At 70.2% G+C, this 919,165-nt stretch carries 764 protein-coding genes, 13 tRNA genes, 3 rRNA genes, 78 pseudogenes and 1 riboswitch (1 of these 859 only partly in view); of the genes and pseudogenes, 469 read left to right on the forward strand and 389 right to left on the reverse strand.

Going from position 1 to position 919,165, the window contains the following annotated elements; all coding sequences use genetic code 11:
- Positions 1-138: 138 nt before the first annotated feature.
- The 8 genes and pseudogenes from LNW71_RS14405 to LNW71_RS14435 form a co-directional block, all read right to left on the reverse strand.
- Positions 139-513 carry a DUF6086 family protein gene (locus tag LNW71_RS14405; RefSeq protein WP_250968595.1) on the reverse strand — a complete coding sequence of 125 codons (375 nt, stop codon included), beginning with the start codon at positions 511-513 and terminating at the stop codon, positions 139-141.
- 307 nt (positions 514-820) lie between these two features.
- The gene (locus LNW71_RS14410) at positions 821-2,683 is read right to left on the reverse strand and encodes a PrsW family glutamic-type intramembrane protease (protein ID WP_250968596.1); all 1,863 of its coding nucleotides are present in this window, start codon (positions 2,681-2,683) and stop codon (positions 821-823) included.
- 21 nt (positions 2,684-2,704) lie between these two features.
- Positions 2,705-2,991: pseudogene (locus LNW71_RS36940) on the reverse strand (hypothetical protein); the annotation flags it as partial.
- A 565-nt stretch (positions 2,992-3,556) separates the two neighbouring features.
- A complete protein-coding gene (locus LNW71_RS14415) occupies positions 3,557-4,465 on the reverse strand; it encodes a hypothetical protein (protein WP_250968597.1) in 909 nt (302 codons plus the stop codon).
- A 134-nt stretch (positions 4,466-4,599) separates the two neighbouring features.
- The gene (locus LNW71_RS14420; RefSeq protein WP_250968598.1) at positions 4,600-5,898 is read right to left on the reverse strand and encodes a hypothetical protein; all 1,299 of its coding nucleotides are present in this window, start codon (positions 5,896-5,898) and stop codon (positions 4,600-4,602) included.
- A gap of 29 nt (positions 5,899-5,927) precedes the next feature.
- A complete protein-coding gene (locus tag LNW71_RS14425) occupies positions 5,928-6,284 on the reverse strand; it encodes a hypothetical protein (RefSeq protein ID WP_250968599.1) in 357 nt (118 codons plus the stop codon).
- Positions 6,285-7,252: 968 nt separating this feature from the next.
- On the reverse strand, positions 7,253-7,534 hold the full coding sequence (locus LNW71_RS14430; RefSeq protein WP_250968600.1) for a type II toxin-antitoxin system RelE/ParE family toxin: 282 nt from the start codon (positions 7,532-7,534) through the stop codon (positions 7,253-7,255).
- 4 nt (positions 7,535-7,538) lie between these two features.
- The gene (locus LNW71_RS14435; protein ID WP_250971999.1) at positions 7,539-7,808 is read right to left on the reverse strand and encodes a type II toxin-antitoxin system Phd/YefM family antitoxin; all 270 of its coding nucleotides are present in this window, start codon (positions 7,806-7,808) and stop codon (positions 7,539-7,541) included.
- 330 nt (positions 7,809-8,138) lie between these two features.
- Here LNW71_RS14435 and LNW71_RS14440 point away from each other — a divergent pair, with 330 nt between their 5' ends.
- Positions 8,139-10,565, forward strand: a complete 2,427-nt coding sequence (locus LNW71_RS14440) for a helicase-associated domain-containing protein (protein ID WP_250968601.1) — start codon at positions 8,139-8,141, stop codon at positions 10,563-10,565.
- A gap of 91 nt (positions 10,566-10,656) precedes the next feature.
- Here LNW71_RS14440 and LNW71_RS14445 read toward each other — a convergent pair whose 3' ends face one another.
- Together LNW71_RS14445 and uppS are read right to left on the reverse strand one after the other, a co-directional pair.
- Positions 10,657-12,066 carry an oxygenase MpaB family protein gene (locus tag LNW71_RS14445; RefSeq protein ID WP_250972000.1) on the reverse strand — a complete coding sequence of 470 codons (1,410 nt, stop codon included), beginning with the start codon at positions 12,064-12,066 and terminating at the stop codon, positions 10,657-10,659.
- Positions 12,067-12,338: 272 nt separating this feature from the next.
- The gene (gene uppS / locus LNW71_RS14450) at positions 12,339-13,115 is read right to left on the reverse strand and encodes a polyprenyl diphosphate synthase (protein ID WP_285802669.1); all 777 of its coding nucleotides are present in this window, start codon (positions 13,113-13,115) and stop codon (positions 12,339-12,341) included.
- 378 nt (positions 13,116-13,493) lie between these two features.
- On the opposite strand from uppS, the gene LNW71_RS14455 reads away from it, so the two are divergent.
- Positions 13,494-13,691 carry a hypothetical protein gene (locus tag LNW71_RS14455; protein WP_250968602.1) on the forward strand — a complete coding sequence of 66 codons (198 nt, stop codon included), beginning with the start codon at positions 13,494-13,496 and terminating at the stop codon, positions 13,689-13,691.
- Positions 13,692-14,230: 539 nt separating this feature from the next.
- Here the strand turns inward: LNW71_RS14455 and LNW71_RS14460 are convergent.
- On the reverse strand, positions 14,231-14,887 hold the full coding sequence (locus LNW71_RS14460) for a hypothetical protein (RefSeq protein ID WP_250968603.1): 657 nt from the start codon (positions 14,885-14,887) through the stop codon (positions 14,231-14,233).
- A 373-nt stretch (positions 14,888-15,260) separates the two neighbouring features.
- On the opposite strand from LNW71_RS14460, the gene LNW71_RS14465 reads away from it, so the two are divergent.
- From LNW71_RS14465 to LNW71_RS14500, 8 genes are all read left to right on the forward strand, one after another.
- Positions 15,261-17,417 (forward strand): TerD family protein, encoded by a 2,157-nt coding sequence (locus tag LNW71_RS14465; protein ID WP_250972002.1) that lies wholly within the window; start codon positions 15,261-15,263, stop codon positions 17,415-17,417.
- A gap of 193 nt (positions 17,418-17,610) precedes the next feature.
- Positions 17,611-18,024: a YciI family protein gene (locus tag LNW71_RS14470; protein WP_250968604.1), complete on the forward strand. Its 414-nt coding sequence runs from the start codon at positions 17,611-17,613 to the stop codon at positions 18,022-18,024.
- Positions 18,021-19,271, forward strand: coding sequence for an RNA polymerase sigma factor (locus LNW71_RS14475; protein WP_250968605.1), 1,251 nt, complete (start codon positions 18,021-18,023; stop codon positions 19,269-19,271). The genes LNW71_RS14470 and LNW71_RS14475 overlap by 4 nt, the downstream gene beginning before the upstream one ends.
- Before the next feature lie 149 nt (positions 19,272-19,420).
- A complete protein-coding gene (gene sigJ / locus LNW71_RS14480) occupies positions 19,421-20,383 on the forward strand; it encodes an RNA polymerase sigma factor SigJ (protein WP_250968606.1) in 963 nt (320 codons plus the stop codon).
- Positions 20,384-20,513: 130 nt separating this feature from the next.
- On the forward strand, positions 20,514-20,873 hold the full coding sequence (locus LNW71_RS14485) for a DoxX family protein (protein WP_250968607.1): 360 nt from the start codon (positions 20,514-20,516) through the stop codon (positions 20,871-20,873).
- 137 nt (positions 20,874-21,010) lie between these two features.
- Positions 21,011-21,625, forward strand: coding sequence for an HhH-GPD-type base excision DNA repair protein (locus LNW71_RS14490; protein ID WP_250968608.1), 615 nt, complete (start codon positions 21,011-21,013; stop codon positions 21,623-21,625).
- A 332-nt stretch (positions 21,626-21,957) separates the two neighbouring features.
- The gene (locus LNW71_RS14495; protein ID WP_073727519.1) at positions 21,958-22,254 is read left to right on the forward strand and encodes a type II toxin-antitoxin system VapB family antitoxin; all 297 of its coding nucleotides are present in this window, start codon (positions 21,958-21,960) and stop codon (positions 22,252-22,254) included.
- Positions 22,255-22,392: 138 nt separating this feature from the next.
- Entirely contained in the window at positions 22,393-22,989 is a 597-nt protein-coding gene (locus LNW71_RS14500; protein WP_250972003.1) for a LytR C-terminal domain-containing protein, read from the forward strand.
- 54 nt (positions 22,990-23,043) lie between these two features.
- On the opposite strand, the gene upp is transcribed toward LNW71_RS14500, so the two are convergent.
- Positions 23,044-23,679, reverse strand: a complete 636-nt coding sequence (gene upp, locus LNW71_RS14505; RefSeq protein ID WP_250968609.1) for a uracil phosphoribosyltransferase — start codon at positions 23,677-23,679, stop codon at positions 23,044-23,046.
- Between the two features lie 103 nt (positions 23,680-23,782).
- Between upp and LNW71_RS14510 the strand changes: the two genes are divergently transcribed.
- The 10 genes and pseudogenes from LNW71_RS14510 (at position 23,783) to LNW71_RS36495 (ending at position 29,597) form a co-directional block, all read left to right on the forward strand.
- Complete coding sequence (locus LNW71_RS14510) at positions 23,783-23,980, forward strand: hypothetical protein (RefSeq protein ID WP_250968610.1); 198 nt, start codon at positions 23,783-23,785, stop codon at positions 23,978-23,980.
- Positions 23,981-24,167: 187 nt separating this feature from the next.
- Positions 24,168-24,728: a hypothetical protein gene (locus LNW71_RS14515; protein WP_250972004.1), complete on the forward strand. Its 561-nt coding sequence runs from the start codon at positions 24,168-24,170 to the stop codon at positions 24,726-24,728.
- Positions 24,729-24,737: 9 nt separating this feature from the next.
- A complete protein-coding gene (gene tadA / locus LNW71_RS14520; protein WP_374119413.1) occupies positions 24,738-25,250 on the forward strand; it encodes a tRNA adenosine(34) deaminase TadA in 513 nt (170 codons plus the stop codon).
- Positions 25,251-25,328: 78 nt separating this feature from the next.
- Positions 25,329-25,413: transfer RNA gene (locus LNW71_RS14525), tRNA-Ser, on the forward strand.
- Between the two features lie 601 nt (positions 25,414-26,014).
- Positions 26,015-26,179, forward strand: a complete 165-nt coding sequence (locus tag LNW71_RS14530; protein ID WP_164494166.1) for a hypothetical protein — start codon at positions 26,015-26,017, stop codon at positions 26,177-26,179.
- A 10-nt stretch (positions 26,180-26,189) separates the two neighbouring features.
- A complete protein-coding gene (locus LNW71_RS14535; RefSeq protein WP_250968611.1) occupies positions 26,190-26,483 on the forward strand; it encodes a Dabb family protein in 294 nt (97 codons plus the stop codon).
- Between the two features lie 179 nt (positions 26,484-26,662).
- Positions 26,663-27,579: pseudogene (locus LNW71_RS14540) on the forward strand (RNA polymerase sigma factor SigF).
- 234 nt (positions 27,580-27,813) lie between these two features.
- Positions 27,814-28,680, forward strand: coding sequence for an RNA polymerase sigma factor SigF (locus LNW71_RS14545; protein WP_250968612.1), 867 nt, complete (start codon positions 27,814-27,816; stop codon positions 28,678-28,680).
- A gap of 57 nt (positions 28,681-28,737) precedes the next feature.
- Positions 28,738-29,304, forward strand: coding sequence for a hypothetical protein (locus LNW71_RS14550; RefSeq protein WP_308294488.1), 567 nt, complete (start codon positions 28,738-28,740; stop codon positions 29,302-29,304).
- A gap of 14 nt (positions 29,305-29,318) precedes the next feature.
- The gene (locus LNW71_RS36495; protein WP_308294489.1) at positions 29,319-29,597 is read left to right on the forward strand and encodes a hypothetical protein; all 279 of its coding nucleotides are present in this window, start codon (positions 29,319-29,321) and stop codon (positions 29,595-29,597) included.
- A 29-nt stretch (positions 29,598-29,626) separates the two neighbouring features.
- On the opposite strand, the gene LNW71_RS14555 is transcribed toward LNW71_RS36495, so the two are convergent.
- On the reverse strand, positions 29,627-29,839 hold the full coding sequence (locus LNW71_RS14555; RefSeq protein ID WP_250968613.1) for a hypothetical protein: 213 nt from the start codon (positions 29,837-29,839) through the stop codon (positions 29,627-29,629).
- Positions 29,840-30,355: 516 nt separating this feature from the next.
- Here LNW71_RS14555 and LNW71_RS14560 point away from each other — a divergent pair.
- From LNW71_RS14560 to LNW71_RS14580, 5 genes are all read left to right on the forward strand, one after another.
- A complete protein-coding gene (locus LNW71_RS14560; protein ID WP_250968614.1) occupies positions 30,356-30,877 on the forward strand; it encodes a MarR family winged helix-turn-helix transcriptional regulator in 522 nt (173 codons plus the stop codon).
- A gap of 23 nt (positions 30,878-30,900) precedes the next feature.
- Positions 30,901-33,375, forward strand: coding sequence for an MFS transporter (locus LNW71_RS14565; protein WP_250968615.1), 2,475 nt, complete (start codon positions 30,901-30,903; stop codon positions 33,373-33,375).
- 203 nt (positions 33,376-33,578) lie between these two features.
- Complete coding sequence (locus LNW71_RS14570; protein ID WP_250968616.1) at positions 33,579-34,397, forward strand: YceI family protein; 819 nt, start codon at positions 33,579-33,581, stop codon at positions 34,395-34,397.
- A 26-nt stretch (positions 34,398-34,423) separates the two neighbouring features.
- Positions 34,424-34,894, forward strand: coding sequence for a PPOX class F420-dependent oxidoreductase (locus LNW71_RS14575; RefSeq protein WP_250968617.1), 471 nt, complete (start codon positions 34,424-34,426; stop codon positions 34,892-34,894).
- A 4-nt stretch (positions 34,895-34,898) separates the two neighbouring features.
- The gene (locus LNW71_RS14580; RefSeq protein ID WP_250968618.1) at positions 34,899-35,831 is read left to right on the forward strand and encodes an NAD(P)-dependent oxidoreductase; all 933 of its coding nucleotides are present in this window, start codon (positions 34,899-34,901) and stop codon (positions 35,829-35,831) included.
- Between the two features lie 39 nt (positions 35,832-35,870).
- Here LNW71_RS14580 and LNW71_RS14585 read toward each other — a convergent pair whose 3' ends face one another.
- Positions 35,871-36,632 carry a TetR/AcrR family transcriptional regulator gene (locus LNW71_RS14585; protein WP_250968619.1) on the reverse strand — a complete coding sequence of 254 codons (762 nt, stop codon included), beginning with the start codon at positions 36,630-36,632 and terminating at the stop codon, positions 35,871-35,873.
- A 93-nt stretch (positions 36,633-36,725) separates the two neighbouring features.
- Positions 36,726-38,249: an MFS transporter gene (locus tag LNW71_RS14590; protein ID WP_250968620.1), complete on the reverse strand. Its 1,524-nt coding sequence runs from the start codon at positions 38,247-38,249 to the stop codon at positions 36,726-36,728.
- 142 nt (positions 38,250-38,391) lie between these two features.
- Between LNW71_RS14590 and LNW71_RS14595 the strand changes: the two genes are divergently transcribed.
- Positions 38,392-39,255: an endonuclease/exonuclease/phosphatase family protein gene (locus tag LNW71_RS14595; RefSeq protein WP_250968621.1), complete on the forward strand. Its 864-nt coding sequence runs from the start codon at positions 38,392-38,394 to the stop codon at positions 39,253-39,255.
- 3 nt (positions 39,256-39,258) lie between these two features.
- Here LNW71_RS14595 and LNW71_RS14600 read toward each other — a convergent pair.
- From LNW71_RS14600 to LNW71_RS14625, 6 genes and pseudogenes are all read right to left on the reverse strand, one after another.
- Positions 39,259-41,425: pseudogene (locus LNW71_RS14600) on the reverse strand (ArnT family glycosyltransferase).
- The gene (locus LNW71_RS14605) at positions 41,422-42,765 is read right to left on the reverse strand and encodes a bifunctional glycosyltransferase family 2/GtrA family protein (RefSeq protein WP_250968622.1); all 1,344 of its coding nucleotides are present in this window, start codon (positions 42,763-42,765) and stop codon (positions 41,422-41,424) included. The pseudogene LNW71_RS14600 and the gene LNW71_RS14605 overlap by 4 nt, the downstream one beginning before the upstream one ends.
- A 26-nt stretch (positions 42,766-42,791) precedes the next feature.
- On the reverse strand, positions 42,792-44,351 hold the full coding sequence (locus tag LNW71_RS14610; protein WP_250972006.1) for a HAMP domain-containing sensor histidine kinase: 1,560 nt from the start codon (positions 44,349-44,351) through the stop codon (positions 42,792-42,794).
- 64 nt (positions 44,352-44,415) lie between these two features.
- Positions 44,416-45,156 (reverse strand): response regulator transcription factor, encoded by a 741-nt coding sequence (locus LNW71_RS14615; protein ID WP_250968623.1) that lies wholly within the window; start codon positions 45,154-45,156, stop codon positions 44,416-44,418.
- A gap of 89 nt (positions 45,157-45,245) precedes the next feature.
- Positions 45,246-46,130: an amidohydrolase family protein gene (locus LNW71_RS14620; RefSeq protein ID WP_250968624.1), complete on the reverse strand. Its 885-nt coding sequence runs from the start codon at positions 46,128-46,130 to the stop codon at positions 45,246-45,248.
- A gap of 47 nt (positions 46,131-46,177) precedes the next feature.
- Positions 46,178-47,074, reverse strand: coding sequence for a DUF2797 domain-containing protein (locus tag LNW71_RS14625; protein ID WP_250972007.1), 897 nt, complete (start codon positions 47,072-47,074; stop codon positions 46,178-46,180).
- 177 nt (positions 47,075-47,251) lie between these two features.
- On the opposite strand from LNW71_RS14625, the gene LNW71_RS14630 reads away from it, so the two are divergent.
- The 3 genes from LNW71_RS14630 (at position 47,252) to LNW71_RS14640 (ending at position 50,003) form a co-directional block, all read left to right on the forward strand.
- Positions 47,252-48,196, forward strand: coding sequence for an RNA polymerase sigma-70 factor (locus LNW71_RS14630; RefSeq protein WP_250968625.1), 945 nt, complete (start codon positions 47,252-47,254; stop codon positions 48,194-48,196).
- Positions 48,197-48,301: 105 nt separating this feature from the next.
- Positions 48,302-49,504, forward strand: a complete 1,203-nt coding sequence (locus tag LNW71_RS14635; RefSeq protein WP_250968626.1) for an FAD-dependent oxidoreductase — start codon at positions 48,302-48,304, stop codon at positions 49,502-49,504.
- A 70-nt stretch (positions 49,505-49,574) separates the two neighbouring features.
- Positions 49,575-50,003, forward strand: a complete 429-nt coding sequence (locus LNW71_RS14640) for an SMI1/KNR4 family protein (protein ID WP_250968627.1) — start codon at positions 49,575-49,577, stop codon at positions 50,001-50,003.
- 128 nt (positions 50,004-50,131) lie between these two features.
- On the opposite strand, the gene LNW71_RS14645 is transcribed toward LNW71_RS14640, so the two are convergent.
- Positions 50,132-50,204: transfer RNA gene (locus LNW71_RS14645), tRNA-Arg, on the reverse strand.
- Positions 50,205-50,420: 216 nt separating this feature from the next.
- A tRNA-Ser gene (locus tag LNW71_RS14650) sits at positions 50,421-50,511 on the reverse strand.
- A 224-nt stretch (positions 50,512-50,735) separates the two neighbouring features.
- On the opposite strand from LNW71_RS14650, the gene LNW71_RS14655 reads away from it, so the two are divergent.
- Both LNW71_RS14655 and LNW71_RS14660 read left to right on the forward strand, forming a co-directional pair.
- A complete protein-coding gene (locus LNW71_RS14655; RefSeq protein WP_250968628.1) occupies positions 50,736-51,203 on the forward strand; it encodes an SSI family serine proteinase inhibitor in 468 nt (155 codons plus the stop codon).
- A 212-nt stretch (positions 51,204-51,415) separates the two neighbouring features.
- On the forward strand, positions 51,416-55,840 hold the full coding sequence (locus LNW71_RS14660) for a PAS domain-containing protein (RefSeq protein WP_250968629.1): 4,425 nt from the start codon (positions 51,416-51,418) through the stop codon (positions 55,838-55,840).
- A 114-nt stretch (positions 55,841-55,954) separates the two neighbouring features.
- Here LNW71_RS14660 and LNW71_RS14665 read toward each other — a convergent pair whose 3' ends face one another.
- The 8 genes from LNW71_RS14665 to LNW71_RS14700 form a co-directional block, all read right to left on the reverse strand.
- Positions 55,955-57,604, reverse strand: coding sequence for a long-chain fatty acid--CoA ligase (locus LNW71_RS14665; RefSeq protein WP_250968630.1), 1,650 nt, complete (start codon positions 57,602-57,604; stop codon positions 55,955-55,957).
- Positions 57,605-57,844: 240 nt separating this feature from the next.
- Positions 57,845-58,582: a SigE family RNA polymerase sigma factor gene (locus tag LNW71_RS14670; protein ID WP_250968631.1), complete on the reverse strand. Its 738-nt coding sequence runs from the start codon at positions 58,580-58,582 to the stop codon at positions 57,845-57,847.
- 170 nt (positions 58,583-58,752) lie between these two features.
- Entirely contained in the window at positions 58,753-59,919 is a 1,167-nt protein-coding gene (locus LNW71_RS14675) for a lipid-transfer protein (protein ID WP_250968632.1), read from the reverse strand.
- Entirely contained in the window at positions 59,916-60,311 is a 396-nt protein-coding gene (locus LNW71_RS14680) for a MaoC family dehydratase (protein ID WP_250968633.1), read from the reverse strand. The genes LNW71_RS14675 and LNW71_RS14680 overlap by 4 nt, the downstream gene beginning before the upstream one ends.
- The gene (locus LNW71_RS14685) at positions 60,308-61,354 is read right to left on the reverse strand and encodes an acyl-CoA dehydrogenase family protein (protein ID WP_250968634.1); all 1,047 of its coding nucleotides are present in this window, start codon (positions 61,352-61,354) and stop codon (positions 60,308-60,310) included. Before LNW71_RS14685 ends, LNW71_RS14680 begins: the two co-directional genes overlap by 4 nt.
- A gap of 1 nt (position 61,355) precedes the next feature.
- Positions 61,356-62,312, reverse strand: a complete 957-nt coding sequence (locus tag LNW71_RS14690) for a bifunctional MaoC family dehydratase N-terminal/OB-fold nucleic acid binding domain-containing protein (RefSeq protein ID WP_250968635.1) — start codon at positions 62,310-62,312, stop codon at positions 61,356-61,358.
- Positions 62,309-63,484, reverse strand: coding sequence for an acyl-CoA dehydrogenase family protein (locus LNW71_RS14695; protein WP_250968636.1), 1,176 nt, complete (start codon positions 63,482-63,484; stop codon positions 62,309-62,311). The genes LNW71_RS14690 and LNW71_RS14695 overlap by 4 nt, the downstream gene beginning before the upstream one ends.
- 254 nt (positions 63,485-63,738) lie before the next feature.
- Positions 63,739-64,050: a hypothetical protein gene (locus tag LNW71_RS14700; protein ID WP_250968637.1), complete on the reverse strand. Its 312-nt coding sequence runs from the start codon at positions 64,048-64,050 to the stop codon at positions 63,739-63,741.
- A gap of 311 nt (positions 64,051-64,361) precedes the next feature.
- On the opposite strand from LNW71_RS14700, the gene LNW71_RS14705 reads away from it, so the two are divergent.
- Positions 64,362-65,240: a bifunctional DNA primase/polymerase gene (locus LNW71_RS14705; RefSeq protein ID WP_250968638.1), complete on the forward strand. Its 879-nt coding sequence runs from the start codon at positions 64,362-64,364 to the stop codon at positions 65,238-65,240.
- Between the two features lie 144 nt (positions 65,241-65,384).
- Positions 65,385-65,843: a hypothetical protein gene (locus tag LNW71_RS14710; RefSeq protein WP_250968639.1), complete on the forward strand. Its 459-nt coding sequence runs from the start codon at positions 65,385-65,387 to the stop codon at positions 65,841-65,843.
- 139 nt (positions 65,844-65,982) lie between these two features.
- Here LNW71_RS14710 and LNW71_RS14715 read toward each other — a convergent pair.
- Positions 65,983-66,069 (reverse strand) — tRNA-Ser (locus LNW71_RS14715).
- Positions 66,070-66,118: 49 nt separating this feature from the next.
- On the reverse strand, positions 66,119-67,606 hold the full coding sequence (locus tag LNW71_RS14720) for a S1C family serine protease (RefSeq protein WP_250968640.1): 1,488 nt from the start codon (positions 67,604-67,606) through the stop codon (positions 66,119-66,121).
- A 225-nt stretch (positions 67,607-67,831) separates the two neighbouring features.
- Here LNW71_RS14720 and LNW71_RS14725 point away from each other — a divergent pair, with 225 nt between their 5' ends.
- From LNW71_RS14725 to LNW71_RS14735, 3 genes are all read left to right on the forward strand, one after another.
- Positions 67,832-68,641 carry a glycerophosphodiester phosphodiesterase gene (locus LNW71_RS14725; protein WP_250972008.1) on the forward strand — a complete coding sequence of 270 codons (810 nt, stop codon included), beginning with the start codon at positions 67,832-67,834 and terminating at the stop codon, positions 68,639-68,641.
- A 140-nt stretch (positions 68,642-68,781) separates the two neighbouring features.
- Positions 68,782-69,354: an ATP-binding protein gene (locus tag LNW71_RS14730; RefSeq protein ID WP_374119414.1), complete on the forward strand. Its 573-nt coding sequence runs from the start codon at positions 68,782-68,784 to the stop codon at positions 69,352-69,354.
- Positions 69,355-69,583: 229 nt separating this feature from the next.
- Positions 69,584-70,549 carry a DUF5926 family protein gene (locus LNW71_RS14735; protein ID WP_250968642.1) on the forward strand — a complete coding sequence of 322 codons (966 nt, stop codon included), beginning with the start codon at positions 69,584-69,586 and terminating at the stop codon, positions 70,547-70,549.
- A gap of 790 nt (positions 70,550-71,339) precedes the next feature.
- On the opposite strand, the pseudogene LNW71_RS14740 reads toward LNW71_RS14735, so the two are convergent.
- Positions 71,340-72,049, reverse strand: a pseudogene (locus LNW71_RS14740) (bifunctional DNA primase/polymerase).
- A gap of 465 nt (positions 72,050-72,514) precedes the next feature.
- On the opposite strand from LNW71_RS14740, the gene LNW71_RS14745 reads away from it, so the two are divergent.
- Positions 72,515-74,002 carry a PP2C family protein-serine/threonine phosphatase gene (locus LNW71_RS14745; protein ID WP_250972009.1) on the forward strand — a complete coding sequence of 496 codons (1,488 nt, stop codon included), beginning with the start codon at positions 72,515-72,517 and terminating at the stop codon, positions 74,000-74,002.
- A 124-nt stretch (positions 74,003-74,126) separates the two neighbouring features.
- Positions 74,127-75,590 carry an aminopeptidase P family protein gene (locus tag LNW71_RS14750; RefSeq protein ID WP_250968643.1) on the forward strand — a complete coding sequence of 488 codons (1,464 nt, stop codon included), beginning with the start codon at positions 74,127-74,129 and terminating at the stop codon, positions 75,588-75,590.
- A gap of 51 nt (positions 75,591-75,641) precedes the next feature.
- Here LNW71_RS14750 and LNW71_RS14755 read toward each other — a convergent pair whose 3' ends face one another.
- A complete protein-coding gene (locus LNW71_RS14755; protein WP_250968644.1) occupies positions 75,642-76,229 on the reverse strand; it encodes an ATP-binding protein in 588 nt (195 codons plus the stop codon).
- A gap of 260 nt (positions 76,230-76,489) precedes the next feature.
- Here LNW71_RS14755 and LNW71_RS14760 point away from each other — a divergent pair.
- The 9 genes and pseudogenes from LNW71_RS14760 to LNW71_RS14800 all read left to right on the forward strand — a co-directional run bounded on the left by LNW71_RS14760 (position 76,490) and on the right by LNW71_RS14800 (position 86,545).
- A pseudogene (locus LNW71_RS14760) lies at positions 76,490-77,303 on the forward strand (hypothetical protein).
- 163 nt (positions 77,304-77,466) lie between these two features.
- Positions 77,467-78,207: a YcnI family protein gene (locus tag LNW71_RS14765; protein WP_250968645.1), complete on the forward strand. Its 741-nt coding sequence runs from the start codon at positions 77,467-77,469 to the stop codon at positions 78,205-78,207.
- 48 nt (positions 78,208-78,255) lie between these two features.
- Positions 78,256-78,909, forward strand: coding sequence for an SCO family protein (locus tag LNW71_RS14770; RefSeq protein WP_250968646.1), 654 nt, complete (start codon positions 78,256-78,258; stop codon positions 78,907-78,909).
- Complete coding sequence (locus tag LNW71_RS14775) at positions 78,906-79,355, forward strand: copper chaperone PCu(A)C (protein ID WP_250968647.1); 450 nt, start codon at positions 78,906-78,908, stop codon at positions 79,353-79,355. Before LNW71_RS14770 ends, LNW71_RS14775 begins: the two co-directional genes overlap by 4 nt.
- A 14-nt stretch (positions 79,356-79,369) precedes the next feature.
- Complete coding sequence (locus LNW71_RS14780; RefSeq protein ID WP_250968648.1) at positions 79,370-81,469, forward strand: copper resistance protein CopC; 2,100 nt, start codon at positions 79,370-79,372, stop codon at positions 81,467-81,469.
- Between the two features lie 95 nt (positions 81,470-81,564).
- The gene (efeB, locus tag LNW71_RS14785) at positions 81,565-82,797 is read left to right on the forward strand and encodes an iron uptake transporter deferrochelatase/peroxidase subunit (RefSeq protein ID WP_250972010.1); all 1,233 of its coding nucleotides are present in this window, start codon (positions 81,565-81,567) and stop codon (positions 82,795-82,797) included.
- 27 nt (positions 82,798-82,824) lie between these two features.
- Positions 82,825-83,760, forward strand: coding sequence for a prephenate dehydratase (pheA, locus tag LNW71_RS14790; protein ID WP_250968649.1), 936 nt, complete (start codon positions 82,825-82,827; stop codon positions 83,758-83,760).
- A gap of 701 nt (positions 83,761-84,461) precedes the next feature.
- Entirely contained in the window at positions 84,462-85,751 is a 1,290-nt protein-coding gene (serS, locus tag LNW71_RS14795) for a serine--tRNA ligase (RefSeq protein ID WP_250968650.1), read from the forward strand.
- Positions 85,748-86,545, forward strand: a complete 798-nt coding sequence (locus LNW71_RS14800; protein WP_250968651.1) for an HAD family hydrolase — start codon at positions 85,748-85,750, stop codon at positions 86,543-86,545. Before serS (LNW71_RS14795) ends, LNW71_RS14800 begins: the two co-directional genes overlap by 4 nt.
- Positions 86,546-86,584: 39 nt before the next feature.
- On the opposite strand, the gene LNW71_RS14805 is transcribed toward LNW71_RS14800, so the two are convergent.
- The 6 genes from LNW71_RS14805 to LNW71_RS14830 form a co-directional block, all read right to left on the reverse strand.
- Positions 86,585-86,672 (reverse strand) — tRNA-Ser (locus LNW71_RS14805).
- Between the two features lie 289 nt (positions 86,673-86,961).
- Positions 86,962-87,657 carry a hypothetical protein gene (locus LNW71_RS14810; protein ID WP_250968652.1) on the reverse strand — a complete coding sequence of 232 codons (696 nt, stop codon included), beginning with the start codon at positions 87,655-87,657 and terminating at the stop codon, positions 86,962-86,964.
- A 290-nt stretch (positions 87,658-87,947) separates the two neighbouring features.
- Positions 87,948-88,667 (reverse strand): ABC transporter permease, encoded by a 720-nt coding sequence (locus LNW71_RS14815; RefSeq protein WP_250968653.1) that lies wholly within the window; start codon positions 88,665-88,667, stop codon positions 87,948-87,950.
- A gap of 30 nt (positions 88,668-88,697) precedes the next feature.
- Positions 88,698-89,609 carry an ABC transporter ATP-binding protein gene (locus LNW71_RS14820; RefSeq protein WP_250968654.1) on the reverse strand — a complete coding sequence of 304 codons (912 nt, stop codon included), beginning with the start codon at positions 89,607-89,609 and terminating at the stop codon, positions 88,698-88,700.
- The gene (locus LNW71_RS14825; RefSeq protein ID WP_250968655.1) at positions 89,606-90,514 is read right to left on the reverse strand and encodes an ABC transporter permease subunit; all 909 of its coding nucleotides are present in this window, start codon (positions 90,512-90,514) and stop codon (positions 89,606-89,608) included. The genes LNW71_RS14820 and LNW71_RS14825 overlap by 4 nt, the downstream gene beginning before the upstream one ends.
- On the reverse strand, positions 90,504-91,538 hold the full coding sequence (locus LNW71_RS14830) for an ABC transporter ATP-binding protein (RefSeq protein WP_250968656.1): 1,035 nt from the start codon (positions 91,536-91,538) through the stop codon (positions 90,504-90,506). Before LNW71_RS14830 ends, LNW71_RS14825 begins: the two co-directional genes overlap by 11 nt.
- A gap of 256 nt (positions 91,539-91,794) precedes the next feature.
- On the opposite strand from LNW71_RS14830, the gene LNW71_RS14835 reads away from it, so the two are divergent.
- The 4 genes from LNW71_RS14835 to LNW71_RS14850 all read left to right on the forward strand — a co-directional run bounded on the left by LNW71_RS14835 (position 91,795) and on the right by LNW71_RS14850 (position 96,083).
- Entirely contained in the window at positions 91,795-92,646 is an 852-nt protein-coding gene (locus tag LNW71_RS14835) for a M24 family metallopeptidase (protein WP_250968657.1), read from the forward strand.
- Positions 92,643-94,424, forward strand: coding sequence for an SDR family oxidoreductase (locus LNW71_RS14840; RefSeq protein WP_250968658.1), 1,782 nt, complete (start codon positions 92,643-92,645; stop codon positions 94,422-94,424). Before LNW71_RS14835 ends, LNW71_RS14840 begins: the two co-directional genes overlap by 4 nt.
- Positions 94,421-95,392 carry a MerR family transcriptional regulator gene (locus tag LNW71_RS14845; RefSeq protein WP_250968659.1) on the forward strand — a complete coding sequence of 324 codons (972 nt, stop codon included), beginning with the start codon at positions 94,421-94,423 and terminating at the stop codon, positions 95,390-95,392. The genes LNW71_RS14840 and LNW71_RS14845 overlap by 4 nt, the downstream gene beginning before the upstream one ends.
- 148 nt (positions 95,393-95,540) lie before the next feature.
- Positions 95,541-96,083: an RNA 2'-phosphotransferase gene (locus LNW71_RS14850; RefSeq protein ID WP_250968660.1), complete on the forward strand. Its 543-nt coding sequence runs from the start codon at positions 95,541-95,543 to the stop codon at positions 96,081-96,083.
- Between the two features lie 72 nt (positions 96,084-96,155).
- Here LNW71_RS14850 and LNW71_RS14855 read toward each other — a convergent pair whose 3' ends face one another.
- Both LNW71_RS14855 and LNW71_RS14860 read right to left on the reverse strand, forming a co-directional pair.
- Positions 96,156-97,115: an LLM class flavin-dependent oxidoreductase gene (locus LNW71_RS14855; RefSeq protein WP_250968661.1), complete on the reverse strand. Its 960-nt coding sequence runs from the start codon at positions 97,113-97,115 to the stop codon at positions 96,156-96,158.
- 114 nt (positions 97,116-97,229) lie between these two features.
- Positions 97,230-98,033, reverse strand: a complete 804-nt coding sequence (locus LNW71_RS14860) for an oxaloacetate decarboxylase (RefSeq protein WP_285802677.1) — start codon at positions 98,031-98,033, stop codon at positions 97,230-97,232.
- A 304-nt stretch (positions 98,034-98,337) separates the two neighbouring features.
- Here LNW71_RS14860 and LNW71_RS14865 point away from each other — a divergent pair.
- Positions 98,338-99,227, forward strand: a pseudogene (locus LNW71_RS14865) (HAD hydrolase family protein).
- Positions 99,228-99,345: 118 nt separating this feature from the next.
- Here the strand turns inward: LNW71_RS14865 and LNW71_RS14870 are convergent.
- The 5 genes and pseudogenes from LNW71_RS14870 to hisC form a co-directional block, all read right to left on the reverse strand.
- Positions 99,346-101,120, reverse strand: a pseudogene (locus LNW71_RS14870) (GAF domain-containing sensor histidine kinase).
- A gap of 74 nt (positions 101,121-101,194) precedes the next feature.
- Positions 101,195-104,725: a thiol reductant ABC exporter subunit CydD gene (cydD, locus tag LNW71_RS14875; protein ID WP_250968663.1), complete on the reverse strand. Its 3,531-nt coding sequence runs from the start codon at positions 104,723-104,725 to the stop codon at positions 101,195-101,197.
- A gap of 46 nt (positions 104,726-104,771) precedes the next feature.
- Entirely contained in the window at positions 104,772-105,773 is a 1,002-nt protein-coding gene (gene cydB, locus LNW71_RS14880) for a cytochrome d ubiquinol oxidase subunit II (RefSeq protein WP_250968664.1), read from the reverse strand.
- An 18-nt stretch (positions 105,774-105,791) separates the two neighbouring features.
- Complete coding sequence (locus LNW71_RS14885; RefSeq protein WP_250968665.1) at positions 105,792-107,300, reverse strand: cytochrome ubiquinol oxidase subunit I; 1,509 nt, start codon at positions 107,298-107,300, stop codon at positions 105,792-105,794.
- Positions 107,301-107,643: 343 nt separating this feature from the next.
- The gene (gene hisC, locus LNW71_RS14890; RefSeq protein WP_250968666.1) at positions 107,644-108,723 is read right to left on the reverse strand and encodes a histidinol-phosphate transaminase; all 1,080 of its coding nucleotides are present in this window, start codon (positions 108,721-108,723) and stop codon (positions 107,644-107,646) included.
- Positions 108,724-109,094: 371 nt separating this feature from the next.
- On the opposite strand from hisC, the gene LNW71_RS14895 reads away from it, so the two are divergent.
- The 3 genes from LNW71_RS14895 to LNW71_RS14905 all read left to right on the forward strand — a co-directional run bounded on the left by LNW71_RS14895 (position 109,095) and on the right by LNW71_RS14905 (position 112,445).
- On the forward strand, positions 109,095-110,207 hold the full coding sequence (locus LNW71_RS14895; RefSeq protein ID WP_078617615.1) for a LacI family DNA-binding transcriptional regulator: 1,113 nt from the start codon (positions 109,095-109,097) through the stop codon (positions 110,205-110,207).
- Positions 110,208-110,380: 173 nt separating this feature from the next.
- On the forward strand, positions 110,381-111,439 hold the full coding sequence (locus LNW71_RS14900) for a metallophosphoesterase (RefSeq protein ID WP_285802681.1): 1,059 nt from the start codon (positions 110,381-110,383) through the stop codon (positions 111,437-111,439).
- Positions 111,440-111,620: 181 nt separating this feature from the next.
- Positions 111,621-112,445 carry a hypothetical protein gene (locus LNW71_RS14905; protein WP_250968667.1) on the forward strand — a complete coding sequence of 275 codons (825 nt, stop codon included), beginning with the start codon at positions 111,621-111,623 and terminating at the stop codon, positions 112,443-112,445.
- A gap of 282 nt (positions 112,446-112,727) precedes the next feature.
- Here the strand turns inward: LNW71_RS14905 and thiC are convergent, their stop codons facing one another.
- Positions 112,728-114,503, reverse strand: coding sequence for a phosphomethylpyrimidine synthase ThiC (thiC, locus tag LNW71_RS14910; RefSeq protein ID WP_250968668.1), 1,776 nt, complete (start codon positions 114,501-114,503; stop codon positions 112,728-112,730).
- A riboswitch (TPP riboswitch) is annotated at positions 114,496-114,629 on the reverse strand. It overlaps the preceding gene by 8 nt.
- Positions 114,630-114,699: 70 nt before the next feature.
- Between thiC and LNW71_RS14915 the strand changes: the two genes are divergently transcribed.
- A complete protein-coding gene (locus tag LNW71_RS14915) occupies positions 114,700-116,040 on the forward strand; it encodes a YibE/F family protein (RefSeq protein ID WP_250968669.1) in 1,341 nt (446 codons plus the stop codon).
- A gap of 80 nt (positions 116,041-116,120) precedes the next feature.
- Here the strand turns inward: LNW71_RS14915 and LNW71_RS14920 are convergent, their stop codons facing one another.
- From LNW71_RS14920 to LNW71_RS14935, 4 genes are all read right to left on the reverse strand, one after another.
- On the reverse strand, positions 116,121-116,558 hold the full coding sequence (locus LNW71_RS14920; protein ID WP_250968670.1) for an SsgA family sporulation/cell division regulator: 438 nt from the start codon (positions 116,556-116,558) through the stop codon (positions 116,121-116,123).
- A gap of 101 nt (positions 116,559-116,659) precedes the next feature.
- Complete coding sequence (locus LNW71_RS14925; RefSeq protein WP_285802126.1) at positions 116,660-117,430, reverse strand: IclR family transcriptional regulator; 771 nt, start codon at positions 117,428-117,430, stop codon at positions 116,660-116,662.
- Between the two features lie 237 nt (positions 117,431-117,667).
- Complete coding sequence (locus LNW71_RS14930; protein WP_250968671.1) at positions 117,668-117,880, reverse strand: DUF5326 family protein; 213 nt, start codon at positions 117,878-117,880, stop codon at positions 117,668-117,670.
- 244 nt (positions 117,881-118,124) lie between these two features.
- Positions 118,125-118,442: a cupin domain-containing protein gene (locus tag LNW71_RS14935; protein ID WP_250968672.1), complete on the reverse strand. Its 318-nt coding sequence runs from the start codon at positions 118,440-118,442 to the stop codon at positions 118,125-118,127.
- A gap of 68 nt (positions 118,443-118,510) precedes the next feature.
- On the opposite strand from LNW71_RS14935, the gene LNW71_RS14940 reads away from it, so the two are divergent.
- The 6 genes and pseudogenes from LNW71_RS14940 to LNW71_RS14965 all read left to right on the forward strand — a co-directional run bounded on the left by LNW71_RS14940 (position 118,511) and on the right by LNW71_RS14965 (position 123,343).
- The gene (locus tag LNW71_RS14940; RefSeq protein ID WP_250968673.1) at positions 118,511-118,888 is read left to right on the forward strand and encodes a phage holin family protein; all 378 of its coding nucleotides are present in this window, start codon (positions 118,511-118,513) and stop codon (positions 118,886-118,888) included.
- A 67-nt stretch (positions 118,889-118,955) separates the two neighbouring features.
- Positions 118,956-120,086, forward strand: coding sequence for a cystathionine gamma-lyase (locus tag LNW71_RS14945; RefSeq protein WP_250968674.1), 1,131 nt, complete (start codon positions 118,956-118,958; stop codon positions 120,084-120,086).
- Between the two features lie 220 nt (positions 120,087-120,306).
- Positions 120,307-121,202: pseudogene (locus LNW71_RS14950) on the forward strand (LysR family transcriptional regulator).
- A 63-nt stretch (positions 121,203-121,265) separates the two neighbouring features.
- The gene (locus tag LNW71_RS14955; protein WP_250968675.1) at positions 121,266-121,745 is read left to right on the forward strand and encodes an NUDIX hydrolase; all 480 of its coding nucleotides are present in this window, start codon (positions 121,266-121,268) and stop codon (positions 121,743-121,745) included.
- Positions 121,746-121,907: 162 nt separating this feature from the next.
- Positions 121,908-122,435 (forward strand): DUF2269 domain-containing protein, encoded by a 528-nt coding sequence (locus LNW71_RS14960; protein WP_250968676.1) that lies wholly within the window; start codon positions 121,908-121,910, stop codon positions 122,433-122,435.
- A gap of 5 nt (positions 122,436-122,440) precedes the next feature.
- Entirely contained in the window at positions 122,441-123,343 is a 903-nt protein-coding gene (locus tag LNW71_RS14965; protein WP_250968677.1) for a GNAT family N-acetyltransferase, read from the forward strand.
- A gap of 110 nt (positions 123,344-123,453) precedes the next feature.
- Here the strand turns inward: LNW71_RS14965 and LNW71_RS14970 are convergent, their stop codons facing one another.
- Complete coding sequence (locus LNW71_RS14970; protein WP_250968678.1) at positions 123,454-123,879, reverse strand: heme-binding protein; 426 nt, start codon at positions 123,877-123,879, stop codon at positions 123,454-123,456.
- A 53-nt stretch (positions 123,880-123,932) separates the two neighbouring features.
- Positions 123,933-125,147, reverse strand: coding sequence for an MFS transporter (locus LNW71_RS14975; RefSeq protein WP_250968679.1), 1,215 nt, complete (start codon positions 125,145-125,147; stop codon positions 123,933-123,935).
- Positions 125,148-125,287: 140 nt separating this feature from the next.
- Between LNW71_RS14975 and LNW71_RS14980 the strand changes: the two genes are divergently transcribed.
- Genes LNW71_RS14980 through LNW71_RS14990 form a run of 3 tightly spaced genes read left to right on the forward strand, consistent with a single transcriptional unit; the run spans position 125,288 to position 127,438 of the window.
- Positions 125,288-125,746, forward strand: a complete 459-nt coding sequence (locus LNW71_RS14980) for a MarR family transcriptional regulator (RefSeq protein WP_250968680.1) — start codon at positions 125,288-125,290, stop codon at positions 125,744-125,746.
- A 47-nt stretch (positions 125,747-125,793) separates the two neighbouring features.
- Positions 125,794-126,246, forward strand: a complete 453-nt coding sequence (locus LNW71_RS14985) for a GNAT family N-acetyltransferase (RefSeq protein ID WP_250968681.1) — start codon at positions 125,794-125,796, stop codon at positions 126,244-126,246.
- Between the two features lie 28 nt (positions 126,247-126,274).
- The gene (locus tag LNW71_RS14990; protein ID WP_250968682.1) at positions 126,275-127,438 is read left to right on the forward strand and encodes a winged helix DNA-binding domain-containing protein; all 1,164 of its coding nucleotides are present in this window, start codon (positions 126,275-126,277) and stop codon (positions 127,436-127,438) included.
- A gap of 35 nt (positions 127,439-127,473) precedes the next feature.
- Here LNW71_RS14990 and LNW71_RS14995 read toward each other — a convergent pair whose 3' ends face one another.
- A complete protein-coding gene (locus tag LNW71_RS14995) occupies positions 127,474-128,856 on the reverse strand; it encodes a serine hydrolase domain-containing protein (protein WP_250968683.1) in 1,383 nt (460 codons plus the stop codon).
- Between the two features lie 190 nt (positions 128,857-129,046).
- Between LNW71_RS14995 and LNW71_RS15000 the strand changes: the two are divergent.
- Positions 129,047-129,343: pseudogene (locus tag LNW71_RS15000) on the forward strand (dienelactone hydrolase family protein); the annotation flags it as partial.
- A gap of 29 nt (positions 129,344-129,372) precedes the next feature.
- On the opposite strand, the gene dnaB reads toward LNW71_RS15000, so the two are convergent.
- Positions 129,373-130,833: a replicative DNA helicase gene (dnaB, locus tag LNW71_RS15005; RefSeq protein WP_250972013.1), complete on the reverse strand. Its 1,461-nt coding sequence runs from the start codon at positions 130,831-130,833 to the stop codon at positions 129,373-129,375.
- A 476-nt stretch (positions 130,834-131,309) separates the two neighbouring features.
- Between dnaB and LNW71_RS15010 the strand changes: the two genes are divergently transcribed.
- Entirely contained in the window at positions 131,310-132,647 is a 1,338-nt protein-coding gene (locus LNW71_RS15010) for an MATE family efflux transporter (RefSeq protein WP_250968684.1), read from the forward strand.
- 129 nt (positions 132,648-132,776) lie between these two features.
- Here LNW71_RS15010 and rplI read toward each other — a convergent pair whose 3' ends face one another.
- The 4 genes from rplI to rpsF form a co-directional block, all read right to left on the reverse strand.
- On the reverse strand, positions 132,777-133,223 hold the full coding sequence (rplI, locus tag LNW71_RS15015) for a 50S ribosomal protein L9 (protein WP_250968685.1): 447 nt from the start codon (positions 133,221-133,223) through the stop codon (positions 132,777-132,779).
- 18 nt (positions 133,224-133,241) lie between these two features.
- On the reverse strand, positions 133,242-133,478 hold the full coding sequence (gene rpsR / locus LNW71_RS15020) for a 30S ribosomal protein S18 (protein ID WP_003967857.1): 237 nt from the start codon (positions 133,476-133,478) through the stop codon (positions 133,242-133,244).
- Positions 133,479-133,521: 43 nt separating this feature from the next.
- Positions 133,522-134,151, reverse strand: a complete 630-nt coding sequence (locus LNW71_RS15025) for a single-stranded DNA-binding protein (protein ID WP_250968686.1) — start codon at positions 134,149-134,151, stop codon at positions 133,522-133,524.
- A gap of 74 nt (positions 134,152-134,225) precedes the next feature.
- Positions 134,226-134,516, reverse strand: a complete 291-nt coding sequence (gene rpsF / locus LNW71_RS15030) for a 30S ribosomal protein S6 (RefSeq protein WP_250968687.1) — start codon at positions 134,514-134,516, stop codon at positions 134,226-134,228.
- Between the two features lie 279 nt (positions 134,517-134,795).
- Between rpsF and LNW71_RS15035 the strand changes: the two genes are divergently transcribed.
- The 3 genes from LNW71_RS15035 (at position 134,796) to LNW71_RS15045 (ending at position 137,562) form a co-directional block, all read left to right on the forward strand.
- Positions 134,796-135,110: a hypothetical protein gene (locus tag LNW71_RS15035; protein WP_250968688.1), complete on the forward strand. Its 315-nt coding sequence runs from the start codon at positions 134,796-134,798 to the stop codon at positions 135,108-135,110.
- Between the two features lie 194 nt (positions 135,111-135,304).
- Complete coding sequence (locus LNW71_RS15040) at positions 135,305-136,423, forward strand: peptidoglycan bridge formation glycyltransferase FemA/FemB family protein (protein WP_250968689.1); 1,119 nt, start codon at positions 135,305-135,307, stop codon at positions 136,421-136,423.
- 107 nt (positions 136,424-136,530) lie between these two features.
- Positions 136,531-137,562: an alanine racemase gene (locus LNW71_RS15045; protein WP_250968690.1), complete on the forward strand. Its 1,032-nt coding sequence runs from the start codon at positions 136,531-136,533 to the stop codon at positions 137,560-137,562.
- Positions 137,563-137,619: 57 nt separating this feature from the next.
- Here LNW71_RS15045 and LNW71_RS15050 read toward each other — a convergent pair.
- Both LNW71_RS15050 and LNW71_RS15055 read right to left on the reverse strand, forming a co-directional pair.
- Positions 137,620-139,115, reverse strand: a pseudogene (locus tag LNW71_RS15050) (glycosyltransferase family 87 protein).
- Between the two features lie 133 nt (positions 139,116-139,248).
- Entirely contained in the window at positions 139,249-141,972 is a 2,724-nt protein-coding gene (locus tag LNW71_RS15055; protein ID WP_250968691.1) for a transglycosylase domain-containing protein, read from the reverse strand.
- Between the two features lie 389 nt (positions 141,973-142,361).
- On the opposite strand from LNW71_RS15055, the gene LNW71_RS15060 reads away from it, so the two are divergent.
- From LNW71_RS15060 to LNW71_RS15075, 4 genes are all read left to right on the forward strand, one after another.
- Positions 142,362-143,069, forward strand: coding sequence for a PadR family transcriptional regulator (locus LNW71_RS15060; RefSeq protein ID WP_250968692.1), 708 nt, complete (start codon positions 142,362-142,364; stop codon positions 143,067-143,069).
- A 61-nt stretch (positions 143,070-143,130) separates the two neighbouring features.
- A complete protein-coding gene (locus tag LNW71_RS15065; protein WP_250968693.1) occupies positions 143,131-144,213 on the forward strand; it encodes an inositol-3-phosphate synthase in 1,083 nt (360 codons plus the stop codon).
- A gap of 124 nt (positions 144,214-144,337) precedes the next feature.
- The gene (locus LNW71_RS15070; RefSeq protein WP_250968694.1) at positions 144,338-145,606 is read left to right on the forward strand and encodes an MFS transporter; all 1,269 of its coding nucleotides are present in this window, start codon (positions 144,338-144,340) and stop codon (positions 145,604-145,606) included.
- A 50-nt stretch (positions 145,607-145,656) separates the two neighbouring features.
- Complete coding sequence (locus LNW71_RS15075; RefSeq protein WP_250968695.1) at positions 145,657-146,253, forward strand: hypothetical protein; 597 nt, start codon at positions 145,657-145,659, stop codon at positions 146,251-146,253.
- 134 nt (positions 146,254-146,387) lie between these two features.
- On the opposite strand, the gene LNW71_RS15080 is transcribed toward LNW71_RS15075, so the two are convergent.
- A complete protein-coding gene (locus tag LNW71_RS15080; RefSeq protein ID WP_250968696.1) occupies positions 146,388-147,830 on the reverse strand; it encodes a CCA tRNA nucleotidyltransferase in 1,443 nt (480 codons plus the stop codon).
- A 183-nt stretch (positions 147,831-148,013) separates the two neighbouring features.
- On the opposite strand from LNW71_RS15080, the gene LNW71_RS15085 reads away from it, so the two are divergent.
- The 7 genes from LNW71_RS15085 to trxA all read left to right on the forward strand — a co-directional run bounded on the left by LNW71_RS15085 (position 148,014) and on the right by trxA (position 157,563).
- Positions 148,014-150,311 carry a DUF6049 family protein gene (locus LNW71_RS15085; protein ID WP_250968697.1) on the forward strand — a complete coding sequence of 766 codons (2,298 nt, stop codon included), beginning with the start codon at positions 148,014-148,016 and terminating at the stop codon, positions 150,309-150,311.
- 49 nt (positions 150,312-150,360) lie between these two features.
- Positions 150,361-152,520: a murein biosynthesis integral membrane protein MurJ gene (gene murJ / locus LNW71_RS15090; protein WP_250968698.1), complete on the forward strand. Its 2,160-nt coding sequence runs from the start codon at positions 150,361-150,363 to the stop codon at positions 152,518-152,520.
- 128 nt (positions 152,521-152,648) lie between these two features.
- Complete coding sequence (locus LNW71_RS15095) at positions 152,649-154,367, forward strand: serine/threonine protein kinase (protein ID WP_250968699.1); 1,719 nt, start codon at positions 152,649-152,651, stop codon at positions 154,365-154,367.
- Positions 154,368-154,439: 72 nt separating this feature from the next.
- Entirely contained in the window at positions 154,440-155,144 is a 705-nt protein-coding gene (gene sigM, locus LNW71_RS15100; RefSeq protein WP_250968700.1) for an RNA polymerase sigma factor SigM, read from the forward strand.
- On the forward strand, positions 155,141-156,094 hold the full coding sequence (locus LNW71_RS15105) for a hypothetical protein (RefSeq protein WP_250968701.1): 954 nt from the start codon (positions 155,141-155,143) through the stop codon (positions 156,092-156,094). The genes sigM and LNW71_RS15105 overlap by 4 nt, the downstream gene beginning before the upstream one ends.
- A 132-nt stretch (positions 156,095-156,226) precedes the next feature.
- Entirely contained in the window at positions 156,227-157,189 is a 963-nt protein-coding gene (trxB, locus tag LNW71_RS15110) for a thioredoxin-disulfide reductase (RefSeq protein ID WP_250968702.1), read from the forward strand.
- A gap of 41 nt (positions 157,190-157,230) precedes the next feature.
- Entirely contained in the window at positions 157,231-157,563 is a 333-nt protein-coding gene (gene trxA / locus LNW71_RS15115) for a thioredoxin (protein ID WP_250968703.1), read from the forward strand.
- Between the two features lie 86 nt (positions 157,564-157,649).
- On the opposite strand, the gene LNW71_RS15120 is transcribed toward trxA, so the two are convergent.
- From LNW71_RS15120 to rpmH, 9 genes and pseudogenes are all read right to left on the reverse strand, one after another.
- The gene (locus tag LNW71_RS15120) at positions 157,650-158,267 is read right to left on the reverse strand and encodes a GNAT family N-acetyltransferase (protein ID WP_250968704.1); all 618 of its coding nucleotides are present in this window, start codon (positions 158,265-158,267) and stop codon (positions 157,650-157,652) included.
- Positions 158,268-158,467: 200 nt separating this feature from the next.
- Positions 158,468-159,559, reverse strand: coding sequence for a ParB/RepB/Spo0J family partition protein (locus tag LNW71_RS15125; protein ID WP_250968705.1), 1,092 nt, complete (start codon positions 159,557-159,559; stop codon positions 158,468-158,470).
- Positions 159,556-160,632 (reverse strand): ParA family protein, encoded by a 1,077-nt coding sequence (locus tag LNW71_RS15130; protein WP_250972014.1) that lies wholly within the window; start codon positions 160,630-160,632, stop codon positions 159,556-159,558. Before LNW71_RS15130 ends, LNW71_RS15125 begins: the two co-directional genes overlap by 4 nt.
- Before the next feature lie 291 nt (positions 160,633-160,923).
- Positions 160,924-161,640, reverse strand: a complete 717-nt coding sequence (rsmG, locus tag LNW71_RS15135; protein WP_250968706.1) for a 16S rRNA (guanine(527)-N(7))-methyltransferase RsmG — start codon at positions 161,638-161,640, stop codon at positions 160,924-160,926.
- 108 nt (positions 161,641-161,748) lie between these two features.
- On the reverse strand, positions 161,749-162,258 hold the full coding sequence (locus LNW71_RS15140; RefSeq protein WP_250968707.1) for a R3H domain-containing nucleic acid-binding protein: 510 nt from the start codon (positions 162,256-162,258) through the stop codon (positions 161,749-161,751).
- A gap of 14 nt (positions 162,259-162,272) precedes the next feature.
- Positions 162,273-163,532 carry a membrane protein insertase YidC gene (gene yidC, locus LNW71_RS15145; RefSeq protein WP_250968708.1) on the reverse strand — a complete coding sequence of 420 codons (1,260 nt, stop codon included), beginning with the start codon at positions 163,530-163,532 and terminating at the stop codon, positions 162,273-162,275.
- A 3-nt stretch (positions 163,533-163,535) separates the two neighbouring features.
- Positions 163,536-163,895 carry a membrane protein insertion efficiency factor YidD gene (gene yidD / locus LNW71_RS15150; protein ID WP_250968709.1) on the reverse strand — a complete coding sequence of 120 codons (360 nt, stop codon included), beginning with the start codon at positions 163,893-163,895 and terminating at the stop codon, positions 163,536-163,538.
- Positions 163,896-164,061: 166 nt separating this feature from the next.
- Positions 164,062-164,261 (reverse strand): annotated as a pseudogene (locus LNW71_RS36945) (ribonuclease P protein component); the annotation flags it as partial.
- Positions 164,262-164,282: 21 nt separating this feature from the next.
- The gene (gene rpmH, locus LNW71_RS15160) at positions 164,283-164,420 is read right to left on the reverse strand and encodes a 50S ribosomal protein L34 (RefSeq protein WP_010985740.1); all 138 of its coding nucleotides are present in this window, start codon (positions 164,418-164,420) and stop codon (positions 164,283-164,285) included.
- Positions 164,421-164,801: 381 nt separating this feature from the next.
- Between rpmH and dnaA (LNW71_RS36950) the strand changes: the two are divergent.
- From dnaA (LNW71_RS36950) to LNW71_RS15210, 10 genes and pseudogenes are all read left to right on the forward strand, one after another.
- A pseudogene (gene dnaA / locus LNW71_RS36950) lies at positions 164,802-165,407 on the forward strand (chromosomal replication initiator protein DnaA); the annotation flags it as partial.
- On the forward strand, positions 165,356-166,594 hold the full coding sequence (gene dnaA / locus LNW71_RS15170) for a chromosomal replication initiator protein DnaA (RefSeq protein WP_374119524.1): 1,239 nt from the start codon (positions 165,356-165,358) through the stop codon (positions 166,592-166,594). The pseudogene dnaA (LNW71_RS36950) and the gene dnaA (LNW71_RS15170), both read left to right, overlap by 52 nt.
- A 974-nt stretch (positions 166,595-167,568) precedes the next feature.
- Complete coding sequence (gene dnaN / locus LNW71_RS15175) at positions 167,569-168,699, forward strand: DNA polymerase III subunit beta (protein WP_250968712.1); 1,131 nt, start codon at positions 167,569-167,571, stop codon at positions 168,697-168,699.
- Positions 168,700-168,829: 130 nt separating this feature from the next.
- Complete coding sequence (gnd, locus tag LNW71_RS15180) at positions 168,830-169,708, forward strand: phosphogluconate dehydrogenase (NAD(+)-dependent, decarboxylating) (RefSeq protein WP_250968713.1); 879 nt, start codon at positions 168,830-168,832, stop codon at positions 169,706-169,708.
- A gap of 84 nt (positions 169,709-169,792) precedes the next feature.
- Positions 169,793-170,923 (forward strand): DNA replication/repair protein RecF, encoded by a 1,131-nt coding sequence (recF, locus tag LNW71_RS15185; RefSeq protein ID WP_250968714.1) that lies wholly within the window; start codon positions 169,793-169,795, stop codon positions 170,921-170,923.
- Positions 170,920-171,516 (forward strand): DUF721 domain-containing protein, encoded by a 597-nt coding sequence (locus LNW71_RS15190; RefSeq protein ID WP_374119415.1) that lies wholly within the window; start codon positions 170,920-170,922, stop codon positions 171,514-171,516. The genes recF and LNW71_RS15190 overlap by 4 nt, the downstream gene beginning before the upstream one ends.
- Positions 171,517-171,909: 393 nt before the next feature.
- Positions 171,910-173,997, forward strand: coding sequence for a DNA topoisomerase (ATP-hydrolyzing) subunit B (gene gyrB / locus LNW71_RS15195; protein WP_308294490.1), 2,088 nt, complete (start codon positions 171,910-171,912; stop codon positions 173,995-173,997).
- A gap of 46 nt (positions 173,998-174,043) precedes the next feature.
- Positions 174,044-176,713 (forward strand): DNA gyrase subunit A, encoded by a 2,670-nt coding sequence (gyrA, locus tag LNW71_RS15200; protein ID WP_250968715.1) that lies wholly within the window; start codon positions 174,044-174,046, stop codon positions 176,711-176,713.
- A gap of 93 nt (positions 176,714-176,806) precedes the next feature.
- Entirely contained in the window at positions 176,807-177,415 is a 609-nt protein-coding gene (locus LNW71_RS15205; protein ID WP_250968716.1) for a DUF3566 domain-containing protein, read from the forward strand.
- A gap of 70 nt (positions 177,416-177,485) precedes the next feature.
- A tRNA-Ile gene (locus LNW71_RS15210) sits at positions 177,486-177,559 on the forward strand.
- A 546-nt stretch (positions 177,560-178,105) separates the two neighbouring features.
- Here the strand turns inward: LNW71_RS15210 and LNW71_RS15215 are convergent.
- The gene (locus LNW71_RS15215; protein WP_250968717.1) at positions 178,106-178,477 is read right to left on the reverse strand and encodes a DUF6344 domain-containing protein; all 372 of its coding nucleotides are present in this window, start codon (positions 178,475-178,477) and stop codon (positions 178,106-178,108) included.
- Positions 178,478-178,781: 304 nt separating this feature from the next.
- On the opposite strand from LNW71_RS15215, the gene LNW71_RS15220 reads away from it, so the two are divergent.
- The 3 genes from LNW71_RS15220 to LNW71_RS15230 all read left to right on the forward strand — a co-directional run bounded on the left by LNW71_RS15220 (position 178,782) and on the right by LNW71_RS15230 (position 182,368).
- Positions 178,782-178,916 carry a DLW-39 family protein gene (locus tag LNW71_RS15220; protein WP_003958712.1) on the forward strand — a complete coding sequence of 45 codons (135 nt, stop codon included), beginning with the start codon at positions 178,782-178,784 and terminating at the stop codon, positions 178,914-178,916.
- 183 nt (positions 178,917-179,099) lie between these two features.
- The gene (locus tag LNW71_RS15225) at positions 179,100-181,013 is read left to right on the forward strand and encodes a VWA domain-containing protein (protein ID WP_250968718.1); all 1,914 of its coding nucleotides are present in this window, start codon (positions 179,100-179,102) and stop codon (positions 181,011-181,013) included.
- A complete protein-coding gene (locus LNW71_RS15230) occupies positions 181,013-182,368 on the forward strand; it encodes a hypothetical protein (RefSeq protein WP_250968719.1) in 1,356 nt (451 codons plus the stop codon). The genes LNW71_RS15225 and LNW71_RS15230 overlap by 1 nt, the downstream gene beginning before the upstream one ends.
- Positions 182,369-182,420: 52 nt before the next feature.
- Here LNW71_RS15230 and LNW71_RS15235 read toward each other — a convergent pair whose 3' ends face one another.
- Entirely contained in the window at positions 182,421-183,848 is a 1,428-nt protein-coding gene (locus LNW71_RS15235; protein ID WP_250968720.1) for a serine/threonine protein kinase, read from the reverse strand.
- A gap of 85 nt (positions 183,849-183,933) precedes the next feature.
- Positions 183,934-184,482 carry a DNA-binding protein gene (locus tag LNW71_RS15240; RefSeq protein WP_250968721.1) on the reverse strand — a complete coding sequence of 183 codons (549 nt, stop codon included), beginning with the start codon at positions 184,480-184,482 and terminating at the stop codon, positions 183,934-183,936.
- A gap of 169 nt (positions 184,483-184,651) precedes the next feature.
- Here LNW71_RS15240 and LNW71_RS15245 point away from each other — a divergent pair.
- A tRNA-Ala gene (locus tag LNW71_RS15245) sits at positions 184,652-184,724 on the forward strand.
- 207 nt (positions 184,725-184,931) lie between these two features.
- Here LNW71_RS15245 and LNW71_RS15250 read toward each other — a convergent pair.
- On the reverse strand, positions 184,932-185,648 hold the full coding sequence (locus LNW71_RS15250) for a DUF5324 family protein (protein WP_250968722.1): 717 nt from the start codon (positions 185,646-185,648) through the stop codon (positions 184,932-184,934).
- Between the two features lie 370 nt (positions 185,649-186,018).
- On the opposite strand from LNW71_RS15250, the gene LNW71_RS15255 reads away from it, so the two are divergent.
- Together LNW71_RS15255 and LNW71_RS15260 are read left to right on the forward strand one after the other, a co-directional pair.
- Positions 186,019-186,546 (forward strand): peptidylprolyl isomerase, encoded by a 528-nt coding sequence (locus tag LNW71_RS15255; RefSeq protein ID WP_250968723.1) that lies wholly within the window; start codon positions 186,019-186,021, stop codon positions 186,544-186,546.
- A gap of 156 nt (positions 186,547-186,702) precedes the next feature.
- The gene (locus tag LNW71_RS15260; protein ID WP_250972017.1) at positions 186,703-187,602 is read left to right on the forward strand and encodes a rhomboid family intramembrane serine protease; all 900 of its coding nucleotides are present in this window, start codon (positions 186,703-186,705) and stop codon (positions 187,600-187,602) included.
- A gap of 296 nt (positions 187,603-187,898) precedes the next feature.
- Here LNW71_RS15260 and crgA read toward each other — a convergent pair whose 3' ends face one another.
- The gene (gene crgA / locus LNW71_RS15265) at positions 187,899-188,153 is read right to left on the reverse strand and encodes a cell division protein CrgA (RefSeq protein ID WP_250968724.1); all 255 of its coding nucleotides are present in this window, start codon (positions 188,151-188,153) and stop codon (positions 187,899-187,901) included.
- Between the two features lie 141 nt (positions 188,154-188,294).
- Between crgA and LNW71_RS15270 the strand changes: the two genes are divergently transcribed.
- Genes LNW71_RS15270 through LNW71_RS15295 form a run of 6 tightly spaced genes read left to right on the forward strand, consistent with a single transcriptional unit; the run spans position 188,295 to position 192,805 of the window.
- Entirely contained in the window at positions 188,295-189,062 is a 768-nt protein-coding gene (locus LNW71_RS15270) for a DUF881 domain-containing protein (protein ID WP_250968725.1), read from the forward strand.
- Positions 189,063-189,087: 25 nt separating this feature from the next.
- The gene (locus tag LNW71_RS15275) at positions 189,088-189,786 is read left to right on the forward strand and encodes a class E sortase (protein WP_250968726.1); all 699 of its coding nucleotides are present in this window, start codon (positions 189,088-189,090) and stop codon (positions 189,784-189,786) included.
- Positions 189,787-189,842: 56 nt separating this feature from the next.
- The gene (locus LNW71_RS15280; RefSeq protein WP_250968727.1) at positions 189,843-190,025 is read left to right on the forward strand and encodes a hypothetical protein; all 183 of its coding nucleotides are present in this window, start codon (positions 189,843-189,845) and stop codon (positions 190,023-190,025) included.
- The gene (locus LNW71_RS15285; RefSeq protein WP_250968728.1) at positions 190,022-190,660 is read left to right on the forward strand and encodes an aminodeoxychorismate/anthranilate synthase component II; all 639 of its coding nucleotides are present in this window, start codon (positions 190,022-190,024) and stop codon (positions 190,658-190,660) included. Before LNW71_RS15280 ends, LNW71_RS15285 begins: the two co-directional genes overlap by 4 nt.
- Complete coding sequence (locus tag LNW71_RS15290; protein ID WP_250968729.1) at positions 190,657-192,042, forward strand: class E sortase; 1,386 nt, start codon at positions 190,657-190,659, stop codon at positions 192,040-192,042. Before LNW71_RS15285 ends, LNW71_RS15290 begins: the two co-directional genes overlap by 4 nt.
- A 34-nt stretch (positions 192,043-192,076) precedes the next feature.
- On the forward strand, positions 192,077-192,805 hold the full coding sequence (locus LNW71_RS15295) for a class E sortase (RefSeq protein ID WP_250968730.1): 729 nt from the start codon (positions 192,077-192,079) through the stop codon (positions 192,803-192,805).
- A gap of 165 nt (positions 192,806-192,970) precedes the next feature.
- Here LNW71_RS15295 and pknB read toward each other — a convergent pair whose 3' ends face one another.
- The 6 genes and pseudogenes from pknB to LNW71_RS15325 all read right to left on the reverse strand — a co-directional run bounded on the left by pknB (position 192,971) and on the right by LNW71_RS15325 (position 201,069).
- Positions 192,971-194,962, reverse strand: coding sequence for a Stk1 family PASTA domain-containing Ser/Thr kinase (gene pknB, locus LNW71_RS15300; RefSeq protein WP_250968731.1), 1,992 nt, complete (start codon positions 194,960-194,962; stop codon positions 192,971-192,973).
- Between the two features lie 167 nt (positions 194,963-195,129).
- Positions 195,130-196,587: pseudogene (locus LNW71_RS15305) on the reverse strand (peptidoglycan D,D-transpeptidase FtsI family protein).
- Positions 196,584-197,995: pseudogene (locus LNW71_RS15310) on the reverse strand (FtsW/RodA/SpoVE family cell cycle protein). The pseudogenes LNW71_RS15305 and LNW71_RS15310 overlap by 4 nt, the downstream one beginning before the upstream one ends.
- 22 nt (positions 197,996-198,017) lie before the next feature.
- Positions 198,018-199,517, reverse strand: a complete 1,500-nt coding sequence (locus LNW71_RS15315; RefSeq protein WP_250968732.1) for a Stp1/IreP family PP2C-type Ser/Thr phosphatase — start codon at positions 199,515-199,517, stop codon at positions 198,018-198,020.
- A 129-nt stretch (positions 199,518-199,646) separates the two neighbouring features.
- The gene (locus tag LNW71_RS15320) at positions 199,647-200,165 is read right to left on the reverse strand and encodes an FHA domain-containing protein (protein WP_250968733.1); all 519 of its coding nucleotides are present in this window, start codon (positions 200,163-200,165) and stop codon (positions 199,647-199,649) included.
- Positions 200,166-200,175: 10 nt separating this feature from the next.
- Positions 200,176-201,069 (reverse strand): DUF3662 and FHA domain-containing protein, encoded by an 894-nt coding sequence (locus LNW71_RS15325; protein WP_250968734.1) that lies wholly within the window; start codon positions 201,067-201,069, stop codon positions 200,176-200,178.
- A 317-nt stretch (positions 201,070-201,386) separates the two neighbouring features.
- On the opposite strand from LNW71_RS15325, the gene LNW71_RS15330 reads away from it, so the two are divergent.
- Positions 201,387-201,469 (forward strand) — tRNA-Leu (locus tag LNW71_RS15330).
- A 413-nt stretch (positions 201,470-201,882) separates the two neighbouring features.
- Here LNW71_RS15330 and LNW71_RS15335 read toward each other — a convergent pair.
- Positions 201,883-202,494 (reverse strand): NAD(P)H-dependent oxidoreductase, encoded by a 612-nt coding sequence (locus tag LNW71_RS15335; RefSeq protein WP_250968735.1) that lies wholly within the window; start codon positions 202,492-202,494, stop codon positions 201,883-201,885.
- Positions 202,495-202,620: 126 nt separating this feature from the next.
- Here LNW71_RS15335 and LNW71_RS15340 point away from each other — a divergent pair, with 126 nt between their 5' ends.
- Positions 202,621-202,968, forward strand: a complete 348-nt coding sequence (locus LNW71_RS15340) for a helix-turn-helix domain-containing protein (RefSeq protein ID WP_250968736.1) — start codon at positions 202,621-202,623, stop codon at positions 202,966-202,968.
- 52 nt (positions 202,969-203,020) lie between these two features.
- Here the strand turns inward: LNW71_RS15340 and LNW71_RS15345 are convergent, their stop codons facing one another.
- Positions 203,021-203,485, reverse strand: a complete 465-nt coding sequence (locus tag LNW71_RS15345) for a MarR family winged helix-turn-helix transcriptional regulator (RefSeq protein ID WP_250968737.1) — start codon at positions 203,483-203,485, stop codon at positions 203,021-203,023.
- A gap of 91 nt (positions 203,486-203,576) precedes the next feature.
- Here LNW71_RS15345 and LNW71_RS15350 point away from each other — a divergent pair, with 91 nt between their 5' ends.
- From LNW71_RS15350 to LNW71_RS15370, 4 genes and pseudogenes are all read left to right on the forward strand, one after another.
- Positions 203,577-204,752 carry a hypothetical protein gene (locus LNW71_RS15350; RefSeq protein WP_250968738.1) on the forward strand — a complete coding sequence of 392 codons (1,176 nt, stop codon included), beginning with the start codon at positions 203,577-203,579 and terminating at the stop codon, positions 204,750-204,752.
- Between the two features lie 230 nt (positions 204,753-204,982).
- Positions 204,983-206,440: a DUF2252 domain-containing protein gene (locus tag LNW71_RS15355; protein WP_250968739.1), complete on the forward strand. Its 1,458-nt coding sequence runs from the start codon at positions 204,983-204,985 to the stop codon at positions 206,438-206,440.
- A gap of 58 nt (positions 206,441-206,498) precedes the next feature.
- Positions 206,499-207,520: pseudogene (locus LNW71_RS36145) on the forward strand (J domain-containing protein).
- A 46-nt stretch (positions 207,521-207,566) separates the two neighbouring features.
- A complete protein-coding gene (locus tag LNW71_RS15370; RefSeq protein WP_250968742.1) occupies positions 207,567-207,911 on the forward strand; it encodes a rhodanese-like domain-containing protein in 345 nt (114 codons plus the stop codon).
- A 290-nt stretch (positions 207,912-208,201) separates the two neighbouring features.
- Here LNW71_RS15370 and LNW71_RS15375 read toward each other — a convergent pair whose 3' ends face one another.
- The 6 genes from LNW71_RS15375 to paaA all read right to left on the reverse strand — a co-directional run bounded on the left by LNW71_RS15375 (position 208,202) and on the right by paaA (position 213,123).
- Positions 208,202-209,413: an acyl-CoA dehydrogenase family protein gene (locus LNW71_RS15375; RefSeq protein WP_250968743.1), complete on the reverse strand. Its 1,212-nt coding sequence runs from the start codon at positions 209,411-209,413 to the stop codon at positions 208,202-208,204.
- A 164-nt stretch (positions 209,414-209,577) separates the two neighbouring features.
- Entirely contained in the window at positions 209,578-210,633 is a 1,056-nt protein-coding gene (locus LNW71_RS15380) for a 2Fe-2S iron-sulfur cluster-binding protein (protein ID WP_250968744.1), read from the reverse strand.
- Entirely contained in the window at positions 210,634-211,140 is a 507-nt protein-coding gene (gene paaD, locus LNW71_RS15385) for a 1,2-phenylacetyl-CoA epoxidase subunit PaaD (RefSeq protein WP_250968745.1), read from the reverse strand.
- The gene (paaC, locus tag LNW71_RS15390) at positions 211,134-211,835 is read right to left on the reverse strand and encodes a 1,2-phenylacetyl-CoA epoxidase subunit PaaC (RefSeq protein WP_250968746.1); all 702 of its coding nucleotides are present in this window, start codon (positions 211,833-211,835) and stop codon (positions 211,134-211,136) included. The genes paaD and paaC overlap by 7 nt, the downstream gene beginning before the upstream one ends.
- Positions 211,832-212,122, reverse strand: coding sequence for a 1,2-phenylacetyl-CoA epoxidase subunit PaaB (gene paaB, locus LNW71_RS15395; RefSeq protein WP_250968747.1), 291 nt, complete (start codon positions 212,120-212,122; stop codon positions 211,832-211,834). The genes paaC and paaB overlap by 4 nt, the downstream gene beginning before the upstream one ends.
- A complete protein-coding gene (gene paaA / locus LNW71_RS15400) occupies positions 212,119-213,123 on the reverse strand; it encodes a 1,2-phenylacetyl-CoA epoxidase subunit PaaA (protein WP_250968748.1) in 1,005 nt (334 codons plus the stop codon). Before paaA ends, paaB begins: the two co-directional genes overlap by 4 nt.
- A 114-nt stretch (positions 213,124-213,237) precedes the next feature.
- Here paaA and LNW71_RS36955 point away from each other — a divergent pair.
- The 3 genes and pseudogenes from LNW71_RS36955 to LNW71_RS15415 all read left to right on the forward strand — a co-directional run bounded on the left by LNW71_RS36955 (position 213,238) and on the right by LNW71_RS15415 (position 216,382).
- Positions 213,238-214,243 (forward strand): annotated as a pseudogene (locus LNW71_RS36955) (DUF5819 family protein).
- Between the two features lie 181 nt (positions 214,244-214,424).
- Complete coding sequence (locus LNW71_RS15410) at positions 214,425-215,528, forward strand: HTTM domain-containing protein (protein ID WP_374119417.1); 1,104 nt, start codon at positions 214,425-214,427, stop codon at positions 215,526-215,528.
- 119 nt (positions 215,529-215,647) lie between these two features.
- The gene (locus tag LNW71_RS15415; RefSeq protein WP_308294567.1) at positions 215,648-216,382 is read left to right on the forward strand and encodes a TrmH family RNA methyltransferase; all 735 of its coding nucleotides are present in this window, start codon (positions 215,648-215,650) and stop codon (positions 216,380-216,382) included.
- 179 nt (positions 216,383-216,561) lie between these two features.
- Here the strand turns inward: LNW71_RS15415 and paaN are convergent, their stop codons facing one another.
- Positions 216,562-218,262 carry a phenylacetic acid degradation protein PaaN gene (paaN, locus tag LNW71_RS15420; RefSeq protein WP_250968749.1) on the reverse strand — a complete coding sequence of 567 codons (1,701 nt, stop codon included), beginning with the start codon at positions 218,260-218,262 and terminating at the stop codon, positions 216,562-216,564.
- A 123-nt stretch (positions 218,263-218,385) separates the two neighbouring features.
- On the opposite strand from paaN, the gene LNW71_RS15425 reads away from it, so the two are divergent.
- The gene (locus LNW71_RS15425; protein WP_250968750.1) at positions 218,386-218,979 is read left to right on the forward strand and encodes a TetR/AcrR family transcriptional regulator; all 594 of its coding nucleotides are present in this window, start codon (positions 218,386-218,388) and stop codon (positions 218,977-218,979) included.
- A 171-nt stretch (positions 218,980-219,150) separates the two neighbouring features.
- Here the strand turns inward: LNW71_RS15425 and LNW71_RS15430 are convergent, their stop codons facing one another.
- Positions 219,151-219,657, reverse strand: a complete 507-nt coding sequence (locus LNW71_RS15430) for an Lrp/AsnC family transcriptional regulator (protein ID WP_250972020.1) — start codon at positions 219,655-219,657, stop codon at positions 219,151-219,153.
- Between the two features lie 262 nt (positions 219,658-219,919).
- Between LNW71_RS15430 and pdhA (LNW71_RS15435) the strand changes: the two genes are divergently transcribed.
- From pdhA (LNW71_RS15435) to LNW71_RS15465, 7 genes and pseudogenes are all read left to right on the forward strand, one after another.
- The gene (pdhA, locus tag LNW71_RS15435; RefSeq protein WP_250968751.1) at positions 219,920-221,083 is read left to right on the forward strand and encodes a pyruvate dehydrogenase (acetyl-transferring) E1 component subunit alpha; all 1,164 of its coding nucleotides are present in this window, start codon (positions 219,920-219,922) and stop codon (positions 221,081-221,083) included.
- Positions 221,080-222,111 carry an alpha-ketoacid dehydrogenase subunit beta gene (locus LNW71_RS15440; protein WP_250968752.1) on the forward strand — a complete coding sequence of 344 codons (1,032 nt, stop codon included), beginning with the start codon at positions 221,080-221,082 and terminating at the stop codon, positions 222,109-222,111. The genes pdhA (LNW71_RS15435) and LNW71_RS15440 overlap by 4 nt, the downstream gene beginning before the upstream one ends.
- Positions 222,111-223,555 (forward strand): annotated as a pseudogene (locus LNW71_RS15445) (dihydrolipoamide acetyltransferase family protein). The gene LNW71_RS15440 and the pseudogene LNW71_RS15445 overlap by 1 nt, the downstream one beginning before the upstream one ends.
- A 673-nt stretch (positions 223,556-224,228) precedes the next feature.
- Positions 224,229-225,077 carry an NTP transferase domain-containing protein gene (locus LNW71_RS15450; protein ID WP_250968753.1) on the forward strand — a complete coding sequence of 283 codons (849 nt, stop codon included), beginning with the start codon at positions 224,229-224,231 and terminating at the stop codon, positions 225,075-225,077.
- 375 nt (positions 225,078-225,452) lie between these two features.
- A complete protein-coding gene (locus LNW71_RS15455) occupies positions 225,453-227,135 on the forward strand; it encodes a molybdopterin-binding protein (protein WP_250972021.1) in 1,683 nt (560 codons plus the stop codon).
- A gap of 20 nt (positions 227,136-227,155) precedes the next feature.
- Positions 227,156-228,229 carry a potassium channel family protein gene (locus LNW71_RS15460; RefSeq protein WP_285802700.1) on the forward strand — a complete coding sequence of 358 codons (1,074 nt, stop codon included), beginning with the start codon at positions 227,156-227,158 and terminating at the stop codon, positions 228,227-228,229.
- A gap of 275 nt (positions 228,230-228,504) precedes the next feature.
- A complete protein-coding gene (locus LNW71_RS15465) occupies positions 228,505-229,494 on the forward strand; it encodes an NAD(P)H-quinone oxidoreductase (protein WP_250968755.1) in 990 nt (329 codons plus the stop codon).
- Between the two features lie 221 nt (positions 229,495-229,715).
- Here LNW71_RS15465 and LNW71_RS15470 read toward each other — a convergent pair whose 3' ends face one another.
- The 6 genes from LNW71_RS15470 to LNW71_RS15495 all read right to left on the reverse strand — a co-directional run bounded on the left by LNW71_RS15470 (position 229,716) and on the right by LNW71_RS15495 (position 237,492).
- Positions 229,716-230,267 carry a bacterial proteasome activator family protein gene (locus LNW71_RS15470; protein ID WP_285802131.1) on the reverse strand — a complete coding sequence of 184 codons (552 nt, stop codon included), beginning with the start codon at positions 230,265-230,267 and terminating at the stop codon, positions 229,716-229,718.
- A gap of 129 nt (positions 230,268-230,396) precedes the next feature.
- Positions 230,397-233,243: an FtsX-like permease family protein gene (locus LNW71_RS15475; protein WP_250968756.1), complete on the reverse strand. Its 2,847-nt coding sequence runs from the start codon at positions 233,241-233,243 to the stop codon at positions 230,397-230,399.
- On the reverse strand, positions 233,240-234,007 hold the full coding sequence (locus LNW71_RS15480) for an ABC transporter ATP-binding protein (protein ID WP_250968757.1): 768 nt from the start codon (positions 234,005-234,007) through the stop codon (positions 233,240-233,242). The genes LNW71_RS15475 and LNW71_RS15480 overlap by 4 nt, the downstream gene beginning before the upstream one ends.
- Before the next feature lie 279 nt (positions 234,008-234,286).
- Positions 234,287-234,895: a PadR family transcriptional regulator gene (locus LNW71_RS15485; protein WP_250968758.1), complete on the reverse strand. Its 609-nt coding sequence runs from the start codon at positions 234,893-234,895 to the stop codon at positions 234,287-234,289.
- An 84-nt stretch (positions 234,896-234,979) separates the two neighbouring features.
- Positions 234,980-235,729 carry a hypothetical protein gene (locus LNW71_RS15490; RefSeq protein ID WP_250968759.1) on the reverse strand — a complete coding sequence of 250 codons (750 nt, stop codon included), beginning with the start codon at positions 235,727-235,729 and terminating at the stop codon, positions 234,980-234,982.
- 122 nt (positions 235,730-235,851) lie between these two features.
- Entirely contained in the window at positions 235,852-237,492 is a 1,641-nt protein-coding gene (locus LNW71_RS15495; RefSeq protein ID WP_250968760.1) for a protein kinase, read from the reverse strand.
- Between the two features lie 295 nt (positions 237,493-237,787).
- Here LNW71_RS15495 and LNW71_RS15500 point away from each other — a divergent pair, with 295 nt between their 5' ends.
- On the forward strand, positions 237,788-239,434 hold the full coding sequence (locus LNW71_RS15500) for a protein kinase (RefSeq protein ID WP_250968761.1): 1,647 nt from the start codon (positions 237,788-237,790) through the stop codon (positions 239,432-239,434).
- Positions 239,435-239,437: 3 nt separating this feature from the next.
- On the opposite strand, the gene LNW71_RS15505 is transcribed toward LNW71_RS15500, so the two are convergent.
- The 3 genes from LNW71_RS15505 to LNW71_RS15515 form a co-directional block, all read right to left on the reverse strand.
- Positions 239,438-240,421: a phosphotransferase gene (locus tag LNW71_RS15505; protein ID WP_250968762.1), complete on the reverse strand. Its 984-nt coding sequence runs from the start codon at positions 240,419-240,421 to the stop codon at positions 239,438-239,440.
- 58 nt (positions 240,422-240,479) lie between these two features.
- Positions 240,480-240,914, reverse strand: a complete 435-nt coding sequence (locus tag LNW71_RS15510) for a pyridoxamine 5'-phosphate oxidase family protein (RefSeq protein WP_250968763.1) — start codon at positions 240,912-240,914, stop codon at positions 240,480-240,482.
- A 94-nt stretch (positions 240,915-241,008) separates the two neighbouring features.
- Positions 241,009-241,668, reverse strand: a complete 660-nt coding sequence (locus LNW71_RS15515) for a response regulator transcription factor (protein WP_250968764.1) — start codon at positions 241,666-241,668, stop codon at positions 241,009-241,011.
- 340 nt (positions 241,669-242,008) lie between these two features.
- Between LNW71_RS15515 and pdhA (LNW71_RS15520) the strand changes: the two genes are divergently transcribed.
- From pdhA (LNW71_RS15520) to LNW71_RS15530, 3 genes are read left to right on the forward strand one after another with little or no spacing between them, the layout of a single operon-like run.
- Complete coding sequence (gene pdhA, locus LNW71_RS15520) at positions 242,009-243,157, forward strand: pyruvate dehydrogenase (acetyl-transferring) E1 component subunit alpha (RefSeq protein WP_250968765.1); 1,149 nt, start codon at positions 242,009-242,011, stop codon at positions 243,155-243,157.
- A gap of 2 nt (positions 243,158-243,159) precedes the next feature.
- Complete coding sequence (locus LNW71_RS15525; RefSeq protein WP_250968766.1) at positions 243,160-244,140, forward strand: alpha-ketoacid dehydrogenase subunit beta; 981 nt, start codon at positions 243,160-243,162, stop codon at positions 244,138-244,140.
- A 10-nt stretch (positions 244,141-244,150) separates the two neighbouring features.
- Positions 244,151-245,572 (forward strand): dihydrolipoamide acetyltransferase family protein, encoded by a 1,422-nt coding sequence (locus LNW71_RS15530; protein WP_250968767.1) that lies wholly within the window; start codon positions 244,151-244,153, stop codon positions 245,570-245,572.
- A 125-nt stretch (positions 245,573-245,697) separates the two neighbouring features.
- Here the strand turns inward: LNW71_RS15530 and LNW71_RS15535 are convergent, their stop codons facing one another.
- Positions 245,698-246,396, reverse strand: coding sequence for an alpha/beta hydrolase (locus LNW71_RS15535; RefSeq protein ID WP_250968768.1), 699 nt, complete (start codon positions 246,394-246,396; stop codon positions 245,698-245,700).
- A 111-nt stretch (positions 246,397-246,507) separates the two neighbouring features.
- A complete protein-coding gene (locus LNW71_RS15540; protein ID WP_250968769.1) occupies positions 246,508-246,975 on the reverse strand; it encodes an SAM-dependent methyltransferase in 468 nt (155 codons plus the stop codon).
- A 204-nt stretch (positions 246,976-247,179) separates the two neighbouring features.
- Between LNW71_RS15540 and LNW71_RS15545 the strand changes: the two genes are divergently transcribed.
- Entirely contained in the window at positions 247,180-247,893 is a 714-nt protein-coding gene (locus tag LNW71_RS15545) for a DUF4232 domain-containing protein (RefSeq protein WP_250968770.1), read from the forward strand.
- 94 nt (positions 247,894-247,987) lie between these two features.
- Here LNW71_RS15545 and LNW71_RS15550 read toward each other — a convergent pair whose 3' ends face one another.
- A complete protein-coding gene (locus LNW71_RS15550) occupies positions 247,988-248,890 on the reverse strand; it encodes a D-alanyl-D-alanine carboxypeptidase family protein (protein ID WP_250968771.1) in 903 nt (300 codons plus the stop codon).
- 400 nt (positions 248,891-249,290) lie between these two features.
- Here LNW71_RS15550 and LNW71_RS15555 point away from each other — a divergent pair, with 400 nt between their 5' ends.
- Both LNW71_RS15555 and LNW71_RS15560 read left to right on the forward strand, forming a co-directional pair.
- Complete coding sequence (locus LNW71_RS15555; protein WP_250968772.1) at positions 249,291-249,965, forward strand: GntR family transcriptional regulator; 675 nt, start codon at positions 249,291-249,293, stop codon at positions 249,963-249,965.
- On the forward strand, positions 249,962-251,272 hold the full coding sequence (locus LNW71_RS15560) for an MFS transporter (protein ID WP_250968773.1): 1,311 nt from the start codon (positions 249,962-249,964) through the stop codon (positions 251,270-251,272). Before LNW71_RS15555 ends, LNW71_RS15560 begins: the two co-directional genes overlap by 4 nt.
- 77 nt (positions 251,273-251,349) lie before the next feature.
- Here the strand turns inward: LNW71_RS15560 and LNW71_RS15565 are convergent, their stop codons facing one another.
- A complete protein-coding gene (locus tag LNW71_RS15565) occupies positions 251,350-252,174 on the reverse strand; it encodes a maleylpyruvate isomerase family mycothiol-dependent enzyme (RefSeq protein ID WP_250968774.1) in 825 nt (274 codons plus the stop codon).
- 179 nt (positions 252,175-252,353) lie between these two features.
- On the opposite strand from LNW71_RS15565, the gene LNW71_RS15570 reads away from it, so the two are divergent.
- Positions 252,354-253,154 (forward strand): carbon-nitrogen family hydrolase, encoded by an 801-nt coding sequence (locus tag LNW71_RS15570; RefSeq protein WP_250968775.1) that lies wholly within the window; start codon positions 252,354-252,356, stop codon positions 253,152-253,154.
- A 94-nt stretch (positions 253,155-253,248) separates the two neighbouring features.
- Here LNW71_RS15570 and LNW71_RS15575 read toward each other — a convergent pair whose 3' ends face one another.
- The gene (locus tag LNW71_RS15575; RefSeq protein WP_250968776.1) at positions 253,249-253,740 is read right to left on the reverse strand and encodes an LURP-one-related family protein; all 492 of its coding nucleotides are present in this window, start codon (positions 253,738-253,740) and stop codon (positions 253,249-253,251) included.
- Between the two features lie 64 nt (positions 253,741-253,804).
- Here LNW71_RS15575 and LNW71_RS15580 point away from each other — a divergent pair, with 64 nt between their 5' ends.
- Complete coding sequence (locus tag LNW71_RS15580; protein ID WP_250968777.1) at positions 253,805-255,616, forward strand: NHL domain-containing thioredoxin family protein; 1,812 nt, start codon at positions 253,805-253,807, stop codon at positions 255,614-255,616.
- Between the two features lie 34 nt (positions 255,617-255,650).
- Here the strand turns inward: LNW71_RS15580 and LNW71_RS15585 are convergent, their stop codons facing one another.
- The 7 genes and pseudogenes from LNW71_RS15585 to LNW71_RS15610 all read right to left on the reverse strand — a co-directional run bounded on the left by LNW71_RS15585 (position 255,651) and on the right by LNW71_RS15610 (position 263,701).
- Entirely contained in the window at positions 255,651-256,319 is a 669-nt protein-coding gene (locus tag LNW71_RS15585) for a DUF4232 domain-containing protein (RefSeq protein WP_250968778.1), read from the reverse strand.
- Between the two features lie 158 nt (positions 256,320-256,477).
- Positions 256,478-258,382 (reverse strand): tetratricopeptide repeat protein, encoded by a 1,905-nt coding sequence (locus LNW71_RS15590; protein WP_374119525.1) that lies wholly within the window; start codon positions 258,380-258,382, stop codon positions 256,478-256,480.
- Between the two features lie 238 nt (positions 258,383-258,620).
- Positions 258,621-259,289, reverse strand: a pseudogene (locus tag LNW71_RS36960) (BTAD domain-containing putative transcriptional regulator); the annotation flags it as partial.
- Positions 259,290-259,412: 123 nt separating this feature from the next.
- On the reverse strand, positions 259,413-259,631 hold the full coding sequence (locus tag LNW71_RS15595; RefSeq protein ID WP_250968779.1) for a DUF6458 family protein: 219 nt from the start codon (positions 259,629-259,631) through the stop codon (positions 259,413-259,415).
- Positions 259,632-259,732: 101 nt separating this feature from the next.
- A complete protein-coding gene (locus LNW71_RS15600) occupies positions 259,733-261,031 on the reverse strand; it encodes a M18 family aminopeptidase (RefSeq protein WP_250968780.1) in 1,299 nt (432 codons plus the stop codon).
- A gap of 62 nt (positions 261,032-261,093) precedes the next feature.
- A complete protein-coding gene (locus LNW71_RS15605; protein ID WP_250968781.1) occupies positions 261,094-261,771 on the reverse strand; it encodes a hypothetical protein in 678 nt (225 codons plus the stop codon).
- A gap of 104 nt (positions 261,772-261,875) precedes the next feature.
- Positions 261,876-263,701, reverse strand: a pseudogene (locus tag LNW71_RS15610) (acyl-CoA dehydrogenase).
- Between the two features lie 208 nt (positions 263,702-263,909).
- Between LNW71_RS15610 and LNW71_RS15615 the strand changes: the two are divergent.
- The 3 genes from LNW71_RS15615 to LNW71_RS15625 all read left to right on the forward strand — a co-directional run bounded on the left by LNW71_RS15615 (position 263,910) and on the right by LNW71_RS15625 (position 266,651).
- The gene (locus LNW71_RS15615; RefSeq protein WP_018522179.1) at positions 263,910-264,350 is read left to right on the forward strand and encodes an SseB family protein; all 441 of its coding nucleotides are present in this window, start codon (positions 263,910-263,912) and stop codon (positions 264,348-264,350) included.
- A gap of 149 nt (positions 264,351-264,499) precedes the next feature.
- Positions 264,500-265,456, forward strand: coding sequence for a pirin family protein (locus LNW71_RS15620; protein ID WP_250968782.1), 957 nt, complete (start codon positions 264,500-264,502; stop codon positions 265,454-265,456).
- An 85-nt stretch (positions 265,457-265,541) separates the two neighbouring features.
- The gene (locus LNW71_RS15625) at positions 265,542-266,651 is read left to right on the forward strand and encodes an AI-2E family transporter (protein WP_250968783.1); all 1,110 of its coding nucleotides are present in this window, start codon (positions 265,542-265,544) and stop codon (positions 266,649-266,651) included.
- 85 nt (positions 266,652-266,736) lie between these two features.
- Here the strand turns inward: LNW71_RS15625 and LNW71_RS15630 are convergent, their stop codons facing one another.
- Entirely contained in the window at positions 266,737-268,884 is a 2,148-nt protein-coding gene (locus tag LNW71_RS15630) for a SpoIIE family protein phosphatase (RefSeq protein ID WP_250968784.1), read from the reverse strand.
- A gap of 164 nt (positions 268,885-269,048) precedes the next feature.
- Here LNW71_RS15630 and aspS point away from each other — a divergent pair, with 164 nt between their 5' ends.
- The 3 genes from aspS (at position 269,049) to LNW71_RS15645 (ending at position 272,633) form a co-directional block, all read left to right on the forward strand.
- Positions 269,049-270,833: an aspartate--tRNA ligase gene (aspS, locus tag LNW71_RS15635; RefSeq protein WP_250968785.1), complete on the forward strand. Its 1,785-nt coding sequence runs from the start codon at positions 269,049-269,051 to the stop codon at positions 270,831-270,833.
- 315 nt (positions 270,834-271,148) lie between these two features.
- A complete protein-coding gene (locus tag LNW71_RS15640; RefSeq protein WP_250968786.1) occupies positions 271,149-271,982 on the forward strand; it encodes a L,D-transpeptidase family protein in 834 nt (277 codons plus the stop codon).
- A 69-nt stretch (positions 271,983-272,051) separates the two neighbouring features.
- A complete protein-coding gene (locus tag LNW71_RS15645; protein ID WP_374119418.1) occupies positions 272,052-272,633 on the forward strand; it encodes a Uma2 family endonuclease in 582 nt (193 codons plus the stop codon).
- Between the two features lie 82 nt (positions 272,634-272,715).
- On the opposite strand, the gene metG (LNW71_RS15650) is transcribed toward LNW71_RS15645, so the two are convergent.
- On the reverse strand, positions 272,716-274,329 hold the full coding sequence (gene metG / locus LNW71_RS15650) for a methionine--tRNA ligase (RefSeq protein ID WP_250968787.1): 1,614 nt from the start codon (positions 274,327-274,329) through the stop codon (positions 272,716-272,718).
- A gap of 71 nt (positions 274,330-274,400) precedes the next feature.
- Between metG (LNW71_RS15650) and LNW71_RS15655 the strand changes: the two are divergent.
- Positions 274,401-274,644 (forward strand): annotated as a pseudogene (locus tag LNW71_RS15655) (response regulator transcription factor); the annotation flags it as partial.
- 96 nt (positions 274,645-274,740) lie between these two features.
- Here LNW71_RS15655 and LNW71_RS15665 read toward each other — a convergent pair.
- Complete coding sequence (locus LNW71_RS15665; protein WP_250968788.1) at positions 274,741-276,246, reverse strand: VWA domain-containing protein; 1,506 nt, start codon at positions 276,244-276,246, stop codon at positions 274,741-274,743.
- A gap of 325 nt (positions 276,247-276,571) precedes the next feature.
- On the opposite strand from LNW71_RS15665, the gene LNW71_RS15670 reads away from it, so the two are divergent.
- On the forward strand, positions 276,572-276,976 hold the full coding sequence (locus LNW71_RS15670) for an RNA-binding S4 domain-containing protein (RefSeq protein WP_250968789.1): 405 nt from the start codon (positions 276,572-276,574) through the stop codon (positions 276,974-276,976).
- A 109-nt stretch (positions 276,977-277,085) separates the two neighbouring features.
- On the opposite strand, the gene LNW71_RS15675 is transcribed toward LNW71_RS15670, so the two are convergent.
- From LNW71_RS15675 to LNW71_RS15695, 5 genes are all read right to left on the reverse strand, one after another.
- Positions 277,086-279,044, reverse strand: coding sequence for an FUSC family protein (locus LNW71_RS15675; protein WP_250972024.1), 1,959 nt, complete (start codon positions 279,042-279,044; stop codon positions 277,086-277,088).
- A 214-nt stretch (positions 279,045-279,258) separates the two neighbouring features.
- Positions 279,259-279,510: a DUF2630 family protein gene (locus LNW71_RS15680; RefSeq protein ID WP_250968790.1), complete on the reverse strand. Its 252-nt coding sequence runs from the start codon at positions 279,508-279,510 to the stop codon at positions 279,259-279,261.
- A gap of 28 nt (positions 279,511-279,538) precedes the next feature.
- The gene (locus tag LNW71_RS15685; protein WP_250968791.1) at positions 279,539-280,501 is read right to left on the reverse strand and encodes an NADP-dependent oxidoreductase; all 963 of its coding nucleotides are present in this window, start codon (positions 280,499-280,501) and stop codon (positions 279,539-279,541) included.
- 95 nt (positions 280,502-280,596) lie between these two features.
- A complete protein-coding gene (locus LNW71_RS15690) occupies positions 280,597-281,589 on the reverse strand; it encodes an endonuclease/exonuclease/phosphatase family protein (protein ID WP_250968792.1) in 993 nt (330 codons plus the stop codon).
- Positions 281,586-282,479: a hypothetical protein gene (locus tag LNW71_RS15695; RefSeq protein WP_250968793.1), complete on the reverse strand. Its 894-nt coding sequence runs from the start codon at positions 282,477-282,479 to the stop codon at positions 281,586-281,588. Before LNW71_RS15695 ends, LNW71_RS15690 begins: the two co-directional genes overlap by 4 nt.
- A 119-nt stretch (positions 282,480-282,598) precedes the next feature.
- Here LNW71_RS15695 and LNW71_RS15700 point away from each other — a divergent pair, with 119 nt between their 5' ends.
- Both LNW71_RS15700 and LNW71_RS15705 read left to right on the forward strand, forming a co-directional pair.
- Positions 282,599-282,997 (forward strand): hypothetical protein, encoded by a 399-nt coding sequence (locus LNW71_RS15700; RefSeq protein WP_250968794.1) that lies wholly within the window; start codon positions 282,599-282,601, stop codon positions 282,995-282,997.
- 104 nt (positions 282,998-283,101) lie between these two features.
- A complete protein-coding gene (locus tag LNW71_RS15705) occupies positions 283,102-284,211 on the forward strand; it encodes a MerR family transcriptional regulator (protein ID WP_250968795.1) in 1,110 nt (369 codons plus the stop codon).
- Positions 284,212-284,276: 65 nt separating this feature from the next.
- Here the strand turns inward: LNW71_RS15705 and LNW71_RS15710 are convergent, their stop codons facing one another.
- The 5 genes and pseudogenes from LNW71_RS15710 to LNW71_RS15730 all read right to left on the reverse strand — a co-directional run bounded on the left by LNW71_RS15710 (position 284,277) and on the right by LNW71_RS15730 (position 287,629).
- Positions 284,277-284,699, reverse strand: coding sequence for a universal stress protein (locus LNW71_RS15710; protein WP_250968796.1), 423 nt, complete (start codon positions 284,697-284,699; stop codon positions 284,277-284,279).
- A gap of 118 nt (positions 284,700-284,817) precedes the next feature.
- A complete protein-coding gene (locus LNW71_RS15715; RefSeq protein ID WP_250968797.1) occupies positions 284,818-285,471 on the reverse strand; it encodes a CE1759 family FMN reductase in 654 nt (217 codons plus the stop codon).
- Positions 285,472-285,475: 4 nt separating this feature from the next.
- Complete coding sequence (locus LNW71_RS15720; protein WP_250968798.1) at positions 285,476-286,570, reverse strand: LLM class flavin-dependent oxidoreductase; 1,095 nt, start codon at positions 286,568-286,570, stop codon at positions 285,476-285,478.
- 152 nt (positions 286,571-286,722) lie between these two features.
- Positions 286,723-287,010, reverse strand: a pseudogene (locus LNW71_RS15725) (alkyl sulfatase C-terminal domain-containing protein); the annotation flags it as partial.
- Positions 287,011-287,083: 73 nt separating this feature from the next.
- Positions 287,084-287,629, reverse strand: coding sequence for a PadR family transcriptional regulator (locus tag LNW71_RS15730; RefSeq protein ID WP_250968799.1), 546 nt, complete (start codon positions 287,627-287,629; stop codon positions 287,084-287,086).
- Between the two features lie 148 nt (positions 287,630-287,777).
- Here LNW71_RS15730 and LNW71_RS15735 point away from each other — a divergent pair, with 148 nt between their 5' ends.
- Together LNW71_RS15735 and trpS are read left to right on the forward strand one after the other, a co-directional pair.
- A complete protein-coding gene (locus LNW71_RS15735) occupies positions 287,778-288,359 on the forward strand; it encodes a hypothetical protein (RefSeq protein WP_250968800.1) in 582 nt (193 codons plus the stop codon).
- Positions 288,360-288,617: 258 nt separating this feature from the next.
- On the forward strand, positions 288,618-289,667 hold the full coding sequence (gene trpS / locus LNW71_RS15740) for a tryptophan--tRNA ligase (protein ID WP_250968801.1): 1,050 nt from the start codon (positions 288,618-288,620) through the stop codon (positions 289,665-289,667).
- 82 nt (positions 289,668-289,749) lie between these two features.
- Here trpS and LNW71_RS15745 read toward each other — a convergent pair.
- A pseudogene (locus tag LNW71_RS15745) lies at positions 289,750-291,758 on the reverse strand (NAD-binding protein).
- A 367-nt stretch (positions 291,759-292,125) separates the two neighbouring features.
- Between LNW71_RS15745 and LNW71_RS15750 the strand changes: the two are divergent.
- Together LNW71_RS15750 and LNW71_RS15755 are read left to right on the forward strand one after the other, a co-directional pair.
- Entirely contained in the window at positions 292,126-293,190 is a 1,065-nt protein-coding gene (locus LNW71_RS15750) for a helix-turn-helix domain-containing protein (RefSeq protein ID WP_250968802.1), read from the forward strand.
- A gap of 121 nt (positions 293,191-293,311) precedes the next feature.
- On the forward strand, positions 293,312-294,877 hold the full coding sequence (locus LNW71_RS15755; protein ID WP_250968803.1) for an MFS transporter: 1,566 nt from the start codon (positions 293,312-293,314) through the stop codon (positions 294,875-294,877).
- Here LNW71_RS15755 and LNW71_RS15760 read toward each other — a convergent pair.
- Positions 294,817-295,413 (reverse strand): nitroreductase family deazaflavin-dependent oxidoreductase, encoded by a 597-nt coding sequence (locus LNW71_RS15760; protein WP_250968804.1) that lies wholly within the window; start codon positions 295,411-295,413, stop codon positions 294,817-294,819. The genes LNW71_RS15755 and LNW71_RS15760 overlap by 61 nt on opposite strands.
- Positions 295,414-295,544: 131 nt before the next feature.
- Here LNW71_RS15760 and LNW71_RS15765 point away from each other — a divergent pair, with 131 nt between their 5' ends.
- Entirely contained in the window at positions 295,545-296,099 is a 555-nt protein-coding gene (locus LNW71_RS15765) for a MarR family transcriptional regulator (RefSeq protein WP_250968805.1), read from the forward strand.
- Between the two features lie 14 nt (positions 296,100-296,113).
- On the opposite strand, the gene LNW71_RS15770 is transcribed toward LNW71_RS15765, so the two are convergent.
- Together LNW71_RS15770 and LNW71_RS15775 are read right to left on the reverse strand one after the other, a co-directional pair.
- Entirely contained in the window at positions 296,114-297,379 is a 1,266-nt protein-coding gene (locus LNW71_RS15770) for a cation:proton antiporter (protein ID WP_250968806.1), read from the reverse strand.
- 2 nt (positions 297,380-297,381) lie between these two features.
- A complete protein-coding gene (locus LNW71_RS15775) occupies positions 297,382-297,852 on the reverse strand; it encodes a TrkA C-terminal domain-containing protein (RefSeq protein WP_250968807.1) in 471 nt (156 codons plus the stop codon).
- Positions 297,853-298,031: 179 nt separating this feature from the next.
- Between LNW71_RS15775 and LNW71_RS15780 the strand changes: the two genes are divergently transcribed.
- Entirely contained in the window at positions 298,032-298,427 is a 396-nt protein-coding gene (locus LNW71_RS15780; RefSeq protein WP_250968808.1) for a nitroreductase/quinone reductase family protein, read from the forward strand.
- A 93-nt stretch (positions 298,428-298,520) separates the two neighbouring features.
- Here LNW71_RS15780 and LNW71_RS15785 read toward each other — a convergent pair whose 3' ends face one another.
- The 3 genes from LNW71_RS15785 to LNW71_RS15795 form a co-directional block, all read right to left on the reverse strand.
- Positions 298,521-299,978: a flotillin family protein gene (locus LNW71_RS15785; protein ID WP_250968809.1), complete on the reverse strand. Its 1,458-nt coding sequence runs from the start codon at positions 299,976-299,978 to the stop codon at positions 298,521-298,523.
- Positions 299,979-300,054: 76 nt separating this feature from the next.
- Entirely contained in the window at positions 300,055-300,564 is a 510-nt protein-coding gene (locus LNW71_RS15790) for a hypothetical protein (RefSeq protein ID WP_250968810.1), read from the reverse strand.
- Positions 300,565-300,679: 115 nt separating this feature from the next.
- Positions 300,680-301,165 (reverse strand): peroxiredoxin, encoded by a 486-nt coding sequence (locus LNW71_RS15795; RefSeq protein ID WP_250968811.1) that lies wholly within the window; start codon positions 301,163-301,165, stop codon positions 300,680-300,682.
- Between the two features lie 96 nt (positions 301,166-301,261).
- Here LNW71_RS15795 and LNW71_RS15800 point away from each other — a divergent pair, with 96 nt between their 5' ends.
- Positions 301,262-301,984: an alpha/beta fold hydrolase gene (locus LNW71_RS15800; RefSeq protein ID WP_250968812.1), complete on the forward strand. Its 723-nt coding sequence runs from the start codon at positions 301,262-301,264 to the stop codon at positions 301,982-301,984.
- A 29-nt stretch (positions 301,985-302,013) separates the two neighbouring features.
- On the opposite strand, the gene LNW71_RS15805 is transcribed toward LNW71_RS15800, so the two are convergent.
- Positions 302,014-303,177: an MFS transporter gene (locus LNW71_RS15805; RefSeq protein ID WP_250972026.1), complete on the reverse strand. Its 1,164-nt coding sequence runs from the start codon at positions 303,175-303,177 to the stop codon at positions 302,014-302,016.
- Positions 303,178-303,382: 205 nt separating this feature from the next.
- On the opposite strand from LNW71_RS15805, the gene LNW71_RS15810 reads away from it, so the two are divergent.
- Complete coding sequence (locus LNW71_RS15810) at positions 303,383-304,135, forward strand: helix-turn-helix domain-containing protein (RefSeq protein ID WP_250968813.1); 753 nt, start codon at positions 303,383-303,385, stop codon at positions 304,133-304,135.
- An 81-nt stretch (positions 304,136-304,216) separates the two neighbouring features.
- Here LNW71_RS15810 and LNW71_RS15815 read toward each other — a convergent pair whose 3' ends face one another.
- Together LNW71_RS15815 and LNW71_RS15820 are read right to left on the reverse strand one after the other, a co-directional pair.
- Positions 304,217-305,065: a GNAT family N-acetyltransferase gene (locus tag LNW71_RS15815; protein ID WP_250968814.1), complete on the reverse strand. Its 849-nt coding sequence runs from the start codon at positions 305,063-305,065 to the stop codon at positions 304,217-304,219.
- Positions 305,066-305,121: 56 nt separating this feature from the next.
- Positions 305,122-306,518: pseudogene (locus tag LNW71_RS15820) on the reverse strand (hypothetical protein).
- Between the two features lie 191 nt (positions 306,519-306,709).
- Here LNW71_RS15820 and LNW71_RS15825 point away from each other — a divergent pair.
- A pseudogene (locus tag LNW71_RS15825) lies at positions 306,710-308,019 on the forward strand (molybdopterin-dependent oxidoreductase).
- Positions 308,020-308,344: 325 nt separating this feature from the next.
- Here LNW71_RS15825 and LNW71_RS15830 read toward each other — a convergent pair.
- The 3 genes from LNW71_RS15830 to LNW71_RS15840 are packed head-to-tail and all read right to left on the reverse strand — an operon-like array spanning position 308,345 to position 310,541.
- On the reverse strand, positions 308,345-309,154 hold the full coding sequence (locus LNW71_RS15830; protein WP_250968815.1) for a class I SAM-dependent methyltransferase: 810 nt from the start codon (positions 309,152-309,154) through the stop codon (positions 308,345-308,347).
- A complete protein-coding gene (locus LNW71_RS15835; protein WP_250968816.1) occupies positions 309,151-309,819 on the reverse strand; it encodes a DUF2064 domain-containing protein in 669 nt (222 codons plus the stop codon). The genes LNW71_RS15830 and LNW71_RS15835 overlap by 4 nt, the downstream gene beginning before the upstream one ends.
- A complete protein-coding gene (locus LNW71_RS15840) occupies positions 309,816-310,541 on the reverse strand; it encodes a glycosyltransferase family 2 protein (RefSeq protein ID WP_308294492.1) in 726 nt (241 codons plus the stop codon). The genes LNW71_RS15835 and LNW71_RS15840 overlap by 4 nt, the downstream gene beginning before the upstream one ends.
- A 124-nt stretch (positions 310,542-310,665) precedes the next feature.
- Here LNW71_RS15840 and LNW71_RS15845 point away from each other — a divergent pair, with 124 nt between their 5' ends.
- Both LNW71_RS15845 and LNW71_RS15850 read left to right on the forward strand, forming a co-directional pair.
- A complete protein-coding gene (locus LNW71_RS15845; protein ID WP_250968817.1) occupies positions 310,666-311,478 on the forward strand; it encodes a response regulator transcription factor in 813 nt (270 codons plus the stop codon).
- Complete coding sequence (locus tag LNW71_RS15850) at positions 311,475-312,581, forward strand: HAMP domain-containing sensor histidine kinase (protein ID WP_250968818.1); 1,107 nt, start codon at positions 311,475-311,477, stop codon at positions 312,579-312,581. Before LNW71_RS15845 ends, LNW71_RS15850 begins: the two co-directional genes overlap by 4 nt.
- Before the next feature lie 3 nt (positions 312,582-312,584).
- Here LNW71_RS15850 and LNW71_RS15855 read toward each other — a convergent pair.
- From LNW71_RS15855 to LNW71_RS15875, 5 genes and pseudogenes are all read right to left on the reverse strand, one after another.
- Positions 312,585-313,657, reverse strand: a pseudogene (locus tag LNW71_RS15855) (NAD-dependent epimerase/dehydratase family protein).
- A 128-nt stretch (positions 313,658-313,785) separates the two neighbouring features.
- Complete coding sequence (locus LNW71_RS15860; protein WP_250968819.1) at positions 313,786-314,385, reverse strand: hypothetical protein; 600 nt, start codon at positions 314,383-314,385, stop codon at positions 313,786-313,788.
- On the reverse strand, positions 314,382-315,641 hold the full coding sequence (locus tag LNW71_RS15865) for an MAB_1171c family putative transporter (RefSeq protein WP_250968820.1): 1,260 nt from the start codon (positions 315,639-315,641) through the stop codon (positions 314,382-314,384). The genes LNW71_RS15860 and LNW71_RS15865 overlap by 4 nt, the downstream gene beginning before the upstream one ends.
- Before the next feature lie 136 nt (positions 315,642-315,777).
- Positions 315,778-316,337: pseudogene (locus LNW71_RS15870) on the reverse strand (toxin).
- A gap of 4 nt (positions 316,338-316,341) precedes the next feature.
- A complete protein-coding gene (locus tag LNW71_RS15875; RefSeq protein ID WP_250968821.1) occupies positions 316,342-316,788 on the reverse strand; it encodes a hypothetical protein in 447 nt (148 codons plus the stop codon).
- Between the two features lie 633 nt (positions 316,789-317,421).
- Here LNW71_RS15875 and LNW71_RS15880 point away from each other — a divergent pair.
- The 4 genes from LNW71_RS15880 (at position 317,422) to LNW71_RS15895 (ending at position 320,716) form a co-directional block, all read left to right on the forward strand.
- A complete protein-coding gene (locus LNW71_RS15880; RefSeq protein ID WP_250968822.1) occupies positions 317,422-317,763 on the forward strand; it encodes a MerR family transcriptional regulator in 342 nt (113 codons plus the stop codon).
- Positions 317,764-318,132: 369 nt separating this feature from the next.
- Positions 318,133-318,336, forward strand: a complete 204-nt coding sequence (locus LNW71_RS15885; RefSeq protein WP_015609674.1) for a cold-shock protein — start codon at positions 318,133-318,135, stop codon at positions 318,334-318,336.
- 430 nt (positions 318,337-318,766) lie between these two features.
- Positions 318,767-320,353: a DEAD/DEAH box helicase gene (locus tag LNW71_RS15890; RefSeq protein ID WP_250968823.1), complete on the forward strand. Its 1,587-nt coding sequence runs from the start codon at positions 318,767-318,769 to the stop codon at positions 320,351-320,353.
- Between the two features lie 51 nt (positions 320,354-320,404).
- Positions 320,405-320,716 (forward strand): SCO5918 family protein, encoded by a 312-nt coding sequence (locus LNW71_RS15895; RefSeq protein ID WP_250968824.1) that lies wholly within the window; start codon positions 320,405-320,407, stop codon positions 320,714-320,716.
- A 69-nt stretch (positions 320,717-320,785) separates the two neighbouring features.
- Here the strand turns inward: LNW71_RS15895 and crcB are convergent, their stop codons facing one another.
- From crcB to LNW71_RS15910, 3 genes are all read right to left on the reverse strand, one after another.
- Positions 320,786-321,160: a fluoride efflux transporter CrcB gene (gene crcB / locus LNW71_RS15900; protein WP_250968825.1), complete on the reverse strand. Its 375-nt coding sequence runs from the start codon at positions 321,158-321,160 to the stop codon at positions 320,786-320,788.
- Positions 321,157-321,615, reverse strand: coding sequence for a CrcB family protein (locus LNW71_RS15905; protein WP_250968826.1), 459 nt, complete (start codon positions 321,613-321,615; stop codon positions 321,157-321,159). The genes crcB and LNW71_RS15905 overlap by 4 nt, the downstream gene beginning before the upstream one ends.
- A gap of 225 nt (positions 321,616-321,840) precedes the next feature.
- The gene (locus LNW71_RS15910) at positions 321,841-323,307 is read right to left on the reverse strand and encodes a glycosyltransferase family 39 protein (protein WP_250968827.1); all 1,467 of its coding nucleotides are present in this window, start codon (positions 323,305-323,307) and stop codon (positions 321,841-321,843) included.
- Between the two features lie 230 nt (positions 323,308-323,537).
- Here LNW71_RS15910 and LNW71_RS15915 point away from each other — a divergent pair, with 230 nt between their 5' ends.
- From LNW71_RS15915 to LNW71_RS15940, 6 genes and pseudogenes are all read left to right on the forward strand, one after another.
- Positions 323,538-323,792, forward strand: a complete 255-nt coding sequence (locus LNW71_RS15915) for a hypothetical protein (RefSeq protein WP_250968828.1) — start codon at positions 323,538-323,540, stop codon at positions 323,790-323,792.
- A 245-nt stretch (positions 323,793-324,037) separates the two neighbouring features.
- Positions 324,038-324,268, forward strand: coding sequence for a hypothetical protein (locus LNW71_RS15920; RefSeq protein ID WP_250968829.1), 231 nt, complete (start codon positions 324,038-324,040; stop codon positions 324,266-324,268).
- Between the two features lie 106 nt (positions 324,269-324,374).
- Positions 324,375-325,138: pseudogene (locus LNW71_RS15925) on the forward strand (peptidoglycan recognition protein).
- A 338-nt stretch (positions 325,139-325,476) separates the two neighbouring features.
- Entirely contained in the window at positions 325,477-327,687 is a 2,211-nt protein-coding gene (locus tag LNW71_RS15930; RefSeq protein WP_250968830.1) for an MMPL family transporter, read from the forward strand.
- Positions 327,688-327,692: 5 nt separating this feature from the next.
- A complete protein-coding gene (locus LNW71_RS15935) occupies positions 327,693-328,880 on the forward strand; it encodes a sensor histidine kinase (protein ID WP_250968831.1) in 1,188 nt (395 codons plus the stop codon).
- Position 328,881: 1 nt separating this feature from the next.
- On the forward strand, positions 328,882-329,550 hold the full coding sequence (locus LNW71_RS15940) for a response regulator transcription factor (protein ID WP_250968832.1): 669 nt from the start codon (positions 328,882-328,884) through the stop codon (positions 329,548-329,550).
- Between the two features lie 39 nt (positions 329,551-329,589).
- Here LNW71_RS15940 and LNW71_RS15945 read toward each other — a convergent pair whose 3' ends face one another.
- The 7 genes from LNW71_RS15945 to LNW71_RS15970 form a co-directional block, all read right to left on the reverse strand.
- Positions 329,590-329,928: a P-II family nitrogen regulator gene (locus LNW71_RS15945; RefSeq protein WP_250968833.1), complete on the reverse strand. Its 339-nt coding sequence runs from the start codon at positions 329,926-329,928 to the stop codon at positions 329,590-329,592.
- Positions 329,925-331,247, reverse strand: a complete 1,323-nt coding sequence (locus tag LNW71_RS15950; RefSeq protein ID WP_250968834.1) for an ammonium transporter — start codon at positions 331,245-331,247, stop codon at positions 329,925-329,927. The genes LNW71_RS15945 and LNW71_RS15950 overlap by 4 nt, the downstream gene beginning before the upstream one ends.
- A gap of 96 nt (positions 331,248-331,343) precedes the next feature.
- Entirely contained in the window at positions 331,344-331,478 is a 135-nt protein-coding gene (locus tag LNW71_RS36150; RefSeq protein ID WP_285802133.1) for a hypothetical protein, read from the reverse strand.
- Positions 331,479-331,568: 90 nt separating this feature from the next.
- Positions 331,569-332,687 carry an NADH:flavin oxidoreductase gene (locus tag LNW71_RS15955; RefSeq protein ID WP_250968835.1) on the reverse strand — a complete coding sequence of 373 codons (1,119 nt, stop codon included), beginning with the start codon at positions 332,685-332,687 and terminating at the stop codon, positions 331,569-331,571.
- Positions 332,688-332,915: 228 nt separating this feature from the next.
- On the reverse strand, positions 332,916-333,590 hold the full coding sequence (locus tag LNW71_RS15960) for a 4'-phosphopantetheinyl transferase superfamily protein (protein ID WP_250968836.1): 675 nt from the start codon (positions 333,588-333,590) through the stop codon (positions 332,916-332,918).
- Positions 333,591-333,635: 45 nt separating this feature from the next.
- Positions 333,636-334,469 carry a metallophosphoesterase gene (locus LNW71_RS15965; protein ID WP_250968837.1) on the reverse strand — a complete coding sequence of 278 codons (834 nt, stop codon included), beginning with the start codon at positions 334,467-334,469 and terminating at the stop codon, positions 333,636-333,638.
- A gap of 144 nt (positions 334,470-334,613) precedes the next feature.
- Positions 334,614-335,183, reverse strand: a complete 570-nt coding sequence (locus LNW71_RS15970) for a hypothetical protein (protein ID WP_250968838.1) — start codon at positions 335,181-335,183, stop codon at positions 334,614-334,616.
- Positions 335,184-335,383: 200 nt separating this feature from the next.
- On the opposite strand from LNW71_RS15970, the gene LNW71_RS15975 reads away from it, so the two are divergent.
- The 3 genes and pseudogenes from LNW71_RS15975 (at position 335,384) to LNW71_RS15985 (ending at position 339,190) form a co-directional block, all read left to right on the forward strand.
- Entirely contained in the window at positions 335,384-336,640 is a 1,257-nt protein-coding gene (locus LNW71_RS15975; protein WP_250968839.1) for a hypothetical protein, read from the forward strand.
- On the forward strand, positions 336,553-337,686 hold the full coding sequence (locus tag LNW71_RS15980) for a hypothetical protein (protein WP_250968840.1): 1,134 nt from the start codon (positions 336,553-336,555) through the stop codon (positions 337,684-337,686). The genes LNW71_RS15975 and LNW71_RS15980 overlap by 88 nt, the downstream gene beginning before the upstream one ends.
- Before the next feature lie 383 nt (positions 337,687-338,069).
- Positions 338,070-339,190: pseudogene (locus LNW71_RS15985) on the forward strand (acyltransferase family protein).
- A 135-nt stretch (positions 339,191-339,325) separates the two neighbouring features.
- On the opposite strand, the gene LNW71_RS15990 reads toward LNW71_RS15985, so the two are convergent.
- The 4 genes and pseudogenes from LNW71_RS15990 to LNW71_RS16005 all read right to left on the reverse strand — a co-directional run bounded on the left by LNW71_RS15990 (position 339,326) and on the right by LNW71_RS16005 (position 342,815).
- Positions 339,326-340,084 (reverse strand): DUF1838 family protein, encoded by a 759-nt coding sequence (locus LNW71_RS15990; protein WP_250968841.1) that lies wholly within the window; start codon positions 340,082-340,084, stop codon positions 339,326-339,328.
- A 285-nt stretch (positions 340,085-340,369) separates the two neighbouring features.
- A complete protein-coding gene (locus tag LNW71_RS15995) occupies positions 340,370-341,155 on the reverse strand; it encodes an ABC transporter permease (protein ID WP_250968842.1) in 786 nt (261 codons plus the stop codon).
- Positions 341,152-342,132 (reverse strand): ATP-binding cassette domain-containing protein, encoded by a 981-nt coding sequence (locus LNW71_RS16000; protein WP_250968843.1) that lies wholly within the window; start codon positions 342,130-342,132, stop codon positions 341,152-341,154. Before LNW71_RS16000 ends, LNW71_RS15995 begins: the two co-directional genes overlap by 4 nt.
- A gap of 12 nt (positions 342,133-342,144) precedes the next feature.
- Positions 342,145-342,815, reverse strand: a pseudogene (locus LNW71_RS16005) (DUF4097 family beta strand repeat-containing protein).
- Positions 342,816-343,037: 222 nt separating this feature from the next.
- On the opposite strand from LNW71_RS16005, the pseudogene LNW71_RS16010 reads away from it, so the two are divergent.
- A pseudogene (locus tag LNW71_RS16010) lies at positions 343,038-343,792 on the forward strand (helix-turn-helix domain-containing protein).
- A gap of 119 nt (positions 343,793-343,911) precedes the next feature.
- Here the strand turns inward: LNW71_RS16010 and LNW71_RS16015 are convergent.
- The gene (locus LNW71_RS16015) at positions 343,912-344,304 is read right to left on the reverse strand and encodes an ATP-binding protein (RefSeq protein WP_250968844.1); all 393 of its coding nucleotides are present in this window, start codon (positions 344,302-344,304) and stop codon (positions 343,912-343,914) included.
- Positions 344,305-345,133: 829 nt separating this feature from the next.
- On the opposite strand from LNW71_RS16015, the gene LNW71_RS16020 reads away from it, so the two are divergent.
- Both LNW71_RS16020 and LNW71_RS16025 read left to right on the forward strand, forming a co-directional pair.
- Complete coding sequence (locus LNW71_RS16020; protein ID WP_250968845.1) at positions 345,134-345,472, forward strand: MerR family transcriptional regulator; 339 nt, start codon at positions 345,134-345,136, stop codon at positions 345,470-345,472.
- A gap of 249 nt (positions 345,473-345,721) precedes the next feature.
- The gene (locus LNW71_RS16025) at positions 345,722-348,004 is read left to right on the forward strand and encodes an ATP-binding protein (RefSeq protein ID WP_250968846.1); all 2,283 of its coding nucleotides are present in this window, start codon (positions 345,722-345,724) and stop codon (positions 348,002-348,004) included.
- A gap of 149 nt (positions 348,005-348,153) precedes the next feature.
- Here the strand turns inward: LNW71_RS16025 and LNW71_RS16030 are convergent, their stop codons facing one another.
- The 3 genes from LNW71_RS16030 to LNW71_RS16040 are packed head-to-tail and all read right to left on the reverse strand — an operon-like array spanning position 348,154 to position 350,428.
- Positions 348,154-348,618, reverse strand: a complete 465-nt coding sequence (locus LNW71_RS16030; protein WP_250968847.1) for a response regulator — start codon at positions 348,616-348,618, stop codon at positions 348,154-348,156.
- Positions 348,615-349,490, reverse strand: a complete 876-nt coding sequence (locus tag LNW71_RS16035; RefSeq protein WP_250968848.1) for a PP2C family protein-serine/threonine phosphatase — start codon at positions 349,488-349,490, stop codon at positions 348,615-348,617. The genes LNW71_RS16030 and LNW71_RS16035 overlap by 4 nt, the downstream gene beginning before the upstream one ends.
- A complete protein-coding gene (locus tag LNW71_RS16040) occupies positions 349,487-350,428 on the reverse strand; it encodes a hypothetical protein (RefSeq protein ID WP_250968849.1) in 942 nt (313 codons plus the stop codon). Before LNW71_RS16040 ends, LNW71_RS16035 begins: the two co-directional genes overlap by 4 nt.
- Before the next feature lie 233 nt (positions 350,429-350,661).
- On the opposite strand from LNW71_RS16040, the pseudogene LNW71_RS36500 reads away from it, so the two are divergent.
- From LNW71_RS36500 to LNW71_RS16070, 6 genes and pseudogenes are all read left to right on the forward strand, one after another.
- A pseudogene (locus tag LNW71_RS36500) lies at positions 350,662-350,724 on the forward strand (hypothetical protein); the annotation flags it as partial.
- A 208-nt stretch (positions 350,725-350,932) separates the two neighbouring features.
- Positions 350,933-351,331, forward strand: coding sequence for a hypothetical protein (locus tag LNW71_RS16050; RefSeq protein WP_250968850.1), 399 nt, complete (start codon positions 350,933-350,935; stop codon positions 351,329-351,331).
- Between the two features lie 462 nt (positions 351,332-351,793).
- Entirely contained in the window at positions 351,794-352,393 is a 600-nt protein-coding gene (locus LNW71_RS16055) for a hypothetical protein (protein ID WP_250968851.1), read from the forward strand.
- 85 nt (positions 352,394-352,478) lie between these two features.
- A complete protein-coding gene (gene aac(6'), locus LNW71_RS16060; protein ID WP_250968852.1) occupies positions 352,479-352,952 on the forward strand; it encodes an aminoglycoside 6'-N-acetyltransferase in 474 nt (157 codons plus the stop codon).
- 213 nt (positions 352,953-353,165) lie between these two features.
- Positions 353,166-353,942: a polysaccharide deacetylase family protein gene (locus LNW71_RS16065; protein WP_250968853.1), complete on the forward strand. Its 777-nt coding sequence runs from the start codon at positions 353,166-353,168 to the stop codon at positions 353,940-353,942.
- 215 nt (positions 353,943-354,157) lie between these two features.
- A complete protein-coding gene (locus LNW71_RS16070; RefSeq protein WP_250968854.1) occupies positions 354,158-354,997 on the forward strand; it encodes a hypothetical protein in 840 nt (279 codons plus the stop codon).
- A 141-nt stretch (positions 354,998-355,138) separates the two neighbouring features.
- Here LNW71_RS16070 and dacB (LNW71_RS16075) read toward each other — a convergent pair whose 3' ends face one another.
- Entirely contained in the window at positions 355,139-356,755 is a 1,617-nt protein-coding gene (gene dacB, locus LNW71_RS16075; RefSeq protein WP_250968855.1) for a D-alanyl-D-alanine carboxypeptidase/D-alanyl-D-alanine-endopeptidase, read from the reverse strand.
- A 211-nt stretch (positions 356,756-356,966) separates the two neighbouring features.
- Positions 356,967-357,542, reverse strand: a complete 576-nt coding sequence (locus tag LNW71_RS16080) for a TetR/AcrR family transcriptional regulator (protein ID WP_250972029.1) — start codon at positions 357,540-357,542, stop codon at positions 356,967-356,969.
- 231 nt (positions 357,543-357,773) lie between these two features.
- On the opposite strand from LNW71_RS16080, the gene LNW71_RS16085 reads away from it, so the two are divergent.
- The 7 genes from LNW71_RS16085 (at position 357,774) to LNW71_RS16115 (ending at position 366,973) form a co-directional block, all read left to right on the forward strand.
- Complete coding sequence (locus LNW71_RS16085) at positions 357,774-359,189, forward strand: MFS transporter (protein ID WP_250968856.1); 1,416 nt, start codon at positions 357,774-357,776, stop codon at positions 359,187-359,189.
- A gap of 106 nt (positions 359,190-359,295) precedes the next feature.
- Positions 359,296-360,189: an SDR family oxidoreductase gene (locus tag LNW71_RS16090; protein ID WP_250968857.1), complete on the forward strand. Its 894-nt coding sequence runs from the start codon at positions 359,296-359,298 to the stop codon at positions 360,187-360,189.
- 156 nt (positions 360,190-360,345) lie between these two features.
- Positions 360,346-361,011 carry a class I SAM-dependent methyltransferase gene (locus tag LNW71_RS16095; protein WP_250968858.1) on the forward strand — a complete coding sequence of 222 codons (666 nt, stop codon included), beginning with the start codon at positions 360,346-360,348 and terminating at the stop codon, positions 361,009-361,011.
- Positions 361,012-361,779: 768 nt separating this feature from the next.
- The gene (locus LNW71_RS16100) at positions 361,780-363,183 is read left to right on the forward strand and encodes a sulfatase (RefSeq protein WP_250968859.1); all 1,404 of its coding nucleotides are present in this window, start codon (positions 361,780-361,782) and stop codon (positions 363,181-363,183) included.
- Between the two features lie 188 nt (positions 363,184-363,371).
- Entirely contained in the window at positions 363,372-364,280 is a 909-nt protein-coding gene (locus LNW71_RS16105; RefSeq protein WP_374119419.1) for a formylglycine-generating enzyme family protein, read from the forward strand.
- Between the two features lie 319 nt (positions 364,281-364,599).
- Positions 364,600-365,145, forward strand: a complete 546-nt coding sequence (locus LNW71_RS16110; RefSeq protein ID WP_250968860.1) for a hypothetical protein — start codon at positions 364,600-364,602, stop codon at positions 365,143-365,145.
- A gap of 169 nt (positions 365,146-365,314) precedes the next feature.
- Entirely contained in the window at positions 365,315-366,973 is a 1,659-nt protein-coding gene (locus tag LNW71_RS16115) for a serine/threonine-protein kinase (protein WP_250968861.1), read from the forward strand.
- A 90-nt stretch (positions 366,974-367,063) separates the two neighbouring features.
- Here LNW71_RS16115 and LNW71_RS16120 read toward each other — a convergent pair whose 3' ends face one another.
- The 11 genes and pseudogenes from LNW71_RS16120 to LNW71_RS16170 all read right to left on the reverse strand — a co-directional run.
- The gene (locus LNW71_RS16120; protein ID WP_250968862.1) at positions 367,064-367,375 is read right to left on the reverse strand and encodes an NIPSNAP family protein; all 312 of its coding nucleotides are present in this window, start codon (positions 367,373-367,375) and stop codon (positions 367,064-367,066) included.
- A gap of 311 nt (positions 367,376-367,686) precedes the next feature.
- Entirely contained in the window at positions 367,687-369,111 is a 1,425-nt protein-coding gene (locus LNW71_RS16125) for an ATP-binding protein (RefSeq protein ID WP_250968863.1), read from the reverse strand.
- Positions 369,112-370,048: 937 nt separating this feature from the next.
- Positions 370,049-370,342: a hypothetical protein gene (locus LNW71_RS16130; protein WP_250968864.1), complete on the reverse strand. Its 294-nt coding sequence runs from the start codon at positions 370,340-370,342 to the stop codon at positions 370,049-370,051.
- Between the two features lie 277 nt (positions 370,343-370,619).
- Entirely contained in the window at positions 370,620-371,339 is a 720-nt protein-coding gene (locus LNW71_RS16135; RefSeq protein WP_250968865.1) for a pentapeptide repeat-containing protein, read from the reverse strand.
- A 25-nt stretch (positions 371,340-371,364) separates the two neighbouring features.
- Positions 371,365-371,517 carry a polymorphic toxin type 28 domain-containing protein gene (locus LNW71_RS16140; RefSeq protein WP_250968866.1) on the reverse strand — a complete coding sequence of 51 codons (153 nt, stop codon included), beginning with the start codon at positions 371,515-371,517 and terminating at the stop codon, positions 371,365-371,367.
- 2 nt (positions 371,518-371,519) lie between these two features.
- Entirely contained in the window at positions 371,520-371,657 is a 138-nt protein-coding gene (locus tag LNW71_RS16145) for an Imm7 family immunity protein (RefSeq protein ID WP_308294493.1), read from the reverse strand.
- An 83-nt stretch (positions 371,658-371,740) separates the two neighbouring features.
- Entirely contained in the window at positions 371,741-372,193 is a 453-nt protein-coding gene (locus LNW71_RS16150; protein WP_250968867.1) for a hypothetical protein, read from the reverse strand.
- 37 nt (positions 372,194-372,230) lie between these two features.
- Positions 372,231-377,139, reverse strand: a pseudogene (locus LNW71_RS16155) (putative T7SS-secreted protein).
- Between the two features lie 3 nt (positions 377,140-377,142).
- Positions 377,143-377,793 carry a hypothetical protein gene (locus LNW71_RS16160; protein ID WP_250968868.1) on the reverse strand — a complete coding sequence of 217 codons (651 nt, stop codon included), beginning with the start codon at positions 377,791-377,793 and terminating at the stop codon, positions 377,143-377,145.
- Complete coding sequence (locus LNW71_RS16165; RefSeq protein WP_250968869.1) at positions 377,790-378,266, reverse strand: hypothetical protein; 477 nt, start codon at positions 378,264-378,266, stop codon at positions 377,790-377,792. The genes LNW71_RS16160 and LNW71_RS16165 overlap by 4 nt, the downstream gene beginning before the upstream one ends.
- A 1,229-nt stretch (positions 378,267-379,495) precedes the next feature.
- Positions 379,496-379,672, reverse strand: a pseudogene (locus tag LNW71_RS16170) (YdcF family protein); the annotation flags it as partial.
- A gap of 51 nt (positions 379,673-379,723) precedes the next feature.
- On the opposite strand from LNW71_RS16170, the pseudogene LNW71_RS36965 reads away from it, so the two are divergent.
- Positions 379,724-379,951 (forward strand): annotated as a pseudogene (locus LNW71_RS36965) (helix-turn-helix domain-containing protein); the annotation flags it as partial.
- Positions 379,952-380,046: 95 nt separating this feature from the next.
- Here LNW71_RS36965 and LNW71_RS16180 read toward each other — a convergent pair.
- A tRNA-Gly gene (locus LNW71_RS16180) sits at positions 380,047-380,120 on the reverse strand.
- A gap of 488 nt (positions 380,121-380,608) precedes the next feature.
- On the opposite strand from LNW71_RS16180, the pseudogene dcd reads away from it, so the two are divergent.
- A pseudogene (gene dcd / locus LNW71_RS16185) lies at positions 380,609-381,183 on the forward strand (dCTP deaminase).
- Between the two features lie 5 nt (positions 381,184-381,188).
- Positions 381,189-381,701, forward strand: a complete 513-nt coding sequence (locus LNW71_RS16190) for a phosphoribosyltransferase (protein ID WP_250968870.1) — start codon at positions 381,189-381,191, stop codon at positions 381,699-381,701.
- A 229-nt stretch (positions 381,702-381,930) separates the two neighbouring features.
- On the opposite strand, the gene LNW71_RS16195 is transcribed toward LNW71_RS16190, so the two are convergent.
- The 5 genes from LNW71_RS16195 to LNW71_RS16215 form a co-directional block, all read right to left on the reverse strand.
- On the reverse strand, positions 381,931-383,031 hold the full coding sequence (locus LNW71_RS16195) for a potassium channel family protein (protein ID WP_250968871.1): 1,101 nt from the start codon (positions 383,029-383,031) through the stop codon (positions 381,931-381,933).
- Between the two features lie 340 nt (positions 383,032-383,371).
- Entirely contained in the window at positions 383,372-384,286 is a 915-nt protein-coding gene (locus tag LNW71_RS16200; protein WP_250968872.1) for a YIP1 family protein, read from the reverse strand.
- 126 nt (positions 384,287-384,412) lie between these two features.
- On the reverse strand, positions 384,413-385,618 hold the full coding sequence (locus tag LNW71_RS16205; protein WP_250968873.1) for a VCBS repeat-containing protein: 1,206 nt from the start codon (positions 385,616-385,618) through the stop codon (positions 384,413-384,415).
- Between the two features lie 271 nt (positions 385,619-385,889).
- Positions 385,890-388,157 (reverse strand): (Fe-S)-binding protein, encoded by a 2,268-nt coding sequence (locus LNW71_RS16210; protein ID WP_250968874.1) that lies wholly within the window; start codon positions 388,155-388,157, stop codon positions 385,890-385,892.
- Positions 388,158-388,258: 101 nt separating this feature from the next.
- Complete coding sequence (locus LNW71_RS16215; RefSeq protein ID WP_250968875.1) at positions 388,259-388,921, reverse strand: sugar transferase; 663 nt, start codon at positions 388,919-388,921, stop codon at positions 388,259-388,261.
- A 385-nt stretch (positions 388,922-389,306) separates the two neighbouring features.
- Here LNW71_RS16215 and dnaK point away from each other — a divergent pair, with 385 nt between their 5' ends.
- The 4 genes from dnaK to LNW71_RS16235 all read left to right on the forward strand — a co-directional run bounded on the left by dnaK (position 389,307) and on the right by LNW71_RS16235 (position 393,536).
- Positions 389,307-391,166, forward strand: coding sequence for a molecular chaperone DnaK (gene dnaK / locus LNW71_RS16220; protein WP_250968876.1), 1,860 nt, complete (start codon positions 389,307-389,309; stop codon positions 391,164-391,166).
- The gene (gene grpE / locus LNW71_RS16225; protein ID WP_250968877.1) at positions 391,163-391,825 is read left to right on the forward strand and encodes a nucleotide exchange factor GrpE; all 663 of its coding nucleotides are present in this window, start codon (positions 391,163-391,165) and stop codon (positions 391,823-391,825) included. Before dnaK ends, grpE begins: the two co-directional genes overlap by 4 nt.
- Before the next feature lie 69 nt (positions 391,826-391,894).
- Positions 391,895-393,088: a molecular chaperone DnaJ gene (gene dnaJ, locus LNW71_RS16230; RefSeq protein WP_250968878.1), complete on the forward strand. Its 1,194-nt coding sequence runs from the start codon at positions 391,895-391,897 to the stop codon at positions 393,086-393,088.
- A 1-nt stretch (position 393,089) separates the two neighbouring features.
- A complete protein-coding gene (locus LNW71_RS16235; RefSeq protein ID WP_250968879.1) occupies positions 393,090-393,536 on the forward strand; it encodes a heat shock protein transcriptional repressor HspR in 447 nt (148 codons plus the stop codon).
- Positions 393,537-393,782: 246 nt separating this feature from the next.
- Here the strand turns inward: LNW71_RS16235 and LNW71_RS16240 are convergent, their stop codons facing one another.
- Positions 393,783-394,766: a helix-turn-helix transcriptional regulator gene (locus LNW71_RS16240; protein WP_250972032.1), complete on the reverse strand. Its 984-nt coding sequence runs from the start codon at positions 394,764-394,766 to the stop codon at positions 393,783-393,785.
- A gap of 139 nt (positions 394,767-394,905) precedes the next feature.
- On the opposite strand from LNW71_RS16240, the gene LNW71_RS16245 reads away from it, so the two are divergent.
- Together LNW71_RS16245 and LNW71_RS16250 are read left to right on the forward strand one after the other, a co-directional pair.
- Positions 394,906-395,166 (forward strand): hypothetical protein, encoded by a 261-nt coding sequence (locus LNW71_RS16245; RefSeq protein WP_250968880.1) that lies wholly within the window; start codon positions 394,906-394,908, stop codon positions 395,164-395,166.
- The gene (locus tag LNW71_RS16250; RefSeq protein ID WP_250968881.1) at positions 395,163-395,483 is read left to right on the forward strand and encodes a (2Fe-2S)-binding protein; all 321 of its coding nucleotides are present in this window, start codon (positions 395,163-395,165) and stop codon (positions 395,481-395,483) included. The genes LNW71_RS16245 and LNW71_RS16250 overlap by 4 nt, the downstream gene beginning before the upstream one ends.
- Positions 395,484-395,582: 99 nt before the next feature.
- Here the strand turns inward: LNW71_RS16250 and LNW71_RS16255 are convergent, their stop codons facing one another.
- Positions 395,583-395,987, reverse strand: a complete 405-nt coding sequence (locus tag LNW71_RS16255) for a TIGR03618 family F420-dependent PPOX class oxidoreductase (protein WP_250968882.1) — start codon at positions 395,985-395,987, stop codon at positions 395,583-395,585.
- 196 nt (positions 395,988-396,183) lie between these two features.
- Between LNW71_RS16255 and clpB the strand changes: the two genes are divergently transcribed.
- Positions 396,184-398,778: an ATP-dependent chaperone ClpB gene (clpB, locus tag LNW71_RS16260; RefSeq protein WP_250968883.1), complete on the forward strand. Its 2,595-nt coding sequence runs from the start codon at positions 396,184-396,186 to the stop codon at positions 398,776-398,778.
- A gap of 153 nt (positions 398,779-398,931) precedes the next feature.
- Positions 398,932-399,510 carry a YbjN domain-containing protein gene (locus tag LNW71_RS16265; protein WP_250968884.1) on the forward strand — a complete coding sequence of 193 codons (579 nt, stop codon included), beginning with the start codon at positions 398,932-398,934 and terminating at the stop codon, positions 399,508-399,510.
- 157 nt (positions 399,511-399,667) lie between these two features.
- Here LNW71_RS16265 and LNW71_RS16270 read toward each other — a convergent pair whose 3' ends face one another.
- Positions 399,668-400,867, reverse strand: coding sequence for a serine hydrolase domain-containing protein (locus LNW71_RS16270; protein WP_250968885.1), 1,200 nt, complete (start codon positions 400,865-400,867; stop codon positions 399,668-399,670).
- A gap of 193 nt (positions 400,868-401,060) precedes the next feature.
- Positions 401,061-402,221, reverse strand: coding sequence for a pyridoxal phosphate-dependent aminotransferase (locus tag LNW71_RS16275; protein ID WP_250968886.1), 1,161 nt, complete (start codon positions 402,219-402,221; stop codon positions 401,061-401,063).
- 287 nt (positions 402,222-402,508) lie between these two features.
- Between LNW71_RS16275 and LNW71_RS16280 the strand changes: the two genes are divergently transcribed.
- From LNW71_RS16280 to LNW71_RS16355, 16 genes and pseudogenes are all read left to right on the forward strand, one after another.
- On the forward strand, positions 402,509-402,817 hold the full coding sequence (locus LNW71_RS16280; RefSeq protein ID WP_250968887.1) for a hypothetical protein: 309 nt from the start codon (positions 402,509-402,511) through the stop codon (positions 402,815-402,817).
- A gap of 336 nt (positions 402,818-403,153) precedes the next feature.
- Positions 403,154-403,675 carry a DUF2617 family protein gene (locus LNW71_RS16285; RefSeq protein ID WP_250968888.1) on the forward strand — a complete coding sequence of 174 codons (522 nt, stop codon included), beginning with the start codon at positions 403,154-403,156 and terminating at the stop codon, positions 403,673-403,675.
- An 84-nt stretch (positions 403,676-403,759) separates the two neighbouring features.
- Complete coding sequence (locus tag LNW71_RS16290) at positions 403,760-405,358, forward strand: polyamine aminopropyltransferase (protein WP_250968889.1); 1,599 nt, start codon at positions 403,760-403,762, stop codon at positions 405,356-405,358.
- A gap of 85 nt (positions 405,359-405,443) precedes the next feature.
- Entirely contained in the window at positions 405,444-406,415 is a 972-nt protein-coding gene (locus tag LNW71_RS16295; protein ID WP_250968890.1) for an SRPBCC domain-containing protein, read from the forward strand.
- Between the two features lie 21 nt (positions 406,416-406,436).
- Positions 406,437-407,234, forward strand: a complete 798-nt coding sequence (locus LNW71_RS16300) for an aldose 1-epimerase (protein WP_250968891.1) — start codon at positions 406,437-406,439, stop codon at positions 407,232-407,234.
- A 102-nt stretch (positions 407,235-407,336) separates the two neighbouring features.
- The gene (gene pyrE / locus LNW71_RS16305) at positions 407,337-407,876 is read left to right on the forward strand and encodes an orotate phosphoribosyltransferase (protein WP_250968892.1); all 540 of its coding nucleotides are present in this window, start codon (positions 407,337-407,339) and stop codon (positions 407,874-407,876) included.
- 201 nt (positions 407,877-408,077) lie between these two features.
- The gene (gene fbaA / locus LNW71_RS16310; RefSeq protein ID WP_250968893.1) at positions 408,078-409,109 is read left to right on the forward strand and encodes a class II fructose-bisphosphate aldolase; all 1,032 of its coding nucleotides are present in this window, start codon (positions 408,078-408,080) and stop codon (positions 409,107-409,109) included.
- A gap of 92 nt (positions 409,110-409,201) precedes the next feature.
- Positions 409,202-410,370 (forward strand): annotated as a pseudogene (locus LNW71_RS16315) (MalY/PatB family protein).
- A 151-nt stretch (positions 410,371-410,521) separates the two neighbouring features.
- Positions 410,522-412,048, forward strand: coding sequence for an MFS transporter (locus tag LNW71_RS16320; RefSeq protein ID WP_250968894.1), 1,527 nt, complete (start codon positions 410,522-410,524; stop codon positions 412,046-412,048).
- A gap of 66 nt (positions 412,049-412,114) precedes the next feature.
- Positions 412,115-412,527, forward strand: a pseudogene (locus LNW71_RS16325) (DUF3151 domain-containing protein).
- 173 nt (positions 412,528-412,700) lie between these two features.
- Positions 412,701-413,549: a tryptophan 2,3-dioxygenase family protein gene (locus LNW71_RS16330; protein WP_250968895.1), complete on the forward strand. Its 849-nt coding sequence runs from the start codon at positions 412,701-412,703 to the stop codon at positions 413,547-413,549.
- Complete coding sequence (kynU, locus tag LNW71_RS16335) at positions 413,542-414,738, forward strand: kynureninase (RefSeq protein ID WP_250968896.1); 1,197 nt, start codon at positions 413,542-413,544, stop codon at positions 414,736-414,738. Before LNW71_RS16330 ends, kynU begins: the two co-directional genes overlap by 8 nt.
- 203 nt (positions 414,739-414,941) lie before the next feature.
- Positions 414,942-415,817 carry an alpha/beta hydrolase gene (locus LNW71_RS16340; protein ID WP_250968897.1) on the forward strand — a complete coding sequence of 292 codons (876 nt, stop codon included), beginning with the start codon at positions 414,942-414,944 and terminating at the stop codon, positions 415,815-415,817.
- A gap of 109 nt (positions 415,818-415,926) precedes the next feature.
- Positions 415,927-417,228 carry a histidine kinase gene (locus tag LNW71_RS16345; protein ID WP_250968898.1) on the forward strand — a complete coding sequence of 434 codons (1,302 nt, stop codon included), beginning with the start codon at positions 415,927-415,929 and terminating at the stop codon, positions 417,226-417,228.
- Positions 417,225-417,902, forward strand: a complete 678-nt coding sequence (locus LNW71_RS16350; RefSeq protein WP_308294494.1) for a response regulator transcription factor — start codon at positions 417,225-417,227, stop codon at positions 417,900-417,902. Before LNW71_RS16345 ends, LNW71_RS16350 begins: the two co-directional genes overlap by 4 nt.
- Before the next feature lie 67 nt (positions 417,903-417,969).
- Positions 417,970-419,205, forward strand: coding sequence for a cytochrome P450 (locus tag LNW71_RS16355; protein WP_250968899.1), 1,236 nt, complete (start codon positions 417,970-417,972; stop codon positions 419,203-419,205).
- Between the two features lie 98 nt (positions 419,206-419,303).
- On the opposite strand, the gene LNW71_RS16360 is transcribed toward LNW71_RS16355, so the two are convergent.
- Together LNW71_RS16360 and LNW71_RS16365 are read right to left on the reverse strand one after the other, a co-directional pair.
- The gene (locus LNW71_RS16360) at positions 419,304-420,929 is read right to left on the reverse strand and encodes an ABC transporter permease (protein ID WP_250968900.1); all 1,626 of its coding nucleotides are present in this window, start codon (positions 420,927-420,929) and stop codon (positions 419,304-419,306) included.
- Positions 420,926-421,840 (reverse strand): ABC transporter ATP-binding protein, encoded by a 915-nt coding sequence (locus LNW71_RS16365; RefSeq protein WP_250968901.1) that lies wholly within the window; start codon positions 421,838-421,840, stop codon positions 420,926-420,928. Before LNW71_RS16365 ends, LNW71_RS16360 begins: the two co-directional genes overlap by 4 nt.
- 112 nt (positions 421,841-421,952) lie before the next feature.
- Here LNW71_RS16365 and LNW71_RS16370 point away from each other — a divergent pair, with 112 nt between their 5' ends.
- Positions 421,953-422,498: a MarR family transcriptional regulator gene (locus LNW71_RS16370; RefSeq protein ID WP_250968902.1), complete on the forward strand. Its 546-nt coding sequence runs from the start codon at positions 421,953-421,955 to the stop codon at positions 422,496-422,498.
- Between the two features lie 59 nt (positions 422,499-422,557).
- On the opposite strand, the gene LNW71_RS16375 is transcribed toward LNW71_RS16370, so the two are convergent.
- The gene (locus LNW71_RS16375; protein WP_250968903.1) at positions 422,558-423,370 is read right to left on the reverse strand and encodes a diacylglycerol kinase; all 813 of its coding nucleotides are present in this window, start codon (positions 423,368-423,370) and stop codon (positions 422,558-422,560) included.
- Positions 423,371-423,600: 230 nt separating this feature from the next.
- Here LNW71_RS16375 and LNW71_RS16380 point away from each other — a divergent pair, with 230 nt between their 5' ends.
- On the forward strand, positions 423,601-424,884 hold the full coding sequence (locus tag LNW71_RS16380; RefSeq protein WP_250968904.1) for an adenylosuccinate synthase: 1,284 nt from the start codon (positions 423,601-423,603) through the stop codon (positions 424,882-424,884).
- A 61-nt stretch (positions 424,885-424,945) separates the two neighbouring features.
- Here the strand turns inward: LNW71_RS16380 and LNW71_RS16385 are convergent, their stop codons facing one another.
- The gene (locus LNW71_RS16385) at positions 424,946-426,481 is read right to left on the reverse strand and encodes a substrate-binding domain-containing protein (RefSeq protein WP_250972034.1); all 1,536 of its coding nucleotides are present in this window, start codon (positions 426,479-426,481) and stop codon (positions 424,946-424,948) included.
- A 320-nt stretch (positions 426,482-426,801) separates the two neighbouring features.
- Between LNW71_RS16385 and LNW71_RS16390 the strand changes: the two genes are divergently transcribed.
- Positions 426,802-427,662 (forward strand): glycoside hydrolase family 19 protein, encoded by an 861-nt coding sequence (locus tag LNW71_RS16390; RefSeq protein WP_374119526.1) that lies wholly within the window; start codon positions 426,802-426,804, stop codon positions 427,660-427,662.
- A gap of 328 nt (positions 427,663-427,990) precedes the next feature.
- Positions 427,991-428,884, forward strand: a complete 894-nt coding sequence (locus tag LNW71_RS16395) for a glycoside hydrolase family 19 protein (protein WP_250968905.1) — start codon at positions 427,991-427,993, stop codon at positions 428,882-428,884.
- 65 nt (positions 428,885-428,949) lie between these two features.
- Here LNW71_RS16395 and LNW71_RS16405 read toward each other — a convergent pair.
- Positions 428,950-430,427, reverse strand: a pseudogene (locus LNW71_RS16405) (helix-turn-helix domain-containing protein).
- A 329-nt stretch (positions 430,428-430,756) separates the two neighbouring features.
- On the opposite strand from LNW71_RS16405, the pseudogene dnaN (LNW71_RS16410) reads away from it, so the two are divergent.
- Positions 430,757-431,880: pseudogene (gene dnaN / locus LNW71_RS16410) on the forward strand (DNA polymerase III subunit beta).
- Positions 431,881-431,937: 57 nt separating this feature from the next.
- Here the strand turns inward: dnaN (LNW71_RS16410) and LNW71_RS16415 are convergent.
- The 5 genes from LNW71_RS16415 to LNW71_RS16435 all read right to left on the reverse strand — a co-directional run bounded on the left by LNW71_RS16415 (position 431,938) and on the right by LNW71_RS16435 (position 437,671).
- Positions 431,938-433,929, reverse strand: a complete 1,992-nt coding sequence (locus LNW71_RS16415; protein WP_250968907.1) for a WD40 repeat domain-containing protein — start codon at positions 433,927-433,929, stop codon at positions 431,938-431,940.
- A 175-nt stretch (positions 433,930-434,104) separates the two neighbouring features.
- Positions 434,105-434,302 carry a hypothetical protein gene (locus tag LNW71_RS16420; protein ID WP_250968908.1) on the reverse strand — a complete coding sequence of 66 codons (198 nt, stop codon included), beginning with the start codon at positions 434,300-434,302 and terminating at the stop codon, positions 434,105-434,107.
- Positions 434,303-434,630: 328 nt separating this feature from the next.
- On the reverse strand, positions 434,631-436,259 hold the full coding sequence (locus LNW71_RS16425) for a serine/threonine-protein kinase (protein WP_250968909.1): 1,629 nt from the start codon (positions 436,257-436,259) through the stop codon (positions 434,631-434,633).
- A 315-nt stretch (positions 436,260-436,574) separates the two neighbouring features.
- On the reverse strand, positions 436,575-437,081 hold the full coding sequence (locus tag LNW71_RS16430; protein WP_250968910.1) for a MarR family winged helix-turn-helix transcriptional regulator: 507 nt from the start codon (positions 437,079-437,081) through the stop codon (positions 436,575-436,577).
- Positions 437,078-437,671, reverse strand: coding sequence for a type 1 glutamine amidotransferase family protein (locus LNW71_RS16435; RefSeq protein WP_250968911.1), 594 nt, complete (start codon positions 437,669-437,671; stop codon positions 437,078-437,080). Before LNW71_RS16435 ends, LNW71_RS16430 begins: the two co-directional genes overlap by 4 nt.
- A gap of 197 nt (positions 437,672-437,868) precedes the next feature.
- Between LNW71_RS16435 and LNW71_RS16440 the strand changes: the two genes are divergently transcribed.
- The 3 genes and pseudogenes from LNW71_RS16440 (at position 437,869) to LNW71_RS16450 (ending at position 440,873) form a co-directional block, all read left to right on the forward strand.
- A complete protein-coding gene (locus LNW71_RS16440; protein WP_250968912.1) occupies positions 437,869-439,233 on the forward strand; it encodes an aspartate aminotransferase family protein in 1,365 nt (454 codons plus the stop codon).
- A gap of 91 nt (positions 439,234-439,324) precedes the next feature.
- Positions 439,325-440,146 (forward strand): GntR family transcriptional regulator, encoded by an 822-nt coding sequence (locus LNW71_RS16445; RefSeq protein WP_250968913.1) that lies wholly within the window; start codon positions 439,325-439,327, stop codon positions 440,144-440,146.
- A 77-nt stretch (positions 440,147-440,223) separates the two neighbouring features.
- Positions 440,224-440,873: pseudogene (locus tag LNW71_RS16450) on the forward strand (hypothetical protein).
- Positions 440,874-440,976: 103 nt separating this feature from the next.
- Here the strand turns inward: LNW71_RS16450 and LNW71_RS16455 are convergent.
- Positions 440,977-441,765 (reverse strand): SLATT domain-containing protein, encoded by a 789-nt coding sequence (locus LNW71_RS16455; protein ID WP_285802737.1) that lies wholly within the window; start codon positions 441,763-441,765, stop codon positions 440,977-440,979.
- 391 nt (positions 441,766-442,156) lie between these two features.
- Between LNW71_RS16455 and LNW71_RS16460 the strand changes: the two genes are divergently transcribed.
- The 6 genes and pseudogenes from LNW71_RS16460 to LNW71_RS16485 all read left to right on the forward strand — a co-directional run bounded on the left by LNW71_RS16460 (position 442,157) and on the right by LNW71_RS16485 (position 446,209).
- Entirely contained in the window at positions 442,157-442,492 is a 336-nt protein-coding gene (locus LNW71_RS16460) for a YbaB/EbfC family nucleoid-associated protein (protein ID WP_250972037.1), read from the forward strand.
- Between the two features lie 70 nt (positions 442,493-442,562).
- Positions 442,563-443,161, forward strand: a pseudogene (gene recR, locus LNW71_RS16465) (recombination mediator RecR).
- A gap of 101 nt (positions 443,162-443,262) precedes the next feature.
- Positions 443,263-443,922, forward strand: a complete 660-nt coding sequence (locus tag LNW71_RS16470; RefSeq protein WP_250968915.1) for a DUF5063 domain-containing protein — start codon at positions 443,263-443,265, stop codon at positions 443,920-443,922.
- Positions 443,923-444,015: 93 nt separating this feature from the next.
- Positions 444,016-444,402 carry a type II toxin-antitoxin system RelE/ParE family toxin gene (locus LNW71_RS16475; protein ID WP_250968916.1) on the forward strand — a complete coding sequence of 129 codons (387 nt, stop codon included), beginning with the start codon at positions 444,016-444,018 and terminating at the stop codon, positions 444,400-444,402.
- The gene (locus LNW71_RS16480; protein ID WP_250968917.1) at positions 444,399-444,731 is read left to right on the forward strand and encodes a helix-turn-helix transcriptional regulator; all 333 of its coding nucleotides are present in this window, start codon (positions 444,399-444,401) and stop codon (positions 444,729-444,731) included. Before LNW71_RS16475 ends, LNW71_RS16480 begins: the two co-directional genes overlap by 4 nt.
- A 578-nt stretch (positions 444,732-445,309) precedes the next feature.
- Positions 445,310-446,209 (forward strand): hypothetical protein, encoded by a 900-nt coding sequence (locus LNW71_RS16485; RefSeq protein ID WP_250968918.1) that lies wholly within the window; start codon positions 445,310-445,312, stop codon positions 446,207-446,209.
- A 4-nt stretch (positions 446,210-446,213) separates the two neighbouring features.
- Here the strand turns inward: LNW71_RS16485 and LNW71_RS16490 are convergent, their stop codons facing one another.
- Entirely contained in the window at positions 446,214-446,498 is a 285-nt protein-coding gene (locus LNW71_RS16490) for a hypothetical protein (RefSeq protein WP_250968919.1), read from the reverse strand.
- Positions 446,499-446,669: 171 nt separating this feature from the next.
- Here LNW71_RS16490 and LNW71_RS16495 point away from each other — a divergent pair, with 171 nt between their 5' ends.
- From LNW71_RS16495 to LNW71_RS16515, 5 genes are all read left to right on the forward strand, one after another.
- On the forward strand, positions 446,670-448,814 hold the full coding sequence (locus tag LNW71_RS16495; RefSeq protein WP_250968920.1) for a LamG domain-containing protein: 2,145 nt from the start codon (positions 446,670-446,672) through the stop codon (positions 448,812-448,814).
- 218 nt (positions 448,815-449,032) lie between these two features.
- Positions 449,033-450,304 carry an aspartate kinase gene (locus LNW71_RS16500; protein WP_250968921.1) on the forward strand — a complete coding sequence of 424 codons (1,272 nt, stop codon included), beginning with the start codon at positions 449,033-449,035 and terminating at the stop codon, positions 450,302-450,304.
- Positions 450,301-451,365 (forward strand): aspartate-semialdehyde dehydrogenase, encoded by a 1,065-nt coding sequence (locus tag LNW71_RS16505; RefSeq protein ID WP_250968922.1) that lies wholly within the window; start codon positions 450,301-450,303, stop codon positions 451,363-451,365. Before LNW71_RS16500 ends, LNW71_RS16505 begins: the two co-directional genes overlap by 4 nt.
- Positions 451,366-451,752: 387 nt before the next feature.
- Entirely contained in the window at positions 451,753-452,328 is a 576-nt protein-coding gene (locus LNW71_RS16510; RefSeq protein WP_250968923.1) for a SigE family RNA polymerase sigma factor, read from the forward strand.
- Between the two features lie 235 nt (positions 452,329-452,563).
- Positions 452,564-453,547, forward strand: a complete 984-nt coding sequence (locus LNW71_RS16515; protein WP_308294495.1) for a hypothetical protein — start codon at positions 452,564-452,566, stop codon at positions 453,545-453,547.
- A 133-nt stretch (positions 453,548-453,680) separates the two neighbouring features.
- Here the strand turns inward: LNW71_RS16515 and LNW71_RS16520 are convergent, their stop codons facing one another.
- Positions 453,681-454,673, reverse strand: a complete 993-nt coding sequence (locus LNW71_RS16520; RefSeq protein WP_250968924.1) for an SURF1 family protein — start codon at positions 454,671-454,673, stop codon at positions 453,681-453,683.
- Between the two features lie 72 nt (positions 454,674-454,745).
- Positions 454,746-456,590: a prolyl oligopeptidase family serine peptidase gene (locus LNW71_RS16525; RefSeq protein WP_374119420.1), complete on the reverse strand. Its 1,845-nt coding sequence runs from the start codon at positions 456,588-456,590 to the stop codon at positions 454,746-454,748.
- 71 nt (positions 456,591-456,661) lie between these two features.
- On the opposite strand from LNW71_RS16525, the pseudogene LNW71_RS16530 reads away from it, so the two are divergent.
- Together LNW71_RS16530 and LNW71_RS16535 are read left to right on the forward strand one after the other, a co-directional pair.
- Positions 456,662-457,506 (forward strand): annotated as a pseudogene (locus LNW71_RS16530) (class I SAM-dependent methyltransferase).
- Between the two features lie 29 nt (positions 457,507-457,535).
- A complete protein-coding gene (locus tag LNW71_RS16535) occupies positions 457,536-457,925 on the forward strand; it encodes a nuclear transport factor 2 family protein (RefSeq protein WP_250968926.1) in 390 nt (129 codons plus the stop codon).
- Between the two features lie 164 nt (positions 457,926-458,089).
- Here LNW71_RS16535 and LNW71_RS16540 read toward each other — a convergent pair whose 3' ends face one another.
- Both LNW71_RS16540 and LNW71_RS16545 read right to left on the reverse strand, forming a co-directional pair.
- On the reverse strand, positions 458,090-458,893 hold the full coding sequence (locus tag LNW71_RS16540; RefSeq protein ID WP_250968927.1) for an SGNH/GDSL hydrolase family protein: 804 nt from the start codon (positions 458,891-458,893) through the stop codon (positions 458,090-458,092).
- Positions 458,894-459,144: 251 nt separating this feature from the next.
- Positions 459,145-460,259 (reverse strand): annotated as a pseudogene (locus LNW71_RS16545) (cobalt-precorrin-5B (C(1))-methyltransferase).
- 11 nt (positions 460,260-460,270) lie between these two features.
- Between LNW71_RS16545 and LNW71_RS16550 the strand changes: the two are divergent.
- Positions 460,271-461,047 carry a cobalt-precorrin-6A reductase gene (locus LNW71_RS16550; RefSeq protein WP_250968928.1) on the forward strand — a complete coding sequence of 259 codons (777 nt, stop codon included), beginning with the start codon at positions 460,271-460,273 and terminating at the stop codon, positions 461,045-461,047.
- A gap of 217 nt (positions 461,048-461,264) precedes the next feature.
- On the opposite strand, the gene LNW71_RS16555 is transcribed toward LNW71_RS16550, so the two are convergent.
- Positions 461,265-462,473: an ATP-binding protein gene (locus LNW71_RS16555; RefSeq protein ID WP_250968929.1), complete on the reverse strand. Its 1,209-nt coding sequence runs from the start codon at positions 462,471-462,473 to the stop codon at positions 461,265-461,267.
- Entirely contained in the window at positions 462,470-463,135 is a 666-nt protein-coding gene (locus LNW71_RS16560; RefSeq protein ID WP_250968930.1) for a response regulator transcription factor, read from the reverse strand. Before LNW71_RS16560 ends, LNW71_RS16555 begins: the two co-directional genes overlap by 4 nt.
- Positions 463,136-463,266: 131 nt before the next feature.
- On the opposite strand from LNW71_RS16560, the gene LNW71_RS16565 reads away from it, so the two are divergent.
- From LNW71_RS16565 to LNW71_RS16585, 5 genes and pseudogenes are all read left to right on the forward strand, one after another.
- On the forward strand, positions 463,267-463,788 hold the full coding sequence (locus LNW71_RS16565) for a hypothetical protein (RefSeq protein WP_250968931.1): 522 nt from the start codon (positions 463,267-463,269) through the stop codon (positions 463,786-463,788).
- A pseudogene (locus LNW71_RS16570) lies at positions 463,785-464,845 on the forward strand (efflux RND transporter periplasmic adaptor subunit). Before LNW71_RS16565 ends, LNW71_RS16570 begins: the two are co-directional and overlap by 4 nt.
- Entirely contained in the window at positions 464,842-465,555 is a 714-nt protein-coding gene (locus LNW71_RS16575; RefSeq protein WP_250968932.1) for an ABC transporter ATP-binding protein, read from the forward strand. Before LNW71_RS16570 ends, LNW71_RS16575 begins: the two are co-directional and overlap by 4 nt.
- Positions 465,552-466,774: pseudogene (locus LNW71_RS16580) on the forward strand (ABC transporter permease). Before LNW71_RS16575 ends, LNW71_RS16580 begins: the two are co-directional and overlap by 4 nt.
- Before the next feature lie 82 nt (positions 466,775-466,856).
- The gene (locus LNW71_RS16585) at positions 466,857-467,324 is read left to right on the forward strand and encodes an anti-sigma factor antagonist (RefSeq protein ID WP_250968933.1); all 468 of its coding nucleotides are present in this window, start codon (positions 466,857-466,859) and stop codon (positions 467,322-467,324) included.
- A gap of 90 nt (positions 467,325-467,414) precedes the next feature.
- On the opposite strand, the gene LNW71_RS16590 is transcribed toward LNW71_RS16585, so the two are convergent.
- The 3 genes from LNW71_RS16590 to LNW71_RS16600 form a co-directional block, all read right to left on the reverse strand.
- Positions 467,415-468,041, reverse strand: a complete 627-nt coding sequence (locus LNW71_RS16590; protein WP_250968934.1) for a precorrin-8X methylmutase — start codon at positions 468,039-468,041, stop codon at positions 467,415-467,417.
- Positions 468,042-468,187: 146 nt separating this feature from the next.
- A complete protein-coding gene (locus LNW71_RS16595; RefSeq protein ID WP_250968935.1) occupies positions 468,188-469,168 on the reverse strand; it encodes an ABC transporter permease in 981 nt (326 codons plus the stop codon).
- Positions 469,165-470,112, reverse strand: a complete 948-nt coding sequence (locus tag LNW71_RS16600) for an ABC transporter ATP-binding protein (RefSeq protein WP_250968936.1) — start codon at positions 470,110-470,112, stop codon at positions 469,165-469,167. The genes LNW71_RS16595 and LNW71_RS16600 overlap by 4 nt, the downstream gene beginning before the upstream one ends.
- A 290-nt stretch (positions 470,113-470,402) precedes the next feature.
- Here LNW71_RS16600 and LNW71_RS16605 point away from each other — a divergent pair, with 290 nt between their 5' ends.
- From LNW71_RS16605 to LNW71_RS16620, 4 genes and pseudogenes are all read left to right on the forward strand, one after another.
- Positions 470,403-471,677: a sensor histidine kinase gene (locus LNW71_RS16605; RefSeq protein ID WP_250972038.1), complete on the forward strand. Its 1,275-nt coding sequence runs from the start codon at positions 470,403-470,405 to the stop codon at positions 471,675-471,677.
- The gene (locus LNW71_RS16610; protein WP_250968937.1) at positions 471,674-472,402 is read left to right on the forward strand and encodes a response regulator transcription factor; all 729 of its coding nucleotides are present in this window, start codon (positions 471,674-471,676) and stop codon (positions 472,400-472,402) included. The genes LNW71_RS16605 and LNW71_RS16610 overlap by 4 nt, the downstream gene beginning before the upstream one ends.
- Positions 472,403-472,549: 147 nt before the next feature.
- Positions 472,550-473,536: a GlxA family transcriptional regulator gene (locus LNW71_RS16615; RefSeq protein WP_250968938.1), complete on the forward strand. Its 987-nt coding sequence runs from the start codon at positions 472,550-472,552 to the stop codon at positions 473,534-473,536.
- A gap of 236 nt (positions 473,537-473,772) precedes the next feature.
- Positions 473,773-474,351, forward strand: a pseudogene (locus LNW71_RS16620) (isochorismatase family protein); the annotation flags it as partial.
- 44 nt (positions 474,352-474,395) lie between these two features.
- On the opposite strand, the gene LNW71_RS16625 reads toward LNW71_RS16620, so the two are convergent.
- The gene (locus tag LNW71_RS16625) at positions 474,396-474,941 is read right to left on the reverse strand and encodes a helix-turn-helix domain-containing protein (RefSeq protein ID WP_250968939.1); all 546 of its coding nucleotides are present in this window, start codon (positions 474,939-474,941) and stop codon (positions 474,396-474,398) included.
- A gap of 67 nt (positions 474,942-475,008) precedes the next feature.
- On the opposite strand from LNW71_RS16625, the gene LNW71_RS16630 reads away from it, so the two are divergent.
- On the forward strand, positions 475,009-475,947 hold the full coding sequence (locus tag LNW71_RS16630) for an alpha/beta fold hydrolase (RefSeq protein WP_250968940.1): 939 nt from the start codon (positions 475,009-475,011) through the stop codon (positions 475,945-475,947).
- 172 nt (positions 475,948-476,119) lie between these two features.
- Here the strand turns inward: LNW71_RS16630 and LNW71_RS16635 are convergent, their stop codons facing one another.
- On the reverse strand, positions 476,120-477,013 hold the full coding sequence (locus LNW71_RS16635) for an SDR family oxidoreductase (protein WP_250968941.1): 894 nt from the start codon (positions 477,011-477,013) through the stop codon (positions 476,120-476,122).
- Positions 477,014-477,102: 89 nt separating this feature from the next.
- On the opposite strand from LNW71_RS16635, the gene LNW71_RS16640 reads away from it, so the two are divergent.
- On the forward strand, positions 477,103-477,855 hold the full coding sequence (locus tag LNW71_RS16640) for a TetR/AcrR family transcriptional regulator (RefSeq protein ID WP_250968942.1): 753 nt from the start codon (positions 477,103-477,105) through the stop codon (positions 477,853-477,855).
- Between the two features lie 270 nt (positions 477,856-478,125).
- Positions 478,126-479,846, forward strand: a pseudogene (gene metG / locus LNW71_RS16645) (methionine--tRNA ligase).
- 213 nt (positions 479,847-480,059) lie between these two features.
- On the opposite strand, the gene LNW71_RS16650 reads toward metG (LNW71_RS16645), so the two are convergent.
- The 4 genes and pseudogenes from LNW71_RS16650 to LNW71_RS16665 all read right to left on the reverse strand — a co-directional run bounded on the left by LNW71_RS16650 (position 480,060) and on the right by LNW71_RS16665 (position 483,592).
- Positions 480,060-480,851: an ABC transporter permease gene (locus tag LNW71_RS16650; RefSeq protein WP_250968943.1), complete on the reverse strand. Its 792-nt coding sequence runs from the start codon at positions 480,849-480,851 to the stop codon at positions 480,060-480,062.
- On the reverse strand, positions 480,848-481,855 hold the full coding sequence (locus tag LNW71_RS16655; RefSeq protein ID WP_250968944.1) for an ATP-binding cassette domain-containing protein: 1,008 nt from the start codon (positions 481,853-481,855) through the stop codon (positions 480,848-480,850). The genes LNW71_RS16650 and LNW71_RS16655 overlap by 4 nt, the downstream gene beginning before the upstream one ends.
- 291 nt (positions 481,856-482,146) lie before the next feature.
- Complete coding sequence (locus LNW71_RS16660; RefSeq protein ID WP_250968945.1) at positions 482,147-482,992, reverse strand: DUF4097 family beta strand repeat-containing protein; 846 nt, start codon at positions 482,990-482,992, stop codon at positions 482,147-482,149.
- Positions 482,993-483,074: 82 nt separating this feature from the next.
- Positions 483,075-483,592: pseudogene (locus LNW71_RS16665) on the reverse strand (toxin-antitoxin system HicB family antitoxin).
- A 535-nt stretch (positions 483,593-484,127) separates the two neighbouring features.
- Here LNW71_RS16665 and LNW71_RS16670 point away from each other — a divergent pair.
- The 8 genes and pseudogenes from LNW71_RS16670 to LNW71_RS16705 all read left to right on the forward strand — a co-directional run bounded on the left by LNW71_RS16670 (position 484,128) and on the right by LNW71_RS16705 (position 494,457).
- Positions 484,128-484,790, forward strand: coding sequence for a HemK2/MTQ2 family protein methyltransferase (locus tag LNW71_RS16670; protein WP_250972039.1), 663 nt, complete (start codon positions 484,128-484,130; stop codon positions 484,788-484,790).
- A gap of 16 nt (positions 484,791-484,806) precedes the next feature.
- Positions 484,807-484,962, forward strand: a pseudogene (locus LNW71_RS16675) (CDGSH iron-sulfur domain-containing protein); the annotation flags it as partial.
- A gap of 251 nt (positions 484,963-485,213) precedes the next feature.
- On the forward strand, positions 485,214-486,236 hold the full coding sequence (locus LNW71_RS16680) for an iron-containing redox enzyme family protein (protein ID WP_250972040.1): 1,023 nt from the start codon (positions 485,214-485,216) through the stop codon (positions 486,234-486,236).
- A gap of 126 nt (positions 486,237-486,362) precedes the next feature.
- Complete coding sequence (locus LNW71_RS16685; protein ID WP_250968946.1) at positions 486,363-486,917, forward strand: LemA family protein; 555 nt, start codon at positions 486,363-486,365, stop codon at positions 486,915-486,917.
- Positions 486,914-488,488, forward strand: a complete 1,575-nt coding sequence (locus LNW71_RS16690) for a DUF2207 domain-containing protein (protein ID WP_250968947.1) — start codon at positions 486,914-486,916, stop codon at positions 488,486-488,488. Before LNW71_RS16685 ends, LNW71_RS16690 begins: the two co-directional genes overlap by 4 nt.
- A 771-nt stretch (positions 488,489-489,259) precedes the next feature.
- On the forward strand, positions 489,260-489,628 hold the full coding sequence (locus LNW71_RS16695) for a hypothetical protein (protein ID WP_250968948.1): 369 nt from the start codon (positions 489,260-489,262) through the stop codon (positions 489,626-489,628).
- Between the two features lie 485 nt (positions 489,629-490,113).
- Complete coding sequence (locus LNW71_RS16700) at positions 490,114-490,563, forward strand: hypothetical protein (RefSeq protein ID WP_250968949.1); 450 nt, start codon at positions 490,114-490,116, stop codon at positions 490,561-490,563.
- Between the two features lie 87 nt (positions 490,564-490,650).
- Complete coding sequence (locus tag LNW71_RS16705; RefSeq protein WP_250968950.1) at positions 490,651-494,457, forward strand: CHAT domain-containing protein; 3,807 nt, start codon at positions 490,651-490,653, stop codon at positions 494,455-494,457.
- 49 nt (positions 494,458-494,506) lie between these two features.
- Here the strand turns inward: LNW71_RS16705 and LNW71_RS36155 are convergent.
- Positions 494,507-494,737, reverse strand: a pseudogene (locus tag LNW71_RS36155) (TIGR02679 domain-containing protein); the annotation flags it as partial.
- A 564-nt stretch (positions 494,738-495,301) separates the two neighbouring features.
- On the opposite strand from LNW71_RS36155, the gene LNW71_RS16710 reads away from it, so the two are divergent.
- The 7 genes from LNW71_RS16710 to LNW71_RS16740 all read left to right on the forward strand — a co-directional run bounded on the left by LNW71_RS16710 (position 495,302) and on the right by LNW71_RS16740 (position 506,874).
- The gene (locus tag LNW71_RS16710) at positions 495,302-497,377 is read left to right on the forward strand and encodes a hypothetical protein (protein WP_250968951.1); all 2,076 of its coding nucleotides are present in this window, start codon (positions 495,302-495,304) and stop codon (positions 497,375-497,377) included.
- A gap of 76 nt (positions 497,378-497,453) precedes the next feature.
- Positions 497,454-499,091, forward strand: a complete 1,638-nt coding sequence (locus LNW71_RS16715; RefSeq protein WP_250968952.1) for a class I SAM-dependent DNA methyltransferase — start codon at positions 497,454-497,456, stop codon at positions 499,089-499,091.
- The gene (locus tag LNW71_RS16720; protein WP_250968953.1) at positions 499,084-500,358 is read left to right on the forward strand and encodes a restriction endonuclease subunit S; all 1,275 of its coding nucleotides are present in this window, start codon (positions 499,084-499,086) and stop codon (positions 500,356-500,358) included. Before LNW71_RS16715 ends, LNW71_RS16720 begins: the two co-directional genes overlap by 8 nt.
- Positions 500,355-503,588, forward strand: coding sequence for a type I restriction endonuclease subunit R (locus LNW71_RS16725; protein ID WP_250968954.1), 3,234 nt, complete (start codon positions 500,355-500,357; stop codon positions 503,586-503,588). Before LNW71_RS16720 ends, LNW71_RS16725 begins: the two co-directional genes overlap by 4 nt.
- Before the next feature lie 669 nt (positions 503,589-504,257).
- Positions 504,258-504,644 carry an AAA family ATPase gene (locus LNW71_RS16730; RefSeq protein ID WP_250968955.1) on the forward strand — a complete coding sequence of 129 codons (387 nt, stop codon included), beginning with the start codon at positions 504,258-504,260 and terminating at the stop codon, positions 504,642-504,644.
- A 41-nt stretch (positions 504,645-504,685) separates the two neighbouring features.
- A complete protein-coding gene (locus LNW71_RS16735) occupies positions 504,686-506,518 on the forward strand; it encodes a hypothetical protein (RefSeq protein ID WP_250968956.1) in 1,833 nt (610 codons plus the stop codon).
- Entirely contained in the window at positions 506,515-506,874 is a 360-nt protein-coding gene (locus tag LNW71_RS16740; protein WP_250968957.1) for a hypothetical protein, read from the forward strand. Before LNW71_RS16735 ends, LNW71_RS16740 begins: the two co-directional genes overlap by 4 nt.
- 161 nt (positions 506,875-507,035) lie before the next feature.
- Here the strand turns inward: LNW71_RS16740 and LNW71_RS16745 are convergent, their stop codons facing one another.
- On the reverse strand, positions 507,036-507,416 hold the full coding sequence (locus tag LNW71_RS16745) for a hypothetical protein (RefSeq protein ID WP_250968958.1): 381 nt from the start codon (positions 507,414-507,416) through the stop codon (positions 507,036-507,038).
- A gap of 90 nt (positions 507,417-507,506) precedes the next feature.
- Between LNW71_RS16745 and LNW71_RS16755 the strand changes: the two are divergent.
- A pseudogene (locus LNW71_RS16755) lies at positions 507,507-508,678 on the forward strand (IS3 family transposase).
- Here LNW71_RS16755 and LNW71_RS16760 read toward each other — a convergent pair.
- Positions 508,636-509,028, reverse strand: coding sequence for a hypothetical protein (locus tag LNW71_RS16760; protein ID WP_250968959.1), 393 nt, complete (start codon positions 509,026-509,028; stop codon positions 508,636-508,638). The pseudogene LNW71_RS16755 and the gene LNW71_RS16760 sit on opposite strands and share 43 nt — an antisense overlap.
- A 263-nt stretch (positions 509,029-509,291) precedes the next feature.
- Here LNW71_RS16760 and LNW71_RS16765 point away from each other — a divergent pair, with 263 nt between their 5' ends.
- The gene (locus tag LNW71_RS16765; protein WP_250968960.1) at positions 509,292-509,951 is read left to right on the forward strand and encodes an HAD family hydrolase; all 660 of its coding nucleotides are present in this window, start codon (positions 509,292-509,294) and stop codon (positions 509,949-509,951) included.
- Here LNW71_RS16765 and LNW71_RS16770 read toward each other — a convergent pair.
- Positions 509,932-511,206, reverse strand: coding sequence for a transcriptional regulator (locus LNW71_RS16770; RefSeq protein WP_250968961.1), 1,275 nt, complete (start codon positions 511,204-511,206; stop codon positions 509,932-509,934). The two genes, LNW71_RS16765 and LNW71_RS16770, sit on opposite strands and share 20 nt — an antisense overlap.
- 255 nt (positions 511,207-511,461) lie before the next feature.
- Here LNW71_RS16770 and LNW71_RS16775 point away from each other — a divergent pair, with 255 nt between their 5' ends.
- The 8 genes and pseudogenes from LNW71_RS16775 (at position 511,462) to LNW71_RS16810 (ending at position 519,813) form a co-directional block, all read left to right on the forward strand.
- Positions 511,462-512,370: an aminoglycoside phosphotransferase family protein gene (locus LNW71_RS16775; RefSeq protein ID WP_250968962.1), complete on the forward strand. Its 909-nt coding sequence runs from the start codon at positions 511,462-511,464 to the stop codon at positions 512,368-512,370.
- Between the two features lie 136 nt (positions 512,371-512,506).
- A pseudogene (locus tag LNW71_RS16780) lies at positions 512,507-513,702 on the forward strand (methionine adenosyltransferase).
- A 47-nt stretch (positions 513,703-513,749) separates the two neighbouring features.
- A complete protein-coding gene (locus LNW71_RS16785) occupies positions 513,750-514,628 on the forward strand; it encodes an aminoglycoside phosphotransferase family protein (RefSeq protein WP_250968963.1) in 879 nt (292 codons plus the stop codon).
- Positions 514,625-515,335 carry a histidine phosphatase family protein gene (locus tag LNW71_RS16790; protein ID WP_250968964.1) on the forward strand — a complete coding sequence of 237 codons (711 nt, stop codon included), beginning with the start codon at positions 514,625-514,627 and terminating at the stop codon, positions 515,333-515,335. Before LNW71_RS16785 ends, LNW71_RS16790 begins: the two co-directional genes overlap by 4 nt.
- Positions 515,328-516,620, forward strand: a complete 1,293-nt coding sequence (gene serS / locus LNW71_RS16795) for a serine--tRNA ligase (protein ID WP_250968965.1) — start codon at positions 515,328-515,330, stop codon at positions 516,618-516,620. Before LNW71_RS16790 ends, serS (LNW71_RS16795) begins: the two co-directional genes overlap by 8 nt.
- Before the next feature lies 1 nt (position 516,621).
- Positions 516,622-517,644: a glycosyltransferase gene (locus LNW71_RS16800; RefSeq protein WP_250968966.1), complete on the forward strand. Its 1,023-nt coding sequence runs from the start codon at positions 516,622-516,624 to the stop codon at positions 517,642-517,644.
- Between the two features lie 479 nt (positions 517,645-518,123).
- Positions 518,124-518,645, forward strand: a complete 522-nt coding sequence (locus LNW71_RS16805; RefSeq protein ID WP_250968967.1) for a hypothetical protein — start codon at positions 518,124-518,126, stop codon at positions 518,643-518,645.
- A gap of 346 nt (positions 518,646-518,991) precedes the next feature.
- Positions 518,992-519,813: a DUF317 domain-containing protein gene (locus LNW71_RS16810; protein ID WP_250968968.1), complete on the forward strand. Its 822-nt coding sequence runs from the start codon at positions 518,992-518,994 to the stop codon at positions 519,811-519,813.
- Positions 519,814-520,052: 239 nt separating this feature from the next.
- Here LNW71_RS16810 and LNW71_RS16815 read toward each other — a convergent pair whose 3' ends face one another.
- From LNW71_RS16815 to LNW71_RS16880, 14 genes are all read right to left on the reverse strand, one after another.
- The gene (locus LNW71_RS16815; protein ID WP_250968969.1) at positions 520,053-522,083 is read right to left on the reverse strand and encodes an RNaseH domain-containing protein; all 2,031 of its coding nucleotides are present in this window, start codon (positions 522,081-522,083) and stop codon (positions 520,053-520,055) included.
- Positions 522,068-523,030, reverse strand: a complete 963-nt coding sequence (locus LNW71_RS16820) for a pPIWI_RE module domain-containing protein (RefSeq protein WP_250968970.1) — start codon at positions 523,028-523,030, stop codon at positions 522,068-522,070. Before LNW71_RS16820 ends, LNW71_RS16815 begins: the two co-directional genes overlap by 16 nt.
- A 93-nt stretch (positions 523,031-523,123) precedes the next feature.
- Positions 523,124-523,804, reverse strand: coding sequence for a hypothetical protein (locus LNW71_RS16825; RefSeq protein WP_250968971.1), 681 nt, complete (start codon positions 523,802-523,804; stop codon positions 523,124-523,126).
- Positions 523,783-526,422 carry a hypothetical protein gene (locus tag LNW71_RS16830; protein ID WP_250968972.1) on the reverse strand — a complete coding sequence of 880 codons (2,640 nt, stop codon included), beginning with the start codon at positions 526,420-526,422 and terminating at the stop codon, positions 523,783-523,785. Before LNW71_RS16830 ends, LNW71_RS16825 begins: the two co-directional genes overlap by 22 nt.
- On the reverse strand, positions 526,419-526,706 hold the full coding sequence (locus tag LNW71_RS36505) for a hypothetical protein (RefSeq protein ID WP_250968973.1): 288 nt from the start codon (positions 526,704-526,706) through the stop codon (positions 526,419-526,421). The genes LNW71_RS16830 and LNW71_RS36505 overlap by 4 nt, the downstream gene beginning before the upstream one ends.
- A 241-nt stretch (positions 526,707-526,947) precedes the next feature.
- Positions 526,948-527,670 carry a hypothetical protein gene (locus LNW71_RS16840; RefSeq protein ID WP_250968974.1) on the reverse strand — a complete coding sequence of 241 codons (723 nt, stop codon included), beginning with the start codon at positions 527,668-527,670 and terminating at the stop codon, positions 526,948-526,950.
- A gap of 158 nt (positions 527,671-527,828) precedes the next feature.
- The gene (locus LNW71_RS16845; RefSeq protein WP_250968975.1) at positions 527,829-528,653 is read right to left on the reverse strand and encodes a hypothetical protein; all 825 of its coding nucleotides are present in this window, start codon (positions 528,651-528,653) and stop codon (positions 527,829-527,831) included.
- Positions 528,614-529,051, reverse strand: coding sequence for a MerR family transcriptional regulator (locus LNW71_RS16850; RefSeq protein ID WP_308294496.1), 438 nt, complete (start codon positions 529,049-529,051; stop codon positions 528,614-528,616). Before LNW71_RS16850 ends, LNW71_RS16845 begins: the two co-directional genes overlap by 40 nt.
- A 388-nt stretch (positions 529,052-529,439) precedes the next feature.
- Positions 529,440-529,820, reverse strand: a complete 381-nt coding sequence (locus LNW71_RS16855; RefSeq protein ID WP_250968977.1) for a hypothetical protein — start codon at positions 529,818-529,820, stop codon at positions 529,440-529,442.
- A gap of 108 nt (positions 529,821-529,928) precedes the next feature.
- The gene (locus LNW71_RS16860; RefSeq protein WP_250968978.1) at positions 529,929-531,671 is read right to left on the reverse strand and encodes a mobilization protein; all 1,743 of its coding nucleotides are present in this window, start codon (positions 531,669-531,671) and stop codon (positions 529,929-529,931) included.
- Positions 531,668-532,219: a mobilization protein gene (locus tag LNW71_RS16865; RefSeq protein WP_250968979.1), complete on the reverse strand. Its 552-nt coding sequence runs from the start codon at positions 532,217-532,219 to the stop codon at positions 531,668-531,670. The genes LNW71_RS16860 and LNW71_RS16865 overlap by 4 nt, the downstream gene beginning before the upstream one ends.
- A 281-nt stretch (positions 532,220-532,500) precedes the next feature.
- Entirely contained in the window at positions 532,501-533,793 is a 1,293-nt protein-coding gene (locus tag LNW71_RS16870; RefSeq protein ID WP_250968980.1) for a hypothetical protein, read from the reverse strand.
- A gap of 98 nt (positions 533,794-533,891) precedes the next feature.
- A complete protein-coding gene (locus LNW71_RS16875; RefSeq protein ID WP_285802745.1) occupies positions 533,892-534,554 on the reverse strand; it encodes an ATP-binding protein in 663 nt (220 codons plus the stop codon).
- Between the two features lie 32 nt (positions 534,555-534,586).
- Entirely contained in the window at positions 534,587-535,504 is a 918-nt protein-coding gene (locus tag LNW71_RS16880) for a hypothetical protein (protein WP_250968982.1), read from the reverse strand.
- Positions 535,505-536,117: 613 nt separating this feature from the next.
- Between LNW71_RS16880 and LNW71_RS16885 the strand changes: the two genes are divergently transcribed.
- The 4 genes from LNW71_RS16885 (at position 536,118) to LNW71_RS16900 (ending at position 539,502) form a co-directional block, all read left to right on the forward strand.
- Positions 536,118-536,369, forward strand: coding sequence for a helix-turn-helix transcriptional regulator (locus tag LNW71_RS16885; RefSeq protein ID WP_250968983.1), 252 nt, complete (start codon positions 536,118-536,120; stop codon positions 536,367-536,369).
- A 203-nt stretch (positions 536,370-536,572) separates the two neighbouring features.
- Positions 536,573-536,923 carry a helix-turn-helix domain-containing protein gene (locus LNW71_RS16890; RefSeq protein WP_250968984.1) on the forward strand — a complete coding sequence of 117 codons (351 nt, stop codon included), beginning with the start codon at positions 536,573-536,575 and terminating at the stop codon, positions 536,921-536,923.
- 30 nt (positions 536,924-536,953) lie between these two features.
- Positions 536,954-538,477 (forward strand): LacI family DNA-binding transcriptional regulator, encoded by a 1,524-nt coding sequence (locus LNW71_RS16895; protein WP_250968985.1) that lies wholly within the window; start codon positions 536,954-536,956, stop codon positions 538,475-538,477.
- A 179-nt stretch (positions 538,478-538,656) separates the two neighbouring features.
- The gene (locus tag LNW71_RS16900) at positions 538,657-539,502 is read left to right on the forward strand and encodes a PE-PGRS family protein (RefSeq protein WP_250968986.1); all 846 of its coding nucleotides are present in this window, start codon (positions 538,657-538,659) and stop codon (positions 539,500-539,502) included.
- Here the strand turns inward: LNW71_RS16900 and LNW71_RS16905 are convergent.
- Positions 539,432-541,096, reverse strand: a complete 1,665-nt coding sequence (locus LNW71_RS16905; RefSeq protein WP_250972042.1) for a PE-PGRS family protein — start codon at positions 541,094-541,096, stop codon at positions 539,432-539,434. The genes LNW71_RS16900 and LNW71_RS16905 overlap by 71 nt on opposite strands.
- A 1,195-nt stretch (positions 541,097-542,291) precedes the next feature.
- Positions 542,292-542,621 carry a hypothetical protein gene (locus LNW71_RS16910; protein ID WP_250968987.1) on the reverse strand — a complete coding sequence of 110 codons (330 nt, stop codon included), beginning with the start codon at positions 542,619-542,621 and terminating at the stop codon, positions 542,292-542,294.
- Positions 542,622-542,876: 255 nt separating this feature from the next.
- On the opposite strand from LNW71_RS16910, the gene LNW71_RS16915 reads away from it, so the two are divergent.
- Positions 542,877-544,970 (forward strand): NB-ARC domain-containing protein, encoded by a 2,094-nt coding sequence (locus LNW71_RS16915; RefSeq protein ID WP_250968988.1) that lies wholly within the window; start codon positions 542,877-542,879, stop codon positions 544,968-544,970.
- On the opposite strand, the gene LNW71_RS16920 is transcribed toward LNW71_RS16915, so the two are convergent.
- Positions 544,958-546,583: a translation initiation factor 2 gene (locus tag LNW71_RS16920; protein ID WP_250968989.1), complete on the reverse strand. Its 1,626-nt coding sequence runs from the start codon at positions 546,581-546,583 to the stop codon at positions 544,958-544,960. The two genes, LNW71_RS16915 and LNW71_RS16920, sit on opposite strands and share 13 nt — an antisense overlap.
- Positions 546,584-547,104: 521 nt before the next feature.
- Between LNW71_RS16920 and LNW71_RS16925 the strand changes: the two genes are divergently transcribed.
- A complete protein-coding gene (locus LNW71_RS16925; protein WP_250968990.1) occupies positions 547,105-549,072 on the forward strand; it encodes an NB-ARC domain-containing protein in 1,968 nt (655 codons plus the stop codon).
- 478 nt (positions 549,073-549,550) lie between these two features.
- Here LNW71_RS16925 and LNW71_RS16930 read toward each other — a convergent pair whose 3' ends face one another.
- The 4 genes from LNW71_RS16930 to LNW71_RS16945 form a co-directional block, all read right to left on the reverse strand.
- The gene (locus LNW71_RS16930; protein ID WP_308294497.1) at positions 549,551-550,768 is read right to left on the reverse strand and encodes a hypothetical protein; all 1,218 of its coding nucleotides are present in this window, start codon (positions 550,766-550,768) and stop codon (positions 549,551-549,553) included.
- 834 nt (positions 550,769-551,602) lie between these two features.
- A complete protein-coding gene (locus LNW71_RS16935; RefSeq protein WP_250968991.1) occupies positions 551,603-552,115 on the reverse strand; it encodes a hypothetical protein in 513 nt (170 codons plus the stop codon).
- Between the two features lie 525 nt (positions 552,116-552,640).
- Positions 552,641-552,714: transfer RNA gene (locus tag LNW71_RS16940), tRNA-Pro, on the reverse strand.
- Positions 552,715-552,813: 99 nt separating this feature from the next.
- A complete protein-coding gene (locus LNW71_RS16945) occupies positions 552,814-553,755 on the reverse strand; it encodes a metallophosphoesterase (protein WP_250968992.1) in 942 nt (313 codons plus the stop codon).
- Positions 553,756-553,834: 79 nt separating this feature from the next.
- Between LNW71_RS16945 and LNW71_RS16950 the strand changes: the two genes are divergently transcribed.
- On the forward strand, positions 553,835-554,299 hold the full coding sequence (locus LNW71_RS16950) for a GatB/YqeY domain-containing protein (protein ID WP_250968993.1): 465 nt from the start codon (positions 553,835-553,837) through the stop codon (positions 554,297-554,299).
- Positions 554,300-554,473: 174 nt separating this feature from the next.
- On the opposite strand, the gene LNW71_RS16955 is transcribed toward LNW71_RS16950, so the two are convergent.
- Complete coding sequence (locus LNW71_RS16955) at positions 554,474-556,720, reverse strand: transglycosylase domain-containing protein (protein WP_250968994.1); 2,247 nt, start codon at positions 556,718-556,720, stop codon at positions 554,474-554,476.
- 386 nt (positions 556,721-557,106) lie between these two features.
- Here LNW71_RS16955 and LNW71_RS16960 point away from each other — a divergent pair, with 386 nt between their 5' ends.
- On the forward strand, positions 557,107-557,457 hold the full coding sequence (locus LNW71_RS16960; protein ID WP_250968995.1) for a WhiB family transcriptional regulator: 351 nt from the start codon (positions 557,107-557,109) through the stop codon (positions 557,455-557,457).
- Positions 557,458-557,562: 105 nt separating this feature from the next.
- Here the strand turns inward: LNW71_RS16960 and LNW71_RS16965 are convergent, their stop codons facing one another.
- Both LNW71_RS16965 and LNW71_RS16970 read right to left on the reverse strand, forming a co-directional pair.
- On the reverse strand, positions 557,563-558,897 hold the full coding sequence (locus LNW71_RS16965; RefSeq protein ID WP_250972043.1) for an ArsA family ATPase: 1,335 nt from the start codon (positions 558,895-558,897) through the stop codon (positions 557,563-557,565).
- A 98-nt stretch (positions 558,898-558,995) separates the two neighbouring features.
- Positions 558,996-559,985 carry an ArsA-related P-loop ATPase gene (locus LNW71_RS16970; RefSeq protein ID WP_250968996.1) on the reverse strand — a complete coding sequence of 330 codons (990 nt, stop codon included), beginning with the start codon at positions 559,983-559,985 and terminating at the stop codon, positions 558,996-558,998.
- Between the two features lie 82 nt (positions 559,986-560,067).
- On the opposite strand from LNW71_RS16970, the gene LNW71_RS16975 reads away from it, so the two are divergent.
- The 4 genes from LNW71_RS16975 (at position 560,068) to LNW71_RS16990 (ending at position 562,636) form a co-directional block, all read left to right on the forward strand.
- Positions 560,068-560,226, forward strand: coding sequence for a DUF4177 domain-containing protein (locus LNW71_RS16975; RefSeq protein WP_003991873.1), 159 nt, complete (start codon positions 560,068-560,070; stop codon positions 560,224-560,226).
- Positions 560,226-560,696 carry a RidA family protein gene (locus LNW71_RS16980; protein WP_250968997.1) on the forward strand — a complete coding sequence of 157 codons (471 nt, stop codon included), beginning with the start codon at positions 560,226-560,228 and terminating at the stop codon, positions 560,694-560,696. The genes LNW71_RS16975 and LNW71_RS16980 overlap by 1 nt, the downstream gene beginning before the upstream one ends.
- A 219-nt stretch (positions 560,697-560,915) precedes the next feature.
- The gene (locus tag LNW71_RS16985) at positions 560,916-561,809 is read left to right on the forward strand and encodes an NUDIX hydrolase (protein WP_250968998.1); all 894 of its coding nucleotides are present in this window, start codon (positions 560,916-560,918) and stop codon (positions 561,807-561,809) included.
- The gene (locus tag LNW71_RS16990; protein ID WP_250968999.1) at positions 561,806-562,636 is read left to right on the forward strand and encodes an MBL fold metallo-hydrolase; all 831 of its coding nucleotides are present in this window, start codon (positions 561,806-561,808) and stop codon (positions 562,634-562,636) included. The genes LNW71_RS16985 and LNW71_RS16990 overlap by 4 nt, the downstream gene beginning before the upstream one ends.
- Positions 562,637-562,714: 78 nt before the next feature.
- Here LNW71_RS16990 and LNW71_RS16995 read toward each other — a convergent pair whose 3' ends face one another.
- A complete protein-coding gene (locus tag LNW71_RS16995) occupies positions 562,715-563,389 on the reverse strand; it encodes a Crp/Fnr family transcriptional regulator (protein ID WP_123460131.1) in 675 nt (224 codons plus the stop codon).
- 229 nt (positions 563,390-563,618) lie between these two features.
- Here LNW71_RS16995 and nth point away from each other — a divergent pair, with 229 nt between their 5' ends.
- The 3 genes from nth (at position 563,619) to LNW71_RS17010 (ending at position 566,655) form a co-directional block, all read left to right on the forward strand.
- Positions 563,619-564,551: an endonuclease III gene (gene nth, locus LNW71_RS17000; protein WP_250969000.1), complete on the forward strand. Its 933-nt coding sequence runs from the start codon at positions 563,619-563,621 to the stop codon at positions 564,549-564,551.
- A gap of 62 nt (positions 564,552-564,613) precedes the next feature.
- A complete protein-coding gene (locus tag LNW71_RS17005; protein ID WP_250969001.1) occupies positions 564,614-565,360 on the forward strand; it encodes a CoA pyrophosphatase in 747 nt (248 codons plus the stop codon).
- An 89-nt stretch (positions 565,361-565,449) separates the two neighbouring features.
- A complete protein-coding gene (locus LNW71_RS17010; RefSeq protein ID WP_250969002.1) occupies positions 565,450-566,655 on the forward strand; it encodes a MarP family serine protease in 1,206 nt (401 codons plus the stop codon).
- Positions 566,656-566,758: 103 nt separating this feature from the next.
- Here the strand turns inward: LNW71_RS17010 and LNW71_RS17015 are convergent, their stop codons facing one another.
- From LNW71_RS17015 to LNW71_RS36510, 7 genes and pseudogenes are all read right to left on the reverse strand, one after another.
- Positions 566,759-566,962 carry a hypothetical protein gene (locus LNW71_RS17015; RefSeq protein WP_250969003.1) on the reverse strand — a complete coding sequence of 68 codons (204 nt, stop codon included), beginning with the start codon at positions 566,960-566,962 and terminating at the stop codon, positions 566,759-566,761.
- 105 nt (positions 566,963-567,067) lie between these two features.
- Positions 567,068-568,125 (reverse strand): annotated as a pseudogene (locus tag LNW71_RS17020) (alpha/beta fold hydrolase).
- Positions 568,122-568,652 carry a phage holin family protein gene (locus LNW71_RS17025; protein WP_250969004.1) on the reverse strand — a complete coding sequence of 177 codons (531 nt, stop codon included), beginning with the start codon at positions 568,650-568,652 and terminating at the stop codon, positions 568,122-568,124. Before LNW71_RS17025 ends, LNW71_RS17020 begins: the two are co-directional and overlap by 4 nt.
- Positions 568,653-568,691: 39 nt before the next feature.
- Positions 568,692-570,098, reverse strand: a complete 1,407-nt coding sequence (gene nhaA / locus LNW71_RS17030) for a Na+/H+ antiporter NhaA (protein WP_250969005.1) — start codon at positions 570,096-570,098, stop codon at positions 568,692-568,694.
- A 281-nt stretch (positions 570,099-570,379) separates the two neighbouring features.
- Positions 570,380-572,377 carry an acetate--CoA ligase gene (gene acs, locus LNW71_RS17035; RefSeq protein WP_250969006.1) on the reverse strand — a complete coding sequence of 666 codons (1,998 nt, stop codon included), beginning with the start codon at positions 572,375-572,377 and terminating at the stop codon, positions 570,380-570,382.
- Between the two features lie 193 nt (positions 572,378-572,570).
- Positions 572,571-574,517 carry a carbonic anhydrase gene (locus LNW71_RS17040; RefSeq protein ID WP_250969007.1) on the reverse strand — a complete coding sequence of 649 codons (1,947 nt, stop codon included), beginning with the start codon at positions 574,515-574,517 and terminating at the stop codon, positions 572,571-572,573.
- Positions 574,514-575,377: a SulP family inorganic anion transporter gene (locus LNW71_RS36510; protein WP_250969008.1), complete on the reverse strand. Its 864-nt coding sequence runs from the start codon at positions 575,375-575,377 to the stop codon at positions 574,514-574,516. Before LNW71_RS36510 ends, LNW71_RS17040 begins: the two co-directional genes overlap by 4 nt.
- Positions 575,378-575,965: 588 nt before the next feature.
- On the opposite strand from LNW71_RS36510, the gene LNW71_RS17050 reads away from it, so the two are divergent.
- The gene (locus LNW71_RS17050) at positions 575,966-577,159 is read left to right on the forward strand and encodes a hypothetical protein (RefSeq protein WP_374119421.1); all 1,194 of its coding nucleotides are present in this window, start codon (positions 575,966-575,968) and stop codon (positions 577,157-577,159) included.
- A 386-nt stretch (positions 577,160-577,545) separates the two neighbouring features.
- Here the strand turns inward: LNW71_RS17050 and LNW71_RS17055 are convergent.
- Positions 577,546-578,540 (reverse strand): annotated as a pseudogene (locus LNW71_RS17055) (ATP-binding protein).
- 102 nt (positions 578,541-578,642) lie between these two features.
- On the opposite strand from LNW71_RS17055, the gene LNW71_RS17060 reads away from it, so the two are divergent.
- Positions 578,643-579,467 (forward strand): oxidoreductase, encoded by an 825-nt coding sequence (locus LNW71_RS17060; RefSeq protein WP_250969009.1) that lies wholly within the window; start codon positions 578,643-578,645, stop codon positions 579,465-579,467.
- A 527-nt stretch (positions 579,468-579,994) separates the two neighbouring features.
- Here the strand turns inward: LNW71_RS17060 and LNW71_RS17065 are convergent.
- Complete coding sequence (locus tag LNW71_RS17065) at positions 579,995-580,834, reverse strand: HAD-IB family hydrolase (RefSeq protein ID WP_250969010.1); 840 nt, start codon at positions 580,832-580,834, stop codon at positions 579,995-579,997.
- A gap of 564 nt (positions 580,835-581,398) precedes the next feature.
- Between LNW71_RS17065 and ssd the strand changes: the two genes are divergently transcribed.
- From ssd to LNW71_RS17100, 7 genes are all read left to right on the forward strand, one after another.
- On the forward strand, positions 581,399-582,460 hold the full coding sequence (gene ssd / locus LNW71_RS17070) for a septum site-determining protein Ssd (protein WP_250969011.1): 1,062 nt from the start codon (positions 581,399-581,401) through the stop codon (positions 582,458-582,460).
- Positions 582,457-583,602 (forward strand): TadA family conjugal transfer-associated ATPase, encoded by a 1,146-nt coding sequence (locus tag LNW71_RS17075; protein WP_250969012.1) that lies wholly within the window; start codon positions 582,457-582,459, stop codon positions 583,600-583,602. Before ssd ends, LNW71_RS17075 begins: the two co-directional genes overlap by 4 nt.
- A gap of 23 nt (positions 583,603-583,625) precedes the next feature.
- Entirely contained in the window at positions 583,626-584,483 is an 858-nt protein-coding gene (locus LNW71_RS17080; RefSeq protein ID WP_250969013.1) for a type II secretion system F family protein, read from the forward strand.
- Positions 584,480-585,451: a type II secretion system F family protein gene (locus LNW71_RS17085; protein ID WP_250969014.1), complete on the forward strand. Its 972-nt coding sequence runs from the start codon at positions 584,480-584,482 to the stop codon at positions 585,449-585,451. Before LNW71_RS17080 ends, LNW71_RS17085 begins: the two co-directional genes overlap by 4 nt.
- 58 nt (positions 585,452-585,509) lie before the next feature.
- Positions 585,510-585,710: a DUF4244 domain-containing protein gene (locus tag LNW71_RS17090; RefSeq protein WP_250969015.1), complete on the forward strand. Its 201-nt coding sequence runs from the start codon at positions 585,510-585,512 to the stop codon at positions 585,708-585,710.
- A gap of 73 nt (positions 585,711-585,783) precedes the next feature.
- On the forward strand, positions 585,784-586,113 hold the full coding sequence (locus LNW71_RS17095; RefSeq protein ID WP_308294568.1) for a TadE family type IV pilus minor pilin: 330 nt from the start codon (positions 585,784-585,786) through the stop codon (positions 586,111-586,113).
- A gap of 89 nt (positions 586,114-586,202) precedes the next feature.
- Positions 586,203-586,535 (forward strand): Rv3654c family TadE-like protein, encoded by a 333-nt coding sequence (locus LNW71_RS17100; RefSeq protein WP_250969017.1) that lies wholly within the window; start codon positions 586,203-586,205, stop codon positions 586,533-586,535.
- Here LNW71_RS17100 and LNW71_RS17105 read toward each other — a convergent pair.
- Positions 586,510-589,332, reverse strand: a complete 2,823-nt coding sequence (locus LNW71_RS17105; protein WP_374119422.1) for a DEAD/DEAH box helicase — start codon at positions 589,330-589,332, stop codon at positions 586,510-586,512. The genes LNW71_RS17100 and LNW71_RS17105 overlap by 26 nt on opposite strands.
- Positions 589,333-589,437: 105 nt before the next feature.
- Between LNW71_RS17105 and LNW71_RS17110 the strand changes: the two genes are divergently transcribed.
- From LNW71_RS17110 to LNW71_RS36970, 17 genes and pseudogenes are all read left to right on the forward strand, one after another.
- Positions 589,438-589,791 (forward strand): STAS domain-containing protein, encoded by a 354-nt coding sequence (locus LNW71_RS17110; protein WP_003967428.1) that lies wholly within the window; start codon positions 589,438-589,440, stop codon positions 589,789-589,791.
- A gap of 437 nt (positions 589,792-590,228) precedes the next feature.
- A complete protein-coding gene (locus LNW71_RS17115) occupies positions 590,229-590,699 on the forward strand; it encodes an ATP-binding protein (protein ID WP_250969019.1) in 471 nt (156 codons plus the stop codon).
- A 282-nt stretch (positions 590,700-590,981) separates the two neighbouring features.
- On the forward strand, positions 590,982-593,417 hold the full coding sequence (locus LNW71_RS17120; RefSeq protein ID WP_250969020.1) for a sodium-translocating pyrophosphatase: 2,436 nt from the start codon (positions 590,982-590,984) through the stop codon (positions 593,415-593,417).
- A gap of 279 nt (positions 593,418-593,696) precedes the next feature.
- A complete protein-coding gene (locus tag LNW71_RS17125) occupies positions 593,697-594,341 on the forward strand; it encodes a small secreted protein (RefSeq protein WP_250969021.1) in 645 nt (214 codons plus the stop codon).
- A 133-nt stretch (positions 594,342-594,474) separates the two neighbouring features.
- Positions 594,475-596,010: a class I SAM-dependent methyltransferase gene (locus LNW71_RS17130; protein WP_285802142.1), complete on the forward strand. Its 1,536-nt coding sequence runs from the start codon at positions 594,475-594,477 to the stop codon at positions 596,008-596,010.
- A complete protein-coding gene (locus LNW71_RS17135) occupies positions 596,007-597,014 on the forward strand; it encodes a helix-turn-helix domain-containing protein (RefSeq protein ID WP_250969023.1) in 1,008 nt (335 codons plus the stop codon). Before LNW71_RS17130 ends, LNW71_RS17135 begins: the two co-directional genes overlap by 4 nt.
- A gap of 146 nt (positions 597,015-597,160) precedes the next feature.
- Positions 597,161-597,712: pseudogene (locus LNW71_RS17140) on the forward strand (ABC transporter ATP-binding protein); the annotation flags it as partial.
- 622 nt (positions 597,713-598,334) lie between these two features.
- Complete coding sequence (locus LNW71_RS17145) at positions 598,335-599,126, forward strand: ABC transporter permease (protein ID WP_308294569.1); 792 nt, start codon at positions 598,335-598,337, stop codon at positions 599,124-599,126.
- A 150-nt stretch (positions 599,127-599,276) separates the two neighbouring features.
- Positions 599,277-600,071 carry an ABC transporter permease gene (locus tag LNW71_RS17150; protein WP_250969025.1) on the forward strand — a complete coding sequence of 265 codons (795 nt, stop codon included), beginning with the start codon at positions 599,277-599,279 and terminating at the stop codon, positions 600,069-600,071.
- Positions 600,072-600,371: 300 nt separating this feature from the next.
- Positions 600,372-600,569 carry a hypothetical protein gene (locus tag LNW71_RS17155; protein ID WP_250969026.1) on the forward strand — a complete coding sequence of 66 codons (198 nt, stop codon included), beginning with the start codon at positions 600,372-600,374 and terminating at the stop codon, positions 600,567-600,569.
- Between the two features lie 347 nt (positions 600,570-600,916).
- The gene (gene topA, locus LNW71_RS17160; RefSeq protein ID WP_250969027.1) at positions 600,917-603,781 is read left to right on the forward strand and encodes a type I DNA topoisomerase; all 2,865 of its coding nucleotides are present in this window, start codon (positions 600,917-600,919) and stop codon (positions 603,779-603,781) included.
- 475 nt (positions 603,782-604,256) lie between these two features.
- Complete coding sequence (gene tmk, locus LNW71_RS17165) at positions 604,257-607,550, forward strand: dTMP kinase (protein ID WP_250969028.1); 3,294 nt, start codon at positions 604,257-604,259, stop codon at positions 607,548-607,550.
- 455 nt (positions 607,551-608,005) lie between these two features.
- A complete protein-coding gene (locus LNW71_RS17170) occupies positions 608,006-609,211 on the forward strand; it encodes a DNA polymerase III subunit delta' (RefSeq protein WP_250969029.1) in 1,206 nt (401 codons plus the stop codon).
- 143 nt (positions 609,212-609,354) lie between these two features.
- Complete coding sequence (locus LNW71_RS17175; protein ID WP_250969030.1) at positions 609,355-610,899, forward strand: alpha/beta hydrolase; 1,545 nt, start codon at positions 609,355-609,357, stop codon at positions 610,897-610,899.
- A 119-nt stretch (positions 610,900-611,018) separates the two neighbouring features.
- Positions 611,019-611,092, forward strand: a tRNA-Thr gene (locus LNW71_RS17180).
- Between the two features lie 565 nt (positions 611,093-611,657).
- Positions 611,658-612,080 (forward strand): hypothetical protein, encoded by a 423-nt coding sequence (locus LNW71_RS17185; protein WP_250969031.1) that lies wholly within the window; start codon positions 611,658-611,660, stop codon positions 612,078-612,080.
- Positions 612,081-612,106: 26 nt separating this feature from the next.
- A pseudogene (locus LNW71_RS36970) lies at positions 612,107-612,293 on the forward strand (IS30 family transposase); the annotation flags it as partial.
- A gap of 64 nt (positions 612,294-612,357) precedes the next feature.
- Here the strand turns inward: LNW71_RS36970 and LNW71_RS17190 are convergent.
- Entirely contained in the window at positions 612,358-613,482 is a 1,125-nt protein-coding gene (locus LNW71_RS17190; protein ID WP_250969032.1) for a hypothetical protein, read from the reverse strand.
- A gap of 622 nt (positions 613,483-614,104) precedes the next feature.
- Here LNW71_RS17190 and LNW71_RS17195 point away from each other — a divergent pair.
- Positions 614,105-614,203, forward strand: a complete 99-nt coding sequence (locus LNW71_RS17195; RefSeq protein WP_250969033.1) for a hypothetical protein — start codon at positions 614,105-614,107, stop codon at positions 614,201-614,203.
- Between the two features lie 251 nt (positions 614,204-614,454).
- Here the strand turns inward: LNW71_RS17195 and LNW71_RS17200 are convergent, their stop codons facing one another.
- The 8 genes and pseudogenes from LNW71_RS17200 to LNW71_RS17235 all read right to left on the reverse strand — a co-directional run bounded on the left by LNW71_RS17200 (position 614,455) and on the right by LNW71_RS17235 (position 621,505).
- Positions 614,455-615,045 carry a TlpA disulfide reductase family protein gene (locus LNW71_RS17200; RefSeq protein WP_250969034.1) on the reverse strand — a complete coding sequence of 197 codons (591 nt, stop codon included), beginning with the start codon at positions 615,043-615,045 and terminating at the stop codon, positions 614,455-614,457.
- A 130-nt stretch (positions 615,046-615,175) separates the two neighbouring features.
- Positions 615,176-615,538, reverse strand: coding sequence for a hypothetical protein (locus tag LNW71_RS17205; RefSeq protein ID WP_250969035.1), 363 nt, complete (start codon positions 615,536-615,538; stop codon positions 615,176-615,178).
- A 452-nt stretch (positions 615,539-615,990) separates the two neighbouring features.
- A complete protein-coding gene (locus tag LNW71_RS17210) occupies positions 615,991-616,338 on the reverse strand; it encodes a helix-turn-helix transcriptional regulator (RefSeq protein WP_250969036.1) in 348 nt (115 codons plus the stop codon).
- A gap of 459 nt (positions 616,339-616,797) precedes the next feature.
- A complete protein-coding gene (locus LNW71_RS17215; protein ID WP_250969037.1) occupies positions 616,798-617,139 on the reverse strand; it encodes an STAS domain-containing protein in 342 nt (113 codons plus the stop codon).
- Positions 617,136-618,418 (reverse strand): annotated as a pseudogene (locus LNW71_RS17220) (PP2C family protein-serine/threonine phosphatase). Before LNW71_RS17220 ends, LNW71_RS17215 begins: the two are co-directional and overlap by 4 nt.
- Positions 618,415-619,350: an alpha/beta fold hydrolase gene (locus tag LNW71_RS17225; protein ID WP_250969038.1), complete on the reverse strand. Its 936-nt coding sequence runs from the start codon at positions 619,348-619,350 to the stop codon at positions 618,415-618,417. The pseudogene LNW71_RS17220 and the gene LNW71_RS17225 overlap by 4 nt, the downstream one beginning before the upstream one ends.
- 186 nt (positions 619,351-619,536) lie before the next feature.
- Positions 619,537-619,740 carry a cold-shock protein gene (locus LNW71_RS17230; protein ID WP_250969039.1) on the reverse strand — a complete coding sequence of 68 codons (204 nt, stop codon included), beginning with the start codon at positions 619,738-619,740 and terminating at the stop codon, positions 619,537-619,539.
- A 1,111-nt stretch (positions 619,741-620,851) separates the two neighbouring features.
- Positions 620,852-621,505 carry a type III effector protein gene (locus LNW71_RS17235; RefSeq protein WP_250969040.1) on the reverse strand — a complete coding sequence of 218 codons (654 nt, stop codon included), beginning with the start codon at positions 621,503-621,505 and terminating at the stop codon, positions 620,852-620,854.
- 127 nt (positions 621,506-621,632) lie between these two features.
- Between LNW71_RS17235 and LNW71_RS17240 the strand changes: the two genes are divergently transcribed.
- On the forward strand, positions 621,633-622,067 hold the full coding sequence (locus LNW71_RS17240) for an Hsp20/alpha crystallin family protein (RefSeq protein ID WP_250969041.1): 435 nt from the start codon (positions 621,633-621,635) through the stop codon (positions 622,065-622,067).
- 334 nt (positions 622,068-622,401) lie between these two features.
- Positions 622,402-622,836: a DUF2267 domain-containing protein gene (locus LNW71_RS17245; protein WP_250969042.1), complete on the forward strand. Its 435-nt coding sequence runs from the start codon at positions 622,402-622,404 to the stop codon at positions 622,834-622,836.
- 129 nt (positions 622,837-622,965) lie between these two features.
- Here LNW71_RS17245 and LNW71_RS17250 read toward each other — a convergent pair whose 3' ends face one another.
- The 8 genes and pseudogenes from LNW71_RS17250 to LNW71_RS17285 form a co-directional block, all read right to left on the reverse strand.
- Positions 622,966-623,382 (reverse strand): ATP-binding protein, encoded by a 417-nt coding sequence (locus LNW71_RS17250; protein ID WP_250969043.1) that lies wholly within the window; start codon positions 623,380-623,382, stop codon positions 622,966-622,968.
- Positions 623,383-623,769: 387 nt separating this feature from the next.
- Complete coding sequence (locus LNW71_RS17255; RefSeq protein ID WP_250969044.1) at positions 623,770-624,261, reverse strand: helix-turn-helix transcriptional regulator; 492 nt, start codon at positions 624,259-624,261, stop codon at positions 623,770-623,772.
- A 108-nt stretch (positions 624,262-624,369) separates the two neighbouring features.
- Positions 624,370-625,604 (reverse strand): annotated as a pseudogene (locus tag LNW71_RS17260) (cytochrome P450).
- Complete coding sequence (locus tag LNW71_RS17265) at positions 625,514-626,824, reverse strand: cytochrome P450 (RefSeq protein ID WP_250969045.1); 1,311 nt, start codon at positions 626,822-626,824, stop codon at positions 625,514-625,516. The pseudogene LNW71_RS17260 and the gene LNW71_RS17265 overlap by 91 nt, the downstream one beginning before the upstream one ends.
- Positions 626,821-627,423, reverse strand: a complete 603-nt coding sequence (locus LNW71_RS17270) for an ATP/GTP-binding protein (RefSeq protein WP_250969046.1) — start codon at positions 627,421-627,423, stop codon at positions 626,821-626,823. The genes LNW71_RS17265 and LNW71_RS17270 overlap by 4 nt, the downstream gene beginning before the upstream one ends.
- Entirely contained in the window at positions 627,377-627,757 is a 381-nt protein-coding gene (locus LNW71_RS17275) for a DUF742 domain-containing protein (RefSeq protein WP_250969047.1), read from the reverse strand. The genes LNW71_RS17270 and LNW71_RS17275 overlap by 47 nt, the downstream gene beginning before the upstream one ends.
- Positions 627,754-628,179, reverse strand: coding sequence for a roadblock/LC7 domain-containing protein (locus tag LNW71_RS17280; protein ID WP_250969048.1), 426 nt, complete (start codon positions 628,177-628,179; stop codon positions 627,754-627,756). Before LNW71_RS17280 ends, LNW71_RS17275 begins: the two co-directional genes overlap by 4 nt.
- On the reverse strand, positions 628,179-629,816 hold the full coding sequence (locus LNW71_RS17285) for a sensor histidine kinase (RefSeq protein ID WP_250969049.1): 1,638 nt from the start codon (positions 629,814-629,816) through the stop codon (positions 628,179-628,181). Before LNW71_RS17285 ends, LNW71_RS17280 begins: the two co-directional genes overlap by 1 nt.
- A gap of 1,233 nt (positions 629,817-631,049) precedes the next feature.
- Between LNW71_RS17285 and LNW71_RS17290 the strand changes: the two genes are divergently transcribed.
- Entirely contained in the window at positions 631,050-631,634 is a 585-nt protein-coding gene (locus tag LNW71_RS17290; RefSeq protein WP_250969050.1) for a DUF2165 family protein, read from the forward strand.
- Positions 631,635-631,792: 158 nt separating this feature from the next.
- Positions 631,793-632,731, forward strand: a complete 939-nt coding sequence (locus LNW71_RS17295) for a UbiA family prenyltransferase (protein ID WP_250969051.1) — start codon at positions 631,793-631,795, stop codon at positions 632,729-632,731.
- Between the two features lie 201 nt (positions 632,732-632,932).
- Here the strand turns inward: LNW71_RS17295 and LNW71_RS17300 are convergent, their stop codons facing one another.
- From LNW71_RS17300 to LNW71_RS17310, 3 genes are all read right to left on the reverse strand, one after another.
- Entirely contained in the window at positions 632,933-633,610 is a 678-nt protein-coding gene (locus tag LNW71_RS17300; protein ID WP_250969052.1) for a response regulator transcription factor, read from the reverse strand.
- The gene (locus LNW71_RS17305; RefSeq protein WP_250969053.1) at positions 633,607-634,716 is read right to left on the reverse strand and encodes an ATP-binding protein; all 1,110 of its coding nucleotides are present in this window, start codon (positions 634,714-634,716) and stop codon (positions 633,607-633,609) included. Before LNW71_RS17305 ends, LNW71_RS17300 begins: the two co-directional genes overlap by 4 nt.
- Positions 634,717-634,832: 116 nt before the next feature.
- A complete protein-coding gene (locus LNW71_RS17310) occupies positions 634,833-635,144 on the reverse strand; it encodes a hypothetical protein (protein WP_250969054.1) in 312 nt (103 codons plus the stop codon).
- A 200-nt stretch (positions 635,145-635,344) separates the two neighbouring features.
- On the opposite strand from LNW71_RS17310, the gene LNW71_RS17315 reads away from it, so the two are divergent.
- The 3 genes from LNW71_RS17315 to LNW71_RS17325 all read left to right on the forward strand — a co-directional run bounded on the left by LNW71_RS17315 (position 635,345) and on the right by LNW71_RS17325 (position 637,810).
- Complete coding sequence (locus tag LNW71_RS17315) at positions 635,345-635,956, forward strand: TetR family transcriptional regulator (RefSeq protein WP_250969055.1); 612 nt, start codon at positions 635,345-635,347, stop codon at positions 635,954-635,956.
- 178 nt (positions 635,957-636,134) lie between these two features.
- On the forward strand, positions 636,135-636,911 hold the full coding sequence (locus LNW71_RS17320) for a response regulator transcription factor (RefSeq protein WP_250969056.1): 777 nt from the start codon (positions 636,135-636,137) through the stop codon (positions 636,909-636,911).
- An 8-nt stretch (positions 636,912-636,919) separates the two neighbouring features.
- Positions 636,920-637,810, forward strand: coding sequence for an HAD-IB family hydrolase (locus LNW71_RS17325; protein WP_250969057.1), 891 nt, complete (start codon positions 636,920-636,922; stop codon positions 637,808-637,810).
- On the opposite strand, the gene LNW71_RS17330 is transcribed toward LNW71_RS17325, so the two are convergent.
- On the reverse strand, positions 637,779-638,441 hold the full coding sequence (locus LNW71_RS17330) for a 4'-phosphopantetheinyl transferase superfamily protein (protein ID WP_250969058.1): 663 nt from the start codon (positions 638,439-638,441) through the stop codon (positions 637,779-637,781). The genes LNW71_RS17325 and LNW71_RS17330 overlap by 32 nt on opposite strands.
- A 415-nt stretch (positions 638,442-638,856) precedes the next feature.
- On the opposite strand from LNW71_RS17330, the gene LNW71_RS17335 reads away from it, so the two are divergent.
- The 8 genes from LNW71_RS17335 to LNW71_RS17370 all read left to right on the forward strand — a co-directional run bounded on the left by LNW71_RS17335 (position 638,857) and on the right by LNW71_RS17370 (position 645,944).
- Entirely contained in the window at positions 638,857-640,200 is a 1,344-nt protein-coding gene (locus tag LNW71_RS17335; RefSeq protein WP_250969059.1) for a fatty acid--CoA ligase family protein, read from the forward strand.
- On the forward strand, positions 640,197-640,973 hold the full coding sequence (locus tag LNW71_RS17340) for an SDR family oxidoreductase (RefSeq protein WP_250969060.1): 777 nt from the start codon (positions 640,197-640,199) through the stop codon (positions 640,971-640,973). The genes LNW71_RS17335 and LNW71_RS17340 overlap by 4 nt, the downstream gene beginning before the upstream one ends.
- Positions 640,967-641,248 carry a phosphopantetheine-binding protein gene (locus tag LNW71_RS17345; protein ID WP_250969061.1) on the forward strand — a complete coding sequence of 94 codons (282 nt, stop codon included), beginning with the start codon at positions 640,967-640,969 and terminating at the stop codon, positions 641,246-641,248. The genes LNW71_RS17340 and LNW71_RS17345 overlap by 7 nt, the downstream gene beginning before the upstream one ends.
- A gap of 63 nt (positions 641,249-641,311) precedes the next feature.
- Positions 641,312-642,076, forward strand: a complete 765-nt coding sequence (locus tag LNW71_RS17350) for an AfsA-related hotdog domain-containing protein (RefSeq protein WP_250969062.1) — start codon at positions 641,312-641,314, stop codon at positions 642,074-642,076.
- Between the two features lie 76 nt (positions 642,077-642,152).
- Complete coding sequence (locus LNW71_RS17355) at positions 642,153-642,461, forward strand: YciI family protein (RefSeq protein WP_250969063.1); 309 nt, start codon at positions 642,153-642,155, stop codon at positions 642,459-642,461.
- Positions 642,458-644,029 (forward strand): FAD-binding protein, encoded by a 1,572-nt coding sequence (locus LNW71_RS17360; protein ID WP_250969064.1) that lies wholly within the window; start codon positions 642,458-642,460, stop codon positions 644,027-644,029. Before LNW71_RS17355 ends, LNW71_RS17360 begins: the two co-directional genes overlap by 4 nt.
- 74 nt (positions 644,030-644,103) lie before the next feature.
- Positions 644,104-645,753, forward strand: a complete 1,650-nt coding sequence (locus LNW71_RS17365) for an acyl-CoA carboxylase subunit beta (protein WP_250969065.1) — start codon at positions 644,104-644,106, stop codon at positions 645,751-645,753.
- Positions 645,750-645,944, forward strand: a complete 195-nt coding sequence (locus LNW71_RS17370) for an acyl-CoA carboxylase subunit epsilon (RefSeq protein ID WP_250969066.1) — start codon at positions 645,750-645,752, stop codon at positions 645,942-645,944. The genes LNW71_RS17365 and LNW71_RS17370 overlap by 4 nt, the downstream gene beginning before the upstream one ends.
- Positions 645,945-646,164: 220 nt before the next feature.
- On the opposite strand, the gene LNW71_RS17375 is transcribed toward LNW71_RS17370, so the two are convergent.
- On the reverse strand, positions 646,165-646,845 hold the full coding sequence (locus tag LNW71_RS17375; RefSeq protein WP_250969067.1) for a phosphotransferase: 681 nt from the start codon (positions 646,843-646,845) through the stop codon (positions 646,165-646,167).
- Between the two features lie 257 nt (positions 646,846-647,102).
- On the opposite strand from LNW71_RS17375, the gene LNW71_RS17380 reads away from it, so the two are divergent.
- On the forward strand, positions 647,103-647,309 hold the full coding sequence (locus LNW71_RS17380; protein ID WP_250969068.1) for a hypothetical protein: 207 nt from the start codon (positions 647,103-647,105) through the stop codon (positions 647,307-647,309).
- An 18-nt stretch (positions 647,310-647,327) separates the two neighbouring features.
- Here LNW71_RS17380 and LNW71_RS17385 read toward each other — a convergent pair whose 3' ends face one another.
- Complete coding sequence (locus LNW71_RS17385) at positions 647,328-649,037, reverse strand: bifunctional 3'-5' exonuclease/DNA polymerase (RefSeq protein WP_250969069.1); 1,710 nt, start codon at positions 649,035-649,037, stop codon at positions 647,328-647,330.
- Positions 649,038-649,157: 120 nt separating this feature from the next.
- Between LNW71_RS17385 and LNW71_RS17390 the strand changes: the two genes are divergently transcribed.
- From LNW71_RS17390 to LNW71_RS17400, 3 genes are all read left to right on the forward strand, one after another.
- On the forward strand, positions 649,158-650,069 hold the full coding sequence (locus tag LNW71_RS17390; RefSeq protein ID WP_250969070.1) for an NADP-dependent oxidoreductase: 912 nt from the start codon (positions 649,158-649,160) through the stop codon (positions 650,067-650,069).
- An 85-nt stretch (positions 650,070-650,154) separates the two neighbouring features.
- Positions 650,155-651,339, forward strand: a complete 1,185-nt coding sequence (locus tag LNW71_RS17395; RefSeq protein WP_250969071.1) for a DUF2786 domain-containing protein — start codon at positions 650,155-650,157, stop codon at positions 651,337-651,339.
- A gap of 85 nt (positions 651,340-651,424) precedes the next feature.
- Positions 651,425-653,572, forward strand: coding sequence for an FUSC family protein (locus tag LNW71_RS17400; protein ID WP_250969072.1), 2,148 nt, complete (start codon positions 651,425-651,427; stop codon positions 653,570-653,572).
- Between the two features lie 253 nt (positions 653,573-653,825).
- Here the strand turns inward: LNW71_RS17400 and LNW71_RS17405 are convergent, their stop codons facing one another.
- On the reverse strand, positions 653,826-654,326 hold the full coding sequence (locus LNW71_RS17405; RefSeq protein WP_250969073.1) for a hypothetical protein: 501 nt from the start codon (positions 654,324-654,326) through the stop codon (positions 653,826-653,828).
- A gap of 249 nt (positions 654,327-654,575) precedes the next feature.
- Here LNW71_RS17405 and LNW71_RS17410 point away from each other — a divergent pair, with 249 nt between their 5' ends.
- Complete coding sequence (locus LNW71_RS17410) at positions 654,576-654,818, forward strand: DUF397 domain-containing protein (RefSeq protein ID WP_250969074.1); 243 nt, start codon at positions 654,576-654,578, stop codon at positions 654,816-654,818.
- A gap of 67 nt (positions 654,819-654,885) precedes the next feature.
- Here LNW71_RS17410 and LNW71_RS17415 read toward each other — a convergent pair whose 3' ends face one another.
- Positions 654,886-655,386, reverse strand: coding sequence for an ATP-binding protein (locus LNW71_RS17415; protein WP_250969075.1), 501 nt, complete (start codon positions 655,384-655,386; stop codon positions 654,886-654,888).
- Between the two features lie 333 nt (positions 655,387-655,719).
- Here LNW71_RS17415 and LNW71_RS17420 point away from each other — a divergent pair, with 333 nt between their 5' ends.
- From LNW71_RS17420 to LNW71_RS17430, 3 genes are read left to right on the forward strand one after another with little or no spacing between them, the layout of a single operon-like run.
- A complete protein-coding gene (locus LNW71_RS17420) occupies positions 655,720-656,601 on the forward strand; it encodes a helix-turn-helix transcriptional regulator (RefSeq protein ID WP_250969076.1) in 882 nt (293 codons plus the stop codon).
- Between the two features lie 54 nt (positions 656,602-656,655).
- A complete protein-coding gene (locus LNW71_RS17425; protein WP_250969077.1) occupies positions 656,656-658,113 on the forward strand; it encodes an aldehyde dehydrogenase family protein in 1,458 nt (485 codons plus the stop codon).
- 48 nt (positions 658,114-658,161) lie between these two features.
- Positions 658,162-658,803, forward strand: a complete 642-nt coding sequence (locus LNW71_RS17430; RefSeq protein WP_250969078.1) for a PadR family transcriptional regulator — start codon at positions 658,162-658,164, stop codon at positions 658,801-658,803.
- A 132-nt stretch (positions 658,804-658,935) separates the two neighbouring features.
- Here LNW71_RS17430 and LNW71_RS17435 read toward each other — a convergent pair whose 3' ends face one another.
- On the reverse strand, positions 658,936-660,360 hold the full coding sequence (locus LNW71_RS17435) for a glutamate decarboxylase (RefSeq protein WP_250969079.1): 1,425 nt from the start codon (positions 660,358-660,360) through the stop codon (positions 658,936-658,938).
- Positions 660,361-660,521: 161 nt separating this feature from the next.
- Entirely contained in the window at positions 660,522-661,796 is a 1,275-nt protein-coding gene (locus LNW71_RS17440; protein WP_250969080.1) for an ion channel protein, read from the reverse strand.
- A gap of 138 nt (positions 661,797-661,934) precedes the next feature.
- Between LNW71_RS17440 and LNW71_RS17445 the strand changes: the two genes are divergently transcribed.
- Complete coding sequence (locus tag LNW71_RS17445; protein ID WP_250969081.1) at positions 661,935-662,693, forward strand: MerR family transcriptional regulator; 759 nt, start codon at positions 661,935-661,937, stop codon at positions 662,691-662,693.
- 97 nt (positions 662,694-662,790) lie between these two features.
- Here LNW71_RS17445 and LNW71_RS17450 read toward each other — a convergent pair whose 3' ends face one another.
- Positions 662,791-663,156, reverse strand: a complete 366-nt coding sequence (locus tag LNW71_RS17450) for a YbjQ family protein (protein ID WP_250969082.1) — start codon at positions 663,154-663,156, stop codon at positions 662,791-662,793.
- Between the two features lie 147 nt (positions 663,157-663,303).
- Between LNW71_RS17450 and LNW71_RS17455 the strand changes: the two genes are divergently transcribed.
- The gene (locus LNW71_RS17455) at positions 663,304-664,008 is read left to right on the forward strand and encodes a VTT domain-containing protein (RefSeq protein WP_250969083.1); all 705 of its coding nucleotides are present in this window, start codon (positions 663,304-663,306) and stop codon (positions 664,006-664,008) included.
- A gap of 42 nt (positions 664,009-664,050) precedes the next feature.
- Here LNW71_RS17455 and LNW71_RS17460 read toward each other — a convergent pair whose 3' ends face one another.
- Positions 664,051-665,745 (reverse strand): threonine/serine exporter family protein, encoded by a 1,695-nt coding sequence (locus tag LNW71_RS17460; RefSeq protein WP_250969084.1) that lies wholly within the window; start codon positions 665,743-665,745, stop codon positions 664,051-664,053.
- 139 nt (positions 665,746-665,884) lie between these two features.
- Positions 665,885-666,379 carry an inorganic diphosphatase gene (locus tag LNW71_RS17465; protein ID WP_024491916.1) on the reverse strand — a complete coding sequence of 165 codons (495 nt, stop codon included), beginning with the start codon at positions 666,377-666,379 and terminating at the stop codon, positions 665,885-665,887.
- A gap of 86 nt (positions 666,380-666,465) precedes the next feature.
- Between LNW71_RS17465 and dacB (LNW71_RS17470) the strand changes: the two genes are divergently transcribed.
- The 6 genes and pseudogenes from dacB (LNW71_RS17470) to folE all read left to right on the forward strand — a co-directional run bounded on the left by dacB (LNW71_RS17470) (position 666,466) and on the right by folE (position 674,059).
- On the forward strand, positions 666,466-667,971 hold the full coding sequence (gene dacB, locus LNW71_RS17470) for a D-alanyl-D-alanine carboxypeptidase/D-alanyl-D-alanine-endopeptidase (RefSeq protein ID WP_250969085.1): 1,506 nt from the start codon (positions 666,466-666,468) through the stop codon (positions 667,969-667,971).
- A gap of 49 nt (positions 667,972-668,020) precedes the next feature.
- Positions 668,021-669,153: pseudogene (locus LNW71_RS17475) on the forward strand (zinc-dependent metalloprotease).
- A 201-nt stretch (positions 669,154-669,354) separates the two neighbouring features.
- A complete protein-coding gene (tilS, locus tag LNW71_RS17480) occupies positions 669,355-670,446 on the forward strand; it encodes a tRNA lysidine(34) synthetase TilS (protein ID WP_250969086.1) in 1,092 nt (363 codons plus the stop codon).
- Between the two features lie 97 nt (positions 670,447-670,543).
- Positions 670,544-671,083: a hypoxanthine phosphoribosyltransferase gene (gene hpt, locus LNW71_RS17485; protein WP_037777945.1), complete on the forward strand. Its 540-nt coding sequence runs from the start codon at positions 670,544-670,546 to the stop codon at positions 671,081-671,083.
- Positions 671,084-671,278: 195 nt separating this feature from the next.
- Positions 671,279-673,303: an ATP-dependent zinc metalloprotease FtsH gene (ftsH, locus tag LNW71_RS17490; protein WP_250969087.1), complete on the forward strand. Its 2,025-nt coding sequence runs from the start codon at positions 671,279-671,281 to the stop codon at positions 673,301-673,303.
- A 150-nt stretch (positions 673,304-673,453) separates the two neighbouring features.
- Positions 673,454-674,059 (forward strand): GTP cyclohydrolase I FolE, encoded by a 606-nt coding sequence (folE, locus tag LNW71_RS17495; protein WP_250969088.1) that lies wholly within the window; start codon positions 673,454-673,456, stop codon positions 674,057-674,059.
- A gap of 31 nt (positions 674,060-674,090) precedes the next feature.
- Here folE and LNW71_RS17500 read toward each other — a convergent pair whose 3' ends face one another.
- From LNW71_RS17500 to LNW71_RS17525, 6 genes are all read right to left on the reverse strand, one after another.
- Positions 674,091-674,573 carry a DUF3180 domain-containing protein gene (locus tag LNW71_RS17500; protein ID WP_250969089.1) on the reverse strand — a complete coding sequence of 161 codons (483 nt, stop codon included), beginning with the start codon at positions 674,571-674,573 and terminating at the stop codon, positions 674,091-674,093.
- A 58-nt stretch (positions 674,574-674,631) separates the two neighbouring features.
- Complete coding sequence (gene folK, locus LNW71_RS17505) at positions 674,632-675,243, reverse strand: 2-amino-4-hydroxy-6-hydroxymethyldihydropteridine diphosphokinase (protein WP_250969090.1); 612 nt, start codon at positions 675,241-675,243, stop codon at positions 674,632-674,634.
- Positions 675,240-675,599, reverse strand: a complete 360-nt coding sequence (gene folB / locus LNW71_RS17510) for a dihydroneopterin aldolase (protein ID WP_024493348.1) — start codon at positions 675,597-675,599, stop codon at positions 675,240-675,242. The genes folK and folB overlap by 4 nt, the downstream gene beginning before the upstream one ends.
- Positions 675,600-675,808: 209 nt before the next feature.
- Positions 675,809-676,291: a nuclear transport factor 2 family protein gene (locus LNW71_RS17515; RefSeq protein ID WP_250969091.1), complete on the reverse strand. Its 483-nt coding sequence runs from the start codon at positions 676,289-676,291 to the stop codon at positions 675,809-675,811.
- Positions 676,288-677,085 (reverse strand): dihydropteroate synthase, encoded by a 798-nt coding sequence (gene folP / locus LNW71_RS17520; RefSeq protein ID WP_250972044.1) that lies wholly within the window; start codon positions 677,083-677,085, stop codon positions 676,288-676,290. Before folP ends, LNW71_RS17515 begins: the two co-directional genes overlap by 4 nt.
- 59 nt (positions 677,086-677,144) lie before the next feature.
- The gene (locus tag LNW71_RS17525) at positions 677,145-679,019 is read right to left on the reverse strand and encodes a phosphatidylglycerol lysyltransferase domain-containing protein (protein ID WP_250969092.1); all 1,875 of its coding nucleotides are present in this window, start codon (positions 679,017-679,019) and stop codon (positions 677,145-677,147) included.
- Between the two features lie 138 nt (positions 679,020-679,157).
- Here LNW71_RS17525 and LNW71_RS17530 point away from each other — a divergent pair, with 138 nt between their 5' ends.
- Positions 679,158-680,279, forward strand: coding sequence for an esterase family protein (locus LNW71_RS17530; RefSeq protein ID WP_250969093.1), 1,122 nt, complete (start codon positions 679,158-679,160; stop codon positions 680,277-680,279).
- 133 nt (positions 680,280-680,412) lie between these two features.
- Here LNW71_RS17530 and LNW71_RS17535 read toward each other — a convergent pair whose 3' ends face one another.
- Entirely contained in the window at positions 680,413-681,600 is a 1,188-nt protein-coding gene (locus tag LNW71_RS17535) for a betaine/proline/choline family ABC transporter ATP-binding protein (protein ID WP_250969094.1), read from the reverse strand.
- Between the two features lie 131 nt (positions 681,601-681,731).
- Here LNW71_RS17535 and LNW71_RS17540 point away from each other — a divergent pair, with 131 nt between their 5' ends.
- The 4 genes from LNW71_RS17540 to LNW71_RS17555 all read left to right on the forward strand — a co-directional run bounded on the left by LNW71_RS17540 (position 681,732) and on the right by LNW71_RS17555 (position 685,311).
- Positions 681,732-682,445, forward strand: coding sequence for an ABC transporter permease (locus LNW71_RS17540; protein WP_250969095.1), 714 nt, complete (start codon positions 681,732-681,734; stop codon positions 682,443-682,445).
- Positions 682,446-682,448: 3 nt separating this feature from the next.
- Positions 682,449-683,123: an ABC transporter permease gene (locus tag LNW71_RS17545; RefSeq protein ID WP_250969096.1), complete on the forward strand. Its 675-nt coding sequence runs from the start codon at positions 682,449-682,451 to the stop codon at positions 683,121-683,123.
- A 70-nt stretch (positions 683,124-683,193) separates the two neighbouring features.
- Positions 683,194-684,171 carry an ABC transporter substrate-binding protein gene (locus LNW71_RS17550; RefSeq protein ID WP_250969097.1) on the forward strand — a complete coding sequence of 326 codons (978 nt, stop codon included), beginning with the start codon at positions 683,194-683,196 and terminating at the stop codon, positions 684,169-684,171.
- Positions 684,172-684,285: 114 nt separating this feature from the next.
- Positions 684,286-685,311, forward strand: a complete 1,026-nt coding sequence (locus LNW71_RS17555; protein WP_250969098.1) for a hypothetical protein — start codon at positions 684,286-684,288, stop codon at positions 685,309-685,311.
- A gap of 41 nt (positions 685,312-685,352) precedes the next feature.
- Here the strand turns inward: LNW71_RS17555 and LNW71_RS17560 are convergent.
- Together LNW71_RS17560 and LNW71_RS17565 are read right to left on the reverse strand one after the other, a co-directional pair.
- Positions 685,353-686,494 (reverse strand): annotated as a pseudogene (locus LNW71_RS17560) (NADH-quinone oxidoreductase subunit D).
- 95 nt (positions 686,495-686,589) lie between these two features.
- Positions 686,590-687,591 (reverse strand): SAM-dependent methyltransferase, encoded by a 1,002-nt coding sequence (locus tag LNW71_RS17565; RefSeq protein WP_250969099.1) that lies wholly within the window; start codon positions 687,589-687,591, stop codon positions 686,590-686,592.
- 96 nt (positions 687,592-687,687) lie between these two features.
- Here LNW71_RS17565 and LNW71_RS17570 point away from each other — a divergent pair, with 96 nt between their 5' ends.
- On the forward strand, positions 687,688-688,896 hold the full coding sequence (locus tag LNW71_RS17570; protein ID WP_250969100.1) for a sensor histidine kinase: 1,209 nt from the start codon (positions 687,688-687,690) through the stop codon (positions 688,894-688,896).
- Between the two features lie 76 nt (positions 688,897-688,972).
- On the forward strand, positions 688,973-689,647 hold the full coding sequence (locus tag LNW71_RS17575; protein ID WP_250969101.1) for a response regulator transcription factor: 675 nt from the start codon (positions 688,973-688,975) through the stop codon (positions 689,645-689,647).
- A gap of 17 nt (positions 689,648-689,664) precedes the next feature.
- On the opposite strand, the gene LNW71_RS17580 is transcribed toward LNW71_RS17575, so the two are convergent.
- Together LNW71_RS17580 and LNW71_RS17585 are read right to left on the reverse strand one after the other, a co-directional pair.
- The gene (locus LNW71_RS17580) at positions 689,665-690,777 is read right to left on the reverse strand and encodes a DUF5937 family protein (protein ID WP_250972045.1); all 1,113 of its coding nucleotides are present in this window, start codon (positions 690,775-690,777) and stop codon (positions 689,665-689,667) included.
- Between the two features lie 85 nt (positions 690,778-690,862).
- Entirely contained in the window at positions 690,863-692,077 is a 1,215-nt protein-coding gene (locus tag LNW71_RS17585) for a beta-eliminating lyase-related protein (RefSeq protein WP_250969102.1), read from the reverse strand.
- 189 nt (positions 692,078-692,266) lie between these two features.
- Here LNW71_RS17585 and LNW71_RS17590 point away from each other — a divergent pair, with 189 nt between their 5' ends.
- The 10 genes from LNW71_RS17590 (at position 692,267) to LNW71_RS17635 (ending at position 700,734) form a co-directional block, all read left to right on the forward strand.
- Positions 692,267-693,238: a Rossmann-like and DUF2520 domain-containing protein gene (locus LNW71_RS17590; protein WP_250969103.1), complete on the forward strand. Its 972-nt coding sequence runs from the start codon at positions 692,267-692,269 to the stop codon at positions 693,236-693,238.
- Entirely contained in the window at positions 693,235-694,263 is a 1,029-nt protein-coding gene (gene panC, locus LNW71_RS17595; RefSeq protein WP_250969104.1) for a pantoate--beta-alanine ligase, read from the forward strand. Before LNW71_RS17590 ends, panC begins: the two co-directional genes overlap by 4 nt.
- On the forward strand, positions 694,260-696,026 hold the full coding sequence (locus LNW71_RS17600; RefSeq protein WP_250969105.1) for an L-aspartate oxidase: 1,767 nt from the start codon (positions 694,260-694,262) through the stop codon (positions 696,024-696,026). Before panC ends, LNW71_RS17600 begins: the two co-directional genes overlap by 4 nt.
- Positions 696,027-696,028: 2 nt before the next feature.
- Positions 696,029-697,075 carry a carboxylating nicotinate-nucleotide diphosphorylase gene (nadC, locus tag LNW71_RS17605; RefSeq protein ID WP_250969106.1) on the forward strand — a complete coding sequence of 349 codons (1,047 nt, stop codon included), beginning with the start codon at positions 696,029-696,031 and terminating at the stop codon, positions 697,073-697,075.
- Positions 697,075-697,872 (forward strand): type III pantothenate kinase, encoded by a 798-nt coding sequence (locus LNW71_RS17610; protein WP_250969107.1) that lies wholly within the window; start codon positions 697,075-697,077, stop codon positions 697,870-697,872. Before nadC ends, LNW71_RS17610 begins: the two co-directional genes overlap by 1 nt.
- Before the next feature lie 393 nt (positions 697,873-698,265).
- A complete protein-coding gene (locus tag LNW71_RS17615; protein WP_250972046.1) occupies positions 698,266-698,841 on the forward strand; it encodes a hypothetical protein in 576 nt (191 codons plus the stop codon).
- Positions 698,842-698,901: 60 nt separating this feature from the next.
- Complete coding sequence (locus LNW71_RS17620) at positions 698,902-699,081, forward strand: hypothetical protein (RefSeq protein WP_250969108.1); 180 nt, start codon at positions 698,902-698,904, stop codon at positions 699,079-699,081.
- 122 nt (positions 699,082-699,203) lie between these two features.
- Positions 699,204-699,686, forward strand: a complete 483-nt coding sequence (locus tag LNW71_RS17625) for a BlaI/MecI/CopY family transcriptional regulator (protein ID WP_250969109.1) — start codon at positions 699,204-699,206, stop codon at positions 699,684-699,686.
- Positions 699,687-699,695: 9 nt separating this feature from the next.
- Positions 699,696-700,253 carry an amino-acid N-acetyltransferase gene (locus tag LNW71_RS17630; RefSeq protein ID WP_250969110.1) on the forward strand — a complete coding sequence of 186 codons (558 nt, stop codon included), beginning with the start codon at positions 699,696-699,698 and terminating at the stop codon, positions 700,251-700,253.
- A 145-nt stretch (positions 700,254-700,398) separates the two neighbouring features.
- Positions 700,399-700,734, forward strand: coding sequence for an Lsr2 family protein (locus tag LNW71_RS17635; RefSeq protein WP_024494064.1), 336 nt, complete (start codon positions 700,399-700,401; stop codon positions 700,732-700,734).
- Here LNW71_RS17635 and LNW71_RS17640 read toward each other — a convergent pair.
- Entirely contained in the window at positions 700,713-701,333 is a 621-nt protein-coding gene (locus LNW71_RS17640) for an SCO3374 family protein (RefSeq protein ID WP_250969111.1), read from the reverse strand. The two genes, LNW71_RS17635 and LNW71_RS17640, sit on opposite strands and share 22 nt — an antisense overlap.
- A gap of 441 nt (positions 701,334-701,774) precedes the next feature.
- Here LNW71_RS17640 and LNW71_RS17645 point away from each other — a divergent pair, with 441 nt between their 5' ends.
- Entirely contained in the window at positions 701,775-704,303 is a 2,529-nt protein-coding gene (locus LNW71_RS17645) for an ATP-dependent Clp protease ATP-binding subunit (protein ID WP_250969112.1), read from the forward strand.
- A gap of 75 nt (positions 704,304-704,378) precedes the next feature.
- On the opposite strand, the gene LNW71_RS17650 is transcribed toward LNW71_RS17645, so the two are convergent.
- Positions 704,379-707,615: a serine protease gene (locus LNW71_RS17650; protein WP_250969113.1), complete on the reverse strand. Its 3,237-nt coding sequence runs from the start codon at positions 707,613-707,615 to the stop codon at positions 704,379-704,381.
- Positions 707,612-708,016 (reverse strand): trypco2 family protein, encoded by a 405-nt coding sequence (locus LNW71_RS17655; protein WP_250969114.1) that lies wholly within the window; start codon positions 708,014-708,016, stop codon positions 707,612-707,614. The genes LNW71_RS17650 and LNW71_RS17655 overlap by 4 nt, the downstream gene beginning before the upstream one ends.
- Positions 708,017-708,475: 459 nt before the next feature.
- Here LNW71_RS17655 and LNW71_RS17660 point away from each other — a divergent pair, with 459 nt between their 5' ends.
- The gene (locus LNW71_RS17660) at positions 708,476-709,201 is read left to right on the forward strand and encodes a M23 family metallopeptidase (RefSeq protein WP_250969115.1); all 726 of its coding nucleotides are present in this window, start codon (positions 708,476-708,478) and stop codon (positions 709,199-709,201) included.
- Positions 709,202-709,221: 20 nt separating this feature from the next.
- Here LNW71_RS17660 and LNW71_RS17665 read toward each other — a convergent pair whose 3' ends face one another.
- A complete protein-coding gene (locus tag LNW71_RS17665) occupies positions 709,222-709,806 on the reverse strand; it encodes a TetR/AcrR family transcriptional regulator (protein WP_250969116.1) in 585 nt (194 codons plus the stop codon).
- A gap of 118 nt (positions 709,807-709,924) precedes the next feature.
- On the opposite strand from LNW71_RS17665, the gene LNW71_RS17670 reads away from it, so the two are divergent.
- The gene (locus tag LNW71_RS17670; protein WP_250969117.1) at positions 709,925-711,487 is read left to right on the forward strand and encodes an MDR family MFS transporter; all 1,563 of its coding nucleotides are present in this window, start codon (positions 709,925-709,927) and stop codon (positions 711,485-711,487) included.
- Between the two features lie 86 nt (positions 711,488-711,573).
- Here the strand turns inward: LNW71_RS17670 and cseC are convergent, their stop codons facing one another.
- The 5 genes from cseC to LNW71_RS17695 all read right to left on the reverse strand — a co-directional run bounded on the left by cseC (position 711,574) and on the right by LNW71_RS17695 (position 716,180).
- A complete protein-coding gene (gene cseC, locus LNW71_RS17675; protein ID WP_250969118.1) occupies positions 711,574-712,965 on the reverse strand; it encodes a two-component system sensor histidine kinase CseC in 1,392 nt (463 codons plus the stop codon).
- Complete coding sequence (cseB, locus tag LNW71_RS17680) at positions 712,962-713,669, reverse strand: two-component system response regulator CseB (RefSeq protein ID WP_250969119.1); 708 nt, start codon at positions 713,667-713,669, stop codon at positions 712,962-712,964. Before cseB ends, cseC begins: the two co-directional genes overlap by 4 nt.
- Positions 713,670-713,679: 10 nt before the next feature.
- Positions 713,680-714,423, reverse strand: a complete 744-nt coding sequence (locus LNW71_RS17685) for a hypothetical protein (RefSeq protein ID WP_250969120.1) — start codon at positions 714,421-714,423, stop codon at positions 713,680-713,682.
- Complete coding sequence (locus tag LNW71_RS17690; protein ID WP_250969121.1) at positions 714,411-715,052, reverse strand: SigE family RNA polymerase sigma factor; 642 nt, start codon at positions 715,050-715,052, stop codon at positions 714,411-714,413. Before LNW71_RS17690 ends, LNW71_RS17685 begins: the two co-directional genes overlap by 13 nt.
- 225 nt (positions 715,053-715,277) lie before the next feature.
- Positions 715,278-716,180, reverse strand: a complete 903-nt coding sequence (locus LNW71_RS17695; RefSeq protein ID WP_250969122.1) for an A/G-specific adenine glycosylase — start codon at positions 716,178-716,180, stop codon at positions 715,278-715,280.
- Positions 716,181-716,563: 383 nt separating this feature from the next.
- On the opposite strand from LNW71_RS17695, the gene LNW71_RS17700 reads away from it, so the two are divergent.
- Positions 716,564-717,400 carry a hypothetical protein gene (locus LNW71_RS17700; RefSeq protein ID WP_250969123.1) on the forward strand — a complete coding sequence of 279 codons (837 nt, stop codon included), beginning with the start codon at positions 716,564-716,566 and terminating at the stop codon, positions 717,398-717,400.
- An 80-nt stretch (positions 717,401-717,480) separates the two neighbouring features.
- Here the strand turns inward: LNW71_RS17700 and disA are convergent, their stop codons facing one another.
- Both disA and radA read right to left on the reverse strand, forming a co-directional pair.
- On the reverse strand, positions 717,481-718,605 hold the full coding sequence (gene disA, locus LNW71_RS17705; protein WP_123460030.1) for a DNA integrity scanning diadenylate cyclase DisA: 1,125 nt from the start codon (positions 718,603-718,605) through the stop codon (positions 717,481-717,483).
- Positions 718,606-718,728: 123 nt separating this feature from the next.
- Positions 718,729-720,141, reverse strand: a complete 1,413-nt coding sequence (gene radA / locus LNW71_RS17710; RefSeq protein WP_250969124.1) for a DNA repair protein RadA — start codon at positions 720,139-720,141, stop codon at positions 718,729-718,731.
- Between the two features lie 185 nt (positions 720,142-720,326).
- Between radA and LNW71_RS17715 the strand changes: the two genes are divergently transcribed.
- Positions 720,327-722,189: a hypothetical protein gene (locus LNW71_RS17715; RefSeq protein ID WP_250969125.1), complete on the forward strand. Its 1,863-nt coding sequence runs from the start codon at positions 720,327-720,329 to the stop codon at positions 722,187-722,189.
- 57 nt (positions 722,190-722,246) lie between these two features.
- On the opposite strand, the gene LNW71_RS17720 is transcribed toward LNW71_RS17715, so the two are convergent.
- Entirely contained in the window at positions 722,247-723,086 is an 840-nt protein-coding gene (locus LNW71_RS17720) for a hypothetical protein (RefSeq protein WP_250969126.1), read from the reverse strand.
- Between the two features lie 40 nt (positions 723,087-723,126).
- Here LNW71_RS17720 and LNW71_RS17725 point away from each other — a divergent pair, with 40 nt between their 5' ends.
- The 9 genes from LNW71_RS17725 (at position 723,127) to proC (ending at position 731,973) form a co-directional block, all read left to right on the forward strand.
- Positions 723,127-724,077 carry a Ppx/GppA phosphatase family protein gene (locus LNW71_RS17725; protein WP_250969127.1) on the forward strand — a complete coding sequence of 317 codons (951 nt, stop codon included), beginning with the start codon at positions 723,127-723,129 and terminating at the stop codon, positions 724,075-724,077.
- A gap of 95 nt (positions 724,078-724,172) precedes the next feature.
- Positions 724,173-725,000: a sugar phosphate isomerase/epimerase gene (locus tag LNW71_RS17730; protein WP_250969128.1), complete on the forward strand. Its 828-nt coding sequence runs from the start codon at positions 724,173-724,175 to the stop codon at positions 724,998-725,000.
- The gene (locus LNW71_RS17735; protein WP_250969129.1) at positions 724,997-725,620 is read left to right on the forward strand and encodes a TetR family transcriptional regulator; all 624 of its coding nucleotides are present in this window, start codon (positions 724,997-724,999) and stop codon (positions 725,618-725,620) included. Before LNW71_RS17730 ends, LNW71_RS17735 begins: the two co-directional genes overlap by 4 nt.
- 170 nt (positions 725,621-725,790) lie before the next feature.
- Entirely contained in the window at positions 725,791-727,641 is a 1,851-nt protein-coding gene (ilvD, locus tag LNW71_RS17740; RefSeq protein WP_250969130.1) for a dihydroxy-acid dehydratase, read from the forward strand.
- Between the two features lie 186 nt (positions 727,642-727,827).
- Positions 727,828-728,391 carry a hypothetical protein gene (locus LNW71_RS17745; protein WP_250969131.1) on the forward strand — a complete coding sequence of 188 codons (564 nt, stop codon included), beginning with the start codon at positions 727,828-727,830 and terminating at the stop codon, positions 728,389-728,391.
- Between the two features lie 279 nt (positions 728,392-728,670).
- Positions 728,671-729,471: a class I SAM-dependent methyltransferase gene (locus LNW71_RS17750; RefSeq protein ID WP_250969132.1), complete on the forward strand. Its 801-nt coding sequence runs from the start codon at positions 728,671-728,673 to the stop codon at positions 729,469-729,471.
- 64 nt (positions 729,472-729,535) lie between these two features.
- The gene (locus LNW71_RS17755; RefSeq protein WP_250969133.1) at positions 729,536-730,303 is read left to right on the forward strand and encodes an ABC transporter ATP-binding protein; all 768 of its coding nucleotides are present in this window, start codon (positions 729,536-729,538) and stop codon (positions 730,301-730,303) included.
- Positions 730,300-731,097, forward strand: coding sequence for an ABC transporter permease (locus LNW71_RS17760; protein ID WP_250969134.1), 798 nt, complete (start codon positions 730,300-730,302; stop codon positions 731,095-731,097). Before LNW71_RS17755 ends, LNW71_RS17760 begins: the two co-directional genes overlap by 4 nt.
- A 66-nt stretch (positions 731,098-731,163) precedes the next feature.
- On the forward strand, positions 731,164-731,973 hold the full coding sequence (gene proC / locus LNW71_RS17765; RefSeq protein WP_250969135.1) for a pyrroline-5-carboxylate reductase: 810 nt from the start codon (positions 731,164-731,166) through the stop codon (positions 731,971-731,973).
- Between the two features lie 69 nt (positions 731,974-732,042).
- On the opposite strand, the pseudogene LNW71_RS17770 reads toward proC, so the two are convergent.
- Positions 732,043-732,621, reverse strand: a pseudogene (locus LNW71_RS17770) (cysteine hydrolase family protein); the annotation flags it as partial.
- 74 nt (positions 732,622-732,695) lie between these two features.
- On the opposite strand from LNW71_RS17770, the gene LNW71_RS17775 reads away from it, so the two are divergent.
- The 12 genes and pseudogenes from LNW71_RS17775 to LNW71_RS17830 all read left to right on the forward strand — a co-directional run bounded on the left by LNW71_RS17775 (position 732,696) and on the right by LNW71_RS17830 (position 746,449).
- Complete coding sequence (locus tag LNW71_RS17775; protein WP_250969136.1) at positions 732,696-733,718, forward strand: GlxA family transcriptional regulator; 1,023 nt, start codon at positions 732,696-732,698, stop codon at positions 733,716-733,718.
- Between the two features lie 651 nt (positions 733,719-734,369).
- Positions 734,370-735,895 (forward strand): 16S ribosomal RNA (locus LNW71_RS17780).
- A 299-nt stretch (positions 735,896-736,194) separates the two neighbouring features.
- Positions 736,195-739,319 (forward strand): 23S ribosomal RNA (locus tag LNW71_RS17785).
- Between the two features lie 79 nt (positions 739,320-739,398).
- Positions 739,399-739,515 (forward strand): 5S ribosomal RNA (rrf, locus tag LNW71_RS17790).
- Together the 16S, 23S and 5S rRNA genes form the textbook arrangement of a ribosomal RNA operon.
- A gap of 76 nt (positions 739,516-739,591) precedes the next feature.
- On the forward strand, positions 739,592-740,236 hold the full coding sequence (locus tag LNW71_RS17795) for an HAD family hydrolase (protein ID WP_250969137.1): 645 nt from the start codon (positions 739,592-739,594) through the stop codon (positions 740,234-740,236).
- Positions 740,237-740,278: 42 nt separating this feature from the next.
- Positions 740,279-741,483 (forward strand): annotated as a pseudogene (locus LNW71_RS17800) (MFS transporter).
- Positions 741,452-742,624, forward strand: a complete 1,173-nt coding sequence (locus LNW71_RS17805; protein WP_250969138.1) for an acetoin utilization protein AcuC — start codon at positions 741,452-741,454, stop codon at positions 742,622-742,624. The pseudogene LNW71_RS17800 and the gene LNW71_RS17805 overlap by 32 nt, the downstream one beginning before the upstream one ends.
- A gap of 92 nt (positions 742,625-742,716) precedes the next feature.
- Complete coding sequence (locus tag LNW71_RS17810; protein WP_250969139.1) at positions 742,717-743,532, forward strand: phosphatase; 816 nt, start codon at positions 742,717-742,719, stop codon at positions 743,530-743,532.
- A gap of 128 nt (positions 743,533-743,660) precedes the next feature.
- Complete coding sequence (locus LNW71_RS17815) at positions 743,661-743,912, forward strand: helix-turn-helix domain-containing protein (RefSeq protein WP_250969140.1); 252 nt, start codon at positions 743,661-743,663, stop codon at positions 743,910-743,912.
- A 70-nt stretch (positions 743,913-743,982) separates the two neighbouring features.
- Positions 743,983-744,081 (forward strand): 30S ribosomal protein bS22, encoded by a 99-nt coding sequence (locus LNW71_RS17820; protein WP_003948845.1) that lies wholly within the window; start codon positions 743,983-743,985, stop codon positions 744,079-744,081.
- 228 nt (positions 744,082-744,309) lie between these two features.
- Positions 744,310-745,383: pseudogene (locus LNW71_RS17825) on the forward strand (NAD-dependent epimerase/dehydratase family protein); the annotation flags it as partial.
- Positions 745,384-745,421: 38 nt separating this feature from the next.
- Positions 745,422-746,449, forward strand: a pseudogene (locus tag LNW71_RS17830) (lysophospholipid acyltransferase family protein).
- A gap of 151 nt (positions 746,450-746,600) precedes the next feature.
- Here the strand turns inward: LNW71_RS17830 and LNW71_RS17835 are convergent.
- The 3 genes from LNW71_RS17835 to LNW71_RS17845 form a co-directional block, all read right to left on the reverse strand.
- Positions 746,601-747,797: a DUF5667 domain-containing protein gene (locus LNW71_RS17835; protein ID WP_250969141.1), complete on the reverse strand. Its 1,197-nt coding sequence runs from the start codon at positions 747,795-747,797 to the stop codon at positions 746,601-746,603.
- A gap of 225 nt (positions 747,798-748,022) precedes the next feature.
- Positions 748,023-748,799, reverse strand: a complete 777-nt coding sequence (locus LNW71_RS17840) for an ECF subfamily RNA polymerase sigma factor, BldN family (RefSeq protein WP_030928170.1) — start codon at positions 748,797-748,799, stop codon at positions 748,023-748,025.
- 353 nt (positions 748,800-749,152) lie between these two features.
- Positions 749,153-750,088: an HAD-IB family hydrolase gene (locus LNW71_RS17845; protein WP_250969142.1), complete on the reverse strand. Its 936-nt coding sequence runs from the start codon at positions 750,086-750,088 to the stop codon at positions 749,153-749,155.
- A 148-nt stretch (positions 750,089-750,236) separates the two neighbouring features.
- Here LNW71_RS17845 and LNW71_RS17850 point away from each other — a divergent pair, with 148 nt between their 5' ends.
- The 6 genes from LNW71_RS17850 to hemB all read left to right on the forward strand — a co-directional run bounded on the left by LNW71_RS17850 (position 750,237) and on the right by hemB (position 756,853).
- On the forward strand, positions 750,237-750,512 hold the full coding sequence (locus LNW71_RS17850; RefSeq protein WP_250969143.1) for a glutaredoxin family protein: 276 nt from the start codon (positions 750,237-750,239) through the stop codon (positions 750,510-750,512).
- 271 nt (positions 750,513-750,783) lie between these two features.
- A complete protein-coding gene (locus tag LNW71_RS17855) occupies positions 750,784-751,557 on the forward strand; it encodes a redox-sensing transcriptional repressor Rex (protein WP_250969144.1) in 774 nt (257 codons plus the stop codon).
- Complete coding sequence (locus tag LNW71_RS17860) at positions 751,554-753,053, forward strand: glutamyl-tRNA reductase (RefSeq protein WP_250969145.1); 1,500 nt, start codon at positions 751,554-751,556, stop codon at positions 753,051-753,053. The genes LNW71_RS17855 and LNW71_RS17860 overlap by 4 nt, the downstream gene beginning before the upstream one ends.
- Positions 753,050-754,036, forward strand: a complete 987-nt coding sequence (gene hemC, locus LNW71_RS17865) for a hydroxymethylbilane synthase (RefSeq protein WP_250969146.1) — start codon at positions 753,050-753,052, stop codon at positions 754,034-754,036. Before LNW71_RS17860 ends, hemC begins: the two co-directional genes overlap by 4 nt.
- Positions 754,033-755,700, forward strand: a complete 1,668-nt coding sequence (locus LNW71_RS17870) for a bifunctional uroporphyrinogen-III C-methyltransferase/uroporphyrinogen-III synthase (RefSeq protein WP_250969147.1) — start codon at positions 754,033-754,035, stop codon at positions 755,698-755,700. Before hemC ends, LNW71_RS17870 begins: the two co-directional genes overlap by 4 nt.
- Positions 755,701-755,848: 148 nt before the next feature.
- Entirely contained in the window at positions 755,849-756,853 is a 1,005-nt protein-coding gene (gene hemB / locus LNW71_RS17875; RefSeq protein ID WP_250969148.1) for a porphobilinogen synthase, read from the forward strand.
- A gap of 86 nt (positions 756,854-756,939) precedes the next feature.
- Here the strand turns inward: hemB and LNW71_RS17880 are convergent, their stop codons facing one another.
- From LNW71_RS17880 to LNW71_RS36975, 8 genes and pseudogenes are all read right to left on the reverse strand, one after another.
- The gene (locus LNW71_RS17880; RefSeq protein WP_250969149.1) at positions 756,940-757,116 is read right to left on the reverse strand and encodes a hypothetical protein; all 177 of its coding nucleotides are present in this window, start codon (positions 757,114-757,116) and stop codon (positions 756,940-756,942) included.
- Positions 757,113-758,786, reverse strand: a complete 1,674-nt coding sequence (locus LNW71_RS17885) for a transglycosylase domain-containing protein (RefSeq protein WP_250969150.1) — start codon at positions 758,784-758,786, stop codon at positions 757,113-757,115. Before LNW71_RS17885 ends, LNW71_RS17880 begins: the two co-directional genes overlap by 4 nt.
- 242 nt (positions 758,787-759,028) lie before the next feature.
- Positions 759,029-759,559 (reverse strand): HEAT repeat domain-containing protein, encoded by a 531-nt coding sequence (locus tag LNW71_RS17890; RefSeq protein WP_250969151.1) that lies wholly within the window; start codon positions 759,557-759,559, stop codon positions 759,029-759,031.
- A 49-nt stretch (positions 759,560-759,608) separates the two neighbouring features.
- The gene (locus LNW71_RS17895; RefSeq protein WP_250969152.1) at positions 759,609-759,959 is read right to left on the reverse strand and encodes a hypothetical protein; all 351 of its coding nucleotides are present in this window, start codon (positions 759,957-759,959) and stop codon (positions 759,609-759,611) included.
- Positions 759,960-760,015: 56 nt separating this feature from the next.
- On the reverse strand, positions 760,016-760,804 hold the full coding sequence (locus LNW71_RS17900; RefSeq protein WP_250969153.1) for a DUF4253 domain-containing protein: 789 nt from the start codon (positions 760,802-760,804) through the stop codon (positions 760,016-760,018).
- A gap of 62 nt (positions 760,805-760,866) precedes the next feature.
- Positions 760,867-761,106 carry a DUF397 domain-containing protein gene (locus tag LNW71_RS17905; RefSeq protein ID WP_250969154.1) on the reverse strand — a complete coding sequence of 80 codons (240 nt, stop codon included), beginning with the start codon at positions 761,104-761,106 and terminating at the stop codon, positions 760,867-760,869.
- A complete protein-coding gene (locus LNW71_RS17910; protein ID WP_308294500.1) occupies positions 761,103-761,696 on the reverse strand; it encodes a DUF5753 domain-containing protein in 594 nt (197 codons plus the stop codon). The genes LNW71_RS17905 and LNW71_RS17910 overlap by 4 nt, the downstream gene beginning before the upstream one ends.
- A gap of 59 nt (positions 761,697-761,755) precedes the next feature.
- Positions 761,756-761,926: pseudogene (locus LNW71_RS36975) on the reverse strand (helix-turn-helix domain-containing protein); the annotation flags it as partial.
- A gap of 113 nt (positions 761,927-762,039) precedes the next feature.
- Here LNW71_RS36975 and LNW71_RS17915 point away from each other — a divergent pair.
- Positions 762,040-762,434, forward strand: a pseudogene (locus tag LNW71_RS17915) (ATP-binding protein).
- 14 nt (positions 762,435-762,448) lie between these two features.
- Here the strand turns inward: LNW71_RS17915 and LNW71_RS17920 are convergent.
- Both LNW71_RS17920 and LNW71_RS17925 read right to left on the reverse strand, forming a co-directional pair.
- On the reverse strand, positions 762,449-763,339 hold the full coding sequence (locus LNW71_RS17920; protein WP_308294501.1) for a HEAT repeat domain-containing protein: 891 nt from the start codon (positions 763,337-763,339) through the stop codon (positions 762,449-762,451).
- Between the two features lie 80 nt (positions 763,340-763,419).
- Complete coding sequence (locus LNW71_RS17925) at positions 763,420-764,148, reverse strand: DUF4232 domain-containing protein (protein WP_250969155.1); 729 nt, start codon at positions 764,146-764,148, stop codon at positions 763,420-763,422.
- 310 nt (positions 764,149-764,458) lie between these two features.
- On the opposite strand from LNW71_RS17925, the gene LNW71_RS17930 reads away from it, so the two are divergent.
- Positions 764,459-765,889: a helix-turn-helix transcriptional regulator gene (locus LNW71_RS17930; protein ID WP_250969156.1), complete on the forward strand. Its 1,431-nt coding sequence runs from the start codon at positions 764,459-764,461 to the stop codon at positions 765,887-765,889.
- Here the strand turns inward: LNW71_RS17930 and LNW71_RS17935 are convergent.
- Positions 765,850-767,376 (reverse strand): hypothetical protein, encoded by a 1,527-nt coding sequence (locus tag LNW71_RS17935; protein WP_250969157.1) that lies wholly within the window; start codon positions 767,374-767,376, stop codon positions 765,850-765,852. The two genes, LNW71_RS17930 and LNW71_RS17935, sit on opposite strands and share 40 nt — an antisense overlap.
- A 247-nt stretch (positions 767,377-767,623) precedes the next feature.
- Between LNW71_RS17935 and LNW71_RS17940 the strand changes: the two genes are divergently transcribed.
- The gene (locus tag LNW71_RS17940) at positions 767,624-768,868 is read left to right on the forward strand and encodes a phospholipase D-like domain-containing protein (protein ID WP_250969158.1); all 1,245 of its coding nucleotides are present in this window, start codon (positions 767,624-767,626) and stop codon (positions 768,866-768,868) included.
- A 115-nt stretch (positions 768,869-768,983) separates the two neighbouring features.
- On the opposite strand, the gene LNW71_RS17945 is transcribed toward LNW71_RS17940, so the two are convergent.
- A complete protein-coding gene (locus LNW71_RS17945) occupies positions 768,984-769,397 on the reverse strand; it encodes an ATP-binding protein (RefSeq protein WP_250969159.1) in 414 nt (137 codons plus the stop codon).
- A 226-nt stretch (positions 769,398-769,623) separates the two neighbouring features.
- On the opposite strand from LNW71_RS17945, the gene LNW71_RS17950 reads away from it, so the two are divergent.
- Positions 769,624-770,052 carry a hypothetical protein gene (locus LNW71_RS17950; protein ID WP_250969160.1) on the forward strand — a complete coding sequence of 143 codons (429 nt, stop codon included), beginning with the start codon at positions 769,624-769,626 and terminating at the stop codon, positions 770,050-770,052.
- 110 nt (positions 770,053-770,162) lie between these two features.
- Here the strand turns inward: LNW71_RS17950 and argS are convergent, their stop codons facing one another.
- Positions 770,163-771,935: an arginine--tRNA ligase gene (gene argS, locus LNW71_RS17955; protein ID WP_250972047.1), complete on the reverse strand. Its 1,773-nt coding sequence runs from the start codon at positions 771,933-771,935 to the stop codon at positions 770,163-770,165.
- A 134-nt stretch (positions 771,936-772,069) separates the two neighbouring features.
- Between argS and lysS the strand changes: the two are divergent.
- Positions 772,070-773,835 (forward strand): annotated as a pseudogene (lysS, locus tag LNW71_RS17960) (lysine--tRNA ligase).
- A gap of 141 nt (positions 773,836-773,976) precedes the next feature.
- Here the strand turns inward: lysS and LNW71_RS17965 are convergent.
- The 3 genes from LNW71_RS17965 to LNW71_RS17975 all read right to left on the reverse strand — a co-directional run bounded on the left by LNW71_RS17965 (position 773,977) and on the right by LNW71_RS17975 (position 777,680).
- Positions 773,977-775,401 carry a DUF2637 domain-containing protein gene (locus tag LNW71_RS17965; RefSeq protein WP_250969161.1) on the reverse strand — a complete coding sequence of 475 codons (1,425 nt, stop codon included), beginning with the start codon at positions 775,399-775,401 and terminating at the stop codon, positions 773,977-773,979.
- Between the two features lie 375 nt (positions 775,402-775,776).
- Complete coding sequence (locus LNW71_RS17970; protein WP_250969162.1) at positions 775,777-776,652, reverse strand: DUF3558 family protein; 876 nt, start codon at positions 776,650-776,652, stop codon at positions 775,777-775,779.
- A 188-nt stretch (positions 776,653-776,840) separates the two neighbouring features.
- On the reverse strand, positions 776,841-777,680 hold the full coding sequence (locus LNW71_RS17975) for a DUF3558 domain-containing protein (RefSeq protein WP_250969163.1): 840 nt from the start codon (positions 777,678-777,680) through the stop codon (positions 776,841-776,843).
- 170 nt (positions 777,681-777,850) lie between these two features.
- On the opposite strand from LNW71_RS17975, the gene LNW71_RS17980 reads away from it, so the two are divergent.
- Complete coding sequence (locus tag LNW71_RS17980) at positions 777,851-779,044, forward strand: RtcB family protein (protein ID WP_250969164.1); 1,194 nt, start codon at positions 777,851-777,853, stop codon at positions 779,042-779,044.
- A 199-nt stretch (positions 779,045-779,243) separates the two neighbouring features.
- Here the strand turns inward: LNW71_RS17980 and LNW71_RS17985 are convergent.
- Positions 779,244-780,001: pseudogene (locus LNW71_RS17985) on the reverse strand (SDR family NAD(P)-dependent oxidoreductase).
- A gap of 58 nt (positions 780,002-780,059) precedes the next feature.
- Positions 780,060-780,395: a YnfA family protein gene (locus tag LNW71_RS17990; RefSeq protein ID WP_250969165.1), complete on the reverse strand. Its 336-nt coding sequence runs from the start codon at positions 780,393-780,395 to the stop codon at positions 780,060-780,062.
- A 92-nt stretch (positions 780,396-780,487) separates the two neighbouring features.
- On the opposite strand from LNW71_RS17990, the gene LNW71_RS17995 reads away from it, so the two are divergent.
- Together LNW71_RS17995 and LNW71_RS18000 are read left to right on the forward strand one after the other, a co-directional pair.
- Positions 780,488-780,997, forward strand: coding sequence for a hypothetical protein (locus LNW71_RS17995; RefSeq protein WP_250969166.1), 510 nt, complete (start codon positions 780,488-780,490; stop codon positions 780,995-780,997).
- Positions 780,998-781,061: 64 nt separating this feature from the next.
- Complete coding sequence (locus tag LNW71_RS18000; protein WP_250969167.1) at positions 781,062-781,556, forward strand: MarR family transcriptional regulator; 495 nt, start codon at positions 781,062-781,064, stop codon at positions 781,554-781,556.
- A 10-nt stretch (positions 781,557-781,566) separates the two neighbouring features.
- Here LNW71_RS18000 and LNW71_RS18005 read toward each other — a convergent pair whose 3' ends face one another.
- From LNW71_RS18005 to LNW71_RS18025, 5 genes are all read right to left on the reverse strand, one after another.
- Positions 781,567-782,331: a Mut7-C ubiquitin/RNAse domain-containing protein gene (locus LNW71_RS18005; RefSeq protein ID WP_250969168.1), complete on the reverse strand. Its 765-nt coding sequence runs from the start codon at positions 782,329-782,331 to the stop codon at positions 781,567-781,569.
- Between the two features lie 63 nt (positions 782,332-782,394).
- Positions 782,395-783,234, reverse strand: coding sequence for an NAD(P)H-binding protein (locus tag LNW71_RS18010; RefSeq protein ID WP_250969169.1), 840 nt, complete (start codon positions 783,232-783,234; stop codon positions 782,395-782,397).
- Positions 783,235-783,650: 416 nt separating this feature from the next.
- Positions 783,651-784,181 (reverse strand): GNAT family N-acetyltransferase, encoded by a 531-nt coding sequence (locus LNW71_RS18015; RefSeq protein WP_250969170.1) that lies wholly within the window; start codon positions 784,179-784,181, stop codon positions 783,651-783,653.
- 29 nt (positions 784,182-784,210) lie between these two features.
- Positions 784,211-785,038: a helix-turn-helix domain-containing protein gene (locus tag LNW71_RS18020; RefSeq protein WP_250969171.1), complete on the reverse strand. Its 828-nt coding sequence runs from the start codon at positions 785,036-785,038 to the stop codon at positions 784,211-784,213.
- Positions 785,039-785,151: 113 nt separating this feature from the next.
- Complete coding sequence (locus LNW71_RS18025; protein ID WP_250969172.1) at positions 785,152-785,469, reverse strand: hypothetical protein; 318 nt, start codon at positions 785,467-785,469, stop codon at positions 785,152-785,154.
- A gap of 727 nt (positions 785,470-786,196) precedes the next feature.
- Here LNW71_RS18025 and LNW71_RS18030 point away from each other — a divergent pair.
- Together LNW71_RS18030 and LNW71_RS18035 are read left to right on the forward strand one after the other, a co-directional pair.
- Positions 786,197-787,479, forward strand: a pseudogene (locus LNW71_RS18030) (peptidase).
- 318 nt (positions 787,480-787,797) lie between these two features.
- A complete protein-coding gene (locus LNW71_RS18035) occupies positions 787,798-788,256 on the forward strand; it encodes a hypothetical protein (RefSeq protein ID WP_250969173.1) in 459 nt (152 codons plus the stop codon).
- A gap of 349 nt (positions 788,257-788,605) precedes the next feature.
- On the opposite strand, the gene LNW71_RS18040 is transcribed toward LNW71_RS18035, so the two are convergent.
- The gene (locus LNW71_RS18040; protein WP_250969174.1) at positions 788,606-788,869 is read right to left on the reverse strand and encodes a hypothetical protein; all 264 of its coding nucleotides are present in this window, start codon (positions 788,867-788,869) and stop codon (positions 788,606-788,608) included.
- A gap of 325 nt (positions 788,870-789,194) precedes the next feature.
- Here LNW71_RS18040 and LNW71_RS18045 point away from each other — a divergent pair, with 325 nt between their 5' ends.
- Both LNW71_RS18045 and LNW71_RS18050 read left to right on the forward strand, forming a co-directional pair.
- Positions 789,195-789,584 (forward strand): hypothetical protein, encoded by a 390-nt coding sequence (locus LNW71_RS18045; protein WP_250969175.1) that lies wholly within the window; start codon positions 789,195-789,197, stop codon positions 789,582-789,584.
- Positions 789,491-790,696: a hypothetical protein gene (locus LNW71_RS18050; protein WP_250969176.1), complete on the forward strand. Its 1,206-nt coding sequence runs from the start codon at positions 789,491-789,493 to the stop codon at positions 790,694-790,696. The genes LNW71_RS18045 and LNW71_RS18050 overlap by 94 nt, the downstream gene beginning before the upstream one ends.
- A 58-nt stretch (positions 790,697-790,754) precedes the next feature.
- Here the strand turns inward: LNW71_RS18050 and LNW71_RS18055 are convergent, their stop codons facing one another.
- Complete coding sequence (locus LNW71_RS18055; RefSeq protein ID WP_250969177.1) at positions 790,755-791,348, reverse strand: hypothetical protein; 594 nt, start codon at positions 791,346-791,348, stop codon at positions 790,755-790,757.
- 129 nt (positions 791,349-791,477) lie between these two features.
- On the opposite strand from LNW71_RS18055, the gene hemL reads away from it, so the two are divergent.
- The 8 genes and pseudogenes from hemL (at position 791,478) to LNW71_RS18095 (ending at position 799,917) form a co-directional block, all read left to right on the forward strand.
- Positions 791,478-792,794: a glutamate-1-semialdehyde 2,1-aminomutase gene (gene hemL, locus LNW71_RS18060; RefSeq protein ID WP_285802150.1), complete on the forward strand. Its 1,317-nt coding sequence runs from the start codon at positions 791,478-791,480 to the stop codon at positions 792,792-792,794.
- On the forward strand, positions 792,791-793,492 hold the full coding sequence (locus LNW71_RS18065; RefSeq protein WP_250969179.1) for a histidine phosphatase family protein: 702 nt from the start codon (positions 792,791-792,793) through the stop codon (positions 793,490-793,492). Before hemL ends, LNW71_RS18065 begins: the two co-directional genes overlap by 4 nt.
- 240 nt (positions 793,493-793,732) lie before the next feature.
- On the forward strand, positions 793,733-794,986 hold the full coding sequence (locus tag LNW71_RS18070; protein ID WP_250969180.1) for a hypothetical protein: 1,254 nt from the start codon (positions 793,733-793,735) through the stop codon (positions 794,984-794,986).
- Positions 794,987-795,053: 67 nt separating this feature from the next.
- Entirely contained in the window at positions 795,054-795,662 is a 609-nt protein-coding gene (locus tag LNW71_RS18075) for a TlpA disulfide reductase family protein (RefSeq protein WP_250969181.1), read from the forward strand.
- A 37-nt stretch (positions 795,663-795,699) separates the two neighbouring features.
- A pseudogene (locus LNW71_RS18080) lies at positions 795,700-796,421 on the forward strand (cytochrome c biogenesis CcdA family protein).
- A gap of 7 nt (positions 796,422-796,428) precedes the next feature.
- Positions 796,429-798,209 (forward strand): annotated as a pseudogene (locus tag LNW71_RS18085) (cytochrome c biogenesis protein ResB).
- A complete protein-coding gene (gene ccsB, locus LNW71_RS18090) occupies positions 798,206-799,285 on the forward strand; it encodes a c-type cytochrome biogenesis protein CcsB (RefSeq protein ID WP_250969182.1) in 1,080 nt (359 codons plus the stop codon). The pseudogene LNW71_RS18085 and the gene ccsB overlap by 4 nt, the downstream one beginning before the upstream one ends.
- A 107-nt stretch (positions 799,286-799,392) precedes the next feature.
- Positions 799,393-799,917, forward strand: coding sequence for an SRPBCC domain-containing protein (locus tag LNW71_RS18095; protein WP_250972048.1), 525 nt, complete (start codon positions 799,393-799,395; stop codon positions 799,915-799,917).
- Positions 799,918-799,947: 30 nt separating this feature from the next.
- Here the strand turns inward: LNW71_RS18095 and LNW71_RS18100 are convergent, their stop codons facing one another.
- The 3 genes and pseudogenes from LNW71_RS18100 to LNW71_RS18110 all read right to left on the reverse strand — a co-directional run.
- Positions 799,948-800,403: a nucleoside deaminase gene (locus LNW71_RS18100; RefSeq protein ID WP_250969183.1), complete on the reverse strand. Its 456-nt coding sequence runs from the start codon at positions 800,401-800,403 to the stop codon at positions 799,948-799,950.
- The gene (locus LNW71_RS18105; RefSeq protein ID WP_374119527.1) at positions 800,400-801,716 is read right to left on the reverse strand and encodes an aldehyde dehydrogenase family protein; all 1,317 of its coding nucleotides are present in this window, start codon (positions 801,714-801,716) and stop codon (positions 800,400-800,402) included. The genes LNW71_RS18100 and LNW71_RS18105 overlap by 4 nt, the downstream gene beginning before the upstream one ends.
- Positions 801,714-802,406 (reverse strand): annotated as a pseudogene (locus tag LNW71_RS18110) (type 1 glutamine amidotransferase domain-containing protein); the annotation flags it as partial. The pseudogene LNW71_RS18110 and the gene LNW71_RS18105, both read right to left, overlap by 3 nt.
- A 335-nt stretch (positions 802,407-802,741) precedes the next feature.
- Here LNW71_RS18110 and LNW71_RS36980 point away from each other — a divergent pair.
- A pseudogene (locus LNW71_RS36980) lies at positions 802,742-802,786 on the forward strand (hypothetical protein); the annotation flags it as partial.
- Between the two features lie 237 nt (positions 802,787-803,023).
- Here LNW71_RS36980 and LNW71_RS18120 read toward each other — a convergent pair.
- A complete protein-coding gene (locus LNW71_RS18120) occupies positions 803,024-803,416 on the reverse strand; it encodes a PLD nuclease N-terminal domain-containing protein (RefSeq protein ID WP_250969185.1) in 393 nt (130 codons plus the stop codon).
- Positions 803,417-803,505: 89 nt separating this feature from the next.
- On the opposite strand from LNW71_RS18120, the gene LNW71_RS18125 reads away from it, so the two are divergent.
- Both LNW71_RS18125 and mqnP read left to right on the forward strand, forming a co-directional pair.
- Entirely contained in the window at positions 803,506-804,963 is a 1,458-nt protein-coding gene (locus tag LNW71_RS18125; RefSeq protein ID WP_250969186.1) for a menaquinone biosynthesis decarboxylase, read from the forward strand.
- Positions 804,960-805,877 (forward strand): menaquinone biosynthesis prenyltransferase MqnP, encoded by a 918-nt coding sequence (gene mqnP, locus LNW71_RS18130; protein WP_250969187.1) that lies wholly within the window; start codon positions 804,960-804,962, stop codon positions 805,875-805,877. The genes LNW71_RS18125 and mqnP overlap by 4 nt, the downstream gene beginning before the upstream one ends.
- Before the next feature lie 47 nt (positions 805,878-805,924).
- On the opposite strand, the gene LNW71_RS18135 is transcribed toward mqnP, so the two are convergent.
- Entirely contained in the window at positions 805,925-806,542 is a 618-nt protein-coding gene (locus tag LNW71_RS18135; protein ID WP_250972050.1) for a rhomboid family intramembrane serine protease, read from the reverse strand.
- 99 nt (positions 806,543-806,641) lie between these two features.
- Between LNW71_RS18135 and LNW71_RS18140 the strand changes: the two genes are divergently transcribed.
- Positions 806,642-807,307 (forward strand): UbiX family flavin prenyltransferase, encoded by a 666-nt coding sequence (locus LNW71_RS18140; RefSeq protein WP_250969188.1) that lies wholly within the window; start codon positions 806,642-806,644, stop codon positions 807,305-807,307.
- Between the two features lie 11 nt (positions 807,308-807,318).
- Here LNW71_RS18140 and LNW71_RS36165 read toward each other — a convergent pair whose 3' ends face one another.
- Entirely contained in the window at positions 807,319-807,444 is a 126-nt protein-coding gene (locus LNW71_RS36165; RefSeq protein WP_285803290.1) for a hypothetical protein, read from the reverse strand.
- Positions 807,445-807,575: 131 nt separating this feature from the next.
- Here LNW71_RS36165 and LNW71_RS18145 point away from each other — a divergent pair, with 131 nt between their 5' ends.
- From LNW71_RS18145 to LNW71_RS18165, 5 genes and pseudogenes are all read left to right on the forward strand, one after another.
- Positions 807,576-808,031, forward strand: a complete 456-nt coding sequence (locus LNW71_RS18145) for an Lrp/AsnC family transcriptional regulator (protein WP_250969189.1) — start codon at positions 807,576-807,578, stop codon at positions 808,029-808,031.
- Positions 808,032-808,133: 102 nt separating this feature from the next.
- Entirely contained in the window at positions 808,134-809,297 is a 1,164-nt protein-coding gene (mqnE, locus tag LNW71_RS18150; protein WP_250972051.1) for an aminofutalosine synthase MqnE, read from the forward strand.
- Positions 809,298-809,420: 123 nt separating this feature from the next.
- Positions 809,421-809,944 (forward strand): annotated as a pseudogene (locus LNW71_RS18155) (N-acetyltransferase family protein).
- A gap of 117 nt (positions 809,945-810,061) precedes the next feature.
- Positions 810,062-810,334, forward strand: a complete 273-nt coding sequence (locus LNW71_RS18160; RefSeq protein WP_250969190.1) for a DUF4229 domain-containing protein — start codon at positions 810,062-810,064, stop codon at positions 810,332-810,334.
- Positions 810,335-810,765: 431 nt separating this feature from the next.
- The gene (locus tag LNW71_RS18165; RefSeq protein WP_250969191.1) at positions 810,766-812,109 is read left to right on the forward strand and encodes a dicarboxylate/amino acid:cation symporter; all 1,344 of its coding nucleotides are present in this window, start codon (positions 810,766-810,768) and stop codon (positions 812,107-812,109) included.
- A gap of 24 nt (positions 812,110-812,133) precedes the next feature.
- Here the strand turns inward: LNW71_RS18165 and LNW71_RS18170 are convergent, their stop codons facing one another.
- Complete coding sequence (locus LNW71_RS18170; RefSeq protein ID WP_250969192.1) at positions 812,134-813,258, reverse strand: glycosyltransferase; 1,125 nt, start codon at positions 813,256-813,258, stop codon at positions 812,134-812,136.
- A 295-nt stretch (positions 813,259-813,553) separates the two neighbouring features.
- Between LNW71_RS18170 and LNW71_RS18175 the strand changes: the two genes are divergently transcribed.
- On the forward strand, positions 813,554-814,189 hold the full coding sequence (locus LNW71_RS18175; RefSeq protein ID WP_250972052.1) for a TetR/AcrR family transcriptional regulator: 636 nt from the start codon (positions 813,554-813,556) through the stop codon (positions 814,187-814,189).
- Here the strand turns inward: LNW71_RS18175 and LNW71_RS18180 are convergent.
- Both LNW71_RS18180 and LNW71_RS18185 read right to left on the reverse strand, forming a co-directional pair.
- A complete protein-coding gene (locus tag LNW71_RS18180; RefSeq protein WP_250969193.1) occupies positions 814,137-815,084 on the reverse strand; it encodes a MaoC/PaaZ C-terminal domain-containing protein in 948 nt (315 codons plus the stop codon). The genes LNW71_RS18175 and LNW71_RS18180 overlap by 53 nt on opposite strands.
- A gap of 4 nt (positions 815,085-815,088) precedes the next feature.
- Positions 815,089-816,408 (reverse strand): 3-oxoacyl-ACP reductase, encoded by a 1,320-nt coding sequence (locus tag LNW71_RS18185; RefSeq protein ID WP_250969194.1) that lies wholly within the window; start codon positions 816,406-816,408, stop codon positions 815,089-815,091.
- Positions 816,409-816,484: 76 nt separating this feature from the next.
- On the opposite strand from LNW71_RS18185, the gene LNW71_RS18190 reads away from it, so the two are divergent.
- The 9 genes from LNW71_RS18190 (at position 816,485) to LNW71_RS18230 (ending at position 827,398) form a co-directional block, all read left to right on the forward strand.
- Positions 816,485-817,762, forward strand: coding sequence for an acetyl-CoA C-acetyltransferase (locus LNW71_RS18190; protein WP_250969195.1), 1,278 nt, complete (start codon positions 816,485-816,487; stop codon positions 817,760-817,762).
- Between the two features lie 100 nt (positions 817,763-817,862).
- Positions 817,863-819,776 carry an AMP-dependent synthetase/ligase gene (locus LNW71_RS18195; RefSeq protein WP_250969196.1) on the forward strand — a complete coding sequence of 638 codons (1,914 nt, stop codon included), beginning with the start codon at positions 817,863-817,865 and terminating at the stop codon, positions 819,774-819,776.
- Positions 819,777-819,954: 178 nt separating this feature from the next.
- Entirely contained in the window at positions 819,955-820,422 is a 468-nt protein-coding gene (locus tag LNW71_RS18200) for a hypothetical protein (protein ID WP_250969197.1), read from the forward strand.
- Entirely contained in the window at positions 820,419-820,970 is a 552-nt protein-coding gene (locus tag LNW71_RS18205) for a hypothetical protein (protein ID WP_250969198.1), read from the forward strand. The genes LNW71_RS18200 and LNW71_RS18205 overlap by 4 nt, the downstream gene beginning before the upstream one ends.
- A gap of 75 nt (positions 820,971-821,045) precedes the next feature.
- Complete coding sequence (locus LNW71_RS18210; protein ID WP_250969199.1) at positions 821,046-821,990, forward strand: LLM class F420-dependent oxidoreductase; 945 nt, start codon at positions 821,046-821,048, stop codon at positions 821,988-821,990.
- A 10-nt stretch (positions 821,991-822,000) separates the two neighbouring features.
- Positions 822,001-822,786: a glucose 1-dehydrogenase gene (locus tag LNW71_RS18215; protein ID WP_250969200.1), complete on the forward strand. Its 786-nt coding sequence runs from the start codon at positions 822,001-822,003 to the stop codon at positions 822,784-822,786.
- A gap of 124 nt (positions 822,787-822,910) precedes the next feature.
- Positions 822,911-824,032 (forward strand): LLM class flavin-dependent oxidoreductase, encoded by a 1,122-nt coding sequence (locus LNW71_RS18220; RefSeq protein WP_250969201.1) that lies wholly within the window; start codon positions 822,911-822,913, stop codon positions 824,030-824,032.
- Positions 824,033-824,174: 142 nt separating this feature from the next.
- The gene (locus LNW71_RS18225) at positions 824,175-825,914 is read left to right on the forward strand and encodes a D-aminoacylase (RefSeq protein WP_250969202.1); all 1,740 of its coding nucleotides are present in this window, start codon (positions 824,175-824,177) and stop codon (positions 825,912-825,914) included.
- Positions 825,911-827,398, forward strand: a complete 1,488-nt coding sequence (locus LNW71_RS18230; protein WP_250969203.1) for an aldehyde dehydrogenase family protein — start codon at positions 825,911-825,913, stop codon at positions 827,396-827,398. The genes LNW71_RS18225 and LNW71_RS18230 overlap by 4 nt, the downstream gene beginning before the upstream one ends.
- A gap of 80 nt (positions 827,399-827,478) precedes the next feature.
- On the opposite strand, the gene LNW71_RS18235 is transcribed toward LNW71_RS18230, so the two are convergent.
- From LNW71_RS18235 to LNW71_RS18245, 3 genes are all read right to left on the reverse strand, one after another.
- Positions 827,479-827,964, reverse strand: coding sequence for a hypothetical protein (locus tag LNW71_RS18235; RefSeq protein ID WP_250969204.1), 486 nt, complete (start codon positions 827,962-827,964; stop codon positions 827,479-827,481).
- Positions 827,961-828,401, reverse strand: a complete 441-nt coding sequence (locus LNW71_RS18240) for an RNA polymerase sigma factor (RefSeq protein ID WP_250972053.1) — start codon at positions 828,399-828,401, stop codon at positions 827,961-827,963. Before LNW71_RS18240 ends, LNW71_RS18235 begins: the two co-directional genes overlap by 4 nt.
- A 61-nt stretch (positions 828,402-828,462) precedes the next feature.
- Positions 828,463-828,948 (reverse strand): DUF3995 domain-containing protein, encoded by a 486-nt coding sequence (locus LNW71_RS18245; protein WP_250969205.1) that lies wholly within the window; start codon positions 828,946-828,948, stop codon positions 828,463-828,465.
- A 196-nt stretch (positions 828,949-829,144) separates the two neighbouring features.
- On the opposite strand from LNW71_RS18245, the gene LNW71_RS18250 reads away from it, so the two are divergent.
- From LNW71_RS18250 to LNW71_RS18260, 3 genes are read left to right on the forward strand one after another with little or no spacing between them, the layout of a single operon-like run.
- Entirely contained in the window at positions 829,145-830,593 is a 1,449-nt protein-coding gene (locus LNW71_RS18250; protein ID WP_250969206.1) for an MFS transporter, read from the forward strand.
- A gap of 18 nt (positions 830,594-830,611) precedes the next feature.
- Complete coding sequence (locus LNW71_RS18255) at positions 830,612-831,235, forward strand: RNA polymerase sigma factor (RefSeq protein WP_250969207.1); 624 nt, start codon at positions 830,612-830,614, stop codon at positions 831,233-831,235.
- Positions 831,228-832,256 carry a CU044_5270 family protein gene (locus tag LNW71_RS18260; protein ID WP_250969208.1) on the forward strand — a complete coding sequence of 343 codons (1,029 nt, stop codon included), beginning with the start codon at positions 831,228-831,230 and terminating at the stop codon, positions 832,254-832,256. Before LNW71_RS18255 ends, LNW71_RS18260 begins: the two co-directional genes overlap by 8 nt.
- Before the next feature lie 125 nt (positions 832,257-832,381).
- Here the strand turns inward: LNW71_RS18260 and LNW71_RS18265 are convergent, their stop codons facing one another.
- Positions 832,382-832,813, reverse strand: coding sequence for a hypothetical protein (locus tag LNW71_RS18265; protein ID WP_250969209.1), 432 nt, complete (start codon positions 832,811-832,813; stop codon positions 832,382-832,384).
- A gap of 97 nt (positions 832,814-832,910) precedes the next feature.
- On the opposite strand from LNW71_RS18265, the gene LNW71_RS18270 reads away from it, so the two are divergent.
- Positions 832,911-833,756: an LLM class F420-dependent oxidoreductase gene (locus tag LNW71_RS18270; protein ID WP_250969210.1), complete on the forward strand. Its 846-nt coding sequence runs from the start codon at positions 832,911-832,913 to the stop codon at positions 833,754-833,756.
- Positions 833,757-833,828: 72 nt separating this feature from the next.
- Here LNW71_RS18270 and LNW71_RS18275 read toward each other — a convergent pair whose 3' ends face one another.
- Positions 833,829-834,500 (reverse strand): class I SAM-dependent methyltransferase, encoded by a 672-nt coding sequence (locus LNW71_RS18275; protein ID WP_250969211.1) that lies wholly within the window; start codon positions 834,498-834,500, stop codon positions 833,829-833,831.
- Positions 834,501-834,641: 141 nt separating this feature from the next.
- Here LNW71_RS18275 and LNW71_RS18280 point away from each other — a divergent pair, with 141 nt between their 5' ends.
- On the forward strand, positions 834,642-835,937 hold the full coding sequence (locus tag LNW71_RS18280) for an aminoglycoside phosphotransferase family protein (protein WP_374119423.1): 1,296 nt from the start codon (positions 834,642-834,644) through the stop codon (positions 835,935-835,937).
- Here LNW71_RS18280 and LNW71_RS18285 read toward each other — a convergent pair.
- Both LNW71_RS18285 and LNW71_RS18290 read right to left on the reverse strand, forming a co-directional pair.
- Entirely contained in the window at positions 835,879-836,712 is an 834-nt protein-coding gene (locus LNW71_RS18285; protein WP_250969212.1) for a PIG-L family deacetylase, read from the reverse strand. The two genes, LNW71_RS18280 and LNW71_RS18285, sit on opposite strands and share 59 nt — an antisense overlap.
- A gap of 393 nt (positions 836,713-837,105) precedes the next feature.
- Positions 837,106-838,275: a pentapeptide repeat-containing protein gene (locus LNW71_RS18290; protein WP_250969213.1), complete on the reverse strand. Its 1,170-nt coding sequence runs from the start codon at positions 838,273-838,275 to the stop codon at positions 837,106-837,108.
- 128 nt (positions 838,276-838,403) lie between these two features.
- Between LNW71_RS18290 and LNW71_RS18295 the strand changes: the two are divergent.
- Positions 838,404-838,999, forward strand: a pseudogene (locus tag LNW71_RS18295) (DinB family protein).
- Between the two features lie 74 nt (positions 839,000-839,073).
- Here LNW71_RS18295 and LNW71_RS18300 read toward each other — a convergent pair.
- Together LNW71_RS18300 and LNW71_RS18305 are read right to left on the reverse strand one after the other, a co-directional pair.
- Positions 839,074-839,484 (reverse strand): RidA family protein, encoded by a 411-nt coding sequence (locus LNW71_RS18300; RefSeq protein WP_250969214.1) that lies wholly within the window; start codon positions 839,482-839,484, stop codon positions 839,074-839,076.
- Between the two features lie 68 nt (positions 839,485-839,552).
- Positions 839,553-840,515, reverse strand: a complete 963-nt coding sequence (locus tag LNW71_RS18305) for a hypothetical protein (RefSeq protein WP_308294502.1) — start codon at positions 840,513-840,515, stop codon at positions 839,553-839,555.
- A gap of 450 nt (positions 840,516-840,965) precedes the next feature.
- On the opposite strand from LNW71_RS18305, the gene LNW71_RS18310 reads away from it, so the two are divergent.
- The gene (locus LNW71_RS18310; RefSeq protein WP_250969216.1) at positions 840,966-841,499 is read left to right on the forward strand and encodes an SMI1/KNR4 family protein; all 534 of its coding nucleotides are present in this window, start codon (positions 840,966-840,968) and stop codon (positions 841,497-841,499) included.
- Positions 841,500-841,817: 318 nt separating this feature from the next.
- Here the strand turns inward: LNW71_RS18310 and LNW71_RS18315 are convergent, their stop codons facing one another.
- The 3 genes from LNW71_RS18315 to LNW71_RS18325 form a co-directional block, all read right to left on the reverse strand.
- A complete protein-coding gene (locus LNW71_RS18315; RefSeq protein ID WP_250969217.1) occupies positions 841,818-842,450 on the reverse strand; it encodes a hypothetical protein in 633 nt (210 codons plus the stop codon).
- 32 nt (positions 842,451-842,482) lie between these two features.
- Positions 842,483-843,592, reverse strand: coding sequence for a hypothetical protein (locus LNW71_RS18320; RefSeq protein ID WP_250969218.1), 1,110 nt, complete (start codon positions 843,590-843,592; stop codon positions 842,483-842,485).
- A 170-nt stretch (positions 843,593-843,762) separates the two neighbouring features.
- A complete protein-coding gene (locus LNW71_RS18325; protein ID WP_250969219.1) occupies positions 843,763-845,673 on the reverse strand; it encodes an RICIN domain-containing protein in 1,911 nt (636 codons plus the stop codon).
- A gap of 391 nt (positions 845,674-846,064) precedes the next feature.
- Between LNW71_RS18325 and LNW71_RS18330 the strand changes: the two genes are divergently transcribed.
- The gene (locus LNW71_RS18330; RefSeq protein WP_250969220.1) at positions 846,065-847,318 is read left to right on the forward strand and encodes an ROK family transcriptional regulator; all 1,254 of its coding nucleotides are present in this window, start codon (positions 846,065-846,067) and stop codon (positions 847,316-847,318) included.
- 149 nt (positions 847,319-847,467) lie between these two features.
- On the opposite strand, the gene LNW71_RS18335 is transcribed toward LNW71_RS18330, so the two are convergent.
- Positions 847,468-847,719 (reverse strand): type II toxin-antitoxin system RelE/ParE family toxin, encoded by a 252-nt coding sequence (locus LNW71_RS18335; RefSeq protein ID WP_250969221.1) that lies wholly within the window; start codon positions 847,717-847,719, stop codon positions 847,468-847,470.
- Complete coding sequence (locus LNW71_RS18340) at positions 847,716-847,970, reverse strand: type II toxin-antitoxin system Phd/YefM family antitoxin (protein WP_250969222.1); 255 nt, start codon at positions 847,968-847,970, stop codon at positions 847,716-847,718. Before LNW71_RS18340 ends, LNW71_RS18335 begins: the two co-directional genes overlap by 4 nt.
- A 116-nt stretch (positions 847,971-848,086) precedes the next feature.
- Between LNW71_RS18340 and LNW71_RS18345 the strand changes: the two genes are divergently transcribed.
- Positions 848,087-848,710, forward strand: a complete 624-nt coding sequence (locus tag LNW71_RS18345; RefSeq protein ID WP_250969223.1) for an RraA family protein — start codon at positions 848,087-848,089, stop codon at positions 848,708-848,710.
- Positions 848,711-848,800: 90 nt separating this feature from the next.
- Here LNW71_RS18345 and LNW71_RS18350 read toward each other — a convergent pair whose 3' ends face one another.
- Both LNW71_RS18350 and LNW71_RS18355 read right to left on the reverse strand, forming a co-directional pair.
- Positions 848,801-849,148, reverse strand: coding sequence for a DUF6281 family protein (locus tag LNW71_RS18350; protein ID WP_250969224.1), 348 nt, complete (start codon positions 849,146-849,148; stop codon positions 848,801-848,803).
- 311 nt (positions 849,149-849,459) lie between these two features.
- Positions 849,460-850,137: an HAD family hydrolase gene (locus tag LNW71_RS18355; protein ID WP_250972054.1), complete on the reverse strand. Its 678-nt coding sequence runs from the start codon at positions 850,135-850,137 to the stop codon at positions 849,460-849,462.
- A gap of 222 nt (positions 850,138-850,359) precedes the next feature.
- Between LNW71_RS18355 and LNW71_RS18360 the strand changes: the two genes are divergently transcribed.
- Positions 850,360-852,939: a bifunctional FO biosynthesis protein CofGH gene (locus LNW71_RS18360; protein WP_250969225.1), complete on the forward strand. Its 2,580-nt coding sequence runs from the start codon at positions 850,360-850,362 to the stop codon at positions 852,937-852,939.
- Between the two features lie 150 nt (positions 852,940-853,089).
- Here the strand turns inward: LNW71_RS18360 and LNW71_RS18365 are convergent, their stop codons facing one another.
- Together LNW71_RS18365 and eccE are read right to left on the reverse strand one after the other, a co-directional pair.
- Positions 853,090-853,770 (reverse strand): hypothetical protein, encoded by a 681-nt coding sequence (locus tag LNW71_RS18365; RefSeq protein ID WP_250972055.1) that lies wholly within the window; start codon positions 853,768-853,770, stop codon positions 853,090-853,092.
- 85 nt (positions 853,771-853,855) lie between these two features.
- Positions 853,856-855,034: a type VII secretion protein EccE gene (gene eccE / locus LNW71_RS18370; RefSeq protein ID WP_374119528.1), complete on the reverse strand. Its 1,179-nt coding sequence runs from the start codon at positions 855,032-855,034 to the stop codon at positions 853,856-853,858.
- A 317-nt stretch (positions 855,035-855,351) separates the two neighbouring features.
- Between eccE and eccB the strand changes: the two genes are divergently transcribed.
- The 15 genes from eccB (at position 855,352) to LNW71_RS18445 (ending at position 866,976) form a co-directional block, all read left to right on the forward strand.
- Positions 855,352-856,899 carry a type VII secretion protein EccB gene (gene eccB / locus LNW71_RS18375; RefSeq protein WP_250969227.1) on the forward strand — a complete coding sequence of 516 codons (1,548 nt, stop codon included), beginning with the start codon at positions 855,352-855,354 and terminating at the stop codon, positions 856,897-856,899.
- 179 nt (positions 856,900-857,078) lie between these two features.
- Complete coding sequence (gene mycP / locus LNW71_RS18380) at positions 857,079-858,209, forward strand: type VII secretion-associated serine protease mycosin (protein WP_250972056.1); 1,131 nt, start codon at positions 857,079-857,081, stop codon at positions 858,207-858,209.
- A 158-nt stretch (positions 858,210-858,367) separates the two neighbouring features.
- Positions 858,368-858,715 carry a WXG100 family type VII secretion target gene (locus LNW71_RS18385; protein WP_250969228.1) on the forward strand — a complete coding sequence of 116 codons (348 nt, stop codon included), beginning with the start codon at positions 858,368-858,370 and terminating at the stop codon, positions 858,713-858,715.
- A gap of 41 nt (positions 858,716-858,756) precedes the next feature.
- Entirely contained in the window at positions 858,757-859,038 is a 282-nt protein-coding gene (locus tag LNW71_RS18390) for a WXG100 family type VII secretion target (protein WP_250969229.1), read from the forward strand.
- Between the two features lie 111 nt (positions 859,039-859,149).
- Positions 859,150-859,614, forward strand: coding sequence for a hypothetical protein (locus LNW71_RS18395; protein WP_250969230.1), 465 nt, complete (start codon positions 859,150-859,152; stop codon positions 859,612-859,614).
- A gap of 31 nt (positions 859,615-859,645) precedes the next feature.
- Positions 859,646-860,533, forward strand: a complete 888-nt coding sequence (locus LNW71_RS18400; protein ID WP_250969231.1) for a hypothetical protein — start codon at positions 859,646-859,648, stop codon at positions 860,531-860,533.
- A gap of 771 nt (positions 860,534-861,304) precedes the next feature.
- Positions 861,305-862,276 carry a S8 family serine peptidase gene (locus LNW71_RS18405; RefSeq protein WP_250969232.1) on the forward strand — a complete coding sequence of 324 codons (972 nt, stop codon included), beginning with the start codon at positions 861,305-861,307 and terminating at the stop codon, positions 862,274-862,276.
- A gap of 8 nt (positions 862,277-862,284) precedes the next feature.
- Entirely contained in the window at positions 862,285-862,512 is a 228-nt protein-coding gene (locus LNW71_RS18410) for a hypothetical protein (RefSeq protein ID WP_250969233.1), read from the forward strand.
- A gap of 67 nt (positions 862,513-862,579) precedes the next feature.
- On the forward strand, positions 862,580-863,326 hold the full coding sequence (locus LNW71_RS18415) for a hypothetical protein (protein ID WP_250969234.1): 747 nt from the start codon (positions 862,580-862,582) through the stop codon (positions 863,324-863,326).
- Positions 863,327-863,346: 20 nt separating this feature from the next.
- Complete coding sequence (locus LNW71_RS18420; RefSeq protein WP_250969235.1) at positions 863,347-863,646, forward strand: hypothetical protein; 300 nt, start codon at positions 863,347-863,349, stop codon at positions 863,644-863,646.
- A 15-nt stretch (positions 863,647-863,661) separates the two neighbouring features.
- Positions 863,662-864,399 carry a hypothetical protein gene (locus tag LNW71_RS18425; protein WP_250969236.1) on the forward strand — a complete coding sequence of 246 codons (738 nt, stop codon included), beginning with the start codon at positions 863,662-863,664 and terminating at the stop codon, positions 864,397-864,399.
- A gap of 96 nt (positions 864,400-864,495) precedes the next feature.
- Complete coding sequence (locus tag LNW71_RS18430; protein WP_250969237.1) at positions 864,496-864,831, forward strand: hypothetical protein; 336 nt, start codon at positions 864,496-864,498, stop codon at positions 864,829-864,831.
- 217 nt (positions 864,832-865,048) lie between these two features.
- Positions 865,049-865,411 (forward strand): hypothetical protein, encoded by a 363-nt coding sequence (locus LNW71_RS18435; RefSeq protein WP_250969238.1) that lies wholly within the window; start codon positions 865,049-865,051, stop codon positions 865,409-865,411.
- 18 nt (positions 865,412-865,429) lie between these two features.
- Entirely contained in the window at positions 865,430-866,029 is a 600-nt protein-coding gene (locus tag LNW71_RS18440; RefSeq protein WP_250969239.1) for a PH domain-containing protein, read from the forward strand.
- Positions 866,030-866,214: 185 nt separating this feature from the next.
- Positions 866,215-866,976 (forward strand): SDR family oxidoreductase, encoded by a 762-nt coding sequence (locus LNW71_RS18445; protein WP_250969240.1) that lies wholly within the window; start codon positions 866,215-866,217, stop codon positions 866,974-866,976.
- A 34-nt stretch (positions 866,977-867,010) separates the two neighbouring features.
- On the opposite strand, the gene LNW71_RS18450 is transcribed toward LNW71_RS18445, so the two are convergent.
- Positions 867,011-867,619, reverse strand: coding sequence for a TetR/AcrR family transcriptional regulator (locus LNW71_RS18450; protein WP_250969241.1), 609 nt, complete (start codon positions 867,617-867,619; stop codon positions 867,011-867,013).
- A 152-nt stretch (positions 867,620-867,771) separates the two neighbouring features.
- Positions 867,772-871,734, reverse strand: a complete 3,963-nt coding sequence (gene eccCa, locus LNW71_RS18455) for a type VII secretion protein EccCa (protein WP_250969242.1) — start codon at positions 871,732-871,734, stop codon at positions 867,772-867,774.
- A gap of 170 nt (positions 871,735-871,904) precedes the next feature.
- On the opposite strand from eccCa, the gene eccD reads away from it, so the two are divergent.
- Entirely contained in the window at positions 871,905-873,371 is a 1,467-nt protein-coding gene (gene eccD / locus LNW71_RS18460; RefSeq protein WP_250969243.1) for a type VII secretion integral membrane protein EccD, read from the forward strand.
- 129 nt (positions 873,372-873,500) lie between these two features.
- Here the strand turns inward: eccD and LNW71_RS18465 are convergent, their stop codons facing one another.
- Positions 873,501-874,235, reverse strand: coding sequence for a DUF4232 domain-containing protein (locus tag LNW71_RS18465; protein WP_250969244.1), 735 nt, complete (start codon positions 874,233-874,235; stop codon positions 873,501-873,503).
- Between the two features lie 347 nt (positions 874,236-874,582).
- Between LNW71_RS18465 and LNW71_RS18470 the strand changes: the two genes are divergently transcribed.
- Positions 874,583-874,756, forward strand: a complete 174-nt coding sequence (locus tag LNW71_RS18470; protein WP_250969245.1) for a CsbD family protein — start codon at positions 874,583-874,585, stop codon at positions 874,754-874,756.
- A 225-nt stretch (positions 874,757-874,981) separates the two neighbouring features.
- Here the strand turns inward: LNW71_RS18470 and LNW71_RS18475 are convergent.
- Together LNW71_RS18475 and LNW71_RS18480 are read right to left on the reverse strand one after the other, a co-directional pair.
- Positions 874,982-875,889 (reverse strand): annotated as a pseudogene (locus LNW71_RS18475) (aminoglycoside phosphotransferase family protein).
- Positions 875,890-876,166: 277 nt separating this feature from the next.
- On the reverse strand, positions 876,167-877,252 hold the full coding sequence (locus LNW71_RS18480; protein ID WP_250969246.1) for a tyrosine-protein phosphatase: 1,086 nt from the start codon (positions 877,250-877,252) through the stop codon (positions 876,167-876,169).
- Between the two features lie 293 nt (positions 877,253-877,545).
- Between LNW71_RS18480 and LNW71_RS18485 the strand changes: the two genes are divergently transcribed.
- Positions 877,546-878,661: an ADP-ribosylglycohydrolase family protein gene (locus tag LNW71_RS18485; protein WP_250969247.1), complete on the forward strand. Its 1,116-nt coding sequence runs from the start codon at positions 877,546-877,548 to the stop codon at positions 878,659-878,661.
- 217 nt (positions 878,662-878,878) lie between these two features.
- On the opposite strand, the gene LNW71_RS18490 is transcribed toward LNW71_RS18485, so the two are convergent.
- From LNW71_RS18490 to LNW71_RS18500, 3 genes are all read right to left on the reverse strand, one after another.
- The gene (locus LNW71_RS18490; protein WP_250969248.1) at positions 878,879-880,450 is read right to left on the reverse strand and encodes a sodium:solute symporter family protein; all 1,572 of its coding nucleotides are present in this window, start codon (positions 880,448-880,450) and stop codon (positions 878,879-878,881) included.
- Between the two features lie 390 nt (positions 880,451-880,840).
- On the reverse strand, positions 880,841-881,623 hold the full coding sequence (locus LNW71_RS18495) for an SDR family oxidoreductase (RefSeq protein ID WP_250969249.1): 783 nt from the start codon (positions 881,621-881,623) through the stop codon (positions 880,841-880,843).
- Positions 881,624-881,693: 70 nt separating this feature from the next.
- Positions 881,694-883,280, reverse strand: coding sequence for a recombinase family protein (locus LNW71_RS18500; RefSeq protein WP_250969250.1), 1,587 nt, complete (start codon positions 883,278-883,280; stop codon positions 881,694-881,696).
- Positions 883,281-883,507: 227 nt separating this feature from the next.
- Here LNW71_RS18500 and LNW71_RS18505 point away from each other — a divergent pair, with 227 nt between their 5' ends.
- Positions 883,508-884,359, forward strand: a complete 852-nt coding sequence (locus LNW71_RS18505) for a hypothetical protein (RefSeq protein ID WP_250969251.1) — start codon at positions 883,508-883,510, stop codon at positions 884,357-884,359.
- A 143-nt stretch (positions 884,360-884,502) separates the two neighbouring features.
- Here LNW71_RS18505 and LNW71_RS18510 read toward each other — a convergent pair whose 3' ends face one another.
- The 3 genes from LNW71_RS18510 to LNW71_RS18520 all read right to left on the reverse strand — a co-directional run bounded on the left by LNW71_RS18510 (position 884,503) and on the right by LNW71_RS18520 (position 886,809).
- Positions 884,503-884,709 (reverse strand): DUF397 domain-containing protein, encoded by a 207-nt coding sequence (locus tag LNW71_RS18510; RefSeq protein ID WP_250969252.1) that lies wholly within the window; start codon positions 884,707-884,709, stop codon positions 884,503-884,505.
- A 253-nt stretch (positions 884,710-884,962) separates the two neighbouring features.
- On the reverse strand, positions 884,963-885,832 hold the full coding sequence (locus LNW71_RS18515) for a helix-turn-helix transcriptional regulator (RefSeq protein ID WP_250969253.1): 870 nt from the start codon (positions 885,830-885,832) through the stop codon (positions 884,963-884,965).
- Between the two features lie 254 nt (positions 885,833-886,086).
- Positions 886,087-886,809 (reverse strand): GPP34 family phosphoprotein, encoded by a 723-nt coding sequence (locus LNW71_RS18520; RefSeq protein WP_250969254.1) that lies wholly within the window; start codon positions 886,807-886,809, stop codon positions 886,087-886,089.
- A gap of 164 nt (positions 886,810-886,973) precedes the next feature.
- Between LNW71_RS18520 and LNW71_RS18525 the strand changes: the two genes are divergently transcribed.
- From LNW71_RS18525 to LNW71_RS18545, 5 genes and pseudogenes are all read left to right on the forward strand, one after another.
- Positions 886,974-889,592, forward strand: coding sequence for a serine hydrolase (locus LNW71_RS18525; RefSeq protein WP_250969255.1), 2,619 nt, complete (start codon positions 886,974-886,976; stop codon positions 889,590-889,592).
- A gap of 296 nt (positions 889,593-889,888) precedes the next feature.
- Positions 889,889-891,732, forward strand: a pseudogene (locus LNW71_RS18530) (MFS transporter).
- Positions 891,733-891,987: 255 nt separating this feature from the next.
- Entirely contained in the window at positions 891,988-892,893 is a 906-nt protein-coding gene (locus LNW71_RS18535) for an adhesin (protein WP_250969256.1), read from the forward strand.
- Positions 892,894-893,015: 122 nt separating this feature from the next.
- Positions 893,016-893,531, forward strand: coding sequence for a hypothetical protein (locus tag LNW71_RS18540; protein ID WP_250969257.1), 516 nt, complete (start codon positions 893,016-893,018; stop codon positions 893,529-893,531).
- A complete protein-coding gene (locus LNW71_RS18545) occupies positions 893,528-893,977 on the forward strand; it encodes a transcriptional regulator (protein WP_250969258.1) in 450 nt (149 codons plus the stop codon). The genes LNW71_RS18540 and LNW71_RS18545 overlap by 4 nt, the downstream gene beginning before the upstream one ends.
- A gap of 4 nt (positions 893,978-893,981) precedes the next feature.
- Here LNW71_RS18545 and LNW71_RS18550 read toward each other — a convergent pair whose 3' ends face one another.
- From LNW71_RS18550 to LNW71_RS18560, 3 genes are all read right to left on the reverse strand, one after another.
- Positions 893,982-894,731 (reverse strand): class F sortase, encoded by a 750-nt coding sequence (locus LNW71_RS18550; RefSeq protein ID WP_250969259.1) that lies wholly within the window; start codon positions 894,729-894,731, stop codon positions 893,982-893,984.
- Positions 894,732-894,960: 229 nt separating this feature from the next.
- Complete coding sequence (locus LNW71_RS18555) at positions 894,961-895,788, reverse strand: hypothetical protein (RefSeq protein ID WP_250969260.1); 828 nt, start codon at positions 895,786-895,788, stop codon at positions 894,961-894,963.
- A 313-nt stretch (positions 895,789-896,101) separates the two neighbouring features.
- Complete coding sequence (locus LNW71_RS18560) at positions 896,102-897,424, reverse strand: UDP-glucose/GDP-mannose dehydrogenase family protein (RefSeq protein ID WP_250969261.1); 1,323 nt, start codon at positions 897,422-897,424, stop codon at positions 896,102-896,104.
- 339 nt (positions 897,425-897,763) lie between these two features.
- On the opposite strand from LNW71_RS18560, the gene LNW71_RS18565 reads away from it, so the two are divergent.
- Positions 897,764-897,838 (forward strand) — tRNA-Trp (locus LNW71_RS18565).
- A 503-nt stretch (positions 897,839-898,341) separates the two neighbouring features.
- On the opposite strand, the gene LNW71_RS18570 is transcribed toward LNW71_RS18565, so the two are convergent.
- From LNW71_RS18570 to LNW71_RS18580, 3 genes are all read right to left on the reverse strand, one after another.
- Complete coding sequence (locus LNW71_RS18570) at positions 898,342-899,418, reverse strand: hypothetical protein (protein WP_250969262.1); 1,077 nt, start codon at positions 899,416-899,418, stop codon at positions 898,342-898,344.
- Positions 899,418-899,822, reverse strand: a complete 405-nt coding sequence (locus LNW71_RS18575; protein ID WP_250969263.1) for a DUF1963 domain-containing protein — start codon at positions 899,820-899,822, stop codon at positions 899,418-899,420. Before LNW71_RS18575 ends, LNW71_RS18570 begins: the two co-directional genes overlap by 1 nt.
- A 303-nt stretch (positions 899,823-900,125) precedes the next feature.
- The gene (locus LNW71_RS18580; protein ID WP_250969264.1) at positions 900,126-900,734 is read right to left on the reverse strand and encodes a hypothetical protein; all 609 of its coding nucleotides are present in this window, start codon (positions 900,732-900,734) and stop codon (positions 900,126-900,128) included.
- A gap of 269 nt (positions 900,735-901,003) precedes the next feature.
- On the opposite strand from LNW71_RS18580, the gene LNW71_RS18585 reads away from it, so the two are divergent.
- Positions 901,004-901,363, forward strand: a complete 360-nt coding sequence (locus LNW71_RS18585) for a hypothetical protein (RefSeq protein WP_250969265.1) — start codon at positions 901,004-901,006, stop codon at positions 901,361-901,363.
- A gap of 963 nt (positions 901,364-902,326) precedes the next feature.
- Positions 902,327-902,809, forward strand: coding sequence for a hypothetical protein (locus tag LNW71_RS18590; protein WP_250969266.1), 483 nt, complete (start codon positions 902,327-902,329; stop codon positions 902,807-902,809).
- Positions 902,810-903,132: 323 nt separating this feature from the next.
- On the opposite strand, the gene LNW71_RS18595 is transcribed toward LNW71_RS18590, so the two are convergent.
- The 5 genes and pseudogenes from LNW71_RS18595 to LNW71_RS18610 form a co-directional block, all read right to left on the reverse strand.
- On the reverse strand, positions 903,133-903,345 hold the full coding sequence (locus LNW71_RS18595; RefSeq protein WP_250969267.1) for a hypothetical protein: 213 nt from the start codon (positions 903,343-903,345) through the stop codon (positions 903,133-903,135).
- 829 nt (positions 903,346-904,174) lie between these two features.
- Positions 904,175-904,247, reverse strand: a tRNA-Arg gene (locus tag LNW71_RS18600).
- A gap of 695 nt (positions 904,248-904,942) precedes the next feature.
- Positions 904,943-905,122, reverse strand: a complete 180-nt coding sequence (locus LNW71_RS36985) for a hypothetical protein (protein WP_374119424.1) — start codon at positions 905,120-905,122, stop codon at positions 904,943-904,945.
- 314 nt (positions 905,123-905,436) lie between these two features.
- The gene (locus tag LNW71_RS36990; RefSeq protein ID WP_374119425.1) at positions 905,437-905,784 is read right to left on the reverse strand and encodes a hypothetical protein; all 348 of its coding nucleotides are present in this window, start codon (positions 905,782-905,784) and stop codon (positions 905,437-905,439) included.
- 249 nt (positions 905,785-906,033) lie between these two features.
- Positions 906,034-906,171: pseudogene (locus LNW71_RS18610) on the reverse strand (FCD domain-containing protein); the annotation flags it as partial.
- Between the two features lie 307 nt (positions 906,172-906,478).
- Here LNW71_RS18610 and LNW71_RS18615 point away from each other — a divergent pair.
- Entirely contained in the window at positions 906,479-908,149 is a 1,671-nt protein-coding gene (locus tag LNW71_RS18615; protein ID WP_250972057.1) for a class I adenylate-forming enzyme family protein, read from the forward strand.
- Between the two features lie 4 nt (positions 908,150-908,153).
- Here the strand turns inward: LNW71_RS18615 and LNW71_RS18620 are convergent, their stop codons facing one another.
- Positions 908,154-909,431: a M6 family metalloprotease domain-containing protein gene (locus tag LNW71_RS18620; RefSeq protein ID WP_250969268.1), complete on the reverse strand. Its 1,278-nt coding sequence runs from the start codon at positions 909,429-909,431 to the stop codon at positions 908,154-908,156.
- Positions 909,432-909,719: 288 nt separating this feature from the next.
- Between LNW71_RS18620 and LNW71_RS18625 the strand changes: the two genes are divergently transcribed.
- Complete coding sequence (locus tag LNW71_RS18625; protein ID WP_250969269.1) at positions 909,720-910,382, forward strand: TetR/AcrR family transcriptional regulator; 663 nt, start codon at positions 909,720-909,722, stop codon at positions 910,380-910,382.
- Positions 910,383-910,545: 163 nt separating this feature from the next.
- A complete protein-coding gene (locus tag LNW71_RS18630) occupies positions 910,546-912,078 on the forward strand; it encodes an MFS transporter (RefSeq protein WP_250969270.1) in 1,533 nt (510 codons plus the stop codon).
- Between the two features lie 114 nt (positions 912,079-912,192).
- On the opposite strand, the gene LNW71_RS18635 is transcribed toward LNW71_RS18630, so the two are convergent.
- Complete coding sequence (locus LNW71_RS18635; RefSeq protein WP_250969271.1) at positions 912,193-912,705, reverse strand: MarR family transcriptional regulator; 513 nt, start codon at positions 912,703-912,705, stop codon at positions 912,193-912,195.
- A gap of 135 nt (positions 912,706-912,840) precedes the next feature.
- Between LNW71_RS18635 and LNW71_RS18640 the strand changes: the two genes are divergently transcribed.
- Positions 912,841-913,623, forward strand: a complete 783-nt coding sequence (locus LNW71_RS18640; RefSeq protein ID WP_250969272.1) for a class III extradiol ring-cleavage dioxygenase — start codon at positions 912,841-912,843, stop codon at positions 913,621-913,623.
- A gap of 69 nt (positions 913,624-913,692) precedes the next feature.
- On the opposite strand, the gene LNW71_RS18645 is transcribed toward LNW71_RS18640, so the two are convergent.
- Together LNW71_RS18645 and LNW71_RS18650 are read right to left on the reverse strand one after the other, a co-directional pair.
- Positions 913,693-914,733 (reverse strand): questin oxidase family protein, encoded by a 1,041-nt coding sequence (locus LNW71_RS18645; protein ID WP_250969273.1) that lies wholly within the window; start codon positions 914,731-914,733, stop codon positions 913,693-913,695.
- An 81-nt stretch (positions 914,734-914,814) separates the two neighbouring features.
- On the reverse strand, positions 914,815-915,360 hold the full coding sequence (locus tag LNW71_RS18650) for a GNAT family N-acetyltransferase (RefSeq protein ID WP_250969274.1): 546 nt from the start codon (positions 915,358-915,360) through the stop codon (positions 914,815-914,817).
- A gap of 147 nt (positions 915,361-915,507) precedes the next feature.
- Here LNW71_RS18650 and LNW71_RS18655 point away from each other — a divergent pair, with 147 nt between their 5' ends.
- Entirely contained in the window at positions 915,508-916,506 is a 999-nt protein-coding gene (locus LNW71_RS18655) for a sigma-70 family RNA polymerase sigma factor (RefSeq protein ID WP_250969275.1), read from the forward strand.
- Between the two features lie 119 nt (positions 916,507-916,625).
- Here LNW71_RS18655 and LNW71_RS18660 read toward each other — a convergent pair whose 3' ends face one another.
- The gene (locus LNW71_RS18660) at positions 916,626-917,597 is read right to left on the reverse strand and encodes a transcriptional regulator (RefSeq protein WP_250972058.1); all 972 of its coding nucleotides are present in this window, start codon (positions 917,595-917,597) and stop codon (positions 916,626-916,628) included.
- Positions 917,598-917,659: 62 nt separating this feature from the next.
- Between LNW71_RS18660 and LNW71_RS18665 the strand changes: the two genes are divergently transcribed.
- Positions 917,660-919,165: the 5' portion of an MFS transporter gene (locus LNW71_RS18665; RefSeq protein ID WP_250969276.1), read on the forward strand. The gene runs 36 nt beyond the window's last position; 1,506 of the gene's 1,542 nt are visible here — the first part of the coding sequence; it begins with the start codon at positions 917,660-917,662; its stop codon lies off the right edge, out of view.

Consider the following 919,165-nt stretch of genomic DNA (forward strand, 5'->3'; position numbering starts at 1 on the left):
ACAAGGAGCGACTGGGCGAAACATTCGCCCAGTCTCATAGCGACGGCCTTTACGATGGCGTCGCCTACGCCTATCCGCCCTCGTGAACTGTGTTGCACGGCGGCCACCTTGGCCCTGGGCCCACTCGCCCACGGCCGTTCATCCCGGCGGCATGGACCTCTCCACGTGAACCAGAGCAGCATGCCAGAGAGCCAGGTCTTTGGGATGAATGGCGTGGCTCGCGCCGCCGGTGCGCTGCACCAAGACCAGCGCAAGGGGAATGAACCCAGACAGAAGTGACCTCAAGGCCGCATTATTGACCTCCTGATACTTGGCAACAAGCAGGGCCGTGAATCCCTCGAATGCCGGACCATCGACCCGGCATTCATCCTCGACGATCTCGCCGATGCCGGAGTCAACGTTAAGCAATCGAGAGAGGGAAGCACCCTGATCTACAAATAGTCGCGCTACCGAACTGGATGGATTCCAAACATCGTTGCCGTCAACCTGAAAATAGCAGCTCACTGCGCCCACCAAACCCTCACGTCGACTCCCGGGTTGCCTTGAAGCCATTTCTTGACTCCAGATTCTACTGCGGTCCTGAACTCCGGTGTCGCGCCGGGCTCGGTGAACCGTATTCCGATAGGGGCATTCTCGTACCCTTGCATGTGCGGTCGAGCTCGAACGTAGGAGTCCAGCTTCTTAAACACATGCTTGCCGACCCATTTGTCAACATTCATCCCCTGCGCACGGCCGGTCGCTGACTTCTCTTCCCACAGGACACCATTCTCGATGCGATCGATATCCGTGATGGTGTCGGACCAATCAGCCGAATTGTCTACTACGTAGTTGGTGTCCCCTTCCTTTGGCGGACGCACACGATTCGACTGCCCGTCAGCGGGTTTCGTAGCGGAAGAATCGGAACTACTGGCATCCGATGAATCCCGCCCCCACCCGCGTCGACCCCTTCAGCTCCGACTGCCATGAGGACGATGCCGGCCACACCCAGATTGCCTGCGGCGAGAGCCGTTGCGCCTTCGGCGAGCATGCTGCCGCCGGCGAGGGCGAGACCGGCGCCCGGCGGGAAGAGGGTGAGGAGTGAGAGCAGGGAGAGCAGGAGGAGCGCGAAGCCGAGGTAGACCAGGAAGGTGTCGAGGGCCTCGAGGAGGTGGAAGGTCTGGATCCCATGGCCGGACGGGCCGGCGTCGCCGAGGCTGCGGTAGAGCAGAAAGCCGCCGGCGGTCGCCGAGCCGACTGCGGTAGCCATGCGGAAGCGGTGGACGGCGAGGACCTCACCCACCAGTTGGGCTGAGACGGCCCGCAGAGTGTGCAACAGCATGAGGAGCTGCCACGTGATCCAGGCCAGGGCCCCGACGCCGCACCAGAGCAGAACGCGCGGGCCCGGATCGCTGGTGAAGAACTCCTGGAGGTGAGACGTGGACTTGAACGAGCCGACACCGAGGAAGAGCAAGGAAGGGAGCGCGAGGAGGCAGGGAATCAGCAGGAGCCAGCGGCGCCGGGTGGTGGTCCGGGCCGCTTTGAGGTGGGCGCGTATGTCGACCGTCCGCCACGCATCCTCGTGGTCGGAGGCATCGATACGGGCGGCGACTGTAGCGACCACTCGCCGCAAGGGCTCCGTGTCCTCAGCTGGGGTGAGGGCTGCGACGTACATGAGGGAGCGGCGCAGGCGTACAAATCGCAGCGCGACCAGAGTGCTGAAGGGCGGCCGCCAGCACGCGTATCGGAACAGCGCAGCCGCGCTGTCGCCTTCGGCACGCTCGGTGGCGAGCAGGATGCCGGGCACGGTGCACTTGGCACGATGCAGGTGACGAAGATCCACCACCATGGCAAGGGCCAGACAGACGAGGGGCATCACCCACGCCTTACCGTCCAGGTTCTCCAGCCAGCGCTCGGTCGATCCACCCGGTTTACTGGCCGTGTAGTTGTTGAGGGTGTGGTGCGTGATCGCGACGGCGACCGGCAGCAGGGACAGCAGTCGCCGCCAGCCCCGGGTGCGCCACAGCAGCCCAGCGCCCAGACCGGCCATGGCAGTCCAGACCAGGTGAGTGAACGTCATAGCCGCACCGGCCTGCCCGAGATCGAGCGACCCGGAAGGCGCGGGCAGCCATGCAGTGAACACCTTGGCGGGGCCGGGCACGAAGGGTGGAGAGAGACTGTCGGGAATAACCCAGCCGCCGTCCCGGGGGATCGAGCGGCGCGCGTCCAAGCTGAAGCGCAGCAGGGATTCCAGCAGCCCGAAGCCAGCGCCGAGCCCGGCCCCGAGGATGACGAAGTCGGTAACTCCCCACTGCCGACGCACCTTGACGTGCAGTCCTACCAGCAGCAAGGGGGTTGCCTTGATCAGTTCCTCAACCCAGGGAGCCACTGTGTAACTGGTACTCCGCACCACATCGGCCAGGGCCCGGCCGCCCTCGTCGGCGATAGTCCGCGTGTACGCCAGCTCCAGCAGCGCGGCAGCCACACCGCATCCGTACATCCCGACTGCGAATCCTGCTAGCACCGTCGTCAGGCGGACTGATCGGGTCGGCGACGACAGCAGAAACAGCTGAAACACACCCCAGGCGGCGGCCGCCGCCATCATCAACGCCACATCCCACCCCGTCACCCGAAACACCATCACATTTGCTTGAGCAACGTTGATGGTAGGTGCTTGACTCCACGCAGACAAGGGCTCCTTGCCCACTTCCACCTTGAATGCATGGCCCGCGGTGTCGCGTAGGGGCAGGTTGCGTAGGCCGGTCGCGAGGCAGCCCGGATCCGCCTTCGACCCGGGCCGGGAGGCGGTGACGGGGCGCAAGCCGGGCGATCGGACAGTCGTAGGACAGCCGAACAGCGGCGGGCTAGCCAGGGCACGAACTCGTGGGCGCCGCCCACAGAGTCGCGCCGGACGGGGGTCTGCCGCCCGCGCTTCTGGGGCAGTCGGACGAGGGTGAGGCGGGTTGCCTCGATGTGGTCGGCGACCATCAACCCAGTTGAAGCGTTCCCGATCCTCTCCGAGCTCCCTGACGAACATTTGGAAAGCGTGTTGGGGGCAACCCCTCACGAGTTCGAATCTCGTATCCTCCGCCATTGCTCTCACCGGGCAATACGTCGAAGGCCCCCGCAGCTCGCTGCGGGGGCCTTCGACGTGCAGGGTCTCAGTTGCGCGGGGCGGACAACCACGGACGGGCTTCGTCGGCGCTCTGCCGCATCGGGACCAATGTTCTCCTGTGCGCCCCACGTAGGGCTCCGCGGCGGCGCCCATGGCACCCAGCCCAAGTCAGCTCCCTGGTGAGGTCGCTGGTGAGAGCGCGGGCCGTCGACGTTGGCCGTCCCGGTCCGGTCTTGCGGGCCGCTACCGGGGCGTCCACCTCCCCCACGTCAGCCGGCAGGTCGGTGCCCGTTTGCCCGGCTCCGAAGCCGGCCCGCAGATCGCACGCGGCGCGGGGGTGAAGACGGGGCGTCCGCCGAGGGGCTGCCGCGTGGGCGTTTGTACGTACCCTTCGACCCGTACAACACACCTTGGCCTCGCTGACCGACAGCGGCACCGCGGCAGCGGTGAAGCCTCCGTACCCGTCTACGCCTGCCCGCCGTCCATGCGATTCCTGTTGAACACCGCCAGGTGCCCGTACTCGGCGCGTGTCACGGCGTCGGAACCCGGCGGCAGCGCACCCAGGCCGGCATCGACCGCGACGCTGTCCGGGAAGGGCTCGGACGGCCAGGCGCACTCGAGGATGAGCGAGTCCCAGGCCTCCCGGGAGCTGCGTCCCGCACGATCGAGGACGAAACCCCGGCAGTCGTCACGGAACTCGTCCAAGGCCCGCACCAGCGCGGCCACCACCTCCTCGCGCTCCGGCTCCTGCAGGTGGGCGATTTCGTAGACCACCGCTGTCGTGGTGTCGTCGAGCCGACGCACCCGAACGATCGTGTAGATGTCCAGAGCGAGCCACAGGTGCAGTTCGAACTCGCCGTCACCAGGGCCGGCCAGCGCCACGGCCATACCGGACACGTCATGTACGGGCAGGGGATCCGATCCGCCCTCACCGGTACGGGCGAGGAACACGTCGTCGGTGAGCAGATGGCGGGTGTTCAACCCAGCGGATTCCAGCGCTCTCAGCAATCGGCCCCACCTCTGCGATGTCAAGTCCGCCAGGTACCACGAGAAGAACCCTCCCCCGCCTTCCTCGGTGTTCGCCCCCTTACCAAAGGCGGATGGGCCGAAAATCTCGTCCACGATCTCCACGTAGCGCGCACTCGAAATTTCGGGAGGCGTGTAATTCGCGGCACGGACAGCCACCAGAAAATCTTCCGGCAGTTCCACATGATATCGGCGGATATAATACTGGAGTTCGAGGGGCCACACCCATGTGCCATCGGTGATGATCGATCCAGCCCCATCAACAAATTCCTCGTCATTCGAGATTACATCGAGGTCCGCCCCCATTGTGGTGTAAATCTCACGGCATGACGACATGTATTCCAGCATCTGCGCCTCATCGAACAACGCATGAGACCGAACGTCGTCATGAATAGACGGAGCCGACCCATCCGGGTTCTGCGAATTGAACTCTCTATAGAACCCGACTCGCCTAGTCACTGAACCTCCACTGCTCGTTCTCATTAGTTGGCCATCGGCAGGTACGTACGCCAATATCCACCATCGCCGATCGCGGGCGTCTGCCCCAGGCCCTTCTCGGCAGAGGTTCCCACCTTATTAGTCGGCGCCGTCACGGGCACTCCCAGGTCGTTGGCCACACTCTGAGCAAGCGGAAGTTCCACGGAGTTCGGCGCGGCATAACCTGAGTGGCACGAGATCAGACGCACCGGGCCACCATCATAATTGGGATTGCTGCGGATAGCGTCCGAAATATGGGTCGGATGCACCTTGAAATCCATTAGTGTCTTTCCCGAACTATTGACCCGCCCAGGCAAAAACACACCCGTGTTCGTACCGTGGATGATAACGTCATGCTTTCCGGGAACGCGAGCGACGCGTTTAGCATTGGCCAACGTCTTCGTGTCGTATCCGATGGTTGTGGTCCGGTTTCCGAAATATACAGGGTCCCCGGATATGAGCGCATGATCGCCCGGCACCTTAGGCGGAACGTGCACTTTCGAGTTCTCGCTCCGGAACAGATCCCAGGTGCGCCGTTTCCCCATGTCGTCGAGCGCCAAAGGCATGCGCCCGGCTCCCGCGAGGTTCGGGTTCGCGATTCCGATTGGGATGTCCTGCCTGAAAAGGTTGGAGAAGCCACCCACTTCGCCGGCGGCACGTGTCACACTGGCAGCGCCGCCGAACGCGCCACCGAACGCACCGCCATAGATACCCGCTTGTTCCACCGAGTCGAGGCTCAGGCCGTCCTGGAGGCCCGTGGCCATCCTGAGCGGCTGGGCGACTGCGAGGTCGACGGTGATGCCCTCGATCGCACCGAAGGCAATACCCGTCAACGTGGTCGCGGCGATGGTGGCGACGGTGGTGGACACCGTGACGCCAAGCCCGGCAGCGACTTCGATGATGGCCGCGGCCGCCGCCGCGGAAGCCGCGGCGGAGGTACCAAAGGTGAACACCGCGAGGCCCACTCCCGCGGCGATGACCGTAGCTCCGATGCCGATCTCGGTCCACAGAAGCTCAATGGCATCATCCACGGCGTCAGCGAACTCTTCGAGCGCCTTGGCCATGGCCCGGGCCGCCGTGGCCGTGTCGTCCAGCCACCCCACACCCTCACTCTTGTGATAGCGCTCCCAGAAGACCCGGAAGGCGTCGATCGCCTCACCCTGATTGTGGAGAACGACAGAACCGGCTTTGCCGTTGACCGGCCCGATGACGTCGTCCACCGCGTCCGCGAACGTCCGCCACGCCGTCGCAGCCGATCGCAGACTGCCCGAGTTCGCATCCGGCCACCACATACCAGCCTTCATGAGAAGGTCCTTGGCTATGTCCTCAACATTCACTTGGCGCCCTTGTCCCCGTCGGCGCCAGGCACCCTAACCTTGGTGAACATGCCCTCAATGAGCTTCTCGTTGTCCACGTAACCGTCGGACATGTCGGTCATGGCGGCGTGGATGCTCCTCAGTCCGAGCAGCAGGATGCCGACACCTTTCTCGATCTCCTCACGCTTCGGCGAGTACGCGTCCCCGAACTTCTGGCCCTGCTCGTCCTCCCCCCAAGGCGAACCCAGCGCGGCCAGGGACGCCTTGAGCGCCTTCGCCGCATCACCGAGCGCCTTGCTTTGCTCCTGGAACGTCGGCGCCGCATCTTGCAAGTCCTGCGTAGAGATACCGAGAACCTTGCCCGTGTCGCCCATCTTTCCTCCTCGTCATGCCGTTCAGGAAGCCATGACCGTACTTGGCCCCCGCCGGACGACACGTCATATGAGATGGGAGCCGCTGCCGATCGAGTCCGCCCACGGCGCTGGCACGGTCTTCATGAATCACGATTTTTGCGGTCGCAGCCTCGCACCGGCGCGGCACGCCGAAACCGACCGTGCGGTCCCGCCGTACGCGACCGCACCGTCCGACCTCGCTTCGTGGACCCTCTTTCCAAGTGCCGGGAGGCAGCCTGAACCAGGATTTTGCATCCCTCCGCGTCAACTCGTGTCCACACAGGAGCGAAATGCCGCAGCCACTGGAATGGCGAGCCGTCGCCGCCGCCCAGGATGCCAGACCCTGTCCTTAGTAGTACGGCGGACTACTACTGGTAGGACGTCTCGACGCTCACGGGACTGCCGCGAGCGTCGAAGAACTGGTCCCAGTTCCGGTCTCATTCACCCGTGCACGGCAGCGTTCAGGGGCCTGTTTCTCAACGACTCCGCCCCAGATCAGAACACCCCGCGACCATCCTTGAATCACCCGACGAAAACTTGGAAAGCGTGTTGGGGGCAACCCCTCACGAGTTCGAATCTCGTATCCTCCGCCATTGCTCTCACCGGGCAATACGTCGAAGGCCCCCGCAGCTCGCTGCGGGGGCCTTCGACGTTGGTGGTTGGAGTTCCCGGCGGGGCCCCGATGGATCCGGCGCAGGGAGGGCGGCCAGGTTCTGCGGTCTCTGCGCGTCGGTCCCGCTCAGCCGCCGCGCACTTGGGGTGGTCGGCGTCGAAGCATCGAGTCCGGGCGCCGCTGGACCGGGGCGAGGAGAAGCACTGCGCCAACTGGACAGCACACCCGTACCCCCGCCGTATCGGCCTGCCTGGCCGATCGGCGGTTCCCACACACGGGGGACCTCAAAGCCGCGACTCCCGGCGGCGGTCGGCGTCAACGGGCAGGACGGAGGGGTCTACGGAACTTGACGGTAGATATCGCGGCGGTTGCCGACGGCCAGGACCCACACGATCAACCGGCCGTCCTCAACGGTGTAGACGACGCGGTAATCGCCGACCCTGAGCCACCAGCGGGCACTGTGCCCCTGGAGGGCCTTGATGTCGAAGGACGTGGTGACCTCCGCATCCATCGCCTTCTGGAGTTCCGTGAGACGGTGCAGGATGCGCAGGGCGTCCGGGCGCGGAATCTTGAGCATGTCCCGCTGGGCGTGCGGCGTGAAGCGCGTGATGTACCCCACGGGATCAGCCCTGTCGATCGCGCAGCAAGGCCGCCATCTCTTCGAGCGAGACAGCCCCCACGGTGCCCTCGGACTCAGCTTCGTCGGCCAACCGGTTGAGCCACGCCTCTTCGACATTCTCCGCGATCTCGCGCAGACGCCGGTACTCCTGGATATCGAGCACGACGGCTTCCTGCTTGCCGCGCCGAGTGATGATGGTCGGGATTTCCTCCCGACTGGCGCGATCAATGACGTCAGCGAGGTGGCTGCGGACGTCGGCCATGGATTCAACCATCGGTTCACTCATGTCACGAATGTAGCGGATGTACATGAAGCATGGCGCGCGGGAGGAAGCGCCAACGGCGCCCTGGCGTCCGCGCGCCGCAGGACCGCCGCCACCGGCCTGCTGATGTCCCTGTCGGGCGAGCTTCCGCTGCCTCCATACCGGACAGTTCAGAGTATTTCGGCGGGCAGGCAAGGCACCTCCAGCTCGACGACACCCGTGCGCGGGAACCTTCCGCCGTGCGAGGCATCCAAGCCCACCGGGTGGGCCATCCTTGAGCCCGGCGCCGGACTGGCCGACGTCCGAGCGTGGCGCATTCATTGACCTGAGGTGAGGTTCTCCATGGCGTCCGGATCAACGCTGAGCACGTGGCTGCGCGGTCTCGACGGCCCTCGCCTGGCACGCCTGCTCGCGACGCGGAAGGACACCGCGTCCCCTCCGGAGCCGCGCTCGCTGGGGGAACTGGCGGACCGTCTTCAGCGCCCGGGATCGGTGGCACTCGCGCTGCCCCTGCTCACCCTGCCCGACTTGCAGGTGGCCGAAGCCGTGGCGGCGTTGGGGACGCCCGCGTCGCGCGAGGACCTGGCGAAGCTGCTGGGAGCGACGGCCGGCGAAGCCGGCCGCGCCCTGGAAGCAATCCTGGAGGCACTGGCCGGACACGCGCTGGTCTGGCCGGACCACAGCGGAAGGCTCCACATGGCCGCATCGTTGCGACAAGCGTGGGAGGCGCCGCTCGGGCTGGACGCACCACTGGCGGAGCTGCTGGCGGACATGACCTCCGACGAGCTGCGCGGCATGCTGGCGGCACTGGGCATCAAGCCGCCCGTCAGCAAGCAACAGTGCATGGCAGCGCTGCTCGCACACCACAGCGATCCGGAAGGGATTGCCTCGGTGGTCGCGAAGGCTCCTGCGGCGGCCCGGAAGCTGCTGGAACGCCGAGCGAAGTCCGGGTCGCCGCAGCCCGCGTCCATCACGTCCGGGGCTCCCGGCGCCGACTCCCAACCGGGCGGGCGGTGGGCGCTGGACCGAGGGTTTCTGATCCGGGACCGCCGAGGGTACGGCCCCGCCCGGCTGCCCGTCGAGGTCGCACTCGCGCTGCGCGGGCCCTGGCACGCGCCGTTCGAACCCGGGCCGCCCACCGTGCAGTTGGTGTTCGTCACTGCCGCGGAGGTGGACCGGGAGGCGGCAGCCGCAGCCACGGCGTTCGCAGCGCATGCCGCCTCGGTCCTGTCGGCATGCTCGGCAGCACCGCCGGTCAGACTGAAGTCCGGCGGTGTCGGCGCACGTGAACTGGCCCGCATCGGCAAGGCCGCCCAAACAGATGACGCCGAGGTACGCATCACGCTGGAGGCCGCATACGCGGCAAAGCTACTGGCCCGGGACGGCGACCGCGTCGCCCCCACCAACGCATTCGACGCCTGGGCGGCGCAGGAGCCGTCGGAACAGTTCGCCGCGCTGCTCGAGGCATGGTGGAACCTGCCCCTCACCCCCTCCCAGGCACGCGACGAGGACGACAAGGCTCTGCCCGCAGTCTCCGGGGCGCCGCCCTGCGGCGGCTGCTTGCAGACCCGATACGGGTTGCTCGCCGCTGCGGCGCACCTCCCGGCAGGGCGGGGGGCGCAAGCAACCTCGGACCTGGGGGTGCTCGTGGCATGGCACCGCCCGCTCGCCGACCCCACGCCCCAGGGCGAAACACCGTTCGCCCTCGCGATCCGCGAGGCCGAACTGCTCGGCGTCCTCGCCCGCGGCGCGCTGTCGTCCCTCGGCACCGCCGTACGAGCCGACGACACGGACGAACTGGCCGCCGTGTGCCGGCGTCTGCTGCCGGCGGCCACCGGGACGGCCCGGATCGGCGCTGACCTCACTGCCGTCGTCGCCGGAACACCGACCGCGCGACTGGACGCGCTCCTGGATTCCGCCGCGGACCGGGAAACCCGTGGCACGGCCTCGGTGTGGCGGTTCAGCGCCGACAGCACCCGCCGCGCCCTGGACTCCGGACGTACTTCGGACGAGATCACAGCCGATCTGTCCGCCATGACCGGCGGGCCCCTGCCTCAGCCCCTGGCGTATCTGATCGCCGACACCGCTCGCAGCCACGGCCGCGTACGCATCGCCCCCGCCGCCTGCGTCATCCACGGCGAGGAGCCCGCGCTCCTGGCCGAAATCGCCGTCCACAGCAAGCTCGCCGGTCTCGGCCTGCGACGGCTCGCCCCGACAGTCCTGGTCAGCCGCAGCCCACTCGACCAGACCCTCGCCGCGCTTCGAGCCCAGGGCTACGCTCCCGTGGCCGAGACGGCCGACGGAACCGTACACGTCGAGAAGACCCGGCCCCAGCGGGCCGCCGCACCCGTGCCGGCACCACGGAAGGCCCGTGCGCAGGCCGGCCTCCGAACTACGACGTCTCCCCACGTGGCGAAGGCCCCCGCCGCCGACCTGAAGGCCCTGGCCGCCAAGCTTCTGACCGCGCCGCCGGCCGCACCGGAACCCGACCCGTTCGGCCCCGGCGGAGTCCCCTTCGATACGGATACCGAGGAGATCGTCGCCGGGTACGCGAAGCGGCTGTCGTACAGCGATGTCCGACAGCTGGCCCATGCCATCGACACCGGTACGGCCGTCACGGTCGATTATGTCGCCGCTTCAGGAGGCCGCACCGTACGCACCCTCGACCGCCTCACCCTCGACCCGCCCCATCTCGAAGCCTGGTGCCACCTGCGGGACGCCGAACGCGTCTTCACCCTCTCCCGGATCCACGGAGTGATGCCCGCATAGGACCGAGTGGTCCAGCGGCAACGAAATACAGCTTGCGAGATTTACCTGAACCCATAGTTGATATCCAGGAAGTGTCCCTCCTGAGCACTGCCTACGCGTCGGAGAGCAGCGGATCGTAGGCCGTCGAACGCTGACGGCCGGACATGAAGGAGAGGAAGTCCCGCACGAATGCGCTCCGGGAGTAGCGCCCTTCGGCGTCCGCGACGGAGCGCTCGAAGCCTCTCCTGAAGAGGGCGCGGTACTCCTCGGCGTCGATGAACTGGTCGCCGTCCGCGTCGGTGACATCGAAGAGAACCTCGGCGACCCTGATCAGCGCCGGCCCGGCCAGGGACGGGGCTGCGGCCGCGTACTCCTCCGCGCTCACCCTGCCGTCGCCATCGCTGTCCAGGGCCGCCTGCAGCTCCCTCCACCACGCGGCGAACGCGTCGTACAGCCGGGTCTCCTCCGGCTCGTCCAGGTCGAGGCGCGAACAGAGTTCTCGTGCCATGGCGGCGAGATCGGGCCAGTCCAGAGAGCCGTCCCCGGTCTGGTCCAGCACCTCGGTGAAGAACACGCGGGCGCTGCGCCGGTTGTCGGGTCCGCCCGTACCGTCCTGCTGGGCCGGTAGCGGTGTGACCAGCCGGAGCAGCGCGCCGGCCCGTTTCATCCGGGAGCGCAGAGTGGTGAGCGCCTCGGCACAGGGGCCGTCGCCGTCCGGCGAGAACTGGAGCAGCCCGACGACGTTCTCGGTCTGGATCCAGTTGTCGGGCAGGGCGCCGGCCAGCCGGGCGGCCATGTACGCACCCTGCATCAGGGTCTGGGCACCGGGAACCTCCGGCAGCCCCGCCCGGCGGCGGAACGCCTCAGGAAGGGAAGCCACGGTGGCGGTCCCGATCACCGGCCCCGCCAGCGCACGGCCGGCCGCCCAGACCGTGGGCATGCCTGCGAACAGCGGCGGCGCCGGCAGATGCTCGAAGAGCCTGAAGAGGATGATGCGCAGCGCCTCTGTGTTCTGCAGCTCCTCCGTGACCATCCGGTCGTAGTACGTCCAGAACTCGGGCAACGTGGGCGGGAGGTGGCCCGCCTGGTCCCCCAGGGCGGCGAGGAAGGCCCGGAATTCGGCGTAGAGCCGCTCCATGGTGATCTGGTCCAGGGGCTGCCCGCTCAGCCGGCACATGGTGACGGAGCTCTCGAAGAGCGTCGCGACCACCCACGCCCGTACCTCGGGGTCCATGGCGTCGTAGGGCTGGTTCCGCGCGTCCGTGCCGCTCAGCCGGGTGTGCAGGCGGTTGAGCCGTGCCGCCTCCCGTTGCCGCGTGTGCTCGTCGGCTCCGAACATGCGCTGCAGGCTCACGAGCGTGTTGCTCAGCCGTCGCCACGGATGCACTACGAATGAGGAGTTGTCGGCCAGTGCCGCCCCGATCTGCGGGTGGGCGGCTTCCAGCACGGTGGCCCTGACGACGGCCAGTGCCCAGCGCGGATCGTTGAAGAAGCGGTGGAACTGCGAGCCGGGGCCGAACAGGGAGTCCGTCGGCGTACCGGTTGTCCCCCGGCCGGAATCCGCGAACGGGCCCGTACCGCCCGGGGCTCGGTGCGGGCCAGTGCCGCCGGGGGCTCCGTACGGGCCGGCACTGCCCGGGGCTGTGCCGCCGGGACCTTCGTACGGGCCGCTGCCGCCGGAATCCTCGTACGGGCCCGGCCCGCCGGCGCCTTCGTACGAACCCGGGTCGCCGGGGCCGGTCGGCGTGGAGTGGCTGCTGTCCGTGTCCTTCACCTTTGGTGCTCTCCGTTCGCTTACGACGTCACGCCGCCGAAGCGGCGGTCGCGGCTTCGGTAGTCGTGCAGGCACTCCAGAAAGTGCGACGCACGGAAATCGGGCCAGAGCACCGGCGGGAAGATCCACTCGGCGTAGGCAACCTGCCAGAGCATGAAGTTGGAGATGCGCTGTTCGCCGGAGGTGCGGATGACGAGGTCCACGTCAGGCGTGTCGGGGACGGGCAGGTGCGCGGCGAAGCTCGCCTGGTCGACGGCATCGGCGGAGACCCCGGCACGGATGAGGGAGCGTGCCGCGGAGACGATGTCCTGCCGCCCGCCGTGGTCGAACGCCACGGTCAGCGTCATGCCCCGATTGTTCTCCGTGAGAGTCGTCAGGTCGGCGAAGTCCTGGGCCAGGGGGGTGGGGATCCTGGGGTCCTCCGCTCCCAGGAGCCGGCACCGGATGCCGCGTGCGTACAGCAGCGCCGCGTGTTTGCGCACCACGCGGCGCACCAGTCGCATCAGGAAGTCGATCTCCTCGCCCGGCCGTCGCCAGTTCTCGGTGGAGAAGGCGTACAGGCTGAGCCACTCGACGCCTGCTGACCGCGCCGCCTCGATGACCTCGATCACCGTAGTCTCCGCCGCCCGGTGTCCTGACGTACGTGGCAGCGAGCGTTGCTGCGCCCACCGGCCGTTCCCGTCCATCACGCACGCGACATGGCGGGGCACCGGGCGCTGCCGTCCCTCACCGGGCGGGTGGCGTGGCTGCACCGGAACCACAGGTGCAGCGGGGCCCTCCGCGCCCTTCCCCCGCATCTCGAAGCTGCCGACACTGCTGACGCCGCCGACGCCGACGGAGTCACCCGTCGCACGCGCCTGCCCTGATGCCCCTGCTCCACTGGATGTCATCGAAGCGCCCCCCTCGATCCGCGTCCGCAGGCTCCACCGGGGCGGATGGCGCATCCCCCGCTGCTCCTCACCTCAGCAGCGTGCCGTCGCCCGGCCCCCGGCGCGCCGTGATGCCGGCAGGTTCACCCGTAGCACGCCAGTCGCAGGGCACACCTGCGCGCGGGGACGCTCGCCGTTCGTCCGTCATCCGGGCCGGGTGGAGCCTCCCCCGCGCCCCGCCCCTCGTGCTCGGTCCTGCCGGGATGCGACTTCGGGCCCTTCGCCTGGAATCCGTACGGCAAGCAGGTGCTCATCACCATCGCCTCGGTCAGTTTCGGGGTGGGCCTGCCCGCGGCGTGGATCGGCATCCCGGGGTGGACGGTGCCCGCCGTCGCCGTACCCGCGGTGGTGTGCGTGGCCGGGCTGTTGCTCCTCAGGCCGGGGCTCCTCAGACACCCGGTCCCCGCCCCGCACCGGCGGCGACGCGTCGCCGGCACGGGCTGAAGGGCCCGGCACCGGCGGATGACGCTCAACGCAGGGCTTCCAGAAGTCCTCGTGGTGGTCCTTGGCGAAGTCCACCGGGTGAATGGCTCCCGGCCCCCCCCCCCCCCCCCCCCCCCCCCCCCCCCCCCCCTGCGAGGGCCTGCGCGTTGGGTGCCTGCGGAGTCGTGGGCTTCCAGTCCGCCCTGCCCGTGCGGGCGAAGTACGTGCGCACGTGGCGGGCCAGGGCGCGGCCGCTGTCGAGGGAGTGGCGGGCCCAGTTGCCGTCGGTGAGTGCCGCCGCGAGAGCGAGTGCCGGTGAGTCGTCGAAGGCGCTGACGGGATAGGCCGCGGCGATGGCGGGTGCCCGGTCCGCGCCGAACTGCTCCTCCAGGGCCACGCGGTAGTCGGTCCGGTCGATCTGTGCGTCCGGGTCGCCGGTGGCTGCCTTCTTGGCGAGCTCCATTCCGTAGACCCTGCCCCGTTCCTCGTAGCGGTGTGCCCCTACCGCCGCCCGGCCCCAGCCCGGGACACCGGTCGCCGCACGTGCCGGGACAACGCCGTCAGCGGTCGCCCACGAGGGCGAAGGCGAACGCCAGGCGCCGGTCGACCCAGTCCGCCTTCACGGTGACCTCCACACTGCCCTCGGAGACCATCACCACCTCGCCCTCCGCACACCACTCGAGCGTCCGCGGCCGGTACGGCTGATCACCGCCCTCCGCGCCGAAGTCCGCGAGCGCCCCCACCAGCCCGATGGCCGCCTTGACGGCGACGCGCCCGACGGCCTCCTTCGCGGAGTCACCGGCCGCCCACTCGTTGCGCCCGACGATCTCGGGGCGTCCGGGCTGATCGATGCGCCAGGTGTGCCGGAAGGGCCGCCTCGGCGGTATCCGGCGCAACGTACCCAGCTCCGCGCCCCGCTCGTCGCGGACCACATGATGCCGCTCCCCGCCCACCTCCTGGGCCGCGTCCACGTAGCAGAGCAGCCGCTGCGCCGCCGGATCCTCGTACAGCGTGAGGCCGCCCGCGGACGGGTCGGCCGCGTGACGCGGGGCGGGGGCGAGGTACGCGCAGGGGGCGTTGACCCGGAAGTCCTTGCCACCCTTGGGGACGCGCACCGCACGCGGCCCGTGAACGCCCCTTTTCCGCTTGGTGGTCACCGGCTTCTCCTCGGTACTCACCACGAAGGTACGGACGTTCGCCCACGGCACCTGCTCCACCGGTGGCTCCTCGGTCTTCCTGCTCCTGCCGAATGCCACCACTGCCCCCTGATCGCTCGCCGGTACCTCGAGACCTGAGCGTACGACCCGGGCACTGCCGGCCCGAGCGGCACGTCATCGTCCGGAGCCGACGCCCGTAGCCCAGGGGACGCAGTTGGCGCCGCGCGCCGGAGCCGACGCCCGAGTGGCACGTGCTCGCGCGCGGGTCCGTGCAGCACCCATCCGGACTTCACGGTTCCTTCACACCCACTCCTTCCGGGCGCTACCGTTCTCCTCGTGAGCAGCGGATTGCGCTGTGTCACGGATCAAACTGCTGCCGTTGCCAGGGCGCTTCCCGACGCGGCCGCGCGTCTGGGGGGACCGCATGCGAGAGATGACCAAGGGTGCCAACGTCGGACTGGCAGACCTGAGCGACGACGCCGGATCGGTCATCGCAAGTCTGAGCTGGAGCAGCAACGAGGGGGACGGCGACGCCGATGTGTCCGTCCTGCTGCTGGACGGCAACGGCAAGGTCCGCAGTGACGCGGACTTCTTCTACTACAACAACCCGGCCGCGTCCGACGGCAGCGTGCAACTGCTGGGCAAGACGCCGACGGCCAGCGGCAGCGAGGACCGCATCAGCCTCGACCTGACGGCCGTGGCCCCGGACGTCGAACGCCTCGTCGTTGCCGCGAGCCGCTACGGCGGCTCCCGTTTCGGCGAACTGGACGATCTGCGGATGACGGTCGCCGACCGCACCGGAGAGGTCCTGCTGGAGTTCTCGATCGACGATGCCGGGGTGGAGAGCGCCTTCATCTTCGGTGAGCTGTACCGACGCGGCACCGAGTGGAAGTACCGGGCCATCGGCCAGGGTTACGAGACCGGCCTGGCAGGTCTCGCCACGGACTTCGGTATCGACGTCGATGACGAAGGCGAGGGCGAGGGCGAGGGCGAAGACTCGGGCGCGAGCGAGGAGGTGCGCGCCGACGGGAACGAGGGCGGTTCCGGGGATCACAAGGAAGCGGCGGAGCCACCGAGCGCGCCGGATGTCGCCGACGGCCTCTCACCCCGCCCGGCCGAGCCCGCTGAGCCGGCACTCGCCGGTCAGCCGGTCCCCCTCCCCCGGCAGCCGGTCCGCGAAGCCGACGGCACGGCCCCGGCGACGGCCCCGGCCAGGCGCACCCGCGGCCCCCGGACCGCGAAGAAGAAGGTGACGCTCCCGGCCGTGGTCAAGAAGTCGCTGGCCGAGAACGACGCGTGGAAGCCCGCGCGGCTGTTCCCCGCCCCGACGCTCAAGAGCGACAAGGAACGGGAGGTGCGGGCGACCTCCGTCCTGCTGTCGGTGATGGCGCAGGTACCTGAGTTCGGGCGCCGGCTGACAGCCGCCTTCGGCGCTCCGGCCGGCCGCATGCAGACCTTCACGGAGGTCTCGCTCCCGCACGGGGACACCCCCAAACGTCCGGACGGCGTGATCCGGGTGGAGCGGGCGGGCAAGCTGTGGACCGCCCTCGTCGAGACGAAGACGAACGGAAACGCGCTCAAGTCGGAGCAGGTCCAGAACTACATGGACATCGCCGCCCGGCGTGGTTACGAGGCCGTGATCACCCTGTCCAACGACGTTGCCCTGGAGGGCAGTCCGCTCGTCGACGTCAAGACCGACGGACGGCGCAAGCACAAGGTCGCGCTATGGCACCTGTCCTGGGCGGAGGTGGCCCACCAGGCCCACATGCTGATCCGGCACGAGGGTGTCGGCAACGCCGCTCACGCCTGGCTCCTGCAGGAGCTGCTGCACTACCTCCAGCACGAGAACTCCGGCTGTCACGGCTTCCAGAACATGGGCCCCTCATGGGTTCCCGTACGCAACGGCATCGACACGGAGACGCTCTGCCAGGGCGATCCGCGGGCCGTCGAGGTCGTCGAGAGCTGGGAACGGCTCATCCGTCAGGTCTGTCTGCGAATCGGCGGTGAACTGGGCCAGAAGGCCCTCCCCGTGCAGCGCGCCCAGCGCGGCACCACTCCGCGGTCGCGGCGGGCGGCCCTCGCCGACCAACTCTGCGAGCAGGGGCGGCTCACGGCCGAACTGCGCATCGACGGTTCGCCCGGCATCGTCACGATCACCGCCGACCTGCGGACGGGGAAGCTGCGTACCTCGCTGGAGATCCCGGTGCCTGAGGGGGCCTACCCGCTCACCTCGGCCAAGCGCCTGATGCGACAGCTGGCCGAGGCCCCTGCCGACCTCCACGTCGAGACGCTCGTCGAGGGGCACAGCGGTCCACGCGGCACTCTGGAACGCCTGCGCCCGGAGCCGGGCGACATGCTCCCCAAGGACGGCAGCAGGATCGCCGGGTTCCGGCTCTCCCTCTTCAAGGGCATGGGCGGCTCGCGCGGCAACGCCGAATCCGGCTTCATCCGCAGCGTCGACGACGCCGTGGACCGCTTCCACGCACACGTGGTCGCGCACCTTCCCCAGGCCGAGCGCCGCGCCGCGCGCCGGTCGCCGGAGCCGGAGCCCGTATCGGTCACGCCGTCGCAGACGCCGGTGCCGGCCTGATCGGAGAGGGGCGGACGGGAGGCCACGGGGGACGGGCGCGACGCATGCGCCTCGGTCCGGGTCTGGGCCGTTCCGGGAAATCTTCCGGGCTTACGGAAACGCCCCCGGCGCGGTGTCGAGAACCGTCACCCGGTTCCGACGTCCCCTGTGAGAGCCGCCCACGAGGGACGGCAGGGACACAAGGAGCGGAACCATGAAGTACCTGGTGATGGTGCAGGGCACGCAGACCGACTACGAGGCGATGCGGGGAAAGGCGACCGAGGGCAACCCGGCCTGGAGCGACAAGGACGTGCAAGCGATGTTCGCGTTCATGGGCGCGGTCAACGACGATCTCGCCGAGACCGGAGAGTTCGTCGACGCCAACGGGCTGGACGAGCCCGCCAGGACCCGGTTCGTCCACACGGGAGAGGACGGGCGTCCCGTGATCACCGACGGTCCGTACGGGGAGACCAAGGAGCTGCTCGCCGGGTACTGGGTGCTCGACTGCGAGAGCCTGGAACGGGTCACCGAGATCGCCGCGCGCATCGCGCAGTGTCCGACGCCGGCCGGCGCGCCCGTGCGACCGGTGGCGATCCGGCCCATCAACGACGGCGGAGGCGATGTGTGAGACGTACGACCGAGGTCGAGGACCTGCTGCGGCTGCACGCCCCGCAGGTCCTCGGCGCGCTGGTACGGCGTTACGGGCACTTCGACCCGGCCGAGGACGCGGTGCAGGAGGCCCTGCTCGCCGCCGCCCGGCAGTGGCCGGAGCAGGGGGTGCCGGACAATCCGCGCGGGTGGCTGATCAGGGTGGCCTCCCGGCGGCTCGTGGACCGGCTGCGGAGCGACGACGCCCGGCGGGCGCGTGAGGAGGCGGCGGCCGCGCTCACCCCGCGGGACGCCTTCACCACGCCGCCGCCCGACGAGCCGGTGCCGGGCGGCGGCGGCCGGGCACCGTCCGACGACGACACCCTGACCCTGCTCTTCCTGTGCTGCCATCCCGAGCTGGCCCCTGCGCCGCAGATCGCGCTCACCCTGCGGGCCGTCGGCGGACTGACCACCGCCGAGATCGCCCGGGCGCATCTGGTCCCCGAGGCGACCATGGCGCAGCGGATCAGCCGTGCGAAGCGCAAGATCCGGGGCGCCGCCTTCGTCCAGCCCGGACCCGCCGACCGCGACAGCCGCCTCACCGCCGTGCTCCAGGTGCTCTACCTGATCTTCAACGAGGGCTACACGGCGACGTCCGGCCGCGCCCTGCACCGCGCCGAGCTGGCCCGGGAGGCGATCCGGCTGACCCGTTCGGTGCGCAGGCTGCTGCCCCGGGACGGCGCGGTGACCGGGCTCCTGGCGCTGATGCTGCTGACCGACGCCCGCAGCGCCGCGCGCACGGGTCCGCACGGCGAACTGATCCCGCTCGACGAGCAGGACCGCACCCGCTGGGACCGGTCGGCCGTCGCCGAGGGCCTGGCGCTGGTCGAGGAGGCGCTGGCCGAGGGACCGGCCGGGCCGTACCAGGTGCAGGCGGCCATCGCCGCGCTGCACGACGAGGCCCCCCGCGCCGAGGACACCGACTGGCCGCAGATCCTCGCGCTGTACGACGTCCTGGTGCGCCTCGCCCCCGAGCCGATGGCCGAACTGGGCCGGGCCGTCGCCGTCGCGATGGTGCACGGGCCGCAGGCCGGGCTCACCGAGGTCGACGCGCTCGCGGACCGGCTGGCGGGCCACCACCGGCTGGACGCGGTCCGCGCCCACCTGCTGGAACGGGCCGGCGACACGGCCGGGGCCCGCGCCGCCTACCACGCGGCAGCCGCCGGCACCCTGAGCATCCCCGAGGCCCGTTACCTCCGGAAGCGTGCGGACCGTCTGGGTGGCTAGGGTCGTTCGTCTGCGTGCCCTGGCGCCGGGCCCCAGGCCCGCCCACCGGTCCCGGGCCCCAGGCCGACCCACCTGTCCAGGCCCAGGTCCGATGTCACACTCGCGCCCCGGCAGCAGTCTCAGGGTGTAACCGCGACAGGAGGCACCTGATGTCCGACCCCGGCCCTCACCCCGGCACCGAACCCGGCCCCAGCCCCGGAACGGGCTCCGGCAGCGCCACCGAGGTGTTCGTCGACCACCGCGAGCTGCTGTTCTCGCTCGTCTACAACATGCTCGGCAGCGTCGCCGACACCGAGGACATCCTCCAGGAGACCTGGCTCTCCTGGACGGCCCGGAACGAGGCGACCGGCGCGGAGCCGATCGAGAGCCCGCGCGCCTACCTCGTCCGGATCGCCGTGAACAAGGCCCTCTCCCGGCAGGCGGCCATCAACCGCCGCCGTGAGACGTACGTCGGTACATGGCTGCCCGAGCCGCTCGTCTCGACCACCGACACCCCGCCGCCCACCGAGGACGAGACCGCCGACCGGGCGGAGCGCTCGGAGTCCGTGTCGATGGCGATGCTCGTCGTCCTGGAGACGCTGACCCCGCTGGAGCGTGCCGTCTTCGTCCTGCACGAGGTCTTCGGCTACGCACACACGGAGACGGCGGAGATCCTGGGCCGCAGCCCCGCCGCGGTGCGCCAGCTGGCCCACCGCGCCCGCGACCACGTGCAGGCCCGCCGGCCCCGCTACCGCCCCGATCCGCTGCTGCACCGGCAGGCCACCGAGCACTTCCTGGACGCGGTGTTCGGCGGGGACATGGCCGCCCTGATGCGGCTGCTCGCCCCCGACGTCACCCTCTGGGCCGACGGCGGCGGCAAGTCCGCGATCGCGGGCCCGCGCCCGGTGCACGGCCGCGACAACGTCGCCCGGCTGCTGATCTCCCGCGCGTCCCACCGCGACGGCCTGGAGATCGCCTACCGCCAGGTCAACGGGGACCCCGCCGCGGTCCTGTTCAGCGGCGACGCCCCCTTCGCCGTGATGGTCCTCGACCTGACCCCGGACGGCGAGCAGGTCAGCGACATCTACAACATCGCCAACCCCGACAAGCTGCCGCCCGCCGGCCTCGGCTGAGAAGCCCCGAGGCCCCGCCGCACCACCACCGTCGCGCCGCCGCACGACCGCTCCGTCGCGCCGTCGCGCCACCCGAAACCGGCACCCGAAACCGGCACGGCAACCCGAGAAACGAGAACGGGAACTCATCATGCTGTTCATCTCCTACGTCGTGGTCACCGCCTTGGCCGCCGCGCTCAACACCATGTCCGCGGTGCTCGACTTCCGCCGCTACGAACCGATCCTCGTCAACATGGAGAAGGCCGGTGTGCCCGCCTCCTCGCTTTTCCGGCTCGGCATGCTCAAGGCGGCGGGGGCCGCCGGGCTCCTCGTCGGCTTCGCCGTCCCGCTGATCGGCACGGCCGCCGCCGTGGGGCTGACGCTGTTCTTCCTCGGCGCCATAGGTGTCCATCTGCGCGCCCGTGACCACGGCTACGGACTGGCCGGCTTCTTCCTGGCACTGGCCGTCGCCTCCCTCGTCCTGGGGGTGGCCCACCACGGAGCCTGGTGAGCAGGCGTACGGGGACTGCGGTCCACGGTCCGCTCCCGCGAACGGAAACGAACGGAAAACAGCGGCAAACGGCTGCAAACAGCGCTACGGCGGTGATTGTGCTGGCCGTCACCCCCCGCGCTGGCGATGATCGGGGCATGACCAACAGCAACAAGGGCCAGCACATCACCCTGCGGATCGCCCAGCAGCCGGAGGCGGACGCGCTCCTCGGGCGCAGTCCTCTCGCCGCCCTGGTGGGCATGCTGCTGGACCAGCAGGTACCGATGGAGTGGGCCTTCTCCGGCCCGTACACCCTGGCGCAGCGCATGGGCGGGGACGATCTGGACGCCCATGAGATCGCCACGTACGACCCCGAGGCGTTCGTCGAACTCTTCACCGCCAAACCCGCGTTGCACCGCTATCCCGGCTCCATGGCCAAGCGTGTACAGCAGCTGTGCCAGTTCCTCGTGGCGCAGTACGACGGCGAGGCGGGCGCCGTATGGAAGGACGCGGCCACCGGGGCCGAGCTGCGGAAACGGCTGAACGCCCTGCCCGGCTTCGGCACCCAGAAGGCGCAGATCTTCCTCGCGCTGCTGGGCAAGCAGTTCGACGTCCGGCCGCCGGGCTGGCAGGAGGCGGCGGGGGCGTACGGGGAGGCCGGCTCGCACCGCTCGGTCGCCGACATCACCGGACCCGAGTCGCTCGCGGAGGTCCGCGCGTACAAGCAGGAGGCCAAACAGGCCGCCAAGCAGGCGAAGCACGCCGCCGGCTGACCCGGGGCGGGAGGAGAGCACCCGGCCCGCGGCGGGGAAGACGCCGGGTGGTCGGGGCGGGAGCACCCGGCCCCGGCTGTGAACACGCCGCGCGGGCCGGGGCCGACCCGACCAACAGCCCGGCACGTCAGCGTGGGTCGTCGCCCGCGCCACCGCTCGCACCGACACCGCTCGCACCACCCCCCGCACCACCGGGTGCGCCCCCGCCCGCGCTGTCGCTCTCCCTCATCACGACCCCAATTCCGCAATGGGCGGTTTTATGCCGTTGACGTCAGCATCGCAGTCCCCCTCCATGGCTGCGCCCGGAGGCTCTTGACCGGTAGGCTTTCCGTGTGATCTTCAAGCGCATCGGAAATGGGAAGCCCTATCCCGACCACGGCCGGGAAAGCACCCGGCAGTGGGCGGATGTCGCGCCGCGCCCGGTCCGCCTCGACCAGCTCGTGACCACCAAGGGCCAGCTGGACCTCGAGACGCTTCTCGCCGAGGACTCCACTTTCTACGGGGACCTTTTCGCGCACGTCGTGAAGTGGCAGGGCGACCTCTACCTGGAGGACGGGCTGCACCGCGCGGTCCGCGCCGCGCTCCAGCAGCGCCAGGTACTGCACGCCCGCGTACTCGAAATGGGCTGATCCCGCGCCCTGCAAGGCTCCTGCGGGGTTCGTTCGGGTGTTTTCGCACTCGTACGGGTGCGATCCATTGATCATTTAGTAGGCATCATCACCAGGTCGCACTACGCTGCGCCCATGAGCATGCTCACTCCCCCCGGCATGGGCGGAAAGTACCGCATCACGGGTGACAAGTACCCGCGCATGCGGCGCCCCCGCCGCCGCAGCAAACTGATCCTCGCGGCCACCGCCTCCGTGGTCGCCCTAGGGCTGGCCGGATGGGGCACGCTTCAGCTCATCGACGTCTTCACGGGCGGCGACAGAACGGCCAGCGCCGCCGACCGCAAGGCGGACTGCCCGTCCGCCAAGCCGTCCGCGGCCGCGAAGGTCCTGCCGAAGCCCGCGAAGATCAAGGTCAACGTCTACAACGCGACACCGCGCGGCGGGCTCGCCAAGGCGGCCGCCGATGAGCTGAAGAAGCGCGGGTTCGCCATCGGCAAGGTAGGCAACGCCGACGCCAAGTACGACAAGAAGGTCGCCGGGACCGGCATGCTGCTGGGCGCTCCGGCCGCGCTCAACGGCACGTTCCCGGTACTCGGCACCCAGCTGCCGGGGGCCGCGACGAAGACCGACGCCCGCAGGACGGCGGACGTCGATCTGATCATCGGTACGAAGTTCAAGGCGTTCAGCACGCCGAAGGCGGCCGCCGCCGCTCTGACCGCTCTGACCAAGCCGTCGCCCGCGCCGTCCACCTGCTGAGCAGGGGACGGAGCGGGCGGGGCCGCCTTCGCGCGGCGTGCTGAGGGACAGCCCTCAGTCGACGGTGCCGTACATCCGGTCACCCGCGTCACCGAGGCCCGGCACGATGTAGCCGCGGTCGTTCAGCCGCTCGTCGACCGAGGCGGTGACCACGGTGACCGGTGTCCCGGCCAGCTCGCGCTCCATCACCTCGACGCCCTCGGGCGCGGCGAGCAGCACGACGGCGGTGACATCGTCCGCACCGCGCTTGATCAGCTCCTGGATGGCCGCGACGAGCGTGCCGCCGGTGGCCAGCATCGGGTCCAGGACGTACACCTGGCGCCCCGAGAGGTCCTCCGGCATGCGGGACGCGTACGTGGACGCCTGAAGCGTCTCCTCGTCACGGATCATGCCCAGGAAACCGACCTCGGCGGTCGGCAGCAGCCGCACCATGCCGTCGAGCATGCCGAGGCCGGCCCGCAGGATCGGCACGACCAGGGGCCGCGGATACGACAGCTTCACGCCGGTGGTGGGTGTCACCGGGGTCTCGATGTCGACCTGCTCGGTCCGCACATCGCGGGTGGCCTCGTACGCGAGCAGGGTGACCAGCTCGTCGGCGAGGCGCCGGAAGGTCGGGGAGTCGGTGCGCTTGTCGCGCAGGGTGGTGAGTTTGTGCGCGACCAGGGGGTGGTCGACGACGTGGATCCGCATGGGACCCACAGTAGCCGCGCCTTCCGTACCCGTGCGCTGGCATCAACCTCACGTTCGGGGGGAAGGTGGTGGCATACGGACCCAGCATTGGGGTGATGAGCCGATGTCGGACGGGGCGCAGCAGGGATACGGGGCGCAACCGCCCGATCCGGAGGAGACGGACGCGCAGCGCCGCAGGCGCCGCGCCCAGTTCCTCCGCGAGCTTCACGAGGCCAAGGCGCTGCGGGACCGGGTCCAGCCGCGCCGGGTCAAGGCCGCCCGAATGCGCCAGGCCATGCGGATGCGGACGTTTCGCTGGTAGCCGTCCGGCCTGCGGAAGAACCCCCCGCCGGCCGCGTCCGGGAGAACTGATGGCCGACTCAACGGCCGAACTGCTCTCGCGAAGCCCTCCTTTCTGCCACGATTCCGATGGGCGGGACGCAGGGCAGCCGGACCACCGACTGCCCTCCCGCCGGACCGACACCCCTATGACCAGTGGGAGAGTCACGGTGTACTTCGCCGCACTGCTCGCGCGCACCGAAGACGGGTGGGAAGCGAGCGACACGGATCTCGACGATGTGGAGACCCTGTCCGATCTGACGGATCTGGCCCGTGAAGCCTCGGTTGACGAGGACACGGTGCTCGTTTTCATCGAGCAGGAGGACGCCTGGTTCGGCGTCATCCGGGTGGACGGTGAGGAGGACCCGCGTATCTACGTCTCGAACGCCTCCGCCGCCGCCCGCTCCTCGTACGGGGAGATCCTGCTCACCGATGAACTGCTCGGCCGCGAACCCGGGGCCGAGGACTCGATTGCCGCCCTCGAAGAGCTCGTCGGCCTCGACGGTACGGAGGACGGCGAGCCGGAGCGCCCCGACAACAACGACCACGACGACGATGCCGACGACGACGAGCCCGACGCCGACGCCGTACCGGCAGGCCCGCTGGGAGAGACCGGGGTCCTGTCCGACCTCGGGCTCCCCGAGGCGGAGCTGCTGATGCTGCGCACGGACGCATTGGTGGAGATCGCGGACGCGCTGGGAGCGGCCGAGGTCCTGGAGACCGTCCGTTAAGGTCCGCGGGTGACCGAAGCACCGCACCCGCACGGCCTGCACCAACCGCACGAGGCACCGCACGACCCCGTACGGGGCCCGTGGCGGGCGGCCATGCGCCGCGCCCTGGACGAGGCCGACCTGGCGGCGGCGGCCGGCGATGTGCCGGTCGGCGCCGTCGTCCTCGCCCCGGACGGCGCGCTGCTCGCCACGGGACACAACGAACGCGAGGCGACCGGCGATCCGACCGCGCACGCCGAGATCCTCGCGCTCCGCCGGGCCGCCGCCGCGCTCGGCGAATGGCGGCTGTCCGGATGCACCCTGGTGGTCACCCTGGAGCCCTGCACGATGTGCGCGGGCGCGCTGGTGCAGTCCCGGGTGGGCCGGGTGGTCTACGGGGCCCGGGACGAGAAGGCCGGAGCGGCCGGCTCGCTCTGGGACGTCGTGCGCGACCGGCGGCTCAACCACCGCCCCGAGGTGATCGCCGGGGTCCTCGAAGCCGACTGCGCGGCCCGCCTCACGGCCTTCTTCCGCGACCGCTGAACCGGCTTCCGCGTGTCCGCGGGGCGCCTCGGGCAATCGGATTTCGAAGGACGGCCGAGATGGTCTAAGCTCTCTCTCGGTAGCGTGTCCGAGCGGCCGAAGGAGCTCGCCTCGAAAGCGAGTGTGGGGAAACTCACCGAGGGTTCAAATCCCTCCGCTACCGCAGGTAGATGAAGGGGCAGACCCGTTTGGGTCTGCCCCTTCACTGCGTTCCGTCTCCGATCCGGCGGGCCTCGGCCACGAGCCCGTGGGGCAGCCCCGGCCCCCACGCAGGCGTGGTCGATCGGCCCGTCCCGGTAGGAGGCGCTCGCGAGCTCCGGAGCCAGGACGATCAGGGCCCGCAGGTCTTCGCCGGCGCGCCGGCGAGGGCCCCCACGCGCAGCACCGCGGCCCCGGACCGACAGAGGTCGGTCCGGGGCCGCGGTGCTGCGCGGACGATCAGGTCGGGGGAGGCGGCGTCGGGGGACAAGCCGCCTCCCCCGATGAGAACAGGCCCTGCCAGCCCTCGCCGCGATCGGGGGATGCCGCGGCGAGGACCCCACAGTGAGGTCCTGTTCCTCGCCCCTCGGATTTCTGCCACATCCGCTGGGCTCGTCATCCATCCTGCCGCCCCGCGGAAGCCGTGCGGACCGGCGAAGGACCCCGATCGCCGGGTCCTTGGTCCCTAAAGACCGAATGAGTGATCGAAACAGCAGGCGGATACGGCCATTCGTGCGGATAGACTCGCCCGACTGCACAGGGGATCGAAGGGGAGTCAGGGGCAGATGGTGCAAGCGAAGAAGATCGCTCTCTACTTGATAGTCGTCTTCGTGCTCTACACGATCATCACGTCCCCGGCCCGGGCCGCGGATCTCGTCCAGGTAGGGTTCGAAGGCGTTTCGAGTGCCGCACAGGGCGTCGGCGACTTCATGTCCGAGCTCGTGAAGTAGGAGTACCCGCATGATCCGCCATCTGGTCCTGTTCAAGCTGAACGACGGCGTCGAGCGCGACGAGCCGCGGGTCGTCGCGGGGGCCGAGGCCTTCCGGGAACTGGCGGACAAGGTCCCCGAGCTGGAGTTCTGGGAGTGCGCCTGGAACATCACCGACCGGCCGATCGCGTACGACTTCGCCATCAACTCGGCCGTCGCCGACGAGGCCGCGCTGAAGAGTTACATCGAGCATCCGGCCCACCAGGCGGCCGCCGGTCAGTGGCGTGAATTCGCCACCTGGGTGATCGCCGACTACCCGTTCTGACGGCTTCGGCCCTGCGAGCCCCTCACCACTGCGGTGAGGGGCTTTTCTTTGTGTTTAAACCGATTCGAGGTCAACACGACGTAATGGGGTGCTTGCACATAGTGGACATGTCTTGTGATGCTATGACCGCTTTTGACGGATGAATTGACCGAAGTTGACCGCAAAGGGGTGGCGTCATCGTGCCGGCCAGTACCGCGCCTCAAGTGCCTCCCCAGACCGTCCAGACGGTGCAGACCGTCCAGACGGCACCGCCCAGCCGGACGGAGCAGCCGGCCCAGCCGGTGCAGACGATCCAGACCGAGACGCCCGACGACACCGCCACGCCCACCAGGACCAGGGGGCGGACACCAGGGCACTGACCCAGGTGCTCTTCGGGCAGCTCAAGGGGCTGGAGCCGGGCACCGCGGAGCACGGCCGGGTCCGGGCGGCACTGATCGAGGCGAACCTCCCCCTCGTGCGGTACGCCGCGGCGCGGTTCCGGAGCCGCAACGAACCGATGGATGACGTCGTCCAGGTCGGCACTATCGGACTGATCAACGCCATCGACCGGTTCGACCCCGAGCGCGGCGTGCAGTTTCCGACCTTCGCGATGCCGACCGTGGTCGGCGAGATCAAGCGGTACTTCCGGGACAACGTGCGGACCGTCCACGTGCCGCGCCGGCTGCACGAGCTCTGGGTCCAGGTCACCGGGGCCACCGAGGACCTGACGACCGCTCACGGCCGCTCGCCCACCACCGCGGAGATCGCCGACCGGCTGAAGATCTCCGAGGACGAGGTACTGGCCTGCATCGAGGCGGGCCGCTCGTACCACGCGACCTCGCTGGAGGCTGCCCAGGAGGGCGACGGACTGCCCGGCCTGCTGGACCGGCTCGGCTACGAGGACCCGGCGCTGGCCGGGGTGGAACACCGCGACCTGGTCCGGCACCTGCTGGTCCAGCTGCCCGAACGCGAGCAGCGGATCCTGCTGCTGCGTTACTACAGCAATCTGACGCAGTCCCAGATCAGCGCCGAACTGGGGGTCTCGCAGATGCATGTGTCAAGGCTTCTGGCCAGAAGTTTCGCCCGACTGCGATCCGCAAACAGGATCGAGGCGTAACCGGATCGGGTAAACAGCCCCCGGTGCGCTCCCGCCGGGCCAAATGCCCCACACCCCTTGTTAACTGCGCGAACTCCCCCAAGACTTGTCGACAAGTCACTACAGCGTGTTGCCGACATGTGACATTCTGCGGGAACCGCGTTTGCCGCTGCCTCCCCTCCGGTATTCAGGTGGAGGCTGCGTTCCTCCGATGGTCGCGGCCACCGCGACCGTCCGCGACCTCAAGGGGGTGGCATGTCCGCAGAACAGGGCAGCTCGAAGGTGCTCACGCTCACCAAGAGCGCACCCGCACCCGTTGTGCTCACCAGCTCGTCGGAAGCCATCGACACCCGTACGCTGTCCCGCTCGCTGTTTGTGCGGCTCGCCGCACTGGGTCCCGCTCCGGGCCCGGAAGGAACGGAGAGCCCGGAGCGGGCCTATGTGCGGGACACACTCATCGAGCTCAACCTGCCGCTGGTGCGTTACGCCGCGGCGCGGTTCCGGAGCCGTAACGAACCCATGGAGGACATCGTCCAGGTCGGCACGATCGGCCTGATCAAGGCGATCGACCGGTTCGACTGCGAACGCGGCGTGGAGTTCCCGACGTTCGCGATGCCCACGGTCGTCGGCGAGATCAAGCGCTTCTTCCGCGACACCTCGTGGTCCGTGCGGGTGCCGCGCCGGCTTCAGGAGCTGCGGCTCGCCCTCACCAAGACCAGCGACGAGCTCGCCCAGAAGCTCGACCGCTCGCCGACCGTGCCGGAACTGGCCAAGGCGCTCGGGGTCTCCGAGGAGGACGTGGTCGACGGCCTCGCCGTCGGCAATGCCTACACCGCCTCCTCGCTGGACTCGCCCTCCCCGGAGGACGACGGCGGCGAGGGGTCGCTGGCCGACCGGCTGGGATACGAGGACGCGGCGCTGGAGGGCGTCGAGTACCGCGAGTCGCTCAAGCCGCTGCTGGCCAAACTGCCGCCGCGCGAACGGCAGATCATCATGCTGCGGTTCTTCGCCAACATGACCCAGTCGCAGATCGGCGAGGAGGTCGGCATCTCGCAGATGCACGTCTCCCGGCTGCTGACCCGCACGCTCGCCCAGCTCAGGGAGGGGCTCATCGCCGACTGACCCGCGCGCAGCAGCGCAAGGGTTCCGAATTGACGGGCCGTCAGCCACACTGGCGCGATGCGACGTCAGACATTCGTGCGGACCGGCCGCCGGGGCACCGTGATCGCCGCCTCGGCGGCCGTGCTGTGCCTGGGCGGCGCCCTGGCGGCCTGCGGCGCGGGGGCGGACGGCGGTGACGGCTACGTGGCGGTCGGCGCGGCGGGCGCGCGGCCGCAGAAGGCGCCCACCGGTGCGGTGGCACCCACCGGGAAGGTGACCCTGATCCCGCTGGACGGCGAGCGCGGCGGCAGCGCGGACAGGGACCCGGAGCCGGGCTCCGCCGCGGCGGGCGGCGCCCCCGCCGGCAAGGGCGGCACAGGCGGCGGCACAGGCGGTGACGCCGGCAGCGCGAGCGGCGGCACGCAGTCGCCCAGCGGCTCCGGTGGGGCCGGCGGGTCCAGCGGGTCCAGCGGGTCCAGCGGGTCCGGCGCGAACGGTGGGTCCAGCGGGTCCAGTGCGGCCGGAGGCGGTGGTGCGGCCGGAGGCGACGGCTCAGGGGCGGCACCGGCTCGGGAAGCGGTTCGCCCGACCCGGCTACCCCCTCGGCCCCCGGCACCACCGCGCCCGCAGGGCCGGCGGTACTGAAGGTGGGGGCGCCCGTGCGTGCGGCGGCGGACGAGCGCTGGTGCGAGAAGGTGACCGTGGAGTTCCGCAACACCGGCGGATCACCGGCGCGCTCGGGCACCGTCACCTTCGCCACGCACATCATCGGCGGACTGGGGATCGACTGGGCGACCCGGGAATCGACAGCGCCGCTGCCCGCGCCTGTCGACGCGGGAGCGGCGCGGAAGAAGACGTACACCGTCTGTGTGGACGCCTGGCGGGTGCCCCTGGGCATGCATATCGAGACCCGGGACGTCACCGCCGTCTGGAAGTGACGGTTGAGGAGAGGGAGACCGGGGGCCGGTCAGCCGAGCGCGAGCCAGGCGACCGCGCCCAGGACGACGATCACCGCGACGACTGCGACGATCATTCCGGTCCTCGGTCCGGACGACACGGCCGCGGGCTGCTGCCTGCGCTGCGGCTCGCCCTCGTCGACGAAGGCGCGGAACATCTGGGTGTTGCCCGCCGGGTCGCCAGTACCCTCGGGACCCTGCGGTGCGTGGGGATTGTGTGCCATGGGCCAGGACCCTAGCGAACTCGGCGGAAGCGCCCAACCCCCAGGGCGGTGAAGGCGCGAGACCGTAAGCCGGGGAACCGGTGAAGAAGGCGCGGGCGAAGGGCGGGCAGCCGCCGGGTCCACCGTGCCCCGGACGGGAAGAATCCCGGACCGGCCCGCACAACACCGGCGCTCTGCGAGCCAGTTGGTGATCTTCCGCGCCTCCGCATGCCCCGGCCCCCGTATATACGCGCGAAGGGCGAGCGCGCGCCGCTCAGTGGTGTCGCGGCATCGCACGGGAGCGCACCGGTTCCGTACGGAGGCCCGGACCAGGCCCGCACCACTGCGGCCTCGCGTGTGGCACGAGACACATCAGCCACCCACGTAGCGCACACGCTGGGGGTTTGACTATCGCCCTACACAGCCTTTTGCGTTCCTTTACTTATGCAAGCCGCTTTTCGTTTGCCTGCAGCAACCAACGGCTTCTATGGTTGCCCTAAGCAACAAGATGACCGGTGCGAGATGTCTGGGGGTCCCGTGGCCGCACGGAGTCAGTACGAAGAACTGGCCCGTCAGCTCAGCGCCATCGGCGCGGTGAAACGGGGTCTCGGCCGCATCCTGCCCGCCGAATGTCCTGCCGGCTCCGCCGCCGTACTGGCACTGCTGAGTCAGCACGGCGAGATGCGGATCAGCAGGCTGGCCGAGTTCCTCGATGTCGACATGTCAGTGACCAGCCGGCACGTCGCCCACGTGGCGGAACGCGGCTGGATCGAACGGTCCCCGGATCCGGCGGACAAGCGCTCCCGGATCCTGCGGCTGACTCCCGCGGGCGAAGGCGTGCTCGACAACCTGAACTGCCGGACCACCGAAATGTTCGCCCACCATCTCCAGGATTGGTCCGACGAAGAGGTCGGACAGCTCAACACTTTGTTGGCCCGGCTGCGCGACAGCTTCTCCTGTCGCGGCCCCGGCGGGTGCCCCCCTGGGAAGCACAGCGGCGACTGCCGCTCCCGGCCGGCCGACAGCCACGACGGCTCGTACACCCGTACACCCGTGTAACAGAAGCAAAGACAAGGATTTAAATGGCTACGACCACACCAACCGGTGTGCGGGGCGGCCACGCCAAGCACGGAGGGAACGACTCCTCCGACGGCACGCCGATGACACACCGGCAGATCATGGAAGCGCTCACCGGGCTGCTGCTCGGCATGTTCGTCGCGATTCTGTCGTCCACCGTCGTCTCCAACGCCCTGCCGGAGATCATCTCCGACCTCGGCGGCAGCCAGAGCTCGTACACCTGGGTCGTCACGGCCTCGCTGCTGGCCATGACGGCGACCACCCCGCTGTGGGGCAAGCTCTCCGACCTGTTCAGCAAGAAGCTGCTGGTCCAGATAGCACTGATCATCTACGTGCTCGGCTCGGTCGTCGCCGGTCTTTCGACCAGCAGCGGCATGCTGATCGCCTGCCGTGTCGTGCAGGGCATAGGCGTCGGCGGTCTCTCCGCCCTCGCCCAGATCGTGATGGCCGCGATGATCGCCCCGCGTGAGCGCGGTCGCTACAGCGGCTACCTCGGCGCGGTCTTCGCCGTCGCCACCGTCGGCGGTCCGCTGCTCGGCGGTGTCATCACCGACACCAGCTGGATGGGCTGGCGCTGGTGCTTCTACGTCGGCGTGCCCTTCGCGGTCATCGCCCTCATCGTGCTCCAGAAGACCCTGAAGCTCCCGGTCGTCAAGCGCGAGGTCAAGGTCGACTGGACCGGCGCCTTCTTCATCAGCGCCGCGGTCTCGCTGCTGCTGCTCTGGGTCACCTTCGCGGGCGACAAGTACGACTGGATGTCCTGGCAGACCGGCGCGATGCTGGCCGGCTCCCTGGTCCTGGTGCTGCTCTTCGTCTTCACCGAGTCCCGGGCCAGTGAGCCGATCATCCCGCTGCGGCTGTTCCGCAACCGCACCATCACGCTCGCCTCGCTGGCGTCGCTGTTCGTCGGTATCGGGATGTTCGCGGGCACCGTCTTCTTCAGCCAGTACTTCCAGCTGGCGCGCGGCAAGTCGCCGACGATGTCCGGTGTGATGACGATCCCGATGATCACGGGTCTGTTCCTCTCCTCGACCCTCTCGGGCCAGATCATCACCAAGACGGGCCGCTGGAAGGTCTGGCTGGTCAGCGGTGGCTTCCTGCTCACCGCCGGTCTCGGGATGCTCGGCACCATCCGGTACGACACCACGTACTGGCACATCGCGATCTTCATGTTCGTGATGGGTCTCGGCATCGGCATGATGATGCAGAACCTGGTGCTCGCCACCCAGAACCAGGTCGACCCCAAGGACCTCGGTTCGGCCAGCTCCGTCGTCACGTTCTTCCGTTCCCTCGGTGGTGCCATCGGTGTCTCGGCGCTGGGCGCCGTCCTGGCGAACCGCGTCACCCACTACGTCAAGGACGGCCTGACGGACCTCGGTCCCAAGGGCGCTTCCATGAGCACCGGCGGCGGGGGCATCCCCGACCTGGACAAGCTGCCCGCTCCGCTGCGTACGGTCGTCGAGGGCGCCTACGGGCACGGCGTCGGTGACGTCTTCCTGTACGCGGCCCCGGCCGCCCTGCTCGCCTTCCTGATCACGATCTTCATCAAGGAGGTCGCGTTGCGGACCAACGCAGCCAACGACGCCCCGGCCCCCGCCGAGGCGACGGCGACCACCGAGGCCCCGTCCGCCGCCATCGCCGCGCCGGCCTACGAGGGAACGGCCGGCGTGACCGCGGTCGACACCCTCCAGGTCCCCGCGACGGCGACCGTGCAGGGCACCGCGGTACGCGGTGTGGTGCGCGGCGCCGAGGGCACACCCGTCGCCCAGGCCGCCGTCACGCTGATCTCGCTCGGCGGCCGGCAGCTCGGCATCTCGGTCGCGCAGGCCGACGGCAGCTACGGTCTGGACGCCCCGGGCGCCGGTTCGTACGTGCTGATCGCGTCCGCCGACGGCTTCCAGCCGCAGGCCTCCACCGTGGTGGTCGGCGACGAGCCGCTCGCCTACGACATCCTGCTCGCCGGTACGAGCGGCCTGGCCGGGACCGTACGGGCCGCCGAGGGCGGCGCGCCGGTCGAGGGCGCCATGATCATCGTCACCGATGTGCGCGGCGACGTGCTGGCCACCGGCAAGTCCGGCCAGGCGGGCGAGTTCACCTTCGGTGAGCTGGTCCCCGGTTCGGTGACCGTCGCGGTGAACGCGGCCGGGTTCCGCCCGATGGCGCTGCCGGTCGAGGTCGGCGGCCAGGGTGTCACCCGGGTCGACGCGGCACTGCGCTCCGGCGCACTCGTGCAGGGCGTCGTGCGGGCCGGTTCCGGCCGGCGGCCGCTGCCGGACGCCCGGGTCACCCTGATCGACGCGGCGGGCAACGTCATCGCCAACTCGACGACCGGGGAGGACGGGGCGTACGCCTTCACCGACCTGGACGCGGGCGAGTACTCGGTCATCGCGACCGGCTACCCGCCGGTGGCCGGTGCCCTGACCGTGGCCGGCCGCGGGGTCGACGGCCACGACATCGAGCTCGCCCACCCCGGCGAGTAACCGGCTCCGGGTACCACCCGGACCGGCATGACCCCTGGCGGGACGGCACTTCTAGCGGAGAGGCTGTCCGGGCCGGCGGAAATGGGCCCCGAGGGCGGGGACGGCAGGCAGGGGACGGCCTGCCGTCCCCGCCCCGGGGCCCGACTCATTGAGTGACCCGCTTCCGTGAACGGACGGGTCATTGAGCAAGGAGAGAAAACGGGATGGGACTTCGCGCACAGGTACGGACGCGGGACGGCTGGGCCGTCCAGCACGCGATCGTCACGGTCACCGACATGACCGGCACGCAGGTGCTGCGGGCCGCCGCCGACGAGGACGGGGCGGTGCGGGCTGACGCCCGGCTGGCCGCGGGCGCGTACACCGTGATCGTCACAGCGGTCGGGTACGCCCCGGCCGCCTCCACCGCCCTCGTCACGGCGAGCGGCCGGGTCGAGGCCGGCACGGTGGTGCTGGCCCGTCAGGGCGGCGTGGAGCTGCCGCCGCCGGGCGCCTGGTCGCTGGACCCCGCGCACTCCTCGGTCGGCGCGGTCGCCCAGCACCTGGGGATCTCCAGCGTGCACGGCCGGTTCACCGAGTTCGGCGGCCGGATCGAGATCGCCGAGGACGTCCAGCGGTGCCGGGTGGACGCGGTCATCTCCGCGGCCAGCATCGACACCGGCAACGGCATGCGGGACAAGCACCTGCGCTCCCCCGACTTCCTCGACACGGACCGGTTCCCGGAGATCACCTACCGCTCCAACGCCCTGACCCCGGCCGGACCCGACCGCTGGACCGTGCACGGCCAGCTGGCGCTGCACGGGGTGGAGCGCCCGGTCGACCTCGACCTGAGCTACCTCGGCACCGGCCCCGACCCGTGGGGCGGCGTCCGCGCGGCCTTCAAGGCGACGGCCGAGCTGCGCCGGGACGACTTCGCGATGAACTACAACCAGGTGGTCCAGGCGGGCATCTCGGCGATCGGCACGACGCTGCGGGTGGAACTCGACATCCAGGCCGTGCAGGGCGATTCCCTGCCGACCGCGTAACCTCCCGCGGTCGTAGGGTCTGTTCCATGGCATCCAACATCGCGACCAACACCGCCGTGGAACTCGACGAGTTGCTGGCGTTCGTACGGCCCCGGCACCGGGCGATCCTGCTGACCACCCGGTCCGACGGCCGCCCCCAGGGCTCCCCGCTCACCTGCGGCGTCGACGACGCGGGCCGGATCGTCGTCTCGACGTACCCCGAACGGGCCAAGACCCGCAACGCGAAGCGGGACGAGCGGGTGAGCCTGATCGTCCTGTCCGACGAGTGGAACGGGCCGTGGGTGCAGATCGACGGTTCGGCCGAGGTGATCGACTCACCGGACTCGGTCGAACCGCTGGTCGAGTACTTCCGCAACATCTCGGGGGAGCACCCGGACTGGGACGAGTACCGGGCGGCGATGGTGAAGCAGGGCAAGTCGATCATCAGGATCACTCCCGAGCGGTGGAGCCCGGTCGCGACGGGCGGCTTCCCGGCACATCTGGCATCCGGCAGCTGACCGGATGACCGTCCCGCCGATCGGTGCCGAACACCTGGCGCGGGCGCGGTTGCTGGCCGCGCCCGGCCTCGCGCCCGCCGTGGTGCGCTCGCTGGAGGAGATCACCGGCCGCCCGGCGGAGCCGGGCGGCACCGTGCCGGACGGCCCCTACGTGTACGTGGGGGCCACGCTGCCCGAAGCGCTGCGCGGGGACGGGCTGCTCTGGTTCCACAGCGTGAACGCCGGCACGGACGCCCTGCTGGGCGCCGGCCCGTGGCCCGCCGGGGCGCTGCTCACCCGGACGGTAGGCCGGATGGGCGAGCGCATCGCCCAGTACGTGCTGGCCTGGGTGCTGGCGGACTGCCAGGCGGTCCCGGAGTTCGCCGCGCAGCACGAGCGGGCCGAGTGGCGCCGCATCCCCTCCGAGCTCGCGGCCGGGCAGACGGCCGTGATCCACGGCACCGGCCGGATCGGCTCGGCCGTCGCCGGGCTGCTGCGGGCCTGCGGCATCCGGACGGTGGGCGTGGCGCGGACCCCGCGCGAGGTCCCGCCGGGCTTCGACGAGATGGCCGGCCCCGACGAGTCGGTGGCCGCCCGCTGGGTGGTCTCCACGCTTCCGCTGACCGGTGCGACGGCCGGGTACTTCGGGGCGGACCGGTTCGCGGCCATGGGCGGCGCCGCGTTCATCAACGTGGGCCGGGGCGGGACCGTGGACCTGGTGGCGCTGGAGGCCGCGCTGCACTCCGGCGCGGTGGGGCGCGCGGTGCTCGACGTGCTGCCCGAGGAGCCCGCCGCACCCGGTGACCTCTGCTGGCGGCTGCCCCGCACGGTGATCACCTCGCACTCCGCGGGCATCACCTCGGACGGCGACATCGTCACGGACTTCGCGGCGTGCCGGCGGGAGCTCGCGGCGGGCCGCGTCCCGGCGCTGGCCGTGGACCCGGCGCGCGGCTACTGACGGCGGGCGGCCACTGCGGCGGGCGCCCCCTGCCGGGGGCTACTCCCGGCCGCGCATCGCCTCGATGCCCGCGATGAGCAGGTCGAGGGCGAAGGTGAAGTCCCGCTCGCGCATCTCCTCGACGGTGTCCCCGCCACGCGCCTCGATCAGGCTCTGCGAGGCCGCCAGCAACTCCTTGAGCTGTGGCTGGGAACTGATCGTGCCGAGCGCCTGCTGGTAGAACTCGTCCTGGCTGAGGCCCGCCTCGGCGGAGCGCTGCACGACGTGGCCCTCGATGGTGCCGAAGCCGTACACGAACTGGAAGACCGCCGACATCGCCCCCGTCCGGTGCCGGAGCGGCAGGCCGGTGGCCCGGATGATGTCCTGGACGGCGTACGAGAAGAGCATCGAGTGCGGGCCGATGTTCAGGAAGTTCCCGGCCAGCGCCGACGCCCAGGTGTGCCGGACCAGCAAGCTCCGGTAGCTGGTGGCCAGTTCGCGCAGCCGCTCGCGCCAGTCGGCGTCCTCGCGCGGGGGCGCGATCTCGGCGAAGACCGCGTCCAGGGCCAGCTCCAGCAGGTCGTCCTTGGTGTCGACGTACCAGTAGAGGGACATCGCCGTGACGTTCAGCTCGGCGGCGAGGCGGCGCATGGAGAACCTGGCGAGGCCGTCGGCGTCCAGCAGCCGGACCGAGGCGACCGTGATCTTCTCCCGGTCGAGCCCGGCAGGCTGTTCGGACTTCCGGCTGCGCGCGGGCGTCCTGCCGTCGAGCCACACACTGGTCCGGCCGGGGTTCTTCACGCGATCGGCCGCGGACACCATGGCGCACTCCCTTGTCTCGCCGGCGGGACGAACCGGTTACGTACTCCATGCCCGGAAACCGGAGGCGTACGGTCCGGTACGTCCCGCCCGATGCTATGCCGCTACAGCGGCCGGGTCAGCCTGAGCCGATTCTCCCCGCTCCGCCCGGCGCAGCAGCACGGCGGCCAGCAGACCGCCGGCCAGCACCGCCACCGCGCCGACCAGCTGGCTGGTCTCCAGGCCCGAGGCGAACGCGTCCGTGATCCAGCGGCGCTCCGCCTCGCCCCCGGCGGCGGCCAGCGCGGCGGGCAGCGAGGCGGCGCCGACGGCGGTCGGGACGAGCGCCGCGAACCGGGAGTTCAGCACCGCGCCGAGCACCGCGACCCCCAGGCCGTTGCCGCACTCGGCGAGGGTGCCGTTGACCCCGGCGCCGACGCCCGCCTTCTCCGGCGGGATCGCGCTCATGATCGCGTTGGCCATGGCGGGCATGGCGAGCGCGATGCCCGCCCCCATCACGACGAGGCCGAGCAGCATGCCGCCGTAGCCGTCCCCGCCGAGCAGCGCGATCGCGGCCAGACCAGCGGCGAGCAGCCCCATCCCGGCGGCGATGGTGACGGGGGTGCCGAGCCTGGGCACCAGCCGTGCGCCCAGTCCAGTGAGGTTGAGCGCGACGACGCTCAACGCCAGCGGGGCCGTCCGCAGCCCGGCCTCCAGCGGACCGTAGCCGAGGACGAACTGCAGCTGCTGGGTGAGCAGGAACAGCGAGCCGCCCATCCCGAAGGCGACCAGGATCGCGCCCGCGACCGCGCCGACGAACTTCTGGTTCCGGAAGAAGTGCATGTCCAGCATCGGATAGGGGATGTGCAGCTCCCACAGCACGAATCCGGTGAGGACGGCGACCCCGGCGAAGGCGGTCAGCAGCACGTGGCCGGAGGTCCAGCCGTGTCCCGGTCCGGAGATGATCGCGTAGACCACGGCGGCCATCCCGATGGTGGAGAGCAGCGCGCCGAGCAGGTCGGGGCGCTCCCCGCTCGGGTTCTTGGACTCCGGCACCAGCCGCGCCACGGCCACCAGGCCGATCACGGCGACCGGGATGTTGATCAGGAAGATCGCACCCCACCAGAAGTGGTCGAGCATGACCCCGCCGATCAGCGGACCGACCGCGAAGCCGAGCGAGCTGACGGTCGACCAGATGCCGATCGCCTTCACCCGCTCGGCCTCGTCGAAGATCTGGACGACGACGGCGAGCGTCGTGGTCATAAGGAGCGCACCGCCGATGCCCATGCCGGCCCGCGCGGCGATCAGCTGCCCGGAGGACTGCGCGAGTCCGGCCACCAGCGAACCGATGCCGAACAGGGCGAGGCCCGCGATCAGCATCTTCTTGCGGCCGTAGCGGTCGGCCGAGCTGCCGGCGGTCAGCAGCAGACCGGACTGGACGAGCGAGTAGGCGTTGATCATCCACTGCACGTCGGCGGTGGAGGCGTCCAGCTCCCGGGTGAGGGAGGGGATCGCGACGTTGAGGACGGTGTTGTCGAGCAGCACGGTGAGCTGCGCGAGGCAGATGACACCGAGTATCAGCCAGCGTTGCGGATGGCTCGTCGGCGAGAGGCTGTGCTGCTCGGCGGCGGTCGCCGTCATTCGGACTCCCGGGGCGTTCGGTCATGGCCCTATACGGTGTACAGGGAAGCGGTTGTACACCGTATAGCCACTCCCGTGCGGCCTACAACCGACTTTGCCGCGGTACGGTGCCGGTCGCTGATCCGACAAGGGCTGGAGTGGTATGTCACTGCGTCGTCGTACGGTGGAAGTCCTGCTGGCCGCGGGCCTGTTGGGGACGGCGCTCGCGCCTCCCGCGACAGCCGCGGGGCATGGGCACGGGCAGCTGGTGCCCCTGCGCGTCGCCACGTACAACATCCATGCGGGGGCGGGCATGGACAACGTCTTCGACCTCGACCGGCAGGTGGCCGAGATCCGCTCGCTGGACGCGGACGTGATCGGGCTCCAGGAGGTCGACGTCCACTGGGACGCCCGCAGCGAGTGGCGCGACCTTGCGGGCGAGCTGGGCCGGCGGCTCGGCATGCGGGTGTCGTTCGCCCCGATCTACAGCCTCGATCCGGCCACGCCCGGTGCGCCGCGCCGGGAGTTCGGGGTCGCGGTGCTGTCCCGGTACCGGGTCGTGAGCGCGGAGAACCACGACATCACCCGGCTCTCCACCCAGGACCCGAACCCGGTGCCGGCGCCCGCGCCCGGCTTCGGCGAGGTGGTGCTGCGGGTGAAGGGGCTGCCCGTGCACGTGTACGCGACGCACCTCGACTACCGCGGCGACCCGTCGGTGCGGACCGCCCAGGTGGCCGACACCCGGCGGATCATGGCCGAGGACCGGAAGTCGGAGCGGCGGCCGGTGCGCCAGATCCTGCTCGGCGACTTCAACGCCCCGCCGGCCGCTCCGGAACTGGCCCCGCTCTGGCAGGAGCTGACGGACGCCGAGCCCGGTGGGCCCACCTACCCGGCGCAGGACCCGGTGCAGCGGATCGACTACGTGGCGGTGTCCAAGGACACCGTGCGGGTACGCGACGCGGCGGTGGCCGAGACGCTTGCCTCGGACCACCGCCCCGTTGTCGCGGACCTGCTGCTGCGGCGTTGAGCCTCAGCTGCTCGCCGGCCGGGTCAGGTCGTAGAACGTGGCGCTGCCGGCCGTCACCTTCTTGAAGCTCTTCTCCACCCAGGAGGAGATCGCGGACGAGGTGCCGCTGTTGCCGCCCATGCCGCCACCGCCGCCCTCGCCGCTGGAGATGAAGTAGTGGATCCTGCCGTCCTCGACGTACTTCTTGAACTGGGAGAGCGTCGGGGACGGGTCACTGCCGTTGAAGCCGCCGATCGCCATCACCGGGTCGCCGGTGGCGAGCTGGTAACTGGCCGCGTTCTGCGAGCCGATGGCCGCGGCGCTCCAGGTGTAGTCGTCCGCGTCCGCCGCCAGCAGCTTCTTCGCCGCGGCGTCGACGGAAGCGCCGTTGAGCAGACCGCCCATGCCTCCGCCACCGCCCCGGAAGCCCTCTCCCATGCCGGCCGGCGCACCCGGCCGCTGCCCCTGCTGCGCCGCACCGGTGCGGCCCTGGCCCTGCCGGCCCTGGCCCTGCTGGTTGCCGAACGGCGGCTGCCCGCCGCCGCCGGCCTGGGGCTGTCCCCCGCCGCCCGCCTGGCGGTTGCCCTGGCCGGGGGCATCCCGCCGGGGCCGCCACGGCCGCCACCACCTGGGCCGCCGCCCATCCCGCCGGCCGTGGCAGGCCCGGCCGTCACGATCGAGCCCTGGTGCCCGGTGTTCAGGGTGTTCAGCGTGTACGCGAGCGGTCCGGCCAGTGAGGCGGCAAAGCCCAGACCCACCGCGGCAAGGGCCAGTTGGCGCCCCAGCCGGGCCACGAGCAGCAGGCCCACCGCGGCCACGACCCCGGCGGCCAGGACGGCCTGGCGCAGCCACGGCAGATAGTCCGGGGCCCGTCCCAGCAGGACGTACGACCAGAGCGCCGTCGCGACCACGGTGAGCGCGAGCGTGGCCCCCGCCCACCAGCGGGCCCGCTCCTCCCACAGGACCGTGACGCCCATGCCGATCAGCGCCGCGATGTAGGGGACCAGGGCCACCGTGTAGTACTGGTGGAAGATGCCGGCCATGAAGCTGAACACGCCCGCGGTCATCAGCAGCGAGCTGCCCCAGGCGAGGAAGGCCGCGCGGGCCAGGTCCGTCCTCTTGGCCCGCCAGGTCAGCCAGACACCCGCGGCCAGCACGATCAGCGCGGCGGGCAGCAGCCAGGAGATCTGGCTGCCGATCTCGGAGTTGAACATCCGGTCGATGCCGGTCTCGCCCCACTGACCGCCGCCACCGCCCCCGCGGCCGCCACCGCCGCCGACACTGCCGGTCTCCTCGCCGTTGATGCGGCCGAGCCCGTTGTAGCCGAAGGTCAGCTCGAGGAACGAGTTGTTCTGCGAACCCCCGATGTACGGGCGCGAGGAGGCGGGCCAGAGCTCGACAATCGCCACCCACCAGCCACCGGAGACGACCATCGCCAGGGCCGAGAGCCCCAGCTGCCCGAACCGCCTGCGTACCGGGACCGGTGCGAACACCCCGTACAGCACCGCCAGCGGCGGCAGGATCAGGAACGCCTGAAGGGTCTTGGACAGGAACGCGAGACCGACCGCGACACCCGCCCACACCAGCCACTTGGTGCGGCCGTTCTCCATCGCGCGCAGCACGCAGTAGACCGTGACGGTCATCAGCAGCGCGAGCAGCGCGTCCGGATTGTTGAAGCGGAACATCAGCGCGGCGACGGGCGTCAGCGCGAACACCGCCATGGTGATCAGCCCGGCGGCGGCGCTGAACCGGCGGCGCACGGAGGCGTACAGCACCCCGGCCGTGGCCGTGGCCATCAGCACCTGCGGGATCAGGATCGCCCAGGAGCTGAGGCCGAGGATCCGCACCGACAGGGCCATCGGCCACAGGGTGGCCGGGGCTTGTCGACGGTGATGGCGTTGGCCGAGTCCAGCGAGCCGAAGAAGAAGGCCTTCCAGCTCTGGCTGCCGGCCTGCGCGGCCGCGGAGTAGAAGGAGTTGGCGTATCCGGAGGCGCTGAGGTTCCACAGGTACGCCGCCGTGATGACCAGCAGCATGGCGAGGAACGCCGGGCGGGCCCAGCGGGGGTCCTCGGGCCTGCCCCGCAGGACACGGTGCGCCACCGGCCCGCCGGGGCGTCCGTGGCCCGCGGCGGCGGCTGGCGGGGGCGCATCCGGTGGGTACGGGAGACGGTCGGGATGCAGCGTGGTCATCGGACGTTCCTCAGTTCGTGGTGGGTGTCGTCGGCCGGTTCGGCGGCCGGTCCGGGGACGGGGCCGGCCGAGCGGGCCGCCGCACCGCCCCGGTCGCGGTCCGGGAAGACCCAGGCGCGGAAGAGCAGGAAACGCAGCACCGTTGCCGCGAGGTTGGCCGCGATCAGCACGGCGAGTTCGGTGGAGTGCGAGGGCGCCCCGGCCGCGGCCCCCAGCGCCGCGAGCGAACCGCTCGTCAGCGCGAGGCCGATGGCGAAGACCACGAGCCCCTGCGCCTGATGGCGTACGGCTCCGCCCCGGCCGCGCACACCGAAGGTGAGCCTCCGGTTGGCCGAGGTGTTCGCGACGGCCGACACCAGCAGCGCGCCGCCGTTGGCGATCTGCGGGCCGACGCCCAGCCGGAAGAGCGAGTACAGGGCCAGGTAGAACAGGGTCGAGAGGGCCCCCACGACACAGAACCCGACCAGCTGCCGGGCCAGGCCGCCCGGCACCCCGCCGATCCCGCGGTCGCGCGGGTCGTCACCGAAGGGCCGCGCCAGCCGGTCCAGCGGCAGCGCGCCGACGGCCAGTGCCCGCCCGACCCGCCAGACACCCTTCAGGTCCTCGGCCGCCGTCCGCACGATGTGCACCGTCGAATCCGGGTCGTCGACCCAGTCGACCGGCACCTCGTGGATCCGCAGACCGGCCCGCTCGGCCAGCACCAGCAGCTCGGTGTCGAAGAACCAGCCGGTGTCCTCGACCATCGGCAGCAGCCGCTGCGCGACCTCCCGGCGGATCGCCTTGAACCCGCACTGCGCGTCGCTGAACCGGGCGGCCAGCGAGGAGCGCAGGATGATGTTGTACGCCCGCGAGATGAACTCCCGCTTCGTCCCCCGCACCACCCGCGAACTGCGGGCCAGCCGCGAGCCGATGGCCAGGTCGGAGTGGCCCGAGATCAGCGGTGCGACCAGCGGGAGCAGCGCGTTCAGATCGGTGGACAGGTCCACGTCCATGTAGGCGAGGACCGGGGCGTCGGAGTGCGACCAGACGGTACGCAGCGCCCGTCCGCGGCCCTTCTCCTCCAGCCGGAAGGACCGCACCCCCGCAAGCGTCCGCGCGAGCCGCTGCGCCACCTGCGGCGTCCCGTCGGTGCTGGCGTTGTCCGCGACGGTGATCCGGAAGGCGTACGGGAAGGTCCGCGCCAGATGGTCGTGCAGCCGCAGCACACAGGGTTCGAGGTCCTTCTCCTCGTTGAAGACGGGTACCACCACATCGAGTACGGGGGCACCTGCCGCACAGCCCGCGCCGCTCAGCAGGTGTTCCCGGGCCGGCAGAGAGCCCCAGGGAGTGTCGGTTCGCATGACATCGACACTCGCCAACCGGGCTGTCACGCCCGTGTGCTGAGCCTGTGGTACCCCTGTGAGTGCTGCCGGGCGCTGCCCGTGCCGTCGTCTGCCAAGCCGTCCGTGCAGCCTTGGGCCGGGCCGCTCCCGTATCCGGTGTCCGTGGGCAGGTGGACGGCGAACAGCGTGTTCCCCGGCACCGAACGCACCTCGGCCCGGCCCCCGTGCGCGGCGACGACGGCCTGCACGATGGCGAGGCCGAGGCCGGTGGACCCGGCGTGCCGGGAGCGGGAGGCATCGCCGCGCGCGAACCGTTCGAAGACGTGCGGCAGCAGCTCCGCCGGGATGCCCGGACCGTCGTCCTGGACCTCCAGGGTCACCCACGGATGCCCGGCTCCCGAGCGCACCCGGGCCGTGACCGTGGTACCGGGCGGGGTGTGGGTACGGGCGTTGGCCAGCAGGTTGACCAGCACCTGGTGGATCCTGGTCGGATCGGCCCGCACCGTCACCGGGGCCTCGGGCAGCTCCAGCCGCCAGTGATGGGTGGGCCCGGACCCGTCCGGTGCGGCCGCCGGGCCCGCGACCCGGGCATCGCTCACCGCGTCCACGACGAGCGGCGACAGATCGGTGCTCTCGTACGAGAGCGGCCGGCCGGCGTCCAGCCTGGCGAGCAGCAGCAGATCCTCCACCATGCCCGTCATGCGTTCCGCCTCGGACTCGATCCGGCCGAGGGCGTGCCGGGTGTCGGGGCCGGTGTTCTCCCTTCCGCGCCGGGTCAGTTCGGCGTACCCGCGGATCGAGGCGAGCGGGGTGCGCAGCTCATGGCTGGCGTCGGCGACGAACTGCCGCACCCGCATCTCGCTCTTCTGCCGCACGTCCAGGGCCGAACCGACGTGGCCCAGCATCCGGTTGAGGGCCGCGCCGACCTGCCCGACCTCGGTACGCGGATCGGCCTCCGCCTCGGGAACCCGCTCGAACAGCGCGACCTCACCGCTGTGCAACGGGAGTTCGGAGACGCGGGTCGCGGTGGCCGCCACCCGTCGCAACGGCCGCAGGGCGACGCCGACCATCGCGGCGCCCGCGATCCCGGCGGCGATGAGCCCGGCAGCGGTGACGCAGACCTCGACGACGATCAGGGTGGTGACGGCGCCGCTCACCTCGGCGGTGGGAATGCCGACGAGGACGGTCGCACCCTCGCTCACCGCGGTGGTAGCCCGTACCCGGTAACCGCCGAGCCCGGGCAGCTCCACGTCGTGCGCCTCGCCGTCCGCGGTCACTCCGGCCGCCACCAGGGCATCCTGCTGCGCGGCGGTCAGCGGCCCGGTGTTCTCCTTGGCGTCGAACCCGCCGCCCTTCACGACCGCGGAATCGGTGACGTCACCGTCCGCGAGGAGCGCGCCGAACGTCTCCAGGGGCTGGCCGCCCATGCCGATGAAGCCGAGCGGCTCCTTGTCCCTGAGCCCGCCGGGTACGGGCGCACCCGGCATGCGTTCGGCCCGGGTGGCGATGTCGCGCAGCTGGCCGTCCAGCTTGCCGTACATGTAGCTGTGGAAGGCGATGGCGGTGACCGAGCCGATCACGGCCGCGACGACCGCGATCAGCATCACCGCGGAGACGACGAGCCGGGTCCGCAGCGTCCACGGCCCCTTCGCCAGCCGCTTCACGCGGCTACTCACCGGGCTTGATGAGATACCCCGCGCCCCGCCGGGTGTGGATCATCGGCGTGCGGCCCGCGTCGATCTTCTTGCGCAGGTAGGAGATGTAGAGCTCGACGACGTTGGCCTGCCCGCCGAAGTCGTAGTTCCAGACCCGGTCCAGGATCTGCGCCTTGCTCAGCACCCGGCGCGGATTGCGCATCAGGAAGCGCAGCAGCTCGAACTCGGTCGCGGTGAGGTGGATGTTGCCACCGCCCCGGCTCACCTCGTGGCTGTCCTCGTTCAGCGTCAGGTCGCCGACGACGAGCGTCGACTCGCTGCGTACCGCCGCCGTGCCGGACCGCCGGATCAGCCCGCGCAGCCGGGCCACGACCTCCTCCAGGCTGAACGGCTTCGTGACGTAGTCGTCGCCGCCGGCCGTGAGCCCGGCGATCCGGTCCTCCACGGAGTCCCGCGCCGTCAGGAACAGCACGGGCACGTCGGAGAGCTCCCGGCGCAGCCTGCCGAGGACGGCGAGCCCGTCCATGTCGGGCAGCATCACGTCGAGGACCACCGCGTCGGGCCGGAAGTCACGGGCGGTCCGCACGGCCCCGGCCCCGTCCCCGGCGCTGCGCACCTCCCAGCCCTCGTAGCGCAGCGCCATGGAGAGCAGCTCCGCCAGCGGAGCCTCGTCGTCCACGACCAGCACCCGGACGGGGCTGCGGTCCGGCCTGAGCAGTTCGCTGCGCCCCTGGGGCGAGGTCGTCGTCGTCATGCCTCAACCCTGTGAGACGCCCGTGAGAGAGTCCTTTCCCGATTCTGTGAATTCGCTGAGAAACCGGGGGGGCGGGAGATCTCCGGGCCTCAGCAGTCGAACAGCAGCTTCGCGTTGTCGTGACAGACCGCCCGCAGCCAGTCGTCCCCGAGCTCCAGCCGCTCCAGGGAATGCAGCTGATGGGCGTACGGATACGGGATGTTCGGGAAGTCCGTCCCCAGCAGGATGCGGTCCCCGAGCGCCGCGAGCCGCCCCCGCTCCGCCACCGGGAACGGGGTGAACTCCTCCGTGAAGTCGGTGAACGCCATCGTCGTGTCGAGCCGCACCTGCGGATACGACTCCGCGAGCGTCAGGAACTCCGCGTACTCCGGCATCCCCATGTGCGCCACGATCAGCGGCAGCCGGGGGTGCCGGGCGAGCAGCGCGCCGACCGGTCCCGGTCCGGTGTGCTTCCCGGGCGCGGGCCCGGAGCCGCAGTGCATCACCACCGGAACGCCGGCCTCGGCGAGCAGCCCCCACACGGGTTCCAGCAGCGGGTCGTTCGGGTCGTACGCGCCGACCTGCAGATGCGACTTGAAGACCCGCGCACCCGCCTCGACGGCCTCCGTCACATAACCCTCCACACCCTCCTCCGGGAAGAAGGTCGCGGTGTGCAGGCAGTCGGGCACCCGGCGGGCGAAGTCGTCCGCCCAGCCGTTCAGCCAGGCCGCCATGCCGGCCTTGTGCGGGTAGAGCATGGAGGTGAACCGGAGCACGCCGAACGAACGGAGCAGCGCGAGCCGTTCGTCCTCGTCGTGGCGGTAGGCGATCGGCCACTCCATCCCGGTCAGCGGGCCGACGGAGTCGAAGTACGCCCAGACCTTGCGCAGCACCTGCTCCGGCATGAAGTGCGTGTGTACGTCGATGAGTCCGGGCAGCCCGAGCCGCTCCCGGAACCGCGCCACGTCGTCCCGGCCGTCCGCGCCCTCACTCATCCGGCACCCCTCTCCTCATCTCCCGTACACCCGACGTCCCGACGATCTCAGAACAGCCCGCCCTGCGACGCGCCGCCCCCGACCGCGACGGTCGGCACGCTCACCCCGGCCCCCGGGCCGGCCGCGGCGAGCGCCCAGCCGCTCATGAGCCGGGTGTCCACCACCACGACACCGTCCGCACCGGTCTCCAGATGCAGATCCGGCCCGGCCGCCGCGATCAGCCGCCCCGCGACCGCACCACCGTCCACGAGACCGGTCACCGCCCGCACCACCCGGCCGCCCGCCACCCCGGCGGCCGCGTCGATGCCGAAGATCCCCGCATGGTCGACGGCCTCGAACGGCAGCCGCTCCAGCGCCTGGGGCCAGCCGCCCCCGTCGAGCGCCACCGCCCGCCCGTACAGCTCGGCCACCTCGCCGGCCCGCACCGCCCGGGCCGGAAGGTCCATGCGCACCGCCCGCTTCCGCGCGTACGGAATCCGGTCCGGCACGCCGAGCGCGGCCCGCAGCAGCTCCTCGGCCCGCCGCGCCGCCATCAACGGCCCCCGCCCCAGCCAGCTGAACACGAGCGCCCCCTGCTCCCGCAGCCGGGCCGCGCCCCGCTCCTCGGCGGTGATCCCGACCTTCACCATCCCGGCCCCGAACCAGGCCAGGTACACGCGGTAGGTGCGCGGGTCGTCGGGAATCGTGTCGGCCGCCACCGAATGCGCCCGGTCCAGCCGCCCGCACTCCGGACACCGTCCGCCGGTGCTCCGCCCCGGCACCACGGCCGCGACCGGGCACGCGTTACCCCGCGCCCCACTGCAGCGCCGCTCACCCGCGGCCCGGAACCCGAGCTCCGACCCGAACGCGAGCGCACTGCCCCGCACGTCCCGGCCCCGTCGCCACCCGAGCACGGGCCCGCCCCGCTCCTCGGGCCACCGGAGGCCGGTGCACTGCCATTCCATGAACGAACTCCCGGGCTGCGGTGCGGGCGTACGGGTGCGCCCGCTGTACGGACGAGTCTGCTGCACGAGCGCGTCCGCTGCCGGACACCACCGCTCCGCGCGGACCACCCGCAACGCGCGAGAGGCCTTCAGGATTTCTCCTGGGGGCGCAGGCCCTCTCGGGCTAGGATCCGGGCCATGTCCCTGACGGTGAACGACGTGGATCGGTTCGAGGCCGCCATGCCTCGCCTGGAGGCCATCGCCTACCGCCTCCTCGGCTCCGCGAGCGAGGCCGAGGACGCCGTGCAGGACACGTTCCTGCGCTGGCAGGCCGCCGACGTCGACCGGATCGAGGTCCCCGAGGCCTGGCTGACGAAGGTCCTCACCAACCTGTGCCTCAACCAGCTCACCTCGGCCCGCGCCCGGCGCGAGACCTACGTGGGCCAGTGGCTCCCCGAGCCGTTGCTCGCCGGGGACCGGATGCTCGGCCCCGCCGACACCGCCGAGCAGCGCGAGTCGCTCTCGTACGCGGTCCTCGCCCTGATGGAGCGCCTCTCCCCCAACGAGCGGGCGGTGTACGTGCTGCGGGAGGCCTTCGGCTACCCGCACCGGGAGATCGCCGAGATCCTCGACATCACCGAGGCCGCGGGACAGCAGATCTTCCACCGCGCCAAGAAGCACATCGCGGACGGCAAGGCCCGCACCGAGATCGACGGGGCGACCGCCCGGCGGATCGTCGAGGAGTTCCTCACTGCCGCCACCAGCGGCCGGACCGAGCCGCTCGTACGGCTGCTCACCGCGGACGCCGTAGCGATCGGCGACGGCGGCGGCAAGGTCCCGGCCCGCGCCAAGGCGTTCGAGGGCGCTGTCGCGGTCGCGAAGTTCATGCGGGGTCTGTTCAAGCCGGCCCAGTCCAAGCGCAACCTGGCCGGCGGCTCACCCGAGGTCCACGTCACGACCGCCAACGGCGCACCCGCCGTCGTGGCGGTCATCGAGGGCCGGGTCATCGGCGTCATGTGCCTGGAGATCACCGCCGACGGCATCGCCGCGTTCCGCAACCAGGTCAACCCCGACAAGCTCGACCGCGCGACCCGGCAGTGGGCCGCCTCCGACCACGGGGAGCCCCTGTTCCACGCCTTCTGAGAGCGATGCCACCTGCGATGTGACCTGGTTCACATCGCACTCCTGTCAGGAAACGGCGGGCCGCCCGGTTCAAGTGGCGAACCCGCGCGAGACAGGAGCAGGGAAATGCAGCACCGAATCATCGTTCTCGGAGCCGGCTACGCCGGAGCCATCGCCGCCGGACGCCTCGCCAAGCGACTGCGCCGCGAAGACGTCGCCATCACCCTCGTCAACGCCGAACCCGACTTCGTCGAGCGCGTCCGGATGCACCAGCTCGCGACCGGCCAGGACCTCAAGCCCCGCCCGTTCAACGAGATGTTCGCCGGCACCGGAGTCGAAGTGAGGGTCGCGAAGGTCACCGGCATCGACGTCGACCGCCGGACCGTCGCCGTCGTGGAGGCGGACAGCGTCCCGGAACTGGAGCTGGAGTACGACAGCCTCGTGTACGCCCTGGGCAGCGGCTGGAACAGCCAGGGCGTCCCCGGCACCGCCGAGCACGCCTACGAGATCGCCGGCCGCCCCGGAGCGCTCCGGCTGCGCGAGCGCCTGGCCCGCCTGGACGCCGGGCAGGCCGTGGTCGTGGTCGGCGCCGGCCTCACCGGCCTGGAGGCAGCGACCGAGATCGCCGAGGCCCGCCCGGACCTCGACGTCGCCCTCGCCGCCCGCGGCGACCTCGGCGACTGGCTCTCGCCCAAGGGCCGTGAACACGTACGGAAGGTCTTCGACAGGCTCGGCATCACCGTGCACGAACAGGCCGCCGTCACCGGCGTCGAGGCGGACCGCGTCACCACCGCCGACGGCGGGTCCGTCCCGGCCGCGGTCACCGTGTGGACCACCGGCTTCGCGGTCCACCCGATCGCGAAGGCCACCGCCCTGGAAGTCTCCGCCACGGGCCAGATCGTGGTCGACGGGACGATGCGCTCGGTCTCGCACCCGGACGTGTACGCCATCGGCGACTCGGCCATGGCGATGGGTCCCGGCGACAAGCCGCTGCGGATGTCGTGCGCCTCGGGAAGCCCCGCCGCATGGCAGGCCGCCGACGCCATCGCCGCCCGCCTGACCGACGGCAAGCTCCCGAACACCCCGATCCGCTACTTCAACCAGTGCATCTCGCTGGGCCGCAAGGAAGGCCTGATCCAGTACGTCACCGCCGACGACCGCTCCGTCCGGGCCGCCCTGACGGGACGGCTCGCCGCCGTCTACAAGGAACTGGTCTGCAAGGGCGCGGCCTGGGGTGTCGCCAACCCGACACTCGGCATGCCGGGCCGGCGCCGCCCCGTGGTGCGCCGCCAGGCCCAGGAGGGCTCGGCCGTCAACGCCCAGGCCTGACGCAGACAGCAGAACGGGCGCGCTGAACCGCCGGCCCGTCCCTGTGCGGGACAGCCCTTAGGCTGCGCCCATGTGGAGAGAAGCCGCCACCGCAGCCCTGCCGGAGGCCGAGTTCCGGGCACCCGTCGACGCACCGGCCCTGGCCGACGCGGAGCGGCGCCTGGGCGGGCGCCTGCCGGCGCAGCTGACCGCACTGCTGACTGAGACCGACGGGATGGTCGGGGAGTACGGGACGGACATCATCTGGCCCCTGGACCACATCGTGGAACAGAACCTGCTGTTCCGGTCCCCCGACACCTTCCCGGGCCTGTACATGCCCTTCGACCCGCTGCTGTTCTTCGGTGACAACAGCGGGGGCGACCAGTTCGCCTTCGTGGTGACGCCCGAGCGCCCGGACATCTTCGTCTGGGACCACGAGACCGACAGCCGACTGTGGGCCGCCCGGGAACTGGAGGACTACCTGCACCGGGCCCTCGCGGGGGACGGGGACTGGTGGTAGCCGGGGGCGGCGGGCACTGATGTCGGGCGTTGGCGTCGGGCGTTGATGTCGGGCGTTGCTGTCGGACACCGGTGCACGGACAACGCGAGAGGCCCCCAGGATTTCTCCTGGGGGCCTCTGGCCTGCTGTGCACTCGGCAGGATTCGAACCTGCAACCTTCTGATCCGTAGTCAGATGCTCTATCCGTTAAGCTACGAGTGCTTGGCGTCCTGGGCTTTTCTGCCCCGTCGGCGTTGCGAGAACAACATTACATGACCTGCGCCGTCACGCGAAATCCATTAGCCACACCCCTGCTGAGCTGTGAAAACACCCGTTCGGCGACGTCTGTTGGCTGCTGCGTCCAGGCCCGTCCCCGACCCGTTGCGGCCCGGATACGACCGAAGCCCCGGCCAGTGGCTCGGGGCTTCGGTGATCACGCGGAGGCGGAGGGATTTGAACCCTCGATGGGCTTTAAGACCCAAACCGCATTAGCAGTGCGGCGCCATAGACCGGACTAGGCGACGCCTCCAGCACACCCCGCGCAAGCGCGGGTGGTGCGTGCAGATGATGACACAGCTCCTCGCCGTGTCACCAATCGCTGCCTACGGTACTAGGCAGTCGGCCGCCAGAGCAAAGTGCTGCGGTTGCGCAACGCCGTGGCGTGCGGAGCGTTAGTCATGCGGGGGCGCCGCCCCCGCCGTTCCCCTCTGTCGCCGGCCACTGCCGACGACGTGCACGACCACAGGAGCCCGCATGCTGCGTCGCCTCGCCCTCACCGCTGTCGTGTCCCTCGCCGCGCTGTCCGCCCTCGCACCCGCCGCCTCGGCCTCGGCCGGGCCCCTGCCGCTGCCGCTGCCGCTGTCCCTGCCCGTCCTCCAGGGCGACGACGCGCAGACGACTCAGCTGACCGTGGTCGTCTCGGGGTCGGGGGACCGGGCGGCGGACGGCCGCTACGAGCTGGAGTGCGACCCGGCGGGCGGCAGCCACCCGGTGGCGAAGCAGGCCTGTGAGCGGCTGGCGCAGCTGCCGGGCGAGAGTGCGGACCCGTTCGCCCCGGTGCCCGCCGACGCGATGTGCACTCAGCAGTTCGGCGGATCCGCCACCGCCCGGGTCACCGGACGCTGGCACGGGCGAAGCATCGATGCCGCGTTCGACCGGACCAACGGGTGCGAGATCGCCCGTTGGAACAGCCTGCGCCCGGTGCTCCCGAACGTCCGCTGAGCAGCGGCTCCACCCTTGGCGGGGCGGCCCCCAGGGCACGTAATGGGCCAGAGTCGTACACCGTATGCACAGAACCTTGGTGAGAGCTCCCCCTCATCCGCCGCCCCTTGCCCCTCCCCTGCCTTTAGACTCCTCCAGTGACAGCCTGAGGCCCGAGGGGCAAGATGGGGCCGCTGTCGGCAAGGTGCAGTAATCAGGGAGGAAGCGTCGTCGTGAGCAGCAGGCCATCCCGAGGCGCTGCTCGCCTCGCAGCCATACTCGACGCCCTGCCGGACGGGCTACTGCTCGTCAACTGCAACGGTACGGTCGTCAACGCCAACACCATCGCCCTCGAAATGTTCGAGACGCCGGGCACCGCGCTCGTCGGACGCGGACTGCTCGATCTGCTGCCGGAGTTCGACTCCAAGCTGATCCCGGGGTCGATGCGGAGGCCGGAGGCTGCGGACGAGCGGGGCCGGACCAAGCCCACGCGGATGACCGCGCGGCGCACCGACGGCAACGAGTACCCCGTCGAGGTGACGAGCGCCAGCCTGGAGGACGGGCAGGCCGCGTACAACGACGTCCAGATCAACTACAGCGGCACTTACACGGGCGACGAGCTGCTGATGCTCGTCGTGCGCGATCTGTCGGGCACGGTCGACACCGAGGCCGAGCTGGCCCGGTCGCAGCGCCAGACCGAGATGATCCTGCGGGCCGCGTCCGAGGGTGTCGTCGGCACGGACACGGACGGCCGTGTCGTGCTGGTCAATCCCGCCGCCGCACAGATCCTCGGCTTCCGCGCCACCGACCTGGGCGGCCAGGAGCTGCATCCGCTGATCCTGCACTCGCGGGCCGAGGGTGAGCCGTTCCCGTACGAGGAGTCGCCGCTGGCCGACACCCTCAAGTCGGGTCGCAAGCACCGGGTGCGCGGGCAGGTCCTGTGGTCCAAGAGCGGCGCACAGGTGCCGGTCGACCTGACCACGGCGCCCGTGCGGGACGGCGACCAGCTGGTCGGCGCGGTGATGACGTTCACCGACCGCAGGCCGTACGAGGAACTCGGCGAACACCACTCCTCCGAGGTCGCCGAGCTGATCGCGAGCCACACCGCCACCGTCACCGAGCTGACCACGGGCCACAGCGCGGAGATCACCGCACTGACTGAACGGCACGCCGCGGAGCTGGCCGACCGGACCGAGCGGTATGCCTCCGCGCTGGAGGAGCAGGCCGAACGGCTGGAGGAGAGGGACGTGCTGCTGGCGGACCTGTCCGCCCGGCACACCCAGCTGACCGCCGTGCTCGGCGAGTCGCTGCGCGGGCCGCTGGAGGAGCTGCGCGGCGAGCTGTCCATGCTCGCCGCCGACCCGGCGGGCCAGCTGTGGCCCGAGGCCAACCAGATCCTGCACCACCTTGCCGCGGGCTATGCGCGGATGACGACGCTCGTCGACAACGTACTGAGCTACCAGCGCCTGGACGGCGGCTCCGAGGCGCTCGTCAAGACGAACGTGCTCCTCGACGGCGTGGTGACGGCCGGCATCGACGCCGCGGTCGAGCTGATCGGGCCCGGCCGCGCCCAGTTCGCGGTGCACGCGCCGCCGATCGAGGCCGAGGTCGACGCGGGGCGGCTGGTGACCGCGCTCGCGCACCTGGTCGCGGACGTCGCCGGGGTCGACTCGACTGGCAAGGCCCGGCTGGTGCCGGGCGGCGGCTACGTCGACTCGACGGTCGTCGTCGCCGCGGCACAGCGCGGTGAGGTCGTACGGATCGAGGTGCGCGGGCCGTTCGCCGGGGGAGACCCGGTGCACGAGCCGATCGTGCGCGGGATCGTGCGGGCGCACGGCGGCGTGCTCCAGACGCACGAGATGCCGGGCATGAGCGGCAGCGCGTACGTGCTCGAGGTGCCGCTGGGCGCGGGCTCGGGGACGGTGCTGCCGCCGATGCCTCCGGAGGCCGCTGACCCGGCCGTGACTCAGGGGCTTCCCGAGGCGTCGCAGGCTGCGGCGGCTCAGGAGAGTCAGGACACCGGGGTCGCTCACGAGAGCGGCGGGGGGCGGCGCCGGGCGCGCAGGGCCTCCACCGATGCCTTCCTGGAGAGCCCGGTGGACGGTTCCGAGGGTGCGGGCGAGCTCGGCGCGGCAGCCGGGGACACCGGAGCGGCCGAGCCGACCGGCCGGCGTCGGGCCCGGCGGGAGCCTGCGACCGGAACAGCTGCCGACTCCGTGGACCCGGCAGCGGCAGCGGCCGCCGTCGAGCACGACGGGACGTACCCGCACGAACTCATCCCGGCCCAGCAGGGCCAGGGCTCCGGGCGCAGGCGCGGCCGCCCCAGCCCGGCGGAGACGGCCGCCGCTCAGGCTGCCGGCGGCCAGCAGGGCCCCGGGCAGGCCCTCGCACTGCCCGCTGCCGCGACTCCCCCGGCGCCTTCCGAGGGGTCCGTGGTGACGGCGGCCGAGGGTGCTCAGGGGGCCGGGGGCCGCCCGCAGCGCGGCCAGACCGTGCCGCCCCGGGGCGTGCCCGCCGAGGCGCCGACCGGGGGACACCGGGCGCACCGGGGCGCGGAGGGCCGGCTGGCGCTTCCCGCCCTGCCTTCGGTGAACGCCGTCGGCTCCGAGGCCCCCGCGGACTACTCGGACCTCGCCCCTGCCACGCGGACGCAGGCGCCGGGCCAGGAGAACCGTCAGGCGGCGCCCGCTCCGGAATCCGCACCCGCGCAGCAGCCGACCGGGCGGCGGGCGCGGCGCGCACTGTCGATCGCACAGGACCGGGCCGCTCAGGCCGAGCCGACAGGCCCCCGGGTCCCCTTCGCCCTGCCGCCCGCCGCCGCCGACCGGCTGCCGCCCGCCGCCACTGAGGCGGACGGCTCGCTGCCGGGGCGCCACGACGCCGCATCCGGTGAGCCGGACCACGACCACACCCCGCCGCAGCCGCACCCGCTCCCGACCGGCCGACGCCGGGCCCGGCACGCGGACGGGGACGGCGACGCAAGCACCCACGCGAACGGGGGCGCGAACGCGAGCGCCCCGGCGCAGGGCGACCCGTCCGGTATGCCCATGCCGAACGTGCCGTCCGCGCCCTTCGGCCAGCCCGAACAGGCCGCACCGTCCGCGCCCTTCGGCCAGCCCGAACAGGCCGCACCGAGCGCGCCCTTCGGCCAGCCCGAACAGGCCGGTCCGACCGCCCCCTTCGGCCAGCCCGAACAGGCCGTGCCCGCCGCGCAGCCGGCACCGCCCGCGCAGCCCGATGACTGGGAACAGCCCGGTGACTGGGAGCAGCCCGGTGACCCCCGGCAGGACGGCGCACCGGGGCAGCGCCGCGGAACGTCGGCCGGGCCTGCCGTCGAGCCGCCCTCCGGCGACGCGGAGTGGCCCGGGGCCGGCCGCACCACGCACACCACCGGCACCGCCGCGGCCGAGAACGCCCGCGGCGCCGCCGGTCCTCCCGTGCCCGACGAGAGCCGTCCGCGGACCCTCGTACCCGGGCCGGACGCGCGCAGGCAGCCGTTGCCCGCCGAGGCGCCCATGCCCGGAGGGTCGCCGGACTCGACGCAGGGGCGCGCGTTCAGCGTGCGGACGCTGGGGCAGGGCGTGCCGTTCGCCCAGCACATCGCGCACCAGCAGAACCAGACGCTCGGCGGCGCCGGCCGGCGCCGCAAGCTCGCGGCACCGCCCGAGGCCGACCGGCCCGACCGGCCTGCCCTGTCGGGGCCCGCTGCCGCGGCGCCGGAGCCGGCGGAGCCGCAGCCCGGCCCGGGCGGCACCGGTCCCGGCGGCACCGTTCAGGGGTCGGGGCAGCTCCTGTCCGCTCCGGCGGCCGAAGGCCGTGCCTACGCCATAGGGGCGCCCGACGAGGGCGCCGAGGGGCCGCAGCCACTGGACGGCCCCGGTGGCGCGGTCGAGGTCGCCAACCGCCCCTCCCCGCAGCCCGTCGACGACGAGCTGCCCCCGGAGCCGCTGGACAACCCGCGCCGGCTGCTCGTCTGGCCCGCGCCCGACGTCTCCACCCAGCAGGCCCTGAGCGACCGCGGCTACCGCCCGGTGATCGTGCACTCGCGCGAGGAGGTCGACGCGCAGATCGCCGCGTTCCCCGCCGCGCTCTTCGTGGACCCGCTGACCGGTCCCATCACCCGTAAGGCGCTGCAGTCGTTGCGGCAGGCGGCGGTGGCGGCCGAGGTGCCGGTGCTGGTGACGGCCGGTCTGGGGCAGGCCTCGCGGGAGGCCGCGTACGGCGCCGACCCTGCCGTACTCCTGAAGGCGCTCGCCCCGCGCGACAGCGAACAGCACCCGCCCCGTGTCCTGCTGATCGAGGAGCACGAGGACATCGCGCTCGCGCTGACGCAGACCCTGGAGCGCCGGGGCATGCAGGTCGCCTGTGCCGCGACCGACAGCGAGGCCGTCTCGCTGGCGACCCGGATGCGGCCGAACCTGGTGGTGATGGACCTGATGCAGGTACGCCGCCGCCGGGCCGGGATCGTCGACTGGCTGCGCGCCAACGGCCAGCTGAACCGCACCCCGCTGGTCGTCTACACCTCCGCCGACATGAGCGAGTCCGACCTGCCGAAGCTGAGTTCGGGGGAGACCGTGCTCTTCCTCGCCGAGCGTTCGACGAGCGACGAGGTGCAGTCACGCATCGTCGACCTGCTCGCGAAGATAGGGACCAACTGACCGCCGGGCAGCAGCAGCGGCGGAGCGGCAGCGGCGGAAACAGCAGTGACGCGAACGCGATGAGGGCGGTACGGGTTTCCCCGTACCGCCCTCATCGTGTCCACGACCGCCGGCTCAGAGCTGGGTGATATCCAGCTCGCCCGCCGCATACTGCTTTCGGATCACCTTTTTGTCGAACTTCCCGACGCTCGTCTTCGGTACGGACGCGATGACCGACCAGCGCTCCGGCAGCTGCCACTTGGCGATGCCCTGCTCGGCGAGGAAGGCCTTCAGCGCCTCGTAGTCGGCGGTGGCGCCCTCCTTGAGGACGACGGTCGCCAGCGGACGCTCGCCCCACTTGTCGTCCGGGACGGCCACGACCGCCGCCTCGGCCACATCCGGGTGCGCCATCAGCACGTTCTCGAGTTCGACGCTGGAGATCCACTCCCCACCGGACTTGATGACGTCCTTGGCGCGGTCGGTGAGCGTGAGGAAGCCGTCGTCACTGATCACGCCGACGTCGCCGGTCTTCAGCCAGCCGTCCTGGCTGAACTTGTCATCGGGCCGCAGGTCCTCGCCGTCCGCACCGCCGTAGTACGCGCCGGCGATCCAGGCCCCGCGCACCTCCAGCTCACCGGCCGACTCGCCGTCCCACGGAAGGTGTTCGCCGCCGGGGCCGACCAGCCGGGCCTCGACGCCGGCCGGGAAGCGGCCCTGCGTGATGCGGTAGGGCCACTCCTGCTCCTCGGTCAGTCCGGCGGGCGGGTTGGCCATCGTGCCGAGCGGTGAGGTCTCCGTCATGCCCCAGGCGTGACAGAGGCGGACGCCGAGCTTGTCGTACGCCTCCATGAGGGAGGGCGGGCAGGCGGCGCCGCCGATGGTGACGCGGGCCATGGAGGTGAGGTCGCGGGGGTTGGCGGTGACCTCGGCCAGCAGTCCCTGCCAGATGGTGGGGACTGCGGCGGCGTGGGTCGGCCTCTCCCGCTCGATCATGTCGGCGAGCGGGGCCGGCTGCAGGAACCGGTCCGGCATCAGCATGTTGACGCCGGCCATGAACGTCGCGTGCGGCAGTCCCCAGGCGTTCACGTGGAACTGGGGGACGACCACCAGGGTCGTGTCCTTGTCGGTCAGGCCCATCGACTCGGTCATGTTGACCTGCATGGAGTGCAGGTAGATCGAACGGTGGGAGTAGACGACGCCCTTGGGGTCCCCGGTGGTGCCGGAGGTGTAGCACATGGCGGCGGCCTGGCGTTCGTCCAGCTCGGGCCAGTCGTAGCTGGTGGGCCGGCCGGCGATCAGCTCCTCGTACTCGTGCACCCGCGGCACGGCACCGTCCAGGACGGAACGGTCACCCGGCCCCGCGACGACCACGTGCTCCAGCGAAGTCAGCTGGGGGAGCAGCGGCGCGAGGAGGGGCAGCAGGGAGCCGTTGACGATGACGACCTTGTCGTCGGCGTGCTTGACGATCCAGACCAGCTGCTCGGCGGGGAGCCGGAGGTTGAGGGTGTGGAGCACGGCGCCCATGGACGGGATGGCGAGGTACGCCTCCACGTGCTCGGCGTTGTTCCACATCAGTGTGGCGACCCGCTGGTCACCGTCGATGCCGAGCTCCTCACGCAGGGCGTGGGCGAGCTGTGTGGCGCGCCGGCCGATCTCGGCGAAACTGCGCCGCTGCGGCTCGGGCTCTCCGGTCCAGGTCGTGACCTGCGACTTCCCGTGGATGGTCATCCCATGGCTCAGGATGCGGGTGACAGTCAGCGGTACGTCCTGCATGGTGCTGAGCACGGCGTCCTCCCGGTGGGCGCTACGCGGCAGTAAGGTTCCGCTGATTCTGCGCACATACCGCGTGGTATGTCACTACTCCCGGGCGTACGAATCGGTGTCGAGCGACAAAATCACACCAGTCGGACACAACGGCCGAACACTCCTCAAGCCTGCCCGTGGCGTGGTCTGCGACCTGCCCGCGGCATCATCCGAACGAGAGGCACTTGGTCTCCGGCCTGCCCGTGGCTCCGGTTCGACGGCTCACCTGACCGGTGTCAGCTCCGGGTCCTGCCGCAGCTTGCCGAGCGCCCGGGACACCGCGCTCTTGACCGTACCGATGGACACCCCGAGCACCTCGGCCGTCTGCGCCTCGCTCAGGTCCTCGTAGTAGCGCAGCACGACCATGGCGCGCTGGCGGTCGGGGAGCTTCAGCACAGCCCGCCACATGGCGTCGTGCAACGACTGCTGTTCGGCGGGGTCGGGCCCCGGAGTGGTCTCCTGCTCGGGCAGCTCGTCGCAGGCGAACTCGTCGACCTTGCGCTTGCGCCACTGCGAGGTCCGGGTGTTCAGCAGAGCCCGGCGGACGTAGCCGTCGAGTGCGCGGTGGTCCTCGATCCGCTCCCAGGCGACGTACGTCTTGGTCAGCGCGGTCTGCAGCAGGTCCTCGGCATCGCTGGGGTTCGCGGTGAGCGAGCGGGCGGCCCGCAGCAGCACCGGCCCGCGGGCCTTCACGAACGACGTGAACGACGGGTACGGAACGTACGGGGCCCGTGCCCCGTACGGTGCCCGCGCGGTGGCCGGCGTGCGCGCTGTGGCCGGCGCGTGCCCGGTGGCCGGCGTGCGCGGCGCCGCGTACGGGGCGTGCGGCGCGTGCGGTGCGCGCGGGGCCGGCGACGCGTGCGGTGTATGCCCGGCGAGCGGCTCGTACGGGGTGCGCGGCGTGCGTACGGTGGTGGCAGCAGCTCCCCTGGAGGTGCCCGTGCAGACTGGCGTGGTCATGCCTCCACGCTAGGAGTGGGCGTCCCTCCGGGGATCGCCCCCAGGTCCCGAAACCTCGTCCGCCTCAGGGAGTAGGGGCAGGCCCCCGTCCACCTCCTGTAGGTGGAGGGCCCGTCCCGCAGTCCTCAGGGTCGCCCCCGAGGCGGCGGCGCCCGGCCGTCCGGCCCCGCTCACTCCGCCCGGCCCAGCACCAGACCCGAGGTGGGTACCCCGGTACCGGCCGTGACCAGCGCCCTGGCCGCCCCGGGCAGCTGGTTCACCGACGTGCCCCGGATCTGCCGGACCGCCTCCGCGATGCCGTTCATCCCGTGCAGGTACGCCTCCCCCAGCTGGCCGCCGTGGGTGTTCAGGGGCAGTGCGTCGGCGGCCACGAAGTCCGCGGCCTCACCCGGCGCGCAGAAGCCGAACTCCTCCAGTTGCATCAGGACGAACGGGGTGAAGTGGTCGTACAGGATCGCCACGTCGATGTCGGCGGGGGAGAGGCCGGAGTTGCGCCAGAGCTGGCGGGCGACGACAGCCGTCTCCGGAAGCCCGGTCAGCCCGTCACGGTAGAAGCTCGTCATCTGTTCCTGCGACCGCCCGGCTCCCTGGGCGGCGGCGACGATCACCGCGGGCGGCTGCGGCAGGTCCCTGGCCCGTTCCGCACTGGTGACCACGATCGCCTGTCCGCCGTCGGTCTCCTGACAGCAGTCGAGCAGCCGCAGGGGTTCTACGATCCAGCGGGACGCGGCGTGCTCGGCCAGGGTGATCGGCTTCTCGTAGAAGTACGCCGCCGGATTGCGCGCGGCATGGCGCCGGTCGGTGACCGCCACGTGGCCGAAGGCCTCCGGCGTCAGCCCGTAGGTGTGCAGATACCGCTGGGCGGCCATGGCCACCCAGGAGGCGGGGGTGAGCAGCCCGAAGGGCAGGTTCCAGCCGAGCGCCGCGCCCTCGGCCGTGGGCTCCCGCTGCTGCACCCCGGAGCCGAAGCGCCGCCCCGACCGTTCGTTGAACGCGCGGTAGCAGACGACCACGTCGGCCACCCCGCAGGCCACGGCGAGGGCCGCCTGCTGGACGGTGGCGCAGGCCGCCCCGCCGCCGTAGTGGATGCGGGAGAAGAACGACAGCTCGCCGATGCCGGCCGCCTGGGCGACGGTGATCTCGGGGCTGGTGTCCATGGTGAAGGTGACCAGTCCGTCGACATCGGCGGGGCTGAGCCCCGCGTCGTCGAGCGCCGCGCGCACGGCCTCGACCGCCAGCTTGAGTTCGCTGCGTCCGGAGTCCTTGGAGAACTCCGTCGCCCCGATCCCGGCCACGGCCGCCCTGCCGCCGAGCGAATCGGCCCTGCGCACGCTCATGCGGATCCCTCCGGAACGCTGACGGTCACCGTGCCGGTGACGTGCCTGCCGAGCCCGTTGGTGCCCACGACCGACACCTCGGCCGTCCCGTCGTCGCCGCAGCCGGTGATCTTGCCGGTCAACACCATGGTGTCGCCCGGATAGTTGGGCACACCAAGCCTGATGGCGACCCTCCTGAGCACCGTCGAGGAACCGAAGTGATCGGTGACGTACCGCCCGACCAGGCCATTGGTCGTCAGGATGTTCATGAAGATGTCCGGGGCGCCCTTCTCCCGCGCCAGCTCCGCGTCATGGTGCACGTCCTGGTAGTCGCGGGAGGCGACGGCCCCCGCCACGATCAGGGTGCGGGTCACCGCGATCTGCAACGGTGGCAGTTCCTCACCGACCTTCACTGCGATCCCTCCTGCACCAGTAGTCCGCCGAGTTCTTGAAGCACTTCGCTGCCGCAGCCGAGATAGGCGTCGAGCTGACGCCCCCAGAGGAAGTGCCGGTGCACCGGGTGATCGAGGTCGGCGCCCGTGCCGCCGTGCAGATGCTGCCCCGCGTGCACCACCCGCTTCCCGGCCTCGGAAGCCCACCACGCGGCGGTCAGCGCCTGCGCCGCGTACGGCAGCGCACGGTCGTGACGCCACGCCGCCTCGTACGCCGTGACACGTATCGCCTCGGTGTCCATGTGGGCGTCGGCGGCCCGCAGCAGCACTCCCTGGTTGGTCGACAGCGGGCGCCCGAACTGCTCCCGCGTGCGGGTGTGTTCAACGGCACGGGCGAGCGAGCCGGCACACACGCCCGCCTGGAGGCCGGCGAACGCCGTCCGAGCCGTGGCCAGCACCTCCTCGTACGCCCCCGCCCCGCCGAGCCGCTCCGCGGGCGCCGCTGCCAGCACCAGCCGCCCCGCCGCCCACGGGGCCGTGGTCTCCACGGGCTCGGTGCGCACGCCCGCGTCTGCGGTCCGCACGATCCACAGGGACCGGTCCGCAGCGGCGACGAGGATGTGGGTGGCCTCCCTGAGCCAGGGCACCAGCGGCACCGTGCCGCTCAACCGCCCCGGCCGGACGGCCCGGTCCTCCACCTGCACACCACCGCAGGCCGGGAACGCTCCGGTGGCCACCGCCGTGCCCTCCCGGAGGGGCGGCAACAGCCGCTCCCGTTGCTCGTCCGTGCCCTGTCCGGCGACAGCGAGCAGCCCGTACACGCAGCTTGCCGCGAAGGGCACCTGGGCGGTTGTCCGGCCCTGTTCCTCCAGGAGCAGCACCAGTCCGAGGAGCCCGATCTCCTCGACCGCACCGGGCAATCCGGCCGCACAGAGCTCCTTCCAGAGCTCGGTGTCCGTACCGGCGCCGGTCGCGGCCAGCCGGTCATGCGTCGACAGATCGCCGAAGATCCGGGCGGCGAGCCCCTGCGCGGCGCTCTGCTCCTCAGTGGGTTCGAAATCCATCTCAGCCCTCGCTCCCCCGGAAGACCGGCAGTTCCAACTCCGGGTCCGTGCGCAGGAATTCCAGCCGCACCGGCATCCCCACCCGCACCTTGTCGCAGGGCACGCCGATCACGTTGCTCACCATCCGGACGCCCTCCGCCAGCTCTATCAGCGCCACCGCGTAGGGCCCGGCCTCCTCGGTCGGGCTGAATGCGGGGAAGGGCGGGTGATGCATCACGACGTAGGAGAAGACGGTGCCCTCGCCCGAAGCCTCGACCGATTCCCACTCGGGCGATCCGCAGGCGTTGCATCCGGGCAGCCAGGGGAACCGCAGGGTGCCGCACGCACCGCAGCGCTGGAGCAGCAGCTGGTGAGCGGCGACCCCCTTCCAGAATCCGGCGTTGTCCCGGTTGACCACCGGCCTGGGCCGCAGGCCCCCACTGCGCCGAATCGCTGGCTTCCCCGGGCTCACGGTCCGCGCCGCCGCCGGACGGTACTTGAGAATCCGGAAGCGGTGCGTCCCGGCCGGCTCGTCCTGTGCCCGGACGTCCATGCGTGTGGTGATGAAGTAGCCCGTGCCCAGCTTCGTCGTCTTCCGCTCCGAGACCGACTCGATCACCGCGTCGAAGGTGATCCGGTCGCCGGGCCGCAAGGGACGCAGATACTCCTGCTCGCAGTCGGTCGCGACCACCGAGGCGAACCCGGCCCCGTCGAGCAGGCCGAACAGCTCGTCGTAGGCGCCGTCCCGGTCCGTGTGCCCCGACAGGCCGCCCATCGTCCACGCCTGCAGCATGGTCGGCGGGGCAACGGCACCGGGGCCGGTGTAAGCCGGGTTCGTGTCCCCCATCGCCTCGCACCAGTGCCTGATCATGGGCTCGTTGACCAGGTCCTTGCCGGTGCCGGCGGTGGCGGCCGCACGGCCCTCGTACGCCCTGAGCCGCTCGTACAGCTCGTCCCGCCCACCCTGCCCTCCCGTCACCGCTTCCCCCTCTTCATTCCGAGCCGCATCGTCGCGACGATCTCCCGCTGCACCTCGCTCACCCCGCCCCCGAAGGTGTTGATCTGCGCCGCCCGGTTCATCCGCTCCAGCTCCCCGTCACCGAAGGAGCCGGGCGAACCGCCCCGGATCATTGCGGCATCCCCCGTGATTTCCTGGCACATTCGATACACCTCCACGGCGCTTTCGGTTCCCACGAATTTCACGCCGCTCGCATCGCCGGGGGCCAGCGCGTTCGCTCCGACGTCACCCACCAGACGCCAGCTGAGCAGGCGGGTCACCGCCAGCCGGGCATAGGCCTCGGCCAGCCGGGACCGGACCCAGGGCTCGTCAACCGGACGTCGGCCGGTCACCGGATCGGGCGTACGGGCGAAGGTGAGGGCCGCGTCGTAGAAGTCCTCGGCCTGCATGCCGATCGCGGCCAGGGCCACCCGTTCGTGGTTCAGCTGGTTGGTGATCAGCCCCCAGCCGCCGTTCTCCGCGCCGACCAGCCCGGTGACGGGCACGTGCACGTCGTCGTAGTACGTGGCGGTCGTGGTCAGACCGCCCACGGTGTCGATGGGCGTCCAGGAGAAGCCGGGCGCGTCCGTCGGCACGAGAATGATCGAGATGCCCCGGTGCTTGGGTGCGTCCGGGTCCGTGCGGCAGGCGAGCCAGATCCAGTCCGCGTTCTGCGCGTTGCTGGTGAAGATCTTCTGCCCGTCGATGACCCACGAGTCGCCGTCGCGTACCGCCCTGGTGCGCAGCGCGGCAAGGTCGGTACCCGCTTCGGGCTCGCTGTATCCGATGGCGAAGACGATTTCGCCGGCCAGGATCCGCGGCAGGAAGTACTCCTTCTGCTGCTCGGTCCCGTACTTCATCAGGGTGGGGCCCACGGTGTTGAGGGTGACCATCGAGACGGGTGCGCCGGCGCGGTAGGCCTCGTCGAAGAACAGGAACTGTTCGTCCGCGCCACGCCCCTGCCCGCCGTACTCGACGGGCCAGCCCAGTCCGAGCAGTCCGTCGGCGCCGATACGACGCAGCAGCCGCCGCTGTCCGGCGGGGCTCCCGGCCACCGGGCCGGTCCGGCCGACGGATGGCGGCATCACATCGCGGAAGTAGGTGCGGAGCTCGGCGCGCAGCTGTAGCTGGCGCTCCGTCGGGGCCAGGTGCACGGCGGCTGCCTCTCGGGAACATGCCTGCGGATCAGTGTTTCTGACTGTCCGTCAGATTCCGCTCGACTGTCAAGGCACCCGACGCCAACCCGTCACCCCCCACGCTCCCGCCCGCCCCTTCCCCGCCGCCCCACATTTCCCGACATCCCAGGAGAACGACGAACGACCTGCATGCCGCCACCGAAGTGACACCACGCAGGCCGTCGTCCCCCAACCGCGGCCCGGCCCCCCGACCGGCCCGCGGCAGGCACCGATCACCAGAGATTGGTGAAGTTCACCGCGAGATTGTGGGTGGACTGGTCGATATCGGTGAAGGCGGAGCCGTTCACCTGGGCGGAGTTGCTCTGGTTCGACGCCCCGGAGCCGGTGGCCTGCTGCTGCGACGTGGACGAATTGCCGAGGTTGTCCCCACCGACCCCGCTGCCACTGATCGTGGCCACACCCGCGTTCGACCCGTCGTTCGCGAACGACCCGTTGTCGGCCTGTGCCACACCACCGAAGACGGCGGCGACGAGGGGCAGCGCGGCAACCACGGCGAGGGCGCGAGCGGTACGGATGCTTGCCATGTCTATTCCTCCAGGAACGGAAAGTGAGGCTGATCCCGGGCCGGTCGGCCGACCGGTCCGGCGTTGGTCACGACGTCGCGAGGTCAAGGTTGCCCAGCGCCGCCACGGCGAACCACCCATGCATTCCGATTCCCCTCAAGCATGAGGAACGGCCGATAAACCCCAGACTCCACAAATTCCCAGGTCAGTCGGGCATGGCGCGGCCGCCCCTGCCGCGCGGGAGAAGAAGCGTTTCGCCACCCCACCCCGCACCGCCACTCCCGCACTCTCCCCCTCTTCCATTATTCGAACATTAGTACGAACATGGAAGCATGGCCATCCACGACCGGCGAACCTCCACCCTGGCCCTGGCCCACGCCCTCTCCGCGGCCGAACACGGGCTCCCTGTCATCCCGTTGTCCGCCACCAAGCTCCCCGCCCTGCGCTCCCCGCACCGGGACGAGGACCGGCCGAACATCTGCCGCGGCCGCTGCGGCCTGCCCGGGCACGGCGTCCACGACGCCACCACCGACCCCGCCGCGGTGCGCGCCCTCTTCGCCGCCGCCCCGTGGGCCACCGGTTACGGCATCGCCTGCGGCCGGGCCCCGCACCACCTCATCGGTATCGACCTCGACATCGACTCCACCGGCCGGCACGACTCCGCCGCGGCGCTGCAACAGCTGGCGCTGGAGCACCTGTTCACCATCCCGCCGACCGTCACGGTGCTCACGCCCAGCGGCGGCCGCCACATCTGGCTGTCCGGCCCGCCCGGCGTGGCAGTACCGAACTCCGCCGGCCGACTCGCCCCCGGCATCGACATCCGCGGCACAGGCGGTTACCTGGTCGGCCCCGGCTCGGTCACCGCCCACGGCGCCTACCGGGTCGCCCCCGGCACCGGCGGCCTCCCGCCGGCCCCCTGCCCGCGCCCCCTCCTCCAGCTGCTGACGCCCCCAGCACGCACAGCCCGCCACCACAGCCACCCCGACCGGGGCCAGGGCCTGATCCAGTTCGTCCTCGCGGCGGACGAGGGGCAACGCAACACCCGGCTCTTCTGGGCCGCCTGCCGCGCCTACGAACACGGCTTCGGCGACGACCTGGCGGACGCCCTCACCGAGGCCGCGGTCCGCACCGGCCTGCCCGAGCACGAGGCCCGCGCCACCATCGCCTCGGCATCCCGCCTCACCACGACCCGGTGCGAACCTCCGGGGTGACAGTGGGGAACGCCCACACCCCCGGCGCGGGCCGGGGGGACACCCCGATACGGGTGGACCGGGGGACACACCGCGCATCGTGGGCCCCCATACCGACCACGTGGGCACCCTCGCGACAATGCTCGAAAGAGACGAGGGTGCCCGATGACGGTCTTCCAGTGCCGCAGCTGCCACCGTGCGGTGACGCCGACGGTCACCGAGCGGCCCCTGCCGGACCCCGAGGGGGATGCGGGGTGGCACCGGGCGGAGGCGTCTCCCCCGGACGCGAGCGGGCACTCCGCCGAACCCGTCGTACGGATGCCGCCGGGCACGTTTGCGGTTGATCCCGATCCGTCCGGCCCACCGTACGTACTGGATGAGCCGTCCGGCTTCCTGGTGGAGTCCGGTCCGGTCGGCACCATCGTGCTCAACCCCGTCGACGGCCTCGGTCTGGAGGGGCACCCCGACATCGCGATGCGCCGCGGCTACTGCTGCGGGATGGACGGCGAATGGGGGCCCAACCTGGTGTGCACGTGCGGCGCTGTCGTCGCCACCGTCTACTCGGATTGCTATCAGGTCCAGGAACTGAGACTGCGACCCGACGCCGTGGCGCGTGAAGACTGATCGTCAGGTGGCCCGCCTGCACGCATGCCCCTTCCGTGCCCGGTCGAGCGGGAACCGACGGGGACCCACGGCTACTGACGGGGACCACGAAAAGGGAACGGCCCCCGACCGATTCACCTGGTCAGGGGCCGTTCATCTGCGGTGGGTGTGGGATTTGAACCCACGGTGACATCGCTGCCACGACGGTTTTCAAGACCGTTCCCTTAGGCCGCTCGGGCAACCCACCCCGCCTCAGCGGTCTGCGACCTGCTTCGACGAGAGGACAGCCTAGCCGGTCAGCTGTCGCCCTTGCGCTCCCCCAGGGTGACTTCGGCCGTCGCCGTCTTGCCGTCGCGCTTGTAGGTCAGCGTGACCTTGTCGCCCGGCTTGTGGGTCCAGATCTCGCCGATCAGGGTCGGGCCGCTGTCGACCACGGTGTCGTTGAACTTCGTGATGACGTCGCCCGCCTTCAGGCCCGCCCTGGCCGCGGGGCTGTCCTTCGGGACCGCGGCCGTGCCGCCCGTGCCCTGGTCCGAGATGACCGCGCCGCCGGTCTTCTCGTCCATCGTCACCGTGGCTCCGATGACGGGGTAGACCGGCTGGCCCGTCTTGATCAGCTGCTGGGCGACGTTCTTCGCCTGGTTGATCGGGATGGCGAAGCCGAGGCCGATGGAGCCCGCCTGGCTCTGGCCGGTGGAGCTGCCCGTCGACTGGATCGCCGAGTTGATCCCGATGACCGCGCCGCCGGCGCTCAGCAGCGGGCCGCCGGAGTTACCCGGGTTGATCGAGGCGTCGGTCTGCAGGGCGCTCATGTACGAGCTGCTGCCGCCGGAGCCGTCGCCGGAGGCGACCGGGCGGTTCTTCGCGCTGATGATGCCCGTGGTGACGGTGTTGGACAGGCCGAACGGGGCGCCGATCGCGATCGTCGAATCGCCGACCGCGACCTGTTCCGAGTTGCCCAGGGCCAGCGGCGTGAGGCCCTGCGGCGGGTTCTTCAGCTTGAGGACCGCGACGTCGTAGCCCTCGGCCCGGCCGACCACCTCGGCGTCGTACTTCTTGCCGTTCGAGAACGTCGCCGACAGCTGGCCGTTGTCCGCCGCGGAGGCCACCACGTGGTTGTTCGTGAGGATGTGGCCCTCCTTGTCGTACACGAAGCCGGTGCCGGTACCGCCCTCGCCGTCGCCGCCCTGCGCGTCGATCGTGACCACGCTGGGCAGCGCCTTGGCCGCGACCCCCGCGACCGTGCCCGGGTCGCGCTTGAGGTCCTGCGGATTCGTCGACGCCGCGACCGTGGTCGAAGCGGAGGAGCCGGAACTGTCGTTGCTGTCCGCCGCCCAGTACCCGAGGGCGCCGCCGACGCCGCCCGCGACGAGCGCCGCCACGGCCACCGCGGCCACCAGACCGCCGCCGCGCCGCTTGCGGGGGGCGTCGTGCGCGTGCGGCTGACCGGGCGGGCCCCACACCGGGCCGCCGCCCTGGGCGTGGTGGGCGTAGGCGGGGACGGCGGGCGGCGGCGGGGGCCAGCCCGCGTCCGCCGCCGACTGCGGCGCGGGAGGCGGCGTGTGGGCCGGAGCCCCTGTCGGGACCGGGGCCATGGGAGTGGTCGCCGGGTCATGCGCCTGGGGGACCTGCGGCTGCGTGGCCGTCACGTCCGGCTGCGGCGGGACCGCGGGCGCGCCTCCAGGAGGCCCGTGGGGAGCGTCGGCCGGCACTGGAGGTGCGGACGGAACGGACGGGGCGGCCTCGGCCGCGTTGCGCTCGTTGCCCTCGTTCTCTGTGCTCACAGCTCTTTACTCCTCGGTTCCACATCATCATTCGGCAAGAGATCCGCTGTGTACGTGTCTGGAGTCAGCTTTTCCCACAGCACGTCAGACCACTGTAAGCAGGAGCTGTGCATCTGCGCACGGCTCTTTACATCGGGCAAAACGGTCCCGCCTGGCAAGGTGTGCACGCCCACGGGCTCCCGATGACACCATGACGCGGTGACCCAAGCACGGCAGCAGCACACCATGCAGCATCCCATCCAGGTCATCGCACACCGAGGCGCGTCCGACGACGCCCCCGAGCACACCCTGGCCGCGTACCGGAAGGCGATCGAGGACGGCGCCGACGCCCTGGAGTGCGATGTACGACTCACCGCCGACGGCCATCTCGTATGCGTACACGACCGCCGGGTGAACCGCACATCCAACGGTCGCGGCGCGGTGTCCGCCCTGGAGCTCGCCGAACTCGCCGCCCTCGACTTCGGCTCCTGGAAGGACCGCGAGGAGTCGGAGTCACCGGACTGGGACCCGGTGCCGGGCGAGCTCACCTCCGTACTCACCCTGGAACGGCTGCTGGAACTGGTCGTCGAGACGAGAGCCGCCGGGCGTCCGCTCCAGCTGGCCATCGAGACCAAGCACCCGACCCGCTGGGCGGGCCAGGTCGAGGAGCGGCTGCTGCACCTGCTGAAGCGCTTCGAGCTCGACGCACCGCCGGCCGACGGCCCCTCACCGGTCCGCATCATGAGCTTCTCGGCCCGCTCCCTGCACCGCATCCAGGAAGCCTCACCGCATCTGCCCACCGTCTACCTGATGCAGTTCGTCTCGCCGCGGCTGCGCGACGGACGGCTGCCGGCCGGTGCCCGGATCGCCGGTCCCGGGATGCGGATCGTACGCAGCCACCCGGGCTACATCGACCGTCTGCACCGCGCGGGCCACCGGGCCCACGTCTGGACGGTCAACGAGCCGGAGGACGTCGAACTCTGCATTCGGCTCGGAGTGGAGGCAATCATCACGAACCGCCCGAAGCAGGTCCTGTCACAACTGGGGCGCTCTTAATATCAGCTACGGGGAGTACACCGGCGCATTCGGGCTGTATTCGATCGTTACGAGTGCGTCACTGGCAGACCGTTGGCCGGTTTCCGGCCCAGCCCAGGAGGGCATCCACTCCCTGGCGTGGGGCAAAGGAGGTCTCGGGGGTGGCGTTGGTGGTGGCACAGGAAGTGCCCACGTCGTCGAGCATGGCCGTTCCCCATGGCCCTGCGGGCGTGGGTCAGGCACGGCACCGGATGCGTGAGCAGTTGCGCAGCCACGGGGTGTCGGATTCGGTCGTCGACGATGCTGTATTGATCCTTTCCGAACTGCTCAGCAATGCCTGCCGGCACGGCAGGCCGCTGGGCCGGCACACCGACGTGGGAGACGGCGACGTGCGCGCCGCTTGGCGCGTCGACAGAACGGGCGGACTGACGGTCGAAGTGACGGACGGCGGCGGTCCGACCCGACCGGTTCCGGCCACTCCCTCGGTGACCGCGCGCGGCGGCCGGGGGCTCAACATCATCAGTGCGCTCGCCGAGGCATGGGGCGTACGCGACGACTCGTCCGGCGAGGTCACGGTCTGGGTCCTGGTCAACGAGGGCCCCGCACGCCCCGACGTCCGTGCGGGCGGACGGGGCAACGGGCGCCCGTCGGGCACCTCCGGGCTGTCAGGCGTACCCGGAGTGCCGGGGTTCGACGGGCTGGATCTCGCCGACGCCTTCGACGACGCGGGCTGACGGACGGGCCGGCGCAGGGAGCCGGCCCAGGGAACAGCGGTACGGTCTGCGGAGGACATCCGGGCAGCACCTCGGGGCGGCGCTCCCGAACTCGTGCCCGGGGGCCGCGGCGCGGCGTTCCCGCACCCCGGTGCCCACGGGCCGCCAGGGGCAGCTGCGCCCCGGACAGCGCACGGGCGGCTAGGCTCGCGGCCCAGACCGCACTGTCGCAACCGGGAGAAAGCCCACCATGGCCAAGAAGCGCCCTCAGACCAAGGCCGGGAAGCAGCAACTCAAGGACGGCGAGATCCCGGTGGTCGGGGCTCGCGAGCCCTGCCCGTGCGGTTCGGGCCGCCGCTACAAGGCCTGTCACGGCCGCGCCGCCGCCCAGGCCGTGACCGAGCTGGTCCAGCGCCCCTTCGAGGGGCTCGCCGGTGAATGCGACTGGGTCGCGCTGCGCGAGCTGGTCCCCGCCGCCACGGTCGAACTGACCCTGAAGGGCGGCCTGCCCGAGGGCGTGCCGTCCGTGACGCTCGCGACCGTGCTTCCGATGGCCTGGCCCGCGCTGCGCCGCGACGACGGTTCGGTTCTGCTCGCCCTGCAGAACGACACCTCTTCCGGCGACCTCAGCCGCGATCTCGCCGACACCCTGCACCGGGCGCTGGAGACCGAGCCCGGCTCTCCCGTCGCCGCCCGGCGCGTTCCGGCCGACGGGCCCCGGCTGCAGGACGTCCTGGACTCCGATGCGCCGTTCGCGCCCGTCGTGCACTCCGGCTTCGAATTCTGGGTGCCGGACGCGGAGAACGCCACACCCGAGGTGTCCGCGTCCCTGGAGCGTGCGAACGACGCGGCGATCCCGACCGTCCTGCTCACCGGGGGGGACGCCGCCTACTGGTGCGAGACGCCGGAGAAGAACCACCTGCGCTGGGTCATGCCGCACCCCGAGGAGCAGCTCCTCGACGCGCTCGCCCGGCTGCACGCCGCCGGCGCCTCGTCGCTCGGCGAGGGGACCCGGCTGGTCGGCTCCTTCCGTGCGCACGGCCTGATGGTCCCCGTCTGGGATCTGCCGAGTGCGATGGGGGCCGAGGACTGCGAGAAGCCCGCCGCCGTGTTCGCCGAGCGACTGGCGACGGCACTCGCGTCGGACGCGCCGCTCACCGCCGATGAGCGGCGGGCGCGCGGGGGGCTCACCAACCGCCAGGTGACCCTCAGCTGAGAGTGACCACAGCCCGGACAGTGCGGTGACTCGCGTCACAACTCCCCGTACTGACAGGTAAATCGCTGTCCGAATACGCGAGATCGAATTTGCGAACGGCAGATCTCTTGTTACCGTTCTAGAAGCCCGGTCGCTGGTGCATCCCCCGTCGCCAGCGATCGGGCATCCTCATTTCCGGGTACGGCGCACACGGCGCGCCCCGCGGCGCACGGACCGCGCACAGACCTGAGACAGGTCCCCGGACAGGCCCCTCGGCCGCCACCGCCCCCCTCACTCCGCACGGCCTCCCGACAGTCCGCGGCCGGAGTCGCGCCGGTGCCGCGTCAACGCGACGCGGACGGACTGCGGTTGAATCCGGACCCGGCAGCGGCGCCGCACAGCCGCCGGCCCGCGTCATCGGCCGGCAGACCGCGTTCGCGGCAGCCGAGCGAAAAGCTGCCGGAAGAGCATCCGGACAGGGCCGAAAAAGATCATCGAATTCTCTTCGAACCAGTTTCGGAGGGGGCATCAGAATGCCGACCCCCGACCGGCTTTGCACCGGCAGACTTTGCATGCCGGGGACGAGGCCGTGGCGGCGGCCGGCCGTCCCGGAGGGCCCGGCAGCAGTCGGTGCGGGAAAGCGGGCCGTGCGGTACGGAGACCGCACGGAAAATCGGCCCGCGAACAGAGAGGACGGACGAAATGACGCCGCCCTCACACCCGCCCAGGCATTTTCTGGTGACACCGCTCACGCGCTGCGGGCATTTCTGACGGTGCGCCGGAATACCGGTGCGATGCCACCAGCCGACCGTCAGTAGGCGAGTCGGCTTCCGCCGTCCGGCGCGCTGTTGCTCGCTTCGACCAACGCGTCCAGCACCGCACCCACATCCGGCAGCCACGGCGACGCGGCCACCCGGGCCGGCGCTCCGCCCTTCAGCCGCGGCCGGGAGACCCGGTGCGGTGCCCGCTCCCAGCGCACCTGCCCCGGACCTGTCTCGGACGGCGGAAGGATGAGATAACCCCCTCGCCGTGGAATCGCAATGAACTGGGCACCCAGTCCTGGGCGTGCAGCAGTTCGCCGAGCCGCTCAAGGGTGTACGGAGCGACCAGCAGGGACCACCGGGTCGGTGTCGCCACCACGGGCCCCAGCCGCACGCCCATCCGGTCGAGTGCGGCCAGCGCCCCGGCAGCGGCGACGGCCGGCAGGCTCAGTGCGCACGGCGCCCGCCCACCGGTGGCCAGCACGACCGGCGCGGTGGGCCGGTTCGTCCACCACCAGCGCACCATCCTCGGGTCGGTGCTCGCCGCGAGGAGTCCGGGATCGAAGGGGTGTGCGCCGGGCACGGCGCACTCGGGATCTGGGCAGGCGCAGCCACGTTCACCGCGGCTGCCGGCCGTCTGCAGCCCCACTCCCGGGAGTACCGGCCACTGCCACTCGGTGGCACAGGTCAGGGCCGCGTCGAGCTGAGCGGGCCTGTCCCGGAACCGGAGCCTGCGTCGCCTTCCGAGGATCTCGCGCATGAGCGCTCGTTCCTTTCCGTTGAACGCCGAGGGTCCGCATCACATCGCGTGTGCGGATCTTCACTGTGTGTACGTGCTCGTCGAGCCTGCGGTACGGGTGGGTCGTCGCTACCGAGCGTGAGCTGTGCTGAGCCGAATCGAGCCGGTTCCAGTCGAAACGATGGCGAGGCGCAGGGCGCGTCTCGCGCCTGCCGTCCGTGCGTACAACCTCGCCACTCGGGGGTGGGGCGTGGCCGTCACAGATGAGGACGTCCGGGCCCGCTGCCAGGTTCCGGGAGCGGTCGGAACCGCTCCTGGCCGTCTATCGATTACGTACCCAGCATGCCCGCAATGACGCGCCCCTCGGGACTTCACCCCGAGGGCACCCCCTGTCGAGCAGACCCAGTCGACCGCAAATATCTTTCGCAGGGTGCATTTTTTGGCCAAGTTAGTTGTCACATGGACACCACAAATCCCGTGGGGACAATGCTGGACATCGCCTTACTTGTGCGTGTACATGTGGATGCACTGATAGCGGCGCAGAATGACATGGGGGTTTGCGATGCTATTCGACGAAACACGCCAGTCGGAGAGCCGACGACCATGAGCGCCCCACACCTGCCGAAAGTGGCTGGAATCGATCCCACAGTTCCGGTTTCGGCGCACACTGCCGGACCTCTCTCCGAGGTGCCCGCCGCGCCCGGCGCCTTCATCCAGGACCGGCTGGCGGGCTGGGTCTCCGACCTCACCACGCTGCACGAGCTCACCGAGCGGCTGGCCAGAACCAGCACTCTGGACGACGCACTGCACGAGCTGCTCGACGCCGGGGCCGCTCTGGTGGGTGCCCGCCGCGGGCTGATCGTGTTCGAACCGTCCGACCGCCGCGGCCCCGTCAGCACCATCGGTCTCGGTCTGGCCCACGCGGAGCTCGGCCAGATCGAGACGGTGCCGCGCAGCGCCACGTCCTACGGACGCATCCTGGAAGGCCTGCCGAACCCCGAAGGCCCGCTGACCACCCCCGACCTGCTCGGTGACACCAGCCTGGACCCCCGCAGGCGCGAGGTCGCCGCCCAGCTGGGCTACGCCGCCAGCTACGCGCTGCCGATCACCACCGACCGGACGGGACGGCTCGCCGCCGCGGTCTGGCTCTACGACGAACCCGCCGAGCCGCTGGAGCGCCAGCGTCACCTGGCCGGCCTGTACACCGGGTACGCCGCCGAACACCTGGCCCGGCTGCTGGAACTGGAACGGGCCAGGACCGACGTCGCCACCGTCACCGAGGAACTCCTGCCCAGCCGGCTGCCCCGGGTCCCGGGCGTGGAGCTCGCCGTACGCCACCACGCCGCGCCCCGGGGCGGCAACGACTGGTACGACGCGCTGGCCCTGCCGGAGGGGGCGCTCGGTCTCGCCGTCGGCTCGGTGAGCGGCTCCGGGCCGAGCGCCCTGGCCGCCACGGGGCGGCTGCGCGCCAGTCTGCGGGCGTACGCGGTGATGGAGGGCGAGGACCCCGTCGCCGTACTCTCCGATCTGGAGCTCCTGCTGCGGCTGACCGAGCCCACCCGTTCCGCCACCGCTCTGTTCGCCTACTGCGAGCCCGCCCGCCGCAAGATCGTGCTGGCCGGGGCCGGGCACACCCCGCCGCTGATCATCGGCGACCGGCGTACCGAATTCGTCGAGACCACCCTGTCCGCGCCGCTGGGCATGCTCGCCTGCTGGGAGGCGCCGAGTGTGGAGATCACGCCCGCACCCGGCGAGACCGTGCTGCTGTACACCGACGGCCTGCTGCACCGTGCGGGCGACTCGATGGACCGGGCGTTCGCACGGCTCCACTCGGCGGCGGCGAGTGTGCCCAAGGCGCTGCGCCACGACGCCGCGTCGGTCGCCGACCATGTGCTGCGCACCGTGCTCCCCGACGGGCCCGGCCAGGACGACGGCACCGAGGACGTGGTTCTGCTGGCGGCCCGGTTCGACTGAGCCACCCTCCGCTCCCGCGGCGCGGCGGGGCGATCCTTGTGTAAGAGGTCTTCCGGCCCTGGGCCCCCTTCCGTACGCCCGTACGATGGAGGGGGCCCAGTGTCGTACCAAGGAGAGACAAGTCGTGTCTGAGGAGCTCATCCCGGAGAACCCGGAGACCGAAGAGGCAGAGCCGGTCAAGCAGCGGAAGAACGGCCTTTACCCGGGCGTATCCGACGAGCTCGCCGCGAGCATGAAGTCCGGCTGGGCCGACACCGAGCTGCAGGGGCTGGAGCCGATCGCGCAGGCCGGGCACACCGCGGACCGCCGCGCCGCGCTCTCCGCACGCTTCCCCGGCGAGCGGCTGGTCATCCCCGCCGGCCGGCTGAAGACCCGTTCCAATGACACCGAGTACGCCTTCCGTGCCTCCACCGAGTACGCGTACCTCACCGGTGACCAGACGCAGGACGGCGTCCTCGTCCTGGAGCCGAAGGACGACGGCCACGAGGCGACGGTCTACCTGCTGCCGCGCTCGAACCGGGAGAACGGCGAGTTCTGGCTCGACGGCCAGGGCGAGCTGTGGGTCGGCCGCCGCCACTCCCTCACCGAGGCCGAGCAGCTGCTCGGCATCCCGGCGAAGGACGTACGGGAACTGCCCGCCGCGCTCACCGAGGCCACCGGCCCGGTCCGTAACGTCCGCGGCCACGACTCCGGCATCGAGGCGGCGCTGACCGACAAGGTCACCGCGGAGCGCGACGAGGAGCTGCGGGTCTTCCTCTCCGAGGCCCGCCTGGTCAAGGACGCCTTCGAGATCGCCGAGCTGGCGAAGGCCTGCGACATCACCGCGCGCGGCTTCGAGGACGTCGTGAAGGTCCTCGACAAGGCCGAGGCTACGAGCGAGCGCTACATCGAGGGAACGTTCTTCCTGCGCGCCCGCATCGAGGGCAACGACATCGGCTACGGCTCGATCTGCGCCGCGGGCCCGCACGCCACCACCCTGCACTGGGTGCGCAACGACGGCGCGGTGCGCTCCGGCGAACTGCTGCTGCTGGACGCCGGCGTGGAGACCAACGACCTCTACACCGCCGATGTGACCCGCACCCTTCCCATCAACGGCACGTTCACGCCGCTGCAGCGGAAGATCTACGACGCGGTGTACGAGGCGCAGGAGGCCGGCATCGCCGCGGTGAAGCCCGGCGCCGACTACCGCGACTTCCACGACGCCGCACAGCGTGTCCTGACCGAGAAGCTCGTCGAGTGGGGTCTGCTCGGGGACCTCTCCGTGGACAAGGTCCTGGAGCTGGGTCTGCAGCGCCGCTGGACCCTGCACGGCACCGGTCACATGCTCGGCATGGACGTCCACGACTGTGCCGCCGCGCGGACCGAGTCGTACGTCAACGGAACGCTGGAGCCCGGGGTCTGCCTCACCGTCGAGCCCGGTCTCTACTTCCAGGCGGACGACCTGACCGTGCCGCAGGAGTACCGCGGCATCGGCGTCCGGATCGAGGACGACATCCTCGTCACCGAGGACGGCAACCGGAACCTCTCGGACAAGCTGCCGCGCCGCGCCGACGAGGTCGAGGCCTGGATGGCCCGGCTCAAGGGCTGACCTGCCGTCGGCCGGTTCCCGGCCGCCGACGAGCGCCGGAGGGCGCCCTGCTCAGGACACCATGAGCAGGGCGCCCTCCCGCCATTTCAGGACCTTGTCGAAGCTCACCACCGCGCCGCCGTGCCCCGGCCGGTTGCCGAAGTGGACGTGGTCGGCGAGCTGCTCGATCAGGCAGAGGCCCCGCCCGTCCTCGGCGGTGAGCGGCGGGTGTTCGTCCGGCCGGCGTTCGTACTTCTGCGATTCGGCCCGCTGGGGTTCGTACTGCTCGGCTTCCTGCTGGTGCGGTGGGTATTGCTGTGCGGCGTCGCGAAGGGCAGGGCGGGCGGGGAAACCGGGCCCTGAGTCGGCGACTTCGATGCGGCATTTCTCGCCGTCCAGATACGCGGTGACCCGGTACTGCCCGCAGGCTCTGCCGGACAGCTCCTCCCACGCGTCCCAGGTCTGCCCGGTATCGCCGGGGCCGCCGTGGGACCCGCCGTGCTCGACGGCGTTCGCACAGGCTTCGCTGAGCGCGACCGACAGGTCGAAGGAGATGTCCGGGTCCACGCCCGCGGTTTCCATCGTGCCGAGCAGGAAACGACGGGCGAGCGGAACGCTCGCAGCTTCGCGCCGCAAATGGAGTGACCACCAAATGCTCATGCTCCAGCCTCCTGGCTGCGGCTCGACATACCGATACGTATTGCCGCCCTGGACCGTTCGTAAGCACAGACGGGATGTGAGACCGCTCATTCGGCGGATACCCGCAATCACCGCACCTGTGTATGACCTGCCCACAGCGGCCGTTTTCGCCCCCCGTCCGTAACCGCTCCAACGGCCCGGCTCGCAGCCAATCGGGCGGAAGGTGACCTTCCGGACCTGCCGTACGGGGGCCCTGGGCGCAGTGCGATGATGACCCGGCCATGTCTACGTCTGTGGGACGCGCCGGAGCCGGTCTGCGGCTGTTGAGGGCCGCGGTGTTCGCCGCGGTCTGCGTCGCGTTGTCCGCGGCCGGACACACCATGGCCTCCTGCGCGGCGGTCCCCGGGTGGACACTGCTCGCGGCATTTCTCGCAGTCCTCGCGGTGGCGGTCCCGCTCGCCGGACGTGAACGCTCCCTGCCGTCCATCGCCGCGGCGCTGGCCGGCGGACAGATCGCCCTGCACACCCTCTTCGGCGTCGGCACGCACACCGCCACGCCGCAGGCTCCGGGCGGCGAGGACGCGCTGATCCGGTTCGCGGCAGGCCTCGTCTGCGGGGCGGGCCCGGAGCAGCTGAACGCCGCCGACGCCCATCGCATCGTCACCACCGCGGGCATCGACCCGGCAGCGGTGACCGGTCAGGCCCACCAGCACATGGCCACCGCCCCCTCCGCCGGCCTGCCCGGCAGCTGGGCCGCCGTCGCCGGAATGCTGCCCAGCCTGCCCATGCTGCTCGGCCACCTGCTGGCCGCGCTGGTCACCGGCTGGCTGCTGCGGCGCGGCGAGATCGCCCTGTTCCGGATCGCCCGGCTGTCGGCGCACGGCGCCCAGCAAGTGGCGGCCGGGGCCCGGCTGCGGGCGCTGCGGGCGGCACTCGTCCTGGTGGCCGCGCTGCGCGCCGGTCTTCCCGCCGGCCCGACGACCGGGCCGTGCACCCCCGTACGGCCGCCGACACACCGGCCCCGGACACCGGGGATCCCTGCAGCACATGGTGATCAGGCGCGGGCCGCCACCCGTATTCACTCTCGCAGCCTGACGCGACACCCTCCACGCGAAGCACGCGCGATCCTGGCGGGCACCTCTCCGGTGCCGGTTCGGGTCCGCGCGCACACCGCTCGTGAGGAAGAGGTGTCGCGATGCCGTCGCGCACCCGCGCGCCGGAGCACCTTTTCCTTCGTGCCTTGTGGAGTGATCCCTTCATGAACGTTTCCCGCATCGCCCTCGCCGGCGGCGTCGCCGCGACCACCGTGCTGCTCCTCGCCGGTACGGCCTCCGCGCACGTCAGCGTCCAGCCGCAGGGCGAGGCCGCCAAGGGCGGTTACGCCGTCATCAACTTCAAGGTTCCCAACGAGCGCGACGACGCCTCGACGACCAAGCTCGAAGTGAACCTTCCGACGGACCACCCGCTGGCTTCCGTCCAGCCGCAGCCCGTGCCCGGCTGGGACATCAAGGTCACCACGAGCAAGCTGGCCAAGCCGCTCGACATGCACGGCAAGAAGATCAACGAGGCCGTCTCCAAGGTCACCTGGACCGCGGACGGCGGCAAGATCGAGCCCGGCCGCTTCCAGCAGTTCCCGCTCTCCGTCGGCCAGCTCCCCGAGGACGCCGACCAGCTGGTGTTCAAGGCCATCCAGACGTACGACGACAAGGAAGTCGTCCGCTGGATCGAGGAGCAGAAGGACGGGGCGGAAGAGCCCGAGAGCCCCGCGCCGGTGCTCAAGCTGACGGCTGCCTCCGACGACGCGCACGGCGCCGCCGCGGCCACCGGCTCCGACGACAAGAGCGGCGCCGCCGACCACGCGAAGGACGAGAAGACGACCGCTTCGGCGTCCTCCTCCTCCAGCGACACCACGGCCCGCGTCCTCGGCATCCTCGGCATCGTCATCGGCGTCGCGGGGGTCGCCTTCGGCGTCCTGGCCGGCCGTCGGCGTACCGCCTGATCACCCAAGCCCCACCCGCCACACCGACCCATCAGGAATCAGTGCTCCATGGTTAAGAAGTCTGTGCTGGCCGCGGCGCTCGTCGCCGCGGCCGCACTCTCCCTGTCCGCCTGCGGCGGCAGTGACAACGACAGCAAGAAGCCGGTCGCCGACGTCTCGGTGGAAGCGAAGACCAAGGCCGCGACGGTGCTCGACCAGCCGTTCACCAAGCCGGATCTCGTCCTGACCGACACCCACGGCAAGAAGTACGACCTGCGCGAGAAGACCAAGGGCAAGCCGACGCTCATCTACTTCGGCTACACCAACTGCCCCGACGTCTGCCCGCTCATCATGAGCAACATCGCGATCGCCAAGAAGTCCCTCCCCGCAGCCGACCGGGACAAGCTCCAGGTCGTCTTCGTCACCACCGACCCCGACCGGGACACCCCGTCCTCGCTGGGCAGCTGGCTCAAGTCGCAGGACCCCTCCTTCACCGGTCTCACCGGCGACTTCCCGACCATCCAGGCGGGTGCCCGGCAGATCGGCATCGGGATCGACCCGCCGAAGAAGGAGAAGGACGGCACGATCGTGTCGATGCACGGCTCGCAGGTCATCGCGTTCTCCCCGAAGACCGACAAGGGGTACGTGCTGTACAGCGAGGACACCACTCCGGACGACTACACCAAGGATCTCCCCAAGATCATCAAGGGGGAGAACCCGTGAACCGCCGCACCACCCTCGCCGGCGTCCTGGCCCTCACCACGGGGCTGACGCTGGCGGGGTGCTCCTCCGCCGGCAGCAAGCCGGAACTGAAGGTCATCGGCGCGTTCATGCCGCAGCCCGTAAACGACATGGCCGCAGCCTTCCTCGTCGTGGAGAACAGCGGCGGCAGCTCCGACCGGCTCACCTCGGTCACCAGCCCGCTCTCGGACGACGTCACGATCCACGAGACGAAGAACCAGGCGATGCGCATGGTGACATCCTTCGCCGTGCCCGCGGGCGGTGAGCTCGACCTGGAACGCGGCGGAAACCACATCATGTTCATGAAGCTCAAGCAGCAGCCCAAGCAGGGCGAGAAGGTGTCCGTGGAGCTGCACTTCGAGAAGGCCGGCCCCATCAAGGTCGACCTTCCCGTGAAGGAGACCACCCACAACCCGAAGAAGCAGTGAGGGACTGACAGACCATGACAGCCACCGCCCCGCCCTTCGGGCCGCCCCCGTCCGAACCCGCCATACGCCGGCCGCTCGCCGCGGCCGGGCTCCTCGCCGCCCTGGTCGGCATGGTGTTCGGTCTGCTGCTGGCCGTCGCGGGCCCCGCGTCGGCTCACGCCGCACTCACCGGGAGCGATCCGCAGGACGGGGCGGTGGTCGCCACCGCCCCCAAGCAGGTCACGCTGACCTTCTCCGAACAGGTCGCCATGGGTGAGGGATCCATCCGGATCCTGGACCCCGGCGGCAAGCGCGCCGACACCGAAGGCGCCCCGCTCGATCTGCACAGCGGCTCCACCGTGAAGTACGGCGTCCCGCTGCACGCCGGTCTGCCCGACGGCACCTACACCGTCGCCTGGCAGGCCGTCTCCGCCGACAGCCACCCGGTCTCCGGCGCGTTCACCTTCTCCATCGGCGCCCCCTCGAAGACCAGCGTCGCCCTCCCGGACAACGAGGCCGGGGGCGGCCTCGTCGGCGCGCTCTACGGCATCGCGCGCTACGCCGCGTACGCCGGGTTCATCGTGCTCGTGGGCGGCGCCGCCTTCGTACTGGCCTGCTGGCAGCGCGGGGCGGGCGCGCGCCCGCTGCAGCGCCTCGTCGTGCGCGGCTGGATGACCCTCACCGCTGCCACCCTCGCCATGCTGTTGCTGCGCAGCCCCTACACGGGTTCCGGAAAGCTCGCCGACGCCCTCGACCTCGACGGTCTGAAGGCCGTCCTCGACACCAAGCCCGGCGCCGCGCTCGTCTCACGGCTGCTGCTGCTCGGCGCCAGTGCGCTGTTCATCGCGGTGCTGTTCGGGGCGTACGCCAAGCGCGAGGACGAACGCGAGAAGAAGGACCTCACCTTCGGCCTCTCCCTCGGCGGCGCGGTCATCGCCGCCGGTATCGCCGGTACCTGGGCCCTCGCCGAGCACGCGTCGACCGGGATCCAGCCGGGCATCGCCATGCCGGTCGACGTGCTCCATCTGCTGGCCGTCGCGACCTGGCTGGGCGGGCTGAGTGCCCTGCTGGTCGCGCTCTACCGCACACCCGGCATCACCACCGCCGCGGTGCGGAGCTTCTCCCGGATCGCGTTCGGCAGCGTGCTCGTGATCACCGCGACCGGGATCTACCAGTCCTGGCGCCAGCTCGGTTCGTGGTCCGCGCTGACCGGCACGGGGTACGGGCAGCTCCTGCTCGTGAAGGTGGGGCTCGTCGCCGTTCTGGTCGGGGTCGCCTGGATCTCGCGCCGGTGGACGGCGCGGCTGGCGGGGGAAAGTACCTCTCCGGCCGCGGTGGACAGCGACACGGACAGCGATACGGACACGGGCCGGGGAATCGACGCGGAGGCCGGCCCGGAAGGCGACCGCGTGGAGGCCTTCGCACAGGCCGGCTTGACTCAGGCCGGCTCCGCACAGACCCCCGCCGCACAGACCCCCGCCGCGCAGACCGACGGCGCGCAGGACGAAGCGGGCGCACGCGCAGAGGCTTCGGACGACGAGGAAACGGCTGAGGCCGAGGACCCCGCGCGGGCCACCCAGCTCGCCCGGCAGCGGGCCGCCGTGGCAACCGCCGAGAAGAAGCGGGTACGTGATGCCGACCCCGACCGCTCCGGCCTCCGCCGCTCGGTGCTGGCTGAAGTCGGTGTCGCGGTGGCGCTGCTCGCGGTGACCACCATCCTGACCTCGACCGAGCCCGGCCGGACCGAGGAGGAAGCGCGCACCTCGGCCCCGGCCGCCGCGCCCGCGGCGAGCGGTCCCGTCAACCTCACGCTGCCCTTCGACACCGGCGGCAAGAACGGCAAGGGAACGGTCAGGATGGACCTCGACCCGGGACACACCGGAGCCAACGTGGTCCACCTCTGGATCGACGACATCGACGGGAAGGCCATGGACGTCCCCGAGGTGAAGCTTGCCTTCACCCTGAAGTCCAAGGACATCGGCCCGCTCCCCGCCCTCCCGGTCCGGCTGACCGAGGGGCACTGGACGTCCTCCGGCATCCAGATCCCGATCGCGGGCGACTGGAACGTCGCGGTGACCGTGCGGACGTCGGACATCGACCAGACGACGGTCGACAAGAACGTGAAGATCGGCTGAGCAGGATCGTGAGCGAACGCAGCACAAGCAACAGGAACAGGCCGGTCACCGGTGACGCCGACGCCCCGGCCACCGGCGCCCTCTCCCGGCGACGGCTGCTCGGCACCGCCGGCGCGGCCGGGGCCGCCGGACTGGTGCTCGGGGCGGCCGGTGGTGCGACCGGCTACGCCGCGACGCGGGACGAGGCGCCGACCCCACTGGCCTCCGTCGGCTCCACCGAGGTGATGTTTCACGGGAAACATCAACCGGGGATCACCACCCCGCTCCAGGCGAACGGCCATCTCGTCGCCTTCGACCTCGCCCCCGGCGCCGGGCGGAAGGAGGCGGCCGCCCTGATGCGCCGCTGGTCCACCGTGGCGCAGCGGCTGATGGCCGGCGAACCCACCGCCGGCGGAGCAGCTGACGGCACGGGGCACGACACCGGCATCGCTCTGGATGCCGGCCCCTCCTCCCTGACCGTCACCTTCGGCTTCGGGGCCACCTTCTTCGAACGCACGGGCCTGGTCGGCCACCGGCCGCCGGGACTCGACCCGCTGCCGCCGTTCTCCGCCGACCACCTCGACACCGCCCGCTCCGACGGCGATCTGTGGGTGCAGATCGGCGCCGACGACGCGCTCGTCGCGTTCCACGCACTGCGAGCCGTACAGAAGGAGGCCGCTTCGACGGCCGGCGTGCGCTGGCAGATGAACGGCTTCAACCGCACCCCCGGCGCCACCGCCGAGCCGATGACCACCCGGAACCTGATGGGCCAGATCGACGGCACCGGCAATCCGAAACCGGCCGACAGCGACTTCGACCGGCGCATCTTCGTCCCGGCCCGGGACGGCGACGCGAAGTACGAATGGCTGGCCGGCGGCTCGTACGCGGTCGTCCGGCGGATCAGGATGCTGCTCGACGACTGGGAGAAGCTCCCGGTGGAGCGCCAGGAACGGGTCATCGGCAGGCGCAAGGCGGACGGCGCCCCGCTGAGCGGCGGCACCGAGACCACCGCGATGGACCTCGACAAGGCCGGCCCCGACGGCAAGCTGCTGATCCCCGACAACGCGCACGCCCGGATCTCCTCCCCCGAGCGCAACAGCGGGGCGGCCATGCTGCGCCGCCCGTTCTCGTACCACGACGGCCTCGCCCCGGACGGCACCCCGGACGCCGGTCTGCTGTTCATCTGCTGGCAGGCCGATCCCCTGCGGGGCTTCGTACCGGTGCAGCGCAAACTCGACCGGGGCGACGCCCTGTCGCCGTTCCTGCGCCATGAGGCGAGCGGCCTCTTCGCGGTGCCGGGAGGCGCTGCGGCCGGGGAGTACGTGGGTCAGCGGCTGTTGGAGTCCTGAGCCACCACGGCCCATTAGGGTGACGGTATGTCCGCCACGCGCTACGCCTATCTCGGCCCCGAGGGCACCTTCACCGAGGTCGCCCTCCGTACGCTCCCGGAAGCCGCCACCCGCGAACTCGTCCCGATGGTCTCCGTACCGGCGGCTCTGGACGCGGTACGGAACGGCACGGCAGCCGCGGCACTCGTCCCCATCGAGAACTCCGTCGAGGGCGGCATCACCACCACCCTCGACCAGCTGACCAGCGGTGAACCGCTGATGATCTATCGCGAGGTGCTGCTCTCCATCACCTTCGCGCTGCTCGTCCGTCCCGGCACCAAGCTGTCCGACGTCAAGACGGTCACCGCGCACCCGGCCGCGCAGCCGCAGGTCCGCAACTGGATGGCCGCCCATCTCCCGCAGGCCGTATGGGAGTCGGCGGCGTCCAACGCGGACGGTGCGCGCCTCGTGCAGGAGGGGCGCTACGACGCCGCGTTCGCCGGTGAGTTCGCCGCGGCGACCTACGGTCTCGAACCGCTGGTCACCGAGATCCATGACGCGGAGAACGCCCAGACCCGCTTCGTGCTGGTGGGCCGCCCGGCCCGGCCGTCGGCGCCGACCGGTGCCGACAAGACCTCCGTGGTCATCTGGCTCGGGGACGACCATCCCGGTGCGCTGCTCGAACTGCTCCAGGAGTTCGCGGTGCGCGGGGTGAACCTGATGCTGATCCAGTCCAGGCCGACGGGCGCGGGTATCGGGAACTACTGCTTCGCGGTGGACGCCGAGGGCCATATCTCCGACCGCCGGGTGGGCGAGGCGCTGATGGGGCTGAAGCGGATCTGCCCGAATGTCCGCTTCCTCGGCTCCTATCCGCGGGCCGGCGTGACGCCCGCGGACGTGAGCCCGCTGCGGGCGGGTACGTCGGACGCGGAGTTCACGGTGGCGTCCGACTGGCTGGCCCGGAACCAGGACGGGCGAGCCTGACGGCTGCCCGGTCCGAAGGGCCGGGTCTGCTGACAGCGGGGGAGGCAGTCGCGCGGCCCGGCACGAGTCGCGGCGAAGGTGCGCGGCCCGGCACGAGTCGCGGCGCAGCCATGTGGCCCGGCGTGGATCGCAGGCACAGCCGCGCGCCCAGCATCCCGGTGCGATCAGCGGATTGTCTCCACCCACAGAGTTATCCACAGGCGCACGTCTCGACCTGGGGACAAGTCGACACCACAACACGACATAGTCGACAAATCTCCTCAGTCCGCCCAGACCCATCCACAGGCCTGCAGGACCCCAGGTGTCACCTCAATTCCGTTGATCAACTCCTTAGGACGAGGAATTCCCACCCGAACGAGCGTGTGAGGCGGGTTTGAAGTGCGATTCCACAAGCCGCGATGCGGCTTTCGGAATGATCTCTTCCGTGTCCACAGACTTTCCTCACAGCCTGTGGATAACTTTTACGCACCACCCCACCCTGTGGACAAGCGCCCGCCAACTCCCCTTCCAGACAAGGGTCGTACGTCAAGACGCGCAGGGCCTTCTGCCCTGTTTAGGGGAATAGAGCCCATCTATTGACGGCGACACCCGACGCCGGCCGAGCATTCCCCCAGCATTACCAATACCGGCAATTCGGGCAAAGTGACACGCTTAGTGATATCGGTTCGAGCGGGGGAAGCCGACACCGGTAGCCTGGAGGGGTGATTGACCTTCGCCTGCTTCGTGAGGACCCCGACCGTGTTCGCGCCTCCCAGCGCGCCCGTGGAGAGGACGTCGCACTCGTCGACGCCCTTCTCTCCGCCGACGAACGGCGCAGGTCGTCCGGGGTCCGGTTCGACGAACTCCGTTCCGAGCAGAAATCGCTCGGCAAGCTCATCCCCAAGGCCTCTCCGGAGGAGCGCGCCGAACTCCTCAAGAAGGCTGAGCAGCTCAAGGTCGACGTCAAGGCGGCCGACGCGGCGCAGGGCGAGGCCGACGAGGAGACCAAGAGCCTGCTGCTGCGCCTCGGCAACATCGTCCACGAGGACGTGCCGGTCGGCGGCGAGGAGGACTTCGTCGTCCTGGAGACGCACGGCACCATCCGCGATTTCGGTGCCGAGGGCTTCGCGCCCAAGGACCACCTGGAGATCGGCGAGGCGCTCGGCGCGATCGACATGGAGCGCGGCGCCAAGGTGTCCGGCTCGCGCTTCTACTACCTGACCGGCGTCGGCGCACTGCTGGAGCTCGCCCTGGTCAACGCGGCGATCGCCCAGGCCACCGAGGCCGGTTTCATCCCGATGCTCACCCCGGCGCTGGTCCGCCCGCGCGCCATGGAGGGCACCGGATTCCTCGGCCAGGCCGCGGAGAACGTGTACCACCTGGAGAAGGACGACTACTACCTGGTCGGCACCTCCGAGGTACCGCTCGCGGCGTACCACATGGACGAGATCATCGACGCGGACAAGCTGCCGCTGCGCTACGCCGGCTTCTCCCCGTGCTTCCGCCGCGAGGCCGGTACGTACGGCAAGGACACCCGTGGCATCTTCCGGGTCCACCAGTTCGACAAGGTCGAGATGTTCTCCTACGTCGACCCGGCGGACGCCCAGGCCGAGCACCAGCGCCTGCTGGACTGGGAGAAGCAGTGGCTGACGGCTCTCGGACTGCCCTTCCAGGTGATCGATGTGGCCACCGGCGACCTGGGGGCCTCGGCCTCCAGGAAGTTCGACTGCGAGGCGTGGATCCCGACCCAGGGCAAGTACCGCGAGCTGACCTCCGCGTCCAACTGCGACGGGTTCCAGGCCCGTCGGCTCTCCGTACGGATGCGTGACACCCGCGACGGCAAGAAGGTCCTCCAGCCGCTGTCCACGCTGAACGGCACGCTCTGCGCCGTACCGCGCACCATCGTGGCGATCCTGGAGAACCACCAGCTTGCCGACGGTTCGGTACGGGTGCCCGAGGTGCTCCGTCCGTACCTGGGCGGCCGTGAGGTTCTGGAGCCGGTCGCCAAGTGACCTTTCCCTACAAGCTCGTCGCGACCGATCTCGACGGCACGCTGCTGCGTGACGACGACACGGTTTCCGGGCGCACGCGCGAGGCACTGGCCGCGGTCACCGCGGCCGGTGCGGCGCACATCATCGTCACCGGCCGCGCGGTCCCGTGGACCCGTCACATCCTGGACGACCTGGGCTACCAGGGCCTCGCGGTCTGCGGCCAGGGCGCGCAGGTCTACCACGCGGGCGAGCACAAGCTGCTGACCTCGTTGACGCTGGACCGGCAGCTCGCCGGTCTCGCCCTGTCCAAGGTCGAGGCCGAGATCGGTCCGCTGGCGCTGGCCGCCAGCCGCGACGGGCTCGACGGCGAGGTGCTGGTCGGCCCGGGCTACCGCGTGCAGGAGGGCCCGCTGCCGGCGGTCTTCGTCAAGGACCCGGCCGAGCTGTGGTCCGCTCCGCTGAACAAGGTCTACATACAGCATCCTGATCTGGGCGACGACGCGCTGGCGAAGGCCGCGCGGGCGGCGGTCGGCAATCTGGTCGACGTGGTCATGGCCGGCCCGGGCGTCGTGGAGATCCTGCCGCTGGGGCTCAGCAAGGCCACCGGCCTCTCGCTGGCCGCACGCCGGCTGGGTGTGAAGGCGGCGGACACGATCGCCTTCGGTGACATGCCCAACGACATCCCGATGTTCGCCTGGTCGCGGCACGGAGTGGCGATGGCCAACGCACACGAGGATCTGAAGGCCGTGGCCCACGAGATCACCGCGTCGAACGAGGACGACGGCATCGCCGTGGTCCTGGAACAGCTGGTCTAGAACAGTCCGCGGAACGGGGCGGCGGGCAGGGCGCTGCGGCGGAGGATGCGCGGATCGAACGCGCGCGGGGCTTTCGGCCCCGACGACGGCTTAGCAAGCCGCTGCCTTACCACTCGGCCAATCCTCCGGGAGGGCGGCCGCACGCGATGCGCGTGCACGGCCGCCCGGGCGTGCGCATCGAAGCGGCTCGGCGGAGCAGTCGCTGACTACTCCGGAGCCCGCTCGGGCACGCCCTGATGGGAGCTCGGACTCTCGGTCATCGCCGCGCTCCTCTCCCGGTCTGTGGCGTCGATCCCGGCGGCTGCCGTACCGACCACTGTGCCGCGCCCCGCTGCCCGGTACCACTCATTTACGGGTGGCGGACGGCACCGGACACCGGGGCTTCTCTCAGCGGTCCTGTCGTCGGCTCAGGGCTCTCAGCGGTTCCTGTTGCGGCGGCTCAGGTCCTTCAGGTTGCGTGCCAGCTCGTCCATCCGTCCGTCGAGCCGGACGAGGTCCTCGGACACCCCGCCCAGTCGCACGCTCATGGCACCGATCACCTGGTGCGTGACCTCCAGCCTCCGGTCGAGGCTGTCGAGGCGGAGCGACATCCGGTTGAGGACCGGCCCCAGCTCCTGCAGGGCGGTGCCCACTCCGGCCAGGCAGCTTTCGACCCGGGTCACGCGGTGTTCGAGCGAGGCGTACCCCGCCCGCAGGTCCTGCTCGGCGTCGAGGAGATACGTACGGACGCAGCGCGCGATGTCGCTGTCGCGAAGAAGCATCGCGACGTTGAGGACGGTCCTGCGGGTGTAGAGGGTGAGCTGCGCGTGAGCCTGTGGATAACTTTCACCCTGCCCGCCGTCTAATAGGGACACCATGTCCCTATTAAAGACACGCAGGTCAGAGCCACGCAGCAGCCTGAGCCCGTTCTCCTCCATCTCTGCTCGGTGGCGCTGGGTCACCTTTTTGACGACCTCTGTGGATACTTCGAAGTACCGGGCCACGTCCTCGGTGCGAACGTGAACCCCGTCGGGGAGCATGACAAGGCTCTTCACCTTGTCGAGGGCGTCGACGCGCCCCATCTGTTCGACGCGCAGGGTGCGCGATTCGAGCAGGGCGACTTCCGTGAGCATGGGCGTGCCTTCCGATCGTGAAATCCGGTGCTGGACAGACAGCCCTGTCCCCGGGCTTCGGGGGCGGAGGACGCTCACGGTTGCCACTCACTCAATGACCGACCGGCGGGGGTTCCCTCACCGCATCGGCTATCCCTGATTTCACGAAAGCTACGAAGCCACAGATTCCAGTTGCCTCCACGCGACATGAACAACGAACCGATAACCGTACAGTCACGCGTAAGACTGTCCGACATGCGACAACCCCCGCCCGATGGGCAGGGGTTGTCGCATCGCAGGGACGCCTGTGCTCACTCCTCGCCGGCGAGCTTCAGGGTGCGCAGCTTCTGGCCCGCGTACCAGGTCGCCGCGACGGTGACCGCGATCAGCAGCACCGTCGCGAGCGGCAGCCCGACGTCGGAGGTGATGGCGCCGCCCCCGCCGACCTTCTCGGCCAGGGCGAGCGACCACTGCTGGACGCTGAGCGTGCGGGCGCCGGGTACCAGGCTGCCGAAGAGGGCCTCCCACACCAGCGCGTAGACGAGTCCGAGGACCACCGCGTGCCGGCTGACCGTCCCGAGGAGCAGGAACAGCGCGCTGTAGGCGATCGAGGCGACGAGGGCGGCGATCGTGTAAGCCACCGCGATCTGCTGGCCGTTGCCGTTCAGGATCAGTCCGGCGATCAGGGTCGGCACCGCCGAGAACACCATCGTCACGGCGATCGCCACGATCAGCTTGGTGAAGATGATCGTCGGCCGGGTCACCGGCTTGGCCAGCAGATAGACGATCGAGCCGTCGTCGATCTCGGGCCCGATCGCCCCGGTGCCGGCGATCACACCGATCAGCGGCACCATGGTGGCGATGGCGAAGCCGCCCAGCACGTCCGAGGCGACCTGGTCATCGGCACCGGCGAACATCCGTACCGCCACCGCGATGATCACCAGAAGTGCGGGCAGGACGAAGAGGATGGCGGCCCGGCGCCGGCCGAGCAGGGCCCGGTAGGTGAGCCGGGCGACTGTGGGGTCGTACATGACGCTTCACAGCTCCTTTCAGGCCACTACTCAGGCCGCTACGAGATAGGAAAAGACCGATTCGAGGGATTCGTCGGACGGCGAAACGGTCAGCAGCCGGATGCCCTGCTCGCGTGCCACCTTCGGCAGCAGCGTGGTGAAGCGTCCGAAGTCGACCGCCTGGATGCGCAGGGCCTGTTCGGTCAGGTCCACTTCGATCCCGGCCGTCGACGGGTCGGCGATGAGCGCGGCAGCGAGCGCGCGGTCGTCGCTGGACCGTACGAGATAGCGGTGCGGACGGTCCGTCATCAGCCGGCGGATCTTCCGGAAGTCGCCGGACGCCGCATGCCGCCCGGCCACGATCACCTCGATGTGCGAGGCGAGTTGCTCGACCTCTTCGAGGATGTGGGAGGAGAAGAGAACCGTGCGCCCCTCCGCTCCCATCCGTCGCAGCAGTTCCATCAGCTGCATCCGCTGACGCGGGTCCATACCGTTGAACGGCTCGTCGAGCAGCAGCACGGACGGGTCGTGGACCAGAGCGGAGGCCATCTTCACGCGCTGGCGCATGCCCTTGCTGTACGTCGAGATCTTGCGGTCCTGCGCATACTCCATCTGGACCGTGGCCAGCGCGCGGGCGGCCTCGGCGTCGCCGAGACCGTGCAGTTCCGCGTTGGCCATCACGAATTCGCGTCCGGTCAGGAAGTCGTACATCCCCTCCCGTTCCGGCACGATGCCGATCGCCCGGTACACGGCTTCGTTGCGCCAGATCGCCTTGCCGTCGAGCGTGACCGTGCCCGTCGACGGGGCGAGGAATCCGGCCATCATGTTGATCAGCGTGGACTTGCCCGCACCGTTGGGGCCCAGCAGACCGGTGACGCCCGGCCCCACCGTCATGCTCACGTCGTTGACGGCGACCACATTGCCGAACCAGCGGGAGGTGTGGTCGATCTCGATGGTGGTCACAGCCCGACCCTCCGGTAGCGGCGCATCAGTACGGCGTACGAGCCGGCGACGAGCGCGAGAACAACGATCAGATAGACCACTCCGGCACCGGCCCCCGGGCCTTCCCCTCCGGGGAAGGCGGAGGTGGCCCCGAGGAACGCGGTCTGCACACCGTCGATCAACGTGATCGGGGAGAACAGCCCCAGCCACGGAACGGCCCCGGTGGACCCCGTCGACCAGGCGATGCCCTGGACCGTGGAGACCGCACCGTAGGAGATGGTGAGCACGGCGATCACCGCGGCGACACCGAAGCCGCGGCGCGGGGTCAGCGCGGCCATCACGAGACCCAGACCGGCGAAGAGTACGGAAAGCAGCGCCACCGACACCATTCCCTGGGCGAACCACTTGGTCTGGTCGCCGAAGTCGAACTTCCCCAGCAGCGCGCCCACATAGAGGATCACCAGGGGCGTACCGGTGAGGACGAAAAGGGCGGAGGCCATGGCGGCGAACTTGGCGACGACGTAGTCGGTCCGCTCGATCGGCCGGGAGAAGTACAGCGGCACACTCTTGAACCGAAGGTCCCTGGAGACCGACTGCGGTGCCTGCGCGGCGATGAACAGACCGATGACGGCCTGCAGGTAGACCGCGTACGAGGTGTACTGGATGGGCAGTTTCGTCGAGCTCGGGGTGGCGATGGCGACGGCCACGAGGATCGCCGCCACCAGGCACATCACACCGAACAGCAGCATGGGAAGCACCTTGGACTTGACCGAGCGGCCGAGTCCGAAGGAGCCCCGCAGGGACTGCGAGTAGAGCGAGCGGCGCGCGTAGGCACGCCCCAGGCGCGGGCCGTCGTAGGCGCGGTAGCCGATGTTGTGGATCCGGGACGTGTCGCTCCCGGTCGCGGCGCCGGTCTCAGTGCTCATCGCTACCGCTCCCCTTCTGCTGTACGGCCCCGGCGGCCACGGACGCCTGCTGTGCCACGGCCTGCGCCGCCGGTGCCTCTTCGGTACGGAAGACCTCGGCGATGTGGTGACGGCGCTGTTCCATCCGGACGAGCCCGAGACCGAGGCCGGCGACACTGTCGCGGACGATGTCGTACGTCTCCTCGCCGGTCGCCTCGATCAGCAGGATGTGTCCCGCCCCCGGCAGCCCCGCCGTGTCCAGGCCGTCGAGGCCCACCAGCTTGATCCCCGTGCCGGTGAGCACCTGGCGCAGGGCGTCGGTGCCGTCGGGGTGGGCGTCGCTGTCCGTGACCTCGACCGCGAGGGTCGTGGTGGTCTGGGTGAAATCACTGGTGGAGCTGGAGCGCAGCAGCGCGCCGCCGTCGATGACGACGACGTGGTCGCAGGTGCGCTCCAGTTCGCCCAGGAGGTGCGAGGTGACCAGGACCGAGATGCCGAAGTCGGTGTGCACCCGCCGGATCAGGCCCAGCATCTCGTCCCGGCCGACCGGGTCCAGGCCGTTGGTCGGCTCGTCCAGGAGGACCAGCTGCGGGTCGTGGACCAGCGCCTGGGCCAGCTTCACCCGCTGCTTCATGCCGGTCGAGTAGCCGCCGATGGGTCGGTAGCGCTCCTCGTAAAGCCCGACGTGGCGCAGCGTGTCCGCGGTGCGTTCGCGTGCCGCGGTCGGCGGCAGTCCGGACATCCTCGCCATGTGGACGACGAACTCGGTGGCCGAGACGTCCGGCGGCAGGCAGTCGTGCTCGGGCATGTAGCCCACCCGTTCCCGGATGGCGGCGCCGCTGGTCGAGACATCGAGCCCGAGCACCGCGGCCCGGCCTTCGGTGGCGGGGGACAGACCCAGCAGGATCTTGATCAACGTGGACTTGCCGGCTCCGTTGGCGCCCACCAGCCCGGTCACACCGGGGCCGATGTCCAAGGAGAGCCGGTCAAGCGCGGTCACCCGGGGGAACCGCTTGCTCAGGCTTTCGGTCGCAATGACTGTCACGTCATCGACGGTAGTGGCGCGGACCACAGAGGTCGTCAGACCTGACGGCTGGATTCTCGTCAGACTCCAGATGTACGGACCCGTAGGGGGACCCCATGGAGGAGGAGCGGGGCGCCCGCGCGTGCGGCAGCCCCCGGCCGGCCGCGGAGTTGTCCACAGGTCAGGCGCACCCCTTGACGTAGCCGCCGGACATTGTCACATTCATCAGTGTCACGTTACGGGCACGTACCGCACACGGCAGGGAACGGACGGTGGCATGGCCTCGCGAGTGAAGGACGAACGGGCCCCGGAGCTTGCGGGGTTCAGGGACGTGCAGCGTCTCGCGTACGCCTGCGCGGAAGCGGTCGCCGCCCGCCTGAAGCCGGGGGTGACGGAGCGGGAGGCGGCCCGGATGCAGCGCGAGTGGCTGCGTGAGCGCGGTGTGCGGGACTGGTTCCACCTTCCCTTCGCCTGGTTCGGGGACCGCACGGCGTTCTCCGGTTTCAAGGTGCCGCTGCAGTTCTTCCCGACCAACCGGCAGCTGGAGCCGGGGATGCCGTTCATCCTCGACATGGCCCCGGTGTACAAGGGATTCACCGCGGACATCGGGTACTCCGGCTGCCTGGGGCTGAATCCGCTGCACGACAAGCTGCTCGCCGACCTGGAGGTCCACCGCGAGCTGCTCCTGCGCGAGGTGCGCGAGCGGCGTCCGCTGCGCGAGATCTACGAGGACGTCGAACGCCTGATGATCAGGCAGGGATACGCCAACCGGCACCGCGCCTACCCCTTCGGCGTCATCGCCCACAAGATCGACCGGGTCACCGAACGCCGTTGGTCACCGCAGGTGTTCGGGTTCGGCACCCAGTCACTCAAGGGCCTGTTGAACGATGCGGTGCACGGGCACCGGGACGGCTGGTCGCCGCTCTGGAGTCCGTACCGCTTCTCCGACCACCCTCCGCAGCCGGGCCTGTGGGCGGTCGAACCACACCTCGGATTCCGGGGTACGGGCGCGAAGTTCGAGGAGATCCTGGTGGTCACCGACTCACGGGACCCCGAACAGAGCGCCTTCTGGCTGGACGACGATCTGCCGCATGTGCGGCGCTGGGCCGAGGAGAGGGTGGCGGCATGAGTCTGCGGAACCTGCCGGGGGCGCGCGAGCGCCGGGTGGCCACGGGCGGTATCGAGCTGTGCGTGGCCGAGCTGGGCGACGCGACGCGTCCGACGATCGTGCTGGTGCACGGCTACCCGGACAGCAAGGAGGTCTGGACGCAGGTCGCCCGGCAGCTGGCCGAACGGTGGCACGTCGTGCTGTACGACGTGCGCGGCCATGGCGGCTCGACGGCGCCCGTCCCGCTGCGCGGGGGCTTCACGCTGGAGAAGCTGACCGACGACTTCCTGGCCGTCGTCGACGCGGTGAGCCCGGACCGGCCGGTGCATGTGGTCGGGCACGACTGGGGTTCGGTCCAGGCCTGGGAGTTCGCGACGGTCAGCCGCACCGAGGGCCGGATCGCCTCCTTCACCTCGATGTCCGGCCCCTCTCTGGACCACTTCGGGCACTGGATCAAGAAGCGGATGGCCCGGCCCACTCCACGCCGGGTCGGCCAGCTGATGGGCCAGGGCGCCAAGTCCTGGTACGTGTACATGCTGCATACGCCGGTACTGCCGGAGCTCGCCTGGCGCGGCCCGCTCGGCAAACGGTGGCCCCGCATCCTGGAGCGGCTGGAGAAGGTGCCTCCGGGCGACTACCCGACACCGTCCCTGCCCGACGACGCGGCGCACGGAGCCTGGCTCTACCGCGACAACGTCCGCGCGCGGCTGCGCAGGCCCCGTGCCGACGCCTACGCGCATGTGCCGGTCCAGCTGATCACGCCTACCGGCGACATCTTCCTGTCCGAGCAGCTCTACGACGACCTCGAGTCATGGGTGCCGCAGTTGACCCGCCGCTCGCTGCCGGCCAAGCACTGGGTACCGCGCACCAGGCCGGACCAGCTCGCCTCCTGGATCAACGAGTTCGCCGCCGCCAACGAGGCGGCCGTGCAGGGCGGCATACCGGTGCAGGACATCGCGCCCAAGGGTGCGTACGCGCACCGGTTCGGCGGACAGCTCGTCCTGGTGACGGGGGCGGCCGGCGGTATCGGCAGGGCCACGGCCTTCGCGTTCGCCGAGGCCGGCGCCCGCGTGGTGGCCGTGGACCGGGATGCGGACGGGGCGGCCAGGACGGCGGAGCTGGCCCGGCTGATCGGCGCCCCGGCTGCCTGGGGCGAGGCGGTCGACGTGAGCGACGAGCAGGCGATGGAGAAGCTCGCCGAGAAGGTCGCCGCCGAGTACGGCATCGTGGACGTGCTGGTGAACAACGCCGGCATCGGGCTGTCCGGCTCGTTCCTTGAGACGACCAGCGAGGACTGGAAGAACGTCCTCGACGTCAATCTGTGGGGGGTCATCCACGGCTGCCGGCTCTTCGGCAAGCAGATGGCCGAGCGCGGGCAGGGCGGTCACATCGTCAACACCGCCTCGGCTGCCGCGTATCAGCCGTCCCGCGCGCTGCCCGCGTACAGCACGTCGAAGGCCGCCGTGCTGATGCTCAGCGAATGCCTGCGCGCCGAGCTCGCCGAGAAGTCGATCGGGGTCAGCGCGATCTGCCCCGGCATCGTCAACACGAACATCACCGCGACCACTCGCTTCGCCGGAACCGACGAGGCGGAGGAGAAGCGGCTGCAGAAGCGGACGAGCCGGCTCTACGGGGTGCGCAACTACCCGCCGGAGAAGGTCGCCGAGGCGATCCTGCGGGCGGTCGTCCGCAACCAGGCCGTCGTGCCGGTGACGCCGGAATCCCATGCCGCCCGGTTTCTGTCCCGGCTCAGTCCCGCCGCGCTGCGAGGCGTCGCACGGCTGAAGCCGCCGCTGTGAGCGGCTCCGGGCCGTCGGCGGCCGGGCGATCGGGCGCGGAGTACCGGATCGAGGACCTGGCGCACGCGAGCGGCGCCACGGTCCGCACGATCCGCGCCTACCAGGACCGCGGCCTGCTGCCGACCCCGGAGCGGCGGGGCCGGGCCAATGTGTACCGGGACACCCATCTCTCCCGGCTCGGGCAGATCGCCGACCTGCTCGACCGCGGCTACACCCTGGCCAGCATCAAGGAGTTGCTGGAGGCCTGGGACACGGGCCGCGGCCTCGGCGGAGTGCTCGGGCTCGTCGCCGAGGTGCACGGACCGTGGACCGACGAGCGCGCGGACCGGATCACCCGGGACGAGCTGAACGTGAAGTTCGGCGGCACCCATGACGAGCAGGCGGTCGCCGAGGCGGTGGACCTCGGCGTGCTCGAACGGATTCCCGGCCGGCAGGACGAGTTCCTGGTGCCCAGCCCACAGGAGCTGGCGGTGGCAGTCGAGTTGTACGCGGCAGGCGTGCCGCTCTCCGCAATCTCCGGTCATCTCAGGGAGCTTCGGGGACAGGTCGAGCAGATCGCTTCCCGCTTCCTGGAGTTCACCACCGAGCACGTCTTCGCCCGCTACCTGGGCCATCGGCCGCCGACCGATGCGGACGCGGCCGAGGCAGCCTCGATGGTGCGCCGGCTCCGGCCACTCGCACAGCAGACGGTCGACGCCGAACTTGCCCGTGCAATGCGGACCTTCGCCACCCGGCACCTGGAGCATCACCTGAGCGCGGAGGAGCCCTTCGCCCCGGGCCCCGCCTCACCAGGACCCGTCCCGGTTGCCCTCCCGCCGGCCACAATCGCCGCGGTGCACAGTCTCGTTGGGCCCGAGCACGCCTCGGCCTTCGTCACGGCCGCCACGGAACGTGAGGTACAGGCAAGGACATTGGATGCACTTGCCTCATCTCACCTTAATGCGGAACAAGTTGATCAAATAGGTTAATTGGCAAGCCACTTGTCCACAGAATCGTCAAATTACCTGTGGATAACCCGAGTTGGCTGTGGATCAAACCTGTGGACGAAAATTGCTGCTGTGAATCGTGGACAAAATTTGGATGCGCCGGAGCCGAGGTGACGGGCACGCTTGGCGGATGGATGAAAGACGCACCGTCAAGGTGTCCAAGTACCTCTCGAAGCACCTGCGGCATCAGCCCGAGCGGATCGGGCTCCGGCTCGACGCCAACGGCTGGGTGTCCATCGACGAGCTGCTGCGGGCCGCGGCCCGCCACCACTTCCCGTTCACCCGCGCCGAACTCGATCATGTCGTCGTCTCCAACGACAAGCAGCGCTTCGCCGTCGAGGACGGCCGCATCCGGGCGAGCCAGGGCCACACCGTCGCCGTCGACCTGGACCTGCCGCCGGCCGAACCGCCCGCCTACCTCTACCACGGCACGGTCGGCCGGTCCCTGGACGCGATCCGCAGCGAGGGGCTGCGGCCGATGAACCGCACCCACGTCCACCTCTCGCCCGACCGTGAGACGGCGACCCGTGTCGGGGCCCGGCGCGGCCGCCCCGTCGTCCTGTCCGTGGACAGCGGTGCGATGCACCGGGCAGGCCACACCTTCTGCGTCAGCGCCAACGGGGTCTGGCTCACGGCTGCCGTGCCTCCGGAGTTCCTGCGCCTGCCCGACTGAGCCGCCGGCCCTCCGGTCACCGCCGTGCACCGCGGCAGCCGTACCGCTACCCGGCAGAACCGGCCGCCGGCATCAGGCGAGCTGGGCCGGCGCCTGCGTCGCGATCTCCTCGAAGAGCCTCTCGTCCGCCACCGCCGCGGCGAACTCCGGTCCGTCGGCAGGCACCGGCGCATGGATCACGATCTCGGTGAAGCCGAGCTCCGCATGCCTCCCCGCGAAGTCCACGAACGCGTCGACGGAGTCGAAGGGGCGCCCGCCCCCGCCTGCGAGCTCCGGGTTGAACTCCGGGGTGAAACCGGTGAGCAGGATCTTGTCCAGCCCGTCCGCGTCCCGGCCGCCCTCCGCGCAGGCCTTGCCCAGCTTGGCGACCTGGCCACGGATGGCGTCGAGCGACTGGGCGGCACTGCCCGACTCGTACAGCTTCGGATCACCCGTGGTCACCCACGCCTGGCCGTACTGCGCGGCGACCCTGAGTCCGCGCGGTCCTGTGGCGGCGACCGCGAACGGCAGCCGCGGCCGTTGTGCGCACCCCGGGAGGTTCCGCGCCTCATGGGCGGCGTAGAATTCGCCCTCGCGCGTCAGTCCGGCCGGCTCGCGGAGCAGCTCGTCCAGCAGCGGCACGAACTCGCCGAAACGGTCGGCACGCTCGCGCGGGGTCCACGGCTGCTCGTCGCCCCGCAGGAGCGTCGTCGCGTCGAAGCCGCTGCCGCCCGCGCCGATACCCAGCGTGACGCGGCCACCGGAGATGTCGTCGAGCGAGATCAGTTCCTTGGCGAGCGTGACCGGATGCCGGAAGTTCGGCGAGGTGACGAGCGTCCCCAACCGCAGCCGCGACGTTGCGCAGGCTGCCGCGGTCAGTGTGGGAACGGCGCCGAACCAGGGACCGTCCCGGAAGGCACGCCAGGCCAGGTGGTCGTAGGTGTACGCGGCATGCAGACCCAGCTCCTCGGCACGCTGCCACTGGGAGCGACCACCCTCGTGCCAGCGGCGGACGGGCAGGATCACGGTGCTGAGGCGCAGAGTGGTGCTCATGAATCAGAGTTTACGGCGGAACGGGTGGACCACACCTTTCGCTCGTACACCTGCAGCAGCACCTCTGCCCAGCGTCCTGGTGCCCACCCGCAAGCAGGCGCGGTGGCGCTCCCCTCAGGTACTCCGGGGCGGCCGCGCCATCCACCGGTTCACCTCACCGTAGGGCGGGGCGTCCGCGACGAACCCGAAGGTCCCGTGGTCGAGCACCTCACGGGCCGCCCGGACGAATCCGCCCAGCGCCGCCCGCGACAGTGTCGACCCGAGGCTGATCCGGCGCACGCCGCAGGCCGCGAGCTCGGCCACACCCAGCGCCGGATTCTGGCTCCCCGCAAGGACGTTGACCGGCCGGCCGACCGAGCCGCACACCGCGCGCACGGCGTCGGCCGACGGCAGTCCTGGCGCGTAGAGCACATCTGCGCCCGCCTGCTCGTAGGCCCGCAGTCGACGGATCGTGTCGTCCAGGTCAGGAAGTCCGTAGAGGAAATTCTCCGCACGTGCGGTGACGGTGAACGGGAAGGGCAGGGCGCGCGCGGCCTCCACCGCGGCCGTCACCCGGTCCACCGCCTCCGCGAGCGGACGGACCGGAGCGCCCGGCAACCCCGTCGCGTCCTCGATCGAGCCGCCCACCAGGCCCGCGTCCGCCGCAGCGCGAATGGTGTCGGCGACGCCCTGCGGGGTAGCGGCGAATCCGCTCTCCAGGTCGGCGGAGACCGGCAGCGGCGTCGCGGCGACGATCTCGCGGGCGTTCGCCAGCACCCTCTCGCAGTCCAGCAGATCGGCACCGTCCGGCACACCGAGCGCGACCGCGAGGCCGGCGCTGGTCGTCGCGAGTGCCGGGAAGCCAAGCCCTGTCAGGATCTGAGCTGTTCCCGCGTTCCATGGATTGGGGATCACGAAGGGTTCGGTCCCGTTGTGCAGCTCCCGGAACGCGGCACCCTGGACTGCAGCTCTCCTACGGACAGTTGCACTGTCACTCTCCCCCTCGGTAGGTGTCCCGGCCCGACACGGCGGCCCGTCGAAGCGACGGCACACGCGCTGTCGTCCACCGATGGAAACACTCCGTCCGCGGGAGCGTGGGCCTGTTCGTGCGGTGTCACGGTGATCGCGACGCCTGCGGCGCAGTCGACATATGCCAGTGGAATGTTCTCCTGCTCAGGCGCGTGCGCACTCAAATGTGCGCCCCTGCGCACGCCCGTGCACGCTCGTGCGCGAGAATGAAGCGGTGACCTCAGCTACCGATTCGCCCGCTCCTGCCGTTCCCCGGCTGATCGCCACCGATCTGGACGGCACCCTCCTGCGCGACGACAAGACCGTCTCGGACCGCACGGTCGCGGCGCTCGCCGCCGCCGAGGAGGCCGGGATCGAGGTCTTCTTCGTCACCGGCCGCCCCGCCCGCTGGATGGGCGTCGTCAGCGACCACGTGCACGGCCACGGTCTGGCGATCTGCGCCAACGGCGCCGCCGTCGCCGATCTGCACGCCGACGGCCGGCTGCTGAAGGTCCGACCCTGGAGCGCGCGGCCGCCCTCGACGTCGTGCACACGCTGCGCGCGGCCGCCCCCGGCACCTCCTTCGCCGTCGAGCTGGCCACGGGTATCCACTACGAACCGGCCTACCCGCCCTTCCACCTCGACCCCGGCGCCACCGTGGCCGTCGCCGAGAAGCTGCTCCACGAGGAGACGCCTGGCGCCGGCGCCCCCGTGCTGAAGCTCCTCGCCCACCACCGTGAACTGGCCCCCGACGACTTCCTCGCCCTGGCCCGTGAGACCGCGGGCGACCGGGCCTCCTTCACGAGGTCCAGCCCCACGGCCCTCCTGGAGGTCAGCGGACCCGGCGTCTCCAAGGCCAGCACGCTTGAGCTCTGCTGCGCCGAACGCGGCATCACCCCGGCCGAGGTCGTCGCCTTCGGGGACATGCCCAACGACGTGGAGATGCTGCGCTGGGCCGGCACCTCGTACGCGATGGGCAACGCCCACCCGGCCGCACTGGCGGCGGCCACCGGCCGTACCGTCACCAACGACGAGGACGGCGTCGCGGTCGTCATCGAGCGGATCCTCGCCGAGCGGTCAATGACCGCACGGAGCGCTGGACCGGCGGAGCCGACGGAGCGCTGAACCGGCGGAAGCCGCACGGGGCGCTCCACCGGCAGGGGCCGCACCCAGCGCTCATGCCCTCGTCCGAGCTGTCCGCAGGAGAGCACTGGACCGACCGGAGCCACACGCAGGCCACGGCTCAGAGCGGTGCCTGCCACACCACCGTCGTGCCGCCGCCGTCCTCTCCGAGGCCGGGCCCGAACCAGCTGGCCCCGCCGAGCGATTCCGCCCGGCGGGCCAGGTTGCGAAGACCACTGCGCCGGCCGCCCGCCGGGATGCCGACCCCGTCGTCGGCGACCGAGAGCCGTACCGCCTCCCGCCCGTCGGGAAGCGCGGCGGTCGCGTCGACGGCCACGTCGATACGTGACGCATCGGCATGCCGGAAGGCGTTGGACAGTGCTTCGCGCAGCGCCGCGATCAGGTTCTTGCCGGTCAGCTCGCCGACCAGGGAGTCCACCGGGCCGAGGAACCGGTGGGACGGTTTGAAGCCCAGCGGGACCGCCGCCATGTTGATCTCGCGCAGCACGCGGGTGCGCAACCCGGACGGCGCCTCGGCCGGCTCCTGCTGCAGCGCGAAGATGGCGGTACGGATCTCCTGGATGGTCACGTCCAGCTCGTCGACCGCGCGCCCGACACCGGTCTGCACCTCCGGCACGTCCGACCGGCGCTGAGCGCTCTCCAGCATCATCCCGGTGGCGAACAGCCGCTGGATGACCAGGTCGTGCAGGTCCCTGGCGATCCGGTCACGGTCCTCGTAGACCGCGAGCCGTTCCCGGTCCCGCTGCGCCTCGGCCATCATCAGCGCCAGCGCGGCCTGTGAGGCGAACTGGGCCGCCAGGGTCCGTTCCGTCTCCGTGAACGGCCGGGCACCCTTGGCCCGCGGGGTGGCGAGCGCGCCGAGCACCCGGCCCCCACTGTGCAGCGGAAGCAGCATGTTCGGCCCGAACCGGTCCGCCAGCCTGGTGATCAGCCGGGAGTCGGCGGCCGAGTCGTCGATGAAGACGGCCTCGCCGCCCAGCAGCATCCCGACCACCGGACTCTGCGCCGGGATGATCACCCCGAGCGCGGCGCTCGGGTCGTCCGCGGACACGGCGACGATCTCCAGCCCCCGTCCTCGGCCGGCAGCAGCACGATCCCGGCGGCGGAGCCGGCGAGATGGCGGGCCTGTTCGGCGACGACCGCGAGCGCGTCGTCGGCGTCCCCGCCGGAGAGCAGCGCGGTCGTCACGGCCACCGAGCCGTCGATCCACCGCTCGCGCTGCCGGGCGGCCTCGTACAGCCGGGCGTTGCCGATGGCGATGCCGGCCTCGGTGGCCAGCACCCGCAGCATGTGCAGGTCGTAGTCGTTGAACTCGGCCCCGCCGTCCTTCTCGGCCAGATAGAGATTGCCGAAGATCTCGCCCTGGACCCGGATCGGAACGCCGAGGAAGGTCCGCATCGGGGGATGGCCGGGCGGGAAGCCGGCGAACCTCGGGTCGGCCGTCAGGTCGGCCAGTCGCAGCGGACGCGGGTCGTGGATCAGAGCTCCGAGCAGCCCCCGACGGCCGTCCGGCCGGTGGCCGATCTCTCTCGCCACCGACTCCGGAGCTCCGTAGGTGACGAAGTCCGAGAGCCCTCTGCCCTCCTCGTCCACGACGCCGATGGCGGCGTAGCGGGCGTGGGCCAGTTCCGCCGCCGTCTCGCAGATGCGGTCGAGAGTGGTGTGCAGTTCGAGCCCGGTGCCGACGGAACGCATGGCTTCCAGCAGCCTCGGTACGCGGGCTGTGAGCTCGGTCGACAGGCCCTGTAGACCGCGGGTCGCTTCCGTCGCGGCTTCGAGCGCGCCCTCCGGCTCTTCCGGATGCTCCGCGTGTTCCGGGTGCGGATCCGTCCGGTGCTTCGGATCCTTCGGGTGCTTCGGGCCCTGCTCTGACATACCCAGAGAGTAGTTAGTCCCTTTTGTGGGGGAAAGTCGGGGAGCTGGGATCGAGGAGCTGGGAGGGGAACGGCTCAGACCCGCGCCTCCAGGAGCCCGTCCGGCTCCCGCACGGTCCGCCGCTCGCGCTCCAGCATCCGGCTCAGCGGACCGTCCACCGCCACGAGAGCCGCATACGGGCCACGCTGTACCACCGCGCCCGCCTCCAGGACCATCACCTCGTCGACGGCGTCCAGCCCTTCGAGCCGGTGGGTGATGAGCAGGGTCGTGCGTCCGCGGGTGGCCGCCAGCAGGTCCGCGGTCAGGGCGTCGGCCGTCGGGAGGTCGAGGTGCTCGGCCGGCTCGTCCAGCACGAGCACGGGGAAGTCCGCGAGGAGCGCCCTGGCCAGCGCGAGACGCTGGCGCTGGCCGCCGGAGAGCCGGGCGCCGTGTTCGCCGACGAGGGTGTCCAGACCGTCCGGCAGCGCCTCGGCCCAGTCGAGCAGCCGGGCCCGCGCGAGCGCGTCGCGCAGTTCGCCGTCCGTCGCCCCGGTACGGGCCAGCCGCAGGTTCTCCCGGATGGAGCTGTCGAAGATGTGGGCGTCCTGGGCGCACAGACCGACGAACCGGCGAACGGTGTCCCCGTCCAGCTCGGACGCCTCCACACCACCGATCCGGTAGGCACCCTCCCGCGCGTCCAGGAAGCGGAGCAGGACCTGGGCGAGGGTGGTCTTCCCGGACCCTGACGGGCCCACGACCGCGATGCGCCGGCCGGCCTCCAGGGTGAGGTCCACGGAGACCAGGGCGTCACGCCCCGCTCCCGCGTAGCGGGCCGACAGGCCGCGCACCTCCAGCGGGAAGGGCGACGCAGGCGCCGCGGCCTGAGCCGCGGGCTCCCGCACCGGCACCGGGGCGTCCAGCACCTCGTACACCCGCTCCGCGCTCCGCTTGACCCGCTGCCGGTACTGCACGGCGAGCGGCAGCCCGGTCACGGCCTCGAAGGCGGCCAGCGGGGTGAGGACGACGACGGCCAGTTCCACACCGTCCAGCCGCCCGTCGGCCACCGCGGGGAGGGCGACGAGCGCGGCCGCGACGACGGTGAGGCCGGCGATCAGGGCGGTGAGCCCGCCGCCGAGCGCGGTGGCGGTCGCCGCCCTGGCGGCGATCCGGGTCAGCGCCCCGTCGGCCTCCCGGGTCCTCGCCGAGCGTCCCGGCAGCGCTCCCGCGACGGTCAGCTCGGCCGTCCCGCCGAGCAGATCGGTGATCCGGGTCGCCAGGTCGGCACGGGCGGGCGCCAGCCGCCGCTCCGCATGCCGGGCGCAGGCGCCGCTGACGAGCGGCACGCCGACCCCGGCCAGCAACAGCCCGGCGGCGAGCACCACGCCCGCCTCCGGCAGCAGCCAGCCGGTGAACCCGGCGGCAGCCGTCCCCACGACCACCGCGGTGCCGGCCGGCAGCAGCCACCGCAGCCAGTAGTCCTGCAGGGTGTCAACATCGGCGACGAGCCGCGAGAGCAGATCGCCCCGCCGGGTCCGGCGCAGCCCGGCGGGCGCGACGCGCTCCAGGCCCCGGTAGACGGCGACGCGCAGCTCGGCGAGCATCCTGAGCACCGCATCGTGCGAGACGAGTCGTTCGGCGTAGCGGAAGACCGCCCGCCCGATACCGAAGGCACGCGTCGCCGTCACCGCGACCATCAGGTACAGCACCGGCGGCTGCTCGGAGGCGCGGGAGATCAGCCAGCCGGAGACGGCCATGAGGCCGACCGCCGAGCCCAGCGCGAGGCTGCCCAGGAGCAGCGCGAGCGCCAGCCGGCCACGCTGCGCCCCCGCGGCCACCCTGACCCGCCCGAGCACGTGCCCGGTCCGGGCCACGGTGTCGCGCAGCACCTCGGGCTCCCGCCCCGCCTCGTTGCCCGTGAGGTCATCCGGTCCACCAGCCTGCCGCGGCACCCCGGCGGCCACCGCACCCGCGGTCGTCGCCGACTCCATCACCGCGCCCGGCTCCAGCGTCACCACCCGGTCGGCGACCGAGAGAAGCGCCGGGCGGTGCACCACCAGCAGCACGGTCCGGCCGGCCGCCAGCCTCCGTACCGCCCCGACGATGCCCGCCTCGGTCTCGCCGTCCAGGCTCGCGGTCGGCTCGTCGAGGAGCAGCACCGGCCGGTCGGCGAGGAACACACGGGCGAGCGCGAGCCGCTGCCGCTGTCCGGCGGAGAGCCCCGCCCCGTCCTCGCCGAGGAGGGTGCGGGCACCGTCCGGCAGCTCCGTCACGAAGTCGTGGGCCCCTGCGTCGCGCAGCGCGGCCGTCACCGCGCTGTCGTCGGCCTCCGGCCGGGCCAGCCGGACGTTCTCCGCGATCGTGCCCGCGAAGAGATGCGGGCGCTGCGGCACCCAGGCGATCCGCTCGCGCCAGCGCTCAGGGGAGAGCGCCGCCAGGTCCTCACCGCCGACCTGTACCCGCCCCTCGTCGGGTTCGGCGAATCCCAGCACCACGTTCAGCAGGGTGGACTTGCCGACACCGCTCGGCCCGACCAGCGCGACGGTCTCCCCCTCGTCCACCACCAGGGAGGCCGCTGCGAGTGAGGGCTCGGTGCGCCCTTCGTGCCGGACGGTCACGCCCTCCAGTTCCAGGCGCATCGACTTCGGGACGTCCTTCGTACCGCCCGTGCGCGGCTCGGTCTCCAGGACCGAGAAGATCTCCTCAGCGGCCGAGAGCCCCTCTGCGGCGGCGTGGTACTGCGCCCCTACCTGCCGCAGCGGCAGGTAGGCCTCGGGCGCGAGGATCAGCACCACAAGGCCGGTGTAGAGGTCGAGTTCACCGTGCACGAGCCGCATGCCGATGGTGACGGCTACGAGGGCCACCGAGAGCGTCGCCAGGAGCTCCAGCGCGAAGGACGACAGGAAGGCGATCCGCAGCGTGCGCAGGGTGGCCAGCCGGTACTGCGAGGTGATGCTGCGGATGGACTCGGCCTGCGCCTTGGCACGGCCGAAGACCTTAAGCGTCGGCAGCCCGGCGACCACGTCGAGGAAATGGCCGGACAGCCGGGAGAGCAGCCGCCACTGGCGGTCCATCCGCGACTGGGTCGCCCAGCCGATGAGAATCATGAAGAGCGGGATGAGCGGCAGGGTGACGACGATGATCGCCGCCGAGATCCAGTCCTCCGTGACCACCCTGGCGAGCACCGCCACCGGCACCACCACCGCGAGTCCGAGCTGCGGAAGGTAGCGCGAGAAGTAGTCGTCGAGCGCGTCGATCCCCCGCGTCGCGAGCGCCACCAGCGAGCCGGTGCGCTGCCCGCTCAGCCATTCCGGCCCCAGCGCCGCCGCCCGGTCGAGCAGCCGTCCGCGCAGTTCGGACTTGACTGCCGCACCGGCCCGGTAGGCGGCCAGCTCGGTGAGCCAGGAGACCAGGGCCCGGCCCAGTGCGACCGCGGCGAGGAGGAGGAGCGGGGTGCACAGGCCGGAGCCGGTGAGGCCGTCCTCGAAGCCGCCCACCACCACTTCGGCGACGAGCATGGCCTGGGCGATGACCAGCGCCGCCCCGGCCAGTCCGAGTGCCACCACAGCCACCAGGAAGAGGCGGGTGGCACGGGCGTGGCGGAGCAGGCGCGGGTCGATCGGTTTCACGTGAAACACCCCATGGAGCTCGGCTCGGTCATGGCACTCGTTGCCTTCAGTGCGCGTCGGCGATGTGGTGCGTGCCGATCCGCTTGCGGAACACCCAGTAGGTCCAGCCCTGGTACAGCAGCACGACGGGAGTGGCGATCCCCGCGCACCAGGTCATGATCTTCAGCGTGTACGGGGTGGACGAGGCATTGGTGACCGTGAGGCTCCATGCGTCGTTCAGCGAGGACGGCATGACGTTCGGGAAGAGCGTCAGGAACAACATGGCGACCACGGCCGTGATGGTCACGCCGGAGAGGGCGAAGGACCAGCCCTCGCGCCCCGCGGCGATGGCTCCGATGGCGCCGACCAGGGCCACCACGGCGATGATCATCGCGATCAGGCTCCAGCCGTCACCGTTGTCGGCCTGGGTCCAGATCAGGAAACCCAGACCCAGCACCGCGGTGGCCACCCCCAGCTTCAGCGCCAGGCTGCGCGCCCGGACGCGGATGTCCCCGACCGTCTTGAGCCCCGCGAACACCGCCCCGTGGAAGGTGAAGAGGAAGAGCGTGACCAGCCCGCCGAGGATCGCGTACGGATTGAGCAGGTCCCAGAAGTTGCCCACGTACTCCATGTCCGCGTCGATCTTCACGCCGCGCACGATGTTCCCGAAGGCCACGCCCCAGAGCAGGGCCGGAATCAGCGAGGTCCAGAAGATCGCGTGCTCCCAGTTGGCCTGCCACTTCTCCTCCGGCCGCTTGGCCCGGTACTCGAAGGCGACACCGCGCACGATCAGGCAGAGCAGGATGATCAGCAGCGGCAGGTAGAAGCCCGAGAACAGGGTCGCGTACCACTCGGGGAACGCGGCGAAGGTCGCTCCGCCGGCGCTGAGCAGCCAGACCTCGTTGCCGTCCCAGACGGGCCCGATCGTATTGATCAGGACCCGCCGTTCCTTGCGGTCCCGGGCCAGCAGCTTGGTGAGGACCCCGATCCCGAAGTCGAATCCCTCCAGGAAGAAGTAGCCGGTCCAGAGGACGGCGATGAGCACGAACCAGACGTCGTGGAGTTCCATCTCTCGGCTCCTGTGCTCTCAGTAGGAGAAGGCCATCGGGCGGTCGGCGTCGTCGTGGTCGCCGCCGATCCTGGTGGGCGGGTTGAGGTCGGCGTCGGTGAGCTCCGGCGGACCGGCCTTGATGTACTTCACGAGCAGCTTGACCTCGACCACGGCGAGCGCCGCGTAGAGCAGCGTGAAGAGGATCATCGAGGTGAGCACCTCGCCCTGAGAGACGCCGGGGGAGACCGCGTTGCGGGTCTGCAGCACGCCGTAGACGACCCAGGGCTGACGCCCCGTCTCGGTGAAGATCCAGCCCCAGGAGTTGGCGATCAGCGGGAAGAGCAGGGTCCACAGGGCGACGATCCAGTAGCACCTGGCGAGCTTCGGGCTCAGCGCCTTGTTCTTGAACAGGACCAGGTGCGGCACTTCGTCCTCACCGGTCCGCATGCCCGGCGGCAGCATGAACTTCTTCCTGGTCAGCCAGAGGCCGAGGATCCCGAGGGCGAACGACGCCATGCCGAAGCCGATCATCCACCGGAAGCTCCAGAAGGCGACCGGGATGTTGGGCCGGTAGTCGCCGGGCCCGTACTTGTCCTGCTCGGCCTTGTTGATGTCGTTGATGCCGGGGACGTACGAGTCGAAGTTGTCGTCGGCCAGGAAGGACAGTATTCCGGGGATCGAGATCTCGACGGAGTTGTGCCCCTTGCTGACGTCTCCGTACGCGAAGATCGAGAAGGGTGCGGAGTTCTGCCCGTCCCACAGCGCCTCGGCCGCCGCCATCTTCATCGGCTGCTGCTTAAACATCACCTTGCCGAGCTGGTCACCGCTGATGGCCGTGAGCAGACCGGCGATCACCACGGTGATCAGGCCCAGCCGCAGCGAGGTCCGCATGACCGGGATGTGCTTCTTGCGGGCCAGGTGGAAGGCGGCGATACCGACCATGAACGCCCCGCCCACCAGGAACGCCGCCGTGATGGTGTGGAAGAACTGGGTGAGGGCGGTGTTCTGGGTGAGCACGCGCCAGAAGTCGGTGAGCTCGGCGCGCCCGCGTTCCTTGTTGATGCGGTAGCCGACCGGGTGCTGCATCCAGGAGTTGGCCGCCAGGATGAAGTAGGCGGAGAGGACGGTGCCGATCGAGACCATCCAGATGCAGGCGAGGTGGATCCGCTTCGGCAGCTTGTCCCAGCCGAAGATCCACAGGCCGATGAAGGTGGACTCGAAGAAGAACGCGATCAGCGCCTCGAACGCGAGCGGGGCGCCGAAGATGTCGCCGACGAACCGCGAGTAGTCCGACCAGTTCATCCCGAACTGGAACTCCTGGACGATGCCGGTGACGACACCCATGGCGATGTTGATCAGGAAGAGCTTTCCCCAGAACTTGGTGGCCCTGAGGTACTTCTCCTTGTTCGTCCGCACCCAGGCGGTCTGCAGGCCCGCGGTGAGCGCGGCGAGAGAGATCGTCAGGGGAACGAAGAGGAAGTGGTAGACGGTGGTCGTTCCGAACTGCCATCGCGCCAGGGTCTCCGGCGCCAGAGCTAGCTCCACGTCGTCTTCTCCTTTACGTCGCCGCCGTTTGCACCGGCAGTTTGTCCTTAAAATCCGACTGATCACGGGAGGAAGCGGGACACGCTTGTGAACGCGTTCACATTCACAAGCAATTATGGCGCACCCCCTTTTCGAACTCTCGGCCGGGGTACCCCTCCGAGGGCGTACCGGCCATTCCCCCCGAAGCAGACACCGCTCCGACCAGGTGCGGGGCATGCGAAAGGCCCCGCACCTCGCGAACGAGGTACGGGGCCGGCCTCCGTACGGATGCGTGCCGTCAGGGCCTGTCCGGCCCTGTCCGCCGGACAGGGCCGGGGGCTCCCGACGCGTCCGGTGAGCTGCGCTACAGCTCCTTGCGGTACGACTCCGTCACCTTCAGGAACAGGTCGTTCGCCTCGTCCTCCCCGATGGTGACCCGCACGCCCTCACCCGCGAACGGCCGGACCACCACTCCGGCCTTCTCGCAGACCGCGGCGAAATCTGCGGTGCGGTCACCCAGCCGAAGCCAGACGAAGTTCGCCTGGGACTCCGGCACGGTCCACCCCTGCCGCGCCAGCGTCTCCTGCACCCGCTGCCGCTCGCACACCAAGGAGCCCACCCGGCCCAGGAGTTCGTCCTCGGCGCGCAGCGACGCCACCGCCGCGTCCTGGGCGAGCTGGCTGACACCGAAGGGCACCGCGGTCTTGCGCAGAGCGGCCGCCACCGGCTCATGGGCCACGGCGAAGCCGACCCGCAGCCCGGCCAGACCGTAGGCCTTGGAGAATGTCCGCAGCACCGCCACATTGGGCCGGTCCCGGTAGATCTCGATACCGTCCGGCACCTCGACGTCGCGGATGAACTCCTTGTACGCCTCGTCCAGCACCACGAGCACATCGCCCGGCACCCGGTCCAGGAACCGCTCCAGCTCCGCCCTGCGCACCACGGTGCCGGTCGGGTTGTTCGGATTGCAGACGAAGATCATCCGGGTCCGGTCGGTGATCGCGTCCGCCATCGCGTCGAGGTCGTGCACCTCACCGTCGGTCAGCGGCACCTTCACCGAGGTCGCACCGCTGACCTGCGTGATGATCGGATACGCCTCGAAGGAGCGCCAGGCGTAGATGACCTCGTCGCCCGGCCCGGAGGTGGCCTGCAGCAGCTGCTGCGCCACACCCACCGAACCGGTGCCGGTGGCCAGGTGCGAGACCGGCACACCGAAACGGTCGGACAGCTCGTTCATCAGGCCGGTGCAGGCCATGTCCGGGTAGCGGTTGAAATTCGCCGCCGCGGCCATCGTGGACTCCATCACGCCCGGCAGCGGCGGATACGGATTCTCGTTGGAGGACAGCTTGAAGGCGGTCGGTCCGTCCGCCGCGGCCGGCTTGCCCGGCACATAGGCGGGGACACCGTCCAGCTCGGCGCGCAGCTTGGGGCTCGTCTCGCTCACCGCAGGTCCTCCTCGACCGTCTGTACACATCAATACTGCTCACCTTATGAGGATTGGGCGCGGCTGCGAACGGCGGTGCCGAGGATTCGTCCGGTGGGCCCCGGAATGAGGGGGAGCGCTCCCCTCCCTGGCGCGCGCCGGTGGCTCACTCCGTGGCGCGCGTCCCTCGAAGAGGTGAGTTGAGACCTCTTCGAGACATCGCCCCTTCGGCAGGCCCATCAGGCCCGACACCCGACACATGATGGCCTTGTCCGACAACGCCCTTGATTTACAAGGCGATTGACCTCTGATGATCATGCAGAAACGTGCCTGTCAACGAGTGAATATGCGACCGGACCAACTGTCCCTGCGAGCCCTACTATCGGCTCGCCATGACAGCAGCAGGGAAGCACCAGGTGAGCCGGACGGAGACCCCCCGGCGCGGCGGCAGGCGGGGACGAGCAGGAATCCGGGATGTGGCCGCCGCCGCCGGGGTCTCCATCACGACCGTCTCCGACGCGCTCAACGGCAAGGGCAGGCTCCCGGACGCCACCCGTCGCCATGTCCGCGAGGTCGCTGAGCGCCTGGGCTACCGCCCTTCCGCCGCGGCCCGAACGCTCCGTACCGGCAAGTCCGGCCTGATCGGCCTGACCGTGACGACGTACGGGGATGAACCCTTCACCTTCACCGAATTCGCGTACTTCGCCGAAATGGCCAGAGCGGCCACCTCCGCCGCGCTGGCCCGCGGCTACGCCCTTGTCATCCTCCCCGCCACCTCACGCCACGACGTCTGGTCGAACGTCGCCCTCGACGGCACCGTCGTCATCGACCCCTCCGACCAGGACCCGGTCGTCACCGAACTCGTGCGCCAGGGCTTACCCGTCGTCTCCGACGGCCGGCCGGCCGGGACCCTCCCGGTCACCGCATGGGTCGACAACGACCACCGGGCCGCCGTGCTCGACCTCCTCGACCACCTCGCCGCCGCCGGGGCCCGCCGCATCGGGCTGCTCACCGGCACCACCACCGACACGTACACCCGGCTGTCCACCACCGCGTACCTGCACTGGTGCGAGCGGGTCGGCCAGGACCCGGTGTACGAGTCCTACCCCGCCCACGACCCGTGCGCGGGTGCGGTGGCCGCCGACCGCCTGCTCGCCCGCCCGGACCGCCCTGACGCCGTCTACGGGCTCTTCGACCCCAACGGCACCGACCTGCTGGCGGCCGCCCGCCGGTACGGCCTGCGCGTCCCGGAGGACCTGCTGCTGGTCTGCTGCAGCGAGTCCACCGTGTACGCGACGACCGAGCCGCCCATCACCACACTCTCGCTGAAACCGCGCAGAATCGGCACGGCAGTCGTACAACTGCTCATCGACGCCATCGAAGGAGTCGACCAGGACGGCCCGGTGGAGCAGGTGATACCGACAGAACTCATCGTCCGGACCTCCTCGCAGCGCCGTCCGCCTCGCACGACAGTCAGCGCGCCGCGCTCCCCGGCAGGGGATTGATCGGACCAATTGGGACCAATCGACCGATGAACCCGGCGTGCGTTCGGATTCACCACCCCTGGTGCGTCACAGAGGGCGATTCGCATTCCTATGATGGGCGCACGACACCGCGGATGGCCCCGACCAGCAGGGCCCGTCAGGTGTACGGCGGCGCGACGGTGGTGGAGGGGTCGATGACACAGGGGGCCGGTCAGGAACCCGCGGTGCGGACGGCGACGTTGCGCGACTTCCGCGTACCGCCCTATGCGCAGTCCCCGGCGCCGCCTGCGGCCCCGCACCCGGGGAACGCCTTCCCTGGGGGTGAGCCGCCGGAGGGGTACACCCCCACCGCGCGCGATCTCCCGGTGATCAGCCGCGACGCCACCGTCCAGGTGCAGGCCGTTCCCGAACCGCGGCCCGCCCAGGACCCCGGTCTCGGGCCGCTGTACGTCGTCGGCGACGTCCACGGCTATCTGGACGAGCTCCACGCCGCCCTCGCCGAACAGGGGCTGATCGACGGCGAGGGCAACTGGTCCGCGGGCAACGCGCGGCTCTGGTTCCTCGGCGACTTCACCGACCGGGGGCCCGACGGCATCGGCGTCATCGACCTCGTGATGCGGCTGTCCGCCGAGGCCGCGGCCGCCGGCGGCTACTGCAAGGCCCTGATGGGCAACCACGAACTGCTGCTCCTGGGCGCCAAGCGGTTCGGCGACACCCCCGTGAACTCCGGCGCGGGCACGGCCACCTTCCAGGCGGCCTGGCTCCTCAACGGCGGCCAGAAGGCCGACATGGAGCGGCTCCAGGACGTCCATCTGCAGTGGATGTCCCGGCTCGACGCCGTCGTCGAGGAGGACGGGCATCTGCTGATGCACTCGGACACGACGGCCTACCTCGACTACGGCACCAGCATCGAGGACGTCAACGACACGGTGCACGCCATTCTCACGCGGAACGACGCCGATGAGTGCTGGGACCTGTTCCGCAAGCTCACCAAGCGGTTCGCCTTCCGCGACGAGTCGGGCCCGCAGGCCGTCCAGGAGCTGATGGCGGCCTACGGCGGCCGACGCGTCGTCCATGGTCACAGCCCCATTCCGTATCTGCTCGGCGAGGTCGGCTCCGAGGACGGCGAGGACAGTGCCGGCCCGGTGGTGGACGGCCCGCACGTGTACGCGAACGGGCTCGCCATCGCCATGGACGGCGGAGTGACCATGGCCGGAAAGCTACTGGTCGTCCAACTCCCGCTGCATGACTGACGTCCCTCGGGGAAGACGCATCCACGACCAGACCGTGCCAAGCACTGGGCCTATTTCCGGAAACCCCCTGTCACCCCGTGCCGTGGGCGCTCTACCATCGGCGTACCAGTAGCAGGCTCTCCTCCGTTTCCGCCCCACTGCCCGGTTCGACGGGCACACAGGCCCTACGGAGCATCGGGGGATGCACATGAACAGCGCTCCGCACCTGCTGACCGAGGACCGGCCCGAGTACGAGCGGATCCTCGACGACGCGCTGCGTCACGCCCATGAACGACCGGATCTGGCCGCAGTCGGGGAACGGCTCAACCCGGTGCAGCTACGCACCATGGCGATGGCCGCCACCGCCCTGATCACCGCCACGGCAGCCACCGAGTACGAGCACTACGTGAAGGCCCGCGAGGACCTGCGCGCCCCGGCCGTCGGCCCCGATCAGGACGCGGCCGCGGGAACCGGCGCGGACGACCCCAGCCAGTCGGGCGCCGGCATAGGAGCCGTCGTCACCGTCCTGGCACCCGTGCTGGCAGGCGCCGCCGCGTTGATCTTCCTGCTGGTCGGCTATGTCCTGAAGATGCTCAGCCCGCCGCCGTCGTTCGCGGGGCCCATGGTCACCGCGGGCTGGTTCTTCGCGGCGGTCACCGCGGCGGCCATCCTCATCGCCGCCATAGGTCTCCTCCTCGCCGCCCTGCGCAACGGCTCGACGTCGCTGGCCGCCGAGGACTTCGGCGAGGAACTGCCGGAGGACGTGGCACGCGCCAGGGAGGCCTGGCGGCACGCGCTGCTGGAACGGGGCATCCTGCCGTTCCTGCGGGACGCGCTCGCCGACCCGGGCGCCGGTCCCGCCGCACGCACCCCGTACCGCTCGGCCAACCGCATCCCGAAGATCGGCTACAGCAGGCCGGACTTCTCCAGCCCGGACGACGGCCCGGCGGCCGCGCCGCGGCCGACCTTCACCAGCCCGGACTTCACCAGCCCCGACTTCGGCGGCCCGGAACACGAACTGGACTGACCGGGCCGCGCCCCGGCGAACCCGTCCCGGCACCCTCCGGGAGCGCGGCCCGTCGTACCGGCGTGTGCGGCCCTGCCTGCGCGCCGAAGCAACGCACCCGTGCGAAGCGAATGCCAGGAGCCGGAAGGCGGAACGGCCCCGAAAGGCGGCCTCCCCGCGCAGGCGGCGACCGGACGCCCTCAGCGGCCACCGGCAGCCAGATCCCGGGTCCACGCGAAGTGAGCACCATGCCGGGTCCGCGCTCCCGGCGCGGCGAAGCCGGCCGGAAGCGCGGGACGGGCGTCAGTCCGCCAGTGGCAGGTAAACCCGGTTGCCGCTCGCCGCGAACTCCCTGGACTTCTCCGCCATGCCCGCCTCGATCTCCGACTGCGAGCCTCCGTGCTCACGCCGGATGTCGTGGGAGATCTTCATCGAGCAGAACTTCGGGCCGCACATCGAGCAGAAGTGCGCCGTCTTCGCCGGCTCGGCCGGCAGCGTCTCGTCGTGGAACTCCCGCGCCGTGTCCGGATCGAGCGCCAGGTTGAACTGGTCCTCCCAGCGGAACTCGAACCGGGCGTCCGAGAGCGCGTCGTCCCAGTCCTGCGCCCCCGGGTGCCCCTTGGCCAGGTCGGCGGCGTGGGCCGCGATCTTGTAGGTGATGACCCCGGTCTTCACGTCGTCCCGGTTGGGCAGACCGAGGTGCTCCTTGGGCGTCACGTAGCAGAGCATCGCCGTCCCCCACCAGGCGATCATCGCCGCGCCGATGCCCGAGGTGATGTGGTCGTACGCCGGAGCGACGTCGGTGGTCAGCGGGCCGAGGGTGTAGAACGGCGCCTCCTCGCAGATCTCCTGCTGGAGGTCGATGTTCTCCTTGATCTTGTGCATCGGGACGTGCCCCGGGCCCTCGATCATCGTCTGGACCCCGAACCCCTTGGCGATCGTGTTCAGCTCGCCGAGCGTGCGCAGTTCGGCGAACTGCGCCTCGTCGTTGGCGTCCGCGATCGAGCCCGGGCGCAGGCCGTCGCCCAGGGAGTACGTCACGTCGTACGAGGCGAGGATCTCGCAGAGCTCCTCGAAGTTCTCGTACAGGAACGACTCCTTGTGATGTGCGAGGCACCACGCCGCCATGATCGAGCCGCCGCGGGAGACGATGCCGGTCTTGCGACGGGCCGTCAGCGGAACGTACGGCAGGCGCACGCCGGCGTGGACGGTCATGTAGTCGACGCCCTGCTCGGCCTGCTCGATGACGGTGTCCCGGTAGACGTCCCAAGTCAGCTCCTCCGCCCTGCCGTCGACCTTTTCGAGGGCCTGGTAAAGGGGCACGGTGCCGATCGGGACCGGGGAGTTGCGCAGCACCCACTCACGGGTGGCATGGATGTTGCGGCCGGTGGAGAGGTCCATGACGGTGTCGGCGCCCCACTTGGTCGCCCAGGTCATCTTGTCCACCTCCTCCTCGATGGAGGAGGTGACCGCGGAGTTGCCGATGTTGGCGTTCACCTTCACCAGGAACCGCTTGCCGATGATCATCGGCTCGATCTCCGGGTGGTTGACGTTGACCGGCATGACGGCCCGGCCGGCAGCGATCTCCTCGCGCACCACCTCGGGCTCGACGTTCTCCCGGATCGCGACGTACTCCATCTCCGGGGTGATCTCGCCCCGGCGTGCGTACGCGAGTTGCGTCACCGGGCGTCCGTCCCGGCTTCGCCGCGGCTGGCGCGGGCGGCCGGGGAAGACCGCGTCCAGATTGCGCAGCCCGCCGCGCGGCGAGGTGTGCTTGAGCCCGTCGTCCTCGGGGCGGGCGGGGCGGCCCGCGTACTCCTCGGTGTCGCCCCGGGCGATGATCCAGTTCTCCCGCAGAGGCGCGAGTCCACGGCGGACGTCGGTCTCGGTGGCGGGATCGGTGTACGGCCCCGACGTGTCGTACAGCGTCACGTCCTTGCCGTTGGTGAGGTGCACCTGACGGACCGGCACCCGGAGGTCCGGGCGCGAGCCCTGGACGTATCCCTTGTGCCAGCCGATGGACTTCCTGGCCTCGTCGCTCTGGTTCGAGGCAGGCGTGCGTGCGTCCGATGTGGTCATGAGACCTACTCCCTACGCCGGCATTACCCGGTAACAGGTTCGGCGGTCGGCGCAGCTTGTCCCGTACGGATGTACGGAGATCAGCGCCCTCTCAGCCCGGTGCTCCGAGCTCCCGCGTGTGCAAAGGTGCCACCACGCTAGCGCCCTTGCCGGTCGGCTGAACAGAGGGCCCCTGACTTCTTGCGATGATCGGCCGGTGACGTCCCTTCATCCCGCTCGCGAACCGCAGGGCCTGCAGCACGGCCACTCGCACAACCATGGCCCTGCCGCGCCCGTCTCCTCCCACCTGCGCAAGGTGATCGGCGCCGTACTGATCCCGTTCGCGGCGGCGGTCGCCGTCGGGCTCGTGGTGCTCTGGCCCGGTGGTGCGCCGGCGCACGAGCGCACCGGTGTCGGTTTCGACCGGCAGACCCAGCAAGGCAGCGTGCTGCACGTCGAGAAGGTCGACTGCAAGGACGTGAACGCGTCCCAGCTGCCCACCAGTGGCGAGACAACGCCGTCGGCAGGCGGCCCGGCCACCGGTGACGGCGGATCGGCCCTCTGCGAGAAGGCCACGGTCGAGGTCGCGAGCGGTCGGGACAAGGGCCGCAGGTTCATCGAGGTGGTCCAGCCGGACGCGCCCCGGCAGCTGCGGGAGGGGCAGGGCGTCGTCGTCGCGTACGCCCCCGACGCACCCCATGACCTCCAGTACTCCGTGACGGATGTGAACCGGAAGTTCCCGATGGTGCTGCTGGCAGGCATCTTCGCCCTGGCAGTGGTCGCCGTGGGACGGCTGCGCGGGGTCATGGCACTGGTGGCGCTCGCGCTGTCGTTCGCCGTGCTGACGCTGTTCATCCTCCCGGCCGTGCTGCAGGGCTCGAATCCCCTGCTCGTGGCGGTCGTCGGGGCGGGCGCCATCATGCTGATCGCCCTCTACATCTGCCACGGGCTGACCGCCCGCACCTCCGTCGCCGTCATCGGCACCCTGATCTCACTGCTGTTGATCGGGCTGCTCGGCTCGCTCTTCATCGGCTGGGCGAGCCTGAGCGGAAACACGGACGACAACACCGGCCTCATCCATGGCCTGTATCCGCACATCGACTTGAGCGGCCTGCTCCTGGCCGGCGTCATCATCGGGTCCCTGGGCGTGCTCGACGATGTGACGGTGACCCAGACGTCGGCGGTCTGGGAGCTGCACCAGGCGGACCCGACGATGAGTGCGAAGAATCTCTACCGGGCGGGCATCAGGATCGGGCGCGACCACATCGCCTCGGTCGTCAACACCCTGGTGCTCGCGTATGCGGGCGCGGCGCTGCCACTGCTGCTGCTGTTCTCGATCGCGCAGAGCAGTGTGGGAGCGGTGGCCAACAGCGAACTGGTGGCGGAGGAGATCGTGCGTACGCTGGTCGGCTCGATCGGACTGGTCGCCTCGGTGCCGGTGACCACCGCGCTCGCCGCGCTGGTCGTCTCCGCGGACCGCACGGGGCTCGGCGCGGAAGCCGGAGCTTCGGCACCCGTACGGAGCGGCAGAGGACGCCGCCGACGGACGAAGTCCTGAAACGGTTGCACACGGAGAGTGATTCACCCGTTCAGCAGGTGTGCTGTTCGACCGGCAACCGGGGCCTGGGCGGCGCCTCTTCAGCCGGCGTTCTGCTCCTCGGCCAGAATCCGCCCCAGCGCCTCTTCCAGATTGCCCTCGAAGTCACCCAGCGTGCACTCCTGGCCGAGCGGCACGAGTTTGTCCGTCCGGTCGAGAAAGGCCACAAGTGGTGCCGTACCGGCCCTGAAGAGCGCGCGGTCCTCCCCCACCTGGAGCCGGATGTGGACGTCACACAGCCCCTCGGGCTCGGTCGGCCCGATGTGCACATCGCCGTCGCCACTGGGGCTGTTGAGACCGTCGAGCAGCAGCTCACGGCCGAAAGCCCAGGTGACGGGGGCGTCACCGGGCAGGTGGAAGGTCATCCGGATCGCGTACGGATCGCACACTTCGTACCGGAGCTCCACCGGGATACGGAAAGAGAGCTCCTCGGAGACGAGGAAGCTCATCATGACCTCAGCTTGAACCGACTCGCGCATCGTTCAACCCCGCAGTAGATGAATCTGGCCAGGAATGATCCCCCATGGCCCTATTGACGCCATCGTGGTGCACGCGATAGCAGATCACAAGGAGTGATTTTTCAGATACTGATAGAGAACACGAAGGAGCGCAAGAGGCTGGCGACTTCACTGCGTAGTCGTTCGACTGCGGGGAGCAATCGTTCTTCTTGTTCGAGAGGTACAGAAATGGCCATCGCCGCGGCCGTGAAGCCGGCCGCGATCGGGATGGCCGCACAGATCGTTCCGAGGGCGTACTCCTGCCGCTCGATGACGGGCTGCATTCGGTCCAGTGACCGCAGCCGTTCCAGGAGCGCCGGACGGTCGCGCACGGAGTAGCGGGTCAGCGGGCGGACGGGATACCGGTCCAAGTGGTCCTCGCGGGCCTTCTCGTCGAGCTGGCTCAGCAGGCACAGGCCGATCGCGTGGGCGTGCCCGGTCTCCCGGAACGCGGCCCACTCGTCCACCGCGGGCACTGCCGGGGTGTCGGCGACCGCGACGAGTTCGATCTCGCCGTCGCGATAGACGGCGCAGTACACCGGGGCCCCGATGATGTCCCGCCAGCGGCCCAGGGACTGGGTCATCCTGCTGCGGCGATTCTGCAGGGCACCGTCGTCCACGAGTCGTTCGGCGGCGGCACCGAAGAGGAAGACGCCGTTCTCCCTGCGCAGATATCCCTCGTGGGTCAGGGTGCGCAGCAGGTGGTAAGCGGTGGGGAGGGGGAGTCCCGCCTCCCGGGCGAGCTGTTTGGCCGGCGCCCCGTCCCGATGGGTGCCCACCGCCTCCAACAGCCTCAGCGCCCGCTGCACCGATCCGATCAGCGTCGGTACAGCGGTACTCGATGCCGTGGTCAACGGTCACCCCCACGCATGGTGACGGGCGGTCAGCCCGCCTGTGGAGGCCACCTCCACAGATCTGCCGCAGGCCTGGGTCCGGAGGCCGGATGCCGTGCGAACCACTGGTCAGGTGGTGACTGACGGTGTTTTCCCAGGCTGCGGCAGCGGATTTCACTGTATCGGCAGCGTCCGAACGGGGTGTTGTTTCGTCTTCCACTTAGCTCAGCTGGGCTAACCGCCCGGCCGGCCGTGCGGTTACCAGTCGCTGCGCGAGGAGGAGGACGACATGAACTTCCGGACGACGAAGACGAGCCCGCCGACCAGGATGACGAAGACCAGGGCCTTGAAGAGCAGGCCGATCACGAAGCCGACCACGCTGGCGATCAGTCCGCCGAACACGACGATCGCGATGACGGGCACCGCGATCCACTTCACCCACCAGGGCATTCCCGCGAATATCTCCCGCACGGCCATCGTCCTTACCTCGTCTCTGTGAGTTCCTGCTCCGATGCTAGAGGCGCAGGGGTGGCGAGCGGGGGCTCCGGAGCCCTTGAACTCCCCTGATCGATCCCCTAGGGATCCCCGAGACGGCGGCCCGGTCCGGGTCAGGGAGGAGGCCGGTGCCCGGCCGGTTCGGCCCACGCCCGGTTCGGTCCTCGGACGGTTCGGTCCTCGGACGGTTCGGCTCCCCGACGGTCCGGCTCCGGGCGGCTCAGCCCTCGGGCGGCGAGAAGACCACCATCACCCGCAGGTCCTCGGTGATGTGGTGGAACTTGTGGGCCGTGCCGGCAGGTACGTACACGACGCTCCCTCTGCCCGCCTGGGTGGTTTCCATGCCCACAGTGATCGACGCGCGGCCGCTGACGACGAGGTAGACCTCGTCCTGGTTGTGCGGCTGTTGCGGGTCGAGGTCACCGGCGTCCAGCGCGTACAGACCGACAGACATGTTCCGTTCACGCACGAACTGCAGATACGCGCCGTCGTTGGCGGCCCGCTCCGCCTCCAGTTCGTCCAGTCTGAATGCCTTCATGGCCCGTCCGCCCCTTGCCTCTGCCCAGCCGGTGTCCGTCACCGATCACGTCTGCCACGATCAGACACATGAAGAATTTCGTAGTCAAGACGATCGCCAACGCGGGTGCGCTGGCCGTGGCCATCTGGCTGCTCCAGGACATCACGCTGACCGGCGGCAGCACAGGGCGCAAGATACTGACCCTGATCGTGGTCGCTCTTATCTTCGGCCTGGTCAATTTCTGTGTGAAGCCGGTCGTGAAACTGCTCACGCTGCCGCTGTTCATCCTCACCCTGGGGCTGATCACCCTGGTGGTGAACGCCCTGATGCTGATGCTGACCTCCTGGCTGGCCGGCATCTTCGATCTGAGTTTCCACGTCGACGGCTTCTGGACCGCCGTCCTCGGCGGGCTGATCATCTCGATCGTCTCCTGGGCGCTGAACGTCGTGCTGCCCGACGAGGACTGATCCGCGGACACCTGAAACAGTGAGGTCAGGACCGGTGACCGGCCGGGGAGAGAAGCGAGGACGCAGTATGAGCACCATGGGCGACGGAACCCGGGCGGTACGTGCCGGCCTGCCGGAACCGAAGCAGTACGAACCCACTCTTCCCGGTCCGGTCTTCGCCGCGCACTTCCATCTCTCCGGCGAGCCCACCGGCCCGTACACCTACGGCCGGGACACCAACCCGACCTGGACCCATCTGGAACGGGCCATCAGCGAGCTCGAGGCGCCGGGGGAGAGCGTCGAGACCACGGTCTTCGCCTCCGGAATGGCCGCGATCTCCGCCGTGCTGCTGTCCCAGGCGCGCAGCGGCGACGTGGTCGTGCTGCCCGACGACGGATATCAGGCGCTCCCGTTGGTACGGGCGCAGCTGGAGGCCTACGGGGTCGAGGTGCGGACCGCCCCGACCGGAGGCGATGCCCAGCTCGCCGTCCTGGAGGGCGCCAAGCTCCTGTGGATCGAGACCCCCTCCAATCCGGGGCTCGACGTCTGCGACGTGCGGCGGCTCGTCGAGGCGGCGCATGCGGCCGGGGCGCTGGTGGCCGTGGACAACACACTCGCCACTCCGCTCGGCCAGCGCCCGCTGGAACTGGGCGCCGACTTCTCGGTGGCCAGCGACACCAAGGGCATGACCGGCCACGGCGACATCCTGCTCGGCCATGTGACCTGCCGGGACGCCGAGCTGGCCGCGGGGGTCCGGCGCTGGCGCAAGGTCGTCGGTGCGATCCCGGGCCCGATGGAGGCCTGGCTGGCACACCGGTCGCTGGCCACGCTGGAGCTGCGGATCGAGCGGCAGTGCGCGAACGCCCTCACCCTCGCCGAGGCGCTCGCCAAGCACCAGGAGGTGACCGGGCTGCGGTATCCCGGGCTGCCCACCGACCCGTCGTACCCGAACGCCGTGCGGCAGATGCGGCGCTTCGGTTCCGTGGTGTCCTTCGTGCTGGCCGACCGGGAGACCGCCGAGCGCTTCCTCTCGGCGCTGCAGCTCGCCGAGGACGCGACCAGCTTCGGCGGCGTGCGTTCCACCGCCGAGCGGCGGGCACGCTGGGGTGGTGACGCCGTACCGGAGGGCTTCATCCGGTTCTCCGTCGGCGCCGAGAACCCGGCTGACCTGGTGGCCGACGTCGAACGGGCGCTGGCCGAGGCCGTGTCCGGCGGCTGAGCGGACGCGCCGGCAGCGGCCTGTGCGGTTCGGACGGTCCGAGCCTCCCCCCTCGTGGCTCGGACCGTCCCCGGCGCTCCGCCTTCTCCATGCGAAGAACCGTCTCGACAAGGCTAGTTGACTCTGCGTCAGTGTCCAATCACAGTAGCGGCAGCGACCTATCGACTTATTTATGGTTGTGCGGGTCCGACACGTCGTAACGGTGGGAGGGGACGGGGACATGGACGTGGCTCTGCTGCGCACCTTCGTCACCGTGCACCGGGCGGGCTCGTTCACCCGGGCTGCCGCGCTGCTCGGCCTCTCCCAGCCCGCCGTCACCTCGCAGATCCGCACGCTGGAGCGGCAACTGGGCCGACCGCTCTTCCTGCGAAGAGCCCGCGGCGTGACCCCCACCACCATCGGCGACGAACTCGCGCACCGGGCCGCTCCGCACCTGGACGCCCTGGTGGAGATCGCCGAGACGGAGCTCGACGAGGAGTCGGGGGTACGGACGCTGCATCTGGCCGGTCCGCCGGAGTTCACCTCGCTGCGGGCGCTGCCCGCGCTCACGCCGCTCATCGCCCAGGGGCTCGCCCTGCGCAGCTCGTTCTCCGCGGACACCGACGAGACGCTGGACGGCCTGGCCGCCGGACACCATGACCTGGCGATCGTGACAGCCCGCCCGCGCGGCGGACTGCTGACCTCGACTCCGCTCTGCGACGAGGAACACGTCCTGGTCGCCGCGCCCCGCTGGGCCGGGCGTCTCGGGCCGGGAACCTTGCGGCGCAACGGGCCGGTGGTCCTGGAGCAGCTGCCGGTCGTGGAGGTGCACGAGAGCCTGCCGCTCGTCTCCCGCTACTGGGCCGCGGTCTTCGACAGCCGGCCCGCAGCCGCCGGGGCCGTGATCGCACCGGATCTGCGGGCGGTCCTGGAGTGCACGGCAGCGGGCGCCGGGCTGGCCGTACTGCCGCGGTACCTCTGTGAGGGCGCGCTGGAACGGGGCGAGGTGGTGGCACTCCTCGACCCCCGGTGCCACCGCTGCGCACCTACTTCCTCGCCGCGCGAACCGGCACGCTCGCATTGCCGCATCTCGCTCGGGCGCACGAATGGCTGGTGCGTGCCGCAGCCGACTGGTGACCGCAGAGCGGTCCCCCGGCCGTCGGGTGTTTCAGAACCGCTTCCGCGGGCCACTCTCTTGCCATGACCGAACGTCCTGTGGTCAAGCGCACCGCACGCGCCATCCTGCTCGATGGCGATGACCTCATCCTCATCAAGCGCACCAAGCCGGGGGTGGACCCCTACTGGGTCACGCCGGGCGGCGGGGTCGAGCCCGAGGATGCGACCGTCGTCGACGCCCTGCATCGCGAGGTGGACGAGGAGCTCGGTGCCAAGATCACCGATGTGGTCCCCTGCTTCGTCGACACCGTGGAACACATCGAGGGCAGCGGGGTGAAGGGCGTCAAGGTCCAGCACTTCTTCGTCTGCCGGCTCGACTCGATGGACCTGTCCCTGCGCCACGGCCCCGAGATCGACGACCCCTGCGGGGAGTACGACATCGTGCGGGTGCCGTTCAGCCGGGTCGGGATCGCTGCCGTGCACCTGGTGCCGCTGTCATTGCGGCACTACCTGGACGGCAACATCGAGGGCGTCCGGGCGATGCACGCACCCGACCTGGGCTGATCCGCGCGCACGGTCTTGGTCGGGCCCCGGAAGCGTGGCGCGCTCTCCTTGGGGATCGGCCGTCGGCGTGGCTCGGTGCGGCCCTTGTACGCCGAGCCCAGTACGCGGGGATACTCCCCGCGGCAGATGACCGCGCACGCGGCTCCCCGCACCGTGTTTCACGTGAAACCACTCAAGCGTCGCCCCCGCCGAAGCCTTCTCGTCGCGCACGTCGCCGTATCCGTCAGCTGGCTCGGGCTCACCATCGGACTGCTGACACTCGGCATCAGCGCCTTCCTGACCGACGACCCGCTCACCGCGCAGGCCGCCACCCGAGCCATGAAGATCTTCGGGGACTGGCTCGTGGTGCCGATCGCGCTGCTCTCGCTGATCAGTGGCCTCGTGCTGTCGCTGCGCACACCATGGGGGCTCGCCAGGCACCGCTGGGTCTGGACGAAATTCTGGCTCACCCTGATCAGCACGGCGCTGTCGGTCTTCTCCTTGCGTCCAGGCATCAACGAGGCCGCGGAACGTGGCACTGCCGACATCAACCTGGTCGTCGCTCCGTCGGTGGCAACAGCGACCTACCTCTTCATCACAGCGATCTCGGTACTGAAGCCATGGGGCCCGACCCGGCGCGGCCAACGGCTGCGTGTCTCGGCCAGATCCGCTAAAGCGGTGGACGAGCGATCACTGCGTCGGACAGCCTGACCCCCATGCCCAGCTCACTGCCCCGCCCGCTCACCGATCTGCCCGTCAGGCGACTCACCCGGGATGATCTGGTCCCGTGCGCCGATCTCAGCGAGGACCGTGGCTGGCCACGCGACGAGCGCCGGTGGGGGCTGCTCCTTGCCGCGGGAACGGGCTACGGGATCGATGATCCCGGCGGAAAGGGCCTGATGGCGACCTGCGTGGTCACCTCGTACGGCCCGCGCCTGGCCACCGTCGGCATGCTGCTGGTCGCCGAACGCTACGCACGGCAGGGTGTCGCGCGGTACCTGATGGACCGGGTGATCGAGTCGACGGAGGGCACGCCTCTCACCCTCCACGCGACGGCTGCCGGGCGGCCGCTCTACGAAACGCTGGGGTTCGTCGCCATCGCCCGGACTCAGCGGGTGGGCGGGCATTTTCAGCCGACCGGCGAACCTGGCCGTAGGGACGAAGCTGTTCTCCCGGCCGACCGGCCGGGCCTTGCGGTCCGTGCTGCCGGGGCAGCAGACCTGCAGGCCATGCTCCGACTGGACGCGGACGCCTTCGGGCTCGACCGCACCCATCTCCTTACCCGGCTACCGGCCTTCGCCGACCATCTGCGGGTGGCCGAGGAGGACGGCGAACTCGTCGGTTACGCGGCTCTCTGGCCCAGCTCGGACAGCCACGTGGTCGGTCCGCTGATCGCGCAGGACACCGTGACGGCGCAGCTGCTCGTCACCTCGCTGGCCGCGGCGACGGACCGGCCGCTGCGCGCGGACATCGACGACCGCCACAAGGAACTGCTCGACTGGCTCGGGGAACACGGCCTGCGGCCCGGCACCGCGACCACGGTGATGAGCCTCGGGGTGGATCAGCAGCCGGGTTCCTGGGTTCGGCACTTCGCACCGCTGAGCGTGGCGACGGGCTGACGCCCGGGCTCCCCGCAAGACCGTTCCAGCCGCAGATGCCGGTTCCCATGCCCCGCCCTCCGGCCGCATGGGAACCGACTGCCGACGAACCTCGCAGGCTGGACGGGACCTCAGACCAGGCCGGCCACGGCAGCGGTCGCGAACCCGTGGTCCTGCTCGGGCGCACCGCCGCCGACGCCGACGGCACCGATCAGCCGGCCGTCCCGGTGGACCGGGACACCACCGGCGATGAACAGCAGCGGGCGGTCCAGCGCGGTCGGCAGGGTGTGGAAGAGACCGCCCGGCTGGACCGCGTCGACGAGATCGGCCGTGGGGGCGTCGAGCTGCAGCGCCGTGTACGCCTTACGGGTGCTGGTCTCACCGGCGATGAGAACGGCCCGGTCGTCGCGCCGGAAGGCCAGCAGGTGGCCGCCGGCGTCCAGGACGGTGACGGCGGCGGCGACGCCTGCGGCTTCGGCGGCCTTACGGGCTGCGTCGACGAGGGCTTCCGCGTCGAGCGTGGTCAGCGGGGCGACAGCGGCAGTGAGGGTGCTCATGGGGTGACTCCTTGGTGCGTTGCAGGGTGTGCGTGGGGGTTGTGGGAGTGGTGTCAGCGCCGGGCCGCAGCAGGTGCGGCGGCCGGCTCCGGGGTGTGGGAGGCGACGAGAAGGCTCCGGGAGGCCGTGCGGCGCTCCAGCGTGCTCGAGACGACGGCGAGCACCAGGGCGGATGCGGCGAGGACGGCGCCCACCCAGTTGGGTGCGGTGTAGCCGAGACCGGCAGCGATGACGATGCCGCCGAGCCACGCCGAGAGTGCGTTGCCGAGGTTGAAGGCGCCGATGTTCACGGCGGAGGCGAGCGTCGGGGCGCCCGCCGCCTGGTCGAGCACGCGCTTCTGCAGCGGGGGCACGGTGGCGAAGCCCAGGCCGCCGATCAGGACGATGGTGACGGCCGCCGCGATCTTGTTGTGTGCGGTCAGCGTGAACAGCGACAGGACCACGGCGAGGGCGCCCAGTGACACGTACAGCAGAGGCATCAGATGGCGGTCCGCGAACTTTCCGCCGAGCAGGTTGCCGCCGACCATGCCGAGCCCGAAGAGGACCAGCAGCCAGGTGACGGAGGAAGCCGAATAGCCGGCGACCTCGGTCATCATCGGTGTGATGTAGGTGATCGCGGCGAAGACGCCGCCGAAGCCCAGCACCGTCATCGCCATGGCCAGCAGGACCTGCACATTGCGGAAAGCCGCGAGTTCGTGGCGGAGCCTGACCCCTTCGGCGCGGGGCTGCTCGGGGACGAGCCTGGCCACACCGACGAGGCCGATGACACCGAGGGCGGCGACAACGAAGAACGTGGTCCGCCAGCCGACGCTCTGCCCGATGAAGGTGCCCAGGGGGACACCGACGACGTTGGCGACGGTGAGGCCGGTGAACATCATGGCGATCGCACCGGCCTTCTTGTGCGGGGCGACCAGGCCGGCCGCCACGACCGATCCGATGCCGAAGAAGGCACCGTGGGCGAGCGAGGCGATCACCCGGCCGGCGAGCATCACGCCGAAGACAGGCGCGGTCGCGGACACCACGTTGCCGATGACGAACAGCCCCATGAGGATCATCAGCATCCGCTTGCGGGTGACCCGGGTGCCGAGAACGGTCATCAGCGGGGCGCCCAGGACGACACCGAGCGCATAGCCCGTCACGAGGAAGCCGGCGGCCGGGATCGAGACCTGGAAGTCCGCAGCCACCTCGGGGAGCAGCCCCATGATCACGAACTCGGTGGTTCCGATACCGAATGCCCCGATGGCGAGGGCGAGGAGCGCGAGCGGCATGGGTTTCACCTTCCCTGAAGATTGCGTCTGCGCCTTACGAGCGTCCACAATAATTGCAGGCGCGGGCTAATTGCAAACGCGGGCTATTGCGCACGTCGCCTATCCTGGACGCAAGCAGCTCCGGCACGGAGGAGAGACCCATGACAGCGACGGACCCGGCCCTGACCGCCCTTTCCCAGGGCTGGTGTGCGCTCTCCCTGCTCCACGGGAAGATCGAGGCCCATATCGAGCGCGCCCTGCAGAGCGGACACGGCCTCAGCGTGCGGGAGTTCTCCCTGCTGGACGTCCTGAGCCGACAGCACAGCGGGCGGGGCGGGCATCTGCAGATGAAGCAGGTGGCCGACGCTGTCGTACTGAGCCAGAGCGCCACGACCCGTCTGGTCACCCGGCTCGAGGACCGCGGTCTGCTGACCCGGTACCTCTGCGACACGGACCGCAGGGGCATCTACACCGATGTCACCGAAGCCGGCCTCACCCTGCTCTCCGAGGCACGCCCGACCAACGACACCGCGTTGCGCACCGCCCTCGATGACGCAGCCAAAAACCCCGAGCTGGCTCCGCTCGTACGGACGGTCGAGGAGCTGAAGGTCCCCGTATAGCCCGGTTGCCGCCGCGTGGACCGACTCGGCTGCGTAGGCTGCTGATCATGAGCGATCTGGAAATACGGCCCGCGAGCAACGGCGACCTCTCCGCGATCGTGGCCATGCTCGCCGACGATCCGCTGGGCGCCGGGCGCGAGTCGCCGGACGACCTCACGCCGTACCGGGCAGCGTTCCAGCGGCTGGCGGACGACCCGAACCAGCACCTGGTGGTCGCCGTGCGCAGCGACCGGATCGTCGGAACACTTCAGCTGACCGTGATCCCCGGCCTCTCCCGACGGGGCTCGACCCGCTCCGTGGTCGAGGGGGTCCGGGTCCACGCGGACGAACGCGGCAGCGGACTCGGTACCCAGCTGATCCAGTGGGCCGTGGATGAATCCCGGCGCCAGGGCTGCCAGTTGGTCCAGCTGACATCCGACGCGACCCGGACCGACGCCCATCGCTTCTACGAACGGCTCGGCTTCGTGGCCAGCCACGTGGGCTTCAAACTCGCTCTCTGACCGCAGTCGGCACCCGAGGGGTGGAACGGTGCACCACATCAGCGACGAACAGCGCCGCTTCAGGCTCGCCAGACGTCACCTCCTGGCCCCCGGCGTGCAGGCGGAGTCCCCGGTCGCCGTGGCCGATGCCGTCGTCGCGCTGCATGCCACCGACGCCGCCACGGTCTTCCTGTCCGTCTGCGCCCGGCTCTGCACACCGAGCATCGCCGCAGTGGAGAAATCCCTGTACGAGGACCTCTCACTGGCCCGGCTGCTCTCCATGCGCAACACGCTTTTCGTCGTGTCACAAGAGCTGGCGCCACAGATCGAGGCGTCGAACGCGCGGGCCGTGGCGGCCAAGGAACGCCGGAACCTCCTCAAGCACCTGGCCGAGGACGGCAACGGGCTGGACGAGCGCTGGCTGGCCGCTGCGGAGAACAGCACCCTGGCGGCCCTGACCGCCCGCGGCACTGCCACCGGCAGCGAACTCTCCGCCGCCGTACCCGCCCTGCGCACGAAGATCACGGTGTTCCCCGGCAAGAAGCAGGAAACGGTGCAGGGGGTGGCCTCCCGGGTCATCCGGGTGCTGGCCGCCGAAGGCCGCATCCGCCGGGACCGGCCACGGGGTTCCTGGACCTCAAGCCAGTTCCGCTGGGCCGCTGCTGAGCCCCGCTCCGCGGCGGAAACGGCCGGTGCACAGGCAGAGCTGGCCCTGCGCTGGCTGCGCTCGTACGGCCCGGCATCAGAGGCAGACCTCAAGTGGTGGACGGGCTGGGGGCTCGGTCAGGTCCGCACGGCACTGGCAGCCGTCGGAGCCGAGGAGGTGCGGCTGGATGACGGCGCCACGGCCTATGTCGCGCCGGGAGACACCGGGACCGAAACAGCGCCGGAACCCTGGGCGGCTCTGCTGCCCGCTCTCGACCCGAGCGCCATGGGCTGGGCCGATCGCGGGTTCCACCTCCCGCCCGAGCACCGCGCAGCGCTTTTCGACCGCTCCGGCAACATCGGCCCCACCGTGTGGTGGAACGGCCGCATCGTGGGCGGCTGGGCCCAGCGCGCCACCGGCGAACCGGTCTGGCGACTGCTCACCGACACCGGCCGGGATGCCACCGCGGCAATCGAGCAGGAGGCATCTCGACTGGCGGGCTGGGTGGGTGAAGCGCGCATCACACCGCGCTTCCGCACGCCGCTGGAACGGGAGTTGACGGCCTGACGGGGCCGCCGCCCGTTTCACGTGAAACGGGGCGCTCAACTCCCCAGGCCGCGCCACCCCTCCTTGTCCACGCCACCCGGAACGGCGGCTGCGGGATCGTACGGCTCGCGCGTGAAGACGAACGATCCCAGGTCCAGATGGTTCACGCTGCCGTCGTCGTTCCGGACGATCCGCAGCGTCTCCCCCGCGTAGTAGCCGTCCAGTCCGATCCAGGTGCCGTCCGGCCGGGCGGTGAAGCGGGCTCCGCGGCCATCGCCACGGAGGCCGCGGAGTTCCAGCCCTCGGTCGGAGGTCAGACGCAGGAGGTTCGCTCGCGTGCCCCAGTACCAGGGGCCGGTCAGCGCAAGAAGTTCCGCGTCCACCTCGGGCAGCGGACGCCACGGCTCCGGGATGCGGGGCTCGGCCTCGGCGACGATACTCACGAGCTCGGCAGCCACTTCGCCGACCAGCGGCCCCGAAGTGGCGTTGGCGAAGGCCACGGCGGCCACATCGTCCTCGGCGCTGAACCACAGGGCGGCCAGGAAGCCGGGAAGCGACCCCGTGTGCCCGACGAGTGTGCGGCCGTTCCTCCGGACCACCTGGAGCCCCAGACCGTAGTGCCCGTCCCAGTCCCCCGACTCGGGCGGCGCGGACGGGTCCTTCATCTCCTGCACGGAAGCGGCGCGGAGCACCCGGTCGTCCCCCTCGGCGAGGAAGGCCGCGAAACGGAGAAGGTCGGCGGTGGTGGACCAGAGCTGGCCTGCCGGTGCCATCAGACCGAGGTCCTCGGCAGGTTCGGGCAGCATGACATCGGCCCACGGATGAACGGCCCAGCCGCCTGCGTGCGGTGCCTGGGGCTGCGGCCCCGTACGGAGCATGCCCAGCGGCTCCAGGACCTCGCTCCGCAGTACCTGCGCCCAGGGCGCTCCACGCATGGCCTCGATCAGCGCTCCGAGCACCGTGTAACCGGGGTTGGAGTAGTGGTGCCGACGACCGGGAGGGTGCATCCGGGTCTGGTCACCGAGCACATCGGCCAGGTCCGGCCGCAGGCTGCCGGGGGTCCGCTCCCACCACGGGGCGGGCGACTCGGCACCGAGACCCGCGCTGTGGCCCAGCAGCTGATGAATGGTGACCTCGCCCGCCCCCGTACCGGTCAGGTGCTTCTCCAGCGGATCGGCCAGGTCCAGCAGGCCTTCGTCACGCAACCGCAGAACCAGTACCGCGGTGAACGTCTTGGTGAGGGACCCGATCCTGAACTGCGTGTCGTCATCGGGAGCATGGCCGTCGACGCAGCTGCGGGAGCCGTTCCAGACGACCTGGCCCCGCCGCTGCACGGCGGCCACGAAGGAGGGTGAGCGGCCGTCGGCCTGGGCGGTGGCGATGCGGTGCAGGAGAGCGCGCTGGGTACCCGCAAGCAACTGTTCAGCAGGAGAAGTCATCGTCAACAACTACCGTCCGAACCTGTCCGGAGCGACCTCATTTCCGCGAGGACGTGCTCCGGTGGCGGAGTACGTGCGCAATGTCCGCCTGAATCCGGTCCGGAGGCACCCCATGGGCCTGCGGCCGCCCTGTTCCGCCGACGGTGAAGACCGGTCCGAGCGGGCTCGACGCTCACTACAGTCCGGGCTCATGACACCAGTGACCACGCGCGCGGTCGAATACCCGGCCGACGGCCTCACGATGATCGGACATCTCGCGCTCCCCGCCGGTGCCGACCGCGGGCCCGCAGTCCTGATCGGGCCCGAGGGGCCGGGCCTGAACGACTTCCAGCGCCGCCGGGCGGAAGCCCTGGCCGAACTGGGTTACGTTGCCCTGGCCTTCGACCTCCACGGGGGACGCTGGCTCACCGACCCACAGGAAATGCTGGCGCGCGTGACCCCGCTGCTCGCCGACCCCGACCGGATGCGGGCTATCGGCCGTGCGGCATCTGAGACCTGCGCCGGCGCCGGGACCGATCAGGTCTGCGCCATGTCCACGAAACGGGAGTAGTGCCCCTGGAAGGCGACGGTGATCGTCGCCGTCGGTCCGTTACGGTGCTTGGCGACGATCAGGTCCGCCTCGCCCGCCCGCGGTGACTCCTTCTCGTAGGCGTCCTCACGGTGCAGCAGGATCACCATGTCGGCATCCTGCTCGATGGAACCGGACTCACGGAGGTCGGAGACCATCGGCTTCTTGTCCGTCCGCTGCTCGGGGCCACGGTTCAGCTGGGAGAGCGCGATCACCGGCAGCTGGAGCTCCTTCGCCAGCAGCTTGAGGTTTCGGGACATGTCCGAGACCTCCTGCTGACGGCTCTCGGCACGCTTCGAGCCACCGGACTGCATCAGCTGCAGGTAGTCGATGACCACCAGCTTGAGATCGTTGCGCTGCTTGAGGCGACGGCACTTCGCGCGGATCTCCATCATGGAGAGGTTCGGGGAGTCGTCGATGTAGAGCGGGGCAGCGGAGACATCCGGCATCCGCCGCGCCAGCCGCGTCCAGTCCTCGTCGGTCATGGTGCCGGAGCGCATGTGGTGGAGCGCCACCCGTGCCTCGGCGGACAGCAGTCGCATCGCGATCTCGTTCCGCCCCATTTCGAGGGAGAAGATCACGCTGGGCAGGTTGCTCTTGATCGAGCAGGCCCGGGCGAAGTCCAGGGCGAGGGTCGACTTACCCATGGCGGGACGCGCCGCGATGACGACCATCTGGCCCGGGTGGAGGCCGTTGGTGAGGGCGTCGAGATCGGTGAAGCCGGTCGGCACACCGGTCATCTCGCCACTGCGTGAACCGATCGCCTCGATCTCGTCGAGCGCGCCCTCCATGATGTCGCCGAGCGGCAGGTAGTCCTCGCTGGTCCGCTGCTCGGTGACGGCGTAGATCTCGGCCTGTGCGGAGTTGACGATGTCGTCGACATCGCCGTCGGCCGCGTATCCCATCTGCGTGATCTTGGTGCCGGCCTCGACCAGGCGCCGCAGTACCGCACGTTCGTGAACGATCTCCGCGTAGTACGAGGCGTTGGCCGCGGTGGGCACCGACTGGACCAGGGTGTGCAGGTACGGAGCCCCGCCCACCTTGGTGATCTCACCGCGCTTGACCAGCTCGGCAGCCACCGTGATCGGGTCGGCCGGCTCGCCCTTGGCATAGAGGTCGAGGATCGCCTGGAAAACGGTCTCATGGGCGGGGCGGTAGAAATCGTGGCCCTTGATGATCTCCACGACGTCGGCGATGGCGTCCTTCGACAGGAGCATGCCGCCGAGGACGGACTGTTCCGCGTCGAGGTCCTGGGGGGGCACCCGCTCGAACTCGTGGGAACCGCCTTCCCAGCCACTGCTCTCCCGGCCGCGGTCGTGCTGCTCCACGCGGTCCCGGCCCTCGCTCCGGCGCTGGCGGGAGACAGGCAACCGGTCACTGGGACCGGTGTCGGCCCAGGGGTCATCCAAAGGCTCGGGAATGCTCATCCGGCCACCTCCTCCCGTCCGCTCCGCGGACCTAGCCGTGCCACTCTTTCTTACGGCACGGCACCGACAAACAAGACGCCCGACTCCGGTTCCGGTGTGTCGGGTTCTGCGGGTTTCCAGGGCCGAAACGGGGTGGGGGCGCCGCACCACGGTAGGCCGCCTGGCACCGTCAGCCAATCTGGTTATCCACAGGGCATGTGGACGACGGACCAGATGCTGTGGAGAACCCCCCGGAACCTGTGCACGGACCGGGGGACAGCACTGTGGACAAACTCATAGCGCCCCCAGCATCACGGCCCTGACCTGCACCTTCCCCATCCACCGGCTGTGGGGGAGAAAAACTTTCCGAGTCGGCGCAAGATCATGGCAACCCGCACACAGCAGAACACCGGACCGCAACAAATGTAAGGATCACTAAGGGATTGCATCCGTTACCTGTGGAAGATTAGATTGGCCCCATGACCCAGGCACCGGCGACCCCGCCACCCAGTCGCCGTCGGCACGACCGCGAGATCATCGCGCTCGCGGTTCCCGCCTTCGGCGCGCTCGTGGCCGAGCCCCTCTTCGTGATGGTCGACAGTGCCATCGTGGGCCATCTAGGCACCCCGCAACTGGCCGGCCTGGCGGTGGCCGCCGCCCTGCTGACGACCGCCGTGAGCATCTTCGTCTTCCTCGCCTACGCCACCACAGCCGCGGTAGCCCGACGGGTAGGAGCCGGGGACCTGGCGTCCGCGATCCGCCAGGGCATGGACGGGATCTGGCTGGCACTCCTGCTCGGCCTCGCCGTCATCGCTCTTGCGCTGCCCCTTGCCCCCTGGCTGGTGGGCGTCTTCGGCGCCTCCGACACCGCGGCCTCCTACGCCACCACCTATCTGCGGATCTCCGCCCTGGGCATCCCCGCGATGCTCGTCGTGATGGCCGCAACAGGTGTACTCAGGGGCCTGCAGAACACCCGCACCCCGCTCTACGTCGCCATCGGCGGGTTCGCTGCCAACGGAGCCCTCAATGCGGCCCTCGTCTACGGCGCCGGACTCGGCATCGCGGGATCGGCCTGGGGCACGGTGATCGCCCAGATCTCGATGGCGGCCGCCTATCTCATCGTGGTGGTCCGCGGTGCCCGGCGGCACGGCGCCTCGCTGCGACCCGACGCTGCGGGTATCAAGGCCAGCGCGCAGGCGGGCGTCCCCCTCCTGGTCCGTACGCTGTCGCTCCGCGCCGTCCTGCTCATCGCCACAGCCGTCGCCGCCCGGCTGGGCGACACCGACATCGCCGCACACCAGATCATTCTCTCGCTCTGGAGCCTGATGGCCTTCGCGCTGGACGCCATCGCCATCGCCGGGCAGGCCATCATCGGACGCTACCTGGGAGCCGACGACACAACGGGCGCACGCGAGGCCTGCCGCCGCATGGTGCAGTGGGGGGTCGCCTCCGGCGTGCTGTTCGGAGTGCTGATCATGCTGGCCCGACCCCTGTTCGTGCCCTTGTTCACCGGCGACCGCTCCGTCCAGGACACCCTCTTCCCTGCCTTGCTGGTAGTGGCCCTGACCCAGCCGATCGCCGGCGTCGTCTTCGTGCTGGACGGCGTACTGATGGGGGCTGGGGACGGCCCGTATCTGGCCTGGGCGATGCTCGTCACCCTCGCGATCTTCGCCCCGGCGGCCCTGCTGGTTCCCGCCCTCGGCGGCGGGCTCGCCGCGCTGTGGTGTGCGATGGCCCTGATGATGGTCGTTCGCATGGCGACGCTCTGGCTCCGTGCCCGATCGGGCAAATGGCTGGTCACCGGCGCCGCTCGCTGAGCCGCTGGATTCGCTGCCTGTTTCACGTGAAACAGGCAGCGAATCCCGACCGGTCCCGGACGCGGAAACGGCGAAGGGCCGCACCCCGAGAGGTGCGGCCCTTCACTGTTCTGCTGAGATGCGGCCTGATCAGGCAGCAACAACCTCGACGCCGAGCTTTGCAGCGACCTCGGGGTGCAGACGCACGGACACCTGGTGTCCGCCGAGCGTCTTGATCGGCGAGCCGAGCTCGACGCGACGCTTGTCGACGTCCGGACCACCGGCAGCCTTGATCGCCGAGGCGATGTCGGCCGGGGTGACGGAGCCGAAGAGACGGCCGGCGTCGCCGGAGCGAACAGCCAGACGCACCTTCACGGCCTCGAGCTTGGCCTTGATTTCGTTGGCCTGCTCGATCGTGGCGATCTCGTGGATCTTGCGGGCGCGGCGGATCTGCGCCACGTCCTTCTCGCCACCCTTGGTCCAGCGAATGGCGAAGCCACGCGGAACCAGGTAGTTACGGGCGTACCCGTCCTTGACGTCAACGACGTCGCCCGCAGCACCGAGGCCGGAGACCTCGTGGGTGAGGATGATCTTCATGATTCGGTCACCCTTCCCTTATCGCGCGGTGGACGTGTAGGGCAGCAGCGCCATCTCACGGCTGTTCTTGACAGCCGTGGCGACGTCACGCTGATGCTGCGTGCAGTTGCCGGTGACGCGGCGGGCACGGATCTTGCCACGGTCGGAAATGAACTTCCGCAGCATGTTCGTGTCCTTGTAGTCCACGTACTGGGTCTTGTCCTTGCAGAACGCGCAGACCTTCTTCTTAGGCTTGCGCACAGGCGGCTTCGCCATGGTGTTTCTCCTGTGTGATCAAGAAGTGGGGGTACGAGCTGCCCTAGAAGGGAGGCTCGTCCGAGTAGCCGCCGCCAGATGCACCAGAGCCGCTGGAACCGCCGGAGCTTCCGCCCCAACCGCCTCCGCCACCCTGCTGGCCCCCGCCCTGCTGGCCGCCGGCCGGCGCGCTCGTGGCCCACGGGTCGTCGGCGGGAGCACCGCCACCACCCTGCTGACCACCAGCACCGGGACCGCCGCCCCAGTTACCGCCACCCTGCTGACCGCCGCCGTATCCACCCTGGCCCTGGCCGCCCTGACCACCACGACCGGTGGTCTTGGTGACCTTGGCGGTGGCGCTCTTGAGACTGGGGCCGACTTCCTCGACGTCCAGCTCGTAGACCGTGCGCTTGACGCCCTCGCGGTCTTCGTACGACCGCTGCTTCAGCCGGCCCTGCACGACAACGCGCATGCCTCGCGTGAGCGACTCGGCGACGTTCTCCGCGGCCTGCCGCCAGACCGAGCAGGTGAGGAACAGGCCTTCGCCGTCCTTCCACTCATTGGTCTGCCGGTCGAAGATGCGGGGAGTGGACGCGACACGGAACTTCGCGACCGCCGCACCGGACGGGGTGAAGCGCAGCTCGGGGTCGTCGACGAGATTGCCGACGACCGTGATGACGGTCTCGCCTGCCATGGGTGAACCTCTCGGCGGGGATTGCTTCTGGCTGCTTGCTGCTACTCGAACCCGATGACCACTGAGCTAGAAGCTCAGTGGATCTCGGGACGGAGGACCTTGGTCCGGAGGACCGACTCGTTCAGGTTCATCTGGCGGTCGAGCTCCTTGACGACTGCAGGCGCGGCCTGCAGGTCGATGACCGAGTAGATGCCCTCGGGCTTCTTCTTGATCTCGTAAGCGAGCCGACGACGGCCCCAGGTGTCGACCTTCTCAACCTTTCCTTCGCCCTCACGGACGACGGAGAGGAAGTTCTCGATCAGCGGGGAGACTGCTCGCTCCTCGAGATCGGGGTCGAGGATGACCATCACCTCGTAGTGACGCATGTGGAACCCACCTCCTTTGGACTCAGCGGCCACGGTCGTTCCGTGGCAGGAGGGTCGTGATGCGTAAGCAACAGTGTCTCCGAGTAAAACAGCCGCCACTGACAACGCCCTCCTTCGAGAAGGGGCTGACTGTGCTGGCCTGGGCAGACACCGGTGCAGACCGTACAGCGTACCTGCAGAAAGGCTTCCGGTTGAAATCCGGTGGTCAGGAGACGCAATCTGTACACATCGGGTGTGAGCGGCGCCACGATGCGCCGCCTTTCGGCCAGGAGGTACTCCATGGCACACGCAGTGCGACCCCGCTCTTCCGTTTCGCTCTTCGCCACGGACGGCAAGTCCCATCCGCTCCAGGACACCCTGGTGGCGGTAACGCTGGCGATGGGCGTCCTCGCCTTCGTCACGGCGATGTTCCACAGCCTGCATCTGATCAGCTCGTGGGCCGGACTGATCGGGTTCCTCACAGGCGCTTACGGGCAGTACGTGTCCGTGACCACACGGGAGAGGTTCCCGCTGATCCTCGGTATGGGCGCCTCTGCCATCGGTTTCTACCTCGGCATGGCCCACGGCGGCCTCTTCGGCGGCGTGGTGGGCTGAGCACGGCAGGACCACAGCAGCCTCGGCACATGCCGGGGCGGCACCGCACCCGTAAGGGGCCGCCCCCGGGCCGAGGTACCGGAAACGTCCAGGTACGACGGGGCCAGACCGCGCGCTTCCCGGTCACAGTAGGCTTCGGCGCGAGAGCCGGAGCCCCTGACCGATGGGGACACACCTGCCGAGGAGCGCCCCGCATGAGCCTGACCCTGAGGACCATCAGCCGCGAGCAGCATCTGGCGTACATCCAGAGTCTGCCCGCGGCCAGTCACATGCAGGTGCCGGCATGGGCGGATGTGAAGGCCGAGTGGCGCTCGGAGAGCCTGGGCTGGTTCGACAAGAACGGTGAGCTCGTCGGCGCCGGCCTGGTCCTCTACCGCCAGCTGCCCAAGATCAAGCGATACCTCGCCTATCTGCCCGAGGGCCCGGTCATCAACTGGTACGCCCCGAACCTGGCCGACTGGCTGCAGCCGATGCTGACGCACCTCAAGCAGCAGGGTGCCTTCTCCGTGAAGATGGGCCCGCCGGTCGTCATCCGCCGCTGGGACGCCGCCGCCATCAAGGCCGGCATCCAGGACCCGGACGTGAAGCGCCTGCGCGACGTCGAGGCCACCCACATCGAGCCGCGTGCCTTCGAAGTCGCGGACCGGCTGCGGAAGATGGGCTGGCAGCAGGGCGAGGACGGCGGTGCCGGGTTCGGTGACGTGCAGCCTCGCTACATCTTCCAGGTGCCGCTGGCGAACCGTTCGCTCGAAGACGTCCACAAGGGCTTCAACCAGCTCTGGCGACGCAACATCAAGAAGGCCGAGAAGGCCGGCGTCGAGGTCGTCCAGGGCAGCTACGCCGAGCTCGCCGAGTGGCAGCGGCTCTACGAGATCACGGCGGAGCGTGACCACTTCCGCCCTCGCCCGCTCGGCTACTTCCAGCGCATGTGGACGGCCCTCAACAACGAGGACCCCAACCGGATGCGGCTCTACTTCGCCCGTCACGAGGGTGAGAACGTCGCGGCCGCGACCATGCTGATCGTCGGCGGACACGTCTGGTACTCCTACGGCGCCTCCGCCAACCACAAGCGCGAGGTCCGGCCCTCGAACGCGATGCAGTGGCGGATGCTCCGCGACGCGTACGCCATGGGCGCGACCGTCTACGACCTGCGTGGCATCTCGGACTCGCTGGACGAGACCGACCACCTCTTCGGCCTGATCCAGTTCAAGGTGGGTACCGGAGGCCAGGCGGCGGAGTACCTCGGCGAGTGGGACTTCCCGCTCAACAAGCTGCTGCACAAGGCGCTCGACATGTATATGTCCCGCCGCTGATCCGTGGCGCAAGGCTGACGAAACCGGCTTCATTCGTTTCAATGGGCTCTTCAAGAAGCTCTTCACACCCCTGACACCGCAGCCACCAGAAAGGTTCCGGACCGGCCATGGCGCTCTCCCTGTACGTCGACACCGCGCGCTGGCGGGCGCACCAGAAATCCGTTCTCGACCAGTTCCCCGGACTCGTTCCGGTCTGCAAGGGCAACGGGTACGGCTTCGGCCACGAACGGCTGGCCGACGAGGCGATCCGCTTCGGCTCCGACACACTCGCGGTCGGCACCACCTACGAAGCAGCCCGGATCAAGGACTGGTTCAGCGGCGACCTGCTGGTGCTCACGCCGTTCCGGCGGGGCGAGGAGCCGGTGCCGCTGCCCGACCGGGTCGTCCGTTCCGTGTCGTCCGTGGACGGGGTGCACGCCCTGGTGGGCGCCCGGGTCGTCATCGAGTGCATGAGCTCGATGAAGCGTCACGGGGTCAAGGAGGAGGAGCTCGGGCAGCTGCACGCCGCCATCGAGGACGTGCGCCTCGAAGGGTTCGCCCTGCACCTGCCGCTGGACCGGACGGACGGCTCCGACGCGGTCGAGGAGGTCATCGCCTGGATGGACCGACTCCGCGCCGCCCGGCTGCCGCTGCACACGATGTTCGTCAGCCACCTCCGCGCCGAGGAACTGGCCCGGCTTCAGCAGCAGTTCCCGCAGACCCGTTTCCGGGCCCGCATCGGGACACGCCTCTGGCTCGGCGACCACGAGGCCACGGAGTACCGGGGTGCGGTGCTCGACGTCACGCGCGTCGTCAAGGGCGACCGGTTCGGCTACCGCCAGCAGAAGGCCGCCTCCGACGGCTGGCTGGTGGTCGTCGCGGGCGGTACGTCGCACGGCGTGGGCCTGGAGGCCCCGAAGGCACTGCACGGCGTGATGCCGCGCGCCAAGGGGGTCGCCCGTGCGGGCCTGGCCACCGTCAACCGCAACCTGTCGCCGTTCGTCTGGGCCGGCAAGCAGCGCTGGTTCGCCGAGCCGCCGCACATGCAGGTGTCGATCCTGTTCGTGCCCTCGGACGCCGAGGAGCCGAGGGTGGGCGACGAGCTGGTGGCCCACCTGCGCCACACGACCACCCAGTTCGACCGCCTCGTCGACCGCTGAGCCGCCCCGGCCGCCGGGCATCCGGCGGCCGCCGAGGCGCCCCTGCCGTCGCGGGACTCAGTCGGCGGCCGGTGCGCCCCGCGTGCCCCACTCCACGCGCGGTCCGGCGACCATGAGCGCGGCATGGCGCGGCGGATGCGCCGCCGCGTACCCCAGTACGAAGACGTCGTCCGCCCCGTCGAGCACCCCGCCCGAGGGATCGTCCGATCCGTCGCGCCGCACACCGTCGCGCTCCGGCATCAGGATGTCCCGTACGACAATGGCGCAGAGGTACAGCGTGCCCAGCAGGTGCAGGGCGATCGCCAGCTGGTAGCCCTCCGTCGGCAGCCCCTGGTGCTTGTCGCCGCTCGTCGTGTACGCGAGGTACAGCCAGATCCCCAGGAAGTACATGACCTCGCACGCCTGCCAGATCAGGAAGTCCCGCCAGCGGGGCCTGGCGAGCGCGGCAAGGGGATCAGCCAGAGCACGTACTGCGGTGAATAGACCTTGTTGACGAGGATGAACACCGCGACGACGAGGAACGCGAGCTGCGCGAACCGGGGCCTGCGCGGCGCCGTCAGCGTCAGTCCGCCGATGGCGGCACACAGCGCGACCGTCGCCAGCGTCGACACGGTGTTGACCGTGCTGACCTCGATGGACGCGCCGGTGCGCTGGGTGATGATCAGCCAGAAGGACCCGAAGTCGATCGAGCGCTCCTCGCTGAAGGTGTAGAACTTCTTCCACCCCGCGGGCGCGAACACCATCACCGGCAGGTTGACCACCAGCCAGGATCCCGCCGCGCCGAGCGTCGCCACCCAGAACTCCCGCCACTTGCCCGCACGCCAGCACAGCACGAAGGCCGGGCCCAGCAGGAGCACGGGATACAGCTTGGCGGCCGTGGCCAGCCCGATCAGGATGCCGAACGCCAGCGTCCGGCTCCTGGACCACATGAGCATCGCCGCGGCCGTGAGGGCGACGGCCAGCAGGTCCCAGTTGATCGTGGCGGTGAGGGCGAAGGCGGGCGCGAGCGCCACCAGGAGGCCGTCCCAGGGACGTCGCCGGTGCGTGCGGGCGACACACACGGCGATGATCGCGGTGCAGATCATCAGCATGCCCGCGTTGACCAGCCAGTAGGCCTGCTCCTGGTGCTGGATCGAGCCGCCCGGGGTCAGCCAGGACGCGATCTGCATGAACACACCCGTCAGGACGGGGTACTCCAGGTACTGCATGTCGCCGGGCAGCCGGTCGAAGTACGGCAACAGGCCCTCCGAGAAGCCGCGCCCCGAGTACAGGTGCGGGATGTCGGAGTAGCAGGCGTGTGTGTACTGGGACCCGGCGCCCTTGAACCACGCCCAGTTGTAGCAGGGCAGCTTCTGCACCATGCCGAGCGCGAACATCCCGAGCGCCACCAGCGCAACGGCGCCCACGGGCGTGAGCGCGGTGCTGCCGAGACGCGACCAGCGCCCCGACTGCCCACCGATCAGCTCGCTGCCGGCCGCGGCGACCTCGTCCTGGCGCGTGGGCCGTACGACGGACTGTTCCTGATGCACGCTCGTGTCCTCTGCACTTGGCATGCCGCACATCCTGCCGTACGGGGCTGTGGAAACGACGAGGGCCGCCGCACCCTGTGGTGCGGCGGCCCTCGTCACTGCCCTCGGATCACCTCGCACCGGCCTACCGGCCGGGTGAGGGTGCTGCTGCCGGGCGCTACCCGGCAGGGCCACCGAAGATGTTGCCGTTCCCACCGCCTCCGTCACCGGGGGGCGGACTGGAGCCGGTCCCGCCGTTACCCCCTGTAGCGCCGTTGGAGGTGCCTGGCGTACCGCCCGTGTCCCCGCCGGTCGTGCCCGGGTCGGTGCCGCCGTTGTCCGTGCCGTCGGACGTGCCGCCGGTGTTGTTCTGGCAGTCCCAGTCCCACGTGCCGCAGCTCTCGGACGGATCGGGTGTCGGAGCCGAATCACTCGGTGTGGGCGTGGGGGACGGCGTATCGGACGGGGTCGGGGAAGGCGTCACGCTCGGCTTCGGCCGGGGGCTGCTCGCGCCGCCGCCGTAGACCTTGTCGCCGATCGGCTCCGGCGTCGGGAACGACACTGCCTTGTCGTCCTTCACCGCTTCGGCCATGTAGTCGTGCCAGATCCGAGCCGGGAAGGAGGCGCCGTGGATCTTCTCCTCACCGCCGGTCCCGTACATCTTCTCGAACTTGCGGTTCTTGTGCTTCTCGTTGTCGTCCAGCCGGTACATGCTGATCGCCGTCGACAGCTGCGGCGTGTAGCCGACGAACCAGGCCGAGAGGTTGTCGTCCGTGGTACCCGTCTTGCCCGCCACGTCGCGGCCCGGGAGCTGGGCGGGCGTGCCCGTTCCGTGCTCGACGACGTTCTTGAGCACGTCGGTCACGTTGTCGGCCACGGCGCTGTCGAAGGCTGTCTTGGTGACCGTCTTGTGCCGGTAGTACGTCTCACCCTTGTACTTCACCTCGCTGACCGAGAACGGCTCGCGCTGCTTGCCGCTGGCAGCGAACGTGGAGTACGCGCCGGCCATCCGGATCACGCTCGGCGAGGACGTGCCGATGGAGAACGACGGCACGTTCGAGTTCGCCATGTTGGCGTCGTCCTTCAGGCCGGCCGCGATGGCCGCTTCCTTCACCTTGTCGGTGCCCACGTCCATCCCCAACTGCACGTACGGGGAGTTGGCCGACACCTCCATCGCCTTGCGGAGGGTGATGTTGCCCTCGGAGTGGTTGCCGTCATTGGTCTGCAGCCACTCCTCACCCTTCTCGTTCATCCAGATGTCACCGTTGTACTTCTTGATCCGCAGCTTGTTGTTGCCGTTGTAGATGCTCAGCGGCGAGACCTTCGTACGCTCCGAGTCATCCTGATCCGCATCGAGCGCGGGGTTGCGCTTTCCGTGCTCCATCGCGGCAGCCAGCACGAACGGCTTGAAGGTCGAGCCGACCGCGGCACCCGTCGGGTCGGCGTTGTTCGTGTAGTGCTTGGTCGCGTCCACGCCACCGTAGATCGCCTTGATCGCACCGGTCGCCGGATCGACCGACCCGCCACCGAACTGGACGTGGGTGTCCTTGGTGGGCCGCTTCTTGGGGTCGATCCTCTCGTCGTAGACCTTCTTGACCGCGTCGTTGAGCTGGTTGACCTTCTTCTCGTCGAAGGTCGTGTGGATCTCGTAGCCGCCCCGGCCGAGCATCTCGGCGGTGATGTCGGTGTTGGCGAGGACGTTCTTCCTCGCGAGTTCGACCAGGTAACCGGTCTGCCCGCCCAGCTGCGCGTCCTTCTTCGGCAACTTGGGCATGGGGAATTTGTTCCGGTACGTGTCGCGCTTGGCCTGCGTCATCCGGCCGTCCTTCACCTCTTCGTCGAGGATCCAGCTCCAGCGCTTCTTCGCCCGCGCCGTGTTCATCTTCGCCGTGGCCTGCACCGAGTCGACCTCGGGGGCACCCGCCGGGTCGTAGTAACTGGCGCCCTTGAGGAGCGTCGCCAGGAAGGCGCACTCGCTCGGGTCCAGGTCCTTGGCGTCCTTGCCGTAGTACGTGCGGGCCGCAGCCTGGAGACCCGAGGCGCCCCGTCCGTAGTAGGAGACGTTGAGGTACCCGGCCATGACCGTCTTCTTGCTCTCCTGCTTGCCGACCTTCAGCGTGATGAAGAGCTCCTCGAACTTACGGCTCAGGGTCTGTTCCTGGGAGAGCCGCGAGTTCTTCACGTACTGCTGGGTGATGGTCGAGCCACCCTGGGTCTCGCCGCCCTTGGCCATGTTGTACACGGCCCGGGCGATACCCATCGGGTCGATGCCCTTGTCGTGCTCGAAGGACTTGTTCTCCGCCGAGATGACCGCGTTGCGCATCGCCTCGGGAATCTGCTCGTAGCCGATCTCCTGCCGGTTGACGGCACCGCCGGTGGAGACCATCGGCTTGTTGTTCGCCCAGAAGTAGACGTTGTTCTGCGCCTTCGCGGCTTCGTTCACCTCAGGCTTGGCGACCATCGCGTAGGCGAGGCCGGCCAGGCCCATCAGAAGGCCGAGGAAGCCGAGGCACAGGCTGGAGACGAGCTTCCAGGACGGCACCCAGCGACGCGCGCCGTACTTACCCGCGCGCGGGTAGTCGATGAAGCGCTTCTTGGCCGGGCGCTGGTTTCCGCGCCCGCGGCCCCGGCCGGGGCCCTCCGGGCCGCCGTCCCCGCCGCCCCGGCCTCGGCCGCCCCCGTCGGAGCCGCCACGGCCGCCACCACCGCCGCGCTGGGCGGCGCGTCTGGCAGCGGCGCGCCCGCCGTACGGGGCTTCCTCGGCGTAGGAATCGGAAGGTGACTCTGAAGTTACTCCGCGTGACGGCTCTGCCCGGCGTCCTGAGGACTGCTGGCCGGCTCGTCTGGCCGCGGCGCGCCCGCCACCTTGCGGCTGCGGCGTTTTGCGACGGTGCTCGCTCATCGAACGACTACTCCTCGGGCAGGCAAGAACGCCTGGAAGCGGCAGTTGAGATCCGGTCCCCCCGAATTACGGACCAGCCCTGCGAGAGGCTCATCCGCAGCGCATCCGATCAGTCCGCGAAGACTGACGCGGCCGGGCGTCACACGGTTACCGGTGGTCTGCATGCCGCACAGACTACGCACGGTCAAAACCCTCCTAGGACCGAACTTCACCCCAAATTACGCAAGTCGGTTCCTACGAATTAGTGATGTGACGCCGTTCACTCAGGCTGCCCTTGTCCCAGCGCACAGTCCGATCTATCGTGCTGATGTATCGACTCGATACATCAGCTCGGTACATCAGCTCGGCACAGGGTCATGCGAGAGCACGCGGAGAAGGAGGAGGCGAGGTTGAGCAGACGCTCCGGCATCCTCGAGTTCGCTGTCCTCGGACTGCTCCGCGAGTCCCCGATGCACGGCTATGAGCTGCGCAAACGCCTCAACACATCGTTGGGGATCTTCCGTGCCTTCAGTTACGGAACCCTCTACCCCTGCCTCAAGACGCTGGTCACCAACGGCTGGTTGATCGAGGAACCGGGAACCGCTCCGCCAGATCTTCCGCCCGGCTCCGGCCGCGGCGCGGTCGCGCCTGCCTCTTCTCTGTCAGGACGCCGCGCCAAGATCGTCTATCGATTGACGGCGGAAGGTAAGGAGCACTTCGAGGAGCTGCTCTCGCACACCGGCCCCGACTCCTGGGAGGACGAGCACTTCGCTGCTCGTTTCGCCTTCTTCGGACAGACGGAGCACGAGGTGCGGATGCGGGTGCTGGAAGGACGTCGCAGCCGGCTCGAGGAACGCCTCGAGAAGATGAGCGCCTCTCTGGCCCGCACCCGCGAGCGCCTCGACGACTACACACTTGAGCTGCAGCGACACGGCATGGAGTCCGTGGAGCGCGAAGTGCGCTGGCTGAACGAGCTCATCGAGAGCGAGCGGTCGGGACGGGATCAGCAACGATCCTCGCCCGAGGGCTCAGCTCAGCAGGACACCGCAGGAGAGCCGGACGGCCTGCCCCGGCGGGGTAACAACCCGCCGGATCCGTCCGGCGACACCGCCAAGTGAGATCTCCGCAGATCCGCGGGACCTCATCAGGAACATCCATTACTCACAGGGAGCAACCGGAATGGGTTCGGTTCGCGTAGCCATCGTCGGCGTGGGCAACTGCGCCGCCTCGCTGGTCCAGGGCGTCGAGTTCTACAAGGACGCCGATCCGGCCGGCAAGGTGCCCGGTCTGATGCACGTCCAGTTCGGCGATTACCACGTGCGGGACGTCGAGTTCGTCGCCGCCTTCGACGTCGACGCGAAGAAGGTCGGCCTCGACCTCTCGGACGCCATCGGCGCCAGCGAGAACAACACCATCAAGCTCTGCGACGTGCCGAACGCCGGCGTGACCGTCCAGCGCGGCCACACCCACGACGGCCTGGGCAAGTACTACCGCGAGACCATCGAGGAGTCGACCGAGGCCCCGGTCGACATCGTCGAGATCCTCAAGGACCGCAAGGTCGACGTCCTCGTCTGCTACCTGCCCGTCGGCTCCGAGGTCGCTGCGAAGTTCTACGCGCAGTGCGCCATCGACGCCAAGGTCGCGTTCGTCAACGCTCTCCCGGTCTTCATCGCCGGCACCAAGGAGTGGGCGGACAAGTTCACCGAGGCCGGTGTCCCGATCGTCGGTGACGACATCAAGTCGCAGGTCGGCGCCACCATCACGCATCGCGTGATGGCGAAGCTGTTCGAGGACCGGGGCGTCGTCCTGGACCGCACGATGCAGCTGAACGTCGGCGGCAACATGGACTTCAAGAACATGCTCGAGCGTGAGCGCCTGGAGTCCAAGAAGATCTCCAAGACGCAGGCTGTCACCTCCCAGATCCGTGACCGCGAGCTCGGTGCGGACAACGTCCACATCGGCCCGTCGGACTACGTGGCCTGGCTGGACGACCGCAAGTGGGCGTACGTGCGCCTCGAGGGCCGCGCCTTCGGTGACGTTCCGCTGAACCTGGAGTACAAGCTCGAGGTCTGGGACTCCCCGAACTCGGCCGGTGTCATCATCGACGCCGTCCGCGCAGCGAAGATCGCCAAGGACCGCGGCATCGGCGGCCCGATCCTCTCCGCGTCCTCGTACTTCATGAAGTCCCCGCCGGTCCAGTACTTCGACGACGAGGCGCGCGACAACGTCGAGAAGTTCATCAAGGGTGAGGTCTCCAACTGACGCCACCTGACAAGGTGCGTCGGCGCGGCACAGCGGGGAGCGGTAACGCTCCTTGACTGCCGCACCGTTGAGGGTCCCCGGGCAATCCGCCCGGGGACCCTCAACGTATGTGACCCTTGCTCCCATGCCCGTAGTGCGTGACCTGCGCGTTCTCCTGCGCCTTCGGAACTTCCGCCGCCTGCTGACCGTACGGGTCCTGTCCCAGTCGGCCGATGGCGTCTATCAGGTGGCCCTCGCGGCACACGTGGTGTTCTCACCGGAGAAGCAGACATCGGCGGGCGCCATCGCCTCCGCCATGGCCGTGCTCCTGCTGCCCTACTCCCTCATCGGGCCCTTCGCCGGAGTGCTGCTGGACCGCTGGCCCCGTCGCCAGGTCTTCCTCTACGGCAATCTGCTGCGCGCCGCACTCGCCTGCTGCACCGCCCTGCTGATCCTCGGCTCCGCCCCCGACTGGCTGTTCTACGCGTCGGCGCTGTGCGTCACCGCGGTCAACCGCTTCGTCCTCGCCGGGCTCTCCGCCGCGCTGCCGCGTGTGGTCGACCGGGACCGGCTGGTGCTGGCCAACTCGCTCTCCCCGACCGCGGGCACCCTCGCCGCGACGGCAGGCGGCGGTCTGGCCTTCGCCGTACGGCTGTTGCTGGCGGACTCCGATGCGGCGGTGGTTCTGCTGGGTGCCGGGCTCTACCTCGCCTCAGCACTGGCGTCCCTGAGCCTTGCCGCCGGGCTCCTCGGGCCGGACCGGAGCAGTGGCCACCTTCGCCTCGGCAAGGCGCTTGCCGCCACCGCACGCGGCCTCGGGGACGGACTGCGCCATCTGGGGAAACGGCGGCACGCCGCCCGGGCGCTGGCCGCCATGACGGTGATCCGCTTCTGTTACGGGGCACTGACGGTGACGGTCCTGATGCTGTGCCGGTACGCCTGGGCCGACAGCGATTCCGGTGGCCTGGCGCTGCTCGGGCTGGCGGTGGGGGCGTCCGGTGCGGGGTTCTTCGCAGCGGCGGTGCTGACCCCCTGGGCCGTGGGACGGCTAGGCCGGTTCCGCTGGATGATGGCGTGCTCGGCGGCGGCCGCTGTCCTCGTACCCGCGCTGGGGCTGTGGTTCACCCCTGGACCGATGCTCGTCGCGGCGTTCGTTCTCGGCACCATCACTCAGGGAGCCAAGATCGCGACGGACACGGTGGTGCAGACCTCGATCGACGACTCCTTCCGCGGCCGGATCTTCTCGCTCTACGACGTGCTGTTCAACGTGGCGTTCGTGAGCGCCGCCGCAGTCTCTGCCCTGATGCTGCCTCCTGACGGGAAGTCGGCTGCGATCGTGATCGGGGTCGCTGTGCTCTACGCCCTCGTGGCCCTGACCATGCTCCGCTGGAGTCGAACAGGTGAGGTCCTATAGCGTGCGCGCGTCAAAAGAAAAGATGGCGCGCGATTCACGGGGGTAATCACATGACCTATCCGCCTCAGCAGGGCTCTGGACCATACGGACAGCAGCCCCCGCAGCAGCCCTACCCGCAGCAGCAGCCCGGCTACGGCTACCCGCAGCAGCAGCCGCAGCCGGCGTACGGCTCTCCGCAGCAGCCCTACCCTCCGCATCAGGGGCAGCAGCCCTACGGCGGTCAGCCCGGCGGCCCGCCCCCGCAGGGAATGCCCCCTCAGGGAATGCCTCCGCAGGGTCCGCCGCAGAACATGTCCGGCGGCAAGAAGGCCTTCCTCGCGGTGCGCAACCTCATCATCATCGTGGTGGCGCTCGGTGCCCTGGCAGGCCTGAAGTTCGGCTGGGACAAGATATTCGAGTCCGACGCCAAGTCTGCGGCGGTCGGCGACTGCCTGGAGAACAAGGGGACCAACTTCGACCCGGACATGGAGTCCGCGGACTGCGGTTCGGCCGCCGCCGAGTTCAAGGTCGCCGCTGTGCACGACGACACTTCTGACACCGATCTCTGCGATGCGAAGAAGTACGTCGCCTATATGGAGACTTCCGGCAGCCGCAAGAGCCGGAGCAGTGTGGTGCTCTGCCTCACGCCGATCAAGCCGGCGGGCTGATCCGCCGAAACCGTGAGCGGGACCGGCCGAGGGCGCTGTTTCACGTGAAACAGCGCCCTCGGCGTATGCGCTGCCGGTCATGTTTCACGTGAAACATGACCGGCAGCTCCTGAGACCGGACCCGCAGACGGGTCTCAGCTCTGCGATTCCCACCACTTCTTGAGTTCAGCCACCGCGGCGTCCCGCTCCATCGGCCCGTTCTCCAGGCGCAGTTCCAGCAGGAACGCGTACGCCTTGCCGATGACCGGGCCAGGTCCGACGCTCAGGATCTGCATGATCTCGTTGCCGTCGAGGTCCGGACGAATGGCATCCAGCTCCTCCTTGTCCTGCAACTGCGCGATGCGCTCCTCCAGCGCGTCGTAGGTCCGCGAGAGCGAGGCGGCCTTGCGCTTGTTCCGGGTGGTGCAGTCGGAGCGCGTGAGCTTGTGCAGCCGCTCCAGCAGCGGGCCGGCGTCACGTACGTACCGGCGGACCGCCGAATCGGTCCACTCCCCGTCGCCGTACCCGTGGAACCGCAGATGCAGCTCCACCAGTTTCGAGACGTCCTTGACCATGTCGTTGGAGTACTTGAGGTCGGTCATCCGCTTCTTGACCATCTTGGCGCCCACCACCTCGTGGTGATGGAACGAGACCCGGCCGTCCTTCTCGAAGCGCCGGGTCCTCGGCTTGCCGATGTCATGAAGAAGAGCAGCGAGCCGCAGAATGAGGTCCGGGCCGTCCTGCTCCAGGTCGATCGCCTGCTCCAGAACGGTCAGCGAGTGCTCGTACACGTCCTTGTGACGGTGATGCTCATCACTTTCGAGGCGGAGCGCGGGAAGCTCCGGAAGGACCTGCTGCGCCAGCCCCGTGTCGACAAGGAGGGCCAGACCCTTGCGCGGGTGCGCGGAGAGCAGGAGCTTGTTGAGCTCCTCCCGGACCCGTTCGGCGGAGACGATCTCGATCCGACCCGCCATCTGCGTCATCGCCACGACAACGTCGGAGGCTACTTCGAAGTCCAGCTGCGCGGCGAAACGTGCGGCGCGCAGCATGCGCAGCGGATCGTCGGAGAAGGACTCCTCGGGTGTTCCGGGAGTGCGAAGCACCCGCTTCGACAGATCCTCGATGCCGCCGTGCGGGTCGATGAAGTCCTTCTGAGGCAGCGCCACGGCCATCGCGTTGACCGTGAAGTCACGGCGGACGAGATCCTCCTCGATGGAGTCGCCGTACGAAACTTCCGGCTTTCGTGAGGTCCGGTCGTACGCCTCCGACCGGTATGTGGTGACTTCGATCTGGTAGCCGTCCTTCTGGGCGCCCACCGTGCCGAAGGCGATCCCGACCTCCCACACCGAGTCCGCCCACGGCCGGACGATCTTCAGGACGGCCTCGGGACGGGCGTCGGTCGTGAAGTCCAGGTCGTTCCCGAGCCTGCCGAGAAGCGCGTCCCGGACCGAGCCGCCGACCAGGGCAAGACTGAATCCGGCATCCTGGAATCGGCGGGCGAGATCGTCGGCGACCGGGGACACCCGGAGCAGTTCACTGACTGCACGGTGCTGCACCTGGGTCAGGGCGCTGGAGTTGTCTTCATTGGCATTCGGCACAACAGAAAAGGGTACGTGCCCGGACCGGCCCGGGCGTCATGGTTTCCTTCTGCCCTGCAAGACTCTCCCGATCATGTGCCGTACTCCCCAGCACTTAGCCCCCGCGCACATCGTTACCATGCGGGGACGCAGCAACGGACGACGATCGACAGCAGCTCACGACGACGAGGGACGGGTAGGCGCGTGGCCGAGGCGGCAGACAACCAGGGGACGAATCCCTCTCCTGCCCGCCGGTGGCTGCGGCGCACAGCCTCCGCGCTTGTCGGGGCACCGCTCGTCGCCGCTCTGCTGGCCGGGCCGGCCGCTCCGGTGGCGCAGGCCGGCGGGACGGACAAGGCGCCCACGGGATCCAGCACCGTCGCGGTAGCCCTGGACACCGTGACCCCGAGCGCCCCTGTGAAAGGGGACACGCTTACCGTCTCCGGCACCCTGACCAACAAGGGCAAGGAAACCGTCACCCAGGCCCAGGTCGATCTGCGGGTAGGCCCGAGGCTCTTCGGCAGGACGTCGATCGACGCCGCCACCCGGCGCACGGGGTATCTGCCCGGTGCCGATCCCGCCCCGGTCGGCGGCAAATACACGGTCAAGATCGCCAAGCTGCCTTCCGGGATCAGTCAGGACTTCACCCTGTCCGTGCCGGTCAGCAAGCTGGACCTCGGTGACGACGGCGTCTATCAGCTCGGCGTCTCGCTGTCGGGCCGGACGGCCCGTGCCCCGTACGACCAGGTGCTCGGGATCAAGCGGACCTTCCTGCCCTGGCAGACCGAGGACCGTGACTCCAAGCCCCGGATCAGTTACGCCTGGCCGCTGATCGCATCGGCGCACCTCACCGCGGAGACCGGCTCCGACTCCCAGCAGACCCCCGTCTTCGCCGACGACGATCTGGCTGCCGAGATCGCGCCGGGCGGCCGGCTGGAACAGATGGTCTCGCTCGGCGAGCAGCTGCCCGTGACCTGGGTCATCGACCCGGATCTGCTGGCCAGCGTCGACGCGATGACAAAGGACTACCGGGTGAAGTCCGGCAACACCACGGTTGCCGGTACGAACCAGGCCGTGGCCAAGAAATGGCTCACCTCGTTGGAAGCAGCGGTGGCCGAGGGCAAGGTCGTCGCGCTGCCGTTCGGGGATCCCGACCTGGCGTCCATCGCGCACCGCGGCAAGAACGTGTCGGGCACCCTCAGCCACCTGCAGAACGCCAGCGAGGTGGCTGTAGGGACGGTGGAGACCATCCTCCACCTGAAGCCTTCGACGGACTTCGCATGGCCCGTCGACGGTGCGATCGACCCGTCCATCGTGGACGTCGCCACCTCGGCCGGTGCCCACAACGTGATCGCCCGCAGCGACAGCCTGCAGGAGACCGGCGGCCTGTCGTACACGCCGACCGCTGCCCGGCCCATCGGCGGCGGCACGAACGCCCTGGTCTCCGATGCCCGGCTCTCCACGGCCTTCCAGGGCGACATGACGAAGGCCGGGGACTCCACGCTCGCCGTGCAGAAGTTCCTGGCCCTCACACTCGCCCTGGCCGAGCAGGACACGGACAAGGACCGGAGCGTCGTCGTCGCACCCCAGCGGATGCCGACGATCGCCCAGGCCCAGTCGATGGCCCGCGCCATGCACGCCCTCGACGACGACCGCTGGACGCAGTCCCAGGGGCTGGTCCAGGCGGCCGAGACGAAGCCCGACGCCAAGGCGACCACCGAGATCCCCCCGACGTCGCAGTACCCGAAGCGTCTGCGCAGCCAGGAGCTGCCCACCCAGGCCTTCCAGGACATCAAGTCGACCCAGGCCTCGCTCAACAACTTCCAGGTCATCCTGACCCAGCCCGAGCGGGTGGTGACCCCCTTCGGCAACGCGATCAACCGCTCCATGTCGACGTCGTGGCGGGGCAAGCCCCTGGAGGCCCAGAAGTACCGGGACTCCGTGCGCACCTATCTGCAGGGCCTCATCAACGAGGTCCAGCTCATCTCGAAGTCGGACATCACCCTGTCCGGCCGCAGCGCCACGATCCCCGTGACGGTGCAGAACAGGCTGCTGCAGGACGTCGAGCATCTGGTGCTCCGGCTGAAGTCGGACAACGCGACGCGCCTCAAGCTGAACAACGGCGGCGCCGTGGCGGAGCAGCCGATCCAGATCGCCGGCGGACACAGCCAGTCCGTGAAGTTCGACGCCGCGGCCAACATCAACGGCCAGGTCCAGATGACGGGCCAGCTCTACACCGAGGACGGGACCCCGTACGGCTCGGAGATGACCTTCACCGTGAAGGTGTCCGAGCTCACGCCTACCGTGCTGCTCGTGATCGCCGGTGGACTGCTGCTGCTGGTCCTCGCCGGCATCAGGATGTATGCACATCGCAAGCGTGCCAACGCGGGCGGCGCGGCGGGCGACGACGGCAGTGAACCCGAGCAGCCGAGTGACCCGACGCCGGACACCGGTCCCGAAAGCGCGGAGCCGTCCGGCACTGGTGAGAAAGTGGACCGTTGAGCGATGTCTGTCGTGGCCGGTCGGCCGGGGACGATGAGGTGGGGTTTCGATGAACGCGCCGTACGACGGTGACCGCGGTCAGGGTACGGGCGGAGCTGGGGCTTCCGGCGGGCCGCCGGTGCCCCCTGGGCCTGAGCAGGAGCCACCGGCACCGGACCCGTACCTGCAGGCTGCCTACGACTACGACCCCTACCGGGCCCAGGACCTCTCGGCCCAGGACCCGGTGGGCGAGGCGTTGTACGACCGCGCCGCGCATCCACCGCCGCCTCCTGGCACCTACCAGCAGCCGCAGCCGCTCTACCAGCAGCCGCCGGCTGCCCCGTACGCCCCGGACCCCCGGATCTGGGCACAGACCCCGCCGCCCGAGCCGGACGGTCCGTCCAGGCATCTGCCGTACGGCGACGACGCCGCGACCACCCAGTTCGTGGGCGTCGACGCTCTCGTCACCCAGGCATCGGCCAACCGCGACGAACCGGATGCCTTCGCGCACCTGTTCCGGGACCAGGAGGGCCCGGCGGGACCGTCCGGCCCGGCCCAGCCCGAGCCGGCCCCGGCTCCCGCACCGCCGAAGTCCAACGGCGGCCGGGCGTCCAGCCTGCTGAAGTCCAGTGCGGTCATGGCGGCCGGCACCCTCGTATCGAGGCTCACCGGCTTCGTGCGCAGCCTGGTGATCACCGCGGCGCTCGGCGCGGCCCTGCTCGGCGACAGCTTCACCATCGCTTACACGCTGCCGACGATGATCTACATCCTGACCGTGGGCGGCGGCCTCAACTCGGTGTTCGTCCCTCAGCTCGTCCGCTCCATGAAGGACGACGAGGACGGCGGCGAGGCCTACGCGAACCGGCTGCTCACCCTCGTGATGGTCGCGCTCGGCGTGATCGTGGCGATCGCGGTCTTCGCCGCGCCCTGGCTGATCCATCTGATGTCGCCGACGATCGCCAACGACGCGGCGGCCGACAACGTGGCGACCACCTTCGCGCGGTACTGCCTGCCCACGATCTTCTTCATGGGTGTGCACGTCGTGATGGGCCAGATCCTCAACGCCCGCGGGAAGTTCGGCGCGATGATGTGGACCCCGGTCCTCAACAACATCGTCATGATCTTCACGTTCGGCATGTTCATCTGGGTGTACGGCACCTCTGCGGAATCCCACATGGGTGTGCAGACGATCCCGCCGGAGGGCGTGCGGCTGCTCGGCATCGGCACCCTGCTCGGTCTGATCGTCCAGGCCCTGGCGATGATCCCCTACCTGCGCGAGGCCGGGTTCCGTTTCCGCCCACGCTTCGACTGGAAGGGCCACGGGCTCGGCAAGACCGTCAAGCTGGCCAAGTGGACGGTCCTGTTCGTCTTCGCCAACCAGGCCGGTGTCATCGTCGTCACCCAGCTCGCCACCGCGGCCGGCAAGGAGTCCGGCAGGGACGGGGCGGGTTTCCTCGCCTACTCCAACGCCCAGCTGATCTGGGGAATGCCACAGGCGATCATCACCGTCTCGGTCATGGCCGCCCTGCTGCCGCGCATCTCCCGCGCCGCCCACGACAACGACCCGGGCGCCGTCCGCGACGACATCTCGCAGGGCCTGCGGAACTCGGCCGTGGCTATCGTGCCGGTCGCCTTCGCCTTCCTGGCCCTGGGCGTGCCGATGTGCACGCTGCTCTACGCCTCCAGCGGCACCGAGGCCGCCCGCTCCATGGGCTTCATCCTGATGGCCTTCGGCCTCGGGCTGATTCCCTACTCGGTGCAGTACGTGGTGCTGCGAGGGTTCTACGCCTACGAGGACACCCGCACCCCCTTCTACAACACCGTGATCGTCGCTCTGGTCAACGCAGCGGCCTCGGTCATCTGTTACCTCGCGCTGCCGGCACAGTGGGCCGTGGTCGGCATGGCCGCCTCGTACGGCCTCGCCTACGCCGTCGGTGTCGGTATCGCGTGGCGCCGCCTGCGCAACCGTCTGGGCGGCGACCTGGACGGCGCACACGTCCTGCGCACCTACGCCCGGCTCTGCCTCGCCGCGATTCCTGCGGCAGTGATCGGCGGCGGGGTGGGATTCGCTCTCCTGAAGGCGCTGGGCGACGGCGCCGGAGGCTCGCTCATCGCGCTGGTCTGCGGTGGGATCGTGCTGCTGGGAGTCTTCGTCGTCGCGGCGAAGCGGATGCGGATCGAAGAGATCAACGGCATGGTCGGCATGGTCCGTGGACGGCTCGGCCGCTGAGGATCAGCGGCCCGCACAACCTTCGCCGGTCTCCGCGTGTCGTGCATGGTGCCGGAGTATGGGCACAATTGGCGTGACTGTGCAGAGCTGGCTGGCATCGCGCAACGGATGGGGAGGCAGGAACGACGGTGGCGGAACGTAGCACGGCCGCCGTCGACGTGGCCGACAACAGCGGTGACGAGCCGCTGTCCGCCAAGGCGGACGAGGCCACGACCGACGGCACGGCAGAAGCTCAGGATTCAACGGGCTCAGGCCCCCAGGAAGCGGATGGCGAGCCGGCAGGCTCCGAGGCCGCAGCGGCGACCCCTGATCTGCACAGTGGTCACAAACTTGCCGGACGGTACCGGCTCGAGGAGTGCGTCACCCGTCTGGACGGATTCAGCAGCTGGCGCGCTGTCGACGAGAAACTGCGCCGCGCGGTGGGCGTTCATCTCCTGCCCGCCGGGCATCCCCGGGCCCGCTCCGTGCTGGCCGCGGCCCGCTCCTCCGCCCTGCTCGGCGACCCCCGCTTCGTGCAGGTCCTCGACGCCGTGGAGGAGAACGACCTCGTCTACGTCGTCCACGAATGGCTTCCGGACGCCACCGAGCTCACCGCCCTGCTGGGCGCGGGCCCGATGGATGCGCACGACGCCTACCAGCTCGTCAGCCAGATCTCCCAGGCCATGGCGGCCGCACACCGTGAGGGCCTGGCCCACCTGAGGCTCACTCCCGGGGCAGTGCTGCGCAGTTCGTCGGGCCAGTACCGGATCCGTGGCCTCGCGGTGAACGCCGCGCTGCGCGGCATCACCTCCGACGGGCCCCAGCGGGCCGACACCGAAGCCATCGGCGCCCTGCTCTACGCCGCGCTGACCCAGCGCTGGCCGTACGAGAGTGACGCCTACGGCCTCACGGGGCTGCCCAAGGGTGTGGGGCTGATCGCACCCGACCAGGTGCGGGCAGGCGTCCACCGGGGTCTCTCCGAGCTCGCCATGCGCGCACTCGCCAACGACGGCGCCACGGCATCCCGCCAGGAACAGCCGTGCACCACCCCGGACGAGCTCGCCAAGGCTGTCGCCGCCATGCCGCGCATCCGCCCGCCCGAGCCCACGTTCACAGCACCGCCCGAGTACCAGCGGACCACGTACCAGCAGGGCACGTACGGCCGACCGGCCGGCCCTGGGGCGGGCGTCACCCAGCAGGTGGTCACCGCGCCTCCCGCACCGCTCCAGAGCCGCACCGGAAAGGCCCTCAAATGGGCCGTGTCCGCGCTGCTCATCGCCGCGCTGGGCCTCGGCAGCTGGCAGCTCGCCGAGACGCTGCTCGACCGCGACAGCGATTCGGGAGACCCCGGCACCACACAGGACAACCCGGCGAACGGCGACGACGCCCCACCACGGCCTGCCGCGCCCCTGCGGATCACCGACGCCGCGGAGTTCATGCCCAGCGGCTCAGGGATCAAGCAGGAGGACGTACCGAACGTCATCGACGGCAAGCCGGGCACCTCATGGGTCACTCCGCGCTACCAGGGCTACGCGAACTTCGGCAACCTCGCCCAGCGCAAGGACGGCAGCGGCATAGTCGTTGACCTGGGCAGTGTGAAGGACGTCTCAGGCATCGACATCACCATGTACCGCAGCGGGCAGAAGGCCGAAGTGCTGGCAGCCGACGAGAGTACCTCCGCACCCTCGTCCCTCTCGGACTTCCCGCAGCACCTCACCCGGCTCGGAACGGCGGGCAGCAGTCTCAAGGAAAACCTCACCAAACCGGTGCGGACCCGCTACGTCCTCATCCACATCACGGAGCTCGCACCGGATGACACCGGCAGCGGCTTCCGCGGGGGCATCTCGGAGATCTCAGTTCTCGGCTGACCACCTCTGCCCCTGCCCGGGGGAACCGTGATAGACAGACGCACCTTGACCCAGAGAGGGAGGGAGGGCGAGGTGGCCGCCGAGCCGTCCGAGCAACTCAACGACTCAGACCTCCTCGCTCGCCATGTGGCCGGTGATCCGGACGCCTTCGGTGAGCTCGTACGGCGCCATCGTGACCGGCTGTGGGCCGTGGCGCTGCGGACACTGGGCGACCGCGAGGAAGCGGCGGACGCCGTGCAGGACGCGCTGGTCTCCGCCTTCCGCGCCGCCCACACCTTCCGCGGCCAGTCCGCCGTCACCACCTGGCTGCACCGCATCACCGTCAATGCGTGCCTCGACCGGGTCCGCAAGGCTTCCTCCAGGAAGACCTCGCCCGTCAACGACCCAGAGCGGCTCGACCAGCTCCTGGAGCCGCACGAATCGGCCGAGGCGCCGGCCGAGCGACAGGATCTGCACCGAGAGCTCCTCGCCGCACTGACCACCCTCCCCGCCGAACAGCGAGCGGCGCTCGTTCTCGTCGACATGCAGAGCTATCCGGTGGCAGAAGCGGCCCGCATCCTCGACGTACCCGTCGGCACCGTGAAGAGCCGGTGTGCCCGGGGCCGCGCCCGGCTGGCTCCGCTGCTCTCCCACCTCCGGACCGGGAGCGGTGACAGCGACGAGCCCGGCGCGGAAGGGAACCGGACACCGAGAGCATCCGTCCCACCGGCAGCGGGGCCAAGAGATTCAGGAACGAGCGATCCAGCTGGAGTGAAGGGCGGAGGCGGGCGCACATGACATCGACTACCGGCACGACCCAGCACCCGGACGTCTCGGAGATCTCCGACCTCACCGAGGGACTGCTCTCACCGTCCCGCACCACAGATGTCCGCCGGCACGTGGCCGACTGCGAGCTCTGCTCCGACGTGCTGGCCTCGCTGGAAGAGATCCGTGATCTTCTCGGCTCCGCACCTGCCCCGCAGGCAATGCCTGCCGACATAGCGGACCGCATCGATGCCGCACTCGCCGAAGAGGCCCGTTCCGCCGCTACCGCGGCCCCCGCGGCGGCAGATGTTTCACGTGAAGCAGTAGATGTTTCACGTGAAACAGAGCACTCCACTACGACACAGGACCTCATCGACCGTCCGGCCGGGCACTCACGCGCCGCCACCGGCCCCGGCCGCCGCCCTGTGCGCCGGCGCCGCCGCAACGCGGTGATCGGTGCCGCACTCGGCGCCGCGGTGGTGAGTGTGAGCGTCCTCCTCCTGCAGAACCTCCCCTCATCCCAGAGCTCCTCCGACACCAGCGCCGCAGACCGCAGCGCCGCCTCGAAGACCGGGTCTCAGACGTTCTCGCAGACAACGCTCGAAGATCGTGTCCACAGTCTCCTGAGCTCCCACCCGGACTCATCGCAGCCACGGGAATCGACCGGCGAGAACGAGACCCCGTCCCTCGGCACCAAGTCCTCACCGGAGACCGCACCCCCCGGCTCCGCTACGCCGCAGACGCCCCTTCGCGCTCCGGTCGTGTCTGTCCCCTCCTGCATTGAACAGGGCATAGGGCGGAACAGCGCCGCACTCGCCATCGAGAAGGGCACGTACGAAGGCACGGATGCCTTCCTTGTTGTTCTTCCTCACCCCACCGACACGACCCGCGTCGAGGCCTACGTCGTCGATGCGGCATGCGTCGGTGCGGACCCCGGAGCCAAGGGGAAGCTTCTGCTGACCCACGCCTACCCCCGGCGCTGACCAGCACGCCGGATGCCGCCCGGCACGTCGGGAATGCATCCCCCGTAGGATCCGTTGGGTGGGGTGAGAGTCGTTGAACCGACCCCAGTAGGCGTGGACAGTAGGCAGTCTGCAGAGACGAGGAAGAAACCCGTGAGCGACGTGCGTAATGTGATCATCATCGGCTCCGGCCCTGCGGGGTACACAGCCGCCCTTTACACCGCGCGTGCCTCGCTGAAGCCGCTGGTCTTCGAGGGTGCAGTCACCGCAGGTGGCGCACTGATGAACACGACCGACGTGGAGAACTTCCCCGGTTTCCAGGACGGCATCATGGGTCCGGAGCTCATGGACAACATGCGCGCCCAGGCCGAGCGGTTCGGTGCCGAGCTCATCCCGGACGACGTGATCTCCGTCGACCTCACCGGCGACATCAAGACCGTCACCGACACGGCCGGCACGGTGCACCGCGCCAAGGCCGTCATCGTCACCACCGGTTCGCAGCACCGCAAGCTCGGTCTGCCCAACGAGGACGCTCTCTCGGGACGCGGCGTCTCCTGGTGCGCGACCTGCGACGGGTTCTTCTTCAAGGACCAGGACATCGCCGTGGTCGGCGGCGGCGACACCGCGATGGAGGAGGCAACCTTCCTCTCGCGCTTCGCCAAGTCGGTCACCATCGTCCACCGCCGCGACTCGCTGCGTGCCTCCAAGGCCATGCAGGACCGCGCCTTCGCGGACCCGAAGATCAAGTTCGCCTGGGACAGCGAGGTCGCCGGAGTCCACGGTGAGCAGAAGCTCGCCGGCCTGACCCTTCGCAACACCAAGACCGGTGAGACCTCCGAGCTCCCCGTGACCGGCCTCTTCATCGCCGTCGGCCACGACCCCCGCACCGAGCTCTTCAAGGGTCAGCTCGACCTCGACGGCGAGGGCTACCTCAAGGTCGAGGCCCCCTCGACCCGCACCAACCTCACCGGTGTCTTCGGCGCCGGCGACGTCGTAGACCACACCTACCGGCAGGCCATCACCGCTGCCGGCACCGGCTGCTCCGCCGCACTCGACGCCGAGCGCTTCCTTGCCGCGCTTGCCGACGACGAGAAGGCAACCGCAGCCACCGTCTGATCCACGCCTCACCCACACCCCGCGAAGTTAAGGAGGCCGCCGTGGCCGGCGCCCTGAAGAACGTGACCGACGACTCGTTCGATGAGGTCGTCCTGAAGAGCGACAAGCCCGTACTGGTGGACTTCTGGGCCGCCTGGTGCGGACCGTGCCGCCAGATCGCCCCCTCCCTGGAGGCAATCGCGGCTGAGCACGGCGACCAGATCGAGATCGTCAAGCTCAACATCGACGAGAACCCGGCCACCGCTGCCAAGTACGGCGTCATGTCCATCCCGACGCTGAACGTCTACCAGGGCGGCGAGGTCGCCAAGACCATCGTCGGTGCCAAGCCGAAGGCCGCGATTCTCCGCGACCTCGAAGGCTTCATCGGCGAATAAGGCGAAACCTGCCGCCGGTTGTTTCACGTGAAACGGGCCCACCCCCTCGGGGGTGGGCCCGTTTCACGTACGCGGAGGTGTTCGGATCACAGCGGCCGCAGCACTGGTTCCTTCTGGACCGCACCCAACAACCGGTCCAGCGCCAGCTCGACATCTTCCTTCCAGGAAAGTGTCGTACGCAGCTCCAGCCTCAGCCTCGGGTGAACGGGATGTGTCCGCACCGTCTTGAAGCCCACCGCCAACAGATGATCGGCCGGCAGCACGCAGGCAGGTTCCTTCCACCGGGCGTCCCCGAAGGCTTCGATCGCCTTGAATCCGCGACCGAGCAAATCCTTGGCGACTGTCTGGACCATGACCCGCCCCAGGCCCTGCCCCTGGTAGCCCGGCAGGATCAAGGCGGTCATCAGCTGGACGGCGTCAGGGGAGACGGGACTCGTCGGAAAGGCCGTCGCCCGCGGAACGTAGGCCGGCGGCGCATAGAGAACGAAGCCGACCGGTACCTCGTCGACATAGACGATGCGGCCACAGGACCCCCACTCAAGCAGGACGCCGGAGATCCAGGACTCCTTCTCCAGCTCCGGCCTGCCTTCCTTGACCGCTGCTGCCCCACGCACGGGATCAAGCTCCCAGAACACGCACGAGCGGCAGCGCTCGGGAAGATCAGGAAGGTTGTCCAGTGTGAGCGGTGCGAGCCGACGCCCCATGAAGGCTGTTCCTCACTTCCCTCGACCGCGCATCGGGTGCGACGGGTCGGTGTGCTCCGTTCGCGGAGGTGGATCAACTGGATGTGCCCTGCCAGAACGCATCGTATCCACCAGGGGATCAAGCCGACACCGTGAGAATGCAAAGGGCGGGCTGTGTTCCGTAACTCCGGAACACAGCCCGCCCATCGCCGCTCAGAACGTCAGCTCTCGTCGTCCTCGGCCGACTCATCCGACGGACCGCGGTCCAGCACGCGGCCTTCGCCCGGAGCCAGGCTGCCGAGAATGCGGTCCAGATCCTCCATCGAGGCGAACTCGACGACGATCTTTCCCTTCTTCTGCCCGAGGTCGACCTTCACCCGGGTCTCGAAGCGGTCCGAGAGCCGGGACGCAAGGTCGGACAGCGCAGGCGACAGCCGGCCACCGGCCCGGGGGCCCTTGGCCTTGGCATTGCTCGTGGGCCTGGAGCCCATGAGGGTCACGATCTCCTCGACCGCACGCACCGAGAGCCCCTCGGCCACAATGCGGTGCGCCAGCTTGTCCTGCTCGTCGGAGTCGTCCACGGACAGCAGCGCACGAGCGTGCCCGGCCGACAGCACCCCGGCCGCGACCCGTCGCTGCACCGGCGGAGACAGCCTCAGCAGACGCAAGGTGTTGGACACCTGCGGCCGGGAACGCCCGATCCGGTCGGCCAGCTGGTCATGCGTGCACTTGAATTCCTTGAGCAGCTGGTCGTAAGCAGCCGCCTCCTCCAACGGGTTGAGCTGGGCCCGGTGAAGGTTTTCCAGGAGCGCGTCCAGGAGCAGCTTCTCGTCGTCCGTGGCCCGGACGATGGAAGGGATCCGCTCCAGCCCGGCCTCACGGCAGGCCCGCCAGCGCCGCTCGCCCATGATGAGCTCAAAGCGATCGGGTCCGGTCTTCCGGACGACGACGGGCTGGAGGAGACCGACCTCCTTGATGGAGGTGACCAGCTCGGCCAGCGCATCCTCGTCGAACACTTCGCGGGGCTGACGAGGGTTCGGCGTGATGGAGTCGAGCAGGATCTCGGCGAAGTATGCCCCCGCCACCTCACCCGGGCCGTCGGCCCCGTCGGGCTCCAGGACGGGCCCACTCGGCTCCGGCACCACACCGAGCTTGGTCACCTTGGCGGCGGCCACTCCACGCTCGGCCGTCATGACCGGACCCGCCCCGGACGAGGAAGCCCCCGCGCCGGCGGACGGCACCTGCTTCTCCTGCGGAGCGGCGGGGATCAGGGCACCGAGCCCTCGCCCCAACCCTCTACGACGCTCGCTCACTGGATCCCCTCCGAAGTGTTCTGCTGGCTGTTCCGACTGCCCGTGTGGGCTTGTTGAGCCTCGTACTGGATGCCGACCCCGCGCAGGGCGATCTCACGGGCCGCTTCAAGGTAGGACAGCGAACCACTGGAGCCGGGATCGTAGGTCAGTACGGTCTGCCCGTAGCTCGGCGCCTCGGAGATCCGTACCGAACGAGGGATGCTGGTGCGCAGGACCTCCTTACCGAAGTGCGTGCGCACCTCCTCCGCGACCTGTGACGCGAGCCTGGTCCGGCCGTCGTACATGGTGAGCAGGATCGTCGACACATGAAGGTCGGGGTTCAGGTGGCCCCGCACCAGGTCGACGTTGCGCAGCAGCTGACCCAGCCCTTCCAGCGCGTAGTACTCGCACTGGATGGGGATCAGCACCTCCGCGCCGGCCACCAGAGCGTTGACCGTCAGCAGACCGAGCGAGGGCGGGCAGTCGATGAGGATGTAGTCCAGCGGCTGCTCGTACGCCTGGATCGCCCGCTGGAGTCGACTCTCCCGCGCCACCAGCGACACCAGCTCGATCTCCGCACCGGCGAGATCGATGGTGGCTGGGGCGCAGAAGAGACCTTCGACGTCCGGGACGGGCTGAACCACGTCGGAGAGCGGCTTGCTCTCCACCAGGACGTCATAGATCGAGGGCACTTCGGCGTGGTGGTCGATCCCCAGAGCCGTAGAGGCGTTCCCCTGCGGGTCGAGGTCGACGACCAGAACACGAGCACCGTGGAGCGCAAGTGACGCGGCAAGGTTGACCGTCGAGGTGGTCTTGCCCACCCCGCCCTTCTGGTTGGCCACCACCATGACGCGTGTCTGTTCAGGCCGCGGCAGGCCCTCGCCGGCACGGCCGAGGGCCTCAACCGCCAGCTGGGCCGCACGACCGATGGGTGTGTCGTCCATCGGCGGCGGTGTTTCACGTGAAACACCGTCCACCGCCGATTCGGTTCGGGGACCGGGGACCGGATCGGTCATCGGTCCCGCGATGTTGGCGTCGGACCGCAAGGATTCACTCTCCTCGACTTCAGGCTCGCAATGAGCAGAGCCTGCCATGCTTTCGGGGTCGCGAACCAGCGAGGCCCGCTCTTCTGTGGATGAATCCACTTCAGTGGACAACTCCGTAGCCCTAACGGGCCTGCGATGGCGGGGCGCGGCAGCCGCACGACCACGGCTGATAATTCCATGCAGCAGAGAGCGACGTTTCACGTGAAACACGATGCCCCTGCAGCGTAGCTACAGGGGCACGACACTCCGCGCGGGGTACGTACGGCTCCTCGCCCGAAGCATCACCGATTAGCGGATCAATCGGTGTGGAACGGTCACGCTCTCGCGTGATCATGTGGTTCAGCGACGGCGACGAGTGCGGCTGACCCTCGCAGCCTTGGCCCGCTTTGCGGCGAACCTCACACCGCCCGGGCTCTCGCCGACCACCACACGCACCACGGTGGACATCGGATCGACGACACCCTCGCCCACGTGCAGCACCTCGGTCTCCACCACCCCGAGCTTGCTCAGCGCAGCCCGCGCACCATTGATCTCTTCCTCGGCGGTATCACCCTTGAGCGCCAGCATCTCTCCGTAGGGACGAAGCAAGGGCACACCCCAGCCCGCGAGCCGGTCCAGCGGCGCCACCGCCCGAGCCGTGACCACATGGACCGGCTGGAGGGTCCCCAGGACCTCCTCGGCCCGGCCACGCACGACCGTCACATGATCCAGCCCCAACAGCTCGACGACCTCCTGGAGGAAGTTCGTCCGCCGTAGCAGCGGCTCAAGCAGGGTGATCTTCAGATCCGGCCGTACCAGCGCCAGCGGAATGCCAGGAAGGCCGGCGCCCGAGCCCACGTCGCAGACCGTGACACCCTCGGGCACGACCTCGGAGAGCACCGCACAGTTCAGCAGGTGCCTCTCCCACAGCCGCGGCACCTCACGGGGGCCGATCAGCCCTCGCTTGACCCCCGCATCGGCCAGCAGTTCCGCGTATCGGACGGCCTCAGGAAAGCACTCACCGAATACCTCCCGGGCCTCTTCGGGCGCCTGGGGAAGCTCTACTTCCTCCGTCACGGGAACCGTCCTTCCATACCGCATTACCGCACCATGGGTGGCTGACTATCAGGCTGACAAAGATCGGCCCCGCCTGCGAACAGACGGGGCCGACAGGAGAGAGGCCGGTCAGGCCGGAAGGACGACGACGAAGCGCTGCGGCTCCTCGCCCTCCGATTCGCTGCGCAGACCCGCGGCCGCGACCGCGTCATGCACAACCTTGCGCTCGAACGGCGTCATCGGATCCAGCTTCACCGGCGCACCGGAGGTCTTGACCTCGTCCGCGGCCTTGGCGCCCAGCTCGGCAAGCTCCGTGCGCTTCTGCGCCCGGAAGCCCGCGATGTCCAGCATCAGACGGCTCCGGTCACCGGTTTCCCGGTGCACGGCCAGCCGCGTCAGCTCCTGGAGTGCCTCCAGCACCTCACCGTCGCGGCCCACGAGCTTCTGCAGTTCACGTGCCGATTCGCTGATGATCGAGACCGCGGCCCGGTCCGCCTCGACGTCCATGTCGATGTCGCCGTCGAGATCGGCGATGTCGAGCAGGCCCTCAAGGTAGTCCGCTGCGATCTCACCTTCCTGCTCGAGGCGGGTCAAGGTGTCGCTGCCCTCAGCGGCCGTGGAGGTGGTGCCTTCCGTCACGGATGGACTCCTTCTTACTTCTTGGACGGGTGCTTGGGCCGCTGCGGGCCCTTGCGCTGTCCGGACTTGGCTTGGCGTGAGGAGCCGGACGCGGGCTTGCCCGCCGGCTTGGACTTGTCGTCCTGGGGTGCCTTCTGCAGGGAGGTCGTAGGCTCCGGCTCGCCGGACTCGGTGTCCTTGGCCGCGCCCTGCTGACCTGCACCGGTGTGACGCTTCGCCTTGGTCTGGCGCTTGGGCTGCTGGCGCCGCTGGGCGGCTCCGCCCTCTGCGTCGGCCACGGCGGTTTCGCTCTTCGCCACCGTGCCGTCCTCCTGCGGAGCGAGGCCGAGCTTGGCCAGTCCGGTGACGAACTTCCGCTCGATGTCGTTACGGTCCGGGCCCTTGGCGAAGATCCGCTTGATCGTGTTGCGCCTGGTCCGGCCGCGGACCTCACCGTGCGTGGTGACGCTCTTCAGCAGACGTCCCAGGTACTGCTCCTGCGCCTTGCTGCCCGGCGTCGGGTTCTGGTTGATCACGTACATCTGCTGACCCATGGTCCAGACGTTCGTGGTCAGCCAGTAGACGAGGACACCGACGGGGAAGTTGATACCCATGACGGCGAAGATCAGCGGGAAGATGTACATCAGCATCTTCTGCTGCTGCATGTAGGGCGTCTTGACCGTCAGGTCGACGTTCTTCGTCATCAGCTGGCGCTGGGTGAAGAACTGCGAGGCCGACATCATCACGATCATGACCGCGGTGACGACCCGGACGTCCATCAGCGAGGCGCCGAGCGCCTCGACCTTGTCCGCACTGTCCATGAACTTGGCGGCCAGCGGCGCGCCGAAGATGTGGGCCTGACGCGCGCTGTCCAGCAGCGACTGGTCGATGACACCGATCTTCTTGTTCGAGGCGATGGCGGAGAGCACGTGGTACAGGGCGAAGAAGAACGGCGACTGCGCGATGATCGGCAGGCACGAGGAGAGCGGGTTGGTACCCGTCTCCTTGTACAGCTTCATCATCTCTTCGGACTGACGCTGCTTGTCGCTCTTGTAGCGCTCCTGGATCGCCTTCATCTTCGGCTGGAGCACCTGCATGTTCCGCGTCGACTTGATCTGCTTGACGAACAGCGGGATCAGACAGATACGGATCAGCACCACGAGGGACACGATGGAGAGACCCCAGGCCCATCCCGTGTCAGGGCCGAAGATCGTCCCGTACAACTTGTGGAACTGGACGATGACCCAGGAAACGGGCCACGTGATGAAGCTGAACAGACTGGCAATCGTGTCCACTAATCAGGCTCCTTGAGCATTGGGCGAAGTCTCTGCGGCCGAGCTCGGGAGATCGGTGGCCGACCCCCCGGGAGGCACATCAGCGGCGGAGTCCCCGCCCTTACTGCCGCGTACGGAATTCCGCAGCAGTTCGTGCCAACGCGGACGTTTGCGTGGTGGAACGTGATCCACGCCGCCGGGTGACCACGGATTGCACCGCAGGATGCGCCAGGCTGTCAGCGCCGTTCCCTTGATCGCTCCGTGCCGGTCGATCGCCGTATATCCATAGTGGGAACACGACGGGTAGTAACGGCAGACAGGCCCGAGAAGTGGGCTGATCGTCCACTGGTACAGCTTGATGAGAGCCAGCAACGGGTACTTCATCGCGCGCCCCCTCCCAGCAGCCGCTGAAGAGCGGCATCCAGGTCTCGGGCCAGCTGTTCATGGTCGGCGTCACCCGCACCGGGCAACGCGCGTACGACAACCAGGCTACCGGGGGCAGCAGGGCGAGCCGTTCTCGGACCAGATGGCGAAGCCTTCGCTTCACCGCTGTGCGGACGACCGCACCACCCACAGCCTTGCTGACAACGAAACCCGCACGCGGCGGGGAGCAGTCTCCCCAGTCACGTGCGGGTCCGTTGCACCGCTGCGTAGATGAACGACGAGTAGCGGGCGGCCGGCCCGGCGTCCTCGACGTACTGCGGTCGCGAAGTCCTCGCGCCGCCTCAGCCGATTCTCGGTAGGCAGCACGTCATGACGACCTGTACGCGATCAGGCGGACAGGCTGGCGCGGCCCTTGCCACGGCGGGACGCGAGAATCGCGCGGCCGGCACGGGTCCGCATACGCAGCCGGAAGCCGTGGGTCTTCGCGCGACGACGGTTGTTCGGCTGGAAGGTGCGCTTGCTCACTCGGGGGCTCCAGAAATGATCGTGTATTGGCGGGACATCGCCTGGCTGTCACCGTGCGCCCACGAGAGACTCGCGTAAACGCCCTAGTTGCACCGCTTCACAATCACAGATCGTGATCTTTGCCCATCGGAGGCAGGCGGCAGCAGCCATCGACAACTCGACCTGGTCACGGTACGCGCGGCTACGCCATCCGGTCAAACCGGCCCAGTGCCGCCCCCCATTGTGCACAGCCTGTGGACAACGACTTGAACCGTGCGGGTCGGCCTGACTACCGTGGCTGAACCCCGGTTCTTTTTCTTCCCGCCTGCCGGTCCTCACCCATCCCGACCCATCCCGTCCCGAGAAACACACATTCGTGGGACCAGCGAGAGAGCGTGCCTTGTGGCTGATGTACCTGCCGATCTTGCCGCAGTGTGGCCACGAGTGCTGGAGCAACTCCTCGGGGAGGGCCAGCAGGGCATCGAGCCGAAGGACAAACAGTGGATCGAGCGCTGCCAGCCGCTCGCCCTGGTCGCGGACACCGCACTGCTCGCCGTCCCCAATGAATGGGGCAAGCGCGTCCTCGAGGGCCGTCTCGCACCGCTCATCAGCGAGACGCTGACCCGCGAGTGCGGCCGTCCGATCCGGATCGCGATCACGGTCGACGACTCCGCCGGCGAGCCGCCGAATCCGCCGGCTCCCCCGATGCACCAGTCCCAGCAGCCGCAGCAGCACCGCTACCAGGGACCGCAGCACGACGAGCGCCAGCACAACGACGGGTACGACGGCTACGGCCACCGGCCCTCGGACGACGGCATGCCGACCGCCCGGCCCGCCTACCCCGACTACCAGCAGCAGCGCCCCGAGCCCGGCGCCTGGCCCCGTGCCCAGGAGGACCTCTCCTGGCAGCAGCCCCGGCTCGGCGGGTTCCAGGACCGTGACACGTCCTCCGAGCACTGGCGCGAGCCGTACGGAGGCGGCCGGCCCCAGCAGCACGACTACCGCCAGCAGCCCCCGAGCGCCAGGGCTACGAGTCCCAGCGCTCCGAGCGCCACGGCATGCAGGAACCCCAGCACCGGCAGGGCGGCGGCACCGGCCGGCCCGGCGGGGTTCCCGGCCCGATGGGCGCGCAGCCCTCACCCGCGCCCGGCCCCGGCGAGCCACACGCACGGCTGAACCCGAAGTACCTCTTCGACACGTTCGTCATCGGCGCGTCGAACCGGTTCGCGCACGCCGCGGCCGTCGCCGTCGCGGAGGCCCCGGCCAAGGCGTACAACCCGCTCTTCATCTACGGGGAGTCCGGTCTCGGCAAGACCCACCTGCTGCACGCCATCGGGCACTACGCCCGCAGCCTCTACCCGGGTACCCGGGTGCGGTACGTGAGCTCGGAGGAGTTCACCAACGAGTTCATCAACTCGATCCGCGACGGCAAGGGCGACACGTTCCGCAAGCGGTACCGCGATGTGGACATCCTGCTGGTCGACGACATCCAGTTCCTGGCGAGCAAGGAGTCGACGCAGGAGGAGTTCTTCCACACCTTCAATACGCTCCACAACGCCAACAAGCAGATCGTGCTGTCCTCGGACCGGCCGCCCAAGCAGCTGGTGACCCTGGAGGACCGGCTGCGGAATCGTTTCGAGTGGGGTCTGACCACCGATGTGCAGCCTCCGGAGCTGGAGACGCGCATCGCGATCCTGCGCAAGAAGGCGGTGCAGGAGCAGCTCAACGCCCCGCCCGAGGTGCTCGAGTTCATCGCCTCCCGCATCTCGCGCAACATCCGGGAGCTGGAGGGCGCGCTCATCCGGGTCACGGCCTTCGCCAGTCTCAACCGCCAGCCGGTGGACCTCGGGCTGACCGAGATCGTGCTGAAGGACCTGATCCCGGGTGGTGAGGACGCCGCTCCGGAGATCACGGCGACGGCCATCATGGCGGCGACCGCGGACTACTTCGGGCTGACGGTGGAGGACCTCTGCGGATCCTCGCGCAGCCGGGTACTGGTGACGGCGCGCCAGATCGCCATGTACCTGTGCCGCGAGCTGACGGACCTCTCACTGCCCAAGATCGGGGCGCAGTTCGGCGGCCGCGACCACACGACCGTGATGCACGCCGACCGGAAGATCCGCGCGTTGATGGCGGAGCGCCGCTCCATCTACAACCAGGTCACCGAGCTCACCAACCGCATCAAGAACGGCTGACGGGCCACCACCTCGTCAGCAGACGTACCGAGGAGCGAAAGGGCGCTCCGGGACCCGAGGGGTTCCGGAGCGCCCTTCTCCGTTGTGTGGGAAGCGATGGGCGTCGGCTCCAAACCGGCCTCGGCAGGTCCCATGAGGGGCCCGGAGCGCAGTCCGCGAGCACTCCGCACGAGGTTCACGGCGGCCCACGCCCACCCCGGCTGTTCGAATCCCTGCCGCGGAGGGGCTGTTCTCCACAGATCCGGGCAGAATTTCCCCTCCACAGCCTGGGGATTGAAAAGTTGTCCATACTGCTTCCACAGGCGGGCCGGCCGAGACCCCATCAGGCCAGCTCAGAGGCCTGGGGATTTGTGGTCAACAATGATCCACAGCCTGTGGACAAGATTTTCGTCCACAGGGGTCGCTCGTTGTTGTCCACCGGCAGCCCACAGGCCGGACCGTCTTGTCCCCAGCTTCGGCGGGCTTCTCCACACCTCTGTCCACTGTTCGGCAACGCAACACCCGCTTTCACCGCACCGAGTGAAAGGCGTCACACCAAGAGGGCAGGTTGGCCTGTGGGGAAGCGGGGTAAAGCTGGGGACAGCCCTGGGGAGAAACCCCCCTGCCCTGTGCACCGGTTGTGCAGAACTTTCGGGTGTCCACAGAAACGTCGGGTTGTCCACCGGGTCCACCCACAGGGTCGGTGGACAAAAAACAGGGTCTGACCTGCGAAAACGACGTTATCCACGGTTTCCACAGGCCCTACTACTACTGCTACCTATAGTTAGCCCGGAATCCGCTTCGAAGTGGGGGCTGTGCACAACTCGGCGCCGGAGCTCCCCGAACCTCTTGTCGCGACTTGACCCCGAGCAGCACCGAGTGTCGGTGCCGTACGTCAGACTGGTCCCCGGCGTCCTCCCCTGTCATCGGCGGAGCGACCCGACCAGACGACGAAGGCCAGCAGGGCGAGCGAGCAACAGCAGGAGGCGGTTCCGGTGAAGATCCGGGTGGAGCGCGATGTACTCGCGGAGGCTGTGGCCTGGGTGGCCCGTAGCCTCCCGGCCCGTCCGCCGGCGCCCGTTCTCGCGGGCCTTCTGCTGAAGGCCGAGGACGGAGCTCTCAGCTTCTCGAGCTTCGACTACGAGGTCTCGGCCCGGGTCTCGGTGGATGCCGAGATCGAGGAGGACGGCACGGTGCTGGTCTCCGGCCGGCTGCTCGCCGACATCTGCCGTGCCCTGCCCAACCGGCCGGTCGAGATTTCCACAGACGGTGTACGGGCGACCGTGGCCTGCGGCTCTTCGCGATTCACACTCCACACCCTTCCTGTGGAGGAGTACCCGGCGCTGCCGCAGATGCCGACGGCCACCGGCACCGTCCCCGGTGAGGTCTTCGCCTCGGCAGCCGCCCAGGTAGCCATCGCCGCAGGCCGCGACGACACGCTGCCCGTGCTCACCGGTGTGCGCATCGAGATCGAGGGCGACACGGTCACCCTGGCCTCCACCGACCGCTACCGCTTCGCGGTCCGCGAGTTCCTCTGGAAGCCGGAGAACGCCGACGCCTCCGCCGTCGCGCTGGTGCCCGCCAAGACGCTGCTGGACACCGCCAAGGCGCTCACCAGCGGTGACACGGTCACGCTGGCGCTGTCGGGCTCCGGTGCCGGTGAAGGACTCATCGGCTTCGAGGGCGCCGGCCGCCGGACCACCACCCGGCTGCTCGAAGGCGATCTCCCGAAGTACCGCACGCTCTTCCCGACCGAGTTCAACTCGGTCGCCGTCATCGAGACCGCCCCGTTCGTCGAGGCCGTCAAGCGCGTGGCCCTGGTGGCCGAGCGGAACACCCCGGTGCGGCTCAGCTTCGAGCAGGGCGTCCTGATCCTGGAAGCGGGTTCCAGCGACGACGCACAGGCTGTGGAGCGTGTCGACGCGGTCCTGGAGGGCGACGACATCTCGATCGCCTTCAACCCGACCTTCCTGCTGGACGGTCTGAGCGCGATCGACTCCCCGGTCGCCCAGCTCTCCTTCACGACGTCCACCAAGCCCGCGCTGCTCAGCGGCCGCCCGGCCGTGGACGCCGAGGCGGACGACGCGTACAAGTACCTGATCATGCCGGTCCGCCTCTCCGGCTGATCCGGTCACCGGTCCTGTCACGGCAGGTCCGGCGGGCACGCTCAGCGCCGAGCGTGCCCGCCGTCCTGTCCCCGGCCGGGCGTAGGCTCGGTCCTGGGTACGAATCGGCACAAGTCTTAAGGAATCTCTGATGGAGCTCGGTCTCGTCGGCCTCGGCAAGATGGGCGGCAACATGCGCGAGCGCATCCGCCGCGCAGGCCACACCGTCATCGGTTACGACCGCAACCAGGACGTCGCCGATGTCCACAGCCTCGAAGAGCTTGTGGGCAAGCTGAAGGGCCCCCGGGTCGTCTGGGTGATGGTGCCGGCCGGTGCCGCGACCCAGTCCACGATCGATGAGCTGTCCGAACTGCTCTCGCCCGGCGACATCGTCGTGGACGGCGGGAACTCCCGCTGGACGGACGACGAGAAGCACGCGGTCGAGCTCGGCATCAAGGGCATCGGCTTCGTCGACTGCGGCGTCTCCGGTGGTGTCTGGGGCCTCGAGAACGGCTACGCGCTGATGTACGGCGGCGACGCCGAGAACGTCGCGAAGGTCCAGCCGGTCTTCGACGCCCTGAAGCCCGAGGGTGACTTCGGTTCCGTCCACGCGGGCAAGGTCGGCGCCGGCCACTTCGCGAAGATGGTTCACAACGGCATCGAGTACGCCATGATGCAGGCCTACGCCGAGGGCTGGGAGCTCCTGGAGAAGGTCGACTCCGTCACCGACGTGCGCGAGGTCTTCCGCTCCTGGCAGGAGGGCACGGTCATCCGTTCCTGGCTGCTCGACCTGGCGGTCAACGCGCTGGACGACGACGAGCACCTGGACAAGCTCCGGGGCTTCGCCGCTGACTCCGGAGAGGGCCGCTGGACGGTGGAGGCCGCGATCGACAACTCGGTGCCGCTTCCCGCGATCACCGCCTCGCTCTTCGCCCGGTTCGCCTCGCGCCAGGACGACTCCCCGCAGATGAAGATGATCGCCGCGCTGCGCAACCAGTTCGGTGGCCACGCGGTCGAGAACAAGAAGTAGCAGCAACGAGGAGCGGGCCGGACCGAGGCGTCCGCCCCGCACTACGAAGCACGGAGCAGGAAGCCGGGAAGGTCGGCGTACACCATGCATGTCACGCATCTGTCGCTGGCCGACTTCCGCTCGTACGCCCGGGTCGAGGTGCCTCTCGACCCGGGCGTCACCGCGTTCGTGGGGGCCAACGGCCAGGGCAAGACGAATCTGGTCGAAGCCGTCGGCTACCTCGCGACGCTCGGCAGCCACCGGGTCTCCTCCGACGCACCACTGGTGCGCATGGGCGCGGAGCGAGCTGTCATCCGGGCTGCTGTCACCCAGGGCGAGCGCTCACAGCTGGTGGAGCTGGAGCTGAATCCCGGCAAGGCCAACCGCGCCCGGATCAACAGATCGTCGCAGGTCAGACCCCGTGATGTGCTGGGGATCGTACGGACCGTGCTGTTCGCGCCGGAGGACCTGGCGCTGGTCAAGGGCGATCCGGGTGAGCGCCGCCGGTTCCTGGACGAGCTGGTCACGGCACGTTCGCCGCGGATGGCCGGAGTGCGCGCGGACTACGAGCGGGTGCTGAAGCAGCGCAACACCCTGCTGAAGTCCGCGGCGATGGCGCGCAGGCACGGCGGCCGGTCGATGGACCTGTCGACGCTCGACGTGTGGGACCAGCACCTGGGCCGGGTGGGCGCGGAGCTGCTGGCGCAGCGGCTGGATCTGATCGCGACGCTGCAGCCTCTGACGGACAAGGCGTACGCGGACGTGGCGCCCGGCGGCGGGCCGGTGACGTTGGAGTACCGGAGTTCGGTGGGCGCGGACGTGGAGCCCGCCCGTACGCGTGACGAGCTGTACGCCCAGCTCATCGCCGCCCTCGCCGAGGTGCGCAAGCAGGAGATCGAACGGGGTGTGACGCTGGTCGGCCCGCACCGCGACGACCTGGTGCTGGGGCTGCGGTCCATGCCGGCCAAGGGGTATGCGAGCCACGGCGAGTCGTGGTCGTACGCGCTGGCCCTGCGGCTGGCCTCGTACGACCTGCTGCGCACGGAGGGCAACGAACCCGTGCTGGTACTGGACGACGTCTTCGCGGAGCTGGACACCCGTCGCCGCGAGCGGCTGGCCGAGCTGGTGGCCCCGGGCGAGCAGGTGCTGGTGACGGCGGCGGTGGACGACGACGTCCCGGGGGTGCTCGCAGGCACCCGGTACGCGGTGTCCGCGGGCGGGGTGGAGCGGCTGTGAGCAGCGGCGCGGACAGTGCGGGGCCGTCCTCGGAGGGGCCGGCCGGGACCTCGCGCGAGCCGTCCTCGGGTGAGGCGAAAACGCCGGAGCCCTCGGGGGTGGACCTGGCGCGGGTGGCCCTGCGCGCGGCGAAGGAGCAGGCGCGGGCACGCGGTGCGGCGGCCCAGCAGAAGAAGCAGGCGCGCCGTGGCGGCGGGCTGCGCTCAGGTGCGCGGGCGGACGGCCGGGATCCGCTGCCGCTGGGCGCGGCGATCAACCGTCTGATCACCGAACGCGGCTGGGAGGCGCCGGCCGCCGTGGGCGGTGTGATGGGCCGCTGGCCGCAGATCGTGGGTGATGATCTGGCCAATCATTGCGTGCCGCTGCGCTACGACGAGGACCCCGCGGAGCGGGTGCTGACGGTCCAGTGCGACTCGACGGCGTGGGCGACGCAGCTGCGGCTGCTGGCGCCGCAGCTGGTCGCCCGGCTGAACGCGGATCTGGGGCACGGCACCGTACGGATGATCAAGGTCCTGGGGCCGGGTGGCCCGCAGCGCAAGTTCGGTCCGCTTCGGGCGCCGGGGAGCAAGGGCCCGGGCGACACCTACGGCTGACCTGGCCTTTTTCGCTCTTTCACGAGTGGCGGCCGTACAGAGCCCGAGAGCGCCGAGGCGTGGGGTGCCCCTGTTGTCCCTGATGCCGCCGGACTCCGTGTTGTGCCGGTGTGCGGTGGTTGAAACCGGACGGCGAAGAGCGGGCGTCCCTCACGGTAGTGAGAGGTTGACAGGCCGAAGCGCTCAACGCCCGTGTGAGCCTCTTGAGGCCCCGTCCCGAATATGGGGAGTCGTCAGGCGCTCATTCAGGGCGGCACATGCGGACTCAGGTACCGGCAAACCCCCATTCGGGTCGGCGCTACCGGTAGACTGGTGGACAATCCCGCGTCCTTGCGGGATTCGTCGACACACGCCGAACGACGCAGCCGCTCCCGCCTGCCCGGAGAACGGCCTGTGCTGTGCCAGAAAGGGCGCTTCGTGGCCGATTCCGGCAACCCCAACGAGAACATTCCGTCCACCCCTGACGGGAGCAACGCCGCTCCCGCCCCGGGCGAGGTGACAGCCTCGTACGACGCCAGCGCGATCACCGTGCTCGAGGGTCTGGACGCGGTCCGCAAGCGACCCGGCATGTACATCGGCTCGACCGGTGAGCGCGGTCTCCACCACCTCGTGCAAGAGGTTGTCGACAACTCGGTCGACGAGGCCATGGCCGGTCACGCGGACACCATCGACGTCACGATCCTCGCCGACGGCGGGGTGCGGGTGATCGACAACGGCCGCGGTATCCCGGTCGGCATCGTGCCGTCCGAGGGCAAGCCGGCCGTCGAGGTCGTGCTCACCGTCCTGCACGCGGGCGGAAAGTTCGGCGGCGGCGGTTACGCCGTCTCCGGTGGTCTGCACGGCGTCGGTGTGTCCGTCGTCAACGCCCTGTCCACGAGGGTCGCCGTCGAGGTCAGGACGGACGGCTACCGCTGGACCCAGGACTACAAGCTGGGCGTCCCGACTGCCCCGCTGGCCCAGAACGAGGCCACCGACGAGACGGGCACGTCCGTCACCTTCTGGGCCGACGGCGACATCTTCGAGACGACCGAGTACTCCTTCGAGACCCTCTCGCGCCGCTTCCAGGAGATGGCCTTCCTCAACAAGGGCCTCACCCTCAAGCTCACCGACGAGCGGGAGTCGGCGAAGGCGACGGTCGGCGCGGACAGCGTCGAGGCGGTCGACGTTCCCGACGAGGAGCCGAACCGGACGGTCACGTACCACTACGAGAACGGCATCGTCGACTTCGTCAAGTACCTGAACTCCCGCAAGGGCGACGTCATCCACCAGTCGGTGATCGACATCGAGGCCGAGGACAAGGACCGTCTCCTCTCGGCCGAGATCGCCATGCAGTGGAACACGCAGTACAGCGAGGGTGTCTACTCCTTCGCCAACGCGATCCACACGCACGAGGGCGGTACGCACGAGGAGGGCTTCCGTGCGGCGCTGACCTCGCTGGTCAACCGGTACGCGCGCGAAAAGAAGCTGCTGCGCGAGAAGGACGACAACCTCACCGGTGAGGACGTCCGCGAGGGTCTGACGGCGATCATCTCGGTGAAGCTGGGCGAGCCGCAGTTCGAGGGCCAGACGAAGACCAAGCTGGGCAACACGGAGGCCAAGACCTTCGTGCAGAAGGTCGTCCACGAGCAGCTGACGGACTGGTTCGACCGGAACCCCAACGAGGCCGCCGACATCATCCGCAAGGGCATCGCCGCCTCGACCGCCCGTGTGGCGGCCCGTAAGGCGCGTGACCTGACCCGTCGCAAGGGGCTCCTGGAGAGCGCCTCGCTGCCGGGCAAGCTGAGCGACTGCCAGTCCAACGACCCGACGAAGTGCGAGATCTTCATCGTCGAGGGTGACTCCGCCGGTGGTTCGGCGAAGTCCGGCCGTAACCCGATGTACCAGGCCATCCTGCCGATCCGCGGCAAGATCCTGAACGTCGAGAAGGCGCGGATCGACAAGATCCTGCAGAACACCGAGGTCCAGGCACTGATCTCGGCCTTCGGTACCGGGGTCCACGAGGACTTCGACATCGAGAAGCTCCGCTATCACAAGATCATTCTGATGGCGGACGCCGACGTCGACGGCCAGCACATCAACACCCTGCTGCTCACGTTCCTCTTCCGCTTCATGCGTCCGCTGGTCGAGGCCGGGCACGTCTACCTCTCGCGGCCGCCGCTCTACAAGATCAAGTGGGGCCGGGACGACTTCGAGTACGCGTACTCGGACCGCGAGCGCGACGCCCTGGTGGCGCTCGGCAAGCAGAACGGCAAGCGGATCAGGGAAGACTCGATCCAGCGCTTCAAGGGTCTCGGCGAGATGAACGCCGAGGAGCTGCGTGTCACCACGATGGACGTCGACCACCGGGTGCTGGGCCAGGTCACGCTCGACGACGCGGCGCAGGCCGACGACCTGTTCTCGGTGCTGATGGGTGAGGACGTCGAGGCGCGGCGCTCGTTCATCCAGCGCAACGCCAAGGACGTCCGCTTCCTCGACATCTGAGTCGGCCGTACAAGCAAGCCGCAGTGCGAAAGGACTTTGACCAGCAATGGCCGACGAGAACACCCCTGTCCCCGTGACGCCCGAAGAGGTCCCGCCCGTCGAGGGCGTGGGCATGCGTGTCGAGCCCGTCGGGCTCGAGACGGAGATGCAGCGCTCCTACCTCGACTACGCGATGTCCGTCATCGTCTCGCGTGCCCTGCCCGACGTGCGGGACGGCCTGAAGCCCGTCCACCGCCGGGTGCTGTACGCGATGTACGACGGCGGCTACCGGCCCGAGAAGGGCTTCTACAAGTGCGCCCGCGTCGTCGGTGACGTCATGGGTACGTACCACCCGCACGGCGACTCCTCGATCTACGACGCCCTGGTGCGCCTGGCGCAGCACTGGTCGATGCGGATGCCGCTGGTGGACTCCAACGGCAACTTCGGTTCCCCGGGCAACGACCCGGCCGCGGCCATGCGGTACACCGAGTGCAAGATGATGCCGCTGTCCATGGAGATGGTCCGGGACATCGACGAGGAGACCGTCGACTTCAAGGACAACTACGACGGCCGCAACCAGGAGCCGGTGGTTCTGCCGGCGCGCTTCCCGAACCTGCTGATCAACGGTTCGGCGGGCATCGCGGTCGGTATGGCGACCAACATCCCGCCGCACAACCTGCGCGAGGTCGCGTCCGGCGCCCAGTGGTACCTGGAGCACCCGGAGGCCTCGCAGGAGGAGCTGCTGGACGCCCTCCTCGAACGGATCAAGGGCCCCGACTTCCCGACGGGCGCGCTGGTCGTGGGCCGCAAGGGCATCGAGGAGGCGTACCGCACGGGCCGTGGCTCGATCACGATGCGCGCGGTCGTGGCGGTCGAGGAGATCCAGAACCGCCAGTGCCTGGTGGTCACGGAGCTTCCGTACCAGACCAACCCCGACAACCTCGCGCAGAAGATCGCCGACCTGGTGAAGGACGGCAAGGTCGGCGGCATCGCGGACGTCCGTGACGAGACCTCGTCGCGTACGGGCCAGCGCCTGGTCGTCGTGCTGAAGCGGGACGCGGTCGCCAAGGTCGTACTGAACAACCTGTACAAGCACACCGATCTGCAGACCAACTTCGGCGCCAACATGCTGGCGCTGGTGGACGGGGTGCCGCGCACCCTGTCGATCGACGCGTTCATCCGGCACTGGGTGACGCACCAGATCGAGGTCATCGTCCGGCGCACGAAGTTCCGGCTGCGCAAGGCCGAGGAGCGGGCGCACATCCTGCGCGGCCTGCTCAAGGCCCTGGACGCGATCGACGAGGTCATCGCACTCATCCGGCGCAGCAACACCGTGGAGATCGCGCGGGAGGGCCTGATGGGCCTCCTGGAGATCGACGAGATCCAGGCGAACGCCATCCTGGAGATGCAGCTGCGCCGGCTGGCCGCGCTGGAGCACCAGAAGATCACCGCCGAGCACGACGAGCTCCAGGCGAAGATCAACGAGTACAACGCGATCCTGGTCTCGCCCGAGCGGCAGCGGCAGATCGTCAGCGAGGAGTTGGCGGCGATCGTCGACAAGTTCGGCGACGACCGGCGTTCCAAGCTGGTGCCCTTCGACGGTGACATGTCCGTGGAGGACCTGATCGCCGAGGAGGACATTGTCGTCACGATCTCGCGCGGCGGCTATGTGAAGCGCACGAAGACCGAGGACTACCGGTCGCAGAAGCGCGGCGGCAAGGGCGTGCGCGGCACGAAGCTGAAGCAGGACGACATCGTCGACCACTTCTTCGTGTCGACGACGCACCACTGGCTGCTGTTCTTCACCAACAAGGGCCGGGTCTACCGGGCGAAGGCGTACGAGCTCCCGGACGCCGGCCGCGACGCGCGTGGCCAGCACGTGGCCAACCTGCTGGCGTTCCAGCCGGACGAGCAGATCGCACAGATCCTCGCGATCCGCGACTACGAGATCGCGCCTTACCTGATCCTGGCCACGAAGGGCGGTCTCGTGAAGAAGACCGCGCTGAAGGACTACGACTCGCCACGGTCCGGCGGTGTCATCGCCATCAACCTGCGCGAGACGCCGGACGGATCCGACGACGAGCTGATCGGCGCGGAGCTGGTGTCGTCCGAGGACGATCTGCTGCTCATCAGCAAGAAGGCCCAGTCGATCAGGTTCACTGCGACGGACGACGCGCTGCGCCCGATGGGCCGTGCCACTTCGGGTGTCAAGGGCATGAGTTTCCGCGAGGGAGACGAACTTCTCTCGATGAATGTGGTCAGGCCCGGTACCTTCGTGTTCACTGCCACTGACGGCGGGTACGCGAAGCGGACCCCCGTCGACGAGTACCGCGTCCAGGGTCGCGGTGGCCTCGGCATCAAGGCCGCCAAGATCGTGGAGGACCGGGGCTCACTGGTCGGTGCGCTGGTGGTGGATCCTACGGATGAGATCCTTGCCATCACGCTCAGCGGCGGTGTGATTCGTACGCGAGTCAACGAAGTCAGGGAGACGGGCCGTGACACCATGGGCGTCCAACTGATCAATCTGGGCAAGCGCGACGCCGTTGTGGGCATCGCTCGTAACGCCGAGGCGGGTCGCGAGGCCGAAGAGGTCGACGGAGCCGTCGACGCGGACGCCGAGGGTGAGACGGCCGAGGCAGTGACAGCTGAGGCCACCACGGCCGAAGCGGCTGGCGAGAGCACGGCCGACGGCAATGTCGAGGGCACGACGTCCTCGACCGGGGAGCACGAGGAGTAGAGCGTGAGTGGAGCCACGGGCGCCGGTTCGGCCGCTTCCGAAGCCGGCGCGAACGGCGCCCGTGGCCCTGCCACGGACTCCCAAGGGGGCACTGTGACGGATACCCGGGGCCCTCAGCCCCAGTACGAGGGTTACGCGGCCGGGCCGCTGCCCGGTGAGCGGGAACCCGCACCGGGTCAGGCGGGGCCTTACCACCCGCCGCAGGCCTACCCCTCGCCCCCGGGCGGGACACAGGGGGGCGCGCCCCGCGGGGCGCAGCAGGGCGGCGTGCAGGGCGTGGGCGCGGCGCAGGCGACCCGCAGACCGCGGACGGGGGCCCGGACCACTCCGCGCACCCGTAAGGCGCGCCTGCGGGTGGCCAAGGCCGACCCGTGGTCGGTGATGAAGGTCAGCTTCCTGCTGTCCATCGCGCTCGGCATCTGCACGGTGGTGGCGGCGGCGGTCCTGTGGATGGTGATGGACGCGATGGGCGTCTTCTCCACCGTGGGCGGCACGATCAGTGAGGCAACCGGTTCCAACGAAGGCAACGGCTTCGATCTGCAGTCGTTCCTGTCGCTTCCGCGGGTCCTCATCTTCACCTCGGTCATCGCCGTGATCGACGTGGTGCTGGCGACCGCGCTGGCGACGCTGGGCGCCTTCATCTACAACTTGTCGGCCGGCTTCGTGGGCGGTGTCGAGCTCACGCTGGCCGAGGACGAGTAGCGCCGCGGGTATCGATTTTGGGACTGGCCCCGACGTGCGCTAATCTTCAGAAGTCAGCGCACAGCGCGGCGGGGCTATAGCTCAGTTGGTTAGAGCGCATCCCTGATAAGGATGAGGCCACAGGTTCAAATCCTGTTAGCCCCACAGTGACAAAGACCCCCAACCGATCATGGTTGGGGGTCTTTGGCATCTCCGGCCGACATCAGCGATCTCACGGAACCAGCCCCATGCCTCAGGCGTCGCACTTGGTGCGTGCATGCTTCGTGAGGGGGGACTGTGGAAGGCGATCCGCCGTGGTGGGGAATCCTGGTGATCTCCGCCGGAGTGACAGTGGTCCTTGGGGCGATCCTTCTGTCCGTGATTGCCGCGGTTGGTCTTGGTGTGGTCTGGGTGCGGGACAGACGCAGCCGCTGACCATCCGTCGGCAGGGTCAGCCGACCAGTGGGCCTTCCAGAAGTTGCCAGCAGGGTGCCGCAGGTGTGGCGAGCCAGCCACAGAGGCAACCGGCGGCCTCCTGACTGCTTCATGGGGGCATCAAGGCGCCCTGGCCCAGGCTCTCAAGGCCGCCCCCACCGCGCCGCGTAGGCGGTCGCGTGGGCGGATTGCGTGTGCGGCCCGTTCCGGGCGCACGGAAAAGCCCCCGTCCGGTGTGAACCGGCCCGGGGGCTCTGGGTGTCAGGTGCGCCGCTCTCAGGGCGGGAGGAGGGACGCGTCCCCCGCCGGGGCGCCGTGCGAGGCGCGGGCGGTGCTTGTGGTGTTCGCGGTGTCCGTCGTGTCTGCGGACAGATGGCGGGTGGCGGGTGAGGAGCCGTGCGCTTCGGCGCGGATGCGCTGCTTCATCGTGGGCGGAAGCGCCCGGTCACGCGGAAGGGTCCATCGCACCGACGGCGTCGTCGCGGTTGCCGCCGTCGCGACCGTGTGCTCGTGGCTCGTGGCCGCCGGCTCCGTGACCGTGGCTTCCGTGGCCGCCGCGGTGGAGCCTGCGAGGCCCAGTGCGGCGAGGAGTGCGAAGAAGGCGGTGATGAAGGCGGTCCAGATGTTCTTGGCCCTGTAGGTGCTCATGGCCCCTCACTTTCGGGTGGTCCGGTTTGCTTACCCCCTGATCATGTGTATTCGGATCGCGATTTCATGGACCGACGCCACCGATGTGCCGATGTTCAGATGAACACCACTCGTATGGTGCAACCGGTCCCGATCGGCCGGTTCGCGGCGGCCTCCGAGGTCGTGACCGGGGCGGGTCGATCCTCCGACGATCGCTTTTCTGTAGGCCCCAGTTGGGTTGCGGGGAGGTCACCGGTCGATATCGGCCGGTGTGTATAGTCGGGCGGCAGAAGTCCCCTACGCCAAGGAAAGACGAGGTCGCGCGGTGAAGAAGCTTCTCCTGGTCGCACTGGCCGCCATCGGCGGGCTCCTCGTGTACCGCCAGATCCAGGCGGATCGCGCCGAGCAGGATCTGTGGACGGAGGCGACTGACTCCGTGCCCGCAGGTTCGGGTGTGTGAGGCAGAACAGCCTGTTGCGGGCCCCGGTCGCTTGAGCGGCCGGGGCTTCGTGCTGTTGCGGGACCGTGACGCCTGTGCTCTTGAGTTCACCTACGCAAATCAATAGGTTGCTTGAGCAAAGCAGCCGGGATTTCGGTCGAGGGGGCACGGGTGGCAGCACGCGATCAACGACGCACTGCGCGGATGGGGACATTGATCTGCGGGGCGCTGTTCGCCCTGGTGGCAGGCGGGCTGCCGGCCGTGGCGGCGCCCGCAGGCACTCCCGCCGCATCGGAGGCGGTCGGTTCCGACGGCCGCGGCAGCCTGGTCATGGTGCTCGACTCGTCCGGTTCCATGGGGGACGACGACGGTACGGGCCGGACGCGGATGGAGAGCGCTCGTGCGGCCGTCGGCACGGTGGTGGACGGCCTTCCCGACGGCTACCCGACCGGATTGCGGGTGTACGGCGCCGACCGGCCGCGGGGCTGCACGGACACCCGGCTGGTGCGCCCGGTGCGCACGCTCGACCGGGCGGCGGTGAAGCGGGCGGTCGCGGGCGTACGGCCCACGGGTGACACCCCCATCGGCCTGTCGCTCCGGAAGGCGGCGCAGGACCTGCCACGTCCCGTGGGCGGTGCCATCGGTACCCGCACGATCCTGCTGATCTCCGACGGCGAGGACAACTGCGGTACGCCGCAGCCCTGCGAGGTCGCCGAGCAGCTCGGCAAGGAGGGGATCGGGCTGCGCATCGACGCCGTCGGCTTCCAGGTGAGGGGCGCGGCCCGCAAGCAGCTCGAATGCATCGCGAAGGCGGGCAACGGCCGGTACTACGACGCACCGGACGCCAAGTCGCTGGCCCGCCAGCTGCAGCGCGCCTCCCAGCTCTCCGCGGACGGCTACCGCTTCCGGGGCGAGCGGGTGGCCGGCGCGGCGACGGGCGGCGGGGCTCCCGTCCTCGTACCCGGGCAGTATCTGGACACCATCGGGCCGGGCGAGAAGCGGTACTACGCGGTTGATCTGGACGACGTGTCCACGGCGGACTTCGCGGCGAGTGCGGTGCCGCAGCCCGGGGCGGCCGTCGACACGTTCGACGCGCTGAGCACCACGATCGAGTACGACCACGGCTCCTGCGGGACGAACACCGAGCGCTTCTACCAGAAGGAGGGGGCGACCCCGCTGACGTCGGCGGTCGCCCGGATCCCCTCGCAGGACGGCGCCCGTACCTGCGACCGACCGGGCCGCTACCGGCTGGTGGTGGAGCGGGAGAGCAAGAAGGGCTCCGACGGGGCGCGTTGGCCGCTGGAGCTCGTGTACGGAGCGGAGGCGCCGCTGGAGGAGGGCGTGACGCCGGCCGAGTCGCAGGCGGACTTCGGTCAGGGTGGCAAGGAGGCCGCGCTGCCGGCCGATGACCCTCGCGAGGTGCGCGGCGGTACCGGCTTCAACGACGCCCGGGAGATCGGGCGGGGCGTGTGGCGCGACCGGATCCTGCCGTCCCAGACGCTCTGGTACAAGGTTCCGGCGGGTTGGGGCCAGCAGGTGCGCTACGACGTCGAGTTCGCGAACGAGCCCACGGTGGGCCGCACCTCCGCCACGTACTCCTACGGGGCGACCCGGCTCTACACGCCGGCCCGCTACCCGCTCACCGGTGGCGGCGAGTTCACCTCGTCCGCGATGTACAACGGCCGCCCGGCAGCCGTACGGATGGGCGGGGTCCCGGTCGCCTGGACCAACCGCTACGAGGGCCGCACCCATGTCCAGCCGGTGCATGCCGGGGGCGACTTCTACCTCTCGGTGACTCTGGGCGCGCGGGCCGCCGAGATCGCGGAGAATCCGCAGATCGGTCTGGTGCTGCGGGTCTCCGTGCTCGGTGCGGAACGGACCGGACCGCAGCACGGAGCCCCCGTACGGGCCGGGGGGTCCGGCGGTGGTGCGGACAAGGATGCGGACAAGAAGGGCGATTCGTCCGCGTCCGCAGACAGCGGTGGTACCGGAGGGGCAGGATGGACCGGCATCGCGGCTGCCGCCGGGGCGGCCGTCATGGCTGTGCCGGTCGCCGTGTTCGTATATGTACGCAGCCGCCGCAGGGCAGCCGCACGGACGACGAGGGGAAGCGCGTGATGAGGCAGCGCAGCAGGGGCCGGGCGACGCTGGCCGCGGTGGCGGCGATGTGCGCGGTGGCGGCGCTGCCGGGGCAGGCGTACGGGGCCGGTTCGCCCGCTTCGTACACCTTCGACCCGGATGCCGAGGCGGTCAGTGGCGCGGAGATCAGTACCGATGCGCCGTCGCTGAAGGCCGGTTCGGTCTACAAGAGTTCGATCAAGGTCCACCAGAAGCTCTACTACCGGCTGAACCTGGACGCGAAGACGAACGCCTACGTCTCGGCCGTCGTCGTGCCCAAGGGCGGCGGCAAGGTCGCCTACGGCGACGGCATCACGGTCAGCATCAGGGACAGTTCGGACCTGCAGTGCAGCTCCCAGGACGCCAGGTTCCAGTCCGCGGAGTACCCGCGTCCGATCGCCGCGTACGCCTACCGGACCGTGAACAAGGACAGCAGCTCCTGCCAGGGCGCCGGCACGTACAACGTCCTGATCGAGCGGGAGAGCGAGGACACCTCGGGGCCCCAGGACTGGGATCTGGAACTCCGGTACGCGTCGGAGCCGCAGCTCGCGAAGGGTGGCTCGACGCCGACCGAGGCGCCGGAGGACTGGCCGTCCGCCTCGCCGCCGCCCCCCTCCCCGGCCACCGACAACCGCAGGCACGGCGGGAGCAGTTACTACGACGCGACGAGCCTTGAGACCGGTGAGTGGAAGGACGAGATCGCACCGGGCCAGACCCTCTTCTACCGGGTCCCGGTGGACTGGGGGCAGCAGATCTTTGCCACCGCCGGTCTCGGCAACAGCACCGCCCCGGACGCGGACGACTACATCAGCGGCGCGATCGCGATGTCCCTGGACAATCCGGCACGCGGCCATGTCGACGCCGCGTCCCCCATGGCCTACAAGGGCGAGCCGGCCGTCGTCTCGCTGGACCCGGTGCCCCCGGTGGCGTACGAGAACAGGTTCGCCTCCGACAGCAGCGTCAGCGCGATGCGCTTCGCAGGCTGGTACTACCTGTCCGTGACGCTGAGCCCGGAGGTCGCCAAGCCCTACGGCTCCAAGCCGTTCCCGCTGACCGTCTCGGTCAAGGTCGACGGGAAGGCCGGGGCCACGCCGTACGCGGGCGATGCCGGGATCTTCGGTGTCACGCAGGACGACAGGGACCTGGCGAGGAGCGGCCAGAGCGGCCCGCAGGCGGCCGAGAGCCAGAGCAGCACGATGAAGCTGGTCGGAGCGGCGGGCATCGGCGCGGGCGCCGTGCTGGTGCTCGGGCTGGGCGCCTGGGTGCTGCTCGCCCGGCGCGGTGCCGCGACGGCACCGGCCGGGAGGGCCGACAGGGGACAGCAGCCGTTCGGAGGGCCGCCGCAGGCCTGGTAGCCGGATGGGAGCCGTCGTCGCCGGGGGAGCAACCCGGGCGGCAGCTCCGCGCTCAGGCCTGGGTCAGGGCCCAGATCCCGACGGCGAAGCAGATCAGCGCCACCAGCAGCACCGGGACCGCCACCTTCGGGGGCGGTCCCGGCCGCTTGTGCGGAGCGTGTGCCGCGGCGTGCGACGGCTGCGGGGCCTGGGACGGCGCCTGGGCGAAGTGCGGCGGAGCTCCGGCTGCGGGAAAACCGGGTCCCGAGGCGGGAGCCTGCGGGTGCTGAGCGGTGTAGGCACGAGTGAGGGCTTGTTCGTGCTGCACCGCGGCCGTGGGCGCCTGGGAGAGGTCCGGTGCGGCGGCGGGGAAGGGGGACGCCGTATGCGCCGGAGCCTGAGTGGCGGGAGTGGCCGGCTGTGCTGTCCGGGGCGGCTGGGGCGTGGCTGCGGGGTGTTGCGGGGGCGGCTGGAGGTGGAAGCTGCCTGTCTCCGACATGGAGGCCGGGGGCTGTGCGTACGGCTGTTGTGCGGCCTGCCGGCCTGTCTGCTGCCCCGACGCCGGCGTCGCCTGCTCCTGCGGGCCGTCCGGGCCGGGCGTCGCGGCCGGCGGCGAGGCGGGTACCGGCCCGGTGGGGCCGAATCCTTCGGGCAGCGGGCCGATCTGGTCGAAGACCTCCACCGGCTCGTCGTCGATTCCGGGCTCGGGCAGCATCTCGACCGCGGCCGTCAGGGCCTTGCGCGCACCCGTGGCAGTACGGAAGCGGGCCTGGGGGTCCGGCTGCAGGAGGCCCGCGAGCACCTGCCACAGCGGCTCGGGGATGCCCTGCGGGGCGCTGGGAGTGCCGTGCGAGGCGAAGTGCTCGACGAGCGCCTGCGAGTCGGGTTTCTTCCCCTGCAGCAGATACAGCGCGACCAGGCCGACCGCGAAGAGGTCAGCGGAGAAGTCCGGCTCCGCGCCCATCATCTGCTCGGGCGCGAAGTAACCCGGCGTGCCCACCACGTAGTTCGTCTCGGTGAGCCGCGGCTCACCCTTGCGCATGGAGATCCCGAAGTCGGAGAGCCGCAGATGCGGCCGGCCGGTGCCGGTGGCCTCCATAAGGATGTTGGCGGGCTTGATGTCCCGGTGCACGACCCCCTCGGCATGCACGGTGGACAGTCCGGACAGCAGCTGGTCGAGCAGGGTGCAGACGAACCGAGGGGGCAACGGCCCGTAGTCACCGATGACATGGGCCAGCGAACCGCCGCTGATCAGGTCCATCGTGAACAGGACCTTGTCATCGTCCGCGGCCCAGCTGGCCGGGGCGAGCACATGGGGATGCTCGATCCGCAGCGCCTGCTCACGGACGAAGCGCAGCAGCGTGTGTGCGTCGCTCTGCTGGAGAACCTTGGCTGCCACATAGCGACGGCGCCGGTGATCCCAGGCACGCCAGACAGCACCGACCCCACCACGTCCGATCGGATCGATCAGCTCGTACCGACCAGCGAAGACCTCACCCATTGCGCTGCGCCCGCTCCCCGTTCCTGCTCTCGGCCGGTGCTTGTGCCCGCGCCCGGATACTGCGGATACCGAGCCTGTGCCCGGTCTAGCTCTGGTGTCCCTCGTAGTGCGCCACCGCGTCCGCGGTGCGTCCAGCGCCGTACACCTTGAGGAACTCTGCCAGTTCCGGGTGCGTCGGGGCGAGGGAGTCCGCAGCATCGATGATGTCACCGGCGGCCGCGACGGACCGCAGCAGCGACTGGATCTCGCGGACCACCCGGCGCACGGTCGGCGCTCCGCTGGTCGACGAGGTCTGGCCGGTGGAGGTGAGCACGGAGCCGCCCTGGGACTTCTTGATCTCTTCCATGCGGTCGGTTGCCTCTCCCGCGCTGACACTGCCGTCCGCGACCTGACTGGCCAGTTCCTGGAGCGCCTGGACGCGCTGCACGACGGCCGGGTTGCCGATCTTCGCCCGCTGACCGCTCATGAGCTGGGAGAGCATGGGGGCGGACAGCCCGAGTACTGCGGCGAGCCGGGCCTGGTTCAGGCCGAGATCATCGATCAGCCGGCGGAAGAGCGCCCCCAGCGGCTCTCCGTACCAACTGCGCTGAAGATCCCTGGCTCTGGCCGTCGCCTCTTGCTGCGCTGCATCCATTGCGTCTCCCCTTCGCTGCGGCTTCGCTGCTGCGAACCTCGACGAGCATCTTACGGAGCGTGGTCGTCGACCGGGAGCCCCAATCTTTTGGAGGATTCGGGGGATCACCCGGTACTCTGGTCTGCGGCGGTGGGCACCACGCAGCTGCGTGGGATGCTGCCCGCTTTTCGGGGCCTTAGCTCAGTTGGTAGAGCGCTGCCTTTGCAAGGCAGATGTCAGGAGTTCGAATCTCCTAGGCTCCACACCCTGAAGACCCCTCTGAACTGCGGAAACGTGGTCAGGGGGTCTTTTGCTGTCTTGGGTCCGATTTCCGTCCCGCGCCCAGGTCCGGGACGCGGCGGGTGGACCCGATGCCCACGCCACCAGCGGTGAGGTGCCGTGGACGACGAAGAGCGCCGGAGAACCCGAAGGTCTTCCGGCGCTCGTTACCCGTGCAGCTCAGCAGCTGATCAGGGGCGGTCGTCCAGGTCCGTGCCGTCGATGGCATCCGGTCCGTCCGCGTCGGTCTGCTTGGCCTGGACGTCCGGGTCCAGGAGCGTCCCGGTCCCGTCGACCGAGGAGAGCGGGGCGCGGTCGTCGACCTCGGTGGGCGCCGGCGGCTCGACCAGCCAGTCGGGGTTGGCCTGCTTGTCCCACCACCGCCAGGCGGCATAGGCGCCGCCCGCGAGGATGCCGGCCACGGCCAGTCCCTTGAACGCACGGCCGGCCTTGGCCCGCCGCTGGTGCTTCCGGGCCAGCTTCCTGATCTCCTTCGCCGTGACCTGCCCGCGCAGAGCGGCCAGGGCGGCCGCGCTGCGGGCCGTGGCCTCCGTGGCCACGGGCTGGGCGGCGGCCACGGCGCTCTCGACGCGCGGGACGGTGTAGTCCGCCGCGCTACGGGCTGCCTGACGGGTGCGGAGCGCGGCACGCTGCGCGGCCTCGTCGACCTTGGGGGGCACGTGCGTGCGGGCGAGTTCGATGCGTGGGGCGAGATGGGCGCCGTACTGGACGCGGGCCTGCTTGGCCGCCCGCGATACCTTCGGCGCGATCAGCGTGCGAGCCTCGTGCGCGTAGTGAGCGGCCTGGTCCTTGGCCGTGTCGGCGTAGGGTGCCACCACTTCCGCGGCGTGCTGCACGCTGTCCCTCGCCGAGTCGGTTGCGGCGCGCACGCTGTCGATGCGGGTCACGGGATCCTCCTCCTTGGTGGCGGGTAGGTACTCCGCCTGTCCACCCAATCCGAGATCATGCCTGCATGGGGCCTCTGCGGCATGTAGGGCGGGCATCCGGGTCATTCAGGTCATCAGGGACACCCGCGGGCAATGAGGTGCAAGGGGAGCCTGTCGTCGACAATGCCACGGTTCGGTCTGCCACGCGCCTGTCGTCACGCACTTGGCCGCATTCGTTCCTGCGGGAAGCGGTACCGGCTGTCGTCGTCGGGCGCCCACGGAGGGGCCGGAAAGCGCAAGTGACCGGTGCGGCGCAGGCAGGCCGGCCGCTGCGGCGGGTGGTCCGTGCGAGGATCGGTGGACGTCAGAGAAGACTTACGGAAGGCAGATCGTGGCCGAGCAGCTTTACGCCACCTTGAAGACCAATCAGGGCGACATCGAGGTCCGGCTTCTGCCGAACCACGCGCCCAAGACGGTCAAGAACTTCGTCGAGCTCGCCACCGGTGAGCGCGAGTGGACCCACCCCGCGACCGGCAACAAGTCCAAGGACCGGCTTTACGACGGCACCGTCTTCCACCGGGTCATCAGCGGCTTCATGATCCAGGGCGGCGACCCGCTGGGCAACGGCACGGGCGGCCCGGGATACGAGTTCGGCGACGAGTTCCACCCCGACCTCAGCTTCACCAAGCCGTACCTGCTGGCCATGGCCAACGCCGGCCCGGGGACCAACGGCTCGCAGTTCTTCGTGACGGTGTCGCCGACCGCCTGGCTGACCGGCAAGCACACCATCTTCGGCGAGGTGGTGGACCCGGCGAGCCAAAAGGTCGTGGACGCCATCGCGGCCGCCGCGACCAACGCGCGCACCGACCGGCCGGTGCAGGACGTGGTCATCGAGTCGGTCGTGGTGGAGACCCGCTGATCGCGTTCTGTCGCCGTACGCTCACTCTCTGATCGGCCCGTCCGGGAACCAACTGCCCTGCCCGTCCGTACTTGATGACAGAGCGGACGTGCGGGGCGGCCTTGTCCGCCCTGCCGCCAGGACGAGGACCGAGGGGACCGGGAAGTGATGGAACCGATGGACCAGCAGCCCCCGGGCGGGCAGAGCCCGTCCGCCCCCGTCGACGGCCCGGTCAGCTGCTACCGCCACCCGGGCCGCGAGACCTCGATCCGCTGCACCCGCTGCGAACGCCCGATCTGCCCCGACTGCATGGTCAGCGCCTCGGTCGGCTTCCAGTGCCCGGACTGCGTCCGCCAGGGGTCCGGTACGGGGCACAGCCCGGCTGCCAACCAGCCGCGCACCCTCGCCGGCGGCACGATCGCCGCCGACCCCCGGCTGATCACCAAGATCCTGCTCGGGATCAACCTCGCGGTGTTCGTCGCGGTGCTGGCCAACAGCGCGCTGGTCGACGATCTGGGGCTGCTCGGACAGGCCACCATCCACGACGGCGGTCCGTTCGAGGGTGTCGCGGAAGGCCAGTGGTACCGGCTGGTGACGTCGATGTTCCTGCACCAGGAGGTGTGGCACATCGCCTTCAACATGCTGGGTCTGTGGTGGCTCGGCGGGCCGCTCGAAGCGGCGCTCGGCCGGGCCCGCTACCTCGCGCTCTACCTGCTATCGGGGCTGGCGGGCAGCGCCCTGACCTACTGGCTCGCGGCGCCGAACCAGCTCACGCTGGGTGCCTCCGGTGCCATCTTCGGTCTGCTGGGTGCCACCGCGGTGCTCATGCGCCGGCTGAACTACGACATGCGCCCGGTCTTCGCGCTGCTCGCGATCAACCTGGTCTTCACCTTCAATCCCTGGGGCGGCATCGCCTGGCAGGCACACGTCGGCGGACTGGTCGCGGGCACGCTGATCGCGATCGGCATGGTGCACGCCCCGCGGGAGCGGCGGAATCTCGTGCAGTACGGCACCTGTGCCGTGGCCCTGCTGGTGGTGATCCTGATCGTGGCGGTCAGAACAGCGGCGCTGGCGTAAGAAGCCCGCCTCAGGCCGGTGTGGACCGTTTGTGATCGAAGTTGTCCACAGCGTGCACCCGATCTTGTGTATTCAGCGGGTACAACTGTGCCCCTTGTCGCTGAACTGGGTTTTTCCAGCAAGGACAAGGGGCGTGCCGCCCCGTTCGGGGTGGCTGCAGTCACACCGGCGTCAACGGCCGAGGAGTTATCCACAGATCGTCTGGCCTTTTCCCCCGCCTGTGGATAACGCTGTGGGTAACTCAGGGCAAGGGTTGCGGGACGGGGGTCCGCTGTGGAGCTAACTGCGCTGCGGAGCTACTTCCACTGGGTGGAGACGCCGAAGCCGCCGGCGATGAAGCCGAAGCCGACGACGATGTTCCAGTTCCCCAGCGCCTTGATCGGCAGGTCGCCGTCGGTCACGTAGAAAACGACGATCCAGGCCAGACCGATCAGGAAGAGCGCCAGCATGACCGGCGCCACCCAACTGCGGTTGGTCAGCTTTATGGCCGTTGCCTGCTTCGCCGGAGGGGGCGTGAAGTCGGCCTTCTTGCGGATACGTGACTTCGGCACGAGGAACTCTCCTGTCGATGCGCTGCGTTACCGCGCAGGGAACTGTGGCTGACGCCGGGGCGGGCGCGAGGGGGGAATGCTGCCTCCCCCGGGCGTCCGTTAGCGTAGTGCTTCCGTGGCGCCGAAGGAGATAAGGGTACGTTGAGCAATTCTGCCGACTCTCCCCCAGGCCCGGTCCGGCGCAGCCTCCGGAATCCGGTCAGAGTGCTCACCGCTGCCGTTTTCGCCCTGGCCGGCCTCATCTTCGTCACCAGCGCCAACACGGCCAAGGGTACGAATATCCGTACGGACTCCTCGCTGCTGAAGCTCTCCGACCTCATCCAGCAGCGCAGCGAGAAGAACGCCGGCCTCGAGGAATCGGCCGCATCCGTGCGCGAGGACATCGACACCCTCGCCCAGCGCGACGACGGCAGCACCAAGGCGGAGGACGCCCGGCTCAAGGCGCTGGAGCGGGCCGCCGGCACGACCAAGCTCTCCGGCCGGTCCGTGTCCGTCACGCTCAACGACGCCCCGCCGAACGCCACCGCGAGCCCCGGCTACCCCGATCCGCAACCCAATGACCTGGTGATTCACCAGCAGGACCTGCAGGCAGTCGTCAACGCCCTCTGGCAGGGTGGCGCCGGCGGCATCAAGGTGATGGACCAGCGGCTGATCTCCACCAGCGCGGTGCGCTGTGTCGGCAACACCCTGATCCTCCAGGGCCGGGTCTACTCGCCGCCGTACAAGATCACCGCCGTCGGTGATCCCGGCAAGCTCAAGCAGGCGCTCAACGCCTCCCCGGCGATCCAGAACTACCTGCTCTATGTGAAGGCGTACGGGCTCGGCTGGAAAGTCGACGAGCGCGAGGCGGTGACTCTTCCCGGCTACTCGGGCACAGTGGATCTCCACTATGCGGAGCCGGTGAAGTAGCGAGCAGCTGCGGGGAGGCCGACCGGTGTCGGTGCGACTGATCGTCAGGACGTTCAGCGAACTGTGCATCACCGTCGGTGCCCTGATCATTCTCTTTGTCGTGTACGTACTGTTCTGGACCGGTGTGAAGGCGGCCGGTGCCACCGAGGGGCAGATCGACGACCTGCAGAACCAGTGGGCGCAGGGGCCGGTCTCCGCACCCGCGACCTCCCCGGAGTCGCCCGCGCCGAAGCCCCCGGCGCCCAGGGCCTACCGCGACGGGAAACCGTTCGCGATGCTCTACGTACCCCGCTTCGGGAAGGGCTGGGAGTGGCCCGTGCTGGAGAACACCGAGGTCAAGACCCTGCAGAAGGGCCTCGGGCATTACCGCGGCACCGCCGGGCCCGGTGCCACCGGCAATTTCGCGGTGGCCGGACACCGCCGCACGTACGGCGATCCCTTCAAGGACTTCCCGGAGCTGCGCGCCGGTGACGCGGTGGTGCTGACGGACGGGACGACGTGGTTCACGTACCGCATCGACAAGAGGCCGTACCGCACCGTGCCCGGCGACATCGGCGTCATCGACCCCGTCCCGCGCAAGTCCGGCTTCGACGGTCCCGGGCGCTATCTGACGCTGACCACCTGCGACCCCGAGTGGGGCAGCAGCCACCGGCTCATCGTCTGGGCACACCTGGATGCGACCCAGCCCGTGACCGCCGGAAGGCCGACAGCTTTCCACAGCTGACCCACGGCCCTGCCCCGGCCCTTTAGTCTGGTCCCGTACCGAATGGAGGGGTCAGCATGTACGGCTGGATCTGGCGTCATCTGCCGGGCAACGTGTGGGTGCGTGGGTTCGTCTCGCTCGTGCTCGCCCTGGCGGTTGTCTACGTGCTGTTCCAGTACGTCTTCCCGTGGGCGGAGCCGCTGCTTCCGTTCGGCGATGTGACGGTCGACGGCGCCGGTCCGACAGGAGCCGGCCGATGAGCGCCCGCATCCTGGTCGTCGACAATTACGACAGCTTCGTCTTCAACCTCGTCCAGTACCTCTACCAACTGGGCGCCGAGTGCGAGGTGCTGCGCAACGACGAGGTGACGCCGGCGCACGCCCAGGACGGCTTCGACGGCGTCCTGCTCTCGCCCGGCCCCGGCACCCCCGAGCACGCGGGCGTCTGTATCGACATGGTGCGGCACTGCGCGGCGACCGGCGTCCCGGTCTTCGGGGTCTGTCTCGGCATGCAGTCGATGGCGGTGGCGTACGGCGGTGTCGTGGACCGCGCCCCCGAGCTGCTGCACGGCAAGACGTCGGCGGTGACCCACGAGGGCAAGGGCGTCTTCGCCGGTCTGCCCTCCCCCTTCATCGCCACCCGCTACCACTCGCTCGCCGCCGAACCGGACACGGTCCCCGGGGAGCTGGAGGTCACCGCGCGCACGGCCGACGGCATCATCATGGGGCTGCGGCACCGGGAGCTGGCGGTCGAGGGAGTGCAGTTCCATCCGGAGTCGGTGCTCACCGAGCACGGCCATCTGATGCTGGCCAACTGGCTGGCGCAGTGCGGTGACGCCGGAGCCGTCGAGAGGTCGGCGGGACTCGCGCCGGTGGTGGGCAAGGCCGTCGCGTGACCCCACCGCGCCACGGATCCGACGCCGGCCAGGACGGCCCGTACGAGCCGGAGGCGTACGAGGCCGCAGGCGCGTTCGAGGCGGCGGTCGGCCAGCTGGTGGACCCGCTGAACGATCCGCTGCCGGGGGAGCACGCCTCACCCTGGTTCCGGGCGGAGAACGCCCCCGGAGAGCCGGCGGCCGGCCCGACGACCCCGGACGATGGCCCGGCCGTCCCGCCGGGCGTCGGCGTCACCGAGGCTGAGCCGCCACACGGGCCACAGGCGGCTCAGGGCCCCCCGCGCGAGTGGTACGACCCCGAGGGCTACGAACGGGACTGGTACGGCCACCAGGAGCCCCTCCGGGCGGCCCCCGCCGAAGTGGTTCCCCCCAACGACGAGACCGTCGCGCTGCGTACGGCGGACACCCGGCGAATAGTCCCCACCGCGGCGACCACGCACCGCGCGGGACCGGAACATGGTTCGGGGGCCCGCGAGAAGCAGCAGGAGAGCACCGTAGAGGCCGGTGCGTCCGGTGACGCCGGCGCAGCCCTGGAGGCGGACGGGTCCGGCACAGCGGCGAGCACCGGTGGCCGGGCCGAGCGGCGCCGTGCGGCGAAGGGCCGCGGCCGAAGGCGCGCCGAACCGCAGTCGGGAGCCGCGTCGCAGACGGGCGCCCCCGCGAAGCCGATGTCGCGCGTCGAGGCGCGACGGGCGGCCAGGGCGGCCAAGGACAGCCCCGCCGTGGTGGTCAGCCGGGTGGTCGGCGAGCTGTTCATCTCGCTGGGCGTGCTGATGCTGCTGTTCGTCACCTACCAGCTGTGGTGGACCAACGTGCGCGCCGACCAGATCGCCGGCAACGAGACGCACAAGATCCAGGACGACTGGGCCAGCGGCAAACGTGCGCCCGGCGCGTTCGAAGCGGGGCAGGGTTTCGCCATCATCCACATCCCGAAACTGGATGTGGTCACGCCGATCGCCGAGGGGACCAGCAAGGACAAGGTCCTCGACCGCGGCATGGTCGGCCATTACGGCGAGGCGCCGCTGCGCACGGCGATGCCGTCGGCCAAGCAGGGCAACTTCGCGCTGGCCGGCCACCGCAACACGCACGGCGAACCGTTCCGCTACATCAACCGGCTGAGCCCCGGCGACCCGATCGTGGTCGAGACGCAGGATGCGTACTACACGTACGAGATGACGAGCGTCCTGCCGCAGACCTCGCCGTCCAATGTGTCGGTGATCGCCGCGGTGCCGCCGCAGTCGGGATTCACCAAGCCCGGGCGATACATCACGTTGACGACCTGTACACCCGAATTCACGAGTACGTACCGATTGATCGTCTGGGGCAAGATGGTCGACGAACGGCCGCGCAGCAAGGGGAAGCCCGACGCGCTCGTGGGCTGAACGGGCTGAACAACATCACGACAGGGACGGTGCGGTGGCAGCGAGGACCGAGGACCAAGAGCAGACCGGCGAGTCCGCGCCCCCGGTGCGGCACAGGAACCGCCATCCCGTCGCGACCGCGGTCAGTGTCTTCGGCGAACTCCTGATCACCGCGGGCCTGGTGCTCGGGCTCTTCGTCGTCTACTCCCTGTGGTGGACGAACGTGCTCGCCGACCGCGAGGCCACCAAACAGGGCGACACCATCCGCGACCGCTGGGCCGGCGGCCCGGGGGCGCTGGACACCAAGGACGGCATCGGCTTCCTGCACGTCCCGTCGATGAAGAACGGTGAGGTGCTAGTCAAGAAGGGCACCGACACCGAGATCCTCAACGACGGCATCGCCGGCTACTACACCGATCCGGTGAAATCGGCGCTGCCCGCTGCCAAGCACGGCAACTTCACGCTGGCCGCCCACCGGGACGGCCACGGGGCGAAGTTCCACAACATCGACAAGGTGCGGACCGGGGACGCGGTCGTCTTCGAGACCAAGGACACCTGGTACGTCTACAAGGTCTTCAAGGAGCTTCCCGAGACGTCGAAGTACAACGTCGACGTGCTCCAGGCGGTCCCGAAGGGCTCAGGCATGAAGAAGGCCGGCCGCTACATCACCCTGACCACCTGCACGCCCGTCTACACGTCGAAGTACCGCTACATCGTGTGGGGCGAGCTGGTCCGTACGGAGAAGGTCGACCGCGACCGTACGAAGCCGGCGGAGCTGCGCTGACGCGGAAGCCGCCTGAGCGCTTGAGCGCCTGGCGTCCGAGTGCCTGGTGTCTGCGTGCCTGAGTGCGTGCGTGCTTGGCGTTTGAATGCCTGAACCTGCCGGTACAGCAAAGGGCCCCGGTCACCGTTGCGGTGCCGGGGCCCTTCGCTGTGCCGTGTCCGGTCGTCAGTCCTGCTGTCCGTTCTGGCCGCCGAAGATGTTGCCGGGCCCGCCTCCGTCGACGGTTGTCAGGGTGACCGTGCCGCCCTTGTCCACCTGGGTGTTGGGCGCCGGAGCGCTGATGACCACCTTGGCGTCCGGCTTGTCGACCGAGTTGGGGCCGAGCGCGACCACCAGGCCGAGGCCTTCCAGCTGCGTCTTCACGTCCTGGTAGGACTTGCCGACGATGTCACCCGGGATGGTGACCTTCTCCGGCTCGGGCGGGCCCTTGGACACCTTCAGGATGATCGGGGCGTCCTTCGCGGCCTTCTTGCCGGCTGCCGGGGACTGGTCGACCACCTGGTTGGCCGGCTTGTCGGAGTCGACGTCGGTCCTGCCGACGTTGGTGAAGCCGAGTCCGGTGAGCTGGGCCAGCGCGTCGTCGTACGTACGGTCGGTCACCGGCGGCACCGAGAGCAGCTTCTGGGTGGCGACCGAGAGCTTGACCTCGGAGTTCTTCTCGGCCTTCGTGTCGCCCTTCGGCGACTGCTCCAGGACTCTGCCCGCTTCCACGTCGTCGGATTCGACCGAGGTGACCGAGACGGTGAACCCCTTCTCCTCCAACGTCTTGCGGGCGCTTTCCTCGGTCTTCTCCGTGACGTCCGGGACATCGATCTTCGGAGCGCCGCTGGAGACGAAGACCGTGACGGTCTCCTCCTCCGCCATCTTCTCGTCCGACGTCGGTGTCTGGCGGCAGATCTTGCCCTGGGGCTGCTCCTCGCACTCTTCCTTCGGACCGGTCTTGAGCACCACGTTGGCGTTGTCCGCGAGCTTCCGTGCGTCCTTGACGGTCAGGCCGACCATGTTGGGGACGTCGAACTTGTCGCTGTCGCTGTTCGTGTCGCCGAAGACCGCCTTGCCGATGAGGATCGCGCCGATCAGCACCAGGATGCCCGCGATGACCAGCAGGATCGTCGAGGTGTTGCTCTTCTTCTGCCGGCGGCGGTCGGGCCGGTCGTCGTAGCCGTAGCCGCCGTCGTCCGGGTTGACCGGGGGCAGCATCGACGTCTGGGCGCCGTTCTGGTCCGCGGCCCGCAGGGCGGTGGTGGGCTGGTCGTTGCCGTACCCGTCATAGCCGCCGTATCCGGCCGCGCCCATCGCCGAGGTGGCGGCGACCGGCTGTCCGTCGAGGCAGGCCTCGATGTCGGCGCGCATCTCGTCGGCCGACTGATAGCGGTAGTCCGGGTCCTTGACCAGGGCCTTCAACACGATCGCGTCCATCTCGGGCGTGATCTCGGGGTCGAAGTTGCTGGGGGTCTGCGGCTCTTCCCGTACGTGCTGGTAGGCAACCGCGACGGGTGAGTCGCCGATGAACGGCGGCCGGACCGTCAACAGCTCGTAGAGCAGGCAGCCGGTCGAATACAGGTCGGACCGTGCGTCGACCTGCTCGCCCTTGGCCTGCTCCGGGGAGAGGTACTGGGCAGTGCCGATGACGGCGGCGGTCTGGGTCATCGTCATGCCGGAGTCGCCCATGGCGCGGGCGATGCCGAAGTCCATGACCTTGACCTGGCCGGTGCGCGTCAGCATGACGTTGGCCGGCTTGATGTCACGGTGCACGATGCCCGCGCGGTGCGAGTACTCAAGCGCCTGGAGGATGCCGACGGTCATTTCGAGGGTGCGCTCGGGCAGCAGCCTGCGGCCCGAGTGGAGCAGCTCCCTGAGCGTCGACCCGTCGACGTACTCCATGACGATGTACGGGATCGAGACCCCGTCGACGTAGTCCTCACCGGTGTCGTACACCGCGACGATCGCCGGATGGTTGAGCGAGGCGGCGGACTGGGCCTCACGGCGGAACCGGGCCTGGAAGGACGGGTCGCGGGCGAGATCCGCCCGCAGCGTCTTCACAGCTACGGTGCGGCCGAGCCGGGTGTCGTGAGCGAGGTAGACCTCGGCCATGCCACCACGGCCGAGCACCGAGCCCAGCTCGTACCGGCCGCCGAGGCGACGCGGCTCTTCCATAACTGTTCCAGCCCTCTCCGTCAGTCCTGACCGCACCGGTGTGCGGTCCGGCGGTGTGCTGTTCGCGGATACGCTACCGGCCGCGCACTACCTGATCGGCCCGCAGGCGATACCTGATATCCGACCGGTATCCCCTCGTGCCGATATGGAGCCCGGTGTGGGTGGCGTCACTTCTTGCCGTCGATGACTGCCTGCATGACCGCCTTCGCGATGGGGCGGCCAGTCCGCCACCGGAGATGTCGTCCCGGTTGGCGTCGCTGTCCTCGACGACCACGGCGACGGCGACGGGGGAACCGCTGTCGGTCTTGGCGTACGAGATGAACCAGGCGTACGGGTTCTCGCTGTTGTTCAGACCGTGCTGAGCGGTACCCGTCTTGCCGCCGACGGTGACGCCCTGGATCTTGGCGTTCGTCCCGGTGCCCTTGTCGACGACGGTCTCCATCATCTGCTGGAGCTTCTGGGCGTTCTCACCCGAGAGGGGCTGGCTGAGCTGCTCCTTCTCGTGGGTGTAGATGACGTCCAGGTTGGGCGCCTGCCGCTCGGCGACCATGTACGGCTGCATCAGCTTGCCGTCGTTGGCGACCGCGGAGGCCACCATCGCCATCTGGAGCGGCGTGGCGCGGTTGGACGCCTGGCCGATGCCCGCCATGGCGTTCTGCGGCGGGTTGTCCTTGGGGTAGATGCTCGCGTCGGCGCGGACCGGAGTGAAGACTTCCTTGTTGAAGCCGAACTTGTCGGCTGCGTCGATCATCTTCTGGTTGCCGAGGTCGTCGCTGATCTTGCCGAAGACGGTGTTGCAGGAATACCGCAGCGCTTCCCGGAGCGAGGCGTTCTCACACGGGATGTTGCCCTCGTTGTCGAGGTTCTGGCTGGTCTGGGGAAGACGGAACGGCAGCGGCGACTTCGTCTTGGCGTCGATGTCGGTGTAGAGGCCGTCCTCCAGGGCAGCGGCCGCGGTGACGACCTTGAAGGTCGAGCCGGGCGGGTAGGTCTCGCGCAGCGCCCGGTTGAGCATCGGCTTGTCCTTGTCCTTCAGCAGGGACTGCCAGGCCTTGGTGTCGGCCTTGTCGTTGCCCGCGAAGGTCGAGGGGTCGTACGAGGGGGTGCTGGCGAGCGCCAGAATCGCGCCGGTCTGCGGATCCAGGGCGACGACGGCCCCTTCTTGTTGCCGAGCCCCTTGAAGGCGGCCTTCTGCGCGGCGCTGTTGAGCGTGGTGACGACGTTGCCGCCCTGCTTCTTCTCGCCGGTGAACATCGACATCGTCCGGTCGAAGAAGAGCTGGTCGTCGTTGCCGGTGAGGATGCCGTCCTCGATGCTCTCCAGCTGTGTGGCGCCGAAGGCCTGGGAGGAGTAGCCGGTGACGGGGCCCACATGGGGCCGTCCTGCCAGGCGCGCTTGTACTTGAAGTCGCTGTCCTTGGTCTCCTTGGACGCCGTGACCGCGTTGCCGCCGTCGACGATGATGTCGCCGCGCTCGTGCGCGTACCGCTCGATACGGACGCGGCGGTTCTCGTCGCGGGTGTTGAGCTCGTCGGCGCGCACGTACTGGAGGTAGTTGGTACGTACGAGCAGGGCCAGGATGAGGAGTCCGCAGAAGATCGCGATCCGGCGCAGGGGCTTGTTCACGGGCGGACCACCTGGGTCATCTCGGCGTCGGAGGAAGGCGCGGGGGCCGGTGCGGGGCGGCGCGCGGTGTCGCTGATCCTGATCAGGATCCCGATCAGGGCCCAGTTGGCGATCACGGACGATCCACCGGCTGCGAGGAACGGCATCGTCATACCGGTCAGCGGGATGAGCCCCATGACACCACCGGCGACGACGAAGACCTGGATGGCGAAGGCGCCGGACAGGCCGATGGCGAGGAGCTTGCCGAAGGGGTCGCGAGCGGCGAGCGCCGTGCGGACCCCGCGCTCGACGATGAGGCCGTAGACCAGCAGGACGGCCATCATCCCGGCGAGGCCGAGCTCCTCACCGACGGTGGAGAGGATGAAGTCGGCGTTGGCGGCGAAGCCGATCAGGTCGGAGTGGCCCTGCCCCCAGCCGGTGCCCATGGTGCCCCGGAACCGAAGGACATGATGGCGTTGCCGATCTGCTCACAGGCGCCGTCCGTCTGATAGCAGGCGAAGGGATCCATCCACGCGTCCACACGCTGCTGCACATGCGATTCGAACGTGGACACACCCACCGCTCCGGCCGCGGACATCAGCAGACCGAAGACGATCCAGCTGGTCCGCTCCGTCGCGACGTACAGCATGATCACGAAGAGGCCGAAGAACAGGAGTGACGTTCCGAGGTCGGTCTCGAAGACCAGGATCAGGATCGACAGCACCCAGATGACCAGGATCGGTCCCAGGTCGCGGCCGCGCGGCAGGTACAGCCCCATGAAACGGCGGCTGGCGAGGGCCAGCGCATCGCGTTTGACCATGAGATAGCCCGCGAAGAAGATCGCGATGATGATCTTCGCGAACTCGCCGGGCTGGATGGAGAAGCCGGCGATCGTGATCCAGATCTTGGCGCCGAACTTGCCGGGGAAGAACATCGGCAGGATCAGCAGAATCAGTGCCGCCACCATGGAGATGTACGTGTAGCGCTGCAGGATGCGGTGGTCCTTGAGCAGCATCAGGACTCCGACGAACAGAGCCACACCGATCGCGGAGTACATCAGCTGCCGGGGAGCGGAGGGAGTGAATACCCCGTAGAGGTTCTTGGCGTCCCTGATCAGCTTCGGCGACTGGTCCAGCCGCCAGATCAGCACCAGCCCCAGCCCGTTGAGGAGTGTGGCCAGCGGCAGCAGCAGCGGGTCCGCGTACGGGGCGAACTTGCGCACCACAAGGTGGGCCACGCCGCCGAGGAGTACCAGGCCGAGCCCGTATCCGAACATGCCGGAAGGCAGCGAGCCGTCGATGGCGAGACCCACGTTGGCGTAGGCGAACACCGAGATGCCGATGGCGAAGACCATCATCATCAGTTCGGTGTTGCGCCGGCTCGGTGCGTCGATCGCGCCGATCGTGGTCGTGTTGGTGACAACGCTCATGGTGCTGAAGGCCCCTACGGCTTTACTGCTTACCGCACTGCGGGACCAGCTTCTTCTCTTCCTCCGAGAGGCTGGGACCAGGAGTGGGAGTCGCTGAAGTCTGCTTGGTCTTGGTGGCGTCGGACGTCGAGGACGTCTTGGTTGCGTCCGTGTCCGTACCGCCGGCCTGGCCCTCGTCGCTGGGGGCGTTCTTCTCGGCTGCGCGGCGCTGTGCGTCCTTCTTGCAGGCGGTCGCCTGGTTGGAGAGTTCGGTGATCTTCTTGCGGGCGTCGGCGAGGCTGCCCTCGGCGATGGTCGCCTCCACCTGCTTGCGCTGGTAGGGCGGGAGGTACTTGAGTTCGATCTCGGGGTGGTCGCTCTCGATCTTCGAGAGCGAGACCCAGGCGAGGTCCTGGCTGATGCCCTGGTACAGCGCGACGTTGTCGTTCTTCGCGCCGACGTAGAACTGGGTCTGGGTCCAGCGGTAGCCGCCGTACAGGCCGCCGCCGATGACCGCCAGCGCGAGCACGACGTACAGGGACCGCTTGAGCCACTTGCGGCCGCCGCCGGGCTTGACGAAGTCGTCGTCGGAGTAGGACCCGAACGACCCGTCCGGCATTCCGCCGTAGCCGACGTCGTCACCACTGCCGGGAGGGCCGAAGCCACCCGCGGGCGGCGGGACGGGACGGCCGAGGCCGGCCGCTCGTCCGGCGGGGGTCTCCATCGCGCCGCCGTCGTTCAGCTGGGCGGCCTGGTTCTCCGCGACCGCGCCGACGATGACCGGGGTGTCGTTGAGCTGCCCGGCCAGGGTGTCGTTGCTGTCGACGTCGAAGACGTCGGCGACGATGCAGGTGATGTTGTCCGGGCCGCCGCCGCGCAGGGCGAGCTGGATCAGGTCCTGGATGGTCTCCTGCGGGCCCTGGTAGCTGGCGAGCGTCTCCTCCATCGTCTGGTGGGAGACGACGCCGGAGAGCCCGTCGGAGCAGATCAGATAACGGTCGCCGGCCCGGACCTCGCGGATGGAGAGGTCGGGTTCGACGTGGTCGCCACTGCCCAGCGCGCGCATCAGCAAGGAGCGCTGCGGGTGGGTGGTGGCCTCCTCCTCGGTGATCCGGCCCTCGTCTACCAGGCGCTGGACCCAGGTGTGGTCCTGCGTGATCTGGGTCAGTACGCCGTCACGCAGCAGGTACGCGCGTGAGTCGCCGACGTGTACGAGGCCGAGGCGCTGACCGGTCCACAGGAGAGCGGTGAGCGTGGTGCCCATGCCCTCCAGCTGCGGGTCCTCCTCGACCATCATGCGCAACTGGTCGTTGGCCCGCTGAACCGCGGTACCGAGCGAGGTCAGGATGTCGGAGCCCGGTACGTCGTCGTCCAGCTGGACGAGCGTGGAGATCACCTCGGAGCTGGCGACCTCACCGGCTGCCTGGCCGCCCATTCCGTCGGCGATGGCGAGAAGGCGCGGACCGGCGTAGCCGGAGTCCTCGTTGCCTTCCCGGATCATGCCCTTGTGCGATCCGGCGGCGAAGCGCAGGGAAAGACTCATGCGCACCTCGCCCGTCGGTTCGGGGTACAGCCGGTCTCGAGCCACACTGCCCACCCTCCGGTCGGGAGCCTGCCCGGGTCCGTTGCCCGGGCCGCCGCGGCTCGCTCGCTCCGCTCGCTCATTGTCGTACTACTTCCGCAGCTCGATGACGGTCTTGCCGATCCGGATCGGCGCGCCCAGCGGAACAGGCGTCGGGGTGGTGAGACGGGTCCGGTCCAGATACGTGCCGTTGGTGGACCCGAGATCCTCGACGATCCACTGGCCGTCACGGTCGGGGTAGATCCTGGCATGCCTGCTGGACGCGTAGTCGTCGTCCAGCACGATCGTTGAGTCATGGGCCCGGCCCAGCGTGATGGTCTGCCCCTGGAGCGCCACCGTGGTGCCGGTGAGGGTGCCCTCGGATACGACCAGCTTTGTCGGTGCCCCCCGGCGCTGGCGGCCGGGCTGCTGGCGTTGCTGCGGCGGTGCCGCAGCGGTTTGTTGGCGTGCCTGTGGCGGGCGCGCGTCGGTCGCGGTGCGGCGTGAGCCGCGCTGCGTGACGCGCGTTCCGAACAGGTCGCTGCGGATGACCTGGACGGCCACGATCACGAACAGCCACAGAACGGCAAGGAAACCTAGCCGCATGACCGTCAGGGTCAGCTCTGACATTGCCCCCGCTTCACCCTTCGGCTTGCCTGTAAACGATGGTGGTGTTGCCCACGACGATCCGCGAGCCGTCGCGGAGCGTAGCGCGGGTTGTGTGCTGCCCGTCTACCACGATGCCGTTGGTGGAACCGAGATCCTGGATCGTCGAGGGCGTTCCGGTCCGGATCTCGCAGTGCCGGCGGGAGACGCCGGGATCATCGATCCGCACGTCGGCGTCGGTGCTGCGTCCCATGACCAGCGTCGGGCGGGAGATCTGATGGCGGGTGCCGTTGATCTCGATCCAGCGTCGCACCTGCGTGTTCGGCAGGGGACTGGGGGTGGCCGGCGGGCGCCGGTCGGCCGCGGGCGCTGCGGGACGCCCGGCGCCCGGCGGCGGGGCCGCGGGCATGGGCGGCGCGGAGCTGGGCGGATAGCCGTAGCCACCGGGAGCCTGGGGAGCGGCGGGGCGCCCCTGTCCGGGGCGGCCCGGCTGAGCCGACTGTCCCGGGTGGTTCGGGAACCCTTGCTGGTCCGGCTGGCCCTGCTGTGACGAACTCGACGCCAGCGTGCGGCTGCGTACCCGGTAGAGACCGGTGTCGAGGTCGTCGGCCTTTTCCAGGTGGACCTTGATGGGGCCCATGAACGTGTAGCGCTGCTGCTTGGCGTAGTCCCGCACCAGGCCGGACAGCTCGTCGCCCAGCTGGCCCGAGTACGGGCTGAGCCGCTCGTAGTCGGGGGCGCTGAGCTCGACGATGAAGTCGTTGGGGACGACGGTCCGCTCGCGGTTCCAGATGGTGGCGTTGTTGTCGCACTCCCGCTGGAGAGCTCCCGCGATCTCGACCGGCTGAACCTCGGACTTGAAGACCTTGGCGAAAGTGCCATTGACGAGACCTTCGAGACGTTGCTCGAAACGCTTCATGACTCCCATGGGGCACCTCCTCCGGTGTCGTCGTCCCTGTACTGCTTACTGATCGTATCCACGCGTCGGGAAATCGGCTGGTTCCCCTTGTCTGCCCTGCGGATGAGTGTCCCCCCTCACACGGATCGTAGAGGCGGCCTCCTGACAGTGTCCCGCACCTTGGGTGCAGTCAGGAGGAGTGGGGGGCGGCCGCTCCGGGTTCCCGGTTCCCGTCAGGGGTTCGGCGAAACAAACGGATGTGAATCCACCCTGTCCAGCGTGCTAATCTTCCGGATGTCGCCAGGGGCTCGCACCAACAAGTGAGAGTTTCTGGAAACACCACTCATGCGCGAGTGGCGGAACGGCAGACGCGCTGGCTTCAGGTGCCAGTGTCCTTAGGGACGTGGGGGTTCAAATCCCCCCTCGCGCACAAGAGAGAAGCCCCGCAGACCACGGTCTGCGGGGCTTCTTCGGTTTGCTCCCCGGACTTACGGACGGTTTGCTCCCGCGCTCCAGCCGTTTGCTCGCCGGGCGGCCGGCGCCGGGGCTGGTACCGGGTTTGGTTTCACGTGAAACGCCCGATTCGCTACGCCTGAGGGCTGTGGGCGACCGCGGGGGCGGCCGAAACACGACCGCCGAAGGGCGCCGGAACGCGACGCGAAGGCCGGGGTCCGCGGACCCCGGCCTTCTCTATTGCCTGCGCCGTTCTCGTAGAGAGGTGCTGCCACCCCGGCAGGGAGGCGCGTGGCACTCTCGCGTGGCACTCCCGCGCGGAGGCGCCTGCCGTCCCGGTACGGGGTCGTGCGCTCCTCCGGTACGGCCGCGCGGCGGATTGCGTACGACTCAGACGGCGAGCCGGGAGGCGAGGTTCTTGGCCTTCTCCGTGGCGTCGGTGAACGCCTGGGCGCGGGAGGCGTCGGCGAGCGGGATGAGTTCGGCCATCTCCGGCTTGGAGTGCGCCAGCGTCAGCTCAGGGACGATGAAGTCGACCTCGGCGGCAAACATGGCCGTCAGCAGCGTCGCCAGATAGTTCTGGACGAACTCGGCGCCCGCGCGGGGCGTGCCCGGCGCGTACGAGCCGCCACGGCTGGCGACGACGGTGAAGGGGGTGCCGGCGACGGGGCTGTCCGGGCCGACGTTGTGGCCGACGATGATCACCTGGTCGAGCCACGCCTTCAGGGTGGACGGGATCGTGAAGTTGTACATCGGCGCACCGATCAGGACCGCGTCCGCAGCGGCCAGCTCGGCGGCGAGTTCGCCGCGCAGCGGGTCGTTCGCGCCGGCGGCCACGGCCGCGGCGTCCAGGTGCGGCAGCGGTTCGGCGGCGAGGTCGCGGTAGATGACCTGACCGTCGGGGTGCTGCTCGCGCCAGGCCTGCACGAATGCGGCGGTGACCTCGCGCGACGCGGAGCCCTGGGGGAAGACGGCGGAGTCGAGGTGCAGGAGTGTGGCCATGAGGGTCTCCACGGTTTCGGTAAGGCGGCGGGCCGGTCGGGCGAGCCGAAGTTTCGTATGTACCTAGTAATAGCATAGTGACTTACTAATCGTAAGTCCCACACGGTGACGCAGTACTCTGGGCGTATGGCGGATCACAGCGAGCAGGCGTGTCGGCGGGTCGACGTGGGCATCAGTCGCGTCTTCGAGCTGTTCGGCAAGCGCTGGACGGGGCCGATCGTCTCCGTGCTGCTCCAGCAGCCCGTGCACTTCGCCGATCTGCGCCGAGCGATTCCGGGCATCAGCGAGCGCATGCTCTCGGACCGGCTCTCCGAGCTCGGTACGGCGGGACTGGTGGTCCGTGAGGTCGACGAGGGGCCGCCGCTGAGGGTTTCGTACCGCCTGACGCAGGCCGGTGCCGCGATGGAGCCCGCGCTCAAGGAACTGGGGCGCTGGGCCGAGACGCATCTGAAGGACGGCGCCGGCGACTGTTAGCCGGGCTCCGGGCGGCCTGGCGCCGGCTGTGGCAGGCCGGGCGCGACCACGGTCACGGTGCCGGTGGCTCCGGAGGGCTTGTGTCGCTCGTCGAGTTGTAGCGCAGTAGATACGTGGCGAACCGGCCCAGATCTTCCGCCGTCCACTCCGCCAGTCGGTCCTGGAAGGCGCCGCGGCGGCGGGCCTGTGTCGAGGCGAGCGCCCGGGTTCCGCTCTCGGTGGGGTGCAGTACCTGGATGCGGTGATCGGCCGGGTCCGGGTGGCGCTCGACCAGGCCCAGTTTCTCCAGGCCGGAGACCTGTCGGCTGACCGTGGACTTGTCGAGCATGTAGTGCGCGGCCAGATCCGTGGCGCGGCATCCCTGCTGTTCGTCGATGTGTGCCAGCAGTGTGTACGAGACCAGCGGCAGCTCCGGGTGGAGGTGGGCCGCGGTGGCCCGCGCGCGGCGCGCGAAGGCGGTCAGCTCGCGCTGGATGACGTCCAGTGACTCTTCGCGTTCTCCGGGGGTGCCTGGCACGGGCTCGCCTTCCTCGAAAGTTCAGTTGTATAGTACAACGGAATAGGGGTTGTAAAAGCCAACCATCATCCGAACCTTCTGGAGTCTTCCGATGTCCACAGGCCAGAGTGCCGCTCCCGGCTCGACCGCCGCAGCGCTGCGTCATGTGCTGAGCCACCTCGTCACGCCGCTGCTGATGTGCGTCGGTATGGGGCTCGCCTACCTCGGGGCCTTCCATGCCCCGCAGCCGCACGATCTGCGGGTGGACGTGGTCGGTTCGGGACCGAGCGCGCAGGTGCTCGCGCAGACTCTGCAGGACAAGGGAGACGGGGCGCTGAGTGTCCGCACGGTTGCCGATCGCGCCACGGCGGTCGATCACCTGAGGACGCAGGCGAGTTACGGCGCCTACCTGCCGGGGAAGAGCCCCGAACTGCTGGTGGCCGCCGCGTCCTCCGACACCAGTGCCACGGTGGTGCAGAAGGTGTTCACCGAGGTGGCGGCCGGGCAGGGCGCCCCACTGAAGGTGACCGACGAGGCCCCGACCGCGGACGGCGACCCGACCGGGCAGGGGATCTTCTTCCTGCTTGTCGCGGTGAGCATCGGGTCGTACGCGTCCGTCGCCGTGATCGGCGGAGCCGGTGGAGTGCTGGCGCTGCGCATCAGGGCGCTGCTGGCCGTTGGCGCGTCATTCGTGGTGAGTGTGATCGGGGCGGCGTTCGCGGGACCGCTGTTCGGGCTGGTGGAACACGGCCTCGGCGGTCTGTGGGCTATGGCGTGGCTCTACTCGGCGGGCATCCTGCTGATCGGTGTCGGGCTGCACACGTTCCTCAAGCGGTGGACCACGCTCGGGGTGATGGTGCTGTTCGTCATGCTCAACTTCACCAGCTCCGGCGGCATCTTCCGGCCCGAGCTGCAGCCCGGGTTCTTCGGCGCGCTGCACTCCTTCTGGAACGGGGCGGGCTTCGTCGAGGGAGTCCGCAGCCACGTGTACTTCGGCGGGCACGCGCTCGGCGGGCACCTGCTGGTGCTCGCGCTCTGGTTCGCGGCCGGCCTGGTCGTGGTGGCACTGGCGGGTCTGGCGGAGCGGAAGCGCCGCAACGCCGTGACCGGTGCGGAGACCGCGGCCACCGGTACCCATCGGCGCGTGGCCACCGACCCTGCGGACGAATCCGCAGCCGGTTCGGCGGCGGCAGTGGAGCCGGGTGCCGGGGAACGGCCGGGGACGCGGGCCGGGACGGAGACCGAAGCGGCGGCCGAAGAGGAGATGGAGGAGACGGTAGCCGTCTGACCAGGAGAAGACGGAGGAGACGGTAGCCGTCTGACCAGGAGGAGATAGAGGAGACGGTGGCCGCCTGACCAGGCAGGGGAGGCCGTGGCGAGAGTTTTCCACAGGCGGCGGAGCCGGTCATCCACAGGGGCAGACGGCCGCCGGTGAACGGCGGTACCGTCGTCGGCAGTTGATGTTGTACCGGGGCGCCGGACGGCGGCTTCGGGCGAGGTCGGGGGAGGCTGTGCGCCATGGGCGAGATCGAAGCGACAGTGCCGGTGCCGGTGCAGCGCGCTGTACGGGATGATCCGCGGATTCCGGTGGTGCCCGGGTTCGCCCGCCGTACGGACCCGGAGGACCGCACCACCCCGCAGCCGCCGAGGGAAGTGGGCAAGGCGCTGCGCGAGCGCGTGCCCCGTTCCTCGCATCAGGCGCTGGACCTGCCTGCGGGGCGGCCCGATGCGGTGCGAGCGGTCGAGGAATCGAACCGGGGCAGGGTGCCCGGACTCACGCCGATCCGAGTGGGGCGGATGGCCGCCTCACCGTTCGCCTTTCTCCGGGGTTCGGCCGGGCTGATGGCGCATGACCTCGTGGGCACCCCTGTCACCGGGGTGGGCGCCCAGCTCTGCGGTGACGCGCATGCGGCCAACTTCGGTCTGTACGGCGATGCGCGGGGCAATCTGGTCATCGATCTGAACGACTTCGACGAGACCGTGACGGGCCCCTGGGAGTGGGATCTCAAGCGCCTCGCCACCTCATTGGTGCTCGCCGGCCGCGAGGCGGGTGCGGACGAGGAGACCTGCCGCAGAGCTGCCTACGACACGGTGGGCGCCTACCGGCGGACGATGAGGCTGCTGGCAAAGATGCCCGCGCTCGACGCATGGAATGCCATCGCCGACGAGGAGCTCGTCTCGCACACCGACGCGCGGGACCTGCTCGGGACACTGGAGCGGGTCTCGGCGAAGGCCCGTAACAACACCAGCGCCCGCTTCGCCGCCAGATCCACGGAGGACTCCGAGGACGGCGGACGCCGTTTCGTCGACGCACCGCCGGTGCTGCGCCGGGTGCCGGACGCCGAGGCCGCCGCCGTGGCGGCGGGACTCGGCGCCTATCTGGGCACCGTCTCGGAGGACCGGGTTCCGCTGCTCGCCAGGTACGCGATCCACGATGTGGCGTTCCGGGTGGTCGGCACGGGGAGCGTGGGCACCCGGTCGTACGTGGTGCTGCTGCTCGACCACCGGGGGGAGCCGCTGGTGCTGCAGGTGAAGGAGGCCAGGCCCTCGGTGCTGGCGCCCCACCTGCCCGCCGTGGGGTTCGACGTGCCGGAGGTGGTGCACGAGGGGCGTCGGGTGGTGCTCGGACAGAAGCGGATGCAGGTCGTCAGCGACATTCTGCTGGGCTGGGCGACCGTGGACGGGCGGCCCTACCAGGTACGGCAGTTCAGGAACCGCAAGGGCAGCGTCGATCCGGCGGCCTTGGCGGCCGACCAGGTCGACGACTACGGCCGGATGACCGGAGCGCTGCTGGCGCGAGCCCATGCGCACAGCGCCGATCCGAGGCTCATCGCGGGCTACTGCGGGAAGAACGAGGAGCTGGACGAGGCGCTGGCGGCGTTCGCCGTGACCTACGCGGACCGCACGGAGGCGGACCACGCGGAGCTCGTGCAGGCGATCGGTGCCGGGAGGATAGCCGCCGAACTCGGGGTGTGAGCCCCGTCCCGCCGACCGTGCGTCCCCGGGGCACGGGCCGTGGCCATACGCTGGACGGGTGACCCACGAAGCCGCCGGGGTGCCGACCACCCGGAACGACGATGACCGGCAGGACCACGACCGGCAGCACGAGCAGCCCGGCCGCCCGGCCGACATGCCCGCGGACGCCGCTCCCACCGAGGCCCAGGCCGCCGGCGCCGGAGACACTGCCGCCCCGGCCGCCGACGCCACCGGTGGTGATGCCGGGGCCGCAGGCGGTGCGGCGGGCCGTGCGGAGGACGGGCCTGCCGACGGCGCATCTGAGCAGGCGCGGCCCGAGGCGCGCCTCGCCCATGCTGTGCGGGTGGCCGAGCAGGCCCTGATCGAGTTCGAGATCGCGGTGGAGACATTCCGGGTCGAGGTCGAGAACTTCTCCCGGCTGCACCACCAGCGGCTGGGCCCGATGTACGCGCGTCTCGACGAGCTCGATGCGCAGATCGCGGAAGCACGGGCCGCCAGGTCCGGCGATCCCGAGGATCTGCGCAAGGCGCAGGAGGCGCGGGCGATCGTGATGCCCATGCCGGGTGTGGACGAGCTGTTCCACGACTGGATGGACTCCGACGGGCTGTCCCCGAGGCGGCCGCGATGCTGACGGAGCAGCCGGTCCGGCCGCCGAAGCGGGTCCGGCCGACCGAGGAGGTCCGCAAGCTGTACCGCGAGCTGGCCCGCAAGGCCCACCCGGATCTGGCCCAGGACGAGAAGGAGCGGGAACGCCGGGACGAGTTCATCACCCGCGTCAACGCCGCATACGGGCGTGGGGACGAGGCACTGCTCAAGGAGCTGGCTCAGGAGTGGGCGGCCGGGCCGGCTGCTCCGGAGGCTCAGCTCAGCGAGGCCGACGAGCTCTACGCCCGGCTGGACTGGCTGACGCAGCGCAAGGAACTGCTGACGGTGCTCGCCCAGGACCTGGAGCAGAGCGCGATCGGCGCCATGCTGCGGATGGCCCCGGACGATCCGGATCACCTGCTCGAGGAGATCGCCGATCAGCTGCTGGGCGAGGTATCGCAGCGTGAGGCGGAACTGGCGGGCCTGGTGCAGTAGCGTTTCCGGTGACTCCGGAGCGTACTTACGAGAGAAGGCATGACCCATGAATTTCGGCCCGCTTCCCACGGTCGATGTCGCGGCGGTACCGGCGGACGGCTTCGTGCTGGATGTCCGGGAGGCCGACGAATGGGCGGCCGGACACGTCGACGGCGCCGTGCACATCCCGATGAGCGACTTCGTGGGCCGCTTCGGTGAGCTGACCGAGGCGGCGGAGGACGGCCGTCGCGTCTATGTGATGTGCCGGGTCGGCGGCCGCTCGGCCCAGGTCACCCAGTACCTCGTGCAACAGGGGATCGACGCGGTGAACATCGACGGCGGGATGCTCGCCTGGGACGGTGCCGGGCGCCCCATGGTCACCGACAACGGCAACCCGGCCTTCGTCGTCTGACCTGCGCCTACCGGACCTGACGGGGCGGGGCCGGGGACGGGGCCGGGGGAACGGACCGGGTTCGTTCGGGCCTGTTCGCGCCTGATCTGTTCGGGCCCGGCCTGCCGGGATCCGGTCTGATGTTTGGTGTCTGGTGTGAGATCTGAACTGAGCCGACTTGATCCGGCCCGACCTGCGTTGACCTGCCTGAGCTGAGCTGAGCTGAGCTGACCGGCCCGGGGCTGGGGATCGGCTGGTCCCTTTCCGGCCGGGCGCTGGGGGCCCTTTCGCTTTGGGTCTCTGCTGACGTCTCAGTCGAGGGAGTGCGCTGCCAGCAGGTCGCCCAGCGCCTCCTCGTGGGCCGCTGCCGGGCCGAGGGAGAGCTCGATCTGCTTCGCCCAGGCATGGAAGCGGTGCAGGGGGTAGTCGGTGTCCGCGCCGAAGCCGCCGTGCAGGTGCTGTGCCGTCTGTACGACCCGTCGGACACCGTCGGATGCCCAGATCTTCGCCACTGCGACATCGCCGGCCACGGGCAGCGTGCCACCGCCGCCGGTGGCGATCCGCCAGGCCGCCTGCCAGAGGGTGACCTCCATGGCCCGCAGATCGATGTAGCGGTCCGCGGTCTGTACGGCGACGGACTGGAAGGTCGCCACGGGGAAGCCGAACTGCTCCCGCTTCCCGGTGTACTCGCTCGTCATGGCCAGCACGGCCTCACCGAGTCCGAGTGCGAGTGCGCAGGTTCCGGTGGTGAGCAGTGCCTGCAGCCATTCCCAGGCACCGTCGGCTTCGATCAGCTCGCGGCGCCCGATACGCACCGCGTCCAGCCGTACCTCGCCGAAGAGTTCGCCGCTGGTGGAGACCTGCTCGGCGATGGTGACACCTGCCTGGCCTCGTCGGACCAGGGCCAGGACGGTCCGGCCCTCCGTGGTGTGGGCGGGCACCGCTATCCAGTCGGCGGCCTGGGCCCACGGCACCGCGGACTGCACACCGTCGAGTACCCAGGCTTCCTCCGCCCCTTCTCCGCCGACCCCTTCCCCGCCGATCCCGTCTCCGCCGATCCTGTCCCGGCCGGCTTCGCCCCCGCTGCTGTCCAGGCGTGCGGTGACGGCGAGTTCGGCCGGATCGTGGCCGGTGCGCCCATTGGCGCCGACGGTGAGGACCAGCTCACCCCGGCCCACACCGGGCAGCAGCTCGGCGGCCAGTTCCTGCCCGCCGTAGCGCTGGAGTGCCATCGCGACCGCGCACGTCTCCAGGAGCGGGACCCGTGCGAGGACCCTCGCCGACTCGCGAAGCACCAGGCAGAGCGCGACCAGATCGAGGCCCGCCCCGCCGTGCTCGGGCGACAGGGTGAGGCTCAGCAGATCCCCGGCGGCGAGGCCGGCCCACAGCGAGCGGTCGATGTCGTCGGCCACCGCACCCGGCACGAGTGCGGGGCTGGGGACCGCGTCGGGCACCACGCCCGAGAAGACCGCCCGTGCCGCCTCTACGGCTGCCTGCTGTTCCTCGGTGAAGGTGAAGTCCACTGTCCTGGCCTCCCACGAACCTCTGCGCCCGTACCCGGACCTGACGGGTCGTCAAGATAGAACAGGTTCTACAAGAAGGGAACAGTTGTGGTCCCTGGCGCGGCCGCGGCCGCGGCCGCGACTGTGGGTGTGACTGTGACTGCGACTGCGGGTGCGGGTGGCGGTCAGCGGTCGAAGTCGATCTCCACCTCTCCGGTCACCGGGTGGGACTGGCAGGCCAGCACATAGCCCGCGCCCGTCTCCTCCGGTTCCAGTGCGAAGTTGCGGTCCATCCGCACCTCGCCCGAGACCAGGAAGGCCCTGCAGGTCCCGCACACGCCCCCCTTGCAGGCGTACGGGGCGTCCGAGCGGCTGCGCAGCACCGTCTCCAGCAGCGATTCGCCCTCCTGTACCGGCCACTTGCCCGAGCGGCCGTCCAGGGTCGCGGTGAGCATGCTGTCGGCCGGAGTCTCGACCCTTGGCCGGGCAGCAGCGCCGGGCCCGTCCTCGACGTGGAAGATCTCCTGGTGGACGCGGGTCCGGTCGACGCCCAGTCCGTCCAGCGCTCCCTCGGCGGCCCGGACCAGGCCGAGCGGGCCGCACAGGTACCAGCCGTCCACCTCGGTCACCGGGAGCAGCGCGGGCAACAGGGTGAGCCGTTCGCGGTCCAGCCGTCCGGATGGGAGTCCCGCCTGCTGCTCCTCCCGCGAGAGCGCGGTGACCAGCTGGAAGCGGTCCGGGTAGCGGTCCTTGAGGTCGGCGACCTCGTCCAGGAACATCGTCGATGCGGCGGTCCGGTCGCTGCGGATCAGGCAGAACGAGGCGTCGGGCTCCCGCGCCAGCAGCGTCGCCGCGATGGAAAGCACCGGTGTGATGCCGCTGCCGCCGACCACGGCCGCGAACTGCCCGGCGCGCGGCGTGAGCACGAAGCGGCCCATCGGGGGCATCGCCTCGACCTGGTCGCCGACGACGAGCTCCTTGAGCGCGTACGTCGAGAACGCGCCGCCGTCGACGAGCCGGATGCCCACCCGGAGTGCCGGGTCGGCCGGCGGCTCGGTGGCCGGTGCGCAGATCGAGTACGAGCGACGGATCTCTTCGCCGCCGACGGTGTAGCGGACGTTGAGGTGCTGGCCGGGCTTGTGGCGGAAGGTCTCACGCAGCTCTGGCGGCACGGCGAAGTCGACGGCCACCGAATCGTCCGTGAGCCGTTCGATCGCGCTGACGCGGAGCGGATGGAACATCTACAACTCCTTGAAGTGATCGAACGGTTCACGGCATGCCGCACACCTGCGCAGCGCCTTGCAGGCCGTGGACGAGAACCGGCTCAGCAGCTCCGTGTCAGTGGAGCCGCAGTGCGGGCAGCGCACCGACAGGGTCAGAGGCACGGGGCCGCCGGAGGGGGAGGCGGCATCGTGCGGCCGAGGGGGCGCGATGCCGAACTCGGCCAGCTTGCGCCGCCCTTCCGCGCTGATGTCGTCCGTGGACCAGGCGGGTGCGAGGACGGTGACCACGGAGACCTCGGTCATGCCGTGGTCGTGCAGCACGCGCTCGATGTCCGCGGACATGGCTTCTATCGCGGGGCAGCCGGTGTAGGTGGGGGTGAGCCGGACCTTGACGCGGCCCGGCGCGAGCACCTCCACGCCCCGGAGCACACCCAGCTCCTCCAGGGTCAGCACGGGAAGCTCCGGATCGGGGACGGAGCCCGCGAGGCTGCGGAGCTCTTCCTCCAGCGTCGTCCCGGTCACCATGACGCCCCCGGGTGGCTGCGGTGCAGGTGCTGCATCTCGGCGATCATCCGGCCGAAGGGCTCGGTGTGGATGCCCTGCCGGCCCGCTCCTGCCGTCCAGGCACCGGCCTGCGCGCCGGTCGGCACGGTCAGCGTGGCCCGGTCCAGTACGGCGGTGACGGATGTCAGCCAGTTGCTCTGCAGGGCCTTCCAGTCCACGTCCACGCCCTCGACCGGCTGGAACAGCTCACCGGTGAAACGCCACAGGGCGTCCACCGCGCGCTGCATCCGGTCGTGGCTCTCCGCGGTGCCGTCGCCGAGGCGCAGGGTCCACTGCTCGGCGTGGTCACGGTGGTAGGCGACCTCTTTCACCGCCTTGGCCGCCAGCCCGGCGAACTCGCCGTCGCCGGCAGCCAGCTGCTCGTACAGCCCGTGCTGGTGGACGGAGAAGTAGAGCTGACGGGCAATGGTGTGGGCGAAGTCGCCGTTCGGCTGCTCGACCAGCTGGACGTTGCGGAAGGCACGCTCCTCGCGGAGGTACGCCAGCTCGTCCTCGTCCCCTGCGAGGGAGAGGAGCAGCCGGGCCTGGCCCAGCAGGTCCAAGGCGATGTTGGCGAGGGCCACTTCCTCCTCCAGCACGGGGGCGTGGCCGGCCCACTCCCCCAGCCGGTGCGACAGCACCAGCGCGTCGTCGCCCAGGGCGAGGGCCGCGGTCACAGGTGCTTCACCCCGTCCGGGATCTTGTAGAACGTCGGGTGCCGGTAGGGCTTGTCGCCGGCCGGCTCGAAGAACGTGTCCTTCTCGTCCGGTGAGGACGCCGTGATCTCGGTGGACGGCACCACCCAGAGGGAGACCCCTTCGGACCGGCGCGTGTACAGGTCGCGGGCGTTGCGCAGTGCCATCTCGGCGTCCGGGGCGTGCAGGCTGCCGGCGTGGGTGTGGGAGAGCCCACGACGCGAGCGCACGAACACCTCCCACAGCGGCCAGTCGGTCGAGCTGCTCATGCTGTCCCCTCCCCGTTCGATACGGCTGTGTGCTTCTGTGCGTAGGCGGCGGCCGCGTCGCGGACCCAGGCGCCTTCCTCGTGTGCCCGGCGGCGCTGGGTGAGGCGCTGTTCGTTGCACGGGCCGTTGCCCTTCAGGACCTCCTGGAACTCCGTCCAGTCGATCGCCCCGAAATCGTGCTGGCCGCGCTCCTCGTTCCACCGGAGGTCCGGGTCGGGGAGGGTGAGGCCCAGTACCTCGGCCTGCGGGACGCAGATGTCGACGAAGCGCTGCCGCAGCTCGTCGTTGGAGTGGCGCTTGATCTTCCAGGTCATCGACTGGGCGGAATGCGACGAGGCGTCGTCCGGCGGGCCGAACATCATCAGGGAGGGCCACCACCAGCGGTTCACCGCGTCCTGGGCCATCTCGTGCTGTGCGGCGGTCCCGCCACTGAGGGCCAGCAGCAGCTCGTAGCCCTGGCGCTGGTGGAAGGACTCCTCTTTGCAGATGCGGACCATCGCCCGGGCGTAGGGGCCGTAGGAGCAGCGGCACAGAGGTACCTGATTGGTGATCGCGGCCCCGTCCACCAGCCAGCCGATCGCGCCGACGTCCGCCCAGGTCAGGGTCGGGTAATTGAAGATCGACGAATACCTCTGCCGCCCGGCGTGAAGCTTGTCGAGCAGCTCCTCGCGGCCGGTGCCGAGCGTCTCGGCGGCGCTGTACAGATACAGACCGTGGCCCGCCTCGTCCTGCACCTTGGCGATCAGGATCGCCTTGCGGCGCAGCGAGGGGGCGCGACTGATCCAGTTGGCCTCGGGCTGCATGCCGATGATCTCGGAGTGGGCGTGCTGGGCCATTTGCCTGACCAGCGAGGCGCGGTAGGCGTCGGGCATCCAGTCGCGCGGCTCGATGCGCTCGTCGGCCGCCACGGCGGCGTCGAAAGCCGCCTCCAGGGCCCCGTCCGCCCCATCGGTACTGCCTGCTGTCGCCTGCGCTGTCTGGCCCGCAGTCACTGCCGCCATCCCGGACTCCCTACCGACCGATCGTTCGGTTCAATGTCTTCAATGGTGAGTCTGCGGCCCGTAGGGTGTCAACCCTGTGGATAACTGACCGGGATCGACGGGGATCGGGGCGGGATGGATTCGTACGACGACAGGGGCGTCGGCGGCGGGGAGGGACGCGTGGCCGGACCCGGTTCAGGGACGGTTCCTGAGCCCCGCAAGGCCCCAGGGCCGCGCAAGGGCCCCGAGCCCCGCAAAGACTCTGAGGCCAGTGAGGCCCGCGATGGGGCTGAGACCCTGAGACCCGCAGGAGCCCTGAGCCCCGTACGGGCCCTGATCTCGGCAAACGCGCTGAACCCGACCCCGGTCCCGAACCTGGTACCGGTCCGGGACCCGGCAATGGCCCTGAACGCCGCACTGCTCCGGAACTCCGCACGGCTACCGAACTCCGCACGGCTACTGGACCCCCGCCGGCTCTGAGCCGCGTACGGGTATGGCAGGGCTGTCGTTTCCGTACCAGGTCGCTGCCGCCGTGGCACTTTCCGTGATCGGGGTGATCGCGTGCGTTCAGCTGGGCATGGTGTTCCTGCACGTCGCGCCCTCCAACACGCTGACGAAGCAGCACGGCAAGGCGGTGGACGAGTGGGTCTATCCCGAGTTCGAGCAGAACTGGAAGCTCTTCGCCCCCAACCCGCTGCAGCAGAACATCGCCGTACACGTACGCGCTGAGATAGCCGGCGCCGACGGCCGTCGTACCACCCCCTGGATGAGTCTCTCGGGCGAGGACGGCAAGGCGATACGCGGCAATCTTCTGCCCAGCCACGTCCAGCAGAACGAACTCCGGCGGGGCTGGGACTTCTACCTCGGCTCCCATGACAGCCAGAACCGGGCCAACGGGCTGCGCGGCACCCTTTCCGAGCAGTACATACGCCGCATCGTGATGCTGCGGCTGAGCGAGCACGACTACGGCGGCACCGTCGAACGGATCCAGGTCCGGTCCGAAGTGAGGTCCGTCGCGGCTCCGTCGTGGAGCGACGAGAAGATCAGCACGAAACCGTCCTACCGGGTGCTGCCCTGGTGGACCGTCACCGCGGCCGACCTCCCCGAGGGCTCGGCGGACGCCAAGGAGGCGGACCAGTGAGCACGCCCGGCCCGACCGCAGGCTCGCCCGCGGCATCCAGCGCATCACCGCCTCGGCCCTCGGCCCGTACCAGAGCGCCGTCATCCGGATCGGCTTCTCCGCCACCTACCTGCTGTTCCTGCTGCGCGAACTGCCGCACCGGCACGAGATGTACGGCCCCGGCGCCCCGTGGCGCTGGGACATGGCGGAGCAGCTCATCTCGAACAACCAGGCCTTCACCACGCTCATGTGGTCGGACAACGCCGTCTGGTTCGAGATCGTGTACGCGCTCGCGTTGCTCGCGGCCGCGCTGCTGATGGTGGGCTGGCACACCCGCGCCATGTCCGTCCTGTTCATGGCCGGAGTGCTCTCGCTGCAGAACCGCAGCATCTTCATGGGTGACGGCGGCGACAACGTCATCCACCTGATGGCGATCTACCTGGTGCTGACCCGGTGCGGGCAGGTCTGGTCACTGGATGCCCGGCGGGCGGCGCGCAAAGCACGGGCGGCGCAGTCGGCGGACGAGGGAGACGAGCAGGAGGAAGGGGAGCCGGTCAGGCGGGCCGGCGGCGGGCGTCCGGCGCGCGGGGATGCGGCCGGTCCGCTGCTGTGGGCGGCGTTCGGCGCCGTCCTCATCGGGGCCACGGTGACGGACAGCCTCGGCGGTACCGTCTGGCTGCCGGTGCTCTTCTGGATCCTGTGGACCGGTCACGCCGCCTGGTGGGCCGTGAACCGTTACGCACCGCTCAGCGAGCCGCGCACTCTGCTCGACGTCATCGCGAACCTCGCCCACAACGCCACCCTCGTCGTGATCATGGCCGAGGTCTGCCTGATCTACTCGACCGCAGGCTGGTACAAGATCCAGGGTTCGAGGTGGCAGGACGGCACGGCGCTGTACTACCCGCTCAAACTCGAATACTTCACCCCCTGGCCCGGACTCTCGGACATCCTCGCCGCGAGCGGTGTGATGGTGATGGTGCTGACGTACGCAACGGTCATCGTGCAGGTCGCCTTCCCCTTCACCCTGTTCAACCGACGCGTCAAGAACGTCCTGCTGGTCGCGATGATCGGTGAGCACGCCGGTATCGCCCTGCTGCTGGGGCTGCCCTTCTTCTCGATGGCCATGATCGCCGCGGACGCCGTCTTCCTGCCGACCGTCTTCCTCGTGTGGATCGGCGGCCGGGTCTCGCTCGGACGGGAGCTGCTGTTCCAGCGGCGCGAAACGGTGCCGCAGCCCCGGGACGGGGCCGAGGAGCGGGAGGCGCCGCAGCACAGCGCCGACGGGGGCCATACGCTCGTCAGGTGAGCAGCGAGACCGGCAGCACCGGTAGCACGGGCAATAACGACAGCGGCGGCAGTAGCGGCGGTGGCGGCGTTACCAGGGGGAATCCGTCGACTGACGAGTCTGCGGCGGCTGAGTTGCCCGTGGCGGCCGAGCCGTCCGTTGGGGACACATCGCCCGTCGGGGCCGAGCCGCCCGTCGGGGCCGAGCCGCCCGTCGGGGCCGAGCCGGCTCAGTACGACGAGGGATTCGGGACGGAGATCGGCGTCGGGCCGCATCCGCTGCCCTGGCCCGAGGGCGAGCGGTACGATCCCGAGCTGCTCGCCCACGGCGACCGGCGCAATGTGGGCGACCCTTACCGGTACTGGACCCGGGAGGCGATCGTCGCCGATCTGGATCTACGGCGTCACGACTTCCATGTGGCGGTGGAGAACTGGGGCCACGACTTCAATATCGGTTCGGTGGTACGCACCGCGAACGCATTCCTCGCCAAGGAGATCCACATCGTCGGGCGGCGGCGTTGGAACCGTCGTGGGGCGATGGTCACCGATCGCTACCAGCATGTCCGCCATCACCCCGACACCGCGGATCTGACCGCCTGGGCGGAGGCCGAGGGCCTGCCGATCATCGGCATCGACAATCTGCCGGGCGCCGTGCCGCTGGAGCGGACCGTGCTGCCGCGCCGGTGTGTGCTGCTCTTCGGACAGGAGGGGCCCGGTCTGACGGAGGAGGCCCGTAACCACGCGTCGATGGTGTGCTCGATCGCGCAGTTCGGTTCCACCCGGTCGATCAACGCGGGGGCTGCGGCGGCGATTGCGATGCATGCGTGGGTGCAGCGGCATGCGGATATTCCTGGGGAGGCTGTGCAGGCGGGCTAGTTGGGGCAGCTCGCTCTGTGAGAGGGAGCGGGGGCGGGTGGGGTCCGGGGCCCCGGACCCCACCCGCCCCTTCCCGTACCGCCCTCCCCGCCCCCGCCTCCTTTTTCCGTCAACGGGGCTCTGCCCCTGGCTCCGGGGCCTTCGCGCCTCGAACGCCCGACGGGCTGTATCGCCGGCTGTCAGCGTTGGCGGCGGACTTCCAGGGTGCGGAAGCGGTTGGACACGAAAGCGCCGTCGCACAGGGCCGCGTTGGCCGCCGGGTTGCCGCCCGAACCATGGAAGTCGGAGAACGCCGCCGTCTGGTTGACGTACACGCCGCTCGTGAGGTTCAGCGAGAGCTGGGCCGATTCGTCCAGGCAGACGTCCACCACCGCGCCCTCGACCTCGGGGGATGTGGTGTACGCGCCGACCGTCATCGCCCCCTTGTCGCGGATCGTGCGGCGCAGCAGTTCCAAGGCGTCCGCCGTCGAGTCGACCGCCACCGCGAAGGAGACCGGGCCGAAGCACTCCGAGAGGTAGGGGGAATCTTCGTCCGGCTTGGCTCCGTCGAGCTTGACGATCAGCGGCGTACGTACCACCGCGTCGGGGAACTCGGGGTTGGTCACCTCCCTTGAGGGCAGGACGACTTCGCCGAGCTGCGCGGCCGCCTCCAGACGTGCCCTCACCTCGGGATTGACCAGGGCGCCGAGCAGGGCGTTCGCCCGCGCGTCGTCACCCAGGAGTCCGGTGACCGCCGCGGCGATGTCGCCGACCACGTCGTCGTACGTCTTGTCGCCGACGTCCGTCGTGATCCCGTCCCGGGGGACCAGCAGGTTCTGCGGGGTGGTGCACATCTGGCCGCTGTAGAGGGAGAGCGAGAACGCCAGGTTGGAGAGCATGCCGCGGTAGTCGTCGGTGGAGTCGATGACGATCGTGTTGACCCCGGCCTTCTCCGTATAGACCTGTGCCTGGCGGGCGTTGGCCTCCAGCCAGTCGCCGAAGGCCGTGGAACCGGTGTAGTCGATGATCCGGATCTCGGGCCGGACCGCCAGGGACTTGGCGATGCCCTCACCCGGTCGCTCGGCGGCCAGGGCGACCAGGTTGGGGTCGAAGCCCGCCTCGGTGAGCACCTCGCGCGCCACCTGAACCGTGAGGGCCAGCGGAAGGACCGCCCGGGGATGCGGCTTGACCAGGACGGGATTGCCGGTGGCGAGGGAGGCGAAGAGGCCCGGGTAGCCGTTCCACGTGGGGAAGGTGTTGCAGCCGATCAGCAGCGAGATGCCGCGGCCCGCCGCGGTGAACGTCTTGTGCAGCTCGATCGGGTCGCGCTTGCCCTGCGGCTTGGACCAGTCCGCGGTCCGCGGAGCGCGGATCTGCTCCTCGTACGCATACGCCACCGCCTCCAGCCCGCGGTCCTGGGCGTGCGGGCCGCCGGCCTGGAACGCCATCATGAAGGCCTGTCCGCTGGTGTGCATCACCGCGTGACCGAACTCGTGGGTGCGGGCGCTGATCCGCGCCAGGATCTCCAGACAGACCAGGGCCCTGGTCTCGGGGCCCGCCTCGCGCCAGGCCGGCATCCCGGCGCGCATCGCGGGAAGCAGGACGTCCAGGTCGGCGTGGGGGTACTCGACGGCCAGCTCCGGGCCGTACGGGGAGGTCTCCCCGCCGGTCCAGCCGTCGGTGCCCGGCTGGCCGAGGTCGATACGGGTGTGCAGTACGGCGTCGAAGGCTGCTTTGCCCTCGGCGGCGCCCAGGCTGCCGGGGGAGCCGGCCTCGCCGTACGCCTTCGGGTGCTCGGGGTGCGGGGACCAGTAGGCACGCGAGCGGATCGCGTCGAGGGTCCGGTCGAGCGTGGGGCGGTGCTTCTCGGACAGCAGGTGCGGGGAGAGCTCGGCGGCCATGACGGACCAACTCCTCATCGAGCTGGGCAGGGACGGGCGGACAGAGTTAGAGTAACCGAACGATCGGTCGGGACAAGGGGGCCCACGAAACCTGTGGACAACTCGTAGGGGAGGATCGCTGGCATGACCACGGCCAAGCGGGACACGTACACCCCGGAGACTCTGCTCACCGTCGCTGTCCGTGTCTTCAACGAGCGCGGCTACGACGGCACGTCCATGGAGCACCTGTCGAAGGCGGCGGGGATTTCGAAGTCGTCGATCTACCACCACGTCGCAGGCAAGGAAGAGCTGCTGCGGCGAGCGGTCAGCCGGGCGCTGGACGGGCTCTTCGGAATCCTCGACGAATCGGGTGCCACGCGGGGCCGGGCGATCGGGCGGGTCGAGTACGTCACCCGTCGCACCGTCGAGGTGCTGATAGCCGAACTTCCCTATGTCACGCTGCTGCTGCGGGTGCGGGGCAACACGAAGACGGAGCGCTGGGCGCTGGAGCGGCGGCGCGAGTTCGACCAGCGGGTGGGCGATCTGCTCAAGGCCGCGGTCGCGGACGGTGATCTCCGCTCCGACGTGGACATACGCCTCGCGACGCGGCTGCTCTTCGGGATGGTCAACTCCCTGGTGGAGTGGTACCGGCCGCTACCGGACGACGGGGCGGAGCGGGACCAGCTGGCGGACACCGTCGTCCAGCTGGCCTTCGACGGCATGAAGTCCAGTCGTTGAGCCGAGCCGAGCCGAGCCGATCCGAGCCGAGTCGTTGAGTCGTTGAGCTGAGCTGCACTGGGCTGGGCCGAACCGGGCTGGGCTGCACCGGGCTGGGCCGTTGAAGTGGGCCGTTGGGCTGTTGGCTGTCGCCTCGGGCCGGGCCGGCTCTCCCGCCCGGCCGGCCGTGCCTCAGGTGAGTTCCGTGGGGCGGTCGGGGCCCGGTGCCAGGTCCGTCTCCTCGAAGACCAGCAGGGTGCGGGTGGAGAGCACCTCCGGGATGGACTGGATCCTGGTCAGGACCAGCTCGCGCAGCGAGCGGTTGTCCTGCGTGTGCACCAGCAGCAGGACGTCGAAATCGCCGCTGACCAGTGCGATGTGCGTGGCGCCGGGAAGTGCCTGGAGCTGCTCGCGAACGGTGCGCCAGGAGTTCTGCACGATCTTGAGCGTGATGTAGGCGGAGGCCCCCTGCCCCGCCCGCTCGTGGTTCACCCGCGCGCTGAAGCCCCGGATCACCCCGTCTTCGATGAGCCGGTTGATCCGCGCGTAGGCGTTGGCGCGCGACACGTGGACGCGATCGGCCACCGACCGTATCGAGGCGCGGCCGTCCGTTTGGAGCAATCGGACGATGGCGCGGTCGATGGCGTCGAGCGGGCGCGCCGGAGGAATCCGGCCGGGGTCCTCGCCGCCTTCGGCCATTTGTTCAGCTGCCATGTTCCCGCGCCTCCCTGTCCTGGACGAGCTGTCCCCATCCCAGGCTGTGGAGAACCGTTTGTCCACAGGCTGACGGTGCCTGTAGCCAAAATGCGCTCGCGACCGAACAATCGGTAGGTGAGGCGCACCACACTCGCCCTCGCACAGCTTTCGATATTTCGACATATTTCGTCACCCCCCGATATCGGGCACCACTCGATGTCGACAGCTGCCACTCGATACCACTCGATGCCAGGAGGTGCTTGTCATGACGGTCCAAGAGCTGCCCGGCGCGGCCGCCTACCGGCCCACGCCGCCCCCGGCCTGGAAGCCGCTCACCGACCCCGCGCCGCTGCTCCCGGACCCCGAGCCGTTCCGCGTGCTCGGTACGGCTGCCGCGGCCGACGCAGACCCCGAGCTGCTGCTGCGGCTCTACGCCGAACTGGTGCGTGGCCGGCGGTACAACACCCAGGCGACGGCCCTCACCAAGCAGGGCAGACTCGCCGTCTACCCGTCGAGCACGGGGCAGGAGGCCTGCGAGATCGCGGCAGCCCTGGTGCTGGAGGAGCGGGACTGGCTCTTTCCCAGCTACCGCGACACGCTCGCAGCCGTGGCGCGGGGCCTTGACCCGGTCGAGGCACTGACGCTGCTGCGTGGCGACCGGCACACCGGCTACGACCCGCGCGAGCACCGCATCGCCCCGCTCTGCACCCCGCTTGCCACCCAGTTGCCGCATGCCGTGGGCCTGGCACACGCGGCGCGGCTCAAGGGCGACGACGTGGTCGCCCTCGCCATGGTCGGCGACGGCGGCACCAGCGAGGGCGATTTCCACGAGGCGCTGAATTTCGCGGCCGTCTGGCGTGCCCCGGTCGTCTTCCTCGTACAGAACAACGGCTTCGCCATCTCCGTACCGCTGGCCAAGCAGACCGCGGCACCGTCCCTGGCGCACAAGGCCGTGGGGTACGGGATGCCGGGCCGGCTGGTCGACGGCAATGACGCGGCCGCCATGCACCAGGTGCTCTCCGAAGCGGTCGAGCGGGCCAGGAGCGGCGGCGGACCGACGCTCGTGGAGGCAGTCACCTACCGCATGGACGCGCACACGAACGCCGATGACGCGACCCGCTACCGCGTCGACAGCGAGGTCGAGGCGTGGCGGGCACACGATCCGGTCCAGCTCCTGGAGCGCGAGCTGACCGGGCGCGGGCTGCTCGGCGACGACGGCATCGAGGAGGCGCGGGAGGCCGCCGAGCGGATGGCGGCCGGACTGCGCGAGCGGATGAACGCGGACCCGGTGCTCGACCCGATGGATCTCTTCACCCACGTATACGCGGAGCAGACCACGCAGCTGCGTGAGCAGGCAGCCCGCTTGCGTGTCGAGCTGGACGCGGAGAGCGACCAGCACGGCGCGGACGACAGAGGAGCAGGGCGATGACCACCGCAGCGGCCACGGCCGGAGAGCGGACGGCGAAGGCCAAGCCCGCCACCATGGCGCAGGCACTCGGGCGCGCGCTGCGCGACTCGATGGCCGAGGACCCCTCGGTGCACGTACTCGGGGAGGACGTCGGGACGCTCGGCGGAGTCTTCCGGATCACGGACGGCCTGGCGAAGGAGTTCGGCGACGACCGCTGCACGGACACCCCGCTGGCCGAGGCCGGCATCCTCGGGGCGGCCGTCGGCATGGCGATGTACGGGCTGCGGCCGGTCGTGGAGATGCAGTTCGACGCCTTCGCCTATCCGGCGTTCGAGCAGCTCATCAGTCACGTCGCCAAGATGCGGAACCGGACCGGGGGCGCCATGCCCCTGCCGATCACGGTCCGGGTGCCGTACGGCGGCGGAATCGGCGGCGTCGAGCATCACAGCGACTCCTCGGAGGCGTACTACATGGCGACCCCGGGTCTCCATGTCGTCACGCCCGCCACGGTCGACGACGCCTACGGACTGCTGAGGGCCTCGATCGCCTCCGACGACCCGGTGGTCTTCCTGGAGCCCAAGCGGCTCTACTGGTCGAAGGCGGACTGGTCGCCCGCGGCGCCCACAGCCGTGGAGCCCATCGGGCGGGCCGTCGTGCGCCGGCCCGGGCGCAGCGCGACGCTGATCACGTACGGGCCGTCCCTGCCGGTGTGCATGGAGGCCGCGCAGGCCGCGGTCGAGGAGGGCTGGGACCTCGAAGTCGTCGATCTGCGGTCGCTGGTGCCGTTCGACGACGAGACGGTGGCCGCGTCCGTGCGGCGGACCGGCCGCGCTGTCGTCGTCCATGAGTCCACCGGTTTCGGCGGTCCGGGCGGCGAGATCGCGGCCCGGATCACCGAGCGCTGCTTCCACCATCTGGAGGCGCCGGTGCTGCGTGTCGCCGGTTTCGACATCCCCTATCCGCCGCCGATGCAGGAGCGACACCACCTGCCGGGCGTGGACCGGGTGCTCGACGCCGTCGCACGGCTGCAGTGGGAGGCGGGGAACTGATGGCCCAGGTGCTCGAATTCAAGCTTCCGGATCTCGGCGAGGGACTGACCGAGGCCGAGATCGTGCGCTGGCTGGTGGAGGTCGGCGATGTCGTCGCCATCGACCAGCCGGTCGTCGAGGTGGAAACGGCCAAGGCGATGGTGGAGGTGCCTTGTCCGTACGGGGGCGTGGTGACCGCACGGTTCGGCGAGGAGGGCAAGGAACTTCCGGTCGGGGCACCCCTTTTGACCGTCGCGGTCGGGTCGGTGGAGGGGCCCGGCAGCACGGCGGAAACCGGTTCCGGTACGGGGACCGCCGAGCCGGAGCCGTCCGGGTCGGGCAACGTGCTCGTCGGGTACGGGACCGGCGCACCGCCGGTCCGCCGCAGGCGGGTCCGTCCTGAGGGGCTCACGGGGCCGGCCACTGTCGCAGCTCCCATCTCCCCCGTTTCACCCGTCGCCCCCATCTCGCCCGTCTCCGCCGTCTCGCCAGTCCCCTCCGTCGTTCCTGGCGCATCCCAGCCTGCTGCCGCCGCGGCTGCGGGCTCCGCCTCCGGTGTGGTTCCGGATGGCGTGCCGGGGCCGGTTGCCGTCGTGTCCCCGTTGGTGCGCAAGCTGGCGCGGCAGCACGATCTCGACCTCCGGCAGCTCGTCGGCTCCGGACCCGACGGGCTGATTCTGCGGGCGGACGTGGAGTCCGCCATCCACTCAGGCGCCGTGACGGCACAGGCGGCGGCGGTGACGGCCGAGGCGCCGGCACAGCCCGCAGGCGAACGGGTTCCGTTGCGCGGTGTACGGGGCGCGGTCGCCGACAAGCTGACGCGCAGCCGGCGCGAGATCCCGACGCCACCTGCTGGGTGGACGCCGATGCCACCGAGCTGATGGCAGCCAGAGCGGCGATGAACAGCGCCGGTGGTCCCGGCGCCGGGCCCAAGGTGTCGGTGCTCGCCCTGCTTGCCCGAATCTGCACGGCCGCCCTGGCCCGGTACCCCGAACTCAACTCCACGGTGGACCAGGAGGCACGTGAGATCGTGCGGCTGCCCGGGATCCACCTCGGCTTCGCGGCCCAGACGGAGCGGGGGCTGGTCGTCCCGGTCGTACGGGATGCGCAGGCGCGCAACGCGGAGTCGATCGGCGCGGAGATCACCCGGCTCACCGAGGCCGCCAGGACGGGGACGCTGAAGCCGGCGGAGCTGACCGGCGGCACGTTCACGCTCAACAACTACGGCGTGTTCGGCGTCGACGGATCCACCCCGATCATCAATCACCCGGAGGCCGCGATGCTCGGCGTCGGCCGGATCGTGCCCAAGCCATGGGTGCACGAGGGCGAGCTGGCCGTGCGGCGGGTGGTCCAGCTCTCGCTGACCTTCGACCACCGGGTCTGCGACGGCGGCACGGCGGGCGGCTTCCTGCGCTACGTGGCCGACTGCGTGGAACAGCCTGCGGTACTCCTGCGCACGCTGTAGGCACCAGTCGTCGGGGCTCCCAGCGGCGTGTGCCGGCGCTGGCGGGGGCCCGGGGCGGCCGCCTTGCGCCGAGGGAGGTGCGGGCCGGCTGGACTTGTGCCGACGGCTTTGAGCGAGGCCAGCCTTGCGCCGGCGGAGGTGCGGGGAGCGCTGGCGGAGGTCCAGGGCGGCTGGCCCGGCACGGCGCGGAGGCCGTCGGGCGGGCGTGGAGGGCGGTTGGTCCAGTGCGCCTGCGGGCTGGACGGCTTGGCACGTCGGGCGGCCTGGCAGTGAGCGGCTGGCACGTCGGTCGGTCCGGCGCGGTGGGCGGCTGGGTGTCGGGGAGCAGGCTTGTCCAGGGGCATCCGGCTTGTCGAAGGGCAGCTGGTCGGCTCGTCACCAAGGTGGACGGTCGGCTCGTCGCACGGCAGCCGGTCGGCTAGTCAGCCGGCGACCGGCCGGCAGCTCGTAGGTGAGAGGCGCGAGGCGAGAGCTGCGAGGCGGTTCGCAGGTCGGGAGCACCGCGACTCTTCCGGTGTTCCCCGTTGCCGTTCCCCGTTCCCCGTTGCCGTTCCCCGTTCCCCGTTCCCCGTTCCCGTTCACGGTTCTTCCGGTCCCTATTTCCGTTCCGCGTTGATCCACGGGATTGCGGACGGGCAGATCCGCCGGGCCGGGGGGCACGCATACTCGGGGCATGACCGCGTATGACGCCATCGTTCTTGCCGGAGGTGCCGCCAAGCGGCTCGGCGGCACCGACAAGCCCGGCCTCCGGATCGGGGGCCGGGCGCTGCTCGACCGCGTGCTCGCGGCTTGCGCCGAGGCGGGGACCACCGTGGTGGTGGGGGGCCGCCGGCCCACCGTGCGTGCCGTGACCTGGACCTGCGAGGAGCCTCAGGGCGGCGGTCCGCTGGCCGCGCTCGGTGCCGGGGTGCGGCACACAACGGCGGAGCGCGTGCTCGTGCTCTCCGCCGATCTGCCGTTCCTGGGGGCGGACACGGTCGAGTCGCTGCTGGCCGCCGCAGGTCAGGGGGGCGTGGAGGGTGCCCTCTGCGCCGATCAGGACGGCCGCGACCAGCCGCTGGTGGCTGTCTATCGTGCGGAACCCCTGCGCCGTGAACTGGCGCTGCTCGCCACGGAGCACGGCGGTCTCGCCGGACTGCCCCTGCGGCTGTTGACGCACGAGCTGCGGCTTTCCCGGGTGGTGGCGGATCCGCTCGCATCGTTCGACTGCGACACCTGGGAAGACATCGCTTCGGCCCGGGCCCGGATCAGAGAACATGGGACCGTGCTGGACGAATGGATCACCGCAGTCAAGAACGAACTGGGCATCGAACTCGACGTCGACACCGGCGTCCTGCTCGACCTCGCCCGTGATGCCGCCCACGGCGTCGCCAGGCCTGCCGCGCCCCTGACGACTTTCCTGGTCGGCTACGCGGCGGCGCAGGCGAGCAGCGGCGGGGGTGGACCCGAGGCAGTGGCCGAGGCGGCCCGCAAGGCCGCCGCGCTCGCACTCCGGTGGGCGGACGAGACAGAGACGCCATGACGGGCCGCGGCGGCAGCACCGGGCGGCCCCCGGCGAGGGACCCGGCAGCTGAGGCGCCCGTCGGGGCAGCCGGCCAAGCGCCCAACCGTGCGACTGGAAGGGGCCGGGCTGCAGGGCCCGTGAGCGGCCAGTCGCGTACGGAGCACCTGTCCGGAGGGGAGAGCCCGCCGCCGCGGTAGGGCGAACCGTCGTCGAGGGCCGGGCCGGCGCTGATAACCCGGCTGCCAAGAACCCCACCACCCCGAGAACCTCACCGCCGAGACGACCCCCATCGAAGAAACGACCCCCGCCGCCGAAGTGACCCACACCGCCGATGGGACTCGCGTCGCCGAAGCGACCCGCGGTGCCTCTGCCGCTCGCGCGACCACGGACGGCATCAACGGGGCCGCTGACACCCGCGCGACCACGGACGATGCCCGAGCCGCCGAGGCCGCGGCCGACGAGGAGCGGGCCGTGCAGCAGGCTCTCGCGCTGGTCGGCCGCCAGTCCCCCCGCGATCTCAGGCCCGATGGGCCTGGCCGGTCGCGGCCCGAGGGCCAATCGCGGTCCGAGGTCCCTGGACGGTCGCGGGACCGGCCACCCGCGTCGGACCCGTTCCGCGCCGACCCCAACGGCTCCTCGCGCAGCGCCGTCCGAAGTGCCACGGACGACCAGCCCTCCCCGCACGGCGCCTCCCCGCAGGGCTCCTCCCCGCACGGCGCCTCCCCGCAGGGCTCCTCACTGCACGACCCGTCCCCGGACGAACAGCCTTCCCCGCTCGACCAGCCTTCCCCGCGCGACCGGCGACGCACCCGCGCGACCCCTTGGCGTGAGGCCCGTGCTGTCGCGGCGGATGCAGGCCGTGGGGTTCCGCCGCGCATGGCGCACCGACCCCTCGATCACGCACTCGGACACGTGCTCGCCGAGCCCCTTGCCGCGCTCACCGATCTGCCGTCCTTCGACACCTCCGCCATGGACGGCTGGGCCGTCGCCGGTCCGGGGCCCTGGAGCATCCGGGAGAGCGCGGGCATCCTGGCCGGCCATGCCGCTCCGAGCCCGCTTCCCGACGGCGAGGCCGTGCGCATCGCCACGGGCGCCCGCATCCCCGCGGACGCCACCGCCGTGATCCGCAGCGAGCACGCCCACGCCGACGAGGGCAAGGCGCAGTTGTACGCGCAGCGACAGGTCAGCCCCGGACAGGACATCAGGCCGCGCGGACAGGAGTGCCGTTCCGGCGAGCAACTCCTGCCCGCCGGGGCTCTGGTGACGCCGGCGGTCCTCGGGCTGGCCGCAGCCGCCGGATATGACCAGCTGCTCACCCGCCCCCGGCCGCGCGTCGACGTCCTCGTTCTGGGCGACGAACTGCTGACGGCCGGGCTGCCCCATGACGGGCTGATCCGCGATGCGCTCGGGCCGATGATCGGGCCGTGGCTGCGGGCGCTGGGTGCGGAGGTTTCCGCCCCACGACGCCTGGGTGACGATGCGGAAGCTCTGCGGCAGGCGCTGCTGACGTCCGAGGCCGACCTGGTCATCACCACCGGCGGCACCGCCGCGGGGCCCGTCGATCATGTGCACCCGGTCCTCGCCGGGATCGGCGCCGAGCTGCTCGTCGACGGAGTCGCCGTGCGCCCAGGGCACCCCATGCTGCTCGCCCGGCTCAGCGCCGGGGGGCCGTACCTCGTGGGCCTGCCCGGCAACCCGCTGGCTGCGGTGTCCGGGCTGCTCACGCTCGCCGAGCCGTTGCTCAGCGGGCTGGCCGGGCGGGCCTCGGAGGAGCTCTACCGGGTTGCGGTACGAGAAGACGTACACGGCCATCCGCATGACACGCGACTGGTCCCCGTGGTCCATCGTGCAGCCGGTGCACGCGAGTTCAGTCACCGCGGCGGGGCCGGAACCGGGGGCGGGGCAGACCACGTCGTACCCCTGCATTACAACGGTCCCGCCATGTTGCGCGGGATCGCCGCCGCGGACGGGCTGGCCGTCGTGGAGCCGGGCGGGGTACGGTCCGGCACCGAGGTGGAGATCCTCGATCTACCGTGGGCCTCGGCGACGCCGTGGACTGAAGGGTGTTTCACGTGAAACTTCCCGGCCATGACGCGATGGCCAGGCGCGCCGACGAGCATGTCGTACCCACCCGGGTGATGCTCCCGCGCCGGGTCGTCGACGGACCGGCTCGACAGGTCGCCAAGCGGCTGATGATGGCTCTGATGGTGCTGGCCGCCACGGTGCTGATCGTCTGGGTCGACCGTGGGGGTTACCACGATGCGGCTGACGGCAAGGTCGACTTCCTGGACGCGCTCTACTACGCGACGGTCACCCTCTCGACCACCGGGTACGGCGACATCACCCCGTACAGCGACGTTGCCCGGCTCACCAATGTGGTGTTCGTGACACCGCTGCGCGTGCTCTTCCTCATCATCCTGGTCGGCACCACTCTTGAGGTCCTCACGGAGCGGACCCGGGAGGACTTCCGGCTGAAGCGTTGGAGAACCAACTTGCGTGACCACACCGTTGTCGTCGGCTTCGGCACGAAGGGCCGTTCGGCCATTCAGACCCTCTGCGCCACCGGCCTGAGCAAGGACCAGATCGTCATCGTCGACCCTGCGTCCAAGGTGATAGAGATCGCCAACGCCGAGGGGTACACCGGAGTGCTCGGTGACGCGACGCGCAGCGATGTGCTGCTGCGGGCCGAGCTGCAGAAGGCACGCCAGATCATCATCGCCACCCAGCGCGACGACACAGCGGTCCTGGTGGCCCTGACCGCTCGCCAGCTCAACCGTGGCGCGAAGATCGTCGCCGCGGTGCGCGAGGAGGAGAACGCCCCGTTGCTGCGGCAGTCGGGCGCCGACGCAGTGATCACCAGCGCCAGTGCGGCGGGACGGCTGCTCGGTCTCTCCGTGCTCAGCCCCAGCGCGGGCACGGTCATGGAGGACCTGATCCAGCAGGGCAGCGGGCTCGATCTCGTCGAACGGCCGGTGATAAAGGCCGAGGTAGGCAAGAACGTCCGGGAGACCGGCGACCTCGTGGTCAGCGTCCTGCGCGGTCACCGGCTCCTCGGTTACGACGACCCGGCGGCCAGTCCTCTGCAGTTGACGGACCGGCTGATCACCATCGTGCGGGTCACGAACGACCCGCCCATGAACCACAACCCGCAGGCCGCTCCACGCCCCTGAACCCCGCGCCCATACGCCGCCGCGGTCATTCCGGAGCCGGCCCCGCCAGCACGTGAGGCGCATCCGCACACCGACCTGGTCCAACGAGTCGTCGGGCAGCCACCGTCCGCACCGAATCCCCGACCGAATCCCCGACCGAATACCCCCACCGAACCCGCGCTCCGACACCCCCCGCACCAAATCCCCCGCACCGACACCGCCCCTCCCCGAGCGAACCGGCGCCGCACCAACCGCGCTTCACGGGTGTCCGCACAGCACGGAGTAGCCTCGCGGCCATGCATGCGATCACGATCCCCGAACCCGGTGGCCCCGAGGCGCTCGTCTGGGCCGAGGTGCCCGATCCCGTACCCGGCGAGGGCGAGGTCCTCGTCGATGTCGTCTCCAGCGCGGTCAATCGTGCGGATGTGCTGCAGCGGCAGGGCTTCTACAACCCGCCGCCCGGCTCGTCCCCGTACCCGGGCCTGGAGTGCGCGGGCCGGATCTCGGCCATCGGCCCCGGCGTCACCGGCTGGTCGGTCGGCGACGAGGTGTGTGCGCTCCTGGCAGGCGGGGGTTACGCGGAGAAGGTCGCCGTTCCCGTCGGTCAGCTGCTCCCCGTACCGGCGGGGCTGGACCTCGTTCTTGCCGCGGCACTGCCCGAGGTGACGTCGACCGTCTGGTCGAACGTGTTCATGGTGGCCCACCTGCGCCCCACCGAGACACTGCTGGTGCACGGTGGCTCCAGCGGCATCGGCACGATGGCGATCCAGCTGGCCAAGGCGATCGGCGCCCGGGTCGCGGTGACCGCCGGCGGGCCGGGCAAGCTGGCGCGCTGCGAGGAGCTCGGCGCGGACATCCTGATCGACTACCGGCAGCAGGACTTCGTCGAGGAGATCAAGAAGGCGACGGACGGGGCGGGCGCGGACGTCATCCTCGACATCGTCGGCGCGAAGTACCTGGACCGGAATGTGCAGGCGCTCGCCGTCAACGGCCGGCTCGCGATCATTGGTCTCCAGGGCGGGACCAAGGGAGAGCTCAATCTGGGTGCCCTGCTGACCAAGCGGGCCGCCGTCACGGCGACCTCGCTGCGTGGGCGCCCGCTCGCCGAGAAGGCCGCGATCGTCGCAGCCGTACGCGAGCATGTCTGGCCCCTCATCGCCGACGGGGTCGTGCGGCCGGTGGTGGACCGTACGCTGCCGATGTACGACGCCGCGGAGGGGCACCGGGTGATGGAGTCCAGCACACACATCGGCAAGGTGCTCCTGCAGGCTCCCGCGACCGCCTGAGCCCGGCCGCGACTGCCTGGGCCCGGCGCGGGCTCCTGCAGGCTCCTGCGACCGCCTGAGCCGGCGCGACTGCCTGAATCCCCCGACGGGAACCGCACGAGAACCCCGTAAGCGAAGGGGACGCCATACGCCAAGGGCCCGGCACACGAAGATCGTGTGCCGGGCCCTTCGGGCGTGACCGCTAGGTGTGCGTGAGTGCGAGCGTGCGGGCAGGTCCCGGACTACAGGTACGGGCCGGAGCGAATCGCTCCGTGCGGGTCCGCGCCTCCGCCGTCCTCCTCCTCGTGCCCGCTGCCGGGCGGCAGGGCGCGACGCATCTGCTCCAGCTGCGCCCGCGCCGCCATCTGCTGGGCGAACAGCGCGGTCTGGATGCCATGGAAGAGGCCCTCCAGCCAGCCCACCAACTGGGCCTGCGCGATCCTCAGTTCCGCCTCGGAGGGCACCGAATCCTCGGTGAACGGCAGGGACAGCCGCTCCAGCTCCTCCACCAGCTCCGGTGCGAGGCCGTCCTCCAGCTCCTTGACCGAACTGGCGTGGATGTCCTTGAGGCGCACCCGGCTCGCCTCGTCGAGAGGAGCCGCCCTTACCTCCTCCAGGAGCTGCTTGATCATGCTGCCGATGCGCATGACCTTCGCGGGCTGTTCGACCATCTCCGTCACCGGGACCTCACGCGACTCGTCGTCAGTGCCACCGCCGCCGATCGCCATTCCGTCCTGTCCCACTACGAGGACTTGGGGGTGCTCCTGCGACCGTTCATTCCTCGGCATCTCCATGCCGTCCATTGTCTCGCACACGTGCCGTACAACACGGTGGTGCCCCCGGAAACGCGTGATCCACCGTTTTCGGGGGCACCGAACGCCGCGGCGCGGGCGGTCAGCCCGTCGCCGGAGCCTTCCGCCGGGTCACCCGGCGCGTCGCGCCAGCGTCAGCCGTGACCGGGTGAGCAGCGCCGCGAGCGCCCCGGCCAGCAGCGGGACGACGACGGCCAGCAGCCCGATGGTCTCCCAGGGCACCACGATCGGGGTGTAAGCGGATTCCATGGGGGACATCCGCATCTCCCGCAGCGCGTTGCGCAGGTCGATCAGGCGCAGCGCCACCGCGGGCACCAGCCCCGCCCCCGTACCGAGCAGCACCCCGGTGAGCGCCACCACCAGGCACTGGAACCCCGACAGGCTCCGGCGTACCCGCAGGGGCGCGCCCACGGCGCTGAGGGTGGTCAGGTCGGCCTCCGCGTCGGCCTTGGCCAGCCCGGTCGTGATCGCGGCCGCGCCCAGGGTCACCACTCCGGCGAACAGCGTCAGGACCAGCATCATGATGTCCTCGCGGTCCCGGGACCCGGCGGCGGCCTGCACGTAGACGCCGCCTCCGGCCTGCTCGAGCGCGGCCGAGGTCCGCTGCTCCTCGGCATCCGTCGGCGGGCGGGAGACGGAGTACACACTGCCGTACAGCGCGGTGTGCAGGCCGATCCGCTGCGCGCTCCTCTCCGGCATGATCATCCGGATCCCGGGGGTCTCGGCGTACTTCGCGTCCGCGACGTACACCTTCATCCGGTCGGTCGTCCGCCGGGCCGGGCCGGGGTGCCGTGCGCGGTTCTTCTTGTCCTTCTCGCTGTACCGGTGGACGGACTTCAGGGTGACCTCGCCGTCCTTCGCGTATGCCCGGTTGAGCAGTACGGGGGTGCCCGCGGCCAGTGCCGCGGCGGCGGCCGGGTCGTCGAGCTTCACGTAGGTCTTCAGCAGTGCCGCGTCACCGACGACGATGTTGCTCCCGCCGCTGCCGAACGTGCCCATGGTGTAGCGCTCGTCCAGGCAGGCGGGGGAGTGCATCATGCTGCGGTGTTCCTCGGCGGTGAGCCGTGCGGCGAGCTCCTTGGCCCCCTTGGTGTTGAGCGGGCAGGTGTGTCCCTTGCCGGTGGGCTTGACCAGTTCCATCGAGCCGCAGCTGTCGTCGTCCTCGTAGTAGACGTTGCAGTCGCTGCCCGCCCAGACCCGCGAGACATCGGCGGGCCTGCCGGTGGCTGCCATGTTCTGTTCCACGGCCGCCCGCGCCAGCGGTAGCCGCTCGACGCTCTTCTCGTCCGTGGTGTAGAGCACGACCGACTTCTCACCGAGCATCGGCGTGTACTCGTAGTCCGACTCGGCCATCTTGCTGGACATGAACGTGGCGACGGCCACCGATCCCGCGACCGCGGCCATGATCGCCGCGACCGCCGGAGCGGTCCGCCCGCGGTTGCGGGCCGCGTCGCGCAGCGCCATCCGGGGCGAGAGCGGGAGCCTGCGGCCGAGCCGGCCCAGCAGCCCGACGATCACCGGGATGCAGGCGAGCAGTCCGAGTTCGGCGACGACCGAGCCGCCGGCGACCAGCGTGGACCTGCCGCTGACACCGCCGTAGACGGCGACGGCGACGCCGACGGCCAGCGCGCAGGAGCCCACCACGGGCAGTACCCGGGAGCTGCGGCGCACGCCCCGCCGTCCGGTGAGCGACTCCAGGACCGACTGGCGGCTCGCCACGACCGCCGGGGCGAACGCCGCCAGCAGTCCGGTGACCAGCCCGATCGCGGCGACGGCCAGCAGTTCCTTCGGATGCAGCGAGAGCGAGCCGAACCGCTGTCCGGCCTGGTCCTCGATCATCGGCCGGAACACCACGGTCAGCAGCAGCCCGGCCGCCACTCCCACGACCGCGCCGACGCCGCCGAGCACCAGCCCGCCGGAGAGCACCACGGCCCGTACGTGACGCCGGTCCCCGCCGCAGGTGCCGACGAGTCCGAGCTGACGGCGGGAGCGGCGCGCACCGACGGCGAAGGCCGGTCCGGCGAGCAGCACGATCTCCAGGACCGCCATGGCCACCACCGTGACGAGGGCCGCGCTCAGCTCGGTGGAGCCGCTGCTCATGGTGTTGCTGCCCAGCCTCCGGGTCAGCGGGACCTCGGAGTCCGGCGGCGGGTCCAGGACGACCTGGCGGGAGACGACGAGGGCGCCCTTCTTGTTGGCCGCCATCACCTCGGGCCAGCTGACGCCCTGCGCGCCGGACGCCTTCACCAGCCAGGTCGTCTCGCCCGCGTTCGGCGGCAGCACCTTCTTGTCGTGGGCGGCGGTGGCCTTCCACGGGGCGATGACCGCGCCCGGGTCGGCGTAGAGCGCCTTGACCTCCAGGTCGTCCGGCTGCTCGACGGCGCCGGTGATGGTGTACTTCTGCTCCGGCCCGCGCAGGGTGGTCCGTGAACCGACGTGCAGCCCGGACGACTTCAGGAACGACTCGGTGGCGACGATCTCACCGGGGCCGTGCGGGAACGTGCCGTCGACGAGGTCGATCTTGCCGCGCGCCAGCCGGTCCGAGACCTGGAACTCGAAGATGTCGGTGTCCGTGATGCCGTAACCGGTGGTGACGCTCGCGGGCACCGACTGGATGCTGATGCCCCGCGCGCCCTGGGGGAACGCGGTCCGCAGGTCGAGTGCGGGCGCGTCCTCGGACGGCGGGGTGTCGCTGAGGCTGCCGTAGTTGTCCCCGTTGACCGACTGCTCCATCGGACCCGAGCCGGGGTCCTTGAACAGCGCGTCGGCCGCACCCATCTCGGCCGTCAGTTTCTCGGTCTCGGTCTGGGTGGCGCTGCGGTACGTGACATCGGCGGCCGTCACCCCGAGCACCGGCAGCGCGATCATCGCGACCACCAGCGCGCTGCGGCCCTTGGCCCGCATGGCGTCGCGGCGGGCTATCCGCAGGGCGGCGCGCCAGCCCGTGAAGACGCTCACTCGGCACTTCCGGCGGTCAGCAGCGAGTCGGCCCCGGCGGTCAGCGTCTGGTCGACGATCGAGCCGTCCCGCAGGAAGACGACCCGGTCCGCCCAGGCGGCGTAGCGGGGCTCGTGCGTCACCATCACACCGGCCGCACCCTGGTCGCAGCGGTTGCGCAGCAGCGCCAGGACGGCCTCGCCGGTCTCGGAGTCGAGCGCCCCGGTCGGCTCGTCGGCGAGCACCAGGCGCCGGTCCCCCACCAGCGCGCGGGCGATGGCGACGCGCTGCTGCTGGCCGCCGGACATCTCGTCCGGGAAGCGGTCGGCGATCTCCAGGAGGTTCATCTCCTCCAGCGCGGCACGCGCCTCCTTGCGGGCCTTGCGCACCGAGACACCGTCGAGTTCACGCGGCAGGGCGATGTTCTCGGCGGCGGTCAGGGCGGGGATCAGGTTGTAGTCCTGGAAGACGTAACCGACGCTGCGGCGGCGCAGCGCGGCCACGCCCTTGCGGCCGAGCGTGGCGATGTCCTGGCCCTCGATGACGACCTGGCCGGCTGTCGCGGTGTCGAGACCGCCGGCGATCGTCAGCAGGGTGGACTTGCCCGAGCCGGACGGACCCATCACGGCGACGAGCTCACCGGCGTGCACGGACAGGTCGATGCCGCGCAGGGCGTGCACCTCGGCGATGCCGGTGCCGTGGGTACGGGTGAGCGCGCGGAGTTCGAGCACCGGAGCATCCACCGACAGGGGCGGAGCGGCTGGGGACGGGGCGTGCAGGGACATGGCGGGTGGTTCCCCCTCGGAACGGTTCTGCGGTCGGTGGCGGTCGGTGGCGGACGGGCGACTGCGCGATGCGAAGTGTCGGGGCCGGGACCGCGATGCGGAGTGGCGGGGCCGGGACCTCGCCCGGAGCGCCCCGGCCGGCGGCCGTGGTTCAGCGGGCGAAAGGCCGGCTCAGCGGAACGAACAGTCGGCCCAGCGGTGCGGGACACCGCCGTTGAGCGAGCCGGTCTCCTGCCCGGCGGTGCGGGCGGGTGGCTCAGCGGTGGGTGGAGGCCCGGGTCAGCGGCCTGCGCGGAGCCGGGCGGTACGTGCGGGGCCGCGCGTGGACGTGTTCGGCTCCGGCTCCGTGGCGGCGGCCTCGGCGAGCCGGACCAGCCGGGACTCGCAGTGGTCCAGCCAGCGGGCCTCCGCCTCCGCCTGGAAGATCAGCTGTTCCAGTACGAGCAGCCAGGCGACCTCGTCGCGGTTGGCCGGCACATCGGTGAGGGCCTGCGCCTTGAGGCGCGTGTAGTCCTGCATCGCCTTCACCGTGTGGTGGCGCTGGGACTGGATGACGGCCCGGATGTCCACGCCCGGAGCGCCGACGGCCATGGCGAGCTTGATGGCCAGCTCGTCGCGGGGCGGGCTGCTGCGGTCGACCGGCGTCTCGAACCAGCTGCGCAGCTCGGCGCGACCGTCGTCGCTGATCGAGTAGAGGGCGTGGCCCTGGTCGTCCTCGCCGTCCTGGGCGACCAGGCCGTCGCGCTCCAGCCGGCTCAGCGTCGTGTACACCTGCCCGACGTTGAGCGGCCAGGTGGAGCCGGTGCGCGACTCGAATTCGGTGCGGAGCTGGGAGCCGTACCGCGGCCCCCGTTCCAGCAGGGCCAGCAGCCCGTGACGGATCGACATACTGAGTATGTATACCGAGTATGTTGCCGAACGCAAGTCTCCGGGGCCACCCGTGCGGCCGTGGAGCCGGTCGGTGCGCGAGGGTCAGTAGGTGCGGCGCATGCGGAGTGCGAGGAAGCCGAGACCCAGGCCGACCAGGGCGATTCCCACGCCGAGCGACACCCCCCGTACCTCTCGCGCCGCCGGTCCGCCGAGGGCCTGACGCGACTTCCGGCCGGCTTCGGCGGACGTGCTCGCATCGGGCGTCACGGCCGGCGCCACGGCGGGATCCGACGCGGCGGGTTCCTCCTCGGTCGGATCCATGGCGTCGTCCGCCTGTTCGATCTCCTCGGGCGTCAGCTCCCGTCCGGGCCGCGGCCGCCCTTCCCCGGCAGGCAGCCCCGCCAGCGGTGACTGCTCGTCCTCGGGGCGCGGTGATCCGGCGCTCGGCGAGGGCGATCCGTCGGTGGCGGACGGGGAGGCCGAGGCGGGTGACGCCTGGGGCGCGGGGTGGGCGGGCGCGGCCGACGGACCGGTGGACGCACCGGGGCCGTGCGGAGCGGCAGGACCGACGGAAGGCGGTACGGAGGGAGTGGCGGACGGCGCCTCGATGGACGGCGGCACGGCGGACGGGGGTGCGGAAGGTCCGGAGGCGGCGGAAGTCTCCGCGGACGCCCCGGGGGCCGCCGCAGGCAGCGGCGGCGCGAAGGCGCTGGCCGGCGCCGGGCCCCCGGCGGTCGCCCGCTGGTCCGCGTACGCCTGGCCACCCGTCACGGCCCCCAGCGCCGCGGCTGCCGTCATCGCCAGGCAGGCCACGCACCTTGAGGACCGCGAGGGGCGGTGTCCTGAAGCCATGCGATCAGCGTCACATGTGACGTTATGTCCGGCATCTCAGGTGGCGCGGATGGATGTCCCCCGGACCGGCGGCGCCGACGTAGCCCGGCACGGGCGGGGGGCCCTGGGGCCGAGCGAAAGACCTAGGCAGGGTCGCCCGTCGCGATGCGGAGCTCGAAGTGGGCACCCGTCTTGGGGACCGCGGTTCCGGAGGTGGGGAACTGGTCGATGATCTGGTCCTCGGCGTAGGCGTTCCCCGGCACCTTGATCTGCTTGATGGTCCAGCCCGCCGCGTCCGCGCAGGCCCGCGCGGAGAGGATGTCCTTGTAGAGGAAGTTCGGAGCGTCGACCTTGTTCGGGTCGTCGTTGTCCTCCATGGCGTCGGTGCAGTCCTCGGTCTTCATCGTCCGGTTCCGCTCCGGATCCTTGTGGTCGGCCGCCGGGGACTCGCTCGACGTGGTGTCGTCCTTGCCCGTGTCGTCGCCCTTCATCGAGAGCACCGTGATCAGGCCGCCGATCGCGATCAGGGCAACGACGATCGAGCCCACTATGACCGGCATGTTCCGCTTGGAGCCGCCGCCGCCCGCAGGGGAGGTCGTCGTGTGCGGCGAGACGGAGTAGGGCGGCGGGGTCTGCTGCTGCATCGGCGACATCGGCGCGGAGGTCTGGTACGCCGGGGCCGACTGCGGATAGCCGTACGAGGGGGCGGGCGTCGGCGGGCCGTAGGGGCCGGGCTGCTGCTGCGACTGGTACGGGCCGGGCTGGTACGGCGTCTGGACGTGCTGCGGTGCGGGGGCGGACTGGTCGACCGGCGGGAAGACCGCCGATCCCACACCCGAGCCGCTGTTCGCCGGTGCGCCGGCGCCGGCGACGATCACCGGGGCGCCCGTGTGCCCGCTCGCGCTCAGCACCCGCGTGATCTCGTCCTGCATCGCGGCGGCGCTCGGGAAGCGCTCGTTCGGGTTCTTCTTCAGCGCGCGGGCGACGAGCGCGTCCATCGCGGGGGTGAGCGACCGGTTGATCGTGGACGGCGCGACCGGCTCCTCCTGGACATGCGCGTACGCGATGGCCAGCGGCGAGTCCGCGTCGAACGGGATGCGCCCGGTCAGCAGCTGGAACAGCATGATGCCGACCGAGTACAGGTCGGAGCGCGCGTCCACCCCACGGCCAAGGGCCTGTTCGGGGGAGAGGTACTGCGGCGTGCCGACGACCATGCCGGTCTGCGTCATCGACGTGACGCCCGACTGCATGGCGCGGGCGATGCCGAAGTCCATGACCTTCACGACGCCGCGCTTGGTCACCATCACGTTGCCGGGCTTGATGTCGCGGTGGACCAGGCCCATTTCGTGGCTGGTGTCCAGGGCGGCCAGGACGTCGGCCGTCACCTTGAGCGCCTTCTCGGCCGGCATCGCACCGTGATTCGTGATGTCCGCCTGGAGAACGGAGCCGAGCGGCTGCCCCTCGACGTACTCCATGACGATGTACGGCATCAGCGCGCCGCCGAGCTCGTCCTCGCCGGTGTCGAAGACGGAGACGATGTTGGTGTGCTGCAGCTTGGCGACCGCCTGCGCCTCGCGCCGGAACCGCTCACGGAAGGACTGCTCACGGCCCAGTTCCGTGTGGAGCGTCTTGATGGCGACCTGCCGGTCGAGCGCGGAGTCGTACGCCAGATATACGGACGCCATCCCGCCTTCGCCGAGCAGGTCACGCAGCTGGTAGCGGCCGCCGGCGACCGAACCGCCCGCGTAGCGACCCTGGGCCCCTTGTGCGCCGTCCTGGCTCATGACTTACTTCCCCCTCGGGCGCGCTGCTCACGCGAAGATCCGTATTACGGGCCAAGTCTGCCCGAGGGGTACGACACGTCAAGCCAGGTGCCCGTTCCGTGACCCTACGCACAAGAAGCGTCTCGGAAGCGTTACAGGAACCGCATGTAATTTGCGCGGGTGGCGCGCCAGCCGGTTGGATGACCCGTCCCTCTCGAAAACGGTGTGTCCGACGAAGGCTGTAGCGTGACGTGGCAATGCAGCAAGGCACCGTGAGAACCCGCGGACGCGCGGACATATACGACGGCGAGGACTGATGGCACCCGAACCCGAAGCAAACGGCGGCGGAGTTCCGGATGGCACCGACTCCTGGGGCATCGGCGGTGTGGTCGGCGACGGACGGTACCGGCTGACCGGCCGCCTCGGCCGGGGCGGTATGGCCGAGGTCTTCGCGGCCGAGGACGTCCGGCTCGGTCGCACGGTGGCGGTGAAACTGCTGCGCTCCGATCTCGCCGAGGACCCGGTCTCCAAGGCCCGGTTCACGCGCGAGGCGCAGTCGGTCGCCGGCCTCAACCACCACGCGGTCGTGGCGGTGTACGACTCCGGCGAGGACACGGTGGCCGGCCAGACCGTCCCGTACATCGTGATGGAGCTCGTCGAGGGCCGCACCATCCGTGACCTGCTGCTCAATGCGGAGGCCCCGCCCCCCGAGCAGGCGTTGATCATCGTCTCCGGTGTGCTGGAGGCCCTCGCCTACTCGCACCAGCACGGGATCGTGCACCGGGACATCAAGCCCGCCAACGTGATCATCACGCACTCCGGCGCGGTCAAGGTGATGGACTTCGGCATCGCCCGTGCGCTGCACGGCGCGCAGTCGACGATGACCCAGACCGGCATGGTCATGGGCACGCCGCAGTACCTCTCCCCCGAGCAGGCGCTGGGCAAGGCCGTCGACCACCGTTCCGACCTGTACGCCACCGGCTGTCTGCTCTACGAGCTCCTCGCACTGCGGCCCCCATTCACCGGCGAAACGCCGCTCTCCGTCGTATATCAGCACGTTCAGGACATTCCGGTCCCGCCGTCCGAGGTCTCCGACGTGGTGCCGGCGGAGCTCGACGGACTCGTCATGCGCTCGCTCGCGAAGGACCCGGACGACCGGTTCCAGAGCGCCGAGGAGATGCGCGGCCTCGTCCAGTACAGCCTGCAGATGCTCCAGGTCCAGGGCGGCCACACCGGTACGTGGAACACCGGACCGGTCGTGCTGAACGAGGGTGGGAACACCCCGCCCCACGGGATGACCGGCGCCACCCGGGCGATGGGGCACCCGCAGCACGGCGACACCTCGCAGGGACCGATCCTGCCGCCGATGAACCCGGACGACGGCGGGTACGAGGGCGGCAGCAGCCGGCGCGGCGGTGGTGGCCGCGGCAAGATGTGGCTGTTCGTCGTACTGGCTCTGATCGCGATCGGGGCGGGCGTCGCCATCGCGCTCAACGCGGCGCAGGGCGGCGGCAAGAAGCACGAGGAGACACCGCCCTCGACGTCCAGCTCCCCCTCCCCGTCGAAGAGTTCGGCCTCGCCGACCGACGAGGAGACCGAGGACACCCAGCAGCCGGGGAACTCCACCGGTGATCAGCAGGAGACGCCTGAGAAGCCGTCGTTCACCCCGTCGCCCACACCGAGCGAGCCGTCCGACTCCCCGTCCGCCACGGCGTCCCAGTCGGACCCGGGCAACACGGAGAACGGCGGAACGGGCACCAACGAGGGCAACGCCGGCACGAGCGAGGGCAACGCCGGTACCACCGAGGGCAACTCCGGTACCAGCGAAGGCAACACGGGCGCCAGTGAGGGCAACTCCGGCACCAGTGAAGGTGCCACCGATGGCGGGGACGGTGCGCCCGGAGGCGCTGCCGAAGGCGCCACGGAAGGCGCCGCGGCGGGGGCCGGCACGACCGCCGGGTGATGCTCACCCCGTGAAGGCCTCGCGCACCGCGTCGTACTCACGGGTCCACCAGACCGCCAGGGCCGACACCGCAGGGAACTGCGGGTCGGCCCTCCGGTCGTTCAGGCAGTAGCGCCAGCGCAGTATCCAGAAGTCGTTGAGCCGCTCCCACCACACCCGGTGCACCGCGGCGGCCAGTTCGGCGGCCCCGGCTCCGGCCGCCTGCCGGTAGGCCCGTGCGTACGCCCGCACCTTCGTCAGCTCCAGTTCGCCGGCCGGCCGCACGAAGAAGATCGCCGCGGCCCGCACGGCCTCCTCCGCGCGGGGCTGCACGCCCAGCCGGTCCCAGTCGAGGATCGCCACCGGGTCGGCGCCCCGGTAGAGCACGTTCAGCGGGTGGAAGTCGCCGTGCACCCAGCCGGTCGCCGGGATGCCGGGGGGCGGCGGTCTGTCCCCCGCGTGCCGGTCCAGCAGGGTGCGCCGTTCCAGGAGCCGGTGCTCGGCCAGTTCGTCGAAGGAGTCGCGGGGCCTGCGGCCGCGAGCCGCGGCCAGCAGCTCGTCGATCAGCGCGAAGGTGTCGGCGGGGTCCGGGCTGGCGCAGCCTGCCCCGGCTTCCGCGCCCGCCTCCATCACCTGCGCGAGTCCGGTGTGTACGGCTCCGAGCAGCGCCCCGAGCCGCACCGACTGGGCCACGGTGAGCTGGGCGCCTGCCCGGTGCAGCCCGTCGACCCAGGGGTGCAGGGCGTAGCGGCGGCCGCCGATCTCGGTGACGGTGCCGCCCTCGGTGTCCTCGACGGGCGGGGCGACGGGCACGCCGAGTGACTGCAGCCGCTGGGTGGCCCGGTGCTGGCGGACGATCGTGGCGCGGTCGCCGGTGGAGTCGTCGAGGTGGTGCTTGAGGAAGTAGGAACCGCGGGTGGTGGAGACCCGGTAGCCGTGGTTGAGCAGGCCCTGGGTGAGGGGTTCGCAGGTGAGCGGCTCACCGGTGTCCGGGTAGCGGCGCAGCACCTCGCCTACCGGGGGAACAGGCGGGAGGGTTACAGATGAGCGCGGCACTCGCCAGATGTTAGATCACGCTGTGTTGCCGGCCCTCTCGATTTGCGTGAAAGTCCAGAGTGTGCACCGTGACGAAGTGCGGGTCGAGCCGGAGGTAGGCGGCCGCGAAGGGCTCCCCGTTCACCTCGGCGGGGCGGGGTCCGAAGAGCTCACGCTGGGCGCAGGTCGGCTCGATGATCTCCGCGGGCCCGGTGAACTGCACGGACCACAGCCCCTTGCTGCCCGTCGAGGTGGCCGCGTTGCAGTTGTCCGCGCCGTACGCGACGACCGTGCCGTTGCAGGCGTCGTGGTAGCCGAGGCTGCTGTGCATGCGCAGCACGACGCGGCCCTCGATCACGATGTGGCGGGCCACCGTCAGGATCGGAAGTGCCCGCATGCTCGTCGCCAGCCGGCCGTAGGGGACCCGGCCGAGCAGTTCGATTGCGTGGAGTTCCTCGGATGACATGAGCTCCACTGTCCCCGGGCGCGGGGAACGTAAGAAAGAGTCCGCAGCCCCGGGTGGCGCGGGACCAAAGTCCCGAAGGCTTCTTTCTTGCTGGTCAGCGCTTTTCGGCCTGCAGCCGCGCCACATAGGCGGCGGCCTGCGAGCGGCGTTCCATACCCAGTTTGGAGAGCAGGCTGGATACGTAGTTCTTGATCGTCTTCTCGGCGAGATGGAGCCGCTCACCGATTACCCGGTTCGTCAGCCCCTCGCCGATCAGGTCCAGGATTCTGCGTTCCTGGTCGGTGAGGCCCGCGAGCTTGTCGTCCCCGCGGCTCTTCTGGCCGTCGCGCAGCCGCTCCAGCACCCGCTCGGTGGCCGCCGGGTCGAGCAGCGACTTGCCGGCCGCCACGTCCCGTACCGCGTTCAGCAGCTCGTTGCCGCGGATCGCCTTGAGGACGTATCCGGAGGCGCCCGCCATGATCGCGTCGAAAAGTGCCTCGTCATCGGCGTACGAGGTCAGCATCAGACAGTGGATGGACTCGTCCTGGGAGCGGATCTCCCGGCAGACCTCCACCCCGCTGCCGTCCGGCAGCCGCACGTCGAGGACCGCCACATCGGGCCGGGTCGCGGGGATCCTGACCAGCGCGTCCGCTGCCGTACCGGCCTCCCCGACGACCTCGATGTCGTCCTCCACCGAGAGCAGCTCATGGACTCCGCGACGGACGACTTCGTGGTCATCCAGCAGAAAAACAGTGATTTTTCCTTCTTTGCGCACAAACGCAGTCTCACACACTCCCCTCTTCCCTGCCGCTGTCCGGCGAGATAACGTGCCGTTGTTCCGGCGGCCTGCAAGGCTGTTACCAGTGCTGTGACCAGCGAGAGTTCCCGTATTTTTCGATTTACTTGGAAATCCAAGCAAAATCGCAGGTCAGATAGGGTTTCGCAGTTACGCGAGGCACTGGGTAACGTGCTTAATAACAGGGCGCTCGCCGGGGCACCTGTCACGCCTGTTCCCGGACCGAGCGGCACCCACCCCGTGCACGGGTACGGACACAGGCGAGCCGCACTGGTCTCCCGGCAGACCCCGGGGGCCGGACCGACGGAGGAGCACGCACGTGACCGTGGAGAGCACTGCCGCGCGCAAACCGCGACGCAGCAGCAAGCGGACCAGCGCCGCGAAGACGCCACAGAGTTCCGGACCCGAGCTTGTACAGCTGCTGACGCCCGAGGGCGAGCGCGTGGAGCACCCGGACTACTCGATCGACCTGACCGCGGACGAGCTGCGAGGCCTGTACCGGGACATGGTCCTGACCCGCCGCTTCGACGCCGAGGCCACCGCGCTGCAGCGCCAGGGCGAGCTGGGCCTGTGGGCCTCGCTGCTGGGCCAGGAGGCCGCCCAGATCGGCTCCGGCCGGGCACTGCGCGACGACGACTACGTCTTCCCGACCTACCGTGAGCACGGCGTGGCCTGGTGCCGCGGGGTCGACCCGACCAACCTGCTCGGGATGTTCCGCGGTGTGAACCACGGCGGCTGGGACCCGACGGTCAACAACTTCCACCTGTACACGATCGTCATCGGCTCGCAGACCCTGCACGCCACCGGTTACGCCATGGGCGTGGCCAAGGACGGCGCGGACTCGGCCGTGATCGCGTACTTCGGTGACGGCGCCTCCAGCCAGGGCGATGTCGCCGAGTCGTTCACGTTCTCCGCGGTCTACAACGCCCCGGTCGTGTTCTTCTGCCAGAACAACCAGTGGGCGATCTCCGAGCCGACCGAGAAGCAGACCCGGGTGCCGCTCTACCAGCGCGCACAGGGCTTCGGCTTCCCCGGCGTCCGGGTCGACGGCAACGACGTGCTGGCCTGCCTGGCCGTCACCAGGTCGGCGCTCGAGCGGGCCCGCCGGGGTGAGGGCCCCACCCTCGTGGAGGCGTTCACCTACCGGATGGGCGCGCACACCACCTCCGACGACCCGACGAAGTACCGGGCCGACGAGGAGCGCGCCTCCTGGGAGGCGAAGGACCCGATCCTGCGCCTGCGCACCTACCTGGAGAAGCAGGGCGCCGCCGACGAGGCGTTCTTCACCGGCCTGGACGAGGAGAGCGAGACCCTCGGCAAGCGGGTACGCGAAGCGGTACGGGCCATGCCCGACCCGGACCGGCTGGCGATCTTCGACCACGCCTACGCCGACGGCAGCGCGCTCGTCGACGAGGAGCGCGCCCAGTTCGCCGCCTACCAGGCATCGTTCGCCGAGGAGGGCAAGTAGCCATGGCCATGGAAAAGATGTCCATCGCGAAGGCGCTCAACGAGTCGCTGCGCAAGGCCCTCGACACCGACCCCAAGGTCCTCATCATGGGTGAGGACGTCGGCAAGCTGGGCGGGGTCTTCCGGATCACCGACGGGCTGCAGAAGGACTTCGGCGAGGACCGGGTGATCGACACCCCGCTCGCCGAGTCCGGCATCGTCGGTACGGCCATCGGCCTGGCGCTGCGCGGTTACCGGCCGATCGTGGAGATCCAGTTCGACGGCTTCGTCTTCCCCGCGTACGACCAGATCGTCACGCAGCTCGCGAAGATGCACGCCCGCTCGCTCGGCAAGATCAAGCTGCCGGTCGTCGTGCGGATCCCGTACGGCGGCGGCATCGGCGCCGTGGAGCACCACAGCGAGTCGCCCGAGGCGCTGTTCGCGCACGTCGCGGGCCTGAAGGTGGTCTCGCCCTCGAACGCGTCCGACGCCTACTGGATGATGCAGCAGGCCGTGCTGAGCGACGACCCGATCATCTTCTTCGAGCCGAAGCGCCGGTACTGGGACAAGGGCGAGGTCGACACCGAGTCCATCCCGGGCCAGCTGCACCGGGCCTCCGTCGCCCGTACGGGCACGGACCTCACGCTGGTCGCGTACGGCCCGATGGTGAAGGTCTGCCTGGAGGCCGCAGCGGCCGCCGAGGAAGAGGGCAAGTCGATCGAGGTCGTGGACCTGCGCTCGATGTCCCCGATCGACTTCGACGCCATCCAGACCTCGGTCGAGAAGACCCGCCGGCTGGTCGTGGTCCACGAGGCGCCGGTGTTCTACGGCTCCGGCGCGGAGATCGCCGCCCGGATCACCGAGCGCTGCTTCTACCATCTGGAGGCACCGGTGCTCAGGGTCGGCGGCTACCACGTCCCGTACCCGCCCGCCCGGCTGGAGGACGAGTACCTGCCGGGTCTCGACCGCGTGCTCGACGCCGTCGACCGCTCGCTGGCGTACTGAGGACAGGGGCGTGACAACGATGACCGACACTTCCAACGCTGCTCGCTTCCGTGAGTTCAAGATGCCCGACGTGGGCGAGGGACTGACCGAGGCCGAGATCCTCAAGTGGTTCGTCCAGCCGGGCGACACCGTTACCGACGGCCAGGTCGTCTGCGAGGTCGAGACGGCCAAGGCGGCCGTGGAGCTGCCCATCCCGTACGACGGGGTGGTGCACGAACTGCGCTTCGCCGAGGGCACGACCGTCGACGTCGGCCAGGTGATCATCTCGGTGGACGTGGCGCCGGGCAGCGGCGACGCGGTGGCGGCCGAGGCCGCCGAGCCGCAGACCGTACCCGCACCCGCCGCCGAGCCCGAGCCGGAGCCGGAGGCGCCCAAGGGCCGCCAGCCCGTGCTGGTGGGCTACGGCGTGGCCGAGTCCTCCACCAAGCGGCGCGCCCGCAAGGGCACCGAGGCGGCGCCCGCCGCCGCGTCGGCCGCGATCCAGGGCGAGATGAACGGCCACGGCCCCTCCGCCGTCCCCGAGGCCCGCCCGCTCGCCAAACCGCCGGTGCGCAAGCTGGCCAAGGACCTGGGCATCGACCTGGCGGAGGTCACCCCGACCGGCGAGGGCGGCGTCATCACCCGCGAGGACGTGCACGCGGCGGCGACGCCCGCGCCGGCCGTCGTACCCGTGCAGGCCGACGCTCCGGCTCCGGCCGCGGTCCCGGCCGTCGCCGCCCCCGCGGCGGGCGCGCGCGAGACCCGTATCCCGGTCAAGGGTGTCCGCAAGGCCATCGCGCAGGCGATGGTCGGCAGCGCCTTCACGGCTCCGCACGTCACCGAGTTCGTGACCATCGACGTGACGCGCACGATGAAGCTGGTGGCGGAGCTCAAGGAGGACAAGGAGATGGCGGGGGTGCGGGTCAACCCGCTCCTGATCATCGCCAAGGCCCTCCTGGTCGCGATCAAGCGGAACCCCGAGGTCAACGCCGCCTGGGACGAGGCGAACCAGGAGATCGTGCACAAGCACTACGTCAACCTGGGCATCGCCGCCGCCACCCCGCGCGGACTGATCGTGCCGAACATCAAGGACGCGGACGCGCAGACGCTGCCGCAGCTGGCCGCGTCCCTGGGCGAGCTGGTCTCCACCGCCCGCGAGGGCAAGACGTCCCCCGCGGCGATGGCGGGCGGCACGGTGACCATCACCAACGTCGGCGTCTTCGGCGTCGACACGGGCACGCCGATCCTGAACCCGGGCGAGTCCGCGATCCTCGCGGTCGGCGCGATCAAGCTCCAGCCCTGGGTCCACAAGGGCAAGGTCAAGCCCCGCCAGGTCACCACCCTGGCGCTCTCCTTCGACCACCGCCTGGTCGACGGCGAGCTCGGCTCCAAGGTGCTGGCCGACGTGGCCGCGATCCTGGAGCAGCCGAAGCGGCTGATCACCTGGGCGTAGGTGTGTGCGATGGCCCCGCGCGAAGCCCGCGCGGGGCCATCGGCATGTCCGGCTCCCGCAGGGCGGTTCGGCGAACACGGTCTTGCCGACGGTGCGCGGCTTGCGTCCCGACAGGCGGTCCCGCTTCAGGCCCCGTCCGGGGTGAGTTCCACGAGGTGCCGGGCCGTGCCGACGGGGTCGACGATCTGGTGCAGGTGCGCGCCGGCCAGGTGCGCTACGCACCACCCGCGTTCCCTCGCGTCCGTGGCCACGTCGTCGTACGGGGGCCCGAACAGCAGGTACGAGCACGGGTGGTCGTCCCAGCCGTCGGGGACCGGGACGTGCTGCTCGTAGTAGGACAGCGGCAGCCTCGGCTGCTCGTCGATGACCCGCTGCCTCATCGCGGGGTCGGAGAACATCGGTGCGATGTCGGCCTCGTCCCACCAGTCGGTCCAGCGCGGCAGCGTGCCGTCGACTGCCATGGGCCCGAGGAACTCAAGCAGTTCGGGCGGGGCGACAGGGGTCGGTCCGGTGCGGGCCGGCAGGGCCGCGTCGACGAAGACCGAGGCGGCCACCTGGTGGTCGAGCCCCGCGCGGATGGCCGGGATGAACAGCCCCGCATTGCTGTGTGCCACCAGCACGAGCGGCTGATCCGCCGGGATGTCCCGCAGGCCGTCCCGCACGGCGGCGGCTGCCCGGGGCCAGAACGGCGGTTCGCCTGCGCCCACGTCCAGCAGGGACGGTACGCGTACCTGGTAGCCGGCGGCGGTCAGCTGCTCGGCCACCGGGTGCCAGGTCGAGGGACCGACCGAGGGGCTGTGGACGAGAACGAAGGTCGGCTGCATACGGGCATCCTGTCGCGGCACCACCGCCGCTCGCGCCCGAGTCGGCTGACGGCGAACACCGCGTGGAACGCCTTCCAGGCCGGTCTGCGCCGGGCGTAGGCGCAGGGGCGGTTACGGCCGGAAGTACTCCGACATCATGTCGCTGACCCATTCCGGCTGCTCGACCTCCACCGCGCGGAACTCCGCCATCGTCGGCTTGAGGTCGATGACCGGGGTGCCGGAGACCGCGTCGAGGCCGACCACCGTCAGTTCGCGGCCGCGGACGGATTCGACGGCGCAGCACGTCACCCCGATGCGGTTCGGTCTGCGGGGCCCGCGGCCGGCGAAGACGCCGACGGGCGGGAGGTCGGACCGGCCGCGGTAGGGGCGGGGTTCCCGGTAGTCGTCGTGTTCCGGGAACCGGTCGAAGACGAAGAGGACCTCCACGTGGGAGAACCCCTCAAGCCCCTGGAGACATGCCTCGCCGAAACGTTCGTCGACGGTGATCGTGCTGCGCACCGCACCCCAGTTGTCCGTGTGCTGGACGTCCGTCCGGTCGTTGCGGACCGTGCCTATCGGTGTGATCTCGAAGCTTGGCATGGCAACGTTCTATCGCCTCGGCCGGTGGCGTGCCCAGAGGCGGACGGCGCGCGTGCCGCCCGGCTGCACGTGTAACAGGAATGTATTAGTGGGTGGTTGGGCGGAACGGGCTCCCGGGCCCGGCCGGTCCTGATGATCAGAAGCGCTCGCTCGGACCGACCCGTACCGAGCAGCCGGCACCGCCACCGAACTGAGGAAGAAACGATGCGCGTTCACAAGCTCACCTTCGCAGCCCTGGTCGTTGCCGCGGGTCTCTCGCTCACGGCCTGCCAGAACGACGATGACGGCGCGGGGCAGAGCGACCCGTCGGCCGGGTCCACCGCGTCGTCCGCGTCGTCCGCGTCATCCGCGTCATCCGCGTCGTCCTCGGACGGTGGTTCGGGCTCGGGCGGTTCGGATCAGGGCGACGGGAAGGAGTCCGCCGGGACGAGCTCCGCCGGCTCGGACTCCGGTAGGTCGAGCTCCGGCGGCAGCGGGAGCGGCTCGGGTGCCAAGCCCGCCAAGTGCACCACCGACGGGCTGGAGGTCACGGCGAAGAACGGCTTCATCGAAGGCGACCGCGACGGATCGGTCGTGGTGCAGCTGACGAACGGCAGCGGTGCGGACTGTGTGATCTCCGGGTTCGCGGGCGTCGACCTGAAGACCAACTCGGGGACGATCTCCGCCACGCGCAAGGGTGAGCCCGGCGACCCGTACGTCCTCAAGAACGGGAAGGAAATCGACTTCTACGTCAGCTACCCGCTCAATGAGTCGGGCGGCTCCGGCGTCCGCATCACGGGGCTGGTGGTGACACCGCCGAACGAGACGAAGTCGGTCACTCTCGACTGGCCGGGCAACGGCTCGCTGCCTGCCTCGGACAGCCCCGACGGTGCCCAGGTGCTGGTGGGCCCGATCGGCAGCGCAGGCCAGGGCGGCTGATCCGCTCGGCCCAGGAGTTCAGGGCGTTGCCGGACACGCGAGAGGGGCCCCGCGGACTTTCCGCGGGGCCCCTCCCTCGTGGTGCGGGACCGGGCTACTTCTTGAAGCCGTAGTCCATGAGCTTCTTCGCGTCCGCGGTGCGGTTCGCCTCCGAGGTGGAGGTCAGGACCGTGCCGATGACCGTCTTGCCGCTACGGGTCGCGGCGAAGACCAGGCAGTACTTGGCCGACGGGCCGGAGCCGGTCTTCACACCGATCGCGCCGCTGTAGGTGCCCAGCAGCTTGTTGGTGTTGGTCCACGACATGTAGCGGTAACCACCGCTCTTCGTGGTGGTCTTCTGCTTCGTCGACTTCGTCTTCACGACCGTGCGGAACGTGGAGTACTTCATCGCGCTGCTGGCGAGCTTCGTCAGGTCGCGCGGGGTCGAGTAGTTGGACCCGTTCCCTATGCCGTCGAACGAGTCGAAGTGGGTGTTCTTCAGCCCGAGCGTCTTGGCGGTGCTGTTCATCTTGCCGATGAACGACTTCACCCGGGCCGCGCGCGTGGAGCCGGAGCCGAACTTGTCGGCCAGCGCGTACGCGGCGTCGCAGCCCGACGGCAGCATCAGGCCGTACAGCAGCTGACGGACGGTGAGCTTGTCGCCCACGATGAGGCGGGCCGAGGACGCGCCCTTGGAGACGATGTAGTCGCTGTACGCCTTCTGGACCGTGACCTTGGAATCAAGGTTGAGGCCCTTCTGCGCCAGCACCACCCGGGCCGTCATGATCTTCGTGGTGGAGCCGGTGGAGCGACGGGTGTCCGCGGCCTTGGTGAAGAGGGTCTTCCCGGTGCCGTTGTTCATCACGAAGCCGCCCTTGGCGACGATCGTGGGCGTCTTCGGTGCGGCGGCGGCCTGCGCCGTGGACGCGAACGCGCCGCCCGCGATGACGGCACCTGCGGTGAGGGCGACCGTGGCGGTGGCCGATACGCGCCTTATGCCCTTAATGCCGATATTCAAGTTGAACGCTCCAAATGCCCCTGGAATGCGGCCACATGAGGGTGCCGCGCTCTGGTGAGACTTATGAGTCCGATGAATGGTTGTGGCATGCGAGGAGTGATTTTTTACGACATCAGGGAGTGGGGCGCGGGCCGGTGGTGGTCCTGGCCGCCCGGGGGTGGTGATGCCGCCCGCTCCCGGCGTCCGGGCCCCGCCTCCGCCCGGTCCGTGGCGTGCCTTGTCGGTGCTGGGCTCAGTCATCGTCCGACCCCTCACTCCGTGGGGCGCTCTCCGGGCGCCCCGGGCCCGCCGTGTACCCGGGTTCGGGGCAAGTGCACGGGAGCTGCGCCAAGGATGTCCGGTGGGGTCCAATATCCGGACGCGCCACCCTCTGCATGCATGTTGTATCTATGCTGTGTGCATGCCAGCCCCAGCCTCGTCCCCCGTCCGCCCGCCCGTGAAGCAGCCACCCGCCGCCGAACGCGTCTACACCCACATCAAGGAAGCGGTACTGGACCGCCGCTACGAGGGCGGGACGCTGCTGACCGAGGGCGATCTCGCGGACGCCGTCGGAGTCTCCCGCACACCCGTGCGCGAGGCGCTGCTGCGGCTGGAGGTCGAAGGACTCATCAAGCTCTACCCGAAGAAGGGCGCCCTGGTGCTCGCCGTCTCCGCCCAGGAGATCGCGGACGTGGTGGAGACCCGGCTGCTCGTCGAGGAGTTCGCCGTACGCAAGGCCGTGCCCGCGTCCGCGAAGCTGATCGCCCGGCTGGAGGAGCTCCTGGAGGAGCAGCGGCAGATGTCGCTGGCCGGCGATCTGGCCGCCGTCTCCGTGAAGGACCGCTGCTTCCACGCCGAGATCGTCCGCCACGCCGGCAACGACATCCTGTCCCGCCTCTACGACCAGCTGCGCGACCGGCAGCTGCGGATGGGCGTCGCCGTCATGGAGGCCCACCCCGGCCGGATCGCCGACAACATCGCCGAGCACAGCGAACTGCTGGAGGCGATCAGGGCCGGTGACGCGGACGGCGCCGCGCAGGTCGTGCGCCGCCACGTCAGCCGGGTCAAGGCGCTGGTCAGGGGGGAGGACCGGTGAGTTCCGCCGCCTCTCCCACCCTGTCCTTGCCCGGCGACCCGCCCGGCGGCCGCCGCGCCGCCCGGGTCTGGGGCGTCGGCGTCGCCGTCTACTTCGTCGCCATCATCTTCCGCACCAGCCTGGGCGTCGCCGGACTCGACGCCGCCGACCGGTTCGACGTCAACGCCTCGGCGCTCTCCACCTTCTCCATCCTCCAGCTGCTCGTCTACGCCGGCATGCAGATACCTGTCGGCCTGATGGTGGACCGGCTCGGCACCAAGAAGGTCCTCACCATCGGGGCCGTCCTGTTCACCCTCGGACAGCTCGGCTTCGCACTCTCCCCCTCGTACGGCACCGCGCTGGCCTCCCGCGCCCTGCTGGGCTGCGGCGACGCGATGACGTTCATCAGCGTGCTGCGCCTGGGAGCCCGCTGGTTCCCGGCCAGGCGCGGCCCGCTGATCGGTCAGGTCGCCGCACTCTTCGGGATGGCGGGCAACCTCGTCTCGACGCTCGTCATCGCACGCTCCCTGCACGGCTTCGGCTGGACCACCACCTTCGTCGGCAGCTCACTGGCCGGCGTCCTGGTGCTGGTACTGCTCCTGCTCTTCCTCAAGGACCACCCCGAGGGACACGCACCCCCGCCCGCCGAGCACTCCGGCGCCGCGTACGTGCGCAGACAGATCGCCGCCGCCTGGCGGGAGCCCGGCACCCGGCTCGGCATGTGGGTGCACTTCACCACGCAGTTCCCGGCGATGGTGTTCCTGCTCCTGTGGGGCATGCCGTTCCTCGTCGAGGCGCAGGGACTGAGCCGGGCGACCGCGGGGGAGCTGCTCACCCTCGTGGTGCTCTCCAACATGGCCGTCGGCCTCGTCTACGGCCAGATCATCGCCCGCCACCACGCGGCCCGGATCCCCCTCGCGCTGGGCACCGTCGCGATGACGGCCCTGCTGTGGGCGTCGGCCATCCTGCACCCCGGGGACCACGCGCCGATGTGGCTGCTGGTCACCCTGTGCGTGGTGCTCGGCTCCTGCGGGCCCGCGTCGATGATCGGCTTCGACTTCGCCCGCCCGGCCAATCCGCCGGAGCGCCAGGGCACCGCGTCGGGCATCGTCAACATGGGCGGCTTCGTCGCCTCGATGACCACGCTGTTCGCCGTCGGTGTCCTGCTGGACGCGACCGGCGACAACTACCGCATCGCGTTCGCCTCGGTCTTCGTCCTGGAGACGCTCGGGGTCGTACAGATCCTGCGGCTGCGGGCCAGGGCCGCGCACCGGGAACGCGAGCACCATGTGGTCAGCCGGGTGGAAGCGGTGCACGTACCCGCCTGACCCCCGGACCGCGCCCCGTCCGGCGGCGTGCCCGTCCACTGCCGGGCGGACGCCGCCGGGCGCTGTGCTGTGCCCGACTACGGGGTGACGGCGAAGTTCTGCAGGATGGCGCCCGCCAGGTCCTGGTCACCCTCGGACTTGATGCGGTCCGCGACCGCGCCCGCCCGCACCCGGCCGCAGGCGAGCCGGACGTACGTCTCCCAGTCCATCGACAGCGTCACCGCGGGACCCAGCGACGGCGCACCGTCCACCGATCCGTGGCCCTCCGCGTCGACCCGGACCGTGCGCAGGAATTCCACCGGACCGTGCACATCCAGCACGACCGCGGAGTTGGGCGGTGCGCCCGCGTCCTTGGCCACCACCTTCGGCAGCGCGGCCAGCAGCGTGTCCCGGACGATCAAGGCACCGGGGGAGTCCAGACTGCCGGGCTGCCGCAGCGTCGTGCGCAGGTCCTGCTCGTGCACCCAGACGTCGAAGGCACGCATCCGCAGCGCCAGTTCGAGGGTCTGCTCTGCGCCGAGCGGCGCCCGCGTCATGGTCTCCGGGTCACGCGACTCGTTGCGCAGCTGACGGGCCCGGCGGATGATCGTGTACTCCAGCTCGGAGGTCATCTCCGGCGCGGTGTGGTGGCGCCGCACGTCGACCTGCATCTCCATGTAGCGAGCGAACTCGCTCTGCACGTGGTAAAGATCGCGCGGCAGCGTGTGGATCGGGCGCGGATCGCCGAGCTGCTCGCACTCCATGCCGATGATGTGCGACACGATGTCGCGCACCGACCAGGCGGGGCACGGTGTGCGGACGTTCCACTCCCCCTCGGTGAGCGGGCTCACCAGCTCGGCTATCGACTCGATGGAGTGGGTCCAGGCGTCGGCGTAGGTCTGGAGGATGGGATGGACGGTCACGGGACCCCTCGTGCGGTTCTGCGGTGCATGGGCTGGAGAGCTTGGGCGCGGACGGCGGGCTGCGAGCTGCAGTGAGGTTCGGTCGGTCCAAGTTACGCTGCGAGCAGGCACCCCGGCAGTGCTTTCGTGTGACGATCGTAGGCCCGTGTTGACGGCTCATATGCCAGGACGGTGGTAGTGTGCGCGCCTCTCTCATCCAGATCGCAGTAGACCCGGACGAATCCGTCAATTCCCGTAGGGAGCGCGCGGCTTCGCTGATCGCGGCCCAACGGGGCGCCGACCTCGTGATCCTGCCCGAGCTCTGGCCGGTCGGAGCCTTCGCCTACCAGGAGTTCGAGGACGAGGCCGAACCACTGCGCGGCCCCACCCACGAGCGGATGGCCAAGGCGGCCGCCGAGGCCGGGGTCTGGCTGCACGCCGGCTCCTTCGTGGAACGGGCGGCCGACGGCACGCTGTACAACACCACGCTCGTCTTCACCCCCGACGGTGAGCGGGCCGCCACGTACCGCAAGATCCACCGCTTCGGCTTCGACAAGGGCGAGGCGGTCATGATGGGCGCCGGCGACGAGCTGGTGACGCTCGCCCTGCCGCAGACCACGCTCGGCCTCGCCACCTGCTACGACCTGCGCTTCCCGGAGATGTTCCGGGGGCTGGTCGATGCGGGCGCGGAGACCCTGGTCGTCGCGGCGGGCTGGCCCGAGCGCCGCCGCGCGCACTGGACGCTGCTCGCGCAGGCCAGGGCCGTCGAGAACCAGGCCTACGTGCTGGCCGTCGGCTCCGCCGGCACCCACGCGGGGGTCCAGCAGGCCGGCCACAGCATCGTCGTCGACCCGTGGGGTGAGGTGCTCGCCGAGGCGGGCGCGGACGAGGAAGTGCTGAACGTGGAGTTCGACCCGTCCCGGGTCGCCGCCATCCGTGACCAGTTCCCGGCCCTCAAGGACCGCCGGATGGGGCTCGCCCCGCCGACGACCCTCGGGTAGTCGGGCACCGGCGCCGGCCGGTTCCGCGTCACCGCCGGACCGGCGCCCTCGCTTGCCCGGTGCCTGTTTCACGTGAAACAGGCACCGCCCGCGCTCAGTCCTCGTGATCCTTCTCCGCGAGGACGATCACGCACACCGCCACCGCGATCAGCAGCGCCGCATCCGCGTCGTCACGCACGATGTCGATCCCGTACGTGTCGCGCACGGTCAGCCAGCGGCGCGAGATCTGGGCCAGCAGCTCCCCGTCGTAGTCCACCGCGAACTCGCGGTCCAGGATCTTGCCGCTGACGTCCAGCTCGGTGCCGTCCACCAGCGTCACCCGGTAGTGGTTCCGCAGCAGCGACAGCCGCTTCCGCTTGACCTTGGCCAGCTGCTCGCCGTCCCGCTCGATGAGCATCGTGTCGCGCAGGCTGATCAGCTTCTGCTTGATCTCGACGACGATCCGGCCCTGCGCGTCCTTCAGCTCGAAGGTGTCGCGCACCCGCATGGCCTTGCCGTCGACGAGGAAGACCTTGCGCCCGTCCGCATCCTCGATCCAGTAGTCGTCACCGATGCCGAACAGTCGCTCACGCACGAGAAGTCTCATGGCTCACAGGTTCCCCGAGGCACCTGTGGAATGCGTGGACGCCACGGTGATGTTGACTGTTCACATGGCAACACGTGCGCGCGTCAGGGCCCCCGAACTGATCGGCAAGGGCGGCTGGCTCAATACAGGAGATCAGCAGTACACCCTCGCTGACCTGCGGGGACGAATCGTGATCTTGGATTTTTGGACATTTTGCTGTGTGAACTGTCTGCATGTCCTCGATGAGCTGCGCGAGCTTGAGGAGAAGCACCGCGACACCGTGGTGATCATCGGCGTGCACTCGCCGAAGTTCGTCCACGAGGCGGAGCACCAGGCCGTCGTCGACGCCGTCGAGCGGTACGAGGTGCACCACCCGGTGCTGGACGATCCCGAGCTCGCCACCTGGAAGCAGTACGCCGTGCGCGCCTGGCCGACGCTCGTCGTGGTCGACCCCGAGGGGTACGTCGTCGCCCAGCACGCGGGCGAGGGGCACGCCCACGCCATCGAGAAGCTGGTCGAGGAGCTGGAGACCGAGCACGCGGCGAAGGGCACCCTGCGGCGCGGTGACGGCCCCTACGTGGCCCCCGAGCCGGTGGCCACGCACCTGAGGTTCCCCGGCAAGGCGCTGCTGCTGGCCGACGGCGGGTTCCTGGTCTCCGACACCACCCGTCACCGGCTGGTCGAGCTGGAGGCCGACGGCGAGAGCATCCGCCGCCACTTCGGCACCGGCGACCGCGGCTTCACGGACGGCGGGCCCGAGGACGTTCGGTTCAGCGAGCCGCAGGGGCTGGCGGTGCTGCCCGACGGGCGGATCGCCGTCGCCGACACCGTCAATCACGCCATCCGCGCACTCGACCTCACGACCGGTGTGACGAGCACCCTCGCCGGTACCGGCCGCCAGTGGTGGCAGGGGGCGCCTACCAGCGGCTCGGGCCGCGAGGTCGACCTCAGCTCGCCGTGGGACGTGGCCTGGTTCGACGGCCGGCTCTGGATCGCCATGGCGGGCGTGCACCAGCTGTGGACGTACGACGCCGAGGACGGCACCGTGCGGGTCGCGGCCGGCACGACGAACGAGGGACTCGTCGACGGACCGGGCGACGAGGCCTGGTTCGCCCAGCCGTCCGGGCTCGCCGCCACCCAGGACCGGCTCTGGGTCGCCGACTCGGAGACATCCTCGCTGCGCTACGTGGACCTGGAGGGCGCCGTCCACACCGCCGTCGGCACCGGACTCTTCGACTTCGGCCACCGCGACGGGGCCGCCGGCCAGGCGCTGCTCCAGCACCCGCTGGGCGTCACCGCGCTGCCCGACGGGTCCGTCGCCGTCTGCGACACGTACAACCACGCCCTGCGCCGCTACGACCCGGCGAGCGGTGAGGTCACCACGCTGGCCACGGATCTGCGCGAGCCCAGCGACGCCGTGCTGGTCGACGGCGATCTCGTGGTCGTCGAGTCCGCCCGGCACCGGCTCACCCGGCTGCGGCTGCCCGAGGAGGCGGTACGCGTCGCGGACCAGGCGCACCGGACGCAGCGTGCCGCCACCGAGATCGCCGCGGGCACGCTCCGGCTCGATGTCGTCTTCCAGGCGCCCGCCGGTCAGAAGCTGGACACCCGGTACGGGCCCTCGACCCGGCTGCTGGTCTCGTCGACCCCGCCGGAGCTGCTGGCGCAGGGCGAGGGAGCGGGTACCGACCTCTTCCGCGACCTGGTCCTGGCGGACGGGGTGACCGAGGGCATCCTGCATGTCTCGGCGATGGCCGCGTCCTGCGACGACGACCCCGCGAACGAGTACCCGGCCTGTCACGTCCACCAGCAGGACTGGGGCGTCCCCGTCCGCGTCACCGCGCAGGGAACGCCCCGGCTGCCCCTGGTGCTCGCCGGGATGGACGACCAGGGCTGAGGGATGTGGCGCTGAGGGTGGCGCAGGCGAGGGCTCAGAAGTCGTCGGCGCCGTTGCGCAGCTCGTACGTCCAGTAGCCGGTCAGTGCCTTCGCCGGGTCGACGGCGATGCCCTCGGCTCCCGGCGCGCGCACGGCGGCCTGTCCGCCGCCGTGCTGGAGCGTCACGGAGAACGCGATCACGGGCTCGACGTCCTCGTCGGCGCCGCCGTCCGAGAGCTTCACCAGCGCGTAGGCCGGTGCGCCGGCGGCGAGCACGACCGGGGTGGCCGGCTTGCTGCTGCCGACCGCCGGCACGTTCTGCTTGTGGCTCTCCAGGAACTGGATCTCGGGGAAGCCGTTCAGCCCGCACGTGTGGCCCGAGGTGTTCTTCGCGGTCAGGACGAGGTGGGTGAGGGGCGGGCCGTCCTGGGCGGCGGCGCTGATCTTCAGGTCCTCGGTGGTGCAGGCGGGGGTGGTGGCGGAGGTCTTCGAGGTGCCGCTGACCTTCGCCGTTCCGCTGATCTCCGCGGTGACCGGGGTCTTCGCGGTGCCGCTCGTCCCGGTGGCGGTGCCGGTCGCGGTCTTCGCGGCGGCCGGTGCGGAGCTGTTCGCCGGGCCTTCGGACCGGGTGCCGGTCCCGCTGCCGCCGCAGGCGGTGAGCGCCAGGGCGAGGACGGCGGTGGTGGTGGCCAGGGCCGTGGTGCGGTTGCGGAAGGCAGACATGGAATTTCCCCCGTGTGTGACGGTGAGGCGAGGGCCGGGCGGGGTGGTGAGTCGCGCCTGACCTGCTGACATCCATGAGTCTTCCGGCTGCCGCTCACGTCTCGTTGCTGTGCGGCTAACGTCCTGCCGTCGTCGCGTTGCCCGTGCGGCGCCGGGGTTCACCCGTCGTCGGTGAGCCGCCGTACCGCCTCTTCGTGCCGCCGTACGTACTGTGGCGCGGCGGTCACCCGCAGCAGCACCTCCAGTGCCCCCACGGCGCCCTCGTCGTACCCGGCGCGCTCCGCCTCGTCGGCGGCCCGGTCGAGCAGCCGGATGCCTTCGGCCTCCGCGCCGAGGGCCAGTTCTGCCTCACCGCTGACGGCCAGCAGCAGTACCCGGCGGGCGGCGTCCTCGTGCTCGGGGCCGAGGTCGAACGCGGTCCGGGCGGAGTCCAGGGCGTCCTGCGGCCGGCCGTCGGCGAGCTGCATCCGGGCGAGGTGCTGCAGGGCGAGCATCTCGGTGTGCGCGTCGGGTTCCTGCCGCGCCAGTTCGAGTGCGCGTCCGCAGCCCTCCAGCGCCAGGTCGAGCGCGCCCTGCTCGGCCTGGACGATGGCCAGGTTGATCAGGGCCGTCGCCTCGCCGAGCCGGTCGCCGGCCCGCCGGGCAAGACCGGGGGAAGGCTCCAGCAGTGCGACGGCTTCCGCGGTCCTGCCCTCCTCCGACAGCACCCAGCCCAGCAGATTGCGGACCCGGGACTCGGCGTACGGGTCGCTCCGTGCGACCGCGGCGTCCAGTGCCAGCTCCAGCATCGGTGTCCAGCCGTCCCGGGCCCGCCACACCACGTGCGGCCACTGGAGCAGGATGATCCGCCAGGCACGGTCCTCCAGGCCGGCGCTCCGGGCGGCGGCAGCGGCCAGGGCCAGGTCCTCGCGCTCGCCGGCCAGCCAGCTCATGGCCGCGGCGCGGTCGGTGAAGTCCCGTACGGCGGTGGGCCGGTGGTAGTCCTGCGGCAGTACGAAGCAGGGCTCGCCGCCCGGTTCGGCCGTGTCGGCGGCGGCGAGGGCGGTCGCGATGCAGTGGTCGAGGACGCCGACGAGGGCTTCGGGCCCGGACGCGGGGTCGAGGCCGCGGGCGTACAGACGCACCAGATCGTGCAGCACCCAGCGCCCCGGGCCCGTCTCGGTGACGAGGTGGGCGGCGGCGAGCCGCTCCAGCGCGGCCGCGGCGGCGACCGGGTCACTGCCGGCGAGTGCCGCGGCCGTGTACGGGTCGAAGTGGCTGCCGGGGTGGTGGCCGAGCCGGGTGAAGTGGTGGACGGCCTCCGGCGGCAGTTGCTGCACGGTCAGCCGCAGCGCGGCGGAGACCCCGGTGTCCTCCACGTCCAGGTACGTCAGCCGGCTGCGCTCGTCTGCCAGTTCGTCGGCCGTCCCGGCGAGTGTCCGGTGCGGGCGGCCCGCCAGCCGGGCGGCCGTGACCCGCAGGGCGAGCGGCAGTCCGCCGCAGAGTTCGGCGAGCCGGCGGGCCGCCACCGGTTCGGCGAGCACCCGCTCCTCGCCGAGCACCCCGGCCAGCAGGGCGGTGCCGTCCGGTGGTCCGAGCACGTCCAGCGGGACCGGGCGGGCGGCGTCCGAGGCGACGAGGCCGTCCAGCCGGTGCCTGCTGGTGATCAGCGTGACGCAGTCGGTGCCGCCCGGCAGCAGTGGTCTGACCTGGGCGGAGCTACGGGCGTTGTCGAGGACGACGAGCAGGCTGCGCCGGTCGGTGAGTGAGCGGAAGAGCGCCGCGGCGGCGGCGACGGATTCCGGGACCCGGCGGGGCGGGACGCCGAGTGCGAGCAGGAACTCGCGCAGGATCTCCAGGGGTGCCGGCTCCCCCGTGTCGCCGAAGCCGCGCAGGTCGGCGAAGAGGCGTCCGTCCGGGAAGGCGGCGGAGGCGCGGCGCGCCCAGTGCAGGACGAGTGCGGTCTTGCCCACCCCGGCCGGTCCGGTGACCAGGCAGACGGGTGCCTCGCCCGCCGCCGCGCGGGAGAGTGCGGCGAGTTCGGCCGCCCGGCCGTGGAAGCCGCGCGGGGCGCGGGGCAGCAGGTCGGCGGGGTGGGGGTCGCCGGCGGGGAACGGCGGGGGAGGGGTGCGGGGGCCGGTGGGCGGGTGGTTCCTGGGCGTCGGTGCGCGCGGGTCGTGCCGGGGTGGCGGGCCCGGTGCCGGTCGTCGCTTCGGTGCCCGCCACGGACGGCGGGCCGGGGGCGGGCTCGGGGTGGCCGCGCAGGATCTGCGCGTAGGCGTCCGCCAGTTCGCGTCCCGGGTCGATGCCCAGTTCGTCGGCGAGCAGCCGCCGGGTGCGGTGGAACCGGTCCAGCGCTTCGGACTGGCGCCCCGACCGGTAGAGCGCCGTCATCAGGGCCGCCGCCAGTGGTTCCCGCATCGGATGGGCCTCGGCCTCGGCCCGTAGTACCGCTGCCGCCCGGTGGTGCTCGCCCAACGCGACGTACGCGTGCGCCAGTTGCTCGACCGTGGTGAGCCGGGACTCCTCCAGGGCGTGTGCGGCCGCCTGGAGGGGTGCGCTGGGGAAGGTGCCGGTGAGGGCGGGCCCCTGCCACAGGGACAGGGCCTCTTTGAGCATCAGCATGGTGTCGGCGGGGTTGCGCTGCTCGCGGGCCAGCGTCAGCAGTTCCTCGAACCGCTGGGAGTCCAGGAGGGTCTCCGGCGCCCGCAGCACGTACGCGTCGCCCAGGGTGGCGAGCTCGACGCCATAAGCCTGTGCGTCCGCGTCCACCAGCAGGGCGCGCAGCCGGGAGACGTGTCCCTGGATGACCGTGCGGGCGCGCAGTGGAGGGGCGTCGTCCCACAGGCAGTCGGTCAACCGCGCGATGGTGACGGGTGTGTTGGGGCGCAGCAACAGTGCGGCGAGCAGACTGCGGCGCTTGGCGGGTCCCAGTGGCAGCGGCCCGGTCAGGGTGTCGATGCCGACCGTGCCGAGCAGCCGGAACTCCACGAGCGGCTCCCCTTCCGGGTGTGACGCGCCCGGTGCCGGGTCACGGACTGGTGCCCAGAATATCGGGGGTCCGGAAGCGACGGGTCAGGGGTGCGCCCGCAGTGCGGGCGCACCCCTGCCAGGTCACAGGCGGCGTTCGTCCTCGGACACGACCGTGGTGGTGGGCGGTACGACCATGCGGCGGCGTCGCATGACGCTCGCGTAGACGAAGACGCCGATGATGCCGACGATCATCATGATCCAGCCGACCATGTCGACGTTGACGCTGTCCAATTCCCAGTCGGTCGCGAAGGCGAGAATCGCCCCTGCACCGATGAGGATGATGCATCCTCCGAGTCCCATGAGTTCCGCCTCCCAGACACCCCGGAAGCTCCGGGTCGTGTACGCAGCGAGTACCCGGCCCGGTAACGGCCATGCGTGCCAAGGGCGATCGGGCTCCGGGGTCAGCCCGCCAGGAAGGCGGCCAGGGCGGTCGCGAGCAGGTGCGGGTCGTCGGCTCCGCACAGTTCACGGGCGCTGTGCATCGACAGGATGGCCACGCCGATGTCCACTGTCTGGATGCCGTGCCGGGCGGCGGTGATGGGGCCGATCGTCGTGCCGCACGGCATCGAGTTGTTGGAGACGAACGTCTGCCACGGCACGCCCGCCTGCTCGCACGCCGCCGCGAACACGGCCCGGCCGCTGCCGTCGGTCGCGTACCGCATGTTGACGTTGACCTTGAGGATCGGTCCGCCGTTGATGACCGGGTGGTGCGTCGGGTCGTGCCGCTCGGCGTAGTTGGGGTGGATGGCGTGGCCGGTGTCGGAGGAGAGGCAGACGGTGCCGGCGAAGGCGCGGGCGCGGTCCTCGTACGTACCGCCGCGGGCGAACACCGAGCGTTCCAGGACCGTGCCGAGCAGCGGTCCGTCCGCGCCGGTGTCGGACTGGGAGCCGTTCTCCTCGTGGTCGAAGGCGGCCAGTACCGGGATGTACGGGATCTCCGCGTCGGGCCGGCCTGCGACGGCGGCGAGCGCCGCGGTCGCCGCGTGCACCGAGAGCAGGTTGTCCATCCGCGGCCCGGCCAGCAGTTCACGGTCGCGGCCCAGGTAGGAGGGCGGCTCGACGGGGTGCGGCATCAGGTCCCAGCCGGTGATGTCCTCGGCGTCGACGCCCGCCTCCGCGGCGACGAACCGGATGAGGTCGCCCTCCTCCACGTCTCCGAGTCCCCAGATCGGCTGCATGTGCTTCTGGCGGTCGAGCTTGAGGCCGTCGGCGTTGGCCGATCGGTCCAGGTGCACGGCCAGCTGCGGGACGCGCAGCAGCGGCCGGTCGATGTTGACCAGCCGGTGCGTGCCGTCGCGCAGCGAGATCCGCCCGGCGAGGCCGAGGTCCCGGTCGAGCCAGGTGTTGAGGAGCGTGCCGCCGTAGACCTCCACGGCGATCTGCCGCCAGCCGTACGCGCCGGTGTCGGGCAGCGGCTTCACGCGCAGGTTCGGCGAGTCGGTGTGCGCCCCGGCGATCCGGAACGGGGTGTGCGCCTCGGCGCCCTCGGGGACGTACCAGGCCACGATCGCGCCGCCGCGCAGTACGTACTTCCCGCCGGTGGACCCGTCCCAGGCCGCCGTCTCCTCGACCTGCCGGAAACCGGCCTTCTCCAGCCTCGCCGCGGCGCTCGCCACGGCGTGGTACGGGGAGGGGCCGGCCATCAGGAAGGCCATCAGGTCGTCGGTGTGCCCGCGGTCGAAGCGGAGGGAAGAACTCATGTTCTTCACTGTAACCAGGCCCGGTCCGCGGGGTTCACCGTTGTCCCTCCGGCCGCCCCCGGTTACCGTCCCGGCAGTGCCGAGGTCGGCTTTTCGCCGTTCTGCGCCTGCTTGGCGCGTTCGGTGAACATGGCGGCGATGTCCTTCACCTGCTGGTCGGAGAGGGCCGAGGTGCCCTCGGTGCCGGTGCTGACGCCGAGCACCGTCGTCCCGGACCGGATCTGGGTGAGGGTGGCCGGTCCGCCCATCGTGCCGGTTCGGGCCCGGTTGGCGAGGTGCTCGTCGCCGGGGTCCCCGATCTTCACCGGCACGGCGCCGATGCCGACCCGGTCCCCGCCGTAGTACCCGGCGAGGGCGTCGTAGGCGGCGTCGGCCGACTTCTCGTCCTTGTAGGCGAGCGTCCAGAAGTTCAACGCGGTCCGGTCGGACTTCCGGGTGAAGGCGGAGACGCCCCAGAAGGTGATCCTGTCGCAGGCCGTCCGGTGCTTGTCCTTGGCCGCGGTCAGGCAGACGGGCGGCGGGAATTGTGGGTTCCGCTCCTGGGCCTGCGGCTTTGTCAGGTTCTGCCAGCCCGGTACCGCCTTCGCGTCCGGCAGGACCGAGGCGACCTCCGCCTTGCCGAGCGCGCGGGCGGGGCTGTCCCCGCCGCCGTCCCCGCCGCCGCAGCCCGTGAGCAGCAGCAGCGCCGCCGCCCCGCCGGCCACGCCCCGTACGCGATACCTCTTGCCCGGACGATTCATACGTCAGCCTCCCCCTGAGGGCATCAGCGTACTCAGCCGGAACGACAACACCGCCACCCGGAAGTTTCTCCAAGTGGCGGTGCGTGCAGGGAAGTCGGGCGTGGCTAGAACGCGGCCTCGTCCAGCTCCATCAGGGAGTTGTCGACGGACTCGGCGAGCGCGCGCTCGGCGCCGACGCCCGGCAGGATGTTCGCGGCGAAGAACTTCGCGGCGGCGATCTTGCCCCGGTAGAAGGCGGCGTCCTTGGCGGAGGCGGTCGGCAGCTTCTCGGCAGCCACGGCCGCGCCCCTGAGCAGCAGGTAACCGACGACGACATCGCCGGAGGCGAGCAGCAGGCGGGTGGTGTTCAGGCCCACCTTGTAGATGTTCTTCACGTCCTCGCCGGTCGCGGTGAGGTCGGTGATCATCGTGCCGACGATCGCCTCCAGGTCCACGGCCGCCTTGGCGAGCGAGTCCAGCGCGCCGGACAGCTCGTCGTTGCCCTGGGCGCCCGCGAGGAACTTCTTGATCTCCTCGGAGAGCGTGTTGAGCGAGGCGCCCTGGTCGCGGACGATCTTCCGGAAGAAGAAGTCCTGGCCCTGGATGGCCGTCGTGCCCTCGTACAGCGTGTCGATCTTGGCGTCACGGATGTACTGCTCGATCGGGTACTCCTGGAGGTACCCGGAGCCGCCGAACGTCTGGAGCGACTGCGCCAGCTGCTCGTACGACTTCTCCGAGCCGTAGCCCTTCACGATCGGGAGCAGCAGGTCGTTGAGGCCGTGCAGCGCCTTCGCGTCCTCGCCCGCGGCCTCCTTCTCCTGGATCGCGTCCTGGACGGAGGCGGTGTACAGGACGAGGGAGCGCATGCCCTCGGCGTAGGCCTTCTGCGTCATGAGCGAGCGGCGTACGTCGGGGTGGTGCGTGATGGTGACCTTGGGGGCCGTCTTGTCCATGAACTGCGACAGGTCGGTGCCCTGGACGCGCTCCTTGGCGTACTCCAGCGCGTTCAGGTAGCCGGTGGAGAGGGCGGCGATGGCCTTCGTGCCGACCATCATGCGGGCGAACTCGATGATGCGGAACATCTGGCGGATGCCGTCGTGCTTGTCACCGATCAGCCAGCCCTTGGCGGGGTGCTGGTCGCCGAACGTCATCTCGCAGGTGTTGGACGCCTTGAGGCCCATCTTGTGCTCGACGTTCGTCGCGTAGACGCCGTTGCGCTCGGCCAGCTCGCCGGTGGTCCAGTCGAAGTGGAACTTCGGGACCATGAAGAGCGACAGGCCCTTGGTGCCGGGTCCGGCGCCCTCGGGCGGGCCAGCACGTAGTGAAGGATGTTCTCGGACATGTCGTGCTCGCCCGAGGTGATGAAGCGCTTCACGCCCTCGATGTGCCAGGAGCCGTCCGCCTGCTCGACGGCCTTCGTGCGGCCCGCGCCGACGTCGGAACCGGCGTCCGGCTCGGTCAGCACCATCGTCGAGCCCCACTGCTTCTCGACGGCGATCTCGGCGATCTTCTTCTGCGCCTCGTTGCCCTCCTCGAAGAGGATGCCGGCGAAGGCCGGGCCCGAGGAGTACATCCACACGGCCGGGTTGGCACCGAGCAGCAGCTCCGCGTAACCCCAGATCAGGGAGCGCGGGGAGGTGGTGCCGCCGATCTCCTCGGGAACGCCCAGGCGCCAGTACTCGGAGTCCATGAAGGCCTGGTAGGACTTCTTGAAGGTGTCGGGGACCGGTGCGGTGTTGGTCTCCGGGTCGAAGACCGGGGGGTTGCGGTCGGCGTCGGCGTAGGAGTCGGCGAGCTCGTTCTCCGCGAGGCGGGCGACCTCGTCGAGGATGGTCTTCGCGGTCTCGACGTCCATCTCCGCGAACGGTCCGGTGCCGTACAGCTTGTCGCGCCCGAGGACCTCGAAGAGGTTGAACTCGATGTCGCGGAGATTCGACTTGTAGTGCCCCATGGGAAGGCTCCGTAATCAATAGCAGTGGCGCGCAGCGCCCCGTGGAGGGGTGAGGATCGGGCGACGGGCTGTGGCGGAAAACCGGTCTGCCGCGCCGTCCGGGACCTGGCCGGGCCCAGACGTATCAGCTGACCTCTCCGATGATGCTACCCGTCAGTAATAAGACGCAACCCTCAAGGCACAGATGTGTCCGATTACTCTTTGCCTCATGTACGGCTACGACCAGAATCAGGGCGCACAGCAGCCGATGGGTGGCGGCTACGGCGAGCAGCCGCTGTATCCCGAACCCTCGCCGCCCTCGCTGGGCGACGCGGTACGGGCCTTCACGACCGGCTCGCTGGCCGCCGAGGACTTCCAGCAGATCTTCGCGACGTCGAAGGTCTACTGCCCGCGTGGCGACAATCCGGGCTTTCTCGCGCTGCACAACACCCAGCAGCCGGTGATCCCGATGTTCACCACGCTCAAGGAGCTCCGGCTCTACGCCGGCAAGGAGTCCAAGTACTTCGTGATCACCGGGGCCGAGGTGATCGACCTGCTGCCCACCGGCTACGGATTCGTCCTGGATATGGAGGGCGAGCACCGGATGGTCTTCGACGCCAAGGCTGTCGAGCAGATGGTCGACTTCGCGATGCGCCGTATGTACGGCTGACCGCCGACCCCCCCGGAAAGGGGCCCGTACCGCGCGGCGGTACGGGCCCCTTCCTGCTGCTTCGGCCGGAGCGGGAATGGAAGCCGCCTTGCAGGATGTTCACCATTCAACTAAATTGAATCGCAGAAGACTCCCCGGAGGTGGCTCCCATGCCCGCAGTGACCGTCGAAAACCCGCTGACCCTGCCCAAGGTCGCCGCCTCGGGCGATGCAGCGGCCCGTCCCGTGCTCGCCGTGACCACGGCGCCCAGCGGGTTCGAGGGCGAGGGATTCCCGGTGCGCCGCGCCTTCGCGGGAATCAACTACAAGTACCTCGACCCGTTCATCATGATGGACCAGATGGGAGAGGTGGAGTACGCGGCCGGAGAGCCGAAGGGCACCCCCTGGCACCCGCACCGCGGCTTCGAGACCGTCACCTACCTGATCGACGGCACCTTCGTGCACCAGGACTCCAACGGCGGCGGCGGCACCATCCGCAACGGCGACACCCAGTGGATGACGGCCGGATCCGGGCTGCTCCACATCGAGGCGCCGCCGGAGTCGCTCGTCATGTCGGGCGGCCTCTTCCACGGCCTCCAGCTCTGGGTGAACCTGCCGAAGGCCGACAAGATGATGGCCCCGCGCTACCAGGACATCCGCGGCGGCCAGGTCCAGCTGCTCGCCTCCCCGGACGGCGGCGCGCTCCTGCGGGTGATCGCGGGCGAGCTCGACGGCCACGACGGCCCGGGTATCACCCACACCCCCATCACGATGATCCACGCCACCGTGCGCCCCGGCGCCGAGGTGACCCTGCCGTGGCGCGAGGACTTCAACGGCCTCGCGTACGTGCTGGCCGGCCGCGGCACCGTGGGCGAGGAGCGCCGCCCCGTCCACATGGGCCAGACCGCCGTCTTCGGCGAAGGCTCCTCGCTGACCGTCCGCGCCGACGAGCAGCAGGACGGCAACACCCCGGACCTGGAGGTCGTCCTCCTCGGCGGCCGTCCCATCCGGGAGCCGATGGCGCACTACGGGCCGTTCGTGATGAACAGCCAGGCCGAACTGAAGCAGGCCTTCGAGGACTTCCAGGCCGGCCGCCTCGGCACCGTGCCCGCCGTCCACGGAATGTGAGCCGCGCAGCCGCCGTATGACGGTCCGTCACTCGTACGGCGGCGCGAGCGGGGACACCCCCCGCTCCGCGTGATCGGGTGGGAGGGTGCAGACCCAGAAGCTCCTCCTGCCCGTCGGTGCACGGCGCACCGCCGCCTGGTGCGGTGTCGTCCTGCTGGTGGCCGCTGTCGCCGCCGTCGCCATCTGGTTGTGCATCATCCTCAAGACCGCCCTCACCCCCGTGCTGCTCGCGCTGCTCGGTACGGCGCTGCTCGGTCCGGTGCACCGCCGGCTGACCGCGCACCGGGTGAACCGCTCGGTGGCCGCCGGGCTGACCTGCGCGCTGCTCGTCGCGGTGGTCGGCGGCGCCGGCTACATCGTCGTCACCGCGCTCATCGACACCGGCGACCAGATCGTCCAGTCGCTGAAGGACGCAGGCCAGTGGGTCGCCGACCACTTCGGGGTCGAGGGCAGTACGAACGTGGACGACCTGGCCACCAACGCGAAGAAGCTCGTCGAGAAGTTCGGTGCGAGCGCCGCGGGCGGCCTGCTGTCCGGCCTCAGCCTGGTCGGCACGCTCATCGCCACGAGCGTGCTCGCGCTCCTGCTGACCTTCTTCTTCCTGCGCGACTCCGACCGGGCCGTGCACCTCGCGCACACCGTCGCCCCGCGCGGCACCGGGGATCTGGTCGAGGCGATGGGCCGGCGGGCGTTCGAGGCCGTCGAGGGCTTCATGCGCGGCACGACCTTCATCGCGCTCATCGACGCACTCTGCATCACGGCCGGCCTGCTGATCCTGCGCGTGCCCGGCGCGGTGGGGCTCGGCGCACTGGTCCTGGTCGGCGCCTACATCCCGTACCTTGGTGCCTTCATCTCCGGAGCCGTCGCGGTACTGGTGGCGCTCGCCGACCGGGGGCTGGTGATCGCGCTCTGGGCGCTCGGCGTCGTCCTGGCCGTCCAGGTGCTGGAGGGCCACATCCTGCAGCCGATGATCCAGAGCCGGACGGTCCAGATGCACCCCGCCACGATCCTGATCGCGCTGACGGCGGGCGCGAGCGTGGCGGGCCTGCTCGGGATGCTGCTCGCGGTCCCGGCGTGCGCGGCGGCGTTCGGCATCATCGGCGAACTGCGCAAGGGCCACCTGCCCCCGGCGCACCTGCAGTCCGGGACGGACCCCACTCCGGACACACCCCCACCGGGCCCCTCCGACGGGTGAGGGGGGAACCCGCACGCATCACGCCGCACGCATCACGCCGCAGCCATCACGCTGTACGCGCCAGGCAGCACGGCCCCGGCCCCTGCTACGGCTCCGGCTCCGGTTCGGAGACCGGCTCCGGCTCCGGTTCCGCCCCTGTCAGCTCCACGGGCTCCGCCGACTCGTACAGCTCGAACCAGATCGACTTCCCCGCCCCTCGCGGATCCACCCCCCACGCGTCGGCGAGCATCTCCATCAGCACCAGCCCCCGCCCGCTGGACGCCATCTCTCCGGGCCGCCGCTTGTGCGGCAGCTCGTCGCTGCCGTCGGCCACCTCCACCCGCAGCCGCCGCTGCCCTTGCTCCCCGGTGGCCGTCGCGACGATCAGCGCGTCGCCGTCCGTGTGGACCAGCACGTTCGTCGCCATCTCGGAGATCATCAGCACGGCCGAGTCGACCTGCTCCGGATCCGCCCAGTCGTGCAGCAGCTCGCGCACCTGCTGCCGGGCCGCCGCGATCCGCTCCGGTTCGGCCTGGGCGATGGTCAGCGCGGTCCGCCGCGGCGCCGTGTGCCGGGTCGTGGAGCCCTCGCGGCGCAGCAGCAGCACCGCGATGTCGTCCTCGCGCCGGTCCGCGAGCGGGCCCGTCGTGTAGTGCGAGGGCGGCCCGTGCACGGCCTCCACCAGCGCGTCCGCGAGCTTCTCCAGGTCGCTCGTGTGCCGCTCCAGGATGGGCCGGAGCCGGACCCAGCCGGTGGCCATGTCGTGTCCGCCGGTCTCGATCAGCCCGTCCGTGCAGAGCATGATCGTTTCTCCGGCCTCCAGCACGACCCGGGTCGTCGGGTAGTCCGCGTCCGACTCGATGCCCAGCGGGAGCCCGCCCGCGGTCTGCCGGATGACCGCGGTCCCGTCGGCGGTCATCACCACGGGGTCCGGGTGGCCGGCCCGTGCGATGTCGAAGGTGCCGGTCTCCGGATCCACCTCCGCGTACAGGCAGGTCGCGAAGCGTGCCTCCGCCTGCTCCCCGTCCGCGTGGGCGTCGGCGAGCCCGGCGAGGAAGCGCGAGGCCCGCGAGAGCACCGCGTCCGGGCGGTGCCCCTCGGAGGCGTACGCGCGCAGGGCGATCCGCAGCTGGCCCATCAGCCCCGCGGCCCGCACGTCGTGGCCCTGGACGTCACCGATGACGAGGGCGATGCGGCCGGTGGGGAGCGGAATCATGTCGTACCAGTCGCCGCCGACCTGGAGCCCGCCCCCGGTCGGGACGTAGCGCGCGGCCACCGTCATCCCCGGGACGCTGGGCCCCAGGGACGGCATCATCGAGCGCTGCAGCCCCAGCGACAGCTCCCGCTCGGTCTCGGCGATCCCGGCCCGGGCGAGCGCCTGCGCGAGCATCCGGGCCACGGTCGTCAGGACGGACCGTTCGTCCGGCGAGAACGACACCGGATGCCGGAACCCGGCCATCCACGCGCCCATCGTGTGCCCCGCCACGATCAGCGGCAGGAAGGCCCAGGAGCGGCGCCCGAACCGCCGGGCCAGCGGCCAGGTTGCCGGGAAGCGGAAGCGGTAGTCCTCCGGGGTGGGCAGATAGATCGCGCGCCCCGTCCGCGCGACTTCGGCGGCCGGGTAGTCGGTGTCCAGGGGCATGTCGGTGAACGGGCCCTCGTCGCCCAGGTTGTGACCGTGCTGCCCGACGATCGTCAGCCGCTCGCCCTCGATGCCGAAGACCGCCAGGCCGTCCGGCGAGAATCCGGGCATGGAGAGCGAGTAGGCGACCCGCAGCACCTCCGCCGTCGACCGGGCCTCGGCCAGCGCCCGCCCCGCGTCCAGCAGGAACGCCTCCCGGGAACGCCGCCAGTCGCCGGTGATCGGGGTGTGCGCGCCGGCGGTGCCCGGCTGCGGCTCGGCGACCTCCTGGAGGGTGCCGACCAGCACGTAGTCCACGTTGCTGCCCTGCGCGGGCGGCAGCGGCTTGGAACGGCTCCGCACGGTACGCAGGACCCGCCCGTGCTCGTCCACGATCCGCAGCCGGGCCTCGGCCAGCGTGCCCTCGGCGACGGCCAGGTTGATCACCCCGTAGATCTCGTTCCAGTCGACGGGGTGGAAGCGGGAGCGCACCTGCGACTCACGGAAGACACCCGGCTCGGCGGGCAGCTCCAGCAGCCGGGCGGCCTCCGCGTCGAGGGTGACCGTCCCGGCTCCGTTGTCCCAGCGCCAAAGACCGGTCGCGGTCGCGGCCAGAACATCCTCGGTGCGCATTGCCCCACTTTAGGAAGATGTGCGGTCCAAACGCCACCGAGGCGTCCGGCCCCGGGGCCCACCGGCGATCTTGATGCGGACAATGGCAATGAAACGGTCCGGTCGCGGGCGGTAGCCTGGGGTGGCTGTATTTGCCTCCCACCGCGAAGACTGGATGAACGACGATGCATCGGTACAGGTCCCACACCTGCGGCGAGCTCCGCGCCTCTGACGTCGGCACCGACGTCCGGCTGAGCGGCTGGCTGCACAATCGCCGAGACCTGGGTGGCATCCTCTTCATCGATCTGCGCGACCACTACGGTCTGGTGCAGCTCGTCGCCCGCCCCGGCACCCCCGGCAACGACGCCCTGGCGAAGCTCACCAAGGAGACCGTCGTACGGATCGACGGCAAGGTGTCCGCCCGCGGCGCCGACAACGTCAACCCGGAGCTCCCGACCGGCGAGATCGAGATCGAGGTCACCGCGGTCGAGGTGCTCGGCGAGGCCGCCCCGCTGCCCTTCACGATCAACGCCGAGGACGGGGTCAACGAGGAGCGGCGCCTGGAGTACCGCTTCCTCGACCTGCGCCGTGAGCGCATGCACCGCAACATCATGCTGCGCTCCTCCGTCATCGCCGCGATCCGCGCCAAGATGGTGGCCCTCGGCTTCAACGAGATGGCGACGCCGATCCTCACCGCGACCTCCCCCGAGGGCGCCCGTGACTTCGTCGTCCCGTCCCGGCTGAACCCGGGCAAGTTCTACGCGCTGCCGCAGGCGCCGCAGCAGTTCAAGCAGCTGCTGATGATCTCCGGCTTCGACCGCTACTTCCAGATCGCGCCGTGCTTCCGCGACGAGGACGCCCGCGCCGACCGGTCGCCCGGCGAGTTCTACCAGCTCGACGTCGAGATGTCCTTCGTCGAGCAGGAAGACGTCTTCCGCCCGATCGAGAAGCTGATGACCGAGCTCTTCGAGGAGTTCGGCAACGGCCGCCACGTCACCTCGCCCTTCCCGCGCATCCCGTTCCGCGAGTCGATGCTGAAGTACGGCAACGACAAGCCGGACCTGCGCGCCAAGCTGGAGCTCGTCGACATCTCCGACGTCTTCGCCGACTCGGAGTTCAAGGCCTTCGCCGGCAAGCACGTCCGCGCCCTCCCGGTGCCGGACACTGCGGGCCAGTCCCGGAAGTTCTTCGACGGCCTCGGCGACTACGCCGTCGAGCACGGCGCCAAGGGCCTCGCCTGGGTCCGCGTCGGCGAGGACGGCAAGCTGGCGGGACCGATCGCCAAGTTCCTCACCGAGACGGACGTCAAGACGCTCACCGAGCGCCTCGCCCTCGTCCCCGGCCACGCCGTGTTCTTCGGCGCCGGCGAGTTCGACGAGGTCTCCAAGATCATGTCGGTCGTCCGCGTCGAGGCCGCCAAGCGGGCCGGTCAGTTCGAGGACGGCGTCTTCCGGTTCTGCTGGATCGTCGACTTCCCGATGTACGAGAAGGACGAGGAGACCGGGAAGATCGACTTCTCGCACAACCCCTTCTCGATGCCTCAGGGCGGCCTGCAGGACCTTGAGGAGAAGGACCCGCTGGACATCCTCGCCTGGCAGTACGACATCGTCTGCAACGGCATCGAGCTGTCCTCCGGCGCCATCCGTAACCACGAGCCCGAGCTGATGCTCAAGGCCTTCGAGATCGCCGGTTACGACCGCGAGACCGTCGAGCACGAGTTCGCGGGCATGCTGCGCGCCTTCCGTCTCGGCGCCCCGCCGCACGGTGGCATCGCCCCGGGTGTCGACCGCATCGTGATGCTGCTGGCCGACGAGCCCAACATCCGCGAGACGATCGCCTTCCCGCTGAACGGCAACGCCCAGGACCTGATGATGGGTGCCCCCACGGTGCTGGACGAGACCCGGCTGCGTGAGCTGAACATCCAGCTCCGCAAGCCGGCCGCGCCCGCGAAGGACGCCGCCGAGAAGTAGGGGAACCCGAACACCGGGTTTCACGTGAAACAGCCCCTGGCCACCGGCCAGGGGCTGTTTCACGTCCCGGCCGGGGTCCGGGCCCCGGCCCCGGCGGCGACGCCCGCTCCTGGCGCCTCGTGCGATGCGCTGACGAATGGCTGCGCGCATACAAGTACATGAATCACCTGAACGGGTACAGCCGGATGGCCCCGGCTCCGGATTGGCCGGGCCCGGCTGCGGCAAAGACTGCCTGGGCCGACATCGGCGCAGCGGACTCCAGGCCGTGTCCGCAAAGCCCCGCGGCTTCGCCATCGACTGCTGAGGAGCTCCTCCGTGCCCGTGCCTCGTTCGCGCGTTCCTCTGCGCCTTCCGTACGTCGTCTGTGCCGTCCTGGTCCTGCTGCTGACCGGGTGCGGCGCCGGCGCCATCATGGGCATGGGCGGCAGCGGTGCTCTCCCGAAGGCCGCGGGCGCCACCGGTGTTCCCGGGCCGCCCGGGGCCGCCGCGGTGGCGGCCTCCCCGTCGTCGTCGGCCGCCGCCGTCGTGCGCCCCAGACCGTCGCCCACCCCACCGCGGGAGATCCCGGCACTGGGCCCGCAGACCCGGGCGGCGATCCCGCCCGGCACCCGCCAGGCGTTCGTCGTCACCGGCGAGTCGGCGGACTCCAACCGGTCCACCGCCGTGCTCTACACCCGGGATGGCCCCGCCGCGGACTGGCTGCCGGCCATGGCCCCCTGGCCGGCCCACAACGCCCTGAACGGCTGGACGGACGAGCACTGGGAGGGTGATCTCCGCTCACCCGTCGGCGTCTACACGCTGACCGCGGCGGGCGGCCGGCTCGACCCCCCGGCCACGGCCTTCCCGTACGACCTGAGCCCGGACTTCAGGGTGGAGGGCGAGGGCTTCTACGGGGAGCCGCTGGAGGGTTCGTTCGACTACGTCATCGCCATCGACTACAACCGCGTCCCCGGCACCTCGCCGCTCGACCACACCCGCCCGCTCGGCGCGGAACGCGGGGGCGGCATCTGGATCCACGTCGACCACGGCGGCCCCACGCAGGGCTGCGTCTCGGTCACCGAGGACCGGATGAAGGAGCTGCTGACCCTGCTCGACCCGGTGAAGGACCCCGTCGTCGTGATGGGGGACGCGGCCTCGCTGAGCCGCTGAAAGCGGCCGCGCGCCCGGTTCGTGGCCCGTAATCTGAGGACTGCCCGACCGGTTCTTGAAGAGGCAGGCGTGAGCGTGGTCGACGAGAGTGTGCTGACCCAGGAGATCTTCGAGGATCTGGCCCGTCATGCCATACGCGCGGAAGAAGCGCTGCGTCTGGAGTTCGTGAACGGGAAACTGGGGGTCAAGGCTGTGCCGGACGGGGATCACGGGCGGATCATCGAGTGGCTCACCCGCCAGTGCATGCAAGCCGACCCCGGCCTCTGGCTCTACGCAGAACAGGGTCTGCGGATCGAGACGTACCGGAAGGGAAATGCGCGGCCTGACGGGGCGCTCGCCAGGAGTGGTGCGTTCGTCGGCCAGGGGGAATGGGCAGACCCCGCTGCCGTCCTCATGCTTGTGGAAGTCACCTCGTACGACCAGGACACCGACCTCCGGGACCGGGTCGAGAAGCCGCGTGCGTACGCGGAGACCGGCATCCCCGTCTACCTGCTCATCGACCGCGGGACCTGCGAGGTCAAGGTGCACTCACAGCCCGACGGGGTGCGCTACGAAACGGTGGTGACGGTCCCGTTCGGCAAGACGGTCCGGCTGCCCGACCCGGTCGGCATCGAGCTGGACACCGAGCCGCTCAAGAACTGGGTGCGCTGACCGGAGACGGAGCAGGCCGCCGGAGTACGAGAGAGGGGCGGGGCCGCAGTGCGGTCCCGCCCCTCCCCTTACGCACATCCGGTTACGCGGGCTTCTCCTCCAGGCGGGGGAACAGCACCGCGCCCTTCGTCACCGTCGTACCCGCCGGCAGCAGGCCCCAGGTGTCCGCGTCCTGCACGCGCTGGTCGGACAGCGCGCCCAGGGACTCCCCGGCGCCCAGGGACTCCCACAGCTTCTGCGAGGTGTCCGGCATCACCGGGTTCAACAGGACCGCGACCCCGCGCAGGGCGTCGGAGGCCGTGTACAGGATCGTCGCGAGGCGGGCCTTGCCCTCCGGCGACTCGTCCTTGGCGACCTTCCACGGCTCCTGCTCCGTGATGTAGCCGTTGATCTGCTTCACGAAGTCGAAGATCGCCAGGATGCCGCCCTGGAAGTCCAGCTCCTCGCCGATCTTCAGGTCGGCCGTGGCGACGGCCTGCGCGAGACCCTGCCGGACCGCCTGCTCGGCCTCGCCCGCGGCCGTGGCCTCGGGGAGCGTACCGCCGTAGTACTTGCCGACCATGGCCGCGAGGCGCGAGGCCAGGTTGCCGTAGTCGTTGGCGAGCTCCGAGGTGTAGCGGGCGGTGAAGTCCTCCCAGGAGAACGAACCGTCGCTGCCGAAGGCGATGGCCCGCAGGAAGTACCAGCGGTAGGCGTCCACACCGAAGTGCGAGGTCAGGTCCTGCGGCTTGATGCCCGTCAGGTTCGACTTCGACATCTTCTCGCCGCCGACCATCAGCCAGCCGTTGGCCGCGACCCGGCCCGGCACCGGCAGACCCTGCGCCATCAGCATCGCGGGCCAGATCACCGCGTGGAAGCGCAGGATGTCCTTGCCGACCAGGTGCACATTGGCGGGGAAGGTCGAGTCGAACTTCTCCTGGTTGGCCCCGTAGCCGACCGCCGTCGCGTAGTTGAGCAGCGCGTCGACCCACACGTAGATGACGTGCTTCTCGTCCCACGGCACCGGGACGCCCCAGTCGAAGGTCGAGCGCGAGATCGACAGGTCCTGAAGCCCCTGCTTCACGAAGTTGACGACCTCGTTGCGGGCCGACTCGGGCTGGATGAAGCCGGGGTTGGCCGCGTAGAACTCCAGCAGCTTCGGGCCGTACTCGCTGAGCTTGAAGAAGTAGTTCTCCTCCTTGAGGATCTCCACCGGCTTCTTGTGGATCGGGCACAGTTTCGTGCCGTCCTCCGCCTCGATGAGGTCGCCGGGGAGCTTGTACTCCTCGCAGCCCACGCAGTACGGGCCCTCGTACCCGCCCTTGTAGATCTCGTCCTTGTCGTACAGGTCCTGCACGAACTCCTGCACACGGTCCGTGTGCCGCTTCTCCGTCGTACGGATGAAGTCGTCGTTCGCGATGTCGAGGTGCTCCCAGAGGGGCTTCCAGGCCTCCTCGACGAGCTTGTCGCACCACTCCTGGGGTGTGACGTCGTTCGCCTCCGCCGTACGCATGATCTTCTGACCGTGCTCGTCCGTGCCGGTGAGGTACCACACCTTCTCGCCGCGCTGGCGGTGCCAGCGGGTGAGCACGTCGCCTGCGACGGTCGTGTAGGCGTGGCCCAGGTGAGGAGCGTCGTTGACGTAGTAAATGGGGGTCGAGACGTAGAAACTCTTCACGCCGTCGCCCCCCTGCTTCTCTGATCCAGTGGCCGCCATGGTCGAAATCCTAACGGTCCGTGGGAGGTCCACTCGCACCGATAAACCCGGGCACGGGCGGGGAGCGCTCCGCGGAGAGCGACCTGGGCGCCGACGACTACCTGGGCAAGCCGTTCGAGTTCCCCGAGCTGGTGTCCCGGGTACGCGCGCTGCGGCGGCGCAGCGCCCGGCCGGTACGGCCGCAGCTGGAGCGGTACGGCACCCTGCTCGACACCGTGCGGCGCTCCGCGACCCGGGACGGGCGCGAGCTGGACCTCTCGCCGAGCGTTCACCGTGCTCCAGCTGCTGGAGGCCGACGGCGGAAACGTCAGCGCGGCCTCTGCGTTCCATAGCGGTGGCGTACGGCGGTACGGTCACGGCGGTGCCGGGCCCGGAGGGCGGGCTCGCCGTGACCGTACGCCTGCCGGTGGATCAGGCGCCGGTGCCGTCCCAGGCGGCCAGCGCGGCGACCACCTCGCGGTAGAACACGGCGTCCGCGACCGCGCGCGGGGCGCGGCCCGAGTGGAAGAAGCCGGCGTTCGGGGCGTCCAGCTTCCGCAGGAAGTCGAAGCCCTTCGACTCCTCGTCACCGAACGCGACGAACTGGAAGAACAGCGGCAGCCGTGCCGCGTCCGCCAGTGCCTGGCGGGCGGCCTGCTTGGCGTCCGGCGGGCCGTCCGTCTGGAAGATCACCACTGCCGGGCCGGTGGCCTCGGACTTCTCGTAGTGCGCGACGACCTCTTCGACGGCGCGGTGGTAGTTCGTCCGGCCGAGCCGGCCGAGGCCCGCGTTCAGCTCGTCGATCCGGCCCTCGTGGCCCGACAGCTCGACCGTGCCGGTGCCGTCGATGTCGGTGGAGAAGAAGACGACCTGCACGGTGGCGCTCTCGTCCAGGTGCGCGGCGAGGGCGACGGCGCGGTCGCCCAGGTGCTGGGCGCTGCCGTCCTTGTAGAACGGCCGCATGGAGCCGGAACGGTCCAGGACCAGATAGACGGTGGCCCGCAGACCGGTCAGCCCGTTGGCCTTGAGCGCGGCCTGGGCGGCCTTGTACGGGACGACGAGCTCCGGCGCGCGGGACCTGACCCGGGCGAGCGGGAGCGCGGGCTTGCCGTCGGCGGCGGCCGCGGGGGCTGCGCTGGTTGCGGGAGCCGCGGTGGTCGCGTCGGCCACGGGCTCCGGGGCGGGTACGGGCTCCGGGGCGGGGAGGGGCTCCGGGGTGGCCACGGGCTCGACCGCGGGTGCCGGTGCGGGCTTGACCGCGGCGGCCGGTTCGGGCGCGGGGATCGGCTCGGGCGCGGTCACGGTGGCCGGCTCGGGCGCGGCGGCCGGCTCGGGCGCGGTCGCGGTGGCCGGCTCGGGCTCGGCGGCCGGCTCGGGCGCGGTCGCGGTGGCCGGCTCGGGCTCCGGGTTCACGTCGATGGTGATCGGCGCGGCGGCGGGCACGGGCTCGGCCTCGGCGGCGGCCGGCTCGGGCGTGGCGGGGGTCTCGGCCGACGGCTCGGCCGGGGCTGCGGTCGGAGCCTCGACAGGCTCCGTCACCAGTGCCTCCGCGCCGGTTTCCGGCTCTGCCGCTTCCGGCTTAGCCTCCGCGGCCTTGCTCCGGGGGCCGGAGCCCTGCGACGGAACCGTGGGGGTGGCCTTGGGGGCGGCGGCCTTGTCGAAGGCGGCCGCGACCAGGTCCGTCGCCAGTTCGGCGTCGCCCTTGGCGGACCGGGACGTGGCCGAACGGGGTGAGGCCGGGGCCGGTACCGATGCCTTGGCGGGCGGGGCCGGTTCGGGCGCCGTCTCGGCCTGCGCAGCCGGTTCGTCCACCGCCACCGACTCCGACTCCGTGGGCCGGGTGCGCTCGCCCTGGGGCGGGACCGTGGCCGTCGTCAGCTCGTTCTGCTCCGTGCCGTCACGGCCGAACACCTTGCGCAGCAAGCTCCGAATGCCCATGGGCGTGGCCTTTCGCATGAGTTGGGTGCGATGAATGTCCGTACTGCGGGAATTGATCCCTGGCCAGGGCGGATACGTAAGGTTAGCGGCCGGATCCGGCCGTTCGCTGGCGCGGCCCGCCTGTGGGACAACCGAGCCGAAACCGAGCCCGGACCGAGTCCTGCCACTGTGCTGTGGTCGTCCTATGTACGTCATTCATATGTGTTCCCGCAGTGCCGAGTTGCCGGGTTGACGTGTGCGGCCGGTGCGGTCTGATCAGCGGTCAGGATGGCTTATGGGTGCTTCGGCCGGTTCTTCGCGCATCCGGAGCATTAGAGTCGGACGCATGGTTTCCGGTGAGGCGCCGCAGGCGGAGGGCAGCGTTCGGGTCGACGTCTGGATCTGGTCGGTCCGGCTGACGAAGACCCGTGCGCAGGCTGCCGCCGCCTGCCGCGCGGGACATGTGAAGGTCGCCGGTGAGCGCGCCAAGCCCGCCCAGGCGTTGCACGTCGGCGACGAGGTACGGCTCCGGCACGCGGGCCGGGACCGGGTCGTGGTCGTGTCGAAGATCGTGAAGAAGCGGGTCGGTCCGCCGGTGGCGGCGGAGTGCTTCGTCGACAACAGCCCGCCTCCGCCGCCGCGTGAGGCCGCGATCCAGGTCCCGGTGCGGGATCGGGGGGCGGGGCGGCCGACGAAGCGGGATCGGCGCGAGATGGACCGGTTGCGGGGGGAAGGGCCGCCTGCGGAGTGAGCGGGGGCGTTCCGGGGGTGCCCGGGGCCGTCCGGGGGCCGTTCTGTCCTCAATCGCCGGACGGGCTTTGCAGGTGCCCTCAATCGCCGGGCGGGCTCGGACGATGCCCTCAATCGCCGGGCGGGCTTGAGTTGGCCTGGGGATGTGAAGGGGTGCGTTCGGGGGAGGCGATTGCTCGCGCTGCTGCCACCTCTTGGCGCAGCGGAGCCAGCACGCCCTCCTCGTCGCCCGGGAGTTCGGTGCGCACCTCCACCAGGACCTTGCTCGCCCTTATGCCTTCCGCGAGTTCGCGCAGCTGGCGCTGCACCTCGGCCACCTCTGCCGGTTCAGGTTCCGGGGCGCCGTGGTTGACGCGGACCCGGGCCGCCGTCGTGGCGTCCACGATGCGTTCCACCGCGACGACCAGCGGCCACCAGGCGGCGGCGCGCGGGCCGGTCGGGGGCGGCTCCGTCAGGGCGCGCTGGAATTCGGAGCGTACGGACGACAGGTCGCGGTAGATGCGGCGCCGGGTCCGTACCCGTTCCGCCCGGTCGCCGGCGGCCTCCGGCTCGAAGGCGTACGCCACGTAGTCCGCGATGTCCGCCACCGCGTCGGCCAGCCGGTGGCCGATCCGGGTGTGCCAGCTCTCCGGCCACAGCAGATAACCGGCCACCAGCACGATGCCGCAGCCGATCAGGCTGTCCAGGAAGCGCGGCCAGACCAGGTGCACGCCCTGGTGGTTCAGCAGGTGGGACAGCAGCAGGATGACCGGGGTGATGGCCGCGGTCTGGAAGGCGTACCCCTTCGCCGTGAGCGCCGGGATCAACGCGGCGAGCAGCATCATCACCGGCACGTCCCACCAGCCGAGCGGCACCTCCGCCAGCACCGGCGCCGCGATGACGAGCCCCGCCGCCGTGCCCACCGAACGCAGCACGGCGCGGGAGAACACCGAGCCGAAGTCGGGCTTGAGCACGAAGGTGACGGTCAGCGCCACCCAGTAGGAGCGCGGCACGTCGATCAGTGAGGTCAGCGACTGGGCGAGACCGATGCACAGCGCGAGGCGCAGCCCGTACTGCCAGGAGGACCCGGAGAGCAGGACGTTGCGGGCGGCGCGCCGGATGCGTACCCCGAGAGCGGCGGGGCGTCCGAGCCGGTCGTCGACGTTGTAGGGGTCGGGGTCGGCCTTGTGGACGACCACGGCGGCGTGCCGCAGGGCGCTGTCCACGGCCCGGGTCGAGGGCGAGTCCGGTGCGGGCAGAGAGGGTTCACCGCCGCCGGTACGGCTCTCCTCGATGTCATCGGCCAGCCGCCGCACCGCCGCCGGGATCTCGGGAGGCAGCGGACGCCGCCGCAGGTGCACCGCGGGCGCCGCCTCGACCAGCGGGATGACGACGTTGAGCTGGGACAGCATCCGCACCATCGTCCCGCTGCGGCCGTGGTAGCGGGCGCGGCGGGCGAGGATCAGGTCGTAGGAGGTGTTGAGGGACTGGGTGACGGCCTGTCGCTTCTCCTCGTACGCGTCGGTGCCGGCGGCGGCGAGCAGGTCGGCGACGGTGCAGTACGTCTCCGCGACGGAGACCCGCTCCGGCAGTTTCCGCCGGAACGGCCAGGCCAGCAGCGTCAGGACGAGGACGAACAGGCCGCCCAGCGTCAGCAGCAGCGGCGGCACCCACCAGGGGTTCGGCATCGGAAGCCCGGCGCCCACCACCGAGTTGAGCAGGAGCAGCAGCCCCGACACGGAGGCCACGGCGCCGATCGTGGACATCATCCCGGAGACGAGTCCGACGACCGTGAGCACGGCGACGGCGCCCCAGCCGGTCCCGAACACGAGCGTGCCGATCATGATGCCGAGCGCGCCGAAGAGCTGCGGCACGGCGATGTTGAGGATGCGCATCCGGTACGCGTCGGCGGTGTCGCCGATCACGCCGGAGAGCGCGCCCATGGAGACGAGCGCCCCGTACGCCGGCCGGTCGAAGGCGAATCCGGCGGCGAGCGGCGCGGCCAGGGCCACGCAGGCGCGGGCGACGGCCGCCCAGGGGATGGGGGCGGACTGGGGGCGCAGGCCGTACCGGAGCCAGACGGGTGGCATCCCCCGCCGCGGCCCCCCGGCGGGCGTGCTGCCCCGGCCCGCGCCGGGGACGGGCCCGGTGGTGCCTGTCTGCTCCGCGTCCGGCCGCGTGATGCCGCCTTGTCCCCCACCCGGCCCGGTGATGCTGCCCTGGCCCGTGCCGGGCCCGGTGGTGCCGGTCTGTTCCGCGTCGGGCCCGGTGCCGGCCAAGGCGTCCCCCTCCGGTGCTCGACGGTCAGTTGCGGTATCCCTCGACCTCGTCGGCCGGGCGGACGCGTGCCTGTGACGGGTCCTCCCCGAACTCGCTCAGCGCGCGACGCTGCCGCAGCAGGTCCCAGCACTGGTCGAGCCGGACCTCCACCGTACGCAGTCGTGTCCTCTCCTCGGCGGACAGGCCCGGTTCCTGGCCGTTGCGGTCGCGCAGGGCGCGTTCCTCCGCGACCAGTCCGTCGATGCCGCCGATGATGTCCCGCTCCTGCTCGTCCATGACGTCTCCTGTTCAGCGGTGTCCGTGGTCAGCGGTGTCCGTGGTTGCGCAGCACGATGACCGTCTTGCCGCGTGCCCCGCCGGTCCGGTTGCGGTCCAGGGCCTCCGGGGCCTTCTCCAGCGGGAGTTCGATGTCGATGGGTACCCGCAGCACCCCGTCCGCCGCGCCCGCCGCCAGGATGTCCAGCAGGACGGGCGTCGGATCGAGCCGGAAGTCGATGCCCCGGACACCCGCGGGGAGCGACGCCCCGGCCGCGACGCCTCGGGTGCTGAGCGCGATGCCGCCGGGGCGGACCGTCGCGGCGTGCGCGGCGAAGGTCTCCGGATCGGCGGAGGCCAGGTCGGCGAGCGCGTCGATGCCGTCCGGGCAGGCGGCCCGCAGCGCGTCCGACGCCGGTCCGTCCGTGGTGTCGATCGTGACGGCGGCCCCCAACGACCCCATCCGGGACCGCTCGTCGCCGCGCACCGCGGCGATCACGCGCACGTCCCGCGCCTTGGCGAGCTGGGTCAGGCAGCTGCCGACCCCGCCCGCCGCCCCGATGACCAGCAGGCTCTCGTGGCCGCGGAGCACCGCGGCCTCCAGGATCTGCGCGGCCGCCATCCCGGCGGTCGGTATCGCGGCCGCGAACCGGCCGTCGAGGCCGAGCGGGACGAGTGCGATGGCGGAGTCCTGCGGTACGCAGACGTAGTCGCAGTACGTCCCGGCACCGACCGGCGGGCCGCCGGCCCGGCCGAAGACCTTGTCGCCGACCCGGAAGCGGTTGTCGCCGCCGCCGATCATGTCCACCCGGCCCGCGAAGTCCGCGCCGACGACCAGCGGGAAGACGTGCGGGACCTGTCCGTCCAGGGACCCGTCCGCCGTCTGCCAGTCGTACGGGTTGAGCGAGGCGTACTCGACCCTCACCCGCACCTCACCGGCGGCCGGCTCCGGCTTGGGGACCTCGACCAGTGCGGGACCGGCCCGGAATGCGCTGACGGCGATCGCTCGCATGACGAAGACCTCCCAGTCGCCCCCGGCAGTGCACGGGAACCACTCTTCCCCGGCCCGTGCGCGCCCGCACGTCGGCGCCCGCGGGGGCCGGGCGCTCACCGGCCGCCCTGCAGTTCCAGGTCGACGAGCAGCGCGCGGTGGTCGGTGGCGGGCAGCCGCAGGAAACGGACGGCGCGCACCGAGAAGTCGTCGCTGACCAGCACGTGGTCGATCTGGGTGCGCAGCGGGGTGGTGCGGTCGGCGGGCCAGGAGTACGTACGGGAGGCGCCGGCCAGGCGGGCGCTGTCGTGGAGGCCGCCCGCGTCCAGGACGGCCCGGAACGCCGCATGGTCCTGGGAGGCGTTGAAGTCGCCCGCCACGACGGTGCGCTCCGCGCGGGCAGCGGCGGCGAGGTCGCGGATCCGGCCCAGTTCGCGGCGCCAGGTGCCGACGCCGCCCGGGACCGGCGGCATGGGGTGCGCGAGCTGCAGCCGGACCGCCCTGCCCGCCACCCGGGCGACCGACCCCGGCATCGCCATCTCGCCGTCGATCCGGCCCGCCGGGCGCAGCGGGAACCTGCTGAGGATCGCGGAGCCGAGCGAACCGTCGAGGCGGACGACGTCGCGGTACGGGTAGGAGGCGGCCGGGACCCGGGCGGCGAGGGCGTCCGCGCAGCCGAGGTCGCACTCCTGGACGAAGACCACATCGGGCCGTTCGCGGCGGACCGTGGCGATGAGCGCGTCCGTCGCCGCGCCGAACTCCACGTTGGAGGTGAGGACGCGCAGCCGGGCCACCACCGCACCGTGCGCGCCCGTGGCGCCGGGACCGTACGGGCGCACGAACCACACCGTCAGCGCCAGTGCGACCGCCGCCCACACCAGGCCGCCGCGCCACCGGGCCAGCGCGGCGAGTCCGAGGCCCGCGGCACCGGGCAGCAGCAGCCAGGGCAGGAAGGCCAGGGCTTGCGGGACAGGGGTCACGCCGTCGGCTCCGACGGCTCGGAAGCCGAGCACCAGGCTCACCCCGGCGAGCAGGAGCGCGGCCGCGCAGAGCGCTGTGCGCCCGCAGGGCGGGCCGGACGGGCCCGTACGGCGGAGCGGGAGCGTCATGCCCCGGACGGTACGGGCAGTACCCGCTGGGCCCAGATCCGCGCCGCGACCGCGCACACCGCAAGGGCCAGGCCCGTGCCGAAGACGATCCACACCGTGGTGCGCAGGGATGCCGTCAGCGCGTCGTACACCGCGGCCGCCCCGTCCTTCTCGTTGCCCGGCACCTCGGCCAGCACCCGGTTGCGGGCGTACGCCAGCGCCCCGCGCAGCACCAGCGCGCCGATCGCGAAGCCGGCCCCGGCGACGGCGGTGGCGGAGAGCGCGGCCAGTGCGGAGCCCCGGCGGCCGGGCCCGCCGCGCACCCACGCCAGGACCACGGCCAGCAGTGCGAGGACCAGCGTGCCGACCGCCGGCCACACACCGGCTGCCCGCAGCCACCGGAAGCTCTGGCGCAGCTGGTCCGCACGGTCGGCGGAGATGATCTGGATGTCGGTGTGCTGGACCGGGATCTGGTCGGCGAACGGCACCCCGTTGTCCACCAGGTTCTGTTTCACCTTGTCCGTCACCGGCGCCAGATCGATGGTGACGGACTCGCCGCTTTGACCGTCCAGCGCGGCGGTGACGGCCTCGTGAGCGGTGCGGTTGGCGGCGTTCCATGCGGCCTGGAAGGCATCGGTGGTGGTGAACGACTGCACCGCCTGGTGCAGGAAGTCGCGGACGGTGTCCTGGAGCGGGCCGACGTCGATCTGCTTCATCGCCTCGTCGGTGATCAGGTCGGCCACGGTGTTCCGCACGTCGGGGTCGGAGGCGAGCGGCGCCACCGCGGCGACGTAGCGGTCCGTGTCGTCGATCTCCAGATCGACCCAGGCGGAGAGCGCGCTCAGCGGCACCAGGACGGCGAGCAGCACCAGCAGTACCGCCGAGAGTGCCGTCGAGAAGTAGGTCCGCACCCCACCAGGGAATCCCGGATGGCAGCGGGGCGCCCGGGCCGTGAGCCATTCGAGTTGCCGGGCGGCGCGACCAGGTGTGCTCTGGAGGAAAGAGGGGGCGACGGAAGGAGCTCTCCGCCATGGCCGCACACGCTTCGGTGCCGGCACGCGGAACGCGCGCGCGTGCCCAGCACCACTCCGCCCTCAGCTGGGCCCTGCCCGTCACGCTCGGCGTGATCCTCGGCTGGTACGCGACGTCCATCGTCCGGGGCGGCGGCGTGCTCACCGGCACGCAGCTCGCCCTCGGACTCGTCTCCGGCGCCGTGCTCGCCGCGCTCTGCTTCGGCCTGGGCCGGATGCAGAAGAGCCTGCCGCACGAGCTCCGGGCGGCCGCCTACGGTGCGCTGTTCGGCGGCTCGATCGGATTCCTGTACAGCCTGTCAGGCAAGAGCGTGCTCGCGGCATCGGTGCTGGGCCTGCTGACCGGGGCGGCCATGCTGCTCGCCGCGTACTACACCTTCCACACCCGGGAGAACTGAGCGCCCCGCGCATCCCTCCGTGAGCGATCCTTGACCTTCTCCGCGGGGGAAGGCCAAGGATCGGCGTGCCGGGCGAGTACCGCCCGGTATGAGGAGGCACGAGGGTGACGGACGACGGGCAGGGGCGGCCGCCCGCGGCGGAGCTGGTGACGATCGGGGCGTTCGCCCGGCTGTCCCGGCTGTCCGCCAAGGCGTTGCGCCGTTACGACGAGCTGGGCCTGCTGAAGCCCGTCCTGGTCGACCCGGTGAACGGCTACCGGTACTACGACCCGGCGCAGGCACGGACGGCGAGGCTGGTTGCCTGGCTCCGCCGGATCGGGATGCCGCTCGCCCGGATCACGGAGGTGATCGCGCTGGACCCCGGCGCGGCCGCCGCTGCGATCCGGGTCTACTGGGCGCGGATCGAGGCCGAGACGGCGGCCCGGCGGGACCTCGCGGTCTTCCTCATCGACCAGCTGTCGACGGAGGAAGCAATGGCTCAGGTGGGAACACTCGGAATCCGGTACGCGGCGGGCACCGACATCGGTGCGGTGCGGGAGACCAACCAGGACGCGGTCTACGCCGGGTCCCGGCTGCTCGCGGTGGCCGACGGGTTCGGTGAGGGCGGTGCGGGGGCGAGCGCGGCGGCGATCGACGCGCTCCGCAGGCCGCCGGCGCCGGGAGCGGCACCGGCCGCGGAGCTGCTGAACACCCTGCACGACGTGGCAGAGGAAGCGGCACGGGCGGTGCGGGACGCGCTCGCGGGGACCGGGGTGCCCGCCGAGTCGGGGACCACGCTGACCGCGATGGTGTGGACGGGCTCGCAGCTGGGTCTCGTGCACATCGGAGACTCGCGGGCGTATCTGCTGCGCGGGGGTGAGCTGTTCCGGATCACGCACGACCACAGCCTGGTCCAGTCGATGATCGACGACGGCTCGCTCACCGAGGAGGAGGCGTTCTCGCACCCGCAGCGGGCGATGCTGCTCAAGGTGCTTTCGGGCGGCGATCCGCAGGGCTCAGGACCCGACCTGTGCGTGCGGGACGCGCTGCCCGGGGACCGCTATCTGCTCTGCTCGGACGGTCTCTCGGCGGTCGTCGAGGGCACGGCGCTGGCCCGCGTGCTCGCCGCGGCGGACGGCCCCGGCACGGCCGTCCGGGAGCTCGTCGCGCTGGCCGGTGCGGCGGGCGCCCCCGACAACGTGGCCTGTGCGGTGGCGGACGTCGTGGCGCTGTGACGGCACGGGGCGGGCCCGCGCATCTTCTGCGCCGGGCCCGCCCCGGTGCGCGGGGCCGGTGGACGTCAGGCGCGCACCACGGTCACCGGGCACGGTGCGTGCTGGGTGACGTGCAGGCTGACCGAGCCCAGCAGGGTGGCCTTGAAGCCGCTGATCCCGCGCGCGCCCACGACCAGCAGATTCGCGCCCTCGGCCCGGTCCAGCAGGGCCTGCGCCGGGTTGCCGATCACCACGACCTTGCTGATCCCGGCGGCGGCCACGGCGCCGAGGGCCTCTTCGAGTGCCTCGGTGAGCGACACGGTGGCCACGGCCTGCGGGTCGAAGTCCTCCGGCATGCCCGGCATCATGGACGCCCAGCTGGTCGAGGGGTACTCCCAGCTGTTGACGGCCTCCACCGTGTCACCGGTCAGCTCCGCCTGGCGTACGGCCCAGTGCAGCGCCTTGATCGACGACTCGGAGCCGTCAACGCCCACCACGATCCTGCCCATCTCTGCCTCCAGCTCGTTCGGCCCGGTTACGCAGGTGCGCCGCGCGGACTCCCGCGCCGCGCACCTTCCGGAACAACTCTAGTCAAACCGGGTCAAACCACAGCCCGTCCGCGGCTGGTCACGCCCGCCGGAGTCCGGCCAGTTGCTGCTCGAAGGGGACCACCTCGTCGTCGAGTCCGAGGGCCCTGGACGCTCCGGAGACGGCCCGGCCGCCCGTGATCGCACTCGCGAGCTCGCCGCCCGCGCGCCGGATGCGGGCCGGCAGGCCCTCGGTGTACTCGTCGCCGGACGAGCCCCAGTCCTCCGACGCCGCGTACACCGAGGTCGGCAGCGTCACGGCCCGCAGGTAGGCGAAGAGCGGACGCATGGCGTGCTCCAGCACCAGCGAGTGGCGGGCGGTGCCGCCGGTGGCCGCGACGAGGACGGGCTTGCCGGTCAGCGCGGTGTTCTCGACGAGGTCGAAGAACGACTTGAACAGTCCGCTGTACGAGGCGGTGAAGACCGGGCTGACGGCGATCAGCCCGTCCGACCCCGTCACCGCGCCGATCGCCTCCTCCAGGGTGGCCGACGGGAATCCGGTCACCAGGTGGCCCGCGATGTCGACGGCCAGGTCGCGCAGCTCGATCACCCGGACCTCGACCGGGCGGTCCTGCTCCGCGTCCAGCCGCTCCCGGGCGGCCGCGGCCAGCCGGTCGGCCAGCAGCCTGGTCGACGAGGGGCTGCTCAGCCCGGCCGAGACGGCGACGATCCTCAGCGGTTCGGTGGCGAACACGGCGTCAGCTCTCCTTCGTTGCGGTGGTGGCGGCCGCGGCGACGGCCGGGTGGAGGGGTGCGGAGTCCGGTACGCCGGCCGGACGCAGGGTGGCGAACTCCTTCCGCAGCACCGGGACGACCTCCTCGCCGAGGATGTCGAGCTGCTCCAGGACCGTCTTCAGCGGGAGCCCCGCGTGGTCCATCAGGAACAGCTGGCGCTGGTAGTCGCCGACGGCGTCCCGGAAGGACAGCGTCCGCTCGATGACCTCCTGCGGGGAGCCGACGGTCAGCGGCGTCTGCTGCGTGAACTCCTCCATCGACGGACCGTGTCCGTAGACCGGTGCGTTGTCGAAATACGGGCGGAACTCCCGTACGGCGTCCTGGGAGTTCTTCCGCATGAACACCTGGCCGCCGAGGCCGACGATGGCCTGTTCGGCGGTGCCGTGCCCGTAGTGCGCGTACCGCTGCCGGTAGAGGCTCACCATCTTCCTGGTGTGCTCGATGGGCCAGAAGATGTTGTTGTGGAAGAAGCCGTCGCCGTAGTACGCGGCCTGCTCGGCGATCTCCGGGGAGCGGATCGAGCCGTGCCAGACGAACGGCGGCACGCCGTCCAGCGGGCGCGGGGTCGCGGTGAAGGACTGCAGCGGCGTACGGAACTTCCCCTCCCAGTCCACGACCTCCTCGCGCCACAGCCTGTGCAGCAGGGCGTAGTTCTCGACGGCGAGCGGCATGCCCTGGCGGATGTCCTTGCCGAACCAGGGGTAGACCGGACCGGTGTTGCCGCGGCCCATCATCAGGTCGACGCGGCCGTCGGCGAGGTGCTGGAGCGTGGCGTAGTCCTCGGCGATCTTCACCGGGTCGTTGGTGGTGATCAGGGTGGTCGAGGTGGACAGGATGATGCGGTCGGTGCGGGCGGCGATGTAGCCGAGCGTGGTGGTCGGCGAGGACGGGACGAACGGCGGGTTGTGGTGCTCGCCGGTCGCGAACACGTCGAGGCCGACCTCTTCGGCCTTCCGCGCGATGGCGACGGTGGCCTTGATCCGCTCGTGCTCGCTCGGTGTCGTGCCGGTCGTCGGGTCGGTGGTGACGTCTCCGACGGTGAAGATCCCGAACTGCATGGCGCCCGCCTCCAGAGTGCTTCAACGGTAATGGTTGAACGTTGAACTATATGAACACACCCTACAACCGAGCACCCTGCTGTCCTATTCCGCCGTCGCGAGGAACCGGGCGGGGAGTGGTCCACCCCGCTCGGTTCGAAGGCCGGCGTTCCCTACGGGGTGACGATCGGGAACGAGGTGTCGGCCTCGGCCAGCAGTGAGAACAGGGTGGCGAGCACCTGTGGATCGCCCTCGGTCGCGATCCCGTCGAGCCCGCGCCCGGCGAACACGCCGAGCAGCTGCGGCCTGGTCAGCGTGAGGGACAGGCTCGCCGGGGTCCGGGCCGGGGCGGCGTCCTCGGTGGCGCGCTGGGTCGGCGCCCCGTTGTGCAGGGTGAGGCGGTGGCGGGTGTGCTTGTTGGTGAGGACCAGGTCGATGACCAGGTCCTGGTCCCAGGCGCGCGGCCCGTCGACCCCCCAGTCGGGTTACTTGCGCACTTCATCACTCTTGTCCGGACGGCCGCGCCCACCGCGCTCACTCCCGGCCGGCGGCCTCGGCGGCTCGGGCCGCCTCGATCTCGTGCTCCGCCCACTCGCTCCACTCCGCCTGCATCTGCATGAACCGCTTGCCCCACTCCAGGGTGAGCCGGCCGTAGACGGACAGGTCGCTGTCGTCCCAGTCGGTGGCACTGTCCGTGGACTGGAACTCGGCGTGCCGGGCGCGGGCGAACTCCGTTCGCCTGTGCAGGAACTCGCGGGCCTCCTCCCATTCGACCGCGCCGAGCAGGAAGACCCGCAGCAGGATGTCGTTGCGGCGGTAGCCGTTCGGGGTGACCACCAGGAGCCACTCGCGCAGTTCGGCGCGGCCCGCCTCGGTGAGCTCGTACGTCTTGCGGCCGCGCGGGCCCTCGGACGCGACCCGGGTCAGGCCTGCGGCGTCGAGCTTGGTCAGCTCCGTGTAGATCTGGCTCTGGGTGGCGGGCCAGACGTGCGCGAGTGACGTACGGAAGGTGCCCAGCAGGTCGTAGCCGCTGGCCGGTCCTTCCGCGAGCAGGCCGAGGAGTGCGTGTCGAAGGCTCATGGGGATTACTTTACCTCCGACATTCCACTATTGACATGTCGGACGCGCACCTTCTATGTTTGACATGTCAGTCCAGGAACGTGAGGCGGCCGGTCACCGGCACTCCGCACGAACCGGCACTCGTCCGTATGCAACAGGGGGACTTCTCATGGCGTACCTGCGCAGCTTTCTTCCGTGGATCGCAGTCAGCGTGCTCGTCGGCACCATCGACATCAGGTACGCCCTGCTGGCCGGGCTGGTGCTCGCCCTCGCCCTGATCGTGGTGCAGCGGCGGGCGGGCAGCGACTGGGCAGCACTCGTCATCGAGACCGGCGCGGCCCTCTACTTCGCAGTGTGCACCGCCGCCGCCTTCGCCGCACCGGATTCCGACCTCGTGACGGACTACTCCTCGGCCGGGTCGTCCCTGTGGCTGGCCCTGCTGGCCTGGGGGTCGCTCGCCATCGGCAAGCCGTTCACGATGGGGATCGCGCGGACCACGGTCGCGGCCGAGCACTGGGACAGCCCGCTGTTCCGCCGGGTCAACACCGTCATCACCGCGGTCTGGGCCGTCGCCTTCACCGTCGGCGGCGCCGGCTCGGCGTGGCTGCACCACGCGCAGCCGGACAACAGCACCGCCCGCACCGTCCTGACCGTCGTCTGCATCGCCGTGCCGATCCTGTTCACCGTGCGCTACCCGGAGATCGCCCGCGCCCGGTTCGTCGCCGCCGCGCCGGCGCGCACGGCAGAGTGACCGCCAGGGTCTCCCGTCCGAATCACGCAGCGCTGATCCGGGCGAAAGACCCTAGACTCTGCGCATGACCTCCGTACCGTGCCGGAACTGGTGGCGCTCCTCCTAGGAGCGGCCACCTCTTCTGCGCGGGACCAGGGCCGTTCGACATGGACGGCCCTTTTTCTCTGCCCTCTTCCGGTACGGGTCCGGCTTCCGGTACGTGTTCCGGGCCCGGCGGGCCGTCCTCCACGCACACACCGACGCGAGGAGAGACCACTCATGACCACGACATACGCCGAGGCGTCCCCCGGCACGGCCACCGCTCTCGAGGAGCGGATCAGGCAGGACCCCGCACGCTTCCGCGTCCTGACCGGCGACCGGCCCACCGGCGCGCTCCACCTGGGGCACTACTTCGGCACGCTCCACAACCGGGTGCGGCTCCAGGAGGCCGGCGTGGAGGTGTTCGTCCTCGTCGCCGACTACCAAGTGCTGACCGACCGGGACGTGGCCGAACGGCTGACCGCGACGACGGAGGGGCTGCTGCTGGACTACCTGGCCGTCGGCATCGACCCGGCCCGTTCGGTGATCTTCAACCACAGTGCGGTGCCCGCCCTCAACCAGCTGCTGCTGCCCTTCCTCAGCCTGGTCACCGTCGCCGAACTGGGCCGCAACCCCACGGTCAAGGACGAGATCGCGCACTCCCGGCAGGCCTCCGTCAGCGGCCTGATGTACACCTACCCGGTCCACCAGGCCGCCGACATCCTGTTCTGCAAGGGCAATCTGGTGCCGGTCGGCAAGGACCAGCTGCCCCATCTCGAAGTGACCAGGACCGTCGCCCGGCGGTTCAACGAGCGCTACGGGCAGGTCTTCCCGGAACCCGAGGCGCTGCTCTCCACCGCGCCGCTGCTGCTCGGCACCGACGGCACCAAGATGAGCAAGAGCCGCGCCAACTCCCTTGCGCTGAGCGCCGATGCGGACGAGACGGCCCGGCTGGTCAAGGGCGCGAGAACGGATGCCGACCGGCACATCACGTACGACCCCGAGGGGCGGCCCGGAGTGTCCGCTCTGGTGCTGCTGGCCGCGCTCTGCCTGGGCCGCGACCCGCACGCCGTGGCCGAGGAGATCGGCGGCGGGGGCGCGGCGGCGCTGAAACGGACGGTGACCGACGCCGTCAACACCCGGCTGGCCCCGATGCGGGCCCGACGGGCGGAGTACGCAAGGGACATGGGGTACGTGCGGTCCGTGCTGCGGGCCGGGAACGAGCGCGCCAACGCCGAGGCCGACGCGACGCTGGCGCAGGTGCGCGAGGCGATGGGGAGCCCGGTCTAGGGCCTCTCGTTCGGATCAGGCCGGATAAGGGAGCGCGGCATCAGTGGGGCCGGCCGCAAGACCCTACGCGTCCGGCGCGGCATCAGCGGGGCGTCAACGACTCCCGCCTGCCCAGGAGTTCGGCCAGACCGCGGCGGGTGGCGGCGATGACCACCCGGTCGGTGGGCCGCAGCACGTAGCCGGGGTGCAGGTTCCACACCAGGCCGCCGGGGCGCTCCTCGGTGCCCTGGCCTGCTGCGGGGGCCGGGGGAGCGGGGCGGGGGCCGCCGTGTCCGGGCGGCGGTCGCCCGGCGGGGCCACGTCCAGGGCGAGGACCCGCCAGGCACCGGAGCGGAACGCCTGCTCCACCGTCCGGCCCTCCAGCTGCGGATGCCCGGCCACCTCGACCGCGGCGAACAGCATCACCTTCCGCTCGACCGGCACCGCGCCCAGGATCTGCCGGCCCATCATGGCGACCGCGAACGAGGGTGCGGCCAGATGGGAGACCGAGCGGGAGCGGGTCAGGGCCTGCGGGTGGGCGGTGCGCAGCGTGCGGTAGACGGCGGTGGCGAACTCGTCGTCGAACAGGCGCAGCGTCACCCGCAGGTCCGGCTTGACCGAGCGGGCGTACAGCGCCGCCTCCAGGTTGGTGGTGTCCGCGCTGGTCAGGGCGAGCATGGCGCGGGAGCGCTGGACCTTCGCGGCCTCCAGCACGCCCTCCTGCGTGACGTCGCCGATGACCACCGGCACGTGCAGTCGCCGGGCCACCGGGATGCCGCGGGCGTCCGGGTCCTCCTCCACGCACACCACGGGGATGCCCAGTTCGCGCAGCTGGACGAGGACGCGGGTGCCGATCTTGCCGAGGCCGAGCAGCACCACGTGTCCGGAGAGGCCGCGCGGCGGGCGGCGCAGGGAGGAGGCCGTACGGAGCGAGCCGAAGGCCTCCAGCACCCCGGCGACGAGCAGCGGCAGCAACATCAACCCGGCCACACCGGAAAGCAGTTGGATGACCTGACGGGCGGTGGGGTCGCCGATGGCCGGATCGCCCATCGCGAACAGGTCGAGCAGGGTCAGATAGGTGGCGTGCAGCGGATCGTCGCCGGTGGTGAACGAGGACGCCACCGCCAGGCCCAGGACGGCCAGGCCGACCCCCAGCGCCGACCAGCGCAGCCGGCGTGAGAAGAACTGGCTCAGCGGTGCGCTCCTGCCGCCCATCCTGGGTGTCGGCCCGGCCGGGCCGGTCTGGCTGACGGCCTCCAGGACGATGGTTCCGCGCCCGGTGGCGGCGGCCACCTCGGCCCGGTCGGGCAGCAGCCGGGGGCCTTCGTCGCCGCTGCTGTCGGAGCCCTCGGTGCCGGCCGGGTCGTGCGTGGTGGAGGAGAGCAGGGCCAGCGTGCACAGGCCGGGGTCGGCGGCCTGGCCGTTGCGGGGCGGGGTGCGCTCGGCGGCACGCAGGAGCAGGCCCTCCGCCTGGATCACCTTGCTGGACCCGGCGAGTGCGGTCGCCGCGAGGGCGGGGGCCGCGGTGTCGGCGTCGGACAGGACCGTGGTGGAGGCGTCCAGTGCGCTCTGCCCGGCACCGGGCGAGGTGACGGCGGCCGCCTGGTCGAGCAGGGTCTCCAGATACTGGCCGAGCTTGCGGTTGTAGAGCCGGATCACCAGCCTGACCCGGGGGTTGAGCCGCCGTGCGGTGAGCGCGGCGCGGATGTTGCGCTCGTCGTCGTCGTAGACGAGGGCCAGTGCGGCGGCCGTGTCGACGCCCGCCTCCTCGAAGGCCTCGTCGGAGGGCTCCGCCGCCTGGAGGATGCGTACCGCCTCCACGCCGGCGTTGGTGTCGCCGTCCCCGTTTCCGCCGCCGTTGCCGCCGTTGCGGTTCATCGCCGACGACATCCGGCCGAACAGGGCGGCCGCCCGCCCCCGCCCGGTCAGCGGCAGCTCCGGCCGTCTCGCGTCCGGCCCCGGCGGCAGGACGAGGGTAACCCGCTCCCCGTACACGTAGCGCAGTTCGACGGCCAGCCGCTGGGCGAGCGCGTCGTCGCCGCAGACGACCATGTGGCCGGAGAACGGGGAGCGTTGGGGCTGCTGGGGAAGTGGAGGCACAGGTCCCAGCATGCCCCGTTCCCTTCCCGTGCTCGCTGCCGCCGGCGGCCCCCGGGTGTTCCGGACCGCCGGGCGCGGGGCGGGAAGGCGATCATGGCCACGAGCCGCTGCCGGCGCACCCGGTCCGGTGCTGTCCCCGGTGCTGCGGCGCCGCCGTCGGCGGCGCCGCAGCAGCCGGGCCTTTCCCCGTCCCCCGTGCACCCCCGGGTGTCTCCCCCGTGGTCTCCCGGCCGGTGCTGACCGGATCGTGTCACCCGTGGCCGGGCCGCCGCATTGCCGGAGTACGGCAGTCTTTCCCCAGCCTCGGTGCCGGGCACCGGCACCGGTCCGTATGCGTTGTGCAAATGTCAGTGACGAATCAGCAAACAGGAGGCGGCGCGTGCCGGAGCCGGAGATTCCCGACAGCTTCCTGGAGGGCTATGCCCGAATACTCCGCGACGTCGCCCTCACCGGCCGCCGGGTCACCCGGGAGGAGCTGGACACCCGCCGCGCCCTGGGCAGGCTTGCCGCCGAGGCCGGGCACCAGCTGCGCGCCCTGGTCCGGATGCACCTGGCCGAGTCCCGCACCGCCTGGCCGGCCACCGCCGCGTCCGCGTCCGCGGACAGCGTGCTCTTCGCGATGGAGCAGGCGGTCGACGCGTTCGCCGAGGGCTTCGAGCGGGCGCAGCGGCTCACCGTGCGGCGGGAGGAGGCGGCCCGCCGGGAGTTCATCGACGATCTGCTGTACGGGCGCAGCGACCTGGGCCGGCTCGCCGAGCGGGCCACCCGGTTCGGGCTGCGGCTCTCCCGCGCCCACGCGGTGGCGGTGGCGACGGGCCCCGACGCGTACACCGAGACGGATGCCGTGCCGCGTCATGTGGAGTCGGCGCTGCTGGCCAGGTTCGGCGGCCGCAAGATCCTGCTCACGACGAAGGACGGCCGGCTGATCTGCATCGCGCCGGGAAACCAGCCCGATGTCCTGCGGTACTTCGCCAAGCAGGCCCATGCGGCGACGGACGGCGGCCGGGTGGCCGTCGGCCGGGCCCACCGGGGCCCCGGCGGCGTGGTCCAGTCGTACGACGAGGCGCTCGCCGCGCTCGACCTGGCGGACCGGATGGACCTCGACGATCCGGTGCTGTACTCCGCCGATCTGCTGGTCTACCCCGTGCTGACCCGGGACCGGCAGGCGATGGCCGATCTGGTGCGCAGCGAGCTCGGCCCGCTCCAGCAGGCGCGGGGCGGCGCGGAGCCCCTGCTCAAGACGCTCTCCGTGTACTTCGAGGCGGGCTGTGTCGCGGCCGAGACGGCCCGCCGGCTGGCGCTGAGCGTGCGGGCGCTCACCTACCGGCTGGAGCGGATCCACCAGCTGACCGGCTCCGACCCGTCCGACCCGATGCACCGCTACACACTGCAGACCGCGGTGATCGGGGCGCGGCTCCTGGACTGGCCCGCGAACGAGGTGTGAGCCCCCGCTGCCCGAGCCCGTCGCCGGGCCCTTCCGCCGCACCCCGAATGCGGGGACGGAGACCTCCGCCTAGCGTGATCACTCGGGGGATCCGGCGTGCGCAGCGAGGGAGATCCGCACCATGGCCCGACATTCACGTCAGTCACGGGAATCGGCCGGGGACGGACCGGACGACGGCTACGGACCGGGGGCGGGCGCGGGGCGGACGGCGGCGCCCTCCCGGACCGCGCCGGGCCAGGAGCGCGGCCCGTCCCACCGGTGGTGGGTGCTGGGGGTGATCGGGCTGGCCCAGCTGATGGTGGTGCTCGACGCGACGATCGTGAACATCGCGCTGCCCTCCGCCCAGCAGGACCTCGGCTTCAGTGACGGGAACCGGCAGTGGGTCGTGACGGCGTACGCCCTCGCCTTCGGTTCGCTGCTGCTGCTCGGCGGCCGGATCGCCGACCTGGTGGGCCGCCGGGTGGTCTTCCTGATCGGGCTGGTCGGCTTCGCGGTGGCCTCGGCGATCGGCGGCGCCGCCCCCAGCTTCGAGATCCTGGTGCTGGCCCGGGCCCTGCAGGGCATGTTCGGCGCGCTGCTGGCACCGGCCGCGCTCTCCCTGCTCACCACGACGTTCACCGTTCCCAAGGAGCGGGCGAAGGCGTTCGGTATCTACGGCGCCATCGCGGGTGCGGGCGGTGCGGTGGGTCTGCTGCTCGGCGGGGTGCTCACCGAGTACCTGAACTGGCGCTGGTGCCTGTACGTGAACCTGATTTTCGCGTTCGTCGCCTTCGTCGGCGGCTGGCGCCTGCTGACCGCGGGTGCGCCCGTCGACCGCCCGAAGCTCGACATCCCGGGGACCTTGCTGGTCTCGGCCGGTCTCTTCTGCATCGTGTTCGGGTTCTCCAACGCCGAGACGCATCCGTGGAGTTCGGTGCAGACCTGGGGGTTCCTGCTGGCCGGTGCGCTGCTCCTGGTGGCGTTCGCCTGGTGGCAGACCAGGGCCGCCCACCCACTGCTGCCGATGCGGGTGGTGCTCGACCGGGACCGCGGGGCGTCGTTCCTCGCGATGTTCATCTCCGGCGGCGGCATGTTCGGGGTGTTCCTCTTCCTCACGTACTACCTGCAGAAGAGCCTGTCCTACTCGCCGGTCTCCACCGGTCTGGCGTTCATCCCGATGGTCGTCGTCATGATCGTGACGTCCGTGACGACGACCAACGTGCTGGTGCCCAGGTTCGGCGCCAAGCCGATCGTGCCGCTCGGCATGGGGCTCGCGGCGGCCGCGATGGTGTGGCTGACCACCCTGAACCTGAGCAGCAGCTATTTCGCCCATGTGCTGCCGCCGCTGATCTGCCTGGGCCTCGGGCTCGGCATGGTCTTCGCCACCGCGATGAACCTGGCCACCGCCGGGGTGGCGGCCAGGGACGCGGGCGTGGCCTCGGCGATGGTCAACACCAGCCAGCAGGTCGGCGGTTCCATCGGTACGGCGCTGCTGAACACCCTCGCCACCAGTGCGGCGACCAGCTACCTGGTCGGCCGCAAGCCGACCCCGGCAGCCGTCGCCCAGGCCCAGCTGGAGAGTTACTCCACCGCCTACTGGTGGTCCGCGGGTTTCTTCGCCCTCGGCATGCTGATCACGGTGATCCTCTACCGCCGGGGCGCGCCGCGCCCCCACCGGACGGACGAACCCGAACCGGCGCGGGCCTGACAGTCCCGCTCGGCGGTCGCGGCCGGCGGCCGGGCGCCCTCCGTCAGCCGGACGAACGGAATGGACTCGCCCACCCGCCGGTAGCCCTCCGCGCTGCCGTCGACCGTGAACCCCATGTACGCGCAGAGCCGCCGCGCGACCCGGGGGTGACGCGGCGCGTAGCGCACCATCAGCTCGCCGCCCTCCTCGGCCGGCAGGTCGGCCGCCGTCACCGCGTGGAACCGGCGGCCGTCCTGCACGGTGGCCTGCGGCGTACGTTTCAGGTTGCGGTACCAGTCGGCCGCGGGCCCGAATCCGGACGCCACCGTCCAGCTCCGCCGGCCGTCCACCGTCGCGGACTCGACGACCTCGATCGCGGTCCGCCGGGGCTGCCCCGACGTGCGTCCGATGTGGACGAGGAGCAGCAGACGTCTCCGGAACAGCGGTCCGAGCCCTGCGCGGAACATGTGGATCGGCAGCCGGACGACGGTGCGTCGCCAGCCGGTCGGCGGGGCCGGGTGCTGGGGGCCGGACGAAGCTGCGGGTTGATGCGTCACTGTGCAAACGTTGCACAATCAAAAGATCTTCGGAACCGCCGGACAGGGTGGTTGCAGGACTGGCCCGATACCTTCGCGAATCCTGCCCGGTGCGGATTCGAGTACGGCTGCCCGGCACGGTACAAAGAGGGATGGCCGTTCACGAACAGGCATCCGAGGGACGACCGTCCGCCCCGGGCGGGGAGGACGACGTCGATGCGGTGACGCGGGCGGTGCTGACGGCGTCGAGGCTGCTGGTGGCGGTCTCCGCGCGTTCGCTGGCGGCGGTCGAGGACCGGGTGACGCTGCCGCAGTTCCGGCTGCTCGTGGTCCTCGCCACGCACGGGGACGCCAAGCTGGTCTCGCTCGCCGAGCGGCTGGGGGTGAACCCGTCGACCGCGATGCGCATGCTGGACCGGCTGATCGTCGCCGGCCTGGCGGAGCGGCAGGTCAATCCGGCCAACCGGCGTGAGACGGCGCTGCGGGTGACCCCCGAGGGGCTCCAGGTGGTCGAGGACGTCACGGCCGGCCGCCGCCGGGAGGTCGCCGCGATCGTCGAACGCCTCGCCCCCCAGCAGCGGTCCGCGCTGATCGAGGCGCTGACGGCGTTCACCGCGGCGGGCGGCGAGCCGGCCGTGCCGGGGTGCGGCGCGCAGGCCTACCCGCTGGGCTGGGCAACCGACCTCCCCGCCCCGCACGACATCTGACGGCCGGGAGGGGCTCAGCCGACGGTCCCGAGCTCCTCCCGGGCGGCGGGCGCCTCGGGCGCGGGCTGCCGCGCGGCGCGCGTCCCTTCGCCGTTGCCCGACCCGCCGGACGGTCCGCCCTTCCCGCCGCGCCACTCCTGGATTCTCGCCACGGCCGGCTGGGTCCAGCGCGCGGTGAGCGGGCCGACGATGACCAGGATGAGGACGTACGCGGTGGCGAGGGGGCCGATCCGGGGCTCGGTCGCCACGGCCAGTCCGGCGATGACGATGGAGAACTCGCCGCGGGCGACGAGCGTGCCGCCCGCCCGCCAGCGCCCCCGCGATCCGATGCCGGCCCGGCGGGCCGCGTACCAGCCGGTGGCGACCTTGGTGAGGACGGTGACGACGGCCAGCAGCGCGGCCGGGAGCAGCACCGGCGGGATCTGCGCGGGGTCGGTGGAGAGCCCGAAGAACACGAAGAAGACGGCGGCGAACAGGTCCCGCAGCGGGGTCAGCAGTTTGCGTGCCCCTTCCGCGACCTCTCCGGAGAGTGCGATGCCGACCAGGAAGGCGCCGACGGCCGCCGAGACCTGCAACTGCTGGGCCACCCCGGCGACCAGGACGGTCAGCCCGAGCACGACGAGCAGCAGCATCTCCGGGTTGTCGGAGGACACGGCCCGGCTGATCAGCCGCCCGTGCCGCAGCGCGAGGTAGAGCACGAACCCGACGGTGCCGAGGGCGACGAGCAGCGCGATGCTGCCCCCGGCGAAGCCCACGCCCGCGAGCATCGCGGTGAGCAGCGGCAGGTAGACGGCCATCGACAGGTCCTCGATGACCAGTACCCCGAGGATGACGGGCGTCTCCCGGTTGCCGAGGCGTCCCAGGTCGGCCAGCACCTTGGCGATCACCCCCGACGAGGAGATCCAGGTGACCCCGCCCAGTGCCACGGCCCCGACCGGGCCCCAGCCGAGCAGCAGCGCCGCCACGGCGCCCGGGGTGGCGTTGAGCACGAAGTCCACCGCGCCCGAAGGGTATTGGGTCTTCAGGCTGGTGACGAGTTCGGAGGCGCTGTATTCGAGCCCGAGCAGGAGCAGCAGCAGGATGACGCCGATCTCGGCGCCGACGGCGGTGAACTCCTCACTGGCGCCGAGCGGCAGCAGCCCGCCCTCGCCGAACGCGAGTCCGGCCAGCAGGTAGAGGGGGATGGGGGAGAGCCCGATCCGCCCGGCGAAGCGGCCGATGATGCCGAGCCCGAGGATGACGGAGCCGAGCTCCACCAGCAGTGCGGTCGTGTCGTGCACGATCAGCCCTCCGCAATGATCTCGGAGAGCGTGTCCACGCCCTCACGGGTACCGACGACGACGAGCGTGTCGCCGATGGCGAGCCGGAAGTCCGGTCCCGGTGACGGATGTGCGCTGTGGGTCCGCAGCACCGCCACGATCGAGGCCCCGGTCCGGGTCCGCGCCCGGGTGTCCCCGAGCTGCCGGCCGCCGTAGGGGGAGCGCGCCCCGAGCGGGATGTGCTCGGTGACCAGGTCGATGCCCTCGGTCCGCACGGCGTCGATCGGTGCCGCGTCGATGAGGTGCGCGAGCCCGGTGGCCTCCTGTGGGGTCAGGGGTACGGAGAGCCGGCACGAATCAGGATCGTCCTGGTCGTAGAAGCCGATGAACCGGCGTCCGTCGTGGTGGACGACGACGGAGATGTGCTGTCCCGACTCGGTGGTGTAGTCGTACTGCACTCCGACTCCGGGCAGCGTGGTGCGGTGGGTTCCCATGGCTTCCTCCCGAGGAGCGCGGCGTGCGGTGACGTTCTTGGTGATCTCTTTAGCTCCCCATTACCCTATCCGGAGGCTCCCGCCGTCTTTCGGGCACGGGTCCGGGCCTCGTCCCCGGACAGGTCGTAAGCTCGCGCCGGCGGCCGGGGAGCCCCGGCAACGGGCGGAAGGGGCATGCGATGGCGAGCTTTCCGGATCTGAGGTTCAGGGCGGTCACGTCGCTCCAGCGGCACGTGGTCAATCCGCTCGCCCGGCGCGGCCGGGGGCAGATCCTCCTGGAGACCACCGGCCGCACGTCCGGGCTCCCGCGGCACACCCCGGTCGGCGGCCGCCGCACCGGCCAGGAGTTCTGGTTCGTCTCCGAGTTCGGTGACAGGTCCCAGTACGTACGCAACATCCGGGCCGACGCGAGGGTCCGGGTCCGGATCAAGGGCCGCTGGCACCAGGGCACGGCGCACCCGCTCCCCGAGGACGACGCCCGCGCCCGGCTCAGGACCCTGCCGGCCTACAACAGCGCGGTGGTGCGGGCGTTGGGCACGGATCTGCTGACGGTACGGGTGGATCTCGCGGACTGAGCCCGGCCGCGGGTCGTCCGTGCGCCAGCCCGGACGCGCACGTGCCCGGCGGTGCGCAACCGGCCGGGCACGTGCGGACGCCGATCCGCCGGATCAGTCGGTGACCTCGATCCTGCCGTTCGGCGCGGTGGCCGGTGCGGCCTGCGCGCCCTGGGCCGGCACTGCGGCCGAACCCTCCTTGGGACCTGCGCCCTTGAGGTTCTTCAGCAGCTCGGCGAGGTCGACACCCGTGGTGGAGCTGAGCAGTTCCATGCCCTGGGCGACGTTGTCCGCGACGGTCCGCGACAGCTGGCTCGCGCCGTCCGTCGAGATCACCGTCATCTTGTCGATGGCGCTCAGCGGCTCGGACGCCTTGGCGACGACCTGCGGGAGGACCTCGACGAGCATCTGGAGCACGGCCGCGTCACCGTACTGCGCGAAGGCGTCCGCCTTCTTCTGCATGGCCTCGGCCTCGGCCGAACCCCGTGCGGCGATCGCGGCGGCCTCGGCCTCGCCTTCGATGCGGACGGCGTCGGCGAGCGCGGAACGGTGCAGCTTCTCACCCTGACCGGTCAGCCGGGAGCGCTCGGCGTCCGCCTCGGCCTCCTTGACCTGGGCGACCTTGCGGGCCTCGGCCTCCTGCTCGGCCCGGTAGCGCGCGGCGTCGGCGGGCTTGCGGACCTTGGTGTCCAGCTCGCGGTCGGTCAGCGCGGCCTGGCGCTGGGCGACCTTCTCCTGCTCCTGGAGGACCTCCTGCTGGCGGGCGGCCTCGGCGAGCGGGCCGGCGGCGTTCGCCTTCGCGGCAGCCGCTTCCGTCTCGGCCTTGATCTCGGCCTGCTTGAGGTAGAACGTCCGCTCGGCGATGGCGATCTCCTCGGCGGCCTTCAGCCGGGCCTGCTCCGAGGCACGGCGGGCGATCGCCTCGGCGATGTCCGCCTCCTGCTTGGCGCGGGCGGCCTCGGGACGGCCGAGGTCCTCCAGGTAGGAGCCCTCGGTGGTGATGTCCTGGATCTGGAAGGCGTCCAGGATCAGGCCCTGCCCGGACAGGCTGGCCTCGGCCTCCTCCGCCACCTGGCCGGCGAACGCGGCCCGGTCGCGGATGATGTCCTCGACCGACATCCGGCCCACGATGGCCCGCAGCGCGCCGGAGAGCACTTCCTGGGTGAACCCGACGATGCCGTTCTGCTGCCTGAGGAAGCGCTGGGCGGCCGCGCGGATGGCGTCCTCGCTGCCCCCGACCTTGACGATCGCGACGCCTTCGAGGTGCGACTTCACTCCGCGCAGGGTGACGGCCCCGCGCACGGCGACCGGGATGTGCCGGCTGGAGAGGTCGAGGGTGAACTTCTGCTGGACGAACGGCACGACGAAGACCCCGCCGCCGACGACGACCTTCTGGCCGCTGTTGTCGATGCTGGTGCGCCCGGTCACCGGGTCGGTGGACTTCTTGCCGCGGCGGCCGGTGATGATGAACGCCTCGCTGGGCCCGGCGACCTTGTAGCGGGTGATGACGACGAGGGCGAGGAGCACGCCGAGTACGACGACTCCGATGATGGCGATCAGGACTGGACTCATACAGGTGTCCCCCTCTGCCGACCGAAGGGGACGGCAGTTGTGTGGCGAGCGGTGGTGAACCGGCCGGCGTGCCGGCTCAGCGTTCGACGGGACGGACCGAGACCGAGGAGGACGAGAGCGTGGCCTCGACCCAGATCTCGGTGCCGCGTGCGACCGGCGTCAGGCTCTTCGCCGACAGCTTCACCGTGTGGCCCCCCAGCTGCAGGAGTACTTCCCCGTACCCGCCTGCCGGGATGGGCGTGACCACGGAGCCGGAAGTGCCGACCAGATCGTCGTCCCGCGGCGTGGCATTGGTCTGATCCCGCATCAGGGCCTGGCTGAACTTCCAGGTCAGCCAGGCCGCGACCAGTCCCGCGCCGCCGCCTGCGGCGATGGCGACGGCGGTGCCGGCACCGGTGGTGCCGAGCACGATGGCACCGCCGAAACCGAGCATCGACACGAAGCCGGCGATCACGGGAAGGGAGAGCAGACCGTCGAAGAGGCCGCCGAGCAGACCCCCGAAGAGACCTTCGAGGATGCCGTCGAAGATCAGGGACAGCGTGAGCAGTGCGACTCCCGCAATACCGAGACCGAGAAACAAGGTCACGTGATCACCCCTCACGGTCTGCGGAATCCGCGGAATCCCCCGAACATTTCCGTCGAACTGGCTGGATGGTCCCATACAACCCTGACCGCCGACACTGCCGTATCCCGGCAGTGTTCTACCTGTTACCGATGCCGGACAGATGCTCGGCCAGGGTGTCCAGGGACTGGAACGTGGCACCGAGGAGCGCCACGTGCTTCCAGCGCAGCACCCCGTCGGCGTCGACCAGGAACACGGCACGCCGCACCCCGATTCCGGGCGCGGCCACCCCGAAGGAGCGGGCGATCTCCCGGCCCGGGTCCGCCAGCAGCGGCATGCGCAGACCGTGGGTGCGGGCGAACGACTCGTGGCTGTCCACCCCCTGCGGACTGATTCCCCAGACCTCCGCGTCGAGTTCGTCGAAGGTCTCCATGCCGGAGGAGTACGAGCAGAGCTGCTTGGTGCACACTGCCGTGTTGTCACCCGGGTAGAAGGCGAGGACGACGGCCCGGCCGCGTGCCGCGGAGAGGGTGTAGTCGCGGCGCTGATACGTGTCGCCGTCGAGCGCGCCTCCCGCGAGGGTGAAGTCGGCGACGGGCCGACCGAGTTGCGGTGACGATCCCATGCGTGTCCTCCGGTGCCGGATGCTGCGGCGATAGTGATTCCCGTGCTGTGTACAGCATGCTCGTCACGGATGGGCCCACCCGCACCGGAGGTACGAATGACAGAGCGACGACCGCCGAAGGCGGCGGTACTCCTGCTGCACGGCGGCCGGGAGACCGGACTCGGGGCGCCGCTGCCCGGCCCTTTCAACCTGCCGGCGGTGCGGATGCGCCCGTTCGCGCGGGCCCTGGGACGGGCGCTGCCCGGGGACGTCCTCGTGCGCGCCGTGACCTATGGGCACCGTGGCTGGAACGGGTCCCGGGCGGATCCGCTGCACGACGTCCTGCGCGCCCTGGACGAACTGCGGAGCGCGGCGGGGGAGATCCCGGTGGTGCTGGTGGGGCACTCGATGGGCGGCCGCGCCGCGCTGCACGCCGCCGGTCATCCCCTGGTACGGGGTGTGGTCGGCCTCGCCCCGTGGTGTCCGGAGGGCGACCCGGTCTCCCAGCTCGACGGGCGGGACGTCGTCCTGGTGCACGGCACGCGCGACCGCATCACCAGCCCGGCAGGCTCCCGCACGCTCACCGCACGGGCCCGCCGGGCAGGCGCCCGCACGTGTCTGGTCACCGTGCACGACAGCGATCACGCGATGCTCCGCCGCGCCCCCGCCTGGCACCGGCTGACGGTCTCGCTGGTCACCGGGGTGCTGGGCCGGGCACCGCTGCCGGGGCCGGTCGCCGAGGCCCTGCGGCTGCCGCCGGGGGCCCCGGCGGAGGACGGGGCGGTGGACCTGGACCGGCTGAACGCCGGCAGCGCGGCGCCCTGCGGCGGGGTGGAGTAGCGGGGCCGAGACGGAACGGTGGCAGGTGATCAGCCTTCGGCAGCCGTCCCGCCGTCCGTCCCGCCGTCCGTCCCGCCGGCCGTCGCTTCCGGCTCCTGGTCCGGGTCGGTCAGGAACAGGCCGAGGACCAGCGCGAGGACCGGAACCCCGCACAGGATCGTGAACACGCCCTGCGGCCCGTACGCCTGGGCCGCCGCACCGAGCGCGGGAGCGGTCAGGCCGCCGACGCTGACCGCCAGGCCGAGCGTGACGCCGGCCGCGGTGCCGGGGCGGCTCGGCAGGTAGTCCTGGCCCAGCTTCACCAGCACGGCGAACGGGATGTTCAGCGCGAGGCCCGTCAGGGCCGCGAGGAGCAGCGGAAGGACCGTGCCCGGGGTCAGCCGCAGGGCCGCCAGGGCCGGCACGGCGAGCAGGCCGCCCAGCTGGACGGTACGGACCATGCCGAAGCGGTCGGCGATCCGGCCCCCGAGCAGCGTTCCGGCGACCCCGCCGGCGAGGAAGCAGGTGAGGGCCGCGCCCGCGAGGCCCCGGCCGGAGTGCAGCTGGCGGATCCAGAACAGCTCGATGAACGTGACCGCGCCGAGGAACGCCGCCGACCGGACCACCGAGATGCCGGTGAGGACCAGGAAGGGCCGCCACCGGTCCCGCCCCGCCCGCACCGCCGTGCGGGTCGCGGCCGCGACGGGGCGGTGCCGGAGCAGGACGAACGCCATCAGGACGGCCGGCGGGACGAAGAGCGCCGTCGCCCCGACACCCATGGCGACGAGGGCCGGGGTGGCCAGCACCGGAGCCAGGAAGAAGCCCACGCTGCCGCCCGCCGCGAAGATGCTCATCGCGGACGCGCTGTCCCCGGCCGCCTCCCGCGCCGCCTTGCCGGCCGCCGGATGGAACATCGCCACGCCCAGTCCGGACAGCAGCATGAGCAGCCAGACCGCGGCGTACGGCCGGACCGTCCCGGACAGGCCCAGGCCGATCCCGGCGACGGCCAGCCCGGCGGGCGCGAGCCGGCTCAGCCGGAAGCGGTCCACGGCGACACCGATGAACGGCTGCGGGACCGAACTGCCCAGGGCCGCCGCGAGGGTGAGTCCGGAGGCGGCGACATAGCTGTAGCCGCGGTCCAGCACGAAGTACGGGACACAGGCGGGGACCAGCCCCTGGTAGAGGTCGTCCACCGCGTGCGCGGCACCCCACATCCGCATCCGGCGCCAGGCGGACACCGGTGCGGACCGCTCCTGGGCGGGCCCGGGGCCCGGTGGGGGCACGGACGCGGGCTGGGACGAGGGGTGGCGGGCGTGGTCGGGCGGGCCGTTGGACCGGTCATGAGCGCGGCTCCTTGCTGAGGTCCCTTCGAGGATCGCGGGGTGAGGGCGCAGCGGGCTAGCGATACTCTGCCGACCTATGTCGCCAACCCGCCGCACCCTCCACGGGCCGACCCGGGTGCCGCTCGCCCACCAGGAGCGCATCGACCGGCACCACCACCTGGAGCACCAGCTCATCTGCCCGTCGCGCGGGGTGCTGGAGGTGTCCACGCCGCTCGGGATGTGGGCCGTGCCGCCGCACCGGGCGGTGTGGATCCCGGCCGGCGCGGAACACTCCCACCGGGCCCACGGACCGACGGAGCTGCGGGCGCTGACCTTCGGTCACCTGGACAATCCGCTGCGGCTCGACCGCCCGACGGTGCTGGCCGTCACGCCGCTGCTGCGCGAGGTCGTGGCCTGCCTGACCGACGACACGGAGCTCGCCGGCGACCAGCGGCAGCGCCGGAACCTGGAACGGGTCGCCCTCGACCAGCTGCGCCGGGTCGAACCCCTGGAGGTCTGTCTGCCGGCACCCGCCGACGCGAGGCTGCGGGACATCGCCCGGATCCTGCGGCACGACCCGGCGGACGGGCGGACCCTGACCGAGCTCGGCAAGGCCGTCGGCTCGGCGCCCCGCACCCTGAGCCGGCTCTTCCGCGCGGAGACCGGGATGTCGTTCCCGCAGTGGCGCACCCAGCTGCGGCTGCACCACGCGCTGACGCTGCTGGCGTCGGGCGGATCGGTCACCACGGTGGCCGCGGCGTGCGGCTACAGCGGGCCGAGCGCGTTCATCCAGTCCTTCCGGCACGCCTTCGGCACCACGCCGGGGTCCTACGCGGCGGGCGGATCGTAGGCCGCTCGTTCGGATCATGCCGGGCCCGCGGGTCCGGGCCCGCACCTCCGCGGCGAAGGGCCCGGGACAGCCCTCAGCGGATCACCCCAGTTCGAGGCTGGTGATGCCGAACAGCCCGGAGTGGTCGACGTCCGGCGTCGCGCCGGTGTACATGCGTGCCGTCTCGAACGACGGGTTGAGCCCGAGCTGTTCGGCCAGCCGCACTGCGGCCGGGTTGACGTCGGGTACGTCGACGGCGACCGGGGTGGACGGCTCGGTGGCCGCGAGCGCGCTCACCAGGGCGCCGGCGATCTCGGGCGTGGCCGCGTACAGCGGGCCGATGCGCGAGGAGGTACGGCAGGCGCGCAGCACGCCGAGGCCCTGCACCTCTCCCTCGCGCAGCGCGACGAGGGCGGTGCGTCCGGGCGTGGTGGTCCAGGCGGCCAGGAAGCTGTCGCGCTCCGCCGGGAAGAACCGGCGGTCGTACGCGGTGAGTTGCCCGAAGGGCAGGGTGCGGGCGTCCACCAGGGTGACCCCGGGCGGTGGTGCGACGTCCACCGGCACCAGGCCCTCGTACCGCATGTTCGTCCAGGCGGCGCGGAAGCCGGACCTGCGGTAGTTGGCCTGCTGGTCCACCACCCCGTCGAGACCGGTGTTCCGCCCGGTCAGCCGGGCCGTCCCGGTGGCCCAGAGCCGGCTCCCGTATCCCTGGCCGCGCAGCTCCGGGCGGGTGAGGTAGAAGCCCAGGAAGCCGAAACCGGAGCCGTAGCGGACCACGGAGACGCAGGAGGCGGGCGCCCCGTCGAGCCTGCCGATCAGGAAGCCGCAGGGATCGGCGGCGAAGAAGGCCTGACCGTCGGTCAGGCCCGGGTTCCAGCCCTCGGCATGGGCCCAGTCCGCCATCATCCTGATGTCGTCCGCGCTTGCTGTGGTGATCTCGAATGTCGGCACGGAACAACCCATACCCGTGTGCCGGCCCGTTCAACGACGCCTCACCGCTGTCCCGCTCACCACCCCGTCCAGAGCAGGTGGTTGACCAGCAGGGCGACGACGGCCTGGGCGGCCAGCCAGCCGCGGCGGCCGGGACCGGGCAGCAGGGCGGCGGCCGGCAGCAGCCAGAGCATGAAGGGCTGCCAGATCCGTTCCGTCTCCGCCTTGCTCATCCCGGACAGGTCGGCGGCCAGCAGGGCGAGGAACGCCGCGAGCACGAGCAGGACCAGCCGCTGCGGCGGGGCCGTGATCCCGGTCCGCAGCTCGCGCACCGCGCCCGGCGCGCCCGCCGCGGTCCGGCGCAGACCCGCGAGCGTCGCCGGTCCGACGGCAATCGCGGTGCAGGCGAGGTTGGCCCAGACCCAGTACGAGTACGGCCGGAAGCCGCCCGCCGCCTGGTAGTAGCGCTCGACCAGCAGGTGGTACGCCTCCCACCAGTCGAAGCCCGCCAGGGTGAAGGCGACCGGCACCACCAGCGCCCCCAGCACGAACAGCGGGACGGGCCGGGCGGTGCGGGTGAGCACGAGAACGGTCAGGAGCAGCAGCGCGATGAGCGCCAGACCGTAGCTGAGGTAGCAGGTCAGGCCGTACAGCAGGCCCGAGCCGAGCGCGGCGGCCGCGGGGCTGCGGGCCGTCCGGGTCGCGGCCAGGGCCAGCAGGGCGACGGACCAGGCGGCGACGGCGGCGAAGTAGCCGTCCGCCGAGGTGCCGGCCCACACCGCGACCGGGGCGAGGACGAGGAACGGCGCGGCGCGGCGCGCGGTGTGCTCGTCGGCCAGGGCACGGACGGCGATGAGCGCGGCCACCACGGCGGAGCTGCCGGTCACGATGCACCACACCCCGGCCCAGCCGCCGCCGCCCAGACCGATGCGGTCCAGCAGGACGAAGGTGAGGGTGGCGCCCGGGGGGTGTCCGGCCACATGGGCGGGCCAGTTGCCCGGCGGGCCGATCAGGATGTGGTCGTTGAAACCGCGCAGGGCGGCGCCGATGTCGTCGAACCGGCCGATGACCCGCAGGTACTCGTGCTTGGTGGTGAGGCGTTCGGCGATGCCCCGGCCCCAGCCGTCGATCAGCGCCAGCGAGAAGACCCAGGCGAGCGAGGCCCCCCAGCAGCTCAGCAGCAGGGCCCATCGGCGCAGCCGCACGGCGAGGACCGGACCGTACGCGACGACGGCCGCGGCGACGGCGGGGCGGCCGCGGTGCCGGGGCCGATGTGCGGATACCAGGACGCCAGCAGCGGCGGCCAGTGCACGTACAGCGTGTGGTCGGCGTTCTCGATGGCACGGCCGACGAACGCGGCGACGGCGACCAGCAGCACACCGGCGCCCGCGGCGGCCAGGTCGCGGCGGTGGCCGGTGCGGTGCTGGTCGCCGCGCGGTGCGGTGCGGTGTTCCGTGCGGTCCTCGGTCTTCACCCAGGCACGGTATGCACTGCGGAGCGGCGTGGCGGGGTGGCGGACGGGCGCGTCACCGAACCGTCAGATTCCGGACCGCGCCCTTGCGGTCAGGTCCGGGTGCCCGGCGGCTGCGTTCGGGGGAGTGACGTCACGCTTTCGTCAGGAGTCGTACGCGCCCTGCGGCGGTACCCCGGGCTTAGCTTCGGGGCATGGGCGACAGACGTCGGAACAGATTCACCATCCCCGCTTCCCTTCCCGGACTCTCCTCCGGCCGGGCCGCCGAGCTCCTGGAGCGGACCCCCTCCGCACCCGGGTTCTGGCGCAGCCCCGTGCGCGGGGTCCGGTTCACCGCGGTGCTCGGACTCGTGCTGCTCGCGGGGATCACGCTGATGTTCGTGACCGGTCTGCTGTCGTACGCCGCCTACAACCCCGACCTGAACCCGGTCAACGACAAGACCCCGGACAAGGGGCTGCTGGGCTTCTACCTCTTCGCCTGGCCCACCGGCCCGCACTGGCTGTACCGGCTGACGCAGGGGCTCCACGTCACCGTCGGCATCGTGCTCGTCCCGGTGCTGCTGGCGAAGCTCTGGTCGGTGGTGCCGAAGCTCTTCGCACTGCCGCCCGCCCGGTCGCTGGGGCAGGCGCTGGAGCGGCTGTCGCTGCTGCTCCTGGTGGGCGGGGCGCTGTTCGAGTTCATCACCGGACTGCTCAACATCCAGCTGGACTACCTGTTCCCCGGCTCCTTCTATCCGCTGCACTTCTACGGGGCGTGGGTGTTCTTCGCCGCGTTCCTCGCCCACGCCGGGCTGCGGACGCCGCAGGCGGTGCGGGTGCTGCGGTCGGGCGGGCTGCGCGGAACGTGCCGGACGACCCGCTGGCCTCCCCCGCCCCGGCCGCGCCGACGCTCTCGCGGCGCGGCGCGCTGGCGATGGTGGGCGCCGGGTCGCTGGTCCTGCTGATCACCTCGGCCGGGCGGAGCTTCGACGGGCCGCTGCGACGCCTGGCCGCGCTCACCCCGCACGGCGCCGCCGAACCCGGCTCAGGACCCAACGGTTTCCAGATCAACAAGACCGCGGCCGCCGTCGGCATCACCCCGGCCGAGACGGGCGAGGGCTGGTGGCTCACCGTCAGCGGACCGGCCGGGGACCTCCGGTTCACCCGGAAGCAGCTGCTGGCCATGGAGCAGCACTCCGCGGCGCTCCCGATCGCCTGCGTGGAGGGCTGGTCCACGTCGGACCAGTGGTGGCGCGGCGTGCGGCTGAAGGACCTGGCGGCGCTCGCCGGATACCCGCACAGCCCGCCGGGCGTGCTGGTGGAGTCCGTCCAGCGCAGTGGACCCTTCCGCCGGGCGGCGCTGCGCGACAACCAGGTGCGCGACCCGCTCTCGCTGCTGGCGTTGCAGGTCAACGGCGAGGACCTGTCGCCCGACCACGGATACCCGGCGCGGATCATCGTGCCGGCCGCACCCGGCGTACTCAACACCAAATGGGTGTCCCGGCTGACCTTCGGAGAGCTGTGAACAGGCTGAATCCCCGCAACATCGTGCGGCGTCGGTACGGGGAGGGCCCGCTGCACCTCCTCCTGATGGCCGCTTCCTTCGCCGTGGCCGGGTATGCGGGCGTGCGGCTGCTGGCCGGGGACACGCTCGGCGTCGTCCTGTGGTTCGTCGGCGCGGCCCTCGTGCACGACCTGGTGCTGGTGCCGGTGTACTCGGCGGCCGATCTGCTGCTGCGGCGCTCGCTCGGTCCGCGCTCCGGGCTGGTCAACTTCGTCCGGGTGCCGGTCTTCCTGTCCGGCCTGCTCCTTCTGGTGTGGTTCCCGCTGATCACCCGGCGGACGGAGCGCTACGAACCGGCGAGCGGGCTCTCCTCCGATGTGTTCCTGGGGAACTGGCTGCTGATCACGGCCGCGCTGTTCGCGGTGTCGGCGCTGTGGCTGGTGGTCAGGACGGTCCGGCTGCGCCGCAGGGACACGAACGTGCGGCCGTCCGCCTCCCACTGATCGGCCGGCTGCCAGCCGAGGGGGCGGGCGTACCGCAGCAGCGCCGGTGTGCCGAGCCGGGCCCAGGGGAAGGGCGCGTCGGCGGCGGTGCGGTCGGCGAGGGCCCGTCCGTCGTGCAGCTGGACCTGGACCCGCTCGTCCACGTTCTGCGGCGCCGTCTCCGCGATGAGCAGCCCGCCCGGGGCGAGCAGGGCCGCCGCGCGGTGCAGGAGCCGGTGCGGGTCGCCGCCGATCCCGACGTTGCCGTCGACCAGCAGGACGGTGCCCCAGCGGCCCTCGCCCGGGAGCGGCTCGAAGACGGAGCGGTGCAGCGCGGAACCGCCGAGCCGCATTGTGCGGGCCACCGCCGCCTCGCTGACGTCGATGCCGAGCGCCCGGTGGCCGCGGGCCGCCAGCGCGGCGACCAGCCGCCCCGGCCCGCACCCGACGTCCAGGACGGGGCCCTCGCAGCGGTGCAGCGCGGACAGGTCCGCGGCGTCCGCGCCCGCGCACCAGCGCTCGACGTCCAGCGGCAGCAGCCAGCCGTCCGTGCGGCGCAGGAACAGCGGACCGTGGCCGTTGCGCAGGGCGTTGGCGTACGGGTCGGTGCTCCAGGACGTGGTGTCGGGGTGCGGCGGGCTCAGCACCTCGGGGTCGGGGACCGTGTGGCTCATCGGGCCGCCGCCCGGGTCAGCCCGGCGAGCACCGCGGCGAACCGGCCGAGCGGCGCGAGGGACGCGACCTCCACGGCGTCGGCGGCGGTGTCCACGTCCCGCAGCCGGGGCAGGTCGCGCACGGCCAGCCCGGCGTCGACCAGCCGCCGCCGCTGCACCTCGCCGGTCTCCGGCACGGACATCGGCACCCCGCGCAGCAGCTCCGGATCGGGATCGGCCAGGCCCAGTGCCCAGAACCCGCCGTCCTCGGCCGGTCCGAACCACGCGTCGCAGCCGTCCCAGGCGCCGGGGGACAGCGCCGGGGCCAGGTCGGCCGCGGAGATCTGCGGGGTGTCCATGCCGATGAGGAGCGTCGGGCCGGTGCAGCCGGCGAACGCGGCGGCGAGCCGTTCGTCGAGACCGCCCGCTCCCTGCGCCACCACCTCGATGCCGGGCGGCAGCCAGGGACCGGGCGCCCCGTCGAGAACGACCGCGCGCCGCCCGGCAGGCAGGGCGAGGACGGTACGCAGGGTGTCGCCGAGCGAGGCCTCGGCGAGCTGCGCGGCCTCGGCGGGGGAGAAGGGCGGTGTGAGCCGGGTCTTGACCCGGCCGGGCAGCGGCTCCTTGGCGATGACCAGCAGCGTCGTCGGGGCGGTGCGGGCGCCCGGACAGGCGGGTGGGTTCATCGGGACGCCCCCGTACGCACCGTCGGTTCCCCGAGCCGTACCGGCGGCTCGGCCAGCACGGCGCGCATGTCGCGCACCGCGTGCCAGGTCCCCCGCCAGGTGCCGGTGACCTTCGACTTCCCGGTGCGCGAGAGGTACGGGACGTCCGTCTCGGTGACCCGCAGCCCCGCGTCCGAGGCGCGCACCACCATCTGCAGCGGGTATCCGCTGCGCCGGTCGGTGAGACCGAGCGCCAGCAGATCGGCCCGGCGCGCCGCCCGCATCGGCCCGAGGTCGTGCAGCCGCAGCCCGGTGCGCCGGCGCAGCAGCCGGGCCAGCGCCAGGTTGCCTGCCCGTGCGTGCAGCGGCCAGGCGCCGCGCCCCTCGGGGCGACGGCGGCCGAGCAGCAGATCGCTCTCGCCGTCGGCGATCCGGCGGACGAACCCCGGAAGCAGCCCGGGATCCAGGGAGCCGTCGCAGTCGCAGAAGCAGACGAACTCCGCTTCGGCGGCCAGCAGTCCGGCCTGGCAGGCGGCGCCGAAGCCGCGCTGCGGCTCGTGCACCACCGTCGCGCCGAGCGAGCGGGCCAGCTCCGCGGAGCCGTCGGTGGAGCCGTTGTCGACGACGATCGCGCGCCAGCCGCGCGGGATCGCGCTCAGCACCCCGGGCAGGGCTCCTGTCTCGTCCAGGCAGGGCAGGACGATGTCGGCGCGGGGGCCGGAGTAATCGGAGAGATCGGTCACGCGGCTCACCCTACGGAGCAGAAACCGGCATTTCGGTCAACAGGTTCTTACGAAACATGGACGTCGGCCAGGTGGCCCCACCTCGGCGCCCCGGCCCTGCGGCGCCGGGTGCCAAGGTGGGGTCATGCAGCCCGCGAATCCAGCCCGCCCCGCGTGGGAGAGCCGGGGACCCGAGGACCAGGGGCCCGGCCCCGGCCCCGGTCCCGCCCCCGGCCACGTACTCGTCGTGGACGACGACCCGACCGTCGCCGAGGTCGTCGCCGGGTACCTGAGCGGCGCCGGCTACGACGTGGCCCGCGCCGCGGACGGCCCCGCCGCGCTGGAGCACTTCGGCCGCCGCCGCCCCGACCTGGTGGTCCTGGACCTGATGCTGCCCGGCATGGACGGCTTCGAGGTCTGCCGCCGCATGCGGGCACACGGACGGGTGCCCGTCATCATGCTGACCGCGCGCGGGGACGAGGACGACCGCATCCTCGGCCTGGAAACGGGGGCGGACGACTACGTCACCAAGCCGTTCAGCCCCCGCGAACTGGTCCTGCGCGTCGACTCCGTTCTGCGCCGGGCCAGAGCGGCCGCCGCTCCGGCCGGCCGCGCGCCGCTGGTGGAGGGCGCGGGGCTGGTCCTCGACCCCGCCGCCAGGCACGCGACCTCGGACGGCCGGGCGCTGGCCCTCACCCTGCGCGAGTTCGACCTGCTCTCCTTCCTCCTGCACCACCCGGGGCAGGTGTTCACCCGGGAGGAGCTGATGCGCGAGGTCTGGGGCTGGGACTTCGGTGACCTTTCCACGGTGACGGTCCATGTCCGCCGGCTGCGCGGCAAGGTCGAGGCGGACCCGGCCCGCCCGGAACTGATCCGCACGGTCTGGGGCGTGGGCTACCGCCTTGACCTGCCGCCCGCCCGGGCCGCGGTTCCCGCCGTCCCCGGAGCGCCGTCATGACCGACATACTCCTCATCGCGCTCTTCGCGTTCCTGGGCGCCGCCGCGGCCGGGCTGCTCGGCGCACTGGTCCTGAGGTTCTTCCGGCACCGCTCGCTCGTCGTCTCGCTGACCGTGGTCGCCGCGGTCGCCGTGACCGCGATGCTCGCCGGGACGCTGGCCGTCGCCTGGGCGATGTTCCTGTCGCCGCACGACCTGAGCGTGGTCACGACCGTCGTCGCGATGGCCGCGGTCGTCTCGCTCGCCACCGCGATGCTGCTCGGCCGCTGGGTGGCGGCGAGGAGCCGCGATCTGACCCTCGCCGCCCGCTCCTTCGGCGACGGCGGCACCTTCGCCGCCCCCGAGGCCCCCGCCACCGCCGAACTCGCCGCCCTCACCCGCGAACTCGCCGCCACCAGCGCCAAGCTCGACGGTTCACGGGAGCGCGAGCGCGCCCTGGAGACCTCGCGGCGTGAGCTCGTCGCCTGGATCTCGCACGATCTGCGCACCCCGCTCGCCGGACTGCGGGCCATGTCCGAGGCGCTGGAGGACGGCATGGCCGTCGACTCGCGACGCTATCTGCGGCAGATACGCACCGAGGTGGAGCGGATGAACGACATGGTCGGCGACCTCTTCGAGCTCTCCCGGATCCACGCCGGTTCGCTCACCCTCAGCCCCACCCGGATCTCCGTGTACGACCTGGTGGGCGACGCGCTCGCCGGTGCCGACCCGCTGGCCCGCGAGCACGGCGTACGGCTGGTCGGCGACCGGATCGAGGCGGTGCCCGTGGAGGTCGACGGCAAGGAGATGAGCCGGGTGCTGGGCAACCTCCTCATCAACGCGATCCGCCGCACCCCCGCCGACGGCACCGTGGCGGTGGCCGCGCAGCGCGCGGCGGGCGGTGTGGTCCTGTCGGTGACCGACGGCTGCGGCGGCATCCCGGAGGAGGACCTGGCCAGGGTCTTCGACACCGGATGGCGCGGCAGCCACGCCCGTACGCCTCCGGCCGGTGCGGGCCTCGGGCTCGCCATCGTGCGCGGGATCGTCGAGGCGCACGCCGGCCGGGCCGAGGTCCGCAACGTCACCGGCGGCTGCTGCTTCGAGGTGACCCTGCCGGCGGTGTGAGCGTCAGGCGGTCACGACGGAGGACGTCTCCCGCAGCGGGGCCGCCGCGAACTCCGCCATCCCCTCGGCGAACCCCACCGCGGGCATCCAGCCCAGCTCCTCGCGGAGCCGCCGCGAGTCCGCCGTGACGTGGCGTACGTCCCCGAGCCGGTACTCGCCGGTGACCTCCGGGGCGGGACCGCCGTGCGCCGACGCCAGGGCGGCGGCCATCTCGCCGATGGTGTGCGGCTCCCCGCTCCCGGTGTTGTACGCGGCGAACCGGCCCGGCTCGTACCCGGCAACGGCCTCCAGAGCCACCGCGTTCGCGGCCGCCACGTCGCGCACGTGGACGAAGTCCCGCCGCTGGGCGCCGTCCTCGAAGACCCGGGGCGACTCCCCCCGGGCCAGGGACGAGCGGAAGAAGGAGGCGACTCCCGCGTACGGGGTGTCGCGCGGCATCCCCGGCCCGTACACGTTGTGGTAGCGCAGCGACAGCGCGCGCCCGCCCGTCGCCCGTGCCCAGGACGAGGCGAGGTGCTCCTGGGCGAGCTTGGTCGTGGCGTACACGTTGCGCGGGTCCACGGGCGCATCCTCGCCGACGAGCCCGGGGGTCAACTCCGTACCGCAGGAAGGGCAGAGCGGCTCGAACCGGCCCGCGGCCAGGTCGGCCTCGGCCCTCGGGCCCGGCCGGACCGCGCCGTGGCGCCGGCAGTCGTAGCGGCCCTCCCCGTAGACCACCATCGATCCGGCGAGCACCAGGTTCCGCACCCCCGCCGAGGCCGCGGCGGCGAGCAGCACGGCCGTCCCGAGGTCGTTGCACCCGACGTACTGCGGAGCGTCCGCGAAGTCCTTGCCCAGGCCGACCATCGCCGCCTGGTGGCACACGGCGTCGACACCGCGCAGCGCACCGTCCACGGCCTCGCGGTCGCGGACGTCGGCCACGATCAGCCGCTCCCCGGCCGGCGCCGGCCCGGCGCCCCGCCGTGCGCCGAGGGCAGCAGGGCGTCGAACACCACCGCCTCGTGCCCGGCCGACACGAGGGTCCGCACGATCTCCGACCCGATGAACCCGGCTCCGCCGGTGACCAGTACACGCATGACCACCACGCTAGGGCGCGGCGGTCCGCGGGCACGGTTGCGCCGTCGGCACGTCACGGGACCGTAAGAACCCGACCCGTTCGGCCGGACGGCACCGGGGGCCGGCGGGTGAGGTCACCCGCCGCCCCTCAGACGAACAGGAAGGCGCCCGCGGTCGCCGCGCCCAGCGCCGTGCCCGCGGTCACCTGACCGACCGTGTGGTAGCCGAGCGCCACCCGCGACCAGCACACGGCCAGGGTCATCGCGTACCCGAGGAGCCACCACGGCGAATGGACCACGGCGAGCAGGGCGACGACGGCCGAGCCGACCGAGGCGTCCACCGAGATCTTCCAGACCGTGTTGACGGCCAGCAGGACGACGGTCATCGCCCAGAGCCCGAGCATGGCGGTCAGGATGCCGGTGGGCGCACCGCCCAGCACCATGACCGCCGAACCGACGCCGATGGAACCGAGGATGACGAGGAAGATCGGGGCCCGCTTGGTGCGGTCGACCACATGGCGGTCGCCCCAGGTGCCGCGCCCGCGCTCCCACTCGATGTAGCCGGCCGGGATGATCCCGGCGCACAGCGCGCCGAGCAGCCCCCAGAGCAGGCCCGTCCACCGGCCCGCCGCCGCCAGCCCGATCGCCAGCATGCCGGCGAGCAGGAGGTTGCGGGGCTGGAAGACGTCCGTCACCGTGCGGGCGATGGAGGTGTTGCGGGAGGTCTCCGCGGTGTCGGCGGTGCTCATGCTGTCCGTTCCTTGGCTGCTGTGGAGGATTCCAGGACCTGCCGGGTCCGCTCTGCCGTGACCGTCCGGTACGCGGCCGCGACCCGGACCAGCCAGGCGACCTCGTCGTCCTGGTCGGTCGCGTGCTGGGTGCCGACGGCCGCCGCGTCCCCCGGGACCGCGCCGCCGCTGTGCGCCGCGAGCGCCGCCTTGATCCAGTACGCGTCGGTGAGCGGTCCGGTCCGGCCCGGGTCGGTGGTGTCGGCGGCGGCGGCCTCCCCGGCGGCCGCGAGCAGGGTGTCCGGTGCGTAGTGGCGCAGTTTCTCCACCGCGTCGGCGATGTCCGCCGCCCATCGGTCGATCCGCAGGTCCGCCGGGGTGTCGAACCGGGTCAGTTCGCGCACCAGGGACGCCGGCGGGTCGAACGGCTGGTCCGGGAAGGCGGCCATCAACTCACGCCACAGTCCGTGCAGTTGGACCTGTGCCCGCCAGAGCTTCGCTCGGCGGCGGACGTTGCTCAGGGCCGGGATGGAGGCGCCCACCGCGAAGAAGGCGAACAGCACGAGCTGCGCGGCCTCGGTGATCTCGTCGAACCGCAGCGCGAAGTCCTCGCTCGGCCGGTCGACGACGCTGACCCAGAGGAACAGGGTGCGGCTGACGGTGTACCCGACGCCGATGAACATCGCGAACGTCATCATGGCGAGGCCAACCCGCAGCCGGCGGAGCCGGGCCCCCGCGGTGGCGAGCGCCCACTGGTAGGCGCAGACGGCGGAGGCGGTGCCGAGGTAGAGGTAGAACACGCTCATGTAGAGCGTCGCGCCCCACTGCCCGGCATGGTCGGCGACGAAGCGGTCCGACGGCACGGAGCGGTCGACGACCGTGAAGAACAGCACCGTCAGCAGCACCAGCGTGGCGACGGACGCCTTCGTGGCGACCTGCTGGATCAGCCGGGCGAACCGTACGTGCCGCGGGACGTCCCCCGCGTCTGCGTACTGGCCGTAGATGGCGACGATGTAACTGAGAATGGCCAGGATCGCCACGGTCGCCGTGTAGTGCTTGATGAGCACCGAAAGATCGGTGACGGAGCTGTCGTTGAGCCCGATGCGCACGACCCGGGTCTTGGTCCACAGCGCGGCGGCGAATCCCGCGTAGCAGCCCCACAGGGCCCGCCGGCGTCTGTCCTCCTCGTCGCCCCACAGAGCGGCCGGCATCCGCCACAGGGCGACAGCTGTCATCAGGCCCGCTATCAGGTAGCCGGCGAGGTCAAGGGGGGTCACGGCAGAAGTCCTCGGGGTGGGGGGAAGGGGGTTCGGCTGCGCGGACGTCCCGTCCGGACCTAGGGCGTGTTTTGAAAGTCCCGCCTGCCCGGCGGCGCCTCCCTTCGGGCGGACGACGCTACTTTCAAAACACGCCCTAGGTCCGGCGAAACAGGCCGCGGCGGCGGTGGGCGACCGGCCGGGAGAGCGAGTTGGCCAGCCGCCCCACCATGTCATCGCTCGTCACGTCCCTGGCCATCCGGGGATGAGCGAGGCACCGAATTCGGCCATGCGTTCGTCGTGGGTGTCGTACTGCGCCCGCGCCTGTACGGCGTCCGGGGACCGGAGCGCTTCGGCGCCGACGACCCGGGTGATCAGGGAGGTGTCGAAGACGGGAAGCAGGCGCTGGAGTTGTTCCGCGTCCATCGAGGTGCCGTGGTCGAACCACTCGTGGCACAGCTCGTGCAGGATGACGTGCTGGGTCTGGTACGCGGTGGGGCGCCGGCGGTAGAGCACGAAGCTGGTCCCGCCGGCCTTCAGCCGCAGCCCGCAGGCGGAGTTGACGCGCGCCAGCCGGTCGGGCATCTCGTGCAGCACGATGGTGCGGCCGCCGGCCGCCTCCATGTTCGCCACCAGTCCGGCGATCGAGAAGGGGGCGGGCAGGGGGAGACCGGCGAGTCCGGCCTCGCACTCCTTCCGCAGTTCGCGCAGGGACATGGCCCTAACCCCGTGGTCCGCCGTCGGCCGGGCGCTGCCGGTCCTTCGCGTTCTCCAGCAGGTCGAGCGCGAACTGCAGCAGCTCCGGGGGCAGTCCGTCCTCGTCCAGCCCCCGGCCGGCCAGCCCGTTGATGTCCCCGGTGCGCCGCTTGGCCAGGAACTGCAGACCGGCGACGACGTCGTCGACGACCTCGGACTCCTCCTTGAAGAAGCGCCAGTCCACGCCGAAGCCGAGGCCGAGCGCCTTGAGGATGTCCTCGGACGGCTGGGTGACCTTGCCGGCCAGGATGTTGGAGAAGTAGCTGTGCGAGAGGGAGCCGCCGCGCTCCTTGACCAGGTCCGCGAAGACGCGTCCCGAGATCTTCCGGCCGGGAAAGGTCTTCTCGACCATGTACTCGACCTTCTGCCGCAACGTCCTCAGTTCCGGCGCGCGTTCTTCGGCGCTGTCCATCCGGCCCCCACGTTCACGTTCCCCGCCCGCCGTCTGCGCGGCGCCTCACGGCGTCCGACTCGGTCAACGGGCTCGTACTGTAACGAACCCTGTCCCGTGGGCCCCCTCGCGGGAACCGGAAGGGCACACCGAACGGGGACGTAGTGGAACATCCTTCTCCGGTGTACAGGAGCAGGCTTGCGCAAACACTCTAAGTCACTGTTAACTCGAAAAAACACCGGCAGGGGACCACGAGGGGAGTCCCTTGCCGGTGAATTCGTGGGGTCGCGCGCCCCGGGCGGGCGCATGGGGTTCGCCGGGTCGCGCGCGCCCCGGGCGGGCACATAGGTGTAGCCCTTCACGACGGGGGATGCGTGAAGGGCTACGCGAGCATTATGGACCCAGGCCCAGCAGTCATCAACTGACCGGCGGGTCAGCGTCCTTGATGTCCGCCGCGCGGGGGCCGGTAGCTCCGGCCGCGGGCCCGGGCGCGGGCGCCGGACCTGCGGTTCCCGCGGGCGCCGGGGGCGGCCCGGTCAGAAAACTTCTCCCGTCCGGCCAGGGAAATCTGTCGCGGCTATGATAGAGACGATGGCTCGCACAACGAGAGTTCCTCTGACGGACAACGAAGTCAGCGATACGCGGCAGGTGCCCATGCCCCCCGAAACCACTCCCCCGCATGCCACCGACCGCCTCGATGACGACGACTACCCCGCCTACACCATGGGCCGCGCCGCCGAGATGATCGGCGCCACGCCCGGATTCCTCCGCGCGATCGGCGAGGCCAGGCTGATCACCCCGCTGCGCTCCGAGGGCGGCCACCGCCGTTACTCCCGCTATCAGCTCCGTGTCGCCGCGCGCGCCCGGGAGCTCGTCGACGGAGGCGCGCCGGTCGAGGCGGCCTGCCGCATCGTGATCCTGGAGGACCAGCTGGAGGAGGCGCTGCGGCTCAACGAGGAGCTGCGCAGGCCCACTCCGGGCCGCGGCGGCTCCTGAGGGCCGGCCCGCGATCCTGCCTGCCGCCCCGCTCCGGGGCGCGGTGTTCAGCCTGGCGCCCGGGCACTGCACCGCGGAACAGTGAATATCTGTAGCGGCAAGGATAGAATTTTACGCAATGCGCGATGAAGGTTTATGACACGCCGGGCGGAATGTAATTACGTCCTGCGCCCGCCCGCATTCATTGTGCTACTGTAGTTCCCAGTTGCAGTTGTGGTTCCCAAAGACTCCAAGTGCTCTCCTCGGCTAAATGGGCTGATGGGTGCACTTTTGTATTTCCGGTTCATTACCCGGATGGGGTAATCATCACAGCGACGCGGGACTGGCACAGTGCGAGTCCCCGGGCTCTGCCCCAGAAGGAGATAAAACATGGCTACTGGCACCGTCAAGTGGTTCAACGCGGAAAAGGGCTTCGGCTTCATCGAGCAGGACGGCGGCGGCGCTGACGTCTTCGCCCACTACTCGAACATCGCCGCCAGCGGCTTCCGTGAGCTGCAGGAGGGCCAGAAGGTGAACTTCGACGTCACGCAGGGCCAGAAGGGCCCGCAGGCGGAGAACATCACCCCCGCGTGAATCTGATTGCTCCGGCGCTCACGCGCTGAGAAGCTTTCGCGCAGCTGGGGCCCGCACCTTGGGGTGCGGGCCCCAGCTCGTTGCTTTTCTCCGGGCCCACCCCGAGCGACGCCGTGCCGGTACGACCGCCACGAGCTGCCGGGGAAGCGCCCAGGACCAAGATCTTCACCGTGCGGCGGACGATCCGCCATGGCTCCCGGACCGGAACACCGGTCCGCCGGGGCCCCGTGACGTGAACTGCAGGCCCGCTCCGTAGGCCCGCGCGTCCCGTCATTGCGAAGCACCGGACCCGGTTCGACCGGGCCCGCATCGGCTCAAGACCGGCTGCCGGGCTTCGTTCACGTATGCCAACGGCCCGTTCTTGCGATTCTTGTGCCGCTCGTCGCCGCAATGAATTCCTCGATACGCGCCATATCGAGGAAGGTTCTGAATGAACCGCGACCGTACAGCTCGCTCCAACGACCGTTTCTCCCGTACCCCCCGCAGCGGTGGTTCCGCCGGCTCCGGTGGCTCCCGTTCGGGTGGCGGCTTCCGCTCGCAGGCCCCGGGCCGCCAGGGCAGCGGACAGGGACGCTTCGGCGCCCCCGCCCAGCGCTCCGGTGGCTACGGCCGCCGGCCCGCCGCCAAGCAGGGCGAGTTCGCCCTGCCGAAGACCATCACCCCGGGACTGCCCGCCGTCGAGGCGTTCGCCGACCTGGACATGCCCGCGCCCCTGCTGTCGGCGCTCGCCATCGAGGGCGTCACGGTGCCGTTCCCGATCCAGGCAGCCACGCTGCCGAACTCGCTCGCCGGCCGTGACGTGCTGGGCCGCGGCCGCACCGGCTCGGGCAAGACGCTCGCCTTCGGTCTGGCCCTGCTGGCCCGGATCGACGGACGCCGCGCCGACGCCCGCCGCCCGCTCGCCCTGGTCCTCGTGCCCACCCGTGAGCTGGCCCAGCAGGTCACCGACGCGCTCACCCCGTACGCCCGCTCGCTCAAGCTGCGGATGGCCACGGTCGTCGGCGGCATGTCGATCGGCCGCCAGTCCGCCGCGCTGCGCGGCGGGTCCGAGGTCGTCGTCGCCACTCCGGGCCGGCTCAAGGACCTGATCGAGCGCGGCGACTGCTCCCTGGACCGGGTGTCCATCACCGTCCTCGACGAGGCCGACCAGATGGCCGACATGGGCTTCATGCCGCAGGTCACCGAGCTGCTCGACCAGGTGCAGCCGGAGGGCCAGCGGATGCTGTTCTCGGCCACCCTGGACCGCAACGTCGACCTGCTGGTGCGTCGTTACCTGCACGACCCGGTCGTCCACTCGGTCGACCCGGCCGCCGGTGCGGTGACGACGATGGAGCACCACGTGCTCTACGTCCACGGCGCCGACAAGTACGCCACCACGACGGAGATCGCCGCCCGCGACGGCCGGGTGATCATGTTCCTGGACACCAAGCACGCCGTGGACAAGCTCACCGACCACCTGCTCAACAGCGGTGTCCGGGCAGCGGCGCTGCACGGCGGGAAGTCCCAGCCGCAGCGCACCCGCACCCTGACCCGGTTCAAGACCGGCCACGTCACGGTGCTGGTCGCCACCAACGTCGCGGCCCGCGGCATCCACGTCGACAACCTCGACCTGGTCGTCAACGTCGACCCGCCGAGCGACCACAAGGACTACCTGCACCGCGGCGGCCGCACCGCCCGCGCCGGGGAGTCCGGCAGTGTCGTCACGCTGGTGCTGCCCAACCAGCGCCGCGAGATGACGCGCCTGATGTCCGACGCCGGGATCACCCCGCAGATCGCCCAGGTCCGCTCCGGCGAGGCCGAGCTGAGCCGGATCACCGGTGCGCAGGCGCCCTCGGGCATCCCCGTCGTCATCACCTCGCCGGTGTCGGAGCGCCCCAAGGGCGGTTCCTCGTCCCGCGGCCGGCGCAGCCGCCCGGCCCAGGCGCGACGCACCTCCTCGGCGTCCTCCTCCTCTTCGTTCTCCCAGCCGCGGAGCGGCGGTGCGGAGCGCCGGGCGTCCGGCAGCCGTGCCGCCTGATCGACACCCGCGTTCCCGTCCCGCTCCGCTCCCCGACCCCGTTGAGGCACTATGCGCTGCGTCATCGCCCGCTTCCCGTTCGACCTGTTCAAGCACGAGGTCGAGGAATCGATGAAGGGCATCAAGCCCGAACCCGTCACCGGGGAATCGGTGATCATCAGCCGTCGTGTCTACCCGGTCAAGCAGGTGGGTGAAGTGATCACCCGGCAGGACCGCCGCGACTTCACGTCCGGTGAGGTGACCAGGGCGCTCGCGCGTCTCGGCTTCACCTGCCGCTCCGTACCGGCACCCGCCGCTCCGGTGGTGCTCAGCCCCCTGGAGGCGGCATCCGCCGCACTGGGGACGCCTGGTCAGGACGCCTGAACCACCGCACCACACGCCGGGGCCCGGCTTCCTCTCGGGGGAGCCGGGCCCCGGTGCGTCCGGCGGCCGTCATTGCCAGAACGCCTCGGCGAGCGTGAGGCCGAGGAACACCGCACCCAGTCCCGCGAGCACGCTCGCCACCACGTTGGCCGCCGCCTGGAACCGCGCACCGCTCTCGGCCAGCCGCAGCGTCTCGTAGCTGAAGGTCGAGTACGTGGTCAGCGCCCCGCAGAGCCCTGTGCCGAGCAGCAGCTGGACGTGGGAGGACGCCGCACCGGCCGCCGCGGCGCCGGTCAGCAGCCCCAGCACGAGGCAGCCCGTCACGTTCACCGTGAAGGTTCCCCACGGGAAGGCGGTGCCGTGCCTGGACTGCACCGCGCGGTCGGTCAGGTAGCGCAGCGGCGCGCCGACCGCCGCACCGACGATCACCAGCAGCCAGTTCACCGGCCCTCCCCCGTGCCGGCCCGCTCTGACCCCGGACCTGACGACTGACTCCACGCCAGCACGCGGCGGGTCAGCCACACCGCGCTCCACACCGCCGCGAGGGCCGCGAGCACGGTCAGTCCCAGATAGGCCAGACCGCTGCGGGCCCGGCCCCCGCCGACGAGGCGCTCGAAGTCCGCGGCATAGGTGGAGAAGGTGGTGAACCCGCCCAGCACCCCCGTACCGAAGAACGGCCGCACCAGCCGGTGGGCCGTCCACGCCTCGCTGATCACCACCAGGAACACGCCGATCGCCGCGCAGCCGATGACGTTCACCACGAGCGTCGTCCAGGGGAATCCGAACGTCGAGGTGGGCCACAGGAGCGAGGCCCCGTAGCGGGCGGACGCCCCGGCCGCGCCGCCGAGCGCGACCACCGCGACGACCGGTGCCTGGGGGGCGGTGGCCTTGGCTGACACACGTCTCCTACCTGCCGGGGCGCCCGGCGGACGCGGTCGTGCTCTTACGCAGGCAGGGACCGTTGGCGGCGTGGTCCGGCCGCGGTTCGGGTACGGCGGGCCCCGCCGCCTCGCGGGGACCGTCGCCGGCCTGGGCGTGTTTCAGATTATCGCCCGCGCCGTGCGGTGGCGTGCGGGGGAGTTCACCGGCCGGCCCCGGGGGCTCCCGGGGCAGCCCTCGGGGGCTCAGCAGTGGCCGGGGCGGGCGTACAGCGTGACCTGAGCGCCCTTGACCTGCACGCGACGGCATTCGACGAAACGCTGCCGCAGGGTGTCCCGCTTGATCCGCTCCTGCGGGAACGGATCCTGCGGCTGGCCCGGCGGATCGCTCAGCGCGATGATGCGGCGGGCCGCGAGCATGCGTGCCCGTATCCGGTGCGGGGCGTTCTCGCTGCCCTCCAGGGTGTGCCCGCTGCGCGGGCCGTGCAGCACGGCCAGGTCCGGCAGGCCCCGGTACGAGCCTGGGTAGGACAGGGCCCATTCGCGCCGCCGGGCCGGCAGGAACAGCACGCCGTCGCTCGGTGACCGGTCCGACATGGTCCGCACCTCGGCCGCGATGGCCGTCACGTCGTCCTTGCGGCTGTCGGGCGTACGCATCTGAAGCGTGACGGGGACCAGGGCGCCGAGCGAGGCCAGGACCGTAAGGCCGAACAGCAGCGTCCGCGGCGCGAACCGCGTGGGACGGTCCGCGTGCCGGGCGGCGCGCAGCCACGCGTCGAGGGCGCCGCCGACGAGCAGCGCCAGGCCCAGGCAGGAGTAAAGGACATAGCGGTCGACGTACATGGGTTCGCGCAGCGAGGCCAGCAGCAGCGCCGCGGACGGTACGAGCAGCAGTGGCAGGGCGAGGCGGACAAGGCCGACCGGGCCGGCCTCCCGCGCCGGATGCGCCTCGGTCCCGGCCGCTCCGCCGCAGTCCCCGGCCCCGGTCCCGGCGCGCAGCCGGACGGCGGCGCACAGCAGGCCGACCGCGGTCATCGCGGCGAGGGTGAGCCATTCGCCCAGCTGCGGCCAGCCGATCCAGGACACCTGCCCCGACTGCCCGGCGCTGATCAGGACCAGCGGGGCCAGTCCGGCGAAGGTGAGGGCGGCAGCCGTCGCCCAGGCCCGCAGCACCTCGCGCGGCAGGCGGCCGAGGACGAGGCTCAGCCCGTGGGCGAGGAGGACCAGGACGGCGAACTCGTGCAGCCAGCCCGCGGCGACGACGGTGAGGGCGTACAGCCCCCACTTCGCCCGGGAGGTGCCGGACACCGCACACAGCAGCAGCCAGGTGGCCAGGGCGACGAGCGCGCAGACCATCGCGTACGAACGCCCCTCCTGCGCGTACATCTGCACGGGCGGGACGAGGGCGAAGCAGAGGCCGCTGACCACTCCCACCCGGTTGTTCACCAGGCGGCTGCCGATCGAGGCGACGAGGAACGCGGAGAGCGCCGTCGCGAGCACCGAAGGGAGCCGCAGGGTCAGCAGTCCGTCGTCCCATACGGCGAACAGCGCGTGCATGAGTAAGTAGTAGAGACCGTGCACCGCGTCGGCATTGCCCAGCAGTTGCCAGATCTCCGAAGGGCTCCGGTGCGCGACCTGATAGGTGACTGATTCGTCGCGCCACATGCTGTTGTCCCGGGTAATACCCCACAGTCCCATCAGCAGTGCCGACAATGCGGGAAGCAACCCCGGCAGGTACGGCCCGAGAGGCCGGGAACCCCGCTCGGTACTCCGGGTGCATTCGCCTTGTGCGGGCCGCAGCCCGGTGGAAGTGGCCGTGCTCTGCGGTCGGTTGATGAGACGCTCCGATTCGGGCCGGCGGAGTCCGTGGGAGGGTGTGACTTTTCGGCTTTCACCCTACCCAACACCGCTGGATTCGGGGGCGTTTGGGAGGACAGGGCAGAATGGCGAATTCCGTTTGTACGCACGAACTCGGCGAGTCCGTATGCCCGCCCGCCCGGCCGGTCAGCGCAGGAGGTTCCGCGTCCACCTCGGGCAGCGGGCCGTCCGCGCGGATCGCGGTGCCGTCGTGCGCCCGGCAGGGACTGCGGGACAGCGCTGAGGCGGCGGGCGAGCCGGCGGCGGAGACCGGGGGCGCGGTGGGGGTGCGCACCGCGCAGATAAGGACGGACTCGGCCGGTCCTGTGCGGCGTGGATGACGGGGGCGATCGCCGCACCCGTGCGTTTCCGAGGGTGCGGATGTGGTGATCCAGATGGATGCCGACCTCTCGCATCCGGTATCCGGAGTTCCGGTTGCGTTCGAAACAGTGTTCGCCGAGGATGCCGCGCTGGTGAAAGGTTCCCGATAAGCGGCGGGCGGTTCGCTTGCGACGAGTGGCCGTGGCCTCGCAAGGCACTCTCCGCATGGGCGAATTTCTACGTCAATGCGATTCTGCGGCTGCAGGTGAAGGAAGCCACCGCCGAATTCGAGGCATGGCGGGCCTCGGTGCCGCTGAATGCGATCGACGTCCCGTCGGTGCGCAGCAATGGATATGCGTTCCAGGTGGAGACGGACCACCGGGCCGTCGGGCTCGGGTTGCGGATCGTGGAGGTGCCGATCCGGTTCGGGGAAAGGGGCAGCGGTGCGTCGAAGCCCGGTCTGCGGGCGCAGTTCGAGTCCGCCCTCGTCCCGTAACGGCTGCTCTTGGTCGAAAAGCCTCTGACCTGCGGTTTCGTCGATATTTTTCACCCGATCGGCCAGCGCCTCTGCGGGCCGGGCGGCGAAGACGCAGGGTGGTTCCATGTGGCCCCATCGAGTCTGGCTGGGCGCCGCGGTCCTCCCGCTCACCCTGTTGACGCTGCGGGACGCCCCGGTACGCCTCGTGCTGCCCGTCCCCGCCGCCCCCGCTCACGAGCGGCCGCGCGGCGGGGTGCCGCAGCCGGCGATCGTCAGCCGGGCGGCCTGGCATGCGGACGAGGGCATGGTCAGGGAGCCGGCGGTCTACACGGGCGCGGTCCGGGCCGTCTTCATCCATCACACGGGGAGTCCAACGACTACGACTGCGCGGACGTGCCGCGCATGCTGCAGGCGGTGGAGGAGGCCCACATCAAGGGCAACGGCTGGGACGACATCGGCTACAACTTCCTCGTCGACCGGTGCGGGACGATATACGAGGGCCGGGCCGGCGGCATCGGGCGCTCGGTCCGGGGTGCGCACACCACGGGCTTCAACGCCGACAGCGTGGGCATAGCGGTGCTGGGCAACTACGGACGCGGCACCAAGGTGCCGCCGGTCCTCATACGCGCCCTCGCGAAGGTGGCCGCGTGGAAGCTGCGGCCCGGCGCCGATCCGCGCGGCAAGGTGCGGCTGGTCTCGACGAACGACGCGAGCAGGTACCCGAAGGGCACGGCCGTCACACTGCACGTCATAGCGGGCCACCGTGACGTGTACCAGACGAACTGCCCCGGCGAGGCGCTGTACGCGCAGCTGCCGGCGATACGGGCCGCGACGGCGGCCCTGCGCGAGAGGCTGACGGGGACGGCGGACGCGGAGACACCGCGCTGAGGCGGCGTTCGCGGTGAGAGCCGGCCCTCGCCGGTGAGTTCTGGGCGGGCGGGCCGCGGGGCTGTGACGGTGCATGGGGGCGGTGGACGCGGAGACACCGTGCTGAGGCGGGCTCCGCGGTGAGAGCCGGCCCTCGCCGGTGAGTTTCCCGGCCCCTGAGGCGGGCTCCGCAGTGAGTCCGGTCCCGGCTCCCGCGAGTGAGTCCCGGCTCCCGCGGCTCGCCGCGCTGTGACGGGCTACGGGGGAGGGCCCCGGGGCCGTGTCCACCGACCGGTGGACGTCGGGTTCCACCGGTCGAGGCTGCCGGGCGGGTGGCCTCGCGGACCAGCATTTACCGCATGAGAATGCGACCTGTACGTATGGCCCGCTGGAGTGCGCGGCACCCGTGGACAGCGATCGTCGGCTGGTTCGTCTTCGTCCTGCTGTGCCTGGGCGCGGGCATCACCGCCGGCAACAACCCGGCCACCACCGAGGACTTCTGGGTCGGCGAGGCCGGCCACGCCGAGTCGATGGCCACCGACGGCGGCCTGCAGCGCCGGCCCACCGAGCACGTCCTGATCCGGGCCAGGTCCGGCCCCCTGGACCTAACCCGGGCCGGCGCGGCGGCCCGTGACGTCACCGCCCGGATGAACGGGCTCCCTGAGGTGGCCGACGTGGCACCCCCGGTCCGCTCGAAGGACGGCAAGGCCCTGCGGGTGACCGTGGTCATGAAGGGCGCCGAACTGGACGCGAAGAAGAACGTCGTCCCGCTCCTGGACCGGACGGCGCAGGTGGCCGCCGCTCACCCGGACCTGATAGTGGAGGAGACCGGTTCCCCCGCCATCAGCAAGGGCGTCAACGACCAGCGCGGCGAGGACCTCGCCCTCTCCGAACGCCTCACCCTGCCGGTCACGCTCGTCATCCTGCTGATCGTCTTCGGCTCGGTGGTCATGGCCGGCGTACCGCTGCTGCTGGCGCTCTCCTCGATCGCCGCGACGATGGGCCTGGCCATGCTGGCCTCGCACCTTATGCCCGACCCCGGCGTCGGGACCAACATGATCCTGCTCATCGGACTCGCGGTGGGCGTCGACTACACGCTCTTCTACCTCAAGCGCGAACGCGAGGAGCGGGCCCGTGCGGGCGGCCGGCTCGGTCCCGAGGCGCTGGTGGAGCTTGCGGCGGCGACGGCGGGGCGGGCCATCGTGGTCTCCGGCCTCGCGGTGATCGTCTCCACCGCCACCCTCTACCTGGCCACGGACGTCATCTTCTCGTCGCTGGCGACGGGCACCGTCCTGGTCGTCGCCGTAGCCGTGATCAGCTCGCTCACCGTGCTGCCCGCCCTCCTGGTGAAGCTCGGCCACCGCACCGAATGGCGCGCCGCCAAGAAGGCGGCCCGGCAGGCGAAGCGCGGTGCGCCGGTCGCGACGAAGCCGGCGAAGCCCGAGAACGGCCGGGTGTTCGCCGCCCTCATGCGTCCCGCGCAGCGGCACCCGGGGATCACCCTGTGCGTGTCCGTCCTGGTCATGCTCGCGGTGGCTGCGCCCATGCTGGGGCTCAAGCTCATCGACCCGGGCAAGGACACCTTCTCCCGCTCCATCCCGGCCATGCAGGTGTACGACCGGCTGACCGGCGAATTCCCCGAACTCCTGGTCAAGCACGAGGTCGTGGCCCGCGCCACCCCCGGCCGGGCCGCCGAGGTCAGGCAGGCGCTGGCCGATCTCGGGCAGCGGGCCCAGGCGGACCCGCTCTTCTCCCGGAACGCCGAGCCCGTGGTGCGGACCTCGGACGACGGCCGGATCAGCGTGCTGGAACTGGCCGTGCCGCACCCCGCCCCCTCCGCCGAGGCGATCGACTCACTGAACCACCTCCGTGACCGGTACATCCCCTCCACCGTAGGCGGGTTGACGGGTGTGGAAGCGGCCGTCAGCGGCGACGTGGCCCGCGGACAGGACTATGTGCACCACGAGCGGCGCAAGTTGCCGCTGGTGATCGGCTTCCTCCTGCTGCTGACCTTCGCGACGACGGCGGTGGCCTTCCGTTCCGTGGTCGTCGGCCTGATAGGCGTCGTACTGAACCTGCTGTCCGCGGCGGCCGCGCTCGGCGCACTCGTGCTGGTCTTCCAGGGCACCTGGGCGGAGAACCTGCTCGACTTCGACTCGCTCGGCGCGATCGCTTCCAGGGTGCCGCTCTTCCTCTTCGTGATCCTTTTCGGCCTGTCGATGGACTACCAGGTCTTCGTCGTCAGCCGGATCAAGGAAGCCATGGAGCACGGGATGACGGCCCGCGAGGCGGTCATCGACGGCATCGCCCGGTCGGCGAAGGTGGTGACGAGCGCGGCGCTGGTGATGGTCACGGTGTTCGCGGCCTTCGTCTTCCTGCACCTGACCGAGATGAAGCAGATGGGCTTCTGCCTGGCGGTCGCGGTCCTGCTGGACGCCGTGGTCATCCGGATGATGATCCTGCCGTCCGTGCTGCTGCTCCTCGGCGAGCGTGCCTGGCGCCCGCTGCGCCGCTCGCGGCGGACGCGCAGCACTGCCCCGGCCGCCCCTTCCCTCCCGCACGTAGGCTGACGCGCATGATTCAACGGCCTCGGCGCGGCGACCCGTTCTGGATCTGGGTGCTTCATGGGTGGGAGGCGTTCTCCTGGGCACTCATCGCCCTGGTCACGCTGGTCACGATGCTGGGCGGCACTCCGGTGTCGCGCAAGCTCGTACTGCTCGCGCTGATGGCCGTGCTCGGCCTCTGTTACGCCCTGGTGCGCAGGAACCCCGGCCATCCGGTGTTCGGCCCGAGCCGCTATCTCTGCGTGCTCGTCGTGGTGTTGGGCGTCGTCTCGTGGCTCGGCGACGGCCTCGGGGTGTTCTACTTCGTGACGCTCGCGCAGTTCATCGTGTTCGCCGACAGGCCGAGGGACGCGATCCTTTTCAGCGGCCTCGGCGCCCTGGGGATCACGGTCGGCGGCAGCCTGCGGGCGGGCGGGCAGGCGCATGTGTTCCTCACCAACACCGGTTCGTCGCTGGGCGTCTGGGCCGTGGCGGTCCTGATGGCGGTGCTGACGCCCCGGGCGCTGGCGCAGCGTGACGAACGTGCGGCGCTGCGGGCGGAGTTGAAGAGCACCCGGCTCGAACTGGCCGAGGTCCACCAGCGCCAGGGCGCCGCGGAGGAACGCGAACGCCTCGCCCGGGAGATCCACGACACCCTCGCCCAGGGCTTCGCCTCCATCATCGTGCTGGCGGAGGCGGCCAGGTCCCAGCTGGCCCTGGACGTCGACCGCAGCGCCCAGCAGTTGCAGTCGATCGAGCAGACGGCCCGGGAGAACCTCGCCGAGGCCCGGGTCCTGGTCGGCGCCGCCCCCAGCAGCGGCGTGGCGGCCGGATCGCTCGCCGCGACGCTCCGCCGCACCCTGGACCGCTTCACCGAGGACACCGGCCTCACGGTCACGGCGGAACTGGCGGACATCGCGTGCGACCAGCCGACCCGGATCGCCCTGTTGCGGTGCACCCAGGAGTCGTTGGCCAACATCCGCAAGCACGCCGCCGCCACCACCGTGGGCGTGGTGCTGGCCCGGCAGCCCGGCTGCGCGGAGCTGGAGATAACCGACGACGGCCGCGGGTTCGTCGTCGAGGACTCCCACGGCTTCGGCCTGGACGGCATGCGCAGACGCCTCGCGGAGTTCGGCGGCGGTCTCACCGTCACCAGCTCGGTCGGCGACGGCACCCGCATCCTCGCCACGATCCCTCTGAACGACAGGCCCCAGGTGTGACATGAACCCCGACCCCGCGGCAGCAGCCGCTCCCCTGCGCATCATCCTGGCCGACGACCACACGGTGATGCGTGCCGGCCTGGTCGCCCTGCTGGGCTCGGAACCCACCATCGCCATCGTCGGGGAGGCGGGCGACGGTCGGGAGGCCGTCCGCCTCGTCGAGCGGCTCCGGCCGGACCTGGCCCTGCTCGACCTGCGGATGCCGGTCCTCGACGGGGTGGGCGCCACCACGGAGATCGTCGCGGGGCCCACCGGCACCCGCGTCCTGATCCTGACCACGTACGACACCGACGCGGACATCGAACGCGGCGTGGAGGCCGGCGCCACCGGCTACCTGCTCAAGGACGCCACCCGCGAACAGCTCGTCGACGCCATACACGCGGCCTCCCGCGGCGAGACGGTGCTGGCGCCGCGGGTCGCCCAGCGCCTGGTCGCCAAGATGCGCCGGCCGGTGCCCGTGCACCTGACCGCCCGCGAGTCCGAGGTGCTCGAAGCGGTCGCCGACGGCCTGTCGAACGTGGAGATCGGCCGCCGGCTGTTCATCGGCGAGGCCACGGTGAAGACCCACCTCCTGCGGATCTTCGCCAAGCTCGACGTCAACGACCGCACGCGTGCGGTGGTCGTCGCGATGGACGGGGGCCTGCTGCGGCGGCGTCAGGGACCTGCGTGAGCGGCCGGGGGCAGGGGGCGCGGGGGCAGGGCGCCGCCGCTACAGCGCGTCCGGTCCCCGCTCGCCGGTGCGCACCCGCACCACCGTCTCCACGGGCGACACCCACACCTTGCCGTCGCCTATCTTGTCGGTCCTGGCGGCGCGGACCATCGCCTCGATGACCGGTTCCACGTCCGGGTCGGCCACGACGACCTCGATCCGTACCTTGGGCACCAGATCGACCCGGTACTCCGCGCCCCGGTACACCTCGGTGTGGCCGCGCTGGCGGCCGTACCCGCTGGCCTCGGTGACGGTCAGCCCGTGCACGCCGAGCTCCTGGAGCACGGTCTTCACCTCGTCGAGGCGGTGCGGTCTGACGATCGCGGTGATGAGCTTCATGAGGCGGAGTTCCTGTCCTTCGAGAGCGGCGACGGGCGGACCACGGCCTGCGGCGCGCCATGACCCAGGGCGCCGTGATCGTAGGCGCTCTCCGCGTGCAGCGTCTGGTCCAGCCCCGTGAGCTCCTCCTCCGCGGAGGCCCGCAGACCCATCAGCCGGTCGATCGCCTTGCCGATCCCGTACGTCATGAGGAACGTGTACGCCGCCACGGCGAGCACGGCGACGGCCTGCCTGCCGAGCTGGCCGAGCCCGCCCCCGTAGAGCAGGCCGTCCGTGCCGCCGGTCATCGTGGCGGTCGCGAACAGGCCGATGAGCAGGGTGCCGACGATGCCGCCGACGAAGTGCACGCCGACCACGTCCAGCGAGTCGTCGTAGTCGAACCGGAACTTCCACGCGACCGCGTACGAGCAGACGACGCCCGCGGTGAGTCCGACCGCGGCGCCGCCCACTATGCCGACCGTGCCGCACGCCGGGGTGATCGCCACCAGGCCGGCGACGGCGCCCGAGGCCGCGCCGAACGTGGTGGGGTGCCCGTCGCGCTTCTGCTCGACGAAGAGCCAGCCGAGCAGTCCGGTGCACCCGGCGACGAGCGTGTTCAGGACCGAGGCCGCGGCCATGCCGTTGGCGCCGAGCGCCGAGCCGCCGTTGAAGCCGAGCCAGCCGAACCAGAGCAGTCCGGCGCCGAGCATCACCATGGGCAGGTTGTGCGGGCGCATCGCGTCCTTCTTGAACCCGATGCGCGGACCCACCACCAGGGCGAGCGCCAGCCCGGACGCGCCGGACGCGATCTCCACCACCAGACCGCCGGCGAAGTCCAGCGCGCCCAGTGAGTCCTTGATCCAGCCGCCGGGGCCCCACACCCAGTGGGCGACAGGAGCGTATACGAGCAGCGTCCACACCGGCACGAAGGCCAGCCATGCCGCGAACCTCGTACGGTCCGCGATCGCGCCGCTGATCAGCGCCGCCGTGACGATGGCGAAGGTCAGCTGGAACGTGGTGAACAGCAGGGTCGGCACGCTGCCGGTGAGGGTGCCGGGGCCGATGCCCGCCATGCCCAGGTGGTGCAGGTCTCCGACGAGCCCGCCGAACGCGTCGTCGCCGAAGGCCAGCGAGTAGCCCGCGAGCAGCCAGACGACCGTGACCAGCGCGATCGACACGAAGCTCATCATCAGCATGTTGAGGACGCTCTTCGTACGGACCATGCCGCCGTAGAACAGTGCCAGACCGGGAGTCATCAGCAGGACGAGTGCGGTGGCGGCCAGCAGCCAGGCGGTGTCGCCTGTGTCGAGGCCTGCCGCGGCCACGGTCACGTGGGTCACGGGGGAGTCCCTCCTCGGGGCGGCGTGCGGTTCGGGCGACTGCGAGCGTGACCGGCGCGCGTTTCGTAACGAGGACCTGTGTGTTTCCGCGACATTTCATTGCGCGAGGGTTGCGAAGATCTCACCGGTGCGCGCGACGCGCTCCGGGACATCGACGAGCCCGGCCCGGTGCACGGCGGGAACGGACACCGCGGTGCGCCGGGCCGCCGTACGCCGGGCCGTAGCGCGCAAGGCCGTACTGCAACGGGGCGCCCCGCCCCGCCCCGCCCCGCCCAGCGCGGCCCGGCCCGGCCCGAGGAGGCCGGGTCGCGGACGGCCCCGTCAGTGCAGGGTCTTCAGCATTTCCGCCCCGAACGGGGCGATGTCCCCGGTGCGGCCGTGCAGGGTCTTCGCGGCCCACTCGGGGTCGGCGATCAGCGCACGGCCGATGGCGACCATGTCGAACTCGTCGCGCTCCATCCGGTCCAGCAGCTGGTCGATGCCGGTGACGCCGGAGCTGTTGCCCTGGAAGGCGCTGAAGAAGTCACCGTCCAGGCCGACCGACCCGACGGTCACCGTCGGCCTGCCGATGATCTTCTTCACCCAGCCGGCGAGGTTCAGGTCCGAGCCGTCGAACTCCGGCAGCCAGTAGCGGCGGGTGGAGGCGTGGAAGACATCGACTCCGGCCTCGGCCAACGGCGTGAGCAGGGTGTCCAGTTCCTCGGGCGTCTGCGCGAGCTTCGCCTCGTAGGCGTCCATCTTCCACTGGGACATGCGGAAGAAGAGGGGGAAGGCGTCGGACACGGCCGCGCGGCAGGCCGCCACGATCTCGGCCGCGAAACGGGTGCGCGCGACGATGTCGCCGCCGTAGGCATCCGTACGGCGGTTGCTGCCGGACCACAGGAACTGGTCGATCAAGTAGCCGTGTGCACCGTGCAGTTCGACGCCGTCGAAGCCGAGACGCTCGGCCGCGGCCGCCGCGTCGGCGAACGCGGCGATGACATCGTCGAGGTCCTTCTGCGTCATGGCGCGCCCCTTGGGCTCGCCCGTCAGGGACACACCGGAAGGGCCGACCGGCTCGGCGTCCGCCACCGGCGGAGCGCCCTCGGTGCGGGTGACGCCCACGTGCCACAGCTGCGGGATGATCGCGCCGCCCGCCCGGTGCACGGAGTCGGCGACGTTCGCCCAGCCGGCGAACGCGTCCTCGCCGTGGAACCGCGGCACCCGGTCGCTGGTGCCGGCGGACCCGTGGTCGATGTAGGTGCCCTCGGTGATGATCAGCCCCACGTCGCCGGCGGCCCGTCGCGCGTAGTAGTCCGCCACGTCCTGGCCCGGCACGCCGTCCGGGGAGAACTGCCTGGTCATCGGCGCCATGGCGATCCGGTTGCGCGAGGTGAGCCCGCGTACCGCGAACGGCCGCGAGAGGGTGTCCGCTGCGCGGCTGGCGGTTACGTCTGTCACGTCATGTCCTGTTCATAGGCTCAGAGTGTCCATCCGTCGCCAACATGCGAGCCCCGCTCCGGCATCCCGCTCCCGGTCCGATGTGGCACAGGTCTCCACGGTCCGCCGCGCCACGTGCGGCACGGCGCCGCCGGTCCTGGCGGCCGGCGGTGCGGGGCCGCCGGGGCCGCCGGCCCGGGCGTGGACCAGCCAGCGGCCGCCGCCGGGGCCGCCGGGCCGGGCGTGACATCAGACAGTGGCCGCCGGCACCGCGATGGCGGTGAGAACCAGTCCCCCGCCGACCAGCCAGCGCCCGTCGAGCCGGTCCGGCAACGGGGGCGTGCCGGCGGGAGCGGCGGGGCGCGGGACGAGCAGCCTGGCCGTGAACGTCATCGTGTCCGGCGCGAAGACGATGTCCGCGTCCTCGAACCCCAGCCGCTGGCCGGTGCGGGGGTTCCAGGCCTTGTAGACGGACTCCTTCGCACTGAACAACAGGCGGTCCCAGCAGACCTCCGGGTGCCGGACCCGGTGGTCCGCCAGTCGCAGCTTCTCCCGCGGCAGCGCGATGGCGTCCAGCAGCCCGGCGCGCAGGGGCGAGTGCGGTTCGGCGTCGATGCCCAGCATCGTGATGTCCGTGTCACGGGCCAGTGCCGCGCCCCGGAACCCGGCACAGTGCGTGAGGCTTCCGACGGTCCGGCCGGGCCACTGCGGGGCGCCGTGCCGGCCGGGCAGCACCGGGCCGGGGGGCAGGCCCAGCTCACTCATCGCCAGCCGCGCGCAGTGCCGGACGGTGGTGAACTCGCGGCGCCGTGAGGCCACCGCCCTGGTGACGAGGGCCGCCTCCTGCGGGTACAGCTCCGCCTCCGGCGGATCGACGCGCGACTCCACGACGGCCGCGCAGGACGGCAGTATCCGCTCCAGCACGGGCGGGCCTCCTTCCGCTGAGCTCTGCTTGTGCGTGACCGACGGCTACCGCGGCAGGATCCGGCGCGGCGGGACCGTGGGCGGGTGCCCGGGGCGCTGCCACTCGCGGGGGTAGCCGAGCGAGACCTCCTCGAAGCGCACCCCGTCGTGCCAGGTGGTGCGGGGGATGTGCAGATGCCCGTAGACCATGACCTCGACGTGGAAGCGCAGGTGCCAGTCGGCCGTGCGTTCCGTGCCGCACCACAGGGCGAACTCCGGGTAGCGCAGGATCTGGGTGGGCTCCCGCACCAGCGGGAAGTGGTTGACCAGCACGAGGGGCAGGTCCGGGTCCAGGGCGGTCAGCCGTGCCTCCGTCTCCCGGACCCGGTGCTCGCACCACTCCTGGCGGCTGGCGTACGGGTCGGGGAAGAGGAAGAACTCGTCGGTGCACACGACCCCCTTCTCGTGCGCCTCGGCCAGAGCCTGCTCCCGGGACAGCCGGGGGGAGGTGCGGAAGGTGTAGTCGTAGAGCAGGAAGAGCGGAGCGACGACGACGGGTCCCTCGGGCCCCTCCCAGACCGGGTACGGATCCTCCGGAGTGACGACACCCAGCTCGCGGCAGAGCCGGACGAGGTGCTGGTACCGCTCGACGCCGCGCAGCCCGCTGGTGTCCTGGCGCGGGGTCCAGAGCTCGTGGTTGCCCGGCGCCCACACGACCTTGGCGAAATTGCGGCTGAGGGTGCGCAGCGCCCAGTCGATGTCCTCGGTCAGTTCGCCGAGGTCCCCGGCGACCAGCAGCCAGTCCTCGGCCGTCCGGGGGCGCAGCTCCTCGACGATCTTCCGGTTCTGTTCGTAGGCGACATGCAGATCACTGATGGCGAGCAGGTTCCCGTGGTTCAAGATCACCTGTCCAGGCAGAGGTTCGTACCGGCGTGTTCGGCCTTGCGCTCACACAACTGCGGCGGCGGGACCCGGCGCCGATGTACGGCTCCCGTCGCGCGGGCCCAGCGTTTCAGATCCCACACCGGACCGTCACCCGGATCGTCACCCCGGGCCGTCCGCGTCGTCGTCCCCGTCCGCGTCGTCGGCCTCGTCCTCGTCGAACTCGTCGTCGAGGTAGCCCTCTTCGAGCGCGTCCACCAGATGCTCATCGATCGGATTGCCCAGCGCGTCCTTCTCCATGAGCATGCGGCGCAGCACGTTCAGCGGATACAGGCCGCGTTCGGGGCCGTCGGCCGGCAGGCTCACGCAGGGGGTGTCGAGGACGCCCGCCCGGTCGGCGGGGTCGAACAGCGGGGCAGCCGCCCCGTCGGCCGTGGTGTCCGGCTCGTACTTCCACACGGTCCCCCGCTCGCGGCAGATCACTTCGCCGAGGTACCAGACGGCGCCCTGGACGAACGGACCGCGCCGCTGCGCGGCGATCTCCGCGTCGGTGTCGAAGGACTCCCGCAGCAGAGCGTCCAGCACGTCGAGGGAGGAGCGGCCGAAGTCGAACCGGTCCGCACCGCCCGCTTCCCGGGCCCAGTCGGCGAAGGCGGTCTGCCGCTCGGTCAGCCATGCCAGGAGCTCTGGGTGCCGGGCCGGATCGGAGCCGTGGTCCGCGTGGTCGTTCATAGCGCCCCACCGTAGCGAACCGTTCTGAAGCGGAACTCAAATGCCTCTCCGGGGACGTGAGTTGACATATGCCCCGTCAACAAAGCGTTGCACCAGGCGGCACTTGGGGCCCTAGGCTGACTGCCGGTGGACGGAGGAATGTCACGGGGGCCCATTCCGTCCGCCAATCCTGTCCCATGAGCCCCCACCAGGGACATGCAGTGAGCACACCGATATCAACCCGTCTGAAACGACGCCTGGCCTCGGGCCTCGCCATCGTTTCCGCGGCGGGGATGATGCTGGTCGGCCTCCCGGCCGCACCGGCACAGGCCGCACCCGGCGACGTCGCGAAGATCACCACCGGGAAGCGATGCGATCAGCTCCACCTCAAGAAGACGTACCCGCGTACTCCGGCGAACTCCGGCGCGCCCGGCAGCGGTCATCACGAAGTCTTCCCGGGTGCGGACGAGCAGTACTTCTTCGACAACCTCTTCAAGGGGTTCGACAACCTCGCCGCCCCGACCGACCAGCAGATCGACAAGGCCGGCCGGACCGACGCCGACATCGACGCGTGGGACAAGAAGTACGCGGCATCGAAGAACCCGGACGACATGCGGAACGGGATCTACGCCCGCTACGGCCGGTTCAAGGACACCGCGAGCAACCCGAACCTGGCGTTCGGGAAATGGATGTCGCGCTACCTGATCAACAACGAGATCAACAACCACAAGGGCGGCGAGTTCGAGCGCAAGACCGTGCGCGACTTCAACATGGTCGGCCCGGACTGGCTGTGCGAGGTCACCGTCGAGATCCGTGACAAGGACGGCAAGCTCGTCACGCGCCGCAAGTACGACTCGTACAACCAGAAGCGGAACGAGTTCGGCGAGTTCAAGTCCAACGGCAAGTACCGCTCGAACCAGCTCGGTGCCGACAAGATCGTCATGCGGCACAGGGACGCCAAGTTCGACTTCACGAAGAACAAGCTCGTCATGTACGCCGGGGACAGGGCCACCAAGGGGACGACGAACCAGTACGGCGCCCTGAACAGGGCCCTGCAGGGCGAGCGGAGCACCGCGGCCAACCCGGTCCGCATCTACGAGCGGCGCGCGACCGGCAAGGGCGTCTACCCGACCACCAAGTACTCCAAGTCCTACCAGGTCATGAACCCCGACCCGGCGAAGGGCTCCCGGGGCCCCTCAACGACGCCGCGTTCGAGTCCGGCAAAACGCCCGCGGACGCCAAGGCGCTCCAGCGCCAGTACCAGCAGGCCAACACCCGCAGCGGCCTCGGCCGCGGCCCGGGCGGCATCGACTTCTCCACCCTCCAGCTCCAGTACGTCGGCAATCCGGTCAAGGGCAAGGGCCTGGACTACTCCGTCAAGGCCGACTACATGGCGGACGAGGACGAGAACCCCGGCTACGGCGGCCAGGCCAAGCTCGAGCTGGCCTCCGACGCCATGTTCGCGTGGCTCGCGCTGACGCCGGACAAGTTCTGGGTCAACCTCAACCCGGACCAGCCCGACAAGATCATGGACTCGACGTTCGCGAAGACCGATGCCGGGCGGGTTCTCCTCGAATCCGACCTGGCGATGAAGAAGGACTTCGCCAACGCGATCAACCCCGACAAGCACGCCGGGGCCCGCACGTTCTGGGACACCGCCCCGCGGCGTGACGGACTGCCCTGCTTCCCGATGGTCCGCCTGTGGATCGAACCCGAGCCCGCCAAGGTCCGCGAGCAGGACGGCGGCATCTACATCCTCGACGCACCGCTGAAGGTGTCCACCGAGTGGATGGACGTCGACTACGAGAACCCCGGCGCCCGCATCTGCAAGCTCACCGATGCCGAGAAGCGCACCAGCGAGACACTGCTGCGCGCCAACGTGATGCCCGAGGTCGAGAAGCGCGTCAACACCACGGCCACCTACGCCGACCTGCGCCGCGTCTACGCCTCCCGGGTCGCCGCGGAGTGGATCCGTCAGCAGGACGCCAAGAAGCCGACCGACTTCCGCAAGATCATCAACAGCAACGACATCGACCGGTGGAAGCTGCGCGCCCCGAACCAGAACTGGTCCAAGAACGAGACCTGGCAGCGGTACATGAAGTCCTACCGCGAAGGCGCCGAGTGGTTCGAACTCCGCTACGGCGGCAAGGTCTACAACCAGGGTGTCGGCGGCATCGACTTCTCCAAGTCCCCGAAGCGGAACATCACCGAGACCCGCTTCAAGGCCGAACACCCACGCCTGCCCGCCACGACCAGGACGTCCGTCCGCGCGGAGACCTCCGCCCGGGACACCGACACCTCCTACCTGGGCGGCAACGGTGCGGGGCAGACCGGAAACGGTGGCGGGACGCCGACCCCACCCCGACCCCGACCGACCCGGGCAAGCCCGACCCGACGCCCAGCGCCCCGGGTGAGCCCGACCCGACCCACACCGACCACCCCGAGCCGGGCGGGACCGGCGGCAACAGGCCGGACCCGGACGGAGACCTCGCCCACACCGGCAACGACCTGCCGGTCGGCCTGATCACCGGTATCGCCGCCGCCGCGGTGGCCGCCGGTGCGGGTCTCGTCCGGTGGAGGCGACGCCGGAACGCCGCAGGCTGACCGGAAGCACACCCGCACGAAGGGCAGAGGGGGGTCTCCCGTTCCGGGGGACCCCCCCTCTGTGCCACCTGTGCACGGCCTGTGTCCGGACTGCGTCCGGCCTGTGTGGACCGGACGCAGCCCGCATCGGTACGGGTTTACGGGGCACGGGGTCAGTGACTACGGTGCGGGGAATGTCCCGCAGCCACGCCACACCCGCAACCCCCGTAAGACGAGCAATGGTGCAGGTAGGTTCCACTGCCGGATGGGGTGAAATCCGTGGGTGAAGCACGGCAGACGTCCCAGTACCGGGCAGCTGCGGTGCTGCCTGCCCCGCGTGCGGTCCTGCCGGATCCGCAGCCGCCCCGGCCCGCCCCGCGCAGGCCGTCGGCACCCGCGGGCGCCGGCGGCGGCAAGATGCGGGACGCGTTCTTCGACAACGCCAAGTACCTGGCGATCGTCCTGGTCGCGATGGGACACGCGTGGGAGCCGCTGCGCGGTGACAGCAGGGCCGCGGCCGCCCTCTACATGGCCGTCTACGCGTTCCACATGCCGGCGTTCATCGTGATCTCCGGCTTCTTCTCGCGCAGCTTCGACGCGAGTCCGAACCGGATCAGGCGCCTGATCACGGGCGTGGCCGTGCCCTACGTGATCTTCGAGATCGCGTACACCGTGTTCAAGTGGGTCGCCGACGACGACCCGGGCTACCCGATCAGTCTGCAGGACCCTGGTACCTGACCTGGTTCCTGATCGCGCTGTTCATCTGGCGGCTGACCACCCCGATGTGGAAGTACGTCCGGTGGCCGCTGCCGCTGGCCCTGGTGATCGCGATGCTGGCCTCCGTCTCGCCCGACATCGGTGACGACCTCGACCTGCAGCGCGTCCTGCAGTTCCTGCCGTTCTTCGTGCTCGGACTGGTCCTCACACCCGAGCACTTCCGGCTCGTACGCCGCCGGAAGGCCCGCCTGCTGGCGATACCGGTCCTCGCGGCCACGCTGGCGTTCGCGTACTGGGTCGCCCCCCATGTGAGCGCCGCCTGGTTCTACCGCCGGGACAGCGCCCAGGAGCTCGGGGCACCGGGCTGGACCGGCGCCGTCATGACGCTCGCCATGTTCGGCTGCTCGGTGGTCCTGGTCGCCTGCTTCTTCTCCTGGGTCCCGGGCCGCAAGCTGTGGTTCACGGCCCTCGGCGCGGGCACCCTGTACGGCTACCTCCTGCACGGCTTCGTCGCCAAGGGCTCCCGCTTCTGGGACTGGTACGACGCACAGTGGCTGCACACCCCGCTCGGCGAGGTCGCGGCGACCTTGCTGGCAGCCTCGGTGATCACGGTGCTCTGCACACCACCGGTGCAGCGGATGTTCCGGTTCGCGATGGAGCCGAAGCTGGAATGGGCCTTCAAGCCCACGACGGCCGTCGGCGAGGGGAAGCGGCAGCGGTCCGTGTGAGCGACTGGAGCAACGACACGATCCCGTCCGGCCGAACCCGTCGGACGGGATCGTGTCGGACCGGGTCAGCCGGATGGGATCGCCTCGTACAGGGCCCCACCCCTCCCCACTCGGGTCCGCCGGGTGCCGGGACGCTCACTCCGGCGGCTGCTCCGGCGGGTTGAGCCTGCGGAAGTACGTCCAGCTGGTCTCGTTCGGCTCGCTCCACTTCTCCGGCGCATGCGCGAACTCCGGCTGGTGCTCGGCGATGTAGGTACGAGTGCGCTCGGGGACCTCGGCGTACGAGCCCAGCTTCCGGCCCCGGCAGTGGAAGGTGAGGCCACCCGGCGCCTGGCCGCGGGCCATCCACGGGAGCCACGGGGACATCCGGGTCCACGACATCGTGGCCGGGACGCCGGGGGCCGGGCCGGCCAGGTCGGCGCGATCGGCGAAGAACTGGAAGAGCTCCAGGGCCTTGTAGGTGTCGCCGGCCGAGTGGACGGGGTACTGGGCCACCGGCAGCGGCGAGGGGTAGGACAGCGGGATCTCCAGGCTGAAGCAGACCTGGCCGCCGAGTTCGGTCGTCGGGATCGGGAAGGGGCGCCACTTCTGGTTCGCCGGGTCGTTCCAGACGTGCACCACCGGCAGGTCCTGCCAGGTGTCCAGGATCTCGCGGGTGACGGGGTCCAGGTAGAAGGCGGCCTCACGGGTGAGCAGTTGATAGGCGTCCGGGCCGGCCTCCACGTCCTGGACCAGGCGGGCGACGTTGAGCCCTTCGAAGCCGAAGACGCGTCGGTAGGGCTCGTCGGGGGTCCAGGAGTACACGTCTCCGGACCACCAGTACGTGACCTCCTCGCCGTCCAGCGAGGCCCGGGTGCGGGCGAAGGAGCGGAGCGGCTCAGCTGGTGTCGTCATACGGACCACTCTGCGCGACGTCCACCTCGGCCGGGAAGGGAACGTCCGGACCGGGCGGGAACCAGGGCCTCAGTCGTGCAGTGTGCGTGGCGGGAGTCGGGGGCGGCCCCGCCGGCCGTGCTCGCGCCGGCCGTGCTCGCGCCGGCCGTGCTCGCGCCGGCCGTGCTCGCGCCGGTCCGGGGAGGTTGGCCCGTACATGAACGCGGCGGCGCACTCCGGCGGTGCCGGGGTGCGCCGCCCTGGGGTGGGACGGGTTGCGGGTGGTGGCCCGCGTGGTCATGCCGGTTACTTCGGGTCGTTGTTGAACTTGGCGGTCGACCAGAAGTATCCGAGGACGGTGAGGGCGAGGCACCAGGCGATGGCGAGCCATCCGTTGTTGCCGATCTCGGTGCCGAGGAGCAGGCCGCGCAGGGTTTCGATGGCGGGGGTGAAGGGCTGGTACTCGGCGACGGGCTGGAACCAGCCGGGCATGGACTCGACCGGGGTGAAGGCGCTGGACAGCAGGGGCAGCAGGATCAGCGGCATCGCGTTGTTGCCCGCGGCTTCGGCGTTGGGGCTGATGAGGCCCATCCCGACGGCGATCCAGGTGAGTGCGAGGGCGAAGAGGACGAGCAGTCCGAATGCCGCGAGCCACTCCAGGACGGTGGCGTCGACGGAGCGGAAGCCGATGGCCACGCCCACGGCCCCGACCAGGACGACGCTGGCGACGGCCTGGAGGACGCTGCCGATGACGTGGCCGACGAGCACGGAACCGCGGTGGATGGCCATGGTGCGGAAGCGGGCGATGATGCCCTCGGTCATGTCGTTGGAGACCGATACCGCGGTGCCGACGACGGTGCTGCCGATGGTCATCAGCAGGATCCCCGGGACGATGTAGGCGATGTAGTCGGAGCGGTCCGTGCCGCCGATGCCCGCGCTCATCGTGTCGCCGAAGATGTAGACGAAGAGCAGCAGCAGCATGACCGGGGTGAGCAGCAGGTTCAGGGTGAGCGAGGGGTAGCGCCGGGCGTGGAGCAGGTTGCGACGCAGCATCGTGGAGGAGTCGCGGACGGCGAGGGAGAAGGTGCTCATCGGGCTGTCTCCTTGGACTGGCCGGCCTGGCTGGGCAGGCTGGGCTGCGGGTCGTTGCTGGTCAGGGCGAAGAACACGTCGTCGAGGTCGGGTGTGTGGACGGTGAGTTCGTCGGCCTCGATGCCTGCTGTGTCCAACTGGGCGAGGAGGATGCGCAGTTCGCGCTGGCTGCCGTCGCTGAGGATTTGCAGTGAGAGTGCTTCGTCGTCGCGGGTGGCGTCGGTGAGGGTGTCGGCGGCGTTGCGGTAGGCGGTGGGGTCGGTGAAGCGGAGTCGTACGTGTCCGCCGGGGACGATGCGCTTGAGTTCGTCGGCGGTGCCTTCTGCGGCGATCTTGCCGTTGTTGAGTACGGCGATGCGGTCGGCGAGTTGGTCGGCTTCTTCGAGGTACTGGGTGGTGAGGAGGACGGTGACGCCGGTGGCGACGAGTTCGCGGATGATCTTCCACATGTTGTGGCGGGAGCGGGGGTCGAGACCGGTGGTGGGTTCGTCGAGGAAGATGATTCTGGGGTTGCCGACGAGGGTCATGGCGATGTCGAGGCGGCGCTTCATGCCGCCGGAGTAGGTGGAGGCGGGTTTCTTCGCGGCGTCGGTGAGGTCGAAGCGTTCCAGCAGCTCGGCGGCGATGCGGCGGCCTTCGCTGCGGGTGAGGTGGTGGAGGTCGGCCATGAGGAGCATGTTCTCCTCGCCGGTGATCAGTCCGTCGACGGCGGAGAACTGTCCGGTGACGCCGATCGCGGCCCGTACGGCCTGTGGGTCCGTGGCGAGGTCGTGGCCGCCGACGTGGATCTTTCCGGAGCCGGCGTCGGCGGTGATGAGTGTGGAGAGGATTTTGACGGCGGTGGTCTTGCCGGCGCCGTTCGGACCGAGCAGCGCGAAGACCGTTCCCTCGGGGACGTTCAGGTCGATGCCGTCAAGGACGACCTTGTCGCCGTAGGACTTGTGCAGTTCGTTTGCCGAGATGGCCGAGCTGGTCATGATGGGTGCTCCTCAGAGGCTGCGGGCGGTGATGTCGCCGTGGGCGGTGGTGGCGTGGATGTTCAGGGCGGCGGTGGCGCCTTCGGTGTTCTGGAGCGAGTTGTTGATCCGGCCGTAGCCGGAGCCGGCGTCCAGGGACGCGGAGACCCCGCGGGCGGCGCCGACCGAGATCTCGCCGGACTGGGTGCTCAGGTTGACCGTGCCGCGCACGGCCTCGGTGATGCGGATGTCGCCCTTCTGGGTGCTGATCTCCGCGGGGCCGCCCAGGCGGCCGACCGAGACGTCACCGGCCTGGAGGGTGAGGCGGGCGCCGTCCGTCTCGTCGAGCTTGACCGTGCCCTGCGCGCCCTCGAAGGCGACGTCGCCGAGCCGTCCGACGCCCCGGAACTCGGCAAGGGCAGCCTTCGCCTCGACACGGGAGCCGGTGGGGAGCTGGATGGTGACCTCGACGGATCCGGAGTTGCCGAGGAGCCGGTTCTTCGCCGCGGGGGCCGCGATGTGCAGGGTGCCGTCGCTGTAGGCGACCTCGATCTGCTCCGCGGCCTTCACGTCGCGGCTCTTGGAGCGGTCCGCCGGCAGGACCTCGACCGTGGTGTCGGCCCGGTCGGCGGCGATGAGGCGGATGCGTCCGGCCGGGATGTCCAGGACTGCGGAGACGGGGTGGGGGTGTCGAACTTCTGCATGGTCTTTTCCTTCGACTCGTTGTTTCCGATGAAGGAAAAGCTACGTTGCATTCAAAGATCAGGCAACGGTCTTGTTGCGCAACAACCCAGTAATTGCAGGTCAAGACCGGGATTTCGTTGCAATGGTTTTGAACCCTAATGCAACGACGCGCACGTCGTCGTTGCAATGGAATGAAGGTGAACGCTATGCTGGCGGCACCAGGGACCATGAAGGAGGCCGTGATGCCGGGAGGCAGACTCACCCCGCAGGAACGCCAGCAGATCGCGGTGGGACTGGCCGACGGCCTCGCCTACGCGGAGATCGCCAGGAGCCTCGACCGCCCCACCTCGACGATCACGCGCGAGGTGATGCGCAACGGCGGTCCGACCGCCTACCGTGCCGACCTCGCCAACCGGGCCACCGAGCAGCGCGCCCACCGCCGCAGGCAGGCTGCGCCCAAGGGGTGGAGGCTCCGCCGCAGCCCCACGGGCGCGACGCCGAGGCCGTGCGCGAGTACGAGGAGGAGTTCACCACCGTCCTCATGCAATCGGGTCTGTCCAACAAGATGATGTCCCGGGTGCTGGTCTCCCTCTACACCACCGACGCGGGCAGCCTCACCGCGTCCGAACTGGTCCAGCGCCTCCAGGTCAGCCCGGCGTCCATCTCCAAAGCCGTCGCGTTCCTCGAGAGTCAGGGTCTCGTCCGCCGGGAGCGCGACGAGCGCCGCCGTGAGCGTTACATCATCGACGACGACGTCTGGTACCAGTCGATGATGGCCAGCGCCCGGGCCACCGTCCAACTCGTCGAGACCGCACGTCAGGGCGTCGGCATCCTCGGCCCGGACACCCCGGCCGCCGCCCGCCTGGAGAACATCGCCCGCTTCCTCGACTTCGTCAACGAGAGCATCACCCGCGCCGCGGAGCAGGCCCGCGATGTCCTCTACGCGAAAACCGAAACGCCCTCGGACAGCACCACGGCCTCGGGCGGCACCGCCTGAGCACACGTCCGGATCTCCGGGTCAGGGGAGCGTTCGCCACCGGGTTCCGGTCGGCCACTGCGTCGGGGCCCCGGCCCTGCCGGTCGGCGTGCCTCGGTACGGCGGCCGGCGCCTCGGCGTTACCGGTTGAGGAGGGCGCACACGGTCTTGCCGCCGGCCGGCCGCTGGGTCACCGCCGTGGTGCGGGCGAGGCTGCTGACCATGTGCCAGCCGAAGCCGCCGGTGCCGTCGCTCAGGTCGGGGGTGCGCATGTACGGGGCCTGGGAGCTGCCGTCGTGCACGGCCACCTCGATGCTGTCCGAATTCGCGGTCAGGTCGAGGGTGCAGATGCCACCGCCGTGGCGCAGGGCGTTGGTGACGAGCTCCGAGACCACCAGGATCACGGTCTCGGCGGCGTCGGCGGCGATCTGGGGCTGCCCGAGCCCTGCGAGGAAATTCCGGGCACTCTCACGTGCGCCGGCTACGGATGCTGCGGAGCGGACGGTTGCGACGTTGACGCTCATGGTGTTCATCAGGTCACCCCGGTCTCTGGATCGTATTGCCCGGTTCTGTCAGCCACGTGCTCCTGCCCGGCCTGGGGCCGGTAAACCGTACGAAAGCCCCGGACGCGGCGTGTGCCGGGCCGATCATCCATGCGGCCGACAGGGTGGCTGCGCTGCTCCCGGGCGTCGAGCCGGCATCGAGGCGGGCGTAACGGTGCAGGTCGGAGCAGGTGTCCTCGACCGGAGCGGCCCGTCCGCGCCCCCTCGGCGATCGATGCCGACTATCTCTCCGTCTAGCGCACGGAAATCTATGGCGGCGGTAGTAGACATTGAGTGGTGCGGTGGTTATGGTTTCTCTCGTAGCCGAGATCAAGCAAGGCCCGGCAGATGATGAACTGCCAGGCAGCGGTACATGCGGTTGCAGTTCGCAGGACGGTGCGGTGGTGGAGTTCCGAAGCCGGGGTAGTTGCTGGATGGCGACGGGACTGACGACCGGACCGGGTGGCCCGCAGTGATCAGGGGCCGCCGTGAGCAGTTCGTCGTACCAGCAGTTCGCAGTACCAGTAGTACGCAGTTCCCGTTCAGCAAGTAGTTCGTCCAGAGGGAAAGAACGGAGGACTTGAGCGCCATCAGGATCGCCCGGGCGGAAATCGATGGGCCCGGGTACCGCAGGACATCGATAGTGAGGTGGTCTCCGGTCAAGCAATCGCGATCCCCGCGTCCCCGGCAGAGTTCAGGTCGGGTCTGCGGAAACAGAAGGCCGGCGCAGTTCCGAGGCTGGCAGATGGTGTAGCAGTTCCTTCGGGGCCCTGGTGCCAATGGCACCAGGGCCCTCCACGCGTTCCGTAGAGAGGTGCAAGTGACAGCAGACGACTCGTTCGGCCGTCTCGATGACGACGACTATCCCGCCTACACCATGGGCCGGGCCGCCGAGATGCTCGGCACCACCCAGGGCTTCCTCCGCGCCATCGGCGAAGCCCGCCTCATCACCCCGCTCCGCTCCGCGGGCGGCCACCGCCGCTACTCCCGCTACCAGCTGCGCATCGCCGCCCGCGCCCGGGAACTCGTCGATCAAGGCACCCCCATCGAGGCCGCCTGCCGCATCGTCATCCTCGAAGACCAGCTCGAAGAGGCCCAGCGCATCAACGCCGAATACCGCCGCGGCACCGAGACGGCGGACTCACCGCCCGCGGGATGAAGAGCCTCGGACAGCGAAGAAGCCCCCGGCAGTCGGCCGGGGGCTTTTTTGGTGGGGAGCGGATCGCACCGGCAGGCCCGGCCGGGAGGCTGCCGGACCCGTACCGCCGCCAGAAGGTGCCGGACCCGCGCCGCCCGAAGGGGCGACACGCGCCCGTGGCAGCCCCTCCGCCGCAGGGTGCCGTGGAAGGATCGCGCGAGCCGGGCGTCCGACCGGACCGGATCGAGAACTCGGTACGTGGGAGAAGAGATGTCCCTGCCGGACCCGCAGCGGGAGGCCGAAGCGGCGGCGGCCATCGGCTTCGACCTCAGCGCATGCGACCAGGAGCCCATCCACCGGCTGGGGATGATCCAGTCCCACGGAACCCTGCTCGCGGTGGAGGCCGATACCGGCACCGTCGACAGCGCTGCTCTGAACACGGACCGCCTGCTGGGGATCGCTGCGGAGGAGTTGGTCGGAGGGCCCGTCACGCGGGTGCTGTCCCCCGGGCACTGGGCCGAGGCGCTCGATTTCGGCGCTCAGCACGAGGCGGCGAGCCTGGTTCTCCCCGTCTCCGTCGATGTGGCGGGCACTCCCCGGATGTTCGACGTGACCGTGCACCGGCAGGGGCCCCTGCTGGTCCTGGAGTGTGAGCCGCGCGCCGTCGAGGCGCCGCGCTTCGCCCACTTCTACCAGGGGGTCCGGCGAGCCCTGACGCGGCTGCGGTCCTCGACGACAGCGGCCGAATGCTGCCAGGCGGCCGCCCGGGAGATCCGGGCGCTGACCGGCTTCGACCGGGTGGTCGCCTACCGCTTCGACGGGGAGAACGGACCGGGAGAGGTGGTCGCGGAGGAACTCACCGAGGGCCGTGAGCCCTGGCTGGGACTCTGGTTCCCCGCCAGCGACATCCCGTCCCAGGCGAGGCGGCTCTACCGCGACAACTGGATCCGGGCGATCGCCGACGTGGACGACGTCGGCGTGGGCCTGCACCCTGCGCTCCGAGCCGGTTCGGACCTGCCGCTCGACCTGTCGAACTCCGTGCTGCGCACGGTGTCCGGCTTCCATCTGGAGTACCTGCGGAACATCGGGGTGAAGTCGTCGATGTCCGTGAGCGTCCTCCGGGAGGGCGAGCTCTGGGGGCTGATCGCCTGTCACGGCTACTCCGCCGTCACCGTTCCCCCGGAACTGCGGGCGGCGTGTGAGTTCTTCGGCGTGGCCTTCTCCCTCCAGCTCGCCGTCATCGAGGAGCGGGAGCAGACCGAGGCGCTCCACGCATCCCGTGAGCGCCTCGACCGGATCATCTCCCGGGTCACGTCGGACCTGGAGGACTCGCTCCTGGCAGGTGACGACGCCGTGCGGACCCTGCTGGACGCCGATGGCGCGGCGCTCTGCCGCGGTGGCCGCAGCACCCTCAGCGGGATGCGGCTTTCCCCCGCGCTGCTGGAGACCCTCCAGGCACGTGCGGAAGGGCCGGCGCCCGGCACGGTCTGGAGCACGGACCGCCTCTCCGAGGAGCCGGACTGCCCCGAGGACGTGAGGGAGGACGGTCCGGCGGGCGTGCTGATGGTGACGTTGAGCCGTTCGGGTGACTTCCTCGCCTGGTTCCGCAAGGCCCGTCCGACCACCCGCAAATGGGCCACCGACCCGTCCAGGCCCGTCCGGGTCGGGCCGCGGGGCGAACGGCTCACCCCGCGCGGCTCAGAGGCCGTGTTCCGCGCGGTCGTACACGGACAGTGCCTGCCCTGGACGCCGGCCGACCGTGCCGCCGCGCAGGAACTCTGGCGCACGCTGACAGGACTCGTACTCCGGCACGAGGCGGAACTCGCCGCGCTGAACGAACAGCTGCGCATCACCAACTCCGACCTCGACTCCTTCGCGCATGTGGCAGCTCACGACCTCAAGGAACCGCTGCGCGGCATCTCCAACGCCGCGACCTTCGTCATCGAGGACGCCGCCGCGGAGCTGGACGCGACCACCGTCCGCCGACTGCACACCATGCGGCGGCTGGCCGGCCGGATGGACGACCTGCTCGACTCGCTGCTGCACTTCGCCCGGCTGGGCCGGGGCGGTCTGCACCGCACCCGTGTCCCGCTGGAACGGGTGCTGGATTCCGCGCTCGACGTGGCCGGCGAGCGGCTGGCCGAGGCCGGCGTGCGGGTCGTCGGACACGACCTGCCTGAGGTGTACGCCGACGAGAACCGGCTCTACGAAGTGCTGGTCAACCTCCTGGTGAACGCGGCCAAGTACGCCGCGGACCAGGGCGATCGCACGGTCGAGGTCCTGGTCGACACGCTCCGGCCACCGGCAGGCGGGCCTCCACAGCAGACCGTCGTGGTCCGTGACAACGGCATCGGTATCCCGGCCGACCAGCAGCACGAGGTCTTCGACCTGTTCCGCAGACTGCACGGGCCGGACGAGCGCGGGGGCGGCACGGGTGTGGGACTCGCGATCGTCAAGCGGATCGTCGAGCGCCACGGCGGCGAGCTGTGGCTCGACAGCGAACCAGGCCGCGGGACCGCCTTCTTCTTCACCCTGGGGCAGGACGGTGGCTGAGCAGGATGAAGGCGGCTGAACGGCAGGACTGAGCGGGGTGAAGGCGGCTGAACGGCAGGAAGGTGGCAGCGCGGCGGGAAGTCCGCTGAGCTGCGGCTAGGCGGCCGCTCGTCAAGAGGGAGGCTGATCGTCAGGACGGAGGCTGTTCGTCAGGACGGAGGCTGAGCCGCAGGGCCCTCGTCCTTGCCCTTCGCCTTCTTCTGCCAGTAGTCGACGGCCCCTTTCAGCACCGTGCGGAAGAGCTCGAAGTTGACCGGCTTGTAGATGTAACTGTCGGCGCCCGCCGCGTACGTCGTGTCCACCTCGTCCGGCCCGGTGGACGACGTGAAGGCGACCACGGCCACGCCGTCCAGTTCGGGCCGGGAGCGGATCGACCGCAGCACCTCGGCTCCGCCGGGACCGGGCAGCTTCAGGTCCAGGAGGACGAGCCCCGGCCGGCGGGCGGCTGCCAGCAACCGCTCGACGAATCCCGTTCCCCGGTCGGTGAATTCCAGTGTCAGACCCGGATGGGTGAGGCCGAGCGCCCGCGCAATGGCCTCGGAGTCCTCCGGCGAATCCTCGACCACCCAGACGAGGTCGGGGTCGATCCACCTTTCCCCGGCAGCCCCGCTCATCCGGTCACCTCCGCCTGGGCGACGAGAACGGCGATGTCGTCGGCGCCGGCTCCCCGGAACTCCACCACGGCCTCCGTCAGCCGCTCGGCGAATCCCTGGGCGTCACCGGCGCCCGTCCGCGCCACCGCGTCCCGCAGTTGCGATTCGAAGAACGTCCCGTCGGCCGCTCTCGCCTCGGTCACTCCGTCGGTGAACATCACCAGCGCGTCCCCGGGCTCCAGGCGCACCGATCCGGATCCGTACTCGATGTCCTCCAGCACACCCAACAGGTCGCCATGGGCCGGGAGTTCCTCCACCGTGCCATCGGCGCTCCGCACCAGGGGTGCCGGATGGCCGGCACTCCAGTAGCGCAGCCGGAATCCTTCGCCGTCGGGTACCAGCACCGCGACCAGCGCTGTCACGAAGCGGGACGTGCCCTCCCTGACCAGTGCCTGATTCAGCCGCTCCAGTGCGTGCTCGGGTGTGCTGCCGTCCTCGAGAAGGGTGCGCAGGGTGTGGCGGGCAAGCCCCGTGAACGCCGCCGCCTCCGCCCCCCGGCCGCAGACGTCGCCGATGAGGAGGGTCACGCCGCCCTGAGCCGCCGGGACGGCGTCGTAGAAGTCACCGCCCACGTCGAGCGAGACGTCACCCACCTCGTACGCGGAACTCAGCGTGAGGCCCGCGATCCGCGGCAGTTCGCTCGGGAGCAGGTGCCGCTGGAGGGAGACCACGTGTCGGCGCCGCTGTTCGTACAGGGTGCTGCTGTCGATGGCCAACGCGGCCCGGTCCGCCAGATCCGCCAAGAACCGCGAGGCGCCCTCCGCCCCGATCACCCGGTGGTAGAAGAACGTCAGGCTGCCCAGGCCCCGGCCCCGGGCCTTGAGCGGGTTCACACTGATCGCACGTACGGCACGGCCGGCCCCGGGCGAGGGCGAGGCGGGCCCGAAGGGCCCCCTTCCAGCTCCTCACCCTTCAGTACGAGGGCCTGCCCGCCGTCGACCACCCGCTTCAGCACACCCGTCAGCCAGGCGTCCTCGGCCGCGATCCTGCCGAGCCACTGCTGTTCACCGGCGTCCATGTGCGCGAAGGACACGGGCGTCAGCCCCTCGGGAAGGCACAGATGCAGGACGCACCCCTCGGCGATGGCGGGAACGGCCGTGCGAGCCACCCGCCGCACGGTGCTTTCCACGTCAAGGCTCGAATCCATCTGCAACGACGCCTCCGCCAGGAAGGCGTCACTCACCCGGCGCACCTCGTCGTCGCGCCGCGCCACGATGCGCCTGTCGGAGACCATGGCGACCTCGGCCACCTGCTTCAGCCGGGTCCGCAGCGTCGCGTCGATCGCGTCCCTGTCGGCGGTGCCGACCATGAACGACGCCCAGTCGCCCCCTCCCAGCGGCACCGCGCACTCCGCCACGCTCCGCGCGCCGGCTGCCGCCAGCACCTGGACCTGCGGCATGGCACCGTCGAGCTCCGACACGTCGCGAACGACGACGGTCGGCTCGCCGTCCGGAGCCCCGGCCACGCCGGGCCCGTCGGCTTCATCGAAGGTCTGTTCGAGCTCCATGAGTGCTTGCGCCGGTTCCGCGAGGGTGACGCTCCGCAGGTAGTGCAGCAACCCGCCGCTCCAGCGGGCACCCACCACGGCCAGCACACCGGGCATCCGGAGCAGCATGTCGTAGAGGGAGTCGGCCAGCCCCGTCACGTCCTGCGCGGTCTCGGCGACATGCCAGAGCTCGTGCAGACGGCCGGACCACCATCCGTCATCCGCCTGACGGGAAGCTCTGCCCTCGTGCTGCTCCACCGCTGATCCGCCGTCCCGTATCACCATGTCGGCCCCGGCCCGTCACGGGAAACGCTATGCCACCCTGCGGCTGAGCGCCTCCAGGCGCGGTCCCGGCGAGGGCCGGCTACGCAGGAGAAGCGGGAGGCTGATCACCGGGTCCCGCACGCCAGGAGGCCCGGGAGGGTCCGGCACACGCGGTGGCCGGTACGAGGAAGGCGTAGCCGGTACGAGGACGCCACAGCCGGTACGAAGCGGCCGCTCGCACCCAGGCGCTCAGCGTGGAGAACGCCACCTGCCGGAGCCGCTCGGACGAGACCTCCCGGTGCACGTACCGGCTGACGGCCACGAAGGAGGAGGTCGCCGAGACGGACCAGGGGACCTGGCACGTCTCGGCACTCGCGACGGCCAAGGACGGGGCACGCCGTTCCTCCGTCAACAGGGCAGCCGGACGATCACGCACCCGGCAATCCGGTCCCCAGCCGTTCCATACAGGGAAGTTCGGGTACCCGAGTGGCACGACAGAACCGACGGACGAGCATGGAGAGCGCCATGGCGAAGACGAAGGCATCCGGTACCACGCACCCGAAGTCCGCCTCGGCGGCAGGCCGGGCCGCCAAGGGTGGCAAGTCGAAGAGCAGCAGGACGGCCGCTGCGAGCGCACTGTCGCAGACCTCCGGCGGCAAGGCGGGCACGGCCGACGCGAAGACGACCAAGTCCGCAGCGGCCTCCGCCGCGGGCAAGACCGTACGGGCCAAGAAGCGGTCCAAGTCCGAGAAGAGGGCCGCGGCCAGTGCCCTGGCCCAGTCTCCGGCCACATCGCGGCGCAGGCCGGGCAAGAAGATCCTCACGGCCGCCGCCAAGGTGCTGGCTGACAAGAAGTCGACCAAGGCGGAGCGTTCCGAGGCGGCGAGCACCCTCGCCCAGGCCGCGGCGCACGCACTGAAATAGTCCGCGCGACCCAGCTGCTGTCCGCCCGTCCTGCTCCGAACCGGAGCGGTACGTCGTGGGGAGCCTGGAAAGAGCCTCCGACACCAAGGCGCCCAAGCCGGTCGGGGGCTCTTCCCATGAGAACCCGTCGTGGCCCGCCGCACCGGCTCGTCGGGTCGCCGGTCACGGGTTGCCGGGTTGCCGTTTCATCCGGCCAGGGCTGCTCGTATTTCGCCTGTGGCTGACTTTCTCCCGAAAAGGCGATCAAACCGATGAGCCGCCCCTCGTGCGGCAGTCCCTTTTATCCAGGGGCTTTCTTTTGTTGCAGTGGGAAAGGCTTTCCCGCTGTTCTGGCAGCGAAATTTATCTCTGCGGGTCGACCGTGTTGGCGAGCGCGGAGGCGTGCAATAAAGGAACTGGCTGTTCATTTTCGTGGTATAGTCCTAATGAATTTACAGGACGCCGCAAAAAAAGGGGAATGGCGTGAATACCGAGAAGGTTACGGCTCGACGTCTTACGGCCGGAGAGGCTTCGGAACTGGGCCTCCAGGACGGCATTTTCGTCTCGGCGGAGATGAGTGGCCTTCCTCTCGACTGCTTCGCCCCGGCCTTCCTCACGGAGCCGGGTGAGAATTTCGAGGGGAAGTCCTTCAGGGCGAAGACGATCTTCGGTGATGAAATTCATGTGCTCCCGGACAATGCCGAAGAGCGTGGAATCTGGATTGCCGACAAAGCGGGAGAAGAGATCGAGGTCCTGCGGAGCGCCGGAGTTCTCCTGAACCTCGCCCTCTTCGTGCCCGACGGAAGCATGGAATCCCTGCAATCGCTTTACGCCGCCGCGCGGGACGCATTCGGTGCGGGGATCGTTCAGCGGTGGAGTGAGGAAACCGTCGCGGTGCCGGACGTCAAGGTCGACCTGTACGAGGAGCCGGCCCGGGGACGGAAGAACACGAACAGCCAGAACCGCGACCGTCGCGCCCTGGACATCTACCCGACCCGAGTGCGGTTCCTGGAACCCAGTGACGGCTGGAGGTTCATCGTCGAACCGCACAAGGAGATCGTCGACGACACCCCGACGATCTGACCTGATAGCGGATCGCGACGTTGTCGGCCATCGAGCCGCGTCCTGTCCCTGAGGGTGCCTGCACTGCCCGGCAATAATGCAGGGCATGAAGCTACGCGGGGACAAGGTCGTGCTGCGGTCTGCGACACGCGGCGACGCCGGGGTTCTCGACGGGATCGTCCGGGAGCCGGAAGTCGCCGCGTGGTGGTCGCCTCCGGAGGACTACGAGGGCATGCTCGCCGTCGTGGTCGAGTGGGAGGTCGTCGGAGCGATCCAGTTCCACGAGGAGACCGATCCGGAATTCCGGCACGCCGGAATCGACGTCTTCCTGGCGGCGCGGCATCAGGGAAAAGGGCTCGGCACCGACGCTGTGCGCACACTGGCCCGATGGCTGATCCAGGAGCGCGGACATCACCGGCTGGTCATTGATCCGGCCGCGGCCAACGCGGCGGCGATCCGCAGCTACCGCAAGGTCGGGTTCAGGCCTGTGGGGATCATGCGAGCGTACGGCCGGGACCGCCGGACAGGACTCTGGCAGGACGGCCTGCTCATGGATCTGCTGGCGGAAGAACTGATCTGACGTCAGCCGCGGAAGGCGCTTCCAGCCCTGCCCTGCCAGGCAGGGCAGGGCACTGCCCATTGCCCGCTGACCCCTCCACTGTCCCGGCCCTCCTGCGTTTGTCGCCGGTCCCCAGCGAATTCGTCCGCGCTTGGTAACAGGGGATCTTGTGCGGGCGTTCGTATGTCTTCATGGGTGCACGGCATCGGGGAGAACACAAAGGGGTGGGCGGACATGGCAAAGCACAAGGGAAGGGGATGGCACGGTCGGCTTCTCGCGGCGGCGCTCGGAGTGACAGCGGTGGCCGCTGCCACCTCCGTATGGACCGCGCAGGCTGACACCGTCGGGGGGCGGCAGCCGGAAGCGCGAGTCTCCGCGCCGGACGGCCGGGACCGGAGCGTGGCCAAGGTGGCGGCGGACATCGCGCACGCCTCGGACCGCGGCGCCCGGGGCGTCAACATCACCATCGACGACGGGCCGGACCCGGTCTGGACGCCGCAGGTGCTGCAACTCCTGGCGGACAACGGCGTGAAGGCCACGTTCTGCATGGTGGGCACGCAGGCCCAGGCGCACCCGGACCTGGTCAAGAAGGTCGTGGCGGCCGGGCACCGGCTGTGCGACCACACGGTCTCCCACGACACCGCCATGGACGGCAAGTCCGAGGCGTACCAGTCGCAGCAGATCCTGGACGCCGAGCGCATGATCACCAAGGCGTCCGGCGGCGTCCGGCCGCAGTACTACCGTGCCCCGGGCGGCGCCTTCACCCCGTACAGCCGGCACCTCGCCGCGTCCCGGGGGATGCGGCCGCTGGGCTGGAACGTCGACTCCAAGGACTTCGAGCGTCCCGGCGTGGACACCATGGTCGCCACCGTCAAGAGAGAGGTCTCCAACGGACCGACCATCCTCTTCCACGACGCGGGTGGGGACCGTTCCCAGACCTTGGCCGCTCTGCGCGAGGTCCTGCCCTGGCTGAAGCAGCAGGGTTACTCCTTCGGCTTCCCCGTGCGCTGAGTGGGGATCTCGGCCCCAGCAGATCGAGGACGGCGGCCGGCCACGGGCCGTGCTCCGGGCAGCAGAGGAGCGCGGGACGGCCAAGTTCTGAACACCGCAGGAGCCTTGTCGCCTTGAAGGTCCGGACCCCGGCCCGCATGAGCCTGCTGCGTTCCTGTCTGCGGTGGCCGAGCCGCATATGGGGTGAATGCGCCCCAAAGGGCTAGGGTCGACGGGTGAGTCGAATCGACAGGACCGCCGAGGGTGCGGGGCCGTTCACGACCCGGCTGACCTGGCGCCTCAGCGACGGGGGCACCGCCGTCTGGGAGTCGCGCCTGGCGCGCAAACGCGGCCGGCTCACCGTGCGGGCCGCGGGCGATTCCGAGTCACGCTCCCGAAGCGCGGACAACGAGTCGGTCGGCCGGCTGCGCAGGCTCAACGCCCTCGCGGCGGGTGCGTTCGTGGTCGGTGGGGGCCTGTTCGCCTCCGGGGCCGCAGTGGCACAGTTCGGTCCGGGCGACGTGACGGGTGCCTGGATCTTCTTCGCCGGCGGCCTGTTCTTCAACGCCGGCGGCTACGTCTCACTGCTGCAGGCCGTCAACGCTCCCCGCCAGGACGACGGCGGAGCAGGAGAGCTTGCCGCGCGGCGCTGGAGATGGTGGAGCTACGAGCCCGGCCGGATCGACTGGCTGAGTACGTTCGTGCTGTTCGTGGGAACGCTGGTTTTCGGCATCAACCTGCTGAGTTCCTTGTTGCAGGGACTGTCGGCGCAGCAGGTGAACAGGCTGGTCTGGGCTCCTGACATGGTCGGGTGCACGTTGTTCCTGATCTCGGGGCACCTCGCCCTGGTGGAGGTCTGCCACGGCAGACCGGGCATCCGTCCCCACGAACTCGGCTGGTGGATCGTGGCGATCAACCAACTGGGGTCCGTGCTCTTCATGGCTTCGGCACTGGCCGACTTCACCCGTCCCGCCACGGGAGGCGTCGTGAACATCGACATCGCCAACTGGGGCACCCTCACCGGAGCGCTCTGCTTCTCCGTCGGAGGCGTGCTCCAGTACTTCGAGCGCCCGTGATGCCTCGCGGCTGATCCGGGCCACGGGTAAGGGCCCGGGTCATGGACCCGGGCCCTTACTTGTGGAGCGGGCGTCACAGCCCCTGTACCGCGCGGTGTGCGGATCCCCTCGAAGGCTTGGGGCCGCCGCGCCGCAGTCCTCTCAGCCTTCCCGGCGCGCCGTGTCCTCCTGCAAGTACGCGGAGATCATGGCGAGATCATCGGCGATGTCCAGCACGCCGTTGACGTCGGTGTCAGGGGTCGAGGCGCCGTTGACGCCTGCGAAGAAGACGTCGTAGCGGCCGTTGCCCTTGTCCAGGTAGCCGGCGATGGTGATGGCGCCGACGGCCAGCCGGTTGTTGAGCGCGTCCAGCCCGACGGCGGCGCCGGTCTTGGCGAACACCTTTCCGCGGGCGGGGCAGTGGGTGCAGTTGTCGGCCAGCAGCCCGTCCACGCCGAGGATGGGCAGCGCATTGCGGAAGACCGCGGCCTCGGGGGTGTGCTGCCAGTACGTCAGCAGCTGCGCCACGGCCCTGGGCGTGGTCCGGTCGACGGGGTTTCCGCCGCGGCCGTCCAGGAGCTGGACCTGCTTGCGGTCGACGCCCGCGCGATCCAGGAAGTCGGCCAGCACCGGGAAGCCGTCCATGCAGTCCTTGCTGCCGGCCGCGACCGCCATCAGACAGATGGTGAGGTTCCCGCCGAGGTTGTGGCTGACCTTGAAGATGAGCTTGGCGTACTGGGAGAACGGCGGCGAGGTGTACAGCGCCACGCGCGGCCGGCCCGTGTACGAGCCGGGGAGTTGCCCGACCGGGTTGGCACCGGTCGGCTTGGCCGTCACCTTCACCCCGGCCCGCCCCAGCGCCTCGATCAGCGCGGTGCGCCCGAAGGCCGCCGGATCGGTGATGGGCGACACCTTCAGAGCCGGTTCGGACCGGGCCGCGATGGTGCCGGAAACCCTGATCCGGGTGCCGTTGGCCGAGGTCGTCACCTGGATGTCGGTCGGCTGCCCCGCCGCCACGGTCTTCACCGTCGACGTGACGCGGTACGGGGCGACCTTCGGCCGCCAGTCCAGCCGGGCGGGCGCGCCGGGGCGGGCGCCGGGGGTGGTCAGCAGGTCGATGAGGTTGTCGTTGATGATCAACGGCGTCGGGACCGGGTCGAAGACCGGCTCGGGCCGGAAGAGCCGGTTGTCGACGATCACGTTCCCGTTGACGCGGGTGATGCCTGACTTCCGTACCTGCTGCGCGATCTTGTTGATCCCGGCGAGCGGATTCTCCGGGGTGAGAGTGGCGCCGGGGAAGTCGTTGGCGTACGTGTGGTCGAGGTCGGTGTAGTCGACCGTGCCGTCGGGGCGGGTCCTGCCGCCCATGGTCAGGTCGCCCTGCGCGACGAGGCCGAGATTGCCGTTCAGCGCGCTTCCGCGGCGCTCGCCGATCGCGTAGACCGGCGTCTTGAAGCGGTGGTCGCCGCCGAGGGTGTCCCACGCTCCGGAGGTCCCGAACAGCTTGGCCACCGACCCGGGGATGAAGAACTGGTCGGCGAATCGGCTGTGAACGACCCGGCCGGTGTCCGGGTCCTGCTGGAGCAGGCCCCACTGGGCGTTGGGGTAGTCCGGCTTCCGCATGATCTCCGTGATCCGCGGGTCGAGCCGGTCGGCACGCACGTTGTCCGGCGACGAGACCGCCTGGGCCGCCCCGCCCGATGTCAGGGCCAGGAGCAGCAGGGCACTGCATCCGGCGACAATGCGACGCCGAACAGATCCGGAATTCTCTCCTCGCACCGCAACACGCACCGTTCGTCTCGGCAGTTTCCTGTCCATGGCGTCAGGTATGGACCCGGAGGGGCGCCGGATACGGGCGGCGCGAACGGTTGTCACCCGAACGGCACGCAGTATTCGTCGAATTGCGCAGCGAACGCCCGGTCCTGACGGTGCGGTGGCGCCTGATGCCTGATGCCTGATGCCTGATGCCTGACGGCGGTGCGGTGGTGCCTCAGGTCCCCGGATGGTTCAGGGTGCGCACGAACTGCTCCGCGAGCTGCTCGGTGTCGATGTCGTCCGCGCTGCGCCCGGACAGGATGTGGAAGAAGGGCGGGCCGATCAGGAGTGCGGTCGCCTGCTCCAGCGAGAGGTGCGTCCCGCTCGACGCACGCACCGCCTCCACGACCTCTGCGGCGCTGTCCCCGAGGATGTCGCGGGAGCTGAGCAGCGCGGCGACGTCCGCGTCGTGCTGCGCTTCCCCCATGAGGGCGCGGTAGGCCGCCCCCGCGTGGGAGCGGGACAGGAAGGTGACGAGCGCGTCGAGATACGCCTTGAGGTCGCTGCGGGGGGCGTCGCTGCCGGACACGGACAGTTCCTGCCGGGCGTCGATGGCGCTGGCCTCGTAGAGGACCTCCGCCTTGTTCGACCACCAGCGGTACACGGTCTGCCGGCCCACGCCCGCCCGCTCGGCGATGCCCTTCATGGTCAGTGCCGCGTACCCGACTTCGACGAGAAGGTCGTCGACGGCGTGCAGCACCGCGGCACGTGCGCTTTCACTGCGGGGCCGTCCGCGGCCGCTTCCGTCCATCATGCCGCCACTATATACGAGGCACTGTGTCTCGGATGTGTTAGCTTTACGGAGCACGGTGACTCGTAAATGGGTGTCCGGCCTTCCCTCGCCCGGTCCGGGCAGGGGCCTGCCGGACGAGGTCCGGCCGTGCTTCGTGTACGGCAATCCCAGAAGGAATCGAGAGCGATGGCTCCCATATCGGAGGGCGTTCTGCGCCCGACGCAGCGGTCCGGCCCGGTGCTCGCCTGCGTGAGCGTGTGTACTGCCCTGGTCGTCGGATTCGTCGCTGCCATCAACCTGGCAGTGCCGCGACTGGCCGCGAGTTCACTGCAACCGACCTCGTCGGACCTGTTGTGGATCGTCGACGCCTACGTCGTGATCTTCGCCTGCCTGGTCATCCCTGCCGGTGCGGCAGGCGACAAGCTCGGCCGCAAGGGCGTCCTCATGGCGGGACTCGGCATATTCGCGTGCGGCGCCCTGGTGTCGGCACTGGCGCCGAACGTGGCGGTCATGCTGATCGGTCGCGCCGTCACGGGCCTCGGCGCCGCGTGCGTCCTGCCCAACTGCGTCGGCATCCTCCTGCACGCCACAGCCCCCGAGCGGCGCCCGCACGCGCTGGCAGTCTGGGCGGCGGCCTCCGGTATCGGCGGCGTCGTCGGCAACGTCGGCGGCGGCACGGTGCTGAGCGCGGGCTCCTGGCGCGCGCTGTTCGTGGCGGCCGCCCTCATCGCCGCCTGCTGCCTGGCATGGGCGGCACGGTCGGCGCCGCGCAGCGCCCGGCTCGTGCGCACCCTCGACGTCCCCGGCACGCTGCTGTTCGTGGCTGCCGTCGTGGCGCTGCTGACCGGAATCATCGAAGGGCCCGAACAGGGCTGGGGCAGCACCCTCGTCCTCATCGCCTTCGCCTGCAGCATCCTGCTGAGCCTGTGCTGGGTGCGAGTCGAGCTGCGCGCCCCGCATCCCATGCTCGATCCGCGGCTGTTCCGCAGCCCGGCACTCAGCAGCGCAAGCCTCGGCATGACCCTCACGTTCTTCGGGACCTTCGGGCTCTTCTACGTCAACGCCTCACTCCTGCAATACGGGCGCGGCTTCTCCGTCCTGCAGGCAGGACTCGGGATCATCCCGCTGACCGTCCCGCTCCTGGTGGGCACCCGCCACGTTCCCGGGCTCGTCCGCCGCATCGGCATCCCCGCGACGCTCTCCGCGGCCTTCGCGCTCACCGGCGCCGGCCTGCTCGCCCTCTCGTACGCCTCGACCATGGCCTACCCGGTGTACGCGGCCGGTCTGTTCGTCGTCGGACTCGGCATCATGCTGGCCGCACCCTGTCTGACCGCTCAGATCGCTTCGGCGTTGCCCGTGGAGAGGGCGGGCATCGCCGGAGGCCTGCAGTCGGCGACCCGCGAACTGGGCAGCGCTCTGGGCGTGGCCGTCGTCGGCACCGTCCTCACCGCCGGCTTCACCCGCCACCTCCCTGCCGACCTGAGCAGGCACACGCCGCTCCCACGCACGGTGCAGGAAGCACTCACGCCGGCCACGGCCGACCACACCGCCGTCACCGAGGCGTTCACCCAAGGCGCCGACACCGCGCTGCGCGCAGCCGCCCTCGTCGTGCTCCTGGCCGGAGCCCTCGTCGTGGCCGGCGCCCGCCGGACGGCCCCGCGCTAAGGGCTCTCACACCACCTGACTCGGCGACGCCGACGCCGCCGTGCTCAGGGACTCCCTCCATCTCCGCCACCCACCTGCCCTTCCAGGGCGAAGAAAGGACACGCTCATGCGTGCATTTGTCACCGGAGCGACCGGCTGGATCGGATCCGCCGTTGTCGACGAACTCATCTCGGCGGGCCACCAGGTCATCGGCCTGGCCCGATCCGACCGGGCCGAGCAGGCTCTCGCGGCCAAGGGCGCCGGCCTCGTCCGCGGTGACCTGGACGATCTCGCCTCGCTGCGACGGGGCGCCGCCGAGGCGGACGCGGTCATCCACATGGCCAACAAGCACGACTGGGGCAACCCTGCCGAGTCCGACCGCTCCGAACGAGCCGCGGTCCAGGCCCTCGGCGACGCGCTGGCCGGGACCGGCCACCCGTTCGTCGTCGCCGCGCCGCTCTCCGGTCTCGTCGAGGGCCGGGCGGCCACGGAGGACGATGTGTCTCCGGCCGTCGGCCCGGAGTCCAACCGGGGCGGCAGCGAGAACCTTGCCCTGGAATACGTGGCCCAGGGCGTGCGGACCGTGATCACCCGGTTCGCACCGAGCGTCCACGGGCGCGGCGACTGGGGGTTCGTCAACTTCCTCACCGAGGCCGCCCGCAAGCAGGGAGTCTCCGGCTACGTCGGCGACGGCTCCGCCACCTGGTCGGCGGTGCACCGCGACGATGCCGCCCGGCTGATCCGCCTCGGCATGGAGCAGGCACCCGCGGGGACGCGACTGCACGTCGTCGCCGAGGAGGCCGTCACCACCAGGGAGATCGCCGAGGCGATCGGCCGCAGCCTGGGCCTGCCGGTCGAGTCCGTCGCCCCGCAGGACGCCGGAGGCCATTTCGGCTTCGTGGGCAGCTTCTTCGCCTCCACCATGACCGCGTCCAGCGACGCGACCAGGCAGCTCCTCTCCTGGGAGCCCACCGGGCCGACCCTGCTCGCGGACATCGAAGCGGGCGCCTACACGGCCTGACGAGACGCCGGGCGAAGCGAGGCCCGTCAGGGCCGCGCTCCCCACGCTCGTCCCCACCTCAAGGCGGTCCCACCGCCCACCACTCACCACCCACCGCCCACCGCCCATCGTCCACCGGCCATCGCCCATCGCCCATCGTCCGAAGGATCCAGGATCATGCCCACACAGCCCCACACCCTCGCGGAACCGCGCGTCTCCGCCGCTCTGACCCGCATGTTCGAAGCCGCCGCCCGTGACGACGAGACGGCGGCCCGGCTGCGGGGCATCCAGCCCCACGAGCGGGGGTCGCTGACGGCGCAGGAACTTGCCGACGCGGTGCGGGAGATCTACATGCCCGTCTCCGCCGACGGCGGCAAGCTCCTCTACAACCTCATCCGCGCCACCAAGCCGGCCACCGTCGTCGAGTTCGGCACCTCGTACGGCATCTCCACCCTGCACCTGGCCGCCGCCGTTCGCGACAACGGCGGCGGCCAGGTCATCACCACGGAGATGAGCCGGACCAAGGCGGCCGCCGCCCGCGAGACCTTCGCCGCGACCGGCCTCGACGACGTGATCACCGTGCTGGAGGGGGACGCCCTGCAGACGCTCGCCGCACTGCGGCAGTCGGTCGACTTCTTGTTCCTGGACGGGTGGAAGGACCTCTGCCTGCCCGTCCTGCAGCTCCTCGAACCCCACATCGCCCCCGGCACCCTCGTCGTCGCCGACGACGTGGACCTACCCGACCTCGGCCCCTACCTCGACCACGTCCGCGACATCGACAACGGCTACCACAGCGTCACCTTCCCCGTTGAGGACGGCCTCGAAATCAGCTGCCGTCTCTGATCGAGTCCCTCCGGGCAGGTTTGTCCGCCCGAGGCACCCGACCCGTAAAGGGGCAGGTCACGGGCGCCCTGACGCGGCCGGCGCAAGCCGCGTCAGGGCGCCCTGTCACGCTTCAGGCCAGGCACAGTCAGGCCCGGTCAGGCCCGGTCAGGCCCGGTCAGGCACGTCAGGCGCGCGGCCACAGACCGCGCAGGTCGGGGCTGCCCGGGGCGGGCAGGGAAGCCCGGAGGGGCAGGGCGAGCAACTACATGCCAGTGGTCCGCACGGCCGGAAGGCCGGACCGCCGAACGGCACGCGGCCCCGATCGGCCGCAGTCCCTGCTGCGTCCGCCCAGCCGGCGGCCGCAGATTTCACACGCCGTGCATAGAACGGCACGCTCCGCTCCCTCTAGTCTCCTGGCATGGCAGCAGAGGGAATGCTCGCTGCTCGTCGCCATGTCGATTTCGGCAGGGTGGCGAGCGCGCTGTGTACGTCCGCCACGGCGTGACCGCCGAGGCCGGCCGCTTGTCGCCCGACCGTGGTGCAGCCCTTGTCCGGCACCCGGTGCGGCAGTGATCCAGGTCTGAGCCGGTCCGTTCACGCCCTACCGCCTTCGTTGCGGAATTCCCACGTGGCGCCCGGACGCCCCAACGCCCTTTGCCCGCACCTTCCTTGTTGCCGGCAGGAATGCCGCCAGCCGTGCCCGCAAGGCGTTCATGAGTTCCGCGTGTCCAGAAGTCGGTTCCGAATTCCGCAGTCCCATCGATGGACCACAGGAGGAAACGATCCATGAGTCACAACGACAGACCGCAGGTGAGCCGGCGCGGCTTCCTCGCCGGTACGGCGGCAGCAGCCGCCACAGCGGCCGTACCCGCGATCGCCCAGGTCGCCGCCGCCGGCTCGGCGGCCGCCGCTGCCCGCCCGAACATCCTTCTCATCGTCACCGACGACCAGCCCAAGCAGACCGAGTGGGCGCAACCCAAGACGGTCGACTGGCTCGCCGGCCGAGGCGTGAAGTTCACCAACGGCCATGTCACGACCCCGCTCTGCGCACCGTCGCGGTCATCCGTACTGTCCGGGCAGTACGCCCACAACCACGGCGTGCGGAACAACAGCGCCTCGTACCAGCTGGACCAGGACACGACCCTGCCGCGGTACCTCAAGCAGGCGGGCTACCGCACGGGTCTGTTCGGGAAGTTCCTCAACTCCTGGACGCTCGCCGACAACCCGCCGCACTTCGAGGACTTCGCGCTGTTGCAGCCGGCCTACGTCGACGCCCGGTGGAACGTCAACGGCGCGGTCCAGACGATCAACGGCTACACGACCGACATCATCAAGAACCGGACGCTGGACTTCCTGGACGAGGCGACGACCGACAGCCGCCCCTGGTTCGCGTACGTCACGCCGTTCGCCTCGCACGGGCCCCGTACGCCCGCGCCCAAGTACGCGGGGACGGACGTGCCGGACTGGAACGGACGCCCCTCCGTCCCCGAGGCCGACCGCAGTGACAAGCCGGGCTACATCCAGAGCGCGACCGGGACCCTGGCCGACGGCCGGCGGATCCGCGCGGAGCAGTTGCGGACCCTGCGGTCCGTCGACGACGCGGTGCAGGCGTTCAAGGACAAGCTGACGAGCCTCGGACAGCTGGACAACACCCTCGTCATCTACATCGGGGACAACGGCTTCGGCTGGGCGGACCACGGCTGGACCAAGAAGTCGGTGCCCTACCGGGCCGCCCACGAGGTGCCGTTCTACCTGTCCTGGCCGGCTGGCGGCCTCGGCGCCGGAACCACCGACGACCGCATCGTCGCCAACATCGACATCGCGCCCACCGTCCTCGACGCGGCCGGTGTCACACCGGGGCACTCGCAGGACGGGAAGTCGCTGCTGACCTCGTACAGCCGCGATCACCTGCTCGTCGAATGGTGGAAGCAGGGTGCCGCCGCGGGTGGCCCGCCGACCTGGTCGTCGTACGTCGCCAAGAACAAGCAGTACACCGAGTACTACGACCTGAAGACCGACGCCAACGGTGTGGTGTCCGGCACGGGGCAGCTGAAGTTCCGGGAGCACTACGACCTCGCGGGCGACCCGCACCAGCTGAAGAACAGCCTGTACCAGGCGACCCCGCAGGACGAGCAGAACCTCGGCATACCCGCACTGGCGGCCCAACTCGCCGCCGACCGTACCGTCTAGGGCCTGCCCTCCGGATCAGGCCGGGTCTGCCGTCCGGATCAGGCCGGGCCATTCGAGCGGGACGCGGCACCGGGGCCCTGCGCGCGGCATGATCCGGACGAGAGCCCAGTCAGGAGCCAAGCCCCCGGCAGGGGCCCGCAGCGACCGCCGCGGGCCCCTGCCGGACGGCTCTACCAAAAGGAGTTGCTGTGTCCTCCGCGTCTTCCTCCTCCTGCTGCACGCCGGGCCACGGTGACGCCACGACCGTCACGATCGCCCCAGCGCCGCCCCCGCCCCGGTCGGCATCCGCCCTGCGCGTCGCCAGGCAACTGGTCGACCTCCCCGGCGGGCGCTTCCTCATGGGCACCGACGACCCGACCGGCTTCCCGGCCGACGGCGAAGGCCCGGTCCGCGAAGCCGAGACCGCACCCTTCCGTATCGCGCCCGCAGCCGTGACCAACGCCCAGTTCGCCACCTTCGTCAAGGCAACCGGCCACGTGACGGAGGCCGAGCGCTTCGGCGTCTCCTTCGTCTTCGCCGGACTCCTGCCGGACGAACTCGCCTCCTCCTCACCGCCGGTGGCGGCGGTTCCATGGTGGCGAGCGGTGCAGGGCGCCGACTGGCGGCGCCCTGCGGGCCCTGGCTCCTCCTTCGCACCCCGGCAGAACCACCCGGTCGTGCACGTCTCGTGGAACGACGCACAGGCGTACTGCGCCTGGTCGGGCACGCGGCTGCCGACCGAGGTGGAGTGGGAGTACGCGGCGCGTGGCGGCCTGGAGCAGCAGCGCTACCCGTGGGGCGACGAACTGACGCCCGGCGGAACCCATATGTGCAACATCTGGCAGGGGGAGTTCCCCACGCACAACACAGCTGCGCACCGCCGCTTCGGCACAGCCCCGGTGACTTCGTACCGACCCAACGGCTACGGGCTCTACAACGTGGTGGGCAATGTCTGGGAGTGGTGCGAGGACTGGTTCACCCCGGACGCGTCCCGGGTGATGCGGGGCGGCTCCTACCTGTGCCACGACTCGTACTGCAACCGCTACCGCGTTGCGGCCCGAAGCTCCAACACGCCGGACAGCTCGACGGGGAACATCGGCTTTCGCGTGGCGGCCTGATGGGGACGGCGGTCTGAGGGGACGGCCGCCTATGGGGGCGGCGGCCTGAGGGGACCGCCGCCCCCGTTAGGCGCCAAGTTCTCGATGAGCACCTGGGCACGGAGGCATCGCGCCAGGTCATCGCGCCGTCGAGATCTCCACGCCTCCTGGAGGCCGGACCAGGCCGGGCCTGTCACGTTCCGGGCGCCGTAGCTGCTGACCTGGCGGGCCCTCGAACCGGGGCGGACGCGACTACGCCGAAGCATTGGTGCTCCGATAGGCTGATGATCGCGAACGCTGACCCGTAAAGGGCAGAGCATGACATAGAGGGAGCAATCTGGTGTCGACCCGCAGGATACCCTCCGGTATCTGGATTGTCGGTCTGCTGGTCGCCGCCCTCGCCGCAGTTTCCTTTTTGACGGTGCAGGCTTCCCGGAACGAGCCCGCGAAGAATACCGCGAGTGCCGATTCCAAGCCCAGCGCGAAACCTCACCCGTCCGCCCTCAAGCCCAAGGTGCATAAGGTCCCCGACGACTCCGGGGCCGGGCGGCGGATCGTGTATTCGCTTTCCCAGAAAAGGGTCTGGCTGATCTCCGGGAACGAGTCCACCGCCCGTACGTTCCTGGTGTGGCCGGGCAATGTGCCCCCGGCGAAGGGGAAGCACTCGGTGACTTTCCGTCGCGCGGAGGGCACGGGAAGCGATGGCGTGCGGATCGAGCACGCAGTCTATTTCGGGTCGCAATCAGCCTTCTCCAACGCAGTCGACGGCGCCTCCCCCGCACCGGACGGCACGGTGAAGACCGGCGCCATTCGCGAGACCGTCGCGGACGGAACAGCCCTGTGGGATTTCGCCACAAAGGGCACCGCCATTCACGTGGTCGACTGAGGTACTCGAGTGTCGGATCGGTACCCGTACTGACCGCTCTTCACCGCCGTTACTGGCACGCTGTGGCGCGAGCACATCTGGTGCAGCCAGGTCCCGAAGCCACAACTTCATGGTCCTGCCACGTAGGCTCACGCCGTTGGCCAGTGCATCAGAGTGGGGGAGCGGGCCGATGAGGCATGTGACGGATGTCTTCCAGCCACTGCAGGCGGCCGACCCGCTTGTGGTGGGTGGCTACCGGCTCGCCGCCCGGCTGGGCGCGGGTGGCATGGGGCGGGTCTACCTCTCGCACACGCGGGGTGGCCGGCCAGTGGCGATCAAGGTCGTACGCCCGGAGCTGGCGGACGACCCGGACTTCCAGCGGCGGTTCGGCAGGGAGATCAGGGCAGCCCAGCGGGTCCGCGGGGCGTACACCGCTGAGGTGATCGACGCCGACGCGGACGGTGAACCACCCTGGCTGGCCACGCTGTACGTGCCCGGGCCGTCCCTGGCCGAGGCCGTTGCCCGGCGGGGTCCGCTGCCGGTGCCCGCCACGCTGTGGCTGATGGCGGGGATGGCCGAGGCGTTGCAGGCGATCCATGCCGAGGGCATCGTGCACCGGGACCTGAAGCCGTCGAACGTGCTGCTGGCCGCCGACGGTCCGCGCGTGATCGACTTCGGCATCGCCGTGGCAGCTGACGGAACCTCATACACGGCGACGGGACACTCGGTCGGCACGCCCGCGTACATGGCCCCGGAGCAGGCATCCGGGGCGGCGGTCACGGCGGCGACCGATGTCTTCGCCCTTGCCCAGACGGCGGCGTTCGCGGCGTTGGGCAGGCCTCTCTACGGTGATGGCCAGGGTGTCTACGTGTTGTACCGGATCGTGCACACCGAACCCGAACTGTCGCTGCTGCCCGAGCCCTTGCGTCCGCTGTTCGCCCGCTGCCTGGCCGCCGATCCGGCGGAGCGGGCCACGCCGGCAGAGGTCTTGGAGTGGTGCCGGCAGCGGTTGGGAACGGACGCCGACGCGGGCGGAGCATCGGCCGTGTGGCAGGAGATCGGCGGGCAGGAGGTCGCGGTTCCGCCGCCCGTGCCGGACCCCACCCCTGTGCAGCCGCAGCCGCTGATCGGGTACACGCGCTCCCTGGCCGGGGCGCTGCGGCCGACGCCTACGGAGCGCAAGGTGCGCAGGCGGCGCACCGCACTGATCACGGCCGCCGGTGTGGTGGGGGGCGCGCTACTGGTAACGGCCCTGGCCTGGACGGTACTGGACGCGAAGAGCCGGGCCGATCAGCGGGCCACCGACGGATCATCGGCATCCGCCACGGGACCGGCCGCACGGTCGTCGGCTTCGGCGCGGGGTTCCTCGTCGGACTCCTCCGGCTCCTCCGACTCCCCGGACTCGGCGGCTCCGGGAACCGGTGAAGACAAGAACGGTCCTTCGTCGTCCTCCTCGGCCTCGCCCCGAGATCCGCGGCCCGAGCCGTACTCGGTCATGCTGGATCTGGGGAACTCGGTCAACCTCAAGGACCCGGACGAGGAACCCAAGGGCCGCACGGGGGACATCCGGTTGGGATGCCGGTTGGCCGGTTGTGAACTCGAGAGCGACACGAGTGTGTTCGTCGAGCTGTACGGCAAGCCGGGCGGCACGGTCGAGGAGTGCCGTCGGATGCTCAAGGACGAGAAGAACCACCGCCTCCCACTCGCCGGTGCGGCGAACGGGAGCGAAGTCTGCATCAAAGGCCCCGCAGGGGACATCGCGCTGCTCGTGATCACGACGAAGTCGACCGCTATGCCGGACATCGCCTTCCTCCAAGGTGACCTGGCGATCTGGCGAGGGGCGGCCTAGGAGATCGATCAGGCCTGTCCGGGGGGCCGGCGGACAGGAGCCGGAAGCCGCAGCTGCTCGGCGGGATCGCGACGCATGCCTCCCGCCGGCTCAGGACAGGCCGTCGAGCGGCCTGAGGAACCGGCGCTCGTAGCGCTTGATGCAGCGGGTCTCACGAGCCAGGTCGAACGCCTGCTGGCACTCCGGGTCGGACATGCTGTCCGCGCGGTACTGCTCGTACGCGGCCAGACTGGGGAAGGAGAACAAAGCGTAGGCAATGTCGCTGTCGCCCTCACTCGGCAGGAAGTAGCCGTGGTGCGTCCCGCCGAACCGGTTGACGAGCCGGACCCAGCGGCGACCGTACTCCTCGAAATCCGCAATCTTGTCAGCGTCGATCTCGTACTTCAGGTGAATGGTGACCATGCCTGCATGATGCCGTGTCACGGATGGGTGCCCGTACGATCGGGGCCGGTGGCCAGGGCATCCGGCACGGATATGCCCGGCGCACAAGGAAGCCCCCGGCCCCTGCCCCGAGGCTTCGTGGAGCATGGGGCGGGTGACGAGAAACGAACTCGCGCTCTGAGCTTGGGAATCACCCGGCCTTCGGGGTCACATGCCCGGTGCGGCCTGTGAAGGCTCGGCCGTGTGCGGAGTCTTCCGCGCTCCCTGGGGCGCCGCTGCTGACCGTTGATTACCGCTCCGACTGGCACGCAGTGGCACTGCCGGTCACAGGTTCAGGTCCAGGCGTCATGGAGGTCCTCGGGCGTGAGGGTGGGGACGTCGGCTGTGCAGCCGCTGCGGGTGACGGCGAGCAAGGGGGTGGTGTCGTCGGCGCCGGGAAGCTGGGAGCGGTGGGTGACGAGGCGGCCGAGGTCGCGGTTGTCGAAAGGCTTGTTCTCCAGCCACTTGACCGAACCCACGAGGATGATCTTCTTGGCGATGGGGGCGCGGTCGGCGCCGACGATGTCGATCTCCGGGGCGTTGGTACGGGTCCAGTAGCCGCCGATCGCATCGGTGCCCGCGGGCAACTGCCCGTCGTCGGAGCCGAGTCGCCACAGGGCTTCGCGGATGACGGGCTCGATGGCCCTGCCCCGCCAGGACGTCCAACTGGCACGGATGGTGTCGAGGACGCGGTCGCCCCGGCCGCGCTCGATCGCGGGGATGCCTGGGCCGATGAAGGAGAGCCAGAAGCGCAGGTATGGGTCGTCGATGCGATAGCGGGTCTCCCGGCTGGGTTTGGTGGAGAGGGGGAGCTCCGCGGCGACCATGCGGCGGGAGGTGAGAAGCTCCAGCGAGCGCGATACCGAGCTGGGGTTGAGGCCGCCGGCGGCTCTGCCGATCAGGGTGAAGGTGCGCTCGCCATGACCGATGGCGCCCAGGACGGTGCGAGCCTGCGCCTCGACGGGGAACTCGGCAGCCAGGGACCGCTCGCCGCTGACCAGCAGGGCGGACGTCGGTCTGCGCAGGGCCAGTTCGAGGTACTCCCACAGCCCGGCGCCCTGTGGCCATTCCTCCAGGATGAGCGGGAGCCCACCGGACACCAGATAGGCGTCGAAGGCGTCGGCGGGCGGCAGATCGAGCATCGAGGCGACCTCTGCCGGATTCAACGGCGGCACGACCATTTCGGTGCCCCGCTGGTAGAAGGGCCGCCCGTAGGTGTTGAGCTGTTCCATCATGGCGATGTCGGAGCCGATGAGGACGAGCAGAACGGGCAGTTTCGACAACGTCCGGTCGAATGCCTTCTGCAGCGCGCCCTCGAAGCTCGGGTCCTCGCGCACGAGGTAGGGCATCTCGTCGAGGACCACCACGCTGGGCGAGCCGGTGGGCAGCGCGGAGGCGAGCATGGTCAGCGCGGCGTCCCAGGTCAGCGGGGCGGCGAAATCACTGAACCGCGCCACGTCGGGAAGCCGGGAAGCGGCCACCTCACCGGCGAAACCCGCCAGATCCTCCTCGCGGGAGCCACCGACGGCGGTGAAGAACACATGCGGCAGACCCGTCTGCTCCAGGAACTCCTCCACCAAGCGGGACTTGCCCACCCGGCGGCGCCCGCGGATCAGGACGGCCCGCCCCGGACGCCCGCTGCGTCCGCCGTCCTTCACCGGACGCAACAGGTCGTCCAGAAGACTGAGTTCGTTGCGGCGTCCGATGAATCCGTTCACGGCAGTCCACCTCCATGGAATGAGCCTTGATACTTCTACTCAAGATACTCTCATAAATGGAAGTATCGATGATTGACGGACAGTGTTGCGGCGCCGGGCCCCCTGCCCGTGCGCCTTCCCGATCGAGCAGCAGAGGCGCAGCCCCGGGTGCGGAAGCGGATCAGAATGCCTCGCTGCGCGGTCTCCTCGGCGACGGTCAGTTCGTCGTCGCCTACCTGCGTCCGTCCGGCATCCTGGTACGTGGTCAGATCTCTGGGTCCGGCAGGCTGCGATCTGCAGAACCTCGGCGGTAGTTGGTATCGCTCACAAGAGGGACTCGATTCTCGTCCCGGCGCCGCCGAGGGGACCGAAGTACACGGCAATGAAGTGATCACTGCTTTCCCAGGGAGTGGGAATTTATGGAGAAGGTGGCGTGCGTCCATTGCGGCCAGGATTGGGTGCAATGTTACAAGCGTAAGGATTCTGGCCAGATCTTCTTCATGTGTCCGGAGTGCGAATCCCTGTGGCTAAAGGAAGAGAATGTACATGATGAGACAGGCATGTATCTCAGTGAATTTCTTCTCACGGGAGACTCCGTGAAGGACTGGGGGGCGATTATCCCTTGTGCCGAACCCACGCTGCCCCGGAGCAGCGGTCCTTCGTGACGGTCCGGCGGTTTATTCGGAGAACCGTTTCGGTTGTTCGGACAAAGGCCGGGCGACGGGAATCGAACTCGCGCTCTGAGATTGGGATCAACGGTACCTGCGGAGTGCAAACGCGCTCTGAATTGGGGATAGAGCGCGCTGGGGGCGCTCCTGGTGTGGTCTTGAGGTGCCCTTGTTCATCGCTGTTGTCTGTTCTGCTGGGCACGGATGAGGCAGGAGTGACGGGGGGCTTCGGGTGGTCGCCACAATGCGCGCCGATGGGCATGCCGGCGGGGTCCGGTGTGCACTCAAGCTCACGACCAGGGGAGGCAGTCCTCCGCGGAGAACTCCCCGACCGCTGCGTCCTTCACGCTCTCAAGGTCCGAGATGTAGGGGAGGGCGTCGGGAAGCGGTGTGCAGAAGGTGACGTGGGAAGTCAGCGGCGCCTCGTCCGTATCGGCGAAGGACAGCGAGACGTAGGCCCTCACCGCGGTGTCACCGAAGTCCTTTTGCGCGCGCTGCAGGCAGGCGGCGACGTAGGCCAGGCACCTGCGTACGAGGACGGGCGCGCGTTCGTCCGTCGCGGTGGGCAGGTCGTAGTCCGTCATTCCCCTGCCGTTGATTGTGGTTTCCTCCGCGAGTCGGTCGGAGTATTGCGGCGGGTTCTCGAGGAGGAGATCGGTCAGCACCCGGCCACCGGAGGGCATCAAAGACCATCCGCGCTCCACGACTTCACGGAACATGAGGGGAATGTCCGGGGAGCTCAGTCCCGTTGTGTCCGTCTCCTGCAGGAGCGCCCTCATTCGAGCATTGCTTCGCATATCTAGCCCTCGCCGAGTGCGGCGAGCCCCTTTCTGATTCCTGCAGTGAAGCCCGCACCGCTCCCTACCGACCTCTCGATGCTGCGCGGAAGCCCCTCGAACTTCCCCGTTTCGACGTCGTACTGGTACTGAGCATGTCCGCGAGGATCTCCCTCGTCCACTGGCCGGTGCGCACGCGTGAGGGATACAGGGATCCACGGCGAACACCTTGCATGCGGGCGCCGGTCAGCAACATCCCGTCGGTTCTCGCTGAGACCAGGACGGCGTCCGTCAGGTCGGCGTCGGCGAGGTCGGCGCCGACGAGCCTTGCGCTGCGCAGTGAGGCTCTGCAGGCAACGGCGCCGGTCAGACGGGCGCGGGAGAAGAGGGCGTCGTCGGCGTTGGCGTCCGTCAGGTCGGCGCGGGCAAGGTCGCAGAGGCTGGCGTTCGCCCGGGTGAGTACGGTGCCCACCAGGCTTGCCTCGCGCAGATCGGCGTCGGTCAGCGAGACGTCGGTGAGGTCGCAGCCGGTGAGGGTGGCGCCACGCAGGTCCCCGTAGCTGAGGTGGACGCCGGTCAGGTCCAGGCCCGAGAGGTTCGCCCCGGCCAGCGGGATGCCGCCAAGGTCGTTCTCGGTGGCCCACGGCTGCGTCCACGTCCGCACCATCGCGCGCCAGTCGCCGGTGCCGCTGATCAGGGCGAACCGGAGTTCAACCAGGAAGCAAGCGTTCTCGGGCAGGGTCCATCGCCTTCGCAGCTCGGTAGCGTGGCTGTTCGCGTCCGGCATGCCGGGTGGAGTGGTCATGCGCCTGGCGCTTCCATCCGTGTTGTCACGGTTGTTTGATCTGATGCAGGAAGCCCTTCACACGGCTCAGGTGGTAGACCGCCTCGTCGTGCTTCTTGAGGAGGACTTCGAGTCCTCGATCCGTCAACCCCTCCGGCAGTCGTTCCATCTCCTTCCAGAGGAACTTACGGACCACCATCCCTAAAGCAGACCCCAGGAGCCGGGAAAGCGGACACGGATGTGTTGAAGAAGTATGTCCAACTCCTCGGCCTCATCGCGGCGGCGGTTCATCAGCCCGTTGGTAGTAACGAAGAATTCGCCATTGTGCGTTTTTGGCACCGCTTATTGGCATGGCCCGCAGCTCGCCTCGGAGTGAGATCCGGGGGCGGCTTGGGAACCGCCACTGATCGACCAACCGCCCGTCATTTAAGGACGCGCGTGACGATCCAGAGTTCGTCATCCTCGGACGTGACCGCGCACAGGTGGCGCCCGTCCACCGACAGTGCCAGAAACTCCGGCGAGCCCGTCGCGCCGGCCACGCGAGACGGCAGCCCTGTTCCGACGGAATCCTTGACGAGGACCCATCCCACAGCACTGCCGCCCCGTCCCGGCGGCACGATGAGGAGTTCCCCCGCACCTGACACAAGAGGCAACCTGGTGGTCTCAGCCAGCCACTGACGATCCAGCTCCGCCATGACGTCGGCGCGCGACTCCGGGATCGTCGCACTCGGCTTGACCTCGACCCCCGTCACGGCGTGGATGGCGGTCAGGACGGCAGGCACAGGACAGGGGGCTTCCGTCCCGATGGGCAGCAGTCCGCACGCTTCGAGCGTGTGCTGCCAGGACGGTGTCTCCGCGCTGGAAGCAGCTTCCATGTGATTTCCCTCCCGAACGATCCGGGCCGGATTTCCATCAGTTTCCTTCGTAAAAGAAGTGGTGGTCCCCGCCCGGCTTGTTGATCTTGCCGTATCTTTCCATATTTTCGGGATACCCGAAAGAGCCGTCCGACCGTTGGACCCGACCATTGTCCCAGCCGAAATTCACTAGTTCTCTGGAATCGTCGATCTTGGGTTTTCCCGCATGGAAGTGCTGACCAGCAGGATCGTGAGTATGCTCCACGACCACCCTGGATCCCTGATCAGTCTCGAACTGACGGAAATTCCCCCAGGGAGATGCATCGCTTGAATAGGTGTACCCCGGCATGTGCTTCAGGCTCTTGTCGCCAGTTACGGTCCACTCGGCGATCGGGGTCTCGCCGTACGGTACCCCGGCGGCTTCGAATGCGGCTCTTTCGGCGTCGGCTCTGTTGCCGAACGGGTTGGAATGCTCTCCCTTAGGCGCATACGGGGTGAGCCCGAGGGGATCGGCCCAGGTCATGGGATTGTGGACGTAGACGGCCGGGTTCGGGGCGGGGGCGAGCCCCAGCGGATCGGGTGTGGTGTAGCGGGCCGTCTGCGGATCGTAGTAGCGGTGGTGGTTGTAGTGGAGACCCGTTTCCGGGTCGTAGTACTGCCCAGGAAAGCGGAGTGGGGTGTACGTGGTGGCATCCGCGTTCCACGTGGTGTTACCCCAGAGCGTGCTGCGCGTGCGCCACGCGATTTCGCCGGATTCGCTGACGAGTTCGGTCGGTGTACCGATCAGATCAGTGGCGATGGCGAAGAAGCGGCTGTCGATCTCACGCTGGGTGGTTTCTTCGGTGAGGCGTTCGGTCTGTGCGAGCGGGGTCAGACCATGGTGGTCCCACGTGAGCGTTACCCGGTGGGGGAGCCGTTCGGGGTGACTGGTGGTCTGTTCCGCCAGGACTGTGCCGTCCCAGGTGAAGGTGGTTCGTTCCGCGACACTCGTACCGTCTGTGGCGATCCGTTCCTTGGAGCTGCGTCGACCGAGAGGGTCGTAGCGGTAACGCCACTGTGAGCCGTCGGGAGTCGTGACTGCGGTGAGCTGGTCGTCGGCGTTGTAGGAGTAGCGCCAGATCTCGGCCTTCTTCGATGGACGAGCCTTGCGGCGCCGCACCAGACGCCCTGAGGCGTCGTACGTGTAGCTGTTGGCGCCCGCGCGCAGCAACCGGGTTCCGGTGTGGGCACGGTCGCCTCTCGCATCACCGCCGGAGGCGTGTCCGGGCCAGGTAGCGGAAGTCTGGTTGCCGGCCACGTCGTACGCGTACGCCTCCGTCCAGGCGGCGGCAGTGACCTGCGTGACCCGGCCGGCCTCGTCCAGGTCGAAGTGCTGGAGACCTCGCAGGGTGTCGTCCAGGGCCGTGACGTGACCATCGACGCGATAGGTGTATGCGCGCTCGTTGAGGGTTTCGCCGCCGGTGGTGAGGCGCTGTGGGCTCAGGCGGCCCGCGGCATCCCAGCCGGAGGCCAGGGTGAGGACTCCGCCGAAGTCCCGCTCGATTTCCCGGCCGGCCATGTCGTGCGCGAAGGCGATGCGGTGGCCGTCGGCCGTCAGGTCTGTCGTGCGTCCCGCCGTGTCGTAGCTGTACGTGGTGACATGCCCGGTGGGTGTGGTGCGCTGTGTGCGTCGGCCGAGGGCGTCATAGGCGTACGTGGTGGCGCGCCCGTCGGCGAGCTCCGTCTTGACCAGACCGCGGCGGTCATACTGGTAGATCAGCTCACTGTCCGGCCCGGCTGCCCGGGTCATGCGCCCGGCTCTGTCGTAGGCGTAGGTGGTCACCGCGCCCGCCACGTCCTTGGCCACTACGCGACCGAGCGCATCTCGTTTGTAGGCGAGGGCCTCCCCGAGCGCGTTGGTACGAACCGTGATCTGTCCCGCCGGGTCTCGGGTATAGGCGAGGGTGCGGCCGTCGAAATCCGTTTCGGCGATCAGTCGGCCGACCGAGTCGTAGGTGTAAGACCAGGTCAACCCCTGGGGGTTGGTGACGCGCGTCAGCCGTAGCTCGGTGTCATGGACGAATTCGTAGCGAGCGCCGTCCGGGCCGGTGCGTGTCATCGGCAGCTCGAAGTGCGTGTATCCGAAGCAGGTGACCTGGCCCATGGGGTCGGTGTGACTGGTGCGGTTGCCCTCGCCATCGTAGGTCCATGATTCGGTCCCGCCGTCCGGGCCTCTACGGGAAGCCAGTTCACCGTCCACGGTCCACTGGAGCTGGGTCACCGCGCCCACGGGGTCTGTAACGCGTACGGGTCGGCCGAAAGCGTCGCGCTCGTAGCGGGTCTTGCCACCCACTGGATCGGTGACTTCCAGCGGCAGTCCGGCTGCGTCGGTCATGACCGTGACGACGGCGCCGAGAGCGTCAGTGACCGAGACGAGCCGTCCGTAGGCGTCATAGGCGAAATGAGTGGTGTGTCCGGCTGGGTCGGACACCGCGACGCGGTTGCCGCGTTCGTCGAACTTCTGTTGCCGACGGCAGCCGTCAGGTCCGGTGAACTCCGCAAGCAGGCCCAACTCTTGCCGCACTGAGCTGAGTTCGCTGCCGTCCGGACGAGTGACGGTAGCTAGCCTGTTCTTCTCGTCGTACTCGAAGGCGGTGGTGCGGCCGAGCGGGTCGGTGCGAGTGAGGAGATTGCCGCGGGTGTCGTAGGTGAAGCGGGTGGTGTGACCGAGCGGGTCAGTGGTGGCCAGCACGCGGCAGTCGGTGCCGATCAGATCGAGTGGTGTGTCCGGACAAGGTGCTGAGGGTGGTAGTGCGGTGGCTGGTGTCCGGATCCGGGTCCCCGTACACGAGGGTGAGTTGCACGTGTCCCGCTTCGCCACCCTCGGCGACACACCGGTCCCGGTCGTCGTAGGTGTAGCTGTACCGGCTGTTGTTGGAATCGATCCATGCCGTCACCCGGCGTCGGGTGTCGTAGGTGAAGGTGAGGGCAGCCCCTGACGGCTTGTTGACGGTGGTGAGGTTGCCGTCGGTGTAGCCATAGGCGCGCAGGGGAAGGGACGTTCTTCGGTCGGCGGCCACGGGCGCCTCGCCGCTCGCAGCGGGGGTGAGCAGTGCCAGAGCGGAAATGAGTCCGTCCGCAGTCGTCAGCTCCAAGTGGTAGCCGGCCGAGTGGACCATTGCCAGAGGTGTGCCGTCGTCGGTGCGGTCGAAGATGATGGTGTTGTTGTTGCGGTCACTGATCTCACCGAGCCAGGCGTCGCCGTCATCTCCCGGTTCCGCCCCGGGCGGGGCATTGAAGTGGCGTATGAGGCCGTTGTCGGGGTCGGTGACGGTGTAGTCGCCTCTCTCGTCGCGGCTGAGGACGCTGCGTGAGGTGCCGGTTTCGGGGTGGGTGGGGAGTCCGGGGACGGGGTGGGGGTAGGTGATCAGGAGGCCGTCGTCGGTGATGTGAATGACGCCGTTGGCGTCGATCTCCAGGCGTTCGTCGACGGTGGAGGACCAGGAGGGGCCGAAGAAGCGGCCTGCGGTGTAGCCGGATTCGACGCGTCGGGTGAAGGCGAGCGGTAGGACGCCGGGCAGCACGACGTCGGTCTGGGGCAGGAACATGCGGCCCGAGGCGAGGTCGACCGGGTCTGTGTTCTTGGTGGTGCGTTCCGCGTCGGGGCGATTGTGGGTGCCTTCAGGCGCGTCGTCCACCAGGCGGCGGGCCTTGTTCGCGTCCTCTGCGAGGTCTGCGATTTCTTTCGCGGTCCGGGCTCCCTTGACTGCAGCTCCGCCGCCTCCGGGCGCATTTTCCACCACGCGGAGGGCCTTGTTCGCGTCCTGTGCGAGGTCTGCGAGTTCCTTCGCGGTCCGGGCGCCCTTGACTGCGGCCCCGCCGCCGCCGGTCGCGGCGGTGAGGACCAGGTCGGGGACGAGGCGGCCGAGCCCTTCGGCCGGGTCCTTCATGAACGCGGTGACCATCTGCTTGCCGGTGCCCCAGGGGTCGTTGGCGACCTGGACGAGTCCGGCGGCGGTGTTGTTCAGTGCGAGGGCGTACTCGGCGGGGTGGGTGAGGTTGTACGGGTCCATCGGGTTGACGGTCCGTACGAAGTTGAGGATTCCGGCCGTGCCCTTGGTGATCCCGCCGACGAAGTGGGTGTTCATGATCTGCGTCTCGGCTAGCCCGTCGGCGACCTGCTGTGCGTACTTCGGCTTCTTCGGCGCAGCGTCCCGCGCGGCAGCCACCGCGGTGCGAGCGGTCTCCGCAGCGGTGTTGCGCTGCTTACGGGCCTCCGCCAGGAGTTGCTGGGCCTCCTCCATGCGGGCCTTGCCGGGGTCGGTGAACTCACCCGGCCTGGGCGGAAGCGTGGAGGGGTCGCGTTTGTCGGAGGGCATGGCGTTGTACTTGTCGACGGCCTTGTTGAACGTGTCGCACTTTTCCTTGTGGGCGTCCATCGCCTCCTCGGAGGCCTTGGTGCCTGCCTTCCACTTGTCGATCGCCAACTGGGCCTGACCCTGCGCCCATTCGACCGTCCCGGCAAATGACTCCAGCGCGCCCGCGGCCTTCTCGAAGGCGTCGGCAGCCTTGAACCACTGGGGTGGCTCCACGGACACCGAGTCGCGGAACGCGTCCGCCGTCTTGCCCTTGAGCTCGGAGGCGTCCAAGCCCTTGAGCCCGCCACCGACGTTGTCGAGAGCACCTTGCAGGTTCTTGAGGTGCGTCGCGGTCGAGCGGATTTCGGACGGGCTGCCGTAGATCAGCTTCTTCTTGTCCTCGGTCTGCCCCAGGTCCATCTCCTCGACCTCGGCGCCCATCCGGTTCGCCACCGAACGTGACTGCTCACGCACCCAGTCCGCGCCGGAGTCCCAGCCCACGTCCTCCAACCGGTCGGCCGTCCAGTCCCCGGCGTCCTCGACCCGGTCACCGACCCACTTGGTGCCATCCTCGACGGCGTCCTCGATGACGTCCGGAGTCAGATCGCTGACAAGATCCCCGAGCCCCATGGATCAGTTCCCCCCGTTGTCCTGCTGCTGTTGCCGGGCCCGCTCCTCGGGTGACGGCCCGAACGTCTCGTCCACCGACCGGTCGAAGGTCTCTTGGTCGATCCCGAGCAGGTTGTTCATCAGCTCGGTCCGACGGCCGCCGTTTCCCTCGGTCACCAGTGCTCGCCCGGTGTCCTTCCAGGTCTGCCCGGCCTCGTCCCCCGCCCGCTGGAACGACTCCGGACTGTAGTCCGGGCTCAGGTAGTCCGGGGTGAGCACGTCACCCCAGCCCTGCTTGACGATGTCGGCCTCGGACGCGTTCGGATTGCCCACACCGGCGTTGACCACGATCTTCAGCGTGCCCTCGATGTACTGGTCCTCCTCCCACAGGACCCCGGCGGACAGGCCCAGCTTCGCCGCGATCGCGTTGGCGTCCTGGACCAGCGCCCGGACCCCCCACTCCCACCGCTCGCAGAAGTCCTCGAACGTCACCGACAACCCGTAGTGACCGGCCTCCATACCGGTCATCGACAGGCCCGACACTCCCTTGCCCAGGACCGCCCCGGTGCCGGAACCGATCCCCTCCAGCTCGGCCACCGCCGCCCTCAGACCACTGGTGATCTTCTGGACACTCGCCGGATCTATGTGCAGATCCCCCGCGCCACCGCCGCTCATCGCCCCTGACCTTCACTGTGAGCCGGTGCGACAGCCGGAGCGTCCGCATCCACCCTGTCGACGGCGGCCGCATCCGGAACGATGCCCGTCACCGGCGGAAAGAGCATGGATCCGTCGGGGTCGGCGATGTTCACCGCAACTCCCGCCGGCACGCCCATCGCCGGAACGATCTCGTCCAGCAACCGCGCACCCCGCAATTCCGCGAACTCCCACGGCCGCCCGGCATCCGCTGTATGCCCGGTACCCCCGCCAGCGTCGAGTGAGCTCCGCGCCTGCGCGAACCGGGCCAACGCGGCCTCGTCAGTGAACCCGCAGACCCAGCGGACCCCGCCGGACTCCGCGGTCCACAGCCCGCCCCCGTCCAACGGCACCAGCACCAATGCCCGCCGCAGTTCCCCCAGTAGGGCCCGAGGATCACCCACCCCGGCCCGTTGGTCCGCTATCCGCTCCGCCAGTACTGTCCCCTCGGTCATGGCCCCCCGTTCAAAAATCCGCCGACCGCTCCCGAACACCGTAGAACACCACGCCCGCGCACGGATCAGCGGTTCCGGCGGCCGTGGCTGCCTTCGGCCGGGAGGGGCGTGAAGGTTGGGGGGAGCGCGGGGCGCAACGGCGTCGGACGGCTTGGCCCACGTGGCGAGCCTGTCGGGTGACAGTTCCGGCGTTCTCAGTGCACACAGGGACGCCGGTGCGCAGCTCACCGGGGCATACCGTGGGTCAGACAACAAAGAAGCCCCCGGCCGTGGGCCTGGGGCTTCTTCATGGAGCGGGTGACGAAAATCGAACTCGCGCTCTGAGCTTGGGGATCACGGGTTGATCACCGCAGGAAATGCCCTCTGAACTGCGACTATTCGCAATTTGGCGTCACCTTCGACTTGGCTGTTGATCTCCCCTTCTCCCCGTGGTTCCCCGTCGTGTCGGGCACGCAACGGGCACGAGCGTGAGAGATGAGGTAGGCGACCCATTCCGCACCCCGGGTCGCACTCTTTACCGTGCGGACGACCTCATCACGGAGCAGCCTATCGACGGCTGCAGGCCGTGGCCTCATGCTTATCAGTTCGCTCGACGGGCCCCTGCAACACGGCAGTTCCAGACTGATGCTGCATTGACCTACCGCCAGAGTACGGAAGGGTTCGCCGACGATCGGCCTTGTTGGTTTCAGCCGCTGATGTCATTGAGGGACGGTGTCCTTGACAGAGTCTCCTGGGGGGTCTGGCGCTTCCGCCCACCGAGCCGCCTGACGACAATTACGGCGAGTGCTGCGATGGCAACCACTGTGACAGTTATGCCGATCATGGCTCCCGTGCCCATCGTTGCAAACATCTAGTCCCCCTGGTCTTCTCAAGTCGCCGCAGTCAGCGACTCACGGTCCCGCGTAGGCATCAACATGACAGCTAGCCTCCTGACGTGGAAGTCAAAGCCGGAAGTCTTGAGCACCATCTGAGCTTGAGATTCAGCCGGACCGCGCCCATGCTCCTCAACCCACCACTTACCCCAGCTCCCATCCCGGAGTCTGAGCGCCCCCCGCCGGAGGCATGCCTTGAAGCCGCGGGCTTTGGTCTCATCTTGTGCCCTCGGGTCTACACAGCGGGCGCGCGTCGGCGGCGGCAGCGCCGAGCGGGCCGAAGGCAGGAGCGCGGGCGCAGCCAGAGCCGGGTGCCTTGATGAGGTAGAGAAACCCTGTAGCAGCTCATGGCCTCGGTCAAGCAGAGTGCGAATCGGTCGGCAGGAGTCGACTGGTGAAGCCGGCTTGGCGGAGTCGCTCGTACGCCTCGGTTGCGTCGGCAGGTACGGGCTGGCGGATCATGAATCCCTGATCCGGGTAGATCATCAGTCGCTGCAGCGTGCCCGTAAGCATGTCGATCACCAGACGTGCGTCACTCCGCCTTTGTCGGTGGCTGATGCGCAACGGGCTTTTCTGGAGGGCTGGGTGCAGCGCGGTTCGACGGCCCAGGCGCTCGCCCAGCGGTCGCGGATCGTGCTGGAGTGCGCCGAGGGCCACTCGATCATGGAGGTGTCCCGCCGGCTGCGGAACACTCCGTACACGGTCCGCACCTGGCGACGCCGTTTCCTCGAACGGGGCCCGGACGGCTTGTGTGACGACCCACGTCCGGGCGTGCCGCGGAAGATCACCGATGCCGATGTCGAGCGGGTGATCGAGATCCTCGACAAGGTTGCCGCCTATTGCCGACGAATCTCCGACTCAGGTCAGACAACGAAGAAGCCCCCGGCCACTGGCCTGGGGCTTTTTCATGGAGCGGGTGACGAGAATCGAACTCGCGCTCTGAGCTTGGGAAGCTCATGTTCTACCATTAAACTACACCCGCGTGACGTCCTGGCTGACCAGCGACGCATCGTCCCACACTGTACCCCATCGCAGGCCCCCCGAGACGCGAGTCCGGGCGTCGGCCGTGGTGGTGGCGTGTCGTGTCGGGGGCGGATGCGGGTGACGGGGGCGGGAGTTGGGGGCGTAGCGTGGGTTGTCGGAGTGCCGCGTGGAGTGGCGTCCTGTTCATCCCCTAATGTGGCTTTCTCGTCCACGGCTTGATGGGGAAGGGACTTGATGGACTCCATGGAGCGCACCGTCGTCCGCTGTGCCGAAGGGCACGTTTTCACTACCGCTTCGTTCCCGATGCAGCAGCTCGGGTCCGGGCGGATCGGTCCCGGGCGGCTCATCCGCTGTCCTCGTTGCGCCCGGTTGCGGCAAGCCGTGCCCGTGGTGTTCGAGGAGCGGTAGAGCCTGCGGGAAGGTGACGACAGGCGCGCGGGGCGGCCCGATGAGGGTGGGCCCGCGCGTTCTGCGTATCCTCGGTGGGTGCTTCTCTCAGACAAGGACATCCGGGCCGAGATCGACGCCGGACGCGTACGTATTGATCCGTTCGATACGTCGATGGTGCAGCCCTCGAGCATCGATGTGCGGCTCGACCGCTACTTCCGGGTGTTCGAGAACCACCGCTATCCGCATATCGATCCGGCCGTCGAGCAGGTCGATCTGACCCGCACCGTCGAGCCGGAGGGGACGAGGCGTTCATCCTCCATCCCGGTGAGTTCGTGCTCGCCTCGACGTACGAGGTCATCTCGCTGCCCGACGATCTCGCGTCGCGGCTGGAGGGCAAGAGCTCGCTCGGCCGGCTCGGGCTGGTGACGCATTCGACCGCCGGGTTCATCGATCCCGGGTTCTCCGGGCACGTGACCCTCGAGCTGTCGAATCTGGCGACGCTGCCGATCAAGCTCTGGCCGGGGATGAAGATCGGCCAGCTGTGCATGTTCCGGCTGAGTTCCCCGTCGGAGTTCCCGTACGGCTCCGAGCGGTACGGGTCGCGTTACCAGGGGCAGCGCGGTCCGACCGCGTCGCGCTCGTACATGAACTTCCACCGGACGCAGGTGTGACGCCGATGAGTGATGACATGCGGGAGAACCTGACGTACGACGGTTTCGGGCATGCCGTCCGCGAGTTGGCGCAGGCCGTCGCCGACGACGGGTACGAGCCGGATGTGGTGCTGAGCATCGCGCGTGGCGGGGTCTTCGTCGCGGGCGGGCTGGCCTACGCGCTGGACTGCAAGAACATCCACCTGGTGAACGTCGAGTTCTACACCGGGGTCGGCACCACCCTCGAAATGCCGGTCATGCTGGCGCCCGTGCCCAACGCCATCGACTTCTCGGACAAGAAGGTCCTCATCGCCGACGATGTCGCCGATACCGGGAAGACGCTGAAGCTGGTGCGTGACTTCTGTATCGATCACGTCGCCGAGGTGCGCTCCGCGGTCATCTACGAGAAGTCGCACTCGCTCGTGAAGTGCGAGTACGTGTGGAAGAAGACCGATCGCTGGATCAACTTCCCGTGGAGTGTCCTGCCTCCAGTACGTAGGTCGGGGGAGCCGGTCACTCCGTCGAGGGAAGCTCTCTGACCTGTGGCTGCTTAGGCCGCGATGGTTGTTGATGTCCCGAGCGCTCTTGAAAACCGTCGTGGCAGCGACGTCACCGTGGGCTCAAATCCCACACCCACCGCAGGTGAACGGCCCCTGACCGGGTAAGTCGGTCGGGGCCGTACTCATGTGCGCTATCTGTCAGGCACTGTGGTTTCCCGTCAGCTATGGAACGGCACCAGTGGGTGCGGCTCCGGGCCGGCCGGGTGCCTCAGGAGTCTCCCGGCTGTCGGTGCCGACTGACCGCACCCATGATGACCTTGATCGCAAGCCCGAGGATGACGAGATCAGCGATCATCTGCCCGGTGACCACGCGCCGGGCTGCCTCGCTCTTGGCCGTGACGTCGCCGAAGCCGACCGTTGAGAAGACGGTGACGGCGAAGTACAACCCGTCCGTGTGCGTGAGGGGCCCGCCGAAGTTGCTGGTCGACATCGTCGCCATGACGACGTAGGTGCTGGCGAACAGAAGCAGGAACAACGGAACGCTGATGGCCAGGGCTTCGGCGGCCCTCAGTCCAGGGAACGGCGAGCGGATGATCGAGCGGACCTGAAATCCGACCAGGGCCATGAACGCGACCAACCCGATGACCAGGATCGTGACGGCGAACCAGGGCGAGTAGTGATCCAGGGGCAGCAGAAAGTACAAGGTCATCAGAACGGTGACGCATCCCGCGATCCGCAGAACAGCCCGCACGATCATGCCGCGCGGGGGCCGGGTGGGGCCAGTTCTGTCAGTCACTGGTCGTATGCGTGTGGGAGGACTCATCGACGGCAGCGCGCACCCAATCGTGGGCACTGCCAGGTTCGAGGGTGGCGAGGAGCTCTGTGAGTGAGCCATCCCAACTGTCTCTCGCGCGTTCGGCCGCTGCTGTGACGACCATCTGCCGTGTTTCTGTGTCCTTGCAGCGAACCAGCGTGATGGCGGCATGAGGGCCGGCCTCTGCGAGGATCCTCTGCGCGTGTTGCGCGTTGGTTCCGACGTGTCCTTTACGCACTCCAGCGGCGTGTGCCCCACCTTTGCCCCCTTCAGCGCGGAGAGCAGCCCCATGAATCCGATCATCCAGGAGACGGAGATGCGGAACAGGGCATTGGCAAGGCCGTCGGCTGTGAGCACGCGAGACTGGGTCAGGCTCAGCGAGCCGTCGGCGTTTCCTCTGATCACCACGGCATTTGTGCCGTCCTTGCGGGCTTTCCTGCGGAAGCCTCGTCCGAGCGATGCCAGCATGTGTTCGGCGCGATGGCGGTTGTCAAAGCTGGCGATGACTACCGAGTCCTGCCCGGATTGCGCGACCGAGGTGGTCTCCGACGTCATGGGAGCGTCCTTCGCAGCCGAGTGACCGAGATCAAGGCCTGATTGAGGGCACAGCCAGGTCTGCTCGTTGGGCTTGCTGTCTCATTTTAGCTGTTCAGGCGCCTGCCGCTCTCTTGATCATGGTGAGCGGGTCCCGTTCCTGCGGGAACGCATCGGAAACCGGACCACGCGGTCGGCGGAGCGGCTTTGGGCTGGAGCTGCTTCGGGGCGAGTGATCATGGCCCCTTAAGCTTCCGGCGAGTCGGGCAGTCTGTGGACCTGCCCGTCAAAGCACGACGTTGGAGCGATGATAAGACCCCCGGGGCCCATGGCCCCGGGGGTCTTATCGGCTCTGTTCAGCTCAGATCGTGCCCAGTTTGAGGATCGACACCAGCGCGACCAGCTGGATCGCGGAGGCGCCCAGCGCCTTCGGCCAGGGCAGGTCGTGGGACTTGCTCACCATCGAGGTGAGCAGTGCCGCCGCGGCCAGCCAGGTGATCCAGCCGAGGATCTGGACCACGGAGTTCTCGCCGCCCAGGAAGAGCGCGAAGACCAGGCGGGGGACGTCCGTGATCGACATGATCAGCATGGAGAGGCCCACCGTCGGCTGCCAGGCGCCGTCGCCGCCGAGCTGGCGGGCCAGGGTGTGGGTGACCGCGCCGAGTACCAGGCCGCCGATCACGAAGCCGATGCCCGTGATGACGACGTAGGGGATGGCGGTGCCGACCGGTGAGTGGATCGCGTCGTCGCGGGCCTGGTCGAAGCCGAACAGCGCCAGCAGGCCGTAGAGGAACGTGACGATGAGCGCGGGGCCCCAGACGGGGTAGTCGCGCATCTGCCAGAACGTCGGGCCCGGTCGCGTCACGATGCCGCTCAGCAGCTGCTTCCAGTGCAGGCGTGGGCCCGTGGGCTGGACGGGGGCCTGGCCGGCGCGGTAGGTGTTGCCGTCGCCGTACGGGTCCTCGTTGATGCTGAAGGCCTGGGTGTGGCCGGGGCTGTTGGCGTACGGGTCGCCCTGGTGGGGCTGCGGGTACGGGTCGCCGAAGTACTCCGGCTCGTCGGCTCCGCCGCCGTTGTAGCCCGGGCCGTTCCGGGAACCGGGGGCGGCGTTGTAGCCGCCGCCCTGGTGCGGGGCGCCGTTTCCTCCCGTCGGCGGCCATGGCTGCTGTCCGTACGGCGGCGGTGCCTGATTGCCGTACGGCTGCTGCCGCGGTTGCTGTTGCGCTTGCTGCGGGGTGCGGTTGTCCCGGCCGCGTCCGATCCTGAATCCAGCCACGTAATCGAACGTACCTGGTCCACCGGGGTCGGGAGGGAGGGGCAGGGGAACTGGACCGCCTTTGCTGCCTACCTGTGACATCCCCTAAGGGAACCCCGGGGGCTGTCCACAGGGCCCCGGGGGTTTTCAGCGGGCGCCGAACAGCGCGCTGGTGAACGTGATCAGCGGGCGGTCCGGGGTCGCCGCCGGGTACAGCGCGATCAGGTCGGCCGTCTCGCCCCGGTGGGTGCGGACAACCGTGTCCGGGCTCTTGTCGCCGTCGAAGTCCGCGTAGCGGATGAGGAGGGCCGTTTCTGCGGGGGCGGGGGCGGAGGCGGGGGCGGAGGGCGAGGAGCCGCTCGCCGCCTTGTCCCGTAGCGGGGCGGCCGGGAGTACTTCTGCCGGGGCCCTGAAGCGGTACGTGCCGCCCGGCCGTGCCGGTCCGTCGGGGCTGCCGAGCAGCAGCGTGCCCTTGGCGGCGGTACCGGGGTCGTGGGGGCGGGCGGCGTACACCAGGTCGTCGTAGCCGTCGTCGTTCGTGTCCGCCCGGGGCTCGGGGGCGGCCAGCGCCGGGCCGGCGCCGGGGATGGTGCCCCCGGCGGCGTGCGGGCGGCCGTCCCGGGTGAACGGGCCGCGCAGGAAGCTGAACCGGCCCGAGCTCGCCGTCACGGCCAGGTCGGGCTTCCGGTCGCCGTCGAAGTCACCGCAGACGGGGTGGTCGGGCCACTCGTTCCCGAAGCGGGCCCGGTCCGGGATGCGGAGCGCGACCGCCTTGCCGGTGAGGCCCGCGGGGGAGCCGAAGAGGATCTGCAGCGGCACGGGCGGGCGGCCGATGCCGTTGTACGGGGGGTCGGTGGCCACGATCAGATCGGTGAAGCCGTCCTGGTCCAGGTCGCACGAGGCCTCGGCGTCGAACGCCGAGGGGAGGGTGTCGCCGATCTTGGCGGCGTTCGCGTGTGCGCTGAGCAGCTGGCGTACCGACGGGTCGAGGCCACGGGCGGCGGAGCCGTACACGATGCCGATGCCGGCGTCGTCGCCGTGACTGTCGGCCGCGGGCTTCACCAGGTTGTTCAGGACGAGGTCGCGGTGACCGTCCCCGTTGAAGTCGTCCGGCGTGTGGCTGCCGCTGCCGCGCGGTACGGGGCGCCGCTCCGCACCCGCCAGGCCGGACAGGGCGGTGGGCGGGGCGTCGCCGTTCTTGGAGCCCTGGGAGGCCGGGGAGGCGGGGGAGCCCGTGCAGGCCGTCAGCAGGAGTGCGCAAGCGGCCCCGACCGCCGCGGTGGTGACCACCGCCCTGGCCGTCGCCGTCCTGGCCGTCCCTCTGCCCGGTGCCTTGGCGATACGTATCCGCACAGGAGTACCTCGTCCGTTTCTTCCGCCTCGCACGCCTTGCAGGCCTCGTACGCCCAGCGCGTCTCGCATGTCTCGCAGGCCGTACGCCTCGCGTCTGCCTGACAAGTCCGTACGTCCCCCGTACGCCCCCGCACGTCCCCCGCCGGTGCGCACCCGTCCCGGCGCGGTGGCCGTCCCACATGATGCGTCACCGGGGCGGGAAAGCAGAAGCGGCCGGTCCTGCCCCCGAGGCAGGTCCGGCCGCTTGTGCACCGCTGTGGCGCAGTACCGGTTACTTCACCGGTTCCGGCTCCGGTGCGTCCACCGACTCCGGCTCGCCCGCCGGATCGGCCGGGGTCCGCACCGAGTCGAGCAGCAGCTGCGAGACGTCGACCACCTGGATCGACTCCTTCGCCTTGCCGTCGTTCTTCTTGCCGTTGACCGAGTCGGTCAGCATGACCAGGCAGAACGGGCAGGCGGTGGAGACGATGTCCGGGTTCAGGGAGAGGGCTTCGTCGACGCGCTCGTTGTTGATGCGCTTGCCGATCCGCTCCTCCATCCACATCCGGGCACCACCGGCGCCGCAGCAGAAGCCGCGCTCCTTGTGGCGGTGCATCTCCTCGTTCCGCAGACCCGGGACCTTGGCGATGATCTCGCGCGGGGGCGTGTAGATCTTGTTGTGACGGCCCAGGTAGCAGGGGTCGTGGTAGGTGATCAGACCCTCGACCGGCGTCACCGGGACCAGCTTGCCCTCGTCCACCAGGTGCTGGAGCAGCTGCGTGTGGTGGATGACCTCGTACTCGCCGCCGAGCTGCGGGTACTCGTTCGCGATGGTGTTGAAGCAGTGCGGGCAGGTCGCGACGATCTTCTTCGACGACTTCGCCTTCTTCGTCGAGTCGTCCTCGTCGTCCTCGCCGAACGCCATGTTCAGCATCGCGACGTTCTCCTGGCCGAGCTGCTGGAACAGCGGCTCGTTGCCCAGGCGGCGGGCCGAGTCACCGGTGCACTTCTCGTCGCCGCCCATGATCGCGAAGTTGACGCCCGCGATGTGGAGGAGCTCCGCGAAGGCCTTCGTCGTCTTCTTGGCGCGGTCCTCCAGGGCTCCTGCGCAGCCGACCCAGTAGAGGTAGTCGACCTCGCTGAGGTCCTCGACGTCCTGGCCGACGATCGGGACCTCGAAGTCGACCTCCTTGGTCCACTCGACGCGCTGCTTCTTGGCGAGCCCCCAGGGGTTGCCCTTCTTCTCCAGGTTCTTGAGCATCGTGCCCGCCTCGGACGGGAACGAGGACTCGATCATCACCTGGTAGCGGCGCATGTCGACGATGTGGTCGATGTGCTCGATGTCGACCGGGCACTGCTCCACGCACGCGCCGCAGCTGGTGCAGGACCAGAGCACGTCCGGGTCGATGACGCCGTTCTCCTCGGCGGTGCCGATGAGGGGGCGCTCGGCCTCCGCGAGTGCGGCCGCGGGAACGTCCTTGAGCTGTTCCTCGGTCGCCTTCTCGTTGCCCTCCATGTCCTTGCCGCCGCCGGCCAGCAGATACGGGGCCTTGGCGTGCGCGTGGTCGCGCAGGGACATGATCAGGAGCTTCGGGGAGAGCGGCTTGCCCGTGTTCCAGGCGGGGCACTGCGACTGGCAGCGGCCGCACTCGGTGCACGTCGAGAAGTCGAGGATGCCCTTCCAGGAGAACTGCTCGACCTGGGAGACGCCGAAGACGTCGTCCTCGCCCGGGTCCTCGAAGTCGATCTCCTTGCCGCCCGACGTCATGGGCTGCAGCGCGCCCAGCGCGACCGCGCCGTCGGCGTTGCGCTTGAACCAGATGTTGGGGAAGGCGAGGAAGCGGTGCCAGGCCACACCCATGTTGGTGTTCAGGCCGACCGTGATCGCCCAGGCCATGGTGACGCCGAGCTTGATCATGGCGGTGAGGTAGACGAGGTTCTGCAGCGTGCCGAGGTCCAGCCCCTTGAAGGCGGCGACCAGCGGGTACGACGCGAAGTACGCGGCCTCGTAGCCGTCCACGTGGTGCAGCGCGCCCTCGAGCCCGCGCAGGGTCATGATCGCCAGGCCGATGAGGAGGATGACCGCCTCGACGAAGTACGCCTGGCCCATCTTGGAGCCCGCGAAGCGCGACTTGCGGCCGGCCCGGGAGGGGAGGTTCAGCTGGCGGATCGCGATGAGGACGAGGATGCCCACGGTCGTCGCGAGCGCGATGAACTCCGTGTAGACCTCGTACGGCAGCCAGCCGCCGAGCACCGGCAGGACCCAGTCGGCCTTGAACAGCTGGCCGTACGCCGTGAGGATCGTCAGGCCGAGGGTCAGGAAGCCGACGGCGACGAACCAGTGCGCGACACCGACGATCCCCCATCGGTTCATCCGGGTGTGGCCGACGAACTCCTTGGCCAGGGTGATCGTGCGCCGTTTGTAGTCGTCGGTGCGACTGCCGGCCGGGACCGGCTGTCCGAGCGTGACGAACCGGTAGATCTGCGCGACGGCTCGGGCGATGAGCGCAACGCCGACCACGGTCAGCACCAGCGACACGATGATCGCGGCGAGTTGCATTGGGGGCTCCTCGGGCCTGCGAGGGTGGGTTCCAGCGTCTACTAGCGAGTACTGGGGATTACTAAGCAGTAACTTAATCAGTCTGTGCTGACACTATCCACTTATTCCGCCGCGCTGTAGCCGGGCAGGCGGTGATCTGTGTCGCTCAGGTAAGCCTGGCCACGCCGGGTGAGGCCGCGGACCGCCCCGCGCAGGGGTGTGCGTACGGCCTCCGTCAGGATCGCCAGATCCATGGCGACCCGGTGGTGCTCGGCGTAGTGCTGTTCGAGCAGGGCTGCCTCGTTCCACGGCATCGCGGAGCGGTGGCGTACCTGCGCCAGGCCGGTCAGGCCGGGCTTCAGTTCCTGCCGCCAGTGTCGCGCGCCGGCGGCCCGGCCCCGTTCGTCACCCGGCGCGAGCGGTGCGGGGCCGACCAGTGAGAGCTCGCCCCGCAGGACGTGGGGGAGCCGGGAGAGCACGTCCAGCCGCAGCCGCCGGGTGCGCAGTGACCGCAGTGTGAAGGTCCTGCCCGCCAGTCCGGTCCGGGGGGAGCGCGTCAGTACGCCGCCGGGGTGCCCCTGCACGGCGAGTGCGAGGGCGGCCACGGCGAGCAGGGGAGCGACCAGGAGCAGCAGGGCCGAGCCGAGGGTCAGGTCCAGGGTGCGCTTGGCGGTGGGGCGCGGCGGTGGCGCCGGGGCCAGTGCTCTCAGTCTGCCGAGGGCGCGCGCCGCGAGGGGTGGTCGCGGGGGCTGCCATGTGCGCCTCGGCTGCCTCGGTCTAGGCATCGGCCCCTGCCCTTGCCTCTGTCTCTGCCGCTGCCTGTGCATCTGCATCGTTCGCACCTGCCTGGGGTCGGCTGCCTGGAGTCGGATCGGATGCCGGTTTTGCGTGGCTCACGGCATTTTGTGACAGAACGATCCCATGACGCGATGATGGGGAGGGGTGTGTGGCCCCCGCCGCGGGAAGGTGTCGCCCGGAATCGACTCGGGATCCGTCCCGGGAGTGACCCGTATGCGGCGTGTGTGCGCAGTCACGAAGGCGAGAAATCGCAGGTGGCGCGCGGTGCATGCACAATAGTTGAGTCGACTCGGCTCAGGTCCTTTGACTCTGGGACTCAGGTCATGCATCCTTGAGCCAGATCCACTCAAGTAGTCAGTTGGAGGAATTGAAATGGCACGTGCGGTCGGCATCGACCTGGGCACGACTAACTCCGTCGTCAGCGTTCTCGAAGGCGGCGAGCCCACCGTCATCACCAACGCCGAAGGCGCCAGGACCACGCCGTCCGTCGTCGCCTTCGCGAAGAACGGCGAGGTACTGGTAGGCGAGGTCGCCAAGCGTCAGGCGGTCACCAACGTCGACAGGACGATCCGTTCGGTCAAGCGCCACATGGGCACTGACTGGAAGATCGAGATCGACGGCAAGGGCTTCAACCCGCAGCAGATGAGCGCCTTCATCCTGCAGAAGCTGAAGCGTGACGCCGAGTCCTACCTGGGCGAGAAGGTGGCCGACGCGGTCATCACCGTCCCGGCGTACTTCAACGACTCCGAGCGTCAGGCGACGAAGGAGGCCGGCGAGATCGCGGGCCTGAACGTCCTGCGTATCGTCAACGAGCCGACCGCCGCCGCGCTGGCGTACGGGCTCGACAAGGACGACCAGACGATCCTCGTCTTCGACCTCGGTGGCGGCACCTTCGACGTGTCCCTCCTGGAGATCGGCGACGGCGTCGTCGAGGTGAAGGCCACCAACGGTGACAACCACCTCGGTGGTGACGACTGGGACCAGCGTGTCGTCGACTACCTGGTGAAGCAGTTCGCCAACGGACACGGCGTGGACCTGTCCAAGGACAAGATGGCTCTCCAGCGTCTGCGCGAGGCCGCGGAGAAGGCGAAGATCGAGCTGTCGTCCTCGACGGAGACCTCGATCAACCTGCCGTACATCACGGCGTCGGCCGAGGGCCCGCTGCACCTGGACGAGAAGCTCACGCGCTCGCAGTTCCAGCAGCTCACCGCGGACCTCCTGGACCGCTGCAAGAACCCGTTCCACAACGTCATCAAGGACGCGGGCATCCAGCTCTCCGAGATCGACCACGTCGTTCTCGTCGGTGGCTCGACCCGTATGCCGGCCGTCGCCGAGCTCGTCAAGGAGCTCACGGGCGGCCAGGACGCCAACAAGGGTGTGAACCCGGACGAGGTCGTCGCCATCGGCGCCTCGCTCCAGGCCGGTGTCCTCAAGGGCGAGGTCAAGGACGTCCTGCTGCTCGACGTCACCCCGCTGTCCCTCGGTATCGAGACCAAGGGAGGGATCATGACGAAGCTCATCGAGCGCAACACCACGATCCCGACCAAGCGTTCCGAGATCTTCACGACGGCCGAGGACAACCAGCCGTCCGTGCAGATCCAGGTCTACCAGGGCGAGCGCGAGATCGCGGCGTACAACAAGAAGCTCGGGATGTTCGAGCTGACCGGTCTGCCGCCGGCCCCGCGTGGCGTGCCGCAGATCGAGGTCGCGTTCGACATCGACGCCAACGGCATCATGCACGTCGCTGCCAAGGACCTCGGCACCGGCAAGGAGCAGAAGATGACCGTCACCGGTGGCTCCTCGCTGCCGAAGGACGAGGTCAACCGGATGCGTGAAGAGGCCGAGCAGTACGCGGACGAGGACCACCGTCGCCGCGAGGCCGCCGAGTCCCGCAACCAGGGCGAGCAGCTCGTCTACCAGACGGAGAAGTTCCTTAAGGACAACGAGGACAAGGTCCCCGGCGACGTGAAGACGGAGGTGGAGACCGCGCTCACCGAGCTGAAGGAGAAGCTCAAGGGCGAGGACACCGCCGAGATCCGTACCGCCACCGAGAAGGTCGCGGCCGTCTCCCAGAAGCTGGGCCAGGCGATGTACGCCAACGCCCAGGCCGAGGGCGGCCCGCAGGGTGACGCGCAGCCGGGTGCCGAGCAGGCCCAGGGCGACGCCCAGGACGATGTCGTCGACGCCGAGATCGTCGACGACGAGAAGGACACCAAGGGCGGTGCGGCGTGACCGAGGAGACTCCGGGCTTCGAGGAGAAGCCCGACGTCCCCTCCGGCGCCACCTCTGACGACGCCGAGACCGAGGCCGCCGCCACCCCCTCTTCGGAGGAGGCGGCGGCCCCGGCCGGGGACGCGAACCAGACAGCCGGTCTGACGGCACAGCTGGACCAGGTCCGCACCGCGCTCTCCGAGCGCACGGGCGACCTCCAGCGGCTCCAGGCCGAGTACCAGAACTACCGTCGCCGCGTGGACCGGGACCGGGTCACGGTCAAGGAGATCGCTGTCGCGGGTCTCCTGTCCGAGATCCTGCCCGTGCTCGACGACGTCGGCCGGGCCCGTGAGCACGGCGAGCTCGTGGGCGGGTTCAAGTCGGTGGCCGAATCGCTGGAGACGGTCGTCGCCAAGCTCGGCCTGCAGCAGTTCGGCAAGGAGGGCGAGCCCTTCGACCCGACGATCCACGAGGCCCTGATGCACTCGTACGCGCCGGACGTCACCGAGACGACCTGCGTGGCGATCCTGCAGCCCGGGTATCGCATCGGCGAGCGCACCATCCGTCCCGCACGGGTGGCGGTGGCCGAACCCCAGCCGGGGGCGGCACCCGCGACCGCGAAGGACGCGAAGGAAGAGCAGGCAAGTGACGAGGAGAGCGGTGGCGGCGAGGAGGTCTGACATTCTGTCCGACCACCTGGCAGTACACCGCCCGGCCACCTGGCCGGTCGTCCGGAAGGAGGGACGTCGATGAGCACGAAGGACTTCGTCGAGAAGGACTACTACAAGGTTCTCGGCGTCCCCAAGGACGCCACCGACGCCGAGATCAAGAAGGCGTACCGGAAGCTCGCCCGCGAGTTCCACCCGGACGCCAACAAGGGTGACAACAAGGCGGAGGAGCGCTTCAAGGAGATCTCCGAGGCCAACGACATCCTCGGTGACACCAAGAAGCGCAAGGAGTACGACGAGGCGCGCGCCCTCTTCGGCAACGGCGGTTTCCGCGCCGGACCCGGTGGTGGCGGAGGCAACTTCAACTTCGACCTGGGGGACCTCTTCGGAGGTGCCCCGGGCGGGGGCCAGGGCGGCGGAGCCGGCGGCTTCGGCGGCGGCAGCGGCGGCCTGGGCGACGTCTTCGGCGGCCTCTTCAACCGGGGCGGCGGTGCGGGCACCCGCGTGCAGCCGCGCCGCGGCCAGGACATCGAGTCCGAGGTGACGCTCAGCTTCACCGAGGCGGTCGACGGGGCCACGGTCCCGCTGCGGATGTCCAGCCAGGCACCCTGCAAGGCGTGCTCCGGCACCGGCGACAAGAACGGCACCCCCAGGGTCTGCCCGACCTGCGTCGGCACCGGTCAGGTCTCGCGCGGCAGCGGTGGCGGGTTCTCGCTCACCGATCCCTGTGTGGACTGCAAGGGCCGCGGCCTCATCGCCCAGGACCCCTGTGACGTCTGCAAGGGCAGCGGCCGGGCGAAGTCCTCGCGGACCATGCAGGTGAGGATTCCGGCGGGCGTGCTGGACGGCCAGCGGATCCGGCTGCGCGGCAAGGGCAGCCCGGGCGAGCGCGGCGGACCGGCCGGCGACCTCTACGTCGTCGTCCACGTCGACTCCCACCCGGTCTTCGGCCGCAAGGGCGACAACCTCACGGTCACCGTGCCCGTCACCTTCACGGAGGCGGCGCTCGGCGGCGAGGTGAAGGTGCCCACGCTCGGCGGGCCGCCGGTCACCCTGAAGCTTCCCGCCGGCACCCCCAACGGGCGCACCATGCGCGCCCGCGGCAAGGGTGCGGTGCGCAAGGACGGCACCCGCGGCGACCTGCTGGTCACCGTGGAGGTGACGGTCCCCACGGACCTGGGTACGGATGCCCGGGACGCCCTGGAGGCCTATCGCAAGGCGACCGCGGACCAGGACCCGCGGGCGGAGCTGTTCCAGGCAGCGAAGGGAGCGTGAGATGGACGGCCGCCGACGTAATCCGTACCAGCTGACCGATGAATCCCCGGTGTACGTGATCTCGATCGCGGCCCAGCTCTCGGGCCTGCATCCCCAGACGCTGCGCCAGTACGACCGCCTCGGCCTGGTCTCGCCCGACCGCACGGCCGGGCGCGGCAGACGCTACTCGGCCCGTGACATCGAGCTGCTGCGCACCGTGCAGCAGCTGTCGCAGGACGAGGGCATCAACCTCGCCGGCATCAAGCGGATCATCGAACTGGAGAACCAGGTCGCGGCCCTCCAGCAGCGGATCGCCGAGCTCTCGGCGGCCGTGGACGGTGCGGACGCGGCTTTGCAGCAGCGCGAGGCGCAGGTGCACGCCTCGTACCGGCGCGACCTGGTGCCCTACCAGGACGTGCAGCAGACCAGCGCGCTGGTCGTCTGGCGGCCCAAGCGGCCGAAGGACTGAGCGGGGTTCGACCACCCGCGGACGGAGCCCGTCATCCCGGATTCTCAGGGGTGGCGGGCTTCTCCGTGCGCGGCGAGCGCCGTCGGCGGTGCAGCAGGATGATGCTGGTGGAGGCCTGGTCCCGGGGGCGATGCGGGCGGGTCGGGGAGCAGGGAGTTCCCCGGCTGATCCAGGGCGTGGCCACGCTCTCCCCTTTGCGCGGGCACACCCCCGACGCGGGGGAGAAGATCTGCTGGGTGCCCTCGGTCAGGAGTCCTGATCCAGGATTCCTGACTGGGCGATCAGGTAACCGAGCTGTGCACGGCTGTTGCTGCCGAGTGCGGCGGCGAGCTTGGCGACGTGGGCCCGGCAGGTGCGGACGTTCATGCCGAGACGACGGGCGATGGAATCGTCGACGTGGCCTTCTATGAGGAGCTGGGCGATGGAGCGTTGGACCCCGCTGATGCCCAACGGCGTCGGGTCGTACTTGACCTCTTCGCGCAACGGGGCCGCCCGGCTCCAGAGTTGCTCGAACACGTTGGCCAGGTACTCGACGAGTCCGGGGTGGCGCAGTTCCAGGGCGACCTGGCGATCGTCCTGGGCGGGGATGAAGGCCACGGTCCGGTCGAACACGATGAGGCGCTCGATGAGCTCCTCCAGCGTCCGTATCTCGACGTTGCCGTCAGCCATCCGGTCCGCGTACGCGAGCGTGCTGGGGCTGTGGCGCACGGTGTGCTGGTAGAGCGTGCGGATGCTGACCCCGCGGTCGACCACGGACAGGCCGCGTTCCAGCGACTTGCTGAGGCGATCTTCGATTCGGCCGCCGCCGGGCTGGACGGTGAGCACCTCGGTGCGGCACTCTGCGGTGGCCAGATCGAGAGCGGCGTTGATCCGGTTGACCCCCTCCAGCACCGTGATGGCGTGGGTGGTCGGCGGGCCCTGGGCGCTGATGTCCATGAAAGGCTCGAACGATTCGGTCAGCTGGACCGAGTGCCGGCGGCGCTCCAGGATCTCGCGCTCCACGGGATGCAGATGCTGTGCGAGGGCCGCTGACGGCGGGACCGGCCGGAGCCAGGCAGGGTCGTCGGGGTCGGGATGGAGCAGGGCGAACTCCATCAGGCAGGGCGCCGGTTCGACTTCGGCGCGCGCGATGCGTCCCAGACGCAATGCGCTGGCGTAAAGACGCCCTCCCGCCTCGCACAGTTCGGTGATCCCGTGAGGATGTGTCGGCTTTGTGTTATTTGCGGTCATATCTTCACCCCCAGGTTCCTGAACATGCAGGAACATGATGCATCTACTCAGTGGTGTTCGCGTGCCCAGGTGGGACATCGTCTTAGGTGCGGGGGAGAAGAATCCACAAGTGAGGACGAAGCCGACTATGTATAAGCGAATGCTTCGCTCGGCGCTTGCCGCCTCGTTCGTTGCGGCCCTGGGTATCGGGTTGCTGGGCGGCAGCGGCATCGGTCAGGGCAGCGAGGGGGCTGCCGCTGCCGGAGACATCGGCTGGACTGTCCTGTCCGCCGGCTCCGGCGACATCGGCTGGACTGTCCGGGCTGCCGCTCCCGGCGACATCGGCTGGACCGCCCCGGCCGTCAATTCGGGCGACATCGGCTGGACCACTCAGCCCGCCAGTGTGAACACAGCAGCATGACCACCCCGCCGGACGACCGGACATTCAGGCGCGAGATGGCAACCGCGTACCGCTCAGGGTGGCATTTCATCGACCTCGTCACGGCACTCCCCCACCGTGGTGATTCGTTGATGGTCACTCTGTTCGGCGACCCGGTCGTCGTCGCCCGCGAGGACGACGGCGAAGTCCGCGCCTACCGCTGTCTCCGCAAGCCGCGTGGCGCCCCGCAGCCCGTGCGTTGTGCGATTCGGTACGACATGATTTTTGTGAACCTCGCGCAGCGTGACCACCAGCTGTTCGAGCCTGAAGCCATCGCCGCCACCCCCCGCAGTGCCTGAGCGATCCCCCGTCGTTCCACGTCGCTCAGACACTCCCCCACACAACGGCGCCACCGTGACCTGAACACGGTGGCGCCGTTGTGCTGTGCCCGTACGCGGTCAGCCCCGGCCGAGCGCCCGGTCCAGGGTGATCTCGATGACGACCCGGTCCGGGTTGGGTGACGGCGTGCGCTCGTAGCGTTCCGTGTGACGGCGTACCGCGTCGTCGACCCTGTCCTGCTCCGTACGCACCCTGGCGACGCCCTCCAGGGTCGCCCAGCGGCGCTTGTGCACCTGGCAGACCGCGACGCGGGCACCCTCCGGACCCGCGGCCAGGATGTTGGCGACCTTGCGGCTCTTCCTGTTGGTGATGATGCGGGCGAGGCCGGCCTCCGGGTCGTACGTCACGCACACCGGGACCACGTGCGGGGTGCCGTCGGGGCGGGGCGTGGTGAGGGTGCACAGATGGTGCTCGCGCCAGAAGGCGAGGTACTCGGGACCGGGGTTGCGTACGTCGACTGCCATGGGGCCAAGGGTAGGCAGCGGGCGCGCCGTTCTGCGGTGGCGGGCAGGCGCACCGGCCGGTTCACTCGGACAAGGGGCACGGAACGGCGCGGGAGTGGGCCCGTTCTTGCCTTGAGTGGAATAGACTCAACTTTGTGCACGTTGACCGTGTCATCACCGAGTACGGGCCAGCCATCGCAAGGAGGAGAAAGCGCACGTGGACGCCGAGCTGACCAACAGGAGCCGGGACGCCATCAACGCGGCCACCACCAGGGCCGTGAAGGACGGGCACCCCGATCTGACCCCGGGGCATCTACTGCTTGCGCTGCTCGCGGGCGAGGACAACGAGAACATCGTCGATCTGCTCGCCGCGGTCGAGGCGGACCAGATCGCCGTACGCAGCGAGACCGAGCGGCTGCTGGCCGCGCAGCCCAGCGTGACCGGGTCGACCGTCGCCCCGCCCCAGCCCAACCGCGAGCTGCTCTCCGTCATCTCCGACGCGGCACGGCGGGCGAAGGAGCTCGGCGACGACTACATCTCCACCGAGCACCTGCTCATCGGCATCGCGGCCGAGGGCGGCCGCGTCGGTGAGATCCTCGACCGTCAGGGAGCCAGTGCGAAGAAGCTGCTGGACGCATTCGAGAAGAGCAGGGGAGGGCGCCGGGTGACCACACCGGACCCGGAGGGCCAGTACAAGGCCCTGGAGAAATTCGGTACGGACTTCACCGCGGCGGCCCGTGAGGGCAAGCTCGACCCGGTCATCGGGCGCGACCAGGAGATCCGCCGTGTCGTGCAGGTGCTCTCGCGGCGGACCAAGAACAACCCGGTGCTCATCGGCGAGCCCGGCGTCGGCAAGACGGCCGTCGTCGAAGGGCTCGCCCAGCGCATCGTCAAGGGCGACGTCCCCGAGTCCCTCAAGAACAAGCGGCTCGTCTCGCTGGACCTGGGCGCCATGGTTGCGGGCGCGAAGTACCGCGGCGAGTTCGAGGAGCGGCTGAAGACCGTCCTCTCCGAGATCAAGGAGAGCGGGGGGCAGATCATCACGTTCATCGACGAGCTGCACACCGTCGTGGGGGCGGGCGCGGGCGGTGACTCCGCCATGGACGCGGGCAACATGCTCAAGCCCATGCTGGCCCGCGGCGAGCTGCGGATGGTCGGCGCCACCACGCTCGACGAGTACCGCGAGCGGATCGAGAAGGACCCGGCGCTGGAGCGCCGCTTCCAGCAGGTGCTGGTGGCGGAGCCGTCCGTCGAGGACACCATCGCGATCCTGCGCGGGCTCAAGGGCCGCTACGAGGCCCACCACAAGGTGCAGATCGCGGACTCCGCGCTGGTCGCCGCCGCGACCCTCTCCGACCGCTACATCACCTCCCGTTTCCTCCCCGACAAGGCCATCGACCTCGTCGACGAGGCGGCCTCCCGGCTGCGGATGGAGATCGACTCCTCGCCCGTCGAGATCGACGAACTCCAGCGCGCCGTGGACCGGTTGCACATGGAGGAGCTGGCCCTCAAGAACGAGTCCGACGCCGCCTCCAAGCAGCGTCTGGACAAGCTCCGCCGCGACCTCGCCGACAAGGAGGAGGAGCTGCGCGGCCTCAACGCCCGCTGGGAGAAGGAGAAGCAGGGCCTCAACCGGGTCGGCGAGCTGAAGGAGAGCCTCGACGAGCTGCGCGGGCAGGCCGAAAGGGCCCAGCGTGACGGCGACTTCGACACCGCCTCCAAGCTGCTGTACGGGGAGATCCCGGGCCTGGAGCGGGAGCTGGCCGAGGCCGCGGAGGCCGAACAGGAAGCCGCGAAGGAGCCCAAGGAGACCCTGGTCAAGGAAGAGGTCGGCCCGGACGACATCGCCGACGTCGTCGGCGCCTGGACCGGCATCCCGGCCGGGCGGCTGCTGGAGGGCGAGACCCAGAAGCTGCTGCGCATGGAGGAGGAGCTGGGCAGGCGACTCATCGGACAGACCGAGGCCGTGCAGGCCGTCTCCGACGCGGTGCGCCGCACCCGGGCCGGCATCGCGGACCCGGACCGGCCCACCGGCTCGTTCCTCTTCCTCGGCCCGACCGGCGTCGGCAAGACCGAGCTGGCCAAGGCACTCGCCGACTTCCTCTTCGACGACGAGCGGGCCATGGTCCGCATCGACATGAGCGAGTACGGCGAGAAGCACAGCGTCGCCCGGCTGGTCGGCGCCCCGCCCGGCTACGTCGGCTACGAGGAGGGCGGTCAGCTCACCGAGGCCGTCCGCCGCCGCCCGTACAGCGTGGTCCTGCTGGACGAGGTCGAGAAGGCCCACCCCGAGGTCTTCGACATCCTGCTCCAGGTCCTGGACGACGGCCGGCTCACCGACGGACAGGGCCGGACGGTGGATTTCCGCAACACCATCCTGATCCTGACCTCCAACCTCGGCAGCCAGTACCTGGTCGACCCCCTGACCAAGCCCGAGGAGAAGAAGAAGCAGGTCATGAACGTGGTGCGGGCCTCGTTCAAGCCGGAGTTCCTGAACCGGCTCGACGACCTCGTGGTCTTCTCCGCCCTGTCCGGCGACGAGCTCGCCCACATCGCGGGGCTGCAGATCGACCGGCTCGCCAAGCGGCTGGCGGACCGCCGGCTCACCCTCGACGTCACCCCGGCCGCCCTGGCCTGGCTGGCCGAGGAGGGCAACGACCCGGCCTACGGCGCCCGGCCGCTGCGCCGGCTCATCCAGACGGCGATCGGCGACCGGCTCGCGAAGGAGATCCTCGCGGGCGAGGTCACCGACGGCGACACGGTACGGGTGGACCGGGTCGGCGACGGCCTGATCGTGGGCCCCGCGGCCTGACCGCGGCGCACGCCATCCCGGCCCGGAACGCGTCGGCGGCCCCGGTCCCCACCTGCTGGATATCAGCTTGTGGCGGATCGGGGCCGTGCGGGCTTGCCATGCCCCGCCCGGCATGGGAGAGGATGGCAGCCAACCGCACGAAGGGAAATTACGGTGAGCATCGATCCGTCCTCGATTCCTAACTTCGGGGGCCAGCCCGAACCGCAGGCGGCAGGACCGGAGGGCCCCGTCGTCCCTGACCAGGACCTCGTGAAGCAGCTTCTGGAGCAGATGGAGCTGAAGTACGTCGTCGACGACGAGGGCGACCTCGCCGCGCCGTGGGAAGACTTCCGCACGTACTTCATGTTCCGTGGCGAGGGCGAGCAGCAGGTCTTCTCGGTCCGTACGTTCTACGACCGCCCGCACGACACGGACCAGCGTCCGGTCCTGCTCGACGCGATCGACGACTGGAACCGCCGGACCCTGTGGCCCAAGGTCTACACGCACACGCACGAGCCCGAGGAGGGCGCCGAGGACACCGGCACCTCCGTCCGGCTGATCGGTGAGGCGCAGATGCTCATCGGCACCGGCGTCAGCCTGGAGCACTTCGTCTCCTCGACGGTCAGCTGGGTGCGGGCCTCGATCGAGTTCGACAAGTGGCTGCTGGAGCGTCTCGGCCTGGCCCCGGCCGACGAGAACGCGGACGGCGCGCAGCCGGCGGACGGCACGGAGCAGGCCGCTCCGGACGCCTGATCCCCGGCGCGGAACAACAGCCCGGCGCGGGGAGCGGTCCGATCGGACCGCTCCCCGCGCCGGGCTTTCTCACAGGCTCTTCAGCCCGGGTGACCGCCTCGGCCGGCACGGGCCGCTCCGCGGAGCAGTCCCTGAGCTGCCGCGTGCCGGCGTGGCGTCAGCGAGCCGCCGTGGGCCGGCCCTCGCAGAGCGCCGTCTCGACGGCGTCCCGCATGTCGTCGTCCTGGGCATCCGTGCCGCCCGGGTCGACGTTCACCATGGCCGTCGCCCGTCTGCCGTCGGCGGTGGCGCCGCCCAGGGTCTCGTACCCGAAGATGTCGCCGCCGTGGCCCCAGTAGACGCCGCCGCAGGGCAGCTGCCGGCCTTCCAGGCCCAGGCCGTAGTACCGGCCGTCCGTACCGGGGTGCGACGGGGGCGTCATCATCTCCTTGAGCTGCGCCGGACGTAGCAGCCTGCCGCCCACGAGCGCGCCCAGGAAGCGGTTGAGATCGGATGCGCTGGATATCATCTCGCCGGAAGCGCCCGCGACCGACGGGTTGATCGCGGTGACGTCCATCAGTGGCGCGTCCGGGCCCGGCCGTGCGTATCCGCGGGGGTGCGGGCCGAAGATCGCCGGGCTGTCACCCGGTACGGACGTCGCGTGCAGCCCGAGCGGCCTGATGATGCGTCGGCGGATCTCCTTGCCGTAGGTGTGGCCGGTCACCTTTTCGATGAGCATGCCGGCCAGCAGGTAGTTGGTGTTGGAGTACTTCCAGCTCTTGCCGGGCGGGCGGAAGGCCGGCTGGTGGGCGAGGGCCAGGTCCACCAGGTCGCGGGTGTCGTGGTGGGCGAGAGGGTCCTTGAGGATGTCCTGCGGGCTGAGGTAGGTGAGGTAGTCGGGCAGGCCGCTGGTGTGCTGCAGCAACTGCCGGACGGTGATCACCCGCCCGTCGCCGCCGGGGCCGCGGACGACGCCCGGCAGGTAGCGCTCAACCGGCGCATCCAGGGCCACGCGGTGCTTGCCCACCAGTTGCAGCACGACCGTCGCCACGAACGGCTTGGTCATGCTGCCGATCCGGAACCTGCTGTCGCCGCGCACCGGCGTCTGTGCCGGCACGTCCGCGACACCGCTGGTCAGCGACGAGCTGCCGTGCCGGCCACTCGTCCCGATGAGTGCCCCGGGCGCACCGTCCACGGTGGTCAGCCGGTGCAGGAGCGCGCGCAGCCGGGCGTCGTCCGGGGCGTGGGTGGAGGGTGCGGCCGCGGATACGGCCGCGGGTGACGCGGCGGCGACGTTTCCCGGCAGCATGCCTCCCAGGACGCCGGCCGCCACGGCCAGCGTGAGGGCTCCACCCAGCGTGCGCTTGTACTTGGTCACGTGTTCTACCTCCGTCGTAGCGAGCCCGGTCACCGCTGTCGAGGCGGTCGGCGCGGAGCGGCGAACCCTCGCCTCCCCGCGCCTGGCTCACGATGCCCGAACGGTGCCGGCCCGCACGATGGGGTGGTCATCCGGAACGGTGGTAGGGGCAGCCCCCGTGTCGCGGCCCCTGCCTCAACGCCCTTCGGGCCGCCTACCGTTGCCGCAGGCGGGAGGCGGCCTCGCGCAGGACGCTCTTCCTCTTGCAGAAGGCGAAGCGGACCTGGCTGCGGCCGGCCTCCGGGTCGTCGTAGAAGACGGAGTTGGGGACTGCGACCACGCCGCACCGTTGCGGCAGGCTGCGGCAGAAGGCCAGGGCGTCCTTCTCGCCGAGGGGCGCGATGTCGGTGGTGATGAAGTAGGTGCCCTGCGGGCGGAAGACCTCGAAGCCCGCCTCGGTGAGTCCGTCGGCGAGGATGTCGCGCTTGGCACGCAGGTCCTCGCGGAAGCCGTTGAAGTACTCGTCCGGCAGGCGAAGTGCTTCTGCGACCGCGTACTGGAACGGCCCGGACGACACGTACGTCAGGAACTGCTTCGTCGTGCGGATGGCCGCTACCAGCGGAGCGGACGCGGTGACCCAGCCGACCTTCCATCCGGTGAACGAGAAGGTCTTGCCGGCGGAGGAGATGGAGACCGTGCGGTCGCGCATACCCGGGAGGGAGATGAGCGGGATGTGCTCGCCTTCGAAGACCAGGTGTTCGTACACCTCGTCCGTCACCACGATCAGGTCCCGTTCCACCGCCAGCTCGGCGATCGCCATCAGCTCCTCCCGGGTCAGCACCATGCCCGTCGGGTTGTGCGGGGAGTTGAGGAGCAGCAGGCGGGTGCGGTCGGTGACCGCGTCACGGAGGGCGTCGAGGTCCGGGCGGAAGGCGGGCGCGTGGAGGGTCAGGGGAACCCGCTTCGCACCGGCCATCTGGATGCAGGCCGCGTACGAGTCGTAGTACGGCTCGAAGGCGATGACCTCGTCGCCGGGTTCCAGCAGGGAGAGCATCGTGGCGGCGATGGCCTCGGTCGCGCCGGCGGTGACCAGTACCTCCGTGTCGGGGTCGAAGGCCAGGCCGTAGAAGCGCTGCTGGTGCTCGGTGACGGCCGTGCGCAGCTCAGGGATTCCGGGGCCGGGTGGGTACTGGTTCCCCTTGCCGTCCCGCAGGGCGCGGACGGCGGCCTCGCGGATCTCCTCGGGGCCGTCGGTGTCGGGGAAGCCCTGGCCCAGGTTGATCGCGCCCGTTGCGAGCGCCAGTGCCGACATCTCCGCGAAGATCGTTGTCCCGAGTCCGTCCAGCCTTCGGTTCAGCAGTGGCCTGGTGTTCATGTCTCCACCGTTCTCACTCGGGTACCCGTCGCGTCTCTGGGGACCATCCTGACTCATGGGCGCTCCTGCCCCCGTGCGGTGCGGGAAGCGCGAGGACCGTCGTGCCGAACGCGGCGGGGCGAGGGTCGAGCAGCGGTCGTCGCTGCGTCATGACCGCCATCCGGCGCGGAAGCTCTGGAGTTGCTCAAGTCTGCTTTGGCCGCGTGGGGGTGAGGGCATCCCTCCCCCACGCAGGAATCGGTGCGAAGCGGGGGACTCGCTTCGGGGGACGGAAGGACGTGGGATCCGTGAAGGGATTTCTCGTAGTAGCGATCGTGATCGTGGCCGTGGTGGTGCTCGTGTCCGCGATGGTCTCCGCCGGGAGCCGCGGCAAGTCGTCCGGCCGGGGCCGGCGCAGCGGCGCGGTCGGCGGCGGGGCGGCGGGCGGCAGCTGGTGGGCGGGCGGCGGAGGCGGCTCGTCGTGCGGCAGCGGCAGCGGCCATTCGGGCGGTCACTCGGGCGGCCACTCCGGTGGCCACTCGTGTGGCGGGGGTTCCTCGTGCGGCGGCGGTTCGTCGTGCGGGGGCGGCGGGGGCGGATGCGGCGGAGGCAGCTGACACGGGGCAGCTGGTCCGCGACCGGGCAGGTGCACGACGCCCGGTACCCGCGAAGGTGTCCGGCGGGACTTCGGGTCCCGCCGGACACCTTTTTGCCGGGCCGTGCCGCGAGTTACCGGTGAACAGGTGAACCGGAAGGCCCCCGAGGGGATGGAAACCACGCCAAGTTGGGCAAAAACGCTGTGAGTGAGGCGTAGTTCGTGATTCCCTCGGTTGAGAGAACATTCAGCCCTCGGACCCCAGTTGGACCTGATCGGGCGCTTCCCACCTCCCACGTGCACCACGTCGGGGGCGTCCCCTGTCCATGTGTCCATGTGTGTTTTGCGGAGCCGACCCATGCTCACGACCCTCCATACGGCCTATTCCGACACCCGTGCCGCCGATCTCGCCTGGGCGCTGGGGCGCGAACCGCTCCCGGCTCTCGCCGTGCTCGACCTTCATCTCGCCGGTGCCCAACTGCAGTTGCGGCTGCTCGGCGCCTCCCATCAGGTGCTCCTGGAGGAGGACGGCGGCAACTGTTCCGAGACCGTCGCCTGCATCCCCGGCAGCAGCACACCGCTTCCCCTGGGTGTCGCCAAGCGGGTCGGGGACTGGGAGTACGACTTCGCGGCACACGTCGAGACGCTCAGCGCCGGTTCGTTCGCGGGCCGCGCGCAGGAACTCCTGGCGCTCGTCGCCGAACACCCCCACGGGCTCGCCGGGACCTTCCCCGGCAGCCCGCACGCCTTCACCGCCATGCTCGCCCAGCGGACCGAGGGGCAGGTGCGGTGGCGCACCTGGCATGCGTATCCGCAGGACGGACAACTGGTGGTGACGCGCACCCGGGTGGGCGTGCGGATGCCGGCAGCCGTGCTGTGACGGGGGCCAACTCCGTTGCGAGTGCTCCACTTACACCCTTGTGGGTGACAAGCGGCGACGTGTCAGTGACGTAGCGTTCGCGGCATGATCGACCAGCAGGTGTCGCTGCGAGGGGGCGCGGCGCGGCTTCCCGTACGGCCGAGGACCGGTCGGTACCTCGTGCTGGCCGCGGTCTTCATCTGCGCCGCCTGCGGTCTGGTGTACGAGCTCGAACTGGTCGCGCTCGCCTCCTACCTGATCGGCGACTCCGTCACCCAGGCCTCCGTGGTGCTCTCCGTGATGGTGTTCGCCATGGGCATCGGCTCGCTGCTCGCGAAACGTTTGCGCAGCCGTGCCGCCGTCGGCTTCGGCCTGATCGAGGCCGCGCTCGCGCTGGTCGGCGGCTCCTCCGCACTGGTGCTCTACGCGACGTTCGCCTGGATCGGGGAGTCGCGGTACGCCCTGGTCGGGTTCTCGCTGGCGATCGGGGTCCTGATCGGGGCGGAGATCCCGCTGCTGATGACGCTGATCCAGCGGGTCGACCGGCAGGACGCGGGCGGCGCCGTCGCCGACCTGTTCGCGGCGGACTACGTGGGAGCGCTGGTCGGGGGACTGGCGTTCCCGTTCCTGCTGCTGCCGATGCTCGGACAGCTGACCGGGGCGCTGTTCACCGGTGCCGTCAACGCCGCGGCGGGCGGGGCGCTGGTGCTGTGGCTGTTCCGGCGGGACCTCACGTGCCGTTCGCGCTGGCTGCTGATCGGCGCCAATGTGACGGTGATCGCCGTGCTGGCCACGGCCGCGGTGCTCGCGGACGACTTCGAGCAGGCCGCGAGGCGGGCGGTGTACGGCGACCGGGTGCGGGTCGCGATGCGGACCGACGTGCAGGAGGTGGTGCTGACCGGCGCGGGCCGCAGCTCCCTCGACCTCTATCTGGACGGGCGGCTGCTGGTCAGCTCGCGCGACGAGTTCCGGTACCACGAGGCGCTGGTGCACCCGGTGATGAACGGGCCGCACGCGCGGGTGTTGATCCTGGGCGGCGGTGACGGCCTGGCGGCCCGCGAGGTGCTGCGCTACGCCGACGTCCGGAGCGTCACCGTGGTGGAGCTGGACCCCGCCGTCACCCGATTGGCCCGTACGGACCACGCGCTCTCCGCACTGAACGCGCACGCCTACCGAGACCCCCGGCTGACGGCCGTGACGGGGGACGCGTTCACCTGGCTGCGGTCGGCGCACGGCCGCTACGACGCGGTGATCTCGGATCTGCCTGACCCGGGGATCTCGGCCAGCACGAAGCTCTACTCGGCGGAGTTCTACGGCCTGGTGTCCGAGGCCCTCGCGCCGGGCGGCAGGCTGGTGGTGCACGGGGGTTCGCCGGTCGGCCGGCCGCACACGTTCTGGACGGTCGAGGCGTCGATGCGGGCGGCGGGGCTGCGCACCCGCCCCTACCGGATCGGCGGCCGGTGCGCCGGAGCCGCGGTGGGCGCGGGCCGGGCCACCGGACGGCCCACGAAGGCGCACGGCTGGGGGTTCGTGCTGGCCGGACCGGGCCGGACGCCGGCGCTGGGCCTGGACCCGGGGGCGCCGGAGCTGAGGTCCCTGACGCAGCCCGCGCTCCAGGAGGCGGGGCGGCGGGCGGAGGCCGGACGGCTGCGGGGGCAGGCTCCCTCCACGCTGGTGCACCCGCGGTACTGGGAGGAGCCGTGAGCGGTGCGTGCCGCAGGCGTGGGGGGTGGCTCCGGAGGCGCGGAAGCGGTGACGTGGTGGCCGGGGCTGAGTAGGCTCGGTTTCCATGGAGCATGAGGTGTTCGTTCCGGTTCCGGTCCCCGCCCTTCGGCGGGCGCTGGTCGATCCTGCCCGGGTCGCGCGCTGTGTGCCGGGGCTTCAGCAGGACGCCGACGCGTCCGCGGGCCCGCTGGCCGGCCGGCTCAAGGTGCGGGTCGGCGGCCACACCATCACCTACCGCGGCGCGCTGCGGCTCACCCCGCTGACGGACGGGCCGCAGGGGGACTCCGGGTACGCGGTGTCCGTGGCCGGCGAGGGTGCCGAGGCCCGCGGCAGCGGTTCCGCGAAGCTGGCACTGACCGTCCGCCTGACGGAGCGGGAGGACGGCACGGCGATCGCTTTCGAGGGCACGGTGAGCGGCGACGGCCGTCTGGTGGAGCTGGACGCGGCGGCCGCGCTCGCGGCGGCCCACCGCCTGCTGGACCGGTTCGCCCAGCAGCTGGTGACGGAGGCGCTCGCCGCCCACGTGGAGGCGGACGAGGCGTCGGGTGTGCTGGGGGGCGATGCCGCCGGTTCCGGCCCCGGCCCCGATTCCGGCGGGCAGGCCGTCGATCAGGACGAGCAGGCCGTCGGTGAAGCGGTGGAGAAGGCCATCGAGGAGGCCGCCGAGGAGGCGGACGAGGAGGTCCCGCCCACTCATGACGCCGCCGCCGACGAGGCGCCGGCCGGGGAGCAGCCGCCGCCGGACAAGGCCTCCGTCTTCGACACCCCGGTGGCGCCGTCGTCGATGGACCCGGTCGCCGGGATCGAGTTCACCGTCCCGGACGAGCCTCCGGCCGAGGCCGCGCATGCCCGGCGCACCATGATCGGGCGCAGTGCCGAAGAGGTCGACCACGCCCCGCCGCGCGGCCGGTACGCCCCCGTGCCGTCGCCCGACTCGACCGGTGCGGGCGCCACGCTCCGCTGGGTGGCCCCGGCAGCCGCCCTCGCCCTCGCCTCCGCCGTGGTCGTCGGACGGGCACTGCGGCGCCGGAGGTAGCCGCGCCAGTAGTGTCGTCCTGTGAGCAGCAGCGAGAAGGACGTCCGGCTGTCCGTCGGCGACGCAGAGTTGACCGTGAGCCCCACCAATGGCTGCCGTATCAGCAGCCTGCGGATCGGTGGCACCGAACTGCTGCGGCAGGGGGAGCGGTACGGCTGCTTCCCGATGGTGCCGTGGTGCGGGCGAACCGAGAACGGGCAGTTCCACAACGGCGATGTCCTGCATCAGATGCCGTTGACCGCCCCGCCGCACGCCATCCACGGCACCGGCCGTGACACGGCCTGGAGCATCGCCCGGGAGGGTGCGACGGAGGCGGCGTTCTACTACGACCTGGCCGACCCCTGGCCGTATCCGGGCCGGGTGACGCAGACCTTCGAACTCGCCGAGGACTCCCTCACGTTGGCGTTCGGCATCGAGACGTACGGGGACTCCTTCCCGGCGCAGGCCGGCTGGCACCCCTGGTTCCGGCGCAGCCTGGACAGCGGCGAGGACGTCCGGATCGACTTCGACGCCGACTGGCAGGAGGAGCGGGGCGAGAACCACCTGCCGACCGGCCGCCGGATCCCGCCGCTGGCCGGTCCGTGGGACGACGCCTTCGGGATGTCCGACGGTGTCCAGGTGACCCTCACCTGGCCGGAGCAGCTCGAGCTGACCGTGAAGAGCCCCTCCGAGTGGGTCGTGGTCTACGACGAGCAGGCCGAGGCGGTCTGTGTGGAGCCGCAGTCCGGCCCGCCGAACGGGCTGAACACCGCACCCCGCTACGTCACCCCGATCGAGCCCCTGGAGATCTCGACGACCTGGAGCTGGCGCAGGCTCTGACGCGCTGCGGCCCGGAGCCGGCACCGGCGCTGACGGCGATCGGGCGCGGGCGTCGCTCAGGTGCTGGTGATGACGTGGAAACGGGCGCCTATCCTCGTAGCCATGACAGACGTACGCGCTGAGCTGCTGCAGCAGATCAAGGACAAGGCCGTTGTACACGGCAAGGTGACGCTCTCCTCCGGTCTTGAGGCGGACTGGTACATCGACCTGCGCCGCATCACGCTGGACGGCAAGGCCGCTCCGATGGTCGGTCAGGTCATGCTCGACGCGACCGCCGAGCTCGACTACGACTGTGTCGGCGGGCTGACGCTGGGTGCCGACCCGGTCGCCACCTCGATGCTGCACGCCTCCGCCGCCCGTGGCCGGGAGCTGGACGCGTTCGTCGTCCGCAAGGCGCAGAAGGCCCACGGGATGCAGCGCCGGATCGAGGGCGCTGAGGTCAAGGGCCGTCGCTGCCTGGTCGTCGAGGACACCTCGACGACCGGTGGCTCGCCGCTGACGGCCGTCGAGGCGGTCCGCGAGGCGGGCGGCGAGGTCGTCGCCGTCGCCGTGATCGTGGAGCGAGGTGCGGCTCCGGCCATCGCCGAGGCCGGCCTCCCCTATGTGCACGTCTACTCGGTTCCGGACCTCGACCTGTCCTGACCTGCGGTTTCCTTCGAGGGCGGCCTGTTTCACGTGAAACAGGCCGCCTTTGTCGTATGTCCGCAGCGGACAGCGCCGAATGCTGGGGGAATACACCGGGTGGAGCCGAGGCCAGAGTCTGGGAAGATGGGGGCGACGATGACGTCGCCCCCAGGTCAGGGAACCAGCACCGCACACCCGCACATCCCAAGGAGCGGACAGATGCCCATCGCAACCCCCGAGGTCTACGCCGAGATGCTCGACCGGGCGAAGGCAGGCAAGTTCGCCTACCCGGCCATCAACGTGACCTCGACCCAGACCCTGCACGCTGCGCTGCGTGGCTTCGCGGAGGCCGAGAGCGACGGCATCATCCAGATGTCCACCGGTGGGGCGGAGTTCCTGGGCGGCCAGTACAACAAGGACATGGTCACGGGCGCTGTCGCCCTCGCCGAGTTCGCGCACATCGTCGCCGCCAAGTACGACATCACGGTAGCGCTGCACACCGACCACTGCCCCAAGGACAAGCTGGACACCTACGTGCGTCCGCTGCTCGAGGTCTCCGCGGAGCGCGTGGCCAAGGGTCTGAACCCGCTGTTCCAGTCCCACATGTGGGACGGCTCGGCCGAGACGCTGGCCGACAACCTCTCCATCGGCCAGGAGCTGCTGGCCAAGGCCGCCGCCGCCAAGATCATTCTTGAGGTCGAGATCACCCCGACCGGCGGTGAGGAGGACGGCGTCACGCACGAGATCAACGACGAGCTGTACACGACCGTCGACGACGCGCTGCGTACCGCCGAGGCCCTCGGTCTGGGCGAGAAGGGCCGCTACCTGCTGGCCGCGTCCTTCGGCAACGTGCACGGCGTCTACAAGCCGGGCAACGTCGTGCTCCGCCCCGAGCTCCTCAAGGACCTCCAGGTGGGCGTCGCCGACAAGTACGGCAAGCCGGCCGGCAGCCAGCCGTTCGACTTCGTCTTCCACGGCGGTTCCGGCTCCACCGCCGAGGAGATCGCCACCGCGCTGGAGAACGGCGTCGTGAAGATGAACCTCGACACCGACACCCAGTACGCCTTCACCCGTCCGGTCGCGGACCACATGTTCCGCAACTACGACGGCGTGCTGAAGGTCGACGGCGAGGTCGGCAACAAGAAGACCTATGACCCGCGCACCTGGGGCAAGGCCGCCGAGGCGGGCATGGCCAAGCGCGTCACGGAGGCCTGCGCCAACCTGCGGTCCACCGGCACGAAGCTGAAGTAGTCCGTACGGATGTCTGCCTGGGCCCGGTATCCCTTGGGATGCCGGGCCCACGGCATGTCCGCGCCCGGCAGGAAAGATGTGAGGGAACCGCTGTGAACACGCCCTACGACTTCGACACCGTCATCGACCGCCGCGGCACCTGGTGCGTCCAGTGGGACGGGGTCGCGGACCGGTTCGGGGTGGACGGGCTGCTGCCGTTCACCATCTCGGACATGGACTTCGAGACGGCCCCCGAGGTGCTGAGCGCCCTGCGGGCCCGGCTCGACCACGGCGTGTTCGGCTACACCGACTGGCAGCATGAGGACTTCACGTCGGCGATCGCCCACTGGTACGAGACCCGCTACGGCACGACGATCGACACCGCCGGGCTGGTGTACGGGCCGTCCGTGCTCAGCCAGCTGTCGCAGCTGCTGCAGATGTGGACGTCGGACGGTGACGGGGTCGTCGTCCACACCCCCACGTACGACGGTTTCCGCAAGGCGATCACCGGGCTGGGGCGGGAGCTGCGGGGGGTGCCGCTGGGGGACACGGCGGCGCTGGAGCGGGAGCTCGCCCGCGCGGACAGCAAGGTCCTTCTGGTGTGCTCGCCGCACAACCCGACCGGGCGGGTGTGGACGGAGGCGGAGCTCACGGAGCTGGCCTCGCTCGCCGCACGGCACGGGGCCGCCGTGATCAGCGACGAGATCCATGCGGACTTCGTGCACGACGGACGCCGGCACGTGCCGTGGACCCGGGTGGCGGGTGAGGGGCGCTGGGCGGTCATCACCTCGGCGTCGAAGGCCTTCAACTTCCCGGCGCTGACCGGTTCGTACGGGATCATCGGCCGGCCGGCCGACCGGACGGAGTTCCTGCGCCGGATGCAGACCGCGGAGGGGCTCGCCTCACCTGCGGTGCTCTCGCTGACCGCGCACATCGCCGCGTACCGGGAGGGCGGGGCGTGGCTGGACGCGGTGCGCGCGTACGTCGCCGGGAACCTGGCGCTGGTCGCCGAACGCCTGGACGCGGCGTTCCCCGGGCTGGGCTGGGAGCCGCCGCAGGCCGGATACCTGGCGTGGATCGACCTGCGCAGGGCGGGCGTCGAGGACGACGAGGCGTTGCAGCGCGTGCTGGTCGAGCGGGAGCGGGTGGCGGTGATGCCGGGGAGCGTCTACGGGCGAAGGGGTTCGTGCGGCTCAATGTGGGGTGCCCGCGGAGCAAGGTGGAGGCGGGGGTGGAGGCGTTGATCAGGGGAGTGGCGGCGGTGCGGGCGGGCGGCGCGTAGGGGGCGGCGGCTTTCGGTGGCGCTGCCCCCGGACCCCCGCTCCTCAATCGCCGGAGGGGCTTGAACACCCCCGGGCCCCCGTGCCTCAATCGCCGGAGAGGCCTGAACACCCCCGGTGGCCTTCCGGTTGCCTGGCGACGATGCTGAGGGCATGGAGGAGAGAGCAGCAGGGGCGGCCGCCGGTATCCGGGTCGGTTCGCCCACCGGGCGGTGGGTCATTCTCACGACCGTGCTCGGGTCGAGCATGGCCATGCTCGACTCCACCGTCATCAACGTCGCGCTGCCCCGCATCGGCGAGGACCTCGGCACCGACCTGGCCGCGCTCCAGTGGACCGTCAACGCCTACATGCTGACGCTGGCCGGGCTGATCCTGCTCGGCGGGGCGCTCGGTGACCGGTTCGGCCGGCGGCGGGTGTTCGTCGTCGGGGTCGTGTGGTTCGCCCTCGCCTCGCTGCTCTGCGGCATCGCGCCCGACGCCGCCGTGCTCATCGCCGCCCGCGCCCTCCAGGGCGTCGGCGGGGCACTCCTCACCCCCGGGTCACTGGCCCTGATCCAGGCGAGCTTCCATCCGGACGACCGGGCCCGTGCGGTCGGGCTGTGGTCCGGGTTCGGCGGGGTCGGGGCCGCTGTCGGGCCGTTCGTCGGTGGGTGGCTCGTGGACGGGCCGGGCTGGCGGTGGGTGTTCCTGATCAACCTGCCGGTCGCCGCCGTCTGTGTGCCCGTCGCGCTGCGCCACGTACCGGAGTCCCGGGACCCGCACGCGCACGGCCGCTTCGACGTCCTCGGGGCGGCGCTCGGCGCGTTCGCCCTCGCGCTGGTGACGTACGCGCTGATCGCGGCCCCGGGACGCGGCGCCTCCCCGGCGGTGATCGGGTCGGCGGTGGGCGGAGTGCTGCTCGGCGTCGCGTTCGTCCAGGTCGAGCGGCGGCGGGCGGACCCCATGCTGCCGCCGTCGGTGTTCGCCTCCCGGCAGTTCACCGCCGTCAACATCGTCACCCTCTGCGTGTACGCGGCGCTCGGCGGCTACTTCTTCCTCTCCGCGATCCAGCTGCAGGTCGTGGCGGGGTACTCCGCTCTCGGCGCGGGCACCGCCCTGCTGCCGACGACCGTCCTGATGCTGCTCTTCTCCGCCAGGTCCGGCGAGCTCGGCCAGCGCATCGGCCCCCGTATCCCGCTCACCGTGGGCCCGGTGATCGCCGCCACGGGAATGCTGCTCATGCTGCGGGTGGGACCCGGGTCGAACACCGTGTCCGGGTACCTGACCGATGTGCTGCCCGCCGTCGCCGTCCTCGGCGTCGGACTCGTCACCCTGGTGGCCCCCCTCACCGCGACCGTCCTGGCGTCCGTGGACACCGCCCGGGCGGGCCTCGCCAGCGGGATCAACAACGCCGCGGCCCGTGCCGCCGGGCTGATCGCGGTGGCCGCGCTGCCGCTGCTCGCCGGGATGGGCCCGGAGGCGTACCGGGACGCCGGGGAGTTCGCCTCGACGTTCCGGCGCGCCATGCCGATGTGCGCCGGGCTGCTGGTGCTGGGTGCCCTGATCGCTTACGCGACCGTCCGCACGCCCCCGAAGGGCGTACGGGACACCGCGCGGCCCGAGTGCACGGTGAACTGCGGCGTCATCGCCCCGCCGCTGGAGACGGCGCCGCAGGGGGCGCACAGGGCGCAGGGGCAGTGAGCGTCCGGGCGGGCATTGTGCGTACCGAGTGCCCCGGCGGCGCCGTTGCCAGGCACACTTGAACCCATGTCGATCCACGAGAACCTGCTCGGGGCCCTGCCCCGACCCATCTGCCCGACGACCCGGGACCGCGCGAACTGCTCGCGGCGGACACCGCGCCCGCCGAAGTCGCCGCGAAGTACCCGACCTCCTCCCTGGCCTGGGCGCAGCTCGCCGACGAGGCGTTCGAGGGCGGCCGGGTCATCGAGTCGTACGCGTACGCCCGCACCGGCTACCACCGCGGACTGGACGCGCTGCGCCGGGCCGGCTGGAAGGGCCACGGCCCCGTACCGTTCGAGCACGAGCCGAACCGCGGCTTCCTGCGCGCCCTGCACGCCCTCGCGCGTGCCGCGCAGGCGATCGGTGAGAAGGAGGAGTACGAGCGCTGCTCGTCCTTCCTCCGCGAATCCTCACCGACCGCCGCCGAGACCCTCGGATAGCACCGCCGGGACCCGCCCGGTCCCGCACCGCGCGGACCCCGCAGGCGCAGGACTGCCTGCGGGGTCTGCGCGTCCCCGGGGGTGCCGTTTAGGATGCGAGCAGGGGACCGGAGCTCCACCACCTCACGGAAGGGGCGGACCGCTACCCGGAAGCTCGTGTCGAGGAGACAGAAATGTCGACGATCCACCCCGACCCCGAAGCCACCGGTGCGCAGACCCCGCACCTCGACTTCGCGGGAACGACTCCGTACGAGGACTATGTCCAGGCGGATGTCCTGACCCACCTCCAGCACCTTCGCTCCGACGATCCGGGCGAGATGGTCTTCCTGGTCACCACCCAGGTCATGGAGCTGTGGTTCACCGTCATCGTCCATGAGTGGGAGACCGCCGCGCACGCGATGCGCGAGGACCGGCTGAGCGTCGCGCGCGACGCGCTGAAGCGGTCGGTGCGGGAGCTGGAGGCGCTGAACGCGTCCTGGACGCCGCTCGCCCAGCTCACCCCCGCGCAGTTCAACTCCTACCGGTCCGCGCTCGGCGAGGGCTCCGGCTTCCAGTCGGCGATGTACCGGCGGATGGAGTTCCTGCTCGGCGACAAGTCCGCGTCCATGCTCGTGCCGCACCGGGGCGCCCCCCGCGTCCACGCCGAGCTGGAGAAGGCGCTCGGTGAGCCGGGTCTGTACGACGAGGCGCTCGCCCTGCTCGCCCGGCGCGGCCACGCGGTGCCCGAGGCCGTGCTCGGCCGTGACCTCACGCAGAAGTACGAGCCGTCGCCCGAGGTCGAGGCCGTCTGGGCGGAGATCTACGCCAACCAGGACCAGCACGACGAGCTGGTCCGCCTCGGCGAGGCGCTCACCGACGTCGGCGAGCTGGTGTGGCGCTGGCGCAACGACCACCTCGTCGCCACCCGGCGGGCCATGGGCTCCAAGACCGGGACCGGCGGTTCGGCCGGGGTCGCCTGGCTGGAGAAGCGCGCCACGAAGAACGTGTTCCCCGAGCTCTGGACGGCCCGCAGCCATGTCTGACCTCCAGGAGCGCGCGAAGGCGCTCGACTCAGCCGACGAACTGGCACCGCTGCGCGACCTGTTCGTCCTCGACGACACCGTCTACCTGGACGGCAACTCCCTGGGCGCGCTGCCCCGCCACGTGCCGGCCCGGCTGCAGGAGGTCCTCACCCGCGAGTGGGGCGAGCTGCGCATCCGGTCCTGGGACGAGAGCGGCTGGTGGACGGCGCCGGAACGGATCGGCGACCGGATCGCCCCGATCGTCGGGGCGGCCGCCGGCCAGATCGTCGTCGGTGACTCCACCAGCGTGAACGTCTTCAAGGCCGTCGTCGCCGCGAGCCGGCTGGCGCCGGAGGGCCGTGACGAGATCCTGGTCGACGCGCACACGTTCCCCACCGACGGGTACATCGCCGGGTCGGCGGCCCGGATGACGGGTCACCGGATCGTCCCGGTCGCCCCCGCCGACGTCCTGGACGCCCTCGGTCCGCGTACCGCCGCCGTCCTGCTCAACCACGTCGACTTCCGCACCGGCAGGCTCCACGACCTGCCCGGCCTCACCGCCGCGGTGCACGCGGCGGGCGCCGTCGCCGTGTGGGACCTGTGCCACAGCGCGGGCGCGCTGCCCGTCGGCCTGGACGAGCACGGGGTGGACCTGGCGGTCGGCTGCACGTACAAGTACCTCAACGGCGGGCCCGGTTCGCCCGCGTACCTGTACGTCGCCGAGCGCCACCAGGCGGTCTTCGACTCGCCCCTGCCGGGGTGGACGTCGCACGCCGACCCGTTCGCGATGACCCCCGGGTACGCCCCTGCCGAGGGCGCCGTGCGGGGCCGGGTCGGGACCCCCGACATCCTGTCCATGCTGGCACTGGAGGCGTCCCTCGACGTCTGGGACGGGGTCGGGGTCCAGGCGGTGCGGGCCAAGTCCCTGGCGCTGACGGACTTCTTCCTGGAGTGCGTCGAGGCGTACGCCCCCGAAGGGCGGGTCACCTCGCTCACCCCGGCCGCCCACGGCGAACGCGGCAGCCAGGTCGCGCTGCGCTGCGAGGACGCCGAAGCGGTGATGAGCGCGCTCATCGCGCGGGGTGTCGTCGGGGACCTGCGCCGCCCCGACGTGCTGCGGTTCGGATTCACACCGCTGTACGTGGGGTTCGCGGACGCGGAACGTGCGGCGCGGGTGCTCGCGGAGATTCTGACCGGTCCTTCGGCGTAGGCTGCCGGTCCGTCCGGCTACCGGCTCGCCCCGGTCGCCGGACGGGTCCGGGGCGGTCCGGCGTTCAGATCCGGACCGGCCCCGGTGCCGTATCCGTACACATCCGCCCGCAAGGATTCCCGGCGGGCACGTACGGCTGCCGTACTGGTACCGTCCCCGCAGGTCAGGCCAGTTGGGCATTTGCCAGGGACGGTTGGAGCAGCATGTCGGATTCTGCCGCGCGTGATCGGGACGCAGCCGAGACCGAGTCCGCCTTCTCGCATCCGGCGCTCACCCCCGACGCCTCCGCCGCCTACGGCAGCCACCCGGACCAGACGATCGACTTCTACGCCCCGCACGACGGGCGTACCGGCGCGCCCGTCGTGGTCGTCCTGCACGGCGGTGCGTGGCGGGCCCCTTACGACCGGCTCCACGTGTCCCCGTTCGCCGGCTTCCTGGCCCGGCGGGGGTTCGCCGTCGCCAGCGTCGAGTACCGGCGCGGCAGCGAGATCCCGCAGCAGCGCGGCTCGGGCCCGGTCGCCGGCCGCTGGCCGGAGACCTTCGACGACGTCGCGGCTGCCATGGACGCGCTGCCGGAGCTGCTGGCGCGCGAACTGCCCGGGGCGGACGCCCGGCGGATCGTCGTCACCGGGCACTCCGCGGGCGGGCAGCTGGCCCTGTGGGCCGCCGCCCGGCACGTGCTGCCGGAAGGCTCGCCGTGGCGGCTGCCGCGCCCGCCCGCGCTGCGCGGCGTGGTGGCCCTCGCCCCCATCGCGGACTTCACCTCCGCGATCGAGCTGGACGTGTGCTCCGGCGCGATCGGGCAGTTCCTGGGGCGCGAGGAGGACTTCGCCGCACGGCGGGCGCACGCGGATCCGGCGCTGCTGCTGCCCACCGGCATCGCGACCGCGGTGGTGCAGGGCACCACGGACCTCACCGTTCCGCAGGCCGTCGTGGAGGCGTTCGTCGACGCCGCGGCGAAGGAGGGGGAGACCGTGGGGCTTACGCTGCTGCCGGACGTCGGGCACTTCCCGCTGATCGACCCGGCGGCCGACGCGTGTGCGGTGGTGGCCGAGGAGATCGCCCAGCTGGCCTGGTGAGACCGGCGGTACGGCGGCGCGGCGGACCCGGGTAGTACTTGCGACGGACGGCCCAGGATCCGCATCACTGCTGACGACCCCGGCCCGGCGCGCCGCCTACCTTGGAAACGTGACCGAGACCAAGACCAGAAGCCCGGAGCTACGGGCGGCCGCAGGGGCGATAGGCGGCCTGCGGCAGGACCTCATCCATGACGCGTTCGCCTACCGCCCGCTGCCGCACATGCGGACCGGCGGGCCGCTGACCCGGTGGCTTCCGGAGCGGCTCCGGGCGCGTGTCGTGTGGGCGCCGCACGCGGTGGTGCTCGGGGCAGCGCTGCTCACCTTCATGGTGGGGTTCAGCAGTACCGGCAACGCCGGCGTGCTCATGTCCGGGCTGCTGCCTGCGGCCTGTGTCGGGATGACGCTGGTCAGGCCGGTCGGGGCGTTCTGGATGTCGATGGCGCTGACCCCGGTGACCGTGGTCGTCGGCGGGGAGTACGGGCCGTGGGGGGACGCCACCTTCTTCTCGCACCTGGTGGTGCTGGTCGTCGTCGCGGCGCGGACCCGACCGCGCACCGCCGCCTGGATGTGGGGCCTGACCGTGCTGCTCGGCACGCTCGTGGAGAACGCCGCCGGCTGGGACTCCGCGTCGAACACCGCGGCCATGGCGGTGACCTCCGCGTTCGCCCTGCTCGTGGTGAGCCTGGTGCAGGTCCGCCGGGAGGCGGAGCGCGAGGTCACCGTGCAGCGCACCGTCACCGCGGTGGAGCGCGACCGGCGCACGCTGCTGGAGGAGCGCACCACCATCGCGCGGGAACTGCACGACGTGGTCGCCCACCACATGTCGGTCGTCGCGATCCAGGCCGAGGCCGCCCCCTACCGGGTGGAGAACCCGCCGCCCGAGCTGGAGCAGGCCTTCGTCACGATCCGGGAGAACGCCGTCGCGGCGCTCACCGAACTGCGCCGGGTGCTCGGTGTCGTGCGCGCCGAGGACTACGAGGCCCCGGACGCGCCACAGCCCACGCTCGCCGAGCTGGACGGGCTGCTGGCCAACGTCGGCGAGGCGGGCCTGGCGACGGAGAAGACGGTCACCGGCGCGGTGCGCGAACTGCCGCAGGGCGTCGAGCTGTCGGCGTACCGGATCATTCAGGAGGCGCTCAGCAACAGCCTGCGGCACGCGCCCGGAGCGAGCGCCAGGGTGGAGATCGGCTATGTGCTCGGCGGGCTCGGACTGCGCGTCGTCAACGGCCCGGCGACCGGCCCGGTGAAGCCGTCGCCCGGGGCCGGGCACGGGATCACGGGGATGCGGGAGCGGGTCGCGATGCTGAACGGTGAGATGACCGCCGAGACGACCACGGACGGCGGTTACGAGGTCACGGCCTTCATCCCCGTGCAGCAGGCCCCGTCCGACGCCCCGGTGGAGCAGTCGTGACGGCCTCCGCGGGTGCGCCGATCCGGGTGCTGATCGTCGACGACCAGATGATGGTCCGCGAGGGCTTCTCGGTGCTGCTCAACGCGATGCCCGGCATCGAGGTCGTCGGCGAGGCGGTCAACGGGCGCCAGGCCGTCGCCCAGGTCGCGGCACTCCGCCCCGACGTGGTGCTGATGGACATCCGGATGCCGGAGCTCAACGGCATCGAGGCGACCCGCGAGATCGTCGCCGCGGACGCCAACGCCAAGGTGCTGGTGCTGACCACGTTCGACCTCGACGAGTACGTCTACCAGGCGTTGCGTGCCGGTGCCTCCGGCTTCCTCCTTAAGGACGCTTCGGCCCGGCAACTCGCGGACGGTGTGCGGGTGGTGGCTTCCGGCGAGGCGCTGCTCGCCCCCACCGTCACCAAGCGCCTGATCACCGAGTTCTCCAAGCTCGCGGCGGCCCCGCGGCCGCCCGCCCTCGCCCAGATCGGCGACCTCACCGAGCGCGAGACGGAGGTGCTGGTCCTCATCGCCCAGGGTCTGTCGAACGCGGAGATCGCCTCGCACCTGGTGGTCGCCGAGTCCACGATCAAGACCCACGTGAGCCGCATCCTGGTCAAGCTGGGCCTGCGCGACCGCACCCAGGCCGCGGTCTTCGCCTACGAGGCCCGGCTGGTCACGCCCTCCTGAGCGCGGCCGGGGCCGGTCGGTCCGGGAAGGGCTGGCCCGGGGCCCGGCGGCCGGTTAGCGTCGCCGCATGTTCCCGTCGACGCGCTCCTCCTCCGGCCCGGCCGCCTCGTTCGACCCCTGGTCGGCGGCGTTCGTCGCCGATCCGTATCCCGCCTATGCCGAGCTGCGGGCCGCCGGCCGGGCGCACTACTTCGAGCCCACCGACCAGTGGCTCGTGCCGCACCACGCCGACGTGTCCGCGCTGCTGCGTGACCGGCGCCTGGGCCGGACGTATCTGCACCGCTTCACGCACGAGGAGTTCGGCCGGACCGCGCCGCCCGCCGCGCACGAGCCGTTCGAGACGCTCAACGGGCAGGGGCTGCTGGATCTGGAGCCGCCGGACCACACCCGGATCCGGCGGCTGGTCTCCAAGGCGTTCACGCCGCGCACGGTCGAGCGGCTCGTCCCGACCGTGCGGCGGCTGGCCGCCGGGCTCGTCGACGACTTCGTCGGGTCGGGCGGTGGTGACCTGCTCAAGGAGGTCGCCGAGCCGCTGCCCGTCGCGGTGATCGCCGAGATGCTCGGCATCCCGGAGTCCGACCGGGCGCCGCTGCGGCCCTGGTCGGCGGCGATCTGCGGGATGTTCGAGCTCAACCCCTCCGAGGAGACCGCCCGCGCCGCGGTACGCGCGTCCGTCGACTTCTCCGCGTATCTGCGCGAGCTGATCGCCGAGCGGCGCGGAAACCCGGGCACCGACCTGATCTCCGCGCTCATCGCGGCCCACGACGAGGGCGAGCGGCTGACCGAGCAGGAGATGGTCTCCACCTGCGTGCTGCTGCTGAACGCCGGACACGAGGCCACCGTCAACACCACCGTGAACGGCTGGTGGACGCTGCTGCGCCACCCCGCCCAGCTGGCCGCGCTGCGGGCGGACCACGGGCTGCTGCCGTCCGCGGTGGAGGAGCTGATGCGGTACGACACCCCGCTCCAGATGTTCGAGCGCTGGGTCCTGGACGACATCGAGATCGACGGCACGGTCATCCCGCGCGGGTCCGAGGTGGCGCTGCTCTTCGGCTCGGCCAACCGGGACCCGGCCCGCTTCACGGACCCGGACACGCTGGACCTCTCCCGGCAGGAGAACCCGCACGTCACCTTCGGCGCGGGCATCCACTTCTGCCTGGGAGCCCCGCTGGCCCGGGTGGAACTCGCGGCCTCCTTCGAGGAGTTGCTGCGGCGGGCGCCGGGCATGCGGCTGGTCGCGGAGCCGGAGTGGAATCCCGGGTACGTGATCCGGGGACCGAAGGAGCTGCGCGTGGAGCTGTGACCGGCCGGGCGCGGGGGCCGCGTGCGACCGGTGCGCCCGGGGCGTCCCCCGTGGGCCGCGCACGGCCGACAGGGGACGGGTCACGCCCGCGGGCCGTGTCAGTTCAGCATGTCCCGCCGGCGCAGCGCCCCCAGGCCGCCCGCCACCAGCGCCACCGCGACCGCGGTGAGCAGCGCTACCGGTCCCCACTCCATCCCCGCCCCCGGCAGCTTCGGCAGGTGGGTGAACGGCGACAGGTCCATCACCGGCTGCGGCAGATCCAGGGCGGGGCCGATCCAGCCCAGGGCCAGGCAGAGCCCCACCAGGCCCCAGGCGGCCACGGCGGCCCTCGGCAGCGCCCCGTACAGCAGGACCGTCACCCCGCCCAGCAGCCAGACCGCGGGCAGCTGCGCCAGTGAGGCGCCGAGCACGGCCGGGAGGTCGTGCCCGTATCCCGCGGCCAGGCCGAGGCCGCCGGCCGCCATGATCAGGGCCGCGCCGCCGAAGGCGATGACCAGGTGACCGGCCGCCCAGCCGGTCCGGCCGACCCCGCCCGCCAGCACCGGTTCGGCGCGTCCGGCGGTCTCCTCGCCGTGCAGCCGCAGCACCGAGGAGACGATGTACAGCGCCGCCACCGTGCCGAGCACGGAGACCATCGAGGCGAGGAACGCATCGGTCAGACCGGCCTGCCCGCCCATCCGCTCGAAGATCTCCTTCGTCTTCTCGTTGTCCCCCACGAGATCGGCGGCTCCGCCGGTCAGGCCGCCGAAGACGACACCGACCGCGGCGAACCCCACCGTCCACCCCACCAGTGCACCGCGCTGGAGCCGCACGGCGAGTCCGGAAGCGGTGGCGATCCGGCCCCGGGCGGGACCCGGTCGCGTCGCCAGGAAGCTCATGCCGACATCGCGCCGCTCGGTCAGCGCGTACGCCAGGGCGCACTGCACCGCCGCGGCGCCGGCGAGCACGAGGAGCACCCACCACCGCTCGGCCGCGTACGGCCGCACGTTCTCCGCCCAGCCGATGGGGGAGAGCCAGGTGAACACCGACGAGCCGTCGTCCGTCGCGGAGTCGCCCGCCGCCTTCAGGACGAAAGCGGCGCCGATCACCGCCGCCGTCAGCCCCTTCGCGAGCCGCGCGCTCTCGGTGAACTGAGCGGCGATCGCGGCGGTGCAGGCGAACAGCACCCCCACCCCGGCGACGGCCGACGCGAGCGCCACCGCTCCGGCGCCGCCCGCCCCCGACCCGGCCATCCCCGCCATGATCATCAGGGCCAGCCCGGCGTTGGCGATCACCGCGGCGAGCAGTGCCGCGGTCAGCGGGGCGCGGCGCCCCACCATGGCCGAGGAGAGCATCTCCTGACGGCCGGTCTCCTCTTCCTCCCGGGTGTGCCGCACGACGACGACCAGGCTCATCACCGCCGCCAGCGCGGCCCCGAAGGCCATCATGCGCCAGCCGACGAGTCCGCCGACGGAGTCGCCGAACACCGGCCCGTACATCGCCCGCACCGAGCTGTTGCCGTTCATCGAGGCGGCGAGCTCGGCACGCCGGCCGGCCGTGTCGTAGAGCGCGGAGATGGACTTCCCGACGGAGGAGAACGAGCCGCCGAGCACGATCACCCAGAGCGGCATGATGATCCGGTCGCGCCGCAGGGCGAGCCTCAGCAGGGGCCAGGTCCCCGCGAGCTGTCCGGCCCCCGCCCGGCGCCCCGCGCCGGCCTTGGCGGTCATGGTCACGGCAGTCATCGCGCCGCCACCTCCGGGGCCGGGGCGGTGTCCGCCGCGTAGTGCCGCAGGAACAGCTCCTCCAGCGTGGGCGGGGTGCTGCTCAGCGACCTGACCCCGGACGCCGAGAGCGACTTGAGGACGGCGTCCAGCTTGTCCGTGTCGACCTGGAGTGTGACCTGGCGCCCCTGGATGTCGAGGTCGTGCACCCCGGGCAGTCCCGCCAGCCCGGCGGGCTCGGCGGCCAGTTCGGCACGGATGTTCGTCCGCGTCAGATGGCGCATGGCGGACAGCGAGCCGGTCTCCACCGTCCGTCCCTGCCGGATGATGCTGACCCGGTCGCAGAGCGACTCGACCTCACTGAGGATGTGGCTGGAGAGCAGGATCGTCCGCCCGCGGTCGCGTTCCTCGGCGACGCAGGCCTGGAAGACCTCCTCCATCAGGGGGTCGAGCCCGCTGGTCGGTTCGTCGAGGATCAGCAGGTCCACCTCGGAGGCGAACGCGGCGACCAGGGCCACCTTCTGCCGGTTGCCCTTGGAGTACGTCCGGCCCTTCTTGGTCGGGTCGAGCTCGAACCGGTCGACGAGGCCGGCGCGCCGGGCGTCGTCGAGGCCGCCGCGCAGCCGCCCGTAGAGATCGATCACCTCGCCGCCGGAGAGGTTGCGCCACAGCGTGACGTCACCGGGGACGTAGGCCACCCGCCGGTGCAGTTCGACCGCGTCGTGCCACGGGTCGCGGCCGAGCAGCTGGGCGGCGCCGGAGTCGGCCCGCAGCAGGCCGAGCAGCACCCGGATGGTGGTGGACTTCCCTGACCCGTTGGGCCCGAGGAAGCCGTGGACCTCACCGGACTCGACGGCCAGGTCGAGCCCGTCCAACGCGTGTGTCCGGCCGAACGACTTGTGCAGCCCGGCCACGGTGATTGCCTTCGTCATGATTTTGAAAGTACGCTACTTTCACAAACTTGTGAAGTTAAGGAAGCGTATAAACTCGGAGCCGGAACCGGGGACGGGGATCAGCCGGGGGATCAGGGGAGACGATGGGCCGATGAGCAGCGAAACCGGAGAGCAAGCACGCCAGGCGGAGGCGGGGGACGGGCGCGACGCGGAGGCCGTGTCGCGGTTCGTCGAGCGGTTCGCGTCCGAGATGACCGAGGCGGGGATGCAGCGCATGGCCTCGCGCGTCTTCGCCGCGCTCCTCGCCGACGACGACGCCTCCATGACCTCGGCCGAGCTCGCCCTGGCCCTGCAGATCAGCCCGGCCGCCGTCTCCGGCGCAGTGAGTTACCTCACTCAGGTCAGCATGGTGGGCCGCGAGCGCGACCCGGGTTCCCGCCGCGACCGCTACCGCCTGCACAACGAGATCTGGTACACCACCTTCGCCAGCCGCGACCAGGTGCTCACCCGCTGGGAGCGCACCCTCAAGGAGGGCGCCCGCACGCTCGGGGAGCACACGCCGGCCGGTGCGCGGATCGCCGAGACGGCCGCGTTCTTCGAGTTCCTGCAGTCGGAGCTGGAGGGCCTGATGGGCCGCTGGCAGGAGCACCGCAAGACCCTCGACCTCCCGACGGCCGCCGGGCCCGCGGGCGCCTGACGGCGCCCGTCACGGACCGGCGACGGCATGGGCGACGGGGGAATGGGCGGCGGGGCCGGCTACCCCTCGACCGCCGGCAGCATCAGCCCCCACGCCCCCGGCCGCACCGTCCAGGTCCGCGTCCGGACCGGCCCGCCGACCTGTATGTCCGCGCGGTAGCGGAAGTCCGCGCCGGAGACCGTGACGGCCTTGGCCTCCGTGGTGACCGGTTCGCCGTCCGGCGAGTGGATCGTCACCTCCGCGAGGCCGCCGTCGCCGCACCCCGAGGTCATGGTCACCGATTCGACCGGGCGGTCCAGATCGTTCAGCAGGACGCCGTCCGCCTCGACCCGCAGCCGGTGCAAGGGCGGCGGGGCGGCCGGCGCCGAGGGCGCGGTGTGCACCAGGGTGCGGACCAGGGAGCGGCAGGTGTCCCAGACCGCGGTGACGCCCGTGTGGGGCGCCTCCGCGCCCGGTGCGCCGCTCAGGGCGGGGATGCGCAGCGCGCCCAGGACGACCCCGTCGCTGTCGTCGACCAGCAGGTCCAGCCGCCGCACCACGCCGTCGAGCGCGGTGCGGGCGGCGGCCACCGCACCCGTCGGCACGCCGAGTGAGTGGGCGAGTTCCAGCGCGGCCGCGGCGCCGACCGGGATCAGTGAGAGGGCGCTGCCGGCGGGCTCCCGCTCGCGGTGCAGCAGGGCCACCGCACGCCTCAGCGCCCGGTCGTCACCGATCACCACCGCGCGCCGGCCGCCCCGGCGGGACAGGGCCCGGGCGAACTCCTCGGGGTTGTCGGGAAGGCAGATCTTGGCGTGCGAGCCGGCGCTCAGCACGTCCTTGGCGATCCGGACGGACTCGCCGTCCGTCCGGCGGGCGACCGGATCGATCACCACCAGCAAATGGGGCGCACCGTTACCGGGGGCTGGGCAGCCGACACCTCGGTCCTTCCTCGGGTAGCATCTTGGTGCAAGAGCCCCTTGCGCTATTGCGCCAGGGGCTTGGTCTATTCCGGGGCACCCGGTTCGACGGTTCAGGCCTTGTCGTACAACGTCGTACGGCATGTACGACGTTTACGTACGCCCCCTGACCTTGGACATGCCCCGCCCGGAAGGGGTGTACGCCTGTGCCCGCACTTGTGCTGCTCGGTGCTCAGTGGGGTGACGAGGGCAAGGGGAAGGCCACCGACCTCCTCGGTGGATCCGTGGACTATGTGGTGCGCTACCAGGGCGGCAACAATGCCGGCCACACGGTGGTCGTCGGCGACCAGAAATACGCACTTCATCTCCTCCCCTCCGGAATCCTGTCACCGGGGTGTACCCCGGTCATCGGTAACGGTGTCGTCGTCGACCCTGCGGTCCTGCTCTCCGAGCTGAGTGGGCTGAACGACCGCGGCGTGGACACGTCCAAGCTGCTGATCAGCGGTAACGCTCATTTGATCACCCCGTACAACGTCACGGTCGACAAGGTGACGGAACGGTTCCTCGGTAAGCGCAAGATCGGCACGACCGGGCGCGGTATCGGCCCGACGTATGCCGACAAGATCAACCGGGTCGGCATCCGCGTCCAGGACCTCTACGACGAGTCGATCCTGGAGCAGAAGGTCGAGGCGGCCCTGGAGCAGAAGAACCAGCTTCTGGCCAAGGTCTTCAACCGGCGCGCGATCGAGGCCGGCAAGGTCGTCGAGGACATGCTCCAGTACGCGGAGCAGATCAAGCCCTACGTCGCCGACACCACGCTGATCCTGAACGACGCCATCGACGCGGGCAAGGTCGTCCTCTTCGAGGGCGGTCAGGGCACGCTGCTCGACGTCGACCACGGCACGTATCCCTTCGTCACCTCGTCGAACCCGACCGCCGGCGGCGCCTGCACCGGTTCCGGCGTCGGCCCGACGAAGATCAGCCGGGTCATCGGCATCCTCAAGGCCTATACGACGCGTGTCGGCGCCGGTCCGTTCCCGACCGAGCTGCTCGACGAGGACGGCGAGGCGCTGCGCCGGATCGGTGGCGAGCGCGGTGTCACCACCGGCCGTGACCGCCGCTGCGGCTGGTTCGACGCCCCGATCGCGCGGTACGCGACCCGGGTCAACGGGCTGACCGACTTCTTCCTCACCAAGCTCGACGTGCTCACCGGCTGGGAGCAGATCCCGGTCTGCGTGGCGTACGAGATCGACGGCAAGCGCGTCGAGGAGCTCCCGTACAACCAGACCGACTTCCACCACGCGAAGCCGGTCTACGAGATGCTGCCGGGCTGGTCCGAGGACATCACCAAGGCGAAGACCTTCGCCGACCTGCCGAAGAACGCGCAGGGTTACGTGAAGGCGCTGGAGGAGATGTCCGGCGCCCCGATCTCCGCGATCGGTGTCGGCCCCGGCCGGACCGAGACCATCGAGATCAACTCGTTCCTGTAGGCACCTGGAGCGGAAGGAGGGCCGGGGCGCCGAGCGTCCCGGCCCTCCCGCATGTGCGGCCTCAGTCCTCGCCGCAGATCCGCAGCCCCTGCGGCGTCGCGCACGGCAGGTGGCCGTGGGTGCGGACGACGTCCTGACCGCTGCCGCGGCTGAGGTAGGCGAGGAAGCTGGAGGCCAGTGAGTCGGCGGGCGGGCTGCCGTAGGTGTACGCGTACTCGATCTCCCGGTACGGGTAGCTGCTGGTGCCGATCGTGTCGACGGACGGGGTGGTGCCGTCGATGGCGAGCTGGTGCGCCCCTGCCGGTCTGGTGCCGGAGCGCAGTTCGCTGTAGCCGATCGCGCCGGGGAGCCGGCCGACCGTGGCCAGGACCTGTTCGGTGGAGTCGAGTTCACAGCGGATGACGGGGGCCTGCGGGTCGTCCTTCGTGGTGCAGTCGCGGGAGGACTGGGCGGGCTCGTTGCGGCCCAGGACCCGGCGTTGGAAGACCTCCCGGGTGCCGGAGTTGGCGTCCCGGCTGACCAGCAGCACGGGGAGGTCGGGGCCGCCGACCTCCTTCCAGTTGCGGACGTCGCCGCGGTAGATCCGGCGGACGGTGTCCCGGGTGAGGTTCTTCAGCGGCACCCGGTCGTTGACGACCAGGCGGAAGAGCGAGACGGCGACGCGGTTCTCGCGCAGTTGCGGGAAGCCGCTCGGCTTCGGGCCGTCGGAGAGGGCCACGAGGGCCGGCGATCCGGACCGCCCGGCTCCGGCACCCCGTTCGGCCAGTTCTCTTATCCCGGCGGTGCTGCCGTGCGCGTCCACCGTGACGGTCGCCCCCTCGCACGCCTTGCCGTACTTCACCGCCAGTTCCTGAAGGACCGGCTCGAAGGCGGTCGAGCCGGTCAGGGTCAGCTCGCCGCGGGCGCAGCCGATCGGGGGCGGGGTGTCGTCGCGCACCAGGATGATGGCGGCCAGCGTGACGACGCAGACGGTCAGTGCGACGGTGATGAACCGCGCGGCCCGGCCGAACAGCGGGGGCTTCTCGTCGGGGCGGGCCGCCTTGTTCGGCGTCACCTCGCCGTCCCGGATGCCTCCGGTGACCCGGATCGGGCTGCCCACCCGCCCTCCGGTGAGCAGGACCAGGAGCTTGAAGTGCTCGCCCCGGTTGAGCGGTACGCGCGGCAGCCGGATGAGGGAGCCGGTCCCGCGGAGTCCGGCGGCCGGGGTGAAGTGGTCCATCAGGTGGTCGGCGCCGGGGGAGTGGGTGACCGCGATGCCGCGGACCCGGCGTTCGGAGAACCCGACGACCAGGCCGTGCAGTTGCTCGTCAGGGCCGGTGTAGTCGCCGCGGGTGATGGACTGCGAGCCGTCGTTCTCGATGCGCAGCAGGACGAGCGTGGCGTCGGACATGTCCGGGGTCTCGTCGAAGAGTCCGAGCCGTACGTTGGCCCGCGCCTGGCCGGCGTCGCTGCCGATCGGGGTGTCCATCTGGACCCGGTAGCCGATGCGTTTGCGGCGGGGCACGCGGCGCTCGTACCAGAGCACGCCCACGGAGGCGAGGACGCCCAGCACGGCGGTGAGCACGGCCACGATGTTCTCGGCGCTGAACCACTCCACGGCCTTCACCAGCTCTCCTCGGGGGTGCGTGCGCACCCGCGGCCGCCGGCCTGCGGTGCGCGTCACCGTACGTGCGAAGAAAGGGAGTTGGGGCCGATGGGTGTTTCCTTCGGGCGACGTTCGCCCGCTGTTCGTCCGGTGGTCAGGGGTGAGGTGCGGCCGACCACCGGAGGGCTGGTCTAGACCTTGACAGGTCCAGACCAACAGGGATTGGGTGTCGGGGTGCCAGGACGGCCCGCCCGCCGGTGTGCGCGGGGGCCGTGCCCGACGAACCGTGCCTGTCGAAGGAGTGAGCAGCGCTGAACCGCATCAAGAGCGTTCTGACCGTACTGAGCGCCGTCATCGCGACGGCGGCCTTCCTTCCCGCCGCGGCGAACGCCGCGCCCGCCACCACGGCCTCGGCCCCGTGCGCACCGGTCTGGAGTTCGTCGACCGTCTACCGGGCCGGTGGCGCCGTCTCGCACCACGGCCGCAACTGGACGGCGAAGTGGTGGACGCGGAACGACAATCCGGGAGCCACCAGAGTCTGGAAGGACCGCGGGGCCTGTACGGGCGGGGTCTCCGACTTCGTCATCAGTGAGGCGGAGTTCGACGAGATATTTCCGGACCGCGACGCCTTCTACACGTACCAGGGCCTGATCGACGCGCTGCACGCCTACCCCCGCTTCGCGAACACCGGGAACGAGGCGACGCGGAGCCGGGAGGCGGCGGCGTTCCTGACGCACGCCGACTTCGAGTCGGTCGGTCTGCAGTACGTCAAGGAGATCAACGAGGCCAACTACTGGATCAAGTGCGACTACAGCCAGCCCTTCGGCTGCCCGGCCGGTCAGTCCGCGTACTACGGCCGCGGCCCGATCATGTTCAGCTGGAACTTCAACTACAAGGCCGCCGGTGACGCGCTCGGCCTCGACCTGCTGAACAACCCGTGGCTGGTCGAGCAGGATCCGTCGGTCGCCTGGCAGACCGCCCTCTGGTACTGGAACACCCAGAACGGTCCGGGCACCATGACCTCGCACCACGCCATGGTCAGCGGGGCAGGCTTCGGTGAGACGATCCGCTCGCTCAACGGGTCGCTGGAGTGCGACGGCGGCAACCCCGCGTCCGTGGCGGCGCGGGTGGCCAAGTACGAGCGCATCACCGGCATCATCGGTACGAAGCCGGGTTCGGGGCTCACCTGCTGAGGGTGCGGCGGGCGATTCGTGCGCGGCGGGCGGCTGACCGGTCGGACAGTACGGCGTCCCGCATGCTGGACGGGCCCGAAGGTTTTTACCTTCGGGCCCGTCGGCGTCCGGGCGCCGTTGCGGAGTGGCTCCCTCCGTAATCGGCCCTGCTGAAGGCTCCCTTGACGGAGGAGGGTGTGCGGTGCCCTCCGTGTGGAGGATTCGTCGGGAAGGAATCCCCGCGTTGGTCTAGACCTTGACAGGTTCAGACCAGCAGCGCTTGAGTGTCGGTCACCCCCCATGGCGGCGCACCGATGAGCTCGGTGCGCCGCGCCTAAGGAGTGCTCACATGATCAGACGCATCATGGGCCTGCTCGCCGCGCTGGGCGCGGTTGTCGCGACGGTCGTCATTCTCCCCGCCACCACCGCGTCCGCGGCCGAGTGCGCGGGCGCCTGGAACTCCTCGTCCGTGTACACCGGCGGTGGAGCCGCCTCCTACAACGGCCACAACTGGACCGCCAAGTGGTGGACCCAGAACGAGACGCCGGGCAGCTCCGACGTCTGGGCCGACCAGGGAAGCTGTGGCGGCGGCGGTACGGACCCGGGCGACCCCGGTTCCTCCGCCGGCTTCATCGTCAGCGAGGCGCAGTTCAACCAGATGTTCCCGGGCCGCAACTCCTTCTACACCTACAGCGGGCTGACCGCCGCGCTGGACGCCTACCCGGGCTTCGCCAACACCGGCAGCGACACGGTCAAGCGCCAGGAGGCGGCGGCGTTCCTCGCCAACGTCAGCCATGAGACGGGCGGCCTGGTGTACGTGGTCGAGCAGAACACGGCCAACTACCCCCACTACTGCGACAGCAGCCAGCCCTACGGCTGCCCTGCCGGGCAGTCCGCGTACTACGGCCGCGGCCCGATCCAGCTCAGCTGGAACTTCAATTACAAGGCAGCGGGCGACGCACTCGGCATCGACCTCCTGGGCAACCCCTACCTGGTCGAGCAGGACGCGGCCGTGGCCTGGAAGACGGGCCTCTGGTACTGGAACACCCAGAGCGGTCCCGGCACCATGACCCCCCACAACGCCATGGTGAACAGCGCCGGATTCGGTGAGACGATCCGCTCCATCAACGGCTCCATCGAGTGCAACGGCGGCAACCCCGCTCAGGTGCAGAGCCGGATCGACAAGTACCAGGCGTTCGTGTCGATCCTCGGCACCACGCCCGGGTCGAACCTGAGCTGCTGACCCGCTGAGATCCCGTGGACAGGGGGTGCTTCCGGCTTCACGGCCGGAGGCACCCCCTGTCGCCGCTACCGGTCCTCGGTGATGTCCTCGGCGATGTCCAGCGCCCGGAACGCCAGCCACAGGTCGTAGCGGGCGCTCGGCGACCGCAGCAGCGAGCGCTGGAGCACCGTTTCCAGCCGGGTCAGCCGCTTGCGCATTCCGGGCACGGAGATCTCCAGCGCCTCGGCGGCCGCGCCCAGTTGGGCCTCGCACGCCAGCCAGGTGCGCAGCGTGGTGTGCGGGTCGGCGGCGCCGGCCGCCCCGGGGATGCCGAGCGGGCGCAGCTGCTGGGCCGCCCAGGAACGGACCGCGGGGATGCGCAGGATCTCGTCCAGCGAGAGGGCGGGCGCCGTGGTGCCCCCGGCCGGACGGCCGGGACGGGCAGGGTGGGCGTGGCGCGGATGCACAGCGCCAGGTCGAGCGCGGCCTGGTCGGCGACCCGGTTCAGATCCAGGTCCAGCAGCTCACCGATCAGCCGCAGCCGGGCGGCCAGGGTGTTGCGGTGGATCTTCAGATGCCCGGTCGCGTGCGAGGAGAAGGCGAGCCAGGACGCGAGGGTCGCCGCGAGCTCCTGACTGCCGGGGTCCTGGCTGCGGCGGGGCAGGTAGCTGAGCAGCGGGGCCAGCAGCGCGTCGGCCCACCGCGCCCCCTCGGCACCGACCACGAGCGCGGGCTCGGGAGCCGACCCGAAGCGGGCGTGCCGGCCGGGCAGCCCGCGGGCCACGGCCAGCGCGTGGAACGCCTGGCGGTACGCGGTCGCCGTGTCGGGCAGCGGCACGTCCTCGCTGATGCCCACGACGCAGTCGGCCACCACCGCGGCCACCTCCGGGCCGAGTTGCCCGTCGGCCGGTTCCGGTCCGGCCGGCGCGATGAGGATCAGATGGCGCGCGTAGACCGGGCACCGGATGATCCACGACCGCCCGCCGGACAGGTCCGCGCAGATCCGGGCGACCTCGTCACGGCTGTCGCCCGGGCACTCGACGACACAGACCCGGACCGGGTCGGGCAGGCTGGGCTTCAGGGCGCCCGCCACCTGGTGCGCGATCGACAGCTGGCCGGTCATGAGTAGATGAAGTACCGCCTCCCGGCCGCGGGACTCCGCCAGATCGACGCGACGGCGCTTGCGCTCGACGGTCTCGGCCGCCCAGCACATGGCCAGCGGCAGCGCGGCGTCGGCCACCAGCGTGGGAAGCCCGTCCGGGAGCGGGCGCCGGCCGACCACGCCGAAGACCGGTGCGGCCACGCCCGACGGGCCGTCCAGGGAGAACAGCAGGGCGGCCTGCGGCCCCTTGTCGAACGCGAGGGAGCGGGCGCCGAGCGCCGTCAGCTCCTTCGCACCCTCGGCCGCGAGTGCGGCCGATCCGGCGCTCGCGGCATCCGGGTCCCGGGCGACGCCGTGCAGAACGGTGCCGTCGCGGCCGACCAGGCCCGCCCAGCCGTCCGCACGGCCCGACACCCAGCGCAACAGCTCCTGGGAGCCACCGGCCCGGGCGAGTCCGAGCATCCTCATGACGTCGTCGGCCCGACTCCCCGCGTGCACACTTCCCCCGCTCCTGCCGGAAACCGGAGTGCAGAGTACCGGTTCGGTTGTGCGGACTGATACCTCCGCCCGGCCACACAGTGCGAACTGAATCTTTACCGGCCCCTACCCACCGGCCTAGAGTCCGAACGCGGTTGCGGGCCTTTCGGGGGAGAGGCACGGGGGACGACGGCAGCGGCTCACGGGGGTGGCCGCTGCCGTCGGCCGCAACCGCCGCTGCGCGCCGCGTTGTCAGTGGTGACCCTTAGCGTCGGAGACCAGAGATGGTCGGCGCACGAGGAGAGGTCACCACCATGGAGTTCCGGATCGAGCGCGGCGTACTGGCCGACGCCGTCGCCTGGGCGGCCCGGGTGCTGCCCACGCGGTCACCCGTTCCCGTGCTGGGCGGTCTGCTGCTGGAAGCGGCGGACGGCCGGCTGTCCGTCTCCGGCCTCGACTACGAGGCATCCGCCCGGATCGAGGTGGACGCCGGGACCGAACGGCCGGGCCGGGTGCTGGTCATGGGCCGCCGGCTGCTGGACGTGTGCCGGGTGCTGCCCGAGGGGCCGTGGAGTGCGCGGTGGAGGGCTCCCGGTTCACGGTGACCGGCGGCGGCGCGGGCTTCGGACTGTCGGTGCTGCCGCTCGACGACTACCCGGCGCTGCCTCCGCTGCCGGAGGTCCTCGGGGCCGTGGACAGCCAGGAGTTCGCGGCGGCCGTCGCGGACGTGACGGTGGCGGCGGGCCGGGACGACACGCTGCCGACGCTCACCGGTATCCGGCTGGGACTCGACGGTGACCGGATGACCCTGGCGGCCACCGACCGGTACCGCTTCGCGGTCCGCACCCTCGGGTGGAAGCCCGCGGCGGCCGGTGTGTCGGCCGATGTCGTGGTCTCGGCCCGCAGGCTCACCGAGATCGCCCGCTCCTTCGGCCGCTCCGGCCTGGTCAGCCTGGCGCTGGACAACGGCTCGGCGGGCTTCGAGCTGGCCGGGATGCGCACCACGGTGCGCCTGCTGGACGGCCGGCTGCCGCGCCACGACAAGCTGTTCGCGATGAAGGACCCGGTGACGGCGGTGACCGACCTCGAGCCCTTGGTCGAGGCGGTGAAGCGGGTCTCGGTGGTGGCTGACGGCGACAGCCCGCTCCAGTTCGCCTTCCGGCCGGACTCCGTGCTTCTGCAGGCCGGCTACGAGGACGACGTGGCGTCCCAGCGGCTGCCTGCCGAACTGGCGGGCACCGACGAGCTGACGGTCGCCTTCAACCCCACCTACCTGATGGACGCGCTGTCCTCGTTCGACACCCCGGTGGTCCGGTTCCACCTGATGGGGCCGGGGCAGCGCGCCATGGTCACCGGACATGCGGACCGCGAGGACGCGACGGGTCTGCTGGAGGGGCCCCACCAGCACCTGCTCATGTCGGTCAAGCCGCTGTTGTAGGCGCGGGGCCGGGCTGACTGCGCCCGGCCCCGCACCCCTCCCGCGTCCCTGCTCCGGCTACTTGGTGAAGTAGAAGTACTTCCAGGCGCCGTGGGTGGTCGTGTTCAGGAAGTCACCCGACTCGCTGTCCACGTACGAGGCGCGGGCACGCATCCGGTAGCCCGTGTCGTGGGCGCCGGTCAGCGTCACGATCGACTTGCCGTTGGTGCCGAGCTTGAAGTACTGCTGGCCCGCGTCGTACCACTTGCCCTGGTAGTAGATCTCCAGGGCGAGCCGGTACTTGCGGTTCTTGAAGTAGCTCATCGTCGTGGTGAAGGCCGGGTCGGTCTTCTTGTGGAAGTACGCGTACGAGGTGGAGCCGATCTTCGCCGTCCGGTACTGCTTGGAGACGGTGGTCGAGACCCTGACCTTCGCGTACGCCGTGGACGTGACCGTCCTGGGCGCGTAGCGGCCGTCGCCCTTGAAGACGGCGGTGACGGTGGTGTCCCGGGTCATGTCGACCGTGGCGGACAGATTGCCCTTGGAGCTGACCTTGCCGGTCTTCACCAGCTTCCTGGGCTTGTCCGTGCCGTACGGGTCCGCCCACAGTTCGACGGTGCGGCTGCTGTACGTCGTGCCGAGGTGCGCGGTGAACGACACGTCGGTGCCGTAGGCGTACAGCGCCTTGTTGTGGTTCAGGGTCAGCGAGGTGGCCGCTCGGGAGACGGCGACCTTGTCGCTGCCCGAACCCGGGGAGTGGGTGGCGTCGCCCGCGTACGACACCTTGTAGGTGACCGTGCCGCCGGCGGGCGGGGTGTCGGTGAAGGAGAACGTGCCGTTCGACTTCAGGGCCACCGCGGGCAGGGCCTTGCCCTTGGCCGACTCGAGGTCGGTACGTGTCACCGTGGCCTTGGCGCCCGCGGCGAACGCGCTGTTCGACGCGGCCTTGCCGGTGACGGTGAGCTTCTTGCCGCGCGTCGCCTTCGCCGGGGCGGTGACCGTGACCGTGGTCACGGACCTGACGGGGTCGGTGAGCACCCGCAGCGAGCGGACACCGTTGCTGTTCACGGTGAGGGCGAAGAGCCGGCTGGTGTCCGGTGCCCAGGCCAGGCCGGCCGGGTCCAGGGTGTCCGAACCGCTGGTGTAACCGGTGTTGGGGAAGTCGTACGTCCGCACCGGCTTGGCGGTGACGCCCTGCTTGTACACGTAGACGTCCGGCTCGTACCAGCCGTCGATGCCGGCGGCGACCGTCCCGTCCGGGGCGATGTCGACGGCGTTGGGGTACGCGTCGGACGGGTACGCGATGTCGGGCTTGAGGTCCGAGGTCCGGTACACCTGGTGGGTGTACGGAGCGCCGCTGGCGACCACGAGCTGCGAGCCGTCCGGGCTGAGCGCGAGGTCGCGCAGGTTGCTCCCGTTCGCGAAGAGGTACGCGGTCCGCACGGCCGTGCCCGAGCCCACGTCGTACGTGGCGAGCTCCGTCGGACTCTGGCTCTCGATACCGGCGGCCAGCACGTCGGGCGCGCCCGGGGTGGAGGCCAGGGTCGGCGCGTAGGTCCAGGTGCCGTTCGTCTCCTGGCCCAGGTCCACGACCGGCTCGGCGCCGCTCAGGTCGAGCGAGCCGAGGTGGCCCGAGCCGCCCCCGGCGTACCCGAACCAGAGCTTGCCGCCCGCGAGCGCCGGGTACTTCGGGCCCGTGCCTTCGCCGGTGGCGTACCGGGCCGACTCCTTGAGGGCCGCCGTGTCGATGGTGACGATGGCATCGGCGCCAGGTACGGCGGCGAAGAGGGTGCCGGAGTCGGCGGACAGGTCGAGGCCGGTCACCCCGGGCAGCGACGGGATCGTCGCGACGACCGCGCCGTTGTAGTCGGCGACGAGGACCTTGCCGCCGACCGGGTCGCTGATGAAGACCCGCTTGTGCACGCCGTCGGCGACGATGTCGCCGACGGACGCGGCAGGAAGGATTCTGCTGGAGTCGGCGGCGGCCGGATTCGCCGCACCGCCGACCAGTACCACTGAGCTGAAGAGGACCGCGAGCGAGGTCGCGGTGGAGATTCTTCGCGTACGCAAGATGCTGATGTCTACCCCCACGGTGAAGAGGGCCGCATGGCACCCGGAGATGAGAACGGGGTGCGGCCCAGGACCGCAGGGTATGTCATGACCTTCACAGGTTTTACACAGGTGCCCAGGTGGGGGCGTCGGCGGACCCGGCCAGGCGCCGGACTCGTGCCGTGACCCTCTCCGGTCAGCCGGACTTCGTGTACGCGAGCTTCTCGCCGGTGGCCGTGTTCTCGCGGCTCAGGGTGCCGTCCGGGAGGAGGGTGAGCGTGGTGGCGCTGCCCGGTGTGCAGGACGACATGGGCCGGCCGAGCGTCACCGTGGACGGCCCGACCTGGAGCGGCTCGTCCCCGCTGACGTCGGCCGTCAGGTCGGCCTGGAACACGCAGCGGTAGGTGCCGCCGGTGTCCGTCGGGCCCTCGGCGGTGAGGGTGAGGACGGCGTCGCCGGCCCGGCCCTGCTGGATGACGAGTTCGCGGGTGGAGTGGCCGGAGGCGTTGTCGATGGAGCCGGACCAGGTGCCCAGGTAGCCCTCGGGGACGCCGCCCTCTTCGCTGCCGTTCTGCGCGTCGTCGCTGGGGACGGGTCCTGGGGGCCGTCGGGGGAGGGGGAGTTGGAGGAGTCGTCCGACGGGGAGGGGCTCGTCGAGTGCGTCGGGGAGGCGTTGGTGTCGCCGCCGTCGTTCATCAGCGCGTAGACGGAACCGCCGGCCCCTATGGCCACGAGAACGGCGATCGCGACGAGCGCGACGGTCGAGCCGGCGCCCCTGCGGGCGGGTGCGGGGTCCTGGTTCGCCGCCGGGTACTGCGGGCCGTACGGGGGCGTGGAGCCGAAACCGGGCTGCTGCGGATATCCGTACGCGTAGCCCTGGTGGGGTTTCTGCTGCGGATACCCGTACCCGTGGTCGGGGTTCTGCTGCTGCGGATAGCCGTATCCGTGGCTGGGGGTCGGCTGTTGCGGATAGCCGTATCCCTGGCCCGGGTACGGCTGGGCGGGCAGTTGCGGATAGCCGTACCCGGGGGAGGGCGCGGGTGCGGGGGTCCGGGCGGTGGTGGCCCGTCCGTCGGGGACGCCTGCGGCGCGTGGAGACCGACCGTGGTGGGGAGGGTGTGGACGCTGCCGGGTACGGACTGCTGCGGGGGCGTGGGTGGTTCGGCCGGGGACGCCGCGTCGGGGGCCGGTACGTCCGGTGCCGGTACGGCGGCGGCTGCGGCGGCCGCGGCGGCCGCGGGAGCTGCGGGGGTCGCGGGGGTCGCGGGGGCGTGCGGGGGTGGTGTGTCCTGCGGGGGTGTGCCGTTCGGCGGCGTTGCCGCGTCGGCCGGGATCGCGTCGGCGGGGGTCGTGTCGGCCGGGACCGGGCTGGTCGGGACCGGGCCGGCCGGGACCGCGTCGGCCGGGACCGCGTCCTCCGGGTCCTCCGAGTCGAGCAGTTCCACGGCGTGGCGGCCGAGTTGGGCGATGAGCGCGCCGGGCAGCCAGGGCTCCGCCGTGTGGTCCTCGGACAGCCGGTCCAGGATCTCGTCCGTCGTCGGTCTCGCCTCCGGGTCCTTGCGCAGGCAGTCCTGGATCAGTTCCACGAGGTCGACCGGCACCCCGGTCAGGTCCGGGTCCTCCTGCGCGATCCGGAACAGCAGTGCGTGCACCCCGCTGGCCGCCGCGCCGAACGGCAGCCGCCCGGTGGACGCGTACGCCAGCACCGAGCCCAGGCAGAACACGTCGCACGCCGTGGTCACCCGCTCGCCCCGCACCTGCTCGGGCGACATGAAGCCGGGGGAGCCGACCAGGGCGCCGGTGCGGGTGAGACCGCCGTCGGTGACGGTGTCGAGGGCTCGGGCGATGCCGAAGTCGATGACCCGGGGCCCGTCGATGGTCAGCAGGATGTTGGAGGGCTTGAGGTCGCGGTGGATGACGCCGGCCGCGTGGATGGCCCTGAGGGCATGGGCGAGACCGGCACCCAGGATGTGGACCGACCGCTCGGGCAGCGGGCCGTACGCCCCCGGGGCCGGGCCTGCCGAGGTGCTCGCGCGGCCCGTGACGGTGGTCTGGAGGGAGGGGCCGGCGACGTATCCGGTGGCCACCCACGGCACGGCGGCCTCGGTGTCGGCGTCCAGCACGGGCGCGGTCCAGGTGGAACCGACCTGGCGGGCGGCCTGCACCTCCTGGCGGAACCGGTCGCGGAACTCCTGCTGTTCGGCCAGCTCCTCACGCACGAGCTTGATGGCGACCGTACGTCCGCGGTCGGAGCGGGCCAGGTACACCTGGCCCATGCCGCCTGCGCCGAGCCGGCCCAGCAGGCGGTACGCGCCGATGCGTTGCGGATCGGCGGACCCGAGCTTCTCCATGGTGTGCAGTCCTCCCCCGTACGGCGACACGCCGGACGGGTCGAGAATAGCGGCGTGGTCGAGGCGTGGCGGGGTGCGGTTGCCCGGTCCCCGGCCGGGACTTGTCCTCAATCGCCGGACGGGCTCGATTTTCCGGCCCTCGCGAGCCGGTCCCGCGAGGGCGTCCCGGTCCGCGGTGCCGGTTCCGTCCTCAAGCGCCGGACGGGCTGGGTGGTGCGGGGCCGGCTCGGGGGTGCCGGGTGGGCTGGGGTGTCGGGTGGGCTCGATTTCCCGTCGTCCGTGAGGGCTTCCCGGTCCGCGGTGCCGGTTCCGTCCTCAATCGCCGGACGGGCTGTGGGTGCCGGACGCGCCGGGGGTGGCGGGTGGGGATGACTCTGGGGTTGTTCTCAGGGTGTCCATCGCCTCTGACAGGCGTTCCAGTACTCGTACCGTCTCCGCGAAGCCCTCCGCGCCCAGCTCCTGGGCCAGACGTGCGGCCAACTCCGCGTGGCCGGGGCCGATTCGGGAGATCGCTGCGTGGCCCTCCTGTGTGGGGCGCAGCAGTTTGGCCCGGCGGTGGGCGGGGTTCGGGACGTATTCCGCGAGGCCCTTGTCCACCAGCAGATCGGCGGTCCGTTGTACGCCCTGGCGGGTCATGCCCATGGCGCGGGCGATTCCGGCGACCGGCAGCGGCTCGTTCAGCACCGCGCCGAGCACCTGCCAGCGCGCGGCGGTCAGGCCGGCCGGCCGGGTCAGCTCCTCCGACACGGTGAGGAACTGACCGTTGAGGCGGAAGACCCCGAGAGCGGTCCGGCTCAGCCGGTCCTGGTCCGCGCGGCTCATCCCTGGAGCACCTCGTACGCGCTCGCGTCCGAGTCGTGGAAGAGCCGGAACCAGGCGTCGAGCTTCACGGCGTCGTACACACCGAGCCGGGCGAAGACCTCACGGGCGAACGCGACCGGCTCGGTCGGACCGGCGGTGATCAGGTCGCCGTCGGTGACCGCGTCGGCGTCGACGTAGTGCTTGCCGCCCGCGTAACCGGTGGCTGCCAGGTAGAAGGACACCGCGCTCGTGTGCGCCCGCTCGTCGAGCAGCCCCTCACGGGCCAGCCCCGCCGTCGCCCCGCAGATCGCGGCGACCGGCACGCCCGCGTCCAGGAAGGTGCGGGCGGCGCGGGCGAACGGTGCGAGTGCGTCGCCGGTGTCCCACAGGTCCGCGCCCGGCAGGATCAGCAGCTCGCTGTCCTCGGGGCGCAGCTCCGCGAGCGACAGACCGGGCTGGACGGTCAGCCCGCCGATGCTGGTGACGGGGGCGGTGGTGGGGCCGACCGTCCGCACGGTGAAGCCGTTGCGGGCGAGATGGGCGGTCGTGTGCCCGGTCTCCCAGTCGGCGAAGGTGTCGTACACGGCAAGGTGTGCGGTCCTGCGGGTCATGACGGCCTCCTCGACGGGAAGAACGTGTATGCCAACATGCTGTCATTTCGACAATGTGTTGTCAATTGGTCGAGGTGCGCGCGGTCGGGGTCCGTGCGGCCGGGCCCCGGACGACCCGACACCCTGCCGAATCACGCGGTCCAGGCCATACAAGATGGCCATATCGGGCGGCGTCCGCAGCCGCCTACGCTCGTCGTATGACCCCTCATCCCCCTCCTGCCGACTCCGCCGCCGGGGCGGCCGTGAAGGCCGCCGACCGCGCGCACGTGTTCCACTCCTGGTCCGCCCAGGGCCTGATCGACCCGCTCGCCGTCGCCGGCGCCGAGGGGGCGTACTTCTGGGACTACGACGGCAACCGCTACCTGGACTTCACCAGCGGCCTCGTCTACACCAACATCGGCTACCAGCACCCCACCGTCGTCGCCGCGATCCAGGAGCAGGCGGGGAAGATGACGACCTTCGCGCCCGCCTTCGCGATCGAGTCGCGCTCCGAGGCCGCACGCCTCATCGCCGAGCGCACCCCCGGCGACCTGGACAAGATCTTCTTCACCAACGGCGGCGCCGAGGCCGTCGAGAACGCCATCAGGATGGCCCGGCTGCACACCGGCCGCACGAAGGTGCTCTCCGCCTACCGCTCGTACCACGGCGCCACGTCCACCGCGATCAACCTGACCGGTGACCCGCGCCGCTGGGCGTCCGACAACGGCTCGGCGGGCGTCGTCCGGTTCTGGGCCCCGTTCCTCTACCGCTCGCCGTTCTACGCCGAGACCGAGGCGGAGGAGTGCGCCCGCGCGCTCCAGCACCTGGAGGACACCCTCGCCTACGAGGGCCCCGCGACCATCGCCGCGATCATCCTGGAGACCATCCCGGGCACGGCCGGCATCATGACGCCGCCGCCCGGCTACCTCGCCGGGGTCCGGGAGATCTGCGACCGGTACGGCATCGTCTTCGTCCTCGACGAGGTGATGGCCGGGTTCGGGCGCACCGGCAAGTGGTTCGCCGCCGACCACTTCGACGTGGCGCCGGACCTGCTGACCTTCGCCAAGGGCGTCAACTCCGGTTACGTACCGCTCGGCGGCGTCGCCATCTCCGCCGAGATCGCCGCCACCTTCGAGACCCGCCCCTACCCGGGCGGACTGACCTACTCCGGCCACCCCCTGGCCTGTGCCGCCGCCGTGGCCACCATCCATGTGATGGAGGACGAGAAGGTCATCGAGAACGCCGCGCACATCGGCGAGACGGTGCTCGGCCCCGGCCTGCGCGACCTCGCCGAGCGCCACCCCTGCGTCGGTGAGGTCCGCGGCCTCGGCGCCTTCTGGGCGCTGGAGCTCGTCCGCGACCGGGAGACCCGCGAGCCGCTGGTCCCGTACAACGCGACAGGCGCGGCGAACGCCCCGATGGCGGCCTTCGGTGCGGCGGCGAAGAAGAACGGCCTGTGGCCCTTCATCAACATGAACCGCACCCACGCCGTTCCTGCCTGCAACGTCACCGAGGCCGAGGCCAAGGAGGGGCTCGCCGCCCTGGACGCCGCCCTGTCGGTGGCCGACGAGCACACCGCGTAGCTGCGCCGGCGCACGGCGCCCCTCCCCTGCCCGGCGGTCCGGCCGGTCCGCTCGGTCTAAGGTGGCCGAAACCGAAACGGGGAGGGGCGCCATGCGCGCGAGCGGAGCTGTCACCCGCAGTACGTTGCGACAGCAGATCGCGGACGCGCTGCGTGACGAAGTGCTCGCCGGGCGTCTGCAGCCGGGACGGGAGTTCACCGTCAAGCAGATCGCCGAGCAGTACGGCGTCTCCGCGACGCCCGTCCGTGAGGCACTCTTCGACCTCTCCGCGCAGGGCCTGCTCGAATCCGATCAGCACCGCGGATTCCGGGTGTACGAGTTCACCGTCGCGGACTACCGGGCGATGGTGGAGGCCCGCACCCTGGTCATGGACGGGGTCATCCGGGGCGTCTTCCAGGAGCAGTCCCCCGCGCAGCAGACGGCGTACCGGGACGCGCTCGTCTCCGTACGCCGCCGCGCCGAGGAGGCCGCCCGCGCCGCGCGCGGCGGTGACCTGGACATACTCATCGGCTACGACCTGCGGTTCTGGCGCGAGCTGGGCGCGCTCGTCGGCAACTCCTACATCAGCGACTTCCTGCACCGGCTGCGCGTCCAGGCGTGGGTGTTCGCCGTGCCGTACCTGCGCGGCGACGCGGACGTCCGGGACTGGCTCTGGAACGGGCACGCCGAACTCGTCACGGCGATCACGCACCGGGACCGCGACGCGCTGCGCGTGGTGATCGACGACTACAACGGCCACGCGCTGAGCTGGGCGGACCGCCTGGCATCCGGGACCTGGCCCGTCCCGGGCCCGGGACGCAGCCGCCCGGGCCGGACGGAACCGGCGGCCCGGCCCGCCCGAGGACCTGACCCGCGCAGGCCTGAACCCCGGCCGACGAGGGCGCCGGGCAAGGCGCGGCGAAGTCGGTCATGAGGGAGCACTGTCCGCGACGTCCCGACCGCATTACGCTGTCCCGACCATCGCACGCACCCGTTGGAGAGCGAGACTTCATGGCCTGTGACCTGTGGCTGGTCCCCCTCGTCGATGTGCTGTGCCACAGCCCCGACAACCCCTTCGCCGAAGAGATAGCCGTCTACGACAAAGCGCTGGGCGAGGCCGGGCTGCCGCCCGTACCCGTCTACGCCTACATGCCGGGCCTGACCGGTGACGTGGCCCCGGTCGCGGGCTTCGACTACGACGCCCTGCACTTCCTGCGCCGCGCCTATCTGCTCCAGCTCAGCGGCCTCGCCGTCACGCCCGTGGACGAACTGGGCGGCGACTACGAGCAGTTGCTGGAGATGTTCGAGCCGACGGCCCAGCAGTCGCACCTCGTGTGGCACTACGACCACGCGGGCGCGTACGTCCCGCTGGACTTCCCCTCCCCGCTCTCCAACGACGACCTGCTGGAGGGCGGCGGCCCGCTCGGCTCCTCGCACGGGCTGCTGCGGGAGCTGGAGTTCGTCGCCCCGTCCATCGGCATCGATCCGGCCAACCCGCCGGCCGCCCCCTGCCGCCCGCCGCGCCCACCGCGCTGGAGGAACCGGCCGGTCCGATCCCTTACGACGACAACCCGTTCGCCCGGGAACGCCACGTCTGGCTGGGTCTGCACGCGGCGGTCACTCGCAGCCTCGCCCAGGGCTCAATGATCATTTTCAGCTGACGGCAGGGCTCCCACCCGCCGGAGTCCCCGCGACGACCACCGCGCAACGGTCGCCGGCCGGCGGCCCTTCATGTGCCGGCGGCCACCGGCCATCGCCCACCGGTCATCGCGGGGACTCCGGCGGCCGCTGCCGCGGCATGTTCGGCCGGCTCATCGACTGCAGCGGGAACCGCCCCGGCTGCACCCCCTGCTCCGCCCGCCCGCTCCCCGCGCCGCCGGACACCAGCGCCTGCATCCCCATCGGCGCGGGACCGGCCCGGAACTCCACCATCCAGTCCGCGGTCTCCGACCGCACGAGCTCCGTGACGTCCTCCGAGAAGCGCCGCAGCACCCCGAGGCACCGCTCGGCCGCCTCGCTCGCCGTCCCCTCGGTCGGGCCCAGCACCTCCCGTACGCACTCCGAGGCCCAGTCGAACTGGAGCACCTGGAGTCGCCGCTGCACGGCCTGTGCGGTGGCGAGATTCCTTATCCAGCCCGAGGTCAGGCCGAAATACCGGTCGCACGCCATGCACGCGGCACCCAGCAGCAGCGACAGGTACCCCCAGCCCGCCGCGTCGTGCAGCGCACCCGTCAGGTCGAGCAGCGGCAGCGCGGCACCCGCGACCGCGCCGACCGCGGTCCCCATCCGCAGCACCCTGGCCCCGAGCCGCTTCCAGACCCGGTCGCCCAGATACCAGTCGGCGGTGCGCAGCGCATCGGCCTCGACCCAGCGGTACAGCTCGTCGAGCCGCTGGGCGGGTTCCCCCCAGTCACCGAGCGGGAAGGGCGTCCCGGTGAGATCCCGGCCGTGCGCCTCCCGTCCCTGCGCGCCGGAGCCCGTACCGGAGGAAGGGGCGGAACCGGCCGGACCGGGCACACCGGAATCGTTGCGGGGCGGCCCTTCGGGCTGCATCTCCGGCTGACTCACCGGGGTACTCCTCTGCATGCTGCATAGCGACGCGTGTGATTCGACCGCGTCCTCGACGATGGGCGGATCTCTGCCCTCTGCCCTCTGCTCACCCGCGCTCCACGCGACCGGCAGTCCCCGTGCGTAACCTTGCGTGACGACCCGTGCGCGTACACGTACCGGGGCGCATGCCCTTCCTACCGCCGAATGGTGGGCCGTGGGGTCGAAATCGAGGTATTCCCGGGTGCGCAGGGGCTGTGATCAGGTATAGGAGTCTCGCCACCGCCGGCCCGGTCTCACTCGAAAGAGTTGCCCGCCAGTGGGTGGGGCGCGCCGCCCGGGGACCACGTAGGCTCGGCGTACCGAAACATTTGTCGTCGAAATGCCTGGAGTGACCGTGATTCCCGGTGGTGGTCAGCCCGATATGCAGCAGCTGCTGCAGCAGGCCCAGAAGATGCAGCAGGACCTCGCCGAGGCCCAGGAGGAACTGGCGAGGACCGAAGTCGACGGCCAGGCGGGCGGGGGTCTGGTAAAGGCGACCGTCACCGGCGCCGGCGAGCTCCGCGGCCTGGTGATCGACCCGAAGGCGGTGGACCCCGAGGACACCGAGACGCTCGCGGACCTCGTCGTCGCGGCGGTCCAGGCGGCGAACGAGAACGCCCAGGCGCTCCAGCAGCAGAAGCTCGGTCCGCTGGCCCAGGGCCTGGGCGGTATGCCGGGCCTCCCCTTCTGACCAAGGACATACCCAAGAGTGTGCGTAGCCCCTACGGTACGTACCACGACTCAGCCAGGAAGGCTTTCCGTTGTACGAAGGCGTGGTTCAGGAGCTCATCGACGAGTTGGGCAGGCTGCCCGGCGTCGGTCCCAAGAGCGCGCAGCGGATCGCCTTCCACATCCTGCAGGCCGAGCCCACGGATGTGCGCCGGCTCGCGCATGCCCTCCTGGAGGTCAAGGACAAGGTCCGCTTCTGCGCGATCTGCGGCAACGTGGCCCAGCAGGAGCAGTGCGGGATCTGCCGTGACCCGCGCCGCGACCTGACGGTCATCTGTGTGGTCGAGGAGCCGAAGGACGTCGTCGCGATCGAGCGGACCCGCGAGTTCCGGGGCCGGTACCACGTACTGGGCGGGGCGATCAGCCCCATCGAGGGCGTCGGCCCTGACGACCTGCGCATCCGGGAGCTGCTGGCCCGCCTCGCCGACGGCTCCATCACCGAGCTGATCCTGGCGACCGACCCCAACCTGGAGGGCGAGGCCACCGCGACGTACCTGGCGCGGATGGTCAAGCCGATGGGCCTGCGCGTCACCCGGCTGGCCAGCGGCCTGCCGGTGGGCGGCGACCTGGAGTACGCGGACGAGGTCACCCTCGGCCGTGCCTTCGAGGGAGGCGCCTGCTCGATGTCTGATCTTCTTTCAGCCGTTCCTCCGAGGTCTCACGACGGCTTTACGTTGAGCGCCGTTATCTTCTACTCACCGTCTCCGGCCGCGCCCACGGGAGGTCGTCTCGATGTCTGACGCCACGCTGAACACTGTCACCCAGGACCCCGACGACTTCGCGGTCCAGATCGCCGACCAGATCAAGACGTTCATCGTCGCGGTCACCGAGGTGTCCAAGGTCGAGGAGCCGGAGGAAGCCGTCCCGGTGCTGCTCCTCCAGGTCTCCCAGCTCCTGCTGGCCGGCGGCCGGCTGGGCGCGTACGAGGACATCCTCCCGGACGAGCGCTACGAGCCGGACCTGGGCGCCGAACCGGATGCCGACGGCCTGCGCGAGCGCTTCGCGGCCCTGCTGGAGCCGATCGACGTCTACTCCGAGGTCTTCGACCCGTACGAGCCCCGCAAGTCACCGGTCCCGGCCCGTATCTCCGACGACCTGGCCGACCTCGTCACGGACCTGGGCCACGGCCTGGCCCACTACGAGGAGGACCGCATCACCGAGGCCCTGTGGTGGTGGCAGTTCTCCTACTTCTCCAACTGGGGCTCCACCGCCTCCGCCGCCCTGCGCGCGCTCCAGTCCCTGATCGCCCACATCCGCCTGAACCAGCCCCTCCAGGCCCTCGACGGCCTGGACACCGACCAGGACGCCGGCGACGACGACCTGGCCGAGGAGGCCGGCCGCGTGATGGTCGAGGAGATCGCGGGCCCGCTGGGGTTGCGGCCGGTCAAGTAGGGGCTCCTCCCGGCACCGAGACTTTTCACCCGTTCAGCTGGCGATATAAGGATTTCCTTTTGTCGTGCTCCCGCGTACGCTGAGATGCGGAGCATGAACTGGGCGATCAATCTCCACGTATCGGTGGAGCAGTGGCTGTTGGCGCTGGCGGAGGAGGATCCCGTGACAGCGAACCTCGTAGAGGCTGCGGTCGACATGCTTGCGGAGCACGGGCCGGCTCTAGGCCGACCGCTTGTGGACAAACTCCATGGCTGCCGTACTCACAATCTCAAGGAGCTCCGCCCAGGAAGCGCGGGCGGCAGCGAGGTCCGGATTCTGTTTGTCTTTGACCCTGCTCGGCAGGCGATTCTGTTGGTTGCCGGCGACAAGGCGGGCCGCTGGACGGACTGGTACCGCAAGTCGATCCCGGTGGCTGAGGCCCGCTACGAGGAGCATCTGGTCCGTACGGTGGCAATCCCTGGAGACGGAGAGGCCCGATGAGTCAGCACAGCAGCTGGGCAGAGGTCAAGCGCCGCATGCGCGAGAGCCATCCCGAGGTGTCCGATGCGGAGTGGGAGGCGCGTAAGCAGTCCGCGCGTACGGCGACCGAGGCCTACGTGCTTGGTCACCACCTGCGTGAGATCCGTGAGGAGCAGGGACTCACGCAGACGGATGTGGCGCGTGCGGTAGGCATCTCCCAGGCGCGTGTCTCGCAGATCGAGCGCGGCGAGATCCACAACCTGGAGAGCATGCGCACCTATGCCGCAGCGCTGGGGGCGAGAATCACGGTGTCGATCGAGTACGGCGACCGGACGGTGGGTGCCGCCTGACGATGTCGGTCGTCCGGCGGCGTCGCGCGGATATCGCTGTATCCGCGCGACACCCTGCGCCCCGCACCCGAAGCGTCGCTGTCCACTCCCTTCCGGTGTCTCGAACGGAACGTGTGGCTTTTGGCCGTGACTGGCCGTCAACCGCCAACTGGTGCATGGGCAGGGCCCGGACGCCGATGCAGGCAGCCGTGGGCCGGTTTCCGGTCCACTTGGCCGCGCCCTGGCCGAAGTGCGTCGCCCTCGTGGCCCGGGGCTGAGTTTCCGCAGGTCCGCCCGAGGCTCAAGCCCCGAGCTGCGAGCCTCGAAGTCCGAGCCTCTTTCTGTAGGAATGGGTGGTGAGGTTGAACCCACCCACCCTCCCAAGTCCCGCGTACACCTGCGCGGATGACTTTCGGTGATCGGCTTGCGTCACAGCGTGTGCACGCTCTAGGTTCGGCGTAACAGTCCTTAAAAAGGACGATCCCGGCGGTGCGCCAACACCAACCGGGATCTCGTCCTGATAGATCGAAAGCTAGTGAGGCTCGATCCACATGACTTCCACCCACATTAGTGCTGCCCTGCGCGCTCCCGCCCACCGCATGGCCAAAGCCGGGTTCGGCAAGCGGCACGCCCCCGACGAAGCACCGCGCGGCGCCGCCGACTTCGTACATCTGCCCGCGCGGGAAGCGGCGATCGCCGCGTACGTCGACCGGCTGCCCGAGGGTGCCGCGATCGGCTACAAGGTGCTGGCGGACGAGCTGCCGGACTACGGGCAGCAGGCGTGCCGCAGCGCGCTGGACCGGCTGACCCGGGCGGGGCATCTGCGCCGGGTCCGGGTGCAGATCAAGGTGGAAGGCAGCGGGCGCTGGGTGACGCGTACGTTCTTCTCCCGCACCGCCCGCGACGCGGCCTGGTGGAAGAAGTACATCCGGTTCATCAACGGCGTGGACGTCCCGGGCCAGCCACAGGCCGCTCCCGCGGAAGCCGCTCCCGGCCCCTCGGAGTCGTACACCGTCCTGGCAGGTCTCGGCCGCAGGGAGCCGAGGCTCCAGCTCTCCGAGGACGAGTGCGTCTCGCTGGAACCGCTGGTCCGTGAGTGGCTGGCGCGTGGGGTGGGCCGGGAGCAGGCCAGCCAGATGCTCGTCGCAGGACTGCCGGCCTCCGTGCATTCCGCCGGGGCCTTCCTCCGAACCCGACTGGAGAACAAGATGCCGCCCGCACCGCAGCCGAAGAGCAACGAAGTCCGCGAGGAGATCGTGGCGGCGCTGGAGATGTGCGCCTTCTGCGACGAGGACGAAAGCACCGCCACGCTCGTGGACGGGGTCTGCGCGGACTGCCGGGCGGACATCGACCGGGACGAGGCGAACGGGACGACGGGCGACGTCCCGGACACGTTCCTGGCCCGGCCCCGGCAGCGTACGGACGTCGCGGACAAGGTGGCGGGACTGCGCGCGGAGATGGGCCGCCCGGCCGTTCCGGGGGCGCGGGCGGGGCGGTGACCCGTCACCCCCCGTCGCACCGCAGGTCCTGCGCCCGCATGAACCCCAGCTGCGCCCCGTTGTCCGTGCGCGACACCCGCCACAGCTCGTCCGCGCCCGACCGGGTGCCGTTCACCGGGATGCCTGGGGCCAGGTAGCCGACGATGTCGGTCCACGGGTTGTCGCCCGCGTAGATGGGGGCGTCGGCATGCGTCGCGAAGCAGGTGCCGCCCGCGTGGGCGGGGGACGCGGCGAGCGGGAGGGCGGACAGGGCCAGGAGCAGGGGGAGTGCGCGGAGCGGCTTGCGCATGGGGCCTCCGGGAGAGCGGGGGCTGGTTGCGGCCCACAGTAGGTGCGGGAGACCGCCCGGCGGCTGACCTCGCTCGGCGTGTGGAAATTGGCCGCGACGCTGTCGGTGCCCGCTGCTAGCCTCCCCGAGCCCGTGATCATCACGGGGCTTGCAGGGAGGGGACTCGAAAGCATGACAAGCGGGATAAGACGTGGGCGAGCCGGTTGGCTCGGGGCGCTGGCGGTCGGTGTGGCAGTGGTGATGGCGGCGCCGAACACAGCCGTGGCCGCCGACAATCTGCCGCCGCTCCAGCCGGTCGCCGCGGACTTGGAGACCGGTCCCAAGGCGTGTGCGGCGGGGGAGGATCGGCCGTACCTGGCGACGTCCCCACAGGTGCGCGCGGTGTTGAGGGATCCGGTGGAGGACGACCGTCCGTCGGAGGGTGACTTCGTCACCGGGGAGTTCGAGGCGTGGTGGACGGACGGGGACGGGGCCGAGCAGCGGCGGACCTACAGCACACCTGGATTCCTGCCGTCAGGGTCGACGATGTCGTGGCGGCTGCCTTCCGACCTGCCTGCGTGGACGGTCATCTCCTGGCGGGTGCGAGCCAATGACGGTCAGGACGTTTCCGCATGGAGCGCGGCCGATGCCGACGGGGCGGGCTGCGAGTTCGTGATCGACGATGCGAATCCGGAGAAGCCCACGGTCACCTCGGCCGAGTACCCGGAAGACGTCTTCTGGTCGGGTGGTGTCGGGGAGTACGGAACGTTCCGTTTCTCTTCACCGTCCGACGACGTCGTCGACTACACGTACAGCTTCCTCGGCGGTCAGCGTGGAACAGTGAAGCCCGACGGGCCGGATGGGGCGGCGGAGATCCGCTTCATGCCGACGTCAAGGGCTCCCGTCGCCCTCGACGTGTACGCGAACGACCGCTCAGGGCGGCGTAGTTCATCCACCGTGTACTACTTCTACGTCGCAGCGGGCCGCACCCCCGTCGCCCAGTGGGCGCTGTCGGATGCGGCGGGTTCCAAGTCCGCCGCAGCAACCGCGGGGCCCGTGGCGCATGCCGGAGTGGGTGTCTCCTTCGGTGGTCCGGGGCCCTCGGGTACCCCGTTGACGTCCACGGCGACGCTCGACGGCACCGGGCACGGCTTCCTGACACCCGCCGCGCAGGTCGTCGATACCGGGAAGACGTTCGCGGTCGGCGGGTGGGTGCGACCTGCGGCGCTGAGCCACGACATGACGGTCGTCAGCCAGGACGCGGGCACCGCGCCCGGGTTCACTCTCGGAGCCCGTACCGGCGGCGCCGAGCCCGTCTGGTCGTTCGGTATCGGTGGTGTGCGGGTCAGTGGCGGTCGCCCCGAGGCCGGCGAATGGGCCTATGTGCTCGGGCTGTACGACGCCGAGACGGGGCTGGCGCGCCTGTACGTCAACGGCGTGGAGGTGGGCACCGCCACCGAGGCCGCAGCCTCGACGGTCACCGGTGACTTCCAGATCGGCCGGGCGCGCGGCAAGGCGGGCTACCGGGACCGCTGGCAGGGCGAGATCGGTGATGTGCGCGCGTACGACCGGGTCGTCGTCCCCGACGAGGCCGCGGAGCTGGCCCACCGCACCCCGCAGGCGCGTGGGCGCTGGTCCCTGGAGGCCGAAGCGGACGGACTCAGCCCGGAGGCGAACGGGGGCGAGCCGCTGAGGCTCGCGGCGGGTGCTTCCATCTACCACCTGCCGGCCGACGCGTGCGACCCGGCCGCCGACCCGGATTGCGCACCGGCCTCGGACCCTCTCGTCGGCGCGGGACATCTGGCGCTCGACGGGGCCGGCGGTCACGCCGCCACGGACAGCCCGGTCGTCGACACCGGCGACAGTTTCACCCTCGGCGCGGTGGTCCACCTCGCGGACCGGGAGCCCACGCGTCCCATGACGGTGCTGTCGCAGGGCGGAGAGCACGGGGACGCCTTCAAGGTGCGTTACGTGCCCGAGAAGCTGAGGTTCGAGCTCGTGATGGGGCACGCGGACGCGCAGGGGGCCGACGAGACCGTGGTCGCCGTCCAGGCGCTGCCGGACGGTGAGAGTGGACGGGGTTACCGCATTGCGGTCGTCCACGACGCCGCTCACGACCGGATCACGCTGTACGTGGACGGACAGGCGAGCGACGCCGCCTTCCGTGCCGGCTGGACGAGCACCGGCGGGCTCCAGGTGGGGCGCGGCCGCACGGCCGACGGCTGGGGCGAGTACCTGCACGGCTCGGTCGACGAGATCCAGGCCTTCTCGGGGGCCCTGAGCGAGACTGCGGTCGCGCAGCTCGGCTTCGGCGGGGACCCCTGCCTCGACTGCTGATCAGAGCCCTAGTGTGCCCCGGCGCTCCCGTGTGGGCTGGGACACAATAGGGAGTGCCCGGACGATCGATGGGCAGCAGCCTCGTACGAGCAGTTCGGGACGACACGCCGATGATCACGTGGTGAGCGGGACATCTCACCATGTGATATCGGCGAGGCGTTTCCGGACTGCTCGTTAAACTGAGCCGACCGCAGCAATGGATTGAGCTAGGAGCGCACGTGGGCCTTGTCGTGCAGAAGTACGGAGGCTCCTCCGTAGCCGATGCCGAGGGCATCAAGCGCGTCGCCAAGCGAATCGTCGATGCCAAGAAGAACGGCAACCAGGTGGTTGTCGTGGTGTCAGCGATGGGCGACACGACGGACGAGTTGATCGATCTCGCCGAGCAGGTATCCCCGATCCCTGCCGGGCGTGAGTTCGACATGCTGCTGACCGCGGGAGAGCGGATCTCCATGGCCCTGCTGGCCATGGCGATCAAGAACCTGGGCCACGAGGCCCAGTCGTTCACCGGCAGCCAGGCCGGCGTCATCACCGACTCGGTCCACAACAAAGCGCGCATCATCGATGTGACGCCGGGCCGTATCCGTACGGCGCTGGACGAGGGGAACATCGCTATCGTGGCGGGGTTCCAGGGTGTGTCCCAGGACAAGAAGGACATCACCACCCTCGGCCGCGGCGGGTCCGACACCACTGCTGTCGCGCTCGCGGCCGCGCTGGATGCCGAGGTCTGTGAGATCTACACCGATGTGGACGGTGTCTTCACCGCCGACCCGCGGGTCGTGAAGAAGGCCCGGAAGATCGACTGGATCTCCTTCGAGGACATGCTGGAGCTGGCCGCGTCCGGTTCCAAGGTGCTGCTGCACCGGTGCGTGGAGTACGCACGCCGTTACAACATCCCGATCCACGTCCGCTCGTCCTTCTCGGGACTGCGCGGGACCTGGGTCAGCAACGAGCCGCAAGGGGACCAGCAGGTGGAGCACGCGATCATCTCCGGAGTCGCCCATGACGTCTCCGAGGCCAAGATCACCGTCGTCGGCGTGCCCGACAAGCCGGGTGAGGCCGCAGCGATCTTCCGCACGATCGCGAACGCCGAGGTCAACATCGACATGGTGGTGCAGAACGTCTCCGCCGCGTCGACCGGTCTGACCGACATCTCGTTCACGCTCCCGAAGTCCGAGGGCCGCAAGGCCATCGACGCCCTGGAGCGCAACCGCGGTGCCATCGGCTTCGAGTCGCTGCGCTACGACGACCAGATCGCCAAGATCTCCCTGGTCGGCGCCGGTATGAAGACCAACCCGGGCGTCACCGCGGGCTTCTTCGAGGCGCTGTCCGACGCGGGCGTGAACATCGAGCTGATCTCGACCTCCGAGATCCGCATCTCGGTGGTCACCCGTGCCGACGACGTCATCGAGGCCGTGCGCGCCGTGCACACCGCCTTCGGCCTCGACAGCGACTCCGACGAGGCAGTCGTGTACGGGGGCACCGGCCGATGACCGCACGCCGCCCTTCGCTCGCGGTCGTCGGCGCGACCGGGGTGATCGGCGGCGTCATGCTCCAGATCATTTCGCAGCACGCGGATATCTGGGGCGAGGTCAGGCTGGTCGCCTCGCCGCGTTCGGCCGGCCGCAAGCTGGTCGTGCGCGGTGAGGAGACCGAGGTCCTCGAACTCGTCGAGGACGTCTTCGACGACGTCGACGTGGCGCTCTTCCTGGTGCCCGACGAGGTCTCCGCGCGCTGGGCTCCGCTCGCCGCGTCCAAGGGCGCTGTCGTCATCGACGACTCCGCGGTCTTCCGCAAGGAAGGCGACGTGCCGCTGGTCGTCCCCGAGATCAATCCCCATGCCGCCCGGATCAGGCCGCGCGGCATCGTCGCGAGCCCGAACTGCACGACCCTCGCGCTGATCGTCGCGGTCGGTGCCCTGCACGCCGAATTCGGGCTGCGGGAACTCGTCGTGTCCTCGTACCAGGCCGTGAGCGGGGCCGGGCGCGACGGCGTCGCCGTGCTGCGCGAGCAGCTTTCGATGGTGGCCGGTACCGAGCTGGGCACGAAGCCCGGTGACGTGCGCCGGGTCGTGGGGGACACCGACGGCGGCCCGTTCGCCGCCCCCGTCGCCCTCAACGTCGTGCCGTGGGCCGGTACGGACGCCGGGGACGGCTGGTCGTCCGAGGAGCTGGCGATCCGCGACGAGTGCCGCAAGGTCCTCGACCTGCCGCACCTTCGGGTGTCGGCGACCTGCGTGTACGTCCCCGTGGTCGCCGCCCACTCGATGTCCGTGCACGCCCGCTTCGAGAATGAGGTCGCGGTCGACCGGGCGCACGAGATCCTGGCGACCGCGCCCGGCGTGGTGCTGTACGACAGCCCCGGAGCGGGGGACTTCCCGACCCCGTCCGACGTGGTGGGCACCGATCCGACCTGGGTCGGCCGGGTCCGGCGGTCGATGGACGACCCGATGGCGCTGGAACTCTTCGTCTGCGGCGACAACTTCCGCAAGGGCGCCGCGTTGAACGTGGCGCAGATCGCCGAATCGGTGGCTGCCGAGTTTCCCCGGTCCTGATTTCCCCGGTCCTGATTTCCCCGGTACTGATCGAACCTGTTTTGTACGCTCTGTGGATGCCCTGTGAGCAGGTTCTGGTCTGAACCTCTTGAGCTGGGGTGTCGCGGTGTCCGACGATGACCTTTCGGCCCGTTGCAACCGCCGGTCGGGGGCAGGCGTCTAAACCGTCACTTCTTGCGCAGCGGGGCGCACATTCGGGGCATTTGGGGAAGAGCGGTTACGTATGAGGGCATATCGCAAGGTGTCAAACGCGGTGCCGTGTGCGTACAACCCTGACGGGGGGAAACGTGTCCAACTGGCGTGGCAGAGGTTCTCGATATCACAGTGGTGGGCCCCTTGCGCGGCGCTTCGGTGCGACCGCTCAGACGGCCCCGCGCGCCCGGCGGTATGCCGGTGATCGCGCCCATGCCGGCTACGCGACCGACCGGGCTGCCGGCACAGCGCGAGGGCGCTGAGGAGAGCGTGGCAGCCGGAACGACCGTCGACCATCTCACCGAGACCTACCGGGCCCACTACCGTTCGCTGCTCGGCCTCGCGGCCCTGCTGCTGGACGACACCGCATCGTGCGAGGACGTCGTGCAGGAGGCGTTCATCCGCGTGCACTCGGCGCGCAGCCGGGTACGGGAGCCCGAGAAGACACTGGCGTATCTGCGCCAGACCGTCGTCAACCTCTCCCGCTCCGCGCTGCGCCGCCGCATCCTCGGGCTCAAGCTGCTCTCCAAGCCCATGCCGGACATGGCGAGCGCCGAAGAGGGCGCGTACGACCAGCTGGAACGGGACGCGCTGATCAAGGCGATGCGGGGACTGCAACGGCGCCAGCGCGAGGTATTGGTGCTGCGCTACTTCGCGGACATGACCGAGGCACAGGTCGCCACGACGCTGGGGATATCCCTGGGGTCGGTGAAGGCGTACGGTTCCCGCGGCATCGCGGCACTGCGCGTGGTGATGGAGGCGCAGGCATGAGCCGGCGCGACGACCATGACCACGACCATGGGCTCGCCGGTGAGCACGGACACCTGCGCGGGCCTTCACGCGGACATCGGAATGACCGGACTGGAAACGGAATTGTGAACCACGGGCCGGACAACACCCCGGGCGCGGACGGCGACCCACTGACCGATCTCTTCGGCGGTGGCGCCGGCTCCCCGGTGACGCGGGAGTCGACGAGGACGCGCTGCGCCGGCTGATGCACGGCGCCGTGCAGGATCTCGCACCCGGCGACGGCAGCCTCGACCTGCTGCACCGCGCGGTGCCGGCCCGGCGCGCCCGGCGCCGGCAGGCGCTCGTCGGTGCGGCGGCGGCGGCGCTGCTCATCGGCACCGCGGTCCCGGCCTTCGTCCATGTCGCGAACTCCGGGGGATCGAGCACCGCCAGTCCTTCGCTCGCCGGTCACCGCGAGCAGGCGCAGGGCGGCAGTGGCGAGGAGCCAGGTCAGAGTGCCGCCGGCGGGAGCGGCGGCGGCGGGAGCAACGGGCAGGACGACGCCGGTGAGGGTCTTCCCGACAGTTCGGCCAGCCCGTCCGGCAGCGACGGCGAGGGTCAGCAGGGCGGGGTGGCCGGCAGTTCGGCCGACCCGGCCGTCAGCGCGGCGGTCGACATGCCTGCCTGCGATCCCGGCCAGCTCGGGGTCGCCTCGGCGCGGACCGGCTCGGCGGGTGCCGACGGGACGGTGTACGGGGCGTTCCGCATCGCCAACGTCTCCAACACGAACTGCTCGGTGAGCACCAGCGGCACGGTGGGCTTCGAGGCGATGGGCGCGGCCGACCCGGCCAAGATCGTGGTCGTCCGGCACACCCAGGGTGACGCGGCGTCCGGACTGCCCGATCCCGCCACGGAGGAGGCGACGGTGCTGCTGAAGCCGGACATGGCGTACGAGGTGCAGTTCGCCTGGGTGCCCGAGGACACCTGTCCGACCTCCGGCGGTTCACCGACCCCGACCCCGACGGACGGTGCGGCAGGCAGCACCGGCGTCGCGGCCGGCTCCACCGAGGGCAGCGGGACCGGGGACACCGAAGCGGGTACGCAGACGCAGTTCGGCAGCGAGGACGGCGACGGGGCGGCGCAGGGCAGCGTCTCCGTGAAGCACACTCCGGAACCGGGAGCGCCGGTCGCCGAGACGAAGATCGCCAACGCCTGTGCGGGCACGATCTACCGGACGGGCGCGCTCGAACCCTCGTCGTAGGGCGGGGTGGGGCGGGTCCGGGGCGTGCGAGGCGGCTGGGCCGCGCGGGGCGGGTCCGGGGCCCGGGCGTGCTGGGAACGTCAGGGGCCAGGGCGTGCGGGGCGGGTCTGGGTCCCGCGTCGTGCTGGGAACGTCAGGGGCTGGTGGGCGCGTCTTCCGACGTGGCAGGTGTGCGACCCGATGCGGCCGGTGTGCCATCCGGCGTGGCAGGTGTGCCAGGAGGGTTGCCCGGTGCGGTGGCCGGGACGGTCTCCCTGTCGGTCTCGCTCCCGGCGTCGGCGATCAGGCCCAGCCGCAGGTCCCGGAGGGCCTCGGCCTCACGCCGGATCAGCCGGAACCACATGAAGAGCACGAACCCCGCGAAGACGAACCACTCGCCCGTGTAGCCGAGGTTCTGGAAGGCCTTCAGGTCGAGCCCGCTGTTCTGCGGTGCGGCGGCCGGTACGGGGCGCAGCGCGCTGCCGCCCTTGCCCGCCGGGGCTTCGGCCCCCGCGCCCGCAGCGGACGACGTGCCGTCGGAGCCGGAGCCGGAGCCGGAGTCGGTCTTGGTGTCGGTGTCGGTGTCCTGGAGCGTGACCCAGGCGTCGTACACGTTGTACGGCACCAGGTTGACCAGGGAGGCGGCGCTGATCATGGAGACCTGGCCGGCGGGGAGGCCGCCCGTCGCGTCCACCCCGGGGGTGGCGGCGTTCTCCGAGGCCTGGAGGTCGCCGGTCACGGTGATGCTGCCGGTCGGTGCGGCCGGCACCGGGGTGTGCCCGGCCTTCCCGGGCAGCCAGCCCCGCACCACGGGCAGCGCCTTGCCGCTGTCGGTGCGCAGCATGCCCACGACGTAGAAGCCGTCCCGGTCGTCCAGCTTCCGCCCGGGCACCAGGAACTGGTCGGCATACCGGCCCGTCGCGGTGGCGGGGCGTCCGGAGGTCACCGTGTCGACGGGCAGCAGGTCGTCGAGCGGCTCGGCGGTCCTCGTGCCGGGAGCGGGCTGCTCGTCGGCGGCCTCGTGCGTCTGCACGCGGTCCTCGAAGCGGCCGAGCTGCCAGGTGCCCATGAACACGCAGAACGGGATGGCCAGCACGACGAAGAGGTTGATCCCCCACCATCGCGGGGTCAGCAGGAACCGGTACACCCCTCCACGGTACGGTCCCCGCTCCGGCCGTCCGGAGCGGGGGCACCTCATGAGCGGCCCTTTATCCAGCCCCTACGCGTCCGTCGCCGGTGCTCCCAAGTGGCGGGCGGCGAAGTCGAGCTCCAGCCGGACCTGCTTGATCCGCTCCTCCACGACGAGTGAGCCGTGGCCCGCGTCGTACCGGTAGACCTCGTGCACCGCGTCGCGGTCCTTCAGCCGGTCGACGTAGTTCTCCACCTGGCGGATCGGGCAGCGCGGGTCGTTGACGCCCGCCGAGATGTAGACGGGGGCCCGCACGGCGTCGACGTACGTCAGTGGCGACGAGGCCTCGAAGCGCTCGGGCACCTCCTCCGGCGTCCCGCCCAGCAGCGTGCGGTCCATGGCCTTCAGGGCCTCCATCTCGTCGTGATACGCCGTGACGTAGTCCGCGACCGGGACCGCGGCCAGGCCCAGGGCCCAGTCGTCGGGCTGCGTACCGAGGCCGAGCAGGGTCAGGTAGCCGCCCCAGGAGCCGCCGGCCAGCACCAGCTTCGCCGGATCCGAGAGGCCGGACTTCACCGCCCATTCCCGTACGGCCGCGATGTCCTCCAGCTCGATCAGGCCGACCCGGTGCTTGAGCGCGTCCGTCCACGCCCGCCCGTAGCCGGTCGAGCCGCGGTAGTTGACCCGGACGACCGCGTAGCCGTGGTCCACCCAGGCGGCGGGGCCGCCCGCGAAGGCGTCGCTGTCGTGCCAGGTCGGGCCGCCGTGGATCTCGAAGACGGTCGGGAAGGGTCCCTGGGCCGGGGCTGCGGGCCGCTGGACGAGCGCGTGGACGCGGCCGCCGGGCCCCTCCACCCACACGTCCTCGACCGGCACGGACCCCGGAGCCTTCGCGCCCGGCGGATCGAGGACCACCGCGCCGGTCGTGGAACGGACCACGGGCGGCTCGGCGGCCGACGACCAGAGGTACTCCACCGTGCCGTCCGGCCGGGCGGTGGCACCCGAGACCGAACCGGTGGGGGTCTCCACCCGCACCAGCGCGCCGTCGGCGGCCGCGGGCTCGTAACGCCACAGCTCGCTGCGGGCCTCGAAGCCGTGCTCGATCAGCAGCGCCGAGCCGTCGTGGTACCACTCGGCGCCCACATCGCCCGGCAGGTCGATGGAGAGGTCCGTCTCCGTGCCCGTCAGCGGGTCCCAGATCATCGGCTCCCAGCGGCCGCGCCGCTGATGGCCCACCAGCAGCCGGGCATCCCCGGCCACCGGCGCGAAGCCGAGGACCGCCAGGCCCAGCTCCTTCGTGCCCCCCTCGGTGTCGTCCAGCTCGGCGACCGTGCTGCCGTCCGGCCGCACGACGCGCAGCGCGGAGTGCATCGCGTCGCCGTGCTCGGTGTGCTCCAGCGCGATCAGCGTGCCGTCGTGCGACAGGTCACCGACCCCGGCCGACTCGCGGTGGCGGTAGATCTCGACGGGTGCCGCACCTGGCCGTACGACGTGGACCGAGGTCCCGTCCTCGTCGGTCGAACGGCCCACCACCGCGGTCCCGTCCCGGCCGATCGCGAGCCCGGCCGGGTAGGAGGGCATCAGGCCGGGCGCCGCCGGCTCGTCCTTCGCGTCCTCGCTGCCACGGAACGGCTGGCGCATCCACACCCCGAACTCGTCGCCGTCGGTGTCGTCGAACCACCAGACGGCCTCGCCGTCCGGTGTCAGCACGCCGTCCGTCGTCCCGTTCGGCCGGTCGGTGACCTGGCGCTGCTCGCCGGTCGCGCGGTCCCAGGCGTACAGCTCGTACGTCCCCGTCGCATTCGAGACGAACAGGGCACGGTCCGGTGCGTCCTCCGCCCAGTCCGGCAGGGACACCCGGGGAGCCCGGAAACGCTGCTCCCACACCGGGAGGTCCGCAACGGACTCGGTCATCGGGCCAGTGGTCTCAGTCATGCCCCCCATTCTGCGCCGGGCGGCCGACAATCCGTTCGCCCCGTCCTCAGCCTGTGGATAACCTCGCGGGCATGGATGCTCCGACGCCCGCCGACTGGCGCGATGCCAACCGAGCGATGTGGGATGAGCGTGTGCCCATCCACGCCGGCAGTGACTTCTACGACCTCGGCTCCTTCCGCGCGGGCAAGGACTCCCTGCGGGCCTTCGAGCTGACGGAGGTCGGGGACGTGACGGGCCGCTCCCTGCTGCACCTGCAGTGCCACATCGGGCTCGACACCCTTTCCTGGGCCCGGCACGGGGCCGCGCAGGTGGTCGGTCTCGACTTCTCCGAGCCCGCCGTCGAGACCGCCCGCTCCCTGGCGCAGGACCTCGGCTTCGGCCCGGACCGCGCGGCGTTCGTCGCCGCCGACGTCCACGATGCGGCGGAGGCCGTCCCGGACTCCTCGTACGACATCGTCTACACCGGGGTCGGGGCGCTGAACTGGCTGCCCGACATCGACCGCTGGGCCGAGACGGCTGCCTCGCTCGTCGCGCCCGGGGTTTCCTCTACCTGGCGGAGTTCCATCCGTTCACCGACTGCCTCGACGACGCGACCGGCTCCAAGATCGTGCACGACTACTTCAGCCGCGAGGCGTGGGTGGACGAGACGCCGGGCACGTACGCGGACTTCGACGCGCCGACCGTCCACAACCGCAGCGTCGAATGGCAGCACCCGGTGGGCAGCGTGGTCTCGGCGCTGGCCGCGGCCGGGCTGCGGATCGAGTTCCTGCACGAGCACGACGCCTCGCTCTTCCCCCGCTTCCCGGTGCTGGAGCGCCAGTCGGACGGCTGCTACCGCTTCCCGACGGAGCGGCCGCGCATTCCGCTGATGTACTCGATCAAGGCCACCCGGCCGGGGCAGCCGGGTCGCGGCTGATTGTCAGTGGTGGGGTCCAGACTCGGACCATGACCACGACTGCTGATCTGCGCGCCACGGTCGAGAGCTACTGGACCGCGGCCGACCTTCGCGACTGGGACACCTTCGCGGCGACACTCGCCGACGAGGTGCTGTACGACCTGCCGCAGACCCGCGAGCGCATTCGCGGCAAGGAGCGGTACGTCAGCTTCAACCGGGAGTACCCGGGGGAGTGGCGGGTGCGTGTGGAGCGGATCGTGGCCGACCCGGACGGGCAGCAGGTCGCGGTCCGCACGCTGTTCACGGCCGGCGCGCAGGAGTCGCACGCCATCCACTTCTTCGCGTTCGACGAGGCGGGGCGGATCAGCGAGATCACCGACTTCTGGCCCGAGCCTTACGAGCCCCCGGCGGGCCGGGAGCACCTCGTCGAAAGGTACTGAGGGGCGGCTTGTGGCTGAGCCGCCCGCCCTGCCTGAGCACGGCAGCGGCGCGGCGGCCCTCCGGAGCCGGGAGCTCCTGGGCGCCGCCGCGCCGCCGCCTTCTTCAGCGCCTACGCGGCTTCCGCGTCTTACGCGGTCTTCAGCGCGTGCGCGGCCTTCAGTTCCTACGCGGCGGAGCTGAAGGCGGGCAGGTAGCCGCCCGACTGTCCCTCGGCCTTGGGGTGGTAGGAGTTCTCGACCGGGATCGAGACGCTGTGGAGCCACGCGTCACCGGAGCACAGCTCGTGCCCGGTGAATTCGTCCGCGACGCCGGAGAAGGTGAATCCGGCATCGGCCGCCTGCTTGGCGATGACGCCGTTCATCACGTCGGATGCGTTGTTGATGGCCGTGCGCTCCGCCTCCGTGAGACCGGCGATGCAGCTGCCGCCGATCTCGTAGAAGCGCGGGTAGCCCAGCACCACGACATGCGCCTGCGGAGCGCTCGAATGGATGGATGAGTAGAGCGAACTCAGGCCGGAGGGCAGTGAGTTGTTCATCTGGGAGACGGCGGAGTCCACGCTGGCGAGGCAGGTGGCCTCGCCGGACAGCACGCAGTCCTGCATGACGTCGGCGAACCCGACGTCGTTGCCGCCCGCGGTGACGCTGACCAGCGTGGTGGACGAGCTCAGTGCGCCGAGCTGGGTGCCGGCCACGGAGCTCGTGGTGGCGCCCGAACAGGCGACGAAGGTGAACGAGGAAGGGGAGTGCGCCGCTGCCCAGAGGTAGGGGTAGGCATTGGTGCTGCGGCGGCAGTCCCCGCTGTCGGAGAGGTAGTCTCCCGCGCCGACACCGGACGAGTACGAGTCGCCCAGGGCGACGTACCCGCCGACGGCGGCGGAGTCTGCCGAGGCCGGCTGGGCGATGCCCAGAGCAGCCGCGGCGGCGAGGATCAGAGTGGATGCGGACGCCCAGAATCTCCGTACTGACATAGCTGTCAGCCCTCCGAAGTGTGGGGGGTGGGTGGGGGGTTGAGTGAGCGTCAACTGTTCTAGCAGCTTCGGGTACCGGTCGGTAATAGTCATGCGGGAACCTGCCGGAATTGCCCGAATGATCGTTCGGTAACCGTAGCTCCGCGCGTAGATAAACCTCGAACTCCCCCTGAAACAAGGGTTTTACGATTTCCTGGTCATCACTTCGCAGGCGGTCGCGCGAAGGAGTGGCAGGGGCAGCTGACGGACCCTCAGCGCACGTCACTGCGCCCGACGAGCGCGCCCGCCCGGTCGATGCAGATCACGTCGACGGCCACCGGCGCGCCCCGCAGCACCGACAGCGCCTCGTCCCGCGCCGCGACGGCCACCAGGTCGCCGAGCGGAACGCCGCGCGCGAGGCAGGAACGGAGCGCGGCGAGACCGGTGTTCGCGGCGGCGACCTCGGCCACCAGGTCCTCGTCCGCGCCCCCGGCCCCGGCGAGTTCGGCAAGGAAGGACGGATCGACCTGCGACCGGCCCGAGTGCAGGTCGAGATGGCCCGCGGCGAGCTTCGACAGCTTGGCGAAACCACCGCAGACCGTGAGCCGTTCCACCGGATGGCGGCGCACGTACTTGAGCACCGCGCCCGCGAAGTCACCCATGTCCAGCAGGGCGATCTCCGGCAGTCCGTACTCGGCCGCCACGGTCTTCTCCGAGGTCGACCCGGTGCAGCCCGCCACATGGGTCTGTCCGGCGGCCCGCGCCACGTCCACGCCGCGGCGGATCGAGTCGATCCACGCCGAGCAGGAGTAGGGCACCACCACCCCGGTCGTCCCCAGGATCGACAGCCCGCCCAGGATGCCCAGGCGCGGGTTCCAGGTGGAGCGGGCGATCTCCTCGCCGTCGTCCACCGAGAGCGTGATCTCCACGTCCCCCGAGCCCCCGTGCTCCGCGGCGACCCGCTCGATGTGCTCCCGCATCATCCGGCGCGGCACGGGATTGACGGCGGGCTCACCGACGTCGAGCGGCAGGCCGGGCAGCGTGACCGTGCCCACGCCCGGCCCGGCCATGAACACCACACCCGAGCCCGGCGGCAGCGTCCGCACGGTGGCCCGCACGAGAGCGCCGTGCGTGACGTCCGGGTCGTCGCCCGCGTCCTTGACCACCCCGACCGTCGCCCGGCCCCGGCCAGCTCCTCCACCGCGAGCGCGAACGCGGGGGTCTGCCCCCCGGGCAGGGTGATCGTCACCGGGTCGGGGAAGTCGCCGGTCAGCAGGGCCGTGTACGCGGCCGTGGTGGCGGCGGTCGCACAGGCACCGGTGGTCCAGCCGGGCCGCAGACCGGTGTGTTTGAGTTGGGCGCTGCGCCCGCCCGTCGCCTCACCCATGGAGGGTCCCGATGCACGTGCTCGTACTCGGCGGGACGACACAGGCCCGCCGGCTGGCCGGGCTCCTGGTGGCGGCGCTGGGCGCCGGGGACTGGGTGACCAGCTCGCTGGCCGGCCGGGTGGAGGGTCCGAGGCTGCCGCCCGGCGAGGTGCGCGTCGGCGGCTTCGGCGGCGCCGACGGCCTGGCCGCGTGGCTGCGCACGCACCAGGTGGATGCGCTCATCGACGCCACCCATCCTTTCGCCGGGACGATCAGTTTCCACGCGGCCGCCGCCGCCGCTGACGCCCATGTTCCCCTGCTCGCGCTGCGCCGCGCCGGCTGGGTACCCGGCGACGGGGACGACTGGCACCCGGTCGCCTCGCTGGCGGGGGCGGCCGAGGTGCTGCCCTCGCTGGGCGCACGGGTCTTCCTGACGACCGGCCGCACGGGGCTCGCCGCCTTCGCCGGTCTGGACGCGCTCTGGTTCCTGGCGCGGTCGGTTCAGGCCCCGGAGCCGCCGTACCCGGCCCGGATGGAGGTCCTGCTGGACCGGGGGCCCTTCACCGAGGACGGGGAGCGCGAGCTGATCCGCCGGCACCGCATCGACGTCGTCGTCACCAAGGACAGCGGGGGCGCCGCCACCGCGCCCAAGCTCGCCGCAGCCCGCGAGGCACGGCTCCCGGTGGTGGTGGTGCGCCGCCCGCCGGTCCCGGCCGGCGTGGAGGTGGTCGCCACCCCGGAACAGGCCGTCGCCCGGCTGCGCGCGCTCCTGGGGGGCCTGAGGGCGAGGCCTGAGGGTGGGGCCTGAGGGTGGGCGGTGCCTGCGGGCGGGGCGGCCTGCGGGTGGGCGCGGCAGGACCTGACGCCGGGCCCGCCCACGTAGCGGGTCGTCCGACCCGGGCCGGGGGCTGAACTGGAGAGTCCACCGCACGCACCCGGTGTCCGCAGGCTCTACGGGTCGTCCGACCGGGCCGCCACGGGGCTGAACCGGAGAGTCCGCCGCACGCACCCGGCTGCCGCACGCGCTACAGGTGATCCGACCTGGCCGCGGGGCTGAACTGGACCTTGATGCTCAGGCCGCCGTCCCGGTTGGCCCTGCTGGTGACGGTGGCCAGGTGGGCGTGGGCGATCGACTCGACGATGGAGAGCCCGAGACCGGCCCCTTCACCGGGGGCGTGCCGTCGCTCCTGCGCGCGGTGGAAGGGCTCGAAGAGCCGGTGTACGGAATCGGAGGGGATCCGGGGCCCGGTGTTGGAGACCTCCAGGGCGCCCGAGCGGATGCGGATGCGGACGCTGCCGCCGGGGTGGTTGTAGCGGACGGCGTTGATGAGCAGGTTGCGTACGAGATGTTCGAGCAGGACGTCGTCGCCCTGCACGGTCAGCGGCTCGCAGTCGGTCCGGACCGTGAGGCCTGCCGCGGCCGCTTCGTCGGCGAGGGTGGCCGAGACCGAGGCGACGGTGCTGTCCAGTGCGACCGGAACGCTGCGCTGGAGCCCCTGGTCGGATGCGGCGAGGAGGAGGAGCTCCTCGATGAGGTGCTGACTGTTGTCGGCGACCTGGATGAGCTTGGTCCTGATCTCGGCCACCCGGTCGGGGCTGGGGTGGTCGGCGAGACCGATCTCGGCGGCGGCCCGCTGCACCGCGAGGGGGGTGCGCAGTTCGTGGGCGGCGTTGGCGGCGAATCTCTGCTGGGCGGAGACGAGCTGTTCGATGCGCCCGAGCATGGCGTCGAAGGTGTCGGCGAGCTCCTTGAGTTCGCCGGGCGGTGCTTCGAGCGCGATGCGTTCGTGGAGGTTCTCCCCGGACAGCCGGCGGGCGGTCGTCGTGATCACGCTGACCGGCCGCAGCACCCGCCCGGCCATCCACCAGGCCAGGGCGATGGAGAGGACGGCGAAGCAGAGGAGGGCGATCCCGGAGACCGTGAGCAGGCGGTTGAGGGCGGCGTTCTCGGCCGCGTCGCTGATCTGCCGGGTGATCGCGAGGGCGGGGACATGCTCGCCCGGCGCCACACCGGGCAGCGATTCGGCCGGTGCCGGGGAGGCGGACCGGGCCGGGGACGGTGTGGCCCAGTCCGACGGCAGCGCCGACGCGGGCACGGTGGTGGTGAGGGCGGTGGAGATGCTGGTGCCGAGCCCCTCGCGTACGAGGAGGTACACCAGGCCGGTCAGGATTCCCCCGGCCAGCACGAGGAGCCCGCCGTACAGGGCGGTGAGCCGGGCGCGTTCGCTGCTCATGCGGTGCCGCCGATGCGGTAGCCGGCGCCGGGCACGGTCTCCACGACGGGCGGTTCACCGAGTTTGGCCCGCAGCTTGCTCAAGGTGACCCGGACCGCGCTCGTGCGGTAGCTGGTGTCCTCCTCCCAGACCTGCTCGATGAGGTCGTCGCTGCTCACGACGGCACCGTCGGCCCGCAGCAGGGTCTCCAGCACTGCGAACTCCTTCCGGGAGAGCGAGAGGTACCTGCCGTCCCTGCTCGCCTGGCGGCGGGAGGTGTCCAGGACGAGGCCGGCGCGCTCGATGACCGGCGGGAGGGCCGGGCGGGCCCGCCGGCCGAGCGCGAGGACGCGGGCCAGGAGCTCGTCGTACGCGAACGGCTTGCCCAGGTAGTCGTCGGCGCCCAGGCTCAGCCCCGCCACCCTGTCGCGCAGCGCCCTGGAGGCCGTCAGCATCAGGATGCGGGTGAGCATGCGCTGGGCCACGACCCGGCGGCACACCTCGTCGCCGTGCACGTCGGGGAGGTCGCGGTCGAGGATCATCACGTCGTAGTCGCCCAGCGCCAGCTTGCGCAGCGCGGTCCGCCCGTCGGGTGCCACGTCCACGGCGAGGGCGTCACGGCGCAGCCCCTCGGCGATCATCTCCGCGAGGAAGGCCTCGTCCTCCACCACCAGTACACGCATGGCATCTGTCCTACCTCATCTGCACCTTTCGTCTTTGTTAACGACTTCGGCGAGAGAAACGAAACACCGCTCCTCGGCACGCTGCCGGTGCGGCCGAGATCCGGCCCGCAGGCTTCGGCAAGGAGAAATCCATGACCGCGCGCACCACACTCCGCTCACGTTCAGCAGTGATCGCCACGGGGTTCGCAGCCCTCGCCCTGTTCACCTCGGCCTGCTCGGGAGGTACGGACAGCGGAGGCACCGAGAAATCCACCGCCGGAAGCGGCAACAGCCAGGCGGACTCCGGCAAGGCGGACGACGCGGCCGTCAAGGAGCGCAAGTGCCTGCGGGAGCACGGCCTGAAGGTCCCCGAGCCCAAGCCCGGCGAGGACTCCAGGGGGCTCACCATCGGCGGCGACATGAACAAGGACGAGATGGAGAAGGCGCTGAAGGCGTGTGCGGGCAAAGGCGGCGTCGGCGGGGGCGGCGGGAAGATCACCCAGGCCGACAAGGACATGATGCTGAAGCACGCCCGGTGCATGCGCGAGAACGGCTACAACATGCCCGACCCGAAGTTCGACGGCTCGATGGCGCAGGCCATGCCGATGCCGCAGGGCGCGGAGAAGAAGAAGTTCGAGACGGCCTCCAAGGCGTGCGAAGGCATCCTCGGATGAGGCGCCGCACGGCAGTGATCGCCTCGCTCGTCGTGCTGGCCCTGGCCGGCGGCGGCGCGGTTGCCGCGACCACGCTGGCCGAGCCGGACACCGGTCAGGTCCGCGAGGAGTCCGGTCTCCCCCCGGCCACCGCCGACGTCGAACGCGGGGATCTCAGCGACAGCACACAGGTCGACGGCACCCTCGGCTACACCAGAAAGCGCAAGGTGAACTCCGGTGTCGCCGGCACCCTGACCTGGGCCCCGGGTGCGGGTTCCGCGGTGAAGCGGGACGGGAAGCTGTACGAGATCGACGGCACCCCGGTCCGCCTGATGTACGGCTCCGGCCCCATGTACCGCACGCTGAAGGACGGGGACGAGGGCCGCGACGTACAGCAGCTGGAGAAGAACCTGGCGGCCCTCGGCTACACCGGATTCACCGTCGACGACGAGTACAGCGGGCTCACCGCCGCCGCGGTGAAGCGCTGGCAGAAGGCGCACGACCTGAAGCAGACCGGCGAGGTGGGCCCCGCGGAGATCGTCTTCGCGCCGGCGGCGGTCCGCGTCAAGGGGGTGCGGCGGCGGTCGGTGACCAGGTGGCGCCCGGTACTCCGGTGCTGTCCACGACCGGCTCCGAGCGGGTGGTGACCTTCGCGCTGGAGGTGTCCGAGAGCGGGTCGGTGAAGGTCGGCACCAAGGTGAGTGTCGTCCTGCCCGACGGGTCGTCGGCGAAGGGCGCGGTCTCCTCGGTCGGCAGGAGTGCTGAGCCGGGCGACGACCCGCAGGACAAGACCCCCAAGATCGGCGTCACCGTCGCGTTCGACGACCCGGACAAGGTCGGCGGCATCGACCAGGCACCGGTCACCGTCAATCTCACCGGCGAGACGCGCAAGGCGGTGCTGACCGTCCCCGTCGACGCCCTGCTGGCACTCGCCGACGGCGGTTTCGGCGTCCAGGTGGTCCAGCACGGCAAGGCCCGCGAGGTGAAGGTCGAGCTCGGCCTGTTCGGGCAGGGCCGTGTGGAGGTGTCGGGCGGTGGCCTGCGCGAGGGCATGAAGGTCGGGGTGCCGAAGATATGAGCACCGTGGTCGCACTCGGCGGCGTCACCAAGGAGTACCCCGGCGGCGTCAGAGCACTGGACGGGGTCGACCTGACGGTCGAGCAGGGTGAGCTGCTGGCGATCGTCGGCCCCTCTGGCTCCGGCAAGTCGACGCTGCTGCACATCGTGGGCACCCTGGACCGGCCGACCAGCGGATCGGTCGCGGTGGCCGGCCGCGACATCGCGAAGCTCTCCGACCGGAGACTCTCCGCGCTGCGCGCCCAGCACATCGGCTTCGTGTTCCAGGCGTTCCACCTGGTGCCCGGCGTCAGCGCCCAGGACAACGTGGCCGAGGGACTCCTCTACTCCGGACTCCCGCGCGCCGAACGCCGCAGACGAGCCGCCGCCGCCCTGGACCGGGTGGGCCTGGCCGAGCGCATCGGCCACAAACCCCACGAGCTCTCCGGCGGGCAGAAGCAACGGGTCGCGATCGCCCGCGCACTCGTCGGCGAACCCGCCCTGCTCCTCGCGGACGAGCCCACCGGCGCCCTGGACACCGCGTCCGGCGAGACCGTGATGAAGCTCCTCCACGACCTCCATCAGGACGGCGCCACCATCGCCGTCATCACCCACGACACGGACATCGCCGCGCGTCTGCCCCGGCAGGTCCGGATGCGCGACGGCAAGGTCGTCGCCGACACGGGACGCGACGCCAAGGTCATCGCCGACACGGGACGGGGCGGAGCGTGAGCGCCGGCACGCGGCAGCGCCCCGCGCACGACTCCCTGCGCGCGGCCCGGCTGAGCCCGCGCGACATCGCGCACGTCGGGTCCGCCGGGCTCCGCAGCCGGCCGATGCGCGTCGTGCTGTCCGCGCTGGGCATCGCCATCGGGATCGCCACGATGATCGCCGTCGTAGGGATCTCCGCGTCGAGCAAGGCCCAACTGCTCCAGCAGCTCGACGCCCTGGGCACCAACATGCTCGTGGCGACCCCGGGGGAGTCGATGTTCGCCGGGGAGACCGTCAAGCTGCCCGAGGGGCGGTCGGCAAGGTCGGCCGGATCCACGGCGTGCAGGAGGCAGGCGCGACCGGTGACCTGGAAGCCACCGTCCGCCGCAGCGAGAAGATCCCGAAGGACGAGACCGCGGGCATCGCGGTCAAGGCCTCGACGGAGACACTCCTGAAGGTCCTGCGTGGCAAGGTCGGCCACGGCACCTGGCTCAACAAGGCCAACGGCCGCTACCCCACCGTGGTCCTGGGCCATGTCGCCGCGAAGCGGCTGGGCATCACCGGCCCCGGACAGCAGGTGTGGGTCGACGACCGCTACTTCACCGTCGTGGGCATCCTCGACCCGCTGCCGCTCTCGCCGGAGATCGAACGCTCGGCCCTGGTGGGGTGGGACGCCGCCGAGGAACTGCTCGGCTACGACGGCCACCCCACCTCGGTGTACGAGCGCTCGACGGACGCCACCGTGCACGACGTGCGCAAGCTGATGGCCGCCACCATCGACCCGCAGAACCCGCAGGACGTACGGGTGAGCGCCCCGTCCTCGGCCCTGCAGGCGAAAGCGGCCACCGAGGGTGCCTTCAGCAGCCTCCTCCTGGGCCTTGGCGGCATCGCCCTGCTCGTCGGAGGGGTCGGCGTGGCCAACACCATGATCATCTCGGTGCTGGAGAGACGGTACGAGATCGGGCTGCGCCGCTCACTGGGCGCGACCAGGGGGCAGATCCGCATCCAGTTCGTCACCGAGTCGCTGATGCTCTCGGGGCTCGGCGGGCTCGCCGGCGTCCTGCTGGGCGGAGCCGCGACAGGGGTGTACGCCGCGAGCGGCGGACTGCCCTGGGTGGTGCCCCTCTGGGCGGTCGCCGGCGGCTTCGCCTCCACGCTGCTCATCGGAACGGTCGCGGGCCTCTACCCGGCCGTACGGGCCGCCCGGCTCTCACCCACGCTGGCCCTGCACGCCGCCTGACCCACGAAGAGCGCCGCGGGCAGGGGAGGGCACAGCCCGGCCGACGACTCGGGCCGCGGGCCCGCGGCGCGGAGGAGACCTGATGGACACCAACCACCGGCGAGCCGAGCCGGGTTCGATTCCGGGGGTCCGGCAGACCGCGTGGCGGTCGGGATCGAACCCGACGGCTGCCCGGCTGCGGCTGCCCGGAGTACTTCCCGTCCGCTGCTCCAGCGCACGCACCTACGTTCGCGGCACGGCCACTGTCGTCGAACTCCGCGGAAGCCTCGACCTGGCCACCGTCCCCGCGGTCCGGGCGCATCTCGATGCCGCCGCCGCTCCGCCGGGAGCCCGAGTGGTCGTGGATCTGCGGCCGGCCGACTTCTTCGACTGCATCACCCTGGGACTCCTGTGCCGGGCCCGCCGCAGAACGCTGGGGTCCGGCGGCTGCCTGAGCGTGGTCTGCACCCGCCCCTGGCACCTGCGGATCCTCGAAGCCACGGGGCTCGGTACGGCCCTGCGGCCCGCCCCCACGCTGGAGCACGCCCTCACCCGGGCGGCGCGACCGTGAAAGGCGGGCAGGCCTTATCCGCTCGCGCCGCGCTCGTGACGGTGGACCGCACCCCCTCGCGGCGCGAGGGCGGCGGCAGGCCCTACCCGCTCATTCCTTCTCGTCGGCGATCGCGTTGACGGCGGCGGCCGCGATCGCGCTGCCGCCACGACGGCCGCGCACGATCAGGTGCTCCAGCCCGGAGGGGTGTGCGGCCAGGGCGTCCTTGGACTCGACGGCGCCGACGAAGCCGACCGGGACACCGATCACGGCAGCGGGCCGCGGTGCGCCCTCCTCGATCATTTCGAGCAGCCGGAAGAGGGCGGTGGGCGCGTTCCCGACGGCGACGACCGCACCGTCCAGCCGGTCGCGCCACAGCTCCAGGGCGGCTGCGCTGCGGGTGGTGCCGAGTTCCGCCGCGAGAGCCGGAACCGCCGGGTCGGACAGCGTGCACACCACCTCGTTGTCCGCGGGCAGCCGCCTGCGGGTGATGCCGCTGGCGACCATGGACACATCGCACAGGACGGGCGCCCCGGCCCGCAGCGCCGCGCGGGCCCGGCGCACCACGTCCGGGGTGAAGGCGAGATCGCGTACGAGGTCGACCATGCCGCACGCGTGGATCATCCGGACCGCGACCTGGCTCACATCGGCGGGCAGTCCCGTCAGATCCGCCTCCGCGCGGATCGTGGCGAAGGACTGGCGGTAGATCGCCGGTCCGTCCTTCTCGTACTGGTGCACAGTGCGTTCGCTCTCTTCGTCTCTGCATCGGGGAACGGCCGTCCGGGCGCGGCCGCGCGACCCAAGCCGGGCACGGGACGCCGCACCGGCAGTATCTCCGTAGCACCGGCGCGTACGCCGCCCGGGCCACAGGTGTGAGCTCCCGCTCAGACCGTGCGCCGGCGGATCCACCACGCGCAGAGGGCGGCGAGGCCGGCCGCGAGAGCGAGGTGGATACCGGTCTCGGCCCACTGGAGGGCCCAGAAGTTGCCCGCGGGCTGGTAGCTCACCCGCTGGTGATAGCCCGCGTCGGCGAGCGCGTCGATGCAGGCCTTGGCCGAGTCGCAGACGGCGTAGGCAGGGGGCATGTGGGCGGCCGCGTGGCCGGAGGCATCGACGGTCTGCTCGGAGACGACCCAGGAGCCCGGCTCGCCGATGTCGACCTGGGACACCGAGTCGATGCCGTAATTCGCCATCGTGTCCGCGGTGAACGGTGCGTCGATGCGGAGCGGCGCGGCCAGCCGGGGCCGGACCCACAGCACCATCGCGACCTGTACGACGGTGTAGAGCACCAGGGTGGTGGCCATGGCGGGCACGGTGCGACGAATGAGGAGGCCGAGAGCGACGCCGAGCAGGAAGGCGAACGCCGCGTAACCGAGCGGGGCGATGCCGCGGGCGCCGAACACCAGGGGATCGATCCGCGGGACGAAGTTGTCGGTGTTGTCGGATCCGCCGGCGCCGATGGCCCGGTCGATCGGGCCGCTCCACCAGGAGACGGCCAGGCTGGTCAGCCCGGCGGCGGCCACGGCCACCAGACCGGGGAGAGCGAGTTTGGCCGTCAGCCAGCGGGCCCGGGTGATGCTCTGGTTCCAGGCCAGGCGGTGGGTACCGGCCTCCAGTTCCCGCGCGACCAGGGGCGCACCCCAGAACATCCCGGCGAGCGGCGGGACGAGGAGGACGGCCGCTCCGGCTGCGTAGTACGTGGCCTGATCCGCCCCGGTGAGTCGGCGCATCAGATCGCTTCCCGCGGTGTCGTAGAGGTCGGCCAGCTGCGGTCCGGTGGCGGCGAGGATGAGCGTGAGGGCGACGACCGCGACCATGACCACCGCGGCTTGGGAACGGAACTGACGCCAGGTCAGCCAGATCATCGGAGGCTCTCCAAGGTGGGTCGGGACGCCCGGTCCGCGAGGGCGGGCCGGCTCGCGCTCATGTAGGCGAGAACGATGTCTTCGAGGGGGACGGGCCCGGTGCTCCAGCTGGCGACGGCGAGCTCGGCAGGGGCGTGAACCGGTCCGTCAACCGGTCCGGCGGTGCGCACGAGGAGGGTGGTCCGGTCGTCGGTGCGGGTGGTGGAGACGATGTGGGAGCCGTCGGGAAGGGCCGGCGCGGAAAGGCCACCGTGCTCGTGCCGGGGGCCGGTGAGGCGGTGGTGCGAGGCCAGCAGAGCGTCGATGTCGCCGGCCACCTGGACCCGGGATGCGACAAGGACGATGAGGTGATCGCAGACCCGCTCGATGTCGGAGACCAGGTGGGAGGAGAGCACGACGCCCATCGCGTGCGCCTGCGCGGCCACCGTCAGATCCTCCATGAACTCCCGCCGGGCCAACGGGTCGAGCGCGGCGACGGGTTCGTCCAGGACGAGGAGTTCGGGCCGCTTGGCGATACCGAGCGTCAGGGCGAGCTGGGCGCGCTGGCCACCGGAGAGCCGACCGGCGGGCTGGGCCGGGTCCAGGCCGATGCGGTGGATCCGGTCGCGGGCGAGGGCGTCGTCCCAGCAGGGGTTGAGGCGGGCGCCGAGCGCGAGATGATCGGCGACGCTCAGTGCCGCGTACGTGGGTGTGTCCTGGGCGACGAAGCCGACCTTGGCAAGCTGGGCCGGGTTCTGGCCGGGCCGGCCGCCGCAGACCTCGATCGTGCCTGTGGTCGGTGCGAGCATGCCGGCGGCGAGATTGAGCATGGTGGATTTGCCCGCCCCGTTGGGACCGACGAGGCCGACGACCTTCCCGGCCGGCACGTCGAGGTCGCAGTCCGCGAGCGCCCAGCGCTGCCGGTACCGCTTGCCCAGACCCCGGGCCCGCAGTACGGCGCTCATGCGGGCCCCCCGGTCCGTGCGGTCCCTGTTCTCGTGATCCCGGTAGCCCCTGAGGTCTTTGTGATCATGGGCAACTCCCTTCTGCGTGATGCGGCATGTCCTACCTGCCGGACGCTACGAGGGCCGGCCGCACCGGCGCGTCGGGCTGCCGGGCCCCTTCGGCTCCTGCGCCGGGAGGACCTCGGCCGCCGTCATCCCTGCGATGTAGCCGGGCGAAGTACGTGGCCGGGCGGTGCCGGTCCGTGGGGAGGATGCCGCCGGGCGGGGCAGCCGGTGACAATGGGCCGGTGATGTACGTATCGGCGGCGGGCCGGCTGCGGGACGGGTACGCGGCGCTGGTGCGGCCGGCCGGCCCGCTGCCCCGGCCGAACGCACGCGACCTGGTGCTCGACGCCGTGCTGGCGCTGGTCTTCGCCGCCGTGGCGGTCGACTACGCGGTGAGCGCCGGAACGGGCACGACGTACCAGGACGTCGGCGGTGTGACACAGGTACGCGAAGGGGCGGCCACCTGGTTCGGTGCGCTGGCCCCGGTGCTCCTGTGCTCGGTGCCCCTGGTCCTGCGCCGCCGCTATCCGCTGGCCGTGCTGTGGGCCGTGATGGCCGCGGGCCTCTTGGCGCCGGACAGCGAAGCACGGATCGTCTTCTACGCCTTCGTCATCGCGACCTACAGCGCCGTCGTCCACAGCCCGTACCGGATGCCCACGACGGCGAGCATCCCGGTGGCGCTCCTCGTGCTCAACGGGGTCAGGGCCGCGGAGGTGCCGACCGTTCCGAACGAGTACGTCCCCCTGTTGATCCTCATCCCCCTCGCTGCGGCCGCCGGCGGCCTGCGCACGTGGAAGCTGCGCGCCGACGAACGCCAGACGCGGATGGCCGAGCTGGAACGCGCACGTGCCGAGGAGCTCGACCGCGCCGCCGAACGCGAACGCTCCCGTATCGCCCGGGAATTGCACGACGTGGTCACCCACCACGTCAGCATGATGGTCATCCAGGCCGGCGCCGCCCGGAAGGTCATGGACGCCGCCCCCGACCTGACCCTCGAGGCGCTTCTGGCGATCGAGTCCGGGGGACGGGCGGCGATGGCGGAACTACGCCACACCATGGGACTGCTCACCATGAACACCGGCGACGACGGCGAGGCAGGTACCGGCACCGGCTCCGCGGCTCTCGCCCCGCAGCCGGGCTTGGACGAGCTGGCGTCCCTCGTCGGCAGGGTGCGGAGCACCGGCGTACCCGTGGAACTGACCGTGACGGGGACGCCCCACCCCGTGCCGCCGGGCGTCGGCCTGGCCGCCTACCGGGTGGTTCAGGAAGCGCTGACCAACACGGTGAAGCACGCGGCGGGCGCGAGCGCGAAGGTGGTCGTCGAATACGGTGCCGGCCGCCTGTACGTGGAGATCACCGACACCGGAGGCCGCCCGAGCACCTCCGCGGCCACCGGGGACGGACACGGGCTCATGGGCCTGCGTGAACGCCTGAGCCTCTACGGCGGCACCCTGCGCGCGGACCCGCGCCCCGGCGGCGGCTTCCGCACGGCCGCCCTGATTCCCCTGGAGGCAATGTGACCGGCCCGCTGCGTGTGGTGGTCGCGGACGACCAGGCGCTCGTCCGTACCGGCTTCCGGATGATCCTGGCGTCGGAGGGCATCGACGTGGTCGCGGAGGCCGCCAACGGCGCGGAAGCCGTCCGGGCGGTCCGTCGCACCCGGCCCGACGTGGTCCTGATGGACATCCGGATGCCCGAACTCGACGGCCTGGAGGCCACCCGCCGCATCCTCACGGGCGCGCCCGGCGAACCGCGTGTGATCATCCTGACCACGTTCGACCTGGACGACGTCGTCTACGAGGCGCTGACGGCCGGAGCCAGCGGCTTCCTGCTCAAGGACGTCACCCCGGAACACCTGGTCGCGGCGGTCCGCGTGGTCCGCACGGGCGACGCGCTGCTGGCCCCGGCCATCACCCGCCGCCTCGTCGAACGGCACGCCCGCCAGGCACCCGCGCCGCCGGCCGGCACTCCCGCGGGGCTCCACCCCGACCTTTCCGCGCTGACCCCGCGCGAACTCGAAGTGCTGCGCCTGCTCGCCCGGGGACTGAGCAACACGGAACTCGCGGACCGCCTCCACCTGTCCGGAACGACCGTCAAGACCCACGTCTCGCGCATCCTCGCCAAGCTCCAACTGCGCGACCGCGTACAGGCCGTGGTGGCCGCCTACGAGACCGGGCTGGTCAGCGCGGCCCGGGACGGCATACCCGTCCCGGGCGGCGCGGACGGCGGGCGGCGCGAACCGTGAACCACCCACGCCGCTCCAGCCGGCCTCCCGGGCGAGCGTCGGCGGCGCCGGGGGGCCGTGGCGGCGTCCGTGGCGCCGACGGGCGATGTCCGGATGTGACAGATAGCCGTCATTGCAGTCATGCCGCCCGGCGGTGACGATGGACGCATGTCCTCCAGCACCTGCCGCGTGGTGATCGCGGTCTTCGCCGACGTCGACCTGCTCGACGTCACCGGTCCGGCCGAGGTGTTCGCCCTGGCCAACCGGGAGACCGGCGGTGGTGCGGGGTACGAGGTCAGGCTGGCCGGTCCCGAAAGGAGGCCGGTGCTCACTTCGGCCGGGGTGCGCCTCATGGCGGACCTGGCGTTCGACGAGGTGGGGGCCGCCGTGGACACGCTGCTGGTTCCCGGCGCCGTCGACATGCGCCCGGAAGGTCCGGTGGCGCGTGTCGACGACGAGGTGGTGGCGTGGGTACGGGCCACGGCTCCGCACGCGCGTCGCATCGCGTCGGTGTGCGTGGGCGCGCACGTGCTGGCCGCGGCGGGGCTTCTGGACGGGCGGCGGGCCACCACCCACTGGTCGACCGCGGCGCAGCTGGCGGCCGACCACCCCGAGGTGCGGGTCGACCCGGACCCGATCTTCGTGCGTTCCGGCAAGGTGTGGACGGGTGCGGGCATCAGTACCTGCATGGACCTGGCCCTCGCGCTGGTGGCTGAGGACCACAGCGAGGAGCTGGCACTGGTGGTGGCCCGGCAGTTGGTGATGTACCTCAAGAGGCAGGGCGGCCAGAGCCAGTTCAGCGTCCCGCTGAGCCGGCCGGCCGCGACGCGTCGGGACATCGACGAGCTGCGGGTGTTCATCACCGGGCACCTGGACTCCGACCTCTCGGCGTCCGCGCTGGCGCAGCGCATGTCCCTGAGTGAGCGTCACTTCGCCCGCGTCTTCCACCAGGAGACCGGCACCAGTCCGGCCGCGTACGTGGAAGCCGCCAGGGTCGAGGCGGCGCGCCGCCTGCTGGAGGCCACCGACGATCCGCTGGAACGGGTCGCGGCCGCTGCGGGCCTGGGCTCGGTGGAGACCCTGCACCGGGCGTTCCGGAAGCAGATCAGCACCACCCCGGCCGCCTACCGCCGCCGTTTCCGCACCACCGCCTGAGCCTTTCGCTTCCCTCTTCGTCCTCCGGTCCCTCTTTTACCTCCGGCGCGTGAGCCCGCGCGCCGGTGGCCTCGTCACACCCGAATCAGTTCCCGAGGCCGGTACTTCGGCCGTTTTTGGTCCGCCCTCGTCTCCGGTCCGGTCCCTCTCTACGGTCCGACTGTCCGCAGGTCCGGCTCACTTCGGTCCGGCTCCCGTTAGTCCAAAGTCCCTCTCTCCGAAAGGACCCTTCAGTCATGAACGCCTCCACCCCCCTGCGCGCTGTCATCGGTCTCGACAACACGCTGCCCCGTCTCGCTGCGACCACCCTGATCATGATCGACTTCCAGAACACCTACCGCACCGGCGTGATGGCCCTGGAAGGCGCCGAGCCCGCGCTGGCCGCCGGGGCGCGGCTGCTGGCGGCGGCCCGCGAGGCGGGTGCGCCGGTCATCCACATCGTCAACGACGGCGGCGAGGGAACCCCGTACGACATCCGCGCGCAGATCGGTGCCATCAGCCCCGAAGTGGCCCCGGCCGAAGGCGAGCCGGTCGTCGTCAAGCAGTTCCCCGACGCCTTCCACGACACGGAGTTGGAGAAGCTCCTGCGCGAGCGGGGCGCCGGGCCTGACCTGGTGCTGGCCGGGTTCATGACCCACATGTGCGTCACCTTCACCGCCCAGGGCGCCTTCAATCACGGCTACCGGCCCACGGTGGTGGCCGAGGCCACCGCCACCCGCGCCCTGCCCGCCCCCGACGGCGGCACCCTGCCCGCCGCCACCCTCCAGACCGCGGCCCTGACCACCGTCGCCGACCTCTTCGGCTTGGTGGCCCCGAGGTCGCCGATCTCGCGGGCTGACCCGCCCCGTCCCGGCCGCCGTCAGGCGTCGCGCGGGGGCTGCGTCTCGGCGGGGAAGAGGATGGGGCTCAGCAGGTGGCGGGTGCGTTCCGGCGCGGGGCCCAGCGCCATCCGGGCAGTGATGACCTCACGCATCTCGCCGATCATCTCGGTGAGTTCGTCCGGGCTGAGCCAGAGCGCGTGCTGGCGGAAGCCCACCGCGTCGGCGACCGGGTCGGATCCGTCGCGGTCGAGGTAGGCGCTGAACTCGGCCAGGAGCGTGGCCATGGCCACGGCGAAGGCCCGGCGGTAGTCCTCCGGCGACAGGGACGCGGCCGTCGCGGCGTCGATCACCGCCCGGTCGCGGTGCAGCCGGTAGCGACGCTCGACCGAACCCCGCACCCGCTGTTCGCCCTCCACGCTCAGCAGGCCACCGTCCGCCAGCAGGCCGACGTGCCGGTAGACGGTGGCCTTCGAGACGTCGGGGAGCAGCGCGCAGAGCTCGGTGGTGGTTCGTGTCCGCCCGTCGTGCATGGCGTGCACGACGCGCATCCGTACCGGGTGCAGAAGCAGATCAACGGTGTCCATGGACACAGATTCTCATCCTCGATACCTTTCTCAAACTTGAGAACGTCGAGAATGGGGTCACCTGGTCATGCCGCACTCACTGCCCTCGCACTCACTGCCCTCCCGCGAGCCCGGGACCACCCTCCCCGAGCCACCGCTGGGGCGCCTGTACGACGCCGGCGGCCGGCGGCTGATGCTGCACCGCTCCGGGACCGGGGGCCCGGCGGTGGTGTTCCTGCCGGGGGCCGGGCAGGTCGGGCTGGACTACCTGAACGTCCACGCCAAGGTCGCGGAGCTGACCACCAGCGTGCTCTACGACCGCGCCGGCACCGGCTGGAGCCAGCGGGCCGAACTGCCCCGCACGGCCGCCGAGGTGGGCGGTGAACTGCACGACCTGCTGCGCGCCGCCGACGTGCCCGGCCCGTACGTACTGGTCGGCCACTCGCTCGGCGGCGCCTACGCACGCCATTTCGCGCAGCGGTTCCCGGGTGAAGTGGCCGCCCTCCTGCTGTTGGACCCCTTCCATGAGGACCTCCACGGCCGTGTTCCCCAGGAGGCGCGGGACAGGCTGGCGCAGTCGCACGGCCAGGAGCCGCCGGACCTGACGGACGAACAGTTCGAGCAGGCGCGCACCCAGGCCGCACCCCTCTTCGCCAAGTGGCCCGAACCGGTGCGGGAGCCGCTCATCGAACACCACCTCAGGACCGCGTGGCGGGCCGGGCTGCGCGAGGACCGCAACCTCTACGACGAGGTCGCCGGCGAACTGCGCGCCGGCGGGGGCCTGCCCGAGGTGCCACTCATCGTGCTCACCGCCCTGGGGCACGACGACACCCAGGCGCATCTGTGGTCCGACGGGGTGCTGCGTGCGATCAACGAGGCCAAGTCCGCGCTGCACGCACAACTGGCGTCCTCGCTGCCCGGTGGCGAACAGCGGATCGTCGGCGACGCCGGACACGGCTGGCTCCACGAGGAGCGCCAGGACGCCGTTCTGCTCGCGATCGGGGACCTCCTGGACCGGGCCGTGTGATGCGTGGGTAGTGGCCGGGGGCCGGGGCCGGGGGCGGGGCCCGGAGGCCCGGAAGTCCGGGGGGTGCGGGGGCGCGGAGGCCCTGCGGCCCGGACGCGTCGGCGCGCGGCCTCCGTTCCGGACTTCGCGCACGGCTGCCCGGAGCGCTCGGCTGCCCGGAGCGTGCGACCGGTCAGCGTCCCTCGGTGCCGGCCGGCTGTTCGCGGTTGCCGGTGAGCTGCTCGCGCAGGACCGTGTCCAGCGAGGTGGGTTCGCGGCCGATGAGGGTGGCCAGTGTCGGGTCGACGGTGGCGAACTCGCCGGCGCGGGCTGCTGCGAAGATGCCGAGCAGCTGGTCCGCCGCCTCGGCGGGGACGCCGTTGCCCACCAACTGCTCGCGGAACTGGGCGTCGGATGCGGTGACCCTCGTGATCGTGCGGCCCGTGACGTCGGCGGCGAGGCCGGCGATGTCGTCGAAGGTGAGCGCCTGCGACGCGGTGAGCGGCGGCGTGGGGCCGTCGAAGCAGCCCTCGTCGGCCAGGACGGCGGCGGCGGCTTCGGCGAGGTCCGCGTGCGTGGTCCAGCTGACCGGACCGTCCGCGGGGAGCACGACCTGGCCGGACTCCAGACCGTGACCGGCGAACTGCAGTCCGCTGGCGGCGTAGAAACCGTTGCGCAGCGAGGTGAAGGGCACGCCGGTGGCGCGCAGCGCTTCCTCGGTGGCGGCGTGGTCGCGGCAGGCCTGGAAGTGCGACGAGGCGGCGGCGCCCATCTGGCTGGTGTAGAGGATGCGCCGGGCACCCGCCGCGACGGCCCCGTCGATCGCGGCTCGGTGCTGCCGCACGCACTCCTCGCCCATCTTGTCGACGGAGACGATGAGCACCTGGGAGGCGCCCTCGAAGGCGTGGGCGAGGCTGTCGGCGTCGGTGAAGCTGCCCTGCCGCACCCGTACGCCCTGGTCGGCGAGGGCCTTCGCCTTCTGCGGGTCGCGGACGCTGACGCCGATCCGCTCCGCCGGCACGCGGGTCAGCAGCCGCTCGACGACCTGACGGCCGAGCTGTCCGGTGGCTCCGGTCACGATGATCATGATGTGCTCCAACGATTGGTTCCAGTGGAATCAAATTCAGCGTAACACTGGTACTAACGTCGGTATCGGCGGCGCGGTACCATCGATACATGTCTCCACGTTCACGCGGTTCCGGCGACGTCTCCGCCGTCGAAACCGACACCGCCGCCGCAGCGACCGGGCGCGAGCAGCCCCGTCAACGGGTCATCGAGGCCGCCATCGATCTGCTGGTGCGCGAGGGGCGCGACGCGGTCACCACCCGCGCGGTCGCGGTCGCGGCAGGGATGCAGCCGCCGGCCATCTACCGGCTGTTCGGCGACAAGAGCGGGCTGCTCGACGCGGTGGCCGAGTACGGCTTCGCCAGGTTTCTCGCGACCAAGCACATCGACCCGGACCCGAAGGACCCCATCGAGGACCTGCGGGACGGCTGGGATCTCGCGGTCGAGTTCGGTCTGGCCAATCCCGCGCTGTACGCGCTGATGTACAGCGAGCCCACGAGGGCCTCGTCGGCCGCTTTCAAGGCAGGCATGGAGGTCCTGATGGGCCGCATGCGCCGCCTCGCCGCCGGTGGCTGGCTCCGCGTGGACGAGGAGCTGGCGGCCGCGCTCATCCATGCCACGGCGCGCGGCGCGGTGCTCACCTGGCTGACCCTGCCCGAGGACCGGCGCGACCCGGCGCTGCTGACCACCATGCGGGAGGCCATGGTCTCCGCCGTGACCAACCAGGAGCCCGCCGTGCAGGAAACGGGCCCGGCCGGCGCCGCCCGTGCCCTGCGCGCCGCGCTGCCCGAACAGACGACGCTCAGCGGCGCGGAACAGCACCTGATGAGGGAGTGGCTGGACCGCCTCGCCGCCGGCGGCTGAGACACCACGCCGGTTCGGCGGGCACCTCCCGGCGACCACACCCCCCCCCGCACGCCCTCGCGGCGCGTGCCGGCGGGCGCCACCCCCCCGCACGGGCTCACGCCACCTCCCGGCGACCACACCCCCCCCGCACGCCCTCGCGGCGCGTGCCGGCCGCCCTCCCCCGGAAGACGGAAAACGGCTCGCCGGGGTGGCACACCGGCGCCATACGATTGCGGTGGCTCACAGATCCGCCCGTCACCGGCGCCGTACGAAATGGAGCATCCAAGGATGGCTCGACACCTGGTAACCAGCGCGCTTCCCTACATCAACGGGATCAAGCACCTGGGCAACATGGTCGGGTCGATGCTTCCGGCGGACGTGTACTCCCGGTACCTCCGCCAGCGCGGCCACGACGTCCTCTACATCTGCGCCACCGACGAGCACGGGACACCGGCCGAACTGGCCGCCAAGGCGGCCGGACTGCCGGTGGCGGAGTTCTGCGCGCAGGCCCACGACGCGCAGAAGGCCGTGTACGACGGTTTCCAGCTGGCCTTCGACCACTTCGGGCGCAGCTCCTCGCAGCAGAACGTCGAGATCACGCAGCACTTCGCGCGGAAACTGCGGGAGAACGGGTTCATCGAGGAGCGGGCGATCCGCCAGGTGTACTCGCCGGTCGACGGCCGTTTCCTGCCGGACCGGTACGTCGAGGGCACCTGCCCGCACTGCGGCTACGACAAGGCCCGCGGTGACCAGTGCGAGAACTGCACCCGCGTACTCGACCCGACCGACCTGCTGAACCCGCGCTCGGCGATCAGCGGCTCCACGGAGCTGGAGGTCCGCGAGACCAAGCACCTGTTCCTGCTCCAGTCGAAGCTCCAGCACGAGGTCGAGGCGTGGGTGGCCCGGAACGAGGACGGCTGGCCGCAGCTGTCCTCGTCCATCGCCCGCAAGTGGCTGACCGAGGGCCTGCACGACCGTGCCATCACCCGCGACCTCGACTGGGGCGTCCCGGTCCCGGCCGACACCTGGCCGGAACTCGCGGCCGAGGGCAAGGTCTTCTACGTCTGGTTCGACGCCCCGATCGAGTACATCGGTGCGACGAAGGAGTGGTCGGACGCGGCCCCGGACGGCGAGCGGCGCGACTGGAAGTCGTGGTGGTACGAGGCCGACGAGACCGTCCGCTACACCCAGTTCATGGCCAAGGACAACGTCCCGTTCCACACGGTGATGTTCCCGGCCACGGAGCTCGGTGTCCGCGAACCGTGGAAGAAGGTCGATGTCGTCAAGGGCTTCAACTGGCTCACGTACTACGGCGGAAAGTTCTCCACCTCCCAGAAGCGGGGCATCTTCACCGACGCCGCGCTGGAGACGCTGCCGGCCGACTACTGGCGCTACTTCCTGATCGCCAACGCCCCCGAGTCCGACGACTCGTCCTTCACCTGGGAGCACTTCGCCACCACGGTCAACAAGGACCTGGCCGACACCCTCGGCAACTTCGTCAACCGCGTGCTGTCCTTCTCCCGCAAGCGGTTCGGGGAGACCGTCCCCGCGGGCACGGCGGCCGGCGAGGCAGAGGCGAAGCTCGGCGAGGAGACCGCGCGGCTGCTGGCCGAGTACGAGCAGCACATGGACGCCCTCCAGTACCGCAAGGCCGGTGCCGCGCTGCGCGCCCTGTGGTCGGCGGGCAACTCCTACCTGGAGGAGAAGGCCCCTGGCTGGAGATCAAGACCGACCCCGAGGGCGCGGCCCTGACGCTGCGCACGGCGATGAACCTCATCCACCTCTACGCGATCGTCTCCGAGCCGTTCATCCCGGCCTCGGCCGCCGCCATGCGCGGTGCCTTCGCTCTGGAGGGCGACACCGCGACGTGGGTGAGCGCGGAACAGGCCAGGTCGCTGGATGCCGTGCCGGCCGGGACAGCCTTCACCGTGCCCCCGGTGCTCTTCGCGAAGATCACCGAGGAGGACCTGGAGTCCTGCCGCGCCCGCTTCGGCGGAGCCGACGCCTGAGGCCGCCCTGCCCCATCGGGTCGGCGAATACGGCGACAGATGAATACGGCGACAGATGAATACGGCGACAGGTGAAGTCGGCGACGGGATGAAGACGGCAACGGGATGCGGCAGCGCGGCGTACTCCGAAGGGCGGCGTACTCCGGCGGTGCCGGGGTGCGCCGCCCTGGGGTGGGACGGGTTGCGGGTCGGTGGCCCGCGTGGTCATGTCGGTTACTTCGGGTCGTTGTTGAACTTGGCGGTCGACCAGAGGTATCCGAGGACGGTGAGGGCGAGGCACCAGGCGATGGCGAGCCATCCGTTGTTGCCGATCTCGGTGCCGAGGAGCAGGCCGCGCAGCGTTTCGATGGCGGGGGTGAAGGGCTGGTACTCGGCGATCGGCTGGAACCAGCCGGGCATCGTGTCCACCGGGGTGAAGGCGCTGGAGAAGAGCGGCAGCAGGATGAGGGGCAGGGCGTTGTTGCTGGCGGCTTCGGCGTTGGGGCTGATGAGGCCCATGCCGACGGCGATCCAGGTGAGCGCCAGGGCGAAGAGGACGAGGAGCCCGAAGGCCGCGAGCCATTCCAGGACGGTGGCGTCGGTGGAGCGGAAGCCGATGGCCACGCCCACTGCCCCGACCAGGACGACGCTGGCGACGGCCTGGAGGACGCTGCCGATGACGTGGCCGACGAGCACGGAACCGCGGTGGATGGCCATGGTGCGGAAGCGGGCGATGATGCCCTCGGTCATGTCGTTGGAGACGGACACCGCGGTGCCGACCGCGGTGCCGCCGATGGTCATCAGCAGGATGCCCGGGACGATGTAGGCGATGTACTCGGAACGATCCGCGCCGCCGCCACCGATGCCCGCGCTCATCACGTCGCCGAAGAGGTAGACGAAGAGCAGCAGCAGCATGATCGGGGTGAGCAGCAGGTTCAGGGTCATGGACGGATAGCGGCGCGCGTGCAGGAGATTGCGGCGCAGCATCGTGGAGGAGTCGCGGGCGGCGAGGGAGAGAACGCTCATCGGACTGTCTCCTGGGACTGGTTCGGGACGGTGGTGTCACTGGTCAGGGCGAAGAACACGTCGTCGAGGTCGGGTGTGTGGACGGTGAGTTCGTCGGCCTCGATGCCTGCGGAGTCGAGCCAGTCGAGGAGGGAGCGCAGTTCGCGCTGGCTGCCGTCGCTGAGGATTTGGAGTGAGAGTGCTTCGTCGTCGGGGGTGGCGTCGGTGAGGGTGTTTGCGGCGTTGCGGTAGGCGGTGGGGTCGGTGAAGCGGAGTCGTACGTGTCCGCCGGGGACGATGCGCTTGAGTTCGTCGGCGGTGCCTTCTGCGGCGATCTTGCCGTTGTTGAGTACGGCGATGCGGTCGGCGAGTTGGTCGGCTTCTTCGAGGTATTGGGTGGTGAGGAGGACGGTGACGCCGGTGGCGACGAGTTCGCGGATGATCTTCCACATGTTGTGGCGGGAGCGGGGGTCGAGACCGGTGGTGGGTTCGTCGAGGAAGATGATTCTGGGGTTGCCGACGAGGGTCATGGCGATGTCGAGGCGGCGTTTCATGCCGCCGGAGTAGGTGGAGGCGGGTTTCTTCGCGGCGTCGGTGAGGTCGAAGCGTTCCAGCAGCTCGGCGGCGATGCGGCGGCCTTCGTTGCGGGTGAGGTGGTGGAGGTCGGCCATGAGGAGCATGTTCTCCTCGCCGGTGATCAGTCCGTCGACGGCGGAGAACTGTCCGGTGACGCCGATCGCGGCCCGTACGGCCTGTGGGTCCGTGGCGAGGTCGTGGCCGCCGACGTGGATCTTTCCGGAGCCGGCGTCGGCGGTGATGAGTGTGGAGAGGATCTTGACGGCGGTGGTCTTGCCGGCGCCGTTCGGACCGAGCAGCGCGAACACGGACCCGGCCGGGATGCGGAGGTCGATCCCGTCGAGGACGACCTTGTCGCCGTAGGACTTGCGCAGGCCGACTGCGAGGACGGCGGCGGGCGGCACCTGGGCATCGCCGTTGCTAGACGTGGACATGACAGACGAAGGCATGCGGCACTCCCGATCGAGGGCTGAAGTGGGTGGACGTGTGGGTGAGGGTGTCGGCTGACGCCGGCTCTCCGCGTCGGAGAGCATGGCGCCCCGTTGCACCGGGGCCAGGGCCCTGAACGACCCGACCGCTTCCGGGGTCAGGCCCGGCGCGACCGCTCTCGGGGCCCGGGTCAGGCCCGGCGTGACCGCTTGTGGGGCCAGGGCTCTGCGCGATCCGACCGCTTCCGCGGTCGGAGCCGAGCGTGACCGCTTCCCGGGGGCAGACCGGGGGCGGCCGGTTTGCTCTGGGGGTCAGGGCTTGGCGCGGCGGACGTCGATGTTGCCCCAGCGAGTCCGGGCGCGGATCTTGACGGTTTCCTCGGTCTCCTCCGGGGCCCCGGACGTGGTGAGCGCGTTGCGCACCTGCCCGCGGTCGGAGCTGACGTCGAGCCAGGCGGCGGTGCCTTCGCGGACGCCGACGTCGATGGCTCCGAAGGAGGTCTCCAACTGGACGGTTCCGCGGGCCACTTCGTCCACGCGCAGGGTGCCGTGGGCGGTGGTGGCGGTGATCGAGTCCTCGGCGCGCCGGATCTCGATGTCGCCGTTGGCGCCCTTCACCCGCAGTTCGCCGGTGGCGGCGCCGACGGTCGTGGTGCCGTGCGAGTTCTTGAGGGTGGCGGGCCCGTCGACGAGGCCGACGCGCAGGCTGCCGGAGCTGGTGGTGATCTCGGCCATGCCCTCGACCCGGTCCACGGTGATCGAGCCGTGCGACGCGGTCAGCTTCAGCGGGCCGGTCGTGTCGAGGCGGACGTCGCCGGACGAGGTCTTCACCCGGACCTCGCCGAGCCGGCCCTCGCCGAGCACCTGGGCCCAGGCGCCGGTCATGTCGACGCCCGAGCCGGTGGGCAGTTCGACCGTCACGTCCACAGTGCCGGTCCGCCCGATGAGGTAGCGCTGCTTGGGTGTCCTCACGGTCAGCGCGCCGTTCGCGTATGTCACCTCGGTCTGGTCGGCCGCCCGTACGTCCTGGTCCTTCTTCGGGTCGCGGGGCCGCACCTCGACGACGGTGTCGGGACGTTCGCCCGCGGTGAACTGGATGGAACCGGCCTCCACGTGCGCGGTGACCGAGATCGGTTCGGGAGTGTCGAAAGAAGGCATGGCTGTCCCGTCCTCTTGGCTCTCTGGGGCGTCCCCGCTGGTGGGACGTGGTGTGGGTGGATGGGTGCGGGCGAGGGTGCGGTCAGCGCACCCAGCCCGTGAAGTTCTGTCCGATGGTCTGGGTCTTCTCCGGCGTACGGGGCCGGGCGCCGCCCTCGACCGAGGCCGACACGGCCCGCACCAACCACGCGTTGACCGACAGTCCCTCGCGGCTCGCGGCCTCCTCGGCGCGGGCCTTGAGGTGGGCCGGCAGGCGGAGGTTGACACGGGCGGTGCCGCCCTCGTCGCTCTCTGCCGGGGCCGGGGCGCCGAGTGGTTCGGGGGTGCGGTGGGCTCGGCGGGGATGACGTCAACGGTGGGCGGCAGGGTCACCACGAAGTCGGGGTCGAGCCCGCGCAGCCGTACGTCGACCGAGCCGGGGGCGAGTTCGCGGGTGATCTCGTCCATCGCGGCGGAGAGCACGTTGAGCATGGTCAGCCGGGTCGCCGACTCCAGCGGAGCGGTGAGCCTGTCTGCCAGCTCACGGGCTTCGTCGCCGCCGGCCTCGGCGGCCACCGCGAGTTCGCGGCGGAGGGTGTCGACATACGGGGTGAGGTCCATGACGCCATAGTGGCATCATAGTGGCTCCGCATGCAACCCTGGAGGTGCCATCCCTGCGGCATGTGGCTATCGCAACCCATTTGACCTGCGCAAACTCGATGACGCCAACTCGAATGATCGTGGCGCCATGCGTGCTCAGGGGTGCTGGCTGGTGCGGAATGGCTCCGGGTGGCACAAGGGTGGCGCCATCTGGCATCAGGTCGCGCCACCAGGCGCCCCTGGTGTGCCAGGTGGTGCCAAGTGACGCCATGTGGCGCGCAAGGTGGCTTCCCGCCTCGGTGGGGTGACGTGGGGGTGACGTGTGGGGCAGGTGCGGCCGGGTACTAGCTCAGCGGTTCAGTTCACCTGCAAAAGTGCACAACGCCGACTTCGGAACAAATGAGGGCAACGCCGCTGCGATGGTGGCATGCCGCCAAGGAACAGAAGGCCAATGCAGAAGTGGCAGTACGGTCCCGGCTGGGCGAATCTGGAAGAACGCGAGCCATCCGACGGAGGCGCCGTGGTCACGACTGAGGAAACAACGCGCACCAGCGCGATGCCACTGCACGGCAAGGTTCTGCGGCTTCCGGGCGTGTACGGCCCGCAGGCCGACAGCTCCTTCCTCGCATCCGCGATGCGGCGTGACCTCGTCGCTCCAGGAGTGGATCTGCTGGACCTCTGCACCGGCAGTGGCGTCCTGGCTCTGCACGCCGCCAGGCTCGGGGCGCGGGTGACCGCGGTGGACATCAGCCGACGGGCGGTGGCATCGGCCAGGCTGAACGCCGCCCTTGCGCGCCTGCCCGTCTCCGTACACCGTGGCGATCTGCTGTCGGCCCTGCCGGGCCGGTCGTTCGACGTGCTGGTCAGCAACCCGCCGTACGTACCTGCGCCGAGCCTCTCACTGCCGCGACGCGGTGCGCGCCGGGCCTGGGACGCCGGGCTCGACGGCCGGATCCTCATCGACCGGATCTGTGACGCCGCTCCCGTCGCGCTCCGGCCCGGGGGGCTGATGCTGATGGTCCACTCGGGTTTCAGCTGCCCCGAGGAGACCGTGCGCCGGCTCGGTCGCCTCGGGCTGGACGCTGCGATCAGCGACCGTATGACCCTCCCTTTCGGTCCGGTGATGCGTGGCCGGTTGTCCTGGCTGCGTGAACGCGGCCTGGTACCGGCGGACATGAGCCGGGAGGAGCTGGTGGTGATCCGTGCCCGGAAGGACTGAGAAGCCGCGCCGAGTAATGGTGGAGCGCGACGGCCCGATGCTTGTGGAAGGGCCGGTCGAAGTGACCACTCCCGACGGGGAGGTAGTGGTCTCCGACCGGTTCGTCGTCGCGATCTGCACCTGTCGCCGCAGCCGCACGTACCCCTGGTGCGACACCAGTCACCGCCGCCGGGAACCCGCGCCGGGTTCCGCTGCGGAGGACGACGCCGACCGGCCGGCCGGAGCGCGGAGCGGCGAAGCCGGGAGGACCACCGCGCACAGCACCGGCGGCACCGGTGGCACCGATGCCACCGACGGCACTGATGCCACCGACGGCACTGATGCCACCGACGGCACCAACGGCACCGATGGAATGGACGTCGCAACAGTGAAGGACAGCGGATCGTGACCACGTCGACGGCTGAAGCCCCCCGCCGCACCGCCATGTCTCCCGGCCTCCCGCATGCACGGGGAGTCCTCTCCGGGAGTCTCCTTTCCGTACTGAGCGGCCGGCGGACGGCCCTGCCCTCCGACGAGGAGATCCACCGGGCCGACCCCTACGGCGACGATCTCCAGCTCCTTCTGTACGCCCTCTACGAACTCCACTACCGCGGCTTCGAGGGAACGGACGAGGAACTGGAGTGGAATCCGGACCTGTTGCGGGTGCGCGCCGCGGCGGAGGCCACGTTCCTGCGGGCGTTGCGCGACGGCACCTCAGGGGGTGACGACGTACAGGGGGCAGTGGACGCGATGCTGGTGGAACCCGTCGGGGACGACGGACACAGCGTGAGCCACTACCTGCAGCGCGAGGGCGAGCTGTGGCAGTTGCGCGAGTACGCGGCGCTGCGCTCGCTCTACCACCTCAAGGAAGCGGACCCGCACCTGTGGGTCGTGCCACGGCTCAGGGGACGGGCGAAGGCGGCCATGGTGGCCATCGAGTTCGACGAGTTCGGCGCCGGCCGGGCCGAGAACATCCATGCGCAGCTGTTCGCCGACCTGATGGCGGACCTCGGGCTGGACACGGCATACGGGACCTACCTCGACGCAGCCCCCGCCGAGGCCCTGGCCACGGTGAACCTGATGTCCCTGTTCGGACTCCACCGGTCCCTGCGCGGGGCGCTCGTCGGGCAGTTCACCGCCGTGGAGGTGACGTCCTCCCCGGGCTCGCGAAGGATGGCCAACGCCCTGCGCCGCGCAGGGGCCGGCCCGGCGGCTCAGCGGTTCTACGACGAGCACGTGGAAGCCGACGCGGTCCACGAACAGGTCGTCCGTCGTGAAGTGGTCGCCGGGCTGCTGGAGGACGAACCCCAGCTCGCGCCGGACCTCGTGCTGGGCATCGAGGCGACCGCACATCTCGAGGACCGCCTCGCCGCCCACCTCCTCGCCTCCTGGCGCGACGGGCGCACCGCACTGCGGGCGCCGACCGGCGACACGGCACCGCACGAAACGCCCCTCCCGGGACGTTGACGGAGGCCCGGGCAGTTGGCGGACCGACGCCGCGCCACGATCACGGGTGACCGAATATGATCACGTCGATCGGCCAGGGGGGCGGATCTTTTCAGGGCCTCTGGGGGCGACGCCGTGGGTGTCATTGTGGGTGCAATTGTTGCGGTATTCGTAGTCGTGGCCGGGTGGTGGGTCGTACGGACCTACAACCGGCTCGTTCGGCTGCGGAATCAGACGCAGGCGTCATGGGCGCAGATAGATGTGCAGTTGAAGCGGCGGCATGAGCTGATACCGAATCTCGTCGAGGGGGCGCGCGGCTACGCCGCTCACGAGCGCGGCACCTTCGAAGCGGTCACGGCCGCGCGCGGGGCGGCGGCGAGCGGCGGGCTCGGCGTGACGGACCAGGCGGCCGCCGAGGACGCGCTCACCGCGACGCTGGGGAGGCTGTTCGCGCTCGGGGAGAGCTATCCGGAGCTCAAGGCGGATCAGCACTTCAGCACGTTGCAGGCCGAGTTGAGGTCGGCGGAGGACAAGATCGCGTACGCGCGGCAGTTCTACAACAGCGCAGTGCAGAGCTACCACACCGCCCTTGAGAGCTTCCCGGGGAACGTCGTGGCGGGGCTGGGCGGCGCGCACGGGCGGCGGGAGTACTTCGAGGCCGAAGCCGTGGCGCAGGATGTCGTCCAGGTGAGGTTCGCGTGACGCACATCGAACAGCTCTACTGGGGCGGCGCAGGCCTGATCGTGCTCTGGCTCGTCGTCTTCGGGCTCGCGCTGGTCGCCACCCGGAACGGCGTGGTCAGGCCGGGTCCCGCGACCCAGGAGTTCGGCCCCGACCCCGAACCGCCGGCCGTGGTCAGCCTGCTCGGCAACGGCTGGCGCGGCGTGGAGTACGCCGCAGCGGCCACCCTGCTGGACCTCGCGGCCCGCGGGCTCGTCGAGGTGCGGCAGCCGGGCGACGACCCGGTCCGCAGCACCGTTCACCTCACCGCGGCCGGCCGGGCGGCGCCCGGGCTGATGCCGTACGAGCAGCGGGTACTGGACCGTGTCACCGCCCGCACGGTGGAGGGCGGCGCGCCCATCGGGGCGATCGCCTTCCGTGAGGAGAAGCGTGCCGCCGCCTGGAACGCGAAGTTGCGCCAGGAGATCATTGCCGACGCCCGGGTGCGCGGCCTGTCCCGCTACCGGTTCGCACCGTTGCTCGGCAGTGCTCTGCTGATCGGTGCCTTCGTGCCCGGTGCGCTGTTCACCGTGGCCGCGGTCATGGGTGGGCACAACCTGCGCGCCGCGCTCGCTGTCGGTGCGGCCCCGGGTGTCGCACTGGTCTTCCTGCTCGGCAAGACGCTGGGCGAGCGGGCGACGCCGAAGGGCCTTGAGCGCGCCGGACACTGGGCCGGACTGCGGAACTGGCTCACAGCGCACGAGGACTTCGCCCAGCTGCCGCCCGCAGCCGTGACGGTCTGGGACCGCTATCTCGCGTACGGGACCGCGCTCGGCGTCACCAGCCTGACCGGCCGGCTCCTCGGCTTCGACTCCGGCGACCGGCGACGCGTCTGGTCCTCGTACGGAGGGACCTGGCGCGCGGTACGGATCCGCTACCCGCGAATGCGCCCCGGCTTCGGCGGCTCGGCGGGCCGGCTCCTGCAGCTGGCGACCGCGGCGGGCGTGGTCGCGGCGGCCCTCTGCGCTTTCGCGGTGCTGCGGCAGCCCGACTGGTCGGCCACGGTCGAGGCGCACAGCGACGGCTCGTGGCGCCAGCCAGGCCTGGTGCTGAGCGCGGGCTGGGTGGGCAGTCTGCTGCTCGGGCTCGTGGTGGCCGGCAAGATCAGTCGTTGGACGCTGCTCCTGGTGTTCCTGGCGATGATGCCCGGTAACTTCGCGCGGAGCAGCGACAACTGGTTCACCGACGCGGCGGCCCACGAGGGGCCGCTGTCCGGCGAGTTGGCGGCCGTCGTGATCTTCGGCGCGCTGGCCACGTACCTCCTGGTACTCGCCTGCCTGGAGCGCCGTGAGCCCGACACGATCACCGGTGAGGTGCTGCGGATGGAGTCGCGCAAGGGCAAGGGGGCGGCCCGTTTCCTGGCCCTGGACGAGGGAAACACGGACCTGACCACCGCCTGGGCGCTGCCGGCGGCCTCGCAGGGCATCGCGACCGGCGCCCAGGTGCGGCTGAGGGTTTCGCGGGGCACCCGCACCATCCGCTCCGCGGAGCTGGTGAGGGCCGCGATGCCGGAAGGCGACCGGCCGAAGGCGCCCGAGCAGGCCGCCTCTTAAGGAGGAAGACGCTCCGGGGCGCCTCCGCGATGAGGCGCTCCGGAGCGTCTGCGTAGTCGCTCACCGAGGCCAGGTCCAAGCTGGGCAGCCGGACTACCGCGAGGCGCGGTGGATAACGCTCCGAGTTCCGACCGTCACCGGATGGCTTCAGGTGCCCGGTGCGTTCCTCGCACAACGCCTGGCAGTTCTCATCGGAGGAAACGGCGGGTCGACCGGAAGATGCCGAGGACCTCCGACCAGGTTCTCCCAAGCGAGCTCCGAAAATGCAGCAAGGGCCTGATCCTCAGAGAGGATCAGGCCCTTGGCCTGGTGTTTCAGCTGTCGGGGTGGCGGGATTTGAACCCACGACCTCTTCGTCCCGAATGAGGGTCGGTTACTGATCTTGCCAGCGTGGATGCCGTTTGCCCTGGTCAGAGGGTCGGGTTGGCGGGGTCTCGGGTGGTCTCGAAGGGGCTAGGGGAGCGGGTTGGCTCCCAGATGGCTCCCAGCGGGACCTCAGTCAGAGTCGCTGCTCGGACAGGCGAACTTGCATGAGGTGCGCGGTGTAACCGCTGCGTGGCAGTTGGTGCGCCGTCCGCCCGCAGACCGATCGGGCAGAGCAGATCGGCTGAACCGCCCTTTCAGGGACCTCGACGCCTTCGTAGCTCTGCCCGAGGCAGTTTGGCGAACCCGGGCGTGCACCTTCACATCTGGAGCAAGAATGGCTGCCTGGTGGATCAAGAAGGATAGGGGGCGGGGTTCTGCATGACGAGCCAGGCGGAAGTAGGCGGCATGAGGATCGCCAAGGCGCTGTCGTACGTGTGTGGTCATCGGGACGAACTCGCTGCGCTGCTCGATGAGGACGACGCTGCCTTGCGCGCTGTCGGAGCCGTAGTCGGTGGTCCGGCCGCGGACAACGTCTCGCTCACCGCCCTTCTGGACGCTCTGCACGCAGCAGTTCGACGCGCAGGCGACCCGTCGGGGGTCTACGGCGCGACGGGCCGCGGTGTGATGCCAGCCGGTGTCGCTGATGTGGACGTCGTGTACCGGTGCCCCTTGCAGTTGTGCATCGGCCGATCCACTCATGAGGTGGACGACGACTTGCCACGCTGCCAGTTCGCCTCCGCCGAGACGGCGCTGATCCGGGAGAGGCTTCCGTAGTGGGAGGGCTTCTCAGCGAACTCAGCAAGAAGCTGGCTGAACGGTGGCTGACCCTTCTCGTACTGCCAGGCGCGCTCTACTTGGCGATCGCCGCAGCTGGGCACACCCTTGGGCAGAGCGCTGCGTTGGACGTGGGGCGGCTCACTCACGCGATCTCGGACGCGGCCCGGGCTCCCCAAGTAACCACGATAGGGGGTCAGGTTGTGCTGCTTGCTGCCATCCTGGCCGGTGCGGCCGTCACTGGTCTGGCCGCCCAGTCCCTCGGCTCCTGTGTTGAGCGCGCCGCCTTGGCCGCCGGCTGGGGAGCATGGCCCTGGCCGTTCGGTGAGTTGGCCGAGCGTCACGTGGCACACCGACAGCGTCGTTGGGACGCGGCTCGGGCTGAGTACGAAGCCCTACGGCTTCTGGAACTCGCTCCACGACCAGGCGACCGCCCCGGGCCCCGAGAGCGTCACCGCGCGGCCCACAGGCGCGAACGGATCGCCGTGGAACGGCCCGAACGGCCGAGCTGGAGTGGTGATCGGATCCACGCCGCCGCGGTCCGGCTGGACCGAGACGCACACATCAATCTCCTCGTCCTCTGGCCACACCTCTGGCTCGTGCTGCCAGAAGAGATACGCGGCGAGATCGGCAGGGCCCGCGCCGCGTTGGCGCGAGCGGCCGTCCTTGGGGGATGGGCCCTGCTCTATCTGGCTCTGGCCTGGTGGTGGTGGCCCGCGGTGCCGCTCGCCGCCACCTTGGTGGTCATTTCGGCACGTCGCCTCCGTGCTGCGTCGGACACCTACGCCACGTTGCTGGAGGCATCCGTGCGCCTTCACCTGACGGACCTGGCCGACAAGCTGCGGATCGAGGAACAGCCGATGGGCCCTCCGCTCGGTGGCGCGGTCATGCGAAGGCTGAGCAGCCCAGCGCCTGCGACGGAACCGGCTTCGTGAGCTGCGTGAGATTCGGAGGCTCTCCTCGGCAGACCTGAACAGTGCAGCAATCAGACCTACCGGACATCACGAGTGACAGGGCGGTTCATGCAGGGGCGTGAGCAAGACTTCGCAAGGGAACGCGAACTGGAGAAACGGATCGCCGTCGTGGGTCTACGCCTGGACCGTTTGGCCCGCGAACAGGACCCTGGCGTGGTGCTGGAGCCGGAAGCAGTGGTTGAGGCTCGCCAACTTGCCGCGATACTCCGAAACGTCGAGGCCGACCTGGACGGTCATCATGCCCTCGGTTGGTTGCACACCTTCAGGTACAAGGCACTTCCCGAAGGGGCTGGGCAGTGGGACAGAGACGAGGCCGTCGCAAAGTTTGCGCCCTGCTTCGTGTTCGGCGCCGATGAGGAGGATCTGCCGGAGGAACTGCTTCCAGATGTGGCCCAGCAGGCGCTTGGCTTTGTCTGGAGAGTTCAGCAAGGGATGAACGCCTCGCCGAGCCCGGCCCTGCGCGCAAGAGTGACCGATCTCCTGCGACGCATCGCGGCTGCTCTTCCCCGTGGTGAAAGCGAGTACGCGGAAACGTTGTCCGATCTTGCTGTCATTCTGAAATCACACTTCGATGCGGGTGGTGAACCAGAGGATCTGGACGCGGCGATCGACGCCGCCCGGGGCGCGGTGGCGGGCACGGCAACAGGGCACCCGAACAAGCCGGTCATGCTGTCCAACCTGTCAGGTGTGCTGATGGAGCGCTTCACCCATACGGCTGAGGCAGCGGACCTGGACGATGCGATCGAGACCGCCCGATTGGCAGTCCAAGCTGCCGAGGGCTCTCCCGCCCACCGGCCCGGCGGACTCAACAACCTAGGCACCGCGCTACAGACCAGGTTCACCGAGAGAGGCATCCTGTCGGACCTGGACGCGGCGATCGAAGCCTTTCAGGAAGCGTCAGACCTCTGTACCGAGGACGACGAGAACGCAGGAGTTCTTCACAATCTGGGGACCGCCTGGCATGGCCGATATGAAAACACCGGCGTGCTGGCGGATCTGGACAACGCGATTGAGTGCTGCCAGGCTGCAGTCGAGGCTGCCTCCGAGGAACATCCTGGGCGTCCCATGTTCCTGTCTGGGCTCGGCCGCATCGCGCTCACGCGATTCGAGCGTACCGGGGAAGCAGCCCATTTGGACCGATCCGTCAACGCGTTCCGAGAGGCTCTGGAGATGCTCCCGCCGGGGCACCGGGCTCGTGGGCTTCGTCTCTCTGGCCTCGGACAAGCTCTCCTAGCGCGATACCGCCTCGGCGGCGACAGATCCGACCTCGATGCGGCGATCGAAATGAACCGCGCTGCCTCCCGAGAAATCGCCCCGCAACAGATCGAGTTCAACGCGGTTCTCAACAACCTGGCCACCTCTCTCTGGCAGCGGTTCGAACGCACTGGTCATATGGCCGACCTGGACGAGGCGATCAGCGCGAGTCGCGCTTCTGCGCAGGCCACCGCGGACAGTCACGTCGACCGGCCGACCCGTCTGTCCAACGTTGGTCTGATGCTGTGGACTCGGTTCAAGCGCACCGGGGCGTCGTCGGACCTGGATGCCGCGGTCGAGTTTGCACACGGAGCTGTGAAGACGGCACCTCGTGCACACTCCGCCTTGGCGGCGATGCTGTCCAATCTCGGGGCGGTGTTGTTGCAACGCTACGAACGGAACAGGGACCTTCAAGACCTCGACGAGGTGATCCGAGGGAACCGCGAGGTCCTCAGGATTGTGGATGCAAGCAGCCCTGATCGCCCTCGTTTCCTCGCGAATCTGTGCACCGCCCTGCATGCCCGCTTCCAGCGCACTGGAAGCTTTGAGGACCTGGACGGCGCGGTCGTGGCGGGACGCGATGCGACCGCCACTGTCCCGTCCCACCACCCTGAGCGTCCGAAGTACTTGTCCTTGCTGGGAGGTGTGCTGACCGGCAGGTTCGAGAAGACCGGATCTGTAGCGGACCTGGATCAGGCGGTGGGTGCGTGCCAGGCCGCGCTCGACATCTCGCCCGCGGAACATCCAGAGCGCGCCGACTACCTGTTCCAGCTCGGGACGGCCCTGCATCGCCGGTATCAGCTGACTCACTCACCACACGACTTTGATCTGGCCCTGGCTGCCCACGTGGAAGGTGCGCGAGCCGACGGGTCCAGGCCCTCGATTCGGATTCGGGCCGCTCAGGCAGCGGCCTCAATGACCGGAGGCCCAGATCCTGATCTCGCAGCCGAGCTCCTGGCCGGTGCCGTACGCCTGCTGCCCGAAGTGGCAGACCGCCGGCTGAGCCGTGGTGACCAGCAGCACGCCATGGGCAAGTCGTCCGGGCTGGCCGGAGACGCCGCGGCACTGGCTCTTGATTCTCACGAAGGCACACCCGCCGATCGAGCAGTGCGGGCACTGCAGTTGATCGAGGTCGGCCGCGGCGTCCTCCACAGCCAGGCGCTGGACATGCGGAGCGACCTCGCAGAACTTCGTGAGCGTCATCCCGACCTGGCCAATCGCGTCGAGGTGCTGCGGGACGAGCTCGACCGGCCGATGGATATGGATATGGCCTCTCCCACGAAGCCCGGTGGGGAAGTTAGCGCGGCCGTACGTGCGGTCGATGCTGAGGAGCAACGACGCAGCCGCGCCGACCAACTTCAGGCCACGCTGGACAACATCCGAACGCAGGACGGGTTCGCCAGTTTCGCTCGTCCCCCCGCCGTCACCGAGCTTCTAGCACAAGCCAACTCCGGCCCAGTGGTGAGCTTCAACGTCAGCCACTACCGCAGCGACGCACTGCTGTTGACGTCCGATGGAATCGAGTCCCTGAACCTGCCCGGCCTCACGTACGACCTCGTCATCGACCAGATACAGACCTTCCACAGGGCCCTGGAAACTGTTGCGGATCCGCACACGACGCCCCTCGCTCGGAAAGAGGCGCAAGCGACGCTTCACGCTGTCTTGGAGTGGCTGTGGGACGCGGCGGCCGAACCGGTTCTGCGTAGCCTTGGTTTTACTCGTGAGCCCACTCCTAGACAGTCGTGGCCCCGCGTCTGGTGGGCGCCTGGCGGGCTTCTCTCACTGCTACCCCTGCATGCTGCAGGCCATCACTCCGAGCCGCCCCGGGCGGGCTTGCGAGACAGGGAACCGCGGACGGTCATGGACCGCGTCGTCTCCTCGTACACCACCACGATTCGCGCACTGCACCACGCACGCCGTCATCGAGCCTCCGCGCCGTCTGTGAGCCGGGCATTGATTGTGGCCATGCCCACAACTCCGGGCGTCCAAGGCCGCCTGGACCACGTCTCGGAAGAAGCTGCAATGCTGTGCGGCCTGCTGCCCGAGCCGACGCTGCTCACGGAGCCGGACACAGAGGCTGAGGGCATGACCGCCCCCGGTCCGGAGACACGACCGACCAAGGCGCGGGTCCTGAAGTCTCTCTCCGATTGCGGGATCGTTCATTTCGCATGCCACGGTGCCCACGACTCCGACGATCCGTCCCAAAGTCTGTTGCTTCTGCACGACCACGAACGCGATCCGCTCACGGTGGCGAGCCTCGCAGAAGTGAGGACGGACTCGGCCCAACTGGCCTACCTGTCAGCGTGCCGAACAGCGTTCATGGAATCCGTGGAGCTGATCGATGAGGCCATCCACCTCACATCGGCCTTTCAGCTTGCCGGTTTTCCCCACGTCGTTGGCACCCTCTGGGAGATAAACGACGAGGTGGCCTCACATATGGCAGCCGATTTCTATGCTGAGCTCGGCGGGGGCACCGACCAGCATGGTGGCCTCGACACAGATGCAGCTGCCCGTGCTCTGCACCACACCGTGTGTAAGGTCCGAAATCGATATCCAAGGTCCCCCTACCTCTGGGCGGCCCACCTGCACGCCGGGATCTGAAAGTCGGCGGTGCCGCAGCTGCCGAGCTGTGGCACCGACACCGACATGTTCAAGGTGGGGTGCCGCTCGCACCTTGGCTATGCCTGACGCGAGTACGCGGCGTCAGGTGGGTCTCGGCATGATGGGCGGACCACTCTCGCAGTGACCTCGTACACCAACCCTCGCCGACGGGGCGTAGGCCATAGATCAGCACCGTGCTGGAGAACTCGTCCGGTGTGACGGAGACCAGCCGCCACAATGCGCGTCGGCCGGCCGCGTTGCCGGGGGTATCAGTTGTTCGAGCAGAGTTGAGGCCGCAGAAGTCCTGCCTGGGGCACGGGTCTCACGCTGGACGCGATCAACCTGCTGCGGGTGCGCCATCGCGACGGCGTTCGCAAGCGCCGACTCATTGCCCCTGATGTTGCCGTGCCACCACCCCTTCAGACCACCTGGCACGTGGCCGACGCCTGTGGCGTCGCTCAAGGGGGTCTCGGGTCGGCGCGTAGGGCTGCGGTGACCCGGGTGCGGAACCCGTGGGCCCAGAGGTCTTGGTCCACGGGTTCCCGGGACGTGCACCGTCGACGAGTGAGAACGTGCGGGGGTGGATGGCTTCGCACGGATGGGGGCGTCCTTTGGGAGCCGATAGCATTGGGATATCTCGATAACCCCTGTTATCGAGGGTCAATAGCAGTCAATCTGAAGAGCGCCCGTAGCGTTCGGCTCGGAGGCGCAGGAGGCAGCAGCGCCCGCCGACGGGGCAGCCAGATGCACTGCGACAAGATCGTGAAGGAGGGACGCCGTGGCTCACCAGCCGGTTTCAGTAGCTGGTTCATCGCAACCGTTCGCGGCTGTGCCCCACGTCTCGATGTCCGAGATCGCGGTGCTTGCGCGAGTGAAGCGTCCTGTGGTCTCGACTTGGCGTCGGCGGCATATGGACTTCCCGGCAGCAGTCGCGGGGAGTGCAGACAGGCCCCTTTTCGATGGCGGACAAGTGGTGGGATGGCTGATCTCCTCGGGTCTAGGAAACACCGACCCCGCAGAGCTCCGTTCTGAGGTCGCCCTCTTCGGCATCGTGGCGCTGAAGCACGAATTCAGTGCGTGGCAGCTCATCGAGGTTCTGGGGAGTCTGTTGTGCCTGCGTAAGCTCGACGGCCGTCCGCTGGCCAGCCCCGACACCGCCGCTTCCGTCAGCGATCACACTCTGTGGGCTGCAGTGATGCACCGGGCAGAGCGGATGGACGCCGAGGACGAGCTCGTCCTGCGCGAGCTGCGCGCCGCCGATGCCGCATACATCCCGCTCGTTCGCCTCGCAGAGGACCTGGTCGAGGCCGCATACGACGAGCGCGGCGCGTACGAATGGCTGCTTGCCTCCCGGTCCCGCCTCGGCCTGGACGCCCTCACTGCCGATGCGGTGGCACCCGAGTTCCGGAACCTAGTCATCCAGCTCGCGGATCTTCCCGCCCGGCTGGAGAGCACCGGCTCAGTTACCCTCGCCGACCCGCACGCCCGCGCCGGCGACCTGCTTGCCGCGCTTCTGGGTGAGGCCGAGGACTGCGAGCACATCACCGCCCTTGCTGCCGACCCCGACGGACGGCTGGCCCGTATCGTCCGACGCCGACTCCTGCTCGCGGGCGTCGACGAGCTCGCACTTGACGTACAGACTGGCCCCGACCTGGAAGAACGCCTCGCCGACCCGGACCTCGTCGTTACCCAGCTCCCTTACCTTCCCGGCGAAAGCCGCTCGGTGCTCGCTGCCCTGGAAGGCATCGAGCGCATCGCCGACCTTCTTGGCCTCGGCTCCACGGCGCTGATCCTGGGCCCCGCCGACGCCCTCGTCGACGCGCTCAAGGGCACGGAGGTATCCCGGCTGCGGTCGGAGCTCCTGCGCAGCAACATTGTCGAGGCCGTCATCTCCCTTCCCGGCGGTGTGCTGCCCTTCCGCCCTGGTTACCGCCCGGCTCTGTGGATCCTCACCCGCGGCCAGGTCCCGGCGACGGAAGGGAAGGTCTTACTCGCCGACATCAGCGCCCACCCTCTCACCGAGGACGTGCGCACCCGGTTGGCTGAGGACGTGCTCCTCTGGCGCGCCGAAGGCTTCCGCGCCCTCGACGGCCATGACCCCCGTTACGGCCGCGCGGCGGACGTCGCGGCCCTGGACCGCGCTTTCGGCGGTCCGCTGACACCGCCCGCCCCGCCTGCCTCGGCGATGCTGTCCCACACGGTCAGAGAGCGTCCCGCGCTCATCGCCGAAGCGGAAACGCGATTGGGGCGTGCAGCGGAGGCGGGCCGGTCGTACGAGGACGAGCACGGGCCCTACCGCGGTGGCATCCTCCAGAGAGTCGGGCGCCTGCCTCGGCGGACCACCCTCGGTGCGCTGATAGCCGGAGGCCGGGTGACCAGGCTCAAGGGCCACCGTCTCGCCGACGACCACCTGACGGGCGATGGCCACCACACTGTGCTCGGCTCGGACGAGATCACCGGACACGCTCCGGTGGGCGCGCGGCTCATGGACCGGCTGATCCTGGCCGCCTCGTATGACTGCGTCGCGCTCACCGAGCCGGGGGACATCGTCTACACGCTGACCCCTCGGCTCGGCCTGTACGTCGACGACAAGGGGTTCAGCGTCGTCGCCTTCCCGGCCCGCATCCTGCGTGTCAACCGAGACGCCCAACACCCGCTGACCCCGCGCGTCCTGGCCGCCCTCCTGGGGGCAGCCCGCGATACGGGCCGCAGCCCCAGTGCCGTACGCGCCGCCCGTCGCATCGAGGACTACCAGCTGCCCGACCTCGAACCCGATGACGTTCGGTGTTTTGACGCGTTGCTGGCGGAGACTGAGCGCCGGGAGGCGCTGCTGCGCGCCCAGGCCGACGCACTGGCCGAGGCCCGTCGACTGACGATCGCCGGCCTCGCGGACGGCACACTCCGTGTAGGCCCAACCTGACCAATCATCGTACGTAGCAGACCCAGTGCCTCTGGCGCCCAGAAGTAGCAGGCGCAGCAACCAGGAAGTAGGAACGATGCCCCCGCGTAAGCGAACCGCCGCCGGACAGGGCGAACTGCCCGGTGTCTCCAGCACCAAGGAGATCCAGGACATCCTGTGGAAGGCCGCGGACAAGCTCCGTGGCTCCATGGACGCAGCCCAGTACAAGGAGTTCGTGCTCGGCCTGGTCTTCCTGAAGTACGTTTCCGACGCTTTCGCCGAGCGCCGCGACGAGCTGGCGGCTGACCCGGAGCTGGCGGCTATTCCGGAGCACCGGCGGGCGGCGTTCCTGGAGGAGAAGGACGAGTACACCGAGAAGAACGTTTTCTGGGTGCCTCCGACCGCCCGCTGGGACCACATCGCGGAGAACGCGTCCAGTGCGGAGGGCGGGGTGGGCAAGCTCCTCGATGAGGCCATGGACGAGGTGATGGGAGCGAACAAGGCGCTCACCGGCGTCCTCCCGAAGATTTTCAACCGCGACAACGTCGACCAGAAGCGCCTGAAGGAGCTGGTTGACCTCATCAGTGACGCCCGCTTCACCGGCCACGGCGACCGTCCCGCGCAGGACGTGCTGGGTGAGGTGTACGAGTACTTCCTGGGTCGGTTCGCGAGGGCGGAGGGCAAGCTCGCAGGCGAGTTCTACACGCCGGCGAGTGTCGTGCGGCTGCTGGTCGAGGTCTTGGAGCCATACGAGGGCAGGGTGTACGACCCGGCATGTGGGTCGGGCGGCATGTTTGTGCAGTCGGGCAAGTTCGTCGCCAGCCGGCGCGGCAAGGACCACACGCACGACATCGCGGTGTACGGCCAGGAGGCCAACGAGCGCACGTGGCGGCTGGCAAAGATGAACCTCGCCATCCACGGGATGGACCCGAAGGGCGTGGGGGAGCGGTGGGCGGACACGTTCGCCGACGACAAGCTGCCGCCCCACATCAAGGCCGACTTCGTGATGGCCAACCCGCCGTTCAATATGTCTGACTGGGCACGGAAGACGGACGACCCGCGCTGGCGGTATGGCGTACCGCCGCAGTCGAACGCCAACTACGCGTGGCTCCAGCACATCGTGTCGAAGCTGGGAGACCGGGGCAGCGCGGGCGTGGTGTTGTCCAACGGTTCGATGTCGTCGAAGCAGTCGGGTGAGGGGGAGATCCGCGCGGCAATGGTGGCGGCGGACCTGGTGGCGTGCATGGTTGCACTGCCGGCCAACCTGTTCCGCACAACGGCGATTCCGGCGTGTTTGTGGTTCCTGACGAAGGACAAGTCACCGCAGGGAACGAAGGCGTTGAACGACCGGCGCAGCCGGGTGCTGTTCATCGACGCACGGACTATGGGCACAATGCTCGACCGAACGGAACGCATCCTCACGGACGCGGACCTGGAGAAGATCGCTGATACGTACCACGCATGGCGGGGCACGAAGTCAGCTAAGGATAAAGGTCTTTCGTACGGGGACGTAGCGGGTTTCTGTCATAGCGTGACGCTGGAGGAGATCGAGAAACACGACTACGTGTTGACGCCCGGAAGGTACGTGGGTGCGGCGGAGGTTGAGGACGATCCGGAAGCCGAGCCGGTGGAGGAGCGCATCGCGCGGCTGACGAAAGAACTCTTTACCCACCTCGATGAGTCCACGAGGCTCGACGCGGTGGTCCGTGAGCAATTGGGGAAGATCGATGGCTAAAACTGAGACTGCCACTGGGGGGCGTGACGCTACCACCGGTGTGATTCCGGGACGTTGGGCGCTGAGCGTTGGAGACCCACAGACGGCTACAGCGCCAGGGTTTCGTTGGACTCGACTTTCGGATGTCGCCAGACTCGAAAGTGGACACACGCCGAGTCGTCGAAAGCCTGAATATTGGGGTGGCGGTATTCCTTGGATCGGAATCAAGGACGCGACGGGGAACCATGGCCGTACGATCACGTCGACGCTTCAAAGCGTAACAGAGTCAGGGATCGCCAACTCTTCCGCGCGGATCCTTCCTGCAGGGACCGTATGTTTGTCTCGAACCGCATCGGTGGGATATGTGGTCACGATGGGCGTCGAAATGGCGACCAGTCAAGATTTCGTTAACTGGGTTTGCGGTCCGAATATTTCCTCGAGATATCTGCACTACATTTTGATGTCGGAACGGGAATCTGTGCGACGTTTCGCTCACGGAACAACTCACCAAACCGTTTACTATCCCGAGGTGAAGGCGTTTCATGTCTGCATTCCTGAGCGGGCGGAGCAAGATGCCATCGCGAGGGTGCTCGGGGCTCTGGATGACAAGATCGCGATCAACGCGCGTATCGGAGACTCGGTGGACTTCCTCGTTGGTAGTTATTATCAGCGCTTGGTGAGTTCTCAGGTGCTCCGGAAGATGTCGCTTGGTGATATTGCGGACGTTAATAAGAGGACTGTGAAGCCCTCGGATGGGAATCTTCGCTATGTGGATATCTCGAGTGTCGGCGTTGGGTCCTATGAATGGCCGGAGCTGATTTCCTGGAATGAGGCGCCAGGGCGGGCGCGCCGGAAGGCTGCGGTTGGTGACACTATTTGGTCGACCGTTCGCCCTAATCGGCGCTCTCATGCACTCGTGCTTGACAATGATCCGAGTCTGGTCTTTTCAACTGGCCTCGCCGTTCTGAGTCCGAAGAGTGTTGGCGCTGCGCTTCTTTATGAAATCACTCGAACCGGTGATTTTCTAGGCTATCTGGAGAGTGTCGCCGAAGGTAGCGCTTACCCGGCTGTGCGGGCGGAGCGATTCAAGAACGCGCCGGTTCTCTTGCCAGCTGCCGAAGAGTGCGAAGCCTTTGAAAAGGTTGCCCTGGAGCTACGGCAGCGAGCACACCAGGCGGCAGTGGAATCCCGCACCCTAGCTACCCTTCGAGACACCCTTCTCCCCCAACTCATGTCCGGCAAGCTCCGCGTCCGCGACGCCGAGCGCATCGTGGAGGACGCCGTATGACCCGCGACAGCGACGCCAAGCACGACGGCAAGATGACCGAGTCCACCTGGGAGAACCTCGCCATGGACGAGCTTGGCGAGCTTGCCTGGGATGTCAAAGAAGGCTCCGCCATTGCCCCCGGCAGCGAAAGCCCCGCAGCTCGCAAGGACTGGGACGACCTAGTCCTCCACGGCACGCTCACCGAAGCGATCGAGCGCCTCAACCCCGACCTCCCCGCCGCTGCTGTCCACAAAGCCCTGCGCATCGCCTCAGACCCCGCTTCCACCGAGGCGTACCCGGAGAACAAGCAGGCGCACGCCCACCTCACCGATGGCGTCCGGCTCACCTACACCGATGACTTCGGCGCCGAGCAGACCCCCACCGTTCGCCTCGTCGACTTCACCGACCCCGACGCGAACACCTACCTCGCTGTCAACCAGGTCACCCTCCGGGACAGCGACGGCCGCCACCGCCGTCTCGACGTCGTCCTCTACGTGAACGGCCTGCCCTTCGCTGTCATCGAGCTGAAGAGCGCAGCCGCCGAGAATGCCACTCTCAAGAACGCTCACGCGCAACTCCAGACCTACCTGGCCGAGTTCCCGATCGCGTTCCGCTACAACGTCCTGTGCCTGGTCTCGGACGGCATCACCGCGAAGTACGGCACGGTCTTCACCCCGTTCGAGCACTTCGCCCCCTGGAACGTGGACCAGGACGGCGACCCCGTCGACACCAACGCCCCCGACTACGACGGCCTGGAGGCCCTCAGCCTCGCGCTGCACGGCCTGTTCACCCAGCCCCGCCTGCTCTCCCTCACCCGTAACTTCGTCAACTTCACGCCCACTGGGAAGCGCATCGCCAAACCGCACCAGCACTACGCAGTCACCAAGGCAGTAGACGCGATCGTCACCGCCTCCCAGAGCAACGGCCAGGCCGGCGTGGTCTGGCACACGCAGGGTGCTGGCAAGTCCGAGGAGATGGTGGAGACCTCCGCGTTGGTCTCCCGCCACCCCGCCCTCAACAACCCCACCATCGTCGTCGTCACCGACCGCAACGACCTCGACGACCAGCTGTACGACACTTTCCTGGACAGTCAGACCCTCCTCGGGCAGGAGCCCCGCCAGGTCGCCACGCGCGAGGAGCTCCGTAGCGACCTGAAGATCCGCAACGTCGGCGGAATCATCTTCACCACCCTGCAGAAGTTCGGCCTCAGCAAGGAGGAGAAGGACGCGAGTGCCAGCCATCCTCTCCTCTCCGACCGTCGCAACATCCTCGTCGTCGTCGATGAGGCACATCGTTCGCACTACGACAGCCTCGACGGGTACGCCCGTCACCTCCGCGACGCACTCCCGTACGCCACCCTTATCGCCTTCACCGGCACCCCGATTTCCAAGGCTGACGCTGACACCCGCGCGGTGTTCGGTGAGTACATCGACATCTACGACCTCAAGCGGGCCGTGGACGACGAGGCCACCGTCCGCGTCTTCCACGAGCCGCGCGTAATCGACGTGTCCCTGCCGCCCGGCATGGACCCGTCCAACATCGACGCGCAGGCCAATGCCCTCACCGAGGGTATGGACGACGCCGAGCGCCGCCGCGCCGTGCAGTACGCGGCCACGATGAACACGGTCTATGGCGCACCCGGCCGCATAGCGACCCTCGCCGACGACCTGGTGGCCCACTGGGAGACGCGCCGCGAGCTGGTGAAGCCGGATATCGGCGGCCCCGGCAAAGCGATGATTGTGTGTGCCACCCGCGAGATCTGCGTCAGGGTGTTCGACGCGCTGGCCGAACGCCGCCCGGACTGGGCGAGCGACGAGGTCGACCAGGGCGTCATGAAGATCGTCTTCCACGGTGACCGTACCGACCAGGAACACCTCCGCAAGCACGCCCTCCGCAAGTCCCAGCAGAAGACGGTCCAGGCACGCGCCAAGGACCCGGACGACGCGCTCGAACTGCTCATCGTGCACTCGATGCTGCTCACCGGTTACGACGCGCCGCCGATCCACACCCTCTACATGGACCGCCCCATGCAGGGCGCCAACCTGATGCAGGCCCTGGCCCGCGTCAACCGCCGCTTCCGAGGCAAGCAGGATGGCCTCTTGGTCGGCTACGCACCGCTCACCGACAACCTCACCAAGGCACTGCGCGAGTACTCGCAGCAGGATCAGCAGGACCAGACACTCGGTGCGGACATCGAGCGGGCCATCACCGAGGTCAAGAACGAACTGAGCACCATCAAGGGCCTGCTGGCTGGCTCGCACTGGCAGGAGCGGCTCGCCGGCACGACGCACCCCGAGCCGCGCAAGCGAGCCCTGCGGCTCACCTCCAATTTCCTTCGCGACCCGCGGACCCCCGGCAACAAGGTGGAGCCCGGAGCCGTACCGCTCTCCACCCGATTCAAGGACAGTGCCGCCCGCCTGGACCGGTTCTACCGGGTCTGCGCGATGAGTAAGGAAATCGCCGAGCGCTGCGAGGACCTGGCGGACTGGCGACGCGATATCTCGTTCTTCAGCGAGGTACGGGCTTGGATGGTCAAGCTCGACGCCGCCGACCGCGAGGCGACGGGCCAACCTCTGACCGCCGAGATCCGCCGCTACCTCGAAGCGCTCGCCGCCTCGGTTGTCGACGCCGACGAGATCACCGACCTGTACGAAGAGGCCGGCATCGGCAGGCTGGACATCACCCGCCTCAACGACGCGCAACTGCGCAAGCTGGAGAACTCCGAGACCCCGCACCTGGTCGCTGAGGCCCTGCGCCGCATGATCGAGCAGAAGATGCGCGAGGTGACGAAGCACAACGTCGTACGGCACGAAAGCTTCTCCGAGCGCCTGAACGACCTGATGCGGCGCTACATGCTCCAGCAGCTCACCAGCGTCCAGGTGATCGCCGAACTCGCTGCGATGGCCCGGGAGGTCTCCGACGAGGCCCGCCGCGGCGAGCGCTTCGACCCGCCGCTGAACCATGCGGAGCTGGCCTTCTATGATGCCGTCGCGCACCGCGACATGGCCGAGCTGATGGCTGGTGGAGACGACACACTGGCGAAGATCGCCCGGGCGCTCGTCGCGGACATCCGGAAGAACCTGTCGGTCGACTGGCTCTCCCGAGAGCCCGTCCGCGCCAAGCTGCGCACCCGGATCCGTCGGGTCCTGGCGATGTTCGACTACCCGCCGGAGGAGGAGAAGGAGGCCGTGGACTTGGTCCTCAAGCAGATGGAGACCTTCGCGGCCCAGTGGGCACCCGGCACGAAGTAGTCACGTCTCGGTGGATGGGCCGCAGCTCGGCTGCTCATCCACCGAGATCGCGTCACGGACCGGCCCTGGGCAGTGCCTTGCCCTGCCCAGGAGTCAAGAGCGAAGTCGCGTCGAGGCGCGCCGCGAGAGCAGGAACTTTCCCTTCGTGAAGTGCTCGAATCGGACGTTGACGGTCGGGGCGCGCCCTCCGGCAGCAGCGCTCTTGTGATCAATCGACGCAAGCCACGGCCGCGCCCCGGCTGGCGTACGAAGCGCGAATGCGTTTGGTCCGATTCGACGTCGCGGACGCCCTCTCCGGATCGTTCCCCGTCTGGTTCCACTGCCCCCCACCCAGCGAACCGGATCACGAAGCGAGTTTGTGCCGGGTATTGATAACCCTGGTTATCGATGAATTAGATGCTTGAACTCCCACGGTCTCTCTAATGTCTCGTTCTGACAGCGCCGGAGCGATGGAGCACTGGAGAAGACCGTGACCGAGCATCCTGAGAAGAAGGACCACCCCACCGACCACCCTGCCGCGGTGTCTCGGGGCAGAATGAGGAAGCGCCGACTCTTGCGCGTCTCCTGGACACCCGTCTCGCCGAGTCGGTCCTCTCCGACGCGGTCCAAGCGCTCATCCGCGAGGCACTGGGGGACAGCGAGGAGTCCGACGCATCCACTCTCTCCCGCGTGTACCTGCACTCGGTCTCCGTCACGGGATTCCGCGGCATTGGGCGCAAGGCCAGGCTCTGCCTCGCCCCCAAGCCGGGCGTGACGCTCGTGGTGGGGCGCAACGGCTCGGGCAAGTCCAGCTTTGCCGAGGGCATCGAGACGGCGTTCACCGGCAAGAGCGCCCGGTGGGACGGGCTCAACCCGGTGTGGCGTAACGACTGGCGCAATCTGCATGAGGACTCCGATCCGAAGATCGAGGTCAGGCTGGGCATCGGGGGAGACCCTCGGCCGAGCACGCTGACCTGTACATGGGATGGTGATGACGTCACGCTGCCGGAGGTCGAGTTCAAGCGGCCCGGACACGGCAGGGGCGCCTTCGACGGGCGGGCTGGAAGCAGGCGCTGACCGACTACCGGCCGTTCCTCTCCTACTCCGACCTCGACCGGATGATCAGCGGCAAGCCGGCCGCGATGTACGACGGTGTCGCCATGATCCTGGGCCTGGGGCAGCTCACCGCAGCGGACGGCAACCTTCAGCGCATGGAGAAGGCGCTGGACGCCGCGGTGAAGAGTGCCGAGGCGGAAGTGCCGGAACTCGTAGCGATGCTGTCTGCACTGGACGACACCCGGGCGGAGAAGGCGCTGGCCGCACTCAGCGCCGCGGGACCTCCGGACTTCGACACTCTGGCTGCTCTGGTGGAGGGTCGGCCCAGCACAGACGACGGCCACCTCAACACCCTGCGGGCCACCGCAGCCCTGACCGGCCCCCGGCTCGATGAGGTGGGCCGGGCCGTGGATCGGCTGCGCGAGGCTGTGGCCGTGTTGGACGACGTGCGGGCATCCGGCGCCGAGGACGCTCACCAGCGGGGTGCGCTGCTGGCGAAGGCACTGGAGCACAGCCGTCGGCACCCCGATGAGGAGTCCTGCCCAGTCTGCGGTTCGGAACGGTTGCTGGACGACGCGTGGGCCGAACGGGCGGTCGAGCAGATCGCCGTCCTCCAGCTGGAAGCCACTGCCGCCCAGGAGGCGCGTGGCGATCTGGCGGACTCGATGGACGCCGTGCGGTATCTCATCGCCCAGGCACCTGCATGGACGCCGGCTGCACTCGTCGATCCGTGGAAGGAGTGGACGGCCTGCCGGGGCATCACCGATGCCGAACAGCTCGCTGCGCGCGCCGAGACCGCCGCTCTGGTGCTGGCCGACGCCTGCGCAGTGCTGCGGGAGGAGGCGGGCCGGGAGCTGGAGAGGCTCGGTGAGGGCTGGCGGCGGGCCGTCGAGAGGACGGCCGGTTGGGTCGGGCCGGCCAGGGCCGCTCACGCCGGAAGGCCGAAGTTGCGACAGATCAGGGCGGCACGCAAGTGGCTCAAGGAAGCCTCCGGCGCACTGAAGCAGGAGCGGCTGCGGCCCTTCACCGACCACACGCAGCGGATCTGGGAGGACCTGCGGCAGCAGAGCAATGTCGGCCTGCGGTCGGTACGTCTGTCGGGTACCGACAAGGCTGCCGTGCGCAAGCTCGTCATGGATGTGTCGGTCGACGGCAAGAACGCTTCGGCGCTCGGCGTTATGAGCCAGGGGGAGCTGCATTCCCTCGCCCTTTCGCTCTTCCTGCCGCGTGCTGCCGCACCGGACAGCCCCTTCGGGTTTGTCGTGATCGACGACCCGGTGCAGTCCATGGATCCGGCCAAGGTTCATGGACTTGCGAAAGTCCTGCACGAGCTCGGCGAAACCCGGCAGGTGGTGGTCTTCACCCACGACACGCGGCTGCAGCACGCGTTCAATAATCAGGACCTCGCGGTGACGGTACTGGAGGTCGAGCGCGGCGAGGGATCCGCGGTGAAGGTGAAGCCGGTGACGGACCCGGTGGCGCAGGCAGTAAAGGACGCTCGGGCTCTCGCTAGTACGGCAAACCTGCCGACGGTGGCCATGACCCATGTGCTGCCGGGTATCTGCCGCACGGTGCTGGAGCGCGCCTTCACAGAGGCCGCGCGGGTGCGGCTGCACCGGTCCGCGTGCTCCGAGCACGATGCGGAGAAGGCAGTCGCCAAGGCCGAAACTCTGATGAAGATTGCCGCGCTGGGCCTGTTTGGCGACGCAGCCAAGACGGGGGACGTCTACCGGGAGCTGCGTCGGCTCTGCGGGGCGTACGCGCCGGATACGTTCAGCAAGTGCCAGGAAGGCGCCCATCCTGCCGGCACACCCATGCCTGCCCCCCATCGGTTCGTCGATCTGATCGAGGACATTGCGAAGAAGGTCCGCAAGCCTGAGGAGCCGAATCAGTGAACCCGCCAATTCAGCAGTTGCTCGACACCGCCGACAGGCTCCTCATGGATGAGCCCACGGCCATGGGGAAGAGCCGGTACCGCGGGGCGGCCTTCGCTCTGCGGATTGCCCTGGAATCCGCGGTCTGCGAGGTGCTTCTCGCTTCACCGCTCGCCGTCGGCAGAACGTCGGCGCGAGCGATGTTCCTCTGTCTCCGTGGCCACACCGACGCCGAGACCGCACGACGCGCGAAGGCAGTATGGAGGCTGCTGTGCCTGGGGTGCCACTACCACCAGTACGAGATCGGCCCCTCGGCGGAGCAGGTGCGGTCCTGGCGCCGTGAAGTCCACTCCGTCATTGCCCTGGTGAGCACCTGATCGCCCCATCCACGCCAGTAACCGATACAGGGGAGCCGATTCCCGCAATCGGCTCCCGAAGGCCGCCGTATCCTCATGAGGGGGGGTGCGGCGAGCGGCTCAGCACAAAAGACTCCGGCGGCGCCAGGGGTACTGCCTGAATTGGGATGCTCGTGTGCTTGTTACTCCGGAACATAGGACGCTTCATCGGTTACAGGCTCATCCCACTTGTCCCACGCAGCCTTCGCGCGTTCCCCCTGCGGGCCACCCCACCTCATGAGGTTCATCTGCCTGTTGCCCAGAACCGACCCTCGAATCTGATCGTTGATGGTGCAAACCTCAAGAAGGTGCTCCATCTGCTCGTCAGTCATTGCGTGGACAAGACCATTGAGGATGGAGAGCACTGCTGCCCCGCCCTCGTACGAGTTTGCTTTCTCAGCCAGCGTGATCAGAGCAGGAACAAGCCGAGGATCGGGTCGCTCTCCGAGATAGAAGGCCACCGCCCCCGTCATGCCCCTCAAGGCTCCAGGCGTGACGATGTCCGCAAGTCGACTCAGCAGCATCCATCGACTGGGGCAGGCTGGGCTTGATCCGCTTTGGCGGACATTCGAGATCTGGGGTTCAGCCCCGGGAGGATGTCCATCATGGAGAGCATGGGGAAGAAGAAGCCTCGCCGCCCTCGCCGGTCGTTCACGCCGGAGTTCAAGGCCGAGATCGTCGGGCTGTGCCGACGGGGTGACCGCTCGGTCGGTCAGGTGGCCAAGGACTTCGAACTGACCGAGACCGCCGTGCGGGACTGGGTGAAGCAGGCCGAGGTCGACGCGGGCGAGCGCAACGGGCTGACCAGCGGCGAGCGCGAGGAACTGGCCGCGCTGCGACGGGAGAACCGTCGGCTGCGCGAGGATGTTGACATCCTCAAGCGGGCCACGGCTTTCTTCGCGAAGGAGACCCGGTGACGGTGCATCCGTTCATCGAGGCGGAGAAACGTGCAGGTCACAGCGTCAAACGGGCGTGTGAGCTGATGAAGGTCTCCCGGACCGCCTTCTATGCCCGCCGCTCCGGCCTGCCCGGTCCTCGTGCGGTGCGGGATGCCGAGCTGACCGAGCAGATCACCGCAGTCCATGCGCGATCGCGCGGGACCTACGGGGCCCCGCGCGTGCATGCCGTACTCACACGCGAGGGCGTCGGGTGCGGTCGGCGTCGTGTCGCACGACTGATGCGGGCCGCCGGACTGCAGGGCCGGCACCGCCGCCGACGGCACGTGACCACGGTCCCCGATCCCAAGGCTGCCTTGCGTCCCGACCTCATCGTCCGGGACTTCCAGCCCGGCCGCACCGGGCTCGATGCCCGCTGGTGCGGCGACATCACCTACATCCCGACCGATGAGGGCTGGCTCTATCTGGCCACGGTCATCGACATCGCCTCCCGGCGCGTGGTCGGCTGGGCAACCGCCGATCACCTGCGGACCGAGCTGGTGGCCGACGCACTGACAGCCGCCTGCCGGCAGCGGCGCCCCACCCGTCCCGTGATCTTCCACTCGGATCGCGGCTGCCAATACACCAGCCAGCAATTCGCTTGCCTGGCAGTCCAGTTCGGAATTCGGCTGTCGGTCGGCCGCACCGGTCAGTGCTGGGACAACGCGCTCGCCGAGTCGTTCTTCTCGACCATCAAACGGGAACTGCTCGGCACCTCCGCCTGGCCCAGCCGGGCCGCCGCCCGCACCGCGATCTTCGACTTCATCGAAGGCTGGTACAACTTGCACCGACTGCACAGCAGCCTCGGCTACCTCAGTCCCGCTGAGTACGAGAGCGCACTCGCAGCCTGACCACCACACCAATGGTGTCCGTCAAAGCGGAGCAAGCTCACTTCCTCGCGGGCGCCGACCAGTTCCAACTCGTTGCGAGCCCGTGTGACGAGGTTGCGCTCGAACGCCTGGAGGGCGTTGACATTGTTCCCCTTGATGGCCCGGTCCAGTTCCGCCTGCATCTGTGCCGCTACACCGCCATCCTCGGCCAGAAGCCGGATCTTGCCGATGACGTCGGCCGCTACCGCGATCCAGATGGAGATGAGCGCAGCACGGTATGCCCCGGCGCCGTATGCCGCCACCGCCTCCTCTACGTATCTACGTGAGGTGAGCGACCGCACCTGGTTCTTGACATCCTCCAACGCACGCATGCCCCACCCCTCCGAGACGTCCAACGAACAAGCAGGTTAGGCGCGCGAGCAGCCGCGCAAGGGCACTTCCCGAGGATCGACCTTCGGCTGCTCGCGCCCAGACGGCTTGCTGCCTGGATGCGAAAGCCATGCGATAGGGGTTCAGACCCGGCTCCCGCCCTGCCCTCGTGGCGTCCCTATCGCCATCGGTGGCCAATGGAAGGGCCGGTCGCAATCCGAAGGTGCTGCTTCGCTGCCGTGATGGACCGTCTAACCTGCCGACCATGATTCGTGCTGTGGTGTTCGATGTCGGTGAGTGTCTGGTGGACGAGACTCGGGAGTATGGGACTTGGGCAGACTGGCTGGAGGTGCCGCGGCATACCTTCGCGGCGATGTTCGGAGCGGTCATCGCGCAGGGGCGGGACTACCGCGAGACGTTCCAGGAGTTCCAGCCCGGGTTCGACCTGGCTGAGGCGCGGGAGAAGCGTGCGGCTGCAGGTAAGCCTGAGTGGTTTGGTGAAGATGATCTCTACCTGGATGTGCGGCCCACGCTGACAGCGCTGCGAGACGCGGGCCTGTGGGTGGGCATCGCGGGGAATCAGACCGTTCGGGCCGGCGGACTGCTGCGCGGCCTGGACCTGCCGTCCGACCTGATCGCCACCAGCGACGACTGGGGAGCGTCGAAGCCGAATGTGGCCTTCTTCGAGCATGTCGTCGAAGCGACGCCTGCTGAGCCGGGCGAGATCTTGTACGTCGGCGACCGTCTCGACAACGACATCCGCCCGGCTGTGCAGGCTGGCCTGCTGACAGCGCTGATCCGGCGTGGGCCCTGGGGCACGATCCAGCAGCGTGATCCGGACGCCGACGCAATTACGACGATGCGGATCGACTCGTTGGCGGAGCTACCGGAGAAGATCGCTAAGTTCAACGCTGGAGAGCGCTGACTGTCGTACCCCAGTCGTAGAGGCGGTCGTCGAGGTCGCGGACGCACTGCTCGTTCTGCCAGGGAGTGAGCGTGCGCCGGACCTCGCGGACGCGGTCCATGCCGGTGGCGTACCAGGTGATGGCAAGTTGGTCGAGCGCCTGGGTTGCGTACCGGCATGCCTCCTCCGGTCGGTTGTCCGCAGCTTCGACCGCGGCGAGGTCGCCAAGGATGACGGTGCGCTGCTTGTCCGATGTAGGCGGCAGGTCGTTGAGGACCTGGCCGAGGGATTCCCGCGCTTGGGGGTAGTGGCCGGCCTTGAGCTGCGTATTGCCCTTGAAGGCAGCCAGGCGGACAGGGCTGAACCAGTCCATCCATACAGGCGTGGGGCGCTCGGAGCCTGCGGCGAGGGTGTCCTCCGCGTGGCTGATCAGTTGTAGCGCGGTCCGCGAGTTCCCGCAGCGGGTCTCGCACTCGGCTTCGACGGCATCGAGCCAAGCCCAGAGTTCCGAGGAGGCGTCTTCGCGGCGTGCGTAGGTGCGGGCGGCGACCATGCGCTCGACCGCTGCATCCCTGTCTCCTGCCCACCCAGGTATGAAGGCCATGTGAGCGAGGACTGCCGATCCGAGGAGTGAGTCGTCGGCTTCGCCCGCGGCCTGTAGGGCGCGCAGGAGTGTGTCGGACGCCTGGTCGGGCTGGCGTAGGTCGAAGAATTCGATGCGGCCGGCGAGCAGGTAGGACTCGGCCAGGGCAGCGGCGAGGATCCTGCGGGTGGGGTTCGCTGTCTCGGGCAGCAGAGCGCAGCCAAGCCGAGCGTGTTCCATGACTGCTGGGTGAAGGGTGGCCGGCGCCACCGACCAGTACAGGTGTCGGTGGGAACGCGTGATGGCCTCGAAGTCGCTTCCAACCGAAGCCGGTTGTGTCGCGGTGGCGGACTGGGCGGGGACTGAGGCCAGCCGCGTTCCGGACAGGTGGCGGTGTGAGGAATGGCCAGCTGTCGTCTCGGGCTGGCGACGTTCAACCCCCCAGGGCGGGGTGAAGCCGAGGTCCTCCATGCTCTGGCCCAACAGGTGGGTCAGGACTCGGTGAACGTCAGGCTGGGGCCAGGGTGGTGTGGCGGACTCCCAGCGCCGGACCTGTCGGACTCCGACGGCCAGTCCGCGGATGCCGAGCTTGGGTGCGGCCTTGGTGATGGCGTCAGCCAGGGCTTGTTGGGAGTTGTATCCGGCAGCCATGCGGGCGGCCTTGAGTCGGGTGTTGCCTGCGGGACGGGACATGGGTCTCCTCGGGATGAGCTCTCGTCAGAGAGTGCCACGCGATGTCCCCACCACGACACGGAATCATCCGTGGACGAGCAAGTAAGCCCTGTAGATGTCCCCTTGATGACCTATCAGAGTCCTTGAACAGGGCCTGATGGGCCAGGATGATGGCACTTCCACAAGCCCAGCAGCAAGCGGCTGCGAGCAGCAGCTAGGCGGCAGAGCCGCGTCGACGGCGCTGACGGCCAGTTCACTCGCAGCAGCATCGGCAGTATGGAGGTGAGAAGGATGGGCAGCGCGAACATGGCGGAGCCGTGGATCGAGCATGATCTCGGCCCATTCGGACCGGCAGCCCTCAAGTCGTACTCCGAAACGCGGCACGCCACGGACGGCAGTGCGTTCCTGAAGGTCTACTTGGGCATCGATCCCGAGGGCCGGCGTCGGCGCGAGGTCGCGACGATTGAGCGCGCGGTCCTACGGGGAATCTCGGTTCCGCCCGTCCTGGCCACGGGGAGGGGCGAAGCCGGATCGTGGACAGCGTTCCGGTCTGTGGCTGGGACACCGTGCTCGACAGGCACGCACGAGGCAGTTGAGGAATACGTCGATCACGTCGTGGCTGTGAGTGGACGACTGCACCGGTCCACTGCCGGTCTCACTTCAGGATCCGGGTGGGAGGCGCGGCGTGCCGATCTCGGTTCGTCCCGCCAGTTCCTTCTCGACCAGTTCTCTCCTCGCTGTCAGAGACTGCCGTGGTGGGCGGTGCTGAGTACAGCTCTGCGAGCCATCGATGCGCATCCGGTCGTTCACCTGCACGGTGACCTCAAGGCCGAGCACCTCCTCGTCGATGGCGCTCGCCTCCACGTCGTCGACTGGGAGGCGAGCGCCCGAGGGCCGGCCGTCCTGGACTACGCAGACGTGGTCTTCCACCTCATACGCGACCTGCTGTACGAGGGCGTGCCACCCGGACGTGTCCCGATCGATCTCGTGACCCGGCTGCCGTTCAGCGGGCCGGTTCTCGCCTGGCGACTACTCCTCTGGCTCGACCGGCGTCGCCCCGGAGACATCGACCTCGTCACCGCCCACGACGTCTACCGGCTCGCAGCCGAAGAGCAGGCCGCCTCCGCGTACAGGTCCCTGGCTCACGCCATCCTCCGCCTCCGCGCTGTCGGCGTTCCTCGTTGAATCCACGCTTCATCGATCGTCCAGGCGCGCTGACGCCTGTGCTCAGCTCATCCGCTTCTGCCCCCTTGAACGGGAGTTCGTGATGCCTCGTACGAGCACGACCATCGAAAACAGCCACCTCGTCATCGACACCGGCATGGCCCATCCGGATGCGACGACCATCGTGGAACGCAAAGGGCTCGGCCACCCGGACACTCTTGCTGACCACCTTGCCGAGCGATTGTCCCGCGCTTACAGCCGATACACCGTTGCACGCTTCGGCGCCGTGCTGCACCACAACTTCGACAAGCTCGCACTCCTTGGCGGGGCCAGCGAGGTCCGCTACGGGGAGGTGGGATGACGTCGCCGGTGCGGGTCCTGGTCAACGGGAGGGCGGCACCAGCCTGCGCTGGTGAGCGCATCCCGGTCACGGAGATTGTGGAAGCCGAGGTTCGGGCGTTCTTCGCCGAGCGGCTCGCCGAGGTCTCGGAGCACCTCGACATCACCTTCAACATCACCAGCAATTCGAGTCCAGGCGCCGTCCTCACCGGCGACGCGGTGCCGGACCGAACCCGCTGGTTCAACCCACGCTCCATAGACGATCTTCGCGAGCGGCGTGTGCGGCTCTCGAATGACACCTCCCTCGGCACTGGCTGGGCGCCGGAGAACCCCTTCGAGTCCTTCGTCCGTGAGCTGGTGGACCACTTCTCCGGCGAGAGCGAGTTCACCCTCCCCCGCGCGTGGTGCGGCTCGGACGTCAAGCTCATGGGGTACTGGGACGGGGAGCAGGCGGACGTCGTGCTGTGCGTCCCCCAGAAGTCGCGTCACGTCGGCAGCCGCGCGGAGTACGTCGGAAACACCGAGAGTGTCCTTGCTGAGTGCTACCGGCTTGCCGACCTTCGACTGCCCGGCTCCAAGGCCCGCTTCCGATTGAACGCACGCGACGTCCCGGAGAAGGACGAGTTGTACCTGACCTACTCCGGCAGCTCGATCGAATCCGGTGACGAGGGCGTGGTGGGGCGAGGCAACCGCGTGAACGGGCTGATCACGCCGTTACGGCCGATGAACCTGGAGGGTGCCAACGGCAAGAATCCCGTCTACCACGTCGGCAAGCTCTACAACGTGGCCGCGCAGCGACTCGCCAGCCGGCTTCACGAGGCAACCGGAGGACACGCCGAGGTTCATCTGGTGAGCACCACAGGACAGCGGCTCGATCAGCCCTGGCGCATCCTCGTCCGCCTGTCCTCGCCGGACGCCGAGGTCGACAAGGTGCAAGCACTGGTCGCGGAGGCTCTCGGCGAGTTCCCGGCCCTGACGGATGAGCTCGTTTCCGACGGGATCGTGCTGAGCTGATGAGGACGCGGACGCTCGGAGAGATTCCCACAGGGTGCCGACAGCGATTGCTCACCCACTACGGGCCCGAGGTCCAAGCGTGGCTGGACGCAGCCCCTGGCCTGCTGGAGCAGGCCGCGGAGCGCTGGGAGCTGTCCCTCAGCAGCTACCACGACGCCGGACACGCCTCAGTGATCGCGTTGGCGACCTCCTCCGACGGCCGTCCCCTGCTCCTCAAGGCATGGGCTGACCCTGCTCGGTACCGGCACGAGATCAGCGCACTGCAACTGTGGGCCGGCGGCCCCACTGCGGACGTGGTCGAGGTGGCGAACGATCTTGGGGTTGCCGCACTGGAACTGGTGGGGGGTCGCCCCGGTGGCGCGGATCGGCCAGCACGCGAAATCCAGATGGTTGCTGTCGCCCTCCACGGGCTGCACACCCTCGGCCGGCGCAGGAACCGGCCCACCGGCTTTCCGCTGCTCGCAGACCACCTGCGAACGGAAATGCTGCCCCGGATCGAGCAACGGATACAGACAGTCCGCCTCGGTGCGTGGCGTCCCCTCATCGACGCCGTCTGCCCGTCGCTTGCCGACCTGACGGAAGACGCAGGCCGCACGACCGTCCTGCACGCGGACCTGTACCGCGAGAACGTGCCCTTCGACTGGATGGGCCTCCCGCGCCTGCTCGATCCGCTGCCCATGGTGGGCGACGCAGTGTTCGACTGGGCCTTCTGGACCGTCTACTACGACCTCGGACACGGAATCGACAGGCGGCTCGCCGCTGCCGCCCGAATCTCCCGGATCCCCGTCCCGGTATTGGCTCCATGGTGCAGAGCACTGGCCGTCGACGGATTTCTCTTCTACATCGAGTCCAGAGATCCGAGGGCACAACGCATGTCGGAAGTGCTCTCCAGCCTTTCACCGTCGATCCCAAGGAGGGACTCGTGACCACCTACGTCCTCCGCCACGGGCAGACCAACTACAGCAGGCGGTATCTGGTCAATGGCGACCCGTCCAAGCCCATCCAGTTGACCGAGGAGGGACGGCAGTCGCTGAGCCGGGGCTGGTCGACCCTTCCCCTCCACGCAGTGCGGACGTGGCTGACCAGCGAATTCCCCCGCGCTCAGCAGACAGCATCTCTGTTGATGGGTGTTCCCGCAGCGGCGCTGGTCATCGACCCGCATCTGAACGAACTCGACTACGGGGCCTTTGAAGGCGGCCCGTTCCTGGAATACGCGGTCTGGCTTGACAGCCACGGCGCGACCAAGCGCCCAGAGGGCGGAACCGAATCCCAGCGAGAGGGCATCCGGAGAATGCTCAAGGGAGTGCTCGCTGCCCTGGAGCATCCCGGGCCCCGCGTCCTCGTAGGGCATGGCCTGCTGATCTCCGTGCTCCTCTGGCACAAGAGCCGCTGCTCGGACGAGGCAATGCCGCTCTTCTTCCCGGAGGCGCCCTACGTCGAGCCGATCGTCGTACCTGACGCCGAGCTGCCCGTCTGGATCACGGCGCTGCTGAGTGATCTTGACCGAGACGCGCGCCAAGAAGCCGCCGGCCGTGATAGCGCGGCCATATTGCGGATCTACGGAGGCTCGGCGGTTGCTACCGTCGAATCCGCATCCCACTCGCCTGATCTAAAGGATCTTCCTCATGCATGATGCCCGCGCCCTGATCGAAATGGGTGCCGAAGCGGTTCGTCGGCTCGCTCGTCGTGGTTACACACTGGACCTGTCCGCACTGGAGGACCTCCAGTCTCGGCGCAACCAGAACATCCGCTCGGCCGACGAGCTGCGGGCAGAGTCCAAGCGGGTGGCGAGCGAGGTCCAGCAGACGGCCAAGCAGGGCGGTGACATTGCCAAGCTGAAGGAGCGCGCTCGCCAGCTGAAGGACGAGATCCGGGAGATCGAGGCTGGGCAGGAGCAGGTCCAGGAACAGCTCCGCGACCTCCTCCTCAGCATCCCGAACCTGCCGGACGATGCGGCACCCGATGGTGACTCCGATGCGTTCGCGGTCGAGGTCAGGCGCGTCGGCACACCGCCGGCCTTCCCGTTCGAGCCGAAGGACCACGTCGACCTCGGCGAGGCCACCGGCATCCTCGACTTCGCACGGGCGACGAAGCTCTCCGGCCCGCGCTTCGCGGTCTCCCGCGGTGCCGGAGCAGCGCTGGAGCGAGCCCTGGCGACTCTCTTCCTCGACCTCCACACCCGCCGGCACGGGTACATCGAGCATGCGGTCCCGTACCTGGTCACCCGTAGGACCATGACCGGCACCGGGCAGCTGCCGAAGTTCGAGGAGGACCTGTTCAGGACCGGCGTCGCCGATCGGGAGCTGTTCCTGATCCCGACCGCGGAAGTTCCGCTGACCAACCTCTACGCCGACGAGATCATCCCTCCCGCTGAGCTGCCTCTGGCGCTCACCGCGCACACGCCGTGCTTCCGTTCGGAGGCCGGATCGTACGGGCGGGACACCCGGGGCCTGATCCGCCAGCACCAGTTCTCCAAGGTGGAGATGGTCCGGATCGTCGATCCGAAGGACGCTGACGCCGAGCTAGTAAAGATGGTTGGCCATGCCGAGGCATGCCTGAAGGAGCTCGGCCTCGCCTACCGGGTCGTCACCCTCCCCGCCGGCGACACGGGCTTCTCCGCCCAGCTCACGTACGACATCGAGGTCTGGATCCCGAGCCAGAACACGTACCGCGAGATCTCCTCGATCTCCAACTTCGGCACGTTCCAGGCCCGCCGCGCGAACATCCGGACCCGCGGTGAGGACGGCAAGCCCAAGCTCGTCGCCACGCTCAACGGCTCCGGCCTCCCCGTCGGCCGAACCGTCGCCGCGCTTCTCGAACAGTCCCAGCAGGAGGACGGCTCCCTCGTCCTGCCCGAATCCCTCTTCCCGTACCTCGGCTTCCGCCGTATCTCGGCGGACGGAACACCGGAGGCATAACGTGCTCGTCGGCGTCTGCGACTTCCCTGGTAGCTACGCCTTTCCACCCGCCGGATACGGCGGGATCGAACGATGGCTGTGGGCGGTCGCCGTAGGCGCCCGAGCCGCAGGCGCCGACGTACACCTTCTGGGGCCGGGCTGGCTCACTGACCTGAAGAACGACTGGGTCCGTAAGCCGGTCCGCCTGGAAGACATCACCACCGGATCGCTCGCCTCACGCGATCTGCGAAGCACCGGATACGACCTACTGGTCGTCGGGCACGAATATCCGTCGCTGCCGGCTTGGACGCGTACCTGGAACGAGCTGGACTGCGACGTCGCCACGTTCCAGCACTCCCCCGTCTTCCAGCACGCCGACTCGGCCTTCGACGGCAAGCGGTCACGTCTCTACTGCTACTCGCCCGAGATGATCGAGCGCTACGCAGAACATCAGCCAATCCCTGAACTCGCTGTCCACCTCGGCCTTGACGAGGAAGAGCCGCCGGCAACAGCAGGCAGTGACCTCGTGTGGCTCGGCCGCATAGACGAGGAAAAGGCGCCGCACATCGCCGTCCGGGCCGCCCAGATCCTCGGCCGCCGAATACAGATCGTCGGCCCGGTATTCGATGAGGCATACATGCGACGCCACGAACGCCTCTTCAGCGCAAGCCACGTGAAGTGGGTCGGCGAACTCGGCGGCCCCGCCAAGACCGCCGCTATCCGCGGCGCCTCCGTCTTCGTCTACACCTACGCCCGTACGTATGTGGAGGCTGGCGCCGCAGTCTTCGGGGAGTCTCTCCGTGCCGGAACCCCCATGGCCGCGCTCACGTGGCGCGATGGAACCTGCGCCGAGGCGGCCCTGTGCGATCGTACGGGCGTGATTACGGTGGCCCACCCGGACCAGAGCGACGAGACAGCAGCGGAACTTCTGGCCCTGGCCATCGACCAGACCGAGGACCTCAACCACACGGAAGTCCAGGAGATCGGGATACATCGCTTCGATCCGACCCGCCACTTCACGGCGATGTCGACTCGGTCATGCTGACGCATTGGGCCAGGGAACACGCGCTCAGAACGTCACCCCCTCCTGAGGGCAATCTACCTGCAGCGCTACAGCAAGTCCTCGGTAAGCAATGGGAGTTCTCTGCCTCCGACGGGCGGATCGCGATCGAACACGCGCACAGGGGAACTCCGTACTGCCCTCCTCGCCGCGCCCCGTCATGGGAGGAGCTGCTGGCGGGGCTGAAGGCAGGCTTCGCGGCTCAGGGCGTCCCACAGGCCGCCTGCCTGCCACTCCGATGGGGCCGCGAGACCGAGCTGACGATCTCAGCTGTCCAAGCCCTCGACCCGCTCCTTAAGGACGGGCGCCCGCTGACATACCGTAGCGGCTTCCTGCCCCAGCCCGTTGTCCGATTCACCGGGCAACGGGACACAACAGGTGCCCTCCGGGATGGGTTTCTGACCTCGTTCGTCAACGTCTCACGTGTCCAGCCGATTCAGCACCTGGACGAGTACGGAGCCATCTTGGACGGCTGGCTCAGCGTGCTGTCACGATTGGGCTTCCACGCGCGCCACATCAGCATCCACGGCGAGCTTGCAGCGTGGCGGCGCCGCCAAGTCGAAGGGATCACCCTTCGCATCAGGCACCTCGACCTGACACTCGGCGATATCGTCCTCCTTTGGAACGTCGACAACCCCGCGCGCATGGCAGTAGACCTGGGCACCGGGCTGGAACGACTGGCCTGGGCACGGACGCGGCAGGGGTGGAAGGACCTTGTCTTCGGTAGATTCGCGTCCCTGGCGCCACCGCCGACTCTGGATGCCGTCCGCACCGCCACTCTTCTCCTCGCGCATGGCATCCGTCCCGCCGCGCGAGGGGCTGGTGGAATCACCCGCCGGATGATCGGAACGGTCGATCCCGGTGTGGCGAGGCTGGGCGTCAGCTCCCTGGTGCGCGCGTCGTACCGGTACTGGCGACTGTTCGGTGAACCGAATGTTCCATGGCCAGCCGTGACCATGGCGATCGAGCAGGAACTGGGCATCTGACGGAAGGTTTCTGACGGATCGAGCCACTCCCCTGGGGCGGTTTCACCGATCGGTTCCGAAAAGCAAGCATCAAATAGCCGTTGGCACCCTAACCACCGAACCGCGGCCGGTACCCGAACCTCTCGCTGCAAAAACGGAGTTCGCCGACGGCAGACAGGAATACTCGTAGAAGGACTGGCCACGCGGGGCAAGGCATGTCAAGGTAAACGACCTTCCCGGAGATCTTCAGTTCACGTGGTTCGGAGTAATACCAGTGGCTCCGGTAAGCTCTGGATTCCCGCTTGGCCGTGTCGCTCCCTGGCACCCCGCCCGCTTTTTCTGCGGGCAGAAGATCTACTCCCATGCCTTGGAGGCGCTCCTGAGTCCGGATTCCCCGTTCGATCCATCCGTTGCGATTGGCGCTTCATCCGCGTACTGGGTCGGTCCCCGGCACTTGGCCGGCGATGACGGACGTCCCTACGATGCCGTCGCGGACCGTCTCGCCGGCATCGGCTGGACGAGCCTGACCGTCGTTCGCGGGCACCGTGAACTCGACGAGCCGCTGGAGGACCATCAGGTGCTGCGCAGCACGGTCCTGCACATCAGTCCCGACAGCCTTCGGTGGGCTCAGTGGGTCCTGCCGGACGAGCCATTCCATCTTGGTGGGCTGCCGATCGCGTGGCAGGTGTCGGCCCGTTCGGATGTGAGCAATCCGCTCGCCGACTGGTCCGCCTACTTCACACGCGACGTCCCGGGTGAATTCACAGCCGACTTTCTTGTGGCGCTCGACGCATGCGGCCAGCCCAGCGCTGTGTCCGCCGGCTCTGAGGCGGTGCTCGATTCGGTCGCTGCGCATGGTTGGCTGCGTGACGCCGATCAACCGCATGCGGCGGCAATGCATCCCACCTTCACTACCCGCCTCAGCCTCGGCGAGGTGCCGCCCCTCATCCAGGGCTCCGACCCCCGCGCTCTGACGGTCGAGGCGGACGAGCCGGGTGCGACGGGCTGGCAGGCGTGGGCTGAGCCCAGGATGGGTGCCTCGTACTTGTGGGCTGCGTCGTTCAGTGCCGGCGTGCCGCACGGCCTTGTTGCCGCCTTCGCCTCGTCGCTCAGCTCGACGGCACCGGTACTGCGGAGGGTGCTGCCGGAGAGTACGCGGGACCAGCTCCTGCTTGCCCCCGCCAGCTGAGCCGTACTCCCGCGCTATGAAGCCGGGCTCCCGGACGGGGCCCGGCTTCACGTCGTTTCGGCCAGTTGGGCGAGCTTATGTTCGAGTCCGGTGCGTGCTGCTCGCCATCGCGGTCATATCTGTGCGACTCGTGCGCGTGTCGGCTGAGCTTTAAGCCAGGTGGGCCGAGGTGCAACCGATGCGGCCGTGCAGTGCACGAAGGGCGGTCGGCCCCTTCGCTGCCAGTGATGCTCTACAAGTCAGTACCCGCTGGCCTCCTTCAGAATCTCGATGCTCTCGTGATCCTTCGGCTCGGAGCGTCGGAACTGGGGATGGCCAAGGTCCATCTGGAGCGCGGCGTGGAGGGGAGCGGGATACCGCGTCCGGTCTGCCCAGGAGAGTGCCTGGTGGCTGAGCCGTGCCGCAGCGACCGCGAGAATCTCTCGGTCGTACCCGTCCCGCGTGTGCATGGGGGTAATTTCCCGCGTGGTCATGCTGTACCACGGTGAGTTGAGTTCGTTCTCCTTACGTTCGTCGGCGTTCTTCGATGCCTTTCCGGGTTTGGCCCGCCAGCGGGTCTTCCACTGACCGTGTCGCTTCTTGCCGTAGTTGCGGGGTTCGGTGAACAGGAACCACGGGTGACCCTCGGGGCGGTCCTCCGGGTAGTACAGGTCGCTGGAGGTCTTGAGCGGGACGGTTTTGCCGTTCTTCTGCTTCTCGGTGACGGCGACCAGACGGGGCATCTCTGCTTGCGCGCAGTTCATGCGGATGATGCCGACCGGGTTCCAGGACGGAGGTAGTCCGCTTGCGGGAAGCCAGAGGCGCGGGTCGTCGGGATCCTTTCCGAGGCCCTGCTTGTTGTTGTGAAGGCCAGGCCAGACGCGGCGGCTCGCGTGGCCGTCGATCATCAGGGCGTAGGGCAGGCCGTCGAGTTCGTCGTGGAGCTCTTGGAGGGCCGTGCGGACGTCATCGCCGGCCTGTGCCCAGCGCTGGAAGTCGCTGTCCCCGTTCTCTGTGTGAAGGGGGTAATTGGCGGCGTGGAAGTTGCTCTGCGCGAGGGCGTAGTGCTCCCACCGCGGATGGATGTTGCTCCAACCGATCATGCGCCAGGGGCCGCCCGGTTCAGGAGACGGGATGATCGCGCTGGCCGTGATGATCCGTTTGGGTGCGCCCTTGTACTTGCGGTCTGTGGCCTGTTTGCGGATGTGGATGCCGCAGAACGCCATGCGGGGCAGCGGGTACGGATCGTCGTCGGGGTAGAGGGCGCGCTCGAAGCGGTCGTCCACGACGCCGCATGAACGGTAGAGGTCCAGCACACCCATGTAGACGCGGTGGTCTTCGAAGGCTTTCGCGGGCTTCTTGATGATGTTGAAGGTCTTGGTGAAGGAGTCGTACTCGCGGCCGACGAGGAACTGAGACGGCACTGCGGCTTTGGCTAGTTCTCGCACGACCTGGTGTTTGGCATCGTTCTCCGCAAGGGCGGTCTTCACCTCGGCGGATTTCATACCCTCGTGCTCCTCGCCGCGCACCGGGATCTCCGTTTCGCACCACGCGGCGAGGAGGACCCCGGGTTCTGCGAACTTACTGATGATCGTTTGGGCGTCGGCGGTGCGCTGAGTGCCGGGGCCGTGCTCCAGGAGGGCTTCGGCGTTGCAGAAGACAGCTTCGATGCCATCGGCGAGCGGGATGGTCTTCTCTCCGCTGGGGTCAGGGTCGATGTCGTGGGGATCGAGGCCGTAAGGGTGGGCAAGCCCGTGGATCATCCGAGTGAGGGTCGCTTCCCGGTACCACAGGCACAGGATGCGGAGCTTCTTGTACCCGGCCGCCTCAACGGAACGGTGGATTCCTTCGGGAGAGGGCTTGCCGATGAGATCGACGTACTCGCCGTCCTCCTTCTTCTGCTTCTTCTCTTTCGCCTGGGCGGCGGTGGCGGGCTCATGGGCACGCTTGCCGAAGACATTGCCCTTCGACTTGAGGTCGAGCAGGGAGGCTGTGTTGCCGAAGACGCGCTGGACGTGGTCTCGCAGCAGCGAGAGGTGGTAGATGCCGGCGCCGGTTCCGACGGCGAAGGAGTCTGTCTTGGGCATGGTTGGCCTGATCGCACCAGGTGGCGGCGTCAGGATGTCGATCCGTTTGCCGTTCTCGTCCTTGGCATTCAGCCGGTTGCGCTCGTCTGTGACGCGTTCCTCGATAGCGGTGAGCGATGACCGGTCGGTGCTCATCTTCGCCAGGATTTCCAGCGCGTGCTTGTTCGTCTGCCGCAAGCCGCGCCCATCTAGGGATACGGACATGAGGGGCCTGTCCGCCCCTGGTCCACCAGGACGGTGCTGGCATGGATCACCGTGTTGTTGACGCGTCGGATGTGGGCGTCGAGATTCAGTACGGGATTCGGCTCGGCCGTGTAAGTGGCCATCTTCACCGACAGGCGAGACATCGCGTACTGGACCTGGCTGCGGGTGGGATTCTGGGGAAGGGCCATGATCGCTTCGCCAAGGTCGACCGGGTGGGCGAGATTGGCGAAAACTGGGCCGATGGGCTGGTCCCAGGCGATCAGGTCACCGGTGCTGATCGGCCGGTACTGCACTGCCGCGATGTTTTCGGAAGGCTGCCAGTCGGCGGTCCGGTGCTTCGTTTCGCCGTTCGCAGCCTCATACGCCTCAAGGACTGGCTCGATTTCCTGGTCGAGGAACGGCTTCGAAGCCAGTTTCCTTGCGATGTGCCACTTCACCGCCTCGTATGCCCAGCTGTCCGGGCTGGCGGGCTTGCCGTCCTCTGGCTGAAGGATGTTCTCCGCGAGGCTGAGGCGCCGGGGCGCAGCCTCGGCCACCAGCCGAGCCAAGGTGGGCTGGTCCATGAAGGGGATCTCGTCCAGCGGGACCTTACGGGCGATGCCCTCCAGGTAGGTGAAGACCTTCCTGAGAGTCTCGGGCTCCACGGGGTTGAGCGTCACCATGAAGGCCAGGTACTTGTCCAGGTAGACGTAGCCGTCGGTGATCTGCTGGAGCACGGTGACAGCGATGGAGTAGGGGACCAGGAACGGGTCGGACTCCTGAACGTCCTTGATCCACTTTCCGTTTCTTGCTGCCGTGCTCCCCAGCTCTCGCCAGGCCCTGCGGACCGGCGATTGGTAGTCGCCGAAATCCCAGACCAGGGCGGTCATGTCGCCCAGAAGTTCCGGGGTGCACCGGATCGATGTGGTGTGCGCGGTGAGATCCCGCTGCGTGTTGCTTCGCCCCATGAGCAGGGGTACCTCGTCTCTCGTTCTCTCCCACCGGGGAGAGGAATGCGGGCCTGTCTCCGCCATAGCAAAACGGAGGCTGCAGTGGTCAGTTCAGAGCATCTCCTGGTCCAGGCCCGCGTAGGTGAGGAATGCCTGAAGCGCTTGACCGTAGAGCTCATTCATGATTTCGCGCTGCTTGGGAGTCCAGTCGCGATAGATCTGCTCGATGATGGTGGCCAGGTCGGAGCTGAACTTCTTGTCGTGAATGGAGTGGTCCACGATGTGGAGTGTCATGTCGGTCTCGCCACGACGAGCGCGGCCGGCGAGCTGGATGAGCAGGACGAGCATGCCTGCCACGAGTTCCTTGCGCAGGTCGTGGTCCATGTTGGAGAACCGGGCCGGGGAACGAAGGATTTTGGTCAGCTGCTTCCAGGAGGCTTCGCTCGCTGTGCGCAGTACGGCCAGGGGCTCGTCGCTGCCGCCGACAGGAAGGGTGTTGAATCCGGCGGCGTTGACGCTCGCGTGCAGCCAGTCGGTGTCCTCGATGCTGAGAACGGGCCGGACGCACAGATAGATATCACGGACCGCCGAGCGCGTACCGACGACGATGTTCAGGCCCCTCCCGATCACAGCGAGAGGCGCAATGAGGATCTCTCCCCGGTCAGGAAACTCCTTGAGCTCCTCGCGGACCATCCGGTCCACATGAGCGGGCAGATGTTCCTCGTAGCGCTGCTTCTCCGGCTTCTTCACCAATAGGCAGACCCGGTGATTCAGCCCGTCGGCCTGTGCCACCCCAGCGGCAAGGTGCGCAGCTTGCTCATAGGAGTTGACGGCGAGGATGACGCGGGCCCGCTCCGGTTCCTGCTTCTCCAGGCGGGCAAGGCGCCTGGAGAGCTGTTGCTCGTACAGGCCCTGCCAAGGTCGCGGAGCGCCTTCGGTTTCAGCTCCTGAGGGAGCCCTCCGACCCTCATGGCGTCCCCGTTGTTGCCCCGTACCGGGGTGGCGACGGTGACGATGGACTCGGGGCGGGTGTCGGGTAGCCACCAGCGGACCGGGGCGTGGATGTGTTCCTGTACTGCTTGGGGCAAGTACGCGGTGGCGGACAGACCCATGACCGGGCGCTGCACGCCGGCGGTCAGCAGGGCGGTGAGTCCGCCAAGTTCACTGACGAAGGTATGGGGATCACCACCGAAGGAACGGGACAGGAGCTCCGCTTCCTTCTCCTTGTTGTCCATACCCTTCACCTGGTAGCCATGGATGAGGCGGCCCAGCATGGCCAGGGGGTAGAGGGTGGAGACCGTCCTGCTGCGCATCGTCTCGAGGATCTTTCGAACTGATCCCAGGTCGAGGTAGCGCAGAGTCTGCGCCTGCATGCGCACCTCGTCCAGGGCACCGTCGAGCTCTCGGAGCACGGTGCGGGTGACCAACAGGTTCACCACGGCGGCTCGCTTATGCGCATCGGGCACGAGATCGCACAGGAGCGTGCGCATCGCGTCGCGGGTATCAGTGAGGTGGTCTTGGCCGCGCTGCGCCGTGAGCGTGGTCAGGGCCGTTTCGACGGCGTCCCAGTCGGCTCCTTCGGGAAGCTCGATCTCCTCATCCGGTTCTGCGTCGAACCAGGGTGCGGGCATGATCTCGTCGAGGAAGGCGAATAGCTCCGGCGTAACATCCTCAGCTGAGGTCAGGTCGGGGAAGAGAATGCGCAGGATTTCGCGGTCCCTGGACCGGGCCAAACGCCAGCCGGTGTTGTCGCGGCTGGCCCCGTCAGGGCTGTCCGCCTCGCTGCCCGGGTTCATCTTCAGCCCGCTGCCGGAGCAGAGCCACAGCAGCAGCATCTCAGCCATGAGCCGGGCGTGACTGACCGGCGCTACGAGGCCCATCTCATGGACTACGGGGAGATTCTTGGCATCGGAGTCGATCTCCCGCAGCGCACTCGTCCGCTTCCGGGAGGCCAGAGTGATTTCCGAGGTGCAACTGCTGATGGCAGCCGTCTGGAATGCGTCGATCTCATCGATCACGAGCGCATCACAGGCGCGCAGCGTCATCTCCAGGACGCTCATGCCCCTGGTGCCGCGAGCCTTGCCGCGGAACTCCTGCCCGTCCAGGACGACGCCGATGCGTGTCTGGCCTTCCAGCAGGTTTGCGTGGTTGGTGACGATGACGGCCGCGTCGGCGGCTTTATAGAACTGCTGGAACTTTCCGCACACCGGGGCGAACGAGCAGGTGAGCCGCGTGGAGCCGGTTGCCGCGGAGGTCAGCGAGGTGCAGTTTTCCTCACCGTGCGGATACAGGGTGGGCGGGTCCATCAACGCCCGCTGCGCGCAGCCGGTCGACAGGAGCCCGATGTCGGTCCTGGCACGCCGGTCCCACTCGTCGATCTGGGTGGAGGACCCAAGGGCGGCGTAGTCCATGGCTCGGCGGTGCATGCTCGACGGAGACATCAGCGGAGTGCAGTGAGCGGGCTCGTCGAGATGCTCTTTCCGGTGCAGGTAGGTCAAGTCGTTGTTGATGTCCCAGGCCATGTCCAGGGTGGCGCGGACATCAGTGACGGCGAGGGCGATCCGTCGGTCGTTCATCGCCGCCCAGGAAGCCAGGACCCGTACCAGGACTGTCTTGCCGCTACCCGTGGGGGCGTTGAGGACCTGTAGGTCTCCGGCAGTCAGGTCGAGTTCGGTCAGCGTGCCGTCGGTGGTCTTCATGCTCTTGAAGAAGCGCTTGAGTACCTGGTGCAGGTAGGCGACGCTCTTGTTCTGCCCGCTGAGGATCTTGGCGACGTCCAGGAGTTGCTTCACCGTCGGCGCGACTCGGTCGCGCTGCGGGCGGGTGTGCACTTGCGGCAGAACCTCGTGGCCGGGTGCTTCAAAGAACCCGGGAGTCTCCTGGATAGAGATTTCCCTGCTGGTCGTGCCATGTTCCTTGCCCAGGTAGGCCGTCCTCGTCCGGAGCGTTCCCGGGCCGGCGAACGCCTGCGCCTTGGGGCGCTTGCCGAAGGTGAAGAACGGGCCGGTGACACGATGCGCGTAAGCGAGAAAGTCCCCTCCCACCCGGGGGATCACCGCGTTCGCCAGATGCGGATCCCCGGATGGCAACCGAAGCGACCCTCCCGACTTGTCCGCGGAGGCGGGATCGGGAGTCAGGGTGCCGAGCAGCGCGAGGACCGCGGCTCTGATCCTCTTCTCGTCCGTCCATTCCTGAGCCATCAAGAACATCACTTGGCGGATCAGATTCCGCTCGGCCATGGGCAGGCTTGGCCATTCCGCCCATGCCTGCGGCTTGCGATAGGCGAAAAATGTGGCCTCTTCGAAGCCGGCCAGGACGTGGCCCTCGTCGTCCTTGCGGGGGAAGTAGTGCGCGGCCAGCGCGAGTGCTCCGGCCAGGCCGGCTTCCTGCCCGGTCATCTCCCCGATCATGCCCGGTCCTCCTTGACCTGCCCGATGATCATCTCCAGGTAGTCCGTGGCGGTCATCGCTGCCTTCATCCTGTGGATGCGGCACACCGCATCGAGTTGGTCCACCTGCTCCTGGCGATGGTCGGGCACCACCAGATACTCCGCGCCACCCTGATCGCCGCCGTCCATGTGCAGCTTGTTGACCAGGTGATTCGGCCAGGTGTAGTCCTTGAAGTCGGCAGGAAACAGTGGCTTCTCTCTGCCTTCGCGGGTGATCCATAGGTCGCACTGGTCCCGTTGGGCCACAGGTGCGACTCCCAGGCCGTTCCCTCCAAGGCCGCAGCAGCGGCTCGGTGCAGGGCCAGCTCGGGGAGACCGGGGATAACCGTGTAGCGCCACACGGGCCTCACCAGCGCCACATACTCCGTCGCTGGCTTTGCTTCCGGCACTTGTGGCACGGCCCCGGTCCACAGGCGCGCGAACCTTCCGGACGGCACCCGGCATTCAAATGTCGGGCTCAGGACCGGCGCTGTCTTCTTCCGAGCAGTCACGACGAACTCGTACGACGCGCCCGTCTCCTCGTGCCAGGGGTACAGGCACCGCACCCTGCCCGGGTGCGTCCGCCCATCCGGGAAGCCGCCACCTTCATAGGCCACTTGCAGGCAGGGCACGGCCACCACCAGCCGTTGTACTGCGCGTACTGAGGGATCGGCTTGTAGAAGTCGTTTGCTCGGGATGGAAGGTTGAGTTCCGCGAGGTTGCCACACGGCTCCGTCGGGTTCTCCACCAGCGTGGAGCGGTGCCTCTCGTAGAAGGGGCCCTTGATCGAGCTGAAGACGGCTTCCTGGCTGTACTCGTCATCCAGCTTCGGTTTCGTCACCTGGCCGGCGAACTTGCCGACTTTCTGCGCGGCCCGCATGACGCGCTGGGCTTCGTGCCGGAAATCGAACCCCTCTTCGGTGGCGACACCCTCACTGTCCATGAGGCGCACACCCGCGAGGGCCTCGCTGTCGATCCAGTCAGGCAGCAGCCCCTCCAGGGAGCCGGCCCGGTCGCCGGTGAGCCTGCCCATCAGTTCATCGAAGGGAATCAGGTGGCCCGGGCCACAGGCTGCCATCAGGATGCCGTGGGCCTCCATGAGACGGTCGAGGCGTCTCGGCCCGTCCAGTTCCTCGTTGGCCATCGCGTGCTCACACACGGCGAATGCCTTGACGATTTCCAGCAGCGAGTGAGTCTGCTGAATGCCTGTTGTGTCCTCAGCTTGCTTCACGCGCCGGACCCTACGGCAGGGCACTGACAATGAGGCCGAGAACGCTTACGACCTCGTGCACGATAAGGATCGTCGCTGCATCAGTGCAGGTCAGCGGCTCGGGCGTCGCGAAGGCGCAAGCCGTTGACCTGCGGCGACGCCTATCGTGCACGAGCTTGTTAGTCAGAGCTCCCGTTGATGCCCTCGGTATCGATGCCGGGATACAGGCTGCGGTATGCATCGAGATGATCGGCGATGTGGTACTGCCCGGAGTCTGTAAGGAACCACCGGTACGGCCCGTGAGTCACTCCGTCGGGGTGCCGCAACACAATGAAGCCACGGCTCGGGGTGCGTCCGTCAGGGCTTTGCCCCACTGCCAGGTAATGCGGCCCACGGCCCGCGAGACTGCCGTCTACCCCCTGCGTCCCAGCGCGCGCAACGCGGACCATGATCTTCCATAGCCACGACGACAGCAGTGGTGCGGGCGGTCCCGCCTCGCGACGAACACCGAGCGCTGCGCGTGCCACCGCTCGGCCGGGCCGGGTCATCTCCACCCGGGTACGGGGCAGATCCCCCAGCCCGTCGATGTAGACCCGGTCTCGGTATACAAAGATCAGGCCGCGCCGCTCCAAAGCGGCCACGGAAGACCCGGCGCCGGGGTCGTGCACCCCAGCCGCGCGCAGCCGCTCCTGGATGCGGGTGTAGCCGACTGCATCGGATGAGGCGGAGAGGGCCAACGTCATGCGCCGCCACTCGGCGGCCGGCCGTCGCTCCGCACTCAGGTGGCGGGCGTGGCGCTGTTCTTCCTCGGCTTCCTGATCCTGCCGGAAGATGCAGGTCAGATAAGTGCGCTGCCGGTCGTTGAGGGAGCTCCAGGCATTCAGCTTCCCAGCCGGCTGACGGACGCGTGGGGCAGGAAGCAGCGGAAGAGGATCCTTCGGGCGGCTGCGACGCCAGGCATCCATTACCACCCGGTCAGGAATCCGATAGACGTGGGCAAGCATGCGGACCACCTGCCCGAGGGTCTCTTGGGACCCCACGCCCAGCCGCGTACACGCCTGCCACGTTCGAGGTCACGGATCTTCTCAGCGCTGATACGCAGGTCATGTGCGCCCCGCTTGTTCCGCAGAGCCGAGGCGACCTCTTCGGTGCTCATGCCTGCGTCACGGCGCAAGTCGGCCAGGCTCTCAGTGCCCGGGTCGCGCCCCGTCAGGACCTGTGCGCCGCACTGCAGGACTTCCAGTAGCCGACCGAAGGCCCGGTCCCCGACAGCCCGTGTTCCTGCCTCCCAGTGACGTACGGCACGCGGAGTAACTCCCACAGCCTCGGCTAACTCTTCCACGCTCATGTCTCTGAACAGGCGCTGACACTCCAGGGCCTGACTACGTAGGGACTGCGCCATGCCAGAAGCAAAACGCAGTGAACAGTTCACCGCAACCGCCCCTGAGTGCCGATTGTGGGCGAGGCAACTGATGGACCAAGAAGGGGCGGAAGACCAACGTCCTCGCTCAGCTCCACCGCACCGGTACTACGTCGAGCGGGATCAGCTCCTACGGCCCCTGCCAGCTGGCCGTGCCCCACGCCACGAAGCCGGACCTCCCGCATGGGCGGTCCGGCTCCTGGCTGCTCCGGCAGGTCCTCCGCATTGCGGACTTGTGGTGCCCGGGGCGGGACCGTGTCGTACCTGGATGCTGTATTCAGCTCACTAACCTGGCTCCGACCGTCGAGGCCGGGAAGCGCTCTGGCCGGACCGGTTCCTGGCCGAGGCTAATGAGTGCCGTGGCCCTTCGTCAGAAGGTGTTGGCGGTGAAGGGACGCGAGGGTATGGCTACGAGGCCGAGCAGGCGGTTGAACTCCGTCCGGTCCTCTTCGCTCATGAGCTCGTGGGCGTTGCCGAGGTTCTTCAAGGTGAGCTGCTGCATGAACGGGGCGAGGAAGCGCTGCAGTGCTTCCGGGGCGTCAGCCCGTGCCTGCCGGTGCTTCACGAAGCGCTTGAACTGCGCGTCAAAATCGAGGAACTCGCTGCGAGTCGCTGTGAGGACATGAGCTTGCTCCTCCTTGCTGAACGGCCGTCCGTCGCGATGGCTCCACGTGTTGGTGTCGGCTCGGCACTTGAAGTCCGCGTCGGCGAGGAGGGCGATGATGTCGGGTCGGGATGAGGTTGCGGTCATACGGGTGTGACGCTCCTTGTGGGATTGGATGGGGAGCATCAATCGTCTGGAGAATCGCCGGTTGGGCTATCCGGCGATCGTCGGCTATGTTGCGCCCGTTTTCCCGGGTCAGTGCCCGCGGCTGGATTGGTTCGACGCCTGAGCCGCGGGCGGTGTGGAGAGGACCGGTGTCGGGATGTGCCGGCCGTCTCGGGCGCCCGCGGACTGGAGGTTTTCGGGTGCTGCTGCGGGCAGGTGGGCGCTGCGGCGTAGGCGCCAGACGAGGACATCGCTGATGGAGGCTGCGCTGCCGAGCTCGCGTCGCACGGCGGCGTCGGTGAGCAGTGCGCCGGGGTCGTGGCCCGCTTGTCGGGCGTCGGTGAGGGTGGCGGCCAGGGCGGGCCAGCCGGGCTCTGCCTGGATCCGTTCGGCGAGCTCTGGCAGTGCCTGGTGCAGGAGAGCGGCTTGCCGCTCTCGAATACGCGGTGCCATCCGCTGGCCTCGCTGGTGGAGGGCGGCGATGGGGTGGGCCGCGGCAGCCTGGTAGGCGGTGCGTAGATGCTCGGCGGCTTGCTGGGCTGCCGCTGCCTGCTGGCTGTGGTGCCTTTTGGCGTGCCAGTTCGCCGCGGCGATGGTGAGGAAGAAGGCCATGTCGATGACCATCGCCGTGGTGGCTCCGTCTTCGCCGCGCCCGAGTGCGGGGCCACTGTGGACGAGATCGTGGGCGGCCTGCCGCAGAGCGTGGTCACGTCCGCGTACGGCGCGGACATGGGAGCGGCCGGCCCGCTCGAACGCGTTGGCCGCCTCCCGCAGTTGTGCACGGGTGTGCGCGGCAGAGGTCTTGGCGAGCGCGTCCAGGACCTCACTCGCTGCGCCGATCTGCGCTGCCGCCCTGCCGTCGTCGCCGTGGTCGATGATCAGTAGGGCTTGCCAGCTGGCAGCCGCAGCCCGGCGCCGAGCGAACGCGGGATGGGTCACCTGCGGCAGGGCGGGCTGCACCGGCTCGGAACCGCCCTCGGAGACCGCCTCTGCTCGGAGAGACCAGCGTTCGCGGATACGGGGCAGGGACAGGTCGGGTGCGAGGGTGGAGCCGGCATAGAAAACCGGCTCGTCGTCCTTGTTGCGGTCACCAGGCAACGCGACCTTGTAGCCGAGCAGATCGCCCGAGGGTGCGATCCGCTTGCGGATCAGAAGGCCGTCGGCGGCTAGACGGTCGAAGAACTCATCTGTGGAGGCGGCGCCGGCCGACGCGCCGCGCACGGTCTCGCGCAGCTCCTCCCGCACCGTGCCCTCTCTCCCATGGCGTTCGGCTTTGTGGCGCTCGGCGCTGGTGGGGCGTTTGGCTGCGGTGCCGTCGCCGGGGGTAACGCGGTGTAGGTCGTAGTCGGCTTCGATGAGACGGGCTTCGGTCTGGGCGCGTTGGCCGGAGCGGTGGTGGTCGGGGCGGCGGCCGTCCTCGCGTACGAGGGTGGCGATGATGTGGATGTGGTCGTCGGCGTGGCGGACGGCGGCCCACCGGCACCCTGCGTCGTCTGGGCCGCCGGAGTCGATGCCGGTGGCGGCGACGATGCGGCGGGCGATGTCGCCCCATTCCTCGTCGCTCAGGATGCGGTCGGTGCGTGCTGCGCGGACGGAGCAGTGCCACACGTGCTGTTCGGGTCGCTGGTCTTCGTCGAGGAGGTGCAGTGGCTGGTCGAGAAGCCGCTGGAGGTCTTCCTTCGTCGCGGAGGGGTCGCGGCCGGGGTCAGGCGCCATGTCGTCGAAGGAGGCGACAAGGTGGGGGTCGACGTGCTCTTCGCGGGTGCCCTTGCCGTAGAGGTAGTTGAGCAGGCCGCGGGTGCTGCTGCCTTGCTTGTGGATGCTGGGGATCAAGTGGTCTCGTCCATCTGGCGGTTGTTGATCCGCTCAACGGCTGACCTGGTGGCGGTGGCCGCGCGGCGGACGTAGGTGAGGGTTTCCTCGATGCGGGCGCTGTCGATGTCGCCGCCCGAGTTGAGTGTCTTGGTCATCTGGTTGAGGTTGCTGCCGGCCCAGCCGAGCTTGCGGCCGGTGGCGAAGAGCTCGGTGAGGACGTCGTGGTCGGCGGCGATGGTGGCGGCGGTGCGGGTCTGGTCGCGGGCGGCGGCCAGGGCGGAGTGGGCGAGGAATCCGGCGATGCTCATGCCGACGGCGTCGGCGCCGGTCTGGATGAGGGTGCGTTCGCGTTCGTTGAGTCGGACGCTGTGGGCGGGGCGCTGCTTCTTGTCGCGCGGGCGGGGTTTCCCCTTGGTCAGGCGCGTGTGGCTGGCCGTACTTGGCTGCGAACCGCCCTCGGTCGCAGCCCTCCCGTCCGGCGCCCCCTGGCGCTGGTCGGGCCCCGCCACCCCTGGGGCGAGGTCGGGTTCGGACGCTCCCCTGCGGGGGAGTGTCCGAACCTCCAACTTGCTCCGCTTTGGGCTGGCGTGGCTTGGGGCGCGTTCTGATGCTCTGGGCTGTGGGTGCACGAATCCTGCATGGAGAGCAGCTCCTGGTTGAGGGGAGAGGGCAGCGGACCAGGTCGACGTACGGGCAGCGTCCCCAACGCCCGCTGGTTCGAGCGGTGAGTCGCGAGGGAGGGCCGTGCGTGCCTGGTCAAGCGGTGCCAATGGGGCGGGGCCGTGGGACCAGACGGGGTGCTGGTCCACGGCCCCCGTTCGGCGTTCAGGGCTGACCGGATATCCGGTCAGTCCGTGGGGACGGCGGTCTCGCAACCCTGCTCTGTCGCCAGGAGGGCCTTGAGTTCGGTGAGCCGGTCCTCGGAGATGGGGAGGTCGGCCTCGCGGATGGCGTTCCGTAGGACGGCGCGGGTGGCTGTTCCGTGCATGGCGATGGCCGCGCGGCCGATCGCGAGGAGTTCGTCCATCTCGGCACCGGGAGGACGTCCGTAGCGTTGCGCCGCAGGGACGTCGTCCTCGTGGGACGGCTCGGTGGTCTCGCGCGTGGGGACCGAATCGTGCAGGGGAATTTGGTTCTGCACGGATCGAGGAGGCAGGGACTCAAGACGAAGGTTGGAGTCGGCGTGCTCCCCGGCTTCCTCGCTCGTCAAGTCGAAACCTGCACCCGATCGGCTGCGCCGCGGAGTCGTCTCGACATGGCGCAAGGCGCCTTCGTTCGGAGTGAAGGCGGTCCAAGGCGATGGCAGTTCGATCGTGGCCAGCGCTGTCGCGTGACGGCGGACGGCAAGCTGGTGCAACAGCACTTCGCGCTGGCGCTGGTCGACTCCCACAGACGCTTGGGCGACGGCGCGGGAAAGCCGTCGCGCCGTTCGCCGGCCTCGCCAGCCGGCGCGCTGCTTCGGGGTTCGCTCCGCAAGGTGCGCGGCCAGGGCGACGGCCCTGCGGGTGGCACGGTCGCGGCTGATCTGCGCGGCGTCACGATCGTGTTCGGCGACCCCAAGGCGCGAGAGGCCGCGTTCGCGTGCTTCGCGACCTATCCGGGCGAGGAGGCTGTGGGAGGCCGCCTCGGGCGTGCGGATGCGCAGTTCGATGCCCATGGTCTGATGCCAGAGCAGTGCGGCCATGACCGGCCCCACGAAGGCCCGCACCGTGCCGCCGACCACACCTGACTCGGCATACGCGGGGATCACCTGTACAGCGGTGATCACCCAGGTCAGGACGCCGGATAGGCCGGGTGCTTGCCTGGGGCCGTGCAAGTTCTGCCGCGCCAGCAGGGCCGTGGCGAAGAGGGCGAGTTCCGCGGCGGCGAACAACGCGGTGCGCTGGGTTGTGCCGCTCATGTCGAGGTAGTCGGCGGCGAACCGCCAGCTGGTGTCGGCGCTGTAGGCGGTACATCCGACCGCGGCCAGCGCGGCGACCCTGACCGCGGGCGTTCCGGGCTGTCGCTTGGCGTGGTTTCGGGGAGCGCGTTGGTAGATCAGCCAGCTGACCAGCAGCACTGTGCAGGTGGCCAGGAGAGCGGCGAGCGCGATCGGTATCGCGTTCCAGTACCCGATTGCGGGCATGGCAAGTTCCGTCATGCAGGGGTCTCCAAAGGACCCGCCGCGCCGTGTGGGCAGGCGTGGGCGCGGACGGGCGGTGTGGTGAAGGTGAGCTGGTGCGGGGCGGCGCCGTGCGGTCAGGCGGAGAGCTGGCGTCTGCGGTCGGCGCCGGTGAGGACGACGGTGGTGGTCATCTCGGCGAGACGGGAGGCGACGCGGTCGCCGACGGCGTCGCGAAGCGCGGCGGTCGGCAGATTGGTCGTGAGGAGGGTGGGGAGCAGGTCGGTGTAGCGGCGGTTGATCAGCCGGTACGTGAGCTCTTCGGTCCACTCCGACTGCTTGGCTGCGCCGAGGTCGTCCAGGATCAGCAGCGGGCAGGTGCTGAGGGTGGCGAGGTCGCGCTCGGCGTCGTGGCCGGGGCGTGGGCGCAAGCGCGCATACAGGTCGGCTGTGGTGGCTGCCTCCCACCGCAGCCGTACCCCGGCGGTCAGCAGTGAGCGCACCGCGCCGTACGCCTGGTGCGTCTTGCCGGTGCCGGTGGGCCCGGCGATCAGCAGGGACGGTCCGAGTGCGATGCCCCGGGTGCCGCTCGGTCCGGGCCGTGCGGCGAGGGCCACCTCGTCGACCCAGGCGGCAACCTGCTGGTTGTCGGCGAGGGCATTGCGGTAGCGGGGCGGGATGCGGGCCGCGGCCAGATCCAGCGCGGTCACCCGCTCCGGAGGGGCGTCGGCAGGTGACGTAGTTGGATCGATGCCCCGTTCGGCGAGGATGGTGCCGAGGCGGGCCGCGAGGGTGTTCATGCGCTGCGGCTCGCGGCTGGTGGTGACTGCGGTCACAGTTGACCCCCGTAGGCCGCCTCGACGTCCGCGGGCGCCGGGTTGGTCCATGCCCGGTGTGGGGCGGCAGCTGCCCGTGGAGCGTTCATGGCCTCGTTGACCAGGCTCGGCAGCAGTCCGGCGGACAGCCCCTTGGTACGCATGCGGTCCATCCCGGCCCTGATGTGGTCGGGGGACAACCCCTCGCCGAGCAGTTTGCTGACCACCTTGCCGAGGTGGCCGAGGACGTCGCTGGGCGGGCGGTGCTGGCATGCGGCGACGTGCTCGGCGACCAGATTCTTGGCCGAGACCGAACCCGAGACGGCAGGGGGCGTGGGGGCGCTTGCGCTCCCCACCGGAGGTGATCCTAGATCCAGGATCCTAGGTCCTAGATCCGGACCCTGAGTCCTCACCGCAGTCTCCCAGCGTTGTGGTGAGGGCTCACTGAAATTGCCCTGACCTGCGGTTTCCCGGTTCACGGAGGGCTCGCTGCGTCCGCGTGACGTATCAGGGCGTTCACCGTGAGGGCTCACGGCCTGTTCATGGAGGGCTCCGTGAACAGGCAAGGCCGCCTCGTCCGACCGGCTGCCCTGGTGGCGCGGGCAGGCCGGGCAGCGGCTGCCGCTGGGCCGGTTGATCTTCTGGTGACGGGCCCAGGTGACCATGTGCAGGTACCGCTTGCCGTCGTCGCCTTCGTATCGGCAGATCAGACCCGCACTGTCGAGCTGCGTGAGGTCGTCCTCGACCTCCAGAGGGCCGTGCTCGGGGCGCAGGGACCACAGGGCGCCGGCGATGACGGCGGCCTGGTCGCGGAAGCGGCCGTGGTCGTCCGCCTGCGTAAGTAGGCCGAAGAAGGTCCGCTCGGCATGGACGCTCACCGCGGCGAGCGACTCGGAGATGAAGGCTTCCGGCTTGATGGTGCGTATCCGCGCCATGTCTATCGCCCTGCCTTCGTGGGCCGAGCGGGCGAGTTCGGCGACGGGGATGCGACTACGGCCACGAAGGCAGTAGCTTGTTGGGGCATGCACAGTTCCTCACCCGGTGGCGATATGAACGCCACCGTCTTGATCGTTCAGGTACGGGCGATATCGGTAGGGACGTCTTAGCCCCCGGCGTTGGCCCGCCGGGGGCTTCTTCATGTGCTCGGAGCCGCAGGCGGTTCCGAGCACATGGCCAAGACAGCCACATCTTCCCCGCACAAGTCCAGCATTCCGCCGGGAAAGCAAACAGCTCTCGGCGAACGTGTCGTGCGCGGCCTCCTTAAAACGGTAGACCCGAATCGCCGGTTGACAAAGAAGTTGCATAAATAGGGCAGTTGGCAAGTGAATCCGTGGGAGGCGCTGGTGAGTGCGCGATGCAAGATACCCACGTCGAGGCCACGTAGGTGCTACCAGCATGAGGGCATCAGGTGATTTGGTCATCCGCCAATTCCGGTCTATGTTGCGCCGCTCACAAGGAGCCTGAGGACCAGACCTGACAAAAAAGATGCGAAACATAGCAGCACATCGCCGGTTACCCAAACCGGCAATGCAGAGCTACAACTGACCCATGCCTGAGAGCCCCTTGGGAATTGGTCCGGCCGGCGTGCTGACCGCCCGTGCCATTACCCGTGCCCGCACAACACGCGGATTCGCCCAGCGCCAGCTGGCCGAACGGGTCACCGCGCTCGGCCGACCCATGACCATCACGATGCTGTCCCGCATCGAATGCAGACAGCGCCGCTGCGATGTCGACGACCTCGTCGCCATCGCAGCCGCTCTCGGCCTCTCCCCGCTTGCCCTGCTCGCCGAGACGAGTTAGCGGAACGAGCCCCAACAGCGCTCCCCGGGTGGGCCAACACCCGGCAGCCGCTACGCGCACCACCCCGCCCGTACCTGAACCACCAAGACCGGCGTACCCGTCTCCGCACGGCCGCGCCAGAGAAGGAACCTCCTTGCGCCGAGAGGCCATTCCCCCTGCCCTGTTGCCGTTCCGCCTCCGTACCGCGAAGGAGGCTATCTCGCATGGCTGAGCAGCCAGGCACCGGCGTAGCGCCGCCCCGCCTCTACCGTCCCGAGGACATCGCTGCTGTTCTCGGTTGCTCTGCCTGGTGGGTCAAGGACAGGGCCCGCCGGCGGCTGATCCCCTTCACGCGGGTCGGCCGCGCGTACCGCTTCACCGCAGAACACCTCGCAGAGATCATCCGCCTCCACGAGGAACGGCCCGCACGGGCGTACCAGCCCGTCACAGCTCGGGCCGCTGCCAAGGCTGATGCCCAGCAGGCGAACGCCGCCCAGAGTGCCGCGCCCACAACCCGCCTGCGGGCGCGGCCTCCGGTCCGCGCCAGGCAGAGCCAGTTCAGCACCGTCGCCTGACACGACCGCGTACCAAGGGAGAGGAGGAGCGTGGGTTTCGCGGAGAAGCGCGCGAACTACTGGCGTGGCCGGTACAAGACCGCACCTGGGAAGCACCTCACGGTCGTCGACGAGGGCGGCAAGGCGATCAAGTTCGCCACCAAGGGCGAGGCTCAGCGTGCCGCGAGCGAGGCCGAGAACAAGTACCGGCGCGGCGACTGGCGTGACCCGGCACTCGGCCAGGAGACGTTCGGCGAGTACGCGAGCCGCTGGTACGAGGCCCAGGACCTGGCCGCATCGACGATGCAGAACTACAAGCGCCACATCGAGGAGCACCTGCTTCCCGACTTCGGGGACCATGCGCTCGCCGGCATCCTGCGCTCGGACGTCGACCGGTGGGAGAAGAAGGAAAGGGCCCTGTACGCGGCCTCCAGCGTCAAGACCTGGCGCTCGACGTTCCACCTGATCTACGAGGACGCGATCGACGAAGGGCTGATCACGTCGAACCCGGCGACCAGGCGGCGTGGGCGGGGCAAGCGCGCGGGTCGCTCCCGTGACCGAGGCCCGGAGAAGGTCGTCACCGATCCGCTCGGCATCCTGTTGATCGCCGAACGGGCAGCACTGCTGTCCGGCCGAGATGACGAGTTCGTCGCCGTCGTCCTCAAGGGATACACCGGCATGCGCTGGGGTGAAATAGTCGGCCTGGAGACCGAGTTCGCTCGGCCTGGCTCCGTCCGTGTCGAATGGCAGCTGTACGAACTGGACTCGGGCGAAATGGTGCGCTGCCCGCCCAAGGACGACAGCTATCGCACCCTCGACTCGATGGACTGGCTGTCCGCCCTGGTCGCCAATCACATCGCCCGCACGAAGCCGACGCCCTGCCCCTGCCACGGTAGGACCTACATCTTCCGCGGGCAGGGCACGGCTCGTACGGGCGGCCACCACGGTGCGAAACTCGTCGACGTCGCACGCCGTGCCGAAGTCTCCACGGGGACGGTGTCCAACGTCCTCAACCACCCCGATCGCGTCGCTGAGGCGACGCGAATGCGGGTGGAGGAGGCCATCACGGACCTCGGGTTCGTACGAGGCGGCGCGGTGGTGGAGCCTGCGGCCCACTGGCGCAGGAACGGTTTCGCGACGTGGCTGTTCACCCCGGCGGTATCGGGCTGGTACCCGAAGAAGGCCCCGCAGGAGGCACGACCCGTGCCGCTACTCGGCGAGCCGTGGCCAGGAGTCCCCGCGCGAGGGCGGGGCGCCGGCCAACGAGCTGACGCCTGCTGGCTCCCGATCGCCAAGGGCCTCACGCCTCACGGACTGCGCCACGCCCATAGGACCGTGATGGAGGACCTCGGCACCGAGAAGGTCCTCATGGACCAGCGCATGGGACACATCGACGGCTCCGTCTCGGCGCGCTATGCCCATGTCACCCCTGGCATGCGCAAGCGCCTCATGCTCGGCCTGACCGAGCAGTGGGAGGCAGCTCTCGACTCGCGGCTTGCCATGTGTCCTACATCACCGGTGCGCGTGCTCGGTGACCTTCTGCGCGTTCGCCGGCAGGCGCGTGGCTTGGTGTAACACCAGCGGTGAGTGGCGCCTGTGACCCCCACGGGTCACAGGCGCTTTCGCCTCGCTCGAAGCACCTGTGCCTGCCCACCGAGCCCGATCATGCCGACGGGATCTGGGCACTCGATTCCTTCTGGTGGTTTTGGCGAATCGGCGGGCGCTGGTGCCAACAGACCTGGCTCAATAGGCGCATGGAGATGGGCGAGCACTGGGCATATCGCGTGAGGCCGAAGGAGCTGGGCAGCGCGGTCCGCCAGGTAGAGATCGTTCGTGTAGGCGGTCCCCGCAGGACGGGCGGGGTCCACGTGCGGTTCCTCGAAGGCGACGCTGCCGGGCTACAGGAATGGGTCAACCCCACTTGTCTCGTGACACCGTGGGCGAAGGCCGGAGAGTTCCACGCGGACGACGCGGCGGAGCTGGCATTGGCCGAGGCGTCGCGACACGTGAGGGGCAGCACGGAATTCGAGGCCGCGCGGCTGATCCTTGGGTTCGTTCGACCGAAGAGCAGACTGCGCCTGCGGCGAGGTGTCCAGGACGCCGGGATTCTGGACATGGGCAGGTTGGATGAGACCGTACCGCTCATTGGCATGGACTCCGCGGAACTGCGGGACGACCCTATGGTCCACGAGAACCGCGACGGCCAGTGCCTGGCAGGTTGGCCAGTCACTGAACGTCTCGCCCGTCATGTAGCAGACCGTCTCGCCGACGTGATCCTTCCGGAGGTGGACCGAAAACAGCAGAGCCTTGAGCAGGAACGTGCGCAGTCCTCCTGGTACTCCTCCTACAGCCGTCGCGACGACCGCAAGCTGGATGCCGAGGCGGCTGTCCTGAAGACCGTGCGGGTGTGGTGTGGCGTGGACAAGTCCGAGCGCTACGACGAACTGGTTGCCCTGCGCGCAGAGGTCATCAGGCTCGGGCAACTGGTCGAGCGGGCGGTGAGGACCCTACGTGACCGCGGTCACGGCTTCATCGCCTCCACCATTGAGCGCGAGCTTGGCGTCCATATCTCCAGCCTTGATCCAGACGTTCGTCGCTGAAGTCGTGCCGCCGGTCTGGCTCCGGCTGGGGTGACGGGACTTCCACCTGAGCCTTCTCCTCCAGCGGCTTCTCCTTCTCAGGCCGCTGGGGGTGCCAGCCGTCGAGAAACGGTCGCAGCTGGTCGCCCGTCGGCTGTGCGTGGAAGTTGTGGCCGGTAAGTCCCCTGCCGCGCGCGGTGGGGTCGAGCCGCTCGGCCTCCGCCTTCCCCCACGCCGACCACTCCTTCAGCCTTTCGGCGTCGAGGTTGTCGGCCGACGTGGTGGCGGCTTTGTCCAGCGCTGTACAGAAATCCCTGATCGCCCCAGCAGTCCGCCACTGCTCCAAGGCCGTGCTGAAGCGCTCGGCCCGCACTGCGTCCACGGCCTTAATTGTCGCGATGCCGACGGCGGCCTCCCACTCTCGTTGTGTGCGCTCCGACTCCTCCGCTTCCCGCAGCCGGCGCTCTTTCTCCTTCCTCTCCTGTTCCTCGCGCAGGCGCCGCTGCTCGGCTTCCTGTTCCTCTCGCAGCCGCCGCTGCGCAGACTCGCGCTCCAACCGAGCCCGCTCCTGCTCTTCCGCATGTGCCTTGAGCGCTCGGAAGACCGAACCGACTTGGTCCTCCAGCGGCTTCTTGGCAGTGTCGGCCCAGTCCTTCTTCCATCCGGAGGCGTAGCTGTAGCCCGCGTGCTGGCTGATGTGCAGTTCCAGCTCGCCGGACGGCTCGGCCCGCATCGCCGGAGTGACCCGCTGCCAGTCGTAAGTACGCCTGCCCGGTTGCTTGGGCACGTACCGGACTTGCTTCTCCCGCTCGCGGAAGCTCACCTCGTACGTCTTTCCATGCACCGTCAGCAGGGGGCGCGCCTGCCTGCGTTTCTTGGACACTGCGATCTCGCCATGGCGGACAAGAGCCTGCTCGGCGAGGAGCCGGAGCAGGGAGATCATCCGGGGGAGGACCTCCTCGGAGATCTCAAAGGCACTGTGGTCCGCGGTGACTGCGGCGATCACGTCCTCAACGTCGATGATCACACGGCTGCGTGCCAGTCGGATCCGATTCCACTCGGTGTCGTCCTCGCCGGTCACCCTGAGCAGGCCGAGAACGAAGTCGCCCTTGGCCCGCCCGCTGTGCTTGAGGCTGTACCCCTCGGGGGCACACTGCCGCGCCGCGTCGAATGCTCGCCGGTAGCGGGCCCGCTCCTCGTCGCTCGGGTTCGGGATGCGGAGGAAGCGTCCGGCCTCCTGTACCTGGGTGATCAGGGCCGCTCCGATCGCGGCCGGTGAGGGGCGCGGGGGCTTCGCAGTCGCGGACGAGGGCGCTGTCTGTCGGCGGGGCGGGCCAGCCTGCGGTGTCAGCTTGGGGGCCGCCGAACGCTGCCTGCGTGGAGTCCGCTCCGGCCGGTCCGGGTGGTGCCCGTGCTCCAGGTAGAAGCGTCCGTCATTGGTGATGTCCGCCTGCCACCTCCCGCTCTGCTTCGGCATGGTGATCAAGCCTCGGCCCTTGAGGGCGTGAGCGGTGGCGGCAAGTTCCGGGCTGTCTGAGGTCACAGGCTCTGTCCCCTCCCCGATGCGGGTGAGCAGGACCAGCTGGCGATCATTGAGTGGCGACCAACGGTGCATGGTCACGGTCGTACAGTGTGTGCTCGCGTCAGCACAACCCGTATTGGGCGATTGCCTCGGCGGCTGAGAAGGATTCCGGCGAGCGAAGGCGTTGTGCGGACCTGAGCCGCGTCTGTCGACGCGTTGGTGTTCCAGGGCCTGGGGCGGCAGCCGGGGGTGCGCCTTCTGGCTCGCTGACTTGCTGGGGGAGTTCACCACCGAAAGAGTCAGTTGCTTGTTCGAGAGAAGGGCTGGACGAGGCGTCTGGAACCTCCAGAGCCACGAGACTGGCTGAGGCTTCCGGTGGATTGGTCGTACGACTGTCGGAAGCTGTCACGTACCTTCTGGGCATGGCGGCGCAGCGAGGTTCTGGCAACGAGGTAAGCGGTGGCCACTTCACTGGGGCTGTGATTCAGGCAGGGACCGTGCGTGGCGACGTGTCGGTATCGGCGCCTGTGCACGAAACGGTGAATACAGTGATCCGGGAAGTGCGGACGATGCGATTCGTTCCGATGCTGTATCGGGTTCTCGCATCCCTTGCTGGGTGCTCGGCAGCTTATGGGGCGGGCCGTGGCGACGCACCGCTTCGGGGAGCTGGCGCCGCGTGCAATGCCCTCGGCATACCCTCAGGCTGGACGATGCCGGCTGCGAGCTGGGTCGCTGAACGGTCCGACTTCGTGGGGAGTGTAGCCACGGTGTTGGTCCTGGTTGGGCTCCTGACCGTGCCGAAAGCATGCCATCTTGACGGTGATCTGGGTGAAACGTTGGAGTGGCGCGGACCGTCGTCCACGGTGCTGGGGCTTGCGCTCCTGATGCAGTGCGGATCGGTATGGCAGTCTTTGCTGACTATCGCACCAGTTATCGCTTTCGGGATTTGGCAGGTCGGCCGGGAGGGTATTCCCGGAGACCGGTCGCAGCGTGTCGGAATCGCGGTAGGTGGGGTACTCCTTGCCCTGGCGTTCGCACCCCTCTACATGTTGCTGTGGCCGTTCGGTCGGGAGGCTGTCAGGGCGGACTCGAGTCGGATCCCGCAGCGGCCCTAGAACGAGGCCGCCGTGATGGTTTGGGCGGAATTACTCCCGCGACCGTGGGGGCGCCAGTCAACTTGCCATGGTCTGCACACCAGTTAGCCAATGAATGGCGCGCACTCTGCCACCGGAATCTGTTGGTGAATTCGAGGCCGCGGACGTGGCGGGTGGCGCCTTGCCCGCGGTCGTCAGCGGTCGGTGTCCCGTGTCATGTTGAAGGTGAGGCTGGAGAAGTCCCTGCCCTGGAGTACAGGGCCGTTCTGGGTTCCTCCGCTGATGCTGTTGTGTACTTCACTGCCCGAGCCGGTCTGGGCATGCTGCCACCACTCTTCGAGCAGCACGCGGAACTCCCCATCCAGGGCGGCCCGTACGCCCAGCGCCGTCGCCAGCGCCTGGGCGTGTACGGGGTCGGCAGGGTTGTTCTCCAGATCCGCGATCTCCAACTGGCCCGAGCTGACCCCAGGCGATCCGTCCGGCTCCGCGTCCTGTGCTGCGCCGCGCTGGAAGGGACGCCTCACGAGTGCCGTGAGTCCTTGCCACGCCTGGCGCCCGGCTTCTCCGCCAGCGCTTCCGGCCAGTGCCGCCAGTGCCGCTGCGGTGATCGGGTCCATACCAGGCTCCCCAGGTCGGTATCTGATCGTCACACCTTAGGTCCGTGGGACGGAGTCATGCAGAATTTCCCGTGTACCCGGAGCCTTTGCGTTCCATCGCCGGACCCGCCCGGTTGAGGCCGCCTCGCCCTCATCTCGCCGACGGGGCAATACTGTTGACGCATGGTGGACGAGACGCGCAACAGCCTGGACGGACGTGCGGACGTGGTCGTTCAGGCCGGGCGCATTGGTGAGTTGCATCAGCACCTGCACGGCATCGAAGGTCCGGCCGCGCCGATTCCCTTCCAACTTCCCCCGACGCGCCTACGGTTCGAGAACCGGCTGGCCGAGCAGGAGCGCATCACGCGCGCGATCGATGCGCACGTGGCACAGGCGGGGCCGCTCGTCGTCGCACTGACGGGAATGGGCGGGATCGGCAAGACCGCTCTGGGGTTTCATGTGGCCCGCCGTTTCACGGACCGATATCCCGACGGGGTCCTCTACGTCGACCTGGACGACTTGCGGCGGGACGGTGCCGTGGAGATCTCGGACGCCGTCGGGGAGCTCCTGACCGGGCTGGGCGTATCGCCGGAGTTGCTGGAGAGATCACTCGCAGGCCGTACGAAGCAGCTCTGGACGCGGACCCGGGACAAGCGGCTGATCGTGGTGATCGACAACGCGCGGTACGGAAGCGAGGCGACCCCGCTTCTCCCTGCGTCGGACGACAGCCTGACGATCATCACCAGTCAGGGAGCCCTGTACGACCTCGACGCTGCGGCTGTGGCCGAGGTCCCGGTAGGCCCGCTAGCAGTGGAGGACGCGGTGCGGCTGCTGGGCCACTTCGTGGACGATCCTCGCTTGTCGGCGGAGCCGGACGCACTGGTCGAGTTGGCACGTGGGTGTGGTGGTCTGCCGGCCGCTCTTCAGGTGGCCGGTCAGTGGGTACGCAAGTACCGCAGGCGGAACCTGTCCCGGCTCGTCGCCGAGCTGACGGCGGAACTGCGCGGAAGGGGCATTCCCGTGGTCGAAGCCGTGTGGGACGCCGCCTACTCGGGGCTGGATCCTGAGGCCGCGCGACTGTACCGGCTGCTTCCAGAGCTTCCGGGGCCCGTGGTCGAGGAGCCGGCCGCCGCCGCCCTCCTCGGCTGCGATCCCTGCCGGGCGGGGGACGCCCTGGAGGAGTTGGAGTCGGCGGGGCTGCTGGAGGGCAGGGCCGACGACTGGCGTATGCACGCCCTCCTGCGGGGTCACGCCGAGCGGCGTGCGCGACTGGAGGACCCGGACGGGCAGGAGCGGGCACGCGCTCGCCGCTCGCTGTGTTCCTGGTACAGGCGGCAAGCCGCGCGCGCGGATCTCCTGGCCGCGGGCCCGCGGATGACGTTCGCGGAGCTGCCGGAACCCGTGGGCGCCGACTCGTGCGATATCGAGTTCCCGGGCAAAACGGAAGCGCTGCGATGGCTGGAATCGCACCGGCTCGCCCTGTACGGATGCGTCCGGCTCGCCTTCGACGCGGGGCTCTATGAGGACGCCTGGGCGCTGTGCGAACCGCTGTGGACGCACTTCCTCGACCACCCGCACTACGCCGACGTCATGGACACCTTCCGTACGGGGGTGGCTGCCGCGGACCGGACGGAGTTCCTTCCGGCCATGGTCAGGATGAGGTGTCAGCTGGCACGTCCGCTGTGGGAGCAGGGGCTGTTCGACGAAGCGGCCGAGCAACTGAGGCATGCGCTCAACGCCTCCGAAGCACTGGGAGCGTCACCTCCGGAGCGGAAGCTGACCGCCTCGGCGGTCGAGTTCCGAGGCTTGCTCAAGTCCGACCTCGGGGACTGGTCCGGCGCCGCCGAGGACTTCGAAGTGGCGAGGGCGATCCACGCGGAGATCGAGAACGCGTACGGCGTACTGCTCCAGACCTACCTGTTGGGAAAAACCGCGGTGCGACAGGGAGAGTTCCAGGTGGCGGTCAGGCTCCTGGAAGAGGCTCACGCGATGGCGCGGCGGCAGGAGCGCCCGCGCATGGTGTCGCGCACCGGATTCGAACTGGGCCGCGCACTCAGGCTGGTGGGCAGGGCGGAGGAGGCGTACGCGTTGGTGAGCGTGGCGCTGGACGGCGCGCGCGCTCGGGGATCCGTCACGGACGAGGTACGTGTTCTGGAGGAACTGGCGGCTCTGGCGGAAGCCCGCGGTGACGCCGAGACCGCCGAGCGGCACCGTGTGACTGCGAGGCACATCAGGCGACAGGCCGGAGGCATCTCTTCCGACGCTCAGAGCTCGTAGTCGAGGTCGTCCTCATGGGCGGCACTCAGTTGTACGCGGACGGCCGTCGGCCCGGTGTCGCACAGGAGTGACACGGGTAGTGACGCGTACGTGCCGGCCCCGAGCCAGGCGTGTACCGCGGACACCACGGCCGTCGGATCCACGTGCGACACCATGCCCCCGTCCCGCTGAGGTTCTACGCGGAGGCTGAGCAGTCCGGCCGTGCGGTGTCTGAGTAGGCAGCGCCGGGGTGACAGGATCGCGGCTGCTGTTCTGCAGCCCGGCGCCTCCTCCAGGACATGGGCCGTCCAGCCCTCCGCGGTCCACGCCGTGTGCTGCCCGGCGTGGCCGGCGGTCTGGGCGCGGCGCCAGAGCAGGGCGGCACTCTGCACCTGGCGTGGTCCTGCCGTGGGGTATTCGGCGGTCAGATGGTGTACGGCCTGCTGCGTGTGCGCGGGGAAGCGTTCGACGGCGATCCGGTGACCCGACACCTCGGCCCGTACTGCGAGAGCAAGGGGCTGACGAGGTGTCGTGGACGGCCGGGCGAACGACGACGCGTCCAGCGGGCTCGACGGAGGGCGCAGTCCGAGCATCCGGTAGAGCTGCTCTCGCAGCAACTGGAGCGCCCGGCCCTGCTGGGCGAAGGCGCTGGCGGCCGGACCACGGGTGTCCGTGGACCGGGACTGCAGGAGAGCGTCCTCCAGGCCGGAGGCGGCCGACAGCCTGGGTGTCGAATCCAGCAGCCGCGCCATCGGGCTGCCCGGGATGAGCTCACGGCCGCCGTCGTAGGCACTGACGACCGGGCGGCCGAGGGCCGCCGCGTAGAGAGCCGTGGAGCCGTGGTCGGTGACGACGGCATCGGCGGCGACGAGAAGTGCGGCCCACTCCTCGTAAGGACGGGCAAGGACCAGCCCCGCCCTGAGCGCAGGGGCGAGCCGCCGGGAAAGATCGAAGAGCCCGGTCCTGCTGTACTCGTTGGGATGCACGATCAGAGCGACCTGAAAGGCGTCGTGCGCCAGGATCCCGGTGAGTTCGGCGGGCAGCCCGGGCCGGCGGGCAAGGAGCGAGTCCGGCCCCCACGTGGAGGCGAGGACGACGAGCTGCCGCGGTCCCGTCCCCAGGGCGGCGCGGTAGTCCTGGCGGTGGGCGACCGAGGCGAGAAAACGGTCCAGGGTCGGATCTCCGACCACAGCGGCCCGGCCGGCGGCCGACGGACAGTGACGCGCCAGACGATCCAGCTGCTCCTCGTGGGCCAAGGCATGGAGATCGGCCCAGGGTTCGCCGTCGGCCAACAGGTAGTGGGGATCCAGTCCGGAAGGCACTTCGGGTGAACCGTCTTTGCTAATGGCCTTGTTGAAGCCGGCTCCGTGCGGCAACAGCGCGCGAGGCCCGGACAGCTCGTGGAATTCACCCTTCGGGCTCGCGGTCAGGACCAGGTCGTGCCTGCTCCGGCGAGCCTCGTCCCAGGGCACGATGCGGCCACCCGACCTGTCCAGAGCGGCGAGCGCGTCGACGTCGAAGTGCGATCCGGGGAGCAGCGTGAACCGGACGGTGATGCGAGTGTCGCCCTCGAAAACGGGCAACACGTCGAGGAGCCGATGCAACGCCCCGGCGGAACGCACAGCGACGAGCACTTCGCTGCTCTGCTGCTCTGCTGCTCTGCTGCTCTGCTGCTCTGCTGCTCTGCTGCTCTGCTGCTCTGCTGCTCTGCTGCTCTGCTGCTCTGCTGCTCTGCTGCTCTGCTGCTCTGCTGCTCTGCTGCTCTGCTGTAAATTTTGTCAAGTCTACCCGGCAGCGGCGTTCGGCGGGGGCGAATTGACCCGAAAGGTCAGGGTCGTCTGCGGGAGCCTGGTACGGCATGGCCCTGATCGTACCGGTGGCGGAACGCCCTCCTTCTCGCCCTGTGTCCAGTACGGTGACTTCTGGTCGGCGATCCGGAGAGCTGGTGGTCCATGAGCACGCGAGGTGAGTCGGAACCCCCCGTGGCAAGGGTCATGAACAGTCTTTCCGGCAATGTCGATGGACAACTGGCTCAGGCGGGAGTCGTCCATGGGGCATTTCCTTCAACTACCACGCGGCACAGGCTGCAGAGCACGCGGTTCGCCGTCCCGATCAGGTTCCGAGGCCACCTCGCGGGTTCGTTAACCGCCTAGGGGTGCTGGCCGAACTCGACGACTTAGTCGGACACGATGATGCTCCTGGCTGCCCGATTGGCGTGTTCAGCGGCCTCCCCGGCATTGGCAAGACGGCAGCAGCCTGTCAATGGGCCCACAATAATCAACCGCGTTTCCCTGGTGGGCAGCTCTTCGTCGACTTCGCCGCGCTGCGCTCAGGAACCGGCGGAGACGTCTCGGAGGCGCTCGCCATCTGCCTCAGAGCAATGGGAGTACGGGACCAGTACCTCCCTGCGGGGCTTGCCGAGCGGACGTCCCTCTACCGGAACCTGTCCGCCGAGCGGCGGATGCTGGTGGTACTGGACGACGTTACGCGCCCGGCGCAGGTCGTCGCCCTGCTGCCTCAAGGGCTAGGGAGCGTTGTATTGGCGACCAGCATGTGGCGGCTCGGTGAGCTCATTCTCGACGGAGCGTCTCTGCTTCACCTTGATGTTCTCGACGCCGACAGTGCTATGGAGCTACTGGCGGCTCTGTGCGGGCCGCAGAGGATCGCGGATGAATCCGCTGCCGCGGTGCGATTGGTCGAACTCTTGGGCGGCCTGCCGATTGCCATCCGTATCTGTGGCGCGCGGCTGGTGACACATCGCCGCCTGACGATCACCGCGCTGGTTGATGACCTGTCCGACGAACAGAGCCGCCTCAGCCGCATCACCGTTTCCTCAGCGCACGAGGAGCGCACTGTGTCCGCAGCCCTTGAGATTGCTTACCGAGACCTTCCTGAACCTGCCGCGCGCATGTACCGGATCCTTGGCCACTTCCCGGGCCACAGTTTCGACACAGCCCTTGCGGCGCTGGCCGCCGGGCTGGGCACGGCGGAGGAGGCCCAAGAGGCCCTGGACGTGCTGGAAACCGCCAGCTTGCTGTCCGTGCTGGACGACCGCAGATACGCATTGCATAGCCTGGTACGACTTCACGCCCGCGACAGGGCGAGGGCCTTCGACTCGCCGGATGCCGAGCGGGAGACTGTTCGTAGGGTCACCAGCCACTACCTTGCGCTGACTGTCATGGCCGACTTCGCCGTACGGGCCGACCGGCTCCGGATCGCCGTGATGGCCGAGGTCTTCGGGGCAACCGATTCGGGCGCTGTCGCAGACCCGTTCGCCGGTGCCGACGACCCCGCCCGCGACGCGATCAGCTGGCTGGAGGCCGAACGCGCCAACATCATGGCCGTGCTCCGCGCCGCGTCCGGGTTCGGCTTCGATCGCGCGGTGTGGCAGCTGGCGGAGGCATTCACCGTCCTCTTCCTGCACCACCGGCACCTTGCCGATTGGCGAGAGTCGCTAGAACTGGGCGCCGACGCCGCCCAGCACGATGGCAACCCCGCGGCCGAGGCCAGGCTGCGCAGCTTGTTGTCCAGACCACTGCTCGACTTGGGGCAGGACAACCAGGCCAAGACAGAACTGGACATCGCCGAGCGGCTTGCCGTGGAGTCGAGAAATCTGGTCCTCCACGCGTCGGTTCAGGAGTTCCTCGGTCGGTACTGGGACCTCCACGACTCCGCCCGCGCGGTCGACGCGTACCGTAGCTCGCTCGCTCTGAATGCCGAGGCCGGGGAGAAGCGGGGCGAGGCCCTGGCCCTGTACTTTCTGGGCTGTGCCCAGAGCTCAGCCGGCGATCATGTCGCCGCCCTGACAGCACTCTCCCAGGCCAGGGACACGTTGCTCACTCTGCGGGACGAGCGGATGGCGGCTCGGGCCCTCGCTGACACCGGCCGGGTCAGAGCGCGGCTCGGCGATACCGAGGGGGCGGCAGCCGCTCTTTCCCAGGCCGCCGACGATCTGCACCGGGCCGGGGCGTCCCACTACGAGGCCCAAGCATCGGAAGATCTGGCAGACCTCCTGGACGACCCGGCTGAGGTACGGACCTACTTGCGCCGGGCCCTCACCGTCTACGAGGAGGGCGGCAGCCCTCGCGCGGCGGATGTCCTCGCCCGGTTGGCGGCTGGCTGACCCTTCGGCGGGCTCGCCGAGCGGATCAGTAGCTGCTGCTGCCGCCGCGGCCCTTGCTGCAAGGCCAGTGTCGCGCCGTCCAGAGGTGTGCCCAGGCGCAGAAAGGCGTAGACCGCTGCCGCAGCTGTGCCGGGATCCGGGCACGGACCATGCGGAGCACTGACGTTCATGATCCGTCCATCGCGTAGCCCGACCAGGCAACCGCCCTCACAGGGCAGCGCGGCGATCCGGGCACCCGGAAATTCGTCCAGGAGACGTGCGATGCCCTTTCTCCCCTCCTTCGGAGCGAAGACCTTCGAGGCTGAGCACACGACGGTGGCGCTCTCAGTGAGCCGCGTGTCCGGCTCTTCGACATCGCAGGCCAGGTGCCAAAACGAGTCTTCGCTCTCTCCTGTCTCCCCGGCCAGCGCAGCCGGGAAGCGGTGGACGTCCACACGGAGCTCTGCCTCCGTGTCCCGTACGACAGAGGTGTGCACCATCAGAGACCGAACCCACGTGGTGTCCGGGGAGGAAGGGGGAAAGCACGGGGGCCGCGGCACAGGCGTTTAGGCTGAGCGAGGCCAAGGAGGCCGTAGACCAGCCCACGCAGTCGCGGCAAGGATTCCCCGGGCTCCGCGAAAGCGCTGGCGGCGACCGCTGCGAACCGGTCCGCGCGGTGACGTGCCACTGTGGCCTCCAGTTGCGAGCGCAGCGGCCGGTCGGCGGCCAGCCATCCGGCTGCCGATCGCAGCGCGTACCCTGCTGTGCCCGGTACGGCCTCGGAACCGAACGCAGCCAGTAGTACAGGTCGCCCGATCGCTGCCCCGTAAAGCGTCACCGAACCGTGGTCTCCGATAACCAGGTCCGACGCCACCAGGGCCTGTTGCCAGCCATCCGTGGGGTCGACGGTGATCAGGCCAGCCTCCAAGGCGGTCTGCTGCATGACCCGGACTTGCCAGGCGCCGTGGCCGGACCAGACGTTCGGGTGCAGGACGAGCGCCACGCGGAACTCGTCGGTGGGTAGCTGAGCCAACAACTCCGCGGGAAGCCCCGGACAGGATCCGACCAGAGACTCCTCGCCCCAAGTTGAGCTCACGAGTACCAATTGCTGCCCGGGCAGCACGCCGAGGGCGGACCGGTACCGATCTCGCCATCGGGCGCTGGCTCGAAGCCGGTCGAAGCAAGGGTCGCCCACGAGCACTGTTCTTCCGACTGTCCCGGGGTGAGTGCCCGCCAGTTGGGTTGCTTGGGCGGGGTGCGACACCGCGAGCCAGGCTCGCCGGGCAGTCAGTAGGTCCTCGGGGACCAGACCGGAGAGTCGGGTGCCCGGGCCGGTGGAATCGGGGACCTGCTTCTGGAACCCGACCCCGTGCGGCAGTACCAGTACCGGATAGTCGCCGGGAGGGACTGTGACGTTTTCGGATGCGGAGATCAGCAGGTCAGGTGTTATCTCCGAGAGCTGGGACCATGGCAGGGTGCGACAGCCCATGGAGCGGAGCAGGTCGAGCACACCGTCGTTGAAGGCGGACGTCGGGTCGTACGCGAAGAGCACGGTGATGCGAGGATCGTCATGGACGATCTCGGGCACCACGTCCAGCACCCGTACGAGCGAGGTCACCGTCCTCGCGGCCACAACCAGCGTCCGGTCGCCGACAAAGGTCCGCCAGCGCGCGGCATCGGGTCCTACGGGGACGAGAATGCGGTCATCGGACTCCATCGCGTGCCTCCGCCCGCCGGCAGGATCGCACACAACCCTGTCAACCGGCTCCCGGCTCCCGGCTCCCGGCTCCCGGCTCCCGGCTCCCGGCTCCCGGCTCCCGGCTCCCGGCTCCCGGCTCCCGGCTCCCGGCTCCCGGCTCCCGGCTCCCGGCTCCCGGCTCCCGGCTCCCGGCTCCCGGCTCCCGGCTCCCGGCTCCCGGCTCCCGGCTCCCGGCTCCCGGCTCCCGGCTCCCGGCTCCCGGCTCCCGGCTCCCGGCTCCCGGCTCCCGGCTCCCGGCTCCCGGCTCCCGGCTCCCGGCTCCCGGCTCCCGGCTCCCGGCTCCCGGCTCCCGGCTCCCGGCTCCCGGCTCCCGGCTCCCGGCTCCCGGCTCCCGGCTCCCGGCTCCCGGCTCCCGGCTCCCGGCTCCCGGCTCCCGGCTCCCGGCTCCCGGCTCCCGGCTCCCGGCTCCCGGCTCCCGGCTCCCGGCTCCCGGCTCCCGGCTCCCGGCTCCCGGCTCCCGGCTCCCGGCTCGATTCTTTATCGCATTTATGGGTGCTGGGCAACCGTTCCACCGCCTTCTCTCCCCGGAAGGCTACTTGCTGGCTGAGTCCCCGAGCGGCTTCGGTAGCGGCGGATGTAGCTCATTGAGGCAACTCCATCAGGGGTAGCCAATCGAAGCCGGTAAGGAATCTGCTGATACGCCCATCGGACTTCGTACAGTCCCAACTCCGAGTAGGTGCGTTGCTGTCCTGCACCTCTGGCAGGCGTCGGCGTCGAAGGCATGGCGACGCCGCTTGGGGCGTGCCTGTGAGCACAGCAGCCCTTGGGCTGAGGTCAGTGGCATGCGCACATTCACGTCGTCTGGTCAGCTCGAAGGCGATTGTTCTCCTCTTCCAAAACGGTGATGTGCCGTTCCAGCTCCGCGCGGCTGGGCTTGCTTGGCGCCGTCGATTTCGCGATGTGGGCCCGGGGTGGCTCTCCCGCGAGGCCGATCGGTTCGAACGCAACGATCGTTGAGGGGGCCTTGCCGCACTCGGGGCACCTCATGGAACGGGGTGGTCTGTCGTTCTCCGCATGACACGAGGTCGTGGCGATGCGCCCGCAGTAGAGCCGCACGCGCCATTGCATGATCTCGTGGGGTGGAGTCTCTTTGAACGACTTGATGTGCTTCCATGCCTTGCTGAGTCCCTCCTGGTGGACGAGGGCACGCACGGGGTCTGCGTAGACCTCGTCCAGGTGCCTGGCAACTTGTTCGCGGGCAACCTGTCGGATGTCTTCTAAATCCTTCTGCCATCGGTGATCGCTTCGGGTGAGTTTGTACGACTCCAGGGGCAAGCCATGGCTCTTGTATTCCACGGTACGCATGAGGTGCACCGTAGATTCCTGGCGCCGGAGGACGAGGGGTGGACCGCTTCTGATCGGGTTCAAGCTCGTCTCTGGTGGCATCAATTCGCGGGTGCCCTTGGGTGATCGTTAGAGCCTGCCTTTCGATCGTGGCGAGTTCGATCAAAGCCGTCCGGCGCTTGCGAGGTGGCGCTCTGCATGCGTGAATGGCTGGTTGGCAGAGGGGGCTGCGACCGGGCGAGAACATCTTGTTCTGTGTCGTTACAGAGGCAGGACTGGACCAGCAGCTCGACCTGCGGCAGCTCTGCTTGGACCGCTGTCTTGGCTGGCATCCGAGAGGCTGTGACTTCAAGTTTCCCAGCTCCGCCGGAGGACACCGTGTCGGTTCTGAGGCCCAGCTGCTCACGGGGGGAGGTGCCGCTGGCGGCGGCTCTTGGGAGCCGGATTCTGGGGTCGGCTCCCAAACGGCTCCCAAGAGGGCCCCGGAAACCACTCAGGGGCCTGATCCACTAAGTGGATCAGGCCCCTGACCTGGTGTTTCAGCTGTCGGGGTGGCGGGATTTGAACCCACGACCTCTTCGTCCCGAACGAAGCGCGCTGCCAAGCTGCGCTACACCCCGATCGCCGCCGGTCTCCCGGCGACATCGATTACTTTAGCCCACCGGCGGCCGGAGGCGAAATCCGGTTTTTGTGCCGATCGGGGTCCGGGGCGAGCGGGGTCAGGAGTCCCGGGGCGTGAGGGTCAGGAGAGTCGCCTCGGGAGGGCACGCGAAGCGGACCGGGGTGTAGCGGTTGGTGCCGCAGCCCGCCGAGACGTGGAGGTAGGCGCGGTTGCCGTCCACGGAGTGGGAGGAGAGGCCCTTCACCCGGTCCGTGTCCAGGTCGCAGTTGGTGACCAGGGCTCCGTAGAAGGGGATGCAGAGCTGGCCGCCGTGGGTGTGGCCCGCCAGGATCAGCGGGTAGCCGTCCGAGGTGAAGGCGTCCAGTGAGCGCAGGTAGGGGGCGTGGACCACGCCGATGGAGAGGTCGGCGCCCGATTCGGGGCCGCCCGAGACCTCCGCGTAGCGGTCGCGCTTGATGTGCGGGTCGTCGAGTCCGGTGAAGGCGAGCTCCAGGCCGTCGAGCTTGAGGCGGCCGCGGGTGTTCGACAGGTTCAGCCAGCCCGCCTCGTCGAAGGCGTCGCGCATCGGTTCCCACGGGTTGTGGACGACGTCGACCGCCGGGGCGTTCCCGTTGAGGCCGTGCTTGCCCGCGGTCTTCTCGAAGAGGTAGCGGACGGGGTTACGGAGCTTGGGGCCGTAGTAGTCGTTGGAGCCGAAGACGTACACACCCGGGTACTCCATCAGCGGACCGAGTGCGTCGAGCAGCTCCGGTACGGCCTCCGGGTCGGAGAGGTTGTCGCCGGTGTTCACGACGAAGTCCGGGCGCAGTCCGGCCAGGGAGTTCAGCCAGGCGCGCTTCTTGCGCTGGCCGCTCACCATATGGACGTCGGAGATCTGCAGGACGCGCAACGGACGTGCTCCGTGCGGGAGTACGGGGACGGTGACCCTCCGCAGGCGGAACGAGCGGGCCTCGAATCCGGCCGCGTAGGCGAGGCCCACGGCGCCGGCCGCGGCGGTGACCGCCGTGATTTTCAGGGGTACTCCGTAGCGTGCGCGCATGTGCCCATCGTCGCAGACAGCGCGGGCCGACAGGAAAACCGGCGGGCGGCGGGTGCCCTGTACCTGCCACAATCACCACATGACCACGCTCAAGTCCAAGCTCAAGGAAGACCTCACCACGGCCATGAAGGCGCGCGACGAGCTGACCTCGTCCACGCTCCGGCTGACCCTCACCGCGATCACCAAGGAGGAGGTCAGCGGCAAGACGTCCCGCGAACTCTCCGACGACGAGGTGCAGAAGGTGATCGCCAAGGAGGCGAAGAAGCGCCGCGAGGCGGCCGAGGCCTTCTCCCAGGGCGGCCGGAGCGAGCAGGCCGCGCGGGAGAAGAAGGAGGGCGAGCTGCTCGACGCCTACCTCCCGAAGCAGCTGGGCGACGACGAGCTGACCGCGATCGTGGCGTCCGCCGTCGACGAGGCCAAGGCCGCCGGGGCCGAGGGCCCGCGCGCCATGGGCGCCGTCATGAAGATCGTGAACCCGAAGGTCGCGGGGCGCGCGGAGGGCGGCCGGGTGGCCGCCGCGGTGAAGAAGCTCCTCGCGGGCTGAGATCGAGAGCTGAGATCGCTGGCTGAGACTGAGAGCTGGGATCTCGGGCTGAGATAACTGGCTGGGATCGTGGGCTGGGCTCGCGGGAGAGCCTGGCGGTCGGGCCCGTGGACATGAAGGTGGGGCGCTCCCGGACAGGGAGCGCCCCACCTTCATGTCCACCGCAGCCGCAGGTCAGGGACCGTGCGTCCCGCCCTGGCCTCGGCCGTTGCCGTCGTTGCCGCCGATCAGGTCCGGCGAGATGCTGATGCCGGGGAAGGGGCTGTCGTCGCCGGGCTTGTCGTCGCCCTCGCCCGGCTTGTTCTTGTCCCTGTCCCGGTTCCCGCCCTTGTCCTTGTCCTCCTTCGGCTTCGCCCGCGGCACGGAGACCGGGGTGAAGGCCGGGGTTTCGGAGGCGTTCAGGGAGCCGGTCATCGCCGTCTTCCAGATCGGACCGGGCAGACAGCCACCGCAGACGTCGTCGTAGTACTGGCCGCCGATGGTGATGTTGCTCATCGGGATCTGCCTGGCGCCGTCGCTGCCGACCCATACGGCCGTGGACAGGTTCGGCGTGTAGCCCACGAACCAGGCGTTCTTGCGCTCGTCGGTGGTACCGGTCTTGCCCGCGTTGTCACGGTCGCTGAGACCGGCCTGCGTTCCGGTGCCGTCCTCGACGACGCCCTTCAGCATCTGGTTGATGGTGTCCGCGGTGTGCTCGCTCATCGCCTGGGTGCACGTCGACTTGGGGACGTCCATCTGCTTGCCGTCCGGCTTGGTCACCGAGAGGATCGCGACCGGGGAGCAGTACTTCCCGCGGTTGGCGAAGGTGGCGTACACCGAGGCCATCGCCAGCGGGGTCGACTCCTGGCCGCCGAGGGTGGTGGAGGCGACCGGCTGCAGCGGCTTGTTGTTGCCGCGGATGTAGCCGACCTTGTCCGCCATCGAGAGGGTCTCGCAGAGGCCGGCCTTCTGCTCCAGCTTCGCGAAGTAGGTGTTGATCGACTTGCCCAGCGCGCTGGTCATGTCGAACGTGCCCTTCTCCGTCTCGAGCTCGTTCGACACCTCCCAGGGGCGGGTGTCCGCGGGCGCGTTCTCGCAGGTGCGGAAGCTCTCGCCGGGCAGGCTGATCTGGTGGTCCGAGGTGAAGCTCTGGGCCGGGCTGATGCCCTTCTCCAGCGCCGCCGCCGCGGTGATCGGCTTGAAGGTCGACCCCACCTGGAAGCCGGCGTAGCTGCCGCCCATCTTGTGGTCGACGGCGAGGTTCAGCACGGTCTGGTGCTTGGACTGGTCCAGGCCGTAGGGGCGGGACTGGGCCATCGCCATGATCTGTCCGGTGCCGGGCTTCACCTGCACCACCGCGTCGGCGATCTTGTCGTCCTTGTTGACCCGGGAGGTGGCGGCCTCGTTGGAGGCGGCCTGCGACCGCGGGTCCAGAGTCGTCTTGATGGTGAGCCCGCCGACCGCCCAGAGCTTGGCACGGTCCTTGGCTGTCTTGCCGAAGGCCGGGTCGCCCGTGACGATCTGCCGTACGTAGTCGCAGAAGAAGCCTGAGCCGCTGACGGCGGTGATGCAGCCGTTCTGCGGCCGCTTGACCTTCAGCTTGATCGGGGTGTCCTTGGCCTTGTCCGCCTCGTCCTGCGAGACGTCCCCGACATCCGCCATCCGCTGGAGCACGGTGTTGCGACGCTTGGTCGCCTCCTCCGTGTCGTTGACGGGGTCGTAGCGGCTCGGCGACTGCACGATGCCGGCGAGCAGCGCGGCCTCCTCCAGCTTCAGGTCCTTCGCGGACTTGGAGAAGTAGCGCTGGGAGGCGGCCTCGACGCCGTACGCCTGCTGACCGAAGAAGGTGATGTTGAGGTAGTTCTCCAGGATCTTCTTCTTGCCGAGCTCTTCCTCGACCTGGATTGCGTACTTCAGCTCCTGGACCTTGCGGCCGAGCGTCTGCTGGGTGGCCTCGGCGACCTTGGCCGGGTCGTCGCCCGCCTCCTCGACGAAGACGTTCTTCACGTACTGCTGGGTGAGTGTCGACGCGCCCTGCGCGGTCCCGCCCGACTGCACGTTGCGGTTCATCGCGCGCAGGATGCCCTTGAGGTCGACCGCGCCGTGCTGGTAGAAGCGCGCGTCCTCGATCGCGATGATCGCCTTCTGCATGTACGGGGAGATGCTCTTCAGCGGCACCACGGTGCGGTCGCGCGAGTAGACCGTGGCGATCTGGCCGCCCTGGTTGTCCAGGATCGTGGTGCGCTGGCTCAGCGGAGGGGTCTTCAGGTTGGCCGGAATCTCGTCGAATCCGTCGACGGTTCCCTTGGCGGCGAGACCCAGTGCTCCGGCGGCCGGCAGCGCGATGCCCGCCAGGACCACTCCGGAGAGTGCGGCGACACCGAGGAACTTGGCGGCCTGCTGGGTCGTCGTGAGACCCCCGCCCGAGCGCTTCTTTGGCATGGGGGCAGCCTACGTTCTCATTCGCCGGACACACGTATATGCCTTGGCCTAAGCTGCTCTCAACTGTCACAGCAGTCCGGTTCCGTATCAACCCCCCTGCACGACCCGACCACGAGTTCAGGCGCTCCCGAAATCGCCTCGTGTGTCATCGAACGTCCGTTGTGACTCGGGTGATCTGTCCAGATTCTGGCTGGATAGTCGTGCATGTCCTCACCTCACTCCCCTGGGTGATCTGCCGCATACGCATAGTCCGTTCGGGCCATTCAAGATTGGGCCCGAAGGGGGTGTTGTGCTGTCGCCACCTTCCGTAACGTCCTCAACTGGCAGCGGTGAATATGCCGCTGTCGCCGTGGGGGAGCCTCGATTCGGGAGAGGACGGCGCCGGGATGGGCTGGGTAACCGACTGGAGTGCGCAGGCAGCCTGCCGCACTACCGATCCGGATGAACTGTTCGTACAAGGGGCAGCGCAGAACAGGGCCAAGGCGGTGTGCACCGGATGCCCGGTGCGGACCGAGTGCCTGGCCGATGCGCTGGACAATCGCGTCGAGTTCGGCGTGTGGGGCGGGATGACGGAGCGGGAGCGCCGCGCACTGCTGCGCAGGCGCCCGACCGTCACGTCCTGGCGCCGGCTGCTGGAGACCGCACGCAGCGAGTACGAGCAGTCCACGGGCATCCTGCCCGTGGCGATCGGGCTGGAGGACGACGAACTGCACGATGCGTTCGCAGCCGTGGGGTAGCCCGGGCGGTGGACGACCGGTCACCCGGCCCCGTGCGGCGGACCCGGCTCGGCGAATGCCGTGCGACGGGCCTGCGCAGCGGGCCGGTGACGGATGACGGGGGGACTACGCAGCTCCGGCCGGAGCGGAACCGGTCGCGAGCCGGTCCCCGATGGCTCGCAGTCCTGCGAGGTCATGGACATCTCCGGGCAGCGCGGCCACTGCGGTCACGGCCACCTCGGGGTGCAGTGTGGTGAAGCGGTCGCGTGTGCGCTGTTCGCGCGCGACCACCTGCATCCGTTCGGCATGCAGACGCAACAGACCTGCCGTCAGTTGTTCGACGGTGACGGCGTCTGCATCGGTTTGGGGTGTGTCGGCGGGCTCGTGCTCCGAGGCATGCTCGGCCGGGTCGGGGGTGGCGGCTCCAGCGGTGTCCGTGGCGTGTGTGGTCCCGGCGTCGGGGGAGTCGGCGGGCTCACGAAGTCCAGCCTTCCCGGCCGTCTGATCCACAATGCCGGCGGCTTCAAGATTTTCTGCGGCGGCCAGCGCGTGCTCGGCGGAGAGCCGGGCGGCCTCGCTGCCGTGCACCCGGTTGAGGACCAGGCCCGCGAGCGGCATGTCCTCCGCCGCTAGGCGCTCCACGAAATACGCCGCCTCGCGGAGCGCGTCCCGCTCCGGCGTCGCGACGACGAGGAACGCCGTGCCGGGTGCCTGGAGGAGCTTGTACGTGGCGTCGGCGCGGGTGCGGAACCCGCCGAACATGGTGTCCATCGCCGCGACGAACGTCTGCACGTCCCGCAGGAACTGGCCGCCCAGCAGCTTGCCGAGCGTCCCGGTCATCATCGACATGCCCACGTTGAGGAACTTCATCCCGGCCCGGCCGCCCATTTTCGCCGGCGCCATCAGCAGCTTGATGAACTTCCCGTCCAGGAACGAGCCCAGCCGCTTCGGTGCGTCCAGGAAGTCCAGCGCGGAACGCGACGGCGGGGTGTCGACGACGATCAGGTCCCACTCCTCGCGCGCCCGCAGCTGGCCGAGCTTCTCCATCGCCATGTACTCCTGCGTGCCCGCGAAGCCGGCCGACAGGGACTGGTAGAAGGGGTTCTCCAGGATCGCGCGGGCCCGCTCGCCGTCCGCGTGCGCCTCGACGATCTCGTCGAAGGTCCGCTTCATGTCGAGCATCATGGCGTGCAGCTCACCGGTGCCCCGCGTCTCGATCCCCTTGACCCGGCGGGGGACGTTGTCCAGCGAGTCGATGCCCATGGACTGGGCGAGCCTGCGGGCCGGGTCGATGGTGAGGACGACGACCTTGCGGCCGCGCTCGGCCGCCCGCACGCCGAGCGCCGCGGCGGTCGTGGTCTTGCCGACCCCGCCCGAACCGCAGCACACGATGATCCGGATGTCCGGGTCGTCGAGCAGGGCGTCGGTGTCCAGGCCGGGGGCGGTATCGGCCGCAGCCATCGGGGTGCCCTGTCCCCCGCCCGGGTCCGCCTCCGTACCGGCCTCCGGTTCAGCACCCGCGGCCTCGGCCGCGGTCCGGTCCCTGGTCCTGTCCGATGTCATGAACCCACCCCTTGTCCCGCCGCGTCTTCGCCCACACCCTGCTTACGGAGCTCGATCGCCAGGTCGTACAGCCCGGCCGGGTCCACGCCCTCGCCGATCAGCGGGAGTTCGTAGCCGGGCAGCCCGAGGCCGGCCAGCACGGCACGCTGCTCGCGCTCCAGACCGACCCGCTGGGCGTGCTCGGAGGCCTGCTCGACCAGCGGCCGTACGAGCCCGGCGGAGCCGGTCACACCGGCCCGGGTCAGCGTCTTCGCGATCTCCTTGCGCCGGCCGCCGGCCGCCGTGCGCAGCGCGTCCTCGTCCAGCACGTGCGGGCGCACCATGTTCACGATGACCCGGCCCACCGGAAGTTCCGCCGCCTGGAGTTCGGCGATGCCGTCCGCGGTCTCCTGGACCGGCATCTCCTCCAGCAGGGTCACCAGATTGACTGCGGTCTCCGGGGACTTCAGCACCCGCATCACGGCCTGCGCCTGATTGTGTATCGGGCCTATCCGGGCCAGCCCCGCCACCTCGTCGTTCACGTTGAGGAAGCGGGTGATGCGGCCGGTCGGCGGCGCGTCCATGATCACGTAGTCGTAGACGAACCGGTTCTGCTTGTCCTTGCGCCGCACCGCCTCGCACGCCTTGCCGGTCAGTAGGACGTCCCGGACACCGGGCGCGATGGTGGTGGCGAAGTCGATCGCGCCGAGCTTCTTGAGCGCCCGGCCCGCGCTGCCGAGCTTGTAGAACATCTGGAGGTAGTCGAGGAGGGCGCGCTCCGCGTCGATCGCGAGGGCGTACACCTCCCCGCCGCCGGGCGCGACGGCGATCTTGCGCTCCTCGTACGGAAGGGAGTCCGCCTCGAAGAGCTGGGCGATGCCTTGCCTGCCCTCGACCTCGACGAGGAGAGTGCGCCTGCCCTCGGTCGCGAGGGCGAGCGCGAGAGCGGCGGCAACCGTGGTCTTACCGGTACCGCCCTTGCCGCTGACGACCTGGAACCTGCTCACGTATTCGAGCCTAACCAGTCGCGCCGCAGGCTACGCACGAGGCCGGGCGTCCTGTGGATTGCTCAGGCATTACAGTCGGGCCATGACCAAGTGGGAATACGCGACCGTGCCCCTTCTCGTGCACGCGACCAAGCAGATTCTGGACACCTGGGGCGAGGACGGCTGGGAGCTGGTCCAGGTCGTTCCCGGCCCGAACAACCCCGAGCAGCTCGTGGCCTACCTGAAGCGGGAGAAGCAGTAGTGGCGGGCGCCGTCGAGGCGAAGCTCGTCGAGCTGGGACTGGCCCTGCCCGAGGTGGTGCCGCCGCTGGCCGCGTACCAGCCGGCCGTGCAGTCCGGGGTGTACGTGTACACCTCGGGCCAGCTGCCGATGGTGGACGGCAAGCTCGCCGTGACCGGCAAGGTCGGTGCGGAGGTCACGCCCGACGAGGCCAAGGAGCTGGCGAAGACCTGCGCGCTCAACGCGCTCGCCGCGGTGAAGTCGGTCGCCGGTGACCTGGACCGGATCGCGCGCGTCGTGAAGGTCGTCGGTTTCGTCGCCTCGGCCACCGACTTCACCGGCCAGCCGGCCGTGATCAACGGCGCGAGCGAGCTGCTCGGTGCGGTGCTCGGCGACAAGGGCGTGCACGCCCGCAGTGCCGTGGGTGTCGCGGTGCTGCCGCTGGACGCGCCGGTCGAGGTCGAGGTCCAGGTCGAGCTGACCGGGGTCTGAGCCCTGCCGCTGCGGGCTCTTCGCCGTGGCGCTCTCGCCCCGCTCCGCTCAGGCGGTCCTCTCTGGCCTGCTCTTTTCCGCTCTTCCTCGATCCCGTCCGGTCATGGCGACCGGGCGGGATCTTCCGTGCCCGGGGCAGCTCCGGGGCGTCTGTGTACAGGGCATGTACGGATCGCCGCCCCTCTCGAACATCGTCACGGTTCCGGATAGCCTCCGGCCATGTCCAATGGTCAGTGGTACCCACCGGAATGGCCCGACCGGATCCGGGCCCTCGCCGCCGGGGAGCTGACGGCGACGGTGCCCAGGCGCGCTGCCACCGTGATGCTGCTCCGGGACGCCGCCGCGGGTACCGGGGGCGGGCCCACTGTCCACATGCTGCGCCGGCGCACGTCGATGGCCTTTGCCGGCGGGGCGTACGCCTATCCGGGTGGCGGCGTCGACCCGCGCGACGACGACCTGCTCGTCGGCTGGGCCGGGCCCGCGCCGGAGAGCTGGGCGCAGCGGCTCGGGGTCGCCACGGCGGCCGAGGCGCAGGCGATCGTCTGCGCGGCGGTCCGTGAGACGTACGAGGAGGCGGGTGTCCTGCTCGCGGGCCCGACCGCCGGCACGGTCGTCACGGACACCACCGGCGCCGACTGGGAGGCCGACCGCGCGGCGCTGGTGACGCGTGACCTGTCGTTCGCCGATTTCCTGCGGCGACGCGGGCTGGTCCTGCGCTCGGACCTGCTCGGCGCGTGGGCGCGCTGGATCACTCCGGAGTTCGAGCCGCGCCGCTACGACACCTGGTTCTTCGTGGCCGCGCTCCCCGCGGGCCAGCGCACCCGTAACGCCTCCACGGAGGCCGACCGCACCGTGTGGATCGCTCCCGCCGATGCCATCGAGGGCTACGACCGCGGCGAGCTGCTGATGATGCCGCCGACCGTCTCGACGCTGCGCGGGCTCAGGGCGTACGCCACCGCCGCGCAGGCGCTGGAGGCGGCTTCGGCCCAGGACCTCGCTCCCGTGCTCGCACAGGCCCGCCTGGAGGGTGAGGAGCTGGTTCTGAGCTGGCCCGGGCACGAGGAGTTCACCAAACACATCCCGGCCGGCGGCGCGGGCGGTGGGGCGGCATGAGCGACGCCGCAGCGCTGCCGGGGCAGCCGCGCGGCGGGGTGCTGTCCGGCTCCGCCACCACTCGTACGGTCAACGTCCTCGCGCCCAACGCGTCGCCGATGACGCTGGACGGCACCAACACCTGGATCGTCGCCGAGCCCGACTCCGATCTCGCGGTGGTCATCGACCCGGGCCCGCTGGACGAGGCCCACCTGCGGGCCGTCGTCGACGCAGCCACGCAGGCGGGCCGCCGGATCGCCCTCACGCTCCTCACCCACGGCCACCCCGACCACGCCGAGGGCGCGGCGCGCTTCGCCGAGCTGACCCGTACGAAGGTGCGCGCCCTGGATCCGGGGCTGCGGCTCGGCGACGAGGGTCTGGGCACGGGGGACGTGATCACGACCGGCGGGCTGGAGATGTACGTGGTGCCGACCCCGGGGCACACCGCGGACTCGCTCTCGTTCCATCTGCCCGCCGACCGTGCCGTGCTGACGGGGGACACGATCCTCGGCCGGGGCACGACGCTGGTCGCGCACCCGGACGGGCGGCTGGGGGACTACCTCGACTCGCTGCGGCGGCTGCGCTCGCTGACGGTCGACGACGGGGTGCACACGGTGCTGCCGGGGCACGGCCCGGTGCTGGACGACGCGCAGGGCGCGGTCGAGTTCTACCTGGCGCACCGCGCGAACCGGCTGGCCCAGGTGGAGACGGCCGTGGAGGCCGGGTACCGGACGTCGTCCGAGGTGGTGGCACACGTGTACGCGGACGTGGACCGGTCGCTGTGGCCGGCGGCGGAGCTCTCGGTGCTGGCGCAGCTGGAGTACCTGGAGGAGCACGGTCTGATCTGAGCGCCCGCTCTGTCATCCGCAACGTGTGAGGGCCCCACCGACGCCGGTGGGGCCCCTCACACGTTGTTCGCCACGGGGTCAGCGGGACCGCTTGGCCAGCCGCTCCACGTCCAGCAGGATCACGGCACGGGCCTCCAGCCGCAGCCAGCCGCGGCCGGCGAAGTCGGCGAGAGCCTTGTTGACCGTCTCGCGGGAGGCGCCGACCAGCTGGGCCAGCTCCTCCTGGGTCAGGTCGTGCACGACGTGAATGCCTTCCTCGGACTGGACGCCGAAGCGGCGCGACAGGTCCAGGAGCGCACGGGCGACACGGCCGGGCACATCGGAGAAGACCAGGTCGGACATCTGGTCGTTGGTCTTGCGCAGGCGCCGGGCGACGGCACGCAGCAGGGCGGTGGCCACCTCGGGACGCACGTTCAGCCAGGGCTGCAGGTCGCCGTGGCCGAGGCCGAGGAGCTTCACCTCGGTCAGCGCGGTCGCGGTGGCGGTGCGCGGGCCCGGGTCGAAGAGCGACAGCTCACCGATCAGTTCGCCGGGGCCGAGGACCGCGAGCATGTTCTCGCGTCCGTCGGGGGACGTGCGGTGGAGCTTCACCTTGCCCTCGGTGACCACATAGAGCCGGTCGCCGGGGTCACCCTCGTGGAAGAGCGCGTCGCCGCGCGCGAGGGTCACCTCACTCATCGAGGCGCGGAGCTCCGCGGCCTGCTCATCATCGAGCGCCGCGAAAAGCGGGGCGCGCCGCAGAACGTCGTCCACGAGTTCTCTCCTTGTCGGCCTGTTCAGGGAACCGTGGTCCCCATCATGCCGGACGGTAAAACAGTGCGATCAATCACAAACCAGTTTGACGCACGCGCGTGCCGGAGCGTACGGCAGGGGGCCGATCGGGGGCGGATCGCCGGTGACCGGGGCGGATGTCAGTGGCTGGCTCTAGGCTGGCCGGGTGTCCAGAACGCCGGTGAGAGCGCAGGCCAAGGGGGCTGATGGGGTGTCGGAAGGCCGTAATTCCGCTGTGGGCGAACAGGCTGCGAGTGGAGCGAAAAAAGCGACAAAAGGCCCGGCGCGGCGGGCTGGTGGCGCCGGCCCGGTGAAGAAGCCGAAGGCCGGGCAGGAGCCTGCCACGACGCCGGGTGCGGGGCCGAAGGGGAAGGGCAAACCTGAATCGCACCTGGCCATGGTCCGCCGGGCCCGCCGGATCAACCGTGAGCTCGCCGAGGTCTACCCCTACGCGCACCCGGAGCTGGACTTCAGGAACCCCTTCGAGCTCCTCGTCGCCACGGTCCTGTCCGCCCAGACCACCGACCTGAGGGTCAACCAGACCACCCCCGCGCTCTTCGCCGCCTACCCCACCCCCGAGGACATGGCCGCGGCCGTCCCGGAGGAAATGGAAGAGATCATTCGGCCGACCGGCTTCTTCCGGGCGAAGACCAAGTCGCTGATGGGCCTCTCCACGGCCCTCCGGGACAACTTCGGCGGCGAGGTGCCCGGGCGCCTCGCCGACCTCGTGACGTTGCCGGGAGTCGGCCGCAAGACCGCCAATGTCGTTCTCGGCAATGCGTTCGGAGTGCCGGGCATCACGGTCGACACCCACTTCGGCCGGCTGGTGCGCCGCTGGAAGTGGACCGACCAGGAGGATCCGGAGAAGGTCGAGGCGGAGATCGCGGCGATCTTCCCCAAGAGCGAGTGGACGATGCTCTCGCACCGCGTCGTCTTCCACGGCCGCCGTATCTGCCACGCCCGCAAGCCTGCCTGCGGCGCCTGCCCGATCGCCCCGCTCTGTCCCTCGTACGGAGAAGGCGAGACGGACCCCGAGAAGGCGCGCAAGCTCCTGAAGTACGAGATGGGCGGGCAGCCGGGGCAGCGGCTGAGCCCCCCGCCGGACTACCCGGGCAAGCCCGCCCCCGCCCTGGGCGCCGGCTGATTAGTGGCGCCGCTCTGGAACGAAATGCGGGACGACAGGCGTTTGTGAGACGAGGGGTGCCCATGAAGACGCATGAACACAGCACGGACGCGGCCGCTGCGGCCGCGTCAGCCGTGCCCGGGGTGACTGCCGGCCGCGACGCCGCGATCACGGTCACCACCGAGGGCCTGCCCAGCTGGCTGGAGCCGGTCGCCAGCGCCGCGCGTACCGTCGAGCCGCAGCAGCTCAGCCGTTTCCTGCCGCCGGAGAACGGCGCGGGACGCCAGTCGGCCGTTCTCGTCCTGTTCGGCGAGGGAGCGCGCGGACCCGAACTGCTCCTCATGGAGCGGGCCGGAAGCCTGCGCTCGCACCCTGGGCAGCCCTCCTTCCCCGGTGGCTCCCTGGACCCGGAGGACGGCGACCAGGCGACGACGGGTCCGCTCCGGGCCGCGCTGCGGGAGGCCGAGGAGGAGACCGGCCTCGATCCGCACGGTGTGCAGCTGTTCGGCGTGCTGCCCCGGCTCTACATTCCGGTGAGCAGCTTCGTGGTGACGCCGGTACTGGGCTGGTGGCGTTCGCCCAGTCCGGTCGGTGTCGTCGACCCGGGCGAGACGGCGCGGGTCTTCACGGTCCCCGTGGCGGATCTCACGGACCCGGCCAACCGGGCGACGGCAGTGCATCCCAGCGGCCACCTGGGCCCGGCATTTCTGGTCGAATCCGCACTCGTGTGGGGGTTCACGGCCGGTGTGATCGACCGGATCCTGCACTTCGCCGGCTGGGAGCGCCCCTGGGACAGGGCCAAGCAGGTGCCGCTCGACTGGCGCGCATGACAGGCTGACTCCCGTGCTCCGCCGCTCCGGGCCCGCCCGGACCCGTGGAGACGTACGGGCCGGGTGACGAATCTGCGAGGCAATCGACGGTGAACGTGCTGGACATCCTGCTGCTGGCCGGCGCTGTGTGGTTCGCGGTCATCGGCTATCGCCAGGGTTTCGTCGTCGGCATTCTGTCGGTGATCGGATTCCTGGGCGGCGGTCTCGTCGCCGTATATCTGCTGCCGATCCTGTGGGACCAGGCGACGGACGGCTCCGGGGTCTCCTCGACCGCCGCCGTCGTCGCGGTCGTCATCGTGATCGTGTGCGCCTCGGTGGGGCAGGCCTTCACCACCCACCTCGGCAACAAGCTCCGCCGGTACATCACGTGGTCGCCCGCGCGCGCCGTGGACGCGACGGGCGGCGCCCTGGTCAACGTCGTGGCGATGCTGCTGGTGTCCTGGCTGATCGGCTCCGCGCTGGCCGGTACGTCGTTGCCGACGCTGGGCAAGGAGGTCCGCAGCTCCTCGGTCCTGCTCGGCATCTCCCGGGTGATGCCGCCGGAGGCCTCGACCTGGTTCACGGACTTCTCCTCGGTCCTCGCGCAGAACGGCTTCCCGCAGGTCTTCAGCCCGTTCGCCAACGAGCCGATCACCGAAGTCAGCCCCCCTGACCCGGCCCTGGCGGGCAGCCCCGTCGCCACCCGCGCCAAGCAGTCCATCGTCAAGGTCGTCGGTACGGCTCCGAGTTGCGGGAAGGTCCTCGAAGGCACCGGCTTCGTCTTCTCCGACCGCCGGGTGATGACCAACGCCCACGTCGTCGGCGGCGTCGACGAGCCGACCGTCCAGATCGGCGGCCAGGGGCGGCTCTACGACGCGAAGGTCGTCCTCTACGACTGGCGGCGCGACATCGCCGTACTCGACGTGCCGGATCTCGACGCGAAGCCGCTCAAGTTCACCGACACCGACCACGACGCCGAGACCGGTAACAGCGCGATCGTCGCGGGCTTCCCGGAGAACGGCTCGTACGACGTACGCTCCGCGCGGGTCCGCGCCCGTATCGACGCCAACGGCCCGGACATCTACCACCGGGGCACCGTCCGCCGCGACGTGTACTCACTCTTCACCACGGTCCGTCAGGGGAACTCCGGCGGACCGCTGTTGACCCCCGACGGCAAGGTGTACGGAGTCGTCTTCGCCAAGTCGCTCGACGACCCGGACACCGGCTATGCGCTGACGGCCGACGAGATCCGCCAGGACATCGCACAGGGCCGCACCGCCAACCAGCAGGTCGACAGCCAGGCGTGTGCGCTCTGAGAGCTGTCCCGCCAGGGATTGCGGGACTGCACTCAGCCCGAGAAGGACCGGGGAGTCAGAGCGTGAGGGTGGTGGCGGCCGGCCGTGAGGCCGTCCGTGGGGATTATCCGCGCGGATGGCGCAGCCGCGCCGAGACCCAGCGGGCCCGGCGGCGGAGGATGCGCGGAATGCCGAGCCGGGGATCATGCAGAACATGCATAGCGTGCACCCGGCCCTGACGGCCGATCCCCTCATGAGTGCCCGTAACCGCCGTGGCGGTCGAGCGACGATTGCGTGCTGCGTCACCGAAGTCGTGCGTCCAGCCCATACCCCGACGTCTGCCCGTGCCTCATGGTCGGTAATCGCCCATCCGTCAGCCAATTGGCCTATGCGGCAGGCAAGTGGCTGTTCGTAGGACGCGCGTGCGTATCGGCTAGCGGTCGGGCTCGGGATCCTTGAGCCAGTTGATGAGTTCGGCCGAGAACCCGGCCGGATCCTCCTCGTGGGGGAAGTGCCCCAGACCGTCGAAAAGTCGCCAACGGTACGGTGCCTCGACGTACTCGCCGGACCCCGCCGAACTCCGGGTGCGTACCGCCGGATCGAGTGAACCGTGCAGGTGCAGCGTGGGCACCCGGACCGGCCGCTTCATGCGCCGGTAGAACTGGATGCCGTCCGGACGGGCCAGTGAGCGCACCATCCACCGGTACGGCTCGACCGAGCAGTGCGCCGTGGACGGGATGGACATCGCGCGCCGGTAGACATCCATCGTCGCGTCGTCGGGGAACTCCGCGGTCCGCGGCCCGGCCCAGTCGTGGATCAGCCGGCCCACCAACGCCGCTTCGTCCGCGACGAGCTGACGCTCCGGCACCCAGGGCCGCTGGAATCCCCAGATGTACGAGCCCGCGCGGGACTGCGCGAAGTCGGACAGCATCGAGGAGCGCCACCGCCGCGGATGCGGCATCGAGGAGACCACCAGCCGGCGCACCAGCTTGGGGCGCATCACCGCGGCGGTCCAGGCGAGGTAGCCGCCCATGTCGTGGCCGACCAGGGCGGCGTCCGGCTCGCCGAGTGACCGGATCACGCCGGTGATGTCCAGAGCCAGGTTGGCCGGGTCGTAGCCCCGGGGGTGCGGTCGCTGCCGCCCACTCCGCGCAGGTCCATCGCCACCGCCCGGAACCCCGCCTCGGCGAGTGCCGGCAGCTGATGGCGCCAGGTCCACCAGAACTGCGGGAAGCCGTGCAGGAGCAGGACCAGTGGTCCTTCACCCATTTCGGCGATGTGGAAACGGGCGCCGTTGGCCGCCACGTCCCGGTGGGTCCAGGGGCCGTCCAGCCGGACCGGGCCACCCGATCCGGCCGGGGGGCCCAGCGGGCCGCCGGAAGCCGGTGAGGCCGGGGGCTGCGGTGTGGCGGCAGGGCCGGCCGGCTGCTCGTGGCCCGTCCGGTGTTCCGGGCCTGCTGGGCCGAATGCGCTGGAATCGGGGACGGTCATGTGGATGAGCGTGCCACAGCTGTCGCCTTGTCCTGGACCGGACGGTTCTCGATGGCCTTGTCCGCAAGTGAGCTGCCGCCTGCCGGAAGGATCGCGTCCGCACCGACGCTCGCACGCGGGTGCGGCTTGACGCCCTGCAGGATGGCAGCGGTCTCCTTGGCCGACGCGATCGACTTCTCCGGCGGCTTGACCTTCTTGAACTTGGCGTAGCCGAAGAGCGCGAGCAGGATACCCAGCAGAATGAACGCGCCGCCGACGATCAGGAACGACCAGGCGAGGCCCAGTCCCAGGTTGTGGATTCCGTACGCGGCCGCGAAGCTCAGCACCGGGATCGCGAAAAGAATCAGCACACCCGTGACGATGAACGCCACGCTGCCGATGACGCCACGCTTGACGTCCTGCCGCACCTCTGCCTTGGCCAGGGCAATCTCGTCGTGCACCAGCGCCGACATCTCGGCCGTCGCCGTGGCGACCAGCTGGCCGAGACTGCGGTCCGCGCTGCCCGCGTAATTGCCGGGGTCGCTCATCCCTGACTCCCTCTCCTGTTCAACACGTCCGATGACAGATCATGCCGGACCGTCCGGCTTGTTGCTCGCTGCCCCCGCCAGTTGGGCAAGGCGGCGGTGCTCGGCCGCCTTCCTCTCGTGGATCGCGGCCATCCGCAGGTGGTACTCCGGATCGTCCTGTTCGTAGATGTCGGGCACCCCGGACTCGTCCTCGTCGCGCTCCTCCGCGTCGAACAGCGCCCGGTATCTGCGTACCCGGAGTTTGAGCAGTACACCGGAGAGTACGGCGGCAATCAGGGAGCCGAGCAGAACCGACGCCTTGATCTCATTGATCATGTCGTCGTCGCCGGCGAAGGCGAGCTCGCCGATCAGCAGCGAGACGGTGAAGCCGATCCCCGCCAGTGAGGCGACCGCGAAGACATCGGCCCAGGCCAGGTCCTTGTTCAGCTCGGCCTTGGTGAACCTGGTGGCCAGCCAGGTACCGCCGAAGATCCCTATCGTCTTGCCGAGGACGAGCCCCAGCACCACACCGAGCGCCTCGGCGCGGGTGAACACCCCGGCCAGCGCGTCGCCGGAGAGCGAGACCCCGGCGGAGAAGAGCGCGAACAGCGGTACGGCGAGTCCGGCCGACAGCGGACGGACCAGATGCTCGATGCGTTCGCCGGGGGAGCGCGCCTCACCGTCGCGCTTGGTGCAGCGCAGCATCAGGCCCATGGCGACGCCGGCGATGGTGGCGTGGACGCCGCTGTTGTACATCAGCCCCCAGATGACCAGGGCCAACGGCAGGTAGACGTACCACCCGCGCACGTTCAGGCGCAGCAGCAGGTAGAAGACGGCCAGACCGGCGAAGGCGCCGATGAGCGCGATGAAGTCGATGTTGTCGGTGAAGAAGATCGCGATGATCAGGATCGCGAAGAGGTCGTCGACGACGGCGAGCGTGAGCAGGAACGCGCGGAGCGCGGACGGCAACGAGGTACCGATGACCGCCAGGACGGCGAGCGCGAAGGCGATGTCGGTGGCTGTGGGGACGGCCCAGCCGTTCGTGGAGCCACCGCCGAGCGCCGTCACCAGGGCGTAGACGGCCGCAGGAACGGCCATGCCGCAGAGGGCGGCGACGACCGGGAGGGCCGCCGCCTTGGGGTCCCGCAGCTCACCCGCGACGAGTTCGCGCTTGAGCTCGACGCCCGCGACGAAGAAGAAGACCGCGAGCAGCCCGTCGGCCGCCCAGTGCGCCACGGAGAGGTGCAGACCGAGCGCCTCGGGTCCGAAGTGGAAGTGGCTGACGCTCGCGTAGCTCGAGCCGAAGGTGTTCGCCCAGACCAGCGCGGCCACCGCGGCGACCAGCAGGATGACTCCGCCGACTGTCTCGGCCCGCAGTGCGTCGGTGAGGTAGTTCCGCTCGGGGAGCGGCAGGCGTCCCAGGAAGGTGCGGCGGGGGGAGGGGGGTGCGGGGGTGGGCGCGGCCACGAGTGAGGACCTCCGGGGCGGTACGGCAGCGATGGCATGACTGATGCACTTGCCGACCAGACTTCCCGGCACACCCTTTGGAGAATTCTTGTCGTGTTGTTGACCAGCTGCCACTGTACCCGGGGTGTGCGGGGCGGTAGGCGGGAACTTGAGCGGTGATCTTCACCCTAAATGCCCGAAGGGCATCCGGCGCGCTGCCGGATGCCCTTCGGGGAGGTCGCCTCTGCTGCCGCCTCCAGGAGACCTGGGGACGGCGTGGGGAGGAGGCCCTGCTGCCGTGCTCAGTCCTCGGAGGAGGACGACGGCAGCTGGGTCTGGATGAGGTCCATGACCGAGGAGTCGGTGAGGGTGGTGACGTCTCCCAGGGCGCGGTTCTCGGCGACGTCGCGGAGCAGGCGTCGCATGATTTTGCCGGAGCGGGTCTTGGGGAGCTCGGCGACCGGCAGTACCCGCTTCGGCTTGGCGATCGGGCCGAGCGTGGTGCCGACGTGGTTGCGCAGCTCCGCGACGAGCTCGTCGGAGGCGGTCGCGGTGCCGCGCAGGATCACGAACGCGACGATGGACTGTCCGGTGGTCTCGTCGGCGGCGCCGACCACGGCGGCCTCGGCGACGGCAGGGTGCGAGACGAGTGCGGATTCGACTTCGGTGGTCGAGATGTTGTGTCCGGAGACGAGCATGACGTCGTCGACGCGGCCCAGGAGCCAGATGTCGCCGTCCTGGTCCTTCTTGGCGCCGTCGCCGGCGAAGTACTTGCCTTCGAAGCGTGACCAGTAGGTGTCGAGGAAGCGCTGGTCGTCGCCCCAGATGGTGCGGAGCATCGAGGGCCAGGGCTCGGTGAGGACGAGGTAGCCGCCTCCGCCGTCGGGGACCTCGCGGGCTTCGTCGTCGACGACGGTGGCGCTGATGCCGGGCAGGGCGCGCTGGGCGCTGCCGGGCTTGGTCGCGGTGACGCCGGGCAGCGGGGAGATCATCATGGCGCCGGTCTCGGTCTGCCACCAGGTGTCCACGATCGGGCAGGTGTCGGCACCGATGTGCTTGCGGTACCACATCCAGGCCTCGGGGTTGATCGGCTCTCCGACCGAGCCGAGGACCCGCAGTGAGGACAGGTCGAACTTCGCGGGGATGTCGTCGCCCCACTTCATGAACGTGCGGATCGCGGTGGGTGCGGTGTAGAGGATGGTGACGCCGTACTTCTGGACGATTTCCCAGAAGCGTCCCTGGTGCGGGGTGTCGGGGGTGCCCTCGTACATGACCTGGGTCGCGCCGTTGGCGAGGGGGCCGTAGACGATGTAGGAGTGTCCGGTGACCCAGCCGATGTCGGCGGTGCACCAGTAGACGTCGGTTGCGGGCTTGAGGTCGAAGACCGCGTGGTGGGTGTAGGCGGCCTGGGTGAGGTAGCCGCCGGAGGTGTGCAGGATGCCCTTGGGCTTCCCGGTGGTGCCCGAGGTGTAGAGGATGAACAGCGGCTGTTCGGCCTCGAACGCCTGGGGGGTGTGCTCGGTGGACTGGCGGGCGGTGATCTCGTGCCACCAGACGTCGCGGCCCTCGGTCCAGGCGGTGTCCTGCCCGGTGCGGCGCACGACCAGGACGTGCTCAACGCTCTCGATGCGGGAGACGGCGTCGTCGACGGCGGGCTTGAGCGCGGAGGGTTTGCCGCGGCGGTAGCCGCCGTCGGAGGTGATGACGACCTTCGCGTCCGCGTCCTCGATGCGCTTGGCGATGGCGTCGGCGGAGAAGCCGCCGAAGACGACCGAGTGCGCGGCGCCGATGCGGGCGCAGGCCAGCATCGCGACGGCGGCCTCGGGGATCATCGGCAGGTAGACGGCGACGCGGTCGCCCTTGGTGACGCCGAGTTCGGTCAGGGCGTTGGCGGCGCGGGAGACCTCGTCCTTGAGTTCGGCGTAGGTGATCGCGCGGCTGTCGCCGGGTTCGCCCTCGAAGTGGATGGCGACCCGGTCGCCGTTGCCCGCCTCGACGTGGCGGTCCACGCAGTTGTACGCGACGTTGAGCGTGCCGTCGGCGAACCACTTCGCGAACGGCGGGTTGCTCCAGTCGAGTGTCTCGGTCGGCTCGGTGTCCCAGGTCAGGCGGCGGGCCTGCTCGGCCCAGAAGCCCAGCCGGTCCGCCTCGGCCTGTTCGTACGCCTCAGCGGTGACGTTGGCGTTCGCGGCCAGATCGGCAGGCGGCACAAACCGCCGCTCCTCTTTGAGCAGATTGGCCAGGCTTTCGTTGCTCACGACTTCTCCCATTCCCAGGGTGTCCGTTGTGTCCCAGGGCATAGCTCATCAGGCCAAAGGCCGGGTGACAAGTGTCTGCCAGGAATTGGTTTAGACCTGTGTTTCGTGTATGGAGGCACGATCCCGCCTCCGCGGCGGGTGAAAGCAGAGCATCGGGCTGCCGTGCGGAGGTGCAGGTTGCACGGCGGTGCGGAGGCGGGACCACAAGGTCTCACGGACCCGGGGTGCGGGCGGTTCAGGCGCTGGTAGGGGCCAGCTCGGCCGGATCGTGCGGAGTCGGGGACCGGTCGGTGCCGCCGGGGTCGTGCGGGCCGGTCGGATCGTACGGATCGTACGGGGCGGAGGGGCCGATGCGGTCGAAGACCTCGTCGATGCCATGGCCCGCGCCGATGCCTTCGGTCAGCAGATACGACTGAGCCTCGGCCACATGGAAGTACATGCCGTGCAGTTGGAGTGTGCCTTCGGCGAGGCGTCGCGCCACCGATCCGTGGGCCCGCAGATGGTCGAGCTGCTGGACCACATTGGTGAGACAGAGTTGTTCCACCTCATCGGCGGGCAGCCTGCCGGAGATCCGGGCCCATGCGTGGCGTTTGGAGGCCATCCGGTCGAGGCTGGGCTTCCCATGCCGCAGCCAGCGCCACAGGGGAGTCTCCGGGGTGTCGGGCTTGGCCCCGAGCAGTGCGTTCATCGCGCCGCAGCCTGAGTGCCCGCAGACGGTGATGGACTCCACCCCCAGGACATCCACCGCGTACTCGATCGCCGCCCCCACCGAGTCGTCGCCCGTCTCGGAATCCGGCGGCGGCACCAGATTCCCGATGTTGCGCACGGTGAACAGGTCGCCCGGACCGCTTGCCGTGATCATGCTCGTCACCAGGCGGGAATCCGCGCAGGTGATGAACAGCTGCGAGGGGCGCTGGCCTTCCCTGGCCAGTCTCGCCAGCTCCTCACGCACCAGGGGAGCCGTGTTGCGCTGGAACGAGCTGAGGCCGCTGACCAGCCGGTGCCCGCCGGTCCTGCGTGACGGGGCGGCGGCGTGATCGGGTGCGTAGTCGGTGGGGTGGCCGGGGTGCTGTTGGGTGCCCGTGGGGTCGGTGGAGTTCATGGCACCTGAGGTGCTTGTCGAGCCGTTGAGTGTCAGGTGCTCGGGCATGAGGTCCTCGGTGAGGCCGGTGGCATTGAGATCGCCTGGCGGATCGGTTGCGGGGTGGAGGGGAACTGGGTGTGCCATCGGCGCCGTCACGCCCGAGCCTGTGTGTGCGTCCGTGTCCGCACCTGTGCCTGCGCCTGTTGCCGTGGCGAGGGCGGGGGCAGTGGGGGCGGCGGCAGTGGTGGCGGCGCCGGCGGGCGGGGCGGTGCCGGAGGTTCCGGCGGCCTCGGTGGTGGCGACGGTGCCAGGATGTTGGTGGCCTGGGCGTTCGTGGCCGGAGAGGGTGACGGGCACATGCTCGGGCCGGTCGTGACAGTGATGGTTGCGCCAGGGCGTCCAGGGGCGGCAGCAGGAGTGCGCTGCTGAGGCGGGCTCGCCGATCCGGCCACCGGACCTGCCGGCGAAGACGGCCCTGCCGCCGTGGGCGGTATGGGCCTTGCTCCAGTCCTGGAGCATCTCGTACGCCGCATGATCGATGAAGAAGCCGTCCAGCTCGACGACCACGTCCGCGTCCTGCGGCAGCTGGCCCAGCGTCCGATTGAGCCGGGGCACAGCCAGGAAGGTCAACTGCCCTCGTACGACGACCAGGTGCTGTCCGCTCTGTTCGGTCACGGTGATCCTGGTTCGCGCCAGCCGGTGCAGGGCAACGGCCACCGCCACCGCGATCCCGATGGCTACCCCCTTGAGGACGCCGAAGAGCAGCACGCCGGTGATCGTCGCTCCGTACACCAGGAATTCCCGGTGCCTGTGGACGTTACGGATATGCGCGAAGTTCACCATTTGGATGCCGACCACCATCACGAGCGCGCCGAGGGCGGCCAGCGGAATCCACTCCAGCGCGGTGACCAGCAGGCCGGTGGCGAGCAGCACCCAGACGCCGTGCAGCACCGTGGAGGCGCGGCTCGTCGCCCCGGCCCGCACATTCGCCGAACTGCGCACCGCACCACCGGAGACGGCCAGCCCGCCCAGCAGACCCGACACCGCGTTGGCGATGCCCTGGGCGCGTAGCTCCCGGTCGAGATCGGAGCGTTTCACGGGGGCCAGGCCGGGCCGGAAGCGGGCTCGGCGAGGCCGGTCGTGCTCTCTCCGGCCTGCCCGCCGTCCCGCTCGGCGGCCGGTCCTGTCGACCGCACGCTGGACCGGCCGGCTGCCAGCTTGTCGACGGCGACGGCAGCGAGCAGGGATTCCAGGCTGGCCACCAGCATCATCGTGAACACTGCTGTGGCCAGGCCGAGTACGGGCCCATGTGGCATTTCGGGCAGGGCGTGCGAGCGCCAGGACGGCAGATCGACCCGTGCGATCGACGGAGCTGCGAAGGCGGCCACGGCGGTGGCGACGGCCACGGAGACCAGGGCTGCCGGAATTCGGCGCATGATGAGGCCGGTCCGCCCCGGAATCCGGGGCCACAGCACCAGGACCGCGATCGTGAGACCGCCGATCAGCGGCGCTGCCGGACCGACTCTCTCCAACTGGGCTGGCAGCGCCAGAGCGTTGGAGACAGCTGAGCTCTCCGGCGAACCGCCGAGCACGATGTGCAGTTGAGCGAGTGCGATGGCCACACCGATGCCGGCGAGTGTCCCGTGCACGATGGCTGGGCTTACCGCGAGCGCGCTGCGGGCGGCCCGCAGCGAACCCAGCAGGATCTGCAGCAGACCTGCGCCGATGGTGATCGCGCAGGTGGTGCGCCAGCCGTAGATCTGAATCGTCTCGGCGGTCACCACGGTCAGTCCTGCGGACGGGCCGGAGACCTGGAGCGGGGTGCCGCCGAGCAGGCCGGCGACGATGCCGCCGACGGCGGCGGAGATGAGGCCGGCTTCCAGCGGGGCGTCCATGGCGACGGCCAGGCCGAGCGACATGGGGATGGCGAGCAGGAAGACGGTGATCGATGCGGACACGTCGGCGCCCGCGATGCGGAATCGTCCGCCGCGACGCGGCGGTGGCGGGCTGTGAGGTCGCTTGGCCCCCGAGGAACGGGGAGGTCGCGAACTGCGGGATGAGTGGTCATGACGAGTGGGGACGCAGGCAGACATGTTTCCCGTCTCCTCCGGGGCAGCGCGGTCGCGGAACGTGGGACGCGGCCGTGGGTCACGGCGTGCAGCGGCGGGATATCTCAACTCTCGGTAAACAGATCGTAATGGAGAGTAAAGATCCGTGTCCACGATTGAGGGCAAATGGGCCACCTAATCACCCATTCCAGTGAATAGGCAGCTTTTCATTCGGCCCGTCGCGTGGATTTGTGTGCCTTCCATGCGAGTTTGACCGCGCCATGTCGGCACTTCAGCGGAAATTACCTGCAGGGAAGAGGGTGGGCGGATGATGGCCGCCACGAAGAGGATCGCCTTGGGCCTCATGACCGTTGCGCTGGTCGCGGGAGTGGCCGGCTGCTCCGGGGCGAACCCCGGGTCGGGTCCCTCAGGAGCTGCGGCCGCGAACGGTGCCGCCGGGCCAAGAAGAAGGCTGCCGGCGGCCAGGCACCCAAGAGCGTGTTCCGGCTCATCGGAGACGGTTCCACGGCCTTCACGGGCGTCCAGCCCAAGCAGCCCGCGGTGCAGCGGCTGGCCCCCGGTCAGAAGCCGCCGCAGTTCGTGGTGTTCTCGTGGGACGGTGCGGGGGAGGACAGCCAGAAGCTCTTCTCGCACTTCCGCAAGGTGGGCAAGAAGTACAACGCGCAGATGTCGTACTTCCTCAGCGGCGTGTACCTCCTCCCCGAGGCGAAGCGGAAGCTCTACGACCCGCCCAAGCACAACGCCGGCAGTTCCGACATCGGCTTCAACGACACCAAGGGCATCCGTGACACCCTCGCCCAGGTCCGCGGTGCCTGGCTGGACGGCAACGAGATCGGCACCCACTTCAACGGCCACTTCTGTGGCGCGGACGGTGGCGTCGGCACCTGGTCCGTCGACGAGTGGAAGAGCGAGATCAAACAGGCCAAGTCCTTCGTGAAGGGCTGGAAGTCGAACGACCCGGAGCTCAAGGGCATGAAGCCGCTGCCCTTCGACTACGACAAGGAGCTCGTCGGCGGCCGCACTCCCTGCCTGGAAGGGCAGAAGAACATGGTGGCGGCGGCGCGCTCGATGGGCTTCCGCTATGACTCCAGCGGTGTCAACGATCAGGTCTGGCCCAAGAAGAAGAGCGGCATCTGGGACCTCTCGATGCAGCTCGTCCCGGTGCCAGGCCGCGAATTCGAGACCCTCTCGATGGACTACAACTTCATGTTCAACCAGTCCGGTACGACGCAGGGCGACCCGGACGAGCACGAGTACTGGGGCAACCAGATGCGGGACGGTCTGATCGAGGCCTTCGACCGGTCGTACGAGGGAAACCGTGCCCCGCTGATCATCGGTAACCACTTCGAGTCCTGGAACGGCGGCACCTACATGCGCGCCATCGAGGAGACGATCGAGACCGTGTGCACCAAGGAGGGCGTGCGCTGCGTGTCCTTCAAGCAACTGGCGGACTGGCTGGACGCACAGGACCCCGCGACGCTCGCGAAGCTCGGCACGCTCAAGGTCGGCGAGGCGCCGGATACGAGCTGGAAGGCCTTCCTCGGCGGGGCCGCGAGCTCCGGCAAGAGTCAGGGCAAGGCTGCCGCGAAGGCAGCTGCCGGCTCCGCCGGGAAGCCCGCCGATCACAAGGCAGCTGCCGGCTCCGCCGGGAAGCCCGCCGATCACAAGTAGGGCCGCCCGGCACACACGAGGCTTCCGCCCCGGTGGGCCGCCGATCACGGGTGATGACGGCCCCGGCCGGGGTGGCAGCGTCGACAGCGCCGGCCGGGACGGGCCGCATCCGGCGGCGGGTGGGTCGGCCTGACCGGCCCACACCGGGTCGGTGGGCTCGGACGGTGCCGGGTGGGTCGGTGGCGCCTCGGGCCCGCGTCGGGTGGGTTGGAGGTGCCCGCGGCCCGCGGCGGGTGGGTCGGAGGTGTCAGAGGTCTCCCCCGGCCCTGGTGGGCCGTTGGCGCCCAGGCCCCCGCCGGGTGGGTCGGCAGCCAGGCCGCCCCGTGGTTCCCGATTGCGTGGGGCCGGAGCCTGCCCCCGGTCACCGTCCCGGCGCCGCCGCCCGTTCACGCAGGCTGTGCCGCTCCGGCCTGAACGCACCGCTCGTCGAGCACGAAGGCCGGGTCCACCTGGGACGCCAGATCGGCCCCCGTCTTCTCGTTGCCCCAGCTCTCCGCGTTCTTCAGATGGAAGTGCACCATCTGCCGTGTGTAGCGTTCCCAGTCCCGCTGCTCGTACGAGTCCTCCGCGGCGTTCTGCAAGGCCTGCAGCGCCATCCGGTTGTCCGCCTCCAGCAGCTCGAAGCGGGCGGGGCGGCCCTTTTCCATGGCCCGTACCCAGTCGGAGTGGCCGACGGTGACCAGCAGGTCGTCGCCGACCTCGGCGCGCAGGTACTCCAGGTCGTCCTCGCCCTGCACCTTGTTGCCGACGACTTTCAGCGCGATCCCGAAGTCCCGCGCATATTCCTTGTACTGGCGATAGACCGAGATTCCCTTGCGGGTCGGCTCGGCGACCAGGAAAGTCATGTCGAAGCGGGTGAACATTCCCGAGGCGAAGGAGTCCGACCCGGCGGTCATGTCGACCACGACGTACTCCTCGGGCCGTCGACGAGATGGTTGAGGCAGAGCTCGACCGCGCCGACCTTGGAGTGGTAGCAGGCCACCCCCAGATCCGACTCGGTGAACGGCCCGGTGGCCATCAGCCTGATGTCCCCGTCGTCGAGCCCGACCGTGCGGGCGCAGGCGTCGTAGATCGGGTTGTCCTCACACACGCGCAGCAGACGGGATCCCTCGCCGGGCGGTGTTGTCTTGATCATCGTCTCGGCCGAGGCGATGCGGGGATTGCTGCCCCGCAGATACTCCTTGATCAGAGGAAGCTGCGCCCCCATGGCCGGCAGTGTCGCGGCCTCCTCCTCGTCGAGGCCGAGCGCGGCCCCGAGGTGCTGGTTGATGTCGGCGTCCACCGCGACGACGTGGGCCTCATTGGCGGCAAGGTGGCGGATGAAAAGCGAGGACAGCGTGGTCTTGCCGCTGCCGCCCTTCCCTACGAAAGCGATCTTCATGTTCACCTAGGGTAGTGGCTCGATTGCTTTCTGTTGTCGCACTTCGTGAAGAAGGCCACTCCAGGGCGGTAGGCGGGCGGGAGGCGCGTAGCCTCGCTACTTATGAGTACGACTTCCTCGGACCCGCTCGCCACGCTGGGCACCCTGCCGGGTGTGACGGATGCGGTGGACTCCGTACGCAAGGCTGTCGACCGCGTCTACGGCCACCGCGTCATGCGGCGCCGCAGTAACGAAGTCACCGCGGAGGCCGCCCTGCGGGGCGCCCGTGGGTCGGCTGCGCTCTCCGGTGCCGACTGGAATCTGGAAGAGGTGCGTCGTCGCACCGACTTCACCGGTGACGGTGAGGCGCATGTGATCGGAGCCGCCCTGCGGCTGACCGCCGAAGCGGGCCAACTGCTCTCCATCTGGCGGCAGTCGCCGCTGCGGGTCCTGGCGCGACTCCACCTGGTGGCCGCCGGTGGCGCAGCCCCCGATGACGCGGTCGGGCGACCCAGGCTGGCGGGTGAGCCGGTGGACGAGCCGCTGATCGAAGCGCCGCTGCCCGGCGCCGATGAGGTGGCTGGGCGATTGGAAGGGCTCAGTGGGCTCATTCTTTCGGGGAGCGAGGCGCCGGCTCTGGTGACGGCTGCGGTCGTGCACGGCGAGCTGTTGGCTCTGCGCCCCTTCGGCTCGTACAACGGCCTGGTCGCGCGGACCGCTGAGCGGATCGTGCTGATCGGCAGCGGTCTCGACCCTAAGTCGATCTGCCCGGCAGAAGTCGGCCACGCCGAGCAGGGGCGGGCGGCGTATGTCGCCGCCTTCGAGGGTTACCTGTCCGGGACGCCGGAGGGGATGGCGGCCTGGATCACGCACTCCGCCCGAGCGGCGGAACTGGGTGTCAGGGAATCGACGGCGGTGTGCGAGGCGCTTCAGCGCGGCGCCGCGTAACGAGTCCGGCGCGACCAGCGCGGCGTCGAGCGGTTCGACGGCGTCGAGCGATTCCCCCGGCTTCCCCTGGAGTCGAATGACTCTTCTTACTCCTCCGGTGGTCCCAGGGGTCGGGGCGGCCGGGAAAAGGGTTGCGGCGGTACCGTCCTAGGTACCGCCGCTGGCATGTCCACCCGGTTACCAAGCGTCCTCGAGATATGCCCATCAGGTCGGGTACTTCGCCCGTCCCTGGTGCGGCTGGCCCGTAATCGACGGGTCGACGTCGCGTGGGTGCCCGGTTTTCATGCGCGGTCCGTGGGGCCTTCTCAGCGTTAACAGGTCATCCTCACGGATGTCCTTGGTCTCGCGGGCCGGTGAATCCTTTGTACTCCAGAGGCCGGGTGAGCGGAAGTGCTGGCTGCACTTCTTTACTTTTGGGTTCAATTACGGACGAGTTGGTTCAATCGGACGGGCGGAATTGCCGGGGCGGCGATGGCGGTCGCCGTCGTGTTCCGGGGCGTCCCGCCCTGGGGTGATGGTGGACGGCGTTACGCACCCACCGCGGCGGTACGGCGGCGGGCGCTGTACCAGACGAGCCCCGCGGTGAGGGCGGCTGCTCCTACCGCCGCTGCGGCCACGAGCGCCGGACGCGGAGGCAGTGAGAAGTTGGGCAGCCGCTGCTTGAGCCGCACCGGGCGGTCGAAGACGAGAATCGGCCATTCCCGGAGAGTCGCTTCGCGCCGCAGGGCGCGGTCGGGATTGACCGCGTGCGGGTGACCGACGGATTCCAGCATCGGCACATCGGTAGCTGAATCGCTGTAGGCGTAGCAACGTGCGAGGTCGTAGCCCTCCGACACGGCAAGCGCCTTGATCGCCTCGGCCTTGGTCGGGCCGTACGCGTAGTACTCCACTTCACCGGTGAAGCAGCCGTCGTCGCCGACGACCATCCGAGTGGCGACGACACGGTCGGCACCGAGCAGCTCACCGATGGGTTCGACGACTTCGGCTCCCGAGGTCGAGACGATGACCACATCGCGTCCGGCGGTGTGATGTTCCTCGATGAGTGTCGCCGCTTCGTCGTAGATGATCGGGTCGATCAGGTCGTGCAGGGTTTCGGCGACAATTTCCTTCACCTGCTGGACGTTCCAGCCCTTGCAGAGTGCGGAGAGATACTCCCGCATCCGCTCCATCTGGTCGTGATCGGCGCCCCCGGCAAGGAACACGAACTGTGCGTACGCGGTGCGCAGTACAGCGCGGCGGTTGATCAGCCCGCCTTGATAGAAGGACTTGCTGAAGGTCAGCGTCGAAGACTTCGCAATGACCGTCTTGTCCAGGTCAAAGAAGGCTGCTGTGCGCGGCAAGAAGCAGTTTTCCACAAGGCAGAGCATAGGGGCCCACCATTCGGCGTAAACTCCGGCGCGTGGGTTTGCCTGAGAAGGCTGTCGGGTACACCATGGAAGTCACGGATCGTTCGCGACCGTGCTAACCCGGTCCGGCTCCTCCCCCCCCCGAGTCGGCCGTGGGGACGACCCCCGCTCTCCCCCCCGGCGGGGGTCGTCGCATGTCCGGACGCGTTTCTGCCGCTCGGAACCAAGCATTTCTCCTCCTTCTCGGCCGCGATGGCCAGCTTCTGCTCGAGACTCACACCAGCATGCATGGTCACGTTGTGTAACGGAAGGGCTGCTCTCCGGATGTCGCCGGTTTGAGCGACGGGGTTATTCACAACGGCGGAGTTGTCCACAGTTTTCGAGCAAGATCCACACGATTTCCTGAAGCGCTGCACCGTGATTCCACCCGTGAAGTCCACGGGTTCCGGAATCACCGTTCTCGGCACGCCCGAGATCGCCGCCAACCGCGGTGAAGGTGAGTGAAGAGGGGGCTGAGTCGTGGCTGAATCCAGCGCACGGGATCGCTTGCCGGCCGTCGGGGCGCGGCGGGGCGGGCCGTTGATCGTGACCGAGGACGTGGATCTGCTCGACGATCTGCTGAGGCTGTGCGCGGCTGCCGGCGCGGAGCCCGAGGTCCATCACTCGCTGCCTGATCGGCGAGGGGGCTGGGAGCGGGCTCCCATGGTGCTCGTCGGGGACGACGCGGCGTCCCGGTGCCGTGGGGCGGCGCGCAGGCGAGGTGTGATGCTCGTCGGCCGTGACCAGGACGCGCCCGACGTCTGGCGCCGGGCCGTGGAGATCGGGGCCGAGTACGTGCTGCGGTTGCCCGATTCGGAGAGCTGGCTCGTCGACCAGATCGCCAACGCGGCCGAAGGGGTCGGCAGGCCCGCCCTCACGGTCGGGGTGATCGGTGGACGAGGCGGCGCCGGTGCGTCCACGCTGGCCTGCGCCCTTGCGGTGACCGCGGCGAGAACAGGTCGGCGGACCATGCTGATCGACGGCGACCCGTTGGGTGGCGGTATCGACGTGCTGCTCGGCGGCGAACGGGCGGAGGGCATGAGGTGGCCTGATTTCGCCCATTCCAAGGGGCGGGTCGGAGGCGGAGCTCTGGAGGAGTCGCTGCCCGCGTTGCACGGGCTGAGGGTGCTCAGCTGGGGCCGCGACGACTGGGTGGCCATCCCCCCGCCGGCCATGCAGGCGGTGCTGGCCGCCGCACGCAGGCTCGGCGGGGTGGTGGTCGTAGATCTGCCGCGCCGGGTCGATGAGGCGGTGGCCGAGGCTCTTGCCCAACTGGACCTCGGGCTCATGGTGGTACCCGGGGAGCTGCGTGCCGTCGCGGCGGCGAAACGCGTGGCGTCGATGGCGGGGATGGTGCTCGACGACCTCCGGGTGGTGGCACGCGGGCCGTACGCGTCCGGTCTCGACGAGGAGTGGGTGGCGCACGCCATGGGGCTTCCGCTGGCCGGCGAACTCCCCTTGGAAGAAGGTCTGCTGGCCGAGCAGGACATGGGTGAGCCGCCCGGTGGCAGTGCCCGCGGGCCGCTTGCCAGGTTCTGCACCGCCTTCTGGGACCGGGCGCTCGCCGGTGAGGGCGCGGGAGGCCCGGCGGTCGGAGGTGCCTCATGACCGAGACGCTGCTCGACGCGGTGCGACAACGGCTGGCGCAGAGCGGCGCAGCGCCGACTCCGGCAGGCGTCGCGGCCGCGCTGCGGGCGCAGGGCCGGCTGCTCGGCGATGCCGAAGTGCTCGGTGCAGCCGATGAGTTGCGCGGCGAGTTGGTCGGGACCGGTGTGTTGGAGTCGCTCCTCACGGATCCGGCGGTCACCGATGTTCTGGTGTCCGCACCCGACCAGGTGTGGGTGGACCGGGGCGGCGGACTCGAGCTCACCGACGTGACCTTCGCTGACGCGGCGGCGGTGCGCAGGCTCGCGCAGCGGCTCGCGGCTGTGGCGGGGCGGCGGCTTGACGATGCCAGGCCCTGGGTGGACGCGCGGCTTCCGGACGGGACCCGGATGCATGCGGTGCTGCCCCCGGTGTCGGTCGGATCGACATGCCTGTCGCTGAGGGTGGTCCGGCCCAGGGCCTTCTCGCTGAGCGAACTGGTCGCGGCAGGGACCGTTCCGCCAGGGGGTGATCAGGTGCTGCGGGCAATGGTGGAGGCCCGCGTCTCCTACCTCATCAGTGGGGGGACGGGGGCGGGAAAGACCACGCTCCTTGCGAGCCTGCTGGGTGCGGTGGGGGAGCGGGAGCGGATTGTGCTCGCCGAGGATTCGGCCGAGTTGCGTCCGGACCATCCGCACGTCGTACGGCTGGAGTCGCGTCCCGCCAACCAGGAAGGTGCCGGGCGTGTGACGCTCCGGGACCTGGTGCGACAGGCCCTGCGCATGCGGCCCGACAGGCTGGTGGTCGGGGAAGTGCGGGGCGCAGAGGTCACAGAACTGCTGGCCGCGCTGAACACCGGCCATGAGGGCGGTTGCGGGACGGTTCACGCCAACGCCGCCGAGCACGTCCCCGCCCGGCTGGAGGCGTTGGCTACGGCGGCGGGGCTGGACCGGGCGGCACTTCACAGCCAGTTGGCGGCGGCGCTGTCGGTGGTGGTTCATCTCGTACGAGACAGGGCCGGGACGCGTCGGATTGCCGCGATCCAGGTGCTGGAGCGGGATACGGGAGGGCTGGTGGTGACCGTACCGGCCCTGCGCTGGGGCGCCACCGGATTCGAGCCGGAGCGGGGCTGGGAACGGCTGCGGTCGCTGATCGGGGGTGCGTAGTGACCGGTACTACGCAGGTGGGGATGCCGGCGGCAGTGCATGCGGCCGTGTTGTGCGCGGGGGCGGCTGCCTGGCTGGTGCAGGCCGGCCGGGGCCAAGGGCGCGGGCGAGCCAGGGTGCTGTTCGTCGATGGGACAGCGGATCCGCCCCGTCGGGAGCGCTGGGAGAGAGGCCTCCTTCGGTTCAGGGGTTGGGTGAGCGGGCGGCGGGAGTGGCTGTGCCTGCCTGTGGCTCTGGCCATCGGGGTTCTTGGCGATTCCGTGCTGCCGATGCTCGCGGGGGTGGTCGCGGTGCCGGTGGTGCGGCAGTGGTTGCGGCGAAGGGGGATGCGCAAGAGCCGGGAGCATCGGGCCGACGGGGTGGTGGACCTGTGCGGTGCGGTCGTGGGGGAGCTGCGGGCCGGCCGCGAGCCGGGGCAGGCGCTGCTCGTCGCGGTCCGTGGAACGGGACTGCTGGGCGAGGCAGAGGCGGTGGTGTCGGCCGCGGCGCGCTTCGGGGGCGATGTCCCGGGCGCGCTGGGGCAGGCGGCGCGCGCGCCGGGCCTCGACGGACTCGCCGGAGTGGCGGCCTGTTGGCGGGTGACGGTGGACGGCGGGGCCGGACTCGCGGCGGGTCTGGACCGGCTGGAGGGCGCGTTACGGGCTGAGCGGCGTCGGCGGGAGGAGCTGCGGGCGCAGCTGGCAGGGGCGTGGTCGACGGTCGCGGTGCTGGCTCTGCTGCCGGTGCTGGGCATGGGGCTCGGGGCGGCTCTCGGAGCGGACCCGCTGAGAGTGCTGTTCCACAGTCCGGCCGGGCTGATCTGTCTGGTGACGGGCGGCTTGCTGGAGGCGGCTGGGCTGTTCTGGGCCGGCCGGATCGTCCGGGCGGGGGAAGCCGTATGAGTGCCGTGTTCGGTGAAGTTGTCCACAGGGTGGGGGCAGTGGGGTTGGCGGCGGGTGCGTGCACCCAGTTGGCGCTCGCTCTGGCCCGTCGGCGGACCAGGCGACTGGTGCGGCGCCGGGGTGCGGCGATTCTGGCTGTGGGCGCTGTGGGCGCTGTGGGCGCTGTGGGCGCGGTGGACGCCGTGGACGCGCTGGGAGCTGTGCGTGGGGTGGGCGCAGTGGGTCCGGTGGGGCCAGTCAGCCGTGCCGGCTCGGTTCCCTCAGCCGACTCGGTTTCCTCGGTCGACGCAGTCGACTCGGCCGGCTTGGTCGGCCAGGTGCTGCGGTGGCCCGGCCGCCTGGTTTCTGCTGATGCGGCCAAGCAGTGGGCGGCGTTGTCCGGTGTCGTGCTGGCGGGCTGGATTCTGGTGGGCGGGCTGCTGGGGTGGGTGGCTGGCCTGGCGGCGGGGTACGGCGCATGGCGGTGGCTGCTGGCTCGGCCGGGCAAGGCGCCGTACGGCGCGGCCCAGGAGGCGGCGAGGGCTGTGGAGGCGGTACGTCAGCTCCCGCTGGCAGCCGACCTGTTGGCGGCCTGTATCTCCGTCGGGGCCGGACCACGGGAAGCGGCTGAGGCGGTGGGCGAGTCGCTCGGCGGGCCAGTTGGCGAGCAACTGGCGCGAACGGCCGCAGAGATCAGGCTCGGCGGTGATCCCGCTGTGGCCTGGGGGAGGTTCGGGGAGATACCGGGTGCTGCAGCTCTGGCCCGCTGTCTGGACCGGGCCGGTGCGACCGGCGCCCCTGCGGCGGAGCCGGTTTCCAGGCTGGCCGAAGCGATGCGGGCCGAGCGTTCGAGCGCGGGGGTGGCGCGCGCACAGCGGGCCGGAGTGCTGATCACCGCGCCCGTCGGACTCTGCTTCCTGCCTGCCTTTCTGGCTGTGGGAGTGGCGCCCGTGGTGATCGGCCTGGCGGCTGGGCTACTGCATCCCTGACGGTCAAATCATGTCAATAGCTCAATTTATGTAGAAAAAGATTCCACGGGGGTTCGAAATGATGCAGAAAGTCATGAAATGGGCGCGAACCATGGCGCGCCGAGCACGGGCCGACAGCGGTATGACGACGTCCGAATACGCGGTGGGGACGATCGCTGCCTGTGCGTTCGCTGCGGTGCTCTACAAGGTTGTCACCAGCCCGCCGGTCATGGCGCAACTCCAATCGCTGCTCAAGGACGCACTCGATGCGAAATTCTGAGAGCGGTATCGCGGCGGTCTCGGGTCCTCGGCGGAGATCTGGGCCGGTGGGGTTGCGGGCTGACCGGGGCGCGGTGACGGCGGAGGCCGCCATGGCGATTCCCGTGCTGGTGGTGTTCGCCCTTGCCTTGTTGTGGGCGCTTATGGCTGCGTCGGCCCAGATCCGGTGTGTGGACGCGGCCCGGGCCGGTGCGCGGGCGGCGGCCCGCTCCGAACCGGCGGCACAGGTGCGGGAGGCCGCCCTCTCGGCGGCACCCGACCGGGCGGGCGTGGAGGTGGAACGGACCGGGGAGCTGTGGCGGGTCAAGGTGGCCGCCCCGACGCCCGGCCCGGGCCCCTTGTCCGTCACGCTGAGAGCGGAGGCCGTGGCGTCCGCCGAGGACGCGGTGGGGGTGACGCCGTGATGCGGCACGGTCGGCGAGCGGTGCGCCGGTGGATTCAGAGGCGGTACGGGGGGCGTGAGCCGCGGGAGCGGGGGCTGGCGACCGTGTGGGTGGCAGTGACCACGGCGACGCTGTGCACGGTGTTCGCGGTGGTGCTGGCGCTCGGGCAGGTAGTTGTGGCCCGGCACCGGGCCGGCGGCGCGGCGGACCTGGCTGCCCTGGCAGCGGCGGACCGGGCGCTGGAGGGAACAGCCGCGGCCTGCCGGGTGGCCCAGGAGGTGGCCGGGGCGCAGGGAGCGGAAGTGGTGCGGTGCGCCGTGCAGGGGGAGATTGCCGACGTGATCGCCCGGGTGAGCCTCGGACCGTACGCACCGGAGGTCAGGTCCCGGGCCGGCCCCGCGACGCAGTCTCCTGCGCCTACTGGGCCGCCGCAGAGCCCGTAGCCCCGCCAGGGCCCTCTCGGTCTTCCGCGGAGCCCGGAGCGTCCATAGCCCCGTCGGCGCCCTCTGGGCCTCCACCAAGCCCGCAGAGCCCGTAAGCCCCGCCGAAGCCCTCAGGGCCTCTTGGGAAGCCCGGAGCGTCCGTAGCGGCCCCGCCAGGGCCCTCAGGGGCTCCCGCAGGGCCCCGAGCGGCCGCAGGACCGGGTGACCGGGGGCCCGGAGACCTGGATGGCGGGGCGCCGTCAGGCCCGTCCGGCGCGGCGCCCGGAGACCCTTCCGGCGTGGTGCCCAACGGATCGCCCGGAGACCCGTCCGACACAGCACCTGGCGGATCGCCCGGAGACCCGGGTGCGTTCGGCTCCGTCGGTCCACGCGGGTCAGGAGGGGCGGATCGGAGGAGTTCGGTGAGCAGGCGTACGGCGCCTCGTTTGTGCAGCGGATCGTTGCCGTTGCCGCACTTGGGGGACTGGATGCAGGACGGGCAGCCTGCCTCGCACTCGCAGGACGCGATGGCCTGAAGAGTGGCGGTCAGCCAGCCGCGTGCGGTGTGGAAGGCGCGTTCGGCGAATCCGGCACCGCCCGGGTGCCCGTCGTACACGAAGACGGTCGGCAGCAGGGTGTCCGGATGCAGCGGTACGGACACGCCGCCGATGTCCCAGCGGTCGCAGGTGGCGAAGAGCGGCAGCATCCCGATCGACGCGTGCTCGGCGGCATGCAGCGCGCCGCCCAGGATCTCCGGATTGATCCGGGCGGTGTCGAGCTGGTCCTGCGTGACCGTCCACCACACGGCACGGGTGCGCAGCGTGCGGGGCGGGAGGTCCAGCTTGGTCTCGCCGAGCACCTCGCCGCTGATCAGTTTGCGACGAAGGAAGGAGACGACCTGGTTGGTGACTTCCACCGAGCCGAAGCAGAGGCGTCCGTCGCCCCACGGGATCTCGGTGTCGGTCTCCAGGACGGCGATGGCGGTGGTGTCGCGTGCGGTTGTCGAGTACGGCGGACTGGCCTCCTCGACCAGGGCGGCCGAGTCGTCGAGGTCCAGTTTCCGCACCAGGTAGGTGCGGCCCTGGTGGAGATGGACGGCGCCCTCGTGAACGGCGGTGTGCGCGGCGGACTCGTCGACCGTGCCCAGCAGCCGGCCGGTGCCCTCCTCGACGATCTGGACGGGACGGCCGCCCTCGCCCCGGATGTCGGTGAGGTCGGCAGCCCGCTCGCGGCGGGTCCAGTGCCATCCCGACGGCCGTTGGCGGAGCAGCTTCGCGGCTTCCAGCTGCGGGAGCAGATCGGCCGTGGCGGGGCCGAAGAGGTCCAGGTCGGTTTGGGTCAGCGGCAGCTCCGCGGCGGCGGCGCACAGATGGGGGGCCAGGACGTACGGGTTGTCCGGATCGAGGACCGTCGACTCCACCGGCTGCTGGAACAGGGCCTCGGGGTGGTGGACGAGGAAGGTGTCCAGCGGGTCGTCACGGGCCACCAGGATGGCGAGGGCGCCTTGCCCCGCCCGTCCCGCGCGGCCTGCCTGCTGCCACAGCGACGCCCTCGTGCCGGGGTAGCCCGCGATGACGACGGCGTCCAGGCCGGAGACGTCGATGCCGAGTTCGAGGGCGGTCGTGGCGGCCAGGCCGAGGAGCTGACCTGAGTGCAGGGCGCGCTCCAGCGCGCGGCGTTCCTCGGGGAGGTACCCCCCGCGGTACGCGGCGACGCGGGCGGGCAGCGAGCGGTCGATCTCCGCCAGGCGTTCCTTGGCGATGACGGAGATGAGTTCGGCGCCGCGCCGGGAACGTACGAAGGCGACCGAGCGCACGCCCTGCACGGTCAGGTCGGTGAGCAGGTCGGCGGTCTCCGCCGTGGCGGTGCGGCGTACGGGTGCGCCCTTCTCGCCGTGCAGGTCGGTCAGAGGCGGTTCCCACAGGGCGAAGACCAGTTCGCCGCGCGGGGAGGCGTCGTCGGCGACCTCGACGACCTGGAGGCCGGTGAGGCGGCCGGCCGCTGCCGAAGGCTCCGCCGCGGTGGCGGAGGCGAGGAGGAAGACGGGTTCGGAGCCGTAGCGGGCACACAGGCGGCGGAGCCGGCGCACCACCTGGGCGACGTGGGAGCCGAAGACGCCCCGGTACGTGTGGCACTCGTCGATGACGACGTAACGCAGGGCGCGCATGAAGGAGGACCAGCGGGGGTGGGACGGAAGTATCCCGCGGTGCAGCATGTCGGGGTTGGTGAGGACGTAGTTGGCGTACTGGCGCACCCATTCGCGTTCCTCGACGGGGGTGTCGCCGTCGTAGACCGCAGGACGGATCCCGTTGCCCAGCGGAGCCGCGAGCTCCTTCACGGAGCGCCTCTGGTCGGCTGCCAGGGCCTTGGTGGGAGCGAGGTAGAGAGCGGTGGCGCCGCGCCCGTTGGGAGCCTCGGAGCCGTCCAGGAGGGCGCTGAGGACCGGGGCGAGGTAGGCCAGCGACTTGCCGGACGCGGTGCCGGTGGCGATCACGACCGACTCGCCGTCCAGCGCGTGCTCCGCCGCGGCGGCCTGATGGGCCCAGGGATGGTCGATGCCGGCCTTCTGAATGGCCGCCACCACTTCCGGACGGATGCGATCGGGCCAGATGGCATGGGTTCCCGTGCGCGGGGGCAAGTGCTCCGTATGAGTGATGCGCGCGGACCGGCCCGCCCCTGCGGCGAGCCGGTGGAGGACCATGTCTGGAGAGGGGCGGGAGCCCCCGCTCTCAGGCGGTCGACAGGGGCGGTGATTCTTGGCCATCGGCACCGAGTGTGTCACTGGCGAGGCGGACAATGGTCCCAAGGCGTCGTGCATGGCAGCCGGTAAGTGATTGAATGCCATCGCGGCTGGCGATCCGTCCCCTGGCTCCGCCGGGGAGACTGAGGGGCGACCGCTCGATAGCAAGGTGCTGGAGGATCCGTGGACCTGTCCTTGTCGACTCGCAATGTGTCCGGCCCTGGTGGCGACCGTACGGTCGTCGAGGTCGGTGGCGAGATTGATGTGTATACCGCGCCCAAGCTGCGCGAGCAGTTGGTCGAGTTGGTGAATGACGGCAGCTACCACTTGGTTGTCGACATGGAAGGCGTCGACTTCCTCGACTCCACCGGACTCGGCGTGCTCGTGGGTGGCTTGAAGCGTGTTCGGGCCCATGAGGGCTCGCTGCGCCTGGTCTGCAACCAGGAACGCATTCTCAAGATTTTCCGGATCACCGGTCTGACCAAGGTGTTCCCGATTCACACCACGGTCGATGAGGCCGTCGCGGCAACCGACTGACGGCCGGCCTGCGGTCGGACCGGCTCCAGAGCCGGTCCGGCGGCATCCGGTGCGACCGCAGTCGGTGCGGCGACAGCTTCGAAGACAGCCGGCCGGGGTGACGTGATGGCAGCGGTTCGTCGGTGGCCGGTTCTTTCGGTGGCCGACGTCCGACGCCTGTCCGTCACCCGTTCGGCGGTAGTCGGCTGATCAATTTGTCAGCCGCTGCTCACACGAGTTCCGTCAGCCGTCAGCCGTCAGCCGTCAGCCGTCAGCCGTCAGCCGTTCGGCGGCAGCGGGCCGGGCGCTGTCCGGACGGCATCCGGCGGGCGGGTATCCGGCGGATGGCGGGCCGGTGCGTCGGCCGTCGGCTTCCGGAGAGAGCTCGGAGAGAGCCAGGAGTGCTGGGCCACAGGCCCGGTTCCTGGGATGCACACACGTACGTTCGAGGGGATCGCATGGCCACCGTTGAACTCCGCTTCAGCGCCCAGCCCGAACACGTCAGGACGGCCCGCCTCGTGGCGGCTGCCGTGGCGCGCCGGGCCGGTGTCGATGAGGCCGTGCTCGACGAGGTCAGACTCGCCGTGGGGGAGGCCTGCAGCCGTGCGGTCGGGCTGCACCGCAGCCACGGCATCACCGCTCCCGTCACGGTCGTCCTGATCGAGGAGGAGAAGTCCTTCTCCATCGAGGTCGGCGACGAGGTGCCGGGTCCGGGCAGTGACGGGGCCGTGCCCGGTGGGTCCGGCCGCGACGCCACGCCCGGGGTGGGACCGGATGAGCCGGAACCCGACGCCGAGGGCGACGGCGAGGACGAGATGGGCCTCGCGGTCATCAGCGGCCTGGTCGACGACGTGGAAGTCAGATCCGGCGCCGACGGCGGCGTGATCCGGATGAGCTGGCCGAAGACGCCGGTGACGGTACTCCCCTGAGGTGACACACGTCCCGGGACGGTTCGGCCGCCCCGGCGGCGTAGTCGGCCCCCTTTGATCAATTCTCCGAGGCCCTGCTGAGCAGGGCCTTTTTCGTTTCTGCCTGATCAATGATCTCCGGAAAATGCGTCTGCCCCATTACTGCATTCGGTCCAATCGGCGAAGGTGATCAATTGCCGTTCGGTGGATGAAGGTCAATTACATTTACCGCGCACTGTTTTGATCGTGTTCCGCTACCTACAATCCGTCCACGTCTTGAGCGCTGAGCGTCAAGGAGGACGTATGGCGGGGTTCGGCACCACACCACTGGCAGAACTGACGCAGTTTTCCGCACTTTCCGACCCACCCACCACTCTCGCAGCGGCGGTGCTCACCGATGACAACCGCGTCATCGTGATCGTCGTCGCGGTCGTCGCCGTCGCGGCGCTGCTGGTCGCGCGGCTGCTGGCACGCCAGGTACTGGCGGCCGGTGAGGGCACCGATCGCATGAAGGAGATCGCGGCGGCCGTCCAGGAAGGCGCAAATGCCTATCTGGCCCGGCAGTTGCGTACGGTCGGCATCTTTGCCGTCGTGGTCTTCTTCCTGCTCCTGTTGCTTCCGGCCGACAACTGGTCGCAGCGCGCGGGCCGTTCGGTGTTCTTCCTGGTGGGTGCGCTTTTCTCGGCGGCCACCGGATACATCGGTATGCGTCTCGCCGTACGGAGCAATGTGCGGGTGGCCGCCGCCGCGCGTGAGGCGACTCCCGCGGAAGGTGAACCGGAAAAGGATCTCACCGCCGTTTCGCACAAGGCAATGAAGATCGCATTCCGTACCGGCGGCGTGGTCGGAATGATCACCGTCGGCCTCGGGCTTCTGGGAGCTTCCTGCGTGGTGCTCGGCTACGCCGCCGACGCGCCCAAGGTGCTGGAGGGCTTCGGGCTCGGGGCGGCACTGATCGCGATGTTCATGAGGGTCGGCGGGGGCATCTTCACCAAGGCGGCCGATGTGGGCGCCGACCTGGTGGGCAAGGTCGAACAGGGCATCCCGGAGGACGATCCGCGCAACGCCGCCACCATCGCCGACAACGTGGGCGACAACGTCGGGGACTGTGCGGGAATGGCCGCCGACCTTTTCGAGTCGTACGCGGTGACGCTGGTTGCCGCGCTCATTCTCGGCAAGGCCGCCTTCGGCGACGCGGGACTGGCCTTTCCCCTGATCGTGCCGGCGATCGGCGTGCTCACCGCGATGGTCGGCGTCTTCGCGGTCGCCCCGCGGCGCAGCGACCGCAGCGGGATGACCGCCATCAACCGCGGATTCTTCATCTCGGCGGTCATCTCGCTCGTGCTGGTGGCCGTGGCGGTCTTCGTCTACCTGCCGTCCTCGTACGCGGACCTGGACGGCGTCACCGACGCGTCCATCACCTCGCACGGCGGCGATCCGCGGATCTTCGCCCTGGTCGCCGTTGCCATCGGCATCGTGCTGGCTGCCCTGATCCAGCAGTTGACGGGCTACTTCACCGAGACCAACCGGCGCCCCGTCATGGACATCGGCAAGTCCTCACTGACCGGACCGGCCACCGTCGTACTCGCCGGTATCTCCATCGGTCTGGAGTCCGCCGTCTACACCGCGCTGCTGATCGGGCTCAGCGTCTACGGAGCGTTCCTGCTCGGCGGTACGTCGATCATGCTGGCGCTCTTCGCGGTGGCGCTGGCGGGCACCGGGCTGCTCACCACCGTCGGGGTCATCGTCGCCATGGACACCTTCGGGCCGGTCTCCGACAACGCTCAGGGCATCGCCGAGATGTCCGGCGATGTCACCGGCGCCGGCGCGCAGGTCCTGACCGACCTGGACGCCGTCGGCAACACGACCAAGGCCATCACCAAGGGCATCGCCATCGCCACGGCCGTCCTCGCGGCAGCGGCGCTCTTCGGCTCCTACCGGGACGCGATCGCCACTGCGGTCGACGACGTCGGCGCCTCGGCCGGGGAGATGGGGCTGAGCCTGGACATCTCGCAGCCCAACAACTTGGTGGGCCTGATCCTCGGTGCCGCTGTCGTCTTCCTCTTCTCCGGCCTCGCCATCAACGCGGTGTCCCGGTCCGCCGGGGCCGTGGTCTACGAGGTGCGGCGGCAGTTCCGCGAGCACCCGGGGATCATGGACTACACCGAGAAGCCGGAGTACGGGCGCGTCGTCGACATCTGCACCAAGGACGCGCTGCGCGAGCTGGCCACGCCCGGCCTGCTGGCGGTGCTGGCACCGATCGCCGTCGGTTTCAGTTTCGGGGTGGGGGCGCTCGGCTCGTATCTCGCCGGCGCGATCGGCACCGGGACGCTGATGGCGGTCTTCCTGGCCAACTCGGGCGGTGCGTGGGACAACGCCAAGAAACTCGTCGAGGACGGCCATTACGGCGGCAAGGGGAGCGATGCCCATGCCGCGACCGTCATCGGTGACACGGTCGGCGACCCGTTCAAGGACACGGCCGGGCCTGCGATCAACCCCTTGCTCAAGGTGATGAACCTGGTGGCGCTGCTCATCGCGCCCGCGGTGGTGCAGTTCAGCTACGGCGAGGACGCGAACGCCTGGGTGCGTGCGGTGGTGGCGGTGCTCGCCATCGGGGTCATCGTCGGCGCCGTCTACGTCTCCAAGCGGCGCGGCATCGCCGTGGGGGACGAGGGAGGCTCCGGCGGCGAGGGCGGGGACAGTCCCGCCAGGCCGGCGGACCCGGCAGCCATCCAGTGAGCCGGACGCCGGAGGGCGACCGCCTCCGCTAGACAGCGCGAGGCCAAAGTGCGGGCGGGCGAGGCATCCTGATGCGTCGTCCGCCCGTTGACACGTCCGAACGAGTGCTTGTTCGGTCGGGTGTTCCCGTGCGCAGGGGCCGTGCGGGTGAGTTGTATCTCCCTCATTTTGCTTGGTGCAAATGGCTGCAAAAGACTACTCATCGGACGCTGGGCACCCGGATGGAGGGCGCTCGGCGTGTAAGTTCCGGGGCCGAGAGCCTTGGAAGGGACCAATCCGGTGAACAAGAAGCTTGCGGCCGCGCTGTCCGGCGGTGCGGTACTGGTACTTACGCTGTCGGGCTGCAGCGACGACAGCGACAACAAGGTGAACGACTGGGCCAAGAAGGTCTGTGACCAGGTCCAGCCCCAGCTGCAGAAGATCGCGAACGCCAACGCCTCCATCCAGCAGCAGACCGCTGACAACAGCAAGCCCGCCGACGTCCAGGAGACCGACTCGGCTGCCTTCCAGCAGATCTCGAAGGCCTACAAGGCGCTGGGCTCAGCGGTCGACTCGGCGGGCCCTCCGCCGGTCGACGACGGCGAGACCACGCAGAAGGAGGCCGTGAAGGAGCTCAACGCCTCCTCCGTGGCGTACGCGGATCTGCAGAAGAAGGTCGATGATCTCGACACGAAGGACCAGGCGAAGTTCGCCGACGGCCTCAAGGACATCGCGGACGAGCTGAACAAGATCAGCACCAACGGGGACCAGGCGCTGAAGAAGCTTCAGTCCGGCGAGGTCGGAACCGCGATGGCCAAGCAGAAGGGCTGCCAGAAGCCGACGGCATCGGCATCCCCGTCAGCCGGTTCCTCGAAGTCGCCGTCGAGTGACTCGAAGGGCTCCGCGGAGGCGTCCCCGTCCGCCTCGCCCAGCAAGAAGTCGTAACCGGGCAGCCCCCGGCCACGGCCGCACACCCCGAACGAGCAGCTGTACGACCGCGGACCGGCGGGCGTACGACCGGCCCGGCGGCCCATGGTGGGCCGGCGGGCCGCTGCCGTTGTCAGTGGGAGCCGCCACAATGGGTCATGTGAGTAAGACCAGCCTTCCCGCACCCGACCATGCGACCCGGCTCCGCGAAGCCCTGCTCGCCGCCGCTTTCACCGCCGACGGGCTCCTCGACCTGCTCGGTGCGCCCGCCTACGCCGCGCTCGCCCGCAGCGAGACCGTTCCGGCGCTGCGTGCCACCCGGGGGGACGCGCCGCTCGACACGCTGGTGCGCCTCTTCCTGCTCCAGCGCCCGGTTCCGGCCGGGCGGGCGGCTGCCGTGCTGCCGCTGCCGGAGTGCGTGGCCGACGGCTGGCTGACCGAGGCGGACGGCGAGGTGCGGGCGACCGTCGACGTCCGGCCGTACGGCGGGCCGGACGGCCAGGACTGGTTCATCGTCTCCGACCTGGGCTGCGCCGTCGGCGGCGCGGGCGGCATCGGCTCGCACGAGGAGGGCGTCGTCCTCGGCATCGGCGGGGCGTCCACCACGCTGGCCGGGATCACCCTGCGCAAGCCGGTCGCCTCCGCCCTCGACGTCGGTACGGGCTCCGGCATCCAGGCGCTGCACGCCTCGCAGCACGCCACCCGGGTCACCGCCACCGACCTGAACCCGCGCGCGCTCGACTTCACCCGGCTCACCCTCGCCCTGTCCGGCGCCGCCCCCGCAGACCTGCGCGAGGGTTCCCTCTACGAACCCGTGGCCACCGAGACGTACGACCTGATCGTCTCCAACCCGCCCTTCGTCATCTCGCCGGCCGCCCGCCTCACCTACCGTGACGGCGGCATGGCCGGCGACGACCTGTGCAGGACCCTCGTGCAGCAGACCGGTGACCGGCTGAACGAGGGCGGCTACGCCCACTTCCTCGCCAACTGGCAGCACACCGAGGACGAGGAGTGGCAGGACAGGCTGCGTTCCTGGGTGCCGCGCGGGTGTGACGCCTGGATCGTGCAGCGTGAGGTGCAGGACGTCACGCAGTACACCGAGCTGTGGCTGCGCGACGGCGGCGACCACCGCACGGACCCCGCCGAGTACGCCGCGCGTTACGACGCCTGGCTGGACGAGTTCGAGGCCAGTGGGACAAAGGGCGTCGGCTTCGGCTGGATCACGCTGCGGAAGTCCGCCGCGGCCGCCGCAGGGAACCCCTCGATCGTGATCGAGGAGTGGCCGCACCCGGTGGAGCAGCCGCTCGGCCCGGCCGTCGAGACGCACTTCGCCCGGCAGGACTATCTGCGGGAACAGGACGACGCGGCGCTCCTGACGGGCCACTTCGTCCTCGCCGCCGAGGTCGTGCAGGAGCAGGTCGGGCTGCCCGGCGCGGAGGACCCCGAGCACGTGGTGCTGCGTCAGAACCGAGGTATGCGACGCGCGACGAAGGTCGACGCGGTCGCCGCCGGATTCGCCGGCGTGTGCGACGGGTCATTGCCTGCGGGCCGGATCCTGGATGCCATCGCCCAGCTGATGAACGAGGACCCGGTGCTGCTGCGCGACCGCACTCCGCAGGCGATCCGGCTGCTGGTCGAGGAGGGCTTCCTGGAGCCGCTGCCCCCGGCCGGCCGGGCTGCCGGATGATCCGTATCGAGCTGGACGAGGCGTCGCTCGGCGCGACGCGGATCGCGATCAGCCCGCTCTGGGACGCCTTCTGCAGCCTGCACCTCACGATGCCGCACCGCGCTCCTTCACGGCCCTACCAGGAGTGGGTGGTGCGCGCCCGTGAGGTGCTGCGGGAGGACGACCGGACGCATGCGCTGCGACTGCTGATCGACGGCCCGCTGAGCTTCCCGGACTTCCTGCTGCCCCGGCCGGTCGGCGCCACTTCGGTCGAGGCGGAGCTGGAGACGGTCCGGGCCACACCGGCCGCCGCCGTACGGGCCGGCGTCGCCGAGCACTATGCGGGACTTGAGGACCACCCCCACGTACGGCCGTATCTGGTGGATCCCGAAGCGGCCTGCGCGGCGCTCGCGGACGCGTACGCGGCCTACTGGGAAGGCGCGATGGCGGCCCACTGGCCCACCATGCGCCGACTCGTCGAGGACGAAGTCCTCATCCGGGCAAGGACCTTCGCCACCGAAGGTGTCGACGCGCTCTTCACCGGCCTGGAGAGCCGCGCCAGATGGACCCCGCCCGTCCTGGAGCTGACCAAGCACATCGACGCGGACTACCGGGCGGGTGAACGGCGGCTCCTGCTCGTGCCGCTCGTCTTCGCCGAGGGCTGCCGGCTCTACTCCACCGACGACCCCGAGGTCCTGACGGTCTCCTTCCAGGCCCGTGGGGCGGGGGCCCTGCGCGAAGTGCCCTCGGAGCGCCCCGAGAGCGGCGACCGGCTCGGGCTGCTGCTCGGGCGGGGCCGCGCCTCGGTCCTGCGGCAGCTCGGCGGACCGCTCACCACGGCCGGGATATCCGACCGGCTGGGCCTCGCGCCGAGCACGGTCTCGGAGCATCTTTCGGTCCTCGCGGAGACGGGTGTCGTCACCCGGCACCGGATCGGCCGCAGCGTGTACTACCAGCTCACCGACACCGGCCGGGCCCTGCTCGCCCTGCTGTCCGGGGAGGACGTGCTGCGCGCGGTGTCCTGAGGGGGCGGCGCGAAACGGTGCGGAGGGCCGGCGGAGGGCCGCCGGAGGGAGCAGGTTGCGGGCCACGGGCGGGGCGTGGTCGGGGACGATTCGGCGGCCACCGAATCGATGGCGGGCGCGGCATCGCCGCGCCTAGCGTGCCCGCCATGCTTGCGATCGAGGCGGAGAACCTGCGCCGCACCTACACCAGCCGGACCGGCTTCCTGCGTCCGCGCCGTACCGAGACCCTGGCCGTGCGGGGGATCACCTTCGAGGTGGCGCGCGGCGAGCTCTTCGGGCTCCTGGGCCCCAACGGCGCGGGCAAGACCACCACCATCAAGATGCTCAACACCCTGTTGCTGCCCACCTCCGGCACAGCGCGGGTGCTGGGCCACGACGTGGCGTCCGACCCCGTCGCCGTGCGCCGCCGGATCGGCTACGTCTTCGGCGGCGACCGGGGCCTGTACGACCGGCTCTCCGCCCTCGACAATCTGCGCTACTTCGCCGAGCTGTACGCCGTCGAACCCCGCGAGCAGAGGCGGCGGATCGCCGAGCTGCTCGATCTGGTGGGCCTCACCGGCCGGGAGAAGGAGCGCGTCGAGGGGTACTCGCGCGGGATGCGGCAGCGGCTGCACATCGCGCGCGGCCTGCTGCACCGCCCCGATGTCCTCTTCCTCGACGAACCGTCCATCGGGGTCGACCCGGTGGCCGCGAGGGACCTGCGCCGCACCGTCTCCGATCTGCGGAGTGGTGGCACCACCGTGCTGCTGACCACGCATTACATGGCCGAGGCCGACGAGCTGTGCGACCGGATCGCGGTCATCGCGGGCGGCACGATCCGGGCGCTGGGCACTCCGGACCGGCTCAAGTCCCGGGTCCAGGAGCGCGGCATCCTGGAGATCGAGGCGTACGGGGCGGACGACGAGCACCTCGATCGCATCCGGGACCTGCCGGGCGTGCACGGTGTGGCCGCCGAGGACCGCGGCAGCCGACAGGCCGTCATCGTGCAGACGGAGCCGGGCGCCGAGCTGCACGCCCAGGTGCTGGCGGCGCTGGACGGCGTCCGCGTCGGACGGGTCGTCACGCGTGAACCCACGCTGGAGGATGCCTATATCGCGATCGTCGAGGAGGCGCAGGCGGAGGAGGAGGCGCAGGCGGAGGCGGAGGACAGTGCCCGCCATGCGGACGGGGACTACCCCGGAGGCCCCGGGGTCTCGATCAGCCGGGCGAACTCGCCGAGAGGCCCGGCCCCGCCGAGAGCGCCGGCCCACTCGCGGCCGTCCGGCCAGCTCAGGCCGCCCGTTCCACCGACGGGTCCGCGGCATGAGCGGCATGAGCGGCATGACCCCCGCCCGGGCGCTGCGCTTGACTGCCGTCGGAGTGCGCACCCATGTCTCGTACATGAGCCGTTCACCGATCGAAATCACCTTCGCCGTCCTCGTGCCCCTGGTGTACGCGACCCTCTCCGTCTATCTGTTCCGCGCCGCAGACGACTCCGACCGGCTGCTCACGGCGGCCGTCGGAGCAGGGCTGATGGGTATCTGGTCCTCGGTGCTCTTCGGGTCGGGCGGAGCCGTGCAGAACCAGCGCTGGCTCGGCACGCTGGAGACACTGGTCGCCTCGCCCACGCCACTGTCGCTCGTGCTGCTGCCGATCACCCTGGCCACCGCCGTCATCGGCACGTACTCCATGGGGGCGACGGTGATCTGGGGCGCCGTGCTGTTCGACGTGCCGCTCGACTTCTCCCACCCGCTGCTGTTCCTGGCCGCCGTACCCGTGTGTGTCCTGTCGCTCGGGATGATGGGGCTGCTGCTCGCCGCCACGTTCGTGCTGCTGCGCAACGCAAACGCGCTCGCCAACCCGCTGGACGCCCCTGTGTGGCTGCTGTCCGGGATGCTCGTGCCCGTCACCGTGCTGCCCGACTGGACGCGTCCGGTCTCCTGGGCGCTGCCCACCACCTGGGGTTCGCGGGCGGTGCACGCGGCGACCTCCGGGGGCGCGGGAGCCAGTGAGGTGCTGGTCCCGATGGCCGTGGCTGTTGCCCTCGGCACGCTGTACGCGCTGGCAGCCGTCCTGGTCCTCGGGCGGGTCGAGCAGCGCGCGCGTGCCGCCGCCACCCTCTCTCTCGCCTGAACCCAGGAGTCTCCCCGCATGCCTGTCAACACACCGGCCCCGGCTGCCCCGGACCCGACCTCCCCAGACCCCGCTGCTCCGGACCCGGCTGCCCCAGGGAGGGCTGTCCCGGATCCGGCCGTCCTCGCGGGCCCGCTGCCTTCACCCGGAGTGCGGCGGAGGATCGCTTCCGCGGCGCGTCTCGTCGTGATCGGCGGTGCCCTGTCCTACCGGGCGCTCTTCAACTGGACGACGCCGCCCATGTTCGTCGGCACCCTGCTGGTCGGGCCGCTGCTGCAACTTCTCTTCTTCGTCTTCCTGGGACGTCAGCTCCAGGTCGCCGACGACCGCTTCTACCTACTCGGCAACGCCGTCGTCGCCGCCTCCACCGCCTGCGTCTACGGCGGCACGATGGCCATCGCCAACGAACGCCGCTACGGGACGCTGGGTGCGGTGCTCCTGAGCCCTCGGAGCCGTGCTCCGCTCTGGTTCGGGCGTGCCTTGCCGTACGTACTGAACGGCCTTGTCATCAGCGTCTTCACGCTCGGATCGGCCTGCCTCCTGCTCGGTCTGCGGATTCCGCTTGGCGCTCTGCCGGGGCTGGCCGCGGTGCTGCTCGCCGCATCGGCGGGGTGCTCGGCGTTCGGTCTCGCGCTGGGGGCACTGGGGCTGCGCTTCCGTGATGTCTTCCTGATCTCGAACGTGGCGAGTTCCGTACTGCTGCTGCTGACCGGTGCCAACGTCCCGAGGGAGAACCTTCCGGAGTGGATGCGCGCCGTCGGGGGCGTACTGCCGATGACCCACGCGGCAGAAACCGCACGTGAGTTGAGCGTCGGCGCCGGACTCGACGGTCGGGGGATCGCTGCCGAACTGGCCATAGGCGCCGGGTACGCGCTGCTTGCCGTCGTGCTGCTGACGGTGTTCGAACGTGGCAGCAGGCGGCGAGCGACGCTTGACGTGATGTGAATCAGGCCATCGCCGGCCGGGCGTCCGGGAGACCTGTTCTCGGCGGGTCCCTGCTGTTCACCCTGGGTTCGCGTCGGCGACGTTCCGCGGTGGGAGCCTCCCCCGGAAACGACACGGCGGGAAGCCGTGCGACACGGAAGCGGTACGGACCGCAGGCGCGGCACCGAGCCGTACGACGCGGCACCGACCGTGTGACGTGCGGCGCGGACCCGGGCACCGGCCGGCTCCGCGCCGCACGTCCCGGTCCGCCCGCCCCGCGTGCGCCCGGTCCGCGCCGGGGGAAACGAGAGGCGTACGGGTATGGAGAGCGGACCTGCGGTCTTCGCCGGAACTGCGTTCGCGCTGTTCGGTGCCGCACTGCTGTGGTGGACGGGGGCGCGCACGCTCCGACGTGCGCCGGTGGCGCACGGGGTGAGCCCTGTCGTCTCCACCGCACTCGCCACCGTGTTCGGCGTACTTTTCCTCGTCCTCGGAGTGTGGTGCCTCACTCGCATCTGAACCCGCTTCCGAACGCGCATCCGGGCTCACCTCCGGACCCCCGGACCCACCCGGCTCCCGGGCAGGGCCGGGAACACGCCCGGACTGTCCCCACTCCGCCCCCGGTACCCGCAGGGCAGCCACAGCGCCCCCGAAACCCGCAGGCAGCCGCCCTGCGGACAGCGGACCGAGCGGGCCGGGCGGCAGGAAAGGCGGAAGTCGGGTTACCGTTCGAGTGGCCGTTGCGGGCTTTTGCCGTTTGACACGGGGGCGGGTTGTACCGTCACACTCCGCAGCGACAGCACAGTCGGCAGCGCCATCGCGCTGCCCTGGTGCCCACCGAGCGTCGACCGGAGAGAAGAGCGAAGTTGTCCCCGACCAGCGAGACCGCACAGGGCGGCCGCCGACTCGTCATCGTCGAGTCGCCTGCCAAGGCGAAGACGATCAAGGGCTATCTCGGCCCCGGATACGTCGTCGAGGCGAGCGTCGGGCACATCCGCGACCTCCCGAACGGCGCGGCAGAGGTGCCGGACGAGTACACCGGTGAGGTACGCCGTCTCGGCGTCGACGTCGACAACGACTTCCAGCCCATCTACGTCGTCAACGCCGACAAGAAGTCCCAGGTCAGGAAGCTCAAGCAGCTTCTGGCCGAGTCCGACGAACTCTTCCTCGCCACCGATGAGGACCGCGAGGGCGAAGCCATCGCGTGGCACCTGCAGGAAGTGCTCAAGCCCAAGGTCCCGGTCCACCGGATGGTGTTCCACGAGATCACCAAGGAAGCGATCCGGGCCGCCGTCGCCAACCCGCGCGAGCTCAACCAGCGCATGGTCGACGCCCAGGAAACCCGCCGAATCCTCGACCGTCTCTACGGCTACGAGGTCTCGCCGGTCCTGTGGAAGAAGGTCATGCCGCGGCTGTCCGCGGGCCGTGTCCAGTCCGTCGCCACCCGCCTCGTCGTCGAGCGGGAGCGCGAGCGCATCGCCTTCCGTTCCGCCGAGTACTGGGACCTGACCGGCACGTTCGCGACCGGTCGCAGCGGTGACGCCTCCGACCCCTCGACGCTCACGGCCCGCCTCAGCGCGGTCGACGGGCGCCGCATCGCCCAGGGCCGTGACTTCGGTCCGGACGGGCAGCTCAAGGCCGGTTCCGCCCAGACCCTGCACCTGGACGAGACGAACGCCCGCGCCCTGGCCGCCGCGCTCGCCGACTCCACGTTCGCCGTGCGGTCCGTCGAGTCGAAGCCGTACCGCCGTTCCCCGTACGCCCCCTTCCGTACGACGACCCTCCAGCAGGAGGCGAGCCGGAAGCTGGGCTTCGGGGCCAAGGCCACCATGCAGGTCGCGCAGAAGCTGTACGAGAACGGCTTCATCACCTACATGCGTACCGACTCCACGACCCTCTCGGACACCGCGATCACCGCGGCCCGTGCCCAGGTCACGCAGTTGTACGGAGCCAATTACCTGCCGGACAAGCCGCGCACCTACGCCGGCAAGGTCAAGAACGCGCAGGAGGCGCACGAGGCGATCCGCCCCTCCGGGGACCGCTTCCGCACCCCCGCCGAGACCGGCCTGACCGGCGACCAGTTCCGGCTCTACGAGCTGATCTGGAAGCGGACCGTCGCCTCCCAGATGAAGGACGCGGTCGGCAACTCCGTCACCGTCAAGATCGGCGGCCGGGCGAGTGACGGCCGCGACGCCGAGTTCTCCGCCTCCGGCAAGACGATCACCTTCCACGGCTTCATGAAGGCCTACGTCGAAGGCGCCGACGACCCGAACGCCGAGCTCGACGACCGTGAGCGCCGGCTGCCGCAGGTCGCCGAGGGCGACGCGCTGTCCGCCGACGAGGTCTCGGTCGACGGCCACGCGACCAAGCCGCCGGCCCGTTACACCGAGGCCTCGCTGGTCAAGGAGCTCGAAGAGCGCGAGATCGGCCGCCCGTCGACGTACGCCTCGATCATCGGGACCATTCTCGACCGCGGCTACGTCTTCAAGAAGGGCACGGCGCTCGTCCCGTCGTTCCTGTCCTTCGCCGTGGTCAACCTGCTGGAGAAGCACTTCGGCCGGCTCGTGGACTACGACTTCACGGCCCGGATGGAGGACGACCTCGACCGCATCGCACGCGGTGAGGCCAAGTCCGTGCCGTGGCTGCGGCGCTTCTACTTCGGTGCGACGGCCGGTGACGAGACGGCCGGTGCCGGAAAGGCCTCCGACGCCGGCAACGGCGACGGCGACCACCTCGGCGGGCTCAAGGAGCTCGTCACCGACCTCGGCGCGATCGACGCCCGGGAGATCTCCTCGTTCCCCGTCGGCAACGACATCAAGCTCCGGGTCGGCCGGTACGGCCCGTACATCGAGCGCGGCGAGAAGGATTCCGAGGGCCACCAGCGCGCGGACGTCCCCGAGGAGCTGGCGCCCGACGAGCTGTCCGTCGAGTACGCGGAGGAGCTGCTGGCCAAGCCGAGCGGCGACTTCGAGCTCGGTGCGGACCCGGAGAGCGGGAACCAGATCATCGCCAAGGACGGGCGCTACGGCCCGTACGTCACCGAGGTGCTGCCCGAGGGCACCCCGAAGACCGGCAAGAACGCGGTGAAGCCGCGGACCGCTTCGCTCTTCAAGTCGATGTCGCTGGACACGGTGACGCTGGCCGACGCGTTGAAGCTGATGTCGCTGCCGCGCGTCGTCGGCGAGGACGCCGAGGGTGTCGAGATCACCGCGCAGAACGGCCGCTACGGCCCGTACCTGAAGAAGGGCACGGACTCGCGGTCGCTCACCTCCGAGGACCAGCTCTTCGACATCACGCTCGAAGAGGCACTGGCGATCTACGCCCAGCCGAAGCAGCGCGGCCGGGCCGCCGCCAAGCCGCCGCTGAAGGAACTGGGCACGGACCCGGTGAGCGGGGCGCCGGTGGTCGTGAAGGACGGTCGCTTCGGCGCGTACGTCACCGACGGCGAGACGAACGCGACGCTGCGGTCCGACGACAGCGTCGAGGAGATCACGCCGGAGCGCGGCTACGAGCTGCTCGCCGAGAAGCGTGCCAAGGGTCCCGCCAAGAAGAAGACGGCAAAGAAGGCCCCGGCCAAGAAGGCGCCCGCGAAGAAGGCGACCACGGCGAAGAAGACCGCGGCGAAGACGACCGCGAAGAAGACGACTACGGCGAAGAAGTCCGCGGCGAAGAAGACGACGACGGCGGCGAAGAAGACTGCTTCCGCGGCGTCCACGTCCACGGAGGAGTGACCTCACCGGGTTGTGAACGCCGAGGTTGTGAACGCCGGACGGGCTGGAGAGATCTCCAGCCCGTCCGGCGTTTTCGGGGTTCGGAGGGTTTGCGGTGCGGGTGGGGCGGGTGGTGCGGTGCGCTTGTGATGCGGGCGTGGGGTCGGCGGGGGCGCCTGCGGCGGGCCTTGTCCCCTCCCCGCCCCTTCCCGTAACCGGGGCTCCGCCCCGGACCCCGCTCCTCAAGCGCCGGAGGGGCTGTGGGTGTCCCGCTCCTCAAGCGCCGGAGGGGCTGGGGGTGTCCCGCTTCTTAAGCGCCGGAGGGGTTGTGGGTTGAGCTGTCGGCGGGGTGGGGCGAGAGGCTGGGGGATGAGCTGTCGGCTGGGCTGGGTGTGGGGTGTTGCCCTGGGGTGCTGGGTGGGTCGGTTCCGTGGGCGGCGACCGTATGTTCGGACGCGGCCCCCGGGCACGGGGTTGCTCCCGATAGGCTGGGCGGATGACGCGAGCCGAGCAGCCAACGGTCGTGAGCCCCACCTCCGACACACTTGCCGCAGACTCACGCGAGCGCGCCGTACGAGCCCTGTTGCGTGTTCCCCCGCTGAAGCGGTTGTGGAGCGCCCAGCTCGTCGGCGGTATCGGCGACGCACTCGCCCTTCTCGTGCTGGTGTTGCTGTCGCTGCAAGCGGCGGTCCTTGAGGGCTCACTCGGATCCGGATACCGCGGGGCGGCCTTTGCCGTCGCCGCCGTGTTCGGCGCCCGGATTATTTCCACCTTGCTCTTCGGAGCCGTACTCCTGGGTCCGCTGACGACCCTGACGGGGCCGGGAGGGCCCGTCGACCGGCGGTGGCTGATGATCGGGGCCGACGGGCTGCGGCTCGCGCTGCTGGTCGTCGCCCCCCTGTGGATCGACTGGATGCCCGACAGGGCACTCATGATGATCCTGATCACCGTCTTCGTCACCGGTGCCGGCGAACGCCTGTGGAGGGTAGCCAAGGAGAGCGCCGCTCCCGCGCTGCTGCCCGCCCCGCCCATCGAGGGCGCCGCCGTGCGCCCGCTGCCGGACCACCTCGACGCTCTTCGCCGGCTCTCCCTGCGTACCGACTTCGCGGTCGTCCCGGCCGCCGCGGCCGTACTGCTGGTGGCCACACTGATCGGGAATCTGCTGGGCTCGGGCCTGGACTGGTTCTCCTTCCACCAGGCGGCCCTCGGGTCCTACGTCGCCGCGGGGCTCTTCTCCGCCTCCATCTCCACCCTGTACTTCCTGGAACTGCCCGGTTCGCCGACGCCCCGTCCGCGCTCGCCGCTGGAAGGGCTGCGCAGGCCGTCCGCCGGCAGCGGACCGGACAAGGGCCGAACCGGTGCCGTCCCGCTGATCGTCGGGACCTGCGCCGCGGTGGCCGGAGCCATTGCGGCGGCGGGCGCCGTCGCCGTACTGCACGCCACCGATCTGGGCGGCGGACCCGCCACCCTCGCGCTGCTGGTCCTCGCGCTGACCGGCGGCACCGGCGTCGGTATCCGCACCGCCCGGAAGGTGCTGCCGGCCCTGTCGCGGCGGCGCCTGCTCTCCCTGGCCACCGCTGTCACCGGAGTCGCGCTCCTGGCGATGGGCCTGGTGCCGGACACGGCCACCGTCGTGCTGATCGCCGTGCTGGCCGGATACGCGGCGGGCGTCGCCGCGAACACCGGCCATGTACTCGTCGATCAGGAGACCGAGGAATTCCGCCGGTCCAGGGCCACCGAACACCTCCAGGCCCTCGTCCGGGTCCTGATCGCGCTCGGCGCGGTCGGCGGCCCGCTGCTGGCCGCCGCCATCGGCACCCACCGGCTGACGGCCGGTGACTTCGTCTTCGCGCACGGCGGAGCCGCGTTCACCCTGATGCTGATCGGCGCCCTGCTGCTGCCGGTCGCCGCGATCGTCCTCGCCAAGACGGACGACCGTGCCGGAGTGCCGCTGCGCCGTGATCTGCGCGAGGCGTTGCGCGGCGGCGACCCGTCCGTCGCCCCCGCCGCCACCGGTTTCTTCCTCGCCCTGGAGGGCGGCGACGGGGCCGGCAAGTCCACCCAGGTGGAGGCGCTCACCGAGTGGATCCGGGCCAAGGGCCACGAGGTCGTGGTCACCCGCGAACCGGGAGCGACCCCGGTCGGCAAGCGGCTGCGTTCGATCCTGCTCGACGTGTCGTCGGCCGGACTCTCCAACCGCGCCGAGGCGCTGCTGTACGCCGCCGACCGCGCCGAGCACGTCGACTCGGTCGTGCGTCCGGCGCTGGAGCGGGGCGCGATCGTCATCTCCGACCGCTACATCGACTCGTCCGTCGCCTACCAGGGCGCGGGCCGCGATCTCGCGCCGACCGAGATCGCCCGGATCTCGCGCTGGGCGACGAGCGGGCTCGTACCGCATCTGACGGTCCTTCTGGATGTCTCTCCGGAGACCGCGAGGGAACGGTTCACCGAGGCGCCCGACCGGCTGGAGTCCGAGCCGCTCGAATTCCACAACCGGGTGCGGTCCGGCTTCCTGACCCTGGCCGCGGCCGACCCGACGCGCTACCTCGTGGTCGACGCCGGCCAGGAGCCGGAGTCGATCACCACGGTCGTACGTCACCGGCTCGACCAGCTCCTCCCGCTCTCCGAGGCCGAGGTCAAGGCCGTGGAAGAGGCGCGCAAGGCCGCCGAGGAAGAGGCCAGGCGCCTCGCCGAGGAGGAGGCCGCCCGCAAGGCGGAGGAGGAGCGGCTGGAGCGCCAGCGGCAGGAGCAGCTCGCCAAGCTCCGCGCCGAGGAGGAGGAGCGCAAGCGCCGCGAGCTGGAGGAGGCACGCCGACGCGAGGCCGAACGCCAGGCGGAGGAGGACCGGCAGCGCGCCGAGGAGGCCCGTCGGCTCGCCGAGGAGGAGCGGGTCCGGGTCGAGGCCGAGGAAGCGGCCCGCGAGGCCGAACAGGCGCGGCTGCGCCGCCAGGCCGAGGAGGAAGCGCGGCTGCGTCAGGAGGCCGAGGCACGGCGTCTGGAGAAGCAGCGCAAGGCCGAGGAGGCGCTGCTGAGGGCCGAGGCGGCCCGCCGCCAGGCCGAGTCGGAGTCGGCCGCCGCGGCCGAGACCGCGCGGGCGGAGGCTGCCGCGGCAGAGGCGGAAGCGGCTGCGGCCGCCGCCGAGGCCGAGGCGGCCGCCAGGGCTTCCCGGGCGTCGTCGCGGTCCACCCGGTCCACGCGGTCCGAGCCGTCCGAGTCGTCCGTGCCGGACAACGAGCTGACGGTGCCGACCCCTCTCGTCAGTCCGAACGAGATCACGCAGCCGGTGCCCTCCCCGGTGGAGCCGTCGTCCGGTTCCACCCGGTCCCGGTCCTCGTCCGCGACCTGGCCCTCCGACGAGGCCGAGACGGCGATGATCCCGAAGATCACCGACCCGTCGGAGCGCCCCGGCAGGCGGGACACCGCAGGTGCGGCGGACGAAACGGCGGTGCTTCCGCCGGTACGTGACGCGGGACGTGGATCCGCACGGGACGCCGATCCGGCCGACCGGGTACCGCGGGGCATCTTCCGGGACGAGAGCCCGGCCGACTCCGCACCGGAGGGTGAGAACGAGCGCACCCGCGAGCTCCCGCAGGTCCCGGACCCGCACGCGGCCCAGCAGCCGGTCCAGGGCCGGCAGGAGAGTTCCGGCAGGTCCTCTCGGCGGCCCCGCCCCGACTGGGCGGAGGAGACCCCGCTGGACGATCTGCCGACGCTGGCGGACGAGCTGCTCGGGGACCACGACGACGAGGGCCCGTCCAAGCCGGGCCGCGGACGCCGCCCGCGCCGCTGATCCGGTCGGTACCTGCCGGCCGGAGAGCCGGCAGGTACCGGGAGTCCTGGGGCGCCTGGCTTCCCGTTACGCGGGGGAGGCCCGGCGCCCCGGGGCGTCTGTAGGTCACCCGGTACACGGACCCAGGGGACCGGGCCACCCGGCCACACACGGACCCAGGGGGCCGGGCCATCCGGCAACCTCGCCATCCGGCCATCCGTCCTGTCGGGATTGTCAGACCCGTCCCTCACAATGGGAAGCCGGATCGACGGGTTCGACAGGTTGGACAGGTCGGGTTCGACAGGGTTGGACAGGTCGGGTTCGACAGGTTCGACGGGTTTCGACAGGAGTCACGGCGAAAGCTGTGACGAAGGCCATCGAGGGCTTCGAAGGCCAGGACAAGAGCCACAGAGAGTCGCGCTGCCCTCCCATGGGAGGGCAGCGCGACCCGCACACCACCGGAAGGGCGGAGACCCATGTCCGTATGGGACGACCTGGTCGGCCAGGACCGGGTGCAGGAGCAGCTCGGCGCCGCCGCCCGGGACGCCGACGCGCTGGTCACCGCCATCTCCACGGGAGAGCCGGTGCCTCCGGGCTCCAAGATGACGCACGCCTGGCTGTTCACCGGACCGCCGGGCTCCGGACGGTCCACCGCCGCCCGGGCCTTCGCCGCCGCTCTGCAGTGCACCAGCCCGGACCGTGCCATGGGCGGGGCGCCGGGCTGCGGTTTCTGCGACGGCTGTCACACCAGCCTCATCGGTACGCACGCCGATGTCGACGTGATCCGCACCGACCTGCTCTCCATCGGTGTGAAGGAGACCCGCGAGCTTGTCCGCCGTGCCCAGCTCTCCCCGGCCGTCGGGCGTTGGCAGGTGATCGTCATGGAGGACGCCGACCGCCTCACCGAGGGGGCCGGCAACGTCCTGCTGAAGGCGGTCGAGGAGCCCGCGCCCCGCACCGTGTGGCTGCTCTGCGCGCCCTCACTCGAAGACGTGCTGCCCACGATCCGTTCCCGCTGCCGTCACCTCAGCCTGCGCACGCCGTCGGTCGACGCGGTCGCCGACGTCCTGATCCGGCGCGACGGCATCGACCCGGAGCGGGCCGCGGCCGCCGCCCGCGCCACCCAGGGACACATCGGCAGGGCCCGCCGCCTCGCCACGGACGAGCGGGCCCGCTCCCGCCGCGCGGCCGTCCTCAAAATGCCGCTGCGCGTCGAGGACATCGGCGGCTGTCTCAAGGCCGCGCAGGAACTGATCGACACCGCTACGGACGACGCCAAGCAGGTCTCCGAGGACGTGGACGTCAAGGAGACGGACGACATGAAGGCCGCACTGGGCGCGTCCGCCGGCGGCAGGATGCCGCGGGGCACGGCCGGGGTGATGAAGGAGCTGGAGGACAGGCAGAAGCGTCGCAAGACCCGCACCCAGCGCGACAGCCTCGACCTGGCACTCACGGAGCTGACCGGCTTCTACCGCGATGTGCTCGCGCTTCAGCTGGGCTCGCGGATCGCCATCGCCAACGCGGACGCCCAGGACTCCCTCGACCGCGTCGTCCGCTCGTCCACACCCGAGCGCACCCTGCGCCGGATCGAGGCGGTGATCGCCTGCCGCCGGGCGCTGGACCGCAACGTCGCCCCGCTGCTCGCGGTGGAGGCCATGACGATGGCGCTGTGGTCGGGCTGACGTAACGCGTCCGACGTCGGCCGCCGGCCTGTCGGTCACCACCCGCCGCCCGCCGATTCGCCGGTCAAGGGCCCAGGCGCCACGGATTCACCCGAATGAGCAGGGAATCGGACGAGTCGTCACACGGCGGCTACGCTCCGGGAATGGACACCAGGCGCCCGCTCCGTACCCTCGCCATCGCGCTCGGCACTGCCGGCCTCCTCATCTCCGGTTGTAGTAACGGGAGTTCGACGACGAGCGCCTCGTCCTCCGCGCAGACCGCCTCCGCTTCCCCCGTGCCCGCGGCACTGAAGAAGTTCTACTCACAGCGCCTCAGCTGGCGGGACTGCGGTGTCACCGGATTCCAGTGCAGCACGATGAAGGCGCCGCTCGACTACGCGAAGCCGGACGGCGCCGAGATCAAGCTGGCGGTCTCCCGGAAGAAGGCCACCGGGCCGGGCAAGAAGATCGGCTCGCTCCTGGTGAATCCGGGCGGGCCCGGCGGGTCGGCCATCGGCTATCTCCAGGGCTACGCCGCCATCGGCTACCCCGCCCAGGTGCGGGCCCGCTACGACATGGTCGCCATCGATCCGCGCGGGGTGGCACGCAGCGAACCCGTCGAATGCCTCACCGGCTCGCAGATGGACGCGTACACCCAGGTCGACCAGACGCCGGACGACGCCGTGGAGGTCACCAAGCTCAGCGGCGCGTACAAGAAGTTCGCCTCGGGCTGCGAGCAGCGCTCCGGGGAGGTCCTGCCGCACGTCTCCACTGTCGAGACGGCGCGTGACATGGACATCCTCCGTGCCCTGCTCGGTGACGATCAGCTGCACTACGTCGGGGCCTCGTACGGCACCTTCCTGGGCGCGACGTACGCCGAACTCTTCCCCGCCCGGGCCGGCCGGCTCGTCCTCGACGGTGCGATGGACCCCTCGCTCCCGTCGGTCGAGATGAACCGCGACCAGACCGCGGGGTTCGAGACCGCGTTCCAGTCCTTCGCCGCAGACTGCGTGAAGAAGGCGGACTGCCCGCTCGGTACGACGTCCGCCGCCGACGCGGCCACCCAGCTGAAGAAGCTGTTCAGCGACCTCGACGCCAAGCCCATCGCCACCGGCGAGTCCCGCAAGCTCGGCGAGTCCCTCGCCACCACGGGTGTCATCGCCGCCATGTACGACGAGGAGGCCTGGCCCCAGCTCCGCGAGGCGCTCACCGCAGCCGAGGCGGGCGACGGCTCCGGTCTGCTCTCGCTGGCGGACAGCTACTACGAGCGCGAGCCGAACGGCACGTACGCGAACCTCATGTACGCCAACGCGGCCGTGAACTGCCTCGACCTCCCGCCCGCCTTCAAGACCTCCAAGGCGGTCACCCAGGCCCTCCCCACGTTCGAGAAGGCCTCCCCGGTCTTCGGCAAGGGCTTCGCCTGGGCCTCCCTGAACTGCGCCTACTGGCCGGTCCGCGCCACCGGCACCCCGCACCGCATCAAGGCCGAGGGCGCGGCCCCGATCGTGGTGGTCGGCACCACCCGGGACCCGGCCACCCCGTACAAGTGGGCGAAGTCGCTGGCCGGCCAGCTCTCCTCCGGCACCCTCCTCACCTACCAGGGCGACGGCCACACGGCGTACGGCCGCGGCAGCGACTGCATCGACACGGCGATCAACACCTACCTCCTGGAGGGCACCCCGCCGAGCGACGGCAAGAAGTGCTCCTGAGCTCACCGATCCGTGGCCTGACCTGCGACTACGCCGCTGCAGCGGGCTGGTGCGGAGCACCCTCGGAAACTGTGTAGACTTGGCGTCGCTGCTGATCGCATCATGGTGCGACAGGGCGTGCCGCCTTAGCTCAGTTGGCCAGAGCAACGCACTCGTAATGCGTAGGTCTCGGGTTCGAATCCCGAAGGCGGCTCTGTAGAAGCCTCAGGACTCACTCGCCGTGACCTGGGGCTTTTGCTTTTCCTGGATGCGCCGGCGACGCCGGGCGCGGACCCCGCGAGTGTGGTGCCGGCCGTCGTCGATCCCAGCTTCTACGAGCAACTCTTTGAACTCCTCGTAGTCGGCGCGTGGGTCGAGCAAGCGTCCGTCCGGCCGCGAGAAGGCGACGTCTTACTCCGCGGCAGCTCGGCAGCTGTGGCTCGCATCTCGTGTAGCTGCGCCATGTGGTCATGGAGAAATCAGCGGCTGCCGACCTGATCGCCGCTTCGGGCCGCGAATCGTACAGCGCGAACACGTCCCCTTTGAACTCCGGCGGATAGTTCTTCATGACCACGAGATGTCCGTTCTCGGATCACCAGGATCCAGTGTCTCGTCTGTCCGACATCCGGGGGGCAACGCCCGATTGGACCTTCCTGATGCCGACGCCGACAGCCCATTCGGCATTGACCAACGGCGTCGAAGTTGCGCCCGGGCCCCTTGCGTTGGGGCGGGGTGGGCCCGGGGCGGGGGGAGCCGGGGCCGAGGGTACTGTGGGTTTCGTGATCGATACTGTTCGGGGGTCTGCTGTGGTGCCGGTCAGGCGTGTGGTGCTTCCGCTGGTCATCTGGGTGGCCGTGGTGCCGTGGCTGCTCGCTACGGGGACGACCATGCTGTGGGGGTTCTCGCAGGAGCCGGACGGGCTGTTCTTGACGTTCGGCACCCGGCTGGCACTCGTGCCGCTGCTGCTGGTAGGTGAGGTCGTCGGCGTGGTGGCGGCCTTCCGACGCTATGACGGTCTCCGCTCCGAATTCTGGCCGGGAGCCGGTCTGGCGTTTGCTCTTCTGGCGCTGTTCACCGTGATGGCGGTGGCCGCTACGTGGGGCGAGTGGGGCGGGATGCTGTTGATCTGGGCCCTGTACACCGGCTACGTGTTCTTCGTGTTCGTCTTCGGCGGGATGGCCTGGAAGAAGGTCTTCGCCTAGGCCGCGCTCTTGAAGAAGATCACGCAGCCAGCCCCTGGCAGCACGAGAACACGAACGGCTTGCGGGCAGCATCCCCAAGGGCGCCGACCTGGCAGCCCACACCCTCCACGACCTGGCGACCGCCCGGCGGACGTCAACGGCCGCGCACGCAGAACGCCCGGCTGGGAAACCCCAGCCGAGCGCCTCGCTAAGCTCCTGGCCACAGCCAGTTGATCACCTGTGTGGCAACGGCCCTTGGAATTCGCCGTGCGCCGGGGGCCTTCCTCATGCTTGGCTGCTACTTGTACTTGCCGTAGTAGCCGGTGAGGTTCGTCAGTTCGCAGGTGGCGGCGCCGACGAGGCACAGCGGGGAAGCGTACTTACTCTTGTGGACCCAGGTGACGTGTCCGCCGTTGTAGATGTAGATCTCGTGGTTGGGCATTTTCCGGTGGTTGCCGGAGCGGATTTCCCAGCCTCCGCGGGTGATGTGGAACGTCAGGGCGCCGTCGATGGCTCCCTTGACCTTGGCGATGCCGCCGCAAAACGGGTTGGTGGAGTGGGTGACCATCCGGATGTCGGCGTATCCGGAGCCGGCGCCGAGCTTCTTGACCTGCATGTCCTTGGCGCTGGCGGTCTTCTTGGCTACCAGCTTGTGGTTGGACTTCTTGTAGACGTGGGTCGCCTTGACGGAGGTGTATCCACTGACCTTGCGGCTCTTCCAGGTGATGACGGCGGACTCGGAGGTGCGGTAGCGGGAACTCTTCCAGTCGAAGCTGCGGTTGTCGCCGCCGTAGACGTACTTTTTGCCCCAGTACTTGCACGCCTTGGGAATGGGCTGGTCTATGTACTTCTGGGGTATGAACGTCGTCCACGTCAAGGTGGTGGTGGCCGACGCCTTGGCGGCCTCGGCCTGGGCGATGGCGGTGCGCTGGACGGCTGCCGCCTTGGTCTTGCCGTGGTCGACCTCGGGCACGGCGACGGTGAGGCCCCAGGTGCGGGCGGCGGAGGTGTCGCCCTTGAGCTGGGGGATGATCCGGTACTGGTAGGAGGTGCCGGCGCTGGCGGTGGTGTCCTTGAAGGTGGCCTGGCCCGGCTTGGAGGTGGTGAGGGGGGTTTCGTCGCGGAGGATGGTGTAGCGGGCGTTGGCTGTGTACGGCTTCCAGGACAGTGTCACGGACCCCGGAGCGGCCGTGGAGGTCACGCCGCGGTCGGCCAGGGCGTTGTTGACGAGGGCGGCCTGGCCGCCGCTGGTGCGGCCGATGCTCAGGTGCTGTTCGGCGAGGTCGGAGCGCTGCTGGGCGCTCAGGGGTGCCGACTGGCCGGGGGCGTCGTCGGCGTGGGAGGCCACCGTGGTGGTGGCGAGAAGTGCGAGGGGAAGGGCGGCGAGGGCCGCCACGCGGGGCACGGATGCGCTGACACGCACGTGGTTCTCCGTTCATTGGGTGGGTGCGGAACGTGCCTCAGTGCTTCTTGTCGAGTTCGGGGGCGCCCCGGCACTGGGTCTTGGTGCTCATCGACTTGCCCGCGACGTAGATCTCCGTCTGGGACTGTCGGAGGGTGATCTTGTTGCCGGACTGGGTGGACGTGATGGCCAGGCCCTTGCCGGACTAGGTGAAGCCATTCATGGACAAGTAGCGGTCCACGTGGCGTCCGACCGTTCTACGAGTAACGGACTCCCCGTAGAGGCAAATTGGGTCGGGGCCCCCTCACCATAGAGTTTGGGTGGCGGGGGTGCCTATCGTCTAAAAGGGAGCCTTGCAGGTGGGAGGAAAGGGCAGTTGGGGCCGGCGGAATCTGGGATGCCGTGAACCCATTGCGTCGGGGTGTGGTGTCTGCGGAGCTGGATAAGTGGTTGCCGCACCGTGCGGGCCGGAGAAGGACGCTCTCTTGCCCCAGAACCCCCTGCCCGCGACACACCTGCTCGGCGGCGCGGAAGAAGAGCTCCATGCGCTCATGGCGGAGCGAACGCGTCCTGCGGAGATACCACCCTCGTCGTCCTGACGGTCGAGGAAGCCGCCCGCCGCACCGGCATCGGCCGGACGAGGGTGTACGAGTACGTCGCCTCCGGCGAAATCTCGTCCGTCAAGATCGGCAGTCTCCGCCGCAATACCCCCGCGGCGGTGAGCGAATTTCTGGCCCGGTGACTCAACTCGGGCGACTTCGCGGCTGGCCTTGGCGGGGGAAGACACGGCAAAACCGACAGCTGAACGGCACCTCTTCGGTTCTCCAGGGCAAGGACGGCCGTCGGCGCCGGCACGGCTATGTCACCGACGGAGTCAAGAACGACGGCAAGTCTGAGCACTGCCGAAGCGGCCGCAAGACCCGTGCGGAGACCGCCAAGGCCGTACTCGAGCTTGAGTGCCGACGCGACAAGGGGGCGGCTGTCGTGGAGCGGCTACTTTTCTGATGAAGCAGGCTCCTTCTCCTTCAGCATCAGGTCGATGATGCCGGTCAGGTCTTCCTCGGACACCGCGCCACGGACGGCCCCTGCGACCTTTCCTGAGCGGTCGATGACCAAACTGAAGGGCAGAGCCTGTGCGTTCACCACGCCGTGGGGCAGCTTGAGAAACTGTTTTCCCGCCGGGTCGTGCAGGCTCGGGTAGGACAGTTTGTGGTCACGTTGGAACGCCAGGGCGTTATCCACGCTCTGCTCGGTGTTGATGCCCAGGATCTGTACCCCCTGGTCCTTCAGCTTCCGTTGAGTGCGGTCCAGCGCCGGAGATTCCAGGCGGCAGGGGCCGCACCAGGAAGCCCACGCGTTGACGATGACGACCTTGCCCCGGTAGTCGGGCAACCGGGTCGCTTTCCCGTCAAGCGACTTGCCCGAGAAGTCGGGAGCAGCAGGGCGTTCGGCGACCGGAATGCTGCGGAACAACGGCTGCGCTTTGAGGGGTTGCTCGGTTGAGAGCGTGTCCGGGGTGGAACACCCGGTCAGGGCAAGAGCGGTCATGGTCGTCCACAAGGCCCCGCGAGAAATCGTCTTCATGATCGTTCAGTATCCCAACCCTGTTGCCGGGGGCGGCAGTCGGGTGGCGGCATTCCTCGTGAAACACGGGCGCAGTGCTAGGGCGGCCCGCCGCGCACGCGGGGCTGCGGACGTCCCGCGGAGCTACCGCCTACTGGATGCCGCCGAACGCCTTCTTGTTCTTGGCCTTGTAGTTGAAGACGACGTAGTAGTCGCCCTTTCCGTACTTCTTCCAGTCGGCCATCCATGACGTCCCGTTGTCCTTGCCCTTGATCGTCTGGATCAGTGGGTCCTTACCCTTGGCGCGCTTGTATGCCTTCGCCGTGAAGGCGGTCCGGCCGTTGCCGTAGATCCCGAAGTGCAAGAAGTGCTTGCCCTTCTTCACGCTGTGCGCCTTGGTGGTCTGGGTCTTCCCCGTGGTCTTCCATGTGCTCTGCCACGCGAAGGCGTCACCGGATATCCCCAAGGTGACCGCTGCCGCCAGGGCCGTCGTCCCCGCAACCTTCGACATCATGCGCATCTTCATAAGGTTCCCCTGTTATTGGGCTGCCTGTCCGGCGGCCCGAGGCTCGAACGTAGACGCGAATGCATGATCTTCGCGACGTCCAACAGGGAGGTGACCAATAAGGCATTGCCCCTTGGGGAGGGGTCGTGTCCGCCCGCTCTCCTGCGTGCGACCGGCGATCCCGCGGCCGTCCCGAGGCCGGGCACCGGCCCGTGTGGGACGGATCACAGCCAGGACGCTGGTCCCTCAGTTTTCACACACCGTCAATTCCCGTGTGCAACTAACAATGACCTCGGCATCCAGAGGTCCTCCAGGGGTGCGGCGAGGGGCGGAATCGCCTCGAACTCGCCCCTCGCCACGGCATCCAGGAGTCAGGTGTCTCCGACAGGGAAGTGTCCTCGCAGGGGTGCCTTGTCGATCGCCCGGCCTGTCTCAGCCAGTGGGCGGACGGCTGCCGTCGCTCACGCGGCAGATGGCGTCCACTGATCCGCAGGCAGCGTGGAATGCCGGCAGGGGCAGTGCGGATCAACACACAGCACGTCGTGGGAGAGTACGGACAACACCGCAGCCTGTAGTCGAGTCTCCTGCCCCAGCTTCTCCACTATTCGCGCAATATGCGCCTTCACTGTGCGCTCGGCGATACCCAGCACCCGCGCCAACTGACGGTTCCCCAGCCCCGTACCCAACAGGAGAAGTACTTCCCTCTCCCGGCCCGTCAGCTCCTTGAGCCTTCCCGTATCACGCACCGGGGCAATCCCTGTACGTCGGTAGGCACACGCTGCATCTGCCGCATCGGACCGCTTGGTCATGGCGGGTCCCTCCTGATCCCGCTGTTCCCAGCAGAGCCCCGTGCCCTGGGTGCGGCGGCGATCATGACCCAACCTACCTGCCGGTAGTGACAGGGGCACGCTAGAAAACGCGGGATCCCTCAAGGGTATTGCCGCAGGGGTCATTTCCGGCCAACTCTGCGCCCGCATAGGTTCGTTCTGCGCACTAGCAAAGGCCAAGAACGCCGAGAGAGCACTGCATGCAGCCGCATGCCCACGCCTCGTTTCGTCGCGTCAGCCATCGCCGGTACCGCCGTCCTGGCCGTGGCCGCCTCACGGATGCCACTGAAATCCTCAACAGCGCCAGTGCCGTCGCCCCTCGGGCGTCTTCTGCTGCTTGAGGTACGTGGTGTAGCAGGGGTTCGACGCCGCGGGAGGTGTGGTGATCCGCTCGTGCCCCAGGTGGAGCGGAGCGGGCGTCGCGGCTCGGAGCTGCGCGGGTCAGCTGTGGTTGGTGGCTGATGCCGCGTCGGGGTGGACGGTGAAGATCCGGTCCAGGCCGACGATGCGCAGGATCCGGGTGACGTCGGTGGGGACTGCGGCCAGGGCTGTGTCGGCGTTCTGTTCCCTGGCCAGGTTGTGGGCTGCCAGCAGGGCGGAGATGCCGCTGGAGTCGCAGAATGTCAGGCCGGTCAGATCCAGCACCAGTAGTTGCCCGGCAACCAGGGTGAGGCGGTCCACAGCCCGGCGGAGCCCGGGTGCGGTCCTGTGGTCGAGGACACCCGTGATCTCCAGTACGGGCCCGGTCGCGGCGTCTCGGGCATTGATCGTCAGCGGGCTCATGTCCGGTCTTCACCGACGGGGGTGGCGAGCGGGGCGGGCATCCCGAGGGCGAGGAGCGCGGTGTCGTCGTCGAGTCCGTCGCCGAAGCTGGTGAGCAGTGCGGTCAGCGCGGTGATCAGGGCTTGTGGTCCAGCCGGCGGCTGGGCGGCGGTGAAGGTGCGCAGGGCGTCGTCCCCGTAGAGCTCGCGAGTGGGGCCGGTGCGGGCCTCCGTGAGGCCGTCGGTGTAGAGCAGCAGGGTGTCACCTGCGGACAGTTGGGCGTGGGCGGGCGTGAACTGTGCATGGGGCAGCGCGCCGATGAGCATGCCGCCGGGGGTGGGCAGGAAGTCGGCGCTGCCGTCGGCGCGCTGGATCAGCGCGGCGGGGTGGCCGCCGGAGGCCAGGTGCACGCTGACGTGGTCGCCGCCGGGACGGAGGACGCCGAATATGGCGGTGCAGTAGCGGGCCTCGCCACTGGCGTACCGCTCGTGCAGCACCGTGTTCAGGGTGGTCAGCACCTTGACGGGGTCTGCATCGTGCAGGGCGGCCGCCCGCAGTGTGTAGCGGGTCAATGAGGTGACCGCGGCGGCTTGGGGGCCCTTGCCGCACACGTCGCCGAGGAAGAACGCCCAGCGGCCGGCACCGAGGGGAAGAGGTCGTAGAAGTCTCCGCCGAGCAGGTCCGGAGAGGCGATGTGGTAGTGGGAGCCGGCTTCCAGGCCGGGAACTGCGGGGAGTTGGGCGGGCAGCAGGCTCTGCTGGAGAACGGCGAGAGCTTCCTGGAGGCGCTCGCGGTCGGCCTCTGCCCGGCGGTGCGCATCTTCAGCCGCCTGACGTCCGCGCAGCAGCTCGGTCTCGTAGGCGCGGCGGTCGCGGGCGTCGAAGATCGTGGTGCGGACGAGCATCGGCTCTCCGCCATCGCTGGTCTTCACCTTCGAGGTGACAAGCACCGGCATCCGCTGCCCGGCGGCGGCTTTGATGTCCAGGGCGATACCGCCGGCCTCGCCGTGCATCTGCAGGAGTGGGGCCAAGTGCGTCTCGTAGTAGAGCTTGCCGCCCACCGTGAGCAGATCGGGAAAACGCATCCGTCCCACCACCTGCCGCCCGGAGAGGCCCAGCCACTCCAGCAGGGTGGTGTTGATCTTCGCGATGGTGCCGTCCATCAGCGTCGACAGGTAGCCGCACGGAGCCTGCTCGTACAGCTCCTCTGCGCTGTCCTCCAGCAGAGCGGAGAAGGCCACGTCGGTGGCGTCCACGCGCCTCTGCGTCCTGCCCGGCTCCTGCTCGGTGGGGCCGGTCATCCGGCCACGTCGATGAAGCCGGTGATCGCCTCGGCGGTGGCCTGCGGGGCGCTCAGCTGCGGGCAGTGCCCCGTCGCGTCCAGTGTGACCAGGCGGCTGCCGGGGATCGCTTCATGGATGTAGGCGCCGACCTCCCGGGGGGCGATCGCGTCCTGCTCGCATTCCAGGACCAGCGTCGGCACCACCACCGTCCGGAGGTCTTCGCGGCTGTCGGACAAGAACGTCGTGCGGGCGAAGACCCGGGCCATGCCGGGGTCGGTCGCGCAGAACGAGGCGGTCAGCTCCTGGCCGAGTTCCGGCCGGTCCGCGTTACCCATGATCACTGGAGCCATCGCCGCGGACCAGCCCAGGTAGTTCGACTCCAGCGATTCCAACAGCTCATCGATATCGTCCGCGCTGAACCCGCCCCGGTAGCCGTCCTCGTCGATGTAACGGGGTGACGGAGCCACCATCGCCAGGCGGGAGAACCGCTGTGGTGCCTCGGCCGCTGCGAGCACCCCGACCATGGCGCTGACCGAATGCCCCACGAAGGTGACCTCCCGCAGGTCCAGCTCCTCGCAGACGTCCAGCACATCGCGGGCGTAGCCCTCCAGCGAGCTGTAGCGCTGCTCACTCCAGGCCGAAGGGTCCGAGCGGCCGGAGCCCACGTAGTCGAAGAGCACCAGCCGGAAGTCCTTGACCAGCATGGGGACCACGAGGCGCCACATGTTCTGGTCGCAGCCGAATCCGTGCGCCAGCAGGAGAGTCGGCCCGTCCTCACGGCCGGTGACGGTGACGTTGTTCCTGCGACTGATGTCAACGCCCGGCAGTTTCTCCTCGCCCGGGGCTGGCGGGCCGACGCGGCTGCCGGAATCGGCGCCGGAACCGAAAGCGGCGCCGCCGGTCCGGCTCCCGGTGTGTGAATCACGGTCGCCTTTAGGTGTTGCGTTCATTCAGAACCTTCCCTGATACGCCACGTATCAAGGAGTTCCCGCAATGGAGGGAAGCGTGGGGAACCACAGGAACGGGCCGAGATAAAATGCCGAAGCCGGCATAATGGTGAATTGAATTCGACGTGGAAGCAGATAGCCAGGGTGGCGTGGGTGACGTTATACGGAGTCAGAGCGCACGGGTAAACGTCAGGAAGGAGCGATGTTCTCGGCCGTCGGGCCTTTCTGGCTCGCCGCGATGTCGAAGGTGACCTTCTGGCCTTCGAGCAGCTCATGGGAGTCCTGGGCGGCGATGTTCGAGAAGTGGGCGAACACGTCGGCGCCGCCACCGTCCTGCTCGATGAAGCCGAAACCCTTGGCTGCGTTGAACCACTTCACGGTGCCGGATGCCATGCCGTATCTCCTTAGGGCGGTGTGCCGGGCCGTAATGTACGGATACCGGGTCGCCGCGATGATGCCCCGACCGGAAGGTGACCGGAAATGCAAAAGCGCTTCCGGCGGCTTCATATACCGTAGGAGGCGCTTGACGTTTGGGAACCACAACTGCAACTTCAAGCGACAGTAGCATGCCATGGGGTGCTCGGTGCGTTAAATATCGCTATTCTGTTCGTTGGGATAAGAACACTTCCGGTGTGACCCCTTAAACCCTCATGCCGCGGTCATAACTATTGGCCATTTCGGAGCGCAACGTTTCCGGAGGCCGGTGTGTTCGGGGTTCGCAGGGCACGACCACTGCGGTGCGCGGTACGTACCGTTGCGTCCCGCCTCGCTCTGTCGGTGGCGTTCGTCGGACCGCGGTGCCCAGTGCATCAACCGGCCAGGGACGCGCGGAGCCGACGAGTGCTCGACCGCGAGCGGCTGCCGGCGGCCCCACATTCGTTCGCTCCGGCGCCGGAGGGAACTGCCGGGCGGCACGGCGTGGAGGGGCCCTGGTGCCGATGGCACCAGGGCCCCGAAGGAACTGCTACACCATCTGCCGGCCTCGGAACTGCGCCGGCCTTCTGTTTCCGCAGACCCGACCTGAACTCTGTCGGGGACGCGGGGATCGCGATTGCTTGACCGGAGACCACCTCACTATCGATGTCCTGCGGTACCCGGGCCCATCGATTTCCGCCCGGGCGATCCTGATGGCGCTCAAGTCCTCCGTTCTTTCCCTCTGGACGAACTACTTGCTGAACGGGAACTGCGTACTGCTGGTACTGCGAACTGCTCACGGCGGCCCCTGATCACTGCGGGCCACCCGGTCCGGTCGTCAGCCCCGTCGCCATCCAGCAACAACCCCGGCTTCGGAACTCCACCACCGCACCGTCCTGCGAACTGCAACCGCTTGTACCGCCGCCCGGCAGTTCATGCCTGCCAGGCCCTGCTGTTCTCTCTGGCTACGAGAGAAACCATAGCCAGGCCACGACTCAATGTCTACTCTCGACAGCACAGATTTCGGTGTGTCTCCCGGTGAGACAGTCGGCCTCAGCCGTCGGAGGGGTGCGAGGCGCACCGCCCCGGTTCAGTGGTTGTCGCTGCTGCCGGCCCGGCGGAGCCGGTCGGCGTTGTGGGTGATGGCGTCCACGCGGTCCGCGAGGTCGGGGTGGCCGGCCGTGAGGTGTGTATGCGTGTCGGCGAGCGGGTTGATGAGGTTGGCGGCGTCGTTGTCGGCGAGGGCGTCGGCGAGGTTTGCCTGGGGTGTGTGGGCAGGCGGCTGGAGGTCGGTGAGTGCGGTGATCTGGCCCGCGAGCTGTCGCAGGTCGGCGGCGTTTGCCCGGGCCCAGGTGTTGATGGTGCGGTCCGCGGCGCGGCTGTTGCGGGTGGCCTGTACGCGTTGTTCCCCGGTGGTGCCGGGCGCGCCGGGCCGAACCCGCAGATAGCGCCGTTCTGCCGCCTGGCGGCTGGTGACGCCCAGGGGGTGGGCGAGGTCGGCCCAGCTGGTGCCGGCGGCGCGGGCCGCTTCGATGAGTCCGGGCTCCCAGCCGGCCAGCTGCTCGCGCAGTTCGCGCAGCATGAGGAGGGCGGCCAAGGCCTCCTCCGAACTGGCCTGACCGCCCTCTTCGTGTTGCGCCCGGGTGCCCTGGGCGGTGCGGACGGCTTCGTCGATCGTTTTCAGCGCTGCCACGGCGGCGGAGAAGGAGGAGGTGGGGTCGCTGGGGGGATGGGATGCGTTCACTGGACCTCTTCTCGCGCTGTCATCCACTGGATGACGCAGTACTTGTCATCGTTTGGATGACATGCTACAACGGTGGCACACGAAGCGCATTGGCAGTTTCTGCCAGACCTTTGGAGGTGTTTTCGCGATGTTGATGCGCACTGACCCGTTCCGCGAACTCGACCGGCTCGCCCAGCAGCTGACGGGTGCGACAGGTACCTGGTCCAGGCCCTCGGCGATGCCGATGGACGCCTACCGGGAGGGCGAGGAGTACGTGATCGCCCTCGACCTGCCGGGCGTCGCCAAGGACGCGATCGATGTCGATGTCGAGCGGAACATGCTCACCGTCAGGGCCGAGCGGCGCCCGGCGGCGAGGGCGGACGATGTGCAGATGGAGCTCTCCGAGCGGCCCCTGGGCGTCTTCTCCCGCCAGCTGGTGCTGGCCGACACCCTGGACACCGAGCGCATCACAGCCGACTACGACGCAGGGGTGCTGACCCTGCGCATCCCGATCGCCGAGCGCGCCAAGCCCCGCAAGATCTCGATCGGCGGACAGTCCGAGCACAGGGAAATCAGCGGCTGAGGAGCCGGCTTCCCGGCCGCGCCGACATCGGAGGACGGGCATCGATCCCTCGCCCCGTCCGATCCCGTCCTCCGCTCTGCGCACCTCGCGCAGCACCCGTCTGCCGCGCCCTGCACCAGTCCCGGGCCACGACGCCCTCTTCGGCCCGCGAAAGCACCGCTCCCTGATCCGGCCTGATCCGGCCTCTTCGGCCTGATCCGCGGAAGGGCCCGAGCGCGCCTGGGGCCCGGGAAGCGCGACAGCCTCGCCGGCATCGACCGAGGCGGCCGATGCCCATGTCAGTACTTCTCCTGCCAGCACACACGCCCTCGTACGAGAAAGGCGATCACTCGCGATGTCTCCGCTGCGCGCACCGGCCGCTGCCCGGACGGACATGACGTTTCACCAGATGCTGGAAAGAATCCGCTACGAGGGCGCATATCCCACCCGGGAGCGCGCCGAGGACGTCGCGCGCGCCGTGCTGGAGGCCTTGGGCCGTCAGCTCACCGGCGACGTACGCGTCGACCTCGCCGCCTGCCTTCCCGCCGAGGCCGCCCTTGTCCTCACCAGCCGGACCCCCGACAGCCGGCCCCTCACGGGCTGGGGTTTCGTCAAGGACCTGGCCGCCCGCACCGGCGGCACGCCCGCGACCACCCGCTGGGACACCGGGGCCGTCCTCGCCGCCGTCGGCCACCTGGCCGGCCCCGGCCTGCTGGACCGCATCCTCGCCCAGCTCCCGTCCGGATACGCGCTGCTCTTCGGCCGTCCGGAGCTCATCCAGGCCGCATGACCGCTTCCGGGCGGGACCGTGCGGGGGCCGCCCTCCGGGTGGGGCAGGGGCCGGGCGGCAAGGGGCTCCGGTGATGACCTCGGCGGAGCCCTGTCCGCAGGAGGCCGGGACGGCGGCCCTCGCCGGGCGCTACCGGGTGAGTCGGGCGTGGATGGTCTTGCCGGAAGCGGGCCCGGGGGTGATGGTCAGTTCGCTGGTGAGGCGGCGGACCATGTGCCAGCCGAAGCCGCCGGTGCCGTAGTTGAGGTCGGGTGCCCGCTCGCGTGGCGGCGCCGGGCTGGGGTCGCTGACCGCGGCGGTCATCGTGACGGGGTCGGCGGACAGGGTGAGGGTGTAGCGGCCGCCGCCGTGGCGTACGGCGTTGGTGGCGAGTTCGGAGACCACCAGGATGAGCGCGTCCGCCGAGGCCGGGTCCGGGGCCGGAGTGAGGCTGTCGGTGAAGGCGCGGGCTGACTCGCGGGCCTGGTGGATGCTGTCGGCGCCGGTGCCGCGCACCACGGTCGGTGCGGAATGCCTCGGTGCCACGGCGATCGTCGTGCTGTTCATGCGCGTTTCCCCCACCTGCTGTGATCGGACGTGCCGCTCGGGGCAGTCGCAGACAGCCTGAATGCCCGCTCACGGCAGCCTTCACACCTTTGGCCGCCGCTCCGGAGCAGTAAGTCCCTGACCTGGGGAAACTCGAACGAGCGCGAACACCGCTCACCGCCTTCGAAGTGCAGGCGGCGAGTGTCGTCAGCGGCTGTTGACCGGGCGTCGTGGTGGGAAACGCCTGACCGGGGCCTCGCGGTGGAAGCCTCCGACCGGGGCTCGCCCGCTGCTTCCCGCCGCTCGTACGGACGCGGGGCCGGCGCCGCCCGTCCGGCCGGCCCCGGCCCCGCGTCCGTACCCCGGCAGTGTCCGCCGCAGCTGCCGCGTGCCTCCCCAGGCGGGAGGTCAGCGATGAACTCCCGTTCCGCTGAAGGGGTGAGACGGCTTCCCGGTGTGCGATTCGTCGAGCAGGCCGTACCGCCACCCGAGTGTGACCAGGTGGGCGTCGTGGGAGGCGCCCATGCGGAGCCGGAGAGCGCGGAGCCGCTCCCTCGCCGCGTCCCGTGACAACTGGCAGGCGTGGGCGATCTCTTGGAGGGATGCGCCGCTGGAGACGAGACGCACGATGCACGCCTCCGCCTCCGAGAAGGTGCCGTCGAACTCGGCGGGTTCGGGGCGGTCGAGCTGCCCGTTGCAGTACCCGACGTGCGTGAGGGCGGCCCGGCCGCTCACGCCGAGTCTCCGGCTCATGGAGGAGACCTGAACGCTGACCGTGCCCTGGGCGATGCTCAGCGCCCGGGCGGTCTCCGCAGTGCCGATGCCGCTGGCGATCTTGCCGAGGATCCGGACCTGGGCCGGGGTCAGCCGCGCGGGCACTGCGCCGGGCCGTGCGGTCATGGTCGGACCTGTCCGTTCTGCTGAAGTACGTCGGTGGGCTGGAGGGGGCCGTGGTGGCGAGTGGGGCCGGGCTGCCGGGCCGCATTCGCCACCTGCCGGTGGTCGTGGTCAGGCGGTGATCTTCTGCTTGCCGAGCTGCACCGGCATGGCCCTCAGACCGCTGGAGATGAACGACTCGACGGGCTGCAGCTCCTCGTCGGGTACTGCCAGGTCCAGGTCGGGGAACCGCTCGAAGAGCGCCGGGAGGGCGATGCGGGCTTCCAGGCGGGCGAGGGGGCGCCGATGCAGAGGTGCACACCGTGGCCGAAGGCCAGGTGGCCCTGGAGGTCTCGGGTGATGTCGAAGTCGGCTGCGTCGGTGCCGTGGTACTCCGGGTCGCGGCCGGCGGCGGCGTACGCGGGCAGGATCGCCTCGCCCTTGGCGATCGTCTGCCCGTCGGGGAGGGCGATGTCGTCGACGGCGTAACGCAGGGGCAGGTTGGCCACGCTCGGCGCCCAGCGCAGGGTCTCCTCGATGACGTCGTTCCAGGAGGCGCCGCCCGTGCGGACGAGCTTGAGCTGATCGGGGTGGGTGAGCAGGGCGTGGACCGCGTTGCCGATGAGGTTGACGGTGGTTTCAAAGCCCGCGGCGATCACGAGCAGCAGGGTGTAGAGGAGTTCGTCCTCGCTCAGGCGGGTGCCGTCGTCGTCGCGCGTGGTGGTCAGGACGCTGGTCATGTCGTCGCCGGGCGAGGTGCGCTTGAGCGCGATCAGCTCGGCGAGCAGGGTGTGGATGCCCTGCCAGGTGGCTGCGGCCACCTCGGGGGTGACGGTGGTGTCGAAGATCCGCTCGATGAGCTCCGCGGTGCGCGGCTGCATCTCCTCGGGAATCCCGAAGAGCTCGCAGATGACCTGCATGGGCAGCGGATGGGCGTACATGGCGCGCAGATCGACGGGCTGGTCGTCCGGCGCCGCCGCCATGTTCTCTATGAGCGCGTTGCTGATCTTCTCGATGCGGGGTGCGAGCGCCTCGGTGCGGCGGGCGGTGAACGCCGGGGCGACGAGCTTGCGCAGCCGGCGGTGGTCCGTGCCGTAGGCGGTGAACATGTTGTCCACGCCGATCCAGGTGTGGAGCCAGGAGTCCGGCCGCACTTCCCCGCGCTGCCAGGTGGGCCAGTGCTTGCGGGGGTCCTTGCTCACCCGGTCGTCCGTGAGCAGCTCCTTGATCAGGAGATGGCTGGTGACGGCCCAGGCCGGGGTGCCGCCGGGCAGCGTCACGCGGGATGCGGCGCCGCGGCTCCTGAGGAGTGCGGCTTCTGCGTGGATGTCGCGTCCGGTGGGGTCGATGTCGTAGGGCTGGTCCATGGGGTGACTCCTGCCTGGTTGGGAGTGACGGGGGTGAAGCGCGCCGGGAGGTGGGCGAGGGCACGGTGGAACGGGCCCGGACGCCAGGACAACTGCTCACGGGGAAGCGTGAGTTCGAGGTCGCACAGGTGGCTGGTGAGACGCTCGATCGCGGCTGTCGCCATGAGCAGCGCCGGCTGTTTGGCCGGGCAGACATGCGGTCCCGAGCCGCCGAAGGCGAGGTGCGAACCGCCGTCCGTGCGTGGGGAGTCGGTGGGGATGTTGTCCGGTGCGGTGTTGGCTGCGGCGTAGGAGACGAGGACGAGCTCGTTGGCCTGGATCCAGGTGCCGTGGAAGCGGATGGTGCGGCGGGGGAAGTGGGCCGAGTAGTTCGCCATGGGCGGCTCGCTGCGCAGCACGTCGTTGATCGCGTCACGGGCGGTGAGCGCGCCGCTGGACAGGGAGCTGTAGTAGTCCGGGTTGGACAGCATGCGGGACAGCGCGTTGGAGATCAGGTTCGTGGTCGGCTCGTGCCCGGCGGCCATGGTGAGCACGACCTGGTGGACGACCTCCTCGGGGTCGAGCCCCGCGGGATGGTCCATGAACCAGGAGGTCAGGTCGTTGCCGCGGCGTTCGTGCTTGAGGGCGATCAGCTCCATCACGTAACTCTCGAAGTCCGCGTTCGCCTTGGTGGCCTCCTCGGGGCCGGCCGACTCGAACATGCCGGCCAGCGCGGCGACCAGGCGGGGACTGTAGTGGTCGGGCATCCCGAACAGGGTGTTGAACACCACCAGGGGCAGCGGCCGCGCGTACTGCGTGACGAGGTCCGCCTCACCGGTCGCGGCGAACTCGCGGATGAGCTGGTCCGCGGCCTGGGCCACCTGCTGGCGCAGGTGGTGCGGTTCGACGAGCGAGAAGCTGTCGGTGATCACGGACCGGTAGCGGTCGTGGACCTCGCCGTCGTTGAACAGGGCGTTGGGGCGCCACTGCATCATCGGCAGGACCGGGCTGTCCGCCGGCAGCGTCTCCTGCCAGACACGCGGGTCCTTTGACCAGGTGCCGGTGTCCTTCAGGAGGTCGAGCGCGGCCTGGTAGTCGATGACCAGGTGGGCGCCGACGCCGGGAGAGATCTCGACGGGGGCGACCGGCCCGTACTGCCGCAGCCGGGTGTAGACGGCGTGCGGATCGGCGGCGAAGTCCGGCCCGTACAACGGCACGAGCTCGGGTGTGTAGTTGGTCATGAGGCGCCGTCCAGGGCGGAGTGGGCGATCAGGTGGGAGACGAGCGCGATCAGTGCGTCGATGGACGACGTCGCGTCGCGCGCGTCGCAGAGCACCAGCGGGGTCTGCTCGTCGAGGTCGAGATGCTCGCGCAGTACTTCGACGGAGTGGCCCGGGGTGTCCTCGAAGACGTTGACCGCGATGGCGTACCGCAGGCCCTGTTCCTCGATCATGTCGATGACCTCGAACGAGTCGTCCAGGCGGCGGGTGTCGACCAGGACCAGTGCCCCGAGGGCCCCGCGGGAGATGTCCTCCCACAACGGCTTGAAGCGCTGCTGTCCCGGGGTGCCGAAGAGGTAGAGGACGAGATCGCCGGGCAGGGTCCGGCGGCCGAAGTCGATGGCCACGGTCGTGGTGCTCTTGTGCGGCACGCCGGCCAGGCTGTCGACCATGGTGCCGGCCTGCGTCATGGTCTCTTCGGTGTGCAGCGGCACCGTCTCGGACAGGGCGTCGATCATGGTGGTCTTGCCGACTCCGAGAGGCCCCGCGACCAGGAGCTTTACGAGCGTCTGGTCAGCGTTCGCCAGGTATCTTGGGTTCGCGGATGGAGCGGAGTCCACTGAGCACCCTTTCTAGGAGCTGCGGTTCCGGCCGTTGGGCCTCGGGGATGGGGGCACGGGCGACGAGGTGGCCGGCGTCGACGAGATCGGCAACCAGGACGCGCAGGACGCTCACCGGCAGATGCAGGTAGGCGGCGGCTTCGGCGAGCGGCAGGGCGCCGCCGTGGATCAGCACGGCCAGGCGACGCTGCGCAGGCACCAGTCCCTCCGGGACCCGCGAGCCGGCCGCGCTCAACACCGTGAGGCGGTCCAGCGTGTTGCGGGTGGGCTGAGCGCATCCGGTGGTGGCCAGGTACGCCGGGACTAAGCGCCTGCCGTGGCGGCTGGCCGTCATGAGGGTGTGCCGGCGTCCCGTGCCTGCGAAGTCATGACCTTGTCTCCGAGGGTCGCGACCTGGATCTGCATGTGATGGGCGACGACACCCATGTCGACCTCCCGGCGGGCGAAGACCGCCAGAACGGTGTTGGAGCCCGCCGGTATCGCGAACACGAACCCTGAATCCGTGTCGACGACGACCTGCCGCAGCCTGGTCCCCGAGTCGCCGGAGAGCGAGATGGCCACTGCGCGGGCGGCGCCCTGGAGCGCGGACATCATCGCGGACGCGCCCTCTCTGGCCTCCCGGGCGAGGTTGGGCGACGCGCCCTTGACCAGGCCGTCCCCGGAGAGCACCAGTGCGTGGACGACGTGAGGCAGGACCAGGAGTGGCTCCAGCACCCAGGACACGTCCTTGATCACGGAGCGCTTGGGGTCAGTCATCAGTGGTTCCCTTCAGGGTGATCGATCTGTGAGGCGGCACGCCCCGAGGCCGTACCGGCCTGGAAAGCAGTCCATGTCGCCTGCGTTTCCTCAGGCGTGAGGGCGTTGTCCGGACGGGCCGCGGGCAGTTCGCCGGTGGGGCGGCGGTCCCGGCGGCGACGGCGCGGCAGGGCCTCTTCGGTCCCTTCGGCGTCCGCGGCCCTGTCGGCCTCTTCGATCCCTACGGTGTCCGAGGTCCTGCCGGTCGCCTCGATGCCTACGGCGTCCGCGGCCTCGTCGGTTCCTGTGACCCCCGCGGCGTCCGCGGACGGCAGGGCGGCCGCGCGGGCCGGTGACGTCCTGCGAGGCAGGGTCGTGGTGCGGGGCGGCGCGGCCGGGCGGGGCAGCGGGGCCATCGCCGACATCGGGTGGGTCTCCTCGTCGAGGAGCGTCAGCAGGTTCCCGGGGATGAACACGACGGCCCGGACTCCGCCGTACGGCGACGGCTTGTCCATGGACACGGAGAACCCGTACTGGTGCATGAGGCGACTGATCTTGGCGAACCCGGTCCGCGGCGGATCGCCGAGTTCGGTCAGCAGGATCGAGCGCTGTCCCGACAACAGCCGGGTGGCGAACTCCGTCTCGTCCGCGTGCATGCCCACTCCGGCGTCGTCGATGACGATGCAGGCGCCGGACTCGACCTGGTGGAGGCTGACGTCGATGGCGAGGGTGCCGTGCGTGTGGTGGATGGAGTTGGCCAGCAGTTCGGCGACGGTGATGGCGATCGGCTCGACCGCCCGTGCCACCACCGCGACGGGGATGTCCATCTGGCTCGTGACCTGGACCCGGTGGTAGCCGCGGATCCGGGACTGGGCGCCGGCCACGATGTCGCCGAGGTGCGAGTCGGCGTGCGTGAGGCCGGGCCATGCCCCGCACAGCACCCCGGTGCCCTGGATGTGGCGGAGGTTCTGCTCGTTGAGGTGGTCGAGCCCGAGGAGGTCCTGAGCCAGGCCGGGATCGTCGTAGCGGTGCTGCATCTCGTCGATCTTGCTGCGCATCTGGTGGCTGAGGGCCTGGATGACGGTCGTCGCGCCCCGCACCACGGTCTGTGCGGCCTCGTCGACGCGGTGCCGCTCGGCCGTCACCGTCCGGGACAGGTGATCCAGGACTTCTCTGTGGGCCTGGTCCGTTCCCGTGCCGGTGAAGGCGGAGTGCAGGAGCCCCGGCACCGGGACGTGCCGATGGGCGAGGTGCATGGTGAGGGCCGGGAGGCGGGTGCCCACCAGGTGCCGCGTCTCCTCGACCAAGGCCTGCTGTCCGGCGGCAAGTTGTGCGGCCTCGCCGACAGCGGTGTCGCGCTCATGGGCGACCTTGTCGCGTTCGTGGGCGGCGGTGTCCCGCTCGTGGGCGGCGATGTCGCGCTCGCGTACCACGGTGTCCCGGTCACGGGCGACGGCGTCGCGCTCGCGGACGACGGCCTCCCGGTCACGGGCGACGGCGTCCCGTTCGAGGGCAACGGCGTCCCGGGCGCGAAGGGCGGCATCCCGTTCCGCGTGCAGGGCCGCGGTGAGACGGCGGGCCCGGAGCAGGAGTGGCGCAGCGGCAAGAGCCGCACCCGCGGCCGCTGACGCGAGCAGCACCACCAGTATCTGCGTCATCAAGTAGTCCTCAATTGGGGGGTGTTGGGCAGGAAGGCTAGCGGGGGCCACGGCGGCGGAAGGGAGTCGGTCTCCGTGCGCGCGGCTCTGAGCCGGCGGCCCGTCCGGAACGTGATCCCGCCACCATCCGCAAGGGCGGCCCCGAACCCGAACGCGCGCTCATCGCAACCGCCTTGGGCATGACGCCACAGGTGGCTCGGCCGCTCGGTACGCGTCGGTCCGTCGGTGCCGACGGGCGGGACCGGTCCGTGTGCGGATGCGCGGCGGTGTGGGGGGTCAGTCGCACGCATGGGCATCCGGGCCGAATCCGAGTCGTATCCGCATCTGGTTTTGGGCATGACAACGCACTGCTCCGGTGGGGAGTCCGCGGCGTGAGCCGGCGGACCGCGGCGCAGGGGTGCGGTGAGGCGTGTGGGAGCAGGCGTGACAGGCGGACGGGAGCGGCACCCGAGGCGTCGGACCGCCCGCGGACTCACTCCGGAGGGCGCACGCCGGGACGCGTGCCGGTACGAACGATGTCGACGGGGTTGCCGAGCGGCGGAGTTGGCCACTCCACCGGTTGCACCTGCCAAGGCGGCACGGTCCGCCGCGCGGACGACAACGTTGGCTCCGGTGTGAAAGGGCGGTGGAGAAAGTGTGATGCGCCCGGGCCGGTCTCGGTAAGGAAGGCATCCTGTGGGGCAATTAGCACATCCCGCGTGACATCTACTCGACTTGGGGCAAAATTGTTCACTGAAAGGTGATCATGCGCATTCCGCGAGTGATGTTACTGAGGTGATTCCGCTTTTGGGAAGGGCAGTTGGGACCCCGCACGCCCGCAGGGGGAGGTATCGGGCGGCCCGGTGCAGCGGACGCGGCGCTTGTGGCACGGACGCGGGGCGAGTCGTTGCAACGAGGAATCCCGGTGCGCGGCCGCTGCCTTCCCGGGAGGGCCCGGCGGGTCGGTGCGGGGTGCGGGGGGCCGCCGATCCGCCTCAACGGCTGTGGCGGGTGGTGCCCGTGTGGTGGCTGAGCGTCGCGCTCGTGCCCCCTTCGGTTCGCGGGTGCGGAAGCCGTCGGGCTCGCCCGCTCACTGCCGTCGGCGGGCGGTCCGGATGGGCAGTCCGGATGGGCAGTCCGGCCGGAACTGGCCGGTCGGACAGGTCGAAAGAGGAGCTGCCGCCGCGCCGGGAACGCGGGCAGTCTGAGGACACCGAACGGTTCCCCTCCCTTCCCGCTCCAAGGAGATTCCCCATGGCGCTGACCGCCGACAGGCCCACTACGAAAGACATATCGAGCCCGCTGAACGCACAGCTTCCGGACCTCGCGGTCCGGTCCCGGCTGGCCGCGCTCAACGCCTTCCTGATGAGCGGCCTCACCCTGTGGCTGGGTCTGGTCACGCTCAACAACATCAACGACTTCGGCACCAACAAGGCGCTGATCAGCACCATGCTCACCATGAGCGATCTGGTGAAGGACCCGGTCCGCGGCAACGGCCTCGAATGGCGGGCGATGCCGGAGTCGATGGCCACCCCGGCACTGATCGGCGTCATCATCTACGAGGTGCTGATCGTGGCACTGCTGGCCAGGGCGGCTTACGGGCTGGTGCGCCGGGCGCGCGGCCAGGAGACCGGCATCGTCGTCACGCAGCGGGCGAACATCGCCCTGGGTGCCTTCGCCGGCCTGTTCCTGCTCTTCCTCTCCGGCGGCATGTTCTTCGGCTACTGGATCTACATCGGCGCCGCGCAGCAGGTCCACTTCACGGGCCTGATCATCGGGCTGCTGGCCGCATTGCTGGTGAATCTTCCCTCGGTGACCGGCGCTCAGCAGGAACGCTGACACCCACCTCCGCGGACCCGCGCCGCGCGCTGCCCACCGTGTTGCAGGCTGCCCCACCGGCGGTCCTTCCGATACCGCCCCCTCCCCCAAAAGGGGTATCGGAAGGCCCGCCGATGGGGCATGTGTGTGTCCCGGGCCAGTTATTAATGTCCCTGGTCATGGGGGCATACACAGCACAGATCGATTCAGGTACCTCGACTTCCACCCTGCGGATCGCAGGTGCGGCGCGCGCCGCTGTTCTGTTTCTCGAAGAGGCACGCTGCTGCGTGCAGATCGTCTTTCTGATGCGTTTCCTGGCGGGGGCCGCGGTCTGTGCCGGCGGCAGCCTCGCGGGGGTGGGGCCGGAGCTGATCGCACCGGGCGTCTGCTGGGTGCTGGCGACCTTGTTCACGTACGGCATCAACGGGGTGTCGGACGTCCAGGAGGACCGGCTCAACCGGACCGGGCGGCCGATCGCCCGCGGCGATCTGTCACCGCGGGCAGCCGCCCGGCTGACCTGGACGGCCGCGGCAGGCTCGGTGGTCACGGCGCTGGCCTGCGGCAACGCAACTCTGCTCGCCTTCGACCTGGCCTTCCTGCTGATCGGTTACGCGTACTCCGCGGCGCCGTTCCAGCTCAAGCGCAGTGCGGCGGGCACCTCGGGTTCCGTACTGCTGATGGGGCTGCTGACCTACGCGGCGGGCTGGACGGCCGCGGGGGAGGGCCGCCCCTCGGGCTCCGTGCTGGTGCTGGCCACCGCGATGTCGCTGTGGATGTGTGTGGTGGGGGCCGTGACCAAGGACTTCTCCCACGTCCGGGGCGATGCCGCCGCAGGCCGGCGCACCTCGGTGACCGCTTGGGGGGACGGCACGGCCCGACTGGTGGGCGGCGTGGGGGCGCTGCTGATCGCCGGCGGCTTCCTGTCGGTCGCCTGGCACGGGGTGGCGCTGCTGGTTCCGCCGGCCGTGGTGCTGGCCGCAGGGGCCGTCGTGGTGGCGGTGCTGTGCTGGACGACGCGCGGTGACGCCGCTCGCGGCCGTACGCCCTACCGGGCCTTCATGGTGACGCAGCATCTGGTCCATGTGACGCTGTTCGCCGGGCTCGTGCTCTCCGCCTGACAGACCGACAGGGAGTAGAAGGCAGAGGGCAGAAGGGCAGAAGGACAGCCAGGCCGGCTCGGTTCGATCAGGGGCGGCAGGTCCTGTCCGTGAAATGCGGTCCGTCGATACACCCCGCGCACTCCAGGAGTGCGCGGGGTATCCGTATGTCCGCAGGACTTCGAAGCGGGGCCGGGCCGTGCGACGGCCGGAACGCGTGGTTCAGAAGCGCCTTCGGGGGTTCTCCTGCTGGGCGAGGAGACCCCGCTCGACTGCCTTGTTCACCGCGTCGATACGGGAGACGGCGTCGAGCTTGGTGAATATGTTGCGCATGTGCCGCTTGATGGTCCCCTCGGCGATGCCGAGCTTGACCGCGATCTGACGGTTGCTCATGGCCGTTGCGACCAAGGTGAGTACCTCCTCCTCGCGGTCGGAGAGGCCGCCGGCGCCGTCGGGTGCGGTCTGCGGGGCGCGGAGGCTGTCGGGGGAGACCGAGACGGTCACGGTGCGCAGCTCGCCGCCCTCGCGGGAGCGCACGGCGGATATGAGGGTCTCGCGGCCGGTGCTCTTGTGGAGGTAGCCGCTGATGCCGAGCCGCAGCAGCTCCTGCACCAGCTGCTGACCGTCGTACATGCTGAGCACGATGATGCGCAGTCCCGGGTCGCAGGTGAGCAGCCGGCGGACGGTGGCCGGGGGGTCGTTGCGCGGCATCTCGATGTCGAGGAGCACGACGTCGGGGCGGTGCACCGCGGCCAGCCGGATGGCGTCCTCGCCGTTGCCCGCCTGCGCCACGATCTCGAAGCCCGGTTCGGTGCGCAGCAGGTCGCAGAGGGCCTCGCGCAACAGGGTGTGGTCGTCCGCGACGAGTATCCGTACGGTTTCGGGGGTCGGTTCGCTCATCGGAGGGGCCGGTCCTCCTTGATGGGTATCCACATGGTCACGTGGGTGCCCCGGCCGGCCGACGAGCCGATGTGGAGGGTGCCGCCGAGGAGGTCGGCGCGTTCCTGGAGGCCGGTGAGGCCGTTGGTGCGGTCACCGGCCAGCACCCGGTCCACGTCGAAGCCGAGGCCGTCGTCGATGATCTCGGTCTGGATCTCGTGCGGGGCGATGTCGATGTGGACCACGATGTTGCCCGCCTCCGCGTGGCGGAAGGAGTTGCGCAGGCATTCGCGGACCATGACGAACAGCTCCTCCGACACCTGCGTCGGAATCCACTCGTCCAAGCCCCGCACCCACAGCTGGACCGGCACGCCCTCGTCGCCCATGGAGGCGACGAAGGCGGCGAGCGCCGCTTCCAGACAGCCGGTGATGGCGGGACGGCGGAGCTCGGTGACGAGCTCTCTGGTGTGGGCGAGGGTTTCGAGGATGGCGTCCTGGGCGGCCCGTACCTCCTTGGGCACGTCGGCGTTCTGCCGGGACACCCCCAGTTCGTAGAGCTCCAGCTGGCGCATGGCCAGGCTCAGGGAGTTGCCGATCTGGTCGTGGATCTCGCGGGCGAGCTTGCGGTGGCCCTTGTCGTGCACCTCGCGGACCCGGGCGAGCATGAAGGAGTCGTACGCGATCGAACCGACTTCGAGGCGCCGTCCGATGCCCTGCTGAAGGGCGCGGATCGCGGCGGCGTAGGCCTGGTAGATCCCGTCGACGTGCTCGGTGCACTCCAGCAGGCGCTCCAGGACGGTGTCGAAGAGGATGACACCGGCCCGCACCGAGTGGGTGAGATGGACGCCCTGCTGGACCCGGGCGCTGCCGAGGTCGACGACTTCGGCGATGTGGCTGTCGGACACTTCGGTCAGGCCGGCCTGGAGGCTGTCGGCGCAGTCGCGGAAGATCCGGCGGCCCTGCAGTTCGCACTGCGCCCAGACCTCCGGGTCGGAGGCGAGCGGGCTGTTGATCCCGCGGAGCCGGGAGTGGTAGAGGGCGATCACCTCGTCCTCGTAACCTCTGAAACGGTCCACGGGCCGGCCGTTGCGGCGGCTGCCGAGACGGCTCTGGGCCTGTTCACTCATCACGCTCTCCTCCCCCGTGCCCAACGGCATTTCTGATCGTCGAACCGGTGCAGGATAAGCCGATTTGCGGATTGGGCGCCGATGTTGGCTGGAATCAGCCATGCCCCGGGGGGAGCTCAGCGGCGGCGGCGCAGCACCGCGGCACGGACCTTCAGCAGGTTCGGCACCAGGGCGTAGACCACGGCCGGCACGACGAGCCCGGTGATGACCAGAGTGCGCAGGAGCATCGGGAATCCTGCGACGTAGGGGCCGATCGCCAGCTGGACGACCGTGAGGGCCGTGAAGACGGCGATCCAGGTGAGCAGGACCCGCATGTGCACGGAGGGCAGCGGGACTGCCTGGGCGGGAGCGGCGGACCGGGGCTGATTCCGGTCGGTGGCGGCGGCGGTGGCAGAGGTGGTGGCGGCGGGGCGGGCGACGGTGGTCATGGGGTGTCCCATCCATGGGTCGGTGGATCGTGCAGGGGGCGGTGGTACGACGGTGCCTTTGCTGCTGTCGCGATGACCGTGTCCTGGGGCCTGGGCGGTGGTGCTGCCCTCGGCGACGAGCTCAACTAAACCAACCAACCAGTTGGATGTCAACCATCCAGTTGGTTGGCATCTCGCGGAACCCGTTCTACGCTGGTGTCATGACCTCGGACACGACCCACACCAAGGAACGGCTCCTCGCTGCGGCGAAGGAGGAATTCGCAGCTCACGGCATTGCCGGGGCGCGCGTCGACCGCATCGCGGAGCTGGCCGGCGTGAACAAGGAACGGATCTACGGCTACTTCGGCAACAAGCAGAAGCTGTTCGACGCCGTCGTCGGCCGCGCGCTCGACGAGCTCGCCGAGGCCGTCCCGCTCAAGGGCGGCGACGATCCCGCGGAGTACGTGGGGCGGGTGTACGACTTCCACCGGGACAACCCGGTCCTGGTCAGGCTCTTCTTCTGGGAGGGGCTGCACTACCGCGACGGGGTGCTGCCCAACGAGGAACGCCGCCGCGGCCACTACGAGGAGAAGATCGCCGCGCTGGCCGAGAGCTTCGGTACCGAGGCGTCGCCGCAGGTCGCCGCCTGTCTGCTGAGCCTGATCGGGCTCGCCGCCTGGCCGAACGCGGTCCCTCAGCTCGCCCGGCTGATCATCGGCACGGACACCGGGGCGCTGGATCTGCGCAGCCACGTGGTCGCGTTCGCCCGCCAGGCGCTGTCCGGGACGACCGCAGCCTCCCCGGCGGTGGCCGCCGCCACGCCGGCGGCCTGAACGCTGCCCCGTACCCTCCACCGGCCGGATACCCCCGAGGTATCCGGCTACTACTTTCGGTCCGCTGCCACCCGGAGTAGGAGGCAGTGACGGCCCCGGCGGCCCTTCGCGCGTCTAGCGTTCCTTGCATACGGGTGGCCCCAGCGGTCACCGACAAGGACCCATGGGGGTAAGGGCAATGTCGCAGAATCGCGCGGCTCTAGCGGTCGCCTCTCCGCCGGTACGCATCACCTCACCACAGCTCGACATCATCCTCGCCGTCCGGAACGACCTCCAGCGCTACGGGCTGGAGGGCATGCTCGCCTCCGTCGCGACGGTCGGCAGCTGCCGGGCCTTCTCGGAGCTCTCGGCCGCGGTGGACGCCGTGCACGACCCGAGGACCGACCTTCTGCTGATCGTCCCGGAGCCGGCGGACCTGGACAGCGACTCCGTACTGCACCGCGTCGCCGAGTACGGCGTGCGGGTGCTCCTTCTCGTGCCGGACCAGCGGTCCGTGGACCTGGACCGGGTCGCGGGGGTGCCCGGCGCCTCGCTGCTCTTCTCCGACGGCCTCGACGTGGAGGCGCTGGGCGACATGCTCGACGCCATGCGGGCCGGCGAGGTGCGCATACCGGCCGTGCTCACCCGGGGCCTGCTGGAACTGGCCGGACGCGGCGCCCGCGAGGTGCCCGCCGCGCCCCGGCTCACCCCGCGCGAACGCGAGGCGCTCACGCTCGTCGTGGACGGGCTCAGCAACAAGCAGATCGGCCGCCGGCTGCGGATCTCCGAGCACGGGGCGAAGCGGCTGGTGGCGAACATCCTCGCCAAGCTCAACTGCCCCAACCGCACGCTGGCGGCAGCCCGCGCCCTGCGCGAGGGACTGTGCGGCCATGCGCCCGCCCCTGCCCCACGCACCACTGTCGGCCCGCCGGTCGCCACCCACGTACCGGCATCCCCCTACGACACCGGTTGGTGAATGACGCCATGAAGCACGCCACGAACTCCGCCATCGATCACGCCGTGCACCACGACTCCGCCGTCGATCACGCCGTGCACCACGAGGAGCCCGGCCGCGCCGTCACCCGGGCCGCCTTCTTCGACGTCGACGAGACACTCATCAACACCAAGAGCATGTTCGACTTCCTGCGGTTCTGGATGGCCCGGCACGGGGACGACGGATCCGGCTACGAGGCCGTGATGGCCGGGGTCAGGGCCGACGCGGACTCCGGGGTGCACCGCTCGGAGATCAACCGCGGCTACTACCGGCGGTTCGCCGGGGTGCCGGCCGACGAGCTGACGCGGGCCGGGCGCGAGTGGTACGAGGAGTACCGGCGCGGGCCCGCCGCCGTCACCGTCGCGACCTGGGCCGCCGCGAGCCGGCACCGGGAGGCGGGCGATCTGGTGGTGCTGGTCTCCGGGTCGTTCCGGGGCTGCCTGGGGCCGCTGGCCGAGGACCTGCGGGCCGACCTGGTGCTCTGCTCCGAACCCGTGGTGGGGCCGGACGGCAGGCTGACCGGTGAGGTGGTGCGCCCGATGATCGGCTCGGTCAAGGCCGACGCGGTCCGCGAGACCATCGCCGAACTGGGCCTGAACGCCGCGGAGTCCAGCTGCTACGGCGACCATGCCAGCGACCTGGACATGCTGATGTCCGTGGGGCGTCCGGTCGTCGTCGGTGGTGCGGACCGGGTGCTGATGGAGCACGCCCAGCGGCTCGACTGGCCCGTCCTGTCCGCGGCGCCCGGATACCTGCGTACCGCGGGCGCCTGGGCGGCCGCCGAACTGACCGGAATCACCGACCACGCCGGGACGGCCTCGCACGCGGGGATCGCGCACCACGCGGACGTCACCGACCACGCCGCAGCGCGATCGCGGTGAGCACCAGACCGTCGCGCACCGCCCAGTGGCCGGTGAACCAGCCCAGCCTGGCACCGTCCACCACCGGCCCGGGAACCATCAGCCGGGCGCGGTAGGTGCCGGCCAGTGGGTCGAAGGTCAGCCGGGCGTCCCGGAAGCCGAGCCAGCGCCCGGTGAGCGGGTACCACGTCTTGTAGACGGTCTCCTTGGCGCTGAACATCAGCGTGGGCCAGTGCACTTCGGGCCGGATCCGGGCGAGCTCACGCAGATGCTCCCGCTCGGACGGCACGGAGATGTGACGCACCAGCCGCTCCTCCAGCGGCGCGTGGAGCTCGGCGTCGATGCCCACGCTGTGGAAGTCCGCGCTCCTGGTCAGCGCCGCCGCGCGGTAGCCGTCGCAGTGGGTCATGCTGCCGGTCACCCCGGCGGGCCAGCGCGGCTCGCCCTTGGCGCCCGGGAGCACCGCGGCCGGCTCCACGCCGAGCGCGGACATCGCGGTGCGGGCGCAGTTCCGGGTGGTGGTGAACTCCCGGCGGCGGTGCTCCACGCACTGCGCGAGGAGGGCCTCCTCCTCCGGCAGGACGCGGGCGCCGGGAAGGTCGGCCGTGGCGTCCGCGCAGGCAATGGCGGACGGCAGTATCTGCTGGATCACTTTCGCTCCTGGGAACAGCGGCGCCGTTGAACGGCGCACCCGGGGCAGCCGGATTCGGCGGCCCGCTGCCGTCCCAGGACAGGTCACAGCAGTGATGCGGTACGCCTCCGAGAGTGCCCCGTCGATGCCTCTTCCGCTACATGCCCTTTCGGGTACGCCGACCGGGCATGCCCGGACAGCGGTGACCGAGGGGAATACCCCGATGGGAATAGCCCGATGGCCATGCCCGGGTGACCGTGCTCGTACGGGTATGGCCGATCTGCCGTGACCGGGCGGCCGTAGCCGAACAACCGCACCGTCCGAGGGCTCATAAATGCCATATTGAGTCCCGAATTGATGCGGGTTAGCTTCGAGATATCGAAACGAATTCACGCCGCAACCGAAATCCGAGAACAGACCTCAACGGGAGAAAACGATGACCCATCCATTCCTGACCCGACTGGAATCCTTCCCGGATTCCGAGGCCATCGCATTCGAGGGCCGCACCTACCGGTACGACGACCTGCTGCGCCTCGTCGGCGAGTGGCGCCTCTTCCTCGACCGGCACGGGGTCCGGGCCGGTGAGGTCGTCACGCTGGAGGGCTCGTACTCCCCGCAGGCCTGTGCCGGTCTGCTGGCGCTGATCGAGCGCGGTGTCGTCGTCGTACCCCTGAGCACCCTGCCGGCCGCCAAGCGCGCGGAGTTCCTGGACGTGGCGCAGGTCGAGGTCGTCATCCGGGTCGACGCGGGCGGGGTGCACCACAGCGAGCGCACCGGCCGCAGCGCCGAGCACGCCCTCTACCAGGAGCTCCGCGACGCCGGCCGGCCCGGTCTGGTGCTCTTCAGCTCCGGCACGACCGGCCGCAGCAAGGCCTCGGTGCTCGACTTCGAGAAGGTGCTGGCCCGGTACGGCGAGCCGACCCGGCCCTCGCGGATCCTGTCCTTCCTCAGCCTGGACCACATCGGCGGCGTCAACACCCTGCTGCACACCCTGAGCCAGGGCGGCACCGTGGTGACGGTCGCCGAGCGCACCCCGGAGGCCGTCTTCCAGGCGATCGCCGAGCACCGGGTCGAGATCCTGCCGACCACCCCGACCTTCCTCAACATGGTGCTGATCTCCGGCGCCCACGAGCGGTACGCGACCGATTCGCTCACGCTCGTCACGTACGGCACCGAGCCGATGCCCCTGCAGACGCTGCGCCGGCTCGGCGAGGCGCTGCCGGGTGTACGGCTCAAGCAGACGTACGGCCTGTCCGAGCTGGGCATCCTGCCGACCCGGTCCAAGGGCGACGACACCCTCTGGGTGAAGCTCGGCACGGCCGGCTTCGAGCACAAGATCATCGACAGCATCCTGTGGATCCGGTCCGAGATGGCCATGCTCGGCTATCTCAACGCCCCGGCGCCCTTCGACGACGAGGGGTTCTTCAACACGCAGGACGTCGTCGAGGTCGACGGCGACTACGTCCGCATACTCGGCCGCGACTCCGAGATCATCAACGTGGGCGGCGAGAAGGTCTATCCGAGCGAGGTCGAGAGCGTCCTGCTCGGCGTGCCGAACGTCGCCGAGGCGACCGTCAGCGGGAAGCCCAACCCGGTCACCGGCATGGTGGTGAAGGCCACCGTGCAGCTGGTCGTCGACGAGGACCGGCGCGAGGTCGCCCGCCGCGTGCGGGAGTACTGCGGCAGTCGGCTGGAGGCGTACAAGGTGCCGGTGCTGGTGGAGATCTCCTCCGCGCCGCAGCACTCGGAGCGCTACAAGAAGATCCGGAGCGCGGCATGACCGCCCCGGAGCCCCGTCCCGCCGACGGGCCCGCCACCGGAGCGGCCGCGGACCGGGTCGCGCTGGTCAGCGGCGGCAGCCGCGGTCTGGGCCGGCTGCTCGTCGAGCGGCTGCTCGGTGAGGGCTGGCGGGTGGCGACCTTCAGCCGGTCCGCGAACGAGTTCGTCAAGGACCTCCAGGCGGAGCAGCCCGACCGGTTCCTCTGGGAGGCCGCCGACCTGGCCGACCCGGCGGCGCTGCGCGGTGTCGTGCGCACCGCGGTGCAGCGGTTCGGCCGGATCGACCTGCTGGTCAACAACGCGGCCGTGCTGCACCAGGAGCTCTTCCTCACCACGTCCCGCAAGCAGACCGACACGCTGATCGCCAGCAATCTGGTCGCCCCGATCACCCTGGCCCAGGCCTGCGCCCGCGCGATGACGCGACAGGGCGGCGGTCAGATCCTGAACATCTCTTCCATCAACGCCATTCGCGGGTACCGGGGAGTGGCGGTCTATTCCGCCACCAAGGCCGGACTCGACGGATTCAGCCGGAGCCTGGCACGAGAACTCGGTGCCTTCAACATCCGGGTCAATTCGCTGGTACCCGGATTCTTCGACAGTGACATGACCGAAGAAGTCACCGAGAAGAACCGGGAACGAATCCAGCGGCGCACACCGCTCGGCAGGCTCGGCGCCATGAACGAAATAGCCGATGCGGTTCTCTATCTCATCTCGCCCGGAGCCTCATTCATCACCGGGCAGTCAATCGTCGTCGACGGAGGAATCACATGCTGATCGCAACCGACATCACCGCCCTGATCCACCAGGAGATCAACGCACTGCTGCTGGAGGCCGGCCGCCCCGTTCACGCCTCGCTCTCCGGGGCCGAGTTCCTGCACGAGCTGGGGCTCAACTCGCTGCTGCTGGCCCGCCTCATCATCCAGCTGGAGACGGAGCTCGGTGCCGACCCCTTCGAGGAGGAGTACGTCATCTCCGACGTCCGCACCGTGGGCGCCCTCTCCGAGGCGTACATCCGCACCGTCGAGAACATGGCGGCCGCCGCCCTCTGAGCCACGGCCCGGGGGCGCCCGCCCCCAGGCCGGCGTCACCCGTACACACTCTGGAGGAACGACATGTCGCACGAGGCACTCATCGCCGTGGGAGACCGTTTCGAGGACTTCCTCACCAACCGCGGGACCATTCCGGTCTCCGACCTGCTGGCCCGGCTGCGTGCCGGCGAACTGTCCGAGAACCTGTCGGTCAGCATCGGGCAAGGCCTCACCGCCGAGCAGCTGGCGGAGATACGGGAGCTGGCCGAGGAGCACGGGGAGGCGGTGTCCATCGGCAAGTCCGGGGTTCCGGAACCGGCCGAACAGCGGCTCACGCACAAGCACCAGGCCAAGAACGTCCTGATCGGTCCGGTCGGCCAGACCGGCGAGAAACGGTTCGTCGCCGATCTCGTCATCGACGAGCGCGTCGAGGTCCTGGAGGACCACCTCACCGGTCAGCACATCCCGGCCATCACCCTGCTGGAGGCCGCGCGCCAGCTGTGGACGGCCGTCACCGAGCAGTTCTTCGTCACCGGACCCGAGCGGACCCGGTTCGTCATCAGCTCGGTCGACTCCACCTTCCACAGCTTCGTCTTCCCGCTGCCCGCGACCGCCCAGTACGAGCTCCTGGAACACCACCGCACCCCGGTCGGCTCGGTCTTCCGCTGCCGCATCGGCTTCCACCACGGCGACAAGCTCGCCAGCGTCGTGGAGGCCGAGTACCGGGTCATCCCGGAGAAGTTCAGCGCCAAGCAGGAGAAGCTCGCGGCCCGTCAGGCCGTGGTCAGCGAACTGACCAGGCTCCGCGAGCAGTCCGCACCCGCGGTGAGCGCCGAACGCGCCGCGTAGGGCCTCTTCGGCCCGACCCCCGGGGCCTGCCGTCCGGTACAGGCCCCGCCGGCCCCATCAGCCAGAGGAGAAGCAGATGCTGTGGGCGATCCACTGCCTCGACGCACCAGGCAGCGCCGAACTGCGCGCGGCCCAGCGGCCGGCCCACTCGGCCCGGCTCCGCGCGGCGAGCGTACGGCCCGTGCTGTACGGCCCGTTGGTCGCCGCGGACGGCAGCACCGCCGTCGGGAGCCTGATCGTGGTCGAGGCCGCTGACCGCGGCCAGGTGGAGGAGTTCGCCACCGGCGACCCGTTCGCCGTCTCCGGCGTGTGGGAGCGCATCGAGATCCAGGCGTTCGCACCGTCGGAGCGGTCCCCGGTACGGATCGGGACAGGTACGTCATGAGGCTGCGCCGGCTCCCGCCCGGTGTGGACGGCCAGGAGTTCGCCCGGGCCCTCGCGGCGTTCCGCGCGGCGCTGGGCGAGGCCTGGGTCCTCACCGAGGAGTCGGTGGGCCTGCCCGGATACGCCGACCCCCAGCCGATCTTCGACGCCGGGCACTTCGCGGCCTGCGCCGCGCTGATGCCCGGCTCGGTGGAGGACGTGCAGGCCGTCATGGGCATCGCCGGCACCTACGGTGTGCCGCTCTCGCCCGTGCTGCCCGGCCGGGACGCCGGTTTCGGGGGCGCCGCGCCCCGGCTGCCGGGAGCGGTCGCCGTCGACCTCGGCCGGATGAACCGGGTGCTCGCGGTGGACGCGGCGGCCGGCTACGCGGTCGTCGAACCGGGTGTCACCTTTCACGACCTCGACACCCGGCTCGGTGAACTCGGCCTGGAATACCGGGTGGACATGGCGGGCCCCCGCTGGGGAAGCGTCGTCGGGGAAGTGCTGGAACGTGCCGGGGGAGGCGCCGGGTACGAGGACGTGCCCGCGCCGCCCTGCGGCATGGAGATCGTGCTCGCCGACGGCGACGTGGTGCGGACCGGGATGGCGGCCCTGACGGGTGCGGGCCGCGGGGCTTCGGTCCCGTACGGCTGCGGACCGTCCTTCGGCCCGATGTTCGCCCGCTCGGCGCTCGGCGTCGTCACCAAGCTCGGGGTCCGGCTCCGTCCCGAACCGGACGGCCACCGCCCCTACTTGATCACCCTGCCACGGGAGGAGGACCTGGGGCCGCTCGTCGACATCCTGCGCCCGCTGCGGATGGACCGGACCGTCGGCGACACCCCGACCGTGCGCAGCCTGCTGCTCGACGCGGCCGCCGTCGGGCCCCGGAGCGCGTACTACGCCGGCCCGGGCCCGCTGCCCGACAGCGTCGCCCGCTCGGTGATGTCGCAGCTGCGGCTCGGCCGGTGGAATCTGTACGGGGTGCTCAGCGGGGCGCCCGCCGTGATGGACGCCCAGTGGTCGGTGATCCACGACGCGCTCGCCCCGGTCCCGGGCGTCCGCTTCTTCCGGGCCGGCGAGCACGACAGCCCGGCGCTGGCCGCGCAGGCCCGGCGCGCCCCCGGACAGCCGCCGATGCAGGCGGACGAGGCCGACAGCTGGCTGGAGAACGGCGGGCGGCTGGACCTGACGCCCGTCTCGCCCGCGACCGGTGAGGACGCGCTCGCGCAGTACGCCCTGGCCCGCGACCACGCCCACGCGTACGGCAAGGACTACCTCGGGGCCGTGGCGGTCGGCGCCCGCGAACTGCACCACCGCTTCATGGTCGTGTTCGACACGCTCGATCCGGCCGACCGGGCCCGCACCTTCGAGCTGTGCGGGCTGCTGGTCCGGGAGACCGCCGCGGCCGGGTACGGAATCCAGCGCGCCCACCCGGCCCTGATGGACCAGGTCGCCGCGACCTACGGCTTCAACGACCACGCCGTGCTCAGGCTCGGCGAACGCATCAAGGACGCACTCGACGCGGAGGGCATTCTCGCCCCCGGCAAGCACGGCATCTGGCCACGCCGCTACCGCGGCCTCGGCCTCTGAATCCGAGCGCGGGCCGGCAGCCGGCTCGGACGGTCAATCCAACGAGGGAAGCAGGGAGTCGGACCGTGAGGACCATGAGCAGAACGGACACGGCACGGACGGACACGGCACGGACAGGGGCGGCGCGGACGGACACCGCCGAGCTGGAGGAGGAGTTCGCGGCGCCCGCGGCCCAGCTGTCGCTCGGCACCCGTACCGCCGAACTGAACGGGCTGCACGCCACCGTGGCCGCCGGCGACGCCGCCGCGACGGCGCGCCAGCACGCCAAAGGCAAGCTCACCGCCCGCGAACGCATCGACCTGCTGCTCGACCCCGGCACCTTCCAGGAGGTCGAGCCGCTGCGCCGGCACCGGGCCACCGGCTTCGGACTCGAGGACCGGCGCCCGCACACCGACGGGGTGGTCGGCGGCTGGGGCACCGTCCACGGCCGGACCGTGTTCGTCTACGCCCACGACTTCCGGATCTTCGGCGGCGCGCTCGGCGAGGCGCACGCCGAGAAGATCCACAAGATCATGGACCTGGCCCTGGCGGCCGGCGCGCCGCTCGTCTCGCTCAACGACGGCGCGGGCGCCCGCATCCAGGAGGGTGTCACCGCGCTCGCCGGGTACGGCGGCATCTTCCAGCGCAACACCCGGGCCTCCGGCGTCATCCCGCAGATCAGCGTGATGCTCGGCCCGTGCGCGGGCGGCGCCGCCTACTCGCCCGCCCTCACCGACTTCGTCTTCATGGTCCGCGAGACCTCGCAGATGTTCATCACCGGACCCGACGTCATCCAGGCGGTCACCGGCGAGCAGGTCACCCAGAACGGTCTGGGCGGCGCCGATGTGCACGCCGGGACCTCGGGCGTCGCGCACTTCGCGTACGACGACGAGGAGACCTGCCTGGAGGAGGTCCGCCACCTGCTGTCGATGCTCCCGCAGAACAGCGCGGAGGAACCGCCCGCGGTCGCCTGCGACGACCCGGCAGACCGGCCGGGCGACGAACTGCTCGGACTCGTTCCGGCGGACCCGTCGCGCCCCTACGACATGCGCCGGGTGGTCGCAGAACTCCTGGACGACGGCGACTTCCTGGAGGTGCAGGAGCACTGGGCGGGCAACATCATCTGCGCGCTCGGCCGGCTGGAGGGCCGTACCGTCGGGATCGTCGCCAACCAGCCGGTGGTGCTGGCAGGCGTCCTGGACATCCACGCGTCCGAGAAGGCCGCGCGCTTCGTCCAGCTCTGCGACGCCTTCAACATCCCGCTCCTTACCCTCGTCGACGTCCCCGGCTTCCTGCCCGGCGTCGACCAGGAGCACGGCGGCATCATCCGGCACGGGGCGAAGCTGCTCTACGCGTACTGCAACGCGACCGTGCCCCGGATCCAGGTGATCCTGCGCAAGGCCTACGGCGGTGCGTACATCGTGATGGACTCCCGCTCCATCGGCGCCGACCTCTCGTACGCCTGGCCCGCCAACGAGATCGCCGTGATGGGCGCCGAGGGCGCGGCCAACGTCGTCTTCCGGCGGCAGATCGCCGCCGCGGACGACCCGGAGGCCACCCGCGCCCAGCTGGTCAAGGAGTACAAGGCCGAGCTGATGCACCCCTATTACGCGGCCGAGCGCGGACTCGTCGACGACGTGATCGACCCGGCGGGCACCCGGGCGGTGCTCGCCGCCGGACTGCGCATGCTCCGCACCAAGACCGTGCCGCTCCCGCACCGCAAGCACGGGAACCAGCCGGCATGAGCATCCGGCTGCTCTCCGGAGACCCCACGCCCGAGGAACTCGCCGCCGTCCTCGCCGTCCTGCACGCGCTGGCCTCCCACCCGGCCGGCGACCTCCCCGCCGATGTCGTCCGGCCCGCCCCCTGGTCCCGCGCGGGCCGCCGGACGAGGCCGGGCACGGAGCGGCAGGCCGGGTGGGCGCGACTGGCGTGACGCCGGCACGGCGCAGCGGTCCGGGGCGGGTCGGGCAATCGTCCGGTCCGAGGCCGGCGGTGGATCCGGCCGCACCAGGCCGGTCGAACTGGCGGGCACGCGCGAGTGATTCGGGCCGCCGCGGTGCGGGAGCCCCACGGCGACAGGTCCGTGACGGGCTCCGACGCCTGGGCGACGAGGGTCAGTTCGGCCGGGCGGGGTCGCCGGCCCCGGCCGGACGTCAGCGCGAAAGCTCTGCGACCAGGGCCGACGCCTCGGCGACGAGGGCGAGTTCGGCCGGGCTCATCGTCGGGTTGGCGGCTCGCCTGGCCGCCGCGTCGGCGAGGTGGCGGGCCGGGATGCCGTCGTCGGCGGCCAGGCGCGGCAGCAGCAGTTCCAGCAGTGCGCGGGCGCCCTCCGCCGCCGGGGTGCCGCGATCGACGGCTACGTGGGCCAGGATCAGCGCGGTCATGGCCCGGTCCAGGGCCGGCGGGCCCTCCTCGGTGTTGCTCCAGTCGATGACCACGGGGCCGGCGGCCGTCAGCATCACGTTGTCCGGATGCAGGTCGAGATGGAGGATCCGGTCCTCGGGATCCGACGAGAGCCGGGCCGGGATGGTGTGCAGATCGGCCAGCAGGCCGGCCAGCATGGCGGAACCCTCGTCCCCGTCGAGCTCGCCGGAGATCAGGGACTCCAGCATGGTCGGACCGGTCAGGCGCTGCAGGACCAGGTCACCGGGGCCGGCCGACGCGGGCAGCGGACCGAGCCGGGGGACCGGGTAACCGGAGGCCGAGAGGTACGACATGACGGGCATCTCGTGAATGGCTTCCAGCCCGACGCGATAGCGCCGCAGGACCCACGCCTCGTCCAGTTCGTATACGTCGGCGGAGCGTCCGGTGCCCAGCAGTTGGCCTATTCGCATGAGGGGAACCTACTCGGGCGAACCGCGCACGGGGAGATCGCGAGCGACTGTTTCACCGTGTCACCGCCGGTCACCGTGGTCGCACGGGGTGCTGCGAAGGGCCGGCCGGGATCTCCTGGAACCGGCGTGTCCGCGGGGGCGTTGCCGGCAACGCCCCCGCAACCGGGACCGTCCGCCGCATCCGTGGCCCGCCCGTCCCAGGGGATCGCGCAGTAGCCTTGAGGTACGCGCGGGACGGCCCGAGGAGGCCATGACGCATGGAGACTCTGATCACCGTGGCGGTTGTCATCGGCATGATCGCCGTGGTGGCGCTCGCCATTCATCTGCTCAACGGACGGCATCGCCACCGCCACCTGGCCACCGTCCCCCACGATCGCGGACTCACGGTGTTCCGCGGCCCGGCAGCCGGGAGCCGTGGCGGCGGCAAGCCGCCGCAGAGCCCGCGTCCGCCCGACAGCCCCTGAGGCTGTCCCGCGACCGGCTCACTTCGCATCCGAATACCGCTCCACCACCGCCGTGGTGAACGGGAAGCGCACCGGTGTCTCACCGAAGGCGGTCCGCCCGGCCAGCTCACCGGCCGCCCGGATCGCCTCGACGACGGCGTCCGCCTCCTGGAGCGGACAGTGCACGATCACCTCGTCGTGCTGGAAGAAGACCAGCTCCGCCCGGAGCCCGGCGGCGCCGAGCGACTGGCGCAGGGCGGCCAGGAGCAGCAGCGCCCAGTCGGCGGCGCTGCCCTGCACCACGAAGTTGCGGGTGAAGCGGCCGCGCGCGCGGGCGTCGGACGAGGCGTAGCCGGGGGTGAACCCGCCGTCCGCGGAGTGTGCTCCGGAGCCGTCCGCCGGCTCGTCGTCCTGCGGGATTCCGGCTTCCCCGTCGTCCCCGCTCCCCGCGGCGGGCGGACTGGTGCGGCCGAGCCAGGTCCGTACGAGACGGCCCTCCTCGCCCGCCTTCGCGGCCTCGTCCACATAGGCGACGGCCTGCGGGAACCTTCGGCGCAGGGCGGCCAGATTCTTCAGGCCGTCGCCCGAGGTCTGGCCGTACACGGCGCCGAGCAGCGCGAGCTTGGCGTGGTCGCGGTCGCCGTGGAAGGCGCGGTCCGACAGCGCGGTGTAGAGATCCCCGTCGTGACCGGCCACCTCCATGAGGCCCGGGTCGCGGGAGATCGCGGCCAGGACCCGCGGCTCCATCTGGTCGGCGTCCGCGACGACGAGCCGCCAGCCCTCGTCGGCGACGACCGCCCGCCGGATCACCTTGGGGATCTGCAGCGCACCTCCGCCGTTGGTCGTCCAGCGGCCGCTGACCGTGCCGCCGGGCTGGTACTCGGGGCGGAAGCGGCCGTCGCGGACCCAGTCCTGGAGCCAGCTCCAGCCGTGCGCCGTCCAGATCCGGTACAGCTTCTTGTACCGGACGAGCGGTTCGACCGCGGGGTGGTCGAGCTCCTCCAGCTCCCAGCGGCGGGTCGACCTCACCTTGATGCCGGCCTGCGCGAACGCCTTCACCACATCGGCGGGCAGATCCGGCCGGACCCGGCGGCCGAAGGCGGCGGACACCTCGTCCGCCAGCTCGGCCAGCCTGCGGGGCTCGCCACCGCCGGCGTACCGCTCGCCCAGCAGCTCCTGCAGGACGTCCCGGTGGACGTCGGCGCGCCAGGGCAGACCCGAGCGGTTCATCTCGGCGGCGACCAGCATGCCGGCGGATTCGGCGGCCGTCAGCAGCCGCATCCGGCCCGGGCGGTCCGTGGCGTCGTGGCGGGCGAGCTGCTCGGCGTACACCTGGAGCAGGGCGTCGAACGGCAGGTCCGCCCCGGACCTGGGTTCGAACAGCGAGGACTGGGAGCCGCGCTCCGCGGAGCGCGGCAGCGGATCGGGCGGCACCGGGCCGTTGTGCAGGCGGGCGTGGGCGGCTGCCGCCGAGCGGGGTTCGCCGAGCCGGCCCTCGTGGCCCAGCAGGAGGGACTCGGCGACCTCGATGTCGTAACACCGCGCCACCGTGACTCCGGCGGCGAGCAGCCGGGGGTAGATCTCGGTGGTCGAGCGCCACACCCAGCGGGTGACGTCGGGGCGGGAACGGACGGCCTCGACCAGGTCGGGTTCGGTCAGGACCGGGGCGGTGGGCAGGCCCGTGCGGCCCAGCGGGGCGAGGCGGGCACCGCCGCTCTCCGTGGCGGCGAGAGCCCAGCGTTCGGTCATATGGCCGAGTCTGGCACCCGGCACTGACAGCGGGGCGGCGTGCGTGGGCGACGCGCAGGCGGGAGGATCGGCAGCGGGCCTGCTGCGGGTTCCTGAACATCGACCGAGGGGACAGGCGCGATGGAAGCGATCGTTTTCGAGGAGTTCGGCGGACCCGAGGTCCTGCACCCCGCCCGGGTCGAGGACCCGCACCCCCGCACGGGGCAGGTGCGGGTGCAGGTCAGGGCGGCCGGGGTGAACCCGATGGACTACAAGATCCGCAACGGCTGGATGGAGCAGGTCTTCCCCACCTCGCTCCCGGCGATCCCGGGCGTCGAGTTCGCCGGGGTGGTCGACGCGATCGGCGAAGGGGTCACCGGTGTCGCGGTGGGCGACGAGGTGCTGGGCTGGAGCGCCACCGGTTCCTACGCCGAGTACGCGCTGGCCGACGCCGAGCTCGTCGCCCCCAAGCCGGCGGAGTTGAGCTGGCAGGACGCGGCGGCGCTGACCATCGCGACGAACACCGCCCAGCGCGTGCTCGACGAACTCGGCGTGGGCCAGGGCGACACCCTGCTGCTGCACGGGGCCGCCGGAGCCGTCGGGTCGGCCGCGGTGCAGCTGGCGACGGCCCGCGGCGCGACCGTGATCGGCACGGCCTCCCCGGGCAACCACGACTACCTGCGGGTGATCGGCGCGACCCCGGTGGAGTACGGCAAGGGGCTGGTCGGCCGGGTGCGCGAACTCGCCCCGCAGGGTGTGGACGCGGTCTTCGACGTGGCGGGGCGCGGCGCGCTGCCCGACTCCATCGAGCTGCGCGGCGGCACCACCGACCGGATCGTCACCATCGCCGACCAGGAAGCGGCCAAGTACGGCGTCGCCTTCTCCGGTGGCGGCGCCCGCTCCAGTGAGCAGCTGGCCGAGCACGCCCGTCTCGCCGCCGAAGGCGGGCTGCGGGTGCCGGTCGCCAAGGCCCTCCCGCTCAATGACGCCGCCGAGGCGCAGCGGCTGAGCGAGGCGGGTCACGTCCGGGGAAAGCTCGTCCTCCTGCCGTGACGCCTGCCGGCGGGGCCGGCCGGAGAATTGTTGTCCACAGGCTGTGGATGAATTCCGCCGACCCGGCCACGCCTACCCTGAGCTCATGGAACCGGTGATCGACCAGGCATTCGCGGCGGCGCTCTACTCGCAGGGCGACGCCGGTCTCGACACCGGCGCCTCCCTCCTGGCCGCGGATCCGGCGGCCGACGCGGAGCTGCTGCGGCGCGGCGAGGAGTTCGTGCGGCGCGCCTGGGAGCGCGGCTGGCTGCCCGCCGACCTCGTACGGATCGTCCGCCGCGAACTGGACGAGCACGGGGCCGGCCTGGCCGCCGGACTGATCGCCGCCGAGGTCCGGCGGTACGAGCGGCTGCCGCCCCGCTGGCAGTCCCAGCTGGACGAGCTGCCCGCGGCGCCGCGGCCCAACCGCCCCGACCGGTTCTCCTACGCCTCCGCGCTCCTGGGGCTCTACCGGCTGCTGCTGGGGCTGCCCGCCATCGAGCCGGTGGGGCCCCCGCCCGGTGCGCCGCGCGACGGGCTGCACCTGCCGCCCGCGCACGACGAGCCCCGCATGCTGACCCGGATCCGGGCACTGCTGGCCAAGGCCGAGGCGACCGGCTTCCCCGAGGAGGCTGAGGCGCTCACCACCAAGGCGCAGGAGCTGATGGCCCGGCACAGCATCGACGAGGCCCTGCTCGCCGCCCGTACGCACAGCAGCCGGGCACCGGGCGCCTGCCGGATCGGGGTGGACGCGCCCTACGAGACGGCCAAGGCGATCCTGCTCGACGCCGTCGCCTCCGCCAACCGCTGCCGCGCCGTGTGGAACAGCGACCTCGGCTTCTCGACGGTCGTCGGCTTCGAGCCGGACCTGGAGGCCGTGGAACTGCTCCACACCTCGCTGCTGGTGCAGGGCACCGTGGCGATGACCCGGGCCGAGGCGGGCCAGCGGGCCGGCGGGCGCAAACGGACCAAGACGTTCCGGCAGTCCTTCCTGATGGCCTACGCCCAGCGGCTGGGGCACCGGCTGGCCGACAGCACCGCCCGCGCCACCGCCGAAGCCGACGCCGAGGGTGCCGCGGCCGGCCCGCCGACCGCGGCGGACCCCGGACTGCTGCCCGTGCTGGCCGCCCGCGACATGGCGGTCACGGACACCGCGGAGCGGATGTTCCCGCGGACCACGACCAGCCGGGTCAGGGGTGCGACCGACCTGGACGGCTGGACGCACGGGACGGCTGCCGCCGACCGGGCCAGGATGGGCGGGCCGGCGCCGGAGATCACCGACCGGGGGTGAGGGGCGGACGGGTGCGGTGCCGGCGGGCGCCGCGTGCCGAACCCGACAAGTCGGGCACAACGGGAAATCCGGTTAGGCTCTGGGCATGAGCTGGCTCCGGGCGCTGAGGGAGACCGCCCGCTCGGGGCTGACGATCGAGCGACGGCGCCTCGAACCGCTGATCGCCATCCGCGGTGCGGCCGGTCTGGCCCTGGTGATCGGGGTGAGCCTGGCCCTGTTCGGGCCCGTCGTCGCCGCCAGCTCCGCCTTCGGGGCGTTCCAGGCGGCCATCGCCACCTTCCAGCGCAGCTGGCGGCCCCGGCCGGTGCTCGCCCTGGTCTCCGGAGTGAGCCTCGGAGTGTCGACGTTCATCGGGTACGTCACCGGCTCACGGCTTCTGCTCTTCATGATCCTGCTGGTGCTCTGGACCTTCCTCGCCGGACTCGCGTGGGCGGCCGGTCCGACGGGCGGCATCATCGCCGCGTCCAATGTCGCGATCATGCTGGTGACGATCACCCTGCCCACCTCCGTCGCCCAAGCGGCCCTGCACGCCGCGATGATCACGTTCGGCGGGGTGGTCCAGGCGACGCTGATCGTGCTGTTCCCGGTCCGCAGATGGGGCGCCCAGCGCGACGCCCTCGCCGATGCGCTGGCCGCCGAGGCGGACTACGCCCGCAGGCTGCGCCACGACCCGGTCGCCCACTTCGACCCGGTGCCGTTGATGGAGGCCCGCAGCGCGGCTGCCGTCACCCCGCGCCAGGCGCGCCGCCGCCCGGCCGAACTGCACGGCTCCCGCGGGGCCGCCGAGCGGATCAGGCCGGTGCTCGCCTCGCTCGCGGACCCGGCGATGGGCGTGCCGGCCGAGGGCCCGGAGCGCGACCGCGTCCGTGAGCTCCTTGCCGCCGCCGCCTCGCTGCTCGACGCGGCGGCGCGGGCGATCCGGCACGGCGACCCGGTGCGGCTGCCGGCGCCCGCCGTCGCCACCCTGAAGACCCCCGACACCGGATCGCTCCTCACCGGGCCGCCGCTCCGCGCCGCCGACCGGCTGGCCGCGCTGCTCTCCGACGTCATCGAGGCGGCCGAGGGCGAGGGCACCAAGGAGGAACGGGCCGAAGTCGAGGAGACCAACGACGCCATCAAGGCGAGCCGCGGCCGGATGCCCGCGGAACACCACAGGCGCCCCACGCTGCTGCGACTGATCCCGGTCGTGCTCAAGTCGATGCGCCGCGAGCTGCACCACGGCTCCCCGATCCTGCGGCACGCCGTGCGGATCTCCGCCGTCGCCGCCGTCGGCTACCTCCTGGGCACCGTGCTGCCGTTCGGCCACGGTTACTGGGCGCCGATGACGGCCGTGATGGTGATGCGGCCCGAGTTCTCCCAGACGTACGCACGCTCCGTGGCGCGCTTCGGCGGCACCGTCGTCGGCGTCGTCCTCGCCACCGTCATCGTGCAGACCGCCCACCCCGGCGTGGAGCTGTCCGCCGCCCTCGCCGTGGTCTGCGCCCTGCTGATGTACCTGCTGATGCGCACCGGCTACGCGGTCGGCCAGGCCTGCGTCGCCGCGTATGTCGTCTTCCTGCTCGGCATGGCGGGTGACGACTGGTCCCAGACCGTGCTCGAACGGGTCGTCCTCACCCTGGCCGGCGGGCTCCTCGCGATGATCTCGTACGCCGTCTACCCGGCGTGGGAGACCCCGCGGCTGCGCAACAGGCTCGGCGACTGGCTGAAGGAGGACGGCCGTTACGCCGCGTCGGTCGTCGACCAGTACGCCGAGCCGGCCGACCGGGGCCACGACGACGTCCGCAACGCCCTGCTCGCCAACCGCGCGGCCCGCGTCGCCTGGCAGGAGGCGGTGGCCACCGCCCAGCACGAACCGGTGCGCCACCGGGGCCTCTCGCACGCCGCCGCCGACGACACCCAGCACGCCCTCTCCCAGCTCGGCAGGGTCGCGATGCTGATGGAGGCGCACCTGCCCGAGGGCGGCGCCACCCCCGACCCCGCGGCGGCCCCGCTGGCCGAGGCGCTGCGCCGGGCCACCGAACAGGGGGCGAAGGCGGTGCGTGAGCGGCGCGTTCCGGACTGGACGCCGGTCCGGGAAGCGCTGGAGCGGTGGAGCGAGGAGGAGCGGCTGAGCGAGCGAGGGTCGGACCCGGTGGTGCGCAACGGGGCCGACCTCCTCCTCGAAGCCCTGGAGGAGTTCTCCCGGGGCCTGGACGCCGGCTCGCGTTCCGGCTCGTCCGCCGAAGGGGCTTAGGGCGTGTTTTGAAAGTCCCGCCTGCCCGGCGGCGCCTGGCACGCACGCTCGCGGCGTTGCGGAAATGGCCTAGTAGCTCCGCTACAAGGCCACGTCCGCGCCTTGCGATCGCACGCACCAGGCGCCGCCGGGCCCGCCCTTCGGGCGGACGACGCTACTTTCAAAACACGCCCGGGCCTCTCGTCCGGACCATGCCGGGCTCGCGTGCCCCGGCGCCGCACCTCGCGAAACGAAAGACCCCAGGACTCCGGTGCTACGACGGAGTCGGCAGGCCTGGCAGACCTTCGAGCGAGTCGGCGTCGGTCTTGCCCAGGGTGTCCTTGGTCCCGCCGTCCCACGAGACGACGACGGTCTTGCCGTTGTTGGACTCGACGGCTCCCGCGGTCCGGGCGGTGTCGCCGTCGGCGCACTTGAGTTCCAGCGTCACCTTCCCCGCGCCCGTGGCGGTGCCCGAGCAGACATGGGAGTCGGCGACGACGACGGCCTTCCCGGATGCGACGGACAGCACCACGGCCTTGCCGTCGGTCTGCCCGGCCCAGGCACCCTCGAGCGCCTTGAGGCCGGCGGAGGAACCGCTTTCCCCGTCACCCGCTCCGGAGCCGGAGTCGTCGCTGCCGGCGGGCGCCGGGGCCGAGCCGGAGGCGGAGCCCTTGTCCGCGCTCCCCTTGTCGCCGTCACTGCCGCAGCCGGTGAGCGCGAGCGCGGTCAGCAGGCCGGTGGCGACAACTGCGCCGGTACGTACGAGTTTGCGCATGTGGAATTCCCCCTAGAGGACGAAAGACCATCCAAGCTACCAGTGAGTCGCCACCGGGTTCAGGAGGTCAACTCCCGGAATCGGGAGCCGAAGAGGCCTGTCGCGCGTCTCTCTTCCGGGAAGCTGTAACCGAGGGAATACCGCCCGTGCACGTGCATCTGCCCATGCATCCGCTCATGCAGGCGAAATTGAACACAGCTATGATCCGAGACAGTTGACACTTGCACCTTGCAACTCGGGGAGCGTCCTGTGCACCACGTGTACAACGGCATGGCGGCCACAGAGCTTCGCGGAGTCGTCTGGCAGAAGAGCAGACACAGCAACTCCCAGGGTTCCTGCGTGGAGTTCGCGAAACTGCCCGACGGGGATGTGGCGATGCGCAATTCGCGCCATCCCGACGGGCCGGCGCTCGTCTATACGCCGGCCGAGATAGAGGCGCTGCTGCTCGGCGTGAAGGACGGGGAGTTCGACCATCTCATAGCGGAGGCATGACCTCCGCCCGCCGGCGCGGCACCGCACCCCGCAGCGCCGGGCGTCATCTCATTACGCCGACGGAACGTCACGCCGGTTCGGACAGCCGGAAGAGCGCCCAGACGACCTTGCCGCGCAGCTTCCCGCCGTGAGGTGAGCCTTCCGTACCGAGTACGGGGGAGGGGTGCCAGCCCCAGCAGTCGCTGAAGGACTCCACCAGGAAGAGGCCGCGGCCGGATTCCGCTGAGTCGGCGGCCTCGGAGGCCACCGGGCTCGCCTGGCTCGGGTCGCGCACCGCGCACACCAGCCGCGAGGTCCAGCGCATCAAGTGCAGGCGCACGGGCGGATCCTGCGGTTCGCGCGGCGGGTCGGCGGGCAGGGCGTGCCGCAGCGCGTTGGTGACCAGCTCGGACACGACCAGGGCGACGTCGTCGAACCGCTCGCTCAGACCCCAGCCGGTCAGGGTCGAGCGGGTGAACTGCCTGGCCCCGCCGACGGCCTCGTAGCGGGCCGGCAGCGCACAGGTGGCCGATCCGGAGACGGCAGAGGGATCGATTGGCGGAAGGCCCTGCCGTAACGGCTCGAGCATCGTCGATCCATTCGTCCCCATGCGAGGCACTCCCGGGATTCGCGGCTGTCTCGGTACTGCGGGTACTCGGGTACAGCGGCACAACACGAACGAGCACGCAGGTGCGCGAGGCCCATGGTTCCGAATGCGCACGGCAGATGCAAGGGCAGATGCACGTGCACGCGCCTGACCTGTCCGATCCCGTGCCGGTTCTTGCTCATTTCTTCCGGGGTGGAGTTTCGGGGACTTGTGGAAGTCTTCCCATTTCCGTAATCGATTGAGTACGGGCTGAAGCGTTTTGATGGCAGAATCCGGCTCTTGGGGTTCAGGGGGAGCTCCGATGTCCGGGAAGCGATGGGGAGGGTTGGGCCAGTGGCGGCAGGCGAGTCGAGTGGATCCGTGGTGCGGCGCATCCTGCTGGGCTCGCAGCTCAGGCGGTTGCGCGACTCGCGCGGTATCACCCGTGAGGCGGCCGGCTACTCCATCCGGGCTTCCGAATCGAAGATCAGCCGCATGGAGTTGGGACGGGTGAGCTTCAAGGCCAGGGACGTCGAGGATCTGCTCACGCTCTACGGCGTCACGGACGAGGCGGAGCGCGACTCCCTGCTCGGCCTGGCCCGGGAGGCCAACGTGGCGGGCTGGTGGCACAGTTTCGGCGATGTGCTGCCCGGCTGGTTCCAGACATACATCGGTCTGGAAGGGGCGGCCTCGCTCATCCGGATCTACGAAGTCCAGTTCGTGCACGGTCTGTTGCAGACCGAGGGCTACGCCCATGCCGTCGTCTCCCGGGGCATGCGCGGCGCCCCCGCGGCCGAGATCGAGCGCCGGGTCGCGCTGCGGCTGGAGCGGCAGAAGGCCCTCGTCGCCGAGCGGGCCCCGCGCTTCCATGCCGTACTGGACGAGGCGGCGCTGCGCCGGCCGTACGGCGGACGCGAGGTGATGCGCGCGCAGTTGCGGCACCTGATCGACATGTCGGAACAGCCCAACATCACTCTTCAGGTGATGCCCTTCAGTTTTGGCGGACATGCCGGGGAGAGCGGCTCTTTCACGATGCTTCGATTCCCGGAATCCGATCTGTCGGACATTGTCTATTTGGAGCAGCTGACAAGTGCGCTCTATCTGGACAAGGCAGAAGAAGTCGCCCAGTACGAAAAGGCCATGGTGCGGCTCCACGCAGACAGCCCGGGACCCGAGGAGAGCCGCGATCTGCTTCGCGGTCTTCTCCAACTCTCCTGATATTTCAGTACGATGACGACCCAACAGGAGTCTGCACCTGCAGTAAGGGATCGCATGTCCTTCTTCCGTGAGCTGGCCGACCAGTACATCGACGGTGAATGGCGCACCGGCACCGGCTCGTGGGACATCATCGATTTCAATCCCTACAACGGGGAAAAACTCGCCGCTATCACCGTCGCCACCGCGGACGAGGTGGACCGCGCCTACCGTGCGGCCGAGCGCGCCCAGCCGGCCTGGGCCACCGCGAGTCCGTACGAGCGCAAGCGCGTGCTGGAACGGGCCCTGGGGGCCACCGAGCGGCTGGCCGACGAGATCGTCGAGGCGGTCATCGACGAACTGGGCGGCACCCGGGTCAAGGCGCAGCACGAACTGCGTGCGGCCCAGGAGTTCCTGCGCGAGGCCGCGCACCAGGCCTTGCACCCCGGCGGCCGGATACTGCCGTCGCCGGTGGACGGCAAGGAGAACCGCCTCTACCGGCTGCCCGTCGGGGTCGTCGGCGTCATCAGTCCCTTCAACTTCCCCTTCCTGGTGGCGATGAAGTCGGTCGCGCCGGCCCTGGCGCTGGGCAACGCGGTCGTCATCAAGCCCAACCAGAACGCCCCGGTGGTCGGCGGCGGGCTGATCGCCAGGATCTTCGAGGACGCGGGGCTGCCGGCCGGACTGCTCAACGTCGTGATCACCGACATAGCCGAGATCGGCGACGCGTTCATCGAGCACCCGGTCCCCAAGGTGATCTCCTTCGCCGGATCCGACCGGGTCGGCCGTCATGTCGGCGCGACGGCGGGCGCGCTCTTCAAGCGCACCGTTCTCGAACTCAGCGGCAACAGCGCCCTGGTGGTGCTCGATGACGCGGACATCGACTACGCGGTCGACGCCGCCGTCTTCAGCCGGTTCGGCTACCAGGGGCAGGTCTGCATGGCCGCCAACCGGATCCTGGTGGACCGCGCCGTGGCGGCCGAGTTCACGGAGAAGTTCACCGCGCGCGTGGCGGGGCTGCGGACCGGCGATCCGCGTGATCCGGAGACCCAGATCGGCCCGGTCATCAACACCTCCCACGCGGACGCCCTGGCCGCCCTGGTCGAGCAGGCGATCGCCGAGGGCGCCACCGCGCCGGTCCGGGGCCGCACCCGAGGCACTCTCGTCGAGCCCACCGTGCTCGCCGGACTTCCCGAGGACTCCCCGCTGCTCTCCCAGGAGATCTTCGGCCCGGTGGCGCTGCTGCTCACGTTCGACGGTGAGGAGGAGGCCGTACGGATCACCAACGACAGCCCGTACGGGCTCGGCGGCGCCGTGCTCACCGCGGACGCCGAACGCGGGGTGCGGTTCGCCCGGCGGATCCACAGCGGGATGTTCCACGTCAACGACGCCACCGTGCAGGACGACCCGCTGGTGGCCTTCGGGGGCGAGAAGAACTCCGGGACCGGGCGGCTGAACGGCGAGGCGGCGGTGGAGGCCTTCACCACGCAGAAGTGGATATCGATCCAGCACGGCCGGAGTGTTTTCCCGCTCTGAATCACGCACCGCTACTCTCGTCAGAGTTGAGTGGAAAGGTGGGTGGGTATGTCCGCGATCCGGCTGCTCGTCCTCTGCGCCGTGCGGCAGCACGGCCGGGCGCACGGCTATCAGGTCCGCAACGACCTGGAGTACTGGGGCGCCCACGAGTGGTCCAACGCCAAGCCGGGGTCGATCTACCACGCACTGAAGCAGATGGCGAAGCAGGGAGTGCTGCTCGCCCACGAGGTCGCGCCGAGCACGGCGGGCGGCCCGCCGCGCACCGAGTACGAGATCACCGAACAGGGCGACGAGGAGTACTTCACGCTGCTCCGCGCGGCGCTGACCTCGTACGACCAGAAGCTGGACGTGCTGTCGGCGGGCCTCGGCGGGATCGTCGACCTGGAACGGTCGGAGGCGGTCGCCCTGCTCAGGGAGCGGGTGGCGGGACTGGCCAGGTGGCGGACGTCGGTCACCGACTACTACACCCCGGACGCCGGTCCCGAGTCGATCGGCCACATCGGCGAGATCATGAACATGTGGGTGCACTCCGCGGACTCCGGGGCGGAGTGGACGCTCGGGCTGATCGACCGTATCGAGGGCGGGGCGTACACCTTCGCGGGTGAGGGCGCTCCGTTCGTCGGCGTGCTGGCCGAGGGTGAGGAGAACCCGTACGCGACCGGTGTCACCGATCCCGGGGACGCCCACTAGGGCCTCGCGTTCGGACCATGCCGGGCTCGCGTGCCCCGGCGCCGCACCTCGCGGCGTTGTCGCCGGTACGTTGCCCGCGCTCACCATGGCCTTCGGGCCGCAGCGGCCCCGCCGGGAGGCGGGGCGCGGTGCTCAGTGGTGGAACGACGTCGCCGCCCCGTGATCCCGGCTCAGCGGATGCGCCTGGCTCCGCAGTTCCGGCAGCAGCAGCCGCAGATCCTCCAGCAGCAGCTCCGCGAGGTCCGAGGTGAATCCGTTGCGGCACACGATCCGCAGCACCGACAGGTCCTCCCGGTTCGCCGGGAAGGTGTACGCGGGCACCAGCCAGCCGCGCTCGCGCAGCCGCCGCGACACGTCGAAGACGTCGTACGCCGTCACCTCGGGCCTCGTCGTCAGCGCGAAGACGGGCAGCTGGTCGCCGCGGGTGAGGAGCCGGAAGTCGCCGAGGTCCTCGATCCGTTGGGCCAGGCCGCGGGCCACGTCCCGGGCCGCCTGCTGCACGGCCCGGTAGCCCTCCCACCCCAGCCGCAGGAAGGTGTAGTACTGCGCCACCACCTGCGCGCCGGGCCGGGAGAAGTTCAGCGCGAAGGTGGGCATGTCGCCGCCCAGGTAGTTGACCCGGAAGACGAGCTCCTCGGGCAGCTCGGCGGGCGAGCGCCACAGCGCCCAGCCGACGCCCGGGTAGACCAGGCCGTACTTGTGCCCGGAGGTGTTGATCGAGGCGACCCGGGGGAGCCGGAAGTCCCACACCAGGTCCTCGTCCAGGAAGGGCGCCACCATCGCCCCGGACGCCCCGTCCACATGGACGGGGATGTCGAGGCCGGTGCGCTCCTGGAGGGCGTCGAGCGCCGCGCAGAGCTCCTGGATGGGCTCGTACGAGCCGTCGAAGGTGGAGCCGAGGATGCCGACGACGCCGATCGTGTTCTCGTCACAGAGGTCGGCGGCGGCCTGCGGGTCGAGATGGAAGCGGTCGCCCTCCATCGGGACGAGCCGCGGCTCGACCTCCCAGAAGGTGCAGAACTTGTCCCAGCAGACCTGGACGTTCACGCCCATCACCAGATTGGGCCGGGCGTTCGCCGGGTACCGGTCGGCGTTCCGGGTCGCCCAGCGGCGTTTGAGGGCGAGTGCCGCCAGCATGCAGGCCTCGCTGGACCCGGTCGTCGAACAGCCCACGGCCGTCGCGGGGTCGGGCGCGTGCCACAGGTCGGCGAGCATCGCCACGCAGCGCCGCTCCAGCTCGGCGGTGCGCGGGTACTCGTCCTTGTCGATCATGTTCTTGTCGCGGCACTCGGCCATCAGCACCCCGGCCTGGGGTTCCATCCAGGTGGTGACGAAGGTGGCGAGGTTGAGCCGCGAGTTGCCGTCGAGCATCAGCTCGTCATGGACCAGGCCGTACGCGGTGGCGGGCGGCAGCGGCCCGTCCGGCAGCTTGTGCCGGGGCGGGGCCGACTCCATGCCGGCGGTCGGATCGGCCTCCCCGAAGAACGGATTGAGGGCGAGCCTGCGCCGCTCCTCCGACGGTTCGGTGCTGTGCGCGGAGCCCTTGTGGAGCGGCATCGCTGACCTGCCCTTCTCGGTTCTCGCTAGCGAGGCCGGACATGTCCGACGATACGGACAGTGCGGGTGTCCGGCGCGCCGGAACGGCCTGCGCCGCGAGGCGCGTCACCGGGGCGCGCGAGCCCGGCATGATCCAGGGGCCCCAGGGGCATCCGCCGGGTTCACCGCAGCGGCGTCCCGTCCCGGTGCAGTTGCATCTGCGGCCGCCCGGTCACCAGCAGCCAGGCCGGCAGCGAGGCGACGCAGAGCAGCGGGAGCAGCGTCGAGTCGGAGGCCAGTACCGCCGCCGCGAACAGGCTGAGCCAGCCCTGCCGGGTGACGGCCAGCAGCACGCCCAGCACCGCGCACGTCACCGCGAGGGCCACCGGCACCCCGTCGACCAGGGCGTGGGCACACAGTCCGAGCGCGACGCCGGAGAACACCGCAGGGAAGATCCGCCCACCGCGGAAGCCGCAGGCCGCGGCGATCAGCAGGGCCACGGTCTTCACCACCGCCATGACCGCGAACTCACCGGCCGACCAGCCGCCGGGGTCCGCGGCGAGCACCTTCACCTCGTCCAGCCCCTTGAAGAGGGTGAGGTGCCCGCCCAGGGCACCGAGCAGGCCGAGCAGCAGTCCGCCCAGGGTCAGGGTCGGCACCGGGTGCCGAACGGCGCGGAACGCGCGGTGCACGTACGGGAAGGCGTACACCGCCGCCATGCCGAGCACCGCCCCGGCGGAGGCGATCACGATCGCGAAGAGCAGATCGGCCCAGTGCGTGTGGGTGTAGTCGGGCAGCGACAGGTTGAAGCTGGGGTGCGCGAGGAGCGTCATCGTCAGCGCCCCCGCGGCCCCCGCTGCCAGCGGTCCGAAGAGGCGGTCCCAGAGGGCGCCCGGCTCGGCGCGCGAGGCGAACGTCTCGGAGAGGATCAGCGCCGCGGCGACCGGCGTGCCGAACAGCGCTCCGATGGTGCCCGCCGCGGCGAGCGCGAGCCACAGCGCGGCCGGGGTGTCCGGCGCGAAGCGGCGGCCCGCCCAGCAGGCCAGCGCGATGTTGGCCGCGGTGATCGGGTTCTCCGGGCCGAGGCTGACCCCGCCCGCCAGCGCCAGGACCGTCACCACGAGCAGCCCAGGCAGGACGCCCGGCGGCAGCGGCGGATCGACCAGGCCCATGGTCGCCGGATCGGGGCCCGCCCGGCCGGGCACCACCTGGATCACCAGGCCGATCGCCAGGCCGGTCGCCGTGAGCATCACGATCATCCACAGCGAGGAGTACCGGCCGACCGACAGGGCGTCGGGCAGCGTCTGCCAGAGCACGTCCTGCAGTTGCTCCGCGAGGAGGCTGATGCCGAGCAGGACCAGGGCCGAGGCCACTCCGACGGCCAGGGCGGGCACGATGAGCGTCAGCAGCCGGCGTGCGGGGGCAGGTCCGACGGAGACGGCGGAATCGGTGGCCATCGGCTCACCATAGCTATGCAAAAGCCCTATAACCCTCCAAAAAGGGCACCGTGCGGCGGTATTTCGGGCTTGCACCTCACGTCACGTCAGGGCTCAGGCTGGGACACGTACCCACCACGCAGGAAGGAGCGCGGAGCCATGGAGCACTCCGTGGGACAGGTCGCCGGATTCGCCGGAGTCACGGTGCGCACCCTGCACCACTACGACGGCATCGGGCTGCTCTCGCCCGGCGGACGCAGTCACGCGGGTCACCGGCGTTACCAGGACGCCGACCTCGACCGGCTGCAGCAGATCCTGTTCTACCGGGAGCTCGGCTTCCCGCTCGACGAGATCGCGGCACTGCTCGACGACCCGGACGCGGACCCGCAGGCACACCTGCGCCGCCGGCACGCACTGCTGTCGCACCGGATCGCCGAGCTCCAGCGGATGGCCGCAGCGGTCGAGACAGCCATGGAGGCACGGAGGATGGGCATCGATCTCACGCCCGAGGAGAAGTTCGAGGTCTTCGGCGGCAAGGATCCGGAGCGTTACGCGCAGGAGGCCGAGCAGCGCTGGGGCGGCAGCGACGCCTACGCCGAGTCGCAGCGCCGGACCGCCCGCTACACCAAGGAGGACTGGCAGCGGATGCAGGCGGAGGCCGCCGACTGGGGCGAGCGGTACAACGCACTGATGGAGTCCGGTGAGCCGGCCACCGGCGAGCGGGCGATGGACCTCGCCCAGGAGTACCGGAGCCACCTCACGACCTGGTTCTACGACTGCACGCCCGGGATCCACCGCGGACTCGGCGAGATGTACGTCGCCGATCCGCGGTTCAAGGCGTTCTACGAGTCGATGCGGCCGGGTCTCGCCGAGCACCTGCGCGACGCGATCAACGCCAACGCCGAGCGCCAGGAGTGATCCGGAGCCGCGTCCGGCGGTGAGCCGGAGCCGCGGCGTTCCCCGCCGGGCGGGAGCAGTGCTTACGGGGGCGGGGTGCCCGCCCCCGTAACGCCGCTCAGCTCCTGCTGATCACCGCGGCCGTGCCGTACGCGCAGACCTCCGTGCCCACGTCGGCGGCCTCGGAGACGTCGAAGCGCATCATCAGCACCGCGTTGGCGCCGCGCGCCTTCGCCTGTTCGACCAGCCGTTCCATGGCCTGGTTGCGGGTCTCGACGAGCGTCTTGGTCAGCCCCTTGAGCTCGCCGCCGATCATGGACTTCAGCCCGGCACCGATCTGGCTGCCCAGGTGGCGCGAGCGCACGGTCAGGCCGAACACCTCGCCGATGACCTGGGTCACCTGGTAGCCCGGTACGTCATTGGTGGTGACGACCAGCACATCGGACTGTGCCGTCTGCCCGCCGCCGTAATCCTCAATGCCCATGGTGTGGCACCTCCTGGGACCGAGTTTTGCCCCGGTTCGCCCGGTGTGCATCTCCACGGGGCCAGTGGAACCCGGAGGCGCTCCGCGGCGTTGATAGCTTGAGGCGCCCACACAGCCGCCATCGACCACATCCTGGAGCCCGGACCCTTGAATACGCTTGCGCTCGGACCGAGCTGGCTGGACCCGGACCATCTCATCGGGCAGTTCGGGCTGATCGGTGTGCTGGTCATCGTCTTCGCCGAGTCCGGGCTGCTGATCGGGTTCTTCCTGCCCGGCGACTCCCTGCTGTTCACCACGGGGCTGCTGGTGACCACGGACAAGCTGCACACCCCGCTGTGGCTGGTCTGCGTCCTGGTCGCGCTGGCCGCGGTCATCGGCGACCAGGTGGGCTACCTCTTCGGCCGCAAGGTCGGCCCGTCGCTCTTCAACCGCCCGGACTCCCGCCTCTTCAAGCAGGAGAACGTCGAGAAGGCCCACGAGTTCTTCGAGAAGTACGGTCCGAAGTCGCTGATCCTGGCCCGCTTCGTGCCCGTCGTGCGGACGTTCACGCCGATCATCGCCGGTGTGAGCCGGATGAACTACCGCTCGTTCATCACGTTCAACATCATCGGCGGGGTCCTGTGGGGCGTCGGCGTGACGCTCCTGGGCGCGGTCCTCGGCAAGATCGAGTTCGTGCACAAGAACATCGAGGCGATGCTGGTCCTGATCGTGCTGATCTCGGTCGTGCCGATCGGCATCGAGTTCCTGCGCGCCCGCAGCAAGTCGAAGAAGGAAGCCGCCGCGGGCGGCGACGAGCGTGACGACCAGGGCCAGGGCCCGGCCGGCCGCCGCGGCCGGCACGCCAAGCGCTGACCGCCCCTCGCGGAGCCGCTTCGCCGTACCGGAGTCAACGCGTCAGAAGCCGCGCGTCCGCTTGGCCGCGCGGCGGTTCGCGCCGCCGACCGCACCCGGCACCCGCATGAACAGCCGGGAGATCTCGCTTCCCAGGTTCACCCCGATGGCGATGGCTCCCGCCGTCGCCACCGCGGTCGACAGCGAGGCGAGCCCCCGGTCCAGCTCGTTCTGCGCGATGCCCAGCAGACCGAAGTACGTGGCGGAACCGGGCAGCAGCGGGCCGATCGCGGCCGTGATGAACGGCAGCGACGAGGTGTAGCGGTACCGCGAGAACAACTGCCCGAACAGCCCCACCAGACCGGCCGCCACCGCCGTGGCCGCCACCGGCGAGATATGACCGGTCCGGGCCATCGCCCCGTAGATCACCCAGGCCACCCCGCCGTTCAGGGTCACCGCGAGCACCGTGGACCGCTCCTGCTGGAGCAGGATCGCGAAGGCCAGGCTCAGCAGCATCGACGCCAGGATCTGGATCACCGGCCGGTCGTGCGTGATGAGGCGCTCCTCCGGGTTCAGCTGGGCCCCCAGCTGCAGGCCCCCGTAGAGCACCAGCAGCACACCGGCGACGATGCCGATGAAGAAGTACATGACTTCGAGCAGCCGCGCGGCCGCGGTGATGTAGTAGCCGGTCAGACCGTCCTGCACCCCCGCCACCAGGGCCCGTCCCGGCAGCAGGGCGAACAGCCCACCGGTGATGACCGCCGAGGGCCGGACGTCGGACCAGTGGGTGAGGGTCAGCGCCACCCCCATCGCGGCGGGCGGCATCGCGGCCGCGACGAACTGGTAGAACTCCGGGAGCCCGCGCCCGGCACACAGCCAGGCGAGCCGGTCACCGAGCATCGCGCCGAGCGCCGCCACCATGAACACCAGCGCCCCACCGCCGACCAGCACCGATGCCGCGCCGGCGAGTCCGCCGCCGGCCAGCGTGAGCACCCAGCCGGGGTACGGGTGCCGGTTTCGGCGGATCTCCGCGAGGCGCCGGTAGGCCTCCTCCAGCGAGACCTCGCCCTCCTCGGTGGTGATGTCGTCGATCAGCCGGAAGACCGCGGCCAGCCGGGTGTAGTCGGTGCCGCGGCGGCGTACGGTACGGCTCGCGGTCACCGGATCGTCGACCAGCGAGGGCTGGTGCGAGATCGACAGCAGCGTGAACGTGACGGTCGGCTCGCAGCGGTCGAGACCGTAGCTGCGGGTCACGGCGAACATCGCCGCCTCGACGTCCTCGGCGCCCTCACCGCCGGCGAGCAGCAGCTCCCCGATACGCAGCGTCAGGTCGAGCACGCGCGGCACCGCGGGGCCCACGTCGTCGTGCTTCTGGACCGGTTCGGGCGCCGGGCGCTCGGCGACCGGCATCCGCAGCATCGTGCGCATCCGGTCCTGCCAAGGGGCCTCCTTGGTCAGCCGGATCATCGGGATGCCGTGCGCCGGCGTGAAGGCGGCCGGGGAGTCGAAGGCGCTGTAGGTGCGCGGCGGTGCGAAGGCGGAAGCGGTCGTATCCGATCCCGGTGCGGAACCGGAAGCGGAACCCGCCCCCGGAGCCGGCTCGGGTGCCACCCCGGACGGCAGGGCGAATTCCGACGTCGGATGATCTTCCTCGGTCGGCGGCGCCGGCCTCCCCACCCCCGCGGGCTGGGAGAAGGCGCTGCGCGCCTCGTCGGACTGGGGCTTCTGGTCCTCCGGACCGCCCTGTTCCGCCACCACTGACCTCACTCATCCATCGGCTGCGCGTGCTCGGTAGCGCTCCTGCCCAGTATGGCCGCGGAGATGGGCACGGACGCGAACGGGCGGCACACCGTGAAGGTGTGCCGCCCGTTCGTTGCGCGGAATCGCAAGCGGAACGTCAGTGCGCGCCGCCCTGCGCCTCCAGGCGCTTGTACGAGTTCTCGATCTCGGCCTCGGCCTCGGTACGGCCGACCCAGTCGGCGCCCTCGACGGACTTGCCGGGCTCCAGGTCCTTGTAGACCTCGAAGAAGTGCTGGATCTCCAGCCGGTCGAACTCCGAGACGTGGTGGATGTCGCGCAGGTGCTCCACCCGGGGGTCGGAGGCCGGCACGCACAGCAGCTTGTCGTCGCCGCCTGCCTCGTCCGTCATCCGGAACATGCCGATCGCACGGCACTTGATGAGGCAGCCGGGGAAGGTCGGCTCCTCCAGGATGACCAGCGCGTCCAGCGGGTCGCCGTCCTCGCCGAGGGTGTTCTCGACGAAGCCGTAGTCCGCCGGGTAGCTGGTCGAGGTGAAGAGTCGACGGTCCAGGCGGATCCGGCCGGTCTCGTGATCCACCTCGTACTTGTTCCGCGAACCCTTCGGGATCTCGATAACGACGTCGAACTCCACGGGTGGCTCCTCCATGATCAACACATACGACTGATGGTTAAGTGTCCCCCACGGAGATGTGTGCTCGCGAAAGGGGCTGGTCAACGGTGGCCGAGCCGGTGAAAAGACCGTCGATCAAACCGTTCGCCAAGCTGAACAGGGCGGCCCTGACGGACCACCTCAACATGCGGAACGGACTGAGCAACTGGCAGTTCACGGCTGTCTCCGCCGCCCTCGGCCTGGCGCTCGCAGCCGGCGCCGTCCTTGCCGCCGGACCCTGGGACTCGGGTCAGCGTAAGGCCGAGCAGGACTGGGCGGTCGCCCGGGACCGCACAGGTGGCGCACATCACGACCCGGACGCGCCCGCAGGTCCCGACCCCGCACCCAGCGCCGCGGCCGTACTCGCGGCGCTCGGCACCGGCGTCAACAGGTCCGCGCCGGACGCCCCCGATGCCCCGGACGGCGCAGCGGCCGAACTCCGCGCCGTACTGGGCCCGCTGCTGAAGAACCCCGCACTCGGCACCCGGCGCAGCGCCGTCGTCATCGACACCGCCACCAACAAGCGGCTGTACGGGCAGGGGGCCGACACCCCGATGACGCCCGCCTCCACCGTCAAGATCGCCACCACGGTCGCGGCCCTGACCGCACTCGGCCCCGGCCACCGCATCCCGACGACCGTCCGGGCCACCGCGGACTCCCGCACCGTGACCCTGGTCGGCGGCGGCGACCCCACCCTGGACCGGGCGGCCCTGCGCGCCCTGGCCGCGGACACCGCACACGCCCTGAAGGACGGCGGGGTCGACTCGGTCCGGCTCCGCTACGACGCGTCCGCCTACTCCGGGCCCGCGCTCCACCCGATCGGCCCCAACGAGAACATCGCACCCGTGAGCGCCCTGATGGTCGACGAGGGGCGCCTCGACGACTCCGCGAGCGGGCCGGCCCCGCGAAGCGGCGACCCGGCCGGGGACGCCGCCCGCGACTTCGGCGAACTGCTGGACGAGGCCGGGATCTCCACCGGTTCCGGACCGGAGCCGGGCCGGGCGGCCGCCAAGTCCCGGCCGGTCGCCAGGCACCTGTCCGTCCCGCTGTCCGCCCTCGTGGAGCGGGCGCTGACCAACAGCGACAACGACATCGCCGAGGCGCTCGCCCGGCAGACCGCGCTGGCCCGCGGCGGACCGGCCGACTTCACCGGCGGCCGACAGGCCGTCACCGCGCAGCTGAAGAAGCTGAAACTGCCGCTCAAGGGCGTGAAGGTCGCCGACGGCAGCGGACTGGACCGGCAGGACAAGGTGACGGCCGCCCTGCTCGCCGGCCTCCTCGCCCGCGCGGCCGACCCGGACCACCCCGAACTGCGCCCCGTCCTCACCGGGCTCCCGGTGGCCGGCTTCAGCGGCACCCTCAGCGGCCGCTACACGACGAAGTCCGGCGGCACCGGGCTGATCCGCGCCAAGACCGGCACCCTCACCGGGGTCAACACCCTCTCCGGCACCGTGGTCGACCCACACGGCCGGCTGCTCGCGTTCGCCTTCCTGGCATCGGGCACCACCGCCCCCGCCGAGGCCCAGTCCGCCCTCGACGCCCTCGCCACCGCGCTGGCCGCCGGCAGACGATGAGCCGGTCAACACCACACCGCTCAGCGGGCGGAGCACGTACGGTTGACGCATGACGAGCATCGGTGGTGCGGGGATGGTCGACTGGAATCTCGCGGTTGCGACCGCGACCCGACTTGTTCGGCCGGGGCCCGAGATCAGCCGCGAGGAGGCCCGCGAGGTCGTCGCGGAGCTGCGCAGGCATGCCAAGGCCGCGGAGGAGCACGTACGTGCCTTCACCCGGATGATCCCGGAGGGGACCGAGCCGGAGGACACCCCGGTCCTGGTCGTGGACCGGGCCGGCTGGATCAAGGCGAACGTCGCGGGCTTCCGCGAGCTGCTCCGCCCCCTGCTGGAGAAGATGGAGGAGCGGCGCTCCAGCGGCGCGGGCGGCGCCGTGCTCGGCGCGGTCGGCTCCAAGGTGACCGGGGTGGAGGTGGGGATGCTGCTGTCGTTCCTGGCCTCCAGGGTGCTCGGCCAGTACGAGACGTTCGCCCCCGCCAGCCGTGAGCTCCCCGCCTCGTCCGAGGGCGGCGGCAGGCTCCTGCTGGTCGCGCCGAACATCGTCCACGTCGAGCGGGAGCTGGAGGTGGACCCGCACGACTTCCGCCTCTGGGTCGCCCTCCACGAGGAGACCCACCGCACCCAGTTCACCGCGGTGCCCTGGCTCCGCGACCACCTGCAGGGCGAGATCCAGTCATTCCTCGACGAGACCGACGTCGATCCGATGACGGTGCTGGAACGGCTCCGCGAGGCCGCCCAGTCGCTGGCCGGCGGCCGGCCCGAGGCGAGGAGGGCGAGGACGGCGGGCGCAGCCTCGTCGAGGTCGTCCAGACGCCCGCCCAGCGCGAGATCCTCGGCCGGCTCACCGCGGTGATGTCCCTGCTGGAGGGGCACGCCGACTACGTGATGGACGGCGTCGGCCCCGAGGTGGTCTCCTCCGTCGGCGAGATCCGGGAGAAGTTCCAGCAGCGCAGGGCGCGCGGCGCGAGCCGCCTCGACCAGGCGCTGCGCAAGCTCCTGGGACTCGACGCCAAGCTGCGCCAGTACCGGGACGGCGAGCGGTTCGTGCGTGCCGTGGTCGACGAGGTCGGGATGGACGGCTTCAACCGGGTCTGGACCTCGCCCAACACCCTCCCGACGAAGGCGGAGATCGCCAAACCGGAGGACTGGATCGCGAGGGTGCACCGTAAGGCAGAGTCATGATCACGGCGCGTCCGCGGGCGCGGGGTCACAGGAAAACGCGCCGGTAATCACCCATCCGAGGGACCGTAGGGGCATGGGAAGGCGTGCAATGCTCGATGAACGGCATTGCTCTGTCACCATCGACGCACTCTGAGTGACGGCACTCTTTCCTGTCCCGGCACTCCGAGGCACCTCTCCAGAACTTCACGAAGGGCACCGGACATGGGTCCCCATCCTGCGGTCGCGGCGATACGCCTGGCGGTCCGCCGCGTACTCCACGACGTCATCACCGACTTCGCCGAACAGACCGAACGCACCACGCACACCGCACGTGCCCCGCACCCCGAGCTCGCCGAGGCCGGAGCGGGCAGGCGGCGCGCCGCACTCCCCGAACGCCCCGATACCCCGCTGGTACTGGTGGCATGCTCCGGTGGCGCCGATTCCATGGCGCTCGCCTCCGCCCTCGCCTTCGAGGCCCGCAAACTCGCCGTCCGGGCCGGCGGCATCACCGTCGACCACGGCCTCCAGGACGGCTCCGACACCCGGGCCGCCGAGGTCGCCGGCCGCCTCGCCGCCATGGACCTCGACCCGGTCGAGGCCGTCGCGGTCCGGGTCGGACACGGCGGCGGACCCGAAGCCGCCGCCCGGGACGCCCGCTACGCCGCGCTGGACGCGGCGGCCGAACGCCACGGCGCCGCCGCGGTCCTGCTCGGCCACACCCGTGACGACCAGGCGGAAACGGTGCTGCTGGGGCTCGCCCGCGGTTCCGGCATCCGCTCCCTGTCCGGCATGGCCGCCGCGTCCGGCCCGGCCGGCCGCTACCGCCGCCCCTTCCTCCAGCTCGACCGGCAGACCGCCCGCAAGGCCTGTCTGGTCCAGTCCCTGACCGTCTGGGACGACCCGCACAACATCGACCCCGCCTACACCCGCTCCCGGCTGCGCCACGAGGGCCTGCCCGCGCTGGAGAAGGCGCTGGGCAAAGGAGTCGTCGAGGCGCTGGCCCGGACGGCGCAGCTCTCCCGGGACGACGCCGACGCCCTGGACACCTGGGCCGCCGAGGCCGACCGTGATGTTCGCGACGATGCGGGCCGGCTGGAGTGCGCCAAGCTGTACGCCCTGCCGCCCGCCGTCCGCCGCCGGGTACTGCGCCGTGCGGCCATAGAGGCGGGCTCCCCGGCCGGTTCCCTGTTCGCCCGTCACATCGAGGAAGTCGACCGCCTGATCACCGGCTGGCGCGGCCAGCAGGCCATCAACCTCCCCGGCCGCGTCGAAGCCCTGCGCCAGGGTGGCAGACTGGTGATTCGGCAGAGCTGACGCACAAGCGGCTGACATGCAGGCGAGCGGCCGCGCAGGTCCGGGACACCACCGGGCCCGGCAGGCAAAGAAAGAGACGCGGGTGAACGAGAAGGACATGGGCACCGACCTTCAGTCGGTGCTCCTCACCAAGGAAGAGATCGACGCGAAGCTCGTCGAACTGGCCGCGAAGATCGACGCGGAGTACGCGGGCAAGGACCTGCTCCTCGTCGGTGTCCTCAAGGGCGCGGTGATGGTCATGGCGGACCTGGCACGCGCCCTGTCCACCCCCGTCACCATGGACTGGATGGCCGTCTCCTCGTACGGTGCCGGCACCCAGTCCTCCGGTGTCGTCCGGATCCTCAAGGACCTGGACACCGACATCAAGGGCAAGCACGTCCTGATCGTCGAGGACATCATCGACTCGGGCCTGACGCTGTCCTGGCTGATGTCGAACCTGGGTTCGCGCGAGCCCGCCTCGCTGGAGATCTGCACCCTGCTGCGCAAGCCGGACGCGGCGAAGGTCGCGCTCGACTGCAAGTGGGTCGGCTTCGACATCCCCAACGAGTTCGTCGTCGGCTACGGGCTGGACTACGCGGAGAAGTACCGCAACCTCCCGTTCGTCGGCACCCTCGCCCCGCACGTCTACGGCGGCTGACGGCGACGCGCCCAACTCGCGTCGGCTCCGGGGAACCCTCACCGATTTCCCGCCGTTGAGCCTTCGAAGGCGGGTTTGACAGACGTCCCCGGCGGTCGTCGGTGACAATGCTGGGGTACCGTCCGAAGAACAGTCTTTACTCACAGCAGCATTTACCTACGGGCAGGAGGGACGGGGCGTCTTCGCTCCGTATGGATGGACGTGAAGCGATACTTCCGTGGGCCGGTCATGTGGATCGTGCTGGCCGTCCTCGCCGTGGTCGTGTTGATGCAGGTCGTCGGCTCGTCCGGTGGCTACAAGACGGTGGACACCGGCAAGGTGATCCAGGCGATCAGTAAGAACCAGGTGGAGCAGGCCAAGCTGACCACCGGTGACGATCAAATCCTCAAGATTGAGCTGAAGGACGGCCAGAAACTCTCCGGCGAGTCCGGCAGCAAGTTCCAGGCGAGTTACATCGGCAACCAGGGTGTCGAGCTGGCCGACACGCTGCAGAAGAAGTTCGAGAGCGGTGACATCGAGAAGGGTTACACCGTCTCGCCGTCGAAGCAGTCCCCGTTCGTCTCGATCCTCTTCACGTTGCTGCCCTTCGTCCTCATCGTGGTCGTGTTCCTGTTTCTGATGAACCAGATGCAGGGCGGCGGCTCCAAGGTCATGCAGTTCGGCAAGTCCAAGGCCAAGCTGATCACCAAGGACACCCCGAAGACGACGTTCGCCGATGTGGCGGGGTCGGACGAGGCGGTCGAGGAGCTCTACGAGATCAAGGAGTTCCTCCAGGAGCCGGCGAAGTTCCAGGCCGTCGGTGCCAAGATCCCCAAGGGCGTCCTGCTGTACGGGCCTCCCGGTACGGGCAAGACGCTGCTCGCACGCGCCGTGGCAGGCGAGGCGGGCGTCCCGTTCTACTCGATCTCCGGTTCCGACTTCGTCGAGATGTTCGTCGGTGTCGGTGCCTCCCGAGTGCGTGACCTCTTCGAGCAGGCCAAGGCGAACGCCCCGGCGATCGTCTTCGTCGACGAGATCGACGCCGTCGGCCGGCACCGCGGTGCCGGTATGGGTGGCGGTCACGACGAGCGCGAGCAGACGCTGAACCAGCTGCTCGTGGAGATGGACGGCTTCGACGTGAAGGGCGGCGTCATCCTGATCGCCGCCACGAACCGGCCGGACATCCTCGACCCGGCGCTGCTGCGTCCGGGCCGCTTCGACCGGCAGATCGCGGTCGACCGGCCGGACATGCTGGGCCGGCTGGAGATCCTCAAGGTCCACCAGAAGGGCAAGCCGGTCGCACCGGACGTCGATCTCGGCGCCGTTGCCCGTCGTACGCCCGGCTTCACCGGTGCCGACCTGTCGAACGTGCTGAACGAAGCGGCGCTCCTCACGGCGCGCGGCAATCTGAAGCTGATCGACAACAACATGCTCGACGAGGCCATCGACCGCGTCGTGGCGGGTCCGCAGAAGCGGACCCGGATCATGTCCGAGAAGGAGAAGAAGATCACCGCGTACCACGAGGGCGGACACGCCCTGGTCGCGGCGGCCTCACCTCAGTCGGACCCGGTCCACAAGATCACGATCCTCTCCCGCGGTCGCGCCCTCGGTTACACGATGGTGCTCCCGGAGGAGGACAAGTACTCCACGACGCGCAACGAGATGCTCGACCAGCTGGCTTACATGCTGGGCGGGCGCGCGGCCGAGGAGCTGGTCTTCCACGACCCGACCACCGGCGCTGCGAACGACATCGAGAAGGCCACAGCCACGGCCCGCGCGATGGTCACGCAGTACGGCATGACGGAGCGGCTCGGCGCGATCAAGTTCGGCGGCGACAACACCGAACCGTTCGTGGGCCGCGAGATGGGTCATCAGCGCGACTACTCGGAAGAGGTCGCCGCGCTGGTCGACGAAGAGGTCAAGAAGCTCATCGAGACCGCGCACAACGATGCGTGGGAGATCCTGGTCGAGAACCGCGACGTTCTCGACGCCCTGGTTCTCCAGCTCCTTGAGAAGGAGACCCTCGGCAAGGCGGAGATCGCCGAGATCTTCGCTCCGATCGTCAGGCGCCCGGCCCGTCCGGCGTGGACCGGCTCCGTCCGGCGCACGCCGTCCACCCGGCCGCCGGTGCTCTCCCCGAAGGAGCTCGCCCTCACCAACGGCGCCACCACGGCGAACGGCTCGGTCACGGACACTGTGCCGGCCACCGAGGCGATCCCCGAGGAGCGTCCCGAGAGCTAGCAGCCGACCCCGGCCCGGCCCCCGTCGCGGGGGCCGGGCCGGGCCCGGAATGGATGCCGCGTCCTCCAGGTTTTAGCCTGTGGGGGCGCGGCTTTCGTTATACCTGCGCGGATGTCCACGCAGCTGACAGTTCAGAGGAACGAGGCACAGATGACCGACCCGGTGACGCTGGACGGCCAGGGTTCGATCGGCGACTTCGACGAGAAGCGGGCCGAGGCGGCCGTACGCGAGCTCCTCATCGCCGTGGGGGAGGACCCGGACCGGGAGGGGCTGCGGGAGACGCCGGGGCGGGTGGCGCGGGCGTACAAGGAGATATTCGCGGGCCTGTACCAGACGCCCGAGGACGTCCTGACGACCACGTTCGACCTCGGCCACGACGAGATGGTGCTGGTCAAGGACATCGAGGTGTTCAGCACCTGCGAGCACCACCTGGTGCCGTTCCACGGGGTGGCGCACGTCGGGTACATCCCGGCGGCCAGCGGCAAGATCACCGGGCTGTCGAAGCTGGCCCGGCTGGTGGACGTCTACGCCCGCCGGCCGCAGGTCCAGGAGCGGCTCACCACCCAGATCGCCGAGTCGCTGATGGAGATCCTGGAGCCGCGCGGCGTCGTCGTCGTCGTGGAGTGCGAGCACATGTGCATGTCGATGCGCGGTATCCGCAAGCCGGGTGCGAAGACCCTGACCTCGGCGGTGCGCGGCCAGCTCCGTGACCCGGCGACGCGCGCCGAGGCCATGAGCCTGATCATGGCGCGCTGACGCCCGGCCAGGAGGAGGAGCGGGCGGGGCGTTACGCCGCCGCCGCGTTCTTGTTGTGGTCCTCGTCGTCCGGGAGCTTGCAGACGCGCTCCAGGAACAGGGCCGCCGCGACCACCGCGATGCCGGCCAGGACCGAGAAGCCGGCGTAGATCGCCTGGTCGCGGCGGGGCGGGATGTCGAGGGAGCCGAGCAGGAAGACGCCCACACCGCCGTACACCCCACAGACCAGGGACACGACGAGGGCACTGGCCTGGCCGAAGACCACGGCGCGGGCCGCCATCAGCGGTTCGACACCCTTCGCACCCGGCCGGCGCTCCCGCTGGGCGCGCAGCCGGGAGCGGATGGAGAGCGCCGTCGCCAGCAGGACGACGGCGATCACCGCGAGCACGATGGGCGCGGCCAGCGGCACGCTCGGCAGGGTGCCGAAGGAGTCCCAGAGGCGGGCGCCGCCCCAGGACAGCACCCCGGCGGCGGCGAAGAGGCCGGCCAGTACTCCGAGCCGTAGTTGCTTCACCGCGTGAGCCGCCCTTCGCCGCCTGTGTATGTCCTGCTGTCTCCTTCGAGCCTAACGACTACTCGGGCAGCCGGAGTTCCAGGTCGGCCCGGGCCAGTACGGTGCCGCTGTCGACGCCCGCCAGCAGATCGGCGACCGGGCCGACGCCGGGCAGCTGGGCCGCCGGATCCACGTCGTGCCACGGGGCGAGGACGAAGGCGCGCTCCAGGGCCCGGGGGTGGGGGAGCGTGAGGGCCGGGTCGTCGGAGACGAGGTCGGCGTACGCGACGATGTCGACGTCGATGGTGCGCGGACCCCAGCGCTCCTCGCGGACCCGGTCGAAGGCCTCTTCGATGGCCTGGCCGCGCTCCAGGAGCGAGGACGGGGGCAGGGTCGTCTTCACGACGACCACCGCGTTGAAGTACGACGGCTGGGAGCCGGGGTCGACGCCCCAGGGCTCCGTCTCGTACACCGGGGAGACGGCCTTGACCCGAAGGCCCGGCGTGTCCTCCAGGGCGTCGATGGCGCCCTGGAGGGTCTCCAGGCGGTTGCCGAGGTTGGAGCCCAGGGAGATCACGGCGCGTTTGGGGTTCGAGAGGGTGATGTCCGCGGCGTCCACCTGCTCGACCACGGAGGCGGGCACCGGCTGTACGGTCGGGTCGCTCTGCCCCTCGGTAGAAAATGCAGTCATGCTCGGCTCCGGGTGATGGTGATGGTGACGTCGTCGAAGGGGACGGTGATGGGCGCATCCGGCTTGTGCACCACGACCTCCACCTCCTCGACGCCTTCGTGCTTGAGGCACTGCTGGGCGATGCGCTCGGCGAGCGTCTCGATCAGGTCGACCGGTTCGCCCTTGACGACGTCGACGACCTCCTCCGCGACCACGCCGTAGTGCACGGTCTTCGTCAGGTCGTCGGCGGCTGCCGCGGGGCGGGTGTCGAGGCCGAGCACCAGGTCGACGATGAACGTCTGTCCCTCTTCCCGTTCCCGGGGAAAGACGCCATGGTGCCCACGGGCCTTGAGGCCGCGCAGCGCGACACGATCCACGCGAATCACTCCTGCTGTTGTTGTCGTAGGGGCACGGAGCCGCGTGCGGGCGGCGACCTGCCCTCGTGCGAATCTACCTGCGAGCACGGACAGCACTTGCCCGTGGGGCTGCGCAGGACCGCACGGGCCCGGTAGCCGCTGATACCCGGCTGTGCCCGATTCCAATCCCTGGGAGCTGCTTCTGGGGCCTCCACCGGGCTTGTACCCATTCAGGAGGGGGACTCCTCGTCCTCCTCCTCATCGGTTTCGGCCAGAACGGGCGAACCGTGGTGGGACCAGAGCTTCCAGCCGTCCGGAGTGCGGCGGAACACATTCGTGGCGACGACGAGTTGACCGACGAGCGGCCCCAGGGAGCTGCCCTCCTCGGCCGGGCCGCCGCTGAGGATGTTCTCCGTGCAGGTGACCAGGGCGGTGTCGCCGGTCATGGCGACCCCGACGTCGGTCAGGAAGAACTGGATGTACTCGGTGTTCGCCATGATCAGCGCGTAGCTGCGCAGCACCTCCCCGCGGCCGGTGAGCACCGGCCAGCCGGGGTGGACGCAGGAGACCGTGAGGTCCTCGCCGGGCAGCCAGAGCGCGGAGAGGTCGTCGAGGTCCCCGCGTTCCATCGCCTCGTAGAAGGCGGTGTTGGCCCGCTCGACCGCCTCGATGTCGGCGGCGGCGGACGCGTGCTCGTCCTGCGGCTCGTTCACGCGGCTCCCTCGACGGCGCGGGCGACTCGTACGGCGTCGGCGGTGGCCCGTACCTCGTGGACCCGGACGGCCCAGGCGCCCGCACGGGCGGAGAGGGCCGAGACCGCGGCGGTGGCCGCGTCGCGTTCGCGGGCGGGCGGCGGGGCGGCGCCCGCCCCGGCCAGCACATGGCCCAGGAAACGCTTGCGGGAGGCGGCGACCAGCAGCGGGCGCCCCAGCTCGTGCAGGGCGTCCAGACGGGCGATGAGCGAGAGGTCGTGCTCGGCGGCCTTGGCGAAGCCGAGGCCGGGGTCGATCACGATCCGTTCCGGGGCGACACCGCCCGCGACCACGGCGTCCATCCGGGTCCGCAGCTCGGCGACGACCTCGGCGACGACGTCGCCGTAGACCGCCCGGCTGTTCATGGACTCGCTGAAGCCGCGCCAGTGCATGACGACGAACGGCACCGAGGCGGCGGCGACGACCGGGACCATGTCCGGGTCGGCGAGCCCGCCGCTCACGTCGTTGACCAGGACCGCGCCCGCGGCGACTGCCTGCTCGGCGACCCGGGCCCGCATGGTGTCCACGGAGACCGTGACCCCTTCCGAGGCCAGGCCGCGGACCACCGGGATCACCCGCCGCAGCTCCTCGGACGCGTCCACCCGGCTGGCACCCGGCCGGGTCGACTCACCGCCGACGTCGACCAGGTCGGCGCCCTCGCCGACCAGGTCGAGGCCGTGCTTGACCGCCGCCGTGGTGTCGAACCAGCGGCCCCCGTCGGAGAAGGAGTCGGGGGTCACATTGACGACACCCATGACCGCACAGCGGTCCCACTCCGGCAGGTCCTGGACCGTGCCTCGTCCGTGCAACGTACTCATACGACCAGCGTAGGCCCGCCCGGAGCCGGGTCACGCCGCGCGGACTCCGGGCCTTCGGCGACGACCCGTGCGTGCGTGCAGGGACGCCGCCCGCCCGCCGGCAGCCGGCGGGCCAGCAGGCCGGGCAGCGCGAAGCTGACGAAGCCCTCGGCCTGCATGGCCGCCAGGGAGATGCGGGGCAGATCGCGGGCGGTGCGGTAGACGACGAAACGCGGCTCCCAGCGGGGCCGGAACTTGGCGTTGAACTTGTACAGCGACTCGATCTGGAACCAGCGCGACAGGAAGATCAGCAGGCCGCGCCAGACCCGCAGCACGGGTCCGGCGCCCAGCTTCTCGCCGCGGGCCAGCGCGGAGCGGAACATGGCGAAGTTCAGCGAGACCCGCGTGATGCCGAGCCGGGGGGCGGCCTGCAGGGACGCGACGATGAGCAGCTCGTTCATCCCGGGGTCGGCGGCGCGGTCGCGGCGCATGAGGTCCAGGGACATGCCGTCGGTGCCCCAGGGGACGAAGTGCAGCACCGCCTTCAGATCGCCGTACGGGGAGTGGGCGCTGTGCTCGTCGGCCTTGTGGGCGGTGGCGATGAAGCAGTCCTCGTCGGCGCCGTCACCGATCCGGCCCAGCGCCATGGAGAAGCCGCGTTCGTTGTCGGTGCCGCGCCAGGCGGCCGCGGCGTGTGCGATGCGGGCCAGTTCGGCCCCGCCGATGTCGGCCACGCGCCGGACCCGGGTCTCGTAGCCACCGCGCTCAATGCGCTTCACCATCTGGCGTACGTTGCGCATCGCGCGTCCGGCGAGCGAGAAATCCGCGACATCCACCACCGCCTCGTCGCCGAGCTCCAGGGCGTCCAGGCCGGTCTCGCGGGTCCAGACCTCGCCGCCGGTCTCGCTGCAGCCCATCACGGCCGGCGTCCAGGAGTGGGCCCTGGCTTCGTCCATGAACCGTTCGATGGCGCCCGGCCATGCCTCCACGTCGCCGATCGGGTCGCCGCTGGCGAGCATCACCCCGGACACCACGCGGTAGCAGACGGCGGCCTTGCCGCTGGGGGAGAAGACCACGCCCTTGTCCCGGCGGAGCGCGAAGTGGCCGAGCGAGTCGCGTCCGCCGTGCCGCTCCAGCAGCGCGCGCAGCCGGGTCTCGTCGTCCTCGGTGAGGCGGGCGGCCGGATGTTCGGGGCGGAACGCGAAGTAGATGGTGGTGACGGCGGTCAGCAGGCCGAGTGCGCCGAGGGAGTACGCCACGGTCCACGAGGTGACGCCGGCGTACTCGACCGGCCCCTCGAAGCCGAACAGGCCGTACAGCACGTGCTGGAGCCGGTCGGCGATGCTGGGGTTCCCGACCAGCCGGCCGGGGTGGACGCTGACGATGACCAGGCCGAGGCCCAGCGAACCCGCTCCGAGGAGGACGAAGTTGGCGAGCGCCCTCCAACGGCTGCGTGGGTCGGGAAGCGCGGTGAATTCACTCCGGTGGCGTACCAGCAGATAACACAGTGTCAGTGAGACGGCCGCGCCCAGCATCGAGTGCCGGTAGACGAACTGGGCGAGCGCACCCGCCGGGAGCAGCACGACCGCGGCCCGCCAGGCCCGTCGCTTGTGCCGCTTGAGGCCGTGGGCCAGGAGCAGCAGCAGGATGCCGGCGCTCAGCGCGAGCGCGGCGGCGAAGGGGCCGAGGGCGCCGGGGAGCACCTCGGCGAGGGTGTGCATCCGGCTGTGGCGGAAGCGCGGGAAGACCCCGGCGGCGACGTCGATCAGACCGACGACGGTGCAGGCCGAGCCGACGAGCACCGGTACGGTTTCGGGTCGCGGTCCGCGCACGAACCTGCGTACGCCAATCGGAACCGATCCCGATTTATCCCCATCTAGCGTGACAGACATCGCTTCCCGTGGTTCCGCGAGAGATTGTGGAGTCCGTCGGCCGGAGCGCTGCGGACGATGTGCGACCTCTAGGACGAGGCTTCCGGGTCGCGGGTTCACCGCATCCCGGAAATTTCCTGACAAGAAAGTTCAACCGCAATGGGCCTTACCGGCAACGCTGTCCTGATCCTGGCGATCGCGCTGGCCGTCGTGCTGTTCGCCGTCACGGTGTGGCTCTGGCCGAGACTCGCCCGGCGCAGTGTCCCCGTGGTGTTCGGCAGGATCGGCCTGTTGCTGGCGACCCAGGTGGCGGTGTTCGCCTCCGTCGGCCTGATGGCCAACAACTCGTTCCTCTTCTACGGCTCCTGGGCCGACCTGTTCGGCCAGAAGCAGGAGCTGGGCGTGGTCACCGACCATGCCGCCGGGACCCTGGCCGCGAAGAATATCGTCCGGGTGGGCACGCAGCGGCCCGATGTGCCGGGCGGGTCGCTGCCGGCCATGGGCGGCCGGATCGACAAGGTGGTGATCGCGGGGCGGCACTCGAAGATCGAGAGCTCCGCGTACGTGTACCTGCCGCCGGAGTACTTCCAGGCGGCCTACGCCCGGCGGAAGTTCCCCGCGGTCGTGGTGCTCACCGGCTACCCGGGCACTTCGGAGAATCTCATCAAGGGGCTGCGGTACCCGGGCACGGCACTCGAACGGGTGAAGGCGGGACGGGCGCAGCCGATGATCCTGGTGATGCTGCGGCCGACGCTGGCGCCGCCGCGGGACACCGAGTGCGTGGACATAGAGGGCGGTCCGCAGACCGAGACGTTCTTCGCGAAGGACCTGCCGCCGGCGATCTCGGCCGCCTACCGGGTCGGCAAGCGGGCCCGCAACTGGGGCATCATCGGCAACTCGACCGGGGGCTACTGCGCGCTGAAGATCGGGCTGCACCATCCGGCCCGGTTCACGGCGAGTGCGGGGCTCTCCGCGTACTACAAGGCGGCCGAGGACCCGACGACCGGCGACCTCTTCCACGGCGACCGGCGGGCACGCGAGCACGCCGACCTGTTGTGGACCCTGGACCACCGCCCGATGCCGGATTCGTCCTTCCTGGTGACGACCTCACGCCGGGGCGAGGCGAACTACGCCGGTACGCGACAGTTCCTGGCCAAGGTGAAGGCGCCCGCGCAGGCCTCGTCGATCGTGCTCGGGAGCGGCGGGCACAACTTCAACACCTGGCGCCGGGAGATCCCCGCCGCCCTGGAATGGCTGAGCAGCCGGCTCAGCGAGAACTGACCGGGGGCGGCGGCAAGGGGGCCGGGCGCGGGGGCGCCACGGCGCGGGGGCGCCACGGCCCGGGTCCGGTCGCCTCGCAGAGTTTGCGGCCTGGTCCGGCTGTCTCACCTCGCCGCGGCCCGCTCCGGCCGGTTCACAGCCCCGCGGTTTTGACCACGCGCGCGACGCTCTCCACGGCCACCTCGGCGCGCGGCACCGCCCGGTCGTCCGCGTCGATCGAGCGGCGCAGCGCCTCGTGGAGGCGGGCCGGGGTGAGTACGCCCAGGAACCTGCCCGCGCTCTCCTTGTCGATGACCGCGATCCAGCCGGCGTCGTGCTGGAGCATGGTGGCGAACGCCTGCTTGAGCGGGGCGCCGACGGGCAGCCACGCCTCCATCCGGCGGGCGTGCTCGCGCACGGTGCCCTTGGCGCCGGTGAGCGCGTCGCCGGCCGGGATCCAGCCGTGCAGATGGTCGTCCGCGTCCAGCACGACGGCCCAGCGAGCCCCCTCCGCGCGCAGCCGCCCGGTCGCCGTGGCCAGCGTGTCGTCGAGATGGACGACCGGCGGCTGGTCGAGGTCGCTCTCCTCGATGGCGGTGACCGACAGCCGCTTGAGTCCGCGGTCCGCGCCGACGAAGTCCGCGACGTAGTCGGTGGCGGGGGCGCCGAGCACGGTGGCCGGTGAGTCGAACTGCTCGATCGAGCCCTGCCCGTAGACGGCGATGCGGTCGCCGAGGCGGACGGCTTCCTCGATGTCGTGCGTGACGAACAGCACGGTCTTGCGCACTTGTGCCTGAAGCTTCAGGAATTCGTTCTGCAGGCGTTCCCGGACGACCGGGTCGACCGCACCGAAAGGCTCGTCCATCAGCAGCACCGGCGGGTCGGCGGCCAGCGCCCTTGCCACGCCCACGCGTTGGCGCTGACCGCCGGAGAGCTGTTCCGGATATCGGTCGCCATAAACGGAAGGATCGAGTCCGACCAGATCGAGGAGTTCCGCGGCGCGTTCGCGGCCCTTTCCCCGTTTCCAGCCGAGGAGATGAGGGACGGTCGCGGTGTTTTCCAGGACCGTTCTGTGCGGAAAAAGGCCGACCTGCTGGATCACGTAGCCGATACGCCGCCGCAGTTGGACGGGGTCGATGGCGGATATGTCGTCCCCGTCGAGGAATATCCGGCCCTCGGTCGGTTCGATCAGCCGGTTCACCATCTTCATGGTGGTCGTCTTGCCGCAGCCGGAGGGTCCGACGAGCGTGACCAGTTCACCCTCGGCGACCTCGAAGGAAAGATCGTCGACGGCGGTGGTGCCGTCCGCATACCGCTTGGTGACGTGCTCGAAACGGATCATGGTTCCCCATTGTGGCGCGTGTTATGTGAAGGACATGTTGCTGGAATACAACGGCTTCGGCGATTGTCAGTGGTCGAGGATAGGCTCGCCGGACATCAGTACGAGAGGGCGACCGGGAGGAGGGGGACGGGATGGCCGCACAGAACTGCCTGGTGACGAACGACTGGATCTGCGGGGAGTATCTCCGTTCCCGTAGCCAGGAGTTGACCGACGCCACGGTCCAGCACATCTGGATCACGGTGGTCTCGGTGGCGATCGGAGTGGCCGTGGCATTCCCGCTGGCGCTCCTCGCGCGCCGCAGCCGCCGCTTCGCCGGACCGGTCCTCGGGCTGACGACGGTGCTCTACACCGTGCCCTCACTCGCGATGTTCTCGCTGCTGCTGCCGCTGTTCGGACTCTCCGCCGCCCTGGTCGTCACCGGCCTGGTGCTGTATTCGCTGACCATTCTCGTGCGCAACATCCTGGCGGGTCTGGAAGCGGTGCCCGAGGAGGCGAAGGAAGCCGCGAAGGGCATGGGTTACGGCCCGGCCAGGCTGCTGTGGGAGGTGGAGCTGCCGCTCGCGATGCCCGCGCTGATGGCCGGGGTGCGGATCGCCACGGTGTCCACGATCGCGCTGACGACGGTCGGGTCGATCGTCGGGCGGGGCGGCCTGGGCAACCTCATCGACGACGCCCTGCCGAGCTTCTTCAAGGCGCAGGTGCTGGCCGCGTCGGTGCTCTGCGTGCTGCTCGCGGTGGTCGCGGACCTGCTGCTGCTCGGTGTGCAGCGGCTGCTGACCCCCTGGACCCGGATATCGAGGACCCACGACGCCGTGGGCACGGCCGGCACGGCGAAGGCGGTCTGACCCATGGGAGTTCTCGGCGAGGCCTGGACCTGGCTCACCACCGGCGCCAACTGGTCGGGGGAGAGCGGGGTGGCCCACCGGCTCGGCGAGCATCTGTACGTCAGCGGGGTGGCGCTCCTGCTGTCCTGCGCCATCGCGCTGCCCCTCGCTCTCTACCTGGGACACATCGGGAGGGGCGGTGCACTGGCCGTCAACATCTCCAACGTGGGCCGGGCGGTGCCGGTCTTCGCGGTGCTGGCGCTCTTCATGGTCTCGCCGCTGCGCAACGCCGGATACGTGCCGACGATCATCGCCCTGGTGTTGTTCGCCGTGCCGCCGCTGCTGACCAACGCCTACGTCGGGATGACCGAGGTGGACCGCTCGGTGGCGGAGGCCGCGCGCGGGATGGGCATGTCCGGCGGCCAGCTCTTCCTGCGCGTCGAACTCCCGCTGGCCTACCCGATGATCATGACCGGGCTGCGCTCGGCCGCGGTGCAGGTGATCGCCACGGCGACGATCGCCGCGATGGTCGGCCAGGGCGGGCTCGGCCGGATCATCACCGCCGGTTTCAACACGTACAACACCCCGCAGGTGGTCGCCGGGGCCATCCTGGTCGCCGTGCTGGCCCTGCTGGTGGAGACGGTGCTGGTCGGCCTCGACCGGGTGCTTTCACCGCTTCGCCGCCGCCGGACGGTGTGAGCCCCCGGCCGACTTACGCAACCGACATCGCTTATCGCATATGGCCCTGTTGCCGTGGACGGAGATCAACATGAGCAAGACCTCGCGCATAGCCGGGGCGGTCATCGGCATCGTTGCACTGGCGGGCTCGCTCGCCGCCTGCGGCGGCGACAGCCTGGAGAAGGACAACGGCGCCCCGGCCGGGGACAAGGACTCCGCGAAGAAGGGCTCGCTCGTCATCGGCGCCGCCGCCTTCACCGAGTCCAAGGTGCTCGGGGAGCTGTACGCGCAGATCCTGGCCGACGCCGGATACAGCACCTCCATCACCACGGTGAAGAACCGTGAACTGTACGAACCCTCCCTGGAGAAGGGCGAGATCGACGTCGTACCGGAATACGCGGCGACGATCGCGGAATTCCTCAACGCCAAGGTGAACGGGGCGAAGGCCGCGGAGTCGAAGCCGGTCGCCTCGGGCGACACCGCGGCAACCGTCAGCGCACTGGAGAAGCTCGCCACACCGCGCGGGCTGAAGGTGCTGCCCGCGGGCAAGGCGCTCGACCAGAACGCCTTCGCGGTCACCAAGGAATTCGCCGCGAAGAACAAGCTGGAGACCCTTTCGGACCTCGGCGCCTCCAAGGTCAAGGTGAAGATCGCGGCGGGCGACGAGTGCGAGGTGCGGCCGTTCTGCGCACCCGGCCTGAAGAAGACCTACGGCATCGACGTCACCGGCATCGACCCCAAGGGCGTCGGCACCCCGCAGTCCAAGCAGGCGGTCAAGGACGGCAAGGACCAGCTGGTCCTCACCACCACCACGGACGGTGTGCTCGACACCTACGACCTGGTGTTCCTGAAGGACGACAAGAAGCTCCAGAACGCGGACAACATTCTTCCGGTCGTCAATGCCAAGGACGCGGGCTCCCAGGAGATCGCCGACGCCCTCGGGAAGCTCACCGACGCACTCACCACTGAGGACCTGGCGGAACTGAACCGCAAGGTCGACGCCGAGCGCGCCAAGCCGGCGGATGCGGCCAAGGAATACCTTCAGTCGAAGGGCCTGATCAAGAAGTAGGGAAGCCCCGGGCAAGGGGCGGAGCGAGTGATTCGGGGGCCGTCAGGTAACCGGCGGGGAACAGATTGCCGGGCGGCCCCCCAATCGGCCCGTACGCACGGTAAATTTCAGGCCATGCCACGTGGACGCCACCGCCATTCGCCACCACTGCACAGAATCCTGCCGCCTTCGGTCGTTGCCGGGGTGTCGGTCGTCTGTGCCGCGGGAGCCTGGGCGCTCGCCGAGCCCCTGGTCCTGCGCGCACTGGTCGCCGCCGCGGCGGCGACTGCCGTCACCGGCGCGTATCTGATGCGCAGCTGGGACAGGGAGGCGGGCCGCCGCGTCGCGGAGCTGACGCGCGCCCGCGCCAGTGACGAGTGGCGCACCGAGGAACGCATAGCGGAACTCGAAGCCGATCTGGAGGAGTCGCGCGAGCTGCGCGCCCGCCTGGAGACGAAGCTCCGCCGCAAGCGCGTCGAGCTCGCCGGGCTGCGTGGCGAGCACGCCGCGCTGCTGCGGCGGTACGCCAACGCCGAGACCGAGCGCGCCAGCGTGCTGGAGAGCCGTCGGCAGCTCGCCATGGAGGCGGCCGCGCCGCCCCGCGAACTGCCCGCCGCCCGCAGCACCCCGACGCCCGCCCGGTATCTGCGCGCCGCGCAGGCCCTGGAGGACCTCACTCGCAACGGGGCGCTCCAGGAGGCACGGCGCACCGCCGAGCAGGCCAGGAAGCGCGATCTCGCGGAGCGGTCCCGGGAGGCCGACGAGCCGCGGGGGAAGCACGCGGCGGCCGCCCGTGAGGGCGCCGGGACCCCGGCCGAGCAGCACCGCCGCCCGGCCGCCGCCCTGTCCGCGCCCCGGCCGTCCCAGGCGCTGCCCGCATCGCGCCCCGCGCAGGCCGCCAGCGCGGTCGTTCCGTACGCCGCGTCCCGCCGCCACCTGGTGCCGCAGGGCAGCTTCGACTTCTTCGGTACGCAGAAGGCGCACGCCGCGATCGAGTCCGTGCAGAACGAGGACCTCGCCGACGTGGTGGGCGAGGAGGTGCTGGCCGCGCACCGCACGGGCACGGCCGACAACCGCGCCGTCGGCAAGGTCATCGACCTGACCGCGCACGACGAGACCGAGCAGCTGGACGTCGCGGAGCTGCGCAGCGCGATCTCGTAGCCGGGCGGCCGCCGCCGACCGGGATCGCGGCGCGGTGGCCGCTACTTGTCGATGTCGCCGACGACGAAGAACAGTGAGCCGAGGATCGCGACCATGTCGGCGACCAGCGTGCCCGGCAGCAGCTCGGTGAGCGCCTGGATGTTGTTGAACGAGGCCGAGCGGAGCTTCAGCCGGTACGGCGTCTTCTCGCCCTTGGACACCAGGTAGTAGCCGTTGACGCCGAGCGGGTTCTCGGTCCAGGCGTAGGTGTGGCCCTCGGGGCCTTCAGGACCTTGGGCAGCCGCTGGTTGATCGGACCGGGCGCCAGGCCGGCCATCCGGTCCAGGCAGGCGTCCGCCAGGTCCAGGGCGTTGTGCGTCTGGTCCAGCAGGCACTCGAACCGGGCCAGGCAGTCGCCCTCGGTACGGGTGACGACCTTCAGGGTGTCCTGCAGCTCCCCGTACGCCAGATACGGCTCGTCGCGTCGCAGGTCGAAGTCGACGCCCGAGGCGCGGGCGATCGGCCCGGACACCCCGTACGCGTGCACGGCCGCGGCCGACAGCACGCCCACCCCGCGGGTGCGGCCCCGGAAGATCTCGTTGCCGAGTACCAGCTTGTCGTACACGTCCATCCGGGACCGGACCGAGGCGACGGCGTCCCGGGCGCGGCCGAGCCAGCCCGCCGGGAGGTCCTCCTTGAGGCCGCCGACCCGGTTGAACATGTAGTGCATCCGGCCGCCGGAGACCTCCTCCATCACGGCCTGGAGCTCCTCGCGCTCCCGGAACGCGTAGAACACCGGGGTGATGCCGCCGAGTTCCAGCGGGTACGAGCCGAGGAACATCAGGTGGTTGAGGACCCGGTTCAGCTCGGCGAGCAGCGTGCGGGTCCAGACCGCGCGCTCCGGGACCTCCATGCCGAGCATGCGCTCGACGGCCATCACGACGCCCAGCTCGTTGGAGAACGCCGACAGCCAGTCGTGGCGGTTGGCGAGCATCACGATCTGCCGGTAGTCGCGGGCCTCGAAGAGCTTCTCCGCGCCGCGGTGCATGTAGCCGATGACCGGTTCGGCGTGCTGGATGCGTTCGCCGTCGAGGACGATCCTGAGTCGGAGCACGCCGTGCGTGGAGGGGTGCTGCGGGCCGATGTTGAGCACCATGTCGGTGCTCTCCGCCGCGCCGCCGATGCCGACTGTCGTCTCCGTCATGCGGACAGTATCCCTGCGGGGGCGGTGCTGTGGGGTGCGGGGTGGAACGCTTCGGGGGCCGGCGACCCGGGGGCTCCGGCCCCGGGCACCGCGCCTCAGCCGCCCGCGGGGCGGAGAGGCGCCGCCGGGGACACGTGCTGCGTCAGCCAGCCGAAGTCGCCCAGCCCGCCCCGCGCCAGCAGCTCCGCCGCCTCACCCGCCGAGGCCAGGGCGCGCACGTAGCCGGCCGGGTCGCTCGATGCCAGGGACAGCGGGGGCCGCTCCCCGTCGACGCCCAGCCCGCGCAGCGCCTCGCGCTGGGTGCGGAGCTCCGCGGCCGGACCGCCCGCCGCCGCGCACGCGTCCAGCGCCACGTGCGAGGTGAGGTCGCAGCTGCCGTCCGGCACCGGCCGCACCTCGCGGCCCGCCCGGAAACCCGTCAGCGTGCCGAACGGCGGCCGCGCCTCGCGTACGTGCATGTAGTCCACCGCCACCGCGAGCCCGCCGGACAGGGTGGACACCGCACGCGCCCACGCCTCGTCCCGCGGGCGGCCGATCTCCGCCCGGCCGCCCGGCCCCGAGGACGGCCACCACCGGCTCAGCCACCGCGCGTCGGCCCCGGTCACCGGCTCGCCCAGCCGCTCCGCACCGTCCGCCGTCCGCACCAGGACGTACCGGTCGACGCCGTCCTCGTCCGTCTCGGCGACCGGCGTCGGCACGTTGTCCAGCCACTCGTTGGCGAACAGCAGCCCGCGCACGCCCTGCGGCGGCTTCGCGCACCACTGGACCCGCGGGTCCAGACCGGGCGGGCGCTCGGCGAGCTCCACGGCGTACGCCCGTACCGCGAGACGGCCGCCGCCCTGCGCGGGAAGCGCCGCGAGCACCCCCGTCAACAGCTCTCCGCGCCCCGCCCCCAGATCCACCAGGTCCACCGCACAGGTCCCGAGCGACTCGGCCGTCCTGACCAGCAGCCGGGCCACGGCCGCCGCGAACAGCGGGGAGGCGTGCACCGAGGTACGGAAATGACCGGCCGGCCCCTCGGGGCTCCGGTAGAACCCGCCTTCCCCGTACAAAGCGGTCTCGGCCGCCTCCTGCCACCCACGCCACTCATCCGTCACGTAGGCAAGTCTCCACCTTGGGGAGTACGGTCTCCGGACCCGGATCGGTCCTTCGGCTGACCCGCGCACCTGTCGCCTGTCCCTACGCTGGGTTACGTGCAGCGCCTCTACGATTTCATCCGCAGACACCCGACGGGCGTCGACAGCTTCTGGGCTGTCTTCCTCCTCGGGATCTCCGGCATGACCATCGTCGTGGGCGACGCCGGCCAGGACGGCCGCAGCGCGCGCCTCGCCGTCGTGCCGGTCGTCATCGGCCTCAGCCTCGTGGTCGCGCTGCGCCGCCGCGCACCCGAGAAGATGCTGCTGCTGGCCATCGCGATGGGCGTCGTCCAGCTGGTGTTCGGGGTCAGACCGACCCCGGCGAACTTCGCCATGCTGGTGATCACGTTCACCGTGGCCACCGTCGGCGAGCGCTGGGCGTCCCGGCTCGCGCTGGCGTGCAGCCTGTGCGCGGCCGGTCTCTCCCAGATCCGCTGGCCGAACGAGGAGCCGGGCGGCTGGGTGCAGAAGGTGTTCATCGTCATCGTGATGACGGTGCCGTTCGTGCTGGCCTGGGTGCTCGGCGACTCGATGCGGACCCGGCGGGCCTACTTCGACCAGCTGGAGGAGCGCGCGGCCCGCCTGGAGCGGGAGCGCGAGGCGCAGTCGAAGGTCGCGGTGGCCGCCGAGCGCGCCCGTATCGCCCGTGAACTCCACGACGTCGTCGCGCACAACGTGTCGGTGATGGTGGTGCAGGCCGACGGCGCCGCCTACGTCATGGACGCGGCACCCGACCAGGCCCGGCAGGCCCTGGAGACCATCTCCAGCACCGGCAGGCAGGCGCTCGCGGAGATGCGGCGGCTGCTCGGCGTTCTGCGGACCGGGGACGCCCCGGAGAGCGGGGAGTACGGCCCGCAGCCCGACGTGGAGCAGATCGAGGACCTGCTCGACCAGGTCAGGCAGTCCGGTCTGGCCGTCGACTTCAAGATCGAGGGCACCCCGCGCCCGCTGCCCAGCGGCGTCGAGCTGACCGCGTACCGGATCGTGCAGGAGGCGCTGACCAACACCCGCAAGCACGGCGGCCCGGATGCCGGGGCCAGCGTGCGGCTGGTGTACTTCGACGACGGACTTGGCCTGCTGGTGGAGGACGACGGCCGGGGCGCCGCGCACGAACTGTACGAGGACGGCGGCGCCGACGGCGCGGGCCACGGGATGATCGGCATGCGCGAGCGGGTCGGCATGGTCGGCGGCACGCTGGACGCCGGACCGCGGCCCGGCGGCGGATTCCGGATCAGCGCACTGCTGCCGCTCAAGCCGGCCAACTAGGGCCTTCCGTCCGGGTCCTCCCGGCCCCGGGGGCCACCGACGACCGACCGCTGAACGAACAGGAGACAGGAACCCCATGGCGATCCGCGTGATGCTCGTCGACGACCAGGTGCTGCTGCGCACCGGCTTCCGGATGGTGCTGGCCGCGCAGCCCGACATGGAGGTCGTCGCCGAGGCCGGCGACGGCGCGGAGGCCATCGAGAACCTCCGGTCCACCGCGGTCGACGTGGTGCTGATGGACGTGCGGATGCCGAGGCTGGACGGCGTCGAGGCCACCCGCCGCATCTGCGCGGCGCCCGATGCGCCCAAGGTCCTCATCCTGACGACGTTCGACCTCGACGAGTACGCCTTCTCCGGGCTGAAGGCCGGGGCCAGCGGCTTCATGCTCAAGGACGTGCCGCCGGGCGAACTGCTCGCCGCGATCCGTTCCGTGCACAGCGGGGACGCGGTCGTCGCCCCGTCCACCACCCGCCGGCTGCTCGACCGGTTCTCGCCGATGCTGCCGAGCGGCAAGGCCGAACCGCGTCACAAGGACGTCGCCAAGCTCACCGAACGCGAACGCGAGGTGATGCTGCTGGTCGCGCAGGGCCTGTCGAACGGCGAGATCGCCTCCCGGCTGGTGCTCTCCGAGGCGACCGTGAAGACACACGTCGGCCGCATCCTGACCAAGCTCGGCCTGCGCGACCGGGTGCAGGTCGTCGTCCTCGCCTACGAGACCGGGCTGGTGCGCGCCGGCGGCGGAGCCGGCTGAGCGGCCGGCCGCGGCGCTCAGCGCAGGATGCCTTCGAGGAAATCACTGCCCAGCCGGGCCACCAGCGTCAGGTCCAGCTGGTGCAGTACGTACCGGCCGCGGCGCCGGGTCGTGACCAGTCCGGCCTTCTTGAGGACCGTCAGATGGCGGGAGACCTCGGGGGCCGAGATGCCGTGCGTATCGGCGAGTTCCCCGGTCGTGTACGGGGAGCGGGCGATGTTGCGGCACAGCCGCATCCGCATCGGGTGGGCCAGCGCCTCCATCCGCAGCTGCAGCAGTTCGACGGGGGCGGGGGCGGGCAGCTCGGGCCGGTGCACGGGGTAGTGGATCACCGGGCGCCAGCCCGGCGCGTGCAGCACCATCAGATGCGGCCGGCCGAAGCTGGTCGGGACGAGCGTGAGCCCGGCGCCCACCGCCGGGTCGGTGGCGGCGGTCGAGCCCTCGGTCAGCTTGTCGATGCTGATCCGGCCGCCCGTCGCGTCGAGTGACACGGCGGTGGACACCGCGCCCATCGCCTCGCCGACCCCCTTGCGCCGCAGCAGATCCGTCTTGTGCCGGGCGTCGGCCACCAGCTGCACCCGCACCCGCCGCCAGGTGTCCGCGAAGAACGCCTGGTCGCAGTCCTCGAACAGGCGCCGGATCCAGCGGCGTACGGAGGCGGGGTCGGCCAGCAGCTGCTGGGTGAACTCCGACTGCCGCGGGCCGCGCGCCGCCGCCATGTCCAGCGCCCGGGCACGCATCCCGGGATCGCTGAGGGGTGAGGGCGCGCCGGTCCCGTACAGGGCGGCGCAGGTGAACTCCAGGGCTGCGGAGACGAACCGTTCGTCGTCCAGCCGGTCGAGGATGTCCAGGTCGTCGGCGAGGTCGGCGCCTGCCCTGCCGTTGCCGCCGCGGACCCCGGCGAACGGCATGAAGACGTCCGAGAAGCTGTTGCGCCACAGGAACTCCGCCTCGTGCAGCCGGTCGGCGAGGTCCGGCTCCAGTGCCGTGGTGGTGGCCGTCGCCCAGCCGTGCAGCCCCGGGTGATGCCCCGGCTCGGAGAGCGCGTGCAGGGCGAGCCCCAGCTCGGCGAGGGGGGAGGTCTCGAAGACGATGTGCGCGGGGTCGAGCCCCGCGATGTCGATGGTCACGCTCACCCCTCCATGGTGCGGGGTGGGCGCGGTGGTCCCGACCCCGATTGACGGCCGTCGTCAATCGGGGTCCGTGCGGTGCGTCTCAGGCCCGCCCGGCCACCCGCTCCAGGAACCCGCCCAGCGCGTCGCGCACATCGGCCGCCGTCCACTCCAGCCCCGCCTCGGCCACCGTGACCTCCGTGAAGGAGACCCCCGGCGGCCCGCCGGCCGCCGGATGCCACTTGCGGAAGAGCGCCACGCCCGTCTCCTCCGCAAGGCGCAGCGAGGCCTCGGACAGGACGTCCGGCGGGTAGGGCAGCCACACCTGGAACTGGTGCGTGTGCGGCGGCTCCGGATGCACCCGGAACCACCCGGCGCCGGCCTGTGCCAGCCCCTCGGACAGCGCCGCGGCCACCACCTTGGCCTGCGCCACGTACGACTCCAGCTTCGGCAGCTCCCGGTCCAGGCCGATGAGGGCCGAGAGCGCCGCCGGGAACTGCTGGAAGAGCTGGCCGCCGTACCGGTGGCGCCAGGTGCGGGCCTCCTCGACCAGCGAGGCGGAACCGGCCAGCGCGGCCCCGGAGATCCCGCCGAGGGTCTTGTAGAACGACACGTACACACTGTCCGCGAGCGCCGCGATCTCCGGCAGTCCCCGGCCGAAGCGGGACGTGCACTCCCACAGCCGCGCCCCGTCGAAGTGGACCACCGCGTCCCGTTCACGGGCGGCCGCGACGACCGCCTCCAGCTCCTGCCAGGTGGGCAGGACGAAGCCCGCGTCCCGCAGCGGCAGCTCCAGCATCAGGGTGCCGAACGGCTCCGCGAAGTCGTGGATCTCCTCCGCCGTGGGCAGCCGCGGCTCCGACGTCGGGTGGACGGTACGCAGCCCGCTGACCGCCCCCAGCGCGCCGCGCTCGTGCACCTCCGGATGGGCGAGCGGATGCAGCGCCACCACGGGACTGCCGGTGCGTCCCGCCCAGCACCGCAGGGCGACCTGCTGCGCCATCGTCCCGGTCGGGAAGAACGCGGCGGCCTCCATGCCCAGCTCGTCGGCGACGCGCTGCTCCAGCTCGGCGACGACGCCGTCCCCGTAGATGTCCGCGGTACGCCCAAGGTCGGTGACCGCGCCGGCGCCGGCGGCCAGCGAGGCCAACTGGTCGCCCAGCGACAGGTCCACCGGCGACCGGGACAGGATCCGCTCGGCCTGCCGCCACGCGGTGACCCGGCGCAGCCGCTGGGCGTCGTCCCCGCCCTGGTGTCCGGCGGAGCCCCGCGCCCCGTCCGCCGCCTCGTCCCGCACCTGCTCGTTCGTGTCTGCCATGGGACGATCATCACGCAGACCGGGGCCCGCGCCCAGCCGTTATCGAGGCCGGGTGCGCCGGGCCGGCGGGCGCGGGCCCGGGGTTTCCCACAGCCTGTGGACAGCCAGGAGCCCGGACGAAACGCTGGCGTAGCATGCAGAGAAGTCGTCCGGTACCCCCCGCGGACTGGAACGGAAGGCCACTGCCGCGTGAATGCAACTGCCCCCAAGGAGCCCCTCGACGCGAGGGACCGCCCCGCCCGCCTCACCGTCGGCGTCGTCGGCGCGGGTCGCGTCGGCCCCGCCCTGGCAGCCGCCCTGCAGCTCGCAGGGCACCGCCCGGTGGCCGTCTCGGGCGTCTCCGACGCCTCGGTGCGCCGCGCCGCCACCCTGCTCCCCGACGTACCCCTGGTCCCGCCCGCCGAGGTCCTGGCGCGCGCCGAGCTCGTGCTGCTGACCGTCCCCGACGACGCCCTGCCGGGCCTCGTCGAGGGGCTGGCCGAGACCGGTGCGGTCCGGCCGGGACAGCTGATCGTCCACACCTCGGGGCGGTACGGGACGAAGGTGCTGGATCCCGCGCTGCGGGCCGGCGCCCTGCCGCTCGCCCTGCACCCGGCGATGACGTTCACCGGTACCTCCGTGGACGTCCAGCGGCTGGCCGGCTGCTCCTTCGGCGTCACCGCCCCGGAGCAGCTGAGGCTCGCCGCCGAGGCGCTGGTCATCGAGATGGGCGGCGAACCCGAGTGGATCGCCGAGGAGTCCCGCCCGCTCTACCACGCGGCCCTCGCCCTCGGCGCCAACCACCTGGTCACGCTGGTCGCGCAGTCGATGGAGCTGCTGCGCACCGCGGGGGTCGCCGCCCCCGACCGGATGCTCGGCCCGCTGCTCGGCGCCGCCCTGGACAACGCCCTGCGCTCCGGTGACGCGGCCCTGACCGGCCCGGTCGCCCGCGGCGACGCCGGCACGGTCGCCGCACACATCGGCGAACTGCGCGCCCACGCCCCGCAGACGGTCGCCGGATACGTGGCGATGGCCCGTGCCACCGCCGACCGCGCGCTCGCCCTCGGCATGCTCAAGCCCGAGCTCGCCGAGGACCTGCTCGGCGTCCTGGCCGACGGCGGCAGGGCCGCTCCGGGGGACGGCGGCACTGCCGGCAGCACCGGACCGGAGGAGTCCCGATGACCGACCGCGCCGCCACCCTCCTGCGCACGGCCGCCGAACTCGCCGCGTACGCCCCGGAGCAGGCCCCGTCCGCCCCCCGGCCCGAGCGCGCCGTCGTGATGACGATGGGCGCCCTGCACGAGGGCCACGCCTCCCTGATCCGCACCGCACGCGCGGTCGTGGGCCCGGGCGGGCAGGTCGTCGTCACCGTCTTCGTCAACCCGCTCCAGTTCGGGGAGGCCGCGGACCTCGACCGCTACCCCCGCACCCTGGACGCCGATCTCGCCCTCGCCGGCGCGGCCGGCGGCGACGTGGTCTTCGCCCCGTCCGCCGATGAGGTCTACCCCGGCGGGGAACCGCAGGTCCGGATCTCCGCGGGCCCGATGGGCGAGCGCCTCGAAGGCGCCTCGCGCCCCGGGCACTTCGACGGCATGCTCACCGTCGTCGCCAAGCTGCTGCACCTCACCGGTCCGGACCTCGCGCTCTACGGGCAGAAGGACGCCCAGCAGCTCGCGCTGATCCGCCGCATGGTGCGCGATCTGAACTTCCCCGTGGAGATCGTGGGGGTGGAGACGGCCCGGGAGCCCGACGGCCTCGCGCTCTCCAGCCGCAACCGCTTCCTCGACCCGCACGAGCGCCACACGGCCCTCGCCCTGTCCCGGGCCCTGTTCGCGGCCCGCGACCGGCTCGCCGCCCAGCAGGCGCTGCACGCCCGCGCGCTGGCCGGCGGGGCGAGCGAGGACCGGGCCGCCGGGCTCACCCGGCTCGGCGAGGCCCGGCTGGCGGCCGACGCCCAGGCGGTCGCCCGTGCCAGGCCGGACGGCGGACCGGCCGCCGTGCGGGCCGCGGCCCGCACGATCCTGGAGGACGCGGCGGCCCAACAGCCGCCGCTCGCCCTCGACTACGTGGCGCTCGTGGACCCGGCGGACTTCACCGAGATCCCCGACGACCGCACCGCGGGCGACGCGGTGCTCGCCGTCGCCGCCCGGGTGGGCGCCACCCGCCTCATCGACAACATCCCGCTTACCTTCGGAGCCACCACGTGACCGGAATACGGCTGACCGCCCCCGCCCCCGGCTGGTCCATCGACGCCGACGTCGTCGTGGTCGGCTCCGGGGTGGCCGGACTGACCACCGCGCTGCGCTGCGCCGCCGCGGGCCTCGCCACCGTCGTCGTCACCAAGGCGCGTCTCGACGACGGCTCGACCCGCTGGGCGCAGGGCGGCATCGCGGCCGCCCTCGGCGAGGGCGACACCCCCGAGCAGCATCTTGAGGACACCCTGGTCGCGGGCGCGGGCCTGTGCGACGAGTCGGCGGTCCGGACCCTGGTCACCGAGGGCCCCGACGCGGTGCGCCGGCTGATCGAGACGGGCGCCCACTTCGACACCACGGACGACGGCGACATCGCGCTGACCCGCGAGGGCGGTCACCACCGCCGCCGCATCGCTCACGCGGGCGGCGACGCGACCGGCGCGGAGATCTCCCGTGCCCTGGTCGAAGCGGTCCGCTCGGCCGCACTGCAGACCGTCGAGAACGCCCTGGTCCTGGACCTGCTGACCGACGCCGACGGCCGTACCGCGGGCGTCACCCTGCACGTCATGGGCGAGGGCCAGCACGACGGCGTCGGCGCGGTCCACGCCCCCGCGGTCGTCCTCGCCACCGGCGGCATGGGCCAGGTCTTCTCCGCCACCACCAACCCGCCGGTCTCCACCGGCGACGGAGTGGCGCTCGCACTGCGGGCCGGCGCGGAGGTCTCGGACCTCGAATTCGTCCAGTTCCACCCCACGGTCCTCTTCCTCGGCTCCGGCTCCGAGGGCCAGCAGCCCCTGGTGTCGGAAGCGGTACGGGGTGAGGGCGCCCATCTCGTCGACGCGTCCGGTACGCGCTTCATGGTCGGGCAGCACGAGATGGCCGAGCTCGCCCCGCGCGACATCGTCGCCAAGGCCATCACCCGCCAGATGCAGCTGCACGGCACCGACCACATGTACCTCGACGCCCGGCACTTCGGCGCCGAGATGTGGGAGCAGCGCTTCCCCACCATCCTGGCGGCCTGCCGCGCCCACGGCATCGACCCGGTCAACGAGCCGGTCCCGGTGGCCCCGGCCGCGCACTACGCTTCCGGCGGCATCCGCACCGACCTGCGGGGACGTACGACCGTGCCCGGGCTGTACGCCTGCGGCGAGGCCGCCTGCACCGGTGTGCACGGCGCGAACCGGCTGGCCTCCAACTCGCTCCTCGAAGGCCTGGTGTTCGCCGAGCGCATCGCGGCCGACATCGTCGCGGACCGGCCCGGCGCGGGCGGCACCGCGGCCGGCCGGCCCCACGAGGAGGTGGTGGCCGCCGGCGCCCACCCCTTCCCCTCCCCGTTGCTGGCCCCCGAGAGCCGGGGGACGATCCAGCGCATCATGACCCGGGGCGCCGGCGTCCTGCGCTCCGCGGGCAGCCTGGCCGCCGCCGCCGAGGAGCTGGAGGACCTGCACCGCAGCGCGGCCCTCAAGGCCGGGGCGGCCGAGCCGAAGGTCGCGGTGCCCGGCGTCGACGCCTGGGAGGTGACCAATCTGCTCCTGGTCTCCCGGGTCCTGGTCGCCGCCGCCCGCCGGCGTGAGGAGACCCGCGGCTGCCACTGGCGCGAGGACCGCCCCGAGCGCGACGACGAGAACTGGCGCCGCCACCTCGTCGTGCGGCTCACCACCGACCGGCAGTTGGTCCTCCGTCGGACGGATACCGAGGCATTCGGCCCCGTAGGCCCGGCCGGGGCAGCAGACTGCGCAGCAGCAAGCACCACCCACCCCACTCCCGAGGAGCCGTAACCGTGAGCACGCCCGAAGAGAATCCGCGCCCCACACCCGTGGATGTACCGCTGATCCAGATCGGCGCGCCCGCACCTGCCGCGGGCGGCTGCGGGGACGCCTGCGGCTGCGGCGGGGACAACGGGTACGACGACCTGGACCCCCTGGAGTGCGGCCTGGACCCCGCGCTCGCCCAGCTCCTCGCGGACGCCGGTCTCGACCCGGTCCAGGTCGAGGACGTCGCGCACGTCGCCATCGAGGAGGACCTCGACGGCGGGGTGGACGTCACGACCGTGGCCACCGTCCCCGAGGACGCCATGGCCACCGGCGACTTCACCGCCCGTGAGGCGGGTGTCGTGGCCGGCCTGCGCGTGGCCGAGGCCGTGCTGTCCATCGTCTGCACGGACGAGTTCGAGGTCGAGCGGCACGTCGAGGACGGCGACCGCGTCGCCGCCGGCCAGAAGCTGCTGACCGTGACCACCCGCACCCGGGACCTGCTCACCGGCGAGCGCAGCGCGCTCAACCTGCTCTGCCGGCTCTCCGGTATCGCCACCGCCACCCGCGCCTGGGCCGACGTGCTCGAAGGCACGAAGACCCAGGTCCGCGACACCCGCAAGACCACTCCCGGCCTGCGCGCCCTGGAGAAGTACGCGGTGCGCTGCGGCGGCGGCGTCAACCACCGCATGTCGCTGTCCGACGCCGCGCTCGTCAAGGACAACCACGTCATCGCGGCGGGCGGGGTGGCCGAGGCGTTCAAGCGGGTCAGGGCAGAGTTCCCCGAGCTGGCGATCGAGGTCGAGGTCGACACGCTGCGCCAGGTCGAGGAGGTCCTGGAGGCGGGTGCCGACCTGATCCTGCTGGACAACTTCACCCCGTCGCAGACGGCCGAGGCCGTCGCCCTGGTGGGCGGCCGCGCGGTGCTGGAGTCCTCGGGCCGGCTCGCGCTCGGCTCGGCCCGCGCCTACGCCGAGGCCGGCGTGGACTACCTGGCCGTCGGCGCGCTCACCCACTCCTCGCCGATCCTCGACATCGGCCTGGACTTCCGCGACACCTACGGGGCCGACGCCTGATGCTGCTCACCATCGACGTCGGCAACACCCACACCGTTCTCGGTCTGTTCGACGGTGAGGAGATCGTCGAGCACTGGCGCATCTCCACCGACGCCCGCCGCACCGCGGACGAGCTCGCGGTGCTGCTCCAGGGCCTGATGGGCATGCACCCGCTGCTGGGCATGGAGCTGGGCGACGGCATCGAGGGCATCGCGATCTGCTCCACCGTCCCGGCCGTCCTGCATGAGCTGCGCGAGGTGACCCGCCGGTACTACGGCGACGTGCCGGCCGTCCTCGTCGAGCCGGGCATCAAGACGGGCGTGCCGATCCTGATGGACAACCCGAAGGAGGTCGGCGCGGACCGCATCATCAACGCGGTCGCCGCCGTCGACCTCTACGGCGGTCCGGCGATCGTCGTCGACTTCGGCACGGCCACCACCTTCGACGCGGTCTCCGCCCGCGGCGAGTACACGGGCGGTGTCATCGCGCCCGGCATCGAGATCTCGGTCGAGGCGCTGGGCGTCAAGGGCGCGCAGCTGCGCAAGATCGAGCTGGCCCGGCCGCGCAGCGTGATCGGCAAGAACACCGTCGAGGCCATGCAGTCCGGCATCATCTACGGCTTCGCGGGCCAGGTCGACGGTGTCGTCGGGCGGATGAAGAAGGAACTCGCGGCCGACCCCGAAGACGTCACCGTCATCGCGACGGGCGGCCTTGCTCCGATGGTGCTGGGCGAGTCCTCCGTCATCGACGAGCACGAGCCCTGGCTCACGCTCATCGGCCTGCGCCTGGTGTACGAGCGCAACGTGTCGCGGCTCTAGGGAGTGTTTCAGAAGTAGCGTCGGCCGCCCGGAGGGCGGGTCTTGTGTGGTCCGGTGCGTGCGAGCGCAAGGCGCCGGGGTGCCCTCGTAGCGGAGCTACTAGGGCATTTCGACAACGCAGCGAGCGTGCGTGCCGGACCACGCAAGACAGACGGGACTTCTAAAACACGACCTAGGGTCTTCGGACCAGGCCGGAGCCCGCGAGCCCGGCCTGATCCGAACGAGAGGCTTCAGGTCTTTCGCCGGTCCGCCCGGCCACAAGGCCCTGACCGGCGGTTCGGCGGCGCGGCGGCGCACCGTAGCCGCCGCGCCGCCAACGGCCAGTTAAGCGGATTTTGTCCATTTAGCACGTATTGTCGCGTCATGCCCACGCCTTACGGATCACGCGGCGGTATGGCGTTCAGCGCGGACGAGCTGCGAGTGCTCCGACGCGCCCTCGCCCTCGCCCTCCACCCCGCGCCCCTGCCCGACGAGGACGTCCAGGACTGCCTGCGGCTCGCGGGCTCCGTCGACGAGACGGTCGGCGAGGCGGGACGGCTGCGCGCCTTCCTCCTCGCCGACCTAGTCCGCTACCGAAACGCCCTGCCCGGCTCCCTCACCGGCTATCTGGAGCTCCTCCAGGACGCCCTGGCCGCCGGGTACGACCCCCGTCCCGAGGATCTGGCCGCGCTGCGCGCCCTGCGCGGCGGTCCGGTCGCCGCGGCGCTCCTGGAGCGCTGTCAGGTGATCGCGGAGCGTTCGGTCCGGGCGCGCCTGGCCGGGCGCTCCGTGTCCGCGACCACTCCCGCACCGCGGAGCCGGCTGCTCGCGCTGCCCGGCGGCCGGGCGGCGGAGCCGGAGAAGCCGAAGGCCCCGGCGGCCCCGGCCCGGCCGGCGGCGCCGTCGGACCGCCCGGCACCGAAACCCTCGGAGGTCTTCCCGCCCCGCCGCCGCCCGGCGCCGCCGCCGCAGGAGCGCGCCGCGGGGTGACGCGGCGCGAGGCGGAGGGGCCTCGCGGAAGTCCGTACCGGGCTCGCTACTCTGGACGGCATGGACTACGTATCCGCGCTCGTGCCCCCCGTGGTGATGGCCGCTTTCTTCATCGGTCTTGTCGTGACGATCGTCAAGAGCCAGGGCGGCCCCAACAAGGCGAAAGAGGACGCGGCCGTGGATGCGGCGATCAGTCGCGCGGAGGCGGCCCACCAGGCCCCCCGCACCGACGCGGTCTGACTCCGCGGAACCGCGCATTGCGCGCGGCACCGCACGAAGGGCGCACGGCTCCTTGAGGGCCGTGCGCCCTTTTGTCGTCCGGATAACCAGCCATTCCAGACATTTGGCACTAGGGTGACGCTGTGCCCCGCCAATTGGGAGAGCTGGAAGACGCCGTGATGACCCGGGTCTGGGAATGGAACCGTCCGGTCACCGTCCGGGAAGTCCTTGAGGACCTTCAGCAGGAACGGTCCATCGCCTACACCACCGTCATGACGGTAATGGACAATCTCCATCAGAAGGGCTGGGTACGCCGGGAAGTGGACGGCCGCGCATATAGATATACGGCGGTCTCCACCCGCGCCGCGTACTCGGCCGCACTGATGAACGAAGCCTGGTCGCGGAGTGACAACCCGGCCGCCGCGCTGGTCGCGTTCTTCGGGATGATGTCGGCCGAGCAGCGCGAGGCCCTCCGGGACGCCATGCGGATCGTTCTGCCGACTCTTCCCGATGATGGCGTACCGCCGAGCGGTGAAGCGGCCGGAGAAGCCGTGGAAGTGAGCGGTGAACCCGTCGATGAAGCCGCAGAAGCGGCCGATGGGGCGGAGCCCGAGGGCGGGCGATAGCGTCGGGGTATGTCCTCAGAGTCTTCGCAAACCGATTTCCAGACCGACCCGTCGGTTATAAACGTGGCCATCACCGTCCGGCGTGCGAGGACGAGCGATGTGGTGGCGGTCCGGCGGCTCCTCGACGGCTACGTGCGTGAAGGCATCCTGCTCGACAAAGCGACGGTCACACTTTACGAGGACATCCAGGAGTTCTGGATCGCCGAACGCGACGAGGACGCCCGGGTCATCGGCTGCGGCGCACTGCACGTGATGTGGGAAGACCTCGCCGAAGTGCGTACTCTCGCGGTCGATCACAGCATCAAGGGCGCCGGAGTCGGACATCAAGTGCTGGGCAAGTTGTTGCAGACCGCCCGCTGGCTGGGCGTGCGACGGGTTTTCTGTCTCACCTTCGAAGTCGACTTCTTCGCGAAGCACGGCTTCGTGGAGATCGGAGAGACGCCGGTCGACGGAGATGTCTACAGCGAGCTGCTGCGTTCCTATGACGAGGGAGTCGCGGAGTTCCTCGGTCTCGAACGAGTGAAGCCGAACACCTTGGGCAACAGCCGGATGCTTCTGCACCTGTGACCGTCGGAAGAAGCGCGAGCCCCTATGTCCGAATCGCGCACGTTTCCCGTCTTCTTGTGCTCCTGAACCTCTCCCGGGGGTTTGTGTTTTCCGGGGAAAAGCGGTTTCCTTTCCGCGTACTCCATTTTCGATGAAAGGAAATCCGGTGGCACAGAAGGTTCAGGTCCTTCTTGTTGACGACCTCGACGGCGGCGAGGCGGACGAGACCGTCACGTTCGCTCTGGATGGCAAGACGTACGAGATCGACCTCACCACGAGCAACGCGGACAAGCTCCGTACGCTGCTTGAGCCCTACGCCAAGGGCGGCCGTCGTACCGGTGGCCGTGCGGCATCCGGACGCGGCAAGGGCCGTGCAGTTCCCGGTGGCAACAAGGACACCGCCGAGATCCGTAAGTGGGCGCGCGAGAACGGCCACAACGTGAATGACCGCGGCCGTGTTCCCGCGGACATCCGTGAGGCTTACGAGAAGGCCAACGGCTGAGCAGCCGACTCATCGGAGTGGAGCCTCGTCCGGGCACGCGTCAGCCGGGCCCGGTGGCATTCCGTCGCCATGGCGTCCACGAGCCGGACGAGATCGGGAGCATCCCCACCCCTGCTCCCGAAGCCGGAGAGGGCCGGGAGCACCGGTTCGTCCTCCTGCCCGCGCACCGGCCGGGGGGGCCGCAGCCACACGGCGGCCCCCGGCGGGCCCGACCGGCCCGGCGGCGGTGGCGCGGTGATCCGGCCACCCGCCCCGAGAGCCGTCAGTGAGAGGGCGACCCCGCCCCACTCCAGCCAGTCCAGCAGCCCGGGCAGCTCATCCGCGCTTCCCGGTGCGACCAGCAGGCTCATCCGGCGGCCCATGAGCGCCACGGGCCCCGTGCGGCCCACCCGCCGCAGCGCCGCGTGTCCGGCGGCGGCGGGGACGACGAGCGCGTCGAACCGCAGCCCGGTCAGCAGCCGCACCGGGGCGCCGCCGGCGGTGGCCCAGCCGAGCTCCTGCTCGTACCACTGGGCGCAGCCGCCCCGTGGTTCACTCCCGGTGCAGCCGTCCCGTTCGGCGGGGACCGCGGTGCGAGGAGGCGGGACAATGAGAGCCATGTCGGAAGAACTCCGGATCCGGCCCCAGGGTTACGCAGAGTCCTTGATCGAACGCGTAGTGTGTCCGGGTTGGGGGCGTACGGGAGTATTCGGAAGCACGAAGATGTTCGCCCGTAGCGGAGGGAACCCGCGTACGCCGCATGGACTGTCTGTAATTGCGGGTAAGACATCCCTAGTGGGGAGGGGCGACACGCAGCCACCGGGCGTCTCACGTTCGCCATCGGCGTACTGGAGATAGGGGTATCTGCCTGGCCTGCGGGAACATCGTCTCGCACCATCGGGTTGGAGCAGTTGTCGGCGTTCGGGGCAGGAGATCCCCCGGGAAGCAGGGCCGGGTGTCGGCAGTTGAAATGAGCGGTCCCCGCTTGCGGGACTAAGCTGCGGAAGGACAGGGAGGGGACCGACCCCTTACTGCCTGACCGCTCTGAGGAGCGATTAACGATGTTCGAGAGGTTCACCGACCGCGCGCGGCGGGTTGTCGTCCTGGCTCAGGAAGAAGCCCGGATGCTCAACCACAACTACATCGGCACCGAGCACATCCTCCTGGGCCTGATCCACGAGGGTGAGGGTGTCGCCGCTAAGGCCCTGGAGAGCCTCGGGATTTCGCTCGAGGCGGTCCGCCAGCAGGTGGAGGAGATCATCGGTCAGGGCCAGCAGGCCCCGTCCGGCCACATCCCCTTCACTCCCCGAGCCAAGAAGGTCCTGGAGCTGTCGCTCCGCGAGGCCCTTCAGCTCGGCCACAACTACATCGGCACCGAGCACATCCTGCTCGGCCTGATCCGCGAGGGCGAGGGCGTCGCAGCCCAGGTCCTCGTGAAGCTGGGCGCCGACCTGAACCGGGTGCGCCAGCAGGTCATCCAGCTGCTCTCCGGATACTCGGGCGGCAAGGAGGCGGCCACAGCGGGCGGCCCCGCGGAGGGCACGCCCTCCACCTCCCTGGTGCTGGACCAGTTCGGCCGGAATCTCACCCAGGCCGCTCGTGAATCCAAGCTCGACCCGGTCATCGGGCGCGAGAAGGAGATCGAGCGGGTCATGCAGGTGCTGTCCCGCCGTACGAAGAACAACCCGGTCCTCATCGGCGAGCCCGGAGTCGGCAAGACGGCGGTCGTCGAGGGCCTGGCACAGGCCATCGTCAAGGGCGAGGTGCCCGAGACTCTCAAGGACAAGCACCTCTACACCCTCGACCTCGGTGCGCTGGTCGCCGGCTCCCGCTACCGCGGTGACTTCGAGGAGCGCCTGAAGAAGGTGCTCAAGGAGATCCGCACCCGCGGCGACATCATCCTGTTCATCGACGAGCTCCACACCCTGGTGGGTGCGGGTGCCGCCGAGGGCGCGATCGACGCGGCGAGCATCCTCAAGCCCATGCTGGCGCGAGGCGAGCTGCAGACCATCGGTGCCACCACGCTCGACGAGTACCGCAAGCACCTGGAGAAGGACGCCGCTCTCGAGCGACGCTTCCAGCCGATCCAGGTGGCGGAGCCGTCGCTGCCGCACACCATCGAGATCCTCAAGGGTCTGCGCGACCGCTACGAGGCCCACCACCGCGTGTCCATCACGGACGAGGCGCTGGTGCAGGCCGCGACGCTGGCGGACCGCTACATCTCGGACCGCTTCCTGCCGGACAAGGCGATCGACCTGATCGACGAGGCCGGTTCCCGGATGCGCATCCGCCGGATGACCGCGCCGCCGGACCTCCGCGAGTTCGACGAGAAGATCGCGGGCGTGCGCCGTGACAAGGAGTCGGCCATCGACTCCCAGGACTTCGAGAAGGCAGCGTCTCTCCGCGACAAGGAGAAGCAGCTGCTGGCGGCGAAGGCCAAGCGCGAGAAGGAGTGGAAGGCCGGCGACATGGACGTCGTGGCCGAGGTCGACGGCGAGCTCATCGCCGAGGTCCTCGCCACCGCCACCGGCATTCCGGTCTTCAAGCTGACGGAGGAGGAGTCCTCCCGTCTGCTGCGCATGGAGGACGAGCTCCACAAGCGCGTCATCGGCCAGAAGGACGCCATCAAGGCCCTCTCGCAGGCGATCCGCCGTACGCGAGCCGGCCTGAAGGACCCGAAGCGTCCCGGTGGCTCGTTCATCTTCGCCGGTCCGTCCGGTGTCGGTAAGACCGAGCTCTCCAAGACGCTCGCCGAATTCCTCTTCGGCGACGAGGACGCGCTGATCTCCCTCGACATGTCGGAGTTCAGCGAGAAGCACACGGTTTCCCGCCTCTTCGGTTCTCCCCCCGGGTACGTGGGATACGAAGAGGGCGGACAGCTCACCGAGAAGGTGCGCCGCAAGCCGTTCTCCGTCGTCCTCTTCGACGAGGTCGAGAAGGCCCACCCCGATATCTTCAATTCCCTGCTCCAGATCCTGGAGGACGGTCGCCTGACCGACTCCCAGGGCCGGGTCGTGGACTTCAAGAACACGGTCATCATCATGACGACCAACCTCGGGACCCGGGACATCTCCAAGGGCTTCAACCTGGGCTTCGCCGCCCAGGGCGACGTCAAGACGAACTACGAGCGGATGAAGGTCAAGGTCAACGAAGAGCTCAAGCAGCACTTCCGGCCCGAGTTCCTCAACCGTGTCGATGACACGGTCGTCTTCCACCAGCTGACCGAGGAAGACATCATCCAGATCGTCGACCTCATGCTCGCCAAGGTGGACGAGCGGCTGAAGGACCGCGACATGGGCATCGAGCTCAGCGGGGAAGCGAAGTCGCTCCTGGCGAAGAAGGGCTACGACCCCGTGATGGGCGCCCGGCCGCTGCGCCGGACGATCCAGCGCGAGATCGAGGACATCCTCTCCGAGAAGATCCTCTTCGGTGAGCTGCGCCCCGGTCACATCGTGGTCGTCGGCACCGAGGGCGAGGGTGAGGAGAAGAAGTTCACCTTCCGCGGCGAGGAGAAGTCGGCTCTGCCCGACGTCCCCCCGATCGAGCAGGCGGCAGGCGGCGCCGGCCCGAACATGACGAAGGAAGCGTGACCGGCGCCTAGCGCCCGAGCGTGATCGAGGGGCTGCCCCCGGACCGGTTCGTACGGTCCGGGGGCAGCCCCTTCGTCATGCGCTCAACGGCGTACGCCGGAGGCCCTTGCCGCCGGTCACCGCGGAGAACCCGGTGACGTCGACCACGAGGCCCGGCAGCACTTCCAGCGGGGTCAGATCGACGGCCGCGCCGCTGGGGTGCGGGGAGAGCCGGAGCGTCTTGAGTCCGGGAAAGACCCTGGGGAGCGGACCCAGGCCACCCAGCTCCCCGAACGGGGTGAGGGTGAGCGTGGTGACCGAAGGGACCACGGCCGCACCCTGGAACTCGGCGGCTCCCGCGCGCACCGTCAGGCTGGTCACCTGCGGGGACTCCCGGAGTGCGAGGCACATGGGAGGAACCGCCGTGGCTGATCTCAGTTCGAGATGCTGCAGCCGGTCCCAGCCGCGCAGCGCGTCGATCGTCATCGGGTGTTCGCCGCTGAGCGTCAGCGCGGAGACCTGCGGGTGCGCGGGCACCTCGCCCAGCCGGTGCGCCCTGAGGCCGATGAGGTCCAGAAACGACAGCCTGCCGCTCCCCGCCGTCGCCCGCAGCGCCGAGGGCGGCAGGTGGCTCATGTCCAGCTGGAGCCCACTGAGTTCCGGGAGCGCGCCGAGCGGGCCGAGGTCCTCGACCTCCGGGCAGTCCAGCAGCGACAGATCGGTGAGCGTAGCGGCGCAGTCGGCCAGGAAAGCCAGATCCGTCAGGGCGCTGTCCTCCCGGACGAAGAGCGAGACCCACGGTCTGCCCCGCAGCCCGGCCCGGAGCTCGGCCGAGGACAGCTTTCCGGTGATGCGCAGGTCCGTGACGGACGGCAGATGGCGCAGGGCGGCCAGCTGGTCCGCCGAGTCGACGCTCAGCCGCCGGTGCTTCAGCTCCATCACGGCCAGGACCTGCTCGGCGTAGGGGTCCGCCGGATACCTGTCCCAGCTGTCCCGGAACGACATGCCGAGCTGGGGGTGGGCCAGTACCCACCGACGGGCGTGCGGGACGGCCTCCGCGCCGCCGACCTCGTGGATCAGCTCCGCGATGCCATGGATCTGATCATCGGTGAGGCCGGGGTCCGCCGGGTCGGGCAGTTGCCGCAGCACGGCCGGACCGAGCTGGGCGAGCAGCCGGGCCACCCGTGCGGAGCCGGGCGGGAACAGCGCCGCCACGGCCTCGGAGGCCCGGGCGCGGGTGGTGTCGTCGAGCCAGGTGGCGTGCTGCGCACACAGCGCCGCCAGCACGTGGAGCTCGGTACGGGTGACGAAGCTGTCCGGGCCGGACTCGGTGTCCAGCAGACCGTTGATCAGCAGGGGGTGCTCGCGCCGGCCGCAGTGACCGGCGGCGAGCAGGATGACGTCCTGCCACTGCGGTGCGTCCGCCCGGCCGATCAGTTCGTGGAGATGACCGCCCTCCACGAACTCCTTCGCGGCGAGGAAGTCCTGGAAGGTCCGGTGGGCGAACTGGTAGATGCCGTCGGCCCGCTCCTGGAGCACGCCGCTGCGGTTCAGCAGGTGCGTCAGGATCTCCGCCGCCGAGCCCTGGCGCCGCACCTGCTCCATGCCCCGCAGGGCCTGCTCCAGCTGGTGCAGCGCCTGGTCGTTGCCCAACTCCGACTGGCCGCCGCGCACCAGCCAGATCGCGATGCGCTGGAGCAGCTGGGCCTGCTCGTCCACGTTCATCGTGATGCCCTCGGGTGCCTCGATCCTGCGCCGTCTGTCGCGGTTGCCGAGCAGCATGGAGAGCGCCGAGTCGTAGAGGCTCCAGCGGGTCTCCGGCAGCAGGCCCTGGCGCCGCCGGTGCAGGGCGCAGATGACGGCGCAGAGCAGCGGGGTGCGGGCCAGGTTGCTCAGCGTGGAGTTCCGGGAGAACTGCCGGATCAGGTCCCGCTCCAGCTCGGTCAGCGTCGCGTCGTCGGGGTCGTCCAGCCGCGCCGCCCGGTGCCAGGCGGCGACGAAGGCGGCGATGTCCTCGTCCCGCATCGGCAGCAGCCGCAGCTCCTCGAAGTCCTCGGACTCCAGCCAGCCGGGTCCCACGGCGTGCGGGCGCACGGTCGCCACGCAGCGGGTCGCCGGATAGCGGTGCAGCAGCCGGGACAGCCACTCGTACGCCGCCTCGCGGTCGTCCGGCGTGACCTCGTCCAGGCCGTCCACCAGCAGCAGCCCGCGGCCGGACTCCAGGACCCGCCCGGCCCAGCCCTCCGGCGGGTCGTCCACGGCCGTGCCGGCGGCGGCGGCCAGCTGCCCGACCGACGGGAAGGCGCCGCCCCGCGCCCGCAGGGTGCGCAGCGGGACGACGAACGGCACCAGGCCGTTGAGCGCGGCCAGCCTCGGCCCGAGGGTGCCCGCCGAGGCGTGGGCCGCCAGCCACCAGACCAGGGTGGTCTTCCCCGCGCCCGCGTCCCCTCGCAGCAGTACCCGGGGACGGTCGGCGAGCAGCGCGTCGATGCGCCGGGGCTCGGGGCGCCGCTCCCCGCGCTTGTGGGGGTCGCCGGGCGGCTGCGCCTCCAGGCTGAGGTAGGCGGTGTCCAGGTCCCATTCGGAGTCGTGCCGGCCGAGCTCGTCGAGCCCGAAGATCTTCGTGCGGCGGTAGGCGGCGCCGAGCGCGGCCGCGTGCTCCTCCTCGTGGCGCAGGTCGTTCGGGAAGTGGCCGTGGACCCGTTCGTGGCGGAGCTCGGTGCCCGAGTCGCGGTAGACCAGCCGTAAGGACGCCGAGGTGACGAGCGGGCCGAGCGGCACGCATTCCACGCGCCGGCCCTCGCGCCGCGGCGGGATCTGCCGGGCGATGCCGATCAGGACGTTGCCCGCGAAGACCGGGCCGCCGGACAGCCCCCGCAGCGCGGGCAGCGCCTGGCCGGCCCCGGCGGGCGGACCGTCGAGCTCGCACACGAGCAGATCGCGCACCCGGCCCGCCAGGGGCAGCGCGGTGGCGGTGTACTGGTCGGCCTCCAGGTGCTCGTCGGGGCCGTAACGCTGTACGTCGGGGAAGCCGGTGATCTCGCACCCGGGGAGCGCCCGACTGCCGTGCAGGACCCCGAGCCGCACCGGTTCGACCGGCAGCAGCGGGGCCGCCGTCTCGATGACAGCGGCGTCGAGGACGTGGTCGATCCAGACGACGGCCGCCTCCGTGTACCCGGCGAGGTCCGGGTGCGCGACGGAGCAGTTCCGGCCGGGCCCGACGACATGCGCACAGGTCAGCACCAGCCGACCGGTGAGCAGGACACCGCTGCCCTGGCCGGAGCCGGCGCCCAGGACCACGACGGTGCGGTCCGCGGGCTGCACCGGGGTCACGGCCTGGGCCGCCCCTGGCCGAACCGTGCGGTGCTGCCCTCGTCCTCGTGGCCGATCTGCCAGGCCTCGCCGGTCGTGACGTCGCGCGGTTTCAGGGTGAAGGCGACCTTGTGGGTGTGCCCGGTGCTGCGGGCCGCGTCGGCGCCCGCCTCCACCACCCAGGCCTTCACCCGGGCGGCGCCCTTGACCTCCTTGCGGAGTTCGAGGGTGAACTCCATCTGGATGTCGCCGACCTCGAAGGCCAGCGGACGGCCGGTGGCGCGGGCCGCGGCGTCGATGAGCTGGTTGCGGATCGACTCGACGGCATCGGCGAGCTCGATCCCGTCCGTGGCGGCGCTGCCCGCGCCGCGGGAGCTGTCCGCGGCTGTGGTGCCGCCCGTACCTGCGGTGTCGGTCGCCATCGTCCATCCCCCCGGGAGCTGCTCAGTTGGCTGTGCCAGCGTAGCCAGGTCGCGGGCCGAAGGTCCCGAAACGGACGGTCTTCGGTCCCACCGGCGGTGACAAGGCGCACAGCCCTTTTGGGGCCTACTAGGCGTCTTAGGAGCACGCGCCATGATCGCGGGAGGGACCTTCGGCCCCGCGTGCGGCAGGACCTTGGGGCATGTGGGGTGAAGTGCCCGGATAGCGGCGTCATGTCCGGTTGGGCCCGTTTGGAACAGGGGTTAAACGTGTTCGGACGAAGAGATTCCGAGGCGTCCGGAGGGCGGGTTCCGGGACCAGCGGCGGTGAATTCCCAGGGCTCCCACTACGGCTTTTCTTCGTAGATGGGGGGTTTGAGCACCGGCGGGGGTGCGGGTTACCAAGGAATGGCCAGCCCGGTCCGAGTACCGGGTCCAGTCATCTCCGGAGGATTTCCGCATATGTCGAAGCGCGTTTCGTTCCACTCCCACCGCCCGTCCGCTTCCCGTGTTCGCAGCGCCGTGGTGGCCGCCGGTCTGGGGACGTCGATGGTTCTCGGTGTGGGCGCTGCGTTCGCGGCCGGCACGGCGGGGACCACCGGCGCCACGAGCCTGGCGAGCACCGCCACCGCCGACTCGGTCGCCCAGCAGGCGGCCGCGCAGGGCAAGGCGGCCAAGCACGCCGAGCACGTCGCGGAGAAGAAGGCCGAGGCGAAGAAGAAGAAGGCCCAGGCCAAGAAGAAGGCCGCGAAGAAGGCCGCCGCGAAGCTTCCCTGGGAGACCCCCGTCTCCCACTACCAGCTGACCGCGAGCTTCGGCAACGACGGCAGCCGCTGGGCGCACAAGCACTCCGGCCAGGACTTCGCCGTGCCGATCGGCACCAAGGTCGAGGCCGCGCACAAGGGCACCATCGTGAAGGCCGGCCCGAACGGCGGCGGCGACGGTCCCGCGTACGGCAACGCCATCGTGATCAAGCACAGCAACGGCACGTACTCGCAGTACGCGCACCTCTCCAAGATCGACGTGCACATCGGTGAGCACGTGAAGAAGGGCGAGAAGATCGCCCTCTCCGGCAACACCGGCAACACCAGCGGTCCGCACCTGCACTTCGAGATCCGGACCACCCCGAACTACGGTTCCGCGGTCAACCCGGTCAACTACCTCCACAAGGAGGGCATCAAGGTCTGACCGGACCGCGACGCCACCCGCTACTGGGCGGCACCCGGGTCATGTGCCCGGGTGACCAGTTCGACGGCGACCTCCAGGACGGCCTTGCGCTTGTCCTCGGGGTCGCCGTCGATGTCTTTGAGCGCGAACATCCCGGCGTGCATGGTGAAGATCGCGCTGAGGCAGCGCACCTGGTCGGCCAGTGGCGCGTCGGGGTCCTTGATCAGGTCGATCAGCGCCAGGACCCGGTCCTTGACCGTCGCGCCGATGCTCAGGTCGCGGACGGCCGCCTGGTTCTCCTGCATGAAGCGGAAGAGCGGGGCGGCCTCGATCAGCGCGTCGTTGTAGCGGGCGAGGATCTCCTTCTTCGTCTCCAGGGTGCGCGGCTGCTCCTTGCCCCAGACGATCAGTTCCTCGACGGGACGGTTGAGATCCTCGAAGATGCTGACGAGGATGTCTTCCTTGGTCTTGAAGTGGTAGTAGAGCGCGGCCTTGGTGACGTCCAGCTTCTCGGAGATCTCGCGCAGCGAGGTCTTCTCGTAGCCCTGCTCGGCGAAGAGCTCCAGCGCGACGTCCTGGATGCGCTGGCGGGTGTTACCCCGGCGCGGCTGCGGCGTGCTGCCCATGGTGCTCTCCTACTTACTTGACGCCCGGCTAGTTGCAGGGTACTTTCCCCCAGTGTAGTCAACTAGCCGGGCGGCAAGTAAGTGCTCGGTGTGCAGGGGATCAGGGGAGTTGGGGAACATGTCGGACCTGAAGACGGCGACGGACGGGAAGGCGGTCGGCGCCAAGCCGAAACGCGAGCCGCAGCAGCGCAGCGTCCGGGTGGTGATGCTCGCCCTGATGATCGCCATGCTGCTGGCCATGCTCGACAACCTGATCATCGGCACCGCGATGCCGACCATCGTCGGCAGCCTCGGCGGCCTGGAGCACATGTCCTGGGTCGTCACCGCCTACACCCTCGCCACCGCGGCCTCCACCCCCATCTGGGGCAAGCTCGGCGACATGTACGGCCGCAAGGGCATGTTCCTCACCGCCATCGTGATCTTCCTGGTCGGCTCGGTCCTCAGCGGAATGGCCCAGGACATGGGTCAGCTGATCGGCTTCCGGGCGATCCAGGGCCTCGGCGCCGGTGGCCTGATGGTCGGCGTCATGGCGATCATCGGTGACCTGGTGCCGCCCCGTGAGCGCGGCAAGTACCAGGGCCTGATGGCCGGTGTGATGGCCATCGCCATGATCGGCGGACCGCTGGTCGGCGGCACCATCACCGACCACCTCGGCTGGCGCTGGAGCTTCTACATCAACCTGCCGCTGGGCGCCGTCGCGCTGACCATGGTCACCGCCGTGCTCCACCTGCCCAAGCGGGAGCGCACCAAGGCGAAGGTCGACTACCTCGGCGCCGGGCTGCTGACGGTCGGCATCACCGCGATCGTGCTGGTCACCACCTGGGGCGGCTCGGAGTACGACTGGAACTCCGCCGTCATCATGGAGCTCATCGCGATCGGCGTCGCCGCACTGGCCGGCTTCCTCTTCGTCGAGACGAAGGCCGCCGAACCGATCATCCCGCTGCACATCTTCCGCAACCGCAACTTCACGCTGATGTCCGTCGTCGGCTTCATGGCGGGCTTCGTGATGTTCGGCGCGGTGCTCTTCCTGCCGCTGTTCCAGCAGTCGGTCCAGCACGCGTCCGCCACCAACTCCGGACTGCTGCTCCTGCCGATGCTGCTGTCGATGATGGTCGTCTCGCTGGTCGCCGGGCGGGTCACCACCAGCACCGGCAAGTACAAGATCTTCCCCATCATCGGCTCGATCCTGATGGTGGCCGGCCTCTTCCTGCTCTCGCAGATGGACACCGACACCACGCGCTTCACCTCCGGCCTCTACATGGCGGTGCTCGGCGCGGGCATGGGCTTCCTGATGCAGGTCACCATGCTCGTCGCGCAGAACAGCGTCGAGATGAAGGACATGGGCGTCGCCTCGTCGGCCACCACCCTGTTCCGGACGCTCGGCAGCTCCTTCGGCGTCGCCATCATGGGCGCGCTCTTCACCGGCCGGGTGAACGACGAGATGGGCGCACGCGGCGGCGGCGCGGCCACCTCGCACTCCGCCCAGCTGGACGCGGCAAGCCTGGCGAAGCTGCCGGCCCCGGTGCGCGAGGCGTACGAGTTCGCGGTGTCGTCCGGCACCCACATCGCGTTCCTGGTGGGAGCCTCGGTCGGACTGGTCGCCCTGGTGGCGGCGCTGTTCGTCAAGGAGGTCCCGCTGCGCGGAGCCGGTCCTGAGCCCACCGACGCCGTGGCGGTCTGATCCGGCCGTCCGCTGAAGTGACGAGGAGGCCCCGGGGTGCACCACCCCGGGGCCTCCTCGTCGTCGTGCCCGGCCGGCGGACCCGCTCAGCTCTCCGACTGCCCGCGGCCGGACTCGGGGGCGCTGCCCGCCGCTCTCCTGCCGCCGGCTTCCGGGCTGCGCTGTTCGGCCAGCTGGAGCATCGGGTAGCTGCCGGTGTCGGTCGGCGCGTGCTCGGGCAGCCACAGCACGGCGACCGCACCGCCGGTGCCCTTCGCCGCACCCTCGGGCGCCGCGTTGCGGAAGGTCAGCCGGGCCCCGAGCACCCGGGCCTGACCGGCCGCGATCGTCAGCCCCAGCCCGTGCCCGTGCCCGGCCCGGTCGGTGCTCCCGGTACGGAACCTGCTCGGGCCCTCACGCAGCAGGGCCGCCGGGAAGCCGGGACCGTGGTCGCGGATCCGCACCACCCGTCCCTCGACCGTGACCTCCACCGGGGTGGAGCCGTGCTTGGCGGCGTTGCCCAGCAGATTGCCCAGGATGCGCTCCAGCCGGCGCGGATCGGTGCTGACCCACGACTCGTGGACCACCTGCACCCGCACCTGCGGGTCCAGAGTCGCGATCCGGCGGCTCACGAAGTCGCCCAGCGCGACCTCCTGAAGCTCGGCCCGTTCCGAGGCACTGTCCAGCCGGGCCACCTCCAGCACGTCCTCGACCAGCGTGCGCATCGCCTGCGCCCGGTCCCGTACGAGCTCGGTCGGACGGCCGGGCGGCAGCAGCTCGGCCGCCGTCAGCAGGCCCGTGACCGGGGTACGCAGTTCGTGCGCGATGTCCGCGGTGACCCGGCGCTCGGCCTCGATGCGCTCGTTCAGCGCGTCCGTGAGGGCGTCCACCGCACCGGCCAGCTCATCGGTCTCGTCCTGGACGACCCCGCCGACGGCGTCCCTGACCCGTACCTCCGTGTTCCCCTGCGCGACCTTCCCGGCCGCGGCCGCCGCCTTGCGCAGCCGGCGCGACAGCTGGCCGCCGATCAGCACACCCAGCGCGGAGCCGCCGAAGACCACCGAGACCGAGCCGATGATCAGGGCCCGGTCGAGATCGCCCATGATCGTGGTGGAACGGTCGGCGAAGCGGGTGTGCAGCGAGAGCACGTCGCCGTTGGCGAGCGGCACGGCGGCCCAGACGTCCGGCACCCCGCCCCCGTCCTCCACATGCGTGGCACGACGGTTCTTCCGGGTCTCCCGGCGCAGGCTGTCGGGCATCGTCGGATCGTTGAGCTTCGCGCCGAAGCGGGGGTCGGCCTTCTTCGTCTTCGTCGCCCCGTAGAGCAGCTGGGCGTAGGTGAGCCGCTCCAGCTGCACCTCGCGGGCGTTCTCCAGCATCGAGACCCTGGCCGCGTTGTGCACGACCAGGCTCAGCGCCACCGCGACCAGGGCGCCGACCGCCGCGATCGCGATGCTGATCTTCCAGCGGACACTCGTCCGCAGGGACGGGCGCCTCATGCCCTGAGCTTGTAGCCGAAGCCGCGGACCGTCTCGATCCGGTCCTGGCCGATCTTCGTCCGCAGCCGCTGCACATGGACGTCCACGACCCGGGTGTCACCGCCCCAGCCGTAGTCCCAGACCCGTTCCAGCAGCTTGTCGCGGGAGAGCACCGTGCCGGGCGTGGACGAGAACTCCAGCAGCAGCCGCATCTCGGTCGGCGTCAGACCCACCTGCTCGCCGCCCTTGCGCACTTCCATGCCCTCGGTGTCGATCTCCAGGTCGCCGAAGACCAGCACGCCGCCGTCCGGCTGCGCCTCCGGGTCGGCGCCCATGCCCGGACGGCCCCCCGAGGCATGGCCGAAGCGGCGCAGCACGGCGCGGATCCTGGCGACCAGCACCGCGCCGTCGAAGGGCTTGGTGACGTAGTCGTCGGCCCCGGCCTCCAGGCCGAGCACCACGTCGATCGAATCGGCCCGGGCCGACAGCATGATCACGGGGACCGTCGACTCGTCCCGGATGCGACGGCACAGGCTCACCCCGTCAAGGCCCGGCACCATGACGTCGAGCAGGGCGATGTCGGGCCGGTCGGCACGGAACGCGTCCAGGCCCTGCAGACCGTCGGGCATCGCGGTGACCACGAAGCCGTCGCGCTCCAGCGCCAGCTGGGTGGCCTCGCGGATGACGTCGTCGTCCTCGACGAACAGGACATGGGTCTCGGCCATCGGACAGCTCTCAGTTCTTCGTCGGTTCCGTCGGCTCAGGGAAGTCCCCTTCTCCGGCACCGACGGCTCGATTGAAGTCGTTGTGCACCCGGTCCAGCTCGCTGAACCGGGTGTTCGCCCAGTGGTACGTGATCACTTCCTCGCCCGAGGGGTAGGCGACCGCGTCCTTCTTCCCGTACACCTGGGTCGTCACCACCAGGTCACCGCGGTCGATGGTCCCGTAGACCGCGGGCTGCTCGGTGGTGAACACGTTCTGGTACGTGCCGTCGGCGCGCGGCCGGTACACATAGGTGCCGACCCCCACCGAGTCGCCGCAGGTCATCACGTTCACCACCACGTCGGCGGCGGGGGCGTCGGTCAGGGAACCGTACGAGGTGTCCACCGGGTACTCGTCACCGGTGCAGGGCTTCAGGTCGGTCCGGACCCGGCCGCTCACCTTCGGGTCCGACTTCAGCAGGGCCACCGCGTCGACCCGCGGAGCGGGCTCGGCCGTGGACGGCGTCGAAGCGGTCGGCGTGATCCGCGCGACCGGCTGGCTGCCCGCCGGGCCCTCGTCGCGCGTGCCCGTGCCGCCGGTGGAGCAGCTGACGGTGAACAGACCGAAGACGGCGAGCCCGGCCAGAGCCGTACTGCTCGCCGCCCAGCCGGTCAGCAGGCGTCTGTTCCCGCCGCCGGACCGGTTCCCGCTTCCCCCGCCGGTGACTCTGCCGCCGCTTGCGCCGCCGCCGTCACCGCTGCCTGTCAGGCCGCGCACCGCTCCCGCCCCCGCTCGTCATGACGCCCGATCTCCGGCGCCCCTGCCTGTGTCCGCCGCCGCACCGGGGCCACCGCCGCGCCACCGGCGGCCGGCCGGTGCTCCCGGTCCTCACGGATCCGGGCCTCCCGGCTCGCCGCTTCCCTGCTCTCCAGCTCCTGGCGCAGCCGGGCCAGCGCACGGTGCAGCGTGCTCTTCACGGTACCGGCCGACATGCCGAGCGCCGCGGCGGTCTCCTCCGTGCTCATCTGCTCCCAGTGTCGCAGCACGACGACGCTGCGCTGCTTGGGAGCCAGCACGCCCAGGACGTCCATCAGCAGGGCGCGGTCGGCACGCTGTTCGGTGCCGTCCTCGATGCTGGCGTCGGGGAGCTGCTCGGTGGGGACCTCGTCCAGCTTGCGGGCCCGCCACCACTCGGTCCGGGTGTTGATCATGACGCGGCGAAGGTAGGCGTCGGCGAGGGACTTGTCGGCGATGCCGTCCCAGCGGCGGTAGGTGCGGGCCAGGGCGGTCTGCAGCAGGTCCTGCGCATCCACGGGATCGGGGACCAGCCGGCGTGCACTGCGCAGCAGCGCCTCCTGCCGGGTTCGCACGTACTCCTCGAATCCGAGCACCTCGCCCTGCGCCATAACAACCGCCTCCGTCCCCGTAGAACCCCGTGGTACCGCTGCCAGCCGCTTGGTCGTCGGGCTGACGTCGGTGACGCTACGGAGCAGTTGTCACGAGGCTGTGCGGAGCAGCCATACGCCGACGCACGGCTGCCCATCGGTTGTGTAACAGCGCAGGGGAGGGGGCGGGCCGCCCCCGAGGGGCGGGAGACGGCGCGGGGGCCGGGCGGGGGTCCCGCCCGGCCGTCAGGTCAGCGGCAGCCGGTACTGGCCGCCCGCCAGCGGTTCGACCAGGCCGTCGGCGACCAGGCCGTCCAGCGCACGGGCCCGCTGCACCGGTTCCTCCCACACCGCGTCCAGTGCGGACTGCGGGACCGGCGTCACCGCCTCACGCAGCACCGCGAGCAGCCTGCCGCGGACCTGCCGGTCCGTGCCGGCGTACGTCTGGGTGCGGCGCGCGGGCCCCTGGTGCGCGGGCTTGCCGGCCAGCTGCCAGGCGCACTGCGACGCGATCGGGCAGCGCGCGCAGTCCTCGTTCTTCGCGGTGCAGACGAGCGCTCCGAGCTCCATCGTCGCGGCGGCCCACCGGGCCGCCTGCTCGTCATCCTCGGGCAGCAGCGCGCGGGCGAGCTTGCGCTCGGCGGCGGTCGTCGCGTTCGGCGGGTACTGGATGCCGGTCGCGGCCCGGGCGAACACCCGGCGGACGTTCGTGTCGAGGACGGCGTGCCGCTGCCGGTAGGCGAACGAGGCCACGGCCGCCGCCGTGTACTCACCGATCCCGGGCAGCGCGAGCAGCTGGGCGTGCTCGCTCGGTACGTCTCCGCCGTGTCGTTCCGTTATTGCCTGCGCGGCCCCGTGCAGGCGCAGCGCCCGCCGCGGGTAGCCGAGCCGGCCCCAGGCGCGTACCGCCTCGCCGGGCGGTTCGGCGGCCAGGTCGGCGGGGCGCGGCCAGCGGGCCAGCCACTGCTCGTACACCGGGAGCACCCGGTTGACGGGGGTCTGCTGCAGCATGAACTCGCTCACCATCACACCCCAGGCGCCCGCTTCGGGGCGGCGCCAGGGCAGATCGCGGGCGTGCTGGTCGAACCACCCGATGACGGGGGTATGGAGGGAGGCGGGGGGCGTCTGTGTCGCAGTCGTAGCAGTCATCGCACGTCCGATCCTGGCACGGAAGGGCAGACGATGGCCCGGGGCACGGGGGTGTCGCCCCTCATAAGAGCCCTTGGAGTGATAGTGCCACCCGTCTGTCCCCACGCCACCGGACATCCGGTCCGGCAACTGGCCGCACCCCCTGCGCACCCCGTTGCGGCAACTGGCCCCATCGGGCTCCGTCCCCGGTTCCGTTCGACCGACGGCAGTGACGGAGGGTAGGTATCCAACCCCCGTGATCACGCTGGGCGATCATCGCGGTGGGTGCTCCCGGAGCGCCGGGGGAGGGAACGAGCCGTCCCGGGATGATGATCGGCAAAACTTGCGGATCAGGGCGGCGGGTGGGGCGGGAGTTGGCGCCGATCTCTCGTACAGTTTGCGCCGTGGGATCTCTGCGTAATCCGATCGGGCCGCTACCCTCCACCATCTACTGGCGACGGAGGGCAGTTGCGGCGACGCTGATCGCGCTGCTCGCGTTGCTGGTCGTATGGACCGTCACCTCCGGTGGCGACAAGGGGAATCACGACGACTCCCGCCCTCCCGGCTCCGGTCCCACCGACGCGATCACGCCCGGGCCCTCCGGTTCGGGCCCGGCCATCAGCGAACAGCCGGGCGGACGCGACGAGTCGGGCGGTACCGGCGGCGGCGACGGCAGCGGCGGCGGAGGCTCGGACGCCGCCTCCGGCGGTTCGGGCGACGCCAACGGCGGTTCCGGCGAAGCCGGTTCGGGTGCCGGCGGCGGATCGGGCGACGGGGCGGGCGGTGCCTCCGGCGGCGGCACAACCGCGGGGCAGCAGGTCCCGGCCGGCTCCACGCTCCCCGACTGCACCCCTGCCGCACTGCAGTTGACCCTGAAGACCGACCTCAGCTACGACCCCGACGAGAAGCCGAAGTTCCGGCTGATCGCCAAGAACACCTCATCCACAGCCTGCAAGGCCGACTTCGGCCCGAAGAGCACGGTCGTCACGATCACCGAAGCCGGCGGTGACGACGACGAGCTGTGGTCCTCCAAGGACTGCCCGCGCAAGGCGTCCGCCGTGCTGCTGAAGGTCCCGGCAGGGGCGACCGTCGTGCACACCGTGGAGTGGAACCGCGCGAAGAGCGCCCCGAAGTGCGCGACACCGCCCGCGGGGAACGCCGGCCCCGGCACCTACCTGGTCGAGGCCAAGGCGCCGGGCGAGCCCGTGCAGCGTGCCTCGTTCGTCCTCGCGAAGGACTGACCGGGCCCCGGACGCGGGCCGGGGCCCGGTGTGATCCACCGGGCCCCGGCACCGCACCACGTACGCCGTGGCGCCGGGCGCTACACGTACCGTTCGAGAATCGACGACTCGGCCAGCCGCGACAGGCCCTCGCGCACGCTCCGCGCCCGCGCCTCGCCGACCCCGTCCACCGTCTGGAGATCGTCCACGCTCGCCGCGAGCAGCTTCTGCAGACCGCCGAAGTGCTCCACGAGCCGGTCGATGATCGCCCCGGGCAGCCGCGGCACCTTCGCCAGCAGCCGGAAGCCGCGCGGCGAGACCGCCGAATCCAGCGTCTCCGGGGAGCCGCTGTAGCCCAGCGCCCTTGCCACGACGGGCAGTTCGAGCAGTTCGGTGTGGGACAGCGCGTCCAGTTCGGTGAGCGCCTCCGCCACCGTGCGCGACCGCTTGGCGGTCGGCTCCGGAACGTAGTCGCGCACGACCAGCTCGCGCTCCGGCTCCACGCCGGCGATCAACTCGTCGAGCTGCAGCGAGAGGAGGCGGCCGTCGGTACCCAGCTCCACCACGTACTCGGCGATCTCGGTCGCGATCCGGCGGACCATCTCCAGCCGCTGCGCGACCGCGGTCACGTCCCGGACCGTCACCAGGTCCTCGATCTCCAGCGCGGAGAGCGTGCCCGCGACCTCGTCGAGCCGGAGCTTGTACCGCTCCAGCGTGGCGAGCGCCTGGTTGGCGCGGGAGAGGATCGCGGCGGACTCCTCCAGCACCCGGCGCTGCCCGTGCACGTACAGCGCGATGAGGTGCATCGACTGCGAGACGGAGACGACCGGGAAATTGCACTGACGGGACACCCGGTCCGCCGTGCGGTGGCGGGTGCCCGTCTCCTCCGTGGGGATGGAGGCGTCCGGGACCAGCTGCACACCGGCCCGCAGAATCTTGGTCATGTCCTTGTCGAGGATCAGAGCCCCGTCGAGCTTGGCCAGCTCTCGCAGCCGGGTCGCGGTGAATTCCACGTCCAGCACGAAGCCGCCGGTGCACATCGACTCGACGGTCTTGTCCATGCCGAGCACGATCAGCCCGCCGGTGTTGCCACGGAGAATGCGCTCCAGGCCGTCCCGCAGGGCCATTCCGGGCGCGACGGCGGTCAACGAGGCGCGCATCAGCGCCTCGTTACCGGTGCCTTGGCCGGACTTTCCGGGCGATGCTGCCCGGTCGCTGGCTGCCACTGCACTCCTCCGGTCACACGTTTGCGGTGCCCTTAGGGCCTCTCGTTTGGATCAGGCCGGATCTGAACGAAGGACCCACGTCCCTCATACCGTTCGTACGGACGGGCGAGACCAGGGCAAAGTCTACCGGCGTGCGTCGTCCTCCTGTGGGGCCTGTGCACGAGACCGGCGCGGGAGCACTCTCAGCGCGTCGCCCATGTTGGCGACTTCCGTGACCTTCATACCGGCCGGGACCTTCCCCGGGTCGCTCGGAACCAGTGCGTGCGTGAAGCCCAGCCGGTGTGCCTCCGCGAGTCTGCGCTGCACCCCGGTGACCCTTCTGACCTCGCCCGCCAGCCCCACCTCGCCGATCGCCACAAGATTCTTGGGCAGCGGTGTGTCACTCGCCGCACTGGCCAGCGCCAGCGCGATCGCGAGGTCCGCGGCGGGCTCGGTGAGCTTCACGCCGCCGACCGTGGCGCTGTAGATGTCCCGCTTGCCCAGCGAGCTGATCCGGCCGCGCTGCTCCAGCACGGCCAGCATCATCGACACCCGGGACGTCTCCAGCCCCGAGGTGGTGCGCCGGGGCGAGGGGATCTGGGAGTCGACCGTGAGCGCCTGGACCTCGGCGACCAGCGGCCTCTTGCCCTCCAGGGTGACGGTCAGGCAGGTGCCGGGCACGGGTTCGTCACGGCGGGTGAGGAAGAGGCCGGACGGGTCGGCGAGGCCGGTGATGCCCTCGTCGTGCAGCTCGAAGCAGCCGACCTCGTCGGTCGCGCCGTAGCGGTTCTTCACACCGCGTACGAGCCGGAGCCGGGCATGGCGGTCGCCCTCGAAGGACAGCACCACGTCCACGAGGTGTTCCAGCAGCCGAGGGCCGGCGATCGCCCCGTCCTTGGTGACGTGGCCGACGAGCATGGTCGACATGCCGCGCTCCTTGGAGGCGCGGATGAGCGCCCCGGCGACCTCGCGGACCTGCGCCATACCGCCGGGCGCGCCCTCGATCTCGGGCGAGGCCACGGTCTGCACGGAGTCCAGGACGAGCAGGGACGGCTTGACCGCGTCCAGGTGGCCGAGGACCGCGGACAGGTCGGTCTCGGCGGCCAGGTAGAGATGGTCGTTGATCGCCCGGATCCGGTCGGCACGCATCCTGACCTGGCTGGCGGACTCCTCGGCGGTCACATAGAGCGTGCGGTGCTCGTCGCTCGCCGCCTTCGCCGCGACGTCCAGCAGCAGGGTGGACTTCCCCACGCCCGGCTCGCCCGCCAGCAGCACGACGGCGCCCGGCACCAGTCCGCCGCCCAGCACCCGGTCGAGCTCGCCGACGCCGGTCGAGCGGGCGGTGGCCTGCCGGCTGTCGACCTGCCCGATGGGGAGCGCGGCGGTGGAGACGCGGCCGGCCGCGGTGGTGCGGACAGCGGGGGCGCCGCCGAACTCCTCGACCGTCCCCCACGCCTGGCACTCGAAGCAGCGGCCGAGCCACTTGGCGGTCGTCCAGCCGCATTCCGTGCAGCGGTAGGACGGCCGGTCCTTCGCGGATTTCGTACGGGCAGCCATGGCGCCACCGTATAGGTGAGCTCGGACAGTGCGGCCCGGCGCGGTGCGGCCGCGGGGGAGCGCGCGCCCCTCCCTGCAACGGAACAGGGGATTCCTGTCCGCTTTTAAGCGATACGTTCACCCGTAAGGGTTAAATCTACGCAAGGGGCGCCAGGCGTATGCCCCGCCCTGCCTACGGTCGCAAGGTGACGACCAGCAGGCTGGAGACCCCCACGAACACCCCCGGCGCACACCGGGCGCAGCGCCGTGCGCCCCACTCCTCGCCGAAGCAGCCGCCCGCCCGTTACGAGCCGCATCTCGACGGCCTGTTCACCTACTGCCTCTCCGTGCTCTGCGACCACGATGCCGCCACCGACGCGCTCGGCGGTGTGCTGGCACTCGCGGAACGCCAGGGCGGCCGGTGTCCCGCGGACGAGGAGGAACGTAAAACCTGGCTGTACGCCCTGGCCAGGTGGACGTGCCTGCGCAGGCTCACCGAGCAGAGGCAGGGCCGCCAGGCCCACCGCCAGCACGACGGAGCACGGGCGCGCAGGCAGTCGGAGAAGGAGAGCCGCCGCGGCCAGGCGGTGCAAGGGGCGCGCGCAGGACGGCGCACGCCCCCGCCCGCCGCTTCCGCCCACGCACCGAAGACCACGCCCCCCGCCTCCCGCTCCGTCAAGCCGGCCGCCGCCGTCGCCCCGCAGACCCCCGTGGCGGCCGAGGCGCACCGCCGCGAGCTGGCCCAGCTGGCCTGGCCCGAGGCCGCGGGCACCACCCCCGAACAGCGAGAAGCGCTGGAGCTGGCGGTACGGCACCGGCTCACCCCGGTCGCGGTCGCCGCCGTCCTCGGCCTGGAGGCCGCGGCTGCCAGGGAGCTCCTGGCCGCGGCGGCCTGCGAGGTCGAGCGGACCAGGGCCGCCCTCGCCGTCGTCGAGTCGGGCAACTGCCCCACGGTCGGCAGGCTCACCGGCGATCGCCGGGTGCTGCTCTCCGCCACCCTGCGCCGCGAACTCGTACGGCATGTGGACGACTGCCCGAGCTGTCGCCGCGCCGCCGAACGGGCCGACGCGCAAGGGCCCTGGCCGGGCGGAGCCCTCACCCCGGCCGCGGCGCTGGCGGTCGTCGAGGCGCCACGGCCGTCCGCCTATGTGGCCATGATCCACGCCCAGAAGCATCAGAAGAATCGGTCCGCCACTCCGCGGTTCGACCGGGCGGGCTTCCCGATGGACCCGAAGGACCATGCCGCGCGCCGGGACCGGCTGCGGTCCCGGGTGATGACCACGACGGTCGTCGCCACGGTCGTCGCCGCCCCGGTGATCGCCCTGTGGTCCGCCTACCGGGGCGCACCGCTCATCGGGGAGGGCCACGACGGCTCCTCGGTCTCCGCGGCCGATACGGACGACAGCCAGGGCCTCGGCGACCCGTACGACCACTACGAGAACGCGGGCAACGCCCGCCCCGAGGCAGGCCCCCGCTTCACGGACGGCGACGGACTGCCGGACGTCTCGGCCGAGGTCATCAGCGTGGGCACCGACCCGGGGCCGGACGGGGCGCTCCACGGCGCGGGCCGGCTCACCGTCGAGGCCCGTTCGTCGGGCGGCACGACGATGATCACCCTGACCGCCTCGAAGGCCGGGCCCGTCACCTGGTCGGCCAGGACGCCCGCGTCCTGGATGCGCCTCAGCAGCTCGTCCGGGAAGCTCGCCGCGGGCGCGAGGGTCACCATCCGCGTCCTCGTCGACCACGCCCGCGAACCGGCCGGGCGCTGGACCGCACGGGTAGCCGTCGCCCCGTCGGGCTCGGTCGTCGCGATCCACGGCCACGGGCGGTGGGTGTCGCCGCCCGGCACTACGCCGCACCCCACGCGGCCGGGCCGCACCCTGCATCCGCGCCCGCCCGTCCCGTCGGACCCGCCGCCGTCCTCACCGGATCCCACGGACCCGACGCCCGACCCGACCCCCGACCCGACGGACTCCGGCCCGCCGACGGGCGACCCGGAGCCGTCCCCGGACCCGTCGGCCCCGACCGGCCCGGGAAAGGGCCCGAGCACGCCGCCGCCCGCGAACTGAACGGACGGGGCCACGCCTGGCCCCCGGAGCCGGGAGCCAGGGATCGCGGGGGCGCCCTCAGGCCGGGTCGGCCGGGTGCGGCGCCATCGGCAGCAGCGAGGAGAGCCGCTCCTCGCACAGCTCGACCAGCCGGTCGTACCCCTCCTTGCCCATCAGCTCGATGAGCTCGGGCCGGTAGGACACGTACACCGGGTCCCCGGCCCCGTGCGCGGAGGTCGCCGAGGTGCACCACCAGTGCAGGTCGTGACCGCCGGGACCCCAGCCCCTGCGGTCGTACTCACCGATCGTCACCTGCAGCACCCGGGTGTCGTCGGGCCGGTCGATCCAGTCGTACGTACGCCGGACCGGCAGCTGCCAGCACACGTCCGGCTTGGTCTCCAGGGGCTCCTTGCCCTCCCGCAGCGCCAGGATGTGCAGCGAGCAGCCCGCGCCCGCCGCGAAGCCGGGGCGGTTCTGGAAGATGCACGAACCCTCCCAGCGCCGCGTCTGGCGCTCACCGTCGTCGTCGGTCTGGACCCAGCCCGAGTCCGTACCCACGTCGTGGAACTGCCACAGGTCAGGCGTCAGCCGGGCCACGTGACCGGCCACCCGCTTCTCGTCGTCCTCGTCCGAGAAGTGGGCGCCCAGCGTGCAGCACCCGTCGTCCGCGCGTCCGGCCTGGATCCCCTGGCAGCCACTGCCGAAGATGCAGTTCCACTTGGAGGTCAGCCAGGTCAGGTCGCAGCGGAAGATCTGCTCCTCGTCCGCGGGGTCCGGGAATTCCACCCAGGCCCGCGCGAAGTCGAGCCCCGTCTCGTCGGACCTCTTGGGTCCCTTTGTGTCCGGCTGCTGCATCTCCTGCTTCGTTTTCTGCTTCTCGGTGACTTTGCCCGGCTTCGCCTTTTTCGTCTTTGGCACGCGCCAAGAGTAAGTCGGCAGCCGCAGTAGCGTTCTGCGTATGAGACTCGGAGTCCTCGACGTGGGGTCGAACACGGTTCATCTGCTCGTGGTGGACGCGCACCCCGGCGCCCGCCCGCTGCCCGCGCACTCGCACAAGGCGGAGCTGCGCCTGGCGGAGCTGCTCGACGAGGACGGGGCGATCGGCCCGCCCGGCGTGGACCGGCTGGTGACGACGATCGCCGGAGCGCTCCAGGCCGCCGAGGACAAGGGCTGCGAGGACGTGCTGGCGTTCGCCACCTCGGCGGTACGGGAAGCGAGCAACGCCGACACGGTGCTGGCCCGGGTGCGGGACGAGACGGGCATCGACCTCACCGTCCTCAGCGGCGCGGAGGAGGCCCGGCTCACCTTCCTCGCCGCCCGCCGCTGGTTCGGCTGGTCGGCGGGCAAGCTGCTGGTCCTGGACATCGGCGGCGGCTCGCTGGAGATCGCGTTCGGTATCGACGAGGAGCCGGACGCCGCCGTCTCGCTGCCGCTGGGGGCCGGACGCCTCACGGCCGGCTGGCTGCAGGGCGACCCGCCGGACCCGGCGCAGGTGAAGGCGTTGCGCCGGCACGTGCGGGCGAGTATCGCCCGCAGCGTCGGCGAGTTCACCCGCTTCGGCCGCCCCGACCATGTCGTGGCCACCTCCAAGACCTTCAAGCAGCTCGCCAGGATCGCGGGCGCCGCACGCTCCACCGAGGGGCTGTACGTGCAGCGGACCCTCAGCCGCAAGGCACTGGAGGAATGGGTGCCGAAGCTGGCCGTCATGACGACCGAGGAGCGCGGGAACCTGCCCGGCGTCTCCGACGGACGGGCCGCCCAGCTGCTGGCCGGGGCACTGGTGGCGGAGGGCGCCATGGACCTCCTGGGCATCGAGGACCTGGAGATCTGTCCGTGGGCGCTGCGCGAGGGCGTCATCCTGCGCCGGCTCGACCACCTGCCGGCCCAGGACCCGGCGGCCCTGGCCTGAGGGTCACCGCACACGGGCGCGGTGATCCTCATGGCGCTTCTCACTTTCCGCCGGGCTCTCCCGGCGCACCCCATCGCTGCCCGTACGCTGTCTCCGTGGCAGAACCAGTGGTGCGCATCCCGGATGCGAAGGTCGCCCTGTCGACGGCCTCCGTCTATCCGGAGTCGACGGCGACGGCCTTCGAGATCGCCGCACGCCTGGGTTACGACGGCGTCGAGGTCATGGTCTGGACCGACCCCGTCAGCCAGGACATCGAGGCCCTGCGCAGGCTCTCGGACTACCACCAGGTGCCGATACTGGCCGTTCACGCCCCCTGCCTGCTGATCACTCAGCGCGTCTGGTCCACCGATCCCTGGGTCAAGCTTCAGCGGGCACGCGCCGCCGCGGAGAAGCTCGGGGCGTCGACCGTCGTGGTCCACCCGCCGTTCCGCTGGCAGCGGCAGTACGCCCGCGACTTCGTCACCGGGCTCTGGCGGATGGCGGACGAGACCGATGTGCGGTTCGCCGTCGAGAACATGTACCCGTGGCGCTACCGGGACCGCGAGATGCTCGCCTACGCCCCCGACTGGGACGTCACCAACGACGACTACCGGCACTTCACGGTGGACCTCTCGCACACCGCGACCGCACGCGCGGACGGCATGGCCATGGTCGACCGGATGGGCGACCGGCTGGCCCACGTCCACCTCGCCGACGGCAGGGGCTCCAGCAAGGACGAGCACCTGGTGCCCGGCCGCGGCGACCAGCCCTGCGCGGAGCTGCTGGAGCGGCTGGCCCGTACCGGCTTCGAAGGCCACGTCGTCATCGAGGTCAACACCCGCCGGGCGATGTCCACCGCCGAACGCGAGGCGGACCTGGCCGAGGCGCTCGCCTTCACCAGGCTGCACCTCGCGTCGTCCTCCGCGCGGGTGCCGCGCTCATGACCCCGGACGCCGAACCCCCGAGCCCCAGACGCCGCGGCCGCCCCTCCCGTGACTCGGCGACGGCCGGACCCGACGCCCGTACCCGCATCCTGGAGGCGGCCCGCAGCGAATTCGCGGCGCGCGGCTACGACAAGACGTCGATCCGCGGCATCGCGAAGGCGGCCGCGGTGGACGCGGCCCTGGTCCACCACTACTTCGGTACGAAGGACGAGGTCTTCGCCGCCGCGATCGAGGTCTCGTTCGTGCCCGCCCTGGCGATCCCGGACATCCTGGGCAGCGGTGCGGACGACGTGGGGGAGCGGCTGGCCCGCTACTTCATCTCGGTCTGGGAGAACCCGGCGTCCAGGGCCCCGCTGCTGGCGGTCATGCGGTCGGCCATGACCCACGAGGCGGCGGCGAACGTCCTGCGCGGCTTCGTACTGCGGCGCCTGCTGGGACGGATCGCGGACCAGCTCGACGTACCCGACGCCACTTTCCGCGCGGAACTGGCGGCCTCGCACATGGTGGGCATCGCGATGCTGCGGTACGTGATCCGGGCGGAACCGCTGGCATCGGCGGACCCGGAAAAGATCATCGCCATGGTGGCCCCCACCCTGCAGCGCTACCTGGCCGAGGCCTGAGCCCCGGGGAGTCCGGCCCCTCCGGAGGCCCTGGAGCGGGGCCCGGAAGCCGAGCCCGCGGGCGCCCAGCCCCTGAGCACCACATCCCGCATTCCGGACACCCCGTCCAGATCTTGGCACGGGAGGCGTACGCTCGGAACGAGTCTTTTCTGTCGAAGGAGCGAGAGACGATGCCCCAGCTGAGGTCCCGCACTGTCACCCACGGCCGCAACATGGCGGGCGCCCGCGCCCTTATGCGGGCCTCGGGCGTAGCGAGCGAGGACATCGGCAAGCCGATCATCGCCGTCGCCAACTCCTTCACCGAGTTCGTCCCCGGCCACACCCACCTCGCCCCGGTCGGCCGGATCGTGTCCGACGCGATCAAGGCCGCGGGCGCGGTGCCCCGCGAGTTCAACACCATCGCGGTCGACGACGGCATCGCCATGGGCCACGCCGGGATGCTCTACAGCCTCCCGTCCCGTGACCTGATCGCCGACTCCGTCGAGTACATGGCCGAGGCGCACTGCGCCGACGCACTGATCTGCATCTCGAACTGCGACAAGATCACCCCGGGCATGCTGATGGCCGCGATGCGCCTCAACATCCCCACGGTCTTCGTCTCCGGCGGCCCGATGGAGGCCGGCAAGGCCACCCTCGTCGACGGCACGGTCCGCAAGCTCGACCTGGTCAACGCCATCAGCGACGCGGTCGACGAGAGCATCTCGGACGAGGACATCCTCCGCATCGAGGAGAACGCCTGTCCGACCTGCGGCAGCTGTTCCGGCATGTTCACCGCCAACTCGATGAACTGCCTGACCGAGGTCCTCGGCCTCTCCCTCCCCGGCAACGGCTCCGTCCTCGCCACGCACACCGCCCGCAAGGCGCTGTACGAGGAGGCAGGCCGCACGGTCGTCGAGATCACCAAGCGCTACTACGAGCAGGACGACGAGACGGTCCTGCCGCGCGCCATCGGCACCCGCGCCGCGTTCGACAACGCGATGGCGCTGGACATCGCCATGGGCGGCTCGACCAACACGATCCTGCACCTGCTGGCCGCCGCCGAGGAAGCGGAGCTGCCGTACGGGCTGGACGACATCAACGAGGTCTCGCGCCGCGTCCCGTGCCTCTCCAAGGTCGCGCCCAACGTGGCCCCCGGCGGCACGTACTACATGGAGGACGTGCACCGGGCCGGCGGCATCCCCGCCCTCCTCGGTGAGCTGCACCGCGGCGGGCTGCTCAACGAGGACGTCCACTCGGTGCACTCGGACACGCTCGCCGAGTGGCTCAAGAACTGGGACGTCCGCGGCGGCTCGCCGTCTCCGGAGGCCGTCGAAATGTGGCACGCGGCCCCCGGCTGCGTCCGCTCCGCGACCGCCTTCTCGCAGTCCGAGCGCTGGGACACCCTCGACCTGGACGCGGCGGGCGGCTGCATCCGCGACGTCGAGCACGCCTACTCCAAGGACGGCGGCCTCGCCGTCCTCAAGGGCAACCTCGCCGTGGACGGCTGCGTCGTGAAGACGGCCGGCGTCGACGAGTCGATCTGGACCTTCGAGGGTCCGGCGGTCGTCTGCGAGTCGCAGGAGGACGCCGTCGACAAGATCCTCCGTAAGGAGATCGAGCACGGCGACGTCGTCGTCATCCGTTACGAGGGCCCGCGAGGCGGCCCCGGCATGCAGGAGATGCTCTACCCGACGTCGTTCCTCAAGGGCCGCGGCCTCGGCAAGACCTGCGCACTCGTCACCGACGGCCGGTTCTCCGGCGGCACCTCGGGGCTGTCCATCGGCCACGCCTCGCCGGAGGCCGCTTCGGGCGGCACGATCGCGCTCGTCGAGGACGGCGACCGGATCCGGATCGACATCCCGAACCGCTCGATCGAGCTTCTGGTCCCCGACGCCGAGCTGGCCACCCGCCGCGAGGCGCTGAACGGCGTGTACGCGCCGAAGAACCGCGAGCGCAAGGTCTCGGCGGCGCTGCGCGCCTACGCGGCCATGGCGACGAGCGCGGACCGCGGCGCCGTCCGCGACGTCTCCAAGCTCGGCTGAGCGATCACGTGTCCGGCCCCTCCTCGGAGGGGCCGGAACCACGAGGCCGCACGTCCCGTAGGCACCTGCGCACGCGCAGGGGATCACGGCGACTGACGTGCGACGGCGCCGCGCCCGTCATGGGCGGGCGCAGCGCCCCCGCCCGGCGTGCCCGGTGCTCTCGCCGGCCCTGGGACAATCGACCTCGTGAGCGAGAACAGCGACACCCCCGACGGCGCGACCCCCGGTACCGGCGAGTCCGCGACGGCCTCCACCGCGACCACCCCGGGTCCGCAGCCCGAGCCCCTCCGCTTCTTCGGCACGACCTGGGTCGCCCACGACGGCAACTACGGGCTCCGCCGTGCCGGAGCCGCCGTCGGCTCGCTCGCCGCGGCGGTCGCCTCCTGCTTCGTGCTGCGGTTCGCGTACGAGGGCCTGGAGATCGCCGACGTCGGCAGCTTCGTCGGCATCCTGGTGGTCCTGATGTTCGCCGTCTGCAGCGCCATCGCCTTCCGCAAGACGTGGGAGGGCTTCAGCAGCCGCCCGGCCGACCCGGGCCGCGAGGACAATCTGCGCGGCCTGAAGACCATCGGCTTCATCGGCTCGCTGATCGCCTACTTCATCCGTACGTTCATCGAGGCGCCGGGCGAGAAGCTGCGCCGCACGGAGTACGAAGCGGCCCAGGTCCGGTACGCGAAGCGCCGCTCGACCAGGACCGGAAACCCGGCGGCCCGCAAGACGGCCAAGGGCAAGAAGGTCCGCCGCAGGTAGCCGCGTCGGCGGCGGCCTGTCGTCGCCGGCGGCCGCATCTGGGCGGCCGACTCCGGCGCCGGCGGTCGGCGGCCGCACCTGGCAGCGGCCCCTTCGCGTGAGCCGCGCCTGGCACCGGCCCTCCGCGTGAGCCGCACCTGGCACCGGCCCCTCCCTGTGAGCCGCGCCCGACACCGGCCCCTCCCCGTGAGCCGCCCCGCCGCCAGCCCCCGCCGACACGGCCCCGCCGCCCCGGCGGGCTCCTCACCGGCGCGGCCCCGCCGAGGCCACCATGGCCTCATGGCCCCTACGCAGCCCCCGCAGCCCCCGCGCGCCCTGTCGTTCGACCGCGCCGCCGCCCAGTACGCCACGGCCCGTCCCGACTACCCGGACGCCCTCTTCGACGCCGTCGAGGAACTCACCGGCCGCCCCCTGCGAGGCTCCCGCACCCTCGACATCGGCGCGGGCACCGGCATCTCGACCCGCCTCCTGCACGACCGGGGCGCCCGGGTCGTCGCCGTGGAACCAGGCCCCGGCATGGCGGCGGAACTCCGCCGCGCCCTGCCGGGCACCCCGCTGGTGAGGGGCGACGGCAACCGCCTCCCCTTCGCCGCGGCCTCGGCCGACCTGATCACGTACGCCCAGTCCTGGCACTGGACGGACCCCGCCCGCTCGGCCCCCGAGGTCCTGTGCGTCCTGCGGCCGGGAGGCGCGCTCGCCCTGTGGTGGAACGTCGCCGACCACGCCGTCCCGTGGATCGCCGAGCAGGACACCCGCCTGCACCGCTTCTTCGACGCACAGGCACGTGGTGAGGCCGAAGCGGACGCGCACACCGGCGCCCACGGCTCACCCGTCCGCTCCCGCGACCTGCCGCCCGAGCTCGACTTCGTGCACCGTCGCGTGCCATGGACCCGGCGGGTCCCACTGGCCACCCACCTCGCCAACCTCGGCAGTCACTCCGCGTTCCTGGTCCTCGGCGAGGAGCCCGCCCGGCGCTTCCTCTCCGAGGAGCGCGAGCACCTCGCACCGCACTTCCCGGACGGCACGGTCGAGGAGACCTACGTCGTCGATCTGAGCGTGGCCACCGTCGCCATCCGCTGAACCGGCGCATGCCGACGCCCGGACGGCTTGACGGCAGCACCTCACCGAGCGCAAAATTCATCACATGATGAATTCTACGGGCGTCGCCATCGAGGCCCGCGGCCTCACCGTCGTACGGGGCAGCCGCACCGTCCTGAAAGGCCTCGACTTCACCGTCGAACCCGGCAGGATCACCGGACTCCTCGGGCCCTCCGGCTGCGGCAAGTCCACCCTGATGCGCTCCGTCGTGGGCACCCAGGCCAAAGTCACCGGCACCCTCGACGTCCTGGGCAGCCCCGCGGGCCACCCCTCACTCCGGCCACGGATCGGGTACGTCACCCAGGCGCCGTCCGTCTACACCGACCTCACCGTCCGGCAGAACCTCGACTACTTCGCGGCGATCCTGCAGCCGGGCCGACGGCACCGGGACGCCCGCCGCGAAGCCGTCACCCGCGCCGTCACCGAGGTCGACCTGACCAGCCACTCCGACGCCCTCGCCGGCACCCTCTCCGGTGGCCAGCGCACCCGGGTCTCCCTCGCGGTCGCACTGCTCGGCACCCCCGAACTCCTCGTTCTCGACGAACCCACGGTCGGTCTGGACCCGGTACTCCGACGCGACCTGTGGAGCCTCTTCCACAGCCTCGCCGCCGAACGCGGCACCACCCTCCTCGTCTCCTCCCACGTCATGGACGAGGCCGAGCGCTGCCACCGGCTGCTCCTGATGCGCGAGGGCGAGATCCTCGCCGACGACACCCCCGAGGCCCTGCGCACCGCTTCCCGCACCGACACCGTCGAAGACGCCTTCCTCCACCTGGTCGACGCGGCCGCCACCCGTCAGGAGAACGCCCGATGAGCACGACCCACGCACCGACAACGCCGACAGCACCGGCCGAATCCCGCACCTCCGCCCTGAGCGCCGCCCGCACCCTCGCCACCGCCGCCCGCGTCCTGCGCCAGCTGGCCCACGACCCGCGCACCATCGCGCTGCTCCTGCTGATCCCGGTCGTGATGATCACGCTGCTGCGGTACGTCTTCGACGGCAGCCCCGGGACCTTCGACTCCATCGGCGCCTCGCTCCTCGGCATCTTCCCGCTGATCACGATGTTCCTGGTGACCTCGATCGCCACCCTGCGCGAACGCACCTCGGGCACCCTCGAACGCCTCCTCGCCATGCCGCTCGGCAAGGGCGACCTGATCGCCGGCTACGCCCTCGCGTTCGGCGCCGTCGCGGTCGTCCAGTCGCTCCTGGCCACCGGCCTGTCGGTCTGGGCCCTCGGCCTGGACGTCACCGGGTCCCCGTGGCTGCTGCTCCTCGTCGCCCTGCTGGACGCCCTGCTCGGCACCGCCCTCGGCCTGTTCGTCTCGGCCTTCGCGGCATCCGAGTTCCAGGCCGTCCAGTTCATGCCGGCCGTGATCTTCCCGCAGCTCCTGCTCTGCGGACTGTTCATCGCCCGGGACCAGATGGCGCCCGTCCTCGAAGCGATCTCGAACGTCCTGCCCATGTCGTACGCCGTCGACGGGATGAACGAGGTCCTCCACCACACCGAGATCACCGGCGACTTCGTCCGCGACATCGCGATCGTGGCGGGCTGCGCGCTGCTGGTCCTCACCCTCGGCGCCGCCACCCTCCGCCGCCGCACCAGCTGACGGGCCGGTGCGAGGATGGCGCTACGAGCACCGAGAACCGCGAGCACCGCCCGGAGGGTGAACCGCATGACCCAGACAGTTGCAGTCCTCGGCACCGGCAAGATCGGCGAGGCCCTGCTCAGCGGCATGATCCGGGCCGGGTGGCGCCCGTCGAACCTGCTGGTCACCACCCGCCGCTCCGAGCGGGCCGAGGAGCTCCGCAACCGCTACGGCGTCGACTCCGTCACCAACGCCGAAGCGGCAAAGCGCGCCGACATCCTCATCCTCGCGGCCAAGCCCCAGGACATGGGGCGCCTCCTCGACGAGCTCGCCGCCCACGTGGCCGCCGACCGCCTGGTCATCAGCGCCGCGGCCGGCATCACGACCGCCTTCATCGAGGACCGCCTCACCGCGGGCACCCCGGTCGTCCGCGTCATGCCGAACACCCCCGTCCTGGTCGACGAGGGCATGTCCGTCATCTCCGCGGGCAGTCACGCCTCCACCGAGCACCTCGCCACCACCGAGGCGATCTTCGGCGGGGTCGGCAAGACCCTGCGCGTCCCCGAGTCACAGCAGGACGCGGCCACCGCGCTCTCCGGCTCCGGCCCCGCGTACTTCTACTTCCTGGTCGAGGCGATGACGGACGCCGGCATCCTGCTCGGTCTGCCCCGCGCCCAGGCCCACGACCTGATCGTCCAGGCCGCCATCGGCGCCGCCGTGATGCTCCGCGACAGCGGCGAGCACCCCGTCAAGCTCCGCGAAGCCGTCACCAGCCCGGCAGGCACCACCATCAGCGCCATCCGCGAGCTGGAGAACCACGGCGTGCGCGCCGCGCTCATCGCGGCCCTCGAAGCCGCGCGCGACCGCAGCCGCGAGCTCGCCTCCGGCAACGGCTGAGCGCCAGGGCCCTTCGTCCGGATCGAGCCCGGCATGATCCGGACGCGCGGCCGCCGTCAGCCCCGCACCGGCGGCAGCGACCAGCTCCGCACTGCGCACCACCTTCGCGAACCCACCGCCGTGCAGCGACACGGCGGTGGCCCGCGCCAGCTCCTGCGCGCCGAGCGTCCACCCCCACGGACCGGCGCCGTCGAAGGTGTACGTCGCGTCGAGCGCGAAGAACACCTCATAGCCGCGGTTCCCCGCCATCCGCGCCGTCGTCTCCGCGCACATGTTGGTCTGGATCCCGGCCACCACGATCTGCCGCACCCCACCCGCCCGCAGCCACGCGTCCAGATCCGGCGTCCCGTAGAACGCCGAATTCACACTCTTCGTCAGAAACAGCTCGGGCCCGCTGCCCTTCCCCCGCCGCTCCCGCACGTACGGCTTGAGGTCGTTCCCCGGATATCCCACCCGCAGCGGCGAATCCGGCTTCGACGAGTCATGCCGTACGAACACGACCGGACGCCCGCTCGACTGCCAGGCATCGAGCAGCCCGGCGATGTTCCGGTCCGCCGAGGGATTGTTGCGAGGCCCCCAGTACTCCGTCTCCTCGAATCCCTGCTGCACGTCCACCACGACCAGCGCTGCGTTCTCTGCGATCTCCATACCTACGATGCTGCCGCCACGGGCCCCGGTAGCCCAGGGGTCAAAAAGCCATCGATCGATGCTTTACTGCCACCATGGCCACGCCCTCGGCGACTCTCCCCGCCCCGTCCCGGATCGCCCTCGTCTCCTTCCCGGGCATCCGCGCCTTCGACGTCTCGGTCATCACGGAGGTCTGGGGCGTGGACCGCACCGACCGGGGTGTCCCGCCCTTCGACCTGCGGCGCACGGCGGCCACCCCCGTGCCCGTCCCGCTGCGCGGCGGCCTCTCGCTGGCCCCCGACCGCACGCTCGCCTGGCTGTCCCGGGCAGACCTGATCGTCGTCCCCGGCCTCGACGACCACCTGACGCCGGCCCCCGAACCGGTGCTTGACGCCCTGCGCCGCGCCCACGCCCGCGCCACCCCGATCGCCGCCCTCTGCGGGGGCGCCTTCACGCTGGCCCAGGCGGGACTCCTGGACGGCCGCCGGGCGGTCACCCACTGGAACCTCACCGACCTCCTGCGCGCCCGCCACCCCGACGTGACGGTCGTCCCCGATGCCCTCTTCGTCCACGACGGCAACGTCTGGACCTCCGCGGGCACCGCGGCCGGCATCGATCTCTGCCTCCACCTCGTCCGTACGGCCCATGGCGCCGAGGCCGCGGCGGCGATCGCGCGTTCGATGGTCACGGCCCCCTTCCGCACCGGCACCCAGGCACAGTTCATCGAGCACCCCACCCCGCAGACCGACCGCGACGCCGACACCCTGGCCGCGGTACGGGCCTTCGCCCTGACACATCTGGCCGAACCGCACACGGTTGCCGGACTCGCCGCCCGAGCCGGCATGTCGCCGCGCTCGTTCGCCCGTCACTTCCAGGCGACCACCGGCATCGCGCCGCTGCGCTGGCTGATCACCCAACGCATCGCAGCAGCTCAGAAGCTGCTGGAACGCACCGACCTCCCCCTCCCCGAGGTGGCCCGCCGCACCGGCTTCGGCAGCGAGATCACCATGCGCCAGCACTTCGCGACCCACCTGGCCACCAGCCCTCGGGACTACCGCCTGGCCTTCCACCACGCCCCGGCGGAGCCGGGGGTTGACACACCCCACCCGCATCCGTAGTGTGCTCCGAGTTGTCCGACGTGAGCGCCGACCCCGGTCGGTCCCCGGACAGCGATTCCGCAGTAACCACAACGAGCGAGCGACAGCTGTCGCCTGCCTCTGCGTGCGCATTTGCGAAATGAGGAATCCGCGTTCGAAGGAACGCGACCCCGATTAGCGTCGGGGCCCTGGATTCCGCTAAAGTCTCACTCGTCGGAACGGCCCAACAGCCGGGAAGACAAGCCCCACTGACTGGGAATCAGGCCCGAAAGGATCTGATAGAGTCGGACTCGCCGGAAAGGGAAACGCGAAAGCGAAGAACTGGAAAGCGAAAATGCGAGGCCCGCTTCGACCGGGAATCGGACACGAAAGAGTCTGATAGAGTCGGAAACGCAAGACCGAAGGGAAGCGCCCGGAGGAAAGTCGCAGAAAATTTTCTGCGGTGAGTACAAAGGAAGCGTCCGTTCCTTGAGAACTCAACAGCGTGCCAAAAGTCAACGCCAGATATGTTGATACCCCGACCTGCTTCGGCAGGTTCGAGGTTCCTTTGAAAGTCCTGCGAGGTCACTGACCTGGCAGGCAATGCACATAGCGAGGACATAGTGGACGGTCGGTCTTATTCCGACTTGATCGTTCCGCTCTCGTGTGTGTGATCCCGATTACGGGAAAACATTCACGGAGAGTTTGATCCTGGCTCAGGACGAACGCTGGCGGCGTGCTTAACACATGCAAGTCGAACGATGAAGCCCTTCGGGGTGGATTAGTGGCGAACGGGTGAGTAACACGTGGGCAATCTGCCCTTCACTCTGGGACAAGCCCTGGAAACGGGGTCTAATACCGGATAATACTTTCCCTCTCATGGGGGAAGGTTAAAAGCTCCGGCGGTGAAGGATGAGCCCGCGGCCTATCAGCTAGTTGGTGGGGTAATGGCCTACCAAGGCGACGACGGGTAGCCGGCCTGAGAGGGCGACCGGCCACACTGGGACTGAGACACGGCCCAGACTCCTACGGGAGGCAGCAGTGGGGAATATTGCACAATGGGCGAAAGCCTGATGCAGCGACGCCGCGTGAGGGATGACGGCCTTCGGGTTGTAAACCTCTTTCAGCAGGGAAGAAGCGAAAGTGACGGTACCTGCAGAAGAAGCGCCGGCTAACTACGTGCCAGCAGCCGCGGTAATACGTAGGGCGCAAGCGTTGTCCGGAATTATTGGGCGTAAAGAGCTCGTAGGCGGCTTGTTGCGTCGGTTGTGAAAGCCCGGGGCTTAACCCCGGGTCTGCAGTCGATACGGGCAGGCTAGAGTGTGGTAGGGGAGATCGGAATTCCTGGTGTAGCGGTGAAATGCGCAGATATCAGGAGGAACACCGGTGGCGAAGGCGGATCTCTGGGCCATTACTGACGCTGAGGAGCGAAAGCGTGGGGAGCGAACAGGATTAGATACCCTGGTAGTCCACGCCGTAAACGTTGGGAACTAGGTGTTGGCGACATTCCACGTCGTCGGTGCCGCAGCTAACGCATTAAGTTCCCCGCCTGGGGAGTACGGCCGCAAGGCTAAAACTCAAAGGAATTGACGGGGGCCCGCACAAGCAGCGGAGCATGTGGCTTAATTCGACGCAACGCGAAGAACCTTACCAAGGCTTGACATACACCGGAAAGCATCAGAGATGGTGCCCCCCTTGTGGTCGGTGTACAGGTGGTGCATGGCTGTCGTCAGCTCGTGTCGTGAGATGTTGGGTTAAGTCCCGCAACGAGCGCAACCCTTGTTCTGTGTTGCCAGCATGCCCTTCGGGGTGATGGGGACTCACAGGAGACTGCCGGGGTCAACTCGGAGGAAGGTGGGGACGACGTCAAGTCATCATGCCCCTTATGTCTTGGGCTGCACACGTGCTACAATGGCCGGTACAATGAGCTGCGATGCCGCGAGGCGGAGCGAATCTCAAAAAGCCGGTCTCAGTTCGGATTGGGGTCTGCAACTCGACCCCATGAAGTCGGAGTTGCTAGTAATCGCAGATCAGCATTGCTGCGGTGAATACGTTCCCGGGCCTTGTACACACCGCCCGTCACGTCACGAAAGTCGGTAACACCCGAAGCCGGTGGCCCAACCCCTTGTGGGAGGGAGCTGTCGAAGGTGGGACTGGCGATTGGGACGAAGTCGTAACAAGGTAGCCGTACCGGAAGGTGCGGCTGGATCACCTCCTTTCTAAGGAGCATCTAGATTCCGCAAGGAATCGAGAGCCACTTCGTCGACAAATGTTCGACGGTGGTTAGCTCATGGGTGGAACGTTGACTATTCGGCACGACAGGTTGTTTTTCACTAGTACTGCTTCGGCGTGGAATGTGGAGGGTGATCGGTCGGGTCGGGCACGCTGTTGGGTATCTGAAGGTACGGCCGTCATGGTCGTCCTTCGGTTGCCGGCCCCAGTGAACTCGCCCGGTAAGGGCGGGGTGATGGGTGGCTGGTCGTTGTTTGAGAACTGCACAGTGGACGCGAGCATCTGTGGCCAAGTTTTTAAGGGCGCACGGTGGATGCCTTGGCACCAGGAACCGATGAAGGACGTGGGAGGCCACGATAGGCCCCGGGGAGCTGTCAACCAAGCTTTGATCCGGGGGTGTCCGAATGGGGAAACCCGGCAGTCGTCATGGGCTGTCACCCGCTGCTGAACACATAGGCAGTGTGGAGGGAACGAGGGGAAGTGAAACATCTCAGTACCCTCAGGAAGAGAAAACAACCGTGATTCCGGGAGTAGTGGCGAGCGAAACTGGATCAGGCCAAACCGTATGCGTGTGATACCCGGCAGGGGTTGCGCATGCGGGGTTGTGGGATCTCTTTTTCACGGTCTGCCGGCTGTGAGACGAGTCAGAAACCGTTGATGTAGGCGAAGGACATGCGAAAGGTCCGGCGTAGAGGGTAAGACCCCCGTAGCTGAAACATTAACGGCTCGTTTAAGAGACACCCAAGTAGCACGGGGCCCGAGAAATCCCGTGTGAATCTGGCGGGACCACCCGTTAAGCCTAAATATTCCCTGGTGACCGATAGCGGATAGTACCGTGAGGGAATGGTGAAAAGTACCGCGGGAGCGGAGTGAAATAGTACCTGAAACCGTGTGCCTACAAGCCGTGGGAGCGTCGCTGTATGTGCTTGCACATGCAGTCGTGACTGCGTGCCTTTTGAAGAATGAGCCTGCGAGTTTGCGGTGTGTTGCGAGGTTAACCCGTGTGGGGAAGCCGTAGCGAAAGCGAGTCCGAATAGGGCGATTTAGTAGCGCGCTCAAGACCCGAAGCGGAGTGATCTAGCCATGGGCAGGTTGAAGCGGAGGTAAGACTTCGTGGAGGACCGAACCCACCAGGGTTGAAAACCTGGGGGATGACCTGTGGTTAGGGGTGAAAGGCCAATCAAACTCCGTGATAGCTGGTTCTCCCCGAAATGCATTTAGGTGCAGCGTCGTGTGTTTCTTGCCGGAGGTAGAGCACTGGATAGGCGATGGGCCCTACCGGGTTACTGACCTTAGCCAAACTCCGAATGCCGGTAAGTGAGAGCACGGCAGTGAGACTGTGGGGGATAAGCTCCATGGTCGAGAGGGAAACAGCCCAGAGCATCGACTAAGGCCCCTAAGCGTACGCTAAGTGGGAAAGGATGTGGAGTCGCAGAGACAACCAGGAGGTTGGCTTAGAAGCAGCCACCCTTGAAAGAGTGCGTAATAGCTCACTGGTCAAGTGATTCCGCGCCGACAATGTAGCGGGGCTCAAGCGTACCGCCGAAGTCGTGTCATTCATACACATATCCCCAACGGGAGTATGGATGGGTAGGGGAGCGTCGTGTGCCGAGTGAAGCAGCCGCGGAAGCGAGTTGTGGACGGTTCACGAGTGAGAATGCAGGCATGAGTAGCGATACACACGTGAGAAACGTGTGCGCCGATTGACTAAGGGTTCCTGGGTCAAGCTGATCTGCCCAGGGTAAGTCGGGACCTAAGGCGAGGCCGACAGGCGTAGTCGATGGACAACCGGTTGATATTCCGGTACCCGCTTTGAAACGCCCAATACTGAATCAGGCGATGCTAAGTCCGTGAAGCCGGCCCGATCTCTTCGGAGTTGAGGGTAGTGGTGGAGCCGACGAACCAGACTTGTACTAGGTAAGCGATGGGGTGACGCAGGAAGGTAGTCCAGCCCGGGCGGTGGTAGTCCCGGGGTAAGGGTGTAGGCCGTGTGGTAGGTAAATCCGTCACACATTAAGGCTGAGACCTGATGCCGAGCCGATTGTGGTGAAGTGGATGATCCTATGCTGTCGAGAAAAGCCTCTAGCGAGTTTCATGGCGGCCCGTACCCTAAACCGACTCAGGTGGTCAGGTAGAGAATACCGAGGCGTTCGGGTGAACTATGGTTAAGGAACTCGGCAAAATGCCCCCGTAACTTCGGGAGAAGGGGGGCCATCACTGGTGATTGGATTTACTCCATGAGCTGGGGGTGGCCGCAGAGACCAGCGAGAAGCGACTGTTTACTAAAAACACAGGTCCGTGCGAAGCCGTAAGGCGATGTATACGGACTGACGCCTGCCCGGTGCTGGAACGTTAAGGGGACCGGTTAGCTGACTTTCGGGTCGGCGAAGCTGAGAACTTAAGCGCCAGTAAACGGCGGTGGTAACTATAACCATCCTAAGGTAGCGAAATTCCTTGTCGGGTAAGTTCCGACCTGCACGAATGGCGTAACGACTTCTCGACTGTCTCAACCATAGGCCCGGTGAAATTGCACTACGAGTAAAGATGCTCGTTTCGCGCAGCAGGACGGAAAGACCCCGGGACCTTTACTATAGTTTGATATTGGTGTTCGGTTCGGCTTGTGTAGGATAGGTGGGAGACTTTGAAGCGGCCACGCCAGTGGTTGTGGAGTCGTCGTTGAAATACCACTCTGGTCGTGCTGGATGTCTAACCTGGGTCCGTGATCCGGATCAGGGACAGTGTCTGATGGGTAGTTTAACTGGGGCGGTTGCCTCCTAAAGAGTAACGGAGGCGCCCAAAGGTTCCCTCAGCCTGGTTGGCAATCAGGTGTTGAGTGTAAGTGCACAAGGGAGCTTGACTGTGAGACCGACGGGTCGAGCAGGGACGAAAGTCGGGACTAGTGATCCGGCAGTGGCTTGTGGAAGCGCTGTCGCTCAACGGATAAAAGGTACCCCGGGGATAACAGGCTGATCTTCCCCAAGAGTCCATATCGACGGGATGGTTTGGCACCTCGATGTCGGCTCGTCGCATCCTGGGGCTGGAGTCGGTCCCAAGGGTTGGGCTGTTCGCCCATTAAAGCGGTACGCGAGCTGGGTTTAGAACGTCGTGAGACAGTTCGGTCCCTATCCGCTGTGCGCGTAGGAATATTGAGAAGGGCTGTCCCTAGTACGAGAGGACCGGGACGGACGAACCTCTGGTGTGCCAGTTGTCCTGCCAAGGGCATGGCTGGTTGGCTACGTTCGGAAAGGATAACCGCTGAAAGCATCTAAGCGGGAAGCCTGCTTCGAGATGAGTATTCCCACCCTCTTGAGGGGTTAAGGCTCCCAGTAGACGACTGGGTTGATAGGCCAGATGTGGAAGCCCGGTAACGGGTGGAGCTGACTGGTACTAATAGGCCGAGGGCTTGTCCTCAGTTGCTCGCGTCCACTGTGTTAGTTCTGAAATAACGAACGGCCGTGTTTTGTTCCGGTGTTGGTTAATTTCATAGTGTTTCGGTGGTCATTGCGTTAGGGAAACGCCCGGTTACATTCCGAACCCGGAAGCTAAGCCTTTCAGCGCCGATGGTACTGCAGGGGGGACCCTGTGGGAGAGTAGGACGCCGCCGAACTCCTTTTAAAATAGTTAAGCCCCGTGCCCTTGTGGCACGGGGCTTTTCTGCGTTCCGGACAGTTTAAGGTCGTGGCATGCGCTACGAACTGGTCATCTTCGACAACGACGGTGTGCTCGTGGACAGCGAGCCGATCTCCAACACCATCCTGGCCGACTACCTCACGGAGCTCGGGCACCCCACCTCGTACGAGGAATCCCTCCGTGACTACATGGGGGCCGCCGTGCACCGGGTGCACGACCTCGTCGAGGAGCGGGGCGGGGAGAAGCTGCCCGCGGACTTCGACGACACGTTCCACTCGCGGGTGTTCGCCGCGTTCCGGCAGGAACTGCAACCCGTACCCGGCGTCGAGGAGCTCCTCGGTGACTTCGTCGCCGACGGGGTCCCGTACTGCGTCGCCTCCTCGGGCAGCCACGAGCGGATCCGGGTCGGGCACCTGAAGACCGGGCTCGACCAGTGGTTCGAGGAGGAGTGGATCTTCAGTGCGGAGGACGTCGGACGCGGCAAGCCGGAGCCCGACCTGTTCCTGCGCGCCGCCGAGCGGATGGGCGTGGCACCCGAGCGGTGCGTCGTCATCGAGGACAGCCCGCTCGGGGTGGAGGCCGCCAGGGCCGCGGGTATGGACGTGTACGGGTTCACGTCGATGATGCCGGCGGACCGGCTGGCCGGGGTGACCGGGCACTTCTCCGACATGGCACAGCTGCGGGAATTGCTTGCCTGACTCATCTACCCATGGGTAGAAACTGGCTCTACGCTCGCGCCCATGACAGATGCACGTATGCGGCACGGCAGAGCCTCCCTCGCGTTGAGCTTCTTCGTGCAGGGCGTCACCTTCGCTCTTCTCGTGACGCGGATCCCCGCCGTTCAGGACCGGTACGGGATATCCGACGGCCTGCTGCCCGTGTTCCTTGCCGCTGTGCCGATCCTGGCCGGTGCGGGCAGCGTGGTCACCGAGAAGGTCGTCGCACGGGTACGGCCGAGGGTGGTCCTGCGGTGGGCACAGCCCGTCGTGCTGCTTGCGCTGCTCGGTGTCGGGGCCGGGAACGAGGTGTGGGAGGCGGCCCTGGCGCTCGGCGCGTTCGGGCTGGCCGTCGGTGCGCTGGACGCGTCCATGAACATGATGGGCGTCAGCCTGCAGCGGGCGTACGGACGTTCCATCATGCTCGGCTTCCACGCCGCGTACAGCCTGGGCGGGATCGCCGGTGCGTCGATGGCCTGGGCCGGGGCGCACTGGGACCTGTCGCTCCTGGCCTCGTACCTGCCGGCGGTGGTGGTGCTGCTGCCCGTCGCGTTCATCGGGAGCCGGTGGTACGTCGAGGGCAAGCTGGAGGACGAGGGACAGGCCGCCGGGGCGCAGGGGAAGGCTGTTGCGGTCTCCTTCAAGCTGCTGATGCCGCTGTGCCTGGTGATGAGCTTCGCGTACATCGGGGACTCGACGGTCTCCAACTGGAGTGCGAAGTATCTGCAGGACGTGCTGGGAAGCTCGGAGCAGCTCTCGACCGTTCCGTACAACGTCTACATGGTGACGACGCTGCTGGGGCGGGCCGTCGGGGACTTCGGGTGCGGCGGTTCGGCGCGGTGGCCGTGGTGCGGTTCGGGAGTGTGCTGGCCGCGGCCGGGTTCGGTGTGGTGGCCGTGGCGGGCGGGGCCTGGGTCGGGATGCTCGGGTTCACGATGCTCGGGTTCGGGCTGTGTGTGATCGTGCCGCAGACGTTCGCTGCCGCGGGGCGGATGTTCCCCGGCGCGAGCGACACCGCGATCGCCCGGCTGAACATCTTCAACTACGTGGGGTTCCTGGTCGGGTCGCCCCTGGTGGGGGCGCTCGGGGACGCCTGGAGCTACCGGGGGGCGATGCTCGTGCCGATGGTGCTGGTGCTGGCGGTGCTCGTGTATGCCAAGTCGTTCGGCGCGGAGCCTGCCCGATACGGTGGCGGGCATGAGCGGCCGCGCACAGTTGATGTGGGATGACGCAGTAACGGGATACGACTTCGGGGACAGTCATCCCATGGACCCGGTCAGACTTGCCCTGACGATGGGCCTGGTGCGGGCGTTCGGTCTCGACCGTGCGGTGGACGTGGTGGCGGCCAAGGCGGCCGGGGACTCCACGCTGCGGCTCGTGCACCGCTCGGACTACGTGAGCGCCGTGCGTGCGGCCTCCGCGGATCCGGCGGGCGCCGACCAGAGTTACGGCCTCGGGACGATGGACGATCCGGCGTTCGCCGGGATGCACGAGGTGTCGGCGCTGATCGCCGGGCAGTCCGTGGCCGCGGCGGAGGCCGTGTGGCGTGGGGAGACCGCTCACGCGGTGAACTTCACCGGCGGGCTGCATCACGCCATGCCCGGCAGTGCGTCGGGTTTCTGCATCTACAACGACCCGGCGCTCGCCATCGCGCGGCTGCTGGAGCTGGGGGCGGAGCGGGTCGCCTACCTCGATGTGGACGTGCACCACGGTGACGGGGTGCAGGCGGCGTTCTGGGAGGACCCGCGCGTTCTCACGGTCTCGCTGCACGAGCACCCGCGCACGCTCTTCCCGCAGACCGGCTGGCCGGAGGAGACCGGCGCGGGGGCCGGGGAGGGCGCCGCGGTGAACGTGGCGCTGCCGGCCGGGACGGGCGACGCGGGGTGGCTGCGCGCGTTCCACGCGGTGGTGCCGGAGCTGCTGGCGGACTTCCGGCCGCAGGTGCTGGTGACGCAGCACGGGGCCGATACGCACTTCGAGGACCCGCTGGCCCATCTCGCGGTGTCGCTGGACGCCCAGCGGGCCGTGATGGCGGCCTGCCACGACCTCGCTCATGAGTACGCCGACGGCGGGCGCTGGGTGGCGCTGGGCGGGGGCGGTTACGCGGTCGTGGACGTGGTGCCGCGGTCCTGGACGCACCTGGTGGCGATCGCCGCGCACGCGCCCATCGACCCGGAGTCGGTGATCCCGCCGTCCTGGCGGGACGAGGTCTACGCCAGGACCCGGCAGCTCGGACCGGCCCGGATGACGGACGGGCGTGTCCCGTCCTGGAAGTCGTGGGAAGAGGGCTACGACCCGGCCGACCGGCTGGACCAGGCGGTGCTGGCGAGCCGGCGTGCGGCGTTCCCGCTGCGGGGTCTGCTGACCTGACGGACCGGGCCCGGCGTGCGGTGTTACGCCAACTGTGCGGCGTATCGCGGGTTTTGGCCCCTCGGCGGCCCCGGTGCGAGAGCATCGGCAGGGTGTTGAGCACCGGCGCGCTGCGCGCGCATCTGCTGGCGGCCCGGCTGGCCGGGCCCGTGGCCACCTCGCGGGAGGTGAGTCTGCGGAGTTACCGGCTCTTCGCGGCCAGGGACCCGAGGGTGACGCTCGGCCTCGATCCCGAACACGGCTGGGGGGAGCGGGACCTGCTTCGGCTCATGGCCGACAAGTGCGGGGTCTCGGACGACCCCGCGCATGTGTCGGGTCCCGACGTGATCGATCCCGAGCGGACGCTGGCGGGCCTTGACGCGTTCGCCGAGCGGCTGTCGGATGCGGCGGTCCGGCGCGTTCCGGTGCTGTTCGGGACGGGGCATCCGCACCGGCTGCTCGGCTTCTACGCAGCACTGGCAGACGCTTTGTCGTCGGTCGGGTGCACCGTACTCACCCCCGCGCAGGGGCGATGTATCGACATAACGACCCGGTTCGGCGTACGCACGTACCACCTCGACTACGTACGGGGAGTTGCGCTGGTGCGCGACCCCGGCGTGCGGGCGCCCGATGGTGGTACCGGCGCACACTCCCACTCGCCGCTGCCGGTGAGGGTCGCCCTGGAGGCCGCGGCGGCGTCCCGCGGACCGCTGCCGGAGCTCGTCGTCGGGGACCACGGCTGGGTCTGCGGGGCAGGTCAGCTGGGCATCGAGGCGATCGGGCTGGCCGATACGGATGATCCCGCGCTGTTCGTCGGTGAGGCCGAGGGGCGGGTGTCGGTCGCCGTTCCGCTCGACGACGCCGTGCGGTCCGCCTACTACCTGCCGCTCACACGCTATGTACTCAATCGGGCGTGTCTGTCACAGTAGGCGGCCGATCGCCTCTCCTCTTCCCCACTCGCATCACCCGCCCCTAATCTGGGGAGTGAGCGCACAACGACGAAGAGTCACCGGAGGGGAAGCCGGGGCGCGTCGCGTGCGGAAGGTACAGGTGGATCATGGCTGCTGGCAGCGAGAGGCCTCTCAACGAGGTCAAGTTTCTGACCGTGGCGGAAGTCGCCTCGGTCATGCGAGTGTCGAAGATGACCGTGTACCGCTTGGTGCACAGCGGTCATCTGCCGGCGATCCGGGTGGGCAGGTCCTTCCGGGTCCCGGAGCAAGCGGTTCACGAGTATCTCCGGGAGTCCTTCGTGGGGTGGGGTCGGCCTGACATTCCCCTCGGATTACGTCCCTCACCCGGTGGCGGGTAGGCTAGGCCGACGTAGGTCGTGTGGGCCCAGACGCCCCGCACCAGTGAAGAAGAAGTGAGCGAGGGTAGTCGTGGGCTCTGTTATCAAGAAGCGGCGTAAGCGGATGGCCAAGAAGAAGCACCGCAAGCTGCTCAAGCGCACGCGCGTTCAGCGTCGCAACAAGAAGTAAGCGAACGCAGTTCGTGAAATCCGCAGCCCTTCCGCCGATCCGGCGGGAGGGCTGCGGTGCTGTGCGGGTACGTACCGAGGTGCACACATTCGGGCCAAGACGGGGTACAAGGCCGCCGCGCAGTCATCACAGGGCAACATCCACCCGCTACGGTGACGACCGGGGGAGAACCTCTTCGCAGGACCCCCGCTCACTCACCTCACGGGAGACCGACGGAAGGCGCTGATCTTGGGGAAGGTCGTGCTCGTCACGGGAGCGGCCCGGCAGCTGGGCGGCCGTTTCGTGCGACGCATCCAGCGTGATCCGGGCGTGGACCGGGTGATCGCGGTCGACGCGGTCGCGCCCGGACACCAGCTGGGCGACGCCGTCTTCGTACGCGCGGACATCCGCCAGCCCGCCATCGCCAGAGTTCTGGCCGAATACTCCGTCGACACGGTGGTCCACCTGGACGTCAGCGGCAAGGCGCTCGGGGCGCAGGGCCGCACCACGGTCAAGGAGACCAATGTCATCGGCACGATGCAGCTGCTCGGTGCCTGCCAGAAGGCCCCGGCCGTCCAGCGGCTGGTGATCAAGTCCAGCACCGGGGTCTACGGCTCCGCGCCGCGCGATCCGGCGGTCTTCCACGAGACCACCCCGCCCAAGTCCCTGCCGAGCGGGGGCTTCGCGAAGGACGCCGTGGAGGTCGAGGGGTACGTACGGGGCTTCGCCCGCCGCAGGCCGGACGTGGCCGTGTGCGTGCTCAGGTTCGCGAACATCCTGGGGCCCGACGCGGATTCGCCGCTCGCGGACTATCTGTCGCTGCCGGTTCTGCCGACGGTGTTCGGGTACGACCCGAGGCTCCAGTTCGTGCACGAGGACGATGTGATCGACGTGCTCGGCATCGCCGCGAGTGAACCGGACCGCGGGACGCTGAACAGCGGCACCTTCAATATCGCCGGGGACGGGGTGCTGCTGCTCTCGCAGTGCGCCCGGCGGCTGGGGCGGCCGACGATGCCGCTCCTGCTGCCCGCGGTCACCTGGGTCGGGCAGGCGCTCCGCACGGTCGGGATGACGGACTTCTCGCCGGAGCAGATCCGGTTGCTCACCCATGGCAGGGTGGTCTCCACGGTCCAGATGCGCGAGACCCTGGGCTTTCGGCCGCGGTTCACCACGGTGGAGACGTTCGCGGAGTTCGCGCGCAGCCGGGGTCCGGGGCTGCTGCCGCCCGAGGCGGTGGGCCGGGCCGTCGACAGACTGGCAGCGATGCCGTTCGCCGGGGGACCGGCGGGGCTCCGGAGATCACCGGGGCCGGCGACGACACACACCCGACTCCGAGCGTCAGGTAGAGGAGCGCACCGACGATGGCGGATGCCAAGGTCATTCCGTTCGACGACGACCGTTCGCGGTCGGGGGCTTGCCGCGCGCCGCGCGCCGGCGGTCCCCGGGACGCGGCACCGGGTCCGTGAGCGCCCTGCCGGGGCAGCCGGACGCCGCACTGCCGCCACAGGAGCCGCAGGAGGCTGTGGCAGCCCCTGAGGGCGCGGAGCGGGGTGGCTGGGACCGGCGGATCGCGGGCGGACTGGCGTTTCTGCGGCGGCGGGTCACGGGTGAGTACGACGTCGACGAGTTCGGCTACGACGAGGAACTCACCGACCAGGTGCTGATGTCGATGCTGCGCCCGATCTACGAGAAGTACTTCCGGGTGGAGGTGAAGGGCATCGAGAACATCCCGTCGGACGGCGGGGCGCTCATCGTGTCCAACCACTCCGGGACGCTGCCGCTGGACGGGCTGATGCTTCAGGTCGCGGTGCACGACAACCATCCGGCGGAGCGGCATCTGCGGCTGCTCGCCGCGGACCTGGTCTTCATGCTGCCGGTCGTCAACGAACTGGCCCGCAAGGCGGGGCACACGCTGGCCTGTGCGGAGGACGCGGAGCGGCTGCTGAGGCAGGGCGAGCTCGTCGGGGTGATGCCGGAGGGCTTCAAGGGCATCGGCAAGCCGTTCAGCGAGCGGTACAAGCTGCAGCGCTTCGGGCGGGGTGGCTTCGTGTCGACGGCGCTGCGTGCCGGGGTGCCCATCGTGCCGTGCTCGATCGTGGGGGCGGAGGAGATCTACCCGATGATCGGCAACTCCAAGACGCTGGCGCGGCTGCTGGGTACGCCGTACTTCCCGATCACGCCGACGTTTCCGTGGCTGGGGCCGTTGGGGGCGGTGCCGTTGCCGACGAAGTGGACGATCCAGTTCGGTGAGCCGATCGCCACGGATGGTTATCCGGTGGAGGCGGCGGAGGATCCGATGCTGATGTTCAATCTGACGGATCAGGTGCGGGAGCAGATTCAGCACACGCTGTACAAGTTGCTGGTGCAGCGGAGGTCGGTGTTCTTCTGAGGCGGGGGCGGCAGGCGGCGGGTGCGGGTTCGTCCCGGTGCCGCTCTGTCCTCAATCGCCGGACGGGCTTGATTTGGCCGGCCAGGGTTGATTTGGCCGGGCAGGGTTGAGCTGGCCGGACGGGCTTGGGGTGGCCCGTCCGGCGGGTGGGTCAGTTCTTGTCGTCCTCGCTGTCGATGCCCAGGCCTCCGATCAGGCCGGGGATCAGCGGGGGCAGGGTGATGTCCGGCGTCGGGGCCGTGCTCGGGGTGTCGTCCGACGGTTCGGTGGTACCCGGTGACGGCGGGTCGAAGAGGTCGTCCGCGCCACTTCCCCCTCCGATCAGGCCGTCCGCCGGGCTGCTGCCCGAGTCCGACGGGTGGGGCGAGGAGCTGGTGCCCTTGTCGGCGTCGTGCGAGCCGGCGGGTGACGAGTGCGAGGGTGACGGCTTCCGCGAGGTGGGGGCCGTACCGGTGTCGGTGGAGCCGGGCTGCTGGGATCCGCCGCTCGTCCTCTCCGGAGCGCGGGGGAACAGCGACTGCAGCGGCGCGACTTCCTCGTCTATGGCCGCGAAGACCGAGCTCACCTGGTCCCCGACCTCGGTCAGTTGTACGGGCAGCCGGTCGCGGAGGTTGCTCCAGGTCTTGCGGTGCGAGCGGGAGAAGGAGTCCAGGGTCTGGATCGGCCCGATGGCACCGTCCCGCTGGTAGGCGGCGTGGAGCAGGCGGTGGCCCTCGGTGGCGTCGTGGGTCATGCCGTTGAGCGTGCGTCTGACCTCGCCGAGCTGCTCGTGGTCGAGGTCGGCCGTGCGGGCGCGCTCCATGAGTCTGCGGGCTTCGCTGAGCCGGGTCGAAGCCTGGTCCAGGTACGCCTCTCCTCGGTCCGTGTCGCTGTCGGCCAGGCCGAGATGGATGTCCTCCATGCCGCGCTTCAGCCCGTAGAGCGAATCACCCGGCAGGGCGTCGGAGCTGGCGGCGGCGACCCCGCCGAAGGCGCCCGCTGCCACCCCGACGGTGAGCCCGCCGGCTGCGAGGCCCTTCGTCCAGCGTGATCTGGGGCGCAGTTTGCGGAGTGGCGAGGCCCGGTGGGCCCCCTTGCCCCGTTGTTCGGGAACCGCGGGCGCGCCGCCCGCGGCGAACATGGCCTCCATGGCGGCGACGAGCTGGGCTCGCTGCACCACTTTGACCTCGGGATCCAACTCCGGCTTCGGTAGCTCACCGAGGCCGTTCGCCAGGGCCAACAGCGGTCCGCGGTCGGCCGGTTCGGCCGGGTCCTCGGGCTGTACGGCCGCCGCACCGCGGAGCGACTGCTCCTCCACGGCCTGGGCGAAGGCGTTCGCCCGCCGGTGTGCCGAAACGTTTGCGATCACTGGCGGCACCTCCTCTCGTCATGACGGTCGACTCCCCTGAGGGTCCGGAAGGTTGCACACCTTGAGCGCATCCACACGATTGAGTGAGTGTCTGCGGACATGGGGTGACGACAGGGGGCCTGCAACCGGCACAACGAGTGGCGCGGCACTTGGGTTACGCACGAAAGATGATCGGACCAGTGCGTGATGAACGTATCGCCGAGAGTGATTCGGCCCGGGGTGAGGTCAGCGGGCATCGTCCGGAAGGAGCCGGGCAAGGGTGCGCACGGCGCGGTACTGCAGCGTCTTGATCGCGCCCTCGTTCTTGCCCATCACCCGGGCGGTCTCGGCGACCGAGAGCCCTTGCAGGAAGCGCAGTGTCACGCACTCCTGCTGCTGGGGGTTGAGTCGGCGCACTGCCTGCAGCAGTGCGGCATTGGAGAGGGACTCCAGGACGGAGTCCTCCGGGCTGCGCTCGACCTCGTTGGCGTCGAGCATTTCACCGGTGGTCACTTCCAGTCGGAAACGACTGGACTTGAAGTGGTCGGCGACCAGGTTGCGAGCGATCGTGACCAGCCAGGCGCCGAAGTCGCGGCCCTGCCAGGTGAACGTGGAGATACGCCGCAGGGCGCGCAGGAAGGTCTCACTCGTGAGGTCCTCCGCCGTCGCCTTGCCTCCCACGCGGTAGTAGATGTAGCGGTACACGGTGTCGCTGTACTGGTCATAGAGGCGGCCGAAGGCGTCAGCCTCACCGGCCTGTGCGCGCTCGACGAGATCCATCATGCGCGCGCTGTCGCTGTCGGCCGTCGGCCGACGAACGGTGGACGTGGTCGTTGCGCCGCGGTTGCTGCGTCTTCCGACCGCCGCACCGCGTTCGGCCAGGGCGTAGCAAGGGCCGACAGGTGCAGGGGTGGCAAAGGCGGGTACGGCGTACGCGGTGGGGACGAAGCCGCGCAAGCGGTCGGCGACCGTTGCGCGCAGCGTAGCCAGGCCCGAGGCGTCAACCCCGACGTGTGGGTACACGGGACTCCCAGAGGCAGAGCTTCCATCACGTGCAGTGCGAAACCGTCACTCGTCGTAGTGAGTGGTGGGTTCCTGAATGCGTCTGAGGAGAATAACGCTTCGTACAGGCGGTGCTACACCCAGTTGCTCAAATCATCGATTACGTCGCTTCTGTAGCGACTATTCGACACATCAAGTAGCACATCGTGACCGTTTATTGATCGTTTCGCTTCGGGATCTGCCTGCGGGCGCGACAGGTTGTGGTCGATGTCGGTAACCCGACTGGCCGGAGCGGTCGCGGGGCAGGGGGTCCCGATTGGCGGCAGGGGGCCGGGCGTGGCCCGGCCCCCTGACAGATCCTTGCCGCGGCGCGATCAGCGGCGGCGGCGGTGCAGGGCGACGGCGGCGGCGGTGCCGCCCGCGAGGGCGCCCACGCCTGCCGCGGCCGGGATGCCGACCTTGGCCGCCTTGCGGCCCGTCCGGTAGTCGCGCAGCCGCCAGTCGCGGGCGCGGGCGTGCTTGCGGAGCTTGGTGTCCGGGTTGATCGCGTACGGATGCCCGACCAGGGAGAGCATCGGGATGTCGTTGTGCGAGTCGCTGTACGCGGCGCAGCGCGCCAGGTCCAGGCCCTCCGCCGCCGCCAGGGCGCGTACCGCCTCGGCCTTCGCGGGGCCGTGCAGCGGTTCGCCGACCAGGCGCCCGGTGTAGACGCCGTCGACGGATTCGGCGACCGTGCCGAGCGCGCCGGTGAGGCCGAGGCGGCGGGCGATGATCGTGGCGGTCTCCACCGGGGCGGCGGTGACCAGCCAGACCTTCTGGCCGGCGTCGAGGTGGGCCTGGGCGAGGGCTCGGGTGCCGGGCCAGATGCGGTCGGCCATGTACTCGTCGTAGATCTCCTCGCCGATCGACATCAGCTCGGAGACGCGGTGGCCCTTGACGATGGACAGGGCGCTGTCGCGGGCGTCCTGCATGTGTTCGGGGTCTTCGACGCCGGCCAGCCTGAACCAGGCCTGCTGCCAGGCGAACCGGGTCAGCTCGCGGCGCTCGAAGAACTTCCGCTTGTACAGGCCGCGACCGAAGTGGAAGATCGCGGCGCCCTGCATCACGGTGTTGTCGAGGTCGAAGAAGGCGGCGGCCCGGTCGTCCCCGACGACGGGGAAGTCGGGTTCGCCGGCCCGCGCGCCGGCTTCGGCGGACTGTTCGGCGTCGAGCGACGACTTCCGCGCCGCTTCTGCTGCTGCCTCGCCTGCCAGCACGCTCCGTGCTGTCGCCGGGCGCCTACGGGGTGTGAGCCATCCAAGTGCGGCCATGTCGTGAGCATAGCCAGTCCGTTCGGCCCTTCCCGACCTGCCGGGATGCGGTGGCGTGAACTCTCGGGGGCCGATTTGTTAAACGGGCGATTGGGGACGTAGCGGATGCGGGTCGGAGCGGGTCCGTCCCCGGCGCAGAATGAGAGGCATGAGTGCCCTGCTGCGTCGTACGAAGAAGAAGCCCGCGGACCGGGTGGTGACCCTGGTGGGAAAACCCGGGTGTCACCTCTGTGACGACGCCAGGGCGGTGGTGCGGGCGGTGTGCGAGGAGACCGGCGCGTCCTGGGAGGAGAAGGACATCACCCGGGACGAGGAGCTGCACCGTGAGTACTGGGAGCAGATCCCGGTGGTCCTCATTGATAACGAACAGCACACGTTCTGGCGGGTCGACCCGGTAAGACTGCGCAGCGCGCTGCTTTCCTGAGGGAAACCCGGTTACCATCGTGGGCGTTTTGAGTGGTCTCGGGGGCGTGGCTGTGAGGAGTGTGTACCGCTTTGCCCCTTCGGGCCTGCAACGGGCTGATGCGATCCATGGTTCCTGGATCGCACGACGAATGCGCGTGACCCCGGTCACTTTGACCGGACAAATCGGACACAATCTTTGTGCACGCGTTCACAAAGACATAGCCTGCATTCGACGGGGCGGCCATGGGACATACGGCCGCCTGCAGCCCCGCTCATCCCGCAGGAGCACCGTGGCAACTGGCCGAAATCACCGACCGGCGACCCGTAGCCGAGGAATTCCCGAGGCCACCGTCGCCCGACTTCCGCTGTATCTCCGTGCGCTGACCGCGCTCTCCGAGCGCTCGGTCCCCACGGTCTCCTCCGAGGAGCTCGCCGCGGCGGCGGGGGTCAACTCCGCGAAGCTGCGCAAGGACTTCAGCTATCTCGGTTCGTACGGGACGCGCGGCGTCGGCTACGACGTCGAGTATCTCGTCTACCAGATCTCCCGTGAGCTCGGCCTCACCCAGGACTGGCCGGTCGTGATCGTCGGTATCGGTAACCTCGGCGCCGCGCTCGCCAACTACGGCGGATTCGCCTCCAGGGGTTTCCGGGTCGCCGCGCTGATCGACGCCGACCCCGCGATGGCCGGTACGCCCGTGGCCGGGATCCCCGTCCAGCACGCCGACGAGCTGGAGAAGATCGTTCACGACAACGGCGTGTCGATCGGTGTCATCTCGACCCCGGCCGGCGCCGCCCAGCAGGTCTGCGACCGGCTCGTGGCCGCCGGGGTCACCTCGATCCTGAACTTCGCCCCGACCGTGCTCTCGGTGCCCGAGGGCGTCGACGTGCGCAAGGTCGACCTCTCCATCGAGCTGCAGATCCTCGCCTTCCACGAGCAGCGCAAGGCCGGCGAGGAGGCCGCCGCCGCAGGCAGCGGCCCCGACCCGGCCGCACCGCCCGTGCGCGCCGCGACCAGCAGCCGGAAGGGACCCGACGGGGACATGCCCGCCGTGATGCCGGCATGAGTCTCCTTGTCGTAGGGCTGAGCCACCGCAGTGCCCCCGTCTCCGTGCTGGAGCGGGCCTCGCTGGCCGCCCACACCCAGGCCAAGCTGCTGCAGGACACCCTCGCCGCGGAGCCCGCGGTCGAGGCCGCCGTCCTCGCCACCTGCAACCGCATCGAGCTGTACGCCGACGTGGACAAGTTCCACGCGGGTGTGGCCGAGCTGTCCACCCTGCTCGCCCAGCACAGCGGCGTCGGTCTGGACGAGCTCACTCCGTATCTCTATGTGCACTACGAGGACCGGGCCGTCCACCACCTCTTCTCGGTGGCCTGCGGACTGGACTCGATGGTCGTGGGCGAGGGCCAGATCCTCGGCCAGATCAAGGACGCGCTGGCGCTGGGGCAGGAGCTCCACACCGCCGGCCGGCTGCTGAACGACCTCTTCCAGCAGGCCCTGCGGGTCGGCAAGCGCGCCCACAGCGAGACCGGGATCGACCGGGCCGGGCAGTCGCTCGTCACCTTCGGTCTCGAACAGCTCGCGGAGGGGCGCGACACCGGCGTCTGGGCGAAGGGCAAGCGCGCGCTGGTGATCGGCGCGGGCTCGATGTCCTCGCTGGCCGCCGCGACCCTGGCCCGTACCGGCGTCGCCGAGATCGTCGTCGCCAACCGCACCCGGGCCCGCGCCGACCGGCTGGTCGAGATCCTCAACCAGGCCGGCGGCACGGGAGTGGCCGCGCACGCCGTGGAGATGGCCGCGGTCACCGACGAACTGACACGTGCCGATGTGGTCGTCTCGTGCACCGGCGCCACCGGTCTGGTGCTGAGCGCCGAGGCCGTCGCCGGGGCGCTGGGGCTGGACTTCGACTCCCCGGGCGAGGCTCCCGCGCCGCCCGCCGCCGCGCCGCCCGCCGACCTGGACCAGCACGCGGCGTGGGTGGAGAACGGTTCCACCACCGCGACCGCGCAGGCCCAGGCCGTCCGCCGGGTCACCGTGCCCGCCCAGTCCACCGGCCCCGTCCGGCTCGCCCTGCTCGACCTCGCCATGCCGCGCGACATCGACGGTGGCGCGGCCGGCCTCGACGGTGTGCGCCTCGTCGACATCGAGTCGCTCGCCGAGGCGTCCGCGGACGCCCCGATGGCCGCCGATGTGGACCAGGTGCGCACCATCGTCGCCGACGAGGTCGCCGCCTTCGGTGCCGCCCAGCGCGCCGCCCACATCACTCCCACCGTCGTCGCCCTGCGCACGATGGCCGCCGGAGTGGTCGCGGGCGAGATCGCACGGCTGGACGGACGCCTCCCCGACCTGGACGAGAAGCAGCGCGCCGAGATCTCGCAGACCGTGCGCCGCGTCGTCGACAAGCTCCTGCACGCGCCCACCGTGCGGGTCAAGCAGCTCGCCAGCGAGCCCGGCGGTGCCGGGTACGCCGACGCGCTGCGGGAACTCTTCGACCTCGACCCGCAGACGGTCGCCGCCGTCTCCCGGGCAGACCTGAACGACCCGAATCGAGGGCGGTCATGACCGACAACTCACCCCTGGGCGCGGGGGCCACCAAGCCGCTGAGGCTGGGGACCCGGCGCAGCAAGCTCGCCATGGCGCAGTCCGGCCTCGTCGCCGAGGCCGTCAGCGAGGTGACCGGTCGGGCCGTAGAGCTCGTCGAGGTCACCACGTACGGGGACACGTCCAAGGAGCTCCTCGCGCAGATCGGCGGGACCGGCGTGTTCGTCGCCGCGCTGCGCGAAGCCCTGCTGCGCGGCGAGGTGGACTTCGCCGTCCACTCGCTGAAGGACCTGCCGACCGCGCAGCCCGACAACCTCGTGCTGGCGGCGGTGCCGGCCCGCGAGGACCCGCGTGACGTGCTGGTGGCGCGGGACGGGCTGACCTTCGAGCAGCTGCCGTCCGGTGCCCGCATCGGCACCGGCTCGCTGCGCCGCATGGCACAGCTCAACGCGTACGCCCGCAGCCACGGCCTCAGCATCGAGACCGTGCCGATCCGCGGCAACGTCGATACGCGTATCGGATTTGTACGAAGCGGTGAACTGGACGCGGTGGTACTCGCCGCGGCCGGACTCAGCCGCCTCGGACGGAGCGGTGAGGTGACCGACTTCCTGTCGGTCGACACCGTTCTGCCCGCTCCCGGCCAGGGAGCACTGGCGATCGAATGCGCTGCGACCAGCGCTGAACTCGCCGCCGCGCTCGCCGAGCTCGACGACCCGTACACCCGGGCCGCCGTGACCGCCGAGCGTGCCCTGCTCGCCGCCCTGGAGGCCGGCTGCTCCGCACCTGTGGGTGCGCTGGCCGACCTCCTGGCCGACGGTCAGGCTGTCAACGAACTGCGCCTGCGCGGTGTCGTCGGTTCCACCGACGGTTCCTCGCTGGTGCAGCTGTCCACCACCGGTCCCGTCCCCACGTCGCTCGACGACGCGGCGGCTCTCGGTCGCGAACTCGCGGCCGAGATGCTCGCCAAGGGTGCGGCCGGTCTTATGGGGGAGCGAGCACTTTGAGCCCCAACGGCCCCGCCGCATCCGATTTCCCTGTCCTGTCCGCAGGGCACGTCACCTTCCTCGGCGCCGGTCCCGGCGACCCGGGACTGCTGACTCTGCGCGCCGTCGAGGCGCTTGCGAGCGCGGACGTTCTTGTCGCCGAGCCGGACGTTCTCGGCGTCGTTCGCTGCCATGCGCGGGCAGGCGTAAGCACGCCTGAGCTGACGGTTGTTGACGCGCAGTCAACAGCCGCCGGCGTTCCCGTTCTCAGGGATGCGGCCAATCTTGTCATGGAGGCCGCGAAGGGCGGCAGGCGGGTCGTCCGTGCCGTCTCCGGTGACCCCGGCCTGGACGGGAACGCGGGCGGCGAGATGCTTGCCTGCGCCGCCGCCGGCATTCCCTTCGAGGTCGTGCCGGGCGTCGCCAACGTCGTGGGGGTGCCCGCGTACGCCGGGGTGCCGCTGCGTGACGCGCAGGGCGCCGACGTCCGGTTCGTCGACGCCCGTACCGCCTCGGACCGCTGCTGGAGCGAGCTCGGCGCGAGCGATGCCACGTGCGTCATCTCGACGTCGCTCGACTCGGTGGCCGCGGCCGCCGGTGAGCTGGTCTCGGCGGGCCGCAAGCCCGACACCCCGCTGACCGTGACCGTCGCCGGCACGACGACCCGCCAGCGCACCTGGACGGCGACGCTCGGGACCATCGCCCAGCTCTTCAAGCAGGCCAAGGTCCTCCCGTCGCCGGAGGGGCACCGGCCCGTCATAGCCGTGGTCGGGGAGCGCAGCTCCGCCGCCCAGCGCGACCAGCTCGCGTGGTTCGAGTCCAAGCCGATGTTCGGCTGGAAGGTGCTCGTACCGCGCACGAAGGAGCAGGCGGCGTCGCTCTCCGACCAGTTGCGTTCGTACGGCGCGGTGCCGCACGAGGTCCCGACGATCGCCGTCGAGCCGCCGCGTACGCCCCAGCAGATGGAGCGCGCGGTCAAGGGCCTGGTCACCGGCCGCTACGAGTGGATCGCCTTCACCAGCGTCAACGCGGTCAAGGCGGTCCGGGAGAAGTTCGAGGAGTACGGGCTGGACGCCCGTGCCTTCGCCGGGATCAAGGTCGCGGCCGTCGGTGAGCAGACCGCCGCCGCGCTCGTCGACTTCGGTGTGAAGCCGGACCTGGTGCCGTCCGGTGAGCAGTCCGCCGCCGGTCTGCTGGAGGACTGGCCGCCCTACGACCCGGTCTTCGACCCGATCGACCGGGTCTTCCTGCCGCGCGCCGACATCGCCACCGAGACGCTGGTGGCAGGTCTCATCGAGCTAGGCTGGGAGGTCGACGACGTCACCGCGTACCGCACGGTCCGCGCCTCGCCGCCGCCCGCCGACACGCGTGAGGCCATCAAGGGCGGCGGGTTCGACGCGGTGCTCTTCACCTCGTCCTCGACCGTGCGCAACCTGGTCGGCATCGCCGGCAAGCCGCACAACGTGACGGTCATCGCGTGCATCGGCCCGGCCACGGCGAAGACCGCCGAGGAACACGGCCTGCGCGTGGACGTGCTGTCCCCGGAGCCCTCGGTGCACAAGCTGGCCGAGGCCCTCGCGGCCTTCGGTGCGCAGCGCCGGGACGCGGCGAAGGAGGCCGGTGACCCGGTGACGCGGCCCAGCGAGCGTCGTCCCGGGGCGCGGCGGCGCCGTACGACGACCTGATCCGGGCGTAAGCGATGCGGGGCCCGGCTGCTTCTTCAAGCGGCCGGGCCCCACTCGTTTGCCGGCTCGTTCCGGGACTCGCCTCCCGGCCCTTTTCCCGGCACGGGTGTCGGTAAGACGGTGAGGTGCGCGGGTCTAATCTCGAAGGATGACTGTGTACGGAAACTTCCCCGGCTCTCGCCCCCGACGGCTGCGGACGACCCCCGTGATGCGGCGGATGGTCGCCGAGACACGGCTCGACCCGGCGAATCTGATCCTGCCCGCGTTCGTGCGCGAGGGCATCGACGCGCCTGTCGCCATCTCGGCCATGCCCGGCGTGCAGCAGCACACCCTGGACACCCTGCGGAAGGCCGCCGTGGACGCGGTCTCGGCGGGCGTCTCCGGGATCATGCTGTTCGGTGTGCCGCTGGACGAGAAGAAGGACGCCCGCGGCACGGCGGGCACGGACCCGGACGGCATCCTCCAGCTCGGTCTGCGCGCGGTGCGCGAGGAGGTCGGTGACGATCTCGTCGTCATGTCCGACCTCTGTCTGGACGAGACCACCGACCACGGCCACTGCGGGGTGCTGACCGAGGACGGCCGGGTCGACAACGACGCGACGCTGGAGCGGTACGCCGAGATGGCCCAGGTCCAGGCCGACGCGGGCGCCCATGTGGTGGGCCCCAGCGGCATGATGGACGGCCAGGTCGGCGTGATCCGCGACGCGCTGGACCAGACCGGCCACGAGGACGTGTCGATCCTCGCGTACACGGCGAAGTACTCCTCCGCGTTCTACGGCCCGTTCCGCGAGGCCGTCGGGTCCTCCCTCAAGGGCGACCGCAAGACGTACCAGCAGGACCCGGCCAACGCCCGCGAGTCGCTGCGCGAGCTGGCGCTCGACCTCGACGAGGGCGCGGACATGGTCATGGTCAAGCCGGCCGGGCCGTACCTCGACATCCTGGCCAAGGTCGCCGAGTCGGTGGACGTGCCCGTCGCCGCGTACCAGATCAGTGGCGAGTACTCGATGATCGAGGCCGCCGCCGAGCGCGGCTGGATCGACCGGGACGCGGCGATCATGGAGAGCCTGACCGGTATCCGCCGGGCCGGCGCGCAGATGATCCTGACGTACTGGGCGACGGAGGTCGCGCAGCGGCTGGGGCGCGGCGGCTCCTGAAGCGGTGACCACGAAGGTCCCGCCCTGCCCGTGAGGTACTCCGGGCGCAGGGCGGGACCTTTGCGTGACCCGTCCGGCCAGTGGCTCTACTTCCCGGTGGCGTAGGAGGTCCAGATCCGGAGCGGGAAGACGTTGCCGCGGTCCGCGTCGTCTCCGCCCACGCCCTGCATTCCCAGCAGCTGAGGGGTGCCCGGCTTGTTGCGGAACATCGTCACCGCCGTGGTCAGTCCCTTGGCGTGGCCGATGAACCAGGCCGACCTCATCCGGTCGTCCCCGTCGGTCCCGCCCCCGAGAGGCCGTCGAGAGCCGTGGAGCCGGCGAGCACATCGAAGTTCCTGTCCCGCGCCAGTGCCGTCCAGGCCACCATCCCCAGGGTGTTCTTCACGTCGTCGGCGACCGAGGCGTCCATCGCGCGCTGCGGCGCCGGCTTCCCGAAGCCCTCGACCGTCTCGCCGTCCCGCGTCACGCTGGTCACCGAGTACGGGTCGGCCCTCATGCCGCCGTTGCTGAAGGCGGTGTACGCGTCCGCCATCCTGACCGCGCTCGGTGTGGACGTGCCGAGGGCGAAGGACTTGTCCAGGCGGGCCAGGCTGTCCTCGTGCAGCCCGGCGGCGACCGCCATCGCCTTCACCTTCTTCAGCCCGATGTGCTTGCCGAGCCGTACGAAGGTGACGTTGGCCGACCTGATCAGCGCCTCGCGCAGGGTCGTCGGCGCCGTGACCGGCACCGCGACCGCGCCGCCACCCGGCCGGTCCGTGGGCACCGCGCGCGGGCCGCTCGTGATGAGATGCCCCGCGCTGTCGTAGCCGCTGTCCAGGGTGATTCCGTCGCCGTTCTGAAGAGCCGCGGCCAGCACGAAGGGCTTGAAGGCCGAGCCGACGGGGACGCCCGCGGTGTCGGCGTTGTTGGCGAAGCGGGTGGTGGCGTCGGCTCCGCCGTAGACCGCGACCACGGCTCCGTCCTCGGGGCGCACGGACGCGGCCCCGACCTCGACGTACTTGTCCGCCGGGCGCTTCTCGGGGTCGAGGTCGCGCCTGCGCACGCTCCGCACGGCCCGCTCCAGCTCCCGCACCCTGGCCTTCTCGAAGGTGGTGTGCACCCGGTAGCCGCCCCGGGCGAGGTCCTTGGCGGTGAGGCCCGAGCGCTTCTTGACGTACTTGTTGGCGATGTCGACGAGGTAGCCGGTCTGGCCGCCGAGGCTGGTCGGCTTGACGGCGTCCCGCGGCTCGGGGAACTTCGTGTACGTGGCCCGCTCGGCCTTCGTCATCATGCCGTTCTCGACCTCCCGGTCCAGGATCCACTTCCAGCGCTCGACGGCGCGTTCGTGGTTGTCCTTGCCGCCCGCCGGGTCGTACTGCTCCGCGCCCTTGAGCAGGGAGGCGAGCATCGCCGTCCGGCTGGGGTCGAGTTCCTTCGCGGGGACTCCGTAATACGTGACCGCCGCGGCCTGGATGCCGTAGGCGCCGCGGCCGAACCAGCTGGTGTTCAGATATCCCTGGAGGATCTCCGCCTTGCTCTGCTTGTTGCTCAGCTTGAGCGAGATGAAGAACTCCTTGAACTTCCGCTTGGCCGACTGCTCCTGGCTGAGGTAGGTGTTCTTCACGTACTGCTGGGTGATGGTGGAGCCGCCCTGGGTCTCACCGCCCTCGACCATGCTGACGGCCGCGCGGGCGATGCCCTTCACCGATACCCCGGAGTCGGAGTAGAAGGTCTCGTTCTCGGCGGCTATGACCGCGTGCTCCATGGAATCGGGTATGTCGGCGAGCGTGACGCTCTGCCGGTTGACCGCGCCCACGCTCACCAACTGGCTTCCGTCCGCCCAGTAGTAGACGGTGCCCTGCCTGCGCGCCTCGGCGTTCGCGTCCGGGATGTCGACGGAGGAGTACACGGCGGCGAACAGCCCGGCCAGCGCTCCGATTCCGAGCAGGGTCACGCTCAGCACCTGCCGCCACGAAGGGACCCAGCGCCGCCAGTTGGTTCTCCCCCTGCGGGGGTAGTCGACGCGGCGCCCGCGGGGGGCTTTCGGGCGGATGGGGCGTCGGAACATGCTCCAGCTCCTCGTTCACCGTCCGCATCGGGGGGTTGCGGACTTGTGGGAGGAGATGTTCCGGATCGCGATCAGGTTGTCTCGGGGCCCCGTCCGGGCCGCTCCCGACGGGCGGCGGGCCGGTGGGCTCAGGCCGCCGGTTCGCGGCCCCAGGCCTTCAGGATCCGGGCCGCCTCCAGGCCCAGGGCCCGGTCGTCTGCCAGCCGGTGCAGGACCTCGGCCCGGTCGTCGCTCGGGCCCGCGTGGTTGAGAGCGGCCAGGGCGTTGTCGCGGACGAGCCGGTCCTCGTCGTCGAGAACGGCGGCCGCCATCGCCTCGTGGACCTCCGGATCGTCCGCGTAGGGGCTCAGGGCCATGGCCGCGTACTGGCGCACCAGCTCGTCGTCGGGGCCGCGCATCACGGTCAGCAGGGCGTCGCCGGCGCGCCGGCGGTGGGCGTCGTCCGTGGGCGGCGACAGTCGCAGGGCCTTGGTGGCCTCGACCCTGGCGAGGTCGTACTCCTCGGGGTCCGCGGTCACCGAGGCGATGAACGGCAGTGCCACCGGGTGGTCGGGCCGGTCCGTGAGTATGTCCCTTATGTCGGCGACGAGTTCACGCTTCTCGTCGCTCTCGGCGGGCAGCGCGCGGAACTGATCGATGAGGCTCTCTGTCCGGTCCATGCTGTGTGGGTTTCCCCGTCGGCGCCGGTGCATTCCCGGGCGGCGTGTTTCACGGCAGCTCGACGAGGCCGGAGAACAGCAGGTAGGCGAGGACGACCGCGACGGGTGCCAGCAGCGCGAAGAGGGCGCGTGACCCGGCCCGGTCCGGCCGGCGTGGCAGGCACCAGCTCACGAGGAGCAGGAGCAGTGCCACCGCCAGACCGCACACCAGGACCGTCAGCGCGGTGTCGAAGCTCGCGTCGAACCGGTCGGACTCGGCGTCCGAGCACGAGTCGCACGCCATGGGCGAGAGCAGGCCCCAGATCAGCGTGAGGAACGCGAGCGGCAGGGTGACGACGGTGGAGATCAGCGGCGCCACCCAGCCGCCCCGCCGGGAAGTAGTGAGCTCTGCATCGGCCATGCGTGCTATTCAACCGTGGTCCGGGCAGCGGGACATGAGCTCCGGTACTCAGATGCTCAGTCCCACCAGAACGACCAGGTCTCCCGGCCGAGCAGCGCCTCGCCCGCGTACTTCTCCAGGGTGTCCAGCGCGCTCTGGTGGATGTTGTCCGGGCAGAACGCGAAGTGCTCGGCGGCCAGCGCCAGCGCCTCCGCCTCCGTGGTGGGCGGCCGCCCCACGCTGACGGTCAGGGTGTCGAAGCCGAGGGCCACGACCCGTATGCCGAACCTGTCCTCCCAGGAGCGCAGGACCGCGCAGAGCCGGGCGACGTCGTTCTCGTGGTTGAGCGGGCCGCTCCAGCCGATCGCCGCCGGGATGTCCGCACTGCGCCTCGCCGGCACGAGCGCCAGGCGTGCCCCCTCCAGGGCCATGCCGTCGTCGGTCAGCATGTCCGCCAGCTCCGCGGCCAGCGTCTCCGGGCTGTCCGGGCCGTCTGCCACGGGCGTGGGCGCCAGCCCCGGCCAGGCGTTCTCGGTGTCGAGCTCGTCCTGCGCGTACGCGTCCCATACCTCGCTCAGGACGTCCTCCGCGTCATGGTCGCCGGGATAGGACGTACCGCCCGGGTCGAGGTCCCACGCCTGGGGCCACTGGTCCCGTCTCCCGCCGTCGATGAGCACCGGCAGCAGCCCGAGGCCCCGCCCCGCGTCGCGCAGCGCGGCCCAGTCGCCGGGGGCCGCGGGCCCGTCCGCGTACCAGAGCAGCGGTTCGTGCCACGGCCCGTCGGTCGTGGCGTCCACGACTGTGCCGGGCGGGAGTTCGAGCCCTGAGGTGGCCAGGGACGGGAGCGGGTTCGGAAGCGTCGCCATGTCGAGGAGCGTACGGGCGGCCACTGACAGCCGGTCGCCCCGCTGGGCGGTCCGCCGGTCGGTCAGGAACCGATGTGCGCGGCGAAGGCCGACCAGGTGGTGGGGGCGAGGGTGAGCGTGGGGCCCTCGGGGTTCTTGGAGTCCCGGACGTGGACGGCGGCGGGGTGCGCGGCGATTTCCACGCAGGCGCCACCCTGTTCGCTGCTGTAGCTCGACTTCTGCCAGTCGTAGGTGACTTCGAGGCAGGCGCCGCCCTCGTCGCCGCTGTAGCTGGACTTGAACCACGCGCGTGCAGTGCTCATTGCTCTCCTAGCAGCCGGTCCAACAGGCCTTTTGTGTCCTCGGTGTTGAGGGCCTGCGTTCGCAGCATCGCATATTTGCGTTCCAGGATGCTTACTTCATCCGGGGCCGAGATGAGCTGACTGCCACGTTGTGTCTCGGTGTATGCAAGACGCTGATGGTCCGGAGTCTCCAGGAGGATGAACGGTCCGGAGAGGCCTGCGTGTGTCCTTCTGCCGAGGGGCATGATCTGGATCGCGATTCCGGGGATGTCAGCGCAGTCACGCACATGCCGCAAGGTCTCGACATGTACCTCGTCCCCGCCGAGGCGGTCGATCAGGATCGCCTCGGAGACAATGAAACTGGCCGTCGGTGGCTGCTTTCGCAGCAGGATCTCGCGACGGTCGACCCTCGTCGTGATGCGCTGTCCGATTTCCTCCTCGGTGAGAGCCGGTACGTCGGTGCGGAACACCGCACGCGCATAACTCTCCGTCTGGAGCAGCCCCGGCAGCACCTGGTTCTCGAACCACGACAGGGCCAGCGCTTCCCGCTCCAGGTCCAGATACTCCTCCGCCCAGGCCGGCACCAGATCCACCTCCGGCAGGTTCTCCACCGCCGTCTCCAGCGCCCCTTCGTCTCCAGCAGGGCGTCCAGGCGGCGGGCCAGCGGCAGCTGGAGGGCGCGTCTGCCCTGCTCGATGGAGGCGATGGTTTCGGGCTGGGCGCATACCTGGTCAGCCAGTTGGCGCTGGGTCAGCTCCGCCGTGGTGCGGAACCGGGCGACCAGCGCGCCCACGAGCTTCATTGCCGACGCGTTCTTGCGCTGCCGCTTCCTGGGTTGCATACGGTCCCCACTTCCCACCCGCCTTCGTGCTTCACGCGCGCCCGGCCCGTACAAGAAATCTGTACGGGTGCGCGCACTGCGACAGAGTAGTGACCGGGTGTGACGCTCGTCCCATGAACGAGACGATGCAACTCCCGCTGCTGCGCGAGCGGTTCTTCCGGCGGGACCGCCGGTCGGTCCGGGCGGCCAGGGAGTTCGTGCGGGACGCGCTCGCCGACTGGGGGTTCGGTGCGGTGCGGGCGGACGACGTGGTGCTGTGCGTCAGTGAGCTGGCCACCAACGCGCTGGTGCACGGGGTGCCGCCCGGTCGTGGGTACCGGGTGATGCTGTGGCTGCGGGACGAGGGGCGGGTACGGGTCGAGGTGCACGACAGCGGTGACGGGCGGCCCGGGGTGCGCGAGCCCGACGGGGAGTCGGGGCGGGGGCTGGTGATCGTCGCCGCGCTGGCGGACCGGTGGGGGTGGGGGAGCGCGTGCCCGGGAAGGTCGTGTGGTGCGAGTTCGGCTGAGGTGGCGGGCCGGGTCAGGCCGGGTTCAGCCGGTCGGTGAGGTCGACGGCCTCGCGTACGTCCTCGTCCGGGTCATCGGACAGCTGCCTGAGCAGCTCGCCGACGCCGGGGGTCGACCAGCCGGCCACCGCCTCGACCAGGGCGGTCCGGACGGTGGGGTCGGGATGGCCGGCGAGGTGGGCCAGTTGGCCGACCGGGCCCCGGCGGCGCATGCCGAGCCAGTGCAGGGTCGCGCGCAACTGGGCGGGGTCGCCGGGGTCACCGGCCTCGGCGATCCGCCGGAGGAGGACGGGGGTTGCCGGGGCGGGGCCGTCGAGCGGGTGCGGCCTGCGTCGGCGCAGCCTTTGCGAGCCGTACTCGCCGCGCACCCGGCAGCCGTAACAGGTGCAGGGCGGCTTGCCGTTGGAGTCGGGGAAGTAGCGCCAGCCGGTGACCTGGCGGACGGCGTGGAGGCGGTGGATCTCGCTCCGGGTGACGGCCCGGGGGACGAAGACCTCCCAGCCGCGCGGGTCCTCCAGCTCGGCCACCCGGCGCACGGCGTCGCTCGCCGTGGTCGTGACGTGGGTCCGGCCCGGCCGGTTGCTGTAGTGGCCGACGGTGACGGCTTCGTCGTCCGGCAGCCGGAGCTGGACGGCGACGAGGCCGCGCGGGCCGCCGTGGCGGGCGAGTTCGCGCAGCCACTGGTGAGTCAGCGTGTAGGAGGGCAGGACCGGGAAGCAGAACAGGCCCTTGTCCCCTCCCGGCCGTGACTGACGGCCCGTATACCGGACTTGCGGATGCGGGCCGCGTTGGCCGCGGGTGTCAGGTGTACGAACATGGCCATGGCGCGATCGTAGGGGAGCCGCCGGGGCGAGATCACGGGGATTTGCAGCGGCGGCGGCCTGTCCGTGGACGGGGAGACCCACCGGATCTGGTTCGAGTACGACTTCGGGACCGGCACCGGTGACGGTGCCGGCCCCGGTGCCGGTTTCGAGGGGGGCGGGGCTCAGTAGACGAGGGCGTCGGCCATCTCGGTCTGCCAGTACGTGACGAAGCCGTTGTCGTCCCAGTAGGTGTTCGCCGGGAGCGTCAGCTGGGCCGGGGTGCCAGTGGAGCTCTCGGGGCTCCTGCCGGAGAAGTTCACCTGGAGGCGGGTGGCCTTGCGCGGGGCGGGGCCGCTGCCGGGCTCGCCGGTCAGGCCGATGGAGGCGTATGCGGACTGGCCCGGGTCGAGCGTCACGACGGCCTGCGGCTGGCTGTCGTCCAGGACCGGGAAGACGGCCTGCGCGTCGTCGAACCGGAGCTTGGGTGCGTAGTACGCGTAGCAGGGGCGGTTGCCCGCGTTGGTCAGGGTCAGCAGCAGGTGGTTGAGGGGGCGGCTCACCTTGCTGACGGTGGACTTGGTGTTCCCGCCGTCGCAGGCGACGGGCTTGCGGTCGGTGGTGCTGCCCGCCTGCTCCGTGGAGCCGGTCGCGCCCTTTCCGCCGTTCGTGGCGGGCGGCGCGGTGTTCTTCGGCGTGCCGCCCGCCTCGGCGTCGGCGTCGGTGCCGTCCTTCTCCGGCACCGCGGCCGGGGACTGGGACTGCTTGTCGGTGGTGTTCGCCGCCGAGGCGGACGATCCCGCCTTGCCGTTGTCGCTCGTGCTGCCGTCGTCACCGCTGCATGCGGTGAGCGAGAGGGCGGCCAGGAGCGCGGTGGTGGCGAGGACGGTGGTGCGGATGCGGTTGCTGCGCATGGTGGTGCTCCCCGTGAAGTGGTGGTGGTCTGAGCCGCTCAGTGCTGGGTGATCAGGACCATGACGACGGTGCCGGTCACGATCACCACGCCGATGGCCAGAGCATCGATGAGCTCGATGCGGAAGAGGGTTCGCATTGCTCGTCCCCCGTGGTCTCTGCGGTGTGGTCACAGCTTGTGGGGCAGCAGATTCCGGCCGCAACGCCCGCCGAGCCATTGGGGATGCTGGAATGCCTGCGCGTACTGTGACCTGGGCAGATTCCATGTCCCTGGAACGGTATTCCGGGATGGATCAGAGGGGGAGCACGCCAGTGGCGACGCCGGAGGCCGAAGAATTCGCGGCCCTGCTCAAGGAACTGAAGGGCCGTTCGGGGCGCAGTTACGGGGTGCTCGCCACGAAGCTGCACGTCAGCACGTCGACGCTGCACCGGTACTGCAACGGGGACGCCGTCCCCAACGAGTACGGGACGGTGGAGCGGCTGGCCCGGTTGTGCGGGGCCACGTCGGACGAGCTCGTGGAGCTGCACCGGCGGTGGATCGTCGCGGAGGCTGCGCGGCGGCGCGGGAAGTCGGAGGCCGGTAAGCCGGAGAGCGCGGCGGCGGGGGAGGCCCCGGCGGCTCCCGTGGTCGATGCGGTGCCCGATGCGGGGAGTTCGCCGGCCCCGGCTTTCGAGGCCGAGAGCCGGCCCCGGCCGGAACCCGAGTCGGAACCCGAGCCTGAGGCCGGGGCCGGGCCGGAAGGGGAGCCCGGACCCGGGTCCGACCTGGAGCGGGAGCACGGCCCGCGGCCCGAGGTTCCCGTGGCCCGTTGGCGCCGCGCGTCCGCCCGTACCCGCGTGTTGCTGGCGACGGCCGCCGTGGTCGCGCTCACCGTGCCCACCGCCGTCGTCGCCAACCACCTCGCCGGGGCGAGCCAGGACGACGCCGGGCGTCCCCCGGCCGTGGCGGGCGTCGAGGACGGCAAGAAGGCGGACGCCGTGTCCGGCGCCTCGGAGAGTGCCGCCGCCTCGCCCAGCGCGTCGCGAAAGCCGAGTCCTTCCGCGAGCACCGGGTCCGCCACCCCGTCCGTACGTCCCACCACGTCCGTGTCGCACGGGGCCGGGGCCAAGCCGGCGGGCGGCACCGGCCGGCCGCCGACCGTCACCATCAGCTCGTACAACTGGGAGGAGCCCTGCGGCCAGTACTACCTGCTGGACCAGGGCGCCGATTTCGTGCCTCCGCCGCCCGTGCCGCAGGACACCCGCGGCTGGGCACGCGCGCTGGGTGGGGTGGACGGCGGCCAGATGCTGCTCGAACTCACCGTGCAGGGCACCTCGCAGGAAGCGGTCGTCCTGCGGGGCCTGAACGTGCGGGTGCTGAACCGCGGCGCACCCCTGAAGAGGTCCGCGTTCTCGATGGGCGAGGGCTGCGGGAGCGGTATCCAGCCACAGTCCTTCGACGTGGGCCTGGACGACAGCCGTCCCACGCTCACCCCGGTGGCGGGGAAGCAGGGGGACGAGACCGTGCCGGCGAAGGACTTCCCGTTCCGGGTCTCCTCCAGCGACGTGGAGGTCTTCGACCTCGACGCGCATGTGGAGGGCCATGACGTGAGCTGGTACCTGGAACTGGACTGGAGCAGCGGCGGCCGGACGGGCACCCTGCGCATCGACGACGGCGGCAAGCCGTTCCGTACGAGCAGCATCGCGGGGCGGCCGGAGTACCGCTACAACAGGCAGACTTCCAAGTGGGAGGCCGCCGGCTGACGGGCGGTCACCGAGGTCTCCCCGCCGTCCTCGACCTCCCCGCCGTCCTGATGCACGATCTCGGTCCACGCCATCATCGTGCGGACGACCGCGTAGTCGTGGCTCAGTCCGGCGCCGTCCATGACCACGGTGCCGAAGCTGTCGCCGGCGGACCAGCTGCAGGCCACGTGCGCGCCCGGTTCCTCGTCGCCGCTCGCGTACGAGACGCAGTGGACCGGGGCGCCGGTGGGGCCGTCCCAGGTGGCGTCGATGACCGAGTCGGACTCGGCGAGCCCCCGTTCGTAGCTGTCGGCCGTGTCCGCCGGCACGTCGTGGAAGTCACCGGTCGCGCCGAAGACGAGGGTGCTGGGCAGGCCGCCGTTGTCCGCCAGGTGCTCCACGGTTCCGTAGGCGTACGAGAACGAGCCGGCCCGGGACGGCATCCACACCGCGGCCAGGTCCGCGTCGACACCGTCCATGGCCGGCCGGGCGGAGAGCAGGGGCTCACCGAGGAAGGTGGCCGGTGCCGATGCCGTGTGGTGCGGGGGCGCGGCGCGCACGTGGTCCATGAGGGCCAGGGGAGAGACCAGGGCGAAGACCGCGAGGGTGACGGCCGTCCAGAGCACGGCGAAATCGCGGACTCCGGGTGCCGGGGGCGGCGGGAGCATGCTGTACGTGGGATCGCTGTCGCCCGGAGCCGGAGGTGGCAGGAGACGGGCCAGGGCGCGGATGCAGGCCCGGCTCTCCAGGGCGCCGACCACGAGGTGCGGAACGATGGTGAGCAGGGCGGCTGCCGCTGCCCACACCGACACGGGGGACGCGGTCCTGGGGATCAGGGCCACGGTGGCCAGCGCCGCCGCGACGAGCACGCTGAGGATCGGGGTCCGTACATGGGCCCGGAGCAGTCGGCGGCGCGGGCGGCCGAGGGCGGTAAGGGTCTCGGCACGGATCACCCGGCGCAGGTCGTACGGATACCGCTGGGCGTCCTCCTCGGCCAGCCGGACAGCTTCGGCGGTGCTCGGGGCGCTCGCCAGGGACGTACGGACGTCATGGCGTTGCATACGGGCGCCGGACCGGGGAATCGGGCCGGCGAGCGAGGGCCTGCCACCGGTACCCATACGGACCCGGTCGAGATGGAGCGCCTGCGGCGATCCGGGGGCCAGTGCGCTGACCCGGTCGGCCAGTCCGGGACCGCGGGAGTGGCGGCCGGGGCGGTCGAGCGCATCGGATTCCAGGCAGAGTTCGGCGTACGCGGTCAGCAGGTCCAGGTCGTCGGGGAAGGCCGCCAGGCCCTGGCGGTAGGCCCGTTCGGCCTCGTCGTCGTGGTCGTCGTCGTTCTCGCGGGCGTGCGCGCGGCCGAGCAGGGTGTGGAGCGCAGGGTCTGGGCCGAACTCCTCCAGTGCGGCGGTCGCCCGCGCACGCGCGTCGGCGGGTCTTGCGGCCTGAAGGGCGGCGTGAGCCGCGGCCTTCGCTCCTTCGAGCGTGTGCTCGTGATCGGTGCCCTGCATGGAGATCCCCACCCCTGGTCATGCGGCCGACGAGGGTCGGCCGCGTCACTATCGCCTGTCGGCCGACGGCCGGTCAACGCAGTTCGGGTGACGATTTAGCAGGTCGGAAGGGGCGTGTGGGGTAGTCGGCATGGGGCGCGTACCTTGACCGGCGGGGGTGGAGAGCCCAGTTCCGGGAAGGTGGTTCGGTGCCCGTTCCGCAGGAGTGGTGAAGGGCACCGCGCAGAGACGATTGTCGAGGAGACGCATGACCAGCAGTACGGACGACAGACCGGAACACCGTGCGGAGGCGGCCGCGGCACAGGAATCCCCTGACGTGGCGCCCTCCGCGGACTTCACGGCCCGCACGCTGCGACTGCGTCGCCGGCTGGAGCGGCTCATCGGGATTGCCGCCACCGAGGGCAACCAGCTCATCCCGCTCCGCAACGGCGACGAGATCTTCGCCGCGATGCTGGACACCATCCGCCGGGCCGAGCACACCGTGGACATGATGACGTTCGTCTACTGGCGGGGCGACATAGCCCGGCAGTTCGCCGACGCGCTCGCCGAGCGGGCCCGTTCCGGCGTGCGCGTCCGCCTGCTGCTGGACGGGTTCGGCAGCAGGCTGATCGAGAAGGACCAGCTCGCCGCGATGGACGAGGCGGGCGTCAAGGTGGCGTGGTTCCGCAAGCCGCTCTACATCTCGCCGCTGAAGCAGAACCACCGCTGTCACCGCAAGGTCCTCCTCGTCGACGAGGAGACGGCGTTCACCGGCGGTGTCGGGATAGCCGAGGAGTGGTGCGGCGACGCCCGCAACGAGAACGAGTGGCGCGACACCCATGTGCAGGTGCGCGGTCCGGCGGTGGACGGTCTCGCCGCCGCGTTCGCCCAGAACTGGGCCGAGTGCCATGAGGAGCTCTTCGACGAACGTGACCGCTTCGTCGAGGCGAAGCCGTGCGGTGACGCGATCGTGCAGGTCGTGCGCGGGTCGGCCAGCTTCGGCTGGCAGGACATGCAGACGCTGCTGCGGGCGGTCCTGGAGTCCGCCGAGGAGCGGATACGGCTGGCGACCGCCTACTTCGCGCCCGACGCGTATTTCGTGGAGCTGCTCTGTGCCGCCGCACGGCGCGGGGTCGAGGTGGAGATCCTGCTCCCCGGGCCGCATACGGACAAGCGGGTCTGCCAGCTGGCGGGGCAGCGCCACTACGAGGCCCTCACCGCCTGCGGCGTGAAGATCTTCCAGTACCAGCCGACGATGCTGCACACCAAGGTCATCACCATCGACCGGGTGGCCTCGCTGATCGGCTCGACCAACTTCAACCGCCGCTCGCTGGACCACGACGAGGAAGTGATGCTCGCGGTGCTGGACACCTCGTTCACCGCGACTCTGGACGAGCACTTCGATCAGGACCTGGAGCTGAGTGAGCTCATCGACGGCCGCAGGTGGCGGCGGCGTTCGGTGGCGCAGCGGGTCCGGGAGGCGTCGGTCGTGCCGATCCGCCGCTATCTGTGACCACCGGCCGGGAATTGATCATTCCGGGCCGGTGCTCCCCCGGCCCGGTTTCCGGTCGGAGTGATTGCGCCGGTAATTCCGCCGCGGTTGCCTGACCTGTCCCGCTCCCTGAAGATCAGCGCGCCAGTGTGGCGAGAATGACCTTTCCCTGGTTGCCGCGACAGTGGACGGTGACCTTCCTGGCCAGCCGGAGAATCATCGGCCATCCGAATCCCCCGGTCCGGCCGGTCATGTCAGGGACACGGGACTGCGGGTGGGCGGGGCTCGGGTCGGCGACCCGTACGTGCAGCGCGCCACGGTCGGCCTCGAACGACAGGGCGGTGACGGCTCCGGCGTACCGGATGGCATTCGTCACCAGTTCCGACGAGAGCAGCAGCAGGTTCTGCACCGTATGGGCGGACGGTGCCGGATTGAGTTCCGCGGCGAAGGCCGCGGCGGCGGCGCGTGCGTCGGCCGCCCTGAGCGGCGGCTCGGTCTCCGAGAAAACACTCCGGTCGGAGAGAACGGGTGCGGTGCACTGGTCGGTCATGGTGATTCACCCCGTGGAGAATGTCGTCAGCCGGTCTTGATTGCTTGACTGCGTGTACCCGAGCTTTTTCCAGGTATCCGAAATTGATTCGTACGGGTGAGGTGGAATGTGCTCCTGCGGCGGTGGAGGCGTGCGGATCTCTCCCCGGGGCAGGTGTACGGGACAGGAAAGCGCGGTACGTCCGGAGGCGGTTCCGGGTCGGCCGCCGCGGCGAAGGGAACAGCCCATGAACGAGTCCGTCGACCCCGCACCGGACTCGACTGCGGTGATCACGGAGCCGGTGCCGGATCTCCAGCTCCAGCTGCTGATCCAGCTTCTCGACCGGGAGATGCGCTCCAGCCTGCCGCTCACCCTGACGATCCCCGCCGGTGTTCTGCACGGTGACGTGATCGGTCACGAGGCCTGGAAGGCCGACTGGTCCAGGAGCCTGCGGCAGGTCGAGGGCGAGGGTGCCAACCTCATCGCCGAGTTCCCCGAGACGGTGGACCAGGGCATCAAGGAGCTGCGCACGGACGACGGCGCGCAGCAGCTGCCCCGCTGGATCCATCTGCGGGACGCCACTCTGATCTTCGGCGGTATGGCCCCGCTGCGGCTGCCGCTGTGGCGTGGGCGGCTGGCCGACGTGTCCGGGTGGGCGCTCGGCCGGCCGGAGTAGCGCAGGCCCGCGGACGGGGCGGGACACGGGACAGGGGCGGGGTCCGGCACACATCGGTGTGCCGGACCCCGCCCCTGTCCCGTCAGGACGTGCGGCGCGTGCCGCGTCGCTCAGAGCCGCTCGGGGGTCCGGATGCCGAGCAGCGCCATGCCCTGGTGCAGCGTGCGGGCGGTGAGCTCGACCAGGAAGAGACGGTTCTCGACTACCTCCGCCGGGTTGTCGTCGCTCAGGACGTGGCACTGGTCGTAGAACGTCGTGAGGTGCGAGGCGAGCTGGTAGAGGTACGCGGCCAGCTTGTGCGGCTCGCAGCCCGCCGCCACCTCGGACAGGACCTCGCCGAACTGGTCCAGGTGCAGACCCAGCGCCCGCTCGGCCGGCGCGAGCTCCAGCTCCGGGTGCGCGACCGGCTTCGCGTCGCCGGCCTTGCGCAGGATCGACCGGATACGCGCGTACGCGTACTGGAGGTACACCGACGTGTCGCCGTGCAGCGACACCATCTGGTCCAGGTCGAACTTGTAGTCCCGTACGGCGGAGGTCGACAGGTCCGCGTACTTCACGGCGCCGATGCCGACGTAGCGGCCGTTCTCGACGATCTCCTCCTCGGAGAGTCCGATCTTCTCGGCCTTCTCCCGGACCACGGCCGTCGCCCGCTCGACCGCCTCGTCGAGCAGGTCCTCCAGCCGGACCGTGACACCCTCACGGGTCTTGAACGGCTTGCCGTCCTTGCCGAGCACCGTGCCGAAGGCGAGCTGGTGCGCCTTGACGTCCTCGTTCAGCCAGCCGGCCCGGCGGGCCGTCTCGAAGACCATCTTGAAGTGCAGGGACTGCCGGACGTCCACCACGTACACGAGGGTGTCGGCCTTGAGGTTCTGGACCCGGTCGCGGATCGCGGAGAGGTCGGTCGCCGCGTAGCCGTAGCCGCCGTTCGTCTTCTTGACGATCAGCGGGGTCGGGTTGCCGTCCGGGCCCTTCACGTCGTCGAAGAACACGCACAGCGCACCCTCGGAGCGGACGGCGACGCCCGTCTCCTCCAGGATCCGGCAGGTCTCCTCCAGCATGTCGTTGTAACCGGACTCGCCGACGATGTCCGGGTCGTTGATCTTCATGTCGAGCTTGTCGAAGACCGAGTAGAAGTAGATCTTCGACTCGTCGACGAACCGCTGCCACAGGGCGAGCGTCTCCGGGTCACCGGCCTGGAGGGCGACCACCCGGTTCCGTGAGCGGTCCTTGAACTCCTCGTCGGAGTCGAAGAGGGCCCTCGACGCCTTGTAGAGCCGGTTCAGGGACGACATGGCGGCTTCGCCGTCGGCCTTGTCGTCCTCGTGGTTCAGCTCGCCCGGGTGCTCGATCAGGTACTGGATGAGCATGCCGAACTGGGTGCCCCAGTCGCCGATGTGGTGCCGCCGCACGACGGACTCGCCGGTGAACTCCAGGATCTGCACCATCGCGTCACCGATCACGGCGGACCGCAGGTGACCGACGTGCATCTCCTTGGCCACGTTCGGCTGGGCGTAGTCGATGACCGTGGTGCCGGCGGCGCTGTTGTACGGCACGCCGAGCCGGCCCTCGTCGTCCGCGGCACGGGCGGCCAGGGTCTCGATGATCGACCGGTCCGAGAGCGTGATGTTCAGGAAGCCGGGGCCGGACACCTCGATGTCCTTGATCAGGTCGGTCGCCGGGAGGGCGGCCGTGACCTGGGCGGCCAGCTCGCGCGGGTTGCCCTTGAGCTTCTTGGCGAGCGCCAGGATGCCGTTGGCCTGGAAGTCGGCCCGGTCGCTTCGGCGCAGCAGCGGGTCCGCGGTACCGGCATCCGGCAGGGCTGCCGTCAGGGCGTCCGCCAGCTGCTGCTGGAGCGTGGAAGCGAGGGAATTGACCGAGGCCATCAGCTGGCTGCCGTTTCCGTAGGGGTACAAGGGATGGCCCCAAGTATCCCACGGTGTGTAAAGCCGTTTTCGCGCTGTGGGCGGTACCTGGGAGAATGACGACTGCCCCTATGAGTCCTACAAGAGAGAAGGACGTGCCGACCGTGGCTCAGAGTCAGAGCAGCACCGAGACCGACTGGGTCTCCCGCTTCGCGGACGATGTCATCGCCGAATCGGAGCGTCGTGCGCCTGGCAAACCGGTCGTCGTCGCCTCCGGTCTCTCCCCGTCGGGCCCGATCCACCTGGGCAACCTCCGTGAGGTCATGACCCCGCACCTGGTCGCCGACGAGATCCGCCGCCGCGGTCACACCGTCCGGCACCTGATCTCCTGGGACGACTACGACCGCTACCGCAAGGTGCCGAACGGCGTCCCGGGGTCGACGAGTCCTGGGCGGAGCACATCGGCAAGCCGCTGACCTCGGTGCCCGCCCCGGCCGGGTCCGCGTACCCGAACTGGTCGGAGCACTTCAAGGCCGCGATGACGGACGCGCTGGACGAGCTGGGTGTCGAGTACGACGGCATCAGCCAGACGGAGCAGTACCTGGCGGGGACGTACCGCGAGCAGATCCTGCACGCGATGCGGCACCGCGGCGACATCGACGCGGTCCTGGACCGCTACCGGACCAAGAAGGACCCGGCCGCCGGCGGCGCCGGCAAGGGTGGCAAGAAGCCCCAGCAGAAGAAGGCCGACGAGGCCGAACTGGAGGCCGAGGCGGGTTCCGGCGCGGCGAGCGAGGACGACGGCAGCGGCGGCTCGGCGGGCTACTTCCCGTACAAGCCCTACTGCGGCAACTGCGAGAAGGACCTGACCACGGTCACGTCGTACGACGACGACAGCACCGAGCTGAACTACACCTGTTCGGCCTGCGGCTTCGCCGAGACGGTCCGGCTGAAGGAGTTCAACCGCGGCAAGCTCGTCTGGAAGGTCGACTGGCCGATGCGCTGGGCGTTCGAGGGCGTGATCTTCGAGCCGAGCGGGGTGGACCACTCCTCGCCCGGTTCGTCGTTCGTCGTCGGCGGCCAGATCGTCCGCGAGATCTTCGACGGCGTGCAGCCGATCGGACCGATGTACGCCTTCGTCGGCATCTCCGGCATGGCGAAGATGTCCTCCTCCAAGGGCGGCGTGCCGACCCCGGCCGACGCGCTGAAGATCATGGAGGCGCCGCTGCTGCGCTGGCTGTACGCGCGGCGCAGGCCCAACCAGTCCTTCAAGATCGCCTTCGACCAGGAGATCCAGCGGCTCTACGACGAGTGGGACTCGCTGGAGCGCAAGGTCGCCGACGGCTCCGTGCTGCCGGCCGACGCCGCCGCGCACGCCCGCGCGATCGGGACGGCCGCCGGTGAGCTGCCGCGCACGCCGCGCCCGCTGCCGTACCGCACCCTCGCCTCGGTCGCCGACATCACGGCCGGGGCCGAGGACCAGACGCTGCGCATCCTCAGCGAGCTGGACCCGGAGAACCCGCTGACCTCGCTGGACGAGGCCAGGCCGCGGCTGGACCGGGCCGAGAACTGGATCACCACCCAGGTCCCGGCCGAGGCCCGCACCGTCGTCCGCGACGAGCCGGACAAGGAACTCCTCGGCTCGCTGGACGACCAGGGCCGCGAATCGCTGCGGCTGCTGGTGGAGGGGCTCGACTCGCACTGGTCGCTGGACGGGCTGACCACGCTCGTCTACGGCGTGCCGAAGACGCTGGCCGGCCTGGACGCCGACGCGAAGCCGACGCCCGAGCTGAAGACCGCGCAGCGGTCGTTCTTCGCGCTGCTGTACCGGCTGCTCGTCAGCCGGGACACGGGGCCGCGCCTGCCCACGCTGCTGCTCGCGGTCGGGGCGGACCGGGTGCGCCGGCTGCTCGGCGCGTAGCGGCCGGCTGCCGCGCAGGACGTACGGCGAAGGGCCGCCACCCGGTGCTCGGGTGGCGGCCCTTCGCCGTTGCACAGCCGGTCAGGCGCTCAGCCGTCCGGTCGCTGCGGCGTTCGCCCGGTCGCCGAGTGGTTCAGGTGTTCACGCGATGTGATCCGCTTCGAGCTCGGCGTGGTAGCGGTTCTTGAAGCCCTGGATCAGCTGGCGGAGCAGGGCCGCGCTGCGCGGGTGCCGCACGTTGTGGCCGTCCGACAGGTGTATGTCGAGGACCTCGATGCTGGGGTACGTGCTGTGCTGGGTCACGAACGCGGCGAAGACCTCATACGCGATCTCGCTGAACTCCGCGTCCTCCTGCGCCCACTCCTCGGCCCATTCCTCGGCGGCCTCGGCGACCGGCTTCGGCTGCTCCGGGGCCTCTTCGGCCTCGGGGGACGGCAGCCGCTGCTCGCTGCGGGGACCCGGCACGGCGCCGATCGTGCCCACGTTGCCCAGCGGACGGGTGCGGCCGGGGCCCGTAGGGATCATCACCGGGGTGGGCTCCAGGCCGTCGACGTACGTCGGGTTGTACGAACCCTCGTACGCGCCGTCCGGCGCCTGCGCCGCGAACCACGGGCTCTCGTGCGAAGCCGGGCCCTGCTGCTCCTGCCACTCCTCGGCGGCGGGGTCCTGGGGGTGCGCCTGGGGGTAGCTCTGGGGAGGGTTCTGCGGGTGGTTCCGGAGTTCGTTCCCCGGGTGCTGCGGCTGGTGCTGGGGCTCGGCGTACTGCTCCTGCTGCCCGGCGTGAGCGGGGGCGAGCTCCGGCTGCCGGCCCTGGGTCTCGCCCTGGACCTGGGCCTGGGCCGTCTCGACGGCGGCGGGGGCCGGGGGCAGCAGGGCCGGTTCGATGCCTGCGGCGGCGAGCCCGGCGGGGCCGGTCTCGGCCAGCGGCACGCCGTACTTCGCGAGGCGGAGCGGCATCAGGGACTCGACGGGGGCCTTGCGACGCCAGTTGCGGCCGAAGCGGGCCTGGAGGCGGGCCTGGTAGATCAGCCGGTCCTGTTCGAGCTTGATGACCTGCTCGTACGACCGCAGCTCCCACAGCTTCATCCGCCGCCACAGCCGGAACGTCGGGATGGGGGAGAGCAGCCAGCGCGTGAGCCGGACACCCTCCATGTGCTTGTCGGCCGTGATGTCGGCGATCCGGCCCACGGCGTGCCGGGCGGCCTCGACGGAGACCACGAACAGCACCGGGATCACGGCGTGCATGCCGACGCCGAGCGGATCGGGCCAGGCCGCCGCGCCGTTGAACGCGATCGTCGCGGCCGTCAGCATCCAGGCCGTCTGGCGCAGCAGCGGGAACGGGATGCGCAGCCACGTCAGCAGCAGGTCCAGCGCGAGCAGGACGCAGATGCCGGCGTCGATGCCGATCGGGAAGACCAGCGAGAAGTTCCCGAAGCCCTTCTGCAGGGCGAGCTCGCGCACGGCCGCGTACGAGCCCGCGAAACCGATCGCTGCGATGAGCACCGCTCCGGCGACCACGAGCCCGATGAGTATCCGGTGCGTGCGTGTCAGCTGCATCGCGGCCACCCGCGACCCCTCCCCGCTTCTTCGTCTCCGACGTCCGGTCTGGAAGGACGATTTCGAGTTCTGGCGGGCACAGCCTGGCACATGCGGGCGTGGTGCGTTGCGCGGGGAGGGGCGAAGTCCGGTTCCGGGATGAGGGCCGGGCTTCGTAAAACCGCTTCTGCGCAGGGGCGTTGGGGCTTCAGGGCCCCTGCGGTCGGGTGTTTCGGGGCGGGGAGGGAACGGTCAGGCAGCCTTCTTGACCGAGGACTTCGGGCGGCCGGCAGGCTTCGTGCCAGGGGTCTGCGCGGCCGACCGGGCCGGGGGCTGAGCCGGCCGGCCTGCTGGGATTCAGGCAGCCGGTCGACCTTCGGGGCTCAGCCCGCCGGCCGCCCGGGCTCAGCCTGCCGACTTGGCCGTGGACTTGGTGGTCTTGGCCTTGGCCTTGGCCGTGGACTTGCCGGAGGCCTTGGTCGCCTTGTCCGTCGTCTTGCCGGTCTCCTCGTCCGAGGCCTTGTCCGATGCCTTGGGGGACTCGGGCGAACCGCTCGCCTTCGCGCTCTCGTTGGCGGTGGCGACGGCGGCGACTGCCTCCTTGGCCGCCTTCTCGGCGCCCTTCAGGATGTCGTCGGCGGACGGGGTCTTCGCGCCCGCGTAGCCCGCGCCGTTGTACGTGAGGGTGACGACGACGTTCCCCGTACGGGCGATGACCGTCGCGTACTTGAAGTCCTCACCCGTCTTGTCGAGGTCGTAGGTGACCTTGGTCGCCTCGTCGCCGATGGAGCCGACGGGAGCCGTGACGAGCTTCTTCGCACCCTCGGCCGCCTTGGCCTTGGCGAGCTGCTTGGCCATGTCGTCCCCGGCCCGGTCGGCGCCGCTGCCAAGGGCCTGGTCCGAGGCGAAGCGGGTGAAGCCGACGTCGAGCCAGCGGTACTGGGAGCCCTTGACGCCGTTGTCGTCGAGGCCGTTCCAGGAGCAGCTGCCGCGGGCGGCGGTGTCACTGGACTTGCCCTCGGTGCCGTTCTTGTCCCTGGCCGAGGGGACCAGGGACTTGACCGTCTTCGCGGTGATCGACTTGCACGGGTCGGGCAGCTCGGCGAACTTCGCCGGCGCGACGCTCGCCTTCGACTGTGTCGCGTCCGGCGCGGCGGACGACGAGGAGGAGCCCTCGTCCTTCTTGCTGTCGGAGTCCGACGAGCAGCCGGCGACGACGAGCATCACCGGAACGGCGGCGCAGGCGAGTATGCGGGTGAGTCGCGGGGCTGATCGGTGCATGGTTCCTTCACTCGGGTGGCGCGGCGGTCGGGCTGCCGGTTGGTGGGCGGGCGGCGGACGCCGGACGTCGGGCGGGTGGCAGACGTGGTTCCGGAGGGCCACGGTACGACGGACGGCAGCCGGATGCCGCCTCGGCCGGATGGTTCGCCGGGCGGTCGGCCGCCGGTCCGGACCGGCCGGGGACGGGGTTACTCGCTGAACCTGTCGACCAGGTTCCCGCCCAGTGCCTGGGCCTTCTCCTGCAGTTCCTTGCTGTCGGGGACCTCGGTGGAGAGGGCCGGCTGCGCGGTGTACTCGATGGTCACGATGACGTTCGATGTGCGGAATACCACGCTCACCGTGCGGTGCTGTGCGGTGGAACCTGCCCGGGTGAGCAGATCGTCCAGAAATGCGCTGTCGCCGAGGGAGTCGAGCATGCGGGGCTGGAGGTTCTCGGCGGAGCTGCCGTCGGTGGTGTCCCCGCTGCTCTTCCCGCCTGTGCCCGGGTCCGTGCTCTTGCCCGCGTCCGTCTTCTCGCCCGCGGTCCCGGACGGGGAGCTCCCGGGGGAGTCCGAGGAGCTCGGGGTCCCGCTCTCCGGTCCGTCCGACGAGCCGGAGGACGAGGGCAGATCGGCGGCGGCCTCCTTCTTCGCGTACACCTCGCGGGCGCGGTCGTCGTCGCTCACGGACGGGTCGTAGGAGACGACGCGCTCGAAGTCGACGAGGAGGCTGCGGGTGCCGTCGGGTCCATCGGACTTCCACCGGCAGCCGACCCGGCGGTCGGTGTCGTACGTCACGGTGGCGGAACCGTCGAAGACCTTCTCCTGCTGGGCCTCGGGCAGCTCGGCGGCGCCCGGCAGGAGGTCCTTCAGGGTGGCGGGCGGGATGGAGCGGCAGGCCTCGGGAAGGGTGCGGTACTTGCCCGGGGGCGCGGCGGAGGTGGCCAGGGTGCCGGGCTTGCTGTCGGTGGCGGAATCGCTGGTTCCGTTGCCGCTGCTGCAGCCGACGGCGAGCGCTGCGATGAGCACGGCGCCGGGGGCGTACGCCATTCGTCGCACGGTCCTGGGCTCCCTTCGTGCGAAAAACGGTTGCCGCTCGTCGGCGGCCGGTGGACACAATGTGTATCGCACGCACCGCTGTGAATGCCGGTCGGCCGACGCTTTTGCCGACCTTGGCACCGGTTTTGCGCTTTCAGACTTTTCGGGGGAATCGAGGAACTATGTCGTATGTAGAGGTGCCGGGGGCGAAGGTTCCCATCCGGATGTGGACCGACCCGGCTTCGGTCGAGGACGTCGCGATGCAGCAGCTGCGCAACGTCGCCACGCTGCCCTGGATCAAGGGCCTGGCCGTCATGCCGGACGTCCACTTCGGCAAGGGCGCCACGGTCGGCTCGGTGATCGCGATGCACGGTGCGGTCTGCCCGGCGGCGGTGGGCGTGGACATCGGCTGCGGAATGTCCGCGGTGAAGACCTCGCTGACCGCCAACGACCTGCCCGGGGACCTGTCCAGGCTCCGTTCGAAGATCGAGCAGGCCATTCCGGTGGGCCGCGGCATGCACGCCGAGCCGGTGGACCCGGGGCGGCTGCACGGCCTCGAGGTGACCGACTGGGACGACTTCTGGCAGCGGTTCGACGGGGTGGCCGACGCGGTCAAGTTCCGTCAGGAACGCGCCACGAAGCAGATGGGGACGCTCGGCGCCGGCAACCACTTCGTCGAGTTCTGCCTCGATGAGGCGGGTTCGGTCTGGCTGATGCTGCACTCCGGTTCCCGGAACATCGGCAACGAACTGGCCGACTTCCACATCGGGCAGGCCCAGAAGCTGCCGCACAACCAGGATCTCGTCGACCGCGACCTCGCGGTCTTCATCGCGGACACCCCGCCGATGGAGGCCTACCGCAACGACCTGTTCTGGGCGCAGGAGTACGCGAAGCACAATCGCGCGGTCATGATGGCGCTCTTCCAGGACGTGGTCCGCAAGGAGTTCAAGAAGGCCAAGGTGACCTTCGAGCCGGTCATCTCCTGCCACCACAACTACGTGGCGGAGGAGCGGTACGAGGGCATGGACCTGCTGGTGACCCGGAAGGGTGCCATCCGGGCCGGCTCCGGTGACTTCGGGATCATCCCGGGCTCGATGGGCACCGGCTCGTACATCGTGAAGGGCCTCGGCAACGAGAAGTCCTTCAACTCGGCCTCGCACGGAGCGGGCCGGAAGATGAGCCGGCACGCCGCGAAGCGGCGCTTCTCGACGAAGGACCTGGAGGAGCAGACGCGGGGCGTGGAGTGCCGCAAGGACTCCGGCGTCGTGGACGAGATCCCCGGCGCGTACAAGCCGATCGAGAAGGTCATCGACCAGCAGCGCGACCTGGTGGAGGTCGTCGCGAAGCTGAAGCAGGTCATCTGCGTGAAGGGCTGAGCGGTCGGTGGTGTCCAGGGCGTCCGGCTCAGGGCGTCCGGGGACGGCTGAGGGCGGACGGTTGTGGAGGCTTGCCTGGTGCCGCCTGACCGGCGGTGGCAGGTGACGGCGGCCGGGTTGAGGCTTACGGGGGGAGCCTCAACCCGGGTGTCCGGGTGTCCGGGTGTCCGGGTGTGCGGGGTGCCCGGTCCGTGGGCCGTCAGGCGGTGCGGTGGACCTTGGAGTTGGAGGCCTGGGCCCGGGGGCGGACCACCAGGAGGTCGATGTTCACGTGGCTGGGGCGGGTGATGGCCCAGGTGATCGTGTCCGCCACGTCGTCGGCGCTGAGGGGGGCGTCGACGCCCGCGTACACCTTGGCGGCCTTCTCCTCGTCGCCGCGGAAGCGGGTGGTGGCGAACTCCTCCGTCTTGACCATGCCGGGGGCGATCTCGATCACGCGGACCGGGGTGCCGACGATCTCCAGGCGGAGGGTCTCGGCCAGGACGTGTTCGCCGTGCTTGGCGGCCACGTAGCCGCCGCCGCCCTCGTAGGCGGAGAAGCCCGCGGTCGAGGAGAGGATGACCACCGTGCCGTCGCCGCTCGCGGTGAGGCGGGGAGCAGGGCCTGGGTGACGTTGAGCGTGCCGATGACGTTGGTCTCGTACATCTGGCGCCAGTCGGCCGGGTCGCCGGTGGCGACGGGGTCCGCTCCGAGTGCACCGCCCGCGTTGTTGACGAGGACGGCGAGGGTGCGGAACGCGGTGGCGAACTCGTCGACCGCCGCGCGGTCGGTGACGTCCAGGGGGTAGGCCGTGGCTTCGTGACCGGCCGCGGTGATCTCGGCGGCGAGCGCCTCGATGCGGTCCTTGCGGCGCGCGGTCAGTACGACGCGGTAGCCGGCGGCCGCCAGCTGCCGGGCGGTGGCGGCACCGATGCCGCTGCTCGCTCCGGTGATGACGGCGATGGGGGTTGCGGCCATGGCGGGCTCCTCGGACAGCTGGTCGGTACGGGGCCAGGATAGGCAGGGGCCGGCCGGGTCAGTGGTTTCGGGGGGCATACATGATCACGGCCATGCCGGCCAGGCAGATCAGTGCGCCGGTCACGTCCCACCGGTTGGGCCGGTAGCCGTCGGCGGCCATGCCCCAGGCGATGGAGCCGACGACGAAGACCCCGCCGTACGCGGCGAGAACCCGGCCGAACTCGCCGTCCGGCTGGAGCGTGGCGACGAAGCCGTAGGTGGCCAGGGCGATGATGCCCGCCCCGATCCAGGCCCAGCCGCGGTGCTCCCGGACGCCCTGCCAGACGAGCCAGGCGCCACCGATCTCGAAGAGCGCGGCGACGACGAACAGCGCGAGGGAGCGGAACACGGACATGTGAGCAGGGTGCCATGCAGGCACGGGGGCGAAAGACGCGCCGAACCAGTCAGTAAATACGCATAATTCAGGACGATCTGTATCTTCAGGACATGGTAGTGACGCGTAAGGGTCTGCTGAGGGTGTCCGCTGCGGCGGCAATGGCGTCGATCGTGGCGCTCGGTGCGGGCGGGACGGCTGCGGCCGTCGGAGCGCCGGTGGTGCGGAGCATCGCACCGGAGGCGGACATCTCCCATCACGGGCATGTCTCGCTCTGGGGTACCGGGCTCGGGATCTGGTTGCGCAGCTCGAACACCGGGCCGTCGGACCTCGCGGGGGTGACGGTCAGGCTTCAGGTGTCCGTGCCGCTCGCCGGCCGGCAGGAGCTGCCCGGTGAGTGTCTGCAGTCCGACCGGCAGACCGTGCTGTGCCGGACGGGTCCGTTGCGTGCGGACGGCTCGCAGGAGCGGCAGCTCGCGCTCGAACTGCAGCTCCTGGGACGGCCGAAAGAGGTGGTCGTCCGCATCGACACCGTGTGGAGCGGCGGGGCGACGGACCGGAATTCGAAGAACAGCGAACATGAGGTCCTGGCTCCCGCCACCGGGGACGAATACGTCTTCTGAGCCGCGGCCGGGTCCGTGCTCGACGGCCGCGGTGCGGGTGATGTCTGCTCCGTACACTCTCTGCATGCCGCAGAAGTCACCCGCTCCCCGCCGCGCCGCGATGCTCGCCGAGCTCTCCGTCGTGTCGCGCCGCTACATGGCCTCGTACGCCCTGTTCAACCAGGCCGTCGCCGACCGCCTGCGGCTGCACCCCACCGATCTGCAGTGCCTCAACCTGCTCGGCCTGGAGGCGGCGCCCGTCACCACCGGCCGGATCGCCGAGCTGACGGGGCTCACCACGGGATCGGCGACCCGGCTGGTCGACCGGCTGGAGCGGGCCGGCTATGTGACGCGCGCACGGGACACGGCGGACCGGCGGCGGGTGCTGGTGGCGACCGTGCCCGAGCGGATGGCGGAGTTCGGGGCGGTCTGGGAGCAGCTGAACGGCGGGTGGACGGCCATGTTCGAGGCGTACGAGGACGACGAGGTCGCGCTGCTCATCGCCCATATGCGGCGGACGGTGGAGCTGAGCGCGGTGCAGATCGCGGGTCTGCGGGAGGGTGACGGCGGGCCGGGCTGAGCCGGTCGCGTCACGCTCGGCCGCCGGCCGGGTCCGCCGGCCCGGTGGTGCCGCTGCCGAAGTCGCGGACCGCTTCGGTCACGATCGCCTCCAGGCGGGCGTGGTGGGCGCCGCGCCAGTACGCCCGGTCGCACTCCGTGCACTGCGCGAAGACCTCGTACGAGCGTTGCGTGCCGCTCTGCAGCTGCGCCCCGAGGGTGTCCTTGTCCGCCGCCGCCAGTTGGCCGTTGCAGGCGGTGCACCGGGTCCACGGCGCGAGTTCCGGCGCGAACCGCTCCAGTACGTCGCGCAGCTGGACCTCCGGCCGGTCGCTGTAGACGTAGGCCCCCGCCCAGATCTCCCGCCGGTGGAGCAGCCCCCGGTCCCGGGTGAGCAGGACGCGTCGCTCCTTCGCCGAGAGCTTGGCCAGCGCCGGGTCGCCGATGTCCTCGTACGCGTAGGCGGCATCGATGCCGAGCAGCCGCAGCCGCCGCGCGAGGGTGCCGAGGTGCACGTCCAGGAGGAAGCGCAGGGGCGCGCCCGGCACGTGCTGCGGGCGCTGCACGGCGCGCACGTCGACCAGTTCGCCCGCTGCGGGGATGTGTGAGAACGGCACGGGGCGCCCGTCGACGAGGAGCTGCCCGGCCTCGGTCAGCGGGACTCCGAGCGATTCGACGACGTGGCCGAGGGTGGACGAGCCGTCCGTGGTCACGGCGGTCCGTCCCCGGCGGCGTTCGTGTGCGACGAAGAGCCTCAGTTCAGGGGCGACTTCGAGGTGGATCTCGGGTCCGTTCACCTGGTCAGGATGCCATTGGGCCGGGCGCGGCAGCCAGGGATTTCGGGCGCGGGGGCGTGCGGCTCAGGGGCGGAAGGCGGCGGCGTGCTCGGTGGCCCAGGCGGCGAACGTACGGGCCGGACGGCCGGTCAGCTTCTCGGTCTCGCCGGTGACCTCGGCCGGTGAGCCGTCAGTTGCCGCCCAGTAGGTGAGCAGCGCCTCGGCGATCTCCTCCGGCACGAAGGGGGACACGGACTTCTTCCAGGCGTCCCGGCTCACGGCGTTGACGGTCGCGGAGCTGCCGGCGGACGCGGCCAGGAGTTCGACCTGCTCGGCGGCGGTGAGCGATTCGGGGCCGGTCAGGTGATACGCGGTGCCCCGCAGCCGCGCGTCGGTGAGGACGGCGAGGGCCGCTTCGGCGATGTCGGCCTCGTCGATCGGGCTGGTCTGGCTGCGCGGGTAGGGCAGGTCGACGGGGTGTCCGCCCCGCACGGCTCCCGACCACTGGTAGGCGTTGCCCGCGAAGGCGCCCGGGCGCAGGAACGTCGAGGTGAGGGGCGAGGCGGTGAGGGCCGCTTCGACCGCGTGGTGGGAGGCGGCGATCGGGTTGGACGCGGCGTCCGGGGCGAGGACCGAGCTGGAGGAGAGCAGCACGATGTGCTCCACTCCGGCGGCCTGTGCGGCGGTGAGGAAGTCGTCGATGTGGGACGGCTCGGCGTAGAGGAAGACGGAGTCGACGCCTTCCAGCGCGGCCGCGAAGGTGTCGGGGTCGTCGAGGTCGCAGGGCACGGACGGGATACCGGCCGGCAGGGAGAGCTGGGCGGGATTGCGGGAGGCGGCGCGGACGGCGTGGTCGCCGTGGTGCAGCAGCGAGACGAGCGCGGAGCCGACGCGGCCGCGGCATCCGGTGACGAGAGTGAGCATGGCGGTGGAGTCTCCTCGGTGTGGGTGCGACCCGGTATCTCTCTGCGACCCGGTATCTGCGACCGGGTTCTGCGGTGGATGTCCGGGATCCGGTGTCGACGCGCGTGGTGCGCGGCGACCGGGCGGGTGTCCCGCGGGCTGTCCGGCGCGGCTGGTGGCACGGCACAGTACCTGTGAAGCACATTTTCTGCGTGACGCAGATAAATATCCAGGAGGTGGGCCCATTCGTCAATCGGTTTGGCGCGACGGCGCCTGGCGCGTCGGTGCCGTCCGCTCCGTCGCCCCGGCCGGGGCGCCTCCCGGGCGCCTCCCCGGCCCCGCCGCAGTGCGTCCCCGCGCGGCCCCGTCCTGACGTGCGCCCCGTCCTGACGTGCGCCGCCCGGGGCCCGGCCGGTCGCCGTCGCCGCCCCCGCCGGTCAGCGCCCCGGGTGGAGGTCCAGCCGCCAGTCGTTCGTCAAGAGCTGATGGCCGGGCGGGTACTCGACCTCGCACTCGCCCAGGAGGACGAACCCCGCCTTGCGGCAGACCCCGTTCGACGCGCCGTTGGCCACGGACGGGTAGGCGTGCAGATAGCGGTGCTTGTTCTCGGCGCGCGCTTGCTCGGCCACGGCCGCGGTCGCCGCCGACGCGATTCCCCGCCCCTGGAAGCCCGGCAGCACGGCCCAGCCCGTCTCGTACACCTCCTGGCCCTGCCAGGTGCGCTCCCAGAACCCGATGGTGCCCACGGCCTCGTCCTCGCCGGTCAGCGCGACGCGGAACATCCTGCCCCGGCCTGTCCGGTCCGCGCTCAGCGTCACATAGCGGGCGTGACGCCCTATGAGCTGCTCCTCCGACTCGGGACCGCCCAGATGGGCCATCAGCTCCGGCGCGTTGGCCCGGCGGAGCAGCTCCAGGTCGCTTTCCGACCAGGGCTCGATCCGTACGGATGACGCTGTGGTGTGCTCCATGTCAGCACTGTAGGAGAGGTCACTGACAATCAACGGGCGGTGAGCGAAGTCGGGGGCACGCCCACCGTCGCCGTGAAGTCCCTGACCAGGTGGGCCTGGTCGCTGTACCCGAGGTCCGCGGCGAGCCCCGCCCAGTCCACGGCCGGGTCCGACTCGGCCCGTTCCAGCGCCTCGTGGATGCGGTAGCGGAGGATGACCCACTTGGGGCCGACGCCGACGTACGTGGCGAACAGCCGTTGCAACGAACGCACCGACACCCCCTCGGCACGGGCCAGTTCGCCGACGCGGCAGACGGTGCGGTCGGTGCGGACCCGCTCGACCAGGGCCATCGCCCGGTCGGCCTGCGGATCCGGTTCGGGGCCGAGCGCCAGCAGGTAGGCGTCGAGTGCCGCGATCCGCTCGTCCTCCTGCTCGGGGTCCAGCACGGCCGACGGCGGGGCGGGCGGCGTGAACACCTCGGCCGCCGGGAGCCGGCGCCCCGTCCACTGCGACACCGGCCGGCCCGGTGCGAACGGCCGGAAGCCGCCGGGGCGGAACTGCACCCCGCAGACCCGGCCCCGGCCCTCCAGCTTCTGGGTGAAGAGCTCCAGGCCGATGCCCGAGACCTCCGCGAACCCGGCGTCGTCGCCGCAGCCCGCGTAGCGCTCGAAGACCAGGTTCACACTGGGGTGCGGCACCAGGCGGGAGGCGTACGGCCGGGGCAGGTCCCAGTCGATCAGCCAGTAGTGCTCCAGATACGGCCGCAGTGCGGGCGCGGGCTCGCGGCGGCGGAAGCGTACGTGCGTGAACAGGTCGGAGGCGTCGACGATGCCCCGGGTGTCGCGCCGGGGGCCGTGAGGACCTTGAGGGCCAGCCATGGCGGCCGATCCTATGACGCGGAGCGTCGGCGACCGACGACGACGCGAGGTCCGGCGCCAGGGCGGACGGGCCCGGCGTGATCGGAACGAGAGGCCGCCCTGCGGGAGAGCCCTCAGCCCCGCTGGGCCGGCGCCGGCGTCGGACGGTCGCGGTCCGGACCTGGTTCGGACCCGCCCGCGACGTCGGTGGCCGGAAAGTGTGCGCCCGGCGCACTCGCCCCGTCGTAGAGGGCGCTCAGGGAGACGTATGCGCCGTCCACGATCCTCTCCGCGTCCACCAGCATCGCGCGCTCGGCGAGCCGGGCCGCCTGATGGGTGTACGGGGACGGCGGTGCCGGGTGCCGACGCCGCCACCAGCTCTCCGCCGCGGCGTAGATGCCGGCGCCGAAGACCAGGACGGGGATCGACAGGGCCAGAAGAGCGTCGCCCATGGCAGGCCTCCTTCAGTTTCCGTGCCCTCCTGCATCGGCAGGTACGACAGGTCAGCTGAAGATCATTCTTCGGCCAATGAATGGCCGGATGTGGCCGGTCGTTGCGCGCACTCCTTGCGGGGCGGGCGTGTCGCGGGACAGCCCTTAGGGGCGCGAAATCAAGGAGATGACGCTCAAGGGGCGTAGTGGAGGGGCGTGCTTCCGGGTGCGGTCTCCCGGGCCGTGCTCCTCGCCCCTTCGTGAACTCCGGGCACCAGTGGCCCTGCGGGGCGGGCGTCTGCGCCCCCGGCAGGTCGGGTGTCTCGAAGAGCGGGGGAAGGTCTCGGCTGAGCAGCGGTCGGGCCGTTGCCATGGTTCTCACCTGCTGTGCGGGAGGTGACCGTCGTGGTGCTTTGCCGTCGCGGGACTGCGGCGACCCACGTAAGTGGTTCGGTGCGAACCCGTCCCCGGATTGGTTCCTGGACGTCGGACCGCTCACCTGCCGGGGAGGTGCGGGGCGACGCATCCCGGGGGTGTGGCGTTCCCCACAGGGAATGCACGGGCGAGGAAAGCAACTGCACCGTTTCATCTTCTTTGTCCGGCAGGGCTGTTGGGGCACCGCCCGAGGCCGGTGAAGAAATTGTGACGGCCGGCGGTTTCCTCGCCATACGATCACCTCAAGTCGCATCTGCGTGTCCCATTTCCGCTGCGACCCCTTCTCTCTTGTTCGGATTCCCGAAGGGCTCTTGTGAAGTTTCGCCGGATTCTTGCCACAGCTGTCGCCACCGCAGTGACCACGCCTGCCCTCCTGCTGTCGGTCACTCCCGCATTCGCCGACGACAAGCCGGCAGCGCAGACGCAGGAGAAGCCGTCCATCGCGGAGCTGGAAAAGGCCGCCGCCGCTGCGAAGGTGGCGTATGACGAGGCCGTGGCGGCTGAGAACGCCGCCCGCGACGCCCTGACGGCGCTCGATTCCGACACCGATCCCCTGGTCGTGGCAGTCAAGGCCGCGAAGGCGGTGGCGACCGGCGCCGCCACCGCGAAGACCGAGGCCGATCAGGCGGTCGTCGACGCCAAGGCGGCGGTCGACGCCCTCACGGAGACGGCGACCGAGGAGGAGAGGACCGCCGCGGCGACCACTCTGACCGAGGCGGAGGCCACCGCCGTGGCCGCCGCCGATGCCAAGGCCGCCGCTGACGCCAAGGTCGTGGAGGCCGACGACGCGCACGACGACGCGAGGGTCGCCGCGGCGCGGAAGCTGGGCCAGGCGCAGAAGGCCACCAAGGAGGCGCTCGCTGACATGACCGCCGCCGACGAGGCGCTGGCCAAGGCGAAGGAGGAGGCGGCCGAGGAGGGTGAGGACGGCGAGGACTGCGTCCCCGAGGCCCGGCTCACCACGGTCGTCACGGGCCTGCCGTCCACCGTCGTCGCCGGCACGAAGGTCGCCTTCAAGCTCCGGGTGACCAACGGCACCGAGGAGACGATGGACAAGGTGCTTCCGTTCGTCTACGTCCACGCGACCGACGAGAGCGGGCAGGACGGCATCGACGACCTGGTGCACCTGCAGTGGTCGTCCGCCTCGTCCTCGACGTGGAAGACCGTCGACAACAAGCACTACATGGACGCCATCAGCCCGCTGAAGGCCGGCGCCCACGCCGACGTCAAGATGCGTCTCACGGTCGACGCCGCCGCCCCGCGGGCAACGGCGTCACCTTCGTCGCCGGTGACTACTTCAACGACAACGGCTCCTGCGGAGGCAACCCGGACCTCGAAGGCTACGAGTTCCTGATCGCCGCCGCGGGCACCGATCCCGGCAAGGTCGACGACGCCGAGCCCGGTGTGACCGCGCCGGCCGGCCCGGAACTGGAGCCGCAGAGCGGCGGGTCGTCCCGTCCGGTGAGCGGCACCCTCGCCGCCACGGGCCCGTCGTCCGACATGTCGCAGCTCGCCCTCGTGAGCGGCGCGGCGCTGGCGATCGGCGCGGGCGCGGTCTTCGTCGTACGCCGTCGCGAGACCGGCTCCCACGTCTGACGCGTGAGGCGGAGCGCCGGCCGGGCGACCCGGCCCGCACGCTGAACGCCCGACGGGCCCGACACCGCATGGTGTCGGGCCCGTCGTGGTGACACGGCCGGTGCGGGGCGCCGAGCCGGGTGTTGACGCCGGACCTCGGGGCCCCGGCGCGTCAACCACCGAAGGGCGTGCCGCCCGGTGCGCCTCAACTGCGCAAATATGCCTTTTCACTCCAGCAATCGATAACGGGTGTCTTTCTGTAGATGTTCGGGTCGTAACGGATAGGTATGGGCGGGCCGGGCCGAACGGCCCGTCGCCTGACCGGAAGGAAACCGCCCCATGTTTCGTCCTACTTCTCGCCGTCGCGCCGCGGGGCTTGCAGCGGCGATCGCTGCCGCCGTCCTCCTGCCGATGGCCTCCGCCGCACCGGCGAGCGCCGAGACTCTGCAGGCGCACGTCTCGTACGTCAGCCAGGACGGGCTGGGCAACACGAAGTACGACGTCCGCTTCAACGGCAGCGTGAGCCCTGACGGCCCCACCCACTACACGATCGAGGGAGAGCTGGACGCCTACTGCTCGGACGGCGCCATCACTCGCCAGTCCGCCACCTTCGGTTACAGGAACTGGAACGGGACCTGGCAGTACAAGAGCGTCTGGTGCGACGAGACGCCGGTCCGCATCTCCGTGCGCGGCACCCGGCACTCCGGTGGCTCAGTGGAAATGATCGTCGGGGCCACGAGCGCCGCGTTCAACACCTACAGCTACGGGGACGTGGAGTTCTACCAGATCGGCAACTGACCGGCGCCGTAGAGGCGCAGTCCCGCCGGTGGACCCCCGCTGACGTCCTGGGCACCGTCCAGGCTTCCGCCGGGGTTCACCGGCGCGGACGGCTGGGCGTGCCGATCCGCAGCGGATCCCGTGCCGAGCGCCGGCCGGGCGGCCCGGCCCGCACGCTGAACGCCCGACGGGCCCGACACCGCATGGTGTCGGGCCCGTCGTGGTGACGCGGCCGGTGCCGGGGCGCCGAGCCGGGTGGTTGCACCGGCCGGCTGGGCGGGCGCGTTCCGGCGGTGCGCCGAGCCGAGCGGGTGACCGCGGGCAGGGTCCGCACCCCGTGGCGGGCCCTGCCCGATCGTGCGGTCGTGGGTCAGCGGCCCTGGAGGTACTCGGAGTAGTAGTAGCCGCGCTCAAGATCGAAGTGCGCCTTGTTCGCCTTGAGGTGGGTGATCCCGTACGGGCCGCCCAGGTTCAGGTAGTCCAGGCCCGCGCGGTCCCCTTCGACCTCGGAGTAGCCGGCGGCGGACTTGCCGCCCTCCCAGCCACCGTCGGAGTTGTTGGCGGCAGCGGGGCCGGCGGCCACGAATCCGGCTGCGGCAACGGTGGCCAGGGTGATCGCGATACTACGAAGCATGGGTGATCCCTCTCGACAATGCGTAGCAGGCAGTGTGCAGTTCAAACCCTTACCGTCGGCAGCCCTGCAAGGACGCAACCGCGCTGAGGTGCTGCCGGAACGCACCTGATCAGCCGAAGCGGCGTGAGCCCGTCGGCGGTCCCCGCGGGTGCTCGTGGTGCCGCGCCTGCCGCGGCCCGCCGTGCGGGTAAATAATAGTTCCGGTTTGTCCTTCCAGTTCCGATACGCGTAGATTCCTGCCACGCTGCCCGCGAACTGCGCTTTCTCAGCTCACAGTTGAGTGACCACGCGAGCCGTCGTCATCGACCGGGAGGACCCTGCCCACATGTCCGGAACTGTCGACCGGTGGACCACCACACTGCGCGGAGCCTGGAGGGACGGCACGCTGTGGCCCTGGTGCCTGGCGGCCATCGCGGCGGCCTGCGGCTATGCCGTGGCCACCGTCTTCCACCCCGGATACCTCAGTGCGGACAGCAACACCCAGCTGTGGCAGGCGCTGGGGGACGAGCCGGTCAACGACTGGCATCCGCCGGTGATGGCGCTTGCGTGGCGGATCGTCATCCGGATCACGGGTGACTTCTCGGCCATGGCCGCCCTGCAGGCCGCCGTGCTGTGGGGGCGTTGTGGGTCCTCGCCCGGCTGGGATGGAAGAAGACCGGCAGTCGCGGGCTCTCCCTCGCCGTCCTGGCCGTCGGGTTCGCGCCGCACATCATGAACCTCACCGGCGTGGTGTGGAAGGACGTGCACCTGGCGTACGCGCTCCTCGCGGTCTTCGCGATCACGCTCACCGTCCGCGAGCTGTCACCGGACCGGGTCAGGACTCGCTGGGCGCTGCTGGTGCTGGGCGTGCTGTTCCTCGCGTACGCCGCGCTCGTACGGAAGAACGCCATTCCCGCCGTGGTCCCGGTCTTCGCCATGCTCGTCCTCGCGGCGTGGCCCGCCCCGGGGCGCCGCCGCTGGCTGGCGGCCACCGGTGTGTTCGCCGCGGTCGTGATCGCCGGCAGCGCCGGTGTGTCCGCGGCCACCGCCCCGGTGCCGACCCGCGTGTACGCGGTGATCCCGGTGGACGATCTCGTCCACGTGCTCACCCCGGCCCAGGTGCGGACCGCCGCCGAACAGGCGGGGGCGAGCGCGGACGTGCGTGACCGCCTGGTCGCGGCCACCGTCGACTGCCGGCGGCGGAACCTCACCTCCGACGCCTACCTGCAGTGCTACCCGCACGGCCGGACCTTCGACGTGACGTATCTGGACCGGCACGCCGACGTCGTCGTCCGGATGTGGGCGCAGCAGATGCCGCGGCACTGGAAGGGCTACGCCGAGTACCGGATCCGGGTCTTCACCAAGCTGCTCTTCCAGAGCAATCAGGTCTTCTGGAACGGCACCCACGTCAACGCCGGCGCCCGACTGCACCCCGAGGTGCAGAAGGAGCCGCTGAACGACACGCTGCGGTCCGCCCTGCAGAACTACGTGACCGGGTTCGCCCGCGACCTGCCGATGCTCTTCCAGGGCTGGTTCTGGCTCGCCGTCTCGCTGGTGCTCGTACTGCGTCGCCGGTGGAGCGGCCCTTACACCCGGGAGCTCCGGCTCCTGGGGGCCAGCTCCCTCCTGTACGTCCTCGCCTACCTGCCCACGGCGCCCGAATCCAACTACCGTTACGTGTACTGGCCCGCGCTCTCCGGGACCGTCGCACTCGCACTCGTCGCGACCGCCTTCGTGGCGCGGCGCCGCGCCGGTGAACCGGACGCCCGTGCCGCCGTGCCGTCGGCCGGCCGGGCCTCCGAAGCCGCCCAGGCGGGACCGCGCGAGGACGCCGGCGTGGCCGTGTGAGTGCCCGCCGGGGTCTGCGGACCCCGCCCACCTTCAGGAGGCGGCAGGAAACCCCTGCTCAGGGCCACACCAGGCAGTACGCCTGGTGTCCCGCGTCGTGCAGCCGGTGGCTGAAGTCCTGCCACTCGTGCAGCAGTTGGTAGACGTTGAAAGCATCGCGAGGACCGCCGCGATCCGGGACCGTGGACCAGATGAAGGCCGCGGCGCCCACCGACTCCTCGCCGACGCCGCGCAGCGGGTCGACGACCGTCATCGGGAGCTTGACCACCGCGTAGTCGGGGTGCAGGACGACCAGCTCCAGCGGCGGCACCTTGTGCAGGGGTATGCCCTGTATGCCGGTGAGGACCATCGCGGCCACCGTCTCCGGCTTGATCTTGGTGAACATGCCGCCCATGCCCAGCTCGTCGCCCCCGAGCTCCTCCGGGCGCATGGAAATGGGCACGCGTGCGGCAGTGGCCCCGTCGGGGGCCCCGAAGTACTTGTACGTCACCCCCACCCGGCCACCACTCCTGCTTCCGGCTCCGCCGCCCACCTGCGCACCACCGGCCTGTATGCCCTGCCTGCGCTCAGCCTCGCGCCGGTGCCGACCCCGCCGGGCAGGCTCGGGCCCCAGGTCGTCGGTCCCTTCGCCCACTCCGCCACCGCGATGCATATCTCATCCACCCGACTACTAACTAGGAGACACAGCCCCCGCCGCGCAACCCGATCATCGTGTCAGTGACCTCCCCCACGGGCGTGCGGTGAAACACCCGTCCGCAAGACCGTCCGTGGCTCTGACACCATGGCATGTGTGAGCTTTCCCTATGACGCCCCAGTTTCGCAGACGCTTTTCGACCGCGCGTCCCTCGTGACGCCCGGCGGCGTGAACTCTCCGGTACGTGCCTTCCGGGCCGTGGGCGGTACGCCCCGCTTCATGGTGTCCGGTACCGGTCCGTACCTCACCGATGCCGACAATCGTGAGTATGTCGACCTCGTGTGCTCGTGGGGGCCGATGATTCTCGGCCATTCCCATCCCGAGGTCATCGCCGCAGTTCAGGAGGCTGTCGCCCGCGGCACCTCATTCGGTACGCCCGGTGAGGGCGAGGTCGCGCTCGCCGAGGAGATCGTGGCCCGGGTCGAGCCGGTGGAGCAGGTGCGGCTCGTGTCGTCCGGCACCGAGGCGACCATGTCCGCGATCCGCCTCGCCCGTGGTTTCACCGGCCGGGCGAAGATCGTGAAGTTCGCCGGGTGTTACCACGGTCACGTCGACGCGCTGCTCGCCGCCGCCGGGTCCGGGGTGGCGACCTTCGGTCTGCCGGACACCCCCGGGGTCACCGGCGCGCAGGCCGGCGACACCATCGTGGTCCCGTACAACGACCTGGAGGCCGTGCGGGCCGTCTTCGCCGCGCAGCCGGGTGAGATAGCCTGCGTGATCACCGAGGCGTCGCCCGGCAACATGGGCGTCGTGCCGCCGCTGGACGGTTTCAACGCGGGTCTCAAGGAGATCTGCGCCGCCGGCGGAGCCCTGTACATCTCCGACGAGGTCATGACCGGGTTCCGTACGTCGAAGGCCGGCTGGTTCGGCATCGACGGCGTGCGGCCCGACCTGATGACCTTCGGCAAGGTGATGGGCGGCGGCTTCCCGGCCGCCGCGTTCGGCGGGCGCGCCGACGTGATGGCGCACCTGGCCCCGGCCGGCCCGGTCTACCAGGCCGGCACCCTCTCCGGGAACCCGGTCGCCACCGCCGCCGGCCTCGCCCAGCTGCGGCTGCTGGACGACGCCGCGTACGCGAAGGTCGACGCGGTCTCCGCGGAGATCCGCGGGCTGGTGAGCGAGGCCCTGACCAAGGAGGGGGTCGCGCACACCGTGCAGGCGGCGAGCAACATGTTCTCCGTCTTCTTCACGGACCGGCCGGTCCGCAACTACGACGACGCGAAGCAGCAGGAAGCCTTCCGCTTCACCCCGTTCTTCCACTCGATGCTGGCGCAGGGCGTCTATCTGCCGCCGTCGGCGTTCGAGTCGTGGTTCGTCTCCACCGCCCACGACACCCGGGCCGTCGAGCGGATCGCCGCCGCGCTGCCCGCCGCCGCCCGCGCCGCATCGGAGGCCACCGCATGAGCGAGACCAGCAGCAGCACCGGTCGCAAGGACATCACCGTCGTCCATCTGATGCGCCACGGAGAGGTGCACAACCCGGACGGCGTGCTGTACGGCCGCCGCTCCGGCTACCACCTCTCCGAGCTCGGCCGGCAGATGGCCGACCGGGTGTCCGAGCACCTGGAGAAGCGCGACATCACCCACGTCGTCGCCTCCCCGCTGGAGCGCGCCCAGGAGACGGCCACGCCGGTCGCCAAGGCGCACGGCCTGGACCTCGCCACCGACGAGCGGCTGATCGAGGCCGCCAACGTCTTCGAGGGCAAGACCTTCGGCGTCGGTGACGGGGCGCTGCGCAAGCCGGACAACTGGAAGCACCTGACGAACCCGTTCCGGCCGTCGTGGGGTGAGCCGTACATCGAGCAGGTCGTACGGATGATGGGCGCCCTGGACGCGGCGCGTGACGCGGCCCGCGGGCACGAGGCGGTGTGCGTCAGCCATCAGCTGCCGATCTGGATCGTGCGGAGCTTCGTGGAGCGGCGGCGGCTGTGGCACGACCCGCGCAAGCGGCAGTGCACGCTCGCGTCGCTGACCAGCTTCACCTACCAGGGCGACAAGATCGTGTCGGTCGGGTATTCGGAGCCGGCGCGGGACCTGGTGCCGGCGCACCTGCTGGCGGGGGCGAAGCCGGTGAAGGGGGCGTCGAAGGGCGTCGGCGCGTAGCGCCGGGTGCGGGGCGGGTCGCCCGGGTTCGTCCGGGTGCCGCTTGTCCGCAATCGCTGGACGGCCTTGATCGGACATGTCCGACCGACCCCGGAATCGGTCTTGCGTTCGGTCAAGGCCGGGGGCTGGTTACGTAAAGAATTGTGTGCTATTTCGGGGAACCCTCGTGTTGCTTCGCCCATCTAAGCCATTGCCAGTTTGTATGGACTTAGGGCAAAACGACCGCAGATGGGAACCCGCATGCGTGACATCAGCCGAAGGGGTTTGCTCGGAGCCGGACTTGGGGCCGCGGCCGCCATCGGGGTGGCGGGCTGCAGTTCCACCGACTCCGCCGACGTCGGCCGGCCGGGCCCGAGCAAGGGGGCGAAGGGCGCCGGGGGGACCGCCAAGGGCACCGGGCCCGCGAAGAAGGACGTCAGGGCCATCGGGGACGGTTCCACCGCCGACACCGGAAAGCAGCCGCGCCAGCCGGCCGCGCCGGTTCCGCTCGAACCGGGCCAGACGCCGCCGCAGTTCGTGATCTTTTCCTGGGACGGCGCCGGCGAGGTCGGCAACGGGCTGTTCCCGCGTTTTCTGGAACTCGCCAAGGAACACGACGCGGCGATGACCTTCTTCCTCTCCGGGCTCTATCTGCTGCCCGAATCGAAGAAGTCCCTCTACCGCCCGCCCAACAACCCCATCGGAGCCTCCGATATCGGTTATCTCAACGATGACCACATCAAGGCGACGCTGAGCGGTGTACGTCAGGCCTGGCTCGACGGGCACGAGATCGGCACCCACTTCAACGGGCATTTCTGCGGCGGTTCCGGATCCGTCGAGAACTGGTCGCCCTCCCAGTGGCAGAGTGAAATCGATCAGTCGGTCTCCTTCGTCACCGAATGGCGCACCAACACCGGCTGGACCGAACTCGACCCGCTGCCCTTCGATTACCGCAAGGAACTCGTCGGCGGCCGCACCCCCTGTCTGCTCGGACAGGACAATCTGCTGCCCACGGCGAAGAAGCTCGGCTGGCGCTACGACGCGAGCTCGCCCGGCGGCACGCAGGTGTGGCCGTCGAAGCGCATGGACGTCTGGGACCTGCCGCTGCAGGGAATCCCGTTCCCCGGGCACACCTTCGAAGTCCTCTCCATGGACTACAACATCCTGGCGAACCAGTCGAAGAACTCGACCAACGGAATGCCGTCCCGCTATCCGGGCTGGCGCGAACAGGCCACCCAGTCGTACATCGACGGTTTCCAGCGCGCGTACGAAACGAACCGTGCGCCGTTCTACATCGGGAACCATTTCGAGGAGTGGAACGGCGGCATCTACATGGATGCGGTCGAGGACGCGCTCAAGCACATTGCCGGGAAGAAGGATGTGCGCCTCGTCTCCTTCCGGCAGTTCGTCGACTGGCTCGACGTACAGGACCCGGCCGTGCTCGCGAAGCTCCGTACGCTGGAGGTCGGTCAGGCACCCGACGGCGGCTGGAACACGTTCTTTAAACAGGCCTGACAACGGGCTTTACGGGCACCGAGGGGGGTGCCCAAGATCCCCGAAACCGCCATGCGAAACTTTTCACATGAGCTATGGCCGCGCACCTCGACGCCGCTTCACCCTGCTCGCCGCCCCGGCGGCGGCCGTCGCGCTCGCACTGACGCTGAGCGCGTGCGACTCGGGCGACAAGACCGGTGGCGGCGGCGACACCCACTTCGTCACGGGCTCCGGTGGGATCTCCACCGTGGCCAAGGGCGAGCGTGCCGAGGCTCCGAAGCTCGACGGCGAGAGCCTGGACGGCAAGCCCCTGGACCTGGCCGACTACAAGGGCAAGGTCGTCGTCCTGAACGCGTGGGGCTCATGGTGCGGCCCCTGCCGCCTGGAGGCGAAGCACTTCACCAAGGTGGCCAAGGCCACCGCGGGCCAGGGCGTCCAGTTCATCGGCATCAACACCCGCGACGCGCAGCGCGGCCCGGCGATCAGCTTCGAGCAGGACTTCGGGATCAGCTACCCGAGCTTCTTCGACCCGACCGGAAAGCTCCTGCTGCGCTTCCCCAAGGGCATGCTGAACCTGCAGACCATTCCGTCGACCGTCGTCATCGACCGGGACGGGAAGATCGCCGCCCGCTCGCTGGCAGCGCTCGACGACACCAAGCTGCACGAGATGATCGACCCGTTGATCGCGGAGAAGTGATCAGGTGATCACCCTCGCCGAAACCAACGAGACCGTCATGAGCGGGGCCCTGCCCATCGCCCTGCCCATCGCCGTGCTCGGCGGGCTCGTCTCCTTCTTCTCGCCGTGCGTCCTGCCCCTCGTCCCCGGCTACCTCAGTTACGTCACCGGGGTCAGCGGCGCCGACCTGGCGGATGCCCGGCGCGGGCGCATGGTCGCGGGTGCCTCGCTCTTCGTGCTCGGTTTCACCGTTGTGTTCGTCTCGGGCGGCGCCCTCTTCGGTTTCTTCGGGCAGACGCTCCAGGCGAACAGCGGGGTCCTGTCCAAGGTCCTCGGCGTACTGATGATCCTCATGGGATCTTCTTCATGGGCCTGATGCCCTGGATGACGCAGCGTGAGTTCCGCATCCACAAGAAGCCGGTCTCCGGACTGGTGGGCGCCCCGCTGCTAGGTGCCCTCTTCGGGATCGGCTGGACCCCCTGCCTCGGCCCGACGCTCAGCTCGGTGACCTTCCTCGCGATGGACCAGGGCACCGCCGGACGCGGGGCCATACTGACCGTCGCCTACTGCCTCGGCCTCGGCGTGCCCTTCGTGCTCGCCGCCGTGGCCTTCCGCAAGGCGCTCGGCGCCTTCTCCTGGGTCAAGCGCCACTACGTATGGGTCATGCGCATCGGCGGCGGCATGATGATCGTGACCGGGCTGCTCCTGCTGACCGGCGCGTGGGGCAGCATGATGCAGGAACTGCAGGGCTGGTCCAACGGCTTCACGGTGGGGATCTGAGTACCGAATGAGCAACACCAAGTCCAACCCCTCCCAGCAGCGCGAGCGCCCGGACGAGCGGGAGGTACGCGCCGAGCAGGACCGGGAGACCGCCCGTGAACTCGGCGCCGCGGGCTCCCAGCTCTCCACCGCGCCGCGCGAGGAGTCGCTGGCGAATCTGCCGGCCATGGGGATCATCGGCTGGGTCCGCTGGTTCTGGCGCCAGCTCACCTCCATGCGGGTCGCGCTGATCCTGCTGTTCCTGCTGTCGCTCGGCGCCATCCCCGGCTCGCTGATCCCGCAGAACAGCGTCGACGAACTCAAGGTGCAGACCTTCCAGCAGGCGCACACCACCGTCACGCCGATCTACGAGAAGCTCCAGTTCTTCGACGTCTACAGCTCGGTGTGGTTCTCCGCGATCTACATCCTGCTGTTCATCTCGCTCATCGGCTGCATCGTGCCGCGCACCGCCACGTTCGTCGGCCAGCTGCGCAGCCGCCCGCCGGGCGCACCCAAGCGGCTGACCCGGCTGCCCGCGTACACCACCTGGCGCACCGATGCCGAGCCCGAGCAGGTCCGTGAGGCCGCGCTCGCGATGATGCGCAGGCGCCGCTACCGCGCGCACACCGACGGGGACGCGGTCGCCGCCGAGAAGGGCTATCTGCGCGAGGCCGGGAACCTGATGTTCCACATCGCGCTCATCGTGATGCTGGTGGCCTTCGCCGCGGGACAGCTCTTCAAGTCCGAGGGCGGGAAACTGGTTGTCGAGGGCGACGGGTTCTCCAACACGATCACCCAGTACGACGACTTCAAGTCCGGGTCGCTCTTCGACAAGGACTCGCTGTCCCCCTTCAGCTTCAGCCTCGACAACTTCATCGGCACGTACGAGCGCAGCGGCCCGCAGATCGGCACGCCGCGTACCTACGAGGCCCGCGTCACGTACTCCAAGGGCGCCTACGGCAAGTCGCAGAAGTCCGTCATCAAGGTCAACGAACCCCTCGTCGTCGACGGCACCAAGGTCTACCTGAACGCCCACGGCTACGCGCCCGTCGTCTCCGTCAAGGACGCCAGGGGCAAGGAGGTCTACCGCAACGCCGTGCCGCTGCTGCCCATCGACAACAACGTCACCTCCACCGGTGCGATCAAGGTGATGGACGGCTACCGCGACAAGAACGGCAAGAAGGACCAGCTGGGTTTCCAGGCGTTCTTCGTGCCGACCTTCGCGGGCAACGGCAAGGGCACGATGTTCTCCCAGTTCCCGGCCGCCGACATGCCGGTGCTGGCCCTCAACGGCTTCCACGGATCGCTCGGCGTCGACTCCGGACTGCCGCAGAACGTGTACCAGCTGGACAAGTCGAAGATGACGGAGTTCAAGGACGCCAAGGGCAAGCAGCTCAAGCAGCGGCTGCTGGTCGGCGAGACGATGAAGCTGCCCGACGGCGCCGGCTCGATCACCTTCGAGGGCATCGACGAGTGGGCCAGCTTCCAGATCTCGAAGCAGCCCGCCAGCGGCTGGGCGCTCACCGGGGCCATCGCCGCGATCGCCGGGCTCGCCGGTTCCCTGTTCATCCAGCGGCGCCGCGTCTGGGTCCGGGCCGTACGCGGCAGTGACGGCGTCACCGTCGTCGAAATGGCGGGGCTCGGCCGCAGCGAGTCCGCGAAGCTTCCCGAGGAGCTGGCCGATCTCGCGGTCACGCTCAACGCCGTGGCGCCCACCGCGCCCGGCCCAGACCCCGACCCCGACCCCGATCCGGACCCGACCTCGTCGACGCGTCCTCCGCAGAACCTTCCGAAGGGGCTGAGAAGTGAATCTCGCCGCCGCAACCAACGAGAACCTGGCACACACCAGCAATGTGCTGATCTACTCGTCGATGGCCGTCTACACGCTGGCCTTCTTCGCGCACATCGCGGAATGGGTGTTCGGCAGCCGCAGCAAGGTCGGCCGCACCGCCGCCGCGCTGACCACCGAGGCAGCCGCCGCCACGGTGAAGGTCGAGGTCGCACAGAAGGCCGGGGCCACCGCCGTACTGGACCGGCCGAAGATCATCACCCGTACCGCGGCAGGTTCCCGCGACGTCCCGGACGGGCCCGGCGCGGCCGGCGGCACGTTCAAGGGCGACCTGTACGGGCGGATCGCGGTCTCCATGACCGTGCTCGCCTTCCTCGTCCAGGCCGGCGGCGTCCTCGCCCGCGCCCTGTCCGTGAAGCGTGCCCCCTGGGGCAACATGTACGAGTTCTCCATCACCTTCTCCGTGGTGGCGGTCGCCGCGTACCTGATCCTGCTGGTGCTGAAGAAGAACGTCCGCTGGATGGGGCTGCTCCTGGTCACCACCGTCCTGCTGGACCTCGGCATCGCGACCACGGTGCTGTACACCTCCAGCGACCAGCTGGTGCCCGCACTGCACTCGTACTGGCTGTGGATCCACGTCTCCACCGCCATCATCTGCGGTGCCGTCTTCTACATCGGCGGCGTCGGCACGCTGATGTACCTGTTCCGCGACAGCTACGAGAACAAGATCGCCAACGGGGTGGAGCCGGGTACGTTCGCCCAGTCCGTGCTCTCCCGGCTGCCCGCCGCGTCGACCCTGGACAAGTTCTCGTACCGGATCAACGCCGCCGTCTTCCCGCTGTGGACGTTCACGATCATCGCGGGCGCGATCTGGGCGGGCGACGCCTGGGGCCGCTACTGGGGCTGGGACCCCAAGGAGGTCTGGTCCTTCATCACCTGGGTGGCGTACGCCTGCTACCTGCACGCCCGCGCCACCGCCGGCTGGAAGGGCCGCAAGGCCGCCTACCTGGCGCTGATCGCCTTCGGCTGCTGGCTCTTCAACTACTACGGCGTGAACATCTTCGTCACCGGCAAGCACTCCTACGCCGGCGTCTGAGGGTCCTGCCGCACGCGTCGGACGCCGCTCGCCGGTCCGGCCAGGCTCAGGCACAGGAGCCGCACCTCACGGGTGCGGAACGTGCCCTGCGGGGTCACGCTGTAGCCATGACCGATGCGACGTCCACGATCGAGCGCGGTACCAGCGAGACCCGGGGTGACCAGCAGACTCTGCGCTTCACCCTCCGGCTGCCCCACCCCGTCCCGCGGGTGTGGGCAGCCGTTGCCAGTTCCGAGGGGCTGCCGGGGTGGCTGGCCGCAGCCGATCCGTTCGAACCGCACGTCGGCGGGGCCGTCACGCTGCGCTGGCTGAACACCGCACCGGACGGGCAGGCCACGGTCGCCTCCGGCACCGTCACCGCCTGGGACGTCGAGCGGATCGCCGAGTACACCGTGGACGGCCTGCACGGCCGGATGCGCTTCCACCTGGAACCGCCGCGCGGCGAGCACGTGCTGCTGCGGTTCACCAACGAGTTCCGCGGCGACGACGCCCTGCGGCTGGACTGCCTCGCCGGGTGGCACGACCACTTCTGCCACCTCGTGGACGCACTGGCGGGCCACCCCGCCGACTGGACGAAGTGGACGCCGGTGCGGTGGGCGGGGCTGCGGGAGGAGTACGCGGCTCAGCGGTGACCCGGCGGGGCGCGCCGGACGGGTACCGGGTCAGTCCTCGCCGATGTCCTCGTTCCAGAGCGCGGGGTGCTCGCGGACGAACCCGCGCATCAGCTCCACGCAGGCGGCGTCGTCCAGCAGCACGATCTCAACCCCGTGCCGGGCCAGCCAGTCGTGCCCGCCGTGGAAGGTCTCGGTCTCACCGATCACCACCCGCGAGATCCCGAACTGGCGCACCAGGCCGGAGCAGTACCAGCAGGGGGACAGCGTGGTCACCATCGTGGTGCCCCGGTACGAGCGCTGCCGCCCGGCGGCCCGGAACGCGGCGGTCTCCGCGTGCGTCGACGGATCGCCGTCCTGCACCCGGCGGTTGCGGCCGCGGCCGAGCAGCTCACCGTCCGCCCCGTACAGGGCGGCGCCGATCGGGATGCCGCCCTCGGCGAGGCCCGCGCGGGCCTCGCCGAGAGCGGTCGCCAGCCATGCCGTGTCCCGGCCGGCCGTGCTCATGAGGCGAGCGGGGTGTCCAGGACCGCCTTGCGGTGACTGAACGTCTCCAGCGAGTACCGGCCGTGGTAGTTGCCCATGCCGCTCTCGCCGACCCCGCCGAACGGCAGGTCCGACACCGTCAGATGGGCCAGCGGCAGCCCGATCCCGACGGCGCCCGACGACGTCTCGGCGACCAGCCGTTCACGTACGGCGTCGGACTGCGTGAACGCGTACAGCGCGAGCGGCTTGTCCCGGTCGTTGATGAACGCGATCGCCTCGTCGAGACCGTCGACCGTGACGATCGGCAGCACCGGGCCGAAGATCTCCTCCCGCATCACGGGCGCGTCCGGCGCCACATCGGCCAGCACGGTCGGCGCGATGTACTTGCTGTCCCGGTCGTACGCCCCGCCGGTCACCGTGCGGCCGGAGCCGAGCAGGCCGGTCAGCCGGTCGAAGTGGCGCCGGTTCACGATGCGCCCGTACTCGGGGTGCGTCGAGGCGTCCGCCCCGTACAGCCCCTCGACCGCGGCGGCGAGCGCGTCCGCGAGGGCGGCGCCGGTCTCCGGGTCGGTCAGTACGTAGTCGGGGGCGACGCAGGTCTGGCCCGCGTTCAGGAACTTGCCGGCCGCCAGCCTGCCCGCGACCGCCTTCAGGTCCGTGTCGCGGTCCACGAACACGGGTGACTTGCCGCCGAGTTCGAGCGTCACCGGAGTGAGGTGCTTCGCCGCCGCGGCCATCACGATCCGGCCCACCGTGCCGTTGCCGGTGTAGAAGATGTGGTCGAAGTGCTCGGCCAGCAGCGCGGTGGTCTCGGGGATCGCGCCCTCCACGACGGCGACCGCGTCCCGGTCCAGATAGCGCGGCAGCAGCCGGGCGACGGCGGCGGAGGTCGCGGGCGCCAGCTCGCTCGGCTTCGCCACCACCGCGTTGCCCGCGGCCAGCGCGCCGACGACCGGGGCCAGCAGCAGCTGCGCCGGGTAGTTCCAGGGCGCGATGACCAGGACGACGCCGAGCGGGTCCTGCACGGTGTGGGCCTTCGCCCCGCCGAGCGAGGCCGGTACGGGGGCGGGCTCGGGCCGCAGCCAGTCCGCCAGGCGCTCCAGCGTGTGGTCGATCTCGCGGACGGTGAAGTCGATCTCGGTGCGGTACGCCTCCTTGCGGCTCTTGCCGAGGTCGGCGTGGAGCGCGTCGGCGAACTCGTCACCGCGTTCGGTCAGCATCGCGCGCAGCTGCCTGAGCTGGCCCGTGCGCCAGTCGAGGCTCTTGGTGCGGCCGCTGCGGAAGGTGGCGCGGAGGCGGTCGACGGTCTCGGCCGGGGTCTCGACGGGCGCCAGCGCGGCGACGATCTCGCGGGCCAGCTGCTCGGAGGAGGCCGGGTTCTGACCGGTGTGCAGCGTGCGGTCGGCGACGGTGTGCGCGGCGAAGGGGGAGGCCGCCGCGTAGTCGGCGCCCCGCGCGATCAGCCGGTCCTCCAGCAGCCAGGGCGCCTTGTCGGCGAGGCCGCCGATGGACTCCTCGGCGTTGCTGAATCCGGTCATGCGGTAGCCGGCGAACGGCCAGCTGCCGTCCTCGCGGCGGGCGGCGAGCAGCGCGGCCGGCGCGTGGCAGAGCACGCCGAGCCGGGTACCGGAGTCGAGTGCGGTGGTCAGCAGCCGCCCGGAGAGCTCGCTCACGGCCAGGTCCTCCATGGGCCCGTGACCGCCGGGGTAGAAGACGGCGTCGTACCGGTCCGGGTGGATGTCCTCCAGCCGGGCCGGGCTGCGGAGCTCGGCGCCGATCGATTCCAGGTACGCGGCGACGGCGTCGGCCTGCTCCTGACCGCCGTTGGCGGCGGCCGCCAGGCTGCCCGCGTCCACGGTGGGCGTGACGCCGCCGGGGGTGGCGAGCGTGATGGCGTAGCCGGCCTCGGTGAAGACCCGGTGCGGCGCGGCCAGCTCCTCGGCCCAGAACCCGGTGGGGTGGGTGGTGCCGTCGTTGAGGGTCCAGTGGTCTGCGCCGGTGAGAACGAACAGTACGGAGGGCATGGGGGTACTCCCTTGCGGGCGAAATGCGGGGCGGGCTCAGAAGCCCGTAACTTGATATGCTCAAGCAATCCAGTTCATGTAACTGCCAAATATTGAGCATGTCAAATAAATGTCGGCGGATGCCGATCGAAGAATGGCCGACCATGACCACCGAACCGACGCCCCGCGCCGTCACTGCTCCGGACGATGGAGCCGCCCCGACCCCGGAGGACCTGCTGGAGCCCCTGGCCGTCGTCGTCCGCGGCCACCACGACGACCTCACCGCCGCCGCCGCCCGTCATGGCCTGTCCACCTCGCAGGCCCGGGCGCTGATCGCGCTCAACCAGCCCATGCCGATGAGCGCGCTCGCCGCCCACCTGGTCTGCGACGCGTCGAACGCCACCGGCCTCATCAGCCGCATGGAGACCCGCGGCCTGGTCAGCAGGGCCCCGCCCCCGGCGACCGCCGCTCCAAGGTCGCGAGCCGCACCCACCAGGGCACGGAGCTCGCCCACACGATCCGCGCCGAGATGCGCGCCGTGCACGGCGCCCTGGAAGCGCTCACCCCGAGGAACGCACAGCGCTGCTGCCCCTGCTCGACCGGCTGGGGCAGCTGCTGTACGCGTGATCCGTGCCGCCCTACGAGGCGGGCGGTGCCTCCGGCCCGCTGTCGCGCCGCTTGAGCTCGTCCTCCCGGCGGCGCAGGTCCGCCTCCCAGTCCTTGAGCAGCGACTCGTCCCGCCGGCTCTCGTCCTTCAGCGACTTGAGGAATTCGGGATTGTCGTCCGGCGCCACCCACCGGGTGCGCCGGGCGCTGTGCCACTCGGAGGGCGTGCGGCCACCGGCGGGCACCTCGCGCACCTTGCCCGCGGCCAGCCACACGATCGGGCCGACGATCCAGAACAGCAGGATGATGAAGACCCAGGCGACCTTCGGCAGGTGCTTGGCCTCGTCCTCCGGGGTGTTCAGGCAGTCGATGAACGCGTAGATCGTCAGCGCCAGCGGCAGAAGGTAGATCAGGGCCCGGAGCATGGTGGAAAAGTCCCCCCGAGGAGAGTTGGCGGGGCAATGTCCCGCCCCGGTGACGGGCCCAGGGTAGCGGGTGGCCGATACTTGTCCGCATGGCTTACGACGATCTTCGATCCCTCCTCCGGGCTCTGGAGCGCGAGGGCGAGCTCAAGCGCATCAAGGCCGAGGTCGACCCGTTCCTGGAGGTCGGTGAGATCGTCGACCGGGTGAACAAGGCCGGCGGGCCCGCGCTGCTCTTCGAAAACGTCAAGGGCTCCTCGATGCCCCTGGCCATGAACGTGTTCGGCACCGACAAGCGGCTGCTCAAGGCGCTCGGGCTGAAGTCGTACGCCGAGATCAGCGACAAGATCGGCGGGCTGCTCAAGCCGGAGCTGCCGCACGGCTTCGTCGGGGTCCGGGAGGCCTTCGGCAAGCTCGGCACGATGGTGCACGTACCGCCGAAGAAGGTGAAGTCGGAGAACGCACCCGTGCAGGAGGTCGTCCTCACCGGCGACGACGTGGACCTGGGCCAGCTGCCCGCGCTGTTCACCTGGCCCAAGGACGGCGGCTCGTTCTTCAACCTGGGACTCACCCACACCAAGCACCCCGAGACCGGCGTACGCAACCTCGGGCTCTACCGGCTCCAGCGCCACGACCGCCGCACCATCGGGATGCACTGGCAGATCCACAAGGACAGCCGCAACCACTACCAGGTCGCCGCCAAGCGCGGCGAGCGGCTGCCGGTCGCTATCGCCTTCGGGGCGCCGCCCGCCGTGACGTACGCCTCCACCGCACCGCTGCCCGGCGACATCGACGAGTACCTCTTCGCCGGGTTCATCCAGGGCAAGCGCATCGAGATGGTCGACTGCAAGACCGTCCCGCTCCAGGTCCCCGCGCAGGCCGAGGTCGTCATCGAGGGATGGCTGGAGCCCGGGAAGACGCTGCCCGAGGGGCCGTTCGGCGACCACACCGGTTTCTACACGCCGCAGGAGCCGTTCCCCGCGCTGACCATCGACTGCGTGACGATGCGCAAGCGCCCGCTGCTCCAGTCGATCGTGGTGGGCCGGCCGCCGACCGAGGACGGGCCGCTGGGCCGCGCCACCGAGCGCTTCTTCCTCCCGCTGCTCAAGATCATCGTGCCGGACATCGTGGACTACCACCTCCCCGAGTCCGGCGGCTTCCACAACTGCGCGATCGTCTCGATCGACAAGAAGTACCCGAAGCACGCCCAGAAGGTGATGAGTGCCATCTGGGGCGCCCACATGATGTCGCTGACGAAGCTGATCGTCGTGGTGGACTCCGACTGCGACGTCCACGATCTGCACGAGGTGTCCTGGCGGGCGCTCGGCAACACCGACTACGCGCGTGACCTCACCGTCGCCGAGGGGCCGGTCGACCATCTCGACCACGCCTCCTACCAGCAGTTCTGGGGCGGCAAGGCCGGCATCGACGCGACGAAGAAGTGGCCCGAGGAGGGCTACACCCGGGACGGGGGCTGGCCGGACATGGTCGAGTCCGACCCGGAGACGGCGGCGAAGGTCGACCGCCGGTGGAAGGAATACGGACTGTGAGCGCCGCCGAAGCGACCCTGGGCTCCGGCCCCGCGCAACCCCACAGCAAGGTCAGGGCATTCCTGCGGCTCGTGATGATCGAGCACTCGGTCTTCGCGCTGCCCTTCGCCTTCATCGCCGCCCTGACCGCGATGTTCCAGGTCGACGGGTCGATCCACTGGGTCACGCTGCTGCTCGTCACCGTGGCCATGGTCGGGCTGCGCACCTTCGCGATGGCGTGCAACCGGATCATCGACCGGGAGATCGACGCCCGCAATCCGCGAACGGCGGGCCGTGAGCTGGTCACCGGCGCGATGTCGGTGAGGTCGGCCTGGACGGGCGCGCTCGTCGCCGTCGTCGTCTTCCTCGGTGCGGCGGCGCTGCTGAACCCGCTCTGTCTGGCGCTCGCGCCGCTCGCGGTGATCCCGATGGTCGTCTATCCGTACGGGAAGCGGTTCACCAACTACCCGCACGCGATTCTGGGGATCGCCCAGGCCATAGGGCCGATCGGTGCCTGGCTGGCGGTGACCGGCAGCTGGTCGTGGGACGCGGTGATCCTGGGTCTCGCCGTCGGCATCTGGATCGGCGGCTTCGACCTGATCTTCGGCTCCCAGGACGTCGAGGCGGACCGGGCGCACGGGGTGCGCTCGGTGCCGGCCAGGTTCGGGATTCCGGCCGCGCTGTGGGGCGCGCGGGTCTGTCACGTGCTGACGACCGCGCTGCTGGTCTGGTTCGGCCTGGCCACCGACGCGGGGCTCTTCTACTGGATCGGCATGGTGATCGTCGCCGTGGCCTTCGTGTACGAGCACCGGGTGGTGCGGCCGCACGACCTGTCGCGGCTGAACCGGGCGTTCTTCCAGGTCAACGGGTTCATCGGGATCGCGCTGTTCGCATGCGCGCTGCTGGACCTGCTGGTGCGCGGCCTGACTGTCTGAGCGGGCCTGGGCGGGCCCGGTCTGCCCCGGCCTTCCGGGCGGCCCGGCTACTTCAGCCCGGTGGGCAGCGTCGGGGCCGCGGGTATGGAGGTGCGGCGGGGGCGGCGGAAGGCGAACGCCGCCACCACTCCGCCGGTGAGGCCGAAGAGATGGCCCTGCCAGCTGATGCCCGAGTCGGTCGGCAGGACGCCCCAGAGCAGCGAGCCGTACACCGCGGCGATGACCACGCCGAGGATCACATCCAGCGGCCGGCGGTCCACGAAGCCGCGGACCAGCAGGTAGCCGAAGAGGCCGAAGACGACGCCCGACGCGCCGAGCGTGACCGTGTTCGCCGGAGCGGTGAGCCAGACGCCCAGGCCGCCAGTCACGATCACGGTGAGCACCACGCCGGCGAAGCGGCGCAGCCCGGCCAGCGCGGCGACGAAGCCCAGGACCAGCAGCGGGACGCTGTTCGACGCGACGTGCCCCCAGCCGCTGTGCAAGAAGGCGGCCGGCACGATGTCGAGCAGCTCGCCCGGCTCGCGCGGGCTTATGCCGTGGCTGTCCAGGCTGTGGCCGGTCGCGAGGTCGACGCCCTCCAGCAGCCAGAGCAGTCCGACCCAGCCCAGCATCACCGCGCCCGCCACCACTGCCCGGGCCCTGGTCTCCTCGCGCATGCGGTACATGGCTGACACCCCCTTGTCCTTCGGAACGTACGGAGCCCCTGGCTCGGTTCCGGACGGCGGGTGCCGGATAGGCTCGGGTCTGTGGATTCCGGGACTTCAGTGAGTCAGCAACGGCGACAGCCTTGGATTGTCGGGGTTTCGGGCGCTTCGGGCACCCCATTCGCCGCTGCTGTGCTGCGCGGGCTGCTGGCTGCGGGCGAGAGCGTGGATCTGGTGGTGAGCCGGGCATCGCGGCTGACCCTGCTGGACGAGACGGGGATCGCCTTCCGCGACGCGCACTGGGAGCAGGACCTGCGCGGCTGGCTGGCGCGGGGCGCCGACGGGAAGCCGCACACCTTCGACGTGGACGTGACCGGGGTGCGCCACTGGCCGGCCGGTGATCTGGCCGCCGGGCCGTCGTCGGGGTCGTACCCGGCGAAGGGGATGCTGATCGTCCCGGCCTCGACGGCGTGCGTGGCGGGGGTGGCGCTCGGGCTCTCGAAGGATCTGCTGCAGCGGGCCGCGAGCGTGACGCTCAAGGAGCGGCGGAAGCTGGTCGTGGCGGTGCGCGAGACCCCGCTGAGCGGTCAGACGCTCAGGCATCTGGTGACGCTGGACGAGGCGGGCGCGGTCGTGCTGCCCGCCTCTCCGGCGTTCTACGCGGGTGCGACGCACATCCAGGATCTGGTGGATTTCGTCGCGGGGCGGGTGCTGGACGCGGCGGGTGTGCCGCACCGGCTGTACCGCCGCTGGGAGGGAGAGCTCGGTGGCGGCTCCCGTGGCTGATCCGGCCGGGGTCAGCGCTTCTTCGGGGTGCGGGTCTTGTCGACCCGGTGGGCCGCGGCCGGCTGGTGGGCACGAGAGCGGTTGGCCATGTCCTGCAGCTCGCGCATCCGGGCGTAGGCCATCTCGATCGTGAACACGGGTTCTCACTCCTGAAGATTCGAAAGCATTTTTTGGATGTTCTGAAAGATTTACAGGCGCTGAAGCCTGTACGCCTTAGATTCTACACATAGACTCGCGATACTGCTGAACAATGGAAGGTTTCAGTCACATGGACGCGGTGGACAGGCAGCTCATCCAGGCCCTCAGAGAGAACGGCAGGGCCTCGTACGCCGAGCTGGGACGGCTCGTGGGGCTCTCCGGGCCCAGCGTCACCGACCGCATCAACCGGCTGGAAACCGCCGGGGTCATCACCGGCTACCGCGCCACCGTGGACGCCGCCTCGCTCGGGCTCGGGGTCACCGCCCTGATCGGCATCTCGCTCTCCGACGCCGCCGACCACGAGGACGTCGCGCACCGGCTGAAGGACCTCGCCGAGATCGAGGACGCGTGGTTCATCGCGGGCGACGACTCCTACATGCTCAAGGTGCGGGTCGGTGACGTGGACGGTCTGGAGAAGACCATCCGCCGGCTCAGCGGCACCAAGGGCGTCTCGCGCACCCGCACCACGATCGTGCTGTCCACCAAGTGGGAGAACCGGGTCGGCGACCTGCCCGAGGAGAGCTGACGCGAGGAGTTCCCGCGGAGAGCCAAGGGGGTCCCCTGGCCGCGTCGGGCGGGGGAGTACGGTGAGCGAAGTCTGTTACGTAGAGAAATGGGAGGCGCCCTAGTGGACGCGGGACTCAAGCGCGAGCTGGAGCAGAAGGTCCGGGCCGGCGAGCGGCTGACCCGCGAGGACGGGATCGCGCTCTACGAGTCCGACGACCTGGCCTGGCTCGGCGGTCTGGCCCATGAGGTGCGTACGCGCAAGAACGGCGACGTCGTCCACTTCAACGTCAACCGCCACCTCAACATGACCAACGTGTGCACCGCGTCGTGCGCGTACTGCTCGTTCCAGCGCAAGCCGGGCGAGAAGGACGCGTACACGATGCGCATCGAGGAGGCCGTCCGCCTCGCGAAGGCGATGGAGGGCGAGAGCCTCACTGAGCTGCACATCGTCAACGGGCTGCACCCCACCCTGCCGTGGCGCTACTACCCGCGTTCGCTGAGCGCGCTGAAGGAAGCGCTGCCCGAGGTCTCCCTCAAGGCGTTCACCGCCACCGAGATCCACCACTTCGAGACCATCTCCGGGCTCTCCGCCTCCGAGATCCTCGACGAGCTCATCGAGGCCGGTCTGGAGTCGCTGACCGGTGGCGGTGCGGAGATCTTCGACTGGGAGGTCCGCCAGCACATCGTCGACCACGCCACCCACTGGGAGGACTGGTCGCGCATCCACCGGCTCGCGCACGAGAAGGGCCTCAAGACCCCGGCGACGATGCTGTACGGGCACATCGAGGAGCCCCGTCACCGCGTGGACCACGTGCTGCGGCTGCGCGAGCTGCAGGACGAGACCGGTGGTTTCCAGGTCTTCATCCCGCTGCGCTACCAGCACGACTTCGTGGACATGAAGGACGGCAAGGTCCGCAACAAGCTCCAGGCACGGACGACGATGGCGACCGGCGCCGAGGCGCTCAAGACCTTCGCGGTCTCCCGGCTGCTCTTCGACAACGTCCCGCACGTCAAGGTCTTCTGGGTGATGCACGGGGTGCAGACCGCCCAGCTCGCGCTGCAGCACGGCGCGGACGACATGGACGGCTCGGTCGTCGAGTACAAGATCACGCACGACGCGGACAACTACGGCACGCCGAACAAGCTCGGCCGCGAGGACCTGCTGGACCTGATCCGGGACGCGGGCTTCCGGCCCGTCGAGCGCAACACCCGGTACGAGATCATCCGCGAGTACCCGGGTCCGGACGCGGAGCGGCGCGAGTCGCCGCAGCCGATGCGGGTCTGACCCGGCGCGCGCCCCGGGCGCGCGCAGCGCTGTACGAAAGCTCCGGCCGCCGTCCCCGGCCGGAGCTTTCTCGCGTTCCGGACGCCGCTTGAGGCCGGAGTCCGTAATGGTTAATCTGCCCTCATGGCGCTTACTTTTGAGCTGGACCCCACCTTCGACCGGCCCCTGCGGGACGGCATAGCAGCACTGTGGGCCGATGTGTCCAACGCCGGTGGCGCGGTGGGCTTCGTGCCGCCCGTCACGGTCGACGACGTCCGGCCCGAACTGGTCAAGCACCTCACCGCGATGGCCGAGGAGCGCACCCGGCTGCTCGTCGGGTACGACGAGGAGGGCGCCGTCGCCGCCACGGCCTTCCTCACGCACAACACGCACCGGCTGATGAAGCACTGGGTCTGGCTTTACACCGTCATGGTCCACCCCGCCACCAGGGCCGTGGATACGGGCGCGACCTGATGGCCGCGACCGCCGACGCGGCGCGCGGCATCGACGGCATCGAGGCCGTCCGGCTCACCTGCCGGGGCGGCACGGGCGCCGACCGCTTCTACGCCGCGTGCGGATACAAGGAGGTCGGGCGGGTGCCGGGCGCGATCCGGGTGGCCGACGGGGACGACCGCGACGACATCATCATGCTGCTGCCGCTCGACTGAGGGCGCGCTTTGGGTCAGCCCTGCGAACTGATCGATTACGGGGCATGCTTCACTGGTCGGGCAGGACTGTCGTACGTAGAGAGAAGGCAAGCCGTGTCCGCTGCCAGGCCGAGCGCAATGATCCGGTACACCGCGATGCGCCTCAGCATCTTCGTCGGCTGCCTCGTGCTCGCCGCCGTGGCCGTCAACTTCGGGCTGCTGCCCTCCGGGGCGGGCGGCTCGAACGTCATCTGGGTCGTCCTGCTCGCACTCGTGCTCTCCGCGCCCCTCAGCTACGTCCTGCTTCGCAAGCAGCGCGACGAGATGTCCGAGCAGATCGTCTCCAAGGTCGACCGGACCAAGGCGCGCCTGGAGGCGAACCGGAGCCGCGAGGACAGCGTTTCCCGCTGACCCGGGAGCCACTCATCCGTAAGGATCGAGTGAGAGCCGGGTAAGAGGAATGTAAGCCTCGTCACACCCACCCCCTTTCTTTCCAAAACCCCAGCGCCGGAGCAACCGCTCCAGTACTGGGGTTTTCGCGTTCCCGGGCCCCGTCAGGGGGTGTTCACCGCTGAACCGGTACCAAAGAAGACCTTTGAGGTTCCCAAAGTTCAAGTGTTAACGTGTTCGACATGAAGACAGCTGTGCGCCTCCGACCTGCCGTGAGCATTCCGCTCGTGGAGCGCCTGCATGTCGACCTCTGCCGCTGTATGTCCGCGGTCTGTTGCCGCAACGTCTGAACCGGCATCATGCAGCGGCCCCGCCCCTGACGCGGGCGCCGCACCCCCGTCCCCCGCACCGCGCCCCCGTGCGTCCCGATGCGTCACATCTGGAGTGTGTCCGTGTCCGCGAACCCCGCGTCCGCCACCACCGATGAGCCCTCCGGCTCCGGTTCCCGCATACCCAAGGTCCCGTTCTGGGCCCAGATCGTCGCCGGTCTCGTCCTCGGTGTGCTGCTCGGCTGGCTCGCCCGCAGCCAGGACGTCCAGTGGCTCTACACCACGCTCGACAAGGTCGGCCACATCTTCGTCCAGCTGCTGAAGCTGGCCGTCGCGCCGCTGGTCTTCTTCGCGATCCTGGTGTCGATCACCAACCTGCGCAAGGTCAACAACGCCGCCCGGCTGGCCGGCCGCACCGTACTCTGGTTCATGATCACCTCGCTGATCGCGGTCGCCATCGGCCTCGCGATCGGCCTGATCACCAACCCGGGCTCCGGCACCGGCCTCACGCCGAAGGACGGCGAGCTCCCCGAGCACGCGGGCTCCTGGCTCGACTTCCTGACCGGCATCGTCCCGGAGAACGTGATCACGCCGTTCACCGAGCTGAACGTCCTGCAGATCGTCTTCATGGCCGCCGTCGCCGGCATCGCCGCGCTTCAGCTCGGCGAGAAGGCCCAGCCGATCCTCACCCTCAGCGAAGCCATCCTGGAGCTGCTCCAGAAGGCCCTGTGGTGGGTCATCCGCCTCGCCCCGCTCGGCACCGTCGGCCTCATCGGCTACGCCATCGCCGACTACGGCTGGGACCTGATCGGCAAGTACGCAACGTTCACCGCCGACGTCTACATCGGCTGCGCCCTGGTGATGTTCGGCGTCTACCCGCTGCTTCTCGCCACCGTCGCCAAGGTCAGCCCGCTGCAGTTCTTCAAGGGCGCCTGGCCCGCGATCCAGCTGGCCTTCGTCTCCCGCTCCTCGGTCGGCACCATGCCGGTCACCCAGCAGGTCACCGAGCGCCTCGGCGTCCCGAAGGAGTACGCCTCCTTCGCCGTCCCGTTCGGCGCGACGACCAAGATGGACGGCTGCGCCGCGATCTACCCGGCGCTCGCCGCGATCTTCATCGCGCAGATCTTCGACGTCCAGCTGGGTGTCGGTGACTACATCCTGATCGCGTTCGTCTCGGTGATCGGCTCGGCGGCCACCGCCGGTCTCACCGGCGCCACGGTCATGCTGACCCTGACGCTGTCGACGCTGGGCCTCCCGCTGGAGGGTGTCGGCCTCCTGATGGCCATCGACCCGATCCTGGACATGATGCGCACCGCCACCAACGTGGCCGGACAGGCGCTGATCCCGGTGATCGTCGCGGCGCGCGAGAAGATCCTCGACCACGACGCGTACAACTCGGCCTCGGCCTCCCCGATCGACGCCGAGGTGCGCGACACCGAGCCGGAGCGCGTGCCGGTCGCGGCCTGAACCCGGGCCGCAGTCGCGGCCGCGTCAGGCGTGACAGCCGGCGCAGGTGCCGCCAGCGACGTGTGGGCCTCTCCTCCAGTCCGGAGGAGAGGCCCACGATGCGTTGGGGGCCGCCCGGCGCTTCGCGGAGAACTCGCGGTTGGCCAGCGTCTGGCTGCGGTACGCCTGCGGCAGGTCCGGCATCGCCAGCAGCCGGTCACAGGCCCGCAGCGAGCCCTCGAAGTCGCCGACCCAGTAGGCGGTGATCGAGTACTCGAAGAGCAGCCCCCAGCGGTACACCCAGGGCTGGATGAACAGCAGGTCCTCCGGCGGCTCCCGGTCCAGCCCGGCGCAGACGAAGGCGTACGCGGCGTGGTGCCTGCCGAGTCCGCGCAGCCGCGAGGAGAGTTCGTAGCAGGCTTCGAGCCGCTCGGGGCGTGCCTCCCAGGCGCGGGAGAACGCGTCCATCGCGGCCGGCCAGTCGTCGGCCTCGGCCCTGAGGATGCCGGACTGCAGCAAGGAGTAGTAGACCTCTTCGCCCCAGCCGCCCATCAGGGCGCGGCGTTCGTAGAGTGCTGTCGCCTTGTGGCTCTCGCCGAGGTCGCGCATGGTCTGGGCGAGGTAGAAGACCGTACGGGTGTTGGCGGGGTCCCGTTCCAGTTCGGCGCCCAGCAGCCGGGCGTCCCGTTCGAACTTGTCGTGGCGGGATCCGCCGTCGGCATGGTCCTCGATCACGAGAGCGTCCAGATTCTGCTGGCCCTCGCCCTGATCCGCGGTCAGGTACTCATGGGTGACGCCCTCGTACCGCCAGGGCAGGTCGCCGCGGACCAGCCGCTTGATCCGGTACTCGGTGGTGCCCTCGTGCCGCAGGAGATAGGAGTCGGCGGTGAGTGGGGGCAGCGGGGCATCCTGGCGTAACACCAGGTCGGCGTCGAGGAGCAGCAGGTAGTCGGCCCTGGCGTGGGCGCGGCGGATGTTCAGGGTCCGGTTGTGACCGAAGTGCACCCAGGGATCGTCGTGCAGTTCCCCGGGGATGCCGTCGAGCGCGGCGCGGATCAGCCGTTGCGTGCCGTCCGTCGAGCCGGTGTCGGAGATCACCCAGGTGTCGACCAGGCCCCGTACGGAGGCGAGGCACCGTTCGATGACGCGCGCCTCGTTCTTGACGATCATGCATAGGCAGATGGACGGCTTCATGGCGTTACCAATCCCCGGCGGCAGCTCAGGGCGACGACCCTATGCAGGGTGCGTGGGGTGCGGACGGCGGCACGCCGGTGCGCGGGCAGGGATCAGCTCTTCGTGGGTGCGGCAGGGCGGTGGGCGTTGCGATTGCGTCGTTTACCGGCCAGCTGCCCGGTGCGGGTGCCCGCTCCGTACGACGGGGCCGGGCCCCGCGCCGTACTCTTACCGGGGAGTAGTGCGACGGGGGTGGAAGGAAGTCGACGTGAGTGCTGTGAAGGGCAAACGGATGCCGCGCGCCGTGCGCGAGCAGCAGATGATGGACGCCGCGGTGCGGACGTTCGGGCAGCGCGGCTACCGGGCCGCCTCGATGGACGAGATCGCCGAGCTGGCCGGGGTGTCCAAGCCGTTGGTGTATCTGTACCTGAATTCCAAGGACGAGCTCTTCACCGCGTGCATCCGGCGCGAGGCGAAGACGCTGCTGGAGGCGGTGCAGGCCGGGGTGGAGCCGGGGCTGCCCGCCGACCGGCAACTGTGGGCCGGGCTGCGGGCGTTCTTCATGCACACCGCGGAAAACCCGGACGGGTGGGCGGTGTTGTACCGGCAGGCGCGCACGCACGGGGAGCCGTTCGCCACCGAGGTGAGCGTGATGCGCGATGAGATCGTTGCGTTCGTGACGGGTCTGATCGGGGCCGCGGCGCGCGAGGTGCACCACGATCCGGCGCTCCCCGACCGCGATGTGGCGGGGCTCGCACAGGCCTTGGTGGGCGCGGCGGAGGCGCTCGCCGGCTGGGCGAACGAGACGCCGGGCGTCTCGGCCAAGGAGGCCGCGGCCACCTTGATGAACTTCTCCTGGGCCGGTCTGGAGAACCTTATGAACGGCCGTCCCTGGCAGCCGCGGGGTCAGTCCGCGGGGCGGGGCTGACGTCCCGCCCGACGCCCACCGTCCCGGTGAGGTGGACCCGGTCGCCGCTGCGGAGCTGGAAGGCGGTGCCGTCGCAGGCGTAGGTGACGGTGCCCGGCAGCAGGACGGGCGCCTTGAAGTCGGCCCGCACGGAGCGGATCAGGTGCGGCTGCGGGGTCTCGGCGAGGCAGCGGGCCACGGTCCACATGCCGTGGGCGATGGCGCGCGGGAAGCCGAACAGCCGCGCGGTCAAGGGGTACAGGTGGATGGGGTTGCGGTCGCCCGACGCGGCTCCGTAGCGCCGGCCCAGATCGCCGGGCAGCCGCCACTCGGCGAGGGCGGGGAGCGCGGTGTCCGCGGGGCGCGGGTCCTGGGCGGCGGCCCCCGAGGTCTCAGCCGTCCCAGCGCCCGAGGTGGCTCCCGACGCCCCGGCGCCCGAGGTGGCCTCCGGTGCCCCGGTGCGTGTCGCGTGGCGGGAGAGGTAGCCGCTGCGGGACTCCCACACCAGTTCGCCCGACAGCCGCGCCTCGGTGACCACGGTGACCTCGGTGCCGCGCCGGTGCGGCGTCAGTCCGGCCGCGTACACCGTGAGTTCGAGCCGGTCCGTGGGGTGCAGGGCCCGGTGCGCGGTGATCTCGATCCAGGTGTGGACCAGTCCGGTGACCGGCAGCGGGAAGCGGCGCCGGGTCATCAGCTCCATGGCGAGCGGGAAGGCCAGGACGTGCGGGTAGCTGACCGGCAGTGCGCCCGACTCGGCGAAGCCGCAGATCCTGCTGTACGCGGCCAGTGGTCCGGGTGCGACGGGTGCGGCCGGGCGGACCCGCCGGTCGGCGGGCAGCGTGGCGCCCGGCCGGCCGGGGCGCTTGAACGGGGAGGTGAGGGCGCCGCGGGCCAGGGACAGGATCAGGCTCGGCATCGCGTCACGCTCCCAGCAGGCTCTGGCCGCAGACCCGGACGATCTGGCCGTTGACGGCCGTCGACGCGGGCTGGGCGAACCAGGCGGTCGTCTCGGCGACGTCGACCGGGAGGCCGCCCTGCGAGAGGGAGTTCATCCGGCGGCCCGCCTCCCGGATGAAGAGCGGGACGGCCGCGGTCATCTTCGTCTCGATGAAGCCGGGGGCCACCGCGTTGACCGTGACGCCGTGGTCGGCGGCGGCGCGCGGGGCGAGCGAGCGGACCAGGCCGATGATGCCGGCCTTGCTGGCCGCGTAGTTGGTCTGGCCGTTGTTGCCGGCGATGCCCGCGATGGAGGCGGTGGCGACGATCCGGCCGCCGCGGTTGACGGTGCCGGTCTTCAGCAGCGCGTCGGTGGTGCGCAGGACGCTGTCGAGGTTGACGTCGATGACCGAGGCCCAGCGGTCGGCGGCCATGTTGGCGAGCCGCCGGTCACGGGTGATGCCGGCGTTGTGGACGAGGATGTCGAGGCCGTCCGGGGCGGCGGCGGCGATCCGCACGGCCGCGTCGTCGGCGGTGATGTCCAGCGGCAGGGCGGTGGCGCCGAGCCGGTCGGCGGTGCGCACCAGGTCCTCCTGGGCCTGCGGGATGTCCAGGCAGATGACGTGGGCGCCGTCCCGGGCCAGCACCTGGGCGACCGAGGCGCCGATGCCGCGGGCCGCGCCGGTGACAAGTGCGGTGCGTCCGGCGAGCGGGGCGGTCCAGTCGGCGACCGGATCGGGGGCGGCCGCGGTCACCTCGATGACCTGGCCGCTGATGTAGGCGGACCGGGGCGAGAGCAGGAACCGCAGGGTGGATTCGGCCCCGGCGACGGCGCCGGGTACGAGGCGCAGGAGCTGTACGGTGGCGCCCTTGCCGATCTCCTTGCCGAGGGAGCGCACGAAGCCTTCGAGGGCCTGCTGGGCGGCGGCCTGGTGGTGGTCCTCCGGGGACGGGCGTACGCCGAGGACGACGACGCGGCCGCCCGGGGCGAGTGAGCGGACGACCGGGTGCAGCGCGGCGTGCACGTCCGCGAGTCCGGCGGCGGTGTCGACGGCCGTGGCGTCCAGGACGACCGCGGCGGGCCGGTCCGCGCTCGCGTCGACCTTGAGGCCGGTGGCGGCGAGGATGGCGCCGAGTTCGTCCGTGACCGTGGAGTCCCCGGCGGTCAGGTGGCGGACCGGGCCGGTGAGGGACTGGCTCTCCAGGGACCAGCGGCGCAGCGGTGCGGGCTGCGGCAGGCCTATCCTCCGGGTCAGAAACCGGCCGGTTGCTGTGCCGGTGAAGTGCAGATAGCGGTCGGCCATTGTCCAGACTCCCTGCTCGGTCGTAGATTTACTCCGGAGTAAGGTTACTCAAGAGTCAGGAGTAGGTCGAGATGAGTTGGTCGAATTGATCCCCCTCGCACTCCCGCAGCCCCGCAGGGTCGCGGTCATCGGCGGCAGCCGCATCCCCTTCGCGCGCTCCGACGGGCCCTACGCACAGGCCTCCAACCAGCAGATGCTCACCGCCGCGGTGGACGGTCTGGTCGAGCGGTTCGGGCTCCGGGGACAGCAGGTCGGCGAGTTCGCCGCGGGCGCGGTCCTCAAGCACAGCCGGGACTTCAACCTGGCCCGGGAGACCGTGCTGGGTTCGGGGCTCGACGCGCGCACCCCCGCCTACGACATCCAGCAGGCCTGCGGCACCGGGCTGCAGGCCGTCATCGCCGCCGCCAACAAGATCATGCTCGGTGCGATCGACTCCGCGATAGCGGGCGGCGCGGACACCACGAGCGACGCGCCGCTCGGCGTCAACGACGAACTGCGCAGGCTGCTGCTGTCGGCCCGGCGGGCGAAGTCGGCGGGCGGCAAGGCGGCGGCCCTGGCGGGGGTACGACCCCGGCATCTCGTCCCGGACATCCCGCGCAACGCCGAACCGCGCACCGGCCTCTCGATGGGGGACCACGCGGCAGTCACCGCCCGGCAGTGGGACATCGGCCGCGCGGACCAGGACCTGCTCGCCGCCACCAGCCACCAGCGGCTGGCCGCCGCCTACGACCGGGGCTTCCTGGACGACCTCGTCGTCCCGTACCTCGGGCTGGACCGTGACCAGAACCTGCGCCCCGGCTCCACGGTGGAGAAACTCGCCACGCTGAAGCCGGTGTTCGGCGCGGACCACCCGGACGCGACGATGACCGCGGGCAACTCCACCCCGCTCACGGACGGCGCCGCGACGGTGCTGCTGGCGAGCGAGGAGTGGGCCGAGCGGCACGGTCTGGAGCCGCTGGCCTACCTCTCCCTGTACGAGACCGCGGCGGTCGACTACGTGGGCGGCGAGGACGGCCTGCTGATGGCGCCCGCCTACGCCGTGCCGCGGCTGCTGGAGCGCGCCGGGCTGACGGTCGAGGACTTCGACCTCTTCGAGGTGCACGAGGCCTTCGCCTCCCAGGTGCTCGCCACCCTGGCCGCCTGGGAGAAGCAGGGGCTCGCGCCCGTCGACCGGGAGAAGCTCAACGTGGCGGGTTCGTCCCTGGCCACCGGGCATCCGTTCGCCGCGACGGGCGCGAGGATCGTCGCCACGCTCGCCAAGCTCCTCGCGGAACGTGACGCCCCTGGACGGGGGCTGATCTCGATCTGCGCGGCCGGCGGCCAGGGGGTCACGGCGATCCTGGAACGTCCCTGATCCGCAGCGCAGTTACGCACGGCTTGAGGATTTTCTCAGGACGAACCGGCCGCCGGACGGACCCGGTGAACCGCCCGACCCCGATGCTGAGGAGCCGCACGTGTCCACGCCACCCGCCACATCCACCGCACCCGCCGCCCCCGTCCTGGTCGAGCCGACGAGGACCAGGGCGGCCGACGGCAGCGTCCAGCAGGTCTCCGTACCGGCGTTCGCCCCGCCGGTCCGGCGCGGCTCGCTCGCCGAGATCCCGTTCGACAACGCGCGCGAGGCCCCGGCCGACGCTGTCCTCAGCCGCAAGCAGCCCGACGGCAGCTGGCAGGACGTGACGGCGGCGGACTTCGCGGCCGAGGTGCTCGCCGTCGCCAAGGGCCTGATCGCGGAGGGGCTGCGCAGCGGCGACCGCATCGCGATCATGGCGCGTACGACCTACGAGTGGACGTTGCTCGACTTCGCCGGCTGGGCCGCCGGTCTGATCACCGTCCCCATCTACCCGACCTCCTCCGCCTTCCAGGCCCGCTGGATACTCCAGGACTCGGGCGCGGTCGCCTGTGCCGTCGAGACGGCGCAGGAGGGGCGGATGATCAGCCAGGAACGCAAGCAGCTCGGCGACCTCACCCACCTCTGGCAGTTCGACACGGGCGTCCTGGGGCGGCTGAAGAAGGCCGGCCGGGACGTCCCCGACGACGCCGTCGCGGCCCGTCGCGCCACGCTGGAACCGGACACCCCCGCCACCCTCATCTACACCTCGGGCACCACCGGCCGACCCAAGGGCTGTGTGCTGACGCACGGCAACTTCTTCGCCGAGGTCGACAACGCCATCGAGCTGCTGCACCCGGTCTTCAAGTCGGTCAGCAAGTACCCCGCCTCCACGCTGCTGTTCCTGCCGCTGTCGCACGTCTTCGGCCGGATGGTCGCGATCGGCTGTCTGCGCGCCCGGGTCCGGCTCGGCCACGCGCCGTCCATCCGGACCGAGGACCTGCTCGCCGACCTGGCCGGCTTCAGGCCCTCGTTCCTGCTGGCCATCCCGTACGTGCTGGAGAAGGTCTACAACACCGGCCGGGCCACCGCGGAGAAGATGGGCCGCGCCTCGTCCTTCGACCGTGCCGCACGGATCGCCCAGCGGTACGGCCAGGCCGTCGAGGCCGCCGAACACGGCACCGGACCCGGTCCCGGCTGGGGTCTGCGGGCGGCCCGCGCCCTGTACGACCCGCTGGTCTACCGCCGCATCCGGGCCGCGCTCGGCGGCCACGTCCGGTACGCGATCTGCGGCGGCTCCCCGCTGGGCCACCGGCTCGCCTCCTTCTACGCGGGAGCCGGCATCGAGATCTTCGAGGGCTACGGCCTGACGGAGACGACCGCCGCCGCCACCGTCACCCCGCCCCTGAGGCCACGCCTGGGTACCGTCGGCTGGCCGCTGCCCGGCACCGCCGTGCGCATCGCGCAGGACGGCGAGGTGTTGCTCAGCGGCGGTCAGGTGTTCCAGGGCTACTGGGACGCCGAACGCGGCGAGCCGGTGCCCGCCCTGGACGGCGGCTGGTTCGCCACCGGGGACCTGGGCTCCCTCGACGAGGACGGCTACCTCACGATCACCGGCCGCAAGAAGGACATCATCATCACCTCGGGCGGCAAGAACGTCACGCCGGCCCCGCTGGAGGACTGGCTGCGCGCCCACCCGCTGGTCAGCCAGTGCATGGTCGTCGGCGACAACCGCTCGTTCATCACCGCCCTGATCACCCTGGAGCCGGACGGGCTCGCCCACTGGCGGCAGATGAAGAAGAAGCAGGACGTCCCGTTGCGCGAACTCGTCCACGACGAGGAGCTGCGCACCACGCTGCAGCGCGCGGTCGACGAGGCCAACCGGCTCGTCTCGCGCGCCGAGTCGATCCGCAAGTTCACCGTCCTGCCGGTGGACTTCACCGAGGAGGGCGGCCACCTGACGCCGTCGCTGAAGCTGAAGCGGGACGCCGTGGCGCGGGACTTCGACGCGCAGATCGAGGAGCTGTACCGCAAGTGAGGCCGGGGCGGGCTCCCGGCGCCCCGACGGGGGCCGCGAGCCCGCCCCCGCCCGCGGCCGGGGCACGCCGCAGGTGAGGCCCCGGAGAGACCTTCGGCTCTTTTCCGGCTACTTTCGACGGGCGGTCCCGGCCCATCGGCCGATGCCCGCCTTCGGGCGCCCGGCCTAGCTTGGCGGTATGAGCCTCGAACGCGCACGCCACCACCGTTTCCGGTCGGCGCTCGCCCTGTTCCTGCTGGCCCCGCTGATCGGGGAGTTCCTGCTCGGGAACCAGCCGGTCACCGCACTGCCCTCGGTGTTCCTGCTCGCGCCCCTGTACGGCGGCGGCGCGCTGCTGGTGCGGGAGGCCGCCCGGCGCGCGGGGCGCGGCTGGCCCACGATGATCCTGCTCGGGGCGGCCTACGCGCTGATCGAGGAGGGGCCGGTCGACCAGATGCTGTGGAACCCGCACTACGGCGGCTTCGACATGGGCGCCGCGTACGCCGGGGCCCGGGTGCCGCTGCTGGACACCGGCGTGCAGTTGCTCCAGGACGTGCTGACGATGCACACCGTGTGGAGCATCTGCGTGCCCGTGGCGCTCGTCGAGGCCTTCGCCCGGGACGGTGACCGCACCCGCCCTGGCTCGGGGTCCCCGGTCTTTCGGTGACCGCCCTCGTGTTCGCCGGGGGCTCCGGCTTCCTCGCCCTGGCCCAGGTGGAGTCCGAGGACTTCGTGGCCACGCCGGCGCAGTTCGCCGGTGCGGGACTCGTCATCGCCGTACTGATCACCGCCGCCTTCCTGTGCCGTGCGCCGGGCGCGCGCGCAGCCGGGCGGCGGGTTCCCGGTCCCTGGGCGGTCGGTGCGCTGTCCTTCGCCGCCACGAGCGGGTACTGGGGACGGGAGTACCTGCCGGACGGGGTACCGGCGGCGGTACCGGTCATCGGCTGGGCCGTGCTGCTCGCGGCGGTCCTGGTGCCGTGCGTCCGTTGGGTGCGCGGCGAGGGGTGGTCCGGGGCGCACCGGCTCGCTCTCGCCGGGGGCGCGCTGCTCACGTATGCCTGGGTGGGGTTCGAGCAGGGACGGTACCTCGACGTGTCCCGCGCCACCGGGCTCATCGGCAGCACGGTGTTCGCCGCGGGCGCCCTGGCGCTGCTGGTGGCGGCGGCGAGGTCCGGTGCGTGCCGGGAGCCGGGTTCACCCCCACCCCTTGTCTGATAGGGCGTCAGGTACGACGATGGCCCCGCGCACGTCAGGTGACGAGGCGTCAGATGTGGGGAAGGAGGCCGTTCGGTGCCGATACTGCCCGCCGGACCGCTGTCGTACGGGATGCAGCTCCCGATCCAGTCGCAGAGCGCCATCTACGCCGAGCCGTGGGAGGCCGCGGCCACCCCCGCGGACCTCGTCGAGATCGCCCGCACCGCAGACCGGGCCGGGTTCACCTATCTGGCCAGTTGCGACCACGTCGCCATACCGCGGCGGCTGGCGGAGGCGATGAGTACCGTCTGGTACGACCCGGTGGCCACGCTCGCCTTCCTCGCGGGCGTCACCGAGCGCGTGCTGCTGATGAGCCACGTCGCCGTCGTCGGCCTGCGGCATCCGCTGGCCACCGCCAAGCAGTACGCCACCCTCGACCACCTCAGCGGCGGCCGGCTGATCCTCGGGGTCGGGGCCGGGCACGTGCGGGAGGAGTTCGACGCGCTCGGGGCGGACTTCGCCGGGCGCGGAGCCGTGCTCGACGAGACCGTCGACGCGCTGAAGGCCGCCCTCGGGCCCGAGGAGTACCCGGAGTTCGCGGGGGAGCGGTTCGCCTTCAGCGGGCTCGGCCAGCTTCCCCGCCCCGCCCAGGCGCGGGTGCCGGTCTGGGTGGGCGGCTCCTCGCCCGCCGCGGTGCGCCGGGCCGCCGTGCGGGGGGACGGGTGGCTGCCGCAGGGGGACCCGCGGGCGAGGCTGCCCGCCCAGATCGCCCGGCTGCAGGCCCTGCGCGAGGAGGCCGGGGTCGAGGAGCCGATCGTGGTCGGCGCCATCACCGAGCCGCTGTACGTGGGTGAGCCGGGCTGGTCCGTGGGGCGGCGCACCCTCAGCGGGAAGCCGGAGGTGCTCGCCGAGTCGCTGCGGGAGTACGCCGCGATGGGCGTGCACCAGATCCAGGTGCGGTTCCGCAGCCGCGGCAGAAGTGAACTGACCGATCAGATGGCGGCGTTCGCCGCCGACGTCGCACCTCACCTCGACAGGTAGGAGTCAGGCCATGGGCAAGCTGGACGGGCGGACCGTGCTGATCAGCGGGGCGGCGCGCGGGCAGGGTGAGCAGGAGGCGCGGCTCTTCGCGGCCGAGGGCGCGAAGGTGGTGATCGCCGACGTGCTCGACGAGCAGGGCCAGGCGCTCGCGAAGGAGCTGGGGGAGGATGTCGCGCTGTTCGTGCACCTGGATGTGAGCCAGGAGGCGGACTGGCAGGCCGCCGTCGCCGCTGCCAAGGGCGCCTTCGGGAGGATCGACGGGCTGGTCAACAACGCCGGGATCCTGCGGTTCAACGAGCTGGTGAGCACGCCGCTGGAGGAGTTCCAGCAGGTGGTGCAGGTCAACCAGGTGGGGGCCTTCCTGGGGATCAGGACCGTCGCGCCGGAGATCGAGGCCGCGGGGGGCGGGACCATCGTGAACACGTCCTCGTTCACCGGCCTGACCGGGATGGCCTTCGTGGGGGCGTACGCGGCGACGAAGCACGCCGTCCTCGGGCTCACCAGGGTGGCCGCCATCGAGCTGGCGGCCAAGAAGATCCGGGTCAACGCCGTGTGCCCCGGGGCCGTGGACACCGCGATGAGCAATCCCGCGCTGCTGGACCCGGCCGCTGACGTGGCGGAGTCCTCGGAGGCGCTCGACGCGTACTACAGCAAGCTCGTCCCGCTCGGCCGGATCGGCCGGCCGCAGGAGGTGGCGGCCCTCGCGCTGTTCCTGACCTCGGACGACTCCTCGTACATCACCGGACAGCCGTTCGTCATCGACGGCGGCTGGCTGGCCGGCGTCAGCCTGTTCTGACCCTCCCGGAGACCTCATTTACCTGACGGGGCGTCAGGTATTGACGGGTCGGAGTGTCGGTGGAACAGTCGGACGCATCAGAATCTGACGGTCTGTCAGAAACGATTGAGGACGGTGAACCCCCTTGGAATTCGGGCTCTTTGTACAGGGGTACGTGCCCGCCGCGCGGGCCAGGACGGACCCCGGGGCAGAGCACAAGGCGCTGATCGAGGAGACCGAGTACGTCATCCAGGCGGACAAGTCCGGCTTCAAGTACGCCTGGGCCTCCGAGCACCACTTCCTGGAGGAGTACTCGCATCTCTCGGCCAACGACGTGTACCTGGGCTACCTCGCGCACGCCACCGACCGCATCCACCTCGGGTCCGGCATCTTCAACCCCCTCGCCCCGGTCAACCACCCGGTGAAGGTGGCCGAGAAGGTCGCCATGCTCGACCACCTGTCGGAGGGGCGCTTCGAATTCGGCTCCGGCCGCGGCGCGGGCAGCCACGAGATCCTCGGGTTCATGCCGGGCATCACCGACATGAACCACACCAAGGAACTCTGGGAAGAGACGATCGCCGAGTTCCCCAAGATGTGGCTCCAGGACGAGTACGCCGGCTTCCAGGGCAAGCACTGGTCGCTGCCGCCGCGCAAGATCCTGCCCAAGCCGTACGGGAAGTCGCACCCGGCGATGTGGTACGCGGCCGGCTCGCCGTCCTCGTACGCCATGGCGGGCAGGAAGGGGCTCGGCGTGCTGGGCTTCAGCGTGCAGAAGGTCTCCGACATGGAGTGGGTCGTCGAGTCCTACAAGAGCGCGGTCAAGGACGCGGAGCCGGTCGGCGACTTCGTCAACGACAACGTCATGGTCACCTCGACGGCGATCTGCGCCGAGACCCACGCCAAGGCCGTCGAGATCGCGGTGGGCGGCGGGCTGAACTACCTCCAGTCGCTGCTGTTCCGCTACCACGACACCTTCCCCCGCCCGGAAGGCGTGCCGGAGTGGCCGGAGCTGCTGCCGGAGTACTCCGAGGAGATCATCGAACTCCTCATCGCCGAGGAGCTGATGATCTGCGGCGATCCCGACGAGGTGCTGGGCCAGTGCCGGCGGTGGGAGCGGGCGGGGGCGGACCAGCTGAGCTTCGGGCTGCCGATCGGGATCAGCCCCGAGGACACGATGAACTCGATCAAGCTGATCGGGGAGCACGTCATCCCGAAGATCGACACGGACCCGGTGCACCGGACGACGCGCTTCCGCGACGCGGCGTGAGCGACTGACGAGTCAGGTCCGGGGGCGGAGCCCCCGGCCACACACGGGCGGCGTCTTCCCGGACCGCCGCTCCGCGAGCCGGGGTGCGTACCGCGGCCGTACGCACCCCGGCGCACCGGACCACCACAGAGAGGACCCCGTCATGCTCGACCACCTCATCCGCGGAGCGACCGTCGTGGACGGCACCGGCGGGCCCTCCTTCCGCGCGGACATCGGAATCCGCGACGGCCGCATCGCCGTCATCGCGGAACCCGGGTCGGCCACCGAGGACGCCGCGACCACCGAGGACGCCACCGGCCTGGTCCTCGCGCCCGGCTTCGTCGACCCGCACACCCACTACGACGCCCAGCTCTTCTGGGACCCGTACGCCACCCCGTCGATGAACCACGGCGTCACCACCGTCGCCGGCGGGAACTGCGGTTTCACCCTCGCCCCGCTCCACCCGGACCGGCCCGAGGACGCCGACTACACCCGGCGCATGATGTCGCGGGTCGAGGGCATGGCCCTCAAGGCCCTGGAGGAGGGCGTCGACTGGACCTGGTCCAGCTTCCGCGAGTACCTCGGCGCACTCGACGGGCGGATCGCCGTCAACGCCGGTTTCATGGTCGGCCACTGCGCCCTGCGCCGCCACGTGATGGGCGCCGACGCGGTCGGCGGGCAGCCCACGCCCGCCCAACTGGACGCCATGCTGGCCCTGTTCCACGACGCCATGGACGCCGGGGCCTGGGGCCTGTCCACCACCCAGTCCGCCACGCACTCCGACGGCGACGGGCAGCCGGTCGCCTCCCGGCACGCGCGGCCCGAGGAACTCCTCGCGCTCTCCCGTGCCGTCGGCGAGCACGAGGGCACCCAGATCGAGGCGATCGTCGCCGGCTGCCTCGACCAGTTCTCCGACGACGAGATCGAGCTGTTCGTCGACATGAGCGCCGCGGCCGGCCGCCCGCTCAACTGGAACGTCCTGACCATCGACGCCGCCGTCCCCGAACGCGTACCGCGCCAGCTGGTCCCCAGCGAACGCGCCCGTCGCGCCGGCGGCCGGATCGTCGCGCTCACCATGCCGATCCTCACCCCGATGAACATGTCGCTCGGCACGTTCTGCGCCCTGAACCTGATCCCCGGCTGGGGCGACATCCTCGCCCTGCCCGTGCCCGAACGCATCGAACGGCTCCGCGACGCCGCCACCCGCGCCGAGATGCTGCGCCGCGCGGGCAGCAAGGAGGCCGGTGTCTTCCGCCGCCTCGCGAACTTCGGCCGGTACGTCATCGGGGACACCTACAGCGCGGCGAACGAGGGCCTGAGCGGGCGCGTCGTCAACGACATCGCCGCCGAACGCGGCCAGGACCCCTTCCACTGCCTTGTGGAGATCTGCGCGGCCGACGACCTGCGTACGGTGCTGTGGCCGATGCCCACCGACAACGACCCCGACTCCTGGGCGCTGCGCCAGCGGACCTGGGAGCACGAGGACGTGATGCTCGGCGGGTCCGACGCGGGCGCACACCTGGACCGGATGTGCGGCGCCCCGTACACCACCCGTTTCCTCGGCGACTGTCTGCGCGGCCGCAAGCTGGTCCCGCTGGAACAGGCCGTCAAGATGCTGACCGACGACCCCGCGCGCCTCTTCGGGCTGCGCGAGCGCGGCCGCGTCGCGGAAGGCTTCCACGCCGACCTGGTGCTCTTCGACCCCGAACGCATCGACGCGGGACCCGCCACCCTGGTCCACGACCTGCCGGGCGACAGCCCCCGGCTCGACTCCAAGGCCCTGGGCATCGTCTCGGTCCGCGTCAACGGGGTGGAGACCCTGCGCGACGACAAGGTGACCGGAGCCGTCCCCGGCACGGTGCTCCGCTCCGGCCGCGACACCCGGACGGTGAGCACCGTATGAGCGCCGGCCGGCCCCGTGACGCGCGGTCCCCCGAACAGCGGCTCTTCATCGGCGGCGAGTGGACCGAACCCGCCGGCGGCCACTACGAGGTGGTCGACCCGGCCACCGAGGAAGTCGTCGGCCTGGCCCCGGAGGCGAGCCGCGCGCAGGTGTACGAGGCGGCGGCCGCGGCGCGCGACGCCTTCGGCCCCTGGTCCCGCACCCGCCCCGAGGAACGTGCCGCGATCCTCGACCGCGCCGCCGGCCTGATGCAGCGCGACTTCACCGCCAACGCCGCGCTCGCCCAGGCGGAGAGCGGCGCCACCACCGCAACGGCGCGCGGGATGCAGGTCGCCGTGGGCGCCGCCCGCTTCCGGCGGTACGCGAAGGGCGCGCTGGAACCCGTGGAGGAGGCGGTCCCGCCGCAGATCAACGAGGCCGGGCCGATGGGCCGGGCCGGGATCTTCGGCGCGCTCACCGTCCGCCAGCCCGTGGGCGTCGTCACCTGCATCACCTCGTACAACAACCCCTGGGCCAACCCGGCCGGCAAGATCGCCCCCGCGCTCGCGATGGGCAACACGGTCGTGGTGAAGCCCGCCCCGCAGGACCCGCTCTCCGTCTACCGGATGGCCGGGGCACTCGCGGAGGCGGGCGTGCCCGCGGGCGTCGTCAACGTCGTCAGCGGCTCTGGCGCCGAAGCGGGCGAGGCCGCCGTGGACTCACCCGACGTCGACATGGTCAGCTTCACCGGCTCCACCTCCGTCGGGCAGCGCATCGCCGAGGTCTGCGGCCGCGGTATGAAGCGGCAGTTGATGGAGCTGGGTGGCAAGGGCGCGGCCGTCGTGTTCGACGACGCCGACCTCGACTCGGCGGTCGCGGGCATCGGCACCACGTTCTCCTTCTACAGCGGTCAGATCTGTACGGCTCCGACCCGTGTGCTGGTCCAACGGGCCGTCCACGACGCGCTGATCGAGAAGCTCACCGCTTATGCGGGATACCTCACGGTCGGCGATCCGACGGCGATGGGGACCGTGGTCGGTCCGGTCATCTCCGCCGCCCACCGCGACCGCGTCGAGTCGTACGTCGAGCTGGGCCGGAAGGAAGGCGCCCGGGTGGTCACGGGCGGCGAACGCCCGGACCCGACCGGGCGCGGTTTCTACGTCGCACCCACGCTGCTGGCCGACTGCACCCCGGACATGCGGGTCGTGCGGGAGGAGATCTTCGGCCCGGTCGTGGTGGTCGTCCCCTTCGGCGACGAGGAGGAGGGCATTGCGCTGGCCAACGACAGCGACTACGGGCTGATCGACTACGTCTGGTCCGGTGACGTGGCCCGCGCCTTCCGGGTCGCCCGCAGGCTGCGCGCGGGCGGGGTCGGCGTGAACACGATCGGCCGGAACATGGAGGCCCCGTTCGGCGGCTTCAAGCGGAGCGGCGTCGGGCGCGATGTCGGCTCGTACGCGCTGCACGCGTACAGCGAACTCCAGGCGATCGTCTGGCCGGGCTGAGCGCGGACCGGTCGTCGGGCGTCGTTCAGCCGGTGTCGTGCCGGCGGGGCGGTGTGGGGGCTGCCCGGCCCGTGTGTCTCTCACCCGGTGGTGAGCCGGGCGTCCAGCCGCTCCAGGACCCGCCGCCCCGCCCTGCCCACCCCGACCGGGACCAGGGCTGCCCGGCCCGGGACGCGAACCCCGCCGGTGAAGGCGACCAGGGTGTGGCCGGGGGTGGTCGCGGACGGGGTGGCCGCGATGCCGATCAGCACGAAGCGGCTCTGCAGCCAGAGCCAGCCGGGGCGCCGCACACCGTGGAAGCGGGCGTGCATGCCGAACCGGCTGCGGGCCACCGCCTCGACCCGGTCGCCGTCCGACCGGGTCAGCGTCAGGCGCCTCATGTCCGGTACCAGCAGAGCCAGTTCACCGCCGATGTCGGCGATCAGCGGCTCGACCTCGGCGCAGCGGGCAGCGATCTCACGGGTGGTGACACGCGCGCCGCGAACGCCGGCCGCGAGGGCGTGCAGCCGGCGGACCGGGTCGAGCCCGGCGGCGGCGGGCCACTGGGGGAGCGGGGTGTCGGTCATGACGTCCATGCCTTCCGGAAGGAGTCCCGGGCCCGGGACAGTCGGGACTTGACGGTGCCCACCCGCAGGCCGAGCAGGGCGGCGGCGGACTGTTCGTCCAGTCCTTCGAGGTCCCGCAGGACGAGAACCGCCCGGTGCTCGGGGGAGAGCCGGGCGAGGACGTCACCGATGTCGGCGCCGAGCTGCGGATCGCCGCGCTGGGGCAGGGTGGTGAGGTCGGCGGGCACGGACCTGGCGCCGCGCCGGGCGACCCGGACCGCCTCCCGGCAGGCGATGGACCGCACCCAGCCGTACAGCGCCGCGGGTTCCCTGAGCGAGCGCAGGCTGCGGAAGACGGCGACGAGGGTCTCCTGGACGGCGTCCGGCCCGTCGGCCAGGGCGATCGGGGTGCAGATGCGGCCGGCGTACGGGGTGAGGACGTCCAGCAGCTCGTTCATCGCGAGCGTGTCGCCGCGCTGGGCGGCCACGACGAGGCGCACCGCGTGATCGCGGTCGTGGTCATCGGGCACGGGCCGGGGTTTCCTCTCTGGCCGCCACCCGGAGCGCGGCGGCCGCGAGCAGCAGGCAAAGGGGCGTGTACAGGGTCCAGTTGAGCAGAGGGAAGGTGTCGCCGGCCTCGGCGTCCAGCCCCGTGCGCAGCCCCGCCGCCCAGCCGATCCCGGCCAGCCCGCGCAGCGCCGTGCCGCCGGCGACCGCGAGTGTCCCGGCCTGGAGCAGCCGGCCCGCCCGGTGTGCCCGGCCCAGCCGGGCGCGGGCGGTGACCAGGGCCGCGCCGCCGAACAGGACGGCGGCCAGCGGCAGTACGACGGGCGGGGTGAACGGCGCGTCGATGCCGAGCACGGCGTACGAGAGGGTGGCCGCGTCCCCGGCGGGCCAGGTGCGCCCGGTGGACCAGAACACGTGCAGCAGTCCGTCGGCGGTGAGTACGGCGCCGACGGCGAGAGCGGCGGCGCGGCGGGTGGGCAGTAGACGGTCGGGTGTCAACGGGGTCTCCTCTGCGGGGTGGTGGACAGCGGTGAGGTGTCGCGTCACCCCACAGAGGAGGCGGGCCGCCGATTCGTTCCCACGACCTGACGACCCAAGTATCTCGTCATCAAGTATCTTGACATCGAGAATAAGTCCCGGCAGGCTTCCCCCGGTCTGTTGATCTCTGGACGTCGAGGTAGTCGGGGGTGGAGCGGTGCGACGCACCAAGGGGAGCAGGGAAGACAAGGGGAGCAGGGGCGTGCCGGCGCGGGCGGGCGGGCCGGGGCTGCTGGCGCAGCTGCGCAATCCGCCGGGCGGCAGGAACGCCCGGATCATGCTGCTCGCCCTGGGCGTGGACCGGGCCGGAACCGGCCTGTGGGCCGCGTCCTCGGTCCTGTACCTGACCTTCGTGACTCACCTGAGCGCTCAGCAGATCGGCGTGCTGCTGGGGGCGGCCGGTGTGGCGGGCATCGCCGGTTCGCCGCTCGCCGGCCGGCTGGCGAGCCGCTTCCCGGTGCGTCCGCTGCTGATCGGCTGCCATCTGCTCCGGCTGGTGACCCTGACACTGGTACTGGTCTGCGCGGACTTCGAGGCGCTGCTCCCCGTGGTCGCCTTCACCTACCTGGGCGACCGGGCGGCGAAGACGCTGGAGATGCTGTTCGCCACCCGCACGGCGGGCGAACGCAGGGCCGCGTACCAGGCGTTGTCGCGCAGTGCGGCGAACGCGGGCTACGCCGTCGGTGCGGGGACGGCGGCAGTCGGCCTGGCCGTGGGCACCACGGATGCCTACCGGGCGCTGATCCTCGGCAACGCGCTGTCCTTCGTCGTCGCCGCGGCGCTGGTGTGGCGCACGGGTGAGCCGCGGGAGCGGGCGAGCGAGGTGGTGCGGACCGGGCGGGCGGCGGCCGGTGCTTCCCGGGCTCCCGCCGCCGGACCCACGGCCGGCGGGACTCGCGAGCAGGGCCGGCGGAAGGGGCCGTGGCGGGACCGCGGCTACCTCCGCTTCGTGCTTCTCGACATCCCGATGAACCTCGACGACTCGATCCTCGGCGTGGGCCTGCCGCTGTGGCTGGTGAACCGCACCTCGGCCCCGCACGCCCTCGTACCGGCCTTCCTGGTCATCAACACGGTGCTGGTCGTGGCGCTCCAACTGACCGTGTCCAAGCGTGCGGAGGGACCGCGCCGGGCCGTCCGGGCGGTGCTGCTGTACGGAACCCTGATGTTCGTGTGCTGCGTGTGCCTGGCCACGGCCGGCGGGTGCGGTACGTGGGCGGCGGCAGCCGTCCTGCTGGCGGCGGCGGTGCTGGTCACGCTGGCGGAGCTGATGCGCTCGGTGAGTTCGTGGGAGCTGGCCGTCCTGCTCGCACCCCCGGACGAGCGGGCCGCGTACCTGGGGGTGGCCGGGATGGCCCAGTCCATTCAGAAGTCGGCCGGGCCGCCGCTGCTGACCGGCGTGGTGATGGCGGCAGGGCCGGTGGGCTGGCTGGTGCTCGGCACGGCGGTCGCCGGGCTGGCGGTGGTGCAGCAACGAGCCTGCACCCGCAGGCTGTTCCGCGTCCCCAAGGCGGTACCCGCGCCCGGGACCGGAATGGAACTCGATCCGGCCGACCGGCGAAGTACAGGAGAACCACCCGAACAAGCCCAAGCATTCGAGGCGTTCTGACGAACGAAAGGAGCCCCGATGACCGTCGGACCACCGGGAGTCCGCACCCGCGAGGGGAATGTCCAGGACAGTGACGCCCAGGTGATCGCACGGTCCCGGGATGAGCCCGAGCTGTTCGCCGCCCTCTTCGACCGGTACGCCGGCGCCGTGCACCGTTACGCGGCCCGGCGGCTCGGTCCGGAGGCGGCAGAGGATCTGATGGCGGAGACGTTCACCACCGCCTTCCAACGACGCCACACGTACGACCTCAAGCGTGCCGACGCCCGTCCGTGGCTGTTCGGCATCGCGACCAACCTCGTGGGCCGCCACCGCAGAGCCGAGGCACGCCGATTCAAGGCGCTCGCCAAGGTTCCGGAGCCGGTGGAGCACGAGGAGCCGGTCGCGGACCGCGCGGTCGCCAGAGCCGGCGCTACAGGGGTGCGCCGGGACCTGGCGGCCGCGCTGGCCGGGCTCTCCGCCCGGCATCGCGACGTCGTACTGCTGGTGGCCTGGGCCGACCTCGACTACGAGGAAGCGGCACGGGCCCTTGGGGTGCCTGTCGGCACGGTCAGATCCCGGCTGCACCGGGCTCGCAGCAAACTGCGCGAAGCACTGGGCGGATCCGATCCGACAGCTTTCCGAGAGGCAGACGCCCATGCATGACATCGACGAACTGCGAGAACTGAAGGAGTACGACGCGGGGGCACCCCCGCTCGACGACGAGACCCGGCGACGGGTGCGGGCCCGGCTGGTCGCCGCGATGACCCCGGCGAACGGACCCGCTCCGGTCGCCCGGCACCGCCGCCCCGTCCTGCGCATCGCCCTCACCGGCGCGGTCGCGGCCGCGATGGCCGCCGGCGTCCTGGTCGTCGTACAGCACGACGACGACGGCCAGGGCCTGAAGGCGACGCCGCCGGCCGCGAGTTCGCCCGCCATGACGAACGTGAGCGCACAGACCGTGCTCAACGGCGCGGCCGGGTACGCGCGGAAGCACGAGCGGACGGTCAGCCCGCGGGACGACCAGTTCATCTACACCAAGGAGATCATCAAGGAGACCGACCTCGGTACCGGCGTGACGAAGAGCCACGTCGACGAGGACTGGCGCTCGGTGGACGGCTCGCAGCCCTCCTGGGTCATGGAGATCGGCAAGGGCTGGTGGTCACAACCGCTCGGGAAGAACGAGAGCATGTGGCCACCGCAGGACTGGGGCACGCTGCGAAAGCTCCCGACCGACCCCGAGAAGCTGATCCTCTCGCTGCTGCACAAGACCGGGCCCGACGACCGGAACGACTCGCTCGCCGAGATCAGCGAGCAGGAGTGGTCGGAAATCCACTTCAGCCTCGCCGGACTGCTCAAGCTGGTCCCGGTGATGCCGCAGGGGCTGCGCCCGGCGGCCTACGAGGCGCTCGGCATGGTGCCCGGAGTGAAGGCGGTCCCGAACCAGAAGGACGCCAAGGGCCGCACCGGCGTGGCCGTCACCTACGACGACCCGACCCTTCCGGAAGGGGCCGGAGGCTTCGGCGGGTACTTCATCTTCGACCCGCAGACGTACCGGTTCCTCGGCTTCCGCGACCAGCGCACCTCGGACGGCGGCAAGAGCGGGACCAAGAAGCCGACGACGTACACCCAGCTCTCCTACCTCGACAGCTGGGCCGTCGTGGACAAGGCCAAGCAGCGGCCGTAGCCGGACGGCTGACGCGTGACACCTGAGGGCGGCCCGGACCGGAAGCCGGTCCGGGCCGTCCTGGGCTCCGCCGCGAGGCGCGGGACCAGGGCACGCGAGCCCGGCATGATCCGCACGAGGGGGCCCTAGGAGTTCCGCCGGGACCGGGACAACAGCACGTAGGCGATGATGCCGACCACGATGACGGCCAGCACGATCCCGATGAGCAGCCCGCCCCCGAACCCGCCGGACCCGTGCTTCCGCCGCTTCTTGCTCTTGTACTTGCTCTTGCTCTTGCTCGTGTACGCCCGGACGCCGGCCGCTTTCGAGTGGGCGGACAGGGCCGCGTCCAGATGACCCGAACCCTGCGCGGAAACGGCACGGGCGGCAGTGGGTGCGGCAGCCGGTGCGGCGGCCGACGCGGCGGCGGGCACCCCGCCGACGAGCACACCGGTCAGAAGCAGCGCGGTGGCAGCGGAACGCCTGCGAGTGCGCGTACGAGTCCCGGTGGCGGCGTGGGAGCCGGCACCTGTGCCGGTGTCGGTGCAGGTGCTGGTGCTGGTGCTGGTGCGAATCATGACGGTTGACCTCCCCCGAAGTCGCCGAAGGCTCGGCTTTGCGCACCGTACGGCATACGTTTGGTCGGTCACCAGACAACGACGGAGGTGTCCTCGCATGCGGATCGCCACAACGATCTTCCTCACCGACGAGACGATCACACCGGTGCGGCTCGCGCACCAGCTTGAGCAGCGGGGATTCGCCGGGCTCTACCTTCCGGAGCACACGCACATCCCGGTGAGCAGGGAAACTCTTTACCCGGCGGGGGGCGAACTGCCGCCCGAATACGGCCGCACGCTGGACCCCTTCGTGGCCCTCGGGCAGGCCGCCGCGGTCACCGAGCGCCTGACGCTCGGCACCGGCATCACGCTGATCGCCCAGCACGACCCGATCGACCTGGCCAAGCAGATCGCCACCCTCGACCACCTCTCCGGCGGTCGCTTCACACTCGGTCTCGGCTTCGGCTGGAACGTCGAGGAGGCCGCGGACCACGGCGTCGACTGGCGCACCCGCCGGGAGCTCGGCCGCGACCGTATGGCACTGATGCGCGCGCTCTGGTCCGACGAACCAACGGCCTACGACGGTGAGTTCGGATCGGTCCGGGCCAGCTACGCCCACCCCAAGCCGTTCCAACGGCCCCGCGGCCCGGTGGTCGGCCCGCGCACCCTGATCGGCGGAGCGGCGGGCCCGAAGCTGTTCGCGCACATCGCGGAGTACGCGGACGGCTGGCTCCCGATCGGCGGCCGCGGCCTGACGGAGTCGGTGCCGAAGCTCCGTACGGCCTGGGAATCGGCGGGCCGCGACCCAAAGGACCTCCAGGTGGTCCCGTACGCGGTCCTGCCGGGCGCGGGCAAGCTGGCCCACTACGCGGACCTGGGCATCGAGGAGGTCGTGCTCCAGCTGCCCCCGGCGGGCGAGGCGGAGGTGCTGCGGACCCTGGACGCGTACGCCGAGTACCTCTAGGGGCAGGGCGCGGGGCCGGCCCCGCGCCTGTGGGCCTGCCGCCGGTGACGGCGGCAGGCCGCGCTCCGCCCGCTACCGCGCACGCATGAGCAGATGTCCCCGGCGGTACCGCTCCCCGTCGAGCGGCTCGCGCAGCATCCGGCCGACCTCCACGAACCCGGCTTCGCGGGCCAGCGCGGCAAGGTCGTCGATCGGCCATCGGTAGGCCGTCGTCACCTTGTGGTCGAAGGCCGCCACCGGCCCGTCCTCGGCCTCGAAGAAGCCGAGCAGGAATGCGGCGCCCGGACGCAGCACCCGGCGGAACTCGCAGAAGTACGGCGGGAGTTCCCGCGGCGGGACATGGATGACCGAATACCAGGACACGATGCCGCCCAGCGTGCCGTCGGCCAGATCCAGGGCGGTCATCGAACCGGTCTCGAACCGCAGGTCCGGATACGCCTCGCGGGCCAGGCCGATCATCACCGGGGACAGGTCGACGCCGTGGACATCCAGCCCCAGACCCCGCAGATGCGCCGTGAGGTGTCCGGGCCCGCATCCCAGCTCTGCGACCGGCCCGGCGTCCGTCGACCGTGCGAGCTCGGCGAACGCGGCGAGGACCGCACGGTCCAACGGAAGACTGTCGAGCGAGTCGCGGAAGAGATCCGAGTAGAGGACCGCGACGGCGTCGTAGGCATCTGATGTCGTCCGCAGATACGAGGCGGGCTGAGACGAGGAGGGCTGAGGCGAGGTGGAGGGTTCCGTCATGGGAGACGACCCTAGGGCGGCTCTGAACGGATACCCAAGCGCCTTTCTGGCGCCGCGCCTTGGCAGAAAACGTTCGGCTCCGCTCGGCCGGCACAGAGAAGCGCGTGGAGACACGGCAGGGCGTGCTGATGGAATGACGTGATGCGACGTGATGTGTCGGTGGTGTCGGTGGACCGAGGGCAGTACCCGGACACGCGGACGCCCTGGGAGGACCCGGACTGGCGGGAGGCCGCCCTCACCTGGGCGGTGCGTGGACTCGCCGCCCACGGCCTGCGCACGACGAGGCGGCTCGCGGTGCGGCTGCGGCCGTGGTCGGTGCTGGTACGGATGTCGGCCGAGGACGAGCCCGACGCGTGGTTCAAGGCCAATCCGGCCGCCAGTGCATTCGAAGCGGGACTGACCGAGGCGCTGGCGCGGTGGGTCCCCGGCCACGCACTGCATCCGCTCGCCGTGGATGCCGCGCGAGGCTGGTCGCTGCTCCCGCCCGGCGGCGCCCTCTTCCGCGACGTACTCCGGCACGACTCCGCCGACGGGAGGGCCTGGGAGGAACCGCTGCGCCAGTACGCGGCCATGCAGCGCGCGCTCGGCCCCCGCACCCAGGAAATGCGTCAACTCGGCGTTCCGGATGCGCGGATGGCGGTGCTGCCCGCCATCTTCGACCGGCTCGTCGACGGGAACACCTCCCTGGACCCCGCCACCCGCACGGCGCTACGCGCACTGCGCCCCCGCCTCAAGGACTGGTGCGACGAACTCGCGGCGACCGGCATCCCCGACTCGCTCGACCACGCCGACCTGCACGACGGCCAGTTCTTCGCCCCCCGACCGGGCCGCTTCACCTTCTTCGACTGGGGGGACGCCGCGGTCTCCCACCCCTTCTGCAGCCTGCTGGTCCCGCTGCGCACCGCCGCCGACCGCTACGGGACGCCGGTGCTGCCCAGACTGCGGGACGCCTACCTGGAACCGTGGACGGACACAGGGCTGACGGCTGCCGGTCTGCGTCGCGCGGTGAGCCTGGCCTGGCGCCTGGGCGCGGTGGGCAGGGCGTGCTCCTGGGCCCGGCTCTTCCCGGGGGCGGGCGAGGGCCGGCGGCGGTGGGGGACGCGGCGGGGGCGCGGTGGCTGGCGGAGCTGTTCGCGGAGCCTGCGGTCTGAGCCGGCAGGGCGGCCCGTTCCTGGCGGGGGTGTCCGGCGATGCGGCAGGCCACGCGTGCCCGGCTGCCCGACCGCACTGGTTACGTGTGCCCGGCTTCCCGACCGCACCTGGCCAGGTGATCACGACCGGTCGGTACGGGACCGAGCGGTGGGCGGCGGGCCCGGAGCGGCCGGCCCCCAGACCAGGCGCTCCGGTCGCTCTTCCGGGACCGGGCCGGAGGGGTGGGTCAGCGCAGTCCGGCGAAGAGATCGTTCTCGGGCAAGGGTGCGCCGGTGGTGTCCTTGACCCGGACGAAGGTCTCCGCGCCCATCAACTCGCCGAACCTCTCCTTGCCCATCTTGAGGAAGAAGATGTTCTCGCCCTGACTGGCGTGCGCCGCGAGCGCGTCGAACTTCTGACCGCTGAACGCGGTGGTGTCCACCCACGTGGTGATCTCGTCGTCGGGAAGGCCGATCTCGGCCATCGCGGCTTCCTCGGCCGGATCCGGCTCCGGCATGTCCTCGTGGAACTCGCGCATGGTCTCCCCGAACCGCTGCATCATCGAGCGGGGCATCGTCGTCCAGTACACCTTCGGTGTCAGGTCGGTCAGCTCCAGCGCCGCCATCGTGATGCGGTGGGCCTGGATGTGGTCGGGGTGGCCGTAGAAGCCGTTCTCGTCGTAGGTCACGACCACATCGGGCCGGTAGTGCCGCATGAGGCCCGCAAGCCGGGCGGCGCCCTCCTCCACGGGGGTCTGCCAGAAGGAGCCCGGGGCGTCGTTGCTCGGCCAGCCCATCATCCCGGAGTCGGCATAGTCCAGCAGCTCCAGGTCGCTGATCTTCAGCACGTCACAGCTCGCCTCGAGTTCCTTCCGGCGCATCGAGGCGACGGTCGCCGGATCGTGCCCGGGACCGCCCGGCTTGACACCCCCCGGCCCGTCACCGCAACCGCCGTCGGTACATGTCACGAGAACCGTGCGGATGCCTTCCGCCGCGTACCGGGCGAGGACCCCTCCGGTTCCGGTGGCCTCGTCGTCGGGGTGGGCGTGCACGGCCATGAGCGTCAAGGGTCGGTCAGTCATGAAACATTCCTCCAGCAGAAATACGTGTCGGTCCGAGTGTGCGGTGCGGGGCGTACCGCGATCCCGGCGGCCCGGACCCTGGCGGGCGGACGACCGCGTGGTCCCCACGTCCCGGCCCGCGTGGCACCGGTCCCTCTGTCGGTGCAACCGCGCCGGCCGGACCCGCTGTTCCCGAAGCGGCCGCTTTCGACTCGCGCCCGCGCTTGTGCCTGCGGGTGGCTCGTCGTCGCCGGGGGCCCAGCAGCTCGCAGGGCACAGGCTAAATCGCACCTGTGGGGCACGAAGCGCCTGGTCAGCAGCCTGGAGCAGGTCAGTGGACGGCGCTGCTCCCGAGCCTTCCCACCGAAGCGAAATGACGCTCAGGACCGGTCAGGTGCATGCCCACGTGCACGCTCACGCCGGACCGGTTCCTACGGACCGCAGCGGTGGGTGCTGCTCGGTGATCCCCGACGGCTGGAGCAGCGGCGGCGGCTCGGGACCGGGGTCCTCGGTGACGACGACCCCGGCGGCCGCGTGGTCGAAGCCGGCCGGCCAGCGGGTGTGCTCGCTGGCCAGGGCGTCCGCCAGGCGGGCCCGGAGAAGGTCGGCCGTGCTCAGGTCCGTCCCGCGCAGGTCCGCCAGGCGCAGGTCTGCCCGGTGGAACACCGCGCCGCGTGCGTCGGCCTTGCGCAGGTTCGCCTCGCGCAGGTCGGCCTCGGTGAAGTCGGCCTCCCGCAGATCCGTCTCGGCCAGCCGGGCCCCGCGCAGGTCGGCCAGAGCGCAGCGGGTCCGGCGGAGGATCGCCGTCTTGAGGTCGGCGTGCCGCAGGACGACCGAGACCAGGGACGCCTGGGTCAGGTTCGCGTGATAGAGGCTCGCCGCCTCCATGCTGGAGCTGTCGAGGTTGACCTCGGGCAGCCACAGCCCGTCACAGTCGGCCCGGCGCAGATCGGTGGCGCCGAGGTTGACCCAGGACTGATCCCGCCGCTGGCACAGCACGCCGAGACCCGTCAGCGCCACCTGGGAGTCGGCGGCGCGGGCTTCCAGCGGTGCGATGTCGTTGATGGGCACGTCCACCGCCGGCGCCTGCGGACCGGTGGGCGGCCAGGGCAGGTGCGTCCGCAGATACGCGGCCTGGATGGAGATGACGGCTTCGCGGTCACGGGCGGACTGCTCCGCGACCCGCCACAGTGTGTGCAGCCCGCCGACGCGCACGTCCAGCTTGTCGCTGCCGAGCTGCTCGACCGCCCGGCTGAACCGGTCGGTGACGTAGCCCTCCTGGGTAGCCCGCAAGCCGGCCTGGCTGACGCCGAGTTGTCGCCACGTGGCGTACGCGCCGAAGAACACGGCCAAGCCGCCGATCACCTGCAAAAGCGTGGTGCGGACATCGTTCACGGCCTTCAGCCGGTCCTGGGGCGCGACGGCGGCCCCCGCGAGATCGTGGTCGACCACGGCACCCGGCAGGACGACGAATACGGCCCCCAGGACACCCAGCCCCACCGCCCCGGCGAGCAGCGTCACGACCGCACGACGACCGGCCGGCCACCCGCGCCGCTCTCGGCGGCTGTGGTCCGTTTCCCCCATGGCACGGGAGCCTAGACGCACCTCGGAATGCGATCAAGGTGCTCAAGTGGCCGCCGGTATAGGGGAAATGGCCTGGTGGAGCAGGGAGGGGAGCCGGTCCGGCGCCGGTCGTGGCATCGTCGGCTCGTATGATCGATGAATTCGCGAAAGAGTACCTGCACAGCGATCTGCGAGTGATGCGCGAGGCGATGCTCTGGAAGCTCGACGGGCTCGGCGAGTACGACGTCCGACGCCCGCTGACCTCGACGGGGACCAACCTTCTCGGCCTCGTCAAGCACCTGTCGGTCTGGGAGTCCAGGTACTTCGGCGAGGTCTTCGGCCGGCCGTTCCCGGAAGCCCTGCCCGATGGGACGACGCGGGGGAGCCCGGCACCGATCTGTGGGCGACGGAACATGAGACGCGCCAGGAGATCATCGACCGCTACCGCCGCGCGGCGGAGCATTCGGACACGACGATCACCGCCCTCGCCATCGACTCCCCCGGCAACGTCCCCTGGTGGCCCCGCCCCGAAGTGAAGCTGTTCAACATCCTGGTCCATGTGCTCACCGAGACCAGCAGGCATGCCGGACACGCCGACATCCTGCGCGAACAGCTCGACGGCTCGACGGGGACAGCGGCCGAATACGCGGACCCGGGGCGCGACGCCGCCCTGGAGGAGGCCCGGCACGCGAGGATCGAACGTGCCGCGCTGGCGGCTGCCGCCAAGCCCGGCCAGGTCGCGTAGGCGCGTGTGTGCCGCAGCGGAGGTCGGAGTTGGTCCCGGGACCGTCTTCACCGTGACGGGAGCCCCCGGCCCTCTCAGTCGGGCAGTGCCGCCGTGAGGTCGACCTCGATGAGTTGTCCCGTGAAGCCGAGCTGGGAGACGCCCAGCAAGGTGCTGGCGGTGGTGAACGCCGGTCCGAGTGCGGAGGCGTTGAGCCGCTGCCAGGCGGCTCCGAGGGCGGCCCTGTCGTCGCTGCGTACGTAGATGACCGAACGCACGACGTGCTGCGGCTCGGCGCCCACCGCAGCCAGTGCGGTCATCGCGTTGGCCACGACCTGGTCGGTCTGCAGCTCAAGGTCGCCGGGGCCGACGAGTGTGCCGGTGCCGTCGAGCGGACACTGCCCTGCGAGGTACGCCGTTCGGCCGGCCTCGACGACGGTGATGTGGTGATAGCCAGGCGTCTCGTGCAGAGGGGCGGGATTGATGCGGGTGATCTGCTCAGTCATGCGGTGAGTCTGACGGCCACGGTCCCGGGGCGCACCGGCATTTGTACGGCCACGGATCAGCCCGCTCCTCAGGCCGACCTGCGCTCGTCCTGTTGGGCGGCGGTGCATTCGTCGCAGCAGCCGGGGGCCGGGGCTCTGAAGGCCCGGTCGCACTCGTCGCAGTTCTGGAGCGGAACCGCGGGATAGGCGCCCGACAGGGAGCGCCCGGACGGGAGCAGCACGGTGAGCCGGTGCCTCAGCAGTTTCGCCGGGAACCTCAGGGGCCGGGGGAGGTCCGCCGTGAGGGCATGGCGGACGGCGGCCGGGGAGACGTCGCGCTCGAACCAGGCGACGACGCCGGGCGCCAGGAAGTCGATATCGGCCTCGGTGAGGATCAGTTGGGAGTCCTGGCGCTGGAGGCCGATGAGGAGTGCCGCAGCGGCGTGCAGCATCCGGGGCCTGTGGTGGAGGGGCTGCGGGAGGGGCGGTGGCGGCGGCTTCTGAGCCGTGGGCACGGGTACGAGGCGGGGCGGGATGACCTCGGCCGGGGGCGGCGGTGATGTGGGCTCCGGTGCGGGTGCGGGTGCGGGTGCGGGAGCCGGAGCCGCTGCCGGAGTCGGGGCCGGGGGCGCCTCCCAAGCCGCTTCCGTTGCCGGGAGCGCAGGCCTTACGGGAGCCGGAGTGGGCGCGGGCGCGGGAACCGGTGCCGGGGCTGGGTGGCGGGCCTGGTGCCTGGGCTGTTGCCTGCCCATGGCGGCCGCGTCCGGGTGGTTGTAGGACACCGTGCGGGTGTGCACGCGACCGTCAGCGCCGCGCTCCCGAGTCCGCTTCAGGTAGCCGAACTGCTCCAGCTCGCGAAGGGCGGAGGCGATGCGGTGTTCGCTGTCGGGCAGTCGCTCGACGAGGGTCTTGATGCCGATCCTGGCGCCGGACGGCAGCGACTGGATGTGCACGGCGAGGCCCCTGGCAGCAAGGGAGAGCTTGGGGTGCTGGCTGAGGTGGTTGCCCACCACGGTGAAGCCGCTGGTGTGGCGGATGTTGACATGCACCACGCCCGATGACGGGGCATGAGGGGGCGCGATAATCTTCTGGGCATCCATCGGGAAGGGTCTTTCTTCCTCGTTGGTCAGGCCCTCGCTCGGGATTGCCGTCCCGGCGGGGGCCGTCACATGTCTGAAGTTTGGTGCGGCGAGCATATGCCAGGCAACCCGGTCCAAATCCAGCCCAGTTGGCGAATCTCACCCGTGCGGGTGACGGGCCGCCAGGGTGGGTCGGGTTGGTGAAAAGTTCTTTCTCCAAGTGCTTTAAAGCCTTTTATGTCGCGGGTCACCGGGTCGCGGTCGACCGGGTCGCGGTCGGAGGTGCACCGGGTCCCGGATTCCCGCGATCCGGTGGCACCGGCGCGGATCAGCCCCGGCGTGCGTACGTGATGAGCGACCCCCGCGGAAGAGATCGTTGCCGTGCGCCTCTGAGCCCGCTCGGCGTGACCCTAATCTGTTGGTGTGACGCCGAGCGAAGACCTTCAGTTTCCTGCAGCACTTGCCGCCGCCATGGTGATTCGGGGCGCATGGAACGGCGAGGACGGTGTCGACTTCGAGCCCTTCGACTCGTTCCTGTCTGCCGATGAGACAACCCACTGGCTCCGGTCCTGGACCGGCAACAGCGATCTCAGCGGCGACGACTTCCGCATGTTCGGCATGGACGGCACCGGCGGATCCGCAGCCTTCTGGCTGGTCCGGCAGGGCCGCCCGCTGGTCGAGCAGCCCGTTGTCTTTCTGGGCTCGGAAGGGGAGACCGGTGTCGTCGCCCGCAGCCTGGGCGCCTTCCTGTGGCTGCTGGCCGATGGATTCGGCCCGTTGGAAGCGGCCACCTCGGACGGGCCCGAGCCCGGGTGGGCCCCTCAGGCCAATCGCGACCTGGCCGCCGTCGCGGAGGAGTTCGCCCCGGGGCACCGCGAGTCCGCAACCGCGGTGATGGAGCAGGGCGCACGGGAGTTCCCCGACTTCGACGACACGATCATGAGGCTCTGCCGCTGAACCCGGCCACCTGAGAGGCCGGATCGGGCCGAAGTCCCCCCGGAGTCGGCCCTGCCCAGCCCTCAGACCCCCTCGACGAGCAGCCATCCCCGGTGCGGCAGGTCCTGGGTGAGGGTCAGGGTGCGGGTGGCCGGACCGTGACCGTCCTCGGGGGCGGCCGTGTCCAGGGTTGCCGGTGCGGGGGTGGTGAGGGGGCGAGCAGGGTGGCGTCGGCCGGGCCGGTGGTGTCCGGGAGGCTGATGCGCGGGCGGGCGGGGTCGGCGCTGCCGTTGGCGATGGACAGGCGTCGGGCGTGCTTGGTGCGCGCGAGCCGGGGGATCAGGTACGGGCCGCCGCTGACCAGTGGCAGCGTCGGGGTGTCGCCCTCCAGGCGCCGGACCAGGGCGTGCAGCAGCGCCTGACCGTCGTCGTTGTACGGCAGCAGGTGCGGCGCGGTCGCGGCGAGCACCGCGACCCGGCCGCCGAGCGCGTTGTCCCCACGCACCGCCCGGCGCCCCAGGGCCGCAGGTCCGGTGTGAGCACCTCGCTCCATACCTCGGCTCCCTCGGCCGGGCGCAGCCGGGCGAGGGCGGGTTGCAGGTTCACGCTCAGGAAGAGGTCGACGCCGTCGGTGTCGACCACCGAGGGCGGCGGGGTGAGTACGCGCTCCAGCGAGTACGGGCCGGGCTCGGACGCCGCCTCGCGGTCCACCAGTTCGGTCACGGTGGCGGGCAGGAACTGTCCGAAGCCGCGCCGCGTGAGGAGGTCGGCGGCCACCCCGTCGAGGAGCAGGCCGCCGGAGAGCATGTGGTGCAGCGTGGCGTCGTCGAAGGCGTCGGCCGCCTCCCCGAACAGGGCCTGGACGGGGGCCGCGGCGGCGGTCACGGGGACGCCGTGGCGCAGGAGGAAGTCGGCCGTGGGCCCGGGGTCGACGGCCAGGTCCGCGAGGTGGCCGGAGCGCCGGGTGCGCACGTGCCCGGGGGCGTTCGGCGGGACCGGGACGCCTACCCCAGGGTGCCGAGCTCGTCGTGGTGGAGGTCGGCCACGTGGTCGAGGGCGGGCCTGGAGCGCCGCAGCAGACTCGCGATGCGGGGGTAGCGGCGGGCGTGACCGGACTGCGACGGGTGCAGGTTGAGGAAGAGCGCGTCTGCGCCGCTGAGTTGGGCGGTGACCAGCTCGGACCAGGTCTGGGTGTCGGATTTGGACCAGGCGGTGTGCGGCCAGTTCTCGATCTCCGGCTCGGCCCGGACCCCGGCGGGCCGCAGCACGCGCTGGCTCTCCAGCAGCCACACCGAACCGCTCAGCGTCCGCCCCGGCGCGTCACTGTAGGGGGCGAAGTGCGGACGCTGGACGACCTGGCCGTCGATGCTGAGGGCGTCGAACAGGGCCGGCCAGTCGCGTCCTTCCACGGCGTGCACCGAGGGCAGCGAGCTCATGAGGCCGAGCCTGGACCGGCCGCCGGAGTGCTTCCCGACCGCTTCGGCCACCTCGGTCGCGACCTCCAGCTGGGCTTCGTTCCAGGTCTGTTGGAGCAGGGCGCGCCACGGGTGCGGTTCGCCGGGGGCGGTGACGGTGGCCACCAGTTCCGTACGCTCGACCGGCCTGCCGGCGAGTTCGGCGAACCGGGCCAGCATGAGCGGCTCGAAGCCGCCACCCCACTCCAGGGGCGCGTGGTTGTGGAACCGGAAGTCGTCCTCCAGCCACAACACGCGGAAGCCGAGCCCGGCGAACCGGGCGTAGTGCGCGGTGAGCCAGGACCGCCAGCGTGGGCAGGCGAACGAGGCCTGCCCTGCCGCGGCCGTCCCGTCCGCCCCGACCATCGGGGCGAAGCCGTGCCGGCCGCGACGGCCCCGGTCGGCGTGCCCGGTGGTCACCCACGGATTGAGGCTGACCTCGACCCCGGCCTCGCGCAGTACTGCGGCCGCGGCGGCCGTCGTCTCGTACAGCCGGTCCTCCTCGGCCGGTGTCGGGTGGCCCCCGTGGAACTCCTCGGCGGCGAGCAGCAGAACCACCTCCGCGACCTCCGAATCCCGGCAGAACGCGGCTAGTTCCTCAGCCTGCCGAGCGGCGGAATCGGGCTGGACCTGGAATCTGAGGTGGTACCGGGCGGGCATGCGAGGCCTTCTTCTGGGCGGGGAGGGGATGGAGGCGAGGGGGAAGGGGTGCGAGGGGTGGAGGCGCGTGAGCAAGGAACCGGGCGCTGGAGCGCGCCTGACCCGCACCGGCTTGGCGCGGATGCGGGTCAGGCGGGTGCTCCCGAGCGCACTTAGGTGAGCGGGCCGGGTCAGTCCTCTTCGCGTGCGGTCAGGTGCAGCGGCGGGACGGAACCGTGGCCTGCCGAGGCCGGCTGACCGGAGTGACCGGAGTGACCCGGGTGGCCGGGCTGGTGGACCGCGCTCGCCGGGGTGAGCGTGAGGGTCTGCTCGGCGGCGGTGCGGGCGCCGCCCACCTCGTTGCCCGTCCTGTCCGACCAGGCGCGAACCGGTGTGGTCTCGGCGAGCCGGCCGTCGGCCGAGGACAGTCCGATCACGAGCCCGCTGTAGCGGTTGACCAGGCGGAAGGTGCCGGTGGGCGTGCCGCCCGTGGTGGTGTTCGGGATGACGAACCACTGCTGTCCAGCTGTCGGCCCGCCCGCCGGGGCATCGGTGGCGGTCGGCCTGGCAGCCCAGGCGCGGCCCGCCTTCGAGCCGGAGTCGACGCCGAGCAGCTGTGCGGTGGCGGTGTTGGAGATCCGGTAGGACCCGTCACCGTTGGGGCCGAACTTCCAGCGGCCGAGGGCGCTGCCCGAGGCCCGGGAGGTGACCGCGGAGCCACCGGAGACCTGGGTGAGGACGCGGCCGTTGCCCGCGGCGATGGAGTACGCGCGGCCCGCCTTGACGGGGGCGGCCGGAGTGCCGGTGTCGACGGTGGTGTCGTAGTACTCGCCGTCGGCGTTGTCCGAGCACGAGAACGAGCAGTAGGAGCGGAACGTCCTGCCCACCACGTTGTTGGTGGTGCGGCTCACCGGGTCGAGGAACCAGCGGTACCAGGAGCCGCTGCGGTAGTCGCCGGAATCGCCGATCAGCCGCCACTTCTGGGTGGCGAGGTTGTCGGTGACGTAGAACCGCTGCTGCTCGGAGCCGTCCTGGTTGACGGTCTCCGGCTCGCCTATGTAGAGGCCCAGGTGGGCGTCGTAGGCGATGTTCATGGTGAGCAGGTCGGACTTGGCGGGCAGGGTGCCGGCCGCCTGCTGCTCCTGGACGTTGCCGGGGTTCTTCGGGTCGTAGTCGTGGGCGACGGGTGTGTACCCGGTGGTGTGCTTCGCGTCGACCGGCTCCATGTTGCTCTCCAGGCCGCCGCGGCCCGGCTGCGACCACGCGCCGTCGTACCACTTCTTCCAGGACCTGGGCGCCATCTTGCCGGACATCGGTGCGCGGGCGACGTGCGCACGGGTGCCGTCGGTCCAGCCTCCGGAGACGCCGCCCTTCGGGATGGCGCGGGAGTTGTAGTACACGTAGAAGTAGCCTGACGCGGCGTCCACGAACAGCCGCGGGTCGCCATTGCCGTAGTCGTACGTCTCGTGCGGGAACGCCGCGTTGTCGCCGCGCTTCGTGCTGTACGGCGAGGTCAGCACGTGGTCCTTGATGTCCCAGGTGCGGCCCTGGTCCTTGGAGACGGCGTAGTCGATCGCGTCGTAGTGCAGCCCGTCACCGAAGGGGTCAGGAGTGAACTCGTTGTGCACCAGGCCGTACCAGTCGCCGGTGTCCGGGTCCACCCAGACGCCGAGCAGGTCGCAGTAGTTCGCCTGGGAGTAGCGCGAGTCCGCCCCCGCCTTGGTGGCCTCCCGGCCGGTGGGGCTGTTGTCGCACCGCCAACTGGTGTCGTCGTTACGGTCCTTGGAGTTGGCAGGATCGACGGCGTCGCTGATCGGGGACCGGGTGGCGGAGTCGAAGTCCTTGCCCGAGTAGAACGACCAGTTCCGCTCGTCCTCCTTGCTGTAGAGCGCGTGCGCCGACTGGTAGTAGAAGGTGCCGTCCTTGTCGATGTACGGGGACGCCGGGGTGTCGTCCGGGTTGTTCCACGCCCCCTTGGCGCCGATCGAGACGGTGAACGTGGGGTCCTGGGCCGACGCGGGGGCGGCGCCCCACGCTCCGAGCAGCACGACGGCCGAGGCGGCGAGCGCGCCGGCGATCTTCGTTCTGGGACGGGCTGACACTGGTACTCCTCTCGATCCCGGGCCGCCGCCGGAGGGCGGCCCGCGGGGGACGGACGTCCCGGCCCGGCCGGCACGCGAGCGCGCTGCGGCGGGTCGGGGGAGGGGCAAGCGGAGCCGCGCGTTCTTGGCTACGGCGCGGTCCGCGGCGCGGGTGCACGGAGTGGGGGCCGGGCACGCTGTCGCGCGGCCGGTCCGACGGCGGTCGGTGGGTGGAGAACGAGTGTTTACAGCGGCGTGTGGATTAGTTTGAATAGAATCCGAACTAATAAGGGGCTGTCAAGACATCCGACCGGGATCGCCCCGGCGGGGCCACGGGGCGGGGCGACTTGTCATCATGAGGGCCCACCCGCCCGACCGGATCTGGAGGAGACCCGTGAGCTGGAGGAAACCCGTGTCCCACCTCACGGCGCCCCCGCCGCACGCCGTGCCCGCCGGGCAGGCCGCGCCCCAGGACCGGGGGGCCGGCCGCCGCGCCAACCTCGGTGCGGTGCTACGGCTGTTGCGGGACGCGGGCCCGCACTCACGCGCCCAGCTCGCCACCGGCACGGGCCTGCCCAAGCCGACCGTCACCACCCTGGTCGCGGAGCTCGTCGCGCTCGGTCTGGTGCGCGAGGGGCCCACCCGGCGGGAAGGTGCGGTGGGCCGGCCCGGCACGCTGATCCATCTCGACGGGAGCGGCCTGTGCGGAATCGGCATGGAGATCAGCAGCGGCTACGTCCAGCTGCTCGCCCTCGCGCTGGACGGTGAGACGCTGCACGAACACCGGCTCGGCCTTTCCGTCGCCGACTCGGACCCCGGCACGGTTCTGGACAGCGCCGCGCAGCTGGTCCGTGCCTGCCTGGCTGAGCTGGACCGGCAGGGAGTCCGCCCGGCCGGTCTCACCCTCGCCGTCCCGGGCGTGGTGGACCGCGCGAGCGGCACCGCCCGGTACGCCCCGACGATCGGCTGGCGTGGCGTCCCGGTCGCGGACGAGCTGGCCGCCCGGCTCGGCAGCGAACTGCCGCCGCTCGCCGTGGACAACGACGCCAAGCTCGCCGCCCTCGCCGAATACGCCCTCGTCCAGGGCGACGGCCTGTACGACATGGTGTGCCTCACCGGGGAGCGCGGCATCGGCGCCGGCATCATCAGCGACGGCAGGCTGCTGCGCGGCGCCACCGGGTTCGCCGGCGAGGCCGGCCACATGCCGCTCGACCCGGGCCGCCGTCCCTGTGTGTGCGGCCGGCGCGGCTGCTGGGAGACGATGGTCGGCCTGGACGCGATCCTCCGGCTGGCCGCCGACGCCGACGACCCGCTGCACGACACGGCCATCGAACTGCCCGAGCGGCTGGCCGAGTTGGGGCGACGGGCCCGTTCCGGCGACGAACGCACCGGCCGGGCGATGGCCCAGGTGGCCGACGACCTGGGCCTTGGCGTCGCCCTGCTCGCCGACGTGCTCAACCCCCGGGTGGTGGTACTCGGCGGCTACTTCACCCACATCGGGGACGTCATGCTGGACCGCGTCCGCGAGGTCGTCCACGAGCGCGTCATCGCCCCCGACGCCGGCGGCTGCGAGGTCCGCCTCTCCACGCTGGGCTTCACGGCGGCGGCGCGGGGCGGGGCGTACGCGGCGCTGGAGGGGGTCTACCAGGATCCGGGGGGTGTGTGACGCCTCGGTGCCGTGGGCGGCTGAGCGCTGGGCGGCTCGGCCCGCGGACTCCGGAGGCGGTGCTGCGGGGCGGGTCGCCCCGGGACTCCGGAGGCGGTCAGCCGTCCGGTGGGCGTCAGTTGCTGAGGGCCGGGGCGCGGCGCAGGTGGTCAGCCGACGCGCCCCACGTGGATCACGACGATGTCGACCTGGGCGTCCTTGATCTCGTACAGCACCCGGTAGCGGCCGGCGTGGACGCGGCGCAGTGCGGGGGAGCCGTAGGGTGTCGCGCCCTCGGGGGGCGGGTTCACGGCGAGCAGGTCGACGGCGTCCATCAGGAGGCGCAGGCCGTCGGGGTCGTCCCTGAGGAACCGGGCCGCCTGGTCGATGGCGTGCTCGTCCCAGGTGATCAGGTGCGTCAACTCTGCTCCAGGCCGAGCCGGGCACGTACCTGGTCGTGCGGAACCGTGTCGACGGAGCCGGAGGCCTGCCGCGCCTGGTACCGGGCGAGAGCCAGCGCGTCCTCCAGCTCGGCGAGCTCCTGCGGGTTGATCAGTATGGCCGCGGGCTGGCCGTGGTCGGTGATCGTGATCCGTTCCCGCGCGTTCGCGGCCCTGCGGACGAGGGAGCCGAAGCGGGCGCGGGCCTCGGTGATCGGCCAGGTATCACTCATGCAGCAAACCGTACACTTTCTGACAGTTCTGTACGTTCGACTGAGAAGTCAGTGGGTCGTTGGACCTCGATGCGCGCCTCCCGGTTTGCGGCGGCGGGCCCAGGTGGAGGATGCGCATGTACGACGTCAGCGGCTTCAGGGACATCTCGCCGACCACGCTCGCCGACCTGCTGGGGCGCGGGCAGGTCATGGACATCGGCATCCGCCCGCTGTGGCCGTCGAAGCAGCGGGTCGCCGGGCCGGCGTTCACCGTGCGGTGTCCTCCGGGCGACAACCTCATGCTGCACGCGGCCATCCACCGGGCCGAGCCCGGATCGGTCGTCGTCGTCGAGGCGGGCGACGTGGACTACGCGTTGGCCGGCGGGAACGTGTGCGCCGTCGCGCAGCGCCGGGGGATCGCGGCGTTCGTGCTGGACGGGGTGATCAGGGACCTCGCCGAGGTGCGCGAGCTGGGCTTTCCCGTCTTCGCCCGGGGCGTCATCCCCTTCCCGGGCACCAAGAAGGCCGTGACCCCGCTCAACGAACCCGTGCGGTGCGGCGGGGTGACCGTGCGGGCCGGGGACATCGTGGTCGCCGACGAGGAGGGCATCGTCGTCACCCCGGGCGCCCGGAGCGCGCAGGTGCTGCTCGACGCCCGGGCGAAGATGGCGAAGGAGACGGCTGAGACCCTCGACGAGTGGGAGGCGGCGCACCGCGCCCGCATCGACAAGCTCCTCGCCGACGGCGGTCATGAGGGCTGACGGCCCTGGGGCGGGACCGGTGCGCGGGGCATCGGAGCCGTGCCGCCGGTCATGATCCGGCGTACGGTCGGTCCCCCGCGCTCCGGACCATCACTTGTCAATCAACTCTGCTACCTCGGGCGGAAGTTCACCGCCCGAGTAGGCGACGAGAATCCGGGCTTCCTCGGGTGTGTCCCCGACGGCGATGGCCACCGCGGGGGAGAGCCCGTCCACCTCGTAGGCGGTCTCCGTCGTCGCAGCCTCCTCGTCCCCGCCCTGGGAGCCGGTGTCGTCGCACGGGGGCTGGGTGGCGGGGCCGAGCTTCCCGCCGACGGTGAAGTCCACGTTCGCCACATCCTGATACGTGCGGTCCCGGTAGGTGACCCGATAGGCGCAGGAGGCCGACCCGCCGCCCCCGCCACTGCTGTCGGCCGTGCACGCGGCAGCCGATACCAACACGACCGCCACCGCCAGCAGTCCGCACGCAGACCGTCCACTCCAGCTCATGTGTGTCCCCTCGTAGGCGTCACGCCGGTGATCCTGTGCCGAGTCGACGTCGAAGAGCCGGCATCGGTTCCCCCCGCCCACCATCCGAACCGTGTTCCGGGTACCACAGCGGCCCGGAGCGACGCTCGGGCGGTGAGCGCCGCTTCGAGCCCGTCCGGCGGTTGAGGACGGAACCGGTGCGTCGGTGACCGGGCATGCGACCGGCGCCGGCCACCGCGGCAAAGGCCCGCTCTCAGGCGGCGGGCGGCTGCGGGCGTGGCCGGCTACACGGCTCGTAGCGCCCTCGGGCGGGGCGAGGGCGGGGTCTTGTTCAGGAGCGGCGGGAGGTCCGTCAGGGCGTTGATGCGGAAGTCCGCGGTGTCGGTCACATCCGGGTGGTCCGCCCACCAGTGCCCGCACGGCCCCCGCCGGATGTGCGCCGCCAGCAGCCCCGACGACTTGGCCGGGAACAGGTCGTTCGCCGGGTGGTCGCCCACGTACAGCGTCGACCCGGGGTCCGCCCCGGACACCTCCAGTACGCGGGCGAAGAACTCCGGGTCCGGCTTGGCCACGCCCCACTCGTCCGAGGTGACGACCAGGTCCGCCGGCAGGTCCAGCGCCCGCAGCAGCTCGCCCGCCCGCACCGTCCCGTTGCCGGCGACCAGCACCCGTACGCCCAGCGCGCGCAGTTCGGCCAGTGCGGGCCGTACGTCCGGGTAGAGGTCCGACTCGTCGAGGTGCTCGCCACGCCCCGCCGCGGCGCGTGCCAGTGAGGCCTCGGTGACGTCTATGTCGGGGCGCAGGATGGACAGCGCGTCGGCGCTGTCCCGGCCCTGGACGACCGCGGCCCCGACCAGCGCACTCAGTGTGTGCGTCGGGACGCCGAGCCAGTTGGCCCAGGAAGCCCAGTAGCGGTCGTCGCGGATGAGTGTCTCGCCGATGTCGAAGACGATCGTTTCCATCACCGGGCCGAGCCTACGGGTCGAGGACCGCTGCGCGGCCCAGGCGCCAGGGGGCACGAGAGCCCTGTCCGGCGGGGATCTCGCGGCCCGGTCGCCGGGGCCGCGAGAGCCTGTCCGGCGGCGATCATGGCCGGGACCGCGCCCGGTCCGCCGTAGGGACCCGAGCGCGGCGCGGGAGATCCGGCCGGTCACCGGCCCACTGCTCGCTCGTATGCTCGGTTCATGACCGATCCTCAGCGCGGACGCCCCACCACCAACTCCATGCGGCGTGCCCTCAAGCGCGCCCGCGACGGTGTCGCCCTCGATGTGGCCGAGGCCGCCGTCCTGCTCCAGGCGCGCGGCGACGATCTGACGGATCTCGCCGCCTCCGCCGCCCGGGTGCGGGACGCGGGCCTGGAGGCGGCGGGCCGGCCCGGTGTCATCACGTACTCCCGGAAGGTCTTCATTCCGCTGACCCGGCTCTGCCGGGACAAGTGCCACTACTGCACCTTCGTCACCGTGCCCGGCAAGCTCCGGCGCGAGGGCCACGGCATGTTCCTGTCACCGGACGAGGTCCTCGACATCGCCCGCAAGGGCGCGGAGACGGGCTGCAAGGAGGCGCTGTTCACGCTCGGCGACCGGCCCGAGGACCGTTGGCCCGAGGCGCGGGAGTGGCTGGAGGCCGAGGGGTACGACGACACCCTCGCCTACGTACGCGCCATGGCGATCCGCGTCCTGGAGGAGACCGGCCTGCTGCCGCACCTCAACCCCGGCGTGCTGACCTGGACCGACCTCCAGCGGCTCAAGCCCGTCGCCCCGTCCATGGGCATGATGCTGGAGACGACCGCGACCCGCCTGTGGTCCGAGCCGGGCGGCCCGCACCACGGTTCCCCGGACAAGGAGCCCGCCGTGCGGCTGCGCGTCCTGGAGGACGCGGGCCGGTCCAACGTGCCGTTCACCACCGGCATCCTCATCGGGATCGGCGAGTCGTACGAGGAGCGCGCCGACTCCCTCTTCGAGCTGCGCAAGACCGCCCGCGCCTACCACGGCATCCAGGAAGTCATCGTCCAGAACTTCCGCGCCAAGCCCGACACGGCGATGCGCGCCATGCCGGACGCGGAGCTGGAGGAACTGGCCGCCGCCATCGCCGTCGCCCGTCACATCCTCGGCCCGTCCGCCCGTATCCAGGCCCCGCCGAACCTCGTCGACGCCGAGTACGCGCTGATCGTCGGGGCCGGGATCGACGACTGGGGCGGGGTCTCGCCACTCACGCCCGACCACGTGAACCCCGAGCGCCCCTGGCCGCACATCGACGAACTGGCGGCGAGGACGGCCGAGAGCGGCTTCGCGCTGCGTGAACGGCTCACCATCTACCCGGAGTTCATCCAGCGCGGCGAGCCCTGGCTCGACCCGCGTCTCCTCCCACACGTCCGCGCCCTCGCCGACCCGGAGACCGGGCTCGCGAAGGAGGGGGCGATCCCCGTCGGCCTGCCGTGGCAGGAGCCCGACGAGGGGTTCAACGCCTCCGGACGCACCGACCTGCACCGCACCATCGACACCGAGGGCCGCACGGCCGACCGCCGCGACGACTTCGACGACGTGTACGGTGACTGGGAGGCGCTACGCGAGGCCGCGGCGCCCGGCATGGTGCCGTCCCGCATCGACGGTGACGTGAAGGCCGCCCTGAGCCAGGCCGCGGACGACCCCACCAAGCTCACCGACGACCAGGCCCTCGCCCTGCTGCACGCGGACGGTCCGGCACTGGACGAGCTGTGCCGGATCGCCGACACGCTGCGCCGTGACGTGGTGGGCGACGACGTCACCTACATCGTCACCAGGAACATCAACTTCACCAACGTCTGCTACACCGGCTGCCGGTTCTGCGCCTTCGCCCAGCGACGCACCGACGCCGACGCGTACACCCTCTCCCTGGACCAGGTCGCCGACCGCGCCGCGCAGGCCTGGGACGTCGGCGCCGTCGAGGTCTGCATGCAGGGCGGCATCCACCCGGACCTGCCCGGCACCGCGTACTTCGACATCGCACGCGCCGTGAAGGAACGCGTGCCGGGCATGCACGTGCACGCGTTCTCGCCGATGGAGGTCGTCAACGGGGCGACCCGTACGGGGATGTCCATCCGGGACTGGCTGGTCGCCGCAAAGGAGGCCGGGCTCGACTCGATCCCCGGTACCGCGGCCGAGATCCTGGACGACGAGGTCCGCTGGGTCCTCACCAAGGGCAAGCTGCCCACGGCGACCTGGCTGGAGGTCATCAGGACCGCCCATGAGGTGGGCCTGCGCTCCTCGTCCACGATGATGTACGGCCATGTCGACCAGCCCCGCCACTGGCTGGGCCACCTGCGGACGCTGGCCGGCCTCCAGCAGGAGACGGGCGGCCTCACCGAGTTCGTGACCCTGCCCTTCATCCACACCAACGCGCCCGTCTACCTGGCCGGTATCGCCCGCCCCGGCCCGACCGACCGCGACAACCGGGCCGTCACCGCGATGGCCCGCCTCCTCCTGCACCCGCACGTCACCAACATCCAGACCAGCTGGGTGAAACTGGGTACGGAGGGCGCGGCCGAAATGCTCCGCTCGGGCGCGAACGACCTGGGCGGCACGCTGATGGAGGAGACCATCTCCCGTATGGCGGGGTCCAGTTACGGCTCGTACCGGTCCATCCAGGACCTGGTCGCCATCGCGGAGCTCGCGGGCCGGCCGGCGAAGCCGCGTACGACGCTGTACGGGGAGGTGCCGCAGGAGCGGGTCTCGGCCGCCGCCGCGTCGGACGGGCACCTGCCCGAGCTGCTGCCGGTGCTGCCTTAGGGGCCCTGGGGAAGGAAGGGGGGCGGCCCGTTCGCGACAGAGCCGGGCCGCCCCCTTCCTCCTTGCCGTCATGGGTGAGCGACGTCCCCGCCGCTGTCGTACCGCCCGGCCAGTGGGGCCGACGGAACGGCAGCAGGGGCAGGGAGCATGTCAGTCGAGGCGGCGCGGGCTCCCGAGAAGTCCGGTCTCGACGTCGGTCGGGACCATTTTGACCAGCTTCCGGTGCTGGGTCGTGCACCACAGCATCATGTCGTCACCGAGTGAGGGCAGCGCTTCCGCCTGCACCGGGGGCAGCCCCAGGAGGCGCCCGAGGATCGCCGCCTCCTCGGGGGAGACCCGCTGGATCCCGACGAGTCCCGCGTTCTGGACCAGCCTCGGTGACGTCGGGCCCAGGAACGGCAGCAGCGTCAGCACGGACTGCCACGGTCCGGGCGCCAGCCGGCTGCGCGGCGGGCGCATGCCGCAGTCCCGCACGATCAGGACGGGACTGGTGACGGACGCGCCCTGCGGACCGACCTGTTTGACGTCGTGCACCGTCATGCACTGCTGGCCGCCGCCGGCAGCCTGCGCGAGCCCGGTCCACGCCTGCGGCCTGGCCGTCTCGACGGCGACGCGCGCGCCGGTGCCGGCCGTGCGCAGCGCCACCACCTGCGCCGACCACAGACTGCCGATGACCACGACATCGAGTTGAGCGGGACGGAAGAGGCCGAGCACTGCGGGCTGCCTCTTCGCGTCGACGCCCACCACGACCCCGTCGTCGCCGAGCGGCAGTGACAGCGCGGCGAGCTGTTCCACGGGCAGCACGTGCCGGTCGCGGCGCGGGCCGATCAGTCCGAACCCGGCCCTGCCCGCCGGGTCGCCGGTGGTGCGGAAGCATTCGGGCCGGCGGGGGCGGAGGGCGTCATCCGATGGGTGTTCAACGGGTACCTCCGAGGGGCAAGGTGGCCAGCACGCCGGGGACCTGTTCGCGGTCGAGCCGTACGAGGTTGACTTTCACACCGCGTGCGGCGCGCTCCAACTGCCGTCGCACCGAGACGAGTTCGTCGCTGCCGCGCGCGGTGAGCCGCACGTAGCCGCTGACGGCCGGTGTGCCGCCGGTGCCGCGGGACACCGCCAGGCTGAAGGTGCTGGCCGACGCGGGCATCGACGTCAGGAGCGCCACCAGCTGTGCCGAGGGCACCGCGTCCGCGCCCAGGTGGGGCCAGCGGCCGACCCAGTAGGTCGTGTGCCAGCGGTCGTCGCAGCGCCAGGCGCGGGGGGACTCCGCCGTGCGCCGCGACGCCACGTCTGCCCGCATCGCCTGCGTGCTGGCCTGGGGATTCACCCCGGCCGATGTCGCGAGTGCGGACGTCACCTGCGCCTCGGTCAGTACCGAGGCGTCGAAGCCCGCCCCGGCCAGCCGGCTCGCCAGCTGATCCGTGGCCCGCAGGAGCGCGCGCTGCGCTCCGCCGACCCCGCCGCCGCGTGCGCTCACCGCCTCCGGGCACAGCTCCGGGTCGAGTTTCAGCGCGATCCATGTCAGCCGGGTCGCCGGGGTGCCGGCCAGGGCCTGGAGCGGTGCGTACGACCTTGCCGCCGCGGCCTGTTCGGGCACGTGGGGGCCGGGCGCGGGCTGCGTGTGCTGCACGACCTGTACCGACTCCAGCCGGATGTCGTCCACCTCGAGGGCTTCGTGCAGCAACCCGAGTTCCAGCGGCCGGGCGTCACGGGCCGTCCGCAGCGGTTCGTTCCGCGGCTGCACGAGCAGCAGGGCCGTCAGGAACGTCCCGTCACCCACCATCCCTATGGCGCGCTCGCTCTGCCGGTCGGTGTAGGTGTACGTCCGCAACGCCGCCTCGCACTCGACGACCGGTGCCAGCGCGGGATCCACGCCTTCGGCGGACCACGGTCGTCGCGCGGCCGTCAGCCGTCCGCGCAGCGCCATGACCGCGTGGAGCCACTCCATCACCGGCCGCCCACGCCGCCGCAGAAGTGCCAGTACCACCAGCCCTGCCGCAACCACGCCCATCGGGACCAGCAGGATCCTGTTCGTCACCCACGCGATCAGCATCAGCGCGGCGGCGACTTCCATCAACACCACCTGGTGCAACCGCACCCCGCCTATGCGTCCCGGCCTCGGGTGCACACTCATCACTGCAGTCGTCGCGCTGCTCATCCCCCGGTATGTCCTCCGTGTCACGGCACTACGGCGTCTGCGAGTCGGCCGGCCGCCATCGGCACACCGGCCCGCGACCGCCAACTGTCCCACGCCCGGTGCTGACGGAGTCGAACGGGGGTTCGCGGTGCGCCCTGCCGGGCAGGCGCGTTGGCCGGCTCCCCCAAGTACGGACCCGCACGGCGGTGAACGAGCGTCGGCGGGCATAGTGGGTGCCGCTCGCGAGGCAGCTATAACCACGGGGAGAAAAAGGGCAGATGGCATCACGGCGGGACGAACTCAATGCCTACACCTTTGCGAAGAAGCGGCTGACCGCCGCCTTTCTGCAACCGTCCGCCGTCGGTACGGACGAGGGGGCGCCGCGCCCGCTGCGGGCCGTGCTGCCGGGCGTGGTGGTGGGTGCCCTGCTGGTGGCGGGCTTCGGGGCCTGGGGCATCTTCAAGCCCAAGGTTCCGGACGGCTGGGACGACCCCGGCGCCCACGTCATCGTCGGCAGCGAATCGACGACCCGTTACGTCGTCCTGGAGACCGACGGAGTCAAGCGCCTCCACCCCGTACTGAACTTCTCCTCCGCGAAACTGCTCCTGGACCCGGAAAGTTCCTCGGTGATCCAGGTGGACGAGTCCGAGCTCGACAACGGAAAGCTCCAGCGCGGCCCCATGCTCGGCATACCGTACGCACCCGACCGGCTGCCCAGCGGGGACGACGCGGGCCGGAACAAGCTCTGGGCGGTCTGTGAGCAGCCCGGCGGCGGCGCCGGCGGCACCGTGCAGAAGGCGGTCTTCCTGCTCGCCGACCGGGAGGCGGACAAGGTGGGCGGCAAGCAGCAGCTCCACGCGGGCCAGGCCCTCTACGTCGAGGCGGACGGCGAGGACGGCACGCGGTACCTGGTGGACTCGGACGGCACACAGCACGTCATCGGGGCCGGCGGCAACAAGCTCTCCGCCCGGGACGAGGTGCTGCGCCGCTCGCTGTTCAGCGAGGGGGCCAAGCCCCAGAAGGTCACCAAGGACTGGCTGGGCACCCTCCACACCGGCGCGCCGATCGACTTCCCGCGGCTGCCCGGCAAGGCCGGTGACCCGGCCGGCGTCACTGGCCTGGACCCCGCCCTGAACAAGGTGGGCACCGTTCTCAAAGCCGTGGCAGGCACCGGCATGCAGCAGTACGTCGTCCTGCCGGGGTCGGTCGCCCCGGTGTCCGACCTCGTCGCCCGGCTGCTCCTGACGAGTCCGGAGGCGGCCGTGCTGGGCCAGAAGGCACAGGCCACCGAGGTCGGACCGCAGTCCTTCACTCCCTCGCCGGACGAGTTCTACGCGAAGTACGGCTGGCCGGAACAGGTCCCGACACAGGCCAACGACACTTCGGCCCGGACCGGCACCGTCTGCAACGTGCTGCACGGCGTCACCGCGGCGGGCAGGCCGAAGCTGACCACCTGGGCCGGAGCCCGCTATCCGGTCGCCTTCCTGGACGGGGCCACCAGCGCTTACGTCACGCCCGGCAGCGGTGAGCTGTACCGGCAGTTCAACGGTTCGTCCCCCGGCACCGGGTCGCTCTTCCTCGTGGCGGACACCGGGCTGCGTTACGCCGTGCAGACGAACAACGACAGCAGTGCGGACCCCTCCAAGATCGGGGCCGACGCGAAGCCGCCGACGGCGGAGGAGCAGGCTGCCGACGTCAACAAGGCCCAGACCAGGCTCGGTTACAAGGACGTCAAGCCGTTGCCGGTGCCGGACAACTGGTCCGCCCTCCTGCCCAAGGGGCCCCGGCTCGACGCCAACAGTGCCAAACAGCCGCAGAGCTCCTGAGGACGGGGAGAAGGAAGCGCGTGATGACCACTCGCAGTGGATTCCGTTCCTCGGCCGTCGTGCTGCTCCTGATGTGCGCGACGGGCGTCGGCCTGCCGGGGCTCGCACCGGCGCCGGCGGCAGCTCAGGACACCGACCCGCAATCCGGCTCCGAGGCCAGCGGTGAGTGCACCTTTCCCATGAAGAAGCAGATCAAGGGCCGTCCCTGGGCGCTCCAGCGACTGGTCTTCGACCAGCTCTGGCAGGACACCAAGGGCAAGGGGGTCCGGGTCGCGGTGATCGACACCGGTGTCGACGCCACGAATCCGCAGCTGAAGTCCGCCGTCGACCGGGCGTCCGGGACCGATCTGCTGGGGCCGCCGAAGGACGGGGCCCAGGACCCGGCCGCGGGTGCCTCGAAGGGCAAGGGCAAAGGAGGCGACGGCACGACCGATCTCATCGGCCACGGCACCAAGGTCGCCGGTATCATCGCGGCCCGCCCGCGTCCGGGCACGGGGTTCGTCGGTCTCGCTCCGGAGGCGACGATCATCCCCGTCCGGCAGAACGACGACAAGGGCAGCGGCACTGCCGCGACGATGGCCGCGGCCATCCGTCACGCCATTGCGAAGCGCGCCCGCGTCATCAACATCTCCCAGGACACCGTCCAGCCGCTGCGAGCCGACTCCGACCTGGCGCTTGCCGTGCGCGAGGCGCTGAACCACGACATCGTCGTGGTCGCGTCCGCGGGGAACGACGGCCTCGCCGGCAAGGTCAAGGCCACGTACCCGGCGGCCTATCCGGGTGTCCTGGCGGTCGCCGCCTCCGACCGCAACGACGAGCGGGCGCCGTTCTCGCAGACCGGAGCCTTCGTAGGGGTCGCAGCGCCGGGCGTCGACATGGTGTCCACCGTTCCCAAGGGCGGCCAGTGCGTCGACAACGGCACGAGCTTCTCGGCCCCCTACGTGGCCGGGGTCGCCGCCCTCATACGGGCCGAACACCCGCGGTGGACCCAGTCGCAGGTGGTCGCCCAGATCGAGCAGACCGCCGAGCGCGCGGTCAAGGGGCGCGATGACTTCATCGGTTGGGGAGTGGTCGATCCGGTGCGCGCCCTCACCGACGACGCACACCCGGTGAACGCCCCCACCCCGGACCGGGCCGTGTCGGACGGCCCCGTCGGACCGGAACCGATCGCCCTTCAGCTGGGTGAGACCCGGCAGGAGCGGTACGAACGGATCTCGGTCTATGTGCTGGCCGCCACGGGCCTCCTCCTCGCAGTGATCGCCGGAACCGCGATCGTGCTGCGGGATCGTCGCCGCCGACGAACAGGGTGAATAGTCAACAACTGTGCAAGCCGGGGCCTCTGTTGGATTCCGTGGTGGTCGCAGCTAAAGTGATTATTGACAACTTTGGTTTGATGTACGTGCGGAATCTGACAGTCAGGTGACGGTCGGGTAGTACGCAACATCCGATTCATGGGGGAAGGTGCGTTGTGGGAGACAAACTCAAGCTTTCAGCTGATCAGATCGACAAGCTCATCAGCGAGCTCGGCAATATGCACGACACGCTCGAGAGCAGGATCAGCCACCTCAACGGGGTCATCGACGCCGTCGAGGGCCACTGGAAGGGCGTCGCGGCCAACGCGTACAACGGCCTCCAGACGCAGGTCAACCTCGATGTGCGCAACCTGAAGGAGCTTCTGGCCTTCACCAAGGAAGCCGTGACGGCGAGCCGTGACGGCTTCGACGCCGAGGAGATCGAGCGGCTCAACAGCTTCAAGGGCGTCGGCGGCGAAGACCTGGGCAGCAACGGTGTCCTGGACCGGTTCCAGGTCTCTTAGTAACCCGTCCCAGTCCCGCCTCGCATCAAGGAGACCGTTCCATGGAGATTACGTACTCCGGCGTCGTCGAAGCCTCGAACCAGGTCAAGACCACCGCCAACACCATCAAGACCCAGCTCGACGAGCTGAACACCAAGGTCAAGGCCGTTGTTGCCACGTGGGACGGTGAGACGCAGCAGGCGTTCCACGACCGTCACAGCACCTGGGACATCAAGGTGAACCACATGCACGAGACCTTGCTGACCATCTCGACGAAGCTCATGGAAGCCACAGAGGGCTACCGCGCGAACGACCTGGCCCAGGCCAGGCGCTTCCACGGCTGACCCAGGCTCAGATGAATCACGACGGAACCGGCGGGCTGTGGGTGTGGGATGCGGTCACCGCATCCCACACCCACGCCTGCGGTTCCGCGGCACTTTAGGGGAGGTGCTCGCATGAGACCTGAACTTCCGGGCGACGGATCACCCGCGTCCGATCTGGCGACGCCCAGCGAGTCTCTGCAGAAGTTCAAGATTCGCGTGGACAAGCTGCTGACGAAGCTCGACGGCTCACCGGCTGCGCACAGCCGCATCACCGAACAGAAGATCACCCCCGCCGCGTACGGCACCGGATTCCCGGAAGCCATGGGACTGTCCAGCGCCTACGACATGGTGCACGCGCGCCTGACGCTGATGTCGAAGACGCTCGGTGATCAGCTGGAGGCGATGGGCATCACGGTCGACCTGGCCGATCGTGGCTATGAGAACGTCGACCAGGAACATTCCGAGCGCCTGCACGCCATCCAGCAGCGCACGGAGATCTACTACAGGAAGCCGGAACCCGACAAGGACTCCGATGCGCCTGCAGGGGGCAAGGACAAGCCCGGCGACGGTTCGTCCAGCGGTACGGACGGCTTGTAACACCTGAAGTGAACGGGGGACAGGGATAACCATGGGCGAGAAGCTGCCACCACTCAACGCCTGCTACAACACCAGTGACTTCGAGAACGCGTCGTACCAGGAAATGCTCAACATGGTCACCGGCGTCAACGCCACGGCGATCATGGCTCGGGGCACCGCCCTCGTCGACGCGCAGACCGAGATCGAGAAGATCGGCACCGAGCTCAAGGAGCACGTCGGCCGCACGACCTGGAAGGGTGCGGGCGGCGACGCGTTCCGCGAGTGGGGCAACGACTTCGCCAAGGAGACCCTGAAGCTGGCCGACTACGCCGGCACCGCGGGCAGCTCGCTTCAGACGGCCGGCCAAGCCCTCAGCGAGGTGGCCAAGGTGGTTCAGGGGCACCCTGACGCCGTGGCGATGTGCTACGCGGACGAGGCGAAGGAAAAGGCCCGGATCAAGGCCGTCGAGACGGCGCGGAACGAAGCCATTCCGCAGATGAACAAGCTCGCTTCGTATTACATGATGGCGGAGCAGTCGATCTCCTCGCAGGAGGAGCCGAACTTCAAGCCGCTGCCGAATGCGGCACTGCCGGACACTTCGGTTGACACCTGGCAGACGGGTTATGGGTCTCCGGGAAATGCCTCCGGAAGCACGGACTCGGTGACAAGTCCGCAGAGCGGGCACACGTCGACGGTCGATCACCAGTACAGCACCGTGCGTCCCGATGGTGTCAGCCCGTCCTCCCCTGACGGCACACCCGTCGGCCACACGCCGCAGCACGTTGGCGCGGTGCCCGGGGCCCCGGACACCACGGGGACGAACATCGACACGGTGACGATGCCGGACGCCCCGACCCCTACCACGACCCCGCCCACTGGTGGATTCCCCCCGCAGGGCCGACAGGCGGTGGACACCAGACACCTCTTCCGCCGGTGGTGATGCCTTCGCGTACGGGCTCGTTCGGGCCGGGCGACGGCATCGGGCGTATCTCCCCCAACGGGCCTGGCGGCAAGGGTGGCGTGGAGAGCGTCCGGCCTCCGGCGGGCACCCCGGCAGGGGCGGCGTCGAAGGCGTCCGGCCTCCCATGGGCACTCCCGGCCGGGGTGGCGTCGAAGGTGTCCGGTCTCCGATGGGAACCCGGACCGACACCGGCATCCACGGCGGTACGCCGGCCCAGGGCGGCCGGAGCGGGGTCGGCCCGGCCCGGGGCACCTCGCGCGGGACGGTCATCGGTGGCGAGAAGCCGTCGACCGGCCGCGGAATGATGCAGGGCCACGCCGGTGGCGCCCCCGGGATGGCCGGGGGGCGGTCCGGTGGCCCAGGCATGGGTGGCGGCTCGCAACGCCGGGTCACCGAGCCGGGTGGCACCGTGCGGACACCACGCGGAACGCAGCCGGGAGCGGGACGGGAATTCACCCCAGGCGGCAGCGGGCTCGTCCGTGAGTCGCCGCGATCGGGCGGAGCGATGGGTCCGATGGGCGGTGCCATGGGCGGGTCCCAGGGCACCCGGCGACGTTCACAGCGACGTGACGGCGAGAGCCCGGATTACCTTGCAGAGGACGAAGAGACCTGGGGCACGGGGGACGACGGTGTGGTTCCCCCCGTGATCGACTAGAGCCGGTTCCGGAGCGGCGACGCCGGACGGCGGACAGAGAACGAGTGGGTGGCATGAGGTCAACGGTCAGGCATCACCGCAGGCGAGCGTCGGCGGTGGTGTCCGCGCTGGGTTCCCTGCTCCTCCTCGGTGGCGCTATCGCCCCGACCGCATCGGCGGACACGATGCGCGATCGCGAGTGGTACCTGGACCGGATGCAGGCCGCCGAGATGTGGAAAGTCAGCACCGGTAAAGGGATCACTGTCGCTGTACTCGATACCGGCGTGATCCCCTCCGTCCCTGAACTGACGGGGAAAGTGCTCACCGGAAAGAACTTCGTCGAGCCGGAGCGGGGTGCGCACAAGGACAAGGACGGGCATGGCACCGCCATGGCGATGCTCATCGCGGGTAATGGGGTGAACGGTTCGGGTGTGAAGGGTCTTGCGCCAGACGCGCAGATTCTCCCGTTGACCGTTTTCGGATCTTCCAAAGAAGCAGGCACCAATCACCTCTCGGCTCTGCTTGATGCCATCCGGTACGCCGCTGACAGTGATGCAAAGATCATCAACATGTCGTTGGCATGGGAATACTTCATGCTCGATAACGGCGAGCGGGCACAGATTCAACAGGCCGTCGATTACGCCGTGGAGCGCGGAAAGCTGCTTCTGGCGGGGAGCGGCAACACCGGCGACTCGGGCAACTACGTCGGGTACCCGGCGGCTACCGCCGGGGTGGCGGGCATCGGGGCAGTCGACAAGACATCCTCGGTCACGAAGTACTCGGTGTCAGGACCCCAGGTGGCGCTTGCCGCCCCGGGGGAGGACATCCCGATCCGCTGTGTCGACGGCAAAGCGGGCTACTGCAACAGCGGCGGCACCAGCCAGGCAACCGCCATCGCCTCCGCCTCCGCCGCCCTCATCTGGTCCAAGCACCCGTCCTGGACCGGCAACCAGGTCCTCCGCGTCCTGATGAACACCGCGGGCAAGCCGACCGAAGGCAAGGTCCCCAGCCGCTACATCGGCTACGGCACTGTCCGCCCCGGCTGGCCGTCCTCGGCGACCCCGGAGACCCGGGCCCGGCCGACGTGAACCCCCTGGTGGCTGCCCGGTCGCCGAAGAAGTCCCCGTCGCCCTCGGCGTCGGAAGCCGGCGGTTCCGGCTCCTCGAACGCTTCGAAGCAGCCTGCCTCGTCCGCCGCCTCCGAGAAGTCGGATGACGGCAAGGGTGTTGGCGCGATCGTCTGGATCATCGTCGGAGTCGGTGTGGTCGTCGTTGTCGGCGCGGTGCTCCTGCTGCGCCGGAGAACCGCCGGTCTCCAGCGTTGAGTGCGGGTTAACCCGCACCGCCCCCCATTCGAAATCATCTGTACGCCATAGGCCAGGAGGAGGCATCGTGGACGACGAATTCATACGCGGCCTGCAGCAGTTCCAGGAGCAGGCACTGAACCTGCAGAGCATGATGACCGACATGCAGAACCGGATGCCGCAGGGCGCCGAAGGAACGGACGCCCAGGGTGCCGTGACTGTACGGCTGGCGGCGGACGGGCTTCCGGAGTTCATCCGGGCCGCATCGGACTGGCAGCGTCGGCAGGATCCGACGGCTGTCGGGGCTGCTGTCAGCGAGGCTTACGGAGCGGCCATGAGCCAGCAGATGACGGCATGGGCCCAGGCGCTCGAGGATGGCAACTGGCAGGCCAAGGCAGACCAACTGGACAGCCAGGCGCCTCAACCGGCCCCTCCCACGGGGCAGCCCGACATCCCCGAACGGGACCTGCGCTATGTCATCTCCCGCCCCCTCGACGAGCTGGCCGAGGATGTCCTTTCGGCCTTCGACGTGGTGGACCGGATGGACGAGACGGCGTCCGAGCCGGCCGAGGTCGAGGGAACGTCCGCTGGCCGCCATGTGACCCTCGTGGTGACCAAGGGCGCTCTGCGCTCCTGCGAGGTGGATCGGCAATGGGCGGCCGGACAGTCGTACATCGGACTGAACCAGGCTTTTGAAGAGGCCCTCGGTGATGCCAGGGCCAAGCTGAGCAGGACTGAGGCTGCAAGCGCGGACGGCATTGCAGGCCTGCAGGTGGACAGTTTGCTTGATGAGGCGCTGGCCATACTCCGAAATCCGCAACGTTTCATTGACTGAGTTTCGAAGGGTAGGTCGAAATGGCAGATCTGAAGCACATCACCGACGCGCTGCGGACCGAAGCGGGAATGTGGGATAAGCAGAGTGCTTCCATGGGGGAGGTGGCCCGCGCGACCGACGGGATGAGACTGACACGCCTCGAGGCCGGCATCTTCTTTCTGGTTGTCTCCAACTACAACGAGGCCATCGATCACATCTCGGCCCGATGCTTTGAGGGAGAAGGCCGCATGGCGGAGGTCGCGGATGCATTGATCAAGAACGCGAACGCCTATGACAATCACGAGGCAGAAACCACCAAATCCGTCGAAGACGCCTACTGATAAGAGGAATTCGCAATGGCATTCAATGTGGCTCAAACGCAGGCGACAGTAGAGAAGTTGAACTCCGGCGTTACGAAGATGTCGGCCAAGCTGGATCTCATCGGCCCGGCCGTCGAAAAGGCGGTTAACCATTGGTACGTTCCGGATGCCATCGCCAAGCCGTTGATCTGGGCTGCAAACAAGTTGATAGAGCTCGGATGCTGGATCCGGGACAAGGTCGTCGAATGCCTCAAGGGCGCTGCCGCGCCAGTGATGTTCTTTTTGGATGCGCAGGAATGGCAAGGGCCGTCGATCCGGGGGAAGGTGTCGGGCGTTGCCGGAAACGTCGCGGGGGAAGCGCTCATGGCACCCCTCAGCTGGACGGGCGAAGGCGCCACAGCGTACGTCGGGGCCGTGAAGGGTCAGCCCATCGCAGCCACTCAGATCGAGACGACTTCCGATAAGCTTGCCACGGCATTGACGCTTTGCGCGGTGGCCGGAGCGGCATTCTATTTGGCGCTGCTGGCCGTTGTGATCAAGGCCATCCTTATTATGATCGCGGCAGCCGCTGCCGCGGCCACCGGCGTAGGGGCGCCGGTGGGATTTTTGGCTGCCGTGGGCGAAGCGCTGTCGGATGCCGGCATCATCGGCGGACTTGTGGTCGGGGTGGTGGGGGTGCTCACAGCGCAGGCTGGTCAAATAGCCGTTGCCAAGGGTGAAGCAAACGACAACAGCGCCTTCCGGGGAGGCAAGTGGCCGTCCGCGACTGTTTGATGTAGGTGCGGCGCTGCCGAATTGATTCTGCTAGCTCGGCAGTTCTTCATAATGCCGGGAAGGCAGGATCTTCTGAATGACGGGTGATGGTTTCGCATGTACTGGATTCGAGTACCGCTTTGGTGTGCCTCCCTGGCTTGCTTCTATGTGGTGTTCGCTGTTCGGCCTCATAGTCTGCCGCTGCTGATCCTTCTTTACGCCCTGTTCGTTCTCCTTCCGAGCTTTGCCGAGGGATACGCGCAGCGGCGGCGTCAGAAGGACTGGTACGGACAGTTCGGGTCCATCGACGCATTGCGGTCGATCGTGACGGACGAGGCGGAACTTCGCCGGATCCGTGACGAAAAGGGGTTGCTGGTGGCTGCCCGCCGGTTCAGGCGCCAATTTCCTCGGTGCCCTTTGCCCGAAGCCCTGAAGCTCGTTCAGTCGCTGTGACCGCTCACGCCCTCTCCGTGGCCACCCAGGTCGGAACAGGCACTCCTGAGGCCGCCATGGGCCCGACGGCTGTCCGGTGCCGGCAGGGTCTCTGCGTCGCGCCGGGCCTCGGCACCTGGCTCAGTGCAACGGCACCCGGCGTCGCGACCGTGACGCCGGGTTTGCGCATCCCGGGACCGGGCGCGTGAATTCTCGGATCGACAGAACAGGTGGCCTGATGCGCGTATCGCGGGTAGTTCTTTGGGGCGTTGGCCTGGTGGCGTTGGCAGGTGTCTTCTTCTCGTTGCAGTCGGGTCTCCCCAAGGCTGTCTGGATTCTCTGCATCGTCCTGGCTGTGGCCTGCCCGACAGCGGCCGAGGGGCGTTCTGCATGGCAGACACCGGGTGGGCGCCGAGCGGAACAACGCGACTGGTACGCCGCCAACTTCGGCTCGATCGACGCGCTGCGGCAGGCCACTGACGAGCCGGGTCTCCGTCGCATCCGTGACGAGAAGGGGGCTGCGAATGCGGTGCGCGAGGTCAAGCGCCAGCACCCCAAACTTCCGCTGGACGTGGCGGTGACGCTCGTCAAGGCGCTTTGAGCAGGAGAAGAAAACACCATGACCACTCCCTCCCACACCACCGAAGGGCTCTCGCTCCCCGCTGAGCGGGCGCGCCGCGGCGGGTTCTACCTTGTGCTGATCCTGGCGGCGATGCTCTGCCTGGTGCTCCTCGAAGGACTCGTCTTCTTCGTGGTCGGCGTGCTGATCATGGGTGAGGACACGGGGTTCATGGGTGAGCCGGGCGTCGCCGGATATCTGGGACTGCCGCTGCTGGGAGGTGTGGTGACCCTGCTGCCGCTGCTCGCCCTGGTGTCGCGTTATCCGGCCCTGCGCATCGATCCGGTGGGCATGAGCAAGGTGCAGCGCGGGGGCACGGAGACCGTGCGGTGGGCCGATATCGACCAGGTCCGGTTCAACAGCAGGCAGAGCCTGCTGCTGCTGGTCCTGAAGGAGGGGGCTCTCCCGGAGCAGCGGATCGCCGGTGGAGGCCCGAGGGCGGTTGTTCTCCACTCGCTCGGAAACTCCCTGTGGCGCCGGCGGAGGCCGCAGCACCCTGCCCTGATCATTGACGCGGTCGAGCGTTTCGCTCCGGGAAAGTACACCGCCCAGCCCTGGAATGGCCAGGACGGTGTCAGAGGGGCCGGCGCCCCGGCGTAGCCGAGGCATGCGGGGTCCGGGGGCACGCGGTTCGGGGGCGCCGACAGTTTTGGACTTGCAGGTCCATTTTTGTCGTCGCACAGTGGCAGCGCGCCCTGACAGTCATGGGCGCCCCGACCGGTCGAACGCCTCAGGCGATCCGGCCGTCCGGTTCCGCAGTGGCGAACCAAACAATGGAGAGAACCATGTCTGTGCGGCTTGCGGGCAAGACCGCCCTTGTCACCGGAGCGACCAGCAACCTCGGGCGTGCCATCGCGGAGGCCTTCGCCGCCGAGGGGGCGTACGTCGTCGTCTCGGGCCGCAGTGCCGAGCGCGGCGCGGAGGTCGTCGACGGGATACGTGCGCGCGGTGGCCGCGCGGAGTTCGTGCGGGCCGACCTGGACGGCAGCGCCGACGCTTCGCAGGCGCTCGCCCGGGAGGCCACGCGGGTGCTCGGCGGGCGCATCGACGTTCTGGTCAACAACGCCGGCGTCTACCCCCGCAACACCACGGTGACCGTTGACGAGAAGACCTTCGACCAGGTCTACGGAGTCAACGTGAAGGCCCCGTTCTTCCTGACCGCCGCCGTCGCGCCCGCCATGGTGGAGGCCGGTGGCGGGGTCATCGTCAACCTGGGTTCCTGGATCGCGCGGCTGGGCATTCCAGGCGCCCTGTACAGCTCCACAAAGGGGGCGGTGGAGACGCTGACCCGGGCCTGGGCCGCGGAGTTCGGGCCGCAGGGGGTCAGGGTCAACGCGATCTCCCCGGGTGTGGTCCAGACGCCCGCGCCCGGCGAGACCCACCCGGGCGAGATCATGATGAAGGGCACCCCGGCCGGGGTGATGGGCACCCCCGGCGACATCGCGAACGCAGCCGTCTACCTGGCCAGTGACGAGTCCTCGTTCGTGCACGGCATCGTGCTCGACGTCGACGGCGGCCGTACCGCCGTCGCCGTCATCGCCGCCTGACACACGCACGGCAACGGTCCCGGGAGCAAGCCGCTCACTCCGCGGCGCCGCCCGCGCGGCGCAGGTCCGCGATCCCCTGGTCGAGAGCGGCGCGCAAGTGCGTGGAACGGCCCGTCGACAGCAGGATCGACACGCCTCCCTGGATCCCGGCCAGCAACGCCGCAGCCCTCGCGTCGGCATCGAGATCGGCGGGAAGCGCACCGGCGGCCTGCAGCGCCCGGACGCCCGCCGCGAGGCTCTCCTGCCAGCGGCGCAGCAACTCGACCACGATCGCCCGCGCCCCGGGAGTCGAGCGCCCGATCTGAAGAAACAGCGAGCCGAGTGGGCACTGGTCCCCCTGCGCTTCGTAGCGCCTGATCACCGCGTCGCGCCACTGTTCCCAGGACTCCCACGAGTCGAGGCGGCCCAGATAGGGCTGCTGGTCCTCCAGGACCTGGTCCGCCTCGAACTGGGCTACGGCGAGGAGCAGTTCGTCCTTGCCTGTCGGAAAGTAGTGGAACAGCTGGCTCTTGCTGGTGCCGGTCCGCACCATGATGTCGTCGAGTGTCGCCCAGGCGACACCTCTCTCCCGCAGCACCGCTGCGGCCCCCTCGACGATCCGGCTCCGCGTCGCCTTCCCCTTCGCCGTCAGCTTTCCGGGCACCGCCCACCTCCATGACCGTAATGGACTCTTCGGTCCATTATGGTGCCGGCAGGTCTCGGTGAACGCAGTCCGAGGCATGGCAGGTGTTTGTACGGAGGAGGGGCCGGCCCCGATCAGGGCCGGCCCCTCCTCCGTACTCAACAGCGACCCGCTCAGCCCAGGTCCGGCGGCAGCCAGCCCGTTTGGATCAGGGACGGCGTGCTGCGGCGGGAGACGAACAGGCCGCGGCCCGGTGGCAGGGGGCGGGCCTTCACATCGCCGAGGAGTTCGCCCTCACCGGGGTGGCCGGACAGGACGACGCCCTGCGCGCCGAGTTCCTTGAAGCGCTGGATGAACGGTTCGTACGAGGAACGGCCGGCGCCCGCGCTGCTGCGCGCGATGATGAAGTTGACCCCCGCGTCGCGGGCGTAGGGCAGGTTGTCGACCAGCTGCGCCATGGGGTTTCCGGAGGACGTCGCGACCAGGTCGTAGTCGTCGACGATGATGAACGCCCGCGGCCCCCGCCACCAGCTGCGCGTGCGCAACTGCTGCGGGGTCACATCGGGGCCGGGGATGCGGCTGGTGATGAGGGTGTTCATGTCCTGGAGGTACTTCTCGAACGCGTTCTGCGTCGTCGAGTATCCGACCAGGTACGGCTCGGGCACGCACTCCAGCAGGCTGCGCCGGTAGTCGCCGACACAGATCAACGCCTCCTGCGGGGTGTACCGCTCGGTGATCTGCTTGATGAGCAGCCGCAGGAGTGCGGTCTTCCCGGACTCCGACTCACCGAAGACCGCGAACAGCGGGTCGGTGTCGAAGTCGACGAAGACCGGTGCGAGGTTCATCTCGTCGAGCCCGATCGAGATGCCGGGGCGCTGCTCGCCAGGACCGCTCGGCAGCTCGCGGGCGGAGAGCATCCTGGGCAGCATGCGGACCTGCGGAGCGTGCGGGCCGGGCCAGTGGTCGGTCGAGGCCCGGACGAAGGCGGCGGTGGCCTCGGACAGGGTGTCGGCGCCGGTGGAATCGTCGATGCGCGGCAGCCCGCCCATGAAATGCAGCTTCTCCGCGGTCAGGCCGCGGCCCGGGGTGCCGACGGGGACGTTCACCGCCACCCTGCGGTCCAGTTCGGAGTCGGTCGGGTCGCCGAGGCGCAGCTCCAGCCGGTTGAGCAGCTGGTCCTTGAGCGCTGCCCGCATCTCCATGTACCGGGCGACGGTGGCGATCAGGTGCACGCCGAGCCCCAGACCCCGGGCGGCGATGTCGGCGACGACGGGCTCCAGGAACTCGTAGTCCGTCTTGAAGGACTGCCAGCCGTCGATGACCAGGAAGACGTCGCCCCACGGCTCGCCCGGCAGCCGGCCTTCGGCGCGGAGCCGGCGGTAGGTGGCGATCGAGTCGATGTTGTTGTCCCGGAAGAACTCCTCGCGCCGGTTGAGGATCCCCGAAACCTCGGCGACCGTACGGCGGATCTTCTCCGGGTCGAGCCGGGAGGCCACCCCGCCGACGTGCGGCAGGCCTTCGACGGCGATCATGCCGCCGCCGCCGAAGTCCATCCCGTAGAACTGCACTTCGTGCGGCGTGTGGGTGAGGGCGAAGGAGCCGATGAGCGCACGCAGGAGGGTGGACTTTCCGGAGCGGGGGCCACCGACGATCAGCATGTGGCCGGCGGCACCCGAGAAGTCCCGTACCAGGGAGTCGCGTCGCTGCTCGAAGGGCTTGTCCACCAGGCCGAAGGGAACGACCAGAGAGCCGTTGTGGGCGTACTGCGGGGAGTGCAGTCCGCGCTCGGGCGTCACCGCCAGCGGAGGCAGCAGCTGATCGAGGGACGGGGCTTCGGTGAGAGGCGGCAGCCATACCTGGTGGGCGAGGGGCCCCTGGCCCTCCAGGCGGCGTGCGATGACGTCGAGAACGGTGTCGGCCAGGGCGTCGGGGGTTCCCTGCCCGGGTGCGTGGGAGACGTTCGGATCGGGTTCGGGGTAGTGGACCGCCACCGGATCCGCGGTGAACAGCACGGGGCGCCGGTCGATGGGGAGGCCCCCGCCGGCGGCGACCGGGGCGACTCCCGGCCGGTAGGTACCCGACACGTAGGCGGCCTTGAAGCGGGTCATCCCCTCGGTGCCGAACTTCAGGAACCCGGAGCCGGGGACGGACGGCAGGTGGTAGGCGTCGGGTACGCCCAGGGCGGTACGGGATTCGGCGGCGGAGAAGGTGCGCAGACCGATCCGGTAGGACAGGTAGGTGTCCAGACCGCGCAGGCGTCCCTCCTCCAGGCGCTGCGAGGCCAGCAGCAGGTGCACACCCAGGGATCGCCCGATGCGGCCGATCTGGATGAACATGTCGATGAAATCGGGCTTGGCGGTGAGGAGTTCGCTGAACTCGTCGATCACCAGGACCAGCGAGGCCAGGGGCTCCAGCGGGGCCCCGGCGGCGCGTGCCTTCTCGTAGTCGGTGAGGTTCGCGTAGTTGCCCGATGCCCGCAGGAGCTCCTGGCGGCGCTGCAGCTCACCCGTGATGGAGTCCCGCATGCGGTCGACCAGGGTGAGGTCGTCCGCCAGGTTGGTGATGACCGCGGCGACATGCGGAAGCTCGGACATCCCCGCGAACGTCGCGCCGCCCTTGAAGTCGGCCAGGACGAAGTTGAGCGTCTCGGAGGAGTGGGTGACCGCCAGGCCCAGCACCAGGGTGCGCAACAGCTCGGACTTGCCGGAACCGGTCGCTCCCACACACAGCCCGTGCGGGCCCATGCCCTCCTGCGCGGCCTCCTTGAGGTCGAGCATGACGGGCGAGCCGTCCTCACCGACACCGATCGGTACGCGCAGCCGGTCGGCCGTCGAACGCGGCCGCCAGGCGGTGCTGGTGTCGACCGCCGCCGGATCGCCGATCCCCAGCAGATCCGTGAAATCGAGGTTCGCGAGCAGAGGCTCGTCGTCCTCCGCACCGCTGCCCATCCGCAGGGGGGCGAGCTGACGGCCCAGGGCCTCGGCGGTTTCGACCGGCAGGAGGTCGGGCGTGCCGTGATAGGTGGCCGCGGCCGACTCCAGCCGGAGCCGCCCCGGCCGTACGGCGATGTGCAGTTGGCCGCGGGGCTCGTTCAGCTCCTCCGGGACGATCTCCACGACGGTCACCCCGTGCAGCCCCTCCGCGGAGGCGAGCAACGACTCCGCCGGCACGAGACTTCCGTCCAGCACGACGACGACGTGCGGCTGGTCAAGGAGCGGGGCGCCCTCGCGGTTGAACCTCGAACGGCCGCCGAGCGTGCCCGTGAGGAGTTCCTCGACCTCCATCAGGTTGTCGCCGAAGAGCCTCTTCGTGCCTGCCCCGTCGGACGACCCGGGGACCTGGGCGTGCGGCAGCCACTTCGTCCAGTCCCACTGGTCGGTCACATCCGGCGATGCCGCCACCGCCACCACGAGGTCGTCAGGTGAGTGCAGCGCGACCAGGCCGGCCACCATCGCGCGTGCGGAGGCCCGCGCCGGCCCCGGCTCGCCCGAAATCACGATGTGGTAGAAGGCGCGGAGGGATATCGCCATGGGAAGCCGGTCGAGCGAACCGTGCGTGGCCAGGAACTGGTGCATGGCTCCGGCCGACAGCGGCTCCAGCTCGTCCAGCGGCGCGGTGCTCGGAGCCACCAGCGGTGTCCACAGCTGCTGCGGTCCCAGACCGACGCGCACCTGCCCGAAGTCGGTGTCGCCGATCCGCCGCTCCCAGAGCCGCTCGCCCTCGGCGACCAGCGACCACAGCTGGTCCGGGTCCGGGTGCAGGTAGAACTGCGCGTCCCGCTGGGCCCGTACGGTTTTGCGTACCTTCCGCCGGGTCTGCGCGAGGTACTTGAGGTAGTCCCGGCGCCCTTCCGAGGCCTCGCCCTGGGATCCCTTGCGGTGCCGCATCACCTGAGCTATCGCCATGGCTGCCGTCGACAGCAGCATCATGACGCCCATGATCTTCATGAACGGCTGTGAGCCGGGCATGAAGAAGAACACCACCGACGAGCCCATGCCGAGCATGGGCAGCAGCTGCATGGCCATGCCCTCCTGCTGCCCGCGCGGCAGTTCAGGAGGCGATTCGAGTCTCACTTCCGCCGCACTTGTCTCAGGCGGCATGGCCCGAGGCGGGCGTTTGACGACGATCTGGGTCACCGGCGAATCAATCCCTCAGTGCGGCCCGGAGAGTTGTGGGCCGGCACCCCCGTGGCAGCGACCTACCTCCGCGTGCCGATAATCCTACGTGCAGCCCATGGAGGGGCCCCCGATAGGGTGGCGCTCTTGCTCAGGAGCTCGGTGCACAGTGAACGAGGGGGATATACCAGGTGAGTTCGACCATTTCAACCGGTTTCTGCCGAATAACGGTCGTGGCGCCGGACAGTCGTATCGATGTCGCCCTCCCGGACGATGTCGCTGTCGCCGATCTCCTTCCGGAGGTCCTGCGGCTGACCGGCCAGGCCACACCGCCGGGCGCGCCCCCCGGCTACCACCTGGCCCGCCGCGACGGCACCCTCCTGGACCTCACCCACCCGATGGCCGTCCAGCGAGTCCTGGACGGCGACGTCCTGCGGCTCCGGCCCTTCGCGGAATCGCTCCCCCCGGCAGTCTTCGACGACGTCGCCGACGCCGTCGCTTCCGCTGTCCGCCGCGACCGCGCTCTCTGGAGCGACCAGCTGTTCCGCGGCTCCGGTCTCTTCGGCGGCGCGCTCCTGCTCGTACTCATGGGCTTCGTGCTCTGGTTCTCCGACCCGGTCCGGCATGACATGCACGGCCTGCCGGGCATCGTCGCCGCCGCCGTCGGTGTACTGCTCGTCACGCTCGCCGCCGTCAGGGCGCGGAGCTACGGCGACCGGGCCTCAGCGGTCGCGCTCGGCCTCGCGGCTCTGCCGCACCTGATGATCGCCGGGTCCGGCATTCTCGCGCTCGACCCGGGCACCGGCATCGGGCGTCTGCAGTTCCTGCTCGGCTGCGCCACGGTGCTCTGCTTCTCCGCCGGACTCGTCGCCGCGATGCCGTCCGGCGACGCGCCCTTCGTCGCCGTTGTCTTCGCCTCGGCGGTCGGCACCCTCGCGACGTTCTGCTCGATCCTCACCGAAGCCCGGCCCAGCGAGACCGCCGCTGTCTGCGCCGTGATCGCGATCGGAGCCATCGCCTTCCTTCCCGGGCTGTCCGCGAGGGTGGCCCACCTGCCGATCGGCTACGCGGCGCCCCGCCCCACGACGGACGCCGACCTCGACCACGAGGCGGGCGTCGCTGACCGTGGTCCGGTCGACGCCGAACGCATCGCGGCCCAGGCCCGGCGCGGGCACGAGCTGCTGCTGGGCCTTGTCGGAGGCTGCTCCGTGCTCGTCGTCGCGGCAGCCGCCGTCCTGGGCTTCTCCAGCGACGTCTGGGGTCAGACCCTCGCGCTGGTCGCCGGCCTGGCGATGCTGTTGCGGGCACGGCTCTTCCGCTACACCGCCCAGGTCGCCGCCGTGCTGGGCGCGGGCCTCATGTCCCTGGGCCTGCTGGTGCTGGGGCTGTCGCTCAACCCGCCGGCCAGTGCTGTCATCAAGCTCCTGACGGAACAGGACCGAGGACCGCTCGACATCCGCACCCTGTGGCTCGCCGCGGCAGTCACGGCCGGTGCCGCCCTGCTGATCGGGATCGCTCTGATCATTCCGAAGAAGGGGCTGTCCCCCTTCTGGGGCCGTTTCTCCGACCTGGCCGAAGTGGTTCTCCTCCTCGCGCTCGTCCCCCTCTGCCTGGCCGTCCTCGACCTGTACTCCGCGGCGCGCGGCATGACCAGTTGAGGTCCGACCGGCCGATCAGGAGCGGACAGGCTCCGGCCGCACCGGGTTCGTGACCCTGCCCTTCATCCACACCGACGCGCCCGTCCACCTGGCCGGTGTCGCCCGCCCGGGGTGTGGGTGAGGTCGGCCCTACTTGCCTGAACCGACGTGGTAGCCGATCGGGTCGACGTAGACGTCGGGAGCGTGGCCGCTCGGGGCGGCGACGGTGATGGTCAGGGCGTCGAGGTTCACGATCTCCGAGACCTTCTCGTTCGGCGGGGTGACGGAGAGCCGCGTGTAGGTCTTGCCGGAGCCGCTGTTGTCCGGGATGTAGTGCAACAGGAAGCGGGTCTCCTCGCCGGGCCCGATGGTGGCGGTGGCTGCCGGGACGTCGGTGCGGGCCGCCTCGGGTCCGGTGTCGCCCAGGCCGTCGGGGCCCACGAGCTCGACGCCCGGGAAGCCGTGCATGCTGCACTTGTCGGAACCGGTGTTCTTCAGGTTGACCACCACCTGGTTCTTGACCCCCGTGGCGGAGGCGCTGAGGGCGAGATTGTCGGTCTTGCACATGGCGCCCGACTTCGCGGAGCTGGTCTGGGCGCCGAGCTCACCGTTCTTGCCGGAGCCGGTGGAGGAGCCGGACGACGAGCCGGACGAGGAGCCGGGCGACGAGTCGGCCGAGGCGCCGGACGAAGAGCTGGCCGCGGAGTCGGACGAAGACGAAGAGTTGTCCGAGGCCGAGCCCTGGCCGCCGGTGGAACTGCTCGCGGTCTCGGATGCACCGGTGTGGGCGGAAGCGCTCGATCCGTCGCTGCCGCCGCACGCGGTCAGCGTGAGGCCGGCAGCGGCGACGACGAGGGCGAGGGCGGACATCTTCTTGACGTGCATCGATACTCCTGGGAAGCGGTGTCGTCACGCTCGCTGCGGCCGAGCGGACGTTGTTGTTTCATATGACACCTACCGCTGGTCGAGGCGTTGCAACAGGAGTGGCGTCAAGACACCCCTGTGACACACGAGTCGATGCGCCGTTACGGGAAGGCGGAGGAAGCGGGACAGGCCGGGCCCGCCCACGTCAGGCCGCGGATCCGCGTGCGCCTGGCGCGGGTGATCCGGCACGTCGGCGAGCATGATGCGGGCGCTTCTGGAGCACCCCGGTGGGGCGTGATGTTTGAGCGGCGCCATGCGGGTCAGGCGTTGGGTGTTCCTGAAGTCGAGAACAGCAAGGTGTGAGTGACATGGCTGCCAACGAGAAGACCCAGGCCAAGACCGAGCAGGCCAAGGGCAAGGTCAAGGAAGCTGCCGGACGCACCGTGGGCAACGAGCGTCTCACCGCCGAAGGCCGTACCGACCAGGCCAAGGGCGACGCCCGCGAGGCCAAGGAAAAGACCAAGGACGCTTTCAAGCACTGACCTTCCCCCGCACCACCACGCCGCGCGTCCCACCCCCCCCCTGGACCGCCGCGTGGCACGTATGGCCCGGCATGCAAGTGCCGGGCCATACGCACGTCCGGGGGCGGTCGGAGAGCCGCTGCACTGTCGATCGGCCGTGCGGCGGATCGGCGGCACGGCGGATCCGCTGCACGGCCGATTCATCGCACGGCCGGTCCGTCGAGCGCCGTGGGCGTGGCCGACGCGTCAGGCGAACTTGTCGTGATCGGCCAGCACGGCTTCGATCACACGCAGTTCGTTGGCGGCCCGCTCGCCGTCCGTGTCGGCGTATCCGGTCAGATTCAGCAGCGCCTTCCACAGCGCCCACCCGCGGGCCCGCGCCCAGGTACCGTCGTCCTGGCGGGCCGCGTGCCGGAACGCCTCCCTGCTGTCGCCGGAGAACATCCCCCACGCGATCACCAGATCACAGGCGGGATCGCCGACCCCCGACGTACCGAAGTCGATGACGGCAGCCAGTTCGCCGTGGGCGACCAGCAGGTTGCCGGAGGCGATGTCGCCGTGGAACCACACGGGTTCCCCGCACCACTCGGCACAGAGCGCGGCGTCCCAGACCACGCGGGCCCGGTCCGTGTCCACCCGGCCCTTCAGCGCGGTCAGGCAGCGCCGGGTCTCCTCGTCGTAGTGGGCCGGTGAGGCGCCCCGGTACCAGCTGTGCTCCCCGGCGAGCGGCCCGCCCGTCGTGTCGCAGCGCTGAAGGGCGAGGACGAACTCCGCCACGGAGACCGCGAACCGGGGGAGGTCGTCGATGCGGTCGGGATCGGCGGTCTCGCCGCGCAGCCAGCGCCGGACCGACCACGGGTACGGATAGCCCTCGCCCGGAGCGCCCAGGGCGAGGACCGGGGCACGGCGACCGGCAGGGCGGGCGCGAGACGCGGCAGCCAGTGGTGCTCCTTCTCCACCGCGGGTACGTAACCGGCGGCCGTCGGGAGGCGTACGGTCATCGCGTCGCCGAGGCGGTAGGTCCGGTTGTCCCACCCGTCGACCTCCACCGGTCTCACCGGCAGACCGCTCCACCGCGGGAACTGGACGTCGATCAGGCGCTTCACGAGCGCGGCGTCGATGCCGGCGCGCCCGTCCGGAGAGGGTGATGGCATCCAGCGATCATCACTTCGGGCGGCCGGCCGACGCAACAGGATTTGGGCCGGTGGACACAGCAGGATGTGGGGCGGCGGGCGCAGCAGGAACTGGGCAGTCTGATCTGGGTAGTCGGACCCGTGGAGCTGTCCGGCCCGAACTGCCCGTCCGATCCGTGACGGCGCCGGGCCGACACTCCTCGACCTGTGGGCGTCCGACGGCCACCCCATCCCCCGACCCGTGGGCGTCCGACGGCCGCCCGCACCCCGACCCGTGGGCGCCGGTCCGCCCGGCGGGTCAGCCCACCAGCAGGTCACGCTTCAGGTCGCGGATGTCCTTCGCGTCCAGGCCCAGCGCGCGCTTCTCGTACGCGGAGAAGGCCCCGAACTCCCTCCCGACCTCGTCGAACCCCGAGTTCAGGTACGCGGGGCGCACGTCCAGCAGCGGCTTGTACACCGCGGCCTGCGCCGCCGGCATCGAGGCGAGCGCCGCCGCGTTCGCCTCGGCCCGGTAGTCGTTGGAGGCCAGATAGTCGGCCATGACCGTCGCGCGCGGGACGCCGAGGGCCGTGAGCAGCGCCGCGTTCGCCCAGCCCGTACGGTCCTTGCCGGCTGTGCAGTGGAAGACGACGGCACGCGAACGGTCGTCCGCGATGCCACCGAAGACGGTGCGGTAGGCGGTCTTCGCGGTGTCGCCGCCGACCATGAACTTCTCGCCCTCGACCATCATCGCGACCCCTTCCTCAGGGGTCGTCGGCATCGTCGTGAAGGCCGGTGAGCCGGCCAGGACGTCCGCGACGACGTGGGTGGCGCCCGTCGGCACCCGGTCCGGCCCCGCCGCGCGCTCGGACTCCATGCGCAGGTCGTAGACCGTGCGGATCGACAGGCGCCGCAGCTTCGCCAGGTCGGCGGTGGTGAGCTTGTCCAGGGCGTCGGAGCGGTAGATCTCGCCCATCTTCACCCAGTGCCCGTCGGTGGTGCGGTAGCCGCCCGCGTCACGGAAGTTGACCGCGCCCTGGAGGTCGATGAGCCGGTCCGCGAGGCGCAGCGAGCCGCCGCGCTCGGGGACGAGGTCGAACCACTGTCGGTCGGCGGCGGGCAGCCCCCGCACGGTGACCTGGCCCGACGAGCCGCCGGAGGCCACGGTGCGGCCGCCGGCCTCGACGGCGACGCGGCGTACGCCCGGTGCATTCCACCGCACCGTGTACGAGCCGTCGTCCGACGCGGTGACCGTGGCCCGGGTGAACGGTATGCGTGCGTGCGACTCCCGCGCGGGACCGGCGGGGGAGGAGGTGTGCGCCGCGGCGGCCGGGGCGGTGAGCCCGACGAGCAGGGCCGCGGCCAAGGCGTAGGAGGAGGCCCTTACACGAGTCAGTTGCGTCATGGGGAGATCGTCGTCAGCCCCGGGGAGGGCAGTGTCAACGGTCGGTGAACACCGCCGTAAGCCGCCCCGAACACCGCGCTTCACCGGCCCGGAGCGGGTGGGGACGGTCCGGATCGCGCACAGCAGAGACTTCCGGACGCAGCGGGAATCCCCGGAGAATGCCGCGCAAAACTGAACCGAACCAGCACTTCGTACATACTGTTCCGCCCCATGATCCGCGTGGTCGTTCGATTACAGTTCTGCGCAGTCGCCGCGCAGTCGCACACGGGACGGACGATCGGGAGAGGGGCACGGTGGGCACAGGGACCACAGCTGTCTGGGGCCGTGCCGAGCAGCAGGACTTCCGCAGCCGGGTACGTGGCGCACTGCTGGGCGGGGCCATCGGCGACGCGCTCGGCGCGGGCGTCAGCGCGCTCACCCTGGAGGAGATCCGCGCGGCCCACGGGGCCGACGCCGTCACCGACTTCGTCCCCGCGCACGGCAGACGGGGCGCCGTCACCGCCGTCACCCAGCTCAACCTGTTCACCGTCGACGGGCTGATCCGCGCCCAGGTCCGCCGCGACACCGGCGCCTGGCACCCGCCCACCGATGTGCACCAGGCACATCTGCGCTGGGCCGCCACCCAGCGCGACTGGGGCCCCGACGAGCGCCGGAAGGACAACGGCTGGCTCGGGGGCCAGGAATGGCTCTACGCCCGCCGCGCCCCCACCCGGGAATGCCTGAACGGCTTCGGCGACACCACGATGGGCACCCTGGACCGGCCCAAGCACCCCGCCGCGCACGACTCGGCCGCGCTCACCCGGTCCGCCCCCTTCGGACTGCTGGTCGGCTGGGAGCCGCAGCTGGTGCTCCAACTGGCCGTGGAGTGCGCCGCCCAGACGCACGGCCACCCCACCGCCCTGCTCTCCGCCGGAGCCTTCGCTGTGCTGGTGCACGGGCTGGCGCGGGGCGAGACGCTGGACGGTTCCGTACAGCACGCACTCGCCCTGCTCGCCGAGCGCCCCGGCCACGAACCCGTCACCGAGTCGCTCCAGCAGGCTCTCGGCACCGTGCGCCAGGGGATTCCCGGCCCCGCGCTCATCGAGTCGCTGGGTGCCACGGACTCCGCCGATGAGGTGCTCGCCGTGGCCGTGTACTGCGCCTTGGTCGGCGAGGACGTCCGGCACGGGCTGCGGCTGGCCGTGAACCACGGCGGGCCGTCCTCGGCCACCGGGGCGCTGTGCGGGGCGCTGCTCGGCGCGCTGCACGGCGAGACCGCGCTGCCGCCGGCCTGGCTCGCCGAGCTGGAGGGCAGGGCCACGCTCCTCGAACTCGCCGACGACTTCGCCATGGAGATGACCCAGGGCCCGGCCCTGCACAGCCCGGCCGCCGTCGCGGCAGGCTGGCTGGCCCGCTACCCGCGCGGCTGAACACCCGGGCGCTCGGGCCTTCCGGAGTGCGAACCCGGGCCTTCCGGAGTGCGGACCCGGGCCTCCCGGAGTGCGAGCCCGGGCCTTCCGGAGTGCATGGAAAAGGGGTGAGGGGCGGGGTACCGGGAAGCCGCCGCATCCCGTGTCCCGCCCCTCACCCCCGTACAGCACCGGCTTGCCCGAAGGGGCCGGGATGCTGGTCCTGGTGGCGCGAGGGTCAGTCCTTCACGCCTTCGGCGACCGTCACGTCGTCCGGACCGCCCTGAGCCGGCACGGTCGCGCCGGCGTCCGGTCCGTCGCCGTCCGAGTTGATCATCGCGATGATCGCGTCGCGCTCCGGGGTGTCCTCCGGCTTGATGAAGCCGATGAGGATGTAGAGCACGAGCGAGATCGCCAGCGGCAGCGCCACCTGGTACTGCAGCGCGACGTCCGTCTTCACCGAACCGTCGAAGTTGTAGTTGGTGAGGTAGAACGCCAGCAGACCGGCCGCCCAGCTGACGAGCGCCGCCGTCGGTCCCGACTTACGGAACGGGCGCAGCAGGCCGAGCATGAACGGGATCGCGATCGGGCCCATCAGACCGGCGACCCACTTGATGACGACGGAGATGATGTCACTGAACGTCGGCGAGTTGATCTGGGTCGCCAGCGCCATGGACAGGCCCAGGAAGCCGAGCGTGGAGACCCGCGCGGCCAGGAGTCCGGTCCGGTTGCTCCAGTTGCGGGCGGCCTTGGAGAGGACCGGTGCGATGTCGCGGGTGAAGACCGCCGAGATGGCGTTGGCGTCCGAGGAGCACATGGCCATCGTGTGCGAGAAGAAGCCGACGACGACCAGACCCAGCAGACCGTGCGGCAGCAGCTGCTCGGTCATCAGCGCGTAGCTGTCGGAGGCGTCCGGCTTCTGTGCGTGGACCAGCAGCGGGGCGCACCACATCGGGAAGAACAGGACCGTCGGCCAGACCAGCCACAAGATGGCGGAGAGCCGGGCCGAGCGGGTCGCGGAGGCGGCGGAGTCCGTGGCCATGTAGCGCTGGGCCTGGTTCCACATGCCGCCGTTGTACTCGAAGGTCTTGATGAACAGGTACGCCAGCAGGAAGGTCACGGTGTACGGACCGGCCGTCGCGTCCGTGTGGCCCTCGGGCAGCTTGTCCCAGACCGTCCACAGGGTGCTGAAGCCGTCCAGCTTGCTCATCGCGGCGATGAGCATGGCGACGCCGGCGAACAGCTGGATGATGAACTGCCCCAGCTCGGTGAGCGCGTCGGCCCAGAGCCCGCCGACCGTGCAGTAGACGGCGGTGATGATGCCGGTGATGAAGATGCCCTGGGTCAGGGTGATGCCCGTGAAGACGGACAGCAGCGTGGCGATGGCGGCCCACTTGGCACCGACGTCCACGATCTTCAGCAGCAGACCGGACCAGGCGAGCGCCTGCTGGGTCTGGATGTTGTAGCGGTTCTTCAGGTATTCGAGCGGCGAGGCGACGTGCAGCCGCGAGCGCAGCCGGTTGAGCCGGGGAGCGAAGAGCTTGGCGCCTATCCCGATGCCGATGGCGATCGGCAGCGACCACGTCACGAAGGACGTGACGCCGTACTGGTAGGCGATACCGGCGTAGCCGGTGAACATCACGGCGCTGTAACCGGACATGTGGTGCGAGATGCCGGAAAGCCACCACGGCATCTTGCCGCCGGCCGTGAAGAAGTCGCTGACGTTGTCGACACGCTTGTGGGACCAGAGTCCGATCGCGATCATCACGCCGAAGTAGCCGATGAGCACGACCCAGTCGAGACTGTTCATGTGCCCCTCCTGGGGTCCGCCTTGTGAACGGGAACGCGCTTCGTCAGTACGGCCGCTCAGCGGGGCCCCCGTGCGGGAGCGGGGACTTCGGGGATTGAACCGCCTGTCCGGTCCCTCGGTCAAGGTCTCTCGCGATCAGAAATGTGAACACCGATCAGTAAGCCGAACGATTTTGCCGTTTCTTGACCCACGGAGGCGTTGTCGTGAACGTGACGGCGGCCACACGATGAACAGGCACTTCGTCAGGCTGTGCAGAGAACGACAGAACGTCCAGGAGCGCCGAAGAGCACAGAAAGACCGCACGGGATGCGGGTCCCGTGCGGCCGAGAAAGGAGGAGAACTGCCCCTGTCGAACCCCCTGTCGAGTTCCCTTCGGAACTTATCGGCACCTCAGCGCATCAGCTCGCCGGCGTTGACCAGCAGGGACTGCCCGGTGATCGCCCGCGCCCGGGCGGAGGCCAGAAACACCACGGCCTCCGCCACATCGCCGTCCGTGGCCAGCTCCGGCAGCGCCATGCGCTCGGCGAGCCTCTCCAGTACCTCGGCCTCGGGCACCCCTTCGGTGTGCGCGGTGAACTGCACGTAGGCCTGCACCGGCGGCCCCCACATCCAGCCCGGCAGCACCGTGTTCACCCGGATCCGGTGCGGCCCGAACTCCCGGGCCATGGAGTACATCGCCGAGGTGAGCGCACCCTTGGACGCCGCGTACGCGGCCTGCCGCACCTGGGACGGTGCGGCCACGGCGGACTGCGTGCCGATGACGACCACCGATCCGCCGCGCTCCTTCAGGGCGGGCAGGCAGGCACGCGTCATCCGCAGGGTGCCCAGCAGATTGACGTCGATGACCGACTTCCAGGTGTCGAGGTCGGCATCCTCCACCCCGCCGAAGTAGCCGTCCAAGGCGGCGACGTGGACCACCGCGTCGATCCGCCCGAACCGCTCGACGGCCAGCGCCGCGAGCGCCGCGCACTGCGCCTCGTCGGTGATGTCGGTGGCGAGGTGCGCCGTGTGGAGCCCCTCGGGATCGATCTCGGCCGCCGACTTGGCGAGATTGGCCGCGGTACGCGCGCCGAGCACCGCACTGCCCCCGTCCCGCACGACCGTGGCCGCGATCTGGTGCCCCAGCCCGGCGCCCACCCCGGAAACGATGACGGTCTTCCCCGCGAGCAACATCGGCGCCTCCCGGCTCTGGCAGTTCTTCTGACGGGGCGTCAGAGTAGGTGCTTACGTGAGGTGAGGGAAGTCAGTCGACGTACTCGACGCTGACGTGTGCGGGATTGAAAGGGGCGCGCCCCTTTCCGGAGGGCATGATGTACACGGCCTTGAACACCTTGCCGGTGATGGCGCGGCGCTGTTCGAGGCCTCCTTGCTTCCACTCGTTCTCATAGTCACGGGCCAGTGATCGATTGGCTTGTTCCTGGGCCCAGGCCAGCTGTTCCGCCAGCCTGTCGAGTTCGGCATTCATGGAGGAGAGTGCCTGGTAGTAGTCATCCGGACGCATGCCGCGTAAGGAGGCGTCGTCTGCTGCCCACGCCGAGATCAGCGCCCCTTTGCGGGTGTCGATCATGGAAATGTGGGCTCTGACGTCGCTGACAGGCAAGGTCGGCAATCCGGTTGCGGAAGGCGCGGCCGCGCGTGCGCGGGCCCATTCTGTGATCAGCTCTTCCAGCCAGGCGTCGACCGGCGCGGCGCGGCGACTCACCTTGCCGCAGGCGTTGCGGACCTTGCCGGGGCAGTAGTAGATGACGTGCCCCCGCCGGGATACCCATTTGGTGCTCATGCGGGCCCTGCAGATGCCGCATCGCAGAAGACCGGTGAACACGTGCTTACGTTGGTTGGCGCCCTCAAGGTTCCCCGAGACGCCCATTCTTCGATCCTGCAGTCGGCGGCGATCGAGTTCCAGCTGGGCGTCGGCCCACGCCTTCCGCGAGATGACCGGTTCCCATTTTCCGTTGATGGGCAAGCCCTCGTCGCTCAACAGGACGCGGCCCCAGCCGTCTGTCTGGCGTGTGTCCTGGGTTCGGTGCTTGCCCCGATATGAGGCGAACCCGCAGTAGCGAGGGCTCGTCAGGATGACCTTCACTGTGGCCGGGGCCCACTTTGCCCCACGCGGTGACGGGATTTTGTCTCGATTGAGTTCGCGAGCGATCCCGGCGATCGGCATACCGCTTGTGAACCGTTCGTAGATTCGGCAAGCCACCCGCGCGCGGTCCGGCCGCAGCGTTCCGTCCGGATTCCATGCGTACGGGGTCCGGCCGGTCAACTCCCCGGCGGTGGCGTCCGCGAGATGATTCCGAGCTACCCGGCGGGAGGTGTCCTCCGATGCCTTGAGGGCCATGATGCACAACATGCGGGCCATGTGACGGTCGGCGTCATTGATCAGGTTGAGGTCGCCTGTGACGCCGATTGCTGGATGTTTAGTGTGTTCGACCACATCGATCAGGTCTTCAAGATCCCGTGGCTGACGCGCCAGCCGGTCGGTGTCGTAGAAGATGATGCCGTCGATTCGGCCTGACAGAAGGTCTCCCAGCATGCGGTGGAACTCAGGTCGCATCACCGCCCATTCGGCTGAGCCGTCTGTTTTCGCGATCCTTCTCTTCTTGAAAGCTCCGGTGTCGTTCTCCCGGTAGGTCTCGGCGAATGGCCCCCATCCGAGCTTGATCCGCTTCTCTTCAGAGTCGTGGAGTTGCAGGTCGATTGCCCGCTCGTCACCTCGACGGTCACACGATGTGCGCAGGTAGGCGCCCGGGCGGCGAGGGCGGTAGTCCCGGATGAAGTCGCCCACGGCGAGTGCAACCGGGGTGCGGTTGCGGACGCGCTCGGGGATCACGAACCCGTCCAGCGAGGGATCGGTAGGTGGGGTATCGCTGTGATGTGGGCCCACGGCCCTCCTGTCATTCGTTCTATGCGCACCTGAACGTAGCCACTTGAGGTGAGGGTTGGGGCGCATAGCGGAACGATCCAGCAAACGAACGACCAGTCGCGCAGGCGTTCCCATTGTAAAGATTCTGACTTACCGTCAGGAACGCTCTGGACCTGTGCGACAAGGGAGAATGTATGGCTGACGGCGGACGCGAGGTGGGCCACTCGGACTTGTATGCCGAGTTGGCATCAGCCGGCCCCTATGGGGTCAAGGTCGGGCACGCGCTGATCACGATGGTTGAGCCTCACCCCGGGCATGAGCATGCCTACCATCGATGGTACGAGGATGATCATTACTACGCAGGCGCGATGGCTATGCCCTGGATGTTCGCCGGCCGGCGCTGGGTGGCCACCCGTGATCTCCAGGGGCTGCGGTACCCGGAGAAGTCGGCGGTCGCGACGCCGGTCGGTGCCGGGTGCTACCTGTCCACGTACTGGGTGACGGAAGGGCGCTACGACGACCACATGAAGTGGACCGTCGGGATCAACAAGCGGCTCAACCGGGACGGCCGGGTCTACCAGGACCGCACCCATGTCTTCACGGCGTTCCAGGACCACGAGGCGACGGTCTACCGGGACGGCGCCGCCGGTCCCCGGGACTTCCACGCCCTCGACCACCCGTACCGCGGACTGGTCCTTGAGGTGATCGACGCCGAAGGGCCCGAGCAGCGGGCGGAGTTGCTGGAGTGGCTGCGCTCCAGGCACCTGCCGAAGCGGCTGAGCGGGTCGCCCGCGGCGATGGTGACCGTGTTCCGTCCCACGCCGTTGCCGGGCGACCGCATGACGTACGTGAAGCAGGTCGAGGGCGTCGACACCCGGCTGACCCTGCTCTGGTTCCTCCAGGAGGATCCGAGGGAGTGCTGGGAGGAGTACTTCACCGGGCTCGACGTGACGGTTGCGGAATCAGGCCTGGGACGGGCGGAGCTGGTGGCGCCGTTCATTCCGACCGTGCCGGGCACGGACCGGTACGTCGATCAGCTGCGGTGAGCCGCCGGCCGGGCGGTGCCCGGCGGCGGCCGCGTTCCCCGGAGTCTCGCGGGGAGCCCCCTCGGCCAGGACGGCGAACCAGTCGAGAGGGCTACCGGCAGCACCTGGATCGGCGCGGCGATACGGCGAAGAAAACTCATCGGTCAGGCGTCGATGGCACCCCTGGCGACATCACGCACGAACGCGTTCCAGGAGCCGGGGACGAAGTTGATCGAGGGTCCCTCGGGGGCCTTCGAGTCGCGTACGGCAATCCCTTGCACGAGAGGGGACTTGACTTCGACGCAGGCGCCGTTGCCCCCGGAATACGACGACTTCGTCCACTTATCCGTAGCACCCTGACGAATGGCCATGTTCACTCCGGTTCAGAGAGTTGTGTGAGTAGCGCCAACGACGTGCTTGTTTCTTGCTGGCGTGATCGACGCTACTCGCCAAGCTCCCTGAGTGAAGGGGCCGTTCACTCGACCGGATGGCATATACCATGCGGGTCTTCCGCTGCGAGGTGGCGACGGTGTACCGTGCCGTCGCCCCACCCGTAACATCGCTTCTTTTCTCGCAATACGGACTTTACGGGCTGACTGGATTGAAGGCCCGTCCGGCCGGAGTTCACGCCGCGTTCAGGCGGGTGTACTCCTTGGCGATCCCGTCGATGAAATGCCGGGTCTGCTCCACATTCAACGCCTGCGCCCGCAGGTGCTCGTACATGACGCTGTACCGCTGCACGTCATTCGCCTTCTCCAGGTAGAGGTCGCTGGTGACGCCCTCGATGTAGACGACGCTGGAATCCGCGGCATCGGGGAATTCCAGGATGGCGTACTGCCCGTTGATGCCCGGATGGGCGCCCATTTCGAACGGCAGTACCTGCACGGTCACGTGCGGCAGGTGCGACAGCTCCACCAGGCGCTCCAGCTGTTCGATCATCACCTGCTTGCCGCCGACCCGCCGGCGCAGCGCGGACTCGTCGATCACCGCCCACAGCCGCAGCGGGTGCTCCGGGGCGTTGATCCGGTCCTGGCGGCGTGAGCGGACGCTCACGCGCTTGTCGATGTCGGTCTGCGGCGCCTCCGGCAGGGCGCCGTTGATCAGCGCCTCGGCATACTGCCTGGTCTGCAGCAGGCCCGGGACCACCTGGGGTTCGTACACCCGCAGCGACTCGGCGTCGGTCTCCAGGCCGATGTAGACGCTGTACGGGATGTCGCCGAAGGCGTGCCACCAGCCCTGCTGCCGGGAGTCCTTGGCCATCTGCATGAGCGAGTCGACGACCCGGTGGTCCTCGACCTCGTACACCCCGCAGAGATCGCGGACATCGCGTTGGCTGATGGAGCGGCGGCCGTTCTCCAGGCGGCTGATCTTGGACTGCGAGACCAGCAGCCGCTCCGCCACCTCCTCGGCCGTCATGCCCTTGATCTCGCGCAGTCGGCGCAATTCCTGACCCAACCGGCGTCGCCTGACGGTGGGATTGACGTTGGACGGCACGGAAACGGCACCTCCGGCTATGTAGCTGTGCGTATCTACTGCTCAGCAGATTGCCACCCGGGCGCCCGGCCGCGCTGGGAAATGGCCACACGCAGCGGCGCGGGGCAGCCGGTGGTACCGGCTGCCCCGCGCTTGGTGCGGCTCCCGAACCGGGTCTTTGGGGACGTCGGTGCGGCGGTATTCGGTTGTTGCGATGGTGCGGTGGTGCTGGGTGAAGCGGGTGGTGCGGGTGCTGCGGCGACGCCCGTGCGGCCCTAGTGGACCGCGGTGTGCGCCATGCTGTCGCGGCGGGACTGCGACTGCACTTGCGGTTGCAACGGCACGCCGGCCGCCTGGTTGCGACGCGGTTGTGCGACCGCCCCGTTCTGGACGTCCATCACGGCGTGCGCCACGAGACCGCCCATCGGGTCGTGCCTGATCAGATCCCGGAGCCGGGAGCGCGAAGAGCGCCCCTCGTTCCCGGGGTACAGGTGCTTGCCGAGTCCGACCGCGTGGGCCAGTGCGGCGAGCGCCGCGGTCCGCGGGTCCGGCGGTACGCCGGTGCGGATCGCACTGTCCAGCCGGGCTCTGATGTCCCGGCTGATTGCCGTGTCCGTCGCCTGGTAGCGAGTCGTCGGCAGCACTCCGCACATCTGGCCCGCCACGGCATGCACCATGCCGCACCGCTCCAGATGAGCGAGGTAAATCTGGCGGAGCCCCAGCCGGGGTCCGCCTATCCAGTGGACGGCCCTCACCGGGCTGCCGCGTCTGCGCAGCAGTTCCAGTGCGGAGTCCAGAGTCGGATCTCCTGTCGGCCGTGGCATCACCACGGCGATACGATCCCCGTCAGGGGCTATCCGTCCTGCCAGAGCCAGCTCTACTAGCTGTGCTCCGGCGAGGCCGAGGTCGAGCGACTGCGGCTGCGCTGTGGTACCCGTGGTCGGGTCCAGAGCGAGCAACAGAAGCTCCTCCGGAATTGTTCTGCGGCTCCTGCCCATCCATGCCTCCCCGCGTGGATGAGTGACAGGGTGACCCCTCTCACATCTGTCTGTCGAGGGTGCCTGGGTGCTTTGTACGGGAACCAGTAGGTATGTCGTTCTCGTCTAGCAGTCCGGCCGAGGGTTCACACGGGACACTGGTAGATGGTTCGGACAGCGCGGGGATGTCCCCGCGCCGCATGGAGGAGGCATCGGTGGCGGGCGAGTCCCCCGACAAGTCGGAGCAGCAGAAGTCGTCGGGAACGGCTCGGAGCGAGCGCGATCCGCGGCTCGCCGTCTTCCGTGAACCCGCCTCCCCGGCGGAGTCCGGCGGCAGGGCGGACACGGCGACGGCCGTTTTCCGAACGCAGCGGGCCGGGGCGGAGGCCGAGAGCGAGTCCACGGCCGACGCCGGCCCCGGCGCGGCCGAGGAACCGGCGACCCGGGAGTCCGAGGGCGCCACGGCCGCGGAGGAGGCCCCTGAAGCCCCTGAGGGCTCGGTGGAGGCCCCTGGGGCCGCACCGGGCGCCGCGGAGCCCGCGGAGCCGCCCGAGGAGCCCGAGGAGCCCACGGAGGGCGTCGAGCCCGCTGAGGCCGTCCCTGTGGCGGAGGCCGGTGCGGCGGATCAGGGTGGCGCGACGGATTCCGCCGGTGCGGCGGATTCGGCCGAGGAGCCGGAGAATGCGGCTTCCGGGGACACCGGGTCCGAGCCCGAGGGCGAAGCGTCCGAGGCGCCCGAGGAGGGCGATGCGCGGCTTCGTGCTGCGGTAGCCGCCTGGGTCTCGACGGCCGACGGCGACCAGGCCGAGGAGGGTGACGGTGACGAGAAGTCCACCGACGCTGAGGGAACGCGCCCGGGTGGCGAAGAAGTACCCACCGCGGCCGACGCAGCTGAACCGGCCGCACCGGCCACCGGCGCCGACGATCACCCTGACCTGACCGAGACCGAGTCCGAGCCGGAACCCGTATCCGAGTCCGAGCCCGTATCCGAGCCGGAGGCCGCCGAGGCGGCCACCTCCGGCGAGGCCCGCGTGCCCCGGACCCGTGAGGAATCAGGCCCCGCGGCATCGGAGGCAGCGGCGGCGGCCGGGAAGTCCGTCGCGGCGAAGCCCGCCGCGGAGGTGGCGTCGGAGGCCGGCGACCAGCGTGGGATCGATCAGCCGACGGCCGTCTTCAAGGCGCCGTCGCTGCCCCGCGTCGACCAGCCGACGACCGCGCTGAAGATCACCCCGCCACCGGCGAAGCCGAAGCCCGGGTCCGAGCCCGGAGCCGCGCCGCAGTCCGGGCCGGATTCCGGCCGGCAGACCAAGCCCGAGTCTCCCGCCGAGCGGACCAGCAAGTTCGTACCGCTGCGCGCCGACGACGTGCGGCCGGCCCCCGTGCCCCGCAGGCCCGAGGCCGACCCCGCGCCGGAGCCCGGCCGTTCCGCCCAGCAGCAGCAGCAGCAGCAGCAGCGGCAGCAGCAGCAGCAGCCCGCCGCGTCGCTCAGCGGTGCCGAGCGGACCCGGCAGCAGCCGATGCCGCCCAGGCCGCCGCTCGACCTGCTGGCGGAGCTGACGAACACCCCGCCGCCGCCGGAGACCCCGGTCCGCACCGCGGTGCGGAGGGTCAAGATCTGGACCCCGCTGGTCCTCCTGCTGCTCATCGCGTTTGCAATCGTGCAGATGGTGCGCCCGCTGCCGGACCCGACACTCACGATGTCGGCGAAGTCGACGTACAGCTTCAAGGGCGCCGCGCCGTCCCTGCCGTGGCCGGAAAAGGGTCAGGGCTACATGGCGGCGACCGGCCTCGGCAAGGTCGGCTCGTTCGGCGAGCAGAAGCCGGTGCCGATCGCGAGCGTCGCCAAGGCGATGACCGCGTACCTCGTGCTCAAGGACCACCCGCTCAAGCGCGGGCAGAAGGGTCCCGGCATCCCGGTCGACGCCAAGGCCGAGTCGGACGGTCAGCTCTTCAGCGAGGGCGAGTCCACCCTGGACACGGTGAAGAAGGGCGACGTCCTCTCCGAGCGCGACGCACTCGCCGCTCTCATGATCCCGTCGGCGAACAACATCGCCCGCCTGCTGGCGCGCTGGGACGCGGGCTCGGAGAAGGCGTTCGTCGAGAAGATGAACGCGACCGCCGACGAGCTGGGCATGAAGAACACCAACTACACCGACCCCTCCGGGCTCACCGCTTCGACGGTCAGCACGGCGGAGGACCTGGTGAAGCTGGGGGAGAAGCTCGTCGAGTTCCCGGCTCTGATGGACATCACCAAGCTGCCGGAGTGGAAGGACCCGTCGGGCAAGAAGTGGCGGAACTACAACACGCTCGTGCCCTACGACAACGCCCTCGGCATCAAGACCGGCTCCACCACCAAGGCGGGCGGCAACCTGCTCTTCGCCGCGCACAAGATGGTCGACGGTACGGACCAGCTCATCGTCGGCGCGGTGCTCGGGCAGTACGACACCCCGATCATCGACGCGGTGAACGCGGCCAGCAAGAAGGTCATGCTGGCCACGCTCGACCTGCTGGAAGGCGCCAAGATCGTCAAGAAGGGCGATGTGGTCGGCACGGTCGACGACGGCATGGGCGGCACCGCTCCGGTCGTCGCGACGAAGGACGTGAAGGCGGTCGGCTGGTCCGGTCTCACGGTCAAGCTCGAACTGACCGACGACGGCAAAACGATCCCGCACGCGGCGGCAGCCGGTACCCATGTCGGCACGCTCACCGTCGGCGAGGGCGCCAGCCAGGTGAAGGTGCCGGTCGCGTTGCAGAGCGACCTGGCGGAGCCGACGGCCGGCGAGAAGCTGACCCGGGTCGGCTGACCCGTCCCACCGACCGGCCGGACGACGGCCGGAAAGGTACGGGAACGAGGCGGGGGAGGGGCGCCGGGAACGGCACCCCTGCCCCGCTTACGTACGTGTTAGCGTCCCGGAACAACCCAAGGACGCAGGGACGGCGTCCTCACAGGTGAACGGCGAACGGTGCACGGCGCATGAAGCCCGGATTCCGGTTCGGCGGTACGCAGAGCGGCTCGGGCAGCGCGGCAGGGAAGTCGAAGCGTGCGCCTGACCGGCGTACGGAGCCCGGGGTACGGGACGGGGAGACGGGGAGAGCCGTAGTGACCACCGCGGAGCCGAAACCCGGCCGCGAGGCGGCCGACAGCAGAGGCATGAGGGGCAGCGACGGCAGTATGCGGACCAAAGTGCCTGCCCCGCGCGCCCCCGAGTCGGACATCGCCCCACCCGTTCTGACCCGCACCCAGCTGCTGCTGCGGCACCCGGTGACCATCGCGACGGCGACCGCCGCCGTCACGCACGTCCTCTGGTTCTTCTTCTTCGCGAACAGCGGCGGCGACATCGCGGCCCAGGACGCCTGGGCCGAGTTCGTCGGCCGGCACCCCGGTACCGCGTACAACCTGGCCTGGTACGGGGGCATGCACCCCGTCTCGTACAGCGTCGTGTCGCCGTATCTGATGTCGGCGCTCGGCGTCCGTACGACGATGATGATCGTCGGTACGGTCTCCGCGGGGCTGACGGCGTTGATCCTGGTCCGGGTGCGGGCCGTCCGTAATCCGCTCGCCTGCTCGCTGGCCGGTGTCTTCGCGTACCTGTGCAACGCGCTGTCGGGCCGCGTGACGTTCGGGCTCGGCATGATGTTCGCGCTCGGCGCGGTGGCTGCGGTGTTCTGCTGGCCGTACCGCTGGCGGTACAAGCGGTGGGCGAAGGCGGCTGTCGCCGCTCCCCTCGCCGGGCTCGCGACGGCCGGCAGCCCGGTGGCCGGGCTCTTCCTCGGTGTGGTCGCTGCGGCACTGTTCCTGAACAAGCGGCGGCCCGGGGCGTATGCGCTGGGGCTGGCGCCGGTCGTGGTGGTGGCACTGTCCGCGTGGCTGTTCCCCTTCTCCGGAACGCAGCCCATGTCGATCGCGACGCTGTCGCTGCCGTTCCTCTTCGCGGCCCTGACCTTCTTCCTCGTGCCGCAGGACTGGAAGACGGTGCGGACCGCGGCCGCGGTCTACGGCATCGGGACGCTGCTGACGTACGTGGTGGACTCGCAGATCGGCTCGAACGTGTCGCGGATGGCGATGCTGTTCGCCGGAGTGGTGCTGCTGGCCGCCCTGCCGTACGCGGAGCCACGCTCCCGGCGGTGGTACGCGCTGGTCCTGGCGTTCGCCGGGCTGAACTTCTGGATCGGGTTCAAGGGCGTCGACGACATCGTCAGGACCGCGCCCACCGCCTCGTGGACCCGGTCGCTGGCGCCGCTGGTCAACCAGCTCCAGCAGGTGGGTGCGGAGAGGGGCCGGGTCGAGGTGGTCCCGCCGAGCAGCCACCGCGAGGCGTCCGCGCTGGCGCCGTCGGTGAACCTGGCCCGCGGCTGGAACCGGCAGGCCGACATGAAGCGCAACCCGCTCTTCTACGACGACACCCTGGACGCCGTCAGCTACCGGCAGTGGCTCGACCGCTGGGCCGTGCACTACGTGGTGCTGCCGCAGGGGACCCCGACGCCAGTGGCGCGGTGCAGGAGGCGGAGATGGTCGGCAAGGGACTGCCGTACCTGAAGCCGATCTGGTCCAACGCCGACTGGCGGATCTTCGCGGTGGACAGCCCGGTGCCGCTGGCCAATCCGCCGGCGACGGTGGACGAGGCCGGTGCGGGGGAGCTGACCATCCACGTGAAGAAGGCGGGCCGGGTGCTGATCCGGATCCCGTACTCCCGCTGGCTCGCCCTGGTCGACGAGGACGGCAGGAGCCTGGAGCGGCCGCAGGAGACCGAGGCGTCCAAGCAGCGCGAGGGCGAGGACGTCCCGAGGGACTTCGCCAACACGAACGGCTGCCTGATCAAGTTGGACGAGGACGAGTACGGCGACGAGTGGACGGAGCTGCTCGCCCCGCGCCCCGGCGTGTACCGGCTGGGCGCGCCGTACCAGCTGCAGCCCGGCACGCCGTGCCCGGACGAACTGCGCTGACTCGTCGGCGCGCTGAGGCGTTGGGCGGGGCGCGTCGGTGCGTGGGGCGCGTTGGCCCGCTGACGCGTTGGGCCCGCTGGCGGCCCGCTGACCCGCTGGCGCTCTGACCCGCCGGCGCGCTGACACCTTCAGCTTTGCGGGGCGTACCGGAACCAATCACGCCCGATCCCTCCCTCAGGGCTGCAGGCCCTGGCATGGTGTGCAGCCATGAGGTGCCAACATTGCGGTGGTGAACGGCGGGGCGCGCTGCCGGGTATGGGCTGCCCCGACTGCGGTTCGGTGACCCGCTCGGGCGGCGGGGACGGTGGGTGGATCGCCCGGGAGACGCTCGCGGGCCGGATATCCACCCTGCCCAGAAGCCGTAAGGCCTGGCTGGCGGCGGGAGCGGTGGTGCTGACCGGTTCCCTGGTGACCGCCGTGTCGGTTCTCGCGTCGGCCGGCGGCGACAGCCGTACCGAGGCGGTGGGCCGCCCGGGTGCCGGACCGGGTGACCGCGAGGGCGGTGCCCCCAGCCGGATCGGCCCCTCCGACCCGGACACGGAGCCGGTCCCGCCTTCGGACCCGGACCCGTCGGATTCCGCGGCCGGCGCCGGCCAGACCTCGCAAGCACCCTCACGAGCGCCGTCCGGCTCGCCTTCATCGGAGCCCCGTTACCGCTACGCGGTGTGGGCCGGACCGGGCTGCTCGACGGGCGAGTACCGCGAGTACGGCCGTTTCGAGAACGGTGACGCCGGCTGGTACACGGTCGACTCGGGCGGCTACCGGGGCAGTTCGTGCGACGGCCGGTTCAGCGCGGTCCCGATGTCCGGCACTCCCGACGAGGACCGGGGCAGCACCGCCACCTGGTCCTGGCACCTGGGAGCCGGCTACCGGGAGTGCGCGCTGACCGTCTTCGTCCCGCGCTCGGACCGCGACCGGGACGTAGCCGGCAACCCCACCGTCTACCGGGTGCTCTCCGACCCCGACAACACGGACTCGGCCTACACGGGCTTCGCCGTGAGCCAGGTCGCGCACCGGGGCACCGAGGTCGACGTGAACACGTACCCGGTGAAGGGCGACACGTTCGCGGTGCAGCTGATCGACCGGGGCCGGGACTGGGGCAGCGAGAAGCTGCTGGGCGCGCATCACGCGGCCGCGCAACTGAAGGCCTCCTGCCGCTGATACCCGTGGCGAGGCGGTGCTGTTGCCGTCCTGAGGGCCAAGTACTTTCCGTGATGGAAAGTTGATGCGATGATGGCAAGTGTCAGGTCGCTCGTGCGCCTCAGGAAGGATTCGGTGTGCTCATGCCGCCGCAGGAGAGCAAGTCCGCGCCCGTGGGGCGCGACGGCCGGTCGGCAGTGGACGCCGAGGACGCGCTGAAGGGGGTGGAGGCGGCGAGGGAGCGGGCCCGTCTCCAGGCCGGGCTGACGCCGAAGTGGTACGGGCCGGCCGTGGCGGTCGTTTTGGTGCTGCCGAGCGCGGTGCAGGCCTGGAGCCAGGGCAGGGGCGGCCAGGCGGTCCTGGTGGCGCTCCTCGTGTCGCTCCTGGGCCTCGCCGCCGTATGCGCGCTCGTGCGGGCCGCCAGGAGGGGGACCGGGGTGCTGGTGACGCAGCCCTTGTCCGCGCGCCTGCGACGGAGCCGGATCGCCCTTCCGGCCGTCCTCGCGGCGGGGCTTGTGGTGGGAGGGTGCTGCTGGTGGGCCGGAGCCGGGGAGGCCGTGACCCGGATCGCGGTGTTCGCGGTGTGGGGCCTCGGCGTGTGGGGTGTGTCCGTTGCCCGTAACGCGGCGACCGAGCGGGCTCTGCGGGAGCTTGCGTGAACGGCGACCCGCCGAGAGGTGAGCGGGCCGCCCTGGACGAGACCATCCACAACCCGACCCGGCTGGCTGTGGTGGCCTTCCTCTCCGCGTGCGACGAGGCCGAGTTCGCCACCGTCCGCGACGGCTGCCAGGTGTCCGACTCGGTTCTCAGCAAGACCGCGTCGGCGCTGGAGGCCGCAGGCTACGTGGACGTCCGCAAGGGACACGTAGGCAAGCGCCCCCGAACGTGGCTGTCCCTCACGCCTGTCGGCCAGGAGGCGCTGGCACAGCACATCGCGGCGCTGCAGGACATCGTGGCAACGGCCCGGAGTGCGGGCGCGGGTGTGGACACGGGCACGGATGTGAGTGTGGGCGCGGGTGCGCAGGAACCTGTTGTCCGTCGACGGGGAGAACCGCGCACGGGCGCGAGAACGACTCCCGGCGACGGGTCCTCCGAAGGGCGGTAAAGGCCTACGTGTGGCTGCCCGTGAGAGTGGCGTAGACGACGACGTTGTCGGCGTAGTGACTGTCGGCCTTGGAGTAGTCGCCGCCGCAGGTGATCAGGCGGAGTCCCGCGTGGTCGAGGTTGCGGTAGACCTCGACGGTGGGGAACTTGTCTTTGGGATAGACGGCGGTCCGGTCGACAGTGAATTCGGCGGTCCGTCCGTCCGCACGGCTGACGTCGATGCGGTCGCCGGGGTCGAGCCGGCCGAGCTTGAAGAACACCCCCGGGGTGCCGTTCCAGGTGACGTGCCCCGCGATCACGGCGGGGCCCACCGCGCCAGGAGTGGCGCCCGGGCGGTACCAGCCGGCCTTGGCCGGGTCCCGCGGGGTCTCCATCGCACGGTTCCTGCCGAGTCCGAGTTCCTCCAGGGCGGAGGTCACCTCGAGCGAGGGGATCGTGATGCTGACGGGCCGGGAAGCGGGCAGCGCGCTGGCGTGCGCGGGAGGCTCGCCGGACGGCGTCGCGGTCTTCCCGCCGCTGTTCCCCTCGGCTTTCCCGCCCGGTTGCGCTTTCCCGCCCGGCTGCGCCGGGGGCTGCGCGGTGACGGCCGGGCTGCCCTTGTCGGCGGCGGGGGGCGGAGCGGGCTGCTGCCGGCTCGTTCCCAGAGCCAGCAACAGCCCGCCGATCAACAGCAGGGAGCCGGCGGTGGCGATGAGCGTGACATTGCGCCGCCGTGATGTCCTGCGGTGCTCGCTGTCCTCGTGGGTCTCGTTCATCGCGTCACCTGTCCCTGTGTCCGTTTCCCTGTGCTCGGCCGCGGCCGTGACCGGCGTGGACCGGGCGTCGATCGGTGTCGACCCCGGCCCCGGCCGTGACCGGGGTGGACCGGGCGTTGATCGGTGTCGACCGCGACGTCGACCGGGGCCTCTGTGCGCGGTTGTGACCAGGTGTCACCCGCCCTCGCCGTGACCGGCGGTGATCCGGCATCGATCGGTGCGGGAGGTCTCAGCCGTCGTGCCGGACATCGGCGACGCGAATCCGGCGGCGCGCGGCGAACAGGCCTCCCGCCGCGAGGACGGCCACGCCACCCGCTGCGAGCAGGCCCGGCGACTCCACGCCCTCGGTGCTGCCGCCACCGGTCTCGACCCCGCCCGCGGGCATCGAGCCGACCGCAGCGCCCTTGACCATGCCGCAGCTGGCGGGCGCGGTGGCCTCTTGGGGAAGCTTCGGGTCGAGCTCGCTCTTGCCCTTGCCGAAGTCGTACTTGGCGTTGCCGTTCGGGTCGATGCCGTGCTGGACGACGTGCAGATCCTTGATGTGGTCGGCCACGGCCTGCGAGACGGGGATCGTCCGGGAGTAGCTCAGCTTGCCGTCCTTGTCCGCGACAGGCATGCGGTCGACGGCGAGGCCGCTGTCCTTGGACGTGTCGCCCTTGGTGGTCAGGGAGATGTTGATGTCCCCGTACATCGGCACCCCTTCGGCGGTGCTGACGATGCCGTCGCCGTCCTTGTCCGCGCTCTTGTCCGGACAGCGGAAGTCGTGTCCGTCGGTCGAGCCGTGGATGTGCTGGGCGTGGGGCATGCCGGGCACCAGGCCCTCTGCCTCGATCTTCACGGTGAGCTTCCTGCCCTCCGTGCTCACCATGGCCGTGCCACTCGCACCCGAGTCGTTCAACTGCTCCAGGTCGATCTGATAGGTGTCACCGTCGGCCGCTTTCGTGGTGCTGCCGGCGGCGTGTCCGTCGTGGGCGAGAGCGGGTACGGCCACGCCGAGAGTGAGTGCGGCGGGCAGAACCAGCAGTGCGGTGAGACGGGTTGTACGGCGCGCTGTCACGAAGACGCATCCCCTTCCGGCGGCTCCGGCGCGAAGCCGGAACCGCGTTCGGTCGCTGATGTCGTCTATTCGGTGCCGTCGGAAGAAAGGATTGGTCCGAACACGACAACCTCAAGGGCGCCGGCCTTTGCGTCTGCGGACGCGAACGTCGTGCTCGTCGACCGGCACGGCGGCCTCGTCGACAGGCTCGTTGGCCTCGTCGACCGGCATGCGGCCTGGTCGTCAGCCTCGTCACCGAGCGGCCCGCGGCGACGACCTCGTCGACGACCGCGGCATCGCCGCCCCGGCCGGGGCCCGTGAGAGTCGCCTGCCGCTATTCCTGCGCGGGGCGGCCGAGTTGCCGTACGGTCCACCCGGCCGTGCGCCAGCTTTCGGCGTGGAGCAGGTTGCGGAGGTCCACCAGGACCGGGTCGGCCACCAGGGTCGCGAGCGCCTTGGCATCGGCGTCACGGAACTGCGGCCATTCGGTGGCGACCACGATGAGCTCGGCGCCCCTGGCGGAATCCACCAGGTCCTCGCAGTATTCGAGTTCGGGATTGCGCCGCAGCGCAGCGGTGACGGCGTGCGGGTCGTGGACGGTGACGTCGGCTCCGCGCTGGTGCATGAGGGCGGCGATGGCCAGGGCGGGGGACTCGCGTACGTCGTCGGTACCGGCCTTGAAGGAAGCGCCCCAGACGGTCACACGGACGCCTTCGACCTGCCGGCCGAGGGTCTCCTCGATGAGGGCGAGCGCGGCTGCGGGACGTGACTCGTTGACCAGTTCGGCGGACCGCAGCAGCGTGGCGGCGTCGAGTGCGCCGAGGGCCTGGGCGGAGGCGGTGAAGGCGCGTGCGTCCTTGGGCAGACAGCCGCCGCCGTATCCGGGACCGGCGTTGAGCCCGGCGCGGCCGATGCGGGGGTCGACCCCGATGGCTTCGGTGAGCTGGTGGACGTCGGCCCCGGCGGCGGCACACATGTCGGCGACGCCGTTGATGAACGAGATCTTCATGCCGAGATAGGCGTTGGCGGCACCCTTGATGAGTTCGGCCGTGGCCGGGTCGGTGACGAACAGCGGCACCTGGGCGCGCAGGAGCGGTGCGTAGACCTGCCGCATGACGTCCTCGGCGCGGGAGGAGGGGACACCCACGACGATACGGTCGGGGCGCAGGGTGTCCTCGATGGCGTGGCCTTCGCGCAGGAACTCCGGGTTCCAGACGACCTCGACCTCCTCCCCGGCGGGGGAGAGCCGGGCCAGCAGGGCGCCGAGGTCGCGGGCGGTGCCCACGGTCACGGTGGACTTGCCGACGACGACGGCGGGACGGGTGAGGAACGGCGCGAGGGCACGGGCCGCGCCGAACACCTGCCCGGTGTCGTAGCTGCGCCCGTCCGCGTCGATCGGCGTGCCGACCGCGAGGAAGTGGACGTCGGCGAAGGCGGCCGCCTCGGCGAGGTCGGTGGTGAACCGAAGCTGTCCGGAAGCGGTGTGCGTGGCCAGGAGTTCCGGCAGGCCCTCCTCGTAGATGGGACATTCGCCTGCGTTGAGCCGGTCGATCCTTGCCCGGTCGAGGTCCACGCCGATCACTTCGTGGCCGATCTCGGCCATCGCCGCTGCGTGCGGGATGCCCAGGTGGCCACATCCGATGACGGATACGCGCATGGTTTCGACGCTCCTGTCCTACTTGCCGCCCGGCGTGTCCGGGCCGCTCGCGGGCGCCACGCTAGCCGCCCGCGACCGGTCAGGACATCGGTGGGCGGTTGCTCAACCATGGTTTCCATTGCCCTGGTTGACGAGCGACGGCAGGCACTCGGGAGGCGGTCTCGGGCGGCTGTGGCCGCGCGCGAGGAAGCAGCCCTGCCGGGATCGCAGCCCTGCCGGGGCCGCAGCCCTGCCGGGGCCGCAGCCCTGCCGTGGCCGTCCCTGCGTCCCGTCCTGATGAGGCCCGGACGGGAAGACCAGGACGCGACGGAACCGGAGTCCATAGGATGGGGGCGAGGCGGAGCTGTAGCGCAGAGGTCGTCGCGCGCGGTCTCCAAAACCGCGAGGACGCCGGTTCGAATCCGGCCGGCTCCGCCTTCCCGCCCTGTCCGGCGTATCCCGTCCCGGATCAGGACGGTCCGGTACGGCGGCGCGAGCGTGCGGGGGCAGTCGCAGAACACCGGCCAGATCGATCACGAAGGTGAACGGCGCGGCCAGCTCTCCGGAGGAGCGACGGGAGACCCAGTCATCGAAGTCGGCCCTCGACCGGACGGCGCGCCCCTCACTCCCGGGACGGACCAGGTCCAGCAGCTCAGCGGGGCCGATGTACCGGAAGGGCGGATCCAAGAGATCACTCCAGTTCCTGTCGTTTCCTGTCGTTGGGTGCCCCTCTGCACGATGTCCAAGAGCAGGAGCAAGTCCGCGCCAGGCCATCGGTCAGAGGGGCGGCGTCAGGACGGACTCAACGCAGGACCGGACGTCCTCCATGACAAGGTCGGGGAGCACCGCAAGCGCCAAGTCCCGCCGCCGTACATGGGGGTTGCCGATCTCCTCCATGACCTGCGGCTGCCAAGAGGACAGTCTGCCGAGGGCGGAGTTCAGGCTGTCGGGTCATCGTCCACCAGGGCGGTCATGAGCGCCACGATGTCCGCGCGGACGGTGTGAACGGGGGCGGACACTGCGTCCAGGCGCTCTCGTACGTGCAAGCCGCGCAGGCCACAGACTGTCGCGAGACCTGCGAGGGCGAATCGGATGGCCTCGCTGTCCCGGTTCCGGAGCAACAGGAGCTCAGGCACCTCCCGGCTGATGGCTTGGCGCGTCAACTCAACGGCGGCAGGCTCCTGCCAGGGGGCGTCGAGCGCGGCGGTGCGGTCGGCAAGGGCGACGATCATCGAGGGCCCGGTCGCCGCGAGCCGCATCAGGTCACCGAGCAGGATCAACCTGCTTCCTGCGGGGACGGAGTCGTCGAGGACCAGCCCGGCCAGGAACGGCACGGCCTCCACCGTGTCATCGGTGCAGGTTCCCTGGTGGGCCACCGCATCGGCGAGGTCACCGAGGAACTCGTACGCGGACCCGTAGGACTCGCCGAACGCGAAGTCCTCACTGAGCAGCCAGGCCGCGGCCGCAGGCGGGTCGTCCGCACTGCCGTACATCCGCTCCGCGACCGCCTCCACGGAGCGGACCAGCATCGCCGGCTCCCCCACCTCGATGCGGGGCCAGGGCGGTGCGGCCGGTGGCCGTGCCGGCTCCGCGGAAAGGGGGACGGGGACGGGCACCTCCGCCCCGTCCTGCTCGTGCACGAGGCCCTCCCGAGTGAAGACCCGTTCCATGGTCTCCGCATGGGCCTCGCTGGAGCCGTGGTGAAATCCACCGTGGGCGCGCGCGACTCGGGCCATCCGTATCCGCTCGTCCCGGAGGAACGCCTCCAGCGCCATGCGTTCGTGCCCGCTGTGGACAGCCATCGAGAAGACGTTCCACCAGCCCTCCAGCTCGGGATCCGTCTGCGGGGTGCCGTACCAGAAGCTGGACTTGACGAACCGGAAGTGGTCCTGAAGCCGGACAGCCGTCAGTCGGTGTCCCATCCCGGCCAGCTCGGCCGCGACTGCCCGGGCGGCCTGCTCGGTGGGCAGGCGGAGTGTGTACTGGACGCCCCATGCGGGTGGCGCGGCGGCCATCAGCTGCACTGCCAGGTGAACATCGCGCGGTCGAAGCGCCGGTCCCTCAGATCCTGCGGTCGGATCAGCCAGTACAGGGTGCCGAGGCCACCCCATATCATGTCCGCCGCGGCGTCGCCGGCGAACTGCGCCAGGAGCACCCAGCCGGCCACCTCCTCGGCCAGACGCGGTTCCCGCCCGTGCGCACCGAAAGAATGCGGGCCGTGCCCCTCCCACTCGAGCCTGTCGGTACCAGCAGGCAGCCCCGGCACTCCACCCAGGCGGCCGACGACAGCATCTTCCCCACTCTGTGGCTCCAGCCGTACGCCGGGCCGCAGCAGACCGAGCCACTGCTCGGCAGCGTCGGGCGACAGGTGCTGACGAGCGAGCGAGCACAGGGCGTCGTCGCGGGAGACGTGAGTCATGTGACCGATCATGCACGGCGTCACTGACAGTCGGCACGGGGATGCCTTCTGATCCGTAGCTTCAGCCGGATCGGAGGGAGCACGGCTGCCTGCAGATCTGTAGTCCACCAGCCGGGTCGCCCGGCGCGACCGTACCGGCCACTGAACCGGCCAGGGAGGAGCGCTGCAAGGGCGCCCGGTCCGCCCACGGAGGGGTAGGCGGACCGGTTGACGATGAAGACTTGGCGTTCGGCGTGCGCCGGCCTCAACGCGGACAGAGCCGTGGCCTCGGCACGCACGCGCCGAGGGCGGGTGACGGCCGAGTCATGCCGCCTGGAGCACTTCGCAGGGGCAGTGGTGGAATTCCAGGCCGAGTTCGTGGTCCACGGCTGCGCTCGAACGCGTGGCGGCTTCGGCAACCTTCTCCCAGGAGCCGTACTTCATGTAGAGCTGGTCCGCCGTCGGGCCGAGCGGGTTGCCGTACTTCTTCTGGTTGCGTGCTTCCAGCTCCGCGACCTGTTCCGGGGTCATGCCGGCGCGGACGATGTCCTTGGCGTCGTTGCGCATCTGGACCAGCGTGCGGGCGATGTCCTCCTCCGAACGCCCTTCGGCGCGCATGGCGCACTCCTTGCGCTCCATCTCCTCAAGGAGGTGGTGGTACCGCATCCGCTGATCCCGGGCGACCTCACGCTGCTCCGGAGTCTCACTCCGGATCAGGCACACGACGGGTTCCGGGCTGGTGCAGTCACCGTGGTCCGGGGCGGCTTGGGAGACAGGGGCGACGATGACCGAACCGCAGCCGACGAACGACCGGCACGGGTGCGCCACGAGCCCGGCGGCGGAGGCGGACTGGAGGGGGAGGAAGACGGCTTGGGCGACGAGCAGCGTGGGTACCACGCGGCGGGCCAGCGAACGCAGACTGGTCAGTGACATGTGTTCATCGTTGGGCAGGCCACAACGACACCGAAGGATGGCGGGGCCGTAGTACCCCCAGTGGGCGGCCTGCTCCACTCCGCCGAGTGAAGCGAGGACATTTCTCCGTGAGCACCCGGCCGATCTGGCACGGTTGTGGCACGGGGTGACTTGTGATCCGAGGCTGAATTACTCAGGCGGGGGTGAGTACTTGGACTCTGGTTGGTCCCGGGGTGAGCCGGAACTCTTGAGCCATGCCACAAAGACCTGTGAAACTCGTTCCCCAGCTGATGGCGATCCTCGTGCTGATTGTGATGACGCTAGCGCTGTGGGCTGCCTGGCTGGGCTGGGACCAGCACCGTGACGTGCAACCTGATGGTTCGGTGACCGGCCCGTACGAGGCGTGGCAGGTGATCGGGCTGGTGCTGACCCTGCTGGTACCGGTGTACTGGGCGGCATCCCGGCGTTACATCGCGGGCGCCGTGCTCGGCGTCACCATCGGTCTGACCGGTGCCGCCTATTACGACTGGTCGGACGACTCCAGCGGACTGTTCATGGTCGGCGTGGGCATGGTCATGGTGGGCAGCCTCGTCGTGACCGGTGCCGTTTCCGCGGTGATCGCTTCCGTGACGAAGGCCGACCCAACCTGACGCGGATACCAGCGTGTCAGCAGCGGGACTGCCTGGACGGCGGACGGCGGACGGCGGACGGCGGATGGCGAATGGGGCGGCGCCGAGCGCTAGAAGGCGTCGTGCACGGTCTCCGGAATCGCGCGGACGCCGGATCGATCCGGCCGGATGCCGCCATCAAAAGTCCCCGGACCATGATCGTCCGGGGGCTTTTCGCTGGTAATCCCGGCAGGAGCCGAACCTGAGACACCCGCTCCAAGGGCGAGGTCGAGGTCGGGTGGCTGCTGGGATGAGCCGCGAAGAAGTGCACCAGGGCAAGTGCTCGCTCGCGCGCCGGTGTTGCCGCCGAGTCCCTGTGTGTCTCCGCCCGTTCTGGCACGCGAGTGGCATGGCCGCCTTCTGATCCGTAGCTTGAGAAGATCGGTCAGCGATTGTCAGTGCGGTCGCTTCTCGGCCCCAGAGAGTTGCTACCGGCCGGGGTGGTTACTGGGGTTGCGGTATGGCGCTGCCGGACCCCTAAGGCGACTCGGTGGGCTTGCCGCAACGGCGGTGCATCCCTCGGTAGATCACCCAGAGGCTGGCCAGGACAAGCACCGCTCCGCCGATTGGCCAACCCATGGAGGCTCCATCGCGGTAGTCCCTGATGCCGATCGCAAGAAGCACAACAGACAGGGGCAGCCCTGCCCAGTCGAGGGACCTGTTCAATCTCGTGGGTATCGAAGGCTCGTTCACAGCTTGATCCTTACAGGCGCTTGTGTCTGCCACCAGATGCGAATGCACCGCAAGGCGCAGCGCTTTGACCTGCGGACTCATCCTTATCCAGGGCGATCAAGGGGAGTCGTCGACATCGGCGGACCCGGTTTGTTGCTCGGCTGGCTGTCCGCTGAGGTTCGACATCGACCGCTGCCGTCCGCCCCTGTTGGTGTCAGGCACTGAGGTCAGGCATCCGGCCCGGCTGTCAGTGCTGCATGGCACTGTGCCGCCATGACGACAACGACGGAGCTCACCCTCTTCGCCGACTACTTCCAGATACACGTGTCCGACGCGGATTCGGACGGTGATCTGAGCGACGCATGGACTGAACAGGCCGTTGCCGATCACCTCGCGGTTGCACCGGATGCGCTTGGCATCGGCACAGCGGTCAATGTCAACGTTTCCGTCACTGTCGTCGTCCTGCCTCAGGAGCCGAGTGATGACAGCTCGGAATTCGATCACGTCGTCGAGGCCGGCCTCTATGTGTCGTTGGGTCACCTGACGGTTCTGGGCTGCACGGACTACGCCCCCGAAGCGGCTGCATTCGAGGTCCCGCCAGGCTGGAACCGCGTCCGCGTGTCCCGGAGCAACTTGGCCCGGGCAGCTAAGGCCGATGTCGACTCTCACGAGAGCCCCGAGACCACTGAGAAGATCCGCATCCAGGTGTGGGCGGCCCCGGAAAGCCCAGCAAAGATCATCAAGCGGTGGTCCTAGGTCGACGGAGTCTTTGATGGCTGCTGAGGCGGCAGCGCCGAGCGGACTCGGAGGCAGGCGCGCGGGAGCGGCCTGAGGCGAGTGCCTTGATGAGGTAGAGAAACCTGTAACAGCTCTCGGCGTCGGTCAGACAGAGGGCGAATCGGTCGCCAGGGGCGACTGGTGAAACCGGCTTGGAGGAGTCGCTGGTATGCCTCGGTCACATCGGCAGGCACGGGCTGGTGGATCGGGACGTAGTGGCACACCGATTCACCGCCGGGCTGATCGGGCACGAAGAGGCGTGGATCGGCCGTTCCCTACCGACGCGCCCGACGGTCTCGGAGCTAGGGGCGGTAGTAGCCGCGCACCGTCGGTGAAGAGCTATGCACTGCGGTGGAGCTGTAGGTAACTCGGTTGTTGTGCGCCTGTACCCGGCTCGCTTGCTCGATCAGGAGCCCGTCGACGTTCTCCGTGCGGTTGCGCCGCAACAACAGCTTGACGATCAAGGCAAACGCCGTCACTCCCATGAGTCCGAACATGACGCCAAGCTCGATCACGGATCCCCCTCTGTGGCTGCTCAGTTCATTCAGCGTGGGGTGACCATGACATGCACCTCGGGCTCGCGGTATCCAGGGCCGAAAAGCTTGAGGATCTTCTGAGCTCGGCCGGAGCGCCATGCGGGGCCAGTGCATTACGTGAGGCCTGTTAGCAAACCGCGCGGTCGGCGTAGCGACTCTGGCCGGCCCAGGGGGCCCAGATCGCCGACACCACCGCCTCACTTCCTCAACCCATCACTTGCCCCAGCTTCCATCTCGTCCGCCTTCGGCCCACCCTCCGTGGAGCGGGCGTGGTTCCTGGCGTCAAGGTGGAGCGCGACACTGTACGAACGACCTTGAGGCCATGGGCCGCGGCTGCTCGGCTCTGCCTGGGTCGAGGGTGGTCGGGATGGGAGCTCCACGACGCTCACCGCGAATCCGCCGGCACTCGCGGACGGCGCCCCGTCCCATCCCGGAGTCTGAGCGCCCCCGCCGGAGGTATGTCCTTGGCCCGCGGATCGGTCTCGGCTCATGCCCCTCGGGCCGAAGGCAGGAGCGCGGGAGCGGCCTGAGCCGGGAAGCGCGCCCGGCGGAGCGGAGCGCAGCCGGGTGCCTTGATGAGGTAGAGAAACCTGTAACAGCTCTCGGTGTCGGTCAGGCAGAGGGCGAGTCGGTCGCCGGGGGGGGGGGACTGGTGAACCGGCTTGGCGGAGTCGCCGGTACGCCTCGGTCACATCGGCAGGTACGGGCTGGCGGATCGGGATGTGGTGGCCCACCGCATGGCACGGCAGCGAGCATGCGAAAGGGCCAGTTCGAGAGGATCAAGCCTCCGAACTGGCCCTTGGTGCTGTGCCCCCGGCAGGATTCGAACCTGCGACACCCGCTTTAGGAGAGCGGTGCTCTATCCCCTGAGCTACGAAGGCCGGGGCCTGGAGGGAGCCTTGGTGAGGATCCGGTGGGTGGATCTTCGTCAAGGGCTACAGGCCCACTTGTCGGACGAGGGGCGTTGCTTCTGCGATCTTGCTCAGGCAGGCAGCGGAACGTACCAACGACTGACCAGGGACAGCCTAGCGGATCTGTGCCTGTGAGTGGCTGCCCCGTGGGGTTAGCGGCGTCGGGCGTGGGCTTTCGCCGCCTTGGCCTGCACGTTTTTGAGAGGGCGGTGCTGGCGATGCCGAGCTCGGTCTCAGGCTGCGGCGGTCTGCTCGGACGCTGCGCACCGTACAGCGGGCTCGGCGGGTGGCGTCGGGTCAGCCGCGTTCGTGCGGGTGGCCGGGCAAGTCGGCTCGCGGTCGTGATCCGGATGTGATCGGCGCCCCGTAATCTCCGCCTGGCCAGGGGGTGCGCGGGGTGCGCGGGCAGGGTGGGGGACGGGCATGACATATCGGCGTGTGGCGGTACCGGCGCTTGTCGGAGGGGTGCTGGTCACCGTGCTTCTGTGGTGGGCCGGGGCGAGTGCGCAGGCGTTGCAGTTGCCGGGCAGCAGTGGCGTGCTCGGTGGCCGGGTTGCGACTGAGTTCGGGCGCTGGCTCGCCCCGTGGTCGTACGATCCGCCGGGCCCGATCCTGTTCGGCGCCGGGGTGACCGGGGCCGATGGTGACCGCTACCTCAGGCTCTTTCACACGTCGATGCAGATCCGGTTCGGCGCGGTCTTCGCCTTCTTCGTGCCCGGGGCGATGCTCCTGGTGCGCAGGGTGCCGCCGGTGAACGGCCGCAGGTCGGCCCTGTTGCTCGCGGTGTGGGCCTGGGGTGTGGTGGCCGGGACCCTGGCGGTGGCCGTTTCGGCGCCGTGGCGCATCGCCGCGCAGGGGCACGCCAGTTACCGGTTTCTGCCTCAGCTCGCGAGTGTGATCTCCTCCGGGCGGCAGATCCTGGTGGTGGCCGCGCTGGTCGCCGCGGCGGGACCGTGCTCGCCGCGCGGGGCGGCGTCAAGGACATGGGGGCGCTGCCGCGCGAGGCCGTTCCCGTGCTGGCCGCCCGGTTGGGTGCCACCGCAGGGACCGCTGTGGTCGCGCTGTCCGTCGTGGTCCTGTCGTACCAGTCGGTTGCCGCCACCATCCAGACGTCCTTCGCGGGCAGCGGGCTGCTCGCGGAGCCGGGCGACCTGCTGCGTCAGTGGCTGCTGCTCGGCGCCTGGACGGGGCCGTCGGGTGTGCAGCTCGGCGACTGGCTGCTGTACCGGGCCTCCGACGTGCTGCTGCTTGTCGTGGTGTGGTGGTCGCTGCGGTGGCTGTCCGGACTACTCACCCGGGTCACCTTCCCGGCGATGGCGGTCGGCGCCGTCTGCGCGACCGTTCTGGGTCTGCTGGCCGGCCAGTTGCTACGGGTGGGTACGGGCGGGTCGGGCCTGAGCGCGGGGCTGCTGCAACTGTCCGCCGGGCTCGGCGAAGGCGTCCCGGCGGCCGTGACCTGCGGCCTGGCGGCGGGGATCGTGGCGGCCGCGACGCTGCGGACGGCCATGCGTCGCACGGGGGCCAGGGGAGCCCGGCTGGTCCGGACTCTCCGGAGGCCGTTCAGGCCGCGCCTGCCGTCCAGGAGTGAGCGAGCGTGCGGGCGGTCGGGCGCGACTGCCCCCGACACCGACCCCCAGGGCGTGCTGTTCCAGCATGTGCGGCAGCACCGAGCCGTAGCTGAACATGTCGGGGCCGTCGAAGAGGACGACCAGCCGGCACAGGGCGATTGCCAGGTGTGCTCCCGCCCCGAGCCGCGTCAGTCGTCGCGCAAGGCGCCGATCACGCTGCCGAGGTGGGCGCGGACGGCTGCTTCGGCCGCCTGCGGGTCCCTGGCCCTCATCGCCTCGATCACGGCCAGATGTTCACTCAGGGACTTCTGTGGACGTCCCGTATGCCGACGGAGTGGTGGCGCGTGCGCCGGTCCGGGGCGGAGGGGGAGTGGCGCCGGGGGGTGCGACGAGGTCGGGCGCCGGGCGCCGGTCGCTCCCTTGACGGGGGGCGGGTGCGGGCATAGCGTCGCGAAAGCCCTGAGCAAGCGCTTAGAAAGGTCGTTCGTGCCGCACACCGACCCGACCCCAGCCACACCGGCTCCCGAACCTTCCGCAGGGGCGGCAGCGCCCACCGCCGAGGCCGCCGCAGCCGCTGCCGAGGCCGCCGAGGCCGCCGCCCGGGTGGAGGCCGCGCTGACCGGTCCCGACGGCATGTTCGCCGTCGTGCGGGCCGAGGACGGGCCGCAGGCCGGCTCGCTCGTGTACGCGGAGGGTCCCAGGACCCTGCGTGAATTCGTGGAGACCACCTGGGCGTTCGGGGACCGGACGTTCCTGATCGCGGGGGAGCGCAGCTACACCTACGCCGAGTTCTTCGCCGCGGCGTCGGCGCTCGCCTGCCGGCTGAGCGAGACGTACGGACTCAGCCCGGGCGACCGTGCCGTGGTCGCGATGCGCAACCATCCGGAGTGGCAGATCGCGTTCTGGGCCGCGCAGCTGGCCGGACTGGTCGCCGTCCCGCTGAACGCCTGGTGGACCGAGGACGAGTTCACCTACGCGCTCGACGACTGCGGACCGCGGGTGCTCCTTGTCGACGGGGAGCGGATGCCGCGGGTCGAGGCCTGGGCCGCCAGGTCGGGGGCCCGCGTGATCGTCTTTCACGACGAGGAGCGCGAGGGCCGTGAGGCGAGCGCGGGCGCCGTCGAGTGGTACGAGGACCTGCCCGCGCCCGATCCGCTCGCCGCACCCCCCGAGGTCGAGATCCGGCCCGAGGACGACGCGACGATCATCTACACCTCCGGCACCACCGGCAGGCCCAAGGGCGCCGTCGCCACGCACCTCGCCCAGGCCGGCGCCGCGCGCAACCCGCGGTTCCACGCGGCGGCCTCCGCGCTCAACAGGGGCATCATCCCGGGACAGGGCCCGGCGCCCGTCGTGCTGCTGACGTTCCCGTTCTTCCACGTCGCCGCGTTCACCAGCTTCTACGCCGCCATGTCGGCGGGCGGCACCCTCGTCCTGATGCACAAGTGGGACGCGCAGGAGGCGTTGAAGCTGATCCGTGAGCACGGCGTCATGCAGTACGCCGGAGTGCCGGCCACCGCGCTCCAGCTGCTCGCGGCGGCCGCCCTGGACGAGGACGGGCTGGAGAGCCTCCAGATGCTCAACACGGGCGGTGCGGCGGCCCCGCCCGACCTGGTCGCCAGGCTGACCGCCCGCTACGGCGAGCGGATCGAGCCGCGCAACGGCTACGGGCTGACCGAGACCAGCGGCGGCGTCCTGGCGAATTTCGGCGCCGGATACCGGCTGCACCCAGGCAGTGTCGGCCGGCCGACCCCCACCACGGAGGTGCGGATCGCCGGGCCGGCAGGTGAGGCGCTGCCCGAGGGCGGGATCGGTGAGCTGTGGCTGCGCGGCCAGGCACTGGTGCGGGGCTACTGGCAGGACGAGGCCGCGACGGCGCGGGCGTTCACCGACGGCTGGTTCCGCACCGGAGACCTGGCGGTGGTCCACGAAGGGCGGGTCAGCATCGTCGACCGGATCAAGGACATGGTGATCCGCGGCGGGGAGAACGTGTACTGCGTCGAGGTCGAGGCCGCGCTCCACGACCACCCGGATGTCGAGGACGCGGCGGTCCTCGGGGTGGCCCACCCCGTGCTGGGCGAGGAGGTCGCCGCGGTCGTCCGGCTCCGCCCCGGCGCCGGCGCCACGGCCGAGGAGCTGCGGGCGCACGTCGGGCGGAGCCTGGCCGCGTTCAAGGTCCCGGCCCATGTGCTGGTGTCCGCGGAGCCACTGCCCCGCAACGCCACCGGGAAGATCCTCAAGCGGGAGCTCCGCGGTCCGGTGGAGCAGGAGGTGCGGGCGGGGCAGGAGGTCAGCGGGGAGTGAGCGGTCAGGGGCGGGTGATCCGTACCCGGTAGTTCCCCTGGGAGTCCTTGTCGATCACCGAGATCTGTACCCCGTTGGCCCGGTCGGTGAAGGTCTGGCCGGGCTGGAACGGGGCATCGGAGAGCTCGGCGTGCACGTTGGGCTGCCGGGTGCAGCCGCTGCTGTCCTTGGTGCTGTCGGTGACGGACACGGGCCCCTGGCCGGTGTCGACGTCCGAGCTCACCTTGTAGATCAGCACCCCGGGCCGGCAGACCGCCTGGTCGTTGCCCGCCTGGGTCCGCACCTCGACCGCGTAGCCGGACTCCGCGGTCAGCGGCACGAACGCCAGCTTCGTGCCGCCGGTGGTGGCCAGCGGTTCGAGGACGTGGTCGCTGACCCCGGACCGGGAGGCGCAGCTGATCTGGCTGTTGTCCAGCCAGCCGAGCTTCCACTTGTGCCAGCCCAGCAGGTCGTTGTTGGCCCCCCAGTCCTCGGACATGATGTCCCAGTGCCCGACCGAGCCGCCGCCCTCCATCGTGTAGAGGTCGGGCAGGCCGAAGACGTGGCCGTTCTCGTGCGGCAGGACGCGGTATCCGGTCTGGGCGTACGACCCCGAGCCGTCGTCCTGGCGGCTGTAGACGAAGGACGTGTTGGCGAGCGGTACACCGTCCGCGTACGGGGCGTCGTCGTTGCCGGAGAACGTCACGGACAGCACGGTGTCCAGGGCGGACGGGCCGGCGTTCGGGCTGACCAGGACGTTGACCAGGTCGTACGCGCTGAAGTCCACCCTCGGGTCGGCGGCGGCGATGATGTCCTGGACGAGGTGGCCGTAGCCCGGTTCGTACGGTGACCCGCGCTCGATTCCGTAGCCCGAGAACGGCAGTGGCATCCGCAGCCAGGTCTTCACCGGGGATTCCGGGACGTAGGTGAGCCGGCCGTAGGAGCTGGTGCGGAACCAGTCGGTGGTCTGCGGGAAGAATTCGGCGAGCCGGTCCATGGCCGGCTCCGTGCCGGGCGCGTCCGGGAAGTCGACCATCAGGTTGAGCGCGTGGATCTGGCCGGTGGAGCGGGAGTAGCCCGGCTGTGTCGGCAGGCCCTCCGACATCTGTACGCCCATGGCCGCGGATATCCGGCACGGGCCGAGCTCGGTCGATCCGGTGGTGGCCACGGGTCCCGCGGAGGCCCGGCTGGGGAGGGGGAGCGAGCTGCTGGCCGAGGCCAGTGCCGCGATGACCAGGGCTGTTGCCGCGCCAAGGACGACCGGGTGGCGGTGCTTGCGTATCCGGTGGCGGGGCTGGTGCATGAAGGCGCCTTCGGGGCCGCGGCAGCCGGCCGACCCTGGCTGCGCTCTGGCGATCAGCCTGTGACGGGTGGCGCGGCGCCGCCCGTTGGGTGCGCCGAAGGGGTGGGATTCTCCCGTTTCAGGGAGGTGTGATGCAGGTCACATTAAGCCGGGAAATAACCGGGGATCCTTTCCCCGTTTACACCGGTGTCCCTGCGAAACGGGGAGGCGGTCCCCGGTTACCCGGAGAGGCCGCCCGAGAACCGCACAAGCCGAAGCCGGAAGACCGGAAAGAGAAGGAGCGCCGCCGTGGACACCGTCGCCCGCACCGCCGCCGGAACCGCGCAGTCCCGTACGCCCCGCCCGCGGGCCGACGCGCTGCGCAACCGGGAGCGGATCGTGACGGCCGCGCGCGAGATGTTCGTCGAGTTCGGGCCGGATGTGCCGCTCGACGAGGTCGCCCGCCGCGCAGGCGTCGGCAACGCCACTCTCTACCGGAACTTCCCCGACCGGGCCGCACTGACCCATGAGGTCGTCCTCGCGGTCACCTCCCGCACCACCGACCGCGCCGAAGAGGCCGCGAACGAGGAGTCGGACCCCTTCGTCGCGCTCACCCGCTTCGTGCACGCGGCGGCCGACGAACGGATCGGGGCCCTGTGCCCGATGCTGTCCGGCGGCTTCGACAAGGACCATCCCGAACTGCTCGCCGAGCGTCGGCGCCTCGAAGAGGCCGTCGAAGGGCTCGTCGCGCGCGCCATGTCCGCGGGGCGCCTGCGTACCGACATCGCCGTCGGTGACGTACTGGTCGCCCTCTCCCAGCTCACCCGGCCGCTGCCTGGCATCGCCTGCCTGGACATCGACCGGTTCACCCACCGTCACATCCAGCTGTTCCTGGACGGACTCGAGGCCCCGGCCCGGTCCCGACTGCCCGGAACGGCGGCGACCTTGGAGGATCTGCGGCGCCGGACATGACAGGCGCGCCGGGCTCCTGACACGGCTGCCCGGCCGCGCGTCCGCCACGCCTCGACCACCCCTTCCTTCCGACCCACGCCCGCCCCTCGCTTTCACCGAGCCTTCACCGCATTCACGGTTCACGACTCCGCGCGCCCAGACGCGTCCTTAGGTGGCTACTCCCATGTCAAAAACAGCTGATGTCCGACTCCCTGATCCGAGTCGCTGGAAGGCGCTGGCGTTCATCGCGCTCGCGCAGTTGATGGTCGTGCTCGACGCCACGATCGTGAACATCGCACTGCCGCACGCCCAGACGGACCTGGGCATCACCGATGCCAACAAGCAGTGGGTCATCACGGCCTACGCCCTCGCCTTCGGTGGACTGCTGCTCTTCGGAGGGCGCATCGCCGACCTCTGGGGCCGTAAGCGCACCTTCGTCGTCGGTCTGATCGGCTTCGCGCTGGCCTCCGCGCTCGGCGGGGCCGCACAGAACCAGGGCATGCTCTTCGGTTCGCGCGCCCTCCAGGGTGTGTTCGGCGCACTGCTCGCCCCCGCGGCGCTCTCGCTGCTCGCGGTGATGTTCACCGACGCCAAGGAGCGCGCCAAGGCGTTCGGCATCTACGGGGCGATCGCCGGTGGCGGTGGCGCCGTCGGCCTGATCCTCGGCGGCCTGCTCACCCAGACGCTGAACTGGCGCTGGACGTTCTTCGTCAACGTCCCGTTCGCCGTCATCGCCGCAGCCGGCGCGTACTTCGTGATCCGCGAGCCGGCCGGCAGCCGCAACCGTTCCTCGCTCGACATCCCCGGTGTCGTCCTGTCCGCACTCGGCCTGGTCTCGCTGGTGTACGGATTCACCCGCGCCGAGTCCAGCGGCTGGTCGGACCCGGTGACCATCGGTACGTTCGTCGCCTCCGTCGTGCTGCTGTCCGCCTTCGTCCTGACCGAGTCCAAGGTCAGGTCGCCGCTGCTCCCGCTGCGCGTCGTGATGGACCGCAACCGCGGTGGCGTCTACCTCTCGCTGGGCCTCGCCATCATCGCGATGTTCGGCCTGTTCCTCTTCCTCACGTACTACCTGCAGGTCGTCAAGGGCTACTCGCCGATCAAGACGGGCTTCGCCTTCCTCCCGATGATCGCGGGAATGATCACCGGTTCGACGCAGATCGGCGCCCGGCTGATGACGCGGGTCCCGGCCCGCAAGCTGATGGGACCCGGGTTCCTGACCGCCGCCGTCGGCATGCTGCTGCTCACGCAGCTGCAGATCGACTCGTCCTACGCGGCGGTCATCCTGCCGGGACAGCTGCTGCTGGGCCTGGGCATGGGTACCGCGTTCATGCCCGCCATGTCGCTGGCCACGCACGGCATCGAGCCGCGTGACGCGGGTGTCGCCTCCGCGATGGTCAACACCTCGCAGCAGGTCGGCGGTGCGATCGGCACGGCGCTGCTCAACACCATCGCCGCCTCGGCCGCCACGGCGTACGCCACCTCGCACGCCGCGCTCGGCGCCACCGACCCGGAGCAGCTGAAGCTCCAGGCGATGGTGCACGGCTTCACCGGCGCCATCTGGTGGGCCGTCGGCATCCTGGTGGTGGCCTCCGCGATCGCGGTGACCTTCATCAACGCCGGCCGCCCGTCGATGACCACGACGTCCGGTGGCACCGGTTCCGGTTCCGCCGACGGTGTCGAGGACGAGGTCAGGATCCCGGTCGTCGCTCACTGAGCCACCGGGCAAGGCGTCCCGTGACGTGAAGCGCACGCTGCCCCGGTTCCGTTCGACGGAACCGGGGCAGCGGTGTGTGCGGGGTGGGGCGGTGGTGCGTGCGGTGCGGGTGGATCAGCGGAGCCAGGGCAGGTCGGCGTCCGTGCCTTCCGGCTGCAGCCCGGCCGCCATGACCCGCATGATCTCGCCGAGCGAGTGCACCTGCTCGGGGGTGAGCCGGTCGAACATCGCCTGGCGTACGGCGGCGACGTGGCCCGGTGCCGAGCGGCGGAGCATCTCGTGGCCCTCGTCGGTGAGGACCGCGTTCTGGCCGCGCTTGTCCGACGGACAGTCCTCGCGGCGGACCCAGCCGTTCTTCTCCAGCCGGGCGACCGCGTGCGACAGCCGGGAACGGGTGATCTTGGCGTCCTTGGCCAGCTCGGTCATCCGCTTCTGACGGCGGGGCGCCTGGGAGAGCTGCACCAGCAGTCCGTAGTAGATGTGCGGCATGCCGGCATCCCGCTGCAGCTGGCGGTCGAGATGGTCCTCCAGGAGCGTGGTGGCGTGGAGGTAGGCGCGCCACACGCTCTGTTCGTCGTCGGTGAGCCAGCGCGGCGCACCGGTGGATGCCGTGGTCATGTACTCCACTGTACGACCTTTTCTTGAAAGTTGAACTAGATAGAGCTAAGGTCTCCGAAGGTAGGAACTTGAAAGTTAAAGAACGGTTCCTGCCGAAAGTCCATGTAGAAGACTTACCTTGAGCAGCAGCGGATGGGGAGTGCCATGACTGTCACCGCGGAGCGCATGCCCGCCCTCTACCTCTCCCACGGCGCCCCGCCGCTGGCCGACGACCCGCTCTGGCCGGGCGAGCTGGCGGCCTGGTCGGCCGGGCTGCCCCGCCCCACCGCCGTCCTCATGGTGTCCGCCCACTGGGAAGAGGCCCCGCTCGCCCTCGGCGCGACCGAGACCATTCCGCTGGTCTACGACTTCTGGGGCTTCCCCGAGCACTACTACCGGGTGCGGTACGCCGCCCCGGGCGCCCCGCAGCTCGCCGAGAGCGTCCGCAAGCTGCTGCGCGGCGCCGGTACGCCTGTCCAGGACATCCCGGACCGCGGGCTCGACCACGGCGCGTACGTCCCGCTGGTGGAGATGTTCCCGGAGGCCGACATCCCGGTGCTGCAGATCTCCATGCCGACGCTGGACCCGCAGAAGCTGATGGACATCGGGCGCAAGCTCGCGCCCCTGCGCGACGAGGGCGTATTGATCGTCGGCAGCGGCTTCTTCACCCACAACCTGGCCGCCCTGCGGCATCCGGGCGGCGGCATCCCCGGCTGGTCGACGGAGTTCGACGACTGGGGAAGCCGCGCACTGCAGGCGCAGGACATCGACGCGCTGCTGGACTTCGAGCACAAGTCCCCGGCGGGCCGGCTGGCCCATCCGCGCACCGAGCACTTCGCCCCGCTCTTCGTCACCCTGGGCGCCGCCGAGCAGGAGCTGGACCAGGGGCGCAGCGTGATCGACGGGTTCTGGATGGGACTGGCCAAGCGCTCGGTGCAGTACGGCTGAGGCCGGGACCGGCCAGGCCGCCACCCGCCTGGGCCGGTCCGGCGGGTCAAGGCCGGACCGGCCCAGGACTCAGAGGGCCGGAGGGTTCAGCTCGACGGAACGGAGCGCGGCGGCCAGCGCGGTCGGGTCACCGATGTCCAATGCGGTGTCGGTGAACTTGATGGTGTGGTCGTCACCGTGCGCGGCCGCCCGGGCGAAGACCTCCTCGGGGGACAGACCGTCCGGCACGGCCGGGAACGCGGCGGGCTCCGCCGGGGAGTACGCGGCGGTGACCGCCGCGCTCGCCGCCCATGCGGCCTCCAGGCTCGGCCCCCACAGCTCCCGGGGGAGCGCCGGCAGCGCACGCAGCACGGCATTGGGCGCGGTGGCGGCGTGCACCAGCATGATCGGCGCGCCGTGCCCGTACGCCGCGTAGCGGTGCGTCGCGGCGCGCACCAGCTCCTCCAGCCGGGCGCGGGCCAGGTCGGCGTCCGGCACCGGCTGCCGCGGCCACAGCGGGAACGCGGTGAGCTGCCCCAGCCGGTTGCGGATGCCGCCGCTCTGGTCCGGCACCCGCGCCACCGCGTCCAGCGCGGCCGCGGCATCTGCTGCGGGGGCGAGCGAGGACAGCGGGGGCAGCGGCTGGTGGCGGGCCGCCCAGTAGCCGAGCCCGTGGGCGAGCTCCGCGACGCGGGGCGCGTTCTCCCCGGCGGCCAGCAGCGCCCGTACGGCGTGGCCGACCCGGATCACCGGGTGCGTGGCGCCGGCCGCGATGCCGGGGAGCAGCCGGGGCCACCACTCGGCGAGGACCTCGCGCCAGGGCCGGTCGGCGGTCTCCCGCCCGAAGTACGCCGTCCAGTCGGCGATGCGCCGCGGGTCACCCAGGGCCTCGCGCCAGTTCGCCGGGGTCACCTCGGCGAACCGGTCCGGCATGTCCTCCAGCTTCTCGCGATAGTGGTCCAGCCAACGGTGCACGCCCGGTGCCTGGCCGTGGTGCACCAGTGCCTCGACCGCCATCGGGGCGTGGTTGCTCAGCCAGCCGTCCCGCTCGGGTCCGAAGGAGTGAAGCCGCTCCAGCGCTTCGTCGAGCGTGCCGGAGGTGTCGGGTGCCTTGCGCGTGGTGTCGTCCATGCGAGATCACGCTAGGCATCCCGCCTGCTCTCGGTAACGGGCTGCGGACCTAGGGCCGGCCCGGGCGGGACCGGGCCGGGACTAGGTCCGTGGTCGCAGTTGTTTCTCGTACCAGGAGACGTCCCAGTACCGGTCGAACTTCCGGCCGACCTCCTCGTACGTACCGACGTGCCGGAAGCCGAAGCGTTCGTGCAGCCGGACCGAGGCCTCGTTGGGCTGTGCGATGCCCGCGTAGGCACGGTGCAGGTCCTCGTCGGCGAGGGCCTCGAAGAGCGCCGTGTAGAGCAGGGTCCCGATGCCGCGGCCGACCGTGCCGGGGGCGCAGTACACGCCGACCTCGACGGAGGTGGAGTACGCCCCCTTGGGGCGGAAGGCGCTGCTGGTGGCGTAACCCAGTATCCGGGGAGCTGTTCCGTCGGCATTACGGACATCCTGGGCAACCAGCAGCCGGTGCGGGCCGTCTTCAGGGTGGGAGCGCAACCAGGGCAGACGCTGACCGGGGGTGAAGGGAACCGTGTCGAATGTGAGGGCGGTCTCACGCACGTAGTGGTTGTAGATGTCCGTGAGGGCCGCCAGATCGCTCTCGACACCCGGCCTGACCTGGGTCTCCGTGCCGAACCTTGTCATGTGTCCTCCCCTGGTGGCGCGACAGGGTACTGCATGATCGCGAAAATGAATGCCACGCAGGGGAATTCTGTCCGGATTCCAGTCGTTGTTTCCTTCGGAAGCTGGGCACCCGAAAGGGTGTCGCGACCTACTCAGCAAGGAGCACGCATGGCAACCCGTGCCGTCGCCCGTCGTTCGTCCGCCACCGGCGGGACCAACCGGGCAAGCAGTGTTCGCGCCGTGGGCGGGGAGATCGCCGATCGCGACCTGGTCGGCATGTACCTGGACGAGATAGCGCGCACGCCGCTGCTCGACGCCGCCAAGGAGGTGGACCTGTCGCAGACCGTCGAAGCGGGCGTCTTCGCGCAGCGGATCCTCGACGGCGTGGTGGAGAGCGAAGCCGGCGGGGCCACGCGCGAGGAGCTGGAAGCGCTGGTCGCCGAGGGCGAGCGCGCCAAGGACGTATTCATCCGTTCCAACCTCCGGCTGGTCGTTGCCGTCGCCCGGCGCTATCCGCGGGCCGGGCTGCCGCTGCTCGACCTGATCCAAGAGGGCAACGCCGGTCTGGTGCGCGCGGTCGAGAAGTTCGACTACGCCAAGGGCTTCAAGTTCTCCACGTATGCGACGTGGTGGATCCGGCAGGCCATCACCCGTTCCATAGCCGACCAGTCGCGCACGATCCGGCTCCCTGTCCACCTGGTGGAGGAGCTCGGCCGGATCCGCCGTGTGCAGCGCGAGTTCAACCGCGAGCACGGGCGCGACCCGGAGCATGCGGAGATCGCCGCCGAGCTGGACTCCACCACGAGCCGTGTCGGCGACGTCCTGGACTGGGCCCGTGACCCGGTCAGCCTGAACATGTCGGTGGACGACGACGGCGACACGCAGTTCGGCGACCTCCTGGAGGACACCTCCGCGGTCTCGCCCGAGCAGTCGGTGATGACACTGCTGCGCAGCGAGGAGCTGGAGGAGCTGATCGGCAAGCTCGACAACCGGACCGCCTCGATCATCCGAATGAGGTACGGCATCGAGGACGGCCGGGAGCGGACCCTGACCGAGGTGGGCAAGCAGCACGGGCTCACCCGGGAGCGGATCCGCCAGATCGAGAAGCACGCACTGCTCGAACTGAAGCGAATGGCTCACGACACGGGCTTTGACGCTGCGGCGTGAGCCCGAGTCCAGTAACCTCCGAATTAGGCCGCTTCACATCGGCCCCCTGAGCTGAGTCCCGGCGCCCACCCCCCCCTGGCGCCGGGGCTCATTCCTTTTTCCGGCGTGGGCAGGCCGCCCTACGCCACCGAGGACGCCGAGGCGCGGGTGAGCCTGCTGCCCAGATCGTTCAGATACGCCACCAGCTGCGGCGGCTGGTGCGCGGTGAACTCGCAGTCCACCAGCGCCAGCCGCAGCGCCACCCACTCCAGCGAGCCCGGCAGCGCCGCACGCAGCCGGCAGCTGTGCTCGCCGGTCGGCTCCAGCGGGCCGAACGCGGCGGGCAGCCGCGAGGCGACGAAATCCGCCGGGGCCGCGAAGCTCACGTCGGCCGCCAGCTCCGGCCGGCTGCGCGCCATGGAGCTGCTGAGGAATTCCGCCGCGTCGCCGGTGGGCAGCTCACGGGGTGCGAAGCGGGCCCCCGTCGCGAACGGGTCACTCACCCGGTCGACCCGGAAGGTGCGCCAGGCCTCCCGGTCCAGGTCGTAGGCGACCAGATACCAGCGCCACCCGGTGCTGACCAGGCGATACGGCTCGACCTGCCGCCTGGACTCGGCGCCGTCCCCGGCGCGGTACGCGAACCGCAGCCGCTCCCGGCCGGTGACCGCCGACGCCATCACGGTCAGCGTCTGCGGGTCGATCGTCGCTCCGTCACCGCGGGTCAGCGGCACCGTCGCGTTCTGCAGGGTGGACACCCGGTGGCGCAGCCGGGAGGGCAGTACCTGCTCCAGCTTGGCCAGCGCCCGTACGGAGGCCTCGTCGACGCCCTCGATGGCATGCCCGGCCCCGGCCCGCAGACCCACCGCGATGGCCACCGCCTCCTCGTCGTCCAGCAGCAGCGGAGGCATCGCCGTACCGGCCACGAGCCGGTATCCGCCGACCGACCCGCGCGACGCCTCGACCGGGTAGCCGAGGTCGCGCAGGCGGTCGATGTCGCGGCGGATGGTGCGCGGGCTGACTTCGAGCCGGTCCGCCAGTTCACTGCCCGGCCACTCACGCGGCGTCTGGAGCAGTGACAGCAGATTCAGCAGTCGTGCCGGGGTGTCGGTCATGTCACCCAGGATGCCCGCCCATTGGGTCATGATCTGACCTAATGCACGTCTAACTTCTTCGTATGACTTCCTCCGCACCCCTGCCGTCCACGGCGGCCGCCCCCGCGGTGTCCCCGGACCCGTCGGACCGCCGCAGGTGGTTCGCGCTGGCCATCGTGATGACCGCGGCCTTCATGGACCTGGTCGACGTCACGATCGTCAACATCGCCATCCCGAGCATCAAGCGGGACACCGGTGCCTCGTTCAGCTCGATCCAGTGGATCACCGCCGGATACGCCCTGGCCTTCGCCGCGGGGCTGATCACCGGTGGCCGGCTCGGCGACATCTTCGGCCGCAAGCGGCTCTTCCTCATCGGGATCGGCGGCTTCACCGTGGCGTCCGCACTCTGCGGATTCGCCGCCAACCCGGAGATGCTGGTCGCCTCCCGCATCCTTCAGGGCGGCACCGCCGCGCTGATGGTCCCGCAGGTGCTGTCCATCGTGCACGCCACCTTCCCGGCGCACGAGCGCGGCAAGGTCTTCGGTCTCTTCGGCGCGATCGTCGGCCTCGGCGCCGTTTCCGGGCCGCTGCTGGGCGCGCTGCTCACCGAGTGGAACATCGCCGGTCTCGAATGGCGCCCGATCTTCCTGATCAACCTGCCGGTCGGCATCGCGGGCCTGGTCCTGGGCCGCAAGTTCATCACCGAGTCCAAGGCCCCGAAGGCGCTCCGCCTCGACCTGATCGGCGTGGCGCTGGTGACGCTGGCGATGCTGATGCTGATCTATCCGCTGACCCGTGGCGAGGAGCTGGGCTGGCCGCTCTGGGGCTACCTGTCGATGGCCGGCAGCCTCCTGGTCTTCCTCGTCCTCGTGCTGGTCGAGCGGGAGAAGGCGCGCCGGGACGGCTCGCCGCTGGTCGAGCTGTCGCTGTTCCGGGTCAAGAGCTTCGCCGCCGGCATCGCCGTGCAGCTGACCTTCGGAATCGGCCTCGGCATCTTCTTCCTGGTCTGGACGCTGTACATGCAGGAGGGGCTCGGCTGGAGCGCGCTGCGGGCCGGCACGACCGGTATCCCGTTCTCGATCGCGGTCTCCTTCGCCGCCGGGATCTCCGTACAGAAGCTGGTGCCGCGCTTCGGCCGCAAGGTGCTCCAGGCGGGGGCGCTCCTGATGGCCGCCGGGCTGCTGCTCTACATCTGGGAGTCCGACCGGTACGGCATGGGGATCACGTCCTGGCAGATGGCGCTGCCGCTGGTGGTCATGGGCGTCGGCATGGGGCTGATCGTGGCCCCGCTGGCCGACGTGGTGCTGTCCGAGGTGCCCAAGGAGCACTCCGGTTCCGCCTCCGGGCTGTTCAACACCGTGCAGCAGATGGGCAACGCCTTCGGGCTCGCCCTCGTCTCGGTCGTCTTCTTCGGGGCGATCGGCGACGATCTCACGCCCCGGCAGGTCGGCCCGGCGTTCGCCGACGCCTTCGAGCAGTCGCTGTGGTGGGTGGCCGGCGTGCTCGTGGTGATCTTCGTGGTGATGTTCGCGCTGCCGGCCCGGGCGAAGCAGCACGTGGAGGGTGGCGACGACGCGGCCGATCCGGCC

It is taken from the genome of Streptomyces sp. RKAG290 (genome assembly GCF_023701695.1).
In the GTDB taxonomy this organism is placed as follows: domain Bacteria; phylum Actinomycetota; class Actinomycetes; order Streptomycetales; family Streptomycetaceae; genus Streptomyces.

What these genes read in the sequence shown, in the direction of transcription:
- LNW71_RS14415 (WP_250968597.1), bottom strand. Translation starts at nt 4,465, where the DNA reads ATGCTGGAATACATGTCGTCATGCCGTGAGATTTACACCACAATGGGG.
- LNW71_RS14420 (WP_250968598.1), bottom strand. Translation starts at nt 5,898, where the DNA reads ATGAAGGCTGGTATGTGGTGGCCGGATGCGAACTCGGGCAGTCTGCGA.
- LNW71_RS14425 (WP_250968599.1), bottom strand. Translation starts at nt 6,284, where the DNA reads ATGGGCGACACGGGCAAGGTTCTCGGTATCTCTACGCAGGACTTGCAA.
- LNW71_RS14435 (WP_250971999.1), bottom strand. Translation starts at nt 7,808, where the DNA reads ATGGTTGAATCCATGGCCGACGTCCGCAGCCACCTCGCTGACGTCATT.
- LNW71_RS14440 (WP_250968601.1), top strand. Translation starts at nt 8,139, where the DNA reads ATGGCGTCCGGATCAACGCTGAGCACGTGGCTGCGCGGTCTCGACGGC.
- uppS (WP_285802669.1), bottom strand. Translation starts at nt 13,115, where the DNA reads ATGCGGGGGAAGGGCGCGGAGGGCCCCGCTGCACCTGTGGTTCCGGTG.
- LNW71_RS14465 (WP_250972002.1), top strand. Translation starts at nt 15,261, where the DNA reads ATGACCAAGGGTGCCAACGTCGGACTGGCAGACCTGAGCGACGACGCC.
- LNW71_RS14470 (WP_250968604.1), top strand. Translation starts at nt 17,611, where the DNA reads ATGAAGTACCTGGTGATGGTGCAGGGCACGCAGACCGACTACGAGGCG.
- sigJ (WP_250968606.1), top strand. Translation starts at nt 19,421, where the DNA reads ATGTCCGACCCCGGCCCTCACCCCGGCACCGAACCCGGCCCCAGCCCC.
- LNW71_RS14485 (WP_250968607.1), top strand. Translation starts at nt 20,514, where the DNA reads ATGCTGTTCATCTCCTACGTCGTGGTCACCGCCTTGGCCGCCGCGCTC.
- LNW71_RS14490 (WP_250968608.1), top strand. Translation starts at nt 21,011, where the DNA reads ATGACCAACAGCAACAAGGGCCAGCACATCACCCTGCGGATCGCCCAG.
- LNW71_RS14500 (WP_250972003.1), top strand. Translation starts at nt 22,393, where the DNA reads ATGGGCGGAAAGTACCGCATCACGGGTGACAAGTACCCGCGCATGCGG.
- upp (WP_250968609.1), bottom strand. Translation starts at nt 23,679, where the DNA reads ATGCGGATCCACGTCGTCGACCACCCCCTGGTCGCGCACAAACTCACC.
- LNW71_RS14510 (WP_250968610.1), top strand. Translation starts at nt 23,783, where the DNA reads ATGTCGGACGGGGCGCAGCAGGGATACGGGGCGCAACCGCCCGATCCG.
- LNW71_RS14530 (WP_164494166.1), top strand. Translation starts at nt 26,015, where the DNA reads ATGGTGCAAGCGAAGAAGATCGCTCTCTACTTGATAGTCGTCTTCGTG.
- LNW71_RS14535 (WP_250968611.1), top strand. Translation starts at nt 26,190, where the DNA reads ATGATCCGCCATCTGGTCCTGTTCAAGCTGAACGACGGCGTCGAGCGC.
- LNW71_RS14545 (WP_250968612.1), top strand. Translation starts at nt 27,814, where the DNA reads ATGTCCGCAGAACAGGGCAGCTCGAAGGTGCTCACGCTCACCAAGAGC.
- LNW71_RS14550 (WP_308294488.1), top strand. Translation starts at nt 28,738, where the DNA reads ATGCGACGTCAGACATTCGTGCGGACCGGCCGCCGGGGCACCGTGATC.
- LNW71_RS14555 (WP_250968613.1), bottom strand. Translation starts at nt 29,839, where the DNA reads ATGGCACACAATCCCCACGCACCGCAGGGTCCCGAGGGTACTGGCGAC.
- LNW71_RS14565 (WP_250968615.1), top strand. Translation starts at nt 30,901, where the DNA reads ATGGCTACGACCACACCAACCGGTGTGCGGGGCGGCCACGCCAAGCAC.
- LNW71_RS14570 (WP_250968616.1), top strand. Translation starts at nt 33,579, where the DNA reads ATGGGACTTCGCGCACAGGTACGGACGCGGGACGGCTGGGCCGTCCAG.
- LNW71_RS14575 (WP_250968617.1), top strand. Translation starts at nt 34,424, where the DNA reads ATGGCATCCAACATCGCGACCAACACCGCCGTGGAACTCGACGAGTTG.
- LNW71_RS14580 (WP_250968618.1), top strand. Translation starts at nt 34,899, where the DNA reads ATGACCGTCCCGCCGATCGGTGCCGAACACCTGGCGCGGGCGCGGTTG.
- LNW71_RS14585 (WP_250968619.1), bottom strand. Translation starts at nt 36,632, where the DNA reads ATGGTGTCCGCGGCCGATCGCGTGAAGAACCCCGGCCGGACCAGTGTG.
- LNW71_RS14590 (WP_250968620.1), bottom strand. Translation starts at nt 38,249, where the DNA reads ATGACGGCGACCGCCGCCGAGCAGCACAGCCTCTCGCCGACGAGCCAT.
- LNW71_RS14595 (WP_250968621.1), top strand. Translation starts at nt 38,392, where the DNA reads ATGTCACTGCGTCGTCGTACGGTGGAAGTCCTGCTGGCCGCGGGCCTG.
- LNW71_RS14605 (WP_250968622.1), bottom strand. Translation starts at nt 42,765, where the DNA reads ATGCGAACCGACACTCCCTGGGGCTCTCTGCCGGCCCGGGAACACCTG.
- LNW71_RS14610 (WP_250972006.1), bottom strand. Translation starts at nt 44,351, where the DNA reads ATGCTGATCGCGGTCGTCGCGGCCGTGATCGGCTCGGTCACCGCCATC.
- LNW71_RS14615 (WP_250968623.1), bottom strand. Translation starts at nt 45,156, where the DNA reads ATGACGACGACGACCTCGCCCCAGGGGCGCAGCGAACTGCTCAGGCCG.
- LNW71_RS14620 (WP_250968624.1), bottom strand. Translation starts at nt 46,130, where the DNA reads ATGAGTGAGGGCGCGGACGGCCGGGACGACGTGGCGCGGTTCCGGGAG.
- LNW71_RS14625 (WP_250972007.1), bottom strand. Translation starts at nt 47,074, where the DNA reads ATGGAATGGCAGTGCACCGGCCTCCGGTGGCCCGAGGAGCGGGGCGGG.
- LNW71_RS14630 (WP_250968625.1), top strand. Translation starts at nt 47,252, where the DNA reads ATGTCCCTGACGGTGAACGACGTGGATCGGTTCGAGGCCGCCATGCCT.
- LNW71_RS14635 (WP_250968626.1), top strand. Translation starts at nt 48,302, where the DNA reads ATGCAGCACCGAATCATCGTTCTCGGAGCCGGCTACGCCGGAGCCATC.
- LNW71_RS14640 (WP_250968627.1), top strand. Translation starts at nt 49,575, where the DNA reads ATGTGGAGAGAAGCCGCCACCGCAGCCCTGCCGGAGGCCGAGTTCCGG.
- LNW71_RS14655 (WP_250968628.1), top strand. Translation starts at nt 50,736, where the DNA reads ATGCTGCGTCGCCTCGCCCTCACCGCTGTCGTGTCCCTCGCCGCGCTG.
- LNW71_RS14670 (WP_250968631.1), bottom strand. Translation starts at nt 58,582, where the DNA reads ATGACCACGCCAGTCTGCACGGGCACCTCCAGGGGAGCTGCTGCCACC.
- LNW71_RS14675 (WP_250968632.1), bottom strand. Translation starts at nt 59,919, where the DNA reads ATGAGCGTGCGCAGGGCCGATTCGCTCGGCGGCAGGGCGGCCGTGGCC.
- LNW71_RS14685 (WP_250968634.1), bottom strand. Translation starts at nt 61,354, where the DNA reads ATGGATTTCGAACCCACTGAGGAGCAGAGCGCCGCGCAGGGGCTCGCC.
- LNW71_RS14700 (WP_250968637.1), bottom strand. Translation starts at nt 64,050, where the DNA reads ATGGCAAGCATCCGTACCGCTCGCGCCCTCGCCGTGGTTGCCGCGCTG.
- LNW71_RS14705 (WP_250968638.1), top strand. Translation starts at nt 64,362, where the DNA reads ATGGCCATCCACGACCGGCGAACCTCCACCCTGGCCCTGGCCCACGCC.
- LNW71_RS14710 (WP_250968639.1), top strand. Translation starts at nt 65,385, where the DNA reads ATGACGGTCTTCCAGTGCCGCAGCTGCCACCGTGCGGTGACGCCGACG.
- LNW71_RS14725 (WP_250972008.1), top strand. Translation starts at nt 67,832, where the DNA reads ATGCAGCATCCCATCCAGGTCATCGCACACCGAGGCGCGTCCGACGAC.
- LNW71_RS14735 (WP_250968642.1), top strand. Translation starts at nt 69,584, where the DNA reads ATGGCCAAGAAGCGCCCTCAGACCAAGGCCGGGAAGCAGCAACTCAAG.
- LNW71_RS14745 (WP_250972009.1), top strand. Translation starts at nt 72,515, where the DNA reads ATGCTGGACATCGCCTTACTTGTGCGTGTACATGTGGATGCACTGATA.
- LNW71_RS14755 (WP_250968644.1), bottom strand. Translation starts at nt 76,229, where the DNA reads ATGAGCATTTGGTGGTCACTCCATTTGCGGCGCGAAGCTGCGAGCGTT.
- LNW71_RS14765 (WP_250968645.1), top strand. Translation starts at nt 77,467, where the DNA reads ATGAACGTTTCCCGCATCGCCCTCGCCGGCGGCGTCGCCGCGACCACC.
- LNW71_RS14770 (WP_250968646.1), top strand. Translation starts at nt 78,256, where the DNA reads ATGGTTAAGAAGTCTGTGCTGGCCGCGGCGCTCGTCGCCGCGGCCGCA.
- LNW71_RS14780 (WP_250968648.1), top strand. Translation starts at nt 79,370, where the DNA reads ATGACAGCCACCGCCCCGCCCTTCGGGCCGCCCCCGTCCGAACCCGCC.
- pheA (WP_250968649.1), top strand. Translation starts at nt 82,825, where the DNA reads ATGTCCGCCACGCGCTACGCCTATCTCGGCCCCGAGGGCACCTTCACC.
- LNW71_RS14810 (WP_250968652.1), bottom strand. Translation starts at nt 87,657, where the DNA reads ATGCTCACGGAAGTCGCCCTGCTCGAATCGCGCACCCTGCGCGTCGAA.
- LNW71_RS14815 (WP_250968653.1), bottom strand. Translation starts at nt 88,667, where the DNA reads ATGTACGACCCCACAGTCGCCCGGCTCACCTACCGGGCCCTGCTCGGC.
- LNW71_RS14825 (WP_250968655.1), bottom strand. Translation starts at nt 90,514, where the DNA reads ATGAGCACTGAGACCGGCGCCGCGACCGGGAGCGACACGTCCCGGATC.
- LNW71_RS14835 (WP_250968657.1), top strand. Translation starts at nt 91,795, where the DNA reads ATGGCCTCGCGAGTGAAGGACGAACGGGCCCCGGAGCTTGCGGGGTTC.
- LNW71_RS14840 (WP_250968658.1), top strand. Translation starts at nt 92,643, where the DNA reads ATGAGTCTGCGGAACCTGCCGGGGGCGCGCGAGCGCCGGGTGGCCACG.
- LNW71_RS14850 (WP_250968660.1), top strand. Translation starts at nt 95,541, where the DNA reads ATGGATGAAAGACGCACCGTCAAGGTGTCCAAGTACCTCTCGAAGCAC.
- LNW71_RS14855 (WP_250968661.1), bottom strand. Translation starts at nt 97,115, where the DNA reads ATGAGCACCACTCTGCGCCTCAGCACCGTGATCCTGCCCGTCCGCCGC.
- cydB (WP_250968664.1), bottom strand. Translation starts at nt 105,773, where the DNA reads ATGGAACTCCACGACGTCTGGTTCGTGCTCATCGCCGTCCTCTGGACC.
- LNW71_RS14895 (WP_078617615.1), top strand. Translation starts at nt 109,095, where the DNA reads ATGACAGCAGCAGGGAAGCACCAGGTGAGCCGGACGGAGACCCCCCGG.
- LNW71_RS14900 (WP_285802681.1), top strand. Translation starts at nt 110,381, where the DNA reads ATGACACAGGGGGCCGGTCAGGAACCCGCGGTGCGGACGGCGACGTTG.
- LNW71_RS14905 (WP_250968667.1), top strand. Translation starts at nt 111,621, where the DNA reads ATGCACATGAACAGCGCTCCGCACCTGCTGACCGAGGACCGGCCCGAG.
- thiC (WP_250968668.1), bottom strand. Translation starts at nt 114,503, where the DNA reads ATGACCACATCGGACGCACGCACGCCTGCCTCGAACCAGAGCGACGAG.
- LNW71_RS14920 (WP_250968670.1), bottom strand. Translation starts at nt 116,558, where the DNA reads ATGCGCGAGTCGGTTCAAGCTGAGGTCATGATGAGCTTCCTCGTCTCC.
- LNW71_RS14935 (WP_250968672.1), bottom strand. Translation starts at nt 118,442, where the DNA reads ATGAAGGCATTCAGACTGGACGAACTGGAGGCGGAGCGGGCCGCCAAC.
- LNW71_RS14940 (WP_250968673.1), top strand. Translation starts at nt 118,511, where the DNA reads ATGAAGAATTTCGTAGTCAAGACGATCGCCAACGCGGGTGCGCTGGCC.
- LNW71_RS14945 (WP_250968674.1), top strand. Translation starts at nt 118,956, where the DNA reads ATGAGCACCATGGGCGACGGAACCCGGGCGGTACGTGCCGGCCTGCCG.
- LNW71_RS14955 (WP_250968675.1), top strand. Translation starts at nt 121,266, where the DNA reads ATGACCGAACGTCCTGTGGTCAAGCGCACCGCACGCGCCATCCTGCTC.
- LNW71_RS14965 (WP_250968677.1), top strand. Translation starts at nt 122,441, where the DNA reads ATGCCCAGCTCACTGCCCCGCCCGCTCACCGATCTGCCCGTCAGGCGA.
- LNW71_RS14970 (WP_250968678.1), bottom strand. Translation starts at nt 123,879, where the DNA reads ATGAGCACCCTCACTGCCGCTGTCGCCCCGCTGACCACGCTCGACGCG.
- LNW71_RS14975 (WP_250968679.1), bottom strand. Translation starts at nt 125,147, where the DNA reads ATGCCGCTCGCGCTCCTCGCCCTCGCCATCGGGGCATTCGGTATCGGA.
- LNW71_RS14980 (WP_250968680.1), top strand. Translation starts at nt 125,288, where the DNA reads ATGACAGCGACGGACCCGGCCCTGACCGCCCTTTCCCAGGGCTGGTGT.
- LNW71_RS14985 (WP_250968681.1), top strand. Translation starts at nt 125,794, where the DNA reads ATGAGCGATCTGGAAATACGGCCCGCGAGCAACGGCGACCTCTCCGCG.
- LNW71_RS14995 (WP_250968683.1), bottom strand. Translation starts at nt 128,856, where the DNA reads ATGACTTCTCCTGCTGAACAGTTGCTTGCGGGTACCCAGCGCGCTCTC.
- LNW71_RS15010 (WP_250968684.1), top strand. Translation starts at nt 131,310, where the DNA reads ATGACCCAGGCACCGGCGACCCCGCCACCCAGTCGCCGTCGGCACGAC.
- rplI (WP_250968685.1), bottom strand. Translation starts at nt 133,223, where the DNA reads ATGAAGATCATCCTCACCCACGAGGTCTCCGGCCTCGGTGCTGCGGGC.
- rpsR (WP_003967857.1), bottom strand. Translation starts at nt 133,478, where the DNA reads ATGGCGAAGCCGCCTGTGCGCAAGCCTAAGAAGAAGGTCTGCGCGTTC.
- LNW71_RS15025 (WP_250968686.1), bottom strand. Translation starts at nt 134,151, where the DNA reads ATGGCAGGCGAGACCGTCATCACGGTCGTCGGCAATCTCGTCGACGAC.
- rpsF (WP_250968687.1), bottom strand. Translation starts at nt 134,516, where the DNA reads ATGCGTCACTACGAGGTGATGGTCATCCTCGACCCCGATCTCGAGGAG.
- LNW71_RS15035 (WP_250968688.1), top strand. Translation starts at nt 134,796, where the DNA reads ATGGCACACGCAGTGCGACCCCGCTCTTCCGTTTCGCTCTTCGCCACG.
- LNW71_RS15040 (WP_250968689.1), top strand. Translation starts at nt 135,305, where the DNA reads ATGAGCCTGACCCTGAGGACCATCAGCCGCGAGCAGCATCTGGCGTAC.
- LNW71_RS15045 (WP_250968690.1), top strand. Translation starts at nt 136,531, where the DNA reads ATGGCGCTCTCCCTGTACGTCGACACCGCGCGCTGGCGGGCGCACCAG.
- LNW71_RS15055 (WP_250968691.1), bottom strand. Translation starts at nt 141,972, where the DNA reads ATGAGCGAGCACCGTCGCAAAACGCCGCAGCCGCAAGGTGGCGGGCGC.
- LNW71_RS15065 (WP_250968693.1), top strand. Translation starts at nt 143,131, where the DNA reads ATGGGTTCGGTTCGCGTAGCCATCGTCGGCGTGGGCAACTGCGCCGCC.
- LNW71_RS15070 (WP_250968694.1), top strand. Translation starts at nt 144,338, where the DNA reads ATGCCCGTAGTGCGTGACCTGCGCGTTCTCCTGCGCCTTCGGAACTTC.
- LNW71_RS15075 (WP_250968695.1), top strand. Translation starts at nt 145,657, where the DNA reads ATGACCTATCCGCCTCAGCAGGGCTCTGGACCATACGGACAGCAGCCC.
- murJ (WP_250968698.1), top strand. Translation starts at nt 150,361, where the DNA reads ATGAACGCGCCGTACGACGGTGACCGCGGTCAGGGTACGGGCGGAGCT.
- LNW71_RS15105 (WP_250968701.1), top strand. Translation starts at nt 155,141, where the DNA reads ATGACATCGACTACCGGCACGACCCAGCACCCGGACGTCTCGGAGATC.
- LNW71_RS15120 (WP_250968704.1), bottom strand. Translation starts at nt 158,267, where the DNA reads ATGGGGCGTCGGCTCGCACCGCTCACACTGGACAACCTTCCTGATCTT.
- LNW71_RS15130 (WP_250972014.1), bottom strand. Translation starts at nt 160,632, where the DNA reads ATGGCAGGCTCTGCTCATTGCGAGCCTGAAGTCGAGGAGAGTGAATCC.
- yidD (WP_250968709.1), bottom strand. Translation starts at nt 163,895, where the DNA reads ATGAAGTACCCGTTGCTGGCTCTCATCAAGCTGTACCAGTGGACGATC.
- gnd (WP_250968713.1), top strand. Translation starts at nt 168,830, where the DNA reads ATGGAGCTCGGTCTCGTCGGCCTCGGCAAGATGGGCGGCAACATGCGC.
- recF (WP_250968714.1), top strand. Translation starts at nt 169,793, where the DNA reads ATGCATGTCACGCATCTGTCGCTGGCCGACTTCCGCTCGTACGCCCGG.
- gyrA (WP_250968715.1), top strand. Translation starts at nt 174,044, where the DNA reads ATGGCCGACGAGAACACCCCTGTCCCCGTGACGCCCGAAGAGGTCCCG.
- LNW71_RS15215 (WP_250968717.1), bottom strand. Translation starts at nt 178,477, where the DNA reads ATGAGCACCTACAGGGCCAAGAACATCTGGACCGCCTTCATCACCGCC.
- LNW71_RS15225 (WP_250968718.1), top strand. Translation starts at nt 179,100, where the DNA reads ATGGGGACATTGATCTGCGGGGCGCTGTTCGCCCTGGTGGCAGGCGGG.
- LNW71_RS15230 (WP_250968719.1), top strand. Translation starts at nt 181,013, where the DNA reads ATGAGGCAGCGCAGCAGGGGCCGGGCGACGCTGGCCGCGGTGGCGGCG.
- LNW71_RS15235 (WP_250968720.1), bottom strand. Translation starts at nt 183,848, where the DNA reads ATGGGTGAGGTCTTCGCTGGTCGGTACGAGCTGATCGATCCGATCGGA.
- LNW71_RS15240 (WP_250968721.1), bottom strand. Translation starts at nt 184,482, where the DNA reads ATGGATGCAGCGCAGCAAGAGGCGACGGCCAGAGCCAGGGATCTTCAG.
- LNW71_RS15260 (WP_250972017.1), top strand. Translation starts at nt 186,703, where the DNA reads ATGGACCAGCAGCCCCCGGGCGGGCAGAGCCCGTCCGCCCCCGTCGAC.
- LNW71_RS15280 (WP_250968727.1), top strand. Translation starts at nt 189,843, where the DNA reads ATGTACGGCTGGATCTGGCGTCATCTGCCGGGCAACGTGTGGGTGCGT.
- LNW71_RS15285 (WP_250968728.1), top strand. Translation starts at nt 190,022, where the DNA reads ATGAGCGCCCGCATCCTGGTCGTCGACAATTACGACAGCTTCGTCTTC.
- pknB (WP_250968731.1), bottom strand. Translation starts at nt 194,962, where the DNA reads ATGGAAGAGCCGCGTCGCCTCGGCGGCCGGTACGAGCTGGGCTCGGTG.
- LNW71_RS15315 (WP_250968732.1), bottom strand. Translation starts at nt 199,517, where the DNA reads ATGAGTCTTTCCCTGCGCTTCGCCGCCGGATCGCACAAGGGCATGATC.
- LNW71_RS15320 (WP_250968733.1), bottom strand. Translation starts at nt 200,165, where the DNA reads ATGTCAGAGCTGACCCTGACGGTCATGCGGCTAGGTTTCCTTGCCGTT.
- LNW71_RS15325 (WP_250968734.1), bottom strand. Translation starts at nt 201,069, where the DNA reads ATGGGAGTCATGAAGCGTTTCGAGCAACGTCTCGAAGGTCTCGTCAAT.
- LNW71_RS15335 (WP_250968735.1), bottom strand. Translation starts at nt 202,494, where the DNA reads ATGGCCACACTCCTGCACCTCGACTCCGCCGTCTTCCCCCAGGGCTCC.
- LNW71_RS15340 (WP_250968736.1), top strand. Translation starts at nt 202,621, where the DNA reads ATGGCGGATCACAGCGAGCAGGCGTGTCGGCGGGTCGACGTGGGCATC.
- LNW71_RS15350 (WP_250968738.1), top strand. Translation starts at nt 203,577, where the DNA reads ATGTCCACAGGCCAGAGTGCCGCTCCCGGCTCGACCGCCGCAGCGCTG.
- LNW71_RS15355 (WP_250968739.1), top strand. Translation starts at nt 204,983, where the DNA reads ATGGGCGAGATCGAAGCGACAGTGCCGGTGCCGGTGCAGCGCGCTGTA.
- LNW71_RS15370 (WP_250968742.1), top strand. Translation starts at nt 207,567, where the DNA reads ATGAATTTCGGCCCGCTTCCCACGGTCGATGTCGCGGCGGTACCGGCG.
- LNW71_RS15380 (WP_250968744.1), bottom strand. Translation starts at nt 210,633, where the DNA reads ATGTTCCATCCGCTCCGCGTCAGCGCGATCGAACGGCTCACGGACGAT.
- paaD (WP_250968745.1), bottom strand. Translation starts at nt 211,140, where the DNA reads ATGGTGACCGGGACGACGCTGGAGGAAGAGCTCCGCAGCCTCGCGGGC.
- paaB (WP_250968747.1), bottom strand. Translation starts at nt 212,122, where the DNA reads ATGAGCAGCTCGACCGACTGGCCGCTGTGGGAGGTGTTCGTGCGCTCG.
- paaA (WP_250968748.1), bottom strand. Translation starts at nt 213,123, where the DNA reads ATGGCGGCAGTGACTGCGGGCCAGACAGCGCAGGCGACAGCAGGCAGT.
- LNW71_RS15410 (WP_374119417.1), top strand. Translation starts at nt 214,425, where the DNA reads ATGGCGGAGCAGCTCATCTCGAACAACCAGGCCTTCACCACGCTCATG.
- paaN (WP_250968749.1), bottom strand. Translation starts at nt 218,262, where the DNA reads ATGGCCGCCGAGCTCTCCCCGCACCTGCTGTCCGAGAAGCACCGCCCC.
- LNW71_RS15425 (WP_250968750.1), top strand. Translation starts at nt 218,386, where the DNA reads ATGACCACGGCCAAGCGGGACACGTACACCCCGGAGACTCTGCTCACC.
- LNW71_RS15430 (WP_250972020.1), bottom strand. Translation starts at nt 219,657, where the DNA reads ATGGCCGAAGGCGGCGAGGACCCCGGCCGGATTCCTCCGGCGCGCCCG.
- pdhA (WP_250968751.1), top strand. Translation starts at nt 219,920, where the DNA reads ATGACGGTCCAAGAGCTGCCCGGCGCGGCCGCCTACCGGCCCACGCCG.
- LNW71_RS15440 (WP_250968752.1), top strand. Translation starts at nt 221,080, where the DNA reads ATGACCACCGCAGCGGCCACGGCCGGAGAGCGGACGGCGAAGGCCAAG.
- LNW71_RS15450 (WP_250968753.1), top strand. Translation starts at nt 224,229, where the DNA reads ATGACCGCGTATGACGCCATCGTTCTTGCCGGAGGTGCCGCCAAGCGG.
- LNW71_RS15460 (WP_285802700.1), top strand. Translation starts at nt 227,156, where the DNA reads ATGGCCAGGCGCGCCGACGAGCATGTCGTACCCACCCGGGTGATGCTC.
- LNW71_RS15465 (WP_250968755.1), top strand. Translation starts at nt 228,505, where the DNA reads ATGCATGCGATCACGATCCCCGAACCCGGTGGCCCCGAGGCGCTCGTC.
- LNW71_RS15470 (WP_285802131.1), bottom strand. Translation starts at nt 230,267, where the DNA reads ATGGAGATGCCGAGGAATGAACGGTCGCAGGAGCACCCCCAAGTCCTC.
- LNW71_RS15480 (WP_250968757.1), bottom strand. Translation starts at nt 234,007, where the DNA reads ATGTCCCTGCACGCCCCGTCCCCAGCCGCTCCGCCCCTGTCGGTGGAT.
- LNW71_RS15485 (WP_250968758.1), bottom strand. Translation starts at nt 234,895, where the DNA reads ATGTCGATCCGTCACGGGCTGCTGGCCCTGCTGGAACGGGGGCCGCGG.
- LNW71_RS15490 (WP_250968759.1), bottom strand. Translation starts at nt 235,729, where the DNA reads ATGGCTTCAGGACACCGCCCCTCGCGGTCCTCAAGGTGCGTGGCCTGC.
- LNW71_RS15495 (WP_250968760.1), bottom strand. Translation starts at nt 237,492, where the DNA reads ATGAGCCAGGACGGCGCACAAGGGGCCCAGGGTCGCTACGCGGGCGGT.
- LNW71_RS15500 (WP_250968761.1), top strand. Translation starts at nt 237,788, where the DNA reads ATGGCACCCGAACCCGAAGCAAACGGCGGCGGAGTTCCGGATGGCACC.
- LNW71_RS15510 (WP_250968763.1), bottom strand. Translation starts at nt 240,914, where the DNA reads ATGTCATCCGAGGAACTCCACGCAATCGAACTGCTCGGCCGGGTCCCC.
- LNW71_RS15525 (WP_250968766.1), top strand. Translation starts at nt 243,160, where the DNA reads ATGGCCATGGAAAAGATGTCCATCGCGAAGGCGCTCAACGAGTCGCTG.
- LNW71_RS15535 (WP_250968768.1), bottom strand. Translation starts at nt 246,396, where the DNA reads ATGCAGCCGACCTTCGTTCTCGTCCACAGCCCCTCGGTCGGTCCCTCG.
- LNW71_RS15540 (WP_250968769.1), bottom strand. Translation starts at nt 246,975, where the DNA reads ATGCCAAGCTTCGAGATCACACCGATAGGCACGGTCCGCAACGACCGG.
- LNW71_RS15545 (WP_250968770.1), top strand. Translation starts at nt 247,180, where the DNA reads ATGCGCGTTCACAAGCTCACCTTCGCAGCCCTGGTCGTTGCCGCGGGT.
- LNW71_RS15555 (WP_250968772.1), top strand. Translation starts at nt 249,291, where the DNA reads ATGCCAGCCCCAGCCTCGTCCCCCGTCCGCCCGCCCGTGAAGCAGCCA.
- LNW71_RS15575 (WP_250968776.1), bottom strand. Translation starts at nt 253,740, where the DNA reads ATGAGACTTCTCGTGCGTGAGCGACTGTTCGGCATCGGTGACGACTAC.
- LNW71_RS15580 (WP_250968777.1), top strand. Translation starts at nt 253,805, where the DNA reads ATGGCAACACGTGCGCGCGTCAGGGCCCCCGAACTGATCGGCAAGGGC.
- LNW71_RS15585 (WP_250968778.1), bottom strand. Translation starts at nt 256,319, where the DNA reads ATGTCTGCCTTCCGCAACCGCACCACGGCCCTGGCCACCACCACCGCC.
- LNW71_RS15595 (WP_250968779.1), bottom strand. Translation starts at nt 259,631, where the DNA reads ATGGGACTCGGAGGATGCATCATCCTCATCGGTGCAGGGGCGATTCTC.
- LNW71_RS15600 (WP_250968780.1), bottom strand. Translation starts at nt 261,031, where the DNA reads ATGAGTTCTTCCCTCCGCTTCGACCGCGGGCACACCGACGACCTGATG.
- LNW71_RS15605 (WP_250968781.1), bottom strand. Translation starts at nt 261,771, where the DNA reads ATGAATCGTCCGGGCAAGAGGTATCGCGTACGGGGCGTGGCCGGCGGG.
- LNW71_RS15615 (WP_018522179.1), top strand. Translation starts at nt 263,910, where the DNA reads ATGTACGGCTACGACCAGAATCAGGGCGCACAGCAGCCGATGGGTGGC.
- LNW71_RS15620 (WP_250968782.1), top strand. Translation starts at nt 264,500, where the DNA reads ATGCCCGCAGTGACCGTCGAAAACCCGCTGACCCTGCCCAAGGTCGCC.
- LNW71_RS15630 (WP_250968784.1), bottom strand. Translation starts at nt 268,884, where the DNA reads ATGCGCACCGAGGATGTTCTGGCCGCGACCGCGACCGGTCTTTGGCGC.
- aspS (WP_250968785.1), top strand. Translation starts at nt 269,049, where the DNA reads ATGCATCGGTACAGGTCCCACACCTGCGGCGAGCTCCGCGCCTCTGAC.
- metG (WP_250968787.1), bottom strand. Translation starts at nt 274,329, where the DNA reads ATGGCGGCCACTGGATCAGAGAAGCAGGGGGGCGACGGCGTGAAGAGT.
- LNW71_RS15665 (WP_250968788.1), bottom strand. Translation starts at nt 276,246, where the DNA reads ATGGGCATTCGGAGCTTGCTGCGCAAGGTGTTCGGCCGTGACGGCACG.
- LNW71_RS15670 (WP_250968789.1), top strand. Translation starts at nt 276,572, where the DNA reads ATGGTTTCCGGTGAGGCGCCGCAGGCGGAGGGCAGCGTTCGGGTCGAC.
- LNW71_RS15675 (WP_250972024.1), bottom strand. Translation starts at nt 279,044, where the DNA reads ATGCCACCCGTCTGGCTCCGGTACGGCCTGCGCCCCCAGTCCGCCCCC.
- LNW71_RS15680 (WP_250968790.1), bottom strand. Translation starts at nt 279,510, where the DNA reads ATGGACGAGCAGGAGCGGGACATCATCGGCGGCATCGACGGACTGGTC.
- LNW71_RS15685 (WP_250968791.1), bottom strand. Translation starts at nt 280,501, where the DNA reads ATGCGAGCGATCGCCGTCAGCGCATTCCGGGCCGGTCCCGCACTGGTC.
- LNW71_RS15690 (WP_250968792.1), bottom strand. Translation starts at nt 281,589, where the DNA reads ATGACGCTCCCGCTCCGCCGTACGGGCCCGTCCGGCCCGCCCTGCGGG.
- LNW71_RS15700 (WP_250968794.1), top strand. Translation starts at nt 282,599, where the DNA reads ATGGCCGCACACGCTTCGGTGCCGGCACGCGGAACGCGCGCGCGTGCC.
- LNW71_RS15710 (WP_250968796.1), bottom strand. Translation starts at nt 284,699, where the DNA reads ATGGGCAGGATCGTGGTGGGCGTTGACGGCTCCGAGTCGTCGATCAAG.
- LNW71_RS15720 (WP_250968798.1), bottom strand. Translation starts at nt 286,570, where the DNA reads ATGCAGTTCGGGATCTTCACCGTCGGAGACGTCACCACCGACCCGACG.
- LNW71_RS15730 (WP_250968799.1), bottom strand. Translation starts at nt 287,629, where the DNA reads ATGAGCCTTCGACACGCACTCCTCGGCCTGCTCGCGGAAGGACCGGCC.
- LNW71_RS15735 (WP_250968800.1), top strand. Translation starts at nt 287,778, where the DNA reads ATGGCGTACCTGCGCAGCTTTCTTCCGTGGATCGCAGTCAGCGTGCTC.
- trpS (WP_250968801.1), top strand. Translation starts at nt 288,618, where the DNA reads ATGACCACGACATACGCCGAGGCGTCCCCCGGCACGGCCACCGCTCTC.
- LNW71_RS15755 (WP_250968803.1), top strand. Translation starts at nt 293,312, where the DNA reads ATGGCCCGACATTCACGTCAGTCACGGGAATCGGCCGGGGACGGACCG.
- LNW71_RS15765 (WP_250968805.1), top strand. Translation starts at nt 295,545, where the DNA reads ATGGCCGTTCACGAACAGGCATCCGAGGGACGACCGTCCGCCCCGGGC.
- LNW71_RS15775 (WP_250968807.1), bottom strand. Translation starts at nt 297,852, where the DNA reads ATGGGAACCCACCGCACCACGCTGCCCGGAGTCGGAGTGCAGTACGAC.
- LNW71_RS15780 (WP_250968808.1), top strand. Translation starts at nt 298,032, where the DNA reads ATGGCGAGCTTTCCGGATCTGAGGTTCAGGGCGGTCACGTCGCTCCAG.
- LNW71_RS15785 (WP_250968809.1), bottom strand. Translation starts at nt 299,978, where the DNA reads ATGAGTCCAGTCCTGATCGCCATCATCGGAGTCGTCGTACTCGGCGTG.
- LNW71_RS15795 (WP_250968811.1), bottom strand. Translation starts at nt 301,165, where the DNA reads ATGGGATCGTCACCGCAACTCGGTCGGCCCGTCGCCGACTTCACCCTC.
- LNW71_RS15800 (WP_250968812.1), top strand. Translation starts at nt 301,262, where the DNA reads ATGACAGAGCGACGACCGCCGAAGGCGGCGGTACTCCTGCTGCACGGC.
- LNW71_RS15805 (WP_250972026.1), bottom strand. Translation starts at nt 303,177, where the DNA reads ATGTGGGGTGCCGCGCACGCGGTGGACGACCTCTACCAGGGGCTGGTC.
- LNW71_RS15810 (WP_250968813.1), top strand. Translation starts at nt 303,383, where the DNA reads ATGTCGCCAACCCGCCGCACCCTCCACGGGCCGACCCGGGTGCCGCTC.
- LNW71_RS15830 (WP_250968815.1), bottom strand. Translation starts at nt 309,154, where the DNA reads ATGAGCCACACGGTCCCCGACCCCGAGGTGCTGAGCCCGCCGCACCCC.
- LNW71_RS15835 (WP_250968816.1), bottom strand. Translation starts at nt 309,819, where the DNA reads ATGAACCCACCCGCCTGTCCGGGCGCCCGCACCGCCCCGACGACGCTG.
- LNW71_RS15845 (WP_250968817.1), top strand. Translation starts at nt 310,666, where the DNA reads ATGCAGCCCGCGAATCCAGCCCGCCCCGCGTGGGAGAGCCGGGGACCC.
- LNW71_RS15850 (WP_250968818.1), top strand. Translation starts at nt 311,475, where the DNA reads ATGACCGACATACTCCTCATCGCGCTCTTCGCGTTCCTGGGCGCCGCC.
- LNW71_RS15860 (WP_250968819.1), bottom strand. Translation starts at nt 314,385, where the DNA reads ATGAGCACCGCCGACACCGCGGAGACCTCCCGCAACACCTCCATCGCC.
- LNW71_RS15875 (WP_250968821.1), bottom strand. Translation starts at nt 316,788, where the DNA reads ATGGACAGCGCCGAAGAACGCGCGCCGGAACTGAGGACGTTGCGGCAG.
- LNW71_RS15880 (WP_250968822.1), top strand. Translation starts at nt 317,422, where the DNA reads ATGCCCCCCGAAACCACTCCCCCGCATGCCACCGACCGCCTCGATGAC.
- LNW71_RS15885 (WP_015609674.1), top strand. Translation starts at nt 318,133, where the DNA reads ATGGCTACTGGCACCGTCAAGTGGTTCAACGCGGAAAAGGGCTTCGGC.
- LNW71_RS15890 (WP_250968823.1), top strand. Translation starts at nt 318,767, where the DNA reads ATGAACCGCGACCGTACAGCTCGCTCCAACGACCGTTTCTCCCGTACC.
- LNW71_RS15895 (WP_250968824.1), top strand. Translation starts at nt 320,405, where the DNA reads ATGCGCTGCGTCATCGCCCGCTTCCCGTTCGACCTGTTCAAGCACGAG.
- LNW71_RS15915 (WP_250968828.1), top strand. Translation starts at nt 323,538, where the DNA reads ATGGCGAATTCCGTTTGTACGCACGAACTCGGCGAGTCCGTATGCCCG.
- LNW71_RS15930 (WP_250968830.1), top strand. Translation starts at nt 325,477, where the DNA reads ATGAGAATGCGACCTGTACGTATGGCCCGCTGGAGTGCGCGGCACCCG.
- LNW71_RS15935 (WP_250968831.1), top strand. Translation starts at nt 327,693, where the DNA reads ATGATTCAACGGCCTCGGCGCGGCGACCCGTTCTGGATCTGGGTGCTT.
- LNW71_RS15940 (WP_250968832.1), top strand. Translation starts at nt 328,882, where the DNA reads ATGAACCCCGACCCCGCGGCAGCAGCCGCTCCCCTGCGCATCATCCTG.
- LNW71_RS15945 (WP_250968833.1), bottom strand. Translation starts at nt 329,928, where the DNA reads ATGAAGCTCATCACCGCGATCGTCAGACCGCACCGCCTCGACGAGGTG.
- LNW71_RS15970 (WP_250968838.1), bottom strand. Translation starts at nt 335,183, where the DNA reads ATGAACGACCACGCGGACCACGGCTCCGATCCGGCCCGGCACCCAGAG.
- LNW71_RS15980 (WP_250968840.1), top strand. Translation starts at nt 336,553, where the DNA reads ATGGCGGACGAGGACGAGAACCCCGGCTACGGCGGCCAGGCCAAGCTC.
- LNW71_RS15990 (WP_250968841.1), bottom strand. Translation starts at nt 340,084, where the DNA reads ATGACGACACCAGCTGAGCCGCTCCGCTCCTTCGCCCGCACCCGGGCC.
- LNW71_RS15995 (WP_250968842.1), bottom strand. Translation starts at nt 341,155, where the DNA reads ATGAGCACCTTCTCCCTCGCCGTCCGCGACTCCTCCACGATGCTGCGT.
- LNW71_RS16000 (WP_250968843.1), bottom strand. Translation starts at nt 342,132, where the DNA reads ATGACCAGCTCGGCCATCTCGGCAAACGAACTGCACAAGTCCTACGGC.
- LNW71_RS16015 (WP_250968844.1), bottom strand. Translation starts at nt 344,304, where the DNA reads ATGAACACCATGAGCGTCAACGTCGCAACCGTCCGCTCCGCAGCATCC.
- LNW71_RS16025 (WP_250968846.1), top strand. Translation starts at nt 345,722, where the DNA reads ATGTCCCTGCCGGACCCGCAGCGGGAGGCCGAAGCGGCGGCGGCCATC.
- LNW71_RS16030 (WP_250968847.1), bottom strand. Translation starts at nt 348,618, where the DNA reads ATGAGCGGGGCTGCCGGGGAAAGGTGGATCGACCCCGACCTCGTCTGG.
- LNW71_RS16040 (WP_250968849.1), bottom strand. Translation starts at nt 350,428, where the DNA reads ATGGTGATACGGGACGGCGGATCAGCGGTGGAGCAGCACGAGGGCAGA.
- LNW71_RS16050 (WP_250968850.1), top strand. Translation starts at nt 350,933, where the DNA reads ATGGCGAAGACGAAGGCATCCGGTACCACGCACCCGAAGTCCGCCTCG.
- LNW71_RS16065 (WP_250968853.1), top strand. Translation starts at nt 353,166, where the DNA reads ATGGCAAAGCACAAGGGAAGGGGATGGCACGGTCGGCTTCTCGCGGCG.
- LNW71_RS16080 (WP_250972029.1), bottom strand. Translation starts at nt 357,542, where the DNA reads ATGGACGGAAGCGGCCGCGGACGGCCCCGCAGTGAAAGCGCACGTGCC.
- LNW71_RS16090 (WP_250968857.1), top strand. Translation starts at nt 359,296, where the DNA reads ATGCGTGCATTTGTCACCGGAGCGACCGGCTGGATCGGATCCGCCGTT.
- LNW71_RS16095 (WP_250968858.1), top strand. Translation starts at nt 360,346, where the DNA reads ATGCCCACACAGCCCCACACCCTCGCGGAACCGCGCGTCTCCGCCGCT.
- LNW71_RS16100 (WP_250968859.1), top strand. Translation starts at nt 361,780, where the DNA reads ATGAGTCACAACGACAGACCGCAGGTGAGCCGGCGCGGCTTCCTCGCC.
- LNW71_RS16115 (WP_250968861.1), top strand. Translation starts at nt 365,315, where the DNA reads ATGAGGCATGTGACGGATGTCTTCCAGCCACTGCAGGCGGCCGACCCG.
- LNW71_RS16120 (WP_250968862.1), bottom strand. Translation starts at nt 367,375, where the DNA reads ATGGTCACCATTCACCTGAAGTACGAGATCGACGCTGACAAGATTGCG.
- LNW71_RS16130 (WP_250968864.1), bottom strand. Translation starts at nt 370,342, where the DNA reads ATGACGGACTACGACCTGCCCACCGCGACGGACGAACGCGCGCCCGTC.
- LNW71_RS16135 (WP_250968865.1), bottom strand. Translation starts at nt 371,339, where the DNA reads ATGACCACTCCACCCGGCATGCCGGACGCGAACAGCCACGCTACCGAG.
- LNW71_RS16140 (WP_250968866.1), bottom strand. Translation starts at nt 371,517, where the DNA reads ATGGTGGTCCGTAAGTTCCTCTGGAAGGAGATGGAACGACTGCCGGAG.
- LNW71_RS16150 (WP_250968867.1), bottom strand. Translation starts at nt 372,193, where the DNA reads ATGGAAGCTGCTTCCAGCGCGGAGACACCGTCCTGGCAGCACACGCTC.
- LNW71_RS16160 (WP_250968868.1), bottom strand. Translation starts at nt 377,793, where the DNA reads ATGAGCGGCGGTGGCGCGGGGGATCTGCACATAGATCCGGCGAGTGTC.
- LNW71_RS16165 (WP_250968869.1), bottom strand. Translation starts at nt 378,266, where the DNA reads ATGACCGAGGGGACAGTACTGGCGGAGCGGATAGCGGACCAACGGGCC.
- LNW71_RS16190 (WP_250968870.1), top strand. Translation starts at nt 381,189, where the DNA reads ATGAGTGATGACATGCGGGAGAACCTGACGTACGACGGTTTCGGGCAT.
- LNW71_RS16195 (WP_250968871.1), bottom strand. Translation starts at nt 383,031, where the DNA reads ATGACGTCGGAGACCACCTCGGTCGCGCAATCCGGGCAGGACTCGGTA.
- LNW71_RS16210 (WP_250968874.1), bottom strand. Translation starts at nt 388,157, where the DNA reads ATGCAACTCGCCGCGATCATCGTGTCGCTGGTGCTGACCGTGGTCGGC.
- LNW71_RS16215 (WP_250968875.1), bottom strand. Translation starts at nt 388,921, where the DNA reads ATGCCTAGACCGAGGCAGCCGAGGCGCACATGGCAGCCCCCGCGACCA.
- dnaK (WP_250968876.1), top strand. Translation starts at nt 389,307, where the DNA reads ATGGCACGTGCGGTCGGCATCGACCTGGGCACGACTAACTCCGTCGTC.
- dnaJ (WP_250968878.1), top strand. Translation starts at nt 391,895, where the DNA reads ATGAGCACGAAGGACTTCGTCGAGAAGGACTACTACAAGGTTCTCGGC.
- LNW71_RS16235 (WP_250968879.1), top strand. Translation starts at nt 393,090, where the DNA reads ATGGACGGCCGCCGACGTAATCCGTACCAGCTGACCGATGAATCCCCG.
- LNW71_RS16240 (WP_250972032.1), bottom strand. Translation starts at nt 394,766, where the DNA reads ATGACCGCAAATAACACAAAGCCGACACATCCTCACGGGATCACCGAA.
- LNW71_RS16245 (WP_250968880.1), top strand. Translation starts at nt 394,906, where the DNA reads ATGCTTCGCTCGGCGCTTGCCGCCTCGTTCGTTGCGGCCCTGGGTATC.
- LNW71_RS16250 (WP_250968881.1), top strand. Translation starts at nt 395,163, where the DNA reads ATGACCACCCCGCCGGACGACCGGACATTCAGGCGCGAGATGGCAACC.
- LNW71_RS16255 (WP_250968882.1), bottom strand. Translation starts at nt 395,987, where the DNA reads ATGGCAGTCGACGTACGCAACCCCGGTCCCGAGTACCTCGCCTTCTGG.
- LNW71_RS16275 (WP_250968886.1), bottom strand. Translation starts at nt 402,221, where the DNA reads ATGAACACCAGGCCACTGCTGAACCGAAGGCTGGACGGACTCGGGACA.
- LNW71_RS16285 (WP_250968888.1), top strand. Translation starts at nt 403,154, where the DNA reads ATGCTCACGACCCTCCATACGGCCTATTCCGACACCCGTGCCGCCGAT.
- LNW71_RS16290 (WP_250968889.1), top strand. Translation starts at nt 403,760, where the DNA reads ATGATCGACCAGCAGGTGTCGCTGCGAGGGGGCGCGGCGCGGCTTCCC.
- LNW71_RS16295 (WP_250968890.1), top strand. Translation starts at nt 405,444, where the DNA reads ATGGAGCATGAGGTGTTCGTTCCGGTTCCGGTCCCCGCCCTTCGGCGG.
- pyrE (WP_250968892.1), top strand. Translation starts at nt 407,337, where the DNA reads ATGACAGACGTACGCGCTGAGCTGCTGCAGCAGATCAAGGACAAGGCC.
- fbaA (WP_250968893.1), top strand. Translation starts at nt 408,078, where the DNA reads ATGCCCATCGCAACCCCCGAGGTCTACGCCGAGATGCTCGACCGGGCG.
- LNW71_RS16320 (WP_250968894.1), top strand. Translation starts at nt 410,522, where the DNA reads ATGGAGGAGAGAGCAGCAGGGGCGGCCGCCGGTATCCGGGTCGGTTCG.
- LNW71_RS16330 (WP_250968895.1), top strand. Translation starts at nt 412,701, where the DNA reads ATGTCGACGATCCACCCCGACCCCGAAGCCACCGGTGCGCAGACCCCG.
- kynU (WP_250968896.1), top strand. Translation starts at nt 413,542, where the DNA reads ATGTCTGACCTCCAGGAGCGCGCGAAGGCGCTCGACTCAGCCGACGAA.
- LNW71_RS16340 (WP_250968897.1), top strand. Translation starts at nt 414,942, where the DNA reads ATGTCGGATTCTGCCGCGCGTGATCGGGACGCAGCCGAGACCGAGTCC.
- LNW71_RS16355 (WP_250968899.1), top strand. Translation starts at nt 417,970, where the DNA reads ATGTTCCCGTCGACGCGCTCCTCCTCCGGCCCGGCCGCCTCGTTCGAC.
- LNW71_RS16360 (WP_250968900.1), bottom strand. Translation starts at nt 420,929, where the DNA reads ATGACTGCCGTGACCATGACCGCCAAGGCCGGCGCGGGGCGCCGGGCG.
- LNW71_RS16365 (WP_250968901.1), bottom strand. Translation starts at nt 421,840, where the DNA reads ATGACGAAGGCAATCACCGTGGCCGGGCTGCACAAGTCGTTCGGCCGG.
- LNW71_RS16370 (WP_250968902.1), top strand. Translation starts at nt 421,953, where the DNA reads ATGAGCAGCGAAACCGGAGAGCAAGCACGCCAGGCGGAGGCGGGGGAC.
- LNW71_RS16395 (WP_250968905.1), top strand. Translation starts at nt 427,991, where the DNA reads ATGATCAGACGCATCATGGGCCTGCTCGCCGCGCTGGGCGCGGTTGTC.
- LNW71_RS16425 (WP_250968909.1), bottom strand. Translation starts at nt 436,259, where the DNA reads ATGGAGAAGCTCGGGTCCGCCGATCCGCAACGCATCGGCGCGTACCGC.
- LNW71_RS16430 (WP_250968910.1), bottom strand. Translation starts at nt 437,081, where the DNA reads ATGAGCCGCGCGGACCAGGACCGGCTGAGCCGGACCGCTCTCGGGGTC.
- LNW71_RS16435 (WP_250968911.1), bottom strand. Translation starts at nt 437,671, where the DNA reads ATGACCCGCAGGACCGCACACCTTGCCGTGTACGACACCTTCGCCGAC.
- LNW71_RS16440 (WP_250968912.1), top strand. Translation starts at nt 437,869, where the DNA reads ATGACCCCTCATCCCCCTCCTGCCGACTCCGCCGCCGGGGCGGCCGTG.
- LNW71_RS16445 (WP_250968913.1), top strand. Translation starts at nt 439,325, where the DNA reads ATGCGCGCGAGCGGAGCTGTCACCCGCAGTACGTTGCGACAGCAGATC.
- LNW71_RS16455 (WP_285802737.1), bottom strand. Translation starts at nt 441,765, where the DNA reads ATGCAGCCCGAAGGGCCGCCCCGCAACGATTCCGGTGTGCCCGGTCCG.
- LNW71_RS16470 (WP_250968915.1), top strand. Translation starts at nt 443,263, where the DNA reads ATGTCTGACGCCACGCTGAACACTGTCACCCAGGACCCCGACGACTTC.
- LNW71_RS16475 (WP_250968916.1), top strand. Translation starts at nt 444,016, where the DNA reads ATGAACTGGGCGATCAATCTCCACGTATCGGTGGAGCAGTGGCTGTTG.
- LNW71_RS16480 (WP_250968917.1), top strand. Translation starts at nt 444,399, where the DNA reads ATGAGTCAGCACAGCAGCTGGGCAGAGGTCAAGCGCCGCATGCGCGAG.
- LNW71_RS16485 (WP_250968918.1), top strand. Translation starts at nt 445,310, where the DNA reads ATGGCCAAAGCCGGGTTCGGCAAGCGGCACGCCCCCGACGAAGCACCG.
- LNW71_RS16490 (WP_250968919.1), bottom strand. Translation starts at nt 446,498, where the DNA reads ATGCGCAAGCCGCTCCGCGCACTCCCCCTGCTCCTGGCCCTGTCCGCC.
- LNW71_RS16495 (WP_250968920.1), top strand. Translation starts at nt 446,670, where the DNA reads ATGACAAGCGGGATAAGACGTGGGCGAGCCGGTTGGCTCGGGGCGCTG.
- LNW71_RS16505 (WP_250968922.1), top strand. Translation starts at nt 450,301, where the DNA reads ATGACCGCACGCCGCCCTTCGCTCGCGGTCGTCGGCGCGACCGGGGTG.
- LNW71_RS16510 (WP_250968923.1), top strand. Translation starts at nt 451,753, where the DNA reads ATGCCGGTGATCGCGCCCATGCCGGCTACGCGACCGACCGGGCTGCCG.
- LNW71_RS16525 (WP_374119420.1), bottom strand. Translation starts at nt 456,590, where the DNA reads ATGACTGAGACCACTGGCCCGATGACCGAGTCCGTTGCGGACCTCCCG.
- LNW71_RS16535 (WP_250968926.1), top strand. Translation starts at nt 457,536, where the DNA reads ATGACCACGACTGCTGATCTGCGCGCCACGGTCGAGAGCTACTGGACC.
- LNW71_RS16540 (WP_250968927.1), bottom strand. Translation starts at nt 458,893, where the DNA reads ATGTCAGTACGGAGATTCTGGGCGTCCGCATCCACTCTGATCCTCGCC.
- LNW71_RS16550 (WP_250968928.1), top strand. Translation starts at nt 460,271, where the DNA reads ATGCACGTGCTCGTACTCGGCGGGACGACACAGGCCCGCCGGCTGGCC.
- LNW71_RS16555 (WP_250968929.1), bottom strand. Translation starts at nt 462,473, where the DNA reads ATGAGCAGCGAACGCGCCCGGCTCACCGCCCTGTACGGCGGGCTCCTC.
- LNW71_RS16560 (WP_250968930.1), bottom strand. Translation starts at nt 463,135, where the DNA reads ATGCGTGTACTGGTGGTGGAGGACGAGGCCTTCCTCGCGGAGATGATC.
- LNW71_RS16565 (WP_250968931.1), top strand. Translation starts at nt 463,267, where the DNA reads ATGACCGCGCGCACCACACTCCGCTCACGTTCAGCAGTGATCGCCACG.
- LNW71_RS16575 (WP_250968932.1), top strand. Translation starts at nt 464,842, where the DNA reads ATGAGCACCGTGGTCGCACTCGGCGGCGTCACCAAGGAGTACCCCGGC.
- LNW71_RS16585 (WP_250968933.1), top strand. Translation starts at nt 466,857, where the DNA reads ATGGACACCAACCACCGGCGAGCCGAGCCGGGTTCGATTCCGGGGGTC.
- LNW71_RS16595 (WP_250968935.1), bottom strand. Translation starts at nt 469,168, where the DNA reads ATGATCTGGCTGACCTGGCGTCAGTTCCGTTCCCAAGCCGCGGTGGTC.
- LNW71_RS16600 (WP_250968936.1), bottom strand. Translation starts at nt 470,112, where the DNA reads ATGAGCGCCGTACTGCGGGCCCGGGGTCTGGGCAAGCGGTACCGGCAG.
- LNW71_RS16605 (WP_250972038.1), top strand. Translation starts at nt 470,403, where the DNA reads ATGTACGTATCGGCGGCGGGCCGGCTGCGGGACGGGTACGCGGCGCTG.
- LNW71_RS16615 (WP_250968938.1), top strand. Translation starts at nt 472,550, where the DNA reads ATGTCCTCCAGCACCTGCCGCGTGGTGATCGCGGTCTTCGCCGACGTC.
- LNW71_RS16625 (WP_250968939.1), bottom strand. Translation starts at nt 474,941, where the DNA reads ATGGACACCGTTGATCTGCTTCTGCACCCGGTACGGATGCGCGTCGTG.
- LNW71_RS16630 (WP_250968940.1), top strand. Translation starts at nt 475,009, where the DNA reads ATGCCGCACTCACTGCCCTCGCACTCACTGCCCTCCCGCGAGCCCGGG.
- LNW71_RS16635 (WP_250968941.1), bottom strand. Translation starts at nt 477,013, where the DNA reads ATGATCATCGTGACCGGAGCCACCGGACAGCTCGGCCGTCAGGTCGTC.
- LNW71_RS16640 (WP_250968942.1), top strand. Translation starts at nt 477,103, where the DNA reads ATGTCTCCACGTTCACGCGGTTCCGGCGACGTCTCCGCCGTCGAAACC.
- LNW71_RS16650 (WP_250968943.1), bottom strand. Translation starts at nt 480,851, where the DNA reads ATGAGCGTTCTCTCCCTCGCCGCCCGCGACTCCTCCACGATGCTGCGC.
- LNW71_RS16655 (WP_250968944.1), bottom strand. Translation starts at nt 481,855, where the DNA reads ATGCCTTCGTCTGTCATGTCCACGTCTAGCAACGGCGATGCCCAGGTG.
- LNW71_RS16660 (WP_250968945.1), bottom strand. Translation starts at nt 482,992, where the DNA reads ATGCCTTCTTTCGACACTCCCGAACCGATCTCGGTCACCGCGCACGTG.
- LNW71_RS16670 (WP_250972039.1), top strand. Translation starts at nt 484,128, where the DNA reads ATGCCACTGCACGGCAAGGTTCTGCGGCTTCCGGGCGTGTACGGCCCG.
- LNW71_RS16680 (WP_250972040.1), top strand. Translation starts at nt 485,214, where the DNA reads ATGTCTCCCGGCCTCCCGCATGCACGGGGAGTCCTCTCCGGGAGTCTC.
- LNW71_RS16695 (WP_250968948.1), top strand. Translation starts at nt 489,260, where the DNA reads ATGAGGATCGCCAAGGCGCTGTCGTACGTGTGTGGTCATCGGGACGAA.
- LNW71_RS16705 (WP_250968950.1), top strand. Translation starts at nt 490,651, where the DNA reads ATGCAGGGGCGTGAGCAAGACTTCGCAAGGGAACGCGAACTGGAGAAA.
- LNW71_RS16710 (WP_250968951.1), top strand. Translation starts at nt 495,302, where the DNA reads ATGTCCGAGATCGCGGTGCTTGCGCGAGTGAAGCGTCCTGTGGTCTCG.
- LNW71_RS16715 (WP_250968952.1), top strand. Translation starts at nt 497,454, where the DNA reads ATGCCCCCGCGTAAGCGAACCGCCGCCGGACAGGGCGAACTGCCCGGT.
- LNW71_RS16720 (WP_250968953.1), top strand. Translation starts at nt 499,084, where the DNA reads ATGGCTAAAACTGAGACTGCCACTGGGGGGCGTGACGCTACCACCGGT.
- LNW71_RS16725 (WP_250968954.1), top strand. Translation starts at nt 500,355, where the DNA reads ATGACCCGCGACAGCGACGCCAAGCACGACGGCAAGATGACCGAGTCC.
- LNW71_RS16735 (WP_250968956.1), top strand. Translation starts at nt 504,686, where the DNA reads ATGATCAGCGGCAAGCCGGCCGCGATGTACGACGGTGTCGCCATGATC.
- LNW71_RS16745 (WP_250968958.1), bottom strand. Translation starts at nt 507,416, where the DNA reads ATGCTGCTGAGTCGACTTGCGGACATCGTCACGCCTGGAGCCTTGAGG.
- LNW71_RS16760 (WP_250968959.1), bottom strand. Translation starts at nt 509,028, where the DNA reads ATGCGTGCGTTGGAGGATGTCAAGAACCAGGTGCGGTCGCTCACCTCA.
- LNW71_RS16765 (WP_250968960.1), top strand. Translation starts at nt 509,292, where the DNA reads ATGATTCGTGCTGTGGTGTTCGATGTCGGTGAGTGTCTGGTGGACGAG.
- LNW71_RS16770 (WP_250968961.1), bottom strand. Translation starts at nt 511,206, where the DNA reads ATGTCCCGTCCCGCAGGCAACACCCGACTCAAGGCCGCCCGCATGGCT.
- LNW71_RS16775 (WP_250968962.1), top strand. Translation starts at nt 511,462, where the DNA reads ATGGAGGTGAGAAGGATGGGCAGCGCGAACATGGCGGAGCCGTGGATC.
- serS (WP_250968965.1), top strand. Translation starts at nt 515,328, where the DNA reads ATGCATGATGCCCGCGCCCTGATCGAAATGGGTGCCGAAGCGGTTCGT.
- LNW71_RS16815 (WP_250968969.1), bottom strand. Translation starts at nt 522,083, where the DNA reads ATGTCCGTATCCCTAGATGGGCGCGGCTTGCGGCAGACGAACAAGCAC.
- LNW71_RS16820 (WP_250968970.1), bottom strand. Translation starts at nt 523,030, where the DNA reads ATGGGGCGAAGCAACACGCAGCGGGATCTCACCGCGCACACCACATCG.
- LNW71_RS16830 (WP_250968972.1), bottom strand. Translation starts at nt 526,422, where the DNA reads ATGATCGGGGAGATGACCGGGCAGGAAGCCGGCCTGGCCGGAGCACTC.
- LNW71_RS16845 (WP_250968975.1), bottom strand. Translation starts at nt 528,653, where the DNA reads ATGCTTGCCCACGTCTATCGGATTCCTGACCGGGTGGTAATGGATGCC.
- LNW71_RS16850 (WP_308294496.1), bottom strand. Translation starts at nt 529,051, where the DNA reads ATGGCGCAGTCCCTACGTAGTCAGGCCCTGGAGTGTCAGCGCCTGTTC.
- LNW71_RS16855 (WP_250968977.1), bottom strand. Translation starts at nt 529,820, where the DNA reads ATGACCGCAACCTCATCCCGACCCGACATCATCGCCCTCCTCGCCGAC.
- LNW71_RS16870 (WP_250968980.1), bottom strand. Translation starts at nt 533,793, where the DNA reads ATGACGGAACTTGCCATGCCCGCAATCGGGTACTGGAACGCGATACCG.
- LNW71_RS16875 (WP_285802745.1), bottom strand. Translation starts at nt 534,554, where the DNA reads ATGAACACCCTCGCGGCCCGCCTCGGCACCATCCTCGCCGAACGGGGC.
- LNW71_RS16880 (WP_250968982.1), bottom strand. Translation starts at nt 535,504, where the DNA reads ATGGCGCGGATACGCACCATCAAGCCGGAAGCCTTCATCTCCGAGTCG.
- LNW71_RS16885 (WP_250968983.1), top strand. Translation starts at nt 536,118, where the DNA reads ATGCCTGAGAGCCCCTTGGGAATTGGTCCGGCCGGCGTGCTGACCGCC.
- LNW71_RS16890 (WP_250968984.1), top strand. Translation starts at nt 536,573, where the DNA reads ATGGCTGAGCAGCCAGGCACCGGCGTAGCGCCGCCCCGCCTCTACCGT.
- LNW71_RS16900 (WP_250968986.1), top strand. Translation starts at nt 538,657, where the DNA reads ATGGAGATGGGCGAGCACTGGGCATATCGCGTGAGGCCGAAGGAGCTG.
- LNW71_RS16905 (WP_250972042.1), bottom strand. Translation starts at nt 541,096, where the DNA reads ATGCACCGTTGGTCGCCACTCAATGATCGCCAGCTGGTCCTGCTCACC.
- LNW71_RS16915 (WP_250968988.1), top strand. Translation starts at nt 542,877, where the DNA reads ATGGTGGACGAGACGCGCAACAGCCTGGACGGACGTGCGGACGTGGTC.
- LNW71_RS16930 (WP_308294497.1), bottom strand. Translation starts at nt 550,768, where the DNA reads ATGGAGTCCGATGACCGCATTCTCGTCCCCGTAGGACCCGATGCCGCG.
- LNW71_RS16935 (WP_250968991.1), bottom strand. Translation starts at nt 552,115, where the DNA reads ATGCGTACCGTGGAATACAAGAGCCATGGCTTGCCCCTGGAGTCGTAC.
- LNW71_RS16945 (WP_250968992.1), bottom strand. Translation starts at nt 553,755, where the DNA reads ATGCGCGCACGCTACGGAGTACCCCTGAAAATCACGGCGGTCACCGCC.
- LNW71_RS16950 (WP_250968993.1), top strand. Translation starts at nt 553,835, where the DNA reads ATGACCACGCTCAAGTCCAAGCTCAAGGAAGACCTCACCACGGCCATG.
- LNW71_RS16955 (WP_250968994.1), bottom strand. Translation starts at nt 556,720, where the DNA reads ATGCCAAAGAAGCGCTCGGGCGGGGGTCTCACGACGACCCAGCAGGCC.
- LNW71_RS16960 (WP_250968995.1), top strand. Translation starts at nt 557,107, where the DNA reads ATGGGCTGGGTAACCGACTGGAGTGCGCAGGCAGCCTGCCGCACTACC.
- LNW71_RS16965 (WP_250972043.1), bottom strand. Translation starts at nt 558,897, where the DNA reads ATGGCTGCGGCCGATACCGCCCCCGGCCTGGACACCGACGCCCTGCTC.
- LNW71_RS16975 (WP_003991873.1), top strand. Translation starts at nt 560,068, where the DNA reads ATGACCAAGTGGGAATACGCGACCGTGCCCCTTCTCGTGCACGCGACC.
- LNW71_RS16985 (WP_250968998.1), top strand. Translation starts at nt 560,916, where the DNA reads ATGTCCAATGGTCAGTGGTACCCACCGGAATGGCCCGACCGGATCCGG.
- LNW71_RS16990 (WP_250968999.1), top strand. Translation starts at nt 561,806, where the DNA reads ATGAGCGACGCCGCAGCGCTGCCGGGGCAGCCGCGCGGCGGGGTGCTG.
- LNW71_RS17005 (WP_250969001.1), top strand. Translation starts at nt 564,614, where the DNA reads ATGAAGACGCATGAACACAGCACGGACGCGGCCGCTGCGGCCGCGTCA.
- LNW71_RS17015 (WP_250969003.1), bottom strand. Translation starts at nt 566,962, where the DNA reads ATGGGCTGGACGCACGACTTCGGTGACGCAGCACGCAATCGTCGCTCG.
- LNW71_RS17025 (WP_250969004.1), bottom strand. Translation starts at nt 568,652, where the DNA reads ATGAGCGACCCCGGCAATTACGCGGGCAGCGCGGACCGCAGTCTCGGC.
- acs (WP_250969006.1), bottom strand. Translation starts at nt 572,377, where the DNA reads ATGCCCTGGGACACAACGGACACCCTGGGAATGGGAGAAGTCGTGAGC.
- LNW71_RS17060 (WP_250969009.1), top strand. Translation starts at nt 578,643, where the DNA reads ATGAGTACGACTTCCTCGGACCCGCTCGCCACGCTGGGCACCCTGCCG.
- LNW71_RS17065 (WP_250969010.1), bottom strand. Translation starts at nt 580,834, where the DNA reads ATGCTCTGCCTTGTGGAAAACTGCTTCTTGCCGCGCACAGCAGCCTTC.
- LNW71_RS17075 (WP_250969012.1), top strand. Translation starts at nt 582,457, where the DNA reads ATGACCGAGACGCTGCTCGACGCGGTGCGACAACGGCTGGCGCAGAGC.
- LNW71_RS17080 (WP_250969013.1), top strand. Translation starts at nt 583,626, where the DNA reads ATGCCGGCGGCAGTGCATGCGGCCGTGTTGTGCGCGGGGGCGGCTGCC.
- LNW71_RS17085 (WP_250969014.1), top strand. Translation starts at nt 584,480, where the DNA reads ATGAGTGCCGTGTTCGGTGAAGTTGTCCACAGGGTGGGGGCAGTGGGG.
- LNW71_RS17090 (WP_250969015.1), top strand. Translation starts at nt 585,510, where the DNA reads ATGATGCAGAAAGTCATGAAATGGGCGCGAACCATGGCGCGCCGAGCA.
- LNW71_RS17105 (WP_374119422.1), bottom strand. Translation starts at nt 589,332, where the DNA reads ATGCACGACGCCTTGGGACCATTGTCCGCCTCGCCAGTGACACACTCG.
- LNW71_RS17115 (WP_250969019.1), top strand. Translation starts at nt 590,229, where the DNA reads ATGGCCACCGTTGAACTCCGCTTCAGCGCCCAGCCCGAACACGTCAGG.
- LNW71_RS17120 (WP_250969020.1), top strand. Translation starts at nt 590,982, where the DNA reads ATGGCGGGGTTCGGCACCACACCACTGGCAGAACTGACGCAGTTTTCC.
- LNW71_RS17130 (WP_285802142.1), top strand. Translation starts at nt 594,475, where the DNA reads ATGGGTCATGTGAGTAAGACCAGCCTTCCCGCACCCGACCATGCGACC.
- LNW71_RS17135 (WP_250969023.1), top strand. Translation starts at nt 596,007, where the DNA reads ATGATCCGTATCGAGCTGGACGAGGCGTCGCTCGGCGCGACGCGGATC.
- LNW71_RS17145 (WP_308294569.1), top strand. Translation starts at nt 598,335, where the DNA reads ATGACCCCCGCCCGGGCGCTGCGCTTGACTGCCGTCGGAGTGCGCACC.
- LNW71_RS17155 (WP_250969026.1), top strand. Translation starts at nt 600,372, where the DNA reads ATGGAGAGCGGACCTGCGGTCTTCGCCGGAACTGCGTTCGCGCTGTTC.
- tmk (WP_250969028.1), top strand. Translation starts at nt 604,257, where the DNA reads ATGACGCGAGCCGAGCAGCCAACGGTCGTGAGCCCCACCTCCGACACA.
- LNW71_RS17170 (WP_250969029.1), top strand. Translation starts at nt 608,006, where the DNA reads ATGTCCGTATGGGACGACCTGGTCGGCCAGGACCGGGTGCAGGAGCAG.
- LNW71_RS17175 (WP_250969030.1), top strand. Translation starts at nt 609,355, where the DNA reads ATGGACACCAGGCGCCCGCTCCGTACCCTCGCCATCGCGCTCGGCACT.
- LNW71_RS17200 (WP_250969034.1), bottom strand. Translation starts at nt 615,045, where the DNA reads ATGAAGACGATTTCTCGCGGGGCCTTGTGGACGACCATGACCGCTCTT.
- LNW71_RS17205 (WP_250969035.1), bottom strand. Translation starts at nt 615,538, where the DNA reads ATGATGTCGAAGGTTGCGGGGACGACGGCCCTGGCGGCAGCGGTCACC.
- LNW71_RS17210 (WP_250969036.1), bottom strand. Translation starts at nt 616,338, where the DNA reads ATGACCAAGCGGTCCGATGCGGCAGATGCAGCGTGTGCCTACCGACGT.
- LNW71_RS17215 (WP_250969037.1), bottom strand. Translation starts at nt 617,139, where the DNA reads ATGAGCCCGCTGACGATCAATGCCCGAGACGCCGCGACCGGGCCCGTA.
- LNW71_RS17225 (WP_250969038.1), bottom strand. Translation starts at nt 619,350, where the DNA reads ATGAACGCAACACCTAAAGGCGACCGTGATTCACACACCGGGAGCCGG.
- LNW71_RS17230 (WP_250969039.1), bottom strand. Translation starts at nt 619,740, where the DNA reads ATGGCATCCGGCACCGTGAAGTGGTTCAACGCAGCCAAGGGTTTCGGC.
- LNW71_RS17240 (WP_250969041.1), top strand. Translation starts at nt 621,633, where the DNA reads ATGTTGATGCGCACTGACCCGTTCCGCGAACTCGACCGGCTCGCCCAG.
- LNW71_RS17245 (WP_250969042.1), top strand. Translation starts at nt 622,402, where the DNA reads ATGTCTCCGCTGCGCGCACCGGCCGCTGCCCGGACGGACATGACGTTT.
- LNW71_RS17250 (WP_250969043.1), bottom strand. Translation starts at nt 623,382, where the DNA reads ATGAACAGCACGACGATCGCCGTGGCACCGAGGCATTCCGCACCGACC.
- LNW71_RS17255 (WP_250969044.1), bottom strand. Translation starts at nt 624,261, where the DNA reads ATGACCGCACGGCCCGGCGCAGTGCCCGCGCGGCTGACCCCGGCCCAG.
- LNW71_RS17265 (WP_250969045.1), bottom strand. Translation starts at nt 626,824, where the DNA reads ATGACCAACTACACACCCGAGCTCGTGCCGTTGTACGGGCCGGACTTC.
- LNW71_RS17275 (WP_250969047.1), bottom strand. Translation starts at nt 627,757, where the DNA reads ATGACGGCCAGCCGCCACGGCAGGCGCTTAGTCCCGGCGTACCTGGCC.
- LNW71_RS17280 (WP_250969048.1), bottom strand. Translation starts at nt 628,179, where the DNA reads ATGACTGACCCCAAGCGCTCCGTGATCAAGGACGTGTCCTGGGTGCTG.
- LNW71_RS17285 (WP_250969049.1), bottom strand. Translation starts at nt 629,816, where the DNA reads ATGACGCAGATACTGGTGGTGCTGCTCGCGTCAGCGGCCGCGGGTGCG.
- LNW71_RS17290 (WP_250969050.1), top strand. Translation starts at nt 631,050, where the DNA reads ATGGCGCTGACCGCCGACAGGCCCACTACGAAAGACATATCGAGCCCG.
- LNW71_RS17295 (WP_250969051.1), top strand. Translation starts at nt 631,793, where the DNA reads ATGGGGGCATACACAGCACAGATCGATTCAGGTACCTCGACTTCCACC.
- LNW71_RS17300 (WP_250969052.1), bottom strand. Translation starts at nt 633,610, where the DNA reads ATGAGCGAACCGACCCCCGAAACCGTACGGATACTCGTCGCGGACGAC.
- LNW71_RS17305 (WP_250969053.1), bottom strand. Translation starts at nt 634,716, where the DNA reads ATGAGTGAACAGGCCCAGAGCCGTCTCGGCAGCCGCCGCAACGGCCGG.
- LNW71_RS17310 (WP_250969054.1), bottom strand. Translation starts at nt 635,144, where the DNA reads ATGACCACCGTCGCCCGCCCCGCCGCCACCACCTCTGCCACCGCCGCC.
- LNW71_RS17315 (WP_250969055.1), top strand. Translation starts at nt 635,345, where the DNA reads ATGACCTCGGACACGACCCACACCAAGGAACGGCTCCTCGCTGCGGCG.
- LNW71_RS17320 (WP_250969056.1), top strand. Translation starts at nt 636,135, where the DNA reads ATGTCGCAGAATCGCGCGGCTCTAGCGGTCGCCTCTCCGCCGGTACGC.
- LNW71_RS17325 (WP_250969057.1), top strand. Translation starts at nt 636,920, where the DNA reads ATGAAGCACGCCACGAACTCCGCCATCGATCACGCCGTGCACCACGAC.
- LNW71_RS17335 (WP_250969059.1), top strand. Translation starts at nt 638,857, where the DNA reads ATGACCCATCCATTCCTGACCCGACTGGAATCCTTCCCGGATTCCGAG.
- LNW71_RS17340 (WP_250969060.1), top strand. Translation starts at nt 640,197, where the DNA reads ATGACCGCCCCGGAGCCCCGTCCCGCCGACGGGCCCGCCACCGGAGCG.
- LNW71_RS17345 (WP_250969061.1), top strand. Translation starts at nt 640,967, where the DNA reads ATGCTGATCGCAACCGACATCACCGCCCTGATCCACCAGGAGATCAAC.
- LNW71_RS17350 (WP_250969062.1), top strand. Translation starts at nt 641,312, where the DNA reads ATGTCGCACGAGGCACTCATCGCCGTGGGAGACCGTTTCGAGGACTTC.
- LNW71_RS17355 (WP_250969063.1), top strand. Translation starts at nt 642,153, where the DNA reads ATGCTGTGGGCGATCCACTGCCTCGACGCACCAGGCAGCGCCGAACTG.
- LNW71_RS17360 (WP_250969064.1), top strand. Translation starts at nt 642,458, where the DNA reads ATGAGGCTGCGCCGGCTCCCGCCCGGTGTGGACGGCCAGGAGTTCGCC.
- LNW71_RS17365 (WP_250969065.1), top strand. Translation starts at nt 644,104, where the DNA reads ATGAGCAGAACGGACACGGCACGGACGGACACGGCACGGACAGGGGCG.
- LNW71_RS17370 (WP_250969066.1), top strand. Translation starts at nt 645,750, where the DNA reads ATGAGCATCCGGCTGCTCTCCGGAGACCCCACGCCCGAGGAACTCGCC.
- LNW71_RS17375 (WP_250969067.1), bottom strand. Translation starts at nt 646,845, where the DNA reads ATGCGAATAGGCCAACTGCTGGGCACCGGACGCTCCGCCGACGTATAC.
- LNW71_RS17380 (WP_250969068.1), top strand. Translation starts at nt 647,103, where the DNA reads ATGGAGACTCTGATCACCGTGGCGGTTGTCATCGGCATGATCGCCGTG.
- LNW71_RS17385 (WP_250969069.1), bottom strand. Translation starts at nt 649,037, where the DNA reads ATGACCGAACGCTGGGCTCTCGCCGCCACGGAGAGCGGCGGTGCCCGC.
- LNW71_RS17390 (WP_250969070.1), top strand. Translation starts at nt 649,158, where the DNA reads ATGGAAGCGATCGTTTTCGAGGAGTTCGGCGGACCCGAGGTCCTGCAC.
- LNW71_RS17395 (WP_250969071.1), top strand. Translation starts at nt 650,155, where the DNA reads ATGGAACCGGTGATCGACCAGGCATTCGCGGCGGCGCTCTACTCGCAG.
- LNW71_RS17400 (WP_250969072.1), top strand. Translation starts at nt 651,425, where the DNA reads ATGAGCTGGCTCCGGGCGCTGAGGGAGACCGCCCGCTCGGGGCTGACG.
- LNW71_RS17405 (WP_250969073.1), bottom strand. Translation starts at nt 654,326, where the DNA reads ATGCGCAAACTCGTACGTACCGGCGCAGTTGTCGCCACCGGCCTGCTG.
- LNW71_RS17415 (WP_250969075.1), bottom strand. Translation starts at nt 655,386, where the DNA reads ATGCTCGAGCCGTTACGGCAGGGCCTTCCGCCAATCGATCCCTCTGCC.
- LNW71_RS17420 (WP_250969076.1), top strand. Translation starts at nt 655,720, where the DNA reads ATGGGGAGGGTTGGGCCAGTGGCGGCAGGCGAGTCGAGTGGATCCGTG.
- LNW71_RS17425 (WP_250969077.1), top strand. Translation starts at nt 656,656, where the DNA reads ATGTCCTTCTTCCGTGAGCTGGCCGACCAGTACATCGACGGTGAATGG.
- LNW71_RS17430 (WP_250969078.1), top strand. Translation starts at nt 658,162, where the DNA reads ATGTCCGCGATCCGGCTGCTCGTCCTCTGCGCCGTGCGGCAGCACGGC.
- LNW71_RS17435 (WP_250969079.1), bottom strand. Translation starts at nt 660,360, where the DNA reads ATGCCGCTCCACAAGGGCTCCGCGCACAGCACCGAACCGTCGGAGGAG.
- LNW71_RS17440 (WP_250969080.1), bottom strand. Translation starts at nt 661,796, where the DNA reads ATGGCCACCGATTCCGCCGTCTCCGTCGGACCTGCCCCCGCACGCCGG.
- LNW71_RS17445 (WP_250969081.1), top strand. Translation starts at nt 661,935, where the DNA reads ATGGAGCACTCCGTGGGACAGGTCGCCGGATTCGCCGGAGTCACGGTG.
- LNW71_RS17450 (WP_250969082.1), bottom strand. Translation starts at nt 663,156, where the DNA reads ATGGGCATTGAGGATTACGGCGGCGGGCAGACGGCACAGTCCGATGTG.
- tilS (WP_250969086.1), top strand. Translation starts at nt 669,355, where the DNA reads ATGGGTCCCCATCCTGCGGTCGCGGCGATACGCCTGGCGGTCCGCCGC.
- hpt (WP_037777945.1), top strand. Translation starts at nt 670,544, where the DNA reads ATGGGCACCGACCTTCAGTCGGTGCTCCTCACCAAGGAAGAGATCGAC.
- ftsH (WP_250969087.1), top strand. Translation starts at nt 671,279, where the DNA reads ATGGACGTGAAGCGATACTTCCGTGGGCCGGTCATGTGGATCGTGCTG.
- folE (WP_250969088.1), top strand. Translation starts at nt 673,454, where the DNA reads ATGACCGACCCGGTGACGCTGGACGGCCAGGGTTCGATCGGCGACTTC.
- folK (WP_250969090.1), bottom strand. Translation starts at nt 675,243, where the DNA reads ATGACTGCATTTTCTACCGAGGGGCAGAGCGACCCGACCGTACAGCCG.
- folP (WP_250972044.1), bottom strand. Translation starts at nt 677,085, where the DNA reads ATGGGTGTCGTCAATGTGACCCCCGACTCCTTCTCCGACGGGGGCCGC.
- LNW71_RS17525 (WP_250969092.1), bottom strand. Translation starts at nt 679,019, where the DNA reads ATGTCTGTCACGCTAGATGGGGATAAATCGGGATCGGTTCCGATTGGC.
- LNW71_RS17530 (WP_250969093.1), top strand. Translation starts at nt 679,158, where the DNA reads ATGGGCCTTACCGGCAACGCTGTCCTGATCCTGGCGATCGCGCTGGCC.
- LNW71_RS17535 (WP_250969094.1), bottom strand. Translation starts at nt 681,600, where the DNA reads ATGATCCGTTTCGAGCACGTCACCAAGCGGTATGCGGACGGCACCACC.
- LNW71_RS17540 (WP_250969095.1), top strand. Translation starts at nt 681,732, where the DNA reads ATGGCCGCACAGAACTGCCTGGTGACGAACGACTGGATCTGCGGGGAG.
- LNW71_RS17545 (WP_250969096.1), top strand. Translation starts at nt 682,449, where the DNA reads ATGGGAGTTCTCGGCGAGGCCTGGACCTGGCTCACCACCGGCGCCAAC.
- LNW71_RS17550 (WP_250969097.1), top strand. Translation starts at nt 683,194, where the DNA reads ATGAGCAAGACCTCGCGCATAGCCGGGGCGGTCATCGGCATCGTTGCA.
- LNW71_RS17555 (WP_250969098.1), top strand. Translation starts at nt 684,286, where the DNA reads ATGCCACGTGGACGCCACCGCCATTCGCCACCACTGCACAGAATCCTG.
- LNW71_RS17575 (WP_250969101.1), top strand. Translation starts at nt 688,973, where the DNA reads ATGGCGATCCGCGTGATGCTCGTCGACGACCAGGTGCTGCTGCGCACC.
- LNW71_RS17585 (WP_250969102.1), bottom strand. Translation starts at nt 692,077, where the DNA reads ATGGCAGACACGAACGAGCAGGTGCGGGACGAGGCGGCGGACGGGGCG.
- panC (WP_250969104.1), top strand. Translation starts at nt 693,235, where the DNA reads ATGACCGACCGCGCCGCCACCCTCCTGCGCACGGCCGCCGAACTCGCC.
- LNW71_RS17610 (WP_250969107.1), top strand. Translation starts at nt 697,075, where the DNA reads ATGCTGCTCACCATCGACGTCGGCAACACCCACACCGTTCTCGGTCTG.
- LNW71_RS17615 (WP_250972046.1), top strand. Translation starts at nt 698,266, where the DNA reads ATGGCGTTCAGCGCGGACGAGCTGCGAGTGCTCCGACGCGCCCTCGCC.
- LNW71_RS17620 (WP_250969108.1), top strand. Translation starts at nt 698,902, where the DNA reads ATGGACTACGTATCCGCGCTCGTGCCCCCCGTGGTGATGGCCGCTTTC.
- LNW71_RS17630 (WP_250969110.1), top strand. Translation starts at nt 699,696, where the DNA reads ATGTCCTCAGAGTCTTCGCAAACCGATTTCCAGACCGACCCGTCGGTT.
- LNW71_RS17640 (WP_250969111.1), bottom strand. Translation starts at nt 701,333, where the DNA reads ATGGCTCTCATTGTCCCGCCTCCTCGCACCGCGGTCCCCGCCGAACGG.
- LNW71_RS17645 (WP_250969112.1), top strand. Translation starts at nt 701,775, where the DNA reads ATGTTCGAGAGGTTCACCGACCGCGCGCGGCGGGTTGTCGTCCTGGCT.
- LNW71_RS17655 (WP_250969114.1), bottom strand. Translation starts at nt 708,016, where the DNA reads ATGGCGACCGACACCGCAGGTACGGGCGGCACCACAGCCGCGGACAGC.
- LNW71_RS17660 (WP_250969115.1), top strand. Translation starts at nt 708,476, where the DNA reads ATGTCGAAGCGCGTTTCGTTCCACTCCCACCGCCCGTCCGCTTCCCGT.
- LNW71_RS17665 (WP_250969116.1), bottom strand. Translation starts at nt 709,806, where the DNA reads ATGGGCAGCACGCCGCAGCCGCGCCGGGGTAACACCCGCCAGCGCATC.
- LNW71_RS17670 (WP_250969117.1), top strand. Translation starts at nt 709,925, where the DNA reads ATGTCGGACCTGAAGACGGCGACGGACGGGAAGGCGGTCGGCGCCAAG.
- cseC (WP_250969118.1), bottom strand. Translation starts at nt 712,965, where the DNA reads ATGAGGCGCCCGTCCCTGCGGACGAGTGTCCGCTGGAAGATCAGCATC.
- cseB (WP_250969119.1), bottom strand. Translation starts at nt 713,669, where the DNA reads ATGGCCGAGACCCATGTCCTGTTCGTCGAGGACGACGACGTCATCCGC.
- LNW71_RS17690 (WP_250969121.1), bottom strand. Translation starts at nt 715,052, where the DNA reads ATGGCGCAGGGCGAGGTGCTCGGATTCGAGGAGTACGTGCGAACCCGG.
- LNW71_RS17695 (WP_250969122.1), bottom strand. Translation starts at nt 716,180, where the DNA reads ATGACTGCTACGACTGCGACACAGACGCCCCCCGCCTCCCTCCATACC.
- radA (WP_250969124.1), bottom strand. Translation starts at nt 720,141, where the DNA reads ATGGCTGCCCGTACGAAATCCGCGAAGGACCGGCCGTCCTACCGCTGC.
- LNW71_RS17725 (WP_250969127.1), top strand. Translation starts at nt 723,127, where the DNA reads ATGAGACTCGGAGTCCTCGACGTGGGGTCGAACACGGTTCATCTGCTC.
- LNW71_RS17735 (WP_250969129.1), top strand. Translation starts at nt 724,997, where the DNA reads ATGACCCCGGACGCCGAACCCCCGAGCCCCAGACGCCGCGGCCGCCCC.
- ilvD (WP_250969130.1), top strand. Translation starts at nt 725,791, where the DNA reads ATGCCCCAGCTGAGGTCCCGCACTGTCACCCACGGCCGCAACATGGCG.
- LNW71_RS17750 (WP_250969132.1), top strand. Translation starts at nt 728,671, where the DNA reads ATGGCCCCTACGCAGCCCCCGCAGCCCCCGCGCGCCCTGTCGTTCGAC.
- LNW71_RS17755 (WP_250969133.1), top strand. Translation starts at nt 729,536, where the DNA reads ATGATGAATTCTACGGGCGTCGCCATCGAGGCCCGCGGCCTCACCGTC.
- LNW71_RS17760 (WP_250969134.1), top strand. Translation starts at nt 730,300, where the DNA reads ATGAGCACGACCCACGCACCGACAACGCCGACAGCACCGGCCGAATCC.
- proC (WP_250969135.1), top strand. Translation starts at nt 731,164, where the DNA reads ATGACCCAGACAGTTGCAGTCCTCGGCACCGGCAAGATCGGCGAGGCC.
- LNW71_RS17775 (WP_250969136.1), top strand. Translation starts at nt 732,696, where the DNA reads ATGGCCACGCCCTCGGCGACTCTCCCCGCCCCGTCCCGGATCGCCCTC.
- LNW71_RS17795 (WP_250969137.1), top strand. Translation starts at nt 739,592, where the DNA reads ATGCGCTACGAACTGGTCATCTTCGACAACGACGGTGTGCTCGTGGAC.
- LNW71_RS17805 (WP_250969138.1), top strand. Translation starts at nt 741,452, where the DNA reads ATGAGCGGCCGCGCACAGTTGATGTGGGATGACGCAGTAACGGGATAC.
- LNW71_RS17815 (WP_250969140.1), top strand. Translation starts at nt 743,661, where the DNA reads ATGGCTGCTGGCAGCGAGAGGCCTCTCAACGAGGTCAAGTTTCTGACC.
- LNW71_RS17845 (WP_250969142.1), bottom strand. Translation starts at nt 750,088, where the DNA reads ATGGCCGCACTTGGATGGCTCACACCCCGTAGGCGCCCGGCGACAGCA.
- LNW71_RS17850 (WP_250969143.1), top strand. Translation starts at nt 750,237, where the DNA reads ATGAGTGCCCTGCTGCGTCGTACGAAGAAGAAGCCCGCGGACCGGGTG.
- LNW71_RS17860 (WP_250969145.1), top strand. Translation starts at nt 751,554, where the DNA reads ATGAGTCTCCTTGTCGTAGGGCTGAGCCACCGCAGTGCCCCCGTCTCC.
- hemC (WP_250969146.1), top strand. Translation starts at nt 753,050, where the DNA reads ATGACCGACAACTCACCCCTGGGCGCGGGGGCCACCAAGCCGCTGAGG.
- hemB (WP_250969148.1), top strand. Translation starts at nt 755,849, where the DNA reads ATGACTGTGTACGGAAACTTCCCCGGCTCTCGCCCCCGACGGCTGCGG.
- LNW71_RS17880 (WP_250969149.1), bottom strand. Translation starts at nt 757,116, where the DNA reads ATGAGGTCGGCCTGGTTCATCGGCCACGCCAAGGGACTGACCACGGCG.
- LNW71_RS17890 (WP_250969151.1), bottom strand. Translation starts at nt 759,559, where the DNA reads ATGGACCGGACAGAGAGCCTCATCGATCAGTTCCGCGCGCTGCCCGCC.
- LNW71_RS17895 (WP_250969152.1), bottom strand. Translation starts at nt 759,959, where the DNA reads ATGGCCGATGCAGAGCTCACTACTTCCCGGCGGGGCGGCTGGGTGGCG.
- LNW71_RS17900 (WP_250969153.1), bottom strand. Translation starts at nt 760,804, where the DNA reads ATGGCGACGCTTCCGAACCCGCTCCCGTCCCTGGCCACCTCAGGGCTC.
- LNW71_RS17905 (WP_250969154.1), bottom strand. Translation starts at nt 761,106, where the DNA reads ATGAGCACTGCACGCGCGTGGTTCAAGTCCAGCTACAGCGGCGACGAG.
- LNW71_RS17925 (WP_250969155.1), bottom strand. Translation starts at nt 764,148, where the DNA reads ATGCGCAGCAACCGCATCCGCACCACCGTCCTCGCCACCACCGCGCTC.
- LNW71_RS17935 (WP_250969157.1), bottom strand. Translation starts at nt 767,376, where the DNA reads ATGCAGGGCACCGATCACGAGCACACGCTCGAAGGAGCGAAGGCCGCG.
- LNW71_RS17940 (WP_250969158.1), top strand. Translation starts at nt 767,624, where the DNA reads ATGACCAGCAGTACGGACGACAGACCGGAACACCGTGCGGAGGCGGCC.
- LNW71_RS17945 (WP_250969159.1), bottom strand. Translation starts at nt 769,397, where the DNA reads ATGACCGACCAGTGCACCGCACCCGTTCTCTCCGACCGGAGTGTTTTC.
- LNW71_RS17950 (WP_250969160.1), top strand. Translation starts at nt 769,624, where the DNA reads ATGAACGAGTCCGTCGACCCCGCACCGGACTCGACTGCGGTGATCACG.
- argS (WP_250972047.1), bottom strand. Translation starts at nt 771,935, where the DNA reads ATGGCCTCGGTCAATTCCCTCGCTTCCACGCTCCAGCAGCAGCTGGCG.
- LNW71_RS17970 (WP_250969162.1), bottom strand. Translation starts at nt 776,652, where the DNA reads ATGCACCGATCAGCCCCGCGACTCACCCGCATACTCGCCTGCGCCGCC.
- LNW71_RS17975 (WP_250969163.1), bottom strand. Translation starts at nt 777,680, where the DNA reads ATGGCGTACGCCCCCGGCGCCGTGCTCATCGCAGCGCTCGCCGTCGGC.
- LNW71_RS17980 (WP_250969164.1), top strand. Translation starts at nt 777,851, where the DNA reads ATGTCGTATGTAGAGGTGCCGGGGGCGAAGGTTCCCATCCGGATGTGG.
- LNW71_RS17990 (WP_250969165.1), bottom strand. Translation starts at nt 780,395, where the DNA reads ATGTCCGTGTTCCGCTCCCTCGCGCTGTTCGTCGTCGCCGCGCTCTTC.
- LNW71_RS17995 (WP_250969166.1), top strand. Translation starts at nt 780,488, where the DNA reads ATGGTAGTGACGCGTAAGGGTCTGCTGAGGGTGTCCGCTGCGGCGGCA.
- LNW71_RS18000 (WP_250969167.1), top strand. Translation starts at nt 781,062, where the DNA reads ATGCCGCAGAAGTCACCCGCTCCCCGCCGCGCCGCGATGCTCGCCGAG.
- LNW71_RS18010 (WP_250969169.1), bottom strand. Translation starts at nt 783,234, where the DNA reads ATGCTCACTCTCGTCACCGGATGCCGCGGCCGCGTCGGCTCCGCGCTC.
- LNW71_RS18015 (WP_250969170.1), bottom strand. Translation starts at nt 784,181, where the DNA reads ATGGAGCACACCACAGCGTCATCCGTACGGATCGAGCCCTGGTCGGAA.
- LNW71_RS18020 (WP_250969171.1), bottom strand. Translation starts at nt 785,038, where the DNA reads ATGGCTGGCCCTCAAGGTCCTCACGGCCCCCGGCGCGACACCCGGGGC.
- LNW71_RS18025 (WP_250969172.1), bottom strand. Translation starts at nt 785,469, where the DNA reads ATGGGCGACGCTCTTCTGGCCCTGTCGATCCCCGTCCTGGTCTTCGGC.
- LNW71_RS18035 (WP_250969173.1), top strand. Translation starts at nt 787,798, where the DNA reads ATGTTTCGTCCTACTTCTCGCCGTCGCGCCGCGGGGCTTGCAGCGGCG.
- LNW71_RS18040 (WP_250969174.1), bottom strand. Translation starts at nt 788,869, where the DNA reads ATGCTTCGTAGTATCGCGATCACCCTGGCCACCGTTGCCGCAGCCGGA.
- LNW71_RS18045 (WP_250969175.1), top strand. Translation starts at nt 789,195, where the DNA reads ATGTCCGGAACTGTCGACCGGTGGACCACCACACTGCGCGGAGCCTGG.
- LNW71_RS18055 (WP_250969177.1), bottom strand. Translation starts at nt 791,348, where the DNA reads ATGCATCGCGGTGGCGGAGTGGGCGAAGGGACCGACGACCTGGGGCCC.
- hemL (WP_285802150.1), top strand. Translation starts at nt 791,478, where the DNA reads ATGGCATGTGTGAGCTTTCCCTATGACGCCCCAGTTTCGCAGACGCTT.
- LNW71_RS18065 (WP_250969179.1), top strand. Translation starts at nt 792,791, where the DNA reads ATGAGCGAGACCAGCAGCAGCACCGGTCGCAAGGACATCACCGTCGTC.
- LNW71_RS18070 (WP_250969180.1), top strand. Translation starts at nt 793,733, where the DNA reads ATGCGTGACATCAGCCGAAGGGGTTTGCTCGGAGCCGGACTTGGGGCC.
- LNW71_RS18075 (WP_250969181.1), top strand. Translation starts at nt 795,054, where the DNA reads ATGAGCTATGGCCGCGCACCTCGACGCCGCTTCACCCTGCTCGCCGCC.
- LNW71_RS18095 (WP_250972048.1), top strand. Translation starts at nt 799,393, where the DNA reads ATGACCGATGCGACGTCCACGATCGAGCGCGGTACCAGCGAGACCCGG.
- LNW71_RS18100 (WP_250969183.1), bottom strand. Translation starts at nt 800,403, where the DNA reads ATGAGCACGGCCGGCCGGGACACGGCATGGCTGGCGACCGCTCTCGGC.
- LNW71_RS18120 (WP_250969185.1), bottom strand. Translation starts at nt 803,416, where the DNA reads ATGCTCCGGGCCCTGATCTACCTTCTGCCGCTGGCGCTGACGATCTAC.
- LNW71_RS18125 (WP_250969186.1), top strand. Translation starts at nt 803,506, where the DNA reads ATGGCTTACGACGATCTTCGATCCCTCCTCCGGGCTCTGGAGCGCGAG.
- LNW71_RS18135 (WP_250972050.1), bottom strand. Translation starts at nt 806,542, where the DNA reads ATGTACCGCATGCGCGAGGAGACCAGGGCCCGGGCAGTGGTGGCGGGC.
- LNW71_RS18145 (WP_250969189.1), top strand. Translation starts at nt 807,576, where the DNA reads ATGGACGCGGTGGACAGGCAGCTCATCCAGGCCCTCAGAGAGAACGGC.
- LNW71_RS18160 (WP_250969190.1), top strand. Translation starts at nt 810,062, where the DNA reads ATGATCCGGTACACCGCGATGCGCCTCAGCATCTTCGTCGGCTGCCTC.
- LNW71_RS18170 (WP_250969192.1), bottom strand. Translation starts at nt 813,258, where the DNA reads ATGATCGTCAAGAACGAGGCGCGCGTCATCGAACGGTGCCTCGCCTCC.
- LNW71_RS18175 (WP_250972052.1), top strand. Translation starts at nt 813,554, where the DNA reads ATGCCGCGCGCCGTGCGCGAGCAGCAGATGATGGACGCCGCGGTGCGG.
- LNW71_RS18180 (WP_250969193.1), bottom strand. Translation starts at nt 815,084, where the DNA reads ATGCCGAGCCTGATCCTGTCCCTGGCCCGCGGCGCCCTCACCTCCCCG.
- LNW71_RS18185 (WP_250969194.1), bottom strand. Translation starts at nt 816,408, where the DNA reads ATGGCCGACCGCTATCTGCACTTCACCGGCACAGCAACCGGCCGGTTT.
- LNW71_RS18200 (WP_250969197.1), top strand. Translation starts at nt 819,955, where the DNA reads ATGAGCCTCGAACGCGCACGCCACCACCGTTTCCGGTCGGCGCTCGCC.
- LNW71_RS18215 (WP_250969200.1), top strand. Translation starts at nt 822,001, where the DNA reads ATGGGCAAGCTGGACGGGCGGACCGTGCTGATCAGCGGGGCGGCGCGC.
- LNW71_RS18225 (WP_250969202.1), top strand. Translation starts at nt 824,175, where the DNA reads ATGCTCGACCACCTCATCCGCGGAGCGACCGTCGTGGACGGCACCGGC.
- LNW71_RS18230 (WP_250969203.1), top strand. Translation starts at nt 825,911, where the DNA reads ATGAGCGCCGGCCGGCCCCGTGACGCGCGGTCCCCCGAACAGCGGCTC.
- LNW71_RS18235 (WP_250969204.1), bottom strand. Translation starts at nt 827,964, where the DNA reads ATGACCGACACCCCGCTCCCCCAGTGGCCCGCCGCCGCCGGGCTCGAC.
- LNW71_RS18240 (WP_250972053.1), bottom strand. Translation starts at nt 828,401, where the DNA reads ATGAACGAGCTGCTGGACGTCCTCACCCCGTACGCCGGCCGCATCTGC.
- LNW71_RS18255 (WP_250969207.1), top strand. Translation starts at nt 830,612, where the DNA reads ATGACCGTCGGACCACCGGGAGTCCGCACCCGCGAGGGGAATGTCCAG.
- LNW71_RS18260 (WP_250969208.1), top strand. Translation starts at nt 831,228, where the DNA reads ATGCATGACATCGACGAACTGCGAGAACTGAAGGAGTACGACGCGGGG.
- LNW71_RS18265 (WP_250969209.1), bottom strand. Translation starts at nt 832,813, where the DNA reads ATGATTCGCACCAGCACCAGCACCAGCACCTGCACCGACACCGGCACA.
- LNW71_RS18270 (WP_250969210.1), top strand. Translation starts at nt 832,911, where the DNA reads ATGCGGATCGCCACAACGATCTTCCTCACCGACGAGACGATCACACCG.
- LNW71_RS18275 (WP_250969211.1), bottom strand. Translation starts at nt 834,500, where the DNA reads ATGACGGAACCCTCCACCTCGCCTCAGCCCTCCTCGTCTCAGCCCGCC.
- LNW71_RS18280 (WP_374119423.1), top strand. Translation starts at nt 834,642, where the DNA reads ATGCGACGTGATGTGTCGGTGGTGTCGGTGGACCGAGGGCAGTACCCG.
- LNW71_RS18285 (WP_250969212.1), bottom strand. Translation starts at nt 836,712, where the DNA reads ATGACTGACCGACCCTTGACGCTCATGGCCGTGCACGCCCACCCCGAC.
- LNW71_RS18290 (WP_250969213.1), bottom strand. Translation starts at nt 838,275, where the DNA reads ATGGGGGAAACGGACCACAGCCGCCGAGAGCGGCGCGGGTGGCCGGCC.
- LNW71_RS18300 (WP_250969214.1), bottom strand. Translation starts at nt 839,484, where the DNA reads ATGACTGAGCAGATCACCCGCATCAATCCCGCCCCTCTGCACGAGACG.
- LNW71_RS18320 (WP_250969218.1), bottom strand. Translation starts at nt 843,592, where the DNA reads ATGCCCGCCCGGTACCACCTCAGATTCCAGGTCCAGCCCGATTCCGCC.
- LNW71_RS18340 (WP_250969222.1), bottom strand. Translation starts at nt 847,970, where the DNA reads ATGAGTGATACCTGGCCGATCACCGAGGCCCGCGCCCGCTTCGGCTCC.
- LNW71_RS18345 (WP_250969223.1), top strand. Translation starts at nt 848,087, where the DNA reads ATGTACGACGTCAGCGGCTTCAGGGACATCTCGCCGACCACGCTCGCC.
- LNW71_RS18355 (WP_250972054.1), bottom strand. Translation starts at nt 850,137, where the DNA reads ATGGAAACGATCGTCTTCGACATCGGCGAGACACTCATCCGCGACGAC.
- LNW71_RS18360 (WP_250969225.1), top strand. Translation starts at nt 850,360, where the DNA reads ATGACCGATCCTCAGCGCGGACGCCCCACCACCAACTCCATGCGGCGT.
- eccB (WP_250969227.1), top strand. Translation starts at nt 855,352, where the DNA reads ATGGCATCACGGCGGGACGAACTCAATGCCTACACCTTTGCGAAGAAG.
- mycP (WP_250972056.1), top strand. Translation starts at nt 857,079, where the DNA reads ATGAAGAAGCAGATCAAGGGCCGTCCCTGGGCGCTCCAGCGACTGGTC.
- LNW71_RS18390 (WP_250969229.1), top strand. Translation starts at nt 858,757, where the DNA reads ATGGAGATTACGTACTCCGGCGTCGTCGAAGCCTCGAACCAGGTCAAG.
- LNW71_RS18395 (WP_250969230.1), top strand. Translation starts at nt 859,150, where the DNA reads ATGAGACCTGAACTTCCGGGCGACGGATCACCCGCGTCCGATCTGGCG.
- LNW71_RS18400 (WP_250969231.1), top strand. Translation starts at nt 859,646, where the DNA reads ATGGGCGAGAAGCTGCCACCACTCAACGCCTGCTACAACACCAGTGAC.
- LNW71_RS18420 (WP_250969235.1), top strand. Translation starts at nt 863,347, where the DNA reads ATGGCAGATCTGAAGCACATCACCGACGCGCTGCGGACCGAAGCGGGA.
- LNW71_RS18425 (WP_250969236.1), top strand. Translation starts at nt 863,662, where the DNA reads ATGGCATTCAATGTGGCTCAAACGCAGGCGACAGTAGAGAAGTTGAAC.
- LNW71_RS18430 (WP_250969237.1), top strand. Translation starts at nt 864,496, where the DNA reads ATGTACTGGATTCGAGTACCGCTTTGGTGTGCCTCCCTGGCTTGCTTC.
- LNW71_RS18435 (WP_250969238.1), top strand. Translation starts at nt 865,049, where the DNA reads ATGCGCGTATCGCGGGTAGTTCTTTGGGGCGTTGGCCTGGTGGCGTTG.
- LNW71_RS18440 (WP_250969239.1), top strand. Translation starts at nt 865,430, where the DNA reads ATGACCACTCCCTCCCACACCACCGAAGGGCTCTCGCTCCCCGCTGAG.
- LNW71_RS18445 (WP_250969240.1), top strand. Translation starts at nt 866,215, where the DNA reads ATGTCTGTGCGGCTTGCGGGCAAGACCGCCCTTGTCACCGGAGCGACC.
- LNW71_RS18465 (WP_250969244.1), bottom strand. Translation starts at nt 874,235, where the DNA reads ATGCACGTCAAGAAGATGTCCGCCCTCGCCCTCGTCGTCGCCGCTGCC.
- LNW71_RS18470 (WP_250969245.1), top strand. Translation starts at nt 874,583, where the DNA reads ATGGCTGCCAACGAGAAGACCCAGGCCAAGACCGAGCAGGCCAAGGGC.
- LNW71_RS18480 (WP_250969246.1), bottom strand. Translation starts at nt 877,252, where the DNA reads ATGACGCAACTGACTCGTGTAAGGGCCTCCTCCTACGCCTTGGCCGCG.
- LNW71_RS18490 (WP_250969248.1), bottom strand. Translation starts at nt 880,450, where the DNA reads ATGAACAGTCTCGACTGGGTCGTGCTCATCGGCTACTTCGGCGTGATG.
- LNW71_RS18495 (WP_250969249.1), bottom strand. Translation starts at nt 881,623, where the DNA reads ATGTTGCTCGCGGGGAAGACCGTCATCGTTTCCGGGGTGGGCGCCGGG.
- LNW71_RS18505 (WP_250969251.1), top strand. Translation starts at nt 883,508, where the DNA reads ATGGCTGACGGCGGACGCGAGGTGGGCCACTCGGACTTGTATGCCGAG.
- LNW71_RS18510 (WP_250969252.1), bottom strand. Translation starts at nt 884,709, where the DNA reads ATGGCCATTCGTCAGGGTGCTACGGATAAGTGGACGAAGTCGTCGTAT.
- LNW71_RS18520 (WP_250969254.1), bottom strand. Translation starts at nt 886,809, where the DNA reads ATGGGCAGGAGCCGCAGAACAATTCCGGAGGAGCTTCTGTTGCTCGCT.
- LNW71_RS18525 (WP_250969255.1), top strand. Translation starts at nt 886,974, where the DNA reads ATGTCCCCGCGCCGCATGGAGGAGGCATCGGTGGCGGGCGAGTCCCCC.
- LNW71_RS18535 (WP_250969256.1), top strand. Translation starts at nt 891,988, where the DNA reads ATGGGCTGCCCCGACTGCGGTTCGGTGACCCGCTCGGGCGGCGGGGAC.
- LNW71_RS18540 (WP_250969257.1), top strand. Translation starts at nt 893,016, where the DNA reads ATGCCGCCGCAGGAGAGCAAGTCCGCGCCCGTGGGGCGCGACGGCCGG.
- LNW71_RS18550 (WP_250969259.1), bottom strand. Translation starts at nt 894,731, where the DNA reads ATGAACGAGACCCACGAGGACAGCGAGCACCGCAGGACATCACGGCGG.
- LNW71_RS18560 (WP_250969261.1), bottom strand. Translation starts at nt 897,424, where the DNA reads ATGCGCGTATCCGTCATCGGATGTGGCCACCTGGGCATCCCGCACGCA.
- LNW71_RS18570 (WP_250969262.1), bottom strand. Translation starts at nt 899,418, where the DNA reads ATGGCCGCCGCGCCACCCGCATGGGGCGTCCAGTACACACTCCGCCTG.
- LNW71_RS18575 (WP_250969263.1), bottom strand. Translation starts at nt 899,822, where the DNA reads ATGACTCACGTCTCCCGCGACGACGCCCTGTGCTCGCTCGCTCGTCAG.
- LNW71_RS18580 (WP_250969264.1), bottom strand. Translation starts at nt 900,734, where the DNA reads ATGTCACTGACCAGTCTGCGTTCGCTGGCCCGCCGCGTGGTACCCACG.
- LNW71_RS18585 (WP_250969265.1), top strand. Translation starts at nt 901,004, where the DNA reads ATGGCGATCCTCGTGCTGATTGTGATGACGCTAGCGCTGTGGGCTGCC.
- LNW71_RS18590 (WP_250969266.1), top strand. Translation starts at nt 902,327, where the DNA reads ATGACGACAACGACGGAGCTCACCCTCTTCGCCGACTACTTCCAGATA.
- LNW71_RS36985 (WP_374119424.1), bottom strand. Translation starts at nt 905,122, where the DNA reads ATGCGCCACGGCGCCGAAACGGCCACCGCCAGGGTCCCGGCCACCACA.
- LNW71_RS36990 (WP_374119425.1), bottom strand. Translation starts at nt 905,784, where the DNA reads ATGGCCGTCCGCAGCGTCGCGGCCGCCACGATCCCCGCCGCCAGGCCG.
- LNW71_RS18615 (WP_250972057.1), top strand. Translation starts at nt 906,479, where the DNA reads ATGTTCGCCGTCGTGCGGGCCGAGGACGGGCCGCAGGCCGGCTCGCTC.
- LNW71_RS18620 (WP_250969268.1), bottom strand. Translation starts at nt 909,431, where the DNA reads ATGCACCAGCCCCGCCACCGGATACGCAAGCACCGCCACCCGGTCGTC.
- LNW71_RS18630 (WP_250969270.1), top strand. Translation starts at nt 910,546, where the DNA reads ATGTCAAAAACAGCTGATGTCCGACTCCCTGATCCGAGTCGCTGGAAG.
- LNW71_RS18640 (WP_250969272.1), top strand. Translation starts at nt 912,841, where the DNA reads ATGACTGTCACCGCGGAGCGCATGCCCGCCCTCTACCTCTCCCACGGC.
- LNW71_RS18645 (WP_250969273.1), bottom strand. Translation starts at nt 914,733, where the DNA reads ATGGACGACACCACGCGCAAGGCACCCGACACCTCCGGCACGCTCGAC.
- LNW71_RS18650 (WP_250969274.1), bottom strand. Translation starts at nt 915,360, where the DNA reads ATGACAAGGTTCGGCACGGAGACCCAGGTCAGGCCGGGTGTCGAGAGC.
- LNW71_RS18655 (WP_250969275.1), top strand. Translation starts at nt 915,508, where the DNA reads ATGGCAACCCGTGCCGTCGCCCGTCGTTCGTCCGCCACCGGCGGGACC.
- LNW71_RS18660 (WP_250972058.1), bottom strand. Translation starts at nt 917,597, where the DNA reads ATGACCGACACCCCGGCACGACTGCTGAATCTGCTGTCACTGCTCCAG.